This window comes from Luteimonas deserti (assembly GCF_013425765.1).
In the GTDB taxonomy this organism is placed as follows: domain Bacteria; phylum Pseudomonadota; class Gammaproteobacteria; order Xanthomonadales; family Xanthomonadaceae; genus Luteimonas; species Luteimonas deserti.
Genome location: NZ_JACCJZ010000020.1, coordinates 222,492 through 894,294 on the forward strand (window position 1 = coordinate 222,492; position 671,803 = coordinate 894,294).

Consider the following 671,803-nt stretch of genomic DNA (forward strand, 5'->3'; position numbering starts at 1 on the left):
ACCGCTACGAGTTCAACAATCGCTACCGCACCCAGCTCGAGGACGCGGGCCTGGTCATTTCGGCCAAGTCGATGGACGATCTGCTGGTGGAGATGATCGAACTGCCGCGGCACTCCTGGTTCATCGCCTGCCAGGCGCATCCGGAATTCCTGTCCACGCCGCGCACCGGCCACCCGCTGTTCGTCGGTTTCGTCGGGGCTGCGCGCGCGCGTCGCGCCACGACGGGTCGCCTTGAAGACGCCGCCCCGCTCAAGGAGGTCACTGTATGAAACTGTGTGGATTCGAAATCGGTCTCGACCAGCCCTTCTTCCTGATCGCCGGGCCCTGCGTGATCGAGTCCGAGCAGCTGCAGCTCGACGTCGCCGGCCAGCTGAAGGAGATCACCTCGGCGCTGGGCATCAACTTCATCTTCAAGTCGAGCTTCGACAAGGCCAACCGCACGTCCGGCACCAGCTTCCGCGGCCCGGGCATGGAAGAGGGGCTGCGCGTGCTGAGTGAAGTGAAGCGCCAGCTCGGCGTTCCGGTGCTCACCGACGTGCACGAATACACCCCGATGGACGAGGTCGCCTCGGTCGTCGACGTGCTGCAGACGCCGGCCTTCCTCGTGCGCCAGACGGATTTCATCAAGAAGGTCTGCGCGGCCGGCAAGCCGGTCAACATCAAGAAGGGCCAGTTCCTGTCGCCGTGGGACATGAAACCGGTCGTCGAAAAGGCCAAGTCCACCGGCAACGACCAGATCATGGTCTGCGAGCGCGGCGCGAGCTTCGGCTACAACAACCTGGTCAGCGACATGCGCAGTCTCGCGGTGATGCGCGAGACGGACTGTCCGGTCGTGTTCGACGCGACCCATTCGGTGCAGTTGCCCGGCGGGCAGGGCACGTCCAGCGGTGGCCAGCGCGAATTCGTACCGGTGCTGGCACGCGCGGCGATCGCCGTCGGCGTGGCCGGCGTTTTCATGGAAACCCACCCCAAGCCCGAAGAAGCGCTCAGCGACGGCCCCAATGCCTGGCCGCTGGATCGCATGCGCGCGCTGCTGGAAACCATGCTCGAACTCGACGCCGTGACCAAGCGTGTCGGCTTCGCGGAAGCCGACCTCTGAGCGGTTGGGCGCCCTGGCTGGTCGCACCGGTACTGTGTGCGCTGGCGACCGCGCTGACCATCCGCAGCGCCCGTAACGCCGTGTCGTCTGCGGATCGGGACGGCTTGGCCTTGGATAGCCGGGCGAACACCTCTGCTTCTGAATTTCCCGACGTTGCCGAAGCGCATGCGCGTCAGACGCGCTCGGAATCGTGATGCGACGGGCGATCCCGACCTGGATGCTGTGTGCGCTCATTCTGGCGCCGTTGTCGTCGATTGCGTGCTCCTGGGGTGATCCTTCTCGTCGGCTCCAGGATGAAATTCGCGGTTACTACAACGCTGATGTGGTGTTTCTCGCGCGTATCCGGACACTCGAAGAACGGCCTCCTGCCGGCAGCCAACGCTTCTGGACGGCGGTCGCGACGTACGATCTCCTCGAGACCTATCGAGGCGTGCCAGCCCGCAACGGCGTCCTTGCGTCCGAAATGAGCTTCAAGCCCGGGGTCGATGGCGTTCCGCCGAACTCCTGCATCGGGGGCGCTCTTCCTGCTGGCAGCGAAGGTGCACGTATGTTGGTGTTCGCCTCACGCCTGGATCAGGCGAGCCCGACCGCGCACTACAGGATCGACCGGTTCAACTCCTTGCGGATCGACAATTGCGTGGGCTGCAATGACGTCCTGGAACGGATGCGTCTGTATAGCAAGGCCGAGCACGTCCCGCTGACGCAGAATTAGAGTTGTCTTTCGTCTCTTCCCTCGACCCTGAGAGCTTTTTCGACCATGACCGCCATCGCCAAGATCCATGCCCGCGAGATCCTCGACTCCCGCGGCAACCCGACCCTCGAAGCCGAAGTGACGCTGGAAGACGGCAGCTTCGGCCGTGCGATGGTGCCGTCCGGCGCCTCGACCGGCGCCCGCGAAGCAGTGGAGCTGCGTGATGGCGACAAGACGCGGTATCTGGGCAAGGGCGTGCAGAAGGCGGTGGGCAACGTCAACGGCGCGATCGCCGATGCGCTCAAGGGCTTCGACGCCGCCGACCAGGCTGGTCTCGACAAGCGCCTGATCGATCTCGACGGCACCGAGAACAAGGGTCGCCTCGGCGCGAACGCGCTGCTCGGGGTCTCCATGGCGAATGCGCATGCGCTCGCCGCGTCAAAAAAAATCCCGCTGTGGAAGCTGCTGGCCGGTGATCGCGCGCCGGTGCTGCCGGTGCCGATGATGAACATCATCAACGGCGGCGCGCATGCCGACAACAACGTGGATTTCCAGGAATTCATGGTGCTGCCGGTCGGCTTCTCGAGTTTTTCCGAGTCGCTGCGCGCGGGCACCGAGATCTTCCACGCGCTCAAGTCCGTGCTCAAGGGCCACGGCCTGAGCACGGCAGTCGGCGACGAAGGCGGCTTCGCGCCGGACTTCCGCAGCAATGTCGAAGCGCTCGACACCATTCTCGAGGCGATCGGCAAGGCCGGCTACGCCGCGGGCGAAGACGTGCTGCTGGGCCTGGATGTCGCATCGAGCGAGTTCTTCGAGAACGGCAAGTACCACCTGGTCGGCGAGAACAAGCGCCTGACCGGCGAGCAGTTCGTCGACTTCCTCGCCGACTGGGCCGCGCAGTACCCGATCATCACGATCGAGGACGGCATGGCGGAGGACGACTGGACCGGCTGGAAGCAGCTGACCGACCGCATCGGAAGCAAGGTGCAGCTGGTCGGTGACGATCTGTTCGTCACCAATCCGAAGATCTTCAAGGAAGGCATCGATTCGGAGACCGCGAACGCGATCCTGATCAAGGTCAACCAGATCGGCACGCTGACCGAAACGCTCGAGGCGATCGCCATGGCGGATGCCGCGGGCTATGCCGCCGTCGTGTCGCATCGCTCCGGTGAGACCGAAGACACGACGATCGCCGACATCGCGGTCGCCACCACGGCCACGCAGATCAAGACCGGCTCGCTGTGCCGCAGCGACCGCGTCGCCAAGTACAACCAGCTCCTGCGCATCGAGGAGGCCCTGGGCGCGAACGCGCGGTACGCCGGCCGCGATGCGTTCGTGTCCCTGAAGCGCTGAGCGGGGAGCGACCGGCCCGATGCGCGTGCGCGCGTTCCTGCTCATGCTGCTGGGCCTGGCCGGCCTGCTGGCGTGGCTGCAGTACAGGCTGTGGTTCGGCGTCGGCGGCACCACCCAGGTGGACGAGCTGCGCGGACGCGTGGAAGCGCAGGCCCGTCAGAACGAGGGCCTGCAGCAGCGCAACGATGCACTTGCGGCCGAAGTGGCCGACCTCAAATCGGGCGAAGCGGCCATCGAGGAGCGCGCGCGAGGTGAGCTGGGCATGATCAAGCCGGGCGAAACGTTCTATCGGGTGGTCGACGACGCCCGCATCGCGCCCTTGACCGCCGGACAGGGCGGCAGCACTGCGGAGCCCGTGCCGTGACCTGGGCGATCGTGCCCGCCGCCGGCCGCGGCACGCGCTTCGGCGGCGATGTGCCCAAGCAATACCTCGAGGTCGCGGGTCGCAGCGTGCTGGCGCATACCCTCGACGCACTGGCATCGCACTCCGGAATCACCGGCCTGGTGCTGGTGCTGGAGGAGGGCGCGGCGCCGGAGTCCGCGTTCCGGGCGGATGGGACGCTCGGACGCCCCTGTCTGATCACGGCCGGTGGGGCGAGCCGCGCCGACTCCGTGCTCGCCGGGCTGGCCGCCTTGCCGGACTCCGTGCGTGCCGACGAGTTCGTTCTCGTCCACGATGCCGCGCGTCCCAACCTGGCGCACGCGGATCTGGATGCCCTGCTCGAACGCGGCCGCGCCGATCCCGTGGGTGCGATCCTCGCGGCGCCGGTACGCGACACGCTCAAACGCGCGGGCGACGATGGCGGCATCGACGGCACCGAGCCGCGCGAGCGTCTGTGGCGGGCGCTGACTCCGCAGCTGTTCCGCCGCCTGCAGCTCACGCGCGCACTCGAGGCCGCCGCCGCAGCCGGCGTCGCGGTGACCGACGAGGCGATGGCGATGGAGCGGCTCGGCGCGCGCCCGTTGCTGGTGGAAGGCGCGGACGACAACTTCAAGATCACCACGCCGGCCGATCTGGCCAGATTCGCGTTCGAGCTCGCGCGCCGGACGCACTGACCGGGCCCGCGGGGCGTGCGTGGCAGCGGCGCAAGGCCGGCACAATGCTTTTTTTTCTTCGAGTAGAGCGAACGCGATGTCTGCAATTCCCAGTTTCCGGATCGGCCAGGGCATCGACGTCCACGCCTTCGGCGATGGCGACCACGTGATGGTCGGTGGCGTGCGTATCGCGCACGGTCGAGGCGTGTTGGCGCACAGCGATGGCGACGTCGCACTGCATGCGTTGTGCGATGCCATGCTGGGCGCACTGGCGTTGGGCGACATCGGCGTGCATTTCCCACCCGGCGACGACCGCTGGAAGGGCGCCGACAGCCGCGTCCTGCTGCGGCACTGCAAGGCGCTGCTCGCCGCGCGCGGCTGGCAGCTGGGCAATGCCGATATCACGGTGATCTGCGAGCAGCCGAAGATCGCGCCCCATGCCGGGGCCATGCGCGCGGCGATCGCGTCGGATCTCGGTCTCGAGCCCGATCGCATCTCGATCAAGGCCACCACCAGCGAGCGTCTCGGCTTCACCGGCCGCGGCGAAGGCATCGCGGCGCAGGCGGTATGCCTGCTCGTGCCGGCGTGACCGACGCCGAGGCAGCGCCCCGGGCGCATGGTGAAGCCGTCCTCGCGGCCACCATCCGCCAGGACGCCGAGGATTTCCGCGTCGACGAGCTCGATGCCTTCGAGCCCAGCGGGGCCGGAGAACACCTGCTGCTGACGATCGAGAAGCGCGGCATGAACACTGCCTTCGTCGCCGGGCTGCTGGCACGCTGGGCGGGCGTGGCGCCTGCCGCGGTGGGCTATGCGGGACTCAAGGATCGCCATGCCGTCACCACCCAACGCTTCAGCGTGCAACTGCCCGGTCGCGCCGATCCGGATCCAGCGGCGCTGGAGTCCATGGCCCGCGGTGACGGGCAGGCCTTGCACGTGCGCGCCGCGTGCAGGCACGCACGCAAGCTCCCGCGTGGTGCGCTGGCCGGCAACCGCTTCGCGTTGACCCTGCGCGATGTGCGCGGCCGGACGGACATGATCGATGCCCGTCTTGCAGTGATCGCCGCGCGCGGTGTTCCGAACGCATTCGGGGAGCAGCGCTTCGGCCATGCCGGTGGCAATCTCGAGAAGGCGCTCGCCATGTTCGCCGAGCCCCGGCGGCGGATCGCTCGCGACCAGCGGGCCATGCTGTTGTCCGCGGCACGCTCTGCCGTCTTCAACCGGGTGCTGGAGTCGCGCGTGCGTGCCGGCGACTGGGATGCCGGGCTCGATGGCGAGGTGTGGATGCTCGACGGCTCGCGCAGCATCTTCGGGCCAGAACCGGACGCGGCGCGCGCGGCGCTCGACGCGCGAGCGGCGGCGCACGACATCCACCCGACGGCGCCGCTGTGGGGCAGGGGCACGCTGCGGACCACCGGCACCGCGCTCGCACGCGAGCTGGCCGCCCTCGACGAACCCAGGATGCTGTCGCTTCGCGCAGGCCTGGAGCAGGCCGGCCTGGCCCAGGACCGGCGCGCGACCCGGCTGCTGGCGGCCGACCTCGCCTGGGACTGGCTGGACCCGCATACGCTGGCCTTGGCGTTTTCGCTGCCTGCGGGCTGCTATGCCACGAGCGTGCTCGCGGAGCTCGGCACGATCCGGAATGCCGCCGGTCGGCTGACCGATGAGGCGCCGACGGACGGCTGAGCAGACGGACGCTCCAGGGTGTATAGAGAAGCTCCTGCCGTGTCAGCAAGGGAGCAGCTTCATGAGAATCTCGGGACATCGCCTGAGCGCGGCGTTTGCGCTCATCGCCCTGGTGACGGCGTGCGCGAGTCAACCGACCCGGCCATCGGCCACGGTAGCGCCCTCGTCGGGATTGATGGTGCAGGATGGCACCTACATGGCGGCCGTCGAACGCAAAGCGCGTCGGAACGGACTCCAGATCCAGTGGATCAACCCACCCCAGCGACGGGTCGCGCCCGCCACCGAGCAGTAGTCGGCTTGCCCCGAGCAACTTTTCCGAAGCGGCCGGCGCGCGTGCGTCGAGATGGAACCGGGCTCGCGCGTCCCGGTTCTGCCGTGGGATGAGCCCGAGGGCATCTCCCGCCTGCTGAGCGCGAGCCGCCTGTGACCGCGGCGCTCAGTCCGCGGTCACGCGCTGCGCAGGATCGTTGATCTCGAGCCGTCGGAGGATCACGCCCGCATGGGTGCGGTTGCGTGCGCCGAGCTTGTCGAAAATCGCCGACATGTGCGCCTTGACGGTGCGCTCCTGCACGTCGAGTCGGTCGGCGATCTGTTTGTTGAGCAGGCCCTCGGCCACCAGCGAAAGCACACGGAACTGCTGCGGCGTCAGGCTGGCCAGGCGCGCGGCGAGTTCCGTGTCTTCCGGCGCCGAGCAGGCGCGTGCGACGGCGCCTCGCAGCGCAGGCGGCAGCCAGTGTTCGCAGGCCAGCACACTGCGGATCGCCGCCCGCAACTCGTCCAGTCCCGCGCTTTTCGGGATGTAGCCTGCAACACCGTGATCCAGCGCGCGCCGGACCACGCGCGGATCCTCGTTGGCCGAGACCAGCACCACCGCCACCGCTGGAAACTGTGCGCGGATCGCCGCCAATCCGGCCAGGCCGTGGTTGCCCGGCATGTGCAGGTCCAGCAGAACCAGATCGACGTCGTCTTCCGCTTCGAGCTGGGCGAGCACGTCTGCCAGCGTTTCCGCCTCGCGCGTGACCACGCCGGGCGCCGCGTCGTCGGCAGCGGCGCGCAGCGCGGCGCGGAACAGGGGATGATCGTCGGCGATGAGCAGCTTGGGCATGACGGGTGTCCACATGCCACCGCCGGTGGGCGGGAAGCGCAGCCACGATAGCAGGGCCGCCGGGCCCCGCCGTGGTACCAAAGTACGATGGGCACGCGACGTCGCACTGCTACCGTTCCGGCATGGCCAACCGTCTCCTGCGCATCTGCGCGCCCGCGCTCGTTCTCCTACTGCCGGCCTGCGTCGGCCTGTCCCACACTGCCGGCCCGCCGTCCGCGATGACCACCGACTTCCAGCACCCCCGCAGTTCGATCCATCGCGGCGCCGACGACCTGTTGACGGCAGGTCTGGGAGCCGAGGGGCTGCGGTCGATGGCGCCGCCGGCATTCGCCGATCCGGCCGCTGCGACCCCGACCGAGGCGAGGCGGCGCGCGATCTGGTCGAACTGGCGCGGCATCGCCGACCTGTCGCCGGCGGGTGGCTACGGCACGCTCTACGGCAGCACGGTGGCCGTGCCGGGGCGCGAATTCCAGGCGCTGGCGACCGTGCCGGGCGCGCAGCATCCGCATCGGGTCATGGTGCAGATTCCAGACGCGTTCGACCGCGCGGCGCGCTGCGTGGTGGTCACCGCGTCCTCCGGCTCGCGCGGCATCTATGGCGCGATCGCGGTGGCGGGCGCGTGGGGCCTGCCGCGCGGGTGCGCGGTCGCCTATACCGACAAGGGCGCGGGCACCGACTACGTCGACCTCGACGCGGCGACAGGATTCGCGGTCGACGGCACCGTGACTGCACGCCCCGCCGAGGCGGCTTTCCACATCGATGCGCCCGGCGCCACCGGTGTGGCGGTGAAGCACGCGCACTCCGGCGACAACCCGGAAGCGGACTGGGGCCTGCACGTGCGACAGGCAGCCGAGTTCGCGCTTCGTGCGCTCGATGAGGCGCTGCCCGATGCCGCGCCGTTCGACTTCGCGAATACGCGCGTCATCGCGGTCGGCCTGTCCAACGGCGGCGGCGCCGTATTGCGCGCGGCCGAGCTCGGTGGAGACTGGCTGGATGCCGTGGTTGCGGGTGAACCCAGCGTCCACGTCGAAGCGAGCGGTGCGCGCACGCTGTACGACTACGCCACCGAGGCCGCCCTGTTGATGCCGTGCGCCCTCCTGGCAGTGGACGATCTTCCGCAGCCGCCGGTTGCTGGGCAAATGGCGCCAGTGTGGGCGGCTCGCTGCGCCACGCTGCGCGAGGCGGGCCTGGTCGAGGGCGGGGATACGCCCGCGCAGGCGCGGTCCGCGCGCGACCGGATGGAGGCGGCCGGCTGGACCGGACCCGCGCTGCGCGCGGGCGCGCTGTCGGTGGGCTTCGATCTGTGGCGATCCGTGGCCGTGACCTATGCGTCGGCCTACGGCCGCTTCGGCTTCGACGCACACCCCTGCGGCTACCGCGTTGCCGCACTGGACGCGTCGCTTGCGCCACGGCCGGCCACGTCCACGGAGCGCGCCGGCTGGTGGAGCGACGGCAGCGGCATTCCGCCCGGCGCCGGCGTGGGAATCGTCGATGCCCGCGCGGCCGGACCGGACCCGGCGTGGCCCGGGCTGCGATGTCTGCGGGCCTTGGTCGCAGGCGACAGCGAAGCGGCCCGGCGCGTGCAGACCGGGGTTTCCGCGACGCGCGCGGGCCCGCCGCGGGTCGGACTGCCCGTGGTCGTGGTCCACGGCATCGACGACGGCCTGATCCCGATGGCATTCAGCAGCGTTCCCTACGTCGATGCAGCCCGTGCAGCGGATCGCGACGTCCGTTTCTGGCAGGTGGAGAACGCCCAGCATTTCGACGGCTTCCTCGCGCTGCCGGACTATGGCGCGCGCTATGTCCCGCTGTTGCCGTACATCTACGCAGCGCTTGATCAGGTCACGGCCTACCTCGACGGCGAAGGCGCGTTGCCCGCGGACGCGCGGATACGCACGCGCCCCCGCGGCGGGGCCACCCTGGACGCATCCCACCTCCGGGTGCCGCCGGCCGACTGAGCCCACGACACCCGGACATACTTGCGACGGAGCTGGTTAGTAGTAATACTACTAACCATGGACATCTCCGCCACCCAGCGCGCCATCCTCGACATGATCGGGGACCGCATCGAACACGAAGGCATGCCGCCTTCGCAGAGCGAAATCGCGCGGGCATTCGGCTTCAGCGGAGTTCGGGCGGCCCAGTACCATCTCGACGCCCTGGAGGCCGCGGGTGCGATCGAGCGCCTGCCCGGCCGGGCCAGGGGGATCCGCCTGCGGGTGGCACTGGAACCCGCGCAGCAGGCCCTGGCGCTGTCGCAGTCCCACGCCGGTGACGCCCTGCGGCTGCCGGTGCTGGGCCAGGTGGCGGCCGGTCTGCCGATCGGCGCCGACATCGGATCGGACGACTATGTCGTGCTCGATCGCGTGTTCTTCTCGCCGTCGCCTGACTATCTGCTCAAGGTCAAGGGCGATTCGATGCGCGACGAGGGCATTTTCGAAGGTGACCTGATCGGCGTGCACCGAACCCGCGACGCACGTTCCGGCCAGATCGTCGTCGCCCGTCTGGACGACGCGATCACGGTGAAGCTGTTGAAGATCGGCAAGGACCGGATCCGCCTGCTGCCGCGCAACCCCGACTACGCGCCGATCGAGGTCCTGCCCGACCAGGACTTCGCCATCGAGGGCCTGTATTGCGGTCTGGTGCGGCCGAACCGGTGAGTCGGATCGCTGCCCACCGCTGCCGCGGCGTTTCCCGACCGGCCTGCGTCCCCTTCGCCAATGACCGGCCCACGCGTCCGGGCCTAGCGTCCTGGTTGCCACGCCACCGCGTCGCAGCCTGTGCGAACGGCTGCTGCGACGATGCCGTCATCACTCCGGAACACGAATGACAAGGACCACCACGATGGACGAGAACAAGAAGCGCGCGCTCTCCGCAGCCCTGAGCCAGATCGAGAAGCAGTTCGGCAAGGGCTCGGTGATCCGCATGGGCGACCGCGTATCGGAAGTGGTTCCAGTGATCCCGACCGGGTCGCTGCAGCTCGACCTCGCGCTCGGCATCGGCGGCCTGCCGCGCGGCCGCGTCATCGAGGTCTACGGTCCGGAATCCTCGGGCAAGACCACGCTGACCCTGCAGACGATCGCGCAGTGCCAGAAGATGGGCGGCGTCGCGGCGTTCATCGACGCCGAGCACGCGCTCGATCCGACCTACGCGCAGAAGCTCGGCGTCAACGTCGAGGACCTGCTGGTCTCGCAGCCCGACACCGGCGAGCAGGCGCTCGAGATCGCCGACATGCTGGTCCGTTCGAACTCGGTCGACATGGTCGTGATCGACTCGGTCGCCGCCCTGACGCCGCGCGCCGAAATCGAAGGCGAGATGGGCGACCAGCTGCCGGGCCTGCAGGCCCGTCTGATGAGCCAGGCGCTGCGCAAGCTGACCGGCAACATCAAGCGCAGCAACTGCATGGTGTTCTTCATCAACCAGCTGCGCATGAAGATCGGCATCATGATGCCGGGCCAGAGCCCCGAGACCACGACCGGCGGCAACGCGCTGAAGTTCTACGCCTCGGTCCGCCTCGACATCCGCCGCATCGGCGCGATCAAGAAGGGCGACGAGATCATCGGCAACCAGACCCGCATCAAGGTCGTCAAGAACAAGATGGCGCCTCCGTTCAAGCAGGTCGTCACCGAGATTCTCTACGGCGAAGGCATCAGCCGCGAGGGCGAGCTGATCGACATGGGCGTGGAGGCCAAGCTGGTCGAGAAGGCCGGCGCCTGGTACAGCTGCGGCGACGAGCGGATCGGGCAGGGCAAGGAGAACGCCCGCCAGTACCTCAAGGACAACCCGGAGGTCGCGGCCCGTCTCGAGGCAGGCATTCGCGAGCGGCTGCTGCCTGCCGCGATCGCGATCGCGGATGCGGACGAAGACGCCGAGTGAGGCCGCCGCGCTCGTCGATGCCCGGGGTATCGAACCCGGGCCGGTCGACGAGGCGGATGCAGGCGCGGACAGCGGGTCCCGGGCGCGGCGCCGGCGGGGCGAGGCGACCCCGGCCCAGCGGGCGCTCGCTCTGCTGGTCCGACGCGAGCACTCGAGGCCCGAGCTGCAGCGCAAGCTGATCGCGCGTGGAGTCAGCGACGACGCGGCGGAAGCTGCCGTCGCGACGATGGTTGAAGCCGGCTGGCAGGACGATGCCCGCTTCGCGGCCAGCCTGGCCCGGGCCCGGGTGATGGCCGGCTACGGCCCGATCCGGATCGAGGCCGAGCTCGGCACCCACGGTCTCGGCGCGGACGTGGTCGCCGGTGCCTTGCAGTCGATCGAAGAGGACGGGGATGCCGACTGGCCGGCCCGTGCGCTGGATCTGCTCGAACGACGCTTCGATGCGGGCGTTCTCGCAGGCGACGTCGCGAGCCGGCGCAAGGCGGGCGATTTCCTGATACGTCGGGGGTTCGGCGCCGAGGTGATGCGCAACGCGATCAGGCGGTTCTGCGGCCGCTGATCGCGCGGCGGGGACGCGGGTCCCGCGTGCGCCGAGCGGCCCAGGGCGGGCCGCGAAGCGCCGCGGCCTGCTACCCTTTGCCGATTGGGCGACAGCTTCGGGCCGATGCCGCCACACGGCGGTGCGGAACGCGGCGCATGCCCGTTTTCGTCAACGCCAGGCCTATGACCACGCACGCTCCGACCAGCACCGCGCAGATCCGCGCCGACTTCATCGCGTTCTTCAGGGACAAGGGGCACACGATCGTGCCGTCCGCGCCGCTGGTCCCGGGCAACGACCCGACGCTGCTGTTCACCAACTCGGGCATGGTGCAGTTCAAGGACGTGTTCCTGGGCGCCGAGAAGCGCAGCTACGTGCGCGCGGCCGACGTGCAGCGCTGCCTGCGCGCCGGCGGCAAGCACAACGATCTCGATTCGGTGGGCTATACCGCGCGTCACCACACTTTCTTCGAAATGCTCGGCAACTGGTCGTTCGGCGACTATTTCAAGAAGGACGCCATCGCCTGGGCCTGGGAGTTGCTCACCCAGGTGTGGAAGCTGCCGGCCGAGCGCCTGCTGGTCACGGTCTATCACACCGACGACGAGGCCTACGTGCTGTGGCGCGACATGGTCGGCATTCCCGAAGACCGCATCGTGCGCATCGGCGACAACAAGGGCGCACCGTTCGCTTCGGACAATTTCTGGCAGATGGCCGACACCGGGCCCTGCGGTCCGTGCACCGAGATCTTCTACGACCACGGCGCGCACATCGCCGGCGGTCCGCCGGGCTCGCCCGACGAAGACGGCGACCGGTTCATCGAGATCTGGAATCTGGTCTTCATGCAGTTCGACAAGCAGGCCGACGGCAGCCTGCTGCCGCTTCCGGCGCCGTGCGTCGATACCGGCATGGGGCTCGAGCGCCTCGCCGCGATCCTGCAGGGCGTGCACAGCAATTACGAGATCGACGTCTTCCAGGCGCTGATCCGCAAGGCGGCCGAGCTCACCGGTACGCAGGACCTGGAGAACAAGTCGCTGCGCGTGATCGCAGACCACATCCGCGCCTGCAGTTTCCTGATCGTCGACGGCGTGCTGCCCTCGAACGAGGGCCGCGGCTACGTGCTGCGTCGGATCATCCGCCGTGCGCTGCGCCACGGGTGGATGCTGGGCGTGCGGCAACCGTTCTTCCATTCGATGGTCGAGACCCTCGATGCCGTGATGGGCGAGGCCTATCCGGAACTGCGGATCAAGCGCGAGCTGGTCGAGCGCGCGCTGCGTGCGGAGGAGGAGCGCTTCGCCGAAACCCTCGATGCGGGGATGCGGATCTTCGACGAGATCGCCACGCGCAGCCTGGGCACGATCCCCGGCGAGGACGCGTTCCGCCTGTACGACACCTACGGGTTCCCGCTCGATCTGACCGCCGACATCGCGCGCGAGCGTGGCCTCGACGTCGACATCGCCGGCTTCGACGCGGCCATGCAGCGCCAGCGCGAGACGGCGCGCGCCGCCGGCAAGTTCGCGTCCGGCACCGGGCTGCCGGCCGATCTCGTGGCCCAGCTGTCGCCGACCGTGTTCGACGGGTACCACGCTACGACGGCGCAGGGCCTGCAGATCGTCGCGTTGCTGCGCGACGGGCGGCCGGTGGACGCGATTGCCGCCGGCGATGCTGCAGTGGTCATCCTCGACCGCACGCCGTTCTACGCCGAATCCGGCGGTCAGGTCGGTGATACCGGCGCGCTGGACGCGGAAGCGGTCCGGTTCGAAGTCGACGACACGCTCAAGCTGGCCGGCCAGTTCCACGGTCATCTGGGCCGTCTGGTCGCCGGGGGGCTGCGCGTGGGCGATCGCCTCGCCGGTGCCGTCGACCCCGAGCGACGCGCGACCATCGTGCTCAACCACAGTGCGACCCACCTGCTACATGGCGCGCTGCGCGATCTTCTCGGTACGCATGTCGCGCAGAAGGGCTCCCTGGTCGCACCGGACCGGCTGCGCTTCGACTTCTCGCATTTCCAGCCGGTCACGGCGGACGAGCTCGGCGAGATCGAACGGCGGGTCAATCGCGAGGTCCGTGCCAATCACCCGGTGTCGATCGAGCAGATGGACATGCAGGCGGCGCTCGATTCGGGCGCCATGGCGCTGTTCGGCGAGAAGTACGGCGAGTGCGTGCGCGTGGTGACGATGGGCGAGTCGGTCGAACTGTGCGGCGGCACCCACGTCGACCGCACCGGACGCATCGGCCTGTTCAAGCTGGTGTCCGAGGGGGGCGTCTCCTCCGGCGTGCGCCGGATCGAGGCGCTGACCGGCCAGGCGGCGCTCGATCATGTGCGCGGAGAAGAAGACCGCCTGCGTCACGCTGCCGGCCTCCTCGGCGGCACCGCGGCCGATGTCGGCGATCGCGTGCGCGCGCTGATCGAGCGGCAGAAGCAGCTCGAGCGGGAGCTCGACGCATTGAAGGCCAAGGCGGCGAGCGGGGCCACGTCCGACCTCGCCGGCACTGCGGTCGATGTCGGGGGCATCAAGGTGGTCGCCGCGCGCATCGAGGGCCTTGATGCCAAGGCCCTGCGGGATGCGGTGGACCGGATCAAACAGCAGCTCGGCGACGTCGTGGTGGTCCTCGCCGGGGCCCAGAACGGCAAGGCCGCGCTGGTCGCTGGAGTCGGGGGGGCCGCGGCCGGAACCGTACGTGCGGGTGAGCTCCTGTCCGAGATCGCAGGGCGCATCGGCGGCAAGGGCGGCGGTCGTCCCGACCTCGCGCAAGGCGGCGGCGACGACGGTCCGGCGCTACAGGCTGCGCTGGCCGACGTGGCAGGCTGGGTCGCGGCGCGAAGGGGATAAGCGGGCGCTAAATATCTTCCCGCGCCGGTTGACCGCGTGGGTTCCAGGCGACATCCTTTCCGCTTCTGACTGGCCTGTAATCGGTATCCACGGTCGAGAGCGGTCCGAGTTGCAGTCCATGCCGACAGGAAGTCTCCGTCGGCCCGAGGAGAGTTCTATGTTGATTCTGACCCGCCGCGTCGGGGAGACGCTGATGATTGGGGACTCCGTCTCCGTGACCGTGCTCGGCGTCAAGGGCAACCAGGTGCGTATCGGCATCAATGCCCCCAAGGATGTCGCCGTGCATCGCGAGGAGATCTACCAGCGGATCCACCGCGAAGGTGCCGACGAGCACGCCGAGGCGACAGAGGATTTGCCGCAGGCGAGGTGACCCGGTATCCTTCGCAGCTCGCCGGATGCCGATGCATTCGACGAGTTGCTTCGGAGAGTTGCCCGAGTGGCTGAAGGGGCTCCCCTGCTAAGGGAGTATGGGGCTTAAAACTCCATCGAGGGTTCGAATCCCTCACTCTCCGCCACTGTCGGTTTAGGTCGTTTTTCCTCGCGGAATCATCGAAATAAATTCGGCAGAGCGGTTGACGAAATGTTCGTTCTTCTGCAAAATTCCGCTTCTGTTCCACGCGCCCGTAGCTCAGTTGGATAGAGCACCAGGCTACGAACTTGGGGGTCGGAGGTTCGAATCCTTCCGGGCGCGCCAGAACACTCAGGAAAGCCAGCGATCCCTCGCTGGCTTTTTTGTTGCGTGCGGTGTCGCGCAGGCGCGGCGCGCACCGCTGCCCTGGCTGCATCCGTGCGGCGTGCGATCGCGTCGCCTGCGGCCGCCGCTGGGTCCTCGGTCACGCCGATGGTCCGCATGCGAAGCCGGCGCCTGCGGACGCTTCGTCGACATCCCGGTCTGCCGCATCTCAGGCGCATGTGCATCGCCATGGAGCTTGCGCGACGGAGATGCCACGGTTCGTGCCGACGGCACGGGGAAGGTCGAGAATGGCGCGGCGTTCGGGGCTGCGCTCGGCCATGCCGCGCTGACGTCGTTTCGCGCACGGCGGGCCTGCGCTGCGGCCGCACGCGCGTCCAATGCCGTTGTGGCGACAGGGCGAATGCCGGCGCCTTGCGACACGGTCACGCGCTGCCTGTGAAATCGGGCTGCCTCCGGCCACGCGTGTACGCGCCCGGCTGCGCGCCGGAGGTTGGATGTCAACGCGATTCCAGATGTCCGGTGGACACGTCGCCGCTCGGGGGCTGGCGCGGGCGGCGACAGCCGTGTCTCGCGCCGGGCCGGCTCAGAGTCGCGCGTCGGCCTCGGCCAGAACCGCCTTGACGTCGAACAGCACGGCGCCGGGCTTGCCGTAGCCGCGGATTCCCGCGCTGCCGAGGGCGACGAACTGCGCATGCGGTACCGCCAGGATCATCGCGTCGTAGCGGCCGTGCTCCGGCGTGTCCACCAGCGAGAGTCCATGCTCGGCCTGGGCATAGGCAGGTGCCACCCATGGGTCGTGCACATCGACCTCCACGCCGTAGCTGCGCAGTTCGGCGATCACGTCGACCACCCGTGTGTTGCGCAGGTCCGGACAGTTCTCCTTGAACGCCAGACCGAGGACCAGCACGCGCGCGCCGGCGGTCTGCAGGCCGCGCTGGTGCATCAGTTTGACCACGCGCTGGGCGACGTGCAGGCCCATGCTGTCGTTGATGCGGCGGCCGGCCAGGATGACCTCGGGGTGATAGCCGATCGCCTGGGCCTTGTGGGTGAGATAGTAGGGATCGACCCCAATACAGTGCCCGCCGACCAGTCCCGGCCGGAAAGGCAGGAAGTTCCATTTGGTGCCGGCCGCCTCGAGAACTTCATGGGTGTCGATGCCGAGGCGCTCGAAGATCAGGGCGAGCTCGTTGACCAGTGCGATGTTGACGTCGCGCTGGGTGTTCTCGATCACCTTGGCGGCTTCTGCCACACGGATGCTCGATACCCGATGCGTGCCGGCTTCGATGATGTCGCGGTACAGCGCGTCGACGAATCCGGCCGAGGCGGGGCACGAGCCCGCGGTCACCTTCAGCGTGTTCTCGAGCCGATGCTGTTTGTCGCCGGGATTGATGCGTTCGGGGCTGTAGCCGACGTGGAAATCCTCGCGGAAGCGGAGTCCGGATGCCTGTTCGAGGATCGGGACGCAGATTTCCTCGGTCGCGCCCGGATATACGGTCGACTCGAAGATCACCACATGCCCCGCGCCGAGCGCAGCCCCCACCGCGCGGCTGGCGCTCTCCAGCGCGGAGAGATCCGGGCGCTTGTAGGCGTCGACCGGCGTCGGCACGGTGACGATGTGGACGTTGCAGTCCGCGAGCGCGGCGGCGTCGTCGCTGTAGCGAAGACGCGAGGCCGCGTGCAGCTCGTCTGCCGACAGTTCGCGGGTGTGGTCGTGGGCAGCCCGCAGGCCGTCGATGCGGTCGCGGTCGATGTCGAAGCCGAGCGTGGCGTGTTTGCGTCCGAAGGCCACCGCGAGCGGCAGGCCGACGTAACCGAGTCCGATCACCGCGATGCGGATGTCGTCACGTGCGGGCAGGGCTGCGGTCATTGATTTCGGTCACCGGAAAGCAGGGCCGGCGCAGTGTAGCGGACGTCGCGCGCGTCCCAGCGCCTCAGCCATCGCCTGCCAGCCACGCCGCGAGGATGTCCGGCCGGCTCATCCACGCGAAGTGGTCGGCCCGCACGCCCAGCGCGTTCGCGTCGAACGACCCGATTGCGGGCGATCTGCGCGTGTCGAGCTTGTCCAACAACACCTGCAACGACGACGCCGGGCCCAGCCAGTCCGCCTCGAGACAGGCTGCGCGCACGTCCACATCGACCCGCGCCAATGCCGCTTCCAGATCCAGCCCGAGACCGGCGGCTGCGTAGCGGCCGGTCAGGCCCGTGCGGCTCCAGTCAGCGATCACGCCGGGCGCCTCGTTTCCCGCGAAGCGCAGGCGGCGGCCCGGCAGCACGCCGCGCGTGCGCGCAAGCCAGGCCATGAAGCGGTACAGCGGAGGCAGTCCGTAGCGCTGCGGAGGCGGAAAGCCGCGCCAGTACGGTGCGCCACTCGCCACCAGCCACAGGGCCTGCGCGGCCCCCGGTTCGATCGCGAGCCGGCAGCAGGCCAGCTGGCCACCGAGGCTGTGGCCACCGATCACCCGCGCCACGTCGCCTGCGATTGTCGAGGCCCAACGCTCGCTGGCGGCGATGTCCAGCTCGAGCAGCTCGCGATAGCCCCAGTCCACGCCGCGTCCGGCGCGCAGGGCGCTCGATCCGATGCCCCGCCATTCGTGCAGGACCACCGCGATACCGCGCGCGGCCAGCCGTTCGGCGAAGGGGAGGTAGTGCTTCGCCGGGACGCCCATTGCAGGCAGCCAGAGCAGTGTCCGACGGGCGTCGTCCGGAACGCGCGCGATCAGCTCGAACCGGTGCCCGTCCCCGGCGACCACCGCGTCCAGACGGGGCTGCACCGTCACGCAGGACGTGCCGCGTAATGCGCGAGCACGCTCACCTCGCCGCGGCCCGGGCGATACGCGCCACGCATGGCCGCATGCACGTAGTCGATAGCCGCGCGGCAGGCCTCGGCGGCCGTGTCGCCCAGCGCGATGCGCGCGGCGATCGCCGACGACAGCGTGCACCCGGTGCCATGGCCGTCGATCGCCAGGCGTGGAGCGCGATGGACGAACCCGTCCGTGGCATCGCGATAGCGGTCGACCACGTGGTCGCCCTCGGCGAGGTGGCCGCCTTTGAGCAAGACGCCCTGTGCACCCAGTGCGCGCAATGCATCGAGCGCGCTGTCGGCGGCGGCGCCGTCGACGATCGCTGCGCCCAGCAGCAGTTCGGCCTCGGGGAGATTCGGCGTGAGCACCGTGGCGCGCGGGACCAGACGGCGACGGAGCGCATCCAGTGCATCGTCGTCCAGCAGCTTGGCGCCGGAGGTGGCGATCATCACCGGGTCGAGCACGAGCGGCACCCCGCCATGGGCGTCGAGGGCATCGGCCACTTCCGACACCACATCCGTGGTGGCGAGCATCCCGATCTTGACCGCACGGATATCGAAGTCGTCGAAACACGCGTCGATCTGGGCTCGCAGGAAGGCGGGCGGGGGCGCATGCACGGCGGTCACGCCGCGGGTGTGTTGCGCGGTCAGAGCGGCGATCGCCGACAGGCCATGCACGCCGTGCGTGGCGAAGGTCTTCAGATCGGCCTGGATGCCCGCGCCGCCGCCGGAATCCGAGCCGGCGATGGTGAGGACGGAGATGACGCGAGTCGGGTACGGGCTCATGCGCCCATTGTGCCTGCCGCGCCGGGGACGGCGCGACGCCTCAGCCCCGCGGGCGGGCCGACACGCGGCGCCACCGGCGATACGCCAGGTAGGCCAGCCCGGTTGCGCCGGTGAGCGCCGCGGGCAGAAGAAGTGCGTGGTATCCGATGCGTGAGAACAGCCAGGCACCTCCGAGCCCCCCGGCGAAGAAGCCGGCGATGACCAGTGCGCTCAGGGCGAGCCGCCGTGCGGGGACAGGACGGCCCCGGAGCCGGTGGCCCAGTCCAAGCCCGAGGTCGGTGAACATGCCGCTCAGATGCGTGGTGCGCACCAGCGCGCCGCTGTAGGTGGTCGCCATCGCGTTCTGCAGGCCGCAGGCCATTGCCGCGAGCAGGGCGCCGGGCACCGGGGCGACGTGGAACACCGGCACCGCTGCGACGAGCAGGATCGATTCCAGTGTCAACGCGACGCCGTAACGCTGGCCCAGGCGCAGCGCGTCGTCGTGCAGGACCAGTCCACTGACGGTGGCGCCCGCGCAGAACGCGAGCACGACCGCCAGCAGGTGGGCTGCAGAGCCCGGGTCGCCGTGCACCAGCGCCGCGCCGAGCAGACTGGTCGTCCCCGTGAGGTGGCTCAGGGCCTGGTACTCGAAGCCCAGATAGCCGACCACGTTGACCATCCCCGCCACGCAGGCGAGCAGTGCCGCGCCGACCACGGTCCAGCGCGGCAACCGCTCATCCATGCCGCGCGCGACCCGGTGCGAGGCACGCGGGTCTCGCGCCGCCTGCGCCGGCGTCGATCACGCCGCGCGATCCCCCGTCACAGCACCTCGGAAGCGAAGTCGGCCAGGCGCGAGCGCTCGCCCCGGCGCAAGGTGATGTGCGCGCTGTGCGCCCAGTGCTTGAAGCGGTCCACCGCGTAGGTGAGGCCGGACGTCGTTTCCGTGAGATAGGGCGTGTCGATCTGCTCGACATTGCCCAGGCACACGATCTTCGTGCCGGGACCCGCGCGCGTGACCAGGGTCTTCATCTGCTTGGGCGTGAGGTTCTGCGCCTCGTCGAGGATCAGATAGCGCGACAGGAACGTGCGCCCGCGCATGAAGTTCATCGAGCGGATCTTGATGCGCGAGGCCAGCAGGTCGTTGGTCGCCGCGCGGCCCCAGCTGCCACCGTCCTGGTTGTGGGTGAGCACTTCGAGGTTGTCGGTCAGCGCGCCCATCCACGGCGTCATCTTTTCCTCTTCGGTGCCGGGCAGGAAGCCGATGTCCTCGCCGACGCTGACCGTCGCGCGGGTCATGATGATCTCGCGATAGCGCTGCTGGTCCATCGTCTGCGCCAGGCCCGCGGCGAGTGCGAGCAGGGTCTTGCCGGTGCCGGCGGTGCCGAGCAGGGTGACGAAATCGATCTCCGGATCCATCAACGCGTTGAGCGCGAAGTTCTGCTCGCGGTTGCGCGCGAGGATGCCCCACACCGCATGCTGGTTGTGGCGGAAATCATCGACGATCTGCAGCGTCGCGCGCCCGTTCTCCACGCCGACGACGCGGAACTCGGACTCCTCGTCGCCGGGCAGGTAGAGGAACTGGTTCGGGTGCCAGCCGTCCTCCTCGTCCGCGGCCAGCTCGTAGAACGTGCGGCCGCGATCGGTCCAGGAGCGCAGGTCCTTGCCGTGCCGCGCCCAGAAATCCTCGGGCAACGCGGTGGCGCCGGTGTAGAGCAGGCTGAAATCGTCGAGCGCGCGGTCGTTCTCGTAGTCCTCGTTCGGTATGCCGGCGATGGCCGCCTTGATGCGCAGGTTGATGTCCTTGGATACGAACACCACCGGAAACTCCGGCTCGCTGCGCACGAGGTCGAGGATCGCGCCGAGGATGCGGTTGTCGGGCGCGACCGCGCCGAAGGACGCGGGATCCTCGGCCGGCACGGTGGTCTGGAAGCGCAGGCAGCCCACGCTCTGGGCGCCGCGCAACTGCAGGCCCTGCGGGCGGCGCAGCGGCAGCCCGGAGGCGATCGCATCGCTGCCGGCGGCCTCGATCAGCTCGTTGATGAAGCGGCTGACCTGACGCGCGTTGCGGCTGGCCTCGCTGGTGCCTTTCTTGCCGTTGTCGAGTTCCTCGATCACCTGCATCGGCAGATAGACATCGTGCTCTTCGAACTTGAACAGCGCGGTGGGATCGTGCATCAGAACGTTGGTGTCGAGTACGTAGACGCGCTTGCCTTGGGTCATCATCGGGATGTGGGATGTCCGGAAGAATGGAGAGGGGGCGACGTCGCGGCGTCGCGTGGAACTCGGGCGCACGGCCGCATCGCCGGCACCCCAAGGGGGGCGCGGCGAGCAGGCGTGAAATCGGGCATCGTCACTGGGACGTTGCGGCCTTCAGGGCGTCCAGGACGGCGCGGGCGTGGCCCGGCACGCGCACCTTGCGCCATTCGGCCGCGATGCGGCCATCGGGATCGATCAGGAACGTGCTGCGCTCGATGCCGAGCACCGTCCGGCCGTACATGTTCTTTTCGCGGATCACGTCGAATGCGCGGCACAGCGCCTCGTCCGCATCGCTCACCAGCGCGAAGGCGAAGCCCTGCCTGGCGCGGAACGTGTCGTGGGCGCGCACCGAATCGCGCGACACGCCGATCACGTCGGCATCGAGCGCGGCGAATTCGGGCAGCAGCGCGTTGAAGTCCAGCCCCTCGGTGGTGCAACCGGGCGTGGCGTCCTTGGGATAGAAATACAGGACCAGCCAGCGTCCGGCGTGGTCGGCCAGCGTGGCGCTGGCACCGCCCGACAGCGTCAGCGGCAGCTGCAGGGTGGCCTCGGAGAGCTTCGTGCGGGTTCCGCTCATCGTGCGAACGGGCGTTCCTTTGCGACAGGCCGGATCACAATGCGCGCGCCTGCGGGGAAGCGCAAGCGCACGCGGTGGCATCAGAACTTCATCGGATCCATGATCGCATCGAGGTTGAGGTGGTCACAGAATTCGAGGAAGTCGTCGCGCAGGGCGGCGATGTGCATGTTGGACGGGATGCCGATGGTGACCTGGGCCGAGAACATGTCCGCACCGGTCTGCATCGCCCGGTAGCGTGACGAGTGCAGGCTTTCGATCGTGATGCCCTGACGGTCGAAGAAGTCGGCCAGCTGGAACAGGATGCCCGGCTTGTCGGCGGCCACCACCTCCACAACGTACGGCAACAGGTTCGACTGCACCGGCTTGGGGCCGGTGCGGTACCACACCAGCTTGAGATCCTCCTCGCGCTCCAGCCGCGCCAGCATGGCCTCGAGCTTGGCGACCGCGTCCCAGGGCCCGTTGGCCAGCGCCGTCACCGAGACGTCGCGCCCCACGGTGGAGAGCCGGGTATCGACCAGATTGCAGCCGCTGTCGGCAATGCGCCGCGACACCGACAGCAGCGGCGAGGCCGGATGCGTGGTGTAGGCGTTGATGAGCAGGTAGTTCTCGTTCGGCGACGGACGGGAAGCGGGATCGGTATCGGTCAAGGCGGGGTCCGCGACGGAAGACGGTGGGGCAACGGCAGCCGGGTGCCACAGCAAGGGTGAACGGGGAGCCCGCCGGCCGCGGGCATCCGGGGCAGCATACTTGCCGGTACTTCGCAGCCGCAAGTAACATCGGAACCCGATTTCCGCGCCATTTCGCGCGTCACGCGCCGCCTCACCGGCCGCGCAACGCCGTTCTACTCGTCCACGGACCTTCCGCCTTGCGTCTATCCGGCAGCATCACCGCACTCGCCACCCCGTTCACCGCCAGTGGCGATCTGGATCGTCCTGCATGGAAGCGGCTGCTCGAGTCGCAGCTGGAGGCGGGTACGCAGGGATTCGTGGTCGCCGGCTCGACCGGCGAGGCCGCGATGCTCGAGGCCGCCGAGTACGACTGGCTGGTGTCAAGCGCCGTCGAGCTCGTCGCCGCGCGCGTGCCGGTGCTCGCGGGTACGGGCCACAGCGCGACCACCGCGACCATCGCGGCGACGCGCCGGGCGGCTGCGCTCGGTGCCGACATGGCCCTGGTGGTGGTCCCGCCGTACGTGCGCCCCACGCAGGCCGGGCTGCTGGCGCATTACCGCGCCGTCGCGAATGCATCCGACGTGCCGGTGATTCTGTACAACGTCCCCGGACGCAGCGGGACCGACATGGCGCCTGAGACCGTTGCCGCGCTGGCCACGCACCCGTGCATTGGCGGGATCAAGGAGGCGCACAGCGCGCCCGAGCGGATGCAGGCACTGCTCACGCTCCGGAACGAGGGATTCGCGGTTCTCAGCGGCGACGACCCGACCGCCGCCCGCGCGATGCTGGCCGGCGCCGACGGGACGATCTCGGTCGTCTCCAACATCGTGCCGGCAGCGTTCCGCCGGTTGTGCGATCTTGCCCGGGCGGGTCGCACCGACGAGGCCTGGGCCTGGAACGGCCGGCTGGAGTCCATCCATCACTTTTCCGGAATCGAACCCAACCCGATTCCGGTCAAGGCGGTTCTCGCGCGCCAAGGCTTCGGCCACGGGCTGCGCCTTCCGCTCACCACACTGGCCACGGCGCACACTGCCGCGGCCGACGATGCGGCGCGACTTGCGGCGGACCTCGAAGCGTCCTGCCGCGCACGCGCCGCCTGATTCCCCAGGAGACCCGCACCGATGCGTCCAATCCCGTTCTTTTACCGCCCGCTGGGCATCGCCGTGCTCGCGGTGGTCGTCGCCGGCGCCAGCGGTTGCAGCTGGCTCAAGCGCGACAACGCCCTGTACGCGCAGAGTCCCGAGAGCCGGCCGCTCGAAGTGCCGCCGGATCTGGATCTGCCCCGCACCGACGGCGCGATGGCGCTGCCGCCCGGCACCGGGTCGGTGACCCGTTCGGGCACCGTGCCTGCGGTCACGGCACCGTCGAATGTCGCCTTCACCGTCCCCGGTGAGCGCGATGCCGTCTTCGCGCGGGTCGGCGAGGCGCTGGCCGGGATCGAGGGCGCTGGCGTGACGAGCCGTTCGCAGGCGCTCGGCACCTACGAGGTGAGCTACGCCGGCACGCAGGTGCTGGTACGGGTCGCGTCGGGGCAGGGCGGCACGGTCGTCTCCGCGGTGGATCCGCGTGGCATGGCCGCGACCGGAGAAGCGGTCGAGCGCCTGATCGCGACGCTCCGGAGCGCACTCGCGGGCTGAGCCGCCCGCGTCATCGATGCACTGTGAAGCGGGCGCCTCGGCGCCCGTTTCGCATTCGGGCGCGCCTCAGCGTTCGAGCAGAGGCAGCTTGCCGGGTTTGCCTTCCCAGTCCTTGGCGTCGGGCAGCCCGTCCTTGCGGGTGGTGATCACCGGCCAGGCGCGCGACAGCTCGGCATTCAGAGCCACGAAGGCCTCCTGACCCGCGGGGACATCGTCTTCCGGATAGATCGCATTGATCGGGCACTCCGGCTCGCACAGCGTGCAGTCGATGCACTCGTCCGGATCGATGACCAGAAAGTTGGGCCCCTCGTGGAAACAGTCGACCGGACAGACCTCGACGCAGTCGGTGTATTTGCACTTGATGCAGTTTTCGGTGACGACGAACGGCATGAGGTTTTCGTGAGCGATGCGAAGGCGGGGGAGTGTACGGCAGGCGGTCGTCCGGCTGTGCGAAGCGTTCGCATCTGAAGCCGCAGTGCGCAGCGTCCCCGTCGGCGGGCCTCGTCGCGGCCGTGCCCGTGCACCGGTGGTCGGATCGGAAGCGACATGCTGGCCGGGGCGCTTCGCAGGCGAGCGACAGCACGCCGCGGCGCCCGGTCGCCTGTGTCGCTTCATCCCCCGAGCCGGACATGAAAAAAGGCCCGCTCGCGCGGACCTGTTTTCGGAAATGGCGCTCCCTACGGGATTCGAACCCGTGTTTTAGCCTTGAGAGGGCCACGTCCTAGGCCTCTAGACGAAGGGAGCGATGTACGCCGCGAACGGCGACCGGTTGGACGACCGGTCTGCAAGCGCCGATAGGCGTGTGCAGCTTGCTAGTATAGCAGTCTTGCGGGTGCCGCAACGGCTACCTTTTGGAAAATTTTCATCTTGATGGACAACGTGACACCCACTCCGCCCGCGGACTTTCGCATCATTCCGCGCGACCAGCATTCGATCTCCCGACGACAGATCAGCCAGAGCGCGTTGCGTGTGCTCTACCGGCTGCACGAGGCCGGCCACGCCGCCTATCTGGTCGGCGGGGCGGTGCGCGACGTGCTCGTCGGTCTCGCGCCGAAGGACTTCGACGTCGCGACCGACGCCACGCCCGAGCAGGTCAAGGCGCTGTTCCGCAACTGCCGCCTCATCGGCCGGCGCTTTCGCCTGGCTCATGTCGTGTTCGGCCGGGAGATCATCGAAGTCGCCACCTTCCGCGCGAACGTCGACGACGGCAGCGGCGACCGCGAGGTCCACGACGGGGGGCGCCTGCTGCGTGACAACGTCTACGGCACCGTCGAGGACGACGCGATCCGCCGCGACTTCACCGCCAACGCGCTCTACTACGCGATCGCGGACTTTTCCGTGCGCGACTACGTCGGCGGGTTCGAGGACGTGGAAAACCGCGTCCTGCGCCTGATCGGCGATCCCGATACCCGCTACCGCGAGGATCCGGTGCGCATGCTGCGCGCGGTGCGGCTGGCCGCCAAGCTGGGCTTCACGATCGAGCCCGGAACCGCGGAACCGCTGCCGCGCCTGGCGGGCCTGCTCGGCGAAGCGGCGCCGGCGCGATTGTTCGAGGAGTGCCTGAAGATGTTCCTCTCCGGCCATGCGGTCGCGAGTTTCGAGGCGCTGGAACGGCACGGCCTGCTCGCCGCGTTGTTCCCCGAGACGGCCGCCGCCCTCAAGAGCAACCGCAGCGGTGCATTGCGCACCATGGTGCTCGCCGGCCTGCGTTCGACCGACGCCCGGGTGGCCGCCGATGAGCCGGTGTCGCCGGCGTTCCTGTTCGCCACGCTGCTGTGGCCGGCCTACTGCCGCGCGATGATCAAGCTCCAGGCCGAAGGCGTGCAACCCGTCGACGCCCAGCGTCGTGCAGCCGACCGGGTGACCCTGCACCAGCTGTCCACCGTGGCCCTGCCGCGTCGTTTCTCCCTGCCGATGCAGGAGATCTGGCTGCTGCAGGCGCGTTTTCCGCAGCGCCAGCGCAAGCGGGTCACCCGCATGCTGTCGCATCCGCGCTTCCGCGCCGCGTTCGATTTCCTCGTGCTGCGTCAAGCGGCCTCGGAGGGGCATTCGGAAGACGTGGCGTTCTGGGACGAGGCCCAGCGGGATCCGGACCACGCCATCGCCCTGTATCCGGCGGACGAGGACGGCGGCGAGAGCCCCGCGCCGCGGCGCAGACGCCGCCGGCGGCGGACCGCGACTGCGGAGTAGGCGCCCCGCCGGCGATCGTCTGTCGTGAGCACCGCGATCCATATCGGGCTGGGCGCGAACCTCGGTGACGCGGCGGCCACCGTGCGCGACGCCGCCTGCCGGTTGGCCCGGGAGCCGGTCCTCGACGGCGTGCGCTGCTCGCGCCTGTACCGCACGCCGGCGTGGGGACTGACCGAACAGCCGGACTTCGTCAATGCGGTGGTGGCGGCGCAGACCACACTCGAAGCACCGGCCGTGCTCGAGCTGCTGCTCAGGCTCGAGCGGGCGTTCGGCCGCCGACGCGCCGACGACGGCCGCGATCGCTGGGGTCCGCGCACGCTCGACCTCGATCTGCTGCTCTACGGCGACGCGCGCATCGAACTGCCGCAGCTCACCGTGCCGCATCCCCACCTGCATGTGCGCGCGTTCGCGCTGGTTCCGCTGCTCGAGCTGGATCCGGATGCGGTGATTCCCGGGGTCGGCCGCGCCGCGGATGCACTGGCGCGCGTGGATGGTGACGGCGTCGAAGCGCTAGGCTAGGGCGATGAGTACATCCGCCCCCGCCCCCATTGCGCCCGTGACCGTGCCGGCCCTGTTCGAGGCGCGCGCTGCTGGGCGCCGCCTCGCGATGCTGACCGCCTACGACGCCGGCTTCGCCCGCGTCCTTGATGCCGCGGGTGTGGACCTGCTGCTGGTCGGGGATTCCCTCGGCATGGTCATCCAGGGACACGGATCGACACTGCCGGTCACGGTCGACCACATCGCCTATCACACCGCCTGCGTCGCCCGCGGGGTGCGCCGCGCGCTGGTGATCGCGGATCTGCCGTTCCAGGCCGACGCGACGCCCGAGCGCGCGCTCGATGCCGCCACGCGCCTGCTGCAGGCCGGTGCCGGCATGGTCAAGCTGGAGGGCGCGACCCCCAACAAGTGCGAGGTCGTGCGCTTCCTCGTCGAGCGCGAGATCCCGGTCTGCGCGCATCTGGGCCTGACCCCGCAGTCGGTGCTGCGCTTCGGTGGCTTCAAGGTGCAGGGACGGGGCGATGCGGCGGCGCAGGCGCTGCGCGTGGAAGCGCACGCGATCGCCGAGGCGGGCGCCGCGCTGATCGTGCTCGAAGGTGTGCCGGCGCCGCTGGCCGCCGCCATCACCGCGGCGTCGCCGGTGCCGACGATCGGGATCGGCGCCGGCCCCGACTGCGACGGCCAGGTGCTGGTGCTGCACGACATGCTGGGCCTCGACAGCGGCCATCGTCGGCCGCGCTTCGTGCGCGACTTCCTCGCCGAGGGCGGCTCGGTGGACGGCGCGGTGCGCGCCTATGTCGCGGCCGTGCGCGACGGCAGTTTTCCCGGGCCCGAACACAGCTACCGTTAGAGCCGTCCAGTCCGGAGCGCCGGCGATGCCCAGTGGATCGTGTCTGTGTGGTGACGTGCGGTTCGAGGTCTCGGCGCCGCTGGCGCCGCCCGACGCCTGCCATTGCGTGGCCTGCCGGAAGTCCTCGGGCCACGTGTTCGCGTCCAGCGACGTGCCGCTCGAGGCGCTGACGGTGCGCGATCCGCAGGGCGCATTGCGCTGGTATGCGAGCTCGCCGAAGGTACGGCGCGGGTTCTGCGGGCGCTGCGGCGCATCGCTGTTCTGGGCGCCGGTAGGGGGCGCGAAGATTGCGGTCGCGATGGGGGCGTTCGATACGCCGACGGCCACCCGGCTGCACATGCACATCTTCGTGTCGGAGCAGGGCGATTACTACTCGATCGACGACGGCCTGCCGCAGCACCCGCGCTGACGCGCGGCGCCGCGGATCTGCGAAAATCGCGCTCCCCCTGCAAGCGGATCCGCCGTGATCGACATCGTGCAAGACCTGGCTGCGCTGCGCGCACGCGTGACCGGCTGGAAACGGGACGGGCTGCGCGTGGGTCTGGTGCCGACGATGGGCAACCTGCATCCGGGGCACTACGCGCTGGTCGACGCCTTGAGACCGCACGTGGACCGCATCGTGGCCAGCGTGTTCGTCAATCCCACGCAGTTCGGTCCCCACGAGGATTTCGACCGCTATCCGCGCACGCCCGAGGCCGATGCGCGTGGGCTCGATGCGGCCGGCTGCGATCTGCTGTGGATGCCGTCGGTCGACACGATGTATCCGCTGGGTGTCGAACGGACGGTCACCGTGCGCGTGCCCGGCATCACCACCATTCTCGACGGCGCGCATCGGCCGGGCCACTTCGACGGCGTGGCCACGGTGGTTGCGCGCCTGTTCAACCAGGTGCAGCCGGAGGTCGCCGCGTTCGGCCGCAAGGATTACCAGCAGGTCGCGGTGATCGCGCACATGGTCGCGGAGCTCGCGTTTCCGGTGCGGTTGTTGCCGGTGGCGATCTCGCGCGAGGCCGATGGCCTGGCACGCAGCTCGCGCAACCAGTATCTCGACGCGGACGCCCGCGCCCGGGCCCCGGCCCTGTACCGCGCGCTGACGTCGCTGCGCGACGCGCTGGGCGCGGGGCAGTCCGCCGCGGCGGCGGAGACCGGGGCGGCCGATGCGCTGCGTGCGGCCGGCTTCGAGGTCGACTACATCGAAGTGCGCGCGCCCGACCTGGCGCCGTACGCGGGCGGGGACGGTGTGGCGCTGGTCGCGGCGCGGCTCGGACGCACGCGCCTGATCGACAACCTCGAATTCAGCTTCGGGGCGGGCGACGGCCGGGGCTGAATCCCCGGCGGGAGCCTGCACCGGGCGTGTTGCGATGCCGCATCGCGTCCCTATACTTGCCGCTTCCTGCGGGACTTTCCGCGTTTCCCGATGCCTCCCGGCCGTATCGCCATGCAACTGACCCTGCTCAAAGCCAAGATCCATCGCGCCTCGGTGACCCACGCCGAACTGCATTACGAAGGGTCCTGCGCGATTGACGCCAACCTGCTCGAGCTGTCGGGCATCCGCGAGTACGAGCGCATCGAGATCTACAACATCAACAACGGCGAGCGCTTCGCGACCTACGCGATCCGTGGCGAAGCCGGCAGCGGCGTGATCTCGGTCAACGGCGCAGCCGCGCACAAGGCCGGTGTCGGTGATCTGGTGATCATCTGCGCCTACGGTGCGCTGGACGAGGCCGAGGTCGCGGCGTTCAAGCCGAAGCTGGTCTACGTCGACCGCCAGAACCGGATGACGCACACCAACGACTCCATCCCGGCGCAGGCGGCCTGATGGCCACGGCGGCGCAGCGGATCGATTCCACGCTGGCGCCGCATGCGCGGCGCCTCGCACAGGCCCGCATCGAGGCCCTGGTGTCCGCGGATGCCGGGCGCCCGCACGACTACGCACTGCGCATCGGCGGGCTCTATGCGAGCTTCGCCCGCCAGCGGCTCGACGGCGACGCTCGCGCCGCCTTGCTCGCGCTCGGCGAAGCCGCGGGCCTGCGCGACGCGTTCCGCCGTCTGTTCGACGGCGCCACGGTCAACACCTCGGAACATCGCGCGGCGCTGCATGTGGCGCTGCGTTCGGCGCTGTCGGAGACAGTGATCGCGCGCGACGCGCATGCCGAAGCCACCGCCGCGCGCGCGCGCATGGCCGATCTCGTGGCCGCGCTCGAAGCGTCCGACGTCACCGACATCGTCAACGTCGGCATCGGCGGCTCGGACCTCGGGCCGCGCCTGGTGGTCGACGCGCTCAAGGATTTCGGCACCGGCCGCTTCCGCGTGCACTTCCTGACCAACGTCGACGGCAGTGACGCCCAGCACCTGCTCGCGGGGCTGGAGCCTGCGCGGACCGCGGCGATCCTGGTGTCGAAGACCTTCAGCACCCAGGAAACCCTGCTCAACGGCGCCGTGGTCCGCGACTGGCTCGGCGGCAGCGAGCGCATCTACGCGGTCAGCGCCAACGTGCCGCGCGCGGAGGCTTTCGGCGTCGCGCCCGAGCGCGTGCTGCCGATGTGGGACTGGGTGGGCGGGCGCTACTCCCTGTGGTCGGCGGTCGGCTTCTCGATCGCGCTGGCGGTCGGCATGGACGGGTTCGACGCATTGCTGGCCGGCGCGGCCGAGATGGACGCGCACGCGCTCGACGCGCCGCTGGCGCAGAACCTGCCGGTGCAGCATGCGCTGACCGCGATCTGGAACCGCAACGCGCTGGGCCTGTCGACGCATGCCGTGCTGCCCTACGACGAGCGCCTGGCGCTGCTGCCGGCCTACCTGCAGCAACTGGTGATGGAGAGCCTCGGCAAGTCGGTCACGCCGGACGGCGTGCCGGTCGGCCTCGACACCGTGCCCGTGCTCTGGGGCGGCCCCGGCACCAATTCCCAGCACAGCTTCTTCCAGGCGCTGCATCAGGGCACGCAGACCGTGCCGGCCGATTTCATCGGCGTGGTCAATCCGGCGCACCCGCACGCCGACAACCATGCCGCGCTGCTGTCGAACCTGCTGGCGCAGACCGAGGCGCTGGCCAACGGCTACCAGGCCGAGGACCCGCAGAAGTCCTACCCCGGCAACCGACCGTCGACGCTGCTGCTGCTCGACCGGCTCGAGCCGCGCAGCCTCGGCGCGCTGATCGCGCTCTACGAGCACAGCGTCTACGCGCAGTCGGTGCTGTGGGGCATCAACGCCTTCGACCAGTGGGGCGTCGAACTCGGCAAGCGCATCGCCGGCGAGCTGCTCCCGGCCGTGCAGGGCGAGGACGTCGCGGTGGCCGATCCGGTCACGCGCGCGCTGCTGGACGAGATCCGCGCACGCACCGCGCGCGGGTGAGCGCAGACATCCGCATCCGCCATGCCGAGCCGGCGGATGCCGCCGGCCTGCACGCGCTGTTTTCAGAGACGCCGGCCTATGCCGGCACCTTGCAGCCGCCGTATCCGTCGCTGGACGCGTGGACGCGGCGCTTGTCCGGAATGCCGGCTCACGTGGTCCAGCTGGTCGCCGACGACGCCGGCACGGTGGTCGGCGCCGCCGGATTCGAGGTGCTCCAGCATCCCCGGCGCCGGCATGTCGCGAACCTCGGCATGGCCGTGTCGGAGACGCGTCGCGGCGAAGGCATCGGCCGTGCCCTGCTGGCGGCGACGCTCGACACCGCGGAGCGCTGGCACGGGGTGCGCCGGATCGAGCTCGAGGTGTATCTCGACAATGCTGCGGCCATCGCGCTGTACACCGGTCACGGCTTCGTCCGGGAAGGCGTGGCCCGCGGCTATGCGCTGCGGGATGGCGGCTATGTCGATGTGGCGTTGATGGCGCGGCTCGCGCCCGGAGCCTGAGGCGCCGGGCGTTGCCCCGGTCGCGGTGTCCGCGGGCGACGCTCGCGACACGCATCCCGCGCGGTGACCACGCGTCGGTTCACGCCACGCCGTGCCGCGCCAGCGCCCATTCGATGTGTTCGTCGACCAGCGCATCGCCCGAATGCCGGCGCGCCTGCAGCGCCGCCAGCGTGCCCGGCGTCGTCGGTGCATTGCCCAGTGCGACCGCGAGGTTGCGCAGCCAGCGCCGGTGGCCGCTGCGCCGGATCGGTGAGCCTTCGGTACGCTGCAGGAATTCGGCTTCGTCCCAGGCGAACAGCTCGGCCAGCGTCGCAGTGTCGAGCGCGTTGCGTGCGCGGAAATCCGGTTCGTCGGTGCGCCTGGCGAACTTGTTCCAGGGGCACACCAGCTGGCAGTCGTCGCAGCCGAAGATGCGGTTGCCGATCAGCGGCCGCAGCTCGGGATCGATCGCGCCCTCGTGCTCGATCGTCAGGTAGGCGATGCAGCGCCGTGCGTCGAGCCGGTGCGGAGCGATGATCGCCTGCGTCGGGCAGACGTCGATGCAGCGCGTGCAGGTGCCGCAATGTGCGGTGGCCGGCGCATCGACCGGCAGCGGAATGTCGACGTAGATCTCGCCGAGGAAGAACCACGAGCCACCGTCCTTGTCGATCAGGCAGGTGTGCTTGCCGATCCAGCCGAGCCCGGCGTTGCGTGCCAGCGCGCGCTCGAGCACCGGCGCCGAGTCGACGAACACGCGATGGCCGAACGCGCCGAATTCGCCGGCGATGCGGTCGGCGAACTTCTGCAGCCGGTTGCGCATCAGCTTGTGGTAATCGCGGCCCAGTGCGTAGCGGGCCACGTAGGCGCGGGTGCCGTCGGCCAGCGTGGTCCAGGCGCTGTCGTCGTCGTTGCGGCCGTAGTCCAGACCGACCGAGATCACCCGCACCGTGCCGGGCAGCAACTCGGCCGGGCGCGCACGCAGGTCGCCGTGTCGCGCCATCCAGTCCATCGTGCCGTACAGGCCCTGGGCCAGCCAGTCGCGCAGGTGCGCTTCGTCCTCACCCAGCTCGATGCCGGCGATGCCGCAACGCTGGAACCCCAGATCGGCCGCGATGGCGCGGACCCGCACGGCCATCCATTCGGGTGACGGTGCACGGGCGGCGTCGATGTCGGCGGAAGGGACCAGGCTCACGATGGGCGAAGTATAGAATTCCGCCGATGAGTGCTCCCTCTGCCCGCCCCGTGCCGCCACGCCCCGGTGCGCCCCTCTACGACGTTGCGACGCTGCGCCGGGTCGAGGCCGCGGCGTTGGAAGAGATCGGGGACGCCGACGCACTGATGGCGCGTGCAGGCGAGGCTGCGTGGCGCTTCGCCTGCGCGCACTGGCCGGACGCGAAGCGCGTCCTCGTGGTCTGCGGGCCGGGCAACAACGGAGGCGACGGCTACGTGCTGGCGCGGTACGCGCACACGGCCGGGCGCGCCGTCAGCGTGCTGCGCCTCGCTGCGCACGCACCGCGCACCCCGGAGGCACAGGCGGCGTGCGCTGCCTTCATTGCAGCGGGGGGGCAGGTGGCGCTCGTCGGCACGGACACCCTTCCACCCGCGGATCTCGTGGTCGACGCGCTGTTCGGTCTCGGTCTCACCCGTGCAGCCGACGCCGACAGCGCGGCGCTGATCGAAGCGATCAATGCCGCCGGCGCGCCGGTCCTGGCGCTGGACGTGCCGAGTGGCCTCGACGCGGATCGTGGCCACGCCGCGGGCACCGCGGTGCGGGCCACGCGCACCGTACAGATGATCGCCGGCCATGTCGGCCTGTACACCGGGGACGGGCCGGAGCATGCCGGTGCGCGGGCCGTGGCGGACCTGGATGTCGCAAGCGGGTGCTTCGACGGCGAGGCGTCGGCCGCGCGTCGGGTGACGGGGAGCGATCTGGGCCACTGGCTGCGCCCGCGGCACCGCAACAGCCACAAGGGCCATGCCGGCCACGTGCTCTGTATCGGCGGCGATCACGGCACGGGGGGTGCCGTGATGCTGGCCGCGGAGGCCGCCCTGCGCAGCGGCGCGGGACTGGTCAGCGTGGGCACCCGTGCGGGACACGTGCCTGCGATGCTCGCGCGCTGCCCGGAAGTCATGGCGCGCGCGGTGGACACCGATGCGGCGCTGGGCGCCCTGCTCGACGCCGCCGATGTGGTCGCACTCGGGCCCGGCCTGGGACAGGGGGCGTGGGGCCATGGCCTGCTGGCCGACGTGCTCGCATCCGGGCGGCCGCTCGTGCTCGACGCGGATGGGCTCAATCTTCTCGCCCGCGCACCGCGGCCTCTGCCCTCGGACAGCATCCTGACTCCGCATCCGGGCGAGGCGGCACGCCTGCTCGGCTGCACGACGGCGGAAGTGCAGGCCGATCGCCTCGCGGCCCTGCACGCGCTGGTCGCCCAGTCAGGCGCCGTCGTGGTGCTCAAGGGAGCAGGCACCCTGGTCGCCGCACCCGGGGCGATTCCATGGCTCGTGGACGCCGGCAATCCCGGAATGGCCACCGGCGGCATGGGTGACGTCCTCACCGGCGTCATCGCGGCGCTGCGCGCGCAGGGACTGGCACCGGAGGCGGCCGCGGTGTGTGGCGCACTGCTGCACGCGGCTGCCGGCGACGCCGCCGCGCAGGCAGGCGAGCGTGGCCTGCTGCCGCGCGATCTGTTCGGGCATCTGCGCACCCTGGCCAATCCGGAGTGGCCGCGATGACGGCCCCCGTTCGCGTCGTTGCGCTGCCGGACGAGACCGCGACCCGGCACCTGGCCGAGGCCCTCGCCGCCAGTGCGCCTGCGCCGGCGGTCGTCCATCTCGTCGGCGATCTCGGCGCAGGCAAATCCACCCTGGCCCGCGGCTGGCTGCGCGCGCTCGGCGTCGCCGGCACCGTGCGCAGTCCGACCTACACCCTCATCGAGCGGTATCCGCTGGCGGGCGGCGAGGCCCTGCACCTCGATCTGTACCGGATCGGGGATGTCGGCGAACTCGAGTATCTCGGGCTCGACGACGTCGACGCGTGCCTGTGGCTGGTCGAATGGCCCGAACGGGGCGGCGACGCCCTGCCTGCGGCCGACCTGCAAATCACGCTTGTGCACGAGGGGGCTGGTCGCAGCGCCCACGTGTCGCCGGAAAGCGCGGTCGGAATCGCCTGGCTGGCCCGCCTGGAATCCATGCACCAGTTGTGACCGTTTTCTGAACCGAAGCCGCAGGAAGGCCCTGCAGGCATCGGATTTTCAAGGGAAAACGTATTGCATTGTTCAGCGGGCGGTGATTGACTAGCCCGCATGCGCATCCGGGGGATCAATCCGTCTCAGGCCTTGCTGGCGCTCGCGCTGCTGGCAGCGCTATGCTGGAACCTCGCATACGGTGCCGAACTGCGTGGTGTGGAGCTGCGCTCCGGGCCGACCGGTACCCATGCCGAGCTCCGGCTCGATGCACGGGCCGAGTACAAGGTGATTCCACTGGCCAATCCCGATCGTCTGGTCGTCGACCTGCCGGGGACACGCCTGCGCGGCAATCTCGCGCTCCCGGGCGGCCAGGGCATCGTCAAAAACGTCCGCAGCGGGCAGCCGGTGCCGGGCACCACCCGCATCGTCTTCGATCTGGCCAACCCGACGGTCGCCCTGGCGCCCCGGCTGGAGGAGGGGCCTGACGGGGTCAGGCTGGTCCTGCAGTGGCCGGGCGATGGCGAAGCCGATCCGATCGCACGCGTCGCGGCAGGCGGGTCGGCGGCGCCGGCGCCGGCGCCGGGGCCCGTGACAACCGTCGCCACTGCATTGCCCCCGCGCGTGCCGTCACCCCCTGCGGTGGACCCGTCGGCGGCATCCAACGATGCGACCTCGCGCCTGATCGCCGGTATGCCCCGGGCCGACGTGGGGTCCCAGAGCCCGCCCTCGGCGGTTGCTGCGGCGACCACATCCGCGCCGGAGGCCGTCGCACCGGCGACGCCGGCGCCGATGGCGGGGGGCGCTGCGCCCGTCGTGGAAGCTGCACCGCCGCCGGCGCCGAGCGCCCCGCCCGCTGCGCGCCCGCGGACGCCAGTGATGACGTCCAGCATGCGGCCCCTGGTGATCGCCATCGATCCCGGACACGGTGGTCAGGACCCCGGCGCGATCGGGCCGGGCGGCACGTACGAGAAGCACGTCGTCCTGTCGATCGCGCGCGAGCTCGCGCGGCAGATCAACGCCACGCCCGGAATGCGCGCGCACCTGATCCGCGACAACGATGCCTACATCGAACTGACCCAGCGGGCGCGTCGCGCGCGACAGGCCAAGGCGGACATGTTCGTGTCCATCCATGCCGATGCGGCGCTCAACCGCGCGGCCTATGGCTCCTCGGTGTACACGTTGTCGACCCGCGGCGCGTCGTCGCAGCAGGCGCGCTGGCTGGCCGATCGCGAGAACAACGCCGATCTGGTCGGGGGCGTCCGGCTCGAGCGCGACACATTGTCGTCGGTGCTGCTGGACCTCGCCCAGAGCGGCCACATGAAGGCGTCGCAGGATGCCGCCCAGCACGTGTTGACCGGTCTGCGCGCGGTGGGCAAGACCCACAAGCCCAACGTCGAGTACGCGAACTTCGCGGTGCTGCGCAACGCGGACATGCCGGCGATGCTGGTGGAGACGGGTTTCATCTCCAACCCTGACGAGGAAAAGCGGCTGGTCGATCCCGGGCACCAGCGACGCATCGCCAGCGCGGTTCTGGACGGCATCACCGCGTTCTTCAGCAACCAGCCACCCCCGGGTACGCTGTTCGCCGCTCGCGCGGCGGCGGCCGAACAGGCGGGCGGCAGCCCATGAGCGCGCTTTACCCGGTGTTTCCGGTCTAGACCGAGCCTCGATGCGAGCCGGCGCAGTGGTGGTGCGGCCGGTATGATCGTCGGCCGTGTCATGACGCCCGCGCGCTCTTCCTCCCGTGCCGATCCGCCAGCTTCCCGACGTCCTGATCAACCAGATTGCCGCAGGCGAGGTGGTCGAACGCCCGGCGTCCGTGGTCAAGGAACTGGTCGAGAACGCGCTGGATGCCGGCGCCCGCCGGGTCGACATCGACCTCGAGGAAGGCGGTGTGAGGCTGATCCGCATCCGCGACGATGGTGGCGGCATCGCACCCGGGGAGCTACCGCTGGCGGTGTCGCGTCATGCGACCAGCAAGATCGGATCTCTGGACGATCTCGAATCGGTGGCGACGCTCGGGTTCCGCGGTGAAGCGCTGCCCTCGATCGCCTCGGTGAGCCGGTTCGCGCTGGTCTCGCGGCGCGACGACGATCCCCACGGCGCCGCCCTCGAAGTGGACGGAGGGCGAGTCGGCGATGTCGCGCCGCGATCGCATCCGCGCGGTACGACGGTGGAAGTGCGTGACCTGTTCTACAACGTCCCGGCCCGGCGCAAGTTCCTGCGCGCCGAGCGCACCGAGCTCGGCCACATCGAGGAATGGTTGCGGGCGCTGGCCCTGGTGCGGCCGGATGTCGAATTGCGCGTCAGCCACAACGGCAAGCCGACGCGCCGGTACAAGGGCGAGGACACCCTGTTCTCGGACGCCCGGCTGGCGGAAACCCTAGGGCGCGATTTCGCCCAAGCCGCGCTTCGCATCGAACATGCTGCAGCGGGGCTCCATCTCACGGGCTGGATCGCGTTGCCGACCTATTCGCGGGCCAGCGCGGACCAGCAGTACCTCTACGTCAACGGGCGCTCGATTCGCGATCGCAGCGTCGCCCATGCCGTGCGCCAGGCCTATGCGGATGTCCTGTTCCATGGCCGCCAGCCTGCCTACGTGTTGTTCCTCGCGCTCGACCCCGCGCGCGTGGACGTCAATGTGCATCCCGCGAAGCACGAAGTGCGCTTCCGCGAGGCACGCCTGATCCACGAGTTCGTCTACCGGGCGCTGCACGAGGCGCTGGCCGGCACCCGTGCCGGACAGAATGGGCAGCCGGGCTTGGCGCAGGACGCCGGCGCGGCGGTGTCCACGGGCCCGGCCCAGTCCGCCCACTGGGCACGGCCCATGCCGCAGCCCCATCTCGGCCTGCGCGTCGACGAGGCCCGGGCGGCCTACGCCAGCCTGTACGGCGGTGGTGACGGCAGCGCCGCAGCCGGCAGCCTGCACCCGGACGACGCGCTAGGGATGCAGCCGGAGACAGCCCTCTCCCGCGATGCGCCCATGCAGGGCACGCCAGTCGTGCCCCCGCTGGGGTTCGCAGTGGCGCAATTGCACGGCGTCTACATTCTCAGCGAGACGGCGGACGGCCTGATCGTGGTCGACATGCACGCCGCTCACGAGCGCATCGGCTACGAACGTCTGAAGACCGCACACGACGGCGACGGCGTGCGGATGCAGCCGCTGCTGGTACCGCAGACGGTGGCGGTCTCCGAACGCGAAGCCGAGGTGGCCGAACAGGAAATGGCCACGCTCGCCGAACTCGGATTCGAAGTCTCGCGCAGTGGCCCGCAATCGCTGCTGTTGCGCAGCGTGCCGGCCCTGCTCGCCCACGGCGACACCGAAGCCTTGCTGCGCGACGTGCTCGCCGACCTGCGCGAACACGGCGAAAGCCGGCGCGTGCGCGCCGCGCGTGACGCCCTGCTCTCGACGATGGCCTGTCACGGCGCGGTCCGTGCGAACCGCAGGCTCACCGTGCCCGAGATGAACGCACTGCTGCGGCAGATGGAAGCGACCGAGCGCTCGGGTCAGTGCAATCATGGCCGGCCCACCTGGGCCCACTTCCCTCTGGCGGAGATCGACCGCTGGTTCCTGCGAGGCCGCTGAAATGACGCGTTCGGACCACCTCTTGCGGATGCTGCTCTGTGGCGCGCTGCTGGCACTGGCCGCATGCGACCGCCCCACGCAGCCCGCGGCCGACGCTGCACGCCGGGCGGAGCTGGCCCGCCTGGACGCCGAGTTCGCGTCCCGCACCCAGGTCGCGCGGATGGCGCGCGAAGAGGCACTCACTGCGCCCGACGGCTGGACCAGCCTGGTCGGTCTGCACCGGATCGAGTTGCGCTCGCATTTCATCGGCAGCGCGCCGGGCAGCGGAATCCGGCTCGCACACGGGCCGGGACGCCTCGGCCTGTTGCAGTCTGCCGACGGCTTCGCGTTCACGCCGGAGCGGGGCACCGCGGTCACGCTGGATGGTGAGCCCGTGACGACGCGCGTGGCGCTGCGAAGCGACCGCGACGGCCCGCCCTCGGTGCTCGGTTTCGATGAGGGGCGCGGCGCGCTGTCCATCATCGAGCGCGGCGGCGCCGCGTTCGTGCGGGTACGCCATGCCGACGCCGAGAGCCGGCGGCGATTCGGCGGTCTCGACTACTGGCCGATCGATCGCGGCTGGCGTCTCGAAGGCAGGTTCACGCCCGCGCCCGCATCGGCGCGCATCGACGTGGCCAACATCCTCGGCATGGTCGAGCCCACCCGCACCCCGGGCACGGTGACCTTCGAATACGAGGGCGTGAGTCACACCCTGCATGCGCTGGAGGGCGCCGACGGCGGCCTGTTTCTGATCCTCGCCGACCGCACCAGTGGTCACGGCAGCTACAGCGCGGGTCGCTATCTCGACACCCCGCCGCCCGATGCGCAGGGGCGGGTGGTGCTCGATTTCAACCGTGCCTACAACCCGCCGTGCGCGTTCACGTCGTTCGCCACGTGCCCCTTGCCGCCCGCCGGCAACCGCCTGGACCTCGCGATCGAAGCGGGCGAACAGGCCTATCGCACGCCGCGCTGAGTGCGTGCGCCTGTCTGGAGATCGCATGTCGCATCGTCGTCCGTTCCGCCTGCTGGCCTCGCTCGCGATGGCCCTGTCCCTGCTCGCGGGAAGCGCCGCCCAGGCCGAACGCGGCACTGCCCCCGCGCAGACTCCACCGGCCGCGCAGCCGGTGGCACCTCGGCCGGTGCCGGACATCGCCGACGTGCCCGGGATGCCTGCACCGCCCGTGCCGCTGCTGTGGAAGGTGACAGGGGAGGCCGGGGCGCTGTATCTGCTCGGCTCCTTCCATTTCCTCAAGCCTGAGGATTACCCGCTGGCCGAGGAGGTCGAACAGGTCGTCGCGTCGGTCGACGAGGTCGTGTTCGAACTCGCCCCCGAGGAACTCGAGTCACCCACCCTGGCGATGCAGATGATGCAGGCGGGTCTGCGCAGTGACGGCAGCCGGCTCGACGACGATCTTCCGCCCGCGATGGCGGCGCGTCTGGCCGACTGGGGCCGGCGCAATCTGGCCACGCTGCGCACGTCCGGCATGGAGCCGCAGGGACTCCAGCTGTTCGAGCCGTGGTTCGCGTCGCTGCTGGTGACCACGACCGAGCTTGCCCGTTACGGACTCGAGGCGCGTCTGGGGCTCGACGTGCATCTGGCCCGGCGCGCACGCGCAGCCGGCCTGTCGACCTCGGGGCTCGAGACCGCGATGCAACAGATCCGCGTGCTCGACGGGATGGACCTGCGATGGCAGGTGGAGATGCTCGGCGAGGCACTGGACCAGGCGGACGCCGGCCCGGATGCGATCGACGCGCTGCACGCGACCTGGCGCGCAGGCGATGCCGCACGCCTGTGGGACGAGATGGCGGCGGACATGCGTGAACGCGCACCCGCGCTGTACCAGCGCATCAACACCGACCGCAACGACGCCTGGCTGCCGCGCCTCGATGCGATGCTGCGCCAGGAAAGCGACATCCTCGTCGTCGTCGGCGCATTGCATCTTCTCGGCGAGGACGGCGTGGTGGAGAAGCTGGCGGCGCGGGGCTATGCCGTGGAACGGATCTGCGTGGCGTGCCCCGCGATGGTGCCTGCAGCCGGAATCTCGTCAATGCCCTGAGCCGATCACCGGCTCAGGGAACCGATCATTTCGATGCAGTCCACAGGACAGGCCGGCACACAGAGCCCACAGCCGGTGCACAGCGGCTCGATGACGGTATGCATCAGCTTCGAGCCGCCGATGATGGCGTCGACGGGGCAGGCCTGGATGCACTTCGTGCAGCCGATGCAGTCGGCCTCGACGATCAGAGCCAGGGGCACGACGGGCAGCCATTCGCCCCGGGCACGATCGAACGGCTTGGCGGGGACGTCGAGCAGATGCGCGAGCGCCCTGGCCCCGGGATCGCCGCCGGGCGGGCAGCGGTCGATGTCGGCTTCTCCCCGCGCCAGCGCCTCGGCGTAAGGGCGACACCCCGCATACCCGCATTGCCCGCACTGGGTCTGCGGCAAGAGTCGGTCGATGCGTTCGACCAGCGGCAGCGGGGCGGCACCGGTCATCGAGGGGAATGTGCCCCGGCCACGGCGCGGCGCGGGCGTGGCATCAGCGGACCGGCATGCCCGGCTGCGCGGCGTCGTCGGCGTCGAGCAGGGCCAGCGCGCCGCCGTCGAAGCCGGCCGACAGGATCATGCCCTCGCTGATCCCGAAGCGCATCTTGCGCGGGGCGAGGTTCGCGATGAACACCACATTGCGCCCGACCAGTGCGTCCGGCTCGCCGTAGCTGGCGCGGATGCCGGAGAAGATCTGCCGGGTGCCGAGGTCGCCGGCATCGAGCTCGAAACGCAGCAGTTTGTCCGAGCCCTCGACGAATTGGCAGGCGACGACCTTGCCGATGCGCAGGTCGAGTTTCGCGAAATCGTCGATCGAGACGTGCGTGGACGCGTCCGCGTCCGGAACGGTCGGGCGTGTCGCGGCTGGCGTTTCGCCGGGCGTCTTCGCGGCGGCGGGTGCGGCCGGAGCGGGGGCGAGAGTGTCCTTGGAGGCGTCGGTCATGGCGTCGATCTGCTTGGGGTCGATACGGGTGAACAGCGGCGTATACGGCTGGATGGTCCGGCCCAGAAGGGGCGCGTCGAGTTCGGACCACCGGTCCGCAGGCGCTGCGAAGAATGCATCGACGTCGCGCGCGACGCGCGGCAGTACCGGTCGCAGTGCGGTCGCTAGCACGCGGAAGAGGTTGAGGCCCTGCGTGCACACGGCCTGCAGCTCGGCGTCGGCCCCGTCCTGTTTGGCAATCACCCAGGGCTTGCGCTCGTCGATGTAGCGATTGGCTTCGTCGGCCAGTGCCATCACCTGGCGCAACACGGTCGCCGGCTCGTTCCGCGCATACGCGTCGCGCATCGGCGCCAGGGCGTCGACGAAGCGCGCATACATCTCAGGCTCCGGCAGCGCGCCCGCCAGGCGACCTTCGAACCGCTTGCCGATGAAGCCGGCGCAACGGCTGGCGAGGTTGACCAGCTTGCCCACCACATCACTGTTCACGCGGGCGATGAAATCGCCCAGGTTGAGGTCGAGGTCGTCCACGCCCCCCGAGGATTTCGCGGCGTAGTAGTAGCGCAGGGCCTCCGGATCCAGCCCTTGGTCCAGATACGTGCGCGCCATGACGAACGTGCCGCGCGACTTCGACATCTTGGCGCCGTCGACGGTCAGATAGCCGTTGACGTGCAGTCGCGTCGGTACGCGCAGGCCGGCGCCGTGCAGCATCGCCGGCCAGAACAGGCCGTGGAAATTGACGATGTCCTTGCCGATGAAGTGATGCAGCTCGGTCTCGCCATCGGCGGCGAGCCAGGCGTCGAAATCGATGCCTTCACGTGCGCAGAAGGCCTTGAAGCTGCTGAGGTAGCCGATCGGGGCGTCCAGCCATACGTAGAAGAATTTGCCCGAATGCCCCGGAATCTCGAACCCGAAGTACGGCGCGTCGCGCGAGATGTCCCAGGCGCGCAGACCGCCGTCGCCATCGAGCCACTCCATCAGCTTGGCCTTGACCCCCGGCAGCGCGACATCGCCCGCGAGCCACTCGCGCAGAAAGGCCTCGAAGTGGCCGAGCTCGAAGAAGAAGTGTTCCGACTCGCGCAGCTCGGGCGTCGCGCCACTGACCACCGAGACCGGGTCGATCAGGTCGCTGGGGGAGTAGGTGGCGCCGCAGTGCTCGCAGTTGTCGCCGTACTGGTCCGGCGTTCCGCACTTCGGACAGACGCCCTTGACGTAGCGGTCGGGCAGGAACATGCCGCGTACCGGATCGTAGAGCTGCGCCACGTCGCGCCGCGCGATGTGACCGCCTGCGTCCAGACGCGCGTAGATCGTCTCGACCAGTTCGCGATTGCCGGCCGCGTGCGTCGAATCGTAATGATCGAACGCGACGCCGAACCCGGCGAAATCACGCTCGTGCCCGGCCTGGATGCCGGAAATGAAGTCTTCCGGCGTGCGACCCGCCTTCTCGGCCGCCAGCATGATCGGCGTGCCGTGGGTATCGTCGGCGCACACGAAATGCGCCGTGTCACCGTCCATGCGCCGTGCCCGCACCCAGATGTCCGCCTGGATGTAGCCCACCAGGTGCCCCAGGTGCAGCGGGCCGTTGGCGTAGGGCAGGGCGGTCGTGACGAGAAGCTTGCGGGGCATGGGCCTGGCGCTGGACGGACGGCCGGCGATTATCGCATGTGGTCGGGGTGCGCCCGGCCTGGAGGTGCCTGCCGCCCGGTGTCTCCCCGTGGTTGTCACCGCCCACGCAGTGCTGCGTGGACAGCGTCGGACCAGGGTCAGGCCGAATGAAAAGGCCCGGCGAACGCCGGGCCTGGAGTCACGCTCGGTGACCGCCGCCTATTCGCGCTGCCAGACCTGCTCGCGGCAGATGAAGGCCACGCAACCCGAAACGCCGAGCCGGTTGGCATCGAGCATCTTGGCCTTCGAGCGGTAGGTCTTGCCGTTGGCGGGGTCGAGGATCGTACCGCCGGCCCACTCGCTCCCCTCGGGCCGCAGATCCCAGAGGATCGTCATCCCGGTGATCGGACGGTTGCGACGCTCGCCCGTGCACTTGTCGCATGTCGGGTTGGGACCCCGGTCGGACTGCAGCACCTGGGCCACGCGCCCACTGAGCGTGCCGTTGGCGGCCTGGGTGATCTCGACGATCGACTTCACCTGGCCAGTCTTGTCGTCGATCGTCTTCCAGCGGCCGACTGGCGACTGGGCGGCGGCAATCGATGACAGGCAGAGCAGCGCGGTGGCAATGGCTGCGACGAAAGGCTTGTTGCTCATAAGGGTTCAGATGCTCCGAAATGACCGAGGCACTCGGCCGCTGGCGTCTTATAGCGCATTCCGGGTAGCGCGCGTCGGGAGGCTGTGCTCCCCGTGTTCACAGCCCCTGTCCCCCGCACCCGGTCTCGAGATAGCGTTCGATCACGTTCAGCTGCTCGGCCATGATCGCGCGCGTCCAGGCCGGACCATGCGCGTAATCCGCGATCTCATGGTACTCGACCGGCTGGGCCGATTGCCTGGCTCTCGCGACGAACCATTGGGACTGCTCGATAGGAACGGTCTGGTCCCTGATCCCGTGGTACACCATGATCGGAATCTGGATGTTTGCCGCTTGGGACAAGGGACTCAGCCCCTCCACCGTCGGGGCCTGCGCCTGGCGGAAGAACGGGTTCGTATAGAACCTCGACCATATGCGTCCAATGTCCGAAACGCCGGCGCCCGCGATGGCGCATTTGTAAAAGCCATTGGGACGCACCGCGGCAGCGAAGGCCGCGTAGCCCCCATAGGAATAGCCAAACATGGCGATGCGTGCAGGCTGCGCGAGCCCCCGGTCGACGAGCCAGCGTGCGCCGTCATCCTTGTCGTCCTGCATCTTCTGTCCCCACTCGCTGTCGCCGGCCATCCACAGCTTGCGACCCCAGCCGTCCGAGCCGCGGAACTGCGGTCGCAGTACCACGTAGCATCGCGAGGTCAGCATGGGCACCCACATCGATCCGTCGAAATCGAGCACGTCCCGCGACCAAGGGCCGCCGTGCGGATGAATGATGGCGGGTCTGGGGCCGTCACCGCAGACGCGCGGATCCGGACGGGTCAAGAAGGCGGGGATCTGCAGACCGTCGCGCGCCGCGTAATAGACAAGTTCGGTCTTGCCGAAACCGGCCGGGTCGATACGCGGGTACGACTTGGCGAGCAGCGACAGCTGCCCGTCTCGGAACAGGTAGTATTCGGGCGGGGTCGCCGGTCCGCTCACCGTCAGCAGGACGGTCTCGAGATCAGGCGTGAATCCCGTGATCCGGTAGTTCCGCTCGAGAGGATATTCGATCTGCGCGCGTGCGGACGTGGCGGGGTCGACGAGCTGAAGTGGTTCGTTTTCGATGCCGAGGGCCTGACGCAATCCTGCGTCGAGCGCGCGCATCCGAGGCGCTGTCCATTCGACGTCATCGCCACGAGGCCCCTCGTAACCGAGACCGAGAATGCTGCCGAAATCCTCACCGGCGCTCCGATACGGGTTGACCAGGACACGGCTGGCGTTGAAGAACGCGTGTTCGAAAAGTATCTCCGTCCGTTGCCGGTTCGCGATGTCGTACTCGTAGATCACCGACTTGTCCCGACCTTCATTGCTCTGGATGAAGGCGATCCCCGGGTCGCTGCTGAAACCGATGATCTGGGTTTGATCGCGGTTCTTGACGTACGAGCGGAAATGCTCCTCCCACGCATTGGTGCCCGGGTTGCGGAACTCGGCAGCGATGAATGCCCCCGTGCTGTCCACGCTCGTTCGAAGGCGGGCGCGGAGTTCTCCGTCGAGATCGGTGAGATAGCCAGCGACGTTTTCGCTCGTCAGCTGCAGCCTCGTCGCAGAATAGTTGCGCAGGTCCACGCGGTACACATCACCCGCCCCAGCGCCGATGGAGTTGACTACAAGGATGCTGTGCGGATCATTCGGCAGCCGATCGAGGACCACCGGACTGATGCGGGATTGCAGCAGCTCTTCAGACCGGCTCATCGCGCGGGGCAGCGGAAGAGGCTCGTTCCAGTTGCGCCCCTCCAGGTCCGTGATCATCAGCTTGTTGAGGAAGGTGCGCGTCACCTGTTCTGTGCGCAGGTCGAAGGGTTGCCACAGCGAGACGGCGAGGCGGTCATTCTTGATGAACGACACGCCCGAGATCTTCATCCTGTTCGAGCCGATCAGGGTCGGAGCGCGGTTCAGTGCATCGGTTCTCCAGACAGCGATGACCCGCTCCTCGCCGTCCGCTTTCAGTGCTGCGATGTGCTTGCCGTCGGGTGACAGGGTAAAGCTCGAGAGCTCGGGATATGCCGCCAGTTGAGCTACGGGCGGCGCCTGGTAGGTAGACGCCCAGGCGGGGGCGACGGGTGCGAAAAGCGCACACGCAAACAGCGCAAACAACCTTTTCATTGATCTCCGTTCTCCAAAGGCTTCGACAAGTTCCATGAAAAGGCCGCCACTCATCGAGTGGCGGCCTTCTGGGTTACAGCGTGGGTCTGACCTGGATCAGAACGACTTCGACACGTTGAAGAAGAACGTGCGTCCGAAGTAGTCGTAACCGCTGTAGAGCGGCGCGTTGCCGATGCGGTTGCCCCAGCCGGCGGACACCATCGGCGGCTCCTTGTCGCCGATGTTGCGCGCGCCGACGGTCGCCGACCAGTCGTCTCCGCGGTATTGCAGTGACAGGCTCGTCAGGAAGTAATTGCCCGTCTCAAGCAGGTAGTCGGGACGATAATCCGTGTCGAAGTAGGTTTCGTAGTAGTCGTAGTCGTTAGTCGACGCGGTCCACTCCAGGCCGTATCGCGCGACCCACTTGCGGATGGTGTACGACATGTCGAGGTTGCCCACATACTGCGGCGCGGCGACGGTACCGGTACGGTTGCGCAGTGGATCGGTTGGGAACGTACGCCCTGCCTGGGTAAGGTAATTCGACACCTGTGCCGTCGTACGGAACGAGCCAGGGCCGATTTCACGCACATAGCGCGCGGTGAAGTCCCAGCCGCGCACGACGCTCTCGGAGATGTTCACATAGCCCGAGGTAACGGTGATCCCGTTGTTCGCGCCACGGACGATGAGGCTGCACTGTCCAGCCCCCGCATTGAAGTCAGCCGGCTGGCTGTCGTAGCAGAGGTTCATGACGTTCTGGCCCGACAGGCGCGCGACACCGTTGTCGACCTGGATATCGTAGTAGTCGGCTGCGAACGACAGGTTGCCGAACCACGCCGGGAACTCGGGCTGAAGCACGATACCCGCCGTCACCGCAACCGAAGTTTCCGCAGCCAGTCCGGTCTCTGCACCGCCCCGGGTAATCGAAGTCACGCTGTTGGTCTGCTGGAAGTTCGCCGGAAGCCCGATGCTCGCGCAGTTCAGGTAACGGGCCGATGTCGGATTGCGGTTGCCGTACTCATTGCAAGGGTCGGTTGACGACGAGAGGAAGCCGCTGGTCGCGCCGAGGAACTGTTCGAACAGCGCCGGGGCACGGAACGAGGTGCCGCGTGAGGCGCGCAGCGACAGCCAGTTTACCGGCGTGTAGAGCATGCCCAGCTTCCACGTGGAGTCATCGCCGTAGGAGTCGTAGTCGGTATAGCGCGCCGATGCGTTGAACGTGAGTTCCTGCGCGAAGGGCAGACCGGACAGTGCCGGAACTTCGAACTCGATGTAGGCCTCGCTGACGGAATCCTTGCCTCGGGTAGGCTGCGATGCAGTAAAACCGTAGAGATTGCTGTTGATCGAGTTGATGTCCGGGGTGTCGTCGATTTCCTGACGGCGGTGTTCCACGCCGATCGCGCTACTGACGCTGCCTGCCGGCAGGTCAAACAGCGGCCCATTGACGCCGAAGTTGATCGTTGACTCGGTGTAGACCGTCTGGCCCCGCGTGTCCTGCATGACGTAATTACGGTAAGCCTGCGGAATGTCGCCGCCCACCAACGCTGCCGACAGCGCCGGTGCCGCCACGCACCCGTCCGAGCGGTCGCGGCAGACGAAGCCGCCGCTCCCGTCCGGCACCACGTCGAAGCTGCGGGCGATGCGGTTGGTCAGCCGGTTCTCGGTGAAGTAGGCAGCGTCCGAACGCGCGAGGCTGTAATAGCCGTCGTAGTTCCACTGCGTTCCGAGATTGCCGCGCATGCCGGCGGTCGCACGGAAGAAGTCCACTTCCTGCCAGCTGTTGTAAGGGCCCCAGCCCACGAACGCACGCACCGACACGTTGCGCCCGTTGGTGGAGCCGTCGGCCGGGGCCGCCAGGAAGGCGGGCAGCGTGGAAAGCGAGCCGAGAAGCGGGCTGCCGACGGGATAGTCGAACGTGTGCTGCAGGTAGCCGGTCTGCCGAGATTCGCGGCGATGGCCCAGTCCTTCGAAGTACAGCTCGGCATCGCCCAGCGTGTTGAGATCGAAGCCGCCCTGGATGAAGCCGGTGGTGTTCTTGGTGGGCGAGACCAGCGATTCGCGTAGCATTCCGGGATCGAAACTGTCACGGCCGTAGTAGCTCACGCCCTCGTAACCAGGCAGGCCGGTGGTCACCCCCGGATTCGGGCGCCATCGGTTGAACACGTTGCCGTTGGCACCGCTGCCCACGCTGCCCAAGCCGGGAATGCCCGCGATGCTCGCGGTGCCGATTGTATTGATCGTCACGCCACTGTCGTCGATGGTCCAGCACTTCGCGCGACCGGTGCGCGGATCGATGTAGTCGTCGGCGCCGTAGGTACCATCCGCATTCCGTCCCAGAAGGGGCTGCGGACAGTCGCTCGCCCAGTCGCGCTGCCCCACTGTGAGCTCCGAGCGCTGGTACATCTCCAGCGACCCCGACAGATGCCAGCGATCACCGATCTTGCCGGTCATGATGCCGGCCCGTGTTTCGTCGGCGCCGCCGTCTTTGGTGAAGTTGCGCTGGAACTCCACCGTGGTGTCGTCCACGCGCGTACGTGTGATGACGTTGACGACGCCCGCTACCGCATCCGAGCCGTAGATCGAGGATGCGCCGTCCTTCAGCACCTCGATGCGGTCGATGATCATGTTCGGCAGCACGTTGAGGTCGGCAGAGCCCACCGCGCCGCGTGAGCCAGCGGGCGCCACACGGCGGCCATTGAGCAGAACCAGTGTGCGCGTCGCGCCGAGGCCTCTCAGCGAGAGGGTGTTCACACCCGGACCGCCGTTGACCACAAATCCGCCGTACGCGTTGTTGATCTGCGACGAGCCGCCCGTGACCGAGTTGCTCTGCAGCACGCCCGCCGTCGAACTGAAGCCGGCAAGGGTCGACTCCTCGCGATTGATCACCTGAACCGGCGACACTGAGGTGAAGGTATCGCGGACGATGCGCGAGCCGGTCACGCTGACGCGATCGAGCGTTGCCGGATTACGGCTAGACGCCGCGGCCTGCGCGGCCGTCTGCGGCTGGGCCTCCTGTTGTTCCGCCTCGCTCGGGCCGGTCGCCGTACTCTGTGCGAGTGCCATTCCAGCGGGAAACAGAAGTGCTGTGGTCAACGCCACATGGAGCGCGCGACGACGCGGGGCGCACCGGTTTGAAGTGTTCGACGGATTCACGAATTCCCCTTTGACGTTCAAATTATGACAAGCCGCACGCTTGTTAAGCGACGGTTCAACCGATCGTAACACTAAGTTCACAAGCAGCGTCAAGGGCTTTCACGGCCGAGTCGCCGTTCGCCCTGTGCGTAAAACACCGACTACACTTCGCTGCCGTAGTACCGATTCACTGGAAGGGATCGAATGACGCTCCCGGCATCCTCCCGCCTGCCTCAGGGCGCGCTCTCGCTTCATCCCCGCATCCGCAACATCATCGCGGTGGGGGCGGGCAAGGGCGGGGTGGGGAAGTCCACCACTGCGGTCAATCTGGCGCTGGCACTCGCCGCCGATGGCGCGCGCGTGGGAGTGCTCGATGCAGACGTATACGGGCCGAGCGTTCCGACGATGCTCGGCCTGTCAGGCAAGCCCGATTCGCCCGACGGCAAGTCGATCCTGCCAATGCGCGCATACGGCATCGATGCGATGTCGATCGGCTTTCTGGTGGAATCCGACACCCCGATGATCTGGCGGGGCCCGATGGCCACGTCCGCCCTGACCCAGCTGCTGGGCGACACCCTGTGGGGCGGCGAGAGCGGGCTGGACTATCTGCTCGTCGACCTGCCGCCAGGCACCGGCGACATCCAGCTCACGCTGGCGCAGAAGATTCCGGTCGCTGGGGCGGTCATCGTGACCACGCCCCAGGATGTCGCCACGCTCGATGCGCGCAAGGCGCTGCGGATGTTCGAGAAGGTCGACGTGGCTGTGCTCGGACTGGTCGAAAACATGGCACAGCACGTCTGTTCCAACTGCGGCCACGTGGAACACCTTTTTGGTCAGGGTGGCGGGCAGCGGATGGCGGCTGACTATGGTGTGCCGCTGCTGGGTTCGTTGCCGCTGGAAATCGCGATCCGCGAACAGGGCGACGCGGGTCGGCCGGTCGTGGTCGCGTCGCCGGATTCGCCTGCGGCGCTGGCCTACCGGGCTACCGCACGCCGACTGCTGGCCGAGCTGGAGCGGCGGCCGCGCGCGCCGGTGTCGATTCCGGCGTTACTGGTCTGACCGGGAGGCCTCGATCACAGGGGCTGCATCCCACTGCCGGCGGGGGCACCACGACGCGCGTCGCGGGGAGGAGGCCGGTGAGCTGCCGCGGCGCCGTGATCACGTTGATGCCGCACAGCGATGTCCGTCTTCGCTCGTGTCCGGCTGGAGGCGTGCCGGCCCGCAGGTGACGCCGCCGCGGGCCCCGGCGACAATGCGCACCCTTGTCCGCGTTTCAGGCCCCCACCATGACCATCAAGTCCGACCGCTGGATCCGCCGCATGTCCGAGCAGCCCGGCGGCATGATCGAGCCGTTCGAGGCGGGACAGGTCAAGCAGGCGGACGGGCAGCGGATCGTCAGCTACGGCACGTCGAGCTACGGCTACGACGTGCGGTGCTCGCGCGAGTTCAAGGTGTTCACCAACATCAACTCGACGATCGTTGACCCCAAGCACTTCGATCCGAAGAGCTTCGTGGACGTGGTGGCCGACGAGTGCATCATCCCGCCGAATTCCTTCGCGCTCGCGCGCACCGTCGAGTACTTCCGCATTCCACGTGACGTGCTGGTGGTGTGCCTGGGCAAGAGCACCTACGCGCGCTGCGGGATCATCGTCAACGTCACCCCGCTGGAGCCGGAGTGGGAAGGCCACGTGACGCTCGAATTCAGCAACACCACGCCGCTACCGGCGCGGATCTACGCGAACGAGGGCGTGGCGCAGATGCTGTTCTTCCAGTCCGACGAGGTGTGCGAAACCTCGTACCGCGACCGCGGCGGCAAATACCAGGGACAGACCGGGGTGACGCTGCCGCGCACCTGACAGGCGGGAGGGGCGATGCGGCCCACGCTGCCGGCGGCGCTTCTTCAGGCACGCGGCACTCTGGGCGCCGGGGTCGGCGCCTGCGCATTGGTCGCCTTCGGCTTGTGCGAGTACAGGTATCGGCATGGCGCGCGCTCCCAGCGGGCGTATCTGTCGCAGGCTTCGCTTCTTCCCGGGAGACCTTGCTCCTGCCGTGAGGACCGGCCGCGCAGGAGGTATCCGGCGGATCAGACGCGTGCACAGGCATTGGGATGGTGGCTCACCCGACACGCGCCCGAGCCGGCGCACGTGCCGGTCTGTACGTCTGCCTGCGGAGCCGCGATTGCGCGCCGTTTTGGCGCACGGGCCCGCGTGTCCTCGTGCTGCGTGTCGAGCTCGCCGCGTCGTGAACGCCCGTGGATGGCGGCGAAGCGCACCGGAGTCCAGCCCGGCCGAGGTCCGTTGGCTCGACCGTCGTCCATCCGCAGACACGGTGAACGGGCGCACCGGTCGTCGGCGAGGCGACAGGCTTCCCCGCGCCGCCTCGATTGCCGAGCGGGGCAATGGGGCAGGGTTTCAGGCCGGGCATGTCCGCGACAGTCCTGCGCCGCGATGGGCTTAAGGTTCGAAGTAGGGTGCCAGCCGGGAGATCCGCTCGACCAGGTCCTCCGGCGCATACGGCCGGGCCGCCACGCGGCCCCAGACGGGCGCGGGCCAAGCGGGATCGTCACGATTGCGGCCGATCACATGCACGTGCAGTTGCGGCACCAGATTGCCGAGCGCGGCCACGTTGAGCTTGTAGGGCTGGAATGCGGCGCGCACCGCGCGCGCGGCCCGGTCCAGTTCGTCTGTCAGCTGGCGGCGCTGGTCGGGGTCGAGGTCGATCAGTTCGCGCGCCTCGGCGATCCGCGGCACCAGGACGAGCCACGGATAGTTGGCGTCGTCCATCAACCGCACCTCGCACAGAGGCAGCACGGCGAGCGGATGGGTGTCGTCGGCGAGACGAGGATCCAGCACATAGGGACGGGAGGCGGTCATCGTCTCGGCCCGGTCAACGCAGCGCGGCGGCAAGGAACTTCATCGTCCGGCGCCGTGCGTCGGCGGCGGCGTCGGGATCGTAGTGGACGGGGTCCACGTCGCGATTGAAGCCGTGCCCGGCGGCGTACACGTGCACCTCGGCGTCCGGCAGCGCGCGCCGGTGCGCCTCGATATCGTCGGCGGAGATGCTGCCGTCGCATTCGCCGAAGTGGAACTGCATCGGCGCCTGGAGCGCCTCGCCCAGGTGGGGGACGGTCCGCGCGCCGTAATAACTCACGGCCGGCAGGCCGAGCCGCGTATTGGCGAGGAACGCCACCGTGCCGCCCCAACAGAAACCGACCGTCGCCACGATGCGGTGCCCGTCCTGCCGGAGCAGATCCCGTGTCGCGCGCACGATGCCGACTGCGGCATCCAGGCCCAGGGCGTCGGCGAGTTCGCGGCCGCGGGCAACGCCGTCCGCGTCGTAGACCAGCTCCACGTTGCGTGCCACCGGATCGAAGAGTGCCGGCGCGATCGCGGTATAGCCGGCCGCGGCGTAGCCGTCCGCGATGCTCCGGATGTGGGCGTTGACGCCGAAGATCTCCTGGATCACCACCACGGCGCCTTTGGCGGCGGCGCGATGGGGGGGATCGGCCCGCCAGGCATTGACCGGACCCGACGGCGTGGCGACGACGATGTCCCGACCCATGGCGACTCCCGTGTGCGCTCGCGACCGCCCGAGTCTAACCGAAGCCTGTGCAGGCGCCGGCCGGGGGCGGGAACGCCGGGCGCGGGCGGTATACTGCGCGCCCCGTACGCCCTGCCGCCGCGCGCCGCGCCGCCGCCCGCGCGCGTCGCGGCCCCTCCTTTTCCGCAGCCACGGTCCCCATGTCCGCAGCCAATCCCAAGGTCGGTTTCGTCAGTCTCGGCTGCCCGAAAGCCCTCGTCGATTCCGAACGCATCCTCACCCAGTTGCGGGTCGAGGGCTACGACATCGTGCCCAGCTACGACGATGCCGATGTCGTCGTCGTCAACACCTGCGGCTTCATCGACTCGGCGGTGACCGAATCGCTGGATGCGATCGGCGAGGCCATCGCCGAGAACGGCAAGGTGATCGTCACCGGGTGCCTGGGCAAGCGCGAAGAGGTGATCCGCGAGGCGCATCCGGGCGTGCTGTCGATCAGCGGGCCGCAGGATTACGGCTCGGTGATGCGCGCGGTCCACACGGCCGCGCCACAGGTGCACAACCCCTTCGTCGATCTGGTGCCGCGGCGCGCGGCGGCGGACGACATCGGCATCAAGCTCACGCCCAAGCATTACGCGTATCTCAAGATCTCCGAAGGCTGCAACCACCGCTGCAGCTTCTGCATCATTCCGTCGATGCGCGGCGATCTGGTCTCGCGCCCGGTCGACGACGTGCTGCGCGAAGCCGAGAAGCTCGTGCGCGGCGGCGTGCGCGAACTGCTGGTGATCTCGCAGGACACCTCGGCCTACGGCGTCGACGTGCGCTACGCCGAGCGCACCTGGCGCGAGCGCCAGTACACCACGCGCATGAAGGCGCTGTGCGAGGGCCTGTCGGAACTCGGCGCGTGGACGCGCCTGCATTACGTGTATCCGTATCCGCACGTCGACGACATCATCCCGCTGATGACCGAGCGCCACGCCGACGGCATGCCGAAGCTGCTGCCGTATCTCGACGTGCCGCTGCAGCACGCCAGCCCGCGCATTCTCAAGCTGATGAAGCGGCCCGGCGCGATCGACAAGACCCGCGAGCGCATCGCGCGCTGGCGCGAGATCTGCCCGGAACTGACGATCCGCAGCACCTTCATCGTCGGTTTCCCCGGCGAGACCGAGGACGATTTCCAGCAACTGCTCGACTTCCTCGACGAGGCGCAGCTCGACCGCGTCGGCGCGTTCGCCTACTCGCCGGTCACTGGCGCGACGGCCAATGCGTTGCCCGATGCCGTGCCCGACGAGGTGAAGCAGGCGCGTCTCGCGCGCTTCATGGAGAAGCAGGCCGAGATTTCCACCGCGCGGCTCGAAGCCAAGGTCGGCAGCGTGCAGACCTGCCTGGTGGACGTGGTCGACGGCGAACTGGCGATCGCCCGCACGATGGGCGACGCGCCCGAGATCGACGGCGTGGTGCAGATCCAGGACGGCCGCGACGCCGGCCTGCAGCCGGGTGATTTCGTCGATGTCGCGATCATGGGCAGCGACGAGCACGACCTCTACGGCGAGGTCGACGAGGTGCTGGGATGAGCCGCCGCGCGGTCCTGGTCCTGTCCGCGCTTGTCCTCGCGCTGGGCGCCGGTGCCGCGCAGGCCGACGCTCTCAGCGGGACCTATCGTCCGGCGGGCGACACGGGTTCCCTGCCGGCCGGCGCGCAGCTCACCGTGCGCGCCGACGGCCGCGGCTGGCTGGCGATGTTCCAGGGCGAGGGGCTGGCGTTGCTGCCGCTCGCCGGGTTCGAACAGGCCGGCCTGTTTCCGGGCGTGCCGGCGGCTGCCGGCCTGCAATGCGCATCGTCGGCGGCGTTTCTCCTGTGCCGGGTGGCGCCGGGCACCGAGCTGCCGGACAAGGGCTTCACCTCGAGAACCGGCTGGTTCATGGCCTTCTCGGACCGGCAGATCTTCGATATGGAACGGGTCGACTGATACTTCTGCGTGGCGCGCGGCGGCACATCGTGATGCGACTCCGGATTGCGATGCCGCGGTGCCTGACCTCGGATGTGCCCATGCGCCTCGAGTAGCCGCAGCGCGTGCCGAGTCAGCGGGAGGCAGCCTCTTCGCTCCGGGCGTCCGCATCGACGGCATCGAGATAGGTCCAGACCGCCGCTTCGATCGCATCGAGCGCGGCGATCGCACCGGGCAGCCGTTCTCGGCCGCCGTCACCGCCGTCGTCGCGCATGCGGCCGGAGGCGTTGTAGTCAACGAGGGATTGCCACGCCGGCAGGCGCGTGTCGACGGTCTCCAACAGCGCCCGCAGCGCCACATCCGACCGGGTGTCGCCCGGCAGCGCCAGCGTGTCCCCGGCCCGTGCAATGAAGTCGGGGCCGAAGTGGTGGGTGTCGCTGCGCGCCCGCCAGAACGCGCCCAGCCGGAACCGTTCGTCGTCCGCGGCACGCGGGCTGCGCGGCGGCGGACCCCGTTCGATCGGAAACCCGCGGAGACGCTGCGCGATGGCCGCATGGGCCTGTGCCTTCGGCGCCGATGCTTCGGCGGTGTGCAGCGAGCGTTCTGCGGAACGGGATGCGGACATGGCGGCGCCATCAGGCGCGCGGTCTTTGGCACAGGCCGACACACCGGCCAGCGCCAGCGCCGCGAGCACGACGCGGAGGCCGCACGGCCAGCGCCGCGCCCCGTGCGCGCAGGCGTTCACCCCCCGTAGTCCACCGCCAACACCGCGAACACCCGCGGGCCACCGGGCAGTTCGACCGCGAACTCGTCGTCGACGCGCTTCTTCAGCAGCGCGCGGGCCAACGGCGAATCGATGCTGATCCAGCCGAGCCGTGCATCGGTCTCGTCCGGACCGACGATGCGGTAGCGGCTGCATTCCCCGCTGTCGACGTCTTCCAGCTCCACGTGCGCGCCGAAGAACACCGCGTCCGGATCGGACGGTGCGGTGTCGACCACGCGCAGCGCCTCCAGCCGCTTGCTCAGATACCGCACGCGGCGGTCGATCTCGCCCAGCTGTTTCTTGCGGTAGGTGTATTCGGCGTTCTCCGAGCGGTCGCCCTCGGCGGCGGCCGCCGAAAGCGCGCGCACGACGTCGGGCCGGCGCACGTGCCACAGATCGTCGAGTTCGGCCTTCAGCCGCGCATGCCCGTCGGGCGTGATGAGCGCCGTGCTTTTCTCGGCAGGCGGTCGCCAGCGCGACATCAGTCGCCTCCCGTGACTTCAAGGCGGGTCAGCACCATGCCGGCATCGCGTTCGTCGGCGGACTGGCAGCGCCCGCCGTCCTGGTGCAATGCATGGGCGTCCCCGTGGATACGGAACCCGTAGCGATGGTCGTCGTTCGCGGATGACGCGTCTGGACCAACGAGAATCAGGCAACTCCCTGCAATCTCGTCGATCCACCAGTGTCCGCGGATCGTGCGCAGTCGTTCGGTACCGTCATCGCATTCCAGTGAAATGACGTACTGACGGTCACGTTCGATCAGAAGATCAGCGGCCTGGAACTCGCAGCTGCGTTCGCGACGCGATTCGTCACGCACATGGCCGGTGTAACGACCTTCGAGCAGGTGCTGTCGCGCCGCAGGCCATTCGACAACGTAATGCTGAGCGCGGACCGGAGCGGCCAGTGGCGCCAGTGCGATCGCGATCGCCAGCACGAACGCATCGCGCAGCCGGACGCGTCTGGCGAAATGCGGGGACGCTCGAGTCACTTGAGCCGGATCCCGCCGAGGATGTTGCGGACGATCCGGTTGGTCACCGTGCGCACCGCCTGCTTGCCGGCGGCCTGCACCGCGCCCTGGCGCCGGTTGGTGCCGAACAGGAACTCGTTGACCATGCGGCCGATGCCGCCTTCGTTTGATGCCGCCTGCGTGCCCGCGCTTCGGCCCTTCGCAGGGGGTGCGTCGACGGCGCCGGCCTCCGCGCGCTGCGCCAGCCGTTCGGCCGCCGATTCGCGGTTGATCGCGGTGTCGTACGTCGCGCCCACCGGACTGCCGGCGCGCACCGTCGCGCGTTCGGCATCGCTGATCGCGCCCATGCGGCACCGCGGCGGCGCGATCAGCACGCGCTCGACCGGCATCGGCACGCCCTTGTCCTGCAGCATCGAGACCAGCGCTTCGCCGGTGCCCAGCGTGGCGATCGTGGCGGCGACATCGAGCGCGGGATTGGCGACGAAGGTCTGCGCGGCGGTGCGCACGGCTTTCTGGTCGCGCGGCGTGTAGGCGCGCAGGGCGTGCTGCACGCGGTTGCCGAGCTGGCCGAGTACGGCGTCGGGCACGTCGTCGGGGAACTGCGAGCAGAAGTACACGCCCACGCCCTTGGAGCGCACCAGCCGCACCACCTGTTCGATGCGCTGCTGCAGCGCCGCCGGTGCGTCGCCGAACAGCAGGTGCGCCTCGTCGAACACGAACACCAGCTTGGGCCGGTCGAGATCGCCGACCTCGGGCAGGGTTTCGTAGAACTGCGACAGCAGCCACAGCAGGAAGGTCGCGTACAGCCGCGGTTTGAGCACCAGCCGGTCGGCAGCGAGGATGCCGATCACGCCGCGTCCATCGGTACGGGTGCGCATCAGATCGGCCAGCTCCAGCGCCGGTTCGCCGAAGAATTGCGTGCCGCCGTCCTGGTCCAGGCGCAGCAGCGCGCGCTGGATCGCGGCGATCGACGGCGCGCTGACCAGGCCGTATTCGGTGGAGACGGTCTTGCGCTCCTCGGCAACGAGGCCCAGCAGCGCGCGCAGGTCGTCGAGGTCGAGCAGCAGCAGGCCGCGGTCGTCGGCGAGCTTGAACACGATGTCGAGCACGCCGGCCTGGGTGTCATTGAGTTCGAGGATGCGCGCCAGCAGCGTCGGGCCCATCTCGCTGACCGTCGTGCGCACCGGATGGCCGGAGACGCCGAACAGGTCCCAGAACACGACCGGGCTGGCTTCGGGCGCATAACCGTCGATGCCGATCTCCGCGGCGCGCTGCAGCACGCGTTCGGAGGCCTCGCCGGGCACTGCGAGGCCGGCCACGTCGCCTTTCACGTCGGCCATGAACACCGGCACGCCGATCCGCGAAAAGCCCTCGGCCAGCGTCATCAGCGTGACCGTTTTGCCGGTGCCGGTGGCGCCGGCCACCAGGCCGTGGCGGTTGGCCAGGGCGGGGAGCAGGTGCACCGGCGCGCCGTCCGCGCGGGTGACGGCCTTGCCGACGAGGATCGGATCCATGCGCGGTGTCCGGAAATGACGAGCCGTCGATTCTAGCGAGTGCGCCCGCGCCCGCGCCTTGCCCCGCTTCGACGGCGGGGGCTACCCTGCGTGCCCGTTTCGCTGGACACACCTGCCGATGCCCGTTTCCGTTTCCCTGATCGCCCGGCTCGGCGCGTCCGCGCTCGTGCTGGCGCTGGCCGGTCATTCCGGCACCGCGGACGCCCAGTCGCGACGCGAGCGCGATGCCGCGGAGGCGCTGAACGAGCGCATGGTCGAGGCCGAGGCGCGCTATCGTCAGGCGCTGGTGCGCATCGCCAACGACGATCCGGCGGGACTCGACGCGAGCAATGCCGCGCTCGAGGACATGGAGGACGTGATTCTGGCCTGCGAGCGCCAGCGCGGCTGCAGCGTGTCCCAGCTGTTGACCACCTACAAGCGTCTGCTCAAGGCCGATGCCGACGCCCAGGCCGGGCAGGGCCCCGATGCCGGCGACCCCCTCGTCGTCGAGGAGGGCGGCCTGCCGACGGCCGACGTGCCGGCAGCGGCCAGCGCCGCGGCGCTGCTCAGCGAGGACGAGCGCTTCAAGCGCATGGTCGAACTCAATCCGGCCGTGCAGGCCTCGATCCGCCGCTGGCTCACCGACATGCGCGTGTCGCTGATCACCAGCCACGAGAACTACCAGTACATGCGCCACCTGATGTCGCCGGCGTTCAAGCGCAGCGGGCTGCCCGAGGCGCTGTTGTTCGGCATCCTGGCCAAGGAATCCAACGGGCGCGTGCATGCACGCTCGCGCGCGGGCGCCGCCGGGCCGCTGCAGTTCATGCCGGCCACCGGCCGCCGCTTCGGCCTCGGCCCCGATGGAAGCGGATTCGACACGCGCTACGACCCACGCCTGTCCGCCGACGCCGCCGCGGTGTATCTCAACGAGCGCTTCGCGCAGCACGGCAACGAGATCGAGTACTGGCTCGCCGGCTACAACGGCGGCGAGGGCCGGGCGCTGCGCATCTTCCGCGAAGCCAACGGGCGCCGCTTCTGGGATCCCGATGTCTACAACCAGTTTCCGGCCGAAACCAAGGACTACGTGCCGATGGTGATCGCCGCGGCATGGCTGTACCTGCATCCCGAGGAATACGGTCTGACCTTTCCCCGTATCGATGCCCGCCCGGCCACGTTCACCCTCGAGCGCCCGGCATCGATCTACGCGCTGACGATCTGCCTCGGCAACGGCAATACCCGCGACGGCTACATGCGCGCGCTGCGCAACCTCAATCCCAGTTACGAGGCCGAGGACCTGATCCCGGCGGGGACCACGCTCAACGGAACGGTCCGCATGGCCGGGCTCTACCGGCAGTGGTGCGCCCGCGGTGCACGTGCGGATCTCGCGGCGCAGCTGGTCAACAGCGATCCGCGTGCGGCGATCGTGCGCACCGGTGCGATCGAGGTCCTGCCCGCCACCGGCGATGTGCCGCCGGCGGCATTGCCGCCCGCGCCCGCCGCGCCCCGACCGCCACAGGCGGCGACGCCTGCGCAGGTCCGGACGCATCGCGTCGCCCGGGGCGACACGCTCGGTGCCATCGCCCAGCGTTACGGCTGCGACCTCGCCACGCTGGCGCGCGCCAACCAGCTGCGCGCGCCCGCATATGCGTTGCGACAGGGCCAATCGGTCCGGCTCGAGGGCTGCACGCGCTGACGGGCGTCAGCGCGTCCCCTGCGGGACGCATCGGGCACTGCGCGGCGCACTGTGCCGACACGCGGCGGCGTCGCCGTCGCCCGGGGCCGTCTGGACGGCCGCGTACGGCTACAACCCGCGGCTCGTGCTCCGGGCATGAAGGCCACGACCGCCCGGCAGGGCGGATGCGGACCGGCGTGTGGCCTCGCGCCGGTGCCCGGACATCCGATTCGCGTCTCTGCACCCGGCGCCGGCCCACGCCACGCGCAGCCGGATCCGTGTCCCGGACTCAGGGGGCCGGTCGACGGGCCAGCGCCTGGCCCAGCCGGACCGGGCACTCGGGCCCGAGACCCGGCACCAGCTCGGCGGCGCCGCGCGGCAGCAGCACGACCACCGTCGAGCCGTAGTTGAACCGGGCCATTTCCTCGAACCGCTGCAGCGTGATCCCCCGGCCGCGCCAGTCCTTGCGCTGCACCCGATCGCCATAGGCGGGAATCTCCTCGCCGCTCCAGACCGTCTCCACCCCCGAGACCAGCAACGCGCCGACCATCACCTGGACCATCGGCCCGAAGTCGGTATCGAAATGGCACACCAGGCGCTCGTTGCGGGCGAACAGCCGGGGCACCTTCGCCACCGCTGCCGTGCCGACGCTGAAGAGACGTCCGGGCACGTGCACGGTCTCGCGCAGGGTGCCCGTCCACGGCATGTGCACCCGGTGGTAATCGCGCGGCGACAGGTAGACGGTGGCGTAGCTGCCGTCGAGGAAAGGCGCCGCGTCGGCTTCGTCGCCCAGCAACTCGGCCACGGTGAACGATTGCCCCTTGGCCTGGAAGATGCGGCCCGCCTCGATGCGTCCGCACTGGCTGATGTGGCCGTCGGCCGGCATCAGCAAGGCGCGCGGGTCCGGGTCCGGCACGCGCGCACCCGGGCGCAGGGCGCGGGTGAAGAAGGCATTGAAGCTGGCATATGACCCCGGGTCCGGATCGGCGGCTTCCGACAGGTCCACGCCGAACCGGCGCACGACCGTGTCGATCAGCCAGCGCCGGGTGCCGGGCGCCCGGGAATACGCGAGACGCCGCGCCAGGGACGACAGCAGGCGATGCGGCAGTACATAGGTGAGGGCGGTGACGAGGCTCATGGGCGGGTCTCCGCTGTCAGGCGCGACAGGTCGGCGGCGATCGCATCGGGCCGCGGCGTCTCGGCGTTGAGCACGCTGCCCGAGACCACGCCGGCCACGCGGCCCTGTGGGTCGAGCACCGCCAGCGAGGCGCTGTGATCGATGGTGTAGGCGCCGTCGGGCGCATCGGCCTCCAGCGGTACCTTGGCGAACACCATCGACAGCGACCGCGCGAATGCTTCGAGCGTCGGCACGTCCGCGGTCGCGGCGAGCGTGTCGCGGTGGAAGGCGTGTGCGTAATCGCCGAGCCGGTCCGGTGTGTCGCGCTCCGGATCGACCGACACGAACAGCACCCGCGGCCGCGTGGCCTCGGGCAGGGTCTCCCACTGCCGTTGGGCCTGGGCGAGGTGGGTGAGGGTCATCGGGCAGACGTCCGGGCAGTGCGTGAAGCCGATGAACACCAGGGTCCAGTGTCCGGCCAGCTCGCCGGGCAACAGCTGGGTGCCGTCCGACTGCTGCAGGGCGAAACCGGGAATCGGACGCGGCTGCGGATACAGCTGCACCACCTCGAGGCCGCTCGGTGCCGTGACCGGCGCACCGACGAAGACGCGCTGCGCGGCGAGCAGGCCGACGCCGCCTGCCAGTGCGATGCAGAGGATGACGAGCGTGGTGCGGTTGAACATCGGCGGTTCCGGTGCGGGTGCCGTGCATAATACCCGCGGCGCGCAGCGGCTCCTGAAGCGCCGCCTCCCGCGGGCCGGCCCGGCGGGCCCCTGACCTATACTTCACGGCCCTGATTGCCCGGGCCGCCGTGCGCCATGACCGAAGAACTGCAGACGATCGTCGACCTGATCCGCTACGGCGCCAGCCGCTTCAACGCGGCCGGGCTGACCTTCGGCCACAGCTACGACAACGCGCTCGACGAAGCGACCCAGCTCACCCTGCATGCGCTGCACCTGCCGCACGACCTGAGCCCGGTCTACGGGCAATCGCGGGTCACGCTCGCGGAGAAGGAAGACGTGCTGGGGTTGTTCCTGCGCCGTATCGAGGAGCGCGTCCCGGCGGCCTATCTCACCGGCGAGGCCTGGTTCGCCGGCCTGAGCTTCAAATCCGACGCGCGCGCGCTGGTGCCGCGCTCGCCGATCGCCGAGCTGATCCTCTCCGGTTTCGAACCCTGGCTGGGCGGCCGCGAGGTGCGCCGCGCGCTCGACCTGTGCACCGGCTCGGGCTGCATCGCCATCGCGATGGCGCACCACAACCCCGACTGGCACGTCGACGCCGTCGACCTCAGCGACGAGGCCCTGGCATTGGCCGCCGAGAACGAAGCCCGGCTCGAGGTGCGCAATACGCGATTCCTGAAGTCCGACCTGTTCGCTAGCCTGCAGGGCGAACACTACGACCTGATCGTCACCAATCCGCCCTACGTCACCAACGACGAGACCGACGCGCTGCCCCAAGAGTATTCCTACGAGCCCGAGATGGGCCTGCGCGCCGGCGACGACGGGCTCGACCTGGTGCTGAAGATTCTTCGCGACGCGCCGCTGCACCTCACCGAAGAGGGGTTGCTGATCTGCGAGGTGGGCGAGTCGGAACAGCACCTGGTCAAGCTGCTGCCGGAACTGCCGCTAATGTGGATCGAGTTCCAGGTCGGCCAGATGGGCATCTTCGTCGTCGAGCGCCATGACCTGGTCACGCACAGCGCGCGGATCACCCAGCTTGCGGCGGAGCGCGAGCGCGAAGCGTCGGCTGCAACCGCGGCGACGGGACACGCGGGCGCCGGCTTGTTCTGAGCCGGCCTCGCCCGGTCGCGTCTCCTGCAAGCGTGCACATGCGTACTTGGAGACCTTCCCCTGCGGCGCACGGGGCAAAGGCTGCGTCGGACGTCGCGGCCGCGGGTCCGCTGCGTGGTGGCTCTGTCCGGACGCTGCCCGGCGACAGCGCCCGTTGAGGAAGGGGGCTCGCGGCGCCTGTCCGCTGGCGCATCCCCAATCGAGGCGAGCGTCTCTCGTGGCCCGCTGGTGGCTGATCTCCTCGATCTCCGGAAGCGCCGGTTGAAGACGGGCCCGGCGCGCGGACGTAAGGGAAGAGTCGTGCGGTAAGCCGGAGGCGCCGAGCGCCGACCCGTCTGCCGGCAAACCCCGCCTCCCACGACGGCCCGCTCGCGTTAAGCTTGCCGGCCCGCGTTCCGTCCTGCGCCGCTCCGGCGCCCGGTGCCATGTCCAGCAACAGCTTCGGCCAACTGTTCACCGTCACGACCTTCGGCGAAAGCCACGGGCCGGCGATCGGCTGCGTGGTCGACGGCTGCCCGCCGGGTATCGCGCTCGCGGTCGAGGATTTCGAACACGATCTGGCACGGCGCGCGACCGGCAAGACCCGGCACACCTCGGCGCGCCGCGAGGCCGACGCGGTGGAGATCCTCAGCGGCGTCTTCGAGGGACTGACCACCGGTACGCCGATCGCGCTCCTGATCCGCAACACCGACGCGCGCAGCAAGGACTACGGCAACATCGCCCAGCAGTTCCGGCCCGGGCACGCCGACTACGCCTACTGGCAGAAGTACGGCATCCGCGATCCGCGCGGCGGCGGTCGCTCGTCGGCGCGCGAGACCACGATGCGCGTCGCCGCGGCGGTGATCGCCAAGAAGTGGCTGAACGATCGCTTCGGCGTGCGCGTGCACGGCTATCTGTCGCAGCTCGGCGACATCGTGCCGGCGCGCTTCGACAGCGCCGCGATCGACTGGGACGCCGTCGAATCCAATCCATTCTTCTGGCCCGATGCCGCGCAGGTGCCCGAGCTCGAAACCTACATGGACGCGCTGCGCAAGTCCGGCGATTCCGTCGGCGCGCGCGTGACCGCCGTGGCCGACGGCGTGCCGCCGGGCTGGGGCGAGCCGGTCTACGGCAAGCTCGACGGCGATCTGGCCGCGGCGATGATGTCGATCAATGCGGTCAAAGGGGTCGAGATCGGCGCCGGTTTCGCCTCGATTCCGCAGAAGGGCAGCCAACACCGCGACCTGATGACCCCGCAGGGCTTCGCGTCCAACCACGCCGGCGGTGTGCTCGGCGGCATCAGCACCGGCCAGCAGATCGTGGTGTCGACGGCGTTCAAGCCGACCTCCAGCCTGCGTCTGCCGGCCGAGGGTCTGGATACCGACGGCAACACCGTCGAGGTGATCACCACCGGGCGCCACGATCCGTGCGTGGGCATCCGCGCGACCCCGATCTGCGAGGCGATGCTGGCGCTGGTGCTGATGGACCAGGCGCTGCGCCATCGCGCGCAGTGCGGCGATGTCGGCACGGTGACGCCGCGGATTCCGGGGCGTATCGATGGCTGAGTCGCGGCCGAAGGTCTGGGTGTCGCAGCCGCTGTTCGACGACATCGTCGAGCGCCTGCACGCGCATTTCGACGTGGTGCGGGTGCCGGACGTCAGCGAACATGACGCGTCCGCGATCGCCAACGCATTGCGCGAGGCCGACGGCGCGCTGGTGACGCTCAACGAGCGCATCGGCAGTGACGCGATCGCCGACGCGCCGAAGCTGCGCGCGATCGCCAATGTCGGCGTCGGCTACAACAACCTCGACATCGACGCGCTGCAGGCGCGCGACATCGTCGCCACCAACACCCCCGACGTACTGACCGAGACCACGGCCGATTTCGGCTTCGCGCTGATGATGGCCGCCGCGCGCCGCGTCACCGAAGCCGAGCGCCACCTGCGCGCCGGCCAATGGCATGGCTGGAACTTCAAGGGCCTGCTCGGCGCCGATCTGCACGGCAGCACGCTGGGCATCCTCGGCATGGGCCGGATCGGGCAGGGCATCGCCAAGCGTGCGTCCGGCTTCGACATGCGCGTGATCTACCACAACCGCAGCCGCCTGCCGGCCGATGTCGAGCGCGAATTCAACGCGTCGTACGTCGATTTCGGCACGCTCCTCGCGCAGGCCGATCATCTGATCCTCGTGCTGCCGTATTCGGCCGCCAGCCACCACATCGTCGACGCTGCCGCACTGGCGAAGATGAAACCGACGGCGACGCTGACCAACATCGCGCGCGGCGGCATCGTCGACGAGGCCGCGCTGGCCGATGCGCTGAGCAGCGGCCGCCTGGCCTCGGCTGCGCTCGATGTGTTCGAAGGGGAACCGACGGTGGATCCGCGGCTGCTCGCGCAGGGCAACATCGTGCTGACCCCGCACATCGGCAGCGGCAGTCTCGCCACCCGCCGCGCGATGGTCGCGCTCGCCGTCGACAACCTGATCGCCGCGCTCGGCGCGGGCCCGGATGCCGGGCATCCGTCGAGCGTGATCGCGCCAGCCGCGGACGACGGAAAAGCCGCGAAACGTCCGGGAACCGCCTGAGCGTCAGGGCGGGCGGTTCCCCGAAGCCCCAGCAGTGCAGCGCCCGCGCGCCACGCGCGACCCACATCCAGAATTCTTTTCGAGACGTATTGAATGTCCAGTTCCCAGGCCCGCCGTTTCCGCGTTGCCATCGTCGGTGCCACCGGCGCCGTCGGCGAGACCATGCTGTCGATCCTCGCCGAGCGTGATTTCCCCGTGTCCGAACTCGTGCCGCTCGCCAGCGAGCGCTCGGCCGGCACCACGGTGAAGTTCGGCGACGACGACATCGTCGTGCAGGATCTCGCCACCTTCGATCCCGCCGGCATCGACATCGCGCTGTTCTCGGCCGGTGGCGACACCAGCAAGGCCTACGCGCCGAAGTTCGCCGCGGCCGGCGCCGTCGTCATCGACAACAGCTCGGCGTTCCGCTACGACGACGACGTGCCACTGGTGATCAGCGAGGTGAATCCGGAGGCCGCCCGCAATCGCCCGCGCGGCATCATCGCCAATCCCAACTGCTCGACGATGCAGATGCTGGTCGCGCTGGCGCCGCTGCATCGCCGCGCCGGCATCGTGCGCATCAACGTGTCGACGTACCAGTCGGTCTCGGGCGCAGGGCGCTCGGCGATGGAAGAGCTCGGCCGCCAGACCGGCGATTTGCTGAATTTCCGCGAGATCGATCCGCAGAAGTTTCCGGTGCAGATCGCGTTCAACCTGATCCCGCAGATCGACGCCTTCCTCGAAAACGGTTTCACCAAGGAAGAGATGAAGCTGGTCTGGGAGACCCACAAGATCCTCGGCGACGATAGCATCCTGGTGAACCCGACCGCTGTGCGCGTGCCGGTGTTCTACGGCCATTCGGAATCGGTCGCGGTCGAACTGCGCGAGAAGATCAGCGTCGACGAGGCGCGCGCGCTGCTGGCGGCCGCGCCGGGCGTCGAGGTCGTCGACGAGCGCGCCGCCGGCGGCTATCCGACCCCGGTCACGCATGCCTCGGGCCGGGATCCGGTGTTCGTCGGCCGCATCCGCGAGGACCTCTCGCACCCGAACGGCCTGAACCTCTGGATCGTCGCCGACAACATCCGCAAGGGCGCCGCGCTCAACGCGGTGCAGGTCGCCGAGCTGGTCGCGGGCGAGGGCTGACATTGCGGATCGGGATGCCGCGCCGCTACAGTCGCCGGATGACGACGGGGAAAATCATGGCGCGCATCGTGCCGCGCCTGCTGCTCGCAGGCGCGTTGCTGGCGCTTGCCGGGCCGGTGCTGGCGCTGGGACTGGGCCGTATCGAGGTCCGCTCGCAGCAGGGACAGCCGCTGCTGGCGGAGATCCCCATCGTCTCCAGCGATCCGGACGAGCTGCGCGAGCTGCAGGCGCGGCTGGCCTCGCCCGAGACCTTCGCGCGCATCGGCCTCGAGCCGCCGCAGGGTCTGGTCTCGAATCTTCAGTTCAGCGTGGCGCTGGATCCGCGGGGGCGTCCGGTGATCCGGGTGACGAGCAGCGCGCCGGTCGAGCAGGAATCGCTGACCTTTCTGGTCGAGGTGGACTGGGGGCAAGGTCGCCTGGTGCGCGAGTACTCCGCGCTCGTCGCCGTGCCCGACACCCTGGCCGCACCGGCGCAGCCGTCGATCCAGGCGCCGGTGGCCGCACCGCCGGCCACGATCGTACGCGCGCCGGAGACCGCGCCTGCGGCGCCTCCGGGCGAGGCCCGCCCCGACGATGCGCCGCCCACGCCCGATGCGGTCGCCGCGCAGCCACCCGCACCGTCCGCGCCGCGGCCCGCACCGGCGCAGCCGGTCGCGACGCCGGGTGAGCTGCCGCCGGTGCAGGCCGGGCAGACGCTCTCGGGCATCGCCGCGCCGATCGCGGCCGAGGCCGGCATCAGCGTCAACCAGGCGATGTTGCTGCTGCTGCGCACCAATCCCGATGCCTTCATCGGCGGCAACCTCAACCTGGTGCGCCAGGGGGCGGTGCTGCGCGTACCGCCCCGTGACCAATGGAACGAACTCAGCGCGGCCGAGGCCAATGCCGTGGTTCGCGAGCAGGTCGGGCAATGGCGTGACATGCGTCGGCCGGCGCCGCAGCCCGCGACGCCCACGGCCGAGACATCGGGCGCCGACGCGACCGCAGCGGCCGGTCCTGCCCCCCGTACCGCGGCCGCGCGGCTCGAAATCACACCGCCCGCCAGCGACAGCCAGCCGGCGGGCAGCCAATCCGGCATCGCCGCCGGTGCCGGAGGAGACATGCTGCGTCAGGAACTGCAACAGGCCAACGAATCGCTGGCCGCGCGCACGGCTGAAATCGAGGAACTCAAGGCGCGCCTGGCGGACCTCGAAGCGCTGCAGCAGCAACAGCAGCAGCTGATCGCGCTCAAGGACGCCGACCTGGCGGCAGCGCAGCAGCGTCTGGAGACGAGCAACCAGCAGCAGGCGGCGAGTGGTGCGTTTCCGTGGATCTGGCTCGGGCTCGCGCTGCTCGTCGTCGCTGCGCTGGCATTCGTGCTCGGACGACGCGTTCGCATTCCGGCGAGCGCGCCGCAGCGTCGCTTCGACAGTGCCGCCCTCGCCGCCGGCATGCCGCGCACCGCCTCCCCTGTCACTGCGGCCCCCGCCGAGACACCTGCATTCGCCGCGCCCCCGCCGCCGGTGGCCGCCGTTCCCGAACCGGCACCCGCCGTCGCCGCACCGGCATCGGCCGTGCGTCCGACCTGGCACGCAGGGACAGGCGCCGCGACCCGCGTCTCGCCGGTGCCCGTGCAGGTCGCGCTCGCGCAGACGGACGCTCCGGCTGCGCCCGCCGGCGGACGTGTCGACGACGGGGCCGCGGTTGCCCGCGCGCGCGACGAGGATGCCGCGACGACGGCTGCGCTCGAGACGCCGGAGTTGCCGGCAGGCGTGGAGCGTCTCGAGCTGGCCCGTGCCTATCTCGATCTCGGCGACACCGCGACCGCGCGTACGCTGCTGGCCGAAGTGGCGGCGGGCGACGACACCGCCGCGCGCGACGAGGCGGCGCAGCTGCTGCGCACCCTCGGCTGATCCCGCCGCGATGCGTCTCGCGCTGGGCGTCGAGTACGACGGCAACCCGTTTCTCGGCTGGCAGCGCCTGAGCAAGGCCGGCGAGGGGGGGCAGGAGTCGGTGCAGGCCGCGCTGGAAACCGCGCTGGGCCGCATCGCCACGCATCCGGTGGCCACCACCTGCTCCGGACGCACCGACGCCGGCGTGCATGCGCGTTGCCAGGTGGTGCATTTCGACACAGATGCCGTCCGCACGCCGCGCGCCTGGATGCTCGGAACCACCACCCACCTGCCACCCTCGGTGTGCGTGCACTGGTGCCAGCCGGTGCCCGACGAATTCAATGCGCGCTTCTCCGCCCGCGCGCGGCACTACCGCTACAGCATCCTCAACCGCGCGGTGCGCCCTGCGCTGCATCGCCAGTACCTGTCCTGGGAATTGCGGCCGCTGGATGCCGGTGCGATGCACCGTGCTGCACAGGCGCTGGTCGGCGAACAGGATTTTTCGGCCTTCCGCAGCGCCCAGTGCCAGGCTCCGCACGCGCGGCGCGACCTGCAGCGCATTTCCGTCGAGCGCATCGGCGACGAGGTGGTGGTCGAAGTGCAGGCGAATGCCTTCCTGCACCACATGGTGCGCAACATCGTCGGCTCGCTGCTGGAGATCGGCGCGGGGGCGCAGGACGAGGCCTGGATCGCGACGCTGTTGGCCGAGCGCGATCGCACCCGGGCCGGACCGACCGCGCCGGCCGCCGGACTGGTGTTCCTCGGCCCGCTGTATCCGCCGGAGTGGGGGCTTCCGGCCGGCGTGACGCTGCCGCCGTGAGCGACGGGGCCCCAGCGCACATCAAGTTCTGCGGGCTCACGCGCGCGCAGGACGTGGACGCGGCGATCGCGCTCGGCGTCGACTGCATCGGGTTGGTGTTCGCGCCGCGCAGCAGCCGGCGTCTCGGGCTCGAGGCAGGCCACGCCCTGCGTACGCGTGTGCCGGCCCACGTGCGGGTGGTCGCGCTGGTGATGGACCAGCCGGCCGCGGACGTGGCCGCGGTGGTCGATGCGGTGGCGCCGGACATCCTGCAGTTCCACGGCGCCGAGGACGACGCCTTCTGCCGCGGATTCGGACGGCCGTACTGGAAGGCGATCGCGATGGGCGGTGATCCGGCCGCCGCGCTGGCCTCGCTGCCGGCCTATCCCGGTGCCGCAGCCTTCCTCTTCGACGGGCACGCGGCCGGCGAGCCGGGTGGTGGGGGCCTGGCCTTCGACTGGCGGTCCCTGCCGCGCGCGCTCGACCGGCCGTTCTGGCTGGCGGGCGGGCTCGACGGTGACAACGTCGCGCGGGCCGTGGCGATCGCAGCGCCGACGGGCGTGGATGTCTCCAGCGGCATCGAGTCCGGGCCCGGCATCAAGGATGCCGCACGGATGCGCGCCTTCGTGGAGGCGGTGCGCCGCGTCTGATCCGCGCGCGGGTTGCCGAACTTGGCGGCGGCGGCCGTCGCCCTTGGGCGGCCCGCATCGGACCCGGCGCGATGGCGGGCCGACACCCGCCTGGTGCCTGCGCCGTCCGAGCAGTCGCCGCCGGATCCCGGGCAGGCCGGATGCAGCCGCTCTGCATCCCCCGCGTGCAGGCGCAGCCGCGGGTGCAGGCCGGACGCAGCGCTGCGCAGGCGGCGTGGCAGGCCACGATCGCGCGCCCTGCGCGCCCCGGGCGCGCGCGACGCACCCGGCCGCTCAGCGATCGCGGCTCCGGTTCACGGCGGATGGCCGGCGATACCGAATCGGCGGGCAAGCCCGTCTCCGGCGGGAGCGTCGAGCGCGCGCGCAGACTCAGCCCAGCTGCTGCGCCAGCCAGCCAGCCAGCGGCTCGAACCGTGCGTCGTCGTCGTCCCGCCGCGTCGCCAGCACCCAGTGCGCATCGGTGTCGACGAAGCCCCAGGGCGCCAGCAGCCGTCCGGCAGCGATGTCGTCGGCCACCAGCTCCTGTGGAGCGATCGCGACCCCCAGGCCGGCCGTTGCGGCTTCCAGCAGGTAATAGAGGTGCTCGAATCCCGTGCCGAGTCGTGGCTCGATGCCTGCGGCACCTGCGCGCGCTGCCCAGGCGGGCCATGCCTGTGGACGCGAAGCGGTGTGCAACACCGCCTCGCGCAGCAGCGCGGGTGCCGACAGCGCGGCGATGCGCGCGGCGTCGGGCAGGCCTGGACTCAGCACCGGGCCGATCCGCTCGACGGCGAGCCGGCGCACACGCCAGGGCGCCGGCCAAGGGCCGCTGCCGATCAGCAGCGCGGCGTCCAGCCCGGCGAGGGACGGCGCGAACGCGCCCTCGTGCGGCGCCAGATGCAGCGTCAGCGTCGGCAACTCGCCCGCCAGTCGTGGAAGCCGGGGAATCATCCAGCGTGCCAGCAGGCTGCCGGGGCAGCCGAGCACCAGGGCGCTGTCGCCGCCGCTGCGCTGGATCGTCTCGATCGCGCTGCGCAACTGGTCGAACGCGCCGGCCGCTGCGTCGCGCAGACGCGCGCCGGCATCGGTCAGGCGCAAACCGCGGCCGGCGCGCTCGAACAACGGCGCGCCGATCGCTTCCTCCAGCACTCGCACCTGGCGGCTCACGGCACCGTGGGTGACGTGCAGTTCGTCGCCCGCGCGGACGAGGCTGCCCAGGCGCGCGGCGGCCTCGAACGCGCGCAGCGCATTGAGCGGAGGCAGGGGTGGGGCCGGCATATGTGAGATTTCCTGACGGATCACCTCGATCTTATCGCTAATGGATGCGCCGACCTGTGCGTTACAGTGCCTGCCTCTCCGCACTGCGACGCTCTGCCGTCGACCGCCATGTCCGCGCTGCCCGTCTCCGATTTCCATGCCTGGCCCGATGCAGGCGGCCACTTCGGCCGCTATGGCGGCCGATTCGTCGCCGAGACCCTGATGGGGCCGATCGCCGAACTCGCAGCCGCCTACGACGCGGCGAGGGTCGACCCCGCGTTCCAGCAGGCCTTCGACAAGGATCTCGCGCATTACGTCGGCCGGCCGAGCCCGATCTATCACGCCGAGCGGCTCAGTGATGCCGTCGGCGGCGCGCGCATCCTGCTCAAGCGCGAAGACCTCAACCACACCGGCGCGCACAAGATCAACAACACCGTCGGCCAGGCCCTGCTCGCCAGCCGCATGGGCAAGACCCGGATCATCGCCGAGACCGGCGCCGGCCAGCACGGCGTGGCCAGCGCCACGGTCGCCGCGCGCCTGGGTCTGGAATGCGTGGTCTACATGGGTGCCACCGACATCGAGCGGCAGAAGATCAACGTCTACCGCATGCAATTGCTGGGTGCGACGGTGGTGCCGGTGACCAGCGGCTCGGCGACGCTCAAGGATGCGCTCAACGAGGCCATGCGCGACTGGGTGACCCACATCGCGGACACCTTCTACATCATCGGCACCGTGGCCGGGCCCGACCCCTATCCGCGCATGGTCCGCGACTTCAACGCCATCGTCGGCCGCGAGGCACGCGCGCAGATGCTGGCGGAGTACGGCCGGCTGCCCGATGCGATCACCGCCTGCGTGGGCGGCGGCAGCAATGCGATCGGCCTGTTCCACGCGTTCCTCAACGATCCGGGCGTGCGCATCGTCGGCGCCGAAGCGGCGGGCGACGGCATCGAGACCGGGCGCCACGCCGCCTCGATCGCCGCCGGCCGGCCGGGCGTGCTGCACGGCAACCGCACCTATGTGATCTGCGACGACGACGGCCAGATCACCGAAACCCATTCGGTCTCCGCCGGCCTCGACTATCCGGGCGTCGGGCCGGAGCATGCCTTCCTCGCCGACGCCGGCCGCGCGCAGTATGTGGGCATCACCGACGACGAGGCCCTGGCCGCGTTCCACCAGCTCGCGAAGACCGAGGGCATCCTCGCCGCGCTCGAATCCAGCCACGCGATCGCGCAGGCGATCAAGCTCGCCCGCGAGCTGCCGAAGGACGCGATCGTGCTCGCCAACCTGTCCGGCCGCGGCGACAAGGACGTGCACACGATCGCCGGCCGGGAAGGTCTGGTGTTGTGAGCGCGATGGGCGGGCACGTCTTCGTCTCGGCCGCGCGGCCTGCACCGGCATGCACGGGCGGTGCGGAGCGCAGGTTCGTGGCGACTGCGCGCTCGTCGGTCGTGCATGCAGCGGGAAGAGCCGGCCCGGACGCCCGCCTGCGAGGCACGCCCGGATTCCGTGCGCTCCACCGGATGGGCGGCGCGCATGTCCGTCCTGCGTTCGCTCCGGCCCCGTCGGCCGATCCCTGCCCGGAGGCGGCGTCTCCGCACATCGATCGCGCGTCACTGCGGCTGCGGTCTCTCCAGCGGATCTCGACGGGGATCGCGGGTCGGATCGCACGCGTCGAAGCGCGCGACGACGCGGACCCTGCGCGTCGCGTTCGCACGCCGTCCGAGATCCGCCTGGACATGTGGCATCGCGAGTGCCTCGTGCGCATGCCGGCCGGCGCTCCGGCGCATCCGCAGACCCCCGGCGGGCCCGAAGCGGAACACCTCGACGGGCGGGACGCGGCGACGGGCCGGGCCCTGCGTGTCGGGCGGGTCCTCGATCACACCGGCGTCGGGTCCCGGAGCGCCGCAGCGGCAACCAGCCCGATCGCAGGTTGCCCGTGGGCGCCCGGACGTCCGCGACCAAGCCTGGTGCAGCCCTGCTCCGCACCGCATCGCCCATCGCCTCTTCGACCCGGACCCCAATGAACCGTATCGACACCCGATTTCACGGGCTCCGTGAAGACGGCCGCAAGGCCCTGATTCCGTTCTTCACCGCCGGCGATCCGTCACTCGAGGCGACGGTGCCGGTCATGCATGCGCTGGTCGAGGCCGGCGCTGACGTCATCGAGCTGGGCGTGCCGTTCTCCGACCCGATGGCCGACGGCCCGACCATCCAGCGCAGCTCCGAGCGCGCACTGGGACGCGGTGCGGGCGTGACCTACGTGCTCGATGCGGTGCGCGCCTTCCGCGCGCAGGATGACGCCACGCCGGTGGTGCTGATGGGCTATCTCAATCCGGTCGACATCCGCGGCGCCGGAGCCTTCGCCCGGCAGGCGGCGGAGGCGGGCGTCGACGGCGTGCTGCTGGTCGACCTGCCGCCGGAGGAAGCCGACGAATTCCGCGTGGCCTTCGACGGTGCCGGCATCGCGCTGGTGCTGCTGGCCTCGCCGACGACCACCGATGCGCGCATCGATGCACTGTGTGCCGGCGCGCAGGGCTATCTGTATTACGTGAGTTTCGCCGGCGTCACCGGCGCCGCTGACCGGCTCGACACCGTCCGGGCCTCGGCCCGGCTGCGGACGGTGCGGGCGGCCAGCCGCGCACCGGTCGTGGCCGGCTTCGGCATCCGCGACGCGGCCAGCGCCGCGGCCATGGCGGTCGACGCCGATGGGGTGGTGGTCGGCAGCGCGCTGGTCGAGACGCTCGACGGGGCCGCGAGCGCGGACGAGGCCGCGGCCCGGGCACGGGCGTTTCTGGCGCCGCTGCGCACGGCCCTCGACGCCGGCTGACCGCGGGTCCGGGGCCAGGCCGGGCGCCTGCCGGCGGTCGGTTACACTTCCGCGCTTCACGGCCCCGTACGGGTCGTCGGGAGCCTCATACGCCCATGTCCTGGTTGCAGAAGATCATGCCGCCGCGCATCCGCACCGATGCGGCCGCGGTCAAGAAGCGCAGCGTCCCCGAAGGCCTGTGGGACAAGTGCGAGCGCTGCAGCGCCGTGCTCTACGGCCCGGAACTCGAGGAGAACCTCGAGGTCTGCCCGAAGTGCAACCACCATCGCCCGATCCGCGCGCGCGCGCGCCTCAGGACCTTTCTCGATGCAGGCTCCGGCCGCGAGATCGCGGGCGATCTCGGTCCGACCGACGTGCTGAAGTTCAAGGACCAGAAGAAGTACGCCGACCGGATCAAGGCGGCCCAGCGGGCGACCGGCGAACGCGATGCGCTGGTGGTGATGGAAGGCCTGCTCAAGACGCGGCCGATCGTCGCGTCGGCGTTCGATTTCGCCTACATGGGCGGCTCGATGGGGTCGGTGGTCGGCGAGCGCTTCACCCGCGGCGCCGAGCGCGCGCTGGAGATCGGCTGTCCCTTCGTGAACTTCTCCGCCAGCGGCGGTGCGCGGATGCAAGAGAGCCTGTTCTCGCTGCTGCAGATGGCCAAGACCTCGGCGGCGCTCGGCCGGCTCCGCGCTGCAGGCCTGCCCTACATCTCGGTGATGACCCATCCCACCACCGGCGGCGTTTCCGCATCGTTCGCGATGCTGGGCGACATCAACATGGCCGAGCCCGAAGCGCTGATCGGCTTCGCCGGCCCGCGCGTGATCGAGCAGACGGTGCGCGAAACGTTGCCCGAGGGCTTCCAGCGCAGCGAATTCCTGCTCGAGCACGGCGCGATCGACCAGATCTGCGACCGGCGCGAACTGCGCGATCGCATCGCACGGTTGATGGCGCTGATGATGCGCCAGCCCGGGGTGGAGGCCGCGGCGTGAGCCGGCGCTGGTTCGGCACAGACGGCATCCGCGGGCGGGTGGGCGAAGGCGCGATTTCCGCCGACTTCGTCCTGCGTCTGGGCAATGCCTACGGGCATTCACTGCGCGCACGCGGCAGCGACTGGCGCCGGCCCCAGGTGCTGATCGGCAAGGACACGCGGATTTCGAACTACATGTTCGAGGCGGCGCTGGAGGCCGGGTTGGTGGCCGCGGGCGTGGACGTTCAGCTGATGGGCCCCATGCCGACACCGGCCGTGGCGCATCTCACCCGCTCGCTCGGTGCCGACGGCGGCATCGTGATCTCCGCCTCGCACAACCCGCACCACGACAACGGCATCAAGTTCTTCAGCGCCCACGGCGAGAAGCTCGACGACGCCAGCGAGCTGGCGATCGAGGCGGCGCTGGAGCAGCCCTTCCACACCGTCGCCTCGGAGAAGCTCGGCAAGGCCGTCCGCACCCGCGATGCGGTCGGCCGCTACGTCGAAGCCTGCAAGGCCTCGGTGCCGCGTGGCTTCGACCTCGACGGCATGCGCATCGTCGTCGACTGCGCCAACGGCGCGACCTACCAGGTCGGCCCGATCGTGCTGCGCGAGCTCGGCGCGCAGGTCGAGGTGATCGGCGCGGAGCCCAATGGCGTGAACATCAACGACGGCGTCGGCTCGACCCATCCGGCCGCGCTGGCCGCGCGGGTGGGGCAGAGCGGTGCCAATCTCGGTATCGCGTTCGACGGCGACGGCGACCGTGTGCTGTTCGTGGATGCGGACGGCATCGTGCGCGACGGCGACGACCTGCTGTACGTGCTGGCCAGCGACTGGAACCGCCAGGGTCGCCTGCGCGGGCCCGTGGTCGGGACGCTGATGAGCAACTACGGCCTCGAGCGCGCGTTCGGCGAGGCCGGTATCGGCTTCCTGCGTGCCAAGGTCGGCGATCGCCATGTCCACCAGATGCTGCTCGAACACGACGGCATCCTCGGCGGCGAGACCTCGGGGCATCTGCTGTGTCTCGACCGCGCGACCACCGGCGACGGCATCATCAGCGCCCTGCAGGTGCTCGAGGTGCTGCGCCGGCGCGGAATCTCGCTGCAGGAGGCCCTGCACGGCCTCGGCAAACTCCCGCAGAAGACCGTCAACGTGCGTTACTCGGGCGATGCGAAACCGGCCCAGGCTCCGGGAGTCCTCGCGGCGCTCACCGAGGCGCAGCGCGAGGTCCAGGGCCGCGGCCGTGCGTTCCTGCGCCCGTCGGGCACCGAGCCCGTGGTCCGCGTGACCGTGGAAGCCGACGACGCCGACCTGATGCAATCCACCCTCGATCGACTGGCCGACGCCGTGCGCGCGGCGGCCGCGTGACTCCAGAGACCGCCATGACCGCCCGTATTCCGACCCTCGACATCCGCCGCTTCGACACCGACCGCGACGCCTTCGTCGCCGAACTCGGCGCCGCCTACCGCGAATGGGGCTTCGCCGGCATCAACGGCCACGGCATCCCGCAGTCGCAGATCGACGCCGCCTACGCCGTGTTCAAGGCCTTCTTCGCGCTGCCGGACGAGACCAAGCAGCGCTACCACGTGGCCGGTGGCGGCGGCGCCCGCGGCTACACCGCCTTCGGCGTCGAAACCGCGAAGGGCGCCCAGCACTTCGATCTCAAGGAGTTCTGGCATATCGGTCGCGAGATTCCGGACGATTCGAAGTACCGCGACGTGATGCCGCCGAATCTCTGGCCGAGCGAGGTCCCGGGCTTCCGCGAGCACGGCTACGGCCTGTACCAGACGCTCGACGCGCTGGGCTCGAAGGTGCTCTCGGCGCTGGCGCTGCACATCGGCCTGCCGCAGGACTATTTCGTCGACAAGACCGACCAGGGCAATTCGATCCTGCGGCCGATCCACTATCCGCCGATCACCGCCGACGACATCCCGAACGTCCGTGCAGGCGCGCACGAGGACATCAACCTGATCACGCTGCTGGTCGGCGCCAGTGCCGCGGGCCTGGAAGTGCGGTCCCAGCAGGGCGAGTGGGTGCCGTTCACCTCGGACGCCGACACCATCGTCGTCAACATCGGCGACATGCTGCAGCGCCTGACCAATCATGTGTATCCCTCGACGACGCACCGGGTGACCAATCCCCCGGGCGAAGCCGCGCGCCAGCCGCGCTATTCGGTGCCGTTCTTCCTGCACCCCAATCCCGACTTCGTCATCGACGTACTGCCCTCGACGGTGACGGCGGACAATCCCAGCCGCTATCCCGAGCCGATCACCGCGCAGGGGTATCTCGAGGAGCGCCTGCGCGAGATCAAGCTGAAGTAGTCGGGGCGCCGTCCGCGCTTGGAGCGGCGCCCGCGTGGGGCCGTTCGTGCGGATGGACCGCCCGCGCGTAGGGCACGCCGTGGACCTGTGTGGCAGAAGCGCCGTGACCACGCGGCGTGGATCGGCCGGTGGCCCGGTCGCGGAGTCCGGTGCCCGTGTCGCGTCAGTCGGAGCGGCGGATCTTCGAGGCATTGCGCGCCATCAGGGCGAGACGGCGCTGGTCGGAGAGATGCCGCGTGAGTCCGTGCAGGAGGCGATAGCGCCATCCTGGAATCGCGATCACACGTCCTTGTTCGAGCGCGTCGAGTCCGGCGCGCGCGACCGCATCGGCGTCCAGCCACGCCCACGCGGGCAGGCGATCCATCATCGCGCGCGTACCGGTGACGTCGTGGAATTCCGAGCGGGTGAACCCCGGGCACAGCGCCGTCACCCGCAGATCGCGGTCGGCGTTCTCCTGCGCCAGCGATTCGCTGAAGCGGATCATGAACGCCTTGGCGGCGCCGTAGAGGGTCTGGCCGCGGGATCCGGGCATGAGTCCGGCAAACGAGGCGACGTTGAGGATGCGGCCGTCAGGAAACGCCCGGATCGACGGCAGCAGCCGCCAGGTCAGCTCGCAGACCGCGGTCACCATCACCTGCAGGAACGCCGCATGGCGGGTCCAGTCGACGGCATCGAAGCGGCCCGGCACCCCGTAGCCCGCGTTGTTGACCAGCATGCGGACCCTGACCCCGCGCGTCTCGATCCCTTCGACCAGCGCCGCGACGGCGCCCGGATCGGCGAGATCTGCGGTCACGGCCTGCACCTCGACACGGGCACGCAGCTCGGCCGCCAGCGCCTCGAGACGTTCGGTCCGGCGCGCCGTGAGGACGAGCGGCACCCCGTGCGCGGCGAGCGCACGCGCGATCGCGGTGCCGATGCCACTCGATGCCCCGGTGACCAGCGCATAGCCCGTCGTGTCCACCGTCCGTCTCCGTGAGGTCTCCGCCGGACTGTAGCGCCACCCGACGGGGGGCGCGGGCGCATCGGCTATCCTCGTGCCCCGTTCGACACGAGGAGACCCCGATGCGCCGCAGGATCGTCGCCGGTAACTGGAAGCTGCACGGCAGCCGCGATTTCGCCGCGGCGCTGGCCACCGCCATCGCGGACGGGCATCCCGGCGACGGGGTGGACCTGCTGTTGCTGCCGCCGTTCCCCTATCTTCCGCTGCTGGCGGAGGACGCGGCACGCCGGGGCCTCGCAGTCGGTGCGCAGGACATCAGCGCCCATGCGTCCGGTGCCTACACCGGCGAGGTGGCCGCGGCCATGGTGGCCGATGTCGGCGCCACCCATGCCCTGGTCGGGCACAGCGAACGCCGCCAGTACCACGCCGAGGACGACGCGCTGGTGGCGCGCAAGTTCGCGGCGGCCCGCGCGGCGGGCCTCGTGCCCGTGCTCTGCGTCGGCGAAACCCGCGCGGAGCGCGAGGCCGGCGACACCGAGGCGGTGATTGCACGGCAGATCGAGGCCGTCATCGCCCACGCCGGAATCGCCGCCTTCGAGAGTGCCATCGTGGCCTACGAACCGGTCTGGGCGATCGGCACCGGGCTGACCGCCAGCCCCGAGCAGGCCCAGGCGGTGCATGCGTTCCTGCGTGGCGTGGTGGCGCGGCACGATGCTAGAATTGCCGATTCGCTGCCCCTGCTGTATGGCGGCAGCTGCAAGCCCGACAACGCCGCCGCGATCTTCGCGCAGCCCGACGTCGACGGCGGACTCATCGGCGGCGCCGCCCTGGCGGCCGGCGATTTCCTCGCCATCGCCGCCGCGGCCGCCCGCTGAGTACCTGCGCAGCCGGCTTTCCACCCGGACCGATATCACCCCGAGCGCCCACGCAATGCTGCTGACTGTCCTCAACGTGCTGTTCGTGATCATCGCCATCGCGCTGATCTTCCTGATCCTGATGCAGCGCGGCGCAGGCGCCCAGGCCGGTTCCGGCTTCGGCGGCGGCGCCTCGGCCACCGTGTTCGGTGCGCGCGGCTCGTCCAATTTCCTGTCCAAGGCCACCAAGTGGCTGGCGATCACGTTCTTCGCGATCACCCTGTTCATGGCCTGGTACGCGATGCACCGGGCAAACCCGAACGCGATGGACATGGACCTCGGTGTGATGGGACGGACCACCCCGGCAGCGCCCGTCGTCGCGCCGGGCGACCGCCCCGTGCCCCAGGCGCCCGCAGCCGGCACGGTTCCGGTTGCCCCTGCCGCGGATACCGCGGTGCCCGCGCCGCCCGATGCGGCGCCGGTGCAGGAATCGTCGCAAGAGGCTCCCCAGACGAACTGATTCCGACTACAATGCGCGGCTCCCGGACGGGCCAAGGCGCATCCGGAACGGGTTTCGAGATTTGCCCAGGTGGCGGAATTGGTAGACGCACTACCTTGAGGTGGTAGCGGCTTAGGTCGTGGGGGTTCGAGTCCCCCCTTGGGCACCATCGAGAACGCGGGCGACCTGCAGTCAGGCCGCTCCGACGAAGCACCCCGCGCAAGCGGGGTTTTTCGTGTCCGGAGAATCCGGCGGGCACGTGCGAACCATGCGCGCCGCACAATCCGTGCAGACGCGGTCGCGACAGGGGGAATCGTTTACTCCCCAGTTCTGTAAACGTACAATTGCACGGATCGGGCGTAGTGCCGTTTCGGCCATACGCCCGATGTGCGTGAAGCGTTCGATTGCTTCGCTAAGTGCGGCGCCCGTGGCGCCGAGCCATGGCCGCGTCGTGCGGCAGTAGCCGAGAGAACATCCGCGTGCTGGCCGAATATCTGCCGACCCTGTTGTTCCTGATCGTTGCCACGGGGATCGGCATCGCCTTGCTGGTCATTGGCAACCTGCTCGGGCCTAAGCGCCCGACGCTGGAGAAGCTGTCGCCCTACGAGTGCGGGTTCGAGGCATTCGAGGACGCGCGCATGCAGTTCGACGTGCGCTATTACCTCATCGCGATCCAGTTCATCGTCTTCGATCTGGAAATCATCTTCATCGTGCCGTGGGCCACCGTGTTCCGCGAACTCGGTGTGCTCGGCCTGATCGAGATGGGCATCTTCGCCGGCATGCTGCTGCTCGGCTTCGTCTACGTGTGGAAGAAGGGAGCGCTGGAATGGGAGTGAACCAGACCGTCGCGCGCCTGATGAACAACCCGCTGCCGGATGGCCGCGTGGACGACATCCTGCGCCCGGAAGGCGAGAATCCGCTGCTCGAACGCGGCTTCGTCACCACCAGCTCCGATGCGCTGCTCAACTGGGCGCGTACCGGATCGATGTGGCCGATGACCTTCGGCCTGGCCTGCTGCGCGGTGGAGATGATGCACGCCGGCGCCGCGCGCCTGGACCTCGACCGCTACGGCGTCGTGTTCCGGCCCAGTCCGCGCCAGTCCGACGTGATGATCGTCGCGGGCACCCTGGTCAACAAGATGGCGCCTGCATTGCGCCGCGTGTACGACCAGATGCCGGACCCGAAGTGGGTCATCTCGATGGGCAGCTGCGCCAATGGCGGCGGCTACTATCACTACTCGTATTCCGTGGTGCGCGGCTGCGACCGCATCGTGCCGGTCGACATCTACGTTCCGGGCTGCCCGCCCACGGCCGAGGCGCTGACCTACGGCATCCTGCAGCTGCAGAAGAAGATCCGCCGCGCCACCAACTTCGGCGAGACCAAGACAGGGCTTCGCGATGCGTGAGCAACCCGTTCGAGAGTCGGCGACCGCGTTCGCCGCCCGCGTGCGCGCGCGCTTCGCCGACGCCGACGTGGCGATCGCGTTGCCGCGCGGCGAAGTGACCGTCACCACCGCCGGCGACTGGCTGGAGGTCTGCCGCGTGCTGCGCGACGAGTTCGGCTTCGAGTCGCTGGTCGACCTGTGCGGCGTGGACTACCTCGGCTACGGCAGCGACGAGTGGGACACCAGCGTGTCGTCAGAGGGGTTCAGCCGTGGCGTCGAAGGCTGTGGCCCGGGCCGCTTCCGCTTCGGCGAGTCGCCCAGCCGCCAGGTGGCCACCCCGGGCGGCGATGCCGCGATCCCGATGCCGCAGCAGCGGTTCGCCGCGGTCGCGCAGTTGCTGTCGATCCAGCACAACCGCCGCGTCGCGGTGCGCTGCTTCGCGCCGAGCGACGACCTGCCGGTGATCTCGTCGCTGACCGGGTTGTGGCCCGTGGCCAACTGGTTCGAGCGCGAGGCGTTCGATCTGTTCGGCGTGATCTTCGAAGGCCACCCGGACCTGCGCCGCATCCTGACCGACTACGGCTTCGTCGGTCATCCGTTCCGCAAGGATTTCCCGTTGATCGGCAATGTCGAAGTGCGATACGACGCCGAGCGCAAGCGCGTCGTCTACGAACCCGTGACCTCGGTCGAACCGCGTGTCGGCGTGCCGCGCGTCATCCGCGACGATGCGCGCTATGCGACCGCCGACGGCGAGCAGCGCGCCCGTCGCGAACAGACGCAGCCGGCGGAGGGTGCCAAACGATGAGCGCCGTCCCGACCACATCGCTGCACCAGGCCAATTCGACGCCCAGCGCCGAGGTCCTGAAGCAGGAGATCCGCAACTACACGTTCAATTTCGGCCCCCAGCATCCGTCCGCGCACGGCGTGCTCCGGCTGATCCTCGAGATGGACGGCGAGACCGTGATGCGCGCCGATCCGCATATCGGCCTGCTGCACCGGGGCACGGAGAAGCTCGCCGAGTCCAAGCCGTTCAACCAGTCGGTGCCGTACATGGACCGCCTGGATTACGTGTCGATGATGTGCAACGAGCACGCCTACGTGCGCGCGATCGAAACCCTGATGGGGATCGAGGCGCCCGAGCGTGCGCAGTGGATCCGCACGCTGTTCGACGAAGTCACGCGCATCCTCAACCACCTGATGTGGGTGGGCTCGAATGCGCTCGATCTTGGGGCGATGGCGGTGATGCTGTACGCGTTCCGCGAGCGCGAGGAGCTCATGGACGTCTACGAGGCGGTGTCGGGTGCGCGTATGCATGCCGCCTATTACCGTCCGGGCGGTGTCTATCGCGATCTGCCGCAGCAGATGCCCAAGTACGCCGAGTCGCGTTGGCGCAAGGGCGAGAAGCTCAAGCGCTTCAATAAGTGGCGCGAAGGCTCGATGCTCGACTACCTCGAGGCGTTCGCCAAGGATTTCCCGAGTCGTGTCGACGAGTACGAGACCCTGCTCACCGACAACCGGATCTGGAAGCAGCGCACCGTCGGCATCGGCGTCATTCCGCCGGAGCAGGCCAAGGCCTGGGGTATGACCGGACCCATGCTGCGTGGGTCCGGCATCGAATGGGACCTGCGCAAGACCCAGCCCTACGCGCGCTATGCCGATGTGGATTTCGACATCGCCGTCGGCGTCAACGGTGACTGCTACGACCGCTATCTGGTGCGGATGTTCGAGATGCGCCAGTCGGCGCGGATCATCGAGCAGTGCGTGACCTGGCTGCGTGCCAATCCCGGCCCGGTCATGCTCGACAACTACAAGGTGTCGCCCCCGTCCCGCGAGGAGATGAAGGACGACATGGAAGCGCTGATCCACCACTTCAAGCTCTTCACCGAAGGCTATTGCGTGCCCGCGGGCGCGACCTACAGCGCGGTGGAAGCGCCGAAGGGCGAGTTCGGCTGCTACCTGGTGTCCGACGGGGCGAACAAGCCGTTCCGGCTCCACGTCCGTGCGCCCGGGTTCGCACATCTCTCGTCGATGGACGAAATCACGCGCGGGCACATGCTGTCCGACGTGGTGGCGATGATCGGCACTTATGACATCGTGTTCGGAGAAGTCGACCGATGAAGGCGACCGGCAATTTCGAGAACGCCCGCAACGTCGACCCGATGGTCGTGCTCAGCGGCGACACGCGCGCGCACATCGACCACTGGCTGACCAAGTTCCCCGAAGACCGCAAGCGGTCGGCGGTGCTGCAGGGCCTGTTCGCGGCGCAGGAACAGAACGGCGGCTGGCTGAGCGACGAGCTTATCGCCGGCGTCGCCAAGTATCTGGATCTGCCGCCGGTGTGGGCCTACGAGGTGGCGACCTTCTACTCGATGTTCGAGACCGAGCAGGTGGGGCGCAACAACGTGGCCTTCTGCACCAACATCAGCTGCTGGCTCAACGGCGCCGAGGATCTCGTTGCGCATGCGGAAAAAAAGCTCGGCTGCAGGCTCGGCGAATCCACCGCCGACGGCCGCGTGTTCCTCAAGCGCGAGGAAGAATGCGTCGCCGCGTGCTGCGGCGCGCCGGTCGTGGTCATCAACGGTCATTACCACGAGAAGCTCACGCCGGAAGGCGTCGACGAGCTGCTCGACGGTCTGAAGTAGGGCATCGCGCGGACATGGCACATCACCATCCCAAGTCGTCCGAAGGGTACGGGCCGGTCGGCCCTGCGCCGAAGGAACACCAGGCGGTCTACACGACGCTGCATTTCGACAAGCCGTGGTCGTACGAGAACTACCTCAAGACCGGTGGTTACAGCGCGCTGCGCCGGATCCTGGAAGAGAAGATCCCGCCCACCGATGTCATCGAGATGGTCAAGCAGTCGGGACTGCGCGGTCGTGGCGGCGCGGGCTTCCCCACCGGCCTGAAGTGGAGCTTCATGCCCAAGGGCGAGATGCAGAAGTACATCCTCTGCAATTCCGACGAATCCGAACCCGGAACGGCCAAGGACCGCGACATCCTGCGCTACAACCCGCACGCGGTGATCGAGGGCATGGCGATCGCCTGCTACGCCACCGGTGCGACGGTCGGATACAACTACCTGCGCGGCGAATTCCATCACGAGCCCTTCGAACATCTGGAAGAAGCCACGGCCGAGGCCTATGCCAACGGCTGGCTCGGCCAGGACATCCTCGGCTCGGGCATCGGCATCGACCTGTACAACGTGCTGGGCGCGGGCGCCTACATCTGCGGCGAGGAAACCGCACTGATGGAATCGCTCGAAGGCAAGAAGGGGCAGCCCCGCTTCAAGCCGCCGTTCCCGGCCAACTTCGGCTTGTACGGCAAGCCGACCACGATCAACAACACCGAGACCTTCGCCTCGGTGCCTGCCATCGTGCGCAATGGCGCCGAGTGGTTCATGGGTCTGGGCAAGCCGAACAACGGCGGCTGCAAGATCTTCTCCGTTTCGGGCCATGTCGCGAAGCCGGGCAATCACGAGATTCGCCTGGGCACGCCGTTCTCCGAGCTGCTGGCGATGTGCGGCGGCATGCGCGAGGGGCGCACCATCAAGGGCGTCATTCCGGGCGGCTCCTCGATGCCGGTGCTGCCGGGCGAGACGATGATGGGCCTGACCATGGATTACGACGCGCTGCAGAAGGCCGGCTCCGGCCTCGGCTCGGGTGCGGTCATCGTGATGGACGACACCACCTGCATGGTGCGCGCGTGCCAGCGCATCGCGCGGTTCTACTACGCGGAGTCCTGCGGCCAGTGCACGCCGTGCCGCGAGGGCACCGGGTGGATGTACCGCATGCTCACGCGCATCGCCACGCACACGGCGACGGTCGAGGATCTGCACATGCTGCGTGCCGCTGCAGGGCAGATCGAAGGTCACACCATCTGCGCGTTCGGCGAAGCCGCCGCGTGGCCGGTGCAGGGGTTCCTGCGTCACTTCTGGGACGAGTTCGAGTACGCGATCGTGAACAAGCGCTTCCTCGTCGACGACCAGCGCAACGGCACCGTGGGGCCCAGGGCGGTGGCCGCATGAGCGCGCAACCCGTGAACCCCGACCTGCCGCCCGACCACGTCACCGTCTTCATCGACGGTGTCGAGCTGGCCGCGCCCAAGGGCTCGATGATCATCCATGCCGCCGACAAGGCCGGCATTCCGATTCCGCGCTTCTGCTACCACGACAAGCTCGCCATCGCGGCCAACTGCCGCATGTGCCTGGTCGAAGTGGAGAAGATGCCCAAGCCCGCGCCGGCCTGCGCCACGCCGGTGATGGACGGCATGCAGGTGATCACGCGCAGCGAGAAGGCCCTGAAGTCGCAGCGCAACGTGATGGAGTTCCTGCTGATCAACCATCCGCTCGACTGCCCGATCTGCGATCAGGGCGGCGAGTGCGAGCTTCAGGACCTCTCGCTCGGATACGGCCGATCGGTCAGTCGCTTCGCCGAACGCAAGCGCGTGGTGCCGGACGAGGACCTCGGGCCGCTGGTGGCCACCGAGATGACCCGTTGCATCCAGTGCACGCGCTGCGTGCGTTTCACCGCGGAAATCGCCGGAACCTACGAACTCGGCGGCATGCAGCGCGGCGAGAACCTGCAGATCGGCACCTACGACGGCAAGCCGCTGACCACGGAGCTCTCGGGCAACGTGATCGACGTCTGCCCGGTGGGCGCGCTGACCAACAAGGTCTATCGCTACCGCGCCCGTCCGTGGGAACTGATCGCGCGCGAGTCGATCGGCGTCCACGACTCGTTGGGCAGCAACCTGTTCCTGCACGTGCGCCGCGGCGACGTGCTGCGCGCGGTGCCGCGCGACAACGAAGCGGTCAACGAGTGCTGGATCTCCGATCGCGACCGGTACTCCCACCAGGGCCTGTCGGCCGAGGACCGCGCCGTGCGGCCGATGGTCAGGGACGGCGGCGAATGGCGCGAGACCTCGTGGGACGAGGCGCTGGCGCGCGCGGCGAAGATCCTTCGCGACAATCCGGCCGACGAGCTGGGCATGCTGGTGCATCCGGCGACCTCGAACGAGGAGGGCGCGCTGCTGGTCCGTCTGGCCGATGCGCTGGGGACCGGCAACATCGACCATCGCATCGCACAGCGCGACCTCTCCGACGGCGCTGCGGCAGACGCCTTCGCGATGCCGGTCGCCGAGCTCGACAAGGCCGATGCGATCCTCATCGTCGGCTCCAACCTGCGCCACGAGGTGCCGCTGCTGCACCAGCGCGTCCGCCAGGCCTGGCGTCGCGGCGCCAAGGTCTATGTGGTCAATCCGGTCGACTTCGAATTCACGTTCGACATTGCCGACAAGGCCATCGTGCCGCCGTCGCAGATCGCGGCCACGCTGCAGGTGGGCGCACTGGCCGACGCGCTGCGCGCGGGCTCGCACGCCGCGATCATCGTCGGTGCGCAGGCTGAGACCGGCGCGCATTCGGCGGCGATCCGTGCCGCGGCCGCCGCCCTCGCGACGTCCACCGGTGCCGCGCTGTGCCGGATTCCGCAGGGTGCCAACGCGCTCGGCCTGAGCCGGGCCGGCGTGCTGCCGACCTCGCGCGATGCCGTCACGATGCTGGCCCAGCGGCGAAGCGCGTATGTGATCTACGGGATCGAGCCCGGTCTCGACTTCGCGGATCCGGGGACCGCGATGCAGTCGCTCGGTGCAGCCCAAGTGGTCGCTTTCAGCCAGTTCGCCTGCCAGTCCACGCGGGCGGTGGCCGACGTGATCCTGCCGATCGGTGCACTGGCCGAGATCGATGCCACGTTGACCAACCTCGATGGTCGCGACCAGCAGGCGACGGCCGCCGGCCGCCTGCCCGGCGAGGCGCGTCCCGGCTGGCGCGTGTTGCGCGCGCTGGGCGGTGAGCTCGCGGTGCCGGGCTTCGAATTCACCGATCTGCCGGGCCTGCGTGCGGGACTGCAGGCCAGGCCGGTCGACGCGGTGCGGAGCGACGCGCCGGCATCCGGCGGTGAGGGCCTCGAGCTCGCGGTCAGCCAGGCGATCTACCGGGTCGACGCGTTGACCCGTCGCGCGCAGGCCCTGCAGGCGCACCCGCTGACCCTCGGACCGCGCGTGGTGCTGCATCCCGACGACGCCGCGGCCTGCGGTGTCGTGGACGGTGCGATGGCCAAGGTGAGCAACGCCGTGGGAACGGCGACGCTGCAGGTCGCCGTGGACGACCGGGTCGCTGCAGGTGCGGTGTGGGTCGAATCGGGCTACGGCGCCACCGCGGCGCTGGGTGCCGGCAAGGTCAAGGTGGTGGCGGCATGAGCGTGACGAATACCGCAACGCTGCTCGGTGACGTCACCGCGCCGCTGTACGACGGGTTGATGTCGCTGGGCGCGATCGGCGTGATCCTGTGGATCGTGCTCAAGATCCTCGTGATCGCGGTGCCGGTGATCCTGGCCGTGGCGTTCTACGTGGTGTGGGAGCGCAAGCTGCTCGGCTGGATGCACGTGCGCCACGGGCCGATGTACGTGGGCATGGGCATCTTCCAGGCCTTCGCGGACGTCTTCAAACTGCTGTTCAAGGAAGTCATCCAGCCCACCCGCGCGCAGCGCGTGCTCTACGTGCTGGCGCCGCTGATCACGCTCGCCCCGGCGTTCGCGGCCTGGGCCGTGGTGCCGTTCGATGCGCAGCTGGTGCTCTCCAACGCCAATGCCGGTCTGCTGTACCTGCTGGCGATGACGAGTCTGGGCATCTACGGCATCATCCTCGCCGGTTGGGCGTCGAACTCGAAGTACGCGTTCCTCGGGGCCATGCGCGCTTCGGCGCAGATGATCAGCTACGAGATCGCGATGGGCTTCGCGCTGGTCGGCGTGATGGTGGGTGCGGGCAGTCTGAATCTCACCGAGATCGTCATGGCACAGGCCGGCGGCAAGGGCCTGTTCGAGTGGTTCTGGCTGCCGATGCTGCCGCTGTTCGTCATCTACTTCATCTCCGGCGTGGCCGAGACCAACCGCGCGCCGTTCGACGTCGTCGAGGGCGAGTCGGAGATCGTCGCCGGTCACATGGTGGAATACTCGGGCTCGGCCTTCGCGCTGTTCTTCCTGGCCGAGTACGCCAACATGATCCTGATCAGCTTCCTGGTCGCGATCTTCTTCCTCGGCGGCTGGCTGTCGCCGTTCCAGGGCTGGGGCATTCCGCTGCTGTCGGTCGACGGCTGGTGGTGGCTGTTCGCGAAGGTGTTCTTCTTCGCAAGCTGCTTCATCTGGTTCCGCGCCTCGTTCCCGCGCTACCGCTACGACCAGATCATGCGCCTGGGCTGGAAGGTCTTCATCCCGATCAGCATCTTCTGGATCGTGGTCACCGCGCTGATGGCGTACTTCGGGATTTTCGAGGCAGGGCAGTCATGACCAAGTTCGTCTCATGGTTCAGGGGCCTGCTGCTGCTCGAGCTGATCGGCGGCATGGGGCTGACCCTCAAGTACCTGTTCCGCGACAAGTACACGCTGATGTACCCGATGGAGAAGACGCCGCAGTCGCCGCGTTTCCGCGGTCTGCATGCCCTGCGCCGGTATCCCAACGGCGAGGAGCGCTGCATCGCGTGCAAGCTGTGCGAGGCGGTGTGTCCGGCGCTGGCGATCACCATCGAATCCGAGCAGCGCGAGGACGGCAGCCGTCGCACCACGCGATACGACATCGACCTGTTCAAGTGCATCTATTGCGGCTTCTGCGAGGAATCGTGTCCGGTCGATTCGATCGTCGAAACCCAGCTGCTCGAATACCACTTCGAGAATCGCGGCGAGAACATCGTGACCAAGCCGCAGCTGCTGGCGATCGGTGACCGGCTCGAGGCCGAGATCGCCGAACGTCGCGCCGCCGACTCCGCGTACAGGTAAGTCATGAATTTCGACCTGATTGCATTCCTCGTCTTCGCCGCGGTCACCGTGATGTCCGCGGTGGCGGTGATCAGCGCCCGCAACCCGGTGCACGCGGCCCTGTTCCTGGTGCTGACGTTCTTCTCCACCGCGTGCACCTGGCTGCTGGTCGGTGCCGAGTTCCTCGGCATCGCGCTGATCCTGGTGTACGTGGGCGCGGTGATGGTGCTGTTCCTCTTCGTCGTCATGATGCTCGACGTCGATGTGGCGCCGCTGCGCGAAGGCTACGTGCGCTACCTGCCGGTCGGCCTGGTCGTCGCGGTGGTGATGCTGGTCGAGATCGTGACGTTGATCGGGGTGCGTTCGCGCATGACGCCGTTCGCCGTCGACGCGGTGGACGCGGCCGGTGTCTCGAATACGGTATGGATCGCGCGGCGTCTGTTCACCGATTTCCTGCTTCCGTTCGAGGTCGCCGCAGTGATCCTGACCGTCGCGGTCATCGCGGCGGTCATGCTGACCCTGCGCCGCCGCCCGGGTGCCAAGCACCAGAATCCCGGCGAACAGGCCCGCGTGCGCGCAGCCGACCGCATGCGCGTGGTCAAGATGGACGCCGTGCGTCCGGTGCCCGAGCCGCCGGCCGGCGCGGATGAAGGAGAGACGAAATGACCGGACTGTTCGGCGAGGGCCTCGCACTCGGCCATTACCTGTCGCTGGGCGCGGTGCTGTTCTGCATCAGCGTCGCGGGCATCTTCCTCAACCGCAAGAACGTGATCATCCTGCTGATGTCGATCGAGCTGATGCTGCTCGCGGTCAACATCAACTTCGTCGCGTTCTCGCGCGAGTTCGGCGATGCCGCGGGCCAGATCTTCGTGTTCTTCATCCTCACCGTGGCCGCGGCCGAGGCCGCGATCGGCCTGGCGATCCTGGTCACGCTGTTCCGCAACCGGCGCACGATCAACGTCGCCGAACTCGACACGCTGAAGGGCTGAGCCGGGCATGGAGTACGCAATTTCCAAGGGCATCCTGGTCGCGATCGTCCTGGCCCCGCTGCTGGGTTCGATCATCGCGGGCCTGTTCGGCCGCCAGGTCGGTCGCGTCGGCGCGCACTCGGCGACGATCGCGGGCGTCGCGATCAGCTGCGCGCTGTCGATCTACACCCTCTGGCAGCTGATGCAGGGTGCGCCTGTCTTCAACGAGAACGTGTATACGTTCTTCGAGGTGGGCAACTACTCGGCGCACGTCGGCTTCCTGGTCGACAACCTCACCGCGATGATGATGGTCGTGGTGACGTTCGTGTCGCTGCTCGTCCATCTGTACACGATCGGCTACATGGCCGAGGACCCGGGTTACCAGCGCTTCTTCAGCTACATCTCGCTGTTCACCTTCTCGATGCTGATGCTGGTGATGGGCAACAACTTCCTGCAGCTGTTCTTCGGCTGGGAAGCGGTGGGCCTGGTGTCGTACCTGCTGATCGGTTTCTGGTTCAAGAAGCCCACCGCGGTGTTCGCCAACATGAAGGCCTTCCTGGTCAACCGGGTCGGCGACTTCGGCTTCCTGCTCGGCATCGCCGGCGTGCTGTACTGGTTCGGCAGCCTCGACTACGCGACCGTGTTCGCCGCGGCCGATTCCACCATCGGTGGCGGGCAGACGATCGAAGTGATCACCGGGTTCGAGTGGTCGGTCGCGACCCTGGTCTGCATCTGTCTCTTCATTGGCGCGATGGGCAAGTCGGCCCAGGTGCCGCTGCACGTGTGGCTGCCGGACTCGATGGAAGGCCCGACCCCGATTTCGGCGCTGATCCACGCCGCGACCATGGTCACCGCCGGCATCTTCATGGTGGCGCGCATGTCGCCGCTGTTCGAGCTGTCGGAAACCGCGCTGCAGTTCATCCTCTTCATCGGTGCGACCACGGCGTTCTTCACCGGCCTGATCGGCATGGTGCAGAACGACATCAAGCGCGTCGTGGCGTACTCGACGCTGTCGCAGCTGGGCTACATGACCGTCGCGCTCGGCGTGTCGGCGTATTCGGCCGCCGTGTTCCATCTGATGACCCATGCCTTCTTCAAGGCCCTGCTGTTCCTGGCGGCGGGTTCGGTGATCATCGGCATGCACCACGAGCAGGACATGCGCAAGATGGGCGGCCTGCGCAAGTACATGCCGATCACCTTCTGGACCAGCGTCATCGGCACGCTGGCGCTCGTGGGCACGCCGTTCTTCAGTGGTTTCTATTCCAAGGACGCGATCATCGAGGCGGCCAAGCACGCCGGCGACGGCGGCTGGGTGTACCACTACGCCTACTGGGCGGTGCTGCTGGGCGCGTTCGTGACCTCGTTCTACAGCTTCCGTCTGCTGTACATGACGTACTTCGGCGCGGAGCGCTTCCGCGACGCGCATCCGTCCCCGGTGCATGCCGTCCACGACGCGCACGGTCAGGAAACGCGGCACGAACCGCTGCACGACGACGGGCACGCACACCCCGCGGGCGGCGACGCCCACGCGCACGACGACCACGGCCACCATGGGCCTCACGAGCCGCACGAGTCGCCGTGGGTGGTGACCCTGCCGCTGATCCTGCTGGCGATTCCGTCGATCCTCATCGGTTACTTCACCGCCGGTCCGATGCTCTTCGGCACCGACTGGACCGGGCATCACGAGGTCCGCGGCTTTTTCGACGGCGTGATCCACGTGCTGGCGTCGAACGACGTCCTGGCAACGCTCAAGGACGAGGTGTGGCACGGTCCCACGGCCTTCGCACTGCACGGCTTCGTCACCCCGGTGTTCTGGCTGGTGGTCGCAGGCTTCGTTCTGGCGACGGTGATGTACTGGTGGAAGCCCGGTCTCCCGGCGAAAGCCGCGCGCGTGTTCGCGCTGCCGATCCGGGTGCTCGAGCGCAAGTACTTCGCGGACGACCTGTGGATCGGCGGGTTCGCCGGAGGCGGCGTCGCGCTGGGCAAGCTGTCGCGGGTGTTCGATACCCGCGTGATCGACGGCCTGTTCGTCAACGGTTCGGCGCGCGTGGTCGAACTGGTGTCGGGCGTCATCCGCCGGTTGCAGTCCGGCGCCCTCTATCACTATGCATTCGCGATGATCGTCGGCCTGATCCTGCTCCTGGCCGTGCTCATCAAGTACTGGCGTTGACGGAATTCCCTACGTGTCGAACTGGCCTCTCCTCAGTCTCCTGATCTGGCTGCCGATCCTCGGCGGTGCGCTCGTGCTCGCCCTTGGCGAACGTCGTGCCGACGCGGCGCGCTGGGTGTCGCTCGCATTCGCGCTGCTCGTGTTCGTGCTCAGCATTCCGCTGTTCACCGGCTTCGATTACGCCAATGCCGGGCTGCAGTTTCTCGAGCGCCGCGAGTGGATCCCGGCGTTCAACATCGAATACCACCTCGGTGCGGACGGCATTTCGGTCGCACTGATCGTGCTGACCACGCTGACCACCGCGCTGGTGCTGATCGGCGCCTGGACGTCGGTGACCAAGCGGGTGTCGCAGTACTTCGCGTCGATGCTGATCCTCGAAGGCATGATGATCGGCGTGTTCTGCGCCGTGGACGCGATGCTGTTCTACGTGTTCTTCGAGGCGATGCTGATTCCGATGTTCATCATCATCGGTGTCTGGGGCGGTCCGCGCCGCGTCTACGCGTCGGTGAAGTTCTTCCTGTACACGTTCCTCGGCTCGGTCTTCATGCTGGTCGCGCTGATCTACCTGTACATGCAGGCCGGCAGCTGGCAGTTGCCCGACCTGTACGCGTTGCGTCTGTCGTCGACCGAGCAGATGTGGATCTTCTTCGCGTTCCTGGCCGCGTTCGCGGTCAAGGTGCCGATGTTCCCGGTGCACACCTGGTTGCCGGACGCCCACGTCGAGGCGCCGACCGGCGGCTCGGTGATCCTGGCCGCGATCATGCTGAAGATCGGCGGCTACGGCTTCCTGCGCTTCAACCTGCCGATCACGCCCGACGCCGGACACGAATGGGCATGGCTGGTCATCGGCCTGTCGCTGATCGCGATCGTCTATGTGGGCCTGGTCGCGCTCGTCCAGCAGGACATGAAGAAGCTGGTCGCGTATTCCTCCGTGTCGCACATGGGCTTCGTGACCCTCGGCGTGTTCATCGCCTTCGCGCTGATGCGCGACGTCGGCGCCAGCGACGCCGCGCGCCTCGGCCTGCAGGGCGCGATGGTGCAGATGGTCTCCCACGGCTTCATCTCCGGCGCGATGTTCTCCTGCATCGGCATCCTGTACGACCGCATGCACACGCGCATGATCAAGGACTACGGCGGGGTCGCGAACGTGATGCCGTGGTTCGCCGCGTTCTACGTGCTGTTCGCGATGGCCAACTCCGGCCTGCCGGGCACCTCGGGCTTCGTCGGCGAATTCATGGTCATCCTGGCCGCGTTCCAGAGCCATCCGCTGGTCGCGTTCTTCGCGGCGATGACGCTGATCATCGGCGCGGCCTACACGCTGTGGCTGGTCAAGCGCGTGCTCTATGGCGAAGTGGCCAATGCGCACGTCGCCGCGCTCAAGGACATCAATGCCCGCGAGGCGCTGGTGCTGGGCGTGTTCGCTGCGGGTACGCTGCTGATCGGCGTGTATCCCAAGCCGCTGACCGACCTGATGGAGCCGTCCATCGCGCAACTGGCGAACCTGATCGCCGCAAGCAAGCTTTAAGGACCCCGTCGCGATGATTTCCGCTCCGATGACGCCCCCCGTCCGCACGCTGGCCGAGCTCGGCCCGATCGTGCCCGAGCTCGTCGTGGTGCTGGGCGCGTTCGCCCTGCTGATGCTCGACCTGTTCATCGATCCGCGCCGCCGGATCATCACCCACGTGCTGGCGGTGGCGACGCTGCTGGGCGCGGCCCTGATGATCGCGATGGGCGTGGGCGGGCAGGGCAGCACGCTCGCCGACATGTTCGTGCGTGATGCCGGCGCCGACGTGCTCAAGGTCACCGGTCTCGTCGTGGCCGCGATCGCGCTGGGCTACGCCTGGGCCTACCTGCGCGAGCGTGACCTGTACCAGGGCGAGATCCCGGTGCTTTTCCTGTTCACCGCGGCCGGCATGATGCTGCTGGTCTCGGCCAACAACCTGACCATGGTCTACGTGGGCCTGGAACTGCTGGCCCTGTGCTCCTACGCGCTGGTGGCATGCGACCGCGACAATCCGCTGTCGTCCGAAGCTGCGATGAAGTACTTCGTTCTGGGTGCATTGGCCTCGGGCATGCTGTTGTTCGGCATGTCGCTGGTATACGGCGCCACCGGCACCCTGTCGCTGCCCGCCATCCACGAGGCGGTGCTCGGCCTGAGCGGCGACAACCGCGTGCTGCTGCTCACCGGCATGGTGTTCCTGGTGGTGGGCATCGCGTTCAAGTTCGGCGCCGCGCCGTTCCACATGTGGCTGCCCGATACCTATACCGGCGCGCCCACGGCGATCACCGCGTTCATCAGCTCGGTGCCCAAGCTCGCGGCCTTCGGCATGACCTGGCGCCTGCTCGATACCGCGCTCGGTCCGGTCCACGAGCAGACCCAGCTGCTGCTGTCGCTGCTGGCGGCGTTGTCGCTGGTGGTGGGCAACCTGTTCGCCATCGCGCAGACCAACCTCAAGCGCATGCTGGCCTATTCGACGATCTCGCACGTCGGCTTCCTGTTCCTCGGCCTGGCCGGTGGCGGTCCCGACGGCTACGCAGCGGCGATGTTCTATGCGATCAGCTACGCGCTGATGTCGGTCGCCGCGTTCGGCGCGATCGTCATGTTGTCGCGGCGCGGCTTCGAGGCGGAGAACATCGACGATTACAAGGGGCTCAACCAGCGCAGCCCGTGGATGGCCGGCCTGGTCCTGTGCATCATGGCGTCGCTCGCCGGCGTGCCCCCGTTCTTCGGCTTCTGGGCCAAGCTGGTGGTGCTGCAGGGCGCCCTGCAGGGCGATCTGCTGTGGCTGGCGATCGTCGGCATCGTGTTCGCGGTCATCGGCGCCTTCTACTACCTGCGGGTGATCAAGGTCATGTACTTCGATGCGCCCAACGCCGCGCCGATGGTCCAGCGCCCGGGCACGGTGCTGCGGGTTGTGTTCGCGGTCAACGCACTGTCGCTGCTGGCGCTCGGCCTGTACTGGAGCCCGTTGATGGCGTGGTCGCAGCAGGCGTTCGGCGCCTGATCTGCTAGCATGCGCGCCCGGTCGCCGCGGATGCAGCGGCCGGCGAGGTTCGGGTGACGCGGAATCGTCCGAAACCCTTGCAATTTCGAAGAGCGATCTTCATAATTCCGCTTCTGATGCGGGGTGGAGCAGTCTGGCAGCTCGTCGGGCTCATAACCCGAAGGTCGCAGGTTCAAATCCTGCCCCCGCTACCAAATTTTCTGTTGTGACGCGGCGTCTCCCGATGGGGCCGCCGATGCGGAAAATCTGGGCTTGCCGAAGCTCCTGCTTCGCTTCGGCGCCGACATCCAGTGGTATCGGACAAGGGGCCCTTCGGGCCCTTTGTCGTTTTCCACGATCGTGAACCGCGTAGCGCCTCCGGCGCCGGGCGGGACGCCCGCCGCGGCGGGATCGTGCGGATACCTGACATGCAACGGACGAGGGACCAGTGGCGGACAAGGCGACACAACTGACTGAACTGCTGGCACCGACGGTCGAGGCCCTCGGCCTCGAGCTGCTGGGCATCGACTACCTGCCTGCGCCCGGTGGCGCGGTGGTGCGGCTCTATATCGACGTGCCCGCAGGGCACGACGCCGCGGCGGCCGAGGCCGGCACGCCGCAGGGCGTGACGATCGAGCACTGCGAGTCGGTGAGCCGGGAGGTATCGGCCCAGCTCGACGTCGAGGATCCGATCAGCGGCAACTACACGCTCGAGGTGTCCTCGCCCGGCGTCGACCGGCCGCTGTTCGGCGCGGCGCAGTTCGCGCGTTTCGCCGGCGAGACCGCGAAGGTCGGCCTGAAGCTGCCGCAGGACGGCCGCCGTCGGCTCACCGGCCGGATCGTGTCGGTCGACGGTGAGACGATCACCTTCGACCTCGACGGCGCGCCGTTCGTGGTCCAGGCCGACAACGTCGAGAAGGCGCGCATCGTGCCCGACTGGGGCGCGCTGGGCCTGGCCGCGTCGAAGGACAAGAAAGACAATGGACGCGCCGGCGGCGCGGCCCGCAAGACCAACCACACACCACGTGACAACAAGCGGCCGGACGGATCGTCCGCCGGTGCGGAGTGAATGAAAAGATGAGCAAGGAACTGTTGCTGGTCGTCGATGCCGTCGCCAACGAGAAGGGCGTGCCGGAATCCGTGATCCTGGAAGCCATCGAGGCGGCGCTGGCCACAGCGGCCAAGAAGCGCTATGTCGACCAGGACGTGCTGACGCGCGTCGCGATCGACTCCAAGGACGGCAGCTACGAGACGTTCCGCCGCTGGGAAGTGGTGGCCGACGACGTGGTGATGGAATCGCCCGACCGCCAGATCCGCTTGATGGACGCGGTCGATGAAGCCGACGGCGTCGAGGTGGGCGACTACATCGAAGAACAGATCGAGAACGTCGACTTCGGCCGCATCGCCGCGCAGGCCGCCAAGCAGGTCATCGTGCAGCGCGTCCGCGAGGCCGAGCGCCAGCAGGTCGTCGATGCCTGGAAGGATCGCGTCGGCGAGCTGGTGACCGGCGTGGTCAAGCGCGTGGAGCGCGGCAACGTCTATGTCGACCTGGGCGGCAACGCCGAGGCGCTGATCCAGAAGGACAAGGCGATCCCGCGCGACGTCGTGCGCGCCGGCGACCGCATCCGCGGTTACCTCTACGACGTGCGCAGCGAGCCCCGTGGCCCGCAGCTGTTCATCAGCCGCGCCGCGCCCGAATTCATGATGGAACTGTTCAAGCTCGAGGTGCCGGAAGTCGGCCAGGGCCTGGTCGAGATCAAGGCCTGTGCCCGAGATCCGGGCGACCGCGCCAAGATCGCGGTGCTCGCCTACGACACCCGCACCGATCCCATCGGTGCCTGCATCGGCATGCGCGGTTCGCGCGTGCAGGCGGTGAGCAACGAGCTCAACGGCGAGCGCGTCGACATCGTGCTGTGGTCGGACAATCCGGCCCAGTTCGTCATCAATGCGATGGCGCCGGCGGAAGTGCAGTCGATCGTCGTCGACGAGGACAAGCACTCCATGGACCTGGCGGTCGCCGAGGACAAGCTGGCCCAGGCGATCGGCAAGGGCGGGCAGAACGTGCGTCTCGCCAGTCGCCTGTCGGGCTGGCAGCTCAACGTGATGACCCAGGACCAGGTCACCGCGAAATCGGAAGCCGAACAGACCGCCGCGCGCCAGCTGTTCATGGACAAGCTGGAAGTCGACGAGGAAATCGCGGGCATCCTGGTGACCGAAGGCTTCGGCACGGTGGAGGAAATCGCCTACGTGCCGGTCGGCGAGCTGCTGGCGGTCGAGGGCTTCGACGAGGACATCGTCGAGGAGCTGCGCTCGCGCGCCCGGGACGCGTTGCTCAACGACGCTCTGGCGATCGAGGAGGAAGCCGACGGCAACGGCCCGACGCAGGACCTGCTCGAACTCGAGGGCATGGACGACGAGACCGCGTTCGCGCTGGCCTCGCACGGTGTGCGCACCAGCGAGGACCTGTCCGACTTGGGCGCGGACGAGGTGGTCGAGTTCGGGATCGAGGGGCTCGACGAGGCCCGCGCGGCCGCGCTGATCCTGGCCGCGCGCGCCGAGGAAATCGCACGCCTGGAACGCGAGGGCTGAGGCTCCGGGCGCGTCGCGGGTAGAATGCACCACTCATGCGCCGGCTCCGGCCCGCGCGAACGGGATACGAATCACGAATGTCGCAACAAACCACCATCCGCAAGCTGGCCGCACTGGTGAATACGCCGGTCGAGAAACTGCTGGAACAGCTGTCCGAAGCGGGCATGCAGTTCAGCGATCCCGACCAGGTCGTGACCAGCGCCGAGAAGCTGAAGCTGCTCGGGTTCCTCAAGCGTGCGCACGGCAAGGCTGACGCGCCTGCCGAGGACATCGCCGCGCCGAAGAAGATCACCCTCAACCGCAGCCGCAAGCAGGAGTTGACGGTCGGCGGTGGCCGGAACCGCCAGACCGTGGACGTGGTCGTGCGCAAGAAGGTCACGCTGAGCCCGGTCGCCGATGGCGGCCCGGGCAGCGATCCCGATGCCGAGCGCGCGGAAATCCTGCGCAAGCTCGAGGAGTCGCGCCAGCGCAATCTCTCCGAGCAGCAGCGCCTGGCCGAGGAAGACAAGCGCCGCGCCGACGAGGCCGAGCAGCGCCGGCTCGAAGCCGAGGCGGAGGCCGAGCGCCTGCGCCAGGCGGCCGCAGTCGCCGTGCCCGAGGATGCCGACGCCGCGACCCGTCGCACGACCGGCCACGGCCACAAGCCGGCGGCACCGCCGCGCGCCGACGATCGCAGCCCGGCCGGTGCCAAGCACAAGGCCAACCGCGGTTCCCACGCGATGGTGGCCGGTGTCGAGGACGACGAGAGCACCGCGCGTTTCGCCGGCCAGCTGCATCTGAGCGCATCGGACCGCGCACGCCGCACCACCACCCGTGGCAAGCCCACCCGGGGCCCGCAGCGTCGCAGCGCGGCGCCGTCGCGCAGTGGCGCCGGCCCGCACGGTTTCGAGCGGCCGACCGCGCCCGTCGTACGCGAGGTGGCGATCGGCGACGCGATCACCGTGGCCGACCTCGCCCAGAAGCTGGCGATGAAGGGCGGGGACGTGGTCAAGGCGCTGTTCAAGATGGGCGTCATGGCGACCATCACCCAGACCATCGACCACGACACCGCTGCGCTGGTCGTCGAAGAGCTCGGCCATACCCCGGTGCGCGCCGACGGCGACGATGCCGAGCGCGAGCTGATCGCGCACGTGGGCGAGAACCAGGGCGACCAGGTGCCGCGTCCCCCGGTCGTCACGATCATGGGTCACGTTGATCACGGCAAGACCTCGCTGCTGGATTACATCCGTCGCACCAAGGTCGCCTCGGGCGAAGCGGGCGGCATCACCCAGCACATCGGCGCGTATCACGTCGAGACCGACAAGGGCGTCATCAGCTTCCTCGACACCCCGGGCCACGCCGCGTTCACCTCGATGCGCGCGCGCGGTGCCAAGCTCACCGACATCGTGATCCTGGTGGTCGCGGCCGACGACGGCGTCATGCCGCAGACGGCCGAGGCGATCCAGCACGCGAAGGCGGCGAAGGTGCCGTTGATCGTCGCGATCAACAAGATCGACAAGTCCGGCGCCGATCCGTCGCGGGTCAAGAACGAGCTGCTGGAGCACGACGTGGTCGCCGAGGATTTCGGCGGCGACACGCAGGTGGTCGAACTCTCGGCCAAGACCGGTGACGGCATCGACGATCTGCTCGATGCGATCTCGCTGCAGTCCGAGGTGCTGGAACTGCGCGCGGTCGCCGAAGGCCGCGCGAGCGGTACGGTGATCGAGTCCTCGCTCGACAAGGGCCGCGGCCCGGTGGCCACCGTGCTCGTGCAGCAGGGCCAGCTGGCGCGCGGCGATTACCTCGTCTGCGGCATCCAGTACGGTCGCGTGCGTGCGCTGTTCGACGAGACCGGCAGCCAGGTGCAGACGGCAGGTCCGTCGATCCCGGTGCAGGTGCTCGGCCTGTCGGGCGTGCCGGATGCGGGCGACGATTTCGTCGTCGTCGCCGACGAGCGTCTGGCCAAGGAAGTCGCCCAGCAGCGCGAGACCAAGCGCCGCGAAACGCGCCTGGTGCAGGCGGCCGGCAACCGCATGGAAGACATCATGGCGCAGATGGGCCAGGCCGAGCAGCAGCTGTCGCTCAACCTGGTCATCAAGGCGGACGTGCAGGGTTCGGTCGAGGCGCTGCGCCAGGCCCTGACCGCGCTGTCGAACGAGTTGATCCGGGTCAACATCATCGTGGCCGGTGTCGGCGGCATCACCGAGTCGGACGCCAACTCGGCGGCGGCGGCCAAGGCCACGATCATCGGCTTCAATGTCCGTGCCGATGCGTCGGCGCGCAAGGTGATCGAGAACAGCGCGCTCGACCTGCGCTACTTCTCGGTGATCTACGACGTGATCGACCAGGTCAAGCAGGTCGCCTCGGGCATCCTCGGCATGGAGATCCGCGAGGAGATCATCGGTATCGCCCAGGTTCGCGAAGTGTTCCGCAGCTCCAAGTTCGGCGCCGTCGCCGGCTCGATGGTCATCGAGGGTGTCGTCAAGCGCAACAAGCCGATCCGCGTGCTGCGCGACAACACGGTGGTGTTCGAAGGCGAGCTGGAATCGCTGCGCCGCTTCAAGGAGAACGTCGACGAGGTGCGCAACGGCACCGAGTGCGGCATCGGCGTCAAGGCCTACAACGACGTCAAGCCGGGCGACCAGATCGAGTGCTTCGAACGCATCGAGGTCCAGCGCACCCTGTAAGGGTGCGCCGCGAGGCGGTCGGATCCGCAGCCGCGGATCCGTCGCTGCGGCCTATGCGGCTTCGGCGCGCGAAAGCCGATGTACCTGTTCCATCTTTCTTTCCGAACCCGAATTCCCGTCTTGGCCCAGAAATCCTTCCATCGCACCGACCGTGTTTCCGCCCAGCTGCGCCGTGAACTCGGCACCCTGGTCCGCGAAGCCGTGTCCGAGCATGGGCTGCCCTCGGTCAGCGTGTCCGATGTCGAGGTCACGCGCGACATGGCGCACGCCAAGGTGTTCGTGACCGCGCTGCAGTCCGAGCGCGCCGCCGAGGCGATGAAGGGCCTCAAGGCGGTCGCGCACGAGATCCGGTTCAAGCTGGCGCGCGCGGTGAAGATGCGCCACGTCCCCGAGCTGCATTTCCACTACGACGATTCGGTGGATCGCGGCGAGCGCATCGACACGCTGCTGCGCGATGTGGGTCCCGCGTCGTCCGATTGATCCCGGCCGCCCGGGCTTCGACGTCGCACCTGGCGTGCTGCGCGGCGGCGGTACGTCCGACAGCCGGGCGCATGGGCGCACGATGATCGTTCCGGCCCTCCAGCCCCGTCTTCCCCGATGACCCGTCCAGCGAGCCGCCCCCGTACCCGGTTTCGACCGCTCGACGGCATCCTGCTGCTCGACAAGCCGCGCGGCTTGAGCTCCAACCAGGCGTTGCAGCGTGTACGGCATCTGTTCCGCGCCGAGAAGGGCGGCCACACCGGCAGTCTCGATCCCCTCGCCACGGGGCTGTTGCCGGTGTGTTTCGGCGAGGCGACCAAGATCGCCGGCGGCCTTCTCGGTGCACGCAAGGCCTACACCACCGTCGCGCGTCTCGGCCAGGTCACGGACACCGACGACGCCGACGGCGCCGTGCTGCGCGAACGCACGGTGCCGCCGTTGACCATCGAAATCCTGGATGCCGCGCTGGCGCAGCTCACGGGACGACTGCAGCAGCGCCCGCCGATCTATTCGGCCCTCAAACGCGGCGGCGAACCGCTGTATGCCAAGGCCCGGCGTGGGGAGGTGGTGGACGTGGACTGCCGGCCGGTCGAGGTGCACGCCTTCGAGCTGCAGTCCGCGGCCGACCTGCTCGACGGCGTGCTCGATCCGGGTGGTCCCCCGCAGCTGCGCCTGCACGTCGAGTGCGGCTCCGGCACCTACGTGCGCAGCCTGGTGCGCGATCTCGGCGAGCTGCTCGGCTGCGGCGCCCATGTCGCCGAGTTGCGCCGGCTGTGGGTGGATCCCTTCCGGGATCCGCGCATGTGGAGCCTGGACGACCTGCAGGCGCTGGCCGCGCGGGGGGAGCGCGGGCTCGAAGCCTGCCTGCTGGACATCGAGGCAGGCATGCTGGCCTGGCCGGCCGTCCACGTCGACGCCGCGCAGGCCGCGCGCCTGCAACACGGCCAGGCGCTGGCCGGACCGTACACATTGAGCGGCGAGGTGGCGATCGTGGGACCCGACGGGCGCGCCCAGGGACTCGGCCAGATCGGCGTCGACCGGGCCCTGCGTCCGCAGCGCATGTTCCGTCGCGCCGAGCGCAGCGCCGGCGCAGACTGAATGGCTGCCTTGTCCGGGTCACGGGCAGGGGATACAATGCCGCGGCCTTTTTCCAAGGCTCAGCACCTCCATCCCAACAGGCGGTCCGGGCGGTACGCAGCGGTCCAACGACACGCTGCGGTCTTCTGCGGGACGCGCGTCCAGAGAATCCAAATGACCACGATCGACAACGGCAAGATCATCGAAGAACACAAGCGCGGCGACAACGACACCGGCTCCCCGGAAGTCCAGGTCGCCCTGCTGACCGCACGCATCGTGCACCTGACCGAGCACTTCAAGACGCACAAGAAGGACCACCATAGCCGCCGCGGCCTGCTGATGATGGTCAACCGTCGTCGCAGCCTGCTCGACTATCTGCACCGGAAGGATGCGGACCGGTACAAGGCGCTGATCGAGAAGCTCGGCCTGCGTCGCTAAGACTGACACCCACCGCGGCGCAGAGATGCGCCGCGGTTCTTTTTAGGGCGTGGCAGCGTCCGCCCGGCCGGGGCATGGGTCCCGGACGGTTCATCGCAAGAGACATCAAGGAATTCCAACGTGGCGAAAGTGACAAAGAGCTTCCAGTTCGGCAACCACACCGTAACGCTCGAGACCGGCGAGATCGCGCGCCAGGCCGGCGGTGCGGTCATGGTCTCGTGCGAGGGCACCCAGGTGCTGGTGACCGCGGTCGCCAACAAGACCGCGCGTGACGGGCAGGATTTCTTCCCGCTCACCGTCGACTACCAGGAGAAGTTCTACGCCGGCGGCCGGATCCCGGGCGGCTTCTTCAAGCGCGAAGGCCGCGCCACCGAGAAGGAAACCCTGATCTCGCGCCTGATCGACCGTCCGATCCGCCCGCTGTTCCCCGATGGCTTCCGCAACGAAGTCCAGATCATCGCCACCGTGATGTCGATGAACCCGGAAATCGACGGCGACATCCTCGCCCTGATCGGTGCCTCCGCCGCGCTGTCGCTCTCGGGCGCGCCGTTCGACGGCCCGATCGGCGCCGCCAAGGTCGGCTACAAGGACGGCCAGTACCTGCTGAACCCAACCGTGACCGAGCTGAAGGATTCGGACCTCGAGCTCGTCGTCGCCGGTACCGCGAACGCCGTGCTGATGGTCGAGTCGGAAGCCCGTGAGCTGTCGGAAGACGTGATGCTGGGCGCGGTGATGTTCGGCCACAAGCAGATGCAGGTCGCGATCGAGACGATCAACGCCCTGGTCGCCGAAGCCGGCAAGCCGAAGTGGGAATGGTCCGCTCCGGCCGCGAACGAGGGTCTGGTCGCCGCCATCCGCAACGCCGTCGGCGAGCAGCTCGGCAGCGCCTTCCAGGTGCGCGACAAACTCGAGCGCAAGGACACGATCTCCAAGCTCAAGAAGGCCATCGTCGAGGCGCTGGCGCCGCAGGCCGAAGCCAATGCCTGGTCGTCGGGCGAGCTGTCGAAGGAATTCGGCGAGCAGGAGTACCAGACGATGCGCGAGTCGGTGCTCAAGACCAAGGTCCGCATCGACGGCCGCGGCCCGGCCGACGTGCGTGCGATCAGCTCCAAGGTCAGCATCCTGCCCCGCGTGCACGGTTCCGCGCTGTTCACCCGTGGCGAGACCCAGGCGATCGTCGCCGTGACGCTGGGCACCGCGCGCGACGGTCAGGTCATCGACGCGGTCGCCGGCGAGTACAAGGAACACTTCCTGTTCCACTACAACTTCCCCCCCTACTCGGTGGGTGAAGCCGGCCGCATGATGGGCCCGAAGCGTCGCGAGATCGGCCACGGTCGCCTCGCCAAGCGCGGCGTGCTCGCCGTGATGCCGACGATGGAAGAGTTCCCGTACACCATCCGCGTCGTGTCGGAGATCACCGAGTCGAACGGCTCCTCGTCGATGGCGTCGGTCTGCGGTTCCTCGCTGGCGCTGATGGACGCGGGCGTGCCGATCAAGGCGCCGGTCGCCGGCATCGCCATGGGTCTGGTCAAGGAAGGCGACGACTTCGTCGTGCTCTCCGACATCCTGGGCGACGAGGATCACCTCGGCGACATGGACTTCAAGGTCGCCGGCACCACGAACGGCATCTCGGCGCTGCAGATGGACATCAAGATCCAGGGCATCACCGAGGAGATCATGAAGGTCGCGCTGGCCCAGGCGAAGGAAGGCCGCCTGCACATCCTCAACGAGATGAGCAGCGCGCTGACCACCCCGCGTTCGGAGCTCAGCGAGTTCGCGCCGCGCCTGATCACGATCAAGATCCACCCCGACAAGATCCGCGAAGTGATCGGCAAGGGCGGTTCGGTCATCCAGGCGATCACCAAGGAAACCGGCACCCAGATCGACATCCAGGACGACGGCACGATCACGATCGCCTCGGTCAACGGCGCCGCCGGCCAGGCTGCGAAGTCGCGCATCGAGCAGATCACGTCCGACGTCGAGCCCGGCCGCATCTACGAGGGCAAGGTCGTCAAGCTGATGGATTTCGGTGCGTTCGTCACGATCTCCCCCGGCAAGGACGGTCTGGTCCACGTGTCGCAGATCTCCAACGAGCGCGTCGAGAAGGTCGGCGACGTGCTCAAGGAAGGCGATGTGGTCAAGGTCAAGGTGCTGGAAGTCGACAAGCAGGGCCGCATCCGCCTGTCGATGAAGGCCGTCGAGGAAGGCGAGGGCACGCCGGCCGAGTAATCGCCGACGACAGCCTCACGTGTCACCGGAAAGCGGGCTTCGGCCCGCTTTCCGCGTTTCCGGGATCCGGTGGTTCACGGTCTCTGGGCACGGCGACCGTCAGGTATGGCCGGCCACTGACCGTCAGGAGCTGCCGCCATGTCGCCGCGCCCCGTACTGCTCGCCGCCGCCGTCTCCGTCGCCCTGTGCGGCACCGCCTCGGCCCAGGAGTCGGAGGCCGCGACCATCCGCACCGATCGAGCGAACGCCACGTACACCATCGGCAGCGGCGCACGCATCGCCGAGCGCCTGCCCGCGCCCACCGATACCTCGGACGTCGAACTGCAGCCCCGGGTCGTCGGCTGGACCGGGGACCGCGTGCCGGTCGCGCCCGAAGGTTTCACGGTGACCAAGTACGCCGACGGCCTGGACTATCCGCGCTGGCTGCACCAGCTGGAAAACGGTGACGTGCTCGTCTCCGAAGCGCGTACCGCGCCGCAGGAGGACCAGACCGAGGTGCTCGACCGCTCGCGGGCCTACGGACCCAGCGCGAACCGGATCACGCTGCTGCGCGACACCGACGGCGACGGCACCCCCGACGTGCGCGAGGTCTTCGCGACCGACCTCAATCAGCCCTTCGGCATGCTGCAGCAGGGCGAGTGGCTGTACATCGCGGTGACCGACGGCCTCTGGCGGTATCCCTACACCGCCGGCCAGACCCGCCTCGAAGGCGAGGGCGAGAAGATCCTGGATCTGCCCGCCGGCGGTTACAACAACCACTGGACGCGCAACGTCGTCGCCAATGCCGACGGCAGCAAGCTCTACGTGACGGTGGGTTCGGCCAGCAACGTCGGCGAATACGGCATGGACGAGGAGGCGCGGCGGGCCGCGATCCTGGAGATCAATCCCGACGGCTCGGGCGAGCGCATCTTCGCCTCGGGCCTGCGCAATCCCAACGGCGTCGACTGGGAACCCACGACCGGCGCGATGTGGACCGCGGTCAACGAGCGCGACGAGATCGGCGACGATCTGGTGCCGGACTACATCACGCGCGTGCAGGACGGCGGGTTCTACGGCTGGCCCTATGCCTATTACGGCCAGAACGTGGACACCCGCATCCAGCCGCCGCGGCCGGATCTGGCCGAGAAGACGCTGGTTCCGGATTTCGCCGTCGGCAGCCACACCTCGGCGATGAGCCTGAACTTCTACCAGGGCGAGCAGTTCCCGGCGCTCTATCGCGGCGGCGCCTTCGTCGCGTTGCACGGCTCCTGGAACCGGCGTTCGTTCGCCGGCTACAAGGTGCTCTACGTGCCGTTCGAAAACGGCACGCCGACCGGCGAGGCGCAGACCTTCCTGTCGGGCTTCATCACCAACGACGCCGGTCCCGACGTCTATGGTCGCCCGACCCACATCTACGGCTTGCGGGATGGCTCGCTGCTGTTGACCGACGATGCCGGCGATACGGTCTGGCGTGTGGCCTATACCGGCGGCTGAGCCGTCCCGAGATGCCGCGCGGCGTCGCCGCGCGTGCATGGGCGAGGGGGGCATTGCTGAATCCAGGTGGGAGGCGGTGACGCTCGTGCGGGTGCCCAGTTGCAACTGGGCGGCCCGCTCACAGTGCCCGGCGCATGTGTGTGCCGTCTCGATCATGCGAGCACGGGTGCCGAGAGCGTGCCTGTATCTGCTGCCCGGTGTCCCACCATCTGCCAGCGCCGCGGATATCGGTGATGACCGATGATCGTTCACGGCCTGGGCGGTCGATCTAGTCCCATCGGGTGAGTTTTCCCGGGCCCGTCCTCTGGCAGGCTTGCCGCATGCAGACCGAAACCGCACCCCAGCCTCCGATCACGTCACCCACGCCCGGGCCCCCGGCCCGAAAGCCGCTCTGGCAGCACCTGTATGTCTGGGTGCTGATCGGCATCACCGCCGGCATCGTCATCGGCCTGACGCTACCCGAGGTGGGCGCGCAGATGAAATGGCTGGCCGACCTGTTCATCAAGCTGGTCAAGGTGGTGATCGCGCCGACGATCTTCGCGACCGTCGCCGTCGGCATCGCCGGGCTCGGCAACCTGGCCAAGGCCGGCGGCCTCGCGTTCAAGACCGTCGTGTATTTCAACGTGACCACGGTGTTCGCGCTCGGCATCGGTCTGGTGGTGATCAACCTGTTCGGCCCCGGGCGTCGTCTAGGCCTGGATATCACTACCTTCGATGCCTCGGCGGCGCAGGGCACCCTGGCCAGCGCCGGCGCGGCCGCGGGCGAGGGGCTGACCGGCTTCCTGCTGCACCTGGTGCCGAGTTCGTTCTTCGGCGCCTTCGTCGAAGGCCAGCTGATCCAGGTGCTGGTGATGGCGATCCTCGTCGCCTGCGCGATCACGATGCTGGGCGAGCGCGGCCGGCCCGCGGTTGCGGCGCTCGACACCATCGCCCAGGTGATGTTCGGCGTGATCAAGATCGTGATGTGGTTCGCGCCGCTGGGCGCGATGGGCGGCATGGCCTTCACCATCGGCGAGTACGGCGGCGCGATCCTCGGCTCGCTCGGCTACTTCATGCTGAGTTTCTGGCTGACCTGTCTGCTGTTCCTGTTCCTCGTGCTCGGACCGATCTGCTGGTGGTCGGGCTTCAGCATCTTCAAGTACATCCGCATGATCCGCGACGAACTGCTGATCGTGCTCGGCACCTCGTCGTCGGAAACGGTGCTGCCGCGCATGCTCGCCAAGCTCGAAGGCGCGGGCGTGCCCAAGTCGGTTGTCGGCCTGACCATTCCCACCGGCTATTCATTCAATCTCGACGGCACCGCGATCTACATGTCGATGGCGCGATCTTCATTGCCCAGGCCTTCGGCATCGAGGTGCCGCTCGGCACGCAGATCGCGTTGCTGGTGTTCATGCTGATCTCGTCGAACGGCGCCGCCGGTGTGTCCGGCGCGGGTCTGGTGACGCTGGCGGCCTCGCTGGCGGCGTTCGAAAGCGTGATTCCGCTGGCGGGCATCGCGCTGATCATCGGTATCGACCGTTTCATGTCCGAAGGCCGCGCGTTGACCAACCTCACCGGCAACGGCATCGGCACGCTGGTCGTCGCACGCTGGACCGGCCAGCTCGACCGGGAGCGCCTGGCGGAGGTGCTCGACAATCCACGCCTGGTCGACCCCGAGCGCCTGGCCGCCGAACGTGCCCAAGCCGCCACGCCGCCCGACGGGATGCCGGCCGGCACGCACTGAGCCGATGGCCGGATCCGCGCCCGGTCACCTGGTCATTCTTAGGCGCCCGTTGCGTCTGCAACGGTTGCGCATCCCCGACCCAGCCGCTAGCTTCGTTCCCATGGCCCGTCCCGCTGTCACCGGCAATCGCAACCGCAACGTCCCGCGCACGAATAATCGTGCGCGGCCGACGCGGGTGTGGGAGCAGGCGTAGCAGGATCGCAGGACACGCCAGGCTTCAGACACAGACCCGCATCGGCCGCGATGCGGGTTTTTTTTGTGTCCGCATCCGGCTCCACCGACATCGCGATCCACGACATCCCAGGAGCTCCACCATGTGTTCGATCTTCGGCATCTTCGGCCTGCAACCGGGCGACGACGCGTCCTCCCTGCGCCGGCAGGCCCTCGAGTGTTCGCAGCGCCAGCGCCATCGTGGCCCCGACTGGAGCGGTGTGCACGTCGACGACCGCGCGATTCTCGTGCACGAGCGTCTGGCCATCGTCGACCCGGCGGGTGGCTCGCAGCCGCTGCTGTCCGAGGACGGCGCGCTGGTGCTCGCGGTCAACGGCGAGATCTACAACCATCAGGCGCTGAAGACCGAGCTGCGCGTGCCGTACGCGTTCCAGACCGCGTCGGACTGCGAAGTGGTCAGCGCGCTGTACCGCGAGCACGAGGCCGACGGCAGCGGCCCGTCCGCGTTCCTGGAACGCCTCAACGGCATCTTCGCGTTCGCGCTGTGGGACCGCGCTCGCGGCCGTGCACTCATCGCCCGCGATCCGATCGGCGTGGTGCCACTGTACTGGGGCCACGACCGCGAAGGCCGCCTGCGCGTCGCGTCGGAAATGAAGGCGCTGGTCGATACCTGCGCCGATGTCGCGCAGTTCCCGCCCGGTCACTGGTACGACAGCGCGACCGGCGTGCTGACGCAGTACTACAAGCGGCCGTGGCGCGACTTCGATGCGGTCGAGGGCGTCGACGTGTCGCTCGACGACGTGCGTGAGGCCTTCGAGGCCGCCGTGCATCGCCAGCTGATGACCGACGTGCCCTATGGCGTGCTGCTGTCGGGCGGTTTGGACTCCTCGCTGGTCGCCGCCGTCGCCGCGCGCTACGCGCGTCACCGCATCGAAGACGGCGACCGCAGCGAAGCCTGGTGGCCGCGCCTGCATTCGTTCGCGATCGGCCTCGAAGGTTCACCCGATCTCGCGGCCGCGGCGATCGCCGCCGAGTCGCTGGGCACCGTGCATCACGGCTTCGAATACACGTTCGAGGAAGGCCTCGATGCGATTCCCGATGTGATCCGCCACGTCGAGACCTTCGACGTGACCACGATCCGCGCGTCGACGCCGATGTTCCTGCTCGCGCGCCGGATCAAGGCGATGGGCGTGAAGATGGTGCTGTCGGGCGAGGGCAGTGACGAGATCTTCGGCGGCTATCTGTACTTCCACAAGGCGCCCGACGCGCGGCAGTTCCACGAGGAGCTGGTGCGCAAGCTCGACGCGCTGCACACCTTTGATTGCCTGCGCGCGAACAAGTCGATGATGGCCTGGGGCGTAGAACCACGCGTGCCGTTCCTCGATCGCGCATTCCTCGATGTCGCGATGCGCTTCGATGCCGCGCACAAGATGATCCACCGCGGCAGCGAGGGCTTCCAGCGCATGGAGAAGGGCGTGCTGCGCGCCGCGTTCGACGGGCATCTGCCCGACGAGATCCTGTGGCGGCAGAAGGAGCAGTTCAGCGACGGCGTCGGCTACGGCTGGATCGACGGGCTCAAGGCGCATGCGGACGGCCAGGTCAGCGATCGCGAACTCACGGCGGCGGCGAGCCGGTTCCCGCACAACCCGCCGCAGACCAAGGAGGCGTACTACTACCGCAGCGTCTTCGAGCGCGAATTCCCGTCGCCGGCTGCGGCGGCGACGGTGCCGGGTGGCAAGTCGATCGCGTGTTCGTCGCCGGCGGCGATCGCCTGGGACGCGGCGTTCGCCAATGCTGCCGATCCTTCGGGTCGCGCGGTGGCCGGTGTGCACCACGCTGCTGCCTAGCGACGAGGCGGCGGCCGCACGCGTTGGTGCGCGGCGGGACGTGCGCCGTGATGCCCGGTGCGCACGCTGATCGATGGGCCCACGCACGCGCATGACGTGGTCCCGGTCTCGCGCCGCACGCAGGAGCGCGCTCGCGCGCGAAGAGGCTCCCAGGTGAAGCCCATCGCGCCAGCGCGCTCCCACGTGGACTCTGCTGGTGCAGGCCACCCGCGCGAGGCGCATCCGCTCAGCGCACCGTGCGACAGATTCGCCGGCGCCATCGCCAGGCGATCCGCCAGGACATTGGCGCTCCTACAGAAAAGACAGACGCGTCAGAGCTTTCCGGCCATCCGCGCGAGCGTCGCATCGCGCCAGAACACGTGATGCAGCACGACCATCGCAACGTGCCCGGCGATCACTGCGAGCAGCGTCCACGCGAGCGCGCCGTGGGACAGGTTGGCCGGCGCCATCATCCACGCGATCTGTTCGCCGGTCCGGGGAAACAACGGCACGCCCCAGGGCGCGAAGCCGCGACCGCTGCCGTATTCGCGCAGCAGGGCCACGGTGGGGATGTAGGCCATCAGCGTGTAGAGCAGTGCATGGCCCAGTCCCGCCAGACGGCCGATCGCCGTGCGCGGATGCGGCGGCCGACGCCGCCATTGCGACAGGCCCCAGGCGCCGCGCAGCAGGATCGCCAGCATCAGCAGCGTGCCGACCGGTTTGTGCGTGCCGACGAGAAACGCAGTCACCGGATGCTTGCCCAGGGTCAATTTCACCGTCATCCCGTTGAACTGCCAGGCGAACAGGGCGGCCATGCCCCAGTGCAGCACGCGGCTGACCAGTCCGTAGCGCAGCGGTGAATCGGTCCAGCGAGACGGCATGCGTGCAGCCAGCGGCGGAAATCCGGCCCACAGTTCAGCGGCGAGGCCGCGTGCTGTCAGTCATCGCGGACGGCTCTGCACGCGCTTCCGTCGGCGCGCCGGTCGTCTCGCGGCGTGCGTTCCGGAACACGGTGCGCATCCGGATCGGGCCGTGCAGCGGGACGTGGCCAGCCGCACCATCGGCCCCCGTACGGGACCGGCGCGACGGCAGCCCGTAAACTGCCGCCACGTTTCCACGACACACGGGCGATAGCAGTGATCATCCATCCCAAGGTCCGCGGCTTCATCTGCACCACCACGCATCCGACCGGCTGCGACCACAACGTGCGCGACCAGATCGCGGCGACGCGGGCGCGCGGTGTGCGCACCAATGGTCCGAAGAAGGTGCTGGTGATCGGCGCGTCCAGTGGCTATGGCCTCGCGGCCCGCATCAGCGCCGCCTTCGGTTTCGGCGCCGACACGCTCGGCGTGTTCTTCGAAAAACCAGGCACCGAGAAGAAGCCCGGTACGGCCGGCTGGTACAACTCGGCCGCGTTCGATCGCTACGCGAAAGACGCTGGCCTCTACAGCCGCTCGATCAACGGCGATGCGTTCTCCGACGCCGCGCGTGCGCAGGCGATCGAACTGATCAGGAACGAGATGGGCGGCCAGGTCGATCTGGTGGTCTATTCGCTGGCCTCGCCGGTGCGCAAGCTGCCCGACACCGGCGAAGTGAAGCGCTCGGCGCTCAAGCCGATCGGCGAGGCCTACACCTCGACCGCGATCGACACCAACAAGGACCAGATCATCGAGGCGTCGATCGAGCCCGCGACCGAGCAGGAGATCGCCGACACCGTCACCGTGATGGGCGGACAGGACTGGCAGCTGTGGATCGACGCGCTGCGCGAGGCCGGCGTGCTGGCCGACGGCGCGAAGACGGTCGCCTTCAGCTACATCGGCACCGAGATCACCTGGCCGATTTACTGGCACGGCGCGCTGGGCAAGGCCAAGGCCGATCTCGATGCGACCGCGCGGCGCATCGATGCGCAGCTCAAGGAGACCGGCGGCAGCGCGAACGTGGCCGTGCTCAAGTCGGTGGTCACCCAGGCCAGCGCGGCGATTCCGGTGCTGCCGCTGTACATCGCGATCGCCTTCAAGGTGATGAAGGACAAGGGCCTGCACGAAGGCACGCTCGACCAGCTCGATCGTCTGTTCCGCGACCGCATGTACCGCGCCGATGGCGCCGCGCCCGAGGTCGACGACGAGCACCGCCTGCGCCTCGACGACTGGGAACTGCGCGACGACGTGCAGGCGGAGTGCAAGGCCCTGTGGCCGCAGGTCACCAGCGAGAACCTCTTCGCGCTGACCGACTACGCCGGCTACAAGCACGAGTTCCTCAAGCTGTTCGGCTTCGAACGCAGCGATGTGGATTACGACGCCGAGGTGGATCCGGTGGCGGAGTTCGATGTGGTCGAGCTGCGCGACTGAGCGAACGCGCGACGCGCCGATCGCGCGTCGCGTACAGCGATGTGCGGGCTGCCGGGAGCCCGCGCTCTAGGGGGTGCCCGGTGCTGCGGGCACGGTCCGCACGATCCCGAACTCGCGGGCCAGCGCGGCAGGGATCTCCTCGTCCGGGAGCTCGTGCGCCTGCCGGCTGCCGTCGTGCGCGGTACGGATCAGGCGTCGCCCGCTGAGCGTGGTGCGTCCCGACCCCGTGGCGATCGTGGCGAGGGGTGCCTTGTGGAAATGCGAGGTGGGCGCATCCCGGTGGAACTCGAACATGTTCTGGAAGTCTTCGATGCGCCTGGGCAGGCGCTCGAACGCGAACCGCGGTGTCCAGGTGCCCTCCGCGGTCCTGCCTTCGAGGGTCCAGATGCCGCCGGCCTCCAGAAGGCGGTACTCGCCGCCGGGATCCGCGTGGACATGGCCCGTCACCAGCGGCATCGGCGTACGGAAGGACTGCCCGAAGCCGACATCCACCAGCCACGGTCGCTCGAGTTCGACGAGCAGGACGAGATGGTCGAACTCCGGCGAAAACCCGCCCGCATCGCGCGCCACCCGGGCCGACAGCAGGGTCGTGCCGAATCCCAGTGCGTGCAGCAGCGCGGCGAACAGGCCGTTGCATTCGTAGCAGAACCCGCCGCGGCGGGCCTCGACGATCTTCCGGAACAGGTGGTCGGTGGCCAAGGTCATCGGTTCCCGCCAGTGGATCGACAGGTTCTCGAACGGCACGTGCAGCAGATGGGCCTGGTGCAGATCGAGCAGGGCCGCGGCGTCCGCCTTGGCGGGCGGCGTCAGTCGCAGGCGTTCCAGATACCGCTCAACGTCCATCCGGCGCATCGCCCCGCCTGCCCTGTCGTGTGCGGCGCACTATAGCGGGCATCGGTGGTCGACGGGGCTGGACGCGGGCGCGCGCCGTCTCCGTCGGGCTGCCCACGGACGCAGGCACGCCGTCGCGTCACACGCGACCCGGATGCGATAGAACGACGGCTCCACTGCGACGCCGCGCGACATGGATCTCTTTCTTCACGACAGCGGGCTTCTCCGCCTCGTCGACGACGCCGAGAGCGGCGTGCGCTACTGGCCGCGCGCGGTCGATGCGCAGACCGCGGAGACATGGTTCGACGCCCTTCGCCGCGGTGCACGCTGGCAGACGCAGGCGCGCCCGATGTACGACCGCATCGTCGCCGTGCCGCGTCTGCTGGCCGCCTACCGCGTCGACGCTTTGCCGGCCGACCTGCCCCTGGCAGCGATGCTCGCGCTGGTGCAGCGGCTCGCGCCCGCGCCGTACACCGGTGCCGGACTGAACCTGTATCGCGATGGGCAGGACAGTGTGGCGATGCATCGCGACACCCTGCGCACGCTGGCCTCCGGGCAGCCGTTGGCCCTGGTGTCGCTCGGCGCGCCGCGGCGCATGTTGTTGCGTGCGCAGCAGGACGGTGCGAAGTCGATCGCCGTCGATCTCGCGCCGGGCAGCGTCCTGGTGATGAGCCATGCCTCGCAGCTGACCCATCTGCACGGCATCCCCAAGACCACGCGCCCGGTGGGTCCGCGGATCAGCGTGGTGTTCCGGGTGCGCGCGCCCGCGGCCTTGGACGAGGACCGCGAAGACGCGCCGTAGGCTCAGCGCGGCGCCAGCACCCGCGTGTGGACCGTGGCCTGCGGCAGGAACGGCGATGCGCGGCCCTGAACCCAGTCCGCATGGCCGGCGCCCCAGAACGGCGAGAACGGATGTCCGCTCTGGCCGCCCGGCATGTGTGCGATGCCGTCCGCTTCACGGCCCGGGGCGACCACCATGCGTTGCGAGGCACCGAACGCCGGGCCCTGCACGCGTGGCACGGTGGCATCGCCGGGCAGGGGCTCGCGAGGCATGCACAGCAGGCGTCGGCCGAGCAATGGAACCGCCGCGGCGAGCGGATGGCAGATCGCTGCGGTATTGCGCTCACCCCAGCTCCGCGCAGCCAGCGGCCCATCGGCGCCGAGACTGTCGCGCACCTCGCGTGCCGCGTCCTCGAGCAGCGCCTGCCAGGCATCGGCTGTCTGCGCGCACGGGCCGCTCTGGGTCTCGGCCGTGCAGGCGAAGCGACGCGGCGCGAGGTGCGCGGGGCGCTGTTCGAGCAGCGGCCACACCACGCCTTCGAAATTCGGCGGCTCCGGGGGCGTCAGCGCCGCGCCCAGCCGCGCACGGGCCGGAGCGAGCAGCCCGTCGGCGACACGGGCGTGCACCGCCTGCCGCCAGGCGCGCACGATGCGATAGCCCGCCGAGTCGACGCTGGCATGCCCGGTCCAGTCGCCCGTGGCATCGGCGAGCGCACGTAGCGCACTGCCGCGCTCCGAAGCGCCGGCGGCCGTGAGCAACCGGTCGCGCCAACGCGCCAGCAGGATGGCCCGGTCGTCGAGCTGGATCGCCAGCAGATCCGTCTCGGCGAAACGCGTGCGCGCGGCGAGTCCTTCGCGGATCTGCCAGGCACGGATGCCGAGCGCCGCGCCGCCGTCGCCGATCCGCGCGAAGTCCGCGCCCTCGACCACGCGACTGTTCGCGGTCCACAGGCGGTCGGTATCGGGCGAACGCAACAGCGGCGAGGCATCGGTCGCGATGCGCCATGGCGCGCAGACGTTCACCGCGGACGCCTGCGCGGACGGCGGAACCGAGACCGCGCTGCCGTCGCAGCCGGCGTCGCGCACCGGCAGGGGGCCGAGCAGGCGCCAGGCGATGGCGCCCGCGCGGTCGGCGAGGACCAGGTTCTGGGTGGGTGTGGCGGTGCGGTCGGCGATGGCCAACGCATCCGGCAGGTCGCCGGCATGGGCGAACTCGGCCAGTCCGAAGTTCAACGCGCCGGGCAGGTGCGCGGTCCAGCGCAATGCGAGCGCGCTGCCGTCCCCGTCGCGATGAAGGAGGGGTCCCCAGTCGCTTTCCTCCACCACCAGCACCTGCGAGGCACCGCCGGCGACGTCGATCCGCTCTTCGTAGGCGCGCACCGGCGTGCACGCGGCACCCCCGGAAGGCGTGGCCTCGGCGCAGGGCACGATGCGCTGCCAGTCGAGATAGTCGCCATAGCTGTTGGTGAAGCCCCATGCGACATGCGTATTGCTGCCCACGATGACCGCGGGCAGGCCGGGCAGGGTGAAGCCGGTGACGTCGACCCGGCCACCGGGCGCCCGCGGGTCCGGATACCGGAGGCGCGCCCGGTACCACAGGTTGGGCGCGCGCAGACCCAGATGCATGTCGTCGGCCACCAGTGCGCGTCCGTCGGCAGTCAGCGCGCCGGAGACCGCGAACTGGTTGCTGCCGCGCGCCGTGTCGGCGCCTGAGGATGCTCCGCCGGGGTCCGCGGCCGCCGTCGACGGCGCCGCGAGCGCCGGCGATGCGTGCGCATGCGCCCGGCGGACGCCGGGTGCGGCCTCGGCGGCGCCGGACGCCGCGGCGGTGGTCGGGCCGTCGACCGGCAGCGCGTCGAGCGTACGCAGGTCCACGGCATCGGCAGCGGGGAGAATCGCATCCCCCAAGGCCTCGCCGAACAAGGGCGCATCCCAGCGACTGCCGCCATGGGCCAGCAGTGCCAGTACGGCCGGCGGCAGCGCCGGTTGCAACCGGTGCATGGCCAGCTCGCGCGCATTGGCGCTGTCCTGCAGATCGAAATACATCGCGAAGCCGGTCAACGCCGAATCGGCCGGCGTCCATGGCTGCGGCGCCTGGCGCAGCAGCAGGTACGGCCAGGGTCGGACGCGCAGTGCGGCGAGCCCGGCATTGGCACCCTCGGCGTAGGCCCGGAGTTGCGTCAGGTGTGCGCCGGCGACGGTATCGAGCGATGCATCGACGCGCGCGCGCATCCGGTGCACGCGGTTGCGGCGATCGGCATCCAGGGCACGTTCGCCGAACAGCGCCGACAGCTCGCCGGCCGGCACCCGGCGCATGAGGTCCATCTCGAAATAGCGGTCCTGCGCGTGCACGTAGCCCAGTGCACGCATCGCGTCCGTCTCGCTGCCGGCGGTGATCGTCACCACGCCATGTGCGTCGCGCTCGATGGTCACCGGCGCGCCGAGGCCGGCCAGTGCACCTTCGCCGTCGAGCGCCGGCAGGCTGGCGCGCAGGGCGAGCCACAGCGTGACCGCGGCCAGAAGCAACACCACGACCAGGGCCGACACCCCCCGCAGGATCCACTTGCGCATCGTCAATCCCCGTCCGCGCCGGACGGGCGCCCGGTCCGATTATTCCATGCGCTCCATGTCGGTCCGGAGTGGCCGGCCGCGGGATCGGGCGGGGTGCCCGTCGACGTCGCGCGACCCGGCGCGCACATGCCCCTCAGGCGTTGCGCGCGTGCTCGGCCAGACCGGAGACGACGCCCAGCGACGGATCGCCGCGCACGATCCGTGCAGCCGGAAACCGCGCCTGCGCGGCCGCCTGGACATACGGTGCCCCGGACATGCCGCCGGTGAGGAACAGGCTGTCGGGCGGCGCGCCGAGATCCGCGCGGACTTCGTCGAGCAGCCCGCCGATGGTGTCGAGAAACCTCGCGCTCGCGGCTTCCAGATCGGCGCGCGTGGCGCTTACGTGCAGACCGGGTTCGATGTAGTCCAGGGCGTGGTCGGCACCGCCGTGCGCGCTCAGCCGCACCTTCATCGCCTCGACGCCGCGGTACAGGCGGGTGGTGCCGCCGTCGCGCTGCAGGGCCTGCAACCGCGGACCGAACGGCGCATCGACGTGACCGAAGTCGCGCGCGTGGAACTCCCGCTGGCGTGGCATGTCCTGCACGGTCGCCGCCTCGACGAAATGATGCACGGGAATGCGGCTGGCCCCCTTGCCGAACAGCGGCATGACCTGGGCCATGCTCAGCGCCAGGTCGACGTCCGTTCCGCCGTTGGCCACGCCCCAGGCGCGATGCACGCGCGGCGCCTCGCGACCGCCGATCTCGGCCAGGGCAACGTCGGTGGTGCCGCCGCCGATGTCGACCACCAGCGTCGTGTGCCGCTCGGGACTGCCGGCGTGGTAATGGAGCGCTGCGGCGGCAGGCTCCTCGAGAAACTCGACCGCGTCGAAGCCGGCCTGCGCGGCGGCCTCGCGCAGCAGGGCCAGCGCCTGCTCGCCCCCGGCCTCACCCAGCGAACTGCGAAACCGCACCGGCCGGCCGATCGTGGCCTCGCGCACGGTGGCGCCCAGCTGCTGGCTGGCGGTGAGCCGGATGTGTTCCAGGATGTGTGCGGCGATCCCGGTGATGGTGGTCTTCGCCCGCGGATGCAGGTTGAAGCCGAGCATAGATTTCGGCGACTGCACTAGGTGGCCGCTGCCCTCAAGCAGATAGCTTTCGATCGCGGCTTCGCCGAACACCGCGTGCTGAAGATCGGCCACCGACGCGTCGGCGTCGCGCATGCGGGTTTCCAGCCACTGCCGGCGCACGATGCGGATCGCGTCCCGGCGCGCCTGCACCGAGGAGACGGGCGTGCCGGCGCGGGTCCGGTCGTTACGCATCGAGCGCGCCAGCGCGTCGACGTCCGCCTCCATCGCCGCATCGAGCTCGAACGCCTCCGGATCCGGCAGCGTGGTGGGAAAGAACACCGCGGTGCGGAACTGGGGCTGCCCGTCGAAGCGCAGATGCACCAGGCGTTCGCCGATGCGCGCGGCCGCGGCGGAATAGCTGGTGCCGAAATCGATGCCGATCTTCATGCGGGGCCGGTGCGGAAACTGGCGCCGGAGTCTACGGCCATGCGCCCGCGCCTGCATGCCCCGCGTGGCACACGGGCATGACGCGGAGGCCGGATGGCGGTCGTCGCGTGAGAATGCGAAATGCATCTATTCGCATCCGATCACGTCACACGCGCCGCGGCTAGACTCCGGCTATTCCCCGTTGCACGAGTGCCGCCATGAAGGGTCATCCCGAAGTCGTCGACTATCTGAAGTTCCTGCTGCGCGGGGAGCTGGCGGCGCGTGATCAGTATTTCCTCCATTCACGCCGGTACGAAGACCTCGGCCTGCACCAGCTCTATGCGCGCATCAACCACGAGATGGAAGAGGAGACCCAGCACGCCGACGCGCTGCTGCGGCGTATCCTGTTTCTCGAGGGTGACCCGGACATGCGTCCCGACGCGTTCGAGCCCGGCCGTACCGTCGAGGAGATGCTGCAGAAGGATCTGGACCTCGAGTATCTCGTGCGCGAGAACCTCGCCAAGGGCATCGCGCTGAGCGAGACGCACGGCGACTACGTGACCCGCCAGGTCCTGGTGGCCCAGCTGTCGGACACCGAGGAAGACCACACCTACTGGCTGGAGACGCAATTGCGGCTGATCCGGATGATCGGCCTCGAGCGCTACCAGCAGAGCCGCATGGGCGAAGCCGACGGCACCCACGCCGGCACCGGCTGACCGTACCCGCGCTGCGTTCCTGCGGCCGGCCTCCACGCCCCTGCCGGCCACGGGCGTCGTGCCCTGTCGGCGCGGAAGCCGATTCTGCGATCGTCGGCAGGTGTGCGAACCGGGACGCGGCAGCCGCGCGTGGCCCGCCGCGGGGGTGCCGTGGCGCGGAGGCCGTGCAACGTCGACGCGGCCGCAACGCAGTGGCGTCGTGACAGGGGCGTCCTCGTCCGGAACCGAGCGTACGCGGTCAGTCGACCGATGCGCGCGGGGCGGCGCTGGTGTCGTGTCGTTCGAGCCGGTACACGGCGGTCGACAACGCGGTGACCCCGTCGGCGATGAAGCCCGGTTCGCCGGCCAGGATGTCGCGCCGCTCGAGGCAGGCGACATGCCAGTCCGCATCGAGCAGGGCGTGCACCTCGTCCTGTCCGACCGAGAAAGGCGGGCCCGCCTTCTGCGTCTGCGGGTACTCCAGCGTGACCAGCATGCCGCGGCAGCCGGGGGGCAGGCGGTGCCAGGCGCTGCCGGCATAGGTGCGGCGAAGGTCGGGCGGCAGGGCGATCAGCGCCGCGCGGTCGTAGACACCGGCGCAGTCGGCGAGCAGCGACGGCGCCAGCGCGAATGCATCGCCGACGATCAGCTCGAACGGTCCGGCGCTGTAGTGGCGCCCCGCCGGGCCGTCGACGATCCGCGGCGCCAGCCCGCGCTCCTCGAAGAACTGGCGCACCGCGAGTTCGGACAGCTCCACCCCCAACACCGCGTGTCCGCGGCCGGCAAGCCAGACCATGTCGAGGGACTTGCCGCAAAGCGGCACGAACACGCGTGCATCGGTGGCGAGGCCGAGCGACGGCCAGTGTGCGGTGAGCAGAGGCAGCGGCGCGTCGCGGTGGAAACCGATGCGATTGCCGGCCCAGCGGGCGTGCCAGAACTCGGGATCCATGCCTGTTCGACTCCGTTATCAGCCGGTCGCGCGGTCAACAGCGCCAGCGTCGCACGACAGCGTCGTCGTGGCGCTGCCCGAGCAGGCGCTCACCCGCGGGGGCGTCGTCGTGCACCTCGGCCAGCTTCGACGGCATCGGTGCATCGAGGCAGGTGGCCACGTTGTCGAAGCGACGTGCGACGTACGCAGGACCGTCGTGATCGAAGCGGAGCGCACCATCGGGCGCGTCGTGGTAAACGTGGTGTCCAGTGCCGAGGTCATCGTCGAAGTTCACGAGGTGAGGGGCCAGTGCCCCTTCCACGACGGAGCCGACAGGCCGCCGAGCGGGAGGCAGACCGTTCAATGGCTGCACCGGGTCGCCGACGGCCCGGGTGCGCGCCGCGCAGCGTCTCGCCGGGCCAGCGCACCGAAGGCGCCGAGCACGTGCCCCGGCGCTGAGCGAAGCGTTCGGTCCGCGCTCCAGCGCAGCGAGTGCCCGCGCGGCGGCCGGCGCGACGCCGGCATGGTCGCGTGGCCGGCCTGCAGCGCGGCACGGGCTGCGATCACGGCGCCGACCGGCCGGTGCGACTGGAGCGGTGGCGACTGTCGGCCATGCCGGCAATGGGCCGCCTTGCGGAGGCCGGGCACCGACGTCGGCCGAGGCCGGATCAGGCATCGACCGCCAGCCCCTCGACCTTCTGCCAGCCGCGTGGCAGCAGCCCACCACGCGAGGCGCGGGCGCCGAGATAGGGTTCGAGTTCCTTGAACGACAGCGTCATCGTGCGCGTGCCCGAGCGCACCAGCAGCGATGCGGCCGGGGGCACCACCGCGACCGCGACCACCTGCTCGGTGCCGCGCTTGGCCTTGGGAATCTCGATGATCTTGTTGCCCTTGCCCTTGTCGAGTTCGGGCAGGTCGGAGACCGGGAACGCGAGCAGATGCCCGGCGCTGGTCACCACGACGAGACGATCGGCCTGCGCATCGCGCACCGGCGCGGGCTGCAGCACGGTGGAGCCGGGCGAGAGCGACAGCATCGCCTTGCCCGCTTTCTGCCGGCCCGTGAGGTTCTCGAAACGGGTGACGAAGCCGTAGCCGTGGGAGGACGCGACGACGAAGCGCGCGTCGGCCTCGCCCGCGACCACGGCCTGGAACGCCGCACCGGCCGCCGGAGAGAACCGGCCGGTCAACGGTTCGCCGTTGCCGCGCGCGGAAGGAAGCGAATGGGCGATCGTGGAATAGCTGCGGCCGGTGGAGTCGAGGAAGGCCACCTGCTGCGTGCTGCGGCCACGGGCGAAGGCCAGCAGCCCGTCGCCGTCGCGGTAGCTCATCCCGGCCGGATCCACGTCGTGCCCCTTGGCCGCGCGGACCCAGCCCTTCTCGCTGACGACGATGGTGACCGGCTCGCTGGGCACGAGATCGCTCTCGTCCAGGGCCTGCGCCGCGCCGCGTGCGACCAGCGGCGAGCGGCGCGGATCCCCGTACTTCTTGGCGTCCGCCAGCAGCTCGTCCTTCACCAGCTTCTTCAGCTTCGAGCCGCTGCCCAGCGTGGCGATCAGGCGGTCGCGCTCGCTTTCCAGCTCGGCCTGCTCGCCGCGGATCTTCATCTCTTCCAGGCGCGCGAGCTGGCGCAGGCGCGTCTCGAGGATGTAGTCGACCTGCGCATCGCTCAGACCGAAGCGCGCCTGCAGCACGCCGCGCGGCTCGTCCTCGGTGCGGATGATGCGGATCACCTCGTCGAGATTGAGGAAGGCGATCAGCAGGCCGTCGAGCAGGTGCAGGCGACGCTCGACCTTGTCGAGGCGGTGGGTCAAGCGCCGGGTGACGGTGTCGGTGCGGAACTGCAGCCATTCCGACAGCAGCATCTTCAGGTTCTTGACCTGTGGACGGCCGTCGAGCCCGATCACATTGAGGTTGACCCGGTAGCTGCGCTCCAGATCCGTGGTCGCGAACAGATGCCCCATCAGCTGTTCGGCATCCACGCGGTTGGAGCGGGGCACCAGCACCACGCGCACCGGATTGGCGTGGTCGGACTCGTCGCGGATGTCCTCCAGCCACGGCAGTTTCTTGGCGCGCATCTGCGCCGCGATCTGTTCGATCACCTTCGACGGCGACACCTGGAACGGCAGCGCGGTGATGACGATGTTGGCGTGTTCCTTCTGGAACGTGGCGCGTGCCCGCACGCTGCCGTGGCCGGTCTCGTACATGCCGAGCAGATCGGACGCCGGCGTGATGATCTCGGCGCTGGTCGGGTAATCCGGGCCGCGCACGTGCTCGCACAGGTCGCGCACGGTCGCATCGGGATCGTCGAGCAGGCGCACGCAGGCGCTGACCACCTCGGCCAGGTTGTGCGGCGGCACGTCGGTGGCCATGCCGACGGCGATGCCGGTGGTGCCGTTGAGCAGCAGGTGCGGCAGGCGCGCCGGCAACCACGAGGGCTCCTGCATCGTGCCGTCGAAGTTGTCGGTCCAGTCGACGGTGCCGTGGCCGAGCTCGGACAGCAGCACTTCGGCCAGCGGGGTCATCTTCGATTCGGTGTAGCGCATCGCCGCGAACGATTTCGGGTCGTCGCTGGAGCCGAAGTTGCCCTGGCCGTCGATCAGCGGATAGCGGTACGAGAACGGCTGCGCCATCAGCACCAGTGCCTCGTAGCACGCGCTGTCGCCGTGCGGGTGGTACTTGCCGATCACGTCGCCGACGGTGCGCGCGGACTTCTTCGGCTTCGCCGCCGCGCCCAGGCCCAGCTCGCTCATCGCGTAGATGATCCGGCGCTGCACGGGTTTCAGGCCATCGCCGATGAACGGCAGCGCGCGGTCGAGCACCACGTACATCGAGTAGTCGAGGTAGGCGCGCTCGGCGAACTCGCGCAGCGGCAGCTGCTCGAAGCCATGGAAGGGGGTGCGGACGGACTCGGTCATCGGGACAGCATCGACGGTGGACCGGCGATTTTAGCGGGTGTGCGTCGCAGGCGTTGCGCCTGCCGGTGGCAGGCCGTCGATCCATGCGGCGAGGGCGGCCTCGTCGGAGAAGGCGCCGCGCCAGGCGTGCGCGGGGCGATAGGGCTGGTTGTGGCCGCGGCTGCGGCCGCGATACACCTTCATCGGGATGGCCACCGCGGCCAGCCCACTCGGCAGGGTCTGTTCGCGGACGTCCATGTACACCGTATCGGCCGAGGTCTCGCCGCCGACCAGCACTGCGCCGAGCGGGAGCCACAGGTCCAGCGCATCGAGGCAGGCCGACGCGCAGGCCGCGTCGGCGAGCACGAAGACCGGCACGTCCGCCGCCATCGCACGCGGTCGCGGCGCGGGGGGCGCAGGCATCGCCTCCGCATCGGCAGGGTGGCGCCACAGGGCCTCGCCGCGGCCGAGGGCCGCGGACATGCCGCGATCGACGATGTCCACCCAGTGCAGCATCACCGCATCGGGATCGGGCTGCGCGCGCAGCATGGCGCCGAAGTCGCGGATCGCGGCGAGATTGGCCGCATCCACGCGCCAGTCCACCCGGCTGTCGCCCGGCGGCAGCGCGGCGAGCGCGGCATCGCCCCAGAGCCGACGGGCGATCTCGCGGCCCCAGTGCGAGGACCCCCCGCCGTTGCCGCGCAGATCGAGTACGACCCGGCGAGCAGCCCGCACGCGGGCGGTGTCGTCGAGGTCCGACAGCAGGGCGGTCAGCGCCGGCGCGTCGCGTTCGGCACTGAAGCTGCCCGCGGCGATCCACAGCTGGCCCCTGCGCGGCGTGCGCACGCCGGTGGTCGTGGCCTGCAGTCGCCGGGTCGCGGTCAGCCGCTCCGCCAGCCCGGCCGGCTCGAGGTCGCGCCAGTCGAGCATGACGCGGCGCACCCGTGCGCCTTCCTGGAACCGGCAGGCCACCGGGCGCGCCACCCAGGGATTGCCGGCATCGAGGAACAGGCGCCCGGCGTGCGCGACCCGCTGCGCGTTCAAGTCCCACAACCCGCGGAAGCGGCCGACGACCGCTTGGGCCAGTGCGTCGGCATCAATGCCGTCGCAGTCGAGCAGGCGCGCGTCGAGGGCGGGCAGGGCGTCGTCGTCCAGGCGCGTCGCGACCACGTGGTCACCGTCGGACGAGCGGGTCAGGAAGCCGGGCCAGCGCGTGGGCAGCGTGGGCGCCGCATCCCGCGTCGCGAGCTGCACGTGGCCGTCGTCGAAGCTGGCCTGGAACTCGCGCAGTGCCCACCAGTAACCGGCGAAATCGAGTGTCCGTGGCACCCGGGCGAGCGCCTGCTCGAGCCCTGCGTCGAGCGCCGCGGCGAACCCGGGGTTCGCCGGATCGACCGGCCCGGGATGACTGTCGCGCAACGCGGCGTGGAACGCGCGCACGTCCCGTTCCAGTGTGTCGGGCCAGTCGGGCGCCCCGTCCGCTGCAGCCGCGGGCAGGGCGAGGGCCAGCATCAGCAGGCAGGCAGGGGACAGGCGCGTGGCGGGGTTCCATCGAGGCAATCGGAATTGCAGCGGTTGCCCGGGCGCACGGCACGGGCCGAAGGTCATGGTGGAGCGCCGAAGCGGGTTTCTGCCGGGGCTATGATGGCGCCATGCAGGCCAAGCCGCCGCCGAGCGTCACCCACCACGTCCCGTCGCCCGCCGCGCGCCCGGGTCAGGGCGGCACGCGCCGTCTGCCGCATGCGGGCTGCGACGGCTGCCTCAGCCGGCATCTCGCAGTCTGCGCCGCACTGCCCGCGGCCGAGACCCACGCGCTGGAGGCGGCTGCCGGCGAGGTGATGCTGGCGGCGGGCGCGACGCTCGCCCACGAGGGAGCGGCGCGGCGCGAGGTCTACACCGTGACCCGGGGCATGCTGCGGCGCGTGCGCCTGCTGCCGGATGGACGCAGGCTGGTGGCGGGCTTCCTGATGCCGGGCGATTTCATCGGCTTCAGTGGCGCGCCCGCCTACCGGCACACCATCGAGGCGATCACAGAGAGCGTGCTGTGCGTGTTCCCGATGCAGAGCATGCGCCGGCTCTGCGAGCGCTACCCGGAGCTCGAATCCGGCATGCTCGCCCAGGCCTGCGCCGAGCTCGACGCGACCCGCGCGAGCCTGATGCTGCTGGCGCGGATGGGGCCGTCCGAGCGTCTGGCCGGCTTCCTGATCGACCTGGCCGAGCGCCAGCGTCTACGCGGGGGTACGGCGCACCACGTCGATCTGCCGATGACCCGCGCCGACATCGCCGACCATCTCGGCCTGACCATCGAGACCGTCAGCCGCAGCTTCACCCGGCTGCGTCAGGCGGGCACGATCGCCTTCGACGATCCGCGCCGGATCGATCTCGTCGACCTGCCTGCGCTGCGCGCGGCCGCAGGGCTCTGACGGCCGCCGCGCGCGAGCGCACGCGGTCCACCCCCGGACGGGCCGGGCGCGTGCGGGGCCTACGTCACCGCCGACACGCGCAGGCGCGATGCAAGCGATACCGCACGCGGCGCCGGCCGCAGCCTCGCGGCCTGACGGGGCTCCCCTCGTCGCCGGCACGATGGCCCGTTCCGGCGGATCGCCGCACCGGTGACAGCCCCCCGGCAGTCCCGGCGCCGCGCACGGCAGGGCCACGTTGTCGCACGGCGTCCGTTGGGCTGCATTGATCAGGATCAATGCGCGCTCCCGTGAGCGGGTCGAGCATGCGCGCATGCCCCGTTCCGGTTGAAGACCATGATCGACATGACCGTCGTCGAACTGTCCCGCCTGCAGTTCGCGCTCACCGCGATGTACCACTTCCTGTTCGTCCCGCTCACGCTGGGACTGTCTTTCATGATGGCGATCATGGAGAGCATCTATGTCATGACCGGGCGCGATATCTGGCGCCGGATGACGCTCTTCTGGGGCGTGCTGTTCGGCATCAACTTCGCCGTGGGCGTGGCCACCGGCATCGTCATGGAATTCCAGTTCGGCATGAACTGGGCCTACTACAGCCACTACGTCGGCGACATCTTCGGCGCGCCGCTGGCGATCGAAGGGCTGATGGCCTTCTTCCTCGAAGCCACCTTCATCGGCCTGTTCTTCTTCGGCTGGAAGCGGCTGTCGCGGGTGCAGCATCTGGTGGTGACCTGGCTGGTCGCGCTGGGCGCGAACTTCTCGGCGCTGTGGATCCTGGTCGCCAACGGCTGGATGCAGAATCCGGTCGGCGCGGTGTTCAATCCGGACACGATGCGCATGGAGATCACCGACTTCATGGCGGTGATCTTCAACCCGGTGGCCCAGGCGAAGTTCGTGCACACGGTGTCGGCCGGCTATGTGACCGGGGCGATCTTCGTGATGTCGATCAGCGCGTTCTACCTGCTGCGCGACAAGCATCGCGACATCGCCCGGCGCTCGATCGCGGTGGCGGCGAGCTTCGGCCTGGCCTCGGCCCTGAGCGTGGTCGTGCTGGGCGACGAGAGCGGTTATGCCGCGACCGAACACCAGAAGATGAAACTCGCCGCGATCGAGGCGATGTGGCACACCGAGCCTGCGCCCGCCGGGTTCACGGTGATCGGGCTGCCCGACCAGGCCACCCAGTCCAACCGGTTCGAGGTCAAGGTGCCGTGGCTGATGGGCCTGATCGCGACGCGATCGCTCGGCGGCGAGATTCCCGGCATCCTCGAACTGGTCGAGCGCGCCGAACACCGCATCCGCGGCGGCCAGCTCGCCTATGCCGCGCTCGAGCGGCTGCGCGAGAACCGGGACGACGCTGCCGCGCGGGCCGCGTTCGACCGCCACTGGGCGGATCTGGGCCACGGCCTGCTGCTCAAGCGCTATCGCGACGACATCCTCGCCGCCAGCGAGCAGGAGATCTCGCAGGCCGCGCTCGACACGGTGCCGCGGGTCGCACCGCTGTTCTGGACGTTCCGGATCATGGCGGCGATCGGCTTCTATCTGATCGCGTTCTTCGCGGTGGCGTTCTGGCTGGTCACGCGCAACCGCATCGAGACCAGCCGGCGGTTTCTCTGGGTGGCGCTGCTCAGCCTGCCGCTGCCGTGGATCGCGATCGAATGCGGCTGGTTCGTCGCCGAGTACGGGCGCCAGCCCTGGGCGGTGGAGGGCGTGCTGCCGACGTTCTACGCGGCTTCGGGCATCGCTCTGAAGGACATCCTGATCTCGCTGGCGGGCTTCGTGATCATCTACACGGGCCTGGCCGTGGTCGCCGCGCGGCTGATGCTGGCCGCGATCCGCAAGGGGCCGGACGTGCTCGCGCCCGCCGCGCGCGACGAGGCCCCCGCGGCCGTCGACGACGTCGTTCCGGACGTCGGCCGCTCCGCGTCGGATCCGCTCGATCCACTGGATCCACTCGATCCGCCCGTGCGTCCCGGACTGCCCGAGCCTTCGCCCGGCGCCGGCCTCTGAGCCCGCGCTCCTCTTCTGCAAGGACTTCACGATGGACTTCATTCCCTTCGATTACGCCACGCTGCGGCTGGTCTGGTGGCTGCTCCTCGGCGTGCTGCTGATCGGTTTCGCGGTGATGGACGGCTTCGATCTCGGTGTCGGGACGCTGTTGCCGTTCGTGGCACGCACGGATGCCGAGCGGCGGATCGTGGTCAACACCATCGGCCCGGTCTGGGAAGGCAACCAGGTGTGGTTGATCCTCGGCGGCGGCGCGATCTTCGCCGCGTTTCCGCCGCTGTACGCGGTGAGCTTCTCGGGCTTCTATCTGGCGATGTTCCTGATCCTCTTCGCGCTGATCCTGCGGCCGGTGGGCTTCAAGTTCCGCGGCAAGGTGGAGAACACGCGCTGGAAGCAGACCTGGGACTGGGCGCTGTTCGTCGGCGGCGCGGTGCCGGCCCTGGTGTTCGGCGTGGCGGTGGGCAACGTGCTGCTGGGGGTGCCGTTCCACTTCACCCCGGAGCTGCGCCCGGTCTACACCGGCGGTTTCTTCGCACTCCTGACTCCGTTCGCACTGCTCGCCGGCCTGGTGTCCCTGAGTCTGCTGGTGTCCCACGGCGCGGCGATGCTGGTGATCAAGACCCGCGGCCCGATCGCCGATCGCGCCGCACGCTACGGCAGCCTCGCCGCGCTGGCCGGCGCCGTGCTGTTCGTCGTGGCCGGGGTCTGGATCGCCACCGGGATCCAGGGCTTCCGCGTCGATTCGCTGATCGATGGCGCGCAGGCCTCGAACCCGCTATTCAAGACGGTGAGTCGCGAGCCGGGCCTGTGGATGGCGAACTATTCCGCGCGTCCCTGGACGATGCTGGCGCCGGTGCTCGGCGTGGCCGGCGCACTGGCCGCCGCGACGCTGCTGCGCATGCGCCGGGGCATGGCCGCTTTCGTGGCCTCCGCCACGTCGCTGGCGGCGGTGATCCTGACCGTCGGCTTCGCGATCTTTCCGTTCCTGCTGCCGTCCTCGACGATGCCCGACGCCGGGCTGACCCTGTGGGATGCCTCGAGCAGCCCGATGACACTGTGGATCATGCTGCTGGCGACCGCGGTCTTTCTGCCGCTGGTCCTGGCCTACACGAGCTGGGTGTACCGGGTGATGCGCGGCGAAGTGGACGATGCCAGCGTCAACGACACCCCCAACGCCTACTGACACGACGCGGGCATCCGCCCGCCGGAGACGACACCATGTGGTACTTCGCCTGGATCCTCGGTATCGGCCTCGCGGCCTGTTTCGCCATCCTCAACGGCATGTGGTTCGAAGTGCGCGAGCAGCGCCGCGAGGCGGAGGGCACCGGTGCGCCGGACGCGGCGCCGGCGCTCACGGCCCGGCTCATGTGAGTGCGCCGGTGCGGGCGACCGGCGGCGTTCGGCGGAGCGCCCCGGACCCGGTCCGCCCGCGCCACCGGCATGCGCCGCACATCACATGCCGTCGCCGGCCGTGCCTGCACCCTGGCGGCTCACGCAAGCGGAGACCAGGCCATGTCAGCACCCACGTCCGATTCCGAGGCGCGCGGCCCACTCGAGCGCGACCGCGCACCCGACGGCCCGCGCACGCCCGGCGAATCCCCGGCCAAGCACGACCAGGCCTCGCAGAACGATCCGGCCGTCATGCCGGGCGCCCGTGAAGGCAACCGCGCACGCCGGAGCGGAGAGGGCGATGCCGGCAATCCCGGCAACCGCGAACGTCTCGACGAGTGATTCCCTGCGCGGCCTGTGCGCCCGGGCACGCCCGCGCCGATCGCCCCTCGCAACCGTCGCCGCTCCGGTGCACGACCGCAGCGTCGTCGGGCCGCGAACGTCCGTGCGAGCGCGCTTCGCGGCGGCGGCGACCACTTCGGGGCGACGCCTTCTTCCGGGCTCCACGTCGTCAGCCGACCGCGGCAGGCGCGAGAGCGATCCCACACGATCGGGGTGTGCAGCGCCACGGCCGGGCAACGGGCGCAGGTCACGGCGGGCACAAAAAAACCCGCCGTGGCGGGTTCGATGTTCGCGGGTGGTAAGCCTGCGATGACCTTGGTGCCCGGGAGAGGACTCGAACCTCCACGGAGTTGCCCCCGCTAGCACCTGAAGCTAGTGCGTCTACCAATTCCGCCACCCGGGCAGGTCAGGGCGCGAATTCTGCGGCGCAGCACCGGCGCTGTCAATGCGGCGCCCGCGAGCACCGGCCGGATCCTGTCAGGCGGGCGGCTCGATCAGGCCAGGACCACGATGCCCAGCGCCGCGCCGAACGACAGGCGCGCTGCGAAGTCGGCACGGCAGTCGCCGTGTCGCCGGAGGGGGGGGAGGGCGATCCTGCGCTGGCGCCCGCCCAGCGCAGATGCAGCGCCACCAGGCCGCGGACGATCCCGGCTGATCCGCAGCCAGGGCATCCCCAGCCACCCGCCCGGCGGCGCAACGCCGGGGCCCGGGCGAAGGTTGCCAGCATTGCCGGCAGGGTCACCCGGCGGTTCCGGGATGAAGGCTCGCCGCCAAGTGGCGACCCCGCTCCGAAGCCACCGCGCCTTGCACGCGACGGCAGCCCGGCGCCCGTTCCGCCCAACCGGGTGGCGGCGACGACGAAGTACCGCAGCGCGGGCATGGCGTCGCCGATCACGAAGGCACCGTCGGCGTCCGGCGGCGTGTTTGCGACGGGCACAAAAAAACCCGCCGTGGCGGGTTCGATGTTCGCGGGTGGTAAGCCTGCGATGACCTTGGTGCCCGGGAGAGGACTCGAACCTCCACGGAGTTGCCCCCGCTAGCACCTGAAGCTAGTGCGTCTACCAATTCCGCCACCCGGGCAGGTCAGGGCGCGTATGTTGTCGATGCGCCCGGCCGTTGTCAACGATCGCACGGCGCGTTGATGATGCCGGGACGGGGGTGGCGTGTAACATCGCTGCGATGTCCAAGCCACCCAGCAAACGCGGCGGACGCCGCACCCCGACCGGCACCGACCGGCCCGCCAACGACCGCAGCGCCACCGGTGCAGCCCGCGGCCCCAAGTCCGCCCCCGCCGGCAGCGCGCCGCTTCCGCCGTGGATGCCCGATCCGGGACTCGCCCGCGCACTGCGCTCCGGCCGGCCGCGCAACGCCCAGGACGACCGGCCTGCAGCCGAGCGTCACGTGCCGTCGCAGCCGCCGCGGCCCTCCGCCGCGCGCCCGGGCCGGTTCGAGGATCCACACGCGGGCCGTGAGGCGGTTCGCTACGCCAACCCCATCGCGAGCCGCGAGGCGATCCTGCAGCTGCTGACCGACGCGCCGGGGCCGCAGACGGCCGAGGAACTGGCCGAGCAGCTCGGCCTGACCGATCCCGAGCGCAGCGACGCGCTGGGCAAGCGTCTTGCAGCCATGCTGCGCGAGGGCCAGCTGCTGCAGAACCGCCGCGGCGGCCTGGTGCCGGCCAAGCGCATGGACCTGATCCCCGGCACGGTGATCGCCAATCCGGAGGGCTTCGGCTTCCTGCGCCCCGATTCGGGCAGCGGCGACGATCTGTTCCTGCCGCCCGCGGAGATGCGCAAGGCGATGCACGGCGATCGCGTGCTGGCCAGCCTGACCAACGTCGACGCACGCGGCCGCCGCGCCGGCGTCATCGTGGAGGTGCTCGAACGGCGCACCACGCGCCTGATGGGCCGCTTCGCGGTCGAGCACGGCATCAGCTTCGTGGTGCCCGACGACAAGCGCATCCAGCGCAACATCCAGATTCCGCAGGACGCACGCCAGGACGCGACACATGGCCAGCTGGTGGTGTGCGAGATCACCGCGCCGGGCGATGCGCACCGCCCGCCGATCGGCCGTGTGCTGACCGTGCTCGGCGACGTGCTCAAGCCGTCGCTGGTGGTCGAGGCCGCGATCCACGGGCACAACCTGCCGCACGAGTTCTCCCAGGCAGTGCTCGAAGAGGCCGCCGCGATCCCGGTGGACGTCGAAGAACGCATGCTCGGCGGCCGCGTCGACCTGCGCAGCCTGCCGCTGGTGACCATCGACGGCGAGGACGCCAAGGACTTCGACGACGCGGTCTACTGCGAACCCAACCGCGACGGCTTCCGTCTGGTGGTCGCGATCGCCGACGTGTCGAACTACGTACGCCCGGGCACGCCGCTCGACGACGAGGCCCAGCTGCGCGCGACCAGCGTGTATTTCCCGGGTTTCGTCGTGCCGATGCTGCCCGAGACGCTGTCCAACGGCATCTGCTCGCTCAAGCCGAAGGTCGACCGGATGTGCTTCGTCTGCGACATGCAGGTGCAGCGCGACGGCACGGTGTCGCACTCGAAGTTCTATGAAGCGGTGATGCATTCGCATGCGCGCCTGACCTATACCCAGGTCTGGAAGGCGGTCGGCGAGCAGGACGAGGACACGCGCGCGGCGATCGCGCCGGTGCTGCCGCAGGTCGAACGCCTGCACCAGCTCTACGCGGTGCTCGCCAAGGCGCGCGCCAAGCGCGGCGCGATCGAGTTCGAATCCTCCGAAGTGCGCTTCGTGCTCGACAACACCGGCGAGGTCACCCAGGCCGGCATGCTCCAGCGCAACGATGCGCACAAGCTGATCGAGGAATGCATGATCGCGGCCAATGTCCAGGCGGCCGAGTTCCTCCTCGAGGCGGCGATCTCCGCGCCGTACCGGGTGCACGACAAGCCGCCGGAGGCGAAGTACGCCGACCTGCTGGAATTCCTCAAGGAGTTCTCGCTGCGCATGCCACCGTGGTCGAAGGTGCAGCCCAAGGATTTCACCCAGCTGCTGAAGAAGATCCGCGAGCGGCCCGATGCGACCCTGCTCGAGTCGGTGTTGCTGCGCAGCCAGAGCCAGGCGGTCTACACGACCGAGAACATCGGCCACTTCGGCCTGGCGCTGGCGGCGTATGCGCATTTCACTTCGCCGATCCGCCGTTATCCGGATCTGCTGGTGCACCGCGCGATCAAGCACGTGCTGTCCGGGCTGCCGCTGGCGAAGTTCATGTACACGCCGCGCCTGATGGAAAGCCTGTCGCTGCAGTGCTCGGAGCGCGCGCGCCGGGCCGACGAGGCCGAGCGCGAGGTCGACGAGCGCTACCGCGCGGCCTGGATGGAGCAGCACGTCGGCGGCCAGTTCGACGGCGTCATCAGCGGCGTGACCAGCTTCGGCCTGTTCGTCGAGCTCGACCAGTCCAAGGTCAACGGCCTGGTCCACGTGACCCAGCTGCCGAACGATTTCTACAGCTTCGATCCGATCCGGCGGATGCTCAGCGGTCAGCGCGCGGGTCGCGAGTACCGGCTCGGTGACCGGGTGCGTATCGTCGTGCTCAAGGCCAGCCTGGAAGACCGCAAGATCGATTTCCGGCTGGTCGACCCGGACGCGGCGGAGCAGGGGGTCAAGCCGTTGCCGGCGCGTGGTACGCCCGCCAAGCGCAGCAAGCAGCCGTACTGAGGTCGTCCAGTGGGCGGCGCGCAGACGGTCTTCACGGGTGGCTGCCAGTGTGGCGCGGTGCGGTTCAGCGCGCGGGGTCCACTGGAAGCCTCTGTCTGCCACTGCCGGATGTGCCAGAAGGCGTTCGGCGCCTACTACGCGCCACTGGTGTCGGTGGACGACGCCGCATTGGAATGGACCCGGGGCGTGCCCCGGCGGTTCGCGTCGTCGAATCTCGTCCAGCGGGGCTTCTGCGCGGACTGCGGCACGCCGCTGACCTACGAATCGCCCCAGGGCGTGGCCATCGCGGCCGGCGCCTTCGACACGCCGGCGCTGATGCCGCCGGTGGTCCAGTACGGCGCCGAAGCGGCGCTGCCGTTCGTTGACGCGATCGCGCAGCTGCCGAGCCGGTCCACCGATGCCGGCGACGCGAGCGCGTTCCTCGCCCGGATCGTGTCCAACCAGCACCCCGATCACGACACCTGAGCGCCGCGCAGGCGGGGGCCGGGCACCCTCGTGTACGCTTGCCGCCCTGTTTCCCCCTCCCAACGCGCGCCATGAGCAACAAGCAGAACCAGTGGATCGTCGGCATCAATGCCGTCGCCGCGGCCGTCGAGCACGACGCCGACAACGTGCGCGAGGTGTTGCTGGAGGCCGGTGCCAAGAACCCGCGCATCACCGAGATCGAATCCGACGCGCGCCGGCGCGACATCGACGTGCGCCGGGTCAACCAGCAGGCGCTCGACGGCGTCGCCGGTGGCCTGCGCCATCAGGGCGCGGCGGCCCGCTACGCGGCCGCGAAGACCTGGGACGAGGACGAACTCGAGGGTCTGGTCGAAGCCGCGTCCGGAAAGGCGCTGCTGCTGGTGCTCGACGGCGTGCAGGATCCGCACAATCTCGGCGCCTGCCTGCGCAGCGCCGCGGCCGCGGGCGCTACCGCGGTGGTGATCCCCAAGGACAAGGCGGTGCAGGTCAACGCGACCGTGCGCAAGACATCGGCCGGCGCCGCCGACCACGTGCCGGTGGTGCGGGTGACCAATCTCTCGCGCACGCTGCGCGACCTGCAGAAGCTCGGCGTGTGGATCTACGGCCTGGCCGGCGAGGCGGACGGCTCGCTGTACGCCATCGATCTGCGCGGCAACGTGGCCCTGGTGCTGGGCGGCGAGGCCGACGGCATGCGCCGCCTGACCCGCGAGCACTGCGACCAGCTGGTGACCATCCCGATGCCGGGCGCGGCCGCGGCGGCCGGTGTCGAAAGTCTCAACGTGTCGGTCGCCGCGGGCGTCACCCTGTTCGAAGCCGTCCGCCAGCGCGCGGCCGGCTGACCCGGCACAGAGCGGGGACGTGGTCGGGACCGTGAGCCTGGCGCGGGCGGGCATCCTCTTGCGTGGATGGCGGGGGTGGACGCTGCGCTGGCTGCTCGCCGGCGTGCTGGCTGCCGGCGTGTGCACGGGCACCGCCGCCTCTGTCGACGCCGCGGCCCCGGCAGCGACCATGCCCGGTCCGCTGCGCGATTACGCGGTCGACCAGTGGACGTCGCGCGACGGCCTGCCGCACAACTCGATCCGCGACCTCGCGCAGACCCCGGACGGCTATCTCTGGTTCGCCACCTGGGAAGGGCTGGTGCGCTACGACGGCCTGGAGTTCGTGGTCTACGACCGCAGCACGTCCACGCCCGCACTGCTGGACAACGGCGTGGGCACGCTCTATGTCGACCCGACGGGCGCGCTGTGGTTCAGCGATTCGCGCGGCAACGTCGGTCGCCGCGACGCCGGCGGCGCATGGCGCGTCTGGAGCGCGGCCGAGGAAGGCTGGCCACAGGTGCTGGTGCACGCGATGGTCATGGACGCACAGGGCCGCCTGTGGCTGCTGTTCGAAGGCCGTGGCCTCGGCGCGCTGCATGCCGATGGCCGCTTCGAGTACACCGAACCGCCGCCGGGGGTACCCCTTGCCCTGAGTTATCCGCACATGGCGGTCGGGCAGGATGGGCGGATCTGGATCGGCGGGCTCGGTGGCCTGCTCGTGCGGGAGCCGGACGGCCGCCTGCACCGCGCGCCGGCGGCGCTGGGCCTCGCCCCGGGACTGGCCTGGCCGTACCGGGCACCGGACGGCGCGATCTGGCTGGTGGCCGGCGACAGCGTGCACCGGATCGAAGGCGCCGCGGCGCCGCGGCGCTACCGCATTCCCGGCCAGGGCGATTTCACCGCGATGCTGCAGGATCGGCACGGCGCGTTGTGGCTGGGCAGCGAGAGTCGCGGCCTGCTGCGCATCGGCGCGCGCGGCGTGGAGACACCGCCCACCGATGCGGCGCGTCCGCCGGGCCGCATCGTCGGTCTGCTCGAGGATGCCGAAGGCAGCGTGTGGGCGGGCGCCAACGGCGGCCTGTTCCGGCTGCGCGAAACCCTGTTCCAGCGCCTGACCGCACACGACGGCCTGAGCGGCGACTATGCCCGCGCGCTGCTCGAGGATCGCGACGGGACGCTGTGGATCGGCGGCGCCAGCGGGCTCGACCGGCACCTGCCGGACGGCCATCTGGCGCCGTTCGCCTTGCAGCCCGGCGTGCCGCCGTCGGTGCTCAGCCTGGCCCAGGACCGCGATGGCGACGTCTGGGTGGGCGCCTACGGCGGGCGCGTGTTCCGCATGCGCGACGGTGTCGTGGTCGACCGCCTGCAGGGATTCCCCGGCCACATCCGGGCCATCGAGGCCACGCCGGACGGGGCGGTCTGGATCGCCACGCACAGCGGCCCCGTGCGGCTGGTGGACGGGCGTGTCGACACGCCGCGCGTCCCGGGTCTGCCGACCGGACTGGTGACCTCACTGGCCTGGATCGACGATGCCCTGTGGGTCGGTTCGGTGGAAGGGGCGAGCGTGCTCGAGGGCGGGCGCGTGCGGCATGTGGCCCTTCCGGCCGGCGCGCGCACCGTGTTCGCCTTCCGGCGCATCGGCGACGCGGTGTGGATGGCCACCGATCGCGGCCTTCACCGCGTACGCGGGAACGCGGTCGCGCCGGTCGGACTGGCGCAGGGTCTGCCGGTCGACACCGTCTTCCAGATCGTGCCCGACCGCATCGGCAATGCCTGGATCACCAGCAATCGCGGCATGCTGCGTGCGCGCATGCAGGATCTCGACGCCGTGGCCGATGGCCGCCTCGCGACACTCCCGCTCGAGCGCTACGACGAGATCGACGGCATGTCCAGCGCGCAGGGCAACGGCAGCTCGTCGCCGTCGGCGATCCTGCGCGCCGACGGTTCGGTGTGGATGGCCACCGCGCGCGGCATCAGCGGCGTCGATCCGCAGCGCTGGAGTTCCTACCGAAAGCGGCTGCCGCCGGTGCCGCGGATCGATGCCGTGCGCCTGGATGGCGAGCCGCTGGACTGGCGCGACGGGCAGCAGCTGGAGGGCGGGGCTCGCATCTCGGTCTCGTTCGTCGGGCTGAGCTTCCTGATGTCGGACCGGATCCGCTTCCGCACACGGCTCGAAGGCCTCGACGCACGCTGGATCGAACACGGCCGCCAGCGCAGTGTGGAGTTCGTCGGCCTGCCGCCGGGCGACTACGTGCTGCAGGTCGAAGCGGCGCACCCGGAGGGCGAATGGAGTGCGCATCCGGCGGCCTGGCACTTCTCGGTGGCGCCGCGCTGGTGGCAGCGCCACAGCGTGCAGCTGGCGCTCGCGGTACTCGCGCTGCTGGCGCCGGCGCTGCTCTACGGCGTGCGCCTGCGCCGCTATCGCAGAGCGAACGACAGGCTGAGCCACCTGGTCGACGAGCGCACGCGGACCCTGCAGCGGCAGACCGAGCAGCTGCTCGAGGCGGACCGCGAGAAGACCGAGCTGCTGGGCCGGCTGCAGGCCCAGGCCGAGACCTTCGAACGCCAGGCGCTCGAGGACGCACTGACCGGCCTGCCGAACCGGCGCAGTTTCGACGCGGCGCTCGCGCGTGAGTTCGCCCGTGCGCATCGCAAGGGCCAGCCGCTGTGCCTGATGATCCTGGACGTCGACCGGTTCAAAACAGTCAACGACCAGTACAGCCATGTCGTCGGCGATGCGGTGCTGCGCCAGGTGGGCGAACTGCTGATGGGCGCGTGCCGGGCCACCGACATCGCGGCACGCATCGGCGGCGAAGAGTTCGCGTTGATCCTGGTCGACACCAGTCCGGACGAGGCCCACGTGGTCTACGCCCGCCTGCGCGACGCGTTCGCACGGCGCACGGACTGGGGCGGGGTGCCCGGGCTGCGGATCACGATCAGCGCCGGGTCGACGCGCATCGATCCGCTGGACACGGCCCCTGCCCAGTTGGTGCGGCGCGCCGACATGGCCCTCTACCGCGCCAAGAGCGCAGGACGCGACCAGCTCTGCGATGGCTGAGCCGCGTCGAGGTCCCGGCCACCGGGCCCTTCATCGCCGCGCATTCGGGCCGGACCGGCGGCGCCCGATTCAGCCCGTGGCCGATAGAATCCTGGTCCTCACTGCGGCGGGGACGACCCCGCCATCGCGCAGCACGCGGGGACGGCCCCATCGACCGAGGGAGACGTCCGCATGGCGTGGTTCATCCTGCTGCTGGCCGGCCTGTTCGAGATCGCCTGGGCCATCGGCCTCAAATACACCGAAGGGTTCACCCGGCCGTGGCCGACGCTCGGCACGGTGGCCGCGATGGTGGCCAGCTTCTGGCTGCTCGGTCTCGCTCTGAAGTCGCTGCCGCTCGGCACCGCCTACGCGGTGTGGGTGGGCGTGGGTGCGGTCGGCACAGCGGTGCTGGGCATCGTGCTGTTCGACGAGCCGGCCACCGTGACCCGGCTGGTCAGCCTCGGCCTGATCGTCGCCGGTATCGTCGGGCTCAAGCTGGCTGCTTGAGCCGGCACCGCGCGCGATCCGTCACCCGGGCGACTGCAGCGGCGCGGGCCAGGCGTTGGCGATGCGGCAGAACAGCCGCGCCGTCTGCTGGGTGTCGTAGAGCGCGGAATGCGCCTGCGACTGGTCCCAGTCGTACCCGGCCGCCTGCACGGCGCGCGCCAGCACCGTCTGCCCGTAGGCCACGCCGGCGAGGGTGACGGTGTCGAACACGCTGAACGGGTGGAAGGGGTTGCGCTTGTGACCGCTGCGCTCGACTGCCGCGTTGACGAAACCGAGATCGAAATGCGCGTTGTGACCGACCAGGATCGCGCGCTGGCACTGGTGATGCTTGAGCGCGACGCGCACCGCCGCGAACACGTGCTCGAGCGCATCGCGCTCCACCCGGGCCAGACGGAACGGATGATGGATGTCGATGCCGGTCACTTCGAGCGACTGCGGATCGATCTCCATGCCTTCGGCCGGCTCGACATGCGCATGTGCCGAGGCGCCCGGCACCAGGCGTCCGTCGCCGTCGATGTCGAGCGGGATCGCCGCGATCTCGAGCAGCGCGTGGCGGCGCGCGTCGAATCCGCCGGTCTCCACGTCGACCACGACGGGCAGAAAGCCGCGGAAGCGGCGGCACATCGGAAGATGGGGGACGGCCTGGTCGGCCGGAACTGCGACATCGCTCATGCGCGCAAGCCTAGCAGAGCGGTCGTCGCACCCAGGCGCCCGGACGCCGCAACGCGATGCGTCCTGCGCCGCGTCAGCTGACCGTGTTGGTCTCGTCGCGCTTGTCGCGCGGCGGCAGCGCCTCGTCGCCGTGCACCAGGAACCAGATGTTCTCGGCGATGTTGGTGGCGTGGTCGCCGATGCGCTCGATGTTCTTGGCCATGAACAGCAGGTGCGTGCTCGGCGTGATCGCCCGCGGGTCTTCCATCATGTAGGTCAGCAGCTCGCGGAACAGGCTGGTGTAGACGGTGTCGATCTCGGCGTCCTGGTCGCGTACACGTTGCGCGGCCTCGGCGTCGTTGGTGCGGAAGGCGACCAGCACGTCGCGCACCTGGCGCACGGCCAGCTGGCCGAGCACGGTCAGCCCGCGGGTGTGCGGCAGCGGCGGCGCGAGGTTGAGCGCGGTCGAGCGCTTGGCGACGTTCGCGGCGTAGTCGCCGATGCGCTCGATGTCGGCCGCGATGCGCAGCGCGGCGAGGATCTCGCGCAGGTCGCGCGCCATCGGGCCGCGCAGCGCCAGCTTCATCACGTCCTGGCTGACCTCGTGCTCCAGCGCATCGATCGCTTCGTCGTTGGCGATGATCCGCTCGGCGGCCTTGTCGTCGCGGCGCTCGACCACGTCCAGGGCCGATTCCAGCTGCGCGGCCGCCATCTCGCCCATCCGCAGGATCTCGTTGATCAGGCGGCTGCGCTCGTCGTCGTAGCTCTTGACGATGTGGTCGTTGAGTTGGTTGGGCATGGCGGATACCTGGAAACGGTGGCGGCAGAGAGAAGAGGCAGCGATGGAGCCGAGGTTCTACGACGGGCGCGCGTGGCGACGCGCCCGGCGCCGGGCAGGGCGCGGGATGGTGCCGCGCACGCGGCCCCGCCTCACCCGAACCGACCGGTGATGTAGTCCTCGGTCTGCTGCTTCGAGGGCTTGGAGAAGATCGTCTCGGTCGTGTCGTGCTCGATCAGGTCGCCGAGGTACATGAAGGCGGTGTAGTCCGAGACGCGGGCCGCCTGCTGCATGTTGTGGGTCACGATGACGATGGTGTAGTCCACCTTGAGTTCCTCGACCAGCTGTTCGATACGGCTGGTGGAGATCGGGTCGAGCGCCGACGTCGGCTCGTCGAGCAGCAGCACGTCGGGGCGCAGGGCCACGGCGCGGGCGATGCACAGGCGCTGCTGCTGGCCGCCGGACAGGCCCAGCGCGTTCTGGCCCAGCTTGTCCTTGACCTCGTTCCACAGCGCGGCCTGGGTCAGCGCCTGCTCGACGCGCTCGGCCAGTGCCGCCTTCGACAGCTTCTCGTGATGGCGGATCGCGTAGGCGACGTTCTCGAAGATCGTCATCGGAAACGGCACCGGCTTCTGGAACACCATGCCGACCTTGCTGCGCAGGCGGTTCATCGGATACTTCGGCGACAGGATGTTCTCGCCGTCGAGCAGCACCTCGCCGCTGGCGGTCATCTTCGGATACAGCGCATAGATGCGGTTGAAGATCCGCAGCAGGGTGGACTTGCCGCAGCCCGACGGCCCGATCAGCGCGGTCACGCGCTTTTCCGGAATCTCGAGGTCGATGGCCTTGAGCGCATGGAAATCGCCGTAATGGAAATCCAGCCCGCGCGCGGCGATCTTCACCGGCGCCGGTGCCAGCGTGTCGCGCGCGTGGGTCGCGAGCTGGATGCGCTGCGACGACGGGGCGTTGTGAAGCTCGTTCATGGACGGGTCCGGTCGGAAGAGGGTCATGGCGGGATCAGTCGTGGACGACACGCTTGCGCAGCAGGATCGCACGGGCACTCAGGCTCACCAGCAACACGAAGCACGTCAGCACCAGGGCGCCGGCCCAGGCCAGCTGCTGCCAGGATTCGTACGGGCTGCCGGCGTACTGGTACATCACCACGGGCACGCTGGCCATCGGCCGCATGATGTCGCTGTTCCAGTACTGGTTGCCGAACGCGGTGAACAGCAGCGGCGCGGTCTCGCCACTGATGCGCGCCAGCGCGAGCAGGATACCGGTGAGGATACCGGCCGAGGCGCTGCGGTAGAGCACCTGCATGATGACCTTCCAGTGCGGCACGCCCAGCGACAGGGCCGCCTCGCGCATCTGGGTCGGCACCAGCTGGAGCATCTCGTCGGTGGTGCGGATCACCACGGGCAGCACGATGAAGGCGAGGGCGATCGCGCCGGCGAGGGCCGAGAAGCGGCCGCCGGTCTGCATCACGAACAGCGTGTAGACGAACAGGCCGAGGACGATCGACGGCGCCGACAGCAGGATGTCGTTGATGAAGCGCACCACCGTGCCGATCTTGCGCGCGCGGCCGTACTCCGAGAGCCAGGTGCCCGCGGCGATGCCCAGCGGCGTGCCGATGCCGATCGCCAGGGCACACATCACCGCGCTGCCGAAGAAGGCGTTGAGCAGGCCGCCCTCCTGCATGGGAGGCGGCGTCATCTGGGTGAACAGGGCCCAGTTGATGCCCCCTGCGGCCTTCGAGACCAGGGTCCACAGGATCCAGCCGAGGAAGAACAGGCCGAACGCCGCGGTCAGGCAGCCGAGTGCGATGGCGACGCCATTCTTGATGCGGCGCCGGGTGTGCAGCCGGTCGGCGACCTGGCGTTCGCGTTCGGTGATCGCGACGGGCATCACTTGCCCTCCCTGCGGGCGAGTTGCATCAGCATCAGGCGTGCGATCGCCAGCACCACGAAGGTCACCACGAACAACACGAAGCCGAGCAGCAGCAGGGCCGAGCGGTAGGTTTCCGTGGCCTCGCCGAAATCGTTGGCGATCAGTGCGGCGATCGTCGTGCTGGGCTCGAGCAGCGACGGTGTCAGGCGCACCGAATTGCCGATCACGAACGCGACCGCCATGGTCTCGCCGAGCGCGCGGCCGAGGCCGAGGAAGATGCCGCCGATGACCGCCGAGCGGGTGTAGGGCAGCACGATGTCCCAGCTGACCTCCCACTTGGTCGCGCCGAGCGCATAGGCCGATTCCTTCAGGCGCGTGGGCACGGTCAGAAAGACCTCGCGCATCACCGCCGAGATGAAGGGAATCACCATGATCGCGAGCACGAAGCCCGCAGTGAGCGTGCCGATGCCCAGTGGCGGGCCCTGGAACAGGAGGCCGATGCCCGGGATCGCACCGAAATAGTCGTTGAGGAACGGGGTGACGTAGGTGGTCATCACCGGCACCAGCACGAACAGGCCCCACATGCCGTAGATGATCGACGGGATGCCGGCCAGCAGTTCGATCGCGGTGCCGATCGGGCCGCGCAGCCAGCGCGGCGCGACCTCGGTGAGGAAGAAGGCGATGCCGAAGCTCACCGGAACCGCGATCAGCATCGCGATCAGGGCGGTGACGATGGTGCCGAGGATCGGCACCAGCGCGCCGTAGCGGTTCTCGACCGGATTCCAGTCGGCACTGGTGAAGAACGACAGGCCCTGGGTGGCCAGGGCATCGCGGCCGCCCCACAGCATCGACAGTGCGGCGCCGGCCAGGGCCAGCATCACCAGGACGACCGTCGCGCCCAGGGCCAGACGGAAGATGCGGTCGTTGCGTGCGTCGCGGATGTCGCGTTGCCGGGGAGCGGGCACTGCGGAAAGCGTAGCGGCGGTCATCGGTGTCCTTGGGTCCGTCGTATCCCGCGGGTGCGGGCATCCGGTGTCTTCGCAGATTGCATCGCACCTGCCCGGAGATCACCAGGCCCGGGCGCTGTCCGCGTCCGGGCCTGTCGTCGCCATCAGTGGTGTCCGGCCGTCGCGGGGGCGCGTGGCCGCGCCCCCGGCAACGGACGTGGCCGCTGCATCACTTGAACTCGTTCGCCCAGTACGCCTCGATCTGCTCGACCAGCGGCGCGGGCAGCGGCACGTAATGCAGCTCGTTCGCCTGGGCCTGGCCGGATTCGAACGCCCACTTGAAGAACGCCAGCGTCGCCTGGCTGCGCGCCGGGTTGCGCGGCTGCTTGGGCATCAACATGAAGTTGGTCGCGGTGATCGGCCATGCATTGGCGCCGGCGGCGTTGGTGATGACCAGGTTGAAGTCCTGCGCGTTGGCCCAGTCCGCATTGGCTGCGGCCGCCGCGAAGCTCTCGGCGTTGGGCTGCACCCAGTTGCCGTCCGCGTTCTGCAGCGAGGCGTAGGGCATGTTGTTCTGCAGCGCATAGGCCAGCTCGACATAGCCGATCGAGCCCTTGATCTGCTGCACGTAGGAGGCGACGCCCTCGTTGCCCTTGCCGCCCACGCCCACCGGCCATTGCACCGAGGTGCCTTCACCGACGCGGCTCTTCCAGTCCGGGTTCACCTTGGACAGGTAATTCGAGAAGTTGAACGTGGTGCCCGAGCCGTCAGAGCGGTGAACGATGCTGATCTTGCCCGAGGGCAGGGCGACGCCGGGGTTGAGCCCGGCGATGGCCGGATCGTTCCAGGTGCCGATCTTGCCGAGGAAGATGTCGGCCAGCACCGCGCCGGTGAGACGCAGCTGGCCCGGCTGCAGGCCTTCGACATTGAACACGGGTACGACGCCACCGATCGCCGACGGGAACTGCCCGAGGCCGGCGGCCTGCAGCTCGGCGCTGTCGAGCGGCTTGTCCGACGAACCGAAGTCCACCGTGCCCGACTTGATCTGGGCGATGCCGCCGCCCGAACCGATCGACTGGTAATTGACCCGGTTGCCGGTGGCGGCGTTGTAGTCGGCCGACCACTTCGACACCAGCGGATAGATGAAGGTGGCGCCGGCGCCGGTGATCTCGGCAGTGACCCGGTCGCCGCTGCCCTGGCCCTGGCCCGGAGCGCCTGCGCCCGCCTGGCCGGCCGGTGCGTCGGAATTGCCGCCACAGGCAGCGAGGAAAAAGAGCGAAGCGAGGGCGAGCGCGCCGATTCGGACCGTCTGACGAGGCATCTGGAAAGCTCCGGGAAAAGGGACGACGCATGGCGCGTCGCCCGGTACGCGCATTTAATGATGTTTTTATTTCATTCGTATGACGGTCCCGCGGCCGTCCGGCACCGTCCGCCGCGCCGGCATGCGGTCCTCGAGGCCGAGGCGCGTCGCGGTCGACCCGACTGAAGCCCGCTGGGGATCCTCGTCCGAGCCGGCCCGGCGCTCACCGTGTGCTCTGCGGGCACCCTCGCGACATGCCGCGCGGACCGCCCAGGGAGAGGGATGGGCGGCGCGCGCGGCATGTGCATGCATTGCACTCCGCGCGCATGGCGTCCGCGTGTCCGGTGCATTGCGGACGGGTGACACGGCCTCCGGTCGGGGCAGGACCGCAATGTGACAGGCGGCGGGGGCTGACGCGGGAATGTCATAATTCCGCCTTCATCCCTGGCACGCCCCCGCGTCCTGTCGAGAGACCCTCCATGCGCAAGGCCCTCCTGTTCCTCTCCATCGCGCTCGCTGTCGGGGGCGGTGCCTCCGCCGCCGAGCCGGACACGCGTGCCGAGCTCGAGGCGCTCAGGGCGCAGCTCGCGGCGCTGCAGGCCAAGGTCGATGCACTCGAACAGCACGCCGGGGTGGCGGGCCCGGCGACTGCGGCCGATGCCGCGGTCGCGGCCACGCCGTCCGCGCCCGCAGCGCCCCGGGTGGAGACCCAGGGTGGGCTGCGCGTGCAGGCTCCGGATCGCGGCTTCGAGATGTCGGTCGGCGGGCGCATCCACTTCGATGCCTATGCCTTCGACCGGGACACGGCCCCGGCCACCGGCACCACCGAGTTCCGGCGCGCACGGCTGTCGCTGGCCGGTAAGGCCTACGGCTGGGAGTACAAGCTGGAACAGGACTTCGCTGCCGGCTCCAATCTCGAGGGCCTGCGTGATGCGTACGTGGCCACGGGGCTGTGGGGCGGGCGGGTGACGATCGGCCACTTCAAGCCCTACCGCTCGATGGACGAGCTGACGAGCTCCAACGACATCCTGATGATGGAGCGGCCGTTCGCCTCGGCGGCGGGCCTGTTCGCAGGTCGCCAGTTCCAGCAGGGCGTCGGCTACCTGCGCGCCGGCGAGCGGCATACCGCGGGCTTCACCGTATTCAACCTGCGCGGTGCCCAGGGTCCGCGCAACGAGGGCGTGGGCGCCTCCGGCCGGGTCACCTGGACCCCGATCGCCGACGAGGCGCGCACGGTGCATCTGGGGGCGTGGGCGAGCACCGAGAACGCGAACCAGGGATCGGCCGACATCGCTGCGAGCGCGGCCTATGCCGGCCGGCGGGGGCCGACGCTGGCTGTTGCCGGCACCCCGGGCGCCAGCGGCGGCAGTGTCGATGCGCGGGGGCTCGAGGCGGCAGGCGCGTTCGGCCCGGTGTTCGTGCAGGGCGAGTACGTGCGCGCCGCGTTCGAACAGCCGGCGGGTGGCGACGAGGACGTGCTGGCCTGGTATCTGCAGGGCAGCTGGCTGCTCAACGGCGGCCATCGGCCCTACAAGACCGGCACCGGGGTCTTCGGCGCGCCGCGCGCGAGCGACCGCGGCCTGTGGGAACTCAGCGCGCGCTACGACGTGATCGAAAACCGTGACCTCGCCGACCGCGGAGCCCGCAGCGTGATCGTCGGCTTGAACTACTACCTCAACCCGTCTGTGCGCTTCATGTTCAACCGCATCTGGGGCGACAACCGTCTCGACGGCGACGGCACCGGCCAATACGCGCTGCGCACGCAGGTCAACTGGTAGCCGGTGCCGACGCCGCGGCAGCGGAGTCGTGCGCGGCGCCTGCCGCGATGATCCCGCGACGCGGCGTCGGGCGGCATCGCTCGATCCAGGCGCCCGTCCGGGACGTCGCGCGGCGACGCCGGTGCACCGGGTAACGCCCAATGCCGGCTGTGACGGGCGCCGTCATTCCACCGGATCGAACTCCGCCTGCACGCGCAGCATGCCTTCGCGTTTTGCCACGCTGAGCGTGGACGGGGCCAGGCCGTGCGCCTGGCGCAGCGCGTCCAGCCAGGCGAACAACTGCTGCGGGCTGGCGGCATCGACCTCGATGCCGAAGCCGCCTGAATCCTGGTCGCGTTCGCGTTCGCGGCTCACGGCGAGGCCGGTCGCCTGTGCAGCGGCCATGACCGTCTGCTTCAACGCGGCGGCATCCTCGGGCGGCGCGAGCTCGCGCTGGTCGAGGGTGCGCAGTTGCGCCAGCTGCAGCTCGGTCTGCACCAGCGCCAGCGCTGCACGCTCGTAGCGCACCTGCGCACTCGCGCGCGCCTGGCGCAGCGGCACCAGCACGGCGTACCAGAGTACGAACGCGGCGAGCGCGAGCACCATCAGACCCAGCATCCGGCGCTCGCGCGGTTCGCGCTGTCGCCACCACGATTGCAGACGCAGGACGGCCGCGGTCATTGCAGGGCCTCCACGGCGACGAGGCTGTGGACCCCCTGTTCGAGCGGCTGGGTGTCCAGTGCCACCAGCACCAGATGGTGCTCGGCGAGCAGCAGGTTGAGGGCGTCGAGGTCCTGCACGGCCGCGAGCCGGAGGCCTGCACGGACGCCGGTTCCGGGCGCGAACTCGTAACTGTCGAGCTGGACGCCGGGTACGGCGCGCAGGGCCTCGAACAGCCGCGCCGAGTGCAGGGCCAGCAGCTCGGGAGCGATCCGCTGGCGGTAGTAGGCCGGCAGCGACGCGCCGCTCAGCGACGCCCGGTACGCCGTCGCGAGGGAATCGACCCGTCGCTCGAGCCAGTGCGCGGCCAGCGTGCGCTGGACGGTCTGGGCCGCGAGCAGCAGCACCGGCGACAGCAGCACCAGTGCGAGCAGCCACGTCAGGCGGCGGCGTCGGCGACGGCCGGTGCCGTCGTGCGGCGCGTGCGGCCCCTGCAGCAGATCGAGCGCGGCGGCGCCCCGTGCATTGGACGCGACGCACGCTTCGAAGGCGGCCGAGTCGATGCGGTGCACCGCACGGGCACCGAGGAGGTGGGCGGCGAGATCGGGCTCGGCGGCGAATGCGAGTTCATGGCCACGGACCAGCAGCCGTCCGTCGCGCTCGCAGACCTGCACGACGTCGTCGACGGGCGCGTCGAGCAGGAGGCAGTCCGGCACGACGGTCACGGGTTGCAAGCCCGATTCACGGGCCTGCCGCAACCACCTCTGCATGCAGGCCTCGTCGACCACGGCCACCGGGCGCCGGTCGGCGTCGCCCTCCACGTGGCCGACGGCGATGTGGAGCTGCGCATCGGCCCCGGCGATCCGGTCCTGCAGCATCAGCCGGGCCGCGGCGAGTGCCTGCGCCGGACTGTGCGCGGCCAGGTCCAGCCACTGCACGCGCAGCGCCTCGGACGGCACCGCGAGGACGTCGCGGGCGCCGGGCTGCGCCGGTAGCGGGTTCGCGGCATCGCAGTACCGGCGCGCGGCAATGGTGCCGGCGCCGTCGACATGCAGGCACAGCGACGGCCGCGCCGGGTCCGCGGACACCAGCAGCAGGCGGACGGGGGGTGGGGTCGGGCTCATTCGTCAGGGGTCCAGCGTCGGACGAGCAGGCGGCTGTCGTTGCCACCGGCGTGGATCAGGGCTGTCAACACGGCCTGCGCGCCGGTGTAGTCGACTTCGGTTTCCAGTGCGAACCACTGGCTTCGCAGCTGGATCTGCCCGTAGACCTCGTTGGGCAGCTCCGCGGCCGCGAGGCCGGGCTGCGACCAGAATGCAGTCGCGTCGGGCCAGCCACCGGCGGGGCGGGCCGCGATCCTGCGCTGTGCTTCGGCGGGCGTGAGCTGTCCGAGGCTGAGCATGCTCAGCACCGGCGCCTGGTCCGCACGCAGGGCGTTGACGTTCACCGGCGACAGCGTGGCGCTCGGCAGCGCGCAGACGTAGGGCCGGATGCGCGCATACAGGTCCGCGTCGTAGCCGCGGATCGCGCGCAGTTCGGAGACTTCGGCGAGCAGGGCGCCACTGGTCCGGTAGGCGGGTACGAGCGCCGCATAGGTGGCGTCCTCGGCGCCCAGCGGCGCACGCTGCGCATCGCTGTCGATCCAGTCGGCGAGCGTGTCGGCCAGGGTCTGGGCCTGGGCGGCGGCGATGCCGAGCGCCTGGAGCAGGGCCACGTACTGCTGCACGCCGAGCTCGAGGCGCTGCCATTGCTCGGCAGCGCCGGTCACCACGCTGTTGAGGTTGAAGCAGGTGCTGGCATCGTCCAGCCGTGCGCGGACCATGCCGCGGGCCTGCTCATCCTCGATGATGGGAAACAGCAGCGGCTTGCCGTTCCACTGCTCGGCGGCCACGCCTTCGCGCTGCAGCTCGCCGATGCGCCGCAGGGCGAGGGCCTCGCTGCCCAGGGCGTAACGCTGCGCCTGGGCGACGGCGTAGGCGTTCTGGGCCCGTCGTGTGCCGAAGCGGATGTCGTCGAGCATGGCCATGGCCAGCACCGTCATCACCACCGTCAACAGCAGTACCGTCAGCAGGGCCATGCCGTGCTGTCGTGCGGGCGCGCTCATCGGGCGGTCCCGGGCAGCAGGAACACGCCCCGCACGTGGCCGAAATCGCGCAGCTCGAAATCCAGGGCGACCGCCTGCGGCAGGGTATCGAGACCGCCGCCCCAGCCGTCGCTCCAGAAGCCACCCGAGTAGTAGCTCGCGCGCACGGTCTGCACGCCGTCGAGCATGACCTGCGGCGCGGAGGCGCGCGCGCCGTCGAGGGCGGGCCGGCTGCTGCGTTCCAGGCGACCCTCGGCGACGCGGTATTCCACGTACTGCAGCGAGGCACGCGGCGCCTGGTCCGGGTTTTCCCAGCCGTGGCGCACGAAGCCGAACAATGGCCTGGACGGGTCGTCGGGCGGTGCGGCGGCGAACGCGGACAGGCCGGCCGCGCCGTCGCTGCCGCGCGTGCGCCGCAACGCGGCCTGGCCGAGGTCCGACTTGAGCAGGGCATACGCGCGCTGCAGTTCGGCCGCCCGCTCCATGCGCGCGCGCAGCGCCTGCTGCTGGTCGGCGGTCCAGGCGAGCACGCCGACGGCCGCGGCGGCGAGCAGCGCGAAGACCGCCAGCGACACCAGCACCTCGATCAGGGTGAAGCCGCCGGCGGACGCGGCCCGCCTCATCGCAGCACCTCGGCACTGGCGACCTGCTGGCCGTCATCGGCGAATACCGCGATCCGCACCCGGGCGAGCCCGCCGCCGGCCGGTTCGATGCCTCGCGTCCAGCGCCAGGTGCGGTCACCCAGGCGCTCGCTTCCCTCGGCCGGCCCCGCAGCGGTCTCGAGCTGGGCCTCGGCGGCGAGGGTGTCGGCCACGATGCCGGCGAGCATCCGGGTCTCGAGCTGCATCGCCGTGCGGGCGCTTCCGCCACCCAGGTTGAGCAGGGCGACGACGACCAGTGCGAACACCGCCAGTGCCACCAGCAGCTCGATCAGCGAGAACCCGCGCGCCCGCGCCGTCATTGCACGCGCACCTGTCCGGCGGCGTCGACATCGATCTGCGCCTGCGTGCCGTCGCGCTGCAGCCGCAGGCGTTGCGGCTCCGCCGTGCCTGTCGCATCGAAGCGGACGCTGAGCCGGTCGCGCTGCTCCGGCAGGACGACGGCGACACCGTCGGCCCAGGCCCGCGGCGCGAACGGTGCGTCGTCGATGGCGTGCCAGGCGCCGAACTCGCGGCGGCTGAAGCGGTAGCCCGCAGCGTCGATCCCGACCTGCATCGCGCGGCCGCCGAGAATGGCCTCGTCGCGCGCGTGTCGAAGCCTCAGGCCGAGGTCTTCGGCCTGGCGGCGCAGCGTGGCGTCGCCGGCGGGCATGGTCAGTGCGACCGCAGTCGTGGCCAGGCCGATGACGACCAGCACCACGAGCAGTTCGATCAGCGTGAGCCCGGCCTGGGGACGCGGCATCGGCGTTCGGCTACTGCCAGTTGCCGATGTCGGCGTTGTCGCCTTCGCCACCCTCGGCACCGTCGGCGCCGAACGAATACACGTCGAACGCGCCGCGTCGTCCGGGCGACCGGTACTGGTAGGCGTTGCCCCACGGATCGGACGGCAGCCTGCGGATATAGCCGCCCGCGCGATAGCGTTCGGGTCGGGCCAACCCGGCCGGAGGCTGCAGCAGGGCCTGCAGGCCCTGTTCGGTACGGGGATAGCCGAGGTTGTCGAGGCGGTAGCTGTCGAGCGCCTGTTCGAGCAGGGCGACGTCGGCGCGCGCCTTCTCCACCATCGCGCGGTCCTGGCTGGGCAGGACGTTGATCACCACGACCGTCGCGAGCAGGCCGAGGATCACGATCACCACCATCAGTTCGATCAGGGTGAAGCCGCGCTGGGCGGCGGCGACAGCGTTGGGACGGGGGACGGTCATGACGTGGAGTTCCGGGACGTGTACGAGCGGTGGATCAGCCCAACGCCATCGCGTTGAACTGCAGGATCGGCAGCAGGATCGACAGGACGATCATCGCGACCACGCCACCGAGCACGATGATGATGGCCGGCTCGAGCAGGCTCAGCGTGGCGTTGGAGACGGTGTCGATCTCGCGTTCGAGGTAGTCGGCGGCGCGATCGAGCATCGGCGCCAGGCGGCCGCTGTTCTCGCCGCTGCCGGCCATGTAGAGCAGGGTGGGCGGGAAGACGCCCGCGCGCTTCATCGCCGACGACAGGCTGCCGCCTTCGTCGATCGCGGCGACCATCGCGCCGGTCGCCGCGCGCAGCACCCGGTTGCCGACCGTGCGTCCGGTGATCGCAAGCCCCTCGATCAGCGGCAGGCCGCTGTCGAGCATGATCGCCAGCGTGCGCGACATGCGCGCGGCGTGCAGGTCCCGCAGCATGCGGCCGAGCAGCGGCAGGCGCAGCAGCCAGCCATCGACCTGAAGGCGGACGGCGTCGCGTTTGAGCAGGTGCGCGAAGACCGCGCCGGCGACGACGAGCGCCCCCAGTACCAGCCAGCCGGACTGGTTGATGAAATCCGAGACCGCGATGACCGTGCGGGTCAGCCATGGCAACGCGCGACCCATCGAGTCGAACTGCTCGACCACCCGCGGCACCACGAAGCTCATCAGCGCGATCACCACGGCGATGGCGGTCAGCGACAGCGCGGCCGGGTAGACCAGCGTGCCGATCATCTTGGCGCGCACCTGCTGCTGGCGCTCCAGCAGCTCGGCCAGGCGCTCGAGGATCTGCGGCAGCGCGCCCGAGCTTTCGCCGGCGGCGACCATCGCCCGGTACAGCGGGGGGAACGCCTTGCCCTGCTGGGCCATGGCATCGGCCAGCCTGCGGCCCTCGAGCACCTGGGCGTGGGTGGCCATCACCACGCGACGCACGCCGCGGCGATCGCTCTGGCTGCCGATCGTGCGCAGCGCTTCTTCGAGCGGTGCGCTGGCGACCAGCGTGGCCAGCTGGCGCGTGAGCAGGGCGAGGTCCTTGGTGCCGAACCGGCCGCCGAGGCCCGGCGCCTGTTGGCGCAGCGCCGGTTCCAGGCTGACCGGCAGCAGGCGTCGCGTCTCGAGCAGCGCGCGCGCTTCGCCCTGGGTGGCGGCTGCAATGGTGCCCGCGCGCGTGCGGCCATGCAGGTCCAGCGCGGAGTAGTCAAACGCCGGCATGGTCCTGGCTCTCCTGCCGGGTGACACGCACGGCCTCTTCCAGCGTGGTCAGCCCGGCTGCGACGGCGTCGCGCGCTGCATCGGAGAGCCGCGCGCCACCGGCGAAGGCGATGTCGGCGATGGCGTCCTCGCCCGCGTCGCTGGCGATCAGACGACGGATGCGTTCGTCCACGACGATGCATTCGTGGATGCCGATGCGTCCGGCATACCCGGTGTGGTTGCAGCGCGCGCAGCCGACCGCGTCGTAGAGCAGCCCATCGAAACCGGCGCCGAGCATCGACACGAATGCGTCGTGCGCGCGTGGCGCGCGACAGTGCGGGCAGAGCCTGCGCAACAGGCGCTGGGCCATCACTAGGCGCAGGCTGGAAGCCAGCAGAAAGGGCTCGATGCCGACGTCGCGGAGGCGCGTGATGGCGCCCGCGGCATCGTTGGTGTGCACGGTGGACAGCACCAGGTGGCCGGTGAGGCTGGCCTGTACGGCGATCTGCGCCGTTTCCGCGTCGCGGATCTCGCCCACCATCACGATGTCCGGATCCTGGCGCAGGATCGCGCGCAGCCCGGCCGCGAAGCTCATGCCGACGCGGGTGTTGACCTGGGTCTGGCCGATCCCGTCGACCGCGTACTCGACCGGATCCTCGACGGTGAGGATGTTGCGTTCGCCGTCGTTGAGCGCGGTCAGGGCGGAGTACAGCGTCGTGGTCTTGCCCGAGCCGGTCGGGCCCGTGACCAGGATCACGCCGTTCGGCACGCGCAGGGCATTGCGCAACGACGCGAGGGTCGGCGCGGACATGCCCAGCTGGTCGAGCGACAGCGCGCCCTGTTCCTTGTCCAGGATGCGCAGCACCACGCGCTCGCCGCCGCGGGTGGGCAGGGTGGACACGCGCACGTCGAGTGCCTTGGCCCCCATCGCCAGCGAGACCCGGCCGTCCTGCGGCACCCGTCGCTCGGCGATGTCCAGCCGCGCCATGACCTTGACCCGGGACACCAGCAGCGGGGCGATCCGCGGCGGCAGGTTGAGCGCCTCGCGCATCACGCCGTCCACACGGAAGCGCACGCGCAGCGCGGACTCGAACGACTCGATGTGCACGTCGGATGCGCCGAGCCGTGCTGCTTCGGCGATCACACCATTGATCAGGCGGATGATCGGCGCGTCGCCCTGGCGCTCGAGCAGGTCTGCGGTGGTCGGAATGTCCTCGACCAGCGAGTCCAGCGTGCCGTGCAGTTGGAGTTCCTCCACGCCGGCGGCCCCGCCCAGCCCGACGTCGGCGTAGATCTCCGAGAGGCGACGGTCGAAGGCGGCGGCCTGCAGGGTGTCCACGCGCAGTGGACGCCCCAGTGCGCGACGCACTTCGAGCAGGGCCTGCGGATCGCCTCCTTCGCGCAGCGCGACATGCGCCTGCTCGCCGGCATCGAGCAGCAGCACGCCGTGGCGTTTGGCGAAGGCGTAGCTCAGCGTCGGCGCCTGTGCCTCCATCAGGAGCCCGGCACCGGGTTCACCGGCTCGGCGACGGGCGCGGTCTGCGGCGGCACGACCGGTGCGTCCGCACGCAGGTAGTCGCGCACCAGCGCGTCCAGCTCGACCAGCGCCGCCGGGTCACCGCGCAGGCCGGTGTCGCGCAGGTAGCCGTAGCGCTGCGCGGTGTGGCGCTGGGCGTCGCCGGCGTTGCGGATCACCGTGGGCCGGAGGAAGACCATCAGGTTGGTCTTGCTCTGCAGGCGCGCGTTGCTGCGGAACAGGGCGCCCAGCACCGGGACGTCGCCCAGCAGTGGCACGCGGTCGGCGCGCAGGCTGCTGCTCTGGTCGAGCAGGCCGCCGATGGCGATGATCGCGCCGTCGTCGACCACCACACGGTTCTCGATCTCGCGCTTGTTGAGTACCAGTTCGTCGCTGCGGCTGCTCACCGTGCCGTTGACCGACGACACCTCCTGCTTGATGTGCAGGGTGACGCCGCCACCGGCATTGATCTGCGGCTTGACCGCCAGGCGGATGCCGACATCCTTGCGGTCGATGGTGCGGAAGGGGTTGTCGTTGTTGCCGCTGAGCACCTCGCCCGTGGTGATCGGCACTTCCTGGCCCACCAGGATGTAGGCCTCCTCGTTGTCCAGGGTGAGGATCGACGGCGTCGACAGCAGGCTGGACGCATTGTCGCTCTTGACCGCGTTGATGATGATTCCGAACAGCCCGTTGTCGCCCCCCCCGCCGATGCCGAGCAGGCCGCCGCTCAGACCGAGCAGCGACTGCGCGGCCGCCTGCCGTGCGGCGTCCACCACGCTGTCGCTGCTGTCCGGGTTGCGGTTCTGCCAGCGCTGGGCGAGCGCGCCGCCGGCCAGCGGAACGATGCCCGGCTCGGCACTGGCGAACTGGGTCACGCCGATCGGGTTCCCGTCGCGGCCGGCGAGGATCAGCTGGGCACCCAGCCGCTTGGCGGCCTCGTCGGACACCTCCACCACCAGGGCCTCCACCAGCACCTGTTCGCGGCGCACGTCGAGCTGGCGGATCACGTCGAGCAGCGTGCGCTGGGTGCTCGGGTCGGCATGGATGACGAGCGAATTCGAGCCGGGATAGCGCACGATGACCGGGCGCTTGCCGCCGGCCGGCGAGATGATCTGCAGGGTCTCGGCATCGCCGGTGGCCGTTGCAGCGGCGCCCGCAGGCGCGGCGCCAGGGCTCGACGCCTCCGGTGTCTGCCCGATCAGCTGCTGCAGCACGGGCAGCAACTGTTCGGCGCTGGCGTGCTGCAGCTTCACCACGGCGACGTCGCTGCTGCGCTCGGCGCGCGCATCCAGTTCCATCGCCATGCGCGACACCCGCTGCACCGTCGTCGGATTGCCGCGGACCACCAGCGAGTTGCTGCTCTCCACCGGCAGCACCGACAGCGCGCCGTCGTTGGCGCCCGAGATGCCGTAGAGATCCACCAGGGTCGCGGCGAGTTCGCGCGCCGACGTATTGCGCAGGCTCACGGTGTCGATGCTGGCGCTGTCCTGATCGATCTGCGAGACGAGGCCGCGGATGCGCCGCAGGTTGTCGACGTAATCGGCCACCAGCAGGCTGTTGCCGTGTGGAAGTGCCATCACCACGCCGCCGCGCCCGACCAGGGGTTTGAGCGTTTCCGCCGCGGCCCGGGCATCCATGCGCTGCAGCGGGAACACGCTGGTGGCATAGCCCAGCGGGGAGCCGGGCTGTTGCGCGGCGACGTCGTCGGGGACCACACGATAGGTCGCCGTGCCGGCGGGAACCGCGATCAGGCCGTTGCTGCGCAGCACCGTCAGCAGCACGCCGATGAGGTCCTCGTCGGTCATCGGACGGTCGCGGCTGATGTTGACCGTGCCCTGGACGCGCGGGTCGACGATGAAGGTGGTGCTGGTGGCACGCGCCACATCCTGGATGAACGCGGTGAGCTCGACGTTCTGCATGCGCAGCGCCGGTGCGTCGGTCTGGGTCTGTGCGGACAGCGGATGCAGCGGGCAGGCCAGCGCCAGGGCGCAGGCGAGCAGGAGGCGGGGCGGGGCGCGTCGAGTCATGGCGAGGCCCGTCCGAGGTCCAGGGTGCGGGTCTGCCCGTCCCGCTCGAAGGTCACGACGGCCTGCGGATTGGCCTTCAGCTCGCCTGCGAGCTCGGCGATCACCGAAGGCGACAGGACCTGGCCGTTGACGCTCAGCAACACGTCGCCGGGCTGCAGACCGGCCGCGCGCAGCAGCACCTCGCTGTTGCCGCGCGGAAGCAGGGTGTAGCCGGTGATCCGGCCGTTCTCGTTGCGCGGCTGGAGACCGGCGTCGAGCAGGCGGGCCGGGTCGACACTCGCCGGCGCCGCGATGGCCGCGGCGGGCAGGGCGGAGACCGGAGCGGGCACCGCCGACGCAGGGGTCGGGGCGGCTGCGTTTCCGGGCAGCTCGAGCCGCTGGCCGTTGTCGAGTTCGACGTGATCGGCGCGTACCGCGGCCAGCACCAGACCCGGCGCGAGCACATCGCCCACGCGGTAGACGGCCTGCGGCCCCTGCTCGTGGGCGAGGATGGCCGTTCCCGTCCCCGCGACGCCGGTACGCAGTCCGAACAGGCGCCACCCGCTGGCCGTCGCGGCAGCGGGCGCAGTGCCGCCGAAGAACGGATCCTGTCCGGCCAGGGTCGGAACCTGGGCCGGAAGCCCATACACCAGCGGTGTGCCGGCAACGCTCTGCGGCGCCAGCATCCACCAGCCGAAGCGGACGAGCTGGGCCAACAACAGCAGCCACAGGGCGGTTTCGGCCAGGGTGGGCCAATGCCGGAACGAAGCGCTGGACGCTTGCACAGTGAGCACGGAGGAAAGCCGGGAGGCGGGTTGCCGATCGCACGCAGCATGCGTCAGAAATGTGACATTCCCGTGTCGACTGGCCCGCCCTGCAAACGCGAAAAACCCGGCTCGAAGGCCGGGTTTTTCAGTTTCATGACGCCTGCGGGTCAGAACGCGAAGCTGAGCGAGACATCCCAGCTGATGCCCGGCTTGTAGGTGTACAGATCGATCCGTTCGCCACCGCGCTCCTGGTACTCCTCGTGCTTGGTGTTGAGCAGATTGCGGGCGCTGAAGCTCAGTGACGGCTTGACCGTGTTCCAGCCGAAGCTGCCCAGGTCCAGGCCCTTGCGCAGCACGAAGTCGAGCGAGACGCCCGGGTCTTCGATGTAGTCGGGCTGGCCCGCGCGCCCGCGCACACTGATCCGGTCGCTGACGTAGTTCGCGATCAGCGTCGCCCGGAAGTCGGCGCTGTCGTTCTCCACGCCGAACTGCACGTTGCCGATGTGGTCGCTCTGGCCCTGCATCCTGCTGCCGTCGCTGACGAAGCTGCGGGCATCCTGCGGCACGCCGTTGAAGCCCGGGGGAATCACCGTATCCCCTTCGGCGGCATTCACCTCCGACGACGTCCAGGTGTAATTGGTGGCGAAGTACAGGCGGCCATCCCCGAGGAGCCGGAACTCGGGGGCGAAGTACTTCTTGAACTCCAGCTCCACGCCGTACAGGGTGGCCTCGGGCGCGTTGAGGAAGCCCTGGTACAGCTGGTTGCCGCCGAAGTCACCGATCACCGCTTCGACCGGATTGTCGATCGTCTTGTAGAACAGGCCCGAGGTGAAGTACTCGCCCGCGTTGAAGAACCACTCGTACCGCAGGTCGAGGTTGGTCAGCCGGCTGTCGACCAGGAACGGATTGCCGAAGAACAGGCGGTTGTTGTCCGGGTCGGTGTACTGCTGGGGGGCCAGCTCGCGGAACTGCGGACGGGCGATGGTCTTGCTTGCACCGAAGCGGATCTGCTGGTTGTCGGCGAAGTTCCAGGTGACCGTCGCTGCCGGCAGCAGGTAGTCGTTGAGCAGGGGCGCGGCGGCGAAGACACCTCCGACGCGCTCGCCGGTGAAGATGTTCAGCGGGTGCACCGCCTGGGTGGCGTCCTCGTAGCGAACGCCGACCGTCGCGCGCCACGCGGGTGCGATCTCGCCTTCCAGCTGCAGGTAGGCCGCCCGGGTCTTGAGCGTGCCGTCGTAGGCGGACTCGCCGTTGTTGTTGGGCGTGGTCTCGGTCAGCGTCAGGAGGCCGTTCTGGAAGTTGTAGTCCGAGAACAGGTAATCGATGCGCTGCACCTGGTTGAAGACGGGAAGTGCGCCGGCGATCGTGTCGAAGCGGAACGTGCGCAGCACCGCCGCACGGTCGTTGTCCGAGTACGCGATGCCTGCGCTCAGGGTCAGTTCGCGTTCGACCGGCAGGCGCCAGTCGAGATCGATGCCGCCGCTGGCGACCTCGTCGTCCACCGCGCCGAACCGCACCGAATTGCTGCCGCTGCCGTGGGTCCACGTGCCGTTGACGAGTGCGTAGCGCACATCGGTCTCATACGGCGTCATGCGGCGGGCACGCGAATAGCCCAGGCGCCAGCCGAGTTTCAGGTCCTGGTACTCGCCGAAGCTGCTCTTGCCCGCCAGCTGGTTGTTGATCAGCTGGCGCTCCAGCCACAAGGTGCCGTCCTCGCGGATGTCGACGCCGACGTTGAAGTTGAATCCGTCGCGGCTGCGGGTTTCCTTGACCGTGTCGTGCACGTACAGCGTGTTCCACGACACCGAGTGGTTCTCGCTCTCGAGGCCGAGACCGAAGAGGCCGTTGACCCGGGCGCTCATGCGCGTCGTGGCGAAATCGTAGTCCCGGTAGAGTTCCACGCCACCGCCGGTGAACGCGCCGTCCTGCTGCAGCCCGGTACGCGTGCGCCAGTCGTTGTCGAAGCTGGCGACGCCGATCACGCCGAGCCGGACGCCGTCGGCGATCTCGAATGCCGTGCCGGCACTCGCGCCGAAGTTGACGTCGGGATCGATGCGGCGCTTCTCCTGCACCACGAACAGATTGGGATTGTTCAAGGCGCTGCCGAACGCGGCCAACCATTCGCGGCTGTAGTTCGCGCTGGTCAGCGGCTGGCGGCTGTTGACGATCTCCTCGGGCAGGTCACGGCGACCGCTGTCGTAGCCCCACCAGTCGCGCTTGCTGCCGTAGTAGGTGAGACCGGGCGAGCGCGTGGTGACCGAGTTGCCGCCGAAGCCGATCTCGAGCTTGAGAAAGGGGGTGTCGGGCACCGTCAGACCCTGCAGGTCGATGACGCCACCACCGAACTCGCCGGGATATCTGACCGAATAGGTCTTCTGTACGGTCACACCGGCCAGGGCCTCGGCCGGGAACAGGTCCAATGGCACCACACGCTGCAGGGGTTCCGGCGAGGGCAGTGGCGAGCCGTTGAACAGCGCGCTGGAATATCGCTCGCCCAGGCCGCGCACGTAGACGTACTTGTCGCCCACCACGCTCAGGCCACTCACACGGGTCAGCGCCGCCGCGGCCGTGCTGTCGCCGGTCCGCTCGAAATCCTCGCGGGTGACGAAGCTGGCCACCTCGGCGGTATTGGCCATCGGCTCGGGAATGTATTCACCGCGGACGGTCACCGCGCCGAGTTCGGATGTCTGTTGCGGCGTGGCCGCGGCGTCGGCCGGCACGAGGTCCGCCCCGGATTGCTGGGCCTGGACGGGCATCGCCAGTGCCGCGCCGACGGCCAGATAGATGCCGCTGCGCGCGATTCGGCCGCGGCGCGCCTGCGGCATGCGTGGTGGGGAAGGTCGGGTGTTGGAAGACGTCATGAACGTAGGCCTTGGCTGTCTTTTGCAGGCATGTGGAGAGCTCGCACGCAAGATGCGGCGGCTTTGGGCCGCCGCATCCTGTGCACTCGGGTGAAGCGTGGGCCGATCAGTTCAGGCCGACGGTCCAGCCTTCCCACCAGGCGCCGGTGGCGTCCGCCGCACCGATCGAGGCCGGGTTCTGGAAGAAGTTGATGCCTGTGTACGCGCCGAAGGCGCCCGTCCTGATGTCGCGGACCGGCGTCACCACCACGGCGTTCTCGTTCACGCCGTTGCGGTAGGCCGTGGTGAGCGTCGACGGACCGAACACGGTGCGATCCTTCGGTGCCGCGTTGACGATGGTCGTCGTATCGGCGTTCCTGTCGCGCTTGTCGCAGGTGAAGTGGTTCGACAGGATGGCGATCGTGACGCCGGTGGTGAGGTCGAAACAGACATCGGCCTGCTTCTGGTTCGGGCCCGCCGGCGCGGTCACGAAGACGCTGTTCCAGATGGAGGCATTCGTGCTCTGGTTGACCTTGACCAGAGAATCCAGGGTCGGGTCGGTGGTGAAGACGGTGAAGTTGGACACCTTCGGCGTCGAGGTCGGGGTCCGGTTGAGTGCCGACCATTCGAAGATCGAGCCGGAGTCTGCCGTGCCCTTCACCGACGGGGTCTTGCGCACGACCAGGCCGTACTGCACGCCGCCGCTCCAGCCCCAGTCGGTGTCGAGCGAGTCGTCGTCGGCCTCGGTGATGACGACGTGGCTCATGTTGACGGTGCCACCGAAGATCTCGATGCCGTCGTCGCCGCTGTAGTGCGACTGGAAGTAGCTGATCTTGGTGCCGTTGCCGACGCCCACCAGGGTGAGGGACTGCAGTTCGTTGCCGGGCGCGAGTTCGAAGCCCGAGTAGCGGACCTGCACGTAGCGCAGCTCGCCGCTGCTGTCGGTCGGGTCGTTGCCGCCACCGAAGGCGTTGCTGGTGCCCTCGACCGCCCCTTGACAGGCCGCGGTGCCCGCCGTCGCTCCGCCGATGCAGTTGTTGATCGGCGCGCGGCCCATCAGCACCAGGCCGGCCCAGTCGAACTTGCGGCCGTTGCCTTCGAGGTCCGCCAGCGACGTGAACACGATCGGGGCGTCACGCGTGCCCAGTGCGAAGATCTGCGAACCGCGCTGGACCAGCATCACGTCCGGGCCGTTGCGCCCGAACAGGGTCACGCCCGGCTCGATGGAGAGCCGGCCGCGGCGCGACGCGTCGTTGACGGTCGAGTCGCCCAGCTGGTCCTGGCCGACGTTGACCTGGCCCTGGATCTGGTAGGCCACGCCGTCGATCTTGCGCAGGATCAGATCGCCGAGGATGGTCGAGGGCAGGCGGCACGCGCGCAGCGTGTTGTTGACGATGGTGCCCTGGTTGACCGTGCCCTCCGGACAGGACGCAGCAGGGCCGGCGGTCGGCGGCGGGCTGGTCGGAGGCGGCGTGGTCGGCGGCGGGGTCGTCGGCGGCGGTGCCGTGACCGGCGGATTGGCGGGAATGCCCGGCGAAACCACTTCGTCGGCGCCGCCGCCGCAGCCGGCGAGCGCGAGGGCCGCGCCGAACGTCATCAGCAGGGTCTTGGTGTTGGTGCGAACAGACATCGTGAGGAATCTCCGATCGAAGGATGCAGGGACGGGGCGCGTGACGAGGAGTGACGCTCTGGCTGAACTGTTTAGTCAGGTTCGGTGACAGGCCGATGACCGCCGTCACCACGACGGGCGCAGCCATGCCGCAGCCCCGCCGTGACTGGGCGCAAGGTTCGGGTGCGTATGTGTCAGGCATATGTTGGAAATGCGACGGCCCGACGCGCTTGCGACCGTCATATGCCGCATCGACAATCGCTGCATGAGCGTCAGACAGCTGAGTACCGCGCAGGAAGCCCGGGTGGTCGAGCAGGCGATGGCCGGCGCCGATCCCGATACCGTGCTGCGTCCGTTGCTGGATGCCGGCTGGGACGAGCAGGCCGCGATCGACGCGGTGCAGGCGGCCGTCACGCGCTTCATCGAACGCAACGCGCAGCAGACCGGCCTGCCGCTTCCCGTGCCGGTGCCAGTGCCGGCCGAGCCCAATGGGGCCTCGGTCCTCGACGCCGGCGATCGCCCGGTGCAGGTCCTGGCCAGCCTGATGCTGCCGCGGGTGCTCGTGCTCGGCGGCCTGCTGGCGGACGAGGAGTGCGATGCACTGATCGAGCTGGCGCGTGCGCGTCTGCGCCGTTCCACCACGGTCGACCCCGCGACCGGCGGCGATCAGGTCCACGCCGACCGCACCAGCCGGGGCACGTATTTCACCCGGGGCGAGAACGCGCTGTGCGCACGGATCGATGCGCGTATCGCACGCCTGCTGGACTGGCCACTGGACCACGGCGAGGGTCTGCAGGTGCTGCAGTATCCCCCCGGCGCCGAGTACCGTCCGCACCACGACTATTTCCATCCTGCCGAGCCGGGCAGCCGGGTTCTCCTGCAACGCGGTGGCCAGCGCGTCGCGACGGTGGTGATGTATCTCAATACCCCGCGCCGCGGCGGCGCGACCACGTTCCCCGACGTCCACATGGAAGTCGCGGCGGTGAAGGGCAACGCGGTGTTCTTCAGCTACGACCGGGCCCATCCGATGACGCGGACGCTGCATGCGGGCGCACCGGTGCTGGAGGGGGAGAAGTGGATCGCCACCAAGTGGTTGCGTGAGCGGCGCCACGACTGAATGACGGATCGGCCGGCAGGCCGACGCCGGGATCATGGTGCCGTGGATGCCCGGAATCGGAAGGCGCCGTCGTGCATTCGCCCGGCAATGAAACGGCTGGTGACGGGCACGACCCCGCGACGCCGGACCACGCGTCGGCCCGGACCGGGGAGGCCCATCGGGTACGATGCCGGCCCGTGCCGCCATCCCGCGCGCCACGTCGAACCGGGAATCCCGAGTGATCGCAGTTTCCGCCTTCCGCCGTCGCGCCGTGGCTGCAGCGACGCTTCTCCTTCTGCTGGCGCCTGTGGTCGCCTCCGAGCCGGTGGACCTCGATGTCGTGGCCCGCATTCGCCATGAGGCCTTCCATCGCTCCCAGGTGGCGGCCAACCTCAAGGAACTCACCGAAACCATCGGTCCGCGGCTGACCGGGTCCCCCGCGTACGTGCGCTCGGCCGAATGGGCGCGCGGCAAACTCGCCGGTTACGGGCTGGGCAACGTGCACGACGAGGTCTACGACCCCGCGTTCGGCCGCGGCTGGGAGTTCCGCGCCGCGCGCGTCGAGATGACCGCGCCGCGCCAGCTGCCGATCCACGCCCTGCCCAAGGCCTGGACGCCCGGCACCGACGGGCCGGTCGAGGGCGAACTGGTGCGCGCCTCGTTCAAGACCATCGCGGACATCGAAGCGCAACGCGGCAAGCTGGGCGGCAGGATCGTGCTGCTGGACGAGGCGCGTGCCTACAAGCCGTCCGATCGGCCCGATTTCCGCCGTCATACCGAGGAGGAACTGGGCGAGCTGCAGACCTTCCCGATGCCGCAGGACGCCGAGCCGGGCGCGCAGGACACGCGGCTCGACGAATACCGCAAGCGTCAGGCGCTGGTGCGCGCGCTCAATACCTTCTTCGCCGAGGAAGGCGTACTCGCCACGCTGTCGATCAGTTCCTGGGACAACGGCGTGGTCCGGGTCACGGGCGGCGGCGGTCGCAAGGCCGAGGATCCCGAGGGCGTGCCCGATCTCGTCGTGGCGGCCGAGCATTACAACCAGCTGGTGCGCGCGGTGGAGCGCGGCCAGGCACCACGCATGCGCGTCGACGTCGATGCACGCTTCACCAGCGAGACCGACCTGCCGGCGACCAACACCTTCGCCGAGCTGCGCGGCAGCACGAAGGCGAACGAAACCGTGATCATCGGCGCGCACCTGGATTCGTGGCACACCGGCACCGGCGCCGCCGACAACGGCGCCGGTGTCGTCGTGATGATGGAAGCGATGCGCATCCTCAAGGCCATCGACGCGCGTCCGCGGCGGACCATCCGCATCGCGCTGTGGGGCGGCGAGGAACAGGGCCTGCATGGCTCGTCCGGCTATGTCGCCCGTCACCTGGCCGACTGGCCGACGCCGACCGATCCCGAGCAGGCCGCGCTGCCCCGCGCGTTCCAGCGCGGCACCGGGCCGCTGCAGCGCCGCCCGGCATTCGACCGCTTCTCCACCTATTTCAACTTCGACAACGGCACCGGTCGCATCCGTGGCATCTATGCGCAGGAAAACCATGCCGCGGTGCCGGTGTTCCGTGCGTGGCTCGAACCCTTCGCCGATCTGGGTGCGACCATCGTGACCACGCGCAACACCGGCAGCACCGACCACATCGCCTTCGACCGCGTCGGCCTGCCGGGATTCCAGTTCGTGCAGGATCCGGCCGACTACTTCACCCACGTGCACCACACCCACCTCGACACCTTCGATCACGTGGTGCCGGACGATCTCAAGCAGGCCGCGGCCATCATCGCCTCGTTCGCCTATCACGCCGCCATGCGCGACGAACGCCTTCCGCGCAAGCCGTTCGTCGAACGCGACGAGTGAGCCGGCACGATGCGCCGGCGGTCAGCACGGTGCATCGGTCGACGCTTCGCCGCGCGGCCGTCCGGTTCCTGCAAATCGCGGGCTGCTCCGCGCGTCGGCCTGATTCCCCGTGCCGACCTGCGCCTGCCCTGGCGCCGCGCTGTCGGGCGAGTGCACGGCCTCTCCGGACACATCCCGCCGTGGTTCGGTCCGGCTCTCCGCGCCTGCATCCATTCCCCGATACACGCAGATCGATGTGCGGGGGGTCGCCGACGTTGACGGTGGGCGTCGATCGACGCCGCCGCCTGGCGATGTGGAACAGCTGCACCATGCATGTGCATGTTGCATCCGTCGGCACCGCGTTCGCCGCAGCGGGCCCGAGGCAGGCGTAGGCGCCGGCACGCGCGTCAGCAGTGCGCGCCGGCGAGCGACGCGCATCCCGGTGGAAAGCGCGGGTGGATCCGAGCCCGGGCGCCTTCGATGCCGCAGTGCCCCGGCCTGCATGGTCACGCGACACGCGCTTCCGCCCACCGGGCGGGTGTGCTGATCAGGCACAGCGGGCACCGGATGCAGGCCCGGAGGCGCTGCATCCGTGATGTCGTGGGCCACGCCCCGGCCCCGTGAGCCGGCCGCACGGACACCCCCGTTGGTGCGGGCGCTTATCCGCGACGGCCAGGAGGCGGGTCGTCAACGTCGCGGGTCGCACCCACGCCACGCATCTCAGCCGCAGAACGTGCCGCGGTCTGCCCGCACGTCCGTTCGCGCGGTGGCGTCGCGCCGCCGGTCAGCCGTCGCGCCGGTCGACCATGTCGATGCACGTGCGGGTATGCCCGGGCCCGGCGCCTCGAGACGACTCACGCATCGACGATGCCGCGCTCGATGGTGCCGGGCGTCTTGGCCTTGTACCAGCACAGATCGCGGATCACGCAGGCCGGGCAGTCCGGCTTGCGTGCCTTGCAGGTGTAACGTCCGTGCAGGATCAGCCAATGGTGCGCGCCGAGCAAGAAGTCCTCCGGTACGACGCGCATCAACCTGTCTTCGACCGCGCGTACGTCCTTGCCCGGCGCGAGGCCGGTTCGGTTGGACACACGGAAGATGTGCGTGTCCACGGCGATCGCACCTTCGCCGAACACGGTATTGAGGACGACGTTCGCGGTTTTGCGGCCCACGCCGGGCAAGGCTTCGAGTGCCGTGCGATCCCGCGGAACTTCACCGCCGTGCCGCTCGACGAGAATGCGGCAGGCGGCGATGACGTTCTTCGCCTTGGCGTTGAACAGCCCGATCGTCGCGATGTACTGCCTGAGCGCATCCTCGCCGAGATCGAGGATCGCCTGTGGCGTGTTCGCCACCGGATACAGGCGTCGTGTGGCCTTGTTGACGCCGACGTCGGTTGCCTGGGCGGACAGGATCACCGCGATCAGCAGCTCGAAGGGACTGCTGTATTCGAGCTCGGTGGTGGGTTCGGGATCCAGCTCGCGCAGCCGTGCGAAGAGCTCCCGTACCTCCGCCCGTGTCAGGGTGGGGCCGCGGCGGCGTGCAGGCGAGGTGGGGGCATCGCGGCTCATGACTCACGGCCGGCCGCCCGGGCCCGGGCCCGGGCGAGCAGGGCCGCAGCCGTGGACGGGAGCGTGGGCCGCGGCGCGTCGGCCGCATCCGCAGCGACAGGCGACGGCGTGCGTGCGGCCGCACGCTCGCCCGCACGGCGCTCGAGCCGCGCATTCCGCTGGCGGTAGCGCGCGCGGGCCGCCCAGGCCTCGCGCAGCCGATGGCGCGCATCGACGATCCGCGCGCGATCCCCGGCATCCAGCGCGGCCAGGGCCACGTCCGGCCAGGCCGCCATCAACCCGGCTTCGATCGCGGCGTCGAGCGCGTCGTCGCGCAGCAGCGCGGCAATGTGCGCGAGCGTGACCGTCTCGGGCGGCAGTGTCCCGGCCATCGCTCAGCGGTTCCGGAAGTCCGGCTTGCGACGCTCCAGGAACGCACGGGTGCCCTCGCGCATGTCCTCGGTGGCGAAGGCGAGCCCGAACTGCGCCGCTTCGTATTCCAGGCCTTCGCCGATCGCGCTCTCGCCGCCGATGTTGATGCAGTCGAGGATGCCGCGCAGGGCCAGTGGCGCCGCGTTCGCCAGCGTGGTCGCCAGCGCCATGGTTTCGCTCTCGAGGTCGGCGGCCGGCACCACGCGATTGACGATGCCGAGCGTCTGCGCCCGCGCGGCATCGATCGGCGTACCGGTCAGGCACAACTCGAGCGCCGCGGCACGGCCGGCCAGGCGCAACAGGCGCTGGGTGCCGCCGAAACCGGGAATCAGCCCGAGGTTGATCTCGGGCTGGCCGACCTTCGCGGTGTCCGCGGCGATGCGCAGATGGCAACACATCGCCAGCTCCAGCCCGCCGCCGAGCGCGAAGCCGTTGATCATCGCGATCACCGGTTTGGGCATCAGCTCCACCCGCCGCATCATCCGTTGCCCGCGAAGCGAGAAATCCCGGCCCTCGACCGGCCGCAGCCCGGCCATCTCGGCGATGTCGGCGCCGGCGACGAACGCCTTCGGTCCGGCGCCGGTCAGCACCACCGCACGCACCGACGCGTGCCCGGCCGCGTCGTCGAACGCCGCATGCAGGGCATCGAGCGTGGCCGAGTTCAGGGCGTTCAGCTTGTCGGGGCGATTGATCGTGATGACACGGACGCCGTCGCGGTCGTCGATCAGCAGCGGAGAGTCGGACATGGGCAGGTTCCAGGCGCGTGTCCGCGGCTGCGTGGAACTTGCCAGGCCGCGCGCGGTCGGATAGGGAGTCGTCAGTGGCGGTTAAGCCCTGCGACCGCTATCCTAGCGCGTCCAGAAGGGGCGGTTCGACCGCCCTTTCTCGCGACAGGCGATATCGAAATCTGACCTAGCGGAGATCCACGGAATGAAGTTGCGTTTTATTGCCGCCGCCCTGGCGGCCACCACGTTCAGCGGCGTCGCCTTCGCGCAGACCGCTGCGCCCGCAGCCGCGAACGACAGGACGACGCTGAGCTACGCGCTGGGTTTCGATCTGGGCAATCGCCTGGCCGAGACCGGTGAGTCGGTCGATGTCAACACGATCATACGCGGCCTGCAGGATGGTCATGGTCGCAAGGACCCGGCCTATACCCCCGAGCAGATGGGCACCGCCTACAACGGCTTCCAGCAGCGCATGCAGCAGAAGATCGTGACCGAGCGCCGCGCCGCGCTGACCGAGAACGAAGGCAAGGCCACGGCGTTCCTCACCGAGTACCGGGCCCGCGAAGGCGTGGTGTCCCTGCCGAGCGGCGTGATGTACCGCGTGGTCGAGGCAGGCGCCGGTAACAAGCCGTCGGCCAGCAGCCAGGTCGAGATCGCCTACCAGGCGTTGATCGTGCCGGTCGGGATCGGCCTGAGCGCGGACGAGAAGACCGCGCCGTTCCGCGTGTCGGATTCGCCGATCGCCGGCCTGCGCGAAGTGCTGCCGCTGATGCCGCTCAATGCGGTCTACGAGGTGGTGTTTCCGCCGGGCCGTTTCGTGACCGGTGAGAACACCCAGGAAATCGCCCGCCAGCCGGTGGGCGTGATGGTCAAGCTGCTCAGCGTACGCTGAGCCGCTACCTGACGCGTGTGCGTGACCTGCGCCGGCGTGCTCTGCACGCCGGCGCAGTCGTTTTCGGTGCACGGCCCGGGAGGCCGCGATGGCGCGGACGATGTCGGAATCTGCAGTGCTGCGCAGTCGGCCCGTCGCCCGGCCGTTAGAATCGCCCGATGGATTCCGTGCCCCGCGCTGTCATGACCCCGTGTATCGGCGTCTGCAGCCTCGATGCCGACGAGATCTGCCACGGCTGCCTGCGCAGCCTGGCGGAGATCGGCGGCTGGTTGCAGATGAGCGATGCCGAGCGCCAGCACGTGATGGATGTCGTGCTTCCCGCCCGCGAGGCCGCGCGCGGATGAGCGCTCTGCTGGCCGCGGCCGATCTGCGCCGCGTGCTGCATCCGCTGGACGGCGTGCCGCGGATGCGCGCATGGAACGTCGACGAACTGGACGGCCTGATCCCGGCCGATCTCGCCCTGCGCGAGGCGGCGGTGCTGGTCGGGCTCGTACGTCGCGAGCGCGGCCTGCAGGCCGTACTGACGCGGCGCACCGACACCCTGCGCCATCACGCAGGCCAGGTGAGCTTTCCCGGGGGTCGGCTGGAGCCGGGCGACGACGGGCCGCTGCAGGCCGCATTGCGCGAAGCGTCCGAGGAGATCGGTCTGGCGCCTGCGCAGGTGGCGCCGCTGGGGTATCTGGATCCCCTGGTGACCATCACCGGCTATCGCGTGGTGCCGGTGGTCGCGATGCTCGATCCGGGCTTCGAGGCGGTGCCCGATCCCGGCGAAGTGGCCGAGGTGTTCGAAGCGCCGCTGGCGTTCCTGCTCGCACCGGAAAACCTGCGCCGGGTCGGCATCGAGTTCGGTGGCCGTACGCGCCACGTGCTCGAGTACGGTCCCCTGGCCGATGCGCCGGCCCAGCGCATCTGGGGGGTCACGGCATCGATCCTGCTCAACCTGCGTCAGCGTCTGGAGCGCGGATGAGCACGCCGTGGACCACGCTGGTCGACGCCGGGGCGCTTGCAGCCGCCACCGGCCGGGCTCTGTGCATCGTGGATTGCCGCTTCACGCTGTCGGCCGGGGGTGCGGACGACGGCGCCGGCGAACGTGCGTGGCGCGCCGGCCGCGTTCCGGGTGCGTTCTACGCCCATCTGCAGCGCGACCTGTCCGGGCCCCTGGGTCCGGGGCTGGGTCGACACCCGTGGCCGGATGCCGGTGCGTTCGCGCAGACGCTGGCGCGCTGGGGTCTCCAACCCGGCATGCAGGTGGTCGCCTACGACGACGCCGACGGCGCATTCGCGGCGCGCCTGTGGTGGCTGCTGCGCTGCGCGGGCCACCGCGCGGTCGCGGTGCTCGATGGTGGCTGGGCCGCGTGGCGCGCGGCCGGCGGCGCGGTCGAGGCGGCGTCGGACCTTTCCCCGACCAGCCCCCGGCCCGTCGCGGCGGAACGTCCGCGCGTCGCCTTCGACGAATCCCGCCTGTTGCGTGACGCCGACGCGCTGCAGCACCACCTCGCTGGAGGCGGACTGCTGCTCGACGCGCGCGCGGCCCCGCGTTTCCGCGGCGAGGTGGAGCCGCTCGATCCACGCGCCGGTCACATCCCGGGGGCACGCAATCGCGCCTATGCCGACAACCTCGACGCCGGCCGCTTCAAGCCCGCGGCGCGACTGGCCGCGGAATTCGACGCCCTGCTCGCCGGCGCTGCGCCGGAACGGGTCGCGGTGATGTGCGGCTCGGGCGTCACCGCCTGCCACCACCTGCTGGCGATGGCCCATGCCGGTCGCGAAGGCGCGCGGCTCTATGCGCCGTCGTGGAGCGGCTGGGTGGACGATCCGGAGCGTGCGGTGGCGACCGGCGCCGGTTGAACCCGGCCGGGCTCAGCGCCCGAGGCGCGCGACCAGGGCGCGCAGCGCGGCCTGGGTGTCGGCGGAATGCCAGGCGTCGATGAGGCGGTCCAGATCGAGCTGTTCCGGTGCCAGCGCCGCGAGCAGATCCGCCCGGGCGATCGCCCGGGTCTGCAGCATCGGACCGCGCGGCAGCGCCAGCAGCGCGTCCAGCCAGATGCGTGCGCGCAGTGGCACTTCGTCCACGCCGGCCAGTTCGTCGACCAGACCCAGTCGCAAGGCCTCGTCGCTGTCGGGAAGATGGCCCCCGACGAGCAGGCGTTCCGCTTGACGTGCGCCGACCACGCGGCGCAACAGGCGCTGGATACCTTCGGGTGCCACCAGCCCCACTTCGGTTTCGTTGAGACCGATGCGATAGCTGCCCGACGCCATGATCCGGTAGTCGCAACACAGGGCGAGCACACAGCCGCCCGCAGGCGCATGGCCGGCCATCGCCGCGACCACCGGCATCGGCGCGGCGGCGAGCGCGCGGGCGGCCGCGAAGAAGGCGTTCCATGCGTCGTGCAGGTCCGATTCGCCCGCGAGCGACAGCAGGTGGGGCACGTCCAGGCCCGCGCAGAACACCTTGGGCCCTCCGGCCAGGACCACGCCTGCCACGCCGTCGTCCGCGGCTGCGGCCAGCGCATCGCGCAGGGCCAGACAGAGCGCGGGGTCGAGCGCGTTGACCGGAGGCCGTGCAAGTCGAAGCTCGCGGATCGGTCCGTGCTCGCTGGTTTCGATCAGGCTGCTCATGGCCTCTGTCCGTGCGGAAGGTTCCCGCATGGTAGCGAGCCCGCAGGCCGGGCGTGCGCCACGTCGACCGGGCACGATGCGTGCGCCGCCCCCGGCCCGCGTCGTCGACAGGCCGGCCTGCACCCGATGCGCCACAGGCCGATCCGCTTGCGCGGCAGCATGCGTCGGGCGGATCGCGCCGGCGCGTCGCGTGCGCGCCGACCGCCGGTCAGCCGGCCAGGGCCATCGACCGGACCTGGTCGGGCAGGGCAGTGGGCCGGCCGGTGCCCCGGTCGATCCACACCATCACCACGTGACCGTCGGCGAACAGCGTGGCGCCGTCGTCGCTGACGATGCGATGGCCGAGGGTCACGCTGGAGCTGCCGATGCGATCGGCCAGGAGCTCGACCACGATCTTGGCAGGGTAGGGAATCGGCAGCCGGTAGTTCATCTGTACGGCGGCGAGCAGCGGCGCGATGGCATCCGTCACCCAGGGTTCGCCGAGTGAATCGAACCAGCGAATCCGCGCCTCTTCCAGGTACGTCATGAAGTTGGAATTGTTGACGTGGTTGAACGCGTCGAGATCGCGCCAGCGCAACTCGATCGGCATCCGGATCAACACCCTCGACTCGCTCATGCCTTGGATCCCCGCTTCTTCGTCGCCTGTTTCGTCACGGCCTTCTTCGCGCCGGCCGGGGTGGGCTCGGGCGCGTCGGGATCCGCACGTCCGGAGCCGGCCTTCATCAGCTCGGCGCGCACCTTCGCATCGGCCTCGGCGGCCTTCGTCGACGCCCCCTTGCGCGGCAGCGGCTTGGGCAGATGTGTCGTCGACTTGCGCGCCAGCTTGCGCTCCGCCTTCGGCGCGGCCGGCTCCGGCAACGTCGCCTCGAGCAGGCGCGCGAGGAACTGGCCGGTATGCGATTGCGGCATCGCCGCGACCTGCTCGGGCGTGCCTTCGGCGATGATCATGCCGCCGCGGTGCCCGCCCTCGGGGCCGAGGTCGATCACCCAGTCGGCGGTCTTGATCACGTCGAGGTTGTGCTCGATCACCACGACCGTATTGCCGTCGTCGCGCAGCTTGTGCAGCACGGCGAGCAGATGTTCGATGTCGTGGAAGTGCAGGCCGGTCGTCGGCTCGTCGAGGATGTAGAGCGTGCGCCCGGTGTCGCGACGCGAGAGTTCCTTCGACAGCTTGACGCGCTGCGCCTCGCCACCCGAGAGCGTGGTCGCGCTCTGGCCGAGCTTGATGTAGGCGAGGCCCACATCGACCAGGGTTTCGAGCTTGCGCGCGATCGGCGGCAGGTTCTCGAACAGGGTCAGCGCGTCCTCGATCGTCATCTCCAGCACGTCGTGGATGCTGTGGCCCTTGTAGAGGATCTCCAGCGTCTCGCGGTTGTAGCGCTTGCCGTGGCAGACGTCGCAGGGCACGTAGACGTCCGGCAGGAAGTGCATCTCCACCTTCAGCAGGCCGTCGCCCTGGCAGGCCTCGCAACGGCCGCCGCGCACGTTGAAGCTGAAGCGCCCGGCCGCATACCCGCGTGCGCGCGCTTCCGGAACCTGCGCGAACAGCTCGCGCAACGGCGTGAACAGACCGGTGTAGGTCGCCGGGTTCGAGCGCGGTGTGCGGCCGATCGGCGACTGGTCGATGTCGACGACCTTGTCGAACATGTCGAGGCCTTCGATCTCGCGATACGGCGCCGCCTTGTGCGAGGCGCCGTTGATCTCGTTGGCCGCGAGCGAATGCAGGGTGTCGTTGATCAGCGTCGACTTGCCGGACCCGGACACGCCGGTGATCGCGGTGAACAGCCCGGAGTGGATCGTCAGATCGACATTCTTGAGGTTGTGGCCCGACGCGCCGAGCAGCCTCAGCTGCATCTTCGGATTCGGTGTGTGGCGCTTGGCCGGGATCTCGATGCGCCGGCGGCCGCTGAGGTACTGGCCGGTCAGCGAACGCGGCGCCTTGAGCACGTCGTCATACGAGCCCTGCGCGACGACTTCGCCGCCGTGCACGCCCGCACCCGGGCCGATGTCGACGATGTGATCGGCGAGGCGGATCGCATCCTCGTCGTGCTCGACGACGATGACCGTATTGCCGAGATCGCGCAGGCGCGTCAGCGTGCCGAGCAGGCGCTCGTTGTCGCGCTGGTGCAGGCCGATCGACGGCTCGTCGAGCACGTACATCACGCCCACCAGGCCGGCGCCGATCTGCGACGCCAGGCGGATGCGCTGCGCCTCGCCGCCCGACAGCGTGTCGGCCTTGCGTTCCAGCGTGAGGTAGTCGAGGCCCACGTCGACCAGGAAGGTCAGTCGTTCGGCGATTTCCTTGACGATCTTGGCCGCGATCTCGCCGCGCCAGCCGGGAAGCTCGAGCGCCTGGAAGAAGCCCAGCGCCTCGTCGATCGGTAGCACGACGATCGACTGCATCGGCCGGTCGGCCACGAACACGTTGCGCGCGGAGCGGTTGAGACGCGCGCCGGCGCAATCCGGGCAGGGCCGCTCACTGATGTACTTTGACAGCTCCTCGCGCACCGCCGGAGATTCCGTCTCCCGGTAGCGGCGTTCGAGATTGGGCACGATGCCCTCGAACCGGTGCTTGCGCTGGGTGCGTGCGCCGGAATCGGTGATGTAGGTGAAGCTGATGATCTCGCCGCCGCTGCCCGACAGCACCGCGTCGCGCGACGTCTGCGGCAGCTCCTGCCAAGGCGTGTCGACGTTGAAGCCGTAATGCCTGGACAGCGACTGCAGCAGCTGGAAATAGTAGGCGTTGCGACGGTCCCAGCCGCGCACCGCGCCGGCCGCCAGCGACAGCTCCGGATGCACGACGACGCGCTCCGGGTCGAAGAACTCGCTGACGCCGAGGCCGTCGCAGGTCGGGCAGGCGCCGATCGGCGAATTGAACGAGAACAGCCGCGGCTCCAGCTCGGGCAGCGCGTAATCGCACACCGGGCAGCTGTACCTCGACGAGAACAGCTGCGGCGGAATCGAGGCGTCGTCGATCGACTGCACGGACACCATGCCGTCGCCGAGCTTGAGCGCGGTTTCGAAGGATTCGGCGAGACGCTGCTTCATGCCGGCGCCTTCCTCCGAGGCCGGATCGCGGACCTTGAAGCGGTCGATCACGGCTTCGATCGTGTGCTTCTGACGCAGGGCCAGCGTGGGCAGCGCGTCGATCTCGTACAGCGCGCCGTCGACGCGCACGCGCACGTAGCCCTGGGCGCGCAGCTGCTCGAACACCTGTGCATGCTCGCCCTTGCGCTCGCGCACCACCGGCGCCAGCAGCATCCAGCGCTGGTCGGGATCCAGCGTGAGCACGTGGTCGACCATCTGGCTGACCGTCTGCGCTTCCAGCGGATACCCGTGGTCCGGGCAGCGCGGGCTGCCGACGCGCGCGTAGAGGAGGCGCAGGTAGTCGTAGATCTCGGTGATCGTGCCGACCGTCGACCGCGGATTGTGCGACGTCGACTTCTGCTCGATCGAGATCGCCGGCGACAGGCCTTCGATGTGGTCGAGGTCGGGCTTCTCCATCACGCTGAGGAACTGCCGCGCGTAAGACGACAGCGACTCGACGTAGCGGCGCTGGCCTTCCGCGTAGATCGTGTCGAAGGCGAGCGACGACTTGCCCGAGCCCGACAGGCCGGTGATGACGATCAGCTGGTCGCGCGGCAGATCGAGATCGATGTTCTTGAGATTGTGGGTACGGGCACCGCGAATGCGGATGGTGTCCATCGCCATCGACTTGGAATCCGGTTGGGAGCGGGGGAGGGCGGTCCAGGCCCGGAACGCAGGCGCCGGGCGCATGCGGACGCAGGCAGTCGACCAGACTACCGAGGCGGGTAGATGGGGGCAAACCCGCGCACGACCAGTCTGCGCGATCGCTGTCGCAGGCCGTGCGACCGGAGACGTTCAGAACCGGAAGGCCGGGTTCCGGAGCCTGGCCCGCGCGGGCCTCCGGGGCTGGGGGCAGTTGACCGCAAGTGGCTGAGCCGCCTACAATTCCGCTCCTGTCCGCCCTCGATGGCGGCCGGAAACAAGAATAACTACAGAACCAACACCGATACGAGAGGCTCCACATGTACGCAGTACTGGTCACCGGCGGTAAGCAATACCGCGTGGCGCAGGGCGAAACGCTCCGCGTCGAGAAGCTCGAGGCCGAAGCCGGCAACGAGATCACGTTCGACAACGTCCTGATGCTCGGCGACAGCGACGGCATCAAGATCGACGACGCGCTCAAGGGCGCCAGCGTCACCGCCAAGGTCGTCGGCCACGGCCGCGCCGACAAGATCCGCATCATCAAGTTCCGTCGCCGCAAGCACCACATGAAGCGCCAGGGACACCGTCAGCACTACACCGAAATCGAGATCACCGGCATCGCCGGTGGCGACAAGAAGTAAGGAGAAGCAGTCATGGCACACAAGAAGGGCGTAGGTTCCTCGCGCAACGGCCGCGACTCCAACCCGAAGTACCTCGGCGTGAAGATCTATGGTGGCCAGGCGATCGAAGCCGGCAACATCATCGTCCGCCAGCGCGGCACCCAGTTCCACCCGGGCGCCGGCGTCGGCCTCGGCCGCGATCACACCCTGTTCGCCCTCGTGGACGGCAAGGTGCAGTTCGCGACCAAGGGTCCGAAGAACCGCCGCACCGTCAGCGTGGTCGCCGAGGCCTGAGCCTTGCGCGATGCGTGACACCGGAAAGCCCCGCTTCGGCGGGGTTTTTCGTTGGTGACGCCGTGATTGGTGATGCGCGCGTAGTGATCCGACGCAGCGGCCGTTGCCGCGTCGATCTGCCCGCGTCGCCGGCCACGTAGACTTCGACCTGGCGGCGTACCCGCGTTTTCCGATCCGAATCACCAATTACGAATCCCGGCCTTATGAAGCTCGTCGACGAAGTTGAAATCACCGTGACCGCCGGCAAGGGCGGCAATGGCTGCGTCGGATTCCGCCGCGAGAAGTTCATCCCGCTCGGCGGTCCCGACGGGGGCGACGGGGGTGATGGCGGCAGCGTGTGGATCCAGGCCGACGAGAACCTCAACACCCTGGTCGACTTCAGGCACCAGACGATGTTCCGCGCCCAGCGCGGCGAAGGTGGAATGGGCCGGCAGATGTACGGCAAGGGTGGCGACGATCTCGTCATCGTCGTTCCCGTGGGTACCGTCGTGCACAACGTCACCACCGACGAGGTCATCGGCGACCTCACGGCGCACGAGCAGCGGCTGCTGGTCGCGCGTGGCGGCAAGGGCGGTCTGGGCAACATGCATTTCAAGAGTTCCACCAACCGCTCGCCGCGGCAGTCCACGCCCGGAGAAGAGGGCGAGGAGCGCACGCTGCGCCTGGAACTCAAGTTGCTGGCGGACGTCGGCCTGCTGGGCTTTCCGAACGCGGGCAAGAGCACGCTCATCCGTGCAGTCTCGGCGGCGACACCGAAGGTGGCGGACTATCCGTTCACCACGTTGTATCCCAACCTCGGCGTGGTCAGCGTGGAGCCGGCGCGCAGCTTCGTCATCGCTGATATCCCCGGGCTCATCGAGGGCGCCGCGGATGGCGCCGGCCTCGGCGCACTGTTTCTGCGGCACATCCAGCGCACACGTCTGCTGCTGCATCTGGTGGAGATCCAGCCCTTGGACGGCACCGACCCGGTGGAGCAGGTGCGGGCCATCGAACGCGAGCTGGAGAAGTTCGACACCGGCCTGCTCGACAAGCCGCGCTGGCTGCTGATCAACAAGGCGGACACCCTGCTGCCCGACGAAGCGGAGGCCGAAGCGGCGCGCATCGTGGCGACCCTGGGCTGGAACGGCCCCTGGTTCCTCGTCTCCGGCCTCGCCCACGACGGCACCCGCGAGGTGATGCTCAAGGTGCAGGCCGCGCTCGACGAACTCGATCGCAGCGAGCGCGAGGCGGCTGACGCGCTCTGAGGCCTGCCGGCAGGCGTTAGCTGTGCTGTCCGGCATGACCCGGGAATGCTCTGCCTCGGCGACTCCGGCGAAGCAGTGCCCGCGGTTCCGTGCTTCGCCGCTCTGCACGTGTCCGTCCCTTGACCGCGTGGTTCGACCGCCGGGCAGGGCGCGGGCCTGCGCAACGCGCACCATGCGCCCGGCGTCGGAACCGGCCGCTGGAAGCTGGCGTTCCGGGTGCGCCGGTGATGCCGAGTGCGGGCACGTGCAGCCGAGAACGTGCGCCACGTGCGCGAGGGCGGCATCGCACCGCATCGCCGCAGACCCGATTTCGCGCGGGTGGTGGACGGTGTCGCGCCTGATGCAGTCGGACCTCCTCTGCATGGCCTCGGCGGCGGATCGGACCGCCAGCAGTGGTGCGACCCCAGCCCCGGGACACGCCGCCCGACTCCATGACCAGCACGGCAGAAAGCCCGCGCCCCATTCGATCGGAAGGGTGGCGCATGCGGCGCTCGCGTGCCGATGCGCCGGGGCATCGGCACGTCGGTCGGCGTCTTGATCGATCCGCTTCGGACGCTGCCGCCGTCGCGCCCGAGTCCATACCGCGGCGCGGGTTCACTCCGGCGCATCGCGTCCGCTGCAGAGGCGCGTGTCGACCGACGCGCGCATGAGCCGACAGGAGAGACGCGCCTTCACCACGCGTCAGTCACTGCGCCGAGGCTTCGGGCGTCGCCATGCCCTGGGATCGTGATCGCGGCGGCTCGATCGAAAGCGAGCATCGCCACAGCGACACCGTGTAAAGCCGGAGATGGCGATGACGTCCGCCCCGGCAACGCGGGGGGGGGGGGGCGGAACGCGCTGTCGGCTAACGATCCGCCCTCCACCAGGCGACGGTCAATCCGCGGAGACCGTGGGCATTCGGATGCCGGCATCGTGATCGCGGCGGCTCCATCGAAAGCAGCTTCGCCGCCGCATTGTCGGGGCGGGCGGGCGATGGCGATAAGGCTCGCGCTGACGATGCGGGCGCCGGAGCGCGTTGTCCGCTCCAGGCACAACCACCGGGCCGCCGACGCGCCTTGATGGCCAGGCCGGGCCGCGCCGCAACGGACATGCGCGTCGATTCCGCCTGCAGGCACCACGCAGGCATGCAAAAAACCCGGCCGGTGGCCGGGTTTCTTGAGAAGACAGCCGCCTGCGCGGCCGTCGGCGATCAGGCGGCCTTGAGCGCCTTGATGCGCGCCGTCAGACGGCTCTTGTGACGTGCAGCCTTGTTCTTGTGGATCAGGCCACGCGAGCTGAAACGGTCGAGGATCGGCTGGGCGACGTTGAACGCCTCCTGGGCGCCGGCCGCGTCGTTGGCGTCGAGTGCCTTGAGCACCTTCTTGACGGCGGTGCGGAGCTGCGAGCGCTGGGCGGAGTTGCGCGCATTGCGCACGACGGTCTGCTTTGCGCGCTTCTTGGCGGACTTGATGTTTGCCACGATGGATTCCTGGAAGCTGGACGTGTGAAAATCCGGCTTGGCCGGATCAATGAAAATTTGAGCAGGAAATTATGGGCGTTTCAGATACTTGCGTCAACCTGCCCGGTCTGAACGGATCCGGCAGGTGACGGCGCCGGGGCCGGGCACCCCGGCAGCGCCCCGCGGCGGTCTGCTGCGGTCGAGCGCGGTGTTCAGCGCCATGACCCTGATTTCCCGGATCGCAGGCTTCGCCCGCGACATGCTCCAGGCGACGCTGTTCGGGACCGGCGGCGCGATGAGTGCCTTCATTGTCGCCTATCGCATCCCGAACTTCCTGCGCCGTGTGTTCGCCGAAGGCTCGATGGCGATGGCCTTCGTACCGGTGCTCAACGAGATCAAGGAGCGTGGCGATCGCGCAGCGCTGAAGTCCTTCATCGACGCAATGGCCGGCGCGCTGTGTGCGGTGGTCCTGGTGGTCTGCGCGCTGGGCATGCTCGCCGCCCCACTGATCGCGCGGCTGTTCGCGCCCGGCTGGGCGGATCAACCGGAGCTGCTGGCACAGACCGCGCAGATGCTGCGGATCACGTTTCCGTACCTGCTCTTCATCTCACTCATGTCGCTGTCGGGCTCGATCCTCAACAGCCACGGCCGATTCGCGCTGCCGGCGTTCACGCCGGTCCTGCACAACCTCACGATGATCGCGGCCATGCTGTGGCTGGCGCCGCGTTTCGAGGTGCCGCCGGTAGGACTGGCCTGGGGGGTGCTGATCGCGGGTTTCCTGCAGCTCGCGCTGCTGTGGCCGGCGCTGGGCCGCCTGGGCCTGCGGCCGCGGCTGCGGCCGGGGTTCGGGCATGCCGAGGTGCGCAAGGTCGGGCGGCTGATGCTGCCCACGCTGTTCTCCTCGTCGGTGGCCCAGGTCAATCTGATCGTCGGAACCGCGTTCGCGTCGCTGCTGGCGGCGGGCAGCGTGGACTGGCTGTACTACTCGGACCGGTTGATCGAGTTCCCGCTCGGGCTGTTCGGGGTGGCGCTGGGCACTGTGATCCTGCCTCACCTCTCGCGCCGCCACGCCGCCGAGGACGCGGCGGGCTACAGCCAGTCGCTGGACTGGGCGATCCGCATGGCCCTGCTCGCCGGCGTGCCGGCCGGACTCGGGCTGTTGCTGCTGGCCGAACCGATCACGGCGACGGTCTTCAATTACGGCGCCTTCGATGCCCGCGATACCCGCATGGCGGCGATCAGCCTCACCGCGATGAGCCTGGGCGTGCCGGCGTTCATGCTGAGCAAGGTGCTCGCGCCCGCGTTCTATGCCCGGCAGGACACCAGAACACCGATGCGCGCGGCGATCTGGACGGTCGGCGCCAATGTCGGCCTGACGGTGCTGCTGACCACGCCGCTGTGGCTGTACGACGTGCCGGGCGCGCATGGTGGCATCGCGCTGGCGACGGCATTGGCAGGCGTCGTGAATGCCTGGTTGCTGTGGCGCTACCTGCGTCGCCGTGGCCTGTTCCAGCCGCAGCCCGGGTGGCGCCTGTACCTGGCCCGGCTGGTCGGCGCCTGCGCGGCGATGGCGCTGGTGGTGCTCGCGGTGCGCGGCTGGGTGGGCGACTGGACCGCGATCGCCGGTGTCTGGGACCGCATCGGCTGGCTGGCGCTCGCCATCGCAGCGGGCGCCGGCGCGTATGGCATCGCCATCGTCGGCCTCGGCCTGCGTCCGCGCCACCTGCGGCACTGACCCGGCGGGGCCGGGCGGACGGCCGGTATACTCGCCGGTCCCTTTTCCCGGGCGCTCCGAGTGCGGCGCGCCTGTTCCAGCGTGACGACATGAGCAGGCTGTTCCGCGACATCGCCGGCGGGTCCCTGTGCGCCGAGGGCAGCGTGGTCTGCATCGGCGCCTTCGACGGGCTGCACCTCGGCCACCAGGCGCTGGTGCGGCATGCGGTGACGCGTGCGCAGGAGCTGCGGGTCGAGGCCGCGGCACTGAGTTTCGAACCGCTGCCGCGCGAGTTCTTCGCCACCGCGTCGCCGCCGCCCCGGCTCGGACCGGTGCGCGCGAAATTCGAGGGCCTGCGCAGGCTCGGCGCCGATGTGGTCGGCCTGTTGCGGTTCGACGCATGCATGGCGGCGATGTCGCCGGAGGCGTTTGTCGACACGGTGCTGGTCCAGCGCCTGCGTGCGCGCGAGGTCTGGGTGGGCCCGGGGTTCCGCTTCGGTCACAGGCGTGCCGGCGATCTGGCGACGCTGCAGGCACTGGGTCGGACGTCGGGCTTCATCGCCGGCGAGATCGAACCGCTCGTGGTCGACGGCGAGCGCGTTTCCAGCACCCATATCCGCGCGGCGCTGGTGGCCGGCGATTTCGTCCACGCGGCACGATTGCTCGGACGGCCGTACGCGGTGTCGGGGCGGGTCGTGCGCGGCCGGCAACTGGGGCGGACGCTCGGTTATCCCACGGCGAACCTGCGCTTCGGTGGCAAGGTGCCGGCTTTGCGCGGCATCTATGCAACGCGCGTCCACGGTGTGGGCGATGCCCCATGGCCGTCGGTGTCGAGTTTCGGCACGCGGCCGACGGTCGGCGGCGTCGAGCCGCTGCTCGAGGCGCATCTGTTCGATTTCGACGGCGATCTCTACGGCCGCCGCATCGAGGTCGAGTTCGTCGCGCGGCTGCGTGACGAGGAGAAGTTCGACGACCTGCCGAGCCTGGTCGCGCAGATGGATCTCGACGCCGCGCAGGCCCGGGCCATTCTCGATGCGCCCCTTCCACCACGATACGAAACGCAACGACAGGACTACGCGTGAGCGACGAGGCCAGCAACTCCAACCCCTACAAGTCGACGATCCACCTGCCGGCGACCGACTTCCCGATGCGTGGCGATCTGCCCAAGCGCGAGCCGGCGATGCTGGCGCGCTGGGAAGAGGAGGGTCTGTACGCGCAGCTGCGCGCGCATGCGCGCGGGCGGCCGCAGTTCGTGCTGCACGACGGCCCGCCGTACGCGAACGGCTCGATCCATCTGGGCCATGCGGTCAACAAGATCCTCAAGGACATCATCGTCAAGTCCAGGGGCATGGCGGGTTTCGACGCGCCCTATATCCCGGGCTGGGACTGCCACGGCCTGCCGATCGAGATCGCGATCGAAAAGAAGTGGGGCAAGGTCGGAGTGAAGCTCGACGCGTTCGAGTTTCGGCGGAAGTGCCGCGAGTACGCCAACGAGCAGATCGACATCCAGCGCCGCGACTTCAAGCGTCTCGGCGTGCTGGGCGACTGGGAAAACCCGTACAGGACACTCGATTTCCGCTTCGAAGCCGACGAGATCCGCGCGCTGGCCAGGGTGGTCGACAACGGGCATCTGACCCGCGGCGTGAAGCCCGTGCACTGGTGCTTCGACTGTGGCTCGGCGCTGGCCGAGGCCGAGATCGAGTACGCCGACAAGGTGTCGCCGGCAGTCGATGTCGCCTATCTCGCGCGTGATGCATCCGCGTTCGCTGACGCTTTCGGCGTGGCGTTGCCGGGCGGCGTGGACGTGGCGCTGCCGATCTGGACGACCACACCGTGGACACTGCCTGCCTCGCTCGCGGTGTCTCTGGGCGCCGATCTCGAATACGCCCTGGTCGAAGGCCCGCTCGCGCAGGACGGGCGCCGCCGCTGGCTGGTGATCGCCGATGCCCTGGCCGAGCGCGCGCTGCGTCGCTACGGCATCGAGGCCGACGTCGTCGTGCACGCCCGCGTGGCCGGCGCTGCGCTAGAACACCTGCTGCTCGCCCATCCGTTCTACACCGAGCGCGACATCCCAGTGATCCTCGGCGACCACGTGTCGGCCGAAGACGGCACCGGCGCGGTGCACACCGCGCCCGGTCACGGCCAGGAGGACTACGTCGTCGGCAAGGCCTACGGCCTGCTCGACCGCTACACCGCGGCCCAGCTCAACCCGGTCGACGGCCGCGGGGTCTATCTGCCATCCACCCCGCCGATCGGGGACACGCCGCTCGCCGGCCTGCACATCTGGAAGGCGAACGACGTGCTCGTCGAGGCGCTGCGCGCGCAGGGCAGCCTGCTCGCGTTCACCAGGCTCGAGCACAGCTATCCGCACTGCTGGCGCCACAAGACACCGATCGCGTTCCGGGCCACGCCGCAGTGGTTCATCTCGATGTCGCAGGCGAATCTGCGCAGCGACGCGCTGGCTGCGATCAAGGACGTGACCTGGTACCCGGCATGGGGCCAGGCGCGCATCGCGGGCATGGTCGAAGGGCGTCCGGACTGGACGATCTCGCGCCAGCGCACCTGGGGCGTGCCGATCGCGCTGTTCGTGCATCGCGAGACCGGCGAGCCGCATCCGCGCAGCACCGAGCTGATGCGCCTGGTCGCCGATCGCGTCGAAGAGCACGGTGTGGACATCTGGTACACGCTCGACGCCGGTGAACTGCTCGGCGAAGAGGCGGGCGATTACGACAAGATCACCGACATCCTCGACGTCTGGTTCGATTCGGGCGTCACCCACGAAGCGGTGTTGCGTGCGCGGGGCTACGAAAAACCGGCCGATCTGTATCTCGAAGGCTCCGACCAGCATCGCGGCTGGTTCCAGTCCTCGCTGCTGACCGGCGTCGCGATCGACAAGGCCGCGCCGTACCGGCAGTGCCTGACCCACGGCTTCACCGTCGACGAGCACGGTCGCAAGATGTCGAAGTCGCTCGGCAACGGCATCGAGCCGCAGGACATCATGAAGACGCTGGGCGCGGACATCCTGCGCCTGTGGATCGCCTCGGCCGACTACAGCAACGAGATGTCGCTGTCGCAGGAGATCCTCAAGCGCACCGCCGACGCCTATCGCCGCATCCGCAACACCGCGCGCTTCCTGCTGGGCAATCTCGCGGGCTTTGAGCCGGCGCGCGATCTCGTCGCGCCGCAGGACATGGTCGCGCTGGACCGCTGGATCGTGCATCGCGCGGCCCAGCTGCAGGCGCGCATTGAAGATGCGTACGCGCGCTACGATTTCGCCGAGATCGTGCAGGCGCTGTCGAACTTCTGCAGCGTCGATCTGGGCTCGCTGTACCTCGACGTCACCAAGGACCGCCTCTACACGATGCCCGAGCATTCGGTCGGCCGTCGCAGCGCGCAGACCGCGATGTATCACATCGCCGAAGCGTTCACGCGCTGGATCGCGCCGGTGCTGAGCTTCACCGCGGACGAGTTGTGGGGTTATCTGCCGGCACCGGCGGAGGGCGCGCGCGAGGCCAACGTGCAGTTCGCGACCTGGTATACCGGCCTGACCGAACTCGGCAGCGATGCCGACTGGTCGGCGCAGGATTTCGATCGTGTGCTGGAACTGCGCGAGCGCGTGGCCAAGGTGCTCGAGCCGATGCGCGCCAGCGGCGAGATCGGCGCGGCGCTGGATGCGGAGATCGATCTGCACTGCAATGCGGCCGATGCGGCGTGGCTCGCGCCGGTTGTCGACGAACTGCGTTTTCTTCTGATCAGCGGCGACGTGTCGCTCGTGGACCAGGCCGATTCCGGTGCCATCGGGGTGTCCGCACGCGCGACCGCCAAGCCCAAGTGCGTCCGGTGCTGGCAGCGTCGTGCCGACGTCGGCACGCGCGGCGATCATCCCGAGTTGTGCGGGCGCTGCGTGACCAACATCGCCACCGACGGCCGCGACGGTCAGGGCGAAACCCGGAGGTGGTTCTGATGGCCGTGGTGAAACCCAACGCGCTGCCCTGGCTCGCGCTGTCGGTGGTGGTGATCGCGCTCGATCAGCTCACCAAATACTGGGTGCTGACCTCGCTGCCCGAATACACCCCGATCCCGGTGATCGAGGGGGTCTGGAACTGGTACCGCACCTACAACACCGGCGCGGCCTTCAGCTTTCTCGCCGACGCCGGCGGCTGGCAGAAATGGTTCTTCACGATCCTCGCCATCGTCATCAGCGGCACGCTGGTCTGGTGGCTGGCGAAGACACCGCGTCGCGACTGGCGCACCGCGCTGCCGTTCGCGCTGGTGATCGGGGGCGCGCTGGGCAACGTGATCGACCGCCAGATCCACGGGCACGTCGTCGACTTCATCCAGTGGCACTGGCAGGACTACTACTGGCCCGCGTTCAACCTGGCGGACGCCGCGATCGTGGGGGGCGCGATCGGCATCGCGCTGTTCGGATTCTTCCCGGCGAAGCCGAAGGCCTAACTGAACCCTTCGGACGGCGCCGGGCATCCGGCGGTGGGCGGGCCGGGCTCCGGCCCGTCCTGGTGCGAGATGGCTCGCGGCTCGCGGCATCTGGCGATGTGTGGAAGGTCGTTCGTCGACTCTGAAACCCCGGCCCGGCACCGCGACCGCGTGGCCGCGCGCGCCGACGGGGCCCACGCCGCCCGGTGACGTCGCGCACCGGCGTTCGATCGGGACCTCGCCCGCGTCGGCGGTGCATCGCGCCACGCTGCGTTCCGGACAGCGGTTCGCCGTGCGCCGGCGCGCCGTGCGGCCCGCGTTCGGTTTCGCGCCACCGCCTCCGGTAAACTGGCTGCCTATGGACATCGTCCTCGCCAATCCCCGCGGCTTCTGCGCCGGCGTCGACCGCGCGATCGAGATCGTCAAACGCGCGATCGAGACGCTCGGGGCGCCGATCTACGTCCGTCACGAGGTGGTGCACAACCGTTTCGTCGTCGAGGACCTCAAGCGCCGCGGCGCCATCTTCGTCGAGGAACTCGACGAGGTGCCGGACGGCGTCACCGTCATCTTCAGCGCGCACGGCGTCTCGCAGGCGGTCCGCGAGGAGGCCGGGCGGCGCGGGCTGAAGGTATTCGACGCGACCTGCCCGCTGGTGACCAAGGTGCACTTCGAAGTGGCCCGGCACTGCCGTGCGGGCCGCGACGTGGTGCTGATCGGGCACGAGGGCCATCCCGAAGTCGAAGGCACGATGGGCCAGTGGCGCGCGGAAGCCGGCTCGGGCGACATCTATCTGGTCGAGGACGAGGCGGACGTCGCCGCACTCGAGGTCCGCCAGCCGGACAATCTCGCCTACACCACCCAGACCACGCTGTCGGTGGACGACACCCGCGGCGTCATCGCCGCGCTGCGCGCCAAGTTCCCGGCGTTGCAGGGCCCGAAGAACGACGACATCTGCTACGCCACCCAGAACCGTCAGGACGCCGTGCGCGACCTCGCGCGCGAGTGCGATCTGGTGCTCGTGGTCGGTTCGCCCAACAGCTCCAACTCCAATCGCCTGCGCGAGCTGGCCGAGCGCGACGGGGTGGAGGCCTACCTGATCGACGGTGCGGAGGAGATCGACCCGCGCTGGGTCGAGGGCCGCCGGCACGTCGGCGTGACCGCCGGTGCATCCGCGCCGGACGTGCTGGTGCAGGGTGTGCTCGACCGGCTGCGCAGCCTCGGCGCGAGCGGGGTGCGCGAGCTCGCCGGCGAGCCGGAAAACATGGTCTTCGCGCTTCCGCGCGAACTCCGGCTGCACCTGGTCGATTGACCGCGCGGCTCGCGCTGCCTAGAATTCGCGTCCCATGCCGGAATAGCTCAGTTGGTAGAGCGGCGCATTCGTAATGCGTAGGTCGTAGGTTCGATTCCTATTTCCGGCACCAGGTCCAAGCCCCGGAGCGCGATGCGGACCGGGGTTTTTTTTGTCTCCGCGACGCGTGGCGTCGCGTGACCCGTGGCGACACGCATGTGCAGCGGTCCGGATGCTCATCCTCGGGGCGAAGGCACGCCCGTACACGTGGGCATGTCCGGTACATCGTCCGCGTCGAGGGCCAGGCGCGCCACGGCCGGATCGTCCGCGAACAGGCCGTCGATGCCGGCAGCGAGATGATCGCGGACATGGCGTATCGAGCCTGCGTCGTTGCGCGCGTCCGGTGGCCCGTCGCGGTAGTCCGCCGGCAGGAACCCGTTCTCGGGGCGGAACGTGTAGGGCATCACCTGCAGGCCCGCCGCATGCGCGTCCTCGATCAGCCGGCTGCGAATGCCGCCCGCATCGTCGCGTTCGAGCCCCAGCAGCTGGAACGGCGGGCCGATCAGCGCCGCATAGCCGGCGATGTCGCGCAGGCCGTCGGGCTCGAGCATCGAGGCGTACCGGATGCCGGCGCCGGCGTCGATGTCGGCGGGCCGGGTCGCAGGATCGCCGATCAGCTGCAACAGGCGCAGGTTGGTCAGGTCCGAGGCCATCGCATGAAGCGAACGCAGGTTGCCGACCTCGAAGGACTGGATGATCACCGGCGCGCGTCGCGTATAGGGATGCGCGCGGAGGATGTCCATCAGCCGCTGTTCCATCGGCAGGCCGATCGCGCGGAAATAGCTGGAATGTTTGATCTCGGGCACCAGCGCGATATCGCGTCCCGCGCGTACCGACGCGGCTGCCGCGAGCGCGATGATTTCTTCCAGCGTCGGCACGTCGAACTGGCCGTCGTAGGCGGTCGAGCGCATGGCCGGGCGCGGTTCCCGGGCACGTAGGGTCTTGAGCTCGGCCAGGGTGAAGTCCTCCGTGAACCAGCCCTCCACCCACGCGCCGTCGATCGATTTGCGCGTCCTCCGGGCCGCGAATCCCGGATGGTCGGCGACGTCCGTGGTGCCGCCGATCTCGTTTTCGTGGCGCGCCACCAGCACGCCGTCACGCGTGCTGACGAGATCGGGCTCGATGGCGTCGGCGCCGTCCTCGATGGCGCGCGCATAGGCAGCCAGCGTGTGTTCTGGCAGCACCGCGCTGGCGCCGCGATGCGCGATCAGCAACGGGCCGCAGGCGGGAGCACGGTCCCGTATCCCGTCCGCGGCGGACGCGACCGAGACGCAGGCGGCGAGCAGCAGTGCGGACATCGTCGATCGTGGATGCATGACGGGCTCCCGAGTATGCCGGCTCCACCGTGGCGCACCGGGGTTTCGGGTGGATGACAACGGTCTCGCCGGCCGAGACGGGGCGACGCTACAGTGGCTGCAGTTCGGACACGGGTGTGACGATGGCGAAGGCGAGGACGGCGTACGTCTGCAGCGAATGTGGCGCGGACTACAGCAAATGGCAGGGCCAGTGCAGTGCCTGCGGCGCCTGGGACACGGTGGCCGAGATCGTGCTGGAGAGCGCGGCTGCCGCGAAGTCGCCCGCGTCGCGTCGCAGCGGTTGGGCAGGCAAGGTCGATGCACCGAAGGTGATGGCGCTGCGCGACGTGCAGCAGGGCGAGGATGTCCGCGTCTCCACCGGGATCGGCGAGTTCGACCGGGTGCTGGGCGGGGGCCTGGTCGAAGGCGCCGTGGTGCTGGTGGGCGGCGATCCCGGCATCGGCAAGTCGACGCTGTTGCTGCAGGCGCTGGCGCGGATGTCCGGCACGTTGCCGGGACTTTACGTCACCGGCGAGGAATCGCTCGCCCAGGTGGCCGGCCGTGCGGTCCGGCTGGGGTTGTCGCTCGACGGCCTGCATGCGCTGGCCGAGACGGGCATCGAGCGCATCCTCGAGCACGCCGCGTCCCTCAAGCCGCGCCTGATCATCGCCGACTCCATCCAGACGCTGTGGACCGAATCGCTGACCGCTGCGCCGGGTTCGGTGAGCCAGGTGCGCGAATCCGCGGCCCGCCTGGTGCGCTATGCGAAGGAAACCGGCACCGCCGTCTTCCTCGTCGGCCACGTGACCAAGGAAGGCGGCATCGCCGGGCCGCGGGTGCTCGAGCACATGGTCGATGCCGTCCTGTACTTCGAGGGCGACAGCGGAAGCCGCTTCCGGGTGATGCGCGCCTTCAAGAACCGCTTCGGCGCGGTCAACGAGCTCGGCGTGTTCGCGATGGGCGAGAAGGGCCTCAAGGAGGTGGCCAACCCGTCCGCGATCTTCCTCTCGGGCGCCAGTGCGCAGCAGCCGGGCAGCTGCATCATGGTCACGCGGGAAGGCACGCGTCCGCTGCTGGTCGAGGTGCAGGCGCTGGTGGATGCATCGCCACTGTCCAACCCGCGTCGTGTGGCCGTGGGCATGGAGGGCAATCGCCTGGCGATGCTGCTCGCGGTGCTGCACCGCCATGGCGGCATCGTCACCGGCGACCAGGACGTATTCGTCAACGTCGTCGGCGGCATGCGGGTGCAGGAGACGGCGGTCGATCTGCCGGTGCTGCTCGCGGTGCTGTCCTCCCTGCGCGACGCGCCGCTCCCGGACAAGACCATCGCGTTCGGCGAGGTCGGGCTCTCGGGCGAGATCCGGCCGGTGCCCAATGGCGAGGAGCGGCTGAAGGAGGCCGCCACGCATGGCTTCGTGCGCGCCATCGTGCCTCGGGCCAACGCGCCCAAAGCGGGCGCCTACAAAGGCATGGAGGTCATTCCGGTGGAGCGGTTGGCGGAGGCGCTTGAGCACATCTGAGGCCGGCATGGGTACCATCTCGCGATGCCCGGTGTCCTCCTGAGCGCGGGTGCGGCGCGATTCGTTTCGATCGTCCTGCATCCCTTCGTCGTGTTCGCCGCGCTTGCGCTCGTGGCGGCCTGGCGGATCGACCCCGCCTCGCTGTTGCACACGGTCGTCGGCATCGCCGCGGCGATCGCGGTGGTCTCGGTCTTCATCTGGCAACGCCGCCGCTCCGGTCACTGGCAGACCGTGGATGCCTCGCGACCCCAGGAGCGTCCCCTGCTTTACCTGCTGGCCCTGGCAGTGGCGGGGGGCTACTGGCTGTGGATGGGCGGTCGCGGCTCCGCCACGTCGGGCGGCGTGCTCGCGGCCGTCGCGATGCTGTGCGCCGCGGGCCTCGCGAACCGCTGGATCAAGCTGTCCCTGCACATGGCCAGCCTCGCCTTCGCAGCCGTGTCGCTGCTGGTCCTGGTGCCGTGGATGGGCGCTGCGGCAGTGGCGATGTTGCCGGTCCTCGGCGCTGCGCGCGTGCGGATGGGACGGCACACCCGGGGCGAGGTGCTCGGCGGCACGGTGCTGGGCGCGGTCTCGGCGCTGCTGCCCCGGCTGATCGGCTGACCCGGCGGCGCGGCATGTTCCGACCCGTGCGGCAATGTCGCCGGGTTAGGCTCCACGGGCGGCATCCGCCACGCACGCTTCCGGGAGTGCCTCATGGCCACAGGGCTCGGCGACATCGCGCGGCTGCGCTCGATCCTGGCGATCTGCTGGCTGGTGCTTGCAGGCGCGCCGTTCGTGGCAGCGGCTGCAGACACCACGGATCGCATCGGGGTCCCCGGCCCGCTCCGCTTCGGTGACACCGAATTCGTGCTGCAGTGGAGCAGCAATCCGTCGCCCGCGCTGTACAAGCAGGAGTATCTACCCGCCGGGCAGCGTGCCGAGCGATACGACAGCATGCTTCTGGTCGACGTGCGTCCGCTCGACGGCGATGTCGTGCAGACGGCGCGCGGCATGATCGAGCAGATCGAAGCGCGCAAGGCCAGCGATCCGGTCGCCAACTTCGATGTGCTCGTCAACGAAACCGGGGACGAGGTACTGCTGGACTTCCTGCTTTCGGCACAGGACGACGCCGGCATCATCGTGGAGTGGAACGCTTACCGGTATCGGCCCGGGCCGGACGGCCGGGGCACCGCGATGATCGGAATCAGCCGGCGTGGCTATGGCGAGGCCGCACGCGCGTTTCTCGTTGAGCTGAAGGCGAAGCGGGCGCGCGATATCGAGACGCTCGCGGGCATGCAACCGGTCGAGGTGCGATTGCCGGCGCGGTGATGTCCTCCCCGGGGCGCGTGGCGGGCGCGTTCCGGATGTCCGCCGCATGCCGCCCATTGCAGCCGTGCCCGGATTGCAGCTGCCCAGTCCGCCCACGAAGCGAATGCGCGACCGGGCCGTGCATTGCGGTGCGTTCTCGCTTCCGCTCCTGCCGCCGAGGCCGCGGCGTCCGGTCCGTCCTGTGTTCCATCGCTCTGTCGCGATGCGGTGGGTCGGGTCGTGCTGCGTCCCGGACGTCGGGGGTTCGCGACAGGCGAGGGCCAGGCCGAGGTGGCGTGGTTCCGTCGTGGTTCTTCGGCGCGCTGGCGCGGTATTAACGTGCGGCCTGATGTCGCAGTGCTGGCGGAGCTTCCCTTGCGACGTGCCCGGCTCGGCGCCCATCCGGTGCAGCCATGGCTGTATCGCCCGCAGCGCGCGGGCAGGTGGCTGCCGGGCCGTCGGCGGTGTCAGCGCCACCGGCGAAGGCAATGCCTGTCCGGTCTTGAATGCAATCCCCGTCCATTTATGCCGGAGGTCAATGCCCGGGCGACGCGTCGCTGCAGTCGGCCGGCACGATGTCGGCCGGACAGGACGTTCGATCGCTGACGAGAATGCGGTCATCGGGATGGGGCGCGGTGGCGAGGCTGTCGTCGACCTCGCATGTCGCCTGCGCGTTCCCGTCGAAACTCAGGACAACGCGGCGCATGCCTTAGAGACGCCGAGCGCGGTCTGGCTGGGTGCGCGGCAGCGGACGAGACGCAGGGGGGTATCGGTCCCGGTGTCGGTCCGCGACGGATGACGCCCATGGACGTCGTCGGTCCGGTCGAACCTCGACCGCACGGCGCTGGGACGTGGCGGATGTCCAGCAGGCCACATGCTGGGTTCCGGGCGCGTCGGCAATGGCAGTGCGATCGGCTTCTCGTTCGACTCGTGTGCAGGCACTGCCCTTGGCAATCCGATGCGGCGTTGGATCGGTGAGGACGGGGCCGTCTCACCCGACGGTGGAAGCCGATGGAGCGACCGCAAGCCTGCCGCGCGCTGCATCCGCAACGGCATCCGGCCGGGTGTGGATCCGGGTCCTTCCGACCCGGAGCACACGCAGCAGTCAGACGCTGCGCCGCAGTACGAGTTCCAGCACGAACTTGCTGCCGAAGAACGCCAGCACCAGCAAGGCCATCGCGGCGAGCGTCCAGCCGACAGCGCGGGTCCCGCGCCAGCCGCGGCGCCAGCGTCCCAGCAGCAGGGTGCCGAAGGCCAGCCAGGACAGCACGCTGAACACGGTCTTGTGCATCAGGTGCTGGGCGAAGAAATCCTCGACGAACAGGATCCCGGTGAGCAGGGTGGCGGTCAGAAGCGCGAAGCCGACCCAGATCGTGCGGAACAGCAGCGATTCGAGTTCGGTCAACGGCGGCAGGGCGCGCAGCCAGCGATGGAATTCACGGCGGCGCAGCGCCCGCTCCTGCGCCCACAGCAGCAGTGCCAGCACCGCGGCGACCGCGAGCGCGGCGTAGGCCAGCAGCGCGAACCACGCATGCCATTGCAGGCGCCAGTCGAGCGTCTCCGAGGCAGCATGCGTGGATTGCCCGTAGCCGAGCAGGCTGAAGGCCGCGATCGGGAACACGATCACGCCGAGCGCGGCCATACGCACGCGCAGGTCGTAGAGCACGGTCAGCACCGCCATTCCGAGCCCGACCAGGGACAGCGCGGCGAAAAAATGCAGCTCGACACCGATCTCGCGCCAGACCACCAGGTGCGCGGCCGCATGCAGCAGGACCGCAGCCACCGCAGGCGCGGCCCACCAGGCCGTGGCCGGCACCGGATCGCGGGCCACGCCGCGCACGAGCGCGGCAGCCGCCAGCAGGTAGAGCAGGGCAGCGATGAGAACGATTGTCATCGCGTGAGTGTCGCATGCCGCGTGGTCCCGATGCAGGCCCCGGCTGCGCCCGGTGTACCGGGACAGGGAGCCCCGCCACCGCGCGGCTATAATCGCCATCCGTATTCCGCCGCATCGAGTTGTCGCATGTTCGAGTCCCTGACCCAGCGCCTGTCCGGCACCATGGAGCGCCTGCGCGGCCGCGGTCGCCTAACGGAAGAGAACATCCGCGAGGCCACCCGCGAGGTGCGCATCGCGCTGCTGGAAGCCGACGTGGCGCTGCCCGTGGTGCAGGCGCTGATCGAGCGCATCAAGGTGCGCGCAGTCGGCCAGGAAGTGCTGAAATCCCTGACCCCGGGCCAGGCGCTGATCAAGGTCGTGCGCGACGAGCTGACCGCGGTCATGGGCGCCCAGGCCACCGAGCTCAACCTCAACGTGCCGGCCCCGGCGGTCATCCTGATGGCGGGCCTGCAGGGCGCGGGCAAGACCACCACGGTCGGCAAGCTCGCCAAGCTGCTGAAGGAAAAGCGCAAGAAAAAGGTCATGGTGGTGTCGGCCGACGTCTACCGTCCGGCCGCGATCGAGCAGCTGAAGACGCTGGCCGAGCAGGTCGACGTGCGTTTCTTCCCGTCGGACAACACCCAGCAGCCGGTCGAGATCGTGCGTGCGGCGATCGCCGATGCGAAGAAATCCTTCATCGACGTGCTGCTGGTCGACACCGCCGGCCGGCTGGCGATCGACGAGGCGATGATGGCCGAGATCAAGGCGCTGCACGCCGCCGTCAATCCGGTCGAAACGCTGTTCGTCGTCGACTCGATGACCGGCCAGGACGCGGCCAACACGGCGAAAGCATTCGGCGAGGCGCTGCCGCTGACCGGCGTGGTGCTGACCAAGACCGACGGCGATGCGCGCGGCGGCGCGGCGTTGTCGGTGCGCTACATCACCGGCAAGCCGATCAAGTTCGTCGGCACCGGCGAGAAGGTCGACGGGCTCGATGTCTTCCACCCCGAGCGCGTGGCCGGCCGCATCCTCGACATGGGCGACGTGCTGTCGCTGGTGGAGCAGGTCGAGGGCCAGGTCGACAAGGACAAGGCGCAGAAGCTCGCCGAGAAGGTCGCCAAGGGCAAGAAGTTCGACCTCAACGACATGCGCGACCAGCTCGAGCAGATGCAGAACATGGGCGGCATCGGCAGCCTGATGGACAAGCTGCCGGGCCTCGGCAACGTGCCCGAGCACCTCAAGCAGCAGGTCAGCCAGGGCAAGGAAGTGCCGCGGATGATCGCGATCATCAACTCGATGACCAAGAAGGAACGGCGCAACCCGAACCTGCTCAACGGCTCCCGGCGCTCGCGCATCGCTGCCGGCGCCGGCACCACGCCGGCCGAGGTCAACAAGCTGATGAAGCAGTACATGCAGATGGAAAAGATGATGGGCAAGATGGCCCGCGGCGGCATGAAGGGCATGATGCGCGGCCTGCAGGGCATGATGGGCGGCATGGGCCGCATGCCGTTCCGCTGACCGCGTGACGCGCCCGGCCCGCCAGCGCAGCGATGCGTTCTGCGCGCGTTTCGGGCTGCGCCTGCCGGTGCTTCTTTCGCCGATGGCGGGCGCCTGCCCGATCGCGCTGTCACGCGCGGTGATCGAAGCCGGCGGCATGGGGGCGATGGGCGCGGTGCTCTCCGAGCCTGGCGACATCGGCGCGTGGATGGACGATCTGCGCACCGCCGGCGGCGGGCCCGCCCAGGTCAACCTCTGGATTCCGGACCCCGCGCCCGAGCGCGACGCCGCGGCCGAAGCGGCGATGCGCACTGTTCTCGCGCAGTGGGGCCCGCACGTACCTGCAGATGCCGGTAACGCGACGCCGGCCGATTTCCATGCGCAGTGCCAAGCACTGCTCGCCGCCAAACCGGCGGCGGCCTCGTCCATCATGGGCGTGTTTCCGGCGCCGTTCGTCGCCCAGCTCAAGTCTGCGGGCATCGCCTGGTTCGCCTGTGCGACGACCCTCGATGAAGCGCTCGCCGCCGAGGCGGCCGGCGCCGACGCGGTGGTCGCGCAGGGCTTCGAAGCCGGTGGTCACCGCGGTGCCTTCGATGCGGCGAGCGCCGACACGCAACTGGTCGGCCTGTTCGCACTGCTGCCGCGTCTGGCCGACGCGCTGCGTGTGCCGGTGGTCGCCGCGGGCGGCATTGCGGACGGTCGCGGCATCGCCGCGGCGTTGACGCTGGGGGCGAGCGCGGTGCAAATCGGCACCGCCTTCCTGCGCTCGCCGGAGGCGGCCATTCCACCCGTCTGGGCGAACGCGCTGGCATCGGCCGAGCCGGAGGATGCGTGGCTGACGCGCGCGTTCAGCGGGCGGCTCGGCCGCGCCCTGGCGACGGCGTATGTCCGCGCCGCGGCGTCGTCTGACGTGAGGCCGCAGCCCTACCCGGTGCAACGCGGCCTGACTGGGCCGATGCGCGCGGCCGCGGTGCGCGACGCGCGGATCGACGCGATGCAGGCCTGGGCAGGACAATCCGCCGCGTCGGCCCAGGCGCGTCCCGCCGCGTCGCTCGTCACCGGCTGGTGGCGGACGGCCGACGCATTGCTGTGACGGTTCCTGTGGCGACGGCCAGTCTCTGGATCGAGGGCCGAGCTGCCGACGCGGCTGCGCTGCGGGCATTGCAGTTGAACTACGGCCACCTCTCGACGATGCAGGTGCGACGGGGCGCCGTGCAGGGATTCGCGCGCCACGTGGCGCGGCTGCAGTCGGCCAATCTCGAGCTCTTCGGAAGCGCATTGCCGGAGGCGCGCATCCGTGACGCCCTCGCGTCCGCGCTGCGGGCTGCCGCAGTGGGCGACGCCACGTTGCGGGTATCGGTCGGCGCAATGGACTCCGCTGCGGTCGAGCGGGGCGAGCAGGCCGTGGTCACCCTGCTCGTCGCGGTCTCGCCGCCGCGCACTCCACCCTCGACACCCCAGCGTCTGAGAAGCCATCGACACCAGCGCCCGCTGGCGCATCTCAAGCACCTCGCCACGCTGCCGCTGCTGCACGCGCGCCGGGCCGCGCGTATGGCGGGGTTCGACGATGCGGTGCTGGTCGACGACGCGGACTGCGTGCTCGAAGGCACCCTGTGGAACATCGGTTTCGTTGAGCCGGGCGGCGGCATCGTCTGGCCTGCCGGGGACGCGCTGCGGGGCACGACCGAGGGGATGTTGCGCGCAGGGCTCGACGTGGCCGGCGCTGCCCAGCGCATTGCCCGGGTGCATCGGGCGGACTGGTCAGGCTTCGACGCCGCCTTCGCCTGCAACAGTAGCGGCGTCTGGCCGCTGGCCTCGATCGACGGGCAGGGGTTCGCCGGCGCAGCGAACATGGTGAGCGCATTGCAGGCCGTTCTGGGGGCGATGCCCTGGGAACCGCTGGCCGCCTGAGCGGTCCGGGCTTGCCGGGCGGGGGCGGCTTTCCGCTATAATCGCCGGCTTACCTCGCCACCCTGGCGACTGGGCAACACCGAGAGAGCACTATGGTCAAGATCCGTCTCACCCGCGGCGGCGCGAAGAAGCGTCCCTTCTACCACATCATCGTCACCGACTCGCGCAGTGCGCGCGATGGTCGCAACATCGAGCGCGTCGGGTACTACAACCCGGTCGCCACCGGTGGCGAGCAGCGCGTTGTTCTCGATACCGCGCGTGTCGACCATTGGGTCGGCCAGGGCGCGCAGATGACCGACAAGGTCCGCGGCCTGTACAAGGAAGCGGGCAAGATCGCGGCGACGGCCACCGCCGCCTGATCCCCGGGCCGCGCTCGATGCGCGGCCATTCGCGATGAACGAACCGACGCGCCAGCCGCCCCGCCGGATGATCCAGGTGGGGAAGGTCCATGGCGCGTTCGGCGTGCGCGGCGAAGTGAAGCTCGAATCGTTCACTGAGCCGCGCAGCGCGGTCTTCCGCTACCAGCCCTGGGTGCTGCGCGACGCGCGCGGCATCGAGCGTGACTGCGAGGGCGCACGCGGGCGTGAAACGCCGAAGGGCGTCGTCGCCACGCTGCCGGGGATCGAGGATCGCGATTCGGCCGAAGCCGCGCGCGGCCTCGAGGTCTGGGTGCCCCGCGAGGCCCTGCCTCCGCCCAGGCCGGGCGAGTATTACTGGGTCGACCTCGAGGGTCTGCGCGTGCGCAACGTCGAGGGCGTCGAGTTCGGCACGGTCTCGCACCTCTTCTCAACCGGCGCCAACGACGTGCTGGTGGCGCACGGCGAGCGCGAACGGATGATTCCGTTCGTGGTGCCGGATTATGTCGTGTCCGTGGATTTCGATGCCGGGCTGGTCACGGTCGACTGGGATCCGGATTTCTGAGGCCGAGTGATGGCCCTCCTCACCAGCGCGCAGCGATGACCTCCGCACCGGCCTTCGATCCGTCACCGGCGGCCATTGGCCGCGAGTGCATCCGGATCGACGTCGTCACCCTGTTTCCGGAGTTCATGGACCAGGCGGCCACGGTCGGCGTGGTCGGGCGCGCGCGCGAACGCGGTCTCCTCGCGCTGCAAGGCTGGAATCCGCGCGACTACGCCGAAGGCAACTACCGCCGGGTGGACGACCGCCCCTTCGGCGGCGGCCCGGGGATGGTCATGCTGATCGACCCGCTACGGGCTGCGATCACCGCGGCGCGCGCAGCGGCGCCCGGGCCGGCGCGGGTCTTCTACATGAGTCCACAGGGACGGCCGCTGACCCAGGCCCGGGTGCGCGAACTCGCCGCGCTGCCGCGGCTCATCCTGCTGTGCGGCCGCTACGAAGGCGTCGACGAGCGCCTGTTGCAGGCCGAGGTCGACGAGGAGCTGTCGATCGGCGACTACGTGCTGTCCGGCGGCGAACTGGCGGCCGCGGTGGTCGTGGATGCGGTCGCACGGCTGCAGAACGGTGCGCTGAACGACGCACTCTCGGCCGAGCAGGACAGCTTCGAAGGCGACGGCCTGCTCGACTGCCCGCACTACACCCGCCCGGTGGAGCACGCGTTGGGCCGGGTCCCGGACGTGCTGCTGTCGGGCAATCATGCGGACATCGCCCGTTGGCGGCGCCAGCAGTCCCTTGTGCGGACCGCCGTGCGCCGGCCCGAGCTTCTGGACGAGGCGGCGCTGGGTCAGGCGGACCGTCGCCTGCTCGACGCCGCGCGGGCAGCGGAGGGCACGGGTGACCCGGCCTGAGAGACCTCGAGCGGGCGGTGGCGCGATGCGCCGGCCTGCGTCTATAATGCCCGGCTAACCCGTTCCATCGAGCCCACGAGCTCACCGAGCCAGAGCGTGCGTCCACGTGCACCACGCCTACAACGACACCAACAGGCAAAGACCATGACCACCAAGCCCTCCCTGAACACCCTGCTGCAGGATTTCGAAAGCGCCCAGACCGCGCGCGAGCTTCCCGACTTCGGCCCCGGCGACACCGTCGTCGTCAACGTCAAGGTCAAGGAAGGCAACCGCGAGCGTGTCCAGGCCTACGAGGGCGTGGTCATCGCCAAGAAGAACGCGGGCCTGAACTCGGCGTTCACCGTGCGCAAGATCTCCCACGGCTTCGGCGTGGAGCGTGTGTTCCAGAGCCACAGCGCGACCATCGAGTCGGTGGAAGTGAAGCGTCGCGGCAAGGTGCGCGCCGGCAAGCTGTACTACCTGCGTGGTCTGGAAGGCAAGAAGGCGCGCATCAAGGAAGACCTGTCCGCAGGTGCCAAGGCCAAGAACGAGAAGGCCCGCGCGGACAGGGCCGAGGCCGCTGCGGCCACGGCCGCCGGGAAGTCGGCTGCGGCTGCCGAGTAATCGGACCGCTTCGCGCTGCACGACGGCCGCCGCAAGGCGGCCGTTTGCGTTTCAGGCCTTCCAGTTCGGGTGCGAGGCCTGCGCCGCCGCGCATGCCCGCACGCGAACGGCCCGACCGCATCCGGGCATGATGCTTCGACCAGCGACGACATCGGCCCCGCTACGATCCACGCTGCCCGCGCAGCGCACCGGAAACGGCGCGCGAGGCGACTCTCCACTGCCGTGATCCAGTCCGCATGACAGACATCAGTCCATCCGCCGCCCGGCACAGCGTCCGCCTCGATCTGTGGTTGTGGGCAGCGCGTTTTTTCAAGACACGGGCAGTGGCCAAACAGGCGATCGAGACGGGCAAGGTGGACGTCGGTGGCCAGCGCGCCAAGCCGGCGCGCGCGGTGCGCATCGGGGACTGTGTACGCGTCGTGCGCGGGGACGAGATCTTCGAGATCGTCGTGGCGGGGCTGTCGGACATGCGCGGCCCTGCATCGACGGCGCGCACGATGTACTCGGAGCCCGAGGCCTCGCGCGTCGCGCGCGAAGCGCGGATGGCCGAACTGCGCGCGGCACGGGCGGGCTACCAAGCGCCGGAGCAGAAACCGGACAAGCGCGCGCGCCGATTGATCCGCGCACTCGGTGACATCGACGCGATCTGATCGACAGCAGTCGCGACACCAGCATTTCGGATATCAACCACAGCGGGCGCGCATCACGTTGCGCGTCGCGCGGTTCGGGCGCGCAGTTCGAGATATGCCATCGCCTGCTCAACGGTTGTCGTCGCGTCGAGGCATCGTGCGCGGGCCGCGATATGCGGCAGAGGGGATGCCAGCGCTGCCCAAGAACCGGCCTGGAGCAGGCGACGCCTGCGATGCGGGGGCATGGGGTCGGTGCATGCCGGGGCCGCCATCGGTGCAGACGACCCGGCACGCGAAGCCGTGTACCCGAGGCCGGGCGCGACGTACGCGACGCATCCTGCGTTCGCCGACGACCGTGGGGAGGGCATGGACAAGAGCCGTGCTGTCGACTGTCTCGTGCGGCTGCAGGTGCCCGACGGGCGCCCGTGGCCGTCAACCCGGACCAGGGAGAGACGACGGCCGGTCCTCCCGCGAGACGGGAGAGACAGGGGCTGCATGCTGCAGCAACGGCAATGCGTCGGTCCTACGGTTCCGGTGTCTGCGCTCGATCCGGCGCGGCGCACCTCGATCACCCACGACGCCGTTGCCGCCGCAACGGCGTCGTTTCCGCATGGGCTGGCGATCAGGCAGGATCGAAACGGTCGAGCTCCATCACCCGGGTCCAGGCCGCGACGAAGTCCTCGACCAGCCGCGCTTCGCCGTCGTCACTCGCGTAGACCTCGGCCAGTGCACGCAGCACGGCATTGGATCCGAACACCAGGTCGACCCGCGTGGCGGTCCAGCGCTTCGCGCCGTCCCCGCGGACGCGCCCTTCGAACAGCTCCGCTGCCGGGGAGACCGGCATCCATTCGGTGCCCATATCGAGAAGGTTGCGGAAGAAGTCGTTGCCCAGCACACCGGGCCGATCGGTGAGAACGCCTGCCTGCGAACCGGCATGGTTCACGCCGAGCACGCGCAGGCCGCCGACGAGCGCGGTCATCTCCGGCGCGGTCAACGTGAGCATCTGTGCGCGGTCGACCAGCAGGTGCTCGGCCGGCACGGACGAAGGACCCTTGATGTAGTTGCGGAACCCGTCGGCGAACGGTTCGAGCGCGGCGAAGGATTCGACGTCGGTCTGCTCGTCGCTGGCGTCGGTACGGCCGGGCCGGAAGGGCACGCGGATCTCGCTGCCGGCCGCGCGTGCGGCCTGTTCGATTCCGACCCCGCCTGCGAGCACGATCAGGTCGGCCATCGAAATCCGGACGCCGCCTTCGGCATCCCGGTCGAACGTCGTACGGATGCCTTCGAGCGTCTCGAGCACGCGCGCGAGCTGCGCCGGCTGGTTGACCGCCCAGTCCTTCTGCGGCGCCAGGCGGATGCGCGCGCCGTTGGCACCGCCACGCTTGTCGCCGCCGCGGAACGTGGACGCGGATGCCCACGCCGTGGCCACGAGCTCGGCCACCGGAAGCCCGGCGTCGGCGATCCGCGCCTTGAGCATCGTGATGTCCGCCTCACTGACCAGCGGATGCGACCGTGCAGGCAGCGGGTCCTGCCACAGCAGCTCTTCGGACGGCACCTCCGGCCCGAGATACCGGGCGCGCGGCCCCATGTCGCGATGGGTGAGCTTGAACCAGGCCCGCGCGAACGCATCGGCGAACGCCTCGGGCTGCTCCAGGAAGCGCCGCGAGATCGGGCCGTAGACCGGATCGAAACGCAGCGCCAAGTCGGTCGTGAGCATGCGCGGGCGATGCGTGCGCGACGGGTCGTAGGCATCGGGGATGTCCGCCTCCGCACCCACCGCGACCCACTGGTGCGCGCCGGCCGGCGACTTCTCCAGCTCCCACTCGAAGGCGAACAGGTTCTCGAAGAACTGGTTGCTCCACTGCGCGGGGGTCTGGGTCCAGGTCACCTCGAGGCCCGAGGTGATGGTGTCCGGGCCCTTGCCGGTGCCGTAGCTGCTGTGCCAGCCGAAGCCCTGGGCGGTGATGTCGGCAGCCTCGGGCTCCACGCCGACATTGTCCGACGGACCCGCGCCGTGGGTCTTGCCGAAGCTGTGGCCGCCGGCGATCAGGGCCACGGTTTCCTCGTCGTCCATCGCCATGCGCCCGAAGGTGTCACGGATGTCGCGCGCTGCGAGCAGCGGATCGGGATTGCCGTCGGGGCCTTCCGGATTGACGTAGATCAGGCCCATCTGCACCGCGGCGAGCGGATTCTCCAGCCGGCGGGTATGCACGTCGCCGTCGGCATCGTCGTCCGAAACCAGCACACCTTCGTCGGCGGCCTTGTGCGCGCCGTCGGAACCGTGCGCATAGCGCACGTCGCCGCCCAGCCAGGTGGTCTCGCGTCCCCAGTACACGTCCTGGTCCGGCTCCCAGGTGTCCTCGCGGCCGCCGGCGAAGCCGAAGGTACGGAAACCCATCGATTCCAAGGCGACGTTGCCGGTGAGGATCATCAGGTCCGCCCAGGAGATCTTCTGGCCGTACTTGCGCTTGATCGGCCACAGCAGGCGTCGCGCCTTGTCCAGGCTGACGTTGTCGGGCCAGCTGTTGAGGGGAGCGAAACGCTGCTGGCCCCGCCCGCCGCCGCCCCGGCCGTCGCCGATGCGATAGGTGCCCGCGCTGTGCCAGGCCATGCGCACGAACAGGCCGCCGTAATGGCCGAAGTCCGCCGGCCACCACGGCTGTGAATCGGTCATCAGTGCCCGGAGGTCGGCCTTGAGCGCCTGGTAGTCGAGCTTGGCGAATTCGCGCGGATAGTCGAACGCGCCGCCCAGGGGATTGGAGCGCTCCGAGTGCTGGTTGAGCAGGTCGAGGCGCAACTGGCTGGGCCACCAGTCGCGATTCGTGGTGCCGCCACCGGCGGTGGCATGGAACGGACACTTGGCTTCGGTCGACATGAGAGGTGGCTCCGGCAGGCGCCGACGACGATGCGTCGGCCAGGGTGGGCGCGGCCCGACTCGAGGACTCGGGACGGTATGCGGGACGGCTGGGGCCCGGCGTGCTCGCGCAAACTCCGCAGACACGTCGGCAGTGGGGTCCCCATGCAGCGGCCTCAGGTTAGGCCGGATCGCTCGCGCCGGGGAAATCGATTGTTCACGCCTATTCGATAGCCCGGGGCTATCACCTGACGCGACCGGCCATCCAAGGCAATGCGCGCGCTACATCAGCGATCGGATGCGGTACAACGCCTCGAGCGCCTGCTTGGGCGTGAGCTCGTCCGGGTCCAGGCCCGCCAATGCTTCGAGCGCCGCCGAGGACGGCGCGAACAGTCCGATCTGCTGCGGTGCGTCCAGCGTCTCGGCCGACAGCGGTGCGGCGGCCGGTGCGTCGTGGCGACGCTGCTCGAGTTCGGCCAGTCGGGCGCGCGCGTCGCGCACCACCTGCCGCGGCAATCCGGCGAGCGCCGCCACCTGCAGGCCGAAGCTGCGATCCGCGGGCCCGTCCTTGACCGCGTGCATGAACACCAGTGTCTCGCTGCCCTGGCGGTCGCGGTGCTCCACGGCATCGAGATGCACGTTGGCGATGCCGCTGCCCGGCTGGGCCAGCGCGGTGAGTTCGAAATAGTGCGTCGCGAACAGGGTGTAGCTGCGGTTGTGGCGAGCCAGATGCCGGGCGCAGGCATCGGCCAGCGCCAGGCCGTCGTAGGTCGAGGTGCCGCGGCCGATCTCGTCCATCAGCACCAGCGAGCAGTCGGTGGCGTGGTGCAGGATGTAGCTGGTCTCGGCCATCTCGACCATGAAGGTCGACTGGCCCCTGGCCAGATCGTCGCCGGCGCCGATGCGGGTGAGGATGCGGTCGATGGGCCCGATCACCGCCCGCGACGCGGGCACGAAGCTGCCGATGTGCGCCAGCAGCACGATCAGCGCGTTCTGCCGCATGTAGGTGCTCTTGCCGCCCATGTTCGGGCCGGTGATCACCAGCATGCGCCGCGCGTTGAACGCGTCGCCATCACCGAGCACCAGGTCGTTGGGCTCGAACGGTTCGCGGCGCACCGCTTCGACCACCGGGTGGCGGCCGCGCTCGATGCAGATGCCCGGTGTGGCCTGCAGCTGCGGCCTCGACCAGTCCAGTGCCTGTGCGCGCTCGGCGAAGCACGCCAGCACATCGAGTTCGCTCAGCGCACCGGCGCATTGCTTGAGTGCATCCACGCGCGCACCCAGCGCATCGAGAAGCTGCTCGTACAGCAGCCGTTCGCGGGCCAGCGCACGTTCGCGGGCCGACAGGACCTTGTCCTCGAACTGCTTGAGTTCCTCGGTGATGTAGCGCTCCGCGTTGGTTAGTGTCTGGCGACGGGTGTAGTGGGTGGGGGCCCTGGCGGCCTGCGCCTTGGAGATTTCGATGTAGTAACCGTGGACGCGGTTGTAGCCGACTTTCAGCGTGGCGATGCCGCTGGCCTCGCGTTCGCGCGTCTCCAGATCCACCAGGAACCGGTCGGCGTTCTCGCTGAGCCTGCGCAGTTCAGCCAGTTCGGCATCATGGGCATCGGCGAAGACGCCGCCGTCGCGGGCGAGGACCGGCGGCTGCTCGACCAGAGCCGAAGCCAGCAATACGGCTTCGGCGGCATGTTCACCGAGGCTGTCGTGCAAGGTGCGCAGTCGCGGCGAGTCGAGGCCGGCGAGCATCCCTCGCACGTCCGGCAGCAGGGCCAGGCCGTCACGCAGCGTGGAGAGATCGCGCGGCCGCGCCGAGCGCAGCGCGATCCGGGTAAGCACCCGTTCGAGGTCGCCCAGGGCGCGGAAGCGTTCCCGCAGATCCGTATCGCCGCCGGATTCCTGCAGCGTGGCGACCGCATGCAGACGTTCGTCGAGCACGCCGCGATCGCGCAGCGGCCGATGCAGCCAGCGCCGCAACAGCCGCCCGCCCATCGGCGTGATGGTGGAATCGAGTACGCCGAGAAGGGTATGACGGGTGTCGCCGTCGACCCGCGTATCCAGCTCCAGATGCCGCCGGGTCGCGGCATTCATCGCGATCGCGCCGTCGCCGCTTTCCACCGCGATCGAAGTCAGATGCGGCAGGCGCTGTTTCTGGGTCTCTTCCACATAGCCCAGCAGCGCACCCGCGGCGGCGATCGCGAGCGGGCGCTCTTCGATGCCGAAGCCGCTCAGATCGTGCAGCCCGAAGAACTGCAGCAACTGGCGCCGGCCCGAGTCCGCGTCGAACAGCCACGGTGGGCGTCGGCGCGCGCCGCTGCGCTCGCCGAGAAAGGCCGGCCAGCCGTCCTCGTCGGGCACCAGCAGCTCGGCCGGGTCCAGGCGCGCGATCTCCGCTTCCAGCGCATCGACATTCGCGCAGTCGCACACCAGGAAGCGGCCGCCCGCCAAATCCGCCCAGGCGAGGCCGTACTGTCCCGCGCGGTTGCGTGCCACCGCCATCAGCAGCGTGTCGCGACGTTCCTGCAGCAGGGCCTCGTCGGTGACCGTCCCGGGCGTGACGATGCGTACCACCCGGCGCTCGACCAGCCCCTTGCTGGCGGCGGGGTCGCCGATCTGTTCGCAGATGGCCACCGACTCGCCCAATGCGACCAGTCGCCCCAGATAACCCTCGGCCGCGTGGTGAGGCACGCCCGCCATCGGAATCGGTGCACCGGCGGAGTTGCCGCGCTGGGTGAGAGTGATGTCGAGCAGCCGCGCGGCCTTGCGCGCATCGTCGTAGAACAGCTCGTAGAAGTCGCCCATCCGGAAGAACAGCAGCACGTCCGGGTGCTCCGCCTTGGCAGCGAAGAACTGCTGCATCAGCGGCGTGTGCTGGGGCGCACCCGGTGGAGGGGCGGCGTTGCGGTTCGGATTGGATGCTTGCAAGGGGTCCAGCCTGTGACGGGCCTCGACGGCGCACCGGGGGCGACGGGCCGCAAGGGCATGCGGGCATGCGCGCAGCCTGCGGGTGTCCGGGCGTGCCACGCGGCGCGGCCGCCAAGTTTAAGCGACCACCGGCGTGCCGTGCCGCGCGTCGGCCCGAGCGAGGCGGTGGCCGCGCGCTACGTTCGCGAGCGGCCGCCGGACGGGCTCGATTCCGACCGGCCCGGCGGCGCGCGAATCACGCGGGTGCCGGCCGCGCCGACGACGCCGGCCGTCCTGCCGGCCCGCCCACATGCCGGCGGCGCGCCGCGTGTTCGGGCCGCGCACCGCGCGGCGGTCGTCACCGGCGTTGAGGGCCCGGTCTGCCGGCGCCAGCCGGCAGCGGCGGGCGAGCGGGTCCGCCGGATGTGGACGCATCGCATTCCTCGGGTGCGCCCGCCGGGCCTCGTCAGCGCGTCGGCGGGCGACACCGAGCACCCGGTTCCAGCACGCCGATCCTGCCTCGTCCCGGCGCCGCCGCGGCGTTCCGGTCGGGCCCGCACAGCCGCCTCGGGACAGGCCGAACGGCACCGCCGCGACGTCCTCGGCATGTCGTCCATACGCCATACGCGCACGTCTGGAATTGTGTTAGGTTTCCGTCAAGACAAGCGATTGTCGGCTCCTGGTCATGTCCCCCACGCACGACCGGAAGCGGAGATCCGCGATGGCCTCGGGCCGTCGTGGCGCGGGCGTTCCGGAATCAAACACAACGCATTTGGGGGACTATCAATGGATCCACGTTATCTGCAGCGCCGCCTGCTCACGCGCGCGGTCGTCATCGCGCTCGCTTCGACCGCCATGCCCGCGCTGGCGCAGTCGGTTCCCGCCACCGACGAGGCACCCACCACCCTGGCGGGGATCACTGTCACCGCCCAGAAGCGCGAAGAAGCGCTCCAGGACGTGCCGATCGTCATCAACGTGCTGCCCGAGCAGCTGTTGCAGGACACCGGCGTGCGCGACATCAAGGATATGCAGGTGCTGGTACCGGGTCTGACCGTCACCAGCACCCAGTCCGCCGCGCAGACCACCGCGCGCATCCGCGGCATCGGCACGGTGGGCGACAACCCGGGCCTGGAGTCCTCGGTCGGCATCGTCATCGACGGTGTCTACCGCGCGCGCAACAGCGTCGGCTTCGGCGATCTCGGCGAGATGGAGCGCATCGAGGTGCTCAAGGGACCGCAGGGCACCGTCTTCGGCAAGAACACCTCGGCCGGCGTGATCAACGTGATCACGCGTCGCCCGAGCTACACCCAGGCGCTCGAGGGCGAGGTCACGGTCGGCAACTACGGCCTGATGGGCGTTTCGGGCTCGTACAACGATGCGCTCGGCGACAATGCCGCGTTCCGCATCTTCGCGACCAAGCGCACGCGCGACGGCGTCGACAACGTGGTCACCGCCGGCGGGCCGCGCCGCGAGACCGAGGACGGCGACCAGAACTACCACTCGATGCGTGGCCAGCTGCTGCTCGAGCCCACGTCCAACCTCAACATCAACTTCATCGCGGACTACACCAGCCGCGAGGAGAACTGCTGCGTCTCGGTGACCACGCAACGCGGCCCGACCTCGCCGATCATCGATGCGCTGGCGCCCGGTGGCCAGGGCATCATTCCGGTGGTCGATCTCGACCGCCGCCTGGCCTACGCCAACCGCACCACCGAGCAGGACCTGAAGGACAAGGGCGTCTCCGCCGAGGTCAACTGGACGACGCCATGGGCCAACGAGGCGGTGCTCACGTCGATCACGGCCTTCCGCGACTGGAAGGCGATCACCAGCATCGATTTCGACTACAGCGGCGCGGACATCCTCTACCGCCCGCCGAACGAGGACGATTCGCTGGTGAAGTTCGAGAACTTCAGCCAGGAGCTGCGCCTGACCGGGTCGAGCGACCGCGTCGACTGGATGGTCGGCCTGTTCTATTCCGACGAGGATCTGGGACGCAACGATTCCTACTTCTTCGGCGCCGCCTACGAGCCTTATCTCTCCACCGCGGTGGCCTCCCAGGTGCTGCCGGCACTCGCAGCGCAGCTCGCGCCGCGCGGTCTGACGGTCAACACGGCCAATCCGGCGCTCTTCCTGTCGCAGGTCAGCGGCCGGCCCTTCGGCACCAACTTCACGGGACAGGGGGCGCGTGACCGGTACGAGCAGAACGCCAAGAGCGCGGCGATCTTCACCAACAACACGTTCCACGCCACCGATGCGCTCGACGTCACTCTCGGACTGCGTTACACCCGGGAGAAGAAGACGCTTCAGTCGGACTTCGCCAATCCGAACGGTGCCCAGGGTTGCGCGGCCACGCTGGCCAATCCCGCCGCGCGCGTCGGCGGCGCACTGGCGCAGCGCATCAACGGCTTCGGCAGCCTGCCGCCGGCCCTTCAGCAGCAGCTGCTCGCCGGTCTGGTGCCGGCCATCGCGCCGCAGGTCGCCGGCTTCATGTGCCTGCCGTGGGCGAACATCGCGCACAACGGCCGCAGCACCTACCAGGAACGCACCGAGAAGGAATGGTCCGGCACGCTGAAGGTCGCCTACGACTGGACCGACGACGTGATGACCTACGTGTCGGCTTCGCGTGGCTACAAGGCGGGCGGCTTCAACCTCGACCGCGTCCAGGTCGGCATCACGCCGCAGGACGACACCGCGTTCGCCGGCGAGTTCGTCGACAGTTACGAGCTGGGCCTGAAGACCAACTGGGCCGATGGCAACCTGCTGCTCAACGCCGCGCTGTTCCACCAGACCTACGAGGACTTCCAGCTCAACAGCTTCCTCGGCACCGCGTTCGTGGTCCGCTCGATCCCGAAGGTCACGTCGCAGGGTATCGACGCCGAAGTGCTGTGGCAGACCCGCATGCCGGGCCTGATGCTGCAGGGCGGCCTGACCTACGCGGAGACCGAATACGGCAACGACATCGTGCCGGACCTGCCGCTGCTTCCCGGCAACCAGATGAGCTTCGCGCCGAAATGGTCGGGCAATGCGTCGGCCACGTACGCCTGGGACATCGGGTCCAACCTGCAGGGCCGTTTCAACATCGGCGCGAAGTACATGTCCGAGTACAACACCGGCTCCGACCTCAAGCCGGAGAAGATGCAGGACGCGTACACCGTGATGAACGCCAGGCTCGGCTTCGGCCGGCAGGACCAGCGCTGGATGCTCGAGGTCTGGGGCCAGAACCTGACCGACGAGACCTACAAGCAGGTGGGCATCGATGCGCCGATCCAGACCGGTTCGTTCAACGCGTTCCTCGGTGCGCCGCGGACCTACGGCATGACGCTGCGCCTGCGCTACTGAGGCCGCGCAGGCGTCGGGAGTGACGGAGGCGGGCCGGAAACGGCCCGCCTTTTTCGTGCGCACGCGGGCCGCGGGTCCGGGTTTTGCGGTACAACGGCAGGCCCTTCGACGGGCATTGCAGATGAACCAGGCCGACATCCCGACCGACGCGGCGCTCCATGCGCTCGCTGCCGACACCGGCGCGCTGTTGCGTCGCCGCCACCATCGGCTGGTCACCGCAGAGAGCTGTACCGGGGGCTGGATCGCGAAGGCGGTCACCGATGTGGCAGGGTGTTCCGACTGGTTCGACTGCGGCATGGCCGCCTACAGCTACGAAGCCAAGCAGGCCATGCTGGGTGTCAATCCGCACACGCTGGAGACGCAGGGCGCGGTGAGCCGCGAGACCGCGATCGAGATGGTGTCCGGGGCGCTCGTCCATTCGGGTGCGAGCGTGGCGGTGGCGGTGACCGGAATCGCCGGGCCCGGTGGAGGGAGCGACGACAAGCCCGTGGGCACCGTGTGGATCGCATGGAAACGCCGCGGCGGGTATGCCGGCGCACGGCTGTTCCACTTCGGCGGGGATCGCGATGCGGTGCGCCGTCAGACCGTCGCGGCGGCGCTGCGCGGCCTGGTCGAGACCGTGGACGCGCCCTGATGTGGGACACGCTCGCGACCGTCCGGGACCTCGGGCGCGTGCAGGAGATCGCCTCGGTTCTCGTGCGCTACGGCTTCGGTGATCTCGTCCAGCGTATCGGCATGGCCGGTGCGCTCGAGCGTGCGGGACGCCTGCTGCACATCGGCGGCGCGGGCGAAGCCTCGGTCCTGCGCCTGTCGCCACCCGAGCGGGTGCGCCACGCCTTGCAGGACCTGGGGCCGACGTTCGTCAAGCTCGGGCAGGTGCTGGGCACGCGGGTGGACCTGCTTCCGCCGGACTGGATCGAGGCGCTCGGCCGCCTGCAGAGCCGGGTGCCCGCGGCGGCGATCGGGGCCGTGCGCGCCCAGCTGGAAGCGGATCTGGGCGATGCGCCGGAACGGGTCTTCGCACGGTTCGACGAGACCCCGCTGGCGGCCGCGTCGCTGGCTCAGGCGCATCGCGCCTGGCTGCACGACGGCACGCCGGTGGTGCTCAAGGTGCGCAGACCGGGCATCCGCGAGGTGGTGGAGGCGGACCTCCGGCTGCTCGCGCGGCTTGCGGAGATCGTCCAGGCCCGGGCGCCGGACCTGCGCCGGTACCGACCCGTCGATGTGGTCCACCAGTTCGAAAGCTCGCTGCGCAACGAGCTCGATTTCGCGCGCGAGTGCCGCAACGCCGAGCGCATCGCGGGGCAGTTCGCCGACGATCCGCGCATCCTGGTGCCGCGGGTGTACTGGCAATGGACCAGCGAACGCCTCAACGTGCAGCAGATGATCGATGGCGTCCCGGCCGGCGACATGGCCGCGATCGACGCGGCCGGTCTCGACCGCCACACGCTCGCGATGACCGGTGCCGACGTCGTGATGCGGATGGTCTTCGAACACGGTCTCTTCCACGCCGATCCGCACCCCGGCAACCTGTTCTTCATGCGCGACGGGCGCGTGGCGATCATCGATTTCGGCATGGTGGGACGGCTCTCGCCGGTGCTCCGCGAGCAGGTGGCGCGCCTGCTGCACGGGCTGGTGTTCCAGCAGCCGCAGGCGGTCTGCGACGTGCTGCTCGACTGGACCGACGATCCGGATGTCGACGAACTGCGCCTGCAGTCGGAAATCGACGGACTGGTCGACGAATACCGCGGCGTCCTGCTCAAGGATCTGAACCTGGGCGCGATGCTGGGCGACGTCACCGGCTTGCTGCGCCGGCACGGCCTGATGCTGCCGCCGGACCTCGCCCTGTTGATCAAGGCCCTGTTGACGCTGGAGGGACTCGGCCGGCAGCTCGATCCGGAGTTCGACATGACCGGCGCCGCCCAACCCTGGCTCGAGCGGCTGATGTGGATGCGCCACTCCCCGCGCGCACTCGCATCGCGCGGACGACGCTCCCTGAGCGGCGCGCTCGATCTGATGGCGGATCTGCCGCGCGACCTGCGGCGCCTGTTGCAGAGCGCGCGCCGCGGTCGGCTGCGCGGCCAGATCGAGGTGACCTCGCTCAAGGCCTTCGGCGACCAGCTCAACAGCGCCGCCAATCGCCTGACCATGGGCGTCGTGGTCGCGGCGCTGGTGATCGGTTCGTCGATCGTGATGAACAGCGTCAGCGGCGGCGCCGGCAACCGTTGGCTGATGGCTCTGGGTGTGGTCGGGTTCGTCAGCGCCGCCCTCGGCGGTCTCTGGATCCTGCTGTCGATCTGGCGTTCGGGCCGGCGTCGCTGACCCGCGGCAGGTCAGTCGCGGATCACGTCCACCCAGACGAGACGGTGATCGGTGCCGTCGACGATCGTGGCGTGGGGCGAGCTGGACGGAGGCCAGAACACGCCGCTGGCGACCGGACGCTGGCCCACCGACGGCAATACGTAGTCGATGCGCAGGTTGCCCACGCGCGGGCCGAACTGGCCCGTGTCGTGCGCCGCGGCGCCGCGGTGCACCGCATTCGCGCCCCCGTCGCGCGCGGCGGCCTCCACCGCACCCTCGCTGCGCGGCGTCGCCATGCGCAGCACACGTGGATGTTCCAGCAGGTCGACGATGGCGCCGTGTTCGCCCGAACCGTCGACCGGGTCGGCATTGAGGTCGCCGAGGATCACGAAGCGGGCGTCGCGCTCCAGCCCGCCACAGGTGCCTGCGTCGTCGCACTGCCAGTCGCGGGTGTCGGCGTCGGACAGATAGGCCGTCCAGAAACGGATCTCGTCGTGGTTGCGGGCCACGTTGCGCCGCTCCGGTCCGTCGAAGGCGGGGGGCGTGGGGTGCGAAGCCAGGATGTGCAGCCGGCCTTGCGGCGTGCGCACCGGCACGTCCCAATGCGATTTCGACGACAGCCGCAGCTGCGACCAGACGGCGTCCGGGTGGAAGAACCCGCCGGTCGCGGGATCGCGTGGCCGCATCGCGTCCGGCATCGCGCTCCACCTCAACATCTGGAAGGTGCGCGCCGCCGCTGCATCGATCGGATACCGTGACAGCAGCAGCATGCCGTACTGCCCCGGGTGGAGCCCGTAGCCCCATGCATCGTTGCCGCGGTCGCGCGCCTGGCCACCGACGCTGCCGCTGTTGTCGAGATCGAGTCCGCTCGGAACACCGGTGTTGACGGGGGCGAGGTAGCGGTAGGGATAGTGCAGCGCCGCCCCGCCGCCGGGCTGCGGACGCTCCAGCCACCGCGTCTGGAACATGTCCGCCGCACTGCCGTCGGCGACGTAATCGAATTCGTTGATCAGCACGATGTCGGGCCGCACCACCTGCAGGACGGCGGCCACCTTGCGCACGTCGTCATCGTCGCCCTCGAGCCGACGGAGCAGGCCCCCGGCCTCGTCGCTGTTGAGCGAGGCGTTGTACGTCGCGATGCGCAGTGCGCCCGCCGCGGGCGGCGTCGGCGCATGGTCTGCCGCCTCGTCGCCGCGGACCAGCCCGCGTGCGCAGGCAGCCAGCACCAGCAGCGACAGGAGCAGCAGACACCAGGCCATCGCGCGTCTCATCGCACGGCGTCCGCGAGCGGGCGCCAGTGGCGACCGTCGAAGCCTTCGAGCGGTTGGAAGCTGCGTTTGTAGTCCATCTTGCGGTGTCCTTCGATCCAGTAGCCGAGATACAGGTGGTGCCGGTCCTCGCGTCGGGCCCAGGCGATCTGCTGCAGGATCGCGAGTGTGCCGAGCCCGCGTGACACGAGATCGGGATCGTAGAAGGTGTAGACCGCGGACAGGGCGTCGGCGACGAGATCGGTGACGGCCACCGCGACCAGTCGCCCGTGCAGGCGCAGCTCCAGCAGGCGGCCCTCGTTCCAGCTGCCGATCAGGAACTGGTCGAACTCGCTCGCACCGTGGTCGTCCATGCCGCCGCCCGCGTGGCGCGCGGCGAGGTAGCGCCGGTACAGGGCCAGCCGTTCGGCGTTGCGCTCCGCCGCGACCACCCGGGTCTCGATGTCGGCATTCCGCGCCAGACCGCGTCGCTGGCTGCGGCTCGGCACGAACTCGCGCACCGGAATCCGCACCGCGACGCAGGCCTGGCAGCCGGCGCAATGCGGCCGGTAGACGATGTCGCCGGAGCGCCGGAAGCCCCAGCGCAGGGCCTGCGGATAGAACTGCGGCAGGCGTGCGTCGCGTGGATCGAGCACCAGGTCGCGGGCGCTGCGCTCGGGCCAGTAACCGCAGGCGTGCGCACCGGTGTGGAACAGGCGCATGTCGGCCGCGAGGTCGGCATCCGGATCGGGTCGGGCACTGTGCTGCATGCAGGCAGGATAGCGCCGGCGGTCGCAGGCATCGCGACACGGGCGGCCGTCCACCAGCTGAACCCGTGCGCCCGGCGGTCAACGGCCCGCGCGGTCCGGACGTTGATCCCTGCACTGGCGGCGCGGTGCCGCATCACAGGACACACACCATGCAGACGAAACTCCTGACCGCTGCGACCGTCGCGGCGCTTTCCATCACCTTCGCGGGGGCATCGCTCGCCCAGTCGACGGGCGCGACGGGTGCGCAGACCGAATCCGCGAAGACCGGCGCGCAGCGCGGGTACGGACACCGCGGCGCGATGGGCAGCCCGGTGGATGCACTGGCGCGATTCGACACCGACAACGACGGCCGTATCAGCCGCGCCGAGGCACAGGCTGCGCAGCAGACGATGCAGGCGCGTCGCGATGCCGCGCGTGCCGAGCGGCCGGCACGCGACGGCACGCGGCGTGCCGACAGCGGCGCCGGCTCACCGCGAGGCGGCAAGGGCGGGGCGCAGGGCGGGCGCGGTCTCGATCTGGTGGCCGACTTCGATGCGATCGACCGCAACCGCGACGGCCATCTGACCCGCAGCGAACTGCGCAGCTGGTTCGAAGCGAAGGCGGTGGAGCGACGCGCCGAAGGCGAGCGCCGGTTCGAGGCCAGGTTCCGCGAGGCCGATCTGAACAACGACGGCAGGCTCAGCCGGGTCGAGGTGTCCGAGAAGATGCCGCGCCTGACCGACCGTTTCGCATGGCTCGACGAGAACCGCGACGGCTTTCTGAGCCGCGAGGAACTGCGCGCCGGGCGACCTCAGCGCTGAAGCATCGCCCACGCTGAACGAAGCCGCGCCTCGCGCGGCTTCGCTTTCGTGAACTCCGGACTTCCGCGCCTCCGCAATCATCCATCCGATCCGGATTCACCGATGCGGCTTGGGAGAGCTGCAGCGCGGTCGCGCATCACCGGAGGTCTGCGCACGCGAGGCGATTTCAGACCTGCGGGCTCACGCCTTCTGCAGGTACAGGATCAGCAGCGCACCCAGCACGCCGAGGTTGGTGATGATCAGACCGCTGGGTCCGAACATCAGGCGATAGGCGAGTGCGCGCCTGGCCGCACCTGCCGGGTCACGCGCGGCATCGCGTGCGAGCAGCGGGTTCATCAGCCGCGGAAGGCTGGTCAGCAGCGGATAGTTGTAGACGAGCATCAGGAGGAGACCGGACGCGGCAGCCCACGTCGACGGCAGCACGCCCCTCCCGACGAAGAAGCCGACCGGAAACATGATAGCCAGCGCGAGCAGGCCGCCGCCGATGAACCACCGGTCGTAAAGCCGCAGAATGGCCCGTCGCTCGGCGTCGGTGTCCGCGTAACGCGCCACCATCTTCCGGCACAGCCATAGGGTCAGGCTGCCGAACAGGAGGCCGGCCCCGGCTGCACCGAACGCACCTGCGCTGCCGAGCGCGGCCTTGCCCGCGACCCCGCCGCCCATCGCGCTGCCTGCCGCGACACCGGCCAGCGTGCCGGCCGCGGCAGGTTTGGCGAACGCGGCAAGCCCGGCGGTCACGACCAGTGTGAACGCCGTGCCCGGCGCCGAGCTCTCGGCGAAGTCGCGGAAGCGTGCGACCAGGTCCTCGCGCAGGCTGCGCCGGGCGCGCGAGAGGCGCTTGCGCACGGCGGCGTCGGAAAGGCCCAGGAGAGCGGCGACCTGCTTCGAATTGCCGCCCTCGCGGTAATAAAGCAACAGCACCTCGCGGCTGTCGTCGGGCAGCTCGGAGATCAGGTCCGCGGCGACGCGTCCGGTCTCGTCATCGACGATGCGCTGCATCGGGCAACTGTCCGGATCGGCGGCCTGGGCGATCGCCAGTTCGGCGGTCTCCCCGGCCACCAGCCGATCGTGGCGCGCACGCAGGTGGTCGCGTGCCAGGTTGCGGGTGATCTGGCGCAGCCACGGCAGGAAGCTGGTCACGTTCTGCAGCCGGCCGAGTTGTTGCCAGGCCTTGAGATAGGCCTTCTGTGCGATGTCCTGGCTGGCGTGCACGTCCCGGGTGATGGCCAGCGCGATCGCGGTGGTCGCGTTCTGGCTCAGGTGGACGATGCGGCCGTAGGCCGCCTGATCGCCGGCGCGTGCGGCCGGCAGCTCATGGTGGATCCGGTCTTCGAGACTGGGGTCGGCGGCGATCGCGTGCATCGGGGAGCGTCCATTCGGCGGGTCACGACGGACAGGACGCGACGACCCGGCCGGATGTGACCGGCCCGCCGATGATGCCTCAGCCTGCGGGACCGATGCGCCAGTCGCGACCGGTGCGCGCGACGTCGAGCGTTCGGGTGGTCCGATCGACGGTTGCGGGCGCGCCCGTCGTCACGTCGACGGTGCCCACGCCCGAGCCGTCGGTCCGGTAGTTGGCGACCTCGATCGAGGCGGTGCCCGGGTCGGATTCGCCACCGCAGGCGGGACTTGCAACCACGCCCGGCGCATCCGCCTGCAGCCGGCCGAGCAGCGCGGCGTCGGGGGCGGCGCCGTCGATGCGGATGCAGGCCGGCCCGTCGAGGTCGGCCAGCTCGGCGAGCAGCACGGCTTCGGCCAGGGCCCGCGGCACCGGAATCCGGTTGACGCTGGCCTCGACCGTCGGCGGCGCCGCCTCGACACGCGGCGCGGGCGCGGGGGTGGGGCCGGAGCTCGTCGCGGCGACTCGCGCAGCGGTATCGGGGCGCGACATCCAGGACAGCGCGATCACCAGCGCCGCGCCGCCGAGCAGGGTGTAGCGGACCTTGGACGCGCGGCTCATGCCGCGGCGTGGCGTTTCCGCGCGCTCGGAGGCGAACACCAGGTCGTCCTGGCCGAGATAGCGCCGGGTCGAGGGCTGGTTCTGCAGCAGGCCGGCGCCGCGCAGCAGTTCGCGCGCACGCGTCTGGTCTTCGGCGCGGATCACCCACACCGCGGGTCGGGGTGCGCCGGAATCCTCGCGGTAGCTGAAATTGGCGCGCCGCTGCCCCTTGTAGGACCGGCCATTGGTGATGCGGACCTCGATCGACTCGGCACGCAGCAGCTCGGCGACCCGCTCCACGTTTTCCAGACGCGGACTGGTGAAGACCTGGCGCATCAGGCTGCCTGCACCGGCGCGGCATCCAAGGGCCGGGCGCGGATCATGCCCTCCTGCGCGGTGCTGGCCACCAGCCGGCCGGCGCGATCGAAGATCTGCCCCCGGGCCAGCCCGCGCGCGCCCTGTGCGCTGGGGCTGTCGAGCGAATACAGCAGCCAGTCGTCCACGCGGAACGGGCGGTGGAACCACAGCGCATGGTCGAGCGAGGCCATCTGCACGTTCGGCTGGTAATAGCTGATGCCATGCGGGAACGTCGCTGTGCCGAGCAGCTGGAAGTCGGATGCATAGGCCAGCAGGGCGCGATGCAGCGCGGGCGCGTCACCGACCGGCCCGGTGAGCCGGAACCACATCTGCTGGAACGGGGGGCGCTTGGGCGGCTTGAGCTCGTCGCGCGGATACACATGGCGGAACTCGAACGGTCCGCTGCGGTCGAGCCAGCGCTGCACTTTGACCGGCAGCTTCGCCAGAACCTCGGCGGGCAGTGGATCCTGCGGCTCGATGTCCTCGGGCGCGGGCACTTCCGGCATCGTCAGCTGGTGCTCGGCACCGGGTTCCTCTTCCTGGAACGACGCCGCGCAGAAGAAGATCACCTTGCCGTGCTGGATGGCCGTGACCCGGCGCACCGAGAATGAACCACCGTCGCGCGTGCGGTCCACGTCGTAGACGATGGGTGCCTCGACGTCGCCCGCGCGCAGGAAGTAGGCGTGCAGCGAATGGGCCGGACGCGGACTCGCCATCGTGGCCTGGGCCGCCGACAGGGCCTGGCCGAGCACCTGGCCGCCGAAGACGTATTTGGTGCCGATGTCGCGGCTCTGGCCGCGGAACAGGTTGTCCTCGAGGCGCTCGAGCGAAAGCAGGTCGATCAATTCTGAAACGGGGGGCGTCATCGCGAGCGGTCCGGCGGCGCGCCGGCTGGCGCTGCTGAGCGGCGATTATAGGTGGAGCCCCGCATCGCCCAGGCTTCAGGCGTTCAGCCGGTGATGCGCAGCAGCGGCACCCGGGCGAGCACCGCATCCCACGGGAAACGTGGGCCGGGATCGCGCTTGCGGGGCACGGTCGATCCGGGGTCGTCGCTTGCCGCGACGCGCGAGCTGTCGAGGTCCTCGTGCCCGGCGATGTGGCGCAGCGCCGGGAGCGACGCCCGCAGCTGCGTCAACAGCGCCACCAGCGCATCGATCTGCGCATCCGGATAGGGCTCGTCCATCGCCTGGTGCCGGCTGTCGTACCAGTGCGGGTAGCGCCCGCGGTTGACCAGTTCGATGCCGATCGAGCACGCGTTGCGGCCCTGGACGTGGTGGGCGATGCGCTCCGGCGGGACGTACTCGACAGTGCTGCCGTCGCGGTCGATGTACCAGTGGCCGCTGGCACCGGTGCCGGAGGGGTAGAGAATGCGCTCGCCGTACGCGCGTGCGGCAGCCAGATCCGGCAGCTCGGTGCAGTGGATCACGGCCAGCTCGATGTCGCCCGGGTCGCGCGGTGCGAGGCGCTGCACGTACGGCAGGGGCTGCGCGCGAGGCGGCCGGGGCGTCGGGTCGGGCATGGCGCGGATGCTAGCATTCACGGATGAGAAACCCTCCGCCAGATTCCGCGCTGCACGTCCTGATGACGCAGTTTCCGCGCGCCGGACGGCTCGAATGGATCGGCCTTCGCCCGGCGCGTGACACGCCGATGCAGGCGGTGCCGGACGCGGTCGCGCGCACCGGTGGCGGCCTGGCGGGCGATCGCTACGCCGGGGGCAGCGGCAAGCGCGGTGCCACCCTGATCCAGGCCGAACATCTGCCGGTGATCGCGGCGCTTTCGGGTCATGCGGAACTGGCACCCGCGACCTTGCGTCGCAATCTGGTGGTCTCCGGCATTCCGCTGATCGCGTTCAAGGGCCGCCGCTTCCGCATCGGCGACGTCGTGATGGAAGGCACCGAGCCCTGCGATCCCTGTTCGCGAATGGAACAGGCCCTGGGCCCCGGCGGCTACAACGCGATGCGGGGCATGGGTGGTCTGTGCGCACGGATCGTGAGCGGCGGTGCGCTGCGGATCGGCGATGCGGTCGAATGGATGGAGGCGTGAGCATGCGTGGCCACTGCATCCTGTCGCACGGATTCGAGAGCGGACCCGACGCGACCAAGGTCACCGCCCTCGGCACCGTTGCCGAGCGGCTCGGCTGGACCTGCGAGCGGCCGGACTACACCGATCTGGACGCGCGCCGCGACGTCAGCCCGCTCGGCGATGTCGGTGCGCGTCTCGAGCGACTTCAGCAGCTGGCGATGGCGGCGGCGGCCCGCGGTCCGCTGGTGCTCGCCGGCTCCAGCCTGGGCGCCTGGATCTCCGGCCAGGTCTCGATGCGCGTGCCGGTGGCCGGCCTGTTCCTGATGGCGCCGCCGGTCCGGCTCGATGCGGCGCATCCGCTGCAGGCGGCCGACGTGCCCGTTTCCGTCATCCACGGCTGGGACGACGAGCTGATTCCTGCAGCGGACGTGGTGGGCTGGACCGGGGCCCGTCGCGGTCGGCTGTTGCTGGTGGACGACGGCCATCGACTGGCTGCCCACGTCGATGCGTCGGCGCAGGCCTTCGGTGCGCTGCTGCAATCCCTCTGATCCGATCCCGTCCTGTGCCGCGCACGGCCGGCACGGCATGCGCACTTCGCCGACTGCGCCATCGCCGGCCAGCCCGCTGGCGGTGACGCCGGTGTTTTTCCGTCTTCGTGAAACCGACACATGAAATTCTTCGCAAGTTGCGCCAAGGGCCTCGAATACCTGCTCGTCGACGAGCTGCTCGCGCTCGGCTGCGCCCACGCCACCGCCACCACCGCGGGCGCCAACGTCGTGGGCACGCTGGAGGACGCGCAGCGCGCCGTGCTCTGGTCGCGACTGGCCAGCCGCGTGCTGTGGCCGCTGGCGGAGTTCGCGTGCGCGGACGAGGACGCGCTGTACACGGGCGCGCGTGCGGTGCCGTGGACCGAGCATCTCGATGCGTCGACGACGCTGGCCGTCGACGCGCACGTCTCGGGCGACGCGATCACCCACGCGCGCTATGCAGCCCTGCGGGTCAAGGACGCCGTGGTCGACTCGCTGCGCGAGGCCAGTGGCGCCCGGCCCGACGTGGACGTCGAAGCGCCCGACCTGTGCCTCAATCTCGTGGTGCGCAAGGGGCGCGCCATCCTGTCGGTGGATCTCGGCGGTGGACCCTTGCACCGCCGCGGCTGGCGGCGCGCACAGGGCGAGGCGCCGTTGAAGGAAACACTGGCTGCCGCCGTGCTGATGCGTGGCGGATGGCCGGCGCTCTACACCGAGGGCGGGGCTTTGCTGGATCCGATGTGCGGCAGCGGCACGCTGCTGATCGAAGGCGCGCTGATGGCTGCGGACGTGGCCCCCGGCCTGTCCCGCGATGCCGCCCGCCCGGGCGAGGCGCGCGCGCCCTCGCGCTGGCGCGGGTTCGACGCGACGGTCTGGGCGCGACTGGTCGACGATGCCAGCGCGCGCGAGCGCGTCGGGCGCGACCGTCTGCGCCCGGTGTTCTTCGGCCGCGATCTCGACCCGCATGCGATCCGCGCCGCGCGCGAGAACGCGACCGCCGCGGGGTTGCGCGACGCCATCGACTGGGCGGTCGGCGACGTCGCGGGTCTCGCCACGCCGGTGCCGCCCGCATCGCAGGAGACGGCCGATCTGGCCGATGCGATGCGTCGCGGGCTGGTGGTGTGCAACCCGCCCTATGACGTACGCCTGGCCGCCGATCCGGCGCTGTATCGCACGCTCGGCAATGCCTTGCGCCGCGCCGTGCCGGCCTGGCGCGCCAGCGTGCTGTGCGGCCATGCCGAGCTGGCCCGGGCCACGGGCATGCGCGCCAAAAAGAACTACCAGGTGTTCAACGGCGCCATCGAGTGCAGCCTGATCGTCTGCGATCCGGTGCAGCCGCCCGAACGTGCGACCGATGAAGCGGCAGTGCAGCTGTCGGAGGGCGCGACGATGGTCGCCAACCGGCTGCGCAAGAACATGCGCCGGCTCAAGTCGTGGCGCGAACGCGAGGACGTGCAGTGTTACCGCGCCTACGATGCGGACCTGCCGGAATACGCGGCCGCGATCGACGTGTACATCGCCTCCGACGACGGCTCGCCCGCAGGCAACCTGCTCTGGCTGCACGTGCAGGAGTACGCCGCGCCGGCGGAGATTCCCGAAGCCGTTACGCGCCGCCGCTTCAACGACGTGCTGGCCGCCGCGCGCGAGGTGTTCCGCGTTCCGCGAGAGCGCATCGCGGTCAAGACCCGCGCGCGCGGCAAGGGTGGCAGCAAGTACGGCCGCTTCGATGCCCGGCACGAGTTCCTTCTGGTGGACGAGGGTGCCGTGCGACTGCGGGTGAACCTGTTCGACTATCTGGACACCGGCCTGTTTCTCGACCATCGCCCGATGCGACTGCGCATCGCCGATGAAGCGCGCGACACCCGCTTCCTCAACCTGTTCGCGTATACCGGTGCGGCCACGGTGCATGCGGCGGTGGGGGGGGCGCGCAGCACCACGACGGTCGATCTGTCCGCCACCTACCTGCAGTGGTGCGCCGACAACCTCGCCGCCAACGGTGTCGGCGGCGCCCGGCACCGCCTCGTGCAGGCCGACGCGATGCAGTGGTTGGACGCGGAGACCGCGCAGTACGACCTGATCTTCTGCGATCCGCCGACCTTCTCGAACTCCGCCCGGGCGCGCGACTTCGATATCCAGCGCGAACATGTGCGCCTGCTTCGGGCAGCGGTGGCCCGCCTGGCGCCCGGTGGCGTGCTGTACTTCTCGAACAATTTCCGCCGCTTCCGCCTGGATACCGAGGCCGTGGCCGCATTCGCCGCCTGCGAGGACATCACCGCGCTCACCTTGCCGCCGGATTTCGAGCGCAACGCGCGTATCCATCGCGCCTGGCGCTTGACCGCACGTTGAGCATCGGCGGGACGGCGCCGCGCCCGCGGCGTGCGCAACCGTCCGTTCCGTCCATGCCACTGTCCCGCAGGGCGGGCCCCCGCATTCTGTTGGCGTCGTCCATTCGCCTGAAGGAACTGTCATGTCCACCCCTGTTACCAGCGCGCGGATCGTCCGCACCGTGCGTGGCACCCCCGCCAGCGACGGCGCGGGGGTCCGATTGACCCGGGTCATCGGCACGCAGCAGCTGCCCGATCTCGATCCCTTCCTGATGCTCGACGAGTTCGGCACCGATCGCGCCGAGGATTATCTGGCCGGATTTCCCGACCATCCCCATCGCGGCTTCGAGACCGTGACCTACATGCTCGACGGCCGCATGCGTCATCGCGACAACCACGGCAACGAGGGCCTGCTGGTGCCCGGCAGCGTGCAGTGGATGACCGCGGGCCGCGGTCTGGTGCACTCGGAGATGCCGGAGCAGGAGGCCGGTCGCATGCGCGGGTTCCAGCTGTGGATCAACCTTCCGGCCAGGGACAAGATGACCGCGCCCAGATACCAGGAGTTCGCGCCGGACGGCTTGCCGGTCGTCGTGGCAGGGCCGGGTGTCTCGGTCAAGATCATCGCCGGCGAGGTCGACGGTGTGTCCGGGCCGATCGCGCAGCCTGCGACAGATCCGCTCTATCTCGACGTCACCCTCGAGCCCGGCAGCACCTGGCGCTACACGCTGCCCCAGGGGCACAACGCCTTCGCCTATGTGTACGAAGGCGGACTCGACGTGGGCGAGGGCGAGGATGCGCGCGCGCTCGCCCAGCAGGAACTCGCCGTGCTCGGTGGGGGCGAGCGGCTGCAGCTGAAGGCCGGTACCGCGCCGACCCGACTGATCCTGGTCGCGGGTCGCCCGCTGCGTGAGCCGGTCGCGCGGCATGGCCCCTTCGTGATGAATACCCGCGAGGAACTGATGCAGGCGTTCGTGGATTTCCAGCAGGGCCGGTTCTAGACCTGCGAGGTAGTGCCCAGAAAAAAGGCCCGGCGACGCCGGGCCTTCTCGTCTCGCGCGGCGGTGCGCACCCGCGCCGTTACTTGCTGCCGAGCCGCACGTCCGAGAAGTGCAGCGCCTCGGCGTCCTGCAGGGTCCTGGCAAGCTGGGTCTCGTCGCTGGCGCGGACGATGATGTGCGCATAGTCGCCCGAAGGCAGCTCGAGCAAGGTCTCGCGCACCAGGGTGCCGGCAAGCAGATCGTTCTGCGGCGCATGCCAGTAGGTGCGTGTGCCATCGATGGTGACCCGGTCGCCGACGCGATCGGTACGCCGCGGCTTGAAACTCGCCTCACGCCCGATGGTGACCGCGAATGCCTGGCGGGCGCTGTCGCGTTCCACCGCGCGGCAGAACACGAAGCCGGGCCCCTGTTGGACCTCCCACTGGGCATTGCTGCCGGGCGGCAGTTGCGGACAGTCGGTGGCGGTCTGCGCCCGAGCAGGTCCGGCCCACACCAGCATGGCGGTCAGCGCCAGCAATGTCTTCTTGTGCATTGGTACGTCCCCCTAGAGTTCCCTCACGCCGCATTGACAATACGCCGGTTCGCGTGCTGCATCGCGGTAATTTGTGTGACGCAATTCACTTTTCGGGAAGCGGAATGAACTCGTGGTCCGCGGGAACCTTGCCGAACCTGCCGGCTTGCCAATCCTGTTTGGCTTGTTCGATGCGTTCGCGTGACGACGAAACGAAGTTCCACCACAGGTGTCGCGGCCCGTCCAGCGGCTCACCGCCGAAGAGCATGGCCTTGAGGGGCGTGCGTGCGCGTAGCGTCGCCGGGGCGCCCGGATCGAGCACGACCAGGTGGCGCGCGGGGACATCCGCGCCGTCGACCTGTGCATCGCCCTCGAGTACGTAGAGCGCGCGCTCGGCATGCGAGGGCGGAATCGCCAGCTCCGCGTCCGCATCGAGGTCGAGCGCGACGTTGAGGGTGTCGGCGAATACGCGTACCGGGGATTCCTCACCGAAGCCCCGACCCGCGATCACCCGCACCCAGGCGCCAGCGCGGCGGAACTGGGGCAGGGTGGACGCCGGATGGTGATGGAATCCGGGCGCCGTCTCTTCGTGCGCACGCGGCAGGGCCACCCAGGTCTGCATGCCGTGCAGCGGATGCTCGCCTTCGCGGAGCGTCTGCGGGGTGCGCTCGGCATGGGCGATGCCGCGCCCGGCGGTCATCCAGTTGACGTCGCCGGCAGTGATGTCCTGCGCGCAGCCCAGGGTATCCGCGTGATGGATCGTGCCTGACCACAGGAAGGTCACGGTGGCCAGGCCGATGTGCGGGTGCGGGCGCACGTCGATGCCGGCACCGCGCTCGAAGACCGCGGGACCCATGTGGTCGACGAACACAAAAGGGCCGACGCTGCGCGCCTGCAGGGTAGGCACCGCGCGGCGGACTTCGAAGCCGCCCCCCAGGTCATGCGTGCGGGGCTGGATGAGGGTGGTCATGGGAACTCCTGCGGCCGGACGAGCGCCCAGCATGCCTGCGGGCCCGCGGCCTCCGGCGCCCGCGTGCGGGACGATCCGTTGCGGGCGGCTCAGGGGGCGAGGCCCTCGCGCCACGCTGCCAGCTTGAGCTCCAGGGGCATGGCCGCGTGCGCCGGGCTGGTGGACGGCAGGCGCATGCAGGCAGGCGCGCCGGCCGGCAGCGGGGCGACGTGGCGGCGGTAGAGGGTCTCGGCCGCCGCGCCGTTGAACAGGATGCGGACGATGCCGGGATGTCGGGCCAGCAGGCCGCCGATGTCGTTGGCAACGACGCTGTCGCGTTCGATCTCTGCATCGAGACTGCCGGCACGCGTGCACTCCGCGGCCACGTCCCACAGCGCGATCCCTGCCCGCCGCAACCGGGCCAGCCGCTCGGCGTAGGGGTATCCGGGACCAGCGTCGACCAGCGTTCCCATGATCGGCCAGAACAGATTGCGCGGGTGCGCGTAGTAGCGCTCCGTATCGAGCGATGCCCGGCCGGGCATGCTGCCGAGGACGAGAACACGCGCGCCCGGGCCGACCACGGGTGGAAAGCTGCGTGCTCGAACGGGTTGCTTCATGCCGACGGATGATGCCGCACCCGGCCCGGCCCGAGGCAGGTGCCTCGGTTGCGCGGATGGCGCGGCGATCGACAGGGGCACGGCGGCGTGCGGGACGAGGCGTGGGCCGACGGGCTTTCCCTACGTTTTTACGCCGGGAGACCGGATGGGGCGCTTACGTCCATCCGGCGAGGCTCGTCCCATGACGATGGGGGCCGAACCTCTCACGCACCTGCCCGGAACCGGCGCGGAGCCGCCTGCACGGCCGGCACGCGTGCCCGTGCTGGGCCTTGCGACGGCGGCGCTGCTCGTGGCCGGCGCGGCGGGCTGTCTCGCCTTGCCGGCGCTTCCGCCGCGGTGGATGCTGCTCGTCGCGTTGATCGGCGGCGCGGCCGCGTGGATGCGCGGGCGCATGGCCGGGCGATTGCTCGGGGCCGCGTTTGCAGGCGCGGCCCTGTGCGGCCTGCACGCGATGCACAGTCTTGCGCTGCAATTGCCGGCGTCGCTGGAGCGGGCCGATGTCGAAGTGAGCGGCCGGGTCGTACAGCTCCCGCTGCACGAGGCGCAGCGCACACGGTTCGCGTTCCGCGTGGACAGCGCGGAGACCATCGTGCCCGCACTGCGCGGACGCCTGCTGCGTCTGGCCTGGTACGACGACCGGGGCGTCGAGGCCGATGCGCGCCGCATGGACCTCGCGCCGGGCAGTCGCTGGGCGTTCACGGTGCGTGTGCGGGCACCGCGCGGGTTGCGCAATCCCGGTTGGCTCGACAGCGAGAAACACGCGATGGCCGCCCGGGTCACCGCCGCGGGCTACGTGCGTACGCGATCCGCGGTTGACCAGGTCGGAAGCGCGGGCGGTATGGATGCCTGGCGCGATGCGGTGGCGGGTCGGATCGACGCTGCCGTCGGCACCGATACGGCGCGCTACGTGCGTGCGCTGGCGATCGGCGACACCCGCGCGCTCGGCGACCTGGACTGGGAAACCCTGCGCGCCACCGGACTCACGCATCTGGTCGCGATCTCGGGCTTTCACGTGGGCATGGTCGGTGGCTTCTTCGCGCTGCTCGCCGGCGCCCTGTGGTGGGCCGTGCCGCGCCTCGGGCGCGTCCTGCCACGGCCGCAGGGCGCCGCGCTCGTCGCACTTGCGGCGTCCACCGGCTATGCCGCGGTGGCCGGCTGGGAGTTGCCGACGGTGCGGACCGTGCTGATGATCGCGGTCGTCGCGGCGGCGCGACTCGCGCGGCGACGGTTGCACATCGCCGATGCGCTGGCCTACGCCGCGACGGCAGTGATTCTGGTGGGCCCCATGGCGGTGCTTTCCGCCGGCTTCTGGTTGAGTTTCGCCGGCGTGGCCTGGCTGGTGTGGTGCCTGCCGGACGCGCGCGAGGTGTCGATGGCGCGCGGCCTGCTGGCCTCGCAGTGGGTGGCGACGCTGGGCCTGCTGCCGCTGACCGCGGCCTTGTTCGGCCAGGCATCGTTGGCCGGCCCGCTCGCCAACCTGGTGGCCATCCCGTGGTGGAGCCTGGTCGTCGTCCCGTTGGCCCTGGTCGGAACGGGGCTCGAAGCCCTGCACAGCGGCGCCGGCGACTGGGCGTGGCGCCTCGCCGCGGCCGCCTTCGACCTCAGCTGGCCGTTGTTCGACCGGCTCGCCGCCAGTCCTGTCGCTTTGTGGTGGTTGCCCGGTCCACACGTCCTGGCGGTGCCGCTGGCGCTGCTGGGCGCGTTCTGGATGCTGATGCCGCGCGGCGTGCCGGGCCGTGCCCTGGCCGCCCTGCTGTGGCTGCCGCTGCTCTGGCCCGACCGCGCACTGCCGGCCGACGGCGAAGCGGAGCTGGTGGTGCTGGATGTGGGGCAGGGACTGGCCGTGCTGGTGCGGACCCGGACGCACGCGGTGCTCTACGACACGGGCCCGGCGGTGCCGGACGGCTTCGACGCCGGCGAACGCGTGGTGGTGCCCGCATTGCAGGCGCTCGGCGTGCGCCGTCTCGATGCGATCGTGGTGAGCCACGGCGACGCCGACCACGCAGGCGGATTCGACGCGGTCCAGCGGCGCTATGCCGCGCCGGTGGTGTTCGCGCCGCAGTGGGATCGCGTGCCGGGCGCCTCGCCCTGTCTCGCCGGCTCGGGCTGGCGGATGGACGGCGTGCAGTTTCGTTTCGTGCACCCGGACGTCCACTTTCCGGCCTTTCGCAATCCCTCCAGCTGCGTGCTGCGGGTGGACACCGCGCTTGGCGCGGCGCTGCTTCCAGGCGACATCGATGCGGTCGTGGAGCGGCTGTTGCTGCACCGGGATGCCGATGCGCTGCGCGCCGACGTGGTGGTGGCCGCGCATCACGGCAGCCGCACGTCCTCGGATCCGGCCTTCGTCCGTGGCTCGGGCGCGCGGCACGTCCTGGTCTCGGCGGGCCACGGCAACCGTTTCGGACATCCGCATGCCGGCGTGGTCGAACGCTGGATCGACGCCGGCGCCTGGGTGGCCGGCACCGCCGAGGGCGGGGCCCTGCGCCTGCGTCTGGGCGCTGGCGAGGCGCGCGTCACGCCTGAACGGCAGCGGCGGCCGCGGCTCTGGGACGCCGCCCGCCGGGCCGCGGCGGGCGGAGGGGCGCGGGAGCGCGCTGCGCTATCCTATTCCGACGATTGAACCGGCCGCTGGCCGAAGGGGTTTGCGTGCTCGAACTGGTGAAGGCCGGCGGCTGGCCGATGATTCCGCTGCTGCTGCTGTCGGCGCTCGCGCTGGCCATCATCGTCGAGCGCTTCTGGGCTCTGCGTCGCAAGGCGGTGTTGCCGCCCGGGCTCGGCGAAGAGGTCAGGGTCTGGGCCGCACGCGGCGCGCTGGATCCGGCCCACATCGAATCCCTGCGCGGCACGGCGCCGCTGGGCGCGTTGCTGGCGGCCGCACTCGACGTACGCAATCGTCCGCGCGAGGAAATCCGCGAGCGCGTGGAGGACGTCGGTCGCCATGTCGCCTTCCGTATGGAGCGTTACCTCAATACGCTCGGGACGATCGCCGCAGCCGGCCCGCTGCTCGGCCTGTTCGGCACCGTGGTCGGCATGATCCAGATGTTCCTCGGAGTGATGGACCACGGCGTGGGCGACGTCAACCAGCTGGCGGGCGGCATCGGCAAGGCGCTTGTGTGCGCGGCGGCGGGCATGGTGGTGGCGATCCCGGCGCTGATGTTCCACCGGCATTTCCGCGCCCGTATCGATGGATACGTGGTGCAGATGGAGCACGAGGCGATCGCGCTGATGGACGCCATCGACCCGCGCAACCCCCGTCCGGCCCAGGCGCCGGTGCAGGCCTGACGTGCGCATCCGCGACCGCCGCGCCGAGGACGCGCCCGAACTCAACCTGGTGCCTCTGATCGACGTGATCCTGGTGCTGATCATCTTCTTCGTGATCACCACCACGTTCGACACGCGCTCGGTGCTCAAGCTCGAGCTGCCGCAGGCGACGGGCGAGCGCAACGACGCGCAGTCCGGCACGCTCAGCCTGCTGATCAACGCCGACGGCCGTTACTTCGTGGACGACCGCGAAGCGCTGCGCACCGACGTCGAGTCGCTCAAGCGCACGATCGCCGAGGTCGCCGGCGACGATCGCGATCGCACGGTGTTGCTGCGCGCCGACGCGCGCACGCCCTGGCAGGCGGTGGTCACCGCCTACGATGCGCTGGGCCAGCTCGGTTTCACCCGCATCGCCAACGCCACCGCGCCACAGGTGCCGTCGGCTGCGCCGGCACCGGCGCCGTAGTCGCATGGTCGATTCCGTGACCGCAGAGGCCGGACGCGGCGATCGCGCCTGGCCGGTCTACAAGCGGCTGCTGCGGTTCGCCCGCGGCTACCGTGGCCTGCTCTCGGTGGCCGCCCTGGGCATGCTGCTCGAGGCCGCCGCCGGCGGCCTGTTCACGGCGATGATGCAGCCGATCATCGACCAGACCTTCGTCGTCGACGAAGCGGGCATCGCGTTGTGGATGCCCGCCGCGATCATCGGGCTGTTCGTGCTGCGCGGCATCGCCGGCTATCTCGCCGACTACAGCATGGCCCGCTCGGGACGGGGTATCGCCCGCGACCTGCGGGTGCAGGTGCTCGCCAAGTACCTGCGCCTGCCCGGCATGCGCTTCGACACCGAGCCGGTGTCGTCGATGCTGGTGCGCCTGGGCTCGGACAGCGACCAGGTCTCGCAGGCGGCGATCGACGCCGCCAAGGTGATGCTGCAGCAGTCATTGCAGATCCTGGCGTCGCTGATCGTGATGCTCTGGTACAGCTGGCAGGTCACACTGACCATCCTGGTCATCGCGCCGCCGCTGTCGTGGATCATGGGCAAGGTCGCGCGGCGTTACCGCCGGGTCAGCCATCACATCCAGGACAGCGCGGCGATGCTGCTGCAGACCGCGGACCAGTCGCTGAGCAACCAGCAGGAAGTGAAGATCTACGGTGCCCAGGCGGCCGAGAACGCCCGCTACGCGGCGGTGGCCGAGCACCACATGCGGCTCAACCTGAAGGTCGAGGCGACGCGTGCGATCTCCTCGGGCGTGGTCCAGCTGATGGGCGCGATCGGCCTGGCGCTGCTGCTGGTGATCGCCGGCTACGAAGCCTCGCAGGGCCGGCTGACGGTGGGTGGTTTCTTCTCGTTGATGCTGGCGATGATGGCGATCATCCCGGCGCTCAAGCAGTTGACCAACGTGCAGAACATGCTGCAGCGGGGCGTCGCGTCGGCCGAGCGGCTGTTCGTGATCCTCGATGCCGAGGACGAAGTCGATACCGGCACGCGACGCCTCGAACGCGCGCGCGGCGAAATCGAGTTCCGGTCGGTGTCGGCGCGGTATCCGGGCCAGGACACGCCTGCGCTGCAGGAGGTGAGCTTCGTCGCACGCCCGGGCACGGTGACCGCGATCGTCGGCCGCTCCGGCAGTGGCAAGTCGACGCTGATCAAGCTCATTCCGCGGTTCTACGAGCACGAGGCCGGCCAGATCCTGCTGGACGGACATCCGCTGGAGGACTACCGCATCGCCGACGTCCGCCGGCAGATCGCGCTGGTCGGCCAGCAGGTGATGCTGTTCGACGATACCGTCGCTGCCAACGTGGCCTACGGCGAGATGGCGACCGCCACGCCGGCGGCACTGGAGCACGCCATCCGCGGCGCCAATGCGATGGAGTTCGTGGAGCGGCTGCCGCAGAAGCTCGACAGCGGCATCGGCAGCCGGGGCGGGCGCCTGTCGGGCGGCCAGCGCCAGCGCCTCGCGATCGCGCGCGCGATGCTCAAGGATGCGCCGATCCTCATCCTCGACGAGGCCACGGCCGCGCTGGACACCGAGTCCGAGCGACTGGTGCAGGATGCCCTCGATCATCTGATGCCCGATCGCACGACGCTGGTCATCGCCCATCGCCTGTCGACCATCGAGCACGCCGACCAGGTGCTGGTGCTCGACCAGGGCCGCCTCGTCGAGCGCGGCACGCACCGCGAGCTGATCGAGCGGGGCGGCCTGTACGCACGCCTGCACCGGATGCAGTTCCGGGATGCGGACGGCGGAGACGGCCTCGCGTGAAGCCACCGGCGTACTGGTTCGACGGTCGTCGTCCGCCCGTGCACGCGCGCGCCCTTGCCGGTGTCTACGGGCTCGCAACGCGCATGCGCAAGTCGATGCTGCGCCGGCATGCGGTCGCGCGTCCGGTGCTGGTGATCGGGAACCTGATCGCCGGCGGCAGCGGCAAGACCCCCCTCACGATCGCGGTGGTCGAGCGCCTGCAGGCCGCCGGCTGGACCCCTGGCGTCGCCAGCCGCGGATACGGGCGCGACATGCCGCGCAGCGCGCGCTGGGTGGACGCGGTCAGCGACCCGGCGCTGTGCGGCGATGAACCCGTGCTGATCGCGTCGCGCACCCGCGCGCGGGTGCGTGTGGACGCCGACCGGGTGGCGGCGGCGCGGGCGCTGATCGGCGCCGGCTGCGACATCGTGGTGTGCGACGACGGGCTGCAGCACTACCGGCTGCGGCGCGACGTCGAGATCGAGGTCATCGACGGCCGCCGACGCTACGGCAATGGCGCCCTGATCCCGGCCGGCCCGATGCGCGAGCCCGCGGCACGTGGCGCCGAGTGTGATTTCCGCGTGCTCAACACGGCGATGGACGCCGGTCTGGTGCCGGCGTTCGGCGAATGGCCGATGCGTCTGGAAACCGGTCACGCCTTGCCGCTGCTCGGTGGGCGTGCCCGTGCGATCGCGGCATTCGCAGGGCAGCGCGTCCATGCGGTCGCGGGAATCGGCGATCCCGAACGGTTCTTCGACACCCTGCGCGCCCACCGCATCGCGGTGGTGCCGCACGCCTTCGCGGACCATCACCGCTACACCGCGGCCGACCTGCGCTTCGGCAGCGACCTGCCGGTGCTGATGACGGAGAAGGACGCGGTGAAGTGCATGCGCCTGGCCGGCGAGCGGCACTTCAGCGTGCCGGTCACCGCGCAGTTGCCCGAAGCCTTCTGGATCGCGCTGCTCGACCGCCTGGCCGGCCTGCGCTGAGCCGCGTCTCCATGCAGGCGTCTGCGCGCCGCGGCCCTGATCTGGGAGAATCGGCCGATGACCCTGTCCTCCGGTTTCATCGTCGCCATTCCCGCGCGCCTGGGCTCGACCCGTCTGCCCGACAAGCCCCTGCAGTTGCTGGCCGGTGAGCCGCTGGTGCTGCATGTGGCGCGCCGCGCACTGGAGGCCGGCGCCGACGAGGTGTGGGTGGCGACGGACGACACGCGCGTCCGCGATGCTCTGGCGGGCGCACCGGTGCAGGTCGCGCTGACCGCGCCGACCCATCCCTCCGGCACCGATCGACTGGCCGAATGTGCGGCGCTCGCCGGCTGGAACGACGCGCGGGTGGTAGTGAACCTGCAGGGAGACGAGCCCTTCGCGCCGGCCTCGGGCATCCGCGCAGTCGCCGCGCTCGCCGCCGATCCCGGGGTTGCGATGGCGACCCTGGCCGCGCCGGTCGACGACATCGAGACCCTGCTCGATCCCAATGCGGTCAAGGTGGTGCGTGCCGGGAACGGCGATGCCCTGTATTTCAGCCGGGCCCCGGTGCCGTGGCCGCGCGACGCGTTCGCCCGCGAGCGCACGCGCATGCCGGCCGGCGAGTGGTGGCGGCATATCGGTATCTACGGTTACCGGGCGGGCTTCCTGCGCCGGTTCGCCGCGATGCCCCCGGGGCGCCTCGAGCAGGTGGAGATGCTCGAACAGCTGCGTGTGCTGGAGGCCGGGCACCGGATCGCGGTGGGTGTCGCACCCGAGGCCTTTCCGGCCGGCGTGGACACCGCCGAGGATCTCGCGCGGGCCGAGGCCCGGCTGGGTGCGGGAGCCCCGCGATGACCCGTCTGCTGGTGGTCTGCCTCGGCAACATCTGCCGCTCGCCGATGGCCGAAGGCGCGCTTCGCGCCCGTATCGAGGCCGCCGGGCTCGGCACCCGGGTGACAGTGGACTCCTGCGGCACCGGCGACTGGCATGCGGGGGATCCTCCCGACCCGAGGTCCATCCGCACGGCTGCGGCACACGGCGTCGACATCGCCGGTCTGCGCGCGCGCGTGCTCACCGGCGGCGACTACACGGCGTTCGACGTGCTGCTGTGCGCAGATGCCAGCACCCGGGGAATCGTCGAGGCGCGCCGGCCCGCCGCAGCAACGGCCGCGATCGCAGGCCTGCTCCAGTGGGCCGGCACGGGAGACGGAGACGTGCCGGATCCCTACCGGGGCAGCGCCGGGGACTTCGAGGCGGTGTGGGGGCTGGTCGACCGGGCGGCCGAGGCGATCGTCGCCCGGATCGGCGCCAAGCGTGCGCCCGATCACGCATAATCCGGACATGACCGCCGACGATTCGCCAGCGCCCGAGTTCCCAGCCAGCCTCGAATGGCTGAACCTGACGGATCCTCTGCGCATGGCCCAGCTGCGTGGCAAGGTCTGCGCGTTGGCGTTTGTCAACCTGTCGTCGGCCTGGTGCCAGCAGCGCCTGGCAGATCTCGGCCATCTGCGTGCGCGCCATCGCGAGCGCCTGCAGGTGGTGGCGGTGCATGTGCCCCGGTTCGACTCCGAGCGCGAGGTGCGCCGGAGCAGCAAGCGCTCGCACGCCCAGCAGCACGAGTTCCCGATCGCCCACGACGGGGACTGGACGCTGTGGCAGCACTACGGCATCGAGGCCTGGCCGACCGTGGTCCTCATCGACGGCGACGGCATGGTGCGGGGGCGGATCGTCGGTGAAGGCGGCCTGCGCGAGCTCGACACCCGAGTGGCAGCGCTGATCGGCGAACTCAGACCGCAGCTGGTCAATGCCGAGCCGGTACGCCTGCGCCGCAGCGGCGAGCCGCCGTTGCCGCTGCGCTTTCCGGTCGGCCTGGCGCTGTCGGGCAACTATCTCTACGTGGCCGACAGCGGCCACCATCGCGTGCTCGAGTGCGACACCAGCGGACGTATCCTGCGCCAGTTCGGCAGTGGCAGTCCCGGATTCATCGACGGCCCGATGGAGCTCGCGGCGATGTCGCGTCCGCACGGACTGTTCGTGCAGCGCGACGTGCTCTATGTGGCCGATACCGGCAACCATGCGGTCCGCGCGATCGAGTTGCGCACCGGCGACATCGCCACCGTGTGCGGGGCAGGGCGGCCCGGAGTCACCGTCGAGGGTCCACTCGCGGATCCGCGCGCCGTGGCGCTCGACCAGCCGCGTGCGGTCGTGCTGGCCGGCGACAAGCTCTACATCGCGACCGCCGGCGACAACCGGGTGTGGCGCCTGGATCTCGGCACGTCGGAGATCGCGCTGGTCGCCGGCAGCGGGCGGCTCGCGGTGAAGGACGGCACCGGTGCGATGGCCGCCTTCGCCGAACCTGTGAGCCTGGCCTGCGTGCAGCAGACGGCGTACGTCTGCGACGCTGCCGGGTCGGCCGTGCGCAGCGTGCACACGCGCACCGGGCAGGTCTCCACCCTCGTCGGGCAGGACCCCTGGGAATTCGGATGCGTTGACGGCGCGCGGACCGATGCGCGCCTGCAGCATCCGCAGGCCGTGGCGCTCGATCCGGGTTCGCCGGTGCTGTGGATCGCCGACAGCGGCAACGACACCCTGCGCCGCTTGCGGCTGGGTGGCGGCGAGCTCACCACCTTCGATCTGCCGCAGCGGCTGCATGCACCGGCCGGTCTCGTGGTCTCCGCGGACGCGGTGTGGATCGCCGATACCGACGCGCACGCGGTGCTGCGTCTCGACCCCGCGACGGGCGCGTTGCGCCACGTCCCGATCGGCGAATGACGACACCTGCACGACGCACAGGCGGCGGGCCGCCCTTCGATGGAAAGGCCTTCGTCGCCGGCCTGAGTACAGCGCCCGGGGTCTATCGGATGCTGGCGGCGGACGACTCGGTGCTCTACGTGGGCAAGGCCGCGGACCTGCGCAAGCGGGTGGCGAGCTATTTCAATGCCACGCCCAAGGTCACGCGGACGATGGCGATGATCGCGCAGATCGCGCGCATGGAAGTCACCGTCACCCGCACCGAGGCCGAGGCGCTGCTGCTGGAAAACCAGCTGATCAAGTCGCTCAAGCCCCGCTACAACGTGTCCCTGCGCGACGACAAGAGCTATCCCTACGTTCTCGTCACCCGCGATGCCTGGCCGCGCATCGCCGTGCACCGCGGGCCGCGCAACGTGCCGGGTCGTTACTTCGGGCCGTACCCGGGCGTGACTGCGGTGCGCGAAACGCTGAACCTGATGCAGAAGCTGTTCAAGCTGCGCAACTGCGAGGACAGCGTGTTCCGCAACCGCTCGCGGCCCTGCCTGCAGCACCAGATCGGACGCTGCACCGCGCCGTGCGTCGGTTTGGTGTCGGAGCGCGACTATGCCGATGCGGTGCGACGCGCCTCGCTGTTTCTCGACGGGCGCAGCGACGCGCTCACCGACGAGGTCGGCCGCGACATGGAGGCGGCCGCGGCGCGCCTCGATTTCGAGGAGGCCGCACGCCTGCGCGACCTGCTCGGCAACATCCGCGGCATGCAGGCGCGGCAATACGTCGATGGACGTGTCGCCGAGCTGGACGTGCTGGCATGCGCCATGCGCGGCACCCACGCCTGCGTGCTGCTGCTGTCCTTCCGCGACGGCCGCAATCTCGGTACGCGCGCGTTCCATCCGCGGACCAACGGCAGCGACGACCCGGCCGAGGTGCTCGCCGCGTTCGTCTCCCAGCACTACGCCGAACAGCCGCCTCCACGCGAGATCGTGCTCGACCGCGCGATCGAGGACGTGGAGCTGCTGGAGGAGGCGTTCAGCGAATCGGCGGGGCGCCGGGTCCAGGTCAAGACCAGCGTACGCGGCGATCGCGCGCGCTACATCGACCTGGCGCGGCGCAACGCCGAGATCGCACTCGCCAGCGAACTCGGCAGCCAGGCCGCGCAGCAGGCGCGCTCGGACTCGCTGCGCGACATGCTCGGCCTGGCGGAGCCGGCGCAACGCATCGAATGCTTCGACATCAGCCACACCATGGGTGAGGCCACCGTGGCCTCGTGCGTGGTGTTCGATGCGCAGGGCCCCGTGCGCGGCCAGTACCGCCGCTACAACATCGCCGGCATCGAGCCGGGCGACGACTACGCGGCCATGCACCAGGCCCTGACCCGGCGCTTCCGCCGCGCGGTCGAGAGCGACGGTGTCGTGCCCGATGTCCTGCTGATCGATGGCGGCGCGGGGCAGGTGGCCCAGGCCCGCGACGTGCTCGACACGCTCGGCATCACCGGCATCTGTCTCGTCGGCGTGGCCAAGGGCGAAGCCCGCAAGCCGGGCGACGAGACCCTGCTGCTGCCGGACGGGCGCGAACTCAAGCCGGGCGCGGCATCGCCGGGACTGCAGCTGGTCCAGCAGGTCCGCGACGAAGCCCACCGCTTCGCGATCACCGGCCACCGCGGTCGCCGGCAGAAGGCGCGCAGCACCAGCCGGCTCGAGGACATCCCGGGAATCGGGCCGCGGCGACGGGCGAGCCTGCTCAAGCATTTCGGGGGGCTCGGTGGGCTGAAGGCGGCCGGTGCGGAGCAGATCGCCCAGGTGGAGGGTGTCAACGCGGCACTGGCGCAACGCATCTATGCGACCCTACACGGGCTCGATGCCGATGGTTCCGGCCAGGGCCAGGACTGATTCCCCCACAGGCTTGCAATGAAATTCACGATTCCCACCTGGCTCACGCTGCTCCGGATCATGATGATCCCGGTGCTGGTGGTGGTGTTCTATCTGCCGTTCAAATGGACCAACTTCGCCGCGGCGCTGATCTTCGGACTCGCCTCGATCACCGACTGGCTCGACGGTTGGATCGCGCGGCGTTATCACCAGTACTCGGCGTTCGGCGCGTTTCTGGATCCCGTCGCCGACAAGCTGATGGTGGCGGTGGCGCTGTTTTTGATCGTGCAGGGCCACCCGACACCGTGGATGGCGTTCTGGGCCGCGGTCATCGTCGGACGCGAGATCGCGGTATCGGCCCTGCGCGAGTGGATGGCCGAGCTGGGCCAGCGCGCCGCGGTCAAGGTGGCGACGATCGGCAAGATCAAGACCATCGCGCAGATGGTGGCACTGCTGTGCCTGCTGTACTCGGTGACCCCCGATCGTCCACCGCGGCCCGAGCCGTGGATGGGCCACGTGGTCTTCGTCATCGGCGACTGGTTGCTGGCGATCGCCGCGCTGCTGACGCTGTGGTCCGGCGTCGCCTATCTGCGCGCCGCATGGCCGATCATGCGCGCCGCGGAGAAGAACAAGTATTGACAGCAGGGCGGCGAACGGTAGAATTTCGCCTCCCAAGCGGGAATAGCTCAGTTGGTAGAGCGCAACCTTGCCAAGGTTGAGGTCGAGGGTTCGAGCCCCTTTTCCCGCTCCAGTTTCGAACGCGAAACCCCGGGTTGCAGACGGGGTTTCATCGTGTCGGCAGGCCGCGAGGTCTGCGGGTGGGTCACCGGCCTGGTGGCAGAGTGGTCATGCAGCGGATTGCAAATCCGTGTACGCCGGTTCGATTCCGACCCAGGCCTCCAGCCGGCGCGTGCCATGTGCATGCGCGTCAATGCGGTACATCGCGGGAATAGCTCAGTTGGTAGAGCGCAACCTTGCCAAGGTTGAGGTCGAGGGTTCGAGCCCCTTTTCCCGCTCCAGTTTCGAGAGGCCCTGCTTGCGCAGGGCCTCTTTCGTTGTGGCGGACGCCGGGCTGCGGTTCCAATCCGGCCTGCGCTCAGGCACGCTGTCGCCGCCTGCCCGGATGGCGAAACTGGTAGACGCACCGGACTTAAAATCCGTTGGCCGCAAGGTCGTGCCGGTTCGATTCCGGCTCCGGGCACCAGGCACCGCACGTCCCGCTGCGCCGCTGTCTCCGTTTTCACCGGCGCAGGGCTAGAGTGACGCATGGACAGACGGCGCCGCGACGACCTGCCTGCCGCGCCTGGTGGCCTGGGCGTGCGTCAGGTCGTCGCCCGGCTCAGGGAGAATTTCCGGCTCGCGATCATCAGCCTGCTGGGCGTGACCACCGCGGTCGCGCTCGGCGGGTTCATGGTCTGGCGTCTGACGCGCGGCGACTGGATGGCCGCGGGGTTCGACGGGCTGGTGATGCTCGGCATCCTCGCGGTGGTGGGCCTGGCATGGCGCGAGGGCAGGACGGAACTCGCGGGCACGCTGATGGTGGTGTGCAACTCGCTTTTCTGCGCGGCGGCCTGGAGCGTAGTGGGTGCGGCCGCCAACGGCTGGGTGTACGTGGCGCTGATGACGAATTTCTACATCGCGCGCACCCGAGTGGCGGTGTGGGCCAGCGTCTTTCTGCTTGCTGCGTCGATGGCCGCATTGGTCACGGGAGACGGCCCCTACCACCTGAGCACGCCGGTCACCTGGCTGCTGATCTTCGCGTTCTCGTACGCGTTCTCCCGTCGAGTCAGTGCACACAGCGATTCACTCGAGCAGCGTGCCAACCGGGATCCGTTGACCCAGATGCCCAACCGGGGCGCGCTGGAGACCTGCCTCGAATCGATCGTGAGGCGGCGCCGGCGCGGGACTTCGGGGCTGCTCATCCTCGATATCGACCGCTTCAAACTCGTCAACGACGAATTCGGGCACCCGGCTGGCGATCGCGTCCTGCTCGCGCTGGCGGACGTGCTGCGCGAAGAGTTGCGCCAGGGCGATTCGGTGTTCCGCTTCGGCGGCGAGGAGTTCGTCCTTGTTCTGCCGTCAGGCAGCGAGGCGACGCTCGCCGCAGCGGGCGAGCGTCTGCGCGAGGCGGTCGCGGCGCGCGTCGCCGGCCCGGCGGGTCCGATCACGGTGTCGATCGGGGGCGCCATGTACTGCGGCGAGCTGGATTGGCAGGACTGGTTCGCGCGTGCGGATGCGTCGCTCTATCTGTCCAAGCGTGCCGGTCGCAACCGCGTGCACGTTGCCCATGCGCTGGAAGAGCCCGTTGCCATCTGAGCGGCGGGTCGGATGTGGGCGATTGCGGTTGCGACGCCCGCGCGTCGAGGCGCGGCGCTCAGCGGTGTCCGTGCTCCGCCCAGTCCGCTTCGGGGGCCGTCCAGGCGTCCGCCCGTCTGGCCACACGTCGTCGCGAGCGTCGGATCGAACGGCGCATGTGGCGCAGGCGCCGGCGCACGCGCAGGATCGAACCGACGACGAGCAGGGCGGCGAGCACCGCCGCCGCAAGCAGTGCCCAGGGCGCCAGCGGCGCCAGGCCGCCGATGATCGAACCCGCCGTCCGCGTCATCGCCAGCGAGAACACGACGCCGGCCAGCATCACATAGAGCGGCATCACGAAGATCCGCCAGAGTGCACGTGCGGAGATCACGCGACGCGCTCCACAACTGCAGCGTGGATGGACCCGAGACAGGATGGATCGATCACCGGGGCCGGACGCGGCGGTGGTGCGGCATCGAACCGCCAGTAATGCGCCGCCTCGTGGCGCACCGCGTCCCAGGATGCATGACGCGGCGCGTGGTCCCACAGCGCGCGGAGCGCAGGCTCGACTTCATGCCAGTCGGCGTCGGGCAGTTCGGCGCGGATCGCACGGGCCATCTCCGCAAGAATCACCTGGTTGCCGGCCGATCTGGTCATGGACACGGGTCGAACATGGGAACGAGCTGCGAGGCTAATCACGCGTCTGCGTGCCTGCCGTGAAGTCCGGCGGTCTGCAGCCCCTCGTTCAGCCTTGACGCGGTCACCGCCGCGCACTGCCTACCATGCAGGTCTCGATGGCAGCCCGGCCTGCCCACCGCACCCGAGAAGGAGTCTGATGATCCGTTACCTGGCGTACGGCGCGAGCCTCGTGATGGCCCTCGTTTCGCTGCTCTATGCGATGCACTCCGGCGCCCCCGGATGGATCGCCGCCAGCCTGGGCTTCGGTGCGCTGGTTGTCATCGGAACCCTGGATATCCTGCAGCCCAATTCGACGCTGCGGCGCCTGTATCCGCTGCTGGCGCACTTCCGCTACATGCTGGAATCGTTCCGGCCGGAAATCCGGCAGTACTTCATCGAGGACGACCAGGACGAGGTGCCGTTCTCGCGTCAGCAGCGCGCCCTGGTCTACCAGCGGGCGAAGAACGTCAGCGACGTGGTGCCGTTCGGCAGCGAGCTGCCGATGTACGGCTCCCACTACGAATGGATCAACCATTCGCTGGTACCCGCGCATGCGGAGTCGCACGATTTCCGCATTCCGGTCGGCGAGGAGCGCGCGCGTCCGTATGCCGCGAGCGTGCTCAACATTTCGGCGATGAGCTTCGGATCGCTGTCGGCCAATGCCATTCGCGCCCTCAATCTCGGCGCGAAGCGCGGGGGGTTCTACCACGACACCGGCGAGGGGTCGATCGCGTCCTACCACCGCGAGCACGGCGGCGATCTGGTCTGGCAGATCGCCTCGGGTTACTTCGGCTGCCGGGATGCGGAGGGTCGCTTCGACGAAGAGCGGTTTGCCGAACAGGCGGCGGACCCGCAGGTGCGGATGATCGAACTCAAGCTCTCGCAGGGCGCCAAGCCGGGTCACGGCGGCATGCTGCCGGGTCGCAAGGTCACCCCCGAGATCGCCCGGACCCGCGGCATTCCGGTGGGTGTGGACTGCGAATCGCCTGCGGCCCATTCCACCTTCTCGACGCCGGTCGGGCTGCTCGAGTTCGTCGAGCGTCTGCGCACGCTGTCGGGCGGAAAACCGACGGGCTTCAAGCTCGCGATCGGCCATCCCTGGGAGTGGTTCGGCATCGCCAAGGCGATGCTCGAGACCGGCATCCTCCCGGACTTCATCGTGGTCGACGGCGCGGAAGGCGGCACGGGCGCGGCACCGTCGGAATTCATCAACCATGTCGGCCTGCCGTTGCAGGAAGCGCTGCTGCTGGCACACAACACGCTGGTCGGCATCGGCCTGCGCGAGCGCGTGCGTATCGCCGCGGCAGGCAAGATCACCAGCGGATTCGACATCGCGCGCACGCTCGCGCTCGGTGCCGACTGGTGCAATGCCGGACGCAGTTTCATGTTCGCGCTGGGCTGTATCCAGTCCCGCACCTGCCACACCGATCTCTGCCCGACCGGCGTGGCCACCCAGGATCCCGCGCGCTGGCGGTTGCTCGACGTCCCGGACAAGGCCGACCGCGTGTTCCATTTCCAGCAGAACACCCTGCGCGGTCTGCGCGACATGCTGGGTGCCGCAGGCCTGGAACATCCGATGCAGCTGGGGCCCGAGCACATCCTGCGGCGTGTCTCGCCGACCGAGGTGCGGTCGCTCGCTGCCCTCTACCGCTTCCTCGAGCCCGGCGAGTTGCTGCGCGGCGTGCCCGAGCATGCGGTATTCAAGACGTTCTGGCCTGTGGCACGTGCCGACAGCTTCGCACCGCCGGCCCGCGCGTCGGCGATGCACGCGACCAAGCGACCGTCCTGAGCGTTCAATCGAGCAATGCGAGGAGCCGCTCGGCGGGACGGGCGATCACCGCGCGTTCGCCGCGAACCACGATCGGGCGCTCGATCAGACGGGGATGCGAGGCCATCGCCGCGACCAGTGCGGCATCGTCGACGGCGCCGGCAGCGAGGCCGAGTGCGCCGTACTCCGCGTCACCGCTGCGTATCAGGGCACGCGGTGGCAGGTCGAGCCGGCGCAACAGGTCATCGATGGTGGCCGCGTCGGGCGGTGTTTCGAGATAGAGCACGATCCGCGGCGCGATGCCGCGCGACCGCAGCAGGTCGAGCGCCGCGCGCGACTTGGAGCAGCGAGGATTGTGATAGATGACCACCGGACCGGTCATGCGTCCGCACCGGCTTCCGCATCCGCGCCGCCTCGCCGCGCGACCACGCCGGTCGCGGTCACCTGGCCGGTGGTGTTGGCGACGGTGGCGAAGACGTCGGGAATGGTGTCCACGGCGAGCAGAACGCCGAGCGGTTCGACCGGCAGGCCCATCGCCTGGGTCACGGGCAGGTTGTTGGTCATGAAGCTCACCTGGCCCGGCAGCCCGACCGAGCCCATGCTGATGACGATGCTCAGACCGACCGCGATGGACAGCTGCGCCGCGCCCAGCTCCACCCCGTACATCCATGCGATGAAGATCACCACGCTGAGGTACTGGGTGGGACTGGCGATCCGGAACAGCGAGACCGCCATCGGCAGCACCAGCGACGTGACCGCCAAGGGATAGCCCAGCCGCTGGCGTGCGCTGTCGACCATCACCGGCAGCGAGGCCAGCGAGGACTGAGTGCTCGCCGCGATCGCCTGCACCGGCAGCAGGGCAGCGGCGAACCGCCGCAGGCGCTCACCTGCGACGAGCATCGCCACCGCGTACATCAGCACGGTGATCGCGATGTACAGCGTGCACTGCAACGCGATGTAGTAACCGAGCGCGGCCAGTACGCCCAGGCCGACATGCGCGCAGACGGCCAGCACCAGCGCGAACACGCCGAGCGGCGCGGCCCACAGCACCCAGCGCACGACCACCAGCATGGTGTCGCCGATCGTGCGCACGAGTTCGAGCATGCGCGCTCGGCGCTCGGGCTCGAGCCGGGTCAGCGCGAAACCGAAGAACATCGAGAACACCACCAGCGGCAGCATGGCGCTTGCCGCGGCAGCGGCGATCGCATTGCTCGGAATCACGCTCGTGATCCACAGGCCGAACGAAGGCGCCTGCGGCAGCACCTCGGGTGCCTGGATGGCCGCGCGGAACAGCGCGACCTGGGCCTCGTCGCGCGGCATCAGCGACAGGAAGGCAGGGGCCGCGACCGCGGCGAAGGCGCCGCACACCGCGAGCAGGACCGCGAACACCGCCATCGCCACGCGCGCGTTGCGCCCGGAGGCCGCGGCGTCCGCCGCGGCGTTGATGCCGACGATCACCAGGGCCGCGACCAGCGGCACCACGGTCATCTGCAGGGCGTTGAGCCACAAGCGTCCCACCGGTTGCACGAAATCCGCCGTGCGCGCAGCCACCAGTGGATCCCAGGCGGCGAGGGCGAGGCCGGCGCCTGCACCGAGCACCAGGGCGATGAGGACGCGCGCGGGCATCGAAAGACGGAAACGTGGCGGGCTGGTAGCGACGGTCATCGAGCGGCTGCGATCGGAAAGGCCGGTGGAGCATGCCACGTCGGACGGGCCCGGCCGGTGCGATCGGCGGAACGCTCGCGCTTCACGGACGTGCGGGGTGGCGCCCGGCGTCGCCTGCGGCGTCGTCGACCAGCGTCAACAGGTCACGCTGGTCATCGTGGAAACCGGACCGCAGATAGAGCACGCGCGCCCGCGGGTTGCGCCGGTGTACCTCCAGCCGCAGCGTGCGGACGCCCCACGTCCGCACATGTCGTTTCGCGATCTCGAGCGCCGCCGCGCCCAGGCCGCGGCAGCGGGCATGCGGCGCGATGAACAGTTCGTCCAGCAACGCGAAGCCGCCGCCCTGCTCGAGGCTGAAGCCTCGGGTCAGCACGAGGTAACCAAGGTCGGCAGCGTCGCCCAGCAGCAGCACCGTGCCGGTGTCCGGCGCGTCGAGCAGTGCGCGCGCGGCGCCGGCGATGCGGACGGCGTCGAAGACGAGACCCTCCTCGTCGTAGAACGCGCGCATCATCGCCAGCAGGGCCGGCAGGTCGCTCGGCTCCGCCGGACGGGCCGCCGGTCCATTCAAGGCCGGCGTTCCGGCAGGTCCCAGCGCGCTGCCAGGCGCGCATGCTCGGGCTCGGGCAGCAGCACGAAACGTGGCGCCCGCGCCGGATCGAGCCAGTCCAGCAGCGTGTCGAGCGCGGCCGCCTCCATCGCCGTGCAGCCGGCCGTCGTCTCGTCCGGCCGCCGCAGCAGGTGCGCGAAGATGCAGCTGCCGTGGCCGGGGACGCCGGCCGCGTTGTGCTCGATCACGAAGCCCCGGCGATAGCGGATGTCGCCGGCGTTGTGCAGGTCGAGACGCATCGGCTCGGTGGACCCGGCGACCGCGGCGTCGCCCACCTCGCGCGCGTCGACGATGCGGTTGTACAGCGGCGATGCCGGCACATCGATGCAGTAATGCGATCCGGTCATCGCCCGGTACGGCAGTGCGCCGATGCCGTCGGGCGGGTAGCCGAAGGCCTCGCCGATCGCGAACACGCCGGCCGGCGCGCGCCCGTCGCCCTCGCGCTTCTGCGGCCCCTCCGCCTGCGCCGCATGTAGGCCCAGGCCCCAGGCACTGCCATTGCGACCGAGCATCACCGGGACCGGATCGCCCACCGCGCGCCAGGGCCCGCCCGTCGTGCGCTCGTAGCGCTGGAGCCGGGCCCTGGGCTCGTCCCACCCGTCGCTGCTGACGAGAACCAGCTGCTGCGCGCCCTGCAACGGGGACTGCGCCGGCGTAGTGGACGTCGCGCATGCGGCCAGCGGCAGAACGCACATCGCGGCGAACCCGGATGCAGCGGCACGGAACAGACGGGGCATGGCGATCTCCTCGAGGGGCGTGATGCAGTGTGGCGCCAACCGGTGCCCGGTGGGCAACATGCGGGCGCCCACGTGGACATCGGCGCGAGCTCCCCGATCGGGGCGAGAACGCTCCGCGCTCGTGCAAGCGCGTGCCCCTATGGACCGGGTAAGCGCTGTACAGCGCCGGGCGGTTGGGCTCCACGCGATGACGACGACCGCCGGTGCAGCGGCCAGGCAGGCGACGTCGAGACGCGGATGGCCATGCCGATCGGCCAGGGCGGCGTGGATTCCAATGTCGTACGCGGCATCGAAATCGACCGGGTGGATCGTCTGCGACAGTCACGCATCGTCATCGGCTCGATGTCGCCTCTCTCCGCGGCACGGGCGGATCCGCTTGGAGATCCAGTGGCCGGGCTACGGTCCCGTCCGCCATCACCGATGTCCCGCTGCATCCGGCGACGAACGTCAGCGCACGCGGATCGACAGCGCTCACCGGCGGCTCCCGCGGGGCCCGCAACCTCGCTGCGTCGCGTCGTCTGCACGGCCTGCCTGCGACCGGGCAGCCGTTGTCTCGATCCTGGCGTCCATGCCGCGGGCGAGGGCGGTGATGGGTGCGCCTCGAGCGATGAAGAGCGCGCTCCACTCCACGTGTCCGGCCGACCATCTCGAGGGCGTGGACGCTATCTGCACCGCAGCCGTGCCCGGGAGACGAGCGCCGTCGCTGTTGACCTGCTCGATGGTGGCGGGCATGCGTCCCTTGAGCGTGATCGTGGATCGGGCTGCCGAAACCGGTGGCAACCCGCGAAAGCACTGTGCCCGCCAGCATGATCCAGCCCGGGTGGCGTCGAGGCGGGGGCGGGGCGGCGGTGTACACACCGCTTGATGGATCGCGCGCTCGACGTCGGAGTAACGTCCTCGACGGCGTTGCGCTCGAGTGCAGGATCGCCCGGTGCAACGATCGCGAGCGCGGCTGCCACCCTCGCTCGGGCATGGCCGCCGACGCTGATAGCGATGAGGGCCGCGCGTTTCGGCCGCCGCGGCGAGGCCGTGCGTCGAGTGCGTGCGGACGCGCGGACGGATCGTGCAGCGCGAGCTCCACTACGGCCTCCGCGCGCGTATCAGGATGCAGTGCGTCCGGACCGATGCCGACAGCGCGTCGAGGTTGGACCTCGCGACCCTGCGCTCGCGCCCGATCAGACGCAGGGCGACGACGTCCGCGATCCTCGCGACGATCGCGGACACGACGCCCTCGTCGGCGTCACCGGTGTCGGCACGCGTGGGGGCGACCCGGCGTGCGCGCAGTCGATAATGCGCGCGCAATGCAGGAGGGCGACCCAGGTGACACGCGGACCGCTCCGAGCGGTCGCTGTGAGCGTCAGCGGACTGCGGTTCGCCGGCTAGCGGACACGCAGGAGGCTGGTGACGTGATCGATCAGCGCGTCGTCACCGGAGCGCATGGGCGTGAGCGGCGTCACCACCACGCCGTTGAACGGAACGCGCACCACGTCGCCTTCGTCGTCCCGTACCGACATGCCGGCGGTGTCATGGATCACCCAGGGTTCGCCGTCGACGTGACCGATCACCATCATCACGTGGCCGGGGACGAACACGAGATCACCAGCATCGGCCGCGCGCAGCAGACCCAGTCGCGCTTCGCGGGACATGGCGGCGGGCATCTCGACCCGGTCGAATGCCGGGCTCACCGCCTGGGCGCCGGTATTGCGCGGCAGCAGCACGCCCGCACTGCGATAGACCTCCGACACGAACCCGCTGCAATCGCGCGCGTTGTAGCTGTGCCCCCAGCCGTAGCGTTCGCCGAGAAACTTGAAGCCTTGGCGGACCAGCGTTGCGCGGGTCAGCGGCAGGACATCCGTGGCCACATCGGCCGAGCGGGGCACCAGTGCCGGCGCGAAGGCCAGCGCGCCGGCCGCGTCGCGCACCGGCAGCTCGATGACATGGCCGAAGGCAGCGGTCTGCCCGTTCACCACGGCGGTGGCGGGCCATGCGAGATGCGGCACGCGCACACCCATCTCGAGCTGCACCGCGGACACGGCCGGGTGTTCGGGCGTGTACACCGTAAGCACGCTGGCACCGGTGACCACCAGCCCGTCGTCGGCGCGTGCCACGTAGTCGGCAACCTGTTCGCGCGGGCCGATCGCGACGGCGTCGCGACTCACCCAGGCCGCATAGCGTTCGCTCACCACGAACAGCCAGGCACCGTCGCGGCTCGCGTGGAGCACTGCCACCGGCGCGCCTGGAAACAGGGCGTCTTCCTGGAACCGGTCGATGTCGGTGTCGTCAGGCGCGCTGAACACACGCAGCGCGGTCGGAAACGCACGCAGATCGGCGCGGCGCGTGACCAGGCCGAAGCGCGTGGTCACGTGCGCGGGAAGGCGGTCGAGCGCGAGCGCCTCAACCAGGGCGTCGAGATCGCGTTCCGGAAGGGACCCCTCTCGCGTGTACCGCCGCACGGTCGGGCGCCGGGACACCCCATCGATCCATGCGCGGACACGTTCGCGGTCGATCCGGTCCGGCAGCGCGAGCGGCGAGAGGATTGCGCGGTCGAGGGTGCGGGTCCGCAGGTTCAGCGCTGCGACGCCTGCGCGGTCGAGGATCGGGGTGTCAGGGCCCTCGAGCCGATCGATCCAGAAGCCCGCATCGAGCATCGCCTCGCGCAAGCCCGGAATGCCATCGATCACGGGCGCGCCGGGCATCGCACGAGCCGGGCCGCCCGTGCAGACAGCAAGCGCGAACAGTGCGACCAGCAGATGGACGAAAGACCTCTTGGGCGCGTACATCGTGACTCCTGCACCGCGCGCTCGCGGATTGCCGACGAGCATAGAAGCTTACGGGCGGCAGGCAAGATGCAGGGAGGCGGTATGTGCGCGCGCAGTGCGCATCGGTGCTTCAGGGCACCGTCGTCGCGGGCCTGCGCCGTGACGTGACGCCGGAGCGCCGCACGTCGCGCGTCGCCACGCAGACCGGGGCGACGGATGACGCGTGCGGCGGCGAGCGCACACGGGAACGCGCTGGCGGAGCAGTATCGGTGCTGCGACGCCGGGCCTCGCGCCAGGCATGGGCCGCGCCTCTTGCACGTGTGCGAATGCAGGCGCGCGCAGGGCCGTTCAACGATGAGGGCCTCGCAGCAGCGAGGTCGCGCGTTTACGCCCTTTCGCCACCTCGACCCACTGACCGATCATGGTGGTAAGCGCCGCCGGAGGACCCGGACCCCGGCCCGCAATCGTCATTGCGATTGCCAGCTCGCACGTGTTGCCTGCAGCAGTGCACGCATCTTCCGTGCGGAGCGCCGAACCGGCTGCTGCTCGAACTTCCAACGGCGGCAGTGCCCGTGCGAAGGTCGCGGCATGCAGGGTCCGGGCACACGAGTTACGCGGCGTGCCGTGCAGCGATGCGGGTTCAACGCATACGAAAAAGCCCCGCATCGCTGCGAGGCTTCGTCGTTACAGATGGCGGAGCGGACGGGACTCGAACCCGCGACCTCCGGCGTGACAGGCCAGCATTCTAACCAACTGAACTACCGCTCCAAGGCGCGGAATTCTACATGAATCCCGCGGCTTGGGAAGAGGGATCCGCAACATCGTCGCAAGTCGCGCGATCGCGCACGGAGCCATCGCGGCCGATCACCCGGAACGGGCCCGTTCGATCGCCAGCCGATGCCTCGCGAGCAGGCAAACGGACGCACGGCGCGCGTCCTGCGCAGGCCCCGGGCCGTGTCGTGCCACGTTGCGGATTGCGTCTGCGTGTGCCGACGTCGCGGGGCCGATGCGACCCGAGATCGCCGGCGACAGAATGCGTGTGCCGACGCTCGACAGTTCGCGCTGCCGCGCGATGAAGCTTCCGCACGTCGCGACCTGCTGCGACAGCGGAGCCCCGGCGCGAGCGGTCACACGTCGCACGCATGCCGGCTGTTCGACCGCGCCGATGACTTGCCTCGATGCATTCGCCATATCACGGACATGAAAAACCCCGCTTCCGCGGGGTTATTCATTCGATCAATGGCGGAGCGGACGGGACTCGAACCCGCGACCTCCGGCGTGACAGGCCAGCATTCTAACCAACTGAACTACCGCTCCACATTGAAACCTGGCGCGTGGTGGGTGCTGAGGGTTTCGAACCCCCGACCCTCTCCGTGTAAAGGAGACGCTCTACCGCTGAGCTAAGCACCCATGCGGGACGATCAAGCCGCTTACTTTACCGCATCCTTCAGCGCCTTGCCAGCCTTGAACGCAGGCACGGTCGAAGCCGGAATCTGGATCGCTTCCTTGGTCTGCGGGTTCAAGCCGGTGCGCGCAGCACGCGGACGGGCGACGAACGAACCGAAGCCGACGAAGTTGGCCGAATCGCCGTTCTTCAGCGTCTCGGTGATCGTGTCGAGCAGGGCGTCGACCGCGCGGCCGGCATCGGCGCGCGACAGGCCCGCCTTCTCGGCGACGGAGTTGATGATGTCAGCTTTGGCAGCCATGCGAATTCCTCTTGTCAGATATGTACGCGGTGTACGGCGTCTTGGGAAAACCGGGCCGTCCGGCGTGTCGCGGCGGCCCTGGGGAAGCGTTCGGACGCGCATGGTACGCGATCGACCGGGGGAATACGACTTCGATCACGCCGGCCTCGGACGCGGCCCTCGAGGCTGTGAGCGCGCTTCCGGCTGCGCCCGAGGCCCGTCTGCACCCGCGTCATCATGCGGTTAAACTGCCCGGCTCGCCCATCCAGTGCCCGGACAATGCTGCAAGCGCTTCGTGAAAAGACCAGTGGTTGGATCGCCATTGCCATCGTGGCGGTGCTGGCGGTTCCGTTCGCATTCTTCGGGATGGAGCAGTACCTGTTCCAGAACAACGCCGACTACGCGGCGAAGGTGGAGGCCCCGCCCACGTGGTGGCGCTCGGCGCCGGATGTCTGGTTGGTGCGCAAGCTGGCATGGTCGACCACCGAGGTGAGCGCTGCGGAATTCCGCGAGGCGTTCGACGCGATGCGCGAACAACGTCGCCAGGCCGAAGGCGAGAACTTCGATGCCCGCGGCTTCGAGACCATGGAGAGCAAGCGCGAGGTGCTCGAGCAGCTGATCGATCGCGCGGTGCTGGCGCTGGCTGCCGACCGCGCGAACATCGTGGTCGGCGATGCGCAGGTGTACGACGTCATCCGCTCGATCCCGGCCTTCCAGGTGGACGGACAGTTCGATACGCAGCGCTACCAGCTCACCCTGCAGTCGGCGCAGCCACCGCGGACACCGCGGGAATTCGAATCCTCGGTGCGGCTGGATCTGCAGCGGGCGCTGGTGCCGCAGGCGGTCGCGGAGTCCGCGTTCGTGACGGCGGGCGAGTCGCAGCGCCTGATGCGCCTGCTCGGCGAGCGACGCGACGTGAGCTTCATGATCGTGCCGCCGCCCACGGTCGAAGAGGCGCCCGTGGCGGACGCGGACCTGCAGGCGTGGTTCGAGGCCAATGCGAACCGCTACCGCGCGCCGGAGCAGGTCGCACTGGAGTACATCGAAGTGCGCGCCGATCCCGCCGCGGTCACCGGCGTCGTGGACGAGGCCGAGGCCCGCGCCCACTTCGAGCAGGTCAAATCACGCTTCACCGCGGCCGAGCGCCGCCTCGCGTCGCACATCCTGGTCGAGGTGCCGGCGGATGCGGACGCAGCCGCGCAGCAGGCGGCGCAGGCGAAGGCAGCCGACATCGCGGCGCGTGCGCGGCAGCCCGGCGCGGACTTCGCGGCGCTGGCGCGCGCGGAATCCGACGACCCGGGCTCGAGCCAGGGCGGCGGTGATCTGGGTTGGGTCGAGACCGGCATGATGACCGGACCGTTCGAGGATGCCCTGTTCGCGATGCAGGCGGGGCAGGTGAGTGACCCGGTGCGCACCGATTTCGGCTGGCACGTGCTGCAGCTGCGTGAGGTGGACGCGGCCCGCCCGGTGGCGTTCGAGGACGTGCGTGAGGAAATGGAGCGCGAGGTGCGCGACAACGAGGGCTCGCGTGCCTACAACGAGCAGGTCGGACGCATCGTGGACGAGATCAACCGCCACCCGATGTCGCTCGAGCAGGCAGCGGCTGCGGCGCGGTTGCCGGTACGCACGATCGCGGCGTTCGCGCGTGGCGCGGGCTCGGGCATTGCGGCGAATCCGGCGGTGGTCCAGGCCGCGTTCTCCGAAGCGCTGACCCAGGACGGTACCGTGAGCGATCCGATCGAGATCGCGCCGGACCACACGGTGTTCATTCGCGTCACCAGCCACACGCCCGAGCGCGCTCGCACACTGGACGAAGTGCGCACCCGCGTGACCGCCGAGGTGCGCGCCGACCGAGCGCGCCGTCAGGCCGAGGCGGCCGCCGACGCGCTGGTGGCCGAGCTCAAGGCTGGGACCACGCTTCAGGCGCTCGCCGAGACGCGCGGTCTCACGGCGCAGTCCGTGCCGGGTGTTCCCAGAGGCGCGCCGGTGCCCGACGCCGTCGCCAACCGCGCATATTTCCGCGTGCAGCCGCCCGCCGACGGCGCCACCGCACCCGGCCGCGTGATGCTCGGCGATGGCAGCGCCGTGGTCTTCACGGTGGATCGCGTCATCCCCGGTGACCCGGCCGAGGCCAGCGAGCAGGAGCGGACCATGCTGCGGCAGCAGCTGGGGGCCTTGCTGGGCAACGAGGATGCCGAAGTCCTGCAGCGGGCCCTGCGCCGCGAGATGAAGATCACCGTCAACGAGGCGCGCCTCCTCTGACGCTCGAACGCCCGGCGCAGTGCCGGGCGTTTTTCGCGTGGCGGGCGGCCGCGATCGCCGCCGGTCGAAGCGTTCCGTGGCGAGTGAGGTTCACTGTTCCCGGGGCATGAACGAGGCGCGTCTCTTCCGACGTGCGCACGTCCGGCGCCATGCCGGGCGTTGTCCGCGTGGCGTGCGGCCGCGATCGCCGCCGGCCGAACCGTTCGGCGTCGAGTGACGTTCACCGTTCCGGTGCATGCATGTGGCGGCTTGTGCGAAGCCGCGTGCGGTTGTCGGTGAAGTGCCGTGTCCGTCCATCGGCTCGCCGGGAAGCTGCGGTCCCCCGCGTGTGCAGTGATCCGGACGTAGAGGGCACATACGCTGCGGACCGCTGCGAAACGGCCTGCGTTCATCGCCCGTCCTGTCCGCGCGCGGCTGCCTGTCCGCGTTTCCCGTTCCTCGCCGGTCGCTGACGCCACGGCACGACACGTGGCGCGGCGACGACTGATGTCCGGCGATGAGAGACGCCATCGCGTGTCCGGTGACGGCGCCTGCACTTGGCCTGCCCAGATCAGGCGGGTCTCACCCGTGCCGCTGGCGAAACATGCCTTCGAGCACCTGGCGGCCTGCCAACCGACTCAACCGCGCTCGTCGAGCCGCAACTCCATTCCGGGCCGCAGGACGCTGCGCTCTTCGAGGCCGTTGCGGCGCAGCAGCTCCTGGACGCTGAGGCCATAGAGGCGGGCGATGGTCCATGCCGACTCACCGCGCGCCACCGTGTGCACGCGCTGCGCTGCCGCCTGCAAGGCCGCGACGACGCCGGTCGATGGGGAGGCATCGCGCGGCGTCGGCTCGGGCGGCGCTTCGGCCAGGAACACCGGCGGCGCAGCCGCCGCCTGCGGCACCAGCACGCGGATCGGTTGACCGATCCGCGCCAGCCGTCCGTCCGCGTGGGCCGGGTTGAGCCGGCGCAGCAGCTGTGCATCGGTGTCGTGGCGCGTGGCCAGCGTGTCGAGATCGCCGATGCCGGCCGGCACGGGGATCGCGCGCAGCACCGGCACCTCGCGATCGAGGGAGGCCAGCCAACCCTCGCGCGCTTCCGCCTCGCGGATCACACACGACAGCGCATGCAACTTGCGGACGTAGCTGTGGGTGATATCGGGCATCGCCAGCGCCGCCGGATCGGCGCTGGCGGGCGCCTGGCCGGCGCGCTTGAGCGCCCCCAGCACGCGGTATTCGCCTGCGTTGTAGGCCATCACCGCGAGCCGCCAGTCACCGGCGAACATGCCGTGCAGCGTCTTGAGATAGCGGACGGCGGCTGTCGTCGCATCGACCGGCGAAAGCCGGCCGTCGTAGCCCGGGCGGATCGGAATTTCGTGGTTGCGCGCCGTCACTGCGATGAACTGCCACAGGCCGGCCGGCCCCGAGGCGCTTCGCGCACCTGGGCGGTAGCCGCTTTCGACGAACGGGATCAGCGCGTACTCGGTGGGCAGGTGGGCTTCGCGCAGCGCGTCGACCACGTAACCGAACAAGGGCAGCACGTCGCTGCGTGCCGCCAGCTGACGGGGTACATGATTGAAATGCGAACGCCAGCGCGCGGTGGCATCGTCACTGCAATCGGTATCGGCGAGTCCCTCGATGAAGCTGCGATAGATCGCCTGGCCGTTGCGCACGGACGGGGGCTCGCCCGGGGGCGTGGGCATTTCGGCAGCAGGTGCGGGGGAGGCGGGCGCATCGGCCGCTGCCGGCCCCGCGGCCGCGTGCAGGGACGGCCCCGCCGCCAGCACCAGGGCCAGGGCGAGCCGGAGACCGCGTCGCGCCCTCATGCCCGGAAACCGTCCTTCCAGCGCCGCAGCGCGGCGAACACGGCGACACGGTCGTCGGGATCGACACCGGCGTGGGCGGCGACGGCCTCGCGCACTGCGGGCGCGCCAGTCCGCAGAAACGGATTGCAGGCCAGCTCGGCGTGCAGGGTGACGGGAAGCGTGGGCCTGTGGGCACTGCGCATCGCGGTGATCTCCTGTTCGCGGCGCCGCAGCGCCGCATTGTCCGGATCCACCGTCCGCGCGAACGCGGCATTGGACCGGCTGTATTCGTGGCCGCAACAGACCAGGGTCTGGGCGGGCAATGCCGCCAGGCGGTCGAGCGAGGCCAGCATCTGGGCCGGCGTACCTTCGAACAGCCGGCCACAGCCAAGGCTGAACAGGGTATCCCCGCAAAACAAGTGCCCATGCCCGAAAAATGCGATGTGCGTCTCAGTATGGCCCGGGACGGCCAGGATTTCGAAGTGCCAGCCATCCCGTTCGAGGGTCTCGCCGTCCGCGACGCGCTGGTCAGCGAACGGAATCCTCGGGTCGACCGGTGCCACGATCCGGAGCGATGGCCATCGATCGCGGAGCGCGGCCACACCCCCGATGTGATCGGCATGGTGATGGGTGAGCAGGACCAGATCGGGGCCGTCGTCCATGGCTTCGAGCACCGGACCTGCATCGCCGGGGTCGACGACGAGCGTGCGCCCGTCGGGCCGGGTCAGGACCCAGATGTAGTTGTCGTCGAAAGCGGGCAGGGGCTCGAGTCGCATCGTCCGGAGTGGTGGCGGCCGAAGCCCGTACAATGGCGACCATGCCCGCGATCTTCACGACCGGTCAACCCGCCGCCGCCAGCGACTGGTTCGCCACATCCGCCGGCCGGGCCGTTCTCGACAGCGAGCGCTCACTCGTCGGCGAGGCGCTCGGTGCCCATCCTGGGCTGCCCTGGCTTTGGCTGTCGCCGGGCGATCCCGGGCACGACGCTGCGGGACGCGGCCTGCACCTCGTGCGTCGCGGCGACCGGCTCACCGGCCCGGTGCGCTGCGCCTGCCCGTTGCCCCTGCCCAGTGAGGCCTTCGGCGCGGTCGTGTTGCAGCATGTCGTCGGGAACGGCGACGAGGCGCTGCTCGAGGAAGCGGCACGTGTGCTCGCTCCGGGTGGGCATCTCTGGTTGCTGGTCCTCAACCCGCTCACGCCTTACCGGTGGCGTTGGCGCGGCTGCGGTATCGCCAGCGCCGAGCCCTTGACCTGGCGGCGCCGCCTGCGCGATGCGGGCCTGGCGCCGGATGCGGTTTCACGCGGGGTGGGCCCGAGCTGGCGCGAGCAGCCCGCGACCGAAGTGCAGAACGGTCCTGGCTTCCGCGCGGCCTATGCGCTGCGGGGCCAGAAGCGGCACCTCCCGCTGACGCCCGTCCGCCAGACTCGCGCCCTGCCGCTGCCTTCGGCGGCGCCGGCGCTCTGATCCATCAGGACCGCAATGAAATCGATCGACGTCTACACCGATGGTGCCTGCCTCGGAAATCCGGGACCCGGCGGCTGGGGCGCGCTGCTGCGCTACCGCGACATCGAACGCGAGCTCAGTGGCGGCGAGCCGCAGACCACCAACAACCGGATGGAGCTCATGGCCGCGATCATGGCGCTCGAGACCCTGACCGAGCCCTGCCGGATCGACCTGCACACCGATTCCCAGTATGTGCGCCAGGGCATCACCGAATGGCTGCGCAACTGGGTGCGCCGCGGCTGGAAGACGGCTGCCGGCGGTGCCGTGAAGAACCAGGACCTGTGGCAGCGGCTGCAACTGGCCTGCGAGCGGCACACGATCGAATGGCACTGGGTGAAGGGCCATTCCGGTCACCCGGAGAACGAGCGCGTCGATGCACTGGCCACCGCCGCCGCCCGGGCGCAGCGCAGTGCGGCCGCCTGATCCGCGCACCACGACGGGAGACGCCTAGGCAATGCGACAGATCGTGCTGGACACCGAGACCACCGGCCTCGAATGGAAGAAGGGCAACCGGGTCGTGGAGATCGGTTGCGTGGAGCTGGTCGAGCGCCGGCCGACCGGGCGTACCTACCACCAGTACATCCGCCCCGACTGCGATTTCGAGCAGGGCGCGGCCGAAGTCACCGGCCTGAGCCTCGAGTTCCTCGCCGACAAGCCGCCGTTCGAATCGATCGCCGACGAGTTCCTGGCCTTCATCGACGGCGCCGAACTGGTGATCCACAACGCGGCCTTCGACGTGGGCTTCCTGGACTACGAACTCTCCAGGCTCGGCACGCACTACGGGGACATCCGCAGCCGCGCACGCATCGAGGATTCACTGCTGCTCGCGCGGCAGCGCTACCCGGGCCAGCGCAATTCGCTCGATGCCCTGTGCAAGCGGCTGGGCGTGGACAACGCGCATCGCCAGCTGCATGGCGCCCTGCTCGATGCCCAGCTGCTCGCCGACGTCTACCTGGCCCTCACCGCGGGCCAGCACGAGATCGGGTTCGCCGCGCCGGCGGACACCGGGCCGCGCGTGCCGCATCTGGTCGCGCTGCAGCCGTCGGGCATACGTCCGAGGCTGCGGGTCCCGCATGACGATCTGGCGCTGCACGCCGCACGCGTGGAGGCCATCCGCGCCCGCGCCGGCGTGTGCCTGTGGGATCCCGTGTCCGAACCGGAAGCGCTGCCGGCCTGATCGCGCTCGCCGCCTACTGCCGGCGGATCAGGATCACCGTGACGTTGTCCGAGCCGCCGCCATCCAGTGCCGCGGCCACCAGCCCGTCGACGCATTCCTGGGCGCTGCACTCGGTGTGCGCCAGGACACGGGCGATCACCCGGTCGTCGACCTCTTCGGTCAGGCCGTCGCTGCACAGCAGCAACTGGGTGCCCGGCGCGAGTTCGCCCGACAGGGTTTCGACGTTGAGTGTCTCGGGGTCGGTGACGCCGAGCGCCTGGGTGACGACGTTGCGGTGCGGATGGCTGCGCGCCTGGTCCACGCTGATCGCGCCCTTGGCGATGAGCTCCTGGACGTAACTGTGGTCCTGGGAAAGCTGGGCCAGCGTGGCATCGCGCCAGAGATACACCCGGCTGTCGCCGACCCAGGCCACCTCGAAACGGGTGCCGGTGACCCGGGCGGCCACGACCGTCGTGCCCATCGGCAGGCTGTCGTTGCGCCGCCGCGACGCGCGGATGATCTCCTCGTCGGCCGCGCGGATCGCCTGCGCCAGGGTGGCGCCCCCACGGATCTCGCGCACGATCGCCTCGCGCGCCAGCGCGCTCGCGACCTCGCCGTACTCGTGTCCGCCCATGCCGTCGGCGATCAGCCACAGCCCGAGCTCGCTGTCGCCGTAGTAGGTGTCCTCGTTGAGGTCGCGACGCAGGCCGACGTGCGTCAGGTGTCCGAACTCGATCATGCGGCTCCCGGTGCGTGCGCGATGGACCGTCGTTGCGGACAACGCCAGCCGCACGCGGGCGCGGCCACCGGTCCGGGACGGGCAGGGGGGCAGTGCGGTGGAGGCAGGCAACGACGTGGCATAGGGCATTGTGACGCCAGAGCCGCCGCGGAGCATAGGCCATGCGCCACGGGCGGTACGGCGCCGGGGGCCCCGGGCGTGACGCCCGGCGTGCACGGCGCTGGCGTATCGTGAGCCCCCGCCCCGTCCGGACGACCCATGCACGAGTCCGCAGCCACATGGCCCTGGAGCGATGGCGACATGGCCTCGCGCTTCCGGACCTTCGACTGGACGCACTCGGCACTCGGTCCGGTGCAGGCGTGGCCGGCCGCGCTGCGGTCGACGGTGGCCACCATGCTCGACTCCCCGGTGCCGATGGCCCTGGCCTGGGGGCGCGAGGGACGCTATCTCTATAACGACGCCATTGCCGCACTGCTCGGTCAACGGCATCCGGCCGGATTCGCGCAGCCGATGGTCGAGGTCTGGTCGGAGATCGCGAGGGACGTTTCGGCGATGCTCGAGGACGCGTTCGCCGGGCGTTCGGTGAAGCTGCGCCGGCTCGCGTTCGAGCTGCATCGCGACGGTCGAAGCGAATCGGTGCTGTTTGACGTGGACTGTTCGCCGGTGCGCGGCGATGACGGCGCGCCGGCCGGGATGGTGGTCGTGGTGCGGGAACTCGCGCGCGAGAGCGCTGTACGCGCGGCCGAGGAGCTCGGACACCGCGAGCGCTGCCTGCTCGCGCTAAGCGACGCGCTGCGCGATCTGACCGATCCCGGCGAAATCCACGATGTCGCCGCCCTGCTGCTGGGCGCCCACCTGGGCGTGGACCGCATCGGCCATGTCGAGGCCGACGGGGGCGGCCTCGTCGTCCGCGAGTGCAGCGACGACGGCACCGCCGCGGTCGCGTGGCCTGCCGCGGTCTTGGGGGATTGCCTCTTCGGTGGCAGCCAGGTGACGCGCGCTGCGGTCTTCGACGACGTGGCGCGCGAGCCGCTGCTCGACACCGCCACGCGCACGCTGCTCGCAGCGCACGACATCGGTGCATTGGCGGCGCCCGCGCCGCGCGCACCGGTGATCGACCGCTTCGTGGCGCTGAGTCGCGCACCCCGTCGCTGGAGCACGTCCGAGCTGGATCTGCTGCGTGAAGTCGGCGAACGCGTGCAGGCTGCAACCGAACGGGCGCGGGTCAAGATCGCGCTGGCTTCGAGCGAGGAGCGGTTCCGCGCGGTCGCCGAGCAGGCAGAGGTGGGGGTGGCCCTGGCCGATCGCGACGGCCGCCTGGTGTACGTGAACGACCGGCACTGCGAGGTGACCGGAATGTCACGCGAGGCGCTGATCGACAGTCGGATCCGGGCGATCACCCATCCCGACGACCGGGCGCTGAGTGCCCAGCAGATGGACGCGCTCTACCGGACCGGAACGCCGTTCACCGTGGAGAAGCGCATCGGCACGCGGGATGCGCCGCGCTGGATCAGGATCACGGTGGGACCGTGGCGCGATCCCTCCGGGACTGTCGTGGGCAGTCTGGCGATCAGTCTCGACCTGACCTCCCGGCGGCAGGCCGAACAGGCGCTGCGCGACAGCGAAGCGCGGTTCCGACAGTTCGGCGACGCCTCGTCCGATGTGCTGTGGATCCGCAACGCGCGGACACTGGAGGTGGAGTACCTCAGTCCGGCATTCGAGACGATCTACGGACAGCAGCGCGAGGTGTCGCTGCGCGATCCCCGTTACTGGATGACGATGGTGCATCCGGACGATGCGGTGGCCGTGCGCGCCAACGCGCGCCGGGTCCGCGGCGGTGCCCGCTCCAGCATCGAGTTCCGCATCATCCGTCCGGCCGACGGGCGTGTCGTCTGGATCCGCAACACGGACTTTCCCCTGTACGACGAGGAGGGCCGGCTGCAGCGCATCGGCGGGATCGGCCGCGACATCACCCGTGAGCGCGACGACGCTGCATTGATGGAGACGCTGGTCGCCGAACTGCAGCACCGCACGCGCAATCTGATCGCCGTGATCCAGTCGCTGGCGCGCCGCACGCAGCAGGAAAGTCGCGACATCGACGGTTTCGGGCGTTCCTTCAACCGGCGCCTGGACGCGCTGGGCAGGGTGCAGGCGCTGCTGTCGCGTCGCGCCGACGGCGAAGGCGTGAGTTTCGACGCTCTGCTCGGCCAGGAGCTCGATGCCCACGGCATCGGTCCGGAAGGTGATCCGCGGGTGCGACTGCAGGGCCCGGCCGGAGTGCCGCTGCGTGCGCGCGCCGTGCAGATCCTCGCCCTCGCGCTGCACGAGCTCACGACCAACGCACTCAAGCACGGTGCGCTGTCGAACGCCGGGGGTCGGCTGGCCATCCGCTGGGCCGTCGACGCCGACAGCGCGGAGCCGCTGCTGGGCGTCGAGTGGGAGGAGAGCGGCGTGCTGCTCGCTTCGGTCGAGCGGGCGAACGGGTACGGGCGTGAACTGATCGAACGCGCCTTGCCCTACCAGCTCAATGCACAGACCCGCTACGAACTGCGGGACGACGGCGTGTACTGCACGATCCGCGTGCCCTTGAACGGCCTGGCCCAGCCGCCGGATCCGGCATGAGCCGGGCGTCGCGCATCCTCGTGGTCGAGGACGAATACGTACTGGCCCTGCACCTGGAGGAGGAGCTGCTCGCGCGCGGCGTGACGGTGCTGGGGCCGTTCGCCGCGCTGGCGGATGTGCAGGCCACGCTCGAAGCCGGCGACCGACCGGATGCCGCGATCCTCGACGTCAATCTGGCTGGTACCTACGTATTCCCGGTGGCCGAACGGCTTCGACAGCTCGGTGTGCCGTTCCTGTTCGCCTCGGGATACGATCGCACGGTCCTGCCCCCGCACTTCGCCGACGTGCCGCTCTGCACGAAACCCGTGGACGTTGAAAAGGCGCTGCGCGCCCTGGGGTTATGAACCGCGGACCGGGTCCTGGCGCAGGAGGTCGGCCGCGCGCAGGCTCGCGCTCTCGCTCTCGCACAGGAAGCGAACCGCGCGTTCGATATCACCCGACTCGAACGCGCTGCGCGCGGCCGCGGTCGAGATGGTGGCCGCATTGACCGCGTTGCGCAGGGCGTGGAGCCACTCGGCATCGACCGGTACGCCCGGCATGCTCACTCGTCCACCCGCGGCGAACCATCGCCACGTGCTCCCAACCGTGCGAGCTGGTTGTGGATGGTGCGCACGCTGACGCCGAGCGCGCGCGCAGTGGCGGTCTTGTCGTTGTTGAAATGCGCCAGGGTCTTGAGCAGGGCGCGCCGTTCGATTTCAGCGAGCGTCGTCCCCACGGAGAACAGGATCGAGGTGTCCGACTCCTGCCAGACCGGCGCGCTCGGCAGGTCGGGCTTCACATGCAGCAGGTCCTCGTCCTGCAGCAGGTACGCACGCTGCACCGCGCTGCGCAGCTCATGGACGTTGCCCGGCCAACTGTGGCGCAGGAGCACCGCTTCGCTGCCGGGCGCGAGCCGCTTGCCGCGGCCGTAGGCACTGTTGAGCCGGTCGATGAAATGGGATGCCAGAACCACGACATCCTCGCCGCGATCGCGCAGCGGCGGCACCGCCAGGGTGACGTGGGCGAGTGCGTAGTACAGGTCCTCGCGCAGTACGTGCTCGCGCACGGCTTCGCCGGGCTCGCGCACGGTCGCCGCGATCACGCGCACCTCGGAACGAGCCGTTGCCGCATCGTCTCCGGGTGTCACCGCCATCGCCCCGAAGTCCTGGGCAAGCCGCAACTGCACCGCCTGGGGGAGCGCATCGACTGCGTCGAGAAACAGCGTGCCACCCCGCGCGCGTTGCACCGCGCCCGGCATGGCCCCGTCAGCCAGAGCATCTTCGCCGAACAGTGCGGCGGCGGCCGCATCGCCGAGCGCGGCGCAATCCACGGCCACGCACTCGCCCGGACGCCCGCTGGCCATATGCAGTGCACGTGCAAACAGGCGTTTGCCGGTGCCGACTTCGCCCCACATCAGCACCGAGGCGTCGGTCGGGCCTGCGCGCAAGACGGTATCGACCACGGAACGCAGCCTCGGGCTGTTGCCGATGACCCCGGCCACAGGCGAGGGTTCGGCGCTGGCGCGAGCGGGCGGGCGGTAACGCGCAGCCACCCGGTCGAGCAGCGCTCGAAGCCTGGCCGGATCGAGTGGCTTGAGCAGGTAGTCGAGAATGGGCCTGGACACGGCCCGCGTTGCAGTCTCCAGCGAAGGACGGCCGGTGACGATGACGATTTGGCCGTGCTGGGAAAGGTCGACATCATCGAGCAGGTCCATGCCGGACCCATCGGGCAGTTGCAGGTCGAGCAACATCAGGTCGGCGCGCGACCGCCCCAGAAACTGCCGGGCCTCGGCCAGTGTCTCGGCCAGTTGAACCCGGAATCCCGCCGAAAATGCCAGCTGGGCGGCAGCCCGGGCGAACGTGCCGTCGTCGTCGAGAATCAGCGCGGTGGGTTGTGGCATATCGACTCCCTGGGACTGCTGCACGCTAGCCTGCAGGCGGTGAATAGGGCGTGGAATCGCCTGGAGACAGGTCGGATGGGTGTAACGCGACAGTTATCCGCGCCGGGAATACCCCGCTCCGCTGCCGCGGTCCACAGTGCAGCCTGGGTGGAAACGCAAAACGCCCCTTGCGGGGCGTCTGGCGCATCTGGCGGAGAGGGGGGGATTCGAACCCCCGAGGCGCTATAAACGCCTGCCTGATTTCGAGTCAGGTACATTCAACCACTCTGCCACCTCTCCGGTGGTCCCGGTCGCCGCAGGCGGTGTCCGGGGGCGCAATCATACGGCTGCGCCGCACGGGCGACAAGCCGCCGGCGCTACACTGTCCGGCCCTTCCCGCATTCCAGGCGCCCATGTCCGAGATATCAGTCCCCGTCTCCTTCGGCGAGCTGCTCGACAAGATCGCGATTCTGCAGATCAAGTCCGAACGCATGCGCGACCCCGACAAACTCACCAACGTGCGCAACGAGCTCACCGCCCTCGAGACCACCTGGCTGGCACACCCCGCCGCCGGGCACGACATCGTCCGTCTGCGCGCCGAGCTCAAGGCCGTCAACGAGCGCCTGTGGGTGATCGAAGACGACATCCGCGTCAAGGAAAAGGCGCAGGCCTTCGACGAGGAGTTCGTGCGGCTGGCCCGCAGCGTGTACTTCGAGAACGACGAGCGGGCCCGGATCAAGAAGGCCATCAACGTGGCACTGGGTTCGGCCTACGTGGAGGAGAAGTCCTACGAGGACTACCGCAGCGGCGCAGCCGCGCCCTGAGCGGACCTGCGCGACGCGTGACTCACCCGTCCCGACGGCGCCCGCTCTTGAGGTCGATGTATTCGTCCATGCGGCTGAGCAGTCGCCACCACTCGCTGCCGTCGTCGCGGTAGGTGCGCACCGCGCCGGCGCGCACCAGGATGCGCCGGAGCTCGTCGTCTTCGAAGCCGCCGAGGTGCTTGCGCAGCAGGTCGAAGGAGCGATCGGTGTAGCCCTTGTGGCCGAGGAAGTGGCGGGCGGTGTCCTCGGCCGCGAACTCGGTCTTGTATTGCGTGCGCAGACGCTCGAGCTGCTGCACGTGCAATTGCCGGTTGAGCAGCCAGCTGACCGCGCCGCCCACCAGTGCACCGACGATCGCGCCGACCAGCGATGCGATGACGCCCGCGGCGAACGGGGTCACGCCGCGGGGTCCATGTCCGCACGCCGGCGTTCGAACGCGGCGATCGCATCGTCCACCGTGACCAGCGTCATGACGTCGTCGAATTCGATCTTGGTCCCCCACCTCAGGGCGGCGGCCGGCTTGCCCAGGAAACGGCGCGCGGCGTCGTCGTAGCGGTCCACGCAGAACCTGCGATCGGAATAGGGCCCGCTGCGGGCGGGATTGCTCGCGGCGTGCAGCCCGAGCACCTTGGTGCCCATCGCGTTGGCGATGTGCATCGGCCCCGAGTCCGGGGTGACCAGCAACTGGGCGCGGGCGAGCAGGGCGGGCAACTGCTTCAGGGTGTCCTTGCCCACGAGATCCAGTGCCGGGTGCCGCATCGCGGCGAGGATGGCGTCGGCGGTCTCGCGTTCGAGCGCGCTGCGGCCGCCGCACAGCACGATGCGCCAGCCGGCGTCGACCGCGTGGTCGGCGAGTGCGGCATAGCGGTCCGGCAGCCAGTTGCGGCGCACGTGGCTGGAGCACGGCGAGATCATCAGCACGGGCCGACCGTCGTCGTCCCACTGCGCGCGGGCCCAGGCGTGTGCGTCGTCGGGGACGGGCATGTCCCAGACGACGCGCGTCTGGCGCAGACCGAGTGGCTCGCAGAAACTGCCGATCGCGTCGAGTACGTGGATGCCCGGCCGGTCCGGAATGCGCTCGCTGACGAACACGCCGTGGAGGTCCTTGGATCGCGCCCGGTCGTAGCCGATCCGTCTGCGCGCGGGCACGAAACCCGAGAGCAGATTGGCGCGCGCGGCGACCTGCATCTGCAACAACGCGTCGAACCGACGTGCCTCGCCCAGGCGCGAACGCAGGGCGCGTCCCACTTCACGCATGCCTGCAAGTCCGCTCTTCTTGTCGTAGACCACCAGGTCCACGTCGGGCAGCCCCGCGAGCAGCCGGGCTTCGCCCGCACCGATCAGCCAGGTCAGTGCGACCTGCGGCCACGCGTCACGGAGCGTGGCGATCAGGGGCAGCACGTGGGTGACGTCGCCCAGCGCCGAGAGCCGCAGCAGGCAGATCGAGCGTGGCGCGGGTACGTGGCCGGGCGGGACGTGGATCAAGGCTTGCTAGACTCCCGGCGATGAACAGATTCGACCCCAGCGAAAGTCTGACGCCGATACCGGCGTCCGGCGGCGCGGGCGATTACGGCGCCATTCTGTTCGACGGTACGCAGCTGCGGCAAGCCGACCCGCGCTGGTTCGACCCGGAGCTCTGGGGCGATCGCGCGCAGCGGGTGCAGGGCAGCGGACGCGGCGGTGCGTGGTTCATCGACGCCTCGCACGGCCCCTGCGTCTTGCGCCAGTACCTGCGCGGTGGACTGGTCGGCCGCATCAATCGCGATCGGCACCTGTGGCGCGGAGTCCGCGAGGTCCGCAGCTTCGTCGAGTTCCGCCTGTTGCGCGAGCTGCTGCGCCGCGACCTGCCGGTGCCCGAGCCCATCGCGGCGAGTTATCTGCGACGGGGTCCGGCCTATCGCGCCTGGATCCTGGTGGAGCGTCTTCCCGACGTCCGGTCACTGGCCGAGCTGGCGGCGGAATCGGCGTCGGATGCGCCCTGGGAGCAGGCCGGGCGGCTCATCGCGCGCTTCCATCGCGCGGGGCTCGACCATGCCGATCTCAACGCCCACAACATCCTGTTCGATTCGCTGGGCAAGGGCTGGCTGATCGATCTCGACCGCGGGCGCCTGCGCATTCCCGAGACCCGGTGGCGCGCGCGCAATCTCGCGCGACTCGAGCGCTCGCTGTTGAAGGAGCGCGGCGACCGCGCCGGCGCAGACGTTGCCGCCGATTTCGCCCGCCTGCGCCGGTCCTACGACGTGCTGTGGAGCCGGGGCACCTGATGACGCGCCCGGTGGAGTGGTCCCTGCACTTCCAGGGCGTGGGCAACGCATCCGCGGTCGCGCTCGGCTCGCCGATGGCGACGATCGAGCGCGACCGTGCACCCTGGCTGACGATCGACTGCGGCAGCGAGGGACTCACCGCGTACCAGGCGCAGCACGGCGCGATGCCGCGCGCCGTGTTCGTGACCCATGTGCATCTCGATCACGTCGGCGGCTTCGAACGGCTGTTCGTGGACCGGTTCTTCGGCAACGGCGGGGCGGCGAAGATGCGGCTCTACGTGCCGGCGCCGGTCGTGCCGCTGCTGCATCGACGGGTGGCCGATTATCCGAACGTACTGGCCGAAGGCGGCGCCAATTTCTGGGATGCGTTCCAGCTGGTGCCGGTGGGCGATGCGTTCTGGCACGAGGGGCAGCGCCTCGAGGTATTCCCGGTGCGTCACCACTGGCCGGAGACGGCCTATGGCCTGCGGCTGCCCGGCAGCCTGGTCTGGAGCGGCGACACCCGGCCGATTCCCGAAATGCTGGCGCGCCATGCCGACCGCGACGAACTCATCGCACACGATTGCGGCCTGCACGGCAACCCGTCGCACAGCGGCATCGACGATCTCGAGCGCGAGTATCCCCGCGCGTTGCTCGATCGCTGCGTGCTGTACCACTATGCGTCGCCCGCCGACGGCGCGGCGCTGGAGGCGCGCGGGCATCGCGTGGCCCGGCCCGGGGACCGTTTCGCACTCCGTGCACCCGCGGCGGCGCAGGCTTCGCCGCCATGAGTGCATTGCCCCTGTCGACCCGGGCGCCGCTCGACCGACTGGGGCGTCCGCTGCTCGACCTGCGTCTGTCGGTGATCGAGGCCTGCAACTTCCGCTGCGGCTACTGCATGCCGGCCGACCGCGTGCCCGACGACCACGGCTTCGACCAGGCCGGGCGCATGTCGTTCGACGAGATCGAGACCCTCGTGCGCGGCTTCGCGCGGGTGGGGATGCGCAAGCTCAGGCTCACGGGTGGCGAGCCGCTGCTGCGCAAGGGCCTGCCGGCGCTGGTGGAACGGCTGGCCAGGATCGACGGGATCGACGATCTGGCGATGACCACCAATGCATCGCTGCTGGCGCGCCATGCGCAGGCCCTGCGCGACGCCGGACTGCAGCGCCTGACGATCAGTCTCGACGCACTGGACGCGGCCCTGTTCCGCAGGTTGTCGGGCGGGCGAGGGGAGGTGTCGGACGTGCTCGCAGGCATCGACGCGGCCGAACGCGCGGGATTCGCCGCGATCAAGTTCAACTGCGTGGTGCAGCGCGGGGTAAACGACCACGAGGTCGAGCGACTGGCGGAGCACTTCCGCGGCAGTGGCCATGTGCTGCGTTTCATCGAATACATGGACGTGGGCACGTGCAACGACTGGGCGCTCGCGCGCGTCGTGCCGTCGCGCGAGCTGCACGCGCGTATCCACGCAAGGTGGCCGCTGCGCGCGCTCGAGGCGCAGTACCGCGGCGAGGTCGCGAGCCGCCATGCCTTCGAGGACGGCGCCGGCGAGATCGGGTTCATCAGCTCGGTTTCCGCGCCGTTCTGTGGCGATTGCCAGCGCGCCCGGGTGTCCGCGGACGGGAGCCTCTACACCTGCCTGTTCTCGGGCAGCGGGCATGCCCTGCGGCCCTGGCTCGCGGAAGGTGATGCGGGCTTCGCCGGACGCCTCGCGGAGCTGTGGCGCCAGCGCGGGGACCGGTACAGCAAGCTGCGCGGCCGGGACCCGTCGCCGCGCAGGCATGTCGAGATGTTCCTGGTCGGTGGCTGAGCCGTCGCCGCGCCATGCGCGCGATGCCGGTACCATCGCGCGTCCGTCCCGACGACCCGACCGCATGGCCCGCAGCCGTCCATCCGCCGCCGTTCTCACCCATCTCGACGCACAGGGTCAGCCGACGATGGTGGACGTATCCGCCAAGCCGGTCACCGCGCGCGCCGCCAGTGCGGAGTGCCGGGTCCGGTTTCCGGCGGCGGTCGCTGCGCAGTTGCATCGGAGCGGCCTGCGCAGCGCGAAGGGCGGCATCGTCGATACCGCGATCATCGCCGGCACGATGGCGGTCAAGCGCACCCACGAGCTCATCCCGTTCTGCCATCCGCTGCCGATCGACGGCGTGCGCATCGCCATCGCATGGCACGCGGAGCGCGAGCTGCGCATCGAGTGCACCGTCCGCACCACGCATCGCACGGGTGTGGAGATGGAAGCCCTGACCGGTGCGACCGTCGCTGCGCTCACGGTGTACGACATGTGCAAGGCCCTGTCCCATGCCATCGTATTGGGCCCGGCGCGCCTCGTCGGCAAGCGGGGCGGCAAGCGCGACGTCGGCGTCATCGGGGAGGGGGGGCAGTGAACGAGGTGCACCTGCTGTATTTCGCCAGCCTGCGGGACGCCGCGGGGGTGGACGCCGAACGGGTACGGACCGCGGCGCCGGACCTGGCCGCGCTGTATGCCGAACAACAGGCGCGTCACGGTTTCGCCTTGCCGCTCGCGCGCCTGCGCGTCGCCGTCGACGGCGCATTCGCACGCTGGGACGAGCCCGTCCGCAGCGGATGCGAGATCGCCTTCATTCCACCCGTCAGCGGAGGCTGAGATGAGTATGCGGATGCAGCACGAGCGCGGGTTCGCCCTGCTCGACACGACGCTCGATCCGATGCGCCTGCGCGAGCAGCTGCAGCACGATCGCGCAGGTGCCTTCGCGTGCTTCGAGGGCTGGGTGCGCGACCACAACGACGGCCGCGCGGTGCTCGGCCTGCGCTACGAGGCGTATCGCGGGATGGCCGAGCGCGAAGGCGCCCGGGTCGTCGAGGAGGCACGGGCACGGTTCGACATCTGCGATGCGCATTGCGTGCACCGCGTCGGCGACCTCGCGATCGGCGACATGGCGGTCTGGGTGGGCGTGTCGGCCGCACATCGCGGCGCGGCCTTCGATGCCTGCCGCTACATCATCGACACCATCAAGGACCGCGTGCCGATCTGGAAGCACGAGCGGTATGCGGACGGCGATGCCGGGTGGCTGCATCCGGCCGCGGACCCCCGGGCGGTGACCCGATGACCGGCCGGGGGTTCGCAGTCTGGCTGATCGCGTGCGCATGCATCGCGGCGCCGGCGGCGGCGCGCGAGCGCCTGCTGGTCGGCAACAAGTCGGCCGATACGGTGTGGGTGCTCGACGCGGCGAGCGGAGAACGGTTGGCGGAGATCCCGACCGGCGTGGGTCCACACGAGATCGCCACCCGGGCCGATGGGCGGATCGCCGTCGTCACCGACTACGGCCGCGAGCGGCCCGGCCACAGCCTCACCGTGATCGATCTCGAAGGCGGTGCCACCCGCTCGATCGACCTCGGTGCGCACGGACGCCCCCACGGGCTGCGGTTCCTGCCGGGCGACGAGGCCGTGCTGGTCACGACCGAGCAGTCGGGCACGCTGGTCCGCGTGGACCTGGGCCGGGGCGTGGTCGATGGTGTCGCCGCCGTGGGGGAGGGCATCGGTCACATGGTCGCGGTGGACCGGGAGGGGCGTCATGCCTACGTCAGCAAGATCCGCGCGGGCACCGTCGTCCGGGTGGATCTGGCCTCCATGCACGCGGTGGCCGAGGCGCCGGCGGGCGCCGGCGCCGAAGGCATCGAGGTGGCTCCGGACGGCCGCGTCTGGGTGACCAATCGCGCAGACGACACGGTGACCGTGCACGATCCGACCACGCTCGCCGTGGCCGCCACCCTCCCCAGTGCCGGCTTTCCGATCCGCGTGGTGTTCACCCCCGACGGCCGCCATGCGCTGGTGACGAATGCGACGGCGGCGACGCTGGCGGTATTCGATACCGCGTCGCTGCGCCAGGTGGCGTCCGTCCAGCTCGCCCCGCCCGACACCGCCGTGCAGGCGACCATGCTCGGCACCGGCCCGCTGCCGATCGGGGCGATCGTGCATCCGGGCGCCCCGCGCGCGTACGTGGCGATCAGCGGCGCGGACCGGGTCGCGGTCGTCGATACGACGCGCTGGGAAGTCACGGGCTACTGGGCGACGGGCCGCGAGCCCGACGCGCTCGGCATCGTCGGCGTCCCGGTGGAATGAACACGATGCGGGCGTCCGGGCGCGGCGTCCTGCTCACCGCCGCTGCGCTGCTCGCGGCCTGCGCGACCCCGCCGACTGTCGAGCCTCTGCCGGCGCCGCGCCACGGCGACGTCGGCGCGTCGCTTCGCGCGCCGTCGTCCGATACGCCGCGGATGGCGCTGGCCCGGCACGAACGCTTCGTCTACCCGACCCTCGAAGCCCCCGTTGCGATGCCCCCGTATCCCGCCGCGTTGCTGCCGGAGCGTCTGGCGCCGGTGGACGTGTGCGTCGATGTGGTGGTGGGCGCCGACGGCGACGTCGGTGCGGTCACCGAGCGCGAGGATGCGGACTGTGCCCGCGCGCCCGATGGCCTGCATGCGGCCTTCGTCGAACCGACGCACGACGCCATCCGCGCCTGGCGCTACATGCCGGCCCTGCGCTGCACGGCGCCGCTGGAGTATGCGGGGGACGATCCCTGCAGCGCGGACGGCGTCGTGGAGACCGCCGTACCGGTCCGCCTGTCCTACGCGATCCGCTTCAGTCAACGCGACGGGACACCGCAGGTGGAACGGGGCGACTGAGATCCACTGCGCGACGGATAGGCGCGCCGCACCGGGCCTGCTAGACTCCGCGTCCCGCAGCGCGGGGCCGGCCCGCCGGCGTACGTCTCCATGGTGGCCCCGTCGGCCCCTCGCGACGCTAGATCGAAAACCCCGCCAGGGCCGGAAGGCAGCAACGGTATCGATCGATGCGTGCGCCGAGGTCAGTCGGCGGGGCCATCGCCATGTCGGGCCTTCCGGACGGGCTATGCCGTGTGCCGGGCGCGCTGCGCGCGTGCGATGAATGGCCGCGCATGTATCCGGGCGCGCCATCGGCCTCCGCGATCTTCCGCATGAAAATGCACGCCCTCGACCCCGGGTACCGCATGGTCGTCTCGCGCGGCTCACGTGGACGCGCGCAGCGTCCTTCGCGCGGCGAATTCCCGCCGCCTAGGAGAGCCGTATGACCCAGAACACGCAGAACCCGGAGCAGGGCCAGAATGCACAGGGCGGTGGACGTCAGGACCAGCAGAACGACCGCGAGCCGGGCCGTGGCCAGGGCGGATCGATCGGCGAAGAAGAGTAAGCGCGGTCCGGGACATCGCCCGCGATCCGTGTAGCGGAACACCGGGCGCGGCGCGGCACGATGTCCCAAACGCAGAACGCCCCGATCGGGGCGTTCTGCGTGCATCTGGCGGAGAGAGGGGGATTCGAACCCCCGAAGCGCGGTTTAGACGCTTACACACTTTCCAGGCGTGCTCCTTCAACCACTCGGACACCTCTCCGGAACAACTGGCGATGTGCCGTACGAACAGCACGCGCCGCCGCGGCGGACCGCGGGCCGGCCATTCTAGCCGCCGGCGCAGCAGGTCACAAGGAAGGCGGACGGCCATGGCAGAATAGCGCGATGTCCTATCTCGTCCTCGCCCGGAAGTGGCGCCCGAAGCGGTTCGCCGAACTGGTCGGACAGGAGCACGTGGTGCGTGCGCTGACCAACGCGCTCGAGACCGGTCGCGTGCATCATGCGTTCCTGTTCACCGGCACGCGCGGCGTGGGCAAGACCACGATCGCGCGCATCTTCGCCAAGAGCCTGAACTGCGAGACCGGCACCTCGTCCGATCCCTGCGGCGCCTGCGAGACCTGCCTGGCGATCGACGCGGGCCGCTACATCGATCTGCTCGAGATCGACGCCGCGAGCAACACCGGCGTGGACGACGTACGCGAGCTGATCGACAACGCGCAGTACATGCCCTCGCGCGGCCGGGTGAAGGTGTACCTGATCGACGAAGTGCACATGCTGTCGAAGTCGGCGTTCAACGCGCTGCTCAAGACGCTCGAGGAACCGCCGGGGCACGTCAAGTTCCTGCTGGCGACGACCGATCCGCAGAAGTTGCCGGTGACCGTGCTGTCGCGCTGCCTGCAGTTCAATCTCAAGCGCCTGGACGAACCGCAGATCCAGGGCCAGATCACCCGCATCCTCGAAGCCGAGGGCATCACGGTCGAGCCCGGCGCGATCCGCCAGCTGGCGAAAGCCGCGGACGGCAGCCTGCGCGACGGGCTGTCGCTGCTCGACCAGGCCATCGCCTACACCGGCGCAGGCAGCGCGGGCGGCGCGCTGGAGGACGCGGCGGTGGCCACGATGCTCGGCAGCGTGGATCGCACACGGGTCGGCACCCTGCTGTCGGCGCTGGCCGGTGCGGATGGCGTCCGTCTGATGGGCGAAGTGGCGACCCTGGCGGAGTTCTCGCCCGACTGGTCGGGCGTGCTCGATGCGCTGGCCGATGCGCTGCATCGCATCCAGGTGCGGCAGCTGGTGCCGGATGTGGCGGTCGAGGCCGACGGCTTGGACCTCGATACGCTGGCCGCGGCCGTGCGGCCTGAGGTCGTGCAGCTGTGGTACCAGATGGCGCTCAACGGGCGTCGTGATCTCGGGCTGGCGCCGAGTCCGCGCGCGGGCTTCGAGATGACGGTCCTGCGCATGCTCGCGTTCCGCCCGGCCGATGCGGCAGGCGGTGCGTCGGCCACCGGCGCGGGAAGCGGGCAGGCACGCACGGGCGGTCCGGCCGCCGCGCGGGCCGCGCTGGGCGCGCCTGTCGGGGCAGCGGCTGCGCCGCTCGCGGACGTCGCGGCGCGTGAGATGCCTTCTCCGTTATTGGCCCCGGCACCGCGCACGCGCGCGATCGGGGCCGTCGATGCGGATGCCGGTGCGACCGGTCCTGCCGTGCCCGGGCCCGGGCACGGCATCGGGATTCCGGCCCCGCGCAGCCCACCCGAAGCGCCGCGCGCGCAGTCGACGCCCGCATCGGCATCCGCGCGCACCCTCGACGCGGACGCATGGCTGGATCTCGCGGCCGGGCTGCCCCTGCGTGGACCGGTGCGCGAACTCGCGGCGAGTGCGGCATTCGTGGGCTACGACGGCGCGGTCCTGCGCCTGGCACTGCGCGCGTCGGATGAGCATCTGCAGGCGCCGATCATGGTGCAGCAGCTGGCCGATGCGCTGGCCGCGCCGCTTGGATGCGCACCGCAGATCCGCTTCGACGCCGCTCCCCAGGCGGCAGCGCCGACACTGCACGAGCGCAATGCGCGCGCCCGCGATGCACGGCAGTCATCGGCCGAAGAGGCCTTTCTTTCCGATCCGGACGTGCAGCGGCTGATGTCGCAGCAGGGCGCGAAGCTCGTGCCGGACTCCATTCGCCCCTACGACGAACAAGGACTCAACTGATGCGTGGAAACATCGCCCAGCTGATGCAGCAGGCGCAGAAGATGCAGGAGAACATGCAGCGCGTGCAGCAGGAGATCGCCGCGCTCGAGGTCACCGGCAGTGCGGGTGGCGGCATGGTCAGCGTGACCCTCACCGGCGCCAAGGAATGCCGCAAGGTGCGGATCGATCCGAGCGTGCTGTCGGACCCGGAGATGACCGAGGACCTGGTCGCGGCCGCCTTCAACGACGCGTCGAACAAGATCGACGAGGAATCGAAGACGCGCATGGCCGGCGCCACCGCGGGGATGCCCTTGCCGCCGGGCATGAAGCTGCCGTTCTGAGCGCGCGCCAGATAGGCGGGGTTCACACGGTGCCCGTCGCCGCGTCCGGCCCGCCGCGTCGCGTCGCTAGCGTGATCTCCATATGTCGTCACTGCTCGAACAACTGATCGATGCACTGCGCGTGCTGCCCGGCGTCGGGCAGAAATCCGCACAGCGCATGGCCTATCACGTCCTCGAACGCGGCCGCGAGGGTGGCGCGCGGCTCGCGACCGCGCTGGCCGACGCGGTCGAGAAGATCGGCCATTGCGAGCGGTGCCGGGATTTCAGCGAGACGCCCGTCTGCCCGACCTGTGCGAGCGCATCGCGCGACGCCCAGACCCTGTGCGTGGTCGAATCGCCGGCCGACCGCCTGGCGATCGAACAGGCGACCGGCTACCGCGGCTTCTACTACGTGCTGCAGGGACGGCTGAGTCCGCTCGACGGTATCGGTCCGCGCGAGCTCGGTCTGGATCGACTCGGCGCGCGCCTGGCCGAGGGCGAGGTGCGCGAGCTGATCATCGCGACCAATCCGACGGTCGAAGGCGAAGCGACCGCGCATTACCTCGCGCAGATCGCCCGCCAGCACCAGGTGCGGCCGAGCCGCCCGGCACACGGCCTGCCGCTGGGCGGCGAATTGGAATATGTGGACCGGGGCACGTTGTCGCATGCCTTCGGCAGCCGCAGCGAGGTGGACTAGCCGCGCGTTGCCGCATCGTCCGCACCGGGCGTCCGGGTGCGCGCGATGTCAGACCCTGGGAGGGCTGCGGGGCATGCCTTGGGGCGTCGTGCGGGTCGGTGTCCCTACGCAGCGTGCGGAGTGGCCGGGCCGCGGCGCCTCGCGTGTGGGCGCCAGCAATCGGCGTGGCGGCGGCCCGTGCAGGCCGCGCGGGCGGGCGCTGCGTATCCTGTTTCATCCTTCCAGCCGGTGCGGCGTCATGACGACCATCTTCCACAAGATCATCCAGCGCGAGATTCCCGCCGACATCGTCTACGAGGACGCACATCTGATCGCGTTCCGCGACATCGGTCCGCAGGCGCCGGTGCATGTGCTGTTCGTGCCGAAACAGGACGTGCCGACGCTCAACGACGTGCCGGAGGACGCGCCCGAGATCGTGGGTCGGCTCGCCGTGGCAGCCGCGCGCTATGCGAAGGCGCAGGGCTTCGCGGAGGACGGCTATCGCATCGTCATGAACTGCAACGGCCACGGCGGGCAGACGGTGTACCAGCTGCATCTGCATCTGCTGGCAGGCGCCGCGCTGGGACGGTTCGGTACGCCCGACGCCTGAGGCGAACGGAGAAGGGCGTCCGGAACGCTCGCCTCTCCGCGCGGGAATGGTGGTGCGTGATCGAGCCGCGGTTCACGGCCGTGGCCGCTCCCGCGGACGCACCGGCTACGCCGGGTCGTGCCGTCTCCGGGCGAACGGCGGCGATGGCGCTCCCGGCGAGCGTGGCAGCCCGGCCAGCCTGACACGAGGCCCGAATCGCTCAGATCGTCAGCGCGACCGTCACCAGTAGCCCCACCATGGCCACGGCGCCGGACGGGTGATGACGTCGACCTGCTCGCGCAGTGGCCACAGATAGATCACGTCGGCGTCGAGCCGCGGAAACCGGTAGTCGTACTCGCCGATACGCCGCGAGTCGTAGCCGGCGATGCGGCCGGTGAACGTGACCTCGCGGTTGCGTTCGAACACCGCCGGATCGTAGAACCCGGTGCGGCAGGCGAGGAAGCGGCCATTGGTGTCGTCGGCGGCCCAGTAGGGTCGGCCGCCTGCAGTGAGGCGCGTGGCGATCATCTCGAAACAGGTGGAATCCGGACCCGGCTCGACCTGCACGATGCGACCACCCCAGCGCACGGGTGTGCCGGTGTAGTCGCCGAGCACTGCGGCATGCGGCGTCGGCGTTTCGGCGTAAGGCCCCTGCAGGGGCCGGGGCTGCGATGCGCATGCGCTCAACACCAGGGCGGTGAGGGCCGGAACCAGCAGACGGATGCGGATCATCGACGGACTTCCTCGGCGGGGCGATGGGCGCGCAGATCGCGCGTCAGGGCAGGATCGGACTGGGCCGCAGCGTAGCGCGCGGCCACGAAACGACGGGTGAGGGCCAGCAGCGTGGACGCGTCCCCGCGGGCCGTCGCGACGCGCCCGGCCCATGCGAGCGGGGGCTCGTGCGCTGCGCGCGCAAGTCCGAGGCGGGCATAGCGGCGGCCGAGGCGGTGCCAGGCGCGAAGCAGTGGATCGCGCTCGCGCTCACTGCGCGCGACCAGCCACAGCATCCAGCCCAGGGCCAGCGACGCGCAGAGGGCGAAGAGCAGCGCCAGGGTGGTCGTCTCGACATGCTCGATCCCGAGCCGGCGCAGCATCAGTTGCTGGCGACCGGCGTCGAAGCCGAGTACCAGGTCGTTCCAGCCGCGACGTGCCCAGTCGCCCAGATCGAAGATCGGCGAGAACGCGCCGCCGGCAGCGCCGGCCGCGCCGAGGCGGTCTTCCAGGGTGTCGTAGATGCGCTCCGGCGCGACCGCGGCGGTCGGATCCACGCGGACCCAGCCGCGTCCGGCCAGCCAGACCTCCACCCAGGCGTGGGCATCCATGCGCCGCACGATCCAGTAGTTGCCATAGGCATTGCGATACCCGCCGACGTAGCCGGTGACGACGCGGGCCGGAATACCGGCCTCGCGCATCAACAGGGTGAACGCGGAGCTGAAGTGTTCGCAGAACCCGGCCTGCTGCTCGAACAGGAATTCGTCGACCGCGTTGCGGCCCGGCAGCGGCGTATCCAGCGTGTAACCGAAGTCGGACCGGATCCAGGCCAGGGCCCGCTCGACCAGGGCCTCGTCGTCGGCTGTCTCGGCGCGCCAGCGCTGGGCCAGCGCGCGGGTGCGCGGGTTGAACCCGTCCGGCACGCGCAGGGCCTGGTCGCGCAGGGTCTGCGGCAGGTCGGCTTCGAAGCGCACCGGCGGCGACGACTGCAACCGCCAGCGCGTGACCCGGTCGAGGCGGCGTGGACTGGTCAGGGTATAGGTGTGCGAGGCGTCCATGCCCTCGGGCAGGGACAGCGGCATCTCCAGTGCGACCAGCAGGTTGCGTTCGGTGGGCTCGAGCGCGATGTCGTAGTCCCATACCGTGGGGCCGTGGTCCACGGTGGCGGGCGGCAGATGGCGCAGCCAGGCCGAGGCCGACCAGGTCCGGCCGTCATAGTCGGTCAGCGTGGGGCCGCGCCAGTACATCTCCCGGGTGTCGGGCTCCGCGCCGCGGAAGGTCACCCGCATCGCCGGCGAATCGTCGGCGATCAGGTCCAGCCATTCGCCCGGCGACATGGTGTCCGACAGCCCGGGCCGCGCTGTGGACAGTTCGGGGACGCCCCACAGTGGGGTGGCCAGCCGCGGGAACAGCCAGAACGCAGCGAGCGCCAGCGGCAGGCCGATCGCGATCAGGCGCAGCACGGTCCGCACCCGCCGCCGGTCTCCGCCGGCCGTGGATACGAGCCCCGATTCCTGTTCCGACAGGCGCAGCAGGGCCACGAGCACCAGCACCGCGGCCAGCAGGCCGAGCGCCAGGGAGGCAGGGCCCTGGTCGAGCAGGAACGTGGCGAACGGCGCGAACAGCGCGAAGCCGAGCAGACTGCGCCCGTCGCGCAGCGTGCGCAGCTCGGACGGCTTGATCGCCAGCATCGCCGCGAGCAGGGCGCACCCGGTGTCGCGACCGACGGAGAAGCCGGTCTGCACTAGAACCAGGCCCACCAGGGTGAGCGCCAGGACGCCGCGCAACCAGCCGGGCACCGGTCGCCGCGCCGCGGCCAACGCCACCACGGCGCCGATGCCCGCGATCGCGAACGCGCTCAGGCGCGGCAGCTGCAGCAGCAGCGGCAGCAGGCATGCGGCCGCGGCGAGCAGGACACGAGTACGGCCCGCGGCGTCGATCCGGAGCGCGCCGCCGCTCATCCGCCCGGCCCGGGCAGCAGAGCGAGTGCGCGCAGGCAGGCATGCCGATGCACGGGCCCCTGGGCCGGGCCCAGCGGCGGCTGACCGGGCAGGCGGAGGCGGTAGCGCACGAGGTCCCGCTCCGCTTCGTCGACCCAGCGCGCCAGCCGACGGATCCGGTCCTCGTAGTCCAGTCCGGCCGTGGCCTCCCAGTCGAGGCTGACTTCGGCGCCCTGCGGGCGTTCGAACTCGCGCACGATCAATGCATCGCGGCGGGCCGAGGGCTTCCACGCGATCGCCCGGCGCACATCGCCCTGACGCCAGTCGCGCAAGTGATGGAGGTCGTCGCCGGCGTTGTGCAGGCGGGCCTGGGCGCGGTCGCCCCCGTCCGTGGGCAGTGGTGGGCCCGCGACTTCCGGCGCCGGATACACCAGGACGGGCGCCTCCGGCCAGACCCACGACCACGCCCGGGCCAGGCCGAAGGGGCGCGAGGTGGAGAGCCGCAATCGCGGCAGCGCCTGCCAGCCGCGTCGCGCCGTGGCCAGGGCCAGGACGGCTTCGCCTCCGGCCGCATCGAGCGACAACGCGGCGGGCGCATCGGCGCCGTCGACCTGCAGCCCCAGGCGCGCGCGTCCCGGCGCGGCGCTGACATGCACGCGCAGCGCCATCGCCTGGCCGGCGGCGACGGGTTCACCGTGCACCGCGCGCACGTCGAGTCCGCTCAGCTGGAGCTGGGTCCAGAGCAGGCTGGCCAGCGCCGTGCCGGTGAGCAGCAGGCACAGCAGCAGCGCCGGGTTGTTGTTGTAGTTGAGTGCGCCGATCGCCATCGTCGCCAGCAGGACGGTGAGAAAGGCGCCGAAGGCGGTCGGCAGGATGTAGATGCGCCTGCGGTCGAGACGGACCGGCAGCGCCTCGGGACGACGCGGACGCGCCCAGGTTTCGAGACGGCGACGCAGGCCGGAGGATGGCGGCATCGATCCGGCGCCTCTCAGTCGACCGGGATGGCCTGCAGGATCGCCATCGCCAGCGCGTCGCCGGAGTCGGCTGCATCGGTGTCGGCGACCAGGCGGTGCGAGGCGATCAACGGAAACAGGCGCTGCACGTCGTCCGGCAAGGCATGGTCGCGGCCCTGCAGCAGCGCCAGTGCGCGGGACGCACGCAGCAGGGCCAGGCCAGCGCGCGGCGACAGGCCCACGCGGACGCCGGGCTGCTGCCGGCTGCGGGTCAGCAGCGCCTGGACGTAATCGACGAGGGCGGGGCTTGCGTGGATGCCGGCGACCGCGCGGCGCAACTGGGCCAGATCGTCGGCGCCGAGCAGCGGCAGCATGCCCGCGATCAGGCTGCGCCGGTCCTCGCCGGCGAGCAGCGCGCGCTCGGCGTCGCGGTCGGGGTAGCCGAGGTTGAGCCGCATCAGGAAGCGGTCGAGCTGTGAATCGGGCAGCGGATAGGTGCCGGACAGGTCCACCGGGTTCTGGGTCGCGATCACGAAGAACGGATCCGGCAGCGCGTGGGTCACGCCGTCGACCGTCACCTGGTGTTCGGCCATCGCCTCGAGCAGGGCACTCTGCGTGCGCGGTGGCGCGCGGTTGATCTCGTCGGCCAGCAGCACGTTGGTGAACACCGGGCCGGCGTGGAACTCGAAGCGTCGCGCGGCGCCGTCGAACACCGACACGCCGACGACGTCGGACGGCAGCAGGTCGGACGTGAACTGCACGCGCTGGAACTCGAGTCCCACGGTGGCCGCGATCGCATGCGCCAGTGTGGTCTTGCCGAGGCCCGGCAGATCCTCGATGAGGATGTGCCCATCGGCGAGCAGTGCCACGAAGCTCATCGTCACCGCGGTCTGCTTGCCGAGCACGATGCGGTTGACCTGCGCCTGCGCGGACGACAGGGCTTCACGGTGCCGGTCGGTTAGCATGACGGGCGTCGTGGACGGATCGGACATGCACTGTCTCCCTGCGGCGATACCCACGAGTGTAGCGAGGTCGGATTCAATGCGGCGATTGGAAATGCGCACGGTGTTCGTCGTGCTGTGGGTGGCGACCGTCGCGCTGAAACTGGTCATCGCCTCGCGCCTGCCGCTGTTCGTCGACGAGGCCTTCTACTGGCAGGAAGGCCAGCACCCGGCATGGGCGTATTCCGATCTCCCCGGGCTCACCGCGTGGTTGATCCGCCTGGGCACCGAGGTGTTCGGCAATACCCTGCTCGGCGTGCGGTTGCCCTTCATCGCCATTTCCGCACTCGTGCCGTGGTGGATCGTCTGGCTCACGCGCCGGGAGTTCGACGCGGCGCCCGCCTGGCTGTCCGGATGTCTGGCGCTGCTGCTGCCGTTGCTCGGCTCGCTCGGGGTCATGGCCCTGCCGGATGCGATCCTCGCCCTCGCCACCGTGCTGTGCCTCGATGCAGGCGTGCGGCTGATGCGCGGCGTCACCCATGGCAGCGCGCTGCTGCTGGCATTGGGGCTGGCGCTCGGCGCGTTGAGCCACTACCGCTTCGTGGCCGTGATCGGCGTGGGTCTGCTGGCGCTGCTGTGTCTGCCCAGGGGACGCGAGGCGCTGCGCGATCCCCGCACCTGGATCGCCATCGCCGCGGGCGCGGCCGCCTGGGCGCCGCTGCTGGCATGGAACGTCGACAACGCCGAGGCCGGCCTGCGGTTCCAGATGGTCGACCGGCATCCCTGGGCGCTGCATGCCGAAGGCTGGCGCTTCGTGGTCATCCAGGCCGCCGTGGTGACGCCGTTGCTGTTCGCCGCGCTGCTGCTCGCGGCCTGGCGCGTGCGTCGCCTGCCCGACGATGCCGCGCGGTTCCTGGCCCTCAGCGGCACGCTGCTGGTGGCCGGCTTCTTCGCGCTGGGCTTCGTCGCCGATACCGAGCGCGTCAGCTTCCACTGGCCCTTGCCCGGCTATCTGGCGCTTCTGCCGCTGGCGGGGTTCGCCCTGTCGGGCTGGCCGCGCTGGCTGCGCGCGTTGACCTGGGCATCGCTGCTGCTCGGCTTCGTCGCGGTCAACGCGTATTACGTCGCCGTGTCGTCACCGCAGGTGCGCGAGCGCGCTGCGGCCTCGAAGTGGTATCCATCCAACTTCGCCGGCTGGGACGAACTGGCGGCTGCCGTACGCGAGGAGCTGGCTGCGATGCCGGCCGACACGGTGCTGGTGGCGGACAACTTCAAGATCGGCGCAGAACTCGGCTTCGCCCTCCAGGATCCGCGCATCGTGGTGCTCGATCATCCGCTCAACCGGCATCACGGCCGCGCGCCCCAGCTCGGCCTCTGGCACCTGCAGCTCGACGGTCGCGAAGACCTGCAGGGGCGCCCGGCGCTGGTGGTGATCGGCGCGGGCGACGTCAAGTTCAGCGCCTTGCTCGACCGTTATCAGACGGTATGCGCACGCCTCGGCAGCCTGCCGGTCTCGCGGGTGGTCAACGCCGACCGCGGCGCGCAGCGGTTCGTGCTGTCGCGCATCGAGGCGGGGGCACCGGTCACCGGTTGCGTGACGCCGGCAGTGGCGCATGTCGATGTCCCCGTGCCCGGGGCCCGCGTCGCCGGGCAGTTCGACGTGCACGGGTGGGTGGTGAAGGACGTGAGCGGCGTGGCGGCGGTGACGGTCACGCTCGACGGCGAGGCGGCCGCCGAGGCGCACTACGGGGTGCCGAACAAGTGGGTCGGTTCCTTTCTGCAGGACCGCGCGCGCGATCCCGGGCTGCCCGCCGTCGGATTCCATGCCGTGGTCGATGTCGCCAGCCGCCCGCCGGGGCTCTACTGGCTGGGACTGCGGATCACCGGTCGCGATGGTTCGGTGGAAACCTGGGCCGAGCAGCCGCTGCGCATCGTGGCCCCGGACTGAGCCTCAGGGCAGCACGAAGCCTGCCTGGCGGAGCAGGCGCGCGGTCGCGATCAGCGGCAGACCGACCAGTGCGGTCGGGTCGTCGGTGTGGATGGCATCGAACAGCACGATGCCCAGGGCCTCGCACTTGAAGCTGCCGGCGCAGTCGAACGGCGTCTCGGCGTCGACGTACCGGACGATCTCGGCGGGGTCCAGCGCACGCAGTCGTACCTCGGTGAGGTCGTCGGCCTGCAGCGTGGGGTGGCCGGCGCAGGCCACGGCGATCGCGGTGTGGAAGCGCACGCGGCACCCCGACATCGCCGTGAGCTGTCCGATCGCGCCGTCGCGGTGCCCCGGTTTGCCGAGCACCCGGTCGTCGAGCGCGGCCACCTGATCGGAGCCGATGACCCAATGTCCGGGCAGACGGCGGGCCACGGCTTCGGCCTTGGCCGCGGCCAGCCGGCGCGCCAGCGCGTCGGGACGCTCCCCGTCCAGCGGCTGCTCGTCGACCTCGGGTCGTTCGCAGGTGAACGGCAGGCGCAGGCGTTCCAGCAGTTCGCGCCGGTAAGGTGACGTGGATCCGAGCACCAGGGGGGCGGGCACGGTCACAGGCCGGCCGCCGCGCGGGCCTGTTCGAGCTGCGCGAGCTGGAGATCGACCCGTGCCTGGGCTGCGGCGATCGATGCCCGCATCCCGTCCAGCGCCCGGGCGCTCGCTCCGGCGCCGTGCTCCTGCAGCCACAGACGCTGGCGCAGCATCTCCTGTAGGGCGTCCCGCACCGGATCGCCGTCGCCGCCGGCGAGGCCGTCGAACTGCGCGCGGACCACGCGCAGTCGCGCCTCGAAAGCGTCCGCGGCGTCGAGCAGACGTGCATAGGCCTCGTTACGGCGACGGATGCGATACCAGTGCCACAGGCCTACAATGACGGCCGACACGAGGCCGGCGAGCAGCAGGGTCTGGATCGACGACACGGGGCAGGTCCGTCCGGGCGGCCCGGCAGTCTGCCCGCCCCGCGCGGGCGGGGCAAACCGGCGGCCCGGGCGCGTCGGACGCGGACGCTGCCACGTTGACAGCCGGTCGCGGCATCTTTAACATTCAGCGGCTTATGTCCGCCCAAATGCCCGAGATCGTCGACGCTTGGCGCATGGTCGCGACCAGCAGCCGCCTGGAAGGGCGGTTGTCGCTGTCCTCGATGCCACGTCTGTCCGATGTCCTCGCCGATACCGATGGCGGCGATGTCGTCTGCTCGATCGAGTTCGGCCACGATGCACTGAAGACGGCGTTCGCCGAGGTGCGTATCGAGGCCGGGCTTCCGCTGGTGTGCCAGCGGTCGCTGCAGCGGTTCGTGCTTCCGGTGCAGCTGGTGCAGCGCCTGGGCCTGATCCGCGACGAGGCCGACGAGGCCGGGCTGCTCCCCGACTACGAGGCGCTGCTGGTGCCCGGGGACGGGATGCTGGCACCGGCCACGATGGTCGAGGACGAACTGATCCTTGCGGTGCCGGTGATTCCGGTGGCGCCCGGGTCCGAGTCGGTCGAACGCGACTGGCCGGTCTCGGCAGAGGAAGAATCACGCGCCAACCCGTTCGCGGCGTTGGCGGGTTTGAAGAACGATCGAAACAACTAGACCTGTTGGAGCAACCCCATGGCTGTGCAGAAATCCCGCGTCACCCCGTCCCGCCGCGGCATGCGCCGCGCCCACGACAAGCTCAGCGCCAAGCTGCTGTCGACCGATCCGACCTCGGGCGAGACGCACATCCGTCACCACGTCACGGCGGACGGTTACTACCGCGGCAAGCAGGTGATCCAGCCCAAGACCCGGATCGTCGAAGAAGACTGATCCAGCGTCCGGCTCCGCCGCGCAACGCGGTGGAGCCCCGATCAACCGGGCGGCGCGCCCGTCGCGGTGACGCCCCCATGCCGATCCGTCGGCACGGTCGTCGTCCTCCCAGCATCCGTACCCGGCGAGGGCAGCCTCCACGATGACCAGCGACCGCATCTATTCCCGCATTGCAGGCACCGGCAGCTATCTGCCCGAAAAGGTGCTGACCAACGACGACCTGTCGAAGATCGTCGACACCAATGACGAATGGATCGCGGCGCGCACCGGCATCCGCGAGCGGCACATCGCCGCCGAGGGCGAGACCACGAGCGACCTGGCGTTCCATGCCGCGACCCGCGCCATGGAAGCGGCAGGCGTCGTCGCGTCCGAGATCGATCTGATCATCGTCGGCACCACCACGCCGGACATCATCTTTCCGTCGACCGCCTGTCTGCTGCAGGCCCGTCTCGGCGCCAACGGCTGCGGCGCGTTCGACGTCAACGCCGCCTGTTCGGGCTTCCTGTTCGCGTTGTCGGTCGCCGACAAGTTCATCAAGTCGGGCGATGCGAAGACCGTGCTCGTGGTCGGCGCGGAAACCCTGACCCGCATGGTCGACTGGACCGAACGCACCACCTGCGTGCTGTTCGGCGACGGCGCCGGCGCGGTCGTGCTCAAGGCGGATGCCGAGACCGGCATCCTCAGCACCCATCTCCACGCCGACGGCGCGAAGAAGGAGCTGCTGTGGAATCCGGTGGGCGTGTCGGTCGGCTTCAAGGAAGGCGAGAAGAACGCCGGCGTGCGCATCAACATGGCCGGCAGCGACGTCTTCAAGTACGCGGTCAAGGCGCTCGATTCGGTCGTCGAGGAAACGTTGACGGCCAACGGCCTGGATCGCCACGACATCGACTGGCTGATTCCGCACCAGGCCAACCTGCGCATCATCGAAGCCACGGCCAAGCGGCTGGACATGCCGATGGACCGTGTCGTGGTGACCGTCGACAAGCACGGCAACACCTCGTCGGGTTCGGTGCCACTGGCCCTCGACGAGGCGGTGCGTTCGGGCCGCGTGCAGCGTGGCCAGCTGGTGCTGCTGGAGGCGTTCGGCGGTGGGTTCACCTGGGGCTCGGCGCTGCTGCGTTACTGAGTTCCGGCATCCGCATGCGCACTGTGCATGCGGACCCCGCGGCAGGAGAACCTCGATGGGTGTCGAATCGATCACCGTGTCCGGGCGCGAGGCGTGGCTGAAGGCCTATGTGGACGGCGACAGCCGCCGCTTCAGCCTCGGTCTGCTCGACGCGATCGCACGTGGACTCGACATCGACGCGCTGCGTCCGCCGCCGCATCCCGGCGGCAGTGCCGCGAGACGCATCGAGGCCCGGCGCATCGCCGAGCTGGCCGCGGCCGGCGTGCACGTGCCACGCGTGCTCGGCGAGGGCGAGACGACGCTGCTGCTGAGTGATCTCGGCCCGACGCTCGCCGCGCGCCTGCGTGATGCCGACGGCGACGCGGCGCATATCGACGCGCTGGTCGCGCGCGCCATCGAGGCGATCGCCGATGCGCACAGGCGCGGCACGTACTTCGGGCAGCTCGTCCCGCGCAACATCACCATCGATGATGCCGGCCGCGTCGGCTTCATCGATTTCGAGGAAGACCCGCTCGACGTCATGTCGCTGCCGCAGGCGCAGGCGCGCGACTGGCTGCTCTTCGCCTTCGGCGCAGCGAAGTACTACGACGGCCGCACCGGCGTGCTGGCGGACATGCTGGCGCCGGCCTTGCAGCGCCAACCCGAGGTGGCGGCCCATGCCGGCCGGGTGGGGCAGCTGCAGGGCTTGGCGCGTCAACTGCGCCGGCTGGGACGTTCGGCGCGACACGTGGCGCACTCGATCCTGGTGGTGCGTGCGGCGACCGTCCTGCCGGTGGCATTGATCGTCGCCGTCGTCTGGGACCTGGTCGAGGACGGCGAACTCGAGTTGCTGCAGCTGCTGTTCTGATCCGATGCAATACGCACCGGTACAGACAATGTCGTGCACACGCCCGTATCATCGCCCCCGTTTCAACGGCTGGAAGACCGCGTGACCGCATCGCACCTCGCATTCGTGTTTCCCGGGCAGGGCTCGCAGTCGACCGGCATGCTCGGCGAACTCGCGGCGCAGCATCCGGTCGTCGGCGACACCTTCGCCGAAGCCTCCGAAGCAGCGGGCGTCGACCTCTGGGCACTCACCCAGCCAGGTGCCGAGTCGGAGCTCAATCGCACCGAGTTCACCCAGCCGGCACTGCTCGCGGCCGGCGTCGCCGTGTGGCGCGCCTGGCAGCAGCAGGGCGGGGCGGTGCCGGCCGCACTCGCCGGGCACAGCCTCGGCGAATACACCGCCCTGGTGGCGGCGGGCGTGCTGCGGCTGGACGAGGCCGCGCGTCTGGTGCGTCTGCGCGGCCAGCTGATGCAGGACGCAGCGCCCGCTGGCACCGGCGCGATGGCCGCGGTCATCGGCGCCGAGGATGCGACGGTCGAAGCGGTCTGCGGAGAGGCCTCCGGCGACACGGTGGTGGTGCCGGCGAACTTCAATTCACCGGGGCAGATCGTGATCGGCGGCCACGCCGACGCGGTCGATCGCGCCGTGGCGCTGCTCGCCGACCGCGGCGTGCGCAAGGTGGTGAAGCTGGCGGTCAGCGTGCCGTCGCATACGCCGCTCATGCGCGATGCGTCCGTGCGCCTGGCCGAGGCCATGGCGCAGCTCGCCTGGTCGCAGCCGATGCTGCCGGTGATCCAGAACGTGGATGCTGCCGTGCACGCGGACACCGATGCCGTTCGTGACGCACTGGTGCGCCAGCTGTACCTCCCCGTGCAGTGGACACGCTGCGTCGAGGCACTCGTCGCCCGCGGCGTGACCCGGATCGCCGAGTGCGGGCCGGGCAAGGTGCTCACCGGCCTGGTCAAGCGCATCGACAAGTCGATCGACGGCCGCGCTCTGGGCGTGCCGGCCGACTTCGATGCGGCGCTCGCCGACGGTCCGGCGTGATGCGAGCAGCGCGCGTGCGCGCAGATGGCCGGGTAGCGCTGTGCGCCGGCCCGGAATCCGGGTCGATCCCGGCCCGAACCGCCTGATGGAGCCTGACATGTCGAAACTTCTGCAGGGTGAGATCGCCCTCGTCACCGGCGCCAGCCGCGGCATCGGCGCCGCGATCGCCGATACCCTGGCCACGCAGGGGGCGACCGTGATCGGCACTGCCACCAGTGAAGCAGGCGCATCCGCGATCGGCGAGCGTCTGTCGGCGCACGGCGGCCACGGCCGCGTGCTCGACGTGGTCCAGACGGGCGCGATCGAAGCGCTGATCGAGGGGATCGCGTCGGAGTTCGGCGCGGTGTCGATTCTGGTCAACAACGCCGGCATCACCCGCGACAACCTGCTGATGCGGATGAAGGACGAGGACTGGCAGGCGATCCTCGACACCAACCTCACCAGCGTCTATCGCAGTTCGAAGGCGGTGATGCGCGGCATGATGAAGGCGCGCAAGGGCCGCATCATCAACATCGCTTCGGTGATCGGCGTGACCGGCAATGCCGGGCAGGCCAACTACGCCGCAGCCAAGGCCGGCATCATCGCGTTCAGCAAATCGCTGGCGAAGGAGATCGGTTCGCGCGGCGTCACCGTCAACGTGGTCGCACCCGGCTTCATCGCCACCGACATGACCCGCGATCTGCCCGAGGCGTCGAAGGCCGCGTTGACCGAACAGATCGCGCTCGGTCGTCTCGGCGAGCCCGACGACATCGCGCAGGCCGTTGCATTTCTTGCCGGCCCGTCGGCCGCCTACATCACGGGCGAAACGCTGCACGTCAACGGCGGCATGTACATGGCCTGAGAGGGTCTGGAACAACGCCTCGATTCGAGGGCAAGTCGTTGAATGGCAAGGGCTACGATGGTGGTGCGCCCGTCGCCCGGCTTTCCCTTACACTATCCACCGAAATCGCCTCCCCGGAGCAGACTACCCATGAGCAACATCGAAGAGCGCGTCAAGAAAATCGTCATCGAACAGCTGGGCGTGAAGGAAGACGAGGTCAGCAACAGCGCTTCGTTCGTCGACGATCTCGGCGCAGACTCGCTGGACACCGTCGAGCTGGTGATGGCGCTGGAAGAAGAATTCGAGTGCGAGATTCCGGACGAGGAAGCCGAGAAGATCACCTCGGTGCAGCAGGCGATCGATTACATCAAGGCGCACACCAAGGGCTGATGCCCGCGTCGGCGTCCCGGACCCATCCGAACGGACGCACGACCGGTCCGGCCGCAGCGCGGCCGGCCATCCAGGTTCTAGCACGAGGCCGCACTGCGGCCTCGTGCACATGGGCGGCCGCGCACCGCGCCGCCACCGACTTGTCAGGAGTTGAGCAATGGCCAAGCGCCGCGTCGTGATCACGGGCATCGGCATCCTCTCGCCGCTGGGCAACGACCTGGCCTCGAGCTGGGACGGCATCGTCAACGGTCGTTCGGGCATCGGTCCGATCACCCATTTCGACGCGTCGAACTTCGCCACGCGCATCGCAGGCGAGGTGAAGGGCTTCGACGCCACCCAGTGGATCGCGCCCAAGGACGTCAAGAAGATGGATCCCTTCGTCCACTACGGCGTCGCCGGCGGACTGATGGCGATCGCCGACGCCGGTCTCGCGATCCGTGATGCGGACGACGCCGAGCGGATCGGGGTCGCGATCGGTGCGGGCATCGGTGGCCTCAAGGGCATCGAGGACACCGCGATCAAGTACCACGAGGGCGGTCCGCGCAAGATCTCGCCGTTCTACGTGCCGTCGACGATCATCAACATGATCTCCGGCCAGGTTTCGATCATGACCGGGGCGAAGGGTCCCAACATCGCCGCGGTCACCGCCTGCACCACGGCCACGCACAACATCGGCCTGGCGATGCGCATGATCCAGTACGGCGATGCGGACGTGATGATCGCCGGCGGCGCCGAGTTCGCCACCACGCCGACATCGGTGGGCGGGTTCTGTTCGATGAAGGCCCTGTCCACCCGCAACGACGATCCCACCGGTGCGTCGCGTCCCTGGGACCAGGAACGCGACGGCTTCGTCATGGGCGATGGCGCAGGCGTGCTGGTGCTGGAAGAGTACGAGCGGGCCAAGGCGCGCGGCGCGCGCATCTACGCCGAGCTTGCCGGCTTCGGCATGAGCGGCGACGCCTTCCACATGACCGCACCGGCCGAGAACGGCGAGGGTGGTGGGCGCTGCATGCGCGCGGCGATCCGCGATGCGGGCATCGATCCGTCGCAGATCGGCTACATCAACGCCCACGGAACGTCGACGCCGGCCGGCGACGTCGCCGAGACGATGGGGATCAAGGGTGTACTGGGCGAGCACGCGTCGAAGGTCATGGTCAGCTCCACCAAGTCGATGACCGGCCACCTCCTCGGCGCAGCCGGCGGCGTGGAGGCGGTGTTCTCCGTGATGGCCCTGCACACCGGCGTGATCCCGCCGACGATCAACCTCGAGCATCCGGGCGAGGGTTGCGATCTCGACTACGTGCCGCACACCGCGCGCGAGCATCAGGTGGAGTACGTGATGTCGAACTCCTTCGGCTTCGGCGGCACCAACGGCTCGCTGGTGTTCCGCAAGGTCTGAGCGCGGTCTTTCGCGTCTGCAGCAGAAGGCCCGCGGAAGCGGGCCTTCGTTCGCCGGACGGGCCGACCTCGTCGGTGCGATCCCGCTGCCCGCGGCGGTTCGGTCACGAAGCGTGGCGGTGTCGGCGCCGACGCTGCCGCGATGGGCGCGATCGCAAATTTCGCGGTCGGTTCGCAGGCGACACGCAGTCCGGCCGCGTCTTCAGTCGACCCGTCGGGCGCAGGCGCGGCGGTCATGCATCCATCGATCCGCCGCGGGAAGACGGAGCCGTCGCGTTCCCTCAGCCGCGCTTCCAGCGCACGCCCTGAGGCGTGTCCTCGAGCACGATCTTCTCGGCGGCGAGCTGGTCGCGGATGGCGTCCGCGCGGGTGAAGTCGCGGGCCTGTTTGGCCGCGACGCGCTCGTCCACCAGGGCCTGGATACGGGCGTCGTCGTCCTCGCTCACACCCCGGGCGAACCAGTCGGCCGGCGCCTGCTGCAGAAGGCCAAGCGCACGCCCGGCGCCGAGCAGGTCGGCCTTCAGCGCGGCCCGCGTCACGGAATCGCCGGCCCTGCGCGCCTCGCCTGCGATCCGCGCGAGCTCGGCCAGTGCGGCCGGCGTGTTGAGGTCTTCGTCGAGCGCGGCTTCGATGCTGGCCGGGATATGCGGCGTGGCATCGACGTCGGCCAGGTCGCGCAGCGTGCCGTAGAGCCGGTCGAGCGTGCGCACCGATTGCTCGATCAGCGCATCGGACCAGTCGAGGGGCTGGCGGTAGTGCGCGGACAGAAGGGAGTAACGCAGCGCTTCGGGCGGATGGGCCCGGACCAGGTCGTGCACCCGCTCGATGTTGCCGACCGACTTGGACATCTTGCTGCCGGCGAAGGTGAGCATGCCGTTGTGCAGCCAGACCCGTGCGAACGGCGCCCCGCCATGGGCGCACTCGCTCTGCGCGATCTCGTTCTCGTGGTGCGGAAACTGCAGGTCGACGCCGCCCGCGTGGATGTCGATCGTCTCGCCGAGATGCGCCGCCGCCATTGCCGAACATTCGATGTGCCAGCCCGGTCGACCCCGGCCCCAGGGCGAATCCCAGCCCGGCAGGGCGTCGGTGCTCGGCTTCCACAACACGAAATCGCCGGCACCGCGCTTGTACGGCGCCACTTCGATGCGGGCACCGGCGAGCATGTCGTCGAGCTCGCGCCGCGACAGCTTGCCGTAGCCCGCATAGCTGTCCACCGCGAACAGCACGTGACCCTCGGCCGCATAGGCGTGGCCCGTCTCGATCAGGCGCTCGATCATCGCGATGATCTCGGCGATGTGCGCGGTCGCGGCCGGTTCGATGTCCGGCGGGGCGATCCCGAGCGCCGCCATGTCCTCGCGATAGGCCGCCGCGAACCGGTCGGTGATCGCGGCGATCGGCACGCCCTGTTCCTGCGCCGCGGCATTGATCTTGTCGTCCACGTCGGTGATGTTGCGCGCGTATCGAAGCCCGCCGTGACGGCGCCGCAGCAGGTCGGCGAGCACGCCGAACACGACCGGGCCGCGCGCGTTGCCGATGTGTACGTAGTTGTAGACCGTGGGACCGCAGACGTAGAGCGTGGGGCAGGCGGGATCGAGCGGCGCGAACGGCTCCAACTGGCGGCTGAGGCTGTTGTACAGGTGGAGGGGCATCGCGGGTCCTGCCGAATGAATCCTGCGATTCTAAGCCGGCCCGTGTGGCGGGCGAAGCCCGGGAGGGCCAGGGCCGCGGCGCGCGCCTGTCCGTTCACGACAGCGGCGATTCAGCCCGCTGCAGAAGGGCGCGCCTACACTGGGTCAGTGCGTTTCCTTCCTATTCGAACCTTCAGTGTCGCGCTGCGGACCGTCCCGTGGGTGCTGGCCGCGTGCGTCCTGCCGGCGTCCGCGCAGGCGCCCGCGCCAGGCGCCCAGGCTGCGCCGCAGAACACGCGCATGGAATACGCGCAGGTCCTGCGCGCCGAGCCGGTGTACCAGACCCTGCGCGCCACCAGCATGGTGGAGCGCTGCGAAGCGGCGACCCCGGTCGGCGAGCAGGAGGAACGGCGCGGCCTGGCCCGCATGGTCGGCGCGGTGAAGGACGTGCTGCGGTCCGACGGCGAGCGCGTGGACGAGGTGGATCGCTCGGCCGGAGGCAATTGCCGCATGGTGCCGATCGAACGCGAGTTCCGCCGGCCCATCGCCTTCGACGTGGACTACGTGCACAAGGGCGTGAAGTACAGATCGCGCCTGCCCTACGACCCGGGCAACCGCCTGCGCGTGCGGGTGACCGTGGTGCCGGTGGTGACGCCGGCCGAGTCGCGGTGAGGCGGCGGGCCGTATTGCAGCAGGGCGGGTGGCGTGCGAGGATGCGCGCCTCATGAACGCCCTTCGCGCCGACGCCGATATCCTCACCTCCGCCCGCATGGCGTCGGGGATGACCTCGCGTGCGCGTCGACCGGAAGCCCACATTTTCCCGGGCTAGTCGGAACGCGTTCGTTTGCACGTGCAGTTCTGCAGAAGACCCGGCCGATGCCGGGTTTTTTCGTTTCCGGCACACCGATGTCACCGTTCCGTCCCATCCTTGCCTCCTGCCTCCACGAGATTTCCGATGACCGCGATCCGACACTTCCTCAACACGCAGGACTGGTCCCGCCCCGACCTCGACGCCCTGCTGGCCGACGCCGCGGCGTTCAAGCGCGAGAAGCTCGGCGACGCGCTCAAGGGCCGCTCGATCGCGCTGGTGTTCTTCAATCCCTCGATGCGCACGCGCACCAGCTTCGAGCTGGGCGCGTTCCAGCTCGGCGGCCACGCCATCGTGCTGCAGCCGGGCAAGGACGCGTGGCCGATCGAGTTCGAGCTGGGCACGGTGATGGATGGCGACACCGAGGAACACATCGCCGAAGTGGCCCGCGTGCTCGGTCGCTATGTCGACATGATCGGCGTGCGCGCGTTCCCGAAGTTCGTCGACTGGTCGGTCGATCGCGAAGACCGGGTGCTCAAGGCGTTCGCCCAGTACTCGCCGGTGCCGGTCATCAACATGGAGACCATCACCCATCCCTGCCAGGAACTGGCGCACGCGCTGGCGCTGCAGGAGCACTTCGGCACCTCGGACCTGCGCGGCAAAAAGTACGTGCTGACCTGGACCTACCACCCCAAGCCGCTCAACACCGCAGTCGCGAATTCCGCGTTGACCATCGCCACGCGGATGGGCATGGACGTGACCCTGCTGTGTCCGACGCCGGACTACGTGCTCGATCAGCGCTACATGGACTGGGCGGCGCAGAATGTCGCCGAAAACGGCGGCTCGCTCAATGTGAGCCACGACATCGACAGCGCCTACGCCGGCGCCGACGTCGTCTACGCCAAGAGCTGGGGCGCGCTGCCGTTCTTCGGCAACTGGGCGCCCGAAAAGCCGATCCGCGACCAGTATCAGCACTTCATCGTCGACGAACGGAAGATGGCGCTGACCAACAGCGGCGTTTTCAGCCACTGTCTGCCGCTGCGCCGCAACGTCAAGGCGACCGACGCGGTGATGGATTCGCCGCAGTGCATCGCCATCGACGAGGCCGAGAACCGGCTGCACGTGCAGAAGGCGGTCATGGCGACCCTGATGCGCTGACGCGCACACCGCACTTCTTCCGAATTCTTTTCCGCATCCCCACGGACATCTCCATGACCAGCGCCCACACCTCCCGCGACATCGTCCTCGCCTTCTCCGGCGGCCTCGACACCAGCTTCTGCGTGCCCTACCTCAAAGAGCAGGGCTGGACCGTGCACACCGTGTTCGCCGACACCGGCGGCGTCGATGCCGAGGAGCGCGCCTTCATCGAGCAGCGCGCGGCCGAACTCGGTGTCGCCAGCCACGTCACCGTCGACGGTGGCGCGGCGATCTGGGACGGCTTCGTCAAGCCGTTCGTCTGGGCCGGCGAGGCCTACCAGGGCCAGTACCCGCTGCTGGTGTCGGACCGCTATCTGATCGTCGACGCCGCGCTCGCGCGTGCTGCCGAGCTCGGCACCAACGCGGTCGCGCACGGCTGCACCGGCATGGGCAATGACCAGGTGCGGTTCGACCTGGCGGTGAAGGCGCAGGGTGAGTACCGCATCGTGGCGCCGATCCGCGAGATACAGAAGGAACACACGCAGACGCGCGCCTATGAGCAGGCCTATCTCGAAGAACGCGGTTTCGGCGTGCGCGCCAAGCAGCAGGCCTACACGATCAACGAGAACCTGCTGGGCCTGACGATGTCCGGCGGCGAGATCGACCGCTGGGAAGCGCCGGGCGAGGGCGCCCGCGGCTGGTGCGCGCCGCGCGCCGAATGGCCGGAAGCGCCGCTGCTGGTGAAGGTGCGCTTCGAGCAGGGCACCGCGGTCGCGCTCGACGGTGAAATGCTGCCGGGCGCGCAGATCCTGGCCAAGCTCAATGCCCTGTTCGCGCCCTACGGCGTGGGCCGCGGCGTCTACACCGGCGACACCGTGATCGGCCTCAAGGGCCGCATCGTGTACGAGGCACCGGGTCTGATCTCGCTGCTCGCCGCGCACCGCGCGCTCGAGGACGCGGTGCTGACCAAGCAGCAGAACCGCTTCAAGCCCGAAGTCGCGCGCAAGTGGACCGAGCTGGTCTACGAGGGTTTCTTCCACGATCCGCTCAAGGCCGACATCGAAGCCTTCCTCGCGTCCTCGCAGGCCAAGGTCACCGGCGACGTGGTGCTGGAAACCCGTGGCGGCCGCGTCGATGCGGTGGCGGTGACCTCGCCGCACATCCTCAACGCCAAGGGCGCGACCTATGCGCAGTCGGCCGATTGGGGTGTCGAGGAGGCCGAAGGCTTCATCAAGCTGTTCGGCATGAGCAGCACGCTCTACGCACAGGTCAATCGCTGAGCGTGTGCTGCCGCGGCGGAGCATGAGTTCCGCGCAGCGGCGGCAGTGATGAACATCCAGGGCGCACCGTCGATGTCCGATCCCACCATCCCCGTCGCCCGGCAGTTCGAGGCGTACAACCGCCACGACCTGGCGGCGTTCGTCGCGTGCTTCGCCGCGGACGTCCAAGCGTTCCGCATGCCCGCGCAGCAGCCGTCGCTGCAGGGCATCCGGGCGCTGGAGGCGTTCTATGCCGAGCATCGCTTCAATAATCCGGCGCTGCGCGCCGAGCTGATCTCGCGCACGGTGCTGGGCCGGCTGGTGTTCGATCACGAACGCATCCACGGCCTGCAGGCGCAGCCGATGGAGAGCATCGCGGTGTTCGAGGTCGAAGACGCGCTGATCAAGACCGCCTGGTTCTATGTGTCCGATGCTCCATCCTCGACGTGAAGCCATGACCGACCTGCTCAACCAGACCCTCGACCATCTCGGACAGCTGGTGTCCTTCGACACCCGCAACCCGCCGCGTGCGATCAAAGCCGAGGGCGGGATCTTCGATTACATCCGCAGTCGCCTGCCGGGCTTCGAGGTCGAGGTCGTCGACCATGGTGCCGGCGCGGTGAGCCTGTTCGCAGTGCGTGGTGCGCCGAACGTACTGTTCAATGTGCATCTGGACACCGTGCCCGATTCGCCCGACTGGAGCGCCGATCCGCATGTGATGCGCCGGCAGGCCGATCGGGTGGTCGGACTCGGTGTCTGCGACATCAAGGGCGCGGCCGCGGCCTTGATCGCCGCCGCCAATGCCGGCGACGGCGATGCCGCGTTTCTGTTCTCCTCCGACGAGGAAGCCAACGATCCGCGTTGCATCGCAGCCTTCCTCGCGCGCGGGCTGCAGTTCGACGCGGTGCTGGTGGCCGAGCCGACGAACTGCGAAGCGGTGCTCGCGCATCGCGGCATCAGTTCGGTGCTGATGCGCTTCGCCGGCACGGCCGGGCATGCGTCGGGCCGGCAGGATCCGGCGGCGAGCGCGTTGCACCAGGCGATGCGCTGGGGCGGACGCGCGCTCGATCACGTCGAATCGCTGGCGCATGCGCGCTTCGGTGGGCTGACCGGTCTGCGCTTCAACATCGGCCGGGTCGAGGGCGGCATCAAGGGCAATGTCATCGCGCCGGCGGCCGAGTTGCGTTTCGGCTTCCGGCCGTTGCCGTCGATGGATGTCGACGACCTGCTGGCGACGTTCGCCGGGTTCGCCGAACCGGCCGCCGCGCATTTCGAGGAAACCTTCCGCGGGCCGAGTCTGCCGTCCGGAGACGTTGCGAATGCCGAGGAACGCCGCCTCGCCGCGCGCGACATCGCCGATGCCTTCGATCTACCGATCGGCAACGCGGTGGACTTCTGGACCGAGGCCTCGCTGTTCTCCGCCGGTGGCTACACCGCCTTCGTGTTCGGACCGGGCGACATCGCGCAGGCGCATACGGCCGACGAGTTCGTCACCCTGGACCAACTGCAGCGTTATGCCGACGCCGTGCGCCGGATCATCAACACGCCGGCCTGAGCCGCGCGACCCGTCTTCCCCTATCCGTCGTTCCATCCACACAAGCCGACCCGTGAACATTCCCGCGACCCACGTCCAGACCCGTCAGACCATCGTGCGCCTGCTCTCGAGCATGGCCAGCGCGAAGGAGATCAGCCAGTACCTCAAGCGCTTCTCGCAGCTCGATGCCAAGCGCTTCGCCGTGGTCAAGGTCGGTGGCGCGGTGCTGCGCGACGAGCTCGACGATCTGACGTCCTCGCTGTCGTTCCTGCAGGAAGTCGGCCTGACCCCAATCGTGCTGCACGGCGCCGGCCCGCAGCTGGATGCGGAACTCGCCGCCGCCGGTATCGAGAAGAACACCGTGAACGGCCTGCGCGTGACCACGCCCGAGGCGCTGGCCATCGTGCGCCGCGTGTTCCAGGCCGCGAACCTGCGCCTGGTCGAGGCCCTGCAGCGCAACGGCGCGCGCGCGACCTCGATCACCGGCGGCGTGTTCGAAGCGACGTATCTCGACCAGGCGACCTATGGTCTGGTCGGTGAAGTGAATGCTGTGAACCTCGCGCCGATCGAAGCGAGCCTGCAGGCCGGCTCAATCCCGGTGATCACGAGCCTGGGCGAAACCGCGTCGGGGCAGATCCTCAACATCAATGCCGATTTCGCCGCCAACGAACTCGTGCGCGAGCTGCAGCCCTACAAGATCATCTTCCTCACCGGCACCGGCGGTCTGCTCGATGCTGACGGCAAGGTCATCGACTCGATCAACCTGTCGACCGAGTACGACCATCTCATCCAGCAGCCGTGGATCCACGGCGGCATGAAGGTCAAGATCGAACAGATCAAGGCGCTGCTCGAAGGCCTGCCGATGGCGTCGTCGGTGTCGATCACGCGGCCGGCGGATCTGGCCAAGGAACTGTTCACCCACAAGGGCTCGGGCACGCTGGTGCGTCGCGGCGAACGGGTCCTGCGGGCTGTCGACTGGTCGGAGCTGGATCTGGAACGGCTCAAGTCCTTGATCGAGTCGAGCTTCGGCCGCGAACTCGCGCCGGACTACTTCGAGCGCACGCCGCTGCTGCGCGCCTACGTCAGCGAGAACTACCGCGCCGCGGTGATCCTGACCGATGCCGAGGGCTCGGTGTATCTGGACAAGTTCGCGGTACTCGACGACGCGCAGGGCGAGGGCCTCGGCCGCGCGGTCTGGAACGTGATGCGCGAGGAAACGCCGCAACTGTTCTGGCGCTCGCGCCATCACAACCAGGTCAACATTTTCTATTACGCCGAGTCCGACGGCTGCATCAAGCAGGAGAAATGGAAGGTGTTCTGGTACGGCCTCGACGGCTTCGAGCAGATCCAGCGCTCGGTCGCGCATTGCGCGACCCGCCCGCCGACGCTGATCGGCTGAGGAGATCGCCATGACCCGACCCAAGACCATCGGCATCGTCGGCGCGCGCGGCCATACCGGCCAGGAGCTGATCCGCCTCGTCGCCGCGCATCCGGGCCTCGAACTCGCGTTCGTGTCGTCGCGCGAACTCGACGGGCAGCGCGTCGCGGACCACAACGACGTGTTTGCCGGCGAGCTGCGCTTCGAAAGCCTCGATGCCGACGCGGTCGCCGCGAAGGGCGCCGATGCGGTGATCCTCGCGCTGCCCAACGGCAAGGCCGCGCCGTTCGTCGCCGCGATCGACGGCGCGAAGCCGGACACCGTGATCGTCGACCTCTCGGCCGATTACCGCTTCGACGCCGGCTGGTACTACGGCCTGCCGGAGCTCACCCGTGCGCGTTACGCAGGTGAGCGCCGGATCAGCAATCCAGGTTGCTACGCGACCGCGATGCAGCTGGCGATCGCGCCGCTGGTCGAACACCTCGCCGGGCCGCCGCAGTGCTTCGGCGTGTCGGGTTACTCGGGCGCGGGCACCACGCCGTCGGACAAGAACGACACGGCGTTGCTGGCCGACAACCTGATGCCGTACGCACTGACCAACCACGTCCACGAGCGCGAGGTGTCCAAGCAGCTGTCGCTGCCGGTCGAGTTCATGCCGCATGTCGCGCCGCACTTCCGCGGCATCACGCTGACGGTGAACCTCTGGCTGTCGGCACCGATGTCGCGCGAGGCGGTCAAGGCGCTGTTCGATGCGCGCTACGCCGACGAGCCGCTGGTCGAGGTGATCGACGACGCGCCGTGGGTCAGCCGCATCGCCGGCCGGCACGGCGCGCAGATCGGCGCCTTCACGATGGCGCCGGGCAATGGCCGCGTCGTCGTCGTCGCGACCCTCGACAACCTGCTCAAGGGCGCGGCGACGCAGGCGATGCAGAATCTCAACCTCGCGCTGGGTTACGACGAGCTGACCTCGATTCCACACTGATTTTCCGTCTAGGAGCGCGCTCGCGTGCGAATGCGCTTCACCGGCACCGCCTCATCGCGCGCGAGCGCGCTCCTACAAATACTGCAAGGACATCGACATGAGCACTCTCCTCTGGCAGAAGCCCGGCGTCGCCGTCGACACGCAGATCCAGGCGTTCCTCGCCGGTGACGACGTGATCCTCGACCGCGAATTCTTCCTGCACGACATCGCCGCGAGCGCCGCGCATGCCGAAGGTCTGCAGCGCGTCGGCATCCTCTCCGGCGACGAACTCGACGGGCTCAAGCGCGAACTCGCCACGCTGGCCGACGACTTCCGCAGCGGCGCTTTCGTGCTCGACGAACGCTTCGAGGACGGACATTCGGCGATCGAGGCCCGGCTGACCGAACGGCTCGGCGATGCCGGCCGGCGCATCCACACCGGCCGCAGCCGCAACGATCAGGTGCTGGTCGCCACGCGCCTGTGGCTGAAGGAAAAGCTCGCACGTCTGGCCGCGCTGTCGCGCGAGATCGCGACGGTCGCGCTCGACCGCGCAGAGGCGGAAGCGCACCTGCCGATTCCCGGCTACACGCACATCCAGCGCGCCGTGCTGTCGTCGGGCGGCATGTGGTGGTCGGGCTGGGCCGAGGCCTTCATCGACGATGCGGTACGCGCGCGCGACACGCTCGCGCTGATCGACTGCAATCCGCTCGGCACCGCGGCCGGCTACGGCGTGAACCTCGCGCTCGATCGCGACCACACCACGGCCGCGCTCGGCTTCGCCCGCCTGCAGGTCTCGCCGGTCTACGCGCAGCTCTCGCGCGGCAAGTTCGAACTGGCCGCGCTCGAAGCGCTGGGCAGCGCGACGCTGGATCTGCGTCGTCTGGCCTGGGACCTGTCGCAGTTCACCAGCGCCGAATACGGCTTCGTCGCGCTGCCGGCGCAATACACGACCGGCAGTTCGATCATGCCGAACAAGCGCAATCCCGACGTCGTCGAACTGATGCGCGCCACCCATGCCAGCGTCGCCGCGGCACGCACCGAGATCGAACAGTTGCTGTCGTTGCCATCGGGCTACCACCGCGACCTGCAGAGCTCCAAGGGCGCGATCTTCCACGGTTTCGGTCGTGGCCTGGCCGCGCTGGAACTGTTGCCGGCGCTGCTGGCGAATCTGGAATGGCGCGAAGACCGCCTGCGCGCGGCCGTCGATTCGGGCATGTACGCCACCGATGTCGCGGTCGAAGCGGCGATTGCCGGCGTGCCGTTCCGCGAGGCCTACCAGGCCGCCGCGGCCAGCGCCGACACGGCCGGGCAGGGGCGTACGCCGGAAGGCAGCCTCGCCGCACGCACCTCGCCGGGTGGCGCGGCGGACCTGCGGCTCGATACCTTGCGCGCCCGTCTGACGGCGCTGGACTGAGGCAGACGGCGCACGCATAGTCGGTCGGGCGCGCTCTCGGGTGCGCGCGCCCGGATGAAGAGCGTGCGTCACGGGTTCGTGTCGCCGCCGCCGGGTCGAAGCGCAGTGGAACCGCAATGCCCGGAAACGATTGGAGGAGACCGTCACGTGAAACGCTATCTGGTGCTCGCGATGCGCCGGCCGACATTCGACGCGGCCGTCGTGGCAGCCCACAAGGCGTTCCTCGACGATCTGCGTGCACGCGATCTGCTCGATTGCACGGGCGGGTTCAGCGACGGCAGCGGCGGCGCCTACGTCTTGCGCAATCTCGACAGTCTCGCGGAGGCGCAGGCGCTCGTGGCGCAGGATCCGCTGGTGCTGCAACACGCATCCGATCTCACCGTGCACGAGTGGAATCTGCGCTGACACGTCGATGCCCACGACACCCGCCGCCGATTTCCCCGAACAACCGCTGCCGCCCTGGCGGCGCGCGGTACTCAAGGTCGGCAGCAGCCTACTGGCGGCCGACGGCGGCGGCCTGTCGGACCAGTACGCCGCGGCGCTGGCCGGCTTCGTGCGCGCGAGTCACGCGGCCGGACGCGAACTCGTGGTGGTGTCGTCGGGCGCCGTGGCGGCGGGCCGCGCGATCCTGCATGCGAACCTGGCCCCCGGCGCACCGATGGCCGAGCGCCAGGCATTGGCCGCGTTGGGCCAGGCGCGCCTGACCGGTTTCTGGCAGGGCTTCTTCGAACGTCCGGTCGCGCAGGTGCTGTTGACCCACGACGACCTGCGCAACCGCCGCCGTTATCTCAATGCCCGCGCGACGCTGACCGCGCTGCTGCGCCATGGCGCGCTGCCGGTGGTCAACGAGAACGACACGGTGTCGGTCGACGAACTCAAGCTCGGTGACAACGACAATCTCGCCGCGATCGTGGCCGCGCTGGTCGATGCGGACGTGTTGTTCATCGCCACCGACATCGATGGCCTGTTCGATGCCGACCCGCGCATCGAGCCGCATGCGCGGCCGATGCCGCTGGTCGCGAAGATGAGCGCGTCGTTGCTGGCCGTGGCCGGCGGCGCCGGCAGCAGTGTCGGCACCGGCGGCATGCGCACCAAGCTCGAGGCCGCGCAACGCGCCGCATCGGCGGGCGTGGCAACGGTGTTGTTCAACGGCCGCCGCGCCGACGTGCTCGAAGGCCTCGCCCACGATCGCCTGCGCGGCACGCGCATCCATCCGCTGCGCACGCGAATGGCCGCGCGCAAGCACTGGCTGCAGAACGCGCCGGCCGAAGCGGGCGCGATCCTCGTCGACGACGGCGCCGCGAATGCGATGGTCGAGAAGGGCGCGTCGCTGCTGCCCGGTGGCGTGCTCGCCGCCGAAGGATCGTTCCGGCGCGGCGATCTGGTGTCGGTGTTACTGCTTGATGGCGACGCGCGCGAACCGATCGCGCGGGGCGTGACCCAGTATTCGGCCGACGACATCCGCCGGCTGGCGCGCCGGCACTCGCGCGATATCGAGGCGACGCTGGGCTACAGCTACGGCGAGACGATCGTGCATCGGGACGATCTGGTGCTGGTGTAGCGCCGGGGCTGTTCCGCACGCGTCCGGCCGTCGTTCTCCTGGTGAAGAGGCCCGCCAATCGTTGCGCCTTTCGCCCGTCTGAGCGGCCCCGGCGGGCTCGGAGCGATTGCGGAATCACGTGTGATCCGGCGCGATGCATCGGCGCCGTGGCGGAGCCGAGGAGTCGCCGGTGCCCTGATACGAGCGGGGCCCGATCGGCGGGAGATGGCCCCGTCCACCGCCCGGCCGACGGAAACACCCGCACCGCATCCTTCTCCACCCGGCGGCGGGCGGCGATCAGATGCTCGCCGGCGTCGCGCCCACCGGCGCGTCGCGCTAACGTGGCACGCTCCGCCGACCGTCCACGTCCATGAGCGAGATCCGAACCGCCGCCCTGGCCTGTCGCGACGCCGCCGCGCAGCTGGCGATGCTCGACACCGACGCGCGCAATGCGCTGCTGCGGTCGATGGCCGCTGCGCTGGACACGAATTCCGATGTGATCCTCGCCGCCAACGTGCGCGATATCGATGCCGCGCAGGCGCGTGGCACGACCGGCGCACTGCTGGATCGACTGCGCCTGGATCGGGCGCGGCTCGCCGGCATGTCCGCAGCGGTGCGCGATGTCGCCGACCTGCCGGATCCGGTCGGCCAGGTGACCCGCGACGACGTGCGGCCCAACGGATTGCGCGTACGCAAGGTCCGGGTGCCGCTGGGGGTGGTCGCGATGATCTACGAGGCGCGGCCGAACGTGACCGCCGACGCGGCGGCATTGTGTATCAAAGCCGGCAACGGCGTGATCCTGCGCGGCGGCAGCGAGGCGATCCACTCGAACACCGCGATCGCCGACGCGTTGCGGGCGGCGATCGCGGCGCAAGGTGTCGACGCTCACGCGCTGACCCTGGTGCGCGACCTGCGCCGCGAGTCGATGCTCGAACTGTTGCAGCTCAGCGACATCGTCGACCTCGCGATTCCGCGCGGTGGCGAGGGCCTGATCCGTTTCGTCTCCGAACACGCACGCGTCCCGGTGATCAAGCACTACAAGGGCGTCTGCCACCTGTTCGTGGACGCCAGCGCCGATCCGGCTGTCGCTCTGGCCCTGCTCGTCGACGGCAAGACCGGCCGGCCCGCCGCCTGCAATGCACTTGAAACCCTGCTGGTGCACGCCGATGTCGCGGATGACTTCGTGCCGCGCGCGGTTGCGGCATTGCGCGAGCGGGGGGTGGAGGTCCGTGGCGATGCGTGTATCGCATCTCGCGCCGAGGGCGTCGTGCCGATCGGCGAGGACGATGACGCCGCCGAGTTCCTGGATCTGGTGATCGCCGCGCGTGTCGTCGATTCGCTCGATGCCGCGCTCGCGCACATCCGGCGCTACGGCTCGGACCACACCGAGGTCATCGTCACCCGGGACGATGCCAGCGCGCAGCGGTTCATCGCATCGCTCCGTTCGGCGGTCGTCATGGTCAACGCCTCGTCCCGTTTCAGCGACGGCGGTGAGCTGGGACTGGGCGCCGAGATCGGGATCTCGACGACCCGGTTGCACGCCTATGGACCCATGGGGCTGGAGGCCCTCACGGTGGAGCGTTTCGTGGTCACCGGCGCCGGTCAGGTGCGCACGCCTGTCTAAGATCAGCCCGCTCACCCCATGATGAGCAGCGGGACTGCCGTTTTCACTCGATCAGGGCAAAAGTTGACCCCGAGGGTCACAAGCCCGTGGCGTGTGTGCGACGTGAGTAGGATGTGAAGATGGCACGCGATGTGCTTACAGAGCGGGAACGTTTTTCGTGACCCCACTCACATTTCGCTTGAGAACCTCTTGTGCTGGATGCTCCCACCGCTGCACCGCGTCTCGACCCTACACCCTTTGATCCGATCACGCCGCCTTCCGCGCCTGTCCTGTCGCCGGACCGGTCCAGGCGCCACCGGTTCTATCTGCCCGTACCGGTCAAGTTCGTACTGGTCCTCGCCTTTGCCGCCGTCTGGATGGGCATCAGCATCCGTCTTTCCCAGCCCTGGCTGGACGGGCTGACGGGACTCGTCGGCTTCGCCCTTGCGCTCTTCGTCATCGCGTTCATCGCCTACGTGCCCGGCTTCATGAACGCCTTCCTGATCGGTTCCATCCTCGCGGATCGCCGGCCGCACCGCCGCCATATCGAGACGTTTCCCGATCTCTGCGTGCTCGTGGCGAGCTACAACGAGCGCGAGAACATCGCCGACACGCTGAGGAGCCTGACCCGCCAGGATTATCCCGGCCGGGTCTCGGTGCTGGTGATCGATGACGGCTCCACCGACGGCGCCCTCGAGATCGCGCAGGCGGAGGCCGCCGTGCAATCGCGGCCGGGGATGCAGATGCGCGTGCTCGCGATGCCGCGCAACGGCGGCAAGTCGAGGGCCCTCAATGCGGGCCTCGCGGATACGGACGAGGCCCTGGTGGTCACGGTCGATGCGGATTCCTACCTCCGGCAGGATGCGCTGCGCAAGCTGGTCGAGCGCTTCCTGTCGGATCCGCCCGACACCGTGGCGGTGGCGGGATGCGTGCTGGTGCGAAATTCGCGCGAGAACTGGCTGACCCGTGGCCAGGAGTGGGACTACTTCCACGGCATCGCGGCCGTCAAGCGCATGCAGAGCATGTATCACGGCACGCTGGTCGCGCAGGGGGCGTTCTCGCTCTACACGCGCTCGGCGCTGGTGCAGGTGGGCGGCTGGCCGGAATGCGTCGGCGAGGACATCGTGGTGTCCTGGGCGCTGCTCGCCACCGGTGCACGCGTCGGCTACTGCGAGGAGGCATGTCTGTTCACCAAGGTGCCGACCACGGTGCTGCAGTTCGCCCGTCAGCGGCAGCGCTGGTCACGCGGCCTGATGGAAGCCTTCGCGCGCCACGGGCGTTTGTTGTTCAAGGCCCGCATGTCCACGCTCTTCATCTGGTGGAACCTGCTGTTTCTGCCGCTCGACCTGGTCTACACCCTGGCGTTCCTGCCCGGTCTGGTGCTGGCCCTGTTCGGCTACTACTGGATCGCGGGCGTGATGACCCTGCTGGTGCTGCCGCTGGCGGCAGTGTGGAACCTGATCATCTTCCGGGTGCAGTCGCAGATGTTCAAATCGCAGAACCTCAAGGTGCGCCGCAACGTACTCGGTTTCCTGTTCTACACCGTGGGGTACACCATGCTGCTGCAGCCGGTGTGCGTCATGGGTTACACGGCCGAGCTGCTGCGGTTGCGCAAGACCTGGGGCACGAAATGACGCGGTCACTTTTGGTATCCCTCATGGCGCTGGCCCTGCTGTCGGGCCCGGCCTGCGCGGACGATGGCGCAGACAGGGCGCTGCGGCCCGAACTGATGGTGGCCTCGGACGCCGACGGCACCGAGGTCTGGAAAGCCGGCATGGGCTGGGACTGGCATCGGGCGGACCGCGAGCACTGGGCGGGCATCGATCTGCAACGTGCGCGCTTTTCGGGTGAGGGCTGGTCGCACGGCGAGGAGCGTCTCTATGGTCGCGCAGCGGGAACGCTGGGCAGCGGCGATGTCGATGACGACACATGGCGATGGCAGGTCAAGCTCGGCACCAACGGCCACACCGCATTGGGCGGCGCGACGCTGCATACCGAGGGCCCGCACCGGCGCGAGGTGTTCTTCGAGCGCGAACTGCTGGAGACGGAAGCCGGCGTGGCACGCCGCCAGATTTACAACTATCTCGGCGCGGCGATCGACCAGCCCTTCACCGCGCGCTGGAGCGGAACCGCGCTGGCGGGCGCGCAGACCTTCGGCGACGGCAACCTGCGGACCCATCTGCGGGGCAACCTGGTCTATGCGCTGGTGCCGGCCCAGGGCCTCAGCGCGCAGCTGCGGACGCGATACCACAGCAACAGCGATCCCTATCTCGGCGGGTACTACTCGCCATCGTGGTATGCCGAGGCGATCGGCGTGCTGGGTATGCGGCGGGCGGTCGGTGGGCACGTGTGGCGCGGCGCGGCCGGCTTCGGACGCCAGCGCAGCGCGGACGAATCGTGGAAGCGTGCACGGCTGGTCGAGCTGGGGTACGAGTCTCCGCGCTGGCGGCAGAGCTGGCTGCGGGTCAGTGCCGGCTACACCGACACGCCGGTGGCGGCGAGCAGTGGAACGGCCCGCTACAGCTACCGGTACCTGATGCTGGAATCGGTCGTCGCGTTCTAGCGACGCGCCGGGGCAGGTGGCGCGTGCGCACCGCGAGCAGACGTCGGCGCGCGGGCGGTGGCGCCGCGCATCGCGGGGCCCGCGCTCGCCTGCCCGCAGCCGCGCCGCCGGGAATCGTTCGATGCGTCAGCGCTGCGGACCGTGCAGCGGCCGCCAGCTGTCCTCCAGTGCCCGCGGCCGGCAGGCCAGCCAGCCGCCCAGCAGGAGCACCGCGATGAAGCCGTACAGCATCGCGAAGGGCCAGTGCCAGCTGCCGGTACGTCCGTGCAGGATTCCGAACAGCAGCGGGCCTGCGCAGCTGAAGGCGTAGCCGACGCCCTGCATGAAGCCCGACAGCGCGGCCGAGCCGACGGGCGTGCGCGTGCGCAGGTTGATCAGGGTCAGGCTCAGCGGGAAGGTCGACGCGCCGAGTCCGAGCAGCGTGACCCACAACACCGGGGCGGCCAGCGGCGCCAGCAGCAGGCCGGTGAACGCCAGCGCATTGCATCCTGCGCACAGCAGCACCAGCCCGAACGGATTGCGCAGGCGCACGGCCATCGACGGCACACCGAGCGCGCCGACGAGGCCGAGCGCGGCGAACAGCGCGACCATGCTGCCTCCGAACGCCGGTGACGCGCCGGCCCCTGTGAACAGCGCAGGCAGCCAGGTGAACATGGCATAGGTCACCAGCGACGTGGTGCCGAACATCAGCGCCATGCCCCAGGCGAGCGGCGAGCGCCACGCCCGTCCGGCAGCCGAGGCGTCCGCCAGCACCGGCGCGGGTACCTGCAGCTCGAGTCCGCTGGCCGGTCGACGCGCCAGCAGCAGCAGGCCGATCCAGGGCAGCGCGGCCGCCACCGCCGTCAGCGCCCATGCACCGAGCGCCACACGCCATCCCGCGGCCGTCGCCAGCGGGACCGCGGCGAGCGCCGGCAGCATCGTTCCCAGCTGCAGCACCGTGATGTACAGGGTGCTGACCGCGCCGATGCGCGCGGGGAAGTAGCGCTTGACCAGTGGCGGCAGCACCACGTTGCCGATGCCCATGCCGGCAAGCGCGACGATCGAGCCCAACATCAGCACGCCCACGCCGCCGGCACATGCACGCAGCACCAGTCCGGCCGCCGCGAGCGCCATCGCCAGCAAGGCGGTGCGCTCGATGCCGATGCGGCGGGCGAGGGCAGGAGTGACGACGCCGAACACGGCGAAGGCCGCGGTCGGCAGCATGCCGAGCACGCCGGCCGTGGTCGAACCGAAGCCGAAGCTGCGGCCGAGCAGGTCGAGCAGCGGGGTCAGCGAGGTCACCGCCGTGCGCAGGTTGAACGCGGACAGGGCGATTCCGAGCAGCACGAGGATCCGCACGACGGCGGCGTACGGGCGGGGTCGGGCAGGGGCCGGCGTCATCGCAGGCGGAACTCCGCGGCGGCCGCGAACCGGGCACGGCCGGAAACGAAAAACCGGCCGCAAAGGCCGGTTCCGGTTCACCAGATTGGTCGGGGAGACAGGATTCGAACCTGCGACCTCTACGTCCCGAACGTAGCGCTCTACCAGACTGAGCTACACCCCGACAGGTGAGCCGCGCATTCTACCGATGCCCTCCGGCCGAGGGCAAGAGGTTCGTGCCGATCGAAGCGCAGCGGCAGCCGCGATGCGTGCCGCGTGCCTCGTCGCCGCGGCGGGCTGCGATACTAGCGTGGGCCTTGCGTCGCCGCCGCGGCGACGGGCCGTGTCCACACTGCAGGAACCCGTCGTTTCCATGACTCCGCCGCCACCCGGCGCGGACCCGAGCGGTCCGCAGCGACGCCTCCGTTCGCGTTGGCTCGACGCCCAGCTCGTTCCGGCGCGCGCGCATCACCGTGTCGCGACGGCGTGCCAGGTGGTGACGGGGTGGTTGTGGATACCTCAGGCCTGGGCCATCGCCTGGGGCGTGGACGCGGCCTTGTTCGCCGGGCGCGGCGCGGCCGCGCTGCAAGCGCCGCTCGTACTGCTGGCGGGCGTTTTGCTGTTGCGCGTGCTGCTGGGCTGGGTGGGCCAGCGGGCCAGCGCCGATTGCGTGGAAGCGACGCTCGAACGCGTGCGGATCGGCCTCGCCCGTGCAGCCATCGCGCGCGGGCCGCTGTGGCTGCGGGGGCAGCGCAGCGGCGAGCTCGTCGCGTTGTCCACGAGTCACACCGATGCTGTCGCGCCGTATTACGGCGGGTACCTGATGGCGCGCGCCGAAGTGGCCTGCGTGCCGGTCGCGATCCTGTGCGCGGTATTCGCGGCCGACTGGATCGTCGGTCTCGTCCTGCTGATGACCGCGCCGCTCGCGCCGGTGTTTATGATGCTCATCGGCATGGGCGCGGAGACCGCCGGCCGACGCCAGCTTTCCGCACTCGCGCGGGCGGGCGCGCATTTCACCGACCGGCTTCGCGGCCTGGATCTGATCCACGTCTACGGCCGCGGAGATGCCGAGCTGGCCGAGGTGGGCGCGGCGACGGAGACGATCCGTGAGCGCAGCATGCGCGTGCTGCGCATCGCCTTTCTTTCTTCGGCCGTGCTGGAGTTCTTCGCGTCGGTCAGCGTCGCCCTGGTGGCGGTGTACTTCGGCTTCACCTATCTGGGCATGCTGGATCTGCGCGGCACGCCGCTGGCGCTGTCAACCGGGCTGTTCTGCCTGCTGCTGGCGCCGGAGTTCTATGCGCCGCTGCGCCGGCTCGCCGCGCATTACCATGACCGCTCCAACGCCCTCGCAGCGGTGGCCGAGATCGAAGCCGCGTTCGGTGGCCTGCCGGTGCTGGACCCCGCGCCGCGCGACGACGATGCCCACCTTCCGTCCGCGCCCAGCGTGGCGGTCACGGGCCTCGCTCTGCGCTACCCGGGCGTCGCCGCCCCGGTGCTGCGGAACATCGCGTTCGAGGTGCCGGCGGGCACGCGGCTGGCCCTGCTCGGCCCCAGCGGATCGGGCAAGAGCACGCTGCTCGACGCGCTGGCAGGCTGGCATGTGCCCGAGACCGGATCCATCTCGATTCCGCCCGGAACGCGGGTCGCACTGGCGGGGCAGCGTCCCTGGCTCTTCCACGGCAGCATCGCCGACAACCTGCGCATCGGCGCGCCGGATGCAGGCGCGGAGGAGATCGAGACGGCGACCCGGATCGCCCAGGTCCTGCCGTTCGCCGAGCGCCTGCCCCGGGGACTGGACACGGTGATCGGCGAGCGTGGCTTCGGTCTCTCCGGCGGCGAGGCGCGACGCGTCGCGCTGGCGCGAGCGTTGCTCCGCCGGCCCCAGCTGCTGCTGCTCGACGAGCCCACGGCGTTCCTCGACCCGCGCACCGAGGCGGCGCTGCTCGAGGCGTTGGACGCACATCTCGAGAACTGCACCGTCGTCGTCGCCACCCACAGCGACGCGGTGGCGCGCTGGGCGCATGCGGTGTGGACGGTGCCGGAGCAGGGGGGCGGCGCATGAGCACACCGCTGCGCGACGCGCCAGGCAGCACCCGCCTGCTGCTGCGCCGGCACCACCGCCATGTCGCCCTGGCGGTCCTGCTGCTCGCGCTCACCCTGATCGCCGGCGTGGGCCTGCTCGGTGTCTCCGGCGGCTTCCTCACTGCCGCGGCACTCACCTACGGCACGCTCGGCAGCTTCAATTTCTTCACCCCCTCGGCCGGCATCCGCGGGCTGACCCTCGCGCGGATCGTCTCGCGCTATCTGGAAAAGCTGGTCGGCCACGACGCGATGCTGCGGATCGCGCGCGACCTGCGCAGCTGGTTCTTCGCGCGCGCGTTGCGGCTCACCCCCGGTCAGCTGGGGCGCCTGCGCACCGGCGATCTGCTCGCACGCCTGATGGGCGACATCGATGCCGTCGACGGCCTGCTGCTGCGCGCCACGGGGCCGTTGCTCGCCCTGGCCGGGGCGGGCCTGCTCGGCCTCGTTGCCGCGCTGTGGCTGCATCCGCCGAGCGCTGCGGTGCTCGCACTGGTGGGGCTTGCGACGGGCATCGGCGTGCCCTGCATCGTGGCCCGCGGCCGGGCCGCCGAGGAAACCGAGCGCGCGCGCCGGCGCTCGGCCCTGCGCGCGCGGCTGCACGAGCTGTATGAAGGCCACGCCGATCTCGCCGCGCTGGACGCGCAGGCCGGCTGGTTGGCGCGCGTGCAGGACGATGGACATGACGTTGCGGCGTTCGAACGTGCGCGTCGCCGGCAACTCGCGAACGGCGGCCTGTGGCACGGCCTGGTCACCGCGGCCGGCCTGGTGGCCGTGCTCTGGGTGGCGGTGTCCGCCGGCGCGCGAGGCACGCTGCCACCCGCGCATGCCGCGGCCCTGTTCTTCATCGCCGTGGGCCTGTTCGAGGCCTGGGCCGGCGCGGGCCTGGCCTGGCAGGCGCTGACCGCGGCACGCGCATCGATCGCGCGGCTGGACGCGGTGGCCGGGGACGAGCCTGCGGTCCGCGATCCGGCCGCACCGGCCGCCGTGCCCGACACCGGCGCGCTGGTGTTCGAAGATGTGCGTTTCACCTGGTCGGCCGGCACCCGGGAGGTGCTGCAGGGGCTCGACCTGCGCATCGGACCGGGCGAGCGGGTGGCGATCAGCGGCGACAGCGGGGCCGGCAAGTCGACCCTGACCGCGTTGCTGCTGCGTAGCGCCGAGCCGGACGCCGGCCGGGTCCACTTCGGCGGCGTCGACCTGCGCGCAATGCGGGCCCGGGACTGGTTCGCGCGCGTGGCCTGGCTGCCGCAGAACGCGCCGGTGTTCGCGGGCACGCTGCGCGACAACCTGGCTCTGGGTGCGCCCGATGCCGACGACGCGCGGCTGTGGGATGCGCTCGCCCGCGTGCGGCTGCAACGCTGGGCCCAGCGTCTCGGCGGGCTGGAGGCCTGGGTGGGCGAAGCCGGCGCGACGATGTCCGCCGGCCAGGCGCGGCGCCTGGCGCTGGCCCGCGCCCTGCTGCGCGACGCCCGCCTGGTGGTCCTGGACGAGCCCACAGAAGGCCTCGATCAGGACACGGCCGATACGCTGATGGGCGAACTGCCGGCCCTGCTCGGCGACCGCAGTCTGCTGTTGATCACCCATGCGGTACTGCCGGCCGGCGTCGTTCACCGGCATCTCCGGCTGCAGGACGGACGCCTGACACCGGCTGCCCGGTAGACTATCCGGCCTGGTTTTCCGCCGTTTTGCAAAGAGCCCGACGATGATCAAGCCCCGGACCCCGCCCGGCGTGATGGAACTGCTGCCGCGCGACCAGATCGCCTTCCAGCGCATGCTGGACACGATCCGCCGCACGTTCGAGGGCTTCGGCTTCCTGCCGATCGAGACGCCGGTGTTCGAGCTGTCGGAGACACTGCTGACCAAGTCCGGTGGCGAGACCGAGCGCCAGGTGTACTTCGTGCAATCGACCGGCGCACTGGCCAAGTCGTCCGAAGGCGGGCAAACCGACGGCCTGCCGGAGCTCGCGCTGCGCTTCGATCTCACCGTGCCGCTGGCGCGCTACGTCGCCGAGCACGAGCACGATCTCGCGTTCCCGTTCCGCCGCTACCAGATGCAGCGGGTCTACCGCGGCGAGCGCGCGCAGCGCGGCCGCTTCCGCGAGTTCTACCAGTGCGACATCGACGTCATCGGCAAGGATTCGCTGTCGCCGCGTTACGACGCCGAAGTGCCGGCGGTGATCAGCGCGGTGTTCGCCGCGCTGGACATCGGCGAGTTCACGATCCAGCTCAACCACCGCAAGCTGCTGCGCGGCTATTTCGAAGGGCAGGGCATCGACGACGCGCGGCAGATGACCGTGCTGCGCGAGATCGACAAGCTCGACAAGCGCGGCGAGGACGCGGTGCGCGCGACGCTGACCGGCGAGGACTTCGGCCTGTCCGATGACGTCGCCGAACGCCTGCTCGCGTTCTCGCGCGTGCGCTCGACCGGCCACGACGATGCGCTGGCGAAGCTCGACGCGCTCGGCGCCGGCACCGATCTGTTCGAGGCAGGCCGCAACGAACTGCGCGACCTACTCAACCAGCTGCGCGCACTCGGCGTGCCGGAATCGCGTTACGCGCTGAACCTGTCGATCGCGCGGGGTCTCGATTACTACACCGGCATGGTCTACGAGACGGTTCTCGATGCGCACCCGCAGATCGGTTCGATCTGTTCGGGCGGCCGCTACGACAACCTGGCCAGCCACTACACCAAGTCGAAGCTGCCGGGCGTCGGCATCTCGATCGGCCTGACGCGTCTGTTCTGGCAGCTGCGCGAAGCGGGGTTGATCGCGACGGCCGACAGTTCGGTCGACGTGCTGGTCACGCTGCTCGACGATGCCTCGCTGCCCGATGCGCTCGCGCTGTCGCAGCGCCTGCGCGGCGCGGGCCTCAACGTCGAAACCCAATTGGAGCCGCGCAAGCTCGCCAAGCAGATGCAGTACGCCGATCGCGCCGGCATCCGCTTCGTCGTGATCCGCGGCGAGGACGAGATCGCCAAGGGCGTGGTCGCGGTCAAGGACCTGCGCCGTGGCGAGCAGTTCGAAGTGACGGACGACGATCTGCCGCGCACGCTGCTGGTCGAGCGCGAGCAGTGGCAGGCGATGCGATGAACCTGCGGTCGCCGGGGCTCCTGGCCCTGTCGCTGCCGATCCTCCTGTCGCTGGCGGCCTGTTCGCCGTTCGACACCCGGTTCAAACGCGTCACGCCCGGCGTTTACCACGTCGAAAGTGTCCAGTGCGACACGTCCGGTGATGCATCCGCGGCGCTGGCCGACATCGTGGCGAAGGCCGAGCGCCGCTGTCGTGGCGGCCATCGCCTCGACGACACCGACACGTTGTTCCTCGGCACCCGCGGCAGCGTATTCGGCGAATGCCCGGCCGCCCGCGTCACCACGACCGTGACCTGCATGGAGTCCACACGATGAAATCCATCCGCCTCGACGGCCGTTCGCTGAGCCGTGCCCACCTGGTCATGGTCGCGCACGGCGCGCCGGTCGATCTGGACGAGGGCGCGCTGCAGGCGGTCGCCCGCGCCGCCGATTTCCTCGCCGAACAGGTGCGCCGCGAGGAGCCGATCTACGGCGTTTCGACCGGGTTCGGCAGCAATGCCGACCGCCTGCTCGGCGCGCGTCCGCTGCGCGACGACCTGCCCGGGGCGACGCCGTCGAACCGCTCGCTGCACGAGGAACTGCAGGTCAACCTGATCGTGACCCACGCGGTCTGTGTCGGCGAGCCACTGCCGGCCGACGTGGTGCGCGCGATGCTGTGCATCCGCATCAACACGCTGCTGCGCGGCCATTCGGGCATCCGCGTCTCGACGTTGCAGGCGCTGACCGCGCTGCTGAACTCCGGCATCGTGCCGGTGGTGCCGGCACTGGGCTCGGTGGGCGCCTCCGGCGACCTCGCGCCGCTGTCGCATCTGGCGATCGTGCTGCTCGGCGGCGGCGAGGCCTTCGTCGACGGCGAGCGGATGCCGGGCGCCGAGGCCTTGAAGCGCGCCGGTCTCGCGCCGGTCACGCTCTCGTACAAGGAAGGCCTGGCGCTCAACAACGGCACCGCGCAGATGCTGGCCACCGGCGTGCTCGCGCTGCAGAAGCTCGATGCGCTGCTCGACACCGCCGATCTCGCCGCGGCGATGACCATCGACGCCTTCGCCGGCCGCCTCGGCGCGTTCGATGCCGAGGTGCACGCCCTGCGTCCGCACCCGGGCCAGGTCGAGGTCGCCGCGCATCTGCGCGAGCTGCTCGACGGCTCCACGCTCGCCGACATTCCCTACCACCTCGTACCGCGCTTCCGCCCCTGGCTGCCCGGCAGCTGGGACACCGCCGAGGCGCAGGCGCTGCGTTTCGACATCGGCTGGGACTGGGTGCCGAGCGACCAGCGCCACGGGCGCGAGAAGTTCTACACGCGCTTCCGCCCGTTCCGCGGCGGCAAGAAGCACCAGCCGCAGGACAGCTACTCGCTGCGCTGCATTCCGCAGGTGCACGGCGCCGTGCGCGACGCGGTGGAGCAGGCCAAGCGTGTGTTCGAGATCGAGCTCAATGCGGTCACCGACAATCCGCTGGTGTTCCCGGATCGCGAGGCCGAGCACGTCGAGGAGCAGGTCATCTCCGCCGGTCATTTCCACGGCATGCCGCTGGCGCTGGCGATGAGCTACGTCAAGGCCGCGATTCCGGTGCTGGCGTCGATCTCCGAGCGCCGTCTCAACAAGCTGGTCGACCCGGCGACGAACGACGGCCTGCCGGGCTTTCTGATCGGCAACGAGGACGCGACCGAATCGGGCTACATGATCGTGCAGTACACCGCCGCGGCGATCGTCAACGATCTCGCCACGCGCGCGCACCCGGCCAGCGTCTATTCGATCCCGACCAGCGCGAACGCCGAAGACCACGTGTCGATGGGCACCAACGAGGCGCGTCACGTGTTGTCGATGGCCGAGGATCTTGGAAAAGTGCTGGCGCTGGAGCTCTACACCGCCGCCCAGGCGCTGGATCTGCGGACCGACATGATCAACGCGGCGCGCGATCTGGCCCGGCGCGGCGACGCGATGGCATTGGCCGCCAAGGTGCAGGGCGGCCCGCCGGCCGATGGCGCGACGCGCACGACATTCGACGCCGAGGTCGAGGGCCTGCGCGCCGAACTGGCCGCCTGTGAGGCCTTCCACCCCGGCGCCGTCGTGGCGGCCGCGCATGCCCGCATCCGCGAGGTCATCCCCTTCCTCGACCGCGACCGGGCCCTGGACGGCGAAGTCGCCGCCGCGGTACGCCTGGTGGCCGAGGGTGCGCTGCTGTCGGTGCTGCCGCGCTGGCATGCTGGCGAAGTCGTGCCCGACGCGTGAACCTGCCGCTGCACCTCGGCTGGCTCGGCGTGCTCGAAGCCGCCGGCATCGCGCTGCTGGTCGGCGCGCTGTGTTTCTCGCTGTTCCACTGGCTGGGCGTGCGCAACCGCTGGGCGCACGGCCCCAGCCTCGGCTGGGGCTGTCTGACCGCGCTGGCGATCGCCACCGGCATCGATGCCTGGAGCCTGTTCTACATGGGCGTGGTGCGGCTCGAATCGCCGGTGTATGCGCGGATCGCACTGGCGAAGATCCACGATCCCGACTTCCTCGGCACCCGCGTGCTGATGTCCTCGATCGGCGCGCTGTCGGGTGTTGCGCTGGCCTGGATGGCGCTGCACGCACGGCGCCCCAGGGAATAGGCACGCCGCCCTGTAGGAGCGCGCTCGCGCGCGATTGCGTTTCCCCGTTGGCGCATCGCGCGCAAGCGCGCTCCCACACGAGCTACCCGCACGCTCTCGGGACGGACGGCTCAAAGCGAACGCGTCCTGGGCGTTGCCTGTTCGCCTAGGACATCACCTGCCGCCCGCGCGCGATCCGCCGCAGGAACACCGTCATCGCCTTCGACGACTGCACGTCCCCGCGCCGCGCCGCCGCATCGAGCCCCGCGCGCCATGCCGCTTCGGCTTCACCGTCACGCCCGAGCGCGAGCAGCGCCTTGCCGAGCAGTGTCCACGCCGCCGAGTACTCCGGGTCGTGCCGCGTCGCCGCTGCCAGATGCGTCGCCGCCGCGTCCATGTCGCCGGCCTGCAGGCACGCAGTGCCCAGCCCGAAGCGCAACAGCGCATCGTCGCGTCCTGCATCGAGCGGGGCTTGCAGGCGTTCGCGCATGGCATCTCCCGATGCGAGGTCGTAACGCCGATCGTCGCCGCGCCCCGCATGAATCGGGTGGAACGCTGCAGTTCAACCGGGTCCCGAACGGTATTGCCGCTGCGTCAGCGGCGGGTTTCGTCGCGTTCCCAGGCCGTCTGGATGCTGACGTCCGTCCGTCCCGTGCTCGGCCCGGTTGACTTCATGCCGGATCGGAGTAATGTACTAGCACGCTATTACATTGATACGTCCACCCACGCCCGTGAAGCAGCGCCCCGAACCCCTGCCGGACCATGAAGCCAGCGCCTCGCTGACGGCGCTGGCGCGTGCGTTCGCGGGGCTGAAGACGGCCGACGAGGTCGCGCGTTTTCTCGACGATCTGTGCACGCCGGCCGAGCTGGAAGCGCTGGTCGATCGCTGGCGCGTGGTGCCGCTGCTGCAGCAGGGCGTGCCGTATCGCGAGATCCACGACCGCACGGGCGTCAGCGTGACGACGGTCGGCCGCGTCGCGCGCACGCTCGATCGCGGCGCCGGCGGCTACGCGATCGCGGCACGCCGCGTCTCTCGCACCAACGAATCCCACTGAGGTCACCCTGATGAGTCCTGTGAACGGCGGCGCCACGCGCGATCGCCTGCGTATCGCCATCCAGAAGTCCGGCCGCCTGAGCGAGCCGGCGCGTGGCCTGCTGGCGTCCTGTGGTCTGTCCTGGCGCGAGAGCCGCGACAAGCTGTTCTGCTACGGCGAAACGCTGCCGGTCGATCTGCTGCTGGTCCGCGACGACGACATCCCCGGCCTGCTCGCCGATGGCGTCTGCGACTACGGCATCGTCGGCCGCAATGTGCTCGACGAAGTCGGCGCCGACCGTGCGCTCAAGGGCCTGCCGCAGGTGTCGAAGGCGGTGCGCGGCCTCGGCTTCGGCGGCTGCCGGCTCGACATCGCGATTCCGGAATCGGCCGAATGGACCGGTCCGGCGCAACTGCAGGGCAGCCGCATCGCGACGAGCTATCCCGGCCTGCTGCAGCAATGGCTGGACGCGAACGGCGTCGAGGCGACCATCGTCAACCTGTCGGGCTCGGTGGAGATCGCGCCGCGCCTCGGCCAGGCCGACGTGATCTGCGATCTCGTCTCCAGCGGCGCCACGCTGACCGCGAACCAGCTCAAGCCCGCAGTCACGCTGATGACCAGCGAAGCGGTGCTGGCCGGCCCAGTAACGCCCTTGTCCGACGTGCGCGGCGATCTCGCGTCGCTGCTGCTGCGCCGGCTCGACGGCGTGCTGCGGCTGCGCGACAGCCGGCTGGTGATGTTCCAGTCGCGCCGCGACGGCGTGGACGCGCTGCTCAAGCTGCTGCCCGACGCCGAGGCGCCGACCCTGCTGCAGGTCGACGGCAGCGACAAGGTCGCGCTGCAGGTGCTGTGCCACGGCGAGATGACCTGGCCGCGCCTCGAAGCCCTGAAACAGGCCGGCGCCGCCGGACTGATGGTGTTGCCGGTGGAGCGGATGCTGGCATGAGCACGCAGACCGCAACGACGACGCTCGACGACGTGATTCCGGCGATCGTCGACTGGTGCGAGGCCGATGCCGATGCGCGCACCGAGCTGCTGCGCCGGCCGACGCAGGCCGTGGCCGCGCAGACGCGCAGCGCGGTCGCCGACGTGCTCGACGACGTGCGGACGCGGGGCGACGATGCCTTGCGCGAATTGACCGAGCGCTTCGATCGCGTGGTGCTCGAGGACTTCGAAGTCGGCGTCGACGAATTCGCCGCTGCCGAGGCCGCGGTGCCTGTGGAGCTACGCGAGGCGATGGTCAACGCCGCCGCGCGTATCGAGCGTTTCCACGCGGCGGGCATGACCGCCGGCTACAACGTCGACACCGCCGACGGCGTCAACTGCGCGCGCATCGTGCGGCCGATCCCGCGCGTCGGCCTGTACGTGCCGGCCGGCACCGCGCCGTTGCCGTCGACCGCGCTGATGCTGGGCGTGCCGTCGCGCCTGGCCGGATGTCGCGAGGTCGTGCTGTGCACGCCGCCGCGGCCTGACGGCAGCGCCGATCCGGCGGTGCTGGTGGCCGCAAGGCTCACCGGCGTGCACCGCGTGTTCAAGCTGGGCGGCGCGCAGGCGATCGCGGCGATGGCCTTCGGCACCGCGCGCGTGCCCGCCTGCGACAAGCTGTTCGGCCCCGGCAACAGCTTCGTCACCGAGGCCAAGCAGCAGGTCGCGCAGGGCGGGACGGTGGCGATCGACATGCCGGCCGGTCCCTCGGAAGTGCTGGTGATCGCGGACGCCGGTGCCGATGTCGCGTTCGTCGCCGCCGATCTGCTGTCGCAGGCCGAACACGGCCCCGATTCGCAGGTGCTGCTGCTGTCCGACGACGATGCGCTGCTGGAGAACGTTCGCGCGGAGCTGTCTACACAGCTGGCGGCCCTGCCGCGCGCGGCGATCGCCCGTCAGGCGATGGCGCGTTCGCGCCTGCTGCGGGTGGATACGCTCGACACCGCGTTCGACATCAGCAATCGCTACGCGCCCGAACACCTGATCCTCGCGCTGCGCACGCCGCGCGACTGGCTCGATCACGTCGAGGTCGCCGGTTCGGTGTTCCTCGGCGACTGGACGCCCGAAGCGCTCGGCGATTACTGCAGTGGCACCAACCACGTCCTGCCGACCGGCGGCGCGGCGCGGGCCTGGAGCGGGGTCAGCGTGTCGAGCTTCCAGAACACGGTTAGCGTGCAGTCGGCGAATGCCGCCGGCATCCGCGCGATCGGTCCCGATGCGGTGACGATGGCGCGCGCCGAAGGCCTGGATGCGCACGCGAACGCGGTCGCGCTGCGGATCGCGAAGGCGGCGGCATGAGCAGCGTGCGCGATCTGGTCCGCGAGGACCTGCGTGATTTCGCCGGCTATTCCTCGGCGCGCACGCAGCGGCTCGAAGGCGACGTCTGGCTCAACGCCAACGAGGCGCCATTGGCGAATCCCGGCGATGCCGAGGGACGTTGCCGGCGCTATCCGTCGCCGCAACCGCCCGAACTGCAGGCGCGGCTGGCCGAGGTATATGGCATCGAGGTCGAGCAGTTGCTGATCGGCCGCGGCAGCGACGAGGCGATCGATCTGTTGGTGCGCGCGCTGTGCGTGCCCGGCCGGGATGCGGTGCTGGCGACCCCACCGGTGTTCGGCATGTACGCGGTGAGCGCGCGGCTGCAGGGCGCGGCGTTCGTCGAAGTGCCGTTGATCGACGGACCGGATGGATTTGCTGTGGACGTCGCCGCAGTGCGCAACGCGGCGCTCGCGCGCAACGCGAAGCTCGTGTTCCTGTGCTCGCCGTCCAATCCGACCGGCGGCCTGGTGCACCTGGCCGAGGTCGATCATCTGGCCGATGCATTGACGGGCCGGGCGATCGTCGTCGTCGACGAGGCCTATATCGAATTCGCGGGGACGGCCTCGGCCACGACGCTGCTCGCCGCGCACGAGAATCTCGTCGTATTGCGCACGCTGTCGAAGGCGCATGCGCTTGCGGCCGCCCGGATCGGCGTGGCGATCGGCCACCCCGATCTGATCGCGGTGCTGCGCCGTTGCCAGGCGCCGTATCCGGTGCCGACGCCCTGCGCCGATCTCGCGCTGACCGGGCTGTCGGCGGACGCGCTCGCGCTGACGCAGGCGCGCGTCACTGAGACCATCGTCGAGCGCGATGCGCTCGCCGCAGCGCTCGCGGACATGCCGGGCGTGCGCCAGGTCTATCCGTCGGCCGGCAACTATCTTCTGGTGCGCTTCGTCGATGCGGATCGTGCGTTCGCCGCGCTGCTCTCGGCCGGCATCGTCGTGCGCGACCAGCGCGCCGCGCCGCAGCTCGGCGACGCGCTGCGCATCAGTCTCGGCACGCCTGCGCAGAACGCGCGCGTGCTGTCCGCCCTGCAAGCCTTGGAGATCGCGGCATGAGTGCGCGCGGCAAGAAGATCCTGTTCGTCGACCGCGATGGCACCCTGATCGAGGAGCCGGCGGATTTCCAGATCGATGCGTTCGAGAAGCTGCGCTTCGTGCCGGGCGTGATCCCCGCGATGCTGCGGCTGCGCGATGCCGGCTTCGAGTTCGTCATCGTCACCAACCAGGATGGCCTCGGCACCGAGGGCTATCCGCAGGCGACGTTCGACGGCCCGAACGACCTGATGCTGGGCATCTTCGAAAGCCAGGGCATCGTGTTCCGCGAAGTGCTGATCGACCGCAGCTGGCCTGCCGACAACGCACCGACGCGCAAGCCGGCTCTGGGCCTGGTGATGCACTACCTGCGCGATCGCGGCATCGATCTCGACAAATCGGCGATGGTCGGCGACCGAGATACCGACATCCAGTTCGCCGAAAATCTGGGCATCCGCGGCTTCAAGCTGCGCACGGCGCAGTTCGGCGGCGAGTGGGACTGGGCCGGCATCGCGCACGCACTCTGCGACGCGCCGCGCCGCGCGACCGTCGTCCGCAACACGAAGGAAACCCGCATCCGCGTCGAACTCGATCTCGATGCCGCGGCGGATGCGCGCGTCTCGACCGGCCTGCCGTTCTTCGACCACATGCTCGACCAGATCGGCAAGCACGCCGGCATCTCGCTGGTCGTGCAGGCCGAAGGTGACCTGCAGATCGACGAACACCACACGATCGAGGACACCGGCATCGCGCTGGGTCAGGCACTGCGCGAAGCGCTCGGCGACAAGCGCGGCATCGGCCGTTACGGTTTCACCTTGCCGATGGACGAGACCCTGGCGAGCGCCGCACTCGATTTCGGTGGCCGGCCGTATCTCGTCTTCGATGGCCGCTTCGTGCGCGAACGCGTCGGCGACATGCCGACCGAACTCGTCGAGCATTTCTTCCGCTCGGTCTGCGACTCGGCGGCGTTGAACCTCAACCTGAAGGTCGAAGGCGACAACGATCACCACAAGGTCGAAGCCTGCTTCAAGGTCTTCGCCCGCGCGCTCGGCCAGGCCGTGCGACGCAGTGGCGATGCGCTGCCGAGTACGAAGGGGACGTTGTGATGCGCATGGTGATGATCCACGCCTGGACAGTGGCTGGCGGTATGCACGAGGCGCCTGCGCAGCGGGTGCGCAGGCGCGTAACGATCGCCGCAGCGCGGTGCATGGCCGGCGCCGCGACCCATCGCAGGGCGGTCGATCCCGCACGCGTCGATGCCGCCACGCGCGACGCCGCATGCAGCCTCCCTGTCGGCAGGGCCCGCCGGAGCCTCGCATGCGTGTCGTGATCATCGATGCCGGCGGTGCCAATACCGGTTCGGTCCGCTACGCCTTCGAGCGCCTCGGTATCGAAGCCGCACTCGTCACCGACGCGGCGAGCATCCGTCTGGCCGACCGCGTCGTGTTGCCGGGGGTCGGGACGGCTGCGCAGGTGATGGCGCGGCTGCGCCAGCTGGATCTCGTCGATGTCCTGCGCTCGCTCGAGCAGCCGTTGCTCGGCATCTGCGTCGGCATGCAGCTGCTTTACGAACGCTCCGAAGAGGGAAACGTGCAGGGGCTCGGTCTGCTGCCCGGTACGGTTGCACGGCTCGCTGGCGCCGGCGGCATGCGTGTCCCGCACATGGGCTGGAACCGGCTGCGGCACACCGCCCCCGGCACGCTCGCCACCGGCATCGCCGAAGGCGATCATGCCTTCTTCGTGCACAGCTTTGCCGCGCCGGTCACTCCCGACTGCATTCTGGCCAGCGACCACGGGGCGCCGTTCGCGGCCGCGGTGCAGCGTGGGCACATCGGCGGCGCGCAGTTCCACCCCGAGCGCTCGGCCACGGTCGGTGCACGCCTGTTGCAGAACTTTCTTGCGCCGGGTGTCGTCCCGGCGGTCTCGCCCAACGGATCACCCGCATGACCGGCTTCACCGTCTATCCCGCCATCGACATCCGCGATGCACGCGTCGTGCGTCTCGCGCAGGGCGACTACGCGCGGGAAACCCGTTACGGCGACGATCCCCTGGCACAGATCCAGCGCTATGCGGACGCCGGGGCACGCTGGCTGCACCTGGTGGACCTGGACGCCGCGCGCGAGGGCGGCTATACGCTCGCCCCGCTGCTCGAGCGGATCCGTGCCACCACGGGCCTGTGCGTGCAGACCGGTGGCGGCGTGCGGTCCGCCGACGATGTACGGCGCATCCTGGATGCAGGGGCCGATCGCGTGGTCGTCGGTTCGCTGGCCGTGCGCGAGCCGGCCCTCGTCGAGGCGTGGATCGTGTCGTTCGGCGCAGAACACATCACGGTGGCGCTGGACACCCGGCTCGACGCCGACGGCGTGTGGCGCCTGCCTGTGCACGGCTGGACCGAGGTGGGACAGGACACCCTCGGCGCGCTCGCCGTGCGTTATGCACGCGCGGGTCTCGTCCACCTGCTGAGTACCGATATCGCCCGCGACGGCATGCTCTCCGGGCCCAACGCGGATCTCTACGCACACCTGCGCCTGATCGCGCCCGCACTGCGGGTGCAGGCGTCCGGCGGGGTGCGCGAGCTGGGTGACGTGGCAGCGGCGCGCGCGCAAGGCTGCGCGGGCATCGTGCTGGGGCGGGCCCTGCTCGAACGCCGCTTCGAGCTGTCGGAGGCGCTGGCGTGCTGAGCCGCCGCATCATTCCCTGCCTCGATGTGCGCGACGGGCGCGTGGTCAAGGGCGTGCGCTTCCGCGACCACGTCGACATGGGCGACATCGTCGAGCTCGCGCTGCGCTACCGCGACGCGGGCGCCGACGAGCTGGTGTTCTACGACATTTCCGCCAGTCCCCAGGGCCGCTCGGTCGACCGCGGCTGGGTGGAGCGGGTCTCGCGCCTGATCGACATTCCGTTCTGCGTGGCCGGCGGCATCCGCGATGTCGAGACCGCGCGCGCAGTGCTGCATGCCGGTGCCGACAAGATCTCGGTCAACACGCCGGCGCTGGAGCGTCCCGCGCTGATTTGCGAGCTGGCCGACGCCTTCGGGGTGCAATGCGTCGTGGTCGGCATCGATTCGATCCGAGAAACAGACGGGCAGTGGCGCGTGCGGAGCCACACCGGCGATCCCGACCGCACCCGCGAATTGCCGACTCGCACATTGGACTGGATCGCCGAAGCCGTGCGCTTGGGAGCCGGTGAGATCGTCCTCAACTGCATGGACAAGGACGGCGTGCGCACCGGCTACGATCTCGAACAGCTCTCGGCTGCACGCGCGGTGTGCGCGGTCCCGCTGATCGCCTCGGGCGGTGCAGGCGAGATCGCCCATTTCGCCGACGCGTTCCTGCAGGCCGACGTCGACGGCGCGCTGGCGGCCAGCGTGTTCCACAGCGGCCGCATCGCCATTCCCGAACTCAAGCGCGCGCTCGCCGCACAGCACATCGAGGTCCGCTGCCCATGACATCCACCGCCCTTGCCGGTGCGCCCGACGTCGACGCACTCGACTGGTCCAAGGGCGACGGCCTGCTCCCGGCCGTCGTGCAGGACGCCGCGACGCTGCGCGTGCTGATGCTCGGCTACATGGACCGCGCCGCCTACGCGGAGACGCTGCGCCGCGGCCAGGTGACCTTCTTCAGCCGCAGCAAGAACCGGCTGTGGACCAAGGGCGAACAGTCCGGTCATGTGCTGGAACTGGTCTCGATCGAGACCGACTGCGATTCGGACACCCTTCTGGTGATGGCGCATCCGCACGGCCCCACCTGCCACCTGCAGCGTCCGAGCTGTTTCCCCGGCGCGCCGGCCGGCGTGCTCGCCGAACTCGACGCATTGATCGCCACCCGCGCGCGCGAGCGGCCCGAGGGCAGCTACACCACGCGGCTGCTCGAGGGCGGCATCCGCCGCATCGCGCAGAAGGTGGGCGAGGAGGGCGTCGAGACCGCACTTGCCGGCGTGGTGCAGGACGACGACGCACTGCTGGGCGAAAGCGCGGACCTGCTGTACCACCTGATCGTGCTGCTGCGCGCGCGGGACCTGTCGCTGACGGACGTGGAGCGGGTGCTGCGGACACGGGGCGGCTGAGCGCCACCGTGTGGGCTCGCATGGGCGCGCAGACCCGGCCCCGGTTTGCGCGGACGCCGATCGCGGGCATGATCCGGTGACCTGACCCGGGAGTGCCAAGGATGCGCCTGCCCACCATCGCCCTGACGTCCGCGCTCGTGCTGGCGATCGCATCGGCCCACGCCGAGCGCCCCGTCTATCCGTTCACCACGCAGGCGCGGTTCGATTCCACCGCGGTGCCGGCCTACGCCGGCCGCCACGACGCGGTCTACGCGCACATCGACGCGCAGCAAGATGCGCACATTGCACAGCTGCAGCGCTGGGTGCGCCAGCGCTCGATCAGTGCCGAGAACGACGGCATCGACGCGATGGCCGATCTGCTGGCCGAGGATCTGCGCGGGCTGGGCTTCCAGGAGGTGCGTCGGGTGGAGACACCCGGCCATCCGGGCGTGCTCGGCCACTACGACGCCGGCGCGCCGGTCACGCTGGTGGTCTACATGATGTACGACGTGCAGCCGGTCGAGCCGAACTGGCGGATCGCCGATCCCTTCGCCGGCGAGCTGGTCGACCACGAGTTCGGCACCGTGCTGATGGCGCGTGGCGCGATGAACCAGAAAGGCCCGCAACGGGCATTTCTCAATGCGGTCGCGTCGATGCTGGCGGTCGACGGCACCTTGCCGGTCAACCTCTACGTCGTCGCCGAGGGCGAGGAGGAACTGGGTTCGCCGAACTTCGGTGCGGTACTGGCGCCCTGGCGCGAGCGGCTGCGCGCGGCCGACGGCGCGTTCTTTCCGATGCTGGTGCAGAGCGCCGCGGGCGATGCCCAGCTCAACCTCGGCGTGAAGGGCATCATCTATTTCGAACTCGAAGCGCGTGGCGGTGCGCGCGGCGGTCCGACCCGCGCGGAGATCCACGGCTCGTTCAAGTCCCTGGTCGACGCACCGGCGCTGCGCCTGGTGCAGGCCATCGCCTCGCTGACCTCGGCCGATGGCAATACGGTGGCGATTCCCGGCTACTACGAGGCGGTCACTCCGCCCACCGAAGCCGAGCAGTCCCTGGTCAACGCGCTGGCCGCGGATGTCGACGACGCCGCGCTGCAGCGCTCGCTCGGGGTGGAGCGCTGGGTGGACGGGCTGACCGGGCGCGAGGCCATCGTGCGCAACCTGTGGGAGCCGACGCTCAATATCGACGGCCTGTGGAGCGGCTACACCGGCGAGGGCATGAAGACCATCCTCCCGCACGTGGCCACGGCCAAGCTGGACTCGCGCCTGCCGCCCGGCCTCGAGCCCGACGCCGCCTACGCGATGATCCGCGCGCACCTGGACGCAGGCGGCTTCAGGGACATCGTGCTGCGTCCGCTGTCGGGCTATCCGGCCGCGTCGACCGCCGCCGACACGCCGCTGGTGCAGGCCGCGATCGGCGTCTTCAACAAATACGGCGTCAAGGCGCGCGTGGCGCCGTGGCTCGCGGGCAGCGCGCCGTTCTACCAGTTCACGCGCACGCTGGACCTGCCGTTCGTGTTCGGCGGCCTGGGCCACGGCTGGGGCGCACACGGGCCGGACGAGTACATGCTGATCCGCCCGGCCGAGGGCGTGGGTGCGGCGGGCCTGGCCGAGGTCGAGAAGTCCTATGTCGACCTGCTGCACGCGCTGGCCGAGGGTGCCCGCGCGCAATGAGCGGCGATGGCGGGCGCGTCGATGTGTCGGCGGTCTGGCCCGGCGCGTTCACCACCACGCGTCTGCGGGCCACACCGCTGTGCGAGGCCGATGGCGCGCTGTTCGCCGCGCTGTACGGCGATGCGGAGACGATGGCGCAGGTCGGCGCGCCGCTCGACGCGGACGCCGCGGGCCGCGCACTGGCGGCCGCGCTGCGCCAGATGCGCAGTGAGCCGCCCAGGGCGCGCTATTGGCGGCTGGACGAAGGGCCGCACGCTCTCGGGCTGTTGTCGCTGGTGGTCGACGCGGCGCGGACGACGGCCGAGACCGGCCTGCTGTTGGGCGCAGGCGCGCGCGCAAGGGGAATTGCCCGCGAAGCGCTGACGGCGCTGCTGCCGTACGTGCTCGGCACCGGTGGCCTCGATGCTGTGTGGACGCGCCATCGGACCGGCCACACCGCGGCGGAGGGCCTGATGCAGTCGCTCGGATTCGCGCCGCTCGATGCCGAGGCCGGCTGGATACGCTGGCGGATGGACCGGACGCGCCTGCAGCCGCTTGCCGCGACGCCGGTCACAGTCTAGATTGCCGCCTTCGCACGGGGGGCGGATCACGCATGGGCAGCCAGGGCCGATTGGCCTGTGTGGGTGTGGGCATGATGCTGGGCGCGCACCTGGGGCCCCGGGCCCGCCGCCACATCGAGACCGCGGACGTGGTGTTCGTCGCCGTCTCCGACCCGTTGGTGGAGCAGTGGGTGATGCGAATGAACCCCGACTGCCGCAGCCTGCAGCCGTTCTATCGCGAAGGCCGGTCGCGCCACCGCACCTATGCCGACATGGTCGAGGCGATGCTCGCCGAGGTCCGCGCTGGGCGCGAGGTCTGCGGGGCCTTCTACGGCCATCCGGGCGTGTTCGCCCGCGTGCCGCACCGGGCGATCGCCGCCGCGCGCGCCGAGGGCTTCCAGGCCGTGATGGAGCCGGGCATTTCGGCCGAGGACTGCCTGTATGCGGATCTGGGCGTCGACCCGGGCGAGGTCGGCTGCCAGCACTACGAGGCCAGCCAGTTCATGTTCTACCGCCGCGTCACCGATCCCTCCGCGTGGCTGGTGCTGTGGCAGGTGGGCGTGGCCGGAATCCGCGACACAGGCCGTTTCAGCAATACGGCCGCCGAGCGGGCGCTGCTGGTCGACCGTTTGTCGGAGGACTACCCCCTGGACCATGTCGTGACACTCTATGAAGCTGCTACGCTCGCGGTCGCGCGGCCCCGGGTGGAGCGGGTGCCGCTCAGGGGGCTCGTCGACGCCGCGCTGCACCAGCACACCACGCTCGTGGTGCCGCCGGGGCGGGCGATGGCGCGGAACGAAGCGATGTGGGCAGCCGCGGGTACCGGTGCGTGAGTCAGGTGTCCGCGGTGCCACCGTGTAGAACCAAGGGGGAATGAATGTTGGATGTGATCGCGGAACTTGAAGCCTACGGCATGGAGACGGCGTTCAACGTCGAAGTCGGAAGCTCCACAACGTTTGAGAGCGGCCAGTGGAATCTGCGACTCGGTTCGTCGGTGATGGCTTGTCTGATCATGACGCCAGACGGCGGAGAGACCGAACCACAGAGCGATCAACCGGATCAGGACGATGACGGTAAGCGGGACGAGGATGAGCAGGCCCCACTGGACGCGTAAGTCCGATTCTTCGTGGCGACGAGCGTTCGGCAGAGAGCGCCTGTTCGTATTTGCGCTTGTGCTTGCATTCTTCGGATGTGGACCATTGCAAGCGCAGCCATCATTGGATCGGCTGATTCAGGACGCCGATGCAGTGCGAACTTCGGATGCTCGCCGTTTTGCGGAGCTTCTGGGGCAAATCGACGCACTGGCCGAACAGGCGACGGCGCGACAGATCAACCGTATCCGTATGCTTCGGGTCCACCAGTCGATCACGACCGGACGTTCGGCAGAAGCGATCGTAGAGCTCAGACGGATCCTCGTCGATGCAGTGGACGCAGAGACTCGGTTTCTCGCAGCGTCCATGCTCGCAAATACGCACGCCGTCCAACGCCAGTTCGAGGACTCCCTCCGCGCGTTGGATGCCATGCTTCCGCTCGTCGAAGGCGTCGAGGATCGCGAACTCCGGCACCGTGGACTGATGGTCGCGGCGATCGTCTACAACCAGGTGGGCGAATACGGGCTTGCCTTGCGCCACGTCGAGACCGTGGCCCAGGACCAGCCTGTACCGCGGACCGTCTGTGCGATCGGGAGCATCACGCTGGAGGCGAAGAACGGGCTGGGTCAGTCGTTCGACGATCGCATGGCCCACGACGTGCTGGAGAAATGCGCCGACGAGCCGATCTTCGCGGCATTCGTGCGCTGGCATCTCGCCCGCCAGATGGAAGCCCAGGGACGTTTGAGCGACGCGATCGCCCTCCTGACCCGCCACTTGCCGGAGGTCGAGGCCACCGGGTATCCCTTCATCATCGCGCAGTACCACGCCGCGCTGGCGGAGCTGTCGATGAAGGCCGGCGAGCCGGCCGCGGCACGGGTCCATTCCGACAAGGCACTGTCGATCAGCACGGAGGCCATGTCGGCCGAAGCGATCGTCAAGGCGCACCATGTGCAGTACCTGCTCGCACTGCAGGGCAACGACATGGAGTCCGCGCTGTCTGCCTACAGGCTGTACGCCGAAGCCGAGCGTGCGCACTTCAATGACGTGAAGTCGCGCGAGATGGCCTATCAGGTCGTGCGCCACCAGTCGCTGCAGCAGGCGCAGCAGATCGAGCTGCTGCATCAGAAGAACGAAGTTCTGGAACTGCAGAAGCGGGTGACCGAGCAGCGTGCGCAGAACTGGCTGTTGCTGGCGTTGGTGCTCGTCGCCGGCATGACCTCGGTCGGCTACTGGGCCTACAAGACGAAGCGGCTGCAGGTGCGCCTGAAGCGCATGACCGAGACCGATGCGCTGACCGGAATCTGCAACCGGCAGCATTTTTCCGAGCGCGCGGGCAGTGCGCTCGCGCAGTGCGAGCGCGCTGGCGAACCTGCCGTGCTGGTCATGTTCGATCTCGATCACTTCAAGCAGGTCAACGACCGCTTCGGGCATGCCGCCGGAGACTGGGCCTTGCGTCAGGTCGCCGATGCGGTGCGTCCGCTGTGCCGGGGAATCGACGCATTCGGGCGCCTGGGCGGAGAGGAGTTCGCCCTGTTTCTCCCCGGTCTCGATGCGTCGGCGGCAGCGCGCCTGGCGAACGATGCCCAGGTCCGGATCCAGGCGATCGACGGCGCGGAGGATGGCTACGCGTTCCGTATCACCGCGAGTTTCGGTGTGGCCGACGTGGCCGATGGGCAGTACGACCTGACCTCGCTGATGCGTCAGGCCGATCAGGCGATGTATGCCGCAAAGCGCGGCGGCCGACGCCAGGTGCGCATCTACGATTCGGCGCTGGAGTCCGATGACGGCCCTCCGCCGCCGGTGGAGCTGCTGCGGGGTGTGGCACGGGACCCGGTGCCGGCGGCGACGACGCCCGCAGGCGCCGACGCGCGACGCGCGATCGCCTGACCGGCCTGTTTCGTATGGAAGCAACCCGGTTCAGGCCGGGTCGCGGATCACCAGCAGGCGTTCCTCGGTCATGTCGCGGATCGCGTACTTCACGCCTTCGCGGCCGATGCCGGAATCCTTGATGCCGCCGTAGGGCATGTTGTCCACCCGGAAGCTCGGCACGTCGCCGACCACGACGCCGCCGGCCTCGATCCGGTCCCAGGCCCGCATCGCGTGGGTGAGATTGCCGGTGAACACGCCGGCCTGCAGGCCGAAGTCGCTGTCGTTCACCCGCGCGATCGCCTCGTCGAAGCTGTCGACCGGTTCCAGCAGTGCGACCGGGCCGAAGACTTCCTTGCGCTCGAGATCCGCATCGCGCGGCACCTTCTCCAGCAGCGTCGCCGGAATGATGTTGCCCTCGCGCTTGCCGCCGGCGATGACCTTGGCGCCGGCCTTGCGGGCGGCATCGATCCAGGATTCGATCCGGTCGGCCGCATCGCTGTCGATGACCGGGCCGACGAAGGTGCTTTCGTCGCGCGGATCGCCGCTGCGCAGCGCGCCGATCGCCTTCTTGAGCTTGCGGCGCAGGGCCTCGTGCACGCTGCGGTGCGCGTAGATGCGTTGCACGCCGATGCAGCTCTGGCCGGACTGGTAATACGCGCCGAACACGAGGCGCTCGACCACCTTGTCCAGCGGCAGGCCCGGATCCTCGTCGACGATGCAGGCCGCATTGCCGCCGAGTTCCAGCACGACCTTCTTCTTGCCGGCGCGCGCCTTGAGATCCCAGCCGATCAGGCCGCCGGTGAAACTCAGCAGCGCGATGCGCTCGTCCTCGGTCAGTGCCGCTGCGTCCTCGTTGCTGCACGGAATCACCGAGAACGCACCCTTGGGCAGGTCGGTTTCGGCCAAAATCTCGCCGATGATCAGCGCGCCGACCGGCGTCTTCGCGGCCGGCTTGAGCACGAAGGGGCAGCCGGCCGCGATGGCCGGTGCGACCTTGTGCGCGACCAGGTTCAACGGGAAGTTGAACGGCGTGATGAAGCTGCACACGCCGATCGGCACCCGCTTGACCATGCCGCGATAGCCGCGCGTTCGCTCGGAGATCTGCAGCTCGATCACTTCGCCTTCGCCGCGCGTGGCCTCGCCGGCGGCGATGCGGAACGTATCGATCAGGCGGGTGACTTCGCCACGCGCATCCTTGATCGGCTTGCCGGCCTCGATGCAAAGCGCCAGCGCGAGCTCCTCATAGCGTTCCTCGAAGCGGCGCACGCAGTGCTCGAGCACGTCGCGGCGCTTGTCGGGCGGGAAATCGGCCATCGGCCCGCGCGCCTTGTGCGCGGCGACGATCGCCTTGCGGATCGCCGCGGCGTCGCCCATCGCCACGCGCGTGGCGACCTTGCCGCTGTACTTGTCGCGCACCTCGAGATCGGTGTTCGCGGCCACCGCGGCATTGGCGAGGTAGTAGGGATAGCTGCGGGCGAGGCCCGGCGTGGTCTTCGATGTCTTGGCCATTGCGGGAGACTCCGGTTGCGGTCGCGGGGACCTCAGTCGAGGGCGGCGCTGCGCCGTGGGATATCGGCGTTGAGCAGGGCGTCGTCGAGGCTGTAGTCGATGGCGAGATCGATCAGGTCGACCCCGGGAGTGGCCAGGGCATCGCGCAGGGTCGAGGCGAAGGCCTCGGCGCTCGCGGGGCGATGGCCGCGCGCACCGAACGCTTCAGCGTAGCGTACGAAGTCCGGGTTGCCGTAGTCCATTCCGTAGCTGGGATAGTCCTCGTGCTGCTGTTTCCACTTGATCATGCCGTAGGCATCGTCACGCAGCACCACGACCACCAGGTCCACGCCGAGCCGTACGGCGGTCTCGAGCTCCTGCGAGTTCATCATGAAGCCACCGTCGCCGCACACTGCGACGACCTTGCGATCGGGATGCACGAGCGCGGCGGCGATGGCCGAAGGCAGGCCGGCACCCATCGTGGCCAGCGCGTTGTCCAGCAGCAGGGTGTTCGGCGCACGGCACCGGTCGTTGCGCGCGAACCAGATCTTGTACAGGCCGTTGTCGAGACAGACGATGTCGGTGTCCGACAGCACCCCGCGGAGCGACTGCACCAGATGCGGAATGCGCATCGGAAAATGTGTATCGCCGGCGAGCGTGGCGATGTCCTCGCACAGCGCCGTGCGCACCCGGTCGAAGAAGGCGAAGTCCCAGTGCGGTTGCGGGTCGAGCGCTTCGGCCAGCTGCCATACCGCGTTCGCGATGTCGCCGATCACCTCGATCTGCGGGAAGTACACCTGGTCGACCGCCGCGCTCAGGTAATTGACGTGGATCACCGTGCGTCGGCCATCGTGCATCGCGAACGGCGGCTTCTCGATCACGTCGTGCCCGATGTTGATGATGCAGTCCGCAGCCTCGATGGCGCGGTGCACGAAATCGTCCTTCGACAGCGCTGCGGTGCCGAGCCACAGCGGATGCCGCTCGTCGAGAACGCCCTTGCCCATCTGGGTGCTGAAGAAGGGAATCCCGAGCCGGTCGACGAAGGCGCGGAGCATCTTCGAGGTCGTCTTGCGGTTGGCGCCCGCGCCGATCATCAGCAGCGGGTGCTTCGCGGAACGGACGGCCTCGGCGGCGCGGGCGACCGCCTTGTGTTCGGCCAGGGGCCGGCGCGCGTGCGAGGGCGGCAACAGTGACGCTTCGGTGTCGTCGCCGGCCACGTCCTGTGGAAGCTCGAGATGGGTGGCGCCGGGGCGCTCTTCCTCGGCCAGGCGGACGGCTTCGCGGACGCGCGCGGGAATGCTGTCGGCGGCGACCAGCTGGCGGGTGTACTTGGTGAGAGGCCGCATCATGTCGACGATGTCGACGATCTGGAAATGGCCCTGTCTGCTGCTGCGGATCGGCTTCTGCCCGGTCAGCATCAGCATCGGCATCGCACCGAGCTGGGCGTAGGCCGCGGCGGTCACCAGGTTGGTCGCGCCGGGGCCAAGGGTCGCCAGGCACACGCCGGCGCGTCCGGTCAGTCGTCCGACCGTCGCCGCCATGAACCCGGCGGCCTGCTCGTGCCGGGTGAGCACCAGCTCGATCGGCGAGGCGCGCAGGGATTCGAGCAGGTCGAGATTCTCTTCGCCGGGAATGCCGAAGACATGGGTGACGCCTTCGGCCTCCAGCGCCGAGACGAACAGGTCGGACGCCTTGGTCATTGCGCGCAGCTCCGTCGTGACAGCGGCGCCCAGCATGTCAGCCTGCACGTGAGCGACGGGCGAGGGCACCCGGAACGCTGCGTGTCACGGCCGCCTCCGTATGCGCAGGGTCCGAGGCCGACGCAAGGCCGTCGGTCCGCGCTCTGCACGTCCGGAATCCCTCCGGAACGCCTCGGCCGCGATCCGGTCCCGTCGAGCGGGCGGATGATCGCGCCGGTCTCGCCAAAGTGGGATCGGAGCGACCCGGCGGTGTCACGGGGTGAGGCGGTGTCGGGTCCGACCGTCGGCAGGTTCGGTCGCGGCAACCGCGGCCATCGAGGCGGCGAAGGCTGTCGCAGATCTGCGCCCGGTCCGGCCCGACTCACTCTGCACGGAGGGGAGGCGACCTCCAAGCACGCGGGCGGGTCCACCGCGCCCGTTCCGCGAGCAAGGGGGCGGCGTGCCGCCAGGACGGGTCGTTCAGCCGCGGTCCGGCTCCACGTGCAGGCGCAGCCGACCGTCCACCACGCGGGCCTCGACCGTGTCCCCGGCGACGACGTCGCGCACGCTGCGCACCACGCTGCCATCGTCGCGCTGCAGGATGCTGTAGCCACGGGCGATCGTGGCAAGCGGGCTTACCGCCTCCAACGAGCGGGCGAGACCGCGCAGCTGCAGGGCGTCGCGCTGGAGGCGCTGCGCGAGCGCCGCACCGGGCCGTCCGCGCAGGCGCGCCAGACGCTCGCGCAGCGGCTGCAGACGCCGTGCCGGGGCGTGCGCCCGGAGCCCGGCCTCCGCATGGCGGAGACGGGCGCGCTGCTGGTGCAGCTGGCGCTCCAGCGCGGCCGCGAGCCGCCGCAAGGCGGTGGCCTGGCGGATGCGCAGGGCATCGAGCCGCGCCTGCGGACGCAGGGCCTGCAGGCGCAGGGCCAGGCGGTCCACGCGCTGCGCCCGGGCCTGCGCCGCGCGCAGTTGCGCGCCGTCCACGCGCCGCCCGAGCTGGCGGATGCGACCGAGCAGGTCCCCCCGGTCCGGAGTCAGCAGTTCGGCCGCGGCCGACGGGGTGGGCGCGCGCAGGTCGGCCGCGAAATCGCAGAGGCTGAAGTCGGTTTCGTGACCCACGGCCGAAACCACCGGAACCGGCGCGCGCGCCACCGCCCGGACCAGCGCCTCGTCGTTGAACGCCCACAGGTCCTCGAGCGAACCGCCACCGCGGGTCAGCAGCAGGGCGTCGTAACGACCCGAAGCGCCGGCGGCCTCGAGCATGCGCAGCAGCTGGGCCGGCGCCTCGGCGCCCTGCACCAGGGCCGGCAGGATATCGACCTCCAGCAGCGGGAAGCGTCTCGCGAGCACGCTGAGCACGTCGCGCACGGCCGCACCCGAGGGCGAGGTGATCACGCCGAGCCGCCCCGGAAAGGCCGGCAGCGGGCGCTTGCGTGTGGCGTCGAACAGGCCTTCGGCCTGCAGCCTCGCCTTCAGGGCGTCGAACTCGCGGCGCAGCGCGCCCTCGCCGGCTTCCTCCATCGTGTCGAGGATCAGCTGGTAATCACCGCGCGCCTCGTACAGCGTGACCCGGCCCCGCGCACGCACCTGCAAGCCGTCGCGTGGAACGAAGCGCAGCCACTGGCTCTTGGGCTTGAACAGCGCGCAGCGCACCTGCGCGCGGGCATCCTTCAGAGTGAAATAGAGATGCCCCGATGCCGGGCGCGACACGTTGCACAGCTCGCCTTCGACCAGCACCTGCGGGAAGGCGTCCTCGAGCAGGCCGCGCGCGAGCGTATTGAGCTGACTCGGGGTGAGAACGGCGGGGCCGGGCGCGTCGTGCATCACGACAGGATACCGGGGCGGGGCGGGTCCGGCTGCGACACCCGGTCGCATGGGCGGCACCAGGGGATGCGTCTAGCCTGCACGACCGCGTGATCGACGGCTGCGGACGCGGCCGCCGGACGTCGCGCCGCTGCGCGGACCGGCATGCGCGCAGCGATAATCGACCCCCGCCGGCGTGCCCGCCGGCATCGCTTGGAGTGCGCCATGTCCCTATGTTTCCGTCTCGTCGCCGTCTGTGCCGCCGCGCTCGTCCTCGGCGCCTGCCGGGCGCCCGCACCGGCCGATGCGGACGCCGGCACCGGCGCGGCCGGGGCCGTGGCCGTGGAGGAGGGTGTTTCGGTGAGCGACACATGGATCCGCGAGACCCCGCCCACCGCGGCCGTGGCCGGCGGCTACCTCACGCTGCGCAGCGGCGCCGACGATCGCCTGGTCCGGGTGGAGACCGCGGCCGCCGCCAGCGTCGAGATCCACGAGATGCGCCACGACGGCGGCATGATGCGCATGCGCGAACTGCCCGACGGGGTGCCCCTGCCGGCCGGCGCGGAAGTGCGTCTGGCGCCCGGCGGCAACCACCTGATGTTCATCGGGCCGGTGGAACCGATGCGCGCCGGTGCCGCGATCGACGCGACCCTGGTGTTCGAGCACGCGCCGCGCCAGGACGTGCGTTTCGAGGTCCGGCCGCTCGCCGGCGATGCCCCGGCTGCCGGCGGCCACGACGGCCACGCGCACTGAGCGAAGTCAGTCGAACGGCGGGCGCCGCTCCGGCCCGGGGCGCTTGGCCAGCTTGCGTTGCAGGGATCGGCGGTGCATGCCGAGCAGGCGCGCAGTGGCGGAGATGTTGCCACCGGTCTCGTTGAGCGCCTGCTGGATGTGCTCCCACTCCAGCCGGTGCAGCGGAATCATCGTCGGACTTTCGAGCGATGCGTCCTCCTCGCGCTCGCCGGCGTCCGGTGCGGGCGCGAGGGCGGCGTCGAGCAGGATCCGCTGCAGGGTATCGGCCGAGACCGGCTTGGGCAGATAGTCGTCGGCGCCGCGCTTGATCGCCTCGACCGCGGTGGCGATGCTCGCGTAGCCGGTGACGAGCAGAATGCGCATGTCGGCGCGGATCGCGCGCAGAGGCTCGATCAGTCCGAGGCCCGACGTCTCGCCGAGCTTGAGGTCGACCAGCGCGAAATCCGGCCGCGTGCGCGCGGCCACCGCCAGCGCCGCCGCCGCGTCGGGTGCGGTTTCGCACTCGATGCCGCGCCGGCGCAGCGCGCGTTGCAGCGCCTCGAGGTACAGCGTGTCGTCGTCGACCAGCAGACCGTTCATCGCGGCGCCCCAGTCGATGCGGGCGCGTCGTCCACCGGGACCCGGAAGTGCACACGGGCACCGCCGCCGTCCGCTTCTTCCATGTCCAGCTCGCCGCCGATCTGCTCGATCGCGGCATGCGACAGCGCGAGGCCGATGCCGAGGCCGTCCGGCTTGCCGCTGCGGAACAGCACCGGCAGGAACGGCGCCTGGGCGTCGAATCCGGTGCCGTAATCGCGGATCGCCCCGTGGAGCACGCCGTCGTCGATCTGCAGTCGCAGGTCCACCCGGCGGCTGCCGTTGGCCTCGCTGGCATCGGCGGCGTTGTTGAGCAGGGCGAGCAGCAGGTGGCCGATGGTGCGTTCGACGCGCTGGTGCGGGCCGGCGTTGCCTTCGCGCGCCAGCACGATCGCCGGACGCACCAGCTGCCAGTGTTCGAGCACGCGACCGATGTCGACGCGGGTGCTGGCCATCGGATCGGCCGGATCGGCCAGCGAGCGCACGCGGTCGCGGCAGGTGTCGACCAGGCGACGCAACGTGGCCACGTCGGCAGCACCGTCGCTGCCCAGCGCGCTGGTGTCCAGATCGTCCAGCAGCAGGGTCATCGTGCCCAGCGGCGTATTGAGTTCGTGGGCGACCGACGCGGCGTGCGTGGCCAGGGCGAGGATGCCCTCGTTGCGCACGAAGCGTTCGCGCAGGGCGGCCAGCTCGCGCTCGCGCCGGTCGCGGGCGGCGGCGAGGCGCACCAGGAAATACAGCACCAGGCCCAGCGAGAGTACGAAATTGACCGCCATGCCGGCCAGGTGCAGATCGAAGCCGTCGTGCAGGTGCGGCAGGGGCTGGCCGAACTGCACCGCCAGCAGGTAGCCCATCAGTCCGGCCAGCGCGCTGGCCACCGCCCAGGCCGCGGGCAGCGCCATCGCGGTCAATGCGATCGGCAGCAGGAACAACGACGCGAACGGATTGGCGATGCCCCCGGTCCAGGCGATCAACCAGGAGAGCACCGCGGTGTCGAGCAGCACGTGGGCGAAGGCTTCGGCCGGGACCGCGTCGCGGCTGCTGCGCAGGCGCAGATGGACGGCCACGTTGAAGAGCGCGAGCAGGGCCACCGGCCCCCACAGAGGGCCCGGCGGGAGAGCCATGTGGAAGCCCTGGGTGGCCCACAGGATGGTCAGCGACTGCCCGCCCACCGCCAGCCAGCGCAGGCTGTAGAGGGTGCGCAGCAGGGCGGTGGCGGGAGGCTGGGGATGCACCGGGTCATCCTAGAGCACGCCCGCGCCGACCGCCCTGCGGCAGGCGGTCGCACCCGGCGCCGGTTTCGCGGCGCGTCAGCGCCGGTCACCGGCAAGCCGGTAAACTGCGTGCATGTCCGCCCAGTCCGTCGCCGCGCCTGCCGCCTGCCTGTCCGATCCCGTCGCCTTGCCCGCCTTCGGCGCCGCGCCGCGCCGCGGCACGCGCCAGGTGCACGTGGGCGGTGTCGCCCTCGGCGGCCACGCGCCGGTGGTGGTGCAGTCGATGACCAATACCGACACCGCCGACGTCGCCGGCACCGCCAGGCAGATCGGCGAGCTGTGGCGCGCGGGTTCCGAGCTGGTGCGCATCACGGTCAACAATCCCGAATCGGCGGCCGCCGTGCCGCGGATCGTCGAGCGGCTGGCGATGCAGGGCATCGAGGTGCCGATCATCGGCGACTTCCACTACAACGGGCACCAGCTGCTGGCCGGCGAGCCGGCCTGCGCCGAGGCACTGGCGAAGTACCGCATCAATCCGGGCAACGTCGGCTTCGGCAAGAAGCGCGACACCCAGTTCGCCCAGCTGATCGAATTCGCGATGCGCTACGGCAAGCCGGTGCGCATCGGTGCGAACTGGGGATCGCTCGACCAGTCGCTGGCGGCCACGCTGATGGACGAGAACGCTCGGCGCGCCGTGCCCTGGGACGCAGGAAAGGTGTTGCGCGAAGCGCTGATCCGCTCGGCGGTGGATTCCGCCGAACGCGCGGTGGAGCTGGGCCTCGGCCGCGACCGCATCGTGCTCAGTGCCAAGGTCAGCGGCGTGCAGGAACTGGTCGCGGTTTACCGCGACCTCGCCGCGCGCTGCGATTTCGCGCTGCATCTGGGGCTCACCGAAGCCGGCATCGGCAGCAAGGGCATGGTGGCCTCCAGCGCCGCGCTGGCGATCCTGATGCAGGAAGGCATCGGCGACACCATCCGCATTTCGCTGACGCCCGAGCCCGGCGCCTCGCGCACCAAGGAGGTCGTCGTCGCCCAGGAACTGCTGCAGACCATGGGCCTGCGCGCGTTCACGCCGATGGTCACCGCCTGCCCGGGCTGCGGCCGCACCACCTCCGAGTTCTTCCAGGAGCTGGCCGGCGTGGTCCAGGACCACGTGCGCGAGAAAATGCCGGAGTGGAAGATCACCCATCCGGGCGCTGAGAACATGACGCTCGCGGTGATGGGCTGCGTGGTCAACGGGCCGGGCGAATCGCGCCACGCCAACATCGGCATCTCGCTGCCCGGTACCGGCGAGGCGCCCTCGGCGCCGGTGTTCATCGACGGCGAGAAGGCGGTGACGCTGCGCGGCGAGAACATCGCGCACGAATTCGTCGCGCTGGTCGACGACTACGTGCACCGCCATTACGGGCGCGGTGCCGATGGCGCCTGACGCCGGCGAGGTCCTCGTTGAGGGCTCGCGCGCGACAGGCGGTCTGCTGCGGCGCCACGGCTGGAAGGTCCTGCTGCTGTTCCTCGGCGTGCTGCTGCCGATGTGGGTGTTCATGGAACTCGCCGACGAGATCCATGAGTCGGAGACCATCGCGTTCGACGAGCCGATCCTGATGTTCGCCAACGGCATGGCGCGCGAGGGCTTCGACCGGATCTTCCTGTTCTTCTCCGAGCTCGGCTACGCCTGGGGCGTGGTGCCGGCCGACATCGGCCTGGTCGTGGTGATGCTGGCCCTGCGACGCTGGCGGCACGCGGTGTTCGTGGCCCTGTCGACCGGTGGCTCGGCCCTGCTCAACATGGCGACCAAGCAACTGTTCGCGCGCGAGCGGCCCGGCCTGTGGGAGTCGATCGCGCCGGAAGCGACCTTCAGTTTCCCCAGCGGACACGCGATGGGCTCGGCGACGCTGGCGATGGTGCTGGTGCTGCTGGCCTGGCCGACCCGCGCGCGCTGGTGGGTGGTGGCCGCGATGGCCGTGTTCGTGCCGATGGTCGGGCTGTCCAGGATCTACCTCGGCGTGCATTACCCCTCCGACATTCTGGCCGGCTGGGCGGCGGCGTCGATCTGGGTGGTGGGCGTCTATCTGGTGCTGTATCACCCGCCGCGCGGCGGGTGGCGGCGGCGACGCGGCCCGGGCCACGGCGATGCCATTGCACTCGAGGCACGCGCGTCGGATCGACGCTGAGCGCGGATCGCGCTGCAGCCGGCCGGCCATCCCGGCGCCCGGCGATCTACAGCGGAAGGCGGATGTCCGACAGGCGCCAGCGGATGCCCGAGCGCGTGAGCACGAACATCACCGGACGCCCGGCCTCGTCGTGGACGGTCGCGGTGAAGCGCGAAGGCGACTCGTAGCGATAGACGGCGTCGGCGAGCGGAGCGGGACCGGTGCGCTCGGTGCCGTCGCGAAGCAGGGGCGCGCCGCCGGCCAGGCTCCAGAGGCGCCGGCCACGCATCAGTGCGGCCAGGCCGACCGGGTTGACCATCGCGTCGACGCCCGTGCCCGCCGCGCGCGAGGCGATGTTCAGACCGATCGCGCCGAGCAGGCTGGACTGGACGTCCGCGCCGGCCTCACGGACCATCGCATCCGACACCTGCAGGCGCAGGCTGTGGCGCAAGGCGGGAAAATCGACCTGTCGTGACAGCGCCCTGGAGTCTTCGTCCTGCACCGCGTTGCGGATCGCATGCATGGTCAGGTACGGGCCTGCCGCGGTGTAGGCGAGCAGCAGCACGGCGATGGCCAGAGCGAGCCAGGCGAGTTTCTTCACGGACGGCTCCTCTTCGGCGCGGACCGGCGATTGTCACCGGGGCCGGCGCGGGCCGGATGAACGGCGCGTGGAACGAGACGACGCGCGGACTCAGAACTCCAGGTCGAGCGCGGCGCACAGATAGTCCACGAACGGGCCCAGGGTGACGAGATCCCTGGCGATGGTCCTGCGCAGGTTCGGCCCGGTCATTGTCGCGTCGTCCAGCGAGCGCCAGAACACCCAGTTGCGATGCTTGAGATCCTCGACGAACTCGAAATCGGCGGGAAATCCGCGCGGCGCACGTACCAGCCGTTCACTGGTCTCCAACTCGAACGCCTTGCGCAGCTTCGGCGCGTGCGCGGCGGCCTTCCAGCCGCCCGGGTTGTCGACGATGAACTGGCGCACGCGGCGCTGGGTCTCCGACTCGGGATGCCACAAGCCCGCGCCGACGAAGCTCTCGCCAGGCTGCAGGTGGATGTAGAACGACGGTGCCGGCACCTCCCGCCGGCGCGCATGGAACAGCCGCGCACCCTGCCAGGTCTTGTAGGGCGACTTGTCGTTGGAGAACCGGGCGTCGCGGTGGATCCGGAACAGCGATCCGCCGACGGTGCGGGGGTCGGCGCGGAACTGCGGACTCACCGCAGCGACATCGGGTTGCAGGTCGCCGATCAGGCGCAGGAACGGTTGGCGCACGTGCGCTTCGTAGTCGGCGCGGTGGGCCTCGAACCAGGGCTTCTCGTTGTTGCGGGCGAGGCTGCGCAAAAAGCGCAGGCTCCTGTCATTGAAGTAGACCGTCATGCGGGATCCGTGCCGTGGAGCTGGACGTGCAGTTCCCGGCCCCAGTCGCGCAGGGCGTCGAGCAGGGCGAGGCGCTGCGGCTGACCGGTATTTTCGGCGCACAGGGCGTCGATCAGGGTGAAATAGCCGGCGAAATCATGTTCGGACTGCAGCGTGCCCGGGGCCAGGCGCGCGCGGCGGCACGCATCCCAGCGCCGGCGTTCCTCGGTCGACAGGGTGTCGGGCCAGTTGCGCGCGCGGTACCGGAACAGCAGCTCGTCGAGCCGCTGGTCCTCGAAGCCGAAATCGCGCATGGCAAGCTGGGTCGGCGGCGTCGCCCGCACCTGCTGCACGCGTCGGCGGTCGCCGTCGCCGAAGAAGCCGCCGTACAGCGAGCCGTCGACGTCCGGGGCCGGGAACTCGCGCTCCACCGCGAACACCTCGCGCACCTTGGCCGCCAGCGCCGGCCCGGCCGCGCGCAGCCGGGCGGCGCGACCCTCGACGGCATCGACATCGATCGACAGGCGCTCGAAATCCTCCGCACGCAGATGCGTCCAGGCGACGAGGGCCGGGCAGCGGTTGCTGTGCACCTCCTTGAGCGGGATCCGCGCGACGCCTTCGGGCAGATCCTCGCGGCGCGCGAACACGCGCGCGGCGATCGCGTCGGCATCCAGATCCAGCAGCGCGTCGGGTTCGGCGTCGAGGTCGAATACCACGACCCGGGTGTCGATCTTCGGATGCCGGGCGAGCGGCAGCACCGGCGCGGCGCACAGGCGCGCGGCCGGATAGCGCTGCGAGACGTGCAGCACCGGCGTCATGCCGATGGTGTCGAGCAGCGAGGACGCATGCCGCTTGTCGCGCAGCCGGGCGGCGTAGTCCCACAGCCGCGGCTGCGCGGCACGCATCAGCCGGGCGATGCCGATCAGTGCACGCACGTCCGACAGGGCCTCGTGCGCATCGCCGGTGCGCACGCCGTTGGCGGCGGCCAGGTGTTCGAGCTTGAACGACGTGGCGCCGTCTTCGCGCTGCGGCCAGGTCAGGCCCTCGGGCCGCAAGGCATGCCACAGGCGCATCACGTCGAGCAGGTCCCAGCGGCAATTGCCGCCGCGCCACTCGCGTTCGTAGGGATCGAAGAAATTGCGGAACAGGCCGAAGCGCACGAACTCGTCGTCGAAACGCAGTGAGTTGTAGCCGAGGGTGCAGGTCTTGGGACGCGCCATCTCGTCGAAGATCCGGGCGAACGCGTCGGCTTCCGGAATGCCGTCGCGCATGGCCTGCTGCGGCGTGATGCCGGTGACCAGCGTCGCCGCCGGCGAGGGCAGCAGATCGTCCGCGGGGCGCACGAACAGGTCGATCGGATCCTCGATCTCGTTGAGCGCGGCATCGGTGCGGATCGCCGCGAACTGGGCGATCCGGCTGCGCCGCGGGTCGGTGCCGAACGTCTCGAGGTCGTAGAAAAGAAAGCTGTCGGTCATTGCGCAAGTATCGGCGATGCGGGGCCGTGCCCGGTCGCCCCGGGCGCGGACACGCAAGGACTCCAGCCCCGGGCGCGACCTGCGGCCGGGCGCACGCCGCTCACGCGGGCACATCCTCCAGCGGTGTCAGCCGCGCCAGCACGTCGGCATCGATGGCGGCCCAGTCCAGCGCGTCCAGGGTCGAACGGCCTGCGGTCGCGCGCTCGAGGATGCCGCGCTGGACGTCGGTGCGGGTCATGGCCAGCGAGTAGGGAATGCGCATGAAGGTCACCATGGCGTAGTGCGGGACGAAGCGCCCCGGATGGCGCGCCTGCAGGGCCAGTTCCAGCGCCCGCTGCAGCAGATAGTCGGCATCGTCGACGCGGTCGCGCATCTCCAGGTAGTTGTCGAGCGCCATGCGCTGGATCGCGGCGGCGTCGGGTTTGCGCTGTGCTTCGAACGCCGCGAATGCGCCGGCGAGGTCGGGATGCGCATCGAGTTGCCCGGCCAGCGCCACGCAGTCCTCGAACGCGCAGTTCATGCCCTGGCCGTGGAACGGGACCATGGCGTGCGCCGCGTCGCCGAGCAGGACCGCACGCCCGTCCAGATGCCAGTGCTCGAGATACAGCGTGCCCAGCTGGCCCACGGGATTGGCCGCCCAGTCCCGTTCGAATGCCGGGATCAGGGCCAGCGCCGATGGAAACTCCCGCTCGAAGAACGTGCGCGCTGCTGCGGTGTCGCGGATCTGGTCGAACGCCGGCCCGTCACCCGCAGCGGCCTGGTGGGGCAGGAACAGGGTCACGGTGAAGGTCTTTTCGTCATTGGGCAGCGCGATGCACATGTAGTGGCCGCGCGGCCAGATGTGCAGTGCGTGGGGCTCGATGCGGAAGCCACCGTCGTCGTCGGGTGGGATCTCCAGCTCCTTGTAGCCGTGGTCGAGAAAATCGCTGCGCTCACCGAGATCGCGCACGCGATGCATCGCGGCGCGCAGCGCCGAGCCCGCACCGTCGGCGCCGACCAGTGCGCGGAAGGGCACCTCGCGGCGCGAGCCATCGCGCGCGTCGGCGAACACCGCGACGCGCGAGTCGAAGTTCACGCCCGCCAGCCCGAGATCGAAATGCAGGCGCGCGCCCGCGGCCTGCGCCAGTTCCAGCAGCACCAGGTTGAGATCGCCGCGGTGCACCGACCAGATCACTTCGCTGTCGTCGCGGCCGTAGCGCTGCAGCGCCGGCTCGGCCGCGTCCACGTGGACCATGCGGCCGCGCATCATGATCGCGTGCCGCATCACCGCTTCGTCTGCATCGGCCGCGCGCAGCGCATGACGGCCGCGTTCGGCCAGCGCCAGATTGATCGAACGCCCGCCCTCGTAGCCCCGCAGACGGGGATCGCCGCGTTTCTCGTACAGGTCCACCTCCCAACCCCGGCGGCGCAGCAGGATGCCGAGCAGGGCGCCGGCGAGACCCGCACCGATGATGGTGAGGTGGCGGGGTGCGCTCACGCGTCGCGCCAGCGCTGCACGGCGCGCACGAACCGCAATACGTCGGCATGGTTGTTGTAGAGCGGAGCGGGGGAGATGCGGATCACATCGGGTTCCCGCCAGTCGCCGAGCACACCGTTGCCGGCCAGGTGCTCGAACAGATTGCGTCCCTGCTCGCGTCCGCCGCGCACGCGCAACGAGAGCTGCGCCCCGCGACGGGCGGGATCGGCCGGCGTGGCGATGTCGAGCACCGCGTCCAGCTCGCTGCGGATCAGGGTGGCCAGGTACCCCGTCAGCGCCTCCGACTTCGCGCGCAGCGCCGGCATGCCGGCCTCGGTGAACAGGTCGAGCGATGCACGCAGCGGCGCCAGACCGAGAATCGGCGGATTGCTGAGCTGCCAGCCATCGGCGCCGGGCGTGGGCTGGAAGTCGGGGCCCATGCGGAAACGCGTCGACGCGTCGTGGCCCCACCAGCCGGCGAAGCGCGGGCGATCCGTGTCGGCATGGCGCGCATGGACGAACGCACCGGCCACCGCACCGGGGCCGCTGTTGAGGTACTTGTAGTGGCACCACACCGCGAAATCGGCTCCGCTGTCGTGCAGCCGCAGCGGCAGGTTGCCGGCCGCATGCGCGAGATCGAAGCCGACGATGGCGCCTGCCGCGTGGCCGAGCCGGGTGATCTCGGCAAGGTCGAAGGCCTCGCCGGTGCGGTACTGCACGCCCGGCCACAGCACCAGCGCGAGCCGGTGACCGTGCTCGGCGACGGCCGCGGCGATCGCGTCGATGCCGAACAGGCCGTCGTCGCCCGGCTGTACCTCGATCAGGTCGGTCGCGGGATCGAAGCCGTGGAAGCGCACCTGCGATTCCAGCGCATACCGGTCGGACGGAAACGCTCCGGCCTCCATCAGGATCGCCGGGCGCTCCGCGGTCGGCCGGTAGAAACCCACCATCAGGAAATGCAGATTCGCGGTCAGCGAGTTCATCGCGACCACTTCCTCGGGCTGCGCGCCGACGATCTCCGCCAGCTGCGCGCCGACCAGGCCGTGGTAGGTCATCCATTGCGAGTTGCCGCGGAAATGACCTTCGACCGCTTCCATCGCCCACTTGTCGAGCACGTCCTCGACCTGCGCGCGCGCACCGCGCGGCTGCAGCCCCAGCGAATTGCCGACGAAATAGGCCTGCTCGACATCGCCGAAGCGCGGCATGTGGAACTGCGCGCGGAAGCGCCGCAGCGGATCGGCCGCGTCGGCGGACGCGGCGTAGTCGTCGGTGAACAGATCGCTCATGAACGGGTCTCCGGTACGACACGGGGTGCGTGCGTACTCTTGGTATAGGTGGCGGCCTGCAGTTCCACGACCTCGACGCACAGCTGGCAGTGCAGGTCGAGTGACGGCAGGCAGGGCGCGAGCGCGTCGTGCACGAGCCGACCCAGCGCGGCGCGCAGCGTCTCGCTGCGGCCAGGCAGGATCTTCAGCGTGGCATGGACGAACGCCTGGCCGGCGTCCGCGTCGCCGACGCGGTAACGGTCGAGCACGAGCGCGCGACTCTTGATCGCGATCGCCTCGAACTGGCCGCTGTCGACCAGCGCGCGGTTGGCGACGGCCAGTGCAGCATCGGGATCGAACCCGGTGAGGTTCGCGGTGTGGTGCAGGATCAGATGGGGCATCGATGTGTCGTCAGCTGAACCGGCCGGCGGGCAGGCCGAGCCATTCGAGCGCGGTGCCGTGGAAGAGGCGGGCCCGCTCGGGCGCGGCCAGCGCGATCTCCTCGATACCCGCGCCCGGCACCTGTTCGCCCAGCGGGAACGGATAATCGGTGCCCAGCATCACCCGGTCCGGGCCGCAGGTGTCGAGCAGATACCGCAGCGCCCGGGAATCGGCGACCCACGAATCGAAGTACAACTGCTTGAGATAGCCGCGCGGGTTGTGCGGATTGTCGGTCGCCACGAGGTCGGGTCGCATGTTGAAGCCGTGCTCGATGCGGCCGATCGTGTACGGAAAGCTGCCACCGCCGTGCGCCATGCAGATCTTGAGTTTCGCCAGCCGCTCCAGCACGCCACCGAAGATCAGGCAACAGGCCGCGCGCGACTGCTCGGCCGGCATGCCCACCAGCCACGGCAGCCAGTACTTGGGCATCGACTCGCTGCCCATCATGTCCCAGGGGTGCACCAGAATCGCTGCACCGAGATCCGCCGCCGCCTCGAAGAACGGGAACAGGTCCGGTGCGTCGAGATTCCAGTCGCCGATGTGGCTGCCGATCTGCACGCCCTGCAGGCCCAGCTGATCCACGCAGCGCTCCAGCTCCTGGATCGCGAGCCGCGGCGACTGCATCGGCACTGTGCCGATGCCGGCGTAGTGGCGCGGATGCGCGGCGACGGTCGCCGCCATGTGGTCGTTGAGCGACTGGTGCAGTTCCAGCGCGTGCGCAGGTTTCGCCCAGTAACTGAACATCACCGGCACCGTGCTGATGACCTGCACCTGCACGCCGAAGCGCGCGTAGTCCTCGATGCGCTCGCGCGCATCCCAGGTCTTGGACCAGATCTCGCGGAAGAAGCGGCCATCCTTGTAGATGCGGTGGCGGCCGTCGGCGGTGTGATGGATCACCGGGAAGCGCGCGTCGCCGTACTTGCCCGCCAGGTCCGGCCAGTCGCGCGGCAGGTAGTGGGCGTGGATGTCGATCTTCAGCATGGCGGTCATCGTAGACGACCGGCCGGCGACGATCACGTCGCGGGCGCACGGCGGGTTCGGGGCGCGCCTGGGGCGGCGCGCGGCGTTTGCGACGCGACCGCTCGGTCGCCGGGGGCAGGCCGCACCGGTCGACGCCGCCATCTCGCCGATGCGGGCCGTGCCCTGGAGAGCGAGGGCACGCCCATCCACGCGCGCTCGGCATCCTCGACCGCGTCATGGGATACCGCATGCAGGAATACGCCTGCGTCGCTGCCCCGGTACTGCGTGCCGTGGCACTGCGGTTGCAGCCGCGCGGCCACGATGCGATTCCGGCACGCTGCAACCGGCCGGCGGACACGCGGCGCGCCGGGCGCCAGCGTGGGACGCGTCTGCGCGATGCGGATGTGCCCGAGTCCCCGGCCGTGCCGGAAGACCATCCCGCATGCGCGTGGTTGACGGCGGTGAGCAAGCCGTCTGTGCGCATAGCGCCGACACGCGGGCGCGACGCTCGACCTCTTTGCGGGACACCGTCGCCCAGTCAATGTTCGCCCCGTCCGCACGTGCCGCCTGGTCCTGGCGATCAGGCGGCATGCTCGGCGTGGTCGCCGATCTGCGCATGCGCCGACGTGCGCATCGCCAGCAGGGCAGCCCAAAGAGTCGGAACGACACGACGCATGTGGCGGCCCCTCCCGCAGGAACGTCGCTTCACCCGTGCTCGACGGGCGTCCCGGACTCGGGGCCGTAGCGATCCGGACGCGGATTGAGATGGCCGCAGGCCTGGCAGGTCCGCAGATCCGTCGCACCGTAGAAGCGGTCGAAGACCGGCGGAAAATCCTGTTCGATGTCGCCGAGTTCGAAATACTGTTCGAACAGCTTGTGGTTGCAGCGCTCGCAGAACCACAGCAGACCGTCCTTCTCGTGCGGCAGGCGTTTGCGCTCGATCACCAGCCCGATCGAACCGGCGCCGCGTTGCGGCGAATGCGGCACTTTCGGTGGCAGCAGGAAGGTCTCGCCGGCGCGGATCGGGATGTCGCGCGCGCGGCCGTCCTCCTGGATGCGCAGCACCATCTCGCCCTCCAGCTGGAAGAACCACTCCGGACCTTCGTCGTAGTGGTAGTCGGTGCGCGCGTTCGGCCCGCCGACGATCATCACGATGAAGTCGCCGTCGTAGACGCACTTGTTGCCGACCGGCGGCTTGAGCAGGTGGCGGTGTTCCTCGATCCACGCGGTGAGGTTGAGCGGAGCAGGCAGCATGGAGACCTCCTGGGTCAAGCGGCGAGCCGGCCCGCCAGGGCCGCGTACAGGGGGATGCCGACGGCGAGGTTGAACGGGAACGTGATGCCCAGCGCGGCGGTGATGCAACGGCCGACGTCGGCCTCCGGCAGTCCGGCGCGCACGGCGGCGGGCGCCGCGATGTAGGACGCACTCGAGAGCATGGTCGCGAACACCACGACGCCGCCCAGCGACAGGCCCATGGCGTGCCCGATCGCAACGCCGGCGACACCGTGCAGCAGCGGCACCGCCAGGCAGTACCCCAGCAGACGGAGCCAGCCGCGGCGCAGTTCCGAGAGGCGTTGCGCGGCGATCATGCCCATGTCGAGCATGAACAGCATCAGCACGCCCTGGAACAGCGCGAAATACATCGCGTCGACCGACTTGATGCCGCCCGGACCGGTGATCGCCCCGATCGCCAGGCCGCCGAGCAGCAGCACCGCGGTCTTGCCGGTGAACACCTCGCGCAGCGCGTGGTGCGAGCCGCCGGCATGGGCGCCGCCCGTGCCGCGCGATCCGCGCTGCCCCAGCGCCAGGCCGATCAGCAGTGCCGGTACCTCGAGTGCGACCAGCAGGGCCACCAGCACGCCTTCGGCCGGATTGCCCGTGCGTTCGACGAACTGGCTGGCCGCGATGAAGGTCACCGCCGACACCGAGCCGTAATGCGCGGCCATGGCGGCCGCTTCGCGCCGGATGTCGCCCAGCATCCAGCGGGCCAGCGCATAGGCGCTCATCGCCGTCGCCGCGCCGGCGGCAAGGGTGACTCCGAGCATCATCGCCAGCTGCGCCGGATCCTGTCCACGCAGTGCGACGCCGCCCTTCAGGCCGATGGCGAGCAGCAGGAAGATCGACAGGTAGGTCTGGATCTGCGGCGGGATGGCCAGGTCGCTGCGGATCGCACGCGCGATGATCCCCAATGCGAATGCAAGCACGACAGGGGAGGCGATGTTGGCGGTGAGCAGTTCCATGGCTTCAGCGCCCCTCCTTCGGGTGCAGGGTGGCCACGCATTTGAGCTCGATCGCGATCGGCGTCGGCAGCGCGTCGATGCCGAGGGTGGTGCGGCAGGGGGCGGTTTCGACGTCCGGGAAGTACTCGGCCCAGACGCGGTTGTAGGCGGCGAAATCGCCGGCCATGTCGGTCAGATACACGGTCACGTCGATCAGGTCCTCCCAGCAGGCAGCGCTGGCCTCGAGCACGGCGCGGACGTTGGCGAAGACCGCGTGGGTCTGCGCGACGATGTCGTGCCCCACCAGCCGGCCTGCGGCATCCAGCGTATTGCCGGGGACGCGGTCACTCGCGGGGTCGCGCGGGCCGATGCCCGACAGGAACAGCAGGCCGCCCGCGCGGCGTGCATGCGGGTAGCGGCCCACCGGCGCCGGGGCGGCGTCGGCGCGGATGGCGTCACCCATCGCGACGGCCCTGCATGGCGACGCGCGCGACGTCGGCCACCGCCGCCTCGTAGGCCGGACCGATGCCCTCGTGCGCGCCGACCTGCATGCCCAGCTCGCGCACCCGGCCGTCGCCGACCGCATAGACCCAGCCGTGCACGGTGAGCGACTGTCCACGCGCCCAGGCGTCGCGGACCACGGTGGTCTGGCAAACGTTGAGCGCCTGCTCGATGGCATTGAGTTCGCACAGGCGGGCATGACGCAGGCCGGGGTCGTCCACCGCGGCCAGCAGCCCCGCATGCTTGTGGGCGATGTCGGACACGTGGCGCAGCCAGTTGTCGACCAGGCCGACCCGGGCGCCGGTCATCGCGGCATGGACGCCACCGCAGCCGTAATGGCCGACCAGCAGGATGTGTTCCACCTGCAGCACATCGACCGCGAACTGGATCACCGAGAGCGCGTTGAGATCGCCGTGCGAGAGCACGTTGGCGATATTGCGGTGTACGAAGACCTCGCCCGGATCGAGTCCGAGGATCTGGTTCGCCGGCACCCGCGAGTCGGAACACCCGATCCACAGGTATTTCGGTGCCTGCTGGTTCTCCAGCCGGTGGAAGAAATCCGGGTCGTCGCGCACCACGCGTTCGGCCCAGTCACGGTTGCTGCTCAGGAGGTTGTCGAGATCGCCCATGGCGGGATTATCCCAGAGACAGGCCGACGTTCTTCGGTTCGGTGAAGAAACGCATCGCATCGAGCCCGCCCTCGCGGCCCAGACCCGAGGCACCGGTGCCGCCGAACGGCGTGCGCAGGTCGCGCAGCATCCAGGCGTTGATCCACACCACGCCGGCCCGCAGCCGGGCCGCCATGCGGTGCGCACGTCCCAGATCGCGGGTCCACAGCGATGCCGACAGGCCATAGCCGCCGGCATTGGCGAGGGCCAGCGCTTCCGCGTCGTCGTCGAACACCTGCAATGTGACCACCGGGCCGAAAATCTCCTCGCGATTGGTCGCGCAGTCCGGGCCGAGGCCCTCGATGACGGTGGGCGCGACGAACCAGCCCGGCCGCTCCAGCGCATGGCCGCCGCAGAGCACCCGGCCGCCCTCGTCGCGGGCGCGGGCCAGCGCCGCCATCACCCTGTCGAAGTGGGCCTGCGACACCAGCGGGCCCATGCGCGCGTCCGGATCCATCGGGTCGCCGACCCGCAGCGCCAGGGTCGCCGCGACGAAGCGCTCGCGGAAGGCATGCGCGATCCGCCGCTCGACCAGGATGCGCGACCCGCACAGACAGATCTGCCCGCTGTTCTGGAATGCCGAGCGCAGAAGGGTGTCGAGGTTGTCGTCCCAGTCGCTGTCGGCGAAGACGACGGTGGCGTTCTTGCCGCCGAGCTCCAGCGAGACCTTCTTCAGCAGTCCACCGGCGAGCGCCCCGATGCGCCTGCCCACCGCGGTGCTGCCGGTGAACGACACTGCCTGTACGCGCGGGTCGGTCACCAGCGGTTCGCCGACGTCGCTGCCGGTGCCGTGGACGATGTTCAGCACGCCCGCCGGCAGACCGATCCTGCCGGAGAGTTCGCCCAGCAGCGTCGCCGTGTGCGGGGTCACCTCCGACGGCTTGGCGATCACCGTGTTGCCGGCGGCCAGCGCCGGGGCGATCTTCCAGGTCAACAGATAAAGCGGAAGATTCCAGGGCGAGATCGTCGCGACCACGCCGAGCGGCGCGTGCAACGTGTAGTTGAGACCGGCCTCGCCGTGGTGCGATTCGCTGGCGAACTGGGTTGCCGCATGCGCGAAGAAGCGCAGATTGGCCACCGCGCGTGGAATCTCGACGTCGCGGACCAGCGCGAAGGGCTTGCCCGCGTCCCGCGCCTCGGCGTGCGCGAACGCATCGGCCTCCGCTTCGAGACCCACAGCGAGTCGCTCCAGCCAATGCGCGCGCTCGCTGTTGCGCAGTGCGGCCCAGCCCGGCGCGGCCCGGACGGCCGCGTCGATCGCCGCATCGAGATCATCGCCGTCGCCCGCGGCCACTTCGGCGAAGCGCCGACCGGTCGCCGGATCGTGCACCGGATGCCATCGCCCCTGCCGCGGCGGGCGCGGGGCGCCATCGATCCAGTGGGGAAAACGGTCCATCGCCGCAGCTTACCCGAGCCCCCGGCCATGCCGCTCAGTGCTGGCAGCCGCGGCACCAGTAGAGTCGCCGCGAGGCGATCCGCACGTTGACGATGACCGCGCCACAGCGTGGACAGGCCGTGCCTTCGCGCTCGAACACGGCGAAGCGGAATCCACCCGGAATCCGGGCCAGGTACTCCTTGCCCGGCGGCAGCGCACCGCGCTGCTTGGCCCGGTACGCGCGTCGTGGCACATCGATCAGAGCATGCGCCAGCCGGGTGCGCTGCGGGGCGTCGAGGTCGCCCGGCGTGCGGTAGGGCGAGAGGCGCGCCTCGAACAGGACCTCGGAGCGCAGGTAATTGCCCATGCCGGCGGCGAAGCTCTGCTCGAGCAGCAGCACGGCCAGGCCGCGCCGGGCGATGACCGGATCCACCAGTGCGGCCTCGAACACGGCCGCGTCGACGGCCGGGTCGAGTACGTCCGGTCCAAGCTTCGCGAGATAGGGCTGGCGATCGAGTTCGTCGGTGCGCCACAAGGCCACCGATGGTGCGGCGTACAGGGCCGCAACGCCGCGGGCACAGCCCAGCCGCACCCGGGGCGGGGTATCCGAGGTGAGGCCGTCACGGTCGTCGACGATGCGCCAGAACCCGAACAGATGGCCGTGCGTGTACAGCGTCCAGCCGTTCTCGACAGCGATCAGCAGCGCCTTGCCGCGGGCAACGATGCCGGCCACCCGCTGGCCGGTCAGCAGGCGCCGGCGGCGCTGCAGCGCGGGATCACGGAACCACACGTCGTCCAACATCTCGTCCTGCAGCAGGCGGGTGAGACGGTCTGCGAGATCGTGGACTTCGGGACCTTCCGGCATGCGCGCATTCGAGCAACGCCGGCGTCTTCGGCTTGTGACGCTGCCCCGGCCGCGCCGCTCTCCTCAGATCGACGCCATCCGCCCGCCGTCGACCGGCAGGCTGACGCCGTTGATGTAGCCGGCCGCCGGCGTGCAGAGGAAGGCGATCGCGGCGGCGGTCTCGGCCGGTTCGGCGAAGCGCCCGGCCGGTACGGTGGCCTGCATCGCGGCGATCACGGCGTCGGCGGTCTGGCCGGTGCGCGCGCTGCGCTCGGCGACGATCTGGTCGATCCGGCCCGTGCGCGTATAGCCGGGCAGCACGTTGTTGACGGTGATGCCGTCGCCGGCCAGCTCCCGCGACAGCGTCTTGGCCCAGCCCGCGACCGCGCCGCGCACGGTGTTCGATACTCCGAGCCCGGCGATGGGTTCGCGCACCGACGTGGACACCACGTTGACGATGCGTCCCCAGCGCGCGGCGCGCATCGCCGGCAGCACCGCCTGCACCAGGCATTGCCCGGCCAGCAGGTGGCGCCGGAACGCGTCGACGAAGGCCGTCTCCTGCGCCGCGTGCGCTGGCCCGCCGGCCGGTCCGCCTGTGTTGTTGACCAGGATCTGCACCGGATGCGCGGCGATGTGGGCGCCGACGGCCGCGCCGAGCGCGTCGGTGGCGTCCATGTCGAGCGCGAGCAACCGGTGGCGTTGGCCGGACGGGGCCGGCAGGGCATCGCACACCCGGGCCAGTGCGTCGGCGCGGCGTGCGAGCACGGTGATGCTGGCACCGAGGAGGGCGAGTTCATGCGCGGCGGCGCGGCCGATGCCGTCCGACGCGCCGCAGACCAGCGCGTGACGGCCGGTGAGGTCGAGGTCCATGGGTCAGGGCTCCGGGTCGGGTGGGCAGGACAGGCCGTCGCGCATCTGCGCCGCGATCGCGTGGGCCGCTTCACCGGGCCGCGCTTCCAGCGCTGCGATCACGGCGAGCCGGTTGGCCACGGGATGGTTCTGGCTGAGCTTCCGGGTGATTGCGGCCGATTCCACACGGAACCGGAAGCCGACGATCCCGCGCAGTTGGTGGCGCTCACGCGGGTCGTCGTGGTCGTAGCGCCAGTCGCCGCCGACGCGGGGCTCGAAGTGCGCGGCGGTGCGCGCTACGAGGTCACCCAGCGCGGCGTCGTCGCCGATGCGCTCGAAACGGCCGCGCAGCTGGGCGACGACGTAATTCCAGGTCGGCACGCGCGCGCGTTCATGCTTGTCCGGATACCAGTCGGCCGACAGGTAGGCACTGGGGCCGTGGACCAGCACGAGGGCTGATTCGCCGTGATGCGCCTGCGGGTTGGCGCGGGCCCAGTGGCCTTCGAGCAGCAGGCCGACGGAGTCGCGGCGGGCGAGAACCGGCAGATGGCTCGCGTCCGGCGCGTCGTCCCGCACGGTGACGACCGTGACGAACGGGTGCGCCTCCAGCAGCGCGTCGATCTGCGCGGCGTCGTTTCCAGTGAAGGCGGCCGGTGTGGCCATGCGGCGCGGATCAGGCCCGGGTGCCGAGCGACTGCACCATACGCTCGCGCAGGCCGGCATCGGACTGGCCCTCGGGCGGTGCGATCTCGTCGAGCGAAAAACCGCGCGCCCGGGCATCGTCCTCGTCGAGACCGTCGAAGGCGACGAACTCGGCGTCCATCAGCATCGCCCGCGCGGTGTCTTCGCTGTCGTAGGGCAGGGTATTGCCGTCGCTGTCGAACACCTCCGCGGTGCCGGCGTCGAGCACGCGCAGACGCGCCCAGATCACCATGCGCCCCAGGCTCGCCAACCACCATTCGTCGCGGGTCATGTACGTCCTCGTGTCACGGGGCGATCGACCACAGCCACAGCACGGCCGAAGCCGCGAGTGCGCCGAGGATCACCAGCAGGGAGATGCGCGCCGGCGTCGCCAGCCCGGTGAACTGGCGGTCGGGCACTTCGTAGTAACGGCCGGCGAGCAGCCAGCCCAGCGCGGTCGGGCTCATGAAGGCATGGTCGCCCAGCCGCTCGCGTTCTTCCGGATGCCGGTCGCGCAGATGCACCAGCGACAGCGGCCAGAAGATCACGAAGGCGGTGAACCCGCCGATCGCGACGCCGAAAAAACACAGGGCGAGGAAGAGGGTCACGAAGTCACCTCGATGAGCGGACATGCGGCCGTCGGACACGGTGATCGGCGATCAATGATCTGGAACAACAACTCAACCTCCTGCGCCAGTATGATCCCGGGATCAGCGATCCTCCGGGTCACGACTGACGGCTTGCAAGGGGCGCTGTCCGGACGTTACCGCTCCGGGCGTCTCAGTACTCCGCCTGACCGGGCGCACGCGGATACGGAATCGCATCGCGGATGTTGGCCAGACCGCAGACGTACACGATCAGCCGTTCGAAGCCGAGACCGAAGCCGGCATGCGGTACGGTGCCGTACCTGCGGAAATCGCGGTACCAGCCGTAATGCTCGCGATCCAACCCGAACTGGTCCATGCGGGCGTCGAGCACGTCGAGGCGCTCCTCGCGCTGCGCGCCGCCGATGATCTCGCCGATGCCCGGCGCCAGCACGTCCATCGCCGCGACGGTCTTGCCGTCGTCGTTGAGGCGCATGTAGAACGCCTTGATGTGCTCGGGATAGTTGGTCACCACGACCGGGCGGCCGACGTGCTGCTCGGTGAGCCAGCGCTCGTGCTCGGTCTGCAGGTCCAGGCCCCATTCCACCGGGAATTCGAACTTGTGGCCGGACTTCTGCAGCAACGCGACCGCATCGGTGTACTCGATGCGTTCGAAGGGCGCGTTGATGAAGCCTTCCAGACGCGTGACCGCGTCCTTCTGCACGCGTTCGGCGATGAAGGCCATGTCGTCGGCGCGTTCGTCGAGCACCGCGCGGAACAGGTACTTGAGGAATTCCTCGGAGATGCGCGCGTTCTCGGCCAGGTCGGCGAACGCGATCTCCGGCTCGATCATCCAGAACTCGGCCAGGTGGCGCGTGGTGTGGCTGTTCTCGGCGCGGAAGGTCGGGCCGAAGGTGTAGACCTTGCTCATCGACAGGCAGAACGCCTCGACGTTGAGCTGGCCGGAGACCGTCAGGAATGCTTCCTTGCCGAAGAAATCCCGGCTGAAATCGACCTTGCCCTCGCGCATCGGCAGATTCGCCAGGTCCAGCGTCGAGATGCGGAACATCTGGCCCGCGCCCTCGGCGTCGGACGTGGTCACGATCGGCGTGTTGATCCAGAAGTAGCCGTTCTCGTGGAAATAGCGGTGCGCGGCCTGCGCCAGGCAATGGCGGATGCGCGTGACCGCGCCGAACAGGTTCGTGCGCGGGCGCAGGTGCGCGACCTCGCGCAGGAATTCCAGCGAGTGCGCCTTGGGCTGGATCGGATAGGTCTCCGGATCCTCGACCCAGCCCACGACCTCGAGCGACGCGGCCTGGATCTCGAAGCTCTGGCCCTGGCCCTGCGACTTGACCAGGGTGCCGGTCGCGATCACCGAGCAGCCGGCGGTCAGGCGCTTCACTTCGGATTCGTAGTTGGCCAGCGCGTCCGGCACCACCACCTGGATCGGCGCGAAGCACGAGCCGTCGCTGACGTTGACGAAGCTCAGGCCGGCCTTGGAGTCGCGCCGGGTCCGCACCCAGCCACGCACGGTGACGTCGCCGCCTTCGGGGATGTGGCCTGCGAGGGCCTGCTGGACGCTGGTCGTGGTCATGCCTTGAATCCCGGAAATCCGGACCGATGAAGGGCCGCACAGTCTAACCGCGCCGCCGCGCGCTGGCGTGCCGCGCGCCCCGCGCTCAGCTGGCGCTGTCGAACCCAGGAGTACACTGTTTCCCATGGCCATCGCACTCGCTCCCGCTGCCCTCGAACGTGCCCGCCGGTTTCTGGCGTCCAGTCCGGACGCGCTGGGCCTGCGCTTCGGTGTCGCCCGCACCGGGTGCTCGGGCTGGGGCTATGTCGTGGACCTCGCGCGCGAGGAACGGCCCGGCGACATGATCACCGAGCAGGACGGCGTGCGGATCTACGTGGACGCCACGAGCCGGCCGATGGTCGACGGCACCGAGATCGATTTCGCGCAGAAAGGGCTGAACCAGGAATTCGTGTTCCGCAACCCGAACGCCGCCGCGGAATGCGGCTGCGGCGAGAGTTTCACGACCGACGCCGCCAAGGCGCTCTGAGCGCCGTCCCCGCATAAGGCGTGGGCGGCGCGGCGGCTCAGCCGCGGCGTCTGAACTCGCTGCGCAGCACGAAACCCGCCGCGAGCAGCGCGAGCAGCGCCATGCCGAACCAGGTCAGCGCATAGCTGAGGTGATTGTCCGGAAAGCGGATGATGGTGAGGCCGGGCACCGGCCAGTTGCCGGTATCGATGCGGTCCTGTGCATCGACGAAGAACGGCGCTACCGGGCCGGGCACGCTGCGCGCGGCTGCCATCTCCGCGGGAATCCGCAGATACCAGCGGTCCTCGTCCGGCACGTTGTCGCGCAGGACGAGGTGGGCGCGATCCGGTTGCCGCAGCAGGCCGGTCACCGAGACGACGTCGTCTTCCGACACCCGTGCGCGGGTGTCCGCCCGGCGATGCGCGTTGTCGACGTAGCCGCGGTTGATCCACACCGTGCCGTCGCCGGTGACCAGCGGCGTCATGATCCAGTAGCCGGGACCGAGCTCGGTCGAGGCGTAGACCGCCACTTCCTGGCTGTGCAGCAACCGCCCGCGCGCCTGCACGCGGCGGTATTCGTTGTCGGCCGGGTCGAACCGCGGCCACTCCGCCGCAGCGGGCAGCGCCACCGGGGCGGCCTGTACGCGTGCATCGACGCGTGCGATCAGGTCGCGTTTCCAACCCAGGCGCTCCACCTGCCACACGCCCAGTGCGACGAACCCGGCGGCCGCCACCAGCAGGAAGCCCAGCAACGCCCAGCGGATCAAGGGGCGTCGCGGGCGGGCAGGGGTGTCGTCCACGGCAAGCAGGCGCGTCAGGGTGCGACGCGCATCTGCTCCGGCGACATCGGCATCATGTTGGTGTTGAGGTGGTACATCACCCACAACGACCCGACCAGCGCGATGACGATGATGATCCCGGTGAACAGCAGCGACGAGAGGATCCAGCCGCCTTCCGATTTCCGGTTCATGTGCAGGAAGTAGACCATGTGCACCACGATCTGCACGGCGCCGAAGAGCATGATCAGTGCGACCGTCCAGGTGCGGCTTTCAAGCACCTCGCCCATGACCAGCCAGAACGGAATCACGGTGAGGATCACCGACAGCACGAAGCCGGTCACGTAATCGCGCAGGCTGCCGTGGCTGTGGCCGTCGTGCGCCGGCTCGTGCGCGTGGTCGTTGGCGCGCGCGGCGGCGGTTTGGTTGGTGGTGGTGTGGCTCATCCCACGACTCCCATCAGGTAGACATACGAGAACACGCCGATCCAGATCACATCCAGGAAGTGCCAGAACATCGACAGGCACATCAGGCGGCGGCGGTTGGCCTCGATCAGGCCGTGCTTCTTCAGCTGCACGACCAGCGTCACCAGCCAGATCAGGCCGAAGGTCACGTGCAGGCCGTGAGTGCCGACCAGGGTGAAGAACGAGGACAGGAACGCGCTGCGCTGCGGCGTCGCCTCCAGATGCACGAGATGCTGGAACTCGTAGATCTCGATGCCGAGGAACGCCAGGCCGAACAGGCCCGTCACCAGCAGCCAGACGATCGTCCGGTTGATGTTGTTCTTGTACGAGTTGAGCATCGCGAAGCCGTAGGTGATCGACGAGAACAACAGCATGAACGTCGCGATCAGGATCAGCTTCAGGTCGAACAGGTCCGCGGGCGAGGGGCCCGCCGCGTAGTTGCGGCCGAGCACGGCGTGGACGGCGAACAGGACGGCGAAGATCAGGCAATCGCTCATCAGGTAGATCCAGAAACCGAGATTGGTCCCGGTTTCCGGATGGTGGTCGTGGGCGTCGTGCGCGTGCGGATCCTCGACGACGTGGTAGACGCGCTCGACGGCGCCGGACGTGGGTTGAGCGGTATGTGCCATGGTCAGAGCGCCTGCTGTGCGAGTTCACGCGTGCGACGGTCCTCGGTCGCGGTCACGTCCTCGGCCGGAATGTAGAAGTCGCGGTCGTAGTTGAAGGTGTGCCAGATCGACGCGACGATCAGACCGAGGAACGACACCGCGGCCAGCCACCAGATGTGCCAGACCAGGGCGAAGCCCAGGGCCACGCTGATGGCCGACAGCACCACGCCCGTACCCGTATTCTTAGGCATGTGGATCGGCACGAACCCCTTGAGCGGCCGCGTGTAACCGTGCTTCTTCATGTCCGCCCACGCGTCGATTTCATGCACGACCGGGGTAAACGCGAAGTTGTAGGCGGGCGGCGGCGACGACGTTGCCCACTCGAGGGTCCGGCCGTCCCACGGGTCGCCGGTCACGTCGCGCAGGGCGTGGCGATTGCGCACCGACACCACGATCGACCAGATGAACGCGGCGATGCCCACTGCGATCAGCGCGGCGCCGACCGCGGCGATGACGAAGAACGGCTGCAGCGACCCGTCCTCGAACTGGCTCAGTCGGCGGGTCACGCCCATCAGGCCCAGGATGTAGAGCGGGGTGAACGCGATCCAGAAACCGACCAGCCAGCACCAGAACGACACCTTGCCCCAGAACTCGTCGAGCTTGAAGCCGAAGGCCTTCGGGAACCAGTACACCATGCCGGCGAACAGGCCGAACACCACGCCGCCGATGATCACGTTGTGGAAGTGGGCCACCAGGAACAGGCTGTTGTGCAACACGAAGTCCGCCGGGGGCACCGCCAGCAGCACGCCGGTCATGCCGCCGATGACGAAGGTGAACATGAAACCGACCGTCCACAGCATCGGCACGTCGAAGCGGATGCGGCCCTTGTACATGGTGAAGAGCCAATTGAAGATCTTCGCGCCCGTCGGGATCGAGATGATCATCGTCGTGATGCCGAAGAACGCGTTGACGCTGGCGCCCGAGCCCATGGTGAAGAAGTGGTGCAGCCACACCAGGTACGACAGGATCGTGATCACCGCGGTCGCGTAGACCATCGACGTGTAGCCGAAGAGGCGCTTGCCGCAGTAGGTGGCGACGACCTCGGAGAAGATGCCGAACGCCGGCAGGATCAGGATGTAGACCTCCGGATGGCCCCAGATCCAGATCAGGTTCACGTACATCATCGGACTGCCGCCGAGGTCGTTCGTGAAGAAGTTCGTGCCGACGTAGCGGTCCATCGTCAGCAGCGCGAGCGTCGCGGTCAGAATGGGGAAGGTGGCGACGATCAGGATGTTGGTGCAGAGCGAGGTCCAGGTGAAGATGGGCATGCGCATCAGCTTCATGCCCGGCGCGCGCATCTTGACGATGGTGACGATCAGGTTGATGCCCGACAGCGTGGTGCCGACGCCCGCCACCTGTAGACCCCACAGGTAGTAGTCCATGCCGGTGCCCGGACTGTAGTCGGCGCCCGACAGCGGCGGATAGGCGAGCCAGCCGGTGCGCGCGAACTCGCCGACGAACAGCGAGATCATGATCAGCGCCGCGCCGGCGGTGGTCATCCAGAAGCTGAAGTTGTTGAGGAACGGGAACGAGACGTCGCGCGCGCCGATCTGCAGCGGCACGATGTAGTTCATCAGGCCGGTCACCAGCGGCATGGCCACGAAGAAGATCATGATCACGCCGTGCGCGGTGAAGATCTGGTCGTAGTGGTGCGGGGGCAGGAACCCCTCGCCGCCGCCCGACGAGATCGCCTGGTGCGCGCGCATCAGCACCGCGTCGGAGAAGCCGCGAAGCAGCATCACCAGCGCCAGGATGCAGTACATGATCCCGATTTTCTTGTGGTCGATGCTGGTGAACCATTCCTTCCACAGGTAGCCCCACAGGCGATACCTGGTGATGAGGAACAGCAGCGCCAGCCCGCCGATCACCGTCCCGACGAAGGTGACGGCGAGGATCGGGTCGTGGAGGAAGGCCAGGGCATCGAGCGAAAGCCGCCCGAATACCGGTGAGTTGATCTGGTCCTGGGGTGCGGACATGGGGTTCCTGCCTGGTACTGGATGTCGTGGTGGCCGAGCGCCGCGTCAGCGGCGGTCGGCCTCGGCGTCGGTCCCGGCCTTGCCGGGCGCGCCTTGCGACTGGGGCGTCTGATCCCGGCGGGCGGGCTCGGTGCCTTCGTCGATCTCGCTTTCGCTGGTGGGCTGCGGAGTGTCGTCCTCGGGCGACACCGGGCGCGGCTGGAAGCCCTGCGGCTCGGTGTCGCGCGCGTCGCGGCCGGCCTCCGGGAACGTGGCGCCCTGCGCCTCGATCGGAAGGTTGGCGTGGCGGTTGTCGTAACGCAGCCGGGCGTAGTTGTCCCGGCTGGCGACGCCGCCGCCGCCCATGCGGTCGATGTGCAGCATCTCGTGCATGCACATCGTGCCGGGGGCCACGCACATGTTGAGGATCGCCTCGTAGAGCGCCGGGTCGACGTCGGTGAAATAACGCACCGGCTCGCGCTCCGACGGCTTCTCGAGCTCGAGGTACTCGTCGCGCCCGAAGGCGACGCCCTCGGCGCGCACCTTCGCCACCCACGCGTCGAAGCCGTCCTGGCTCATGCCGTGGAAGTTGAAGTTCATGTGCGAGAAACCGTCGCCGCTGTAATTGGCCGAGAAGCCCTTGTAGACGCCTTCGTGGTTGATCACCGCGTGCAGCTTGGTCTCCATGCCGGTCATGGCGTAGATCTGCCCGGCAAGCGCCGGAATGAAGAACGAATTCATGATCGAGGACGAGGTGATCTTGAACTGGATCGGCACGTTGACCGGCGCGGCCAGCTCGTTGACCGTCGCGATGCCCTGCTCGGGGTAGAGGAACAGCCACTTCCAGTCGAGCGCGACCACTTCCACCACAAGCGGTTCGATACCCTCGGGTACGGGCGTGTTCGGGTCGATCCGGTCCAGCGGGCGGTAGGGATCGAGCTTGTGGGTCGCGATCCAGGTCACCGTACCCAGGACCAGGATGATCGCCAGCGGCGCCGACCAGATCACCAGTTCCAGGCGCGTGGAGTGGTGCCAGTCGGGCGCGTACTCGGCCTCCTTGTTCGACGCGCGGTATTTCCACGCGAAGAAGAACGTGAGGAAGATCACCGGCACGATGATCAGCAGCATCAGGACGGTGGACAGCACGATCAGGTCGCGCTGCTGGACGGCGATGTCGCCCGCGGGACTCATGACGGTCCAGTCGCATCCCGACAACAGGAATGCCACCGACAGCAGCGCAAGGGCTCGGAGTGTGGAGTTCATTGGGTGATCGACGGCAAAGGGGAGGGCGTACGAATTGACGGATGCGCTACGGCGCGGACGTTAGTGTTGGATGCATCCGGACCGGCCGTGCTGCCGCGCGTCTTGCTCCGCGGGGCCGTTTCGGGTTCACAATGCAACGTGCCACCCATTATCGCCCATAAACCGACCGGAGAGAGAGCGCGCAGATGAGCCGAGCCGCAGAGCAAGCCACCACCGGACTGGACGACGCGCCCGAGACCGACGATTTCGAAGTCTCCCCGGGCAAGATCGCCTTCCCCGTGGTGATGGGGCGCACGTCGGAGTTCTTCGATTTCTTCGTGTACGGCATCGCGTCGGTTCTGGTGTTCCCGTACCTCTTCTTTCCCGACAGCGACCCGGTGCAGGCCACGCTGAAATCGTTCGCGATCTTCTCGCTGGCCTTCATCGCGCGTCCGATCGGCTCGCTGGTGTTCATGGCCGTCGACCGCAACTTCAGCCGCGCGGCCAAGCTGATCGGCGCGCTGTTCCTGCTGTGCGGCTCGACGATGGCGATCGCCTTCCTGCCGAGCTACGCCCAGGTCGGCATGCTGGCGCCGGTGCTGCTGGCGGTCTTCCGCTTCGGACAGGGTCTGGGCTGGGGCGGCGCCTGGGACGGCCTGCCCTCGCTGCTGTCGCTGAGCGCGCCGGCCGAACGCCGTGGCTGGTACGCGATGATGCCGCAGCTCGGCGCCGCGATCGGCTTCATGCTCGCCTGCGGGTTCTTCTTCGTGTTCGTGCGCGCGCTGAGCCCGGAGGACTTCATGGCCTGGGGCTGGCGCTTCCCGTTCTTCGTCGCGCTGGCGCTGAACGTCGTGGCCCTGTTCGCACGGCTGCGTCTGGTCATCACGCCCGAGTTCGTGCGTCTGTTCAACGAGCGCGAACTGCAGCCGCGCCGGGTCTTCGAGACCATCCGCACCCATCCCCGGCAGGTGTTCGTGGGCGCGCTGATCCCGCTCGCCACCTACGCGATGTTCCACCTGGTCACGATCTTCCCGCTGAGCTGGGCGACGCTGTTCACCGATCACGACGCATCCGATTTCCTCGGCAGCCTGTTCCTGGGCTCGATCGTCGGCGGCTTCGGCATCATCCTGTCGGGCCTGCTGGCCGACAGGCTGGGCCGGCGCATGCAGCTGGCGATCGCCGCCGTGCTGATCGCGCTCTTCAGCTTCGTCGCCGCGCCGCTGCTCGGCTCCGACACCACGGCCGGGCGCACGACCTACGTGGTCCTGGGCTTCGCCCTGCTGGGCCTGTCCCTCGGACAGGCGAGCAACGCGATCGCGTCGCGCTTCGAAAGCATCTACCGCTACACCGGCGCCGCGGTGACCTCGGATATCGCCTGGTTGCTGGGCGCGGGCTTCGCGCCACTGGTGGCCTTGTGGCTGTGCAGCGAATTCGGCCTGGCCTACGTGGGCTACTACCTGCTGTCCGGCGCTGTGGTCACGCTGGCGGCGCTCGCCTTCAGCCGGACCCTGCAGACCGTGCGCTGAGCCACGCGCCGACGCCGTGCCGAAAGGCACGGGGTCGGTGGCGCGGCGGTGGCGGGCAGCGGCAGACACGGGGTCGGATCCAGGCGCCACCGGCGGTGGCGGAGAGGGGGAGGGGCACGGGTGCGCGCATGCGCGCCCGCATCGGCCCGGGCGCCATTGCACCATTGATACGGCGGTCGGGCGCTGCGACCGAATGTCGCAGCGCCAGGCGCGCTTGCCCGGCGGCCCGCCATCTGTGAGAATGCCCGGCTCCCTGCGCCTTGCGCTGAGGGAGACCCTTGCCCCACCGTCCGCCGCGACGGGGGGCTATCCGGACCGCCGCCGCATCGGCGCGGTCGATATCCGAAAGGAAACCACCATGCGTCATTATGAAGTCGTGTTCCTGGTCCATCCGGACCAGAGCGAGCAGGTCCCGGCGATGATCGAGCGTTACAAGTCGATGATCGAGGGCGCCGAAGGCACCATCCACCGCCTAGAGGACTGGGGTCGCCGCCAGCTGGCGTATCCGATCAACAACCTGGTCAAGGCGCACTACGTGCTGTTCAACATCGAAGTCGGCCAGGCCGGCCTCGACGAGCTGGTCGAAGCGTTCCGCTTCAACGACGCCGTGCTGCGCCACCTCGTGGTCCGCCGCGACGAGGCCGACACCGAGCAGTCGCTGATCATGAAGAACAAGGACGACAAGGGCGACAAGCCCGAGCGCGGCGAGCGTCGTCGTCGTGACGACGAGGGCGAGACCGCCGGCAGCGATGCCGAGGGCACCGCCGACAAGTCCGATTCCGCCGAAGCCGCCTGAGGATCACGCTCATGTCCAAGTTTTTCCGCCGCCGCAAGTTCTGCAAGTTCACCGCCGAGGGCGTCAAGGAGATCGACTACAAGGATCTCAACACCCTGCGCCAGAACCTCACCGAGAACGGCAAGATTGTGCCGAGCCGCATCACCGGCACCAAGTCGAAATACCAGCGTCAGCTGGCGACTGCCGTCAAGCGCGCGCGTTTTCTGGCGCTGATCCCGTACACCGACAACCACAACGTCTGAGGCGCGCGAGCACCCGACGCATCTTGTCCGGTTCGGACAGCAACCGTTGCGGCGCCGATGGCGCCGCTAACGAATACGGAGCAACACCATGCAACTGATCCTCCTGCAGAAGGTCACCAACCTCGGCAACCTCGGTGACAAGGTCAACGTGAAGCCGGGCTACGGCCGCAACTTCCTGGTGCCCCAGGGCAAGGCCGTGCCGGCCACGGCGACCAACATCGCCGAGTTCGAGGCGCGCCGCGCCGAGTACGAGGCCAAGGCGCAGTCGCAGCTCGACGAGGCGCAGAGCCGCCTCGCCAAGCTGGAAGACGCCAGCGTGACGATCTACGCCAACGCATCGACCGAGGGCAAGCTGTACGGTTCGGTCGGCCCGCGCGAGATCGCCGAGGCGCTGACCAAGGCCGTCACTCCGGTCAACAAGTCGGAAGTGGTGCTCGGCGAAGGCGCGTTCCGCAACACCGGCGAATACGAGGTGGTGATCCATCTCCACGCCGATGCCGAGACGACCGTCAAGGTCGTGATCCAGGGCGAGGTCGCCTGATCCCGTCGGGATCGCAACCGCTTCGCGGAACGGGCGCCCCAGGGCGCCCGTTTCGTTTACGGCGCCCTGATTGCGCGCCGTGCGCGTGGAGCGGCGGCCGCACCTGCGACGCGTCGCATCCTGCGCGACGCCGCGCGCGCATCCTGCGTGCTTATCCACAGGTTGTGGGGTCGCGTATCCACAGCCTGCCGCACTAGCATCGACCGCCGCGTCCCGATGCGCGGCGCTTCCGGTGAACCCGTCCATGTCCGCACGTCCCGAGTACCGCAACGACCACCGCGCCGATTCGCGCGTCGAACAGCTGCGCATTCCACCGCAGTCGATCGAGGCCGAGCAGGCCGTGCTCGGCGGTCTGATGCTCGTGCCCGATGCCTACGACCGCATCGCCGACCTGCTGGTGTCGGAGGACTTCTATCGCCGCGATCATCAGAAGATCTACGCCGCGATCCAGGAACTGGCCGAGAAGAGCCGGCCGTTCGATGCGGTCACGCTGGGCGAGTGGTTCGAATCCAACGGCCTGTCCGAACTCGTCGCCGGCGGCGCCTATCTCGGGGAGCTGGCGAGTACCACCCCCTCGGCCGCGAACATCCGCGCCTACGCCGAGATCGTCCGCGACAAGGCGATCCTGCGCCAGCTGATCGACGTCGGCACCGAGATCGTCAACGACGGCTTCCAGCCCGATGGCCGCGACAGCAGCGAAATCCTCGCCAAGGCCGAGCAGCAGGTGTTCAAGATCGCCGAGGCCGGTGCGCAGGGACGCACGGACTTCGTCGCGATCAACAAGGCGATGGCCGACGCCTTCGACGTGCTGCAGACCCGCTACAACAACGGCGGCGGTGTCACCGGTCTGCCGACCGGTTACAGCGAGTTCGACGAGATGACCGCGGGCCTGCAGCCCACGGACCTGCTGATCCTCGCCGCGCGTCCGGCCATGGGCAAGACGACCTTCGCGCTGAACATCGCCGAGTACGCGGCGATCAAGACCAAGAAGGCGGTCGGTGTGTTCTCGATGGAAATGTCGGCCAGCCAGCTCGCGCTGCGCCTGATTTCATCCAACGGCCGCATCAACGCCACGCGCCTGCGCACCGGCCAGCTCGAGGACGAGGACTGGAGCCGGGTGAGCAGCGCGATCCGCATGCTCAAGGAAACCAAGATCTTCATCGACGACACGCCGGGCCTGTCGCCCGACGTGCTGCGCGCGAAGTGCCGGCGCCTCAAGCGCGAGCACGATCTCGGCCTGATCGTCATCGACTACCTGCAGCTGATGTCGGTGCCGGGCAACAGCGAGAACCGTGCGACCGAGATCTCGGAGATCTCGCGCTCGCTCAAGGGCCTGGCCAAGGAGCTCAACGTGCCGGTGATGGCGCTGTCGCAGCTCAACCGCTCGCTGGAAACGCGCGCCGACAAGCGTCCGGTGATGGCCGACCTGCGCGAATCCGGCGCGATCGAGCAGGACGCCGACGTGATCGTCTTCATCTATCGCGATGACTACTACAACAAGGAAACGTCGCCGGACAAGGGCCTGGCCGAGATCATCATCGGCAAGCAGCGTAGCGGCCCGACGGGCTCGGTGAAGCTGAAGTTCTTCGGTGAATACACCCGGTTCGACAACCTCTCGCACGATTCCGTCGGCAGCTTCGAATAGCGTCCGCGCGCCGATCACGCTGCCCGCCGTGTCCGCGGCGTGCGTGCGCAGGCAGAATAGGCGGCGCTTTCCACCGCATTCCACAAGCGCCCGCATGGCCCGCCCGATCACCGCCACCATCCACACCGATGCTTTGCGCCACAACCTGCAGGCGGTGCGCGCGCGCGCGGACGGCCGCCGGCTAATGGCGATGGTCAAGGCCGACGGTTACGGACACGGCCTCGAGACCGCTGCCCTCGCGCTGGCCGGGGCGGATGCCTTCGGGGTGGCCGCGATCGAGGATGCGGCGCGCATCCGCGCAGCCGGTTTGCGCCAGCCCGTGCTGGTGCTGTCGGGGTTCGACAGCGCGGACGATCTCGACCAGCTGCGGGCCCTGGGTGCCGAGGCGATCGTCCATCACGCCGCGCAGCTGGAGCTGCTCGAGCAGACCGACGGTCCGCCGATCCGGGTCTGGCTGAAGATCGACACCGGCATGCACCGCCTGGGGTTTCCGCCCGGGCAGGTACGCGAGGCGTACGCACGGCTGCGCGCCGCCAGGGGTGTGACCGGCGAGATCGTGCTGATGACGCATTTCGCGAGTTCCGACGAGTTCGATGCCCATTCGCGCAACGGCGCGCAGACGCCCGCGCAGTTGCGCGCGTTCGCGGCGGCGACCGAGGGCCTCGAAGGTCCGCGCTCGCTGGCCAATTCGGCGGCGGTGCTCGGCTGGCCCGACAGCCATGGCGACTGGATCCGCCCCGGCGGCGCGCTCTACGGCATGTCGGTGGTCGCCGGGCGCACGGGCGCCGCGTTCGGTCTGCGTCCGGCGATGACCTTCGAGACCCGGCTGCTGGCGGTGAACCGCGTGGCGAAGGGTGAGCGCATCGGCTACTCGGCGACCTGGGAAGCGCCGGAGGACATGCCGGTCGGCGTGGCGGCCGTCGGCTACGGCGACGGCTATCCGCGGCTCGCCCCGGCCGGCACCCCGGTGCTGGTCAACGGTCGACCGGCGGCGATCGCCGGCCGGGTGTCGATGGACCTGATGACGATCGACCTGCGCGGCCAGAGCGCGGCCCGCGCGGGGGATCCCGTGGTGCTGTGGGGCGAGGCGCTGCCGGTGGAGACCGTCGCCGAGGCCGCGGGGACCATTTCGTACGCGCTGACCTGCGGCATCACCCGGCGCGTTCGCTTCGTCAACGCCTGAGGGGCGTCGGCCCGACGGATCATTCGGGCTGGACGTGGCGCAGCCGCACGCGGCCGATATGCACGTCGGTGCTGTCGTCGCCGATGGTCAACGGAACACGCGTGTCGGTGACGAAGCGCAGGGCGCCGTCTGGCATCGTCAGCGAGGCATGCAGGCCGTATTGGCCTCCAGCGCGCAGCCGCTGCCGCGGCACGTCCAGCTCGAACGCGTACGGCCCGTTGCCGACCGTGCTCACCTGTTCGGCGATCACCGCCTGCGGGGAGTCGGCCAATTGCGTGTCGATCACCTGCACGCGCAGCCGGTTGCCTTCCGGCAACAGCATCTTCTCGAAGTACATCGCCTCGCCGTGCACGCGCACCTGGGCTCCTGTCGCTGGCGCCGTCCCGGTGGGGGGCGTGGCCCCGGTGGCGGACGGGTGCGTCTGGCAGGCGGTCATCAGGGCGGCGACCGAGAGCGGCAGGGCGAGGAAACGGACCAGGGTGCGCGACATGGGGTGTCTCCGTGACGGAACGCGGGACGGCCAGCCTGCCGCCGGCGTGCGGAACACAGGCTCAACGTGACGCACCAACGGGGCGGGGCGTCACTTCGACATAGACGCCGAAGTGGTCCGAGGGCCAGGTGCCGGCCGCGTCGGGGGTATCGACCACGATGCGTGCGTCGCGGACGTCGAACCGGCCGGCTTCCGCGAACACCAGATCGATCCGGCCGCGCAGATCGGGGAAGAAATGCGGATTGAGCGTGGTCGGCGTCGTGGGCCCGGCATCCGGGTGGTGGGCCTGGTAGACATCGACGAACCCGGCGAGGCTCTCAAGCTCCGCAGCGCCGGCCCGGGCGTTGAAATCGCCCATCACCAGGATCGGTGCATCGCCCGTCGAACGTGCGATCCAGTCCGCGGCGTCCTCGAGCTGGCGTCGGCGCACTGTCGCGCCGTTCTGCGCCGAATGCAGATGGGTGAAGAACACCTCGACCGGCTGGCCCCGGAACACGACGCGCGCACGGCCCATGCTGCGGCCGTCCTCGTATGGGGCCAGCCGCGTCCAGTCGCGCGCCTGCACGGGCAATCGAGTCAGCAGCGCATTGCCGTAGCGGCGCGCGCGGTCTTCGCCGTCCACCGAGACGAACTGCACCGAGTGTCCGAGCGCGGCAGCCAGCGTCTCGGCCTGGTTGGGCAGCGTCTCCGTCTGCAGCACCTCCTGCAACGCGATGACGTCGGCATCGAGCGCACGCAGTTGCGCCACGATCAGCGGCAGGCGCGCCGGCCAATCGGCGCGGTCGTGGTAGATGTTGAGGGTCACCACGCGCAGCCCGGGCGCGGCCGCGGCGCCACGTGCGGGCGCGCCGGCGCAGGCCGCCAGGAGCAGGGCGCAGGCCGCGGCCAGCAGGAGCCGCATCAGCGTACCGGCGCGCGTGCGACGCGCAGGACCGGGTAGAGGTTGAGCCGCGTATCCCAGGCGCTGTGGCGACGATAGAAGAACTCGAGCCGGGCTTTCGGGTCGCCCGCGAACGCCGGGTCCTCGCGCAGGCGTGCCTCGAACTCGCGGCGCAGCGCCGGATCGGCCGTCAGCATGTCGCGTGCGACCTGCTCGGCGACGTAGTCCTCCATGTACTCCTTGCGCTCGAAGTGGGTGTTGAACCGGCCCCAGGCGAGCAGCGAATCCGGCGCCTGCGGCTCCAGCAGGGCCGCCACCAGGCGTGCCTTCGGCTGGGCGATCGGGACATAGAGCGCACCGGCACCGACGTCCGCCGACTCCCGCGCCCAGGCGCCTTCGACCGTGAGCCGCTGGTGGCCCTCGACCGACGTGCTCGAAGGCGTGGCCAGCGTCGCGCGGAACGCTTCGACCGCAAGTCCGGGGCGCGCGGCGTCGAGCGGCGTGTAGACGATGCCGTGGTGCCGCAGCGCCGCACCGACCCAGGCGGCGTGTGCAGCCGGCACCACGTAGCCCGCCCGCGGCAGGGTCACGCTCGACGAGGGTTCCACCCGGTCGCGCAGTGGCACGCGCCAGATCTGCGGCGTGGTCTCGTCGTAGCGCGTCATCAGCGCGCCCGAGACCTCGGACTGTGTCCGGGTGTAGGCATACCCGCGGAACTCGATGGTGCGCGCCGGTCCGGACGTGCGGAAGTCCAGCGCGAGCGGGCGTCCGCCGAGCGCGGCCGCGCGCCGGTCGGCCTGGCCCACGACGTCGAGCCAGGCGCGTCCGTTGCGCGCGATGTGCTCGAGGACCGAGATGATCGTGTTGCGGGTGATGCGCACGCGCACCGGGTAGTCCTTCCACGAATGCGTCTCCACCAGCATCGCCAGGCGGTTGCGCAGCGGGAAGTACCCGGTGGAGAACCGCGGCGTGGAAACGCCGTCCTCGAACCCGGAATCGGGCTCGTCGTGGCGCACGAAGGACGGGTAGAACGGCAGCGGCAAGGAACCCTGCGCGGCGAGATCGGCGATCACGCCATCGCGGAAGGCGAGCCCGATCCGCCGCAGGGCCGCATCACCCGCGTGCACCGGCTCCACCTGGATCGAGATGTCGTGCTCGAACTGGGCGCCGTTGGTGGCGTGCAGGTCGATGGTCGCCAACGGATCCCAGTCTTCGACCAGCGCCAGCATCGCCTGCATTTCCGGGCTGTCGGCCTTGGCGTAGTCCCGGTTGAGGTTGAGGTTCTGCGCGGTCGTGCGCCAGCCCATCTCGCGCGGACCGCGCTGGTTCGGGCGGTTCCACGCACCGAAGCGCTCGTGGCCGTCGACGCTGAACACCGGAACGAACACCAGCACCTGACGGTCGAGAACGCCCGGCGCGGCCTCGCCCGCGAGCACTTCGCGCAGCGCGAGGAAGCCCGCATCCTTGCCGTCGATCTCGCCGGCGTGGATGCCGCCCTGGATCAGCACCACCGGGAGCCCGGCGGCGCGCGCCGCCGCGGGCGTGAGCGCGCCGCTGCGGGAGACCGCCAGCGCCTTCATCGGGCGCCCCTCGGGCGACACCCCGAAATCGAAGCAGCGCACGGCATCCGGATAGCGGCGCTCGAAGGCGGCGCACAGCGCGATGGTCTCGTCGTAGCGACCGGTTTCGGTGAACCCGCTGCGCTCGGCGTGGGTGGACAGTTCCGCAGGTGGGCTGGCGCCCGCGGGCAGCGCGGCAAGAAGCATCAGCGGCAGCAGCGCACGGCGCGCAACGGAGGGCATCGGCATGGGCGGGCAACGGGCGGGGAACGGGCCCCGGATGGTACCCGAGGCCCGTGTCCCGGCCGCGCGTGGCCGGGGCGTCGCGCGCGCCCGTCAATCGACTACGCTTGCCGCCTTTCCACCGCCGGCCGCGCCGATGTCCATCCCCGCCCACCCCTCGGATCCGGCCGCCCCCGGCCGCATGCCGCGCCAGATCGGCTACATCATCGGCAACGAGGCCTGCGAGCGTTTCAGCTTCTACGGCATGCGCAACATCCTGGTGCCCTTCCTGATCGGCTCGGTGCTGCTCGGCTACCTGCCGCAGGGCAGCGAGCGCGACGCGGCGGCGAAGGACATCTTCCACATGTTCGTCATCGGCGTGTACTTCTTCCCGCTGCTGGGGGGATGGCTCGCCGACCGGTTCTTCGGCAAGTACCACACCATCCTGTGGTTCTCGCTGATCTACTGCGCCGGCCACGCCTGCCTGGCGTTGTTCGAGAACAACGCCAACGGGTTCTACACGGGGCTGTTCCTGATCGCGCTGGGTTCGGGCGGCATCAAGCCACTGGTGGTGTCGTTCTGCGGCGACCAGTTCGACCAGACCAACAAGAGCAGGGCCAAGCTGGTCTTCGACGCGTTCTACTGGATCATCAACTTCGGCTCGTTCTTCGCGTCCTTGCTGGCGCCGCGCCTGCTCGACATCTACGGACCGGCCATCGCCTTCGGTGTGCCGGGCGTGCTGATGTTCATCGCCACCGTGGTGTTCTGGCTGGGGCGCAGGCATTACGTCAACGTGCCACCGTCGCGGCAGGATCCGGATGCGTTCTCGGTTGTGATCCGAACGGCGCTGCGCGCGCAGGCGCAGGGGCAGGGCCGCCCGGGCCTGCTGGTCGCGATGGTCGGCGTGGTGTCGGCGGTGGCGATGCTGCTGCTGTGGGCGCTATCGGCGACGGTCGCACTGCCGTGGTGGCCCACCAGTTTCGGCTTCGTGATCACCGCCTGCCTGTCGCTGGGCGTGATCATCGCGCTGGGCGGCTGGGGCGCGTCGATGCAGCTCGAACGCGCGCGCGGCGCGCATCCGGATGCCGCGGTGGACGGCGTGCGCGCCGTGCTGCGGATCCTGATCGTGTTCGCACTGGTCACCCCGTTCTGGTCGCTGTTCGACCAGAAGGCCTCCACCTGGATCATCCAGGGCCGGGAGATGATCGTCCCGCACGCGGCCTGGTGGTGGCCGAGCTGGCTGATCGACAACCCGGCGCAGATGCAGGCGCTCAATCCGCTGCTGGTGATGCTGCTGATCCCGTTCAACAACCTGGTGCTGTATCCGCTGCTGCGCGGCTGGGGCGTCGACGTGACCCCGCTCAAGCGCATGGGCTGGGGCATCGCGATTTCCGGCACCTCGTGGATCGTCGCGGGCGTGCTGCAGCTGTGGATCGACGACGGCCAGCAGGTCTCGCTCGCGTGGCAGTCGCTGCCGTATCTGCTGCTGACCTTCGGCGAGGTGCTGGTGTCGGCGACCGCGCTGGAATTCGCCTACAGCCAGGCGCCGCAGGCGATGAAGGGCGTGATCATGGCGTTCTGGTACCTCACCAGCACCTTCGGCAGCCTGTGGGTCCTGATCACCAACGCCGGGGTGCGCAACGAGGCGGTGACTGCGTACATCGCCTCGACCGGCCTGAGCGAGAACGCCTTCCTGATGTTCTTCTTCGCGGGCTTCGCCTTCGTGGCGGCGCTTGCGTTCGGGGTTTACGCACGCCGCTATCCGATGCAGGACAATTACCGCATCGCATGACCCTGGATGCAGCACGCCCATGAATGCCGGACCCGTCACCCTCATCCTGATCGCGATCACCGTGCTGGTGTCGTGGCAGGCGTTCGAGCGTCCGCAGCTGCTGGCGCGATTGATCCTGTGGCCGCCGGCGGTGGACCGCTACAAGCAGTACGACCGCCTGCTCGGGCACGGCTTCATCCACGCGGACTGGCAGCACCTGCTGTTCAACATGATCACGCTGTTCTTCTTCGGCGGCACCATCGAACGTGCGTTCGCGCCCTACATCGGACCGGTGGGCTTCCTGCTGTTCTACCTGTCGGCGATCCTGGTCGCGATCCTGCCGACCTACCTGCGCCACCGGCAGGATCCCAATTACCGCAGCCTGGGCGCGTCCGGCGCGGTGTCGGCGGTGCTGTTCGCATCGATCCTGATCAACCCGTGGGCACTGCTGCTGGTGTTCTTCATCCCGATGCCGGCCATCGTGTTCGGCGTGGCGTACATCGGCTACAGCATCTGGATGGACCGGCGCGGCGGCGACAACATCAACCACAGTGCGCATCTGTGGGGCGCGGGTTACGGCCTTCTGTTCACTGCGATGATGGAGCCGCGGATCATCGGCGTGTTCCTCGAGCGTCTCGCCTCGCCTTCGTTCTGAGCCATCACCGGCCCGCGCGCGGCACACGCGCGCGCTGCCCACGTCTTCGGCGACGGCGCCGATCACCGCTCTTGCATCGGTTGCGTGATATTGCTGCGGGCACATCCAAACGTTGGAGTGCGAATCCATGGCAGTCACGCGTGCCAAAGCCACCAGTCTGCTCAGCTCGACCGAGATGGGTCTTTTCGATGACAGCCGGGCCAACGCGCTGCGCGCCCACAGCGATGCACAGCTCGCGCGGTTGATCACCCGCGCACGGACCGCGCGCGACCGCGCACGTGATCTCGAGAAGCGGCAACGGCTCGCACTGCGCACAGCGACCGGCAGCAAATCCGGCCGCGCGGGGCAGGGCAATGCCCGCAGCGGCGAGAAGGCCGAGTTGTTGGCCGACATCCTGACCCGGCTCGAGTCGCAGCAGCAGACCCGCACGCCGCAGGCGAAGCGCGGCGCGCCCGCGAAGGCGACGGGCGCCGCTACTCCGGCGGTGAAGAAGACCGCGAAGAAGGCCGCGAAGAAAGCGTCCGCCGGCAGAGCCGCAACGAAGAAGACGTCTGCGAAGAAGACCGCCTCCAGTCCGGCCACGACCACGCAGGCTGCATCGAAGAAAACGACCCGTGCGCGCACGGGTGCCACGGATGCATCCCGCGCCGACAAGGCCCCTGCCAAGGCAACGAGTACCTCCGGCCGCGCGGCCAAGGCGTCTTCGCCGCGTGCGGCCGGACGCAACCGGGCCGAAGGTCGCCCTGCGGAGTCCACCAGCGGCCGGACGGGCCGCGGGAGTGCGGGATCGCGCGGCGGGGCCGCGCGAGGGGAGGGTGCCAGCGCGACGAAGCCGGGCGGCAAGCGGCGGATCTCCCCAGAGCGTGCGCTCGCCAATACCCGCGAACTGCTCGAGCGGCAGGCCCAGGACGCGGCCCAACCCAAGCCCTGGGAAGGCATCTCGGCCGAGGGGACTGCGCAGCAGGCACCCGGTTTCCAGTCCGGCCAGGCGCGTTCGCGTGCGCTGGACCTGCATGCGGGCGAAATCCGCCAGACCTCCATCCAGGGCAGCATCAGCACGCGCGACCGGAAGAACCAGGGCAAGCGCGACCACCGCTCGAAGTAAGGGGCCCGGGTGGGGGCGCACCGCGGCCCCCACCCGGATGTCGAGACGCGCAAGAGAGCCCGCTGCGCGCGGGAGCATGTCGCGAAGCCGCTGGCGCCGGTCCCGGCACCCGGCCGACGTGGGGTCGTGCCGAGCGCCGGCCTGTGCTGAAAAACCGCGGCCGGGTCAGCCGGAAAGTGCCGGCGTCCCCCGAACCAGGTTGGAGGCGGCGGCCCTCGCGCGTGCGCCGCCAGCCTCCATCGGCGGCTGACCGCGAGATCGCCGGCTCCGCCCCGGGAGATTCCGCCCGATGACGCCGAGGGTCAGGTTCTGCCCCGGGCCGATCGAAGGGCCACATTTCCGTCGCGAGATGCGATATCGTTCGGGCACTGTTCAAGGCGGGATCACGGTCCATCGTGGCTCCGATGCGGTAGATCCACCACTGTAGGGCCAGTTCGACGGCCTGGACGATCCGCTCCATCGTTATGCGTTACCCCTTGCTCGACAGTCGCGACATCGGACCCAAGCGTCGGCAGATGTCGTGTTCCCATTTCAACTGCTTCAAGGAGTACCAACGATGTCAGATGGCCGCCAGACCGGAACCGTCAAGTGGTTCAACGATGCCAAGGGCTTCGGCTTCATCACCCCGGAAAGCGGACAGGACCTCTTCGTCCACTTCCGCTCGATCCAGGGCACCGGCTTCAAGTCGCTGCAGGAAGGCCAGAAGGTGTCCTTCAAGGTCGTGCAGGGCCAGAAGGGCCTGCAGGCCGACGAGGTGCAGGCGGAGTAACCGCCTGCGCATCGCGCAAGACCTCGGCCCCGGGTGGAGACACCCGGGGCTTTTTCCATCTGGAACCGCCACGCCGTCACGAGGGAGCCACGGCGCCCGCGTTAGCGTTGCGTGAGTAACGGCGCCGCAGGGCGGCAGGGGGATCGATTCGATGAAACGGCTGGTGGTCTGTGGTCTGTTGCCGGTGATGCTTCTTGCGTGCCAGCGCGAGGCGCCCCCGGCGTCTGCCGCGCCGGCCACTCCGGCCGCCGACGTGCAGCCGCTGGGCGAGGCCCCGCCGCGGCTCGAGGATGTCGTCGAGATGGACGCGAAGTTCATCGTCGGCATCAGCTATCCGCCCGAGGCCAACCGGTATCCGGGGCTGGCCGCCGAGCTTCACCGGTATGCGCAACGCGCGCGCGACGAGCTGATGGAGGCGGTACGTGGTGCCGAGCTGCCGGCGGGCACGATGTACGACCTGTCCCTGAGCTTCAGTACCGTGGCCGATACACCGGAACTGCTCGCGATCGCGGCCGACGGCAGCAGCTACACCGGTGGCGCGCACGACAACCCGCTGATCGAACGGTTCGTCTGGCTGGTCGCCGAAGAGCGTCTGCTGACCGCCGGTGCCCTGATCGAAGACGAGGAGGACTGGCGGGCGATTTCGGCCTTCGTCCGCGAGCAGCTGCATGCAGCGCTTTCGCAGCGCCTCGATGCCGACGAGCTCGAGCCGGACGAACGCCTCCGCCTGATGCGCTCGGCGGGACGGATGATCGACGAGGGCTCAGGCGCGGACGTCGGCAACTACCAGCAGTTCGAGCCGGTGCTGGGCAGCGGTGGCAAGCTCGCCGGTGTGCGCTTCGTGTTTCCCCCCTACCAGGTCGGCCCGTACTCGGACGGCGTGCAGACGGTCGAAGTGCCCGCGGCCGTCCTGCTGCCGCACGTCACGCCTCGCTATCGCGGGCTGTTCGTCCAGGGCTGAGCGACGCGGTCCTCTCCGCGTGGATCCAGGCCAGGCCTGCGTCGATCCCGCTGTCGACCTTCAGCGTCGCCAGGTCGTCGGCGCGCGTGGTGCCGCGATTGAGAATCGCGAGTGGCGTGCCGGCTTCCGCCGCCATGCGCGCGAAGCGGAATCCGGAATAGACCATCAGCGAAGACCCGACGACGAGCATCGCGTCGCTGTCGGCGAGCGCCGCGGTAGCGGCGGCGACCCGCGCGCGCGGCACGTTCTCCCCGAAAAACACGACGTCGGGTTTGAGCAGGCCGCCGCAGTGCATGCAGTACGGGGGTGCGAACGCGTGCTCGGCCGCGGGGTCGATGTCGGCATCGCCATCCGGCGCGGCCCCCGCCGTCCGCGCCTGCCACTGCGGGTTGTCGTCCGCCAGCCTCGACTGCAGCGCCGTGCGCGCATGGCGGTCCCCGCAACCCAGGCAGACCACGGCGTCCAGGCGGCCGTGCAGGTCCACGATGTTGCGGCTCCCGGCGGCCTGGTGCAGGCCATCGACGTTCTGGGTCAGCAGCATGCTGATCCGCCCGGCGTTCTCCAGCGCGGCGAATGCGTGGTGGGCGTCGTTCGGACGGGCTGCCGAGAAGCGCGGCCAGCCGACATAACTGCGCGCCCAGTAACGGCGGTACACCGCCGTGTCCGCGGTGAAGGCCTGCCACGTCACCGGCGCCGGTCGCTTCCACGCGCCGGACGCGTCGCGGTAATCAGGAATGCCGGATCCGGTGCTGATTCCCGCGCCGGTGAGCACGAACACACGTGCGTGACGCTGGAACCAGGCGCGGAGCAGCTCGCCAGGGGCCATGGGTGCCAGAAGGTCGGCTCGATCCATGACGCATGCTACAGCGCGGCAGAACCGCGAACGGCACCGCGCCTGCAATGGGTGCAGCAGGCCAGGGCCGGTCTGAAAGCGCTGCACCCGAGCGGCCGGCAGGTCGCTGCCGACGGCAACAGCTCCGACGCGGCGGGTCGCGGGTGATCTCGGGGACCGGAACGAGAAACGCCCGGCACGGTGGCCGGGCGTTCCAGGCTGCCACCGAGGCCGATCAGTTCCGCGCGGCCGCCGGATCGGGTGCGAGGCCACGCTTGATCAGCAGCGGCTCGATCCTCGGCTCGGCGCCGGTGAAGTCGACGAACAGTTGCTTGGCGTCCTTGCTGCCGCCCTGCGAGAGCAGGGTGCTGCGCAGGCGATCGCCGTTGGCGCGGGTCAGACCGCCGTTTTGCTCGATCCACTGCACGGTGTTCGCGTCCAGCACTTCCGACCAGATGTAGGCGTAGTAGCCGGCCGCGTAGCCGCCGTTGATGTGGCTGAAGTACGGCGTGCGATAGCGCGGCGGCACCGGCGTGTAGTCGAGACCGGCCGCTTGCAACGCGGCGGCTTCGGTCGCCATGACCCGGTCGCCCGAGGGCAGCTGGTCGGCCGGCAGCTGGTGCAGGTACTGGTCGAGCATCGCCGCGCCGAGGTATTCGGTGGTCGCGAACCCCTGGTTGAACTTCGCCGCCGCCTGCACGCGCTCGATCAGTTCGGCCGGCATCGGCGCGCCGGTCTGGTAGTGCCTGGCGTAGTTGGCGAGGATCTCCGGCCAGTCGGCCCACATCTCGTTGACCTGCGACGGGAATTCGACGAAGTCGCGCGGCACGCTGGTTCCACTGAAGAACGGGTACTTCACGTCCGAGAACATGCCGTGCAGCGAGTGGCCGAATTCGTGGAACATCGTGGTCACCTCGTCCCAGGTCAGCAGCGTCGGCTGGCCGGCCTGCGGCTTGGGAATGTTCTGGTGGTTGGCGGTGACCGTGAGCGTACCGTCGAGTTCGGACTGCGAGACGTAGGAATTCATCCACGCGCCGCCGCGCTTGGATGCGCGGGCGTAGGGATCGAAGATGAAGATCGCGAGCTGGCTGCCGTCCTCGTTGAAGACGTCGTAGGTCCAGGTGTCGGGGTGGTACTTCGGCAGGTCGGTCCGCTCCTTGAACGTGATGCCGTAGAACTGGGTCGCGGCGAAGAACACGCCGTTCTCCAGCACGTTCTTCATCTCGAAGTACGGCTTGATCTGCGCGTCGTCGAAGCTGTACTTGTCCTGGCGGACCTTCTCCGAGTAGTAGGCCCAGTCCCAGGGCTCGAGCTGGAACGTCGGCTCGCCCTTGGCGGCCTGCTCGCGGTCGATCATCGCCTGCAGTTCGGCGGCTTCGAGCTTGGCATTGGCGACCGCAGCCGGGGCCAGCTGGCCGAGCATGCCGTTGACGGCCTCGACGGTGCCGGCGGTCGAATCCTCGAGGATGAAGGTCGCCTGGTTCGGATACCCCATCAGGTTGGCGCGTTCGGCGCGCAGCTTGAGGATGTCGGCGATGACCCGGGTGTTGTCGTACTGGTTGCCGCGGCTGCCGCGGTTGACCGACGCGGTGTGGATGCGCTCGCGCAGTGCGCGGTTGTTGACCTGCGGCAGCACCGGCTGGCCGGTCGTGTTGAGCAGGGTGATGACGTACTTGCCGTCCATGCCCCGGGTCTTGGCCTCGGCGGCCGCGGCGGCGATCTGTGCCTCGGTCAGGCCGTCGAGCTCCTCGAGCGTGTCGACCACGACGGCCGAATCGTTGACCTCGTTGAGCACGTTCTGGCTGAAGGTGGTGCCGAGTTTCGCCGACTCGGCGTTGATGCGGCGCATCTCCTGCTTCTGCGCTTCGGTCAGGTTGGCGCCGGCGCGGACGAACATCGTGTGGTAGCGCTCGACCAGGCGCTGGCCCTCGGCGTCCAGGCCGAGGTTGCCGACGTTCTTGTAGAGCGTGTCGATCCGCGCGAACAGCTGCGGGTTGAGCATGATCGCGTCGCGGTGGGCAGCGAACTTCGGCGCGTATTCGGCGTCGATCTTGCGGCGCGCGTCGTTGGTGTCGGTGCCGTTGAGGCTGCCGAAGATCACCCGTGCGCGCGACAGCACCTCGCCGGAGCGCTCCAGCGCGATGATCGTGTTCTCGAAGGTCGGCGCTTCGGGGTTGCCGGCGATCGCCTCGATCTCGCGCAGGTTCTCGGCCATGCCGGCATCGAAGGCCGGGGCGAAGTGCGCATCCTGGATGCGGTCGAAGTGCGGGTACTGCAGGTCCAGTGTGCTCTGCACGAACAGCGGATTGTCGGCCGGACGCTGCGCGCCGGCTGCAGGTCGCGCCGTGTCGGCGACAGCGGTCTGGGCGAGGGCGGGCAGGGCGGCCACGGCAAGGGCCGCGCACAGGGCGGCGGCGAGCGGGTGCTTGAGCAAGGCGACTCTCCACAAAGCAGGACCGTCAAGGCTAGCCGATTGCATGCCCCGCCGGCCCGTGCCTAAAGTCGCAGGCCGGATCCCCGGGCGGAATCGACCGTGTTCCGACCATCCGGACCGTGCCGGACGGTTGGCGGCGACCGCGCGCGGCCCCAGACTGGCACGTCCTCCACGCCGGCACGCCCATGACCTGCGCATTCGATTTCGAAGCCACCACGCTCGAGGGCCGTCCGCAGCCGCTGTCGGACTATGCGGATCGCGTGCTGCTGGTGGTCAACGTGGCCTCGCGATGCGGGTTCACTCCGCAGTACGCCGGTCTGCAGCAGCTGTGGCGGGAGTACAGCGGACGCGGGCTGGTCGTGCTCGGCTTTCCCTGTGACCAGTTCCGCCAGCAGGAACCCGGCGACGCGGCGGACATCCGGCAGTTCTGCGCGCTGAACTACGCGGTGGACTTTCCGATGTTCGCCAAGATCGACGTCAACGGCCCCGACGCGCACCCGCTGTGGACCTGGTTGACCGGCCAGCGGCGCGGCGTGCTGGGCACGCGCGCGGTCAAGTGGAATTTCACCAAGTTCCTGGTCGGGCGCGATGGCCAGGTGCTCAGGCGCTTCGCACCGCGTACCGCGCCCGCGGCGTTGCGGTCGCCGATCGAGGGCGCACTCGCGGTGCGCCCGCCCGCTGCGCTCAGCGGATGATGGTGACCGGGATGTCGGTCTGGGCGATCACCTTGGTCGAGACCGATCCCAGCAGGATGCCCTTGACCGCCGACCGGCCGTGCGAGCCCATGACGAGGAGATCCACCTTGCGCTTGCGGGCGACCGCGAGGATGGTCTCGGCGACGTCACCGACCTCGCTGAGTTCCTGCACCGCGATCTTGCTGCGCTTGACGGCCGCACGGGCCGCCGACAGCGCGTGCTCGTGATTGGCCGCGTGGTACTCGGCGACGGCCTGGCGGCCGATCCGCCGCTCCACGCCGGGGAACGGCGCCGGGTCCACGTGCAGCATGGTGATGATCGGGGGCTTGGCGAGCAGCTTGCCCAGGCCCAGCGCGTACTTGAGCGCGCGCAGGCTGATGTCGCTGCCATCGACGGTCACGAGGATCTTCATCGGCACTCTCCTGGATAGGCGCCCAGTGTATCGGTGACGCTACTTCTCGACGAAGGCCCGCTCGAATACGTACTGTCCGGGCGTGCCGATCCGCGGCGCGGCCTCGAAGCCGCGGGTGTCGAGCAGGGTGCGGAAATCGGCGAGCATCTGCGGGCTGCCGCAGATCATCGCCCGGTCGTGTGCGGGGTCGAGCGCAGGCAGGCCGAGATCGGCGGACATGCGCCCGCTGTCGAGCAGGTCGGTGAGGCGGCCGCGGTGGCTGCGGCCCTCGAACACGAAGTCCTCGCGCGTGACCGCCGGGTAGTACAGCAGCTGTCGCGCCATCTGTTCGCCGAGGAACTCGTGGTGCGGCAGCTCGTTGACGATGTAGTCGCGGTAGGCGAGATCCTGCGCGGTGCGCACGCCGTGGGTGACGATCACCTTCTCGAAACGCTCGTAGGTTTCGGGATCCTTGATCACCGACAGCCACGGCGCGAAACCGGTGCCGGTCCCCAGCAGGTAGAGGTTGCGGCCGGGATGCAGATCGTGGACCAGCAGGGTGCCGGTCGGCTTGCGGCCCACCAGGATGCGGTCACCGGGACGGATGTGCTGCAGGCGAGACGTCAGCGGGCCGTCGTCGACCTTGATGCTGAAGAACTCGAGCTGTTCTTCCCAGTTGGCGCTGGCGATCGAATAGGCGCGCAGCAGCGGCCGGCCCTCGACCTCGAGGCCGATCATCACGAACTGCCCGTTCTCGAAGCGGAAGCCGTCGTCGCGGGTCGTGGTGAAACTGAAATAGGCGTCGGTCCAGTGACGGACGTCGAGCACCGTCTCGGTGCCGAAGGCAGCTGACATTGGGCAGTCGGATCGCGCGGGGAGCCGGCCATGGTACCAGAGCGATGAGACCGGTTCTCATCTCCCGGCATCATGTCAGCTGGGACCGCGCTCCTCGTTCGGCCGCGCACGGCGGTCGCCGAGCAGCGCACTGAGCACGATCGCGATGCCGAGTCCGGCGCCGGTGAGGAACAGCAGCAGGGCGATGGCGGGATAGCCGAACAGCCGCGGACCGCCCTCGTTGTCCATCATCATCGCCGAGGCCATGATCAGCGCGGCCGTCACCACGCCGGCCGCGATGCGGTTGGCGATCTTGTGCAGGCTCTCGAGCAGGTGCGACTCCTCCAGCCCGGTCAGGCGCACGCGCAGCCGGTTCTCCGACAGCAACGACAGCACGTTCGAGACCTTGCGCGGCGCGTCGCGCACCAGTTCCTGGAGCTCCATCATCTCGCTGGCCAGGCTGGCCGGCGACAGCGATTTGCGCAGGCGCTGGCGCATCATGTCGTTGAGGTGGTCCTCGACCACGCGCTTCATGTCCAGCTCGGGCGCCAGCGCGTGCACCACCGATTCGAGGTGCAGCAGGGTCTTGCCCAGCAGGCTCATTTCGGGCGCTGTGCGCAGGCCGCATGCGGTGGCCAGGCGCACGAGGTCGAGCATCAGCTTGCCCTCGGTCTGGCCGGTCGCGCCGGACTGCGCGGCGTACCGCGCCACGAGCTGGCCGACATCCCGGTAGTAGCGCTCCTCGTCGAAGTCCTCCAGCCGCGTACCCAGCGCGATTCCTTCTGCGGCCACGTGCTCGCCGCGTCCGTCGACGGCGGCGAAGAGCAGCTTGAGCAGGCGCTCGCGTGTGCGCGGCGGCACGTGGGCCACCATGCCCAGATCGAGCAGGGCGAGGCGGCCGTCGCGCGTGTAGAGCAGGTTGCCCGGGTGCGGGTCGGCGTGGATCTCGCCGTGCACGAACACCTGGTCGAGATAGCCGTGAAGCAGGGCCGTGCCGAGCGGCGCCAGGTCGTGTTCGGTGCGCAACAGGCCACTGATGTCGGTGACCTTGGTGCCCTCGACGAGCTCCATCGTCAGCACGCGCGGGCGGGTCAGGTCCCAGATCGGCTTGGGCACAAAGAGGCTGGGATAGGCGGCGAAGTGCGCGTCGAACCGGTCGAGATTCTCGGCTTCGATGCGATAGTCCAGCTCGGCCAGCAGGGTGCGCCGGAACTCGTGCACCCAGTCGGCGAAGCGCACGCGCCGGCCGACGTCGGTCACGCGGTCGATGCCACCGGCCAGGCGGGACAGGGTGTCGAGATCGTCACGGATCTGTTCGACGATGCCCGGCCGCTGCACCTTGACCGCCACCCGGCGACCGTCGCGCAGCGTGGCGCGATGGACCTGGGCCAGCGATGCGCTGCCGAGCGGCGTCTCCTCGAAGGATTCGAAGATCTTGTTGATGCGCACGCCCAGCGCATCCTCGACCGCGTCGTGGATCACCTCGAACGGCACCGGCGCCACGTCGTCCTGCATCCGCTCGAGCGCGACGATGTAGGCCGGCGGCACCATGTCGGGCCGCGTCGAGAGCGCCTGACCGATCTTGATGAAGGTCGGCCCCAATGCCTCGAGATCGTCGACGAACTGCTCCGGGCGGCCGTCGTCGACCTGTTCCAGATCCGTCGTCGCGGGGTCCAGATCGAAGCCCGACAGCACGCCCGCCCGCCGGTACTTCATCAGGAAGCGCAGGATCTGGGTGTTGCGCGCGAGCACGCGGGTGGTGTCGGTCATCGAAGGCTCCTTGAATGCGGGGGTAGCCTACGGTCCGCGGCGTCAACGCCCCCTCACGCGGAGGGGGCATCCGGCACCGCATGTCGCGCGCTCAGCGCCTCAGTCGAGATGGGCGAGCACGTTGTCGGCCGACGACACCTTGAACTCGCCCGGCGCCTCGACGAAGAGGTGTCGGACCACACCGTCCTCGGCGTACAGCGCGAAGCGCCGCGCGCGCGTGCCCATGCCGTAGGCACTGGCATCCATCTCCAGGCCGAGCGCACGGACGAAGTCGGCGTTGCCGTCGGCCAGCATCTGCAGGCCGGGCGGCACGCCGACGCTCTCGCCCCAGGCCTGCAGGACGAAGGGATCGTTGACCGCGATGCACACCACGTCCACGCCGCGGCTGCGGAAGTCGTCGAAGCGGGCGACGAAACCCGGCAGGTGATGTTCGGAGCAGGTCGGGGTGAAGGCGCCCGGCACGGCGAACATCACCACGTTCTTGCCGGAGAACACGGTCGGCGTGTCGATGACGCGGACGCCGTCGTGGATGTGCTTGAGGGTGACTTCGGGAATGGTGTCGCCGATCTGGATGGACATGGTCGCAGGCTCGAGGAGAGGGTGAACGGAGTCTAGCCGGTCGCCCCGGACGACGGCCGCACCCTTGAAACCGCCGGCGCGATTCCCAGATTCCGGCCATCGCGGCAGCCGCCGCTCGCAACCGGAGTATCGCCATGCGTCACGACATGCAGCGCAACACCCCGCGCCCTCCGGCGCGGACCGAACGTTCCGGGCTTCACGAGGAAATGCGCCGGTTCTTCGACCAGTTCATCCAGTCCGGCGACGTGCAGGACACCTCGTCCGTGGTCACCAGCCAGTGGGTGCCGCGGGTCGACATCCACGAGGAACGCGAGCGTTTCGTGATCCTTGCCGACCTGCCCGGACTCGAGCCGCAGGACGTGGAGATCTGGATGGACAAGGGCATCCTCAGCCTGAAGGGCGAGCGGGTCACGCGGCCCGGCGAGGCCGGAGACGCGACCGATGCACAGGCGGGCGAGAACGACGTGCGGTTCTCGCGGATGGAGCGCGTCAGCGGTCGGTTCCACCGCCGGTTCTCGCTGCCCGACAGCGCGGACGCCGATGCGATCACCGCCACGGGCCGCAACGGCGTGCTGGAGATCAGCATTCCCAAGCGACCCGAGACCACGCCCCGGCGCATCCAGGTCGGCGCGGGACGCGACGGCGCCAGCGGCGGGTGATCACCTGCCGGTGCATGGCGCGGGTCCGCGCCGGCACAGCGGATGCGGCGGCCTGCAGGTATCCTGCGGGCCGCCGCCACGTTGGCGACTGCGCCAGCGCGCTCCCAGGGCCGTACCGGAAGAATCAGCATGCAGTTCAAGGACTACTACGGAATCCTCGGCGTCGAGCCCAATGCGGGCGACGCCGAGATCAAGACGGCGTACCGCCGGCTCGCTCGCAAGTTCCATCCCGACGTGAGCAAGGAAGCCGCCGCCGAAGAGACGTTCAAGAGCATCAACGAGGCCTACGAGGCGCTGCGGGATCCCGACAAGCGCAAGGCCTACGACCAGCTGCGCGCGCGCGGCTACCGGCCCGGAGATGACGTGCAGCCGCCCCCGGGCGGGTTCGGTGGCTACGGTGGCGGCGCGGGCCCGGATCTCGACGAGATCTTCGCCGGCGGCGGCGCAGGCGGGGGATTCAGCGATTTCTTCGAGGAACTGTTCCGGCGCCGCGCCGGCGGGGCGTACACGGGCGCGGCAGGGGCGGGGCAAGCCGGACAGGCGCCGCGCGGTGACACGCGCGCCCGGCTGGCGGTTCCGCTGGAGACCGTATATCGCGGCGACAGCGTGCGCGTCCCGGTCCTGGGCCGCACGTTCGACGTGCGTATCCCCACGGGCATCCGTCCGGGCCAGGTGGTGCGCCTGCCGGGCCAGGGCCCGCGGGGCGGCGACCTGCTGCTCGAGATCGAATACGCGGCCCATCCGGATTTCGAGGTAGACGGGCGCAACATCATCCACCTGCTGCCCGTGTCGCCGTGGGATGCGGCGCTCGGTGCGACGGTGAGCGTGGCGACCTTGGGCGGCCGTGTGGAGCTGAAGATTCCGGCCGGCTCCGAGGCCGGACGCAAGCTCCGGCTGCGCGGACGCGGCCTTCCGGGCACGGCGGGCGTGCCTGCGGGCGACCAGCTGGTCGAGCTCGAGATCGAGGCGCCGGTGCCGCGCACACCGGCGCAGACGGCGGCCTACGAAGCCTTGCGCGATGCGTTCGCCGGCGGCGAGCGACGCGACAGGTGACCGACGGGGACCGGTCGCGGCTGTCGCGCGTGCCGGTATTGGTCTGTCGCGGGACGGCGCCCGCGCGCGGTGGCGCGCCGGACGTTCGCTCCGGCCGGCCCGGGTTGCGCGGGGCGGCGATCGACGAGCATGGCGCTGTGCACGTCGCGTCGCGTCCGCCGGTTCGACCTCGCGGGGGGCGAGAGGCGAGCGTAGCGACGTGCAATGGCGCGTGCAGTCGCATCGCGTCACGGGCGCGGCTTGTATCCCACGGTCCCGACGCTGCACTCCGCCCGCTCAAGGTTCCCGGGCGGCGCGCGGTGCGGCGGTGACAAGCAGCCGGTGCGACCTGGGGCCGCATCGGCGTCACTCCGCGGCAGGCGGCGCCTGGTCGCCGATGGTCCTGACGATCGTGTCGGACAGCTCGACTTCGCTGAAGGGCTTGGTGAGGTAGGCCTTCGCGCCCTGGCGCATGCCCCAGACGCGATCTGTGTCCTGGTCCTTGGTGGTGACCAGCACCACCGGGATGTGCTTCGTCGCCGGGTCCCGGGTGATCGAGCGGGTCGCCTGGAAGCCGTTGAGGTTCGGCATCACCACGTCCATCAGGATGAGATCGGGCAACTCGCGCTTGGCCGCCTCCACGCCGGCCTGACCGTCTTCGGCGGTCAAGGCCTGGTGGCCGAGCTTCTCGACGATGCGCCGGATGCCCATGAGCTGCGACGGCGAGTCGTCGACGATCAGAATGCGCGCCATTGGTTCCCCTTCAATACCTGCGGATTCTAGCGCCGCGTTTCATGTAAGCAAACACGCGTGCTCAGAGTGTGACCAGCGTGCGCCCGAGCGATCCGCCGGACAGCATCTGCGCGAAGACCTCGTGCAGTTGCGCGAGTGCGATCTCGCGCGTGCAGATGGTGTCCAGGTGGCGCGGTTTCCAGTCGCTCGCCAGCCGCGCCCAGACTTCGTCGCGGATCGCGCGCGGCGTGCCCGCTGAGGCCACGCCCAGCAGCGAGACGCCGCGGATGATGAAGGGCATGACGGTCGCATCCAGCGCCGCGCTCGCGGCGAGGCCCGCGGCGGCGACATTGCCGTAAGGCCGGGTCTGGGCGAGCAGGCTCACCAGCATCGGTCCGCCGACGTTGTCGAGACCGCCGCCGAACCGGGCCGATTCCATCGGCCGCGTGGTCGCCAGCGCGTCGCGGCCGAGCACCTCGGAGGCGCCGATGTGACGCAGATACTGCGCATGCTCGGGCTTGCCGCTCACCGCATGCACCTCGAAGCCGGCGCTGGCGAAGATGTCGACGGCGAGCGAGCCGACGCCGCCGGTGGCGCCGGTGACGGCGAGCGGGCCGTGATCGGGCGTCTGCCGGTTCTCGTGCATGCGCAGCAGGGCGAGCGCCGCGGTGAAGCCGGCGGTCCCGAGGATCATGCTCTCGCGAAGACCCAGGCCCGTGGGCAGCCGCACCGCCCACTGCGCTTCGATGCGGGCATACCGCGCGTAGCCGCCGTCGCGCGTCTCCGACAGGCCGCTGCCGGTCACCAGCACCGCATCGCCTTCCTTGAACGCGGGGTCGCGCGAGGCGACGACGTGGCCGGCGACATCGATGCCACCCACCAGCGGAAACCGCCGCAGGATCTTGCCGGTGCCGGTCCCCGCGAGCGCATCCTTGAAGTTCACCGACGAATGCACGACCGCCACATCGAGCTCGCCCGGGGCGAGATCGTCGATTGCGACCCGCTCGACACCGCTGCGGTGGCCGGCATCGTCGCTGTGGATGCGGAAGGCGTCGAACGTGGCGGGGATGGACATCCGTAAGGACCTCGTGGTGTCGGATGGATCAGGATACAGGCCGCGCCGCCCGGGCTCCGGATCCGGCGTGCCGGATCATTCGCGTCGCGTCCATGCGCCGGCGTGCCGCGCATGCGAACGCGCAATCCGAGGCGGGGTGGCGCCCGATCCGGATGCGCAGGCAGTCCACAGGGCCCCGAAACCGGCGACGGAGCCTGCGATGCCGCTGGATTCGCGTGCGTGACGCACTCCGCGACGCGGCGAGCGCCCACGACGCACACGCGAGGCATGGGCGCAGGTGACATCCACGGATGACTCCGCGGCGCCGGGCGTTGCAACGCATGCACACGGGCGCGAGGCAGCGGCGGACTGCAGCCGTGGGTCGCGAGCGGATCGAAGCATGCGGGCATCTGCGCAAGCGCCGAGCCGGAACGGCATCGGCGTGTCGGGGGGGGGGGGCCGCGTCCCGGCGTGCCGCCCCGGTCGGGATTCCGTCCGGACCGGACGGTCGGCGGGTCGCAGAGACGCGGATTGCGCGCCGCGCCGGTCGCACCGCGTGCGGCCGGCGGGCCGCGGGGCCTCACTTCATGACACTGCGCCGCTTCTCGTCGATCCACTTGCTCGCCTGGGCCGGCTCGTAGGCCTGCATCCACGCCAGCATCGCGTCGATGTCGCTGCCGTACCACAGATCCGCGCGCTGGTCGGGATGCAGGAAGCGCTCCTCGACCATCCGGTCGATCATGCCGATCAGCGGCGCATAGAAGCCGTCGATGTCGAGGAAGGCGCATGGCTTGCTGCCGATGCCGAGCTGGCGCCAGGTGAGCATCTCGAAGATCTCCTCCATCGTGCCGAAGCCGCCGGGCAGGGCGACGAAGGCATCCGACAGCTCGAACATGCGCATCTTGCGCGCGTGCATCGAGTCGACGATCTCGAGTTCGGTCAGGCCGCGGTGTGCGACCTCCCAGTCTGCGAGCTGCTGCGGGATCACCCCGGTGACCTGGCCGCCGCCGTCGAGCACGGCGTTGGCGACCGTGCCCATCAGTCCGACGTTGCCGCCGCCGTAGACCAGGCGCAGCCCGTCACGGGCGATCCGGTCGCCGAGCGCGATCGCGCGTTCGGCATAAGACGGCTTGTTGCCGGAGTTGGAACCGCAGTAGACACAGATGCTTTTCATCAGAGCCGTCATTCATCACGGGTGGTTCGGAACATGCAGACGCCGGGCGATGCCCGGCGTCTGGGTGAGGATGGCGATCGCGGCCCGGTGCTCGTTCGACGCCGGGATCCGCGAGTCCACATCCCGCCGTCCGATCAGTTCGCCTTGTGGATCGAGCGCTTGTCGACCGCCATCGCGGCGTCGTGGACCACTTCCGACAGCGACGGATGCGCATGGCAGATGCGGGCGAGATCATCGGCCGAGCCGCTGAACTCCATCGTCAGCACGCCCTCGTGCACCAGCTCGGAGACGTTCGCGCCGACCAGATGCATGCCCAGCACCCGATCGGTTTCGGCATGGGCGATGACCTTGACGAAGCCCGCGGGCTCGCTCATCGCCACTGCGCGGCCATTGGCGGCGAACGGGAAGCTTCCGGCCTTGTACGGGATGCCTTCGGCCTTGAGCTGCTGCTCGGTCTTGCCCACCCAGGCAATTTCCGGTTCCGTGTAGATGACCCACGGAATCGTGTCGAAGTTGACGTGGCCCGGCAGGCCGGCGATCAGCTCGGCCACCGCGACGCCTTCCTCGAAGCCCTTGTGCGCGAGCATCGGGCCGCGCACGCAGTCGCCGACCGCCCAGACGCCGTCCACGCCGGTGTGGCAATGCGCGTCCACCTCGATCTGGCCGCGGTCGGTCAACTTCACGCCGCAACCTTCCGCCAGCAGGCCCTTGCTCGCGGCCTTGCGGCCGACGGCGACCAGCAGCTTGTCGACGGTGAGCGTCTGCTCGCCGTCCTTGTCGGCGAAGCTCAGCGCCACTTCCTTCTTCTTGCCCTTGCCGGTCACTTCCGCCTTGGAGACCTTGGCGCCCAGTCGGATGTCGAGACCCTGCTTCTTGAATTCCTTCAGCGCCGCCTTGCTGGCTTCGGCGTCGGCCGCGGCGAGGAAATCGGGCAGGGCCTCCAGGATCACGACCTCGGCACCGAGACGCTTCCACACGCTGCCGAGCTCGAGGCCGATCACGCCGGCACCGATGACCGCCAGGCGCTTCGGCACTTCGGTGAAGTCCAGCGCGCCGACGTTGTCGACGATGGTGTCGCCGTCGAACTTCGCGAACGGCAGCTCGATCGAATCCGAACCCGCGGCGATGATCACGTTGGTGCCGGTCAGCTCGACCTCGCTGCCGTCATGCTGCGCGACCTTCACCAGGCGGTCGGCGTGCAACGTCGCGAAGCCGTAGTAGGCGGTGACCTTGTTCGCCTTGAACAGCATCGCGATGCCGCCGGTGAACTGCTTCACGATCTTGTCCTTGCGGCCGATCATCGCCTCGACGTCGATCTTGGCGTCCTTGAAGCTGATGCCGTGGTCGCCGAAGATGTGGCCCATGTTCCAGAACTGGCGCGAGGAATCGAGCAGCGCCTTGGACGGGATGCAGCCCACGCGCAGGCAGGTGCCGCCGAGCGCGGGCTTGCCGTCCTTGCCCAGCGCGGCGTCGATGCAGGCGACCTTCATGCCGAGCTGCGCGGCACGAATCGCGGCGTGATAGCCGGCCGGACCGGCTCCGATGACGACGACGTCGAATTGTTCTGCCATGGGAAATCCTTCTTTCGATGCCTGCCCGCGGGGCAGGGTGCCGTATGCGGCGAATGTGGGGGCGTGGCGCGGGTGCCACACGCGCGAACCCCCTCCGTGGAGGGGGTCGCGATGCATCACATGCCGAGCAGCATGCGGTGCGGGTTCTCCAGCTGGTTCTTGATGTCCACCAGGAACTGCACCGCGTCCTTGCCGTCGATGATGCGGTGGTCGTAGGACAGCGCGATGTACATCATCGGCGCGGCGACGACCTGGCCGTTCTCGACGATCGCACGGTCCTTGATCGCATGCATGCCCAGGATCGCCGACTGCGGCGGATTGACGATCGGCGTCGACATCAGCGAGCCGAAGGTGCCGCCGTTGGTGATGGTGAACGTGCCGCCCTGGAGGTCGTCGAGGCCCAGCTTGCCGTCGCGCGCCTTCTTGGCGTAGTCGGCGATGCCCTGTTCGATCTCGGCGAAACCCATGCGCTCGACATTGCGCAGCACCGGCGTGACCAGGCCCCGGTCGGTGGAGATGGCGACCGAGATGTCGGCGTAGCCGTGATAGATCACGTCATCGCCGTCGACCGACGCGTTGACGATCGGGTAGCGCTGCAGCGCGTTGGCCGTCGCCTTGGCGAAGAAGCTCATGAAGCCGAGCTTGATGCCGTGGTCCTTCTGGAACTGCTCGCCGAGCTCCTTGCGCAGCGCCATCACCTTGCCGAGGTTGACCTCGTTGAACGAGGTCAGCATCGCGATCGAGTCCTTGGACTGCATCAGGCGCGCGGCGATGGTCTTGCGGATGCGCGTCATCGGCACGCGCTCTTCCGGTCGGGCACCGCCCGACACGCCGGGCGTCTTGCCCGAGGCGTAATTGATCAGGTCTTCCTTGGTCACCGCGCCGCGGCGGCCGGTGCCTTCGACCTGCGAGGCGTCGATGCCCTTGGTCTCGGCGGTGAAGCGGGCCCCCGGCGGCAGGCTGTCGTTCTTGCCCGGCGACTGCGGCTTGGTCGAGGCCGGCGCCTTGTCGTCGGCCTTCTTCGCTTCCGACTTGGATTGCACCTGCTCGTCGCCGGCGGCCGGAGCCTGCTTGCCCTGGCTGCCGGACTCGGCCGCAGGCGCTCCGGCGGCGGCGCCTTCCTCGATGATGGCGATGACCTGCGCACTGTTGACCGTCGCGCCCTCCTCGAACTTGATCTCCTTGATCACGCCGTCGACCGTCGACGGCACTTCGAGCACGACCTTGTCGGTCTCCAGGTCGACGATGTTCTCGTCGCGGCGGACCGCGTCGCCGGCCTTCTTGTGCCAGGTGGCGATGGTCGCGTCGGAGACGGATTCGGGCAGGACCGGGACTTTGATTTCAGTGGCCATGTGGCTTCCTGGAAAAGCGTTGAATGTGGGGATGGCGCGGATTATTCGGCGAAGACCTTGCCGCCGAGGTCGTTGACGAGCGCATCGGCGATCAACTGCTGCTGCTCGGCGACGTGATCGTTGAAGTGACCGACGGCAGGCGAGGGCGAGCGGGCACGGCCGGCGTAGTGCAGCTTCTGGCCGGCGTCCTTGCAGGCCTCGAGATGGTGCTTGATCTGGTACCACGCGCCCTGGTTCTGCGGCTCTTCCTGGCACCACACGACCTCGGTCGCCTTGCCGTAGCGCTTCAGTTCCTCGGTCAGCTGGCCACGCGGGAACGGATACAGCTGCTCGACACGCAGCAGCGCGACCGTATCGAGCGACTGCGTGCGCGCTTCCTCGAGCAGGTCGTAGTAGACCTTGCCCGAACACACGACCACCCGCTTCACCTTGCTGGGATCGGCCTCGCCATCCGGGATCAGGTGCTGGAACTCGCCGTTGGCCAGTTCCTCGAGCGAGGACACGGCCAGCTTGTGGCGCAGCAGCGACTTCGGCGTCATCACCACCAGCGGCTTGCGCGTGGTCATGCACAGCTGGCGGCGGATCATGTGGAAGGCCTGGGCCGGCGTGGTCGGCACGCAGACCATCATGTTGTCCAGCGCGCACAGCTGGAGGAAGCGCTCGAGACGCGCCGAGCTGTGTTCGGGGCCCTGGCCTTCGTAGCCGTGCGGCAGGAACAGCGCCAGGCCGCACAGGCGCTGCCACTTGGCCTCGCCCGACGACAGGAACTGGTCGATGACAACCTGGGCGCCGTTGGCGAAGTCGCCGAACTGGCCTTCCCAGATGCACAGCGTGCCCGGCTCGGACGAGGCGTAGCCGTACTCGAACGCCATCACCGCCTCCTCGCTCAGCAGCGAGTCGATGATCGTGGCGTCCTCGGGATTGCTGACCAGCTCGCGCAGCGGGATGTAGTCCTCGCCATTGTTCTGGTCGTGCAGCACCGCGTGACGGTGGAAGAACGTGCCCCGGCCGCTGTCCTGGCCCACCAGGCGCAGGCGGTGGCCGGCATCGAGCAGGGTGGCGTAGGCGAGGTTCTCGGCAAAGCCCCAGTCGCCGGGGATCTCGCCGGCCGCCATCTTGCGGCGGTCCTCGTAGATCTTGGCCACACGTGCGTGCAGGCTCACCGATTCGGGAATCGTGGTGATCCGCGAGGCCAGCGCCTTCAGCGTGTCCACCGAGACGGTGGTGTCCAGGGTGTCGGTCAGACGGCCTGCGAGGTAGGGATCCCAGTCGATCGTGAGCTCGTAGTCGGACGGCTTGGCATCGGCCAGCTCGACCGTGACCTCGCCGGCGTCGAGCTTGTCGCGATAGCGGTCGACGAAGGCCTTGGCCTCGTCGGCGGTGACCACGCCCTCGGCCACCAGCTGCGCGGTGTAGAGCTCGCGCGGCGTCTTGTGCTTGCGGATCACCTGGTACATCAGCGGCTGGGTCGCGGCCGGCTCGTCGGCCTCGTTGTGGCCGTGGCGCCGGTAGCAGACGAGGTCGATGACCACGTCCTTGCCGAACTGTTGCCGGAAGTCGTAGGCCAGCTCGGCGCAGAACACGACCGCTTCGGGATCGTCGGCATTCACGTGCAGCACCGGTGCGCCGACCATCTTGGCGACATCGGTGCAGTACAGCGTGGAGCGCGAATCCTGGCGCTCGCTGGTGGTGAACCCGACCTGGTTGTTGATGACCACGTGCACCGTGCCGCCGACCGCGAAGCCGCGGGCCTGCGACATTTGGAACAGCTCCATGTTCACGCCCTGGCCGGCGAACGCGGCGTCGCCGTGCAGCAGCACGGGCACGACGGCCTTGCGCTCGGTGTCGCGCCGGCGGTGCTGGCGCGAGCGCACGCTGCCTGCCACCACCGGGTTGACGATCTCCAGGTGCGAGGGGTTGAACGCCAGCGCCAGATGCACCGGGCCGCCGGGGGTCACCAGATCGGCCGAGAAGCCCATGTGGTACTTCACGTCGCCGGTGTGGGCGCGATCGTCGTCGTGGTGGTGTTCGAACTTGCCCTCGAACTCGTCGAACAGGATGCGCGGATTCTTGCCCAGCGTATTGACCAGCACGTTGAGCCGGCCGCGGTGGGCCATGCCGAGCACGATGTCCTTGACCCCGTCCTTGCCGGCGCGCTGGATCACGGTGTCGAGCAGCGGAATCAGCGCGTCGCCGCCCTCGAGCGAGAAGCGCTTCTGGCCGACGTATTTGGTGTGCAGATACCGCTCGAGTCCCTCGGCCGCGGTGAGCCGCTGGAGGATGCGCTTCTTCTCGTCCCCGCTGCGCGCGAAGCGGCCGCCGGCCTTCTCCAGGCGCTGGTAGAGCCAGCTGCGCTGGTCGAAATCGGGGATGTGCATGAACTCCGCGCCGATCTGGCTGGAGTACGTGGTCTTGAGCAGCGCCAGCAGGTCGCGCAGCTTCATCCGCGGCTGGCCCGCCACGCCGCCGGTGCTGAACTCGTCGTCGAGGTCGGCCTCGGTGAGCTGGTGGAACGGCAGTCCCAGATCCGGCGGGTTGACCGGCGGGGTCAGGTCCAGCGGATCGAGCCGCGCACCGAGATGGCCGCGCGAGCGGTAGGCGGTGATCAGGCGCCCGACATGGCGTTCCCGCTCGTCACCCGCGCCCTGGGCCGGGCCCTGGGCGACCACGCCGCGCGCCGCCTGGCGGCCGGCCTCGGCGACCGCCGACAGCACGGCCGAATGGGGCACGTCGCCGGCCTCGCGGCCCTTGAAGGAATCGAACCAACGTTTCCAGTCGGCCCCGACGCTGTCGGGCTGTACCAGGTACTGCTCGTACAGGTCTTCGATGTAGGCGGCATTGGCGCCGAACTGGGACGACTTCGCAAACTGCTTCAGGAGACTGTCCACGTCGGGTGATTCGGACTCTGTGGGGAGGGGGCGCGCGGCGCACCCAGGCGCATGCGAATCTGCGCGCCGCGGGGGCCGATCGAGGCCCGGGAGTATACCCGGCCCGCCGTCTGCCATGCAGCAGAGGCGCCCGCCGCCACGGTGTTCGACGAAGGTCGCAAACGTTCGTTCCGCCGCCGCGCGGGCGCGGGCGCGCTCAGATTCCGAGCGCGCGGAACTCGGTGCACAGGCGTGAACGCTCCCACACCGGAGCGAACTGGCGCTCCAACTGACGCGCGCGTCCTGGCAGGGCGACGGCCGCCTCACCGTCGAACCGGTGGCCGAGCGGCCGGTGCAGGTAGCCGCCACCGTCGCTGACCAGGAATGCACCCGCGAACGCGCGGTCGACCGCGTCGTCGGCCTCGCGGAACGCGAACACGGTGGGCAGACGCTGGGCGAGTGCGAGCAGCGGCGCGTGCCCGCGCTGGGCGGCGGCCGCGTCCTGCAACAGCACCTGCACCCGGCCATCGCGGCCGGCGGTGGCGAAGCGGCGCAGCGCCTGGAGCACCTCGGGATGGTCGTACAGCCCGGGATCGAGATCGCGGCTGCGCAGCCACAGCGCGCGCCTGGCCCCGTGCACCAGGGTCACCGTCGCATCGACGGCCGCCTGCAGATCGTCGATCGCGAACGCGGCGCCGGGCTGGCGTCGCATCGCGCGATGCTCGATGCCGGCTTCGACGAAGCGCGGGCCGTGCGCGACGAAGCCGTTGCGCGCGTACAGCGCAGTGGCCCTCAGCTGGGCGTGCAGGTAGGTCGCGCGCAGTCCCTGGTCATCGGCAATCGCGAGGAGCCGGCGCAGCATGGCTTCACCGACACCTTCGCCGCGCCTGTCCGCGCGCACGGCGAGCCGCCCGATCTTGCCATCGGGCGCCAGGCGCCCGGTGCCGATCGCCGCGCCGTCGGCATCGAGCGCCAGCACGTGGCGGCACAACGGGTCCAACGCGTCGCGCTCCAGCTCGGCCGGCACCTGCTGTTCCTGCACGAAGACGGCCTCGCGCAAGGCGTGCGCCGTCGCCTGCTGGGTGGACTCCCCGATCTCGACGATGTGCACGGCGCGGCTCACGCGTCGTCGGGCAGGGCGAGCTGGTAATGGCCCAGCTCGATCAGGGCGTTGACCGCGTCACGGCCTCCGGGTGACAGCGCGGCGTAGGCCTCGCCCGCGAGCGTGTCGGCCGCCGCGATCACCGGTGCGTCGGCCGCGGGTACCTGCAACGCCGAGCCGGACACGAACAGGCGTGCGCCGTCGGCGGTGCGTCGCCACGCCACCCGGGAGAAGGGGTTGCGATGGAGCACGGCGCCGCCCTCCGACATCTGCCACTCCAGCTCGATACGCGGCGGAACGGTGTCGGCAGGCATCGGCTGGTGCGCATTGCGGTAACTGGTGATGAAGCGGCCGAACCACTCGCCCAGCGCGTCGGGATCCTCCGTGCGCAGCACGGCCAGTGCCTCCGCCACCCGCGCCATCGCCCCGGCATCGATCTCGTTGGGATCGGCGGGCACGGCAAGCGTCGCGTCGTGATAGCGGCGGCTCTCGTCGATGTCGGCGGCCAGCGCGTCGACGTAGTCACCGATCAACTCGGCGACCGACGGTGCGCGCATGCCCACCGAGAACGTCAGGCAGGGGTCCTCGGCCACCCCGTGGTGCGGCACCATCGGCGGCAGATAGAGCATGTCGCCGGGCCCGAGGACCCAGTCGTGGGTGGACGTGAACTCGCGCAGCAGTTTCAGCTCGACGTCGTCGCGGAAGGCCTGCGGCGGTACGCCGCGTCCCAGGGCCTGCGAGGCGTCGATCTGCCAGCGGCGGCGGCCCTGGCCCTGCAGCAGGAACACGTCGTACTGGTCGACGTGGGCGCCGACCGAACCGCCGGTGGCGGCGAAACTGACCATTACATCGTCGATGCGCCAGCGCGGCAGGAAGGCGAAGTGCGGCAGCAGCGCGGCGACGTCGGCATCCCATTTGTCCACGTCCTGCACCAGCAGCGTCCAGTCGCGGTCGCCGAGGCCGGGAAACAGCGCTTCGTCGAACGGACCGGTCTGCACCTGCCAGGCGTCACGGTTGCGGTCGTGACGGATCAACCGCGACAGCGCGGCCTCCTCGCAGGCGAGGCCGGCCAGATCCTCGGGTTGCAACGGGGATTCGAGCCCCGGGAATGCGTTGCGGATCAGCAGCGGGCGCTTCTGCCAGTAATCGCGCAGGAACAGCGCCGGCGGCATGCCCAGCGGAGTGTGGGGGCCGGCATCGAGTTCGAAAGGAAGGGCAGCGGTGTCGTTCAAGGGCGATCCGGCAGGGAGAACGCCGACCGCGGCCGGCACGGCGGCCATTGTCGCCCAGCCCGCAGCGCGATGCATGGCACGTGGTCGCCGAGCGTCGCCGGCCCGGGTGAGCCCCGATTGACAATCCAAGCGCGCGCAGTTCAAGTGCCGCCACCGTTCCGAGGAGCGTTCCATGCGCGTATTGCCGATCCTGGTGTCGACCCTGTGGCTGGCCGCCTGCGGCGCACCGCCCGCGCCATCGACGGTTTCGCCCGGAGCCGCCGCGACCGCTGCGACGACCGCCTCGGACGATCCGCGATCGGCATCGGCTGACGCGGACGCGCCGTTGCCGGAGTTTCCGGCGATCCCGCTGATCGTGGTGCCGGAGATCCTCGGCGTCACGCCGGCCCAGCGCGCACTCGAGGCCTCGATGGCGGCCGTCCTGGACCCCATGCAGGGCGTCAGCGTCGCGCCGGCCCGCTGCGGCAGCGACGGCGTGCTGGTCAACGATGCCGGCATCACGTCGGTCGATGCGGCGGGCAACCTGATCCGCAACGGCGACGAGGGGCTGTTCCAGATCAATGCCGACGGCAGCGGCACGGCCCGCTTCGAAGGGGGATTGGTCACGATCGAGGCGGACGGCAGCGGCACCATCAACGGCACCATCGGCGAGGGCGAGGACGCCCTGGTCCAGGTGGAGGCCGATGGCGCGGGCACCTACAACGGACCGGCCGGCCTGATCGTCCTGGACGGCAAGGGCGGCGGTACCTGGAACGGCGACAGCGGCCTGATCCAGATCAACGGCGACGGCAGTGGCACGTGGAACGGGCCGCAGGGGCTGGTGACAGTCAACGCCGACGGGTCCGGGTCGTGGAACGGGGAGGCGAGTCTCGTCGTCAACCACGGCGACGGCACCGGCATGGTCGGCACGCCGGGCCGTGAGGTGGCGATGGCGCCGCTGCCGAAGGTGCCGCCCGCGGGCCGCTTTCCACCGCTGCGCCGGTTCGCGCCGCCCGGCGCCCCGTGCGGCTATCTGATCACCTTGAACGACCGGGTGCTGTTCGACTTCGACCGCTCGGAGATCCGCGCCGATGCCGCGGACGTGCTCGATACCCTGGCCCGTGCCCTCGGTGGCACCCGCGCGCGCGCCGTGGAGATCGGCGGACACACCGACGCGAAGGGCACCGATGCCTACAACCAGGCCCTCTCCGAACGGCGCGCAGCAGCCGTGCTCGCGGCGCTGCGGGCGCGCGGTCTGGACGTGGAGGCCGAGGCCATCGGCTACGGGGAAACGCGACCGGTCGCGCCCAACGCGGTGCTCGGTCAGGACAACCCCGGCGGGCGGCAGCTCAACCGCCGGGTCGAGATTCTCGTCCGCACCTGAACCCCGCGACCGCGGCGCGCTCGATCACAGCACCCGGTTGCCGCTGCCGGTGTCGTCGAGTTCGGGCGTGTTGTCCGGATTCACCGTATTGGACCGGCCGCTGATCACGACCCGCTCGATCTGCCGGGCGAGCACCATATTGTCGTCGCCGGCGATGCGCAGCGCGCCGACCTCGGTCAGGTTGAGGATGTTGTTCGAGCCCGCCACCTCGACGTCGGCCACCTCCATGTTCAAGACCGTGACCTCACGGCCGTCGACGCGGATCGCACGCGCCCGGTCGACGTTGACGGCGCCGTTGGAACCGGTGACCACGATGGTTCCGCAGTTGCCCTCGAGCACGAGGCTGAAGCCGTCCCGGGTGATCGCGACGTCCTGCCCGTTGCAGTTCGCACCGGTGGCAGGGTCGGTCAGCACGCCGCGGGTCACCGCGGAGACGACACGCGCGGCGGCATCGGCGGCGGACGTCGACGCCTCCCCGGATGACGTGTCGCCGCAGGCGGAAAGCAGACATGCGGCGAGGAGGACGGCGGGCGGGGCGATACGCATGACGGATTCCTTGCGGTCGAGGCATGCGGCGGAATGCCGCGTCAGATGGCCCGTGCGAGCGATTCGGCCAGTCCGGTGTAGCGCCCGGGTGTGAGCACACGCAGGGACTGCTTGGCGTCGTCGGGCAGGTCCAGCGATTCGACGAAGGCCTGCATCGACTCGGCCGTGATGCCCTGGCCGCGGGTCAGCGCTTTGAGCTGCTCGTAGGGATTGGGCAGGCCGTGGCGACGCATCACCGTCTGCACGGCTTCGGCCAGCACTTCCCAGGCCGCGTCGAGATCGGCATCCAGGCGCTGCGGGTTCACCTCCAGCTTGCCGATGCCTTTGGCGAGCGAGTCCAGGCCCACCTGGGTGTGGCCGAACGCGGTGCCCAGCGCCCGCAGCACCGTGGAATCGGTGAGGTCGCGCTGCCAGCGGCTGATCGGCAGCTTGGCGCTGAAGTGCTCGAACAGCGCGTTGGCGATGCCGAAGTTGCCCTCGGCGTTCTCGAAGTCGATCGGGTTGACCTTGTGCGGCATCGTCGACGAGCCGACTTCGCCGTCCTTGAGCTTCTGCTTGAAGTAGCCCAGCGAGATGTAGCCCCAGACGTCGCGCGACAGGTCGACGAGGATCGTGTTGGCGCGGCGCGCGGCATCGCCGATCTCGGCGATCGCGTCGTGCGGTTCGATCTGGGTGGTGTAGGGGTTGAACACCAGGCCCAGGCCTTCGACGAAGCGCTGCGCGAATGCGGGCCAGTCGACGTCGGGATAGCTGGCCACGTGCGCGTTGTAGTTGCCGACGGCGCCGTTGATCTTGCCGGTCAGCTCGACGGCCCCGATCTGCTGGATCTGCCGCTCCAGACGCGCGACGACATTGGCCAGTTCCTTGCCCAGCGTGGTCGGCGACGCGGTCTGGCCATGGGTGCGCGAGAGCATCGGCTGCGCGGCCTGGGCGTGGGCCAGCGTACGCAGGCGGGCCACGATGTCCTCGAACCCCGGCACCACGACCTCGCGCCGCGCCTGCTCGAGCATCAGGCCGTAGGACAGGTTGTTGATGTCCTCGCTGGTGCAGGCGAAGTGTACGAACTCCAGGGCCGGCGCCAGCTCCGCATCGTCCTTCAGGCGCTCCTTGATGAAGTACTCGACCGCCTTGACGTCGTGGTTGGTGGTGCGTTCGATCGCCTTGACGCCGGCGGCATCGGCCGGGCTGAAGTCGTCGGCCAGCGCACGCAGACGTGCGGCCGCGGCGTCGGAGAACGGCGCCAGCTCGCCGATGCCGGGCTCGGCGGCGAGCGCGAGCAGCCATTCCACCTCCACCTTCACCCGTGCCCGGATCAGCCCGTACTCGGAGAAGATCGGACGCAGGGCGTCGACCTTGCCCGCGTACCGGCCGTCGAGCGGAGAGAGGGCGAGCAGGGCGCTCTCGACGGTGCGGGTATCGGTCATGGAGGCGTGCGGGCGTGGACGGGGCGTCATTTTAGCCCGTAGGACGCTGGCGTATCCTGCCCCGGCACCGCCATGGCCGGTATCGCGCTCGGCGCGACGCGGCCGGATCGGCATCGACACCGGCGCCGTGCCGCGGCCCGGGCACCCACGCCCGCGGCCGCCGCACCCGGCGCGCCGTCCGTTCTTTCAAGGGAGTCGCACCCGATGAGCAAAGCCACCCGCACCGACGGATACCGGACCGAACACGACAGCATGGGCGAGCTGCAGGTGCCGGCCGACGCGCTATGGGGCGCGCAGACCCAGCGCGCCGTACAGAATTTCCCGATCTCCGGCCGCCCGATGCCGCGCGGCTTCATCCGGGCGCTGGGGCTTGTCAAGGCGGCCGCCGCCGAGGTCAACGCGGGGCTGGAACTGCTGCCCGCCAAGGTCGGCAAGGCGATCCGCGCCGCGGCCCTCGAGGTGGCGGACGGCCGGCACGACGCGCATTTCCCGGTCGACGTCTATCAGACCGGCTCGGGCACCTCGTCCAACATGAACGCCAACGAGGTCATCGCGATGCTGGCCTCCAATGCCTCGCGCCAGGTCCACCCCAACGATCACGTCAACCTGGGCCAGAGCTCGAACGACGTGATCCCGACCGCGATCCGCGTCTCCGCGCAGCTCGCGGTGGTCGAGGATCTGCTGCCGGCGCTCAAGCATCTGCGGCGTACGATCGATCGCCGTGGCAAGGCGCTCGGCAAGGTGGTCAAGACCGGCCGCACGCATTTGATGGACGCCATGCCACTGACCTTCGCCCAGGAATTCGGCGCGTGGTCGGCGCAGATCGCTTCGGCCGAAGCGCGGCTCGACGACACCCTCAAACGCCTGCGCCGATTGCCGATCGGCGGCACCGCGATCGGCACCGGCATCAATGCCCATCCGCAGTTCGGCAAGAAGGTCGCGCGGGAACTCTCGCGCCTGGCCGGAGTGACGTTCGAGGCGGCGGCCGACCGGTTCGAGGGCATCGCCGCGCAGGATGACGCAGTGGAGCTGTCGGGCCAGCTCAATGCGCTGGCGGTCGCGCTGATCAAGATCGCCAACGATCTGCGCTGGATGAATTCCGGACCCCTCGGCGGCCTCGGCGAGATCGAGCTGCCGGCGCTGCAGCCGGGCAGCTCGATCATGCCGGGCAAGGTCAACCCGGTGATCCCGGAGGCGACGGTGATGGTCGCCGCGCAGGTGATGGGACACCACACCGCGATCACCATCGCCGGGCAGACCGGCAACTTCCAGCTCAACGTGGCACTGCCGCTGATCGCGGCGAACCTGATCGAGTCGATCCAGCTGCTGTCGAACGTCTCGCGCCTGCTCGCCGATTCGGCCATCGCGGGACTCAAGGTGCGCCGCGACAACGTCGACGCGGCGCTCGCGCGCAACCCGATCCTGGTCACCGCCCTGAATCCGATCATCGGCTACGAAAAGGCCGCCGAGATCGCCAAGCGCGCCTACAAGGAGCAGCGTCCCGTGCTCGACATCGCCCGCGAGGACAGCGGTCTGTCGGACGCGGAGCTGGAGCGGCTGCTCGACCCCGCTGGACTGACCAGGGGCGGCATCCACGCAGGCGCCGGCGGCGGCTGAGGACGGACAAGGACCGGCCTCTGGCCGGTCCGGCAGGCAGGGCGGTGCGTTCGCATGGAAGGACGCACGCAACGTACGGCGTCGCGGGATCGGGGCCGACCTGCGGCGTGCCGGTGTTGCGCGGCAGCATCGCAGGCTCCTGCACTGGTGCCGCTGTTGGAGATGGCGACCTGGACCCGTGGCAGACCTCGGGGCGTGTCCGTCTGCAGGTCGTTGCGGAACAGTCCGCAGGTCGCGCCGGAGCGTGTCGCGATCTGCGGAACCTGCCGTTGCACGGCCTCAAACGGTCAGCCCGGGCGGGCCCCGTTGGCGTCCGCGCCAATCCAATCTATTGGCCGTGCCGGCCCTGCAGTGATGTCGACCCGTGCGGACCCGCGACCAACAGGGCGTTATGACCCTGGCGCCCATCGAGGGTCCACCCGACGGCGTCGCCTTCCTCCAGGTCACCTCACCTCCACGGTCGCGACCGGTTCGGTCGTACGGCATGACGCCGGCGACTGCGCTGCCTCGATCGACGCGCCGCCCGTCGATCCCCGCGTCGGGCACGTCATCCGACGGCCGTAGCCGCTCGTGCGCCGCTGGATCGACGCCCATAGCTCACTTGCACGCAGTGTGCGCGGACCTGGATGGGCGCCGCGGACGCGGCAACTGAAGGACAGTGGGCACGACCGCAAGCCGGCAAGACTTGCGCGGTGCGGCCGCGATTCGCGGCTCCGCCGCTCGAGCGCATCGAGACGGTCCTCGATTCCACGATCCGGCCGGACCTCCGTCCCGGTCCGACGCCCGGTGAAATATCGATGCCGTCATCCGAGCACCGGAAACGATACGCAACGGTCCGCGGCGATCGGGTGCCACAGGATGATGAAGAGACGGAGTCTGGGCGCTTCACCCGATCGACGCGGCACCCTGATCAGCGCGACGCGCGGCTCAGTTCGACGCCGGCCCCGTCGCCGCATCGGCCTCCGCGGCGGCATTGCCGCGCCGTTCGCGCCGGTCACGGCGCTTGTTGCGGCAGTCGTCGACGTCGGACGCGTCCATCGTGGCATAGGGCTGGAACGCAGGCAGGGCCGCCGCCAGCGCCTGTTGCGAGGCGAGCAGGGCCGGCAGGCGGTCGCACAGCTTCACGGCTTCGGCCTCCATCTTCTCGCCCTCCGCCTGCATGCGCGCTTCGAACTCGGCCGACTTGCCCGACATCAGGCTGGTGATCGCGCCCTTCGCGGCCTCGGCGCCGAGCTGGGCGCCCTGGACGCCGATCGCGATGCCCGCTTCGGCGATCGCGACGATGCTGGCGCGGTGCGCCAGCAGCAACTCGCGCTGCGCTGCGTCGATCTCGACGGGTTTGCCGTCGACGAGGAAGTCGCCGGCCGGGCTGATCTCCGCCTTCGGCAGCGTGGACGTGCGGCTGCTGGCACCGCCGATCCGGAAGCCGTTGATGTCCAACCCACCCGCCCGGGTGCCGCCGACACTGATGTTGCTCTCGGCCATCTCCTTGCGCGCGGTCTCCAGCGCGTTGCGTGTCGTGCGGACGATGAAGCCGTCGTCGACGGGCTGCGTGCCGGCGTCGCCGATCGCGGGTGCGGGCGTGTCGTCGCGTGAGCAGGCGGTCAGCATGCCCACGCCGGCGAGCAGCAGGACGAGGGGAAGCGTGCGGGACGGCAGGGTCTTCATGGTCGGTCTCCGGAGCTGTCGGAACTCAGCGCTTGCGCGGGATGGTCACGGTGCCGCGTACGTCGCGTGCGCCGACGTCGCCGCTGCCCTTCGACGCCACGTCGAGGTTGCCGCTGACGCCGTGCACGTCGAGATCCCCCGACCCGATCGAACCGACCGAGACGTTGCCGGTGACGTCGCGCAGATCGATGTCGCCCGAGCCCAGGCTGCCGATGCGCACATCGCCGCCTGCGCCCTTGAGCGAAAAATCGCCCGAACCGATGCTGCCGACCTCGACCGGACCGCGCACGTTCGCGGCTCCGACGTCGCCCGATCCGATCGACAGCACCTTGAGCTCACCCGCGTCGTCGACGGTGACGTCGCCCGAGCCGACCTTCACCGTGGCGCGGCCTGCGATGCGCCGCAGCTCCGCGTCGCCGGAGCCGACGTCGGCGCTCGCCGCCGACACACCGGTGACCCAGGCATCGCCCGAGCCCACCACGGCCTGCACCAGCATGCCGCTGGGGACCTGGCCGGTGAGGTCGAGGTAGGCGTAGTTGTTGGCGAACCAGCCCATGCTGCCGCTGGTCTCGCGGCGCAGGCGCACGGTGAGCGTATCGCCGGACTTGGACTGGTCCAGTACGAGCCGCTGCAGGAGACCGTCGGACGATGCGCAGGCGCGACCGCGCAGGACCGTGTCCGGCGAGCCTGCACCCTCGACGCGCAGCTTGCTGGCCCCGATGTCGAAGCGCACTGTGCGCACGCCGGCCAGATCGAGCGTGAGTTCGCGCGCTTCGGTGTGGCGGCATTTGTCGCCGTCCTGGGCCTCGGCAGCCAATGGGGCAGCGAGACAGGCGGCGAGCGTGAACGGAAGCAGGCAGACGGCAGTGCGTGGGCTCATGTCGGGTGTCCTCGATTGCTTGGAATGGATGCGGATGCGGCGGAACAGGTCTGGCGAACGACTCCGGCGGGCGCGGCCGTATCAGCGGGCCGCGACCTGGCGACGGACATCACGGCGGCAGGCCGTGATGTCCGCCGGCTGGAGGCTGGCGTAGGGGCCGAAGGCAGGCAGATCGGCAGCGAGCTGGTGCTGCGCCGCCATCACTGCGGGCAGACGATCGCAGAGCTGCAGCGCAGCGGGCTCGACGGTCGTGCGCACGGTGCGCTCCACACGCCGCTCGAGGCTGCCCGTGAACGCGCCGAGCACCATGCGCCAGACGCCGCGGTCCACCGCATCGATGGCCGCCAGCGCGCTGGCTTCACCGATGTCGATGCCGGCGTGGGCGACCGCGAGGATCTCGCTGCGGTAGGCCAGCAGCTGGCGACGCTGGTCCGCATCGATGGCCACCGGCGCGCCGGCGATGAGGAAATCACCAGCGGGCGTGATCTCGGCGCGCGGCAAGGCCGCGTCCCGGGGCGTGCTGCGCCGGGCGGTGAAACCGTGACCGTCGCCGAGCACGAGGTTGTCGGCGTCGAGCTCGGCTCTGGCGCGGGCGAGATCCGTGCGGATCTCGCGGCGCGCCTCGGCCAGATCGCGGCGGATCCCGGCGTCGATCCCGGCCTCGTCGGGGGGGGCCGCGTTCGCCCCCGAGGACAGGCACAGCATCACGGCGAGAGCGGCCAGTCTAGAAAGCGTCTGCATCGGGGTCATCATCGGTCTCCCTCCTGAGCCGGGCTCAGCCTTCCTCACGCCAGCGGCGCAGACGCACCGCGAGAAGCAGCATCAGCACGCCGGCGACGATGCCCGTCCACATCGCGGGGGTCGCGAAGTTCGAGTAGACCCCGGACACGCTCAGCAGGTTGGTGACCTGACCGCCTTCACTGGTCGCGCGCTGGATGTAGGACAGGTCGGCCCCGGTCAGCGGGACTGTCCCCAGCAGCATCCGTGCGACGACGTTGCCCCAGAGCCAGTGGCGGTCCAGTCCCGCCAGCTGCAGCAGGCCGGTCATCGAGCTGGCCACGCCCAGGGCCAGGGGGATCAGCACCGCCCACAGGAACGGCTTGCCCCGGGCCCAGGCCGAGCAGAGCATCAACCAGCCGACGGTCGGCAGGGCCCAGCAGGCGTACACCGGGATCGCCGCGAGGAACTGGCCAGCCAGCAGGAACACGCTGCCATTGCCCCAGAGCAGCGGCAACGGGTTGGCCCCGTGCGCAGCCGCGCCGATGCTCAAGGCCACCAGAAACAGCACCATCGTCGCGATGGCGACCAGGGTGGCGACCAGCGGGATCACGATCACCGCCGTGACCACCTTCGACAGGACCGTCGCGCCGTCGGACACCGGGAGCGATTTCCAGAACAGCACGCTGCGGTCCTTGCGGTCGTCGTAGAGCGCGCCGAGGCAATAGAAGAAGGCGACGAAGATCATCACCAGGAACGGCCAGGTGGACGACATGAACAGCGTGACGTAGAGGCCGTCGGCCAGCTGGCGCATGTCCTCGCTGGTGAGCTGCTGGACCAGGGCGCCCAGATCCACGCCGTTGATCGTCACGCCGTTGGCCTCGATCGTGTGGCCTTCAGCCACCGAGCGGTGGGCGACGAAGATCGCCACCACCAGCAGGCCCACCGAGAGCAGCAGCGATATTCCGCCGGCGATCAGTGGCGCCCAGACGATGCCGCCCTTGTGCTCCCAGTACTCGCGGCGCAACAGCAGCCGGAAGGTATGTGTGGGATGCGGGCGCTCGGCACTGCGCGCCGGCGCCGGAGGGTCGATGTGTTCGGCGGTCGCGTTCATGCGTAGGCTCCTTTCATCGTGGCCACGAACAGGTCGGCCAGGCCCGGCGTGCGGGTCTCACCGAAGGCGGAGAGGGTGGAGACGGGGACGCCGTCGAACAGCATCACGGTCTTGCCGAAAGGCAGGGCGCGCTCGTCGATCGGACGATGGGCGCGGGCGGCGTCGAGCTGGTCGGGGTTCACCAGCACTTCGACGAAACGTTCGCCGACGTCGTCCATCGGCGCGTCCAGCACGATCTTGCCGTTCTGGATGAAGAGCACGTCGGTCAGGATGTGCTCGATCTCCTCGACCTGGTGGGTGGTGACGATGATGGTTTTCTGCTCGTCGAAATAGTCCTCCAGCAGGCGCTGGTAGAACTGCTTGCGATAGAGGATGTCGAGGCCGAGCGTGGGTTCGTCGAGGACCAGCAGCTTGGCGTCGATCGCCATCACCAGCGCCAGGTGCAGCTGCACGATCATGCCCTTGGACATCTCGCGGACGCGCTGCTTCGGCATCAGCTTGGTGTTGGCCAGGAAACGCTCGCAGCGGACACGGTCGAAGCGGGGATGCACGCCCTCGACGAAGTCGATCGCATCGCGCACGCGCATCCAGCGCGGCAGCACGGCGACGTCGGCGATGAAGCAGACATCGTTCATCAGTGCGTCGCGCTCGGTGCGCGGGTCGCGCCCCAGCACCGACATCTCGCCGTCGAAGCGGATCAGGCCCAGCAGCGCCTTGAGCGCGGTGGTCTTGCCGGCGCCGTTGGGACCGATCAGCCCGACGATGCGACCGGCGGGAATCTGGAAGCTGGTGCCGTCGAGCGCGCGCGCGCCCTTGTAGATCTTGGAGAGGTTGCGCGCGGCGATGACCGGCGTGTCGATGACGGCGTTCATTCGTTGGCTCCATTGCCGATGGATTGCAGCAGGTCCCGGGCCGACAGGCCGAGGCGTTCGATCCGTTCAACGACCAGCGGCCATTCGTCCTGGAGGAAGCGCTCGCGTTCGCTGCTGCGCAGCTTCTTCGAGGCCTCCTCGGTGACGAACATGCCCAGGCCGCGGCGCTTCTCGACGAGCGCCTCGTCGGCGAGTTCCTGGTAGGCGCGCGAGACGGTGATCGGATTGAGCTGGTAGTCGGCTGCGACCTGCCGGACCGAGGGCAGGGCGTCGCCGGGCTTCAGCACGCCGTCGAGCATCATCGCGATGACGCGCTCCTTCAACTGCCGATAGATGGGAGCGCCGTCGCTCCATTCGATGTTGGCCATGGCGTCAGCTCCTTCCACCCGTGCCCCGCGCGAACGAGAAGTACGGCATGGCGATGGCGGTGCGGGCGCGCTTGCTGCGACTGCGCGGGGCGCTGGACGTCGGAGCCTCGTCGACCACCGGCGTCCGCACACTCGCGGGCATCTTGCGCTCGGCCGGCACGGCCGCCGTGGCGACCCCGGCGGCATCGAGCGACTGCGCCGGCCACGCGACCAGCAGGGCGATGGCCAGCGTGGCGGCGGACGCGGCGCATGCGAAGATCGGGGTGTGGAGCTTGCGGTTCATGGGACCGTCCTGCTCTAGTGGGTAGGTGTTGTAGGCAACTATAACACCACATCAGACCGTGTCAACACCCGGGTGGCCCATGTCCACCCAACTGATGGCAGGGGGACCTGCCGAGGGGACCTCGCAATGTCGATCCGCATGTCCGAGCGCATTCTTCCATCCGCCGTGCTCGTGCTGACGCTCGTCTTCGGGGCGAACGCGGCATCCGCACAGGCGCCGGCGACGGCTGCCGTATCGCCCTCGACCAGCGCCGGCGTTCTCGATCACCGCTACCGGCCACTCGCGGGACGCGAGCCGGTGGATCTCGCACGCCGCTATGGCGGTCAGGTGCTGCTGGTGGTCAACACCGCGAGCAAGTGTGGCTTCACGCCGCAGTTCGAGGCGCTGGAAGCGCTGCACACGCGTTTCCAGGGCCGTGGCTTCGCGGTCCTGGGCTTTCCGTCGGGCGATTTCCGCGAGCAGGAGTTCGAGGACGAGCAGGCCATCCAGGAGTTCTGCACGCTGACCTACGGGGTGAACTTCCCGATGTTCGAGAAGGTGCAGGTGGTCGGTGCGCAGGCGACGCCGCTCTACCGCCAGCTCACCGAGGCCACCGGACAGGCCCCGCAATGGAACTTCCACAAGTATCTGGTGGGCCGGGACGGCCGGGTGCTGGCCCAGTGGGGGAGCCGCACGCTGCCCGACGACCCGGAGATCGTCGCCGCCATCCAACGCGCGCTCGCCGCGCCGCGTCCGGACGGCCGCGCGCTGAAGCGGCCCTGAGCCGGACAGGCGGGCGATTGCCCCCGGCACGCCATCGCCGCGACAATACGCGGCTGCATCAGCCCGGATCGTCCGGGCGGGAGATCCTGCGGATGTTGACCCTGTTGCGCGCCGGCACGCTGGCGCTGCTGGTTGCGGCCGGTACACCGGCGCTGGCGGCCGAGACGGCCACCGATCGCGCGCGGACCAGCCATGTGCTGGGCCTGGACGTGGCGGAATCGTTGGCCCAGGTCGGCGAAGACCTCGATCTCGCCGCCTTCGAGCGCGCGCTGGTGGCGACGCTGGGCGGGCAGCCGCCCGTGATACCCGACGCCGAGCGCCAGCAGCTGGGTCTGGCGCTGGCGCAGCGGGTCGCCGTCCGCAGCGGACGCCCGGTGCCGGGTCTGCCCCCCGGCAGCGAGCCGCCTGCCGTCGACCGTGCCAAGGCCGGGACCCTGGTCGGCGCCGATATCGGACGTTCGCTGCTGCCGCTCAAGGACGAAGTCGATGTGCCGGCATTGATGAAGGGACTGCGCGAGACGCTCGCGGGTGGTCCGGCGACGATGGCGGAGGCGGAGATCACGGCCGTGCGCCAGGCGATGGTCGCCCGCGCCCAGGCGCGGGCAGCGGCCACGGCGCAGGCCGAGCGGGACGCCGGCGCGCGTGCGCTTGCGGACAATCGCGCGAAGCCCGGCGTGTTCGCCACCGCCTCGGGCATCCAGTACCGGGTCGAGCGGCAGGGCCAGGGTCCACGCCCGCGGGCCAGCGACCGGGTCCGCGTGCACTACCGCGGCACGTTGCTCGACGGCACCGAGTTCGACAGTTCCTATGCGCGCAACGAACCCGCGGTGTTCGGGCTGGGCCAGGTGATCGCCGGCTGGACCGAGGGCCTGCAGCTGATGCCGATCGGTGCGAAGTACCGGTTCTGGATTCCGGGCGATCTCGCCTACGGTCCGCGCGGAAGCCCGCCGAACATCCCGCCCAATGCCACCCTGGTCTTCGACGTCGAGCTGATCGACATCCTCTGACCCGGCGGCACCGCCGCATCCCGCGGCACGCCCACTTCCACGTATCGACCCCGAACGGAGCTGTCCCCAGATGAAGACCACCACGCGTATCGCCGTTGCCGGCCTCGCCGCTGCCCTGCCGCTGGCGATGATCGCCTGCAAGCCGATCGACAAGGAGACCGGCAAGCCGGTGGAGACCACGGCGGCGGACAGTGCGGCGGGTGGCGCCGAGATCGCCGGGCTCAAGGGCGAGCGCGAGCAGATCAGCTACATCATCGGTAACCAGATGGGCGAGCAGCTCAAGCAGATCAAGGACGAGCTGGACGTCAAGACGCTGCAGCGGGCCATCGCCGAGACGCTGGACGACAAGGCGATCGAGATCAGCGACGAGCACGCGATGGCGGTGATGCAGGCGTTCGGCGAGCGCATGCAGGCCAAGCAGCTGGCCGAGATGGAGCAGAAGGCCAAGACCAACGCCACCGAGGCCGAAACCTTCTTCGCCGAGAACGCCAAGCGCGACGGCGTGCAGACGACGGCCTCTGGCCTGCAGTACCGCGTGGTCACCGAGGGCAGCGGCCCGAAGCCGGGCCCGAACGACACCGTGCGCGTGCACTACAAGGGCACGCTGCTCAATGGCGAGACCTTCGACAGCTCCTACGATCGCGGCGAGCCGGCGCAGTTCGCGCTCAACCAGGTGGTGCCGGGCTGGCAGGAAGGCCTGCAGCTGATGCCGGTCGGCAGCAAGTACGAGCTGTGGATCCCGGGCAACCTCGGCTACGGCGAGATGGGTTCGGGCCCGATCGGACCGAACCAGGCGCTGGCCTTCGAGGTGGAGCTGCAGGGCATCGTCACGAACTGAGCCGTGCGGCGCCGTGCCTGCACCGGCGCGGCGCCCGCGGTCGATCTCCCATGACGCCAGACGATGCCCACACCGTGCTCGAGGCGCGGATCACCGAACTGGAAACGCGCCTCGCGTTCCAGGAAGACACACTCGCCCAGCTCAACGATGCGCTGAGCGAGGCGCGACGCGAGCTGGGCGCGCAGACCGGCCTGTTGCGGCGGGTGATGGACGACCTGCGCCAGGCGCGCACGGTGCAGTTCCCCGATGCAGCCGACGAGCCGCCACCCCCGCATTACTGAGCGCCCTTGCGGCGATTGACCGATGACCGATTCCCTGCGTGACCAGTTGCTCGGCCTTGGCTTCAAGGCGCCGGCCCCGGCGCCGCCCAAGCGCGACGGCGCACGCGGTCGTCCGGACGAGCGCCGCCCGCATCCGGCCCGGCCGGCCAAGGGCGGGGCGCCGGCCGGTCCCGCGCCGCGCGCGAACGAGCGGCGCACCGGCCCTCCCGCACGCAAGCCCCGTCCGCCCCGCGACGACATCGATCTGGCCAAGGCCTACGCCATCCGTGCCCAGCGCGAGAAGGACGAGCGCATCGAGGCCGAGCGCCGGAGGCAGGACGAGGCGCGCCTGCGCCGCGAGGCGCGTGCGAAGTTCGACGCGTTCGTCAAGGACAAGGCGCTCAATCGCGCGGATGCCGACATCGCCCGGCACTTCGAGTACGGCGGCAAGATCAAGCGCATCCACGTGGATGCCGAGCAGCTCAGGGCGCTCAATGCCGGCGAGCTGGGCGTGGTGCAGGTCAACGGGCGTTACCTGCTGGTGACGACGGCGGTCCTGGACGAGGCCGCGGCCATCTTCCCCCCGGGCGTCGCCCTCCGTGTCGATCCCGCCGCGCCGGCCGGCGACGATCCCTACAGCGATCCGAAATACCAGGTGCCGGACGATCTGGTGTGGTGATGCGTGGCGCCTGCTGCAGCGTACTCGCCGGCCTTGCCCTGACCTGTGCATCGCTGCCGGGCCGGGCCGACGATGCCTATGCCTTCGAGCGCCCGGGCACGGACATGGCGGCATCGGTGCTGGACGCGGGCCGGATCGCGTGGGAGCAGGGCCTGCCCGATGTCGAACGCGAGACCGGCGACGGCATCCGCACACACACCCGGACCTTCGGCAGTCTGCTGCGGATCGGTCTGGGCGCATCGCTCGAGCTGCAACTGGCGGGTGAGCCCCACGTGCACCTGGCGACACGCGGACCGGCCGGCCGGGAGCGCGTGAGCGGCGCGGGCGACAGCAGCGTGGCGCTGAAGTGGGCGCTCCCGGTTTCGGGCACGCTCGAGTGGGCGGTCCTGGCGCGGCAGGGTCTGTCGACCGGGTCGGAGGGACTGCGTCCGACGCGACGCGCTCGCAGTCTCGGCGCGACGGTGGCCGGCGAGACGACCGGCGGCCGCGGGTACGCTCTCTACGCAGAGGCGCTTCGGGACGAGGACGGCAGCGGGTTGCGCCTGTCGCCCAGCCTTCAGATCGTCGAGCGCGACGGTCTCACCGGATTCGTCGAGGCGGTGGCCGGCACCGGCGCCGCCCGCGGCCTGCTCGCCGGCGGCGGATTGGCCTGGCAACCGCGGCCGCGCTTCCAGCTCGACGTGTCGTTGCTGCGCGGCCTCGACACCTCGGCCGCGGAGTGGAGAGGAGGTGTCGGCGTGTCGCTGGGTCTGCGCTGATGGCCGGTGCGGGATCGACTCCCGATGGTGGCGCGCTCGCCGAGCGTCTGGTGTTCTCGCACGCCAACGGATTTCCCGCGGCGACCTATGCGCGCATGCTCGCGCCGCTGAGGCGTGGCTTCGAGGTCTCGCACGTGGACGTGTTCGGTCACGATCCGCGGTATCCGGTCGCCCGCGGCTGGCACGGTCTGAGCCGTCAGCTGCAGGACCATCTCGAGGTGCGGCGGGACGGGGGCGCCGTCTGGCTGGTCGGGCACTCGCTCGGTGGCTATCTCAGCCTGCTCGCGGCGGCGCAACCGGGTGCACAGGTGGCGGGCGTCGTGCTGCTCGATTCGCCCCTGATCGGCGGGATGACCGGGCATCTGCTGCGCTGGTCGCGCCGGACCGGCCTCGACCGGCACCTGTTACCCCTTCAGCAGACCCTGCAGCGACGGGCCCGGTGGCCGGATGTCGACGCGGTGCGCGCGCATTTCGCCGCCAAACCGGCGTTCGCGCGTTGGGACCCGCGTGTTCTCGACGACTACGCATGGTCGGCCACGGTGCCGGATGCCGATGGCCGCCGGCTGTTGTTCGACCGCGAGGTCGAGTGCAGCGTCTACAGGACCCTGCCGACCCGCACCGTATGTCGCGCAGCGCGACGGATATCCGCACCCGTGGCCTTCATCGGCGGCCGGAACTCGCGCGAGGTCCGCCAGATCGGTCTCGGGGCGACCCGGACGCTGGTCGGCGCACGTGTGGCGTGGCTGGACGGAAGCCATCTGTTTCCGATGGAGCGGCCCGAGGCCGCGGCGGCGGCCGTCGGCGCCGCGATCGATGCCATGCGCGCGGTCGCACCGCGCGATGCACGCGCGGCCTGAGCCGTCGGTTCACTCGTTGGCGTAGTCGCGCACCGGCCCGCCCACCTGCACGCCGGCCTGCCAGACCGCCTCGATGGCGCGTGTATTGCGGATGTCGAGCAGCGGATCCTGGCCGAGCACGACGAAATCGGCCCGACGTCCCGGTGCCAGCAGGCCACGATCCTCGAGCCGGAGCAGCCGTGCCGAATCCCGCGTGGCCACCGTGAGGGCCTGCTGCGGGCTGTAGCCGGCCTGCTGCATCAGTTCCAGTTCGCGGTGCTCTGCGAACCCGGGCACGCGGTGGGGCAGGGCGCCGGCATCCGTCCCGAAACCGATGGCGATGCCTGCGGCGCGCAGTGTGCCGAGGTTGCGCAGGTTCATCGCGACCGCATCGCGCGCACGCTGCGTCGCGGGATCGGCCAGCGTGTCGGCGCGCCACTGCGGGTCCGACCAGCGTGCATGGACTGCCGCGGGAAGGGCATTGCGCAGGAACGGGGTTTCCAGCCATTCCGGGTGCTCGGCGTAGACGTAATTGGCCTCGTCGATCTGCAACGTGGCGATGTATCCGGTGCCGGCGGCGCGCATCGCGGCCACGAGGGCATCGTCCACCGGCCGATCGCGCACGCCGTGCGCGATGATGTCCACGCCACTGGCGACCAGGTCGGCGGCCGGGGCGAGATCGTGGATGTGGGCGGCGACGAGCAGTCCGTGGCGGTGCGCCTCGTCGATCGCGGCCCGATAGACCTCGGCGGTCATCGGCGGCGCTTTTCCACCGAGGTCGTCGACCCACAACTTGATCAGGTCGACACCGATCGCGCCCTGTGCGCGTACGGCCTCGCGCGCGGAGACGGCGTCGGCGGGACGCGCGACCGCATCGCGCTGCAGGCCCATGTTCGCGGCCGGTGGGGCGCCCTCGGGCGTCCCCACACCGGCCCCGGCGCCGAGCAGCTGGGCACCGAGCGCAGGCGTGGTCGCCACTTCGTCGCGGATGTCGGTGAACCCTTCGCCGTTCAGGCCGAGCGCGACCACCGTGGTAATGCCGTATGCCTGGAACTGGCGAAGATCGCGGATCACGATGTCGCGGGTATAGAAGCGGTCGCCGTGCTCGGTCCCGAGGGTGTTGCCCACATGGGCGTGCGCGTTGATCAAGCCCGGGATCACCCAGTGTCCGCGGTAGTCGACACGACGCGTCTCGGCCGGCGACACGCCGACCCCGGCAGGTTCGATGCGCTCGATGATCCCGTTGCGGATGACCAGGGCCACGACCCCGAGATCGCGTTCGCCGTCGAAGACCCGCGCGTTGTCGATGACCAGCGTGGTGTCCGCGCCGACCGCAGCGGACCGATCCACCGCGGGTTGGGGCAGCGGCGCGGGGCTGCAGGCTGCAAGCAGACAGGCCGCCACGGCAGTCGCCGCGGCACCGTGACCGGGACGTCGTCGCATGGTCGCTCCATCGGGTGAACCGGCTGCACAGCCTAGTGCCGGCGCCGTGACGGCGACGGCGACGGCGCTCACTCCGGGTCGTAGTCCAGATTCGACGCAAGCCAGCGCTCGGCTTGCGCGAGCGTGGCCTGCTTGCGCTTCGCGTAGTCCTGGACCTGTTCTTTCGAGACGCGCCCGACCACGAAGTACTGGCTCCCGGGGTGGCTGAAGTAGTAGCCCGACACGGCCGCGGTCGGCAGCATCGCGAAGCTCTCGGTCAGGGTCATGCCCGCCTTGCCGGGTGCATCGAGCAGGTCGAACAGGGTGCCTTTCTCGCTGTGCTCCGGGCAGGCGGGGTAGCCGGGAGCGGGGCGGATGCCCCGGTATTTCTCGGCGATCAGGTCGGCAGTGTCGAGCGCCTCGTCCGCCGCGTAGCCCCAGTCGTGCATGCGCACGCGCTGGTGCAGGCCTTCGGCCAGCGCTTCGGCCAGGCGATCGGCCAACGCTTTCAGCAGGATCGCGTTGTAGTCGTCGTGCGCGGCCTCGAACCGGGCGACGTGGGCATCGATACCGATGCCGGCGGTGACGGCGAATGCGCCGATCCAGTCGTCGACGCCGCTGTCCTTCGGCGCGATGAAATCGGCCAGGCAGAAGTCCGGGCGCTCGACCGGCTTGTCGACCTGCTGCCGCAGGAAGTGCAGGGTGGCCTCGCCGCCCTCGTGGCGCAGCACGACGTCGTCGCCGACGCTGTGCGCCGGCCACAGGCCGAACACGGCCTTCGCGGTCAGCCACTTCTCGTCGACGATCCTGCGCAGCATCGCCTGTGCGTCGTCGAACAGTTCGGTGGCCTGCGGGCCCACCACTTCGTCGGCGAGGATCGCCGGATAGCGGCCGAACAGTTCCCAGGCGTTGAAGAACGGCGTCCAGTCGATGATCTCGACCAGATCCTGCAGCGGCCAGTCGTCGACGACGTGGACGCCCGGGTTGTTGGGGACCGGCGGCGCGTACCGGCTCCACTCGCCGTCGAAGCGCTGCGCGCGGGCCTTGGCCAGCGACACCAGTCGTTTCGCGTCCCCCCGATTGGCGTGGCGCGCGCGGATCTCGGCGTAGTCCGCATCGTTGGCGACGACGAAGGCGCTGCGCAGCTCGGGGCTGATCAGCGACTGCACGACGCCGACCGCACGCGAGGCGTCTTTCACCCACACCGTCGGCGAGGCGTAGTGCGGCGCGATCTTCAGCGCGGTATGCGCGCGCGAGGTCGTCGCGCCGCCGATCAGCAACGGCGTCTCGAAGCCCTGGCGCTTCATCTCGCGCGCGACGTGGCTCATCTCCTCGAGCGACGGCGTGATCAGGCCCGACAGGCCGATGACGTCCGCCTGCACCTCGCGCGCCTTGTCGAGGATGGTCTGTGTGGGGACCATGACGCCGAGGTCGACGACCTCGAAGTTGTTGCAGGCCAGCACCACGCCGACAATGTTCTTGCCGATGTCGTGCACGTCACCCTTGACCGTCGCCATCAGCACGCGGCCGTTGTTCTTGCCGACGTCGCCGGTGCGCAGTTTCTCGGCCTCGATGTAGGGCAGCAGGTAGGCGACGGCCTTCTTCATGACGCGCGCGGACTTGACCACCTGCGGCAGGAACATCTTGCCCGCGCCGAAGAGGTCGCCGACGACGTTCATGCCGGCCATCAGCGGGCCTTCGATGACCTCCAGCGGCCGCGTGAATGCCTGTCGTGCCTCCTCGGTGTCCTCGACCACGTACTGGTCGATGCCGTGCACCAGCGCATGGGTGAGCCGCTGCTGCACCGGCGCCTCGCGCCAGGCGGTGTTCTCGACGCGGGCTGCGCCCTTCCTGCCCTTGTAGCGTTCGGCCAGATCGAGCAGGCGTTCGGTGGCATCGCTGCGGCGGTTGAGCACCACGTCCTCGACGCACTCGCGCAGCTCGGGGTCGAGATCGTCGACGATCGGCATCGCGCCGGCGTTGACGATGCCGAAGTCCATCCCGGCGCGGATCGCGTGGAACAGGAACACCGCGTGGATCGCCTGGCGCACGACCTCGTTGCCGCGGAACGAGAACGAGACGTTGGACACGCCGCCCGAGACGTGGCAATGCGGCAGCGTGGCGCGGATTTCGCGTGTGGCCTCGATGAAATCGACCGCGTAGTTGTCGTGCTCGAGAATGCCGGTGGCGATGGCGAAGATGTTGGGATCGAAGATGATGTCCTCGGGCGGAAACCCGACGACCTCGGTCAGCAGCCGGTAGGCGCGGGTGCAGATCTCGACCTTGCGGTCCTTGGTATCGGCCTGGCCGACTTCGTCGAAGGCCATGACCACGACCGCGGCGCCGTAGCGCAGCACCTTGCGCGCCTGTTCGAGGAACGCGGCTTCACCTTCCTTGAGCGAGATCGAATTGACCACGCCCTTGCCCTGCAGGCACTTGAGCCCGGCCTCGATGACGCTCCACTTCGACGAATCGACCATCACCGGAATGCGCGCGATGTCGGGCTCGGCCGCGATCAGGTTGAGGAAGGTCGTCATCGCGTGCTCGGAATCGAGCATGCCCTCGTCCATGTTGACGTCGAGGATCTGCGCGCCCCCTTCGACCTGCTGGCGCGCGACCTCGACCGCCTCCGGGTAGCGGTTCTCCTTGATCAGCTTGCGGAACGCCGCCGAGCCGGTGACGTTGGTGCGCTCGCCGACATTGATGAAGAGCAGTTCCGGCGTGACGACCAGCGGTTCGAGGCCGGAGAGGCGCATATGCCGCGGACGGCTCATGCGGCGGCCTCCGATGTGACGGGCGGTCGCCGGGGCGCGACATCGGCGACCGCCACGGCGATGGCACGGATGTGGTCGGGCGAGGTGCCGCAGCAGCCGCCGACGATATTCAGCAGGCCTGCGGTCGCGAACTCGTGCAGTACCTCGGCCATGTCCGCCGGCGTCTCGTCGTAGCCACCGAAGGCATTGGGCAGACCGGCATTCGGGTGACAGGACACACAGGTCTGCGCGATCTGCGAGAGCGTCTCGACATGCGGCCGCAGGTCCTTCGCACCGAGCGCGCAGTTGAGCCCGACCGCGTGCGGACGCGCGTGCTGCAACGAGTACCAGAAGGCTTCTGCGGTCTGGCCCGACAGCGTCCGGCCGGAAGCGTCGGTGATCGTGCCGGAGATCATCACGGGCAGCCGGCCGCCGCGCTCGTCGAACACGGTCTCGACCGCGTACAGCGCGGCCTTGGCGTTGAGCGTGTCGAACACGGTCTCGACCATCAGGATGTCGGCGCCGCCGTCGATGAGCCCGTGCGCGGCGTCGCGATAGATCGCGACGAGTTCGTCGAAGGTCACCGCGCGATAGCCGGGGTCGTTGACGTCGGGACTGATCGACGCGGTGCGGCTGGTCGGGCCGAGGATGCCCGCGACGAAGCGCGGCCGATCCGGCGTCTGCGCCTGCGCGGCATCGCAGGCCGCGCGTGCCAGCGCCGCGCCCTCGCGGTTGAGCTCGTGGACGAGGTGCTGCAGGTGGTAGTCGGCCAGCGACACGGCCGTCGAGTTGAAGGTGTTGGTCTCGACGATGTCCGCGCCGGCGGCGAGATAGTCGGCGTGGATGCCCTGGATGATGTCGGGGCGGGTGAGAGTGAGCAGGTCGTTGTTGCCGCGCTGGTCGTGGCCCTCGCAGCCGCAGCCGGCGCCGTGCGCGTGGCCGTCCGCCGCATGGAGGGCGTCGTAGCCCTCGGCGAAACGATCCCCGCGGTAGTCGGCTTCGGTGAGTGCGTACCGCTGGATCATCGTGCCCATCGCGCCGTCGAGCACGAGGATGCGGCGCGCGAGCGCGGCGTCGAGGGCCGCGACCCGTTCGGGATGCAGCCAGCTCATTCCGGCTTCCGCGCGATGATCGAGATCACCTGGAAGTGCGGCGGCCGTTTCTCGCGCGTGACGGTCTCGGCGCTGTGGATCTCCAGTCCCGCCTTGGTGACGAACCGGCGCAGTTCCTTGTCAGGAAAGCCGAGGTTCGCGTGGCCGTAGGCCTGGACGACGGCCTCGTGCCCGTGGCGGTCGAGGCTCGACAGCAGCAGACGGCCTCCGGGCCGCAGCACGCGCGCGGCTTCGGTGACGGCCTGCGCGGGTTTGCTGGCGTAGGTGAGCGCATGCATCAGCACCACCAGATCGAAGCTGGCGTCCTCGAAGGGCAGGGCGTGCATGTCGCCTTCGCGCACGTCCACGTTGGCGAAGCGCTTGAGCCGCTCGGTCGAGGCGGCGACGACGCGTCGGCTGGCGTCGAGACAGATGTAGCGGTGTGCATGGGGCGCGAGCAGCTCGGCCAGCACGCCGTCGCCCGATGCGATGTCGAGCACGTCGCCGGTTTCGAGCAAGGGCAGCGCCGATCGGGCCAGCGCTTCCCAGGTGCGCCCGGGCGAGTAGTGCCGTTCCATGTCGCCGGCGACGGTGTCGGCCCAGTTCTGGTCGGCGGCGCGCATCGCCAGCACGCCGGGCACACGCTCGGCATCCTGGCGCAGCAGGGGGTCATCGCTGCCGGTGCTGAGCGCCTGCCACAGGGCCCGTTGCGCGGGATCGAGCGCGGCATCGTCGAACCGGTAATAGGCCGACACGCCGGCGCGCCGGTCGCGGACCAGATTGGCGTCCTTGAGACGGGCCAGATGGGTGGACACCCGAGGCTGGGCGAGCCGGGTGATCGATGACAGTTCGGCCACGGTAAGCTCTTCGACCTCGAGCAGCGCCAGCAGGCGCACGCGCGTGGGATCGGCAAGGGTCTTGAGTCGCGCCGACCAGGCTTCGAGGTCCATCCATATCTCCGTATCGCGATACAGAGATGATTGTCCGCGCCGCGCGTGTCGATGGTCAAGGCGCGCGATCGGTCTTCCGACGTTTGCGAGAGGCGCAAGAGTCGGCTCGTCGGCGTTCAAGCCGCGTTTATGCTGCGTCGCGCCATGCGGCGGACGCCAGAGATGCAATGGAGGTCGCTACAATTGCCGCCTTGTCTACGTGAGGAGTGCGGGCGCCGTGGAGTTCGGTTTCAGCGAAGAGCAGTTGATGATCCAGGACATTGCGCGCCGGATCGCCCAGGAGAAGATCGCCCCCAGCGCCGAGCATTTCGACCGCAGCGGCGAGTTTCCGCTCGAGAACATGCGCCTGCTTGGCGAGAACGGCCTAATGGGCATCGAGGTGTCCGACGACTACGGCGGCGCCGGCATGGACCCCATTTCGTACGTGCTGGCGATGATCGAGGTGGCCGCAGCCGATGCAGCGCATTCGACCATCATGTCGGTCAACAACTCGCTGTTCTGCAACGGCATCCTGACCCACGGCACCGAAGCGCAGAAGCAGCAATACGTGCGCGCGATCGCCGAGGGCCGAGAGATCGGCGCCTTCGCGCTGACCGAGCCGCAGTCGGGGTCCGACGCCACGGCCATGAAGTGCCGCGCGGTCAAGCAGGCCGATGGCAGCTACGTGATCAACGGCAAGAAGAGCTGGATCACCTCGGGCCCGGTGGCCAAGTATTTCGTTCTGTTCGCGATGACCGATCCGGACAAGGGCGCGCGCGGCATCACCGCATTCCTCGTCGACGGCACGCGTGACGGCTTCCATCGCGGCAAGACCGAACCCAAGCTCGGCATCCGCGCATCGGCCACCTGCGAGATCGAGTTCGCCGACTACGTCGCACAGGCCGACGAGGTGCTGGGCGAGGAAGGCCAGGGCTTCAAGATCGCGATGGGCGTGCTCGACGCCGGCCGCATCGGCATCGCGTCGCAGGCCATCGGCATCGCACGCGCCGCCTACGAGGCCACCCTGGCCTATGTGAAGGAGCGCAAGGCCTTCGGCGCGCCGATCGGCACGTTCCAGATGACCCAGGCGAAGATCGCCGACATGAAGTGCAAGCTGGATGCGGCACTGTTGCTGACCCTGCGCGCGGCCTGGCTCAAGGGCGAGGGCAAGCGCTTCAGCAACGAGGCCGCGATCGCCAAGCTCACCGCGTCCGAGGCGGCGATGTGGATCACCCATCAGGCGCTGCAGATCCACGGCGGCATGGGGTACTCGAAGGAAATGCCGATCGAGCGCTATTTCCGCGACGCCAAGATCACCGAGATCTACGAGGGCACCTCGGAGATCCAGCGCCTGGTCATCGCCCGCAACGAGACCGGGTTGCGCTGAGTCCGGCCATGGCGAGCGTCGCATGCCCTGCAGCGCGCGTCCGTCATCCGCGTGGACGGCACGGCTGCGCTGCCGGGTCGGTCGTCCCCGACGTCGCCCCGCGCGGCGGCGTCGTCCGTTTTCCATTTCCCGTCGGCCCGCGTGAGAACGCGGGCCTCATTGCATCGGACCTTCTGTCGTCATGAGCACACCCCGCAAACCAGGCACGAAATCCCCGTCCGCTCCGAAACCGGTCGCATCCAAGGCGGCGCCGGCCAAGTCCGCCGCGCCGTCGGCGCGCAAGCCCGCCACACAGGTGCGCGTGCGGACGCTGGGCCTGCTGGACCCGATCTTCGACGCGGTGCGCAGGCGTGCCGGCCGTGCGGCGCACAAGGATGCCAGCGCGTTCGCACAGGCGTTCTACCGGCGCATGACGGAGGAGGAGATCCACCTGCACAGCGCCGAGGGCTGGGCCGCGCTGGCGGCGGATCTGTTCGAGTTCGCAGCGCGGCGCAAGCCCGGCACCGCGAACGTGCGTCTGTTCAACCCGGCCGCGAAGACCCACGGCTGGGAGTCGCCGCACACCGTGTTGCAGATCGTCAACGACGATATGCCGTTCCTGGTCGATTCGGTGACCATGGCCTTGGCCGAGCAGGGCGTGGGCGTGCACGTGCTGGGCCATCCGGTGGTGCAGATCGCGCGTGATCGCAGCGGCCGGCTGTCCGGCGTGGGCGAGGGCGAAACCGAGTCGGTCATGCACCTGGAGATCGACCGGCAGACGCCGGAGGACAACGCACGCATCGAGGCCACGGTGCGCAAGGTGCTCGACGACGTGCGCGTCATCGTGGCCGACTGGGCGCCGATGCGCGAGCGCATGCAGCAGATCGCCGCGGATTTCGAGCGCCGGCCGATGCCGCTCGGCGACGCCAGCCGGCGCGAGGCCCAGGCCTTCCTGGAATGGGCCGCCACCGACCACTTCACGTTCTTCGGCTATCGCGAATACAGCGTGCGCCGGCAGGGGCGCAGCGAAGTGCTGGAAGCGGTGCCGGAGAGCGGCCTCGGATTGCTCCGCGCGCCGGCGTCGACGAGATCGCGTCCGGTCGCCGAGCTCGGCGCCGACGCGCTGCGGCGCGCCGGCGAGGTCGACGCCCTGATCCTGACCAAGACCAGTGCGCGGTCCACCGTGCACCGGCCCGGATACATGGACTACATCGGCGTGCTTCGCTACGACGCCAAGGGCAATGTGATCGGCGAACAGCGTTTTCTCGGCCTGTACACCTCCAGCGCGTACACCCGGCGGCCGTGGGACATTCCGCTGGTGCGCGAGCGCTTCGAGTACGTGATGAACGCATCCGGCCTCAAGCCCACCGGCCACAGCGGCAAGGCGCTCCGCCACCTGCTGGAGACCCTGCCGCGCGACGAACTCTTCCAGTCGACCGCCGACGAGCTGTTCCGTCTCGGCACCGGCATCCTCGGGCTGCAGGAGCGCGTGCGCAGCAGGCTGTTCCTGCGCAAGGACCGCTACGGGCGTTTCTATTCGGTTCTGGTCTACATTCCGCGCGACCGGTTCAACACCGACGTCCGCCGACGCATCGAGCAGTTGCTGCGCGAGGTGATGCACGCCGATCACGTGGACGCCAGCGTGGTCCTCGGCGAATCGCCGCTCGCCCAGTTGCACCTGATCGTGCGTCCGCGGGCCGACGCCCAGGTCGAGATCGATGGCGAGGCGCTGGAGCAGGCGCTCCAGGCGATCGTGCGGAACTGGCAGGACAACCTGCGCGACGAACTGGTGGCGCGTCACGGCGAAGGCGAGGGCCTGCGCCTGGCCGGCCGGATCGGGCGTGCGCTGTCGCCGGCCTACATCGAGCTCGCCTCGCCCCAGGCCGCCGCCACCGATGTCGAGAAGCTGGCCGCCCTTGAATCCTCGGACGCCCTGCAGCTGAGTTTCTACATGCAGCCGGCGCCGGTGGGCAGCGGCGACGTACTGCATCTCAAGCTCTACCGCCGCGACACGCACATTCCGCTGTCGGACGTGTTGCCGGTGATGGAGAACCTCGGTCTGCGCGTGATCGCCGAGCATCCGACCCGGATCGAGGTCGACGGCACGCCGATGTTCATCCAGGACTTCTACGTCGAGGCGATGGCCGGCGCGATCGATGTCGAGGCCCGGGCCGCCGCCTTCACCGAGGCGTTCGCCCGGGTGTGGGCGGGCGATGCCGAGAACGACGGCTTCAACCGCCTGATCCTCGGCGCGGATCTCACCTGGCGCCAGGTCGCCGTGCTGCGCGGTTACTGCAAGTACCTGCTGCAGGTGGGCGTGCCGTTTTCCCAGGCCTACGTCGAGGACACACTGGGCCGCTATCCGCTGCTCGCGCGGCTTCTGGTCGAGGTCTTCGAGGCACGGTTCGACCCGGCGACGGGCCGCGAATCGCGTGCCCAGATCGAGGCGGGCACCGAGGCCTTCGCCGCCCAGCTGCAGGCACTCTCGGGCGGCGACGAGGCCACCCGTGGCGCGCTGCAGCCGGTGCTGGATGCGCGCGGGGGTGACCGCTCGACGCAGTACGACGCTGCGCGGGCCGCGCTCAAGGGGCTGCTGGACCGTGTCTCCAGCCTGGACGAGGACCGCATCCTGCGCAGCTATCTCGGCGTGATCGACGCGACCCTGCGCACCAGCTATTACCAGCGCGCGCGCAGCGGCGGGCTGCTCGAGACGATCAGCTTCAAGTTCGATTCCGCCCGCGTGCCCGACCTGCCCAAGCCGCGTCCGTACCGCGAGATCTTCGTCTACGGGCCGCGTGTGGAAGGCATCCATCTGCGCTTCGGCCCGGTCGCGCGTGGCGGGCTGCGGTGGTCGGACCGCCGCGAGGACTTCCGCACCGAAGTGCTGGGCCTGGTCAAGGCGCAGATGGTCAAGAACACCGTGATCGTGCCGGTCGGCTCGAAGGGCGGCTTCATCGTCAAGCGCCCGCCCGCGGGCGGGGACCGCGATGCGCAGTTCGCCGAGGGCGTGGCCTGCTACACCTTGTTCATCAACGGCCTGCTGGAGATCACCGACAACATCGTCGACGGCAAGATCGTGCCGCCGCGCGACGTGGTGCGCCACGACGACAACGACCCCTACCTGGTGGTCGCCGCCGACAAGGGCACCGCGACGTTCTCCGACACCGCCAACGGCATCGCCCGCGAGCACGGCTTCTGGCTCGACGACGCCTTCGCGTCGGGCGGATCGGTGGGCTACGACCACAAGGGCATGGGCATCACCGCGCGCGGCGCATGGGAGTCGGTCAAGCGCCACTTCCGTGCGATGGGTCGCAATTCGCAGACGCAGGACTTCACCTGCGTCGGGGTTGGCGACATGTCCGGCGACGTGTTCGGCAATGGCATGCTGCTGTCGGAGCACATCCGCCTGGTCGCGGCGTTCGACCACCGTCACATCTTCATCGATCCGGCCCCCGACGCCGCGCGCTCGTTCAAGGAGCGCCAGCGCATGTTCGCGCTGCCGCGTTCGAGCTGGGAGGACTACGACACCGCGCTGATCGCCCGTGGCGGCGGCGTGTGGCCGCGCAGCGCGAAATCGATTCCGGTGTCGGCCGAGGCGCGCGAGGCCCTGGGCATCGAGGGAGACGCGACCGCGATGACGCCCAACGAGCTGATGTCGGCGATCCTCCGCGCGCCGGTCGACCTGCTCTGGAACGGCGGCATCGGCACCTACGTCAAGGCATCCTCGGAACAGCACAGCGACGTCGGCGATCGCGCCAACAATGCCCTGCGTGTCGACGGCCGCGACCTGCGCTGCAAGGTGGTGGGCGAGGGCGGCAACCTCGGCATGACCCAGCTGGGCCGCATCGAGGCCGCGCAGCACGGAGTCCTGCTCAACACCGATTTCATCGACAACTCGGCGGGCGTCGACACCTCGGACCACGAGGTCAACATCAAGATCCTGCTCAACGACGTGATGCAGTCGAAGAAGCTCACGCTGGCCGCGCGCAACACCCTGCTGGCCTCGATGACGGATGAGGTGGCCGAGCTGGTGCTGTGGGACAACTACCGCCAGAACCAGGCGCTGAGCCTGATGGAACGGATGAGCGTGTCGCGGCTCGGCTCCAAGCGGCACTTCATCCGCACCCTCGAGGCGCAGGGTCTGCTCGACCGGCAGATCGAGTTCCTGCCCTCGGACGCCGAGATGTCCGAGCGCAAGGCCAAGGGCCAGGGCCTCACCCGGCCGGAGCTGGCGGTGCTGCTGTCCTATTCCAAGCTGGTCGCGTTCGACCAGATGCTCGATTCCGACATCCCCGAGGATCCCTACCTGTCGCGCGAGCTGCAGCGCTATTTCCCCAGGCCGCTGCAGAAGAAGTACGCCGCCGTGATGGAGCGCCACCGGCTGAAGCGCGAGATCATCGCCACCGCGGTCACCAACCAGATGATCAACCGCATGGGCGCGACCTTCCTGATGCGCATGCAGGAGGACAGCGGGCGCACGCCGGGCGAGATCGCCAAGGCGTTCACGATCAGCCGCGAGACCATCGATGCGCGCACGCTGTGGAATCGCATCGACGCACTGGACGGCCAGGTGCCCGAGGCGGTCCAGGTCGACGCCCTGCAGGTGATCTGGAACCTGCAGCGCGCCTTCACGCGCTGGTTGCTGGCACGTCCCGGCGCGATCCCGGACATCACCACTGCGGTCGATCGCTACCACGACGGCTTCCATGCGATCCGCAACGGGCGGCAGATCATCGCCGACACCCAGCGCGTCGCCCACGACGCCGCGCTCCAGGACTGGCTCGACAAGGGGGTGCCGTCGGATCTCGCCGAGCAGCTGGCTGCGCTGCCGTATCTCGAGGCCGCCTGCGACATCATCGAGGTCGCGAGCGAGCGCAGGCAGAAACCCGTCGAGGTCGCGCGTCTGCACTTCCGTCTGGGCGAGGCGCTCAACCTGCCGTGGCTCACCGAGCAGATCGACCGGCTCGAGGTGGACGGGCGCTGGCATGCGGTCGCACGCGGCGTGTTGCGCGAGGAACTGGGCGCGCAACACCGGGCGCTGGTCGGCCAGGTCCTTGCGATGCCGGGATCGGGCCCCGAGGCCAAGGTGCAGGCGTGGCTGCAGCGCGACGATTCAACGCTGCGCTTCACGCTCGCCATGCTGGCGGAGCTGGCGGCGCAGAAGGCGCTGGACTACCCCACCGCATCGGTGGCGGTGCAGCGCGTCTCCCAGCTGGTCCAGCGCAGCTGATCGGGAGGCCTCGCATGCGCACCGGTCCGTCTCCCGCGGCGGCCGGTGCGTACGCTCCGCACGCCGGCTTCATCCGCGGTGCCGCGTCCCGGTCCGCGGCTGCGCGACTGCCTCGTGCACGCCGCGCCTGCGCACGGCTGCGCTAAGCTTCGGGCCGTTTCCGCCTGCCGGCCTGCCGATGACCGCTTCGCCCCGGATCGCCTTCGTCGCCAGCCAGATCGACGAGGCGCAGCGCGCCCTGGCCCTGCTGTGCGACCGGCACGGCCAGTGCGAGCCGGCCGAGGCCGACGTGCTGGTCCCGCTCGGCGGTGACGGATTCATGCTGCAGACGCTGCACCGGCACGCCCACCTCGGCAAGCCGGTGTACGGCATGAAGCTCGGCACGGTGGGGTTTCTGATGAACCAGCATCGGGGCGACGATCTGCTCTCGCGATTGCTGCGCGCCGAGCCGGCGGTGCTGCGTCCGCTGGAGATGTCGGCCGAAACCGAGTCGGGCACGACGGTCGCATCGCTGGCCTACAACGAGGTCTCGCTGCTGCGCCAGACCCGCCAGGCCGCGCACGTGCGGATCGATCTCAACGGCACAACGCGTCTCGAGGAACTGGTGGCCGACGGCGTGATCCTGTCGACAGCGGCCGGCAGCACCGCCTACAACTTCTCGGCGCATGGGCCGATCCTGCCGCTCGGCGCCGGGGTGGTCGCGCTCACTCCGATCGCGCCGTTCCGCCCGCGGCGCTGGCGTGGTGCCATCCTGCGTGCGGAGACCGAAGTGTGTTTCCGCGTGCTCGATCCCTACAAGCGTCCGGTCAGTGTCACCGCCGACTCCCACGAAGTGCGCGACGTGGTCGAGGTGCGCATCCACGAATCGCGCGAGCACACGGTGACCTTGTTGTTCGACCCCGAGCACAATCTCGAGGAACGCATTCTCAGCGAGCAGTTCGTGGTCTGAGCGGGCTCAGTCCTCCAACGGGGCACCGTCGCCGGCGGCGACCGCGAACGGACGCACCCGGCGCACCAGCGTGAGCAGGGTGCGGCCCGGTTCCTCGATCGGTGCGAAGTGCGCGGAGTGTTCGAACCACGCCGCATGCGCGGCGGGCGCGTCGACGGCGGCGAGCCAGTCGGCCACGGGTTGCGACGGGGTGGTGTAGTCGTGCCGGCCCAGCAGCATCACCACAGGCGCTCCGACCCGGCGCACGCCGCGGAAATCCACGGTGTCCCATTGCGCGAGGATCCGGTCCAAGGTCAGCGCGCTGCCCGCGGCGATGGCCCGGTGGTCCTCCGGGGTGTACTCCGGCGACAGACGCTGCGCGCGGAAGTAATAGTCCGAATCCGGGCGGTAGGCGCTGTGCCCGCCGTAACGGATCACCCACTTGCGCTGCGCATCGATGCGCCCGCCGCGCAGGTCCGTCCCGGGATAAGGCGCCAGGGTTTCGAGTTCGCGCACGGCCCCGGCATTCCCGTCGGCGCGTGCCGCCTCCAGCGCATAGGCGTAACCGAGCGCCTCGTCGGTCCACGGGTGGATGATCTGTCCGATGCCGACATAGGCATGCAGCCGTTCGGGCGCCTCGACGAGCACACGCATCCCGATCACCGTGCCCCAGCTGTGCCCCACGAGGACGACCTTGCGTTTGCCGTAGGTCGCACGCAGCCAGTCGACGAGTTCGATCGCATCGGACACGTAGCGGTCGATGGTGAGGGTCGGTGCGACTGCGGCAGGGTCGTTGGCGCGCATCGTGCGCCCGGCGGCGCGCTGGTCCCACTGCACCACGGTGAAGAAATCCTCCCACGGCGTCTGGAAGGTCCACGCGGCCGGCATCATCGGGGCCGCCGGACCCCCGTGCAGGTACAGCAGCACCGGGTTGGACCGGTCCCGCCCGCGGACGCTGATCACCTGGTCGATCCCGCCGAGGCGCACGACGTGGCGCTCCTGTATCCCCGACGGCGTCACGATGCGCTGCCATTCCCCGACGATGGCGCGGGCCTCCGCGTCGGCGTCGGGACGCGGCGGCGGCCTCGCCCCCGCACAGACGGGCACGAGCAGCAGAGCGGAGACGAACAGCCAGAGGAGTCGGGCCATGACAGGCTCCTGGTGCGGATGCTCGTCCACCGTGCCGACGGTATCGGGCCACGCCAAGTGTCGTTGGTCAGGGAGCGGGGCACGGATCGCGCATAATTCAGGAGTCGCCCTTCCGCCGGCCACCGTCATCACGCCGGTGACGCGGTGCCGTGGAGGGCCGCTCCCACCGACCCGCGATCCGCCATGCCCGATCTGTCCGTCCCCACGCTCACCGTCGCGATCTCCTCGCGCGCCCTCTTCGATCTCGAAGACAGCCATGCGCTGTTCGAAGCCGAAGGCATCGACGCCTACGCCGAGCACCAGCGTGCGCACGAGGACGACATCCTCGAACCGGGGATCGCGTTCCCGCTGGTGCGCAAGCTGCTGGCGCTGAACGTCGACGCCGCACCGGAAGCGCCGCACGTCGAGGTGATCCTGCTCTCGCGCAACTCCGCCGACACGGGCCTCAGGATCTTCAACTCGATCCAGCACCACAACCTGGCCATCAGCCGCGCGACGTTCACCTCCGGCGAGCCGACCTGGCCCTACATCAAGCCCTTCGGCACGCAGCTGTTCCTGTCCGCGAATCCGGATTCGGTGCGCCGCGCACTCGAGAACGACATCGCGGCGGCGACCATCATTCCTGCACGTGCGGCGGCGCACCGGTCCGACCAGTTGCGCATCGCCTTCGACGGCGACGCGGTGATCTTCGGCGACGAGGGCGAGCGGGTGTCGCAGGAAGGCGGCATCGAGGCCTTCCACAGGCACGAGCGCGAACGCGCACGCGAGGAAATGACCGGGGGCCCGTTCCGCGGCTTTCTCGCGGCCCTGCACGACCTGCAGGCCGCGTATCCGCCGGGCAAGGACGCGCCGATCCGCACCGCGCTGGTCACCGCGCGTTCCGCCCCGGCGCACGAGCGCGTGATCCGGACGCTGCGTGCCTGGGGCGTGCGTCTGGACGAGGCGCTGTTCCTCGGCGGGCGTCCGAAGGGACCGTTCCTCGATGCGTTCGGGGCCGACATCTTCTTCGACGATTCCCAGCACAACATCGACTCGGCCCGTTCCCACGTGGCTGCCGGCCACGTGCCGCACGGCTGGTCGAACCGCTGACCGCATGACCGACGTGCGCGACAAGACGGCGCCCGGGCGCTGGTGGCAGGGCCTGATCGCACGGCTGCGCGGCCGTTCCGGCGGCATGCGCCGGCCGTATGTCCGCAGGCACGACGGCTTCGTCTCGCTGCAGTTCGTGCGCAGACAAACGCAGAGCCGCATGGTCGAAGGCGACCCGGGTCGCCTGCTGGTCGGCTACACGCGCACCATGTTCGCGGCGCTGCTCTGGCAGCCCGCGCCGCAGGTGCTGGGCCTGGTCGGGCTCGGCGGCGGCTCGCAGGTGAAGTTCGCGTACGCGCACATGGCCGGCATCCGGATCGAGGTGGTCGAGAACAATCCGCACGTGGTGGCGCTGCGCGACGAATTCCGGGTGCCCGCCGACGACGCGCGCCTGTCGGTGCGGCTCGATGACGGCGCGCGCTTCGTCGCCGCGCGCGCAGGCGCGTTCGACGTCCTTCTGGTCGACGGGTACGACGAGCACGGCATCCCGGCCGAGCTGTCCACGCAACAGTTCTACGACGACTGCCGCGATGCGCTCGCCGAGGGCGGGGTGATGGCCTGCAATCTCTACGTGCGCGATCCGCAGCTGCACATCGATCGGCTGCAACGCGCCTTCGGGGCCCGGCACGTGCTCATCGTCGACGAACCGAAGATGAGCAACCGGGTCGCATTCGCGTGGCGCGGTGCGCTGCCGGCGCTCGAAGCCGAGGCCCTGTGTGACCGCATACCGGCGGACCTGCGCGCGCTGCTGTCGGACGTGCTGCCGCGCATCGCCGCCCGCCTGGTGCGCCACCGCACGCTCGACCGCGCGGACTGAGCGCTCGTTTCCATCGCGTCCGCGCAATTGGCGGCAGCGCGTTTGCGTCCCCGACCGAAGGCCGGCACAGTCCGGTCTCACGTGACCGGGGAACATTCCAATGCAACGCTGGATCATCGCTCTTGCCTGCGCAGTGCTGCTCGCCACCGGCGCATCCGCTGCCGCCGGTGGCATGACGCTCGAACAGATCGCGCAGACCCGCGTCGTCACCCAGGCCCAGGTGAGCCCGGACGGCGAGCAGGTCGCCTATGTACTCGCCGTGCCACGCACGCTCGGGGTGGATCCGGACGGTCCCGCGCGCAACGAGCTGCATGTCGTGGACGGGGCGGGCCGGAGCCGCGCCTTCATCACCGGCGCCGTGGACGTGGGCGCGCCGCGCTGGTCGCCGGACGGGCGCGGTATCGCCTATTTGGCCAAGCGGGAAGGCGACGACACCCGGCGCCTGTACACCATTCCGCTGCACGGAGGCGAATCGACGCTTGCCGCCCGGCTGCGCGTCGACATCAGCGCTTTCGATCTCTCGCCGGACGGCCGCCAGGTCGCCCTGCTCGCGGCGCAGCGCGAAAGCGACGCGCGCAAGGCGCTGCGCGAGAAGGGGTTCACCCAGAAGGTCTATGAAGAGGACTGGCGTCCGGTGGAGCTGTGGATCGCCGATGTCGGTGGCGGCGAACCGCGCCGGGTCGAGTTCGAGGGCAGCGTGCAGTCGGTGCGCTGGAGCCCGTCGGGCGACCGCCTCGCGCTGGTGGTCACGCCGCGGCAGCTGACCGACGACACCATGGTCGAGGCACGGGTGCGCATCGTCTCGACATCCGGCCGCGTGCTCGGCCGCGTCGACAATCCGGGCAAGCTCGGTGAGATCGCCTGGAGCCCGGACGGCGCGCACCTGGCGATCATCTCGGCGGCCGACGAGAACGACCCCCGCGAGGGCCGCCTGACCGTCGTCGGCCGTGACGGCGGTGCGCAACGCGACCTGCTGCCGGGCCTGGAGGGCCACGTCTGGAACGTGGCCTGGCGCGATCCGGCGACGCTGGTGTTCCTGAGCCAGGAAGGCGTGCACAGTCGCCTGGCCGAGATCACCGTCGACGGCAGCGGACAGCGCACCCTGCTCGCGGCAGGCGGTCCCGTGCACATGGGTCTGAGCGTATCGGCGAGCGGTGCGATCGCTCTCGTCGGCAGCGCGCCGGAGCATCCATCCGAAGCCTTCCTGCTGCCGCCGGGCGCCAACGCCGCGCGCCGGCTGACCGACAGCAATCCCTGGCTCAAGGACGTGCGCCTGGCCCGGCAGGAGATCGTGCGTTACACCGCGCGCGACGGACTCGAGCTGGAAGGGCTCCTGGTGCATCCACTCGAGCGCCGGGGCACCAACCGGGTGCCGCTGATCCTGGTGGCGCACGGCGGTCCCGAGGCGCACTACTCCAATGCGTGGCTGACCTCGTACGCGCAACCGGCGCAGGTGGCTGCAGCGCAGGGCTTTGCTTCGTTCTTCCCCAACTACCGGTCGAGCACCGGGCGCGGGCTGGCGTTCTCCAAGCTGGGGCAGGGCCGTCCCGGCATGGAGGAGTTCGACGACCTGGTCGACGGCGTCGACCATCTGATCGAGACCGGCCTGGTCGACCGCGACCGGGTGGGCATCACCGGTGGCTCCTACGGCGGCTACGCCAGCGCCTGGGGGGCGACGTACTACAGCGAGCGCTTCGCGGCCTCGGTGATGTTCGTCGGCATCTCGGACCAGGCGAGCCTGGTCACGACGGGCGACATACCGCGCGAGCAGCATCTGGTGCACATGCGCAGCTGGCCCTGGGACAACCCGGAGATGTACCGGCAGACCAGTCCGATCACCCATGCGCAGAAATCGCGCACGCCCACGCTGATCCTGCACGGCGAGGCCGATCCGCGCGTACCGGTGATGCAGTCGTACATGCTCTACCGCTATCTGCAGCTGGCAGGGCAGGCGCCGGTGCGCCTGGTGCTGTATCCGGGCGAGGGCCACGGCAACACCCGCGGTGCATCGCGCTACGACTACTCGCTGCGCCTGATGCAGTGGATGCGCCACTACCTCACGGGCCGGGGCGGTGAACCGCCTGCCTACGAGATCGACTACATGCTGCCGGCAGCGCCGGTTCCGGTGCGCTGAGGCGGCCGCGCCGACAGCCACGCGACGAGCCGCTCCGTCGAATCGGGGCGGCTCGTTCCGTTTTCCTGCCAGTGTGTGCGACGGCGGCGTCGTGACTGCTCCCGCCAGGGTGCAGCGTCGACGCGGACGCGCGGTGGAATTCACATCCTCGTCGCCTGCGCATCACGCCTTCTTGCCCGTCCGGACGTTAGTTTTCTCCGCATCGCTCCACGCAACCGATGCCCAGGCATCGACCGCAACGACGATGTGCACCGCCACCGGCGCCACCGGTTCGCGGCTGCCCCCACCCCTTTCCGGAGAATCATGCAGATGAGCAACAAGACCGCCAGCACCCTCAACGACCTGATTTCGATTGCCCGCGACGGCAAGGATTTCTACGAGGAAGCCGCGCAGAAGGTCGGCGATGCCGAGCTGCGCACCCTGTTCGCGCGCATCGCGACCAACAAGGCCCAGATCGTCAACGAGCTGAGCGCCGCAGTGCAGGCCGCCGGTGGCACGCCGGAGACCTCGGGCACGATGGTCGGCAGCATGCAGCAGATGTACGGCAAGCTGCGCGCCGCCCTCGGCGATACCGAGTACGGCTACGTCGCCGAACTCGAGGAGTCCGAAGACCGTCTGCTGGAAGCCTTCGACGAAGCCTCGCGCGATTCCGACACCCCGCCTGCCGCGCGCGACGTCGTCGTGCGCCTGCTGCCTGAAGTGCGCTCGTGCCACGACGTGATGCGCGCACGCAAGCTCGCGATGAAGAACGCGCACTGAGTCTTCGTCTTCGCAGGCCGGCCGGCTGCCCGGCGGCCCGCTGATCGACGTGCACCAAGCCCCGGCCTTGCCGGGGCTTTTTGTTGCGATCCGGCCCGCCGGCGTGCGCGAGTCGATCGCTCCACGACTACGGACCTGGCGACTTCCGCGCCACGGGCCGGATGCGGGGATCTCCGTACATGTCCGGCGACGCGTGCGAGGACCACGCAAGGCAGACACGCTGAGGGGCCGATGCGTCGTGCGACCGCGGCATTCCCGCCATCCCCGATCGAGGAAGTCCGCGGCGTACCGCCCGGTTCGAACCGCGGCGCTGGCTCTGCCCTGCTACGCGACTCGCAGCCGTGTCAGTTCAGCCCGAGGCACCGTGCGATCTCTCGCAGGGACGATGTGGCGTTGGTGGACCGACGTCGATGGCATGCGCCGCGTGGTCGGGCCGCATGATGCGGGTAGCGCGGCGTAGACTCGCAGTCCCCGTCGGCGGAGAAGCGCATGAACCTGTGGGTGCTGGCCGGTATCGTGCTGGCTGTCGTGGTCGGAATGGCCTTGCCGCTGCAGGCGCTGCTCAATGCCCGGCTGGGTGCGATGACAGCGGGGCCCGTGTTCGCATCGTTCGGGTCGTTTGCCGTGGGGTCGCTGGCGCTGGGCCTCGTGCTCGTCGCCACGCGCGCGCCATGGCCACCCGCGCGCGAACTTCTTGCGCTGCCGACCTGGGTGTGGCTCGGTGGCCTGATCGGGGCCGTGTTCGTGTTCTGCGGCACGCTGCTGGTCCCGAGGCTCGGCGCGGCGGCGCTGATCTGCCTGATCGTTTTCGGGCAGATGGCCGGTTCGTTGCTGATCGACCACCTGGGCATTCTCACGTCGCCCCGGCCGGTGGATGCGATGCGCATCTGCGGCGCGCTGCTGGTCTGCGTCGGCGCCCTGCTGGTGGTCCGGCCATGGACCGCGTGATGCACGGACCCGGTGCCTCGCATGCGTCAATGGCGCTGCCGGAGGGGCTGCACGATGCGCTCGTGGCGGCTTACGAGGTGCCGCCACGCGCCTACCATTCGATGACGCACATCGCCTCCCTGCTGCAGCTGTTCGACGAGGTGGCCGCGGGCGCCGGTTGGCACCAGCCGCGCGAGGTCCACCTCGCGATCCTGTTCCACGATGCCGTCTACGACGCGCGCCGGGACGACAACGAAGCGCGCTCCGCCGATCTCGCCGCGGCATCCATCGTGCACTGGCTTCCCGACGCGGGTATCGATGTTCCGCGGGTCGTCGAGCTGATCAGGCTCACCGCCGCGCACGGACGGCATACCGCCAGCGATTTCGGCCAGGACGCCGCAGGAGACGACACACGCCGGTTCCTGGATTGCGACATGGCCATCCTCGGCGCCGATGCCGATACCTTCGACGCCTACGACCGTGGCATCGCCTCAGAGTACCGGCATGTCCCCCGCTGGCTGTATGCGCTCAACCGTCGCCGGTTCCTCAAGGGCCTGCTCGCACGCGAGCGGATCTTCCTCGACGATGGATTCCACGCCCGCTTCGACGCAGCGGCCCGTCACAACCTGCGGCGCGCGATCACCGTCAAACGCTGACCCGCCACCCGCTGCAGGGCCGGTATCATCGGCGCATGGCGAAACTGCTCCTCAACCTGCGCTACGTGCCCGACGACGAGGCCGCCGACGTCTGCGCATTCCTCGACGAGGCCGGCATCCCCTGGTACCAGACGCGCCCGAGTCCGTTCGGCATTTCATCGGGTGGGATCTGGTTGCGCGACAACGACGATCTGCCGCGGGCGAAGGCCCTGATGGCCGCGTACCAGGCCCGGCGGCAGGACCGGGCGCGCGCGGCGCAGGCGCAGGCGGAACGAGACGGCACGGCCGAGACCTTTGCCGACATCGTGCGCGCGGATCCGAAACGCGTGGTGCTGATCGTCATCGCGATCGTGTTCCTGATCGGCCTGATGGCGGTGCCGGGGTACATGCTGTCGCGATGACGGCCGGGTCACGCCGCGACCACGGATGCGGCGCGAGTCTGAGGGTCCACCGCGCCACGTCCCCGGCACGCACGCAGACCTTTCGGAATCGCCAGCCATGACGACCCCGCCCGACCGCACGCCTCCAGCGCCCAAAAGTACCCTGTGGACACGTCCGAACCCGAAGCCGCGGACCGCCCGCACTGCCCTGAGCGAGGCGCAGAAGGCGCGGGCGCGGCAGCGTGCCGACGAGGCCGGGCGCCGGTATCCCAATCTCGTCGACAACATGTGGGCCAGCCGACATCTCGCGAAGGACGGCTCGATCAAGGCCTGAGTGGACTCCCGTGGTGTCCCGCTGCGCCCTGCAGCCAGCGTGAACCGTCGCACGCGCAGGGTCCGCTCACGCGTCGGGGACGGCTGCGGCCCCTGCGGCGCACCCGGGCTGCCTGACAGGCCGCAGCCCCAAGGAGCCGGGCAGCGGCCATGACGATTGGCACGGCATGCAGCGGCCGACCGTTGTTAAGGTCGGGGGTCGTCCTGTCACCGTCCGGAGATTCCATGCGCCGACCCCCCGTCCTGCAGCCGTGGCTGCGCAGGCTGCCGCTCGCCGTCGTCTGTGCCCTTGCGGTCTCGTCCGCGTGGGCGCAGCGCGACATCCGCTTCGACGCGCCCCAGGTGCCCGCCGGCGGCACGCTGGTGCTGGCGGTTCCCGACGTCGGCGAACGCGGTGCGCGCTCGGGCGTGTTCGCACAGATCGATACCGCCAGCCAGGGCGCGCTGACCCGGGCGGCCGAGGTCGCGGGGTTCCGCGGCAGGCTCGACAGCCAGCTCGATCTGCCGGGCATCGCCGGTTTCGATCGCGTCCTGCTGGTCGGCGCCGGCTCGGGCACCGCGGACGCACGCCGGCTCGAGGACGTCGGTGGGCACATCGGCCGCTTCGCCGCGCGCAGCAAGGCGCCGCAGATCGATGTGGTCTGGGACGGCGCCGAGCCCGGCGCCGCAGCCCACCTGGCGTTCGGCGCGGCGCTCGGGCAGTACCGCTTCGATACCTACCGCACCACCCAGACGCCGGACGAGGCCGCCGGCACCGGAACCCTGGTCGTGCGCAGTCCGGAAGGCGCCGCCGCTGCGCGCCGCTGGGACGGCGACTGGAAGGCCGTCGCGGATGCGGTCAGATTCGCGCGCGACCTGGTGACCGAGCCCGCCAATGCCGTGTATCCGGAGACGTTCGTCGAACGCACGCGCGCCGCGTTCGCGGGCAAGCCCAACGTGAGCATCGAGGTGCTCGACGTTCCGGCGATGGAGCGGCTCGGCATGGGGAGCATTCTCGCGGTCGGGCAGGGCAGTGCACGCCCGCCGCGACTGATGGTGGTGCGCTACAACGGCGGCGCCCGTGGCGAGGCCCCGGTGGCCTTCGTCGGCAAGGGAATCACGTTCGACAGCGGCGGCATCTCGATCAAGCCGAGCGAGAACATGTGGCGCATGAAGTACGACATGGCCGGCGCTGCGAGCGCCACCGGCGCCGTGCTGGCGCTGGCGGGGCGTGGCGCCCCGGTCAATGCCGTCGCGGTGGCCGCGCTGGCCGAGAACATGCCGTCGGGCACGGCCGTGCGCCCCGGAGACGTGATCCGCACCGCGGCCGGCAGGACCTACGAGATCATGAGCACCGATGCCGAAGGCAGGATGGTGCTGGTCGATGCGCTGTGGTACGTGCAGCGCCAGGACAATCCACGGGTGATCGTCGACATCGCGACCCTGACCGGCGCGATCGTCACCGCGCTCGGCAACGACTATGCCGGCCTCTTCACGCGTGACGAGACGCTGGCCGCGCAGCTCGCGCAGGCGGGCGAGGCCGCTGGCGAACCCGTCTGGCGCATGCCGATGCATCCGGGCTACGGAAAGATGCTCGAATCACCGATCGCCGACATGCGCAATGGCGGCGGCCGGCCCGGCTCGGGCACCGCCGCGCACTTCATCGGCGAATGGATCGATGCCGGACGCGTCTGGGCCCACGTCGACATCGCGGGCATGGCCTGGCGCGACGGCAACGAACTGTCCACGGTGCCGACGGGGGCGTCCGGTTACGGGGTACGCCTGCTCGACCGGTTCGTACGCGACAATTTCGAGCGCTGATCGCGTCGGACGCTCGCGGCTGCGCCTCGGGGCGGTCCGGGCGACGGGCGCGCCGTGGCCGCACAGGTGTCGCGGGGAAGCCACGGCCGGCGGCCCCGCTACAATCGCGGCATGATCGACAACCTCGCCGCCTATCACTTCGTCGCCCTCGAGGACCCCGCCGCGGTGGCGGGCTGGCTGCGCACTGGCGCCGAGGCCGGTGGCCTGCGCGGGACCGTGCTGGTCGCGCCCGAGGGCATCAATCTGTTCTTGGCCGGGCCGGTGGCCGGAGTCGATGCCCTGCTCGCGAGCCTGCGTGCGGATGCCCGCTTCGCCGACCTGCAGGTCAAGCGCAGCCGCAGCAGCGTCGTGCCGTTCGCGCGACTCAAGGTCAAGCTGAAACCCGAGATCATCAGCTTCCGCAAGGCCGATGCGATGCCGCTCGCCGCTCCGGCGCGCGCACCCGGTGTCGCCCCGACCGATCTTGCGCGCTGGATCGCGCAGGGCCATGACGATGGCGGGCGTCGACTGGTGCTGCTCGACACGCGCAATCGGGAGGAGGTGGGCTACGGCACCTTCGAGGGCGCGTTGACCCTGCCGATCGACAACTTCACCGAACTGCCGGATGCACTGGCGTCCCACCGGTCGACGCTGCGCGACGCGACCGTGGTGAGCTTCTGCACCGGTGGCATCCGGTGCGAGAAGGCCGCCCTGTGGATGCGCGCCGACGGCATGGACAACGTCCTGCAGCTCGATGGCGGCATCCTCGGCTACTTCGAACAGGTCGGCGGCTTCGGCTACGAAGGCCGTTGTTTCGTGTTCGACGCACGCGTCGCACTGGATCCGGATCTGCGGCCGCTGCACGACGACGTGGAGGCCGCATGAGCTGGCTGGGCTTCGTGCTGGTGATCCTGGGGATCTGGCTCGCGTTTAAGGTCGCGGGCGTCGTGCTGCGCCTGATCGTGACCCTGTTGATCCTGGTCGCGGCCTACTGGTGGCTGGCGCCGATCTTCGGCTGGCCGACGCTCGGCGAGGTGTTCTACGTGATGGGCCCCGACGTCAGCGTGCCGGACCTCTCACTCCCGGATCTGCCGCTCCCCTAGGCGGGCTGCACGCGTCACCGTGCCGGCCGGAGCGGATCCGCTGCCGCCGCTCAGCCGAACTCGCGCGAAGGCAGGACGTAGCGCCGCTCGGGCCGGCCGACGAGGTCGAGAAAGGTGTTGAACACCGCGTCGGCCCGCGCCTGCATCGGAGCGATCCACTGGCGGGTGGCGGCGCGGACGGCCTCGGCATCGTGAGGCAGTCCGGAGCCGGCCAGTTCGTCGCGGTAGGCCGGGGTGGCCAGCCAGCGCTCGATCAGCGGCGCGTCCATTTCGAGATGGAACTGGAAGCCGTAGGCGTTGTCGCCGTAGCGGAACGCCTGTTGTTCGCAACCGTCGGTGCGCGCCAGGTGCACGGCGCTCGATGGCACTTCGAAATGGCGGCCGTGCCACTGGAACACCGGGGTCGAAGCGCCCAGCGGCGCGAGCACCGGATCCCGCAGGCCGTGCGCGGTGGCATGCAGCGGGTACCAGCCGATCTCGGGACGCGCGATCCGGCGCACCGGCGCGCCGAGCACATGGGCGAGCAGCTGCGCGCCGAGGCAGATGCCGAGTACCGGTCGGCCGAGCGCGAGCATGCGTTCGATCGCGCGCAGCTCCGTCGTCAGGTGCGGACGCGCGTCGCGGTCCTCGACATTCATCGGGCCGCCGAGAACGATCAGGCCGCGATACCGGTCCACGCTGGGCTGTGCGTCGGGCTCGCGTTCGAAATTGACGAAGCGGATGCGGTGTCCGCGCCGGCGGATCAGCGGATCGAGCGTGCCCAGCGGCTCGGCGGCGACATGCTGGAAGACGAGGATGCGGGCCATGGGGTGATTCTAGACAGAGCACCGGCGGGCACCGCGCCGCACACGCAGCGACGCGCCATTCCGGCATGCGCCGGAGTTCCCTCCAGGCGGATCCACGGCCCGGCAGCCCGTCCGGTGCCGGTGGATGCCGCGGGCCGATCGGCGCCAGCGCCCGCCACCACGGAGCGCCAGGCGCAACATGTCCATATGCCGGCGCGCGCCGGATCGACGCCCGACGTCGACGGCCGGCGCCGACTGGGACCGCTTATCGCGGATCGCGACGCGGGGGCCCCTTGCGCGGCCCGCCCGGCTTGAAGCCACCCGGCTTGTGGCCGCCCGGCTTCGCGCCGAAGGGACGCTTGGCGCGGGGCGGCGCGGCGGTCATGTCGGCGTCTTCGGCGCGGCGGATGCGGATCGGCTGGCCGCCGACACGCACCTTCTTCAGGTGTTCGAGCAGCTCGCGCGGCATGCCTTCCGGCAGGTCGACCAGGCTGTAGTCGTCGCGGATGTCGATGCGGCCGATGAACCTGCTTTCGAGATCGGCCTCGTTGGCGATCGCGCCGACGATGTTGCCCGGCTGCACGCCGTGCACGTAGCCGACCTCGATGCGGAAGGTCTCCATGCCGACGTCGGCATCGCGCGGCGCGGATTCCGCGCGCGGGGGACGGGGCTCACGCGGCTCGCGCGCGGCACGCGAGGCCTCGCGCCCGCCCGGGCGCTCGGTGTACTCACGCTCGAACGCAGGCTTCTCGGGCTTGCGCGGCGGCTCGAGCAGCAGCGGTGTCTCACCCTGGACCACCTTGGCGAGCGCCGCCGCGATCTCGGCCGCTGGCACGTTGTGCTCACGCTCGTAGCGTTCGATCAGGTCGCGGAACATGCCCAGCTCGCTGCTGCCCAGCGCGGTGGTGATCTTCTCGAGGAACTTCGACACGCGGGCTTCATTGACCGTCTCGACGCTCGGCAGCTGCATCTGCTCGATCTTCTGCCGTGTCGCGCGCTCGATCGCGCCGAGCATGCCGCGCTCGCGCGGGGCGACGAACAGGATCGCCTCGCCGCTGCGCCCCGCACGGCCGGTGCGGCCGATGCGGTGCACGTAGCTTTCGGTGTCGTAAGGAATGTCGTAGTTCAGCACGTGGCTGATGCGGTCCACGTCCAAGCCGCGTGCGGCGACGTCGGTCGCCACCAGCACGTCGAGACGACCGTCCTTGAGGTTCTGGATCGCACGCTCGCGCTGCTTCTGGTCGAGATCGCCATTGATGGCGGCGGCCGACAGGCCGCGCGCCGAGAGCTTCTGCGCCAGTTCCTCGGTCGCCAGCTTGGTACGCGCGAAGATGATCATCGCGTCGAAGGGCTCGGCCTCGAGAATGCGGGTCAATGCGTCGAGCTTGTTGACGCCGCTGACCATCCAGTAGCGCTGGCGGATGTTGGCCGCGGTCGTCGTCGTCGACTTGATCGCGATCTCGACCGGCTCCTTGAGATAGGTCTGCGCGATGCGGCGGATCTGCTGCGGCATCGTCGCCGAGAACAACGCGACCTGGCGCGACTCGGGGGTCTTCTTCAGCACCGCCTCGACGTCGTCGATGAAACCCATGCGCAGCATCTCGTCGGCTTCGTCGAGCACCAGGGCGCGCAGCTCCGAAAGATCCAGCGAGCCGCGCTCGAGATGGTCGATCACCCGGCCCGGCGTGCCGACGATCACCTGCACGCCGCGCTTGAGCGCGCTCAGCTGCTGGGCGTAACCCTGGCCGCCGTAGATCGGCAGCACGTGGAAACCGGGCATGTGCGAGGCGTATTTCTGGAACGCCTCGGCGACCTGGATCGCGAGTTCACGGGTCGGCGCCAGCACCAGCGCCTGCGGCTTGCGCGCGGCGGGATCGATGCGCGCGAGCACCGGCAGCGCGAACGCAGCGGTCTTGCCCGTGCCCGTCTGGGCTTGGCCCAGCACGTCGCGCCCGGCGAGCAGCGGTGGAATGGTGGCGGCCTGGATCGGCGAGGGCGATTCGTAGCCCACGTCGCCCAATGCGCGCAGCAGGGTCTCGGGCAGCGCGAGATCGGTGAACTTGAGGCTCTCGGCAGGCGTGATGGGCGACTCGGCGCTCATGATGCGGTCTCTCGTAGCGCCGGCACAGGCCGGTCGGGGAACCGCATAGTCTAATCCAAGCCAATGTTGCACTGCGGCATCGGGCCCGGACCGCGCCGCGGTCGATAGGACCGATTCACGTTGGCGGGGCACGCCGGCGCGCACCATGGCGCGTGCTGCGCAAGCTCACGATGCCCGCGCCGGCGCATCCGGGCCATGCTGCCGTCTCGAATCCCACCGCCGGACCTCCGATGATCAAGGTGCACCATCTCAACAATTCGCGGTCACAGCGCGTGCTGTGGCTTCTGGAAGAACTGGGACAGCCCTACGAGGTGGTGCGCTACGAGCGCGACCCGAAGACGATGCTCGCGCCTCGCGCATTGCGCGAGGTGCATCCGCTGGGCAAATCGCCGGTCGTGGAGCTCGACGGCCTCACCCTGGTCGAGTCCGGCGCGATCATCGAAGCGCTCACCGAGCGCTTCGACAGCGCCAATGCCATCTCGCCCGCCCCGTCGGACGCGGGGGAGCGCCTGCGCTACCGCACCTGGCTGCACTACGCCGAAGGGTCGCTGATGCCGCCACTGCTGCTGGCGCTGGTCTTCGGCCGGATGCGCACCGCGCCCATGCCGTTCTTCGTCCGCCCGGTCGCGCAGGGCATTGCACGCAAGGCCATGGACGGCTTCGTCGGCCCGCAGCTGGCCACCCATCTGGGCTTCGTCGAGGCGGAGCTCGCCGCGCGCCCATGGTTCGCCGGCCAGCGCTTCACCGCTGCCGACATCCAGATGAGCTTCCCGATGGAGGCCGCCGTGGCGCGTGCCGGGGACCGGGTCGGCCCCAACATCCGCAGCTTCGTCGAACGCGTCCGGGCCCGCCCGGCCTATCGGCGCGCGCTCGAGGCGGGCGGCCCCTACGCCCTGGGACATTGACCATGGAGGCATCTCCGCTGCCGCAGATCGAACTCGCACACGGACTGTCGTTCGACAACCGCGTCGTGCGCGAACTTCCGGGCGATGCCGAGTCGGGTCCGCGGCGACGTCAGGTTGAAGGGGCGTTGTGGTCGCCGGTGCAACCGACGCCGGTCTCCGCCCCGCGCGTGCTCGCCCATTCGGCCGAAATGGCGACGGCGCTCGGCTTCGATACGGACACGATCGGTTCGGACGCCTTCGCCCGTGTCTTCGGCGGCAATGCACTCGCTGCCGGGATGCAGGCCTGGGCCGGCAACTACGGGGGCCACCAGTTCGGACACTGGGCCGGACAGCTGGGGGACGGGCGTGCGATCTCGCTGGGCGAAGGCGTGGCGGCGGACGGCCGGCGCTGGGAACTGCAGCTCAAGGGCGCAGGTCCGACCCCGTATTCGCGCACCGCCGACGGGCGTGCGGTGTTGCGCTCGTCGATCCGCGAGTTCGTCTGCAGCGAGGCGATGCACCACCTCGGTATTCCGACGACGCGGGCGTTGTCGCTGGTGGGTACCGGTGAGGCCGTGGTCCGCGACATGTTCTATGACGGTCGGCCGGCGCCCGAACCCGGCGCGATCGTCTGCCGCGTGGCGCCTTCGTTCATCCGGTTCGGGCACTTCGAACTTCCCTACGCGCGAGGCGACGTGGCGCTGCTCCGGCGCCTGGCCGACTTCACCATCGCACGGGACTTTCCGCATCTGGGCGGCAGCGGCGAGAGCCGCTATGCCGACTGGTTCGCCGAGGTCTGCGGGCGGACCGCGGCGATGATCGCAGGATGGATGCGCGTGGGTTTCGTGCACGGCGTGATGAACACCGACAACATGTCGATCCTCGGCCTCACCATCGACTACGGCCCCTACGGCTGGATCGACGGCTACGATCCGGACTGGACGCCCAACACCACCGATGCGCAGGGCCGGCGCTACCGCTTCGGCTGGCAGCCGCGCATCGCGCACTGGAACCTCGGTCGCCTCGCCCAGGCCCTGTCGCCGCTGTTCGACGACGTCGCGCCGCTGCAGGCGGGCCTCGACGCGTATGTCGACGCGTACGCGCTGGCCGAGCGCGACACGACCGCCGCGAAGCTCGGTCTGGGCGCGGCAGGTGACGACGATGCGGCGCTGATGCGACGGCTGCAGGCGCTGATGCAGGCCGCCGAGATCGACATGACCCTGTTCTTCCGCGGTCTGGCGGATCTGGATCCGGCGGCGCCGTCGCTGGAAGTGGTCGCGGACGCGTTCTACGATGACGGCCGCCGCGACGCCGAAGCCGAGGCCCTGCATGCCTGGCTGGGCGACTATGCGGCGCGGATCGAGGCCGACGGCTCGGATGCGGCCACACGGCGCGCGCGTATGCATGCCGTCAATCCGCTCTACGTCCCGCGCAACTATCTGGCCCAGCAGGCAATCGACGCGGCGCATGCGGGCGACGTCTCGGCCATTGCCGAACTGCTCGAGGTCATGCGGCGGCCCTACGAGGTGCAGCCGGGGCGGGAACGCCATGCGGCGCGCCGCCCCGACTGGGCACGAAGCCGGGCCGGCTGTTCGATGCTGTCCTGCAGTTCCTGAGCCGGGCCGCCCGGCACGTGCGACCTATGGGTCGCGATAGCCGGCGGCCTGCAGTTCGAACAGTTCGGCGTAGCGCCCGCGTTGCGCCATGAGTTCGGCGTGGGTGCCGCTGGCCTCGATGCGCCCGCGTTCCAGCACGAGGATGCGGTCGGCCATGCGCACGCTGGAGAAGCGGTGCGAGATCAGCACCGCGGTGCGCCGTTCGGAGAGCTCCTTGAAACGGCGGAACACCTCGAACTCGCTGCGTGCATCGAGCGCCGCGGTCGGTTCGTCGAGGATCATCACCTGGGCGTCGCGCATGTAGGCCCGTGCGATCGCGATCTTCTGCCATTGCCCGCCCGACAGGTCCACACCGGTACGGAAGCGTCGCCCGATCACCTGGTCGTAGCCGCCCGGAAGGTCGTCGATGATCGCATCGGCCATGGCCCGCCGCGCGGCGTCGGCGATACGCGCGCGGTCGGCCATCGCGTCCATGCGCCCGACGCCGATGTTCTCGCCGGCGGTGAGGTGGTAGCGCACGAAGTCCTGGAAGATCACCCCGATGTTGGCGCGCAGCGCGTCGAGGTCGTACTCGCGCAGGTCGCGGCCGTCGAGCAGGATGCGGCCCTCGTCGGGGTCGTACAGCCGGGCCAGCAGCTTGACCAGGGTGGTCTTGCCGGCGCCGTTCTCGCCGACCAGCGCCAGCACCTCGCCCGCGCGCAGCTCGAAATCCAGATGACGCACCGCCCAGGTTCCGGCCGACGGATAGCGGAAGCCGACGTTCTCGAACACGAAGCCCTGGCGGATCGGCTGCGGAAACGCGGCCGGCGCGGCCGGCGAGGCGATCTCCGGCGCGATGCGGAAGAACGAGAAGAGATCGTCGAGATACAGCGCCTGGCCGGCCACCTGGGAAAACCCGACCAGCAGGCCTTCAAGCAGCTGGCGCAGGCGACGAAAACTGCCTGCGAGAAACGTGAGGTCGCCGATGCTGAAATCGCCGCGCACGGTCCGCCAGGCGATATAGGCGTAGGCGATGTAATAGCCCAGGGTGCCGAGTGCGGCCAGCAGCGTGCCCCAGAGCGCCCGGCGTCTGGCCAAGGCGCGATTGGCGACGTAGAACCCGTCTGCGAGCGTGCGGTAGCGGTCGATCAGGAACCGGTGCAGGCCGAAGATCTTCACCTCCTTCGCCGTCTCCACGCTGGCGCCGGTCTGACGCACGTATTCCAGCTGCCGGCGTTCCGATGTCCACTGGTAGTTGAGGGCGTAGCCCAGCGCATTGAAGTGCGCCTCGCCGACGAAGGCCGGCACCAGCGCGACCGCCAGCAGCAGGATCAGCCATGGCGCATAGACCACCAGACCCACGGCGAAGGTCGCCACGGTGATCGCATCCTGCACCTGGCCGAACAGCTGGCCCATCAGGTTGGCCCGGCCCATGGTCTGGCGGCGGGCCCGGTCGAGGCGGTCCTGGACCTCGGCGTCCTCGAAATCCTCGAGGTCCAGGGTGGCGGCGTGTTCCATCAGGCGCACGCTGGTGGCGTTGGTGAACAGCTCCGAGAGCAGGCCGTCGGCGTAGCTCACGAGCCGGCCGAGCAGGTCGGAGCCGATCGCCAGCGCGAATTCCAGAACCAGCAGCCAGGCCAGCGTGTCGAGCAGTCCGCTGCGCCAGGTGGCGGCCAGATCGTCGAACGCCAGCCCCAGGCCGACCAGGCGGATCGCCTCGTCGATGATCAGCTTGCCCACGTAGAGCATCGCCACCGGCAGGAATGCGCGGACCAGTCGCAGGCCGAGGCTGAGCAGGGTCAGGCCCGGACTGGCCTGCCAGATCATGCCGAGGAAGGGCCTGAGATTGCGCATCGCATCCAGGCGGGCACGGAAGCTCGGCCGTGCGGATGCGGAAGTCGGGGCTGGCGTCATCCGCGGATTGTGCGCGAAGTGGCCGGCGCCTCGCGTCGCCTGCGTCGGCCGGGAGCAGCGCCGGCGATCAATCGTGTGTCGGGCCGGCCATCAGTCGAGCGGCGCGGGCCGCGCCAGTGCATAGCCCTGGGCGTAATCGACCCCGATCTCGCGCAGCCGCGTCACGATGCCGTCGTCCTCGGCGAACTCGGCGATCGTGCGCAGGCCCATGACGTGGCCAATGTGATTGATCGCCTCCACCATGGCCTGATCGATCGGGTCGATCAGGAGATCGCGGACGAAGCCGCCGTCGATCTTGAGGAAATCGATCGGCAGGTGCTTGAGATAGGCGAAGGACGACATGCCGCTGCCGAAATCGTCGAGCGCGAAGGCGCAGCCCATGGTCTTGAGGTCGGCCATCAGCGCGGACGCCTGGGCCAGGTTTCCGACCGCTGCGGTCTCGGTAACCTCGAAGCAGATCCGCGCCGGGTCGACACCGGTGCTGGTGAAGACGTCGCGCACATAGGCGCCCATCGTCTCGTCGGCCAGCGACGCACCCGACAGGTTGATCGCATACACCCGGTCGCCGGGCTCGTCCGGCCGGGCGAGGCGGGCCAGGACGGTGCGGATCACCCAGCGGTCGAGGGTCGGCATCAGGCCGTAGCGCTCGGCGGCCGGGATGAACGCCATCGGCATCACCAGTGCGCCGTCGATGTCGCGCAGTCGCAGCAGCACCTCGCAATGCAGCACGCTGCCGTCGTGCAGTGAGTAGATCGGTTGCGCGTGCAGCTGCAGCCGGTCGTCCTCCAGTGCCCGGTTGAGCCGTCCGATCCATTCCATCTCACCGTAGCGGCGGGCCATGGCCTCGTCCTGCGGACGGTAGGTGTGGACCCGGTTGCGGCCCTGGTCCTTCGCCACGTAGCAGGCCGCATCCGCGGTGCTCAGCAGCTCGATCGGGGTCATGCTGGCGTCGTTGAAATCGACCTGGCCGATGCTCACCGCCACGGGGAAGCGCTTGCCCTGCCAGCCGAAGCTGAGGTCGGAGGCCGCGCGGCGCAGCGCGTCAGCGGTCGCGCGTGAGACCTCCGGCGCGCTGTTCTCCAGCAGCACACCGAATTCGTCGCCGCCCAGCCGCGCGAGCACGTCGTCCTTGCGCAGCACGGTGCGCAGCATCGTCGACACCTGGCGCAGCAGTTCGTCGCCGGCCGTATGACCGCATGTATCGTTCACCACCTTGAACTGGTCGAGGTCCAGGTAGAGCAGCGAATACGGCGCGCCGCGCTTGCTCGCCCCACGCAGCGCGGCGCGCAGGCGGCGATCGAATTCGATCCGGTTGACCAGTCCCGTGAGTGGATCGTGGCGCGCCTGATAGCTGAGTTCGGCAGCCATCCGCCGGGACGGCGACACGTCGCGGAACGCGATCACCACGCCGGCCGCCTGCGCGCCGCCATCGATCAGCGGGGCCAGGGACCCCTCGACCGAAAACACCTCGCCGTCGCGCCGGACGAGCAGGGCGTGCTCACCCAGCTGCAGTGGGACACCGGCGCGGACTGCGCTCGAGACCAGATCCAGCACCGTGCCTGCGCGGTCTTCCTCCGCCAGCTGCAGGACCTGGCTGCAGTTGCGGCCGAGCGCTTCTTCGTGCGCCCAGCCGGTCAGCTGTTCCGCCGCGGCGTTGAGAAAGGTGATCGTGCCTGCGAGGTCGACGCTGACGACACCGTCGGCGATCGAGCGCAAGGTGGTCTGTGCGCGTTTCCGCTCGTCCGACAGGGCCTGCTCGGCGCGCTTGCGCGGACTGATGTCGCGGAAGAAGCCGACGAAGAGGCGGCGTCCCTCGATCTCGATGTCGGCGAACGAGATGTCCACCGGAACGTCACTGCCGTCCGCGCGAACCGCGACGATCTCGGTCGCGCGCCAGTCCAGGGTGCGCACGCCGCTCTCCAGATAGCGCTGCATGCCGCGGCGGTGCGCCTCGCGGTGATGGTCGTGCTGCAGGATCTCGAGATTCCGGCCGACCAGGTCGTCGGGCAGGTAGCCCAGTACCTGCCGGACCGCCGGGTTGGCGGCCACGATGGTGCTGTCGGTCTCGAGGATCAGAACCGCGTCGGTCGTGGTTTCCCACATCGTGCCGTAGAGCTGCTCGACCTGCTTTCGGAGCGGGCGGAACTGGGATGGCGACGGCAGTGGTGCGGTCATCGAGTGTCGCCCTGGCTGGCCCGATCGCGGGTCGATCCCTGACGCCGGCGGCACCGTGAAGGCCCGCTGGGAGCCAGGTGCAGCGGCGGCTGAGGTTACACTATCGGCCCCGAATCCAAGCCCTTGAGCGCCGTGACCCAGATCCGCCAGGACGACCTGATCCAGTCCGTCGCCGACGCGCTGCAGTACATCAGCTACTACCACCCGGTCGACTACATCCGGAATCTCGCCGCCGCCTACGAGCGCGAGGCCTCGCCGGCCGCGAAGGACGCGATCGCGCAGATCCTGATCAATTCGCGCATGTGCGCCGAGGGTCACCGGCCGATCTGCCAGGACACCGGCATCGTCACCGTGTTCCTCGAAGTCGGCATGTCGGTGCGCTGGGACGACGCGACGATGTCGGTCGAGGACATGGTCAACGAAGGCATCCGTCGGGCCTACAACCATCCCGACAACAAGCTGCGCGCCTCGGTGCTCGCCGATCCCGCAGGCAAGCGCATCAATACCAAGGACAACACGCCGGGCGTGGTCAACGTCAGGATCGTGCCGGGCAATACGGTCGATGTGATCGTCGCGGCCAAGGGCGGCGGCTCGGAAGCGAAGTCGAAGTTCGCGATGCTCAACCCGTCTGATTCGATCGTTGACTGGGTGCTCAGGACCGTGCCGACGATGGGCGCCGGCTGGTGCCCGCCCGGCATGCTCGGCATCGGCATCGGCGGCACCGCCGAGAAGGCGATGCTGCTGGCCAAGGAGTCGCTGATGGAGCCGATCGACATCGTCGACCTCAAGGCGCGCGGGGCGTCGAACCGAGCGGAGGAACTGCGGCTGGAACTGTTCGACAAGGTCAATGCGCTCGGCATCGGCGCGCAGGGCCTGGGTGGCCTGACCACGGTGCTCGACATCAAGGTCAAGGATTTCCCGACCCACGCGGCCAACCTGCCGGTCGCGCTGATCCCCAACTGCGCGGCCACGCGCCACGCGCATTTCACGTTGGATGGCAGCGGTCCGGTGATGCTCGATCCGCCGTCGCTCGCCGACTGGCCGGAGCTGACCTACAACCCGACCGGCGCGCGCCGCGTCGACCTCGACACGATCACCCCGGACGAGGTCACGACCTTCAAGCCGGGCGAGGTGCTGCTGCTGAGCGGAAAACTGCTGACCGGCCGCGACGCCGCGCACAAGCGCATGGTCGAGATGCTCGACCGCGGCGAGACGTTGCCGGTCGATCTCAAGGGCCGTTTCATCTACTACGTCGGCCCGGTCGATCCGGTGCGCGACGAAGTCGTCGGCCCCGCGGGCCCGACCACCGCGACGCGCATGGACAAGTTCACCGACCAGATCCTCGAACAGACCGGCCTGCTGGGCATGGTCGGCAAGGCCGAGCGTGGCCCGGCCGCGATCGAGGCGATCAGGAAGCACCGGTCGGTGTATCTGATGGCGGTCGGCGGCTCGGCGTATCTGGTGTCGAAGGCGATCAAGGCGGCGAAGGTGCTCGCGTTCGAGGATCTCGGCATGGAAGCGATCTACGAGTTCGAAGTGCAGGACATGCCGGTGACCGTCGCCGTCGATTCGGCCGGCACCTCGGTGCACGAGACCGGGCCGCGCGAATGGAAGGCCCGCATCGGCGGCATTCCGGTGGTCGAGGTCGCCTGACGCGTCCGTCGTGCCGGCCGAGCGCCGGTACGGTAGTTTTTGCTGCTTCGATGGAGTCGGTCCATGTCCGTTGTGCTCTACGGTGCGCGCAGCACCGCGTCGATGGTGGTGCACTGGCTGTTGATCGAACTCGGCGTGGAGCACGAGGTTCGCGAGCTCGATTTCGAGCTGCAGGCGCAGAAGGCGCCGGACTATCTCGCGATCAATCCGGCAGGACGCGTGCCGACCCTGCTGATCGACGGTCAGGTCCTGACCGAATCGGCCGCCATCGCGATGCATCTGGCCGACCTGCATCCACAGGCCGGCCTGGCGCCGCCGCCCGGGACAGCGGCGCGCGGTGACTACTACCGCTGGATGTGCATCTGTGTCTACACGCTGATGCCGCCGTACCGGGCCTGGTTCTATCCGCACGAGCCGGCCGGCGAGGTCAATGCGGACCTGGTGATGGCGCGCGCCCGGGTACAGCTCGAGACGGCCTGGCAACAGATCGCCGACCACCTGCAGGCGCACGGCCCCTATCTGCTCGGTGCGCACGTGTCGGCGGCGGATTTCGTGCTGACGATGCTGATGCGCTGGTCGCGCGCGATGCCGAGGCCGAGCGACAGCTGGCCGGCGCTCGCGGCGCACGCGCGCCTGATGAAGACACGTCCGTCGTTCGCCGAGGTCTACCGGCGCGAAGGCATCACGGACTGGGCCTGAAGGACGTCCGGCGCGCCGCCAGCTGCCGAACGGGGCCGGCGACAGTACGGGAGGGCGCCCCGTGGCGCGCCGGTCGGGGTTCTGCAGCGGGCAGGGCGGTTCGGAAGGGTGTGGACCGCAGCCCAGGCAGCCCGGCCGGTGCCGATCGCCCGCTGCATCGATGTAGCGAGGCATTGTTCGACGCTGGACGCCACGCTGACCCGTGCACGCACCCGGCATGCGGCGTCGGCGTAAGCCTGCATGTGGCGCGAGCCGCTCCACAGGGTCAGATGGGGCGGGCGAGATGGCATGGCGTTTTCGATTCGCCCAGCGACCGTGCCTGGCGCTCCGGCCCGGCGCATCGAATCCTGCGTGGACGACCACGGGTCGCGTCGGCCTTCATGCGTCGTCGGGTCGGATCCCGGCGTGCGCCAAATCCCGGCAGCGCTCAACCGGGTGCTTGAGGCGCGGGGGTGTAGTCGGCGGCTGCGGGGGCGCCGTCCGCGGGGCAAGGCGCACGGAAATCGCGCCGCTGCAGTCGGCCATCCACGATTTCGATGACGGCCGCGCCGGCTTCGGCCCCGGCCACCACGCCGCAGGGGATGGACAACGCGCTCGCGAAGCGGTCGACCCTCCGCGCTGCGCCGCCGGCGAGCGACACCGCGTCGAGCGCTGCGAACGCTTCACCCATCTGGGTGCCATCGGTCCGCAGCAGCAGGTCGTCGAGGCCGTCACCGTCAATGTCGGCGATCGCGGGAATGGTGAGATAGGGCACCTCCATCGGCAGGCGCGCATGGACCGTGTCGCCGCGGGTGACCAGCAGCAGGGCCGGAGTCGCGCCAGGTTGCGCGGCGCGTGCGCCGCGGGGCAGCACCAGCCACGCCTGCTGCGGCGCGTCCGCGGTGAACCGGCCCTCTCGATGATCGGCCACCACGGCGCCGGCCGGGACGCCCTGAGGGAACGCGAGCGCCAGGACGCGGGACTGCTCGACCTCGGGGACCCCGACGGGATCGGTCACGGGCTGCCGGAAGTCGACGAGGACACGGCGCGCAGGCGCGGCGAGCGAGCCGGCAGAGGCGGCCGGCGGTTGCGAAGCCGGATTCGGGTCGATATCGACCGCGCCCCCCGGGCGAGCACCGCCATCAATGGACCCGGCATCCTGCGCGCACGCCACCAGGCCCGCGAGCGCCGCGGCGCCCAGCAGCATCCCTGACCAGCGGTGCGCGCGCGACATCATCCGGCGTTCAACCGCAGCCCGGTCCGTGCCAACCGGCCGTCGGCGTCGAAGTCGATGTACCAGCTCGCCGGGTCGTGAGCGCCGTGGATGACGCAAAACCCGGTGGCGAGGGGGCCGCCGGCGCGAAGCTGTGCGTGCAGTGCGTCGCGCAGTGCGCCTGCGGGCAGGGCCTGCAGCCTTGCGGCAACCTCGTCGCGTGTGTCGCCCCAGCGCAGGCCGAGCGGCAGGACCGCATCCCCCGCCTCTCCGGCACGCGCCTCGATGCGGATCAGTCCCTGCTGGTCGGCGAGGTAGGCCACGCCATCGCTATCGCGCAGCTCGCAATCGACCACGCCCCCCGCGGGCTGCACGATGCAGCCGGGCAGGCGCTGCAGCGTGGCCGGCAGCTGCTCGACCGGTGTCTCGAGCGCATAGCGCCCGAGGCGCAGCACGCCCGAGGTGTCGCGCCACGGGCAGTCGGCGCGATCGGCAGCCGAGGCCTCCACGCGGTCTCCGGTCCCTGCGGAGTCCACCCCCAAGGTCGACGTCGACGCTGCAGCGACCGGCGGGGCCGAAGGCGCTGCGCAGGCCGAGAGCAGGACTACGATCGCGAAGGGAGCGAGCTTCATCACCGCAGCGTAGCGCCGGCGGCCCGAAACGGCGTCAACGCGGACGGCACCCGGCTCAGGGCCGCGACAGGTAGCCGGCGAACGGATCCACCGCGCGTGAATCAAGCGGCGCGCCGTTGGAGTTCGGGCGCACCTCGAAGTGCAGATGGGCATCGCCGGTCGACGGGGTGTTGCCGGTGCGGCCCAGCGTGCCCACCTGGGTACTGGTCGTCACGTCCTGACCAACCCGCACGCCGATTGTGTCGAGATGCGCATACACCGTCTGCAGGCGCGTGGTCGGGTCGTACACGATCACCGTGTTGCCGTAGCCGCTCATCTGGCCGGCGAAGATGACCTCGCCGTTGCTGTACGACTCCACCCGGGCGCCGACGGGGCCGTTGATGTCCACGCCCATGTGCGTCCGTCCGCCCGCGCGCGCGGTACCGAACTCGCCTTCACCCTCGCCGGGCTTGTCCGCCCGGTTGATGGTGAACTGGCCCGGCACCGGCCAGCGGTCCCCGGCACCGGCGCGTTGCAGCGCCTGGAACGTCGTCGGGCCGAGGATGCCCGTCGCCTGCACGCCGTTGTCGGCCTGGAAGTCCCGCAGTGCGGCTTCGGTCCGCGTTCCGAAGTTTCCGTTCTCCGCGGCCGCGTCGGCCGCGGTCATGTGCTCGAGGGCGACCAGCCGCTCGTGCAGACCCTGAATCACGGAGGCGTTCGCATTCCGCTCGACGCCGACGCCGCCGAGTACCGCGTCCATCGCTGCCCGTGTATCCGGCCCGTAGTCGCCGTCGACGCGCAGCCCCGCTGCGGACTGGAAACTGCGCACGGCGCCTTCGGTGGCGGGGCCGAAGATGCCGCTGCCGGCGGTCGCGGTCGACGCGTCGAGCACGCCGAGCCTGACAAGGGCCGTCTGCACGGCAGCCACGCCGTCGCCGGTCGCACCACGCTGCAGGATCCCCGCGGGCAATGCGCCGGCCGAGCCGGCGGGCGGCGCCGGCGTCGCCCCGTCGTCCGGTTGCACGGCCCGCGCGAACGCAGCGCGCGTGTCGGGCCCGTAGATACCGTCAGCGGCGATGCCCGCGTTGCGCTGGAAGGCGGTGAGCGCAGCCTCGGTCGCCGGACCGAAAGTGCCACGCCCGGCTGCCGCGGTTCCGGCGTCGAGCAAGCCGAGTCCCACCAGGGCATCCTGCACCGCGGCGACCTGCGCACCGCTGTCGCCGCGGCGGAAAACGCCCTGCGGCAACGCGCCATTGCCATCCGGCGCCGTGGGCGGCGCAGGCTGCGAGGTCGGCGGCGCCGCGTCCAGGCCGAACAGGCTGCGTCCGGTCGCGTCGTCGAGCAGCCCGGTCGGCGGCAAGCCGTTGGCGGCCTGGAACGCGCGGATGGCGCCCGACGTGTTCGGGCCGAACTCGGCGTCGACGAATCCCGCACGCTGCGCCTGAGGCACCGCATCGACATCGAGCAGCCGTTGCTGCACCGCGCCCACGCCGCCGTACAGGCGCGAGGCCACCGCCTGGGTGGCCTCGCCGGAGGTGATGCGGCCGTCGCGGTTGAAATCGAGACCGGCGTTCTGCGTGTACTCGATATTGCCACGCACGAAATCACGCCCGGCCGGGGTGCGCAGCGTCGCATCCGGATCCGGCGTGGCGCGTCCCGACAGCACCGAGGTGTAGACGCCCTCGAGCGTGCCGAGCCGACCTTCGTATTGGGCGAAGTACTGCTCGACCACGTCGAGCTGCTGCACCGGGCTCATGCGCGCCAGGGCCTCGACGCTGGTGCCCAGCGCGCGCGCGGTCGCGGGAATGAACTGGATCAGTCCGGTGGCGTTCGACACGGGGTTGACCGTGGATGCGCTGAAGGCGCCGCCGGTCTCGAAGCTCATCACGGCCATCAGATGCTCGGGCCGCGCGCCGATCCGCGCGGCGATCTCCTCGACCTTCGCGATGAATTCGGGGGTGACGTTGGCATTGCCGCGTACGCCCTGGATCGACTGGTAATCGAAGCCGGTCGGCGCATCCGCGCCGTCGGGTGTCGCCGCCCGGGCGGCGGCGGGCATGGACAGGTTGTCGCCCGGATAGACCATGTCCGGATTGGCGATGCCGTTGGCCTCCGCCAGCAACCGCGGGTCCACGCCCAGCAGGGCGGCCACGTCGCCGAGCGTCTGCCCGGATTGCACGGTGTAGCGTGCGCAGGCACCGGCGCCGCTGTCCCAGGGCGCGAAGGCGTGGCGGTCGGTCGTCGCGGGGGTACGCAGGTCGACGGCGGATGACATGGCGTTCTCCGGAGCGTGGATTGCGGGCGTGTGCGTATTCTCGCGTCGCCGGCGCACGGATACAGGTAGGGCGTGCCCTAGCGTGGCCCCATGCGGGCGACTGCCTGCGGGAATCCGGCGCCATCGTCCTGCGTACCGGCCTGCGATTGCGCAGTCGCGCCGCCCACGTTGCCCCCGAGCCGTCCTGGCGGCCGGACGGGCAGAGCGGCGACCGTCCGCGGCGGCCCGGCCCGCCTGGACCGCGATCGCCGGCACGCCGACCGATCGTCGGACCGGCCCTGGCTTGGTGTGCCTGCCGTCGGTCGCGCATGACGACCCACGGGATTGCGCCGTCCGATACTGGAGCCACGTCGACGCCGGTTCGCCGATTGGGGCCGGCCGGGAGGCCTCGCGGACCGATGCGCCCGCGGCCAACGGCCTGTTGGCCGGAGCATCCGGCCACGTCCTCCCACCCGCGTTTCGAGCCCGTCTCCCGCCGCATTGCTGTCCCAGGCGAGCAGCGATGACAGTGCCGACGACGACGCAGGCGCGAATGCACGCACCGCGCCATCGGCCCGCACGCGGCCATCCGGTGTCACCTGCCCGACGGCGTCACCCGCGGCAGCGCGCAGACCCGATGTCTGCGGCGGCGATGGTGTCTAGAACCACTCCAGCAGTGAGATGCCCAGACCCACGTAGGTCGCCTTGTGGTTGTAGTCGATCAGGCTTTCGCCGTAACCGTCGAATATCTGCACATGACCACGGAAGTTGCGGTGGATCGGAAAGCCCCAGTCGAACTGCAGCGCGCCTCGCGAGCGATCGCCGCCGCGCAGGGTATGGCGGGCCATCAGCGAGAACTCGTGCTCGCCGCGCACATGGGTGAGAGTCGCATCGCCACGCCCCATGTAATCCTCCATATCCGGATTGTCGTCGTCGTTGCCGTCCGACAGACGGATCCACGGGCGCACCATCAGCGCCCAGTCCTCGCGATCGAAGCCCACGTTGAAGATGACCCGGTTCCAGCTGCGCGACAGCGGATCGCCGCGTCCGTTGGACTGGTGGTTGATCCCCACGCCCGCCATCCGGCCGCTCCAGCCGCCGGGCAGCCGGTAGCCGGTGCGGAACGCCATCAGCACTTCCGGCTCGTAATTGGTCTCCCGGAACGGCCGCGACTCGTCGGTGCTGTAGACCTGCCAACGCGAGCTCTGGGTGTAACCCATCCAGATGTCGCCGTTGCTGCCGAACAGGTTTTCCACCGCCTTGGTCTTGAAGCTGATCTGGAACTTCGCCTCCAGGTGGTCCAGTGCCTGCGGCACCTGCACCACGTTGTCGGGATTGGGCGAGGTCGGTGCGCGGTTCACATCCGAGGTCCAGAACGCAGGCAACAGATAGACGGGCTTGTACGCGCGCAGGTTGAAGATGCCGAGCTTGGAATCCTTGGCGAGTTCCCAGCGGCTGTCGAGCAGGGAACCCTGGCCGGCATTGGCGATCGCATCGGCCAGGCGCGAGGTACCGTCGTGCGCGTACAGGTTGCGGCCGCCGCGTGGCGTGTCGGCCATCGCGTCGGCGCGCACCGCAGGGTTGTCCAGCAGGGCCCGGGCCTGCGCGGCCTCGGTGTCCGCCGCGGCCGACGTGCGCGCCTGACGGCCCAGCGCGGCGTCGTAACAGGCGAGACGCTGGGCATCGGTTTCGACCGCCACGCAGGCCTCGACGCTGGCGGGAGCGGACGGCGCCGGCTGCGCCAGAGCGAATGACGATGCGCCGGCAAGGGCGACGGACAGGGAGGCGCGGGTCAATCTCATGCGGTGGTGTCCTTGGGGTTGAGCAGGTTCTGCTCGCTGGTGAGTGCCTCGGCGACCTGCGGGTCGATATCACGGTTCACGGAGGTATCCACGCCGAGACTGGTGGCCGGCTCGACTTCGATAGCCGGCTCCGCTGCTCCGGCGGCGTCGGCGCGCCCCAGCAGCACATGGCTCGTGTTGCGGGGAGTTTCGATGCCCGCTCGCCAGAACGCGCCTTTGACGAGGCGGATCGCCTCGCTCCGCGTCTTGCCCAGATCGCTCGTGCGCTGATCGATCCAGCCGAAGAAGCGCAAGGTGATTCCCGACGGCGTCGCCTCGACCACGGTCCAGGACGGCGCCGGGGTGTCGAGGACACCGTCGATGCCTGCGATCTCGGCCAGCGCGAGGGTCTGTGCGCGCCGGATCGACTGGCTCTGGTCGATCTGGAAACTGAAATCGAAACGCCGGGTCGGGTTGCTGGTGAAGTTGAGCAGCACCGCCTTGAACACCAGCGCGTTCGGCAGGCGCAGCTCGTTGCCGTCCATCGTCACCAGCACCATGTCGCGCGCGCTGAGCGCGGCCACCCGGCCTTCGTGGTTGTCGATGCGTACCGTGTCGCCCGGCGCGAACGGGCGCCGGAGGCTCAGCAGCACGCCGGCGATGTAATTCTCGGCGATGTCCTTGAAGGCGAAGCCCAGGGCGAGCCCGAGTACGCCGGCCGAACCCAGCAGAGCACCGACCAGCGCGGTCGCGTTGAGCAGGTCGAGGGCCACGAGGACGCCAGCGATGAGGATCACCGCCCGCACGACGCGCCTGATCAGCCCGTCGAGATACGGATTGCGCGTGCGCAGCCGCAGCCAGTGCAGCCGGTTCGAGACGAAGCGCGCCACCTGCGCCGCGACGAGCACGATGACGACGGCCGCCAGAAGCAGCGGCAGGCTGGCGATCAGCCGGCCGATGCGTGCATACGCTTCCTCGTAGACCGCGTCGAAACGGCCGAGGACGTCCACGTCCGGAACGACCACCGCATCGGGCGCAACCGCGGGGGAGGCGAGTACATCTGCCGGGGTCATGCACAGGAGCAGGCACAGCAGGACGAGGATCCGGGCCATGGCGGTCAGAGATCCCGCCGATACGGGATGAGCGGATGCGCGGGTGTCAGACGGTGCGGGCATCCGGACATTGTCGCGTCAGAACCACCACGCGAATGCGAAGAGCCCGAGCATCAGCACGGCGAGCGAGAGCTTGAGCGCGACCCCCAGCGCGATGCCGACCCACGTACCGAAGCCGACCCGCGTGGCCTGACCGAGTCCGGCCGGACGCAGGTCGCGCCGGCTGACGAGTTCGCCGGCCACCGCGCCCACGAACGGACCCGCGAACAGGCCGGGAATCCCGAAGAACAGGCCGACGACCGTACCGATGACGGCACCGAGCAGCGCGAGGCGACTCGCGCCGACCCGTTTTGCGCCGAGGGCGGTCGCCCAGAAATCGATCAGGAACGAGGCTGCCGTGATCAGGCCGAGCGTGACCAGCACCGCTGCACCCACGCGCTCGAAGCCGCCTGCCCAGGCGGCCAGAAGCATGCCTGAAAACAGCAGTGGGAGGCCTGGCAACGCCGGGAGCACGACACCCGCGATTCCGATCAGCATCAGAAGCGCCGCGAGCACGTAGAACAGCCCGGTCAGCTCCATGCGGATGTCGCCGGATCAGCGTTCGGGGTCGGCGTTTGGCGCCCTGTTTCACTCGATTGCATTTTCATATTTGCCGGGGTACTTTGCAGACGCTGTGTTTGTCAAGGTCACCGTGATTCGTGACCCTGCGTGAGTAGGTTCGTGTTGGCTCGTCCCACCGGTCCGCTGCATCGTCGCACCCGTGTTCTCCTTGCAACCAGCCGCCTGACAGGCGTTTCATCGATCGAAACATCGGACAGTTCCAGGGAGAGAGAGCAACATGCCTCGTGAATCAGGTATCGTGAAGTGGTTCAATGACGCCAAGGGGTTTGGCTTCATCAGTCGCGAAAGCGGCGAAGACGTCTTCGTGCATTTCCGCGCTATCCAGGGCACCGGCTTCAAGAGCCTGCAGGAAGGGCAGAAGGTCGAGTTCGAAGTGGTCCAGGGCCAGAAGGGCCTGCAGGCGGATGCGGTCACTCCGCTCTGATCCCACATCGCCCCAAATTGAAAACCCGGCCTCGCGGCCGGGTTTTTTTATGATCCGGATTCGATCCGTGGCATCGATCAATAGACGTAAGCGCGACCGTTCTGCACCCGGACGTAGGCGCCTTCCTGGATGCCACCCAGATCGCTCTGGGTGACGACCGTGGTCCGTCCGTCCTGCATGCGCACGTGGACGTTGTACTGGCCACCACCCTCGACACGATTCTGGATCGCATTGCCCGCGACCGCGCCGCCCACGGCGCCGGCGCCGATCGCGACATTGCGCCGCCCCTCGCTGTCGGTGTTCCGGCGTGCGAGCTCTTTCGCCGCGACGGCGCCGACGACGCCGCCGATCAGCGGCCCGGCGATGTTGGGGTTCGTATTGCCACCGATCGCCTCGATCCGCGTGACGGTGCCACAGTCGTAGCAGTTGGCCGGACGATTGCCGTAGCCGCCGCCGTAGCCGCTGTTGCCGTAGCCCGAGCCGCCCGGCGACGTGGCGCAGCCGGCGAGTGCGAGCGACGCGGCGACGAGGGCAGTTCCGATCAGACGCTGTTTCATGGGTGTTTCCTCCACTGCGTACGCAGCATTGCGGGTCTGGAAGCACGGGCAGCTGCCCGACGTGGCCACGCTAGGGAAGCGCGTGTGAATGGCGCAGCAATTCCACCGGTCCGCGCGCCGTCTCTCATGTGCGATGCAGTCGGGATTCAGTCGCCGCGATGCTGCGACGCAACAGGCAGTCAGTAGAAGCGTACGTCGCGATGGCAGGCGGTGCAGGCGTCGTCGATCCTGCGCAGCGCGTCCCCGAGCGCCTCGCAGCTTGCGGGCGGGGCGGAGAGCATCGCCTCGACATCCGTACGCAACGCGTCGCCATGGCTGCCGAACGCCGGGTGGTCGCGCAGCGCCGGAAACGCCGGATCCAGATCGTCGGCCAGCGCACGCAGTGTGCGCAACCGCGGGGCGATGTCCGACGTTGTGCACGTGCCCGCGCGTACGAGAGCGTCGAGTTGGGCGGACTGCGCTTCGAACAGGCGCATCACTGCGTGGGGGTAATGGACCTGCCAGTCCTTGCGGGCCTCGATCGCGCGCAACGCCGCGACCAGAAGGAACGCGCCCGCGACGAGACCGACGACCAGCACCACGGCATAGCGCGCGGCGGCGGAAGCAGCAGGTGGGGGCTGCGACATCGGCGAGGTCCGCTGGCGGAAGGGCCGCGACCTTAGCACGCCGATGTCGCGCGCCCGGAAGACCGGGCGTGCGGCCGACGGGTAGAATTCGACGCATGAACGAAGACGCGCGCGCCCGGTTTTCCGGCATCGACCGGCTGTATGGACAGGGCACGGTGGCGCGACTCCTCGGGTGCCATGTCGCCATCGTCGGCCTCGGCGGTGTGGGCTCGTGGGTAGCCGAAGCGCTCGCGCGCAGCGGCGTCGGCATGCTCACCCTGATCGATGCCGACGATCTCTGTGTGTCCAATACCAATCGCCAGTTGCCGGCACTCGAAGGCCAATACGGACGCAGCAAGGTGCGGGTGATGGCCGAGCGTTGTCGCGCGATCCATCCCGGGATGACGGCGCATGCGATCGAGGCCTTCGTGACCCCCGCCAATCTCGACGAGATGCTGGGGCGCGGATACGACCTGGTGATCGATGCCTGCGACAGTTTCCGCAGCAAGGTCGAGCTGATCGCCTGGTGCCGTCGTCGGAAGCTGCCGGTGCTCACGGTCGGCGCTGCGGGGGGGCGGGTCGATCCGACGCTGGTGCGCGTGCGCGATCTCTCGCGCACCGAGCACGACGCGATGCTGGCGCTGATCCGCAAGAAGCTGCGCGCGGAGTTCAACTTCCCGAAAGGGCCCAAGCGCTATTTCAGCGTGCCCGCGGTGTATTCGCTGGAGAACGTCCGCTACCCGCAAGCCGACGGAAGCGTCTGCGGCCTGCGCCCCCAACTGGGGCCCGACGCAGCCTTGAATCTGGACTGCGGCGGCGGGCTCGGCGCCGCGACCCACATCACCGGTGCGTTCGCGTTCGCGGCTGTCGGCAAGGCGCTGGACCTGTTGCTCAAGCCTCCGCGTGCGGCGGAGTGAGGTCGTCGCGAGTGGTGACGTGCGAAGCCGCGTCAGGGCAGGGGCAGGCCGAACAGGCGGGCGGCGTTCGCCGTGGTCCGGTTCGCGACCTCGCGGATGCTTTCACCGCGCAGGCCTGCGACCACTTCACAGACCCGCCTGATCCGCGCGGGTTCGTTGCGCTGCCCGCGGTGCGCGCTGTCGGGCTGGTCCGGAGCATCGGTCTCGAGCAGCAGCTGCTCGGGCGGGAGTGCGGCCACCACACGGTGCAGGCGTCGCGCCCGCTCGTAGGTGACCGGCCCGCCGATGCCGATATGGAATCCGAGGGTCCATAACTGGGCGGCCTGTTCCGGACTTCCTGAAAAACTGTGCACGACGCCGCGGATGCCGGTGTGGCGGCGAAGTGCGGCGATCACGGCGTCCACCGCGCGACGGGCGTGCACGATCACCGGCAGGTCGTGAGCGCGTGCCAGCGCCAGCTGGCGATCGAAGTACATCGCCTGGAGATCGCGGTCCAGGCCATCGATGAAGTAGTCCAGACCGCATTCGCCCACGGCCACCGGGCGATCGGCATGCAGGCGTGCTTCGAGGTGTTCGAGGTCTTCGGGTACGTGCGCGTCGAGGAATACCGGATGCAGGCCCCAGGCGGGGTGCAGGTCGAGGTGTCCGGCGCAGACCGCGCCGAGCCGGTCCCACCCCGCGCGGTCGATCGCGGGCACGATCTGGTGGATCACGCCGGCCTGACGTGCGCGCGCATGCACGGCGTCGCGATCGTCGTCGAATGCATCGACGTCGAAATGGCAATGGCTGTCGATCAGGGCGCCCATGCGCCGCGCCCCCGAGCGGTCAGCGGCGACGCGCCTGGCCGTCGATCGGGTCGCGGCCTGCACCGCGCGGGCTTCGGGCAGGTGCCGGGTCACGCTTGCGCTTGGCCAGCATCACGGTGGCCAGACCGAGCAGGATCTCGTCGACCAGGATGATCGGATCGGGAATCAGCAGATTGATCCCGAACAGGGTGGCGATCACCACGAACATCCGGGGATAGCTCAATCGCGACAGCCAGGCGACCAGCGGAGCGGAGAACGGACTGGGCATCGGTGCCTCGGCGCAGGGGGTGCGTCAACGCTAGCACGCGTGGATGCATGGACGCTGGACGTCGCTTTCGTTCACCGCTGCGTCAGTCTGTCGACCGAATCTGCGGCCTCCATTCAGCTTGAAACTGTTGCAATCGCTTCGACGCACGACTGGCCACCGAGGCCGAAGGAGACCCCGATGAAAGGCAATACTCTCGCGATCGCATTGGCGTCGCTGCTGGTGGGCGGCGTGGCCGTTGGGGCCTATCACAACAGCCGGGATGCGGTGCCGCGCGCGGATCAGCCGACGTCAGCGGCCGCATCGACCGTCGACGCCGCCACCGGTGAGGTGGTCGACGCGCCGCGTGATGCGCTCGAATACGCGGACGTGCTCACGGTCCGCCCGGTGACGGAGTCGGGGCAGATCTTCGCGACGGTGCTGGGCACCGAGCCGGTGCGCGAAACCATGACCACCACCTCTCCGCGCGAGGTCTGCCAGGACGTCGTCGTGCAGGAGCGGCTGCCCGAACGCGACGGCAACGTCGGCGGCACGGTGGCGGGTGCGCTGATCGGCGGTCTGGTCGGCAACCAGGTCGGGGGTGGCAATGGACGCAAGGTGGCGACCGTCGCCGGCGCTGCGACCGGCGGGTACGTGGGCAACCGGATCGACCGCAATCATGTCGGCGGCCGGGTGGTGGAGCGCGTCGACCGACAGTGCCGCACCGTGCAGGATTCGGCGCAGTCCTCGCGCGTGGTCGCCTACAACGTGACCTATCGCAATCCCGACGGCACCACCGGCTCGATGCGCACCGACAGCAAGCCCGGCAACCGAATCCTGCTCGGGGACGAGGAGAAGACCATCGGTTACGACGTCACGTACCGCTACGACGGCAGTGAGCGCACGATCCGCATGGACGAGGCCCCGGGCGAACGTCTGCCGGTGGTGAACGGCCGGATCATGACCGCCGCCGTGGATGTCGCCGAGCGCGGTTGAGACTGCGCGCTTCCGGGAGACCTGGAACGGGCCGGCATCAGCCGGCCCGTTTTTGTTGCGCCGCCCCAACGGACGAGGGGACGCCTGGCTAGAATGCAGGTCTCTCTGTCGGTCGAGCGCCCATGGCCCTGCATCCCTACGATCTCTACGACGTGCGCGCGCTGCTCAGCGAGGAGGAGCGTGCGGTGCAGGATGCAGTCGCACGGTTCACCGATGAGCGCGTGCTGCCGATCATCGGCGACTGCTTCGATGCCGGACGCTTTCCATCCGAGCTCGTTCCGGAGATGGCTGCGCTCGGCCTGCTCGGCGCGACCCTCCCCGAGGCGTACGGGTGCGCCGGTCTCAACTCCGTCAGTTACGGGCTGATCTGCCAGGAGCTTGAGCGTGGCGATTCCGGCCTGCGCAGCTTCGCCAGCGTGCAGTCGTCGCTGTGCATGTATCCGATCCATGCCTACGGCGACGAAGCCCAGCGGCGGCGTTGGTTGCCGCAGATGGCTGCCGGCGAGGTGATCGGTTGCTTCGGCCTGACCGAGGCGCACGGCGGTTCGGATCCCGCCAACATGAAGACCCACGCCCGCCGCGATGGCGACGACTGGGTGATCAACGGCGCCAAGATGTGGATCACCAACGGCAATCTGGCCCATGTGGCCATCGTCTGGGCGCAGACCGACGACGGGATCCAGGGGTTTCTGGTGGAGCGCGGATTCCGCGGCTTCAGCGCACAGGAGATCAAGCACAAGATGAGCCTGCGCGCGTCGGTCACCAGCGCACTCTATTTCGACGACGTGCGCGTACCCGACGCCAACCGGCTGCCGAACGTGAAAGGCCTCAAGGGCCCCCTGGGTTGTCTCAACCAGGCGCGCTACGGCATCACCTGGGGCCCGATCGGGGCCGCGATCGCCTGTCTCGACGAGGCGCTGCGGTATTCGAAGGAGCGCGTCCTCTTCGAACGCCCGGTGGCCGCGACCCAGAGCGCGCAGATCAAGCTGGCAGACTGGGCCCGCCGCATCACCACCGCGCAGCTGCTGTCGCTGCAGCTCGGCCGGCTCAAGGACGCCGGCACGATGCAGCCCACCCAGGTGTCGCTCGCGAAATGGAACAACTGCCGCATGGCCATCGACATCGCACGCGAGGCCCGGGATCTGCTCGGCGGCGCGGGCATCACCACCGAACATTGCCCGATCCGCCACGCGCTCAATCTGGAATCGGTGATCACCTACGAGGGCACCGAAACCGTGCATCAGCTCGTCGTGGGGCGCGAGCTCACCGGTATCAATGCGTTCTGAGCGCTCGGTGCGAACGCCGCCATCGGGCAAACCCATCAGGACGCGGCTCGCGTGCCGGCCCGCAGCGCACCTGCGCACCGGTCGCGCCCGACTCGGCACGCGGACGAGCCGGGCCGGTCCGCAGGAGCATGGGTCTTGACCTTTCCTGTACTGACGACCGCGCGCCTCACGCTGCGCGTGCCGCGGATCGAGGATTTCGAGCGTTACGCCGAGGTGATCGGCGACCCCGTCGCTGCGCGCCACATCGGCGGGCATCTGCCGCGTGCGGGGGCATGGCGGCGCTTCCTGCAGATGCCGGGCGCGTGGCTCGTGCAGGGATTCGCGATGTTCTCGGTGATCGATACCGCGACCGGACGCTGGCTCGGCCAGTCCGGGCCCTGGCGTCCGGAGGGCTGGCCCGGGAACGAGATCGGCTTCGTGTTCCACCCCGACGCCTGGGGGCGCGGCTACGCCCGGGAAGCGACGGCAGCGGCGATGGACTGGGCGTTCGACCACCTCGGTTGGGATGCGGTGATCCACTGCATCGAGCCGGGAAACGTCGCCTCGCAACGGCTCGCGCAGCGGCTCGGATCGATCAACACCGGGCCGGGACGCCTGCCGCCGCCTTCGGATGGAGTCGCCGTGGACATCTGGCGGCAGAGCGCGGCGCAATGGCGCGCGCGGCGCGGCGGCGACGCGGCGTGATCGCGCGGCCGCTCTCGCCACTGGGCCCGACGCTGGAAACGCCACGGCTCTGGCTGCGCCCTCCGTCGGTCGAAGACTTCGAGGCGTGGGCAGCATTTCTTGGCGACGCCGAGGCCGCACGCCACATCGGCGGCACACAGCCGCGTGCGACTGCGTGGCGTTCGCTTGCGACGATGGTCGGAGCCTGGCATCTGAACGGCTCGGCGATGTTCTCGCTGATCGACAAACGCAGCGGACGATGGCTGGGGCGTGTGGGCCCCTGGCGGCCCGAGGGCTGGCCCGGCACGGAAGTCGGCTGGGGCGTGGTGCGCGACGCCTGGGGACATGGATACGCCCACGAGGCGGCCACCGTGACGATCGACTGGGCCTTCGACGTCCTGGGCTGGTCGGAGGTGATCCACACCATCGATCCGGACAACGTGGCCTCCAAGGGCGTCGCACGCAAGCTCGGCTCGTGTCGCCTGCGCATGGGCCGCCTGCCCGAGCCGTATCACGAACTGCCCGTCGAGATCTGGGGGCAATCGCGCGCCGAGTGGAACGCGGCGCGGGCCCGGCGGCAGCGGATACCGTGATCACTGTCTACGGGTACCGCGCGTCGGGCAACTGCCACAAGGTCCGCCTGCTGCTCGACCAGCTGGGCCGGCCCCACCGGTGGGTGGACGTGGACAGCCCGGCCGGTGCGACGCGAAGCCCGGCGTTCCTCGCGCTCAACCCCAACGGCAAGGTGCCAGTGCTGCAGCGCGAGGACGGTGCCGTGCTGGTGGAATCCAACGCGATGCTCGTCTGGCTCGCCGAAGGCACGGCGTTCCTGCCCGACGACGCATGGGCGCGTGCCCAGGCCTTCTCGTGGTTGTTCTTCGAGCAGTACAGTCACGACCCCGACGTGGCGGTGGCGCGTTTCATCCGCGGCTGGACCGCGCTGGACGACGCGCGCAGATCCACCCTGCCGGGCCTGCAGGCCCGCGGCCACGTCGCCCTGCAGCTCATGGACGGGCATCTGAGGACCAGCCCCTGGTTCACCGGCGCCCGGTACGGCATCGCCGACATCGCCTTGAGCGCCTACACCGCGGTGGCAGAGGAGGGCGGCTACGACCTGACGCCGTATCCGGCCCTGCGCGACTGGCTGGCCCGGGTCGAAGCGACGCCGGCCTATCACGCCATGCCCGCGCCGCCGGCCGAGGTGGTCGCACGTTTCGCCCACGCCTGCCGATCTTCCGACGACTGACGGACGAGCCCATGACCTTCCAGCGCGTTCCCGATCCGATTCCCGCCCGCATGCGCGGACTCAACCGCGCCGAGATCTGCGACGTCAATTTCCAGGAGTTCGTCCGGGACTGGTCGGGCACGTCGTGCCGCACGCCACCGCAGGATGACTCGGCGATCCTGGCCGACAGCGCGCTGGGGGTCTCCGCTTTCCGCGAGCTGTTCGAATCGCAGCTGATCAGTCGCCATCTGGACCTGATGGCGCGCGTGCTCCGGGTCCAGAACAAGGTCTTTTACACGATCGGTTCGAGCGGCCACGAAGGCAACGCCCTGGTCGGGCGCCTCACCCGGCACACGGATCCGGCCTTTCTTCACTATCGCAGCGGTGCATTCATGGCCGAGCGGTCCCGCAAGGTGCCCGGCCTGGACCCCGTGCTCGATTCCGCGTTGTCGCTGGCTGCCAGCCGGGACGATCCGGCCAGCGGTGGGCGGCACAAGGTGTGGGGAAGCAAGCCACTGTGGGTATTGCCCCAGACGTCCACCATCGCCTCGCATCTTCCCAAGGCGCTCGGCACGGCCATGGCGATCGGGCACGCACGGCGGATCGGGCACGTGCTGCCGGTGCCGGACGACAGCATCGTCGTCTGTTCGTTCGGCGACGCATCGAGCAACCACGCCACCGCGCAGACCGCGTTCAACGCGGCGGCCTGGGCCAGCTACCAGGGCTTGCCCGCGCCGGTGCTGTTCGTGTGCGAGGACAACGGCATCGGCATTTCAGTGCGCACCCCGGAAGGCTGGGTGGCGCGCAACTTCTCGCAGCGGGCGGGGCTCGATTACTTCGCGGCCGACGGCCTCGACCTCGCTGCCGGCTTCGGCGACGTGCAGCGCGCGGTCGAGCATTGCCGCCGCACGCGCCGGCCCACCTTCCTGCACCTGCGCACGACCCGTCTGATGGGCCACGCCGGCACGGATTTCGAGATCGAGTGGCGCGCGCTGGATGAACTGTGCGCGGCGGAGGCGAGCGATCCGCTGCTGCGCTCGGCCTCGATCGCGCTTGAATCGGGGGTGATGTCCGCGCCGGCCATTCTCGAGCTGTACGCCGCGCTCCGCGCCCGGTGTTTCGCAGCCGCCGAAGCCGCCGACCGGCGGCCGCGGCTGACCTCACTCGAGGCGATCATCGCGCCGCTGGCGCCGTATTCGCCGTCGGCGGTGCGTGACGAGGCGATCCGCTGCATTCCGCCGGTCGAGCGCGCGGCGGCATTCGGCGGCGAGGACCGACTGCCCGAGCATCAACCCCCGCGGCACCTGGCGATCCAGCTCAACCAGTGTCTGCACGACCTGCTGCTCAAATACCCGGAGGCGCTGCTGTTCGGCGAGGACGTGGCCCAGAAGGGCGGTGTCTACACGGTCACCAAGGGGCTGCAGAAGGCCCTGGGCGGACGCCGGGTATTCAATACCCTGCTCGACGAAACGATGATCCTGGGCATGGCGCAGGGCTACGCCAACATGGGCCTGCTGCCGTTGCCGGAAATCCAGTACCTGGCGTATTTCCACAATGCCTGCGACCAGATCCGCGGCGAAGCGGCGAGCCTGCAGTTCTTCAGCAACGGCCAGTACCGCAATCCGATGGTCGTGCGCGTGGCGTCGCTGGGCTACCAGCGCGGGTTCGGTGGCCACTTCCACAACGACAATTCGGTGACCGCGCTGCGCGACATTCCCGGCCTCGTCGTCGGTTGCCCGTCGCGCGGCGACGACGCGGTGACCATGCTGCGCACGTTGATGGCGCTGGCCAGGGTCGACGGTCGGGTCTGCATGTGCCTGGAGCCGATCGCCCTGTACATGACCAAGGATCTGTATCCCGGCGACGGTGCCTGGCTCACCGCGTATCCGCCGCCGGACGAGGCGATGCCGCTCGGCGAGCCGCGGGTCTACGATGCCGAGGCTTCTGACCTGCTGATCATCACCTTCGGCAACGGCGTGCCCATGAGCCTGCGCGCGGCCCGCGAGATCCAGGCCGAACACGGCTGGTCGGTCCGTGTGCTCGACCTGCGCTGGCTGCTGCCGCTCAACGAGACCGAGATCGCGCGACATGCCGCCGCGTGCGCGCGGGTCGTCGTGGTCGACGAGGGACGGCGCAGCGCAGGCGTGGGGGAAGGGATCGTGACCGCGATCGTCGAGGCCGGGCTGGGCGCCCGGCCCCTGCGGCGCGTCGTCGGCGCGGATACCTACACGCCGCTGGCGGGCGCAGCGCTGCTGGTCATCCCGTGCGAGTCCGATATCGTCGATGCCGCCCGGGCACTGGTCTAGACGGTCCCGGGCTCCCGCTACCGCATCAGTCGGCGAACCGCACTCGCACCTCGACCCGGCGGTTCGGCGCGAGACACTCGATCAGTGCCTGTCCACGGACATCGGGACAGTCCGCTAACGGTTCGACGTGGCCGCGGCCGACGGCAGTGATCCGGTCCGCGGGAACACCGCGTGCGACGAGATAGTCACGCACCGATTCGGCCCGGCGCGTCGACAGCCGCAGGTTGGCCTGGGCCGCGCCGACGCGGTCGCTGTGGCCGATCACATGGACCACCTCGAGCGGGCGGCCCGAGGTCAGGGTGGCGGCCAGCGCGTCCAGCGCGGCCCGGCCCCCTGCGCTGATGGCCGAGAGATCGCTTGCACCGAAAGCGAACATTCCGTCGGCATCGAGCCGCTCGACGAAGGCGCGGGGCGGGGGCGGTGCGGCCGGCATCGGCTCGGAGGCGGGGGGGGCACTCGCGCAGGCGGCGAGCAGCAGCGGAAGCAGGGCAGCGGCGCGGGCCGCAGGCGACGCGATCGGATTCACGGCAATTCCCCTCGGTGCGGTTCATACGCGACCGCCCATCCCGACCTTCAGGAAGACGGCCTGTGCCGGGCGGCTGACGGCGCCCGTCGCGCCGAGCTTAACAGCGCAATGTTGCAGACGCGGCGCAGCCGGCTCAGCGCGCCAGGCCGTCCGACAGGGGCACCGCGACGACCGGCGAAGCGCCGACCGACAGCGGCAGATCGGGTCGCTCGAGCGGCAGCACCGCCAACTGGACCTCGGACGCGACGCTGACCAGCCGACCGATCGTCTGCCCGTCCTGCGCGACGTCGTCCCCGGCCGACGCAGCGGCGGCGCCGTGCAAGGCGACGAGACCACGGCGCGCCTGGCCGAGGAAGTGGGTACGCGCGACGATTTCCTGACCCGGATAGCAGCCCTTGCGCACACTGAAGGCGCGCAGGCGGTCGAGCGAAAGCTGTTGCGGCGTCCAGGTCCCGGCCTGGTCCGTCGGCAGGCGCGGCAGACCGAAGCCGAGATCGACGCTGCGCCAGCGCGCGAGCTGTTCGCTGTCCACGACCGGCGCGGCCGCCGCGGGTCCCATGCAAAGGATGCGCGGATGCGCAGCCGCGCCGAGGTCGAGCTGCACGGCCTCGCCATCGATGCGGGCAACATGGCCGCCCCCGTCCGACGGCATCGACCAGGTACCGCTCGCCACCAGTCCAGTCGCCGCGGCGAGCTCGACCTTGCTGCGGAAGATGAAGCGTTGCAGCGCTGCGACGAATGCGACGGGATCCGCATCGAGCAACACCACGTAGAAGGAATCGGTATCACAGCGAACGAGAGCGAACAGCGCGATCACCCGGCCTTTCGGCGTCAGCCATCCGCTCCAGTGCCACGCGCCGGGCACGAGTGCATCGACATCGTTCATGAACTGGGCCTGGGCGAACGCCCGGGCATCGCGGCCCCGCAGCGTCACCACGTGGATGTCGGGCAGCAGGAACGGGAAGGTGGGTGCAGTGCGCGGCTTGTCTGACATGGTGCCTGGAACTAGACTTGAACGGATGACCAGCCCGGACATCATAGGCGACGCGGCGGACCTGCCGCCGTCGGACACGGATCCGGCGCCGGCGACCACCCCGGTTCCCGAACCTGCTCCCGAAATCGGGGGGCGGGACGGTCCCGATCCCACGCGCTACGGCGACTGGGAAAAGAACGGGCGCTGCATCGATTTCTGATCCCTCGCGCGGCGAGCGGATCCGCACCACCGGCCACGCGGCGCACACACGCCGCCAGCGAGGAGACCTGCATCACGATGGCACACCGTAACCGTCCCCTGTCACCGTTCATGCTGGGCACGCTGTATCGCCTTCAGATGACTTCGGTGCTGTCCCTGATGCATCGCGTGACCGGCATCGTCGCGTCCGTGGGTGCGTTCGGCCTGGCGTGGTGGCTGTTGGCCGTGGCCGAGGGCGGGGAGGCGTACGCGACGGCCTCGGCCTACCTGGGCTCCACGCTCGGCATGGTCGCGCTGGCCGCGTTCACCTTCTCGCTGGTCTACCACCTGCTCAACGGCATCCGGCATCTGATGTGGGACGCGGGCTGGGGCTTCGAACTTCCCGAGGTCTACCGGTCCGGCTATGTGGTGATCGTGCTGAGCGTCGTGCTCACTGCCGCGATCTGGTTCGTGGCGCTGCGGGGTGCCGCATGAGCGACGTCAAGACACCGGCCGAGACGGCGCGGCCGAAGGACTACCGCACGCCGGTCGCGCGTGCGCGCGGACTGGGGTCGGGCAAATCGGGCACGGAGCATTTCTGGTGGCTGCGGGTGACGTCCGTGGCCCTGATCCCGCTGTTCGCGTGGTTCGTGGGGACGCTGGTTTCGCTCGCCGGCGCGGATCTCGCCACCGTGCAGGCGGTCCTCGGCCGGCCGTTTAACGCGATCGCGTTCGCACTGTTCGTCGTGACCACGTTCTGGCACGCCAAGCTCGGTCTGCAGGTCGTGATCGAGGACTACATCCACCAGCGTTCGCTGGAGATCACCCTGCACCTGCTCGTCATCTTCGCGTGCGCCGTCGGCGCGCTCGCATCGCTTTACGCCATTGCGCGCATCGCGCTGCTCGGCTGAGACCCCCATGACCAACGCTTACAAGATCACCGAACACACCTACGACATGATCGTCGTCGGCGCCGGCGGCGCCGGCCTGCGCGCGACCTTCGGTCTGGCCCACAAGGGCCTGCAGACCGCGTGCCTGACCAAGGTGTTCCCGACCCGCTCGCACACCGTGGCGGCCCAGGGCGGTATTTCCGCCGCACTCGCCAACATGGGCGAGGACGACTGGCGCTTCCACTTCTACGACACGATCAAGGGCTCCGACTGGCTGGGCGACCAGGACGCCATCCAGTACATGTGCCGCGAGGCGATCCCCGCGATCATCGAACTGGAGCATCAGGGCGTGCCGTTCTCGCGCACCGAGGAAGGCAAGATCTACCAGCGCCCGTTCGGCGGCATGACCACGCATTACGGCAAGGGCATCGCCCAGCGCACCTGCGCCGCGGCCGACCGCACGGGTCACGCGATCCTGCACACGCTGTACCAGCAGTCGCTCAAGCACGATGCGCGCTTCTTCATCGAGTACTTCGCGCTCGACCTGATCATGGACGAGGACGGCGCCTGCCGCGGCGTGCTCGCACTCGACATGGCCGAAGGTTCGCTGCACCTGTTCCGTGCCCAGGGCGTGGTGCTGGCGACCGGCGGCTACGGCCGTGCGTACTTCTCGGCGACCTCCGCCCACACCTGTACCGGCGACGGTGGCGGCATGGCGCTGCGCGCGGGCCTCGGCCTGCAGGACATGGAGTTCGTGCAGTTCCACCCGACCGGCATCTACGGCGCGGGCTGCCTGATCACCGAAGGCGTGCGCGGCGAAGGCGGCATCCTGCGCAATGCCAACGGCGAGCGCTTCATGGAGCGCTACGCACCCAACGCGAAGGACCTCGCCTCGCGTGACGTCGTCTCGCGCTCGATGACGATGGAGATCCGCGAGGGCCGCGGCGTCGGCGAGCACAAGGACCACATCCATCTGGACCTGACCCATCTCGATCCGAAGGAGATCCACGAGAAGCTTCCCGGCATCGCCGAGAGCGCGAAGATCTTCGCCGGCGTCGACGTCGAGAAGCAGCCGATTCCGGTGCTGCCGACGGTGCACTACAACATGGGCGGTATTCCGACCAACTACCACGGCGAGGTCGTCCAGCTGAAGGACGGCAATCCGGATGCGGTCGTTCCCGGCCTGTACGCGATCGGCGAGGCGGCCTGCGTGTCGGTGCACGGTGCCAACCGGCTCGGTTCGAACTCGCTGCTCGACCTGGTGGTGTTCGGTCGCGCGGTGGCCAACCGCTGTGCCGAGACGATCAAGCCCAGCGCGCGGCACAAGCCGCTGGCCAAGGACGCCTGCGACAAGGCGCTGGCCAACCTCGATGCGCTGCGCCACGCCAGTGGCGGTACGCCGACGTCGGTGATCCGCGACAACATGCAGCGCACGATGCAGAACGACGCCGCGGTGTTCCGCACCAGCAAGACGCTGGCCGAGGGCGTGGAGAAGATCCGCGAGATCCATGCCTCGTTCGCCGACGTCAAGGTCAGCGACCGGTCCATGGTCTGGAACTCGGATCTGGTCGAGACCCTGGAACTGCAGAACCTGCTCGGACAGGCCCTGGTCACCATCGTATCCGCCGAGAACCGCAAGGAATCGCGCGGTGCCCACGCGCACGAGGATTTCCCGGATCGCGACGACGACAACTGGCACAAGCACACCCTGTGCTGGCTGGACGAGGCCGGCAACACGCGCATCGATTACCGTCCGGTGCACATGTACACGCTGGACGACGAGGTCGAAGCCGTGCCGCCCAAGGCACGCGTCTACTGATCCGTGGGCATGGTGCAGCTCATGCGTCGCCCGGCAGGCACCGCCGCGATCGACACATCCGTGCTGCATCCCGCGCATTTGCTCGTCCCGAGTCCCACCCGGCAGCCAGCTCCATCGCCCGCCGCCATCGAGAATTAGAACGTGGCCGAATTTAGTCTCCCGAAGAACTCCAAGGTGCAGAAGGGCCGTCATTTCCCGGCCACCGGCGCAACGCGCACGCGCACCTTCAAGGTTTACCGCTGGAACCCGGACGATGGGCGTACGCCCTCGACCGATACCTACGAGGTCGATCTGGACAAGTGCGGGCCGATGGTTCTCGACGCGTTGATCAAGATCAAGAACGAGATCGACCCGACGCTGACGTTCCGCCGTTCCTGCCGCGAAGGCATCTGCGGTTCGTGCGCGATGAACATCGACGGCACGAACACGCTGGCATGCACCCGCGCGATCGAGGACTGCAAGAAGGACGAGGTCCCGATCTATCCGCTGCCGCACATGCAGGTGGTGAAGGACCTGGTCCCCGACCTCACCCACTTCTATGCGCAGTACGCCTCGATCCAGCCGTGGATCCGCACCCAGAGTGCGGCGCCGCCGGACCGCGAGCGCCTGCAGTCGAAGGAGGATCGAGCAAAGCTCGACGGTCTGTACGAGTGCATCCTGTGCGCCTGCTGTTCGACGAGCTGCCCGAGCTACTGGTGGAACGGCGACCGCTACCTCGGCCCGGCGATCCTGCTCCAGGCCTACCGCTGGATCATCGACAGCCGAGACGAAGACACCGGTCAGCGCCTCGACGAACTCGAGGATCCGTTCAAGCTCTATCGCTGCCACACGATCATGAACTGCACCCGGACCTGCCCGAAGGGGCTCAATCCGGCCAAGGCGATCGGTCAGATCAAGCAGCTGATGCTCGCCCGGCGCGGCTGAGTCCACCGCCTATCGATGCGGGGCCGGGCTCGGTCGAGCGCAATCCCATGCGGTCCTGTCGTGCTGCCGCAGCCGAACGTGGGATGAGGCGGCGCCGACACGCGCACGCTCGCATGCGAGGGCGTGTTTTTCGCGAGGCCTGACACATGACCGACCGCGACACACCGCTTTCCGATACCGCCGAGCTGCGTCGGCTGCGCTGGCGTGCCCGGCGCGGCATGCGCGAGCTCGACCAGCTGTTCGAGCGCTGGCTCGACCAGCGATGGTCGCAATCGCCCGAAGCTGGCCGCGCGGTTTTCCGACGGTTGCTGGACTGCGAGGACGATAGGCTGTGGAAGTGGTTTCTCGGTCAGGAGCGTCCCGGCGATGTTGAACTCGATGCCCTCGTCGCCGAGATCCGGTCCCTCCCGCACGATCCATGACGCCGCGCCGGTCCGCATTGCGTGGACGCCCTCGCGACTGTTGCTCGGTGCGCTGGCCGGGCTGACCGTCGCCGCCTGCGTCTCGATCCTGCTGTCCGAAGCCCCATTGCCGGCAGCGGCCGTCGGGGTGCTTGCAGTGCTCGCGTGGAGCATGCGGTTGCTGCTCACCGAACGCAGGCGCAAGGCCTGCGACGTGGTGGTGGACGGGCAGGGCCGGGTCTTCGTCGACGGCGAGCGGGTGGATGACCCACACCTGCACTGGCGTGGTCCGCTGGTCCGGCTCGACTGCCGCCAGGGCGGGCGCGCACGCATGCTGATGTGGTGGCCCGACACCCTGCCAGCGGCCCGACGACGTGAACTGCGTCTGGCGTCGGCGGCGCTGGTCACGCCACGCACGCGGGATTCGATGGCACCATAGCCGCTGCCCGGCGGGCCCGACGGCGGTTGCAGCGCCGGATGTGGCCCCGTCCCGACCACCGGATCTCCATGCTCAGACCTATTCCCGCTGCCATCGGCCTGCGCTATCTGCGCGCGAAACGGCGCAACGGTTTCATCTCCTTCATCTCCCTGGCCTCGATCCTCGGCATCGCCATCGGCGTCACCGTGCTGATCACCACGCTCGCGGTGATGAGCGGTTTCCAGAAGGAGATCCGCGACCGCATGCTCGGCATGGTCGCGCACGCGACGATCAGCGCCGACGGCGACAAGCTGGCGAACTGGCAGCGAGCGGTCGACGTCGCGCGCGAGGATGCGCGCGTCGCGGGGGCCGCGCCCTATGTCGACACCCAGGCCCTGTTGCGCGGTCGCCGCAACGAGCCGGCCGCGGTGCGCGCGATCGTGCCCGAGGACGAGGCGCAGGTGTCCGACTTGTCGACCTCGATGGTCGTCGGCAAGCTCGAGGACCTGCAACCCGGCACCTTCAACATCGTGCTGGGTCGCGAACTCGCGCTGTGGCTCGGCGTCGGCGTCGGCGACAGCGTCATCGTCACCACCGATTTCCAGGTCACGCCGATGGGCGCGGTGCCGCAGCTCAAGCGCTTCACCGTCAGCGGCATCTTCGAGGCCGGGTATCAGGATTTCGACCGGCGCCTGGCGGTGGTCAACCTCAGCGATGCGCAGCGCCTGCTGCGCATCGGCGATGGCGTCACCGGCGTGCGCCTGAAACTGCACGACATGGACCGCGCGCAGCAGGTCACGCGCGATCTCGTCGGCCGGCTCGGCGGCGTGTACCGCGTGAGCGACTGGAGCATCGAGAACGCCAACATGTTCCGCGCGCTCAAGCTCGAAAAAACGATGATCGGCATCCTGCTGTCGCTGATCATCGTCATGGGCTCGTTCAACCTCGTCGCCTCGCAGGTGAGCCTGGTGACCGACAAGCAGGCCGACATCGCGATCCTGCGCACGCTCGGACTGACGCCCGGCGGCGTGATGCAGGTGTTCATGGTGCAGGGCACGATGATCGGGGTGATCGGCACGATTCTCGGCATCACCGGCGGGCTGCTGCTGACCTTCAATCTCGAACACATCCTGCGCGCGATCGAGAGCACCTTCGGTGTCGTGCTGATGCCCGAGGACGTCTATTACGTGACCGGCCTGCCGATCGACCTGCAGGTCAGCGACGTGGTGATGATCGCCAGCGTCGCGCTGGTGATGGCCTTCGTCGCGACCATCTATCCGGCGCTGCGCGCGGCGCGCACGGCCCCGGCGGAGGCACTGCGCTATGAATGACGCGACGAGTGCCGCACCGACGGCTGCGCCCGATACCGTCGTGCTGGCGGCCGAAGGCCTGGGCAAGACCTATGCCGAAGGCACGTTGAACACGCCGGTGTTCGACGGTCTGGACTTCGCGGTGCGCGCCGGCGAAACGGTCGCGATTCTCGGCGCGTCCGGCGCCGGCAAGAGCACGCTGCTGCATCTGCTCGGCGGGCTGGACACACCGACCGCGGGCGAAGTGTTCGTCTCCGGCCAGAAGATGAGCGCCCTGTCGAACGCGGCGCGCGGCACGCTGCGCAACCGGTCCCTCGGCTTCGTCTACCAGTTCCATCACCTGCTGCCGGAGTTCACCGCGCTCGAGAACGTCATGTTGCCGGCGCTGCTCAACGGCGCCAGCGATGCCGATGCGACCAGGCGTTCACGCGATCTGCTCGAGGCCGTCGGCCTCGGCCATCGCCTGGCCCACAAGCCGGGGGAGCTGTCGGGCGGCGAGCGCCAGCGCGCTGCGGTGGCACGTGCGCTGGTCAACAAGCCGGCCTGCGTGCTCGGCGACGAACCGACCGGAAACCTCGACGAACGTACGGCGGCGACGGTGTTCGAGCTGATGCTCGAACTCAACCGTGCCCAGCACACCAGCCTGGTACTGGTGACCCACGACCGGCGCCTGGCGCGCAAGCTCGACCGGGTCATGGAACTGCACCAGGGCAAGCTGCGAGAGGTCGCGCGGGACGACGTCTGAGGTTGCGGTCCGCGGGCTGCGCCTCGCCCGCGATGGCGCCGCGCGCGGGCTATTCGCTCGGCTTGGCGGCTTCGGACGGCCGCTGCGACGCGGCCCGGCGTGACAACACCGCCTCGCGGTGCGCGATGTAGCCATTGGCGCCGAACACGATCGCCGCGCCGATCGCCGTCCACACGTCGATGACCTCGCCGAAGAGCCACCAGCCGAACAGCACCACGATCGGCAGCTGCACGAAACTGATCGGCTGCAGGGCCGAAACCTCACCCAGACGCAGCGCGCGTGTCCATAGCCACTGGCCCAGCGTGCCGAGCACGCCGGTGGCGACGAGCCACGCCCAGACCACCGGGCCCGGCCAGATCCAGTCGAACAGCGCCGGCACCAGCGACAACGGCACCCAGAGCAGGTAGGTGTAGAAGACGATCGTGTCGGGCGGGTCGAGCCTGGACAGCTGCTTCATCTGGATCGCCACCAGTGCCGCGAGCAGGGCGCCGAGCACCGGGATCAGCATCGCCGCGGAGAACGACACGCCGGGCCGCAGGATCACCAGCACGCCGATGAAGCCGGCCACCACCGCCGCCCAGCGACGCGCGCGCACCACCTCGCCCAGCCACATCACCGCGGCGATCGTCGCGAACAGCGGCGTGGCATAGGACAGCGAGATCGCCTGCGACAGCGGCAGATGGCCGATCGCCCAGAACGCGCACAGCATCGAGCCCAGTCCGACGACGGTGCGGCTGACGTAGCGGCCGAGATTGCGGGTGCGCGGCAGGCCTCGGCCGCTGCGCAGCAGGATCGGCAGCAGGGCGAGCAGTCCGAAGAAATTGCGGAAGAACGCGACCTCGGTCGTGGGGATGGTCGCCGAGGCGTAACGGATCGCGATCGCCATCAACGCGAATGCGGAGGTACTGCCCAGCATCAGCAGCGCGGCCCGCCCCTGCAGGGTCGCCGGTCGCCAGCGGAGCAGGGCGCGTGGGCTCACCACGTGGCCCCGACGATCCTCGGTTCCGGCTCCAGCGCGATGCCGAAACGCAAGTGCACGGAACCGGCGATGCGTCGCGCGAGCGCGAGCAGTTCGGCGCCGCTCGCCCCGCCGTGATTGACCAGAACCAGCGCGTGGCCCTCGGCGACGCCGGCATCGCCGTCGCGCTTGCCCTTCCAGCCGCACTGGTCGATCAACCACGCGGCCGACAGCTTGCGCAGGCCGTCCCCGGCAGCGAACACCGGGATGCCCGCATGCGCGGCGACCAGCGCGGCGGCCTGCGACGCCGGCACGACGGGATTCTTGAAGAAGCTGCCGGCATTGCCGACCACCGCGGGGTCGGGCAGCTTGCTGCGACGGATGTCGATGACCGCTTCGGCCACGTCGATCGGCCGCGGCGTGTCGATACCGCGCGCGGCGAGCGTATCGCGCAGGCCCGCGTAGTCGACGACCGGCTGGGCGAAGCGGTGCAGCGAGAACTCGACCGCAGTGACGATCCAGCGATCGGGCTGCTGTTTGAAGACGCTGTCGCGATACCCGAAACGGCAGGCGTCGGCATCGAGCCGGACGAGGCGTCGCAGGTCCTGATCGAAGGCCTCCACCGCGACCACGCATTCGCCGACCTCGACGCCGTACGCACCGATGTTCTGGATGGGCGCGGCGCCGACGGTGCCGGGAATGAGCGCGAGGTTCTCGAAGCCGCCGAGGTCCTGGGCCAGCGTCCACAGCACGAAGCCGTGCCAGTCGGCGCCCGCGGCCGCGCGCACCACGACCCGCTCACCGTCGTCGGACAGCACCTCGCGGCGCGTATCCACGATCGACAATGCATCGCCGGCATCGCCCGCGAACAGCAGGTTGCTGCCGCCGCCGATCGGCAGGGGCCGGGCGCCGTCGCCGAGTGCCGCGAGCGCGTCGGGCAGTGCGGCGATGTCCACCAGCTCGACCAGTCGACGCGCGGACGCGGCCACGCCGAAGGTGTTGCGGGCGCGGAGATCGGCCCGCTGCAGCACGCGGAAGGGTGCGGACATCGACGTCAGAGATTGGGCACGTTGCCGCGGCTGGGGGCCTCGCGGCGCCTGCGGATCGCCTCGACGCAGTCGGCGATGAGTGCCGGGCCGCGATAGATCAGCCCCGAGTAGAGCTGCACCAGCGACGCCCCGGCCGCGACCTTCTTCACCGCATCGGCGCCGGAGAGGATGCCGCCGACACCGATCAGCGGAATGGTGTCCGGCAGCCGGGTACGCAGCATGCGCAGCACCGTCGTCGACTTGTTCATCAGTGGCTCGCCCGACAGCCCGCCCGACTGGTTGGCATGGCGCGCGGCCTGCAGATTGATCCGCGACACCGTGGTGTTGGTGGCGATCACGCCGTCGACGTGCAGGTCGGAGAGCACCCGCGCAGCGGCCTCGATGTCGTCGTCGCTGAGGTCGGGTGCCACTTTCACCAGCACCGGCACGCGGCGCCCATGCTGCGCGGCGAGGCGCTCCTGCGCGTCGCGCAGTGTTCCGATCAGCCGGCGCAGGGCCTGTTCTTCCTGCAACTCGCGCAGGCCCGCCGTGTTGGGCGAGGAGATGTTCACGGTGACGTAGTCGGCCACCGGATAGACGCGTTCGAGACAGGCGAGGTAATCGTCCGCCGCGTCGTCGTTGGGCGTGTCCTTGTTCTTGCCGATGTTGATGCCGAGGATGCCGTCGCGCTTCGCGCGCCCCACGTTCTCGAGCAGCGCCTCGACGCCGCGGTTGTTGAAGCCGAGCCGGTTGATCAGGGCGCGATGGCGCGGCAGCCGGAACATGCGCGGCCTAGGATTGCCGTCCTGCGCGCGCGGGGTGACCGTGCCGATCTCGATCGAGCCGAAGCCCAGCGCGAACAGCGCATCGATGTGCGCGCCGTTCTTGTCCAGCCCGGCCGCCAGGCCGACGGGATTGGGAAACCGCAGGCCGAACGCCTCGACGGGCAGGGGCGCCGGCGCCTTGGCGATCAGCGGCACGAGCCCTGCGCGATGGGCGGCGTCCAGTGAAGCGAGGGCGAGGCCGTGCGCGCGCTCGGCATCCAGTCTGAACAGGAGCGGGCGGGCGACGCCGTACACGGTCAGGACGTGGCCGCGATCATGGCGAACAGGCCGCCGAAAAAGAGCACCGCGATCAGAAGCGCGAGCAGTGCGAGCCCGATCGCCGCGTAGCCCAAGACCAGGCCGGCCACGGCGAGTCCGTCGCCTTCATAGCGTTCGGGCGCGCGACGGATCTCGCCGCGCGCGAGATGCCCGGTGACGATCGCGACGATGCTGCCCACCAGCGGCAGCAGAGACCATCCCAGCAGGCCGAACACGAGGCTGATGATCGCCATCGAGCTGGTCTGGCGGAACGGCAGGGGCGCGGGTGTGGTCATGGACGGAGGGCTCGATGGGGGCCGAACGCGCATCGCGGGCGGTCGACGCCGCCGGAACGCGGGACGAACGGGCAGACGGGACTACGCGGCACCATCGGCGGCGGCCAGGAACAGGGCGGGGAGGCGTCGATTATTCCAGAAGCGCCCGCGCGATGGGAGCGTGCACGCGGACGGCGGTATCACGTGATGCCGCCGTCGGTGCCGCGGTCACAGATCGAACTTGATGCCTTGGGCCAGCGGCAGCGCGTCGGAGTAGTTGATGGTGTTGGTCTGACGCCGCATGTAGGCGCGCCACGCATCCGAGCCCGACTCGCGGCCGCCGCCGGTTTCCTTCTCGCCGCCGAACGCGCCACCGATCTCGGCGCCCGAGGTGCCGATGTTGACGTTGGCGATGCCGCAGTCCGAACCCCAGGCCGACAGAAACTGCTCGGACGCGCGCAGGTCGGTGGTGAACAGCGACGACGACAGGCCCTGCGGCACGGCGTTCTGCATCTCGATCGCGTCTTCCAGATCGCTGTACTTCATGACGTAGAGGATCGGCGCGAAGGTCTCGGTCTGCACGACCTCGGCGTCGTTGGTCAGGCCGCTGACCAGCGCCGGCAGCACGAAGTTGCCCTTGCGCTCGGTGAGTGCGCGGCCACCGCTCTCGATCGTGCCGCCGCTGGCCTTGGCCTTCTCGATCGCGTCCAGGTACGCCTGCACGCCCTCGCGGCTGTTGAGCGGACCCATCAGGTTGGCGGCGTCGGTGGGATCGCCGATCTTCGTTTCGACCTGGGCGTAGGCGGTCTTGAGCTTGGCCAGCACGTCATCAAAGATCGATTCGTGCACGAACAGGCGGCGGGTCGTCGTGCAGCGCTGGCCGGCGGTGCCGACGGCGCCGAACACGATCGCCGGGATCGCCAGCTTCAGGTCGGCAGTGGGGTCGACGATGATCGCGTTGTTGCCGCCCAGTTCCAGCAGCGAGCGGCCCATGCGCCTGGCGACGCACTCGCCGACGTGGCGGCCGACCCTGGTCGAACCGGTGAAGCTGACCAGGGCGATGCGCCTGTCGTCGACGAAGGCCTGGGCGAGATCGCTGCCGGCGTCGTTGAACAGGAAGAAGATGTCCGGGAAGCCGGCCTTGTTCAGCGCCTCGTTGCAGATCTTCATCGACGCGATCGCCGACAGCGGCGTCTTCGGCGACGGCTTCCAGATCGTGATGTTGCCGCAAATGGCGGCGATGAAGCTGTTCCAGGCCCAGACCGCCACCGGGAAGTTGAACGCGCTGATCACGCCGACGAGGCCCAGCGGATGCCACTGCTCGTACATACGGTGGCCGGGACGCTCGGAGTGCATGGTCAGGCCGTAGAGCTGGCGCGACAGGCCGACGGCGAACTCGCCGATGTCGATCATCTCCTGTACTTCGCCGTCGCCTTCCGGCTTGGACTTGCCCATTTCCAGCGCGACCAGCGATCCCAGCGCGTCCTTGTGCGTGCGCAGCGCGTCGGCGCACAGGCGCACGGCTTCACCGCGGCGCGGTGCAGGCGTCTTGCGCCAGATCTTGAAGGCCGCCTGGGCGCGCTCGACGATCCGCTCGTAGTCGGCCTGCGAGCTGGCCTGCACGCGGGCGAGCACCTCGCCGTCGGTCGGATTGACCGGCTCGAGGACGCCGGCATCGCCGGTCGTCGACCACTCGCCGTTGCCGAGATACGTGCCCGATTCGGTGGCGGACAGGCCGAGCGCGGTGAGGACGGAATGGGGCATGGACGGAACTCCTGTTGAGCGCATGCGGCCGAAGCGGGATCGGCGGCCTGCGGGGAAGCGGCGCGACGCGGCGCGGCACACGGGCCGGCAATGGCGGTCGCGGATGGTGACCCCGGCCCGATTCGAACGGGCGACCTGTCCCTTAGGAGGGGACCGCTCTATCCAGCTGAGCTACGGGGCCGAACCCGGCGATTTTCGCATGCGGCGCGGGCGAATCCCAAACCCCGGATGCCGGTCAGTGGAAATCGCGCGAGGCCAACGGCATTCCGCCGAGAAGATGGCTGAGATCGTGCAGATCGCCGGCGATCAGGTGGGCCACGCCGTCCACGCGCTCCCAGCGTCCGCGCACGCCGAGCAGTTTCGATTCGAGCAGGGCGCGTCGCCGGCGCATCGCCAGGCGGGCCCAGACGATGACGTTGATCATGCCGGTCTCGTCTTCCAGGGTGACGAAGATCGTGCCCTTGGCCGTCGCCGGGCGCTGGCGCTGGGTGACCAGGCCGGCGACATGCGCGCCGCTGCCGTGTGGCCGGGCCTGGAGTTCGCGCAGGCCGAGAATGCGCTGCCGGGCCATCTGCGGGCGCAACAGGGCCATCGGATGCGGGCCCAGGCTCAGGCCCAGCGCGCGATAGTCCGACAGGATCTCCTCGCCGGTGGCCGGGGCGGGCAGGGCGATCGTGGCTTCCGCCGGACTGCCGGGCAGCAGCGGGCGGCGTTGCTCGATGCCGGCGACGGCCCAGCGCGCGGCGTTGCGATGCCCGGCCAGACCGCGCAGCGCGTCGGCTTCGGCCAGCACCTGGCGGGCCTTGGCGTCGAGACCCGCGCGGAGGCACAGGTCGGCCAGATCGGTGAACGGGCGCTGCGCACGTGCGGCGATGATGCGCCGGGCCGCGTCTTCCGACAGCCCGGCCACCAGGCGCAGGCCGAGGCGGATCACGGGCTGTTCGCCCGGATCGGCGTCGCTGCGCCAGTGCCGGCCGCCGTGCAGGGTGCAGTCGTGGTCGCTGTGCAGCACGTCGACCGGCAGCACCTCGACCGGCGCCCGCTCTGCACTGCCGCGGCGCACGTCCTGCACGATCTGGCTCGGCGAGTAGAAGCCCATCGGCTGCGCGTTGAGCAGGCCGCAGGCGAATGCGGCCGGTTCGTGGCGCTTGAGCCAGCAGCTGGCGTAGACCAGCTTGGCGAACGAGGCCGCGTGGCTCTGCGGAAAACCGTAGGAGCCGAAGCCCTTGATCTGCTCGAAGATCTGGTCGATGAACGCCGGCGCGTAGCCCTTGGCGGCCATCAGCTCACGGATGCGCACGCGGTGCGGCTCCATGTCGCCGCCCTGGCGCCAGGCGGCCATCGAGCGCCGCAACTGGTCGGCCTGGTCGGCGGTGTAGCCGGCGTGGATCACCAGTTCCATCACCTGCTCCTGGAACAGCGGCACGCCGAGCGTGGGCCCGAGGATGTCCTCGACGCCGGCCGAGGGATAGGTCGGGGTTTCCTTGCCCTGCCGGCGGCGCAGGTAGGGATGCACCATGTCGCCCTGGATCGGGCCCGGGCGCACGATCGCGACCTCGATCACCAGGTCGTAGAAGGTGGCCGGCTTGAGCCGCGGCAGCATCGCCATCTGCGCGCGTGATTCGATCTGGAACACGCCGACGGTGTCGGCGATCTGGATCATGGCGTACGTCTCGGCGTCTTCGCCGGGGATTGTCGCGATCTCGTAGTCACGCCCGCGCTGCCCGCGCACCAGGTCGAGCGTCTTGCGGATGCAGGTCAACATGCCGAGCGCGAGGCAGTCGACCTTGAGCATGCGCATGGTTTCCAGATCGTCCTTGTCCCACTGGATGATCGTGCGGTCGGCCATCGCCGCGTTCTCGACCGGCACCACGGTGGACAGCGGCGCATCGCAGATCACGAAGCCGCCGACGTGCTGCGACAGGTGCCGCGGATGGTCGCGCAGCAGCTCGGTGACCAGCAGCACCTTCGAGATCAGCGGGTTGTCGAGATCGAAGCCGGCCTCGGCGATGCGCTGCTCCATCGGGGTGTCGCCGTTGCCCCAGCCGTAGCAGTTGGCCAGCAGCGCGATCTGGTCGGGCGGCAGGCCGAAGGCCTTGGCGACGTCGCGCACCGCGCTCTTGCCTCGATAGGCGATCACCGTGGCCGCCAGCGCGGCGCGTTCGCGGCCGTACTTGGCGTAGACGTACTGCAGCACTTCCTCGCGGCGTTCGTGCTCGAAATCGACGTCGATGTCGGGCGGCTCGTTGCGCTCCTTCGACAGGAAGCGCGCCATCAGCAGCCGCGTCTCCACCGGATTGACCGCGGTGATGCCGAGCGCGTAGCACACCGCCGAATTGGCGGACGAGCCGCGGCCCTGGCACAGGATGCCCCTGGAGCGGGCGAAGGCCACGATGTCGGCGACGGTCAGGAAGAAGGCCTCGTAGCCGAGGCCTTCGATCAGCGCGAGCTCCTCGTCGATCGTGGCGGCGATCGCCGCCGGCGTGCCTTTCGGCCACCGCACCTGCATGCCGGCCTCGGTCAGTGCCCGCAGATGGGTCGCAGGCGTCCGCCCCGCCGGCACGAGCTCCACCGGATAGCGGTAGTCGATGTCGCGGCCGAGATCGAAGGTGCAGCGCCGGGCCACCGCGACGGTTTCCTCGAGCAGCGCGCGCGGGTGGATGTTGCCCAGCGCGCGACGGCTGCGCAGGTGGCGCTCGCCGTTGCGGAACAGATGCGCGCCGCAGTCGGCCAGCGGCGTGCCGTGGCGGATCGCGGTCAGGGTGTCCTGCAGCAGGCGATCCCGGCGGCGGGCCATGTGCACGTCGCCGCTGGCCAGTGCCGGCATCTCCAGCTGCCTCGCCAGGGCGAGAAGACGATGCAGGCGCGCGGCGTCGTCGTCCTCGCGGTGCAGTTCGACGGCAAGGCGCGCCCGCTCGCCGAAGACCGTGCGCAGCCATGTGCCTTCGGCCGCATCGGGCAGGCTGCCCGGGAGCCACAGGGCGAACACGCCGGCGGTATCGTCGAAACGGGTTTCGACATCGGCCCGGTCCAGCCGGTAGTCGCCCTTGCCTGCGGCGCGGCGACCGGTGGTGATCAGTTCGCACAGCCGGGTATAGCCGGCGAAGGTCTCGACCAGCAGTACGAACCGGGTGCCGTCGACCAGGGTGAACTCGCTGCCGACGACCAGCGGCACACCGGTCGCGCGCGAGGCTTCGAGCGCACGCACGATGCCGGCCAGCGAACACTCGTCGGTGATCGCCAGCGCCGCATAGCCGCATTGCGCGGCGCGGGTGAACAATGCCTCGGCGCTCGAAGCCCCGCGCAGGAACGAGAAGTCCGACAGGCAATGCAGTTCGGCATAGGCGGGCAGCGTGTCGTCGCGTGCCTCGTGCACGACGTCGTCGTTGGCGGCCGCGCGCAGGCGCGAGGCCACCGTCCACGCACGCGGCGGTCGGCCGCCCGGCGTTTCGCGGTCGACGCCGTCGACAGCCTCATCCCAGCTCATGCGCCCCGCCGGCCAGCATGACCGCAGGCCGGGCACGGCACGCGTCGCCCTTTCCCGGAGCGGTGGACCGCCGCGGTGCAGGGACGCGCGTCCCCGAGCCGGTCGGGGCGCGTCATGCGAACCACCCGTGCAGCATCCAGCCGGCATGTTCTCCCGGCGGCACGAAGGCCCAGGCGCGCTGGCCGCGCGAGGTCTCGACCACGTAGTAATCGCGCCGTGCGTCGTCGCCGTCCCACCAGCCGCTTTCCAGCCGCTCCGGACCCGACACGATGCGCAGCCGTGGATCGCGCAGCGGCACCGGCTGCGGCAGCAGCCAGGCCGGACGCGCCGGGCGTGGCGGGGCCGGGCGCGCGGGCTGGGCCGTGTCGCCGAACACGCGGGTCCAGGCGCGCTCGGGCCTGGGGTCGTCGGCCGCCGCCACGCGGTAGACCGCCTCGTCGCCGAGGCGCGCCCGAAGTCGTTCGCGCAGCTGCGGCCAGGGCAGGGCCTGCTGCGGCCGCGGATCGAACAGGTCGCGCGTGGCCGGCACGAAGGGCGGCAACTGGTGGGCGACCAGGCCCATCGCCACCACCGGTGCATCGAGGCTGGCACGCTCCAGCCGGCTGCGCGCCAGCTCGAACAGCATCGCCGGTTCGCGCTCCGCGGCCAGCAGGCCCACCTCGACGTCGGTGCGTGCGTGCTCGTGCTCCAGCCGCAGCACGAAGCGCTGCACCCCGCCGTCGCGGATCGACAGATAGGTGCACAGATCGTTGATCAGCCGGCGCAGGGGAAACAGCAGGGCGGTGTGGCTTTCGACCTCGTAGCCCAGTTCGAGGCGTGCATCGAAATGGTCCGGCGGCGCATAGCATTCGAGCGGGTCGTCGAGATCGCCGTAGAGGCGGTCGACGTGATCGAGCAGGGGCGCGCCGAAGCGCCGGCGCAGGCCGTCGCGCGGCAGTGCCCGCAATGCGGCCAGGGTGCGCACGCCCATGCGGTGCAGGCGTTCGCCGGTATCGCCGGGCAGGGCGGCACGGCGCACCGGCACGGTGCCGAGCAACGGCTGCAGGGCGGTGGCACTGGTCACCGCGAAGCCGTCGCGCAACCCGGCCAGTACGCGCGCGGCACGCGGGGTGGGCGCCAGGGCGATGCGATGGCGGAAGCCCAGCACGTCGAGCTCCTCGCGCAGGCGGGCCTCGAAGCGTGGCCAGGGGCCGAACAGACGGAAACTCGCCCGCGCTTCGAGCACGATCGCCCGCGGCCATTGCCGGCTGACCAGCGAACTGTGGCGATACGCCCAGGCGGCCAGGAAGCGCTGCCAGCGCGCTTCCTCCTGCGGGTCGTAATCCACCGTGCGAACGTCGGCCAGCAGCGCATGCGCGGCCGACAGGCGCATGCCGGCCTTCAGTCCCGCCGCGGCGGCGGCCGGATTCACCGTATGCAGGCTGCGCAGTTGCGCCGGACCCTCGACCAGCGCCAATGGCGCGAGTGGATCAGGCAGGCGCCGCAGGACGGCGTCGAGTGCCAGCTGTGGCACGAGGATGCAGGCCCAGAGCATCGTGCCGTCTCAACAGTGGACTGCGCGCAGGACGCATCGGCGCCGAGTCGTACGGCGATTCGATGCGACAGCAAGAAGGCGGGTGCGGAGCGCTCCCGATTCATGCCGGGTCTCCGGGCCCGGCCGACGGCAGGGTCGGTGACGGACGGCCGTCCATGCGGAGCAGCCGGCCATCAGTGCGTCAACCGGATCGCTGCGGCAGGCGGCTGCGCGCCGCGGCATTTGCGCACGTGCCAGGCCGCCGCCTCGGGCTGGAACTCCAGCCGCAACGCCGCCGGCGAGGCATTGACCGCATGCCGCCGGTCGCGCAGCGCGAATGCGCAACTGCCGCCGCTGTCGGCGGCCACCTGCAACCTTCGCAGGGCCCGGTCGTCGGCGCTGGACGGCCAGCCGATCACGGCCGCGCAGGCCGCGCTGCGCAGGCACTGCTCGAACGCCCACAGCGCATCGCGCGGCGGGGCCTCGACGATGTCGAGGCACATCAGGTCCAGCCCGCCGGCCTGCCAGGCCGGGGCGTAGGGCAGGTAGGGCGGGGCGACCAGGACCACGCGCTCGCCCGCTGCGGTCATGCGCGCCAGCGTCGGCATCAGCAATGCGAGTTCGCCGACGCCGTCAGCCGGCAGCAGCAGCTCGGTCAGCGCGCCACGCGGCCAGCCCCGCTCGGGCAGCACCGCATCCAGCGCGGCATGTCCGGTCGGCTCGCCGGTCGCCATCGTCGGCGTGCCGCGGCCGGCATGCCAGACGGTGCGCGCGGCCAGCAGGGCATCGAGCGGTTGCGCTTCGGCCATGTCAGCCCTGCCGCACCAGGCCGCAGAACAGGCCCTCGATGGCGAAGTCGGCACCGACCGGCACCCGGATCGGCGCATAGGCGCGATTGCGCGGCAGCAGGCGCAGGCCTTCGGGAGCGAGGGCCAGCCGTTTGATCGTGAGTTCCCCGTCCAGCCGGGCGACCACCGTCTGCCCGTCGCGGGCGTCGGCGCTGCGGTGCACGCCGACCAGGTCGCCATCGAGAATGCCGTCGTCGATCATCGAATCGCCTTCGACCCGCAACAGGTAATCGGGACGCAGGGCGAACAGGCCGCGGTCCAGCCACAGCTGCCGGTCCAGGCCGATGTCGGCACCGATCGGCACGCCCGCGGCCACCCGGCCCAGCACCGGCAGCATCAGCAGGTCCGGGCGTGCTGCGCCCCCGCCGGGCAGGCGCAGGCCGCGCTTCTCGTGCGGGCGCGTCTCCAGCAGGCCGGCGTCGGTGAGCGCGCGCACGTGCTTCTGCGCGGCATTGCGCGAAGCGAAGCCGAACTGCGCCGCAATCTCGGCCAGGCTGGGCGGACGCCCGGCCGCGAGCCGCTGTCGGATGAAGGCGAGCACGGCGGCGCGCTGGGGAGGCAGGGTATCCATGGTGTACATTTGTACACCTTCGCCGGTGTGCTGGCGAGCCCGACGCCCCGTCATGCACGCGGCCTCGTGCGGCCCGGGGCTGAATGCAATGCACGGCCTGCACGTCGGATATGGGACAACAACGCGCCCATCGCCGTGCCGCGCCCGCTTGCCGCGGTGTCCGGGTGCGGCTGCCCGGACACCGGATGCCATGACCCCTCAGAACGATCTTGCCCGCTTCACCCGCCAAGCCCTGATCGTGATCGGCCTGGTCACGGTTCTCATCTTGGTGTGGGCACTGCTGCCAGTGCTGATGCTGGTGTTCGGGGCAATCGTCTTCGCCGCGATGCTGCTGTCGCTGGCCCATCTGCTGCAGCGCCTGGTTCCGGTGTCGGACGGCATCGCGCTGGCCGTGGTGCTGGTCCTGCTGTCAACGAGTCTCGGCTTGATGCTCTGGCTCTTCGGCTCCCAGGTCTCGAGCGAGCTGGCCACGCTGGTGGAAACCCTTCCTCCTGCATACGAGCAGTTCAACGACTGGGTGGAAGACACCACGATCGGCAGATTGCTTGCCGAACAGACCGGCATCCTGCGCAACAACGTCGGACGTATCGCGACCAGCGCCGGTGCCATTGCGATGACCCTTTCTGGGGGGGTGATGAACCTCCTGCTCGTGTTCATCGGTGCGATCTACATCGCTGCGCAACCGGGCCTCTATCGTGCTGGCATGTTGCAGCTGGTCCCCCGATCCGTTCGCACGGTTTTCGCGGACGCCCTGGACGCCAGTGCGCGTGCACTGCGCCTGTGGCTCGGAGGCCAGCTGATCGCGATGGCGGCGGTGGCTGTGCTCACCGGCCTCGGCCTGTGGCTGCTGGGCGTACCGGCCGCGTTCGCGCTGGCCCTGATCGCGTTCCTGTTCGATTTCGTGCCGATCATCGGGCCCATCGCGGCGGCGATTCCGGGCATCCTGCTCGGCTTCACGGTCAGCCCGCGCATCGGTGTGGCCACCGCCGTGCTGTATCTGGTGATCCAGCAACTGGAGAGCAACCTGCTGCAGCCGTTGATCCAGCAGCGCGCGGTGGAACTGCCGCCGGCCCTGCTGCTGTTCTCGCTGCTGGTCTTCGGCGGGCTGCAGGGGTTCACCGGCCTGCTGCTGGCGGCCCCGCTCACCGTGGTGCTGTACGTGCTGGTCAAGCGCCTGTACGTGCGCGAGATGCTGGATACCCCGACGGTGATCCCGGGGGAATCCTCGCCCCAATCGACCGATGCCGCGCCGCGCTGACACGCGTCCCGCCCGGTGCTTCCAAAGAAAAACCCCGGAAAGCCTGCGCTTTCCGGGGTCTCCTGTTTCGTGGTGGAGCGGAGGGGGATCGAACCCCTGACCTCCACGATGCGAACGTGGCGCTCTCCCAGCTGAGCTACCGCCCCACGAAGCGTTGCATCATACAGAGGCCGTCGACGTGTCGCCAGTCTCCCGGAGCACCGGCGCGAGCACCGCTTCCAGCTGGACGCGCCGCCAGCCGGACAATGCGCCGGGCCAGTCCGCGCCTTCGATCAGGGCTTCGAGCCACTTGCGCGATGCCAAGACCCCATCGGGCAGGCCGAGTTCGGCGCTGCGCGTGGCGACCGCCTGCTGCAGCCGCTTGAGCCGCTTGCGGTCGGGTTCCTCGCCGCTCGACAGCGGCGCCTCGGCCTCGTCCGGCAGGGCGGTGGTCAAGGCCTGCCAAATCACTGCCGCGAGCTTGCGCGGTGCCTTGGGATGCGTGTCCAGCCGCTGCTGCAGGGCGCCCGGATCGGCCGGCGGATCGCGCGCGAGCAGGGTGGCCAGCTCGTTGTCCAGGATCCAGCTGCGCGGTTTGTCCTGGGCGCGCGCGTACTGTTCGCGCCAGCGCAACAGCCGCAACAGCCGGCGCTGCGCATCGGCATCGAGGAACTGTCCGGCGCGCCCGCCCAGCTGGGGCCAGCGCTCGCCCTCCATGTTGCCGGCGGTGGCCACCAGGCGGGCGCAGTCCTCGCGCAACCACGGCTCGCGCTCCAGACCGTCGATCCGCGTCGACAATGCGTCGTGCAGTGCGAACAGGTGCTCGACGTCGTCGGCGGCGTACTCCAGCTGGGTGGCCGACAGCGGTCGACGCAACCAGTCCGAGCGCGTCTCGCCCTTCGCCAGGGCAATGCCGAGCAGCTCCTGGACCAGACGCTGGTAGCCCATGCCACCCCCCACGCCAGCCAGCGCCGCGGCGATCTGGGTATCGAACAGCGGCTCGGGCACCGCGTTGCAGGTATGGGCGAAGGCGACCAGGTCCTCGCTGGCGCTGTGCATGATCTTGACGATACCCGGGTCCGCCAGCAGCGGTCGCAGGGCCTCGGCCATGCCCGGCACCAGCGGATCCACCAGCAGCACGTCGATTCCGCCCTCGCGCTCGATGGCGATCTGCACCAGCGCCAGCTGCGGCCAGTAGGTGCGTTCGCGGATGAATTCGGTATCGAGCCCGATACGGGCGGGAGCGGCCGGAAGCCGGGCGCGGAGACTGGCCGGATCGTCGATCCAGCACGCATTGGAAGAAGCCATGCGCGACAGCCTAGCCGCGCCGGTGGACGGCGGCAATCGCGGGCCCCGCACATCGCCGTGGCAGGAGGGATGGCTTAATCTCGTTCGATGCCTTCACAGGAGCCCGGTTTGCGCGGACCCCTCGTCGTCCTGCTCTGCTGCATGGTCGCGCTGGGCGCCTGCCGGCGCGAGGCGCCGCAGACCGGGCCGGTCGATCCGTCCGGCGATGGCCAGGTGACCATCTCCGGCGACGACCTGGTGATCGCGGACCTCAACTGGACCCCTCCACCGGTACGGATCGAAGAAGGTGCCGAGGGCGACGCGCGCGCGCGCGCGGCCGAGGCCCTCGGCGACGACGATCTGCATGCCACACCGGCGTCGGCGATTCCTTTGTATCTGGCGCTCTCGGCGATTTCCGGCGAGGAGCGCGCCGCGGCAGCCGGCCTGCGGCGGGCGCGGATCCGTCTGCTGGCGCTCGGCACGATGGCACTGGACGAGGCGGACACCGGCGATTCGATCGCCGGCCTGCGCGCGGCGCACGAGTTCGCGGCGGTCGCCCGGTTCCTGGCCGCGGACGATCCCGACGTGCTGACCTACCTGCAGCGCGTGGATGAAAGCGATCGTCTGTGGGAACTCAACCGCGCCGCCGAACGCGCGCTGGACGCGGGCGAGCTGGGCGAGGACGGCGGCGGCGCGCTGGCCGGTTTCCGGCAGGCGGCGGCGCTGCGTCCCGGCCAGCCCCGTGCGATGCAGGGCCTGGCCGCAGTGGAAAGCGCACTGATCCGGCGGGCCGAGGTCGCCGGCAGCGAAGGCGATTTCCAGACCGCAGCCCGCTGGCTGGCGCATGCCGCAGAGGTCCGTCCCGGCATGCAGACCGTGGTCGATGCCCGGCAACGCATCCAGCGCATGCGGGCCACGCGCATCCAGCGGCTGCGCGACGAGGGCGTGGCGGCGCTTCCGAAGATCAATGGCGTCGCCCAGGCGCGTCAGCGCCTGGCGGAGATCCTCACCATCGCCGAGCCGGGCGATCCGGTCGCGCGCGATCTGCGCCAGCGGATCGACCGCGCCGTGCACTACGGCGATTTCCGCCCGGGCCAGGTGTTCACCGATGCACTCGAGGGCGGCGCGCGTGGTCCGCAGATGGTCGTGCTGCCGCATGGCGGCTTCATGATGGGCGCATTGCCCGGGGATGCGGACGCCGAGGACAACGAGCGGCCCCGGCACGCCGTGCGTTTCGAGCGCGGCTTCGCCATGGGCGTACGCGAGATCACGGTCGGCGAGTTCCGCAGGTTCGTCGAGACGACGGGCTACCAGTCGCGCGCGGTGCGGCGCGGGTTCTCGATGGCCTACGACGAGCGGACCGGCAACTTCCTCCGCCGCAGCAACGTGGACTGGCGCTCCGACTACGCGGGCGCGCCGGCGGCCGACACCCTGCCGGTGCTGCACGTCAGCGCCCGCGACGCGCAGGCCTATGCCGACTGGCTGTCCGCGCAGAGCGGCCGCCGCTACCGGCTTCCAAGCGAGGCCGAGTTCGAATACGCATTCCGCAACGGCACCAGCGAGCGCTATCCCTGGGGCGAGGGTACGCCGCCGCAGGGCAGCGGCAACATGACCGGGGCCCTGGACCGCTCGCCGTCGGGGCGGCGCTGGGGCAACGCCTTCGCCGGCTACGGCGACGGCCATTGGGGGCCGGCGCCGGTGGGCAGCTTCCGGCCCAATCCCTGGGGTGTGCACGACCTGGAAGGCAACGTCAGCGAGTGGATGGGCGACTGCTGGCATGCAACCTACCGGCGTGCGCCCGCAGACGGCTCGGCATGGATCAATCCCGGCTGCCGCGACCAGGTGATCCGCGGCGGCTCCTGGGCCAGTTCGCCCGCGCAGACCCGGGCCAGCTGGCGGGCGTTGGCACAGGTCGACACGACCAATGCCAGAATCGGGTTCCGGGTCGTCCGCGACCTCTAAGTCGTCCGCCGGCCACCGGCATCGGAGCATGCAATGAGACAGGATCCTTTCGGCCGTGGCGACCGGCGCACGCCGGGGCGGGCGCCTCGGCGCGGCATCAATCTGCGCTTCGTCATCCTGCTGCTGTTCGCCGGATACGGCGCCTATTACTACATGTCCAACCGGTCCACCGATCCGGTGACCGGCGAGACCGTGCTGATCGATCGCGGGTTGGGCGTGGAGGATGAAAAGGCCCTGGGCCTGCAGGCCTACCAGCAGATCCTCGGGCAGGAGCGGCCGGTGCCGCAGGACGCGCCGGTGGCCCGCGACGTGCGCGCGATCGCCGACCGGCTGATCGCCAAGGTGGCGGTGGTGGAGGCCGAACTCGCGCGCGAGAACGGCCTTGAGCCCACGCGGTTTTCGGAGACCTTCGAATGGGAGGTCAATGTCATCGATTCCGACCAGGCCAACGCCTTCTGTCTGCCCGGCGGCAAGATGGCCGTCTACACGGGCTTGGTGCCGGTGGCGCAGAACGAGGACGCCATGGCGGTGGTGATGGGGCACGAGATCGCCCACGCCCTGCTGCGGCATGGTGCGCAGCGCATGGCCCAGCAGCGCCTGACCCAGGTCGGCCAGATGGCCGGCGCGATGAGCGGCATGGATCCGCAGCAGCAGCAGATGGTGATGGCGGCGATGGGCTACGGCTATCTGTTGCCCTATGCGCGCAAGCACGAGACCGAGGCGGACGTGGTCGGTCTGATGCTGGCCGCCGCCGCGTGTTTCGACCCGCGCGAGGCGGTGCCGCTGTGGGAACGCATGTCGGCCGCGAGCGGCGGCGAGGCGCCGCCGGAGTTCTCGTCCACGCATCCCAATCCGGGCACCCGCATCCAGAACCTGCAGAGCCTGATGCCCAAGGCACTGGAGTATCGCGCCAAGTTCTGCGAGGACGCCGGGCGGGTCGCGCTGGCACCATGATCCCCGAGACGGGGCGAGCGCCGGCCGAGGGCCGGCTCAGAAGCTCATGAACAAGCCGCCGTTGACCGGCAGGTTGGCGCCGGTGATGTAGCCGGCATCGTCGGCGACCAGGAAGGCCACGGTCCGTGCGATGTCGTCCGGAACGCCGGTGCGGCCGACCGGGATCGTGGCCACGATGTCGGCACGGACCGCGTCCGGCATCGCCTGTACCAGCGGTGTGTCGATGTAGCCCGGCGCGATCGAGTTCACGGTCACGCCCTTGCGCGCGACCTCGCGTGCGAGGGCCATGGTGAAGCCGTGCATGCCGGCCTTGGCCGCAGCGTAGTTGGTCTGGCCGAACTGCCCGGTCTGGCCATTGACCGAGCTGATGTTGACGATGCGCCCGAAGCCGCGCCCGACCATGCCCTCGACCGCGTGCCGGCAGAGATTGAACACGCTGTCGAGATTCACCCGGATCACGTCGTCCCATTGCGCGCGCTGCATCTTGCGCAGAGTGCCGTCGCGAGTGATGCCAGCGGCATTGACCAGAATGTCCAGCGCGCCGTGGCGGGCCTGCACATCCTGCACCACGGCCGCGCAGGCGTCGTAGTCACCGACATCCAGCGCCACGGTCTCGACCGGTTGTCCCTGCATGGCGACCCCGAACGCCTCGGCGCGCGCGGCGTCGTGAACGAGGTCGGCGGCGATCACCCTGCAGCCCTGGCGTGCGAGCTGCAGGCAGATCGCGCTGCCGATACCGCCGATGCCGCCCGTGACGAGGGCGACCCGTGGAGATGGGGGCATGGTGGGCGTGTCCGGATCGGGAGAGGGCGGCGTCGCACGTCACCGTGCGTGGACGGGGTGCAACGCCGTACGCGGCGGCGCGCGCTCAGCGGCCGCGCTTGTCGCCTGGACCGGGCGTCTTGATGCTGCCGAGCATGGTCTTCTGGAGGTCCTTCCACATTTCCAGATTGCGCTCGGTGAGCTGGTTCATCATGGTCCAGGGCGTCTGCCCGATCAGACCACCGATCTGCTGACGGAACTGCTGCTGCTGGTCGAGGAACACCTGCATCGAGCGTTCCAGATAGCTGCCCATGAAACCCTGCATCGAATCGCCGTAGAAGCGGATGATCTGGCTCAGCAACTGGGTCGACAGCACGGGCTCGCCGTCGGACTCGTGTTCGGCGATGATCTGCAGCAGCACCGAGCGGGTCAGGTCCTCACCGCTCTTGGCATCGCGCACCTCGAACGTCTCGCCGTCGACGATCAACTGGCGGACATCCTCGATGGTGATGTAGCTCGAAATCTCCGTGTCGTAGAGCCGACGGTTCGGGTACTTCTTGATGATGCGCATTGCACTCATGAAGCCAACACTCTGGACATTGGTGCCGCGCAGCATGGCCCAGCCCCGGTAGTCGTGCAACTGCAACAAAGTGCTGAATGGGCAGGACCGGCCGCGCACCGCGACGTTCGCGGACGGCGGGCGCCGCCGCAGCCGCCACGGTGCGCGGCCCAGGCTCACCAGCCCATGTGGTGGCCGCCGTTGATGTCGAGGTTGGACCCGGTGATCCACGACGCTTCGTCCGCCACGAGGAAATTCACCGCGTACGCGATTTCCTCGGGCCGCCCGAGACGGCCGGTCGGAATGTCGGCGGCGATCTTGGCGCGCACTTCTTCGGGCACCGCCATCACCATGTCGGTGGCCACGTAGCCCGGCGACACCGTATTGACGGTGATCCCGAGTTTGGCGTTCTCGCGCGCCAGCGAAATGGTGAAACCGTGCATGCCCGCCTTGGCGGCGGCGTAGTTCGCCTGCCCGTACTGGCCCTTGAGCCCGTTGATCGAGCTGATCTGGATGATCCGTCCCCACTTGCGCTCGCGCATGCCTTCGATGACGGGACGGGTGACGTTGTAGACCGAATTGAGATTGGTGTTGATGACGTCGTGCCACTGCGCCGGCTGCATTTTGTGAAAGGTGCCGTCGCGGGTGATGCCGGCGTTGTTGATCAGGATGTCGACCGGACCGAGCTGCGCCTCGATGTCGCGGACCATGCGTTCGGCTTCGACGTGATCCGACACATCGCCCGACGCGATCGCGATGTCGTAGCCCTCGTCCTTGAGCTGGTTCTGCCAGGCGCGGGCCTTGTCCTCGTTGCGGTAATTGGTGGCCACGCGGTAGCCGTTGTCCGCCAGCCGCCGCACGATCGCCGTGCCGATCCCACCCGTTCCACCGGTCACCAGTGCGACGCGTGCGTTCATTCGATCCTCCTTTTGGCGCATGGCCGCCGTGGCGATGCTCGCCCCAGTCTAGACAAGCTCGATGACCGCATCATGGTGCAACGCACAAGCGATGATCGCGTGCGGGGATGCGCGCAGGCTCGAATGCTGCACACGCGGCTTCTAGAAACGCATGCACCTCGGAGATCGGCGGTAGCGTCACCTGGCCCAGTTGCGCCCAGGCGGCGGCCAGTGCAGCAAGTGGCCGCGCCGGGTCGACCGGCAGCGCCGCGTGTGACTTCGACAGCTTGCGTCCGGCTTCGTCCAGCAGCAGCGGCAGGTGCGCGTAACGCGGTGTCGGCAGGCCGAGGCTGCGTTGCAGCAGGATCTGCCGCGGTGTCGAATCGAGCAGGTCCGCGCCGCGCACGACGTCGGTGACGCCCTGGTCCGCGTCGTCGACGACGACCGCGAGCTGGTACGCCCAGAGTCCGTCGGCGCGCCTGAGGACGAAGTCCCCGACCTCCCGGTCGACGGCCTGCTCGACGCGTCCACGCACCCGGTCGTCGAAGGCCACGTGGCAGCCGTCGGGTACACGGAAGCGCACCGCGGGATCCGGTCGCACGCGTCCGGCCACGCAGCGACCGCGATGCCGGCCGCCGCTCGCTGCGAGGTCCGCGCGGCTGCAATGGCAGACGAAGGCGTGGCCGGCCGCCAGCAGGCGCTCCAGCGCCGCGCGATACAGTGCGTCCCGCGAGCTCTGGCGCACGAGCGCGCCGTCCCACTGCAGGCCGCAGGCTTCGAGCATCGCCAGCTGCGCCGCTGCGGCGCCCGGCGCCTCGCGCACCCGGTCCACGTCCTCGATCCGCACCCGCCACAGCCCGCCATCGCGACGCGCCATCAGCCAGCTGCCGAGCGCCGCCATCAGTGAGCCCGCGTGGAGCGGTCCGGTGGGCGAGGGCGCGAAGCGCCCGCAGGGCAGGGTGTCGTGCGTCTGCTGCGGATCGCTCGACGCGGCGCCCGTCAGCATGCGCCGGGCCGCCACGATACCCGCGCGTGCCCGGCAGCTGTCTGTCCGGTGAATCCAGACCGCGTTCCGCATCGCGCGTGAGACGCGCGGAATTGAAATCGCATGCCTCTGCTCGCAGATCGGAGGGGCGCGCGTGTTCCGCCTTGCGCGCAGGCACTGCGACCGACGGACTGCACATGATCAAGCGTTACGCCCTGCTCATCGCCACCAATCTCGCCGTGCTGGCACTTGTCAGCATCGTCATGGCCGTGCTCGGTGTGAGTCCCGCCACCTACGGCGGACTTCTGGTGTTCGCCGCGCTGCTGGGCTTCGGCGGCGCGTTCTTCTCGCTGGCCATCTCGAAGTGGTCCGCCAAGCGCTTCACCCGCGCCCAGGTGATCACGGCGCCGCGCAACGACACCGAGCGCTGGCTGCTCGCCACGGTGCAGCGACAGGCGCAGATGGCCGGCATCCGGATGCCCGAGGTGGCGGTATACGACGCTCCGGAGATCAACGCCTTCGCCACCGGCGCGCGGCGCGACGCGTCGCTCGTCGCGGTATCGAGGGGACTGCTGCGCGGGATGACCCGCGACGAGGCCGAAGCCGTGCTCGCGCACGAAGTCGCGCACGTGGCCAATGGCGACATGGTCACGATGACCCTGATGCAGGGCGTGTTGAACACGTTCGTGATCTTTCTGGCCCGCGTGGTCGGCCGTGTCGTCGACGGCTACCTCAGCGGCGGTCGCGACAACGGAGGTGGCGGGATCGGCTACTTCGCCGTGGTGTTCGTGCTGGACATGATCTTCGGCCTGTTCGCCTCGATGATCGCGATGTGGTTCTCGCGGCATCGCGAATTCCGTGCCGACGAGGGCGGCGCCCGCCTCGCGGGTCGCGAGAAGATGATCGCCGCACTTCAGCGGCTGGGCCAGACCTACGGCCACAGCACCCTGCCCAAGCAGGTCGCGGCCTTCGGCATCAGCGGTGGCGTGGGTGGCGGGCTGCGCCGTCTGATGATGAGCCACCCGCCGCTCGAGGAGCGGATCCGGGCCCTGCGCGAGGCGCCTGTCGACGACCGCGCTGTCCGCCAGGGGTTCCTCGCCTGAGAGGCCTGCCGGCGCCTGAAACGCCCGCCGCATGGCGGGCGTCTTCGCCACGAAGTCGCGGGCCTGGAGCCCCGACACGATGCGCGGCCTGCGCCCGGGCTCACTCGAAGTCGTAGTTCATCACCGGGCCGGCAGGGGCGAGGAAGTTGCCCTGCACGTAGTCGATATCGGCGCCGAACAGGATCGACATGCTGGCCGCATCCTGCACGAACTCGGCGATCGTACGGATGCCGATCTGGCGGGCCCGGCGCGCGATCTCGGCGATGCGCTCCTGGTTCTCGGCATTGCCGGCCAGGTCGTCGGTGAAGCTGCGGTCGAGCTTGAGCAGGTGCGGCTGCAGGTGGGTCAACAGCTGGAACGAGTCCAGGCCGACGCCGAACTGCTCCAGCGCGAAGCGGCAGTCGAAGCGGCCGATGCGCTCGGCGAAGGCCTGCGTCGCCTTGAGGTGGGTGAAGACCTTCGACTCGGGCAACTGCAGTACCAGATACTCGCCCGGCACCTGGTGGGCGGCCAGCTGTTCGCCGATGAAGGCCGGCAGGGCATCGCCGTCCAGCGACGCCTGGCTGATCTTGACCATCAGCGTCGTCGGCCGGTGTTCGCGCAGACGTTGGCCGATGGCGGCGATCGCGCGGCCCACGACATACCGGTCGATCTCGGCGAGCATGCCGTTGTCTTCCGCGATCTGCAGAAACGTGCCCGGCGCGATCAGCTCCCCGTCGCCGCCGTCCAGGCGCAGCAGGATTTCGTACACTGCGGCGGTGTCGCCCTGCAGGTTGATCACCGGCTGGTAGTGGAGCAGGAAGCCGTCTTCGTCCAGGGCGCCGCGCAGGCGGGTCACCCAGGCCTGGATGCGCTCCTCCTCGACCCGGTCGGTCGCACTGGGGTCGAAGATCTCGCTGCGGTTGCCGCCGGTGCCCGACGCCGATTCCAGCGCGCGGGTCGCCCGCGCCAGGACCTGGCCGACATTGGCGATCTTCTCGCCCACCTGCACGCCGCCGACGCTGACGGTGATGACGCTGGACCGGTCGTCGATTTCGAACACATGTGCGGCGAAGCCTTCGCGGATGCGTTCGGCCGCCGCGGCGGTGGCGTGGTAGTCGTGGCCCGGCAGCAGCACCGCCAGGGTATGGCCGGCGTAACGCGCAGCGGTGGTGCCGTCGCCGAGCATCGACTGCAGGCGCGAGGCGGCAGCGGCCAGCAGGTCGTCGGCGTGGTCCAGGCCGATGTCGGCCAGTAGCTGGTGGTGGTGATCGGGCTCGATCATCAGGAAGCCGTACTGCCGGTCGGCCTGCGCGGCCCCGTCCACGGCATCTTCCAGCGCCCGCAGGAAGGCCGGCCGGTTGAGCAGGTTGGTCACCTGGTCGCGGTGCCGCAGCTCCTCGAGCTCGAGGGCGAGATCGGGATCGATCAGTTCGCGGCGGCGGAACACCACCTGCAGGCAGGGTTCGCCCTCGTACTGCGCGGTGGTGAACTCCATCGCCGCGGGAAACGCATTGCCATCGATGTCGCGCGCCTCGATCTCGTGCCGCGGCGGCGGCGGCTCGCCCTTGGCCAGCGACTTGAGCAGCGCCTTGAAGGACTCGACGTGTTGCGGCGCCACCATGTCCAACAGCGAGATGCCTTCGATGTCCTCGAACTGCTCGTAGCCGAACATCTCCAGGTACGCCGCATTGGCGCGGATGTGCATGCCTTCGTGGATGTAGGCGATGGGATCGCGCGAGGAGTCGATCAGCGCATCGCAGCGGCGTTCGGTCTCGCGCACGCGTGCCTCGAGCCGGCGCAGGTTGCGGCGGGCGTCGCGGTCGGTCCACGCCTCGCGCACGCTGGTGAGCAGCTGCTGCGGGGCATGGCGCAGGGCGACCGTACGCGCGCCGGCCAGGATGGACTCGACGTAGGCCGCCTCGTCCAGCGCATCGACGAGCGCGATGACGGGCAGGTCGCGACCGGTTTCGGCCACCCGCTGCATGACCTGGGCAAAGGGGACCAGGGTCGCATTGCGCGCCGCGAGCACGAGGTCGATGGTCTGGTTCGCGGCCAGCCTGCCGAGCTCCTCGTCCGATTCGGGCCGGGAGGGGCGCACGGCGATGCCGGCGTTGCGCAGCCCGGAGACGATGGCTTCCGCGTCTTCGACCCGGTCGTCGACGATCATCAGGCGCAGGGCGGAGTCGGCTTCGGTCGACATCAAGGGCTCCAATCAGAGACCGGCGTTATGCCACGGGGGGCGGAATCCGTCCATCGTCCATGGCCTGCAGCGGGCGCTTGGAGCGGTCGCCGGCGACCTCGCGCACGAGACGCGGCACCAGATATCCCGACTGCCGCGCGACCAGCTCGGCATGCAATGCCAGTGCCCGTGCGTCGTCCACCTCGAAATGCGCCGCGCCGGCGACCCGGTCGAGCTGGTGGAGGTAGTAGGGCAGCACGCCGGCCTCGAGCGAGCGCTCCGACAGTGCCTGCAGCGCCTCGAGCGAATCGTTGATCCCGCGCAGCAGCACCGCCTGGTTGAGCAGTACCGCGCCGGCGGCGCGCAGCCGGCGCATCGCGTTGTCCACCGACGCGTCGAACTCGCGGGCGTGATTGGCGTGGACCACCACCACGACCGGCCAGGGCAGGGCGGCCAGCCACTCGCACAGTTCCACGTCGACCCGTTCCGGCAGCACGATCGGCAGCCGGGTGTGGATGCGCAGCCGGCGGACATGTGGAATCGTGCGCAGCGCCGCGGTCAATTCGGCGAGCTTCGGTGTCGCGAGCGAGAACGGATCGCCGCCCGACAGCAGGACCTCGTCGATCGACGGGTCGCGCCGGATCACCTCGAGCGCCCCGGTCCACGCGCCGGCCGCGGCGGTCTCCTCGGCATACGGAAAATGGCGGCGGAAGCAGTAGCGGCAATGCACCGCGCAGCTGCCGGTCGCCACCAGCAGGGCGCGGCCGCGGTATTTGTGGATCACCCCGTGGCCGGCCTTGGCCGCAGCATCGCCGACCGCGTCCAGCGTGAACCCGGGTACGGGCCGCAGCTCGGCGTCGAGCGGCAGGACCTGGCGCAGCAGCGGGTCGTGAGGATCGCCGTGGCGCATCCGGGCGATGAAGCCGCGCGGGACACGCAGCGGGAACTGGGCCGCGGCGACGGGCGAGAGGTCCGGGATGGCGTCCTCCAGACCCAGGATCGCCACGAGCTCGGTCGGGTCGCGGACGGCATCGCGCCACAGTTGCTGCCAGCGGCGTGGCTGCATGGGCGCGGAGGCTGCGGGTATCATGTGCGATTGGATCCGTAGAGCCGTCCGCGCACGCCGCGGCCGGTAAACCCCGTAGTGTAGCCGCCGGCGGCGCCGGCCAGCAGGAGCAGATGATGGCCAGTTATGGCATGAACGACGTCAAGAACGGCCAGAAGATCCTGGTCAACAACGATCCCTGCGTCATCACCGACACCGAATACGTCAAGCCGGGCAAGGGCCAGGCGTTCACACGCATCAAGTACCGCAACATCAAGACGGGCCGCGTGGTCGAGCTGACCATGAAGGCGACCGACTCGCTGGAGGTGGCGGATGTCATGGACACCGACATGCAGTACCTCTACAGCGACGGCGAGTACTGGCACTTCATGAATCCTGAATCCTTCGAGCAGGTCCAGGCCGAGAAGTCCGGCATGGGCGGCGCGGAGAAGTGGCTCAAGGGCGAGGAGCAGTGCGTGGTGACGTTGTGGAACGGGACGCCGATCATGGTGCAGCCGCCGAACTTCGTCGAACTCAAGATCACCGAGACCGATCCGGGCGTGCGTGGCGACACCTCGGGTGGCGGCGGCAAGCCGGCGACGCTCGAGACCGGCGCCGTGGTGCGCGTGCCGCTGTTCGTGGGTCAGGACGAGATCGTCAAGGTGGACACCCGCTCGGGCGAGTACGTCAGCCGGGTGAAGTGAGCATGGTTCGCGTGCGCCGGTGGCTGGGGGCGGGGGCGCTCGCGCTCCTGTCGACGGCGATCGGCGCACATGCAGCGAAGCCGGTCCCGCCCCGCGATGCCTGCCCGTTGCAGACGATCTACGCGTTGGGCACCGGAGGACTGCTGCCCACCGGCCACGACGCGCCGATCGTCGCGCAGGCCTGTCGGGTGTGGCCTTACGACGAATCGCTCGCGCTGGCGGCGGTCGCCTACGCGCCGCCCGGCCAGACTGCGATCGGCGAGCGCGCGCTTCGCCTGGTGATCGCGATGCTCGATGCGCAGTCCTCCGACGTGTTGGCGGTGCACGAGCGCGAGATCGGCGAGGACGCGGCGTTCGCGCTGCTGGAAGGCGGGGTCCTGCTGGATACCGCCCGTTACGACCTCGCCCAAGGCACGCGTGCCTTCGGCGTGGTGCTGCGCAGTTCGGCGCCGGGGCCGAGTTGCCCCGACGGCCGGTTCAACGACGAGCTGACGCTGTACGTGCGGGAGGGCCGCGCGCTGCGGCCCGTCTTCGCTTCGCACATGGACTTCTGGACCCGGGTGCGGGGCGAACCCTGCAGTTGGGCGCGAGGCCAGCATCTGGTGACCGAGGAAGCAGCGTTCACCATCGGCGTCGAGCGCGGCAGGCGCCACGGCTTCGCCGACCTGCGCGTGACCGCCGACGTGGCACGGATCGAAACCACCGACGGCGACGAGGACCGGCTGGTGCGTCGCCGCGCCAGCCGGATCGTGCGTTACGACGGCACGCGCTACGACGTGGACGCGCTGGAGAACGGGTTTTTCTGGACCCAGGCCCCCGAGGACGAATGAACATGCACGACGCGAGCCCGCAATCCATCGACCTGCTGATCGAGGCCGCGCACGTGGTGCCGGTCGAACCGCACGCAGTGGTGCTCGACGACCACGCGGTCGCAGTGCATCGCGGCGAGATCGTCGCCGTCCTGCCGATCGCCGAGGCGCGCCAGCGGTTCGCACCGCAGGAGACGGTGTCACGCCTGCAGTCCGCGGTGCTGCCGGGCCTGGTCAACGCGCACACCCACAACCCAATGACGCTGTTGCGCGGCATCGCCGACGACCTGCCACTGAAGGTCTGGCTGCAGGAGCACATCTGGCCCATCGAGGGGGCGGTGATCGGACCGGCGTTCGTCGCCGACGGCATCACCCTGGCGCTGGCCGAGATGCTGCGCGGCGGCACCACCTGCGTCAACGAGAACTATTTTTTCCCGGACGTGCAGGCGGCGGTCTACAAACAGCACGGCTTCCGCGCGCGCATCGGGCTTCCGGTCATCGATTTCCCCACTGCGTGGGCAGCCGGCGACGACGAGTACTTCGACAAGGCTGGCGCGGTGCACGACCAGTGGCGCGACGATCCGCTGATCGCGATGGCCTTCGCGCCGCATGCGCCCTACACGGTCAACGATGCCAACTTCGAGCGCGTGCGCATGCTGGCCGACCAGCTCGACCTGCCGGTGCACCTGCACCTGCACGAGACGGCCCAGGAGGTTCAGCAGTCGATCGACGAGCACGGCCAACGACCGATCGCCCGCCTGGACCGCCTGGGCCTGGTCAACGACCGCCTGATCGCCGTGCACATGACCCAGCTCACCGAGGGCGAGATCCACCTGTGCGCCGAACGTGGGGTCAGCGTGGTGCATTGTCCTGAATCGAACCTCAAGCTGGCGTCGGGCTTCTGCCCGGCCTGCGCCCTGGCCCGCGCCGGGGTGACCGTGGCGATCGGCACCGACGGCGTCGCCAGCAACAACGATCTCGACATGTTCGGCGAGACCCGTACGGCGGCGCTGCTGGCCAAGGCGGTGGCCAACGACGCGGCGGGCTTCGACGCGTTCACCGCCCTGCGCGCGGCGACGCTGGGCGGCGCGAAGGCGATCGGCTTCGACCATCTGGTCGGCTCGCTGACGCCCGGCAAGCAGGCCGATCTGATCGTGGTCGACCTGTCGCCGGTGGAAACCCAGCCGTTGCACCACGTCGTCTCCCAGCTGATCTACGCCACCGGCCGCCACCAGGTCAGCGACGTCTGGATCGCGGGCCAGCGCAAGCTGCGCGACCGGCAACTGGTGGACTTGGATCTCGACGCGATCGGCGCCAACGCCCGCCAGTGGCGCGAGCGCATCTCCCATATCCGCACCGGTGTCTGACTGATGACCACCCCCCACGGCTCCGCACCACGCGACAACTTCCACCAGGCCGAACTCGACAAGTTCGGCGCGCTGGCCAACCGCTGGTGGGACACGGACGGCCCGCAGAAGGCGCTGCACGCACTCAACCCGGTGCGCCTCGAGTATGTGGCCCATCGCGTCCAGCTCGATGGCACCGCCGTCCTCGACGTCGGCTGCGGCGGTGGGCTGCTGAGCGAGGCGATGGCCCGGCGCGGCGCGAAGGTGACGGCCATCGACCTGGCCGAGGACCTGGTCAAGGTGGCTCGCCTGCATGGCCTCGAAAGCGGCGTGCGGGTCGATTACCGCGTGCAGTCGGTGGAGGCGCTGGCCGCCGAGCGCCCGGCCAGCTTCGACGTGGTCACCTGCATGGAGATGCTGGAGCACGTGCCGGATCCGGCCGCGATCCTCGAGGCCTGTGCCGTGCTGCTCAGACCGGGTGGCCAGCTCGTCGTCTCCACCCTCAACCGCACGCCGGCCGCCTTCGCCCTGGCGATCGTCGGTGCGGAGTACGTGGCACGCCTGCTGCCACGCGGGACACACCAGTACGCCGCCTTCATCAAGCCGTCCGAGCTCGCCGGCTGGTTGCGTGCGGCCGGTCTGCAGCTCGAGGACGTCAGCGGCCTGATGTACGAACCGTGGCGCAATGGCGCACGCCTGGTCTCGCGCACCGACGTGAACTACCTGGCTTGGGCGCGGAAGCCGGCATGAGGGACGCGGACCGGTTTCCGGCCGTCGCGCTGTTCGACCTCGACGGCACCCTGCTCGACAGCGCGCCCGACATGCTGGCCACCGTCAACCGGATGCTCGAGGTACGGGGTCGCGCCCCCCTCGCGCTCGACCGGATCCGGCCGGTGGTGTCGCGCGGCGCGCGTGCGATGGCATCGGTCGCATTTCCCGAACTGGACACCGACGGCATCGTCGCGCTGGTCCCCGAGTTTCTCGCGGTCTACGGCGAGGAGCTGGGGCGCCATGGCGCGCCGTTCGAGGGCGTGGAACCGATGCTGGCCGCACTGGAGCGAGCCGGTACGCGCTGGGGGATCGTGACCAACAAGCCCGAGGGGCTGGCGCGGCGCATCCTGCCCCAGCTCGGCTGGCAGGACCGCTGCGCGGTGCTCGTGGGCGGTGACACGCTGGCGGAGCGCAAGCCGCACCCGCTGCCGCTGCTGCACGCGGCCGTAATCCTCGAGGTGGCGCCGGAGGCCTGCGCGTACGTCGGCGACGACGCGCGCGACATCGTCGCCGCACGCGCGGCGGGCATGGCGTCGATCGTGGCCCTGTGGGGCTACCGGCTCGAAGACGACGATCCGGTGGCGTGGCTGGGCGACGTGATGCACGCGCATCCCGGCGACCTCGCGCAGCCGTCCGCCTGGCCGGTGTCCGCATGACCGCCGCCATGACGGACGAACCCGATTTCATCGACAAGTGGCGACGCCGCTGGCCGGAATGGCGGGTCGGCCTGGTCTTTGTCGCGGCCGAGATGCGACCGCGTGCCGAGGCCTGGTTCGCACTGCTCGACGAGGTCTACGACGCAGCCTGGGGCGGCGCGGATCCCACCCCCGGCCTGGCCAAGCTTGCCTGGTGGCAGGAAGAACTGCAGGGCTGGGCGCGCGGTGCGCGGCGGCATCCACTAGCGGCCGTTCTGCAACGGGTGGACGCCCCGTGGCAGACCCTCGCCCTCGCGTTGCGGCTGCTGCCCGCGACGCGAACGCCGAGCGGAGATCATGCCGGCGACACGGCGGCGCTGCGCGATCTCTCGCTCGCGATCGATGCCTGCGAAGCACGACTGTTTCTGGGTGGCGCGGCGGCCGAGGCGCGCGGCGTCGCGCCTGCGACGGTCCTCGGTGCGCGGGCCTGGGCGCAGGCGGACCCCACGCTCGCCGCGGCCTGCCTCGTTGAATGGCCTACGCACGACCTCGGCACCCGGCCGCGCCGCATCGCCAATGCGATCCAGGGCGAACGCCTGCGCGCGCTGCGCCGCACCGGCCAGGCCGGGCCCGCGCCGGGCCTGGCCGTGCTCCGGGCGACCTGGCGCGCGGCGCGCGGCCGCTGAGCGTCACACCGCCGGGAAACGCTCCGTTGCGGGGCCGTGCGTACCCGAGCCGGTAGACTTGCGGGCCTTCGCGACCGGTCCGGCCGGTCCCACCGCCTTTTCGCGAGCCGTCCCTTGAGCATTTCCGTGCGACCCGATTCCCTTCCCGACGTCGCCGGCGACCAGGCCCAGTCGGCGCGTCTCCTCGACTGGGTGGGCATGGCGCGCATCGCGCTGCCGCTGCGCATCGAGACCGGCGACGGCGACGCGATGACCGTCGCCGCATCGGCCGACGTCGGCGTCAATCTGGTCGACCCGGACGCGCGCGGCATCCACATGTCGCGCCTCTACCTGCATCTGCAGGACGCGCTGTCGAGCGAGATCCTCGGACGCGATTCGCTGCGGCGCGTGCTGCAGGACTGCATCGACTCCCAGCGCGGTCTGGCGGACCGGGTGCAACTCACGCTGCGCTACGACCAGTTGCTGCGGCGTCCGGCCTTGGCCAGCGCACACAGTGGCTGGAAAGCCTACCCGGTGGAGATCGATGCGGTGCTCGGTCCAGCCGGACTGTCGCTGACACTCGCGCTGTCCGTGGAGTACTCCAGTACGTGCCCGGCATCGGCGGCCCTGTCGCGTCAGCTCAACGCCGCCCGGTTCGTCGCAGAATTCCCGGGTGATCCGGCGGATACCAGCGCCGTGCACGACTGGCTCGCGGCGCCGCGCGGCCTGGCCGCCACGCCGCACGCCCAGCGCAGTCGCGCGGACGTGCGCCTTTCGCTGCACGAGGGCGTCGAGGCGTTTCCGGTGCTGGCGATCGTCGACGCACTCGAGCACGCGCTCGGCACGCCGGTGCAGACCGCGGTCAAGCGCGAGGACGAACAGGCGTTCGCTGCACTCAATGCCGAAAACCTGATGTTCTGCGAGGATGCCGCGCGCCGGGTCGCCTCGGTGCTCGCCGCCGATCCGCGCGTCACGCGCTTCGATGCCACCGTCTCGCATTTCGAGAGCCTGCACGCGCACGACGCGGTGGCGCGGGTGCGCGGCTGAGCGATCTCGCGTCGATCTGCCGGCTTGCGCGGCGATCCGGCGCGATGCGGCGAACACTCATGAAAAAGGGGAGCAGCCGAGGCTGCTCCCCTTTTTCGTTTGCCCTGTCGCCGATCAGAACTGCACGGAGAACCGGGCGATCGCGCCGTGGTCGCGCACGTCGTCCGACAGCACGCCCGAGTAGCCCACCTCGAAGAGGCTGTTGGCCGAAGTCCGGGCGGCGAAGCCCAGCTCCACCAACGTCGCTTCGTCCGTGATCGCGGGACTGCGCACGGTGAACACCTCGCCGCCGCTCCAGGCGGCCTGCGTGCTACGGATCTGGTCGCCGCCGGCGTAGCGATAGCCCAGGTTGCCGCGCAGGCTCAGCCACGACTGGTCCTGCTGCGAGCCGCGCAGGGCCACATCGAACCGCAAGCCGGCCGTGGTCAGATCGACGCGTTCGCTCGACGCGCCCAGCGCGAGCGCCGCGGCCCCGCCGTCCTCGACCGCCGCATCGGTATCCAGTTCCACGTGGGCGTACTGGAGATACGGCTCGAACGACCAGGCACCGGCATTGGAGCGATATCCCGCTTCGATGAAGGCCTGCCATGCATCGGCGTCGTAGCGCGCGCGCGTCACGTCGGTGAGACCGGGGAAGGCCACCCGGCGCTCGAGGTCGAGCTCGTGCCAGGTATAACTGTAGCCGGCACGCACGCCGAAGCCGCCGAAGTCGGTGCTCGCGTAGAGGCCTGCATGACGGCTGTCGGTCTCGCCCTTGGAGCCGCGCTGGCGCACGTCGAAGTCGGTGCGTCCGGTTCCGCCGAACACACCCAGGCGCCAGGTGCCGAAGGTGTGATCGACACCGACCAGTGCGGCATTGCCGTTCGATTGCACGCGTGCCGCGTTGCCGTCGCCTTCGATGCGGCCGCCGTGACGCTGGAGCTCGACCCAGGCCCCGGTGGCCGCGTCCTCCTCGCGCTGCGCGGTAAAGGCGTCCTGACCGAGTCCTGCACGCGCGAGCGTGGCATTGCGGACCATGCGACCGCTGTCGACCAGGATCGCCTGCGCGCTCGCGTGCGCCTCGCCGGACAGGCTGTCGAAGGCCTGACGCGCCTGTTCGGGCGCGAGCTGGGTCAGTGCGACCGGCAGGCCCTGGTTGAAGGCGAGTGCGTCGGCGGCGGCGGCAGCGGCCTGCTGGTTGGCAGTGCCCGCGGCGGATGCCAGGGACGCGCCGCGGGCGACGGCCACGCTCAGGCCATTGGCACCATAGATCAGCGACAGGGCCAGGAACGGGGAAAGCGCGCTGCTGTCGAGCGCATCGAACTGTCCTGTCAGGCCGCCTTGCGCGGTGATGAGGCTGTACCGCTGGCCGAGCAGGTAGGTGCCAGGCAACGAGATCGCACGCAGGGTGCCGCCCTCGATCGAGGCGCTACCAATCACACGCAGCAGGTCCGACGTCGACGGCGGCTGCAGTTCCGCCTCGAAGACCGAGCCGGCCACCTGCACGTAGTTGCCGTCGACCGTCAGTGTGCCGATCGAATTGCCCGGTGCAATGGTGCCGGCGACCCGGGTATCGGCGACTGTGCCGCTGCCGCCGAGCGTGCCGGCAGCGCCGACACGGGTCTGGGCACCGCTGACGGTGCCGTTGACCACGGCGAGGCCGTTCACGACCTCGAGCGTGCTTCCACGCAATGCGCCATTGATCAGCAGCGCGCCGCCGTCCACACGGACGTCGCTGCTCAGCGCGTTGTCGCCATCGAGTTCGAGCAGGCCCGAGCGGACCGTCGCACCGCCGAAGCTGTTGTCTCCCGAGAGCCGCAACCAGCCCGCCCCCGACTTCGTCAGTCGGCCAGGGCCGCCGATGTCGTTGGTCCAGTCGTCCCACGCGCCGCCTTCCCAGACCTTCCGTCCGCCGGCGACCGTGTCCATCACCACGTCGGTGTCGACGCGCAGCAGGCCGGGTCCTTCGATCGCCGCCTTGAGGTTGAGCAGGCCCCAGCCGTAGATCTCGTCGACGCCCGGGGCGCCGATGTCGGTGGCAGTGGTGAGCATGACGTCCCGCACCTGCGCGCCGGTCAGATAGGGGAAGCGCTCGAGCAACAGCGCCAGTGCACCGGTGACATGGGGCGCGGCCATGGACGTGCCGGAGTAATCCGCATAGGCGAACTCCGCCGAGAAATCTCCATACTCGAACCGCAGGTTACCGTCGTCGTCGATCACCCAGTCGGCCACGATCTCTTCATCGCCGCCGTAGACCGTCGACGTGATGTTCGAGCCCGGCGCGGCGATACACCACTCGGCGCTGACACCGCACTTCATCGAGCGGTTGCTGAGCTGGAGTTGCTCGTTGAGATTGACCACGCTGACCCAGTACTGCTCGATCCCGGGAAAAAGCATCGGCAACGTCGCCGGCGCGCTGGCATGCGGACTGGTCGCGGGCGAGACGTTGACGGTGCTGTTGCCGGCGGCCACCACCTGGAGCAGGCCCGTGTCACGCGACGCGGCGGCCATCTCCTCGAAGGTCGCCGCGATGCCGGCATTGGCCATCAAGGCGTTGTGGTAGAGCGCGACTTCTCCGGGCGTATAGGCCTGGTAGGTGTAGCCCCAGCTGTGGTTCATCGCACGGACGCCGTGATCGGCCGCCTGCTGATACATCTGCGCGAACGCGTTGCTGTCGGCCGACGTGGTGAACGTGAGGCAGTCGTTGTACTGGATGCAGGGCAGGTCGACGATGGCCAGGCTGTCGTTGAACAGTCGTGCCGAACTGAGGGTGGCGCCGAACGCGACACCGTGCATGCCGCTGCCGTCACGGTTGGCCGCCATTGTGCCGGCGACATGGGTGCCGTGGCTGCCGTAAGAGAAAAAGGTGTTGCCCCACAGGTAGTTGTTGGCGGGGTTGGGGAAATACTGCTGCAGTGCCGGATCGTAGTACTCCGCATCGATGGAGACCTTGTCACCCTCGGAGTAGAAGCAGGCAGTGGGGCCGGCAAGTACGGTGCTGTCGGTGCACAGCGTGCCATCGGCGAGCAGCTCGGCCATGGTGATCGCGCGGTGGTCCTTCCCCACGAACTCCTCGTGGTCGAGCCCGGCGCCGGAATCGAGCAGGCCAAGGCGCACGCCCGTGCCGGTCAATCTGCGCGCATAGGCGTGGTGCGCGTTGATGACCTCCAGGCCCCAGTCGGCCTGGAACTCTTCGGTGATCCAGGCCTCGGCGGAATGCGGGGTTGCGGGAACGTCGGAAGCGCCGGGCGCGATGCCGGCCGTGCCGGCCGCCGCCATTCCCGTGCCAAGCGGCGTGCGTTGCCACACGCGGCTGAACACCAATGGCGTGTCCGCGGTCTGCGAGGTTTTAGCAGGTGCGGCGCGGAACGCGGTCGCGACGATCCGCTCGATGTCGGGGTCACGTGATGCTGCGTCGAGCGGTGCGTCAACTGCCAGCGTAGCGGCGCTGAACGCCAATCCTGTAATGCCCACGGCAATCGCCGCAGCGATCCGGGTACGGCGCGGGACACGCCCCCGATGGAGGTGGGCTGACATAGGGGAGTTACAACTGTTCATTCGCAATCCTGGGCAAGTGGTCACGCACACCCGAGTCATTCAGGTGGCGGTCACGCACTTTGCCTCAACGCGTCCGGTTTCGCGTGCGCGTGTTGTCACATTTCTATGCGCTCGACTGGACGGGCAGTTCCTGCCCCGGTGTTTCTATACAAGCGCGCATCTCGGTAGTTCGAAGCGGGGTCGGAGTATTCGCAGCTTTCAGCGCACCCTCACCTGGAACGGAAGCGTGCGTCCATCAGGTCGTGTTATCCGGATGCGTACATCGCCCGGCGTCGCCGGTGCCACCAGCTCGACGCTCCCAGAGGAAGGGACGCGGAGGGTCGTGGCGCCGAGGCCGACCTGTGAACCCGCAGGTGCCTGCACACGAATCGTGCCACCAACCCGCACGTCGCGCGTGACCTGCACCGTAGTGTCCAAGACCGGCATACCGGAGCCATGTATCGGTGGCGGGGTGTAATGAACAAGGTGTTCGGTGCGGCCCCGGTCGGAGATCACGTCTGTCAACACAATGTCTCCCTCGGTCGTCCTGCAGCCCGAGAGGGCGATCGCGATCAATGTGATAGCCAATACATTCAAGACACGCGTTGCCATCATGTGTTCACTGCATCAGCATGGACGGCAGGCGCGTATCCGCCGAGCGTCGGTACCCGTGTTCCGGACACGCGGTGTCGGCATGGCGCCTCACCTCAACGTGCAGCGTCCAGCACTAGTTGCGGATCGATCCGCACGTCGAGCCAGTTCATGCCCCAGTGCAGATGCGGGCCGGTGGCGCGCCCGGTCGCGCCGACGGCGCCGATGACCTGGCCCTGTTCGATGCGGTCGCCGACCTTGGCGTCGACGCGCGAGAGGTGCAGGAAGTTCGAACTGACGCCGTGGCCGTGATCCAGCAGCAGGGTGCCGCCGGTGAGGTAGAGGTCGGGCGCGGCGAAGGTGACGATGCCGGCGGCAGGCGCCTTGACCGGTGTGCCGGTGGGCGCGGCGATGTCCATGCCCGAATGCGGCGAACCGGGCTGGCCGTTGTACGAACGCGCGCGGCCGAAGCGCCCGCTGATGCGACCCTCGACGGGACGGATGAAGCCGTTGCCGAAATCGACGCGCGCGTCGTCGCGAACGCGGGCTGCGGTCACCTGTGCCTGTTCGCGACGGATCCGTTCGGCGATCGCCGGCGGCGGATTGACCGTGGCCGGCGGCACGCCGTTGACGCGTTCCACCGGCCAGTCACGGGGTGTGATCGCGATCGACGCCGTGTTCCGGCTGCCGTCCGCGCGCGTGACCTGCAACTGCACGGGCCCGGCCTCGTCGCGCCCGACGCCGATCACGACGGTGCCGTAGTCGCTGACGCGGACCGCGCGGTCGCGATAGACGACCCGGGCACCCGCCGGCACCTTGCCGATGACCAGGCTGCCCTGCTGCACCTGCGCCGGAAAGCGCACGTCACCCGCGTCCTGCGCCACCAGCGGCGCGGCCCATGCGAGCAGCGAGACGAGCGTCAACAGGAACGCGAAGGGGTGGCGGCGTGGGGTCATGCGGTGGGCCCGGCAGGAGGAGAGAGAAAAACAGCCGGGAACGCGACGTTCCCGGGAATAAACTGGATGTCGCGCCGACGACTCACCGCGCGAATGCCAGACGCTCGCCCGCAGGCGTACCGACGAGTCGCGTGCCGTCCCACGCCAGGCGACCGTTGACCCAGGTCGAGGCGATGCGCGAGCGGAACGTCGTGCCTTCGAACGGCGACCAGCCGCACTTCGACAGCACCTGCTCGCGGCTCACGGTGAACGGCGTGTCCTCGACCATCACCAGATCGGCGAAATAGCCTTCGCGCAGGAAGCCGCGTTCGGCGACGTCGAACAGCTGCGCCGGCGCGTGCGCGAACTTCTGCACCACCCGGGTGATGTCGAAGTGGCCCTCGTGCACGCATTCCAGCGCCGCGGTGAGCGCGAATTGCACCAGCGGCAGGCCGCTCGGCGCGCGCGTGTATGGGTTGTTCTTTTCCTCGAGGGTATGCGGCGCGTGGTCGGTCGCCAGCACGTCGATGACGTCGTCGTGCAGCGCTTTGAGCAGAGCGGCGCGGTCACTCTCGTCCTTGATCGCCGGGTTGCACTTGATCAGATGGCCGAGGCGCGCGTAGTCGGGCCGGGCGAAGCGCAGGAAGTGGATGCAGGTCTCGGCGGTGATGCGCTTGCGCAGGCGGCCCTGCGCATCGACCAGCGGGCCGGCTTCGAACAACGCCAGTTCGTCGGCTGTCGAGATGTGCAGCACGTGCAGGCGCGTGTCGTGCTTGCGGGCCAGCGACAGCGCGAGCTGCGTCGACTTCATGCAGGCCTCGCGCGAGCGGATGTCCGGATGGCATTCGGCGGGAATGTCGTCACCGTACTTCGCCACGTATTCGCGCTGGATCGCGTCGATCGTCGGCGTGTCCTCGCAGTGGGTGATGATCGGCACCGGGGTCTCGCGGAAGATGCCGTCGAGGGTGTCCGGATTGTCGACCAGCATGTTGCCGGTCGAGGCGCCCATGAACACCTTGACGCCCGGCGTGGTCAGCGGATCGATCCGGCGCACGTGGTCGAGGTTGTCGTTGCTCGCGCCCATGTAGAAGCCGTAGTTCGCGCGCGCGCGGCCCTTCGCGCGGTCGTACTTGTCCTGCAGCACCTCGGCGCTCAGCGTTGGCGGGCTGGTGTTGGGCATGTCCATGAAGCTGGTCAGGCCGCCGGCGACCGCGGCGCCGGACTCGGTCGCCATGTCGGCCTTGTATTCCATGCCCGGTTCGCGGAAGTGCACCTGGTCGTCGATCATGCCGGGCAGCAGCCAGCGGCCGGCGGCGTCGACGATGTCCGGATTGCCGCGCGCCGGCAGGTCGGCACCGATCTCGGCGATGCGGCCATCGGCGCCGATGCGCAGGTCGGCGTCGGTCACGCGGCCTTCGTTGACCAGTCGGGCGTTGCGGATCAGGGTCTCGGTCATGGCTTCGGGTCCAGTTTCGGCATCGGCACGGGGTCGTGCCCGCCGGGATTCAGGGGATGGCAGCGGGCGATGCGCCGCAGCGCCAGCCAGCCGCCGCGCAGCACGCCGAAGCGCGCGATGGCAACCAGTGCGTAGCTCGAGCAGCTCGGATGGAAGCGGCAGCGGGGGCCGAGCAGGGGGCTGATGAAGCGCTTGTAGCCGCGCAGCAGGGCGATGAGGAAACGCTCGATCACGGCAGGTGGGCAGAGGCGATGAATACAGGGGCGAACATGGTTGCCGCTGCAGGGTTTGCAGGGTATAACACCCCGCTTCCCCGTCCAAGGGAATGACAAGGATCGCAGCACGTGGCAGTCAAGAAACCCGTGAAGAAGGCCGTCAAGAAGGCCGCCAAGCCCGCCGCGAAGGCACCTGCCACGTCTGCGGCCAAGAAGGCGTCTGCAGCCAAGAAGGCCGCTCCCGCAAAGAAAGCCGTCAAGCCGGCTGCCGCGAAAACCGCGTCAAAACCCGTCGCCAAGAGCAAGCCCGCGCCTGCCAAGAAGACCCCGCCCGCCAAGGCACCGGCGAAGAAGGCTGCGCCCGCCACGCGTGCACCGGCCAAGGCGCCGACGCCTGCCAAGACATCGGGTAAGCCGGCGAAGCCGGCGGCCGCCATCAAGACACCCGCCAAGGGCGCCGCCAATCCGACTCCGGTGAGCTCCGCCGGCAAGCCGCCGGCCAAGAAGGCTGCACCGACGAAGTCGGTCAGCGACAAGTCGGTGACCGTCGAGGCGCCACAGGCCGGGAAGGCGGCGCCTGCAAAACCCGCTGCTGCCAAAGCGGCATCCGTTCCCAACACACGTCCGCGTCCCGCCGGCAAGGTGGCTGTCGCAGGCGTTGCGCGCCAGACAGAACCGGCGCCCAAAACGAAGGTGAAAGTAGTGCAGTACAAGACCGACGAAGAAACAGGTCGTCCACTCCTGCCGGCCGGCTACAAGCCCAGTGCCGACGAGGAGTACATGAGTCCGTTGCAGCTCGAGTATTTCCGCCAGCGCCTGCTCAAGTGGCGCGCGGATCTGGTCGAGGAATCCAAGCAGACCATCGAAAACCTCAAGGACGAAGTGCGCGACGTCGGCGACGAAGCCGAGCGCGCGACCCGCGAAACCGAGAACTCGCTCGAACTGCGCACCCGCGACCGCTACCGCAAGCTCATCGGCAAGATCGACAGCACGCTCAAGCGCGTGGACTCGGGCGAGTACGGCTACAGCGTGGATTCGGGCGAGGAGATCGGGCTCGACCGTCTCGAGGCTCGCCTCACCGCCGAGCGCACGATCGATGAGCAGGAGCGGTGGGAGCATCTGCAGAAGCAGATGGGCGACTGACCCGCCCGGTCCGGGTGCGATGCGTCCGGATCGCGCTGCCGTACCGCTCCCAGAAGCCCGCCGCTGGCGGGCTTTTCCGTTGCAGGATGCAGACTGCGTGCGTCAGCGCGTGTGCCGGCTGGCGGCCGGTGCGCTCTGCAGTTCGCGCAGGTCGAGGCGCCGCAGAGCAGGCAGCGTCCTCGCGGTCACCGCGACCACGCCCAGGGTCATGAAGCCGCCGACCACCACCGCCGGCACCAGACCGAGCAGCCGCGCCATCGATCCCATGTAGAACGCGCCGATCTCGTTCGAGGAGCCGACGAACAGACCGTTGATGGAGGACACCCGTCCGCGCATATGGTCGGGCGTCGCCAGCTGCATGATCGTCGAGCGCATCACCACCGACACCCCGTCGCAGATGCCCGACAGCAACAGGAAGAACGCCGACAGCCAGAACACCGTCGACAGGCCGAAGCCGATCATGCACAGCCCGAACCCGGCCACCGCGGCCAGCAGCACGCGTCCCGCATTCCGCTGGATCGGATTGCGGGCCAGCCAGATTCCGATCGCCACCGCGCCCAGGGCCGGTGCGCCGCGCAGGATGCCGAGACCCTCCGGCCCGTAAGCGAGGATGTCGTGGATGAAGGCCGGTGCCAGCGAGATCGCGCCACCGAACAGCACTGCGAACATGTCCAGGGCCAGTGCGCCCAGGAGGATGCGGTGGCCGAACACGAAACGTCCGCCCTCGGCGATGCTGGCGAAGACCGGCTCGCGCTGAAGCGGGCGGGGCGGCTCGGTCACCTCCATGCGCGCGAGCAGCACGATCACCAGCAAGGCCAGGCCGGCGGCGATCGCGAACACCGCGGGAATCCCGATCGGCTTGATCAGCGCTCCGCCGATCGCCGGCCCGAGCACGAGCGCGCTCTGGAACACGATGCTGCCCAGGCTCGCCCCGCGCACGTACTGTGCGCGCGGCAGCACGCGGGCGAACAGGGCGTTGTAGACCGGACCGAGGAATGCGCGGACCATGCCGGTCAGCGCAATGGGCAGGTAGACGAGCCAGATGCTGCCGGGCATCACCTCGAGCACGATCAGCGCGAGCAGCACGGGTGTGACCGCCAGTCCGGCGGCCGCGGCCATGCCCAGGCGACGACGTGGGAGGTGATCGACCAGATACCCCGCGAACGGCGCGACGCAGAAGTAGGGCAGCACTTCGGCCAGACCGACCAGCCCGAGCATCCACGGGTCGCCTGTGACCGCATACATGTGCCACCCCACCGTCACCGCGACGATCTGGTAGGACAGGATGGTGCAGATGCGATAGCCGAGCAGCGCCCGGAAACTGCGATTGCGCAGCGGCGCCGCGCGACTGGTGTCGTCGTCCGTGTCCGCCGTCCCGGTAGGCGCGGGCGGGGTCACGCTGCGGCGCGCTGTGCCTGGGCCTTGATGAAGGCCAGCAACGCCGCCAGGCCGTTGCTGCGTGTGGGTGAAAGGTGCTTGGCCAGGCCGATATCGCCGATGTAGCTGGCGTCGGTGTCGAGGATCGCGTGTGCACTGCGTCCGGAATACACCCGCAGCGCGAGGTAGATCAGTCCGGAGACGATCGCCGAATCGCTGGCGGCCATGAAGTCCAGCCGCTCGGCATCACCCGACGGCACGATCCAGACCATGGACTGGCAGCCGTGCAGGCGATGCGTTTCGGTCTTCAGGGCATCGGGAAACGGCGGCAGCTTGCGGCCGAGATCGATGAGGTACTGGTAGCGCTCGGACCAGTCGCTGAAGAATGCGAATTCCTCGGCGATCGCGCCTTGCGCGTCCTCGGGGGTGGGCTCGATGGGAAAAATCGGATCGGTCACGGGATTCGGGGACAGGGACGGCCGGTGGCGCGGCCGGGGCGGGCATTCTGACCCAAAGCCGTGTGCGCGGCGTGGCAGCGCCCTCGAGACTGCAGCGACGTGGGCATATCCGCCGGATTCCGGGCGCGAGCGGCAATGGTCGCCAGGAACGCGGCGCTGCTCCATGCTGTCCATCCCGCACGGCATCCTCCAACAGGAGACGCGATGGCCAACGCCATTGTCTGGTTCCGCAACGATCTGCGCCTGGACGACAATCCCGCCCTGCACGCTGCGCTCGACGCCGGCCTGGCGCCCGTGTGCGTGTACATCCACGCGCCGGACGAGGCGGGCGACTGGGCACCGGGCGCGGCATCCAATGCCTGGCGTCACCGTGCGCTCGCCGCGCTCGATGCCTCGCTGCGCCGTCGCGGATCACGCCTGCGCCTGTTCCATGGGCCGACGTTGCCCACCCTGCGGACGCTGGTGGAAACCTGCGAGGCCGAGGCGGTGTTCTGGAACCGGCGTTACGAGCCTGCCATCGAACAACGCGACGCCCGGATCAAGCGCGCCCTGCGCGAGGACGGAATCCGCGCGGAGAGCCACAACGGTGCATTGCTGTTCGAGCCCTGGGAGATCAGTACCGGGCAGGACGGCCCGTACAAGGTCTTCACCCCGTTCTGGCGCAAGGCGCTCACCCAGTGGCGCCTGCAGACCCCGTGGACCGCACCCGGTGCGCTGCCGGAGGTGGACGACGGCCCTGCCGGCGTGGCGTTGCAGGATCTCCGTCTCGCGGCGGTACCGGACTGGGACAGCGGCTTCTGGGCCCGTTGGACACCCGGCGAGGCCGGCGCGCACGAGGCGCTCGAGGTGTTCACCGATGGCGCGTTACGGGGTTACCGGGACGGTCGCGACCGGCCCGACCAGGCCGGCACCTCGCGGTTGTCGCCGCACCTGCATTTCGGCGAAATCGCCCCATGGCGCGTCGTGACCGCGCTCGACGAAGTGAAGCGGGCGGGCACTGCAGCCGACATCGACGCCTACGTGCGCGAGCTGGGCTGGCGCGAGTTCGCGCATCATCTGTTGCATCATTTTCCGGAGACGCCGAACAAGGACTTCAATCCGCGTTTCGCGGGATTCTCCTGGGCGCGTCGGGATCCGCGCCGCATCGAAGCCTGGCGTGAGGGCCGTACGGGCGTGCCGATCGTGGACGCCGGTATGCGTGAGATGTGGGAGACCGGCTGGATGCACAACCGTGTGCGCATGATCGTCGGCAGCTGGCTGTGCAAGCACATGCGCCTGCACTGGCGCGAAGGCGCCCGCTGGTTCTGGGACACCCTGGTCGACGCGGACCTCGCCAACAACACGCTGGGCTGGCAGTGGATCGCCGGCACCGGTGCGGATGCCGCACCGTACTTCCGCATCTTCAATCCGGTGACCCAGGCCGAGAAGTTCGATCCGAAAGGCGAGTACATCGCGCGCTGGGTACCCGAACTCGCCGCGCTGCCGGTGCCGCTGCGCTTCGCGCCGTGGCGCGATCCCGCCCGGCTCGCCGCCGCCGCGCCCGGGTATCCGCCCGAGCCCGTCGTATCCCTCGAAGCCGGGCGCGACGCAGCGCTCCAGGCCTATCGAGGCATCCGGGGAGCCTGATCCGCGCGCTGGCAACGCATCCTGGAAAGGCAGCTTGTGTAGAGCTCGAAGGGGGTTTGAACCCTGATGCGTTCACTCGAACCAAGCTGGACGAAGCGCCCACTGACGTGATGGCGGTCCCGCTGAACAGGCACCGTCCAGCGGGCGGCGCCGTCACTCTCCATGCATTCTGGACGGGTTAACGTCGGCGCCGTTCGCCAAGTGGACCCCGCGTCCGCTCCCGTTCCTCCCAGGAGATTGTCCATGCGCATACTGACCACCGCAGGTCTCACCACTGCAATTGCCGGCGCCCTGTTGCTGAGCAGTTGCGCCACCTACACCGGCCAGACCAATGCGCCGGACGATCCGAACCGCACCCGCAACAACGCGATGATCGGTGCCGGTATCGGCGCGGTCGCCGGCCTGCTGAGCGGCGGTGACGCCACCGAGCGGCGTCAGCGCGCGCTGGTAGGTGCGGGTGTCGGCGGCCTTGCCGGCGGCGCCGTGGGTGCCTATCAGGACCGCCAGGAAGCGGAGCTGCGTCGCCAGACGCAGGGCACCGGCATCGAGGTCAACCGCGATGGCGACGTCATCAAGCTCAATCTTCCCGACGGCGTGACCTTCGACTTCGGCCGCGCGGATCTCAAGCCGCAGTTCTATCCGGCGCTCAACAACGTCGCGCGCACCCTGGCCCAGTACGACCAGACGATCGTCGAGATCGCCGGCCATACGGACAGCGTCGGCAGCGATGCGGTCAACCAGCGTCTGTCCCAGCAGCGTGCCGAATCGGTGGGCAACTACCTGATCGGCCAGGGCCTGCTGCGTCAGCGTTTCGAGATCGTCGGGTTCGGCAAGACCCGTCCGATCGCCGACAACAGCACGGAGCAGGGCCGCGCGCTCAACCGCCGCGTCGAGATCCGTGTGATCCCGCTGCAGTCGTAATCCGCCAGACCATGCTGCACTCGAAAGCCCCGGCAGTGCCGGGGCTCTTTTATTGCAGGAGCACGTCCGGGCGCCGGGCGATTTCGGGCCAACTCTCGCGCGCGTCAGCGCTTGGAGTGAGCGCTGCCGGATGCGCCGGGCGCGGCGATGAAAAACGCCCCGGCACTGCCGGGGCGTTTACGTTTCACCCGACCCGGCCGCGCGTCATGGCCTCATTTGCGCGGTGCGTTCGAGTCGGAGCTGGTACGCGTGGAAGTCACAACGCCTCGATCACGCCCGCCGCGCCCATGCCGGTGCCGATGCACATCGTCACCAGGCCGTAGCGCTTCTTGCGACGGCGCATGCCATGAACGATCGTCGCGGTGCGGATCGCACCGGTCGCGCCCAGCGGATGGCCCAGCGCGATCGCGCCGCCCAGCGGGTTCACCTTGTCCGGATCCAGCCCGCTGTCGCGGATCACCGCCAGCGCCTGCGCGGCGAAGGCTTCGTTGAGCTCGATCCAGTCAATGTCGTCGAGCGTCAACCCGGCCTGTGCCAGCGCCTTCGGGATCGCCGCGATCGGACCGATGCCCATCACTTCCGGGCGCACGCCGGCAACAGCGAAGCTGACGAAGCGTGCCAGCGGCTTGAGACCAAAGTCCTGCACCGCGCGCTCCGAAGCCAGCAGGATGCCGGCCGCGCCGTCACTCATCTGCGAGCTGTTGCCCGCCGTCACCGAGCCGCCGAACTGGCCATTGCGGAAGACGGGGCGCAGCTTGGCGAGACCTTCGATCGACGAATCCTGGCGTGGGCCTTCGTCGGTATCGACCAGCAGCTTGCGCAGCTGCACGGTGTTGCCGGCGAGGTCGGGCTGGTGAGAGTGGATTTCGTAGGGCGTGATCTCATCCTTGAACTCGCCGGCCTGGATCGCGGCGATCGCCTTCTGATGCGAGGCGAGGGCGAACGCGTCCTGGTCCTCGCGCGAGACCTTCCACTCCTCGGCGACCTTCTCGGCGGTGATACCCATGCCGTAGGCGATCGCGACGTGGTCGTCCTTGAACACGCTCGGGGACAGCGCGACCTTGTTGCCCATCATCGGCACCATCGACATCGACTCGGTGCCGCCGGCGAGCATCAGGTCGGCGTTGCCGAGGCGGATCTCGTTGGCCGCCAGCGCGACCGCCTGCAGGCCGGACGAGCAGAAGCGGTTGATGGTCTGCGCGGCGACGGTATCGGGCAGGCCGGCCAGCAGAACGCCGATGCGCGCGACGTTCATGCCTTGTTCGCCCTCGGGCATCGCGCAGCCGATCACGGCGTCGTCGATGCGGCCCGTGTCGATGCCCGGTGCCTGCGCGACGACGGCTTTCAGCACGTGCGCCAGCATGTCGTCGGGACGGGTGTTGCGGAATACGCCCTTCGGCGCCTTGCCCACCGGGGTGCGGGTGGCGGCGACGATGTAGGCGTCCTGGATCTGCTTGGTCATTGGAAAAACTCCGGAATTCGATGTCGAGGTTCGGGATGCGGAGCGCGCGCCGCCCGCAGGCGGCGCCCGGACCTCAGTTCCTGAGCGGCTTGCCGGTCTTGAGCATGTGCCCGATGCGCGCCTGGGTCTTCTCCTGCTGGGCCAGCTCGACGAAGTGCTTGCGCTCCAGGCGGATCAGCCAGTCCTCGTCGACGACCGCATTGCGGTCCACGTCGCCGCCGCACAGCACGGTCGCGATGCGCTCGGCGATCTCGTAGTCGTACTCGCTGACGAAACGGCCCTCGAGCATGTTGACCAGCAGCATCTTGAACGTGGCGATGCCCACATCACCCGCAACGCGGATCGCGCGTGCCGGTAGCGGCGGGCGGTAGCCGGCTTCGGCCAGCGCCGAGGCCTGCTGGCGCGCCACGTGCAGCAGCTCGTGGGCGTGGAAGGTCACGATGTCGTCACTGCGCAGCAGGCCGAGTTCCTTGGCGTTGACCGCCGAGTTCGACACCTTGGCCATCGCGCTGGTCTCGAAGGTCTTCTTCAGCTCGGCGAACACGTCGCCGCCGGGGCCTGCGGCTTCCGACGCGCGTACCGCCAGCTCCTTCAGGCCGCCACCGGCCGGCAGCAGGCCGACGCCGGCCTCGACCAGGCCGATGTAGCTCTCGAGATGCGCGACGGTGCGCGCGCTGTGCATCTGGAATTCGCAGCCACCGCCGAGCGCCAGACCGCGCACCGCCGCGACCACGGGCACCAGCGAATACTTGATGCGCTGGCTGGTCTTCTGGAAGTTCTCGACCATCGCCTCGAACGCGTCGACCTTCCCAGCCTGCAGCAGGCCCAGCGCGCCGGCGAGATCGGCGCCCGCGGAGAACGGCTCCTTCGGCTGCCAGATCACCACACCCTTGAACTTTTTCTCGGCGATGCCGATCGCTTCCTGGATGCCGTCGAGCACGTGGTCGGAGACCGTGTGCATCTTGGTCTTGAAGCTGATCACGCCGATGTCGTCGCCGTCGGTCCACAGACGGATGCCGTCGTTCTCGTACACCGTCTCGCCCTGTTCGAAACGCTCGCCGAGCAGCGGATCGGGGAAGCGCTGGCGGCGGTAGACCGGCAGTGCCGAGCGCGGGAGTTTGGCGTCCTTCGCCGGGCTGTAGCTGCCCTCGGCCCCGTGCACGCCCTCGCGGCCGTCGAACACCCAGTCGGGCAGGGGCGCGCCGCTCATGGTCTTGCCGGCGACGATGTCCTCGGCGATCCAGTCGGCCACCTGCTTCCAGCCCGCGGCCTGCCACAGTTCGAACGGACCCTGCTGCCAGCCGTAGCCCCAGCGGATCGCCAGATCCACGTCGCGCGCGGTCTCGGCGATGTCCTCCAGATGCACGGCGCTGTAGTGGAACAGGTCGCGCAGGATCGCCCAGACGAACTGCGCCTGGGGGTGTTCGCTGGCGCGCAGCTGGGCCATACGCTCGGCCGGATCCTTCAGCTTGAGGATCGCCACGACCTCGTCGGCGGCCTTGCGGTCGGCCGCGCGGTAATCCTGCTTCTCCAGATCCAGGACCAGGATGTCCTTGCCCGCCTTGCGGAAGATGCCGGCGCCGGTCTTCTGGCCCAGTGCGCCTTTCTCGATGAGCGCAGTCAGCCACTTGGGCGAGGCGAAGTATTCGTGCCACGGATCCTCGGGCAGGGTGTCGGCCATCGTCTTGATGACGTGCGACATCGTGTCCAGACCGACGACGTCGGAGGTGCGGTAGGTCGCCGACTTCGGACGGCCGAGCAGGGGGCCGGTCAGCGCATCCACCTCGTCGAAGCCGAGTCCCGACTCCTGGGTGTGATGGATCGTCGACAGGATCGAGAACACGCCGATCCGGTTGCCGATGAAGTTCGGGGTGTCCTTGGCGTAGACCACGCCCTTGCCGAGCTGGGTGGTCAGGAAGGTTTCGAGTCCCTCGAGCACCGACTGGTCGGTGGTCTTGGCCGGGATCAGTTCGGCCAGATGCATGTAGCGCGGCGGGTTGAAGAAATGCACGCCGCAGAACCGATGGCGCAGTTCTTCGGGAAGAACATCGGCCAAGGCATTGATTCCCAAGCCTGATGTATTGCTGGCGAGCACTGCGTGCGCCGGCACATGGGGGGCGATCTTGCGATAGAGGTCCTGCTTCCAGTCCATCCGCTCGGCGATCGCCTCGATGATCAGGTCGCACTGCTCCAGCAAGTGCAGGCCTGTATCGTAATTGGCGGGCACGATCGCCTCGGCCAGGCCCTTGCCGGCGAGCGGAGCGGGGCTCAGCTTGGCCAGGCTCGCCAATGCCTTGAGAACGACCCCGTCGGGGTTGCCGTCCTTCGCGGGCAGATCGAACAACACCGTGTCGATGCCGGCATTGGTCAGGTGCGCGGCAATCTGCGCACCCATGACGCCAGCCCCCAGCACCGCTGCGCGCCGTACAAGCAGTTTCTCAGACATTTGCTCCATCCCTTTGTTACGAAACGAAATCCGGCGCTCGGCCGGAGCTGATCAAGCCCGAAACCCGGCAGCAGCGAACCGGATCAGTTCATCTGCGATCCGGGTCCGGTGGGCATGTTCGGTGGTGCCCGGGGGGCGTTTGATGAGTCCGAAATCGGCCATCGCATAGGTCAGGGCGCCGGCAAGAAAGTCCAGGCGCCCATAGAGCTCGGCCTTCCCGAGCGCCGGAAGGCAGGTCGCGAGTGCCGCGGCGAATTCACGGGGCACGTGGCCGTACTGGTCGGAGAGAAACTTGCGCAGCGCATCGTTCTTCTCGACATACGCACGGGCGATGACCCGGACGAAGGCGCCGCTGCCTGCCCGGCCTCCGGCCATGTCCAGCGCCGGTTCCACGAAGGCCGCGATGATCGGCTCGATCTCGCCCGGATGCTCGGCCAGGGCACGCTTGAGCTGGGCGGAACGCTGCGCGCTCATCTGGTCCATGCGCCGGCGGAAGACCTCGTTGACCAGGTTTTCCTTGCTGCCGAAGTGATAGTTGACCGCGGCGATGTTGACGTCGGCACGGCTGGTCACCTGGCGCAGGGAGGTCCCTGCAAAGCCGTGGGCGGCGAAGAGCTCTTCCGCCGCGCCCAGAATCTTGTCCTTGGTGGAGAACTGTACGGTCGCCATTCGCCCGCCTGTAATCAAACGCTTGTTTGATGCTAGGGCCATTCCGGCTGACGCGTCAATGACCCGCCGGGCGTCCAGGCCTGCGTAGATGCGCGCGATACGTTAGAATCTTCGCAGCCATGTTGGCTAAACCCGCGTCCCGTCGCGGGTTTTTCCATGTAGACTCGGTCGTTCCGGCGTGGACGACCCTACCCAGACCCGGAGAACACCTGATGGCGCTCGAGCGCACCCTGTCCATCGTCAAGCCCGATGCCGTTGCCAAGAACGTGATCGGCGAGATCTACACCCGCTTCGAGAAGGCGGGCCTGAAGATCGTGGCCGCCAAGTACAAGCAGCTGACCCGCGAGGAGGCCGAGGGCTTCTACGCCGTCCACCGCGAACGTCCGTTCTTCAACGCGCTGGTCGAGTTCATGACCTCCGGTCCGGTGATGATCCAGGCGCTCGAGGGCGAGAACGCCGTCGCCGCGCACCGCGACCTGCTGGGTGCCACCAACCCGAAGGACGCCGCGCCGGGCACGATCCGCGCCGATTTCGCCGACTCCATCGATGCCAATGCCGCCCATGGGTCGGATTCGGTCGAGAACGCACAGACCGAAATCGCCTATTTCTTCAAGAACGACGAAGTCGTTTCCCGCTGAGTAATGCCACCGTGACCGAGGTCGTGAACGACGTCCGCGTCGACAAGCAGAACCTGCTCGACCTCGATCGCGAGGGCCTGGAGCGCTTCTTCGCCGAGACCCTCGGCGAGAAGCGTTTCCGCGCCCATCAGGTGATGAAGTGGATTCATCACCGGCATGTCACCGACTTCGACGAGATGACCGATCTGGGCAAGGCGCTGCGCGCCAAGCTCGAGGCGCATGCCGAAGTCCGCGTGCCGCAGATCCAGTTCGAGAAACCCTCCACCGACGGCACCCACAAGTGGCTGCTCGCGATGGACGGCAAGAACGCGATCGAGACCGTGTACATCCCCGACAAGGGGCGCGGGACGCTGTGCGTGTCGTCCCAGGTGGGGTGCGCGCTGAACTGCCAGTTCTGCTCCACCGCCACCCAGGGGTTCAACCGCAACCTGTCCACGGCCGAGATCATCGGCCAGGTCTGGGTCGCGGCGAAGCACCTGGGCAACGTGCCGCACAAGCAGCGCCGCCTGACCAATGTCGTAATGATGGGCATGGGCGAGCCGCTGATGAATTTCGACAACGTCGTGCGCGCCATGAGCGTGATGCGCGACGATCTCGGCTACGGCCTCGCCAACAAGCGGGTGACGCTGTCGACGGCCGGCATGGTGCCGATGATCGACAGACTGGCCGAAGTCAGCGACGTGTCGCTGGCGGTGTCCCTGCACGCGGCGAACGACGCGCTTCGCACCGAGCTGGTGCCGCTGAACAAAAAATACCCGATCGCCGAGCTGATGGAGGCCTGCGCGCGCTATGCCCAGCGCAAGCGCGGCGAGTCGATCACCTTCGAATACACGCTCATGAAGGACGTCAACGACCAGCCCGTGCACGCGCGTGAACTGGCCAGGCTGATGCGCGAGTTCGACAACCGCCTGCAGATGAAGGACGCGGCGAAGGTCAATCTGATTCCCTTCAATCCGTTCCCGGGCACGCGCTTCGCGCGGCCGGACGATACGGCGATCCGCCGCTTCCAGAAGCTGCTCAACGAATCCGGCCGCATCGCCCCGGTCCGGCGCACCCGCGGCGACGACATCGACGCCGCCTGCGGCCAGCTCAAGGGCCAGGTGGCCGACCGCACCCGGCGTCAGGCCGAGCATCTGAAGCGGCTGGCCGGAGACGGTGCCGATGCACTGGCGTGAGGCTGCCGCCGTATGGATGGCCGTGGCGGCACTCGCAGGGTGCAAGCCGACGGGCAAGAGCAATCTGCGGGTCGATCCCCCGTCCTACACCACACGCGGCACGCCCGAGGCCCGACGCACCGACGAGGCCCGCCAGCAGCTGGCGCTCGCCACGCGCGAACTGGGCACCGGCAACGACGCCGCCGCGGAACGCTTCGCGCGCCAGGCCTTGAAGGCCGATGCCACGGTGGCGGACGCGAACACCATCCTGGCCATGGTCGCGGAACGCCGCGGCCGGCGCGAACAGGCGGGCGCCTTCTATAGGGCTGCCGCCGAGCATGCTCCGGATCGCGGCGCTTACCTCAACAACTACGGTGCGTGGCTGTGCACCGGTGGGCGGGCGGCCGAATCGCTGGCGTACTTCGACGGCGCGATGCGCGATCCGCGTTACGGCGATCCCGCGGGCGCACTCGCCAACGCCGGCGCCTGCGCACTGGATGCAGGTCAACCGGGACGTGCCGAGGCGGATCTGCGCGCGGCACTGGCGATCGATCCCGAGAGCCCGGTCGCTCTCGACGCCATGGCCCGGTTGTTGCATCAGCAGGAGCGGCACTTCGAGGCGCGCGCGTTTTCGCAAAGACATCTTGCCGTCGCCCCGGCAAGTGCGGCAGCATTGCAACTGGCAGCACGTATCGAACAGGGGCTCGGGGACACCACATCCGCCGAGCGGTACCTGCAACGCCTTCGTACGGATTTTCCGTCCTCGTCGCCGCTACAGCCCAGGGAAGCCACTTCACCATGAGTTCTTCGAGCCAGACCGTGCCAGCGTCTTCGCCTGGGGTCGGCGAGCGCCTGCGCGCGACGCGCGAGCAGGCCGGACTGAGTGTGGCGGACGTGGCGGGGCGCCTGCGGATGCAGGTGCGGGTGGTCGAGGCGCTGGAGGCGGAGAACTGGAACCGGCTCGGCGCCCAGGTGTTCGTGCGCGGACAGCTGCGCAGCTATCTGCGCCTGCTCAAGCTTCCCGAGGTGCTGGCCGACAGCGTGCCCGACGCCACGCTCGTGCATGCGCCCGAGCTGACACCGCGCACCTATACGCCGCCGATGCAGCGGCTGCTGGACAAGACCATGGGCCGTGCGGTCTATGTGGTGATCACCGCGCTGATCGTCGTACCGGTCTGGGTGGCCACGCGGACCCACGTTGGCGGTCCGGGTGAGGTCACGGCATCGCTCGGGTTGTCGGACGAGCCGGGCGAGGTCGCGGGCACGCGGGCGAACGGCCCCACGCCGGTGACGGCCTCGCTGTCCGGAATTCCCAAGCGCTCGCCCGCGCCGGCCGCGGCCGAGGAGCTGCAGGTCGCTGCGATCGCGGCGGATCAGCTGACCTTGCGTTTCAGCGGCGACAGCTGGGTCGAGGTCAACAGCCGGGATGGCCGTGAGCTCGAGCGTGCGGTGCTGCGTGCGGGCCAGGAGCGGCAGTTCGCGGTGGGCGAGATCGGCCGCGTCGTGCTCGGCAATGCCAATGCCGTCGAAGTCCTGCGCGGCGACGATGTTCAGGATCTGTCCGGCTTCCAACGGGCCAGCGTCGCGAGGTTTACGGTATCCTCCGACGGCGTTCTCGCGCCGCTCTCCGAGTAGCCGCGACGCCCCGGGCCCGTCCCGGTCGCCCGGCGGTCGACACCGCCGGCGTTTCTTTTCACCCGTTGTGACCCGCCCCCGAGGGCGGGCGTAGAGACCATATGGCGATTGACGAGTTGCTGGACGAGCGCGAACAGGGGGAGCGGGTCAAGGCCTGGCTTCGCGACAACAGTCTGGGGCTGATCGGTGGCCTGATCCTCGGCGGAGCGCTGATCTTCGGTTGGCAGTACTGGAAGCAGCGCGTGCAGACGCAGGCGATGCAGCAGCACGCGGCCTACCAGGCGGCGGTGCTCGACATTGCCGGCGGCGACATCGAGAAGGCCCGCCAGCAGGTCGCGAGTCTGCCCGACGGCAGCTACGGCGAGCTCGCTGCGCTGCAGCTGGCCAAGGCGCAGCTCGATGCGGGCGATCGCGATGCCGCCATCGCCACGCTGCAGGGCGTGGGTCGGACCGAGCCGGGCCTGGCTGCCGTGGTCGAGCAGCGCCTCGCTCGGCTGCTGATCGATGCCGAGCGGAGCGAGGAAGCGCTGGCATTGCTGTCGGATGCCTCGGATTCCGTCGCGCTCGAAGCGCGCGGCGATGCCCATTTCGCGCTGCAACAGCTCGACCGGGCACGCGAGGACTACACCGCCGCACTGCGCGGCCTGGACAGCGCCGCGCCGCAGCGCGGACTGCTCGAACTCAAGCTTTCCGAAGTCGGCGGCACGCCGGACGAACCCGAGGTTGAATCCTGATGATCCAGCAGACCGCGCCTGTCGTGGCTTCCCCCGTCCAGTCGCGTGTCCTGCGCTATGCCGCGATCGCTCTGTGCGTCGTCGCGGTGTCCGGTTGCACGACGGTGCGCGGCTGGTTCGGCAACAGCGAGAAGGCCCAGGCCAAGGCGCTCAGCGAGCCGGCGCGCCTGACCGACATCACCCCGACGCTCACCGTGAACCGGATCTGGTCGGTGAATGCCGGCAAGGGCGAGGACCGTCTCGGGATCCGCCAGTCGCCCGCCGTGGCCGATGGCCGCGTGTACACGGCCGCGGTACGCGGCGGCGTGCGCGCCTTCGATCTGCAGTCCGGCGCGTCGGTCTGGCAGCACGCCTCGGACCTGCGCCTGAGCGGTGGGCCAGGCGTCGGCGATGGCCTGGTGGTCGTGGGCTCGCTCGACGGCGAGGTGGTGGCGCTCGACGCCGCCACCGGTGCGGAGCGCTGGACCGCCAAGGTCACCAATGAAGTCATCGCCGCCCCGACGATCGGGCAGGGCGTGGTGCTGGTCCGCTCCAACGACGGTCGGGTGACCGCGTTCGATGCCGCGAACGGCCAGCGCCGCTGGTTCTGGGTCCGCGAGCTGCCTTCGCTGACGGTGCGCGGCAACGATGCGCCGGCGCTCGGGCCGGGCTTCGTGTTCATCGGCAACGACGACGGCACCATTGCAGCGCTCGCGCTCGCCGACGGCCGCCCGCTGTGGGAGCAGGCCGTGGCCCAGCCCGACGGCCGTACCGAGCTCGAGCGCATGGCGGATGTGGACGGCACGCCGGTGCTCGACGATGCGGTGCTGTTCGCCAGCAGCTACAAGCAGAGGACGATGGCGCTGGAAGGACCGAGCGGCCGTCCGCTGTGGGTCAGCGAGCACGGCGGCGCGAACCGTCCGGCCGTGGGCGCGCAGCGCGTGGTGGTCAGCGATGCCGCCGGCATCGTGTGGGGCCTCGACAAGTACAGCGGCACGGCGGCCTGGCAGCAGCCGGCGCTCGCCCGACGCAACCTCAGCGGCGCCGCGATCCACGGCGAGCACGCGGTGGTGGGCGACCTCGACGGCTATCTGCACTGGATGCGACTCGACGACGGCGCCTTCGCCGCGCGTCAGCGCGCCGGCCGGGCCGCCATCCGCGGCGCCCTCGTGGTGGTCGACGATGTGCTCGTGGTGCAGAACACCGACGGCAACGTCACCGCCTGGCGCGTCGCGCAGTAATTCCCCGCGCCGGCTTCAGGCCGCGGCGCGACCGTCGCTGGTGCGACACTGTGGCCCCGGGTAGTCTCGCTGCCCGGGGTCTCGCGCGTCTGGGCCGTTCAGCGGCCGCGCTGCCCATTCTTCACTTCTTCCGGATCTGCCCATGCTTCCGCTCGTCGCCCTCGTGGGCCGCCCCAACGTCGGCAAGTCGACGCTGTTCAATGCGCTGACCCGTACCCGGGATGCCCTCGTCCACGACGAACCGGGCGTGACGCGCGACCGCCACTACGGCATCTGCCGTCTCGGCCCGCGGCCCTTCGCCCTGGTCGACACCGGCGGCATCGCCGGCGAGAACGTGCACCTGGAGGCCAGCGGCCTGGCCGGTCCGACCGCGAAACAGTCGCGGGCAGCGGCCTCCGAGGCCGATCTGGTGCTGTTCGTGGTCGACGGCCGCGAAGGGGCTTCGGCGCTCGACGACGAGATCCTGCGCTGGCTGCGCAAGATCGACAAGCCGACCTACCTGGTCATCAACAAGACCGACGGCCTGGACGCGCGCGGCGCGATCGCGGAGTTCTCCCGCTACGGCTTCGCCGATGCGCTGGCGGTGTCGTCGGCGCACCGGCACGGCATCGACGAGCTGGTCGACGAGGTGCTGGAGAAGCTGCCCGAGACCGGTCAGACCGAGCAGCTCGACAGCGATCCGGAGCGCGTGCGCGTCACGTTCGTGGGCCGTCCGAACGTCGGCAAGTCGACCCTGGTCAACCGGATCCTCGGCGAGGAGCGGATGATCGCCTCCGAGGTCGCGGGCACCACGCGCGACTCGATCGAGGTGGATCTCGAGCGCGACGGGCGCAAGTACCGGCTGGTCGACACCGCCGGCATCCGCCGCAAGTCGAAGGTGGACGAAGCGGTGGAGACGTTCTCCATCATCAAGACCCTGCAGGCGATCGAGCATTCGCAGGTGTCGGTGGTGATGATCGACGCCAGCGAGGGCGTGACCGACCAGGACGCCAGCGTGCTCGGCGCGGTGCTCGATTCGGGCCGTGCGCTCGTCGTCGCGGTCAACAAGTGGGACGGCCTCACCGACTACCAGCGCGAGCAGACCGAGGCGCTGCTGTCGCGCAAGCTCGCCTTCGTGCCCTGGGCCGAAGCGGTGCGCATCAGCGCCAAGCACGGCTCGGGCCTGCGCGAGCTGTTCCGCGCGATCCACCAGGCCCACGCCTCGGCCAACTACAAGTTCAACACCGCCGATGTGACCCGCGCGCTCGAGATCGCCTACGAGACCAATCCGCCGCCGGTCGTGCGCGGCCATGCGCCCAAGCTGCGCTTCGCGCACCCGGGCGGCGAGAATCCGCCGACGATCGTGGTCCACGGCAACCGGCTGCGCACGCTGCCCGAGAGCTACAAGCGCTATCTCGAGAACTTCTTCCGCAAGCGCTTCAAGCTGGTCGGCACGCCGGTGCGGTTCGTCTTCAAGGAAGGCGAGAATCCGTACAAGGACAAGAAGAACGTGCTCACCGACCGCCAGCTGGCCAAGAAGAAGCGGCTGATCCGCCACGTCAAGCGCAAGTGAGCGCGGCGCCCGTCGCCGCGACGATCACGCTCGGCATCCTCGCGGGTGGGCGCGCTTCGCGGCTCGGCGGCCGTGACAAGGCCTGGCTGGAGCACGGCGGCGTCGCCCAGGTGATGCGGATCCAGCGTGCCTTCGCACCCCAGGCCGCCTGTGCGCTGGTGAGCGCCAACCGTGCGCTCGAGCGTTATGCGGCGCACGGGCTCGCCACCGTGCAGGACCGGGTGGCCGATGCCGGGCCCTTGTCGGCGCTGGATGCGCTGGCTGCTGCGACGACCACGCCCTGGCTGGCCACCGTGCCGGTCGACCTGCTGCAGGCCGACCCGCGCGTGGTGCCGATGCTGGCCCTGCTGGGCGGGGCGAACGGTGCCTATGCGATCGACGACGACGGCATCCAGCCGCTGGTGGCGCTGTGGCCGGTCGAAGCGCTGCGCATCGGGGCCGCCGCCGCGTTGGCACGTGGCGAGTACGCGGTCAGGGCGCTGCAGCAGGGGCTCGGGATGCAGGGCGTCCGGATCGACGGTGTACGCTTCGGCAACCTCAACACCCCCGACGACCTGATCGATGCCGGTATCGCCGACGCCTGAGTTCCAGCCCGAGTTTCCCTACCGCATCGCGTTCGACGCCGCCTGCGCGATCGTCGATGCCGTGGCGGGCGAGCGACGCCTCGGCACCCAGCCTCTGGCGCTGTCGCGGGCGCACGGGCACGTACTCGCGCAGGACGTCGTCGCCTCGATGCCGCAGCCGCCGTTCGACAATTCGGCCATGGACGGCTTCGCCCTGCGCCATGCCGACCTGGTCGATGGCGAGACCACGCTGCGCCTGGTCGGCGAGCAGTTCGCCGGTCCGGCCGGTGGCCTGGCGGTGGAGGCGGGGGAGTGCCTGCGCATCACCACCGGCGCGCCGCTGCCGCCCGGCGCCGACACCGTGGTGATGAAGGAGAACGTCTCGATCGAAGGCGAGCGTATTCGCGTGCGCATCGCGCCGCGGCCGGGACAACACGTCCGGCGCGCAGGCGAGGACACGCGCGCCGGCGACCGGCTGTTGTGCGCCGGCGACGTGCTCAGCCCATCGAGGATCGCGCTGGCGGCGTCCCAGGGGCTGGCCCAGCTCGAGGTCGCGCGGCGCCCCACGGTTGCCGTCTTCGCCACCGGCGACGAGCTGGTCGAACCCGGCATGGCCCTGCAGCCCGGGCAGATCTACAACTCCAACCGCGAGCAGCTGATGGGCCTGCTGCGGGCCGAAGGCCTGGAGCCGGTGGCGTTCCCCACACTGCCGGACGATCCGGCGCGGATCACCTCGGCATTGCGGCATGCCGGCGAGGCCTTCGATCTGGTGGTGACCTGCGGTGGCGTCTCGGCCGGCGAGAAGGATCACCTGCCCGCGCTGCTGCAGGCGCGGGGCCGGGTGCGCCTGTGGAAGGTGATGATGAAGCCGGGCATGCCGGTGCTGCTGGCCGAAGGCGACACGCTCGGGCCGGCGCTGTTCCTGTGCCTGCCGGGCAATCCGGTCTCGGTGCTGGCGACATGGCTCGCGCTCGGCCGCCGGCTGGTGGACGGGATGCAGGGGCGAGGCCCCCGGCCTGCACGACGCGCCCGGCTTGCTGCCGCGTGGACCAAAAACCACGAGCGGCTGGAATTCCTGCGCGGGCGCTGGACGCTCGACGCGGACGGCATCTCGCGGGTGGAACCCAATCCCGCGGACGGTTCGCACCGCATGCAGGCCGCGGCCGATTCCGACGTGCTGATCGTGCTCGAGGCCGGGGCGCGCGACTACGCCGAAGGCGATGTGGTCGGGATCGTGCCGTACTGAACCGGCGCACCGCGCGTCGCGGGCGGCGGGCGCCGCGCGGGGCGATAATGCGGCCATGAGCATCAGCGAGATCTCCCCCGGTGAAGCCCTGCGCCGCGTACGCGGTGGCGTGCGCCTGATCGACGTCCGCGAGGCGCACGAGCGCGCCACCGGCATGGCCGATGGCGCCCAGGGCGTCGACCGCGCGTCGCTGGAAGCCGCCCCCCAAGACCATGCGCCGGACACGCGCGCGCCGCTGCTGCTGATCTGCCAGACCGGGCGCCGCTCGCTGCTGGCGGCCGAAGCCCTGCACGCGGCAGGCTATGCCGAGGTCGTCTCGGTGGCCGGCGGCACCACGCGCTGGCAATCGGAAGGTCTGCCGATGACCGCACCCGACGCGGACGTGGATCTCGATTTCCACGAGCGCTATTCGCGCCATCTGCGCCTGCCGGAAGTGGGCGTGGACGGCCAGCGCCGTCTCGCGGCCGCGACCGTGCTGGTGGTCGGCGCCGGAGGCCTCGGCTCGCCGGCGGCGTTCTATCTCGCGGCCGCCGGCGTGGGCACCCTGCGCATCGCCGACGACGACGTCGTCGATCGCAGCAACCTGCAGCGGCAGATCCTCCATGCCGAAGACAGGATCGGCATGCCCAAGGTGGACTCCGCCGCGGCCACCCTGTCGGCGATGAACCCGCGCACGCGCATCGAACCGGTGGCCGAGCGCGTGAGCGCGGCCAACATCGATCGGCTGCTCGACGGCGTGGACGTGGTGCTCGACGGCGCCGACAACTTTCCGGTGCGCTATCTGCTCAACGATGCCTGCGTGCTGCACGGCGTGCCGCTGGTCTACGGCGCGGTGCATCGCTTCGAAGGCCAGGTCAGCGTGTTCGACGCCGGCCGCGCACGGGGTGCCAGGCCCTGCTATCGCTGCCTGTTTCCCGAGCCGCCGCCGCCCGAGGCCGCGCCCAACTGTTCGGAGGTCGGCGTGCTCGGCGTATTGCCCGGTGTGATCGGGCTGTTGCAGGCCACCGAGGTGCTCAAGCTGCTGCTCGGGATCGGCGATGCCCTGGCCGGGCGGCTGCTGCAGTTCGACGCGCTGCGCATGCAGTTCCGGCAGACGAGGCTGGCCGCGGATCCGGCGTGTCCGGTCTGCGCACCCGGGCGGGCGTTTCCGGGCTACATCGATTACGCCGCCTTCTGCGCCGCGGGCTGAGCCGCCGCGCCCGCCTCTTCACGGCCGCCTCGTGCACGATGGCGCGGCGATCCCCCGCGCTGGAGTCCTGTCGAATGCGTCGTTTCTGCATGCGTCTGTCGTGCCTGCTGGTCCTGCTCGCGCCGCTGGTCGGCTGGGCGTCCGATCCGTGTCCTCTGTTGCGCGCCCAGGTCGACGCCGCCGATCCGGCAACCCGGCTGGCCGCGGCCGCCTGCGAGGAACACCTGCGCTGGCACCGTCCGTTCATCGACGAGCGTGGGCGCTATGCAGGCTCGACGGTGCGCGAGGCCGAGACTGCACTGCTGACCAGCGGCGAGCAGGCCTGGCGCCGCGTGGCCGGCTACTGGCAGGGCGCCGGACTGCTGCCGCGCCTGCAGCATCGCCCGGGCGCAGGCGACTGCACGTCGGCGCCGTTCGCAACCGGGCCGCTGGCCGCCTGCCGCGCCTTCCTGATCGACGTGCCGTGGTCGGCCGCGTTCGTGTCCTGGGCCGCGCGCCGGGCGCAACTTCCCGGCTTCAATGCATCGGCCAGCCACGTCGACTACGTGCGCGACGCCTACCGCAGCCCCGAGTCGAGCGCCTACCGCGTGCTCGATCCCGCGGCTGCACGGCCGGCGCGCGGCGACATGCTCTGCTACGTGCGCGCGGCGAATCGCGTGTTCGGCTTCAACGGTCTGGCGGCGCTGCTGAGCAGCGACGAGGGCGGCCTGGGCATGCACTGCGACATCGTGGTCGCGGCCGCGGACGATGGCGTCGATCGCGCGCATCTGGTGGGCGGCAATGTGCTCGACGGCGTCACCATGCGCATGCTGCCGCTCGGGCCGGGCGGGCGGTTCGCCGCGCTGTCGATGCGCGCCGCCGAGGATCCGGCCTGTGCGCCGGAGACGCCGCAGGGCTGCGATGCGAACCGCCAGGACTGGGCGGTGCTGCTGCAGCTCAGGCCGGCGGCGGAGCTCGCGCGGCTGGCACCGTCGCCGCCGCTGGAAACCGCAATGCCGCGCGTGCTGCCCGAGGCCGGCGTGCCGGCGCAGTCGCGGCCGATGTGCTGCGTGGAGTGCACCGCGGGCGACGGCCTGCCGCGCTGCCCGTGATCCCATGTCGACCGTCGGCGGTACCGGCCACCGGGCCACCGACGTCGCCCTGACGCATGTTCAGTCGAGAAAGCCGCCCAGCGCGTCCGCATAGCCCGGCGTCTGCTGGATGTCGTTGTGTCCGGCCCCGGGAAACACGACGCGCAATGGGGGGCGGGGCAGGGCATCGGCCAGCCGATCGGCGTGTTCCGGCGGCACGATGGTGTCGCGGCCTGCGCGCAGCACGAGCACCTCGCCCTGGAACGCGGCCAGATCTTCTGCAGGCCGCAGCCGTTCGCGCAGCAGCAGACGCACCGGCAGCCACGGGTAGTGGCCGGCCGCCACATCGCCGAGATCCGCGAACGGCGTGATCAGGGCCAGGCGGGCCACCGGACGGTGCGCGGCGACATGGCTGGCGATGCCGCTGCCCACGCTGCGGCCGATGACGTCGACATCGCTGCGTCCGGCGGCCACCGCGTCGTACAGCGCCAGTGCGTCCGCCTTCAACTGCGCCGCGGTGGGCGCGCCGTCGCTGGCGCCGTAGCCGCGATAGGCCAGCAGATGCACCCGGTGTCCGGGAAACCAGCGTGCGAATTCGGCGCGGTTGGCCTCGACGCGCTCGGCATTGCCGCCGAAATACAGCAGCGGCCGGCCGTCCTCCGGACCGATGCGCCAGCCGCGCAGCACCACATCGCCGCGCGCGAGCTCGAAGTCCGTGGCATCGGCGGCCACCCGGGTGAACTGCGGCGCGTACAGCAGATGCCGTTGCCCGAGCAGCATCGCCACGCACAGCGCGGCATAGGCGAATGCGGCGAGAGCCAGCGCGACCGCCAGGATCCGCATGTCAGCGCGGCGGATGTGCGCGCTGCGCGGCCTCGAATGCCGCCACCTGCTCGGGCGTGGCGTCGCGCTGGTGCTCGGCTTTCCACTGCGCGAAGGGCTGGCCGTAGACCACCGTGCGTGCTGCGTCCTTGTCCAGATCCGCGCCTTCGGCCGAGGCGGCGTCGCGGTACCAGTCGGCCAGGCAGTTGCGGCAGAACCCGGCGAGGATCATCAGGTCGATGTTCTGCACATCGGGCCGCGCGACGAGCAGGTGCTCGCGCAGGCGCCGGAACACGGCCGCCTCCACGCGGGTGCGGGCGTCATCGGACAGCGTGGCCAGGGGCTCGGTGGGGGAAGTGGGCATGGCGGTGCGCTCGCAGGGCGGCGGGACAGCATCGGCATCGCGGCCGCTGCCTGCAAGCCGGGCCCCGGATCGGGGACAATGGCGGGCTCCCGCCTGCACGCCGATCGCCCATGACCGCCGCCACCGCCCGCATCCTCGACGGCAAGCGCATTGCCGACACCCTGCTCGATGCGCTGCGGGTGCGCGTGGACGCGCGTGTGGCCGGCGGCGGCACGCGGCCGGGGCTCGCCGTGGTGTTGGTCGGCAGCGATCCGGCGTCGCAGTCCTATGTGCGCAACAAGCGCCGCGCGGCGGAGAAGGTGGGCATCCAGGCCTTCGATTTCGATCTGCCCGTGGGCACCACCGAGCCGGAACTGATCGCGCTGATCGACCGCCTCAACGCCGACCCCGCCGTGCACGGCATCCTCGTCCAGCTGCCGCTGCCCGGCATTCCCGATGCCACCCGGCTGATCGAACGCATCGACCCGCGCAAGGACGTGGACGGCTTCCACCCCACCAACGTCGGCCATCTGGCCCTGCGCCAGTTCGGCCTGCGCCCGTGCACGCCGCGCGGCGTGACCACGCTGCTGGCCTACACCGACCGGCCGGTGCGCGGGCAGAGCGCGACCATCGTCGGCGTCAGCAACCATGTCGGCCGCCCGATGGCGCTGGAACTGATGATCGCCGGCTGCACCGTCACCACCTGCCATCGCTTCACGCCGCACGAGGTGTTGCGCCGCCATGTCGGCGAGGCGGACATCCTGGTGGTCGCCGTGGGCCGCCCGTCGCTGATTCCAGGCGAATGGGTCAAGCCAGGCGCGGTGGTCATCGACGTCGGCATCAACCGGCTGGACGACGGCCGGCTGGTGGGCGACGTGGGCTATGCCGAGGCCGCGCGCCGGGCCAGCTGGATCACCCCGGTGCCCGGCGGCGTGGGGCCCATGACCGTCGCCACACTGATGCAGAACACCATCGAGGCAGCCGAGGCAGCCGGGCGGGCCTGATGCGCGGACTGTCGACGGCGCGTCTGCAGGGCGCCATGCGGGGCCCGCAAACGCGATAGAATGGCGCGCTTCTCCTCCCCGGCACCCCGCATGCTGCGCATCCAGGCCGAAGCACTCACGTACGACGACGTCTCGCTCGTTCCCGCCCATTCGACGATCCTGCCCAAGGACGTCCGCCTCGCCACCCGGTTCACCCGCGACCTGCGCCTGAACCTGCCGATCGTCTCGGCCGCGATGGACACCGTGACCGAAGCCCGCCTCGCCATCGCGATGGCCCAGCTCGGCGGCATCGGCATCCTGCACAAGAACCTCAGCGTCGAGCGCCAGGCCGCGGAAGTGGCGCGGGTGAAGAACTTCGAGGCCGGCGTGATCCGCGAGCCCTTCACCGTGGGCCCGGACACCACCATCGGTGAGGTCCTGCGCCTGACCCGCGCGCGCAACATCTCGGGCGTGCCGGTGGTCGACGGCGGCCGGCTGGTGGGCATCGTCACCGGGCGCGACATGCGCTTCGAGACCAAGCTCGACGATCCGGTGCGCAACGTGATGACCAAGCAGGACCGGCTGGTCACGGTGCGCGAAGGCGCCAGCGACACCGAAGTGCTGGCCCTGCTGCACAAGCACCGCATCGAGAAGGTGCTGGTGGTCAACGACGAGTTCGCGCTGCGCGGCCTGATCACCGTCAAGGACATCCAGAAGGCGCACGACAATCCCAACGCCGCCAAGGATGCCGACGAGCAGCTGCTGGTCGGCGCTGCCGTGGGTGTGGGCGGCGACACCGAAGCGCGCGTCGAGGCGCTGGTGGCCGCAGGCGTGGACGTGATCATCGTCGACACCGCGCACGGCCACTCGCAGGGCGTGCTCGACCGGGTGAACTGGCTCAAGAAGACCTACCCGCAGGTGCAGGTGGTGGGCGGCAACATCGTCACCGGCGACGCGGCCAAGGCGCTGGAAGACGCCGGCGCGGATGCAGTGAAGGTGGGCGTGGGCCCGGGTTCCATCTGCACCACGCGCGTCGTCGCCGGCGTGGGTGTGCCGCAGATCACCGCAATCGACATGGTGGCCGAAGCGCTGCAGGACCGCATTCCGCTGATCGCCGACGGCGGCATCCGCTATTCGGGCGACATCGGCAAGGCACTGGTTGCCGGCGCCTCGACGGTGATGATCGGCGGCCTGTTCGCCGGCACCGAAGAAGCCCCGGGCGAGGTCGAACTGTTCCAGGGCCGCAGCTACAAGAGCTACCGCGGCATGGGCTCGCTGGGCGCGATGGAGCAGGGCAGCAAGGACCGGTATTTCCAGGACTCGTCGGATGCCGACAAGCTGGTGCCCGAGGGCATCGAGGGCCGCGTGCCCTACCGCGGCCCGCTCGCCAGCATCATCCACCAGCTCGCCGGCGGCCTGCGCGCGACCATGGGCTACGTGGGCTGCGCGACGATCGAGGACATGCGCACCAATCCGAAGTTCGTGAAGATCACCGGCGCCGGCCAGCGCGAGAGCCACGTGCACGATGTGACCATCACCAAGCAGCCGCCGAACTACCAGGCGGGCTGAGGCTGCGGCGCCACGCACCGATCGGGATTCGCGAAAGCGGATCCCGTTTCGTATCCGGCCCCCGCGCACCGTTTTACCTGCATGCCCGGCGCGCCGTGCGCCATTCCACATCCAGACAAGCCCACGCCGATGACCGACCTGCACAGCGACAAGATCCTCATCCTCGACTTCGGCGCGCAGTACACGCAGCTGATCGCCCGCCGCATCCGCGAGCTGGGCGTCTACTGCGAAATCTGGGCCTGGGACCACGATCCGGCCGAGATCGCCGCGTTCGCGCCCAAGGGCATCATCCTGTCGGGCGGCCCGGAATCGACCACCGAACACGGATCCCCGCGCGCACCGCAAGACGTGTTCGACGCCGGCCTGCCGCTGCTGGGCATCTGCTACGGCATGCAGACGATGGCCAAGCAGCTGGGCGGCGAGACCGAAGCCGCCGACGCGCGCGAGTACGGCCATGCCGAAGTCGCCATCGTCGCCAAGGACAACCTATTCGAAGGCCTCAGCGATCACGCAGGCAGCCAGCGTCTCGACGTGTGGATGAGCCACGGCGACCACGTGTCCGAGGCGCCGCCCGAGTTCACCGTCACCGCCAGCACCGACCGCGTGCCGGTGGCTGCGTTCGCGAACGAGGCCAAGCGCTGGTACGGCGTGCAGTTCCATCCCGAAGTCACGCACACCAAGCAGGGCCAGGCGCTGCTGCGCCGCTTCGTCGTCGACATCTGCGGCTGCGCCACGCTGTGGACCGCGGCCAACATCATCGAGGACCAGATCGCGCGCGTGCGCGAGCAGGTGGGCAGCGACGAGGTGATCCTCGGCCTGTCGGGCGGCGTGGATTCGTCCGTCGTCGCCGCGCTGCTGCACAAGGCGATCGGCGACCAGCTGACCTGCGTGTTCGTCGACACCGGCCTGCTGCGGCTGGGCGAGGGCGACCAGGTCATGACGACCTTTGCAGCCGCCTCCACTGCACATGGTCTCGGCGTACGCGTGATCCGCGTTGACGCGCGCGAGCGCTACTTCAGCGCGCTCGCAGGCGTGAGCGATCCGGAAGCCAAGCGCAAGATCATCGGCAACCTGTTCGTCGAGATCTTCGACGAGGAGTCCAACAAGCTCAGCAACGCCAAGTGGCTGGCGCAGGGCACCATCTATCCCGACGTCATCGAGTCGGCCGGCAGCAAGACCGGCAAGGCCCACGTCATCAAGAGCCACCACAACGTCGGCGGCCTGCCCGAGCATATGAAGATGGGCCTGGTCGAACCGCTGCGCGAGCTGTTCAAGGACGAAGTGCGCAGGCTCGGCGTCGAACTCGGCCTGCCGCGCGAGATGGTCTACCGCCATCCGTTCCCGGGCCCGGGCCTGGGCGTGCGCATCCTTGGCGAGGTCAAGGCCGAGTACGCCGACATCCTGGCCAAGGCCGACCACATCTTCATCGAAGAACTGCGCCGCGCCGATCTCTACGACAAGACCAGTCAGGCCTTCGCCGTGTTCCTGCCGGTCAAGTCCGTCGGCGTCGTCGGCGACGCCCGCGCCTACGAATGGGTGATCTCGCTGCGCGCCGTGGAGACCATCGACTTCATGACCGCCCACTGGGCGCACCTGCCGTACGACTTCCTCGGCCGCGTCTCGAACCGGATCATCAATGAGGTTCGCGGCGTCTCGCGCGTGGTGTACGACATCAGCGGAAAGCCGCCGGCGACGATTGAGTGGGAGTGAGGCTGCATCCGCGGTACTGACCGATCAAGAGAGAAGCCCGCCGCGTGCGGGCTTTTCTTTGACATGTCCAACGTGGCGACGTTTGCGTGGCCGCTGAATGTTCGGGCTTAGGCCCCCAAGCCAGGGCAACGCATCGAGATCGACGCACTCGACTGAACACGACTTGGAAGCTCTAACTCCATCGGCCGGACGACTATTATGGGCTTCGGTATCAAGCAGCTCGGCAGTCCAGGGGAGGACGCATGGCCAATATCAGCAGGCGCCGCACGGGTGAACTGACACGTGCGCTATTCCATATCCTCAACGCCCAGCCGGAAGGCATGCGTGCGTCGGATGCGCTGACCGCGCTTGAGAAGCAGGTCGTGCTCACCGAGTACGAGGCTGGCGACTACGAAACCGGCGGTCGACGTTTCGATAAAATCGTGCGCTTCAGCACTGTCGCGCCGGTCAAGGCCGGCTGGCTGGTCAAGGACAAAGGCATCTGGACCCTTACGCCAGAGGGCGAAGCGGCGCTGGATGCTTACCCCGATCCGGAGCAATTCATCCGGGCGGTCGGCCAGCTGTACAAGAAATGGAAGAGCGCCCAACCCGTCGCCAACGAAATCGACGATCCCGAAGGCGAGCTCACCGAGGAATCGGCCAGCATCACGCTGGAAGAAGCCGAAGAAATGGCATGGGCGGAGATCGAAGCGTACCTCGCCGCGATGCCGCCGTATGACTTCCAGGAACTTGTGGCATCGCTGCTGCGGGCAATGGGCTATTACGTCGCCTGGGTCGCACCGCCGGGCAAGGACGGTGGCACCGACATCATTGCCTACAACGATCCCCTCGGTACCCGGCCGCCGCGCATCAAGGTGCAGGTCAAGCGCAACGCCAGTTCCGCGCGGACCGATGTCATGGGTCTTCGAAGCTTCATGGCGGTGCTGGGCGAGGATGACGTCGGTCTGTTCGTCGCCCTGTCGGGCTTCACTAAGGACGCCGACTATGAAGCTCGGCAGCCGCATCGGCGCATCACCCTGATCGACGCGCCCAAGCTGCTAGAGCTATGGACGGCGCACTACGCACAGCTCGACGACAGTGCGCGTGCGCGGCTGCCACTACAACCAGTTTGGTTTTTGGCGAGTGGCGATTAGAAACAACATTAGTAACTAAAATTATACAAATAGGTCATATCGATTATGAAGTCTTATGAGCAGAAGTTTTTTAATGACCTGGAGAAGAAACTCTGGACCGCGGCCGACAAGCTGCGCTCCAACCTCGATGCCTCCGTGTACAAGCACGTCGTGCTCGGTCTGATCTTCCTCAAGTACGTTTCCGATGCCTTCGAGGAGCGCCAGCGTGAACTGCGCGAACAGTTCACCAACTCGGACCATGATTACTACATGGACCCGGACGAATACGGCGGCGTGGGCACGCAAGAGTACGAGGAAAACATCGCCGCCGAACTGGAAGTGCGCGACTACTACACCGAGAAGAACGTGTTCTGGGTGCCGATAGAGGCTCGCTGGCAAATCCTGCGCGACTGTGCACAACTGCCTCCCAAGGCGGCGCTGCCGTGGAGCAAGCCCGGCAAGGATGTGCCGGAAGAAATGCGCTCGGTCGGCTGGCTGATCGATAATGCCATGGAAGCCGTCGAGCGCGAGAACGCACGTCTGAAGAACGTGCTCAACAAGGACTTCGCCCGCGTGCAGCTCGATTCCAGCAAATTGGCCGGGCTGATCAGCCACTTCTCGGATACCGACTTCAGCGCCAAAGAGTACATGGGCCAGCCGCTGGACCTGAAATCCAAGGACATCCTCGGCCACGTCTACGAATACTTCCTCGGCCAGTTCGCCCTGGCCGAAGGCAAGAAGGGCGGCCAGTACTACACACCCAAGAGCATCGTCACTCTGATCGTGGAAATGCTCCAGCCGTTCAAAGGGCGCGTATACGACCCCGCGATGGGTTCAGGCGGCTTCTTCGTGCAAAGCGAAGAGTTCATCGAACAGCACGGCGGCAAGGCCACCAATGGCAAGAGCGGGCAGATCAGTGTCTACGGACAGGAGAGCAACCCCACCACTTGGCGGCTGGCTGCCATGAACATGGCCATTCGCGGCATCGACTTCAATTTTGGCGGCGGTCCGGCCGACACCTTACTCAACGACCTGCACCCGGACCTGCGCGCCGACTTCGTCATGGCCAACCCACCCTTCAACATGAAGGAATGGTGGAACGAAAAGATGGCCAACGACCTCCGCTGGATCGCCGGCACACCTCCGCAGGGCAACGCCAACTTCGCCTGGTTGCAACACATGCTCTGGCACCTTGCACCCAGCGGCAGCTTGGCGCTGCTGCTGGCCAACGGCTCCATGAGTTCCAACACCAACAACGAGGGAGAAATCCGCAAGCGGCTGGTCGAGGACGACTACGTCGAGTGCATGGTTGCGCTGCCTGGCCAACTGTTCACCAACACCCAGATCCCCGCCTGCATCTGGTTTCTGACCCGCGACAAGCAGAACGGCTTCGCGCTGGACAAAAAGAAGCGTGATCGGCGCGGCGAATTCCTGTTTATCGACGCCCGACAGTTGGGCTATATGAAGGACCGTGTGCTGCGCGACTTTACCCTGAACGACATCAAGAAAATCGCAGATACCTTCCATGCTTGGCAGCAGGGCGAGGGGTACGAGGATTTGCCCGGCCTCTGCAAATCCGCCTCACTGGAAGAAGTGCGCAAGCATGAGCATGTGTTAGCGCCAGGGCGCTATGTGGGCGCGGCCGAGCAGGAAGACGATGGCGAACCCTTTGCCGAAAAGATGCAGCGCCTGACCGCGCAACTGATGGAACAGTTCGCGGAGAGTGCGCAGCTGGAAACAGAAATCAAAAAGAACTTGGCGGGACTGGGATATGGCATCTAAGTCGCTGGAGCAACTAATGCTCTACGCCATCGGTGGAGGATGGGGAGATGAGCAGCCCGGAGCGGGGAAAGAATGCGTTGCGGTGATTCGCGGAACAGACATCCCAAAGTTGAGGATCGGCGATCACTCTTCTGTGCCGTTTCGCTATGAGTCTGAGTCGAAGGTCAGGAGTCGACTCCTACGAGTCGGGGATATTGTCATTGAAGTATCAGGTGGCAGCGCGGCAAGCGGCCAACATACAGGAAGAGCTCTTCTTGTAACTGGCGAGATTTTGCAGAGTCTGGGAGGCAAGGTCATTCCCGCAAGTTTTTGCCGTTTGTTGAGGCTTGACTCAAAGCAGGTTGATCCTGGTTTTATCGTCCTGCAAATTGAATCGCTTCACCAGTCCGGAGAAATAGCTGAATTTGAGAATCAATCGACTGGCATTGCAAATTTCCAGTTCAACCGATTCGTCGAAGAAGCGCATCCGATAATAAAAGAACTTGATTCACAGGAAACTATTGCTGAGTACATCTCCTCCTTTGATCGGCTGACCGCTCTTAACCGCCGCATCGACCAAACCCTCGAAGCCATCGCGCAAGCCATCTTCAAGTCCTGGTTTGTCGATTTCGACCCGGTCAGGGCCAAGATCGCGGCCATCGAACAAGGTCAGGAGCCGCTACGCGCGGCCATGCGTGCCATCAGCGGCAAGACCGACGCCGAACTCGACCAAATGCCCCGCGAGCAGCACGACCAACTGGCCGCCGCCGCCGCCCTGTTTCCGGATGCAATGGAGGAGTCGGAGTTGGGGGAGATTCCGAAAGGGTGGGAGGCCTCGACGATTGGCGAAATGGTGGAGATCGCCGGTGGTGCCACACCCGATACCAAAAATGAGTCCTACTGGAACCCACCAGAGCACTTCTGGACCTCTCCCAAAGACTTGTCTGGGGCGCAATCTCCAGTTCTATTAACGACAGAAAGAAGGATCAGCAGCGCAGGCTTGTCGCGCATTGGTTCTGGTTTGCTTCCCAAGGGAACGCTGCTGATGTCTTCGCGCGCCCCTATCGGATACTTGGCAATCACGCAAATACCGGTTGCGATCAATCAGGGGTACATCGCAATTCTGCCTGGCGGAAAATTGCCGCCTTTGTATTTTCTCATGTGGTGCCAAAAAAATATGGATCAAATCAAAGGTCAAGCGAATGGTTCTACCTTTATGGAAATCAGTAAGAAAGCATTTCGCCCCATGCCGGTGATCTATCCCGGATCGGATTTGACTGATAGCTTTGTTAAAGCCGTGACCCCTTTGTTTGAACAACTCGTTGCGAGAGTTAAAGAATCTTCCCGGCTAGCAGAAATACGCAATGCATTTCTTCCCAGGCTCCTTTATGGCGAATTGATTGTTCCTTCTGATCCCAGTGATGAGGAAAGTCAATGACTCAGCAAGAGAGCAGCTTCCCCGATAAGCAGCGAATTGATTATTTTAATAAAATTCCAGTCTGGGATAATGGAAATAAATACTTTGAAGTTATGGCTGACGAGCGTAGCGGCCGCATCCCTGTAACTCGATTAGAATCTTGGCGGGACTATACGGAATTACTGGAGAATTCTTTCTTTAATCGACCCGCAACGCAATTGATTTTTCGGGGTCAACGACGCTCTGACTGGAATTTGATGCCGACTTTAGGTCGTTTATCAGAAAATGGTATCGTAACTGAAAATCTGGCAGCAACTCAGCTTGAGCGATTCAAACGCGCGATTCGAGGTCGACTTAGCGATAACAGCCTCTTAGAAGAAGATGACGAGCTTTGGTCTATTGGCCAGCATCACGGCTTGATGACTCCTTTGCTTGACTGGACCTATTCCCCCTATGTCGCTTTGTTTTTCGCATTTGCCAAGCCTGACAGCAAAGATGAAGAAGAGAACCCGTATCGTGTCGTCTACGTGCTCAACAAGAGTTTTATTCTGGAGCATCAGGACGAGACAGGCATTCGGCTTTGGGAGCCACGCAAGGACAGTTACGGGAGGTTGGTTAATCAGGCTGGGCTGTTCACTTTCTCTCCGTACGACGCCACGATAGAAAACAAGCTGGCGAATGTCTTAGCGGACGATGAGGCTTTTGACGATGAGGAGTTGCGCTCCGCATCGGAGGAAGATCAGCCAGACTTACTGGCTCGATATATTTGCAAGATTTATGTACGTAATGAAGGTCGTGAAGCTTGCTTGCGCCACCTTCGGCGGATGAACGTGCACCATGCCAGTCTCTTTCCGGATCTGATCGGCGCATCTGATTATTGCAATATCACAACGGCCGAAGCGGAAGAGGAAGCTAGTCTTGCGCGAGCTGTAGAGCGTGAGCGCTTGACTTCCACTCAAGTTGATCAAGTGCTCCCTGTCCCAGCTGTTGATGTTGTGGAGGCTCCCATTATTGATACGGAGCAGACTTCATTCAACATTGATGCCATCTTGCGTGCGCACCCTGACGCGCAGCAAGTGGAACCAGGACGTATCGCTTTGATTGCTAGCGAGCTGTCCCACGATATTTCCAAACACCAAGTTGTGGATTGGGACAAGCGCGAAGACGCTCAGGCTCGAATGCGCAACGTTATCCGAGTCACGTTGCGGAAGAACGGCTATCCATCGCAACTACGCGACGAGGTGGTCGAACAAATCATGGATGCGGTGAAGCAGCAGGTAGCGGAGGGGAAATGATTACTGAACAACAACTCGAAGACCTCTGCATTGTATGGTTCGGGAGTCTCGGTTGGACGTACACACAGGGCCCTGATATTGCGCCCGACGGAGACCAACCTGCTCGCTCCGACTATCGTCAGGCCGTATTGCGCGAACGCTTGTTGGTCGCGCTCCTCCGCATCAACCCGCGCATCCCCGCTGCGGCGCTAGAGCAGGCGGCACACGAGCTTCTGACGGTCAGCGAGCCGTTGCTGATTGCACGAAACCGTCATGTGCATCGACTGCTGCTGGCTGGCATTCCGGTCGAGTTCTCCATAGGCGACGAAAAGCGCACCGACCTAGTCAACCTGATCGACTTCGCCAACCCACGCAACAACGACTTCGTGTTGGTCAGCCAGTTCACCGTTGCCGGCACCAAGCAGCCGCGCCGTCCGGATTTGGTGGCTTTCGTCAACGGCCTGCCGCTGGCGGTGATCGAGCTGAAGAACCCAGCCAACGAGCAGACCGACAGCTGGGATGCCTTCAACCAGATCCAGACCTACAAGGAAGAGATCGGCGACCTGTTCAACACCAATGTGGCGGTGGTGGTCAGCGACGGTTTCACGGCGCGGTTGGGGTCGCTTACGGCTAATCAGGAGCGCATGCAGCCCTGGCGGGCAATCGCTAATGAAAACGACCGACCGCTGCTGGAGTTCGAACTAGAGACGCTGGTGCGCGGGTTCTTCGCACCTACGCTGTTTCTCGATTACGTGCGCCACTTCGTGCTGTTCGAACAGGATGCCGACCACATCGTCAAGAAGATCGCGGGCTACCACCAGTTCCATGCGGTGCGCGAGGCGGTGAAGGCCACGGTGATCGCCGCCAGCAGTCCGAACAAAGGCGTGCTGGAAGTGCAGGAGCCGCGTGCCACCTATGGCAAGGAAGTGCGGCCCGGCAGCCGCAAGGCTGGCGTGGTGTGGCATACGCAAGGCTCGGGCAAGAGCATCACCATGGCCTGCTACGCGGGCAAGCTGTTGCAGCAGCCGGAGATGAAAAACCCCACGCTGCTGGTGGTGACCGACCGCAACGATCTGGACGGGCAGTTGTTTGGCACGTTCTGCGCCGCCGAAGACCTGCTGCGGCAGACGCCGGTGCAGGCTGGCAGCCGCGAGGAACTGCGCGAGATGCTGGCTTCGCGCGAGGCTGGCGGCATCATCTTCACCACGGTGCAGAAGTTTGCCCTGTTGGACGATGAGAAACAGCACCCGCTGCTGTCGGATCGCAGCAATATCGTGGTGATTTCCGACGAGGCGCACCGCAGCCAGTACGGCATGAAAGGGCGACTGGATACCAAGACCGGCAAGTACGTATTTGGCTACGCCAAGCACATGCGCGACGCGCTGGCCAACGCCACCTTCATTGGTTTCACCGGCACCCCCATCGCCCTGGAAGACAAAGACACGAGGGCGGTGTTCGGCGATTACGTCAGCATCTACGACATTCAGGACGCGGTGGACGATGGCGCCACGGTACCGATATTCTACGAAAGCCGCCTGGCCAAGCTGGACGTGAACCAGGCCGAGATCGACGCACTCAATGCCCAAGTAGATGAGGTCATCGAGGACGAGGAAGACATCACTGCCCGCGAGAAGACCAAGAGCGACTGGGCTGCGCTGACCAAGCTGGTCGGCGCGCAGCCGCGTTTGGAACAGGTGGCTGCCGACTTGGTGCAGCACTTCGAGACGCGCACGGCCACGCTGGAAGGTAAGGCGATGATCGTGTGCATGAGCCGTGACATTTGCGCCGAGCTGTACAACGCCACCGTCGCCCTGCGCCCGGACTGGCACGATGCCGACCCGGAGAAGGGCGCAATCAAGGTAGTGATGACCGGCTCGGCAGCGGACAAGCCCTTGCTGCAGCCGCACCTATACAGCCAGCAGGTGAAGAAACGCCTGGAAAAGCGCTTCAAAGACCCGGCAGACCCGTTGAAGCTGGTGATCGTGCGCGACATGTGGCTGACTGGCTTCGACGCGCCCTGCTGCCACACCATGTATGTAGACAAGCCCATGAAGGGCCACAACCTGATGCAGGCCATTGCCCGCGTCAACCGGGTGTTCCGCAACAAGCCCGGTGGATTGGTGGTGGATTACATCGGCATTGCCAACGAACTGAAAGCGGCGCTCAAGACCTACACCGAATCCAAGGGCAAGGGCGACCCTGCGCACAACGCGGCCGAGGCTCTAGCTGTGCTGCTGGAGAAGCTGGACATCTTGCACGGGCTAATGCATGGCTTCGACTACAGCGGGTTTGAAACCAAAGCGATGCAGCTGCTGGTGCCGGTGGCCAACCATATCCTGGGCTTGAAGGACGGCAAGCAGCGTTTTCTCGACGCAATGCTGTCCGTGAGCAAGGCGTTTTCCCTGTGCAGCACGCTTGATGAAGCGGCCACCCTGCGCACCGAGATTGCCTTCTTTGCCGCCGTCAAGGCTGCTATCGTCAAGTTCACCACGGTGGACCGCAAACGTTCAGACGCGGACAAAAACAGCGCGCTTAAGCAGATTCTGGACAACGCAATCGTGGCCGATGGCGTGGCGGACATCTTCGCTCTGGCGGGCCTGGACAGGCCCAACATCGGCCTGCTGTCGGACGAATTCTTGGAAGATGTGCGCAGCATGCCGGCTCGCAACTTGGCGGTGGAGTTGCTGGAAAAGCTGCTGCGCGACGAGATCAAGGCCCGCGCGCGAAACAATGTTGTGCAGGAGAAGAAGTACGGTGACCGCCTGCTGGAAGCACTGCGCAAGTACCACAACCGTGCGATAGAGACGGCGCAGGTAATCGAAGAGTTGATCCAGATGGCCAAGGACTTTCAGGCTGCGCTGGAGCGTGAAGCGGCGCTAGGACTGAATCCGGACGAGATCGCCTTTTACGATGCGCTGGCTAACAATGAAAGCGCGGTGCGGGAACTAGGTGACGACACTCTCAAGAAGATCGCCGTCGAGATCACCGAAAAGCTTCGCAGCAGCACGACGGTAGATTGGCGGGTACGAGAGAGTGTGCGCGCCAAGCTACGAATTCTGGTGCGGCGTACGTTACAACGTTGGAAGTATCCGCCTGACAAACAATCTGATGCTGTGGAGCTAGTTTTGAAGCAGGCTGAAACACTCTCCGAGGTATGGTCGAAGTAGTTTTGCAATTCTCACAGAGCACCGATTTTACCTGGCGAAATAAGGTGAGCTTAGGTTCTCGAGAGTAAATCTGACGGGCTGACGGCACATGCCCTTACAGCTATTGTTTTGTGCGCCAGTCTACGATGTGGTCGTTGTCACGGCCATTTCACCTATCAACACTGTGGGGACGAGGGCTAGAATCCTCACCAAAGCGCCGACGACCAAAGCCCCGCTAGCGGGGCTTTGTTTTAACGAGGGATTGGCGTCCCGAATCTAGACGAGCAAAAGCGCTGATCGGTTACGATGCCCAGCGCTTTACAGGGTTCAGCAATTTTCGGACCTGGCTGCCAGCCATGGCGGATGGTGCGCGGGGCCTTTGGGCCGCCGGCCCTAGATCCGGTACGCCAACCCGCACCGTCCGCCACCTAGTTCAACGAGGCGGCTTGTTCGCCACTAGGAGACTGCCATGCCGCATGCTGGCTCAAGCGCCTCTCTTATGCCTGTGGATCGCGAAGTGCATTTCGCGTTCGGGGAACATTTTTTTTTTGTGCCTCCGCTTCGGTCATTGTGGCCGAACGGTGCCTCCCTGCGGCCTTCGCGATGGCGCTGCACGCAAAGTACATGCCGACTTCCCCATCCCGCGCGGTGACCGGGTAGGGCATATCCGTTGTGCGACATCATTCAAGGCGGAGAGGGAGTTCCGCTTTTGCCGAGGGCATTGAGCGAGATCTCGCGATTTTCACTCATTAACGGGTTGCATCGTCGCCATGGCAAGTCGAATGCTCCGAAGACTTCGTGTCGAAGATGCTGCCACTTTGCTGCGGCGAGTAAGGAGCTGCTACCGAATGCGCTGCCGAGCCGTGTCAGAAGCTATCGGTTCCAGGTTCATTTCCGAATCGTCAACGCCGCTCGGTCAACGCGCCAGATAGAACTCCACGGGCACGACGACTGTCTCGATGCCGCCCGCCCCAGGCTCGGGCGGGGGCGGGACCGGCGACGCGCGCCGCACCGTCTCCAGCGCTTCAGTGTCGAGCAGTGCGTTCCCACTGCTTCTGGCAACGACGGGGCCGGACACTTGGCCGAGCGGATCGACCTCGAAGCGCACATAGCTGACGCCCTGTTCGTTGCGCCGCTCGGCCAGACGGGGATAGCGGCGGTGCCGCTTGAGGTGCGCCAACAGCGCGCCGTGCCAGCTTTCAACTGATGCCTGACGATCGCCCGACATGTCGCGAGGGGCGGCCATGGTCTCGTGCACACGCGCGTCGACGCTGGGTGGGGCCGTGGCCTCGGCCGCATCGCGTGCCGGTTCGCGTGAGGCCGTCGCTGACGCCGGCTGTTGCGCCCGGTCGGTGACGGCTGGGTTGTCCAGAGCCACACGTTCGACCAGTGGCGTGGGTGCAGGAGGTGTTTCGGCAGGCTCCGGGCTCGGGGCGGGCGCAGGGCGCGGCTCGGACTGGGCTTGCACCGGGCCAGGCGCCAGGTCGCGCGGTGGGGCAGGCGGCGCGTGTGGCGCGGGCGCGAGTTCGACGAGCAGCGCATCCATGGCGGTCTCCGCTGCCGTGGGGCTGGCCTGGTGCACAGCCAGCGAGGCAGCGAGCACCAGCCCGTGCAGTGCGAGCGCGGCGAGGAAGTACCGCGTCCATTGCGGGCGGCCACGTGTGCCCGGGTTCATCCGGGCGGACGCTCCACCCCGACCAGGGCGACCTTCGTATAGCCCGCGTCGCGCAGGGCGTTCATCGTTTCCATCAGTTCGCCGTAGGCGACGCTGCGGTCGGCGCGCAGGAACAGCCTTTCGTCGCGATCGCCGCCGGTCAATGCATTGAGCGTGGGGCCGATGGCCGCGCGCGCCACGGGCTGTTCGTTGACCGAGATGCGCAGGTCGGCCTGTACGGTGATGAACAGCGGCTCGCGTTCTCGGGGCTGTGGTGGTGCGGCATTCGCCGGCAGTTCGACGGGCAGGTCCACGGTGGCCAGCGGCGCGGCCACCATGAAGATGATCAGCAGCACCAGCATCACGTCGATGAAGGGCGTGACATTGATCTCGTGCAGCGCGTCGAGGTCGTCCGCGTCGTCGGCGGCGGTCCGGATGGCCATGTCAGCGGTCCTGTGCGGCGCGATCGAGATCACGCGATACCAGTTGCTGAAGCGCGGCGGAGAGATCGCCCATGGCGCCGCGCACGCTGGCCAACACGCGGGCGAAATGGTTGTAGACGATGACGGCCGGAATGGCCGCCACCAGGCCCAGTGCGGTCGCCAGCAGCGCTTCCGCGATGCCGGGCGCCACCACCGCCAGATTGGTGGTGCCCGATTCCGCGATCCCGACGAAGCTGTTCATGATGCCCCACACGGTGCCGAACAAGCCGATGAAGGGCGCGGTGGCACCGATCGTCGCGAGCACGCCCATGCCGGTGCGGAGCTCACGGACATGCGCCAGCTCCAGTCGCTCCAGCCGCGACTGGACCCGCTCGCGAATGCCCGCGTGCGACTCGATGCCGGCGGAGAGCTGGAGCTCGTGGCGCGCCGCATCGAAGAGATCGCGCGCGATGCCGTGCGGCATCGACGGTGTGTCGGCCAGATCCAGCAGTCGCTGCGATTGCCCGGCGTCCTTGCCCGCGTCGACCAGGGCGCGGCGCACGCGCGCCAGCTCGCGCGATTTGGCCAGCATGACCGTCCACGTCAACACCGAGGCCAGCAGCAGGATGACCATGACCGCCTTCACCACGAGGTCGGCCTGCAGGAACATGGCCCAGGGGGTCAGGCCGTGCGCGGTGAGGGTGGCGGCTGATGTCATGACGGATCGATCGTGTGCGGGAAGGAATTGCCGAAGGGCGGTTTCGTGCGTCGCGCCTCCGGACGGCAGACCATCCGGAGGCGCAGGTTCAGTGACCGCGCGTCAGAAGCGATAGCCGAGTTCGAGCTGGAAATGGCGGCCCAGTTCGAATTCCTCGTAGCCGCCTGCCCAGTCGTCCATGTGTGTCGCGACGTTGCGACGGTTGAGCACGTTGGTGACGTCGAGGTTCGCGAACAGTGTTTCCTGCTTCACACCGATGGTGTTCTGCCAGGCAAAACGCAGATCCCAGGTCATCGTGGTACCGAAGTCGCGCGGCGCATAGATGCTGATCTGTCTGCCGTCAAATTCCGTGGTTGCGCCAGTGTCACGCGCGGCGGTGTAGTCGCCCCGCCAGCTCAGGAAGCTGCCCACTGTGAGGTTCAGGGCGGGAATCATGGTCTGCGTCACAATGCGCGCCGTCCATGGGCGCGCGAAGTTCTCCACAGGTCGTTCGTTGTAACGGATCACCTGGCCCCTGTACTCGATGAGGAAGTTGTCGCCGAAACGCGCACCTTCAGGATCGACGTGGGAGCGATAGACGTCCGTCCAGTTCGCGATGAACCGCGCATTTGTGTTGGTGCCGCCAAGCTCGAACGTTTGTAACGGCTGTACCGCCAGCGACACGCTGTCGGTATCGCTGTGGCCGATGTTCTCGTAGGCGTAGTGGAAGGTCTGGCGGACGGTGGGGTCGGCGACCGGGCCGCCACGGCGGACAGTGACGACCTGGTCTCGGCCCTTGCGCTTCACGTATTTGAGGTCGAACGCCGTGTCCCAGGCGATCTGGCGGAAGCCCAAGGTCCACTCGTCGTCATAGGGCACGTCGAGGTTGTTGAGCACGGTCGAGTTGAGGGCGGCCGGAATCGGATCCCGCCAAACCAGGTCCGGTCCGCGCGACATGGTGTACTCGAGCGATTCACGGCCCACGCGCAACGCGCGATCAAAGATATTGCGGCCGTAGTAGCGGTTGATGCCGGCAGTCAGCTGGCTCCCGCCGTCCTCGGCGAAGTCGTACTCGAATGCGACGCGCGGCGCCACCGTCGTGGTGTCGGTGTAGTCGTCGCCATCAACGCGCAGGCCCGCCCGGATGCGGGCGCGTCCGAGGCGCATGTCGTCTTCAGCCCAGAGGGTCCACGCGTTCTGCTCGACATCGAAGCGCCCGGCTTCGTAAAGCCAGACCTGATTTGCGTATTGCCCATCGCCCGGTCGGAAACCGGCCGCGGCCGCAATTCTCCACCCAGGAAAGGTGACCGGAGAGGTCGAGCAATGCCGGGTATCAGCAATTCCATTGGCATCGATACAGGTGCGCGTGGGCCGCAGCGCACCGATGCCGTGGTCGGTGAACTGCTGTTTACGCTGATAGAACGCCTTGGTTTGCGACAGGCCCATACCGACCGCAAAACGGTGCGCGCCGCCGAACATGTCGACCGGCGCCCATTCGAACTTGCCCTGATAACCGACGCTCTCCTGCTCCTGGTGCAGATCGCCGAACGTGCCGTACAGCGCGAGCCCACCCGGAGTCGGCTGACCCCAGCTGATCTCTGGCGAATGCCACCAGCGGGCAAACCAGCCCGGGCCACCGGTGCGCGAATGCTCCAGCGACGACCAGTTGAGCTTGTGTGTCTGCACCACACGATCGCCTTCGAACATCGCGGTGACGCCGACGTTGCTGCCGCCTTCCTCCATGACGAACTCGCCGTCGAGCGCATTGCGGTTGAAGTACTCGCCCTGTTGCGGCTCATGAGTGACTACCGCTTCGAGCATGAATCGGTCGGTCGGCGCCCACACGCCCTTGACGAAGTAATTGTCGATCCGGCGGAACACGTTGGTGAACGTCGGCAGCGTGGCGCCGGCATCCTCCATCGACTGGTTGAGCCTTCGCTGGTTGTAGATATCGGAGTGCTTGCGGGTAAAGCTGCCCAGCAAGCCGAAGGTATCGGTGAGATGGCCTTCAAGGTTTACGCGCCACGTGGTGGTATCGAACTCCGGCTGGTTGCGCACATAGCCGTCGGCAATGGCCGGCGTGTTGAAGAACTCGCTCTTCTTCCAGTCGTCAAGGTGATACTGGGCCCATGCACTGCGTGTATGAGTTGTCGAAAGACTGCCGTGCAGCTCCTGGCTGGGTATCCGGGTGATCGCATCCACCACGCCGCCGTTGAAGCCGCCGTACTCGGCTGGCACATTGCTGTCGTACACGTCGACACGTTCGACCAGGCTGACATCCAACGCGATGCCCTGGCTGGAGTTGCCGTGCAGTTCGGTTGATGAAGAATTGACAGACTGGAACTGACGGTTGGCGGGGTTAATGTCGTTGTTGACCGACATGCCATCGATCGTGAACAGGTTCTGCCAGAACGCGGCGCCATGAATGCTGATGTCTGCGGGCTTCAGATCGCCTGGCCGGTTGCTGGTACTCGCCCCACCATCAAGCTGGACCGCGGGGTTGAGCCTCAAGAGGCTTGTGATCTGGCCATGGCTGGCGGGAATGGACTGCAGGTCGCGCTGGTCATATGCGGTCCTGCCCTGGAAGCTCGGGTTGTCGCCACCGACGCCTTCGACAGACAGCGGGGCGGTCACAGAGCCGGCAGCAACGCCGTCGATCTGTGTCGGGACCAGACGATAGCGTCCGTCCGCCCCCGCGACGGCGCGCCAGCCGGTACCGCGCAGCAGTCGGGAGAGCGCGACATCGCTGTCGAACGACCCTCGAACGGCAGACGAGCGACCTTGCAGATCCGCTGGCGTCGCGACCTGACGCCCGGACTGGCGGCTGTACATCTCGAGCGCGACACCCAGCGGGTGCTCGCCGATGTCGAAGGGGCGCACGTCCGGGGTCGTCTGCTGGGCGAGCACCAGAGAGGGCAGCGCGGCGGAAAGCGAAGTTGCGATCGCGCTCGCGAGCAGCAAGGTCCGCGCTCGGCGGCGGGGGCTGTAGGACATGGGAACTCCAGGATGGGGCGTGTCATACGAACCGGGCGCGTGCGCGCCCGGTTCCAGGTGGGGTGGGGTCGGGCTAGAGCGCGGCGGCGGAGGGGTCGCAGTGGTCGTCGCTGGGACAGAACCAGTCGCGCACCAGGGCCGCCGCGCCCGGCTTGCCCTCGCCGATGTACTGCGCGCGGCGCGCCTTGTAGGCGCCGAGAATGCGGGCTGCCCGCGCCTTCAGCGCACCGTCGGCTGCGGTCTCGTCGGCGCCCTTCGCGACTGCGTAGGTGAACTGGCCCGTGTCGCGCTGGAACGTGGGAATGGCGCGGAAATCGCGCACGACGAATGTGCCCGTGACGTCTTGCGACGTGGCCGCTGTGGCGAAGAAATGCACCGCGTCGTCGGGATAGCCGAACAGATAGCCGTAGCCGGCGAACCGCGTCGCGTCGCGGGAGTACTCGATGGTGTTGACGATCTCCACCGGGCTGGTGGAGGCGGTGAATCCCCAGCGGGAGAAGAACGGCGCCTTGTCGACCATCAACCGGCGCACGCTCGGAAGCGCGAACACCACCGCATGGAGCGTACGTTCGCCGCCTCGCGCGTTCGCGTAATGCACCAGGTCCGCGTGGATCTGTCCGCCGCAGCGCCAGGTGGCGAGGATGGTGCGTACGTCCTCGATCTCCTGGAGCGCGGCAATGCGCGCCTGCACTGCGCGCGCGGTCTCGAGATCGGTGCGGGCGGTCGCATCGAGGCGCGAGAGGTCGGCATCGGCATGGTCGTCGAGGACGCGTTGCGCCTGCTCGGCCGCCATGTCCGGAGCGCTCATCGCGACCTGGGCACCGAAGAATCCCGCGCTCATCGGCTTGAGGCCCGTGGCCAGCGTGTAGAGATGCTCGCTGTCCAGCGCGTCCAGAAGCAGCGCTTCGGATCTGGCCTGCAGCGCGGGCGACAGCGTGCCCGCATCGAAGCACGCGGATTTCTGCGTCGGCTGTGCAGACGTCGGGCCGGATACAAGCAGAGCGAGCAATGCGAGCACGAGAAGCAGCCGGGACGTCGGTCCGGCGGACGCGGCAGGAAGCATCGGGTTACCTGGGGAATGGGGGGGGGCGGCGCTGCAGGCGCTTCGGAACTCGGCTGCCTGGCGCTGATCGCGGTCGTTCCAGCGATTGAACGCTATGTTATGACATAACATATCAGTCGGCTAGTGGTTCGGCGGATTCAGGACGCGTCCGTTGCGTCTCCCCACCGTTCTGCGCCGGCAGGCGGAAGCTGAGTTCACACCGGACTCCGCGCTCCAACAGATCGTTCTGATGCTGTCCGCGGCCCTGCACCCTGTAGGGGTTATGGTGACGCTCCGCGGTTGCTGCACCGCGCTCGCGTGAGCGTCGGACGGATAGCCGCTCACCTCCCAACGGGAACCTGACGATGAGCCGAAATGCATTGGTGGTAGGCGCCAGCGGCATCGTAGGCAGTGCGACGGCAGATCTGCTGCTGTCCGAAGGCTGGACCGTCTACGGATTGTCCCGGCGCCCCGGCCCGATGGCAGGCGTTCGTCCGGTCTCGGCCGACCTGCAGAATCGTGCATCGACTGCTGCGGCGCTTGCGGATATCCGGCCCGATGCGGTGTTCGTCACCACGTGGCTGCGTCAGAACACCGAGGCCGAGAACATCCGCGTCAACGGTGCGATGGTCCGCAACCTGCTCGATGGGCTTCGGCCGGGCGGGAGCACGCGGCATGTCGCGCTGGTGACCGGGCTCAAGCACTACCTCGGGCCGTTCGAGGCCTATGGACAGGGCACGCTGCCGCAGACACCGTTTCGCGAGGAGCAGGGCCGGCTCGATGTCGAGAACTTCTATTACGCCCAGGAGGACGAAGTGTTCGCCGCGGCTGGACGCGACGGGTTCTCGTGGAGCGTGCATCGACCGCACACGGTCATCGGCATGGCCGTGGGCAATGCGATGAACATGGGGACGACGCTGGCCGCCTTCGCGACGCTCTGCCGGGAGACCGGACGCCCGTTCCGTTTTCCGGGCTCGGCAGTGCAGTGGAACGGGCTTACCGACATGACGGATGCAGGTCTGCTGGCCCGCCACCTGCTGTGGGCGGCAACGACACCCGACGCCCGGAACGAAGCCTTCAACGTCGTCAATGGCGATGTGTTTCGTTGGCAGTGGATGTGGAGCCGAATTGCGACCTGGTTCGGGTTGGAGCCGGCGCCCTTCGACGGCGTCGTGCGTCCGCTGCAGGACCAGATGGCGGGCGACGCAGCCCTGTGGCGAAAGATCGCGGAACGCGAAGGCCTGGCGGAACCTCATCTGGATCGCATCTCGTCACCCTGGCACACCGATGCCGACCTGGGCCGGCCGATCGAGGTCGTGACCGATATGGGCAAGAGTCGACGGCTCGGCTTCACCGCTTATCAGCCAACCGAAGACGCCTTCCATGCGCTGTTCGCGAAATTGCGGGCGGCGCGGCTAATCCCGTGAGTCGACGAACGTGATGTGAGATGCAGCGTGGTCCGAGGGGTCGGCAGTAGGGAATAACAGTTCCCGGTTCACTTTCTGCCCGCCGCCATCCCGACTCGCTATAGCGGTGTGAGGTTCGGTTCCTTCTCGTCACTCGCGACGACAACAGCCGGCGTTGCGGGCCGTCTGATTTTGGCTTGAGGCCTTTGCTCAGACCAAACGCGACAACCACCCGTGCCGGTCCGGCGCGCGGCCGTACTGGATGTCGAGCAGGTCCCTGCGGATCGCCATGGTCACCTCGCCCGGCGGCGCGTCCGCATCGCCCACGCTGAAATCGTGGCCCTTGAGCACGCCGATCGGCGAGATGCTGGCGGCGGTGCCGCAGGCGAAGACCTCGGCGATCTCGCCCGAGCGCACGCCTTCGATCCACTCGCCGATCTCGACGCGGCGTTCGGTCACGGTGTGGCCGCGGTCGCGCAGCAGCTGGATCACGCTGTCGCGGGTGATGCCTTCGAGGATGCTGCCGGTGAGTGCGGGCGTGATCACGCCGCCGTCCTTCTGCACCAGGAACACGTTCATGCCGCCCAGTTCTTCGACGTAGGTGTTCGTTTCCGCATCGAGGAACAGCACCTGGGCGCAGTCGTTGGCGACGGCCTCGCGCTGCGGCAGCAGCGAGGCGGCGTAGTTGCCGCCGCACTTGGCCGAACCGGTACCGCCGCGCCCGGCGCGGGCGTAGTCCCGCGAGAGCCAGATCGACACCGGCTTGATGCCGCCCTTGAAGTAGGCGCCCGCGGGGCTCGCGATCACGTAGTAGGCCACGCGACGCGCCGGGCGCACGCCGAGGAAATCCTCGTTGGCGATCATGAAGGGCCGGATGTACAGGCTGGATTCGCCGCCGCCCGGCACCCAGTCCTGGTCGGTGCGCACCAGCTGGCGGATCGATTCGACGAACAGGTCCACCGGCAGTTCCGGCAGTGCCATGCGGCGCGCGGAATGCTGCATGCGCCGGCCGTTGGCGTCGGGACGGAAGGTCCAGATGGAGCCGTCGGCATGACGGAAGGCCTTCATGCCTTCGAAAATCTCCTGCCCGTAATGCAGCACGGCAGCGGCCGGCGAGAACGTCAGCGGGCCGAAGGGGCGGACGTGCGCATCGTGCCAGCCCGCGTCGACGGTCCAGTCGATGGCCACCATGTGGTCGGTGAAGTGGGTGCCGAAGCCGGGATCGGCGAGGATCGCTTCGCGGTCGGCCTGCTGGCGCGCCTGCGGCGAGGGGACGATGCGGAACGTGTGGATCGGCTCGGTGGTCATGCGGCGCGGCTCGGATGTGGACGGCGTGGACGCTGCGCGGCGCGGCCGTATGCACGGCGACGCCCGCGTCGAATGGAGGTGGATGGTACCGGCGATGCCGTCCAGCGTCGCCTGCCGCCCGCGTGACGTGCGCCGCAGGCGCGTCCAGCCGCGACGTCAGCGGATCGCGCTGCAGAACGCCCGACGTGCAGGCGTGGGGGGATGATGCGGTCCAGGCCTGGGCCGGGCAGCGAGCTGGCGCGAGGTGACGCTCAGACGGCGTGCCGCGAAGACCGCCAGCGGCCCGTCTCGAGGCGCGCGACGCGCTGCGGTCATCGTGTGCATCATGGTGACCTCTTTCGACCAGCCACGCGGCCCGAGCATGGCGCCTCCACGCAATCGCGAATTCGCAGGCAACAAGTCCTATCTGCCGAGCAAGCCCTGCGCGGTCTGTGGCCGCACGATGACCTGGCGCCGGGCGTGGGCCAAGACCTGGGACGCGGTGCGCTACTGCTCCGAGCGCTGCCGTCGCAACAGGGGCGCGGTCGGGGCGGCCGGCGCCGCACGCGATGACTGAGGGCGCGGTCCGCCATCTGGTCGTCGTGCTCGGCGACCAGCTCGACCCGTTGGGGGCCGCCTTCGACGGCTGCGATCCGGCGCGCGATGCGATCTGGATGGCGGAGGTCGCCGAGGAATCCACCCACGTCTGGTCGACGAAGATGCGCACCGCGCTGTTCCTGAGTGCGATGCGGCACTTCGCACAGGAACGGCGTGCGGACGGGTGGACGGTGCATTACCGGGCACTCGACGATGCGGACAATCGCGGCGCGCTGGGCGCGGAACTGGTCGCGGCGCTCACGCATCTCCAGCCGCAGACCGTCCGGCTGACCGCACCCGGTGACTGGCGCGTGCTGCAGGCGCTTCGGGATGCCGCGACGGCAGCGGGGGTGCCCCTGGAGATCGAACCGGACCGGCACTTCTACAGCGACGTGCGCGCGTTCGCGGCCTGGGCGCGCATGCAGCCGGAGTTGCGGCTGGAGAACTTCTACCGCCATCTGCGTCGCCAGCACCGCGTGCTGATGGACGGCGAAGCGCCTGTGGGCGGTCGCTGGAACTTCGACACCGAGAACCGCGCGCCGTTCGACGTGCAGGGGCCGGGGGCGATTCCGCCACCGCCGCAGGTGGAACCGGATGCGATCACGCGCGAGGTGCTCGAACTGGTGCGTACGCGTTTCGCCGACCATCCCGGCGGGCTGGACCACTTCGCCTGGCCGGTCACCCGGGCGCAGGCGCTGCATGCGCTGGCGCGCTTCGTCGACGAGCGCCTGCCGGCCTTCGGCCGCTGGCAGGATGCGCTGTGGCCCGAGGCGCCGTGGCTGTGGCACTCGCAGCTCGCGTCTGCGTTGAACCTCAAGCTGCTGCGCCCGCGCGAGGTGGTCGACGCCGTGGAGGCCGCGTGGCGCGCGGGACGCGTGCCGCTGGCGGCGGCGGAGGGCTACATCCGCCAGATCCTCGGCTGGCGCGAATACGTGCGCGGGGTCTACTGGACGCGGATGCCGCGCTACGCGGAGTCGAATGCGTTGCAGGCCACCGGCGATCTGCCCGGCTTCTACTGGACCGGCGATGCGCCGATGCCGTGTCTGGCCGACGCGCTGCGCCAGACGCTCGACCTCGGTTACGCCCACCATATCCAGCGGCTGATGGTCATCGGCCTGTACGCGCAGCTGCTGGGCGTGGCGCCGGCGCAGGTGCACCGCTGGTTCCTGGCCGTGTACGTGGATGCGGTGGAGTGGGTGGAGATGCCCAACGTGCTCGGCATGAGCCAGTACGCCGACGGCGGCCTGATGTCGAGCAAGCCCTACATCGCCAGCGGGCGCTACATCGAGCGCATGAGCGCGGGCAGCTATTGTCGGCGGTGTCCGTTCGATCCCGGGCTGCGCACCGGGCCGCAGGCCTGTCCGTACACGCGCCTGTACTGGGATTTCATGCTGCGCCACCAAGCGCTGCTGGACGCCAACCCGCGCACGCGGAGGCAGGTGCGTGCGCTGGAACGCCTGGATGCGGCCGAGCGCGCGACGATCCGGCAGGAGGCGGAACAGTGGCGCGCCGGGCCCTGGCACCGCCGCGTCGCACCCGAGGCGCCGGCGTGACGTCGTCGGTCTGCGGTACAGTCGCCGCGGGCGGCGGCGTGGTGTCGCGCGCCACGGCCTGCGGACCTTCTCGATGCCCCGGATTCTCGGTATCTCCGGCAGCCTGCGCGCTGCGTCGTACAACACCGGCCTGCTGCGCGCGGCGCAGGAGACGGCGGGCGAGGGCGTGACGATCGATGTGGCCACGCTGCACGGCATCCCGCTCTACGACGGCGACGTGGAAGCGCGCGACGGGAGTCCTGAGGCCGTCGAGGCGCTGAAGGCGCGGGTGCTCGGCAGCGACGGCCTGCTGCTGGTCACGCCCGAGTACAACAACGGCATCCCGGGCGTGTTCAAGAACGCGATCGACTGGCTGTCGCGTCCCGGCAGCGGCATTCCCGCGCTGTTCGGCGACCGGCCCGTCGCGGTCATCGGCGCATCACCGGGCGGCTTCGGCACGATCCTCGCGCAGAACGCCTGGCTGCCGGTGCTGCGCACGCTGGGCTGCCGGCACTGGGCCGGCGGTCGCCTGCTGGTCTCGCGCGCCGGGCAGGCCTTCGATGCCGACGGCACGCTGCAGGATGAAAAGGTCCGCGGGCAGCTGGCGGCGTTCGTGGCCGCGTATGCCGCGGACATCCGGGCGTCGCGCTGAGCCGTCATGTCGTCGTTGCCGATCGCGCCGCCGTCGCCGGACATCGAACGTGCCTGGATGCAACGTGCGCTGGCGCTGGCCGAGCGCGCGATGCGCGAGGACGACGAGATACCGGTCGGCGCGCTGGTGGTCGATGCGTCGGGCACCGTGATCGGCGAGGGCTGGAACCGCAACATCGCCGAGCACGATCCGAGTGCGCACGCCGAGATCGTGGCGATGCGTCATGCGGGGCGCGTGCTCGGCAACCATCGGCTGGTCGGCTGCACGCTGGTGGTGACGCTGGAGCCGTGCGCGATGTGCGCGATGGCGATGGTGCATGCGCGGATCGCCCGTGTCGTGTTCGGTGCGCACGACCCCAAGACCGGTGCGGCGGGCAGTGTGTTCGACCTGCTCGGCGATCCGCGGCACAACCATCGGGTCGAGGTCAGCGGCGGTGTGCTCGCCGAGCTCGCCGGGCCGATGCTGACCAATTATTTTCGACGCAAGCGCGGCCTGCCGCCGCGCTGACGTTCGCCTAGATCAGCGGGCTGCGCCGGTTGGCGCGACGGTGCGCGTCGTCCATTTCCTCGTTGACCGCGCGCACCGCCATCGAGGCCTCGCGTGCCAGCAGCAGGCTGGACGCGAACAGCGCCAGCACGCCCAGAGCGGCCAGCAGGGTGGGTGCGGCGCCGAAGCGGTGATCCAGGACCGCGTCGCCGGCGACGGTCAGGCTGGTACCGACGAAGCAGCTGATCGCCACGTACAGCAGCTGGCTGCCACGCAGGATGATCCGGCTGCGCCGACGCTGCAGCGCGATGCGGTCTTCGAGGATGCGCCGATCGTCGGGCTCGTGCCCCTCGTCGTCGGCGAGCTCGCGCAGCAGCGCGCGGGTGCGGTCGATCACCCGTGCCAGGCGTGCATTGGCCGAGGCCAGCAGCGCGGCCGTGGCGGTCAGGAAGAAGGCGGGCGCGAGCATCGCGGTGAGGATGGTGTAGTGGGTCATGGCGGGACTTGCGAGCATCTGTGAAGGGAGCACGGCGGACCAGGCGTCGGGAGCGGCTGGGCTATCATGCGCCGTCATTTCCACGAACGCGAACGACCATGACCGATACGCTCGACGATGGCAGGCTGATCTGGATCGACCTGGAGATGACCGGGCTCGACACCGACCACGACCAGATCCTCGAGATCGCGACGGTGGTGACCGACGCCCAGCTCAACGTCGTGGCCGAAGGCCCGGAACTGGCGATCGCGCATGCGCTCGACACGCTGGAAGCGATGGACGACTGGAACCGCAGCCAGCACACACGCTCGGGCTTGTGGCGGCGTTCGCTGGAGGAGGGCGTCGGCCTTGCCGAGGCGGAGGCGCGGACGTTGGAGTTCCTGGCGAAGTGGGTGGCGCCGAAGCGCTCGCCGATGTGCGGCAATTCCATCTGCCAGGATCGTCGCTTCCTGCACCGGCAGATGCCCGCACTCGAAAAGTTCTTCCACTACCGCAACCTGGACGTTTCGACGCTGAAGGAACTCGCGCGCCGCTGGGCGCCGCAGGTGCTCGGTGGATTCACCAAGCACGCGGCGCATACGGCGCTCAGCGACGTCCGCGATTCGATCGACGAACTGCGCCATTACCGCCGTTCGATGGGGCCGCTGTCCGGCCTCTGAGCCGCGACGCTCAGGCGGCGGCGTCGTTCGACGCCGCGGGTGCCGTGCGGGGCGCGGCGGACAGGGAGGCGCGCTGGCCGTCGCCGTCGTAGAGATAGAGATGCGTGTCGCGCTGCGGATAGGGGATGTTGATTCTGGCGGCATCGAACGCGGTCTTGATCCGCTCCAGCAGTGTGGTCTTGGTGCCGAACCAGTCCGACGCCTTGACGAAGCAGCGGATGCCGAGATTCACCGCATTGTCGCCGAGCTCGTACACGACCACATCGGCGCCGGGTTCCTCGAGCACGCGCGGGTCGCTCCGGACCTGGTCTAGCGCCACCTTGCGTGCCAGATCGATGTCGTCGCCGTAGCCGATGCCGATCACGAGTTCGACCCGGCGGATGCCCTGGATCGTGAGATTGGTGATCACCGACGTGGTGATGAGATTGTTGGGAATGGTGTGCAGCTGTTTGTCAGGCCCTTCGATCACACTCTGGAAGATGCGCACCTCGCGCACCGTGCCGGTCTGGCCCGCTGCGGTGATCACATCGCCCACCTTGAACGGACGCAGGGTGACCAGCATCACCCCGGCCGCGATATTGGACAGTGAATCCTTCAGCGCCAGGCCGATCGCGAGACCCGCCGTGCCGATCACCGCGAGCAGAGGCGCGGTCTGCACGCCGAGCGTACCGAGCGCGGCCACCACGACAATTACGACCGCGGCGATGTAGGCGACGTTGCGCAGGAAATTGCCGAGCATCGGATCGAAGCCGAACCGGCTCAGCGCCGGCGGCACCATCGCGGTGAGCCTGCGCGACAGCCACAGGCCCACCAGCAGCACTGCGGCGGCCTTGAGCAGCGTGGGGCCCCACAGCACCAGCAGCTGGTTCCAGTGCACGTTTCCGAGTTCAAACACGTGAGACCCTCCTGAGCGCCACGACGCGTGCGCGAAAAACACGAAGCCCCGCCGGAGCGGGGCTTCGGAGACGCGTCAGCTTCGCCGACGCGACATTAAGCGCACGTCATCTCAGGATGCGGACGCGGCCTTCGACTTCGCGAGACGCAGCCAGGTGTCGACCACCGTGTCGGGATTGAGCGAGACCGACTCGATGCCCTCGTCCATCAGCCACTGCGCGAGATCGGGATGGTCCGACGGGCCCTGGCCACAGATGCCGACGTACTTGCCCTTGGCGCGCGCGGCCTTGATCGCCATCGACAACAGCTTCTTCACCGCCGGGTCGCGTTCGTCGAACAGATGCGCGACCACCGACGAATCCCGGTCCAGACCGAGCGTGAGCTGGGTGAGATCGTTGGAGCCGATCGAGAAGCCGTCGAAGATCTCGAGAAATTCATCTGCCATCAACGCGTTGGACGGCACCTCGCACATCATGATGATCTTCAGGCCGGCTTCGCCCTGCTTGAGGCCATTGGCCTCGAGCACCTCGACCACCTTGCGGCCCTCGTCCAGCGTGCGCACGAACGGGATCATGACCCAGAGATTGTCGAGGCCCATTTCGTTGCGGACCTTGAGCACCGCCTTGCACTCCAGCGCGAACGCGTCGGAGAACGACGGATCGACATAGCGGCTGGCGCCGCGGAAGCCGATCATCGGGTTCTCTTCTTCGGGCTCGTAGCGCGCGCCGCCGATGAGGTTGGCGTACTCGTTGGACTTGAAGTCCGACAGGCGCACGATCACCGGATGCGGCGCGACCGACGCGGTGAGGGTGGCGATGCCCTCGGCCAGACGGTCGACGTAGAAGCTCACCGGGTCGGCGTAGCCGCGGGTCTTCTCGTCGATCTTCGCCTTGATCGCCGCATCCTGCTTCGCGTATTCCAGCAAGGCGTTGGGATGCACGCCGATATGCGCGGCGATGATCATCTCCAGGCGCGCCAGGCCGATACCGGCATTGGGCAGCTGGCCGAAGTCGAAGGCGCGCTCGGGGTTGGCGACGTTCATCATGATCTTGAGCGGCGCTTCGGGCATCGACGACAGATCGGTGGTGATGCGCTCGAACTCGAGGATGCCGTCGTAGATGTAGCCGGTATCGCCCTCCGAGCAGCTCACGGTGACGTCCTTGCCGTCCTCGATCAGGTCGAGCGCATTGCCGGTGCCCACGACCGCCGGCACACCCAGCTCGCGCGCGATGATCGCGGCATGGCAGGTGCGGCCGCCGCGGTTGGTGACGATGGCCGACGCACGCTTCATCACCGGCTCCCAGTCGGGGTCGGTCATGTCGGCGACCAGCACGTCGCCGGGCTGCACGCGGTTCATGTCGTCGAGCGAACGCACCACGCGTGCGACGCCGGCGCCGATCTTCTGGCCGATCGCGCGGCCTTCGGCCACCACGTCGCCACGGGCGCCGAGGTGGAAGCGCTCCATCTGCGTGGCCTTCGCGCGCGACTTCACCGTTTCCGGGCGCGCCTGCACCACGAACAGCTTGCCGCTCACGCCGTCCTTGGCCCATTCGATATCCATCGGACGGCCGTAATGCGATTCGATCGTGAGCGCCTGGCGCGCGAGCTCGTGCACGTCCTCGTCGCTGATCGAGAAGGTGTTGCGCTGCGCTTCGGGCGTGTCCTCGGTGCGCACGCGTTCGCCGGGCACGTCCGAATAGACCATGCGCAGCTGCTTGCTGCCGATCGAGCGACGCAGGATCGCCGGCTTGCCGGCCTTGAGCGTCGGCTTGTAGACGTAGAACTCGTCCGGATTCACGGCGCCCTGGACCACCATCTCGCCCAGACCGAAGCTCGAGGTGATGAAGACCACGTCGCGGAAACCGGACTCGGTGTCGAGCGTGAACAACACGCCCGAGGCGCCGACGTCCGAGCGGACCATCAGCTGCACGCCGGCCGACAGGAACACGTCCTCGTGCTTGAAGCCGTGGTGCACGCGGTAGGCGATGGCGCGATCGTTGTACAGCGAGGCGAATACTTCCTTGACCTTGACCACCACATCCTCGTCGCCGGTGACGTTGAGGAAGGTTTCCTGCTGGCCGGCGAACGACGCGTCGGGCAGGTCTTCGGCGGTGGCCGACGAGCGCACTGCGACCGCGATGTCACCGCCGCCGTTTTCCGACGCGAGCGTCTGGTAGGCGGTGCGGATGTCGGCATCCAGGTCCGGCTGCAGCGGCGCCTCGATCACCCAGCTGCGGATCTCGCGTCCGGCGGCGGTCAACGCGCCGACGTCCTCCACGTCGAGCATGGCGAGCCGGTCGAAGATGCGCTGGTGCAGGTTGTTGTGCGCGATGAACGCCTTGAATGCATCGGCCGTGGTGGCGAACCCGCCGGGGACCGAAACGCCGAGCTTGGCGAGGTTGCCAATCATTTCGCCGAGGGACGAATTCTTGCCGCCGACCTGGGCCAGATCGGTCAGGCGAAGGTCGTGCAGCCACAGGATGTTCGCGCTCAAGTGAGACTCCGTGTCGCGTGGATCGTGGGGAGTGACCGGGCAGGCCCGGTGTGGAACGGGTATTTTAGCCTTCCGGGCGCAAAGGGCGCTCACGCCGCTCGCCGGAGTCCGCATGTCCGCCACGCGTCCCGTGTTCTACGTCTCCGATGGCACCGGTATCACTGCCGAGACCATCGGCCACAGCCTGCTCACCCAGTTCAGTGGAACGCAGTTCAGCACCAACCGCATTCCGTTCGTCGACAGCGTCGAGCGCGCGCGCGAGGTGGCCGCGCTGATCCGCGCGCGCGGCGAGGCGATGGGCGTGCGACCCATCGTGGTCAGCTCCTGCGTGGACCAGGATCTCGCCCAGGCGCTGGGCGAGAGCGGGGCGCTGGTGCTGGACGTGTTCGCTCCCTTCATCGAACCACTTGAGCGCGAACTGCTGGAGTCACGCGAATCCCGGGTCGGGCGCGCGCACGGGATGGTGGATTTCGATACCTACCACCGCCGCATCAATGCGATGAACTTCGCGCTGACCCACGACGACGGCATGTCCGTGAACTACGACGAGGCCGACGTCGTGCTGGTGGCGGTGTCGCGCGCGGGCAAGACGCCCACCTGCATCTACCTCGCCCTGCACCACGGGGTGCGCGCCGCGAACTATCCGCTCACCGAGGAAGACCTCGAGCACGACCGGCTGCCGCCCCGGCTGCGCGCGCACCGCGCCAAGCTCTACGGCCTGACGATCGACCCGGTCCGCCTGGCGCAGATCCGCCAGGAACGCCGCCCGAACTCGCGCTACGCCAAGCTCGAAACCTGCCGGCACGAGGTCGCTGCGGCCGAGGCGTTGTTCCGCGCTGAGCGCATTCCGCTGCTCAGCACCACCCATACCTCGATCGAGGAAATCTCGAGCAAGGTGATGTCCACGCTGGGTATCGAACGGGTGATGTACTGAATCGCGCGCATCCTCGCAGGCGCTGGTGAAGTGCAGCCGGATTCACTGCGCCGCGTGTAGCATCCAGGCATGCAGAACGTCATCAATCGCCGTCCCCGCCTGCCCGCACTGGGCCGTTTCGGCTGGTTGATGGCGCTGTACGCCGAGAACCACACCCGCCTGACCCAGCTCTTCGAGCCGGCCGGCCTCGAGCCAGGCAGCTACCTGTCGGCACCGCCGGGCGTACTCGCCGTGCGACTGGAGGTCCTGGCCCGCCACGCCTATACCAGCGAGCTCAGGCTGAGTTACACGATGGTGGATCCGGCCACCGGCGAGCCCGATCCGTCGGCGTATCTTCGTCTGTACCGGGATGCGGGGCAGGTGGAGGCCACGCATTGTTATGTCGGCCGTCGATGGCAGGACGTGATCGGCATGTTTCCGCCGCCGGCGGAAGTGGTCGACCACCGCATGCGCATGAACACCTTTCTCGGCAAGTGGCTGCAGTACCTGCGCGACCAGGGCCACGGGGTTGCAAGTCTGCAGCGAAATCCGGATGATGCGCGGCTCGATCGCGACGAGGCCGGCGCCACCGGCTGACACGTTCCACGGAACGGACGGCGCGAGCGGGGAACGCAGAAGCGGTGTTGACGTTGTTGCAGGCCGACACTACACTTTCGCGCTCCCGATCGTGGGGCCATAGCTCAGCTGGGAGAGCGCCTGCATGGCATGCAGGAGGTCGGCGGTTCGATCCCGCCTGGCTCCACCACAATTTGTCTGTCGATCAAAGGCCGATCGTCAGAATGATGCAGGTTTCTGCGTCCCCATCGTCTAGAGGCCTAGGACACCACCCTTTCACGGTGGACACCGGGGTTCGAATCCCCGTGGGGACGCCACTTTTCGAGCACGACGGACAACTCGCGAGAGGTGTCCGTTTTTGCTTGCGCGGGTTGGTGGCTGTCGCGTGCCCCGGACCGCATGTCCTGCACGCCCACCGCGCTTCCTGCAGGCCGGCTCGTGCGTCCGTATGCGTTCAAGGCGGGCCCGCGCTTTCGTAGACGCGGCATCGGACCTTTGCTGCACGGCCTGACCGTACTGCGCATGATTCGCCGGAACGCGCCCGCATCCGCCGCATCGCACGGGGCGTGCGATGACTGCGTCCGGCGGTCCGCCGCGAGCGGCCTGCCTGCGACCGTGGGGCACGCCTCTGCATGCGTCGCGGTCGCGCCGGTTGCGGTTCCTTTGCTGCGACGTCCTCGAGGTGTGTGCTTCCCGGCGACCGATGCAGTGCGCCCGACGGACGTGGCGGTCCGCAGCACCGGGACTCGGGGCCGGTGCGTGGGTGGCACGCGTGTGGGGTCAGACCGGCAGGGGCGCCTGCTCCCGACGCCTTGACTGCAGGCGCCACTGCGCCGGCGACATGCCGAAGCGCGCGTGGAAGGCACGCTGGAACTGCCGCTCCGACTCGAAGCCCAGGTCGTAGAGCAGCCAGGTGATGCTTCGATCGGGTTCGTCGCGGAGGCGGCGACGGGCGGCCAGCAGCCGGCGTTCCCGGATGTAGCGGGAAACCCCGCCCAATGGCTGGAACATGCGGTAGAGCGTCGGCCGGGAGACGTGGAAGGCCGCCTGCAACAGCGTGCAGCCCAGGCCCGGGTCTTCGAGGCGGTCGTCGATGCAGCGCAGAATGCGGGCGACCCGGGGGTCCCCTTCGATCGCCTCGCGCACCGGGCCCGCCACCGCACCGTCCGAGCCCGGATATCCGATCAGTTCCATGTCGTACTCCCCCTGAGTCCTTGCCCTTGGCGGTTCCACCGCCTTTGCTGGAGCAATGCGCAGAAGAGCGACGAATCCCATCACGCGTGCTTCACGATCCGCGTGATCGGCGGTTGAGATGAAATGTCGGGTGGGCCCGGGCCCACGTTCCTAATCTCCGCTGCGCTGGTCGGGCTGCATCGCCCGGCCGTTCGCGGGACACGGGGATGCGGGCCGGCTCGCCGGTACCGGCAGACATGTGGAGAGCGGGGTGTCGGGGGTGCTGCTGACGCGGCGCTTCCCGGCGATCGATGCGGATGCCGGGAAGAGGGGGCCGTCCTGCGCTGACGGCTCGGACGCTGCCCCGGCCGGACAGGGCCCACGGAGACCAGCCATGGCGAACAGCCAGAAATTCATCGCGCGCAACCGCGCGCCACGCGTTCAGATCGAGTACGACGTCGAGGTCTACGGCGCGCAGAAGAAGGTGCAGATCCCGTTCGTGATGGGCGTGCTTTCCGACCTGTCCGGCGCCAACGCCGCCGAGTTGCCGCCGGTCGAGGACCGCAAGGCGCTCGCCATCGATGTCGACAACTTCGACAGCCGGCTGCAGTCGATGAAGCCGCGCGTGGTGGCGAAGGTGCCCAACACCCTGACCGGCGAGGGCGAGCTGTCGGTGGACATCACGTTCGAGAGCATGGACGACTTTTCGCCCGCGGCCGTGGCGCGCAAGGTCGCGCCACTGGCCAAGCTGCTGGAGGCGCGTACCCAGCTCGCCAACCTCGACACCTACATGGACGGCAAGGCCGGCGCCGAGAGCCTGATCGCCCAGGCGATCCGCGACCCCGCGCTGCTGCAGGCGCTGACCTCCGCGGCGAAGCCCGCCGACGACCAGTAAGGAACGACGACCATGTCCACCGAACAGCTTGCCGTTGCCCCGGAAGCGCAGACCCTGGAAGCGGGCGAGTTCGCCGCGCTTCTGGGCAAGGAATTCAAGCCCAAGAGCGAACGCGCCCGAGAAGAGGTCGAATCGGCGGTGCGCACGCTCGCCGAGCAGGTGCTCAGCCGCACCGACATCGTCTCCGACGACGTGTCGCAGACGATCAAGTCTTACATCGCCGAGATCGACCGCAAGCTCAGCGAACAATTGAACTTGGTGATGCACGCGCCCGAGTTCCAGCAGCTGGAAAGCGCCTGGCGTGGCCTGCACTATCTGGTCAACAACACCGAGACCGACCAGCAACTCAAGATCCGCGTGCTCAACGTGAGCAAGAAGGACCTCGGCAAGGTCCTCAAGCGCTACAAGGGCACCGCCTGGGACCAGAGTCCGGTCTTCAAGAAGGTCTACGAGGAGGAATACGGCCAGCTCGGGGGCGAACCCTACGGCTGTCTCGTCGGCGACTACCAGTTCGACCACAGTCCACCGGACGTGGAACTGCTGCGCGGCATCGGCCAGGTCTCGGCCGCCTCGCATGCGCCCTTCATCGCCGCCGCCGGCCCCGGCCTGCTCGGCATGGAGAGCTGGAACGAGCTGTCGAACCCGCGCGATCTCGCGAAGATCCAGTCCACGCCCGACTACGCCGCGTGGCGCAGCCTGCGTGAGTCGGACGACGCGCGCTACCTCGCACTGGCGATGCCGCGCACGCTCGCGCGTCTGCCCTACGGCGCCAAGACCGATCCGGTGGAGGAATTCGACTTCGAGGAGGACGCCACCGGCGCCGATTCGAGCAAGTACACCTGGCAGAACGCGGCCTATGCGATGGCGGTGAACATCAACCGCTCCTTCAAGGAGTACGGCTGGTGCTCGCGCATCCGGGGTGTCGAATCCGGCGGCGCCGTGCAGAACCTGCCGACGCACACCTTCCCGACCGACGACGGCGGCGTGGACATGAAGTGTCCGACCGAGATCGCGATCACCGATCGCCGCTCGGCCGAGCTCGACCGTCTCGGCCTGATGCCGCTGGTGCATCGCAAGAATTCCGACATGGCCGCCTTCATCAGCGCGCAGTCGCTCAACAAGCCGGAGGAGTTCGACGACCCGGATGCGACCGCGAATGCGGCACTGGCCGCGCGGCTGCCCTACATGTTCGCCTGCAGCCGCTTCGCGCATTACCTCAAGTGCATCGTGCGCGACAAGATCGGCTCGTTCTCGAGCCGGGACCAGGTCCAGAACTGGTTGCAGAACTGGATTCTGCAGTACGTCGACGGCGACCCGGCCAATTCCAGCGAAGACGCCAAGGCCCGCAAGCCGCTGGCCGCCGCGGAGGTCGTGGTCGAAGAGGTCGAAGGCGCGCCCGGTTACTACACCTCCAAGTTCTACCTCAAGCCGCACTACCAGCTCGAGGGCCTGACGGTCTCGCTACGACTCGTCTCCCGCCTGCCGTCCGAGGCCAAGGGCTGACTCCGGGCTGATCCAACCGCGTGCGGCCCGGCCGCACATCCACACCTGAGGCGGGCCGAGTCCGCACACCATCGAAAGGAGCGTCGCCGTGGCATTCGACATGCACATCAAGTTCGGCAAGGGCAAGGTCACGATCGGCGGATCGTCCGACCACAAGAAGCACAAAGACGAGATTCCGGTCCTGGCCTGGTCGTGGGGGCTGTCGAATTCGGCGGATCTGCACAGCTCCAGCGTGGGTGCCGGCGGCAAGGCGCACGTCCAGGACATGTCGCTGACCAAATACGTCGACTCGTCCTCGCACGCACTTCTGCAGGCGGCCGCCACCGGCGCCCGTATCGAGGAAGCGTGGCTCTACGTCACCAATGCCACCGGCGAGCAGACCGACTACGTGACCATCCACCTGAGCAACGGCGTCATGGTCACCTCGGTGTCCACCGGCGGTTCGGGCGGTGAGGACCGTCTGACCGAAAACGTGACCCTGCACTTCGGCAAGTTCAAGTACGGCTTCCAGCCCCAGAAGCCCGACGGCTCGTCCGACGGCGCGGTCAAGGAGTTCACCTACGACATCCAGGCCGTCGCGGCGGCCTGACGGAGCAGGCGATGACGGCCTCCGTCGACACCGCGGCATTCCGCCTCGCGCCCTCGCCGGCGGAGCAGCTGCTGCGCGATGGGCAGCCCGAGGCGGCGCTGCAGGCCCTGGTCGCACAGGTGCGCCAGGCGCCCGCCGATGCGTCGGCCCGGCTGTTCCTGTGCCAGCTGTTCGCGGCCTGTGGCCAGTGGACACGTGCGCGCGACCAGCTCGATGTCGCAATGCGGCTCGACTCCGGCAACGCACTGCTGTGCGCGACGTGGCAGGCACTGATCGATGCCGAAGCGGCCCGGACCGCGGTCTTCGCCGGCGAAGCGCTGCCCACGGTGATCGGCGCGCCCGCCGACTGGCTGGCCGCCGTGCTCGAAGCCCTGCGTCTGGATGGCCGTGGCGAGCACGCGGCGGCGGCGGCGCTGCGGAGCCATGCGTTCGAGGCCGCGCCCGCCGTGTCGGGCCAGATCGACGGGCAGGCGTTCGCCTGGCTCGCCGATGCGGATCCGCGTTTCGGGCCGTGCCTCGAGCTCGTGTTGCAGGGTGGCTACGGGTGGGTACCGTTCGAGCGCATCGCACGCCTCGCGTTCGACGCACCCGCAAGCCTCGCCGACACGCTGTGGGCACCGGTGGAGGTGACCTGGCGCAATGGAGGTCAGGCGCACGGCTATGTTCCCGTGCGCTACCCGGGAAGCGAGCACCTCGACGAGCCGGGGCTGCGGCTGGGACGTGCCACTGGCTGGACGGCGCTCGCGGATGACACCTGGGCGGGGCAGGGCCAGCGCATGTTCACCACCGACGCCGGCGACCACCCTTTGCTCGAGATACGTGTCGTCACGTTCGACGCAGCGGACGCAGGCTGACCGGCCGTGGCCGAACTCATGCCGCAGGAGCGTCTGCAGCCTTCGCTGCTGGACCGTCTCACCGACGATGCCCCCGCACGCACCGACGAGAGCCGCGAGGCGCGCGTGATCTCGGCCCAGCGCCTGCGCGAGTGCGTGATCCGCGACCTGTCCTGGCTGCTCAATTGCACCCATCGCGGCGTCGGGCTGCTGCCGGACGCCGCGCCCCGGGTCGCGGACTCGGTGCTCAACTACGGCGTGCCGGACTTCACCGGCGTGGCCCGCAGCGGGCTGGATGCATCCCGGCTCGAGCGCGAGCTGCGCACTGCGATCCTCGCGTTCGAACCGCGGCTGATCGCCGACACCCTGCGGGTGCAGGTGCGCGTGGACGGTGGGCGCATGGATGGACGCGCACTGGTGTTCGACATCCAGTCCGAGATGTGGGCCCAGCCGATCCCGCTGAATCTCTACCTCAAGACGGAGGTGGACCTGGAGACCGGACGCATCGATGTGTCCGAGGCCTGGGGCTGAGCGTATGGACCCGCGCCTGTTGAGCTACTACAACCGAGAGCTCGGCTTCGTGCGCGAGATGGGCGCAGAGTTCGCGCGCGAGTATCCGAAGATCGCCGGCCGGCTCGGCCTCGACGGCTTCGAGTGCGCGGATCCCTACGTCGAGCGGTTGCTCGAAGGATTCGCCTTCCTGGCCGCGCGCGTGCAGCTGAAACTGGATGCGCAGTATCCGGTGTTCACCCAGCATCTGATGGAGATGCTGTATCCGCAGTACCTGCGGCCGATTCCGTCGATGGCCGTCGTGCAGCTGCATCCCGATCCCAAGGCCGCCACGCTGGCCACCGGACACGCCGTGCCGCGTGGGACCGCGTTGCGCGCCATCCCGGGTGCCGACATGCGGACCGCCTGCGAGTTCCGGACCGCGCACGCGACCACGCTCTGGCCGCTGGAACTGGCGGGCGTGACCTACTTCGAAACCCCTGCGGCATTGGCCGCGGCCGGCATCGTCGCGCCCGAGGGTGCCGACGTGCGGGGCGGACTGCGGCTCTCGCTGCGCACGACCGGCGGAATCGACCTGGCCACATTGCCGATCGGCGCGCTGCCGGTGTTCCTCGCCGGAAACGACGAGCGCCCCAAGCGTCTCTACGAACATCTCTTCGCCGATGCGGAGGCCGTGCTGGTGCGCGGCGAAGGCGCGCAGGCGCCGGTGCAGGTCTGGCTCGGTTCCGATTCGATCCGGCCGCGCGGGTTCGACGACGACGATGCGCTGCTGCCGGTCGATGGCCGCAGCTTCAGTGGCTTCCGTCTGCTGCAGGAGTACTTCGCCTGCCCGGAACGGTTTCTCTTCGCCGAGTTCGACGGCCTCAAGCCCGCGCTGCAGCGCATGCGCGGGCAGGCGTTCGAGATCGTCGTGCTCATGCGTCGCAGCGTGCCGGTGCTCGCGCGCGGACTCGACACGAGCCACCTCCGCCTCTTCTGCACCCCTGCGATCAATCTGTTCCCGCGGACCGGTGACCGCATCCATCTGCGCCCGGAAAGCACCGAATACCACGTGGTCGCCGACCGCGTACGGCCGATGGACTTCGAAGTGTTCGGGGTAACGCGCGTCGAGGGCTTCGGCGACCGTCAGGAGCCCGAGGTCCGCTTCCATCCGTTCTACGGCGGCGATACCCGCACCTGGCATGCGCGCGAAGGCGCGTACTACACGCTGCGCCGCGAGCCCCGGCTTCTCTCGGGACGCCAGCGGCGGCAGGGCGCACGATCGAGCTACGTGGGCAGCGAGGTGTTCCTGTCGCTGGTGGACGCGGGCGAACGCGCGCTCGACACGCCGCTGCGCCAGGTCGGGCTGCAGCTTCTGTGCGGAAACCGCGACCTGCCGCTGCACATGCCGGTCGGCAAGAGCGCGACCGACTTCCAGCTCGACGCCGGCGTTCCCGTCGCGCAGGCGCGCTGCGTCGCCGGGCCCACCCGGCCGCGACCCGCGATGGCGGGCGGCGAGACCGCCTGGCGCCTGCTCAGCCACCTGCAGTTCGACTATCTCTCGCTGTTCGAAGGCGATCCCGCCTCGGGCGCTGCCGCACTGCGTGAGCTGCTGTCGCTCTATTGCGACCCGAACGACGCGGCGGCACTGCGCCAGGTGGAGGGCGTGAAGTCGATCGCATCGAGGACCATCGTGCGGCGCCTGCCCGTGCCCGGCCCGATCACCTTCGGTCGAGGGCTGGAGATCACCCTGACCTGCGACGACGGTGCGTTCGAAGGCACCGGGGCCTACCTGATCGGCGCGGTGCTCCAGCATTTCTTCGCGCGCTACGCGTCGATCAACGGCTTCACCGAAACCGTGCTGCGCACGCTGGAGCGCCAGCACGTGGCGCGCTGGCCGGCGCGGCCCGGTCTGCGGCAGGTCGCATGACCCGCCCGCCGCCACGCGTGGGCGCCGCGTTGGCTTCGCCGCCTGACGGGGCGGGAGCGGTCGCAGCTGCCGGATCGGACGCGGCCCTCGTCCAGAACCCGCACGGCTTCGAGCTGTTCGCGGCATTGCGGCTGCTCGAGCGTGCACATCCCGGGCGCCCCGGCCTGGGGCTCTCATCCAGACCGGCCGAGGACGCGGTGCGTCTGCGCCAGCCCCCATCGCTGGCATTCGCCGCCGGCGACGTCTCGACCTACACCCCCGGCACCGCCGACGCCCCGGCGGTCCTCGACACGCCGGTGCTCGGCCTGTTCGGCCCGAACGGTGCGTTGCCCCTGCACCTGACGGAATACGCGATCGAGCGGGCGCAGAACGCGCGCGACACGACGTTCGCCGCGTTCGCCGACGTGTTCCACCATCGCATCCTGTCGCTGTTCTATCGCGCCTGGGCCGACGCCCAGCCCGCCATACAGGCCGAGCGCTGCGGCGACGACCGGTTCTCGCGTCAGCTCGGGGCCCTGGCCGGGCTGCGCCCGATGCGCGCCGGCGACGATCCGGTCGTCGGTCACGCGTTGCGGCACGTCGCGGGACGCCTGCTGTCGCAGGTGCGCAACCCCGAAGGATTGCGCGACCTGCTGCAGCTGGCCTTCGACGTGCCGGTGGACATCGTCGGATTCATCGCCGAATGGATGTCCCTTCCGGACGAGTCGCGGCTGCGCCTCGGTCGCAGGCATGTGTCGGGTCTCGGCACGACCGCGGTGATCGGTGCCCACGTACGCGGCGCGCAGCACCGTTTCCGGGTGCGCCTCGGCCCCCTGGATGCGGCGCGCTTCCGGGCCTTCCTGCCGGGAGGAGCCGCACTGGACGAGCTGGGATCGCTGGTCCGCGGTTACGTCGGCGACGGACAGGCCTGGGACGTCCAGCTGGTGCTCCGCGCCGGCGACGTCCCCGCGATGCGCCTGGGTCTGGCGGGCCGCCTGGGCCTGGACAGCTGGCTCGGGCGCCGGGCCTGGGACCTCGAAGACGCCGGCGACGTGATCGTGCGCCCGCGTCCACACACACGACACTAGGAGACCGCCATGGCCGAGATCAGCCGCAGCGCGCTGTTCGGGAAGCTCAACCCCACCACGTACCGCGCGATCGAAAGCGCAACCGTGTTCTGCAAGCTGCGCGGGAATCCCTACGTGGAACTCGTGCACTGGGTCCACCAGTTGCTGCAGCTCGACGACTCGGACCTGCATCGCATCGTCCGTCATTTCGGTGTGGAGCCGTCGAGACTCGCGCGGGACGTCACCGCTGCGCTCGACCGGCTGCCGCGTGGCGCCACCGCGATCTCCGATCTGTCTTCCACCGTCGAGGAGGCCGTCGAGCGCGCGTGGGTGTTCGCGACGCTGATGTTCGGCGAGGCGCAGGTGCGCAGCGGATATCTCGTCGTCGGCGCATTGCGCACGCCGCAGCTGCGCAATGCGCTGCAGGCGATCTCGCCGGAGTTCGGCAAGCTGAAGCCCGAGGCGCTGTCCGACGGATTCGATGCGATCGTCGGCGATTCTCCGGAGACCGGCCAGCGCGCGAGTGACGGATTCGACATCGGCGGCGTGCCGGGCGAGGCCAGCGGCGCGATCGCACCGGCGGCGATGGGCAAGCAGGAGGCCTTGAAGAAATTCACCACCGACCTGACCGAGCAGGCGCGAAGCGGCAAGCTCGACCCGATCATCGGTCGTGACGACGAGATCCGCCAGGTCGTCGACATCCTGATGCGCCGCCGCCAGAACAACCCGATCCTCATCGGCGAGGCCGGCGTGGGCAAGACCGCGGTCGTCGAGGGCTTCGCCCAGCGGATCGCCCGTGGCGACGTGCCGCCGGCGCTGAAGGACGTGGAACTGCGCACGCTCGACGTCGGCCTGCTGCAGGCCGGCGCCAGCATGAAGGGCGAGTTCGAGCAGCGTCTGCGCGCGGTGATCGACGAGGTCCAGGCCAGCCCGAGACCGATCATCCTGTTCGTCGACGAAACCCACACCCTGGTCGGCGCCGGGGGGGCGGCGGGCACGGGAGACGCGGCCAACCTGCTCAAGCCCGCGCTCGCGCGCGGCACGCTGCGCACCATCGGCGCCACCACCTTCGCCGAATACAAGAAACACATCGAGAAGGACCCGGCGCTGACGCGGCGCTTCCAGTCGATCCAGGTGGACGAGCCGGACGAGGCCAAGGCCGTGCTGATGATGCGTGGCGTCGCGAGCACGATGGAAGCGCACCACAAGGTGCAGATTCTCGACGAGGCGCTGGAGGCTGCGGTCAAGCTCAGCCATCGCTACATCCCGGCCCGGCAATTGCCGGACAAGTCGGTGAGCCTGCTCGACACCGCCTGCGCACGTGTCGCCGTGAGCCTGCATGCGGTGCCCGCCGAGGTCGACGACTGCCGGCGACGGATCGAGTCGCTGCAGACCGAACTCGCGATCATCGCGCGCGAACAGGCGATCGGTATTCCGGTGGTCGAACGCGAAACGGCTTGCCGTGATGCGCTCGAGGGCGAAACCGCGCGGCTGGAGGTCCTGCAGGCACGCTGGGAGGCGGAGCGTCGCCTGGTGGACGAACTGCTGGCACTGCGCAGCCGGCTGCGCAGTGGGGCCTCGCCGGTCGAACGTACCGGCAGCGAACTCGAAGCCGCTGCGAATGCGGAAGCGGAGGAACAGGCGCCGCAGCCGGACGCGGACGAGCGCGAAGAACTGCTGGAGCGCCTGCGCAAGGTGCAGGGAGAGCTCGCCTCGCTGCAGGGCGAGACGCCGTTGATCCTCCCGACCGTGGACTACCAGTCGGTCGCGGCCGTGGTGGGCGACTGGACCGGCATCCCCGTCGGGCGCATGGCGCGCAACGAGATCGAGACCGTGCTGCGCCTGCCCGAGCTGCTCGCGCAGCGCGTGATCGGCCAGGACCACGCGATGGAGATGATCGCCAAGCGCATCCAGACCAGCCGCGCCGGCATCGACAACCCGTCCAAGCCGATCGGCGTCTTCATGCTCGCCGGCACCTCGGGCGTGGGCAAAACCGAGACCGCGCTCGCGCTGGCCGAGGCGCTCTACGGCGGCGAGCAGAACCTCATCACCATCAACATGAGCGAGTACCAGGAGGCGCACACCGTGTCCTCGCTCAAGGGCGCGCCCCCGGGCTACGTCGGCTACGGCGAGGGCGGCGTGCTGACCGAGGCGGTGCGCCGCAAGCCGTATTCCGTGGTGCTGCTCGACGAAGTCGAGAAGGCCCACCCCGACGTGCACGAGCTGTTCTTCCAGGTGTTCGACAAGGGCGTCATGGAGGACGGCGAGGGTCGCAGCATCGACTTCCGCAACACGCTCATCCTGCTCACCACCAACGCCGGCACCGACCTCATCGCAAGCCTCTGCAAGGACCCGGAGCTGATGCCCGACCCCGAGGGCATGGCCAAGGCGCTGCGCGATCCGCTGCTCAAGATCTTCCCGCCGGCGCTGCTCGGGCGCCTGGTGACGATCCCCTACTACCCGCTGTCCGACGACATGCTCGGCAAGATCGTCCGCCTGCAGCTGAACCGCATCAAGAAGCGCGTGGAAGCTCGCTACAAGATCCCGTTCGACTACGACGACGCTGTCGTGCAGCTGGTGGTGAGCCGCTGCACCGAGAGCGAATCGGGCGGCCGCATGATCGACGCGATCCTGACCAACACGATGCTGCCGGAGATCAGCCGGGAGTTCCTGACGCGGATGATGGAAGGCAAGCCGATCGAGCGGGTGACGGTAAGCACGGCGGGCGGCAACTTCAGCTACACGTTCTGAGCAACCATCATGGACGCCACGCAATTCGAACGCGCCAAGGTGCTCGTCCCGTCGCTGGCCACCGCCGACGTGACGGTGTTCAAGGCCGGCCTGCTCCAGGACAACTTCACTTGGGGCGCCTCGGCCGCCATTGAATGGTGGACCTGCGACTTCAAGCAGCGCGGCGATCTCCAGAAGCTCGTCGCGGCCGGGGCCAAGCAAGCCGACTGTAAGACGCTGCTCTCGCGCCTGTGCAACGCTCTGTCGGTCGGTGACTGCAAAGCCGCGATCGGACAGTTTACGACCGGCGAATTCAATCGTAGCGGCTGGCTGCAGTACTTCTTCAACGAAGCGGCCGGCGCTGTGGGCTCCAAGCCCCACACCGACCCCGACCGTCGCCTGGTCGTTGACATCGGCAACTCGTTCTTCTTCAAGAACGGGGGCGATATCGAGCAGAAGTACGCCTACGACACCGTCGACGCGAAGGTCTTCAAACAGCTGCTCTACGTGCTGCTGACGATCGGGTTCGACCGCGTTCCGGCCACCAAGGAGCACATCCTCGCGGGTGACTCGTCGAACGCGCTGATCATGAGCCACATGCTCTGGGCAGGCAACGACGACGAAGACGCCCCCAAGTCGCCCGGCGGGATCGCTATCAAGCGCATTCCGATCCGGTACAAGTGGCGTTGCGACAGCCGGCAGTACAGCGACGTCGTCGCAGCCAACGGCTTTGTGACCAAGTCCAACAGCGAGGGCTATGCACGCTTGAAGTCGCTGCGCGAAGACTGGCATCCGTTCAGTGATGAAGGCCCGCGCAGCTACATGTGGTTCCGCAAGGGGCAGACCGACAACTGCCTCTACAACGTGGTGAGCGTTGGCACCGGTGACTGGCAGGGCTTCGTCGTCTATCCGAAGATCGATCTATCTGGCGGGGCGGTGAACAAGCTGAGCGGCTACCTCGGCACGCGCAAGGTCAACTGCAAGAGCGTGAAGACCAGCACTGTCGTGCAGCTCGACCTGCCGGTTTCGGAGACCTACCTGTACTTGTTCCTGCAGATCGGGCCGGTGTTCGACACCGGCGCGGCGCAGGGCAGCAACGCGTACCCCGAGGTTGGCATGGCGAGCATCCCATTGAAGAATATCTTCGGTGCGCTGCGTTTCGTCCGTTACCACCTGGGCCCCGAGGCCTCGGTGAAGGACGATGCCGGCATGATCGTGTTCTGCGACAAGTCTAAGACGCACGAGAACAGCGACGACGCTCACTCGATCCGGGCCAGTTGCGGTCGCGAAGTGTACGGCGCCACGGCTATCCAGTTCGAGACCGTCAAGAACGCGCCACCGTTGCAGGTCAAGTGGGCCGCCACGGGCTACACCAAGCAACCGGCGAACACGCCGTTCGACTTCAACGGTGACAAGTACATCGTCCTGCTGCCGCTGACGGCCTGAACACCCGCCCCCGACGACCACCCTCCACCGTCCATACCGCACTTCCTGCCCGGGAGAATTCCAACATGGGTCAGGTTCACTTTGGAAAACGGGATCGGTGGAACAGTGGAGTCAGCGCAACTTTTCAGGCCTTCTTGCTTCGTAAATTACTCTGATCGCATTGGTCCTGACAGCGCTGCGATTAATGTTCGGCGGAATAAATTGGAGGAATTATGGCGCGGATTGGTAAGCCAAAAAAGGCCCAGAAGAAAAAATTTCAGATTAAATTCGATAACAATCGATTCGAAATAGTAGGTCGCTCGCCGTTTGGCTCCCGAGCAACAAAAATTGCGGTCAATCAGAACAAGGCGAAGGGGCATGTCGAGGACCGGCGTCACATTCTACATTATGACGAGGTGCTTAAACCGGCAATCGAGCGAGTGGTGGGCAAGCTGTTCATTGACCATGGCAGAAGCGTAAGCGCTGTTGCCAGGATTGTGCGGAGGCGAATGGAGGCTTCTGGAATAAAACGGCTTCCCAAGAACGATAACAAATTGATCGAGCGCTTTGTCACCGAGATAAACAGTGCCCCGGATAATTTGGTTCCTGATCGCGCCGATACTAACAAGGCTATCGAGGTGGTTCGGGGGTACGTAAGGAAGTACATAAAGCAGCTATCCACTGAAGCTTTTAGTGACGATTGCAGGGGAGATAATAGATCGCGAATGGATGCATACAAGAAAATGGCTGGCAATATCTTCATTCAGGATTCGTCTGGAGGCGATATCACGGCCGAGCGCAACCGTATACATGGGGAGATTGCCAAAATGGTGGACGGCTGCGAAGCGCCTGCTCAGCTCTGGTGTCTACTCCATGAAATTATGCATTCTGTAACTTTCGATTTCTCGCCAAAGATTGTAAGAGATAATACTGTCAAGGCGCTTGAATGGCAGCGCGAGATGCTGCTGGTTGAAGATGGCCCAGGCGAGCAGCAACTCGACGTACTGATGAAAATCATATAGCGAAGCAGCGGGCTGCCCCTATTTCGGTCTTGAGAACTGCAGCGGCACAACGCGCCGGCAAGTTGTGTCTGATCGGACTTTAAAAGGGCGGCGCGATCAGTTCTTGCGTTCCACGGCTTGCGATGTCAGATCCGGGCTGTAATTTTTGCCTGGGGAGCGGTAGCGTACGAGCCTGGATTACTGGGCTTATAGGTTCGGGCAGGAAGCAAAAGCAGCGTCGTGGTTAGTTCAGCATGTCCTGCACATCAAATCCGACGCGCAGCTCGAAATTTTTGGGGTAAGCGCCTGTTCGCCTAGTTCATTGACAGGGCGCTCTTGGCGAGCGGCCTAGGCAGATGAGCGCAGTTTGAAGGCAACTGGGTGCATGTGTGCTCGCAACCTGCGCCCGCTGAGACAGAACGCCGGGTGCCAGCTTCCCTTGCGCCCCACCATCCCGCGCCTCCGGCGCATTCCGCCGGTTGGACATGCGCCGGCACGATGCACGGCGCCACATCGTGCATCCGCGTCCCGCAGGAGGTCGGGCGGGGATGGATCGGGATCGGGGAGCGGGCAATGGGCATCGTGGTGCTGTGGGCGGAGCAAGACCACAAGAAGCGGGCGGAGGAGCTGGCCAAGACCTACGACGCGCAGACCTTCGACATCACCAGTACGCAGCCGGTCGCGGTGCCGGGGGCCGAGACGCTGGTGTTCTGGGGGCACGGCGATGCCTACAAGTTCTGCTCGATGGACGCCGACGGCTTCCTCGACACGGTGGTCGCGTGGCGCAAGCAGAACAGGAAGGTGCGCAACGTGGAGATGATCTCCTGCAACCTGCGCCACCGCATGGGCACCCAGCCAGACTCCTACACCATGAAGGTGCTCTCCAAACTCAAGCGCAAGCACGCCGACATCCGGCTCAAGGCGCTGCCGCTGGCGTATTCCCGCATGGGCGTTGCATGCGAGAACTCCATCCTCAAGTGGCAGCCCGCGTCCAAGACCTGGGCCTACGTCGGGACGCCCGGCAAGAGCGATGCCTACATGTGGGCGGTGTGCAAGATGCTTGAGGACCAGATGCCGCCGCGCGGCACCCACGACGGCTACGTGCGCGCCCACGGGCGGCTGGTCAACCTGCGTTTCGCCGAGACGCACAAGTTCGGCAGGGACGACCTGGGCAGCATCGTCATGGAGCCCTGCATGCCGAACCACATGCTGTGCGTGGCCAACAACGCCTACTTCCGCACCGGCTCCATCGGCACCCTGCGCAGCGCGTTGGTCGACCTGAAATAGCACGCGCCGACTCGCTGATCTCCGGCGCCTGGCCAGGCCGATCCTGACGCCTGTGGAGTCCCGGTTGCTGACTGCGCGGCGATCGTTCCCGGACGGGCACGTCCCGGAAAGGTGCCGCTGGTGGCCGAGCCCGCGGTGAACGCGGCGGCACGTCGGGCGGAATTCCGCGTCACCGTTGCACCGGAACCCGAGATATGGAACCGGGACGCACGAGGGCCCGGAAGTACGCTCACGTGACCGCATCCTCTGGCATCATCGGCGCGCGATATCGGGTTGGGGAGCCGCCAGTGCGCGCAGAGGATGGCCGGCCCGCTGCAACGGGGCGGAGCCGTCAGGGAAGGCGCGCAGTGCAGGCGAGGGGACGAGGATGAACGACCGGACCGCCCGCTATCTGCGGGCCAAAGAGATCGTGGCCACGGCCGACGGGCTGCCGCCGGAGGACCGCGCCGCGTTCGTGGCGCGAGAATGCAGCGGAGACGCGGCGCTGCTGGCGGAAGTGGCCTGGATGCGCAAGGCGCTCGCGTCGGAAACCACCTTGCCTACGATACGATGGGAGCCGGAGGAACCACTCGAGCTGGACGGCGAACAGCTGTCGGGGCCGTCGGAGCGCGATTACCGCGTGGTGCGGCGCATCGGTCACGGCGGAATGGGCGTCGTGTACCTGGCCGAGCGCTGTCAGGACGGCTTCGTCCAGCGGGTCGCGCTGAAACTCCTCCGGCGCGCGGTCGGCGACAGTCGGCCGATGCTCGAGCGCTTCCAGCGGGAGCGCGCGTTGCTGGCGCGTCTGGAACATCCGGGCATCGCGCGGCTCGTCGACGGCGGGCTGTTGGCCGACGGACAGCCGTTCCTCGCGATCGAGTACGTCGAGGGCGAGCACATCGACCGCTGGTGTCGCGAGCATTCCCCGGATCTGCGTCAGCGTCTGGAGTTGTTCCTGCAGGTCTGCGCCGCGGTCGAATACGCCCATCGGCACCTGGTGATCCACCGCGACCTCAAGCCCGGCAACATCCTCGTGACCCCCGACGGGCGGACGAAGCTGCTGGACTTCGGAATCGCCAGGCTGCTCGACACCGGGGACGGCACGCCGGTCGAGGCCACCGAATTCGGACAGCACGCCCTGACGGTGGCCTACGCCAGCCCCGAGCAGATCACCCAGAAACCCCTGTCGGTGGCGACCGACATCTATTCGCTCGGCGTGGTCCTCTACCAGCTGGTGTGCGGCCAGCAGCCGTTCGGACACCACGGCTCGTCGTTCGACGCCTCCCGCGCCATCGTCGCCGGCGAGGTGATCCCGCCCAGCCGGCAGGCGAAGGGAAGCGGGGGGCTCGCCCGCATTCCGGCCGATATCGATGCCATCGTCCTGAAGTCCATGCGCCGCGAGACCGACGCCCGCTATGTCTCGGTCTCGGCGTTGGCCGCCGATGTCGTGCGTTTCCTGCAGCGACGCCCGATCGACGCCCGGCGCAGCCATGTGGGGTATCGCGCCCGGCGGTTCGTGTCGCGCAACCGCTGGCCGCTGGCTGCCGGCGGCGTGATCGCGCTGACGCTGACCGCCGGTATCACGGTGTCGCTGGCGGCACTGTCCAGCGCCCGTGGGCAGCAGCATCTCGCCGAGCAGCGGCAGCAGCAGCTCGAGCGCATCACCGCGTTCCAGCAGGACATGCTCGAGAGCGTGGACATCGACGCGATGGGGCATGCGATGTGGCAAGCGCAGCGCGACGCCATCGTGGCCGCCGCCAGCGGCAACGGGCCCGACCCCGGTGCGGTGCAACGCCTGGACGACGCGCTGGCGCGGGTGCCCGCAACCGACATCGCGCGCGAGGCGCTGGACCGCTTCGTCGTCATGCATGCGCTCGCCCGGGTGGAGGACGATTTCGCCGACACTCCGCAGCTCGCGGCCGACATGCGGCATTCGATGGCGCGCGTGCTTCTGGGCATCGGCCAGTACGGGTCGGCCATCACCGAGCTCGAGCGTGTTCTCGAGAAGCGCACACGGGTTCTGCCGCCGGGTGATCCCCGGATCGTATCGGTGCTCGTGGACCTGGGCGCAGCCCGGCTGCAGGCCGGCGACATCGTCGGGGCGAACCGCAGCTACACGATGGCGGCGGAGGGTCTCCCGGGTCTGGACGCGGACGACGCCTTGCGCCTGGCGGTCGAGGCCGGCGCGGCGCGCACACTGGCGGCACGGGGCGAGCTCCAGGCGGCACTGGAGCGGCAGAGTGGTCTGATCCGACGCTGGTCGACGGTACTCGACCCGCACGACGCCGCGCTGCTCGAGCTGCGCCGCGACGAGGTCCAGACACTGTCCAGGCTCGGACGTCGGGAGGAGGCGCGGGAACGCATGGCGGCGCTGCTGCCGCATTACGAGGCCAGTGTCGGTGCCGGCGACCGCAAGACGCTGACCGCCCGTCTGACGTTCGCCGAGCTCACGAACACGCTCAACGAGTACGAGGAATCCCAGCGCCAGGCGCATGCGGTGGTGCTGGAACGCGAGCGCCGGCTCGGGCGCGACCATCCCGATACGCTGATGGCGCTCGCGCTGGAAGGCGCGAACCGCGTCCGGCTCGCACAGGCCGAGCCTGCGTTCTCGCAGACCGAGCGCTTCATGCGCGAGCTGCTGGCGAGGCAGGTGCGCGTCCTGGGCGCGGACCATCCGCAGACGCTCGCCAGCCAGAGCGATCTGGTGCGCCTGCTCGGCAAGCAGGCCGATCCGGACAAGACGCGCCAGGCGCTGCAGCTGCATACCGAGGTGTGGCGGGCCCGACAGCGCCTCCTCGGGCCGGACCATCTGGACACCATCTTCTCGCTCGGTGGCCTGGCGAACCTGCAGCGCAAGCTGGGACGAAACGAGGAAGCGATCGCGACCGCGCAGGAAACGTTGCGGCGCTTCGAGCGGACCGTCCCCGATCATCGCCTCGTGTCCGCCACGTGGGAATTGATCGGCGCGGCGCAGTACTCGGCCGGTCGCCTGCGGCTTGCACGCGACGCCTACGCCCGGTCGCTCGCACAGCGCGACGCGATGAACGGGCCGCTCGATGCGCATACGATCGAAAGTGCGTCCGGGCTCTACGCCACGCTGTTCGCGCTGGGGGACGAGGCCGGCATGGCGCGGGTACGCTCGCGGCATCTCGACCCGGTCCTCCAGCTCGACGTCGCGACACTCAACGCCAGCATGCTCGGCATCCGCGAAACGGCGCGACGCGCCCTGCAGGGACAGAATGACGACTGACCGCACCGGAGAAGCCCGCCACGTCGCCGAGATGCGGGGCGGGGCGGCCGACGACGACGTCACGACGTGGCTGCATGCGGCAGCGGCAGGCGATGCGCACGCGATGGAGCAGGTCATGCGCCAGATGTACGCCGCGTTGCGCCAGGTCGCGCGCCAGCAACTCGGCGGCGAGTACCAGCCCAGGACGCTCAGCGCCACGGAACTCGTGAGCGAGGGCTTCCTTCGGCTGTTCGGCGGGGCGTCGATGCCGAAGATCGAGGACCGGCGGCACCTGCTCGGGATGTCGGCCCGGGTCATGCGCCAGGTCCTCATCGATGCCGCCCGCCGGCGCAACGCGAGCAAGCGGCCCGCGGCCGAGGACCGGATCGCGCTGACGGAGATCGTGGACTCGCTGGGCGGGGGCGCCGAGCCCGAGGAGCTGGGCCGCGTGCTCGACGAACTTGATGCCATCGATCCGCGCCAGGCGCGCATCGTGGAACTGAAGTTCTTCGTCGGGCTCACCGAGGAGGAGATCGCCGCGCTGCTCGAGCTCTCGACGGCCACCGTGCAGCGCGAATGGCGCATCGCCAGGGCCTGGCTGCGCCGCGAGCTCGGCTGAAGGGGCCACGCTCGGCACGCGACGATCCGGCCGGGGTCGCCGGACTTCCGACGGGGCGGAATCTCGCGTCGGCGCGCACGTCGAGGCGCGCCGGACGCCCGCGGCGCGAGGATGCGCCGGGTTCTGAGACGAATCGTCGGGCGACGGCGCGAGGTCCTCGCGACCATCCGGGTCGGTCCCGTCGAGTTCGCCAGCATGTTGCCTGCCGCCCGCCTCACCGACATGCATGCCTGTCCGATGGTCACCGGCGTGGTGCCGCACGTCGGCGGCCCGATCCTCGCGCCCGGTGCGCCGACCGTGCTGGTCGGCAACCTGCCCGCGGCACGCGTGGGCGACAGCTGCGTCTGCGTGGGGCCGCCCGACACCATCGTCGTCGGGGTGCCGAACATTCTGATCATGGGCCAGCCGGCCGCCCGCCTGACCTCGGCCACGGCCCACGGCGGCGTGATCGTCGCCGGCCTGCCGACGGTGCTCTACGGATGAACGCCTCGGCTGCGCACATCGCCGCCCATGCCCCCGCGGACGTCGCGCAACGCCTGCAACGCGCACTCGAGTCCCATCGCGCGCAGGACGCCGCCGCTGCCGAGGCGGACTATCTCGAGGTGCTCGCGATGGATGCCGGGCAGCCGGACGCGCTGCATTTCCTCGGCGTCCTGCGTCACCAGCAAGGCGACAGCGAGGCCGCCATCGGCCTGATCGGCCAGGCCCTGCAGCGGGCGCCACGGCACGCCGACATCCACAACAACCTCGGCAACATCCACAAGGAGCGCGGCGACGCGGTGGCGGCGGAAGGCTGTTATCGCCGTGCGCTCGTCCTGCAGCCCGCCCATGTGCACGCACTGGGCAACCTGGCGGTGGCGCTGGAACTGCAGGGACGCCTCGACGACGCCTTCAATGCCTACGGGTTGCTGATCAGCGCGGCGCCCGGGTACGCGCACGGCTTCCATCTGCTCGGACTGTTCCTGCGCGACCACGCCAGGGAGCCCGCGCATGCGCAGCAGGCCGTCGCCTGCCTGCGCCGCGCCTTCGAACTCGACCCGGGCAACCTGCGCGCCTTGGCGGCGCTGGGCAGCGTGCTCTACATGCTCGGCGAACATGACCAGGCGCGCCGGGTCTATGCCGACTGGCTGGCCCGCGATCCGGAGTCCGCGCTGGCCCGGCACATGCTGGCCGCGTGCGGGGGCGCGCCCATTCCCGATCGCGCGGGCGACACCTACGTGCGCCAGCTGTTCGACGCATTCGCCTCCAGCTTCGACGAGCAGCTGTTGCACAACCTCGACTATCGCGCACCGCAGCTGCTGTGCACGGCGCTGGGCCACGCCCTGCAGGGCCGCACGGATCTCGACGTGCTCGACGCGGGATGCGGCACCGGCCTCTGCGCGCCGCTGCTGCGGCCCTGGGCGCGACGCCTCGAAGGCGTCGATCTCTCGCCCGGCATGTTGGCCCAGGCGCGACGGCGCGGCGGCTATGACGCCCTCGTCGAAGCCGAGCTCACCGCGCATCTCGAAGTCTCGCCCGGTGCGTTCGACCTGGTGGCATCGGCCGACACGCTGGTCTATTTCGGCGATCTGCACCGGGTCTGCGCGGCTGCGTTCGCAGCGCTTCGGGCCGGCGGCCGCTTCGGTTTCTCGGTCGAGGCACACGACGAGGTGCTGTTCGATCTCGGGCCCAGCGGACGCTACCGGCACGGACGCGCGCATGTGGCGGCGGCGCTCATGACGGCTGGCTTCACCGACATCGACATCCAGTCCCAGGCGCTGCGCAACGAGAGCGGGGCGCCGGTGCAGGGCTGGGTCGTCACTGCGCGCCGCGCCGGCTGAGGGCACATACACCCCGTGGCTCGCGATACGCGCAATTTCGTCCTCTTGTCCGACCACGGCGACACCTTGCGGCTGGTGTCGATGCGGGGCAGCGAGCGGCTCGGCGCGCTCTTCGACTTTCGGCTGCGTGTCGCGTCGCGCGATCCCAAGCTCGATCTGGTGGCGATGCTGGGCACGCCGATGCGGGTGCACATGGCCATGCCCGACGGCTTCGAGCGCTGGTTCCACGGCATCGTCGTCGAGGCTGCGCAGGACGGGTTCACGGTCATCGACGACGTGCGCCATGCGCTCTACGCGCTGGTCCTCGCGCCGAAGCCCTGGCTGCTGACCCAGCGCAGCCACAGCCGCGTGTTCGCCAATCGGGATGCGGTGGACATCGTACGCAAGGTCCTCGCGGACATCGGCTATTCGGACGTGCGCACCAGTACCACGGGCCGGTTGCCGGTGCGGGAAACCTGCGTCCAGTACCGCGAGGACGATTTCGCGTTCATCAGCCGGCTGATGGAGCAGGAAGGCCTGTACTACTGGTTCGAGCACGAGGACCAGCGTCATGTGATGGTGCTGGCAGACGGCATCGGGGCCCACGCCGGATTGCGCAGCGGCCGCGCGGTGGGCTGGATCGACGGTGCGCTACAGCGCGACCGCGCCGCCACCGGCGTCGCCGAATGGCGCCCGGCGCATGCGGTGCACGCGACCGCGGCACGTCTGACCGACTTCGATCCCCTGCAGCCGCGTGCGTCGCTCGAAGGTCGCGGCGATGCGGTGGCGGCGTCGGGGCTGCACGGGGTGGACGCGCTGGAGCTGTTCGACTTCGCAGGCGCGCAGACCAGTGCCGGCGAGCACCGGCGCCTGGCGCAAGTCCAACTGGAAGCGCGCAGCGCCGCGCGAGCCCGCTACACGGCCTGCAGCGACGTTTACGGCATCGCGGCCGGCGCCCTGTTCGATCTTCGGGGCTCCCCGGGCCGCCGGTTCGACCAGGGCTATCTGGTCACCGCCGCGCAATACGAGCTCACCGTTGCCGGCCCCGCATCCGGAGACGAGGCCGGAACGCCGCCGTGGACCTGCACGTTCGAAGCGATCGACAGCCGCCTCCCGTTCCGCAGTCCGCAGACGACGCCGCGCCCGCTGATCGCAGGATTGCAGACCGCGACCGTCTGCGATGCCGGCGGGGCGGGAGAGGACGAGGCCATCGTGGTCGACCAGCACGGCCGGGTGCACGTGAAGTTCCATTGGGCGGCCAGCGCGAAAGGCGACGAGCGCGACCAGGTGCAGTCCTGCCCGGTCCGCGTGGCATCCCCGTGGGCCGGCAAACAGTGGGGCATGGTGCATATACCGCGGGTCGGCCAGGAAGTCGTGGTGAGTTTCCTCGAAGGCGATCCGGACCGGCCGCTGATCGTGGGCAGCGTCTACAACGGCGACCACGCGCCGCCGTATCCGCTGCCCGCCGAGAAGACCCGCAGTGGCATCCGCAGCCGCAGCGAAAGCGGCGGCGCGGCGGACTTCAACGAGATCCGCTTCGAGGACAAGAAGGGCAGCGAGGAGCTGTTCTTCCACGCCCAGAAGGATCTGCGCGAGGAAGTGGAGAACGACCATCACGTGCTGATCGAGCACGACCAGATCGGCGAGGTCAGGAACGACCAGACCGGCAAGGTGGGCCGTGACCGTGCGCACAAGGTCGGCAACGACGATGCGCTGGAGGTCGGGAACAACGGCACGACCCGAATCGGCAGCAAGTTCAAGCTCGACGCCGGCAGCGAGATCGAACTGGTCACCGGCCAGTCGAGCATCGTCATGAAGAGCAACGGCGACATCCGGATCAAGGGTATGAACATCGTCATCGAGGGCCAGCAGTCGATCGCGGCGGAAGGCGGCGTGCAGGTCAAGATCAAGGCGGGGGCGACGATGGAGGTCAAGGCCGGCGCGACGATGACCCTCAAGTCCGACGCGATGCTCACCGCCGAGGGCGGCGCCACGGCGACGGTCAAGGCACCGGTGCTGAACCTGCAGGGTCAGGGACTGGCGCAGCTCTCGGCGCCGCTGATCAAGATCGGATGAGGCCGACCGTGGACGATCCAGTGGCCCAGGCCTGCATCGAGATGGGTGTCGAGGACCGGGCGCGTGCGCTGCTCGCTCCCGGGCTGTCCGCGCAGGAGGCGGTGCAGGTCCTGCTGGATGCCCACCAGGTGCAGGCCGCGCTGCAGTTGCTGGCGCGTCTGCTGCCCAAGCGCTACGTGGTGGCCTGGTTGTGCCAGTGCGCGCGGGGCGAGGCGCTGGGCGACGACGACCGCGCCGGCGCGGCCCTGGCCGAACAGTGGGTCAGGGACCCGATCGAGCACAACCGCCGCATCGCCTACGAATTCGCGAGTGCCGACGGCTACTGCACGCTGGGCGGCTGGCTCGCCGCGGCCGCCGGCTGGTCGGGCGGAAGCCTCGCGCCCGCCGCGCAGGAGACGCCCGTGCCGCCGCCGCCGTTCCTGACCGCACGCGCGGCGACGGCGGCCGTCAACCTGCTCGCGGCGATCGAGCCCGACCGCCTCGACACGCGTCGCATCGCCTTCGCGCAACGCGCTCTGGTGTTGCTGGCCGACCACGCGGGTGCCAGTGCGCCCCGCACCGACTCTACGAGGACCCCGACGTGAACGAGCGCAGCCTGACCCTCAAGATCGTCGGCGCGCAGCCACCGGCCGGCGTGCGCGCCATGCATGTGTTCCGGGCGTCCGGCGGCAGTATCGGCCGCGCGGACGACTGCGACTGGGTCCTCGCGGCGCCCGGCATCTCGCGCGTGCATGCGGTCGTTCGCTATGTCCACGGGCTGTACTTCCTGGAGGACCGCAGCACCAACGGCATGCTGCGCAACGGCGCGCCGCTGTCGCGCGGTGAGCCGGTCACGCTCGACGACGGGGACAGGCTGCAGATGGACAGCTTCGAGCTGGCCGTCGGTCTTGCCGTCGATGCAGCGGCGGCCGGACCATCGCCCCTGGATGTCGCAGCCGATGAAGACCGCACCATCGTCGTGCCGGCCGCGGCGGCCGCAGGCACCACGTCGGCGGCGGCGTCCGTGCACTTCGGCCGCGAGGACGACGACTGGGATTTCGGCCTCGGGCCCGCGACGCCGGAACCGCACGCGCGCGTCGTGCCGGCGACCGCGCCCTCGCACATGCACGCGCCCGCCGGCGACGGGCTCGACGCCCTTCTCGCAGGCTTCGGTGGCGCGGCACCTCCGCCCGAACTCGATCCGCTGCGCCTGTTCGACCCGGTGCCGGCGCCGCCACCTGCGGCCGGCGGCCACTGGAACCACTCGGACGCAGCGAGCGCGCATTTCCAACCGCCACGCGGGGCAAACGGCGCGGGCGTGCAACTGCCGGAGACCTGGGACCTCACCCAGGGCGACTTCGCGCCCCGTCCTTCGCCCGCCAGCCCGCCGGCGGGTCCTGCCGCCGGCGACGATGTCGACGCGATCCTGCGGATCGTGGTCGACGGCGTCATGGAGACGCTGCGCGCACGCGCGGAGATCAAGAACACGTTCCGGCTGCCGGTGACGATCATCCAGCGCAGCGAGAACAATCCACTGAAGTTCGCGGCCACCCCGGACGAGGCGATGCGGCGCCTGTTCGAGCGCGACAGCGCGTTTCTCGGCGGATCCGACGCATTCGAGGACGCGTTCGACGACATCCGCTGCCACCAGATGGCCATGTTGGCCGGGATGCGCGCCGCCTTCGAATCGCTGCTGGCGCATTTCAGCCCGGAGCGGGTGGAACGGGAGGTCGATGCGGGCGGACGCGGCCTCTTCGGTGGCAAGGCCCGCTACTGGGAGCGGTATCGCGACGACTTCGGACGTGCCGCCAAGGACCCGGACACCGCGTTCCGCATGCTGTTCGGTGACGAGTTCGCCCGCGCCTACGAGGCGCAGCTTGCGCGCCTGAAGAGCGCGCGCAGGCGGAACGCCCGCTAGGCGCCGGTCGGCGGGCGACGGCCGCCCGGAGTGGCGCCCGGCTCCACGTGCCGGCGGGCCCGACGTGCCGGATGCCGTGCGCGGCACTGAGACGGAATGTCGGGCTGCCGCGGTCCTCCGCGGCGAGGATTCGGCTCAGCCTGGCGTACGACGCGCCACGGTTCCATCCAGCGGATGGCGCAGGGGATGCCGGCGGTGCCGGCGATCGCGCTTCCGCGTGAGCGAGCACGCAGCGACGATGACGCAGAACAACAAGATCGTCTGGAGCGAAGGCCTGTTCCTGCGCCCGCAGCACCTGCAACAGCAGGAGCGTTACCTCGAGCGCTGCATCGAACTGCGTGCCGGAAGCCTGCGTGGTCAGGGCTGGGGCTTCACCGAACTGGAGCTCGAACCCGACCTGCTGGCGGTCGGGCGCATCGGCCTGCGGCGCGCGCGCGGTGTGTTTCCGGACGGGACGCCGTTCTCGATGCCGGACGACGACCCCCTGCCGGCGCCGTTCGAAGTTGATACCGGCAGCCACGACGACACCGTGTTCCTGACCGTACCGCTGCGCTCGGCCTCGCAGCCCGACAGTGCCTGGCCCGACGCGCCCGCCGACCGACTGGTGCGCTTCCGCGTCCGTGAGACCGACGCGATCGATGCCTCCGGCAGCATCGACGGCAGCGTCGTGATCGAGGTCGGCGGCCTGGCGACGCGGCTGCTTCCGGGCTCCCGGCCCCTGGACGGTCTGGCGCGGATTCCACTCGCCCGTGTGGTCGAATGCCGCGCGGACAACCGCGTGGTGCTGGACGAGGGGTTCGTGCCGACCACGCTCGACGTGCGCGCCGCGCCGCGCCTGGCGACGTTCCTGGTCGAGCTGCTCGGCCTGCTGCACCAGCGCGGCGAAGCGCTCGCCGGACGCGTGTCGGCGACCGATCGCGGCGGTGCAGCCGAGATCGCCGACTTTCTTCTGCTGCAGGCGGTGAACCGGTGGCAGCCGGTGGTCGCCCACTGGAGCGAAGCCGCGACTCCCCATCCGGAAACCCTGTTTGCCGCGCTGGTGTCGATGGCGGGCGAGTTGGCCACGTTCACCGCGCCGGGCAAACGTCCGCCGGCGTTTCCGCCGTATCGGCACGAGGACCAGCGCGCAGCGTTCGAACCCGTCGTCGCGTCGTTGCGCGGCAGCCTCAGTGCGGTGCTCGAACAGACGGCGACGCCGATCCCGATCCAGCAACGCAAGTTCGGCGTCTGGGTTGCGGTCGCCGGCGATCCCGGCCTGTTCGACTCGGCCGCCTTCGTGCTCGCCGCACGTGCCGATCAGCCGGCGGAGGCGCTGCGTCGTCATCTGCCCGCCACCGCCAAGATCGGCCCGGTCGAGAAGATCCGCGACCTGGTCAATCTCCAGCTGCCCGGCGTGGGCCTGGCCCCGATGCCGGTCGCGCCCCGGCAGATCCCCTACCACGCGGGCCACGTGTACTTCGAACTCGACCGTCAGTCGCCGCTCTGGCGCGAGCTGCGGGGGGCGGGCGGTCTGGCGCTCCACTTCGGCACCGGCACACCGGGCCTGGAGCTGCAGCTCTGGGCGATCAGGGGATAGCGTATGCGCAGCCGGCCACAGGACATCCTCGAGGACGCGACGATCGTCAGGCCGGGCAGCGCGGACCGCCTGCCGCTGCCCGGGGCGGGGGAGGCGATGGCGGGGCCGCCCGCGCCGGAAGAGATCAGCGCCTTTCTCGGTCGCGGACGCAATCCGCTGCTCCACGCCGCCAGTCCACTGCTGCTGCTTGCGGTGCAACTGCGGCACAGCGCCAATGCCGGCGACGCCGAGGCGCTGCGCGCGCAGGTGCAGACCCAGGTGCGCCGCTTCGAATCCCGGCTCGCTGAGGGCGGGGTGGGCACGCAGACGATCACCGCAGCGCGCTACGTGCTGTGCGCGACGCTCGACGAGGCGGTGCTCAACTCGCCGTGGGGCGAGCGCAGCGGCTGGGCCAGCCGGACGCTGCTGGTGACCTTCCATGGCGAGTCCTACGGCGGGGCCCGCTTCTTCCAGCTGCTCGACCAGCTGCTGCAGGACGTGCCCCGGCACATCGAACTGCTCGAGCTCATGTACGCCTGCCTCGCGCTGGGGTTCTCGGGGCGCTTCCAGATCGAAGCAGGAGGCCGCGCGCGTCTGGCCGACATCCAGGACGATCTGCAGCGTCGCATCCGCGCCCAGCGCGGCGCCTTGCCCGATGCACTCTCGCCGAACTGGCGCGGGCTCGACCAGCGCGGCAGTCCGCTGGCGCGCCGGCTCGCGCCGTGGCTGGTGGCGGGCGCCTGCTTCGCCGTCGTGCTCGGCGTGTACGGCTGGTTCCACGTGCGTCTCAACGAGCTGGCGGCACCGATCGGCGCCGAGGCTGCGCGGATCGGCCTGGCCTCGGTCGCGCCGCCGGGCGACGCCCCGCGCCCGCCGCCGACGCTCACGCTCGCGCAACTGCTTTCGAGCGAGAAGCGCGCCGGGCTGTTGGAGGTCGACCAGCGTGCGGACGGCCAGGCCTGGGTGCGGTTGTCGGCGGGCGCGATGTTCGCCTCCGGCGGCGACGAACTCGACGGCGATGCGCGGGCGCTGGTGTCCCGCGTCGGCGCGGCGCTCGAACAGCTCCCCGGGCGCGTGCTGGTCGTCGGCCACACCGACGACCAGCCGTTGCGCTCGCTGCGTTTCAAGGACAACTACGCGCTGTCGACCGCGCGCGCCCAGGCGGTCGCCGAGGTCGTCGGGGGGTCGCTGACCGACCCGGGCCGCATCGAGGTCGTCGGTGCGGGCGCCTCGCAGCCGCTCCTGCAGCCGGCGTCGCGGCCGGAACACCGCGCCCGCAACCGGCGCGTCGACATCCTCTACCAGCCGGGGAACTGAGCGATGGGCAAGCTGCTTCTTTTCCTGCGCTCGGGCGCCGGCCTCTGGGTGATCGCGGTGCTCGTGCTGAGTGCACTGGTCTGGATCGGCGGGCCGTGGGTGGCGGTGGCCGGACGCATGCCGCTGGCGACCGGGTTCGCACGCGCGCTCGCGATCGCGTTGCTGCTGCTGGCCTGGGCCACGGTGGTCGGCGTGCGCCGGGTCCGCGAGCGTCGTCGCGCGCAGGCGATGGGCGCCGCGCTCTCCGCCTCGACGGCCGGTGACGACGATCGCGAGAGCAGCAGCGCGGCCGAGCGGGCCCAGCTCGAGGCCCGCTTCCGCGACGCGGTGAAGCTGCTTCGCACCCGCGGCGGTCGGCGCAGTCTCTACGCGCTGCCTTGGTACGTGGTGATCGGGCCGCCCGGCTCGGGCAAGAGCACCCTGATCCGCAACTCGGGGCTCGAGTTTCCGCTCGCGGGCCGCTTCGGCAAGGACGCGCTGCGCGGCGTGGGCGGAACGCGCAACTGCGACTGGTGGTTCACCGGCGACGCGGTCTTCCTGGACACCGCGGGTCGCTACACCACCCAGGATTCCGACGCCGAATCCGACGCCGACGGATGGGGCGGCTTCCTGCGTCTGCTGCGGCGGTTCCGCAGGGAGCGGCCGCTCGACGGCGTGCTGGTCACGATGAGCATGTCCGACCTGCTGCTGCTCGACGAGCGCGAGCGCGACGCCCACGCCCAGGCCGTGCGTCACCGCCTCGACGAGCTGCAGGACCAGCTGAAGATCCGCCTGCCGGTGTATCTGGTGTTCACCAAGTGCGATCTCGTCGCGGGCTTTTCCGAGTTCTTCGACGATCTCGACCCCGCGCAGCGTGCGCAGGTCTGGGGCATGACCTTCCCTGCGGAGAAGACCCTCGACGGCAGCGCGGTGCGCGGCTTCGCACAGGCCTTCAACGCCCTGGTCGAGCGCCTCGACGGGCGGCTGGTCGAGCGCCTGCACAACGAGCGCGACCGCAGCCGGCGTGCGGCGATCCTGTCGTTTCCGCAGCAGTTCGCCGCCTTCGGCGACATCGCGCGCGAGTTCGCCGATGCGGTGTTCGCCGGCAGCGCCTACGGGGCCGCCCCGTTGCTGCGGGGCGTGTACATGACCTCGGGCACCCAGGAAGGCACGCCGATCGACCGGATGATGGGCGCGGTCGCGCGCACGTTCGGTGTCGACGCGGGACGGGTCCACGCGCCGGGCTTGCAGCGACGCACCTTCTTCGTCGAGCGCCTGCTTCGCGAGGTGGTGTTCGCCGAGTCCGGTTTCGCCACCGGGCTGGCCGGCAGCGGGCGGCGACGCCTCGGCGCCTCGTTGGCGATGGCCGCCTGCCTGGTGTGCACGGTCGGCCTGGTCCTCGCGATGACGGTCAGCCACGCGCGCAACACGCGCTATCTCGCCGACGTGCAGGCAGCGCTCGACGCGCGGCCGCTGGTCGCCGACCTCGAGACCGCGGAGACCGCCCCGCAGTACTTCGCGCTCGCGCTGCAGCGTCTCGAAGCGTTGCGCCCGGTGGTCGACACGGCGACGGCGCACGACGAGCGCGTGCCGTGGTCCATGCGCGCCGGCCTGTACCAGGGCGGCGCGGTGGGTGGCCAGTTGCACGACGCCTACCTGCGCGAGCTCAACGCGACCTTGCTGCCGGGGCTCGGCGCGCAGTTCCGGCGCGGCCTGGCCGGCAACGCGGACGATCTGCAGGCGCTGTACTACTACCTCAAGGGCTACCTGATGCTCGGTCAGCCCGGGCGCGCGGACGCAGCCGAGCTCGCCTCGCTGGCCTCGATCGAGTGGCGACGGCTGTTCCCGCGTGATCCGGTGCTGCAGACGGCGCTGGCCGGCCATTTCGATGCGCTGCTCGCGCAGCCCGGCGCACTGCGAGCCTTGCCGCTGGACCAGGGTCGGGTCGAACAGGCACGCACCACGTTGCGCGCGGCCGATCTCTCTGCGCTCGTCTACAGCAGTCTGCGGCTGGCGCTCGAGGACCGCAGCGACGACACCCTGCGGCTCGATCAGGCGCTGGGTCTGGGAGGCGAGGCGTTCCGCCGTCGCAGCGGGGCGTCGATGTCGGCGCCGTGGCCGGCGCTGTATACCCAGCCGGTCTTCGCCCGCCAGGTGGCGGGAGGCATCGAGGACGAGGTCGACCGGTTCCTGGCCGACGATTGGGTGCTCGACACCGGCGCCGGGGACACGCTGTCGCGCGCCCGGGCGGTGCAGCAGGTCCAGGCGCTTTACGAGCAGGACTATCTCCGCGCCTGGGACACGCTGCTTGCCGACCTGGAGCTCGTGCCGGCATCGGACCTGCAGCAGGCCAGCGCGCTCGCTGCGCGTCTGGCGGCGCCCGGCTCGCCGTTGCGGCTGCTGCTGGCACGGGTGCGCGAGCACACCACCGACATGCAGCGCCTGCCCGCACCGGAGGCGACGTCGGAGGCCTCGGCCGCTGCCGCCGTGGAGGCCGGCGTGGCCGCCACGGCGGCCGGCCAGGCCGGTGCGGCGCGTGCCCGTGCACTGGAGGCAGTGCTCGGACGGGATCCCGCCGGGGATGCCCCTGCAGCCGGCGCGGCGATCGAGACCCACTTCGCGCCGCTCAACACGCTCACCGAGGGCGCGGCCGGCAGCACACCGCTCGATCGCGCCCTGCTCACCGTCGACGAGCTCGCCAAGGCGCTGCTGACCCCGCCGGCCGGAACCGCGCCGGGCCAGCCACCGGCGCAGTTGTCGCTGGTGCGCCAGGTCGTCGCGCAGCTGCCGGCGCCGGTCGACCGGTGGCTCGCGGCGCTGACCGGCGACAGTGCCGAGCTGCTGGCCGCCGGGCAACGCGATGCGCTCGCCGGCCAGGCACGCGAGGCCATCGGCCAGGATTGCGGCAATTTCACCCGGGGCCGCTACCCCTTCGATCTCGCCGCCGAGGCCGAGATTCCCTTGCAGGATTTCGGCGAACTGTTCGGGCCGGGCGGTCGCTTCGATCGCCTCTTCCGTGAGTCGCTCGCCGCGCGCATCGACACGAGCGGGACGGTCTGGCGCTGGCGCGACGCCCCCGGACTGGCTGCCGGACCGCCGGGATTGCCTGCGCGCATGCAGGCCGCCGATCACATCCGCCGCGCGTACTTCCGCGGCGGTGTGCTTCCGGAGGTCCGCTTCACCCTGCGCCAGGCCCGGCTCGAGGGCCCCGTCGCCCGGATCGAGATCGACGTCGACGGCCAGCCCTTCGCCTCGTCGGCGGGCGAAGAGGCCGCCAGGCCGATGACCTGGCCCGGGCCCACGCCCGGCCAGGCGTCGCTGACCGCTTTCGACGTCGCCGGTGCGCGCCTGGGCCGGATCAGCCGGCAGGGCGACTGGGCGCTGTTCCGGCTGCTCCAGGCCGAGTCGCTGAGCCGCAGTTCCGACACCGACTACGTGGCGCGTTGGTCGATCGGCGGGGGCCGCGTCGAGCTGCCGCTGCGCGCGGCCAGTCTGCGCAATCCGTTTCTCGACAATGCGCTGCAGGCGTTCAACTGCGGGGATCTGGCATGAACGCGCCCGGCTATTTCGGCAAGCTGCCCGGTGCCGGCGATTTCGTGCAGCGGCGCCTGCCTCCTGCGTTCGTCGACGCGTGGGACCGGGCGTTTTCCCACGCCGTCGCGGGCACCCGCGACCGCTACGGCGACGCGTGGCAGGTCGCGTGGCGACATGCCGCCACCTGGCGTTTCCTGCTCTCGCCCGGGATTGCCGGACAGGCGGCGTGGGCGGGCGTGATGCTGCCCGGGTGCGACCGGGTGGGCCGCTGCTTTCCGATGGTGGTGGCGGCCGCGCTGCCGGCGGGCATCGGCGCGCCGGGTGTCCTCGCGGAGGATGGACACTGGTTCGAACTCGTCGCCGGGGTCGCCGAAGCCGCGCAACGGGATCCCGCGGTCGACGCCGTGCAGTTCGATGCGGCGGTCGCGGGCCTCGTGCCCCCGGACGACCCGGACGAACCGACCGTTCCCACCCCGCCACCGGGGTTCGATCCGGCGCGGCGCGGCTATTGGCTGTCGCTGCCGGGGCACGGCGTGCGCATGCCTTCGGCGCTGTGGCACCGGCTGGCCGCGGCGGGCTGCGCACTCTGGTGGGCGCCGGGCAGGCAAGGGGCGGCGGGCAGTCTCCGCGTGGATCGCGGCCTGCCCGATACCGCCACCTTCGCGCAGCTGCTCGGCATCCTCCCGCAGGCGGGTGCGGCGTGATGGGCGCTTCCGCACGACGTTCGAGCGGGCGGACCGATCCGGGCAAGGTCCGACGCTGCAACGAGGATGCGATTCTCCTGCGCGACGACGCCGGGCTCTGGGTCGTGGCCGACGGCCTCGGCGGTCACAGCGCCGGCGACTACGCCAGCGGCCTGATCGTCGAACGGCTGGCGGCGCTGCACCGACCGGACGACCTCTGCGATTTCATCGACGCCATCGAGGACGTGCTCGAGGACGTCAACGCCGAACTCATGCGTGTGGCGGAATCGCGGGGTGGCGATCTGATCGGCTCGACCGTCGTGGTGCTGGTCGACGACGGGGACGTGGTCCTGTGCGGCTGGGTCGGGGACAGCCGCGGCTACTGCTTCGACCGTCGGAGACTGCGCCAGATCACCCTGGACCACGTCCACGGCGCACGCGACGACGTGACCCGCTTCGCCGGCGCCCAGCCGCAGGCGCCGGCAGGGGCGCTCACGCGTGCCGTCGGGGCGCAACCGCAGCTGTTCGTCGACTGGACGATCGCCGACAGCGCGGAGGGTGCGACCTTCGTGTTGTGCAGCGACGGGATCAACAAGGAAATCGGCGACGAGGAACTGAATCTCGAGTGCAGACGCGCCCGGGACCCGCAGGCGCTGGTGCGAAGGCTGTTCGAACTCGCGCTGGGCCGGGCCGCGCGCGACAACGTCTCCGCCATCGCGGTGCAGCTGGGGGAGGTGCGATGAAAGGAGACGGATACGACGTGGTTGAACTGATGACGGCCCTGCGGCGGGGCGAAGTCGACCTGGGCGCGGTGCTGCAGGCCCTGTCGGCGCGTGGGGTGCTGCCGGCTGCCGAGTACGAAGCGGGTGTGGAGACCCTGTCGCGCTTCCGCCAGGAACTCGACGAGACCACGCTCGTGCAGTTGCGCGAGCGGCTGGATGCGATGCGGCCGACGGCGTCCGGGGAGGCGCCTTCCGACGCGGACGCGACGATCGTGATGCCGCTCGCGCGGCGCGCGCCTCCGGCGGACGCCGCCGGTGAGGCGGCTGACGACGCGACCCGTGTCGCGCCGCGCGCGCCGGCGCCACGTCGCAGCGCGGAATCGGCCACGGGCACCGGGACGGGCAGCGCGACGGGCACCGCAGGCACGGAGGCCGGCTGGGCCGGGATCGCCGACGCCGCGATCGGCGAGGTCGCCAGCGTCGGCATGCTGCTCAAGGGACGCTTCCTGCTCGAGCGCGAGCTGGGCCGGGGCGGCATGGGCGTGGTCTATCTCGCGCGCGACGAGCGCAAGGTCGAAGCGCAGGACCGCGATCCCTATGTCGCGGTCAAGGTGCTCAACGACGAATTCAGGCGGCACCCCGACTCGCTCGTGGCCCTGCAGCGCGAGGCGAGACGTTCGCAACGCCTCGCACACGACAACATCGTGCGCGTCTACGACTTCGACAAGGCCGGGACCATCGTCTACATGACGATGGAGTACATCGACGGCTCGGACCTGCGGACGCTGATCCGCGAGCGTGCCTTCGACGGCATGCCACTGGCCCGCGCGCGGCCCCTCATCGAGGGCATGTGCTGGGCGCTCAAGCGCGCCCACGCCGCCGGGATCGTCCACTCGGACTTCAAGCCCGGCAACGTGATGGTCACGCGCGAGGGAATACCGAAGGTCTTCGACTTCGGGATCGCGCGTGCCGGCAAGGCCGGCGTCGGCGCCAGCGGCGAGGTCACCGTATTCGATGCCGCCACGCTCGGCGCGCTGACTCCCGCGTACGCCAGCCTGGAAATGATCCAGGGGGCCGATCCCACCCCCACCGACGATATCTACGCCCTGGGGTGCGTGTGCTTCGAACTGCTGACCGGGCGCCATCCCTTCGACAAGGTCAGTGCCGAGGTCGCTCTGCGCGAAGGACGCGTGCCTCCGAAGGTGCCCGGCCTGACCGCGCGCCAGTACCGCGCCCTGTGCCGCGCGGTCGCCTTCCGCGCCGGCGAGCGCACGCCCCGCGTCGAGGACCTGCTCGAGGGCCTGCGCGAGGTGCCGGCGCGCGAACGCCTCATGCCGCTCGTCGGCTACGGAACCGCAGCCGCGATCCTGATCGGTGGCGCGGGCTTCGGCGCCTCGTACTGGCTGCACCAGCGGCAGCTCGCGGCGGTGATCGCAGGATTCTCCGAGGCCGACGGCGCCTTTACCGACGAGACCGCCGCGATGCGTGCCCTCGCAGGCCTGGCGGCAGCCGATCGCGACGCGCTGGTGCTGGCCGAGAACACCCGCATCGAAGCCTTCCTGCTCCGGCGCCTCGATGCGCTGTGGAATCCGTCCGAGGGACGCTACGACTACGCACAGGCGCAACAGGTGTTCGCGTTGCGCAACGACCTGCGCCTGTTCTCGCCGGCGCTCGACGAACGCGCCCGCGCCATCGCCGTCGAGCGCGATGCCCTGCTCAACCAGCTGGATACGGAGCTGGGCACGCATATCGCGGCCGGACGCCTGTTCGACGCCGAGGGCGGCGCCGCCGGCACGATGGAGCGCATCCGCGCGATCGATCCGGCGAGCGCGCTGCTGCGCCATCCCGGCCTGGAGCTGGCCTACGCAGATGCGGTCACGAATGCCGCGCGGGCGGGGCGCCTCGACGAAGCGGTCGAGTCCATGCGCCGGGCGGAAACGGTCTTTCCCGGATCGCTGCGTCTGCAGCTGGCGGGCGTCACCCTGGACGCGGCGCTCGAGCGGCATGCAGGCGGCGCTGACGCGGTGGCCCGGCCACGTGACGCGGACGCTGCGCGCCTGTTGCTGGCGGAGCGCATCGCCCAGCCGGCGACCGACGCGCGGTGGCGCGCCGATGTGGCGGCGGCGCTCTCCGTGCTGGACGAGGCGCCCGGGCTTCCCGGCGATGCCGGGTTGCGCGCCGGACTGACGCGGGCGATCGCCCACCGGGCCGCGTCCGCGACCGAACCCCTGGACGTGGCGCGCGCGGCGGAACTGGTGCGCTTCGGCCTCTCGATGGCGCCCGACGATGCGGCGCTGCGCCGTCAGGACGCACGCCTCGGAGGGCTGCAGCAATCGCTCGAGCAGCGCCTGTCGCGCGAAGCGGCGACAGCCGAGGCCGCGGCCAGGGCCGAGTCGCTGCGTCGTGCGGCAGCCGCCGGGGACCTGGCGAAATCGCGCGAAACGCTGCAGCAACTGCGCAAAGTGGCGCCCGACGACGCCTTCACCCGGGCCGCGGGGCCCGCCCTGGTCGCCGAGGCCCACCTGGCGGCCGCCACCCGCGCTGCGGACACGGGCGACGTTGCACGGGCGGCGGCGATTGCCCGCGCTGGCGCCGATCTGCTCGGCGAGCGTTCCGATCTGCGTGCCGCCCGGGCGCGGTATGCACTGGCCGTGGATGTCGAAGCAGCGACGCGCACCCCGCCGGATGCGGCGGCACACGCCGCGCTGCTCGCACGGCTCGACGAGATCCTGCGCCGCGACGCGAGCGGGCTGGCCACACTGGAAGCGCAGCTGCGCGAGCGCGGCACGCTGCCCGAGGGCGGGTTCGCCGCGAGACTCCGCGCACTCGCGCCAGAGTTGCAGCCCTCGTCCGGTGCGCCGGTCGCGCCGCGTGCGCGGCCCGGACGCAGTGGCAGCACTGACGCCGCGCAAGCAGCGGGCAGCGCGGCCACTGCGCTGGTCGATCCGGAGGACGTGCTGCCGCCGGTACCCGATGGTCCGGATCCGTGCGGACGTCCGGGCCTCGAGGGGCGGGGGCGGTTCTGCTTCGATGCGATCGGCGACGGCCGCGGACCCACCTTCGTCGTGGTGCCGGGCCTCGACGGCGCAGCGCCGTATGCGTTGTCACGTTCGGAGATCACGGTCGGCGAGTTCAACGCCTACTGCACGGCGACCGGGCGCTGTCGTCCCTTGCCCTCGGCGACTGCGGCCGCCGCCGCACTGCCGGCGACCGGCGTCACGCTCGCCCAGGCGCGCGGGTATGCCCGCTGGCTGATCCATGCCACGGGCGGTTGGCGCTACCGTCTCCCCACGGAGGCCGAGTGGCGCCATGCCGCCCGCGCCGGCGCGGGCTGGCGCCAGGCGCCCGACAGCAATTGCGTTCCGCCCACGGCCGATGCGGGCAGCGCGGGTGGCCCGGTATCGGCGCGAGGACGCGCCGCCAACCCCTGGGGCCTGATCAACATGAGCGGCAATGTCTGGGAATGGACGGAGTCGGGGGGGAGCGTCGCCGTGCACGGCGGCGGCTTCGGCAGCCTGTGGTCGGAGTGCACGGTGGATGCGCGGCGGGCCGACTCCGGCGCGGCCCAGGCGGACGTCGGCTTCCGGCTGGTGCGGGAGCTGAAATGAGCGACTGGGAACGCGACGCGAACAAGGCGCTGCAGGCGCTCGGCGAGGCCTGGCAGCAGGGCGGCATCAGCCGCGAGACCTATCGCGCGCGACGGCGGCGCCTGATCGCCGCGTTGCGCGAACGCCGCGACGAGACTGAGCGTCGCGCGGTAGGATCGCCCGCGCCCGCGGACGCGCCGCCGCCGCACGGGGAAGCCGGGCCGATGGCCGTGCCCGGCGGCGGCATGCGGCGCGGGTCGGTGATTCATGCGCGCGGCGCCACGATCGTCGCGGTGTCCGTCGCGATCGCGCTTGCGCTGGCGGCGTGGATGGTGTGGTCGATGGAGCAGGGGAATGTCTGAAGTCACAGGGAAGCCGGCGCGCGCGCGCATGTTGCGTACCGCGCGCGCGGGTGCCTGCGCGATGGCGCTGTCGGTCTCGGCCTCCGGTCTCGCACAGGACGGGGCACCCCCGGCCGGCTGGCAGCCGGGGGATCAGGAACGCGCGTTGCGCGCGCGTCCTGCGGAGACCGCGCCGCCGCTGTCCGTCGTGCCGCCGCTCCGCGAACGCGGCAGCGCGCAGACGGGCATGCTGGAAATCCGTGGATTCCGGATCACCGGTGTCGGCGAGCACCCGACCCGGGGCATCACACCCGCGTCGATGCAGGCGCTGCTCGATGCCTACTACGCGGAGGTCTCCGGCGGGGCGGACCGGGTGACGCTGGACTTCGACCGCATCGCCGATGCCGCGTTGCCGGTGACCGCCGCCTACCGCGCGGCCGGCTACGTCGTGTCGGCCGCGTATCTGCCGGCGCAGTCGGTCGGCGCGGACGGGATCGTCGAGATCGCCGTGCTCGAAGGGCGCCTCGGCCGGGTGATCGTCGAGGGAAACGAGCGCGTGCGTGCAACGGCCGTGGCCGCACCGGCGCGGCGCCTGACCGGACGCATCCTGCATCGCGACGAAGTGGAGGCGGCGCTGCTCGCGATGCGGGACCTGCCCGGCATCGCCACCGCTGCGGTCCTGCAGCCCGGTGCGGAGACGGGCGAGACCGATCTGCTGGTCACGGTGACCGAGGAACCGCGGCCGTACTCGATCTCGATCGGCGCCAGCAATCACGGGACCGAGCTCACCGGCCGCAACCGCGTGCAGCTGGGCGTGGCCTGGCGAAACGCATTGGGCGTGGGCGATGTCGTCAGTCTCGGCTATGCGCGGGGCTATGCCCCGGCGCAGAGCGATTTCGCCTCGTTCGCTTGGACCGTGCCGGTGCCCGCCCTCGATGGCGTCTCGCTCGTCGCCGCTTACAGCCGCAGCGAGATGGAAGTGCGGCGTGGGCCTTTCGCGCAGCTCAATCTCACCGGCCCCACCGCCGTCGCGCAGCTCGGCGCGGACTGGCGGTTCGTGAGCCGGCCCACCCTGCAGATGCAGGGCAGCGCACGCTACGTGCGCGAGCGCTCGCAGTTGCAGGTCTTCGGCGGGATGCAGCTCTCGGATCAGGCTTTCGACGTCGTCGATCTCGGCTACGTCCTGCGCCATATCGATCGCCGCGCGCGCGGCGTCAACCTGGTGCAGGCCAACCTGCGCCATGCCGTCGACGACCGCTCCGCCGCCGGCCCCGATTCGATCACGCCCGCACGCAGCAGCGATTTCACCCTGCTGCGCCTGTCGCTCGCGCGCATGCAGTATCTGACGCAGTCCCAGCGCCTGTTCGCGCGCGTGTACGGCCAGTACACCGACGACGTGCTGGTGCCGATGGAGCAGATCGCGCTGGGCGGGCCGGACAGCATCCGTTCGCTGCCCGTGTCCGATGCGCTCGGCGACCGGGGCTACCAGGCCACGCTCGAGTACCAGGTCGACGCACCGGGATTCGGCGCGGTCGCGTCCCCGTTCGGCGGACGTCCCTGGCGCGATCTGCTGCAGTTCGAACTCTTCGCCGACCACGGCCGGGTGACCGCGTCGCCCGGCAGCCTGTCGCCGGCCGAGGGCCGCACCTACAACGGCGCCGGCGCCGGCCTCCTGTTCCGCCTGCCGCACGTCCACAACTTGGAGCTGCGCATCGCCGGCGCGGTGCCGGTGGGCGGACGGTTCGATGCGTCCGATGGCGACGATGTCCGGGTCTGGGCCCGGTTCGGCATGACGTTCTGAGAGGGCACCACGATGAATCGCATTTTCCGCCTCGTCTTCAACCACGCGCTCGGCCAGGTGCAGGTGGTGTCCGAACTCGCGCGCCGGGCCGGGCCTGCGGTGCGCGGCATGCGCGCGGCGCCGCAGCGGACGCGAATGCTGCTGGCGCTGATGCTGCTGCCGGCCGGCGCATGGGGCCAGCTGCCTGTCGGCACGCTGCCCACCGATGGCGTCCCGACGGGCGGTTCGGCGACCTTCGATTCAACGGTGCCCGGGGTGCTCACCATCGTCCAGAGCGGCCGGACCGTCATCGAGTGGGAAGCCTTCAGCATCGGCGAGCAGGCGCGGGTGAACTTCGACCAGACCGCCGGCAGCATCGCGCTCAACCGGGTCACGGGTAGCACGGCGTCGCAGATCCTGGGCACGCTGGACGCATCGGCCGGGATCTTCCTGATCAATCCGCGCGGCATCCTGTTCGGCGCCGGGGCATCGGTCAACGTCGGCAGTCTGCTGGCAACGACACTGGAGCCCGGGCCCGAGTTTCCGGGCGACCAGCGCGATGCGCTGACGCGGTTCGTCGACGGCGACGGCCAGCTCAACCTGGTCTCCGTCGGCGCGCCGGGCTTGGTCATCAACCAGGGCGCGCTGACGACCCGGGCGAGCGGCGGCTCCATCAGCCTGGTCGGCGGAAGCGTGCGCAACGAGGCGGGCGCCCGCATCGTGGCCGACCGGGGACAGGTGAATCTCGTCGGCGCCGGCGCGGCGGATGTCTCGCTGAGCGCTGCCCATGAGGTCGTGCCGAGGGCGACGACAGGTCCGGCGGACGGCGTCACCATCCTGGTCGACAACGCCGGTCGTGTGCAGGCCGACGGTGGCGGGATCGCGATGATCGGCACACCGGGGCTGGCCCAGGTCGGGATCGCCGTGAATACGAGCGGCATCGTATCGGCCACCACGCTCGACGGGATCGCCGGTAGGGTCGACATGCGCGGTGGCGATGCCGATCTCGTGGTGGGCGGCGAGGTCGTCGCCGCCGGCACACTCGGCCTCGTCTCCCACCGCGCCGTTCACCTGACCGGCGACATCAGTGCCGGGACGCTGACGGCGACCGGCGCGGACATCACCCAGAGCGGAGGCGCCGGCAGCCGGGTCCGCAGCAGCGAGACGCGCCTTACGGCCGACAGCGCCGGCCAGAACGGCGACATCGCACTGGACAGCCGCGGCAACGTGTTCGGTGGCAGCACCTTCTTTCATGGGCGCAACGTCAGCCTGGCGGGAAGCGGCGATTTCGAGATCGGCGGCGGCAATGGTGTCGGTCTCGATGCGCTGCGCGCGAGCGGCAGCCTCTCGCTCGACATGCACGGCGTCATCGCGCAGCGCGACGGAGTACGGGTCGACGGCACCGCCAGCATCGTGACCGACGGCCGGGCCATCACCCTCGATCACGGCGGAAACGCATTCAACGGCCGTGTCGACCTCGCTGGCGGCGCCGTGCAGCTGGCAAACGCGGGTGCACTGATGCTCGGCGACGTCGCCGCGACGTCGCTCGCGGTCACGGCGAACGGCGCGGTCTCGCAGAGCCTGGGCACGGCCATCGACGTCAGCGGCGCCACCGCCATCGATGCGAATGGCGCGGCCATCACGCTCGCCAACGCGGGCAACGATTTCCGCGACACCGTGGCCCTGCGCGGCGGCGTCACGCGTATCCGTGACGGCAACGCGCTCACGCTGGGCACGCTGTCGACCGGCGCGTTGACGGTGGAGGCCGGCGGCGCGCTCGATCTGGGGCAGGGCAGCGTGGGCCTGCTCGTGGCCACGAGCGGGGGTCCGATCACCCAGAGCGGCAATCTCGTCTTCGGCGCCGCCAACCAGACCAGCCTGCTCGACGCCGGAGGCACGGGCGCGATCACGCTCGACCGCTTGGGCAACGTGGCCAACGGGCGCGTCAGCGTCACGGGCGGCGACGTCGTCATGCGCAGCGCGACCGGCCTGGTCCTCGACGATGTCAGCACGGCCGGTCTGAATGTATCCGCCAGCGGCGGGGTTTCGCTGGGACGCGGCCAGATCACCGGAAACCTGACGGCGACGACGTCGGGTGTGGTGATCCAGGGCGGCGCGCTGGCGGTAACGGGGACCACGTCGATCGACGCGAACGCGGGTGGCATCACCCTCGCCAACCCGGGCAATGCGTTCGGGGGCGCGGTGTCCTTGCGCGGCGGCACGACCACGATCCAGGCCGGCGGGACGCTGCGCCTGGCCTCGGCCGCCACGACGTCACTGGCCGCGACGGCGGGTGCGATCCAGCTCGGCGGCAGCTTCACCTCGAGTGGGCCGCAGACCTTCACCGGACCGGTCCGCCTGGTCGGCGATACCGTGCTCAACGGCACAAGCCTCAGCCTGTCGGGCGCTCTCGACGGTGCGTACGCCCTGACTGCCGCAACATCCGGCAATGCGAGCTTCGGAGGTGCAGTCGGCGCGGTCGACCGTCTGCGTGCGTTCTCGGTCGACGCGAGGAGCCTGTCCACTGCGTCCACGGTCTCGGTCGACGGTCCGCTGTCGATGTCGGTGGTGTCCGGGGGCATCAACCAGGGCGGCGCCTTCACCATCGCTGGTCCGGCGGCGTTCAGCGCCGGCGCGGGAACGATCGCACTCGACCGGTCGGACAACGACTTCGGCGGGCGGGTCGATCTGGCTGGATCGGTCGTCCGCCTCCGCGACGCGAATGCGCTGGTTCTGGGCGCGGTGACCGCCGGCACCCTGTCGGCACGGTCGGGCCTGACGCTGTCGCAGCAGGGCGCGATCGACGTGACCGGTGATGCGTCGTTCATCGCGGACACGCCCGGCGACCTGCAGTTGGCCCGCGACGACAACCGGTTCGGGGGCACCGTCTCGCTGGCCGGACGCAACGTGGCGATCGCATCGGCGGATCGCCTCCGACTGGGCGCGGTCGCGGCCGAATCCCTGGTCGCCGCGGCACCGCGCATCGAGCTGCCCGCGTCATTGCAGACCAGCGGCCAGCAGGTGTACCGGGGTGACTCGATCCTCGTCGCCGACACCGCGCTCACCAGCCTGTCCGGCGACATCCGCTTCGACGGTGCCCTGGACGGCGCCCACGCCCTGAGGGTCGACGCGGCCGATACGCTGGTGCTCGGGGGCGCGGCGGGCGGCAACACGGCGCTCGCGTCGCTCGACGCCCGCGCTTCCGGCCTCACCCGCCTGGGCGGCGACGTGACCGCGACCGGGGACATCCGGGTCTCGGATCTCGAAGTGGCAGCGGCGGACAGCACCGTGCGCAGCACGGCCGGTGGAATCCGCGTGGACGGGGCAACGGAGGCAGGCGGGCCGGGGCAGGGCGCGCTGGATCTGCGCGCAGCCGATGCGGTGGTCCTGGTCGGGGACGTCGGTGCAGGCACCGCGTTGAGTCGCCTGGCAATCGACGGTGCCAGCGTGGACACGGCAGGTATCCGGGTCGACGACACCCTGTCCGTGCGCAGTTCCACCGGCCTCGCCCAGCGCGGCGACTACCGCGCGGGAGGCGATGCCACGTTCGAGTCGGCGGGGGACATCGTGCTCGACCGTGACGGCAACCGCTTCGGCGGCCAGGTGGCGTTGCGGGGGCGTGACGTCACCTTGCATACCGGGGGCGCGGTGTCGCTGGGGGCGGTCCAGGCAGACGCCCTGGCGGTGCGCAGCGGGGCGACGATCACCCAGGGCGCGGGGCTCGACATCGGTGGGGACCTTCTTCTCCAGGCAGCCGACGACATCGCGCTGCGCGCCGCGGACAACCGCTTCGGTGGCGATGTCCGGGCGACGGCGGGTGGCGACCTCGCGCTGCGGAGTGCCGGCACGCTGCATGCGGTTGCGATCACCGCCGGCACCGATGCCGATGTGTCGCTGCGTGCGGACGCGCTGGACCTCCAGACCGCGATCGACACGGGGCAGGGCGGCCTGACGCTGGTTGCCGATGCCGACACCCTGGTGATCACGAACGCCCTGCGTGGCAGCACGGTCGAACTCGAGGGCCGCAGCGGCGTCGTCCTCGCCGCGGATGTCGTCGGGCGCGACGCGCTCGCCGTGTCGAGCGCAGCGGGGACCATCCTGCAGACCGGCGGCACGGTCGCTGGCGGCACCACGGCGCTCGACGCCGCCGGCGACGTGATTCTCGGATCGGCAGGCAACGACTTCACCGGCACCGTCTCGGTGCGCGGGCGGGACGTGAGGCTGCGTGATGCCAACAGCCTGGTGCTCGGCCGGGTCGAGGCCCGAAGCCTCGACATCGAGGCGGCCACGATCGCACTCGGCGGCGCCATTGCCACCAGCGGCGGTCAGCGCTGGCGAGGCGATGTGACACTGGCGGGTGAGGTCTCGCTCGAGAGCGCTGCCGGCGACCTGCTGTTCGATGGCAGGGTCGATTCGGCGAGTGACGCCACGGGTGCACTGGCGGCGCGGGCCGCCGCCGGTGACGTGCGTTTCCGCGGTCCCGTCGGCGGGCTCCGGGCACTCGAGGCGCTGACGGTGGCGGGCGGGGCGGTCACGCTCGAGGGCGCGCTGGCGGTGCGCGATCGTCTGTCGATCACGGCGGCGCAGGGCGGCATCGCCCAGGCCGCCGCATTCGACGTGGGAGGCGATGCACGGTTCGTCGCCGGTTCGGGCGACATCCGGCTGGATCGAGCCGGCAACGATTTCCGGGGTGCGGTCGAGCTGGAGGGCGCCTCGGTTTCCATCGCCGACACGAACGCCCTGCGACTCGGCGCCGTCGAGGCCGCTGCGCTGGCTGTGTCGGCGGGCGACGGTCTGAGCTTCGAGGGGCAGGTCGGGGTCGACGGTGCACTGACCGCGACGGCGGGCGGCGACATCGTGCAGACGGCCGCCGGCACCATCGCGGCGCAGGACGCACGTTTCGTCGCCGGCGGCGACATCGATCTGGCGGCCGCCGGCAATGCGTTTGCCGGAACGGTGGATCTCGAGGGAGAACGCATCGTCCTCGCCGATGCGGATACGCTCTGGCTCGGTGCGGTCGACGCTTCGTCGCTGGACGTGCGGGCCGGGGACGCGCTCGCGTTCTCCGGGACCACGCGTGTGGCCGGACGCCTCGATGCGCGCGCGGGTGGTGCCGTCGGCCAGACGGGCGCCGGCGCGCTGATCGTCGGCGGCGGTGCCGCATTCGAGGCCGGCGGAAACATCGATCTGGCCGGGGCCGGCAACGTGTTCGGTGGCCCGGTCGATCTGGCGGGCGGGGCGGTCGCGATCTCGGGCGGGCAGACACTGGCTCTCGGCCGGACGGATGTCGGCGCGCTGGTGGCGAGCGGTGCCGGGGCACTGGTCTTCAGCGCGAGCGCACGGATCGAGGGGGCGCTGACGGCCACCTCGGGCGGCGGGATCACGCAGGGCGCCGGCGCGGACCTGGGCGTCGGCGGCGACAGCGTGTTCACCGCGGGCGGCGCGATCGATCTGCGCGCCGTGGACAACGATTTCGTCGGTGCCGTGTCGCTGGCGGGCACCGGTGTCGCGATCGCCGATGCGAACGCCTTGCGTCTGGGTACGGTGGACGCGGCGAGCCTGGACGTCGTCGCGCACGACGGCGTGCACTTCGGCACGGCAACCCGCGTCGCGGGCCCGCTCGCCGTGGAGGCGGGCACCGGCGCGATCGAGCAGGACGGGGCGCTCACCGTCGCCGGGACCAGCCGCTTTTCGACAGGTGGCGACATCAGTCTGGACAACCCCGCGAACCGGTTCGGCGGTCGCGTCGCCCTCGCCGGTGATTCGATCCGGATCGCGGCGGTCGATACCCTGGCGCTCGGTACGATCGATGCCGGCAGCCTGCGGGTGCTGGCCGGCAGGATCGCCTTGCGCGGCGACGTCGCCACGGACGATGACCAGGTGTTCGAAGGCGATGTACTGATCGATGGGGACACGTCGTTGTCCGCGGGTGGCGATGTGCGTGTCTCGGGCGCGACGACGGGCCCGGGTGCACTGGCAGTCGCAGCGGTGGGGAATGCGGCATTCGAAGGTGCCGTCGGCCTCACGGAGCTGTCGATCGACGCCGGCCGGGTGACGTTCGGTTCCACGGTGGCGACCGCCGATGCGCTGTCGATCAACGCGGCGGCGGGCGGCATCACGCAGGCGGCAGGCTTTTCGGTCGGCGGCGCGGCGCGCTTCGATGCGAACGGCGCTGAGATCACGCTCAACCGCGACGACAACGATTTTGCCGGCACGGTCGAACTGCGTGGCGGCGCCGTGTCGATCGCCGACGCGAATGCCCTCACCCTGGGATCCGTGGACGCGGCCACCCTCGACGTGCGCAGCCGGGGCGCGCTCGCACTGGGGCCGGCTGCGATCACGGGGACGTTCGATGCCGACAGCGGTGGATTCGCGATCACACAGACCGGTGCGCTGGCGGTCGCCGGCGCGACGACCCTCCGGGGCGGCGACATCACGCTCGCCGATCCGGACAACGACTTCGGTGGCACCGTGTCGCTCCAGGGCGGTGCCGTCCGGATCCGCGACGCGGGCACGCTCGCGCTCGGCGTCGTGCGCGCCGGCGCATTCGACGCCCAGAGCCGGAGGGGAATGGAGCTTGGTGACGTGCGCATCGAGCGTGAGCTGATCGCCCGCAGCGGCGACGGAATCGGGCAGCTCGCGGCACTCCGTGTCGGAGGTTCGGCGATCCTCGACGGCGGCAGCGGCGACATCCGGCTCGACGATGCCGGCAACGATTTCGCCGCGCCTGTCGATGTCGCGGGACGCGCAATCTCCCTGCGCGACGCCAACGACCTCGTCCTGGCGCGGCTGGCGAGCGGTACAGATCGCGACGTGCAGCTGGTCGCCGGCGGTGCACTGAGCCTGCCTGCACAGACGCTCGATACCGGCACGGGCGCGCTGCGGGTGTCCGCGCTTGGTGGTGTCCTGGCGACACGCGGCGCGCTTTCAGGCGGTGATGTCGACCTGCAGGGCGCCGGCGGAATCACCTTGGGCCACGACGTGGACAGTCGCGGCCAGCTGACCCTGCGCAGCGGGGGCGACCTCACCCAGACCGGCGGCCGCATCGCCGCGGGCACGCTGACCGGCGTGGTGGCCGGCAAGGCACGCATGGAAGGCGCGAATGCGATCGGCAGGCTCGGTGCGTTCTCCGCCACCGGCGTCCATCTTGCCAATACGCAGGCGCTGACCCTTGCGGGGCCGCTCGCGGCGGGCGCGACGCTGCACCTGCGCGTGGCCGGGGATCTCGCCATCGACGCGCCCGTGTCGGCCGAGGCGCTGCGTCTGGAGGCGGACGGCGGCATCACCCAGTCGATCGACGGCCGCCTGATCGCGGGTCAGCTGAGCGGTCGGGCGGGCGGGGCGGTCGATCTCGGGAATGCGACACGCGTGGTCGACAACCAGGTCGACCGGATCGGCGATTTCGCCGCGCGCGGGGGATTCAATATGACCAACGGACGCACGCTGACCCTGGGCGCGTTCAACGGCAGTCGCTTCACGATCGATGCGGGGACGTCCGATTTTTTCCTGTCTGTCGACGGCGACCTGCTCCAGGACGGGACCGACTGGCTCTACAACGGCCGCGGCACCTGGGCTGCGACGGGCGCCATCGGACGCTCCGCGTCCCCGATCTATGTCACCGGACTCTCGATGCAGACCGTGTCCGCGATCGGAAGCCCTCCGGCGTACTTCTACGCGCTTCGTCCCGACGGCTCGCTGCTGCCGATCGGCGGCGCCGCGGCGGTCAACGTGCCGACCTCGGTCTGGGCCGGACGCGCGCAGGCATCGAGCAACCGCCAGGTGGCCTACGTGGACGTGGGTGCCGACGCTTCCAACTATCGCGCCTACGGCATCGTCGGGGCGGGCATCCGCCTGCCCGACGACCAGGCACCCGAGTGCGATCCCGACTTTCCCAGTGACGAGTGCGCCGACGCGGCGCAGTGATGCCCAGCCGGCCGGAGACGAGCATGCACCTTGAGACCGACATCGCGGCATGGACGACAGCGCTGGACGCCGACGCCCCGTCCGGCCCGGACCTGGAGTACGACGCCGAGTTCATGGCGCTGGAGCGGGCGGTCGCGCCGCGCGGCGAGCGGATCGTGGGCGACGCGGGGGAGGGGGAGGGTCCCGACTGGGACCGTCTCGTTCCGTCGGCGATCGTCCTGCTCGAGCGCAGTCGCGACCTGCGGCTCGCGGTCGTGCTGTGCAGCGGATGGCTCGCCCAGAGCGGCCTGCCCGGATGGCGCGATGGCTTGGCGCTGGTCCACGGTCTGCTCGCCGACCTGTGGGACAGCGTGCATCCACAGCTCGACGCCGAGGACGACAACGATCCGACCGCGCGGGTCAACGCCCTGATGCCGCTGGCGGATCCGTTCGGCCTGCTCGGCCGTCTGCGCACGACGCCGTTCGTCCGGTCGCCCCGTCTGGGTGCGTTCTCGCTCCGGGATCTCCGCCTGGCCACGGGCTCGCTCAAGCCCACGGACCCCGACGCGGAGGTCGCCAGCATGTCCGAGCTGGAAGCCTGCTGCCTCGACTGCCCGGAACCGGTGCTGGCGGCGAGCGTCGAGGCCGTCCACGAGGCGCTGGCCCATGCGCGTGCGATCGACGCGTTGCTGGGTGAGCGCCTGTCGACGCAGGCGCCGGAACTGCGCCCGCTGCTGACCGACCTGTTCGAACTCGACAGGTTCCTCCAGGCCCAGTGGACCGCGCGCACCGGTGCAGCCGGACACGACGAGCTCGAGACGGGAACATCCGACGGCGCCGGGTCGGCCCCTGGAGCCGGTGCGAGCGGGACGAACGCCGGCATCGGCGGGCCCGGTGACGTGGTCCGCCGCATCGACGAACTGTGCGAGTACTACGCAAGGCATGAACCATCGAGTCCCGTTCCGATCCTCCTGCGACGTGCGCAGCGGCTGGTCGGCAGGAGCTTCGAGGACCTGCTGCGCGATCTGGCACCGGGCGGTCTGCAGGAGATCCAGCTGTTCGTGGGCACCAGCGAGAACAGCTAATCCACCGAGACTGACATTACATAATATACATTATGCGAAAAGCTGGTACTTCTCTTGGTGTTGCGTCCGAGGCCGCTCCTGACCGCTTTTGACTGCAACACGTCCAACACCGATGGTACAAATGACGGTGTGTTCTGAGAGGAACTGCTGTGCTTCGACAGCTTGTGGATTCGGTGGTGCCAGGGCCCCTTCGTGGCGTCGTGCTCGTCGATGACGTTCAGAGGCTGCCGCGCTATTGGGCCAGCGTCTGGGCTTTCATGGCCAACCATGATCTAGCTGCATCCAGCCAAGTCAAAAAGCTTCGGCATATCGAGAGTCTGTACCGACATGCGGACCGGCTCTTTGGGGCGCATGCGCTAGATGAAGCATTGGGCACTTTGAACGACCCGGCGCTCGCCGAGATCCTAGAGTCCTGGTTCATCTCGATACGAAACCAGCCTGCTGTGGGACCGGCCGACGAGTCGCGCTGGCGGACTGGGCTCGAGTTTGTTGTCTCGATTGTTTCTTGGCTGTCCAAGTCAACCCTTCCAACTGAACGCCTCAGACAGATCGAAGCACGATTGCATCGCTTGTCTAATCTCTATGGGCAGTTACACATACGTCGAAGCAGGCACACGAGCCAAGTTCGTTCTTTGCCTGCAAACGTTGTCCAGGCTCTATACGAAATCCTGGACCCCTGCTCTGCCGCCAATCCGTTCAGACGCACGCATACTCGTTGGCTCGCCTTCGTGGCTTTTTTGTTGATGCTCCATCAAGGTCTTCGACGAGGTGAGCTGCTACTCCTTTCCGCGGACGTAATCAAAAGCGGCTTTGACGAGAGACAGCAACGATCCCGTTTTGGTTAAACGTTAGAGAGAATCAATACTCTGACGAATATGACGATCCGAGGCACTCCAAGCCGAGCATCAAGTCGGCGAGCTCCGTCCGCCAATTGCCGGTGAGTGATGCGATCGCTGGGATGATCCAGACCTACGTCGAGAACTATCGAGGCAGACCAGAGCACGCATTCCTGCTTAACACACAGCAGAACAGCCCGTTGTCGACCGAATCCTTGACAAAGATGTTCGTCAAGATTTCGGACTGCCTGCCTTCCCGTGTTCGCCAAGAACTGATTGACAGAAGCGGAAGGCGAACTGTTACCCCGCATGACCTCCGCCACACTTGCGCCGTGGTGCGGCTCAACCAGCTGCTGCAGCAAGGAGATTCGATGGATGAAGCTCTACAGAAGTTGCGAGCCTTCTTCGGCTGGTCGAGGGAGTCACAGATGCCAGTTCGATATGCCCGAGCGGTTTTCGAGGACCGTCTGGCCGCGATCTGGGATAGTGCCCTGGATGAAAGGGTAGCTGTCCTCAGGGCGATTCCAGTCTGAAGTCTTGCAACGGGAGGCGCTAGATGGACAAGCAACTGAATCTTTTTCTCAGACTAGATGAGGACGTGCTGCGCGAAAGTTCAGGACTACTTCGATGCCGAAGCCGACAAGCTGGCGAAGGCATGGTTGGTGAAGCACGGGCCGCAGATCAAGGCGCTCAGCGACGACCGCCGAGAGTCATACCGGCAGATCGTCGAGATGAGCACAGAGCCGCAGGACGTGGAACTGGTCAAGCCGGAGGCCCGCTTTGAAGCGACCAAGGTGAGGGAGAACGACCAGGTGACCGTGCTCCGGACTTGGAAGCAGCATCTGCTTTGCGACGATGCCGGCGACTATCCGTCAGAACTGAAGGGTTGGGAGCGTGCGGTTGTAGAGGCCGAATGCAAGGGCAAGGGCTTTACCTTCTGGTATCGCAACCCAGGGCAACCCGGGCAGTCGTCGCTGGGCATCGCTTACATCGATGGCGACCAATACAAGATCGTCCGCCCTGACTTCGTTTTCTTCGCCGAGCAGGACGGGAATTTCGTAGTTGACCTTGTTGACCCGCACGGCCTGCACTTGGCTGACGCGGTGCCCAAGCTAAAGGGGTTGGCCGTGTACGCCGAAACGCACGCCATGGCATATCGGCGCATCGAATCCGTCGCCGAAGTGAAAGGCAAGCTGAGAGCCTTGGACTTGAAAAATGACCAGGTGCGCAAGGCCGTTGCAGCCACAACAGACGCCGTAGGCCTCTTAAGTCTCTTTAGCGGTTCGTTGGCGGTGGACTACTAAATGTGGGGACTATTAGCGGGCGTCGCTAAATACTTGCAGACGCAGAAACGGCGGTTTGAGGGTAATCGCCAATGACGGAGCTTCAGGCAGCAGAGATGCTGCTGGCCGCGGGGCGGCTGGACGACAACGACATCATGGCGTTGGCCGAGCATCTGAAGACTAGCCACAAGGAGGGGGAATGGCATCCGCACGACAAGACTTTGAACGCTACGTGCAATGGCTCTATCAGCCGGACAAACAGGTGTCCGAAGACGTACGGCGCCTTGCAGCCCTAGCATTAGGAAACTTCGATCAACTGGCGGGCACCTCCCGTCAACGCAACCAGCGATCTACCTACCTAGTCGGACTACTCCGTCGGGATCTTGCAACTACAGTCGCCGCAGCACCAGCTGTAGCTGCGGAAGCCAATGCCGCCACTTGGCCCTGGGCCAAGCTCAGGCACCTGACGATAGGCCCGTTCCGAGGCTTTCGCGTTGCTGAACCGTTCGATCTGTCGAAGCAAGTAATCCTCTTCTACGGTCCCAACGGCAGTGGCAAGACTAGCTTGTGCGAAGGGCTGGAGTATGCCCTCCTCGGCGACGTCGAAGAGGCTGGCAACAAGCGCATTTCCGCACGGACCTATCTTGCCAATGTCCATGACGGGCGATTCGAGCCACCAGTCCTGAAGGCTACAGATCAACAAGGACGAGAAGTCGATGTTGTTGCTAGTCTCGACACCTATCGCTTCTGCTTCATCGAGAAGAATCGGATCGATTCGTTCTCAAGGATCGCGGCACGGCCCAACGCCCAACGCGCAGAACTGATTGCCACCCTTTTCGGCATGGATCAGTTCAATGAGTTCGTCAGCCACTTCAACGAATCGATCGACGGGCAGCTTGTCTTGGGCAGCGAGCGGCAGGACGCGTTGGCTGCACGCCGCGATGCGTTGACTACAGATCGTGCAATTGTCGAGGGCGAGGCAGCATCTCAGCAGGGGCTTTCCGACGAGGAAGGAGCTTTGGCTAGAGACTACGCAGCCGAAACTACCTACGAAGCCCTCAAAAACCTAACAGGTACTGCCGAAGCTCCAGGTCGGCTGCAGGAACTTGATGGCATTTTAGAAGCGGTTCCACCAAACCTGCTTGGCGTAACCCGCCGAGGTGTTCTAGGCGCGCTTGAAAAGGCTCAACAGTGTGGCGCTGAACTAGACGCGGTCATTGGCGCACTTCGCGCTAAAAGTGACCAAGTCTCTTTCAAAGCACTGTATGACTCCGTACTCGCTCTTCAAAATGTTGTCGGTGATCGCTGCCCTGCATGCGATACACCCCTCAACGGGCAGTCACACGTCGCGACAGACCCGTATCAGAAGGCAGCTGAGGGCCTGAGCCGACTCGAAGAGCTGGCTGCCCTACAAGACCAACAGCAGACCGCAGAGACTGCGCTCGGGCAAGTGTCTCGCGAGCTACGCCAAGTTTTTGCTCAGATTGCCGCTTACCTCACTGGCCAAGCCGAGGAGGTCACCGCGACAGGTCGTTGGGTGACACAGTTGCCAGGCGACCCAGCGGGCCGTTGGTGGTCAGCCATTTACCCGCAAGTGGCCTCCGCCGAGGCAGAAGTTCCATCACTAGACGACATCCTTGCAGTCATCGACCGCATGGAGGCACAAGACGATGCGTCACGTCAGGCGCACCAAGATCGGCAACCACATGTTGCCGAACGTCGGCGACTCAGCGAGTTTCAGCTGCGGGTTCAAGCTCAGGACCTGAGGCGACAGCAACTGAACGACACCATCGAAGCCTCAAAAAACCGCATCAAAGCATTTGACGAGACAAATGCTGAGCTAATTGCCCAAGCAGAGCAAGAGAAGTTAGATATAGCGCGAGACACTCGCTACAAGGCGGCTTATGACCGATTCCTTGAAGAGTTAAGGGCATATAGGGATCAGCTTCCAGAGCAATTGATGGCCGGTCTCAACGACGCCGCCAAGGACCTCTACAATGCGTTTAATCGCAATGATCGAAATGAGGACAAGCTTTCTGCGCTGCATCTTCCATTGACTGGTGATGGAAAGATTGAAATCAGCTTTCGCGGTAATCCTGAAGCTCGCGTCGATGCACTGCATGTGCTTAGCGAAGGCCATGTGCGCTGCCTCGGATTGGCTATCCTCATGGCCAAGGCGAAAAGCATCGGGTGCCCGGTCATCATCTTCGATGACGCAATCAATGCGATCGACCATGAGCATCGAGGCGGCATTCGCGAGGCCATATTTGAAAGCGATGATTTCTCACAAACTCAGTTGATAGTCACCTGCCACAGCAATGAATTCATAAAGGACATCCAGCAACATCTCCCTGTCCAGCGCCGAGGTTCCTGTCAGGTTTACCTGTTTCGTCACCACGACGGAAACTACCAACCTAGAGTGACAGGCAACGTTCCTATTGCGAATTACATCGCCAAGGCCCGAGCGGCACGAGACGTGCTGAATGATAGAGATGCCTTGGCGGCATCACGCCAAGCTCTCGAAATGCTTTCAGAAAAGACTTGGCGCTGGCTAGGAAGCCATGATCAAGGCCTGCTGAATCTCCTGCTTGCCGGCGTCGGAGCTGAGCCAAGTCTTCGCAACCTTTGCGAAGCATTGGTAAAGAAGTTGCGCGACGCGCAGACCTTCAACCACGTCAACAAGGATCCACTATTGACTGCTTACGGTCGAATTCTTGGAATTCCAGTCACTAACCTCGTGTGGGCTAATCTCAACAAGGGCACCCATGAGGAGGCCGAACGTGATGATTTTGACAGTGAGCTAGTAGAGACAGTCGTCCAAACGCTAGAAGAACTTGATCAACTTGATTTACGACCTGGTCGCTAGTCGGTCAAGGCCTAAGCCGCTAGGGAGCTGGAGGTGACGCAACACAGCGCGAAACATTAGCGTTGAAACGGGATCGCGACCTCCTCCCCGCGTCAGGCCCGTCCAGAACTGGAAAATTCGGCAGGCGGCTAAAGAAGAAAAGCCCCGCACTTGCGGGGCTTCGTTTATGGCTATATCAATTAAGAGCTTTCTCGCACAGCCCTTGCTTTCATTCTCTTGACGATGGAAGCAACAACTGCGGCAACGCCGCCGAGCAGTAACGCATACGACGAATATCCTAATACACTCGATAAGTTAGAGAACTTAGAGACACAATTCCCTTCACAACCTGGAGTCACCGACAGCCATCCGTAATAAATGGCGGACGTGATTGCTAGAGCGCCAAGCATCAACAAGACAACGCCTAAAAGAAGCGTGCGGCCGGGACTCATCTTCTTGCTCCTAACACTCATGGTTTCGGTGAAAAGTGTGAGCCCAGCGGGCCGCGACTACGCAAAGTATTTGGCACCGACGGCCCATCTTGCGGACCATACCGACACTGCGCAATAACGGCGTTAGAAAAGCTCTGGCACTGATTCATTATGCTCCATGTGCCAGTTGGTTGACCCGGGTTGATTTTGCTGTCTACGCATGCCTCGTCAACGTTCTGTTGAAGAACGCATGTTGACCCCGGCAGCGCCGATTGCCCAGCATGAGATTTGGTTTCTGTAGCACTGTAGGGAACGTCGGCACAGCCTTGACCAGGAACCGGACATTCCCCACCCATTCCTGCTTCGGTAGTCGATGTCTTGACCCACATATGCCTCAAATAAGGCCGCATGGACATTGGCACCCAGTTAACGTTCACAGGTCTTGAGCACAGATACACGGCCAAGCCCAAGTGATCGGCGTACATCAAAGGATTGGCTTCGACGTAAGCGTAAGTGCTAATCCCGCCATATAAGCCGATCGGATCACTCTGCACATATCGCCCAACAATTGGGTCGTAATCCCGGAAGTAGTTGTAATTAATCCCCGTTGCCGCATCGTATCGTTGGCCTGGAAAGCGCAGATCAAACACGAATTCGGTGCTGTTGCCGTCCGGGTCCTGATGCGGCGGACTGTTGCCGAAAGCTTCGCTGGTGATATCCCAGGTCCATGTGGCGACATTGCGCACTGGATCGATCACGGCTCTTGGCGTGCCGAGGTGATCCGGTTGGATGTAGAGCAGACGGTCTGCGACAGCTTGCGCCAGCAAGCCAACCGGCAGATCGTCCAGCCAGATTGCCTGCTGCTTGAGCGCGCCCGCAACGTCGTAGTCGCCCAGCCATCGGCCCGCTTCGTCGTAGACCGTTGTGATGTCGTCCGCGCCGAGATAACTGCGGACGCGTTCGCCCTTACCGTTGTAGACGTAGTGCCGTGTTGGACTGCCGCCCTGCGCGACGGTCCCAAGCCGGTTGGCAGCGGTATAGATGAAGGTTCGGCCCATGCCATCTGTCAGCGTATTGCCGGCAGCATCGTACGTACGCGGGACTCCGGCGACCGCCGCCAGCCTGTGGCTGTCGGCCGGATAGCTGTAGGCTTGGTTGCCACCTGCATTCGCGAAACTTGTCCGATTGCCCGTTGCATCGTAGGTGTACTGCTCGATCGGGGCCTGGGCATCTCCGTCGCGGAACGCGATTAGACGGCCCAATGCGTCGTAATCGAAGCGCGCGCGAGGCGGTTCGGCCAGATCGGCGGTGCGCAGCTGCGTCAGGCGACCGACCGGGTCGTAGTTGTAGCCCAGATCCAGACCGCCGGTGCCGGCGTCATGGATCGTCTGCGGCCGATAGTCGAGGTCGTAGCTGCGTAGCAGACTGCGACCGTTGCCATAGGTCCAGCCTGTGACTGGACCAAAAGGCGCATGCGTGACGCCGGTCAGCAACACCTCCCGTGTTCCGCCGGGAGCCGTCACACCGACCTCGGTGATCTGGTTTTGCGCATCGCGCACATAATCGGTCACCGTGCCATCGGGATAGGTCAGTGCGCTCAGCCGTCCGCCTGCGGTGTAGGCATAGCCCACGCTGAAGGTCTGGCCGTTGGTCACCTGCACCTTGCGCACAAGGTCGCCAAAACGGTCGTAACAGTATTGGGTACTGCCGCTGGCATCGATTAGCGCGCCGAGTCGACCAACGGCATAGGTCTCCCCTGCCTGACAACCCGGCTGGGCGATATCGTAGACGTAGCTCACGTTCAAGTCCGCCGCGCCGGGGTACGCGATGCCAGTCAGGCGGTTCAGGCCGTCATAGCTGTGCTGGGCAGCCTGCCCGCGTGCATCCACTTGGGCGGTGCGGTTACCGGCGCTGTCATAGCTGAAGGTCGTGGTGCCGGTGTCTGTGCTTACGAGCTGCAACAGCTGCCCCAAGTCGCTGTATGTGTACTCGGTCGCCAGGCCCTTGGGATCAACGATCCGCGTGACCTGGTCAAGCGCGTTGTACTCGAACGTGGTGAATGCTTCGATGCCGTCCACATCCTGCAGCGTCTGCACCAGGCGGTTCAACAGATCGTACGAATTCGACGTGACTTGTCCCGAGGCATCGGTGAGAGCAGTGACGTTGCCGTTGGCATCGTATGAGAAGTCGGTTGGATTCGCTGAGGCGTCGGCGACAGTGACCTCGCGATCGAGCTGATCGTAAAGACGGGAGAGTGTCCTTCGCAAGATGCCGCTGGAGTCGGATGTGTCCTCTGCCAACCGGTTGCCGGAGGAATCCAGCGTGTAGTCGATCGCATTGCCGGCACTGTCGCTAATCGCAATCAGCCGCTGCGCGGCGTCGTAGTTGTGATCAGTCCACGCGCCATCTGGCTGTGTGACCCGACGAATCTGGCCGCTCGGCCAATAATCAAAACGGAAAATTCGATCATCACTCTCAAGCGAGTCATCGGTACCTCGAACTTTGCGCGCGGTCAGCCAGCCGCGCGCGTGGTACTCCAGATCGGTGACCGTTCCATTTTGATCACGTATGGATAGCGGGCGGCCGGCCCCGTCGTAACGCAACGTCTCGGTAACGTGACCCAGCGCATTGGTAATCTTCCAGAGATCGCCCCTGCGGTACTCGCAAGTTGTCCCGGATTCGCAATCGGCGGCATCTGCCATGCGGTAGCTGAAGAGCGTCACGTCCGCGACATCCGTCCGAGGCCCATCGATCGAAGTCAGCAAGCCAACGAAAGGACAGGCTCCGGCTCCGACATCTGCTTGTTCGCAGTAGCCGCGTGATTGAACTTGGTTCGTCATAGCGGCTGGATTGTGCACGCTCTCCGCAGTCACCTGCCCCCGCGCGTTATAGGACCACGTCGTCATCTGCTGCAGCTGTCCTGGCGTCGAACCGCCGCCGCCGTACTGATACACGCGCCTAGTCAGCGGTTGATTCTCCGTATTGCGCTCGAACAAAGTCCGGCGCTCTTGCAGAGTGCCTACTGCTTCGTGGATCTCCGACACATAGAGCGGATGATGAACGAAGTTAGTAATGCTGCCCCGCTTATCCGTTCGCGAGGCTATGCGCCCTTGAGTGTCCAGCACAAATGAGGTGGCACCAGAACTGTCATCCATTTCAGTGACGCGACGGTACAAACTCGAGTCAACAGAGAATGTTCGAACTTCTCCGCCAGCGGTTGTCAATGCGGCTGTGGATGGCGAAGTGTAGTCAACCTGAACTCCGTCAACATAGCCTGCAGACGTATGCAATTGGCTCGATATGACTCGTCCATATGTGTCATATCCAAAACTCGCATACCGCACACCGTCCTCTGCGGTAATACCTGTCAAGTGATTCTTAAACAGAGGGTCGACCCAATCCGGCTCTGCATAGTGGTAACGCCGAATGGCGCCTCCGCCGTAATCAACCGCGGCCAGATTCGAATCGGCATCATAGGTGTAACGTACGCTCGCGCCATCGGGCTTGACAAGCTCGACCAGCCTTCCTCCCTGATAAACAAATGAGACGGCACGCCCATTCTTGTCGGTCAGCTTGGAGATCAGATCGTCAGTGTAACTGACGGTGACATCGTCTTCGGGTCGCTGGGGGTTTTCGACTGCAACAAGCCGCCCTTGGGTATCAAAACTTTTGACATCACCGCTCGGAAGATAAAGCTTGTATCGCACCGTTCCGGTTGGAATGCGACGTATGATGGTGTCTCGCGAATTCTGTCCGACGACCACGTTCGAACTCGCCGGAGGCGCGATGAAGTTCTCGAAGGTGCCGTCGCTACTCCAATAAGGGAAATAGGTAGTTTTGTTCTCTACACGGTCGAGATAGGAATGCGACCAACCAACTGCGAACTTCGTCCCGTGCTGGATCTGATTGATGGAATGGTAGTGGCGCGAGAAGGGCCGGCCCGCAAAGTAAAAGTCCACCTCGTCACGCGATTTGTCACCAGTTGTCGGGTGACAAGGATTTGGACTGGCTTTGCAGCTTGCCACTTGCCGCATGGGGCCCGTGATCAGGCCGGACTGCGATGTATTCGCAGCACAAATTGCTGCAGAAGGAAGTGACTGTTCAGTAACGAACACACTTCTTGGTGAAAATCCAGCAGGGCACTGCGCCAAATATCGCTTTCGAACTGAGAACGCCACAGAGCCTGCCGTAGCGTTGCACTTCCAAGATCCGCGATAGCCTCGGCTCTCGAAGACAACGACGGCAAGTCCAGAACCTGCCGAGCGAACATATCCCCGCTCAGGATAATCACTCGTGACACTTGGATCAGTGACCGTGCAGGCATCGGTAGGCTTCGACAGGCTTTTCTCGATGCTTTCGACAACCCTTTCAACAAGGTTTTGCTCATTCGCGCACCAGCTTGATTGACCGGGAGCCAGGTCACATCCAAAGGCACCATTTCCAAAGACGCCTGCCACCGCGTCAAACTGGGCGTCACTAATTGTTTCAGCAGGCTGGTTTGGGACTCTATAGCCGAACCTCGTTGCGCCTGTGGTCCTGTTTTCCACAGAAGCCGAGGTCTGAAGTAGAAATTGCCCGGCGTCCAGGAACTTGGGATCGAGTCTCATCAACGACTCGGCAGCAGCTTTTGTCTGGAAGCAAGCTGCTCCGTAACAATAGCTATCAGCCGGGGGAGCCTGCGCTTCAGCGCTTTGTGTCGCAATGCACATGGTCGCGAGCGTGATGCCGAGCAGCACTCGTACAAACTGATAGCGCATGACTTCTTCCTTGAAGAACGCGTTAGGCTGATCGAAACTCGTGACAGCTGCGACGCTAAGAATCTGCGATGGCCCCGCCAACGAAGCGCAACGGAAAGCGACCAAAACCGCAGGAAAAATCGCTAAAGACTTTCATCTCGGCGCCAAGCTGCAATCAACGCGCCGAGACGATGCATCTCTACAGCCGCATCCTCTTTCTTTTAAGCCTCTAGCTTAGAGTTGTCAACAAAATTGAACTGCAGCCATCGAGTTGTGAAGCGTCCTGGTTCTCCGGCTCATTCCGAAGTAGAGGTCGTGGGTGAGTGCGAAGACAACTGTCGTCGTAGGCGGGCCGCTAGACATCCTGGCGAAACGCTTCTGGCGATGAGTCCTAAGCCATCGGCGATGGCTGTTGCGCTAGACGTCCCCTGCCTCGCAACGCCCCCGACCCAACTGACAACGCAACACCAAATTTGATGCAAACATCCTTAGCCCTACGCAATCCAATAGTTTTCGCTACGCAACACCTAATATATATACCAAGATCGCGAAGTCTCGGCACGCATTAGACGTGACGTTGCGCGTCACTTTGCGAGGTTGGCCTTCCGGTCCCGCTAATATTCAGCCCGTAGAACAGGATTTGACCCTGTGCGTCTGAATCGATGATGACGTCCTCATGCTCATCAGATAGATCAGCTGCGTTGAACTGATAGGTATCAAAGCCCTCGCCACCTTCGAGCTTGTCACTACCAAGACCGCCCCTGAAGACATCATCACCGGCGCCACCCGATAGTCTGGGTCGCAGCCAAACTTTTCGACATAAGATCTGCCGCTCCGGCACTCATACGATAAGCGCGCGCGTGCACCTGAACCATCGCTTCGTAATCAACCTGACCATTCTTGATGATCATGTCCCGCTCGGCAAAAACGGTAGACACAAAATTAAAAAGGAATATCTCAGCTATCTTTCCCGCCACAGCGACAAGCTGCTCGTCAGACAGATTCATTTGCAGGAACCCGCCTTCCTGCTGCGACTCAGTCGATGTAGCGCTGGCTCCATCCGGTTCGTTGAGCGACATAATTTAGTTCCTTTAATTATTAAATAAGGCCCGGGAGGCCGTCGTACTCAACCAACTTTGGTGGGGCCTGATGGGTGGCTCCACCACTGTGCGTAGCCGGTAAAAAGCTGCCCACGACCCTGCGGCGACCCGCGTAGAAGAAGGTGCGCAAAGGTACATTTAGATTCGAAAGATCAATAAGTTACTAGTAGCCACTGGTGAGTGCGCTGCCCAGCTATTGGTATGGGTACTGCATCATCGAGTGCCCCGCCCATCCACTAGGCGCGCACACGATGCACAAGCGTGTACATCGGTTTACGACCCATCAAGGCGCGTACGCATCGGTGAATCAAGTAGCTCTGGAGGTCTACGAACGATCGGAAGTACCTCTGATCGCCGTCTGTAGCGCAAGGCGGCCGAGACGCCGCTGAGCGTATCGGCTCCGATCGCCGAGAGCCTTGACCGCTGTCCCGACTCAACGACTTCGAGTCGTCTCGGATAAGCGCTCACCAAATTGGCTGGATGACGCCGCGCCGATCCTCCTGACGAGCCGAACTCCCGGGCGCGTCGGCAACTAGTGCTGATGCGGTGTCATATCTTTTCTGCCGGGGCCGTTCCAGCGACCCGGCTGCTCGCCCACCGGACAAACCGTCATGTACTGGCGAAACGAATTTGTATCGTCGCTCGACCAGGTCTTTCCGTAGGGGTTGACGGGCTGACAATGCGGGAGCACGACGAAGGCGCCGGTATAGGGAGGCACTGGCATCCAACAGCGCAGCGGCGCCTGTCGGATGTCCTGCCCCTGCTCGCAGAAGAGAAAAGGATCGCTGTCGCGATAGGTCAGAACGCGATCCAGGTCCTGCGCGTTGACGCCGACACTTCCGAGCAGCAGCGCAGAGAGAGTGAGAGGAATTCCAGGCTTCATACACTTCCTTTGTAGAGCACATGGGACGACGGATGCGATGCCAGTGGATCAGCATTGCGCTGATGCACCTGGCGGCTTGGGATGTGACCGTGGCGCCGGTATCGCCAACTAGATCCTGACCTGACCTGACCTGACCTGGCGGGCCCGGCCATGGCCTGATTCCCCGACTGCTCGATCGAGGTTGCCCAGAATGCTGCCGGGCATGCACGAGCGCGAGAACCCGCCCGTCGCGATTGGCCGCTGGATGGACGCGTAACCGCCGCCGCCCTGCCGATGGGCGGGATACATATCGAGTCCGTCCGGACGCTCGGCACCGGACAGGAACAGGTGCCCCGTTTCCACGGAGCGATTGGGGACCTGGGCGTGGTTGCGCGCGTAGCGCGTTGCGGCCGCGCGGTGTTTGCAGCGGTATCGACCTCACGGCCTGTCGAGCTGGGCTCGGACGCCGTGCTCGGCGCGAACTCGAAGGCCCTTCGCGCCGCTCGTGCGGCGGTGGGCGTCGGCGGTGAACCAACCGCCTGTTTCGATACGCCCGAAACGCACGGAATGATCGCGCGAACACTACGTTCAGCGGCCTCGCGTCCGGTGATCCGGAGAACCGCGGCTCTGCCATCTGGATCGGCCATCATTGGCTCCTCAGGTGAAGTGCGGCCGCGACAGGCCGCAGGACGTCAACCGGACTCAATCCATGAGTCACTGCAGAGTAGTCGACGCGAACACGGCATTGCGCCTGGTTGCGCTCCGTATTCGCGTCGGGTCGAAGACTAACGCATCTTCCGCACCGGCTGCACGCGTTCGCCCAGGCCCGGAGACCGCGTTTCCCGTCAGACCGAGCGGCTGCCGTGTGCGGTCAAGGCGGGGCTCCCTCTTGCTCACGGCGCATGTCAGCACATCGCCTTTACAGGCAGAAGAACTGTGGATGCCCGCTGCGATCCGCGGTTGTGCCAGCATAGATCCGCGTACGAGCGGCGTCCGCGGCCTGCCCTTCCGATCGACACCGACATTGTGTTGGAAGACGTGGTCATGCCGCTGATGAACAGTCGAGTGGAAGCCCCAAGCGGCGAGGCTTCGAGGCTGATCAAACTGATCAGATTCTCCGACAGAACCGTTGGTGACGATCTGAGGCCACGCGGTCTGCCCTGACCGCTCCGCTTCGAGCTCAACCTGGCCGTGCCCCATGTCCTCGCTCCATCGTCATGCCATGGACGAGCGGGCCTTCGGAGCCTGCCGAGCGCGACGTACGTCTCGGAAACACCGTCCGCCGCCCTGCTCGAACGGGTAGCCGATCCAGTACCGATGACGTCGCCGCCGCTATCTGCAAGTTACGGGACGGTCGCCGTCGGGCTGATAGGCAGCGGAGACAGCCGACCCGGGCTTGCCGCGTCGCCTCTTGTAGCGCAGGCCTGTTCTGCTGGGCACCATTTGCTGCGCCAGCGGCTGCGCTTCGGGGTCCGCCCGGGGCTGCCCGGCCCGGCCCGTAGGCGAAGACTGGCGGTCCTGCGTTACGGCGGAGGCGCTCGAATGCCCACTCTTCGCCGCCTCCGGAAAACGCGGAACGTCGTCCTGCAGCGCGGAGCCTTCATTCCTTGCGCCCCGCTCATCGGGTGAGAAAACGGACGCCCGTCGGGTATCCCTTCCCTGCTGCGACGGCTCTTCTTCCGGCCCTGCAAACGCGCCGGCTGGAAGCGGAGCCGAAGCGCACCCGTGTCATCGCGAATGCGTCCCCCGGGCCACGGGGGATCACGGTGACGCCGACGCGCCGCGTCTCATATCACGTTCGATAGCGTTCGATGCAACGATCGTTCTACGCCGCGCACGCGTGCCGTCGAGTCGCTCAGAACCGAGCGCTCAGGTTCGCCGTGCCGCACACTGTGGAGACGGTCGCCATGGCAAACCTGGCGCCAATCCGTGCAGCAGTCATCGCTTGAACGGATTCCGCGTCTGCGCAACCGACAGCGATCGCCCCGCACAGCATCGCCAGCGAGCACCGTCTGATCGGATCTGCCGTCTCTGTCAGGCACGGTCGCGCGGCGACGGCCTTGCGCCGTCACCTCCGGGGCCGATTCCTTGCGGTCTGCAGCGCAACCCAGCTCGACGCAGCGCCGAACGTTTCCCACGTCACGGTCTCGTCAGCATTGTGCAAGCCGCCGCGGCGGCGGCCGCACCCGGCGACCTCGGGTCGGCCCCAGCTGGCCGGTCATACGCTCGGCCGGCTAGCGTGCCGGATGTTCAGGACGATGTTGGAGCCCTCGATGACCGGTACCCACCGCGCCGTGCAATCGCCCATCGATGCGGGTATCAGGCGCATCACGCCGGAGTCCTGGCGAATGCTTGCGCTCGCGGCGACGGGCCTACTCGTCGCCTCGAATCTGGCCTGGTGGTCGACGACGCGGTCCGGCGCCGAGCAGCGTGGTAGCCCACCGGCCGCGGCGTCGACGCTTCCGGCTCCGGAGCGGGTGATCTACGAATACGGGCCGACCCCCCTGGCGGCCGAAGTCCCTACCCCCGTGGACCAGACCCCGACACCGCTGCGACCGGGTGAGCGCTGCGCCGGTGGCCAGATCATCCGACGGCTCCCCAACGGCTGGGAAGGCGTGGGACGCCCCTGCACGCCCTGAGCGCGATCTGCGCGTGCAGGCCGGCGGGCTATCGTGGCGGCCGATGGTTGCAGGCGGCCGAGACGCGGTCGTTGAGGCGGCGCAAGTCCTCGTAGCGGCGCTTCAATCCAAGACGTGCGAGCGCGGTCTCGCGGCCGGCACGCGCTGCGAGGCATCGTGCGTGCGGATCCGGCGCGTTCGCTGCCCTGCGATGCGGCGCATTCCGATGCGACACGTCGGACGAGCTGGCACGACGCGGTCCCGGCTGTGCGGTCGGGCGCGCATCGCGTGACTGCTCCCCGTGCGCACTTCGAGTCGTCTGGAATGCCGCCACCTCCCAATGCTGGAGTGTCGCACCCGCGGCGCACGGCATTGACTGGTAGGCATGGCGACCCTGCCCCTCATCACACTTGTAGATCGCCTCCTGGGCCGGGCTTGGCAGCCACGGCAGGAGCAACAGCCCGCCTGCGATGTATCGACGCATGACCGCCCCGGATCGTGATCCGCTCTCGAGTCTGACGCGGTCACTGCGGGGGGCAATCGGCCGGCCGGCCTTTCAGGCCATCGGAATCGCAGCCGCCGGGATGTCGGACGAACACGGGGTCAGTCGGCGCCGGTTCCGCGCGCACGGTCCAGCGCCTCGGCACGGGCGGCACGGATCCGATCGAGCTTGTCCTTGAGCTTGAGCTCCAGTCCCCGTTCGACCGGTTCGTAGTACACCCGCTCGCCCATCGCATCGGGAAACCCGCTCTGGTCGAGCGCGATGCCGCCTTCGGCATCGTGGTCGTACTGGTAGCCGCTTCCGTAACCGAGTTCCTTCATCAGCGTCGTAGGCGCGTTGCGGATGTGGAGCGGCACATCCTGCGTGCCGAATTCGCGCACGTCGCGCTTCGCCTGCTTGAAGGCCACGTAACCGGCGTTCGACTTCGCGGTGCTGGCCAGGTAGATCACCAGCTGGGCCAGGGCGAGCTCGCCCTCGGGACTGCCGAGTCGATCGAAGGTCTCCCAGGCATCGATGGACATCTGCAAGGCGCGCGGATCGGCCAGGCCGACATCCTCGACCGCCATGCGCGTCATCCGCCGCGCGAGATAGCCGGGATCGCAGCCGCCGTCGAGCATCCGCGTCAGCCAGTACAGGGCGGCGTCCGGATTGGAGCTGCGAACGCACTTGTGCAGAGCCGAGATCTGGTCGTAGAACTGTTCGCCGCCCTTGTCGAACCGGCGCGTGCGGTCGGCGAGCACCTGCTCGATGGTACTGGCGGTGACGTCGCCGCCCTCGCCCGCCAGCTCGGCGGCGATCTCCAGCAGCGTCAAAGCGCGGCGCACGTCGCCGTCGGCGGCGACCGCGATCAACCGCAGCAGGTCGTCCGCGATCCGCAATCCGCGATCACCGAGCCCGCGCTCGGTATCGGACAGGGCCCGATGCAGTGATTCCAGGATGTCGTCGGGCGACACCGATTCGAGCACGTGCACCCGGCAACGCGACAGCAACGCGGAGTTGAGCTCGAAGGACGGATTCTCGGTGGTCGCACCGACGAAGACGATCGTGCCGCGTTCGATGTGCGGCAGAAACGCGTCCTGCTGGGTCTTGTTGAAGCGGTGTACCTCGTCGACGAACAGCACCGTGCGGCGCCCGCCATCGAAGCGGTGCGCGGCCTCGGCCAGCACCTGGCGGACTTCGGGCAGGCCGGACAGCACCGCCGAGATCGCCTTGAATTCCGCATCGGCGTAATGCGCGAGCAGCAGCGCCAGCGTGGTCTTGCCGCAGCCCGGCGGGCCCCACAACACCATCGAATGGATCTTGCCGGCCTCCACGGCCGTGCGCAGCGCGGTCCCCTCGGCGACCAGACGGCGCTGGCCCACCATCTCGTCGAGCCTGGCGGGGCGCATGCGCTCGGCCAGCGGACGCATCGCGCTGCGGTCGACCTGCAGCAGGTCGCCGGTGTCGGCGCGGGAGGGTCGGAGATTACGGGTTCCGGGCACGCGTTAACCTGTGGGGACTGGAGTGCGAGGGACTGCGACATGCCGATATTGCGCCACGGGAACGTGATCACAAGCGCGACGCGCCCCCTCGCGCGGTCGGTCCTCGGGATCGTGCTCTGCGCACTGTCCGCGACCGCCGCCGCCGACTGGCGGCGGGATGCGGTCGACACGCTGACGCGGGAATCGGAGGGGCACCGCCTGGTCGTGCTCGGCGAGATGCACGGCACGCGCGAGCTCCCGCTGCTGGCCGGTGATCTGCTCGAACGCTGGAGCGCCGCATCGCCGGTGCTGCTGGCGCTGGAGATCCCAACGCGCGAACACGAGGCCCTGCGTGCCGCCGTGGCCAGCGGCGGCACCGATGCGACGATCGAAGCGCTGCGACGACGCGCCTGGTGGCAGGTGCCGCCAGCCGAGAACGACGGACGTCGAAGCGAGGATGTCTTGGCGCTGGTCCGCCGCGTCGGCCGACTCCAGGCATCGGGGCGCGACGTCGCGCTCCTGCCCTTCGATCCGCGCGACATCCGCTGCTACCAGCGCGGCGACTGCGAGGCAGCGATGGCCCACGTGCTGCAGCGGGCGCATGACGCGCTCCCGCATGGCCGGATCGTGGTCGTCACCGGCAACGTGCACGCGATGCGCGCGCGGCCACCGGGTGCACCGGAGAGGTTTCCCGAGCAACCGATGACCGCGCTGCTGCAGGATCTGTCGCCCTACTCGGTGAACGTCACGTCCGCGCGCGGCGCGTTCTGGGCCTGCGGCGAGACATGCGGGACGGTCGATGTCGCGCCATCACGCCACGGCGGACGCGAAAGGCAGGGCTCCCCGTTCGATTACCGGCTCGTGCTGCCGATGTTCACGCCGATCCGGCAGGTCGGGCAGCCAGCGCGCTGACTTGGCTCGTCACCACGGCGGACGCTGGAATCCGCTTCGCCGGTGGGGCTCCGAACCCCAGCGTGACCGGACATGCATCTGATAGGCGGCGCCGGGGCGACGGTCGATCTGGATCAGCGCGCTGAAAAACGCCTCGCGCGCTGTCCACACCAAGGCCGGTGCGGCGTCATTCCTCGCCGACGACGTCCACACCGGCCGGCGGTGTATAGCGGAAGGTATCGCGCGCGAAGGTCGGATTGCGCGTCCAGCCGCTGAAGCCGATGGTCGTGCGCTGGCCCAGCGTGTCGTGGATCTCCATGCGGCTCAGCGCGCCGTCGGCCGCGAACCCGAGCCGCGCGCGTTCGAAGGCAGCGTTATCGCTGCGCTTGGGTCGCAACTGCAGCCAGTTCAGGCCCGCGGAAGACCCGGCGGGCTCGACGTTGAAATCGCGGTCCAGCTTGGCCGGATCGATCAGCGCGGCGAGTGGACTGTCCTGCTCCTGGCTGCCCTGCGATCGCCGGGTCACCTGCTGCAGGTCCGGATCGTAGACCCAGACGGTGCGACCGTCGGCCACGATGAGCTGCGGATACGGTTTCACGTATTCCCAGCGGAACAAACGGGGCGCCGATAGCGCCAACGTGCCGCTCGAGGTCTCCTTGACCCGGCCGTTGCCGTCGGTGACCTGCTGGGTGAACTGCCCTTCCAGTCCTTTCAGACCGCGGGTGAACTGGTCCAGCTGGGCGCGTGCATCGTTGGCATGCGCCACGCCGGCGATGACCAGCACGGCGGCGGTGGCGAACCAGCGTGAGTGACGGATCAGTGCGCGCATGCTGCAGGCCTCGGAGTGCGTTGTGTTGAGCGGAGTGTGCGAATCGGTTGCTGAATGCGCCGGTGACACTGCAGCGCGATGCCGCAATCGTGCATCCGCGATTCAGCGCGGGATGTCGATCAGCGCGGCGGCGGCGGCGGCGCGAGTACGCTGCGATCGCCGTTGTGCTCGGGCGGGCTGACCACACCGGCCGCTTCCATGGCTTCGACCAGGCGCGCAGCGCGGTTGTAACCGATCTTCAGCCGGCGCTGGACCCCTGAGATCGAGGCGCGCCGTGTCTCGGTGACGATCTTCACCGCCTCGTCGTACAGCGGATCGCTCTCGTCGCCGCCACTGCTGCTGGCCTCCGGCAGGCCGGTTGCGCCGACGACCGTGCCGTCCCCCATGGTCTGCACTTCGTCGAGCACGCCTTCGATGTACTCGGCCTTGCCGCTCTGCTTGAGGTGTTCGACGACGCGGTGGACTTCCTCGTCGGACACGAACGCGCCGTGCACGCGCTCGGGCATCGCCGTGCCCGGCGGCAGGTACAGCATGTCGCCGTGGCCCAGCAGCGTTTCGGCGCCGGACTGGTCGAGGATGGTGCGCGAATCGATCTTGGAACTGACCTGGAAGGCGATGCGGGTCGGGATGTTGGCCTTGATCAGGCCCGTGATCACGTCCACCGATGGACGCTGCGTGGCCAGGATCAGATGGATGCCCGCCGCGCGCGCCTTCTGCGCCAGACGCGCGATGAGTTCTTCGACCTTCTTGCCGACGATCATCATCATGTCGGCGAATTCGTCGATGAAGATGACGATGTAGGGCAGCGGCTCGAGCAGCTCGGCGACGTCGCTGGTCTCCGGATTGGGACGGAACAGGGGATCCGACAGCGGTTGCCCCGCGTCCTGAGCGTCCTTCACCTTCTTGTTGAAGCCCGCGAGGTTGCGCACCCCCACCGCGCTCATCAGCTTGTAGCGGCGCTCCATCTCGGCCACGCACCAGCGCAGGCCGTTGGCGGCCTCCTTCATGTCGGTGACCACCGGCGCCAGCAGATGCGGGATGCCCTCGTAGACGCTGAGCTCCAGCATCTTCGGGTCGATCATCAGCATGCGGAGGTCTTTCGGGCTCGCCTTGAACAGCAGGCTCAGCACCATCGCGTTGACGGCGACCGATTTGCCCGAGCCGGTGGTGCCGGCCACCAGCAGATGCGGCATGCGCGCAAGATCCGCCACCACCGACTGGCCGCTGATCCCCTTGCCGAGCGCCAGCGTGAGCGGGCTGGCCGACTTGTCGTACTCCTTCGAGCGCAGCAGCTCGGAGAGATAGATCATCTCGCGGCGTACGTTGGGGATCTCGATGCCGATCACCGACTTGCCCGGGATCACGTCCACCACACGGACGGATTTCACCGACAGGCCGCGTGCGATGTCCTTGTCCAGCGAACTGATCTGGCTGACCTTCACCCCGGGCGCAGGCTCCATCTCGAAGCGCGTGATCACCGGACCCGGCTGGGCCTCCTTCACTTCCACGTCGATGCGGAAGTCCTTGAGCTTGAACTCGATCTGCCGGGACAGCGTTTCGAGGGTTTCCTCGTCGTAGCCGTTCGGCTGCGGCTTGGGATCGTCGAGCAGCGACAGCGGGGGCAGGTCGGAACCGTTGGCGCCCACGCCGTGGAACATCGGAATCTGCTGCTCGCGCTTGGCGCGTTCGCTCTTCTCCACCACCGGCGCGGCCGCCGGCGGTTCGATCTTCACCGGCGCCCGCTTGGCGCGCAGTTCGGTCTCGATCTTGCGCGCCTCGGTGCGCTCCTCGCGGTGCTCGCGCGCCTCCTTCCACTCGCTGGCCTGCTTGCTGCCGCGTCGGAACATCACCGGCATGCGCAGGACCCAGCCGCCGATGCGGTCCATCACCGCGAACCAGGACAGGCCGGTCGCCAGCGTGACCGAGACCAGGAACAGTGCGAGCAGGAACAGGTTGCCACCCACCGGCCCGACGCCGCCGTAGAGCGAGTTGCCCACCAGCCGGCCGAGGATGCCCCCCCCGCCTGCCGACAGGTTTTCCACCGCGGGCAGACGCAGATAGAGCAGTCCGGTCGACGCGACCAGGAAGCCGACGATGCCGACCAGCCGCAGGGCGGGGCCGAAATCCGTATGACGCTCGGGATCACGCTCGATGCCGAACAGCGCGATCCAGGCCACTGCACCGAGGATCACCGGCAGCAGATAGGCCACGTATCCGCAGAGGTGCAGCAGCACGTCGGCGATCCACGCGCCCACCGGCCCGCCGACGTTCCTGAGCGGCGCAGTGACGCTGCCGGCGTTGGTCCAGCCCGGATCGGTGTGCGAGTAGGTGAACAGGCACGCCAGCAGATACAGCAGGAACGGCGCGATCACGATCAGCGCGATGTCGCGTACGAGACGCTGGCGCCGCGGATTCGGCACAGCCGCGGACGCCGGTGGACCGGCATCCTTGCTGGGACTGCGCACGCGCTTGGCGCGCTCTGTGAGCGGACGTGCCACCGTGGGTTTTTACCTGAAGAAGTGGGCCCAGGTGTTTGATCTTACGTCAAAGTTTCATGTCCTGCAGCGCGGGATGCACCAGCCGGCCACCTTCGACGTTGATCCCGCGCACCAGCGCAGGATTGTCACGCCACTGACCGGACGCCAGCTTGTTGACCCACGGCAGGATCGCTGCGCAGATCGCCTGGGACGAGGTCTGCGGAACGGCGCCCGGCATGTTGGTCACGCAGAAGTGGGTCACGCCCTCCTCCACATAGGTCGGCTCCTTCCAGGTGGTCGGACGCGAGCTCTCGAAACAGCCGCCCTGGTCGATGGAGATGTCGACGAGCACGCTGCCGTCTTCCATCGACTTCATCATCTCGCGCGTCACCACGTGCGGTGCGACCGCGCCAGTGACCAGGACCGCGCCGACCACCAGGTCGGCCGAGGCCACCTCGCGCGCCACCACTTCGTCGTAGGGGTACAGGGCGGTGACGTTGTTGCCGAGCCGCATCATCTGCTCCATGCGGTCCTGGCGCTTCTCGAACACCACCACGTTGGAACCGCCGGCCGCCGCCAGCGCCGCCGATGCTCCACCCGCGTAGCCGGCACCGAACACCACCACCTTGCCGCGCTCGGTCGACGGCAGGCCGCCGAGCAGCTTGCCCTTCCCGCCCAGCGGCTGGTGCAGGTAATGCGTGCCGACCTGCACCGCGATCTTGCCGGCGATCACCGACATCGGCGCCAGCAAGGGCAGCTCGCCGTTGTCGAGCTCGACCGTCTCGAAGGCCACGCCGGTGAGGCCGATGTCGAGCAGGCGCCTGGTCAGTTCGGGCAGCGGCGCGAGATGCAGGTAGCAGAACAGCAGGTGGTCCTTGCGCAGCAGCGCAAGGTCGCCTTCGATCGGTTCCTTGACCTTGACGATCAGCTCGCCCTTCTCGTACACCGCGGCGGCGTCCGGAGCGATGTTGACGCCCAGGCGCGTATAGGCCTCGTCGCTGAAACCGGACTTCAGGCCCGCGCCCTGCTGCACCCATACCTCATGGCCGCGGTTGACCAGATCACCCGCAGCAGCGGGGACGAGGGCCACGCGGCCTTCGAGGGTCTTGGTCTCGCTGGGGATACCGATACGCATGTCGCAGACTCCTGCACAAAAAACGCCGCTTTCGGCGGCGTGTCGCGGATGGATTGTTCCGTTCGGCTGACGCGACCGAACCTTGTTTTGCGTGGGGCGCACCGCCAAGCTATGGGTCACGTCAGGCCGCAGTGCCGATAGCCCGCGAGTATACATGAGCGTCTCGAATACCAGCCCCCGTCACATCCGTCTGCTGATCCTCGGTTCCGGCCCCGCCGGGTGGACCGCGGCCGTCTACGCGGCCCGCGCGAACCTCAAGCCGGTCGTGATCACCGGCATGCAGATGGGCGGTCAGCTGATGACCACGACCGAGGTCGACAACTGGCCGGGCGACCCCCACGGACTGATGGGTCCGGACCTGATGGCGCGCATGCAGGCGCATGCCGAGCGCTTCGACACCGAAACCATCTTCGACCACATCCACACCGCCGACCTGTCCCAGCGCCCGTTCCGCCTCAAGGGCGACAGCGGCGAGTACACCGCCGACGCGATCATCATCGCCACCGGCGCGACCGCGAAGTACCTGGGGCTGCCCTCGGAAGAGGCGTTCAAGGGCCGTGGCGTGTCCGCCTGCGCCACCTGCGACGGCTTCTTCTACAAGGACCAGGACGTGGCCGTGGTGGGCGGCGGCAACACCGCGGTCGAGGAAGCGCTGTACCTGTCGAACATCGCCAAGACGGTCTACCTGGTCCATCGCCGCGACACGCTGCGCGCCGAGAAGATCATGCAGGACAAGCTCAACGCGAAGATCCAGGCCGGCAAGATCGTCCCGGTGTGGCACCACACCGTCGACGAGGTCCTGGGCAACGAGGCCGGCGTCACGGGTCTGCGCCTGCGTTCAGTGCAGGACGACAGCACGCGGGAAATCGCGGTGCACGGCTTCTTCGTCGCGATCGGCCATACACCGAACACCACCCTGTTCGAAGGCCAGCTGGCGATGAACAACGGCTACCTCGAGATCCGCTCCGGAATCGACGGCAATGCGACCTCGACCAATGTGCCCGGCGTCTTCGCCGCCGGCGACGTGACCGATCAGCACTACCGTCAGGCGATCACCTCGGCCGGCTTCGGCTGCATGGCCGCGCTGGACGCCGAGCGCTTCCTCGACCAGCAGGGCTGAGCGCGGCGGAGCGCCGGCGAGGCCCACCGTGGACACGGTCCGACTCGCCGGCGCGCTGCTCCATGCGAGCTGGCTCATGGTGCCGCTCGTCGCGTGGCTGCTCTGGCGCCTGCGCAAGCCGCGGTTGCGTGGACTCGCTGCAGCGGCCCTGTGTCTTGCCCTTGTTCTCGTCTGGGCCCGCTTCATCGAGCCGCGGATCATCCGCGTCCAGGAGACGGTGCTGTCCGGTACCGGTATCGACGCACGGATCGCGCTGGTCAGCGACCTGCACCTGGGGGTGTACAAGGATGCACGTTTCCTGTCCCGCCTGGTCGACCGGCTGGACGCACTGGAGGTGGATGCCATCGCCATCGCCGGCGATTTCACGTTCGCACCTGGACATGCATCGCTGGATGCGATGTTCGCTCCGCTCGCGCGGCTCGACTCGCCCGTGTATGCGGTGCTCGGCAATCACGACCAGCAGGCGCCCGGCCCCGACATCGACGCGGCGCTCCGGGCCGCGCTCGCGCGCCATGGCGTGCGGATCATCGAAGGACAGATCATGGACGCGGGAGGCTACCGCTGGGCGGGGCTCGGTGATCGCTGGGCGCAGCGCGATGACGCGAGCTTCCTGCGCGCTGCACCGGCCGGCACGCCTACGCTGGTCCTCGCGCACAATCCCGACAGCGCCACGGACCTGACCCCCGCAGACGCCCGGCTGGTCCTGGCCGGGCATACCCACGGCGGACAGATCCGGATTCCGGTCCTGTACCGGTACGTGATTCCCAGCGCCCATGGCTTCGACCGTGGCGAGGCCTCGGTGGTGGGACGCGACGGACGCCCGGTGCGGGTGTTCACCACCGCAGGCGTCGGCGAGACCGGCCTTCCGCTCCGTCTGTTCAACCCGCCTACCATCGACCTGCTCGAGTTGCGTCCCTGATGCCGCCGGTCCCCGACATCCGCATTCTGGACTCGCTTGCGGCTCTGCCCGTCTCCGCTTGGGACGCCTTGCACGATGGCGCCAATCCGTTCGTGTCCCATGCGTTTCTGGACGGCCTCGAGACCCACGGCTGTCTTCGCGAGGACTGGGGATGGACGCCGCACCATCTCACCCTCTGGCAGGGGGCGCAGCTGGTCGCGGCCGCGCCGGGCTATCTGAAGACCAACTCGCATGGCGAGTTCGTGTTCGACCATGCCTGGGCACATGCGTACGCTCGCCACGGCCGCGACTATTTCCCGAAATGGTTGTGCGCTGTGCCCTACTCGCCGGTGACCGGGCCGCGCCTTCTGGCCCTCGATCCCACAGCGCGCTCAGCGCTGATTGCCGCGCTGCCTGCGCATACGGTCGATACCGATCTGTCGTCGGTCCACGTCAACTTCCACACCGAGGCCGAAGACGCGGCGTTCGATCCGGAATGGCTGCCACGTATCGACGTGCAGTACCACTGGCGCAATCCGGGCGACTGGTCGACATTCGACGATTACCTCGGTGCGATGGACCACAAGCACCGCAAGAACATCCGGCAGGAGCGGGCCAAGGTCGCACGCGCCGGGGTGACGTTCCGGGTGCTGCACGGCGACGAGGCGAGCGACCAGGACCTCGCGACGATGTTCCGCTTCTACCAGCAGACCTTCGCCGAGTACGGCAATTCGCCGGCGCTGACCATGGCGTTCCTGCGCCACCTCGCCCGGACCATGCCGCGCCAGCTGGTCCTGGTGCTCGCCGACCATGGTGGCGTCGCGATCGCGGGCGCCTTGTGCCTGCGCGGTCGCGACACGCTCTACGGCCGGTACTGGGGCTCGACCGTCGCCCTGCCCGGCCTGCACTTCGAGACCTGCTATTACCAGGGCATCGACTATTGCCTCCGCGAAGGTCTGCACGGCTTCGAGCCCGGCGCCCAGGGCGAACACAAGCTGGCCCGGGGATTTCTGCCCACCCGGGTCCGCAGTCGCCACTGGGTGGCCGACCCGATGTTCCGCGAGGCGCTGCGCGACTGGTGCGCCCAGGAGGCACGGGCCATCGACGGGTACGCCGTCGCGCTGGGCGGCAGAGGGCCCTTCCGCGGCGCCGCCGCCTCGTGAGCCCGGATCTGCCGCGCCTCGGCGCATCACCCGAGGCGCCCTTCCCGCCTGCCGCCTCGGCCTTGCGCAAGCCCGATGGCCTGCTCGCGTTCGGCGGCGACCTCTCGGTCGCGCGCCTGTGCAATGCCTACCGGCACGGCATCTTTCCGTGGTACTCGGAGGGGCAACCGATCCTGTGGTGGTCGCCGGATCCGCGCCTGGTGTTCGAAACCGCGGCATTCGCGCTCCCCGGGCGTTTCCGTCGACAGTTGCGCCGCAGTCCCTGGACCGTGCGCGCCGACACGGCGTTCGACGCCGTCGTGGCTGCGTGTGCTTCCGTGCCCCGCCCTGGCCAGGCGGGCACCTGGATCACGCCCGCAATGCGCGCGGCCTACGGCCGGCTGCATGCGGCCGGCGTCGCGCACAGTGTCGAAGTCTTCGACGGTACGCAGCTGGTGGGCGGAATTTACGGCGTGACCATCGGAAGGATGTTCTACGGCGAGAGCATGTTCAGTGCGGTGTCCGGCGGGTCCAAGATCGCACTGGCGGCGCTGGCGCGTCAGCTGCATGACTGGGAAATGCCGCTGCTCGACGCCCAGGTCGGCAATCCGCACCTCATCAGCCTGGGCGCGGTGTACTGGCCGCGCGCGCGGTTCATCGATGCGATTGCCGGCCTCGTCTCCGCCCCGGCACTGGCGCCCACCGACTGGTCCGGCGCGTTCGGCGAACGCCCCGCCTCGTGGTATGCAGGACGCAATGCGCCGGGCATTCACGTCTGAGCAGGACGCGGTTTTACTTCCGAAGCTGCCACGTGCGAGAATGCTCCGCTTTGCTGGCGCGCCCTGCGCCGCTCCCACAGACAACGGACATTCCAGACGAATGGCGAAAGACGACGTCATCGAATTCGAAGGCACGGTCTCCGAGACGCTCCCGAACACCATGTTCCGGGTCAAGCTCGAGAACGGCCACGAAATCATTGCGCATATCTCCGGACGGATGCGCAAGAACTACATCCGCATCCTGACCGGCGACCGGGTCAAGGTGGAGATGACGCCCTACGACCTGAGCAAGGGTCGGATCACCTACCGCATGAAGTAATCGCCGGCGCTCGATGGCCTGCGTGGACGGAAGGCAGCCTCTGGGCTGCCTTCTTGCATTTCGGGCCGGCGACGGACCGGCGCAGGCAAACCGCCCACGTCTCGAGTCCCGAGGTTCGCGCCTTCGTTCGATTCCGGCCGCTCCCGCAGAGCGTCGGCGTCGTGAGGCTGCAGCCAGAGGCCGATTGACGCTGTTACGGGGCGCACCGCCCATTCTGGATCCGTCGCCCGGCCCACTTGCTCGGCAGGCCATCCACGGCATGGGGCCGACCTGCGTCAGGAAAACCGGCCGGATGATGTGGCGGCCCTGCCTTGTCCAGGTCCAGCCCCGGGCCACCAGGTTCCAGTCGGCAATGTCGCTCGGTGACCTGCCGCCACAGGTTCAACGTGCCCCCTCGCAGGCACAGGCCGCTGCCGCGCCGGTCCCTACCAGTTTCCGTGTCCGCGACCGCGCTCGACGGCGCAACCCCACAACTGTCGTATCCGGATACGAGAAAGGCGCCTTGCGGCGCCTTCCTCGTTCCGCGAATCCGCCGGGTCATTCCACCGTCGCGGTCAGCAGTTTTTCCGGCTCGGCGAAGGTCTCGACGGTGAGCTCGCCGTCCTCCACGTCCACGACCACCCGCCCGCCGCCGGCGAGCTTGCCGAACAAGAGCTCGTCGGCCAGACGACGCTTGATGCGGTCCTGGATCACGCGTGCCATCGGGCGTGCGCCCATCTGCGGATCGAACCCGTGCTGCGCCAGCCAGTCGCGCGCGGCCGGAGATGCACTGAGCGCGACATTCTTGTCGTGCAGCTGGCTCTCCAGCTCGATCATGAACTTGTCCACGACACGCAGGATATGGTCGAAGCCGAGCGACTGGAACTGCACCACCGCGTCGAGCCGGTTGCGGAACTCGGGCGAAAACGCCTTGCGGATCACTTCCATCGCATCGCTGCTGTGGTCCTGGCGCATGAACCCGATGGAGCGCCGCGACGCGAGCGTGGCACCGGCATTGGTCGTCATCACCAGGATCACGTTGCGGAAGTTCGCCTCGCGGCCGTTGGTGTCGGTGAGCACGCCGCGATCCATCACCTGCAACAGGATGTTGAAGATGTCCGGATGCGCCTTCTCGACCTCGTCGAGCAGCAGCACGCAGTGTGGCGTCTTGACGACCTTCTCGGTCAGCAGGCCGCCCTGGTCGAAACCGACGTAGCCCGGAGGCGCACCGATCAACCGGCTGATGGAGTGCGCCTCCATGTATTCCGACATGTCGAAACGGACCAGTTCGATGCCGAGTTGCAGCGCGAGCTGCCGCGTGACCTCGGTCTTGCCCACGCCCGTCGGGCCAGCGAACAGGAAGTTGCCGATCGGCTTGTCCGGATTGCCGAGCCCCGAGCGCGCCAGCTTGATCGCCGAGGTGAGGGTCTCGATGGCCGGGTCCTGGCCGAAGATCACCATCTTCAGGTTGCGCTCGAGATGCTCCAGCACGTCCTTGTCGGTCGCGCTGACCTGCTTGGCCGGAATGCGCGCCATCTTGGCCACGATCGTCTCGACCTCCTCGACATCGATCAGCGCCTTGCGCACGCCCTCGGGGAGCAGGCGCTGACGTGCGCCCGCTTCGTCGATGACGTCGATGGCCTTGTCCGGCAGCAGGCGGTCGGCGATGTGCTTGACCGACAGGTCGACCGCCGCCTGCAGCGCCTCGTCGGCGTAGGTGACGTCGTGGTGTGCCTCGTAGCGTGGCTTGAGGCCCTGCAGGATCTGGAAGGTCTCGCTGACGGTGGGCTCGACGATGTCGATCTTCTGGAAGCGCCGCGCCAGTGCGCGGTCCTTTTCGAAAATCCCACGGTATTCCTGGAAGGTGGTCGAGCCGATGCAACGCAGCTCGCCCGAGGACAATGCGGGCTTGATCAGGTTCGACGCATCCATCGTGCCGCCCGACGCCGAGCCGGCACCGATGATGGTGTGGATCTCGTCGATGAACAGGATCGCGCCCGGATGCTTGCGGATGGCGGCGAGCACGGCCTTGAGGCGCTTCTCGAAATCGCCTCGATACTTGGTTCCGGCCACGAGCGCACCGAGGTCGAGCGAGTAGATCGTCGCGCCGTTGAGCACCTCCGGCACTTCGCCATCGACGATACGCTTGGCCAGGCCCTCCGCGATGGCGGTCTTGCCGACGCCCGCCTCGCCGACGTACAGCGGATTGTTCTTGCGGCGGCGGCACAGCACCTGGATCGTGCGCTCCACTTCCTCCGCGCGGCCCACGAGCGGATCGATCCGCCCGTCGCGCGCCGCGGCGTTGAGGTCGCTCGCGTACTCGGCCAGCGCATCACCCTTCGCATCGCTGTCGCCTTCACGAGCGGCACCCGCGTCCTCGTGGCTGCTCTCCGGCTCGTCACCGCCGGTCTTGGCGATGCCGTGGGACAGGTAATTGACCACGTCCAGCCGGCTGACATCCTGCTGGTTGAGGTAGTAGACCGCGTGCGAGTCCTTTTCGCCGAAGATCGCCACCAGAACGTTCGCCCCGGTGACCTCCTTCTTGCCGGAGGACTGGACGTGATAGACCGCCCGTTGCAGCACACGCTGGAAACCCAAGGTGGGCTGGGTGTCACGGGTATCGTCGTCCGCGAGTTTGGTGACCGAAGTCAGGATGGCCTGTTCCAGATCACTGCGCAGACGGACGAAGTCGGCGCCGGTGGCCTTGAGGACCGATTCGGCCGAGGGATTTTCGAGCAGGGCAAGCAGCAGGTGCTCGACGGTCATGTACTCGTCGCGGGCCTCGCGGGCGCGCTTGTAGCACTGGCCGATGGTGAACTCGAGATCTTTACTGAACATGGGGCGGATGCCTCCGGATGCGCTGCAACCCTGGATGGGGTCCCGGACCCGGTATTTCCATCCCCGTCCCCGGGACCTGTTTAGGCCTTTTCCATCGTGCAGAGCAAGGGGTGAAGGTTGAGTCGTGCGTATTCGTTCACTTGTGCCACCTTCGACTCCGCCACCTCGCGGCTGTAGACCCCGCAGACACCGCGGCCGCGGGTGTGGACGTGCAGCATGACCTGGGTGGCCCGCTCGATGTCCAGCGCGAAAAACCGGATCAGCACCTCGACCACGAAATCCATCGGGGTGTAGTCGTCATTGAGCAGAAGCACCGAATACAGCGGCGGCGGCGCCACCTCCGGCCTGCTGGTCGCGACGGCGGTGCTGTGGTCGTGCTCGTGTTCGTGCTTGCGGCTCATGCGGCAATTATAAGGGCCGCTCCGCCAGCGCGCGGATGGACGCGCCCGGGGGGTGGGGTCAGAATCGCGTTCCATCCTGCCCGCGGGCGTACGCATGTCTCTTTCCAGCCGCTCCGCCCTCGCACTCGTCCTGGTCATGGTCGCGGCAGGCGCGTGCGCGACGACTGCGGTCGCGGAGAACCGCGCGAGCCCGGCAACGGCGACAGGACCAGCGGCCGGTGACGCCACCCTGGCCGCGCGCCTGGACACGCGCGAGGTGCGTTACGAACGCGATCCCGACGGCGACTACAGGGTGGTGTTCGCGTGGCAGCAGGAAGGCCGCTCGCAGGTCGCGTTCGTGTCGGGACGCGCGCACGTCTTCGGCGACAGCGCGGTGCGCGAGGTCTTCTCGCCCGCGGCGCGGGTGCCTGCTGGCGGGTTCGGGGCGGAGCGCAGCGACATGCTGCTGCGCGACAGCCAGAGCAATGTGCTCGGCGCCTGGGAGGTCGCCGGCGACGTGCTGTTCTATGTGATCAAGCTGCACGACGACGCCGATGGCGCGCGCCTCGAGCAGGCGCTGGAGGCGGCCGCCCAGCTCGCCGACGACATGGAGCTGCGGTTGACGGGCGAGGACAGGCTGTGAGCCTGCGCAGCGGCCGGTTCTGGCAACCGGATGTCACCGTCGCCACCGTGGTGATCCGCGACGGCCGTGTGCTGTGTGTCGAGGAGCGGGTCGAGGGTCGGCTGGTCCTGAACCAGCCGGCCGGTCATCTCGAGCCGGATGAATCCCTGGTGGACGCCGCGGTGCGCGAGACGCTCGAAGAGACGGGCTGGACGGTCGAGCTCACGGGATTCGTGGGCGCCTACCAGTGGACCGCCCCGCCGCGACCGGGCGAGGACAGCGGACGCCAGTACCTGCGTTTCGCATTCGTCGCCCGGCCGCTGTCCCACGACGAAACGCGGGATCTCGACGAAGGCATCGAGCGGGCCCTGTGGCTTTCGCCCTCGGAACTGCGTGCCCTGGACGACCGGCACCGCAGCCCGCTGGTATGGACGGTGGTGGCGGACTGCCTGGCCGGCCAGCGCGTGCCGCTGGCCCTGCTCCAGCAGGTGCGATGAGCACACCGGATGTCATGGTGGGGCTCTCGGGCGGCGTCGACTCGTCCGTCGCGGCCCTGCTGCTGCGCGACGCGGGCGTACCGCTGGCGGGACTCTTCATGCAGAACTGGGCCGACGACGGAAGCGGCGACTGCCGTGCCGAGGACGACCGCCGTGACGCCGTGGCCGTCGCCGGCAGGCTCGGCGTCCCGATCCACTTCCGGGATTTTTCCCGCGAGTACTGGGACGGGGTGTTCGCGCATTTCATCGACGAGTACGCCGCCGGGCGGACGCCCAACCCGGACGTGCTGTGCAATCGCGAGATCAAGTTCAAGTATTTCCTGGATGCGGCACACGCGCTCGGCGCGTCGCGCATCGCGACCGGGCATTACGCCCGGATCGACCGGGCCGGGGGGCGTTGGCGGCTGCTGCGCGCGCAGGACACGGGCAAGGACCAGAGCTATTTCCTGCACCAGCTCGGCCAGGCGCAGCTCGCCGCAACGCTGTTTCCGCTGGGCGACCTGCCCAAGTCCGAGGTACGCGAACGCGCGCGCGCGGCCGGGCTGCAGACCGCCGAGAAGAAGGACTCCACCGGCATCTGCTTCATCGGCGAGCGCGATTTCCGCACGTTCCTCTCGCGCTATGTGCCCGCCCGCGAAGGCGAGATCCGCACGCCCGACGGGCGCGTGGTGGGCCGTCATCCGGGCGTGTTCTATTTCACCCTCGGCCAGCGCGAGGGCCTGCAGCTCGGCGGCGTGCGGGGCTTCGCGGCGGCGCCCTGGTACGTGGTGGACAAGCGGGTGGAGGACAACGTGCTGGTGGTGGACCAGGCCCGCGACAGCCGCTGGCTGATGTCGCGCACCACCTGGACCGCCGCCGCGCACTGGATTGCAGGCGCGCCACCGGCGCCGCGTTTCGAGGCGCTGGCGCAGACCCGCTACCGTCAGACCGCCGAGCCCGCCAGCGTCGAAGTCCGGGATGACGGCAGCCTGCGTGTCGCCTTCGTACGGCCGCAGCGGGCGGTGACGCCGGGCCAGTCGCTGGTGCTTTACCTGGGCGAGGAATGCCTCGGCGGCGCGGTGATCGAGCGCTGCGACGCGCCTTGCGATCCCGGCGCGGCGGGCGGCTGAACCGCGCGCACGGATCGGCACGCGGTCAGCGGGTAAACTCCGCACATGAGCAATCCGATCGACGACCGGGTCCTGGCGCTGGCCGCGCTGGCCCAGGCCCTTCAGCAGGTTCGCACCACCGCCGAGTCCGGCCAGTCGCGCAGCGACGCCGCCGGAACGGTCATCGCCAGTGTGTTCCGCATCGACGCCGATTCCGTGGCCGACGTCTATGGCGGCGTGCCACGCCTGCATCCGGGGCTGCGCCTGCTGCGCGACATCCTGACCCGGCAGCAGTCCGACGACGGCGTCGCCAAACTGGCGATGTCCGTGCTGCGCCTCGAACGCCGCTTTTCCGACGAGCCGGACGTCATCGATGCGGTGGCCGACGGTGTGCGGCGCATCGCGCCCCGAGCCGAGGCCGAAGGCGCCACCCACCCGGACGTCCTCAACGCCCTGGGCGGCCTGTACGCCGAGACGATCAGCCAGCTGCGTCCGCGGGTGATGGTCCAGGGGGCCCCGCACTACCTCGGCCAGGCCAGCGTGGTCGCCGAGATCCGCGCCCTGCTCCTGGCCGCGGTCCGCGCGGCGGTCCTGTGGCGGCAGCTCGGTGGCAGCCAGTGGGAGCTGCTGCTCGGTCGCAGCCGGATGCTCGAGGCGATCGGGCGCATGGTGCCCTGAGCGCTGCCGGCGACCCGAGGGGCTAAAGGCCCGCCCAGGGGTGCCGATACCGGGGACGTGAGAAATCCCCTGAGAGCGCCCATGTACGCACGCATCCTGATCCGCCTCGCCGCGCCACTCGCGCTGACCCTGCTGTTGCCGCTGGCGTTCGTCTTCGATTGGGCCGCGCCGGTGCGCTGGGCGATCCTGATCACCATGACCGCCAGCTGGCTCGGCATCGCCTTCTGGCTGGTCCGTCGCGAGGTCCGCCCGACGGCCGAGCACAGCCGGGCGATGAAGGAGCAGGACGAACTGCTGGGCGAGCTGCGCCAGTTCGTCGGCGCCGAGATCGAGGGCTCGCGAGTCGAGGTGGAACGTGCCCGTGAGCTGATCCGCCAGGCGGTCAGCGGCCTCGGCAGCAGTTTCGATGCGATGAACCGCAAGTCGCGCCAGCAGGCCCAGGCGATGAGCCGCCTGCTCGACCGTGCGGGTGACCAGGACGGCATGGGCGGCGCGGATGTTGCCCGTTTCGCCCAGCACGCCAGCCAGCGGATGGAACAGCTGGTCGAGGCGCTGGAGCAGGTCAGCGGCCAGAGCGGCGTGACCGTGACCCACATCGACGAGATGGCCGGCCACCTCGACGGCATCTTCGCCTTGCTCGAAGACGTGAAGTCGATCGCCGACCAGACCAACCTGCTCGCCCTCAACGCGGCGATCGAGGCGGCCCGCGCGGGCGAGGCCGGCCGCGGCTTCGCCGTGGTCGCCGACGAGGTGCGCAATCTCTCCGAACGCTCCACCGCGTTCAACGAGCAGATCCGCAAGCTGGCGCATTCGTCGAAGGAATCGATCGCCAAGGTCCGCGACACCGTCTCGGGCATGGCGTCGCGCGATCTCGACCGCTCGCGGGAAGCGCGCGCCGAAGCGGCCGGCATGCTCGAGCAGGTCGCGACCATCAACCGTTCGCTGGGCGACGGCATGCGCGAGATCTCCGAATGCGGGCGTTCGATCGACGCCAGCGTGACCGAGGCGGTGCGCGCGCTGCAGTTCGAGGACATCGCCACCCAGGCCCTGGGCGGTGTGCACACGCATCTGGAGCGCCTCAATGCGATCAACCGCGAGGCGATCGAGCTGCAGGACCTGCTGCGTCGCAACGGCGGGGTCTTCGACGAGGAGCTCACCAAGGCGCTGCAGCGGATCGGCCAGAGGCTGCGCGAGCTGCGCACGACCTGGGAACGCCCGCCGCACAAGCCCGTGACGCAGGATTCCATGGGCGCCGGCACCGTCGAACTCTTCTGATCGAAGACGCGTGGATCACCCCGCCTCCCCGGACATCGACCCGCACGCCCCGGCTTCCGCCGGGGCATGCGCGTTGGTGCCGCCCGATGCCGGCAACGTGCGCCGGATCGGTGGCGACCTGCTCGACCAGCTGGAACTCGCCGGTCGCAGGGAGCTGCAGGCCCTGCTGGACGCAGTCGCGCCGGACGGCGCCCACGCGGCACCGCTGGACCCGGTCGAATCGGTGATCGCCTGGGACCTGGCGGCCGGCTTCTGAGCGATCGCGCCGCGGTTCGCTTGATCGGGACACGCGTCAGAAACCCAACATCGGGGCGGCATCGAGCCGGTTTTCCCGCGCGCCTTATGTGCGGTGCAGAACGCGGCCTTGCAGACGGGCTGCAGTACGGAACGCGTGCAGGCAGGTTTCCGATACGCAGGGGCGGATGCGCTGGCGCCCGCCGGCGCGTGCGGTCTGCTCGCGGCGGCCGCAGAGATGCAGTTTGAGCGAACGGCACGCCCGGTCTTGATCCGACACGCCGCATGCGCGTGGAAGCGGCGGCAGTCTTGTGTCCGCGGATGACGGAGGCGGGTTCGACACCAGGAAGGGCGTGCGCAGCAAGGGCCGCGGCGGATGTCGAGGTTCGGGTGCGCCTTTCGCGAGGCCACGGCTCCCTGCTGCAGCGGGGGGTGCTTCCATTACTTGAGCCAGGGCACCGTGCGGGGATACCGCGTCCACCTCGGAACGTGGCCTTGCGCGATCCCCTGCCCCGCCCAAGCTCGTACGCTTGAACCTGACGGTCGCAAGGCGCTACGCGCCCGCTGTGCCGGAATCGTGTCCAGCACCCCCGCGCGCGGCAGTCATTTCAAAGCCCGGCCGATGCCGGGTTGATGCAGGCCCGTCTGAACCGTCCGGCCACGCGAACTCGGGCAGGAGAATCCACGCGTGAGCGCGCCGGCCAGCGTCGCGACCGGACCGCACGAGGACGCGGCGCGCTGGATCCAGACCGGATTCCATGCAGCCGTGGCTCGCCGACGTCGCTGAACGCGGTCTCGCCGCCGACCGGCCGATGTGCACGCCGGGGCGCGGCGCGACACATCAGGCCCGCGCCATCATGAGCTCGATACCATCTGCGGAAGGCGCAGGCCGCGCACGGTCGATGGAGACGGCGCGGGAAAGCAATCATTCGGCGTCGCGGCGTCGCGGCGTCCGGACGCCCGTCGTCAAAGGCAGGCTGCGCGGCCCCGCTCCGTACGTCAGTCGGTTGCGCTCGCGACCCGTCCACGCGTCGGACCACGCGGTCGGAAATAGGGCAGGTTCGACGATGCTCGCTGCGGGCCGCCGGTGCATCCGGTGGCGCACGCGGGTCGCCGATCAGATCACCGCGAAACGCGGCTCCACGGTGTCCGGGATCAGGGCGCGTGTCTGCAGCCAGCGGACCATCTCGCGCGGCGGCAGCGGCCGAGAGTAGAGATACCCCTGCACCTCGTCGCAGCCGTAGTCGCGCAGCAGGCGCTCGTCCTCGCCGGACTCGACGCCTTCCGCGAGCACCTGCATGCGCAGTGCCTTGCCCAGATGGATGATCGCGCGCGTGACCGCAACCGCGCGCCCGGTGCTGTCGGACCCGGCGAGCCCGGCGATGAAGCTGCGATCGATCTTGAGCCGGCCCACCGGAAACCGGCTGAGATAGCTGAGGCTCGAGAAGCCGGTACCGAAATCATCCACCGCCAGGGCCACGCCCGCGCTCTGCAGGGCGCCGAAGCACTCCCACAACGCGTCGGTATCGAGCAGCAGGGCGGATTCGGTGATTTCCAGTTCCAACCCGGCGGCCGGCCAGCCGGCGTCCGAGCAGGCCGCGAGCACGCGCTGGGTGAAGCCGGGGTCCCGGAGCTGCACCGCCGAGACGTTCACCGACATGCGCCCGAAGCGCAGTCCAGCCGCGTACCAGGCAGCAGCCTGACGGCAGGCTTCGCGCAGCACCCACTCGCCGATCGCGACGATGTCGCCGGTCGCCTCGGCGATCTCGATGAATTCGTCGGGCGCGCACGGCCCCAGCTCCGGGTGATGCCAGCGCAGCAGCGCCTCGATACCGCAGACCCCATGCCCGTCGAGTGCGATCAGGGGCTGGTAGGCCAGCGAGAATTCCTCGTGTTCCAGTGCGCCGCGCAGCGCATGCTCGATCTCCAGACGCCTGCGCGCGCGCAGCCATGCATCGGGGCTGTAGAACTCGATGTGGTTGCGCCCATGCTGGCGGGCGCCGTGCAGGGCCACGCCGGCGGCGCGCAGCAGTTCGTCGAAGCCGACGCCCGGCGGGCGCACCGCGATGCCGGCGCTCACGCCGAAGCGCAGCACCTCGCCCGCGGCCGGAACCGGATCGGACAGCCCGCTGACGATGCGCTGCGCGGTGCCGGCGACATCCTGGCGGCCCGCCCCCTGCTGCAGCAGTACGACGAACTCGTCGGCACCGATGCGTCCGAACAGATCGCCCGCGTCGACCAGCATGTGCAGGCGCGCCGCCACGGCCTTGAGCACCAGGTCGCCCGCCGCGTGGCCGTGGGCCTCGTTGATGCCGCCGAAGCCCGAGATGTCGAGCAGCAGCAGCGCCTGGTACAGCGAGCCTCCCTCGGCGAGCGCGGCATCGACGTCCTGGCGCAGCCGGGTGCGGTTGGGCAGGCCGGTCAGCGCGTCGTAATGAGCGAGGCGTTCGATGCGCTCGCTCGCGGCGCGTTCTCCCGAGATGTCGCGGAACAGCACCAGGTAACGCGGCGGCATGCCCGGGTCGCGGGCGAAATCGACCACGGCCTGGGTCCAGATCTGCTGCCCGTCCGGCCGGTAGAAACACAGTTCGATCGATTCGGCCGGCGCGCCCGCCGCTACCCGGCTCATCGCCGACTGCAGGGCTTCGCGCGACTCGATGGTGTAGTGCCGCAGCAGGTCCTCGAGTGGCAGGGACTGCCCCTCCCGCCCGTGCAGACCGGCGCATTCGCCGGTCCAGTGCAGGGTGCGGGTGTCGGCATCGATTTCGCAGCCGCCGATGCGTCCGAGTTCGGCGACGCGTCTGAGCAAGGCGCCACGGCGTCGCGACTCGGCGTCGGCCTGGCGCTGGCGGGTGACGTCCTGGATCTGCGCGAGCACGGCTTGCGGCCTGCCATCGGCCGCGCATTGCGCCGACGCCCAGATCTGCAGCACGTGATCGTCCGTGGCGCCCCGCAGGGTGAGTTCGAAATGCGCGGCTTCAGTGCGTTCGCGCAGCTCGCGCCAGGCGCGTCGCACCGTCGGAAAATCCGCGCGACGGCAGCGACCGAGCCAGGCCCGCACGGAGGCCGCATCGGCGATGCCGAGCAACGCGCGAAGATCCGGCGCACAGTTCACCTGGTCACGCGCGATGGCCCACTGCCAGCTGCCCATGCCGGCCAGCCGCTGGGTGTCCTCCACCAGGCCGCGCTGCTCGCGCAGGGTCTGCTCGAGGCGTTTCTGCTGGTCGATGCAGGTCAGGGTGCCGGCCACCCGGGAGGCCCGGCCCTGGGCATCGCGGGCCGTGACCCGGCCGCTGTCGCGCACCCAGCGCCAGTCCCCGTCGCCCCGCTCGCAGCGGTACTCGGCGAGATACTGGCTGCTCTCGCCCTCCAGATACGCGTGCAGGGCCTCGCGCATCGGCGCGCGGTCGTCGGGATGGATCCGCTGCTCGACGGTGGCGAACGGAACGGGTGCGTCGCGCCCGGTCATGCCGACCCACTCGATCCAGGCACCCGAGCCGCGCATCTGGTCGTGGCGCAGGTCCCAGACCCACAGGGCATGGCCGCCGGACTCCGCCGCTTCCAGCCAGTCGTCGAGGTCTTCGGACAGGCGGATGCTCAGCGAGAACGCCATCGGCGTGCCGGAATCGATACGCACGGTCTTGAGCACACCGCGCAGCGGCATGCCCGTATCGGGCAGCTCGCACGGAAGCTCGTCGATCCCGTCGAGCAGGCGCGAATACAGCCCGGCGAGCGACGTCGCATGCCGCTCCACCAACTGGTCCAGGCCACGCCTGCGCGCGGCCGGATTGGCCGCGATGCAGCGTCCCCCTCGATCGAGCAGCAGCACGCCATCCGAGACGGGATGGTCGAGAAGGCTGGAGATGAGGCCCGATTCCATTGCGCTGCTGTTGCTCCGTGGTGTGCGTGCCCAGCTCCGGCGAGGCGGACGGGGTCCCGAGTGATAGCGGCGCATCCGGCCCGAAGTTGAGTCGGGCCGCAGTCGTAGGGGTAGACTGCGGCCACGTGCATGGAAGGAGATCCGCCGGGATGGCGTCCGGACCCACCACTGCAACCGGTGCCGCGCATCGGGATCGCCCCCGCCCGGGGCGGCTGCGCGCGGGATTGCGGTGGCAGGTGCCCCTGCTCCATTTCACGCTGGGCATCGTCTGGCTGGTCGGCGCAGCCCTCGCGGCCCGGACCGCGGGCACGACGACCCCCGGCTGGGAGGCACTGGTCCTCCTGGTCCTGCTGACCACCGCGATCGCGACAGGCTGGACCTGGGCGCGCACGCGCCGCGCGCCGACGCCGGAACGTGCACAAGGGCTTGCCGCCGAACATGTTCCGGCACTCCGCGGCGAGGATCTGCGCGAACTGATGCGTCGCCTGCCCGACGGGGTGCTGTTGCTGGTGGACGGCCGGATCGCGCAATCGAACCCCGCGGCCGATGCGATGTTCGGTCAGCCTGCCGACGCCCTTGCCGGGGAGGACGCCGTCCATCTGGTGGACGCGGCGTGCGCGGACGCCTTCGAACGCTGGCTCCGGGCGCCCGCCGTCGAGTCGGACGCATTGCCGTCGACGCTGTGCATGCGCCGCCGCGACGGCGCATCGTTCACCGCCGCGCTGGCCAGCGCGGAAATCTCCCACGGGGCACGGCCGGCGGTCCTGCTGATCGTCCGCGACCTGAGCGATGCCGAACGCATGCGCGACGAGCTGGCCGCCGGCAATCGCGAACTGCAGGCGCTGGCCGCGCGGGTCTTCACCCTGCAGGAGGACGAGCGCCGGGCGATCTCGCGTGAACTTCACGACGACATCGGCCAGTCGGTGACCGCGATGAAGATGGCCGCGAGCGCCGCGCTCGACGAGGACGACGCCCAGCAGCGCCGCGACGACCTCGAGGACATCCTGGTGCTGGCGGACGCGACGCTGGAGCGTCTGCGCGACATCTCGATCCTGCTGCGTCCGCCCCAGCTGGATGCGCTCGGTCTCGAGGCGGCATTGCGCTGGCATGCCGAGCGGCTGCTGCGCGGCGCCGGGCTGGTCCCTGCCCTGCAGATCGATGCACTGCCGCGGCGGCCGGACGCGGCGGTCGAGCAGGCCTGCTTCCGGATCGCGCAGGAAGCGCTCACCAACATCATGCGGCACGCCCGCGCGCGCCACGTGGCGCTGCGCCTGCGCGACCTCGGTGACAGTCTCGGTCTGTGCGTCGAGGACGACGGTGCCGGCTTCGCGCCGGGGGCCGCGCGCGGTCTGGGCCTGGTGATCATGCGTGAACGCGCCCACGTCATCGGCGGACACCTGGATATCGTCTCCACTCCCGGCACGGGCACGCGCATCGAGGCCTGGCTGCCCTACGTCGAGGCGCCGGCGTCACCGCCGGAGAGCGGTCCCGGTCGCTAGAATCGGTCGATGCACATGCCCGATGCCGTTCCCCCCGCTCCGATACCGCGCCTCGGTGCCGCCCATCCCGAACTCGCCGCGCTGATCCGCGACGCGGCCGGCTACGGCACGCCGCTGATGCTGCTGCACGTGGACATCGATCACTTCGCATCGGTCAACCAGAACATGGGCGTCGATGTGGGCGATGCGGCCCTCGAGGCCGTGGGGCACCGGCTGCAGGACCGGCTCGCGGGCCGGGGCAAGGTCTGGCGCCACGGCAGCGACGAGTTCATCGTCGCCGTCGCGCAATCCGGGGCGGATGCACAGGTCGCGCAGGCGCTGGCCGGCGAGCTGATCGCGGAGATCGAGCGTCCGCTCGAGGTGCTGCCCTATACGCTGTTCCTGGAGGCGAAGATCGGGGTCAGCCTGTGCCCGCATCACGGCGACGAGCCCTCGCTGCTGCTGCAGCTGGCCGAGACCGCCGTGCGGCGGGCCTCGCATGCTGCGGACGATCCGGTGCAGCTGCATACCACCGAAATCCATGACCGGGCGCAGAGCGAGAGCACGATCGCGCGCCAGATCGTCGACGCGCTGCCCAATGGCGAGTTCCGCCTGCGCTACCAGCCCAAGATCAGCGCACGCGACGGCCGGGTGATCGGCATGGAAGCCCTGGTGCGCTGGCAGTCGCCGGTGCTGGGCCTGCTGCTGCCCGAGCGCTTCCTGCCGACCGCCGAGCGCATCGGCGTGATCCTGCAGATCGGCGACTGGATGCTCGACCGGGTCGTCGCCCAGGTGCGTGCCTGGCGCGACCAGGGCTTCGACGATTTCTTCGTCGCCACCAACGTCACCACCCAGCAGCTGCTGCAGCCCGACTTCGTCGATCGTCTGCTCGGGCGGATGCAGCAGGCGGGCCTGCCGATGGCATCGATCGTGCTCGAGCTCAACGAGCGCGTGCTCACCCACAACAGCACCGATGTGGTCTATCGCACCGTGTCTGCGCTGCGCCATGAAGGGATCGGCGTCACCCTGGACAACTTCGGCACCGGCGATGCGAGCCTCGGCGCGCTGGTGCGCTACCCGGCGGACATCCTGAAGATCGACCGCAGCTTCATCAGCGCCGCCCCGGCCGGCAGCCGGGAGACCGCGATCGTGCGCGCCCTGATCGCGATGGGTCACCAGCTCGGCATGAAGGTGATCGCCAACGGCGTCGAGACAGAGGCCCAGCTGGGCTTCCTGCGCCGGGCCGACTGCGACTATTTCCAGGGCTACCTGTTCGGCGAGCCGATGAGTGCCGAGGCTGCCGGCCAGGCCCTGCGGCGGCGTTACCTGCGTCCCGAGCTGTTCACCGCGACCCAGTCCGACCGCACGCTGCTGCTGGTGGACGACGAACAGAACGTGTTGCGGTCACTGGTGCGGCTGTTCCGCCGCGACGGTTACCGCATCCTGGCCGCCGGCAACGTGCGCGACGCCTTCGGCCTGCTGGCGACCAACGAGGTCCAGGTGATCCTCTCCGACCAGCGCATGTCCGAGATGGACGGCACCGAGTTTCTCGGACGGGTGAAGATGCTCTATCCCGACACCATCCGCCTCGTGCTCTCGGGCTATACCGACCTCGCCACCGTGACCGATGCGATCAACCGCGGCGCGATCTACCGGTTCCTGACCAAGCCCTGGGACGACAACAAGCTGCGCGAGCACATCCGCCAGGCGTTCCGCACCTACGAGGCGCAGCGCGGGCGGGAATCCACCGACTGATTCAGGCGTCGCCGCCCGGCTGCGGCTGACGCACCGGGAGGATCACCCGGAACCGGCTCCCGGTCTGCGGTGTGCTCTCCACCTCGATGCGACCGTGGTGCTTGGCCACGATGCCGTAGGAGATCGACAAGCCGAGCCCGGTGCCCTTGCCGACGGGTTTTGTGGTGAAGAAGGGGTCGAAGATGCGCTGCATCGCTTCGGCCGGGATGCCGCCGCCGGTGTCGGCGATTTCCACCCACACCTGGCCCGGCTCGTGGCCGGTACGCACCGAAATCACACCTTCCTCGTCGATCGCCTGGCCGGCGTTGAGCAGCAGGTTCATGAAGACCTGGTTCAACTCGGACTGCAGGCACTCGATCATCGGCAGCGTGCCGTACTCCTTCTCGAGGGTGGCCTTGTAGCGCAGCTCGTTCCAGACGATGTTGATGGTGGAGTCGAGCCCCGCGTGCAGGTCGGCCAGGCGCCAGGCGTGCTCGCGATCGGAGCGGGAGAAGTCGCGCAGGTCGCGGACGATCGCGGTCACCCGCTCGATGCCCTGGCGCGATTCGGTCAGCAGCTGCGGCAGGTCGCGGCTGATGAAGTCGACGTCGAGGCGTTCGCGCGTGTCGTCGATCTCGGTGCGCATCGAATGCGGATCGTGCGCGCGCATCGCGCGCTCGTACACGTCGATCAGCGCGAACAGGTTGCCGACGTACTCCTGTAGGCTGCCGAGATTGGAGTGCACGTAGCCGATCGGATTGTTGATCTCGTGTGCCACGCCCGCGGCGAGCTGGCCGATCGAAGCCAGCTTCTCCGATTGCAGCAGTTGCTCCTGGGCCGCATTGAAGCGGACGTTGAGCTCCTCGTGGCGCAGCTGCAGTTCCTGGTCGTCCTCGCTGCGCGTGGCACCGCCGTCGCGCAGCAGCAGCAGGAACCGCCCCGCGTCCGCGCCGAGCCAGTGCAGACGGGCCTCCAGCGTATGCCCGGACAGGAACGCGATGCTGTCCGACCAGCAGCCGTGGGCGCGGGCGTCGTGCAGCGCCTGCATCGGCACCAGGTGCTCGAGCCTGCCGTGGGTCTCGGCCCAGCGCGGCTGGGCGCGCAGCAGCGCCTCCGCGGCGGGATTGGCGTACATCAGCCGGCCGTCGGGCTCGTGCAGGCAGACCCCTTCCTCGACGCAGGACAGGGCCATTGCGGCGAGAGGCGCGGGTGGCGCGGAAAGCGGCGAAAGCGGAGTCACGGCGGCGGTCCGGGAGCGTGGACCCATGATTCTAAGCCGTCGCGGTCAGGCGACCGCCAGCTCGCGCGGGCGGCGGGTGGTCTCGGTGCGGCCGCTGGCGTCGTAGGCGGGCGCGCTCTCCATCCGCCCCAGATGGCGCAGGGCCCAGTTGACCTCGCGGCGACGGCGCGCCAGCAGCGCACCGTTGGCCCGGTTGAGTTCGGCCAGTTCGGCCAGCGGGCCGACGAGATCGCCGCTGGGAAAGGCCTCGAGCTCGCGCAGCGCCACGATCTTGTCCCGCGTGGAGCGCATCAGCGCGTCCACGTCGTGGCCGATCAAGGCTTCGCGCTCGTCCGAGAGCGCGGTAGCGAGACGGTCCAGGCTGGCCTGCGGGTCAGACATCAGCCGGCCAGCCGGGCGTCCAGATCGAGCATGCGTGAGGCGATCGCCTCGGCATCGACCTTGTAGCTGCCGGACGCAATCGACTCGCGCAGGGCGTTCACCTTGGCCTCGTCGAACGCCGGCTTGGTGGCGAGATCGCGCTGCAGGGCCTGCAGGCCGGTGGCTTCGCCGGTCAGGCGCAGGCTGTCGGCCGGGGCCGCAGCCTCGACCGCCTTGTCGCGGGGTTCGCCGGCGCGGCCGACCTGGCCCGTGCCGACCGCGCCCAGGGCGCGGCTGCTGACGGGGGCGGCGGTTCCTTCGATCCTGTTGGTCATGTCGGAGCTCCTGACACGCGGGTCTTCTGTGGGGTCATGGCCGGTATCGGCCAGGCTTCGGGAAGCTTGAGGGCCATCGTGAACAAGATGCTCAACGACCGACCCGCACGTTGCCGGCATCGTCGACCGTGCCCTGCACCACCCGCCGCGAACTCAGGTTCTCGACGCTGATGCGCTCACGGGCGCCGGCATCGGCCAACGCTCGCCCCGCCATCCGCACCTCGATACCGTCCTGGCCCGAGATCAGGGCGATGGTATCGCCCCGCCGCACCAGGCGCGGTGCCACCAGATCGCCTGCCGTCAACACGCTGCCGGCGACCAGGGTGCGCCGTGCACTGCGGCCGATCGCATCGGCGGGATCGGCGATCGCCGCGCCCGCGATCCGTGCGGCGTCTCGCTGCTGGGTCATGAAGCTATCGGCCGTGATCGGCTCGCCTGCAGCCACACTGCGCGCGAGCACGAGGACGGTCTGGTGACGGCGCATGCGCACCGGCACGAACAGGCGCCAACCGTCCGGACAGGCCACCTCCACGGTGGCCGCGCCGGAGCGGCGCGCCTGCAGCGGCTGCGCGCAGCGTGGCATGCGCAGGGCCGGATCCAGGCTCGCGTCGGCCTCCTCGCCGGTGTCGGCGACCGACAGCGCCGCCGCACGGATGGACTCCACCGGCTGAAAGCCCGTGGCCCCCGCCGATGCGGTGGCGACCACCAGCAACGCACCGCCCGCGAGGCGGCGCGCCAGCTGGCGCCAGGAACTGGAAATGCGCGTCGGGATGGGCATGGAGCGGTCCGGCAAACGGGATGCGGGCAGCGATGCAAATCCCGTGCCGCGGAGATCCGGGCGGCATCGGTCTCGCCTGGACGTCGCCGCCGCCGCAGGACGACGCGCGCCCGGGACCTGTGCCACGTCGGTGCCCGGGGCGCCTGGCGACCATGCGCGCGGCGCCGCATGCCGTCCGGCTGTCGCCTCCGGGCTCAAGTGGGCGAGGCAGGCGCCGATACCGGGACCATGTCGCAGGATCTGCTCGACCGCATCGACCAACGCACCCGCCTCGCCGGCCACAACCGGCTGGCGCTCCTGCTGTTCCGTCTCGGGGGGCGCCAGGTTTTTGGCGTCAACGTCTTCAAGGTGCAGGAGGTGCTGCGTCGGCCGCAGCTGTTCCAGGTGCCCGGACTGCCGATGCAGTTCGCCGGCGTGGCCGACGTGCGCGGGCGCAGCGTTCCGGTGCTGGACCTGGGCCTGGCCATCGGCCACCCCGAGCGCAGCCCCGATGCGATGCCCGGCTATCTGGTCGTGACCGAGTTCAACCGGTCGGTCCAGGGATTTCTGGTCAGCGAGGTCGAACGCATCGTCAACATCGCGGTCGAGGACATCCTGCCGCCGCCGGATCTCGGCGCCGAGAGCGGCTATCTGACGGCCGTGACCCGCTTCCAGGGCGAGCTGATCCAGGTGATCGACGTCGAAAGCGTGCTGGCCGACATCTCGCAGGCACGGATGGATGCCGACCTGTCGCCCGAATACGCGCTGCCGGACGGCGCGCCGCCGATGCAGGTGCTGGTGGTCGACGACTCGCGCGTGGCCCGCCAGCAGATCCGCAGTGTACTCGACCAGCTGGGGGTCGGCGTGACCCTGCTGTCGGACGGCCGCCAGGCCCTCGATCATCTGCTGCAGCTGCACGCCGCCGGCGAGCCGCCGTCGCAGCGCTATGCGATGGTGGTGTCGGACATCGAGATGCCGGCGATGGACGGCTATACGCTGACGACGGAAATCCGTCGGCATCCGGGACTGGCCGACCTGTTCGTCCTGCTGCACACCTCGCTGTCGGGCGTGTTCAACAACTCGATGGTGCAGAGCGTGGGCGCCGACGCCTTCGTCGCCAAGTACAGTCCCCACGATCTGGCCGACGAGGTGCTTCGCCGCCTGAGCGAAGTCGCCGAGGCCGCCGGCGGGCAGCTGGCGCACGCCTGACGCCGCGACGCGATCGGGTGCGGCCGCCGCCCACGCCGCTGAATTCCATCGCCGCATGACCGCGTGACCGCATCCGGAGTGCCCGGCGAGGCCCGGGCTTGATCGTCGCCCACGACTGACCGTGGCGTGCGCGGAGTCGGACGGGGCTCCCGGCCGCTCCGGGTCGAGGATCAACGGTCTGCACCGTCGCGTGCACGCCCCTTGCAAGGCGGTGGCACCGGCATCGCGCCGCGGCTCCGACGGTTCTGGCACGCCGCTTGCACCGCCTTCCGCACAGGTCTGGCGGAGGCGCCGATGTCCAATCCCATCTCGTCCTATCTCGGGCTGCAGGCCGACGCCCTGCCGTTGCGCGAGCAGCGCATGAAGCTGATCGCCAGCAACCTGGCCAATGCCGACACGCCCGGCTACCAGGCGCGCGATCTCGACTTCAACGCCGCGCTGGCCAATGCCGCGCGGGTGCGCGAGGCCGGCCCCGTTGCGGCGACGCGGGAGCGCGGCAACCACATTCCGCTGCCGGGCGCCGATTCCCTGCAGCCGTTCGAGGTCGCGCGCATCGCCAGCCAGGCGACCCTCGACGGCAATACCGTCGATCCGGACGCCGAACGGGCCGCCTACGGTCGTGCCGCGCTCGAATACCGCGCCTCACTGAGCTTCCTCGAGTCGCGCGTGCGCACCCTCCTGACCGCCATCACAGGCCAGTAAGCCATGAGCAATCTTCCGATCTTCGACGTCGCGGGTTCCGCGCTGCACGCCCAGTCGGTACGCCTGAGCACGCTCGCCAGCAACCTGGCCAATGCCGATTCAGTCGCCGGCTCGCCGGAGCAGGTCTACCGGCCACTGGAACCCGTGTTCCGGGCCACTGCGCATCGCAGTGATCCCGCTCTCACCAATGTGCAGATCGCGGGCATCGTCGAGCGCGACACCCCGCCGATCCAGCGCTACGAGCCCGGCCATCCGCTGGCCGACGAGCAGGGCTACGTCTACGCACCCGACGTCGATCCGGTCTCGCAGATGGTCAACATGATCTCCGCCTCGCGCAGCTACCAGGCGGGCGTGGAAATGCTCAACACCGCCAAGGAACTGGCGATGGCCACCCTCAGCATGGGCCGCTGAGCCCACCGCCCCGCCACGTGAGCCCCATCCGATGAGCAGCATCGCCAACGACATCACCAGCAGCCTCGGTCTCGCCGGCGCGCCGAAGGCCGCCGACAAGAAGGCCGAATCGCTCGGCCAGGCGGACTTTCTCCGCCTGATGACCGAGCAGCTCAAACATCAGGATCCGCTCAAGCCGATGGAGAACAGCGCGTTTCTCGGCCAGCTGGCCCAGTTCTCTACCGTCCAGGGCATCCAGGGCCTCAACGCCACCGTCAACGGCTTTGCCGGCTCGATGGCGACCGACCAGCTGCTGCGCGGCGCCACGATGGTCGGACGCGACGTGCTGCTGCCCTCCTCCCGCGTCGCACTGCCCGCCTCGGGCGATGCCGGCGGCATCGTGGCCGCACCGGGTGCCGGCATGGTGACCTTCGAGGTGACCGACGCCAACGGGCTGCCGGTGCGCCAGTTCACGGTGCCGGCGAAGGCCGCCGGCGAGGTGGCGTTCGCCTGGGACGGCACCAACACGGCCGGCGAGAAGCTGCCGCCAGGCGCCTATGGCATCTCCGCCCGGCACGTCACCGAAACCGGCACCACCACCAGCCTGACCACCTATGTGCGCGGGAAGGTGGAAAGCGTCTCGGTGGGGTCCGACGGCCTCTACCTCGACCTCGAAGGCCTGGGGACCGCGCCGCTCAGCCATGTGCTGCGCGTCGGTTGAGCCGGCTTTCCCGTTCTTTCCCGAATCCTTTTCCGCGCACGACCTCACGGAGTCCGCCATGAGCTTCAACACCTCGCTGTCCGGCATCAACGCAGCCAACGCCAATCTCAACGTCACCGCGAACAACATCGCCAACGTCAACACGACCGGCTTCAAGGAGTCGCGGGCGGAGTTCGCCGACCTGTTCTCCAACAGCTCCTACGGCCTGGCGCGCAATGCGATCGGCTCGGGCGTGAAGCTCAGCAACGTCGCCCAGCAGTTCTCCCAAGGCAACATCGATCCCACCGGGCGCAGCCTGGACATGGCCATCGACGGCGAGGGCTTCTTCACCCTCAACAAGAACGGCGCACGCGTGTACAGCCGCGCCGGCAACTTCCAGACCGACGCCCAGGGGTTCGTGGGCACGCCGGAAGGCGCCCGCCTGCAGGTCTACCCGCCGCGCACCAACGGCGACGGCTTCGATGTCGGCCGCGTCGGCGACCTGCAGCTGCTGACCACCGACAGCCCGCCGCGGCCCAGCAGCCGGGTCAACCTGATGTTCACCCTGCCCGGCAACGCGCAGCCGCCGGCGCTGGCGACCTTCGATCCCGCCGAGCCCAACAGCTACAACGCCTCCACCGGCGGCATTACGGTGTTCGACTCGCTCGGCGTCGGCCACGTGCAGACCTCGTACCTGGTCAAGACCGCCAATCCCAACGAGTGGCAGGTGCACAACTACGTCGACGGCGCCAGCGTCGGCGCCCCGGTGACGCTGCAGTTCTCCGACAGCGGCGCCCTGCTCGCCCCGGCCGACGGCCGCATCGCGCTGGATCCGTTCACCCCCGCCAACGGCGCGGGCGTGCTCAACCTGGGTCTGGACCTCACCGGGTCCACCCAGTACGGCGAGCGCTTCCAGCTGCGTGACACGCGTCAGGACGGCTACGCGGCGGGCAAGCTCAACGAGATCAGCATCTCCTCCGAGGGCGTGGTGTTCGCGCGCTACTCCAACGGCGCCGACACCGCGCTGGGCCAGATCGCGCTGACCACCTTCGTCAACCCGCAGGGCCTGCAGCCGCAAGGCAACAATGTCTGGGCCGAGACCTACAGCTCCGGCGCGGGGCGCACGGGTGCGCCCGACAGTTCGGATTTCGGCCAGATCCAGGCCGGCGCGCTGGAATCCTCGACCGTCGACCTGACCGAGCAGCTGGTCAACATGATCGTCGCCCAGCGCAACTTCCAGGCCAACGCGCAGATGATCTCGACCCAGGACCAGGTCACGCAGACGGTCATCAACATTCGCTGAGCCGTGGCGGGTGATTCGTGATCCGTGACGGGAGACGCGGCGGCCCGAGCGGTCGCCGTGATCCACCTGCAGCCGGTCGCGCGCGCCTGCCCCCTCGAATCACCGCCCACCAATCACGAACGACCGCCCTATGGACAAAGCCCTCTACGTCGCGATGACCGGCGCCCGCGCCACGCTCCAGGCGCAGGGCACGGTTTCGCACAACCTCGCGAATGCCGATACGGCGGGCTTCAAGGCGGCGCTGGCCAACACCATGTCCTACCGCATCCCGGGGGGCACGCACGCGTCGCGGATCGACGCGATGCACGTGGACCAGGGCTTCAACAGCCGCGTCGGCGCACAACGCGTCACCGGCAATCCGCTGGACGTGTCGATGCGTCCGGACCGGTGGCTGGCGGTGCAGGCGCCGGACGGCGGCGAGGCCTACACGCGCGCCGGAAACCTGTCGCTGACCCCCAACGGTCAACTGGTGACGGCGGGCGGACACCCGCTGGTCGACGAGAACGGCCAGCCGTTCGCACTGCCGCCGCACCAGGCGCTGGACATCGGCCATGACGGAACGGTGTCCATCGTGCCGCTGGGCGAAGGGCCGCAGACGATGGCCGTGATCGGCCGCCTGCGCGTGGTCGAAGCCACGCCCGAGCGGCTCGCGCGCGGCCTCGACGGCCTGATGCGCAATACCGATCCCCAGCAGGCCTTCGCCCAGGCGCCGGGCGAGGTCATGGCGACCGGCACGCTGGAAACCAGCAACGTCGACGCCGCCGGCGCGCTCGTGCAGATGATCCAGCTGCAGCGCCAGTTCGAAATGCAGGTCAAGCTCATCCAGCGGGGCGACGACAACGCCCAGTCGGCGAACAGCCTGCTGCGCCTGGGCGGCTGAGCCGGCCGCCGGCGCCGGAATGCCGGCGCCCGCACGCACGCGCGCGACGGCTGCACGCATCCGCGCACGACCGGGCGCACCCACGCACCTGTCCGCCCGAACCCGCATTGCCGGCTCCGTCGCCCCCGCGCCCGGAACGACCGGTCCTGTCGCCGTGTGCGCACGCTCGGCCCGGCCGTCCCGGTCCTCGCTCTGGCTGCGCCGGTTGGACGGTTCCGTCGCCCGGAGCGCGCCCCGCGACGCGGTTTCGCCCCGGCCGACGTCCGGCGGCACGCCCGTCGGCGTCCTCGCCCGACCGGACGTGCCCGCCGGAATCCCGCCGGAATCCCGCCTACCGGCCCGTTCCGGAATCGTGGCACACCGATTGCATCTCCCAGGACGACGGCGCCGGGTGCGCCCGGACCGAGGACCGACCGATGAACCAGGCGCTGTGGGTGGCCAAGACCGGACTGGATGCGCAGCAGACGCGCATGTCGGTGGTCTCCAACAATCTCGCCAACACCAATACCACCGGCTTCAAGCGCGACCGCGCCAACTTCGAGGACCTGCTGTACCAGCAGGTGCGCCAGCCCGGCGGCTCGAGTTCGGCGCAGACCCAGCTGCCGACCGGCCTGCAGCTCGGTACCGGCGTGCGGGTGGTGTCGACCTCCAAGGATTTCCAGCAGGGCAATCCCCAGCAGACCGGCCGGGCGCTCGACGTGATGGTCAATGGCCGCGGCTTCTTCGAGGTGCTGATGCCCGACGGTACGTCGGCCTACACCCGCGACGGCAGTTTCCAGATCAACGCCCAGGGCGAACTGGTCACCAGCAGCGGCTTTCCGGTGCAGCCCGGCATCCAGGTGCCCGAGGGCGCGCAGGCGGTGACGATCGGCAAGGACGGCACGGTCAGCGTGCAGGTCGCCGGCGAGGCGCAGGCGCTGGAGATCGGCTCGCTGACCGTCACCGACTTCATCAACCCGGCGGGCCTGCAGGCCCGCGGCGAGAACCTCTACCTCGAGACCACGGCCTCCGGCCCCGCCCAGAGCGGCACCCCCGGCCTCAACGGCCTGGGCATGCTGGAACAGGGCGCGCTGGAAGGCAGCAACGTCAACGTGGTCGAGGAGCTGGTGAGCATGATCGAGACCCAGCGCGCCTACGAAATGAATGCCAAGGCCATCTCGACGACCGATTCGATGCTGGGCTACCTCAACAACAACGTCTGAGCACTGCGATGACCCGTCCCGTCCGCTCCGTCCCGACCCTCGTCGCGATCGCATTGCCTGCCCTCCTGGCCGGCTGCGTCGCCGCGGGCGATGTCCGCCCCTACCCCGCGATGGCACCGATCCAGCCCGTCGTCGCCCTGCCCGCGCAGGCCTCGCCCGGTGCGATCTACCAGGGCGGTGGCAGCAGCGGCATGTCGCTGTTCGCCGACCGCCGCGCGCGCGATGTCGGCGACCTGCTGACCATCCAGCTGGTCGAGAACACCACCGCGCAGACCAACGCCAGCACCCAGATGGGCAAGGAGAGCAGCATCGACATCGGCGTGCCGCGGGTGTTCGGCGCTCCGGTGACCATCGGTGGCCGCGACGTGCTCAGCGCGTCGGCCAGCGGCAGCCGCGACTTCGACGCCAGCGGCAGCAGTGCGCAGAGCAACCGGCTGCAGGGCAGCGTCACGGTGACCGTGGTCCAGCGCCTGCCCAACGGCAACCTGGTGGTGGAAGGCAGCAAGCAGATCCGTCTCAACCAGGGCAACGAGCTGGTCCAGGTGCAGGGCATCGTGCGGCCGGCGGACATCGGTCCCGACAACACCGTGATCTCGAGCCGGGTGGGCGATGCGCGCATCGTCTACGGCGGCCGGGGCGCGATCGCGCAATCCAACGCGATGGGCTGGCTCGGCCGGTTCTTCCATTCGCGCCTGTATCCCTACTGAGCCTCCACCGGACTCCGCCCATGCGCCGTCTCACCCTGCTCCGCCTGCTGCCGGTCGCCGCCCTGGCGATCGCCGCCCTGGCCACGCCCGCCCTCGCCCAGGAACGCATCAAGGACCTCGCCTCGGTCGGCGGCGTGCGCGGCAATGCGCTGGTCGGCTACGGCCTCGTCGTCGGCCTCGACGGCAGTGGCGACCGCACCAGCCAGGCGCCCTTCACCGTGCAGAGCCTGCGCAACATGCTCAACGAGCTGGGCGTGACCGTGCCGGCCAACGTGAACCCGCAGGTCAAGAACGTGGCGGCCGTGGCGATCCACGCCGAGCTGCCGCCGTTCGCCAAGCCCGGACAGACCATCGACATCACCGTCTCGTCGATCGCCAACGCCGTGTCGCTGCGTGGCGGCACCCTGCTGATGGCCCCCCTGAAGGGGGCCGACGGGCAGGTCTACGCGGTGGCCCAGGGCAGCCTCGTGGTCGGCGGCTTCGGCGCCCAGGGCCGGGACGGCTCGCGTGTGTCGGTCAACGTGCCGAGCGTCGGCCGGATTCCCAATGGCGCCATGGTCGAGCGCGAGGTCGCCGGCGGCTTCGGCGACAGCGGCGAGCTCACGCTGAACCTCAATCGCGCCGACTTCAGCACGATCTCGAGCATGGTCAGCGCGCTCGACGCGCGCTTCGGCCCCGGCACCGCGCGCGCCGTCGACGGTGTCACGGTGGCCGTGCGCGCGCCCTACGACCCCGGCGCACGCATCGGCTTCCTGGCCGAAGTGGAAAACGTGCAGGTCTCGCCGGGCACCGCGCCGGCCAAGGTCATCGTCAATTCGCGCACCGGCACCGTGGTCATGGGCGCCCAGGTGCGGGTGCTGCCGGCGGCGATCGCCCACGGTTCGCTCAGCGTGACCATCACCGAGAATCTCGACGTGAGCCAGCCGGAGGCCTTCGGCCGCGGCGCGTCGGTGGTCACGCCGCGCTCGGACGTCTCGGTGGACCAGGGCGGCAGCCGGATGTTCAAGTTCGCCGGCGGCTCGTCGCTGGACGAGATCGTGCGCGCGGTCAACGCCGTGGGCGCGGCGCCGGGCGATCTGATCGCGATTCTCGAAGCGCTGAAGCAGGCCGGTGCGCTGCGCGCGGAGCTCGAGGTCATCTGACATGCGCATCGCCGCCGCCCCGATCGAGCTCAACCCCGCCCAGCGCCCCGATGCCGCGCGCATCGACAAGGCCGCGCGCGAGTTCGAAGGCGTGTTCGCGCAGATGCTGATCAAGAGCATGCGCGACGCCAGCTTCGGCGATGCGCTGTTTCCCGGCGAGAACCAGCTCTATCGCGATCTGTACGACCAGCGCCTGGCGAAATCGATGACCGACGGCGAGGGCCTCGGCCTGGCCAAGGTCATCGCACGCCAGCTGGGCGGTGGCGCCACCGAAGGCCCGGACCTCGACCCGCGCCTCACGCCACCGATGGCGTTGCCCGAAGCCGTCGAGATGACGGGTGGCGCGGGGATGAGCGCCCTGCCCGAAGCCCTCGGCGCGCAGACGCTGGACCTGATCGCCGGGCGGCCGATGTCCCAGGGCGGCACGGGCGAGATGGGCACCCGTTCGCCGATGGACGGCTTCATCGACGGCCTGGTCAGCCGGGCGCGACCGCTGGCCGATGCCGCGACCGGTATCGCACGCACGGCCGCAAGTGCGGCGATCCAGGCACCGGCCGCGCTCGAACAGGCCTCGCGCGCCGCGGCGGACAGTTTCGCCCCCCGCTCGCCGGAGCGCTTCGTCGCGTCCATCTGGTCGCATGCACAGGCGGCGGCGCGCGAACTGGGTGTCGACGCGAAGGCCCTGGTGGCCCAGGCCGCGCTCGAGACCGGCTGGGGCCGGCGCACCATCTCGCGCGGCGACGGCAGCACCGCGAACAATCTGTTCGGCATCAAGGCCACCGGCTGGAAAGGCGAGCGCGCCACCGTCAACACCCACGAGTACACCAACGGCGTGCGCCACACCGAGCGCGCCGACTTCCGCGCCTACGCCTCGCCGGCCGAGAGCTTCGCCGACTACGTGCGCCTGCTGAAGCAGAACCCCCGCTACCGCCAGGCGCTGGAGTCGGGCGGCGACGTGCGCCGCTTCGCCACTGCCCTGCAGCAGGCCGGCTATGCCACCGACCCGCGCTATGCCGACAAGCTCAGCGCGATCGCCAACGGGCCCACCCTGGGTCGTGCGCTGTCGACGATCGCCCAGTACGCGAGCGCGGCAGCGCCGCAGCGCGCACCGGCCGCACCGCCCGTGAACACCGTCGCCGAGGCCGCCGAACGCGCGGCCCAGGCCCTCCTCCGTCGCTGAGTGCGCGCATGGCCAATATCCTCTCCACCGGTACCAGCGCGCTGATCGCCTTCCAGCGGGCGCTGTCGACGGTCAGCCACAACGTCGCCAACATCAACACGCCGGGCTACAGCCGGCAGCGTGTCGATTTCGAAGCCCGTTCGCCGCAGTTCACCGGCGCCGGTTACGTCGGCCGCGGCACCCAGATCGTCGACGTGCGCCGGGTGGCCGACGATCTGGCCAATGCGCGGCTGATCGACAGCAGCGGCGAGCTGGCACGGCTCGAGCAGCTCGCCTCGCTGTCGGGTCGCGTGGACCGGCTGATGTCCGAATCGACCACCGGCATCGCCGGCGTGTGGTCCAACTTCTTCGATTCGGTGAGCGCGCTGTCATCGAGCGCCTCGGCGCCCGCCGAGCGCCAGAACATGCTCGGCCAGGCCAATGCGATGACCGGCCGTTTCCAGCAGTTGCAGGGCCAGTTCGACCGCCTCTCGGGCGAGGTCGATGCCGGCCTCGCCGCCAGCGCGGCCGAAGTGAACCGGCTGTCGAGCGAGATCGCCCAGCTCAACGGACGCATCGGGAATGCGCAGACCGCGCCGCCCGATCTTCTCGACCGGCGCGAGCGGATGATCCGCGACCTGGTCGGGCTGACCGGCGGCAGCGCCGTGCAGCAGGACGGCGGCGCCATGAACGTGTTCTCGGCCGGCGGCCAGGCCCTCGTCGTCGGCATCCAGGCCTCGACGCTAACCACGGTCGCCGATCCCTACCGTCCGGAGCGCCGCCAGCTCGCCCTGCAGACCCAGGGGCAGACCGTGCGCATCGACGAGCGGGTGATGGGCGGCAAGATCGGCGGCCTGCTCGAATTCCGCGACCAGGTGCTTGCGCCGACCGAGTCGGAGCTGGGCCGGGTCGCGCTCGCACTCGGCACCACTTTCAATGCCGGCCACGCGGCCGGCATGGACCAGTACGGCGACATGGGTGGCCCCTTCTTCAACCTCGCGCCGCCCGGGGTGAACCCGCATTCCGGCAATGCCGGCACGGCCACGATGTCGGCCGCGGTGGCCGATCTGGCCGCGGTCGACGGCCGCAACGTGGTGCTGCAGTTCCGCAGCGGCGCCTGGACCGCGGCCGATGCCGCGACCGGCGTCGCCGTGCCGCTGACCGGCACCGGGGCGTCCGGCGATCCGCTGCGCGTGGGTGGCCTGGCGGTGAACGTCTCGGGCGCGGCGCAGGAAGGCGACCGCTTCCTGCTCCAGCCGACGGCGCAGGCCGCGCGCGGACTGTCCGTCGCGATCACCGATCCGGGGCGGATCGCCGCTGCCACCCCGGTCCAGGTCAAGGCCACGCTCGGCAATCTCGGCAGTGCGCGACCCGGCAGCGTGCGTGTGGTGGATGCAGCCGATCCTGCCCTGCGTGCGCCGTCCACGGTGGAGTTCCTCGACGGCGACCAGTACATGGTCGACGGCGACGGGCCGTTCCCCTACACCCCCGGCATGACCATCAGTGCCAACGGCTGGTCGTTCGTGCTCGACGGTATCCCCTCGGCCGGCGACAGCTTCAGCATGGGGCCGACCGGCTCCGGGTCCAGCGACAACGGCAATGCCGCGCTGCTCGCGGGCTTCGACGACCGGGCGGCGCTCAACGGCGGTTCGCTCACCCTCAACGGTGCGATCCAGGGCCTGACCACGGCGGTCGGCTCGGCCGCACGCCAGGCCGGGTACGCCGCCGAGGCCCAGGCCGCCCTGCACGCCCAGGCCGAGGCGGCACGCGAGAGCATCTCCGGCGTGAACCTCGACGAAGAGGCCGCGAACATGCTGCGACTGCAGCAGGCCTACCAGGCCGCAGCGCAGATCATCTCCACCGCCGACACCCTGTTCCAGTCGCTGCTCGGAGCCGTCCGCCGATGACCAACCGCATCTCCACCGGCATGCTCTACCAGCAGTCGATCTCGACGCTGCAGGCCAAGCAGGCCTCGCTCGCGCGCATCAACAACGAGCTCACGACCGGCAAGAAGCTGCTCACGGCGAAGGACGATCCGGTCGGCGCCGGTGCCGCGGTGGGTCTGGATCGCGCCGTCGCCGAGCTGGAGCGCTTCGGTGCCAATGCCAACGCGGTCAGCCATCGGCTCGGCATGCAGGAGGCCGCGCTCACCCAGGCGGGCGGCGTGATGGGCCGGATCACCGAGCTCACGGTACGTGCCAACAGCGCCTCGCTGTCCAACGAGGACCGCAAGGCGATCGCCACCGAGATCACCAGCCTGCGTGCGAACCTGATCGACATCGCCAACAGCCCGGACGGCGCCGGGCGCTATCTGTTCGGCGGCACGCAGGACGGCACGGCCCCATTCGCGCGAGTGGCCGGCGGGGTGAGCTATGCAGGCGACCAGACGCGTCGCCAGGTCGAGGTCGCACCGCAGCTGTTCGTCGCCGACACCATGCCCGGCAGCGAGGTGTTCCTGCGCGTGCGTACCGGGGACGGCCGGCTCGACGCGGCTGCGGACCCGGCGAACACCGGCACCGGTCTCGTCGGCAGCTTCGGCGTGGCCGATTCCGGGCAATGGGACGGCGGCCGATACAGGATCACGTTCGGCGCCGGCGGGGCCTACGACGTTCTCGACGACGCGGGTGTGAGCATCGGCAGCGGGGTGCATGCCAGCGGCGACGCGATCACCGTCAACGGTGCACGTGTGGTCATCGGCGGGGCACCGGCCGACGGCGACGTCTTCACCCTCGCCCCCGCCGGCACGCGCGACATGTTCGCGACGATCGATCGCCTGATCGGCGCACTCAACATGCAGCCGACCACCGACGCGCAACGTGCAGCGCAGCAGAACGCGCTGCAGGGCGCGATGCGCGACATCGCCACCGCGCAGGACCACCTGATCGATGTGCGCGCCAACGGCGGCGCGCAGCTCGGTGCGCTCGACAATGCGGCCGCGCTGCGCGATTCGCAGTCGCTGACCCTCGAGAGCACGCTTTCCGGACTGCGCGATCTGGACTACGCCGAGGCGATCAGCCGGTTCAACCTCGAGAAGGTCGCGGTCGAAGCCGCGCAGCTGAGCTTCGTGCAGATGCAGCGTCTGTCGCTGTTCGACCTGCTGCGCTGAGCCCCGCGCCCGGACCGACGCACGCGCAATGCGTCGATTCCAAGGCATTCGATGCATCGGAGCACATCGGCGCATTTCCCGGCCGCCTCGGGCAGCCGCATCGACGCGCATCCTACCTTCACGCACGGACACGCTCGCAAGGCGCGTGCTCTGACTGCACGGCGTCCGCGCGCGACGCACGTGCGATGCCCGGCCGCAATGCCGGCATATCCCGCCGCGTCGACGCGACCCGATCCGGCCCGCTGACAGTCCGCGCGTCGCCCCCGACGTTCGACGCACGAAACGCGAGCGTCGACGCGCTGTCGTGCGCTGCGTGCGCGGCGCACGTGCCGATACAGTCCGACACGGCGCAGACATGCAGACGCGCAGACGGCGAGTACATCCATCCGTGTGGCCGCATCGGCGTCTGATCGATCACTCGCGTATCGGCAGACGCATCAACGCAAGGTGAGTCGCGAAGGGCGGACTGCAGACACACGCCGCCTGCGCGCTCAACCCCCGCCGCATGCTGCCGTTAATGCATTCGGTCCGGAGACGGACTGCGAATCGCCGGCAATACAGCATTAAAGCTTGACGACGAGACGCCGTTATTGGTTACAGCAGAGGACAGGGCCGCAACAACGGCAACTCCCTGCGGAGCCACCGGCCAGGCCCTGTTCCCGCGCCGGATTCCCCATACCAGGAGACCTGCATCATGTCCGTCATCAACACCAACACCATCTCGCTCAACGCCCAGCGCAACCTGGCCACCAACTCGGCCAGCCTGTCGACCTCGATCCAGCGCCTGTCCTCGGGCCAGCGCATCAACAGCGCCAAGGACGACGCCGCCGGCCTCGCGATCTCCGAGCGTTTCACCACGCAGATCCGCGGCATGAACCAGGCTGCCCGCAATGCCAACGACGGCATCTCGCTGGCGCAGACCGCTGAAGGCGCCCTGGGCGAGATCGGCAACAACCTGCAGCGCATCCGTGAGCTGGCCGTCCAGTCGCGCAACGCCACGAACTCCTCTTCCGACCGCGAAGCGCTCAACGCCGAAGTCACCCAGCTGAAGGCCGAGATCCAGCGCGTTTCGGAGCAGACCGAGTTCAACGGCACAAAGCTGCTCGACGGGCGCTTCTCTGCCCAGGCCTTCCAGGTCGGCGCGAACCAGGGCCAGACGATCACCGTCGACTCGATCGCCAACGCCAACACCGCTGCCCTGGGCACGTGGACCGCGCCGACGACCAACGTTGCGACCGGCACGGGTGCCGCGCTGACCGACCGCACCGGTGGTGCGACCTTCGCCCAGATCGGTACGGGCGACCTGGTCATCAACGGCACGAACGTTCTGCTGGCGGCTTCCAGTGCTGACGAAACCGCTGCCAACCAGGCGGGCCGCGTGGTGGCCGCGATCAACAGCGCGAATATCACCGGTGTCACGGCTGCGCTGAACGACGACGGTGACGGGGTCGTGCTCTCCTCCTCGGCCGACATCGAGATCGTGGCCACCGCGGCGGGTACCGCGTCGAGCGGCGTCGCCAACGGCAACGTCACCGCGGCGCAGGTCGTCGGCGGCGCACAGACCGGCTTCGCCAACGAAGACGTGACCACGGCCGCCAACGCGGACCGGATGATCCTGGCGATGGACGCGGCGCTGAAGGCGGTCAACTCCTCGCGCGCAGACCTCGGTGCGGTGCAGAACCGCTTCAGCTCGGTCGTCGCCAACCTGCAGACCTCCTCGGAGAACCTGTCGGCCTCGCGCAGCCGGATCATGGACACCGACTTCGCCAAGGAGACCGCCGAGCTGTCGCGTTCGCAGGTCCTGCAGCAGGCCGGCACGGCGATGCTGGCCCAGGCCAACCAGCTGCCGCAGAACGTGCTCAGCCTGCTGCGCTGAGTCCTGCGCAGCATCCGGGAGCGCCCTGCGCGTTCCCGGCGCTTCGAAGCCCCCGGTCCTGCCGGGGGTTTTTTTTTGGGGCGCACTGTGCATCAGGCGCGCCCCGGACATTGCTGAGACAGTGCTCGGCTCGTTCCAGGCCGTCTGGAGCGCGCGATAGCAGCCGCGTCCGAGCCGGCCCGCGTCGGTCACGCGCCCCCCAAGCCGCTCGCCCCGGCACATATCTTGCAGCCTCAAGAACCACGGCGTCGTGCCGTTAAACGAGGAGCCGCCGTGCGCGGCACGCCGGGCGGTTCCCGGTCAGGAGACGACAGATGGCGGATTATTCATTCGGGTACGGCGGCATCGGATCGGGCCTCGACATCAGCACGATCGTCAATCAGCTGGTCGCCGCCGACCGCGCGCCGCAGAACAAGCGGCTCAATACTCTGGAGTCGGGAACCAAGTTCAAGTTGTCGGGTGTCGGCAGCGTGTCCTCCGCCTTCAATGCACTCAAGACCGCACTCGACGGCCTGCAGAAGGTCGATGCCCTCGGCGCCCGGACCGTCAGCTCGACCATGCTCTCGCTGGGCAATGGCGCCCCGGTCACCGGCACGGCCGATGCCGTGCTCACACCCACCGCCGGACGCAATACGCCGGTCGGCAGTTACCAGGTCGACGTCCACGCGCTGGCGACGGCGCACAAACTGCTCGGCGCCGGCAACGCGGTCGGCACGACCTTCGGCGTCGGCACGCTGCGCGTCGCCATCGGCGGGGATTCGATCGATGTCGCGGTCAAGGCCGGTGCGACGCTCGCAGACATCCGTGGCGCCATCAACGACGCCGCAGGCAAGTACGGCCTGCAGGCCGCGGTGCTGACCTCGGACGCGGGCCAGCATCTCTCGCTCGGCAGCGCCAAGACCGGAGCGGCCAATGCCATCAGCATCGCGGTTGTCGAGGGCGGCGCCGACCTGCAGGCCCTGGTCGAAGGACTCGCGGAACAGTCGCCAGCAGCCGATGCGCGGGTGTCGATCGACGGCCTGCTGACCACGTCGGCCACCAATACCATCACCGACGCGGTGCCCGGCATGAGCCTGGCACTGCGGCAGACCGGCGTCAGCCGGGTCGAGGTCAAGACCGACCCCGCCGGCAGCCGCGCCGCGGTCGACGGCTTCGTCAAGGCCTACAACGCCGCGCTCAAGGCGATCGGCAGTGCCACCAGCTACAACGCGGAAACCAAGACGCCTTCCTCGCTCACGGGCGATGCGCAGATGCGCGGCGCGGCGTCCCAGCTGCGCAACGTGATGAACGACCTGCTCGGCGGCCTCGCCGAACAGGGGCTCGACGCCAAGACCCTGGGTCTGCAGACGCAGGGCTTCCCGAATCCCGACGGCAGCCTGGTGCTGGATGCCGGCAAGTTCAACGAGGCGATGGCTGCCAACCCGGCGAAAGTCATCGCGGCGCTCACCGATGAATCCGGCCTGGCGGCGAAGCTCAACGACGTGGTCAAGAACTACGTCGGTCCCGACGGCGCGTTCACCCTGCGCGACAAGGGCCTCAATGCCCAGCTCAAAGACATCGGCCGCCAGCGCGAGGCCCTGGACACGCGCATGGACGCGGCCGCCAAGCGTTACCGCACCCAGTTCGTCGCGCTCGATTCGCTGATGGCGCAGATGACCTCGACCAGTACCGCGCTGGCGCAGCAGCTCGCCGCGCTCTCGGCGCAGACCAGCAATCGCTAGGAGTTCCCACGATGATCCCCCGCCACTACGCCCAGGAGTACCGCCAGAGCCAGCTCGAAGGCGCGGTCATGGACGCCGATCCGCACAAGCTCGTCGCACTGCTGCTCTCGGGCGCGTGCGAACGCATCCGACTGGCGGAAGCCTGTATCGAGCGCGGCGACCAGGCGCGCAAGGGCAAGGCCATCGGGGAGGCCTGCGCCATCGTCGGGCATCTCGGCGGCTCGCTGGACCACGAGGCCGGCGGCGAGATCGCGGCTAACCTGGCGTCGCTGTACGACTACGTGCTCCGGCGCCTGACCGAAGGCAATCTCCACAACGACCCCGACGCGCTGCGCGAGTCGCTCGAGCTGCTCGGCGAGATTGATGCGGCCTGGACCGCGATCCGTCCGGCCTGCGTGGCGGCGGAGAGCGTCGGAGCGCACGCGTGAGCGACGCAGGGCAGCCGGCGCTCGAAGCCCAGCTGTCGGCACTCGGCAGCGCGGTCGAGGCGGGCGAGCTGGCGGAAGCCGCCGAGCGGATGGCCGAATACGACGCCTCGCTGCGCCGCTACATCGAGCGCACCGCGCCGGATACCCCCGTCGACGGGCTGCGCGCGCTGCTGCGGATGCAGAACGAGGTGCTGCTGCAGATGCGCGGCAAACAGCAGGCCATCGGCGAGGCGCTGCGTCAGGCGTATCGTCAGGGCAACGCCTCGCGCGCCTACACCAGTGCGGAGACAACGCCATGACCACGGCGCCACCCGTGAACGAAGATCCCGCCGACGCGCTGCTGTTCGGCGACAGTCTCGACTGCTCGCTGGTCCTGCCGGTGCACGTGGCACGGTCCGATGGCCCGGGCCGGCAGACCCAGGCCGTGACCCTGCTCCATGGCCTCGCCCAGATCGAGGACCTGCGCAAGGAGGAAGGCGTCGAGGAGCACGGCGACCTGCCGCTGCTCGCCCAGCGCATGGACGCCAAGCTGGACCTGATCCTCGCCCTGGTCGGGCGCCTGGCGATGCGCGCCGACGGCCTGCCCGAACGTCCGCTACGCTGGTCGGCCGCGGGGCTGCGCGTCGATCTCGAGTCCGCCGTGGCACTCGAGCCCGAGGCGGGCGTGCTGGTGCGCCTGCAGCCGGCGGAGTGGATTCCCGATCACCTCGAGCTGCCCGCACGGGTGATCGCGCGCCAGCCGATCGACGGCGGGACACGGCTGTGGCTCGCGTTCGTGGGGCTGCGTGCCGACCTCGTCGAGGCGCTGGACCGGCACCTGTTCCGGCTGCATCGGCGCGAGGTCGCCGAGCAGCGCCGGCGCTGAGCGCGGGCGGCTGGCGTATCCTTGGGTCCACCGGGTCCGCCCGGCCTGCCGGAGCGAGCTGCTGGTGCGAGTGCTGATCGTCGACGACCACACCCTGGTGCGGGCCGGCCTGGCCCGTCTGCTGCAGGGCTTCGCCGGTGTCGACGTCTGCGCCGAGGCCAGCCGGGCCGACGAGGCGCTCGACCTCGCCCTGATCCACCGGCCCGACCTCGTGCTGATGGACCTCTCGCTCCCCGGACGCAGCGGCATCGAGGCGATGGCGTCGATCCATGCCGAACTCCCGGCCACGCGCGTGCTGATCATGTCGATGCACGACGACGCGCAGCACGTGCGCAGCGCACTGGAACGCGGCGCCGCGGGCTTCGTGGTCAAGGACGCCGCGCCCCTGGAGCTCGAACTCGCCCTGCGGACCGCGATCGGCGGCGAGGTGTTCCTGAGCCCGCGGCTGTCTTCGAAGATGATGGCGCCGCTCTTCGGACGGGCCAAGACCACCGGCGTCGACGCGTTGTCGAACCGCCAGCGGCAGATTCTCGACATGATCGGACGCGGCCTGAGCAGCAAGGAGATCGGGGTCGCGCTCGACATCAGCGTCAAGACGGTGGAAACCCACCGCGCCCGGATGATGGAAGTGCTGGGCTGCCGGCGGGCGAACGAACTGGTCCTGCTGGCTGCACGACAGGGGCGCAGCGGGCCCTGAGGGGCGCCGACAGAAAACCGCCGCAGCCGGCGGGGCACGGGTGTCGGGGAAACCCCGACAGCGGTCGGGCACGCCCCGGCGATCGTGGGAAACGCCCCGATAGCGGATCCGTCGCGACGGCTTCACGATTCTTTCACCGGCGCGGGGCGCGCCGTGACGGAATCCGGGCACGCCATGAAAGCCAGCCACACCACCTCGATGCAGCTCGGCCAGCACCTGCAGATGACACCGCAGCTGCTGCAGTCCATCCGCCTGCTGCAGCTCGACGGGCTGCAGCTCGAGCTGGAGATCCGCCGCATCCTCGAGCAGAACCCGCTGCTCGAGCTCGACGAGGAAACACCTGCAAGCCCGATGCCGGAACGCAGCGAGGCGGCCTCCGACGTCGCCGCGTTCGACGAGCTGCCGGAATCCTCCATGTGGGACGTGCGCGGCGCCAGCTGGAGCGGCGACGACGAGGACGGCTTGCAACGCATCGCGGCCGGGGAATCCAGCGATCCGCACCTCCGTATCCTGCAGCGCCTCGCCGTCACGATGTCGGCCGACGACCTGGCCGTGGCCGGCTTCTGGCTTGAGCACTGCGACGATGCCGGTTACCTGGCCGCGCCCTACGACAGCCTGCTCGAGACCGCGTCGCAGCGCTTCGCGCGCAGCGCGGCCGCGGTGGAGGCGGTGCGCCAGGCAATGCTGGCCGGGGACCCGGCCGGCGTCGCCGCCCGCGATCTGCGCGAGTGCCTGCTCGCCCAGCTCGACGCGCTGGCGGGCCGCGTGCCCGCGCGCCGTCTCGCACGCCGCGTCATCGACGAGGCCCTGGTTCTGCTGGGCGCCCACGACATCGCCGGCGTCGCCCGCCAGCTGGAATGCGAGGAGGCCGACGTCCACGAGGCCGTGCGCCTGATCCTGTCGCTGGATCCGCGTCCTGCCGAAGCCGGGGCTCCGGTCGAGAGCACCGCGGTCGTTCCCGACGTGGTGGTCTGGCACGCCGATGCCGGCTGGCGCGTGGCATTGAATCCGGCCGCCGCGCCGAGGGTCTCCATCAACGCCGGTTACGAGCGTGCCCTCGCCGACGGCGAGACCAGCGCGCCGATGCGCGAGATGCTGCAGGAGGCGCGCTGGTTCACCCGTGGCCTGTCGATGCGCTACGACACCCTGCTGCGCACGGCCCGGGTCATCGTCGAGCGCCAGGCGGCCTTTCTGGAACGCGGCGAAGAGGCCATGGCCCCGCTGACCCTCAAGGACGTGGCCGACGCCATCGGCATGCACGAGTCCACCGTGTCGCGCATCACCACCGGCAAGTTCCTGCAGACCCCGCGCGGCACGATCGAGATGAAGCGGTTCTTCGCCGTGCGGCTGGACGGCGCCAATGTCTCCGGCGCGGCGGTGCGGGCGATGGTGCGCCGGCTGATCGAGGCCGAGCCCGCCCAGCGTCCCCTGGCCGACGACGCGATCGCGGCCCTGCTCGCCCGCCAGGGCGTGCACATCGCCCGGCGCACCGTCGCCAAGTACCGCGAACAACTCGACATCGCCCCGGCGCGCGCGCGCCGTCGCGGCGCCCGCCCCACCCTGCTCGCCCGTGCGGGCTGAGGACACCGGAATGCAGACGATCCACGTACTCCTGGTCGACGACCACGAAGGCTTCATCAACGCCGCGCAGCGTCATTTCCGCAAGGTCGACTGGCTGAAGGTCGTCGGCACGGCCGGCAATGGTCTGGAAGCGATCGCCCAGTCCGAGACGCTGCGTCCCGACGTGGTGCTGATGGACCTGGCGATGCCGGAAATGGGCGGCCTGCAGGCCACGCGCCTGATCAAGGCCCAGGACGCGCCGCCCTACATCGTCATCGCGAGCCATTTCGACGATGCCGAGCACCGCGAGCACGCCACCCGCGCCGGCGCCGACAACTTCGTCAGCAAGCTGTCCTACATCCAGGACGTCATGCAGATCCTCGAATCGGTGCACGCGGATGTCCCGCGAGATGGAGCCGTGTCATGAGCGAATCCCGCATCCTGGTCATCGACAGCAACGAAGGCCGCGCCGAGCGCCTGTGTACGCTGCTGGAATTCATGGACCTGCGTCCGCGCTGGGTGTCCGAGCCCGGTGAGGTCTCGGCCGCGCGCAACCGGCCCAGCGACTGGATGGCCGTGCTGGTGGGCACGATCGACGACGCCGCGGCCGCGCAGGCCTTCTTCGGCTGGCTCGGCCAGGCGGCGGTGCCCCCGCCGGTGCTGCTGCTCGACGGCGAGCCGGCGACGTTCGCGGCCGCCCACGGACTGCACGAGGCCGGCGTCTGGGCGCTGGAGTCACCGCTGCGCCATGCCCAGCTCGAGAACCTGCTGCGCATGGCCAGCCTCAAGCGGCTCGATGCCGAGGCACTGGCCAAGGCCGATCCCGGCGGCGGCCCGACCGGCACCAGTGCCGCGGTGCAGACCCTGCGCCGGATGATCGACCAGGTGGCCCCGTTCGACACCACCGTGCTGATCCTCGGCGAGTCGGGCTCCGGCAAGGAGGTCGCCGCGCGCGCAATCCACCAGCGCTCGGCGCGGCGCGACGGCCCGTTCGTCGCGATCAACTGCGGGGCGATCCCGGCCGAGCTGCTGGAGAGCGAGCTCTTCGGTCACGAGAAAGGCGCCTTCACCGGCGCGCTGTCGGCGCGCAAGGGCCGCTTCGAGATGGCCGAGGGCGGCACGCTGCTGCTCGACGAGATCGGCGACATGAGCCTGCCGATGCAGGTCAAGCTGCTGCGCGTGCTGCAGGAGCGCTGCTTCGAGCGCGTCGGCGGCAACCAGAGCATCAAGTGCGACGTGCGCGTGATCGCCGCGACCCACCGCAACCTCGAGGCGCGCATCGGCGACGGCCAGTTCCGCGAGGACCTGTTCTACCGCCTCAATGTGTTTCCGATCGACATGCCGTCGCTGCGCGAGCGCCGCGACGATCTGCCCGATCTCGTCCGCACCATCGCCGGTCAGCTGGGGCGCAACGGCCGCGGCGAGATCCGCTTCGCTGCCGACACGCTCGATGCGCTGGCCGGCTACGCCTGGCCGGGCAACGTGCGCGAGCTCAGCAATCTGGTGGAACGCCTCGCCGTGCTCAACCCGGGCGGGCTGGTCCGCGTGCAGGACCTGCCGCAGCGCTACCGTGAACACCTGCTCGCCGATCTGCCGCCGCTGGTCGCCGATGCGCCGTCCGCGCCCCCGGCCCTGCCGGCTGCGGTGCAGGCCGCCTCGACGCCCGCCGTCGCCGTCGCCGCCGATGACGCCGCGCATCTGCCGGAAGACGGCATGGACCTGCGCGACCACATGGCGCGGATCGAGCTGGGCCTGATCCGTGAAGCGCTGGAACGCAGCGAGGGCGTGGTGGCCCACGCCGCGCAGCTGCTCGGTCTGCGCCGGACCACGCTCGCGGAGAAGCTCCGCAAGTACGGCATCGAGCGCGAACTGGCGGCCTGAGCCCTACCGCCTGCCCTGTGCCGGGCGCCCACCATGCGGCCCTGCCATGCATCGCGCGGCGGGCGGCGGGCGGCGGCATGGGAATCGCGCAGACGGCCATCGGCAGCTCCGCAGGGTGCCGTCGCCCTGGACGTGAGGCGGGATCGCGCATCGGCCCGCCTGCGCGCCGGACCCGCCCCGGAGGGGGTCTTCGCGGCCAGTGGCTGGCAGGCGTCAAGGGGCCGTCGCCCCGCTCCGTCCGCTGCGGCACGCGTCTTGCATCACCGCTGACAGGTTTCCGTCCCCGGACGTTCCGTATGAGCCACTCCGTCAACTCGATCCTCTCGCAGATCCGCAGCTACCAGGGCCAGGTGGCCCAGTCGCGGCCGATGCCGGCCGCCGAGGCGCCGCGCAGCGACGCGATCGCGGTGAACGGCGGGATCGGTGGCATGCAGGGCGTCGGGGCGCCGACGGGCGCGTCGGCGCCGAGCTTCGGCGCGACCCTGCGCAATGCGCTGGAAGGCGTCAACGGCGCGCAGCAGAAATCCGGCGCGCTGGTGCGAGCGTTCGAGCTGGGCGAGCCCGGCGCGGATCTGGCCAAGGTGATGGTGGCCTCGCAGCAGTCGCAGGTGGCCTTCCGCGCCACCGTGGAAGTGCGCAACCGACTGGTGCAGGCGTACCAGGACGTCATGAACATGCCGCTGTGATGCGGCCAGGACAGGAATAAGCGAAGACCATGGCGATCACGCTGTCCAAGGAAGCCCTCAACACCGATGCGGCCAGTCGCAAGGCGGTCGATGTCCTCGATCGCCTGGAGAAGATGCAGCTCGCCGGTCGCCTGGCGAAGATGGTGCTGCTGGCGGCCGCCATCGCGGTCGGCCTGATCGTGTTCTTCTGGGCGCAGAAACCGGGTTACGTGCCGCTCTACGCGGGGCTCGACGCCAAGGCCACCGCGGAGGCGACCGACCTGCTGCGTGCAGCGCAGATCCCGTTCAAGATCGACCAGAGCTCCGGTGCGATCGCGGTGCCCGAGGCCAACGTGCACGACGCGCGCCTCAAGCTCGCAGGCTCGGGTCTGGGCGAATCCGGGCGCATCGGTTTCGAGCTGATGGAACGCGATCCGGGCTTCGGCGTCAGCCAGTTCGTCGAGAACGCGCGCTACCAGCACGCGCTCGAGACCGAGCTGGTGCGCACCATCGCCGCACTGCGGCCGGTGCGCGACGCGCGGGTGCACCTGGCGATTCCCAAGCCCTCGGCCTTCACCCGGCAGCGCGAGGCCGCGAGTGCCTCGGTCGTTCTGGAACTGCGCGGCGGCTCGACCCTGGAGCGTGGCCAGGTCGACGCGATCGTGCATCTGGTGGCCTCGAGCATCCCCGACCTGGCCCCCGACCGGGTCACCGTGGTCGACCAGAACGGCCGCATGCTCAGCAACGATGCGCAGGATCCGGCGGCCGCGCTCAGCGCGATCCAGTTCGAGCAGGTGCGTCGCCAGGAAACCTCGTTCAACCAGCGCATCCGCGAACTGCTCGAGCCGATGGCGGGCGCCGGCCGGGTCAACGCCGAAGTCACCGTCGACATGGATTTCTCGGTCAGCGAGGAGGCCCGCGAGCTGTACAACGCCGAGCCGCCCAAGCTGCGCAGTGAGCAGCTCAGCGAGTCGGCCAGCCGAGAAGCCGGCGCCCAGGGCGTGCCCGGCGCCACCCCCAATCTGCCCGACACCGCGATCAACCCCGCGCCGCTCGACGCCCAGGTGGCCGCGGCCACCGGAGCCGGCGGCGCCGGTGACACCTCGCGCAGTTCCACCCGCAATTACGAGCTCGACCGTACCCTCAGCCACACCCGGCAGCCGCCGGGCCGGATCCGCAGGGTCAGCGCCGCGGTGCTGGTCGACCACGTGCCGCGCGCCGGTGCGGACGGCACGACCACGACGCAACCGCTCACCGCCGCCGAACTGCAGCGGATCGAGGCTCTGGTGCGCCAGGCGGTCGGCTTCGACGAGGCCCGCGGCGACACGGTCTCGGTGATGAACGCCCCGTTCGTGCGCGAGCAGTCCGACGGCTTCGATGCACCGCCGTGGTGGCAGCAGCCGATGCTGCGCGACATCGCCCGCCTGGCGCTGGGCGCTCTGGTGGTGCTCGCCCTGCTGTTCGGTGTGGTGCGCCCGGCCGTGCGCCAGATCGCCGGTCCGTCCAAGGCCCCGACGCCGAAGACCCCGGCCACGGCCGAGGTGACCCTGCTCGACGAGCCGCTGCCGGCGCTGGCCGAAGACACCGCGCACATCAATGCGTTGTCCGACGCCCGTGCGCCGATCGCACTGCCGTCGGATGCCTACGAGGACCGCCTGCGCACCGCGCGCGAGGCGGTGAAGACGGATTCCAAGCGCGTCGCGCAAGTGGTCAAGGGATGGTTGGACGATGAAGCGGCCGCATGATCTCAACGCCCTGACGGGCGTCCAGCGCGCAGCCGTGTTGCTGCTCTCGCTCGGCGAAGTGGACGCCGCCGAGGTGCTCAAGCACATGGACGCCAAGGAGGTGCAGAAGCTGGGCCTGGCCATGGCGACGATGGGCGCGGTCAGCCGCGAGCAGGTCGCGCACGTGATGGAGGACTTCTCCGGCGCGCTCGACCGGCAGACCTCGCTCGGCGTCGGCGCCGACGACTACATCCGTGCGGTGCTGGTGCAGGCGCTGGGCGCCGACAAGGCCGGCGGTGTGATCGACCGCATCCTGCTCGGCCGCAACACCACCGGCCTCGATACGCTGAAGTGGATGGATCCCCGCGCGATCGCCGATCTCGTGCGTCACGAGCATCCGCAGATCATCGCGATCGTGCTGTCGCATCTCGATCCCGACCAGGCGGCCGATGCGCTGAAGCTGCTGCCCGAGCGCACCCGCGCCGACGTGCTGCTGCGCATCGCCACGCTCGACGGCATTCCGCCCAATGCGCTCAACGAGCTCAACGAGATCATGGAGCGCCAGTTCGCCGGCAACCAGAACCTCAAGTCCTCGGCCGTGGGCGGCATCAAGGTGGCCGCCAACATCCTCAACTTCATGGACACCGGTCCGGACCAGAGCCTGCTCGCGGCGATCCGCAAGGTCGACGAGGTGCTCGGCCAGCGGATCCAGGACCTCATGTTCGTGTTCGACGATCTCAACGAACTCGACGACCGCGAGCTGCAGTCGGTGCTGCGCGAAGTGTCGGGCGAGCGTCTGGGCATCGCGCTGCGCGGGGCCGATCCCAAGGTGCGCGACAAGATCACCCGCAACATGTCGCAGCGCGCCGCCGAGATCCTCCTCGAGGACATGGAGGCGCGCGGGCCGGTGCGGCTGTCGGATGTGGAGGCCGCCCAGAAGGAGATCCTCACCCTGGTCCGCCGCCTGGCCGATGAGGGCACGATCTCGCTCGGCGGCGGCACCGCGGAGGCGCTGGTATGAGCAGCGCCGTGCGCTGGTTGGCCCCCGACCTCGAGCCGCCGCCCGTCGCCCGGGAAGAGGAGCCGGTCGAGATTCCGCATCCGCCGTCGCTGGAGGAGATCCAGCAGATCCGCGACGACGCCCAACGCGAAGGCTACGAGGACGGGCTGGCCCAGGGCCGGGCCGAAGGTCTGGCCCAGGCCCAGGGCGAGATGCGCCGCCTGACGGCGCAGATCGAGGGCATCCTCGACAACTTCTCGCGGCCGCTGGTGCGTCTGGAGAACGAGGTCGTCGCCGCGCTCGGCGATCTCGCAGTGCGCGTTGCCGGGGGTCTGGTCGGCCACGCCTACGAGGCCGAGCCGGAACTGCTGGCCGGACTGGTGAGCGAGGCTGTGGACGCGGCCGGCGGCATGGCCCGCGAGGTCGAGGTGCGCCTGCATCCCGACGACATCGCGGCGCTGTCGCCCATCCTCACGCTCGCCCCGGCCACGCGCCTGGTGGCCGATCCGGCGCTGGCCCGTGGCGACCTGCGCGTGCACGCCGAGACCGTCCGCATCGACGGCAGCCTGGACGCCCGTCTGCGCGGTGTGCTGGACACGGTGCTCCGCCGTGCGGGAACACGCACGTGAGCCCCGTCGCCCTGCCCTTCGCCGATCCGGCCGACTGGCTGACCGCACGCAACCTGCGCCTGGCCACCCGTCTCGACGCGACCGGTCCCGATCCCGCGGCCGGACGCGGCCTCGTGCGCGAAGGCATTCTGCGTCGTGCCGTGGGCCTCACCCTGGAAGCCGTGGGCTGCGAGGCACCGATGGGCGCCACCTGCAAGGTGGAGGTCGACGGCGGCTGGGTCGAGGCCGAGGTGGTCGGCTTCGCCGGCGACCGGACCTCGCTGATGCCCAGCGCCGAGACCCACGGCCTGCTGCCGAATGCGCGTGTGGTGCCGGTGCTGCGCCGCGGCGGCGTCGAGGTCGGCGAAGGCCTGCTCGGCCGCGTCATCGATTCGGACGGCGTGCCGCTCGACGGCAAGGGGCCGATCCGCGCCGAGGGCAGCGTCGGCATGGCCGGCGTCTCGATCAATCCGCTGGCGCGCGAACCCATCATCCAGCCGCTGGATGTCGGCGTGCGCGCGATCAATGCCCTGCTGCCGATCGGCCGCGGCCAGCGCGTGGGCCTGTTCGCGGGCTCCGGCGTCGGCAAGTCGACCCTGCTCGGCATGATGACCCGCTTCACCGCGGCCGACGTCATCGTCGTCGGCCTGATCGGCGAGCGTGGCCGCGAAGTGCGCGATTTCGTCGAGAGCACGCTCGGCGAGGAGGGCCTGCGCCGCGCGGTCGTCGTCGCCGCGCCGGCCGACCGGCCGCCGCTGGCCCGCCTGCACGGTGCCTATCGCGCCACGGCCATCGCCGAATGGTTCCGCGACCAGGGCCTCAACGTGCTGCTGCTGATGGATTCGCTGACCCGCTTCGCCCAGGCCCAGCGCGAGATCGGCCTGTCGGTCGGCGAGCCGCCGACCACCCGCGGCTATCCGCCGAGCGTGTTCGCGAAATTGCCGGCACTGGTCGAGCGCGCCGGCAACGGCGCCGCCGGTCGCGGTTCGATCACCGCCTTCTACACCGTGCTCACCGAGGGCGACGATCCGCAGGATCCGATCGCCGATGCCGCGCGCGCGATCCTCGACGGCCACATCCTGCTCTCGCGGCGGATCGCAGATGCGGGCCTCTATCCGGCGATCGACGTCGAATCCTCGGTCAGCCGCGTGGTCACCGAGATCGCCGACGACACCTGGCGCCTGCGCATCCGCTCGCTCAAGCGGCTGATCTCGGCCTACACCGCCAACCGCGACCTGATCGCCATCGGCGCCTACCAGCGCGGCGCCGATCCGGCGGTCGACGAGGCCCTGGCGCGCTGGCCGGAGATCGTCGAATTCCTGGGCCAGGACATCGCCCACGCCGCCGACCTCAATCACAGCCGTGAGGCGCTCGAGCGCCTGTTGCATCCCGAGGACTCCACCGCATGAAGCAATCCCGCCGCCTCGACCCGCTGCTCAACCGCGCCCAGGAGAGCGAAGACGCCGCCGCACGGGTACTGGCCGAGCGCCAGAGCATGTTGGCCCAGCACGAGGCCCAGCTCGACGAGCTGCGCCGCTACGCGGACGAGTACGGCCAGAGCCAGCTCGCCGCGACCAGCCCGGCCCAGCTGGCCAACCGGCGCGCCTTCCTCGACCGCCTGCAGTCGGCGGTGGAGCAGCAGTCGCGCGCGGTCGACAACAGCCGGCAGACGGTCGAGGTCGAACGCGGCCGACTGCTCTTGGCGAGCCGCGACAAACAGGTGCTCGAGCAGCTGGCCGCCAGCTACCGGGCCCAGGAGCGCCAGGTCGACGAGCGCCGCTCGCAACGCGAGCTCGACGATCTCGGCGCGCGCCGGGCGCGCATCGCGCAGTTGGCGGCCGCCGATGGAGCGGACGCATGACGCCTGCCATCGGCACGCCCGCACTTCCGCCCGCCGCGATGCCCGCGTCAGGACGGGGACCTGCAGCCGCGCCCGACGGCGGGGGAGGCTCGAACGCGTTCGCCAAGGCATTGCAGCGTCGCCAGACCGTGGATGCGGCGCAGGCGGGGCCGAAGTCCGCATCGGTGGAGACACCGGCGGCGTCCGATCCGGCGCTCGACGCGGCTGCCGCCGCCGGAGCCGCGGCCCCGGTCGTCGCCACCGCGGAGCCCGCCGAGCCCGCGCTGGTCGACGTCCAGCAGGCCCTGCCCGGTTGGCCGCCGGCCGGACTCGCCGGCCTGCTCGGGTTCGCCGACGACGCTGCGCCGCTCGAGACGCCGCCGGCACCGACGCCGGTGCCGGTGCCGGTGTCGATATCCGTTCCCGGCCCGGTTCCCTCGCCAGGCCAGCCGCCGGCAGGC

General features: G+C 69.2%; 589 protein-coding genes, 22 tRNA genes, 1 other RNA gene and 6 pseudogenes (1 of these 618 running past the window's edge). 383 read left to right on the plus strand and 235 right to left on the minus strand.

The genetic code is table 11. The features are described from left to right. The 8 genes from pyrG to truD form a co-directional block, all read left to right on the plus strand. Positions 1 to 269 carry the 3' end of a CTP synthase gene (pyrG, locus tag H0E82_RS13560; protein WP_180545981.1) on the plus strand. The gene continues 1,435 nt to the left of window position 1, outside the view, so the window shows 269 of its 1,704 coding nt (coding positions 1,436-1,704); its start codon lies off the left edge, out of view; the stop codon is at positions 267 to 269. Further along, positions 266 to 1,099, plus strand: a complete 834-nt coding sequence (kdsA, locus tag H0E82_RS13565) for a 3-deoxy-8-phosphooctulonate synthase (RefSeq protein WP_180545982.1) — start codon at positions 266 to 268, stop codon at positions 1,097 to 1,099. The genes pyrG and kdsA overlap by 4 nt, the downstream gene beginning before the upstream one ends. A gap of 193 nt (positions 1,100 to 1,292) precedes the next feature. After that, the gene (locus H0E82_RS13570; protein ID WP_180545983.1) at positions 1,293 to 1,811 is read left to right on the plus strand and encodes a hypothetical protein; all 519 of its coding nucleotides are present in this window, start codon (positions 1,293 to 1,295) and stop codon (positions 1,809 to 1,811) included. Positions 1,812 to 1,856: 45 nt separating this feature from the next. Further along, positions 1,857 to 3,143 carry a phosphopyruvate hydratase gene (eno, locus tag H0E82_RS13575; protein ID WP_180545984.1) on the plus strand — a complete coding sequence of 429 codons (1,287 nt, stop codon included), beginning with the start codon at positions 1,857 to 1,859 and terminating at the stop codon, positions 3,141 to 3,143. A gap of 25 nt (positions 3,144 to 3,168) precedes the next feature. Then, positions 3,169 to 3,507 carry a cell division protein FtsB gene (gene ftsB, locus H0E82_RS13580; protein WP_180546570.1) on the plus strand — a complete coding sequence of 113 codons (339 nt, stop codon included), beginning with the start codon at positions 3,169 to 3,171 and terminating at the stop codon, positions 3,505 to 3,507. Continuing rightward, positions 3,504 to 4,199, plus strand: coding sequence for a 2-C-methyl-D-erythritol 4-phosphate cytidylyltransferase (gene ispD, locus H0E82_RS13585; protein ID WP_180545985.1), 696 nt, complete (start codon positions 3,504 to 3,506; stop codon positions 4,197 to 4,199). Before ftsB ends, ispD begins: the two co-directional genes overlap by 4 nt. 76 nt (positions 4,200 to 4,275) lie before the next feature. Continuing rightward, a complete protein-coding gene (gene ispF, locus H0E82_RS13590; protein ID WP_180545986.1) occupies positions 4,276 to 4,767 on the plus strand; it encodes a 2-C-methyl-D-erythritol 2,4-cyclodiphosphate synthase in 492 nt (163 codons plus the stop codon). After that, positions 4,764 to 5,861, plus strand: coding sequence for a tRNA pseudouridine(13) synthase TruD (truD, locus tag H0E82_RS13595; protein WP_425600354.1), 1,098 nt, complete (start codon positions 4,764 to 4,766; stop codon positions 5,859 to 5,861). Before ispF ends, truD begins: the two co-directional genes overlap by 4 nt. 436 nt (positions 5,862 to 6,297) lie before the next feature. On the opposite strand, the gene H0E82_RS13600 is transcribed toward truD, so the two are convergent. Further along, positions 6,298 to 6,966: a response regulator transcription factor gene (locus tag H0E82_RS13600; RefSeq protein ID WP_180545988.1), complete on the minus strand. Its 669-nt coding sequence runs from the start codon at positions 6,964 to 6,966 to the stop codon at positions 6,298 to 6,300. 122 nt (positions 6,967 to 7,088) lie between these two features. Between H0E82_RS13600 and H0E82_RS13605 the strand changes: the two genes are divergently transcribed. From H0E82_RS13605 to H0E82_RS13640, 8 genes are all read left to right on the plus strand, one after another. Next, complete coding sequence (locus H0E82_RS13605) at positions 7,089 to 8,924, plus strand: D-(-)-3-hydroxybutyrate oligomer hydrolase (protein WP_235974319.1); 1,836 nt, start codon at positions 7,089 to 7,091, stop codon at positions 8,922 to 8,924. A 57-nt stretch (positions 8,925 to 8,981) separates the two neighbouring features. Then, the gene (gene lexA / locus H0E82_RS13610) at positions 8,982 to 9,626 is read left to right on the plus strand and encodes a transcriptional repressor LexA (protein WP_180545989.1); all 645 of its coding nucleotides are present in this window, start codon (positions 8,982 to 8,984) and stop codon (positions 9,624 to 9,626) included. Positions 9,627 to 9,810: 184 nt separating this feature from the next. Next, positions 9,811 to 10,842: a recombinase RecA gene (gene recA, locus H0E82_RS13615; RefSeq protein WP_180546572.1), complete on the plus strand. Its 1,032-nt coding sequence runs from the start codon at positions 9,811 to 9,813 to the stop codon at positions 10,840 to 10,842. Further along, positions 10,820 to 11,401: a regulatory protein RecX gene (locus H0E82_RS13620; protein ID WP_180545990.1), complete on the plus strand. Its 582-nt coding sequence runs from the start codon at positions 10,820 to 10,822 to the stop codon at positions 11,399 to 11,401. The genes recA and H0E82_RS13620 overlap by 23 nt, the downstream gene beginning before the upstream one ends. A gap of 164 nt (positions 11,402 to 11,565) precedes the next feature. Further along, complete coding sequence (alaS, locus tag H0E82_RS13625; RefSeq protein ID WP_180545991.1) at positions 11,566 to 14,211, plus strand: alanine--tRNA ligase; 2,646 nt, start codon at positions 11,566 to 11,568, stop codon at positions 14,209 to 14,211. Positions 14,212 to 14,368: 157 nt separating this feature from the next. Next, the gene (gene csrA / locus H0E82_RS13630; RefSeq protein ID WP_180545992.1) at positions 14,369 to 14,581 is read left to right on the plus strand and encodes a carbon storage regulator CsrA; all 213 of its coding nucleotides are present in this window, start codon (positions 14,369 to 14,371) and stop codon (positions 14,579 to 14,581) included. A 52-nt stretch (positions 14,582 to 14,633) separates the two neighbouring features. Further along, a tRNA-Ser gene (locus H0E82_RS13635) sits at positions 14,634 to 14,726 on the plus strand. Positions 14,727 to 14,828: 102 nt separating this feature from the next. Next, positions 14,829 to 14,905 (plus strand) — tRNA-Arg (locus H0E82_RS13640). A 583-nt stretch (positions 14,906 to 15,488) separates the two neighbouring features. Here the strand turns inward: H0E82_RS13640 and H0E82_RS13645 are convergent. The 7 genes from H0E82_RS13645 to H0E82_RS13675 form a co-directional block, all read right to left on the minus strand. Continuing rightward, complete coding sequence (locus tag H0E82_RS13645; RefSeq protein WP_328797039.1) at positions 15,489 to 16,772, minus strand: nucleotide sugar dehydrogenase; 1,284 nt, start codon at positions 16,770 to 16,772, stop codon at positions 15,489 to 15,491. Between the two features lie 64 nt (positions 16,773 to 16,836). Continuing rightward, a complete protein-coding gene (locus tag H0E82_RS13650) occupies positions 16,837 to 17,682 on the minus strand; it encodes an alpha/beta hydrolase family protein (RefSeq protein WP_425600347.1) in 846 nt (281 codons plus the stop codon). Then, positions 17,679 to 18,491 carry a bifunctional hydroxymethylpyrimidine kinase/phosphomethylpyrimidine kinase gene (thiD, locus tag H0E82_RS13655; RefSeq protein ID WP_180545993.1) on the minus strand — a complete coding sequence of 271 codons (813 nt, stop codon included), beginning with the start codon at positions 18,489 to 18,491 and terminating at the stop codon, positions 17,679 to 17,681. Before thiD ends, H0E82_RS13650 begins: the two co-directional genes overlap by 4 nt. Positions 18,492 to 18,531: 40 nt before the next feature. Beyond that, positions 18,532 to 19,212 (minus strand): YoaK family protein, encoded by a 681-nt coding sequence (locus H0E82_RS13660; protein WP_180545994.1) that lies wholly within the window; start codon positions 19,210 to 19,212, stop codon positions 18,532 to 18,534. 77 nt (positions 19,213 to 19,289) lie between these two features. Beyond that, entirely contained in the window at positions 19,290 to 20,690 is a 1,401-nt protein-coding gene (locus tag H0E82_RS13665; RefSeq protein ID WP_180545995.1) for a PhoH family protein, read from the minus strand. 130 nt (positions 20,691 to 20,820) lie between these two features. Further along, positions 20,821 to 21,303, minus strand: a complete 483-nt coding sequence (locus H0E82_RS13670; protein WP_180545996.1) for a peroxiredoxin — start codon at positions 21,301 to 21,303, stop codon at positions 20,821 to 20,823. Positions 21,304 to 21,383: 80 nt separating this feature from the next. After that, positions 21,384 to 21,950: a glycine cleavage system transcriptional repressor gene (locus H0E82_RS13675; RefSeq protein WP_180545997.1), complete on the minus strand. Its 567-nt coding sequence runs from the start codon at positions 21,948 to 21,950 to the stop codon at positions 21,384 to 21,386. 218 nt (positions 21,951 to 22,168) lie between these two features. Here H0E82_RS13675 and dapA point away from each other — a divergent pair, with 218 nt between their 5' ends. Both dapA and H0E82_RS13685 read left to right on the plus strand, forming a co-directional pair. Then, positions 22,169 to 23,071 carry a 4-hydroxy-tetrahydrodipicolinate synthase gene (gene dapA, locus H0E82_RS13680; RefSeq protein WP_180545998.1) on the plus strand — a complete coding sequence of 301 codons (903 nt, stop codon included), beginning with the start codon at positions 22,169 to 22,171 and terminating at the stop codon, positions 23,069 to 23,071. 21 nt (positions 23,072 to 23,092) lie between these two features. Further along, the gene (locus tag H0E82_RS13685; RefSeq protein WP_180545999.1) at positions 23,093 to 23,608 is read left to right on the plus strand and encodes a hypothetical protein; all 516 of its coding nucleotides are present in this window, start codon (positions 23,093 to 23,095) and stop codon (positions 23,606 to 23,608) included. Positions 23,609 to 23,674: 66 nt separating this feature from the next. Here the strand turns inward: H0E82_RS13685 and fdxA are convergent, their stop codons facing one another. Both fdxA and H0E82_RS13695 read right to left on the minus strand, forming a co-directional pair. Further along, positions 23,675 to 23,998 (minus strand): ferredoxin FdxA, encoded by a 324-nt coding sequence (fdxA, locus tag H0E82_RS13690; RefSeq protein WP_180546000.1) that lies wholly within the window; start codon positions 23,996 to 23,998, stop codon positions 23,675 to 23,677. A 278-nt stretch (positions 23,999 to 24,276) separates the two neighbouring features. Continuing rightward, positions 24,277 to 24,352 (minus strand) — tRNA-Glu (locus tag H0E82_RS13695). Positions 24,353 to 24,478: 126 nt separating this feature from the next. On the opposite strand from H0E82_RS13695, the gene pcnB reads away from it, so the two are divergent. The 8 genes from pcnB (at position 24,479) to H0E82_RS13735 (ending at position 30,994) form a co-directional block, all read left to right on the plus strand. Next, positions 24,479 to 25,798, plus strand: a complete 1,320-nt coding sequence (gene pcnB, locus H0E82_RS13700) for a polynucleotide adenylyltransferase PcnB (protein WP_180546001.1) — start codon at positions 24,479 to 24,481, stop codon at positions 25,796 to 25,798. 24 nt (positions 25,799 to 25,822) lie between these two features. Continuing rightward, positions 25,823 to 26,317 (plus strand): 2-amino-4-hydroxy-6-hydroxymethyldihydropteridine diphosphokinase, encoded by a 495-nt coding sequence (folK, locus tag H0E82_RS13705; RefSeq protein WP_180546002.1) that lies wholly within the window; start codon positions 25,823 to 25,825, stop codon positions 26,315 to 26,317. A 4-nt stretch (positions 26,318 to 26,321) separates the two neighbouring features. Beyond that, complete coding sequence (gene panB / locus H0E82_RS13710) at positions 26,322 to 27,146, plus strand: 3-methyl-2-oxobutanoate hydroxymethyltransferase (RefSeq protein ID WP_180546003.1); 825 nt, start codon at positions 26,322 to 26,324, stop codon at positions 27,144 to 27,146. 25 nt (positions 27,147 to 27,171) lie between these two features. Continuing rightward, the gene (locus H0E82_RS13715) at positions 27,172 to 27,555 is read left to right on the plus strand and encodes a GFA family protein (protein WP_180546004.1); all 384 of its coding nucleotides are present in this window, start codon (positions 27,172 to 27,174) and stop codon (positions 27,553 to 27,555) included. A 54-nt stretch (positions 27,556 to 27,609) separates the two neighbouring features. Next, on the plus strand, positions 27,610 to 28,470 hold the full coding sequence (gene panC, locus H0E82_RS13720) for a pantoate--beta-alanine ligase (protein ID WP_180546005.1): 861 nt from the start codon (positions 27,610 to 27,612) through the stop codon (positions 28,468 to 28,470). A 111-nt stretch (positions 28,471 to 28,581) separates the two neighbouring features. Continuing rightward, a complete protein-coding gene (panD, locus tag H0E82_RS13725) occupies positions 28,582 to 28,962 on the plus strand; it encodes an aspartate 1-decarboxylase (RefSeq protein ID WP_096209592.1) in 381 nt (126 codons plus the stop codon). Next, entirely contained in the window at positions 28,962 to 30,494 is a 1,533-nt protein-coding gene (gene pgi, locus H0E82_RS13730; protein WP_180546006.1) for a glucose-6-phosphate isomerase, read from the plus strand. The genes panD and pgi overlap by 1 nt, the downstream gene beginning before the upstream one ends. Then, entirely contained in the window at positions 30,491 to 30,994 is a 504-nt protein-coding gene (locus H0E82_RS13735) for a GNAT family N-acetyltransferase (protein WP_180546007.1), read from the plus strand. Before pgi ends, H0E82_RS13735 begins: the two co-directional genes overlap by 4 nt. Before the next feature lie 79 nt (positions 30,995 to 31,073). Here the strand turns inward: H0E82_RS13735 and queG are convergent, their stop codons facing one another. Further along, complete coding sequence (gene queG, locus H0E82_RS13740) at positions 31,074 to 32,108, minus strand: tRNA epoxyqueuosine(34) reductase QueG (protein WP_180546575.1); 1,035 nt, start codon at positions 32,106 to 32,108, stop codon at positions 31,074 to 31,076. A gap of 83 nt (positions 32,109 to 32,191) precedes the next feature. Here queG and H0E82_RS13745 point away from each other — a divergent pair, with 83 nt between their 5' ends. The 6 genes from H0E82_RS13745 to H0E82_RS13770 all read left to right on the plus strand — a co-directional run bounded on the left by H0E82_RS13745 (position 32,192) and on the right by H0E82_RS13770 (position 39,783). After that, a complete protein-coding gene (locus H0E82_RS13745) occupies positions 32,192 to 33,709 on the plus strand; it encodes an NAD(P)H-hydrate dehydratase (RefSeq protein ID WP_180546008.1) in 1,518 nt (505 codons plus the stop codon). Beyond that, a complete protein-coding gene (tsaE, locus tag H0E82_RS13750) occupies positions 33,706 to 34,179 on the plus strand; it encodes a tRNA (adenosine(37)-N6)-threonylcarbamoyltransferase complex ATPase subunit type 1 TsaE (RefSeq protein ID WP_180546009.1) in 474 nt (157 codons plus the stop codon). Before H0E82_RS13745 ends, tsaE begins: the two co-directional genes overlap by 4 nt. A 99-nt stretch (positions 34,180 to 34,278) precedes the next feature. Continuing rightward, positions 34,279 to 35,790, plus strand: a complete 1,512-nt coding sequence (locus H0E82_RS13755) for an N-acetylmuramoyl-L-alanine amidase (protein WP_180546010.1) — start codon at positions 34,279 to 34,281, stop codon at positions 35,788 to 35,790. A 115-nt stretch (positions 35,791 to 35,905) separates the two neighbouring features. Beyond that, positions 35,906 to 37,747, plus strand: coding sequence for a DNA mismatch repair endonuclease MutL (gene mutL / locus H0E82_RS13760; protein WP_180546011.1), 1,842 nt, complete (start codon positions 35,906 to 35,908; stop codon positions 37,745 to 37,747). Between the two features lies 1 nt (position 37,748). After that, positions 37,749 to 38,699 (plus strand): DUF1684 domain-containing protein, encoded by a 951-nt coding sequence (locus H0E82_RS13765; protein WP_180546012.1) that lies wholly within the window; start codon positions 37,749 to 37,751, stop codon positions 38,697 to 38,699. A 25-nt stretch (positions 38,700 to 38,724) separates the two neighbouring features. Continuing rightward, positions 38,725 to 39,783, plus strand: a complete 1,059-nt coding sequence (locus tag H0E82_RS13770; RefSeq protein ID WP_180546013.1) for a TraB/GumN family protein — start codon at positions 38,725 to 38,727, stop codon at positions 39,781 to 39,783. 5 nt (positions 39,784 to 39,788) lie between these two features. On the opposite strand, the gene rnfB is transcribed toward H0E82_RS13770, so the two are convergent. From rnfB to H0E82_RS13795, 5 genes are all read right to left on the minus strand, one after another. Then, positions 39,789 to 40,220, minus strand: a complete 432-nt coding sequence (gene rnfB / locus H0E82_RS13775; protein WP_180546014.1) for an Rnf electron transport complex subunit RnfB — start codon at positions 40,218 to 40,220, stop codon at positions 39,789 to 39,791. Positions 40,221 to 40,263: 43 nt separating this feature from the next. Next, positions 40,264 to 42,336 (minus strand): methionine--tRNA ligase, encoded by a 2,073-nt coding sequence (gene metG / locus H0E82_RS13780; RefSeq protein WP_180546015.1) that lies wholly within the window; start codon positions 42,334 to 42,336, stop codon positions 40,264 to 40,266. A 198-nt stretch (positions 42,337 to 42,534) separates the two neighbouring features. After that, the gene (locus H0E82_RS13785) at positions 42,535 to 42,969 is read right to left on the minus strand and encodes a DUF2147 domain-containing protein (protein WP_180546016.1); all 435 of its coding nucleotides are present in this window, start codon (positions 42,967 to 42,969) and stop codon (positions 42,535 to 42,537) included. Between the two features lie 97 nt (positions 42,970 to 43,066). Then, positions 43,067 to 45,139: an alpha/beta hydrolase family protein gene (locus H0E82_RS13790; protein WP_235974320.1), complete on the minus strand. Its 2,073-nt coding sequence runs from the start codon at positions 45,137 to 45,139 to the stop codon at positions 43,067 to 43,069. A gap of 60 nt (positions 45,140 to 45,199) precedes the next feature. Next, on the minus strand, positions 45,200 to 48,253 hold the full coding sequence (locus H0E82_RS13795) for a TonB-dependent receptor plug domain-containing protein (protein ID WP_235974321.1): 3,054 nt from the start codon (positions 48,251 to 48,253) through the stop codon (positions 45,200 to 45,202). A 162-nt stretch (positions 48,254 to 48,415) separates the two neighbouring features. Between H0E82_RS13795 and apbC the strand changes: the two genes are divergently transcribed. Further along, positions 48,416 to 49,270: an iron-sulfur cluster carrier protein ApbC gene (apbC, locus tag H0E82_RS13800; RefSeq protein WP_180546017.1), complete on the plus strand. Its 855-nt coding sequence runs from the start codon at positions 48,416 to 48,418 to the stop codon at positions 49,268 to 49,270. 227 nt (positions 49,271 to 49,497) lie between these two features. After that, entirely contained in the window at positions 49,498 to 50,067 is a 570-nt protein-coding gene (dcd, locus tag H0E82_RS13805) for a dCTP deaminase (protein WP_180546018.1), read from the plus strand. 597 nt (positions 50,068 to 50,664) lie between these two features. Here dcd and H0E82_RS13810 read toward each other — a convergent pair. Next, positions 50,665 to 51,084 carry an HIT domain-containing protein gene (locus H0E82_RS13810; RefSeq protein WP_180546019.1) on the minus strand — a complete coding sequence of 140 codons (420 nt, stop codon included), beginning with the start codon at positions 51,082 to 51,084 and terminating at the stop codon, positions 50,665 to 50,667. Positions 51,085 to 51,097: 13 nt separating this feature from the next. Continuing rightward, positions 51,098 to 51,772, minus strand: coding sequence for a dienelactone hydrolase family protein (locus H0E82_RS13815; RefSeq protein WP_180546020.1), 675 nt, complete (start codon positions 51,770 to 51,772; stop codon positions 51,098 to 51,100). Positions 51,773 to 51,951: 179 nt separating this feature from the next. Between H0E82_RS13815 and rimO the strand changes: the two genes are divergently transcribed. Both rimO and H0E82_RS13825 read left to right on the plus strand, forming a co-directional pair. Next, positions 51,952 to 53,322, plus strand: a complete 1,371-nt coding sequence (gene rimO / locus H0E82_RS13820) for a 30S ribosomal protein S12 methylthiotransferase RimO (protein ID WP_180546021.1) — start codon at positions 51,952 to 51,954, stop codon at positions 53,320 to 53,322. Then, a complete protein-coding gene (locus tag H0E82_RS13825) occupies positions 53,319 to 53,717 on the plus strand; it encodes a hypothetical protein (RefSeq protein ID WP_180546022.1) in 399 nt (132 codons plus the stop codon). The genes rimO and H0E82_RS13825 overlap by 4 nt, the downstream gene beginning before the upstream one ends. 112 nt (positions 53,718 to 53,829) lie before the next feature. Here the strand turns inward: H0E82_RS13825 and H0E82_RS13830 are convergent, their stop codons facing one another. From H0E82_RS13830 to H0E82_RS13845, 4 genes are all read right to left on the minus strand, one after another. Further along, positions 53,830 to 54,321: a hypothetical protein gene (locus H0E82_RS13830; RefSeq protein ID WP_180546023.1), complete on the minus strand. Its 492-nt coding sequence runs from the start codon at positions 54,319 to 54,321 to the stop codon at positions 53,830 to 53,832. Between the two features lie 116 nt (positions 54,322 to 54,437). Further along, positions 54,438 to 54,941 (minus strand): transcription elongation factor GreB, encoded by a 504-nt coding sequence (greB, locus tag H0E82_RS13835; protein ID WP_180546024.1) that lies wholly within the window; start codon positions 54,939 to 54,941, stop codon positions 54,438 to 54,440. After that, complete coding sequence (locus H0E82_RS13840; RefSeq protein ID WP_180546025.1) at positions 54,941 to 55,447, minus strand: hypothetical protein; 507 nt, start codon at positions 55,445 to 55,447, stop codon at positions 54,941 to 54,943. Before H0E82_RS13840 ends, greB begins: the two co-directional genes overlap by 1 nt. Continuing rightward, positions 55,444 to 56,940, minus strand: coding sequence for a helicase HerA-like domain-containing protein (locus H0E82_RS13845; RefSeq protein WP_180546026.1), 1,497 nt, complete (start codon positions 56,938 to 56,940; stop codon positions 55,444 to 55,446). Before H0E82_RS13845 ends, H0E82_RS13840 begins: the two co-directional genes overlap by 4 nt. A 118-nt stretch (positions 56,941 to 57,058) precedes the next feature. Here H0E82_RS13845 and H0E82_RS13850 point away from each other — a divergent pair, with 118 nt between their 5' ends. Next, entirely contained in the window at positions 57,059 to 58,612 is a 1,554-nt protein-coding gene (locus H0E82_RS13850) for a transglycosylase SLT domain-containing protein (protein WP_180546027.1), read from the plus strand. Positions 58,613 to 58,880: 268 nt separating this feature from the next. On the opposite strand, the gene asd is transcribed toward H0E82_RS13850, so the two are convergent. Continuing rightward, the gene (gene asd / locus H0E82_RS13855; protein ID WP_180546028.1) at positions 58,881 to 59,729 is read right to left on the minus strand and encodes an archaetidylserine decarboxylase; all 849 of its coding nucleotides are present in this window, start codon (positions 59,727 to 59,729) and stop codon (positions 58,881 to 58,883) included. Next, on the minus strand, positions 59,726 to 60,391 hold the full coding sequence (locus H0E82_RS13860; protein ID WP_180546029.1) for an SCO family protein: 666 nt from the start codon (positions 60,389 to 60,391) through the stop codon (positions 59,726 to 59,728). The genes asd and H0E82_RS13860 overlap by 4 nt, the downstream gene beginning before the upstream one ends. A 135-nt stretch (positions 60,392 to 60,526) precedes the next feature. On the opposite strand from H0E82_RS13860, the gene prmB reads away from it, so the two are divergent. The 7 genes from prmB to H0E82_RS13895 all read left to right on the plus strand — a co-directional run bounded on the left by prmB (position 60,527) and on the right by H0E82_RS13895 (position 68,499). Beyond that, the gene (gene prmB / locus H0E82_RS13865) at positions 60,527 to 61,498 is read left to right on the plus strand and encodes a 50S ribosomal protein L3 N(5)-glutamine methyltransferase (protein WP_180546030.1); all 972 of its coding nucleotides are present in this window, start codon (positions 60,527 to 60,529) and stop codon (positions 61,496 to 61,498) included. Between the two features lie 425 nt (positions 61,499 to 61,923). Continuing rightward, the gene (gene aroC / locus H0E82_RS13870; protein ID WP_180546031.1) at positions 61,924 to 63,042 is read left to right on the plus strand and encodes a chorismate synthase; all 1,119 of its coding nucleotides are present in this window, start codon (positions 61,924 to 61,926) and stop codon (positions 63,040 to 63,042) included. Further along, the gene (locus H0E82_RS13875) at positions 63,035 to 64,060 is read left to right on the plus strand and encodes a 2-hydroxyacid dehydrogenase (RefSeq protein WP_180546032.1); all 1,026 of its coding nucleotides are present in this window, start codon (positions 63,035 to 63,037) and stop codon (positions 64,058 to 64,060) included. The genes aroC and H0E82_RS13875 overlap by 8 nt, the downstream gene beginning before the upstream one ends. A gap of 93 nt (positions 64,061 to 64,153) precedes the next feature. Next, on the plus strand, positions 64,154 to 65,182 hold the full coding sequence (locus tag H0E82_RS13880) for an aspartate-semialdehyde dehydrogenase (protein WP_180546033.1): 1,029 nt from the start codon (positions 64,154 to 64,156) through the stop codon (positions 65,180 to 65,182). Between the two features lie 38 nt (positions 65,183 to 65,220). Then, positions 65,221 to 67,071, plus strand: coding sequence for a FimV/HubP family polar landmark protein (locus H0E82_RS13885; protein WP_235974322.1), 1,851 nt, complete (start codon positions 65,221 to 65,223; stop codon positions 67,069 to 67,071). Between the two features lie 10 nt (positions 67,072 to 67,081). Further along, the gene (truA, locus tag H0E82_RS13890) at positions 67,082 to 67,870 is read left to right on the plus strand and encodes a tRNA pseudouridine(38-40) synthase TruA (protein WP_180546034.1); all 789 of its coding nucleotides are present in this window, start codon (positions 67,082 to 67,084) and stop codon (positions 67,868 to 67,870) included. After that, on the plus strand, positions 67,867 to 68,499 hold the full coding sequence (locus tag H0E82_RS13895) for a phosphoribosylanthranilate isomerase (protein ID WP_180546035.1): 633 nt from the start codon (positions 67,867 to 67,869) through the stop codon (positions 68,497 to 68,499). The genes truA and H0E82_RS13895 overlap by 4 nt, the downstream gene beginning before the upstream one ends. 369 nt (positions 68,500 to 68,868) lie before the next feature. Here H0E82_RS13895 and H0E82_RS13900 read toward each other — a convergent pair whose 3' ends face one another. Continuing rightward, positions 68,869 to 69,756, minus strand: a complete 888-nt coding sequence (locus H0E82_RS13900) for a LysR family transcriptional regulator (protein ID WP_180546036.1) — start codon at positions 69,754 to 69,756, stop codon at positions 68,869 to 68,871. 108 nt (positions 69,757 to 69,864) lie between these two features. On the opposite strand from H0E82_RS13900, the gene trpB reads away from it, so the two are divergent. The 5 genes from trpB to H0E82_RS13925 all read left to right on the plus strand — a co-directional run bounded on the left by trpB (position 69,865) and on the right by H0E82_RS13925 (position 75,835). Next, positions 69,865 to 71,082 carry a tryptophan synthase subunit beta gene (trpB, locus tag H0E82_RS13905; protein ID WP_180546037.1) on the plus strand — a complete coding sequence of 406 codons (1,218 nt, stop codon included), beginning with the start codon at positions 69,865 to 69,867 and terminating at the stop codon, positions 71,080 to 71,082. A gap of 673 nt (positions 71,083 to 71,755) precedes the next feature. Continuing rightward, the gene (gene trpA, locus H0E82_RS13910) at positions 71,756 to 72,562 is read left to right on the plus strand and encodes a tryptophan synthase subunit alpha (protein ID WP_180546038.1); all 807 of its coding nucleotides are present in this window, start codon (positions 71,756 to 71,758) and stop codon (positions 72,560 to 72,562) included. Positions 72,563 to 72,657: 95 nt separating this feature from the next. After that, positions 72,658 to 73,536 carry an acetyl-CoA carboxylase, carboxyltransferase subunit beta gene (accD, locus tag H0E82_RS13915; protein ID WP_180546039.1) on the plus strand — a complete coding sequence of 293 codons (879 nt, stop codon included), beginning with the start codon at positions 72,658 to 72,660 and terminating at the stop codon, positions 73,534 to 73,536. Further along, positions 73,533 to 74,882, plus strand: coding sequence for a phosphoglucosamine mutase (glmM, locus tag H0E82_RS13920; RefSeq protein WP_180546040.1), 1,350 nt, complete (start codon positions 73,533 to 73,535; stop codon positions 74,880 to 74,882). Before accD ends, glmM begins: the two co-directional genes overlap by 4 nt. A gap of 14 nt (positions 74,883 to 74,896) precedes the next feature. Beyond that, complete coding sequence (locus H0E82_RS13925; RefSeq protein WP_180546041.1) at positions 74,897 to 75,835, plus strand: isopenicillin N synthase family dioxygenase; 939 nt, start codon at positions 74,897 to 74,899, stop codon at positions 75,833 to 75,835. A 163-nt stretch (positions 75,836 to 75,998) separates the two neighbouring features. Here H0E82_RS13925 and H0E82_RS13930 read toward each other — a convergent pair whose 3' ends face one another. Continuing rightward, a complete protein-coding gene (locus tag H0E82_RS13930) occupies positions 75,999 to 76,796 on the minus strand; it encodes an SDR family NAD(P)-dependent oxidoreductase (RefSeq protein ID WP_328797044.1) in 798 nt (265 codons plus the stop codon). A 101-nt stretch (positions 76,797 to 76,897) separates the two neighbouring features. Between H0E82_RS13930 and tpiA the strand changes: the two genes are divergently transcribed. The 28 genes and pseudogenes from tpiA (at position 76,898) to asnB (ending at position 108,128) form a co-directional block, all read left to right on the plus strand. Continuing rightward, positions 76,898 to 77,650, plus strand: a complete 753-nt coding sequence (tpiA, locus tag H0E82_RS13935; protein ID WP_180546042.1) for a triose-phosphate isomerase — start codon at positions 76,898 to 76,900, stop codon at positions 77,648 to 77,650. Between the two features lie 55 nt (positions 77,651 to 77,705). Continuing rightward, the gene (secG, locus tag H0E82_RS13940; protein ID WP_180546043.1) at positions 77,706 to 78,149 is read left to right on the plus strand and encodes a preprotein translocase subunit SecG; all 444 of its coding nucleotides are present in this window, start codon (positions 77,706 to 77,708) and stop codon (positions 78,147 to 78,149) included. A 63-nt stretch (positions 78,150 to 78,212) separates the two neighbouring features. Beyond that, positions 78,213 to 78,297: transfer RNA gene (locus tag H0E82_RS13945), tRNA-Leu, on the plus strand. 310 nt (positions 78,298 to 78,607) lie between these two features. After that, positions 78,608 to 78,964, plus strand: coding sequence for an NADH-quinone oxidoreductase subunit A (locus tag H0E82_RS13950; protein WP_180546580.1), 357 nt, complete (start codon positions 78,608 to 78,610; stop codon positions 78,962 to 78,964). Next, the gene (locus H0E82_RS13955) at positions 78,955 to 79,533 is read left to right on the plus strand and encodes a NuoB/complex I 20 kDa subunit family protein (RefSeq protein WP_180546044.1); all 579 of its coding nucleotides are present in this window, start codon (positions 78,955 to 78,957) and stop codon (positions 79,531 to 79,533) included. Before H0E82_RS13950 ends, H0E82_RS13955 begins: the two co-directional genes overlap by 10 nt. Then, positions 79,526 to 80,317, plus strand: coding sequence for an NADH-quinone oxidoreductase subunit C (locus H0E82_RS13960; protein WP_180546045.1), 792 nt, complete (start codon positions 79,526 to 79,528; stop codon positions 80,315 to 80,317). The genes H0E82_RS13955 and H0E82_RS13960 overlap by 8 nt, the downstream gene beginning before the upstream one ends. After that, positions 80,314 to 81,630, plus strand: coding sequence for an NADH-quinone oxidoreductase subunit D (locus H0E82_RS13965; RefSeq protein WP_180546046.1), 1,317 nt, complete (start codon positions 80,314 to 80,316; stop codon positions 81,628 to 81,630). Before H0E82_RS13960 ends, H0E82_RS13965 begins: the two co-directional genes overlap by 4 nt. Further along, the gene (gene nuoE, locus H0E82_RS13970) at positions 81,627 to 82,154 is read left to right on the plus strand and encodes an NADH-quinone oxidoreductase subunit NuoE (RefSeq protein WP_180546047.1); all 528 of its coding nucleotides are present in this window, start codon (positions 81,627 to 81,629) and stop codon (positions 82,152 to 82,154) included. Before H0E82_RS13965 ends, nuoE begins: the two co-directional genes overlap by 4 nt. A gap of 14 nt (positions 82,155 to 82,168) precedes the next feature. After that, positions 82,169 to 83,536, plus strand: a complete 1,368-nt coding sequence (gene nuoF / locus H0E82_RS13975) for an NADH-quinone oxidoreductase subunit NuoF (RefSeq protein WP_180546048.1) — start codon at positions 82,169 to 82,171, stop codon at positions 83,534 to 83,536. Continuing rightward, a complete protein-coding gene (nuoG, locus tag H0E82_RS13980; RefSeq protein WP_180546049.1) occupies positions 83,533 to 85,764 on the plus strand; it encodes an NADH-quinone oxidoreductase subunit NuoG in 2,232 nt (743 codons plus the stop codon). The genes nuoF and nuoG overlap by 4 nt, the downstream gene beginning before the upstream one ends. 59 nt (positions 85,765 to 85,823) lie before the next feature. After that, complete coding sequence (gene nuoH, locus H0E82_RS13985; protein ID WP_180546581.1) at positions 85,824 to 86,849, plus strand: NADH-quinone oxidoreductase subunit NuoH; 1,026 nt, start codon at positions 85,824 to 85,826, stop codon at positions 86,847 to 86,849. Further along, positions 86,846 to 87,334 carry an NADH-quinone oxidoreductase subunit NuoI gene (gene nuoI / locus H0E82_RS13990; protein WP_180546050.1) on the plus strand — a complete coding sequence of 163 codons (489 nt, stop codon included), beginning with the start codon at positions 86,846 to 86,848 and terminating at the stop codon, positions 87,332 to 87,334. The genes nuoH and nuoI overlap by 4 nt, the downstream gene beginning before the upstream one ends. A gap of 3 nt (positions 87,335 to 87,337) precedes the next feature. Further along, on the plus strand, positions 87,338 to 87,979 hold the full coding sequence (locus tag H0E82_RS13995; protein ID WP_180546051.1) for an NADH-quinone oxidoreductase subunit J: 642 nt from the start codon (positions 87,338 to 87,340) through the stop codon (positions 87,977 to 87,979). Further along, positions 87,976 to 88,302: an NADH-quinone oxidoreductase subunit NuoK gene (gene nuoK, locus H0E82_RS14000; protein WP_180546052.1), complete on the plus strand. Its 327-nt coding sequence runs from the start codon at positions 87,976 to 87,978 to the stop codon at positions 88,300 to 88,302. Before H0E82_RS13995 ends, nuoK begins: the two co-directional genes overlap by 4 nt. Positions 88,303 to 88,309: 7 nt before the next feature. Then, entirely contained in the window at positions 88,310 to 90,451 is a 2,142-nt protein-coding gene (gene nuoL, locus H0E82_RS14005; protein WP_180546053.1) for an NADH-quinone oxidoreductase subunit L, read from the plus strand. Between the two features lie 13 nt (positions 90,452 to 90,464). Beyond that, a complete protein-coding gene (locus tag H0E82_RS14010; protein WP_180546054.1) occupies positions 90,465 to 91,976 on the plus strand; it encodes an NADH-quinone oxidoreductase subunit M in 1,512 nt (503 codons plus the stop codon). 13 nt (positions 91,977 to 91,989) lie between these two features. Next, complete coding sequence (gene nuoN, locus H0E82_RS14015) at positions 91,990 to 93,456, plus strand: NADH-quinone oxidoreductase subunit NuoN (protein WP_180546055.1); 1,467 nt, start codon at positions 91,990 to 91,992, stop codon at positions 93,454 to 93,456. A 117-nt stretch (positions 93,457 to 93,573) separates the two neighbouring features. Then, a tRNA-Met gene (locus H0E82_RS14020) sits at positions 93,574 to 93,650 on the plus strand. Between the two features lie 233 nt (positions 93,651 to 93,883). Next, entirely contained in the window at positions 93,884 to 94,504 is a 621-nt protein-coding gene (locus H0E82_RS14025; protein WP_180546056.1) for a ribosome maturation factor RimP, read from the plus strand. 8 nt (positions 94,505 to 94,512) lie between these two features. Continuing rightward, positions 94,513 to 96,024 (plus strand): transcription termination factor NusA, encoded by a 1,512-nt coding sequence (nusA, locus tag H0E82_RS14030; protein ID WP_180546057.1) that lies wholly within the window; start codon positions 94,513 to 94,515, stop codon positions 96,022 to 96,024. Between the two features lie 77 nt (positions 96,025 to 96,101). Further along, positions 96,102 to 98,690 (plus strand): translation initiation factor IF-2, encoded by a 2,589-nt coding sequence (gene infB / locus H0E82_RS14035; protein WP_180546058.1) that lies wholly within the window; start codon positions 96,102 to 96,104, stop codon positions 98,688 to 98,690. Positions 98,691 to 98,810: 120 nt separating this feature from the next. Then, positions 98,811 to 99,170, plus strand: coding sequence for a 30S ribosome-binding factor RbfA (gene rbfA, locus H0E82_RS14040; RefSeq protein WP_180546059.1), 360 nt, complete (start codon positions 98,811 to 98,813; stop codon positions 99,168 to 99,170). 117 nt (positions 99,171 to 99,287) lie between these two features. Beyond that, positions 99,288 to 100,268 (plus strand): tRNA pseudouridine(55) synthase TruB, encoded by a 981-nt coding sequence (truB, locus tag H0E82_RS14045; protein WP_180546060.1) that lies wholly within the window; start codon positions 99,288 to 99,290, stop codon positions 100,266 to 100,268. A 153-nt stretch (positions 100,269 to 100,421) separates the two neighbouring features. Further along, complete coding sequence (gene rpsO / locus H0E82_RS14050; protein WP_180546061.1) at positions 100,422 to 100,685, plus strand: 30S ribosomal protein S15; 264 nt, start codon at positions 100,422 to 100,424, stop codon at positions 100,683 to 100,685. Between the two features lie 120 nt (positions 100,686 to 100,805). Continuing rightward, a complete protein-coding gene (gene pnp, locus H0E82_RS14055; protein WP_180546062.1) occupies positions 100,806 to 102,914 on the plus strand; it encodes a polyribonucleotide nucleotidyltransferase in 2,109 nt (702 codons plus the stop codon). Positions 102,915 to 103,052: 138 nt separating this feature from the next. Continuing rightward, a complete protein-coding gene (locus tag H0E82_RS14060) occupies positions 103,053 to 104,387 on the plus strand; it encodes a PQQ-dependent sugar dehydrogenase (protein WP_180546063.1) in 1,335 nt (444 codons plus the stop codon). A gap of 320 nt (positions 104,388 to 104,707) precedes the next feature. Beyond that, positions 104,708 to 106,110 (plus strand): annotated as a pseudogene (gene dctA / locus H0E82_RS14065) (C4-dicarboxylate transporter DctA). A gap of 314 nt (positions 106,111 to 106,424) precedes the next feature. Continuing rightward, positions 106,425 to 108,128 (plus strand): asparagine synthase B, encoded by a 1,704-nt coding sequence (asnB, locus tag H0E82_RS14070; RefSeq protein WP_180546064.1) that lies wholly within the window; start codon positions 106,425 to 106,427, stop codon positions 108,126 to 108,128. A 311-nt stretch (positions 108,129 to 108,439) separates the two neighbouring features. Here asnB and H0E82_RS14075 read toward each other — a convergent pair whose 3' ends face one another. After that, a complete protein-coding gene (locus H0E82_RS14075; protein WP_180546065.1) occupies positions 108,440 to 108,988 on the minus strand; it encodes a cytochrome b in 549 nt (182 codons plus the stop codon). A gap of 255 nt (positions 108,989 to 109,243) precedes the next feature. Between H0E82_RS14075 and fabV the strand changes: the two genes are divergently transcribed. Beyond that, positions 109,244 to 110,455 carry an enoyl-ACP reductase FabV gene (gene fabV, locus H0E82_RS14080; RefSeq protein WP_180546066.1) on the plus strand — a complete coding sequence of 404 codons (1,212 nt, stop codon included), beginning with the start codon at positions 109,244 to 109,246 and terminating at the stop codon, positions 110,453 to 110,455. A gap of 66 nt (positions 110,456 to 110,521) precedes the next feature. On the opposite strand, the gene H0E82_RS14085 is transcribed toward fabV, so the two are convergent. Continuing rightward, a complete protein-coding gene (locus H0E82_RS14085; protein WP_180546067.1) occupies positions 110,522 to 111,298 on the minus strand; it encodes an arylamine N-acetyltransferase family protein in 777 nt (258 codons plus the stop codon). Between the two features lie 181 nt (positions 111,299 to 111,479). Between H0E82_RS14085 and H0E82_RS14090 the strand changes: the two genes are divergently transcribed. Continuing rightward, positions 111,480 to 112,088 carry an alpha-ketoglutarate-dependent dioxygenase AlkB gene (locus tag H0E82_RS14090; protein ID WP_180546068.1) on the plus strand — a complete coding sequence of 203 codons (609 nt, stop codon included), beginning with the start codon at positions 111,480 to 111,482 and terminating at the stop codon, positions 112,086 to 112,088. A gap of 2 nt (positions 112,089 to 112,090) precedes the next feature. Here the strand turns inward: H0E82_RS14090 and H0E82_RS14095 are convergent, their stop codons facing one another. Together H0E82_RS14095 and H0E82_RS14100 are read right to left on the minus strand one after the other, a co-directional pair. Continuing rightward, complete coding sequence (locus H0E82_RS14095) at positions 112,091 to 114,637, minus strand: penicillin acylase family protein (RefSeq protein WP_180546069.1); 2,547 nt, start codon at positions 114,635 to 114,637, stop codon at positions 112,091 to 112,093. A 133-nt stretch (positions 114,638 to 114,770) separates the two neighbouring features. Continuing rightward, a complete protein-coding gene (locus tag H0E82_RS14100; RefSeq protein ID WP_180546070.1) occupies positions 114,771 to 116,129 on the minus strand; it encodes an Hsp70 family protein in 1,359 nt (452 codons plus the stop codon). A gap of 197 nt (positions 116,130 to 116,326) precedes the next feature. On the opposite strand from H0E82_RS14100, the gene bfr reads away from it, so the two are divergent. Next, entirely contained in the window at positions 116,327 to 116,824 is a 498-nt protein-coding gene (bfr, locus tag H0E82_RS14105) for a bacterioferritin (protein ID WP_180546071.1), read from the plus strand. 238 nt (positions 116,825 to 117,062) lie between these two features. Here bfr and H0E82_RS14110 read toward each other — a convergent pair whose 3' ends face one another. From H0E82_RS14110 to H0E82_RS14125, 4 genes are all read right to left on the minus strand, one after another. Next, a complete protein-coding gene (locus H0E82_RS14110) occupies positions 117,063 to 117,752 on the minus strand; it encodes a thiopurine S-methyltransferase (protein ID WP_180546072.1) in 690 nt (229 codons plus the stop codon). Between the two features lie 34 nt (positions 117,753 to 117,786). After that, positions 117,787 to 118,026, minus strand: coding sequence for a hypothetical protein (locus tag H0E82_RS14115; RefSeq protein ID WP_180546073.1), 240 nt, complete (start codon positions 118,024 to 118,026; stop codon positions 117,787 to 117,789). A 373-nt stretch (positions 118,027 to 118,399) separates the two neighbouring features. After that, entirely contained in the window at positions 118,400 to 120,646 is a 2,247-nt protein-coding gene (gene parC, locus H0E82_RS14120) for a DNA topoisomerase IV subunit A (RefSeq protein WP_180546074.1), read from the minus strand. Between the two features lie 30 nt (positions 120,647 to 120,676). Beyond that, a complete protein-coding gene (locus tag H0E82_RS14125; protein WP_180546075.1) occupies positions 120,677 to 122,233 on the minus strand; it encodes a hypothetical protein in 1,557 nt (518 codons plus the stop codon). A gap of 44 nt (positions 122,234 to 122,277) precedes the next feature. Between H0E82_RS14125 and H0E82_RS14130 the strand changes: the two genes are divergently transcribed. The 5 genes from H0E82_RS14130 to H0E82_RS14150 all read left to right on the plus strand — a co-directional run bounded on the left by H0E82_RS14130 (position 122,278) and on the right by H0E82_RS14150 (position 126,780). Beyond that, a complete protein-coding gene (locus H0E82_RS14130) occupies positions 122,278 to 123,048 on the plus strand; it encodes a Crp/Fnr family transcriptional regulator (RefSeq protein ID WP_180546076.1) in 771 nt (256 codons plus the stop codon). Positions 123,049 to 123,381: 333 nt separating this feature from the next. Next, positions 123,382 to 125,052 (plus strand): cytochrome ubiquinol oxidase subunit I, encoded by a 1,671-nt coding sequence (locus H0E82_RS14135; protein WP_180546077.1) that lies wholly within the window; start codon positions 123,382 to 123,384, stop codon positions 125,050 to 125,052. 31 nt (positions 125,053 to 125,083) lie between these two features. Further along, positions 125,084 to 126,232, plus strand: coding sequence for a cytochrome d ubiquinol oxidase subunit II (gene cydB / locus H0E82_RS14140; protein WP_180546078.1), 1,149 nt, complete (start codon positions 125,084 to 125,086; stop codon positions 126,230 to 126,232). Positions 126,233 to 126,267: 35 nt separating this feature from the next. Continuing rightward, positions 126,268 to 126,420 (plus strand): cytochrome bd-I oxidase subunit CydX, encoded by a 153-nt coding sequence (gene cydX / locus H0E82_RS14145; protein ID WP_180546079.1) that lies wholly within the window; start codon positions 126,268 to 126,270, stop codon positions 126,418 to 126,420. A 141-nt stretch (positions 126,421 to 126,561) separates the two neighbouring features. Next, positions 126,562 to 126,780, plus strand: a complete 219-nt coding sequence (locus tag H0E82_RS14150; protein ID WP_180546080.1) for a hypothetical protein — start codon at positions 126,562 to 126,564, stop codon at positions 126,778 to 126,780. A gap of 316 nt (positions 126,781 to 127,096) precedes the next feature. On the opposite strand, the gene H0E82_RS14155 is transcribed toward H0E82_RS14150, so the two are convergent. Both H0E82_RS14155 and H0E82_RS14160 read right to left on the minus strand, forming a co-directional pair. Further along, positions 127,097 to 127,183: transfer RNA gene (locus tag H0E82_RS14155), tRNA-Leu, on the minus strand. Between the two features lie 590 nt (positions 127,184 to 127,773). Further along, a tRNA-Leu gene (locus H0E82_RS14160) sits at positions 127,774 to 127,860 on the minus strand. Positions 127,861 to 127,959: 99 nt separating this feature from the next. On the opposite strand from H0E82_RS14160, the gene rnr reads away from it, so the two are divergent. The 5 genes from rnr to sugE all read left to right on the plus strand — a co-directional run bounded on the left by rnr (position 127,960) and on the right by sugE (position 135,285). After that, entirely contained in the window at positions 127,960 to 130,458 is a 2,499-nt protein-coding gene (gene rnr, locus H0E82_RS14165; protein ID WP_180546081.1) for a ribonuclease R, read from the plus strand. A 9-nt stretch (positions 130,459 to 130,467) separates the two neighbouring features. Then, positions 130,468 to 130,923, plus strand: a complete 456-nt coding sequence (locus H0E82_RS14170) for a GFA family protein (protein WP_328797046.1) — start codon at positions 130,468 to 130,470, stop codon at positions 130,921 to 130,923. A gap of 71 nt (positions 130,924 to 130,994) precedes the next feature. After that, positions 130,995 to 131,762, plus strand: coding sequence for a 23S rRNA (guanosine(2251)-2'-O)-methyltransferase RlmB (rlmB, locus tag H0E82_RS14175; protein WP_180546083.1), 768 nt, complete (start codon positions 130,995 to 130,997; stop codon positions 131,760 to 131,762). 169 nt (positions 131,763 to 131,931) lie between these two features. Beyond that, complete coding sequence (locus H0E82_RS14180) at positions 131,932 to 134,799, plus strand: ligand-binding sensor domain-containing diguanylate cyclase (RefSeq protein WP_180546582.1); 2,868 nt, start codon at positions 131,932 to 131,934, stop codon at positions 134,797 to 134,799. 171 nt (positions 134,800 to 134,970) lie between these two features. Further along, positions 134,971 to 135,285: a quaternary ammonium compound efflux SMR transporter SugE gene (gene sugE, locus H0E82_RS14185; protein WP_180546084.1), complete on the plus strand. Its 315-nt coding sequence runs from the start codon at positions 134,971 to 134,973 to the stop codon at positions 135,283 to 135,285. 21 nt (positions 135,286 to 135,306) lie between these two features. Here the strand turns inward: sugE and rnt are convergent, their stop codons facing one another. The 6 genes from rnt to pstS form a co-directional block, all read right to left on the minus strand. Next, entirely contained in the window at positions 135,307 to 135,957 is a 651-nt protein-coding gene (gene rnt, locus H0E82_RS14190; protein ID WP_180546085.1) for a ribonuclease T, read from the minus strand. Positions 135,958 to 136,030: 73 nt separating this feature from the next. After that, positions 136,031 to 136,735, minus strand: coding sequence for a phosphate signaling complex protein PhoU (gene phoU, locus H0E82_RS14195; RefSeq protein WP_180546086.1), 705 nt, complete (start codon positions 136,733 to 136,735; stop codon positions 136,031 to 136,033). 131 nt (positions 136,736 to 136,866) lie between these two features. Beyond that, positions 136,867 to 137,697 carry a phosphate ABC transporter ATP-binding protein PstB gene (gene pstB, locus H0E82_RS14200; RefSeq protein ID WP_425600348.1) on the minus strand — a complete coding sequence of 277 codons (831 nt, stop codon included), beginning with the start codon at positions 137,695 to 137,697 and terminating at the stop codon, positions 136,867 to 136,869. A gap of 34 nt (positions 137,698 to 137,731) precedes the next feature. Then, positions 137,732 to 138,619, minus strand: a complete 888-nt coding sequence (gene pstA, locus H0E82_RS14205) for a phosphate ABC transporter permease PstA (protein WP_180546088.1) — start codon at positions 138,617 to 138,619, stop codon at positions 137,732 to 137,734. After that, the gene (pstC, locus tag H0E82_RS14210) at positions 138,619 to 139,590 is read right to left on the minus strand and encodes a phosphate ABC transporter permease subunit PstC (RefSeq protein WP_180546089.1); all 972 of its coding nucleotides are present in this window, start codon (positions 139,588 to 139,590) and stop codon (positions 138,619 to 138,621) included. The genes pstA and pstC overlap by 1 nt, the downstream gene beginning before the upstream one ends. Before the next feature lie 187 nt (positions 139,591 to 139,777). Next, the gene (gene pstS, locus H0E82_RS14215) at positions 139,778 to 140,869 is read right to left on the minus strand and encodes a phosphate ABC transporter substrate-binding protein PstS (protein WP_180546090.1); all 1,092 of its coding nucleotides are present in this window, start codon (positions 140,867 to 140,869) and stop codon (positions 139,778 to 139,780) included. Positions 140,870 to 141,327: 458 nt separating this feature from the next. Here pstS and H0E82_RS14220 point away from each other — a divergent pair, with 458 nt between their 5' ends. Beyond that, entirely contained in the window at positions 141,328 to 142,626 is a 1,299-nt protein-coding gene (locus H0E82_RS14220) for an OprO/OprP family phosphate-selective porin (protein WP_180546091.1), read from the plus strand. A 162-nt stretch (positions 142,627 to 142,788) separates the two neighbouring features. Here H0E82_RS14220 and gspM read toward each other — a convergent pair whose 3' ends face one another. From gspM to H0E82_RS14285, 13 genes are all read right to left on the minus strand, one after another. After that, positions 142,789 to 143,286, minus strand: a complete 498-nt coding sequence (gene gspM / locus H0E82_RS14225) for a type II secretion system protein GspM (RefSeq protein ID WP_180546092.1) — start codon at positions 143,284 to 143,286, stop codon at positions 142,789 to 142,791. Further along, positions 143,283 to 144,389 carry a type II secretion system protein GspL gene (gene gspL, locus H0E82_RS14230; protein WP_180546093.1) on the minus strand — a complete coding sequence of 369 codons (1,107 nt, stop codon included), beginning with the start codon at positions 144,387 to 144,389 and terminating at the stop codon, positions 143,283 to 143,285. The genes gspM and gspL overlap by 4 nt, the downstream gene beginning before the upstream one ends. Beyond that, positions 144,386 to 145,369 (minus strand): type II secretion system minor pseudopilin GspK, encoded by a 984-nt coding sequence (gene gspK, locus H0E82_RS14235; protein ID WP_235974323.1) that lies wholly within the window; start codon positions 145,367 to 145,369, stop codon positions 144,386 to 144,388. Before gspK ends, gspL begins: the two co-directional genes overlap by 4 nt. Beyond that, complete coding sequence (gene gspJ, locus H0E82_RS14240; RefSeq protein ID WP_180546094.1) at positions 145,366 to 145,971, minus strand: type II secretion system minor pseudopilin GspJ; 606 nt, start codon at positions 145,969 to 145,971, stop codon at positions 145,366 to 145,368. The genes gspK and gspJ overlap by 4 nt, the downstream gene beginning before the upstream one ends. Continuing rightward, a complete protein-coding gene (gene gspI, locus H0E82_RS14245; RefSeq protein ID WP_180546095.1) occupies positions 145,968 to 146,309 on the minus strand; it encodes a type II secretion system minor pseudopilin GspI in 342 nt (113 codons plus the stop codon). Before gspI ends, gspJ begins: the two co-directional genes overlap by 4 nt. After that, positions 146,306 to 146,749 (minus strand): GspH/FimT family pseudopilin, encoded by a 444-nt coding sequence (locus H0E82_RS14250; RefSeq protein ID WP_180546584.1) that lies wholly within the window; start codon positions 146,747 to 146,749, stop codon positions 146,306 to 146,308. The genes gspI and H0E82_RS14250 overlap by 4 nt, the downstream gene beginning before the upstream one ends. A gap of 10 nt (positions 146,750 to 146,759) precedes the next feature. Continuing rightward, positions 146,760 to 147,206 carry a type II secretion system major pseudopilin GspG gene (gspG, locus tag H0E82_RS14255; RefSeq protein WP_180546096.1) on the minus strand — a complete coding sequence of 149 codons (447 nt, stop codon included), beginning with the start codon at positions 147,204 to 147,206 and terminating at the stop codon, positions 146,760 to 146,762. Positions 147,207 to 147,240: 34 nt separating this feature from the next. Further along, the gene (gene gspF / locus H0E82_RS14260) at positions 147,241 to 148,440 is read right to left on the minus strand and encodes a type II secretion system inner membrane protein GspF (protein WP_180546097.1); all 1,200 of its coding nucleotides are present in this window, start codon (positions 148,438 to 148,440) and stop codon (positions 147,241 to 147,243) included. Then, on the minus strand, positions 148,427 to 149,914 hold the full coding sequence (gene gspE, locus H0E82_RS14265) for a type II secretion system ATPase GspE (protein WP_180546098.1): 1,488 nt from the start codon (positions 149,912 to 149,914) through the stop codon (positions 148,427 to 148,429). The genes gspF and gspE overlap by 14 nt, the downstream gene beginning before the upstream one ends. After that, on the minus strand, positions 149,914 to 151,962 hold the full coding sequence (gene gspD / locus H0E82_RS14270; protein WP_180546099.1) for a type II secretion system secretin GspD: 2,049 nt from the start codon (positions 151,960 to 151,962) through the stop codon (positions 149,914 to 149,916). The genes gspE and gspD overlap by 1 nt, the downstream gene beginning before the upstream one ends. Then, positions 151,959 to 152,735: a type II secretion system protein N gene (locus H0E82_RS14275; RefSeq protein ID WP_180546100.1), complete on the minus strand. Its 777-nt coding sequence runs from the start codon at positions 152,733 to 152,735 to the stop codon at positions 151,959 to 151,961. The genes gspD and H0E82_RS14275 overlap by 4 nt, the downstream gene beginning before the upstream one ends. Positions 152,736 to 152,875: 140 nt before the next feature. Beyond that, positions 152,876 to 155,533, minus strand: coding sequence for a TonB-dependent receptor domain-containing protein (locus tag H0E82_RS14280; RefSeq protein WP_180546101.1), 2,658 nt, complete (start codon positions 155,531 to 155,533; stop codon positions 152,876 to 152,878). 142 nt (positions 155,534 to 155,675) lie between these two features. Next, positions 155,676 to 157,178 (minus strand): hypothetical protein, encoded by a 1,503-nt coding sequence (locus H0E82_RS14285; RefSeq protein ID WP_180546102.1) that lies wholly within the window; start codon positions 157,176 to 157,178, stop codon positions 155,676 to 155,678. 244 nt (positions 157,179 to 157,422) lie between these two features. On the opposite strand from H0E82_RS14285, the gene H0E82_RS14290 reads away from it, so the two are divergent. Both H0E82_RS14290 and H0E82_RS14295 read left to right on the plus strand, forming a co-directional pair. Next, positions 157,423 to 158,274, plus strand: coding sequence for a 2OG-Fe(II) oxygenase (locus H0E82_RS14290; protein ID WP_180546103.1), 852 nt, complete (start codon positions 157,423 to 157,425; stop codon positions 158,272 to 158,274). A gap of 250 nt (positions 158,275 to 158,524) precedes the next feature. Continuing rightward, on the plus strand, positions 158,525 to 160,111 hold the full coding sequence (locus H0E82_RS14295) for a M28 family metallopeptidase (RefSeq protein ID WP_328797075.1): 1,587 nt from the start codon (positions 158,525 to 158,527) through the stop codon (positions 160,109 to 160,111). A gap of 833 nt (positions 160,112 to 160,944) precedes the next feature. Here the strand turns inward: H0E82_RS14295 and nth are convergent. Genes nth through H0E82_RS14310 form a run of 3 tightly spaced genes read right to left on the minus strand, consistent with a single transcriptional unit; the run spans position 160,945 to position 162,812 of the window. Continuing rightward, positions 160,945 to 161,655: an endonuclease III gene (nth, locus tag H0E82_RS14300; protein WP_180546105.1), complete on the minus strand. Its 711-nt coding sequence runs from the start codon at positions 161,653 to 161,655 to the stop codon at positions 160,945 to 160,947. Further along, positions 161,652 to 162,026, minus strand: a complete 375-nt coding sequence (locus H0E82_RS14305) for a hypothetical protein (protein WP_180546106.1) — start codon at positions 162,024 to 162,026, stop codon at positions 161,652 to 161,654. Before H0E82_RS14305 ends, nth begins: the two co-directional genes overlap by 4 nt. A 3-nt stretch (positions 162,027 to 162,029) precedes the next feature. Continuing rightward, positions 162,030 to 162,812: an enoyl-CoA hydratase/isomerase family protein gene (locus tag H0E82_RS14310; RefSeq protein ID WP_180546107.1), complete on the minus strand. Its 783-nt coding sequence runs from the start codon at positions 162,810 to 162,812 to the stop codon at positions 162,030 to 162,032. Between the two features lie 184 nt (positions 162,813 to 162,996). Here H0E82_RS14310 and H0E82_RS14315 point away from each other — a divergent pair, with 184 nt between their 5' ends. The 3 genes and pseudogenes from H0E82_RS14315 (at position 162,997) to H0E82_RS14325 (ending at position 165,531) form a co-directional block, all read left to right on the plus strand. After that, on the plus strand, positions 162,997 to 163,683 hold the full coding sequence (locus H0E82_RS14315; RefSeq protein ID WP_180546108.1) for an FKBP-type peptidyl-prolyl cis-trans isomerase N-terminal domain-containing protein: 687 nt from the start codon (positions 162,997 to 162,999) through the stop codon (positions 163,681 to 163,683). A gap of 158 nt (positions 163,684 to 163,841) precedes the next feature. Beyond that, a pseudogene (locus tag H0E82_RS14320) lies at positions 163,842 to 164,650 on the plus strand (NUDIX hydrolase). Then, positions 164,647 to 165,531, plus strand: a complete 885-nt coding sequence (locus H0E82_RS14325) for a sulfurtransferase (RefSeq protein WP_180546109.1) — start codon at positions 164,647 to 164,649, stop codon at positions 165,529 to 165,531. The pseudogene H0E82_RS14320 and the gene H0E82_RS14325 overlap by 4 nt, the downstream one beginning before the upstream one ends. 12 nt (positions 165,532 to 165,543) lie before the next feature. On the opposite strand, the gene H0E82_RS14330 is transcribed toward H0E82_RS14325, so the two are convergent. The 3 genes and pseudogenes from H0E82_RS14330 to uvrA all read right to left on the minus strand — a co-directional run. Beyond that, positions 165,544 to 166,302, minus strand: a complete 759-nt coding sequence (locus H0E82_RS14330; RefSeq protein ID WP_180546110.1) for an enoyl-CoA hydratase/isomerase family protein — start codon at positions 166,300 to 166,302, stop codon at positions 165,544 to 165,546. A 208-nt stretch (positions 166,303 to 166,510) separates the two neighbouring features. Then, entirely contained in the window at positions 166,511 to 166,918 is a 408-nt protein-coding gene (locus H0E82_RS14335) for an acyl-CoA thioesterase (RefSeq protein ID WP_180546111.1), read from the minus strand. A 152-nt stretch (positions 166,919 to 167,070) separates the two neighbouring features. Continuing rightward, positions 167,071 to 170,013 (minus strand): annotated as a pseudogene (gene uvrA / locus H0E82_RS14340) (excinuclease ABC subunit UvrA); the annotation flags it as partial. A gap of 338 nt (positions 170,014 to 170,351) precedes the next feature. On the opposite strand from uvrA, the gene rplU reads away from it, so the two are divergent. The 3 genes from rplU (at position 170,352) to cgtA (ending at position 172,189) form a co-directional block, all read left to right on the plus strand. Next, on the plus strand, positions 170,352 to 170,672 hold the full coding sequence (gene rplU, locus H0E82_RS14345) for a 50S ribosomal protein L21 (RefSeq protein WP_180546113.1): 321 nt from the start codon (positions 170,352 to 170,354) through the stop codon (positions 170,670 to 170,672). 12 nt (positions 170,673 to 170,684) lie between these two features. Next, positions 170,685 to 170,945 carry a 50S ribosomal protein L27 gene (rpmA, locus tag H0E82_RS14350; protein WP_180546114.1) on the plus strand — a complete coding sequence of 87 codons (261 nt, stop codon included), beginning with the start codon at positions 170,685 to 170,687 and terminating at the stop codon, positions 170,943 to 170,945. Positions 170,946 to 171,148: 203 nt separating this feature from the next. Then, positions 171,149 to 172,189 (plus strand): Obg family GTPase CgtA, encoded by a 1,041-nt coding sequence (cgtA, locus tag H0E82_RS14355; RefSeq protein WP_180546115.1) that lies wholly within the window; start codon positions 171,149 to 171,151, stop codon positions 172,187 to 172,189. A gap of 1,189 nt (positions 172,190 to 173,378) precedes the next feature. Here cgtA and rpsT read toward each other — a convergent pair. Continuing rightward, on the minus strand, positions 173,379 to 173,648 hold the full coding sequence (gene rpsT, locus H0E82_RS14360; protein WP_180546116.1) for a 30S ribosomal protein S20: 270 nt from the start codon (positions 173,646 to 173,648) through the stop codon (positions 173,379 to 173,381). A 169-nt stretch (positions 173,649 to 173,817) separates the two neighbouring features. Here rpsT and murJ point away from each other — a divergent pair, with 169 nt between their 5' ends. The 6 genes from murJ to H0E82_RS14390 all read left to right on the plus strand — a co-directional run bounded on the left by murJ (position 173,818) and on the right by H0E82_RS14390 (position 181,196). Next, complete coding sequence (gene murJ, locus H0E82_RS14365; protein ID WP_268889956.1) at positions 173,818 to 175,362, plus strand: murein biosynthesis integral membrane protein MurJ; 1,545 nt, start codon at positions 173,818 to 173,820, stop codon at positions 175,360 to 175,362. Between the two features lie 89 nt (positions 175,363 to 175,451). Then, positions 175,452 to 176,423, plus strand: a complete 972-nt coding sequence (locus tag H0E82_RS14370; RefSeq protein WP_180546118.1) for a bifunctional riboflavin kinase/FAD synthetase — start codon at positions 175,452 to 175,454, stop codon at positions 176,421 to 176,423. A gap of 65 nt (positions 176,424 to 176,488) precedes the next feature. Beyond that, entirely contained in the window at positions 176,489 to 179,305 is a 2,817-nt protein-coding gene (gene ileS, locus H0E82_RS14375) for an isoleucine--tRNA ligase (RefSeq protein WP_219338577.1), read from the plus strand. Continuing rightward, positions 179,305 to 179,796 carry a signal peptidase II gene (gene lspA, locus H0E82_RS14380; protein WP_180546120.1) on the plus strand — a complete coding sequence of 164 codons (492 nt, stop codon included), beginning with the start codon at positions 179,305 to 179,307 and terminating at the stop codon, positions 179,794 to 179,796. The genes ileS and lspA overlap by 1 nt, the downstream gene beginning before the upstream one ends. A gap of 337 nt (positions 179,797 to 180,133) precedes the next feature. After that, complete coding sequence (gene ispH / locus H0E82_RS14385) at positions 180,134 to 181,084, plus strand: 4-hydroxy-3-methylbut-2-enyl diphosphate reductase (RefSeq protein ID WP_180546121.1); 951 nt, start codon at positions 180,134 to 180,136, stop codon at positions 181,082 to 181,084. 36 nt (positions 181,085 to 181,120) lie between these two features. Then, positions 181,121 to 181,196 (plus strand) — tRNA-Thr (locus tag H0E82_RS14390). 103 nt (positions 181,197 to 181,299) lie between these two features. On the opposite strand, the gene H0E82_RS14395 is transcribed toward H0E82_RS14390, so the two are convergent. Then, positions 181,300 to 182,439 carry a glycerophosphodiester phosphodiesterase family protein gene (locus H0E82_RS14395; RefSeq protein ID WP_180546122.1) on the minus strand — a complete coding sequence of 380 codons (1,140 nt, stop codon included), beginning with the start codon at positions 182,437 to 182,439 and terminating at the stop codon, positions 181,300 to 181,302. Between the two features lie 122 nt (positions 182,440 to 182,561). Here H0E82_RS14395 and radA point away from each other — a divergent pair, with 122 nt between their 5' ends. The 3 genes from radA to H0E82_RS14410 all read left to right on the plus strand — a co-directional run bounded on the left by radA (position 182,562) and on the right by H0E82_RS14410 (position 185,246). Beyond that, positions 182,562 to 183,938 carry a DNA repair protein RadA gene (gene radA / locus H0E82_RS14400; RefSeq protein WP_180546123.1) on the plus strand — a complete coding sequence of 459 codons (1,377 nt, stop codon included), beginning with the start codon at positions 182,562 to 182,564 and terminating at the stop codon, positions 183,936 to 183,938. Between the two features lie 24 nt (positions 183,939 to 183,962). Next, positions 183,963 to 184,538 carry a hypothetical protein gene (locus H0E82_RS14405; RefSeq protein WP_180546124.1) on the plus strand — a complete coding sequence of 192 codons (576 nt, stop codon included), beginning with the start codon at positions 183,963 to 183,965 and terminating at the stop codon, positions 184,536 to 184,538. Between the two features lie 93 nt (positions 184,539 to 184,631). Beyond that, positions 184,632 to 185,246: a hypothetical protein gene (locus H0E82_RS14410; RefSeq protein ID WP_180546125.1), complete on the plus strand. Its 615-nt coding sequence runs from the start codon at positions 184,632 to 184,634 to the stop codon at positions 185,244 to 185,246. Between the two features lie 514 nt (positions 185,247 to 185,760). Here H0E82_RS14410 and H0E82_RS14415 read toward each other — a convergent pair. Beyond that, a complete protein-coding gene (locus H0E82_RS14415) occupies positions 185,761 to 185,931 on the minus strand; it encodes a hypothetical protein (RefSeq protein WP_180546126.1) in 171 nt (56 codons plus the stop codon). 399 nt (positions 185,932 to 186,330) lie between these two features. After that, on the minus strand, positions 186,331 to 187,119 hold the full coding sequence (locus H0E82_RS14420; protein ID WP_180546127.1) for a cytochrome C assembly family protein: 789 nt from the start codon (positions 187,117 to 187,119) through the stop codon (positions 186,331 to 186,333). A gap of 126 nt (positions 187,120 to 187,245) precedes the next feature. On the opposite strand from H0E82_RS14420, the gene ffh reads away from it, so the two are divergent. From ffh to H0E82_RS14460, 8 genes are all read left to right on the plus strand, one after another. Then, complete coding sequence (ffh, locus tag H0E82_RS14425) at positions 187,246 to 188,616, plus strand: signal recognition particle protein (protein WP_180546128.1); 1,371 nt, start codon at positions 187,246 to 187,248, stop codon at positions 188,614 to 188,616. A gap of 4 nt (positions 188,617 to 188,620) precedes the next feature. After that, positions 188,621 to 189,688 (plus strand): NAD(P)H-dependent flavin oxidoreductase, encoded by a 1,068-nt coding sequence (locus tag H0E82_RS14430; RefSeq protein WP_180546129.1) that lies wholly within the window; start codon positions 188,621 to 188,623, stop codon positions 189,686 to 189,688. 8 nt (positions 189,689 to 189,696) lie between these two features. Then, on the plus strand, positions 189,697 to 190,506 hold the full coding sequence (locus H0E82_RS14435; protein ID WP_180546130.1) for an aminotransferase class IV: 810 nt from the start codon (positions 189,697 to 189,699) through the stop codon (positions 190,504 to 190,506). Between the two features lie 92 nt (positions 190,507 to 190,598). After that, the gene (gene rpsP / locus H0E82_RS14440; RefSeq protein WP_180546131.1) at positions 190,599 to 190,865 is read left to right on the plus strand and encodes a 30S ribosomal protein S16; all 267 of its coding nucleotides are present in this window, start codon (positions 190,599 to 190,601) and stop codon (positions 190,863 to 190,865) included. Positions 190,866 to 190,899: 34 nt separating this feature from the next. Further along, positions 190,900 to 191,427, plus strand: a complete 528-nt coding sequence (gene rimM, locus H0E82_RS14445; protein ID WP_180546132.1) for a ribosome maturation factor RimM — start codon at positions 190,900 to 190,902, stop codon at positions 191,425 to 191,427. A gap of 89 nt (positions 191,428 to 191,516) precedes the next feature. Continuing rightward, entirely contained in the window at positions 191,517 to 192,272 is a 756-nt protein-coding gene (gene trmD, locus H0E82_RS14450; RefSeq protein ID WP_180546585.1) for a tRNA (guanosine(37)-N1)-methyltransferase TrmD, read from the plus strand. 144 nt (positions 192,273 to 192,416) lie between these two features. Further along, positions 192,417 to 192,875, plus strand: coding sequence for a 50S ribosomal protein L19 (gene rplS / locus H0E82_RS14455; RefSeq protein ID WP_180546133.1), 459 nt, complete (start codon positions 192,417 to 192,419; stop codon positions 192,873 to 192,875). Between the two features lie 236 nt (positions 192,876 to 193,111). Beyond that, the gene (locus H0E82_RS14460; protein WP_180546134.1) at positions 193,112 to 193,525 is read left to right on the plus strand and encodes an RNA-binding S4 domain-containing protein; all 414 of its coding nucleotides are present in this window, start codon (positions 193,112 to 193,114) and stop codon (positions 193,523 to 193,525) included. A 601-nt stretch (positions 193,526 to 194,126) separates the two neighbouring features. Here the strand turns inward: H0E82_RS14460 and katG are convergent. Together katG and mutS are read right to left on the minus strand one after the other, a co-directional pair. Then, the gene (gene katG / locus H0E82_RS14465) at positions 194,127 to 196,379 is read right to left on the minus strand and encodes a catalase/peroxidase HPI (protein WP_180546135.1); all 2,253 of its coding nucleotides are present in this window, start codon (positions 196,377 to 196,379) and stop codon (positions 194,127 to 194,129) included. A 261-nt stretch (positions 196,380 to 196,640) separates the two neighbouring features. Further along, positions 196,641 to 199,214 (minus strand): DNA mismatch repair protein MutS, encoded by a 2,574-nt coding sequence (gene mutS, locus H0E82_RS14470; protein WP_180546136.1) that lies wholly within the window; start codon positions 199,212 to 199,214, stop codon positions 196,641 to 196,643. Between the two features lie 831 nt (positions 199,215 to 200,045). Between mutS and H0E82_RS14475 the strand changes: the two genes are divergently transcribed. The 3 genes from H0E82_RS14475 (at position 200,046) to H0E82_RS14485 (ending at position 204,920) form a co-directional block, all read left to right on the plus strand. After that, positions 200,046 to 202,598, plus strand: a complete 2,553-nt coding sequence (locus H0E82_RS14475; RefSeq protein WP_180546137.1) for a TonB-dependent receptor — start codon at positions 200,046 to 200,048, stop codon at positions 202,596 to 202,598. Positions 202,599 to 202,719: 121 nt separating this feature from the next. Next, positions 202,720 to 203,232, plus strand: a complete 513-nt coding sequence (locus H0E82_RS14480) for a CinA family protein (protein ID WP_180546138.1) — start codon at positions 202,720 to 202,722, stop codon at positions 203,230 to 203,232. Beyond that, on the plus strand, positions 203,232 to 204,920 hold the full coding sequence (locus H0E82_RS14485) for an ABC1 kinase family protein (RefSeq protein ID WP_180546139.1): 1,689 nt from the start codon (positions 203,232 to 203,234) through the stop codon (positions 204,918 to 204,920). The genes H0E82_RS14480 and H0E82_RS14485 overlap by 1 nt, the downstream gene beginning before the upstream one ends. An 11-nt stretch (positions 204,921 to 204,931) precedes the next feature. Here H0E82_RS14485 and H0E82_RS14490 read toward each other — a convergent pair whose 3' ends face one another. Then, the gene (locus H0E82_RS14490) at positions 204,932 to 206,158 is read right to left on the minus strand and encodes an endonuclease/exonuclease/phosphatase family protein (RefSeq protein ID WP_180546140.1); all 1,227 of its coding nucleotides are present in this window, start codon (positions 206,156 to 206,158) and stop codon (positions 204,932 to 204,934) included. Between the two features lie 8 nt (positions 206,159 to 206,166). Then, entirely contained in the window at positions 206,167 to 206,916 is a 750-nt protein-coding gene (locus H0E82_RS14495; RefSeq protein WP_180546141.1) for an arginyltransferase, read from the minus strand. 149 nt (positions 206,917 to 207,065) lie between these two features. Here H0E82_RS14495 and H0E82_RS14500 point away from each other — a divergent pair, with 149 nt between their 5' ends. Next, complete coding sequence (locus H0E82_RS14500; protein ID WP_180546142.1) at positions 207,066 to 207,716, plus strand: EF-hand domain-containing protein; 651 nt, start codon at positions 207,066 to 207,068, stop codon at positions 207,714 to 207,716. A gap of 180 nt (positions 207,717 to 207,896) precedes the next feature. Here the strand turns inward: H0E82_RS14500 and H0E82_RS14505 are convergent, their stop codons facing one another. From H0E82_RS14505 to H0E82_RS14520, 4 genes are all read right to left on the minus strand, one after another. Beyond that, the gene (locus H0E82_RS14505) at positions 207,897 to 209,078 is read right to left on the minus strand and encodes an RNA polymerase sigma factor (protein WP_180546143.1); all 1,182 of its coding nucleotides are present in this window, start codon (positions 209,076 to 209,078) and stop codon (positions 207,897 to 207,899) included. Between the two features lie 79 nt (positions 209,079 to 209,157). Beyond that, positions 209,158 to 209,991 (minus strand): hypothetical protein, encoded by an 834-nt coding sequence (locus tag H0E82_RS14510; protein WP_180546144.1) that lies wholly within the window; start codon positions 209,989 to 209,991, stop codon positions 209,158 to 209,160. Further along, entirely contained in the window at positions 209,991 to 210,878 is an 888-nt protein-coding gene (tesB, locus tag H0E82_RS14515; protein ID WP_180546145.1) for an acyl-CoA thioesterase II, read from the minus strand. Before tesB ends, H0E82_RS14510 begins: the two co-directional genes overlap by 1 nt. 83 nt (positions 210,879 to 210,961) lie before the next feature. Then, on the minus strand, positions 210,962 to 211,531 hold the full coding sequence (locus tag H0E82_RS14520; RefSeq protein ID WP_180546146.1) for an N-acetylmuramoyl-L-alanine amidase: 570 nt from the start codon (positions 211,529 to 211,531) through the stop codon (positions 210,962 to 210,964). A 23-nt stretch (positions 211,532 to 211,554) separates the two neighbouring features. Between H0E82_RS14520 and H0E82_RS14525 the strand changes: the two genes are divergently transcribed. The 4 genes from H0E82_RS14525 to H0E82_RS14540 all read left to right on the plus strand — a co-directional run bounded on the left by H0E82_RS14525 (position 211,555) and on the right by H0E82_RS14540 (position 215,883). Continuing rightward, complete coding sequence (locus H0E82_RS14525) at positions 211,555 to 212,055, plus strand: MOSC domain-containing protein (RefSeq protein WP_235974324.1); 501 nt, start codon at positions 211,555 to 211,557, stop codon at positions 212,053 to 212,055. Between the two features lie 2 nt (positions 212,056 to 212,057). Next, entirely contained in the window at positions 212,058 to 212,582 is a 525-nt protein-coding gene (locus H0E82_RS14530) for an alpha/beta hydrolase (protein WP_180546586.1), read from the plus strand. Between the two features lie 120 nt (positions 212,583 to 212,702). Continuing rightward, a complete protein-coding gene (rlmKL, locus tag H0E82_RS14535; RefSeq protein WP_180546148.1) occupies positions 212,703 to 214,907 on the plus strand; it encodes a bifunctional 23S rRNA (guanine(2069)-N(7))-methyltransferase RlmK/23S rRNA (guanine(2445)-N(2))-methyltransferase RlmL in 2,205 nt (734 codons plus the stop codon). Between the two features lie 121 nt (positions 214,908 to 215,028). Continuing rightward, entirely contained in the window at positions 215,029 to 215,883 is an 855-nt protein-coding gene (locus tag H0E82_RS14540) for a pirin family protein (RefSeq protein WP_180546149.1), read from the plus strand. A 79-nt stretch (positions 215,884 to 215,962) separates the two neighbouring features. On the opposite strand, the gene H0E82_RS14545 is transcribed toward H0E82_RS14540, so the two are convergent. The 3 genes from H0E82_RS14545 to H0E82_RS14555 form a co-directional block, all read right to left on the minus strand. After that, positions 215,963 to 216,415, minus strand: a complete 453-nt coding sequence (locus H0E82_RS14545; protein ID WP_180546150.1) for a hypothetical protein — start codon at positions 216,413 to 216,415, stop codon at positions 215,963 to 215,965. Positions 216,416 to 216,500: 85 nt separating this feature from the next. Further along, complete coding sequence (locus H0E82_RS14550; RefSeq protein ID WP_180546151.1) at positions 216,501 to 217,364, minus strand: pirin family protein; 864 nt, start codon at positions 217,362 to 217,364, stop codon at positions 216,501 to 216,503. An 89-nt stretch (positions 217,365 to 217,453) separates the two neighbouring features. Then, a complete protein-coding gene (locus tag H0E82_RS14555) occupies positions 217,454 to 217,960 on the minus strand; it encodes a DNA-deoxyinosine glycosylase (RefSeq protein ID WP_180546152.1) in 507 nt (168 codons plus the stop codon). Between the two features lie 187 nt (positions 217,961 to 218,147). On the opposite strand from H0E82_RS14555, the pseudogene H0E82_RS14560 reads away from it, so the two are divergent. The 15 genes and pseudogenes from H0E82_RS14560 to H0E82_RS14630 all read left to right on the plus strand — a co-directional run. Further along, positions 218,148 to 220,713 (plus strand): annotated as a pseudogene (locus tag H0E82_RS14560) (DNA internalization-related competence protein ComEC/Rec2); the annotation flags it as partial. After that, on the plus strand, positions 220,607 to 221,242 hold the full coding sequence (locus H0E82_RS14565) for a MotA/TolQ/ExbB proton channel family protein (protein WP_180546588.1): 636 nt from the start codon (positions 220,607 to 220,609) through the stop codon (positions 221,240 to 221,242). The pseudogene H0E82_RS14560 and the gene H0E82_RS14565, both read left to right, overlap by 107 nt. 1 nt (position 221,243) lies before the next feature. Beyond that, the gene (locus H0E82_RS14570; RefSeq protein ID WP_180546153.1) at positions 221,244 to 221,687 is read left to right on the plus strand and encodes an ExbD/TolR family protein; all 444 of its coding nucleotides are present in this window, start codon (positions 221,244 to 221,246) and stop codon (positions 221,685 to 221,687) included. Positions 221,688 to 221,691: 4 nt separating this feature from the next. Continuing rightward, positions 221,692 to 223,482: a lipid A export permease/ATP-binding protein MsbA gene (msbA, locus tag H0E82_RS14575; RefSeq protein WP_180546154.1), complete on the plus strand. Its 1,791-nt coding sequence runs from the start codon at positions 221,692 to 221,694 to the stop codon at positions 223,480 to 223,482. Then, entirely contained in the window at positions 223,479 to 224,450 is a 972-nt protein-coding gene (gene lpxK, locus H0E82_RS14580; RefSeq protein ID WP_180546155.1) for a tetraacyldisaccharide 4'-kinase, read from the plus strand. Before msbA ends, lpxK begins: the two co-directional genes overlap by 4 nt. A 57-nt stretch (positions 224,451 to 224,507) precedes the next feature. Further along, entirely contained in the window at positions 224,508 to 225,284 is a 777-nt protein-coding gene (kdsB, locus tag H0E82_RS14585) for a 3-deoxy-manno-octulosonate cytidylyltransferase (protein WP_180546156.1), read from the plus strand. Continuing rightward, the gene (locus H0E82_RS14590; protein ID WP_180546157.1) at positions 225,281 to 225,763 is read left to right on the plus strand and encodes a low molecular weight protein-tyrosine-phosphatase; all 483 of its coding nucleotides are present in this window, start codon (positions 225,281 to 225,283) and stop codon (positions 225,761 to 225,763) included. The genes kdsB and H0E82_RS14590 overlap by 4 nt, the downstream gene beginning before the upstream one ends. 7 nt (positions 225,764 to 225,770) lie before the next feature. Then, positions 225,771 to 227,201: a redoxin domain-containing protein gene (locus H0E82_RS14595; RefSeq protein WP_180546158.1), complete on the plus strand. Its 1,431-nt coding sequence runs from the start codon at positions 225,771 to 225,773 to the stop codon at positions 227,199 to 227,201. Continuing rightward, positions 227,198 to 229,066 carry an excinuclease ABC subunit UvrC gene (gene uvrC, locus H0E82_RS14600; RefSeq protein ID WP_180546160.1) on the plus strand — a complete coding sequence of 623 codons (1,869 nt, stop codon included), beginning with the start codon at positions 227,198 to 227,200 and terminating at the stop codon, positions 229,064 to 229,066. The genes H0E82_RS14595 and uvrC overlap by 4 nt, the downstream gene beginning before the upstream one ends. An 18-nt stretch (positions 229,067 to 229,084) precedes the next feature. Beyond that, positions 229,085 to 229,684: a CDP-diacylglycerol--glycerol-3-phosphate 3-phosphatidyltransferase gene (gene pgsA, locus H0E82_RS14605; protein ID WP_180546162.1), complete on the plus strand. Its 600-nt coding sequence runs from the start codon at positions 229,085 to 229,087 to the stop codon at positions 229,682 to 229,684. Positions 229,685 to 229,720: 36 nt separating this feature from the next. Further along, positions 229,721 to 229,796 (plus strand) — tRNA-Gly (locus H0E82_RS14610). A gap of 77 nt (positions 229,797 to 229,873) precedes the next feature. After that, positions 229,874 to 229,947, plus strand: a tRNA-Cys gene (locus H0E82_RS14615). Between the two features lie 41 nt (positions 229,948 to 229,988). Beyond that, positions 229,989 to 230,064 (plus strand) — tRNA-Gly (locus H0E82_RS14620). A 98-nt stretch (positions 230,065 to 230,162) separates the two neighbouring features. After that, positions 230,163 to 230,249, plus strand: a tRNA-Leu gene (locus tag H0E82_RS14625). Between the two features lie 62 nt (positions 230,250 to 230,311). Then, a complete protein-coding gene (locus tag H0E82_RS14630) occupies positions 230,312 to 231,361 on the plus strand; it encodes a GGDEF domain-containing protein (RefSeq protein WP_180546164.1) in 1,050 nt (349 codons plus the stop codon). Positions 231,362 to 231,419: 58 nt separating this feature from the next. On the opposite strand, the gene H0E82_RS14635 is transcribed toward H0E82_RS14630, so the two are convergent. Together H0E82_RS14635 and H0E82_RS14640 are read right to left on the minus strand one after the other, a co-directional pair. Beyond that, on the minus strand, positions 231,420 to 231,731 hold the full coding sequence (locus H0E82_RS14635; protein ID WP_180546166.1) for a hypothetical protein: 312 nt from the start codon (positions 231,729 to 231,731) through the stop codon (positions 231,420 to 231,422). Continuing rightward, a complete protein-coding gene (locus tag H0E82_RS14640) occupies positions 231,728 to 231,997 on the minus strand; it encodes a hypothetical protein (RefSeq protein ID WP_180546168.1) in 270 nt (89 codons plus the stop codon). The genes H0E82_RS14635 and H0E82_RS14640 overlap by 4 nt, the downstream gene beginning before the upstream one ends. A 178-nt stretch (positions 231,998 to 232,175) precedes the next feature. On the opposite strand from H0E82_RS14640, the gene H0E82_RS14645 reads away from it, so the two are divergent. Next, positions 232,176 to 233,807, plus strand: coding sequence for an FMN-binding glutamate synthase family protein (locus H0E82_RS14645; protein ID WP_180546170.1), 1,632 nt, complete (start codon positions 232,176 to 232,178; stop codon positions 233,805 to 233,807). A 4-nt stretch (positions 233,808 to 233,811) separates the two neighbouring features. Here H0E82_RS14645 and arsC read toward each other — a convergent pair whose 3' ends face one another. The 4 genes from arsC to H0E82_RS14665 all read right to left on the minus strand — a co-directional run bounded on the left by arsC (position 233,812) and on the right by H0E82_RS14665 (position 236,795). Beyond that, entirely contained in the window at positions 233,812 to 234,168 is a 357-nt protein-coding gene (gene arsC, locus H0E82_RS14650; protein ID WP_180546172.1) for an arsenate reductase (glutaredoxin), read from the minus strand. Beyond that, positions 234,165 to 235,412: a dicarboxylate/amino acid:cation symporter gene (locus tag H0E82_RS14655; RefSeq protein WP_235974326.1), complete on the minus strand. Its 1,248-nt coding sequence runs from the start codon at positions 235,410 to 235,412 to the stop codon at positions 234,165 to 234,167. Before H0E82_RS14655 ends, arsC begins: the two co-directional genes overlap by 4 nt. A 121-nt stretch (positions 235,413 to 235,533) precedes the next feature. Continuing rightward, positions 235,534 to 236,019: a GNAT family N-acetyltransferase gene (locus tag H0E82_RS14660; RefSeq protein ID WP_235974327.1), complete on the minus strand. Its 486-nt coding sequence runs from the start codon at positions 236,017 to 236,019 to the stop codon at positions 235,534 to 235,536. Next, positions 236,016 to 236,795, minus strand: coding sequence for a L,D-transpeptidase family protein (locus H0E82_RS14665; RefSeq protein ID WP_425600349.1), 780 nt, complete (start codon positions 236,793 to 236,795; stop codon positions 236,016 to 236,018). Before H0E82_RS14665 ends, H0E82_RS14660 begins: the two co-directional genes overlap by 4 nt. A 540-nt stretch (positions 236,796 to 237,335) precedes the next feature. Between H0E82_RS14665 and H0E82_RS16875 the strand changes: the two are divergent. After that, positions 237,336 to 237,660 (plus strand): annotated as a pseudogene (locus H0E82_RS16875) (hypothetical protein); the annotation flags it as partial. A gap of 514 nt (positions 237,661 to 238,174) precedes the next feature. On the opposite strand, the gene H0E82_RS14675 reads toward H0E82_RS16875, so the two are convergent. The 5 genes from H0E82_RS14675 to H0E82_RS14695 form a co-directional block, all read right to left on the minus strand. After that, positions 238,175 to 239,575 carry a C40 family peptidase gene (locus tag H0E82_RS14675; protein WP_180546177.1) on the minus strand — a complete coding sequence of 467 codons (1,401 nt, stop codon included), beginning with the start codon at positions 239,573 to 239,575 and terminating at the stop codon, positions 238,175 to 238,177. Positions 239,576 to 240,245: 670 nt separating this feature from the next. Then, positions 240,246 to 240,322: transfer RNA gene (locus H0E82_RS14680), tRNA-Asp, on the minus strand. A 472-nt stretch (positions 240,323 to 240,794) separates the two neighbouring features. Then, positions 240,795 to 240,871: transfer RNA gene (locus H0E82_RS14685), tRNA-Asp, on the minus strand. 18 nt (positions 240,872 to 240,889) lie between these two features. Further along, positions 240,890 to 240,964, minus strand: a tRNA-Val gene (locus H0E82_RS14690). Positions 240,965 to 240,984: 20 nt separating this feature from the next. Continuing rightward, positions 240,985 to 241,260, minus strand: a complete 276-nt coding sequence (locus tag H0E82_RS14695; protein ID WP_180546179.1) for an HU family DNA-binding protein — start codon at positions 241,258 to 241,260, stop codon at positions 240,985 to 240,987. A gap of 258 nt (positions 241,261 to 241,518) precedes the next feature. On the opposite strand from H0E82_RS14695, the gene H0E82_RS14700 reads away from it, so the two are divergent. Then, positions 241,519 to 243,501, plus strand: a complete 1,983-nt coding sequence (locus H0E82_RS14700) for a SurA N-terminal domain-containing protein (protein WP_180546181.1) — start codon at positions 241,519 to 241,521, stop codon at positions 243,499 to 243,501. A 617-nt stretch (positions 243,502 to 244,118) separates the two neighbouring features. On the opposite strand, the gene H0E82_RS14705 is transcribed toward H0E82_RS14700, so the two are convergent. Further along, positions 244,119 to 245,306 (minus strand): lytic transglycosylase domain-containing protein, encoded by a 1,188-nt coding sequence (locus H0E82_RS14705; RefSeq protein WP_180546182.1) that lies wholly within the window; start codon positions 245,304 to 245,306, stop codon positions 244,119 to 244,121. Further along, the gene (gene gloB / locus H0E82_RS14710) at positions 245,303 to 246,061 is read right to left on the minus strand and encodes a hydroxyacylglutathione hydrolase (protein ID WP_180546183.1); all 759 of its coding nucleotides are present in this window, start codon (positions 246,059 to 246,061) and stop codon (positions 245,303 to 245,305) included. Before gloB ends, H0E82_RS14705 begins: the two co-directional genes overlap by 4 nt. A gap of 41 nt (positions 246,062 to 246,102) precedes the next feature. On the opposite strand from gloB, the gene H0E82_RS14715 reads away from it, so the two are divergent. From H0E82_RS14715 to dnaQ, 3 genes are read left to right on the plus strand one after another with little or no spacing between them, the layout of a single operon-like run. After that, entirely contained in the window at positions 246,103 to 246,750 is a 648-nt protein-coding gene (locus tag H0E82_RS14715; protein ID WP_180546185.1) for a methyltransferase domain-containing protein, read from the plus strand. 15 nt (positions 246,751 to 246,765) lie between these two features. Then, positions 246,766 to 247,212 carry a ribonuclease HI gene (rnhA, locus tag H0E82_RS14720; protein ID WP_180546186.1) on the plus strand — a complete coding sequence of 149 codons (447 nt, stop codon included), beginning with the start codon at positions 246,766 to 246,768 and terminating at the stop codon, positions 247,210 to 247,212. Between the two features lie 31 nt (positions 247,213 to 247,243). Continuing rightward, a complete protein-coding gene (gene dnaQ, locus H0E82_RS14725; RefSeq protein WP_180546188.1) occupies positions 247,244 to 247,966 on the plus strand; it encodes a DNA polymerase III subunit epsilon in 723 nt (240 codons plus the stop codon). Between the two features lie 13 nt (positions 247,967 to 247,979). On the opposite strand, the gene H0E82_RS14730 is transcribed toward dnaQ, so the two are convergent. Continuing rightward, entirely contained in the window at positions 247,980 to 248,684 is a 705-nt protein-coding gene (locus H0E82_RS14730; protein WP_180546190.1) for a PP2C family protein-serine/threonine phosphatase, read from the minus strand. 258 nt (positions 248,685 to 248,942) lie between these two features. On the opposite strand from H0E82_RS14730, the gene H0E82_RS14735 reads away from it, so the two are divergent. Continuing rightward, a complete protein-coding gene (locus H0E82_RS14735) occupies positions 248,943 to 251,306 on the plus strand; it encodes a PAS domain S-box protein (RefSeq protein WP_180546191.1) in 2,364 nt (787 codons plus the stop codon). Continuing rightward, entirely contained in the window at positions 251,303 to 251,650 is a 348-nt protein-coding gene (locus tag H0E82_RS14740) for a response regulator (protein WP_180546193.1), read from the plus strand. The genes H0E82_RS14735 and H0E82_RS14740 overlap by 4 nt, the downstream gene beginning before the upstream one ends. On the opposite strand, the gene H0E82_RS14745 is transcribed toward H0E82_RS14740, so the two are convergent. The 3 genes from H0E82_RS14745 to H0E82_RS14755 all read right to left on the minus strand — a co-directional run bounded on the left by H0E82_RS14745 (position 251,645) and on the right by H0E82_RS14755 (position 253,464). Next, positions 251,645 to 251,845: a hypothetical protein gene (locus tag H0E82_RS14745; RefSeq protein WP_180546194.1), complete on the minus strand. Its 201-nt coding sequence runs from the start codon at positions 251,843 to 251,845 to the stop codon at positions 251,645 to 251,647. The genes H0E82_RS14740 and H0E82_RS14745 overlap by 6 nt on opposite strands. Positions 251,846 to 251,847: 2 nt before the next feature. Further along, positions 251,848 to 253,185, minus strand: a complete 1,338-nt coding sequence (locus H0E82_RS14750; protein WP_180546196.1) for a sigma-54-dependent transcriptional regulator — start codon at positions 253,183 to 253,185, stop codon at positions 251,848 to 251,850. Between the two features lie 188 nt (positions 253,186 to 253,373). Then, positions 253,374 to 253,464: transfer RNA gene (locus H0E82_RS14755), tRNA-Ser, on the minus strand. A gap of 113 nt (positions 253,465 to 253,577) precedes the next feature. Between H0E82_RS14755 and H0E82_RS14760 the strand changes: the two genes are divergently transcribed. Then, positions 253,578 to 253,988 (plus strand): DUF6165 family protein, encoded by a 411-nt coding sequence (locus tag H0E82_RS14760; protein WP_180546197.1) that lies wholly within the window; start codon positions 253,578 to 253,580, stop codon positions 253,986 to 253,988. 22 nt (positions 253,989 to 254,010) lie between these two features. Here H0E82_RS14760 and H0E82_RS14765 read toward each other — a convergent pair whose 3' ends face one another. Continuing rightward, complete coding sequence (locus H0E82_RS14765; RefSeq protein WP_180546199.1) at positions 254,011 to 254,388, minus strand: hypothetical protein; 378 nt, start codon at positions 254,386 to 254,388, stop codon at positions 254,011 to 254,013. Next, entirely contained in the window at positions 254,385 to 255,470 is a 1,086-nt protein-coding gene (locus tag H0E82_RS14770; RefSeq protein ID WP_328797076.1) for a glycosyltransferase family 9 protein, read from the minus strand. Before H0E82_RS14770 ends, H0E82_RS14765 begins: the two co-directional genes overlap by 4 nt. A gap of 23 nt (positions 255,471 to 255,493) precedes the next feature. Between H0E82_RS14770 and H0E82_RS14775 the strand changes: the two genes are divergently transcribed. The 10 genes from H0E82_RS14775 (at position 255,494) to H0E82_RS16965 (ending at position 261,437) form a co-directional block, all read left to right on the plus strand. After that, a complete protein-coding gene (locus H0E82_RS14775) occupies positions 255,494 to 256,252 on the plus strand; it encodes a 3-deoxy-D-manno-octulosonic acid kinase (RefSeq protein ID WP_180546201.1) in 759 nt (252 codons plus the stop codon). Further along, a complete protein-coding gene (locus H0E82_RS14780) occupies positions 256,252 to 257,022 on the plus strand; it encodes an MBL fold metallo-hydrolase (RefSeq protein ID WP_219338551.1) in 771 nt (256 codons plus the stop codon). Before H0E82_RS14775 ends, H0E82_RS14780 begins: the two co-directional genes overlap by 1 nt. Then, entirely contained in the window at positions 257,019 to 258,041 is a 1,023-nt protein-coding gene (gene moaA, locus H0E82_RS14785) for a GTP 3',8-cyclase MoaA (RefSeq protein ID WP_180546203.1), read from the plus strand. The genes H0E82_RS14780 and moaA overlap by 4 nt, the downstream gene beginning before the upstream one ends. A gap of 64 nt (positions 258,042 to 258,105) precedes the next feature. Beyond that, on the plus strand, positions 258,106 to 258,618 hold the full coding sequence (moaC, locus tag H0E82_RS14790; protein WP_180546205.1) for a cyclic pyranopterin monophosphate synthase MoaC: 513 nt from the start codon (positions 258,106 to 258,108) through the stop codon (positions 258,616 to 258,618). Then, positions 258,615 to 258,857: a MoaD/ThiS family protein gene (locus H0E82_RS14795; protein WP_180546207.1), complete on the plus strand. Its 243-nt coding sequence runs from the start codon at positions 258,615 to 258,617 to the stop codon at positions 258,855 to 258,857. The genes moaC and H0E82_RS14795 overlap by 4 nt, the downstream gene beginning before the upstream one ends. A gap of 1 nt (position 258,858) precedes the next feature. Further along, positions 258,859 to 259,320 (plus strand): molybdenum cofactor biosynthesis protein MoaE, encoded by a 462-nt coding sequence (locus H0E82_RS14800; RefSeq protein ID WP_180546208.1) that lies wholly within the window; start codon positions 258,859 to 258,861, stop codon positions 259,318 to 259,320. Then, positions 259,317 to 260,333: a YncE family protein gene (locus H0E82_RS14805; RefSeq protein WP_180546209.1), complete on the plus strand. Its 1,017-nt coding sequence runs from the start codon at positions 259,317 to 259,319 to the stop codon at positions 260,331 to 260,333. The genes H0E82_RS14800 and H0E82_RS14805 overlap by 4 nt, the downstream gene beginning before the upstream one ends. Next, positions 260,330 to 260,893, plus strand: coding sequence for a hypothetical protein (locus H0E82_RS14810; protein WP_180546211.1), 564 nt, complete (start codon positions 260,330 to 260,332; stop codon positions 260,891 to 260,893). Before H0E82_RS14805 ends, H0E82_RS14810 begins: the two co-directional genes overlap by 4 nt. Before the next feature lie 99 nt (positions 260,894 to 260,992). After that, positions 260,993 to 261,089: signal recognition particle sRNA small type (gene ffs / locus H0E82_RS14815), an RNA gene on the plus strand. Between the two features lie 225 nt (positions 261,090 to 261,314). Next, positions 261,315 to 261,437 (plus strand): hypothetical protein, encoded by a 123-nt coding sequence (locus H0E82_RS16965; protein ID WP_268889947.1) that lies wholly within the window; start codon positions 261,315 to 261,317, stop codon positions 261,435 to 261,437. Between the two features lie 106 nt (positions 261,438 to 261,543). Here H0E82_RS16965 and H0E82_RS14820 read toward each other — a convergent pair. After that, a tRNA-Ser gene (locus H0E82_RS14820) sits at positions 261,544 to 261,636 on the minus strand. A 122-nt stretch (positions 261,637 to 261,758) separates the two neighbouring features. Between H0E82_RS14820 and dnaX the strand changes: the two genes are divergently transcribed. The 4 genes from dnaX (at position 261,759) to H0E82_RS14840 (ending at position 265,158) form a co-directional block, all read left to right on the plus strand. Further along, positions 261,759 to 263,573 carry a DNA polymerase III subunit gamma/tau gene (gene dnaX, locus H0E82_RS14825; protein WP_180546213.1) on the plus strand — a complete coding sequence of 605 codons (1,815 nt, stop codon included), beginning with the start codon at positions 261,759 to 261,761 and terminating at the stop codon, positions 263,571 to 263,573. Next, complete coding sequence (locus H0E82_RS14830) at positions 263,573 to 263,893, plus strand: YbaB/EbfC family nucleoid-associated protein (protein ID WP_180546214.1); 321 nt, start codon at positions 263,573 to 263,575, stop codon at positions 263,891 to 263,893. Before dnaX ends, H0E82_RS14830 begins: the two co-directional genes overlap by 1 nt. Before the next feature lie 82 nt (positions 263,894 to 263,975). Continuing rightward, positions 263,976 to 264,569, plus strand: a complete 594-nt coding sequence (recR, locus tag H0E82_RS14835) for a recombination mediator RecR (protein WP_180546215.1) — start codon at positions 263,976 to 263,978, stop codon at positions 264,567 to 264,569. 238 nt (positions 264,570 to 264,807) lie between these two features. Further along, complete coding sequence (locus H0E82_RS14840) at positions 264,808 to 265,158, plus strand: histidine triad nucleotide-binding protein (protein ID WP_180546216.1); 351 nt, start codon at positions 264,808 to 264,810, stop codon at positions 265,156 to 265,158. A 219-nt stretch (positions 265,159 to 265,377) separates the two neighbouring features. Here H0E82_RS14840 and H0E82_RS14845 read toward each other — a convergent pair whose 3' ends face one another. Genes H0E82_RS14845 through H0E82_RS14860 form a run of 4 tightly spaced genes read right to left on the minus strand, consistent with a single transcriptional unit; the run spans position 265,378 to position 269,733 of the window. Next, positions 265,378 to 265,866 (minus strand): Slp family lipoprotein, encoded by a 489-nt coding sequence (locus H0E82_RS14845; RefSeq protein WP_425600355.1) that lies wholly within the window; start codon positions 265,864 to 265,866, stop codon positions 265,378 to 265,380. Further along, a complete protein-coding gene (locus H0E82_RS14850; RefSeq protein WP_180546220.1) occupies positions 265,866 to 267,809 on the minus strand; it encodes a transglutaminase TgpA family protein in 1,944 nt (647 codons plus the stop codon). The genes H0E82_RS14845 and H0E82_RS14850 overlap by 1 nt, the downstream gene beginning before the upstream one ends. Continuing rightward, entirely contained in the window at positions 267,806 to 268,762 is a 957-nt protein-coding gene (locus H0E82_RS14855; protein WP_180546222.1) for a DUF58 domain-containing protein, read from the minus strand. The genes H0E82_RS14850 and H0E82_RS14855 overlap by 4 nt, the downstream gene beginning before the upstream one ends. Before the next feature lie 14 nt (positions 268,763 to 268,776). Continuing rightward, positions 268,777 to 269,733, minus strand: a complete 957-nt coding sequence (locus H0E82_RS14860) for an AAA family ATPase (RefSeq protein WP_180546224.1) — start codon at positions 269,731 to 269,733, stop codon at positions 268,777 to 268,779. 64 nt (positions 269,734 to 269,797) lie between these two features. On the opposite strand from H0E82_RS14860, the gene H0E82_RS14865 reads away from it, so the two are divergent. Further along, positions 269,798 to 271,630 (plus strand): ArnT family glycosyltransferase, encoded by a 1,833-nt coding sequence (locus tag H0E82_RS14865; RefSeq protein WP_235974329.1) that lies wholly within the window; start codon positions 269,798 to 269,800, stop codon positions 271,628 to 271,630. Between the two features lie 3 nt (positions 271,631 to 271,633). On the opposite strand, the gene H0E82_RS14870 is transcribed toward H0E82_RS14865, so the two are convergent. Both H0E82_RS14870 and H0E82_RS14875 read right to left on the minus strand, forming a co-directional pair. Then, entirely contained in the window at positions 271,634 to 272,212 is a 579-nt protein-coding gene (locus H0E82_RS14870) for a Maf family protein (protein ID WP_180546227.1), read from the minus strand. Positions 272,213 to 272,214: 2 nt separating this feature from the next. Continuing rightward, on the minus strand, positions 272,215 to 272,580 hold the full coding sequence (locus tag H0E82_RS14875) for a hypothetical protein (protein ID WP_180546229.1): 366 nt from the start codon (positions 272,578 to 272,580) through the stop codon (positions 272,215 to 272,217). Positions 272,581 to 272,714: 134 nt separating this feature from the next. Between H0E82_RS14875 and H0E82_RS14880 the strand changes: the two genes are divergently transcribed. The 8 genes from H0E82_RS14880 (at position 272,715) to fabF (ending at position 279,054) form a co-directional block, all read left to right on the plus strand. Further along, positions 272,715 to 273,233, plus strand: a complete 519-nt coding sequence (locus H0E82_RS14880; RefSeq protein WP_180546230.1) for a YceD family protein — start codon at positions 272,715 to 272,717, stop codon at positions 273,231 to 273,233. Positions 273,234 to 273,251: 18 nt separating this feature from the next. Continuing rightward, positions 273,252 to 273,446: a 50S ribosomal protein L32 gene (gene rpmF / locus H0E82_RS14885; protein WP_180546232.1), complete on the plus strand. Its 195-nt coding sequence runs from the start codon at positions 273,252 to 273,254 to the stop codon at positions 273,444 to 273,446. Between the two features lie 142 nt (positions 273,447 to 273,588). Then, a complete protein-coding gene (locus H0E82_RS14890; protein ID WP_180546234.1) occupies positions 273,589 to 274,572 on the plus strand; it encodes a beta-ketoacyl-ACP synthase III in 984 nt (327 codons plus the stop codon). 55 nt (positions 274,573 to 274,627) lie between these two features. Beyond that, positions 274,628 to 275,419, plus strand: coding sequence for a BUD32 family EKC/KEOPS complex subunit (locus H0E82_RS14895; RefSeq protein ID WP_180546235.1), 792 nt, complete (start codon positions 274,628 to 274,630; stop codon positions 275,417 to 275,419). An 81-nt stretch (positions 275,420 to 275,500) separates the two neighbouring features. Then, positions 275,501 to 276,445, plus strand: coding sequence for an ACP S-malonyltransferase (gene fabD, locus H0E82_RS14900; RefSeq protein ID WP_180546236.1), 945 nt, complete (start codon positions 275,501 to 275,503; stop codon positions 276,443 to 276,445). A 97-nt stretch (positions 276,446 to 276,542) separates the two neighbouring features. Beyond that, complete coding sequence (gene fabG, locus H0E82_RS14905; RefSeq protein ID WP_180546238.1) at positions 276,543 to 277,286, plus strand: 3-oxoacyl-ACP reductase FabG; 744 nt, start codon at positions 276,543 to 276,545, stop codon at positions 277,284 to 277,286. A gap of 129 nt (positions 277,287 to 277,415) precedes the next feature. Then, complete coding sequence (gene acpP / locus H0E82_RS14910) at positions 277,416 to 277,655, plus strand: acyl carrier protein (protein WP_096208844.1); 240 nt, start codon at positions 277,416 to 277,418, stop codon at positions 277,653 to 277,655. Between the two features lie 157 nt (positions 277,656 to 277,812). Continuing rightward, positions 277,813 to 279,054, plus strand: coding sequence for a beta-ketoacyl-ACP synthase II (gene fabF / locus H0E82_RS14915; RefSeq protein WP_180546240.1), 1,242 nt, complete (start codon positions 277,813 to 277,815; stop codon positions 279,052 to 279,054). A 280-nt stretch (positions 279,055 to 279,334) separates the two neighbouring features. Here the strand turns inward: fabF and cysS are convergent, their stop codons facing one another. Beyond that, positions 279,335 to 280,702: a cysteine--tRNA ligase gene (gene cysS / locus H0E82_RS14920; protein ID WP_180546242.1), complete on the minus strand. Its 1,368-nt coding sequence runs from the start codon at positions 280,700 to 280,702 to the stop codon at positions 279,335 to 279,337. A gap of 279 nt (positions 280,703 to 280,981) precedes the next feature. Between cysS and H0E82_RS14925 the strand changes: the two genes are divergently transcribed. The 13 genes from H0E82_RS14925 to H0E82_RS14985 all read left to right on the plus strand — a co-directional run bounded on the left by H0E82_RS14925 (position 280,982) and on the right by H0E82_RS14985 (position 294,878). Next, positions 280,982 to 281,353, plus strand: coding sequence for a hypothetical protein (locus H0E82_RS14925; protein ID WP_235974330.1), 372 nt, complete (start codon positions 280,982 to 280,984; stop codon positions 281,351 to 281,353). 283 nt (positions 281,354 to 281,636) lie between these two features. After that, positions 281,637 to 282,647, plus strand: coding sequence for an N-acetylornithine carbamoyltransferase (locus H0E82_RS14930; RefSeq protein ID WP_180546244.1), 1,011 nt, complete (start codon positions 281,637 to 281,639; stop codon positions 282,645 to 282,647). Between the two features lie 53 nt (positions 282,648 to 282,700). After that, a complete protein-coding gene (locus H0E82_RS14935; RefSeq protein WP_180546246.1) occupies positions 282,701 to 283,906 on the plus strand; it encodes an argininosuccinate synthase in 1,206 nt (401 codons plus the stop codon). A 72-nt stretch (positions 283,907 to 283,978) separates the two neighbouring features. Then, a complete protein-coding gene (locus tag H0E82_RS14940) occupies positions 283,979 to 284,335 on the plus strand; it encodes a nuclear transport factor 2 family protein (protein WP_180546247.1) in 357 nt (118 codons plus the stop codon). Positions 284,336 to 284,339: 4 nt separating this feature from the next. Further along, positions 284,340 to 285,440: an acetylornithine deacetylase gene (locus H0E82_RS14945; RefSeq protein ID WP_180546249.1), complete on the plus strand. Its 1,101-nt coding sequence runs from the start codon at positions 284,340 to 284,342 to the stop codon at positions 285,438 to 285,440. Between the two features lie 52 nt (positions 285,441 to 285,492). Beyond that, the gene (locus tag H0E82_RS14950) at positions 285,493 to 286,818 is read left to right on the plus strand and encodes an acetylglutamate kinase (RefSeq protein ID WP_328797050.1); all 1,326 of its coding nucleotides are present in this window, start codon (positions 285,493 to 285,495) and stop codon (positions 286,816 to 286,818) included. A 10-nt stretch (positions 286,819 to 286,828) separates the two neighbouring features. Beyond that, positions 286,829 to 287,779: an N-acetyl-gamma-glutamyl-phosphate reductase gene (argC, locus tag H0E82_RS14955; RefSeq protein ID WP_180546253.1), complete on the plus strand. Its 951-nt coding sequence runs from the start codon at positions 286,829 to 286,831 to the stop codon at positions 287,777 to 287,779. A gap of 97 nt (positions 287,780 to 287,876) precedes the next feature. After that, complete coding sequence (gene argH, locus H0E82_RS14960; RefSeq protein WP_180546255.1) at positions 287,877 to 289,172, plus strand: argininosuccinate lyase; 1,296 nt, start codon at positions 287,877 to 287,879, stop codon at positions 289,170 to 289,172. Between the two features lie 147 nt (positions 289,173 to 289,319). Next, positions 289,320 to 289,577, plus strand: coding sequence for a YciI family protein (locus tag H0E82_RS14965; RefSeq protein WP_328797051.1), 258 nt, complete (start codon positions 289,320 to 289,322; stop codon positions 289,575 to 289,577). 7 nt (positions 289,578 to 289,584) lie between these two features. Next, the gene (proB, locus tag H0E82_RS14970) at positions 289,585 to 290,733 is read left to right on the plus strand and encodes a glutamate 5-kinase (protein WP_180546259.1); all 1,149 of its coding nucleotides are present in this window, start codon (positions 289,585 to 289,587) and stop codon (positions 290,731 to 290,733) included. A 349-nt stretch (positions 290,734 to 291,082) separates the two neighbouring features. After that, positions 291,083 to 292,336 carry a glutamate-5-semialdehyde dehydrogenase gene (locus H0E82_RS14975; protein ID WP_180546260.1) on the plus strand — a complete coding sequence of 418 codons (1,254 nt, stop codon included), beginning with the start codon at positions 291,083 to 291,085 and terminating at the stop codon, positions 292,334 to 292,336. A 191-nt stretch (positions 292,337 to 292,527) separates the two neighbouring features. Further along, positions 292,528 to 293,949 carry a glycosyltransferase family 2 protein gene (locus tag H0E82_RS14980; protein ID WP_328797052.1) on the plus strand — a complete coding sequence of 474 codons (1,422 nt, stop codon included), beginning with the start codon at positions 292,528 to 292,530 and terminating at the stop codon, positions 293,947 to 293,949. A gap of 23 nt (positions 293,950 to 293,972) precedes the next feature. Next, complete coding sequence (locus tag H0E82_RS14985; protein ID WP_180546261.1) at positions 293,973 to 294,878, plus strand: hypothetical protein; 906 nt, start codon at positions 293,973 to 293,975, stop codon at positions 294,876 to 294,878. A gap of 126 nt (positions 294,879 to 295,004) precedes the next feature. On the opposite strand, the gene H0E82_RS14990 is transcribed toward H0E82_RS14985, so the two are convergent. Beyond that, positions 295,005 to 296,258 (minus strand): MFS transporter, encoded by a 1,254-nt coding sequence (locus tag H0E82_RS14990; protein ID WP_180546262.1) that lies wholly within the window; start codon positions 296,256 to 296,258, stop codon positions 295,005 to 295,007. 86 nt (positions 296,259 to 296,344) lie between these two features. Next, a tRNA-Pro gene (locus tag H0E82_RS14995) sits at positions 296,345 to 296,421 on the minus strand. A 189-nt stretch (positions 296,422 to 296,610) separates the two neighbouring features. On the opposite strand from H0E82_RS14995, the gene cydD reads away from it, so the two are divergent. The 6 genes from cydD to H0E82_RS15025 are packed head-to-tail and all read left to right on the plus strand — an operon-like array spanning position 296,611 to position 303,993. Beyond that, entirely contained in the window at positions 296,611 to 298,299 is a 1,689-nt protein-coding gene (gene cydD, locus H0E82_RS15000; protein WP_180546263.1) for a thiol reductant ABC exporter subunit CydD, read from the plus strand. Continuing rightward, complete coding sequence (gene cydC, locus H0E82_RS15005; protein WP_180546264.1) at positions 298,296 to 299,978, plus strand: thiol reductant ABC exporter subunit CydC; 1,683 nt, start codon at positions 298,296 to 298,298, stop codon at positions 299,976 to 299,978. The genes cydD and cydC overlap by 4 nt, the downstream gene beginning before the upstream one ends. 43 nt (positions 299,979 to 300,021) lie before the next feature. Continuing rightward, positions 300,022 to 301,407 (plus strand): histidine--tRNA ligase, encoded by a 1,386-nt coding sequence (gene hisS / locus H0E82_RS15010; protein WP_180546265.1) that lies wholly within the window; start codon positions 300,022 to 300,024, stop codon positions 301,405 to 301,407. After that, positions 301,404 to 301,721 carry a hypothetical protein gene (locus tag H0E82_RS15015; protein ID WP_180546266.1) on the plus strand — a complete coding sequence of 106 codons (318 nt, stop codon included), beginning with the start codon at positions 301,404 to 301,406 and terminating at the stop codon, positions 301,719 to 301,721. The genes hisS and H0E82_RS15015 overlap by 4 nt, the downstream gene beginning before the upstream one ends. Next, positions 301,718 to 303,634: an HAL/PAL/TAL family ammonia-lyase gene (locus H0E82_RS15020; protein WP_180546267.1), complete on the plus strand. Its 1,917-nt coding sequence runs from the start codon at positions 301,718 to 301,720 to the stop codon at positions 303,632 to 303,634. Before H0E82_RS15015 ends, H0E82_RS15020 begins: the two co-directional genes overlap by 4 nt. Then, the gene (locus tag H0E82_RS15025) at positions 303,631 to 303,993 is read left to right on the plus strand and encodes a hypothetical protein (RefSeq protein WP_180546268.1); all 363 of its coding nucleotides are present in this window, start codon (positions 303,631 to 303,633) and stop codon (positions 303,991 to 303,993) included. Before H0E82_RS15020 ends, H0E82_RS15025 begins: the two co-directional genes overlap by 4 nt. A 145-nt stretch (positions 303,994 to 304,138) precedes the next feature. On the opposite strand, the gene H0E82_RS15030 is transcribed toward H0E82_RS15025, so the two are convergent. Then, the gene (locus H0E82_RS15030) at positions 304,139 to 304,462 is read right to left on the minus strand and encodes a tetratricopeptide repeat protein (RefSeq protein ID WP_180546269.1); all 324 of its coding nucleotides are present in this window, start codon (positions 304,460 to 304,462) and stop codon (positions 304,139 to 304,141) included. A 241-nt stretch (positions 304,463 to 304,703) separates the two neighbouring features. Between H0E82_RS15030 and H0E82_RS15035 the strand changes: the two genes are divergently transcribed. From H0E82_RS15035 to H0E82_RS15100, 14 genes are all read left to right on the plus strand, one after another. Beyond that, a complete protein-coding gene (locus H0E82_RS15035) occupies positions 304,704 to 305,027 on the plus strand; it encodes a YerC/YecD family TrpR-related protein (protein WP_180546270.1) in 324 nt (107 codons plus the stop codon). A gap of 10 nt (positions 305,028 to 305,037) precedes the next feature. Further along, the gene (hisG, locus tag H0E82_RS15040; protein WP_180546271.1) at positions 305,038 to 305,952 is read left to right on the plus strand and encodes an ATP phosphoribosyltransferase; all 915 of its coding nucleotides are present in this window, start codon (positions 305,038 to 305,040) and stop codon (positions 305,950 to 305,952) included. Beyond that, a complete protein-coding gene (gene hisD, locus H0E82_RS15045) occupies positions 305,949 to 307,289 on the plus strand; it encodes a histidinol dehydrogenase (RefSeq protein WP_180546272.1) in 1,341 nt (446 codons plus the stop codon). Before hisG ends, hisD begins: the two co-directional genes overlap by 4 nt. Further along, positions 307,286 to 308,368: a histidinol-phosphate transaminase gene (gene hisC / locus H0E82_RS15050; protein ID WP_180546273.1), complete on the plus strand. Its 1,083-nt coding sequence runs from the start codon at positions 307,286 to 307,288 to the stop codon at positions 308,366 to 308,368. The genes hisD and hisC overlap by 4 nt, the downstream gene beginning before the upstream one ends. Continuing rightward, positions 308,365 to 309,450 carry a bifunctional histidinol-phosphatase/imidazoleglycerol-phosphate dehydratase HisB gene (gene hisB / locus H0E82_RS15055; RefSeq protein ID WP_180546274.1) on the plus strand — a complete coding sequence of 362 codons (1,086 nt, stop codon included), beginning with the start codon at positions 308,365 to 308,367 and terminating at the stop codon, positions 309,448 to 309,450. The genes hisC and hisB overlap by 4 nt, the downstream gene beginning before the upstream one ends. A 211-nt stretch (positions 309,451 to 309,661) precedes the next feature. Next, positions 309,662 to 310,291: an imidazole glycerol phosphate synthase subunit HisH gene (hisH, locus tag H0E82_RS15060; protein WP_180546275.1), complete on the plus strand. Its 630-nt coding sequence runs from the start codon at positions 309,662 to 309,664 to the stop codon at positions 310,289 to 310,291. Then, a complete protein-coding gene (locus tag H0E82_RS15065; protein ID WP_180546276.1) occupies positions 310,288 to 311,025 on the plus strand; it encodes a 1-(5-phosphoribosyl)-5-[(5-phosphoribosylamino)methylideneamino]imidazole-4-carboxamide isomerase in 738 nt (245 codons plus the stop codon). The genes hisH and H0E82_RS15065 overlap by 4 nt, the downstream gene beginning before the upstream one ends. Further along, a complete protein-coding gene (gene hisF / locus H0E82_RS15070) occupies positions 311,019 to 311,792 on the plus strand; it encodes an imidazole glycerol phosphate synthase subunit HisF (RefSeq protein ID WP_180546277.1) in 774 nt (257 codons plus the stop codon). Before H0E82_RS15065 ends, hisF begins: the two co-directional genes overlap by 7 nt. Further along, complete coding sequence (hisIE, locus tag H0E82_RS15075) at positions 311,789 to 312,409, plus strand: bifunctional phosphoribosyl-AMP cyclohydrolase/phosphoribosyl-ATP diphosphatase HisIE (RefSeq protein ID WP_180546278.1); 621 nt, start codon at positions 311,789 to 311,791, stop codon at positions 312,407 to 312,409. Before hisF ends, hisIE begins: the two co-directional genes overlap by 4 nt. A gap of 101 nt (positions 312,410 to 312,510) precedes the next feature. Next, positions 312,511 to 314,064 carry a M20/M25/M40 family metallo-hydrolase gene (locus H0E82_RS15080; protein WP_180546279.1) on the plus strand — a complete coding sequence of 518 codons (1,554 nt, stop codon included), beginning with the start codon at positions 312,511 to 312,513 and terminating at the stop codon, positions 314,062 to 314,064. Continuing rightward, complete coding sequence (locus H0E82_RS15085) at positions 314,061 to 314,624, plus strand: GNAT family N-acetyltransferase (protein ID WP_180546280.1); 564 nt, start codon at positions 314,061 to 314,063, stop codon at positions 314,622 to 314,624. The genes H0E82_RS15080 and H0E82_RS15085 overlap by 4 nt, the downstream gene beginning before the upstream one ends. Before the next feature lie 32 nt (positions 314,625 to 314,656). Beyond that, positions 314,657 to 315,436, plus strand: coding sequence for an SAM-dependent methyltransferase (locus tag H0E82_RS15090; protein WP_180546281.1), 780 nt, complete (start codon positions 314,657 to 314,659; stop codon positions 315,434 to 315,436). Between the two features lie 44 nt (positions 315,437 to 315,480). Further along, positions 315,481 to 315,717: a hypothetical protein gene (locus H0E82_RS15095; RefSeq protein WP_180546282.1), complete on the plus strand. Its 237-nt coding sequence runs from the start codon at positions 315,481 to 315,483 to the stop codon at positions 315,715 to 315,717. Continuing rightward, complete coding sequence (locus H0E82_RS15100; RefSeq protein ID WP_180546283.1) at positions 315,692 to 317,581, plus strand: sensor domain-containing diguanylate cyclase; 1,890 nt, start codon at positions 315,692 to 315,694, stop codon at positions 317,579 to 317,581. Before H0E82_RS15095 ends, H0E82_RS15100 begins: the two co-directional genes overlap by 26 nt. 30 nt (positions 317,582 to 317,611) lie before the next feature. Here H0E82_RS15100 and H0E82_RS15105 read toward each other — a convergent pair whose 3' ends face one another. The 3 genes from H0E82_RS15105 to xseA form a co-directional block, all read right to left on the minus strand. Beyond that, the gene (locus H0E82_RS15105; RefSeq protein ID WP_180546284.1) at positions 317,612 to 319,072 is read right to left on the minus strand and encodes an aldehyde dehydrogenase family protein; all 1,461 of its coding nucleotides are present in this window, start codon (positions 319,070 to 319,072) and stop codon (positions 317,612 to 317,614) included. Positions 319,073 to 319,104: 32 nt separating this feature from the next. Further along, entirely contained in the window at positions 319,105 to 320,751 is a 1,647-nt protein-coding gene (locus H0E82_RS15110) for an acetolactate synthase large subunit (RefSeq protein ID WP_180546285.1), read from the minus strand. A 459-nt stretch (positions 320,752 to 321,210) separates the two neighbouring features. Next, positions 321,211 to 322,554 carry an exodeoxyribonuclease VII large subunit gene (gene xseA, locus H0E82_RS15115; protein WP_180546286.1) on the minus strand — a complete coding sequence of 448 codons (1,344 nt, stop codon included), beginning with the start codon at positions 322,552 to 322,554 and terminating at the stop codon, positions 321,211 to 321,213. A gap of 204 nt (positions 322,555 to 322,758) precedes the next feature. Here xseA and H0E82_RS15120 point away from each other — a divergent pair, with 204 nt between their 5' ends. After that, on the plus strand, positions 322,759 to 323,286 hold the full coding sequence (locus tag H0E82_RS15120; protein ID WP_180546287.1) for a copper chaperone PCu(A)C: 528 nt from the start codon (positions 322,759 to 322,761) through the stop codon (positions 323,284 to 323,286). 6 nt (positions 323,287 to 323,292) lie between these two features. On the opposite strand, the gene H0E82_RS15125 is transcribed toward H0E82_RS15120, so the two are convergent. Then, entirely contained in the window at positions 323,293 to 323,865 is a 573-nt protein-coding gene (locus H0E82_RS15125; protein WP_180546288.1) for a response regulator transcription factor, read from the minus strand. After that, complete coding sequence (locus H0E82_RS15130) at positions 323,862 to 325,097, minus strand: ATP-binding protein (protein ID WP_180546289.1); 1,236 nt, start codon at positions 325,095 to 325,097, stop codon at positions 323,862 to 323,864. The genes H0E82_RS15125 and H0E82_RS15130 overlap by 4 nt, the downstream gene beginning before the upstream one ends. A gap of 112 nt (positions 325,098 to 325,209) precedes the next feature. Between H0E82_RS15130 and ispG the strand changes: the two genes are divergently transcribed. Continuing rightward, positions 325,210 to 326,505, plus strand: a complete 1,296-nt coding sequence (gene ispG / locus H0E82_RS15135; RefSeq protein WP_180546290.1) for a flavodoxin-dependent (E)-4-hydroxy-3-methylbut-2-enyl-diphosphate synthase — start codon at positions 325,210 to 325,212, stop codon at positions 326,503 to 326,505. Beyond that, on the plus strand, positions 326,495 to 327,247 hold the full coding sequence (locus H0E82_RS15140; RefSeq protein WP_180546291.1) for a phosphatase PAP2 family protein: 753 nt from the start codon (positions 326,495 to 326,497) through the stop codon (positions 327,245 to 327,247). The genes ispG and H0E82_RS15140 overlap by 11 nt, the downstream gene beginning before the upstream one ends. Positions 327,248 to 327,293: 46 nt before the next feature. On the opposite strand, the gene H0E82_RS15145 is transcribed toward H0E82_RS15140, so the two are convergent. The 18 genes from H0E82_RS15145 to asnS form a co-directional block, all read right to left on the minus strand. Then, positions 327,294 to 327,827 carry a DUF2939 domain-containing protein gene (locus H0E82_RS15145; RefSeq protein ID WP_180546292.1) on the minus strand — a complete coding sequence of 178 codons (534 nt, stop codon included), beginning with the start codon at positions 327,825 to 327,827 and terminating at the stop codon, positions 327,294 to 327,296. Between the two features lie 90 nt (positions 327,828 to 327,917). Further along, the gene (locus tag H0E82_RS15150) at positions 327,918 to 328,604 is read right to left on the minus strand and encodes a DUF2461 domain-containing protein (protein ID WP_180546293.1); all 687 of its coding nucleotides are present in this window, start codon (positions 328,602 to 328,604) and stop codon (positions 327,918 to 327,920) included. Continuing rightward, positions 328,601 to 330,058, minus strand: coding sequence for an exodeoxyribonuclease I (sbcB, locus tag H0E82_RS15155; RefSeq protein ID WP_180546294.1), 1,458 nt, complete (start codon positions 330,056 to 330,058; stop codon positions 328,601 to 328,603). The genes H0E82_RS15150 and sbcB overlap by 4 nt, the downstream gene beginning before the upstream one ends. 100 nt (positions 330,059 to 330,158) lie before the next feature. After that, positions 330,159 to 331,535, minus strand: coding sequence for an FAD-dependent oxidoreductase (locus H0E82_RS15160; RefSeq protein WP_328797054.1), 1,377 nt, complete (start codon positions 331,533 to 331,535; stop codon positions 330,159 to 330,161). After that, positions 331,532 to 332,800, minus strand: coding sequence for a kynureninase (kynU, locus tag H0E82_RS15165; protein WP_180546295.1), 1,269 nt, complete (start codon positions 332,798 to 332,800; stop codon positions 331,532 to 331,534). The genes H0E82_RS15160 and kynU overlap by 4 nt, the downstream gene beginning before the upstream one ends. Further along, complete coding sequence (locus H0E82_RS15170) at positions 332,797 to 333,180, minus strand: 5-carboxymethyl-2-hydroxymuconate Delta-isomerase (protein WP_180546296.1); 384 nt, start codon at positions 333,178 to 333,180, stop codon at positions 332,797 to 332,799. The genes kynU and H0E82_RS15170 overlap by 4 nt, the downstream gene beginning before the upstream one ends. A gap of 10 nt (positions 333,181 to 333,190) precedes the next feature. Further along, positions 333,191 to 334,201 (minus strand): amidohydrolase family protein, encoded by a 1,011-nt coding sequence (locus H0E82_RS15175; protein WP_180546297.1) that lies wholly within the window; start codon positions 334,199 to 334,201, stop codon positions 333,191 to 333,193. 684 nt (positions 334,202 to 334,885) lie between these two features. Further along, positions 334,886 to 335,434 (minus strand): 3-hydroxyanthranilate 3,4-dioxygenase, encoded by a 549-nt coding sequence (locus tag H0E82_RS15180; protein ID WP_180546298.1) that lies wholly within the window; start codon positions 335,432 to 335,434, stop codon positions 334,886 to 334,888. Between the two features lie 14 nt (positions 335,435 to 335,448). Then, positions 335,449 to 336,420 carry a sodium-dependent bicarbonate transport family permease gene (locus H0E82_RS15185; RefSeq protein ID WP_180546299.1) on the minus strand — a complete coding sequence of 324 codons (972 nt, stop codon included), beginning with the start codon at positions 336,418 to 336,420 and terminating at the stop codon, positions 335,449 to 335,451. A gap of 4 nt (positions 336,421 to 336,424) precedes the next feature. Further along, positions 336,425 to 336,862: a RidA family protein gene (locus tag H0E82_RS15190; protein WP_180546300.1), complete on the minus strand. Its 438-nt coding sequence runs from the start codon at positions 336,860 to 336,862 to the stop codon at positions 336,425 to 336,427. Beyond that, positions 336,855 to 337,529: a carbonate dehydratase gene (can, locus tag H0E82_RS15195; protein WP_180546301.1), complete on the minus strand. Its 675-nt coding sequence runs from the start codon at positions 337,527 to 337,529 to the stop codon at positions 336,855 to 336,857. The genes H0E82_RS15190 and can overlap by 8 nt, the downstream gene beginning before the upstream one ends. Positions 337,530 to 337,536: 7 nt before the next feature. Next, positions 337,537 to 338,964, minus strand: a complete 1,428-nt coding sequence (locus tag H0E82_RS15200) for an aldehyde dehydrogenase (RefSeq protein ID WP_180546302.1) — start codon at positions 338,962 to 338,964, stop codon at positions 337,537 to 337,539. A gap of 34 nt (positions 338,965 to 338,998) precedes the next feature. Continuing rightward, entirely contained in the window at positions 338,999 to 339,808 is an 810-nt protein-coding gene (gene nei / locus H0E82_RS15205; RefSeq protein WP_180546303.1) for an endonuclease VIII, read from the minus strand. 63 nt (positions 339,809 to 339,871) lie between these two features. Continuing rightward, the gene (locus H0E82_RS15210; protein WP_180546304.1) at positions 339,872 to 340,657 is read right to left on the minus strand and encodes an SDR family NAD(P)-dependent oxidoreductase; all 786 of its coding nucleotides are present in this window, start codon (positions 340,655 to 340,657) and stop codon (positions 339,872 to 339,874) included. A 3-nt stretch (positions 340,658 to 340,660) separates the two neighbouring features. After that, a complete protein-coding gene (locus H0E82_RS15215; RefSeq protein WP_180546305.1) occupies positions 340,661 to 341,299 on the minus strand; it encodes an FMN-binding negative transcriptional regulator in 639 nt (212 codons plus the stop codon). Between the two features lie 10 nt (positions 341,300 to 341,309). Then, positions 341,310 to 341,609, minus strand: coding sequence for a hypothetical protein (locus tag H0E82_RS15220; RefSeq protein ID WP_180546306.1), 300 nt, complete (start codon positions 341,607 to 341,609; stop codon positions 341,310 to 341,312). A 13-nt stretch (positions 341,610 to 341,622) separates the two neighbouring features. Further along, entirely contained in the window at positions 341,623 to 341,925 is a 303-nt protein-coding gene (locus H0E82_RS15225) for a hypothetical protein (protein ID WP_180546307.1), read from the minus strand. Positions 341,926 to 342,097: 172 nt separating this feature from the next. Continuing rightward, the gene (asnS, locus tag H0E82_RS15230) at positions 342,098 to 343,495 is read right to left on the minus strand and encodes an asparagine--tRNA ligase (RefSeq protein WP_180546308.1); all 1,398 of its coding nucleotides are present in this window, start codon (positions 343,493 to 343,495) and stop codon (positions 342,098 to 342,100) included. Between the two features lie 124 nt (positions 343,496 to 343,619). On the opposite strand from asnS, the gene H0E82_RS15235 reads away from it, so the two are divergent. After that, on the plus strand, positions 343,620 to 343,961 hold the full coding sequence (locus H0E82_RS15235; RefSeq protein WP_180546309.1) for a HesB/IscA family protein: 342 nt from the start codon (positions 343,620 to 343,622) through the stop codon (positions 343,959 to 343,961). A gap of 37 nt (positions 343,962 to 343,998) precedes the next feature. On the opposite strand, the gene H0E82_RS15240 is transcribed toward H0E82_RS15235, so the two are convergent. Genes H0E82_RS15240 through cyoA form a run of 5 tightly spaced genes read right to left on the minus strand, consistent with a single transcriptional unit; the run spans position 343,999 to position 349,065 of the window. Then, the gene (locus H0E82_RS15240; protein ID WP_180546310.1) at positions 343,999 to 344,739 is read right to left on the minus strand and encodes an SURF1 family protein; all 741 of its coding nucleotides are present in this window, start codon (positions 344,737 to 344,739) and stop codon (positions 343,999 to 344,001) included. Between the two features lie 14 nt (positions 344,740 to 344,753). Then, positions 344,754 to 345,161, minus strand: a complete 408-nt coding sequence (gene cyoD, locus H0E82_RS15245; RefSeq protein WP_180546311.1) for a cytochrome o ubiquinol oxidase subunit IV — start codon at positions 345,159 to 345,161, stop codon at positions 344,754 to 344,756. After that, on the minus strand, positions 345,158 to 345,814 hold the full coding sequence (gene cyoC, locus H0E82_RS15250) for a cytochrome o ubiquinol oxidase subunit III (protein ID WP_425600356.1): 657 nt from the start codon (positions 345,812 to 345,814) through the stop codon (positions 345,158 to 345,160). Before cyoC ends, cyoD begins: the two co-directional genes overlap by 4 nt. Then, positions 345,811 to 347,823 carry a cytochrome o ubiquinol oxidase subunit I gene (cyoB, locus tag H0E82_RS15255; RefSeq protein WP_180546313.1) on the minus strand — a complete coding sequence of 671 codons (2,013 nt, stop codon included), beginning with the start codon at positions 347,821 to 347,823 and terminating at the stop codon, positions 345,811 to 345,813. The genes cyoC and cyoB overlap by 4 nt, the downstream gene beginning before the upstream one ends. A gap of 45 nt (positions 347,824 to 347,868) precedes the next feature. Continuing rightward, positions 347,869 to 349,065, minus strand: a complete 1,197-nt coding sequence (gene cyoA / locus H0E82_RS15260) for a ubiquinol oxidase subunit II (RefSeq protein ID WP_180546314.1) — start codon at positions 349,063 to 349,065, stop codon at positions 347,869 to 347,871. Between the two features lie 185 nt (positions 349,066 to 349,250). Between cyoA and H0E82_RS15265 the strand changes: the two genes are divergently transcribed. The 6 genes from H0E82_RS15265 (at position 349,251) to alr (ending at position 354,977) form a co-directional block, all read left to right on the plus strand. Further along, positions 349,251 to 350,570, plus strand: a complete 1,320-nt coding sequence (locus tag H0E82_RS15265; RefSeq protein ID WP_180546315.1) for an MFS transporter — start codon at positions 349,251 to 349,253, stop codon at positions 350,568 to 350,570. 358 nt (positions 350,571 to 350,928) lie between these two features. After that, positions 350,929 to 351,366 carry a 30S ribosomal protein S6 gene (rpsF, locus tag H0E82_RS15270; RefSeq protein WP_180546316.1) on the plus strand — a complete coding sequence of 146 codons (438 nt, stop codon included), beginning with the start codon at positions 350,929 to 350,931 and terminating at the stop codon, positions 351,364 to 351,366. 11 nt (positions 351,367 to 351,377) lie between these two features. Beyond that, positions 351,378 to 351,608 (plus strand): 30S ribosomal protein S18, encoded by a 231-nt coding sequence (gene rpsR / locus H0E82_RS15275; RefSeq protein WP_055247656.1) that lies wholly within the window; start codon positions 351,378 to 351,380, stop codon positions 351,606 to 351,608. Positions 351,609 to 351,696: 88 nt separating this feature from the next. Continuing rightward, on the plus strand, positions 351,697 to 352,149 hold the full coding sequence (rplI, locus tag H0E82_RS15280; protein ID WP_180546317.1) for a 50S ribosomal protein L9: 453 nt from the start codon (positions 351,697 to 351,699) through the stop codon (positions 352,147 to 352,149). A 244-nt stretch (positions 352,150 to 352,393) separates the two neighbouring features. Beyond that, a complete protein-coding gene (locus H0E82_RS15285) occupies positions 352,394 to 353,794 on the plus strand; it encodes a replicative DNA helicase (RefSeq protein WP_180546318.1) in 1,401 nt (466 codons plus the stop codon). Between the two features lie 94 nt (positions 353,795 to 353,888). Beyond that, positions 353,889 to 354,977 carry an alanine racemase gene (gene alr / locus H0E82_RS15290; RefSeq protein WP_180546319.1) on the plus strand — a complete coding sequence of 363 codons (1,089 nt, stop codon included), beginning with the start codon at positions 353,889 to 353,891 and terminating at the stop codon, positions 354,975 to 354,977. A 19-nt stretch (positions 354,978 to 354,996) separates the two neighbouring features. On the opposite strand, the gene H0E82_RS15295 is transcribed toward alr, so the two are convergent. From H0E82_RS15295 to H0E82_RS15305, 3 genes are all read right to left on the minus strand, one after another. Then, a complete protein-coding gene (locus H0E82_RS15295; RefSeq protein ID WP_180546320.1) occupies positions 354,997 to 355,467 on the minus strand; it encodes a YbaY family lipoprotein in 471 nt (156 codons plus the stop codon). A gap of 61 nt (positions 355,468 to 355,528) precedes the next feature. Next, the gene (locus tag H0E82_RS15300) at positions 355,529 to 356,368 is read right to left on the minus strand and encodes an endonuclease/exonuclease/phosphatase family protein (protein WP_180546321.1); all 840 of its coding nucleotides are present in this window, start codon (positions 356,366 to 356,368) and stop codon (positions 355,529 to 355,531) included. Next, positions 356,368 to 358,149: a M14 family metallopeptidase gene (locus H0E82_RS15305; RefSeq protein ID WP_180546596.1), complete on the minus strand. Its 1,782-nt coding sequence runs from the start codon at positions 358,147 to 358,149 to the stop codon at positions 356,368 to 356,370. The genes H0E82_RS15300 and H0E82_RS15305 overlap by 1 nt, the downstream gene beginning before the upstream one ends. Positions 358,150 to 358,285: 136 nt before the next feature. Between H0E82_RS15305 and H0E82_RS15310 the strand changes: the two genes are divergently transcribed. The 5 genes from H0E82_RS15310 (at position 358,286) to H0E82_RS15330 (ending at position 363,389) form a co-directional block, all read left to right on the plus strand. After that, on the plus strand, positions 358,286 to 359,920 hold the full coding sequence (locus H0E82_RS15310) for a POT-type proton-dependent oligopeptide transporter (protein WP_235974332.1): 1,635 nt from the start codon (positions 358,286 to 358,288) through the stop codon (positions 359,918 to 359,920). Between the two features lie 19 nt (positions 359,921 to 359,939). Next, a complete protein-coding gene (locus H0E82_RS15315; protein ID WP_180546322.1) occupies positions 359,940 to 360,554 on the plus strand; it encodes a rhomboid family intramembrane serine protease in 615 nt (204 codons plus the stop codon). Positions 360,555 to 360,681: 127 nt separating this feature from the next. Beyond that, the gene (locus H0E82_RS15320) at positions 360,682 to 361,659 is read left to right on the plus strand and encodes a hypothetical protein (RefSeq protein WP_180546323.1); all 978 of its coding nucleotides are present in this window, start codon (positions 360,682 to 360,684) and stop codon (positions 361,657 to 361,659) included. A 556-nt stretch (positions 361,660 to 362,215) separates the two neighbouring features. After that, complete coding sequence (locus H0E82_RS15325; protein WP_180546324.1) at positions 362,216 to 362,428, plus strand: cold-shock protein; 213 nt, start codon at positions 362,216 to 362,218, stop codon at positions 362,426 to 362,428. Positions 362,429 to 362,579: 151 nt separating this feature from the next. After that, positions 362,580 to 363,389 carry a DUF3298 and DUF4163 domain-containing protein gene (locus H0E82_RS15330; protein WP_180546325.1) on the plus strand — a complete coding sequence of 270 codons (810 nt, stop codon included), beginning with the start codon at positions 362,580 to 362,582 and terminating at the stop codon, positions 363,387 to 363,389. On the opposite strand, the gene H0E82_RS15335 is transcribed toward H0E82_RS15330, so the two are convergent. Together H0E82_RS15335 and H0E82_RS15340 are read right to left on the minus strand one after the other, a co-directional pair. Continuing rightward, on the minus strand, positions 363,352 to 364,215 hold the full coding sequence (locus tag H0E82_RS15335; RefSeq protein WP_180546598.1) for an NAD-dependent protein deacetylase: 864 nt from the start codon (positions 364,213 to 364,215) through the stop codon (positions 363,352 to 363,354). The two genes, H0E82_RS15330 and H0E82_RS15335, sit on opposite strands and share 38 nt — an antisense overlap. Positions 364,216 to 364,456: 241 nt before the next feature. Beyond that, on the minus strand, positions 364,457 to 366,601 hold the full coding sequence (locus H0E82_RS15340; protein ID WP_425600357.1) for a M3 family metallopeptidase: 2,145 nt from the start codon (positions 366,599 to 366,601) through the stop codon (positions 364,457 to 364,459). A gap of 239 nt (positions 366,602 to 366,840) precedes the next feature. Between H0E82_RS15340 and H0E82_RS15345 the strand changes: the two genes are divergently transcribed. Continuing rightward, positions 366,841 to 367,350: a glutathione peroxidase gene (locus H0E82_RS15345; protein WP_180546327.1), complete on the plus strand. Its 510-nt coding sequence runs from the start codon at positions 366,841 to 366,843 to the stop codon at positions 367,348 to 367,350. Here H0E82_RS15345 and H0E82_RS15350 read toward each other — a convergent pair. From H0E82_RS15350 to H0E82_RS15365, 4 genes are all read right to left on the minus strand, one after another. Continuing rightward, positions 367,340 to 367,762 (minus strand): universal stress protein, encoded by a 423-nt coding sequence (locus tag H0E82_RS15350; protein WP_180546328.1) that lies wholly within the window; start codon positions 367,760 to 367,762, stop codon positions 367,340 to 367,342. The two genes, H0E82_RS15345 and H0E82_RS15350, sit on opposite strands and share 11 nt — an antisense overlap. A 39-nt stretch (positions 367,763 to 367,801) precedes the next feature. Beyond that, positions 367,802 to 368,596, minus strand: a complete 795-nt coding sequence (locus tag H0E82_RS15355) for a ferredoxin--NADP reductase (protein ID WP_180546329.1) — start codon at positions 368,594 to 368,596, stop codon at positions 367,802 to 367,804. A 75-nt stretch (positions 368,597 to 368,671) separates the two neighbouring features. Beyond that, a complete protein-coding gene (locus tag H0E82_RS15360; protein ID WP_180546330.1) occupies positions 368,672 to 370,345 on the minus strand; it encodes an ABC1 kinase family protein in 1,674 nt (557 codons plus the stop codon). Positions 370,346 to 370,444: 99 nt separating this feature from the next. Further along, positions 370,445 to 370,924 carry a peroxiredoxin gene (locus H0E82_RS15365; RefSeq protein ID WP_180546331.1) on the minus strand — a complete coding sequence of 160 codons (480 nt, stop codon included), beginning with the start codon at positions 370,922 to 370,924 and terminating at the stop codon, positions 370,445 to 370,447. 134 nt (positions 370,925 to 371,058) lie between these two features. On the opposite strand from H0E82_RS15365, the gene H0E82_RS15370 reads away from it, so the two are divergent. Together H0E82_RS15370 and H0E82_RS15375 are read left to right on the plus strand one after the other, a co-directional pair. Then, the gene (locus H0E82_RS15370; RefSeq protein ID WP_425600350.1) at positions 371,059 to 371,583 is read left to right on the plus strand and encodes an Hsp20/alpha crystallin family protein; all 525 of its coding nucleotides are present in this window, start codon (positions 371,059 to 371,061) and stop codon (positions 371,581 to 371,583) included. A gap of 129 nt (positions 371,584 to 371,712) precedes the next feature. Further along, positions 371,713 to 372,636: a DnaJ C-terminal domain-containing protein gene (locus tag H0E82_RS15375; RefSeq protein WP_180546332.1), complete on the plus strand. Its 924-nt coding sequence runs from the start codon at positions 371,713 to 371,715 to the stop codon at positions 372,634 to 372,636. 345 nt (positions 372,637 to 372,981) lie between these two features. Here the strand turns inward: H0E82_RS15375 and pilH are convergent, their stop codons facing one another. The 8 genes from pilH to H0E82_RS15415 form a co-directional block, all read right to left on the minus strand. Next, positions 372,982 to 373,368 (minus strand): twitching motility response regulator PilH, encoded by a 387-nt coding sequence (gene pilH / locus H0E82_RS15380; protein WP_180546333.1) that lies wholly within the window; start codon positions 373,366 to 373,368, stop codon positions 372,982 to 372,984. 61 nt (positions 373,369 to 373,429) lie between these two features. Beyond that, complete coding sequence (locus H0E82_RS15385) at positions 373,430 to 374,422, minus strand: acrylyl-CoA reductase family protein (RefSeq protein WP_180546334.1); 993 nt, start codon at positions 374,420 to 374,422, stop codon at positions 373,430 to 373,432. A 559-nt stretch (positions 374,423 to 374,981) separates the two neighbouring features. Further along, on the minus strand, positions 374,982 to 375,575 hold the full coding sequence (locus H0E82_RS15390) for an LOG family protein (protein WP_180546335.1): 594 nt from the start codon (positions 375,573 to 375,575) through the stop codon (positions 374,982 to 374,984). Positions 375,576 to 375,709: 134 nt separating this feature from the next. Then, on the minus strand, positions 375,710 to 377,146 hold the full coding sequence (gene lpdA, locus H0E82_RS15395; protein WP_180546336.1) for a dihydrolipoyl dehydrogenase: 1,437 nt from the start codon (positions 377,144 to 377,146) through the stop codon (positions 375,710 to 375,712). Positions 377,147 to 377,262: 116 nt separating this feature from the next. Next, the gene (sucB, locus tag H0E82_RS15400; RefSeq protein WP_180546337.1) at positions 377,263 to 378,498 is read right to left on the minus strand and encodes a dihydrolipoyllysine-residue succinyltransferase; all 1,236 of its coding nucleotides are present in this window, start codon (positions 378,496 to 378,498) and stop codon (positions 377,263 to 377,265) included. A 41-nt stretch (positions 378,499 to 378,539) separates the two neighbouring features. Then, positions 378,540 to 381,386 (minus strand): 2-oxoglutarate dehydrogenase E1 component, encoded by a 2,847-nt coding sequence (locus H0E82_RS15405; protein WP_328797056.1) that lies wholly within the window; start codon positions 381,384 to 381,386, stop codon positions 378,540 to 378,542. A gap of 196 nt (positions 381,387 to 381,582) precedes the next feature. Then, a complete protein-coding gene (locus H0E82_RS15410) occupies positions 381,583 to 382,488 on the minus strand; it encodes a GNAT family N-acetyltransferase (protein WP_328797057.1) in 906 nt (301 codons plus the stop codon). After that, a complete protein-coding gene (locus H0E82_RS15415; protein WP_180546601.1) occupies positions 382,485 to 383,747 on the minus strand; it encodes a cupin domain-containing protein in 1,263 nt (420 codons plus the stop codon). Before H0E82_RS15415 ends, H0E82_RS15410 begins: the two co-directional genes overlap by 4 nt. A gap of 124 nt (positions 383,748 to 383,871) precedes the next feature. Here H0E82_RS15415 and H0E82_RS15420 point away from each other — a divergent pair, with 124 nt between their 5' ends. Next, positions 383,872 to 385,062 (plus strand): OmpA family protein, encoded by a 1,191-nt coding sequence (locus H0E82_RS15420; protein ID WP_180546339.1) that lies wholly within the window; start codon positions 383,872 to 383,874, stop codon positions 385,060 to 385,062. A gap of 24 nt (positions 385,063 to 385,086) precedes the next feature. Here H0E82_RS15420 and H0E82_RS15425 read toward each other — a convergent pair whose 3' ends face one another. Both H0E82_RS15425 and purB read right to left on the minus strand, forming a co-directional pair. Next, the gene (locus H0E82_RS15425) at positions 385,087 to 385,608 is read right to left on the minus strand and encodes a DUF3060 domain-containing protein (RefSeq protein ID WP_180546340.1); all 522 of its coding nucleotides are present in this window, start codon (positions 385,606 to 385,608) and stop codon (positions 385,087 to 385,089) included. Positions 385,609 to 385,649: 41 nt separating this feature from the next. Further along, entirely contained in the window at positions 385,650 to 387,032 is a 1,383-nt protein-coding gene (purB, locus tag H0E82_RS15430) for an adenylosuccinate lyase (RefSeq protein WP_180546341.1), read from the minus strand. 204 nt (positions 387,033 to 387,236) lie between these two features. Between purB and H0E82_RS15435 the strand changes: the two genes are divergently transcribed. Continuing rightward, a complete protein-coding gene (locus H0E82_RS15435; protein WP_180546342.1) occupies positions 387,237 to 388,649 on the plus strand; it encodes a class II fumarate hydratase in 1,413 nt (470 codons plus the stop codon). Between the two features lie 927 nt (positions 388,650 to 389,576). Here the strand turns inward: H0E82_RS15435 and H0E82_RS15440 are convergent. The 7 genes from H0E82_RS15440 to H0E82_RS15470 all read right to left on the minus strand — a co-directional run bounded on the left by H0E82_RS15440 (position 389,577) and on the right by H0E82_RS15470 (position 394,551). Beyond that, complete coding sequence (locus H0E82_RS15440) at positions 389,577 to 390,317, minus strand: YggN family protein (RefSeq protein ID WP_180546343.1); 741 nt, start codon at positions 390,315 to 390,317, stop codon at positions 389,577 to 389,579. Positions 390,318 to 390,342: 25 nt separating this feature from the next. Next, positions 390,343 to 391,197, minus strand: coding sequence for a DUF4097 family beta strand repeat-containing protein (locus H0E82_RS15445; protein ID WP_180546344.1), 855 nt, complete (start codon positions 391,195 to 391,197; stop codon positions 390,343 to 390,345). A gap of 81 nt (positions 391,198 to 391,278) precedes the next feature. After that, a complete protein-coding gene (locus H0E82_RS15450) occupies positions 391,279 to 391,947 on the minus strand; it encodes a YggN family protein (protein WP_180546345.1) in 669 nt (222 codons plus the stop codon). A gap of 25 nt (positions 391,948 to 391,972) precedes the next feature. Next, entirely contained in the window at positions 391,973 to 393,028 is a 1,056-nt protein-coding gene (locus H0E82_RS15455) for a hypothetical protein (RefSeq protein ID WP_235974334.1), read from the minus strand. Further along, positions 393,025 to 393,900, minus strand: a complete 876-nt coding sequence (locus H0E82_RS15460; RefSeq protein ID WP_180546346.1) for an ABC transporter ATP-binding protein — start codon at positions 393,898 to 393,900, stop codon at positions 393,025 to 393,027. Before H0E82_RS15460 ends, H0E82_RS15455 begins: the two co-directional genes overlap by 4 nt. Further along, entirely contained in the window at positions 393,897 to 394,268 is a 372-nt protein-coding gene (locus tag H0E82_RS15465) for a GntR family transcriptional regulator (protein WP_180546347.1), read from the minus strand. The genes H0E82_RS15460 and H0E82_RS15465 overlap by 4 nt, the downstream gene beginning before the upstream one ends. A 4-nt stretch (positions 394,269 to 394,272) precedes the next feature. Further along, positions 394,273 to 394,551 carry a hypothetical protein gene (locus tag H0E82_RS15470; protein ID WP_180546348.1) on the minus strand — a complete coding sequence of 93 codons (279 nt, stop codon included), beginning with the start codon at positions 394,549 to 394,551 and terminating at the stop codon, positions 394,273 to 394,275. 126 nt (positions 394,552 to 394,677) lie between these two features. Here H0E82_RS15470 and H0E82_RS15475 point away from each other — a divergent pair, with 126 nt between their 5' ends. The 7 genes from H0E82_RS15475 (at position 394,678) to H0E82_RS15505 (ending at position 399,712) form a co-directional block, all read left to right on the plus strand. Continuing rightward, a complete protein-coding gene (locus tag H0E82_RS15475) occupies positions 394,678 to 395,313 on the plus strand; it encodes a glutathione peroxidase (protein WP_235974335.1) in 636 nt (211 codons plus the stop codon). Between the two features lie 92 nt (positions 395,314 to 395,405). After that, positions 395,406 to 396,320 (plus strand): FKBP-type peptidyl-prolyl cis-trans isomerase, encoded by a 915-nt coding sequence (locus tag H0E82_RS16880; RefSeq protein ID WP_180546349.1) that lies wholly within the window; start codon positions 395,406 to 395,408, stop codon positions 396,318 to 396,320. A gap of 70 nt (positions 396,321 to 396,390) precedes the next feature. Then, on the plus strand, positions 396,391 to 397,158 hold the full coding sequence (bamJ, locus tag H0E82_RS15485) for a BamJ family beta-barrel-assembly machinery protein (protein WP_180546350.1): 768 nt from the start codon (positions 396,391 to 396,393) through the stop codon (positions 397,156 to 397,158). A gap of 50 nt (positions 397,159 to 397,208) precedes the next feature. Continuing rightward, on the plus strand, positions 397,209 to 397,439 hold the full coding sequence (locus tag H0E82_RS15490) for a SlyX family protein (protein WP_180546351.1): 231 nt from the start codon (positions 397,209 to 397,211) through the stop codon (positions 397,437 to 397,439). 22 nt (positions 397,440 to 397,461) lie between these two features. After that, positions 397,462 to 398,097: a DUF2058 domain-containing protein gene (locus H0E82_RS15495; protein ID WP_180546352.1), complete on the plus strand. Its 636-nt coding sequence runs from the start codon at positions 397,462 to 397,464 to the stop codon at positions 398,095 to 398,097. After that, positions 398,097 to 398,855 (plus strand): transporter family protein, encoded by a 759-nt coding sequence (locus H0E82_RS15500; protein WP_180546353.1) that lies wholly within the window; start codon positions 398,097 to 398,099, stop codon positions 398,853 to 398,855. The genes H0E82_RS15495 and H0E82_RS15500 overlap by 1 nt, the downstream gene beginning before the upstream one ends. Then, positions 398,855 to 399,712 (plus strand): alpha/beta fold hydrolase, encoded by an 858-nt coding sequence (locus H0E82_RS15505; protein ID WP_180546354.1) that lies wholly within the window; start codon positions 398,855 to 398,857, stop codon positions 399,710 to 399,712. The genes H0E82_RS15500 and H0E82_RS15505 overlap by 1 nt, the downstream gene beginning before the upstream one ends. Positions 399,713 to 399,721: 9 nt before the next feature. Here the strand turns inward: H0E82_RS15505 and H0E82_RS15510 are convergent, their stop codons facing one another. From H0E82_RS15510 to H0E82_RS15525, 4 genes are all read right to left on the minus strand, one after another. After that, positions 399,722 to 401,134, minus strand: a complete 1,413-nt coding sequence (locus tag H0E82_RS15510; protein WP_180546355.1) for an amidohydrolase family protein — start codon at positions 401,132 to 401,134, stop codon at positions 399,722 to 399,724. A 68-nt stretch (positions 401,135 to 401,202) separates the two neighbouring features. Further along, a complete protein-coding gene (metH, locus tag H0E82_RS15515; protein ID WP_180546356.1) occupies positions 401,203 to 403,887 on the minus strand; it encodes a methionine synthase in 2,685 nt (894 codons plus the stop codon). Continuing rightward, a complete protein-coding gene (locus H0E82_RS15520) occupies positions 403,884 to 404,978 on the minus strand; it encodes a homocysteine S-methyltransferase family protein (RefSeq protein WP_180546357.1) in 1,095 nt (364 codons plus the stop codon). Before H0E82_RS15520 ends, metH begins: the two co-directional genes overlap by 4 nt. Continuing rightward, positions 404,975 to 405,907 (minus strand): ArsR/SmtB family transcription factor, encoded by a 933-nt coding sequence (locus H0E82_RS15525; RefSeq protein ID WP_180546358.1) that lies wholly within the window; start codon positions 405,905 to 405,907, stop codon positions 404,975 to 404,977. Before H0E82_RS15525 ends, H0E82_RS15520 begins: the two co-directional genes overlap by 4 nt. Before the next feature lie 217 nt (positions 405,908 to 406,124). Between H0E82_RS15525 and H0E82_RS15530 the strand changes: the two genes are divergently transcribed. From H0E82_RS15530 to H0E82_RS15540, 3 genes are all read left to right on the plus strand, one after another. Further along, the gene (locus tag H0E82_RS15530) at positions 406,125 to 407,273 is read left to right on the plus strand and encodes an acyl-CoA dehydrogenase family protein (protein WP_328797058.1); all 1,149 of its coding nucleotides are present in this window, start codon (positions 406,125 to 406,127) and stop codon (positions 407,271 to 407,273) included. 181 nt (positions 407,274 to 407,454) lie between these two features. Continuing rightward, positions 407,455 to 412,482 carry an NAD-glutamate dehydrogenase gene (locus tag H0E82_RS15535; protein WP_180546360.1) on the plus strand — a complete coding sequence of 1,676 codons (5,028 nt, stop codon included), beginning with the start codon at positions 407,455 to 407,457 and terminating at the stop codon, positions 412,480 to 412,482. A gap of 178 nt (positions 412,483 to 412,660) precedes the next feature. Beyond that, positions 412,661 to 413,431 carry an NAD kinase gene (locus tag H0E82_RS15540; protein WP_180546361.1) on the plus strand — a complete coding sequence of 257 codons (771 nt, stop codon included), beginning with the start codon at positions 412,661 to 412,663 and terminating at the stop codon, positions 413,429 to 413,431. Between the two features lie 6 nt (positions 413,432 to 413,437). Here the strand turns inward: H0E82_RS15540 and H0E82_RS15545 are convergent, their stop codons facing one another. Beyond that, entirely contained in the window at positions 413,438 to 414,559 is a 1,122-nt protein-coding gene (locus H0E82_RS15545) for an alpha/beta hydrolase (protein WP_180546362.1), read from the minus strand. A gap of 183 nt (positions 414,560 to 414,742) precedes the next feature. Here H0E82_RS15545 and H0E82_RS15550 point away from each other — a divergent pair, with 183 nt between their 5' ends. From H0E82_RS15550 to H0E82_RS15600, 11 genes are all read left to right on the plus strand, one after another. After that, positions 414,743 to 415,648, plus strand: a complete 906-nt coding sequence (locus H0E82_RS15550) for a 5'-nucleotidase (protein ID WP_180546363.1) — start codon at positions 414,743 to 414,745, stop codon at positions 415,646 to 415,648. Between the two features lie 4 nt (positions 415,649 to 415,652). After that, positions 415,653 to 416,465, plus strand: coding sequence for a spermine/spermidine synthase domain-containing protein (locus H0E82_RS15555; RefSeq protein ID WP_180546364.1), 813 nt, complete (start codon positions 415,653 to 415,655; stop codon positions 416,463 to 416,465). 100 nt (positions 416,466 to 416,565) lie between these two features. Continuing rightward, a complete protein-coding gene (locus tag H0E82_RS15560; RefSeq protein ID WP_180546365.1) occupies positions 416,566 to 418,599 on the plus strand; it encodes a S9 family peptidase in 2,034 nt (677 codons plus the stop codon). A 303-nt stretch (positions 418,600 to 418,902) separates the two neighbouring features. Beyond that, the gene (locus H0E82_RS15565) at positions 418,903 to 419,358 is read left to right on the plus strand and encodes a PA2169 family four-helix-bundle protein (protein WP_180546366.1); all 456 of its coding nucleotides are present in this window, start codon (positions 418,903 to 418,905) and stop codon (positions 419,356 to 419,358) included. A 489-nt stretch (positions 419,359 to 419,847) separates the two neighbouring features. Continuing rightward, a complete protein-coding gene (locus H0E82_RS15570) occupies positions 419,848 to 420,306 on the plus strand; it encodes a DMT family transporter (protein WP_180546367.1) in 459 nt (152 codons plus the stop codon). After that, positions 420,306 to 420,941, plus strand: coding sequence for an HD domain-containing protein (locus tag H0E82_RS15575; protein ID WP_235974336.1), 636 nt, complete (start codon positions 420,306 to 420,308; stop codon positions 420,939 to 420,941). The genes H0E82_RS15570 and H0E82_RS15575 overlap by 1 nt, the downstream gene beginning before the upstream one ends. Before the next feature lie 35 nt (positions 420,942 to 420,976). Continuing rightward, complete coding sequence (locus tag H0E82_RS15580; protein WP_180546368.1) at positions 420,977 to 421,342, plus strand: DUF6164 family protein; 366 nt, start codon at positions 420,977 to 420,979, stop codon at positions 421,340 to 421,342. Between the two features lie 97 nt (positions 421,343 to 421,439). Continuing rightward, entirely contained in the window at positions 421,440 to 421,655 is a 216-nt protein-coding gene (locus H0E82_RS15585) for a hypothetical protein (protein WP_180546369.1), read from the plus strand. Positions 421,656 to 421,879: 224 nt separating this feature from the next. Beyond that, positions 421,880 to 423,454, plus strand: a complete 1,575-nt coding sequence (locus H0E82_RS15590; RefSeq protein WP_180546370.1) for a leucyl aminopeptidase — start codon at positions 421,880 to 421,882, stop codon at positions 423,452 to 423,454. Positions 423,455 to 423,565: 111 nt separating this feature from the next. Further along, positions 423,566 to 424,318, plus strand: a complete 753-nt coding sequence (locus H0E82_RS15595) for a sulfurtransferase (RefSeq protein WP_180546371.1) — start codon at positions 423,566 to 423,568, stop codon at positions 424,316 to 424,318. Beyond that, positions 424,315 to 424,536, plus strand: coding sequence for a hypothetical protein (locus H0E82_RS15600; RefSeq protein WP_180546372.1), 222 nt, complete (start codon positions 424,315 to 424,317; stop codon positions 424,534 to 424,536). Before H0E82_RS15595 ends, H0E82_RS15600 begins: the two co-directional genes overlap by 4 nt. Before the next feature lie 50 nt (positions 424,537 to 424,586). Here the strand turns inward: H0E82_RS15600 and H0E82_RS15605 are convergent, their stop codons facing one another. Next, entirely contained in the window at positions 424,587 to 425,342 is a 756-nt protein-coding gene (locus tag H0E82_RS15605; RefSeq protein WP_180546373.1) for a type 1 glutamine amidotransferase, read from the minus strand. Between the two features lie 244 nt (positions 425,343 to 425,586). Beyond that, complete coding sequence (locus H0E82_RS15610; RefSeq protein ID WP_180546374.1) at positions 425,587 to 427,422, minus strand: DEAD/DEAH box helicase; 1,836 nt, start codon at positions 427,420 to 427,422, stop codon at positions 425,587 to 425,589. Between the two features lie 230 nt (positions 427,423 to 427,652). Between H0E82_RS15610 and H0E82_RS15615 the strand changes: the two genes are divergently transcribed. Together H0E82_RS15615 and H0E82_RS15620 are read left to right on the plus strand one after the other, a co-directional pair. Continuing rightward, a complete protein-coding gene (locus tag H0E82_RS15615; protein ID WP_180546375.1) occupies positions 427,653 to 428,327 on the plus strand; it encodes a glutathione S-transferase family protein in 675 nt (224 codons plus the stop codon). A 2-nt stretch (positions 428,328 to 428,329) separates the two neighbouring features. Beyond that, positions 428,330 to 429,922, plus strand: a complete 1,593-nt coding sequence (locus H0E82_RS15620; RefSeq protein WP_180546376.1) for a protein adenylyltransferase SelO — start codon at positions 428,330 to 428,332, stop codon at positions 429,920 to 429,922. Between the two features lie 24 nt (positions 429,923 to 429,946). Here the strand turns inward: H0E82_RS15620 and H0E82_RS15625 are convergent, their stop codons facing one another. Both H0E82_RS15625 and H0E82_RS15630 read right to left on the minus strand, forming a co-directional pair. Then, positions 429,947 to 431,815, minus strand: coding sequence for an ABC transporter ATP-binding protein (locus H0E82_RS15625; RefSeq protein ID WP_235974337.1), 1,869 nt, complete (start codon positions 431,813 to 431,815; stop codon positions 429,947 to 429,949). A gap of 90 nt (positions 431,816 to 431,905) precedes the next feature. Next, entirely contained in the window at positions 431,906 to 433,990 is a 2,085-nt protein-coding gene (locus H0E82_RS15630; RefSeq protein ID WP_180546377.1) for an EAL domain-containing protein, read from the minus strand. A gap of 132 nt (positions 433,991 to 434,122) precedes the next feature. On the opposite strand from H0E82_RS15630, the gene H0E82_RS15635 reads away from it, so the two are divergent. Both H0E82_RS15635 and H0E82_RS15640 read left to right on the plus strand, forming a co-directional pair. Further along, positions 434,123 to 435,643, plus strand: coding sequence for a fumarate hydratase (locus H0E82_RS15635; RefSeq protein ID WP_180546606.1), 1,521 nt, complete (start codon positions 434,123 to 434,125; stop codon positions 435,641 to 435,643). Positions 435,644 to 435,706: 63 nt separating this feature from the next. Beyond that, the gene (locus tag H0E82_RS15640; RefSeq protein WP_180546378.1) at positions 435,707 to 436,342 is read left to right on the plus strand and encodes a glutathione S-transferase family protein; all 636 of its coding nucleotides are present in this window, start codon (positions 435,707 to 435,709) and stop codon (positions 436,340 to 436,342) included. 427 nt (positions 436,343 to 436,769) lie between these two features. On the opposite strand, the gene H0E82_RS15645 is transcribed toward H0E82_RS15640, so the two are convergent. The 6 genes from H0E82_RS15645 to H0E82_RS15670 all read right to left on the minus strand — a co-directional run bounded on the left by H0E82_RS15645 (position 436,770) and on the right by H0E82_RS15670 (position 443,871). Continuing rightward, entirely contained in the window at positions 436,770 to 437,555 is a 786-nt protein-coding gene (locus H0E82_RS15645; RefSeq protein ID WP_180546379.1) for a hypothetical protein, read from the minus strand. Further along, on the minus strand, positions 437,555 to 438,166 hold the full coding sequence (locus H0E82_RS15650; RefSeq protein WP_180546380.1) for a hypothetical protein: 612 nt from the start codon (positions 438,164 to 438,166) through the stop codon (positions 437,555 to 437,557). Before H0E82_RS15650 ends, H0E82_RS15645 begins: the two co-directional genes overlap by 1 nt. A 55-nt stretch (positions 438,167 to 438,221) precedes the next feature. Further along, positions 438,222 to 440,420 carry a peptidoglycan-binding protein gene (locus H0E82_RS15655; protein WP_180546381.1) on the minus strand — a complete coding sequence of 733 codons (2,199 nt, stop codon included), beginning with the start codon at positions 440,418 to 440,420 and terminating at the stop codon, positions 438,222 to 438,224. Between the two features lie 638 nt (positions 440,421 to 441,058). Continuing rightward, on the minus strand, positions 441,059 to 442,201 hold the full coding sequence (locus H0E82_RS15660; protein ID WP_180546382.1) for a phospholipase A: 1,143 nt from the start codon (positions 442,199 to 442,201) through the stop codon (positions 441,059 to 441,061). Next, on the minus strand, positions 442,198 to 443,292 hold the full coding sequence (locus H0E82_RS15665; protein ID WP_180546383.1) for a mechanosensitive ion channel family protein: 1,095 nt from the start codon (positions 443,290 to 443,292) through the stop codon (positions 442,198 to 442,200). Before H0E82_RS15665 ends, H0E82_RS15660 begins: the two co-directional genes overlap by 4 nt. Before the next feature lie 78 nt (positions 443,293 to 443,370). After that, a complete protein-coding gene (locus tag H0E82_RS15670; protein ID WP_180546384.1) occupies positions 443,371 to 443,871 on the minus strand; it encodes a DUF456 domain-containing protein in 501 nt (166 codons plus the stop codon). 259 nt (positions 443,872 to 444,130) lie between these two features. Between H0E82_RS15670 and H0E82_RS15675 the strand changes: the two genes are divergently transcribed. Continuing rightward, positions 444,131 to 444,337: a cold-shock protein gene (locus H0E82_RS15675; RefSeq protein WP_180546385.1), complete on the plus strand. Its 207-nt coding sequence runs from the start codon at positions 444,131 to 444,133 to the stop codon at positions 444,335 to 444,337. Between the two features lie 77 nt (positions 444,338 to 444,414). Here the strand turns inward: H0E82_RS15675 and H0E82_RS15680 are convergent, their stop codons facing one another. Both H0E82_RS15680 and H0E82_RS15685 read right to left on the minus strand, forming a co-directional pair. After that, positions 444,415 to 444,894 carry a peptidoglycan-associated outer membrane lipoprotein precursor gene (locus H0E82_RS15680; RefSeq protein ID WP_180546386.1) on the minus strand — a complete coding sequence of 160 codons (480 nt, stop codon included), beginning with the start codon at positions 444,892 to 444,894 and terminating at the stop codon, positions 444,415 to 444,417. Between the two features lie 179 nt (positions 444,895 to 445,073). After that, positions 445,074 to 445,520 carry a hypothetical protein gene (locus tag H0E82_RS15685; protein ID WP_180546387.1) on the minus strand — a complete coding sequence of 149 codons (447 nt, stop codon included), beginning with the start codon at positions 445,518 to 445,520 and terminating at the stop codon, positions 445,074 to 445,076. 95 nt (positions 445,521 to 445,615) lie between these two features. Here H0E82_RS15685 and H0E82_RS15690 point away from each other — a divergent pair, with 95 nt between their 5' ends. Further along, positions 445,616 to 446,416 (plus strand): tRNA threonylcarbamoyladenosine dehydratase, encoded by an 801-nt coding sequence (locus H0E82_RS15690; protein WP_180546388.1) that lies wholly within the window; start codon positions 445,616 to 445,618, stop codon positions 446,414 to 446,416. Between the two features lie 32 nt (positions 446,417 to 446,448). Here H0E82_RS15690 and H0E82_RS15695 read toward each other — a convergent pair whose 3' ends face one another. After that, complete coding sequence (locus H0E82_RS15695; RefSeq protein WP_180546389.1) at positions 446,449 to 447,222, minus strand: TatD family hydrolase; 774 nt, start codon at positions 447,220 to 447,222, stop codon at positions 446,449 to 446,451. A gap of 19 nt (positions 447,223 to 447,241) precedes the next feature. Beyond that, positions 447,242 to 447,490 (minus strand): DUF6116 family protein, encoded by a 249-nt coding sequence (locus H0E82_RS15700; protein ID WP_180546390.1) that lies wholly within the window; start codon positions 447,488 to 447,490, stop codon positions 447,242 to 447,244. 177 nt (positions 447,491 to 447,667) lie between these two features. Between H0E82_RS15700 and H0E82_RS15705 the strand changes: the two genes are divergently transcribed. From H0E82_RS15705 to H0E82_RS15730, 6 genes are all read left to right on the plus strand, one after another. Next, positions 447,668 to 448,462 carry a glycine zipper 2TM domain-containing protein gene (locus tag H0E82_RS15705; RefSeq protein ID WP_180546391.1) on the plus strand — a complete coding sequence of 265 codons (795 nt, stop codon included), beginning with the start codon at positions 447,668 to 447,670 and terminating at the stop codon, positions 448,460 to 448,462. Between the two features lie 122 nt (positions 448,463 to 448,584). Beyond that, the gene (locus H0E82_RS15710; protein ID WP_180546392.1) at positions 448,585 to 449,748 is read left to right on the plus strand and encodes an acyl-CoA dehydrogenase family protein; all 1,164 of its coding nucleotides are present in this window, start codon (positions 448,585 to 448,587) and stop codon (positions 449,746 to 449,748) included. A gap of 135 nt (positions 449,749 to 449,883) precedes the next feature. Then, on the plus strand, positions 449,884 to 450,432 hold the full coding sequence (locus tag H0E82_RS15715; protein ID WP_180546393.1) for a GNAT family N-acetyltransferase: 549 nt from the start codon (positions 449,884 to 449,886) through the stop codon (positions 450,430 to 450,432). Next, positions 450,429 to 451,004, plus strand: a complete 576-nt coding sequence (locus tag H0E82_RS15720; RefSeq protein ID WP_328797059.1) for a GNAT family N-acetyltransferase — start codon at positions 450,429 to 450,431, stop codon at positions 451,002 to 451,004. Before H0E82_RS15715 ends, H0E82_RS15720 begins: the two co-directional genes overlap by 4 nt. Continuing rightward, positions 451,004 to 451,657 carry a glutathione S-transferase family protein gene (locus H0E82_RS15725; RefSeq protein WP_328797077.1) on the plus strand — a complete coding sequence of 218 codons (654 nt, stop codon included), beginning with the start codon at positions 451,004 to 451,006 and terminating at the stop codon, positions 451,655 to 451,657. Before H0E82_RS15720 ends, H0E82_RS15725 begins: the two co-directional genes overlap by 1 nt. Positions 451,658 to 451,668: 11 nt before the next feature. Next, the gene (locus tag H0E82_RS15730; protein ID WP_180546396.1) at positions 451,669 to 453,942 is read left to right on the plus strand and encodes a thiamine pyrophosphate-dependent enzyme; all 2,274 of its coding nucleotides are present in this window, start codon (positions 451,669 to 451,671) and stop codon (positions 453,940 to 453,942) included. Positions 453,943 to 453,967: 25 nt separating this feature from the next. Here the strand turns inward: H0E82_RS15730 and H0E82_RS15735 are convergent, their stop codons facing one another. Both H0E82_RS15735 and ygfZ read right to left on the minus strand, forming a co-directional pair. Next, positions 453,968 to 454,468 carry an OmpA family protein gene (locus tag H0E82_RS15735; protein ID WP_180546397.1) on the minus strand — a complete coding sequence of 167 codons (501 nt, stop codon included), beginning with the start codon at positions 454,466 to 454,468 and terminating at the stop codon, positions 453,968 to 453,970. Between the two features lie 133 nt (positions 454,469 to 454,601). Next, entirely contained in the window at positions 454,602 to 455,462 is an 861-nt protein-coding gene (gene ygfZ, locus H0E82_RS15740) for a CAF17-like 4Fe-4S cluster assembly/insertion protein YgfZ (protein WP_180546398.1), read from the minus strand. A gap of 25 nt (positions 455,463 to 455,487) precedes the next feature. On the opposite strand from ygfZ, the gene H0E82_RS15745 reads away from it, so the two are divergent. The 9 genes from H0E82_RS15745 to lolD all read left to right on the plus strand — a co-directional run bounded on the left by H0E82_RS15745 (position 455,488) and on the right by lolD (position 462,146). After that, positions 455,488 to 455,661, plus strand: coding sequence for a DUF1674 domain-containing protein (locus H0E82_RS15745; RefSeq protein WP_235974338.1), 174 nt, complete (start codon positions 455,488 to 455,490; stop codon positions 455,659 to 455,661). A 77-nt stretch (positions 455,662 to 455,738) separates the two neighbouring features. After that, positions 455,739 to 456,134 carry a succinate dehydrogenase, cytochrome b556 subunit gene (gene sdhC / locus H0E82_RS15750; RefSeq protein WP_180546399.1) on the plus strand — a complete coding sequence of 132 codons (396 nt, stop codon included), beginning with the start codon at positions 455,739 to 455,741 and terminating at the stop codon, positions 456,132 to 456,134. After that, positions 456,131 to 456,550: a succinate dehydrogenase, hydrophobic membrane anchor protein gene (gene sdhD, locus H0E82_RS15755; RefSeq protein ID WP_180546400.1), complete on the plus strand. Its 420-nt coding sequence runs from the start codon at positions 456,131 to 456,133 to the stop codon at positions 456,548 to 456,550. The genes sdhC and sdhD overlap by 4 nt, the downstream gene beginning before the upstream one ends. 7 nt (positions 456,551 to 456,557) lie before the next feature. Continuing rightward, complete coding sequence (gene sdhA / locus H0E82_RS15760; RefSeq protein WP_180546401.1) at positions 456,558 to 458,348, plus strand: succinate dehydrogenase flavoprotein subunit; 1,791 nt, start codon at positions 456,558 to 456,560, stop codon at positions 458,346 to 458,348. A gap of 141 nt (positions 458,349 to 458,489) precedes the next feature. Then, complete coding sequence (locus tag H0E82_RS15765) at positions 458,490 to 459,272, plus strand: succinate dehydrogenase iron-sulfur subunit (RefSeq protein ID WP_180546402.1); 783 nt, start codon at positions 458,490 to 458,492, stop codon at positions 459,270 to 459,272. Between the two features lie 146 nt (positions 459,273 to 459,418). Then, the gene (locus H0E82_RS15770; RefSeq protein WP_180546403.1) at positions 459,419 to 459,694 is read left to right on the plus strand and encodes an FAD assembly factor SdhE; all 276 of its coding nucleotides are present in this window, start codon (positions 459,419 to 459,421) and stop codon (positions 459,692 to 459,694) included. Next, positions 459,639 to 460,112, plus strand: a complete 474-nt coding sequence (locus H0E82_RS15775) for a hypothetical protein (protein WP_235974339.1) — start codon at positions 459,639 to 459,641, stop codon at positions 460,110 to 460,112. Before H0E82_RS15770 ends, H0E82_RS15775 begins: the two co-directional genes overlap by 56 nt. Positions 460,113 to 460,180: 68 nt before the next feature. Continuing rightward, on the plus strand, positions 460,181 to 461,422 hold the full coding sequence (locus H0E82_RS15780) for a lipoprotein-releasing ABC transporter permease subunit (protein ID WP_180546404.1): 1,242 nt from the start codon (positions 460,181 to 460,183) through the stop codon (positions 461,420 to 461,422). After that, a complete protein-coding gene (lolD, locus tag H0E82_RS15785; protein ID WP_180546405.1) occupies positions 461,415 to 462,146 on the plus strand; it encodes a lipoprotein-releasing ABC transporter ATP-binding protein LolD in 732 nt (243 codons plus the stop codon). Before H0E82_RS15780 ends, lolD begins: the two co-directional genes overlap by 8 nt. Positions 462,147 to 462,195: 49 nt before the next feature. On the opposite strand, the gene H0E82_RS15790 is transcribed toward lolD, so the two are convergent. The 10 genes from H0E82_RS15790 to lexA (H0E82_RS15835) form a co-directional block, all read right to left on the minus strand. Next, the gene (locus H0E82_RS15790) at positions 462,196 to 463,062 is read right to left on the minus strand and encodes a DMT family transporter (protein ID WP_180546609.1); all 867 of its coding nucleotides are present in this window, start codon (positions 463,060 to 463,062) and stop codon (positions 462,196 to 462,198) included. Between the two features lie 59 nt (positions 463,063 to 463,121). Further along, positions 463,122 to 464,153 (minus strand): UDP-N-acetylmuramate dehydrogenase, encoded by a 1,032-nt coding sequence (murB, locus tag H0E82_RS15795; RefSeq protein WP_180546406.1) that lies wholly within the window; start codon positions 464,151 to 464,153, stop codon positions 463,122 to 463,124. 5 nt (positions 464,154 to 464,158) lie between these two features. Continuing rightward, positions 464,159 to 465,211 carry a quinone-dependent dihydroorotate dehydrogenase gene (locus H0E82_RS15800; RefSeq protein WP_180546407.1) on the minus strand — a complete coding sequence of 351 codons (1,053 nt, stop codon included), beginning with the start codon at positions 465,209 to 465,211 and terminating at the stop codon, positions 464,159 to 464,161. A gap of 2 nt (positions 465,212 to 465,213) precedes the next feature. Further along, a complete protein-coding gene (locus H0E82_RS15805) occupies positions 465,214 to 465,510 on the minus strand; it encodes a DUF4190 domain-containing protein (RefSeq protein ID WP_235974340.1) in 297 nt (98 codons plus the stop codon). Between the two features lie 207 nt (positions 465,511 to 465,717). Next, a complete protein-coding gene (gene amaB, locus H0E82_RS15810; protein ID WP_180546409.1) occupies positions 465,718 to 467,253 on the minus strand; it encodes an L-piperidine-6-carboxylate dehydrogenase in 1,536 nt (511 codons plus the stop codon). A gap of 104 nt (positions 467,254 to 467,357) precedes the next feature. Then, a tRNA-Arg gene (locus tag H0E82_RS15815) sits at positions 467,358 to 467,434 on the minus strand. 54 nt (positions 467,435 to 467,488) lie between these two features. Further along, the gene (locus H0E82_RS15820; protein ID WP_180546410.1) at positions 467,489 to 470,740 is read right to left on the minus strand and encodes an error-prone DNA polymerase; all 3,252 of its coding nucleotides are present in this window, start codon (positions 470,738 to 470,740) and stop codon (positions 467,489 to 467,491) included. 112 nt (positions 470,741 to 470,852) lie between these two features. Continuing rightward, positions 470,853 to 472,274 carry a Y-family DNA polymerase gene (locus H0E82_RS15825; RefSeq protein WP_180546411.1) on the minus strand — a complete coding sequence of 474 codons (1,422 nt, stop codon included), beginning with the start codon at positions 472,272 to 472,274 and terminating at the stop codon, positions 470,853 to 470,855. 173 nt (positions 472,275 to 472,447) lie between these two features. Beyond that, the gene (gene imuA, locus H0E82_RS15830; protein WP_180546412.1) at positions 472,448 to 473,062 is read right to left on the minus strand and encodes a translesion DNA synthesis-associated protein ImuA; all 615 of its coding nucleotides are present in this window, start codon (positions 473,060 to 473,062) and stop codon (positions 472,448 to 472,450) included. A 1-nt stretch (position 473,063) separates the two neighbouring features. Next, positions 473,064 to 473,672, minus strand: coding sequence for a transcriptional repressor LexA (gene lexA / locus H0E82_RS15835; RefSeq protein WP_180546413.1), 609 nt, complete (start codon positions 473,670 to 473,672; stop codon positions 473,064 to 473,066). Positions 473,673 to 473,862: 190 nt separating this feature from the next. On the opposite strand from lexA (H0E82_RS15835), the gene H0E82_RS15840 reads away from it, so the two are divergent. Continuing rightward, positions 473,863 to 474,930 (plus strand): AI-2E family transporter, encoded by a 1,068-nt coding sequence (locus H0E82_RS15840; protein WP_180546414.1) that lies wholly within the window; start codon positions 473,863 to 473,865, stop codon positions 474,928 to 474,930. A 70-nt stretch (positions 474,931 to 475,000) separates the two neighbouring features. On the opposite strand, the gene H0E82_RS15845 is transcribed toward H0E82_RS15840, so the two are convergent. Then, positions 475,001 to 475,076 (minus strand) — tRNA-Ala (locus H0E82_RS15845). 13 nt (positions 475,077 to 475,089) lie between these two features. Beyond that, a complete protein-coding gene (gene rnd / locus H0E82_RS15850) occupies positions 475,090 to 476,217 on the minus strand; it encodes a ribonuclease D (protein WP_180546415.1) in 1,128 nt (375 codons plus the stop codon). Positions 476,218 to 476,304: 87 nt separating this feature from the next. Between rnd and H0E82_RS15855 the strand changes: the two genes are divergently transcribed. Together H0E82_RS15855 and H0E82_RS15860 are read left to right on the plus strand one after the other, a co-directional pair. Beyond that, the gene (locus tag H0E82_RS15855) at positions 476,305 to 478,158 is read left to right on the plus strand and encodes a formylglycine-generating enzyme family protein (protein WP_425600351.1); all 1,854 of its coding nucleotides are present in this window, start codon (positions 476,305 to 476,307) and stop codon (positions 478,156 to 478,158) included. Between the two features lie 33 nt (positions 478,159 to 478,191). Beyond that, positions 478,192 to 479,112, plus strand: a complete 921-nt coding sequence (locus tag H0E82_RS15860; protein ID WP_180546417.1) for a M48 family metallopeptidase — start codon at positions 478,192 to 478,194, stop codon at positions 479,110 to 479,112. A gap of 36 nt (positions 479,113 to 479,148) precedes the next feature. Here the strand turns inward: H0E82_RS15860 and phbB (H0E82_RS15865) are convergent, their stop codons facing one another. From phbB (H0E82_RS15865) to gluQRS, 4 genes are all read right to left on the minus strand, one after another. Continuing rightward, a complete protein-coding gene (gene phbB, locus H0E82_RS15865) occupies positions 479,149 to 479,895 on the minus strand; it encodes an acetoacetyl-CoA reductase (RefSeq protein WP_180546418.1) in 747 nt (248 codons plus the stop codon). A gap of 85 nt (positions 479,896 to 479,980) precedes the next feature. Further along, positions 479,981 to 480,454 (minus strand): polyhydroxyalkanoate synthesis repressor PhaR, encoded by a 474-nt coding sequence (gene phaR, locus H0E82_RS15870; RefSeq protein ID WP_180546610.1) that lies wholly within the window; start codon positions 480,452 to 480,454, stop codon positions 479,981 to 479,983. A gap of 155 nt (positions 480,455 to 480,609) precedes the next feature. Beyond that, positions 480,610 to 481,350, minus strand: a complete 741-nt coding sequence (phbB, locus tag H0E82_RS15875) for a beta-ketoacyl-ACP reductase (protein WP_180546419.1) — start codon at positions 481,348 to 481,350, stop codon at positions 480,610 to 480,612. Between the two features lie 70 nt (positions 481,351 to 481,420). Continuing rightward, the gene (gene gluQRS / locus H0E82_RS15880) at positions 481,421 to 482,335 is read right to left on the minus strand and encodes a tRNA glutamyl-Q(34) synthetase GluQRS (protein WP_180546420.1); all 915 of its coding nucleotides are present in this window, start codon (positions 482,333 to 482,335) and stop codon (positions 481,421 to 481,423) included. A 176-nt stretch (positions 482,336 to 482,511) separates the two neighbouring features. Between gluQRS and htpX the strand changes: the two genes are divergently transcribed. Then, positions 482,512 to 483,417: a protease HtpX gene (gene htpX, locus H0E82_RS15885; RefSeq protein ID WP_180546421.1), complete on the plus strand. Its 906-nt coding sequence runs from the start codon at positions 482,512 to 482,514 to the stop codon at positions 483,415 to 483,417. 100 nt (positions 483,418 to 483,517) lie between these two features. On the opposite strand, the gene H0E82_RS15890 is transcribed toward htpX, so the two are convergent. Continuing rightward, entirely contained in the window at positions 483,518 to 485,599 is a 2,082-nt protein-coding gene (locus tag H0E82_RS15890) for an EAL domain-containing response regulator (RefSeq protein ID WP_219338555.1), read from the minus strand. Between the two features lie 25 nt (positions 485,600 to 485,624). Continuing rightward, the gene (gene epmB, locus H0E82_RS15895) at positions 485,625 to 486,668 is read right to left on the minus strand and encodes an EF-P beta-lysylation protein EpmB (RefSeq protein WP_180546422.1); all 1,044 of its coding nucleotides are present in this window, start codon (positions 486,666 to 486,668) and stop codon (positions 485,625 to 485,627) included. Positions 486,669 to 486,760: 92 nt separating this feature from the next. Between epmB and efp the strand changes: the two genes are divergently transcribed. From efp to folE2, 7 genes are all read left to right on the plus strand, one after another. Continuing rightward, a complete protein-coding gene (efp, locus tag H0E82_RS15900; RefSeq protein ID WP_180546423.1) occupies positions 486,761 to 487,327 on the plus strand; it encodes an elongation factor P in 567 nt (188 codons plus the stop codon). Between the two features lie 107 nt (positions 487,328 to 487,434). Then, positions 487,435 to 488,157 (plus strand): PA3715 family protein, encoded by a 723-nt coding sequence (locus tag H0E82_RS15905; RefSeq protein WP_235974341.1) that lies wholly within the window; start codon positions 487,435 to 487,437, stop codon positions 488,155 to 488,157. A 2-nt stretch (positions 488,158 to 488,159) separates the two neighbouring features. Further along, positions 488,160 to 489,503 carry a TRZ/ATZ family hydrolase gene (locus tag H0E82_RS15910; RefSeq protein ID WP_180546613.1) on the plus strand — a complete coding sequence of 448 codons (1,344 nt, stop codon included), beginning with the start codon at positions 488,160 to 488,162 and terminating at the stop codon, positions 489,501 to 489,503. Between the two features lie 3 nt (positions 489,504 to 489,506). Next, positions 489,507 to 490,232 (plus strand): bifunctional 2-polyprenyl-6-hydroxyphenol methylase/3-demethylubiquinol 3-O-methyltransferase UbiG, encoded by a 726-nt coding sequence (ubiG, locus tag H0E82_RS15915; RefSeq protein WP_180546424.1) that lies wholly within the window; start codon positions 489,507 to 489,509, stop codon positions 490,230 to 490,232. Further along, a complete protein-coding gene (locus H0E82_RS15920) occupies positions 490,229 to 490,909 on the plus strand; it encodes a phosphoglycolate phosphatase (protein ID WP_180546425.1) in 681 nt (226 codons plus the stop codon). Before ubiG ends, H0E82_RS15920 begins: the two co-directional genes overlap by 4 nt. Before the next feature lie 8 nt (positions 490,910 to 490,917). Then, on the plus strand, positions 490,918 to 491,574 hold the full coding sequence (locus H0E82_RS15925) for an isoprenoid biosynthesis enzyme family protein (RefSeq protein WP_180546426.1): 657 nt from the start codon (positions 490,918 to 490,920) through the stop codon (positions 491,572 to 491,574). 114 nt (positions 491,575 to 491,688) lie between these two features. Further along, on the plus strand, positions 491,689 to 492,600 hold the full coding sequence (folE2, locus tag H0E82_RS15930) for a GTP cyclohydrolase FolE2 (RefSeq protein ID WP_219338556.1): 912 nt from the start codon (positions 491,689 to 491,691) through the stop codon (positions 492,598 to 492,600). Between the two features lie 114 nt (positions 492,601 to 492,714). Here the strand turns inward: folE2 and H0E82_RS16970 are convergent, their stop codons facing one another. The 4 genes from H0E82_RS16970 to yidD all read right to left on the minus strand — a co-directional run bounded on the left by H0E82_RS16970 (position 492,715) and on the right by yidD (position 499,331). Continuing rightward, positions 492,715 to 495,900, minus strand: a complete 3,186-nt coding sequence (locus tag H0E82_RS16970; RefSeq protein ID WP_328797063.1) for an autotransporter domain-containing protein — start codon at positions 495,898 to 495,900, stop codon at positions 492,715 to 492,717. A gap of 923 nt (positions 495,901 to 496,823) precedes the next feature. Next, entirely contained in the window at positions 496,824 to 497,663 is an 840-nt protein-coding gene (locus H0E82_RS15940) for a M23 family metallopeptidase (RefSeq protein ID WP_180546428.1), read from the minus strand. Between the two features lie 82 nt (positions 497,664 to 497,745). Beyond that, positions 497,746 to 499,098, minus strand: a complete 1,353-nt coding sequence (locus H0E82_RS15945; RefSeq protein WP_180546429.1) for a dihydroorotase — start codon at positions 499,096 to 499,098, stop codon at positions 497,746 to 497,748. Continuing rightward, entirely contained in the window at positions 499,095 to 499,331 is a 237-nt protein-coding gene (gene yidD, locus H0E82_RS16895) for a membrane protein insertion efficiency factor YidD (RefSeq protein ID WP_180546430.1), read from the minus strand. Before yidD ends, H0E82_RS15945 begins: the two co-directional genes overlap by 4 nt. A gap of 111 nt (positions 499,332 to 499,442) precedes the next feature. Here yidD and dksA point away from each other — a divergent pair, with 111 nt between their 5' ends. Further along, positions 499,443 to 500,456 (plus strand): RNA polymerase-binding protein DksA, encoded by a 1,014-nt coding sequence (gene dksA / locus H0E82_RS15955; protein WP_180546431.1) that lies wholly within the window; start codon positions 499,443 to 499,445, stop codon positions 500,454 to 500,456. A 102-nt stretch (positions 500,457 to 500,558) separates the two neighbouring features. On the opposite strand, the gene H0E82_RS15960 is transcribed toward dksA, so the two are convergent. Beyond that, positions 500,559 to 501,854, minus strand: a complete 1,296-nt coding sequence (locus H0E82_RS15960; RefSeq protein WP_328797065.1) for an MFS transporter — start codon at positions 501,852 to 501,854, stop codon at positions 500,559 to 500,561. After that, positions 501,851 to 502,291, minus strand: a complete 441-nt coding sequence (locus H0E82_RS15965; RefSeq protein ID WP_180546432.1) for a SufE family protein — start codon at positions 502,289 to 502,291, stop codon at positions 501,851 to 501,853. The genes H0E82_RS15960 and H0E82_RS15965 overlap by 4 nt, the downstream gene beginning before the upstream one ends. A gap of 204 nt (positions 502,292 to 502,495) precedes the next feature. Here H0E82_RS15965 and H0E82_RS15970 point away from each other — a divergent pair, with 204 nt between their 5' ends. Both H0E82_RS15970 and H0E82_RS15975 read left to right on the plus strand, forming a co-directional pair. Continuing rightward, on the plus strand, positions 502,496 to 503,917 hold the full coding sequence (locus tag H0E82_RS15970) for a cryptochrome/photolyase family protein (RefSeq protein WP_180546433.1): 1,422 nt from the start codon (positions 502,496 to 502,498) through the stop codon (positions 503,915 to 503,917). Between the two features lie 243 nt (positions 503,918 to 504,160). Further along, positions 504,161 to 504,838: a YiaD family glycine zipper/OmpA-like lipoprotein gene (locus H0E82_RS15975; protein ID WP_180546434.1), complete on the plus strand. Its 678-nt coding sequence runs from the start codon at positions 504,161 to 504,163 to the stop codon at positions 504,836 to 504,838. 256 nt (positions 504,839 to 505,094) lie between these two features. Here the strand turns inward: H0E82_RS15975 and H0E82_RS15980 are convergent, their stop codons facing one another. The 3 genes from H0E82_RS15980 to H0E82_RS15990 all read right to left on the minus strand — a co-directional run bounded on the left by H0E82_RS15980 (position 505,095) and on the right by H0E82_RS15990 (position 509,415). After that, positions 505,095 to 506,300 carry an acetyl-CoA C-acyltransferase gene (locus tag H0E82_RS15980; protein ID WP_180546435.1) on the minus strand — a complete coding sequence of 402 codons (1,206 nt, stop codon included), beginning with the start codon at positions 506,298 to 506,300 and terminating at the stop codon, positions 505,095 to 505,097. A 73-nt stretch (positions 506,301 to 506,373) separates the two neighbouring features. Further along, positions 506,374 to 508,746: a 3-hydroxyacyl-CoA dehydrogenase/enoyl-CoA hydratase family protein gene (locus H0E82_RS15985; protein ID WP_180546436.1), complete on the minus strand. Its 2,373-nt coding sequence runs from the start codon at positions 508,744 to 508,746 to the stop codon at positions 506,374 to 506,376. A 51-nt stretch (positions 508,747 to 508,797) separates the two neighbouring features. Further along, a complete protein-coding gene (locus H0E82_RS15990) occupies positions 508,798 to 509,415 on the minus strand; it encodes a TetR/AcrR family transcriptional regulator (RefSeq protein WP_180546437.1) in 618 nt (205 codons plus the stop codon). A 212-nt stretch (positions 509,416 to 509,627) separates the two neighbouring features. Between H0E82_RS15990 and ndk the strand changes: the two genes are divergently transcribed. The 11 genes from ndk to H0E82_RS16045 all read left to right on the plus strand — a co-directional run bounded on the left by ndk (position 509,628) and on the right by H0E82_RS16045 (position 520,437). Continuing rightward, on the plus strand, positions 509,628 to 510,053 hold the full coding sequence (gene ndk / locus H0E82_RS15995; RefSeq protein ID WP_123831985.1) for a nucleoside-diphosphate kinase: 426 nt from the start codon (positions 509,628 to 509,630) through the stop codon (positions 510,051 to 510,053). Continuing rightward, entirely contained in the window at positions 510,050 to 511,228 is a 1,179-nt protein-coding gene (rlmN, locus tag H0E82_RS16000) for a dual-specificity RNA methyltransferase RlmN (protein ID WP_180546616.1), read from the plus strand. The genes ndk and rlmN overlap by 4 nt, the downstream gene beginning before the upstream one ends. Further along, a complete protein-coding gene (gene pilW / locus H0E82_RS16005) occupies positions 511,215 to 512,009 on the plus strand; it encodes a type IV pilus biogenesis/stability protein PilW (protein ID WP_180546438.1) in 795 nt (264 codons plus the stop codon). Before rlmN ends, pilW begins: the two co-directional genes overlap by 14 nt. Further along, positions 512,006 to 512,842, plus strand: coding sequence for a RodZ domain-containing protein (locus tag H0E82_RS16010; protein WP_180546439.1), 837 nt, complete (start codon positions 512,006 to 512,008; stop codon positions 512,840 to 512,842). Before pilW ends, H0E82_RS16010 begins: the two co-directional genes overlap by 4 nt. A 101-nt stretch (positions 512,843 to 512,943) precedes the next feature. Beyond that, positions 512,944 to 513,576, plus strand: coding sequence for a YfgM family protein (locus tag H0E82_RS16015; RefSeq protein WP_180546440.1), 633 nt, complete (start codon positions 512,944 to 512,946; stop codon positions 513,574 to 513,576). Then, on the plus strand, positions 513,576 to 514,796 hold the full coding sequence (gene bamB, locus H0E82_RS16020) for an outer membrane protein assembly factor BamB (RefSeq protein ID WP_180546441.1): 1,221 nt from the start codon (positions 513,576 to 513,578) through the stop codon (positions 514,794 to 514,796). Before H0E82_RS16015 ends, bamB begins: the two co-directional genes overlap by 1 nt. Positions 514,797 to 514,938: 142 nt before the next feature. Beyond that, the gene (gene der / locus H0E82_RS16025; RefSeq protein WP_180546442.1) at positions 514,939 to 516,348 is read left to right on the plus strand and encodes a ribosome biogenesis GTPase Der; all 1,410 of its coding nucleotides are present in this window, start codon (positions 514,939 to 514,941) and stop codon (positions 516,346 to 516,348) included. Beyond that, positions 516,345 to 516,932 carry a molybdenum cofactor guanylyltransferase gene (gene mobA, locus H0E82_RS16030; protein ID WP_180546443.1) on the plus strand — a complete coding sequence of 196 codons (588 nt, stop codon included), beginning with the start codon at positions 516,345 to 516,347 and terminating at the stop codon, positions 516,930 to 516,932. Before der ends, mobA begins: the two co-directional genes overlap by 4 nt. Then, positions 516,910 to 518,157, plus strand: a complete 1,248-nt coding sequence (locus tag H0E82_RS16035; protein ID WP_180546444.1) for a molybdopterin molybdotransferase MoeA — start codon at positions 516,910 to 516,912, stop codon at positions 518,155 to 518,157. Before mobA ends, H0E82_RS16035 begins: the two co-directional genes overlap by 23 nt. Positions 518,158 to 518,212: 55 nt before the next feature. After that, entirely contained in the window at positions 518,213 to 519,346 is a 1,134-nt protein-coding gene (gene moeB, locus H0E82_RS16040; protein WP_180546445.1) for a molybdopterin-synthase adenylyltransferase MoeB, read from the plus strand. 74 nt (positions 519,347 to 519,420) lie between these two features. Next, positions 519,421 to 520,437 (plus strand): DUF2272 domain-containing protein, encoded by a 1,017-nt coding sequence (locus H0E82_RS16045; RefSeq protein ID WP_180546446.1) that lies wholly within the window; start codon positions 519,421 to 519,423, stop codon positions 520,435 to 520,437. Positions 520,438 to 520,497: 60 nt separating this feature from the next. On the opposite strand, the gene H0E82_RS16050 is transcribed toward H0E82_RS16045, so the two are convergent. After that, a complete protein-coding gene (locus tag H0E82_RS16050; protein WP_180546447.1) occupies positions 520,498 to 521,259 on the minus strand; it encodes an alpha/beta hydrolase in 762 nt (253 codons plus the stop codon). 1 nt (position 521,260) lies between these two features. Then, entirely contained in the window at positions 521,261 to 521,602 is a 342-nt protein-coding gene (locus H0E82_RS16055; RefSeq protein ID WP_180546448.1) for a DUF1244 domain-containing protein, read from the minus strand. Between the two features lie 110 nt (positions 521,603 to 521,712). Between H0E82_RS16055 and folD the strand changes: the two genes are divergently transcribed. From folD to H0E82_RS16095, 8 genes are all read left to right on the plus strand, one after another. Next, positions 521,713 to 522,585: a bifunctional methylenetetrahydrofolate dehydrogenase/methenyltetrahydrofolate cyclohydrolase FolD gene (gene folD, locus H0E82_RS16060; protein ID WP_180546449.1), complete on the plus strand. Its 873-nt coding sequence runs from the start codon at positions 521,713 to 521,715 to the stop codon at positions 522,583 to 522,585. Between the two features lie 90 nt (positions 522,586 to 522,675). Further along, the gene (guaB, locus tag H0E82_RS16065) at positions 522,676 to 524,133 is read left to right on the plus strand and encodes an IMP dehydrogenase (RefSeq protein ID WP_180546450.1); all 1,458 of its coding nucleotides are present in this window, start codon (positions 522,676 to 522,678) and stop codon (positions 524,131 to 524,133) included. Between the two features lie 129 nt (positions 524,134 to 524,262). Then, positions 524,263 to 525,843, plus strand: a complete 1,581-nt coding sequence (gene guaA / locus H0E82_RS16070; RefSeq protein ID WP_180546451.1) for a glutamine-hydrolyzing GMP synthase — start codon at positions 524,263 to 524,265, stop codon at positions 525,841 to 525,843. 242 nt (positions 525,844 to 526,085) lie between these two features. Continuing rightward, a complete protein-coding gene (locus H0E82_RS16075; RefSeq protein WP_180546452.1) occupies positions 526,086 to 526,976 on the plus strand; it encodes a restriction endonuclease in 891 nt (296 codons plus the stop codon). Positions 526,977 to 527,021: 45 nt separating this feature from the next. Further along, positions 527,022 to 528,737: a class I SAM-dependent DNA methyltransferase gene (locus H0E82_RS16080; protein ID WP_180546453.1), complete on the plus strand. Its 1,716-nt coding sequence runs from the start codon at positions 527,022 to 527,024 to the stop codon at positions 528,735 to 528,737. Between the two features lie 16 nt (positions 528,738 to 528,753). Then, complete coding sequence (locus tag H0E82_RS16085; protein ID WP_180546454.1) at positions 528,754 to 530,154, plus strand: restriction endonuclease subunit S; 1,401 nt, start codon at positions 528,754 to 528,756, stop codon at positions 530,152 to 530,154. Then, positions 530,151 to 531,428 carry an FRG domain-containing protein gene (locus tag H0E82_RS16090; RefSeq protein WP_180546455.1) on the plus strand — a complete coding sequence of 426 codons (1,278 nt, stop codon included), beginning with the start codon at positions 530,151 to 530,153 and terminating at the stop codon, positions 531,426 to 531,428. The genes H0E82_RS16085 and H0E82_RS16090 overlap by 4 nt, the downstream gene beginning before the upstream one ends. After that, entirely contained in the window at positions 531,425 to 534,574 is a 3,150-nt protein-coding gene (locus H0E82_RS16095; protein ID WP_180546456.1) for a type I restriction endonuclease subunit R, read from the plus strand. The genes H0E82_RS16090 and H0E82_RS16095 overlap by 4 nt, the downstream gene beginning before the upstream one ends. An 895-nt stretch (positions 534,575 to 535,469) precedes the next feature. Here H0E82_RS16095 and H0E82_RS16100 read toward each other — a convergent pair. The 5 genes from H0E82_RS16100 to H0E82_RS16120 all read right to left on the minus strand — a co-directional run bounded on the left by H0E82_RS16100 (position 535,470) and on the right by H0E82_RS16120 (position 541,383). Further along, entirely contained in the window at positions 535,470 to 536,099 is a 630-nt protein-coding gene (locus H0E82_RS16100) for an energy transducer TonB (protein ID WP_180546457.1), read from the minus strand. Positions 536,100 to 536,224: 125 nt separating this feature from the next. Next, complete coding sequence (gene exbD, locus H0E82_RS16105) at positions 536,225 to 536,650, minus strand: TonB system transport protein ExbD (protein ID WP_180546458.1); 426 nt, start codon at positions 536,648 to 536,650, stop codon at positions 536,225 to 536,227. A 1-nt stretch (position 536,651) separates the two neighbouring features. Further along, positions 536,652 to 537,347 carry a tonB-system energizer ExbB gene (exbB, locus tag H0E82_RS16110; RefSeq protein WP_235974342.1) on the minus strand — a complete coding sequence of 232 codons (696 nt, stop codon included), beginning with the start codon at positions 537,345 to 537,347 and terminating at the stop codon, positions 536,652 to 536,654. A gap of 102 nt (positions 537,348 to 537,449) precedes the next feature. Further along, the gene (locus tag H0E82_RS16115) at positions 537,450 to 540,320 is read right to left on the minus strand and encodes a TonB-dependent receptor (protein ID WP_180546459.1); all 2,871 of its coding nucleotides are present in this window, start codon (positions 540,318 to 540,320) and stop codon (positions 537,450 to 537,452) included. Positions 540,321 to 540,393: 73 nt separating this feature from the next. Further along, positions 540,394 to 541,383 (minus strand): hypothetical protein, encoded by a 990-nt coding sequence (locus H0E82_RS16120; protein WP_180546460.1) that lies wholly within the window; start codon positions 541,381 to 541,383, stop codon positions 540,394 to 540,396. 344 nt (positions 541,384 to 541,727) lie between these two features. Between H0E82_RS16120 and H0E82_RS16125 the strand changes: the two genes are divergently transcribed. Continuing rightward, positions 541,728 to 542,789, plus strand: coding sequence for an SDR family oxidoreductase (locus H0E82_RS16125; RefSeq protein WP_180546461.1), 1,062 nt, complete (start codon positions 541,728 to 541,730; stop codon positions 542,787 to 542,789). A 189-nt stretch (positions 542,790 to 542,978) separates the two neighbouring features. On the opposite strand, the gene H0E82_RS16130 is transcribed toward H0E82_RS16125, so the two are convergent. Then, a complete protein-coding gene (locus H0E82_RS16130) occupies positions 542,979 to 544,076 on the minus strand; it encodes a branched-chain amino acid aminotransferase (RefSeq protein WP_180546462.1) in 1,098 nt (365 codons plus the stop codon). A gap of 361 nt (positions 544,077 to 544,437) precedes the next feature. On the opposite strand from H0E82_RS16130, the gene H0E82_RS16135 reads away from it, so the two are divergent. The 4 genes from H0E82_RS16135 (at position 544,438) to tadA (ending at position 547,343) form a co-directional block, all read left to right on the plus strand. After that, entirely contained in the window at positions 544,438 to 544,632 is a 195-nt protein-coding gene (locus H0E82_RS16135; protein ID WP_180546463.1) for a DUF2256 domain-containing protein, read from the plus strand. Continuing rightward, entirely contained in the window at positions 544,625 to 546,205 is a 1,581-nt protein-coding gene (locus H0E82_RS16140) for a cryptochrome/photolyase family protein (RefSeq protein WP_180546464.1), read from the plus strand. The genes H0E82_RS16135 and H0E82_RS16140 overlap by 8 nt, the downstream gene beginning before the upstream one ends. Positions 546,206 to 546,278: 73 nt before the next feature. Next, complete coding sequence (locus H0E82_RS16145; protein ID WP_180546465.1) at positions 546,279 to 546,836, plus strand: NADPH-dependent FMN reductase; 558 nt, start codon at positions 546,279 to 546,281, stop codon at positions 546,834 to 546,836. 6 nt (positions 546,837 to 546,842) lie between these two features. Then, positions 546,843 to 547,343, plus strand: coding sequence for a tRNA adenosine(34) deaminase TadA (tadA, locus tag H0E82_RS16150; RefSeq protein WP_180546466.1), 501 nt, complete (start codon positions 546,843 to 546,845; stop codon positions 547,341 to 547,343). A gap of 7 nt (positions 547,344 to 547,350) precedes the next feature. On the opposite strand, the gene H0E82_RS16155 is transcribed toward tadA, so the two are convergent. Beyond that, entirely contained in the window at positions 547,351 to 547,818 is a 468-nt protein-coding gene (locus H0E82_RS16155) for a DUF2721 domain-containing protein (protein ID WP_235974343.1), read from the minus strand. A 98-nt stretch (positions 547,819 to 547,916) separates the two neighbouring features. Here H0E82_RS16155 and orn point away from each other — a divergent pair, with 98 nt between their 5' ends. Next, positions 547,917 to 548,477, plus strand: a complete 561-nt coding sequence (gene orn, locus H0E82_RS16160; RefSeq protein WP_180546467.1) for an oligoribonuclease — start codon at positions 547,917 to 547,919, stop codon at positions 548,475 to 548,477. A gap of 10 nt (positions 548,478 to 548,487) precedes the next feature. Here orn and H0E82_RS16165 read toward each other — a convergent pair whose 3' ends face one another. Both H0E82_RS16165 and ppsA read right to left on the minus strand, forming a co-directional pair. Next, positions 548,488 to 549,372 (minus strand): mechanosensitive ion channel domain-containing protein, encoded by an 885-nt coding sequence (locus H0E82_RS16165; protein WP_180546468.1) that lies wholly within the window; start codon positions 549,370 to 549,372, stop codon positions 548,488 to 548,490. Between the two features lie 111 nt (positions 549,373 to 549,483). Continuing rightward, positions 549,484 to 551,865, minus strand: a complete 2,382-nt coding sequence (gene ppsA, locus H0E82_RS16170; RefSeq protein WP_180546469.1) for a phosphoenolpyruvate synthase — start codon at positions 551,863 to 551,865, stop codon at positions 549,484 to 549,486. A gap of 112 nt (positions 551,866 to 551,977) precedes the next feature. Between ppsA and ppsR the strand changes: the two genes are divergently transcribed. The 4 genes from ppsR (at position 551,978) to H0E82_RS16190 (ending at position 553,671) form a co-directional block, all read left to right on the plus strand. Continuing rightward, positions 551,978 to 552,799 (plus strand): posphoenolpyruvate synthetase regulatory kinase/phosphorylase PpsR, encoded by an 822-nt coding sequence (gene ppsR / locus H0E82_RS16175; RefSeq protein ID WP_180546470.1) that lies wholly within the window; start codon positions 551,978 to 551,980, stop codon positions 552,797 to 552,799. Positions 552,800 to 552,868: 69 nt separating this feature from the next. Continuing rightward, the gene (locus tag H0E82_RS16180; protein WP_180546471.1) at positions 552,869 to 553,375 is read left to right on the plus strand and encodes a DUF1249 domain-containing protein; all 507 of its coding nucleotides are present in this window, start codon (positions 552,869 to 552,871) and stop codon (positions 553,373 to 553,375) included. A gap of 93 nt (positions 553,376 to 553,468) precedes the next feature. After that, positions 553,469 to 553,544: transfer RNA gene (locus H0E82_RS16185), tRNA-Ala, on the plus strand. Between the two features lie 51 nt (positions 553,545 to 553,595). Further along, positions 553,596 to 553,671 (plus strand) — tRNA-Glu (locus H0E82_RS16190). A 463-nt stretch (positions 553,672 to 554,134) separates the two neighbouring features. On the opposite strand, the gene H0E82_RS17110 is transcribed toward H0E82_RS16190, so the two are convergent. Further along, on the minus strand, positions 554,135 to 554,548 hold the full coding sequence (locus H0E82_RS17110) for a helix-turn-helix domain-containing protein (protein ID WP_180546472.1): 414 nt from the start codon (positions 554,546 to 554,548) through the stop codon (positions 554,135 to 554,137). 373 nt (positions 554,549 to 554,921) lie between these two features. On the opposite strand from H0E82_RS17110, the gene tssB reads away from it, so the two are divergent. The 31 genes from tssB (at position 554,922) to H0E82_RS16350 (ending at position 605,324) form a co-directional block, all read left to right on the plus strand. Continuing rightward, positions 554,922 to 555,422: a type VI secretion system contractile sheath small subunit gene (tssB, locus tag H0E82_RS16200; protein WP_180546473.1), complete on the plus strand. Its 501-nt coding sequence runs from the start codon at positions 554,922 to 554,924 to the stop codon at positions 555,420 to 555,422. Positions 555,423 to 555,434: 12 nt separating this feature from the next. Beyond that, positions 555,435 to 556,925 carry a type VI secretion system contractile sheath large subunit gene (gene tssC / locus H0E82_RS16205; protein WP_180546474.1) on the plus strand — a complete coding sequence of 497 codons (1,491 nt, stop codon included), beginning with the start codon at positions 555,435 to 555,437 and terminating at the stop codon, positions 556,923 to 556,925. Between the two features lie 88 nt (positions 556,926 to 557,013). Next, positions 557,014 to 557,514, plus strand: coding sequence for an Hcp family type VI secretion system effector (locus H0E82_RS16210; RefSeq protein ID WP_180546475.1), 501 nt, complete (start codon positions 557,014 to 557,016; stop codon positions 557,512 to 557,514). Positions 557,515 to 557,525: 11 nt separating this feature from the next. Beyond that, complete coding sequence (locus tag H0E82_RS16215) at positions 557,526 to 558,368, plus strand: type VI secretion system accessory protein TagJ (RefSeq protein WP_180546476.1); 843 nt, start codon at positions 557,526 to 557,528, stop codon at positions 558,366 to 558,368. Between the two features lie 6 nt (positions 558,369 to 558,374). After that, entirely contained in the window at positions 558,375 to 558,878 is a 504-nt protein-coding gene (tssE, locus tag H0E82_RS16220; RefSeq protein ID WP_180546477.1) for a type VI secretion system baseplate subunit TssE, read from the plus strand. Between the two features lie 4 nt (positions 558,879 to 558,882). After that, entirely contained in the window at positions 558,883 to 560,766 is a 1,884-nt protein-coding gene (gene tssF / locus H0E82_RS16225; protein WP_180546478.1) for a type VI secretion system baseplate subunit TssF, read from the plus strand. Between the two features lie 29 nt (positions 560,767 to 560,795). Further along, entirely contained in the window at positions 560,796 to 561,833 is a 1,038-nt protein-coding gene (gene tssG, locus H0E82_RS16230; protein WP_425600358.1) for a type VI secretion system baseplate subunit TssG, read from the plus strand. A 9-nt stretch (positions 561,834 to 561,842) separates the two neighbouring features. Further along, a complete protein-coding gene (tssH, locus tag H0E82_RS16235) occupies positions 561,843 to 564,563 on the plus strand; it encodes a type VI secretion system ATPase TssH (RefSeq protein WP_180546480.1) in 2,721 nt (906 codons plus the stop codon). Between the two features lie 9 nt (positions 564,564 to 564,572). Next, positions 564,573 to 565,988: a hypothetical protein gene (locus tag H0E82_RS16240; protein ID WP_180546481.1), complete on the plus strand. Its 1,416-nt coding sequence runs from the start codon at positions 564,573 to 564,575 to the stop codon at positions 565,986 to 565,988. Between the two features lie 212 nt (positions 565,989 to 566,200). Beyond that, on the plus strand, positions 566,201 to 566,989 hold the full coding sequence (locus tag H0E82_RS16245) for a hypothetical protein (protein ID WP_180546482.1): 789 nt from the start codon (positions 566,201 to 566,203) through the stop codon (positions 566,987 to 566,989). 552 nt (positions 566,990 to 567,541) lie between these two features. Continuing rightward, positions 567,542 to 568,255, plus strand: coding sequence for a hypothetical protein (locus H0E82_RS16250; RefSeq protein ID WP_180546483.1), 714 nt, complete (start codon positions 567,542 to 567,544; stop codon positions 568,253 to 568,255). Between the two features lie 367 nt (positions 568,256 to 568,622). Further along, positions 568,623 to 571,484: a serine/threonine-protein kinase gene (locus H0E82_RS16255; protein ID WP_180546484.1), complete on the plus strand. Its 2,862-nt coding sequence runs from the start codon at positions 568,623 to 568,625 to the stop codon at positions 571,482 to 571,484. Further along, positions 571,474 to 572,082, plus strand: a complete 609-nt coding sequence (locus tag H0E82_RS16260; protein ID WP_235974344.1) for an ECF-type sigma factor — start codon at positions 571,474 to 571,476, stop codon at positions 572,080 to 572,082. The genes H0E82_RS16255 and H0E82_RS16260 overlap by 11 nt, the downstream gene beginning before the upstream one ends. A 195-nt stretch (positions 572,083 to 572,277) precedes the next feature. Next, positions 572,278 to 572,565 carry a PAAR domain-containing protein gene (locus H0E82_RS16265; protein ID WP_180546485.1) on the plus strand — a complete coding sequence of 96 codons (288 nt, stop codon included), beginning with the start codon at positions 572,278 to 572,280 and terminating at the stop codon, positions 572,563 to 572,565. Further along, on the plus strand, positions 572,562 to 573,902 hold the full coding sequence (locus tag H0E82_RS16270) for a tetratricopeptide repeat protein (protein WP_180546486.1): 1,341 nt from the start codon (positions 572,562 to 572,564) through the stop codon (positions 573,900 to 573,902). Before H0E82_RS16265 ends, H0E82_RS16270 begins: the two co-directional genes overlap by 4 nt. Positions 573,903 to 573,917: 15 nt before the next feature. Beyond that, positions 573,918 to 575,957, plus strand: a complete 2,040-nt coding sequence (locus H0E82_RS16275; RefSeq protein ID WP_328797070.1) for a type VI secretion system Vgr family protein — start codon at positions 573,918 to 573,920, stop codon at positions 575,955 to 575,957. A gap of 41 nt (positions 575,958 to 575,998) precedes the next feature. Beyond that, positions 575,999 to 576,541 carry a DUF6931 family protein gene (locus tag H0E82_RS16280; protein ID WP_425600359.1) on the plus strand — a complete coding sequence of 181 codons (543 nt, stop codon included), beginning with the start codon at positions 575,999 to 576,001 and terminating at the stop codon, positions 576,539 to 576,541. Further along, positions 576,538 to 577,854 carry a type VI secretion system-associated FHA domain protein TagH gene (tagH, locus tag H0E82_RS16285; RefSeq protein WP_180546488.1) on the plus strand — a complete coding sequence of 439 codons (1,317 nt, stop codon included), beginning with the start codon at positions 576,538 to 576,540 and terminating at the stop codon, positions 577,852 to 577,854. The genes H0E82_RS16280 and tagH overlap by 4 nt, the downstream gene beginning before the upstream one ends. Before the next feature lie 238 nt (positions 577,855 to 578,092). Then, a complete protein-coding gene (tssK, locus tag H0E82_RS16290; protein ID WP_180546621.1) occupies positions 578,093 to 579,430 on the plus strand; it encodes a type VI secretion system baseplate subunit TssK in 1,338 nt (445 codons plus the stop codon). A 96-nt stretch (positions 579,431 to 579,526) separates the two neighbouring features. After that, complete coding sequence (icmH, locus tag H0E82_RS16295; RefSeq protein WP_219338600.1) at positions 579,527 to 580,726, plus strand: type IVB secretion system protein IcmH/DotU; 1,200 nt, start codon at positions 579,527 to 579,529, stop codon at positions 580,724 to 580,726. Positions 580,727 to 580,729: 3 nt separating this feature from the next. Then, a complete protein-coding gene (gene tssM, locus H0E82_RS16300) occupies positions 580,730 to 584,257 on the plus strand; it encodes a type VI secretion system membrane subunit TssM (protein ID WP_180546490.1) in 3,528 nt (1,175 codons plus the stop codon). After that, on the plus strand, positions 584,254 to 584,943 hold the full coding sequence (tagF, locus tag H0E82_RS16305; protein ID WP_180546491.1) for a type VI secretion system-associated protein TagF: 690 nt from the start codon (positions 584,254 to 584,256) through the stop codon (positions 584,941 to 584,943). Before tssM ends, tagF begins: the two co-directional genes overlap by 4 nt. After that, on the plus strand, positions 584,943 to 585,665 hold the full coding sequence (locus H0E82_RS16310) for a PP2C family protein-serine/threonine phosphatase (protein WP_180546492.1): 723 nt from the start codon (positions 584,943 to 584,945) through the stop codon (positions 585,663 to 585,665). Before tagF ends, H0E82_RS16310 begins: the two co-directional genes overlap by 1 nt. Next, positions 585,662 to 589,252, plus strand: a complete 3,591-nt coding sequence (locus H0E82_RS16315; protein WP_180546493.1) for a bifunctional serine/threonine-protein kinase/formylglycine-generating enzyme family protein — start codon at positions 585,662 to 585,664, stop codon at positions 589,250 to 589,252. The genes H0E82_RS16310 and H0E82_RS16315 overlap by 4 nt, the downstream gene beginning before the upstream one ends. After that, on the plus strand, positions 589,249 to 589,593 hold the full coding sequence (locus H0E82_RS16320) for a hypothetical protein (RefSeq protein ID WP_180546494.1): 345 nt from the start codon (positions 589,249 to 589,251) through the stop codon (positions 589,591 to 589,593). Before H0E82_RS16315 ends, H0E82_RS16320 begins: the two co-directional genes overlap by 4 nt. A gap of 28 nt (positions 589,594 to 589,621) precedes the next feature. Beyond that, the gene (locus H0E82_RS16325; RefSeq protein WP_425600360.1) at positions 589,622 to 591,373 is read left to right on the plus strand and encodes a ShlB/FhaC/HecB family hemolysin secretion/activation protein; all 1,752 of its coding nucleotides are present in this window, start codon (positions 589,622 to 589,624) and stop codon (positions 591,371 to 591,373) included. Positions 591,374 to 591,385: 12 nt separating this feature from the next. Beyond that, positions 591,386 to 599,275, plus strand: coding sequence for a two-partner secretion domain-containing protein (locus H0E82_RS16330; RefSeq protein ID WP_180546495.1), 7,890 nt, complete (start codon positions 591,386 to 591,388; stop codon positions 599,273 to 599,275). Positions 599,276 to 599,298: 23 nt separating this feature from the next. Then, a complete protein-coding gene (tssA, locus tag H0E82_RS16335) occupies positions 599,299 to 600,339 on the plus strand; it encodes a type VI secretion system protein TssA (RefSeq protein ID WP_180546496.1) in 1,041 nt (346 codons plus the stop codon). Positions 600,340 to 601,297: 958 nt separating this feature from the next. Then, positions 601,298 to 601,708 (plus strand): site-specific integrase, encoded by a 411-nt coding sequence (locus H0E82_RS16905; RefSeq protein WP_235974346.1) that lies wholly within the window; start codon positions 601,298 to 601,300, stop codon positions 601,706 to 601,708. A gap of 57 nt (positions 601,709 to 601,765) precedes the next feature. Then, on the plus strand, positions 601,766 to 602,479 hold the full coding sequence (locus tag H0E82_RS16345) for a hypothetical protein (RefSeq protein WP_180546497.1): 714 nt from the start codon (positions 601,766 to 601,768) through the stop codon (positions 602,477 to 602,479). Positions 602,480 to 602,657: 178 nt separating this feature from the next. Next, positions 602,658 to 605,324: an AAA family ATPase gene (locus H0E82_RS16350; protein ID WP_180546498.1), complete on the plus strand. Its 2,667-nt coding sequence runs from the start codon at positions 602,658 to 602,660 to the stop codon at positions 605,322 to 605,324. A 448-nt stretch (positions 605,325 to 605,772) separates the two neighbouring features. Here the strand turns inward: H0E82_RS16350 and H0E82_RS16355 are convergent, their stop codons facing one another. The 4 genes from H0E82_RS16355 to H0E82_RS16370 all read right to left on the minus strand — a co-directional run bounded on the left by H0E82_RS16355 (position 605,773) and on the right by H0E82_RS16370 (position 612,453). Next, entirely contained in the window at positions 605,773 to 610,491 is a 4,719-nt protein-coding gene (locus H0E82_RS16355; RefSeq protein ID WP_180546499.1) for an RHS repeat-associated core domain-containing protein, read from the minus strand. A 544-nt stretch (positions 610,492 to 611,035) separates the two neighbouring features. Then, complete coding sequence (locus H0E82_RS17115; RefSeq protein ID WP_180546500.1) at positions 611,036 to 611,311, minus strand: calcium-binding protein; 276 nt, start codon at positions 611,309 to 611,311, stop codon at positions 611,036 to 611,038. After that, a complete protein-coding gene (locus tag H0E82_RS16365) occupies positions 611,244 to 611,549 on the minus strand; it encodes a hypothetical protein (RefSeq protein WP_180545797.1) in 306 nt (101 codons plus the stop codon). Before H0E82_RS16365 ends, H0E82_RS17115 begins: the two co-directional genes overlap by 68 nt. A 553-nt stretch (positions 611,550 to 612,102) precedes the next feature. After that, positions 612,103 to 612,453, minus strand: coding sequence for a hypothetical protein (locus tag H0E82_RS16370; RefSeq protein ID WP_180546501.1), 351 nt, complete (start codon positions 612,451 to 612,453; stop codon positions 612,103 to 612,105). A gap of 2,252 nt (positions 612,454 to 614,705) precedes the next feature. Here H0E82_RS16370 and H0E82_RS16375 point away from each other — a divergent pair. Beyond that, positions 614,706 to 615,071, plus strand: coding sequence for a hypothetical protein (locus H0E82_RS16375; protein ID WP_180546502.1), 366 nt, complete (start codon positions 614,706 to 614,708; stop codon positions 615,069 to 615,071). A gap of 582 nt (positions 615,072 to 615,653) precedes the next feature. Here H0E82_RS16375 and H0E82_RS16380 read toward each other — a convergent pair. Then, positions 615,654 to 616,961, minus strand: a complete 1,308-nt coding sequence (locus H0E82_RS16380; RefSeq protein ID WP_235974381.1) for a replication-associated recombination protein A — start codon at positions 616,959 to 616,961, stop codon at positions 615,654 to 615,656. A 111-nt stretch (positions 616,962 to 617,072) separates the two neighbouring features. Between H0E82_RS16380 and H0E82_RS16385 the strand changes: the two genes are divergently transcribed. After that, positions 617,073 to 617,924 (plus strand): TraB/GumN family protein, encoded by an 852-nt coding sequence (locus H0E82_RS16385; protein WP_180546504.1) that lies wholly within the window; start codon positions 617,073 to 617,075, stop codon positions 617,922 to 617,924. Positions 617,925 to 618,090: 166 nt separating this feature from the next. Here H0E82_RS16385 and lolA read toward each other — a convergent pair whose 3' ends face one another. The 3 genes from lolA to H0E82_RS16400 all read right to left on the minus strand — a co-directional run bounded on the left by lolA (position 618,091) and on the right by H0E82_RS16400 (position 622,344). Next, positions 618,091 to 618,732 (minus strand): outer membrane lipoprotein periplasmic chaperone LolA, encoded by a 642-nt coding sequence (gene lolA / locus H0E82_RS16390; protein ID WP_180546505.1) that lies wholly within the window; start codon positions 618,730 to 618,732, stop codon positions 618,091 to 618,093. A 119-nt stretch (positions 618,733 to 618,851) separates the two neighbouring features. Next, positions 618,852 to 621,197 carry a DNA translocase FtsK gene (locus tag H0E82_RS16395; RefSeq protein ID WP_425600361.1) on the minus strand — a complete coding sequence of 782 codons (2,346 nt, stop codon included), beginning with the start codon at positions 621,195 to 621,197 and terminating at the stop codon, positions 618,852 to 618,854. A gap of 79 nt (positions 621,198 to 621,276) precedes the next feature. Further along, complete coding sequence (locus tag H0E82_RS16400; protein ID WP_180546507.1) at positions 621,277 to 622,344, minus strand: alanine dehydrogenase; 1,068 nt, start codon at positions 622,342 to 622,344, stop codon at positions 621,277 to 621,279. Positions 622,345 to 622,498: 154 nt separating this feature from the next. Here H0E82_RS16400 and trxB point away from each other — a divergent pair, with 154 nt between their 5' ends. The 5 genes from trxB to infA all read left to right on the plus strand — a co-directional run bounded on the left by trxB (position 622,499) and on the right by infA (position 626,602). Beyond that, a complete protein-coding gene (trxB, locus tag H0E82_RS16405) occupies positions 622,499 to 623,464 on the plus strand; it encodes a thioredoxin-disulfide reductase (RefSeq protein WP_180546508.1) in 966 nt (321 codons plus the stop codon). 28 nt (positions 623,465 to 623,492) lie between these two features. Next, positions 623,493 to 624,383, plus strand: coding sequence for a metallophosphoesterase (locus H0E82_RS16410; RefSeq protein WP_180546509.1), 891 nt, complete (start codon positions 623,493 to 623,495; stop codon positions 624,381 to 624,383). Next, a complete protein-coding gene (locus H0E82_RS16910) occupies positions 624,383 to 625,525 on the plus strand; it encodes a GNAT family N-acetyltransferase (RefSeq protein ID WP_235974347.1) in 1,143 nt (380 codons plus the stop codon). Before H0E82_RS16410 ends, H0E82_RS16910 begins: the two co-directional genes overlap by 1 nt. After that, positions 625,522 to 626,283, plus strand: a complete 762-nt coding sequence (gene aat / locus H0E82_RS16915) for a leucyl/phenylalanyl-tRNA--protein transferase (RefSeq protein ID WP_328797071.1) — start codon at positions 625,522 to 625,524, stop codon at positions 626,281 to 626,283. Before H0E82_RS16910 ends, aat begins: the two co-directional genes overlap by 4 nt. A gap of 100 nt (positions 626,284 to 626,383) precedes the next feature. Further along, positions 626,384 to 626,602 carry a translation initiation factor IF-1 gene (gene infA / locus H0E82_RS16420; RefSeq protein WP_096209290.1) on the plus strand — a complete coding sequence of 73 codons (219 nt, stop codon included), beginning with the start codon at positions 626,384 to 626,386 and terminating at the stop codon, positions 626,600 to 626,602. A gap of 537 nt (positions 626,603 to 627,139) precedes the next feature. Here the strand turns inward: infA and clpA are convergent. Together clpA and clpS are read right to left on the minus strand one after the other, a co-directional pair. Beyond that, positions 627,140 to 629,419, minus strand: coding sequence for an ATP-dependent Clp protease ATP-binding subunit ClpA (gene clpA, locus H0E82_RS16425; RefSeq protein WP_180546510.1), 2,280 nt, complete (start codon positions 629,417 to 629,419; stop codon positions 627,140 to 627,142). A gap of 80 nt (positions 629,420 to 629,499) precedes the next feature. Next, complete coding sequence (gene clpS / locus H0E82_RS16430; protein WP_180546511.1) at positions 629,500 to 629,820, minus strand: ATP-dependent Clp protease adapter ClpS; 321 nt, start codon at positions 629,818 to 629,820, stop codon at positions 629,500 to 629,502. A 94-nt stretch (positions 629,821 to 629,914) separates the two neighbouring features. On the opposite strand from clpS, the gene H0E82_RS16920 reads away from it, so the two are divergent. The 6 genes from H0E82_RS16920 to H0E82_RS16460 all read left to right on the plus strand — a co-directional run bounded on the left by H0E82_RS16920 (position 629,915) and on the right by H0E82_RS16460 (position 634,215). Continuing rightward, a complete protein-coding gene (locus H0E82_RS16920; protein ID WP_180546512.1) occupies positions 629,915 to 630,442 on the plus strand; it encodes a hypothetical protein in 528 nt (175 codons plus the stop codon). Further along, entirely contained in the window at positions 630,439 to 630,918 is a 480-nt protein-coding gene (locus H0E82_RS16440) for an NUDIX hydrolase (RefSeq protein WP_180546513.1), read from the plus strand. The genes H0E82_RS16920 and H0E82_RS16440 overlap by 4 nt, the downstream gene beginning before the upstream one ends. Beyond that, positions 630,915 to 632,027, plus strand: a complete 1,113-nt coding sequence (gene mnmA, locus H0E82_RS16445) for a tRNA 2-thiouridine(34) synthase MnmA (protein WP_180546514.1) — start codon at positions 630,915 to 630,917, stop codon at positions 632,025 to 632,027. The genes H0E82_RS16440 and mnmA overlap by 4 nt, the downstream gene beginning before the upstream one ends. Positions 632,028 to 632,072: 45 nt before the next feature. Then, positions 632,073 to 632,684 carry a high frequency lysogenization protein HflD gene (gene hflD, locus H0E82_RS16450; protein ID WP_180546515.1) on the plus strand — a complete coding sequence of 204 codons (612 nt, stop codon included), beginning with the start codon at positions 632,073 to 632,075 and terminating at the stop codon, positions 632,682 to 632,684. A gap of 81 nt (positions 632,685 to 632,765) precedes the next feature. Further along, complete coding sequence (locus tag H0E82_RS16455) at positions 632,766 to 633,959, plus strand: methyl-accepting chemotaxis protein (RefSeq protein ID WP_180546516.1); 1,194 nt, start codon at positions 632,766 to 632,768, stop codon at positions 633,957 to 633,959. Positions 633,960 to 633,969: 10 nt separating this feature from the next. Next, positions 633,970 to 634,215, plus strand: a complete 246-nt coding sequence (locus H0E82_RS16460) for a hypothetical protein (RefSeq protein ID WP_180546517.1) — start codon at positions 633,970 to 633,972, stop codon at positions 634,213 to 634,215. A gap of 1,095 nt (positions 634,216 to 635,310) precedes the next feature. Here the strand turns inward: H0E82_RS16460 and H0E82_RS16465 are convergent. After that, positions 635,311 to 638,073 carry an EAL domain-containing protein gene (locus H0E82_RS16465; protein ID WP_180546518.1) on the minus strand — a complete coding sequence of 921 codons (2,763 nt, stop codon included), beginning with the start codon at positions 638,071 to 638,073 and terminating at the stop codon, positions 635,311 to 635,313. 236 nt (positions 638,074 to 638,309) lie between these two features. On the opposite strand from H0E82_RS16465, the gene H0E82_RS16470 reads away from it, so the two are divergent. Both H0E82_RS16470 and H0E82_RS16475 read left to right on the plus strand, forming a co-directional pair. Continuing rightward, positions 638,310 to 639,572, plus strand: a complete 1,263-nt coding sequence (locus H0E82_RS16470; RefSeq protein WP_180546519.1) for a PAS domain-containing sensor histidine kinase — start codon at positions 638,310 to 638,312, stop codon at positions 639,570 to 639,572. A gap of 9 nt (positions 639,573 to 639,581) precedes the next feature. Further along, positions 639,582 to 641,306, plus strand: a complete 1,725-nt coding sequence (locus H0E82_RS16475; protein ID WP_180546520.1) for an EAL domain-containing protein — start codon at positions 639,582 to 639,584, stop codon at positions 641,304 to 641,306. Position 641,307: 1 nt separating this feature from the next. Here H0E82_RS16475 and H0E82_RS16480 read toward each other — a convergent pair whose 3' ends face one another. The 4 genes from H0E82_RS16480 to flgA all read right to left on the minus strand — a co-directional run bounded on the left by H0E82_RS16480 (position 641,308) and on the right by flgA (position 643,998). Beyond that, on the minus strand, positions 641,308 to 642,477 hold the full coding sequence (locus tag H0E82_RS16480) for an ATP-binding protein (RefSeq protein WP_180546521.1): 1,170 nt from the start codon (positions 642,475 to 642,477) through the stop codon (positions 641,308 to 641,310). 93 nt (positions 642,478 to 642,570) lie between these two features. Continuing rightward, on the minus strand, positions 642,571 to 642,906 hold the full coding sequence (locus tag H0E82_RS16485) for a flagellar protein FlgN (RefSeq protein WP_180546522.1): 336 nt from the start codon (positions 642,904 to 642,906) through the stop codon (positions 642,571 to 642,573). Further along, a complete protein-coding gene (gene flgM / locus H0E82_RS16490; protein ID WP_180546523.1) occupies positions 642,906 to 643,220 on the minus strand; it encodes a flagellar biosynthesis anti-sigma factor FlgM in 315 nt (104 codons plus the stop codon). The genes H0E82_RS16485 and flgM overlap by 1 nt, the downstream gene beginning before the upstream one ends. A 91-nt stretch (positions 643,221 to 643,311) precedes the next feature. Next, positions 643,312 to 643,998: a flagellar basal body P-ring formation chaperone FlgA gene (gene flgA / locus H0E82_RS16495; protein WP_180546524.1), complete on the minus strand. Its 687-nt coding sequence runs from the start codon at positions 643,996 to 643,998 to the stop codon at positions 643,312 to 643,314. Positions 643,999 to 644,226: 228 nt separating this feature from the next. On the opposite strand from flgA, the gene H0E82_RS16500 reads away from it, so the two are divergent. From H0E82_RS16500 to H0E82_RS16635, 28 genes and pseudogenes are all read left to right on the plus strand, one after another. Further along, positions 644,227 to 645,186: a chemotaxis protein gene (locus tag H0E82_RS16500; protein ID WP_180546525.1), complete on the plus strand. Its 960-nt coding sequence runs from the start codon at positions 644,227 to 644,229 to the stop codon at positions 645,184 to 645,186. A 294-nt stretch (positions 645,187 to 645,480) separates the two neighbouring features. Further along, the gene (gene flgB, locus H0E82_RS16505) at positions 645,481 to 645,888 is read left to right on the plus strand and encodes a flagellar basal body rod protein FlgB (RefSeq protein ID WP_180546526.1); all 408 of its coding nucleotides are present in this window, start codon (positions 645,481 to 645,483) and stop codon (positions 645,886 to 645,888) included. A 3-nt stretch (positions 645,889 to 645,891) separates the two neighbouring features. Continuing rightward, positions 645,892 to 646,299, plus strand: a complete 408-nt coding sequence (gene flgC, locus H0E82_RS16510; RefSeq protein WP_180546527.1) for a flagellar basal body rod protein FlgC — start codon at positions 645,892 to 645,894, stop codon at positions 646,297 to 646,299. 31 nt (positions 646,300 to 646,330) lie between these two features. After that, entirely contained in the window at positions 646,331 to 646,999 is a 669-nt protein-coding gene (locus H0E82_RS16515; RefSeq protein WP_180546528.1) for a flagellar hook capping FlgD N-terminal domain-containing protein, read from the plus strand. A gap of 58 nt (positions 647,000 to 647,057) precedes the next feature. Next, the gene (flgE, locus tag H0E82_RS16520) at positions 647,058 to 648,281 is read left to right on the plus strand and encodes a flagellar hook protein FlgE (protein WP_180546529.1); all 1,224 of its coding nucleotides are present in this window, start codon (positions 647,058 to 647,060) and stop codon (positions 648,279 to 648,281) included. 130 nt (positions 648,282 to 648,411) lie between these two features. Next, complete coding sequence (locus H0E82_RS16525) at positions 648,412 to 649,161, plus strand: flagellar basal body rod protein FlgF (RefSeq protein ID WP_180546530.1); 750 nt, start codon at positions 648,412 to 648,414, stop codon at positions 649,159 to 649,161. 416 nt (positions 649,162 to 649,577) lie between these two features. Continuing rightward, positions 649,578 to 650,363 carry a flagellar basal-body rod protein FlgG gene (gene flgG / locus H0E82_RS16530; RefSeq protein WP_180546531.1) on the plus strand — a complete coding sequence of 262 codons (786 nt, stop codon included), beginning with the start codon at positions 649,578 to 649,580 and terminating at the stop codon, positions 650,361 to 650,363. Between the two features lie 8 nt (positions 650,364 to 650,371). Further along, a complete protein-coding gene (gene flgH, locus H0E82_RS16535) occupies positions 650,372 to 651,070 on the plus strand; it encodes a flagellar basal body L-ring protein FlgH (protein WP_180546532.1) in 699 nt (232 codons plus the stop codon). A 20-nt stretch (positions 651,071 to 651,090) separates the two neighbouring features. After that, positions 651,091 to 652,212, plus strand: coding sequence for a flagellar basal body P-ring protein FlgI (locus tag H0E82_RS16540; protein WP_180546533.1), 1,122 nt, complete (start codon positions 651,091 to 651,093; stop codon positions 652,210 to 652,212). 1 nt (position 652,213) lies between these two features. Next, a complete protein-coding gene (flgJ, locus tag H0E82_RS16545) occupies positions 652,214 to 653,392 on the plus strand; it encodes a flagellar assembly peptidoglycan hydrolase FlgJ (protein WP_180546534.1) in 1,179 nt (392 codons plus the stop codon). A gap of 8 nt (positions 653,393 to 653,400) precedes the next feature. Then, complete coding sequence (gene flgK, locus H0E82_RS16550) at positions 653,401 to 655,278, plus strand: flagellar hook-associated protein FlgK (protein ID WP_180546535.1); 1,878 nt, start codon at positions 653,401 to 653,403, stop codon at positions 655,276 to 655,278. Further along, complete coding sequence (flgL, locus tag H0E82_RS16555) at positions 655,275 to 656,477, plus strand: flagellar hook-associated protein FlgL (RefSeq protein WP_180546536.1); 1,203 nt, start codon at positions 655,275 to 655,277, stop codon at positions 656,475 to 656,477. The genes flgK and flgL overlap by 4 nt, the downstream gene beginning before the upstream one ends. 691 nt (positions 656,478 to 657,168) lie before the next feature. After that, complete coding sequence (locus tag H0E82_RS16560) at positions 657,169 to 658,353, plus strand: flagellin (protein WP_180546624.1); 1,185 nt, start codon at positions 657,169 to 657,171, stop codon at positions 658,351 to 658,353. A 314-nt stretch (positions 658,354 to 658,667) separates the two neighbouring features. After that, positions 658,668 to 660,074: a flagellar filament capping protein FliD gene (gene fliD / locus H0E82_RS16565; RefSeq protein WP_180546537.1), complete on the plus strand. Its 1,407-nt coding sequence runs from the start codon at positions 658,668 to 658,670 to the stop codon at positions 660,072 to 660,074. 11 nt (positions 660,075 to 660,085) lie between these two features. Further along, positions 660,086 to 660,502, plus strand: a complete 417-nt coding sequence (fliS, locus tag H0E82_RS16570; RefSeq protein WP_180546538.1) for a flagellar export chaperone FliS — start codon at positions 660,086 to 660,088, stop codon at positions 660,500 to 660,502. Beyond that, positions 660,499 to 660,801 (plus strand): hypothetical protein, encoded by a 303-nt coding sequence (locus H0E82_RS16575; RefSeq protein WP_180546539.1) that lies wholly within the window; start codon positions 660,499 to 660,501, stop codon positions 660,799 to 660,801. The genes fliS and H0E82_RS16575 overlap by 4 nt, the downstream gene beginning before the upstream one ends. After that, on the plus strand, positions 660,798 to 661,367 hold the full coding sequence (locus H0E82_RS16580; RefSeq protein ID WP_180546540.1) for a PilZ domain-containing protein: 570 nt from the start codon (positions 660,798 to 660,800) through the stop codon (positions 661,365 to 661,367). The genes H0E82_RS16575 and H0E82_RS16580 overlap by 4 nt, the downstream gene beginning before the upstream one ends. 64 nt (positions 661,368 to 661,431) lie before the next feature. Beyond that, positions 661,432 to 662,064: a response regulator transcription factor gene (locus H0E82_RS16585; RefSeq protein WP_180546541.1), complete on the plus strand. Its 633-nt coding sequence runs from the start codon at positions 661,432 to 661,434 to the stop codon at positions 662,062 to 662,064. 174 nt (positions 662,065 to 662,238) lie between these two features. Beyond that, the gene (gene rpoN, locus H0E82_RS16590) at positions 662,239 to 663,645 is read left to right on the plus strand and encodes an RNA polymerase factor sigma-54 (RefSeq protein ID WP_180546542.1); all 1,407 of its coding nucleotides are present in this window, start codon (positions 662,239 to 662,241) and stop codon (positions 663,643 to 663,645) included. 10 nt (positions 663,646 to 663,655) lie between these two features. After that, positions 663,656 to 664,051, plus strand: a complete 396-nt coding sequence (locus H0E82_RS16595; RefSeq protein ID WP_180546543.1) for a response regulator — start codon at positions 663,656 to 663,658, stop codon at positions 664,049 to 664,051. Then, positions 664,048 to 665,505: a sigma-54 dependent transcriptional regulator gene (locus H0E82_RS16600; RefSeq protein WP_180546544.1), complete on the plus strand. Its 1,458-nt coding sequence runs from the start codon at positions 664,048 to 664,050 to the stop codon at positions 665,503 to 665,505. Before H0E82_RS16595 ends, H0E82_RS16600 begins: the two co-directional genes overlap by 4 nt. Positions 665,506 to 665,801: 296 nt before the next feature. After that, positions 665,802 to 666,191 (plus strand): flagellar hook-basal body complex protein FliE, encoded by a 390-nt coding sequence (gene fliE, locus H0E82_RS16605; RefSeq protein ID WP_180546545.1) that lies wholly within the window; start codon positions 665,802 to 665,804, stop codon positions 666,189 to 666,191. Positions 666,192 to 666,220: 29 nt separating this feature from the next. After that, entirely contained in the window at positions 666,221 to 667,915 is a 1,695-nt protein-coding gene (gene fliF, locus H0E82_RS16610) for a flagellar basal-body MS-ring/collar protein FliF (RefSeq protein WP_180546546.1), read from the plus strand. Positions 667,916 to 667,925: 10 nt separating this feature from the next. Next, positions 667,926 to 668,915, plus strand: coding sequence for a flagellar motor switch protein FliG (gene fliG / locus H0E82_RS16615; RefSeq protein ID WP_180546625.1), 990 nt, complete (start codon positions 667,926 to 667,928; stop codon positions 668,913 to 668,915). Beyond that, positions 668,912 to 669,523 carry a FliH/SctL family protein gene (locus tag H0E82_RS16620; protein ID WP_180546547.1) on the plus strand — a complete coding sequence of 204 codons (612 nt, stop codon included), beginning with the start codon at positions 668,912 to 668,914 and terminating at the stop codon, positions 669,521 to 669,523. The genes fliG and H0E82_RS16620 overlap by 4 nt, the downstream gene beginning before the upstream one ends. Beyond that, a complete protein-coding gene (locus H0E82_RS16625) occupies positions 669,520 to 670,911 on the plus strand; it encodes a FliI/YscN family ATPase (protein WP_180546548.1) in 1,392 nt (463 codons plus the stop codon). The genes H0E82_RS16620 and H0E82_RS16625 overlap by 4 nt, the downstream gene beginning before the upstream one ends. Beyond that, on the plus strand, positions 670,908 to 671,363 hold the full coding sequence (gene fliJ, locus H0E82_RS16630; RefSeq protein ID WP_180546549.1) for a flagellar export protein FliJ: 456 nt from the start codon (positions 670,908 to 670,910) through the stop codon (positions 671,361 to 671,363). The genes H0E82_RS16625 and fliJ overlap by 4 nt, the downstream gene beginning before the upstream one ends. Continuing rightward, positions 671,360 to 671,803: pseudogene (locus H0E82_RS16635) on the plus strand (hypothetical protein); the annotation flags it as partial. The gene fliJ and the pseudogene H0E82_RS16635, both read left to right, overlap by 4 nt.

Bases quoted from the DNA above. Each gene is read 5' to 3' on its own strand.
- H0E82_RS16090 (WP_180546455.1), top strand. From the start codon at position 530,151: ATGACTCAGCAAGAGAGCAGCTTCCCCGATAAGCAGCGAATTGATTAT.
- nuoG (WP_180546049.1), top strand. From the start codon at position 83,533: ATGAGCGCGCAACCCGTGAACCCCGACCTGCCGCCCGACCACGTCACC.
- H0E82_RS15365 (WP_180546331.1), bottom strand. From the start codon at position 370,924: ATGTCCATCCAGATCGGCGACACCATTCCCGAAGTCACCCTCAAGCAC.
- lspA (WP_180546120.1), top strand. From the start codon at position 179,305: ATGGCCGTGGTGAAACCCAACGCGCTGCCCTGGCTCGCGCTGTCGGTG.
- H0E82_RS15325 (WP_180546324.1), top strand. From the start codon at position 362,216: ATGTCAGATGGCCGCCAGACCGGAACCGTCAAGTGGTTCAACGATGCC.
- tssA (WP_180546496.1), top strand. From the start codon at position 599,299: ATGCACCTTGAGACCGACATCGCGGCATGGACGACAGCGCTGGACGCC.
- panD (WP_096209592.1), top strand. From the start codon at position 28,582: ATGCAACTGACCCTGCTCAAAGCCAAGATCCATCGCGCCTCGGTGACC.
- H0E82_RS14085 (WP_180546067.1), bottom strand. From the start codon at position 111,298: ATGGACGTTGAGCGGTATCTGGAACGCCTGCGACTGACGCCGCCCGCC.
- gspL (WP_180546093.1), bottom strand. From the start codon at position 144,389: ATGAGCCCGACCCCACCCCCCGTCCGCCTGCTGCTGGTGTCCGCGGAC.
- pstS (WP_180546090.1), bottom strand. From the start codon at position 140,869: ATGCCTCGTCAGACGGTCCGAATCGGCGCGCTCGCCCTCGCTTCGCTC.
- H0E82_RS16240 (WP_180546481.1), top strand. From the start codon at position 564,573: ATGGACGCCACGCAATTCGAACGCGCCAAGGTGCTCGTCCCGTCGCTG.
- H0E82_RS14475 (WP_180546137.1), top strand. From the start codon at position 200,046: ATGGATCCACGTTATCTGCAGCGCCGCCTGCTCACGCGCGCGGTCGTC.
- H0E82_RS15540 (WP_180546361.1), top strand. From the start codon at position 412,661: ATGACCGCTTCGCCCCGGATCGCCTTCGTCGCCAGCCAGATCGACGAG.
- H0E82_RS14840 (WP_180546216.1), top strand. From the start codon at position 264,808: ATGACGACCATCTTCCACAAGATCATCCAGCGCGAGATTCCCGCCGAC.
- kdsB (WP_180546156.1), top strand. From the start codon at position 224,508: ATGACCCTGTCCTCCGGTTTCATCGTCGCCATTCCCGCGCGCCTGGGC.
- H0E82_RS14510 (WP_180546144.1), bottom strand. From the start codon at position 209,991: ATGCGCCAGGTCTTCACCAGTCCGCGTCTGGAAAACGTGGAGCGGGTC.
- rpoN (WP_180546542.1), top strand. From the start codon at position 662,239: ATGAAAGCCAGCCACACCACCTCGATGCAGCTCGGCCAGCACCTGCAG.
- H0E82_RS14865 (WP_235974329.1), top strand. From the start codon at position 269,798: ATGCGCACGGTGTTCGTCGTGCTGTGGGTGGCGACCGTCGCGCTGAAA.
- fabG (WP_180546238.1), top strand. From the start codon at position 276,543: ATGTCGAAACTTCTGCAGGGTGAGATCGCCCTCGTCACCGGCGCCAGC.
- efp (WP_180546423.1), top strand. From the start codon at position 486,761: ATGGCCAGTTATGGCATGAACGACGTCAAGAACGGCCAGAAGATCCTG.
- H0E82_RS15535 (WP_180546360.1), top strand. From the start codon at position 407,455: ATGAGCACACCCCGCAAACCAGGCACGAAATCCCCGTCCGCTCCGAAA.
- gspJ (WP_180546094.1), bottom strand. From the start codon at position 145,971: ATGAGGCGGGCCGCGTCCGCCGGCGGCTTCACCCTGATCGAGGTGCTG.
- H0E82_RS15360 (WP_180546330.1), bottom strand. From the start codon at position 370,345: ATGACCGACACCACCCGCGTGCTCGCGCGCAACACCCAGATCCTGCGC.
- H0E82_RS14530 (WP_180546586.1), top strand. From the start codon at position 212,058: ATGCGTGGCCACTGCATCCTGTCGCACGGATTCGAGAGCGGACCCGAC.
- kdsA (WP_180545982.1), top strand. From the start codon at position 266: ATGAAACTGTGTGGATTCGAAATCGGTCTCGACCAGCCCTTCTTCCTG.
- tssB (WP_180546473.1), top strand. From the start codon at position 554,922: ATGGCGAACAGCCAGAAATTCATCGCGCGCAACCGCGCGCCACGCGTT.
- H0E82_RS14945 (WP_180546249.1), top strand. From the start codon at position 284,340: ATGACCGACCTGCTCAACCAGACCCTCGACCATCTCGGACAGCTGGTG.
- nusA (WP_180546057.1), top strand. From the start codon at position 94,513: ATGAGCAAGGAACTGTTGCTGGTCGTCGATGCCGTCGCCAACGAGAAG.
- H0E82_RS16475 (WP_180546520.1), top strand. From the start codon at position 639,582: ATGCACATGCCCGATGCCGTTCCCCCCGCTCCGATACCGCGCCTCGGT.
- H0E82_RS15570 (WP_180546367.1), top strand. From the start codon at position 419,848: ATGAACCTGTGGGTGCTGGCCGGTATCGTGCTGGCTGTCGTGGTCGGA.
- H0E82_RS14890 (WP_180546234.1), top strand. From the start codon at position 273,589: ATGACCAGCGACCGCATCTATTCCCGCATTGCAGGCACCGGCAGCTAT.
- H0E82_RS13745 (WP_180546008.1), top strand. From the start codon at position 32,192: ATGAGTGCTCCCTCTGCCCGCCCCGTGCCGCCACGCCCCGGTGCGCCC.
- fdxA (WP_180546000.1), bottom strand. From the start codon at position 23,998: ATGCCGTTCGTCGTCACCGAAAACTGCATCAAGTGCAAATACACCGAC.
- H0E82_RS16130 (WP_180546462.1), bottom strand. From the start codon at position 544,076: ATGACCACCGAGCCGATCCACACGTTCCGCATCGTCCCCTCGCCGCAG.
- H0E82_RS14505 (WP_180546143.1), bottom strand. From the start codon at position 209,078: ATGCACGCGATCGCCGCCGACCCCAGTCTCGAAGACCGGATCCACCAT.
- sucB (WP_180546337.1), bottom strand. From the start codon at position 378,498: ATGGCCACTGAAATCAAAGTCCCGGTCCTGCCCGAATCCGTCTCCGAC.
- H0E82_RS13660 (WP_180545994.1), bottom strand. From the start codon at position 19,212: ATGGATGAGCGGTTGCCGCGCTGGACCGTGGTCGGCGCGGCACTGCTC.
- folD (WP_180546449.1), top strand. From the start codon at position 521,713: ATGACCGCCGCCACCGCCCGCATCCTCGACGGCAAGCGCATTGCCGAC.
- H0E82_RS15595 (WP_180546371.1), top strand. From the start codon at position 423,566: ATGATCGACAACCTCGCCGCCTATCACTTCGTCGCCCTCGAGGACCCC.
- gspK (WP_235974323.1), bottom strand. From the start codon at position 145,369: ATGAGCGCGCCCGCACGACAGCACGGCATGGCCCTGCTGACGGTACTG.
- H0E82_RS15525 (WP_180546358.1), bottom strand. From the start codon at position 405,907: ATGGACCTCGAAGCCTGGTCGGCGCGACTCAAGACCCTTGCCGATCCC.
- H0E82_RS16380 (WP_235974381.1), bottom strand. From the start codon at position 616,961: ATGCGTCCGCTGGCCGAGCGCATGCGCCCCGCCAGGCTCGACGAGATG.
- H0E82_RS16125 (WP_180546461.1), top strand. From the start codon at position 541,728: ATGAGCCGAAATGCATTGGTGGTAGGCGCCAGCGGCATCGTAGGCAGT.
- rnr (WP_180546081.1), top strand. From the start codon at position 127,960: ATGTCCAAGCCACCCAGCAAACGCGGCGGACGCCGCACCCCGACCGGC.
- amaB (WP_180546409.1), bottom strand. From the start codon at position 467,253: ATGCCCCATTCCGTCCTCACCGCGCTCGGCCTGTCCGCCACCGAATCG.
- H0E82_RS15390 (WP_180546335.1), bottom strand. From the start codon at position 375,575: ATGAAAAGCATCTGTGTCTACTGCGGTTCCAACTCCGGCAACAAGCCG.
- gspF (WP_180546097.1), bottom strand. From the start codon at position 148,440: ATGCCGGCGTTTGACTACTCCGCGCTGGACCTGCATGGCCGCACGCGC.
- hisS (WP_180546265.1), top strand. From the start codon at position 300,022: ATGATCAAGCCCCGGACCCCGCCCGGCGTGATGGAACTGCTGCCGCGC.
- H0E82_RS16965 (WP_268889947.1), top strand. From the start codon at position 261,315: ATGACCCAGAACACGCAGAACCCGGAGCAGGGCCAGAATGCACAGGGC.
- H0E82_RS15125 (WP_180546288.1), bottom strand. From the start codon at position 323,865: ATGAACGGTCTGCTGGTCGACGACGACACGCTGTACCTCGAGGCGCTG.
- H0E82_RS15315 (WP_180546322.1), top strand. From the start codon at position 359,940: ATGAATGCCGGACCCGTCACCCTCATCCTGATCGCGATCACCGTGCTG.
- H0E82_RS14735 (WP_180546191.1), top strand. From the start codon at position 248,943: ATGCACGAGTCCGCAGCCACATGGCCCTGGAGCGATGGCGACATGGCC.
- H0E82_RS16100 (WP_180546457.1), bottom strand. From the start codon at position 536,099: ATGGATGCGCTGCTCGTCGAACTCGCGCCCGCGCCACACGCGCCGCCT.
- H0E82_RS15665 (WP_180546383.1), bottom strand. From the start codon at position 443,292: ATGGCCCGGATCCTCGTCCTGCTGTGCCTGCTCCTGTGCATGACCCCG.
- H0E82_RS15235 (WP_180546309.1), top strand. From the start codon at position 343,620: ATGGCCATCGCACTCGCTCCCGCTGCCCTCGAACGTGCCCGCCGGTTT.
- tssK (WP_180546621.1), top strand. From the start codon at position 578,093: ATGACGCAGAACAACAAGATCGTCTGGAGCGAAGGCCTGTTCCTGCGC.
- accD (WP_180546039.1), top strand. From the start codon at position 72,658: ATGTCCTGGTTGCAGAAGATCATGCCGCCGCGCATCCGCACCGATGCG.
- H0E82_RS13600 (WP_180545988.1), bottom strand. From the start codon at position 6,966: ATGCCCAAGCTGCTCATCGCCGACGATCATCCCCTGTTCCGCGCCGCG.
- orn (WP_180546467.1), top strand. From the start codon at position 547,917: ATGACCGATACGCTCGACGATGGCAGGCTGATCTGGATCGACCTGGAG.
- H0E82_RS15375 (WP_180546332.1), top strand. From the start codon at position 371,713: ATGCAGTTCAAGGACTACTACGGAATCCTCGGCGTCGAGCCCAATGCG.
- dnaX (WP_180546213.1), top strand. From the start codon at position 261,759: ATGTCCTATCTCGTCCTCGCCCGGAAGTGGCGCCCGAAGCGGTTCGCC.
- H0E82_RS14940 (WP_180546247.1), top strand. From the start codon at position 283,979: ATGTCCGATCCCACCATCCCCGTCGCCCGGCAGTTCGAGGCGTACAAC.
- H0E82_RS15265 (WP_180546315.1), top strand. From the start codon at position 349,251: ATGAGCCGAGCCGCAGAGCAAGCCACCACCGGACTGGACGACGCGCCC.
- H0E82_RS14975 (WP_180546260.1), top strand. From the start codon at position 291,083: ATGAGCGAGATCCGAACCGCCGCCCTGGCCTGTCGCGACGCCGCCGCG.
- H0E82_RS15100 (WP_180546283.1), top strand. From the start codon at position 315,692: ATGAGCAGGCCCCACTGGACGCGTAAGTCCGATTCTTCGTGGCGACGA.
- phaR (WP_180546610.1), bottom strand. From the start codon at position 480,454: ATGAGTGCAATGCGCATCATCAAGAAGTACCCGAACCGTCGGCTCTAC.
- H0E82_RS16245 (WP_180546482.1), top strand. From the start codon at position 566,201: ATGGCGCGGATTGGTAAGCCAAAAAAGGCCCAGAAGAAAAAATTTCAG.
- pgsA (WP_180546162.1), top strand. From the start codon at position 229,085: ATGAAATTCACGATTCCCACCTGGCTCACGCTGCTCCGGATCATGATG.
- H0E82_RS15320 (WP_180546323.1), top strand. From the start codon at position 360,682: ATGGCAGTCACGCGTGCCAAAGCCACCAGTCTGCTCAGCTCGACCGAG.
- H0E82_RS14405 (WP_180546124.1), top strand. From the start codon at position 183,963: ATGCCCGGTGTCCTCCTGAGCGCGGGTGCGGCGCGATTCGTTTCGATC.
- H0E82_RS14370 (WP_180546118.1), top strand. From the start codon at position 175,452: ATGAGCAGGCTGTTCCGCGACATCGCCGGCGGGTCCCTGTGCGCCGAG.
- H0E82_RS14485 (WP_180546139.1), top strand. From the start codon at position 203,232: ATGTGGGACACGCTCGCGACCGTCCGGGACCTCGGGCGCGTGCAGGAG.
- H0E82_RS15625 (WP_235974337.1), bottom strand. From the start codon at position 431,815: ATGACGCCAGCCCCGACTTCCGCATCCGCACGGCCGAGCTTCCGTGCC.
- H0E82_RS15820 (WP_180546410.1), bottom strand. From the start codon at position 470,740: ATGAGCTGGGATGAGGCTGTCGACGGCGTCGACCGCGAAACGCCGGGC.
- H0E82_RS14480 (WP_180546138.1), top strand. From the start codon at position 202,720: ATGAACCAGGCCGACATCCCGACCGACGCGGCGCTCCATGCGCTCGCT.
- sugE (WP_180546084.1), top strand. From the start codon at position 134,971: ATGGCGTGGTTCATCCTGCTGCTGGCCGGCCTGTTCGAGATCGCCTGG.
- H0E82_RS15645 (WP_180546379.1), bottom strand. From the start codon at position 437,555: ATGTCGCGCGCGCACCGCTGGTCAGGGATGCTGCTGGGCGCCGCGGCG.
- H0E82_RS14990 (WP_180546262.1), bottom strand. From the start codon at position 296,258: ATGACGCCGGCCCCTGCCCGACCCCGCCCGTACGCCGCCGTCGTGCGG.
- H0E82_RS15470 (WP_180546348.1), bottom strand. From the start codon at position 394,551: ATGAACCGCAAGCTCCACACCCCGATCTTCGCATGCGCCGCGTCCGCC.
- H0E82_RS14460 (WP_180546134.1), top strand. From the start codon at position 193,112: ATGACAGACATCAGTCCATCCGCCGCCCGGCACAGCGTCCGCCTCGAT.
- H0E82_RS16485 (WP_180546522.1), bottom strand. From the start codon at position 642,906: ATGTCTGACCCGCAGGCCAGCCTGGACCGTCTCGCTACCGCGCTCTCG.
- H0E82_RS16180 (WP_180546471.1), top strand. From the start codon at position 552,869: ATGCAGAACGTCATCAATCGCCGTCCCCGCCTGCCCGCACTGGGCCGT.
- nth (WP_180546105.1), bottom strand. From the start codon at position 161,655: ATGAGCCGCGATGCCCCCACCTCGCCTGCACGCCGCCGCGGCCCCACC.
- lexA (WP_180545989.1), top strand. From the start codon at position 8,982: ATGGACATCTCCGCCACCCAGCGCGCCATCCTCGACATGATCGGGGAC.
- H0E82_RS13925 (WP_180546041.1), top strand. From the start codon at position 74,897: ATGACCGCCCGTATTCCGACCCTCGACATCCGCCGCTTCGACACCGAC.
- gspD (WP_180546099.1), bottom strand. From the start codon at position 151,962: ATGACTCGACGCGCCCCGCCCCGCCTCCTGCTCGCCTGCGCCCTGGCG.
- H0E82_RS14525 (WP_235974324.1), top strand. From the start codon at position 211,555: ATGAGAAACCCTCCGCCAGATTCCGCGCTGCACGTCCTGATGACGCAG.
- H0E82_RS15295 (WP_180546320.1), bottom strand. From the start codon at position 355,467: ATGTCGCGCACCCTGGTCCGTTTCCTCGCCCTGCCGCTCTCGGTCGCC.
- bamB (WP_180546441.1), top strand. From the start codon at position 513,576: ATGATCCAGCAGACCGCGCCTGTCGTGGCTTCCCCCGTCCAGTCGCGT.
- radA (WP_180546123.1), top strand. From the start codon at position 182,562: ATGGCGAAGGCGAGGACGGCGTACGTCTGCAGCGAATGTGGCGCGGAC.
- H0E82_RS15985 (WP_180546436.1), bottom strand. From the start codon at position 508,746: ATGTCTGAGAAACTGCTTGTACGGCGCGCAGCGGTGCTGGGGGCTGGC.
- H0E82_RS15510 (WP_180546355.1), bottom strand. From the start codon at position 401,134: ATGCGACGACGTCCCGGTCACGGTGCCGCGGCGACTGCCGTGGCGGCC.
- H0E82_RS16085 (WP_180546454.1), top strand. From the start codon at position 528,754: ATGCTCTACGCCATCGGTGGAGGATGGGGAGATGAGCAGCCCGGAGCG.
- H0E82_RS16250 (WP_180546483.1), top strand. From the start codon at position 567,542: ATGGGCATCGTGGTGCTGTGGGCGGAGCAAGACCACAAGAAGCGGGCG.
- H0E82_RS15685 (WP_180546387.1), bottom strand. From the start codon at position 445,520: ATGTCGCAGCCCCCACCTGCTGCTTCCGCCGCCGCGCGCTATGCCGTG.
- H0E82_RS14800 (WP_180546208.1), top strand. From the start codon at position 258,859: ATGAGTATGCGGATGCAGCACGAGCGCGGGTTCGCCCTGCTCGACACG.
- H0E82_RS14500 (WP_180546142.1), top strand. From the start codon at position 207,066: ATGCAGACGAAACTCCTGACCGCTGCGACCGTCGCGGCGCTTTCCATC.
- nuoE (WP_180546047.1), top strand. From the start codon at position 81,627: ATGAAGGCGACCGGCAATTTCGAGAACGCCCGCAACGTCGACCCGATG.
- H0E82_RS14490 (WP_180546140.1), bottom strand. From the start codon at position 206,158: ATGGCCTGGTGTCTGCTGCTCCTGTCGCTGCTGGTGCTGGCTGCCTGC.
- H0E82_RS16145 (WP_180546465.1), top strand. From the start codon at position 546,279: ATGCCCCGGATTCTCGGTATCTCCGGCAGCCTGCGCGCTGCGTCGTAC.
- H0E82_RS16325 (WP_425600360.1), top strand. From the start codon at position 589,622: ATGTTGCGTACCGCGCGCGCGGGTGCCTGCGCGATGGCGCTGTCGGTC.
- rpsF (WP_180546316.1), top strand. From the start codon at position 350,929: ATGCGTCATTATGAAGTCGTGTTCCTGGTCCATCCGGACCAGAGCGAG.
- tssH (WP_180546480.1), top strand. From the start codon at position 561,843: ATGGCCGAGATCAGCCGCAGCGCGCTGTTCGGGAAGCTCAACCCCACC.
- H0E82_RS14805 (WP_180546209.1), top strand. From the start codon at position 259,317: ATGACCGGCCGGGGGTTCGCAGTCTGGCTGATCGCGTGCGCATGCATC.
- trpB (WP_180546037.1), top strand. From the start codon at position 69,865: ATGTCCGCGCTGCCCGTCTCCGATTTCCATGCCTGGCCCGATGCAGGC.
- H0E82_RS14675 (WP_180546177.1), bottom strand. From the start codon at position 239,575: ATGTACGCGCCCAAGAGGTCTTTCGTCCATCTGCTGGTCGCACTGTTC.
- H0E82_RS16580 (WP_180546540.1), top strand. From the start codon at position 660,798: ATGACCACGGCGCCACCCGTGAACGAAGATCCCGCCGACGCGCTGCTG.
- H0E82_RS14280 (WP_180546101.1), bottom strand. From the start codon at position 155,533: ATGCCGCAGGCGCGCCGCGGCCGAATCGCGCGCAGCGGCATCTATCTG.
- thiD (WP_180545993.1), bottom strand. From the start codon at position 18,491: ATGAGCCCGTACCCGACTCGCGTCATCTCCGTCCTCACCATCGCCGGC.
- hflD (WP_180546515.1), top strand. From the start codon at position 632,073: ATGAGCAATCCGATCGACGACCGGGTCCTGGCGCTGGCCGCGCTGGCC.
- H0E82_RS15200 (WP_180546302.1), bottom strand. From the start codon at position 338,964: ATGGACCGTTTTCCCCACTGGATCGATGGCGCCCCGCGCCCGCCGCGG.
- H0E82_RS14925 (WP_235974330.1), top strand. From the start codon at position 280,982: ATGGAATACGCGCAGGTCCTGCGCGCCGAGCCGGTGTACCAGACCCTG.
- H0E82_RS15975 (WP_180546434.1), top strand. From the start codon at position 504,161: ATGCGCATACTGACCACCGCAGGTCTCACCACTGCAATTGCCGGCGCC.
- epmB (WP_180546422.1), bottom strand. From the start codon at position 486,668: ATGATACCCGCAGCCTCCGCGCCCATGCAGCCACGCCGCTGGCAGCAA.
- H0E82_RS15710 (WP_180546392.1), top strand. From the start codon at position 448,585: ATGGCCCTGCATCCCTACGATCTCTACGACGTGCGCGCGCTGCTCAGC.
- H0E82_RS14325 (WP_180546109.1), top strand. From the start codon at position 164,647: ATGAGCACGCCGTGGACCACGCTGGTCGACGCCGGGGCGCTTGCAGCC.
- H0E82_RS16500 (WP_180546525.1), top strand. From the start codon at position 644,227: ATGTCGCAGGATCTGCTCGACCGCATCGACCAACGCACCCGCCTCGCC.
- H0E82_RS16385 (WP_180546504.1), top strand. From the start codon at position 617,073: ATGCCGATATTGCGCCACGGGAACGTGATCACAAGCGCGACGCGCCCC.
- H0E82_RS15575 (WP_235974336.1), top strand. From the start codon at position 420,306: ATGCACGGACCCGGTGCCTCGCATGCGTCAATGGCGCTGCCGGAGGGG.
- H0E82_RS16920 (WP_180546512.1), top strand. From the start codon at position 629,915: ATGTCTCTTTCCAGCCGCTCCGCCCTCGCACTCGTCCTGGTCATGGTC.
- H0E82_RS15185 (WP_180546299.1), bottom strand. From the start codon at position 336,420: ATGGAACTGCTCACCGCCAACATCGCCTCCCCTGTCGTGCTTGCATTC.
- asd (WP_180546028.1), bottom strand. From the start codon at position 59,729: ATGAGCCTCGTCACCGCCCTCACCTATGTACTGCCGCATCGCCTGCTG.
- bamJ (WP_180546350.1), top strand. From the start codon at position 396,391: ATGAAGACCACCACGCGTATCGCCGTTGCCGGCCTCGCCGCTGCCCTG.
- H0E82_RS15910 (WP_180546613.1), top strand. From the start codon at position 488,160: ATGCACGACGCGAGCCCGCAATCCATCGACCTGCTGATCGAGGCCGCG.
- H0E82_RS15120 (WP_180546287.1), top strand. From the start codon at position 322,759: ATGTCCCTATGTTTCCGTCTCGTCGCCGTCTGTGCCGCCGCGCTCGTC.
- H0E82_RS14860 (WP_180546224.1), bottom strand. From the start codon at position 269,733: ATGTCCGATCCGTCCACGACGCCCGTCATGCTAACCGACCGGCACCGT.
- H0E82_RS13605 (WP_235974319.1), top strand. From the start codon at position 7,089: ATGGCCAACCGTCTCCTGCGCATCTGCGCGCCCGCGCTCGTTCTCCTA.
- H0E82_RS14305 (WP_180546106.1), bottom strand. From the start codon at position 162,026: ATGGCCGGGACACTGCCGCCCGAGACGGTCACGCTCGCGCACATTGCC.
- imuA (WP_180546412.1), bottom strand. From the start codon at position 473,062: ATGGCCGAAGCGCAACCGCTCGATGCCCTGCTGGCCGCGCGCACCGTC.
- H0E82_RS14590 (WP_180546157.1), top strand. From the start codon at position 225,281: ATGACCCGTCTGCTGGTGGTCTGCCTCGGCAACATCTGCCGCTCGCCG.
- H0E82_RS13665 (WP_180545995.1), bottom strand. From the start codon at position 20,690: ATGACCCAAGGCAAGCGCGTCTACGTACTCGACACCAACGTTCTGATG.
- murB (WP_180546406.1), bottom strand. From the start codon at position 464,153: ATGTCCGCACCCTTCCGCGTGCTGCAGCGGGCCGATCTCCGCGCCCGC.
- H0E82_RS15825 (WP_180546411.1), bottom strand. From the start codon at position 472,274: ATGCTCTGGGCCTGCATCCTCGTGCCACAGCTGGCACTCGACGCCGTC.
- H0E82_RS13670 (WP_180545996.1), bottom strand. From the start codon at position 21,303: ATGAGCGGAACCCGCACGAAGCTCTCCGAGGCCACCCTGCAGCTGCCG.
- H0E82_RS14880 (WP_180546230.1), top strand. From the start codon at position 272,715: ATGTCCGCCCAAATGCCCGAGATCGTCGACGCTTGGCGCATGGTCGCG.
- H0E82_RS16215 (WP_180546476.1), top strand. From the start codon at position 557,526: ATGACGGCCTCCGTCGACACCGCGGCATTCCGCCTCGCGCCCTCGCCG.
- H0E82_RS15940 (WP_180546428.1), bottom strand. From the start codon at position 497,663: ATGACCCCACGCCGCCACCCCTTCGCGTTCCTGTTGACGCTCGTCTCG.
- der (WP_180546442.1), top strand. From the start codon at position 514,939: ATGCTTCCGCTCGTCGCCCTCGTGGGCCGCCCCAACGTCGGCAAGTCG.
- rplU (WP_180546113.1), top strand. From the start codon at position 170,352: ATGTACGCAGTACTGGTCACCGGCGGTAAGCAATACCGCGTGGCGCAG.
- H0E82_RS15730 (WP_180546396.1), top strand. From the start codon at position 451,669: ATGACCTTCCAGCGCGTTCCCGATCCGATTCCCGCCCGCATGCGCGGA.
- guaA (WP_180546451.1), top strand. From the start codon at position 524,263: ATGACCGACCTGCACAGCGACAAGATCCTCATCCTCGACTTCGGCGCG.
- H0E82_RS15675 (WP_180546385.1), top strand. From the start codon at position 444,131: ATGCCTCGTGAATCAGGTATCGTGAAGTGGTTCAATGACGCCAAGGGG.
- H0E82_RS16330 (WP_180546495.1), top strand. From the start codon at position 591,386: ATGAATCGCATTTTCCGCCTCGTCTTCAACCACGCGCTCGGCCAGGTG.
- clpS (WP_180546511.1), bottom strand. From the start codon at position 629,820: ATGAGCCGCAAGCACGAACACGAGCACGACCACAGCACCGCCGTCGCG.
- H0E82_RS15215 (WP_180546305.1), bottom strand. From the start codon at position 341,299: ATGGCCACACCGGCCGCCTTCACTGGAAACGACGCCGCGCAGATCGAC.
- csrA (WP_180545992.1), top strand. From the start codon at position 14,369: ATGTTGATTCTGACCCGCCGCGTCGGGGAGACGCTGATGATTGGGGAC.
- H0E82_RS16270 (WP_180546486.1), top strand. From the start codon at position 572,562: ATGAACGCCTCGGCTGCGCACATCGCCGCCCATGCCCCCGCGGACGTC.
- H0E82_RS15805 (WP_235974340.1), bottom strand. From the start codon at position 465,510: ATGACCACACCCGCGCCCCTGCCGTTCCGCCAGACCAGCTCGATGGCG.
- H0E82_RS14665 (WP_425600349.1), bottom strand. From the start codon at position 236,795: ATGCCCCGTCTGTTCCGTGCCGCTGCATCCGGGTTCGCCGCGATGTGC.
- apbC (WP_180546017.1), top strand. From the start codon at position 48,416: ATGACGCTCCCGGCATCCTCCCGCCTGCCTCAGGGCGCGCTCTCGCTT.
- cydD (WP_180546263.1), top strand. From the start codon at position 296,611: ATGACTCCGCCGCCACCCGGCGCGGACCCGAGCGGTCCGCAGCGACGC.
- H0E82_RS15490 (WP_180546351.1), top strand. From the start codon at position 397,209: ATGACGCCAGACGATGCCCACACCGTGCTCGAGGCGCGGATCACCGAA.
- H0E82_RS14220 (WP_180546091.1), top strand. From the start codon at position 141,328: ATGCGCAAGGCCCTCCTGTTCCTCTCCATCGCGCTCGCTGTCGGGGGC.
- fliD (WP_180546537.1), top strand. From the start codon at position 658,668: ATGGCGGATTATTCATTCGGGTACGGCGGCATCGGATCGGGCCTCGAC.
- rnfB (WP_180546014.1), bottom strand. From the start codon at position 40,220: ATGACCGGTGCCGCCCCGCTGCCGCTGGTCGAACGCATCGACCGACTC.
- fliJ (WP_180546549.1), top strand. From the start codon at position 670,908: ATGAAGCAATCCCGCCGCCTCGACCCGCTGCTCAACCGCGCCCAGGAG.
- argH (WP_180546255.1), top strand. From the start codon at position 287,877: ATGAGCACTCTCCTCTGGCAGAAGCCCGGCGTCGCCGTCGACACGCAG.
- katG (WP_180546135.1), bottom strand. From the start codon at position 196,379: ATGTCGACCGAAGCCAAGTGTCCGTTCCATGCCACCGCCGGTGGCGGC.
- sdhD (WP_180546400.1), top strand. From the start codon at position 456,131: ATGAGCGACGTCAAGACACCGGCCGAGACGGCGCGGCCGAAGGACTAC.
- msbA (WP_180546154.1), top strand. From the start codon at position 221,692: ATGGTCGATTCCGTGACCGCAGAGGCCGGACGCGGCGATCGCGCCTGG.
- H0E82_RS15650 (WP_180546380.1), bottom strand. From the start codon at position 438,166: ATGAAGCTCGCTCCCTTCGCGATCGTAGTCCTGCTCTCGGCCTGCGCA.
- H0E82_RS15670 (WP_180546384.1), bottom strand. From the start codon at position 443,871: ATGGAGCTGACCGGGCTGTTCTACGTGCTCGCGGCGCTTCTGATGCTG.
- H0E82_RS15440 (WP_180546343.1), bottom strand. From the start codon at position 390,317: ATGAAGACCCTGCCGTCCCGCACGCTTCCCCTCGTCCTGCTGCTCGCC.
- mutS (WP_180546136.1), bottom strand. From the start codon at position 199,214: ATGCAGCAGTTCTTCGCTGCCAAGGCGGAGCACCCGGACGTGCTGCTG.
- H0E82_RS14775 (WP_180546201.1), top strand. From the start codon at position 255,494: ATGAACAGATTCGACCCCAGCGAAAGTCTGACGCCGATACCGGCGTCC.
- pilH (WP_180546333.1), bottom strand. From the start codon at position 373,368: ATGGCGCGCATTCTGATCGTCGACGACTCGCCGTCGCAGCTCATGGGC.
- H0E82_RS14310 (WP_180546107.1), bottom strand. From the start codon at position 162,812: ATGTCCGACTCTCCGCTGCTGATCGACGACCGCGACGGCGTCCGTGTC.
- moaC (WP_180546205.1), top strand. From the start codon at position 258,106: ATGGCCCGCAGCCGTCCATCCGCCGCCGTTCTCACCCATCTCGACGCA.
- H0E82_RS15640 (WP_180546378.1), top strand. From the start codon at position 435,707: ATGTCCGTTGTGCTCTACGGTGCGCGCAGCACCGCGTCGATGGTGGTG.
- trxB (WP_180546508.1), top strand. From the start codon at position 622,499: ATGAGCGTCTCGAATACCAGCCCCCGTCACATCCGTCTGCTGATCCTC.
- moaA (WP_180546203.1), top strand. From the start codon at position 257,019: ATGAGTGCATTGCCCCTGTCGACCCGGGCGCCGCTCGACCGACTGGGG.
- H0E82_RS16115 (WP_180546459.1), bottom strand. From the start codon at position 540,320: ATGTCCTACAGCCCCCGCCGCCGAGCGCGGACCTTGCTGCTCGCGAGC.
- H0E82_RS15585 (WP_180546369.1), top strand. From the start codon at position 421,440: ATGACGACCCCGCCCGACCGCACGCCTCCAGCGCCCAAAAGTACCCTG.
- H0E82_RS13955 (WP_180546044.1), top strand. From the start codon at position 78,955: ATGGGAGTGAACCAGACCGTCGCGCGCCTGATGAACAACCCGCTGCCG.
- H0E82_RS14760 (WP_180546197.1), top strand. From the start codon at position 253,578: ATGTCCGAGATATCAGTCCCCGTCTCCTTCGGCGAGCTGCTCGACAAG.
- H0E82_RS14640 (WP_180546168.1), bottom strand. From the start codon at position 231,997: ATGACCAGATCGGCCGGCAACCAGGTGATTCTTGCGGAGATGGCCCGT.
- H0E82_RS15355 (WP_180546329.1), bottom strand. From the start codon at position 368,596: ATGTCAGCTGCCTTCGGCACCGAGACGGTGCTCGACGTCCGTCACTGG.
- H0E82_RS15980 (WP_180546435.1), bottom strand. From the start codon at position 506,300: ATGACCAAGCAGATCCAGGACGCCTACATCGTCGCCGCCACCCGCACC.
- H0E82_RS15610 (WP_180546374.1), bottom strand. From the start codon at position 427,422: ATGAGCGCCGAGTCGCCCATCACGCCTGCCGAGAGCCTCAAGTTCACC.
- H0E82_RS16540 (WP_180546533.1), top strand. From the start codon at position 651,091: ATGCGCCGTCTCACCCTGCTCCGCCTGCTGCCGGTCGCCGCCCTGGCG.
- H0E82_RS15015 (WP_180546266.1), top strand. From the start codon at position 301,404: ATGAACCTGCGGTCGCCGGGGCTCCTGGCCCTGTCGCTGCCGATCCTC.
- H0E82_RS15330 (WP_180546325.1), top strand. From the start codon at position 362,580: ATGAAACGGCTGGTGGTCTGTGGTCTGTTGCCGGTGATGCTTCTTGCG.
- H0E82_RS14545 (WP_180546150.1), bottom strand. From the start codon at position 216,415: ATGCACAAGAAGACATTGCTGGCGCTGACCGCCATGCTGGTGTGGGCC.
- gspG (WP_180546096.1), bottom strand. From the start codon at position 147,206: ATGACCGTCCCCCGTCCCAACGCTGTCGCCGCCGCCCAGCGCGGCTTC.
- H0E82_RS14830 (WP_180546214.1), top strand. From the start codon at position 263,573: ATGCGTGGAAACATCGCCCAGCTGATGCAGCAGGCGCAGAAGATGCAG.
- sbcB (WP_180546294.1), bottom strand. From the start codon at position 330,058: ATGACCGACAGCTTTCTTTTCTACGACCTCGAGACGTTCGGCACCGAC.
- nuoK (WP_180546052.1), top strand. From the start codon at position 87,976: ATGACCGGACTGTTCGGCGAGGGCCTCGCACTCGGCCATTACCTGTCG.
- H0E82_RS14315 (WP_180546108.1), top strand. From the start codon at position 162,997: ATGAAGTTGCGTTTTATTGCCGCCGCCCTGGCGGCCACCACGTTCAGC.
- H0E82_RS14750 (WP_180546196.1), bottom strand. From the start codon at position 253,185: ATGCCACAACCCACCGCGCTGATTCTCGACGACGACGGCACGTTCGCC.
- nuoF (WP_180546048.1), top strand. From the start codon at position 82,169: ATGGCACATCACCATCCCAAGTCGTCCGAAGGGTACGGGCCGGTCGGC.
- flgC (WP_180546527.1), top strand. From the start codon at position 645,892: ATGAGCAATCTTCCGATCTTCGACGTCGCGGGTTCCGCGCTGCACGCC.
- rimO (WP_180546021.1), top strand. From the start codon at position 51,952: ATGTCCGCAGCCAATCCCAAGGTCGGTTTCGTCAGTCTCGGCTGCCCG.
- panB (WP_180546003.1), top strand. From the start codon at position 26,322: ATGAGTACATCCGCCCCCGCCCCCATTGCGCCCGTGACCGTGCCGGCC.
- rplI (WP_180546317.1), top strand. From the start codon at position 351,697: ATGCAACTGATCCTCCTGCAGAAGGTCACCAACCTCGGCAACCTCGGT.
- H0E82_RS13830 (WP_180546023.1), bottom strand. From the start codon at position 54,321: ATGTCCGCATCCCGTTCCGCAGAACGCTCGCTGCACACCGCCGAAGCA.
- flgE (WP_180546529.1), top strand. From the start codon at position 647,058: ATGAGCTTCAACACCTCGCTGTCCGGCATCAACGCAGCCAACGCCAAT.
- H0E82_RS16880 (WP_180546349.1), top strand. From the start codon at position 395,406: ATGTTGACCCTGTTGCGCGCCGGCACGCTGGCGCTGCTGGTTGCGGCC.
- metG (WP_180546015.1), bottom strand. From the start codon at position 42,336: ATGCCCCGCAAGCTTCTCGTCACGACCGCCCTGCCCTACGCCAACGGC.
- H0E82_RS16600 (WP_180546544.1), top strand. From the start codon at position 664,048: ATGAGCGAATCCCGCATCCTGGTCATCGACAGCAACGAAGGCCGCGCC.
- mnmA (WP_180546514.1), top strand. From the start codon at position 630,915: ATGAGCACACCGGATGTCATGGTGGGGCTCTCGGGCGGCGTCGACTCG.
- hisC (WP_180546273.1), top strand. From the start codon at position 307,286: ATGAGCAGCGTGCGCGATCTGGTCCGCGAGGACCTGCGTGATTTCGCC.
- H0E82_RS15780 (WP_180546404.1), top strand. From the start codon at position 460,181: ATGCTCAGACCTATTCCCGCTGCCATCGGCCTGCGCTATCTGCGCGCG.
- H0E82_RS15150 (WP_180546293.1), bottom strand. From the start codon at position 328,604: ATGACGGTCTACTTCAATGACAGGAGCCTGCGCTTTTTGCGCAGCCTC.
- H0E82_RS13620 (WP_180545990.1), top strand. From the start codon at position 10,820: ATGCGGACGAAGACGCCGAGTGAGGCCGCCGCGCTCGTCGATGCCCGG.
- H0E82_RS16465 (WP_180546518.1), bottom strand. From the start codon at position 638,073: ATGGAATCGGGCCTCATCTCCAGCCTTCTCGACCATCCCGTCTCGGAT.
- H0E82_RS15065 (WP_180546276.1), top strand. From the start codon at position 310,288: ATGACCGGCTTCACCGTCTATCCCGCCATCGACATCCGCGATGCACGC.
- flgJ (WP_180546534.1), top strand. From the start codon at position 652,214: ATGCGCATCGCCGCCGCCCCGATCGAGCTCAACCCCGCCCAGCGCCCC.
- H0E82_RS15110 (WP_180546285.1), bottom strand. From the start codon at position 320,751: ATGACCAAGGCGTCCGACCTGTTCGTCTCGGCGCTGGAGGCCGAAGGC.
- nuoL (WP_180546053.1), top strand. From the start codon at position 88,310: ATGGAGTACGCAATTTCCAAGGGCATCCTGGTCGCGATCGTCCTGGCC.
- H0E82_RS13810 (WP_180546019.1), bottom strand. From the start codon at position 51,084: ATGACCGCCTCCCGTCCCTATGTGCTGGATCCTCGTCTCGCCGACGAC.
- rpsP (WP_180546131.1), top strand. From the start codon at position 190,599: ATGGTCAAGATCCGTCTCACCCGCGGCGGCGCGAAGAAGCGTCCCTTC.
- H0E82_RS15655 (WP_180546381.1), bottom strand. From the start codon at position 440,420: ATGTCATCCGCCGTCGACCTGCGTACCCCCGCGACGACCGACCGCCAC.
- H0E82_RS15605 (WP_180546373.1), bottom strand. From the start codon at position 425,342: ATGGCCCGCATCCTCGTCTTCCAGCATGTCGCCGCCGAGCCGCTGGGC.
- H0E82_RS14250 (WP_180546584.1), bottom strand. From the start codon at position 146,749: ATGCCGCGTCCCCAGGCCGGGCTCACGCTGATCGAACTGCTCGTGGTG.
- H0E82_RS15385 (WP_180546334.1), bottom strand. From the start codon at position 374,422: ATGTCCATCCCCGCCACGTTCGACGCCTTCCGCATCCACAGCGACGAT.
- cyoA (WP_180546314.1), bottom strand. From the start codon at position 349,065: ATGAACTCCACACTCCGAGCCCTTGCGCTGCTGTCGGTGGCATTCCTG.
- asnS (WP_180546308.1), bottom strand. From the start codon at position 343,495: ATGACCACGACCAGCGTCCAGCAGGCCCTCGCAGGCCACATCCCCGAA.
- queG (WP_180546575.1), bottom strand. From the start codon at position 32,108: ATGGCCGTGCGGGTCCGCGCCATCGCGGCCGATCTGGGGTTCCAGCGT.
- H0E82_RS16480 (WP_180546521.1), bottom strand. From the start codon at position 642,477: ATGGCCCTGTCCTGCGTCGAGGAAGGGGTCTGCCTGCACGAGCCCGAC.
- H0E82_RS15560 (WP_180546365.1), top strand. From the start codon at position 416,566: ATGCAACGCTGGATCATCGCTCTTGCCTGCGCAGTGCTGCTCGCCACC.
- H0E82_RS14135 (WP_180546077.1), top strand. From the start codon at position 123,382: ATGATCGACATGACCGTCGTCGAACTGTCCCGCCTGCAGTTCGCGCTC.
- aroC (WP_180546031.1), top strand. From the start codon at position 61,924: ATGTCCAGCAACAGCTTCGGCCAACTGTTCACCGTCACGACCTTCGGC.
- flgA (WP_180546524.1), bottom strand. From the start codon at position 643,998: ATGCCCATCCCGACGCGCATTTCCAGTTCCTGGCGCCAGCTGGCGCGC.
- asnB (WP_180546064.1), top strand. From the start codon at position 106,425: ATGTGTTCGATCTTCGGCATCTTCGGCCTGCAACCGGGCGACGACGCG.
- alaS (WP_180545991.1), top strand. From the start codon at position 11,566: ATGACCACGCACGCTCCGACCAGCACCGCGCAGATCCGCGCCGACTTC.
- rlmB (WP_180546083.1), top strand. From the start codon at position 130,995: ATGAGCAACAAGCAGAACCAGTGGATCGTCGGCATCAATGCCGTCGCC.
- H0E82_RS15745 (WP_235974338.1), top strand. From the start codon at position 455,488: ATGACCAGCCCGGACATCATAGGCGACGCGGCGGACCTGCCGCCGTCG.
- cydX (WP_180546079.1), top strand. From the start codon at position 126,268: ATGTGGTACTTCGCCTGGATCCTCGGTATCGGCCTCGCGGCCTGTTTC.
- ileS (WP_219338577.1), top strand. From the start codon at position 176,489: ATGCGTGGCGATCTGCCCAAGCGCGAGCCGGCGATGCTGGCGCGCTGG.
- H0E82_RS15350 (WP_180546328.1), bottom strand. From the start codon at position 367,762: ATGAAGATCCTCGTGACCGTCGATGGCAGCGACATCAGCCTGCGCGCG.
- recA (WP_180546572.1), top strand. From the start codon at position 9,811: ATGGACGAGAACAAGAAGCGCGCGCTCTCCGCAGCCCTGAGCCAGATC.
- H0E82_RS15455 (WP_235974334.1), bottom strand. From the start codon at position 393,028: ATGAACGCGACCGCCGAACACATCGACCCTCCGGCGCCGGCGCGCAGT.
- H0E82_RS13790 (WP_235974320.1), bottom strand. From the start codon at position 45,139: ATGGAACTTGTCGAAGCCTTTGGAGAACGGAGATCAATGAAAAGGTTG.
- cysS (WP_180546242.1), bottom strand. From the start codon at position 280,702: ATGCCCCTCCACCTGTACAACAGCCTCAGCCGCCAGTTGGAGCCGTTC.
- H0E82_RS16355 (WP_180546499.1), bottom strand. From the start codon at position 610,491: ATGCGCTATCAGTTTGTACGAGTGCTGCTCGGCATCACGCTCGCGACC.
- parC (WP_180546074.1), bottom strand. From the start codon at position 120,646: ATGACCGAGTCCGTCCGCACCCCCTTCCATGGCTTCGAGCAGCTGCCG.
- fliS (WP_180546538.1), top strand. From the start codon at position 660,086: ATGATCCCCCGCCACTACGCCCAGGAGTACCGCCAGAGCCAGCTCGAA.
- H0E82_RS14930 (WP_180546244.1), top strand. From the start codon at position 281,637: ATGACCGCGATCCGACACTTCCTCAACACGCAGGACTGGTCCCGCCCC.
- argC (WP_180546253.1), top strand. From the start codon at position 286,829: ATGACCCGACCCAAGACCATCGGCATCGTCGGCGCGCGCGGCCATACC.
- truA (WP_180546034.1), top strand. From the start codon at position 67,082: ATGCGTCTCGCGCTGGGCGTCGAGTACGACGGCAACCCGTTTCTCGGC.
- H0E82_RS13825 (WP_180546022.1), top strand. From the start codon at position 53,319: ATGAGCCGCCGCGCGGTCCTGGTCCTGTCCGCGCTTGTCCTCGCGCTG.
- H0E82_RS15550 (WP_180546363.1), top strand. From the start codon at position 414,743: ATGCCCGATCTGTCCGTCCCCACGCTCACCGTCGCGATCTCCTCGCGC.
- arsC (WP_180546172.1), bottom strand. From the start codon at position 234,168: ATGACCGGTCCGGTGGTCATCTATCACAATCCTCGCTGCTCCAAGTCG.
- flgG (WP_180546531.1), top strand. From the start codon at position 649,578: ATGAACCAGGCGCTGTGGGTGGCCAAGACCGGACTGGATGCGCAGCAG.
- H0E82_RS15580 (WP_180546368.1), top strand. From the start codon at position 420,977: ATGGCGAAACTGCTCCTCAACCTGCGCTACGTGCCCGACGACGAGGCC.
- H0E82_RS16320 (WP_180546494.1), top strand. From the start codon at position 589,249: ATGAGCGACTGGGAACGCGACGCGAACAAGGCGCTGCAGGCGCTCGGC.
- H0E82_RS15030 (WP_180546269.1), bottom strand. From the start codon at position 304,462: ATGCGCGAACGCCTGCAAGCCCCGCTCGATGCAGGACGCGACGATGCG.
- gspI (WP_180546095.1), bottom strand. From the start codon at position 146,309: ATGACGGCGCGGGCGCGCGGGTTCTCGCTGATCGAGCTGCTGGTGGCA.
- H0E82_RS15500 (WP_180546353.1), top strand. From the start codon at position 398,097: ATGCGTGGCGCCTGCTGCAGCGTACTCGCCGGCCTTGCCCTGACCTGT.
- H0E82_RS15475 (WP_235974335.1), top strand. From the start codon at position 394,678: ATGTCGATCCGCATGTCCGAGCGCATTCTTCCATCCGCCGTGCTCGTG.
- tsaE (WP_180546009.1), top strand. From the start codon at position 33,706: ATGACGGCCCCCGTTCGCGTCGTTGCGCTGCCGGACGAGACCGCGACC.
- H0E82_RS14150 (WP_180546080.1), top strand. From the start codon at position 126,562: ATGTCAGCACCCACGTCCGATTCCGAGGCGCGCGGCCCACTCGAGCGC.
- H0E82_RS16345 (WP_180546497.1), top strand. From the start codon at position 601,766: ATGAGGACGTGCTGCGCGAAAGTTCAGGACTACTTCGATGCCGAAGCC.
- H0E82_RS16365 (WP_180545797.1), bottom strand. From the start codon at position 611,549: ATGTCGCTCAACGAACCGGATGGAGCCAGCGCTACATCGACTGAGTCG.
- H0E82_RS16095 (WP_180546456.1), top strand. From the start codon at position 531,425: ATGATTACTGAACAACAACTCGAAGACCTCTGCATTGTATGGTTCGGG.
- htpX (WP_180546421.1), top strand. From the start codon at position 482,512: ATGATCAAGCGTTACGCCCTGCTCATCGCCACCAATCTCGCCGTGCTG.
- H0E82_RS15095 (WP_180546282.1), top strand. From the start codon at position 315,481: ATGTTGGATGTGATCGCGGAACTTGAAGCCTACGGCATGGAGACGGCG.
- pgi (WP_180546006.1), top strand. From the start codon at position 28,962: ATGGCCACGGCGGCGCAGCGGATCGATTCCACGCTGGCGCCGCATGCG.
- H0E82_RS16400 (WP_180546507.1), bottom strand. From the start codon at position 622,344: ATGCGTATCGGTATCCCCAGCGAGACCAAGACCCTCGAAGGCCGCGTG.
- H0E82_RS16050 (WP_180546447.1), bottom strand. From the start codon at position 521,259: ATGCGGATCCTGGCGGTCGCGCTGGCTCTCGCCGCATTCGCCTATGCC.
- H0E82_RS15855 (WP_425600351.1), top strand. From the start codon at position 476,305: ATGCCTTCACAGGAGCCCGGTTTGCGCGGACCCCTCGTCGTCCTGCTC.
- H0E82_RS15505 (WP_180546354.1), top strand. From the start codon at position 398,855: ATGGCCGGTGCGGGATCGACTCCCGATGGTGGCGCGCTCGCCGAGCGT.
- can (WP_180546301.1), bottom strand. From the start codon at position 337,529: ATGGGCGATCTCGACAACCTCCTGAGCAGCAACCGTGACTGGGCCGAA.
- H0E82_RS14855 (WP_180546222.1), bottom strand. From the start codon at position 268,762: ATGCCGCCATCCTCCGGCCTGCGTCGCCGTCTCGAAACCTGGGCGCGT.
- H0E82_RS15920 (WP_180546425.1), top strand. From the start codon at position 490,229: ATGAGGGACGCGGACCGGTTTCCGGCCGTCGCGCTGTTCGACCTCGAC.
- cgtA (WP_180546115.1), top strand. From the start codon at position 171,149: ATGAAGCTCGTCGACGAAGTTGAAATCACCGTGACCGCCGGCAAGGGC.
- H0E82_RS15615 (WP_180546375.1), top strand. From the start codon at position 427,653: ATGATCAAGGTGCACCATCTCAACAATTCGCGGTCACAGCGCGTGCTG.
- H0E82_RS15545 (WP_180546362.1), bottom strand. From the start codon at position 414,559: ATGGCCCGACTCCTCTGGCTGTTCGTCTCCGCTCTGCTGCTCGTGCCC.
- H0E82_RS14555 (WP_180546152.1), bottom strand. From the start codon at position 217,960: ATGAAGCAACCCGTTCGAGCACGCAGCTTTCCACCCGTGGTCGGCCCG.
- ppsR (WP_180546470.1), top strand. From the start codon at position 551,978: ATGTCCGCCACGCGTCCCGTGTTCTACGTCTCCGATGGCACCGGTATC.
- tpiA (WP_180546042.1), top strand. From the start codon at position 76,898: ATGCGCCGCAGGATCGTCGCCGGTAACTGGAAGCTGCACGGCAGCCGC.
- H0E82_RS13900 (WP_180546036.1), bottom strand. From the start codon at position 69,756: ATGCCGGCCCCACCCCTGCCTCCGCTCAATGCGCTGCGCGCGTTCGAG.
- H0E82_RS14420 (WP_180546127.1), bottom strand. From the start codon at position 187,119: ATGACAATCGTTCTCATCGCTGCCCTGCTCTACCTGCTGGCGGCTGCC.
- alr (WP_180546319.1), top strand. From the start codon at position 353,889: ATGGCCCGCCCGATCACCGCCACCATCCACACCGATGCTTTGCGCCAC.
- H0E82_RS13845 (WP_180546026.1), bottom strand. From the start codon at position 56,940: ATGGATCCGATCCTCGTCGGCAAGGCCGTCACCCGCGCGGACGGCGCG.
- H0E82_RS14110 (WP_180546072.1), bottom strand. From the start codon at position 117,752: ATGGATCCCGAGTTCTGGCACGCCCGCTGGGCCGGCAATCGCATCGGT.
- H0E82_RS16315 (WP_180546493.1), top strand. From the start codon at position 585,662: ATGAAAGGAGACGGATACGACGTGGTTGAACTGATGACGGCCCTGCGG.
- H0E82_RS15945 (WP_180546429.1), bottom strand. From the start codon at position 499,098: ATGACCGAGACCCTGATCCGCAACGCCCGACTGGTCAACGAAGGCCGC.
- H0E82_RS16910 (WP_235974347.1), top strand. From the start codon at position 624,383: ATGCCGCCGGTCCCCGACATCCGCATTCTGGACTCGCTTGCGGCTCTG.
- H0E82_RS16010 (WP_180546439.1), top strand. From the start codon at position 512,006: ATGAGTTCTTCGAGCCAGACCGTGCCAGCGTCTTCGCCTGGGGTCGGC.
- lpdA (WP_180546336.1), bottom strand. From the start codon at position 377,146: ATGGCAGAACAATTCGACGTCGTCGTCATCGGAGCCGGTCCGGCCGGC.
- infB (WP_180546058.1), top strand. From the start codon at position 96,102: ATGTCGCAACAAACCACCATCCGCAAGCTGGCCGCACTGGTGAATACG.
- H0E82_RS13815 (WP_180546020.1), bottom strand. From the start codon at position 51,772: ATGGGTCGGGACATCGTCGTCGCCACGCCGTCGGGTCCGGTCAATGCC.
- fliE (WP_180546545.1), top strand. From the start codon at position 665,802: ATGAGCCACTCCGTCAACTCGATCCTCTCGCAGATCCGCAGCTACCAG.
- exbB (WP_235974342.1), bottom strand. From the start codon at position 537,347: ATGACATCAGCCGCCACCCTCACCGCGCACGGCCTGACCCCCTGGGCC.
- nei (WP_180546303.1), bottom strand. From the start codon at position 339,808: ATGCCGGAAGGTCCCGAAGTCCACGATCTCGCAGACCGTCTCACCCGC.
- H0E82_RS15090 (WP_180546281.1), top strand. From the start codon at position 314,657: ATGGGCAGCCAGGGCCGATTGGCCTGTGTGGGTGTGGGCATGATGCTG.
- cyoB (WP_180546313.1), bottom strand. From the start codon at position 347,823: ATGTCCGCACCCCAGGACCAGATCAACTCACCGGTATTCGGGCGGCTT.
- H0E82_RS15690 (WP_180546388.1), top strand. From the start codon at position 445,616: ATGAACGAAGACGCGCGCGCCCGGTTTTCCGGCATCGACCGGCTGTAT.
- H0E82_RS15305 (WP_180546596.1), bottom strand. From the start codon at position 358,149: ATGCCCTCCGTTGCGCGCCGTGCGCTGCTGCCGCTGATGCTTCTTGCC.
- H0E82_RS15370 (WP_425600350.1), top strand. From the start codon at position 371,059: ATGCGTCACGACATGCAGCGCAACACCCCGCGCCCTCCGGCGCGGACC.
- secG (WP_180546043.1), top strand. From the start codon at position 77,706: ATGCTGCTGACTGTCCTCAACGTGCTGTTCGTGATCATCGCCATCGCG.
- rpmF (WP_180546232.1), top strand. From the start codon at position 273,252: ATGGCTGTGCAGAAATCCCGCGTCACCCCGTCCCGCCGCGGCATGCGC.
- H0E82_RS14705 (WP_180546182.1), bottom strand. From the start codon at position 245,306: ATGAGGGCGCGACGCGGTCTCCGGCTCGCCCTGGCCCTGGTGCTGGCG.
- hisB (WP_180546274.1), top strand. From the start codon at position 308,365: ATGAGTGCGCGCGGCAAGAAGATCCTGTTCGTCGACCGCGATGGCACC.
- H0E82_RS15190 (WP_180546300.1), bottom strand. From the start codon at position 336,862: ATGGGTGACGCCATCCGCGCCGACGCCGCCCCGGCGCCGGTGGGCCGC.
- H0E82_RS14395 (WP_180546122.1), bottom strand. From the start codon at position 182,439: ATGCATCCACGATCGACGATGTCCGCACTGCTGCTCGCCGCCTGCGTC.
- rpsR (WP_055247656.1), top strand. From the start codon at position 351,378: ATGTCCAAGTTTTTCCGCCGCCGCAAGTTCTGCAAGTTCACCGCCGAG.
- H0E82_RS14125 (WP_180546075.1), bottom strand. From the start codon at position 122,233: ATGACCTTCGGCCCGTGCCGTGCGCCCGGGCAACCGCTGCAATTCCGA.
- H0E82_RS15450 (WP_180546345.1), bottom strand. From the start codon at position 391,947: ATGACCCCGATGCAGACGCTTTCTAGACTGGCCGCTCTCGCCGTGATG.
- H0E82_RS15790 (WP_180546609.1), bottom strand. From the start codon at position 463,062: ATGCTGGGCAGTACCTCCGCATTCGCGTTGATGGCGATCGCGATCCGT.
- H0E82_RS16260 (WP_235974344.1), top strand. From the start codon at position 571,474: ATGACGACTGACCGCACCGGAGAAGCCCGCCACGTCGCCGAGATGCGG.
- gspM (WP_180546092.1), bottom strand. From the start codon at position 143,286: ATGACCGCGGCCGTCCTGCGTCTGCAATCGTGGTGGCGACAGCGCGAA.
- H0E82_RS13570 (WP_180545983.1), top strand. From the start codon at position 1,293: ATGCGACGGGCGATCCCGACCTGGATGCTGTGTGCGCTCATTCTGGCG.
- H0E82_RS14520 (WP_180546146.1), bottom strand. From the start codon at position 211,531: ATGCCCGACCCGACGCCCCGGCCGCCTCGCGCGCAGCCCCTGCCGTAC.
- H0E82_RS13755 (WP_180546010.1), top strand. From the start codon at position 34,279: ATGCGCATCCGGGGGATCAATCCGTCTCAGGCCTTGCTGGCGCTCGCG.
- ygfZ (WP_180546398.1), bottom strand. From the start codon at position 455,462: ATGTCAGACAAGCCGCGCACTGCACCCACCTTCCCGTTCCTGCTGCCC.
- hisG (WP_180546271.1), top strand. From the start codon at position 305,038: ATGAGTCCTGTGAACGGCGGCGCCACGCGCGATCGCCTGCGTATCGCC.
- H0E82_RS13875 (WP_180546032.1), top strand. From the start codon at position 63,035: ATGGCTGAGTCGCGGCCGAAGGTCTGGGTGTCGCAGCCGCTGTTCGAC.
- cyoD (WP_180546311.1), bottom strand. From the start codon at position 345,161: ATGAGCCACACCACCACCAACCAAACCGCCGCCGCGCGCGCCAACGAC.
- H0E82_RS14550 (WP_180546151.1), bottom strand. From the start codon at position 217,364: ATGACCACCCTCATCCAGCCCCGCACGCATGACCTGGGGGGCGGCTTC.
- H0E82_RS16155 (WP_235974343.1), bottom strand. From the start codon at position 547,818: ATGACCCACTACACCATCCTCACCGCGATGCTCGCGCCCGCCTTCTTC.
- pstC (WP_180546089.1), bottom strand. From the start codon at position 139,590: ATGACCGCCGCTACGCTTTCCGCAGTGCCCGCTCCCCGGCAACGCGAC.
- ffh (WP_180546128.1), top strand. From the start codon at position 187,246: ATGTTCGAGTCCCTGACCCAGCGCCTGTCCGGCACCATGGAGCGCCTG.
- H0E82_RS13880 (WP_180546033.1), top strand. From the start codon at position 64,154: ATGTCCAGTTCCCAGGCCCGCCGTTTCCGCGTTGCCATCGTCGGTGCC.
- hisIE (WP_180546278.1), top strand. From the start codon at position 311,789: ATGACATCCACCGCCCTTGCCGGTGCGCCCGACGTCGACGCACTCGAC.
- acpP (WP_096208844.1), top strand. From the start codon at position 277,416: ATGAGCAACATCGAAGAGCGCGTCAAGAAAATCGTCATCGAACAGCTG.
- hisD (WP_180546272.1), top strand. From the start codon at position 305,949: ATGAGCACGCAGACCGCAACGACGACGCTCGACGACGTGATTCCGGCG.
- H0E82_RS14715 (WP_180546185.1), top strand. From the start codon at position 246,103: ATGCCCGCGATCTTCACGACCGGTCAACCCGCCGCCGCCAGCGACTGG.
- moeB (WP_180546445.1), top strand. From the start codon at position 518,213: ATGAGCATCAGCGAGATCTCCCCCGGTGAAGCCCTGCGCCGCGTACGC.
- cydC (WP_180546264.1), top strand. From the start codon at position 298,296: ATGAGCACACCGCTGCGCGACGCGCCAGGCAGCACCCGCCTGCTGCTG.
- H0E82_RS14700 (WP_180546181.1), top strand. From the start codon at position 241,519: ATGCTGCAAGCGCTTCGTGAAAAGACCAGTGGTTGGATCGCCATTGCC.
- H0E82_RS14655 (WP_235974326.1), bottom strand. From the start codon at position 235,412: ATGCCCGCGCGCGTCCTCATCGCCCTGGTGCTCGGTGCAGGCGCCGGC.
- H0E82_RS14985 (WP_180546261.1), top strand. From the start codon at position 293,973: ATGGCGCTGGCCCTGCTGTCGGGCCCGGCCTGCGCGGACGATGGCGCA.
- H0E82_RS14060 (WP_180546063.1), top strand. From the start codon at position 103,053: ATGTCGCCGCGCCCCGTACTGCTCGCCGCCGCCGTCTCCGTCGCCCTG.
- H0E82_RS14730 (WP_180546190.1), bottom strand. From the start codon at position 248,684: ATGATCGAGTTCGGACACCTGACGCACGTCGGCCTGCGTCGCGACCTC.
- H0E82_RS16055 (WP_180546448.1), bottom strand. From the start codon at position 521,602: ATGCCCACTTCCCCCACCGAGCCCCTGGCCACGCTGTCCGATGACGCC.
- H0E82_RS13860 (WP_180546029.1), bottom strand. From the start codon at position 60,391: ATGTTCAACCGCACCACGCTCGTCATCCTCTGCATCGCACTGGCAGGC.
- flgB (WP_180546526.1), top strand. From the start codon at position 645,481: ATGTCCAATCCCATCTCGTCCTATCTCGGGCTGCAGGCCGACGCCCTG.
- H0E82_RS16265 (WP_180546485.1), top strand. From the start codon at position 572,278: ATGTTGCCTGCCGCCCGCCTCACCGACATGCATGCCTGTCCGATGGTC.
- lolD (WP_180546405.1), top strand. From the start codon at position 461,415: ATGAATGACGCGACGAGTGCCGCACCGACGGCTGCGCCCGATACCGTC.
- H0E82_RS13685 (WP_180545999.1), top strand. From the start codon at position 23,093: ATGCGTCCAATCCCGTTCTTTTACCGCCCGCTGGGCATCGCCGTGCTC.
- rnt (WP_180546085.1), bottom strand. From the start codon at position 135,957: ATGAGCGATGTCGCAGTTCCGGCCGACCAGGCCGTCCCCCATCTTCCG.
- tssC (WP_180546474.1), top strand. From the start codon at position 555,435: ATGTCCACCGAACAGCTTGCCGTTGCCCCGGAAGCGCAGACCCTGGAA.
- H0E82_RS15020 (WP_180546267.1), top strand. From the start codon at position 301,718: ATGAAATCCATCCGCCTCGACGGCCGTTCGCTGAGCCGTGCCCACCTG.
- H0E82_RS16370 (WP_180546501.1), bottom strand. From the start codon at position 612,453: ATGAAGCCTGGAATTCCTCTCACTCTCTCTGCGCTGCTGCTCGGAAGT.
- H0E82_RS16905 (WP_235974346.1), top strand. From the start codon at position 601,298: ATGATCCAGACCTACGTCGAGAACTATCGAGGCAGACCAGAGCACGCA.
- sdhC (WP_180546399.1), top strand. From the start codon at position 455,739: ATGGCACACCGTAACCGTCCCCTGTCACCGTTCATGCTGGGCACGCTG.
- H0E82_RS13645 (WP_328797039.1), bottom strand. From the start codon at position 16,772: ATGACCGCAGCCCTGCCCGCACGTGACGACATCCGCATCGCGGTGATC.
- H0E82_RS16280 (WP_425600359.1), top strand. From the start codon at position 575,999: ATGGGTGTCGAGGACCGGGCGCGTGCGCTGCTCGCTCCCGGGCTGTCC.
- rpmA (WP_180546114.1), top strand. From the start codon at position 170,685: ATGGCACACAAGAAGGGCGTAGGTTCCTCGCGCAACGGCCGCGACTCC.
- H0E82_RS16075 (WP_180546452.1), top strand. From the start codon at position 526,086: ATGGCCAATATCAGCAGGCGCCGCACGGGTGAACTGACACGTGCGCTA.
- exbD (WP_180546458.1), bottom strand. From the start codon at position 536,650: ATGGCCATCCGGACCGCCGCCGACGACGCGGACGACCTCGACGCGCTG.
- fliF (WP_180546546.1), top strand. From the start codon at position 666,221: ATGGCGATCACGCTGTCCAAGGAAGCCCTCAACACCGATGCGGCCAGT.
- H0E82_RS13770 (WP_180546013.1), top strand. From the start codon at position 38,725: ATGTCGCATCGTCGTCCGTTCCGCCTGCTGGCCTCGCTCGCGATGGCC.
- H0E82_RS14090 (WP_180546068.1), top strand. From the start codon at position 111,480: ATGGATCTCTTTCTTCACGACAGCGGGCTTCTCCGCCTCGTCGACGAC.
- flgM (WP_180546523.1), bottom strand. From the start codon at position 643,220: ATGACCAACAGGATCGAAGGAACCGCCGCCCCCGTCAGCAGCCGCGCC.
- guaB (WP_180546450.1), top strand. From the start codon at position 522,676: ATGCTGCGCATCCAGGCCGAAGCACTCACGTACGACGACGTCTCGCTC.
- H0E82_RS13715 (WP_180546004.1), top strand. From the start codon at position 27,172: ATGCCCAGTGGATCGTGTCTGTGTGGTGACGTGCGGTTCGAGGTCTCG.
- H0E82_RS14495 (WP_180546141.1), bottom strand. From the start codon at position 206,916: ATGCAGCACAGTGCCCGACCCGATCCGGATGCCGACCTCGCGGCCGAC.
- H0E82_RS15420 (WP_180546339.1), top strand. From the start codon at position 383,872: ATGCGCGTATTGCCGATCCTGGTGTCGACCCTGTGGCTGGCCGCCTGC.
- H0E82_RS15300 (WP_180546321.1), bottom strand. From the start codon at position 356,368: ATGCGGCTCCTGCTGGCCGCGGCCTGCGCCCTGCTCCTGGCGGCCTGC.
- flgL (WP_180546536.1), top strand. From the start codon at position 655,275: ATGACCAACCGCATCTCCACCGGCATGCTCTACCAGCAGTCGATCTCG.
- H0E82_RS14180 (WP_180546582.1), top strand. From the start codon at position 131,932: ATGCCCGGTCCGCTGCGCGATTACGCGGTCGACCAGTGGACGTCGCGC.
- pstA (WP_180546088.1), bottom strand. From the start codon at position 138,619: ATGCCCGTCGCGATCACCGAACGCGAACGCCAGGTCGCCGACCGGCTG.
- H0E82_RS14130 (WP_180546076.1), top strand. From the start codon at position 122,278: ATGCAGGCCAAGCCGCCGCCGAGCGTCACCCACCACGTCCCGTCGCCC.
- lexA (WP_180546413.1), bottom strand. From the start codon at position 473,672: ATGGATACCCTGCCTCCCCAGCGCGCCGCCGTGCTCGCCTTCATCCGA.
- H0E82_RS14330 (WP_180546110.1), bottom strand. From the start codon at position 166,302: ATGAGCAGCCTGATCGAAACCAGCGAGCACGGACCGATCCGCGAGCTT.
- rplS (WP_180546133.1), top strand. From the start codon at position 192,417: ATGACCACCAAGCCCTCCCTGAACACCCTGCTGCAGGATTTCGAAAGC.
- flgK (WP_180546535.1), top strand. From the start codon at position 653,401: ATGGCCAATATCCTCTCCACCGGTACCAGCGCGCTGATCGCCTTCCAG.
- H0E82_RS14850 (WP_180546220.1), bottom strand. From the start codon at position 267,809: ATGAGCGGCGGCGCGCTCCGGATCGACGCCGCGGGCCGTACTCGTGTC.
- H0E82_RS16515 (WP_180546528.1), top strand. From the start codon at position 646,331: ATGAGCAGCATCGCCAACGACATCACCAGCAGCCTCGGTCTCGCCGGC.
- H0E82_RS14895 (WP_180546235.1), top strand. From the start codon at position 274,628: ATGGGTGTCGAATCGATCACCGTGTCCGGGCGCGAGGCGTGGCTGAAG.
- H0E82_RS15600 (WP_180546372.1), top strand. From the start codon at position 424,315: ATGAGCTGGCTGGGCTTCGTGCTGGTGATCCTGGGGATCTGGCTCGCG.
- rlmKL (WP_180546148.1), top strand. From the start codon at position 212,703: ATGAAATTCTTCGCAAGTTGCGCCAAGGGCCTCGAATACCTGCTCGTC.
- H0E82_RS14630 (WP_180546164.1), top strand. From the start codon at position 230,312: ATGGACAGACGGCGCCGCGACGACCTGCCTGCCGCGCCTGGTGGCCTG.
- dcd (WP_180546018.1), top strand. From the start codon at position 49,498: ATGACCATCAAGTCCGACCGCTGGATCCGCCGCATGTCCGAGCAGCCC.
- H0E82_RS14290 (WP_180546103.1), top strand. From the start codon at position 157,423: ATGAGCGTCAGACAGCTGAGTACCGCGCAGGAAGCCCGGGTGGTCGAG.
- H0E82_RS14415 (WP_180546126.1), bottom strand. From the start codon at position 185,931: ATGCGCCGCGTTGTCCTGAGTTTCGACGGGAACGCGCAGGCGACATGC.
- H0E82_RS16375 (WP_180546502.1), top strand. From the start codon at position 614,706: ATGACCGGTACCCACCGCGCCGTGCAATCGCCCATCGATGCGGGTATC.
- rnhA (WP_180546186.1), top strand. From the start codon at position 246,766: ATGAAATCGATCGACGTCTACACCGATGGTGCCTGCCTCGGAAATCCG.
- recR (WP_180546215.1), top strand. From the start codon at position 263,976: ATGTCGTCACTGCTCGAACAACTGATCGATGCACTGCGCGTGCTGCCC.
- H0E82_RS15925 (WP_180546426.1), top strand. From the start codon at position 490,918: ATGACGGACGAACCCGATTTCATCGACAAGTGGCGACGCCGCTGGCCG.
- phbB (WP_180546419.1), bottom strand. From the start codon at position 481,350: ATGAACGCACGCGTCGCACTGGTGACCGGTGGAACGGGTGGGATCGGC.
- H0E82_RS14075 (WP_180546065.1), bottom strand. From the start codon at position 108,988: ATGCCGTCTCGCTGGACCGATTCACCGCTGCGCTACGGACTGGTCAGC.
- H0E82_RS15860 (WP_180546417.1), top strand. From the start codon at position 478,192: ATGAGACAGGATCCTTTCGGCCGTGGCGACCGGCGCACGCCGGGGCGG.
- H0E82_RS16035 (WP_180546444.1), top strand. From the start codon at position 516,910: ATGCCGGTATCGCCGACGCCTGAGTTCCAGCCCGAGTTTCCCTACCGC.
- H0E82_RS16080 (WP_180546453.1), top strand. From the start codon at position 527,022: ATGAAGTCTTATGAGCAGAAGTTTTTTAATGACCTGGAGAAGAAACTC.
- H0E82_RS13965 (WP_180546046.1), top strand. From the start codon at position 80,314: ATGAGCGCCGTCCCGACCACATCGCTGCACCAGGCCAATTCGACGCCC.
- H0E82_RS15565 (WP_180546366.1), top strand. From the start codon at position 418,903: ATGCAGATGAGCAACAAGACCGCCAGCACCCTCAACGACCTGATTTCG.
- H0E82_RS13850 (WP_180546027.1), top strand. From the start codon at position 57,059: ATGCCCGTTTCCGTTTCCCTGATCGCCCGGCTCGGCGCGTCCGCGCTC.
- cydB (WP_180546078.1), top strand. From the start codon at position 125,084: ATGGACTTCATTCCCTTCGATTACGCCACGCTGCGGCTGGTCTGGTGG.
- H0E82_RS14780 (WP_219338551.1), top strand. From the start codon at position 256,252: ATGACGCGCCCGGTGGAGTGGTCCCTGCACTTCCAGGGCGTGGGCAAC.
- H0E82_RS14410 (WP_180546125.1), top strand. From the start codon at position 184,632: ATGGCCACAGGGCTCGGCGACATCGCGCGGCTGCGCTCGATCCTGGCG.
- lolA (WP_180546505.1), bottom strand. From the start codon at position 618,732: ATGCGCGCACTGATCCGTCACTCACGCTGGTTCGCCACCGCCGCCGTG.
- flgH (WP_180546532.1), top strand. From the start codon at position 650,372: ATGACCCGTCCCGTCCGCTCCGTCCCGACCCTCGTCGCGATCGCATTG.
- H0E82_RS15465 (WP_180546347.1), bottom strand. From the start codon at position 394,268: ATGGCCAACATCGAATGGAGCGACGGCGCTCCCATCTATCGGCAGTTG.
- H0E82_RS14745 (WP_180546194.1), bottom strand. From the start codon at position 251,845: ATGCCGGGCGTACCGGTCGATGCCGAGTGGCTCCACGCCCTGCGCAAC.
- H0E82_RS16140 (WP_180546464.1), top strand. From the start codon at position 544,625: ATGACTGAGGGCGCGGTCCGCCATCTGGTCGTCGTGCTCGGCGACCAG.
- rnd (WP_180546415.1), bottom strand. From the start codon at position 476,217: ATGGCTTCTTCCAATGCGTGCTGGATCGACGATCCGGCCAGTCTCCGC.
- H0E82_RS15140 (WP_180546291.1), top strand. From the start codon at position 326,495: ATGGCGCCTGACGCCGGCGAGGTCCTCGTTGAGGGCTCGCGCGCGACA.
- gspE (WP_180546098.1), bottom strand. From the start codon at position 149,914: ATGGAGGCACAGGCGCCGACGCTGAGCTACGCCTTCGCCAAACGCCAC.
- H0E82_RS15085 (WP_180546280.1), top strand. From the start codon at position 314,061: ATGAGCGGCGATGGCGGGCGCGTCGATGTGTCGGCGGTCTGGCCCGGC.
- H0E82_RS15335 (WP_180546598.1), bottom strand. From the start codon at position 364,215: ATGGCCCCTGGCGAGCTGCTCCGCGCCTGGTTCCAGCGTCACGCACGT.
- H0E82_RS14810 (WP_180546211.1), top strand. From the start codon at position 260,330: ATGAACACGATGCGGGCGTCCGGGCGCGGCGTCCTGCTCACCGCCGCT.
- H0E82_RS16525 (WP_180546530.1), top strand. From the start codon at position 648,412: ATGGACAAAGCCCTCTACGTCGCGATGACCGGCGCCCGCGCCACGCTC.
- infA (WP_096209290.1), top strand. From the start codon at position 626,384: ATGGCGAAAGACGACGTCATCGAATTCGAAGGCACGGTCTCCGAGACG.
- H0E82_RS16595 (WP_180546543.1), top strand. From the start codon at position 663,656: ATGCAGACGATCCACGTACTCCTGGTCGACGACCACGAAGGCTTCATC.
- H0E82_RS14285 (WP_180546102.1), bottom strand. From the start codon at position 157,178: ATGTCTGTTCGCACCAACACCAAGACCCTGCTGATGACGTTCGGCGCG.
- fabF (WP_180546240.1), top strand. From the start codon at position 277,813: ATGGCCAAGCGCCGCGTCGTGATCACGGGCATCGGCATCCTCTCGCCG.
- H0E82_RS15175 (WP_180546297.1), bottom strand. From the start codon at position 334,201: ATGCTGAAGATCGACATCCACGCCCACTACCTGCCGCGCGACTGGCCG.
- icmH (WP_219338600.1), top strand. From the start codon at position 579,527: ATGGCGGGGCCGCCCGCGCCGGAAGAGATCAGCGCCTTTCTCGGTCGC.
- H0E82_RS15775 (WP_235974339.1), top strand. From the start codon at position 459,639: ATGTTGAACTCGATGCCCTCGTCGCCGAGATCCGGTCCCTCCCGCACG.
- H0E82_RS14540 (WP_180546149.1), top strand. From the start codon at position 215,029: ATGTCCACCCCTGTTACCAGCGCGCGGATCGTCCGCACCGTGCGTGGC.
- dnaQ (WP_180546188.1), top strand. From the start codon at position 247,244: ATGCGACAGATCGTGCTGGACACCGAGACCACCGGCCTCGAATGGAAG.
- nuoI (WP_180546050.1), top strand. From the start codon at position 86,846: ATGACCAAGTTCGTCTCATGGTTCAGGGGCCTGCTGCTGCTCGAGCTG.
- H0E82_RS15080 (WP_180546279.1), top strand. From the start codon at position 312,511: ATGCGCCTGCCCACCATCGCCCTGACGTCCGCGCTCGTGCTGGCGATC.
- H0E82_RS15445 (WP_180546344.1), bottom strand. From the start codon at position 391,197: ATGAGCCCACGCACTGCCGTCTGCCTGCTTCCGTTCACGCTCGCCGCC.
- prmB (WP_180546030.1), top strand. From the start codon at position 60,527: ATGACCGAAGAACTGCAGACGATCGTCGACCTGATCCGCTACGGCGCC.
- H0E82_RS15220 (WP_180546306.1), bottom strand. From the start codon at position 341,609: ATGACCCGCGACGAATGGTGGTTGGCGAGCCTGGGGCGCATGGTGATC.
- H0E82_RS14335 (WP_180546111.1), bottom strand. From the start codon at position 166,918: ATGAGCGAGTCGAGGGTGTTGATCCGGATGCCGATCGAGTTGCGCTGG.
- H0E82_RS16350 (WP_180546498.1), top strand. From the start codon at position 602,658: ATGGCATCCGCACGACAAGACTTTGAACGCTACGTGCAATGGCTCTAT.
- H0E82_RS15310 (WP_235974332.1), top strand. From the start codon at position 358,286: ATGTCCATCCCCGCCCACCCCTCGGATCCGGCCGCCCCCGGCCGCATG.
- H0E82_RS15590 (WP_180546370.1), top strand. From the start codon at position 421,880: ATGCGCCGACCCCCCGTCCTGCAGCCGTGGCTGCGCAGGCTGCCGCTC.
- H0E82_RS13960 (WP_180546045.1), top strand. From the start codon at position 79,526: ATGCGTGAGCAACCCGTTCGAGAGTCGGCGACCGCGTTCGCCGCCCGC.
- purB (WP_180546341.1), bottom strand. From the start codon at position 387,032: ATGACCGATACCCGCACCGTCGAGAGCGCCCTGCTCGCCCTCTCTCCG.
- kynU (WP_180546295.1), bottom strand. From the start codon at position 332,800: ATGAGCGATCTGTTCACCGACGACTACGCCGCGTCCGCCGACGCGGCC.
- H0E82_RS17110 (WP_180546472.1), bottom strand. From the start codon at position 554,548: ATGGAACTGATCGGATATCCGGGCTCGGACGGTGCGGTGGCGGGCCCG.
- H0E82_RS14695 (WP_180546179.1), bottom strand. From the start codon at position 241,260: ATGGCTGCCAAAGCTGACATCATCAACTCCGTCGCCGAGAAGGCGGGC.
- H0E82_RS13765 (WP_180546012.1), top strand. From the start codon at position 37,749: ATGACGCGTTCGGACCACCTCTTGCGGATGCTGCTCTGTGGCGCGCTG.
- H0E82_RS15435 (WP_180546342.1), top strand. From the start codon at position 387,237: ATGAGCAAAGCCACCCGCACCGACGGATACCGGACCGAACACGACAGC.
- ndk (WP_123831985.1), top strand. From the start codon at position 509,628: ATGGCGCTCGAGCGCACCCTGTCCATCGTCAAGCCCGATGCCGTTGCC.
- H0E82_RS13785 (WP_180546016.1), bottom strand. From the start codon at position 42,969: ATGAGCAACAAGCCTTTCGTCGCAGCCATTGCCACCGCGCTGCTCTGC.
- rimM (WP_180546132.1), top strand. From the start codon at position 190,900: ATGAACGAACCGACGCGCCAGCCGCCCCGCCGGATGATCCAGGTGGGG.
- H0E82_RS15460 (WP_180546346.1), bottom strand. From the start codon at position 393,900: ATGAACGCCGTCATCGACACGCCGGTCATCGCCGCGCGCAACCTCTCC.
- H0E82_RS16620 (WP_180546547.1), top strand. From the start codon at position 668,912: ATGAGCAGCGCCGTGCGCTGGTTGGCCCCCGACCTCGAGCCGCCGCCC.
- H0E82_RS15425 (WP_180546340.1), bottom strand. From the start codon at position 385,608: ATGCGTATCGCCCCGCCCGCCGTCCTCCTCGCCGCATGTCTGCTTTCC.
- H0E82_RS15990 (WP_180546437.1), bottom strand. From the start codon at position 509,415: ATGGCGACCGTACAGTTCTCCACCAAGGACAAGATTCTGGGCGCGGCG.
- H0E82_RS15970 (WP_180546433.1), top strand. From the start codon at position 502,496: ATGGCCAACGCCATTGTCTGGTTCCGCAACGATCTGCGCCTGGACGAC.
- H0E82_RS15695 (WP_180546389.1), bottom strand. From the start codon at position 447,222: ATGGGCGCCCTGATCGACAGCCATTGCCATTTCGACGTCGATGCATTC.
- rpsO (WP_180546061.1), top strand. From the start codon at position 100,422: ATGACCACGATCGACAACGGCAAGATCATCGAAGAACACAAGCGCGGC.
- H0E82_RS15520 (WP_180546357.1), bottom strand. From the start codon at position 404,978: ATGAGCTGGCTGCATCCCGAACGGGTCGCGGCCCTCGACGCCGCGCTC.
- ubiG (WP_180546424.1), top strand. From the start codon at position 489,507: ATGACCACCCCCCACGGCTCCGCACCACGCGACAACTTCCACCAGGCC.
- tssM (WP_180546490.1), top strand. From the start codon at position 580,730: ATGGGCAAGCTGCTTCTTTTCCTGCGCTCGGGCGCCGGCCTCTGGGTG.
- H0E82_RS13995 (WP_180546051.1), top strand. From the start codon at position 87,338: ATGAATTTCGACCTGATTGCATTCCTCGTCTTCGCCGCGGTCACCGTG.
- H0E82_RS14645 (WP_180546170.1), top strand. From the start codon at position 232,176: ATGATCCGTTACCTGGCGTACGGCGCGAGCCTCGTGATGGCCCTCGTT.
- H0E82_RS15415 (WP_180546601.1), bottom strand. From the start codon at position 383,747: ATGGCCGCCGTGCCGGCCGCGGTCGGCGTTCTCCCTGCCGGATCGCCC.
- H0E82_RS15105 (WP_180546284.1), bottom strand. From the start codon at position 319,072: ATGGCCAAGACATCGAAGACCACGCCGGGCCTCGCCCGCAGCTATCCC.
- bfr (WP_180546071.1), top strand. From the start codon at position 116,327: ATGAAGGGTCATCCCGAAGTCGTCGACTATCTGAAGTTCCTGCTGCGC.
- H0E82_RS15840 (WP_180546414.1), top strand. From the start codon at position 473,863: ATGACCCCTCAGAACGATCTTGCCCGCTTCACCCGCCAAGCCCTGATC.
- hisH (WP_180546275.1), top strand. From the start codon at position 309,662: ATGCGTGTCGTGATCATCGATGCCGGCGGTGCCAATACCGGTTCGGTC.
- phoU (WP_180546086.1), bottom strand. From the start codon at position 136,735: ATGCCCAACCAACTCAACGACCACATCGTCAAGAGCTACGACGACGAG.
- H0E82_RS15620 (WP_180546376.1), top strand. From the start codon at position 428,330: ATGGAGGCATCTCCGCTGCCGCAGATCGAACTCGCACACGGACTGTCG.
- metH (WP_180546356.1), bottom strand. From the start codon at position 403,887: ATGAGCCGTCCGCGGCATATGCGCCTCTCCGGCCTCGAACCGCTGGTC.
- H0E82_RS16045 (WP_180546446.1), top strand. From the start codon at position 519,421: ATGCGTCGTTTCTGCATGCGTCTGTCGTGCCTGCTGGTCCTGCTCGCG.
- H0E82_RS15705 (WP_180546391.1), top strand. From the start codon at position 447,668: ATGAAAGGCAATACTCTCGCGATCGCATTGGCGTCGCTGCTGGTGGGC.
- tesB (WP_180546145.1), bottom strand. From the start codon at position 210,878: ATGACGCCCCCCGTTTCAGAATTGATCGACCTGCTTTCGCTCGAGCGC.
- H0E82_RS14595 (WP_180546158.1), top strand. From the start codon at position 225,771: ATGACCGCCGACGATTCGCCAGCGCCCGAGTTCCCAGCCAGCCTCGAA.
- H0E82_RS14100 (WP_180546070.1), bottom strand. From the start codon at position 116,129: ATGAAGATCGGCATCGATTTCGGCACCAGCTATTCCGCCGCGGCCGCG.
- H0E82_RS15630 (WP_180546377.1), bottom strand. From the start codon at position 433,990: ATGACCGCACCACTGCCGTCGCCATCCCAGTTCCGCCCGCTCCGAAAG.
- H0E82_RS15660 (WP_180546382.1), bottom strand. From the start codon at position 442,201: ATGAGATTGACCCGCGCCTCCCTGTCCGTCGCCCTTGCCGGCGCATCG.
- pilW (WP_180546438.1), top strand. From the start codon at position 511,215: ATGCACTGGCGTGAGGCTGCCGCCGTATGGATGGCCGTGGCGGCACTC.
- H0E82_RS15770 (WP_180546403.1), top strand. From the start codon at position 459,419: ATGACCGACCGCGACACACCGCTTTCCGATACCGCCGAGCTGCGTCGG.
- proB (WP_180546259.1), top strand. From the start codon at position 289,585: ATGCCCACGACACCCGCCGCCGATTTCCCCGAACAACCGCTGCCGCCC.
- H0E82_RS15700 (WP_180546390.1), bottom strand. From the start codon at position 447,490: ATGCCCAGTCCGTTCTCCGCTCCGCTGGTCGCCTGGCTGTCGCGATTG.
- H0E82_RS15495 (WP_180546352.1), top strand. From the start codon at position 397,462: ATGACCGATTCCCTGCGTGACCAGTTGCTCGGCCTTGGCTTCAAGGCG.
- H0E82_RS15890 (WP_219338555.1), bottom strand. From the start codon at position 485,599: ATGTCGACCGAAGCCGACTCCGCCCTGCGCCTGATGATCGTCGACGAC.
- H0E82_RS16310 (WP_180546492.1), top strand. From the start codon at position 584,943: ATGGGCGCTTCCGCACGACGTTCGAGCGGGCGGACCGATCCGGGCAAG.
- H0E82_RS15210 (WP_180546304.1), bottom strand. From the start codon at position 340,657: ATGGACCTCGACCTCACCGGCCGTCACGCGCTGGTCTGCGGCGCGTCG.
- H0E82_RS14095 (WP_180546069.1), bottom strand. From the start codon at position 114,637: ATGCGCAAGTGGATCCTGCGGGGGGTGTCGGCCCTGGTCGTGGTGTTG.
- H0E82_RS14740 (WP_180546193.1), top strand. From the start codon at position 251,303: ATGAGCCGGGCGTCGCGCATCCTCGTGGTCGAGGACGAATACGTACTG.
- ispF (WP_180545986.1), top strand. From the start codon at position 4,276: ATGTCTGCAATTCCCAGTTTCCGGATCGGCCAGGGCATCGACGTCCAC.
- xseA (WP_180546286.1), bottom strand. From the start codon at position 322,554: ATGCACGACGCGCCCGGCCCCGCCGTTCTCACCCCGAGTCAGCTCAAT.
- nuoH (WP_180546581.1), top strand. From the start codon at position 85,824: ATGTCGCTGGGCGCGATCGGCGTGATCCTGTGGATCGTGCTCAAGATC.
- H0E82_RS15345 (WP_180546327.1), top strand. From the start codon at position 366,841: ATGACCTGCGCATTCGATTTCGAAGCCACCACGCTCGAGGGCCGTCCG.
- H0E82_RS15180 (WP_180546298.1), bottom strand. From the start codon at position 335,434: ATGCTGCCTGCTCCGCTCAACCTCACCGCGTGGATCGAGGAACACCGC.
- eno (WP_180545984.1), top strand. From the start codon at position 1,857: ATGACCGCCATCGCCAAGATCCATGCCCGCGAGATCCTCGACTCCCGC.
- tssF (WP_180546478.1), top strand. From the start codon at position 558,883: ATGGACCCGCGCCTGTTGAGCTACTACAACCGAGAGCTCGGCTTCGTG.
- greB (WP_180546024.1), bottom strand. From the start codon at position 54,941: ATGTCGCGCTGGCGACCGCCTGCCGAGAAAAGCACGGCGCTCATCACG.
- sdhA (WP_180546401.1), top strand. From the start codon at position 456,558: ATGACCAACGCTTACAAGATCACCGAACACACCTACGACATGATCGTC.
- H0E82_RS16120 (WP_180546460.1), bottom strand. From the start codon at position 541,383: ATGCTTCCTGCCGCGTCCGCCGGACCGACGTCCCGGCTGCTTCTCGTG.
- H0E82_RS15285 (WP_180546318.1), top strand. From the start codon at position 352,394: ATGTCCGCACGTCCCGAGTACCGCAACGACCACCGCGCCGATTCGCGC.
- tagF (WP_180546491.1), top strand. From the start codon at position 584,254: ATGAACGCGCCCGGCTATTTCGGCAAGCTGCCCGGTGCCGGCGATTTC.
- truB (WP_180546060.1), top strand. From the start codon at position 99,288: ATGACCCGTCCAGCGAGCCGCCCCCGTACCCGGTTTCGACCGCTCGAC.
- pstB (WP_425600348.1), bottom strand. From the start codon at position 137,697: ATGAACGAGCTTCACAACGCCCCGTCGTCGCAGCGCATCCAGCTCGCG.
- H0E82_RS15170 (WP_180546296.1), bottom strand. From the start codon at position 333,180: ATGCCCCATCTGATCCTGCACCACACCGCGAACCTCACCGGGTTCGAT.
- uvrC (WP_180546160.1), top strand. From the start codon at position 227,198: ATGACGACACCTGCACGACGCACAGGCGGCGGGCCGCCCTTCGATGGA.
- H0E82_RS14935 (WP_180546246.1), top strand. From the start codon at position 282,701: ATGACCAGCGCCCACACCTCCCGCGACATCGTCCTCGCCTTCTCCGGC.
- phbB (WP_180546418.1), bottom strand. From the start codon at position 479,895: ATGCCCCCATCTCCACGGGTCGCCCTCGTCACGGGCGGCATCGGCGGT.
- trpA (WP_180546038.1), top strand. From the start codon at position 71,756: ATGAACCGTATCGACACCCGATTTCACGGGCTCCGTGAAGACGGCCGC.
- clpA (WP_180546510.1), bottom strand. From the start codon at position 629,419: ATGTTCAGTAAAGATCTCGAGTTCACCATCGGCCAGTGCTACAAGCGC.
- H0E82_RS16455 (WP_180546516.1), top strand. From the start codon at position 632,766: ATGTACGCACGCATCCTGATCCGCCTCGCCGCGCCACTCGCGCTGACC.
- nuoN (WP_180546055.1), top strand. From the start codon at position 91,990: ATGATTTCCGCTCCGATGACGCCCCCCGTCCGCACGCTGGCCGAGCTC.
- tadA (WP_180546466.1), top strand. From the start codon at position 546,843: ATGTCGTCGTTGCCGATCGCGCCGCCGTCGCCGGACATCGAACGTGCC.
- H0E82_RS15680 (WP_180546386.1), bottom strand. From the start codon at position 444,894: ATGAAACAGCGTCTGATCGGAACTGCCCTCGTCGCCGCGTCGCTCGCA.
- gluQRS (WP_180546420.1), bottom strand. From the start codon at position 482,335: ATGCTGACGGGCGCCGCGTCGAGCGATCCGCAGCAGACGCACGACACC.
- H0E82_RS15555 (WP_180546364.1), top strand. From the start codon at position 415,653: ATGACCGACGTGCGCGACAAGACGGCGCCCGGGCGCTGGTGGCAGGGC.
- gloB (WP_180546183.1), bottom strand. From the start codon at position 246,061: ATGCGACTCGAGCCCCTGCCCGCTTTCGACGACAACTACATCTGGGTC.
- H0E82_RS13885 (WP_235974322.1), top strand. From the start codon at position 65,221: ATGACGACGGGGAAAATCATGGCGCGCATCGTGCCGCGCCTGCTGCTC.
- H0E82_RS16255 (WP_180546484.1), top strand. From the start codon at position 568,623: ATGAACGACCGGACCGCCCGCTATCTGCGGGCCAAAGAGATCGTGGCC.
- H0E82_RS16015 (WP_180546440.1), top strand. From the start codon at position 512,944: ATGGCGATTGACGAGTTGCTGGACGAGCGCGAACAGGGGGAGCGGGTC.
- ispH (WP_180546121.1), top strand. From the start codon at position 180,134: ATGGACATCGTCCTCGCCAATCCCCGCGGCTTCTGCGCCGGCGTCGAC.
- ispG (WP_180546290.1), top strand. From the start codon at position 325,210: ATGTCCGCCCAGTCCGTCGCCGCGCCTGCCGCCTGCCTGTCCGATCCC.
- H0E82_RS16135 (WP_180546463.1), top strand. From the start codon at position 544,438: ATGGCGCCTCCACGCAATCGCGAATTCGCAGGCAACAAGTCCTATCTG.
- pcnB (WP_180546001.1), top strand. From the start codon at position 24,479: ATGGACAACGTGACACCCACTCCGCCCGCGGACTTTCGCATCATTCCG.